Source organism: Pseudomonas sp. Tof1, assembly GCF_055390395.1.
This window is the reverse complement of record NZ_AP024344.1, coordinates 737501-1648174: the sequence shown is the minus strand read 5'-3', so window position 1 is coordinate 1648174 and position 910674 is coordinate 737501. Positions and strand designations below refer to the sequence as shown.

At 63.2% G+C, this 910674-nt stretch carries 765 protein-coding genes, 7 tRNA genes, 2 rRNA genes, 1 other RNA gene, 72 pseudogenes and 1 riboswitch (1 of these 848 running past the window's edge); of the genes and pseudogenes, 331 read left to right on the top strand and 516 right to left on the bottom strand.

Going from position 1 to position 910674, the window contains the following annotated elements:
* Window positions 1–12: 12 nt before the first annotated feature.
* A pseudogene (locus ACZ5KU_RS07540) lies at window positions 13–284 on the bottom strand (ribbon-helix-helix domain-containing protein).
* Window positions 285–587: 303 nt separating this feature from the next.
* On the bottom strand, window positions 588–1058 hold the full coding sequence (locus tag ACZ5KU_RS07535) for a Dps family protein (RefSeq protein ID WP_054056505.1): 471 nt from the start codon (window positions 1056–1058) through the stop codon (window positions 588–590).
* Window positions 1059–1354: 296 nt separating this feature from the next.
* Here ACZ5KU_RS07535 and ACZ5KU_RS07530 point away from each other — a divergent pair, with 296 nt between their 5' ends.
* Window positions 1355–1960 carry a cold-shock protein gene (locus ACZ5KU_RS07530; protein ID WP_054056506.1) on the top strand — a complete coding sequence of 202 codons (606 nt, stop codon included), beginning with the start codon at window positions 1355–1357 and terminating at the stop codon, window positions 1958–1960.
* A gap of 83 nt (window positions 1961–2043) precedes the next feature.
* Here the strand turns inward: ACZ5KU_RS07530 and ACZ5KU_RS07525 are convergent, their stop codons facing one another.
* Both ACZ5KU_RS07525 and ACZ5KU_RS07520 read right to left on the bottom strand, forming a co-directional pair.
* Window positions 2044–2250, bottom strand: coding sequence for a SlyX family protein (locus ACZ5KU_RS07525; RefSeq protein WP_054056507.1), 207 nt, complete (start codon window positions 2248–2250; stop codon window positions 2044–2046).
* Window positions 2247–2678 carry an HIT domain-containing protein gene (locus tag ACZ5KU_RS07520; RefSeq protein WP_054056508.1) on the bottom strand — a complete coding sequence of 144 codons (432 nt, stop codon included), beginning with the start codon at window positions 2676–2678 and terminating at the stop codon, window positions 2247–2249. The genes ACZ5KU_RS07525 and ACZ5KU_RS07520 overlap by 4 nt, the downstream gene beginning before the upstream one ends.
* A 949-nt stretch (window positions 2679–3627) precedes the next feature.
* Between ACZ5KU_RS07520 and ACZ5KU_RS07515 the strand changes: the two genes are divergently transcribed.
* Entirely contained in the window at window positions 3628–4971 is a 1344-nt protein-coding gene (locus ACZ5KU_RS07515; protein ID WP_416772226.1) for an OprD family porin, read from the top strand.
* A gap of 272 nt (window positions 4972–5243) precedes the next feature.
* On the opposite strand, the gene ACZ5KU_RS07510 is transcribed toward ACZ5KU_RS07515, so the two are convergent.
* Together ACZ5KU_RS07510 and ACZ5KU_RS07505 are read right to left on the bottom strand one after the other, a co-directional pair.
* Complete coding sequence (locus ACZ5KU_RS07510) at window positions 5244–6086, bottom strand: mechanosensitive ion channel family protein (RefSeq protein ID WP_464736982.1); 843 nt, start codon at window positions 6084–6086, stop codon at window positions 5244–5246.
* A 123-nt stretch (window positions 6087–6209) separates the two neighbouring features.
* A pseudogene (locus ACZ5KU_RS07505) lies at window positions 6210–6694 on the bottom strand (YajQ family cyclic di-GMP-binding protein).
* Between the two features lie 121 nt (window positions 6695–6815).
* Here ACZ5KU_RS07505 and ACZ5KU_RS07500 point away from each other — a divergent pair.
* The 4 genes from ACZ5KU_RS07500 (at window position 6816) to ACZ5KU_RS07485 (ending at window position 11462) form a co-directional block, all read left to right on the top strand.
* A complete protein-coding gene (locus ACZ5KU_RS07500; RefSeq protein ID WP_054056512.1) occupies window positions 6816–7769 on the top strand; it encodes a GGDEF domain-containing response regulator in 954 nt (317 codons plus the stop codon).
* The gene (locus ACZ5KU_RS07495) at window positions 7769–8686 is read left to right on the top strand and encodes a putative 2-dehydropantoate 2-reductase (protein ID WP_464736981.1); all 918 of its coding nucleotides are present in this window, start codon (window positions 7769–7771) and stop codon (window positions 8684–8686) included. The genes ACZ5KU_RS07500 and ACZ5KU_RS07495 overlap by 1 nt, the downstream gene beginning before the upstream one ends.
* 152 nt (window positions 8687–8838) lie before the next feature.
* Window positions 8839–10875: a sensor histidine kinase gene (locus ACZ5KU_RS07490; RefSeq protein ID WP_054063999.1), complete on the top strand. Its 2037-nt coding sequence runs from the start codon at window positions 8839–8841 to the stop codon at window positions 10873–10875.
* Between the two features lie 2 nt (window positions 10876–10877).
* On the top strand, window positions 10878–11462 hold the full coding sequence (locus tag ACZ5KU_RS07485) for a cob(I)yrinic acid a,c-diamide adenosyltransferase (protein WP_054061139.1): 585 nt from the start codon (window positions 10878–10880) through the stop codon (window positions 11460–11462).
* 123 nt (window positions 11463–11585) lie between these two features.
* Here the strand turns inward: ACZ5KU_RS07485 and ACZ5KU_RS07480 are convergent, their stop codons facing one another.
* From ACZ5KU_RS07480 to secA, 3 genes are all read right to left on the bottom strand, one after another.
* On the bottom strand, window positions 11586–12527 hold the full coding sequence (locus tag ACZ5KU_RS07480) for a Nudix family hydrolase (protein WP_464736980.1): 942 nt from the start codon (window positions 12525–12527) through the stop codon (window positions 11586–11588).
* Between the two features lie 100 nt (window positions 12528–12627).
* The gene (gene argJ, locus ACZ5KU_RS07475) at window positions 12628–13845 is read right to left on the bottom strand and encodes a bifunctional glutamate N-acetyltransferase/amino-acid acetyltransferase ArgJ (RefSeq protein ID WP_054063997.1); all 1218 of its coding nucleotides are present in this window, start codon (window positions 13843–13845) and stop codon (window positions 12628–12630) included.
* 120 nt (window positions 13846–13965) lie between these two features.
* Window positions 13966–16707 carry a preprotein translocase subunit SecA gene (secA, locus tag ACZ5KU_RS07470; protein ID WP_273819271.1) on the bottom strand — a complete coding sequence of 914 codons (2742 nt, stop codon included), beginning with the start codon at window positions 16705–16707 and terminating at the stop codon, window positions 13966–13968.
* Between the two features lie 308 nt (window positions 16708–17015).
* On the opposite strand from secA, the gene ACZ5KU_RS07465 reads away from it, so the two are divergent.
* Window positions 17016–17471: a DUF721 domain-containing protein gene (locus ACZ5KU_RS07465; protein ID WP_054061135.1), complete on the top strand. Its 456-nt coding sequence runs from the start codon at window positions 17016–17018 to the stop codon at window positions 17469–17471.
* 4 nt (window positions 17472–17475) lie between these two features.
* Here ACZ5KU_RS07465 and ACZ5KU_RS07460 read toward each other — a convergent pair whose 3' ends face one another.
* The 3 genes from ACZ5KU_RS07460 to purU form a co-directional block, all read right to left on the bottom strand.
* Entirely contained in the window at window positions 17476–18963 is a 1488-nt protein-coding gene (locus ACZ5KU_RS07460; RefSeq protein ID WP_464736979.1) for a helicase HerA-like domain-containing protein, read from the bottom strand.
* A 227-nt stretch (window positions 18964–19190) separates the two neighbouring features.
* A complete protein-coding gene (locus ACZ5KU_RS07455; protein ID WP_192842815.1) occupies window positions 19191–19367 on the bottom strand; it encodes a hypothetical protein in 177 nt (58 codons plus the stop codon).
* Window positions 19368–19408: 41 nt separating this feature from the next.
* Window positions 19409–20257 (bottom strand): formyltetrahydrofolate deformylase, encoded by an 849-nt coding sequence (gene purU / locus ACZ5KU_RS07450; protein WP_054061143.1) that lies wholly within the window; start codon window positions 20255–20257, stop codon window positions 19409–19411.
* Between the two features lie 328 nt (window positions 20258–20585).
* Between purU and mvaT the strand changes: the two genes are divergently transcribed.
* Window positions 20586–20963: a histone-like nucleoid-structuring protein MvaT gene (mvaT, locus tag ACZ5KU_RS07445; RefSeq protein WP_054061133.1), complete on the top strand. Its 378-nt coding sequence runs from the start codon at window positions 20586–20588 to the stop codon at window positions 20961–20963.
* 92 nt (window positions 20964–21055) lie between these two features.
* On the opposite strand, the pseudogene sbcB reads toward mvaT, so the two are convergent.
* Window positions 21056–22491: pseudogene (gene sbcB / locus ACZ5KU_RS07440) on the bottom strand (exodeoxyribonuclease I).
* Between the two features lie 162 nt (window positions 22492–22653).
* On the opposite strand from sbcB, the gene ACZ5KU_RS07435 reads away from it, so the two are divergent.
* From ACZ5KU_RS07435 to ACZ5KU_RS07410, 6 genes are read left to right on the top strand one after another with little or no spacing between them, the layout of a single operon-like run.
* The gene (locus tag ACZ5KU_RS07435) at window positions 22654–23379 is read left to right on the top strand and encodes an RDD family protein (RefSeq protein ID WP_054064103.1); all 726 of its coding nucleotides are present in this window, start codon (window positions 22654–22656) and stop codon (window positions 23377–23379) included.
* Complete coding sequence (locus ACZ5KU_RS07430; protein WP_464736978.1) at window positions 23376–24356, top strand: stage II sporulation protein M; 981 nt, start codon at window positions 23376–23378, stop codon at window positions 24354–24356. The genes ACZ5KU_RS07435 and ACZ5KU_RS07430 overlap by 4 nt, the downstream gene beginning before the upstream one ends.
* Window positions 24343–25875 (top strand): DUF4129 domain-containing protein, encoded by a 1533-nt coding sequence (locus tag ACZ5KU_RS07425; RefSeq protein ID WP_464736977.1) that lies wholly within the window; start codon window positions 24343–24345, stop codon window positions 25873–25875. Before ACZ5KU_RS07430 ends, ACZ5KU_RS07425 begins: the two co-directional genes overlap by 14 nt.
* The gene (locus tag ACZ5KU_RS07420) at window positions 25872–27035 is read left to right on the top strand and encodes a DUF4350 domain-containing protein (protein WP_464736976.1); all 1164 of its coding nucleotides are present in this window, start codon (window positions 25872–25874) and stop codon (window positions 27033–27035) included. Before ACZ5KU_RS07425 ends, ACZ5KU_RS07420 begins: the two co-directional genes overlap by 4 nt.
* A complete protein-coding gene (locus tag ACZ5KU_RS07415) occupies window positions 27032–28048 on the top strand; it encodes an AAA family ATPase (RefSeq protein WP_054063990.1) in 1017 nt (338 codons plus the stop codon). Before ACZ5KU_RS07420 ends, ACZ5KU_RS07415 begins: the two co-directional genes overlap by 4 nt.
* Before the next feature lie 13 nt (window positions 28049–28061).
* Window positions 28062–29393: a DUF58 domain-containing protein gene (locus ACZ5KU_RS07410; RefSeq protein ID WP_416772208.1), complete on the top strand. Its 1332-nt coding sequence runs from the start codon at window positions 28062–28064 to the stop codon at window positions 29391–29393.
* A 181-nt stretch (window positions 29394–29574) separates the two neighbouring features.
* Here the strand turns inward: ACZ5KU_RS07410 and ACZ5KU_RS07405 are convergent, their stop codons facing one another.
* Both ACZ5KU_RS07405 and ACZ5KU_RS07400 read right to left on the bottom strand, forming a co-directional pair.
* Window positions 29575–29934, bottom strand: coding sequence for a PilZ domain-containing protein (locus ACZ5KU_RS07405; RefSeq protein ID WP_054057269.1), 360 nt, complete (start codon window positions 29932–29934; stop codon window positions 29575–29577).
* Window positions 29935–30159: 225 nt separating this feature from the next.
* Entirely contained in the window at window positions 30160–30534 is a 375-nt protein-coding gene (locus ACZ5KU_RS07400) for a tetratricopeptide repeat protein (protein WP_054057268.1), read from the bottom strand.
* Window positions 30535–30706: 172 nt separating this feature from the next.
* Between ACZ5KU_RS07400 and pyk the strand changes: the two genes are divergently transcribed.
* A complete protein-coding gene (gene pyk / locus ACZ5KU_RS07395) occupies window positions 30707–32158 on the top strand; it encodes a pyruvate kinase (protein WP_054057267.1) in 1452 nt (483 codons plus the stop codon).
* 171 nt (window positions 32159–32329) lie between these two features.
* Here the strand turns inward: pyk and ACZ5KU_RS07390 are convergent, their stop codons facing one another.
* From ACZ5KU_RS07390 to ACZ5KU_RS07380, 3 genes are read right to left on the bottom strand one after another with little or no spacing between them, the layout of a single operon-like run.
* Entirely contained in the window at window positions 32330–33079 is a 750-nt protein-coding gene (locus ACZ5KU_RS07390; RefSeq protein ID WP_054057266.1) for an enoyl-CoA hydratase-related protein, read from the bottom strand.
* Between the two features lie 59 nt (window positions 33080–33138).
* Complete coding sequence (locus ACZ5KU_RS07385) at window positions 33139–34077, bottom strand: iron-sulfur-binding ferredoxin reductase (RefSeq protein ID WP_054057265.1); 939 nt, start codon at window positions 34075–34077, stop codon at window positions 33139–33141.
* Window positions 34070–35176 (bottom strand): GGDEF domain-containing protein, encoded by a 1107-nt coding sequence (locus tag ACZ5KU_RS07380; protein ID WP_054057264.1) that lies wholly within the window; start codon window positions 35174–35176, stop codon window positions 34070–34072. Before ACZ5KU_RS07380 ends, ACZ5KU_RS07385 begins: the two co-directional genes overlap by 8 nt.
* 330 nt (window positions 35177–35506) lie before the next feature.
* On the opposite strand from ACZ5KU_RS07380, the gene ACZ5KU_RS07375 reads away from it, so the two are divergent.
* Window positions 35507–37030, top strand: coding sequence for a fumarate hydratase (locus ACZ5KU_RS07375; protein ID WP_464736975.1), 1524 nt, complete (start codon window positions 35507–35509; stop codon window positions 37028–37030).
* A gap of 78 nt (window positions 37031–37108) precedes the next feature.
* Here ACZ5KU_RS07375 and ACZ5KU_RS07370 read toward each other — a convergent pair whose 3' ends face one another.
* Entirely contained in the window at window positions 37109–38023 is a 915-nt protein-coding gene (locus ACZ5KU_RS07370) for a LysR substrate-binding domain-containing protein (protein ID WP_054063987.1), read from the bottom strand.
* A 103-nt stretch (window positions 38024–38126) separates the two neighbouring features.
* Between ACZ5KU_RS07370 and ACZ5KU_RS07365 the strand changes: the two genes are divergently transcribed.
* Entirely contained in the window at window positions 38127–38621 is a 495-nt protein-coding gene (locus ACZ5KU_RS07365) for a DMT family transporter (RefSeq protein ID WP_464736974.1), read from the top strand.
* An 85-nt stretch (window positions 38622–38706) separates the two neighbouring features.
* Here the strand turns inward: ACZ5KU_RS07365 and yiaY are convergent, their stop codons facing one another.
* Window positions 38707–39855: an L-threonine dehydrogenase gene (yiaY, locus tag ACZ5KU_RS07360; RefSeq protein WP_054063985.1), complete on the bottom strand. Its 1149-nt coding sequence runs from the start codon at window positions 39853–39855 to the stop codon at window positions 38707–38709.
* Between the two features lie 154 nt (window positions 39856–40009).
* Between yiaY and ACZ5KU_RS07355 the strand changes: the two genes are divergently transcribed.
* On the top strand, window positions 40010–41014 hold the full coding sequence (locus tag ACZ5KU_RS07355) for a DUF4917 family protein (protein WP_419736749.1): 1005 nt from the start codon (window positions 40010–40012) through the stop codon (window positions 41012–41014).
* A 42-nt stretch (window positions 41015–41056) separates the two neighbouring features.
* Here ACZ5KU_RS07355 and ACZ5KU_RS07350 read toward each other — a convergent pair.
* The 16 genes and pseudogenes from ACZ5KU_RS07350 to ACZ5KU_RS07275 all read right to left on the bottom strand — a co-directional run bounded on the left by ACZ5KU_RS07350 (window position 41057) and on the right by ACZ5KU_RS07275 (window position 59245).
* Window positions 41057–42369: pseudogene (locus ACZ5KU_RS07350) on the bottom strand (LLM class flavin-dependent oxidoreductase).
* A gap of 13 nt (window positions 42370–42382) precedes the next feature.
* Window positions 42383–43804 (bottom strand): MFS transporter, encoded by a 1422-nt coding sequence (locus ACZ5KU_RS07345; RefSeq protein ID WP_464736973.1) that lies wholly within the window; start codon window positions 43802–43804, stop codon window positions 42383–42385.
* 164 nt (window positions 43805–43968) lie between these two features.
* Window positions 43969–44718 (bottom strand): tRNA-dependent cyclodipeptide synthase, encoded by a 750-nt coding sequence (locus tag ACZ5KU_RS07340; protein WP_054061371.1) that lies wholly within the window; start codon window positions 44716–44718, stop codon window positions 43969–43971.
* A 4-nt stretch (window positions 44719–44722) separates the two neighbouring features.
* Entirely contained in the window at window positions 44723–45493 is a 771-nt protein-coding gene (locus ACZ5KU_RS07335; protein WP_054061370.1) for a 2OG-Fe(II)-dependent halogenase WelO5 family protein, read from the bottom strand.
* Window positions 45494–45503: 10 nt separating this feature from the next.
* Window positions 45504–46472 (bottom strand): aliphatic sulfonate ABC transporter substrate-binding protein, encoded by a 969-nt coding sequence (locus tag ACZ5KU_RS07330; RefSeq protein WP_239688158.1) that lies wholly within the window; start codon window positions 46470–46472, stop codon window positions 45504–45506.
* Window positions 46472–48937, bottom strand: a complete 2466-nt coding sequence (locus ACZ5KU_RS07325; RefSeq protein ID WP_464736972.1) for a TonB-dependent receptor plug domain-containing protein — start codon at window positions 48935–48937, stop codon at window positions 46472–46474. The genes ACZ5KU_RS07330 and ACZ5KU_RS07325 overlap by 1 nt, the downstream gene beginning before the upstream one ends.
* A 28-nt stretch (window positions 48938–48965) precedes the next feature.
* The gene (locus ACZ5KU_RS07320; RefSeq protein ID WP_054061367.1) at window positions 48966–49463 is read right to left on the bottom strand and encodes a RidA family protein; all 498 of its coding nucleotides are present in this window, start codon (window positions 49461–49463) and stop codon (window positions 48966–48968) included.
* A gap of 89 nt (window positions 49464–49552) precedes the next feature.
* Complete coding sequence (locus tag ACZ5KU_RS07315; RefSeq protein WP_054063979.1) at window positions 49553–51130, bottom strand: flavin monoamine oxidase family protein; 1578 nt, start codon at window positions 51128–51130, stop codon at window positions 49553–49555.
* Window positions 51131–51328: 198 nt separating this feature from the next.
* Window positions 51329–52510: a dipeptidase gene (locus ACZ5KU_RS07310; protein ID WP_464736971.1), complete on the bottom strand. Its 1182-nt coding sequence runs from the start codon at window positions 52508–52510 to the stop codon at window positions 51329–51331.
* 134 nt (window positions 52511–52644) lie between these two features.
* The gene (locus ACZ5KU_RS07305; protein WP_464736970.1) at window positions 52645–53607 is read right to left on the bottom strand and encodes an ABC transporter substrate-binding protein; all 963 of its coding nucleotides are present in this window, start codon (window positions 53605–53607) and stop codon (window positions 52645–52647) included.
* A 14-nt stretch (window positions 53608–53621) separates the two neighbouring features.
* Window positions 53622–54440: a class II aldolase/adducin family protein gene (locus tag ACZ5KU_RS07300; RefSeq protein ID WP_241494427.1), complete on the bottom strand. Its 819-nt coding sequence runs from the start codon at window positions 54438–54440 to the stop codon at window positions 53622–53624.
* Entirely contained in the window at window positions 54430–55368 is a 939-nt protein-coding gene (locus tag ACZ5KU_RS07295; protein ID WP_054063978.1) for a D-isomer specific 2-hydroxyacid dehydrogenase family protein, read from the bottom strand. The genes ACZ5KU_RS07300 and ACZ5KU_RS07295 overlap by 11 nt, the downstream gene beginning before the upstream one ends.
* On the bottom strand, window positions 55365–56570 hold the full coding sequence (locus tag ACZ5KU_RS07290) for an acyl-CoA dehydrogenase family protein (RefSeq protein ID WP_054063977.1): 1206 nt from the start codon (window positions 56568–56570) through the stop codon (window positions 55365–55367). The genes ACZ5KU_RS07295 and ACZ5KU_RS07290 overlap by 4 nt, the downstream gene beginning before the upstream one ends.
* Window positions 56567–57343: an ABC transporter ATP-binding protein gene (locus tag ACZ5KU_RS07285; RefSeq protein WP_054063976.1), complete on the bottom strand. Its 777-nt coding sequence runs from the start codon at window positions 57341–57343 to the stop codon at window positions 56567–56569. Before ACZ5KU_RS07285 ends, ACZ5KU_RS07290 begins: the two co-directional genes overlap by 4 nt.
* A 2-nt stretch (window positions 57344–57345) precedes the next feature.
* On the bottom strand, window positions 57346–58167 hold the full coding sequence (locus tag ACZ5KU_RS07280; protein WP_054061347.1) for an ABC transporter permease: 822 nt from the start codon (window positions 58165–58167) through the stop codon (window positions 57346–57348).
* Window positions 58168–58351: 184 nt separating this feature from the next.
* Window positions 58352–59245 carry a LysR family transcriptional regulator gene (locus ACZ5KU_RS07275; protein WP_054061348.1) on the bottom strand — a complete coding sequence of 298 codons (894 nt, stop codon included), beginning with the start codon at window positions 59243–59245 and terminating at the stop codon, window positions 58352–58354.
* A gap of 106 nt (window positions 59246–59351) precedes the next feature.
* On the opposite strand from ACZ5KU_RS07275, the gene ACZ5KU_RS07270 reads away from it, so the two are divergent.
* From ACZ5KU_RS07270 to ACZ5KU_RS07250, 5 genes are all read left to right on the top strand, one after another.
* A complete protein-coding gene (locus ACZ5KU_RS07270) occupies window positions 59352–59987 on the top strand; it encodes a cysteine dioxygenase family protein (RefSeq protein WP_054061349.1) in 636 nt (211 codons plus the stop codon).
* Window positions 59984–61567, top strand: a complete 1584-nt coding sequence (locus tag ACZ5KU_RS07265; RefSeq protein WP_464736969.1) for a rhodanese-related sulfurtransferase — start codon at window positions 59984–59986, stop codon at window positions 61565–61567. Before ACZ5KU_RS07270 ends, ACZ5KU_RS07265 begins: the two co-directional genes overlap by 4 nt.
* A gap of 123 nt (window positions 61568–61690) precedes the next feature.
* Window positions 61691–62230: an RNA polymerase sigma factor gene (locus tag ACZ5KU_RS07260; RefSeq protein ID WP_054058273.1), complete on the top strand. Its 540-nt coding sequence runs from the start codon at window positions 61691–61693 to the stop codon at window positions 62228–62230.
* On the top strand, window positions 62227–63186 hold the full coding sequence (locus ACZ5KU_RS07255; RefSeq protein WP_273819234.1) for a FecR family protein: 960 nt from the start codon (window positions 62227–62229) through the stop codon (window positions 63184–63186). The genes ACZ5KU_RS07260 and ACZ5KU_RS07255 overlap by 4 nt, the downstream gene beginning before the upstream one ends.
* Before the next feature lie 117 nt (window positions 63187–63303).
* Window positions 63304–65868: a TonB-dependent receptor gene (locus ACZ5KU_RS07250; protein WP_054058275.1), complete on the top strand. Its 2565-nt coding sequence runs from the start codon at window positions 63304–63306 to the stop codon at window positions 65866–65868.
* A gap of 149 nt (window positions 65869–66017) precedes the next feature.
* Here ACZ5KU_RS07250 and ACZ5KU_RS07245 read toward each other — a convergent pair whose 3' ends face one another.
* Together ACZ5KU_RS07245 and ACZ5KU_RS07240 are read right to left on the bottom strand one after the other, a co-directional pair.
* Window positions 66018–66323: a ribbon-helix-helix domain-containing protein gene (locus ACZ5KU_RS07245; RefSeq protein WP_017905997.1), complete on the bottom strand. Its 306-nt coding sequence runs from the start codon at window positions 66321–66323 to the stop codon at window positions 66018–66020.
* A gap of 14 nt (window positions 66324–66337) precedes the next feature.
* A complete protein-coding gene (locus ACZ5KU_RS07240) occupies window positions 66338–66919 on the bottom strand; it encodes a DJ-1/PfpI family protein (RefSeq protein WP_464736968.1) in 582 nt (193 codons plus the stop codon).
* 204 nt (window positions 66920–67123) lie between these two features.
* Here ACZ5KU_RS07240 and ACZ5KU_RS07235 point away from each other — a divergent pair, with 204 nt between their 5' ends.
* On the top strand, window positions 67124–68035 hold the full coding sequence (locus tag ACZ5KU_RS07235; protein WP_054058277.1) for a DMT family transporter: 912 nt from the start codon (window positions 67124–67126) through the stop codon (window positions 68033–68035).
* On the opposite strand, the gene ACZ5KU_RS07230 is transcribed toward ACZ5KU_RS07235, so the two are convergent.
* From ACZ5KU_RS07230 to ACZ5KU_RS07215, 4 genes are read right to left on the bottom strand one after another with little or no spacing between them, the layout of a single operon-like run.
* Window positions 68023–69240, bottom strand: a complete 1218-nt coding sequence (locus ACZ5KU_RS07230) for a class I SAM-dependent methyltransferase (protein WP_416772174.1) — start codon at window positions 69238–69240, stop codon at window positions 68023–68025. The genes ACZ5KU_RS07235 and ACZ5KU_RS07230 overlap by 13 nt on opposite strands.
* Window positions 69241–69294: 54 nt before the next feature.
* Entirely contained in the window at window positions 69295–69912 is a 618-nt protein-coding gene (locus ACZ5KU_RS07225) for a TPM domain-containing protein (RefSeq protein ID WP_054058279.1), read from the bottom strand.
* Window positions 69913–69940: 28 nt separating this feature from the next.
* Window positions 69941–70651, bottom strand: coding sequence for a TPM domain-containing protein (locus ACZ5KU_RS07220; RefSeq protein WP_054058280.1), 711 nt, complete (start codon window positions 70649–70651; stop codon window positions 69941–69943).
* A gap of 28 nt (window positions 70652–70679) precedes the next feature.
* Window positions 70680–71288 (bottom strand): LemA family protein, encoded by a 609-nt coding sequence (locus ACZ5KU_RS07215; protein WP_054063971.1) that lies wholly within the window; start codon window positions 71286–71288, stop codon window positions 70680–70682.
* Between the two features lie 236 nt (window positions 71289–71524).
* Between ACZ5KU_RS07215 and bglX the strand changes: the two genes are divergently transcribed.
* From bglX to ACZ5KU_RS07185, 6 genes and pseudogenes are all read left to right on the top strand, one after another.
* On the top strand, window positions 71525–73816 hold the full coding sequence (gene bglX, locus ACZ5KU_RS07210; RefSeq protein ID WP_464736967.1) for a beta-glucosidase BglX: 2292 nt from the start codon (window positions 71525–71527) through the stop codon (window positions 73814–73816).
* A gap of 152 nt (window positions 73817–73968) precedes the next feature.
* Window positions 73969–75734: pseudogene (locus ACZ5KU_RS07205) on the top strand (sensor histidine kinase).
* Entirely contained in the window at window positions 75728–77053 is a 1326-nt protein-coding gene (locus tag ACZ5KU_RS07200) for a sigma-54-dependent transcriptional regulator (protein ID WP_054060842.1), read from the top strand. Before ACZ5KU_RS07205 ends, ACZ5KU_RS07200 begins: the two are co-directional and overlap by 7 nt.
* A gap of 289 nt (window positions 77054–77342) precedes the next feature.
* Window positions 77343–78665 carry an MFS transporter gene (locus ACZ5KU_RS07195; protein WP_054060843.1) on the top strand — a complete coding sequence of 441 codons (1323 nt, stop codon included), beginning with the start codon at window positions 77343–77345 and terminating at the stop codon, window positions 78663–78665.
* 329 nt (window positions 78666–78994) lie between these two features.
* Window positions 78995–79393, top strand: coding sequence for a hypothetical protein (locus ACZ5KU_RS07190; protein ID WP_054060844.1), 399 nt, complete (start codon window positions 78995–78997; stop codon window positions 79391–79393).
* Window positions 79394–79558: 165 nt separating this feature from the next.
* Entirely contained in the window at window positions 79559–80188 is a 630-nt protein-coding gene (locus ACZ5KU_RS07185) for a flavin reductase family protein (RefSeq protein ID WP_054060845.1), read from the top strand.
* A 14-nt stretch (window positions 80189–80202) separates the two neighbouring features.
* On the opposite strand, the gene ACZ5KU_RS07180 is transcribed toward ACZ5KU_RS07185, so the two are convergent.
* On the bottom strand, window positions 80203–80433 hold the full coding sequence (locus ACZ5KU_RS07180; protein WP_054060846.1) for a hypothetical protein: 231 nt from the start codon (window positions 80431–80433) through the stop codon (window positions 80203–80205).
* Between the two features lie 39 nt (window positions 80434–80472).
* Window positions 80473–80838: a putative quinol monooxygenase gene (locus ACZ5KU_RS07175; RefSeq protein ID WP_054060847.1), complete on the bottom strand. Its 366-nt coding sequence runs from the start codon at window positions 80836–80838 to the stop codon at window positions 80473–80475.
* 347 nt (window positions 80839–81185) lie between these two features.
* On the opposite strand from ACZ5KU_RS07175, the gene ACZ5KU_RS07170 reads away from it, so the two are divergent.
* Complete coding sequence (locus ACZ5KU_RS07170; RefSeq protein ID WP_054060848.1) at window positions 81186–82115, top strand: AraC family transcriptional regulator; 930 nt, start codon at window positions 81186–81188, stop codon at window positions 82113–82115.
* Between the two features lie 18 nt (window positions 82116–82133).
* Here ACZ5KU_RS07170 and ACZ5KU_RS07165 read toward each other — a convergent pair whose 3' ends face one another.
* Both ACZ5KU_RS07165 and ACZ5KU_RS07160 read right to left on the bottom strand, forming a co-directional pair.
* A complete protein-coding gene (locus tag ACZ5KU_RS07165; protein ID WP_464736966.1) occupies window positions 82134–83582 on the bottom strand; it encodes an aldehyde dehydrogenase family protein in 1449 nt (482 codons plus the stop codon).
* The gene (locus ACZ5KU_RS07160) at window positions 83582–85219 is read right to left on the bottom strand and encodes a 5-guanidino-2-oxopentanoate decarboxylase (protein WP_464737393.1); all 1638 of its coding nucleotides are present in this window, start codon (window positions 85217–85219) and stop codon (window positions 83582–83584) included. The genes ACZ5KU_RS07165 and ACZ5KU_RS07160 overlap by 1 nt, the downstream gene beginning before the upstream one ends.
* A gap of 137 nt (window positions 85220–85356) precedes the next feature.
* On the opposite strand from ACZ5KU_RS07160, the gene ACZ5KU_RS07155 reads away from it, so the two are divergent.
* Entirely contained in the window at window positions 85357–86247 is an 891-nt protein-coding gene (locus tag ACZ5KU_RS07155; protein WP_054057989.1) for a LysR substrate-binding domain-containing protein, read from the top strand.
* 149 nt (window positions 86248–86396) lie between these two features.
* Here the strand turns inward: ACZ5KU_RS07155 and ACZ5KU_RS07150 are convergent, their stop codons facing one another.
* Together ACZ5KU_RS07150 and ACZ5KU_RS07145 are read right to left on the bottom strand one after the other, a co-directional pair.
* A complete protein-coding gene (locus ACZ5KU_RS07150) occupies window positions 86397–87011 on the bottom strand; it encodes an NAD(P)-dependent oxidoreductase (protein ID WP_054057988.1) in 615 nt (204 codons plus the stop codon).
* A 105-nt stretch (window positions 87012–87116) separates the two neighbouring features.
* A complete protein-coding gene (locus tag ACZ5KU_RS07145) occupies window positions 87117–88001 on the bottom strand; it encodes an MBL fold metallo-hydrolase (RefSeq protein WP_054063965.1) in 885 nt (294 codons plus the stop codon).
* 113 nt (window positions 88002–88114) lie between these two features.
* Between ACZ5KU_RS07145 and ACZ5KU_RS07140 the strand changes: the two genes are divergently transcribed.
* Both ACZ5KU_RS07140 and ACZ5KU_RS07135 read left to right on the top strand, forming a co-directional pair.
* Complete coding sequence (locus ACZ5KU_RS07140; protein ID WP_054057986.1) at window positions 88115–89020, top strand: LysR family transcriptional regulator; 906 nt, start codon at window positions 88115–88117, stop codon at window positions 89018–89020.
* Between the two features lie 90 nt (window positions 89021–89110).
* Window positions 89111–89287 carry a hypothetical protein gene (locus ACZ5KU_RS07135; RefSeq protein WP_193394226.1) on the top strand — a complete coding sequence of 59 codons (177 nt, stop codon included), beginning with the start codon at window positions 89111–89113 and terminating at the stop codon, window positions 89285–89287.
* Window positions 89288–89447: 160 nt separating this feature from the next.
* Here the strand turns inward: ACZ5KU_RS07135 and ACZ5KU_RS07130 are convergent, their stop codons facing one another.
* Entirely contained in the window at window positions 89448–90326 is an 879-nt protein-coding gene (locus ACZ5KU_RS07130) for a helix-turn-helix domain-containing protein (protein WP_054057984.1), read from the bottom strand.
* A gap of 162 nt (window positions 90327–90488) precedes the next feature.
* Here ACZ5KU_RS07130 and pobA point away from each other — a divergent pair, with 162 nt between their 5' ends.
* Window positions 90489–91673 carry a 4-hydroxybenzoate 3-monooxygenase gene (pobA, locus tag ACZ5KU_RS07125; protein ID WP_054063962.1) on the top strand — a complete coding sequence of 395 codons (1185 nt, stop codon included), beginning with the start codon at window positions 90489–90491 and terminating at the stop codon, window positions 91671–91673.
* Window positions 91674–91757: 84 nt separating this feature from the next.
* Complete coding sequence (locus ACZ5KU_RS07120; RefSeq protein ID WP_464736965.1) at window positions 91758–93272, top strand: MDR family MFS transporter; 1515 nt, start codon at window positions 91758–91760, stop codon at window positions 93270–93272.
* 127 nt (window positions 93273–93399) lie between these two features.
* On the opposite strand, the pseudogene ACZ5KU_RS07115 reads toward ACZ5KU_RS07120, so the two are convergent.
* Window positions 93400–94250: pseudogene (locus tag ACZ5KU_RS07115) on the bottom strand (cache domain-containing protein).
* A gap of 174 nt (window positions 94251–94424) precedes the next feature.
* Here ACZ5KU_RS07115 and ACZ5KU_RS07110 point away from each other — a divergent pair.
* From ACZ5KU_RS07110 to ACZ5KU_RS07085, 6 genes are all read left to right on the top strand, one after another.
* A complete protein-coding gene (locus tag ACZ5KU_RS07110) occupies window positions 94425–95915 on the top strand; it encodes a sensor domain-containing diguanylate cyclase (RefSeq protein WP_054058930.1) in 1491 nt (496 codons plus the stop codon).
* Window positions 95908–96120 (top strand): cysteine-rich CWC family protein, encoded by a 213-nt coding sequence (locus ACZ5KU_RS07105; protein ID WP_054058929.1) that lies wholly within the window; start codon window positions 95908–95910, stop codon window positions 96118–96120. The genes ACZ5KU_RS07110 and ACZ5KU_RS07105 overlap by 8 nt, the downstream gene beginning before the upstream one ends.
* Window positions 96121–96158: 38 nt before the next feature.
* The gene (locus ACZ5KU_RS07100) at window positions 96159–96851 is read left to right on the top strand and encodes a pseudouridine synthase (RefSeq protein ID WP_464736964.1); all 693 of its coding nucleotides are present in this window, start codon (window positions 96159–96161) and stop codon (window positions 96849–96851) included.
* Between the two features lie 310 nt (window positions 96852–97161).
* Complete coding sequence (locus ACZ5KU_RS07095; protein WP_054063960.1) at window positions 97162–98049, top strand: alpha/beta fold hydrolase; 888 nt, start codon at window positions 97162–97164, stop codon at window positions 98047–98049.
* Between the two features lie 263 nt (window positions 98050–98312).
* Window positions 98313–98386: transfer RNA gene (locus tag ACZ5KU_RS07090), tRNA-Gly, on the top strand.
* 250 nt (window positions 98387–98636) lie between these two features.
* Window positions 98637–99461 carry a 2OG-Fe(II) oxygenase gene (locus tag ACZ5KU_RS07085; RefSeq protein WP_054058926.1) on the top strand — a complete coding sequence of 275 codons (825 nt, stop codon included), beginning with the start codon at window positions 98637–98639 and terminating at the stop codon, window positions 99459–99461.
* Window positions 99462–99559: 98 nt separating this feature from the next.
* Here ACZ5KU_RS07085 and ACZ5KU_RS07080 read toward each other — a convergent pair whose 3' ends face one another.
* From ACZ5KU_RS07080 to ACZ5KU_RS07050, 7 genes and pseudogenes are all read right to left on the bottom strand, one after another.
* A complete protein-coding gene (locus ACZ5KU_RS07080) occupies window positions 99560–100834 on the bottom strand; it encodes a GGDEF domain-containing protein (RefSeq protein WP_054058925.1) in 1275 nt (424 codons plus the stop codon).
* A gap of 79 nt (window positions 100835–100913) precedes the next feature.
* Entirely contained in the window at window positions 100914–101552 is a 639-nt protein-coding gene (locus ACZ5KU_RS07075; RefSeq protein WP_054058924.1) for a LysE family translocator, read from the bottom strand.
* 80 nt (window positions 101553–101632) lie between these two features.
* Window positions 101633–102789, bottom strand: a pseudogene (locus ACZ5KU_RS07070) (phospholipase D-like domain-containing protein).
* 3 nt (window positions 102790–102792) lie between these two features.
* A complete protein-coding gene (locus ACZ5KU_RS07065; RefSeq protein WP_464736963.1) occupies window positions 102793–103371 on the bottom strand; it encodes a YceI family protein in 579 nt (192 codons plus the stop codon).
* 63 nt (window positions 103372–103434) lie between these two features.
* Entirely contained in the window at window positions 103435–103764 is a 330-nt protein-coding gene (locus ACZ5KU_RS07060; protein WP_054058921.1) for a hypothetical protein, read from the bottom strand.
* Window positions 103761–104861 carry a serine hydrolase domain-containing protein gene (locus tag ACZ5KU_RS07055; protein WP_416772147.1) on the bottom strand — a complete coding sequence of 367 codons (1101 nt, stop codon included), beginning with the start codon at window positions 104859–104861 and terminating at the stop codon, window positions 103761–103763. The genes ACZ5KU_RS07060 and ACZ5KU_RS07055 overlap by 4 nt, the downstream gene beginning before the upstream one ends.
* Before the next feature lie 59 nt (window positions 104862–104920).
* Window positions 104921–105799 carry an acyl-CoA dehydrogenase middle domain-containing protein gene (locus tag ACZ5KU_RS07050; protein ID WP_416772145.1) on the bottom strand — a complete coding sequence of 293 codons (879 nt, stop codon included), beginning with the start codon at window positions 105797–105799 and terminating at the stop codon, window positions 104921–104923.
* 130 nt (window positions 105800–105929) lie between these two features.
* Between ACZ5KU_RS07050 and olsB the strand changes: the two genes are divergently transcribed.
* Entirely contained in the window at window positions 105930–106685 is a 756-nt protein-coding gene (gene olsB, locus ACZ5KU_RS07045) for an L-ornithine N(alpha)-acyltransferase (RefSeq protein WP_054058919.1), read from the top strand.
* Window positions 106685–107491, top strand: coding sequence for a lysophospholipid acyltransferase family protein (locus ACZ5KU_RS07040; RefSeq protein ID WP_464736962.1), 807 nt, complete (start codon window positions 106685–106687; stop codon window positions 107489–107491). Before olsB ends, ACZ5KU_RS07040 begins: the two co-directional genes overlap by 1 nt.
* A 101-nt stretch (window positions 107492–107592) precedes the next feature.
* Here ACZ5KU_RS07040 and ACZ5KU_RS07035 read toward each other — a convergent pair whose 3' ends face one another.
* The gene (locus ACZ5KU_RS07035; protein ID WP_054058917.1) at window positions 107593–108180 is read right to left on the bottom strand and encodes an acyl carrier protein phosphodiesterase; all 588 of its coding nucleotides are present in this window, start codon (window positions 108178–108180) and stop codon (window positions 107593–107595) included.
* Between the two features lie 156 nt (window positions 108181–108336).
* Between ACZ5KU_RS07035 and ACZ5KU_RS07030 the strand changes: the two genes are divergently transcribed.
* The 7 genes from ACZ5KU_RS07030 (at window position 108337) to ACZ5KU_RS07000 (ending at window position 114393) form a co-directional block, all read left to right on the top strand.
* Window positions 108337–108639: an ArsR/SmtB family transcription factor gene (locus ACZ5KU_RS07030; protein ID WP_054058916.1), complete on the top strand. Its 303-nt coding sequence runs from the start codon at window positions 108337–108339 to the stop codon at window positions 108637–108639.
* Window positions 108640–108652: 13 nt separating this feature from the next.
* Complete coding sequence (locus tag ACZ5KU_RS07025) at window positions 108653–109819, top strand: MFS transporter (protein ID WP_464736961.1); 1167 nt, start codon at window positions 108653–108655, stop codon at window positions 109817–109819.
* A 20-nt stretch (window positions 109820–109839) separates the two neighbouring features.
* On the top strand, window positions 109840–110889 hold the full coding sequence (locus ACZ5KU_RS07020; protein ID WP_054058914.1) for an alkene reductase: 1050 nt from the start codon (window positions 109840–109842) through the stop codon (window positions 110887–110889).
* A 232-nt stretch (window positions 110890–111121) separates the two neighbouring features.
* Entirely contained in the window at window positions 111122–111580 is a 459-nt protein-coding gene (locus ACZ5KU_RS07015; RefSeq protein ID WP_054058913.1) for a hypothetical protein, read from the top strand.
* Between the two features lie 176 nt (window positions 111581–111756).
* Window positions 111757–112971 carry an ABC transporter permease gene (locus ACZ5KU_RS07010; protein WP_464736960.1) on the top strand — a complete coding sequence of 405 codons (1215 nt, stop codon included), beginning with the start codon at window positions 111757–111759 and terminating at the stop codon, window positions 112969–112971.
* Between the two features lie 58 nt (window positions 112972–113029).
* Window positions 113030–113470 (top strand): hypothetical protein, encoded by a 441-nt coding sequence (locus tag ACZ5KU_RS07005; RefSeq protein ID WP_464736959.1) that lies wholly within the window; start codon window positions 113030–113032, stop codon window positions 113468–113470.
* Complete coding sequence (locus ACZ5KU_RS07000) at window positions 113470–114393, top strand: hypothetical protein (RefSeq protein ID WP_464736958.1); 924 nt, start codon at window positions 113470–113472, stop codon at window positions 114391–114393. Before ACZ5KU_RS07005 ends, ACZ5KU_RS07000 begins: the two co-directional genes overlap by 1 nt.
* A 15-nt stretch (window positions 114394–114408) precedes the next feature.
* On the opposite strand, the gene ACZ5KU_RS06995 is transcribed toward ACZ5KU_RS07000, so the two are convergent.
* Together ACZ5KU_RS06995 and emhR are read right to left on the bottom strand one after the other, a co-directional pair.
* Window positions 114409–115296 (bottom strand): DMT family transporter, encoded by an 888-nt coding sequence (locus ACZ5KU_RS06995; protein WP_054058909.1) that lies wholly within the window; start codon window positions 115294–115296, stop codon window positions 114409–114411.
* 162 nt (window positions 115297–115458) lie between these two features.
* The gene (gene emhR / locus ACZ5KU_RS06990) at window positions 115459–116091 is read right to left on the bottom strand and encodes an efflux system transcriptional repressor EmhR (RefSeq protein ID WP_054058908.1); all 633 of its coding nucleotides are present in this window, start codon (window positions 116089–116091) and stop codon (window positions 115459–115461) included.
* A gap of 254 nt (window positions 116092–116345) precedes the next feature.
* Between emhR and ACZ5KU_RS06985 the strand changes: the two are divergent.
* From ACZ5KU_RS06985 to ACZ5KU_RS06970, 4 genes and pseudogenes are all read left to right on the top strand, one after another.
* Window positions 116346–117508 (top strand): annotated as a pseudogene (locus ACZ5KU_RS06985) (efflux RND transporter periplasmic adaptor subunit).
* A 3-nt stretch (window positions 117509–117511) separates the two neighbouring features.
* Window positions 117512–120664 carry an efflux RND transporter permease subunit gene (locus ACZ5KU_RS06980; RefSeq protein WP_054058906.1) on the top strand — a complete coding sequence of 1051 codons (3153 nt, stop codon included), beginning with the start codon at window positions 117512–117514 and terminating at the stop codon, window positions 120662–120664.
* Window positions 120661–122112 carry an AdeC/AdeK/OprM family multidrug efflux complex outer membrane factor gene (locus ACZ5KU_RS06975; protein ID WP_054063949.1) on the top strand — a complete coding sequence of 484 codons (1452 nt, stop codon included), beginning with the start codon at window positions 120661–120663 and terminating at the stop codon, window positions 122110–122112. Before ACZ5KU_RS06980 ends, ACZ5KU_RS06975 begins: the two co-directional genes overlap by 4 nt.
* 291 nt (window positions 122113–122403) lie before the next feature.
* Entirely contained in the window at window positions 122404–123666 is a 1263-nt protein-coding gene (locus tag ACZ5KU_RS06970) for an OprD family porin (protein WP_464736957.1), read from the top strand.
* Window positions 123667–123820: 154 nt separating this feature from the next.
* Here the strand turns inward: ACZ5KU_RS06970 and ACZ5KU_RS06965 are convergent, their stop codons facing one another.
* The 10 genes and pseudogenes from ACZ5KU_RS06965 to pcaR form a co-directional block, all read right to left on the bottom strand.
* A complete protein-coding gene (locus tag ACZ5KU_RS06965) occupies window positions 123821–124720 on the bottom strand; it encodes a polysaccharide deacetylase family protein (protein WP_192842797.1) in 900 nt (299 codons plus the stop codon).
* Window positions 124721–124991: 271 nt separating this feature from the next.
* Window positions 124992–125384: a 4-carboxymuconolactone decarboxylase gene (gene pcaC / locus ACZ5KU_RS06960; protein ID WP_464736956.1), complete on the bottom strand. Its 393-nt coding sequence runs from the start codon at window positions 125382–125384 to the stop codon at window positions 124992–124994.
* Window positions 125385–125395: 11 nt separating this feature from the next.
* Window positions 125396–126190 (bottom strand): 3-oxoadipate enol-lactonase, encoded by a 795-nt coding sequence (pcaD, locus tag ACZ5KU_RS06955; protein WP_054060793.1) that lies wholly within the window; start codon window positions 126188–126190, stop codon window positions 125396–125398.
* A gap of 11 nt (window positions 126191–126201) precedes the next feature.
* Window positions 126202–127560, bottom strand: coding sequence for a 3-carboxy-cis,cis-muconate cycloisomerase (locus ACZ5KU_RS06950; RefSeq protein WP_464736955.1), 1359 nt, complete (start codon window positions 127558–127560; stop codon window positions 126202–126204).
* Window positions 127561–127606: 46 nt separating this feature from the next.
* A complete protein-coding gene (locus tag ACZ5KU_RS06945; protein WP_054057639.1) occupies window positions 127607–128902 on the bottom strand; it encodes an MFS family transporter in 1296 nt (431 codons plus the stop codon).
* Window positions 128903–129076: 174 nt separating this feature from the next.
* Entirely contained in the window at window positions 129077–130282 is a 1206-nt protein-coding gene (gene pcaF, locus ACZ5KU_RS06940; protein WP_192842682.1) for a 3-oxoadipyl-CoA thiolase, read from the bottom strand.
* On the bottom strand, window positions 130279–131061 hold the full coding sequence (locus tag ACZ5KU_RS06935) for a CoA-transferase subunit beta (RefSeq protein ID WP_193394249.1): 783 nt from the start codon (window positions 131059–131061) through the stop codon (window positions 130279–130281). The genes pcaF and ACZ5KU_RS06935 overlap by 4 nt, the downstream gene beginning before the upstream one ends.
* A pseudogene (locus ACZ5KU_RS06930) lies at window positions 131058–131914 on the bottom strand (CoA transferase subunit A). The gene ACZ5KU_RS06935 and the pseudogene ACZ5KU_RS06930 overlap by 4 nt, the downstream one beginning before the upstream one ends.
* A 177-nt stretch (window positions 131915–132091) precedes the next feature.
* On the bottom strand, window positions 132092–133438 hold the full coding sequence (gene pcaK, locus ACZ5KU_RS06925; protein ID WP_054064824.1) for a 4-hydroxybenzoate transporter PcaK: 1347 nt from the start codon (window positions 133436–133438) through the stop codon (window positions 132092–132094).
* 296 nt (window positions 133439–133734) lie between these two features.
* Entirely contained in the window at window positions 133735–134577 is an 843-nt protein-coding gene (gene pcaR / locus ACZ5KU_RS06920) for a pca regulon transcriptional regulator PcaR (protein WP_054057634.1), read from the bottom strand.
* Between the two features lie 596 nt (window positions 134578–135173).
* Between pcaR and ACZ5KU_RS06915 the strand changes: the two genes are divergently transcribed.
* A complete protein-coding gene (locus ACZ5KU_RS06915; protein WP_081005909.1) occupies window positions 135174–135389 on the top strand; it encodes a hypothetical protein in 216 nt (71 codons plus the stop codon).
* A 371-nt stretch (window positions 135390–135760) separates the two neighbouring features.
* Window positions 135761–137236: an inorganic phosphate transporter gene (locus ACZ5KU_RS06910; RefSeq protein WP_464736954.1), complete on the top strand. Its 1476-nt coding sequence runs from the start codon at window positions 135761–135763 to the stop codon at window positions 137234–137236.
* 926 nt (window positions 137237–138162) lie between these two features.
* Here ACZ5KU_RS06910 and ccoM read toward each other — a convergent pair.
* Both ccoM and ACZ5KU_RS06900 read right to left on the bottom strand, forming a co-directional pair.
* Window positions 138163–138279 (bottom strand): cytochrome c oxidase subunit CcoM, encoded by a 117-nt coding sequence (gene ccoM / locus ACZ5KU_RS06905; RefSeq protein ID WP_010449458.1) that lies wholly within the window; start codon window positions 138277–138279, stop codon window positions 138163–138165.
* Window positions 138280–138423: 144 nt separating this feature from the next.
* Window positions 138424–138585, bottom strand: coding sequence for a hypothetical protein (locus ACZ5KU_RS06900; protein ID WP_192842680.1), 162 nt, complete (start codon window positions 138583–138585; stop codon window positions 138424–138426).
* Window positions 138586–138759: 174 nt separating this feature from the next.
* Between ACZ5KU_RS06900 and ACZ5KU_RS06895 the strand changes: the two genes are divergently transcribed.
* From ACZ5KU_RS06895 to ACZ5KU_RS06885, 3 genes are all read left to right on the top strand, one after another.
* Entirely contained in the window at window positions 138760–139632 is an 873-nt protein-coding gene (locus ACZ5KU_RS06895; protein WP_416772126.1) for a LysR substrate-binding domain-containing protein, read from the top strand.
* 89 nt (window positions 139633–139721) lie between these two features.
* Window positions 139722–140192, top strand: coding sequence for a RidA family protein (locus tag ACZ5KU_RS06890; RefSeq protein ID WP_464736953.1), 471 nt, complete (start codon window positions 139722–139724; stop codon window positions 140190–140192).
* The gene (locus ACZ5KU_RS06885; RefSeq protein ID WP_464736952.1) at window positions 140189–141424 is read left to right on the top strand and encodes an aminotransferase class V-fold PLP-dependent enzyme; all 1236 of its coding nucleotides are present in this window, start codon (window positions 140189–140191) and stop codon (window positions 141422–141424) included. The genes ACZ5KU_RS06890 and ACZ5KU_RS06885 overlap by 4 nt, the downstream gene beginning before the upstream one ends.
* Here ACZ5KU_RS06885 and ACZ5KU_RS06880 read toward each other — a convergent pair.
* Window positions 141394–141744 (bottom strand): aspartate-semialdehyde dehydrogenase, encoded by a 351-nt coding sequence (locus tag ACZ5KU_RS06880; protein WP_464736951.1) that lies wholly within the window; start codon window positions 141742–141744, stop codon window positions 141394–141396. The two genes, ACZ5KU_RS06885 and ACZ5KU_RS06880, sit on opposite strands and share 31 nt — an antisense overlap.
* 240 nt (window positions 141745–141984) lie before the next feature.
* On the opposite strand from ACZ5KU_RS06880, the gene rapA reads away from it, so the two are divergent.
* The gene (gene rapA, locus ACZ5KU_RS06875) at window positions 141985–144831 is read left to right on the top strand and encodes an RNA polymerase-associated protein RapA (protein WP_464736950.1); all 2847 of its coding nucleotides are present in this window, start codon (window positions 141985–141987) and stop codon (window positions 144829–144831) included.
* A gap of 163 nt (window positions 144832–144994) precedes the next feature.
* On the opposite strand, the gene ACZ5KU_RS06870 is transcribed toward rapA, so the two are convergent.
* A complete protein-coding gene (locus tag ACZ5KU_RS06870; RefSeq protein WP_464736949.1) occupies window positions 144995–146341 on the bottom strand; it encodes a spinster family MFS transporter in 1347 nt (448 codons plus the stop codon).
* A 212-nt stretch (window positions 146342–146553) separates the two neighbouring features.
* Between ACZ5KU_RS06870 and ACZ5KU_RS06865 the strand changes: the two genes are divergently transcribed.
* Both ACZ5KU_RS06865 and ACZ5KU_RS06860 read left to right on the top strand, forming a co-directional pair.
* Window positions 146554–146922, top strand: a complete 369-nt coding sequence (locus ACZ5KU_RS06865) for a YkgJ family cysteine cluster protein (protein ID WP_464736948.1) — start codon at window positions 146554–146556, stop codon at window positions 146920–146922.
* A gap of 122 nt (window positions 146923–147044) precedes the next feature.
* A pseudogene (locus ACZ5KU_RS06860) lies at window positions 147045–149093 on the top strand (putative bifunctional diguanylate cyclase/phosphodiesterase); the annotation flags it as partial.
* Between the two features lie 129 nt (window positions 149094–149222).
* Here the strand turns inward: ACZ5KU_RS06860 and ACZ5KU_RS06855 are convergent.
* Entirely contained in the window at window positions 149223–150122 is a 900-nt protein-coding gene (locus tag ACZ5KU_RS06855) for an NAD(P)-dependent oxidoreductase (RefSeq protein WP_464737392.1), read from the bottom strand.
* A gap of 198 nt (window positions 150123–150320) precedes the next feature.
* On the opposite strand from ACZ5KU_RS06855, the gene ACZ5KU_RS06850 reads away from it, so the two are divergent.
* Window positions 150321–152495: a hypothetical protein gene (locus tag ACZ5KU_RS06850; protein WP_054061012.1), complete on the top strand. Its 2175-nt coding sequence runs from the start codon at window positions 150321–150323 to the stop codon at window positions 152493–152495.
* A 249-nt stretch (window positions 152496–152744) separates the two neighbouring features.
* Here ACZ5KU_RS06850 and ACZ5KU_RS06845 read toward each other — a convergent pair whose 3' ends face one another.
* A complete protein-coding gene (locus ACZ5KU_RS06845) occupies window positions 152745–153050 on the bottom strand; it encodes a DUF2288 domain-containing protein (protein WP_054061013.1) in 306 nt (101 codons plus the stop codon).
* Window positions 153051–153399: 349 nt separating this feature from the next.
* On the opposite strand from ACZ5KU_RS06845, the gene ACZ5KU_RS06840 reads away from it, so the two are divergent.
* From ACZ5KU_RS06840 to ACZ5KU_RS06805, 8 genes are all read left to right on the top strand, one after another.
* Complete coding sequence (locus ACZ5KU_RS06840; RefSeq protein ID WP_054061011.1) at window positions 153400–154518, top strand: branched-chain amino acid ABC transporter substrate-binding protein; 1119 nt, start codon at window positions 153400–153402, stop codon at window positions 154516–154518.
* Between the two features lie 228 nt (window positions 154519–154746).
* Entirely contained in the window at window positions 154747–155670 is a 924-nt protein-coding gene (gene livH, locus ACZ5KU_RS06835; protein WP_054061010.1) for a high-affinity branched-chain amino acid ABC transporter permease LivH, read from the top strand.
* Window positions 155667–156920, top strand: a complete 1254-nt coding sequence (locus ACZ5KU_RS06830) for a high-affinity branched-chain amino acid ABC transporter permease LivM (RefSeq protein WP_054061777.1) — start codon at window positions 155667–155669, stop codon at window positions 156918–156920. The genes livH and ACZ5KU_RS06830 overlap by 4 nt, the downstream gene beginning before the upstream one ends.
* Window positions 156917–157684 (top strand): high-affinity branched-chain amino acid ABC transporter ATP-binding protein LivG, encoded by a 768-nt coding sequence (livG, locus tag ACZ5KU_RS06825; protein ID WP_054061008.1) that lies wholly within the window; start codon window positions 156917–156919, stop codon window positions 157682–157684. Before ACZ5KU_RS06830 ends, livG begins: the two co-directional genes overlap by 4 nt.
* The gene (locus tag ACZ5KU_RS06820; protein WP_054061007.1) at window positions 157685–158386 is read left to right on the top strand and encodes an ABC transporter ATP-binding protein; all 702 of its coding nucleotides are present in this window, start codon (window positions 157685–157687) and stop codon (window positions 158384–158386) included.
* A 166-nt stretch (window positions 158387–158552) separates the two neighbouring features.
* Window positions 158553–158858, top strand: a complete 306-nt coding sequence (locus ACZ5KU_RS06815) for a BufA1 family periplasmic bufferin-type metallophore (protein ID WP_464736947.1) — start codon at window positions 158553–158555, stop codon at window positions 158856–158858.
* 8 nt (window positions 158859–158866) lie between these two features.
* Entirely contained in the window at window positions 158867–159751 is an 885-nt protein-coding gene (bufB, locus tag ACZ5KU_RS06810) for an MNIO family bufferin maturase (protein ID WP_464736946.1), read from the top strand.
* A complete protein-coding gene (locus tag ACZ5KU_RS06805; protein WP_464736945.1) occupies window positions 159748–160509 on the top strand; it encodes an HvfC/BufC N-terminal domain-containing protein in 762 nt (253 codons plus the stop codon). Before bufB ends, ACZ5KU_RS06805 begins: the two co-directional genes overlap by 4 nt.
* Here the strand turns inward: ACZ5KU_RS06805 and ACZ5KU_RS06800 are convergent, their stop codons facing one another.
* Window positions 160510–161424 (bottom strand): LysR family transcriptional regulator, encoded by a 915-nt coding sequence (locus ACZ5KU_RS06800; RefSeq protein WP_464736944.1) that lies wholly within the window; start codon window positions 161422–161424, stop codon window positions 160510–160512.
* A 106-nt stretch (window positions 161425–161530) separates the two neighbouring features.
* Between ACZ5KU_RS06800 and ACZ5KU_RS06795 the strand changes: the two are divergent.
* The 4 genes and pseudogenes from ACZ5KU_RS06795 to tsaA all read left to right on the top strand — a co-directional run bounded on the left by ACZ5KU_RS06795 (window position 161531) and on the right by tsaA (window position 165302).
* Window positions 161531–162129: pseudogene (locus ACZ5KU_RS06795) on the top strand (short chain dehydrogenase).
* 69 nt (window positions 162130–162198) lie between these two features.
* Window positions 162199–162873: a COG3650 family protein gene (locus tag ACZ5KU_RS06790; RefSeq protein WP_464736943.1), complete on the top strand. Its 675-nt coding sequence runs from the start codon at window positions 162199–162201 to the stop codon at window positions 162871–162873.
* Window positions 162874–162981: 108 nt separating this feature from the next.
* Window positions 162982–164595: an NAD(P)/FAD-dependent oxidoreductase gene (locus ACZ5KU_RS06785; protein ID WP_464736942.1), complete on the top strand. Its 1614-nt coding sequence runs from the start codon at window positions 162982–162984 to the stop codon at window positions 164593–164595.
* Between the two features lie 11 nt (window positions 164596–164606).
* Window positions 164607–165302: a tRNA (N6-threonylcarbamoyladenosine(37)-N6)-methyltransferase TrmO gene (tsaA, locus tag ACZ5KU_RS06780; RefSeq protein ID WP_054060999.1), complete on the top strand. Its 696-nt coding sequence runs from the start codon at window positions 164607–164609 to the stop codon at window positions 165300–165302.
* 116 nt (window positions 165303–165418) lie between these two features.
* On the opposite strand, the gene fpr is transcribed toward tsaA, so the two are convergent.
* On the bottom strand, window positions 165419–166198 hold the full coding sequence (fpr, locus tag ACZ5KU_RS06775; protein WP_016966062.1) for a ferredoxin-NADP reductase: 780 nt from the start codon (window positions 166196–166198) through the stop codon (window positions 165419–165421).
* Between the two features lie 122 nt (window positions 166199–166320).
* On the opposite strand from fpr, the gene ACZ5KU_RS06770 reads away from it, so the two are divergent.
* Window positions 166321–167247: a LysR family transcriptional regulator gene (locus tag ACZ5KU_RS06770; RefSeq protein WP_054060998.1), complete on the top strand. Its 927-nt coding sequence runs from the start codon at window positions 166321–166323 to the stop codon at window positions 167245–167247.
* Here ACZ5KU_RS06770 and ACZ5KU_RS06765 read toward each other — a convergent pair.
* Both ACZ5KU_RS06765 and erdR read right to left on the bottom strand, forming a co-directional pair.
* Entirely contained in the window at window positions 167244–167609 is a 366-nt protein-coding gene (locus ACZ5KU_RS06765) for a diacylglycerol kinase (RefSeq protein ID WP_054060997.1), read from the bottom strand. The two genes, ACZ5KU_RS06770 and ACZ5KU_RS06765, sit on opposite strands and share 4 nt — an antisense overlap.
* 75 nt (window positions 167610–167684) lie before the next feature.
* On the bottom strand, window positions 167685–168335 hold the full coding sequence (gene erdR / locus ACZ5KU_RS06760) for a response regulator transcription factor ErdR (RefSeq protein ID WP_054060996.1): 651 nt from the start codon (window positions 168333–168335) through the stop codon (window positions 167685–167687).
* A gap of 241 nt (window positions 168336–168576) precedes the next feature.
* Here erdR and ACZ5KU_RS06755 point away from each other — a divergent pair, with 241 nt between their 5' ends.
* A complete protein-coding gene (locus ACZ5KU_RS06755) occupies window positions 168577–169479 on the top strand; it encodes a DMT family transporter (protein ID WP_464736941.1) in 903 nt (300 codons plus the stop codon).
* Here ACZ5KU_RS06755 and ACZ5KU_RS06750 read toward each other — a convergent pair.
* Window positions 169454–170173: a tRNA-uridine aminocarboxypropyltransferase gene (locus tag ACZ5KU_RS06750; protein WP_464736940.1), complete on the bottom strand. Its 720-nt coding sequence runs from the start codon at window positions 170171–170173 to the stop codon at window positions 169454–169456. The two genes, ACZ5KU_RS06755 and ACZ5KU_RS06750, sit on opposite strands and share 26 nt — an antisense overlap.
* Before the next feature lie 230 nt (window positions 170174–170403).
* Here ACZ5KU_RS06750 and ACZ5KU_RS06745 point away from each other — a divergent pair, with 230 nt between their 5' ends.
* Window positions 170404–170829 carry a PA3611 family quorum-sensing-regulated virulence factor gene (locus ACZ5KU_RS06745; protein ID WP_054060993.1) on the top strand — a complete coding sequence of 142 codons (426 nt, stop codon included), beginning with the start codon at window positions 170404–170406 and terminating at the stop codon, window positions 170827–170829.
* On the opposite strand, the gene ACZ5KU_RS06740 is transcribed toward ACZ5KU_RS06745, so the two are convergent.
* A complete protein-coding gene (locus ACZ5KU_RS06740; RefSeq protein WP_054060992.1) occupies window positions 170830–171024 on the bottom strand; it encodes a hypothetical protein in 195 nt (64 codons plus the stop codon).
* A 291-nt stretch (window positions 171025–171315) separates the two neighbouring features.
* On the opposite strand from ACZ5KU_RS06740, the pseudogene ACZ5KU_RS06735 reads away from it, so the two are divergent.
* Window positions 171316–172433 (top strand): annotated as a pseudogene (locus ACZ5KU_RS06735) (LOG family protein).
* Here ACZ5KU_RS06735 and recX read toward each other — a convergent pair.
* The 40 genes and pseudogenes from recX to ACZ5KU_RS06535 form a co-directional block, all read right to left on the bottom strand.
* Window positions 172434–172900 (bottom strand): annotated as a pseudogene (gene recX, locus ACZ5KU_RS06730) (recombination regulator RecX).
* 8 nt (window positions 172901–172908) lie between these two features.
* Window positions 172909–173970: a recombinase RecA gene (gene recA, locus ACZ5KU_RS06725; RefSeq protein ID WP_054060989.1), complete on the bottom strand. Its 1062-nt coding sequence runs from the start codon at window positions 173968–173970 to the stop codon at window positions 172909–172911.
* Between the two features lie 85 nt (window positions 173971–174055).
* Window positions 174056–174586, bottom strand: a complete 531-nt coding sequence (locus tag ACZ5KU_RS06720) for a CinA family protein (protein WP_464736939.1) — start codon at window positions 174584–174586, stop codon at window positions 174056–174058.
* 244 nt (window positions 174587–174830) lie between these two features.
* Window positions 174831–175367, bottom strand: coding sequence for a lysis system spanin subunit (locus ACZ5KU_RS06715; RefSeq protein ID WP_273819525.1), 537 nt, complete (start codon window positions 175365–175367; stop codon window positions 174831–174833).
* Window positions 175349–175912, bottom strand: a complete 564-nt coding sequence (locus ACZ5KU_RS06710) for a glycoside hydrolase family 19 protein (protein WP_464736938.1) — start codon at window positions 175910–175912, stop codon at window positions 175349–175351. Before ACZ5KU_RS06710 ends, ACZ5KU_RS06715 begins: the two co-directional genes overlap by 19 nt.
* A 96-nt stretch (window positions 175913–176008) precedes the next feature.
* Window positions 176009–176290 carry a hypothetical protein gene (locus ACZ5KU_RS06705; protein WP_464736937.1) on the bottom strand — a complete coding sequence of 94 codons (282 nt, stop codon included), beginning with the start codon at window positions 176288–176290 and terminating at the stop codon, window positions 176009–176011.
* Between the two features lie 1436 nt (window positions 176291–177726).
* Window positions 177727–177925, bottom strand: a pseudogene (locus tag ACZ5KU_RS06700) (phage tail protein); the annotation flags it as partial.
* Between the two features lie 136 nt (window positions 177926–178061).
* Window positions 178062–178247: pseudogene (locus ACZ5KU_RS06695) on the bottom strand (tail fiber assembly protein); the annotation flags it as partial.
* 178 nt (window positions 178248–178425) lie between these two features.
* The gene (locus ACZ5KU_RS06690; RefSeq protein ID WP_464736936.1) at window positions 178426–179976 is read right to left on the bottom strand and encodes a phage tail protein; all 1551 of its coding nucleotides are present in this window, start codon (window positions 179974–179976) and stop codon (window positions 178426–178428) included.
* 13 nt (window positions 179977–179989) lie between these two features.
* Window positions 179990–180589: a YmfQ family protein gene (locus tag ACZ5KU_RS06685; protein ID WP_464736935.1), complete on the bottom strand. Its 600-nt coding sequence runs from the start codon at window positions 180587–180589 to the stop codon at window positions 179990–179992.
* Window positions 180577–181617 carry a baseplate J/gp47 family protein gene (locus ACZ5KU_RS06680; protein WP_273819518.1) on the bottom strand — a complete coding sequence of 347 codons (1041 nt, stop codon included), beginning with the start codon at window positions 181615–181617 and terminating at the stop codon, window positions 180577–180579. Before ACZ5KU_RS06680 ends, ACZ5KU_RS06685 begins: the two co-directional genes overlap by 13 nt.
* On the bottom strand, window positions 181607–182005 hold the full coding sequence (locus ACZ5KU_RS06675; RefSeq protein WP_054056815.1) for a phage GP46 family protein: 399 nt from the start codon (window positions 182003–182005) through the stop codon (window positions 181607–181609). The genes ACZ5KU_RS06680 and ACZ5KU_RS06675 overlap by 11 nt, the downstream gene beginning before the upstream one ends.
* Window positions 182005–182514 (bottom strand): phage baseplate assembly protein V, encoded by a 510-nt coding sequence (locus ACZ5KU_RS06670; protein ID WP_054056814.1) that lies wholly within the window; start codon window positions 182512–182514, stop codon window positions 182005–182007. Before ACZ5KU_RS06670 ends, ACZ5KU_RS06675 begins: the two co-directional genes overlap by 1 nt.
* Window positions 182515–182665: 151 nt before the next feature.
* Window positions 182666–183715 carry a phage baseplate assembly protein gene (locus ACZ5KU_RS06665; RefSeq protein ID WP_054056813.1) on the bottom strand — a complete coding sequence of 350 codons (1050 nt, stop codon included), beginning with the start codon at window positions 183713–183715 and terminating at the stop codon, window positions 182666–182668.
* A gap of 3 nt (window positions 183716–183718) precedes the next feature.
* Window positions 183719–185017, bottom strand: a complete 1299-nt coding sequence (locus ACZ5KU_RS06660; protein WP_054056812.1) for a DNA circularization protein — start codon at window positions 185015–185017, stop codon at window positions 183719–183721.
* Window positions 185007–186758, bottom strand: a complete 1752-nt coding sequence (locus ACZ5KU_RS06655; RefSeq protein ID WP_464736934.1) for a phage tail protein — start codon at window positions 186756–186758, stop codon at window positions 185007–185009. Before ACZ5KU_RS06655 ends, ACZ5KU_RS06660 begins: the two co-directional genes overlap by 11 nt.
* Before the next feature lie 130 nt (window positions 186759–186888).
* Window positions 186889–187185 (bottom strand): phage tail assembly protein, encoded by a 297-nt coding sequence (locus ACZ5KU_RS06650; RefSeq protein WP_026007905.1) that lies wholly within the window; start codon window positions 187183–187185, stop codon window positions 186889–186891.
* Entirely contained in the window at window positions 187182–187529 is a 348-nt protein-coding gene (locus ACZ5KU_RS06645) for a phage tail tube protein (RefSeq protein WP_010451233.1), read from the bottom strand. The genes ACZ5KU_RS06650 and ACZ5KU_RS06645 overlap by 4 nt, the downstream gene beginning before the upstream one ends.
* A 69-nt stretch (window positions 187530–187598) precedes the next feature.
* On the bottom strand, window positions 187599–188183 hold the full coding sequence (locus ACZ5KU_RS06640; RefSeq protein ID WP_054061791.1) for a DUF642 domain-containing protein: 585 nt from the start codon (window positions 188181–188183) through the stop codon (window positions 187599–187601).
* Between the two features lie 97 nt (window positions 188184–188280).
* A complete protein-coding gene (locus ACZ5KU_RS06635; RefSeq protein WP_054061792.1) occupies window positions 188281–189777 on the bottom strand; it encodes a phage tail sheath subtilisin-like domain-containing protein in 1497 nt (498 codons plus the stop codon).
* Window positions 189777–189959, bottom strand: a complete 183-nt coding sequence (locus ACZ5KU_RS06630; protein ID WP_054056811.1) for a DUF2635 domain-containing protein — start codon at window positions 189957–189959, stop codon at window positions 189777–189779. Before ACZ5KU_RS06630 ends, ACZ5KU_RS06635 begins: the two co-directional genes overlap by 1 nt.
* Window positions 189956–190540, bottom strand: a complete 585-nt coding sequence (locus tag ACZ5KU_RS06625; protein WP_273819511.1) for a phage tail terminator protein — start codon at window positions 190538–190540, stop codon at window positions 189956–189958. Before ACZ5KU_RS06625 ends, ACZ5KU_RS06630 begins: the two co-directional genes overlap by 4 nt.
* Before the next feature lie 93 nt (window positions 190541–190633).
* Window positions 190634–191644 carry a phage late control D family protein gene (locus ACZ5KU_RS06620; RefSeq protein WP_464736933.1) on the bottom strand — a complete coding sequence of 337 codons (1011 nt, stop codon included), beginning with the start codon at window positions 191642–191644 and terminating at the stop codon, window positions 190634–190636.
* A gap of 10 nt (window positions 191645–191654) precedes the next feature.
* Entirely contained in the window at window positions 191655–191867 is a 213-nt protein-coding gene (locus ACZ5KU_RS06615) for a tail protein X (RefSeq protein WP_054061795.1), read from the bottom strand.
* Window positions 191860–192243 carry a phage tail protein gene (locus tag ACZ5KU_RS06610; protein WP_054056807.1) on the bottom strand — a complete coding sequence of 128 codons (384 nt, stop codon included), beginning with the start codon at window positions 192241–192243 and terminating at the stop codon, window positions 191860–191862. Before ACZ5KU_RS06610 ends, ACZ5KU_RS06615 begins: the two co-directional genes overlap by 8 nt.
* The gene (locus ACZ5KU_RS06605; RefSeq protein ID WP_464736932.1) at window positions 192243–194468 is read right to left on the bottom strand and encodes a phage tail tape measure protein; all 2226 of its coding nucleotides are present in this window, start codon (window positions 194466–194468) and stop codon (window positions 192243–192245) included. Before ACZ5KU_RS06605 ends, ACZ5KU_RS06610 begins: the two co-directional genes overlap by 1 nt.
* A 128-nt stretch (window positions 194469–194596) precedes the next feature.
* On the bottom strand, window positions 194597–195178 hold the full coding sequence (locus ACZ5KU_RS06600) for a phage tail assembly protein (protein ID WP_464736931.1): 582 nt from the start codon (window positions 195176–195178) through the stop codon (window positions 194597–194599).
* An 86-nt stretch (window positions 195179–195264) separates the two neighbouring features.
* Entirely contained in the window at window positions 195265–195771 is a 507-nt protein-coding gene (locus tag ACZ5KU_RS06595) for a phage major tail tube protein (protein ID WP_054056805.1), read from the bottom strand.
* A complete protein-coding gene (locus ACZ5KU_RS06590; RefSeq protein ID WP_054056804.1) occupies window positions 195771–196937 on the bottom strand; it encodes a phage tail sheath protein in 1167 nt (388 codons plus the stop codon). The genes ACZ5KU_RS06595 and ACZ5KU_RS06590 overlap by 1 nt, the downstream gene beginning before the upstream one ends.
* 2 nt (window positions 196938–196939) lie before the next feature.
* On the bottom strand, window positions 196940–197137 hold the full coding sequence (locus tag ACZ5KU_RS06585; RefSeq protein ID WP_054056803.1) for a hypothetical protein: 198 nt from the start codon (window positions 197135–197137) through the stop codon (window positions 196940–196942).
* Between the two features lie 87 nt (window positions 197138–197224).
* The gene (locus tag ACZ5KU_RS06580; RefSeq protein WP_054056802.1) at window positions 197225–197527 is read right to left on the bottom strand and encodes a hypothetical protein; all 303 of its coding nucleotides are present in this window, start codon (window positions 197525–197527) and stop codon (window positions 197225–197227) included.
* A 2-nt stretch (window positions 197528–197529) separates the two neighbouring features.
* Complete coding sequence (locus ACZ5KU_RS06575; protein ID WP_054056824.1) at window positions 197530–198324, bottom strand: hypothetical protein; 795 nt, start codon at window positions 198322–198324, stop codon at window positions 197530–197532.
* Between the two features lie 66 nt (window positions 198325–198390).
* On the bottom strand, window positions 198391–198921 hold the full coding sequence (locus tag ACZ5KU_RS06570) for a phage tail protein (RefSeq protein ID WP_054056801.1): 531 nt from the start codon (window positions 198919–198921) through the stop codon (window positions 198391–198393).
* A 69-nt stretch (window positions 198922–198990) separates the two neighbouring features.
* Complete coding sequence (locus ACZ5KU_RS06565; protein WP_464736930.1) at window positions 198991–199641, bottom strand: phage tail protein I; 651 nt, start codon at window positions 199639–199641, stop codon at window positions 198991–198993.
* Window positions 199638–200633, bottom strand: a complete 996-nt coding sequence (locus tag ACZ5KU_RS06560) for a baseplate J/gp47 family protein (RefSeq protein WP_054056799.1) — start codon at window positions 200631–200633, stop codon at window positions 199638–199640. The genes ACZ5KU_RS06565 and ACZ5KU_RS06560 overlap by 4 nt, the downstream gene beginning before the upstream one ends.
* Window positions 200630–200962, bottom strand: a complete 333-nt coding sequence (locus ACZ5KU_RS06555) for a phage baseplate protein (protein WP_054056798.1) — start codon at window positions 200960–200962, stop codon at window positions 200630–200632. Before ACZ5KU_RS06555 ends, ACZ5KU_RS06560 begins: the two co-directional genes overlap by 4 nt.
* 10 nt (window positions 200963–200972) lie before the next feature.
* On the bottom strand, window positions 200973–201584 hold the full coding sequence (locus ACZ5KU_RS06550; RefSeq protein ID WP_273819497.1) for a phage baseplate assembly protein V: 612 nt from the start codon (window positions 201582–201584) through the stop codon (window positions 200973–200975).
* Between the two features lie 21 nt (window positions 201585–201605).
* Entirely contained in the window at window positions 201606–202097 is a 492-nt protein-coding gene (locus ACZ5KU_RS06545) for a hypothetical protein (RefSeq protein ID WP_054056823.1), read from the bottom strand.
* A gap of 50 nt (window positions 202098–202147) precedes the next feature.
* On the bottom strand, window positions 202148–202498 hold the full coding sequence (locus ACZ5KU_RS06540) for a phage holin family protein (RefSeq protein ID WP_054056796.1): 351 nt from the start codon (window positions 202496–202498) through the stop codon (window positions 202148–202150).
* 605 nt (window positions 202499–203103) lie between these two features.
* Entirely contained in the window at window positions 203104–203847 is a 744-nt protein-coding gene (locus tag ACZ5KU_RS06535; protein WP_081005875.1) for a LexA family transcriptional regulator, read from the bottom strand.
* 193 nt (window positions 203848–204040) lie between these two features.
* On the opposite strand from ACZ5KU_RS06535, the gene mutS reads away from it, so the two are divergent.
* The 14 genes and pseudogenes from mutS (at window position 204041) to ACZ5KU_RS06465 (ending at window position 222255) form a co-directional block, all read left to right on the top strand.
* A complete protein-coding gene (gene mutS, locus ACZ5KU_RS06530) occupies window positions 204041–206608 on the top strand; it encodes a DNA mismatch repair protein MutS (protein WP_273819558.1) in 2568 nt (855 codons plus the stop codon).
* A gap of 141 nt (window positions 206609–206749) precedes the next feature.
* A complete protein-coding gene (fdxA, locus tag ACZ5KU_RS06525) occupies window positions 206750–207073 on the top strand; it encodes a ferredoxin FdxA (protein WP_054061806.1) in 324 nt (107 codons plus the stop codon).
* Between the two features lie 703 nt (window positions 207074–207776).
* Entirely contained in the window at window positions 207777–208295 is a 519-nt protein-coding gene (locus ACZ5KU_RS06520; RefSeq protein WP_054056792.1) for an RNA polymerase sigma factor, read from the top strand.
* 93 nt (window positions 208296–208388) lie between these two features.
* On the top strand, window positions 208389–209363 hold the full coding sequence (locus tag ACZ5KU_RS06515) for a FecR family protein (RefSeq protein WP_054056791.1): 975 nt from the start codon (window positions 208389–208391) through the stop codon (window positions 209361–209363).
* 115 nt (window positions 209364–209478) lie between these two features.
* Window positions 209479–212082: a TonB-dependent receptor gene (locus ACZ5KU_RS06510; protein ID WP_464736929.1), complete on the top strand. Its 2604-nt coding sequence runs from the start codon at window positions 209479–209481 to the stop codon at window positions 212080–212082.
* Between the two features lie 116 nt (window positions 212083–212198).
* Window positions 212199–212807 carry a biliverdin-producing heme oxygenase gene (locus tag ACZ5KU_RS06505; RefSeq protein ID WP_054056789.1) on the top strand — a complete coding sequence of 203 codons (609 nt, stop codon included), beginning with the start codon at window positions 212199–212201 and terminating at the stop codon, window positions 212805–212807.
* Between the two features lie 196 nt (window positions 212808–213003).
* Window positions 213004–213411, top strand: coding sequence for a YbaN family protein (locus ACZ5KU_RS06500; RefSeq protein ID WP_054056822.1), 408 nt, complete (start codon window positions 213004–213006; stop codon window positions 213409–213411).
* 207 nt (window positions 213412–213618) lie between these two features.
* The gene (locus tag ACZ5KU_RS06495; RefSeq protein WP_054061945.1) at window positions 213619–214968 is read left to right on the top strand and encodes a CoA transferase; all 1350 of its coding nucleotides are present in this window, start codon (window positions 213619–213621) and stop codon (window positions 214966–214968) included.
* 321 nt (window positions 214969–215289) lie between these two features.
* Window positions 215290–216717: an arginine-ornithine antiporter gene (arcD, locus tag ACZ5KU_RS06490; RefSeq protein ID WP_416772047.1), complete on the top strand. Its 1428-nt coding sequence runs from the start codon at window positions 215290–215292 to the stop codon at window positions 216715–216717.
* A gap of 31 nt (window positions 216718–216748) precedes the next feature.
* A complete protein-coding gene (gene arcA / locus ACZ5KU_RS06485) occupies window positions 216749–218005 on the top strand; it encodes an arginine deiminase (protein WP_054061035.1) in 1257 nt (418 codons plus the stop codon).
* 185 nt (window positions 218006–218190) lie between these two features.
* The gene (locus tag ACZ5KU_RS06480) at window positions 218191–219201 is read left to right on the top strand and encodes an ornithine carbamoyltransferase (RefSeq protein ID WP_054061036.1); all 1011 of its coding nucleotides are present in this window, start codon (window positions 218191–218193) and stop codon (window positions 219199–219201) included.
* Window positions 219202–219308: 107 nt separating this feature from the next.
* Window positions 219309–220238: a carbamate kinase gene (arcC, locus tag ACZ5KU_RS06475; RefSeq protein WP_054061037.1), complete on the top strand. Its 930-nt coding sequence runs from the start codon at window positions 219309–219311 to the stop codon at window positions 220236–220238.
* Between the two features lie 57 nt (window positions 220239–220295).
* Entirely contained in the window at window positions 220296–220655 is a 360-nt protein-coding gene (locus ACZ5KU_RS06470) for a DUF5064 family protein (RefSeq protein WP_054061038.1), read from the top strand.
* Between the two features lie 92 nt (window positions 220656–220747).
* Window positions 220748–222255 (top strand): annotated as a pseudogene (locus ACZ5KU_RS06465) (sigma-54-dependent transcriptional regulator).
* Window positions 222256–222364: 109 nt separating this feature from the next.
* On the opposite strand, the gene ACZ5KU_RS06460 reads toward ACZ5KU_RS06465, so the two are convergent.
* Window positions 222365–222652: a hypothetical protein gene (locus ACZ5KU_RS06460; RefSeq protein ID WP_054061040.1), complete on the bottom strand. Its 288-nt coding sequence runs from the start codon at window positions 222650–222652 to the stop codon at window positions 222365–222367.
* Here ACZ5KU_RS06460 and gcvH point away from each other — a divergent pair.
* The 6 genes from gcvH (at window position 222651) to ACZ5KU_RS06430 (ending at window position 229758) form a co-directional block, all read left to right on the top strand.
* Complete coding sequence (gene gcvH / locus ACZ5KU_RS06455) at window positions 222651–223028, top strand: glycine cleavage system protein GcvH (protein ID WP_054061041.1); 378 nt, start codon at window positions 222651–222653, stop codon at window positions 223026–223028. The two genes, ACZ5KU_RS06460 and gcvH, sit on opposite strands and share 2 nt — an antisense overlap.
* A 9-nt stretch (window positions 223029–223037) precedes the next feature.
* Window positions 223038–225887 carry an aminomethyl-transferring glycine dehydrogenase gene (gcvP, locus tag ACZ5KU_RS06450; protein WP_464736928.1) on the top strand — a complete coding sequence of 950 codons (2850 nt, stop codon included), beginning with the start codon at window positions 223038–223040 and terminating at the stop codon, window positions 225885–225887.
* Window positions 225888–225978: 91 nt separating this feature from the next.
* Entirely contained in the window at window positions 225979–227355 is a 1377-nt protein-coding gene (locus tag ACZ5KU_RS06445) for an L-serine ammonia-lyase (protein WP_054061043.1), read from the top strand.
* Between the two features lie 49 nt (window positions 227356–227404).
* Window positions 227405–228529 carry a glycine cleavage system aminomethyltransferase GcvT gene (gene gcvT / locus ACZ5KU_RS06440; RefSeq protein WP_054061044.1) on the top strand — a complete coding sequence of 375 codons (1125 nt, stop codon included), beginning with the start codon at window positions 227405–227407 and terminating at the stop codon, window positions 228527–228529.
* Between the two features lie 389 nt (window positions 228530–228918).
* Entirely contained in the window at window positions 228919–229131 is a 213-nt protein-coding gene (locus ACZ5KU_RS06435) for a cold-shock protein (protein ID WP_017906209.1), read from the top strand.
* Between the two features lie 141 nt (window positions 229132–229272).
* Entirely contained in the window at window positions 229273–229758 is a 486-nt protein-coding gene (locus ACZ5KU_RS06430; RefSeq protein WP_054061045.1) for an RDD family protein, read from the top strand.
* A 77-nt stretch (window positions 229759–229835) separates the two neighbouring features.
* On the opposite strand, the gene ACZ5KU_RS06425 is transcribed toward ACZ5KU_RS06430, so the two are convergent.
* From ACZ5KU_RS06425 to rpoE, 4 genes are all read right to left on the bottom strand, one after another.
* Window positions 229836–231260, bottom strand: a complete 1425-nt coding sequence (locus ACZ5KU_RS06425) for a DegQ family serine endoprotease (RefSeq protein ID WP_416773437.1) — start codon at window positions 231258–231260, stop codon at window positions 229836–229838.
* Between the two features lie 251 nt (window positions 231261–231511).
* On the bottom strand, window positions 231512–232474 hold the full coding sequence (locus ACZ5KU_RS06420) for a MucB/RseB C-terminal domain-containing protein (protein ID WP_464736927.1): 963 nt from the start codon (window positions 232472–232474) through the stop codon (window positions 231512–231514).
* Between the two features lie 8 nt (window positions 232475–232482).
* Window positions 232483–233073: a sigma-E factor negative regulatory protein gene (locus tag ACZ5KU_RS06415; protein WP_017906213.1), complete on the bottom strand. Its 591-nt coding sequence runs from the start codon at window positions 233071–233073 to the stop codon at window positions 232483–232485.
* Window positions 233074–233104: 31 nt separating this feature from the next.
* Window positions 233105–233686: an RNA polymerase sigma factor RpoE/AlgU gene (gene rpoE / locus ACZ5KU_RS06410; RefSeq protein ID WP_010452874.1), complete on the bottom strand. Its 582-nt coding sequence runs from the start codon at window positions 233684–233686 to the stop codon at window positions 233105–233107.
* Between the two features lie 564 nt (window positions 233687–234250).
* On the opposite strand from rpoE, the gene nadB reads away from it, so the two are divergent.
* Entirely contained in the window at window positions 234251–235867 is a 1617-nt protein-coding gene (gene nadB, locus ACZ5KU_RS06405) for an L-aspartate oxidase (protein WP_054061049.1), read from the top strand.
* Here the strand turns inward: nadB and ACZ5KU_RS06400 are convergent.
* Together ACZ5KU_RS06400 and ACZ5KU_RS06395 are read right to left on the bottom strand one after the other, a co-directional pair.
* A complete protein-coding gene (locus ACZ5KU_RS06400; RefSeq protein ID WP_054061050.1) occupies window positions 235836–236288 on the bottom strand; it encodes a protein YgfX in 453 nt (150 codons plus the stop codon). The genes nadB and ACZ5KU_RS06400 overlap by 32 nt on opposite strands.
* Complete coding sequence (locus tag ACZ5KU_RS06395) at window positions 236272–236526, bottom strand: FAD assembly factor SdhE (RefSeq protein ID WP_054061051.1); 255 nt, start codon at window positions 236524–236526, stop codon at window positions 236272–236274. Before ACZ5KU_RS06395 ends, ACZ5KU_RS06400 begins: the two co-directional genes overlap by 17 nt.
* A gap of 151 nt (window positions 236527–236677) precedes the next feature.
* Between ACZ5KU_RS06395 and ygfZ the strand changes: the two genes are divergently transcribed.
* On the top strand, window positions 236678–237619 hold the full coding sequence (ygfZ, locus tag ACZ5KU_RS06390; protein WP_054061052.1) for a CAF17-like 4Fe-4S cluster assembly/insertion protein YgfZ: 942 nt from the start codon (window positions 236678–236680) through the stop codon (window positions 237617–237619).
* 23 nt (window positions 237620–237642) lie between these two features.
* Window positions 237643–238464, top strand: a complete 822-nt coding sequence (locus ACZ5KU_RS06385) for an HDOD domain-containing protein (RefSeq protein ID WP_054061053.1) — start codon at window positions 237643–237645, stop codon at window positions 238462–238464.
* A 58-nt stretch (window positions 238465–238522) separates the two neighbouring features.
* On the opposite strand, the gene ACZ5KU_RS06380 is transcribed toward ACZ5KU_RS06385, so the two are convergent.
* Together ACZ5KU_RS06380 and ACZ5KU_RS06375 are read right to left on the bottom strand one after the other, a co-directional pair.
* Window positions 238523–239908: a sensor histidine kinase gene (locus ACZ5KU_RS06380; protein WP_054061054.1), complete on the bottom strand. Its 1386-nt coding sequence runs from the start codon at window positions 239906–239908 to the stop codon at window positions 238523–238525.
* Window positions 239901–240572 (bottom strand): response regulator, encoded by a 672-nt coding sequence (locus ACZ5KU_RS06375; RefSeq protein WP_017906220.1) that lies wholly within the window; start codon window positions 240570–240572, stop codon window positions 239901–239903. The genes ACZ5KU_RS06380 and ACZ5KU_RS06375 overlap by 8 nt, the downstream gene beginning before the upstream one ends.
* A 435-nt stretch (window positions 240573–241007) precedes the next feature.
* Between ACZ5KU_RS06375 and ACZ5KU_RS06370 the strand changes: the two genes are divergently transcribed.
* The 4 genes from ACZ5KU_RS06370 to ACZ5KU_RS06355 all read left to right on the top strand — a co-directional run bounded on the left by ACZ5KU_RS06370 (window position 241008) and on the right by ACZ5KU_RS06355 (window position 245046).
* A complete protein-coding gene (locus tag ACZ5KU_RS06370; protein WP_054061055.1) occupies window positions 241008–241988 on the top strand; it encodes a Bug family tripartite tricarboxylate transporter substrate binding protein in 981 nt (326 codons plus the stop codon).
* Window positions 241989–242050: 62 nt separating this feature from the next.
* On the top strand, window positions 242051–242509 hold the full coding sequence (locus tag ACZ5KU_RS06365) for a tripartite tricarboxylate transporter TctB family protein (protein WP_054061056.1): 459 nt from the start codon (window positions 242051–242053) through the stop codon (window positions 242507–242509).
* 1 nt (window position 242510) lies between these two features.
* Window positions 242511–244025 (top strand): tripartite tricarboxylate transporter permease, encoded by a 1515-nt coding sequence (locus ACZ5KU_RS06360; RefSeq protein ID WP_054061057.1) that lies wholly within the window; start codon window positions 242511–242513, stop codon window positions 244023–244025.
* Window positions 244018–245046, top strand: a complete 1029-nt coding sequence (locus ACZ5KU_RS06355; protein WP_054061820.1) for an AbrB family transcriptional regulator — start codon at window positions 244018–244020, stop codon at window positions 245044–245046. Before ACZ5KU_RS06360 ends, ACZ5KU_RS06355 begins: the two co-directional genes overlap by 8 nt.
* A gap of 32 nt (window positions 245047–245078) precedes the next feature.
* Here the strand turns inward: ACZ5KU_RS06355 and ung are convergent, their stop codons facing one another.
* A complete protein-coding gene (ung, locus tag ACZ5KU_RS06350) occupies window positions 245079–245771 on the bottom strand; it encodes a uracil-DNA glycosylase (RefSeq protein ID WP_054061059.1) in 693 nt (230 codons plus the stop codon).
* Window positions 245772–245903: 132 nt separating this feature from the next.
* Between ung and ACZ5KU_RS06345 the strand changes: the two genes are divergently transcribed.
* Window positions 245904–247016 (top strand): enoyl-CoA hydratase/isomerase family protein, encoded by a 1113-nt coding sequence (locus ACZ5KU_RS06345; RefSeq protein WP_054061060.1) that lies wholly within the window; start codon window positions 245904–245906, stop codon window positions 247014–247016.
* 137 nt (window positions 247017–247153) lie between these two features.
* Here ACZ5KU_RS06345 and ACZ5KU_RS06340 read toward each other — a convergent pair whose 3' ends face one another.
* The 4 genes from ACZ5KU_RS06340 to ACZ5KU_RS06325 form a co-directional block, all read right to left on the bottom strand.
* The gene (locus tag ACZ5KU_RS06340; RefSeq protein ID WP_081006096.1) at window positions 247154–247501 is read right to left on the bottom strand and encodes a hypothetical protein; all 348 of its coding nucleotides are present in this window, start codon (window positions 247499–247501) and stop codon (window positions 247154–247156) included.
* Window positions 247502–247697: 196 nt separating this feature from the next.
* Window positions 247698–248537: an ATPase gene (locus ACZ5KU_RS06335; protein ID WP_054061946.1), complete on the bottom strand. Its 840-nt coding sequence runs from the start codon at window positions 248535–248537 to the stop codon at window positions 247698–247700.
* 114 nt (window positions 248538–248651) lie between these two features.
* A complete protein-coding gene (locus ACZ5KU_RS06330; protein WP_464736926.1) occupies window positions 248652–249650 on the bottom strand; it encodes an NAD-dependent epimerase/dehydratase family protein in 999 nt (332 codons plus the stop codon).
* Window positions 249651–249701: 51 nt separating this feature from the next.
* The gene (locus ACZ5KU_RS06325) at window positions 249702–250595 is read right to left on the bottom strand and encodes a LysR family transcriptional regulator ArgP (protein ID WP_054061823.1); all 894 of its coding nucleotides are present in this window, start codon (window positions 250593–250595) and stop codon (window positions 249702–249704) included.
* A gap of 97 nt (window positions 250596–250692) precedes the next feature.
* On the opposite strand from ACZ5KU_RS06325, the gene ACZ5KU_RS06320 reads away from it, so the two are divergent.
* From ACZ5KU_RS06320 to ACZ5KU_RS06275, 10 genes are all read left to right on the top strand, one after another.
* Complete coding sequence (locus ACZ5KU_RS06320; protein WP_054056377.1) at window positions 250693–251094, top strand: ACT domain-containing protein; 402 nt, start codon at window positions 250693–250695, stop codon at window positions 251092–251094.
* A gap of 5 nt (window positions 251095–251099) precedes the next feature.
* On the top strand, window positions 251100–251702 hold the full coding sequence (locus ACZ5KU_RS06315; protein ID WP_054056378.1) for a LysE/ArgO family amino acid transporter: 603 nt from the start codon (window positions 251100–251102) through the stop codon (window positions 251700–251702).
* Window positions 251703–251877: 175 nt separating this feature from the next.
* Entirely contained in the window at window positions 251878–252474 is a 597-nt protein-coding gene (locus tag ACZ5KU_RS06310) for a superoxide dismutase (protein ID WP_010452821.1), read from the top strand.
* Between the two features lie 416 nt (window positions 252475–252890).
* Window positions 252891–254945 (top strand): putative bifunctional diguanylate cyclase/phosphodiesterase, encoded by a 2055-nt coding sequence (locus ACZ5KU_RS06305; protein WP_054056379.1) that lies wholly within the window; start codon window positions 252891–252893, stop codon window positions 254943–254945.
* Between the two features lie 161 nt (window positions 254946–255106).
* Window positions 255107–256450 carry an imelysin family protein gene (locus ACZ5KU_RS06300; RefSeq protein ID WP_054061825.1) on the top strand — a complete coding sequence of 448 codons (1344 nt, stop codon included), beginning with the start codon at window positions 255107–255109 and terminating at the stop codon, window positions 256448–256450.
* Between the two features lie 184 nt (window positions 256451–256634).
* Window positions 256635–258056: a di-heme oxidoreductase family protein gene (locus ACZ5KU_RS06295; protein ID WP_464736925.1), complete on the top strand. Its 1422-nt coding sequence runs from the start codon at window positions 256635–256637 to the stop codon at window positions 258054–258056.
* A 26-nt stretch (window positions 258057–258082) separates the two neighbouring features.
* Complete coding sequence (locus ACZ5KU_RS06290; protein ID WP_054056382.1) at window positions 258083–259147, top strand: imelysin family protein; 1065 nt, start codon at window positions 258083–258085, stop codon at window positions 259145–259147.
* A 2-nt stretch (window positions 259148–259149) separates the two neighbouring features.
* Window positions 259150–260247, top strand: coding sequence for a DUF1513 domain-containing protein (locus ACZ5KU_RS06285; RefSeq protein WP_464737391.1), 1098 nt, complete (start codon window positions 259150–259152; stop codon window positions 260245–260247).
* Window positions 260248–260508: 261 nt separating this feature from the next.
* Window positions 260509–261657 carry an efflux RND transporter periplasmic adaptor subunit gene (locus ACZ5KU_RS06280; RefSeq protein ID WP_464736924.1) on the top strand — a complete coding sequence of 383 codons (1149 nt, stop codon included), beginning with the start codon at window positions 260509–260511 and terminating at the stop codon, window positions 261655–261657.
* A 14-nt stretch (window positions 261658–261671) separates the two neighbouring features.
* A complete protein-coding gene (locus tag ACZ5KU_RS06275) occupies window positions 261672–264704 on the top strand; it encodes a multidrug efflux RND transporter permease subunit (protein ID WP_054056384.1) in 3033 nt (1010 codons plus the stop codon).
* Between the two features lie 148 nt (window positions 264705–264852).
* Here the strand turns inward: ACZ5KU_RS06275 and rpoS are convergent, their stop codons facing one another.
* The 8 genes from rpoS to ACZ5KU_RS06235 form a co-directional block, all read right to left on the bottom strand.
* Window positions 264853–265857: an RNA polymerase sigma factor RpoS gene (gene rpoS, locus ACZ5KU_RS06270; protein WP_017127149.1), complete on the bottom strand. Its 1005-nt coding sequence runs from the start codon at window positions 265855–265857 to the stop codon at window positions 264853–264855.
* 107 nt (window positions 265858–265964) lie between these two features.
* A complete protein-coding gene (locus ACZ5KU_RS06265) occupies window positions 265965–266843 on the bottom strand; it encodes a peptidoglycan DD-metalloendopeptidase family protein (RefSeq protein WP_081009782.1) in 879 nt (292 codons plus the stop codon).
* 240 nt (window positions 266844–267083) lie between these two features.
* Complete coding sequence (locus ACZ5KU_RS06260) at window positions 267084–267719, bottom strand: protein-L-isoaspartate(D-aspartate) O-methyltransferase (protein ID WP_192842707.1); 636 nt, start codon at window positions 267717–267719, stop codon at window positions 267084–267086.
* A gap of 38 nt (window positions 267720–267757) precedes the next feature.
* The gene (gene surE, locus ACZ5KU_RS06255; protein WP_054058423.1) at window positions 267758–268507 is read right to left on the bottom strand and encodes a 5'/3'-nucleotidase SurE; all 750 of its coding nucleotides are present in this window, start codon (window positions 268505–268507) and stop codon (window positions 267758–267760) included.
* Window positions 268495–269553, bottom strand: a complete 1059-nt coding sequence (gene truD, locus ACZ5KU_RS06250) for a tRNA pseudouridine(13) synthase TruD (RefSeq protein WP_054058424.1) — start codon at window positions 269551–269553, stop codon at window positions 268495–268497. Before truD ends, surE begins: the two co-directional genes overlap by 13 nt.
* Entirely contained in the window at window positions 269550–270023 is a 474-nt protein-coding gene (gene ispF, locus ACZ5KU_RS06245) for a 2-C-methyl-D-erythritol 2,4-cyclodiphosphate synthase (protein ID WP_054058425.1), read from the bottom strand. The genes truD and ispF overlap by 4 nt, the downstream gene beginning before the upstream one ends.
* Window positions 270024–270075: 52 nt before the next feature.
* Window positions 270076–270927 (bottom strand): S-formylglutathione hydrolase, encoded by an 852-nt coding sequence (fghA, locus tag ACZ5KU_RS06240; protein WP_192842706.1) that lies wholly within the window; start codon window positions 270925–270927, stop codon window positions 270076–270078.
* A 47-nt stretch (window positions 270928–270974) separates the two neighbouring features.
* Window positions 270975–272087, bottom strand: coding sequence for an S-(hydroxymethyl)glutathione dehydrogenase/class III alcohol dehydrogenase (locus ACZ5KU_RS06235; protein ID WP_464736923.1), 1113 nt, complete (start codon window positions 272085–272087; stop codon window positions 270975–270977).
* Window positions 272088–272194: 107 nt separating this feature from the next.
* Between ACZ5KU_RS06235 and ACZ5KU_RS06230 the strand changes: the two genes are divergently transcribed.
* On the top strand, window positions 272195–273091 hold the full coding sequence (locus ACZ5KU_RS06230; RefSeq protein WP_017906253.1) for a LysR substrate-binding domain-containing protein: 897 nt from the start codon (window positions 272195–272197) through the stop codon (window positions 273089–273091).
* Between the two features lie 115 nt (window positions 273092–273206).
* On the opposite strand, the gene ispD is transcribed toward ACZ5KU_RS06230, so the two are convergent.
* The 23 genes and pseudogenes from ispD to rpsB all read right to left on the bottom strand — a co-directional run bounded on the left by ispD (window position 273207) and on the right by rpsB (window position 299390).
* The gene (ispD, locus tag ACZ5KU_RS06225; RefSeq protein WP_054058428.1) at window positions 273207–273917 is read right to left on the bottom strand and encodes a 2-C-methyl-D-erythritol 4-phosphate cytidylyltransferase; all 711 of its coding nucleotides are present in this window, start codon (window positions 273915–273917) and stop codon (window positions 273207–273209) included.
* Window positions 273914–274192 carry a cell division protein FtsB gene (ftsB, locus tag ACZ5KU_RS06220; protein ID WP_017906255.1) on the bottom strand — a complete coding sequence of 93 codons (279 nt, stop codon included), beginning with the start codon at window positions 274190–274192 and terminating at the stop codon, window positions 273914–273916. The genes ispD and ftsB overlap by 4 nt, the downstream gene beginning before the upstream one ends.
* A gap of 166 nt (window positions 274193–274358) precedes the next feature.
* On the bottom strand, window positions 274359–275648 hold the full coding sequence (eno, locus tag ACZ5KU_RS06215) for a phosphopyruvate hydratase (RefSeq protein WP_054058429.1): 1290 nt from the start codon (window positions 275646–275648) through the stop codon (window positions 274359–274361).
* A gap of 180 nt (window positions 275649–275828) precedes the next feature.
* Window positions 275829–276674 carry a 3-deoxy-8-phosphooctulonate synthase gene (gene kdsA / locus ACZ5KU_RS06210; protein WP_054058430.1) on the bottom strand — a complete coding sequence of 282 codons (846 nt, stop codon included), beginning with the start codon at window positions 276672–276674 and terminating at the stop codon, window positions 275829–275831.
* Window positions 276675–276679: 5 nt separating this feature from the next.
* On the bottom strand, window positions 276680–278311 hold the full coding sequence (locus ACZ5KU_RS06205; protein ID WP_054058431.1) for a CTP synthase: 1632 nt from the start codon (window positions 278309–278311) through the stop codon (window positions 276680–276682).
* Between the two features lie 274 nt (window positions 278312–278585).
* Window positions 278586–279914 carry a tRNA lysidine(34) synthetase TilS gene (gene tilS, locus ACZ5KU_RS06200; protein ID WP_464736922.1) on the bottom strand — a complete coding sequence of 443 codons (1329 nt, stop codon included), beginning with the start codon at window positions 279912–279914 and terminating at the stop codon, window positions 278586–278588.
* Between the two features lie 164 nt (window positions 279915–280078).
* Complete coding sequence (locus tag ACZ5KU_RS06195; RefSeq protein ID WP_054058433.1) at window positions 280079–281026, bottom strand: acetyl-CoA carboxylase carboxyltransferase subunit alpha; 948 nt, start codon at window positions 281024–281026, stop codon at window positions 280079–280081.
* A gap of 149 nt (window positions 281027–281175) precedes the next feature.
* Window positions 281176–284700: a DNA polymerase III subunit alpha gene (dnaE, locus tag ACZ5KU_RS06190; protein WP_416772010.1), complete on the bottom strand. Its 3525-nt coding sequence runs from the start codon at window positions 284698–284700 to the stop codon at window positions 281176–281178.
* Window positions 284701–284772: 72 nt separating this feature from the next.
* Window positions 284773–285390, bottom strand: a complete 618-nt coding sequence (gene rnhB, locus ACZ5KU_RS06185; protein ID WP_054058481.1) for a ribonuclease HII — start codon at window positions 285388–285390, stop codon at window positions 284773–284775.
* Window positions 285391–285401: 11 nt separating this feature from the next.
* Window positions 285402–286531 (bottom strand): annotated as a pseudogene (gene lpxB / locus ACZ5KU_RS06180) (lipid-A-disaccharide synthase).
* Between the two features lie 2 nt (window positions 286532–286533).
* Window positions 286534–287310 (bottom strand): acyl-ACP--UDP-N-acetylglucosamine O-acyltransferase, encoded by a 777-nt coding sequence (gene lpxA, locus ACZ5KU_RS06175; protein WP_054058436.1) that lies wholly within the window; start codon window positions 287308–287310, stop codon window positions 286534–286536.
* Complete coding sequence (fabZ, locus tag ACZ5KU_RS06170) at window positions 287307–287747, bottom strand: 3-hydroxyacyl-ACP dehydratase FabZ (protein WP_017906265.1); 441 nt, start codon at window positions 287745–287747, stop codon at window positions 287307–287309. Before fabZ ends, lpxA begins: the two co-directional genes overlap by 4 nt.
* A gap of 105 nt (window positions 287748–287852) precedes the next feature.
* Window positions 287853–288908 (bottom strand): UDP-3-O-(3-hydroxymyristoyl)glucosamine N-acyltransferase, encoded by a 1056-nt coding sequence (lpxD, locus tag ACZ5KU_RS06165; protein WP_054058437.1) that lies wholly within the window; start codon window positions 288906–288908, stop codon window positions 287853–287855.
* A gap of 3 nt (window positions 288909–288911) precedes the next feature.
* The gene (locus tag ACZ5KU_RS06160; RefSeq protein ID WP_017906267.1) at window positions 288912–289415 is read right to left on the bottom strand and encodes an OmpH/Skp family outer membrane protein; all 504 of its coding nucleotides are present in this window, start codon (window positions 289413–289415) and stop codon (window positions 288912–288914) included.
* Window positions 289416–289459: 44 nt separating this feature from the next.
* The gene (gene bamA / locus ACZ5KU_RS06155) at window positions 289460–291847 is read right to left on the bottom strand and encodes an outer membrane protein assembly factor BamA (RefSeq protein WP_054058438.1); all 2388 of its coding nucleotides are present in this window, start codon (window positions 291845–291847) and stop codon (window positions 289460–289462) included.
* Between the two features lie 75 nt (window positions 291848–291922).
* Window positions 291923–293274 (bottom strand): annotated as a pseudogene (gene rseP, locus ACZ5KU_RS06150) (sigma E protease regulator RseP).
* A 54-nt stretch (window positions 293275–293328) separates the two neighbouring features.
* Window positions 293329–294519, bottom strand: a complete 1191-nt coding sequence (ispC, locus tag ACZ5KU_RS06145; RefSeq protein WP_054058440.1) for a 1-deoxy-D-xylulose-5-phosphate reductoisomerase — start codon at window positions 294517–294519, stop codon at window positions 293329–293331.
* On the bottom strand, window positions 294516–295328 hold the full coding sequence (locus ACZ5KU_RS06140; protein WP_464736921.1) for a phosphatidate cytidylyltransferase: 813 nt from the start codon (window positions 295326–295328) through the stop codon (window positions 294516–294518). The genes ispC and ACZ5KU_RS06140 overlap by 4 nt, the downstream gene beginning before the upstream one ends.
* The gene (uppS, locus tag ACZ5KU_RS06135; RefSeq protein WP_054058442.1) at window positions 295328–296083 is read right to left on the bottom strand and encodes a polyprenyl diphosphate synthase; all 756 of its coding nucleotides are present in this window, start codon (window positions 296081–296083) and stop codon (window positions 295328–295330) included. The genes ACZ5KU_RS06140 and uppS overlap by 1 nt, the downstream gene beginning before the upstream one ends.
* A gap of 17 nt (window positions 296084–296100) precedes the next feature.
* On the bottom strand, window positions 296101–296658 hold the full coding sequence (gene frr, locus ACZ5KU_RS06130; protein ID WP_054058443.1) for a ribosome recycling factor: 558 nt from the start codon (window positions 296656–296658) through the stop codon (window positions 296101–296103).
* On the bottom strand, window positions 296655–297398 hold the full coding sequence (gene pyrH / locus ACZ5KU_RS06125; protein WP_017906274.1) for a UMP kinase: 744 nt from the start codon (window positions 297396–297398) through the stop codon (window positions 296655–296657). Before pyrH ends, frr begins: the two co-directional genes overlap by 4 nt.
* A gap of 202 nt (window positions 297399–297600) precedes the next feature.
* Window positions 297601–298464, bottom strand: coding sequence for a translation elongation factor Ts (tsf, locus tag ACZ5KU_RS06120; RefSeq protein WP_054058444.1), 864 nt, complete (start codon window positions 298462–298464; stop codon window positions 297601–297603).
* A gap of 191 nt (window positions 298465–298655) precedes the next feature.
* The gene (gene rpsB, locus ACZ5KU_RS06115; protein ID WP_017906276.1) at window positions 298656–299390 is read right to left on the bottom strand and encodes a 30S ribosomal protein S2; all 735 of its coding nucleotides are present in this window, start codon (window positions 299388–299390) and stop codon (window positions 298656–298658) included.
* Window positions 299391–299786: 396 nt separating this feature from the next.
* On the opposite strand from rpsB, the gene map reads away from it, so the two are divergent.
* Genes map through dapC form a run of 3 tightly spaced genes read left to right on the top strand, consistent with a single transcriptional unit; the run spans window position 299787 to window position 304544 of the window.
* Window positions 299787–300569, top strand: coding sequence for a type I methionyl aminopeptidase (map, locus tag ACZ5KU_RS06110; protein WP_054058445.1), 783 nt, complete (start codon window positions 299787–299789; stop codon window positions 300567–300569).
* A gap of 22 nt (window positions 300570–300591) precedes the next feature.
* Window positions 300592–303294: a [protein-PII] uridylyltransferase gene (locus ACZ5KU_RS06105; protein WP_054061834.1), complete on the top strand. Its 2703-nt coding sequence runs from the start codon at window positions 300592–300594 to the stop codon at window positions 303292–303294.
* Between the two features lie 41 nt (window positions 303295–303335).
* Entirely contained in the window at window positions 303336–304544 is a 1209-nt protein-coding gene (gene dapC / locus ACZ5KU_RS06100) for a succinyldiaminopimelate transaminase (RefSeq protein ID WP_416772003.1), read from the top strand.
* Window positions 304545–304592: 48 nt separating this feature from the next.
* On the opposite strand, the gene ACZ5KU_RS06095 is transcribed toward dapC, so the two are convergent.
* Entirely contained in the window at window positions 304593–305543 is a 951-nt protein-coding gene (locus ACZ5KU_RS06095; protein ID WP_054061836.1) for a PDR/VanB family oxidoreductase, read from the bottom strand.
* A gap of 142 nt (window positions 305544–305685) precedes the next feature.
* Between ACZ5KU_RS06095 and ACZ5KU_RS06090 the strand changes: the two genes are divergently transcribed.
* Entirely contained in the window at window positions 305686–306366 is a 681-nt protein-coding gene (locus ACZ5KU_RS06090) for a helix-turn-helix transcriptional regulator (RefSeq protein ID WP_239687976.1), read from the top strand.
* Here ACZ5KU_RS06090 and ACZ5KU_RS06085 read toward each other — a convergent pair.
* Window positions 306346–306573, bottom strand: coding sequence for a hypothetical protein (locus ACZ5KU_RS06085; protein WP_239687977.1), 228 nt, complete (start codon window positions 306571–306573; stop codon window positions 306346–306348). The two genes, ACZ5KU_RS06090 and ACZ5KU_RS06085, sit on opposite strands and share 21 nt — an antisense overlap.
* Before the next feature lie 145 nt (window positions 306574–306718).
* Between ACZ5KU_RS06085 and ACZ5KU_RS06080 the strand changes: the two genes are divergently transcribed.
* The 7 genes from ACZ5KU_RS06080 to ACZ5KU_RS06050 all read left to right on the top strand — a co-directional run bounded on the left by ACZ5KU_RS06080 (window position 306719) and on the right by ACZ5KU_RS06050 (window position 312232).
* Window positions 306719–307318 carry an acyl-homoserine-lactone synthase gene (locus tag ACZ5KU_RS06080; protein WP_054058451.1) on the top strand — a complete coding sequence of 200 codons (600 nt, stop codon included), beginning with the start codon at window positions 306719–306721 and terminating at the stop codon, window positions 307316–307318.
* A gap of 124 nt (window positions 307319–307442) precedes the next feature.
* Window positions 307443–308324: a sugar phosphate isomerase/epimerase family protein gene (locus ACZ5KU_RS06075; protein WP_419736832.1), complete on the top strand. Its 882-nt coding sequence runs from the start codon at window positions 307443–307445 to the stop codon at window positions 308322–308324.
* A 52-nt stretch (window positions 308325–308376) separates the two neighbouring features.
* A complete protein-coding gene (locus ACZ5KU_RS06070) occupies window positions 308377–309111 on the top strand; it encodes an AzlC family ABC transporter permease (RefSeq protein WP_054058453.1) in 735 nt (244 codons plus the stop codon).
* Entirely contained in the window at window positions 309108–309452 is a 345-nt protein-coding gene (locus tag ACZ5KU_RS06065) for an AzlD domain-containing protein (RefSeq protein WP_054058454.1), read from the top strand. The genes ACZ5KU_RS06070 and ACZ5KU_RS06065 overlap by 4 nt, the downstream gene beginning before the upstream one ends.
* Before the next feature lie 4 nt (window positions 309453–309456).
* A complete protein-coding gene (locus ACZ5KU_RS06060) occupies window positions 309457–310722 on the top strand; it encodes an aspartate aminotransferase type Ic (protein ID WP_054058455.1) in 1266 nt (421 codons plus the stop codon).
* 73 nt (window positions 310723–310795) lie between these two features.
* Window positions 310796–311785, top strand: coding sequence for a threo-3-hydroxy-L-aspartate ammonia-lyase (locus ACZ5KU_RS06055; RefSeq protein WP_464736920.1), 990 nt, complete (start codon window positions 310796–310798; stop codon window positions 311783–311785).
* A 144-nt stretch (window positions 311786–311929) separates the two neighbouring features.
* Window positions 311930–312232: a hypothetical protein gene (locus ACZ5KU_RS06050; RefSeq protein WP_464736919.1), complete on the top strand. Its 303-nt coding sequence runs from the start codon at window positions 311930–311932 to the stop codon at window positions 312230–312232.
* 17 nt (window positions 312233–312249) lie between these two features.
* On the opposite strand, the gene ACZ5KU_RS06045 is transcribed toward ACZ5KU_RS06050, so the two are convergent.
* Window positions 312250–313896 carry a Na+/H+ antiporter gene (locus ACZ5KU_RS06045; RefSeq protein WP_464736918.1) on the bottom strand — a complete coding sequence of 549 codons (1647 nt, stop codon included), beginning with the start codon at window positions 313894–313896 and terminating at the stop codon, window positions 312250–312252.
* Window positions 313897–314167: 271 nt separating this feature from the next.
* On the opposite strand from ACZ5KU_RS06045, the gene ACZ5KU_RS06040 reads away from it, so the two are divergent.
* The 4 genes and pseudogenes from ACZ5KU_RS06040 (at window position 314168) to ACZ5KU_RS06025 (ending at window position 317393) form a co-directional block, all read left to right on the top strand.
* The gene (locus tag ACZ5KU_RS06040) at window positions 314168–314476 is read left to right on the top strand and encodes an arsenate reductase (RefSeq protein ID WP_464736917.1); all 309 of its coding nucleotides are present in this window, start codon (window positions 314168–314170) and stop codon (window positions 314474–314476) included.
* A gap of 46 nt (window positions 314477–314522) precedes the next feature.
* Window positions 314523–315557 carry a 2,3,4,5-tetrahydropyridine-2,6-dicarboxylate N-succinyltransferase gene (gene dapD, locus ACZ5KU_RS06035; RefSeq protein ID WP_464736916.1) on the top strand — a complete coding sequence of 345 codons (1035 nt, stop codon included), beginning with the start codon at window positions 314523–314525 and terminating at the stop codon, window positions 315555–315557.
* Window positions 315558–315784: 227 nt separating this feature from the next.
* Window positions 315785–316989, top strand: a pseudogene (locus ACZ5KU_RS06030) (aminotransferase class V-fold PLP-dependent enzyme).
* Window positions 316986–317393 (top strand): SufE family protein, encoded by a 408-nt coding sequence (locus ACZ5KU_RS06025; protein ID WP_464736915.1) that lies wholly within the window; start codon window positions 316986–316988, stop codon window positions 317391–317393. The pseudogene ACZ5KU_RS06030 and the gene ACZ5KU_RS06025 overlap by 4 nt, the downstream one beginning before the upstream one ends.
* 34 nt (window positions 317394–317427) lie before the next feature.
* Here ACZ5KU_RS06025 and tcdA read toward each other — a convergent pair whose 3' ends face one another.
* On the bottom strand, window positions 317428–318240 hold the full coding sequence (gene tcdA, locus ACZ5KU_RS06020) for a tRNA cyclic N6-threonylcarbamoyladenosine(37) synthase TcdA (protein ID WP_054058463.1): 813 nt from the start codon (window positions 318238–318240) through the stop codon (window positions 317428–317430).
* Window positions 318241–318484: 244 nt separating this feature from the next.
* Here tcdA and ACZ5KU_RS06015 point away from each other — a divergent pair, with 244 nt between their 5' ends.
* The 4 genes from ACZ5KU_RS06015 (at window position 318485) to ACZ5KU_RS06000 (ending at window position 323732) form a co-directional block, all read left to right on the top strand.
* Window positions 318485–321076, top strand: coding sequence for a glycosyltransferase (locus ACZ5KU_RS06015; protein WP_054058464.1), 2592 nt, complete (start codon window positions 318485–318487; stop codon window positions 321074–321076).
* Window positions 321077–321309: 233 nt separating this feature from the next.
* Window positions 321310–322461, top strand: a complete 1152-nt coding sequence (dapE, locus tag ACZ5KU_RS06010; protein ID WP_054061844.1) for a succinyl-diaminopimelate desuccinylase — start codon at window positions 321310–321312, stop codon at window positions 322459–322461.
* Window positions 322461–323270, top strand: coding sequence for a putative RNA methyltransferase (locus ACZ5KU_RS06005; RefSeq protein WP_054058466.1), 810 nt, complete (start codon window positions 322461–322463; stop codon window positions 323268–323270). The genes dapE and ACZ5KU_RS06005 overlap by 1 nt, the downstream gene beginning before the upstream one ends.
* Before the next feature lie 84 nt (window positions 323271–323354).
* Entirely contained in the window at window positions 323355–323732 is a 378-nt protein-coding gene (locus ACZ5KU_RS06000) for a hypothetical protein (RefSeq protein WP_054058467.1), read from the top strand.
* Between the two features lie 84 nt (window positions 323733–323816).
* On the opposite strand, the gene ACZ5KU_RS05995 is transcribed toward ACZ5KU_RS06000, so the two are convergent.
* Window positions 323817–324026 (bottom strand): cold shock domain-containing protein, encoded by a 210-nt coding sequence (locus ACZ5KU_RS05995; RefSeq protein WP_054058468.1) that lies wholly within the window; start codon window positions 324024–324026, stop codon window positions 323817–323819.
* A 244-nt stretch (window positions 324027–324270) separates the two neighbouring features.
* On the opposite strand from ACZ5KU_RS05995, the pseudogene plsB reads away from it, so the two are divergent.
* Window positions 324271–326771 (top strand): annotated as a pseudogene (plsB, locus tag ACZ5KU_RS05990) (glycerol-3-phosphate 1-O-acyltransferase PlsB).
* A gap of 61 nt (window positions 326772–326832) precedes the next feature.
* On the opposite strand, the pseudogene srmL reads toward plsB, so the two are convergent.
* Window positions 326833–327921: pseudogene (gene srmL, locus ACZ5KU_RS05985) on the bottom strand (PheS-related mystery ligase SrmL).
* 395 nt (window positions 327922–328316) lie between these two features.
* Between srmL and ACZ5KU_RS05980 the strand changes: the two are divergent.
* Together ACZ5KU_RS05980 and ACZ5KU_RS05975 are read left to right on the top strand one after the other, a co-directional pair.
* Window positions 328317–328937, top strand: a complete 621-nt coding sequence (locus ACZ5KU_RS05980; protein ID WP_054058471.1) for a hypothetical protein — start codon at window positions 328317–328319, stop codon at window positions 328935–328937.
* 166 nt (window positions 328938–329103) lie between these two features.
* Window positions 329104–329793 (top strand): DUF4197 domain-containing protein, encoded by a 690-nt coding sequence (locus ACZ5KU_RS05975; protein WP_054058472.1) that lies wholly within the window; start codon window positions 329104–329106, stop codon window positions 329791–329793.
* 39 nt (window positions 329794–329832) lie between these two features.
* Here the strand turns inward: ACZ5KU_RS05975 and ACZ5KU_RS05970 are convergent.
* Window positions 329833–332903 (bottom strand): annotated as a pseudogene (locus tag ACZ5KU_RS05970) (efflux RND transporter permease subunit).
* 5 nt (window positions 332904–332908) lie between these two features.
* Window positions 332909–334009, bottom strand: a complete 1101-nt coding sequence (locus ACZ5KU_RS05965; protein ID WP_054058474.1) for an efflux RND transporter periplasmic adaptor subunit — start codon at window positions 334007–334009, stop codon at window positions 332909–332911.
* 93 nt (window positions 334010–334102) lie between these two features.
* Between ACZ5KU_RS05965 and ACZ5KU_RS05960 the strand changes: the two are divergent.
* A pseudogene (locus ACZ5KU_RS05960) lies at window positions 334103–334737 on the top strand (TetR/AcrR family transcriptional regulator).
* 80 nt (window positions 334738–334817) lie between these two features.
* Here ACZ5KU_RS05960 and ACZ5KU_RS05955 read toward each other — a convergent pair.
* Window positions 334818–335600 (bottom strand): class I SAM-dependent methyltransferase, encoded by a 783-nt coding sequence (locus tag ACZ5KU_RS05955; protein ID WP_054058476.1) that lies wholly within the window; start codon window positions 335598–335600, stop codon window positions 334818–334820.
* Between the two features lie 93 nt (window positions 335601–335693).
* On the opposite strand from ACZ5KU_RS05955, the gene ACZ5KU_RS05950 reads away from it, so the two are divergent.
* Window positions 335694–336308, top strand: coding sequence for a hypothetical protein (locus tag ACZ5KU_RS05950; RefSeq protein ID WP_054058477.1), 615 nt, complete (start codon window positions 335694–335696; stop codon window positions 336306–336308).
* 16 nt (window positions 336309–336324) lie between these two features.
* Here the strand turns inward: ACZ5KU_RS05950 and ACZ5KU_RS05945 are convergent, their stop codons facing one another.
* The 6 genes and pseudogenes from ACZ5KU_RS05945 to ppc all read right to left on the bottom strand — a co-directional run bounded on the left by ACZ5KU_RS05945 (window position 336325) and on the right by ppc (window position 342913).
* A complete protein-coding gene (locus ACZ5KU_RS05945; protein WP_054058478.1) occupies window positions 336325–337152 on the bottom strand; it encodes an isocitrate lyase/PEP mutase family protein in 828 nt (275 codons plus the stop codon).
* Window positions 337153–337185: 33 nt separating this feature from the next.
* Window positions 337186–338054 (bottom strand): annotated as a pseudogene (locus ACZ5KU_RS05940) (DUF72 domain-containing protein).
* A gap of 13 nt (window positions 338055–338067) precedes the next feature.
* Entirely contained in the window at window positions 338068–338367 is a 300-nt protein-coding gene (locus ACZ5KU_RS05935) for a hypothetical protein (RefSeq protein WP_054058480.1), read from the bottom strand.
* Window positions 338368–338582: 215 nt separating this feature from the next.
* Window positions 338583–339256, bottom strand: a pseudogene (tsaB, locus tag ACZ5KU_RS05930) (tRNA (adenosine(37)-N6)-threonylcarbamoyltransferase complex dimerization subunit type 1 TsaB).
* Between the two features lie 91 nt (window positions 339257–339347).
* A complete protein-coding gene (gene adk / locus ACZ5KU_RS05925) occupies window positions 339348–339995 on the bottom strand; it encodes an adenylate kinase (RefSeq protein WP_017905009.1) in 648 nt (215 codons plus the stop codon).
* A 287-nt stretch (window positions 339996–340282) separates the two neighbouring features.
* On the bottom strand, window positions 340283–342913 hold the full coding sequence (gene ppc / locus ACZ5KU_RS05920; RefSeq protein WP_054061851.1) for a phosphoenolpyruvate carboxylase: 2631 nt from the start codon (window positions 342911–342913) through the stop codon (window positions 340283–340285).
* Window positions 342914–343151: 238 nt separating this feature from the next.
* Between ppc and ACZ5KU_RS05915 the strand changes: the two genes are divergently transcribed.
* The 3 genes from ACZ5KU_RS05915 to lptF (ACZ5KU_RS05905) all read left to right on the top strand — a co-directional run bounded on the left by ACZ5KU_RS05915 (window position 343152) and on the right by lptF (ACZ5KU_RS05905) (window position 345046).
* Entirely contained in the window at window positions 343152–343496 is a 345-nt protein-coding gene (locus ACZ5KU_RS05915) for a hypothetical protein (protein WP_054058701.1), read from the top strand.
* A gap of 299 nt (window positions 343497–343795) precedes the next feature.
* Complete coding sequence (locus tag ACZ5KU_RS05910; protein ID WP_192842721.1) at window positions 343796–344206, top strand: DUF4398 domain-containing protein; 411 nt, start codon at window positions 343796–343798, stop codon at window positions 344204–344206.
* 48 nt (window positions 344207–344254) lie between these two features.
* Window positions 344255–345046: a lipotoxin F family OmpA-related lipoprotein LptF gene (lptF, locus tag ACZ5KU_RS05905; RefSeq protein WP_054058700.1), complete on the top strand. Its 792-nt coding sequence runs from the start codon at window positions 344255–344257 to the stop codon at window positions 345044–345046.
* A 73-nt stretch (window positions 345047–345119) separates the two neighbouring features.
* Here lptF (ACZ5KU_RS05905) and ACZ5KU_RS05900 read toward each other — a convergent pair whose 3' ends face one another.
* The 13 genes and pseudogenes from ACZ5KU_RS05900 to ACZ5KU_RS05840 all read right to left on the bottom strand — a co-directional run bounded on the left by ACZ5KU_RS05900 (window position 345120) and on the right by ACZ5KU_RS05840 (window position 359922).
* A complete protein-coding gene (locus ACZ5KU_RS05900; protein ID WP_416771983.1) occupies window positions 345120–345446 on the bottom strand; it encodes a hypothetical protein in 327 nt (108 codons plus the stop codon).
* Window positions 345443–346353 (bottom strand): annotated as a pseudogene (locus ACZ5KU_RS05895) (alpha/beta hydrolase). Before ACZ5KU_RS05895 ends, ACZ5KU_RS05900 begins: the two are co-directional and overlap by 4 nt.
* A gap of 154 nt (window positions 346354–346507) precedes the next feature.
* A pseudogene (locus tag ACZ5KU_RS05890) lies at window positions 346508–347784 on the bottom strand (flavohemoglobin expression-modulating QEGLA motif protein).
* Window positions 347785–347830: 46 nt separating this feature from the next.
* A complete protein-coding gene (locus ACZ5KU_RS05885; RefSeq protein WP_192842720.1) occupies window positions 347831–348547 on the bottom strand; it encodes a TetR/AcrR family transcriptional regulator in 717 nt (238 codons plus the stop codon).
* Window positions 348548–348640: 93 nt separating this feature from the next.
* A complete protein-coding gene (lysS, locus tag ACZ5KU_RS05880; protein WP_054058695.1) occupies window positions 348641–350143 on the bottom strand; it encodes a lysine--tRNA ligase in 1503 nt (500 codons plus the stop codon).
* An 82-nt stretch (window positions 350144–350225) separates the two neighbouring features.
* Window positions 350226–351321 (bottom strand): peptide chain release factor 2 gene (gene prfB, locus ACZ5KU_RS05875; RefSeq protein ID WP_152972956.1). Its coding sequence is split into 2 segments (ribosomal slippage): window positions 350226–351248 and window positions 351250–351321, totalling 1095 coding nucleotides; the frame shifts between segments, so codons are not numbered across the junction.
* 124 nt (window positions 351322–351445) lie between these two features.
* A complete protein-coding gene (locus ACZ5KU_RS05870) occupies window positions 351446–352456 on the bottom strand; it encodes a response regulator (protein ID WP_054058694.1) in 1011 nt (336 codons plus the stop codon).
* A gap of 55 nt (window positions 352457–352511) precedes the next feature.
* Window positions 352512–353522 carry a chemotaxis response regulator protein-glutamate methylesterase gene (cheB, locus tag ACZ5KU_RS05865; RefSeq protein WP_054058693.1) on the bottom strand — a complete coding sequence of 337 codons (1011 nt, stop codon included), beginning with the start codon at window positions 353520–353522 and terminating at the stop codon, window positions 352512–352514.
* Window positions 353519–355821: pseudogene (locus tag ACZ5KU_RS05860) on the bottom strand (response regulator). The gene cheB and the pseudogene ACZ5KU_RS05860 overlap by 4 nt, the downstream one beginning before the upstream one ends.
* A pseudogene (locus tag ACZ5KU_RS05855) lies at window positions 355818–356500 on the bottom strand (chemotaxis protein CheW). Before ACZ5KU_RS05855 ends, ACZ5KU_RS05860 begins: the two co-directional pseudogenes overlap by 4 nt.
* Window positions 356497–357785: pseudogene (locus ACZ5KU_RS05850) on the bottom strand (CheR family methyltransferase). The pseudogenes ACZ5KU_RS05855 and ACZ5KU_RS05850 overlap by 4 nt, the downstream one beginning before the upstream one ends.
* Complete coding sequence (locus ACZ5KU_RS05845; protein ID WP_464736914.1) at window positions 357785–358300, bottom strand: chemotaxis protein CheW; 516 nt, start codon at window positions 358298–358300, stop codon at window positions 357785–357787. Before ACZ5KU_RS05845 ends, ACZ5KU_RS05850 begins: the two are co-directional and overlap by 1 nt.
* Window positions 358300–359922 (bottom strand): methyl-accepting chemotaxis protein, encoded by a 1623-nt coding sequence (locus ACZ5KU_RS05840; protein ID WP_054061088.1) that lies wholly within the window; start codon window positions 359920–359922, stop codon window positions 358300–358302. Before ACZ5KU_RS05840 ends, ACZ5KU_RS05845 begins: the two co-directional genes overlap by 1 nt.
* Window positions 359923–360156: 234 nt before the next feature.
* Here ACZ5KU_RS05840 and ACZ5KU_RS05835 point away from each other — a divergent pair, with 234 nt between their 5' ends.
* Window positions 360157–361818 carry a diguanylate cyclase domain-containing protein gene (locus tag ACZ5KU_RS05835; protein ID WP_464736913.1) on the top strand — a complete coding sequence of 554 codons (1662 nt, stop codon included), beginning with the start codon at window positions 360157–360159 and terminating at the stop codon, window positions 361816–361818.
* 9 nt (window positions 361819–361827) lie between these two features.
* Here ACZ5KU_RS05835 and ACZ5KU_RS05830 read toward each other — a convergent pair whose 3' ends face one another.
* Window positions 361828–362559: a tellurite resistance TerB family protein gene (locus tag ACZ5KU_RS05830; RefSeq protein WP_054061090.1), complete on the bottom strand. Its 732-nt coding sequence runs from the start codon at window positions 362557–362559 to the stop codon at window positions 361828–361830.
* 198 nt (window positions 362560–362757) lie between these two features.
* Here ACZ5KU_RS05830 and ACZ5KU_RS05825 point away from each other — a divergent pair, with 198 nt between their 5' ends.
* From ACZ5KU_RS05825 to ACZ5KU_RS05785, 9 genes are all read left to right on the top strand, one after another.
* Window positions 362758–363672: a LysR family transcriptional regulator gene (locus ACZ5KU_RS05825; protein ID WP_054061860.1), complete on the top strand. Its 915-nt coding sequence runs from the start codon at window positions 362758–362760 to the stop codon at window positions 363670–363672.
* Window positions 363673–363778: 106 nt separating this feature from the next.
* Window positions 363779–365269, top strand: a complete 1491-nt coding sequence (locus tag ACZ5KU_RS05820; RefSeq protein ID WP_081006079.1) for a gamma-aminobutyraldehyde dehydrogenase — start codon at window positions 363779–363781, stop codon at window positions 365267–365269.
* Between the two features lie 85 nt (window positions 365270–365354).
* Window positions 365355–366506: a putative ABC transporter substrate-binding protein YdcS gene (gene ydcS, locus ACZ5KU_RS05815; RefSeq protein WP_054060604.1), complete on the top strand. Its 1152-nt coding sequence runs from the start codon at window positions 365355–365357 to the stop codon at window positions 366504–366506.
* Window positions 366507–366713: 207 nt separating this feature from the next.
* Window positions 366714–367739, top strand: a complete 1026-nt coding sequence (locus ACZ5KU_RS05810; RefSeq protein ID WP_054061862.1) for an ABC transporter ATP-binding protein — start codon at window positions 366714–366716, stop codon at window positions 367737–367739.
* Window position 367740: 1 nt separating this feature from the next.
* Window positions 367741–368688: an ABC transporter permease gene (locus tag ACZ5KU_RS05805; RefSeq protein ID WP_054059763.1), complete on the top strand. Its 948-nt coding sequence runs from the start codon at window positions 367741–367743 to the stop codon at window positions 368686–368688.
* Window positions 368678–369502, top strand: coding sequence for an ABC transporter permease (locus tag ACZ5KU_RS05800; RefSeq protein WP_054059762.1), 825 nt, complete (start codon window positions 368678–368680; stop codon window positions 369500–369502). Before ACZ5KU_RS05805 ends, ACZ5KU_RS05800 begins: the two co-directional genes overlap by 11 nt.
* A 164-nt stretch (window positions 369503–369666) precedes the next feature.
* On the top strand, window positions 369667–371091 hold the full coding sequence (locus ACZ5KU_RS05795) for a gamma-aminobutyraldehyde dehydrogenase (protein ID WP_054059764.1): 1425 nt from the start codon (window positions 369667–369669) through the stop codon (window positions 371089–371091).
* A gap of 179 nt (window positions 371092–371270) precedes the next feature.
* Complete coding sequence (locus tag ACZ5KU_RS05790) at window positions 371271–372752, top strand: APC family permease (RefSeq protein ID WP_416771970.1); 1482 nt, start codon at window positions 371271–371273, stop codon at window positions 372750–372752.
* A gap of 63 nt (window positions 372753–372815) precedes the next feature.
* Window positions 372816–374678, top strand: coding sequence for an NAD(P)-binding protein (locus tag ACZ5KU_RS05785; protein WP_054061865.1), 1863 nt, complete (start codon window positions 372816–372818; stop codon window positions 374676–374678).
* Window positions 374679–374758: 80 nt separating this feature from the next.
* Here the strand turns inward: ACZ5KU_RS05785 and ACZ5KU_RS05780 are convergent, their stop codons facing one another.
* The 5 genes and pseudogenes from ACZ5KU_RS05780 to ACZ5KU_RS05760 all read right to left on the bottom strand — a co-directional run bounded on the left by ACZ5KU_RS05780 (window position 374759) and on the right by ACZ5KU_RS05760 (window position 379249).
* On the bottom strand, window positions 374759–374950 hold the full coding sequence (locus ACZ5KU_RS05780) for a hypothetical protein (RefSeq protein ID WP_054061866.1): 192 nt from the start codon (window positions 374948–374950) through the stop codon (window positions 374759–374761).
* 156 nt (window positions 374951–375106) lie between these two features.
* Window positions 375107–375640 carry a GNAT family N-acetyltransferase gene (locus ACZ5KU_RS05775; RefSeq protein ID WP_416771966.1) on the bottom strand — a complete coding sequence of 178 codons (534 nt, stop codon included), beginning with the start codon at window positions 375638–375640 and terminating at the stop codon, window positions 375107–375109.
* A 12-nt stretch (window positions 375641–375652) separates the two neighbouring features.
* Window positions 375653–376759 carry an NADH:flavin oxidoreductase/NADH oxidase gene (locus ACZ5KU_RS05770; RefSeq protein ID WP_054061868.1) on the bottom strand — a complete coding sequence of 369 codons (1107 nt, stop codon included), beginning with the start codon at window positions 376757–376759 and terminating at the stop codon, window positions 375653–375655.
* Between the two features lie 184 nt (window positions 376760–376943).
* Window positions 376944–378653: a single-stranded-DNA-specific exonuclease RecJ gene (gene recJ, locus ACZ5KU_RS05765; protein ID WP_054061869.1), complete on the bottom strand. Its 1710-nt coding sequence runs from the start codon at window positions 378651–378653 to the stop codon at window positions 376944–376946.
* Window positions 378654–378707: 54 nt separating this feature from the next.
* Window positions 378708–379249, bottom strand: a pseudogene (locus ACZ5KU_RS05760) (YaeQ family protein).
* Between the two features lie 138 nt (window positions 379250–379387).
* On the opposite strand from ACZ5KU_RS05760, the gene ACZ5KU_RS05755 reads away from it, so the two are divergent.
* Together ACZ5KU_RS05755 and ACZ5KU_RS05750 are read left to right on the top strand one after the other, a co-directional pair.
* A complete protein-coding gene (locus tag ACZ5KU_RS05755; RefSeq protein WP_054061870.1) occupies window positions 379388–380587 on the top strand; it encodes a CaiB/BaiF CoA transferase family protein in 1200 nt (399 codons plus the stop codon).
* A gap of 51 nt (window positions 380588–380638) precedes the next feature.
* Window positions 380639–381523 carry a TIGR02285 family protein gene (locus ACZ5KU_RS05750; protein ID WP_464736912.1) on the top strand — a complete coding sequence of 295 codons (885 nt, stop codon included), beginning with the start codon at window positions 380639–380641 and terminating at the stop codon, window positions 381521–381523.
* A gap of 161 nt (window positions 381524–381684) precedes the next feature.
* Here the strand turns inward: ACZ5KU_RS05750 and ACZ5KU_RS05745 are convergent, their stop codons facing one another.
* Window positions 381685–381975, bottom strand: a complete 291-nt coding sequence (locus ACZ5KU_RS05745) for a DUF3509 domain-containing protein (RefSeq protein ID WP_054059188.1) — start codon at window positions 381973–381975, stop codon at window positions 381685–381687.
* Between the two features lie 327 nt (window positions 381976–382302).
* Between ACZ5KU_RS05745 and ACZ5KU_RS05740 the strand changes: the two genes are divergently transcribed.
* A complete protein-coding gene (locus ACZ5KU_RS05740; RefSeq protein WP_081006000.1) occupies window positions 382303–382947 on the top strand; it encodes a response regulator in 645 nt (214 codons plus the stop codon).
* A 2-nt stretch (window positions 382948–382949) separates the two neighbouring features.
* Here ACZ5KU_RS05740 and ACZ5KU_RS05735 read toward each other — a convergent pair whose 3' ends face one another.
* The 11 genes from ACZ5KU_RS05735 to ffh all read right to left on the bottom strand — a co-directional run bounded on the left by ACZ5KU_RS05735 (window position 382950) and on the right by ffh (window position 396323).
* The gene (locus ACZ5KU_RS05735; RefSeq protein ID WP_464736911.1) at window positions 382950–384188 is read right to left on the bottom strand and encodes an EAL domain-containing response regulator; all 1239 of its coding nucleotides are present in this window, start codon (window positions 384186–384188) and stop codon (window positions 382950–382952) included.
* Window positions 384189–384275: 87 nt separating this feature from the next.
* Window positions 384276–387797 carry an ATP-binding protein gene (locus ACZ5KU_RS05730; RefSeq protein ID WP_464737390.1) on the bottom strand — a complete coding sequence of 1174 codons (3522 nt, stop codon included), beginning with the start codon at window positions 387795–387797 and terminating at the stop codon, window positions 384276–384278.
* Window positions 387798–387996: 199 nt separating this feature from the next.
* Window positions 387997–389406 carry a threonine synthase gene (gene thrC, locus ACZ5KU_RS05725; RefSeq protein WP_054059191.1) on the bottom strand — a complete coding sequence of 470 codons (1410 nt, stop codon included), beginning with the start codon at window positions 389404–389406 and terminating at the stop codon, window positions 387997–387999.
* Window positions 389407–389437: 31 nt separating this feature from the next.
* Window positions 389438–390742, bottom strand: coding sequence for a homoserine dehydrogenase (locus ACZ5KU_RS05720; protein WP_054059192.1), 1305 nt, complete (start codon window positions 390740–390742; stop codon window positions 389438–389440).
* 140 nt (window positions 390743–390882) lie between these two features.
* Entirely contained in the window at window positions 390883–391614 is a 732-nt protein-coding gene (locus ACZ5KU_RS05715; RefSeq protein WP_054059193.1) for a DsbC family protein, read from the bottom strand.
* A gap of 129 nt (window positions 391615–391743) precedes the next feature.
* On the bottom strand, window positions 391744–392640 hold the full coding sequence (xerD, locus tag ACZ5KU_RS05710) for a site-specific tyrosine recombinase XerD (protein WP_054059194.1): 897 nt from the start codon (window positions 392638–392640) through the stop codon (window positions 391744–391746).
* 111 nt (window positions 392641–392751) lie between these two features.
* The gene (rplS, locus tag ACZ5KU_RS05705; protein ID WP_017904968.1) at window positions 392752–393102 is read right to left on the bottom strand and encodes a 50S ribosomal protein L19; all 351 of its coding nucleotides are present in this window, start codon (window positions 393100–393102) and stop codon (window positions 392752–392754) included.
* Window positions 393103–393147: 45 nt separating this feature from the next.
* Window positions 393148–393900 carry a tRNA (guanosine(37)-N1)-methyltransferase TrmD gene (gene trmD, locus ACZ5KU_RS05700; RefSeq protein ID WP_054059195.1) on the bottom strand — a complete coding sequence of 251 codons (753 nt, stop codon included), beginning with the start codon at window positions 393898–393900 and terminating at the stop codon, window positions 393148–393150.
* 3 nt (window positions 393901–393903) lie between these two features.
* Complete coding sequence (rimM, locus tag ACZ5KU_RS05695; protein WP_464736910.1) at window positions 393904–394440, bottom strand: ribosome maturation factor RimM; 537 nt, start codon at window positions 394438–394440, stop codon at window positions 393904–393906.
* Between the two features lie 5 nt (window positions 394441–394445).
* Window positions 394446–394697: a 30S ribosomal protein S16 gene (gene rpsP, locus ACZ5KU_RS05690; protein ID WP_017904965.1), complete on the bottom strand. Its 252-nt coding sequence runs from the start codon at window positions 394695–394697 to the stop codon at window positions 394446–394448.
* 249 nt (window positions 394698–394946) lie between these two features.
* A complete protein-coding gene (ffh, locus tag ACZ5KU_RS05685) occupies window positions 394947–396323 on the bottom strand; it encodes a signal recognition particle protein (protein WP_054059197.1) in 1377 nt (458 codons plus the stop codon).
* A gap of 188 nt (window positions 396324–396511) precedes the next feature.
* On the opposite strand from ffh, the gene ACZ5KU_RS05680 reads away from it, so the two are divergent.
* From ACZ5KU_RS05680 to ACZ5KU_RS05670, 3 genes are all read left to right on the top strand, one after another.
* On the top strand, window positions 396512–397324 hold the full coding sequence (locus ACZ5KU_RS05680) for a cytochrome C assembly family protein (protein ID WP_054059198.1): 813 nt from the start codon (window positions 396512–396514) through the stop codon (window positions 397322–397324).
* A 12-nt stretch (window positions 397325–397336) separates the two neighbouring features.
* On the top strand, window positions 397337–398581 hold the full coding sequence (locus ACZ5KU_RS05675) for a transporter associated domain-containing protein (RefSeq protein WP_054059199.1): 1245 nt from the start codon (window positions 397337–397339) through the stop codon (window positions 398579–398581).
* 323 nt (window positions 398582–398904) lie between these two features.
* A complete protein-coding gene (locus ACZ5KU_RS05670; RefSeq protein WP_054059200.1) occupies window positions 398905–400218 on the top strand; it encodes an MFS transporter in 1314 nt (437 codons plus the stop codon).
* 124 nt (window positions 400219–400342) lie between these two features.
* Here the strand turns inward: ACZ5KU_RS05670 and purT are convergent, their stop codons facing one another.
* From purT to ACZ5KU_RS05645, 5 genes and pseudogenes are all read right to left on the bottom strand, one after another.
* Entirely contained in the window at window positions 400343–401524 is a 1182-nt protein-coding gene (purT, locus tag ACZ5KU_RS05665; protein ID WP_054059201.1) for a formate-dependent phosphoribosylglycinamide formyltransferase, read from the bottom strand.
* Between the two features lie 122 nt (window positions 401525–401646).
* Complete coding sequence (locus ACZ5KU_RS05660) at window positions 401647–402126, bottom strand: preQ0 transporter (protein ID WP_464736909.1); 480 nt, start codon at window positions 402124–402126, stop codon at window positions 401647–401649.
* A gap of 365 nt (window positions 402127–402491) precedes the next feature.
* On the bottom strand, window positions 402492–402707 hold the full coding sequence (locus tag ACZ5KU_RS05655; RefSeq protein ID WP_054059203.1) for a DUF1289 domain-containing protein: 216 nt from the start codon (window positions 402705–402707) through the stop codon (window positions 402492–402494).
* Window positions 402704–403228, bottom strand: a complete 525-nt coding sequence (locus ACZ5KU_RS05650; RefSeq protein ID WP_054059204.1) for a gamma carbonic anhydrase family protein — start codon at window positions 403226–403228, stop codon at window positions 402704–402706. Before ACZ5KU_RS05650 ends, ACZ5KU_RS05655 begins: the two co-directional genes overlap by 4 nt.
* A gap of 52 nt (window positions 403229–403280) precedes the next feature.
* A pseudogene (locus tag ACZ5KU_RS05645) lies at window positions 403281–403879 on the bottom strand (CoA pyrophosphatase).
* Between the two features lie 141 nt (window positions 403880–404020).
* On the opposite strand from ACZ5KU_RS05645, the gene ACZ5KU_RS05640 reads away from it, so the two are divergent.
* The 7 genes from ACZ5KU_RS05640 (at window position 404021) to nagE (ending at window position 412449) form a co-directional block, all read left to right on the top strand.
* Window positions 404021–404578 (top strand): NUDIX hydrolase, encoded by a 558-nt coding sequence (locus ACZ5KU_RS05640; RefSeq protein WP_054059206.1) that lies wholly within the window; start codon window positions 404021–404023, stop codon window positions 404576–404578.
* Between the two features lie 34 nt (window positions 404579–404612).
* Entirely contained in the window at window positions 404613–405116 is a 504-nt protein-coding gene (locus ACZ5KU_RS05635) for a L,D-transpeptidase family protein (protein ID WP_054061877.1), read from the top strand.
* 176 nt (window positions 405117–405292) lie between these two features.
* Window positions 405293–406024: a GntR family transcriptional regulator gene (locus ACZ5KU_RS05630; protein ID WP_054059208.1), complete on the top strand. Its 732-nt coding sequence runs from the start codon at window positions 405293–405295 to the stop codon at window positions 406022–406024.
* Between the two features lie 19 nt (window positions 406025–406043).
* A complete protein-coding gene (gene nagA, locus ACZ5KU_RS05625) occupies window positions 406044–407150 on the top strand; it encodes an N-acetylglucosamine-6-phosphate deacetylase (protein ID WP_054059209.1) in 1107 nt (368 codons plus the stop codon).
* Window positions 407131–408153 (top strand): SIS domain-containing protein, encoded by a 1023-nt coding sequence (locus ACZ5KU_RS05620; protein WP_152974370.1) that lies wholly within the window; start codon window positions 407131–407133, stop codon window positions 408151–408153. The genes nagA and ACZ5KU_RS05620 overlap by 20 nt, the downstream gene beginning before the upstream one ends.
* 13 nt (window positions 408154–408166) lie before the next feature.
* A complete protein-coding gene (gene ptsP / locus ACZ5KU_RS05615) occupies window positions 408167–410686 on the top strand; it encodes a phosphoenolpyruvate--protein phosphotransferase (protein ID WP_464736908.1) in 2520 nt (839 codons plus the stop codon).
* 20 nt (window positions 410687–410706) lie between these two features.
* The gene (nagE, locus tag ACZ5KU_RS05610; protein WP_464736907.1) at window positions 410707–412449 is read left to right on the top strand and encodes an N-acetylglucosamine-specific PTS transporter subunit IIBC; all 1743 of its coding nucleotides are present in this window, start codon (window positions 410707–410709) and stop codon (window positions 412447–412449) included.
* On the opposite strand, the gene ACZ5KU_RS05605 is transcribed toward nagE, so the two are convergent.
* Window positions 412388–412699, bottom strand: a complete 312-nt coding sequence (locus tag ACZ5KU_RS05605) for a YqfO family protein (RefSeq protein WP_054059212.1) — start codon at window positions 412697–412699, stop codon at window positions 412388–412390. The genes nagE and ACZ5KU_RS05605 overlap by 62 nt on opposite strands.
* A 7-nt stretch (window positions 412700–412706) precedes the next feature.
* The gene (gene purL / locus ACZ5KU_RS05600; RefSeq protein ID WP_464736906.1) at window positions 412707–416603 is read right to left on the bottom strand and encodes a phosphoribosylformylglycinamidine synthase; all 3897 of its coding nucleotides are present in this window, start codon (window positions 416601–416603) and stop codon (window positions 412707–412709) included.
* A gap of 286 nt (window positions 416604–416889) precedes the next feature.
* Between purL and mltF the strand changes: the two genes are divergently transcribed.
* Window positions 416890–418350 (top strand): membrane-bound lytic murein transglycosylase MltF, encoded by a 1461-nt coding sequence (gene mltF, locus ACZ5KU_RS05595; protein ID WP_054061883.1) that lies wholly within the window; start codon window positions 416890–416892, stop codon window positions 418348–418350.
* A gap of 1 nt (window position 418351) precedes the next feature.
* On the opposite strand, the pseudogene pdxJ reads toward mltF, so the two are convergent.
* The 9 genes and pseudogenes from pdxJ to lptF (ACZ5KU_RS05550) form a co-directional block, all read right to left on the bottom strand.
* A pseudogene (pdxJ, locus tag ACZ5KU_RS05590) lies at window positions 418352–419097 on the bottom strand (pyridoxine 5'-phosphate synthase).
* 103 nt (window positions 419098–419200) lie between these two features.
* Window positions 419201–419890 carry a DNA repair protein RecO gene (gene recO / locus ACZ5KU_RS05585; RefSeq protein ID WP_464736905.1) on the bottom strand — a complete coding sequence of 230 codons (690 nt, stop codon included), beginning with the start codon at window positions 419888–419890 and terminating at the stop codon, window positions 419201–419203.
* Window positions 419891–420006: 116 nt separating this feature from the next.
* The gene (gene era, locus ACZ5KU_RS05580; RefSeq protein WP_017904943.1) at window positions 420007–420909 is read right to left on the bottom strand and encodes a GTPase Era; all 903 of its coding nucleotides are present in this window, start codon (window positions 420907–420909) and stop codon (window positions 420007–420009) included.
* A complete protein-coding gene (gene rnc, locus ACZ5KU_RS05575) occupies window positions 420902–421591 on the bottom strand; it encodes a ribonuclease III (protein WP_054059217.1) in 690 nt (229 codons plus the stop codon). The genes era and rnc overlap by 8 nt, the downstream gene beginning before the upstream one ends.
* Window positions 421588–421965, bottom strand: coding sequence for a DUF4845 domain-containing protein (locus ACZ5KU_RS05570; protein ID WP_054061884.1), 378 nt, complete (start codon window positions 421963–421965; stop codon window positions 421588–421590). Before ACZ5KU_RS05570 ends, rnc begins: the two co-directional genes overlap by 4 nt.
* Before the next feature lie 66 nt (window positions 421966–422031).
* The gene (gene lepB, locus ACZ5KU_RS05565) at window positions 422032–422886 is read right to left on the bottom strand and encodes a signal peptidase I (protein WP_054059219.1); all 855 of its coding nucleotides are present in this window, start codon (window positions 422884–422886) and stop codon (window positions 422032–422034) included.
* A gap of 5 nt (window positions 422887–422891) precedes the next feature.
* A complete protein-coding gene (gene lepA / locus ACZ5KU_RS05560; protein ID WP_020481066.1) occupies window positions 422892–424691 on the bottom strand; it encodes a translation elongation factor 4 in 1800 nt (599 codons plus the stop codon).
* A gap of 169 nt (window positions 424692–424860) precedes the next feature.
* On the bottom strand, window positions 424861–425922 hold the full coding sequence (gene lptG, locus ACZ5KU_RS05555) for an LPS export ABC transporter permease LptG (protein WP_054059220.1): 1062 nt from the start codon (window positions 425920–425922) through the stop codon (window positions 424861–424863).
* Window positions 425915–427032: pseudogene (gene lptF, locus ACZ5KU_RS05550) on the bottom strand (LPS export ABC transporter permease LptF). The gene lptG and the pseudogene lptF (ACZ5KU_RS05550) overlap by 8 nt, the downstream one beginning before the upstream one ends.
* Before the next feature lie 279 nt (window positions 427033–427311).
* On the opposite strand from lptF (ACZ5KU_RS05550), the gene ACZ5KU_RS05545 reads away from it, so the two are divergent.
* From ACZ5KU_RS05545 to leuA, 5 genes are all read left to right on the top strand, one after another.
* Window positions 427312–428802: a leucyl aminopeptidase gene (locus ACZ5KU_RS05545; protein ID WP_054061885.1), complete on the top strand. Its 1491-nt coding sequence runs from the start codon at window positions 427312–427314 to the stop codon at window positions 428800–428802.
* A gap of 60 nt (window positions 428803–428862) precedes the next feature.
* The gene (locus ACZ5KU_RS05540; RefSeq protein ID WP_054059223.1) at window positions 428863–429291 is read left to right on the top strand and encodes a DNA polymerase III subunit chi; all 429 of its coding nucleotides are present in this window, start codon (window positions 428863–428865) and stop codon (window positions 429289–429291) included.
* 8 nt (window positions 429292–429299) lie between these two features.
* Complete coding sequence (locus ACZ5KU_RS05535; RefSeq protein WP_464736904.1) at window positions 429300–429755, top strand: DNA polymerase III subunit chi; 456 nt, start codon at window positions 429300–429302, stop codon at window positions 429753–429755.
* Window positions 429756–429834: 79 nt separating this feature from the next.
* Window positions 429835–432681, top strand: a complete 2847-nt coding sequence (locus tag ACZ5KU_RS05530) for a valine--tRNA ligase (protein ID WP_419736875.1) — start codon at window positions 429835–429837, stop codon at window positions 432679–432681.
* Between the two features lie 426 nt (window positions 432682–433107).
* Window positions 433108–434790, top strand: a complete 1683-nt coding sequence (leuA, locus tag ACZ5KU_RS05525) for a 2-isopropylmalate synthase (RefSeq protein ID WP_464736903.1) — start codon at window positions 433108–433110, stop codon at window positions 434788–434790.
* 116 nt (window positions 434791–434906) lie between these two features.
* Here the strand turns inward: leuA and ACZ5KU_RS05520 are convergent, their stop codons facing one another.
* The 21 genes and pseudogenes from ACZ5KU_RS05520 to trmJ form a co-directional block, all read right to left on the bottom strand.
* Window positions 434907–435698, bottom strand: a complete 792-nt coding sequence (locus tag ACZ5KU_RS05520; protein WP_054059227.1) for an amidohydrolase — start codon at window positions 435696–435698, stop codon at window positions 434907–434909.
* Window positions 435686–436834 (bottom strand): pyridoxal phosphate-dependent aminotransferase, encoded by a 1149-nt coding sequence (locus ACZ5KU_RS05515; RefSeq protein WP_054059228.1) that lies wholly within the window; start codon window positions 436832–436834, stop codon window positions 435686–435688. The genes ACZ5KU_RS05520 and ACZ5KU_RS05515 overlap by 13 nt, the downstream gene beginning before the upstream one ends.
* 114 nt (window positions 436835–436948) lie before the next feature.
* The gene (der, locus tag ACZ5KU_RS05510) at window positions 436949–438418 is read right to left on the bottom strand and encodes a ribosome biogenesis GTPase Der (protein WP_054059229.1); all 1470 of its coding nucleotides are present in this window, start codon (window positions 438416–438418) and stop codon (window positions 436949–436951) included.
* Window positions 438419–438557: 139 nt separating this feature from the next.
* Window positions 438558–439709, bottom strand: a complete 1152-nt coding sequence (bamB, locus tag ACZ5KU_RS05505; protein WP_054061887.1) for an outer membrane protein assembly factor BamB — start codon at window positions 439707–439709, stop codon at window positions 438558–438560.
* Window positions 439702–440343 (bottom strand): tetratricopeptide repeat protein, encoded by a 642-nt coding sequence (locus tag ACZ5KU_RS05500; protein WP_017904927.1) that lies wholly within the window; start codon window positions 440341–440343, stop codon window positions 439702–439704. Before ACZ5KU_RS05500 ends, bamB begins: the two co-directional genes overlap by 8 nt.
* Window positions 440344–440384: 41 nt before the next feature.
* Window positions 440385–441674 carry a histidine--tRNA ligase gene (hisS, locus tag ACZ5KU_RS05495; RefSeq protein WP_054059231.1) on the bottom strand — a complete coding sequence of 430 codons (1290 nt, stop codon included), beginning with the start codon at window positions 441672–441674 and terminating at the stop codon, window positions 440385–440387.
* Window positions 441675–441696: 22 nt separating this feature from the next.
* A complete protein-coding gene (gene ispG / locus ACZ5KU_RS05490; protein WP_054059232.1) occupies window positions 441697–442806 on the bottom strand; it encodes a flavodoxin-dependent (E)-4-hydroxy-3-methylbut-2-enyl-diphosphate synthase in 1110 nt (369 codons plus the stop codon).
* Between the two features lie 3 nt (window positions 442807–442809).
* On the bottom strand, window positions 442810–443814 hold the full coding sequence (locus ACZ5KU_RS05485) for a RodZ domain-containing protein (RefSeq protein ID WP_054061889.1): 1005 nt from the start codon (window positions 443812–443814) through the stop codon (window positions 442810–442812).
* Window positions 443814–444572 (bottom strand): type IV pilus biogenesis/stability protein PilW, encoded by a 759-nt coding sequence (pilW, locus tag ACZ5KU_RS05480; RefSeq protein ID WP_054057271.1) that lies wholly within the window; start codon window positions 444570–444572, stop codon window positions 443814–443816. Before pilW ends, ACZ5KU_RS05485 begins: the two co-directional genes overlap by 1 nt.
* A 34-nt stretch (window positions 444573–444606) precedes the next feature.
* A complete protein-coding gene (gene rlmN / locus ACZ5KU_RS05475; RefSeq protein WP_054057272.1) occupies window positions 444607–445755 on the bottom strand; it encodes a dual-specificity RNA methyltransferase RlmN in 1149 nt (382 codons plus the stop codon).
* Window positions 445756–445783: 28 nt separating this feature from the next.
* The gene (ndk, locus tag ACZ5KU_RS05470) at window positions 445784–446209 is read right to left on the bottom strand and encodes a nucleoside-diphosphate kinase (RefSeq protein WP_054057273.1); all 426 of its coding nucleotides are present in this window, start codon (window positions 446207–446209) and stop codon (window positions 445784–445786) included.
* A 104-nt stretch (window positions 446210–446313) separates the two neighbouring features.
* On the bottom strand, window positions 446314–446514 hold the full coding sequence (iscX, locus tag ACZ5KU_RS05465; protein WP_054061891.1) for a Fe-S cluster assembly protein IscX: 201 nt from the start codon (window positions 446512–446514) through the stop codon (window positions 446314–446316).
* Window positions 446515–446528: 14 nt separating this feature from the next.
* Window positions 446529–446869 (bottom strand): annotated as a pseudogene (gene fdx / locus ACZ5KU_RS05460) (ISC system 2Fe-2S type ferredoxin).
* Between the two features lie 2 nt (window positions 446870–446871).
* Window positions 446872–448733 (bottom strand): annotated as a pseudogene (gene hscA, locus ACZ5KU_RS05455) (Fe-S protein assembly chaperone HscA).
* A gap of 45 nt (window positions 448734–448778) precedes the next feature.
* Window positions 448779–449300, bottom strand: coding sequence for a co-chaperone HscB (gene hscB / locus ACZ5KU_RS05450; protein ID WP_054057277.1), 522 nt, complete (start codon window positions 449298–449300; stop codon window positions 448779–448781).
* 8 nt (window positions 449301–449308) lie between these two features.
* Window positions 449309–449632 carry an iron-sulfur cluster assembly protein IscA gene (gene iscA / locus ACZ5KU_RS05445; RefSeq protein WP_017904917.1) on the bottom strand — a complete coding sequence of 108 codons (324 nt, stop codon included), beginning with the start codon at window positions 449630–449632 and terminating at the stop codon, window positions 449309–449311.
* 45 nt (window positions 449633–449677) lie between these two features.
* Complete coding sequence (gene iscU / locus ACZ5KU_RS05440) at window positions 449678–450064, bottom strand: Fe-S cluster assembly scaffold IscU (RefSeq protein ID WP_007929523.1); 387 nt, start codon at window positions 450062–450064, stop codon at window positions 449678–449680.
* Between the two features lie 101 nt (window positions 450065–450165).
* Complete coding sequence (locus ACZ5KU_RS05435) at window positions 450166–451380, bottom strand: IscS subfamily cysteine desulfurase (RefSeq protein ID WP_054057278.1); 1215 nt, start codon at window positions 451378–451380, stop codon at window positions 450166–450168.
* A gap of 50 nt (window positions 451381–451430) precedes the next feature.
* Complete coding sequence (iscR, locus tag ACZ5KU_RS05430) at window positions 451431–451922, bottom strand: Fe-S cluster assembly transcriptional regulator IscR (protein WP_054057279.1); 492 nt, start codon at window positions 451920–451922, stop codon at window positions 451431–451433.
* A 245-nt stretch (window positions 451923–452167) separates the two neighbouring features.
* A complete protein-coding gene (gene cysE / locus ACZ5KU_RS05425; RefSeq protein WP_054061892.1) occupies window positions 452168–452944 on the bottom strand; it encodes a serine O-acetyltransferase in 777 nt (258 codons plus the stop codon).
* Between the two features lie 2 nt (window positions 452945–452946).
* Complete coding sequence (trmJ, locus tag ACZ5KU_RS05420; RefSeq protein WP_054057281.1) at window positions 452947–453705, bottom strand: tRNA (cytosine(32)/uridine(32)-2'-O)-methyltransferase TrmJ; 759 nt, start codon at window positions 453703–453705, stop codon at window positions 452947–452949.
* 145 nt (window positions 453706–453850) lie between these two features.
* Here trmJ and suhB point away from each other — a divergent pair, with 145 nt between their 5' ends.
* Window positions 453851–454666: a type III secretion system regulator SuhB gene (gene suhB, locus ACZ5KU_RS05415; protein WP_017904912.1), complete on the top strand. Its 816-nt coding sequence runs from the start codon at window positions 453851–453853 to the stop codon at window positions 454664–454666.
* Between the two features lie 51 nt (window positions 454667–454717).
* On the opposite strand, the gene ACZ5KU_RS05410 is transcribed toward suhB, so the two are convergent.
* From ACZ5KU_RS05410 to queA, 6 genes are all read right to left on the bottom strand, one after another.
* A complete protein-coding gene (locus ACZ5KU_RS05410; protein ID WP_054057282.1) occupies window positions 454718–455272 on the bottom strand; it encodes a glycine zipper 2TM domain-containing protein in 555 nt (184 codons plus the stop codon).
* A 121-nt stretch (window positions 455273–455393) separates the two neighbouring features.
* The gene (gene secF / locus ACZ5KU_RS05405; RefSeq protein ID WP_054057283.1) at window positions 455394–456308 is read right to left on the bottom strand and encodes a protein translocase subunit SecF; all 915 of its coding nucleotides are present in this window, start codon (window positions 456306–456308) and stop codon (window positions 455394–455396) included.
* Window positions 456309–456317: 9 nt separating this feature from the next.
* Window positions 456318–458186, bottom strand: coding sequence for a protein translocase subunit SecD (gene secD, locus ACZ5KU_RS05400; RefSeq protein ID WP_054057284.1), 1869 nt, complete (start codon window positions 458184–458186; stop codon window positions 456318–456320).
* 62 nt (window positions 458187–458248) lie between these two features.
* On the bottom strand, window positions 458249–458587 hold the full coding sequence (yajC, locus tag ACZ5KU_RS05395) for a preprotein translocase subunit YajC (RefSeq protein WP_054057285.1): 339 nt from the start codon (window positions 458585–458587) through the stop codon (window positions 458249–458251).
* A 36-nt stretch (window positions 458588–458623) separates the two neighbouring features.
* Complete coding sequence (gene tgt / locus ACZ5KU_RS05390) at window positions 458624–459739, bottom strand: tRNA guanosine(34) transglycosylase Tgt (protein WP_162491332.1); 1116 nt, start codon at window positions 459737–459739, stop codon at window positions 458624–458626.
* A 14-nt stretch (window positions 459740–459753) separates the two neighbouring features.
* Window positions 459754–460818, bottom strand: coding sequence for a tRNA preQ1(34) S-adenosylmethionine ribosyltransferase-isomerase QueA (queA, locus tag ACZ5KU_RS05385; RefSeq protein ID WP_054057287.1), 1065 nt, complete (start codon window positions 460816–460818; stop codon window positions 459754–459756).
* Window positions 460819–460927: 109 nt separating this feature from the next.
* On the opposite strand from queA, the gene ACZ5KU_RS05380 reads away from it, so the two are divergent.
* From ACZ5KU_RS05380 to ACZ5KU_RS05365, 4 genes and pseudogenes are all read left to right on the top strand, one after another.
* Window positions 460928–461012, top strand: a tRNA-Leu gene (locus tag ACZ5KU_RS05380).
* Window positions 461013–461106: 94 nt separating this feature from the next.
* Entirely contained in the window at window positions 461107–461436 is a 330-nt protein-coding gene (locus ACZ5KU_RS05375) for a hypothetical protein (protein ID WP_464736902.1), read from the top strand.
* Between the two features lie 229 nt (window positions 461437–461665).
* Window positions 461666–461962, top strand: coding sequence for a type II toxin-antitoxin system MqsR family toxin (locus ACZ5KU_RS05370; protein WP_054057289.1), 297 nt, complete (start codon window positions 461666–461668; stop codon window positions 461960–461962).
* Window positions 461963–461964: 2 nt separating this feature from the next.
* Window positions 461965–462365 (top strand): annotated as a pseudogene (locus ACZ5KU_RS05365) (type II toxin-antitoxin system MqsA family antitoxin).
* 137 nt (window positions 462366–462502) lie between these two features.
* On the opposite strand, the gene ACZ5KU_RS05360 reads toward ACZ5KU_RS05365, so the two are convergent.
* The gene (locus tag ACZ5KU_RS05360; RefSeq protein ID WP_054057291.1) at window positions 462503–462775 is read right to left on the bottom strand and encodes a DUF3077 domain-containing protein; all 273 of its coding nucleotides are present in this window, start codon (window positions 462773–462775) and stop codon (window positions 462503–462505) included.
* 859 nt (window positions 462776–463634) lie between these two features.
* Here ACZ5KU_RS05360 and ACZ5KU_RS05355 point away from each other — a divergent pair.
* A complete protein-coding gene (locus tag ACZ5KU_RS05355) occupies window positions 463635–464702 on the top strand; it encodes a hypothetical protein (RefSeq protein ID WP_054057292.1) in 1068 nt (355 codons plus the stop codon).
* Between the two features lie 313 nt (window positions 464703–465015).
* Here the strand turns inward: ACZ5KU_RS05355 and ACZ5KU_RS05350 are convergent, their stop codons facing one another.
* The gene (locus ACZ5KU_RS05350; RefSeq protein WP_464737453.1) at window positions 465016–465330 is read right to left on the bottom strand and encodes a hypothetical protein; all 315 of its coding nucleotides are present in this window, start codon (window positions 465328–465330) and stop codon (window positions 465016–465018) included.
* On the opposite strand from ACZ5KU_RS05350, the pseudogene ACZ5KU_RS05345 reads away from it, so the two are divergent.
* The 4 genes and pseudogenes from ACZ5KU_RS05345 to ACZ5KU_RS05330 all read left to right on the top strand — a co-directional run bounded on the left by ACZ5KU_RS05345 (window position 465214) and on the right by ACZ5KU_RS05330 (window position 470269).
* Window positions 465214–465608: pseudogene (locus tag ACZ5KU_RS05345) on the top strand (NAD(P)H-dependent oxidoreductase subunit E). The gene ACZ5KU_RS05350 and the pseudogene ACZ5KU_RS05345 sit on opposite strands and share 117 nt — an antisense overlap.
* Window positions 465605–467166 (top strand): annotated as a pseudogene (locus tag ACZ5KU_RS05340) (formate dehydrogenase beta subunit). Before ACZ5KU_RS05345 ends, ACZ5KU_RS05340 begins: the two co-directional pseudogenes overlap by 4 nt.
* Window positions 467163–470051 (top strand): formate dehydrogenase subunit alpha, encoded by a 2889-nt coding sequence (fdhF, locus tag ACZ5KU_RS05335; RefSeq protein WP_054061904.1) that lies wholly within the window; start codon window positions 467163–467165, stop codon window positions 470049–470051. The pseudogene ACZ5KU_RS05340 and the gene fdhF overlap by 4 nt, the downstream one beginning before the upstream one ends.
* Entirely contained in the window at window positions 470048–470269 is a 222-nt protein-coding gene (locus tag ACZ5KU_RS05330) for a formate dehydrogenase subunit delta (protein ID WP_017904898.1), read from the top strand. The genes fdhF and ACZ5KU_RS05330 overlap by 4 nt, the downstream gene beginning before the upstream one ends.
* A 53-nt stretch (window positions 470270–470322) precedes the next feature.
* Here the strand turns inward: ACZ5KU_RS05330 and ACZ5KU_RS05325 are convergent, their stop codons facing one another.
* Together ACZ5KU_RS05325 and ACZ5KU_RS05320 are read right to left on the bottom strand one after the other, a co-directional pair.
* Window positions 470323–470871, bottom strand: coding sequence for a sterol desaturase family protein (locus ACZ5KU_RS05325; protein WP_464736901.1), 549 nt, complete (start codon window positions 470869–470871; stop codon window positions 470323–470325).
* Window positions 470872–470972: 101 nt separating this feature from the next.
* Window positions 470973–471758: a DeoR/GlpR family DNA-binding transcription regulator gene (locus ACZ5KU_RS05320; RefSeq protein ID WP_054057296.1), complete on the bottom strand. Its 786-nt coding sequence runs from the start codon at window positions 471756–471758 to the stop codon at window positions 470973–470975.
* A 368-nt stretch (window positions 471759–472126) separates the two neighbouring features.
* Between ACZ5KU_RS05320 and ACZ5KU_RS05315 the strand changes: the two genes are divergently transcribed.
* Window positions 472127–473524, top strand: coding sequence for an amino acid permease (locus ACZ5KU_RS05315; RefSeq protein ID WP_054057297.1), 1398 nt, complete (start codon window positions 472127–472129; stop codon window positions 473522–473524).
* 92 nt (window positions 473525–473616) lie between these two features.
* Here the strand turns inward: ACZ5KU_RS05315 and ACZ5KU_RS05310 are convergent, their stop codons facing one another.
* The 5 genes from ACZ5KU_RS05310 to ACZ5KU_RS05290 all read right to left on the bottom strand — a co-directional run bounded on the left by ACZ5KU_RS05310 (window position 473617) and on the right by ACZ5KU_RS05290 (window position 479140).
* Entirely contained in the window at window positions 473617–474831 is a 1215-nt protein-coding gene (locus ACZ5KU_RS05310; RefSeq protein WP_416771914.1) for a phospholipase D-like domain-containing protein, read from the bottom strand.
* A 175-nt stretch (window positions 474832–475006) separates the two neighbouring features.
* Window positions 475007–475654 (bottom strand): MotA/TolQ/ExbB proton channel family protein, encoded by a 648-nt coding sequence (locus ACZ5KU_RS05305; protein ID WP_054057299.1) that lies wholly within the window; start codon window positions 475652–475654, stop codon window positions 475007–475009.
* 34 nt (window positions 475655–475688) lie between these two features.
* Window positions 475689–477968, bottom strand: a complete 2280-nt coding sequence (locus ACZ5KU_RS05300) for a TonB-dependent receptor (RefSeq protein ID WP_054057300.1) — start codon at window positions 477966–477968, stop codon at window positions 475689–475691.
* Between the two features lie 24 nt (window positions 477969–477992).
* On the bottom strand, window positions 477993–478730 hold the full coding sequence (locus ACZ5KU_RS05295) for an energy transducer TonB family protein (RefSeq protein ID WP_054057301.1): 738 nt from the start codon (window positions 478728–478730) through the stop codon (window positions 477993–477995).
* A gap of 2 nt (window positions 478731–478732) precedes the next feature.
* On the bottom strand, window positions 478733–479140 hold the full coding sequence (locus tag ACZ5KU_RS05290; protein WP_054057302.1) for an ExbD/TolR family protein: 408 nt from the start codon (window positions 479138–479140) through the stop codon (window positions 478733–478735).
* 326 nt (window positions 479141–479466) lie between these two features.
* Between ACZ5KU_RS05290 and ACZ5KU_RS05285 the strand changes: the two genes are divergently transcribed.
* The gene (locus ACZ5KU_RS05285) at window positions 479467–481065 is read left to right on the top strand and encodes an alkaline phosphatase D family protein (protein WP_054057303.1); all 1599 of its coding nucleotides are present in this window, start codon (window positions 479467–479469) and stop codon (window positions 481063–481065) included.
* 16 nt (window positions 481066–481081) lie between these two features.
* On the opposite strand, the gene ACZ5KU_RS05280 is transcribed toward ACZ5KU_RS05285, so the two are convergent.
* The 9 genes from ACZ5KU_RS05280 to bcsQ form a co-directional block, all read right to left on the bottom strand.
* A complete protein-coding gene (locus tag ACZ5KU_RS05280; RefSeq protein ID WP_464736900.1) occupies window positions 481082–482230 on the bottom strand; it encodes an alginate O-acetyltransferase AlgX-related protein in 1149 nt (382 codons plus the stop codon).
* The gene (locus ACZ5KU_RS05275; RefSeq protein WP_054057305.1) at window positions 482230–483645 is read right to left on the bottom strand and encodes an MBOAT family O-acyltransferase; all 1416 of its coding nucleotides are present in this window, start codon (window positions 483643–483645) and stop codon (window positions 482230–482232) included. Before ACZ5KU_RS05275 ends, ACZ5KU_RS05280 begins: the two co-directional genes overlap by 1 nt.
* A gap of 19 nt (window positions 483646–483664) precedes the next feature.
* Window positions 483665–484342, bottom strand: coding sequence for a cell division protein FtsQ (locus ACZ5KU_RS05270; protein WP_416771907.1), 678 nt, complete (start codon window positions 484340–484342; stop codon window positions 483665–483667).
* Window positions 484343–485026, bottom strand: coding sequence for an SGNH/GDSL hydrolase family protein (locus ACZ5KU_RS05265; protein WP_054057307.1), 684 nt, complete (start codon window positions 485024–485026; stop codon window positions 484343–484345).
* Window positions 485027–485044: 18 nt separating this feature from the next.
* Window positions 485045–488962 (bottom strand): cellulose biosynthesis protein BcsC, encoded by a 3918-nt coding sequence (locus ACZ5KU_RS05260; RefSeq protein ID WP_464736899.1) that lies wholly within the window; start codon window positions 488960–488962, stop codon window positions 485045–485047.
* On the bottom strand, window positions 488944–490134 hold the full coding sequence (bcsZ, locus tag ACZ5KU_RS05255) for a cellulose synthase complex periplasmic endoglucanase BcsZ (RefSeq protein ID WP_054061949.1): 1191 nt from the start codon (window positions 490132–490134) through the stop codon (window positions 488944–488946). Before bcsZ ends, ACZ5KU_RS05260 begins: the two co-directional genes overlap by 19 nt.
* Before the next feature lie 104 nt (window positions 490135–490238).
* Window positions 490239–492575, bottom strand: coding sequence for a cellulose biosynthesis cyclic di-GMP-binding regulatory protein BcsB (gene bcsB, locus ACZ5KU_RS05250; protein WP_464736898.1), 2337 nt, complete (start codon window positions 492573–492575; stop codon window positions 490239–490241).
* Window positions 492572–494797: a UDP-forming cellulose synthase catalytic subunit gene (bcsA, locus tag ACZ5KU_RS05245; protein WP_464736897.1), complete on the bottom strand. Its 2226-nt coding sequence runs from the start codon at window positions 494795–494797 to the stop codon at window positions 492572–492574. The genes bcsB and bcsA overlap by 4 nt, the downstream gene beginning before the upstream one ends.
* Complete coding sequence (gene bcsQ, locus ACZ5KU_RS05240; RefSeq protein ID WP_464736896.1) at window positions 494794–495978, bottom strand: cellulose biosynthesis protein BcsQ; 1185 nt, start codon at window positions 495976–495978, stop codon at window positions 494794–494796. Before bcsQ ends, bcsA begins: the two co-directional genes overlap by 4 nt.
* A 350-nt stretch (window positions 495979–496328) precedes the next feature.
* Between bcsQ and ACZ5KU_RS05235 the strand changes: the two genes are divergently transcribed.
* Window positions 496329–497033, top strand: a complete 705-nt coding sequence (locus ACZ5KU_RS05235) for a hypothetical protein (RefSeq protein WP_273825518.1) — start codon at window positions 496329–496331, stop codon at window positions 497031–497033.
* Window positions 497034–497309: 276 nt separating this feature from the next.
* On the opposite strand, the gene ACZ5KU_RS05230 is transcribed toward ACZ5KU_RS05235, so the two are convergent.
* Complete coding sequence (locus tag ACZ5KU_RS05230; RefSeq protein ID WP_054060140.1) at window positions 497310–498518, bottom strand: aspartate aminotransferase family protein; 1209 nt, start codon at window positions 498516–498518, stop codon at window positions 497310–497312.
* A 102-nt stretch (window positions 498519–498620) separates the two neighbouring features.
* Here ACZ5KU_RS05230 and ACZ5KU_RS05225 point away from each other — a divergent pair, with 102 nt between their 5' ends.
* Window positions 498621–499526: a LysR family transcriptional regulator gene (locus tag ACZ5KU_RS05225; RefSeq protein ID WP_054060141.1), complete on the top strand. Its 906-nt coding sequence runs from the start codon at window positions 498621–498623 to the stop codon at window positions 499524–499526.
* 24 nt (window positions 499527–499550) lie between these two features.
* Here the strand turns inward: ACZ5KU_RS05225 and ACZ5KU_RS05220 are convergent, their stop codons facing one another.
* Complete coding sequence (locus tag ACZ5KU_RS05220; RefSeq protein WP_054060142.1) at window positions 499551–500372, bottom strand: alpha/beta fold hydrolase; 822 nt, start codon at window positions 500370–500372, stop codon at window positions 499551–499553.
* A gap of 102 nt (window positions 500373–500474) precedes the next feature.
* Between ACZ5KU_RS05220 and ACZ5KU_RS05215 the strand changes: the two are divergent.
* From ACZ5KU_RS05215 to ACZ5KU_RS05205, 3 genes and pseudogenes are all read left to right on the top strand, one after another.
* Window positions 500475–500923 (top strand): annotated as a pseudogene (locus ACZ5KU_RS05215) (cupin domain-containing protein); the annotation flags it as partial.
* 6 nt (window positions 500924–500929) lie between these two features.
* A complete protein-coding gene (locus ACZ5KU_RS05210) occupies window positions 500930–501367 on the top strand; it encodes a helix-turn-helix domain-containing protein (protein WP_464737389.1) in 438 nt (145 codons plus the stop codon).
* A 121-nt stretch (window positions 501368–501488) separates the two neighbouring features.
* The gene (locus ACZ5KU_RS05205) at window positions 501489–502100 is read left to right on the top strand and encodes a DedA family protein (RefSeq protein WP_273825511.1); all 612 of its coding nucleotides are present in this window, start codon (window positions 501489–501491) and stop codon (window positions 502098–502100) included.
* Here the strand turns inward: ACZ5KU_RS05205 and ACZ5KU_RS05200 are convergent.
* The gene (locus ACZ5KU_RS05200; RefSeq protein ID WP_464736895.1) at window positions 502065–503690 is read right to left on the bottom strand and encodes a HAMP domain-containing methyl-accepting chemotaxis protein; all 1626 of its coding nucleotides are present in this window, start codon (window positions 503688–503690) and stop codon (window positions 502065–502067) included. The genes ACZ5KU_RS05205 and ACZ5KU_RS05200 overlap by 36 nt on opposite strands.
* A gap of 701 nt (window positions 503691–504391) precedes the next feature.
* Here ACZ5KU_RS05200 and ACZ5KU_RS05195 point away from each other — a divergent pair.
* The gene (locus ACZ5KU_RS05195; protein WP_054060166.1) at window positions 504392–505825 is read left to right on the top strand and encodes an aminotransferase-like domain-containing protein; all 1434 of its coding nucleotides are present in this window, start codon (window positions 504392–504394) and stop codon (window positions 505823–505825) included.
* Between the two features lie 47 nt (window positions 505826–505872).
* On the opposite strand, the gene ACZ5KU_RS05190 is transcribed toward ACZ5KU_RS05195, so the two are convergent.
* From ACZ5KU_RS05190 to ACZ5KU_RS05140, 11 genes and pseudogenes are all read right to left on the bottom strand, one after another.
* On the bottom strand, window positions 505873–506694 hold the full coding sequence (locus ACZ5KU_RS05190) for an N-acyl homoserine lactonase family protein (RefSeq protein ID WP_054060146.1): 822 nt from the start codon (window positions 506692–506694) through the stop codon (window positions 505873–505875).
* Between the two features lie 13 nt (window positions 506695–506707).
* Complete coding sequence (locus ACZ5KU_RS05185) at window positions 506708–507676, bottom strand: diiron oxygenase (RefSeq protein WP_054060147.1); 969 nt, start codon at window positions 507674–507676, stop codon at window positions 506708–506710.
* Between the two features lie 71 nt (window positions 507677–507747).
* Window positions 507748–508497: a TauD/TfdA family dioxygenase gene (locus tag ACZ5KU_RS05180; protein WP_054060148.1), complete on the bottom strand. Its 750-nt coding sequence runs from the start codon at window positions 508495–508497 to the stop codon at window positions 507748–507750.
* Window positions 508498–508517: 20 nt separating this feature from the next.
* On the bottom strand, window positions 508518–509399 hold the full coding sequence (locus ACZ5KU_RS05175) for a branched-chain amino acid aminotransferase (RefSeq protein WP_464736894.1): 882 nt from the start codon (window positions 509397–509399) through the stop codon (window positions 508518–508520).
* Window positions 509396–510460 (bottom strand): Ldh family oxidoreductase, encoded by a 1065-nt coding sequence (locus ACZ5KU_RS05170; protein ID WP_239688068.1) that lies wholly within the window; start codon window positions 510458–510460, stop codon window positions 509396–509398. Before ACZ5KU_RS05170 ends, ACZ5KU_RS05175 begins: the two co-directional genes overlap by 4 nt.
* 29 nt (window positions 510461–510489) lie before the next feature.
* Window positions 510490–511836, bottom strand: a complete 1347-nt coding sequence (locus tag ACZ5KU_RS05165; protein WP_054060151.1) for a KamA family radical SAM protein — start codon at window positions 511834–511836, stop codon at window positions 510490–510492.
* Window positions 511837–512083: 247 nt separating this feature from the next.
* The gene (gene yfcF, locus ACZ5KU_RS05160; protein WP_081009784.1) at window positions 512084–512737 is read right to left on the bottom strand and encodes a glutathione transferase; all 654 of its coding nucleotides are present in this window, start codon (window positions 512735–512737) and stop codon (window positions 512084–512086) included.
* Window positions 512738–513128: 391 nt separating this feature from the next.
* The gene (locus ACZ5KU_RS05155; RefSeq protein WP_054060153.1) at window positions 513129–513614 is read right to left on the bottom strand and encodes a cupin domain-containing protein; all 486 of its coding nucleotides are present in this window, start codon (window positions 513612–513614) and stop codon (window positions 513129–513131) included.
* Window positions 513615–513664: 50 nt separating this feature from the next.
* Window positions 513665–514156 (bottom strand): RidA family protein, encoded by a 492-nt coding sequence (locus ACZ5KU_RS05150; RefSeq protein WP_054060154.1) that lies wholly within the window; start codon window positions 514154–514156, stop codon window positions 513665–513667.
* A gap of 68 nt (window positions 514157–514224) precedes the next feature.
* Window positions 514225–515519 (bottom strand): annotated as a pseudogene (locus tag ACZ5KU_RS05145) (ATP-grasp domain-containing protein).
* A gap of 20 nt (window positions 515520–515539) precedes the next feature.
* Window positions 515540–516640, bottom strand: coding sequence for a hypothetical protein (locus ACZ5KU_RS05140; RefSeq protein WP_054060156.1), 1101 nt, complete (start codon window positions 516638–516640; stop codon window positions 515540–515542).
* Between the two features lie 125 nt (window positions 516641–516765).
* Between ACZ5KU_RS05140 and ACZ5KU_RS05135 the strand changes: the two genes are divergently transcribed.
* A complete protein-coding gene (locus ACZ5KU_RS05135) occupies window positions 516766–518178 on the top strand; it encodes an aminotransferase-like domain-containing protein (RefSeq protein WP_054060157.1) in 1413 nt (470 codons plus the stop codon).
* A 72-nt stretch (window positions 518179–518250) separates the two neighbouring features.
* On the opposite strand, the gene cyoE is transcribed toward ACZ5KU_RS05135, so the two are convergent.
* The 8 genes from cyoE to hmpA all read right to left on the bottom strand — a co-directional run bounded on the left by cyoE (window position 518251) and on the right by hmpA (window position 526755).
* A complete protein-coding gene (cyoE, locus tag ACZ5KU_RS05130) occupies window positions 518251–519138 on the bottom strand; it encodes a heme o synthase (protein WP_054060158.1) in 888 nt (295 codons plus the stop codon).
* Window positions 519139–519148: 10 nt separating this feature from the next.
* Window positions 519149–519478 (bottom strand): cytochrome o ubiquinol oxidase subunit IV, encoded by a 330-nt coding sequence (gene cyoD / locus ACZ5KU_RS05125; protein WP_017904871.1) that lies wholly within the window; start codon window positions 519476–519478, stop codon window positions 519149–519151.
* Window positions 519479–520105: a cytochrome o ubiquinol oxidase subunit III gene (locus ACZ5KU_RS05120; protein ID WP_054060159.1), complete on the bottom strand. Its 627-nt coding sequence runs from the start codon at window positions 520103–520105 to the stop codon at window positions 519479–519481. It abuts the gene before it with no gap.
* 3 nt (window positions 520106–520108) lie between these two features.
* On the bottom strand, window positions 520109–522127 hold the full coding sequence (gene cyoB / locus ACZ5KU_RS05115; protein WP_054060160.1) for a cytochrome o ubiquinol oxidase subunit I: 2019 nt from the start codon (window positions 522125–522127) through the stop codon (window positions 520109–520111).
* Between the two features lie 3 nt (window positions 522128–522130).
* On the bottom strand, window positions 522131–523057 hold the full coding sequence (gene cyoA / locus ACZ5KU_RS05110) for a ubiquinol oxidase subunit II (protein ID WP_054060161.1): 927 nt from the start codon (window positions 523055–523057) through the stop codon (window positions 522131–522133).
* A 784-nt stretch (window positions 523058–523841) separates the two neighbouring features.
* Window positions 523842–524351, bottom strand: a complete 510-nt coding sequence (locus tag ACZ5KU_RS05105; protein WP_054060162.1) for a disulfide bond formation protein B — start codon at window positions 524349–524351, stop codon at window positions 523842–523844.
* A 391-nt stretch (window positions 524352–524742) separates the two neighbouring features.
* Window positions 524743–525369, bottom strand: a complete 627-nt coding sequence (ycaC, locus tag ACZ5KU_RS05100) for an isochorismate family cysteine hydrolase YcaC (protein WP_054061924.1) — start codon at window positions 525367–525369, stop codon at window positions 524743–524745.
* A 204-nt stretch (window positions 525370–525573) separates the two neighbouring features.
* On the bottom strand, window positions 525574–526755 hold the full coding sequence (gene hmpA, locus ACZ5KU_RS05095) for an NO-inducible flavohemoprotein (RefSeq protein WP_054060164.1): 1182 nt from the start codon (window positions 526753–526755) through the stop codon (window positions 525574–525576).
* Between the two features lie 154 nt (window positions 526756–526909).
* Here hmpA and norR point away from each other — a divergent pair, with 154 nt between their 5' ends.
* The 5 genes from norR (at window position 526910) to ACZ5KU_RS05070 (ending at window position 531250) form a co-directional block, all read left to right on the top strand.
* A complete protein-coding gene (norR, locus tag ACZ5KU_RS05090) occupies window positions 526910–528460 on the top strand; it encodes a nitric oxide reductase transcriptional regulator NorR (protein WP_416771876.1) in 1551 nt (516 codons plus the stop codon).
* A 185-nt stretch (window positions 528461–528645) separates the two neighbouring features.
* Complete coding sequence (locus ACZ5KU_RS05085) at window positions 528646–529548, top strand: chemotaxis protein CheV (protein WP_054059843.1); 903 nt, start codon at window positions 528646–528648, stop codon at window positions 529546–529548.
* 1 nt (window position 529549) lies between these two features.
* Window positions 529550–530041 (top strand): GNAT family N-acetyltransferase, encoded by a 492-nt coding sequence (locus ACZ5KU_RS05080; protein WP_464736893.1) that lies wholly within the window; start codon window positions 529550–529552, stop codon window positions 530039–530041.
* 37 nt (window positions 530042–530078) lie between these two features.
* Window positions 530079–530402 (top strand): hypothetical protein, encoded by a 324-nt coding sequence (locus tag ACZ5KU_RS05075; RefSeq protein ID WP_416771873.1) that lies wholly within the window; start codon window positions 530079–530081, stop codon window positions 530400–530402.
* Window positions 530403–530497: 95 nt separating this feature from the next.
* Window positions 530498–531250, top strand: coding sequence for a YkgJ family cysteine cluster protein (locus tag ACZ5KU_RS05070; RefSeq protein WP_464736892.1), 753 nt, complete (start codon window positions 530498–530500; stop codon window positions 531248–531250).
* Between the two features lie 39 nt (window positions 531251–531289).
* Here ACZ5KU_RS05070 and ACZ5KU_RS05065 read toward each other — a convergent pair.
* The 7 genes and pseudogenes from ACZ5KU_RS05065 to ACZ5KU_RS05035 form a co-directional block, all read right to left on the bottom strand.
* A pseudogene (locus ACZ5KU_RS05065) lies at window positions 531290–532270 on the bottom strand (methyl-accepting chemotaxis protein); the annotation flags it as partial.
* 200 nt (window positions 532271–532470) lie between these two features.
* A pseudogene (locus ACZ5KU_RS05060) lies at window positions 532471–532878 on the bottom strand (PAS domain-containing protein); the annotation flags it as partial.
* Between the two features lie 118 nt (window positions 532879–532996).
* Window positions 532997–533977: a fimbrial protein gene (locus tag ACZ5KU_RS05055; protein WP_054059848.1), complete on the bottom strand. Its 981-nt coding sequence runs from the start codon at window positions 533975–533977 to the stop codon at window positions 532997–532999.
* Window positions 533970–534749 carry a fimbrial biogenesis chaperone gene (locus ACZ5KU_RS05050; protein ID WP_464736891.1) on the bottom strand — a complete coding sequence of 260 codons (780 nt, stop codon included), beginning with the start codon at window positions 534747–534749 and terminating at the stop codon, window positions 533970–533972. Before ACZ5KU_RS05050 ends, ACZ5KU_RS05055 begins: the two co-directional genes overlap by 8 nt.
* The gene (locus ACZ5KU_RS05045; RefSeq protein ID WP_464736890.1) at window positions 534746–537310 is read right to left on the bottom strand and encodes a fimbria/pilus outer membrane usher protein; all 2565 of its coding nucleotides are present in this window, start codon (window positions 537308–537310) and stop codon (window positions 534746–534748) included. Before ACZ5KU_RS05045 ends, ACZ5KU_RS05050 begins: the two co-directional genes overlap by 4 nt.
* A gap of 114 nt (window positions 537311–537424) precedes the next feature.
* The gene (locus tag ACZ5KU_RS05040; protein WP_239688052.1) at window positions 537425–538153 is read right to left on the bottom strand and encodes a fimbrial biogenesis chaperone; all 729 of its coding nucleotides are present in this window, start codon (window positions 538151–538153) and stop codon (window positions 537425–537427) included.
* Between the two features lie 58 nt (window positions 538154–538211).
* Entirely contained in the window at window positions 538212–538769 is a 558-nt protein-coding gene (locus tag ACZ5KU_RS05035; RefSeq protein ID WP_054059851.1) for a fimbrial protein, read from the bottom strand.
* A gap of 174 nt (window positions 538770–538943) precedes the next feature.
* On the opposite strand from ACZ5KU_RS05035, the gene ACZ5KU_RS05030 reads away from it, so the two are divergent.
* The 7 genes and pseudogenes from ACZ5KU_RS05030 to ACZ5KU_RS05000 all read left to right on the top strand — a co-directional run bounded on the left by ACZ5KU_RS05030 (window position 538944) and on the right by ACZ5KU_RS05000 (window position 548495).
* A complete protein-coding gene (locus ACZ5KU_RS05030) occupies window positions 538944–539543 on the top strand; it encodes a hypothetical protein (protein ID WP_152972960.1) in 600 nt (199 codons plus the stop codon).
* Between the two features lie 310 nt (window positions 539544–539853).
* Window positions 539854–541017, top strand: coding sequence for an efflux RND transporter periplasmic adaptor subunit (locus tag ACZ5KU_RS05025; RefSeq protein WP_464736889.1), 1164 nt, complete (start codon window positions 539854–539856; stop codon window positions 541015–541017).
* Window positions 541014–544108 (top strand): annotated as a pseudogene (locus ACZ5KU_RS05020) (multidrug efflux RND transporter permease subunit). Before ACZ5KU_RS05025 ends, ACZ5KU_RS05020 begins: the two are co-directional and overlap by 4 nt.
* Before the next feature lie 9 nt (window positions 544109–544117).
* Window positions 544118–544798 (top strand): heavy metal response regulator transcription factor, encoded by a 681-nt coding sequence (locus tag ACZ5KU_RS05015; protein WP_017904851.1) that lies wholly within the window; start codon window positions 544118–544120, stop codon window positions 544796–544798.
* Window positions 544788–546152 (top strand): heavy metal sensor histidine kinase, encoded by a 1365-nt coding sequence (locus ACZ5KU_RS05010; RefSeq protein ID WP_054061931.1) that lies wholly within the window; start codon window positions 544788–544790, stop codon window positions 546150–546152. Before ACZ5KU_RS05015 ends, ACZ5KU_RS05010 begins: the two co-directional genes overlap by 11 nt.
* Window positions 546153–546281: 129 nt before the next feature.
* Window positions 546282–546503 (top strand): hypothetical protein, encoded by a 222-nt coding sequence (locus tag ACZ5KU_RS05005; protein ID WP_054059855.1) that lies wholly within the window; start codon window positions 546282–546284, stop codon window positions 546501–546503.
* 507 nt (window positions 546504–547010) lie between these two features.
* Window positions 547011–548495: a sensor domain-containing diguanylate cyclase gene (locus ACZ5KU_RS05000; protein WP_464736888.1), complete on the top strand. Its 1485-nt coding sequence runs from the start codon at window positions 547011–547013 to the stop codon at window positions 548493–548495.
* 51 nt (window positions 548496–548546) lie between these two features.
* On the opposite strand, the gene lpxC is transcribed toward ACZ5KU_RS05000, so the two are convergent.
* The 18 genes from lpxC to rsmI form a co-directional block, all read right to left on the bottom strand.
* Window positions 548547–549458 carry a UDP-3-O-acyl-N-acetylglucosamine deacetylase gene (gene lpxC / locus ACZ5KU_RS04995; protein ID WP_010452622.1) on the bottom strand — a complete coding sequence of 304 codons (912 nt, stop codon included), beginning with the start codon at window positions 549456–549458 and terminating at the stop codon, window positions 548547–548549.
* Between the two features lie 112 nt (window positions 549459–549570).
* Window positions 549571–550770, bottom strand: a complete 1200-nt coding sequence (ftsZ, locus tag ACZ5KU_RS04990; protein ID WP_054059857.1) for a cell division protein FtsZ — start codon at window positions 550768–550770, stop codon at window positions 549571–549573.
* A gap of 56 nt (window positions 550771–550826) precedes the next feature.
* Window positions 550827–552092 carry a cell division protein FtsA gene (gene ftsA / locus ACZ5KU_RS04985; RefSeq protein ID WP_017904846.1) on the bottom strand — a complete coding sequence of 422 codons (1266 nt, stop codon included), beginning with the start codon at window positions 552090–552092 and terminating at the stop codon, window positions 550827–550829.
* A 14-nt stretch (window positions 552093–552106) separates the two neighbouring features.
* Window positions 552107–552976: a cell division protein FtsQ/DivIB gene (locus tag ACZ5KU_RS04980; RefSeq protein WP_054059858.1), complete on the bottom strand. Its 870-nt coding sequence runs from the start codon at window positions 552974–552976 to the stop codon at window positions 552107–552109.
* 6 nt (window positions 552977–552982) lie between these two features.
* Window positions 552983–553951, bottom strand: a complete 969-nt coding sequence (locus ACZ5KU_RS04975; protein WP_054061932.1) for a D-alanine--D-alanine ligase — start codon at window positions 553949–553951, stop codon at window positions 552983–552985.
* Window positions 553948–555408, bottom strand: coding sequence for a UDP-N-acetylmuramate--L-alanine ligase (murC, locus tag ACZ5KU_RS04970; protein ID WP_054059860.1), 1461 nt, complete (start codon window positions 555406–555408; stop codon window positions 553948–553950). Before murC ends, ACZ5KU_RS04975 begins: the two co-directional genes overlap by 4 nt.
* Complete coding sequence (gene murG, locus ACZ5KU_RS04965) at window positions 555401–556471, bottom strand: undecaprenyldiphospho-muramoylpentapeptide beta-N-acetylglucosaminyltransferase (RefSeq protein ID WP_054059861.1); 1071 nt, start codon at window positions 556469–556471, stop codon at window positions 555401–555403. Before murG ends, murC begins: the two co-directional genes overlap by 8 nt.
* Window positions 556461–557675 (bottom strand): putative lipid II flippase FtsW, encoded by a 1215-nt coding sequence (gene ftsW, locus ACZ5KU_RS04960; protein WP_054059862.1) that lies wholly within the window; start codon window positions 557673–557675, stop codon window positions 556461–556463. Before ftsW ends, murG begins: the two co-directional genes overlap by 11 nt.
* Complete coding sequence (gene murD, locus ACZ5KU_RS04955) at window positions 557672–559018, bottom strand: UDP-N-acetylmuramoyl-L-alanine--D-glutamate ligase (protein ID WP_054059863.1); 1347 nt, start codon at window positions 559016–559018, stop codon at window positions 557672–557674. The genes ftsW and murD overlap by 4 nt, the downstream gene beginning before the upstream one ends.
* A gap of 5 nt (window positions 559019–559023) precedes the next feature.
* A complete protein-coding gene (mraY, locus tag ACZ5KU_RS04950) occupies window positions 559024–560106 on the bottom strand; it encodes a phospho-N-acetylmuramoyl-pentapeptide-transferase (protein WP_054059864.1) in 1083 nt (360 codons plus the stop codon).
* Window positions 560106–561485 carry a UDP-N-acetylmuramoyl-tripeptide--D-alanyl-D-alanine ligase gene (locus ACZ5KU_RS04945; protein ID WP_054061935.1) on the bottom strand — a complete coding sequence of 460 codons (1380 nt, stop codon included), beginning with the start codon at window positions 561483–561485 and terminating at the stop codon, window positions 560106–560108. The genes mraY and ACZ5KU_RS04945 overlap by 1 nt, the downstream gene beginning before the upstream one ends.
* Window positions 561478–562941, bottom strand: a complete 1464-nt coding sequence (locus ACZ5KU_RS04940; RefSeq protein WP_054059866.1) for a UDP-N-acetylmuramoyl-L-alanyl-D-glutamate--2,6-diaminopimelate ligase — start codon at window positions 562939–562941, stop codon at window positions 561478–561480. The genes ACZ5KU_RS04945 and ACZ5KU_RS04940 overlap by 8 nt, the downstream gene beginning before the upstream one ends.
* Window positions 562941–564677 carry a peptidoglycan D,D-transpeptidase FtsI family protein gene (locus ACZ5KU_RS04935; protein WP_192842759.1) on the bottom strand — a complete coding sequence of 579 codons (1737 nt, stop codon included), beginning with the start codon at window positions 564675–564677 and terminating at the stop codon, window positions 562941–562943. The genes ACZ5KU_RS04940 and ACZ5KU_RS04935 overlap by 1 nt, the downstream gene beginning before the upstream one ends.
* On the bottom strand, window positions 564677–564970 hold the full coding sequence (gene ftsL / locus ACZ5KU_RS04930; protein ID WP_017904835.1) for a cell division protein FtsL: 294 nt from the start codon (window positions 564968–564970) through the stop codon (window positions 564677–564679). The genes ACZ5KU_RS04935 and ftsL overlap by 1 nt, the downstream gene beginning before the upstream one ends.
* The gene (rsmH, locus tag ACZ5KU_RS04925; RefSeq protein ID WP_054059868.1) at window positions 564967–565914 is read right to left on the bottom strand and encodes a 16S rRNA (cytosine(1402)-N(4))-methyltransferase RsmH; all 948 of its coding nucleotides are present in this window, start codon (window positions 565912–565914) and stop codon (window positions 564967–564969) included. The genes ftsL and rsmH overlap by 4 nt, the downstream gene beginning before the upstream one ends.
* Entirely contained in the window at window positions 565911–566366 is a 456-nt protein-coding gene (mraZ, locus tag ACZ5KU_RS04920) for a division/cell wall cluster transcriptional repressor MraZ (RefSeq protein WP_054059869.1), read from the bottom strand. The genes rsmH and mraZ overlap by 4 nt, the downstream gene beginning before the upstream one ends.
* Before the next feature lie 310 nt (window positions 566367–566676).
* Window positions 566677–567030: RNase P RNA component class A (gene rnpB, locus ACZ5KU_RS04915), an RNA gene on the bottom strand.
* A gap of 133 nt (window positions 567031–567163) precedes the next feature.
* Complete coding sequence (gene rsmI / locus ACZ5KU_RS04910; RefSeq protein ID WP_192842758.1) at window positions 567164–568006, bottom strand: 16S rRNA (cytidine(1402)-2'-O)-methyltransferase; 843 nt, start codon at window positions 568004–568006, stop codon at window positions 567164–567166.
* A gap of 249 nt (window positions 568007–568255) precedes the next feature.
* On the opposite strand from rsmI, the gene ACZ5KU_RS04905 reads away from it, so the two are divergent.
* From ACZ5KU_RS04905 to ACZ5KU_RS04890, 4 genes are all read left to right on the top strand, one after another.
* Window positions 568256–570067, top strand: a complete 1812-nt coding sequence (locus ACZ5KU_RS04905) for a penicillin-binding protein activator (protein ID WP_054059871.1) — start codon at window positions 568256–568258, stop codon at window positions 570065–570067.
* Entirely contained in the window at window positions 570067–570438 is a 372-nt protein-coding gene (locus tag ACZ5KU_RS04900) for a YraN family protein (protein ID WP_054059872.1), read from the top strand. Before ACZ5KU_RS04905 ends, ACZ5KU_RS04900 begins: the two co-directional genes overlap by 1 nt.
* A gap of 142 nt (window positions 570439–570580) precedes the next feature.
* On the top strand, window positions 570581–571174 hold the full coding sequence (locus ACZ5KU_RS04895) for a phosphoheptose isomerase (RefSeq protein ID WP_054059873.1): 594 nt from the start codon (window positions 570581–570583) through the stop codon (window positions 571172–571174).
* A complete protein-coding gene (locus tag ACZ5KU_RS04890) occupies window positions 571171–571749 on the top strand; it encodes a BON domain-containing protein (RefSeq protein ID WP_054059874.1) in 579 nt (192 codons plus the stop codon). Before ACZ5KU_RS04895 ends, ACZ5KU_RS04890 begins: the two co-directional genes overlap by 4 nt.
* A 76-nt stretch (window positions 571750–571825) precedes the next feature.
* Here the strand turns inward: ACZ5KU_RS04890 and ACZ5KU_RS04885 are convergent, their stop codons facing one another.
* From ACZ5KU_RS04885 to rplM, 7 genes and pseudogenes are all read right to left on the bottom strand, one after another.
* Window positions 571826–572230, bottom strand: coding sequence for a ClpXP protease specificity-enhancing factor (locus ACZ5KU_RS04885; RefSeq protein ID WP_054059875.1), 405 nt, complete (start codon window positions 572228–572230; stop codon window positions 571826–571828).
* Window positions 572230–572859 (bottom strand): glutathione S-transferase N-terminal domain-containing protein, encoded by a 630-nt coding sequence (locus tag ACZ5KU_RS04880; RefSeq protein ID WP_054059876.1) that lies wholly within the window; start codon window positions 572857–572859, stop codon window positions 572230–572232. Before ACZ5KU_RS04880 ends, ACZ5KU_RS04885 begins: the two co-directional genes overlap by 1 nt.
* Before the next feature lie 189 nt (window positions 572860–573048).
* Window positions 573049–573831, bottom strand: a complete 783-nt coding sequence (locus ACZ5KU_RS04875; protein ID WP_054064178.1) for a cytochrome c1 — start codon at window positions 573829–573831, stop codon at window positions 573049–573051.
* On the bottom strand, window positions 573831–575042 hold the full coding sequence (locus tag ACZ5KU_RS04870; RefSeq protein ID WP_054059878.1) for a cytochrome b: 1212 nt from the start codon (window positions 575040–575042) through the stop codon (window positions 573831–573833). Before ACZ5KU_RS04870 ends, ACZ5KU_RS04875 begins: the two co-directional genes overlap by 1 nt.
* Window positions 575042–575635: a ubiquinol-cytochrome c reductase iron-sulfur subunit gene (gene petA / locus ACZ5KU_RS04865; RefSeq protein WP_026145298.1), complete on the bottom strand. Its 594-nt coding sequence runs from the start codon at window positions 575633–575635 to the stop codon at window positions 575042–575044. The genes ACZ5KU_RS04870 and petA overlap by 1 nt, the downstream gene beginning before the upstream one ends.
* A gap of 250 nt (window positions 575636–575885) precedes the next feature.
* On the bottom strand, window positions 575886–576278 hold the full coding sequence (rpsI, locus tag ACZ5KU_RS04860; RefSeq protein ID WP_054059879.1) for a 30S ribosomal protein S9: 393 nt from the start codon (window positions 576276–576278) through the stop codon (window positions 575886–575888).
* A 110-nt stretch (window positions 576279–576388) separates the two neighbouring features.
* Window positions 576389–576720, bottom strand: a pseudogene (rplM, locus tag ACZ5KU_RS04855) (50S ribosomal protein L13); the annotation flags it as partial.
* A 246-nt stretch (window positions 576721–576966) separates the two neighbouring features.
* Here rplM and ACZ5KU_RS04850 point away from each other — a divergent pair.
* Window positions 576967–578007 carry an NADP(H)-dependent aldo-keto reductase gene (locus ACZ5KU_RS04850; RefSeq protein ID WP_054059880.1) on the top strand — a complete coding sequence of 347 codons (1041 nt, stop codon included), beginning with the start codon at window positions 576967–576969 and terminating at the stop codon, window positions 578005–578007.
* 226 nt (window positions 578008–578233) lie between these two features.
* On the opposite strand, the gene ACZ5KU_RS04845 is transcribed toward ACZ5KU_RS04850, so the two are convergent.
* Window positions 578234–579370: an acyl-CoA dehydrogenase family protein gene (locus tag ACZ5KU_RS04845; protein ID WP_464736887.1), complete on the bottom strand. Its 1137-nt coding sequence runs from the start codon at window positions 579368–579370 to the stop codon at window positions 578234–578236.
* A 221-nt stretch (window positions 579371–579591) separates the two neighbouring features.
* Between ACZ5KU_RS04845 and ACZ5KU_RS04840 the strand changes: the two are divergent.
* The 5 genes and pseudogenes from ACZ5KU_RS04840 (at window position 579592) to ACZ5KU_RS04820 (ending at window position 585916) form a co-directional block, all read left to right on the top strand.
* Window positions 579592–580511, top strand: a pseudogene (locus ACZ5KU_RS04840) (GlxA family transcriptional regulator).
* 196 nt (window positions 580512–580707) lie between these two features.
* The gene (locus tag ACZ5KU_RS04835) at window positions 580708–582654 is read left to right on the top strand and encodes a flavin monoamine oxidase family protein (protein ID WP_464736886.1); all 1947 of its coding nucleotides are present in this window, start codon (window positions 580708–580710) and stop codon (window positions 582652–582654) included.
* A gap of 71 nt (window positions 582655–582725) precedes the next feature.
* Window positions 582726–583622 (top strand): nitrilase family protein, encoded by an 897-nt coding sequence (locus ACZ5KU_RS04830; protein WP_054064174.1) that lies wholly within the window; start codon window positions 582726–582728, stop codon window positions 583620–583622.
* Between the two features lie 13 nt (window positions 583623–583635).
* Complete coding sequence (locus ACZ5KU_RS04825; RefSeq protein ID WP_054064173.1) at window positions 583636–584820, top strand: hypothetical protein; 1185 nt, start codon at window positions 583636–583638, stop codon at window positions 584818–584820.
* Between the two features lie 109 nt (window positions 584821–584929).
* The gene (locus ACZ5KU_RS04820) at window positions 584930–585916 is read left to right on the top strand and encodes an asparaginase (protein ID WP_054059885.1); all 987 of its coding nucleotides are present in this window, start codon (window positions 584930–584932) and stop codon (window positions 585914–585916) included.
* 34 nt (window positions 585917–585950) lie between these two features.
* On the opposite strand, the gene zapE is transcribed toward ACZ5KU_RS04820, so the two are convergent.
* The 3 genes from zapE to ACZ5KU_RS04805 all read right to left on the bottom strand — a co-directional run bounded on the left by zapE (window position 585951) and on the right by ACZ5KU_RS04805 (window position 589186).
* Window positions 585951–587045, bottom strand: coding sequence for a cell division protein ZapE (gene zapE / locus ACZ5KU_RS04815; protein WP_026145296.1), 1095 nt, complete (start codon window positions 587043–587045; stop codon window positions 585951–585953).
* 91 nt (window positions 587046–587136) lie between these two features.
* Window positions 587137–588531 (bottom strand): tryptophan--tRNA ligase, encoded by a 1395-nt coding sequence (locus tag ACZ5KU_RS04810; protein WP_464736885.1) that lies wholly within the window; start codon window positions 588529–588531, stop codon window positions 587137–587139.
* 25 nt (window positions 588532–588556) lie between these two features.
* Window positions 588557–589186, bottom strand: coding sequence for an alpha/beta hydrolase (locus ACZ5KU_RS04805; protein ID WP_273825721.1), 630 nt, complete (start codon window positions 589184–589186; stop codon window positions 588557–588559).
* 148 nt (window positions 589187–589334) lie between these two features.
* Here ACZ5KU_RS04805 and ACZ5KU_RS04800 point away from each other — a divergent pair, with 148 nt between their 5' ends.
* Window positions 589335–589772, top strand: a complete 438-nt coding sequence (locus ACZ5KU_RS04800; RefSeq protein ID WP_054059888.1) for a Z-ring associated ZapG family protein — start codon at window positions 589335–589337, stop codon at window positions 589770–589772.
* Window positions 589773–589856: 84 nt separating this feature from the next.
* Here ACZ5KU_RS04800 and ACZ5KU_RS04795 read toward each other — a convergent pair whose 3' ends face one another.
* The 10 genes and pseudogenes from ACZ5KU_RS04795 to ACZ5KU_RS04750 all read right to left on the bottom strand — a co-directional run bounded on the left by ACZ5KU_RS04795 (window position 589857) and on the right by ACZ5KU_RS04750 (window position 607302).
* The gene (locus tag ACZ5KU_RS04795; protein ID WP_464736884.1) at window positions 589857–590660 is read right to left on the bottom strand and encodes a YiaD family glycine zipper/OmpA-like lipoprotein; all 804 of its coding nucleotides are present in this window, start codon (window positions 590658–590660) and stop codon (window positions 589857–589859) included.
* Between the two features lie 97 nt (window positions 590661–590757).
* Window positions 590758–591402, bottom strand: coding sequence for an MBL fold metallo-hydrolase (locus ACZ5KU_RS04790; protein WP_273825720.1), 645 nt, complete (start codon window positions 591400–591402; stop codon window positions 590758–590760).
* 108 nt (window positions 591403–591510) lie between these two features.
* Window positions 591511–595836: a PAS domain S-box protein gene (locus tag ACZ5KU_RS04785; RefSeq protein WP_464736883.1), complete on the bottom strand. Its 4326-nt coding sequence runs from the start codon at window positions 595834–595836 to the stop codon at window positions 591511–591513.
* 55 nt (window positions 595837–595891) lie between these two features.
* A complete protein-coding gene (locus ACZ5KU_RS04780; protein ID WP_464736882.1) occupies window positions 595892–597238 on the bottom strand; it encodes a putative bifunctional diguanylate cyclase/phosphodiesterase in 1347 nt (448 codons plus the stop codon).
* Complete coding sequence (locus ACZ5KU_RS04775) at window positions 597208–597585, bottom strand: response regulator (protein ID WP_464736881.1); 378 nt, start codon at window positions 597583–597585, stop codon at window positions 597208–597210. The genes ACZ5KU_RS04780 and ACZ5KU_RS04775 overlap by 31 nt, the downstream gene beginning before the upstream one ends.
* A gap of 177 nt (window positions 597586–597762) precedes the next feature.
* On the bottom strand, window positions 597763–600486 hold the full coding sequence (locus tag ACZ5KU_RS04770; protein WP_464736880.1) for a LuxR C-terminal-related transcriptional regulator: 2724 nt from the start codon (window positions 600484–600486) through the stop codon (window positions 597763–597765).
* Between the two features lie 205 nt (window positions 600487–600691).
* The gene (locus tag ACZ5KU_RS04765) at window positions 600692–602056 is read right to left on the bottom strand and encodes a DUF1329 domain-containing protein (protein WP_054061455.1); all 1365 of its coding nucleotides are present in this window, start codon (window positions 602054–602056) and stop codon (window positions 600692–600694) included.
* Between the two features lie 29 nt (window positions 602057–602085).
* Complete coding sequence (locus ACZ5KU_RS04760; RefSeq protein WP_416771835.1) at window positions 602086–603954, bottom strand: DUF1302 domain-containing protein; 1869 nt, start codon at window positions 603952–603954, stop codon at window positions 602086–602088.
* 333 nt (window positions 603955–604287) lie between these two features.
* Window positions 604288–605970 (bottom strand): fatty acid--CoA ligase, encoded by a 1683-nt coding sequence (locus tag ACZ5KU_RS04755; protein WP_416771834.1) that lies wholly within the window; start codon window positions 605968–605970, stop codon window positions 604288–604290.
* A gap of 148 nt (window positions 605971–606118) precedes the next feature.
* A pseudogene (locus ACZ5KU_RS04750) lies at window positions 606119–607302 on the bottom strand (MFS transporter).
* Between the two features lie 107 nt (window positions 607303–607409).
* Here ACZ5KU_RS04750 and ACZ5KU_RS04745 point away from each other — a divergent pair.
* Window positions 607410–608183, top strand: coding sequence for an AraC family transcriptional regulator (locus tag ACZ5KU_RS04745; RefSeq protein WP_464736879.1), 774 nt, complete (start codon window positions 607410–607412; stop codon window positions 608181–608183).
* On the opposite strand, the gene ACZ5KU_RS04740 is transcribed toward ACZ5KU_RS04745, so the two are convergent.
* Window positions 608167–608796: a LysE family translocator gene (locus ACZ5KU_RS04740; protein WP_416773426.1), complete on the bottom strand. Its 630-nt coding sequence runs from the start codon at window positions 608794–608796 to the stop codon at window positions 608167–608169. The genes ACZ5KU_RS04745 and ACZ5KU_RS04740 overlap by 17 nt on opposite strands.
* 255 nt (window positions 608797–609051) lie before the next feature.
* Here ACZ5KU_RS04740 and ACZ5KU_RS04735 point away from each other — a divergent pair, with 255 nt between their 5' ends.
* The 3 genes from ACZ5KU_RS04735 to ACZ5KU_RS04725 all read left to right on the top strand — a co-directional run bounded on the left by ACZ5KU_RS04735 (window position 609052) and on the right by ACZ5KU_RS04725 (window position 611883).
* Window positions 609052–610017, top strand: a complete 966-nt coding sequence (locus ACZ5KU_RS04735; RefSeq protein WP_464736878.1) for a 2-hydroxyacid dehydrogenase — start codon at window positions 609052–609054, stop codon at window positions 610015–610017.
* 33 nt (window positions 610018–610050) lie between these two features.
* Complete coding sequence (locus ACZ5KU_RS04730) at window positions 610051–611049, top strand: class I SAM-dependent methyltransferase (protein WP_054064163.1); 999 nt, start codon at window positions 610051–610053, stop codon at window positions 611047–611049.
* Window positions 611050–611089: 40 nt separating this feature from the next.
* Window positions 611090–611211: riboswitch (yybP-ykoY riboswitch) on the top strand.
* A gap of 87 nt (window positions 611212–611298) precedes the next feature.
* Window positions 611299–611883, top strand: coding sequence for a TMEM165/GDT1 family protein (locus ACZ5KU_RS04725; RefSeq protein ID WP_054058556.1), 585 nt, complete (start codon window positions 611299–611301; stop codon window positions 611881–611883).
* A 63-nt stretch (window positions 611884–611946) separates the two neighbouring features.
* Here the strand turns inward: ACZ5KU_RS04725 and ACZ5KU_RS04720 are convergent, their stop codons facing one another.
* Window positions 611947–612765 (bottom strand): M48 family metallopeptidase, encoded by an 819-nt coding sequence (locus ACZ5KU_RS04720; RefSeq protein ID WP_054058555.1) that lies wholly within the window; start codon window positions 612763–612765, stop codon window positions 611947–611949.
* Between the two features lie 40 nt (window positions 612766–612805).
* Between ACZ5KU_RS04720 and ACZ5KU_RS04715 the strand changes: the two are divergent.
* Together ACZ5KU_RS04715 and ACZ5KU_RS04710 are read left to right on the top strand one after the other, a co-directional pair.
* Window positions 612806–614320, top strand: a pseudogene (locus ACZ5KU_RS04715) (methyl-accepting chemotaxis protein); the annotation flags it as partial.
* Between the two features lie 15 nt (window positions 614321–614335).
* On the top strand, window positions 614336–615178 hold the full coding sequence (locus ACZ5KU_RS04710; protein WP_416773424.1) for a methyl-accepting chemotaxis protein: 843 nt from the start codon (window positions 614336–614338) through the stop codon (window positions 615176–615178).
* Window positions 615179–615328: 150 nt separating this feature from the next.
* Here ACZ5KU_RS04710 and ACZ5KU_RS04705 read toward each other — a convergent pair whose 3' ends face one another.
* The 3 genes from ACZ5KU_RS04705 to ACZ5KU_RS04695 are packed head-to-tail and all read right to left on the bottom strand — an operon-like array spanning window position 615329 to window position 616445.
* Window positions 615329–615949, bottom strand: coding sequence for an SOS response-associated peptidase (locus ACZ5KU_RS04705; RefSeq protein WP_054058553.1), 621 nt, complete (start codon window positions 615947–615949; stop codon window positions 615329–615331).
* 38 nt (window positions 615950–615987) lie between these two features.
* A complete protein-coding gene (locus ACZ5KU_RS04700; protein WP_054058560.1) occupies window positions 615988–616248 on the bottom strand; it encodes a putative signal transducing protein in 261 nt (86 codons plus the stop codon).
* Between the two features lie 14 nt (window positions 616249–616262).
* Window positions 616263–616445, bottom strand: a complete 183-nt coding sequence (locus ACZ5KU_RS04695; protein ID WP_054064161.1) for a CPXCG motif-containing cysteine-rich protein — start codon at window positions 616443–616445, stop codon at window positions 616263–616265.
* Between the two features lie 142 nt (window positions 616446–616587).
* Between ACZ5KU_RS04695 and ACZ5KU_RS04690 the strand changes: the two genes are divergently transcribed.
* The gene (locus ACZ5KU_RS04690; protein WP_054058551.1) at window positions 616588–617754 is read left to right on the top strand and encodes a 1-acyl-sn-glycerol-3-phosphate acyltransferase; all 1167 of its coding nucleotides are present in this window, start codon (window positions 616588–616590) and stop codon (window positions 617752–617754) included.
* A gap of 177 nt (window positions 617755–617931) precedes the next feature.
* Here the strand turns inward: ACZ5KU_RS04690 and ACZ5KU_RS04685 are convergent, their stop codons facing one another.
* Window positions 617932–618219 carry a hypothetical protein gene (locus ACZ5KU_RS04685; RefSeq protein WP_192842709.1) on the bottom strand — a complete coding sequence of 96 codons (288 nt, stop codon included), beginning with the start codon at window positions 618217–618219 and terminating at the stop codon, window positions 617932–617934.
* A gap of 203 nt (window positions 618220–618422) precedes the next feature.
* Between ACZ5KU_RS04685 and ACZ5KU_RS04680 the strand changes: the two genes are divergently transcribed.
* Window positions 618423–618629: a hypothetical protein gene (locus tag ACZ5KU_RS04680; protein ID WP_017904795.1), complete on the top strand. Its 207-nt coding sequence runs from the start codon at window positions 618423–618425 to the stop codon at window positions 618627–618629.
* Between the two features lie 76 nt (window positions 618630–618705).
* On the opposite strand, the gene ACZ5KU_RS04675 is transcribed toward ACZ5KU_RS04680, so the two are convergent.
* Window positions 618706–619290 (bottom strand): YajG family lipoprotein, encoded by a 585-nt coding sequence (locus ACZ5KU_RS04675; RefSeq protein ID WP_054058558.1) that lies wholly within the window; start codon window positions 619288–619290, stop codon window positions 618706–618708.
* A gap of 358 nt (window positions 619291–619648) precedes the next feature.
* On the opposite strand from ACZ5KU_RS04675, the gene ACZ5KU_RS04670 reads away from it, so the two are divergent.
* Together ACZ5KU_RS04670 and mqo are read left to right on the top strand one after the other, a co-directional pair.
* Window positions 619649–619882, top strand: coding sequence for a hypothetical protein (locus ACZ5KU_RS04670; protein ID WP_054064160.1), 234 nt, complete (start codon window positions 619649–619651; stop codon window positions 619880–619882).
* Window positions 619883–620612: 730 nt separating this feature from the next.
* Entirely contained in the window at window positions 620613–622121 is a 1509-nt protein-coding gene (gene mqo, locus ACZ5KU_RS04665; RefSeq protein ID WP_054058549.1) for a malate dehydrogenase (quinone), read from the top strand.
* 70 nt (window positions 622122–622191) lie between these two features.
* On the opposite strand, the gene ACZ5KU_RS04660 is transcribed toward mqo, so the two are convergent.
* Window positions 622192–622479 carry a PA4642 family protein gene (locus ACZ5KU_RS04660; RefSeq protein ID WP_054064159.1) on the bottom strand — a complete coding sequence of 96 codons (288 nt, stop codon included), beginning with the start codon at window positions 622477–622479 and terminating at the stop codon, window positions 622192–622194.
* A 62-nt stretch (window positions 622480–622541) separates the two neighbouring features.
* On the bottom strand, window positions 622542–623036 hold the full coding sequence (locus tag ACZ5KU_RS04655) for a hypothetical protein (RefSeq protein ID WP_054058547.1): 495 nt from the start codon (window positions 623034–623036) through the stop codon (window positions 622542–622544).
* A gap of 145 nt (window positions 623037–623181) precedes the next feature.
* On the opposite strand from ACZ5KU_RS04655, the gene glsB reads away from it, so the two are divergent.
* The 3 genes from glsB (at window position 623182) to ACZ5KU_RS04640 (ending at window position 626131) form a co-directional block, all read left to right on the top strand.
* Window positions 623182–624090: a glutaminase B gene (gene glsB, locus ACZ5KU_RS04650; protein WP_054058546.1), complete on the top strand. Its 909-nt coding sequence runs from the start codon at window positions 623182–623184 to the stop codon at window positions 624088–624090.
* 188 nt (window positions 624091–624278) lie between these two features.
* Window positions 624279–625928: a hypothetical protein gene (locus ACZ5KU_RS04645; RefSeq protein ID WP_054058545.1), complete on the top strand. Its 1650-nt coding sequence runs from the start codon at window positions 624279–624281 to the stop codon at window positions 625926–625928.
* Between the two features lie 14 nt (window positions 625929–625942).
* Window positions 625943–626131, top strand: coding sequence for a hypothetical protein (locus ACZ5KU_RS04640; RefSeq protein WP_054064158.1), 189 nt, complete (start codon window positions 625943–625945; stop codon window positions 626129–626131).
* A gap of 81 nt (window positions 626132–626212) precedes the next feature.
* On the opposite strand, the gene ACZ5KU_RS04635 is transcribed toward ACZ5KU_RS04640, so the two are convergent.
* The 4 genes from ACZ5KU_RS04635 to ACZ5KU_RS04620 all read right to left on the bottom strand — a co-directional run bounded on the left by ACZ5KU_RS04635 (window position 626213) and on the right by ACZ5KU_RS04620 (window position 630677).
* Window positions 626213–626962, bottom strand: a complete 750-nt coding sequence (locus ACZ5KU_RS04635) for a FadR/GntR family transcriptional regulator (RefSeq protein WP_054058543.1) — start codon at window positions 626960–626962, stop codon at window positions 626213–626215.
* A 71-nt stretch (window positions 626963–627033) separates the two neighbouring features.
* On the bottom strand, window positions 627034–628764 hold the full coding sequence (locus tag ACZ5KU_RS04630) for an ABC transporter ATP-binding protein/permease (RefSeq protein ID WP_054058542.1): 1731 nt from the start codon (window positions 628762–628764) through the stop codon (window positions 627034–627036).
* Between the two features lie 96 nt (window positions 628765–628860).
* Window positions 628861–629421: a response regulator transcription factor gene (locus ACZ5KU_RS04625; RefSeq protein ID WP_017904783.1), complete on the bottom strand. Its 561-nt coding sequence runs from the start codon at window positions 629419–629421 to the stop codon at window positions 628861–628863.
* The gene (locus tag ACZ5KU_RS04620; RefSeq protein WP_054058541.1) at window positions 629418–630677 is read right to left on the bottom strand and encodes an ATP-binding protein; all 1260 of its coding nucleotides are present in this window, start codon (window positions 630675–630677) and stop codon (window positions 629418–629420) included. The genes ACZ5KU_RS04625 and ACZ5KU_RS04620 overlap by 4 nt, the downstream gene beginning before the upstream one ends.
* Before the next feature lie 221 nt (window positions 630678–630898).
* On the opposite strand from ACZ5KU_RS04620, the gene ACZ5KU_RS04615 reads away from it, so the two are divergent.
* From ACZ5KU_RS04615 to ACZ5KU_RS04570, 10 genes and pseudogenes are all read left to right on the top strand, one after another.
* Window positions 630899–631609: an SIMPL domain-containing protein gene (locus ACZ5KU_RS04615; RefSeq protein ID WP_054058540.1), complete on the top strand. Its 711-nt coding sequence runs from the start codon at window positions 630899–630901 to the stop codon at window positions 631607–631609.
* A gap of 104 nt (window positions 631610–631713) precedes the next feature.
* Window positions 631714–633315: an ABC transporter substrate-binding protein gene (locus ACZ5KU_RS04610; protein WP_464736877.1), complete on the top strand. Its 1602-nt coding sequence runs from the start codon at window positions 631714–631716 to the stop codon at window positions 633313–633315.
* A 259-nt stretch (window positions 633316–633574) separates the two neighbouring features.
* A complete protein-coding gene (locus ACZ5KU_RS04605) occupies window positions 633575–635200 on the top strand; it encodes an ABC transporter substrate-binding protein (RefSeq protein WP_054064153.1) in 1626 nt (541 codons plus the stop codon).
* A gap of 298 nt (window positions 635201–635498) precedes the next feature.
* Entirely contained in the window at window positions 635499–637097 is a 1599-nt protein-coding gene (locus tag ACZ5KU_RS04600) for an ABC transporter substrate-binding protein (RefSeq protein ID WP_054058537.1), read from the top strand.
* A 169-nt stretch (window positions 637098–637266) separates the two neighbouring features.
* Window positions 637267–638646, top strand: coding sequence for an OprD family porin (locus ACZ5KU_RS04595; protein ID WP_054058536.1), 1380 nt, complete (start codon window positions 637267–637269; stop codon window positions 638644–638646).
* Window positions 638647–638737: 91 nt separating this feature from the next.
* Entirely contained in the window at window positions 638738–640333 is a 1596-nt protein-coding gene (locus ACZ5KU_RS04590) for an ABC transporter substrate-binding protein (RefSeq protein WP_054058535.1), read from the top strand.
* 73 nt (window positions 640334–640406) lie between these two features.
* Window positions 640407–641416: pseudogene (locus ACZ5KU_RS04585) on the top strand (ABC transporter permease subunit).
* Window positions 641417–641426: 10 nt separating this feature from the next.
* Window positions 641427–642338, top strand: a complete 912-nt coding sequence (locus ACZ5KU_RS04580) for an ABC transporter permease subunit (RefSeq protein ID WP_054058533.1) — start codon at window positions 641427–641429, stop codon at window positions 642336–642338.
* A gap of 10 nt (window positions 642339–642348) precedes the next feature.
* Window positions 642349–643317: an ABC transporter ATP-binding protein gene (locus tag ACZ5KU_RS04575; protein WP_017902286.1), complete on the top strand. Its 969-nt coding sequence runs from the start codon at window positions 642349–642351 to the stop codon at window positions 643315–643317.
* The gene (locus ACZ5KU_RS04570) at window positions 643317–644285 is read left to right on the top strand and encodes a peptide ABC transporter ATP-binding protein (RefSeq protein WP_054058532.1); all 969 of its coding nucleotides are present in this window, start codon (window positions 643317–643319) and stop codon (window positions 644283–644285) included. The genes ACZ5KU_RS04575 and ACZ5KU_RS04570 overlap by 1 nt, the downstream gene beginning before the upstream one ends.
* Before the next feature lie 492 nt (window positions 644286–644777).
* On the opposite strand, the gene ACZ5KU_RS04565 is transcribed toward ACZ5KU_RS04570, so the two are convergent.
* The gene (locus ACZ5KU_RS04565; protein ID WP_054058528.1) at window positions 644778–646361 is read right to left on the bottom strand and encodes a peptide chain release factor 3; all 1584 of its coding nucleotides are present in this window, start codon (window positions 646359–646361) and stop codon (window positions 644778–644780) included.
* A gap of 379 nt (window positions 646362–646740) precedes the next feature.
* On the opposite strand from ACZ5KU_RS04565, the gene ACZ5KU_RS04560 reads away from it, so the two are divergent.
* From ACZ5KU_RS04560 to ACZ5KU_RS04540, 5 genes are all read left to right on the top strand, one after another.
* Window positions 646741–647430 carry an ABC transporter permease gene (locus ACZ5KU_RS04560; RefSeq protein ID WP_192842710.1) on the top strand — a complete coding sequence of 230 codons (690 nt, stop codon included), beginning with the start codon at window positions 646741–646743 and terminating at the stop codon, window positions 647428–647430.
* Window positions 647431–647444: 14 nt separating this feature from the next.
* Entirely contained in the window at window positions 647445–648338 is an 894-nt protein-coding gene (locus ACZ5KU_RS04555) for a glycine betaine ABC transporter substrate-binding protein (RefSeq protein ID WP_464736876.1), read from the top strand.
* 9 nt (window positions 648339–648347) lie between these two features.
* Window positions 648348–649001 carry an ABC transporter permease gene (locus tag ACZ5KU_RS04550; RefSeq protein WP_054058525.1) on the top strand — a complete coding sequence of 218 codons (654 nt, stop codon included), beginning with the start codon at window positions 648348–648350 and terminating at the stop codon, window positions 648999–649001.
* Window positions 648998–650155: an osmoprotectant ABC transporter ATP-binding protein OsmV gene (locus ACZ5KU_RS04545; RefSeq protein WP_464736875.1), complete on the top strand. Its 1158-nt coding sequence runs from the start codon at window positions 648998–649000 to the stop codon at window positions 650153–650155. The genes ACZ5KU_RS04550 and ACZ5KU_RS04545 overlap by 4 nt, the downstream gene beginning before the upstream one ends.
* A gap of 477 nt (window positions 650156–650632) precedes the next feature.
* The gene (locus ACZ5KU_RS04540; RefSeq protein WP_054058523.1) at window positions 650633–651796 is read left to right on the top strand and encodes a type III PLP-dependent enzyme; all 1164 of its coding nucleotides are present in this window, start codon (window positions 650633–650635) and stop codon (window positions 651794–651796) included.
* Between the two features lie 191 nt (window positions 651797–651987).
* Here ACZ5KU_RS04540 and ACZ5KU_RS04535 read toward each other — a convergent pair.
* Both ACZ5KU_RS04535 and ACZ5KU_RS04530 read right to left on the bottom strand, forming a co-directional pair.
* Window positions 651988–652775, bottom strand: a pseudogene (locus tag ACZ5KU_RS04535) (tetratricopeptide repeat protein).
* 3 nt (window positions 652776–652778) lie between these two features.
* Window positions 652779–653459 (bottom strand): Fe2+-dependent dioxygenase, encoded by a 681-nt coding sequence (locus tag ACZ5KU_RS04530; RefSeq protein ID WP_054058521.1) that lies wholly within the window; start codon window positions 653457–653459, stop codon window positions 652779–652781.
* Between the two features lie 218 nt (window positions 653460–653677).
* On the opposite strand from ACZ5KU_RS04530, the gene ACZ5KU_RS04525 reads away from it, so the two are divergent.
* The 3 genes and pseudogenes from ACZ5KU_RS04525 to ACZ5KU_RS04515 all read left to right on the top strand — a co-directional run bounded on the left by ACZ5KU_RS04525 (window position 653678) and on the right by ACZ5KU_RS04515 (window position 659816).
* Entirely contained in the window at window positions 653678–655957 is a 2280-nt protein-coding gene (locus ACZ5KU_RS04525) for a TonB-dependent receptor (protein ID WP_054058520.1), read from the top strand.
* Between the two features lie 180 nt (window positions 655958–656137).
* Window positions 656138–658662 (top strand): annotated as a pseudogene (locus ACZ5KU_RS04520) (PepSY domain-containing protein).
* Window positions 658663–658886: 224 nt separating this feature from the next.
* Window positions 658887–659816 (top strand): hypothetical protein, encoded by a 930-nt coding sequence (locus ACZ5KU_RS04515; RefSeq protein ID WP_464736874.1) that lies wholly within the window; start codon window positions 658887–658889, stop codon window positions 659814–659816.
* Here ACZ5KU_RS04515 and ACZ5KU_RS04510 read toward each other — a convergent pair.
* The 5 genes and pseudogenes from ACZ5KU_RS04510 to ACZ5KU_RS04490 all read right to left on the bottom strand — a co-directional run.
* Window positions 659697–661230, bottom strand: a pseudogene (locus ACZ5KU_RS04510) (alkaline phosphatase D family protein); the annotation flags it as partial. The gene ACZ5KU_RS04515 and the pseudogene ACZ5KU_RS04510 overlap by 120 nt on opposite strands.
* A 122-nt stretch (window positions 661231–661352) precedes the next feature.
* A pseudogene (locus ACZ5KU_RS04505) lies at window positions 661353–663094 on the bottom strand (PTS fructose-like transporter subunit IIB).
* Window positions 663095–663105: 11 nt separating this feature from the next.
* On the bottom strand, window positions 663106–664047 hold the full coding sequence (pfkB, locus tag ACZ5KU_RS04500) for a 1-phosphofructokinase (protein ID WP_464736873.1): 942 nt from the start codon (window positions 664045–664047) through the stop codon (window positions 663106–663108).
* Window positions 664047–666909: pseudogene (ptsP, locus tag ACZ5KU_RS04495) on the bottom strand (phosphoenolpyruvate--protein phosphotransferase). Before ptsP (ACZ5KU_RS04495) ends, pfkB begins: the two are co-directional and overlap by 1 nt.
* A gap of 704 nt (window positions 666910–667613) precedes the next feature.
* Window positions 667614–667955: a hypothetical protein gene (locus ACZ5KU_RS04490; RefSeq protein ID WP_464736872.1), complete on the bottom strand. Its 342-nt coding sequence runs from the start codon at window positions 667953–667955 to the stop codon at window positions 667614–667616.
* A 492-nt stretch (window positions 667956–668447) separates the two neighbouring features.
* On the opposite strand from ACZ5KU_RS04490, the gene cra reads away from it, so the two are divergent.
* Window positions 668448–669443, top strand: coding sequence for a catabolite repressor/activator (gene cra, locus ACZ5KU_RS04485; protein ID WP_054058034.1), 996 nt, complete (start codon window positions 668448–668450; stop codon window positions 669441–669443).
* Between the two features lie 2 nt (window positions 669444–669445).
* Window positions 669446–670237, top strand: a complete 792-nt coding sequence (locus ACZ5KU_RS04480; RefSeq protein WP_419736941.1) for a TatD family hydrolase — start codon at window positions 669446–669448, stop codon at window positions 670235–670237.
* On the opposite strand, the gene ACZ5KU_RS04475 is transcribed toward ACZ5KU_RS04480, so the two are convergent.
* The 6 genes and pseudogenes from ACZ5KU_RS04475 to ACZ5KU_RS04450 form a co-directional block, all read right to left on the bottom strand.
* On the bottom strand, window positions 670212–670595 hold the full coding sequence (locus tag ACZ5KU_RS04475; RefSeq protein ID WP_054058032.1) for a hypothetical protein: 384 nt from the start codon (window positions 670593–670595) through the stop codon (window positions 670212–670214). The genes ACZ5KU_RS04480 and ACZ5KU_RS04475 overlap by 26 nt on opposite strands.
* 150 nt (window positions 670596–670745) lie before the next feature.
* A complete protein-coding gene (locus tag ACZ5KU_RS04470) occupies window positions 670746–671450 on the bottom strand; it encodes a methyl-accepting chemotaxis protein (protein ID WP_416773421.1) in 705 nt (234 codons plus the stop codon).
* Window positions 671451–671603: 153 nt separating this feature from the next.
* Window positions 671604–671807, bottom strand: a pseudogene (locus ACZ5KU_RS04465) (HAMP domain-containing protein); the annotation flags it as partial.
* A gap of 1131 nt (window positions 671808–672938) precedes the next feature.
* The gene (ampE, locus tag ACZ5KU_RS04460; RefSeq protein ID WP_054058030.1) at window positions 672939–673781 is read right to left on the bottom strand and encodes a regulatory signaling modulator protein AmpE; all 843 of its coding nucleotides are present in this window, start codon (window positions 673779–673781) and stop codon (window positions 672939–672941) included.
* Window positions 673778–674341, bottom strand: coding sequence for a 1,6-anhydro-N-acetylmuramyl-L-alanine amidase AmpD (ampD, locus tag ACZ5KU_RS04455; RefSeq protein ID WP_054058029.1), 564 nt, complete (start codon window positions 674339–674341; stop codon window positions 673778–673780). Before ampD ends, ampE begins: the two co-directional genes overlap by 4 nt.
* Window positions 674342–674423: 82 nt before the next feature.
* A complete protein-coding gene (locus tag ACZ5KU_RS04450) occupies window positions 674424–676646 on the bottom strand; it encodes a DUF1631 domain-containing protein (protein ID WP_273824761.1) in 2223 nt (740 codons plus the stop codon).
* Window positions 676647–677015: 369 nt separating this feature from the next.
* Here ACZ5KU_RS04450 and nadC point away from each other — a divergent pair, with 369 nt between their 5' ends.
* Window positions 677016–677864: a carboxylating nicotinate-nucleotide diphosphorylase gene (gene nadC, locus ACZ5KU_RS04445; RefSeq protein ID WP_054058027.1), complete on the top strand. Its 849-nt coding sequence runs from the start codon at window positions 677016–677018 to the stop codon at window positions 677862–677864.
* A 104-nt stretch (window positions 677865–677968) separates the two neighbouring features.
* Here the strand turns inward: nadC and ACZ5KU_RS04440 are convergent, their stop codons facing one another.
* The 6 genes from ACZ5KU_RS04440 to ACZ5KU_RS04415 all read right to left on the bottom strand — a co-directional run bounded on the left by ACZ5KU_RS04440 (window position 677969) and on the right by ACZ5KU_RS04415 (window position 683822).
* On the bottom strand, window positions 677969–678466 hold the full coding sequence (locus tag ACZ5KU_RS04440) for a methylated-DNA--[protein]-cysteine S-methyltransferase (protein ID WP_464736871.1): 498 nt from the start codon (window positions 678464–678466) through the stop codon (window positions 677969–677971).
* Window positions 678463–679959, bottom strand: a complete 1497-nt coding sequence (locus tag ACZ5KU_RS04435; protein ID WP_464736870.1) for an AlkA N-terminal domain-containing protein — start codon at window positions 679957–679959, stop codon at window positions 678463–678465. Before ACZ5KU_RS04435 ends, ACZ5KU_RS04440 begins: the two co-directional genes overlap by 4 nt.
* Window positions 679960–680078: 119 nt before the next feature.
* A tRNA-Thr gene (locus tag ACZ5KU_RS04430) sits at window positions 680079–680154 on the bottom strand.
* Window positions 680155–680193: 39 nt separating this feature from the next.
* On the bottom strand, window positions 680194–681561 hold the full coding sequence (locus ACZ5KU_RS04425; protein WP_416773419.1) for an O-antigen ligase family protein: 1368 nt from the start codon (window positions 681559–681561) through the stop codon (window positions 680194–680196).
* Window positions 681562–681656: 95 nt separating this feature from the next.
* On the bottom strand, window positions 681657–683300 hold the full coding sequence (locus ACZ5KU_RS04420) for a hypothetical protein (RefSeq protein WP_464736869.1): 1644 nt from the start codon (window positions 683298–683300) through the stop codon (window positions 681657–681659).
* A 123-nt stretch (window positions 683301–683423) separates the two neighbouring features.
* Window positions 683424–683822: a pilin gene (locus tag ACZ5KU_RS04415; RefSeq protein WP_464736868.1), complete on the bottom strand. Its 399-nt coding sequence runs from the start codon at window positions 683820–683822 to the stop codon at window positions 683424–683426.
* Between the two features lie 224 nt (window positions 683823–684046).
* Between ACZ5KU_RS04415 and pilB the strand changes: the two genes are divergently transcribed.
* The 5 genes and pseudogenes from pilB (at window position 684047) to yacG (ending at window position 688663) form a co-directional block, all read left to right on the top strand.
* On the top strand, window positions 684047–685747 hold the full coding sequence (pilB, locus tag ACZ5KU_RS04410) for a type IV-A pilus assembly ATPase PilB (RefSeq protein WP_054058987.1): 1701 nt from the start codon (window positions 684047–684049) through the stop codon (window positions 685745–685747).
* A 3-nt stretch (window positions 685748–685750) separates the two neighbouring features.
* Window positions 685751–686967: pseudogene (locus ACZ5KU_RS04405) on the top strand (type II secretion system F family protein).
* A 3-nt stretch (window positions 686968–686970) separates the two neighbouring features.
* Window positions 686971–687843 (top strand): prepilin peptidase, encoded by an 873-nt coding sequence (locus ACZ5KU_RS04400; RefSeq protein WP_054058989.1) that lies wholly within the window; start codon window positions 686971–686973, stop codon window positions 687841–687843.
* Window positions 687840–688463 (top strand): dephospho-CoA kinase, encoded by a 624-nt coding sequence (coaE, locus tag ACZ5KU_RS04395; RefSeq protein WP_464736867.1) that lies wholly within the window; start codon window positions 687840–687842, stop codon window positions 688461–688463. Before ACZ5KU_RS04400 ends, coaE begins: the two co-directional genes overlap by 4 nt.
* Complete coding sequence (yacG, locus tag ACZ5KU_RS04390) at window positions 688460–688663, top strand: DNA gyrase inhibitor YacG (protein WP_017905425.1); 204 nt, start codon at window positions 688460–688462, stop codon at window positions 688661–688663. The genes coaE and yacG overlap by 4 nt, the downstream gene beginning before the upstream one ends.
* Window positions 688664–688674: 11 nt before the next feature.
* Here yacG and ACZ5KU_RS04385 read toward each other — a convergent pair whose 3' ends face one another.
* The gene (locus ACZ5KU_RS04385) at window positions 688675–688890 is read right to left on the bottom strand and encodes a hypothetical protein (RefSeq protein ID WP_464736866.1); all 216 of its coding nucleotides are present in this window, start codon (window positions 688888–688890) and stop codon (window positions 688675–688677) included.
* Window positions 688891–688957: 67 nt separating this feature from the next.
* Window positions 688958–689656, bottom strand: a complete 699-nt coding sequence (locus ACZ5KU_RS04380; protein ID WP_464737388.1) for an energy-coupling factor ABC transporter permease — start codon at window positions 689654–689656, stop codon at window positions 688958–688960.
* 134 nt (window positions 689657–689790) lie between these two features.
* On the opposite strand from ACZ5KU_RS04380, the pseudogene ACZ5KU_RS04375 reads away from it, so the two are divergent.
* The 3 genes and pseudogenes from ACZ5KU_RS04375 to ACZ5KU_RS04365 all read left to right on the top strand — a co-directional run bounded on the left by ACZ5KU_RS04375 (window position 689791) and on the right by ACZ5KU_RS04365 (window position 692122).
* Window positions 689791–690419, top strand: a pseudogene (locus ACZ5KU_RS04375) (DUF1780 domain-containing protein).
* Window positions 690420–690577: 158 nt separating this feature from the next.
* On the top strand, window positions 690578–690751 hold the full coding sequence (locus ACZ5KU_RS04370) for a DUF3094 family protein (RefSeq protein ID WP_054058994.1): 174 nt from the start codon (window positions 690578–690580) through the stop codon (window positions 690749–690751).
* A 63-nt stretch (window positions 690752–690814) separates the two neighbouring features.
* The gene (locus ACZ5KU_RS04365; protein ID WP_054058995.1) at window positions 690815–692122 is read left to right on the top strand and encodes an NAD(P)/FAD-dependent oxidoreductase; all 1308 of its coding nucleotides are present in this window, start codon (window positions 690815–690817) and stop codon (window positions 692120–692122) included.
* Between the two features lie 74 nt (window positions 692123–692196).
* Here the strand turns inward: ACZ5KU_RS04365 and ACZ5KU_RS04360 are convergent, their stop codons facing one another.
* From ACZ5KU_RS04360 to rluD, 35 genes and pseudogenes are all read right to left on the bottom strand, one after another.
* On the bottom strand, window positions 692197–693159 hold the full coding sequence (locus ACZ5KU_RS04360) for a UDP-glucose 4-epimerase family protein (protein ID WP_464736865.1): 963 nt from the start codon (window positions 693157–693159) through the stop codon (window positions 692197–692199).
* Between the two features lie 7 nt (window positions 693160–693166).
* A complete protein-coding gene (gene wecB / locus ACZ5KU_RS04355) occupies window positions 693167–694294 on the bottom strand; it encodes a non-hydrolyzing UDP-N-acetylglucosamine 2-epimerase (protein WP_464736864.1) in 1128 nt (375 codons plus the stop codon).
* Window positions 694287–695297 (bottom strand): polysaccharide biosynthesis protein, encoded by a 1011-nt coding sequence (locus ACZ5KU_RS04350; protein ID WP_464736863.1) that lies wholly within the window; start codon window positions 695295–695297, stop codon window positions 694287–694289. The genes wecB and ACZ5KU_RS04350 overlap by 8 nt, the downstream gene beginning before the upstream one ends.
* An 18-nt stretch (window positions 695298–695315) precedes the next feature.
* Entirely contained in the window at window positions 695316–696173 is an 858-nt protein-coding gene (locus ACZ5KU_RS04345) for a dTDP-4-dehydrorhamnose reductase family protein (protein ID WP_054058999.1), read from the bottom strand.
* Between the two features lie 84 nt (window positions 696174–696257).
* Window positions 696258–696965 carry an acylneuraminate cytidylyltransferase family protein gene (locus ACZ5KU_RS04340; RefSeq protein WP_054059000.1) on the bottom strand — a complete coding sequence of 236 codons (708 nt, stop codon included), beginning with the start codon at window positions 696963–696965 and terminating at the stop codon, window positions 696258–696260.
* Window positions 696958–697608, bottom strand: a complete 651-nt coding sequence (locus ACZ5KU_RS04335) for a nucleotidyltransferase family protein (RefSeq protein WP_464736862.1) — start codon at window positions 697606–697608, stop codon at window positions 696958–696960. Before ACZ5KU_RS04335 ends, ACZ5KU_RS04340 begins: the two co-directional genes overlap by 8 nt.
* Window positions 697605–698012, bottom strand: coding sequence for a CBS domain-containing protein (locus ACZ5KU_RS04330; protein WP_464736861.1), 408 nt, complete (start codon window positions 698010–698012; stop codon window positions 697605–697607). Before ACZ5KU_RS04330 ends, ACZ5KU_RS04335 begins: the two co-directional genes overlap by 4 nt.
* 9 nt (window positions 698013–698021) lie before the next feature.
* Window positions 698022–698531: an acetyltransferase gene (locus ACZ5KU_RS04325; protein WP_464736860.1), complete on the bottom strand. Its 510-nt coding sequence runs from the start codon at window positions 698529–698531 to the stop codon at window positions 698022–698024.
* Window positions 698498–698629 carry a hypothetical protein gene (locus ACZ5KU_RS04320; RefSeq protein ID WP_464737387.1) on the bottom strand — a complete coding sequence of 44 codons (132 nt, stop codon included), beginning with the start codon at window positions 698627–698629 and terminating at the stop codon, window positions 698498–698500. Before ACZ5KU_RS04320 ends, ACZ5KU_RS04325 begins: the two co-directional genes overlap by 34 nt.
* Before the next feature lie 47 nt (window positions 698630–698676).
* The gene (gene neuB, locus ACZ5KU_RS04315; protein ID WP_054059003.1) at window positions 698677–699765 is read right to left on the bottom strand and encodes an N-acetylneuraminate synthase; all 1089 of its coding nucleotides are present in this window, start codon (window positions 699763–699765) and stop codon (window positions 698677–698679) included.
* Between the two features lie 3 nt (window positions 699766–699768).
* A complete protein-coding gene (gene neuC / locus ACZ5KU_RS04310) occupies window positions 699769–700923 on the bottom strand; it encodes a UDP-N-acetylglucosamine 2-epimerase (RefSeq protein WP_081005990.1) in 1155 nt (384 codons plus the stop codon).
* A 2-nt stretch (window positions 700924–700925) separates the two neighbouring features.
* Window positions 700926–702070: pseudogene (locus ACZ5KU_RS04305) on the bottom strand (LegC family aminotransferase).
* Between the two features lie 8 nt (window positions 702071–702078).
* Window positions 702079–703056 (bottom strand): NAD-dependent 4,6-dehydratase LegB, encoded by a 978-nt coding sequence (locus tag ACZ5KU_RS04300; RefSeq protein ID WP_464736859.1) that lies wholly within the window; start codon window positions 703054–703056, stop codon window positions 702079–702081.
* Window positions 703057–703081: 25 nt separating this feature from the next.
* The gene (locus ACZ5KU_RS04295; protein ID WP_054059007.1) at window positions 703082–704299 is read right to left on the bottom strand and encodes an N-acetyl sugar amidotransferase; all 1218 of its coding nucleotides are present in this window, start codon (window positions 704297–704299) and stop codon (window positions 703082–703084) included.
* Between the two features lie 7 nt (window positions 704300–704306).
* Entirely contained in the window at window positions 704307–704915 is a 609-nt protein-coding gene (gene hisH / locus ACZ5KU_RS04290) for an imidazole glycerol phosphate synthase subunit HisH (RefSeq protein WP_054059008.1), read from the bottom strand.
* Window positions 704912–705661: an imidazole glycerol phosphate synthase subunit HisF gene (gene hisF, locus ACZ5KU_RS04285; protein WP_054059009.1), complete on the bottom strand. Its 750-nt coding sequence runs from the start codon at window positions 705659–705661 to the stop codon at window positions 704912–704914. Before hisF ends, hisH (ACZ5KU_RS04290) begins: the two co-directional genes overlap by 4 nt.
* 621 nt (window positions 705662–706282) lie before the next feature.
* Window positions 706283–707503, bottom strand: a complete 1221-nt coding sequence (locus ACZ5KU_RS04280; protein WP_054059010.1) for a glycosyltransferase family 4 protein — start codon at window positions 707501–707503, stop codon at window positions 706283–706285.
* A gap of 21 nt (window positions 707504–707524) precedes the next feature.
* Window positions 707525–708649 (bottom strand): glycosyltransferase, encoded by a 1125-nt coding sequence (locus ACZ5KU_RS04275; protein ID WP_081005991.1) that lies wholly within the window; start codon window positions 708647–708649, stop codon window positions 707525–707527.
* Between the two features lie 24 nt (window positions 708650–708673).
* Entirely contained in the window at window positions 708674–709360 is a 687-nt protein-coding gene (locus tag ACZ5KU_RS04270) for a glycosyltransferase (RefSeq protein WP_464736858.1), read from the bottom strand.
* 462 nt (window positions 709361–709822) lie between these two features.
* The gene (locus ACZ5KU_RS04265) at window positions 709823–710938 is read right to left on the bottom strand and encodes an N-acetyl sugar amidotransferase (protein ID WP_054059012.1); all 1116 of its coding nucleotides are present in this window, start codon (window positions 710936–710938) and stop codon (window positions 709823–709825) included.
* Window positions 710939–710941: 3 nt separating this feature from the next.
* Window positions 710942–711700 carry an AglZ/HisF2 family acetamidino modification protein gene (locus ACZ5KU_RS04260; protein WP_054059013.1) on the bottom strand — a complete coding sequence of 253 codons (759 nt, stop codon included), beginning with the start codon at window positions 711698–711700 and terminating at the stop codon, window positions 710942–710944.
* A 1-nt stretch (window position 711701) separates the two neighbouring features.
* Entirely contained in the window at window positions 711702–712187 is a 486-nt protein-coding gene (gene hisH, locus ACZ5KU_RS04255) for an imidazole glycerol phosphate synthase subunit HisH (protein WP_464737386.1), read from the bottom strand.
* 414 nt (window positions 712188–712601) lie between these two features.
* Window positions 712602–714008 carry a hypothetical protein gene (locus ACZ5KU_RS04250; RefSeq protein ID WP_152974357.1) on the bottom strand — a complete coding sequence of 469 codons (1407 nt, stop codon included), beginning with the start codon at window positions 714006–714008 and terminating at the stop codon, window positions 712602–712604.
* 140 nt (window positions 714009–714148) lie between these two features.
* The gene (locus ACZ5KU_RS04245; protein ID WP_054059016.1) at window positions 714149–715420 is read right to left on the bottom strand and encodes a lipopolysaccharide biosynthesis protein; all 1272 of its coding nucleotides are present in this window, start codon (window positions 715418–715420) and stop codon (window positions 714149–714151) included.
* Window positions 715417–716432 (bottom strand): annotated as a pseudogene (locus ACZ5KU_RS04240) (DegT/DnrJ/EryC1/StrS family aminotransferase). The gene ACZ5KU_RS04245 and the pseudogene ACZ5KU_RS04240 overlap by 4 nt, the downstream one beginning before the upstream one ends.
* Before the next feature lie 276 nt (window positions 716433–716708).
* Window positions 716709–717284, bottom strand: a complete 576-nt coding sequence (locus tag ACZ5KU_RS04235) for an acyltransferase (RefSeq protein ID WP_464736857.1) — start codon at window positions 717282–717284, stop codon at window positions 716709–716711.
* Window positions 717285–717291: 7 nt separating this feature from the next.
* Window positions 717292–718242: a UDP-N-acetyl-2-amino-2-deoxy-D-glucuronate oxidase gene (gene wbpB, locus ACZ5KU_RS04230; protein ID WP_054059019.1), complete on the bottom strand. Its 951-nt coding sequence runs from the start codon at window positions 718240–718242 to the stop codon at window positions 717292–717294.
* A gap of 17 nt (window positions 718243–718259) precedes the next feature.
* The gene (wbpA, locus tag ACZ5KU_RS04225) at window positions 718260–719573 is read right to left on the bottom strand and encodes a UDP-N-acetyl-D-glucosamine 6-dehydrogenase (RefSeq protein ID WP_054059020.1); all 1314 of its coding nucleotides are present in this window, start codon (window positions 719571–719573) and stop codon (window positions 718260–718262) included.
* A 418-nt stretch (window positions 719574–719991) separates the two neighbouring features.
* Window positions 719992–720068, bottom strand: a tRNA-Pro gene (locus ACZ5KU_RS04220).
* A gap of 93 nt (window positions 720069–720161) precedes the next feature.
* Window positions 720162–720237: transfer RNA gene (locus ACZ5KU_RS04215), tRNA-Lys, on the bottom strand.
* 5 nt (window positions 720238–720242) lie between these two features.
* A tRNA-Pro gene (locus ACZ5KU_RS04210) sits at window positions 720243–720319 on the bottom strand.
* Between the two features lie 9 nt (window positions 720320–720328).
* A tRNA-Asn gene (locus ACZ5KU_RS04205) sits at window positions 720329–720404 on the bottom strand.
* Between the two features lie 311 nt (window positions 720405–720715).
* Window positions 720716–723280 carry an ATP-dependent chaperone ClpB gene (clpB, locus tag ACZ5KU_RS04200; protein ID WP_054059021.1) on the bottom strand — a complete coding sequence of 855 codons (2565 nt, stop codon included), beginning with the start codon at window positions 723278–723280 and terminating at the stop codon, window positions 720716–720718.
* Window positions 723281–723410: 130 nt separating this feature from the next.
* The gene (pgeF, locus tag ACZ5KU_RS04195; protein WP_054063786.1) at window positions 723411–724136 is read right to left on the bottom strand and encodes a peptidoglycan editing factor PgeF; all 726 of its coding nucleotides are present in this window, start codon (window positions 724134–724136) and stop codon (window positions 723411–723413) included.
* Window positions 724133–725095: a 23S rRNA pseudouridine(1911/1915/1917) synthase RluD gene (gene rluD, locus ACZ5KU_RS04190; RefSeq protein WP_026145391.1), complete on the bottom strand. Its 963-nt coding sequence runs from the start codon at window positions 725093–725095 to the stop codon at window positions 724133–724135. Before rluD ends, pgeF begins: the two co-directional genes overlap by 4 nt.
* A 150-nt stretch (window positions 725096–725245) precedes the next feature.
* Here rluD and ACZ5KU_RS04185 point away from each other — a divergent pair, with 150 nt between their 5' ends.
* The 4 genes from ACZ5KU_RS04185 (at window position 725246) to ACZ5KU_RS04170 (ending at window position 729556) form a co-directional block, all read left to right on the top strand.
* The gene (locus tag ACZ5KU_RS04185) at window positions 725246–726262 is read left to right on the top strand and encodes an outer membrane protein assembly factor BamD (RefSeq protein ID WP_054059023.1); all 1017 of its coding nucleotides are present in this window, start codon (window positions 725246–725248) and stop codon (window positions 726260–726262) included.
* A gap of 135 nt (window positions 726263–726397) precedes the next feature.
* Window positions 726398–726631 (top strand): PP0621 family protein, encoded by a 234-nt coding sequence (locus ACZ5KU_RS04180; protein WP_081005993.1) that lies wholly within the window; start codon window positions 726398–726400, stop codon window positions 726629–726631.
* Window positions 726621–728210, top strand: a complete 1590-nt coding sequence (locus tag ACZ5KU_RS04175; RefSeq protein ID WP_054063784.1) for a sensor histidine kinase — start codon at window positions 726621–726623, stop codon at window positions 728208–728210. Before ACZ5KU_RS04180 ends, ACZ5KU_RS04175 begins: the two co-directional genes overlap by 11 nt.
* 2 nt (window positions 728211–728212) lie before the next feature.
* The gene (locus ACZ5KU_RS04170) at window positions 728213–729556 is read left to right on the top strand and encodes a sigma-54-dependent transcriptional regulator (RefSeq protein ID WP_416771728.1); all 1344 of its coding nucleotides are present in this window, start codon (window positions 728213–728215) and stop codon (window positions 729554–729556) included.
* A gap of 37 nt (window positions 729557–729593) precedes the next feature.
* On the opposite strand, the gene thiO is transcribed toward ACZ5KU_RS04170, so the two are convergent.
* The 7 genes and pseudogenes from thiO to ACZ5KU_RS04135 form a co-directional block, all read right to left on the bottom strand.
* The gene (thiO, locus tag ACZ5KU_RS04165; RefSeq protein WP_054059026.1) at window positions 729594–730697 is read right to left on the bottom strand and encodes a glycine oxidase ThiO; all 1104 of its coding nucleotides are present in this window, start codon (window positions 730695–730697) and stop codon (window positions 729594–729596) included.
* 51 nt (window positions 730698–730748) lie between these two features.
* Complete coding sequence (locus tag ACZ5KU_RS04160; RefSeq protein ID WP_054059027.1) at window positions 730749–731147, bottom strand: type IV pilin protein; 399 nt, start codon at window positions 731145–731147, stop codon at window positions 730749–730751.
* Between the two features lie 12 nt (window positions 731148–731159).
* The gene (locus ACZ5KU_RS04155; protein WP_464736856.1) at window positions 731160–734291 is read right to left on the bottom strand and encodes a pilus assembly protein; all 3132 of its coding nucleotides are present in this window, start codon (window positions 734289–734291) and stop codon (window positions 731160–731162) included.
* Window positions 734278–734771, bottom strand: a pseudogene (locus tag ACZ5KU_RS04150) (pilus assembly PilX family protein). The gene ACZ5KU_RS04155 and the pseudogene ACZ5KU_RS04150 overlap by 14 nt, the downstream one beginning before the upstream one ends.
* Window positions 734772–734779: 8 nt before the next feature.
* Entirely contained in the window at window positions 734780–735499 is a 720-nt protein-coding gene (locus ACZ5KU_RS04145) for a PilW family protein (protein ID WP_416771723.1), read from the bottom strand.
* Complete coding sequence (pilV, locus tag ACZ5KU_RS04140) at window positions 735496–735966, bottom strand: type IV pilus modification protein PilV (RefSeq protein ID WP_054059031.1); 471 nt, start codon at window positions 735964–735966, stop codon at window positions 735496–735498. The genes ACZ5KU_RS04145 and pilV overlap by 4 nt, the downstream gene beginning before the upstream one ends.
* The gene (locus tag ACZ5KU_RS04135) at window positions 735966–736433 is read right to left on the bottom strand and encodes a GspH/FimT family pseudopilin (protein WP_273824795.1); all 468 of its coding nucleotides are present in this window, start codon (window positions 736431–736433) and stop codon (window positions 735966–735968) included. Before ACZ5KU_RS04135 ends, pilV begins: the two co-directional genes overlap by 1 nt.
* 130 nt (window positions 736434–736563) lie before the next feature.
* Here ACZ5KU_RS04135 and ACZ5KU_RS04130 point away from each other — a divergent pair, with 130 nt between their 5' ends.
* Window positions 736564–737103: a GspH/FimT family pseudopilin gene (locus ACZ5KU_RS04130; protein ID WP_464736855.1), complete on the top strand. Its 540-nt coding sequence runs from the start codon at window positions 736564–736566 to the stop codon at window positions 737101–737103.
* Here the strand turns inward: ACZ5KU_RS04130 and ispH are convergent.
* From ispH to murJ, 6 genes are all read right to left on the bottom strand, one after another.
* Complete coding sequence (ispH, locus tag ACZ5KU_RS04125) at window positions 737080–738027, bottom strand: 4-hydroxy-3-methylbut-2-enyl diphosphate reductase (RefSeq protein WP_054059034.1); 948 nt, start codon at window positions 738025–738027, stop codon at window positions 737080–737082. The two genes, ACZ5KU_RS04130 and ispH, sit on opposite strands and share 24 nt — an antisense overlap.
* Window positions 738028–738118: 91 nt before the next feature.
* On the bottom strand, window positions 738119–738559 hold the full coding sequence (gene fkpB / locus ACZ5KU_RS04120; RefSeq protein WP_192842728.1) for an FKBP-type peptidyl-prolyl cis-trans isomerase: 441 nt from the start codon (window positions 738557–738559) through the stop codon (window positions 738119–738121).
* Window positions 738560–738566: 7 nt separating this feature from the next.
* Window positions 738567–739082, bottom strand: coding sequence for a signal peptidase II (gene lspA, locus ACZ5KU_RS04115; RefSeq protein ID WP_054059036.1), 516 nt, complete (start codon window positions 739080–739082; stop codon window positions 738567–738569).
* Window positions 739075–741906 carry an isoleucine--tRNA ligase gene (gene ileS, locus ACZ5KU_RS04110; RefSeq protein WP_416771718.1) on the bottom strand — a complete coding sequence of 944 codons (2832 nt, stop codon included), beginning with the start codon at window positions 741904–741906 and terminating at the stop codon, window positions 739075–739077. Before ileS ends, lspA begins: the two co-directional genes overlap by 8 nt.
* Window positions 741903–742853 (bottom strand): bifunctional riboflavin kinase/FAD synthetase, encoded by a 951-nt coding sequence (gene ribF, locus ACZ5KU_RS04105; RefSeq protein WP_054059038.1) that lies wholly within the window; start codon window positions 742851–742853, stop codon window positions 741903–741905. The genes ileS and ribF overlap by 4 nt, the downstream gene beginning before the upstream one ends.
* Window positions 742854–742940: 87 nt before the next feature.
* The gene (murJ, locus tag ACZ5KU_RS04100) at window positions 742941–744479 is read right to left on the bottom strand and encodes a murein biosynthesis integral membrane protein MurJ (protein ID WP_464736854.1); all 1539 of its coding nucleotides are present in this window, start codon (window positions 744477–744479) and stop codon (window positions 742941–742943) included.
* A gap of 252 nt (window positions 744480–744731) precedes the next feature.
* Between murJ and rpsT the strand changes: the two genes are divergently transcribed.
* The gene (gene rpsT, locus ACZ5KU_RS04095; RefSeq protein WP_010451812.1) at window positions 744732–745004 is read left to right on the top strand and encodes a 30S ribosomal protein S20; all 273 of its coding nucleotides are present in this window, start codon (window positions 744732–744734) and stop codon (window positions 745002–745004) included.
* A 190-nt stretch (window positions 745005–745194) separates the two neighbouring features.
* On the opposite strand, the gene ACZ5KU_RS04090 is transcribed toward rpsT, so the two are convergent.
* From ACZ5KU_RS04090 to rplU, 5 genes are all read right to left on the bottom strand, one after another.
* Window positions 745195–745656 (bottom strand): CreA family protein, encoded by a 462-nt coding sequence (locus tag ACZ5KU_RS04090; protein WP_054059040.1) that lies wholly within the window; start codon window positions 745654–745656, stop codon window positions 745195–745197.
* A gap of 20 nt (window positions 745657–745676) precedes the next feature.
* Window positions 745677–746795, bottom strand: a complete 1119-nt coding sequence (proB, locus tag ACZ5KU_RS04085; protein WP_054059041.1) for a glutamate 5-kinase — start codon at window positions 746793–746795, stop codon at window positions 745677–745679.
* Window positions 746796–746916: 121 nt separating this feature from the next.
* The gene (cgtA, locus tag ACZ5KU_RS04080; protein WP_054063775.1) at window positions 746917–748140 is read right to left on the bottom strand and encodes an Obg family GTPase CgtA; all 1224 of its coding nucleotides are present in this window, start codon (window positions 748138–748140) and stop codon (window positions 746917–746919) included.
* Window positions 748141–748327: 187 nt separating this feature from the next.
* Window positions 748328–748585 (bottom strand): 50S ribosomal protein L27, encoded by a 258-nt coding sequence (rpmA, locus tag ACZ5KU_RS04075; RefSeq protein ID WP_003281574.1) that lies wholly within the window; start codon window positions 748583–748585, stop codon window positions 748328–748330.
* Window positions 748586–748618: 33 nt separating this feature from the next.
* Window positions 748619–748933: a 50S ribosomal protein L21 gene (gene rplU / locus ACZ5KU_RS04070; protein ID WP_017905394.1), complete on the bottom strand. Its 315-nt coding sequence runs from the start codon at window positions 748931–748933 to the stop codon at window positions 748619–748621.
* 332 nt (window positions 748934–749265) lie between these two features.
* Between rplU and ACZ5KU_RS04065 the strand changes: the two genes are divergently transcribed.
* The 3 genes from ACZ5KU_RS04065 to ACZ5KU_RS04055 all read left to right on the top strand — a co-directional run bounded on the left by ACZ5KU_RS04065 (window position 749266) and on the right by ACZ5KU_RS04055 (window position 751171).
* Window positions 749266–750234, top strand: a complete 969-nt coding sequence (locus ACZ5KU_RS04065) for a polyprenyl synthetase family protein (protein WP_054059043.1) — start codon at window positions 749266–749268, stop codon at window positions 750232–750234.
* Window positions 750235–750366: 132 nt separating this feature from the next.
* Window positions 750367–750708, top strand: a complete 342-nt coding sequence (locus tag ACZ5KU_RS04060) for a zinc ribbon domain-containing protein YjdM (protein ID WP_017905392.1) — start codon at window positions 750367–750369, stop codon at window positions 750706–750708.
* Window positions 750709–750913: 205 nt separating this feature from the next.
* A complete protein-coding gene (locus tag ACZ5KU_RS04055) occupies window positions 750914–751171 on the top strand; it encodes a PA4570 family protein (RefSeq protein ID WP_054063774.1) in 258 nt (85 codons plus the stop codon).
* A gap of 127 nt (window positions 751172–751298) precedes the next feature.
* Here ACZ5KU_RS04055 and ACZ5KU_RS04050 read toward each other — a convergent pair whose 3' ends face one another.
* Together ACZ5KU_RS04050 and ACZ5KU_RS04045 are read right to left on the bottom strand one after the other, a co-directional pair.
* Entirely contained in the window at window positions 751299–751916 is a 618-nt protein-coding gene (locus ACZ5KU_RS04050) for an FKBP-type peptidyl-prolyl cis-trans isomerase (RefSeq protein WP_054059045.1), read from the bottom strand.
* 190 nt (window positions 751917–752106) lie between these two features.
* Complete coding sequence (locus tag ACZ5KU_RS04045) at window positions 752107–752595, bottom strand: TIGR00645 family protein (protein WP_017905389.1); 489 nt, start codon at window positions 752593–752595, stop codon at window positions 752107–752109.
* Window positions 752596–752767: 172 nt separating this feature from the next.
* Between ACZ5KU_RS04045 and ACZ5KU_RS04040 the strand changes: the two genes are divergently transcribed.
* Window positions 752768–754594, top strand: coding sequence for a hypothetical protein (locus ACZ5KU_RS04040; RefSeq protein ID WP_464736853.1), 1827 nt, complete (start codon window positions 752768–752770; stop codon window positions 754592–754594).
* Between the two features lie 4 nt (window positions 754595–754598).
* On the opposite strand, the gene ACZ5KU_RS04035 is transcribed toward ACZ5KU_RS04040, so the two are convergent.
* Window positions 754599–754916 (bottom strand): PA4575 family protein, encoded by a 318-nt coding sequence (locus ACZ5KU_RS04035; RefSeq protein WP_054059047.1) that lies wholly within the window; start codon window positions 754914–754916, stop codon window positions 754599–754601.
* A 270-nt stretch (window positions 754917–755186) separates the two neighbouring features.
* Window positions 755187–757623, bottom strand: a pseudogene (locus ACZ5KU_RS04030) (Lon protease family protein).
* 269 nt (window positions 757624–757892) lie between these two features.
* Here ACZ5KU_RS04030 and ACZ5KU_RS04025 point away from each other — a divergent pair.
* Window positions 757893–758381: a DUF3015 domain-containing protein gene (locus tag ACZ5KU_RS04025; RefSeq protein ID WP_054059049.1), complete on the top strand. Its 489-nt coding sequence runs from the start codon at window positions 757893–757895 to the stop codon at window positions 758379–758381.
* Between the two features lie 63 nt (window positions 758382–758444).
* Window positions 758445–760298 (top strand): Lnb N-terminal periplasmic domain-containing protein, encoded by a 1854-nt coding sequence (locus ACZ5KU_RS04020; protein WP_416771710.1) that lies wholly within the window; start codon window positions 758445–758447, stop codon window positions 760296–760298.
* Between the two features lie 42 nt (window positions 760299–760340).
* On the opposite strand, the gene ACZ5KU_RS04015 is transcribed toward ACZ5KU_RS04020, so the two are convergent.
* Window positions 760341–760700: a hypothetical protein gene (locus ACZ5KU_RS04015; RefSeq protein ID WP_054059051.1), complete on the bottom strand. Its 360-nt coding sequence runs from the start codon at window positions 760698–760700 to the stop codon at window positions 760341–760343.
* 244 nt (window positions 760701–760944) lie between these two features.
* Here ACZ5KU_RS04015 and ACZ5KU_RS04010 point away from each other — a divergent pair, with 244 nt between their 5' ends.
* Together ACZ5KU_RS04010 and ACZ5KU_RS04005 are read left to right on the top strand one after the other, a co-directional pair.
* Window positions 760945–761298: a hypothetical protein gene (locus ACZ5KU_RS04010; protein WP_054059052.1), complete on the top strand. Its 354-nt coding sequence runs from the start codon at window positions 760945–760947 to the stop codon at window positions 761296–761298.
* 71 nt (window positions 761299–761369) lie between these two features.
* Entirely contained in the window at window positions 761370–761864 is a 495-nt protein-coding gene (locus tag ACZ5KU_RS04005) for a GreA/GreB family elongation factor (protein WP_416771708.1), read from the top strand.
* 6 nt (window positions 761865–761870) lie between these two features.
* Here ACZ5KU_RS04005 and gdhA read toward each other — a convergent pair whose 3' ends face one another.
* Entirely contained in the window at window positions 761871–763208 is a 1338-nt protein-coding gene (gdhA, locus tag ACZ5KU_RS04000; protein WP_054059054.1) for an NADP-specific glutamate dehydrogenase, read from the bottom strand.
* Between the two features lie 259 nt (window positions 763209–763467).
* Window positions 763468–765132, bottom strand: coding sequence for an energy-dependent translational throttle protein EttA (ettA, locus tag ACZ5KU_RS03995; protein ID WP_054059055.1), 1665 nt, complete (start codon window positions 765130–765132; stop codon window positions 763468–763470).
* 288 nt (window positions 765133–765420) lie between these two features.
* On the opposite strand from ettA, the gene ACZ5KU_RS03990 reads away from it, so the two are divergent.
* The 5 genes and pseudogenes from ACZ5KU_RS03990 to ACZ5KU_RS03970 all read left to right on the top strand — a co-directional run bounded on the left by ACZ5KU_RS03990 (window position 765421) and on the right by ACZ5KU_RS03970 (window position 773852).
* The gene (locus tag ACZ5KU_RS03990; RefSeq protein WP_416771706.1) at window positions 765421–769272 is read left to right on the top strand and encodes a bifunctional diguanylate cyclase/phosphodiesterase; all 3852 of its coding nucleotides are present in this window, start codon (window positions 765421–765423) and stop codon (window positions 769270–769272) included.
* 198 nt (window positions 769273–769470) lie between these two features.
* Window positions 769471–770724: a serine hydroxymethyltransferase gene (gene glyA / locus ACZ5KU_RS03985; protein ID WP_054059057.1), complete on the top strand. Its 1254-nt coding sequence runs from the start codon at window positions 769471–769473 to the stop codon at window positions 770722–770724.
* A gap of 302 nt (window positions 770725–771026) precedes the next feature.
* Window positions 771027–772339: pseudogene (locus tag ACZ5KU_RS03980) on the top strand (C4-dicarboxylate transporter DctA).
* A 99-nt stretch (window positions 772340–772438) separates the two neighbouring features.
* A complete protein-coding gene (locus ACZ5KU_RS03975; protein WP_054059059.1) occupies window positions 772439–773149 on the top strand; it encodes a FadR/GntR family transcriptional regulator in 711 nt (236 codons plus the stop codon).
* A gap of 25 nt (window positions 773150–773174) precedes the next feature.
* Window positions 773175–773852, top strand: coding sequence for a GntR family transcriptional regulator (locus tag ACZ5KU_RS03970; protein WP_416771704.1), 678 nt, complete (start codon window positions 773175–773177; stop codon window positions 773850–773852).
* Between the two features lie 31 nt (window positions 773853–773883).
* Here the strand turns inward: ACZ5KU_RS03970 and yjiA are convergent, their stop codons facing one another.
* The 3 genes from yjiA to ACZ5KU_RS03955 form a co-directional block, all read right to left on the bottom strand.
* Window positions 773884–774870, bottom strand: a complete 987-nt coding sequence (gene yjiA, locus ACZ5KU_RS03965; protein ID WP_416771702.1) for a GTPase — start codon at window positions 774868–774870, stop codon at window positions 773884–773886.
* Window positions 774871–774979: 109 nt separating this feature from the next.
* Window positions 774980–775177, bottom strand: coding sequence for a YbdD/YjiX family protein (locus tag ACZ5KU_RS03960; protein ID WP_054059064.1), 198 nt, complete (start codon window positions 775175–775177; stop codon window positions 774980–774982).
* 15 nt (window positions 775178–775192) lie between these two features.
* Entirely contained in the window at window positions 775193–777259 is a 2067-nt protein-coding gene (locus ACZ5KU_RS03955) for a carbon starvation CstA family protein (RefSeq protein ID WP_054059065.1), read from the bottom strand.
* Between the two features lie 220 nt (window positions 777260–777479).
* Between ACZ5KU_RS03955 and ACZ5KU_RS03950 the strand changes: the two genes are divergently transcribed.
* Complete coding sequence (locus ACZ5KU_RS03950) at window positions 777480–777848, top strand: PilZ domain-containing protein (RefSeq protein ID WP_054059066.1); 369 nt, start codon at window positions 777480–777482, stop codon at window positions 777846–777848.
* Window positions 777849–777892: 44 nt separating this feature from the next.
* Here the strand turns inward: ACZ5KU_RS03950 and ACZ5KU_RS03945 are convergent, their stop codons facing one another.
* The 4 genes from ACZ5KU_RS03945 to katB all read right to left on the bottom strand — a co-directional run bounded on the left by ACZ5KU_RS03945 (window position 777893) and on the right by katB (window position 782188).
* Complete coding sequence (locus tag ACZ5KU_RS03945) at window positions 777893–778615, bottom strand: hypothetical protein (RefSeq protein WP_054059067.1); 723 nt, start codon at window positions 778613–778615, stop codon at window positions 777893–777895.
* A gap of 20 nt (window positions 778616–778635) precedes the next feature.
* Window positions 778636–780003, bottom strand: a complete 1368-nt coding sequence (gene radA, locus ACZ5KU_RS03940; protein ID WP_054063764.1) for a DNA repair protein RadA — start codon at window positions 780001–780003, stop codon at window positions 778636–778638.
* 48 nt (window positions 780004–780051) lie between these two features.
* Complete coding sequence (locus ACZ5KU_RS03935) at window positions 780052–780603, bottom strand: ankyrin repeat domain-containing protein (RefSeq protein WP_054059069.1); 552 nt, start codon at window positions 780601–780603, stop codon at window positions 780052–780054.
* Window positions 780604–780688: 85 nt separating this feature from the next.
* Window positions 780689–782188 (bottom strand): catalase, encoded by a 1500-nt coding sequence (gene katB, locus ACZ5KU_RS03930; protein ID WP_204375736.1) that lies wholly within the window; start codon window positions 782186–782188, stop codon window positions 780689–780691.
* Window positions 782189–782515: 327 nt separating this feature from the next.
* Between katB and mscL the strand changes: the two genes are divergently transcribed.
* Window positions 782516–782929: a large-conductance mechanosensitive channel protein MscL gene (gene mscL, locus ACZ5KU_RS03925; RefSeq protein ID WP_054059071.1), complete on the top strand. Its 414-nt coding sequence runs from the start codon at window positions 782516–782518 to the stop codon at window positions 782927–782929.
* A 43-nt stretch (window positions 782930–782972) separates the two neighbouring features.
* On the opposite strand, the gene ACZ5KU_RS03920 is transcribed toward mscL, so the two are convergent.
* Window positions 782973–783749, bottom strand: coding sequence for a ferredoxin--NADP reductase (locus tag ACZ5KU_RS03920; RefSeq protein ID WP_054059072.1), 777 nt, complete (start codon window positions 783747–783749; stop codon window positions 782973–782975).
* A 386-nt stretch (window positions 783750–784135) separates the two neighbouring features.
* On the opposite strand from ACZ5KU_RS03920, the gene ACZ5KU_RS03915 reads away from it, so the two are divergent.
* Together ACZ5KU_RS03915 and ACZ5KU_RS03910 are read left to right on the top strand one after the other, a co-directional pair.
* Complete coding sequence (locus tag ACZ5KU_RS03915; protein WP_239688000.1) at window positions 784136–784849, top strand: autoinducer binding domain-containing protein; 714 nt, start codon at window positions 784136–784138, stop codon at window positions 784847–784849.
* Window positions 784850–785013: 164 nt separating this feature from the next.
* Window positions 785014–786138, top strand: a complete 1125-nt coding sequence (locus ACZ5KU_RS03910; protein ID WP_464736852.1) for a methyltransferase — start codon at window positions 785014–785016, stop codon at window positions 786136–786138.
* 112 nt (window positions 786139–786250) lie between these two features.
* Here ACZ5KU_RS03910 and ACZ5KU_RS03905 read toward each other — a convergent pair whose 3' ends face one another.
* From ACZ5KU_RS03905 to ACZ5KU_RS03895, 3 genes are read right to left on the bottom strand one after another with little or no spacing between them, the layout of a single operon-like run.
* Complete coding sequence (locus ACZ5KU_RS03905; RefSeq protein WP_081005994.1) at window positions 786251–786418, bottom strand: DUF2474 domain-containing protein; 168 nt, start codon at window positions 786416–786418, stop codon at window positions 786251–786253.
* A 55-nt stretch (window positions 786419–786473) separates the two neighbouring features.
* Window positions 786474–787481 carry a cytochrome d ubiquinol oxidase subunit II gene (gene cydB / locus ACZ5KU_RS03900; protein WP_054059075.1) on the bottom strand — a complete coding sequence of 336 codons (1008 nt, stop codon included), beginning with the start codon at window positions 787479–787481 and terminating at the stop codon, window positions 786474–786476.
* Between the two features lie 3 nt (window positions 787482–787484).
* On the bottom strand, window positions 787485–788924 hold the full coding sequence (locus tag ACZ5KU_RS03895) for a cytochrome ubiquinol oxidase subunit I (protein ID WP_054063762.1): 1440 nt from the start codon (window positions 788922–788924) through the stop codon (window positions 787485–787487).
* 374 nt (window positions 788925–789298) lie between these two features.
* Between ACZ5KU_RS03895 and ACZ5KU_RS03890 the strand changes: the two genes are divergently transcribed.
* Window positions 789299–790534, top strand: a complete 1236-nt coding sequence (locus ACZ5KU_RS03890) for an MFS transporter (RefSeq protein ID WP_273824721.1) — start codon at window positions 789299–789301, stop codon at window positions 790532–790534.
* 24 nt (window positions 790535–790558) lie between these two features.
* Here the strand turns inward: ACZ5KU_RS03890 and ACZ5KU_RS03885 are convergent, their stop codons facing one another.
* Window positions 790559–791014, bottom strand: a complete 456-nt coding sequence (locus tag ACZ5KU_RS03885) for a DUF4879 domain-containing protein (protein ID WP_239688001.1) — start codon at window positions 791012–791014, stop codon at window positions 790559–790561.
* A gap of 229 nt (window positions 791015–791243) precedes the next feature.
* Here ACZ5KU_RS03885 and ACZ5KU_RS03880 point away from each other — a divergent pair, with 229 nt between their 5' ends.
* Window positions 791244–792539 (top strand): NCS2 family permease, encoded by a 1296-nt coding sequence (locus tag ACZ5KU_RS03880; protein WP_054063760.1) that lies wholly within the window; start codon window positions 791244–791246, stop codon window positions 792537–792539.
* Window positions 792536–793615: a tRNA (uridine(54)-C5)-methyltransferase TrmA gene (gene trmA, locus ACZ5KU_RS03875; protein ID WP_054059080.1), complete on the top strand. Its 1080-nt coding sequence runs from the start codon at window positions 792536–792538 to the stop codon at window positions 793613–793615. The genes ACZ5KU_RS03880 and trmA overlap by 4 nt, the downstream gene beginning before the upstream one ends.
* A 175-nt stretch (window positions 793616–793790) precedes the next feature.
* Here trmA and ACZ5KU_RS03870 read toward each other — a convergent pair whose 3' ends face one another.
* From ACZ5KU_RS03870 to ACZ5KU_RS03860, 3 genes are all read right to left on the bottom strand, one after another.
* Entirely contained in the window at window positions 793791–794630 is an 840-nt protein-coding gene (locus tag ACZ5KU_RS03870) for an amidohydrolase family protein (RefSeq protein ID WP_054063790.1), read from the bottom strand.
* Window positions 794631–794788: 158 nt separating this feature from the next.
* On the bottom strand, window positions 794789–796069 hold the full coding sequence (locus tag ACZ5KU_RS03865; RefSeq protein ID WP_464736851.1) for an MFS transporter: 1281 nt from the start codon (window positions 796067–796069) through the stop codon (window positions 794789–794791).
* A 43-nt stretch (window positions 796070–796112) separates the two neighbouring features.
* Window positions 796113–796844 carry a GntR family transcriptional regulator gene (locus ACZ5KU_RS03860; RefSeq protein ID WP_054063758.1) on the bottom strand — a complete coding sequence of 244 codons (732 nt, stop codon included), beginning with the start codon at window positions 796842–796844 and terminating at the stop codon, window positions 796113–796115.
* Window positions 796845–797104: 260 nt separating this feature from the next.
* Between ACZ5KU_RS03860 and aroQ the strand changes: the two genes are divergently transcribed.
* The 5 genes from aroQ to ACZ5KU_RS03835 all read left to right on the top strand — a co-directional run bounded on the left by aroQ (window position 797105) and on the right by ACZ5KU_RS03835 (window position 799339).
* On the top strand, window positions 797105–797554 hold the full coding sequence (gene aroQ / locus ACZ5KU_RS03855; protein WP_054063757.1) for a type II 3-dehydroquinate dehydratase: 450 nt from the start codon (window positions 797105–797107) through the stop codon (window positions 797552–797554).
* Complete coding sequence (locus tag ACZ5KU_RS03850) at window positions 797551–798405, top strand: shikimate dehydrogenase (protein ID WP_464736850.1); 855 nt, start codon at window positions 797551–797553, stop codon at window positions 798403–798405. Before aroQ ends, ACZ5KU_RS03850 begins: the two co-directional genes overlap by 4 nt.
* 125 nt (window positions 798406–798530) lie before the next feature.
* Window positions 798531–798878: a helix-turn-helix domain-containing protein gene (locus ACZ5KU_RS03845; RefSeq protein WP_416771689.1), complete on the top strand. Its 348-nt coding sequence runs from the start codon at window positions 798531–798533 to the stop codon at window positions 798876–798878.
* Entirely contained in the window at window positions 798878–799117 is a 240-nt protein-coding gene (locus ACZ5KU_RS03840; protein ID WP_054063755.1) for a HipA N-terminal domain-containing protein, read from the top strand. Before ACZ5KU_RS03845 ends, ACZ5KU_RS03840 begins: the two co-directional genes overlap by 1 nt.
* Before the next feature lie 51 nt (window positions 799118–799168).
* Complete coding sequence (locus tag ACZ5KU_RS03835; RefSeq protein ID WP_425357911.1) at window positions 799169–799339, top strand: hypothetical protein; 171 nt, start codon at window positions 799169–799171, stop codon at window positions 799337–799339.
* A gap of 257 nt (window positions 799340–799596) precedes the next feature.
* On the opposite strand, the gene ACZ5KU_RS03830 is transcribed toward ACZ5KU_RS03835, so the two are convergent.
* The 3 genes from ACZ5KU_RS03830 to quiC all read right to left on the bottom strand — a co-directional run bounded on the left by ACZ5KU_RS03830 (window position 799597) and on the right by quiC (window position 802798).
* Window positions 799597–799896, bottom strand: a complete 300-nt coding sequence (locus ACZ5KU_RS03830) for a hypothetical protein (protein ID WP_054059098.1) — start codon at window positions 799894–799896, stop codon at window positions 799597–799599.
* 210 nt (window positions 799897–800106) lie between these two features.
* Complete coding sequence (locus ACZ5KU_RS03825; protein ID WP_054059088.1) at window positions 800107–800784, bottom strand: TetR/AcrR family transcriptional regulator; 678 nt, start codon at window positions 800782–800784, stop codon at window positions 800107–800109.
* A 103-nt stretch (window positions 800785–800887) separates the two neighbouring features.
* Window positions 800888–802798 carry a 3-dehydroshikimate dehydratase QuiC gene (gene quiC, locus ACZ5KU_RS03820; protein ID WP_416771685.1) on the bottom strand — a complete coding sequence of 637 codons (1911 nt, stop codon included), beginning with the start codon at window positions 802796–802798 and terminating at the stop codon, window positions 800888–800890.
* Between the two features lie 273 nt (window positions 802799–803071).
* Here quiC and ACZ5KU_RS03815 point away from each other — a divergent pair, with 273 nt between their 5' ends.
* Window positions 803072–804406 carry an MFS transporter gene (locus tag ACZ5KU_RS03815; RefSeq protein ID WP_054059090.1) on the top strand — a complete coding sequence of 445 codons (1335 nt, stop codon included), beginning with the start codon at window positions 803072–803074 and terminating at the stop codon, window positions 804404–804406.
* A 145-nt stretch (window positions 804407–804551) separates the two neighbouring features.
* On the opposite strand, the gene pcaG is transcribed toward ACZ5KU_RS03815, so the two are convergent.
* From pcaG to pcaQ, 3 genes are all read right to left on the bottom strand, one after another.
* Window positions 804552–805157, bottom strand: coding sequence for a protocatechuate 3,4-dioxygenase subunit alpha (pcaG, locus tag ACZ5KU_RS03810; protein ID WP_054059091.1), 606 nt, complete (start codon window positions 805155–805157; stop codon window positions 804552–804554).
* Window positions 805158–805168: 11 nt separating this feature from the next.
* Complete coding sequence (gene pcaH / locus ACZ5KU_RS03805) at window positions 805169–805888, bottom strand: protocatechuate 3,4-dioxygenase subunit beta (protein WP_054059092.1); 720 nt, start codon at window positions 805886–805888, stop codon at window positions 805169–805171.
* A 129-nt stretch (window positions 805889–806017) separates the two neighbouring features.
* Window positions 806018–806947 carry a pca operon transcription factor PcaQ gene (pcaQ, locus tag ACZ5KU_RS03800; RefSeq protein WP_464736849.1) on the bottom strand — a complete coding sequence of 310 codons (930 nt, stop codon included), beginning with the start codon at window positions 806945–806947 and terminating at the stop codon, window positions 806018–806020.
* 168 nt (window positions 806948–807115) lie between these two features.
* On the opposite strand from pcaQ, the gene ypfJ reads away from it, so the two are divergent.
* On the top strand, window positions 807116–808009 hold the full coding sequence (gene ypfJ / locus ACZ5KU_RS03795) for a KPN_02809 family neutral zinc metallopeptidase (RefSeq protein WP_054059094.1): 894 nt from the start codon (window positions 807116–807118) through the stop codon (window positions 808007–808009).
* A 101-nt stretch (window positions 808010–808110) separates the two neighbouring features.
* Window positions 808111–809066 (top strand): annotated as a pseudogene (locus ACZ5KU_RS03790) (alpha/beta hydrolase).
* Between the two features lie 15 nt (window positions 809067–809081).
* Here the strand turns inward: ACZ5KU_RS03790 and ACZ5KU_RS03785 are convergent.
* The 3 genes from ACZ5KU_RS03785 to ACZ5KU_RS03775 all read right to left on the bottom strand — a co-directional run bounded on the left by ACZ5KU_RS03785 (window position 809082) and on the right by ACZ5KU_RS03775 (window position 811536).
* Window positions 809082–809678, bottom strand: coding sequence for an HAD family hydrolase (locus ACZ5KU_RS03785; protein WP_054063752.1), 597 nt, complete (start codon window positions 809676–809678; stop codon window positions 809082–809084).
* The gene (gene tesB / locus ACZ5KU_RS03780) at window positions 809675–810544 is read right to left on the bottom strand and encodes an acyl-CoA thioesterase II (protein WP_054058689.1); all 870 of its coding nucleotides are present in this window, start codon (window positions 810542–810544) and stop codon (window positions 809675–809677) included. The genes ACZ5KU_RS03785 and tesB overlap by 4 nt, the downstream gene beginning before the upstream one ends.
* A gap of 422 nt (window positions 810545–810966) precedes the next feature.
* Window positions 810967–811536 carry a GNAT family N-acetyltransferase gene (locus ACZ5KU_RS03775; RefSeq protein ID WP_054058691.1) on the bottom strand — a complete coding sequence of 190 codons (570 nt, stop codon included), beginning with the start codon at window positions 811534–811536 and terminating at the stop codon, window positions 810967–810969.
* Between the two features lie 93 nt (window positions 811537–811629).
* On the opposite strand from ACZ5KU_RS03775, the gene ACZ5KU_RS03770 reads away from it, so the two are divergent.
* Window positions 811630–812550, top strand: coding sequence for a histone deacetylase family protein (locus ACZ5KU_RS03770; RefSeq protein WP_464736848.1), 921 nt, complete (start codon window positions 811630–811632; stop codon window positions 812548–812550).
* A 242-nt stretch (window positions 812551–812792) separates the two neighbouring features.
* Window positions 812793–814031, top strand: a complete 1239-nt coding sequence (locus ACZ5KU_RS03765) for a TIGR03862 family flavoprotein (protein WP_464736847.1) — start codon at window positions 812793–812795, stop codon at window positions 814029–814031.
* Window positions 814032–814096: 65 nt separating this feature from the next.
* Here the strand turns inward: ACZ5KU_RS03765 and ACZ5KU_RS03760 are convergent, their stop codons facing one another.
* Both ACZ5KU_RS03760 and yedA read right to left on the bottom strand, forming a co-directional pair.
* Window positions 814097–815434 (bottom strand): DEAD/DEAH box helicase, encoded by a 1338-nt coding sequence (locus tag ACZ5KU_RS03760; protein ID WP_054063750.1) that lies wholly within the window; start codon window positions 815432–815434, stop codon window positions 814097–814099.
* Window positions 815435–815505: 71 nt separating this feature from the next.
* Window positions 815506–816395, bottom strand: a pseudogene (gene yedA / locus ACZ5KU_RS03755) (drug/metabolite exporter YedA).
* Between the two features lie 158 nt (window positions 816396–816553).
* Between yedA and ACZ5KU_RS03750 the strand changes: the two are divergent.
* On the top strand, window positions 816554–817021 hold the full coding sequence (locus ACZ5KU_RS03750) for an Lrp/AsnC family transcriptional regulator (RefSeq protein WP_054058690.1): 468 nt from the start codon (window positions 816554–816556) through the stop codon (window positions 817019–817021).
* Between the two features lie 232 nt (window positions 817022–817253).
* Here ACZ5KU_RS03750 and ACZ5KU_RS03745 read toward each other — a convergent pair whose 3' ends face one another.
* A complete protein-coding gene (locus ACZ5KU_RS03745) occupies window positions 817254–817718 on the bottom strand; it encodes a BRO-N domain-containing protein (protein ID WP_054058684.1) in 465 nt (154 codons plus the stop codon).
* Window positions 817719–818371: 653 nt separating this feature from the next.
* Between ACZ5KU_RS03745 and ACZ5KU_RS03740 the strand changes: the two genes are divergently transcribed.
* Complete coding sequence (locus ACZ5KU_RS03740) at window positions 818372–818608, top strand: type II toxin-antitoxin system Phd/YefM family antitoxin (protein ID WP_054058683.1); 237 nt, start codon at window positions 818372–818374, stop codon at window positions 818606–818608.
* Complete coding sequence (locus ACZ5KU_RS03735) at window positions 818605–818811, top strand: hypothetical protein (RefSeq protein WP_464736846.1); 207 nt, start codon at window positions 818605–818607, stop codon at window positions 818809–818811. The genes ACZ5KU_RS03740 and ACZ5KU_RS03735 overlap by 4 nt, the downstream gene beginning before the upstream one ends.
* A gap of 167 nt (window positions 818812–818978) precedes the next feature.
* Here the strand turns inward: ACZ5KU_RS03735 and ACZ5KU_RS03730 are convergent, their stop codons facing one another.
* The 3 genes from ACZ5KU_RS03730 to ACZ5KU_RS03720 all read right to left on the bottom strand — a co-directional run bounded on the left by ACZ5KU_RS03730 (window position 818979) and on the right by ACZ5KU_RS03720 (window position 821049).
* A complete protein-coding gene (locus ACZ5KU_RS03730; protein WP_464736845.1) occupies window positions 818979–819590 on the bottom strand; it encodes a 3'-5' exonuclease in 612 nt (203 codons plus the stop codon).
* 28 nt (window positions 819591–819618) lie between these two features.
* Complete coding sequence (locus ACZ5KU_RS03725; protein ID WP_054058680.1) at window positions 819619–820098, bottom strand: LabA-like NYN domain-containing protein; 480 nt, start codon at window positions 820096–820098, stop codon at window positions 819619–819621.
* Window positions 820099–820296: 198 nt separating this feature from the next.
* On the bottom strand, window positions 820297–821049 hold the full coding sequence (locus tag ACZ5KU_RS03720; protein WP_464736844.1) for a DUF2076 domain-containing protein: 753 nt from the start codon (window positions 821047–821049) through the stop codon (window positions 820297–820299).
* 180 nt (window positions 821050–821229) lie between these two features.
* On the opposite strand from ACZ5KU_RS03720, the gene ACZ5KU_RS03715 reads away from it, so the two are divergent.
* Window positions 821230–821892, top strand: coding sequence for a YciC family protein (locus ACZ5KU_RS03715; RefSeq protein WP_464736843.1), 663 nt, complete (start codon window positions 821230–821232; stop codon window positions 821890–821892).
* Window positions 821893–821979: 87 nt separating this feature from the next.
* Window positions 821980–823062: an endonuclease/exonuclease/phosphatase family protein gene (locus ACZ5KU_RS03710; protein WP_464736842.1), complete on the top strand. Its 1083-nt coding sequence runs from the start codon at window positions 821980–821982 to the stop codon at window positions 823060–823062.
* A gap of 15 nt (window positions 823063–823077) precedes the next feature.
* Here ACZ5KU_RS03710 and ACZ5KU_RS03705 read toward each other — a convergent pair whose 3' ends face one another.
* The 3 genes from ACZ5KU_RS03705 to ACZ5KU_RS03695 form a co-directional block, all read right to left on the bottom strand.
* On the bottom strand, window positions 823078–824235 hold the full coding sequence (locus tag ACZ5KU_RS03705; protein ID WP_054058676.1) for an L-dopachrome tautomerase-related protein: 1158 nt from the start codon (window positions 824233–824235) through the stop codon (window positions 823078–823080).
* Between the two features lie 194 nt (window positions 824236–824429).
* Window positions 824430–825194: an SDR family oxidoreductase gene (locus tag ACZ5KU_RS03700; RefSeq protein WP_054058675.1), complete on the bottom strand. Its 765-nt coding sequence runs from the start codon at window positions 825192–825194 to the stop codon at window positions 824430–824432.
* A gap of 28 nt (window positions 825195–825222) precedes the next feature.
* Window positions 825223–826020, bottom strand: coding sequence for an SDR family NAD(P)-dependent oxidoreductase (locus ACZ5KU_RS03695; RefSeq protein ID WP_054058674.1), 798 nt, complete (start codon window positions 826018–826020; stop codon window positions 825223–825225).
* A 109-nt stretch (window positions 826021–826129) separates the two neighbouring features.
* On the opposite strand from ACZ5KU_RS03695, the gene ACZ5KU_RS03690 reads away from it, so the two are divergent.
* A complete protein-coding gene (locus ACZ5KU_RS03690; protein ID WP_054063746.1) occupies window positions 826130–827074 on the top strand; it encodes a GlxA family transcriptional regulator in 945 nt (314 codons plus the stop codon).
* A gap of 43 nt (window positions 827075–827117) precedes the next feature.
* On the opposite strand, the gene hrpB is transcribed toward ACZ5KU_RS03690, so the two are convergent.
* Entirely contained in the window at window positions 827118–829649 is a 2532-nt protein-coding gene (gene hrpB / locus ACZ5KU_RS03685; RefSeq protein ID WP_464736841.1) for an ATP-dependent helicase HrpB, read from the bottom strand.
* 108 nt (window positions 829650–829757) lie between these two features.
* Here hrpB and ACZ5KU_RS03680 point away from each other — a divergent pair, with 108 nt between their 5' ends.
* Both ACZ5KU_RS03680 and ACZ5KU_RS03675 read left to right on the top strand, forming a co-directional pair.
* Entirely contained in the window at window positions 829758–830177 is a 420-nt protein-coding gene (locus ACZ5KU_RS03680; protein WP_054061504.1) for a hypothetical protein, read from the top strand.
* Between the two features lie 28 nt (window positions 830178–830205).
* A complete protein-coding gene (locus ACZ5KU_RS03675; protein WP_054061505.1) occupies window positions 830206–831096 on the top strand; it encodes a cation diffusion facilitator family transporter in 891 nt (296 codons plus the stop codon).
* On the opposite strand, the gene ACZ5KU_RS03670 is transcribed toward ACZ5KU_RS03675, so the two are convergent.
* A complete protein-coding gene (locus tag ACZ5KU_RS03670; RefSeq protein WP_054061506.1) occupies window positions 831097–832233 on the bottom strand; it encodes a DUF6515 family protein in 1137 nt (378 codons plus the stop codon).
* A 430-nt stretch (window positions 832234–832663) separates the two neighbouring features.
* Here ACZ5KU_RS03670 and ACZ5KU_RS03665 point away from each other — a divergent pair, with 430 nt between their 5' ends.
* Together ACZ5KU_RS03665 and ACZ5KU_RS03660 are read left to right on the top strand one after the other, a co-directional pair.
* Complete coding sequence (locus ACZ5KU_RS03665; RefSeq protein ID WP_054061508.1) at window positions 832664–833143, top strand: Lrp/AsnC family transcriptional regulator; 480 nt, start codon at window positions 832664–832666, stop codon at window positions 833141–833143.
* 99 nt (window positions 833144–833242) lie between these two features.
* Window positions 833243–833452 carry a DUF2788 domain-containing protein gene (locus ACZ5KU_RS03660; protein WP_017903158.1) on the top strand — a complete coding sequence of 70 codons (210 nt, stop codon included), beginning with the start codon at window positions 833243–833245 and terminating at the stop codon, window positions 833450–833452.
* On the opposite strand, the gene ACZ5KU_RS03655 is transcribed toward ACZ5KU_RS03660, so the two are convergent.
* The 4 genes from ACZ5KU_RS03655 to ACZ5KU_RS03640 all read right to left on the bottom strand — a co-directional run bounded on the left by ACZ5KU_RS03655 (window position 833447) and on the right by ACZ5KU_RS03640 (window position 839965).
* On the bottom strand, window positions 833447–834079 hold the full coding sequence (locus ACZ5KU_RS03655; protein ID WP_054061507.1) for a pseudouridine synthase: 633 nt from the start codon (window positions 834077–834079) through the stop codon (window positions 833447–833449). The genes ACZ5KU_RS03660 and ACZ5KU_RS03655 overlap by 6 nt on opposite strands.
* A 239-nt stretch (window positions 834080–834318) precedes the next feature.
* Window positions 834319–835782 carry an AMP nucleosidase gene (amn, locus tag ACZ5KU_RS03650; RefSeq protein WP_054057108.1) on the bottom strand — a complete coding sequence of 488 codons (1464 nt, stop codon included), beginning with the start codon at window positions 835780–835782 and terminating at the stop codon, window positions 834319–834321.
* 90 nt (window positions 835783–835872) lie between these two features.
* On the bottom strand, window positions 835873–837522 hold the full coding sequence (locus tag ACZ5KU_RS03645; protein ID WP_054057107.1) for an acyl-CoA dehydrogenase family protein: 1650 nt from the start codon (window positions 837520–837522) through the stop codon (window positions 835873–835875).
* Window positions 837523–837598: 76 nt separating this feature from the next.
* A complete protein-coding gene (locus ACZ5KU_RS03640; RefSeq protein WP_464736840.1) occupies window positions 837599–839965 on the bottom strand; it encodes a hybrid sensor histidine kinase/response regulator in 2367 nt (788 codons plus the stop codon).
* A 285-nt stretch (window positions 839966–840250) separates the two neighbouring features.
* On the opposite strand from ACZ5KU_RS03640, the gene ACZ5KU_RS03635 reads away from it, so the two are divergent.
* From ACZ5KU_RS03635 to ACZ5KU_RS03620, 4 genes are all read left to right on the top strand, one after another.
* A complete protein-coding gene (locus tag ACZ5KU_RS03635; RefSeq protein WP_054063743.1) occupies window positions 840251–841048 on the top strand; it encodes a hydroxymethylpyrimidine/phosphomethylpyrimidine kinase in 798 nt (265 codons plus the stop codon).
* A 33-nt stretch (window positions 841049–841081) separates the two neighbouring features.
* Window positions 841082–841705 (top strand): thiamine phosphate synthase, encoded by a 624-nt coding sequence (gene thiE, locus ACZ5KU_RS03630; protein ID WP_054057104.1) that lies wholly within the window; start codon window positions 841082–841084, stop codon window positions 841703–841705.
* An 18-nt stretch (window positions 841706–841723) separates the two neighbouring features.
* The gene (gene hemL, locus ACZ5KU_RS03625; RefSeq protein ID WP_054057103.1) at window positions 841724–843007 is read left to right on the top strand and encodes a glutamate-1-semialdehyde 2,1-aminomutase; all 1284 of its coding nucleotides are present in this window, start codon (window positions 841724–841726) and stop codon (window positions 843005–843007) included.
* 237 nt (window positions 843008–843244) lie between these two features.
* The gene (locus ACZ5KU_RS03620; RefSeq protein ID WP_054057102.1) at window positions 843245–843793 is read left to right on the top strand and encodes a tetratricopeptide repeat protein; all 549 of its coding nucleotides are present in this window, start codon (window positions 843245–843247) and stop codon (window positions 843791–843793) included.
* A gap of 40 nt (window positions 843794–843833) precedes the next feature.
* Here the strand turns inward: ACZ5KU_RS03620 and ACZ5KU_RS03615 are convergent, their stop codons facing one another.
* Window positions 843834–844160, bottom strand: a complete 327-nt coding sequence (locus ACZ5KU_RS03615; protein WP_054057101.1) for a DUF1820 family protein — start codon at window positions 844158–844160, stop codon at window positions 843834–843836.
* Between the two features lie 136 nt (window positions 844161–844296).
* Between ACZ5KU_RS03615 and miaB the strand changes: the two genes are divergently transcribed.
* From miaB to lnt, 5 genes are all read left to right on the top strand, one after another.
* On the top strand, window positions 844297–845625 hold the full coding sequence (miaB, locus tag ACZ5KU_RS03610) for a tRNA (N6-isopentenyl adenosine(37)-C2)-methylthiotransferase MiaB (protein WP_054057100.1): 1329 nt from the start codon (window positions 844297–844299) through the stop codon (window positions 845623–845625).
* Between the two features lie 145 nt (window positions 845626–845770).
* Window positions 845771–846775, top strand: a complete 1005-nt coding sequence (locus tag ACZ5KU_RS03605) for a PhoH family protein (RefSeq protein WP_054063741.1) — start codon at window positions 845771–845773, stop codon at window positions 846773–846775.
* The gene (gene ybeY / locus ACZ5KU_RS03600; RefSeq protein ID WP_054057098.1) at window positions 846768–847226 is read left to right on the top strand and encodes an rRNA maturation RNase YbeY; all 459 of its coding nucleotides are present in this window, start codon (window positions 846768–846770) and stop codon (window positions 847224–847226) included. The genes ACZ5KU_RS03605 and ybeY overlap by 8 nt, the downstream gene beginning before the upstream one ends.
* Before the next feature lie 61 nt (window positions 847227–847287).
* Window positions 847288–848127, top strand: a complete 840-nt coding sequence (locus ACZ5KU_RS03595) for an HlyC/CorC family transporter (protein ID WP_054057097.1) — start codon at window positions 847288–847290, stop codon at window positions 848125–848127.
* A gap of 17 nt (window positions 848128–848144) precedes the next feature.
* Entirely contained in the window at window positions 848145–849668 is a 1524-nt protein-coding gene (lnt, locus tag ACZ5KU_RS03590) for an apolipoprotein N-acyltransferase (protein WP_054057096.1), read from the top strand.
* 84 nt (window positions 849669–849752) lie between these two features.
* Here the strand turns inward: lnt and ACZ5KU_RS03585 are convergent, their stop codons facing one another.
* A complete protein-coding gene (locus tag ACZ5KU_RS03585; RefSeq protein ID WP_419736977.1) occupies window positions 849753–850544 on the bottom strand; it encodes a YdcF family protein in 792 nt (263 codons plus the stop codon).
* 116 nt (window positions 850545–850660) lie between these two features.
* The gene (locus tag ACZ5KU_RS03580; RefSeq protein ID WP_054060057.1) at window positions 850661–850981 is read right to left on the bottom strand and encodes a hypothetical protein; all 321 of its coding nucleotides are present in this window, start codon (window positions 850979–850981) and stop codon (window positions 850661–850663) included.
* A gap of 223 nt (window positions 850982–851204) precedes the next feature.
* Here ACZ5KU_RS03580 and leuS point away from each other — a divergent pair, with 223 nt between their 5' ends.
* The 5 genes from leuS (at window position 851205) to ACZ5KU_RS03555 (ending at window position 857197) form a co-directional block, all read left to right on the top strand.
* Entirely contained in the window at window positions 851205–853811 is a 2607-nt protein-coding gene (leuS, locus tag ACZ5KU_RS03575) for a leucine--tRNA ligase (protein WP_464736839.1), read from the top strand.
* An 85-nt stretch (window positions 853812–853896) separates the two neighbouring features.
* Window positions 853897–854502: an LPS-assembly lipoprotein LptE gene (locus tag ACZ5KU_RS03570; RefSeq protein ID WP_273824674.1), complete on the top strand. Its 606-nt coding sequence runs from the start codon at window positions 853897–853899 to the stop codon at window positions 854500–854502.
* A gap of 40 nt (window positions 854503–854542) precedes the next feature.
* On the top strand, window positions 854543–855580 hold the full coding sequence (holA, locus tag ACZ5KU_RS03565; RefSeq protein WP_054060059.1) for a DNA polymerase III subunit delta: 1038 nt from the start codon (window positions 854543–854545) through the stop codon (window positions 855578–855580).
* A gap of 66 nt (window positions 855581–855646) precedes the next feature.
* Entirely contained in the window at window positions 855647–855808 is a 162-nt protein-coding gene (gene arfA / locus ACZ5KU_RS03560) for an alternative ribosome rescue factor ArfA (RefSeq protein ID WP_017123357.1), read from the top strand.
* Between the two features lie 72 nt (window positions 855809–855880).
* Window positions 855881–857197: a lytic murein transglycosylase gene (locus ACZ5KU_RS03555; RefSeq protein ID WP_054063736.1), complete on the top strand. Its 1317-nt coding sequence runs from the start codon at window positions 855881–855883 to the stop codon at window positions 857195–857197.
* Between the two features lie 187 nt (window positions 857198–857384).
* Here ACZ5KU_RS03555 and ACZ5KU_RS03550 read toward each other — a convergent pair whose 3' ends face one another.
* The 13 genes and pseudogenes from ACZ5KU_RS03550 to ACZ5KU_RS03490 all read right to left on the bottom strand — a co-directional run bounded on the left by ACZ5KU_RS03550 (window position 857385) and on the right by ACZ5KU_RS03490 (window position 869826).
* The gene (locus ACZ5KU_RS03550; protein ID WP_464736838.1) at window positions 857385–858338 is read right to left on the bottom strand and encodes a S66 peptidase family protein; all 954 of its coding nucleotides are present in this window, start codon (window positions 858336–858338) and stop codon (window positions 857385–857387) included.
* Window positions 858339–858343: 5 nt separating this feature from the next.
* The gene (lipA, locus tag ACZ5KU_RS03545; protein ID WP_054060062.1) at window positions 858344–859372 is read right to left on the bottom strand and encodes a lipoyl synthase; all 1029 of its coding nucleotides are present in this window, start codon (window positions 859370–859372) and stop codon (window positions 858344–858346) included.
* A 1-nt stretch (window position 859373) separates the two neighbouring features.
* Window positions 859374–860024 carry a lipoyl(octanoyl) transferase LipB gene (gene lipB, locus ACZ5KU_RS03540; protein WP_054060063.1) on the bottom strand — a complete coding sequence of 217 codons (651 nt, stop codon included), beginning with the start codon at window positions 860022–860024 and terminating at the stop codon, window positions 859374–859376.
* Window positions 860024–860299 carry a DUF493 domain-containing protein gene (locus ACZ5KU_RS03535; RefSeq protein ID WP_017903133.1) on the bottom strand — a complete coding sequence of 92 codons (276 nt, stop codon included), beginning with the start codon at window positions 860297–860299 and terminating at the stop codon, window positions 860024–860026. The genes lipB and ACZ5KU_RS03535 overlap by 1 nt, the downstream gene beginning before the upstream one ends.
* A gap of 108 nt (window positions 860300–860407) precedes the next feature.
* A complete protein-coding gene (locus ACZ5KU_RS03530) occupies window positions 860408–861571 on the bottom strand; it encodes a D-alanyl-D-alanine carboxypeptidase family protein (protein WP_054060064.1) in 1164 nt (387 codons plus the stop codon).
* A 241-nt stretch (window positions 861572–861812) separates the two neighbouring features.
* The gene (locus ACZ5KU_RS03525) at window positions 861813–862832 is read right to left on the bottom strand and encodes a septal ring lytic transglycosylase RlpA family protein (RefSeq protein WP_464736837.1); all 1020 of its coding nucleotides are present in this window, start codon (window positions 862830–862832) and stop codon (window positions 861813–861815) included.
* Window positions 862832–863842: a lytic murein transglycosylase B gene (gene mltB / locus ACZ5KU_RS03520; protein WP_054060066.1), complete on the bottom strand. Its 1011-nt coding sequence runs from the start codon at window positions 863840–863842 to the stop codon at window positions 862832–862834. Before mltB ends, ACZ5KU_RS03525 begins: the two co-directional genes overlap by 1 nt.
* A gap of 17 nt (window positions 863843–863859) precedes the next feature.
* Window positions 863860–864962 (bottom strand): annotated as a pseudogene (gene rodA / locus ACZ5KU_RS03515) (rod shape-determining protein RodA).
* 38 nt (window positions 864963–865000) lie between these two features.
* Window positions 865001–866886: pseudogene (mrdA, locus tag ACZ5KU_RS03510) on the bottom strand (penicillin-binding protein 2).
* A 9-nt stretch (window positions 866887–866895) separates the two neighbouring features.
* Window positions 866896–867362: pseudogene (rlmH, locus tag ACZ5KU_RS03505) on the bottom strand (23S rRNA (pseudouridine(1915)-N(3))-methyltransferase RlmH).
* 9 nt (window positions 867363–867371) lie between these two features.
* A complete protein-coding gene (gene rsfS / locus ACZ5KU_RS03500; protein WP_054060068.1) occupies window positions 867372–867797 on the bottom strand; it encodes a ribosome silencing factor in 426 nt (141 codons plus the stop codon).
* A gap of 66 nt (window positions 867798–867863) precedes the next feature.
* Entirely contained in the window at window positions 867864–868526 is a 663-nt protein-coding gene (gene nadD, locus ACZ5KU_RS03495) for a nicotinate-nucleotide adenylyltransferase (protein ID WP_192842765.1), read from the bottom strand.
* Window positions 868527–868554: 28 nt separating this feature from the next.
* A complete protein-coding gene (locus ACZ5KU_RS03490) occupies window positions 868555–869826 on the bottom strand; it encodes a glutamate-5-semialdehyde dehydrogenase (RefSeq protein WP_464736836.1) in 1272 nt (423 codons plus the stop codon).
* A 179-nt stretch (window positions 869827–870005) separates the two neighbouring features.
* Here ACZ5KU_RS03490 and ACZ5KU_RS03485 point away from each other — a divergent pair.
* A pseudogene (locus ACZ5KU_RS03485) lies at window positions 870006–870691 on the top strand (DNA-3-methyladenine glycosylase).
* A 15-nt stretch (window positions 870692–870706) separates the two neighbouring features.
* Complete coding sequence (locus tag ACZ5KU_RS03480; RefSeq protein ID WP_416771642.1) at window positions 870707–872023, top strand: bifunctional DedA family/phosphatase PAP2 family protein; 1317 nt, start codon at window positions 870707–870709, stop codon at window positions 872021–872023.
* A gap of 29 nt (window positions 872024–872052) precedes the next feature.
* Here ACZ5KU_RS03480 and ACZ5KU_RS03475 read toward each other — a convergent pair whose 3' ends face one another.
* The 3 genes and pseudogenes from ACZ5KU_RS03475 to ACZ5KU_RS03465 form a co-directional block, all read right to left on the bottom strand.
* Window positions 872053–872643 carry an LON peptidase substrate-binding domain-containing protein gene (locus ACZ5KU_RS03475; protein ID WP_054058561.1) on the bottom strand — a complete coding sequence of 197 codons (591 nt, stop codon included), beginning with the start codon at window positions 872641–872643 and terminating at the stop codon, window positions 872053–872055.
* Between the two features lie 12 nt (window positions 872644–872655).
* Window positions 872656–873371 (bottom strand): annotated as a pseudogene (locus ACZ5KU_RS03470) (LrgB family protein).
* Entirely contained in the window at window positions 873368–873730 is a 363-nt protein-coding gene (locus tag ACZ5KU_RS03465) for a CidA/LrgA family protein (RefSeq protein ID WP_054058563.1), read from the bottom strand. The pseudogene ACZ5KU_RS03470 and the gene ACZ5KU_RS03465 overlap by 4 nt, the downstream one beginning before the upstream one ends.
* A gap of 162 nt (window positions 873731–873892) precedes the next feature.
* Between ACZ5KU_RS03465 and ACZ5KU_RS03460 the strand changes: the two genes are divergently transcribed.
* From ACZ5KU_RS03460 to ACZ5KU_RS03450, 3 genes are all read left to right on the top strand, one after another.
* Window positions 873893–874348, top strand: a complete 456-nt coding sequence (locus tag ACZ5KU_RS03460) for a MaoC family dehydratase (RefSeq protein WP_054058564.1) — start codon at window positions 873893–873895, stop codon at window positions 874346–874348.
* A 111-nt stretch (window positions 874349–874459) separates the two neighbouring features.
* Window positions 874460–876178: a C13 family peptidase gene (locus tag ACZ5KU_RS03455; protein ID WP_054058565.1), complete on the top strand. Its 1719-nt coding sequence runs from the start codon at window positions 874460–874462 to the stop codon at window positions 876176–876178.
* Between the two features lie 27 nt (window positions 876179–876205).
* Window positions 876206–876847, top strand: coding sequence for a Rossmann-fold NAD(P)-binding domain-containing protein (locus ACZ5KU_RS03450; RefSeq protein ID WP_054058566.1), 642 nt, complete (start codon window positions 876206–876208; stop codon window positions 876845–876847).
* A 308-nt stretch (window positions 876848–877155) separates the two neighbouring features.
* Here the strand turns inward: ACZ5KU_RS03450 and ACZ5KU_RS03445 are convergent, their stop codons facing one another.
* The 7 genes from ACZ5KU_RS03445 to mdaB all read right to left on the bottom strand — a co-directional run bounded on the left by ACZ5KU_RS03445 (window position 877156) and on the right by mdaB (window position 882612).
* Window positions 877156–877443, bottom strand: coding sequence for a YceK/YidQ family lipoprotein (locus tag ACZ5KU_RS03445; RefSeq protein ID WP_054058567.1), 288 nt, complete (start codon window positions 877441–877443; stop codon window positions 877156–877158).
* A complete protein-coding gene (gene ubiX, locus ACZ5KU_RS03440) occupies window positions 877436–878065 on the bottom strand; it encodes a flavin prenyltransferase UbiX (protein ID WP_081009897.1) in 630 nt (209 codons plus the stop codon). Before ubiX ends, ACZ5KU_RS03445 begins: the two co-directional genes overlap by 8 nt.
* Entirely contained in the window at window positions 878062–879411 is a 1350-nt protein-coding gene (mpl, locus tag ACZ5KU_RS03435) for a UDP-N-acetylmuramate:L-alanyl-gamma-D-glutamyl-meso-diaminopimelate ligase (RefSeq protein WP_464736835.1), read from the bottom strand. The genes ubiX and mpl overlap by 4 nt, the downstream gene beginning before the upstream one ends.
* A 114-nt stretch (window positions 879412–879525) precedes the next feature.
* Window positions 879526–879894, bottom strand: a complete 369-nt coding sequence (locus ACZ5KU_RS03430) for a glyoxalase superfamily protein (RefSeq protein WP_054058569.1) — start codon at window positions 879892–879894, stop codon at window positions 879526–879528.
* 140 nt (window positions 879895–880034) lie between these two features.
* Window positions 880035–880928, bottom strand: a complete 894-nt coding sequence (locus tag ACZ5KU_RS03425) for an NAD-dependent epimerase/dehydratase family protein (protein ID WP_054058570.1) — start codon at window positions 880926–880928, stop codon at window positions 880035–880037.
* A 129-nt stretch (window positions 880929–881057) separates the two neighbouring features.
* The gene (locus tag ACZ5KU_RS03420) at window positions 881058–881966 is read right to left on the bottom strand and encodes a LysR family transcriptional regulator (RefSeq protein WP_054058577.1); all 909 of its coding nucleotides are present in this window, start codon (window positions 881964–881966) and stop codon (window positions 881058–881060) included.
* A 55-nt stretch (window positions 881967–882021) separates the two neighbouring features.
* Window positions 882022–882612, bottom strand: coding sequence for an NADPH:quinone oxidoreductase MdaB (gene mdaB, locus ACZ5KU_RS03415; RefSeq protein WP_054058571.1), 591 nt, complete (start codon window positions 882610–882612; stop codon window positions 882022–882024).
* Between the two features lie 194 nt (window positions 882613–882806).
* Between mdaB and ACZ5KU_RS03410 the strand changes: the two genes are divergently transcribed.
* Window positions 882807–883121 carry a putative quinol monooxygenase gene (locus tag ACZ5KU_RS03410; protein WP_054058572.1) on the top strand — a complete coding sequence of 105 codons (315 nt, stop codon included), beginning with the start codon at window positions 882807–882809 and terminating at the stop codon, window positions 883119–883121.
* A 134-nt stretch (window positions 883122–883255) separates the two neighbouring features.
* Window positions 883256–883603, top strand: a complete 348-nt coding sequence (locus ACZ5KU_RS03405; RefSeq protein WP_017903103.1) for a cupin domain-containing protein — start codon at window positions 883256–883258, stop codon at window positions 883601–883603.
* An 85-nt stretch (window positions 883604–883688) separates the two neighbouring features.
* Here ACZ5KU_RS03405 and ACZ5KU_RS03400 read toward each other — a convergent pair whose 3' ends face one another.
* The 6 genes and pseudogenes from ACZ5KU_RS03400 to ACZ5KU_RS03375 form a co-directional block, all read right to left on the bottom strand.
* Window positions 883689–884132: a phage infection protein gene (locus ACZ5KU_RS03400; RefSeq protein WP_152973066.1), complete on the bottom strand. Its 444-nt coding sequence runs from the start codon at window positions 884130–884132 to the stop codon at window positions 883689–883691.
* 272 nt (window positions 884133–884404) lie between these two features.
* A complete protein-coding gene (locus ACZ5KU_RS03395) occupies window positions 884405–885622 on the bottom strand; it encodes a cytochrome c biogenesis protein DipZ (protein ID WP_054058573.1) in 1218 nt (405 codons plus the stop codon).
* Window positions 885623–885716: 94 nt separating this feature from the next.
* On the bottom strand, window positions 885717–885953 hold the full coding sequence (locus tag ACZ5KU_RS03390; protein ID WP_054063725.1) for a DUF2790 domain-containing protein: 237 nt from the start codon (window positions 885951–885953) through the stop codon (window positions 885717–885719).
* A 162-nt stretch (window positions 885954–886115) separates the two neighbouring features.
* Window positions 886116–888478: pseudogene (locus ACZ5KU_RS03385) on the bottom strand (DNA polymerase II).
* 125 nt (window positions 888479–888603) lie between these two features.
* Complete coding sequence (gene mmsB / locus ACZ5KU_RS03380) at window positions 888604–889491, bottom strand: 3-hydroxyisobutyrate dehydrogenase (RefSeq protein WP_054063724.1); 888 nt, start codon at window positions 889489–889491, stop codon at window positions 888604–888606.
* 14 nt (window positions 889492–889505) lie between these two features.
* On the bottom strand, window positions 889506–891029 hold the full coding sequence (locus ACZ5KU_RS03375) for a CoA-acylating methylmalonate-semialdehyde dehydrogenase (RefSeq protein WP_054063723.1): 1524 nt from the start codon (window positions 891027–891029) through the stop codon (window positions 889506–889508).
* A 128-nt stretch (window positions 891030–891157) separates the two neighbouring features.
* Here ACZ5KU_RS03375 and ACZ5KU_RS03370 point away from each other — a divergent pair, with 128 nt between their 5' ends.
* A complete protein-coding gene (locus ACZ5KU_RS03370) occupies window positions 891158–892105 on the top strand; it encodes a LysR family transcriptional regulator (RefSeq protein WP_054060412.1) in 948 nt (315 codons plus the stop codon).
* A 35-nt stretch (window positions 892106–892140) separates the two neighbouring features.
* On the opposite strand, the gene yfiB is transcribed toward ACZ5KU_RS03370, so the two are convergent.
* From yfiB to yfiR, 3 genes are read right to left on the bottom strand one after another with little or no spacing between them, the layout of a single operon-like run.
* Window positions 892141–892644 carry an outer membrane lipoprotein YfiB gene (gene yfiB, locus ACZ5KU_RS03365; protein WP_054060413.1) on the bottom strand — a complete coding sequence of 168 codons (504 nt, stop codon included), beginning with the start codon at window positions 892642–892644 and terminating at the stop codon, window positions 892141–892143.
* A 4-nt stretch (window positions 892645–892648) separates the two neighbouring features.
* Complete coding sequence (gene dgcN / locus ACZ5KU_RS03360) at window positions 892649–893920, bottom strand: diguanylate cyclase DgcN/YfiN (RefSeq protein ID WP_054063722.1); 1272 nt, start codon at window positions 893918–893920, stop codon at window positions 892649–892651.
* The gene (gene yfiR, locus ACZ5KU_RS03355) at window positions 893917–894492 is read right to left on the bottom strand and encodes a regulatory sequestration protein YfiR (RefSeq protein ID WP_054060415.1); all 576 of its coding nucleotides are present in this window, start codon (window positions 894490–894492) and stop codon (window positions 893917–893919) included. Before yfiR ends, dgcN begins: the two co-directional genes overlap by 4 nt.
* Before the next feature lie 345 nt (window positions 894493–894837).
* Here yfiR and ACZ5KU_RS03350 point away from each other — a divergent pair, with 345 nt between their 5' ends.
* The 4 genes from ACZ5KU_RS03350 to ACZ5KU_RS03335 all read left to right on the top strand — a co-directional run bounded on the left by ACZ5KU_RS03350 (window position 894838) and on the right by ACZ5KU_RS03335 (window position 899274).
* Window positions 894838–895689 (top strand): sugar phosphate isomerase/epimerase family protein, encoded by an 852-nt coding sequence (locus tag ACZ5KU_RS03350; RefSeq protein WP_464736834.1) that lies wholly within the window; start codon window positions 894838–894840, stop codon window positions 895687–895689.
* A gap of 12 nt (window positions 895690–895701) precedes the next feature.
* The gene (locus ACZ5KU_RS03345; protein ID WP_464736833.1) at window positions 895702–896760 is read left to right on the top strand and encodes an isopenicillin N synthase family dioxygenase; all 1059 of its coding nucleotides are present in this window, start codon (window positions 895702–895704) and stop codon (window positions 896758–896760) included.
* 37 nt (window positions 896761–896797) lie between these two features.
* Window positions 896798–897589: an ABC transporter substrate-binding protein gene (locus tag ACZ5KU_RS03340; RefSeq protein ID WP_464736832.1), complete on the top strand. Its 792-nt coding sequence runs from the start codon at window positions 896798–896800 to the stop codon at window positions 897587–897589.
* Window positions 897590–897729: 140 nt separating this feature from the next.
* Complete coding sequence (locus ACZ5KU_RS03335; protein ID WP_464736831.1) at window positions 897730–899274, top strand: amino acid ABC transporter permease/ATP-binding protein; 1545 nt, start codon at window positions 897730–897732, stop codon at window positions 899272–899274.
* Between the two features lie 40 nt (window positions 899275–899314).
* On the opposite strand, the pseudogene recD reads toward ACZ5KU_RS03335, so the two are convergent.
* The 5 genes and pseudogenes from recD to ACZ5KU_RS03310 all read right to left on the bottom strand — a co-directional run.
* Window positions 899315–901401 (bottom strand): annotated as a pseudogene (gene recD, locus ACZ5KU_RS03330) (exodeoxyribonuclease V subunit alpha).
* Window positions 901398–905086 (bottom strand): annotated as a pseudogene (recB, locus tag ACZ5KU_RS03325) (exodeoxyribonuclease V subunit beta). Before recB ends, recD begins: the two co-directional pseudogenes overlap by 4 nt.
* Complete coding sequence (gene recC, locus ACZ5KU_RS03320; RefSeq protein WP_054060241.1) at window positions 905083–908544, bottom strand: exodeoxyribonuclease V subunit gamma; 3462 nt, start codon at window positions 908542–908544, stop codon at window positions 905083–905085. Before recC ends, recB begins: the two are co-directional and overlap by 4 nt.
* Before the next feature lie 203 nt (window positions 908545–908747).
* Window positions 908748–908863 (bottom strand): 5S ribosomal RNA (gene rrf, locus ACZ5KU_RS03315).
* 149 nt (window positions 908864–909012) lie between these two features.
* Window positions 909013–910674, bottom strand: a 23S ribosomal RNA gene (locus ACZ5KU_RS03310); it runs 1229 nt beyond the window's last position.

Genomic DNA, 910674 nt, shown 5'->3' with positions numbered 1-910674 from the left:
GGAGAGACACCTTCAGGTCGAATGCTGCAAGCGGCCCAGCGTCAGCAGGTGCACCATGCAGACGACGCGTATCAGGCCACTGAAATTCTTTACCCCCCATAACGCAGATGCACTTCCATATCGACATTGGATAGCAATGCATTGACCGTGCACTTGTTGATGCCGGCCATGTCGGCCAGCACTTTCCAGTACACCTCTTCAAGGCGCAGGCAGGTCGCAAAGCCGTTCAGGCGAACGGACCGCGAAACCGGCTTGGCCAAGCCGATATCAAACTCCAGCAACATGGGATCGGGCCTGGCCTTGCGAAACAGACCGGAGTCCCCCAAACACTGATTCAACTGCACCATCTTCCTCGCACTCCGTCGCTGCACGCCCTTGAATAAGGGCGCTCTTGGAAAATCTCACCTACATGAAACATTAGGCAAAATTCCTTATCCAGCAGACCGAACCATGGCCTGCGTAGGATGAAGCGACCAGAAAACGAGGAACGTCGGCGCCGTACCGCAAGAATGGCTGCCGCCCTGATCCATGGGCATGTTTCGCGGGGCCCGCACGAATGAGCCGGCGGCTCACCCGTGCGCCACGTATCAGTCTTCCAGCAGGGCCCGCAGCATCCAGGCGGTCTTCTCATGCACCTGCATGCGCTGGGTCAGCAGGTCGGCGGTCGGCTCATCGCTGACCTTGTCCAGCAACGGGAAAATGCCACGCGCGGTACGAGTCACCGCCTCCTGCCCCTGCACCAGCTGCCGGATCATCTCCTCGGCGCTCGGCACCCCTTCCTCCTCCTTGATCGAAGACAGGCGGGCATAGGTCGAATAGGTACCCGGAGCCGGGAAGCCGAGCGCCCGGATCCGCTCGGCAATCAGGTCCACGGCCAGCGCCAGCTCGTTGTATTGCTCTTCAAACATCAAGTGCAGGGTCCGAAACATCGGGCCGCTGACGTTCCAGTGGAAGTTGTGGGTCTTCAGATAGAGCACATAGGTATCCGACAGCAGACGGGAGAGCCCTTCGACGATGGACTTGCGGTCTGCTTCGCTGATACCGATATCAATAGCCATATGCATCCCCTTGACGTGATTGAAGTCACACCTTGAAGGTGTAGGACCACTCTAGCAAGACTCGCCGGCCCGTGCAGCACCGGGGAACTGCGCCCCAGAGCCCTTCAGGACCGCTCAAGCCGTTGATTTGAGAAGGCCCGGGCTTTGCTGTTAAATAGATAGCGTGTCGTCATGCCGCACCTTGGCACGACGCATAGGCTGGTAGAACACGTGCCCAACGCCTCACCTTTTTTTGTCAGAAGCGAACCGTGGGCTGCCAGCTCTTCCGTGTTATCAATCTTGAGTGAGTCAATCAAATGTTGAAAATCGTCCACCTGCTAACGGGCGCCGTCGCCCTGCTGCTTTCCTTTATACCCAGCCTGCGATCCGAAGCCCTGCCCTACCTGCAACAACCCGATGCGCTGTACCTGGCATTCTTCGGCTTGCTCAACCTGATCCTCGCACCAGTGATTCCCTACTGGAACAAGGGTCCTCGTCATCAACTGCAAAACCTGGTCAGCGCCCTGCTGATCCTCGCGGTCGTGCTGCAGATCCTGGTACTGCTCGCCCCCCTGCCGATGATCGCCGGCCAGCCTGCCGTACTGCTGAGCCTGGCAGCCGCGGTGATTGCCGTACTGCTGCATCTGGCGGTCAGTTTCTACAAGAAGTCCTCGCCATCGACCGCTTCGCACAACTACGACATGAGCAACCGCGATACCGGCACTGTGAAGTGGTTCAACACCTCCAAGGGCTTCGGCTTTATCTCGCGGGACTCCGGCGATGATATTTTCGTGCACTTTCGCGCCATTCGGGGCGAAGGCCACCGCGTCCTGGTCGAAGGCCAGCGCGTGGAGTTCTCGGTGATGAACCGGGACAAGGGCCTGCAGGCCGAAGACGTGGTGGCGGCATCGCCGCGTCGCTGAGTCTTTTCCCGCTCGAAAAAAAACCGCGATGCCGTCAGACGGCTCGCGGTTTTTTCATGCCTGCCAACCCGGTCTGGCCAGCTTCAGTAATGGGGCGGTGGCGCCTCATCCTCGGCAATGCCGAATTGCCCCAGCATTTCCTCATGACGCTTGATCAGGGCGGCCATCTGCAATTGCAGACGCTCCACTTCCCGCTGCTGCCCCACCAGCACATCGTTGAGCGCCTGGATGGTGTCATCCTGGAACGCCAGACGGGTTTCCAACTCGGTAACACGCTCTTCCAAGTTCATGACTGCGCCTGCACAGAGGAAAAGCCGTCGGCCAGTACCGAACCCAGCCGCTCGCGGATTGCGGCAACCTCCGCTTCGGCATAAGGCCTGGCCGGGTGCTTGCCCCAGACTGGCGCAGGCCAGGCCGCATCGCCCCGATGACGAACGATGACATGCATGTGCAACTGGCTGACCACGTTGCCCAGGGCCGCGACATTCATCTTGTCCGCCTTGAAGGCCTGCTTGAGAGCCTGGGCCAGCGCGGCGGTTTCATGCCACAACTGCGCCTGGTCCGCTGCGTCCAGCTCGAACACCTCGCTGATGTCCGCACGCCGCGGCACCAGAATGAACCAGGGGTAGTTCGAATCGTTGGATAACAGCAGGCGACACAACGGAAAGTCGCCCATCGGCAAGGTGTCTTGTTGAAGACGCGAATCGAGAACGAACACCGTAAACACTCCTGCTTGACTGATTGGCCTGCCCGGGCCGGCCATCCGACGACGACCGCCCCGCAGGCAAGACGCTCAGGATACCCGCGTTCGCCCGCCAGTTCACCGTACGGCTGCCGATAGCGGCGAATGATCCGGCCCACGAACGGGCCCCGACCATCACGCACCATTACGGAACCGGTCTGCACCGTTCTCGGCCGGCAGCAAAAAAATGCTGCGGCATAATCAAAGCGTCATCTTTTCCTGAAAACCTTTCCTGATCCGCCATGCCATCCTTGGCACAGCCTTTCACAGGAAAACGGTGACTGTACGATCGGCAACAGCCTACAGGCAGCTCTGCACCAAAAGCACACAGAGCGACTATTCTTGGTGCACCTTTTGCCCACCGGTTACCCCGCAGACGGTGTGAACCGGTAACGTTTTTGGCTTTTTACAGGTAATCAATGGATTAGCAGCACAAGGGAAAGTAATACGTCAAGCACCACAAGCCACGGGGCTGCCCCCAGGTTTCATAAGGGTTTCAGCGTGACCAGGCAGTCAGGTAAATATTTTCTGGCGATTTTTCGACTTTGTGCATGCTTGTTGCATTGAGTTACGACACAGTCGCCACAGAGGGCCTGATCGGACGCTGAAGCTCCGCGACACGGTAACAAAGCAGTACAGTGCAACCAGGGACAGTTCGGAGCTTGAACATATGTGTTTCTTATCTATGCTTATGGGTTCGAAAACTGCGCTGAAGTTGCACAGCCAATAAAAGGCTGTGTATTTGCGACATGGAGCGAGCTTTTTGCGACACGCTCGTAAAGAAGCCGCAAGGATAGGTGAGCAAGTATCGCCAAGTTTGTCAGCGTGATATAAGTTTGCGCCGACACAAAAAGAAAGAGCCGCCCAGATAAAAATACAGGTGGGACGGCAGTACTCTTCCTAAAAACCAAAGGAGCAAATCACGATGCGCGTGATGAAGTGGAGCATGATCGCCCTGGCCGTTTCGGCAGCAGGCACTCAATTGGCAATGGCTGAACCTTTCGTGACCGACCAGGCCGATGCCAAGGGTTTCGTTGAAGGCGCTTCGGCAGGTGTGGTTCTGAAGAACTACTACTTCAACCGTGACCGCAAGGCCGGTGCCAACGACCAGGAAGACTGGACCCAAGGCTTCCTGGGCAAATTCAGCTCTGGTTACACCCAGGGTACTGTCGGTGTGAAAGTTGAAGGCTTCGGCGACGCCGGCTACCTGCTGAGCGGTAAAGACTCGGAGTCGGGTTCGGGCAACATCAGCCGTTCCGCCAATGGCGACAACAACAGCAGCTTCGGCAAAGCCGGCGCAGCCGTCGCTGTTCGCGTATCCAAAACCGAACTGAAATTCGGTGACCAGCAGCCTAGCACCGCTCCAGTATTCGCAGTGGGCGGCAGCCGTCTGTTCCAACAGACCGCTCGTGGCTTCCAACTGCAGAGCAGCGAGATCAAGGATCTGGACCTGGAAGCAGGCCACTTCTACGCAGCCAGCAGCCAGGATAAAACCGCAATGGACGGTCGCCTGTGGACCCAGTATGCCGGTACCGAGGTTTCTGCAGCCGACTACGTAGGTGGCAAGTACGGGATCAACGAGAACCTGACCGTTTCCCTGTACGGTGCCAAGTTCAAGGACACCTGGAACCAGTACTACACCAACGCGAACTACACCCTTCCGTTGGCTAGCGACCAGTCCCTGAACTTCGACTTCAACCTGTACCGCACCACCGACACCGGTTCCGCCAAAGCAGGCAAGATCGACAACACCACCTACTCGCTGGCAGCCGCGTACTCTTTCCTGGAGGCGCACACCTTTACCCTGGCCTACCAGAAAGTCCACGGCGATACGCCATTCGACTACGTCGGTGTGGGTAACAACAACCGCGGCGGCGACTCGATCTTCCTGGCGAACTCGATTCAGTACTCCGACTTCAACGGTCCGGAAGAGCGCTCCGTCCAGGCTCGTTACGACCTGAAAATGGCCAAGTACGGTGTTCCTGGCCTGAGCTTCATGACCCGTTACGTCCACGGTGAAGGCATCGACGGCACCAAAATGGCCGCTGACAGCCCATACCGTGCTTATGGCTACGGCGAAGACGGTCACCACAACGAAATCAACCTGGAAGCCAAGTACGTAGTTCAGAATGGCCCGCTCAAGGATCTGTCCTTCCGCGCTCGCCAAGCCTGGCATCGTGGCAACGCCGACCAGGCTGAAGGAAACATCAACGAGTTCCGCCTGATCACCGAGTACCCACTCGACCTGATGGCTATCGCCAAGAAGTAATCAGCGATACTCGCTTGAAGAAAGGCCCATCCTTGTGATGGGCCTTTTTATTGCCTGTGGAAAAGAAAACCATCGCTAACTACTGAATAGCCAGCTAACAAAAACAACGCTTTGAATGCACAGCTGTTTCCGGTACTTATCTTCCCCCATACCACTCGGCGCCAGCCAGAAATACACCACCCGAAGCCTTCATTAAAATGCTAACAATAAAAAGGGACCCTCTTGGGGTCCCTTTCATTGATACCGGACTGCTCGCGCAGATATGGGCCAGCTTATTTAACCGACGTTTCCTGCATCACCCGAATGACCCGCTGTGGAAACGGAATATCGATTCCGGCTTCCTTGAGGCGATCCCGTGCATGCTCATTGAACTTGAACATCAGGTCCCAGTAATCGGAGGTCTTCGTCCACACCCGCAGGGAAACGGTGATAGAACTGTCGCCCAACGCCGAGACCACCGCCGCCGGCGCCGGGTCGGCGAGTACGCGCTCGTCCTTGGCCAGCTCCAGCAACACTTCGCGGGCCTTCTGCAGATCGGCTTCGTAATCCACGCCCACATCGAACACCACCTTGCGCGTGGCCTGGCGGTTGATGTTGGTGATGATGCCGTTCGACAGGTTGCCGTTGGGCATGATCACCGTCTGGTTGTCGCCGGTGCGCAGGATGGTGTGGAAGATCTGGATGTTGTCGACGGTACCGGTAATGCCTTGCGCGGTGATCGTGTCACCGATGCGGAACGGCCGGAACATCAGGATCAGCACCCCGCCGGCGAAGTTCGCCAGGCTGCCCTGCAACGCCAGGCCGATGGCCAGGCCCGCGGCACCGATCGCGGCCACGAACGACGTGGTCGCCACGCCGATCATCGACGCCACACTGATACTGAGCATGACCTTGAGGGCGATGTTCGAGAGACTGCTGATGAAGCCCTGCAACGCCAGATCCGCATTGCGCAAGGCCAGCAGCTTGCCCAGTTTGGCGGTCAGCTTGTTGATCAGCCACCAGCCCACGGCCAGGGTGACGATCGCCAGCAGCACCCGGCTGCCGTACTCCATGATCATCGGTATCCAGGCCTGGGAAGCCTTGATGAGATGATCCATTTCCGCGTTCAGATCCATTGTTCTCTCCTGTTATCGTGCGATTGCCCGGTGAAACGATCGATACCCCACGGGCTCAACCGTTTCTGCCGCGCCTGGGCCCTCCGACGCCGATAACTTCCAGAGGTTCCCTGGCGGACCGTATCAGTCGCGGAAGTTGTTGAATTGCAGCGGCAGGTCGAATTCCTTGGCCCGCAGGTTGGCAATGGCTTCCTGCAGGTCGTCACGCTTCTTGCCGGTGACGCGGACCTGCTCACCCTGGATGGCCGCCTGCACCTTCAGCTTGGAATCCTTGATGTGCGCGACGATCTTCTTCGCCATCTCCTTGTCGATGCCTTCCTTGAAGGTCGCTTCCTGCTTCATCACCTTGCCGGAAGCGTAGGCATCCTTGACCTCCAGGCATTTCACATCGATCTTGCGCTTGACCAGGCCATGCGCAGGATCTCCAGCATCGCCTCCAGCTGGAACTCGGCCTCGGCCGTCATGCTGACGGTCTGTTCCTTGTCCTTGAACTCGAAGGAGCCCTTGCCCTTGAGGTCATAACGACGGTCCAGCTCCTTGACGGCGTTCTCGACGGCGTTGGTGACTTCGTGTTTGTCCAGTTCGGATACCACGTCGAACGACGGCATGCGATTTCTCCAAATTTAATCTTGGCGCGCCCGATACCGATGGAGCGCGCCGGGTTTGACGGTTAAAATCCGCCAGCATTATAACGGTTCTTCCTCCCACTCATTCACTTAAGAGCCCCCCATGCCTAACCCGGACCTGAGCATTTTGCTGGTGAGTGATGATCATCTGGTGAGCAGCGCCTTTGGCAGCAGCCTCCAGCGTGCGGGATATCAGGACATACGCCAGGCCAACGACGCGATCCTGGCCCTGGAACAGATCGACCAGCGTGCCGCCAGCGTGGTGGTCTGCGCCGGCGAGTCCGGGCTGAAGCTGGCGGAAAAGGTCAGGCAGCGCGACGAGATGAACGATCACTACACCTATGTGTTGCTGATCAGTTCGCAAGCGCCGCTCGCTCTGCTCGATGATGCTTCGCCCAACGACATCGACGACCTGATCGCCCCGGAAGATATCGAGCGCCTGTTGTTGACCCGCGTACTGGCTGCCGATCGCCAGTGCAGCACCCTGCAGCGCCTGCGCCAGGAAAACCGCCTGCTGCGCCAGAACATTGCCAGCCTCGAACAGCGCAACCTCGTCGACTCCCTGACGGGCCTGGGCAACTCCCGCTACCTGCGCCAGAAGCTGACCGACAGCCTGCGCCAGGTGCAGGCCCGTGGCGGTGCCATCTGTTACCTGCTGATCGGTGTCCAGCAGGCGGGCGAGCTGCAGCGCGAGTATGGCATCGACTTCTACGACGAGCTGCTGCAAGGCATCGCCCGCCGCCTGCAGCAACTGGTGCGGCCGCTGGATGTGCTGGCACGCCTGGATGACCAGCATTTCGTGCTCATGACCATGCCGCCCGACCTGCGCGATTGCGCCCCGAGCAGCTTCAAGCGCCTGTATGACGGCCTGAATCTCAAGCCGTTCATGACCAACGAGGGGCCTGTCGAGCTGAAGGCCGGCATCAGCCTGGTGGGCCTGGACAGCAAGTGCCTGCCCCTGGACCAGCAGACCCTGTTCGATGAAGCCGCGCAACTGCTGGCGCAGTCCTATGCCGACGGCGTGGTCAGCGCCAAGCGCCTGCCGGCCCGCGACTGATGGGCAGCCCCTGGCATGTCCTCGGTGCCGGCAGCCTGGGCAGCCTGTGGGCCGCACGCCTGGCACGGGCGGGGCTGCCGGTCAGGCTGATCCTGCGCGACCCGGCCCGTCTGGCAGCCTACGAGGCCAGTGGCGGCCTGACCCTGGTGGAACAGGGCCAGGCACAGTCGTTCGCCATTCCCGCCGAGACCGGCGACGCCAACGAACCCATCACCCGCCTGCTGGTCGCCTGCAAGGCCTACGACGCGCCAGCCGCGGTGGCCCGGCTGCTCCCGCGCCTGAGCGACAATGCCGAGCTGATCCTGCTGCAGAACGGCCTCGGCAGCCAGGATGCGGTGGCGGCGCTGGCTCCGGGCGTCCGTTGCCTCTTCGCCTCCAGTACCGAAGGCGCGTTTCGCGAGGAAGACTGGCGGGTGGTGTTCGCCGGCCATGGCTTCACCTGGCTCGGCGATGCGGCCCACCCCGAGCCGCCCCTGTGGCTGGAAGACCTGACCCGGGCGGGCATCCCCCACGAATGGAACACCCGGATCCTGACCCGGCTGTGGCGCAAGCTGGCGCTGAACTGCGCCATCAACCCGTTGACGGTGCTCTACGGCTGCCGCAACGGTGGCCTGCTCGAGCATCATTGCGAAGTGGCCACCCTCTGCGCCGAACTGACGGAACTGCTGGAGTGCTGCGGCCAGCCAGCGGCCGCCGAGGACCTGCACGCTGAAGTGCAGCGAGTGATACAGGCCACGGCCGCGAACTACTCCTCCATGTACCAGGATGTCGCCCACGGTCGGCGTACCGAAATCAGCTACCTGCTGGGTTATGCCTGCGCGGCGGCGGCACGCCACCAGCTGAGCCTGCCGCACCTGGAACAACTGCACGAGCGGCTGACCACGCACCTGGCCAGCCACGGCTTGCCAAGCGACTGATCGACAGTCGGGCTACCCTCATATCGCTGCGAAGCGTTCAATCCGCGCCTTTGCAAAAGCCGCGGCAAAAATCGACGGTTTGATACACTCAGTGACGGTCAGGCCCGATCGAGGCCCGCCGCTTCCTCCCCCCTTGCCAGACAGGACCCGTGATGCCCCTGCGCCAGCGCCTAGAAAACCTCCCGGTCGGTCAGAAACTCCTCGCCGCGTTGCTGGTACTGCTGATCACCGTACTGCTGGTCGCCAACCTGACCTTCATCAGCGCCGCCTACTGGATCTCCCAGGAAAGCATGGCCCCCCAGGCGCTGCAGACCATTGGCCGGCTGGTATCGAACCCGAGCCTCGCCAGCCGGGCCCTGGAATCCCCGGACAACGCCGAAGCCCTGCTCAAGGAACTCAACACCTATTCACCCCTGCGGGCCGCCGCCATCTATGACGGCAAGGGCGAGCGGCTGGCCCAACTGCAACACAGCGACCGCCTGAAATTGCCGGAACGCTATCGGCACGTCGAGGCCTGGCGCCTGACCGAGTTTCGCAGCAACCAGGTCATCGACATGCCCCGTCCCGGGCAGGCGCCCGGGCACCTGCTGCTGGTGGCCAGCAGCGAACTGCCGGTGGCCTTCTACACCGGTACCCTGACCGCCAGCCTCGGCATCCTGATCTTCAGCGTGCTGCTGTGGCTGATCATCGCCCGGCAGATCAAGCGACTGATCACCCGCCCCATCCATGAACTGGAGGAACTGTCGCGCCAGGTCACCCGCGAAGAAAACTATTCGCTGCGCGCATCACGGGGCAACCACGATGAGATCGGCAGCCTGGCCGAAGCCTTCAACACCATGCTCTCGCGCATCGAAGCCCGCGAGCAGCAGCTCAAGCGCGCCCGCGACGAGTCTCAGGCGGCCTACGACCAGGCCCAGGGGCTGGCCGAAGAAACCCGCCATACCAACCGCAAGCTCGAGCTCGAAGTCCAGGTCCGCAGCAAGATCGAGAAGAAACTCACGGGCTTTCAGAACTACCTCAACAGCATCATCGACTCCATGCCCTCGGCGCTGATCGCCCTCGACGAACAGCTGTACGTCACCCAGTGGAACCAGGAGGCCAGCGCGCTTTCCGGGACCCGCCTGGACGAAGCGCTGAACCAGCCGATCTTCCTCGCCTTCGAACCGCTCAAGCCCTTCCTGCCGCAACTCAAGGACACCGTCGAGCAGCACACCGTGGCGAAGATCGAGCGGGTCACCTGGATCAAGGACGACGAAGCCCGCCACTATGCGCTGACCTTCTACCCGCTGATGGGGGGTGCCGGCCGCGGCGTGGTGATCCGGATCGACGACATCACCCAGCGCCTGTCCCTGGAAGAGATGATGGTGCAGTCGGAGAAAATGCTCTCGGTCGGTGGGCTGGCCGCCGGCATGGCCCACGAAATCAACAACCCGCTGGGGGCGATCCTGCACAACGTGCAGAACATCCGTCGGCGCCTGTCCTCGGATTTGCCGAAAAACCTCGAATACGCCGAACAGGCCGGTATCGACCTGGGCACCGTCAACCAGTACCTCACCAGCCGCGAAGTGCCGCAGTTGCTCGACGGCATCCAGCAGGCCGGGGCACGGGCGGCGAAGATCGTCACCCACATGCTCAGTTTCAGCCGGCGCAGCAAACGGGAAATGGCGCCTTGCGACCTGCCGGCGCTGATCGACCAGGCCGTGGAGATCGCCGGTAACGATTTCGACCTGGCCATCGGCTTCGACTTCAAGGGCCAGGCCATCATCCGCCAGTTCGATCCGCTGCTCGGGCCGGTGCCCGGTACCGCCAACGAACTGGAGCAAGTGCTGCTGAACCTGCTGAAGAATGCCGCCCAGGCCATCCACCAGCGTGACGACGACCGCGAACCGGGGCGCATCACCCTGCGCACCCGGCTGAATCCGCCCTGGGCGGAAATCCAGGTCGAGGACAATGGCATCGGCATGCCCGAAAGCATCCGCAAGCGCACCTTCGAACCGTTCTTCACCACCAAGGAGATCGGCCAGGGCACCGGCCTCGGACTGTCGGTGTCCTATTTCATCATCACCAACAACCACAAGGGCCAGATGGAAGTGCAGTCGACTCCCGGCCAGGGCACCTGCTTCACCCTGCGCCTGCCGCTGGCCAGCAACCAGGCCCTGCTTCCCGAACTCAATAAAACGGAGTTGTAACCATGGGTTTTCGCCTGTCGAAGATTTATACAAGGACCGGTGACACCGGCGAAACCGGGCTGGGCGACGGTCGTCGCGTACCCAAGAACCATCCACGGATCGAGGCCATCGGCGAGGTCGACAGCCTCAACAGCCAGCTTGGGCTGCTCCTGGCGGGGCTGGCGGAACTGGTGGTGATCCACCCGGAACTGGAGGAGGTGATCGAGGTGCTTGCGCCTTGCCAGCATCGGCTGTTCGACCTCGGCGGCGAGTTGGCCATGCCGGAGTACCAGGCGCTGGACAAGAGCGAAATCGAACGGCTGGAAGCCGTTATCGACCGCTGGAACGAAGAACTCGGCCCTCTGGAGAATTTCATCCTGCCAGGCGGGTCGATGCTGATTGCCCAGGCCCACGTCTGCCGCAGCCTGGCACGCAGTGCCGAACGCCGCTGCCAGGAGCTCAATGCCCTGGAGCCGCTGGGCGGCGTGGGCATGGCCTACATCAATCGGCTGTCGGATCTGTTTTTCGTCACCGCCAGGCTGATTGCCCGACGCGAGAAAATTGCCGAGGTCCTGTGGGAAGCGGCCAAGAAGCCGGTTTCCCACTGACAATCCCCTCCCGATCTTCCTGTGAAAGCGGGATAACGGTCGAAGCCGGATTTATCCGCGAATGCGCCGGTACTGCTGGAGCATGGCCCGAGGGCCATCCGCGGATAAATCCGGCTTGTGTCTTCAGTCCGGCCAGAACGCCCGAATGCCGGCCACACCCTGGGCACCGCTTTCCCAGGCCTGCGGCAAATCACCAGGGCCAACCCCTCCCAGCAGATACACCGGCCTGTTGAAACCGGCGATCAGTTGTCCGGCCCGCTCCCAACCCAGAGGTTGCGCATCCGGGTGGGTCCGAGTTGGCTGCACCGGCGACAAGGTAACGAAATCCACGCCCATCTGCTCGGCCAATGCCAACTCCTCGGCATCATGGCAGGACGCCGCCAGCCAGCGCTCCCTGGGCAGCGGACGTCCGGCAGCCGCGTACTTGCGCAGTTGTGCGGAGGTGATATGCCAACCGGCCGATGGGAAATCCCCCAGCCACTCGAACGGCCCCTTGAGCATCAATTGCGCCTTGCCGGCACACAGCCCGACCGCATCGACCGCCAGATCGCGGTACTTGGGATCGAAACCATTCGGTGCACGCAACTGGACCAGCCTGATGCCGCCGGCAATCGCCTTCTGGATGCCCTGCAACAGTTGCGCAGTCTCCAGGCCATCCGGGGTGATCAGGTATTCGCCCGGCAAACGGGCAGCGGCGACGATCGGCTGGTTGGCCGCCGGGAACTCGTAGTTCGGCAATTCCCGCGCCGTCACCCAGGCCAGTGGCTGGCCCTCGGCACCGTGAGGCTCGCCGGTGAAGGCCGAAACCTCCCAGACATCCAGCAACACCTGCTTGTCCGGATAATCGTGCTGCACCTTGATCAGCGGGCGGGCTTCGGTCACCACGATGCCCAGCTCTTCCTGCAGCTCGCGGGCCAGTGCCGCCTGGACCGCTTCGCCCTCCTCGACCTTGCCGCCAGGGAATTCCCACAGGCCACCCTGGTGCTGGGAGTCGGCACGCCGGGCGATCAGGATCCGCCCATCGTTGCCTCGAATAACGGCCGCAGCCACATGTACGCGTTTCACGCTGAAAGCTCCTATAAATCTGCCATCCACCGAAGCTGAACAGCCTCGTCCGGCAAGCCGTGGGAGCCATTCGCGATGACTCCCACAGGGACGCGGGTACTTACGTACGGTATTCCGCGTTGATCTTCACGTATTCGTGGGACAGATCGGTGGTCCAGATGGTTTCGCTGCAGTCACCGCGGCCCAACTCGATGCGGATGGTGATTTCTTCACGGGACATGACCGCCGCCCCCTGCTCCTCGGTGTAGGTCGCGGCACGAGCGCCACGGCTGGCGATGCACACTTCGCCCAGGAACACGTCGATCTTGCTCACGTCCAGGTTCGGTACGCCGGCACGCCCCACCGCCGCCAGGATACGACCCCAGTTCGGGTCGGAAGCGAACAGCGCGGTCTTGATCAGTGGCGAGTGAGCCACGGTGTAACCGACATCCAGGCATTCCTGGTGGGTGCCGCCACCGTTGACTTCGACAGTGACGAACTTGGTTGCACCTTCACCATCGCGAACGATGGCCTGGGCCACTTCCATGCAGACTTCGAACACCGCCTGTTTCAGCGCGGCGAACAGCGGGCCGCTGGCTTCGGTGATTTCCGGCAGGTTGGCCTGACCGGTGGCGATGAGCATGCAGCAGTCGTTGGTCGAGGTGTCGCCATCGATGGTGATGCGGTTGAACGACTTGTTGGCGCCGTCGAGCATCAGGTTCTGCAGGACTTCGCGGGAAACCTTGGCATCGGTGGCGATGTAGCCGAGCATGGTCGCCATGTTCGGGCGAATCATCCCGGCGCCCTTGCTGATGCCGGTCACGGTGACAGTCACGCCGTCATGCTGGAACTGGCGGCTGGCGCCCTTGGGCAGAGTATCGGTGGTCATGATGCCGGTGGCGGCAGCGGCCCAGTTGTCCACGGACAGGTCGTCCAGGGCCGCCTGCAAGGCACCCTCGATCTTCTCGACCGGCAGCGGCTCGCCAATCACCCCGGTGGAGTACGGCAGCACGGCCTCGGCATCGACACCCGCCAGCTCGGCCAGCTTGGCACAGGTGCGCGCGGCAGCGGCCAGGCCGGGCTCACCGGTGCCGGCGTTGGCGTTGCCGGTGTTGGTCAGCAGGTAACGTACCGTGCCCTGCACGCGCTGCCTGGCCAGGATCACCGGCGCCGCGCAGAAGGCATTGAGGGTGAACACGCCAGCCACCGTGGAACCTTCGGCACAACGCATCACGACCACGTCCTTGCGCCCGGGGCGCTTGATTCCGGCCGAGGCGATACCGAGTTCAAAACCGGCGACCGGGTGCAACGTTGGCAAAGGACCAAGACCAACAGCCATGAATGCGCTCCTCTCAAGGTGATATGCACTGTCGCCACAACGGACAGTGTTTCAAATGGAAAAACGCCGCGACGGCTGATGCCGGTCGCGGCGCGGGTGTTTCAGTGTCCGGCAGAAACCTTAGTTGATCTGGCCGTGACAGTGTTTGTACTTCTTGCCCGAACCGCAGTAGCACAGTTCGTTGCGGCCCAGTTTCTGTTCGTTGCGTACCGGTGCGGTGGCCAGGGCGACATCGACCTCTTCACCCTGCTGCTCGGCTTCCGACGCTTCCAGGCCAGGCGCCTCGGCGTGCTGGAACTGCATGCGCTGGGCCAGTGCCTCGGCTTCGCGACGCAGGCGGGCTTCCTCTTCGGCCGGATCTTCGCGGCGCACCTGAACGTGGGAGAGCACGCGGATCGAGTCGCGCTTGATCGAGTCCAGCAGTTCGGAGAACAGGGTGAACGACTCGCGCTTGTACTCCTGCTTCGGGTTCTTCTGCGCATAACCGCGCAGGTGGATACCATGACGCAGGTGGTCCATGGTCGACAGGTGGTCTTTCCACAGGTCGTCCAGCACACGCAGCACGATCTGCTTCTCGAAGGTGCGCAGGGCTTCGGCGCCGGCCTGATCTTCCTTCTCGTTGTACGCCGCCAGCAACTCGTTGAGCAGCTTCTCGCGCAGGGTTTCCTCGTACAGGTGATCGTCTTCGTCGAGCCATTGCTGGATCGGCAGCTTCACGCCGAAATCGCTCTCGATGGCCGATTCCAGGCCCGCCACATCCCACTGCTCGGGCAGCGACTGTGGAGGAATATGGGCGCTGACGGTGGCGTTGAGCACGTCCTGGCGGAAGTCGGCGATGGTTTCGCCGATATTGTCGGCAGCCAGCAACGTGTTACGCATGTGATAGATCACTTTACGCTGTTCGTTGTTGACGTCGTCGAACTCGAGCAGTTGCTTGCGGATATCGAAGTTGCGGCCTTCGACCTTGCGCTGGGCCTTCTCGATGGCGTTGGTCACCATGCGGTGCTCGATCGCCTCGCCCGGCTGCATGCCCAGGGCCTTCATGAAGTTCTTCACCCGATCGGAGGCGAAGATACGCATCAGGCTGTCTTCCAGGGACAGGTAGAAGCGGCTGGAACCGGCGTCGCCCTGGCGACCGGCACGACCGCGCAACTGGTTGTCGATACGCCGCGATTCGTGACGCTCGGAAGCGATCACCTGCAGGCCACCCGCCTCGAGCACCTGCTGGTGGCGCTTCTGCCAATCAGCCTTGATCTGCGCGATCTGCTCCGGTGTCGGGTTTTCCAGGGAGGCGACTTCGACTTCCCAGTTGCCGCCCAACAGGATGTCGGTACCACGACCGGCCATGTTGGTGGCGATGGTCAGCGCGCCCGGACGACCGGCCTGGGCAATGATTTCCGCTTCCTTCTCGTGGAACTTGGCGTTCAGGACCTTGTGCTCGATGCCCTTCTGCTTGAGCAGGTTGGACATGTGCTCGGAGGTCTCGATGGTCGCGGTACCCACCAGCACCGGACGGCCCTGCTTGAGGGACTCCTCGATGTCGGCAATGATCGCCGCGTACTTCTCTTCGGCAGTCAGGAACACAAGGTCGTTGTAGTCCTTGCGCGCCAGCGGCTTGTTCGGCGGGATCACCATCACCGACAGACCGTAGATCTGATGGAACTCGAACGCTTCGGTGTCGGCGGTACCGGTCATGCCGGACAGCTTGGTATAGAGACGGAAGTAGTTCTGGAAGGTGGTCGAAGCCAAGGTCTGGCTTTCGGCCTGGATGTTCAGGTTTTCCTTCGCTTCGATGGCCTGGTGCAGGCCCTCGGACAGGCGGCGGCCCGGCATGGTACGACCGGTGTGCTCGTCGACCAGGACCACCTGGCCATCCTGCACGATGTACTCGACGTTGCGGTGGAACAGCTTGTGCGCACGCAGGCCGGCATAGACGTGGGTCAACAGGCCCAGGTTGTGCGCCGAGTACAGGCTCTCGCCCTCGGCCAGCAGGCCGACCTGGGTGAGCATTTCCTCGATGTACTGGTGACCGGCCTCGTTCAGTTCGACCTGGCGGGTCTTCTCGTCGATGGTGAAATGACCTTCCTGGGTCACCACGCCCTCGACTTCCTCGACGTGCTGGGTCAGTCGCGGGATCAGCTTGTTGATCTCGGTGTACAACCGCGAGCTGTCTTCGGCCTGGCCGGAAATGATCAGCGGGGTACGGGCTTCGTCGATCAGGATGGAGTCGACTTCGTCGATCACGGCGAAGTTCAGCTCGCGCTGGAACTTCTCTTCCATGCTGAACGCCATGTTGTCGCGCAGGTAGTCGAAACCGAATTCATTGTTGGTGCCGTAGGTGATGTCGGCGGCGTAGGCGGCACGCTTCTCTTCCGGCGGCTGGAACGGGGTGACGACCCCCACCGTCAGGCCGAGGAATTCATACAACGGACGCATCCAGTTGGCGTCGCGGCGAGCCAGGTAGTCGTTCACCGTCACCACGTGCACGCCCTTGCCGGACAGTGCGTTGAGGTAAACACCCAGGGTTGCCACCAGGGTTTTACCCTCACCGGTACGCATTTCCGCGATCTTGCCTTCGTGCAAGGTCATGCCGCCGATCAACTGCACGTCGAAGTGGCGCATGCCCATGACACGCTTGCCGGCCTCACGGGCAACGGCGAAAGCCTCCGGCAGGATCTTGTCGAGGGTTTCACCTTGGGCTATGCGGGCCTTGAACTCTCCGGTCTTGGCGCGCAACTGCTCGTCCGAAAGGGCCACCATTTGCTCTTCGAAGGCATTGACGATCTGTACCGTCTTGAGCATGCGTTTGACTTCACGCTCGTTCTTGCTTCCAAAAAGTTTCTTTAACAAAGGCGCAAACATATCGGCAGGTTCTTCCACACATAGGGATGGAGGGCGGCCCCAAGAGTCGCCCGAGCAGCCCTCATGGCCGCATGCGAACGAGTATTCTACCCGGAAACGGTGGTGAGAAAAGTGGCGTTATTCCACGATACTGGCACAGCGCTTTTACGGGGCCACTCTAAAATAGGGTCTTTTTCCCGAACTTCAAGCCATCAAGCCCGGAACTTGGGTGCAGACTTTAGGGGCAAAGCCGGCCCGCATCAATGGGGACCGGCTGTGCAGGCGGTTTCTGCTACCATGGCGGCTCTGTTACCTAAGGTGTCCAAATCATGGCATTTCGCCCTCTCCCGGCCCGGGCGCCCGCCGTCCTGCTTCGCGAAGCCAAGCCGCTGAAGGCGATTTTCGGCCACGCCCAGCGCCTCGCGCACCTGCAGCGACTGGTGGAAACCCAGTTGCAGCCGGCTGCCCGCGAGCACTGTCACGTGGCGTCGTGGCGTGAAGGCACCCTGTTGCTGATCGTCACCGACGGGCACTGGGCGACCCGCCTGCGCTACCAGCAGAAGCGTCTGCAACGGCAGTTGCAGGCCTTCGACGTGTTCAGCGGGCTGATCCGTATCCTGTTCAAGGTGCAACCACCGACCGTCCAGCAGGGCGCCGCCGGTCACACCCTGGACCTCTCCGCCAACGCGGCGCAAACCATCCAGGAGACGGCCGAGGGCATCAGCGACCCGAAACTGCGCGCCGCCCTCGAACGCCTGGCCAGCCACGCCCGCCCCAAGGCCTGAGTCGTCAGCGCCGCTTGCTGCCGCCGAGCAGCGAGCCCATCAAGCCGCGCACCAGTTGTCGCCCCAACTGATTGGCGGCCTGACGCACGGCGGACTTGAGCGCCTGCCCGGCCACCGACCCGAGAAACTCGCCCGCCTTGTCCGCCAGGCTCGGGTCTTCGCCAGCCGGCTTGTCAATGGGAGACACAGGCTCCGCCCCCAGCGTGTTGCGAGCCAGGAGGATTTCATAGGCCGACTCACGATCGATGGGCCGGTCATATCGACCGAGCAGCGGCGAGCCGGCGATCAGCGCCGCTCGCTCGGCCCCGTTCAACGGGCCTATCCGCGACTGTGGCGGCGCGATCAAGACGCGCTGGACCATGGCCGGCGTGCCCTTGTCCTGCAAGGTTCCCACCAGCGCTTCGCCGATCCCCAGTTCCGTCAGCACCGACAAGGCATCGAACGCCGGATTGGGACGAAAGCCCTCGGCAACGGCCCGCAACGACTTCTGTTCCCGCGCGGTGAAGGCACGCAAGCCATGCTGGATACGCAAACCCAACTGCGCCAGGATGCTGTCGGGCAGATCACCCGGCGACTGGGTGACGAAGAATACCCCGACCCCCTTCGAGCGAATCAGCCGGACAACCTGCTCCAGGCGGTCCTGCAGGGCTTTGGGGGTTCCGGCGAACAGCAGGTGCGCTTCGTCGAAAAACAGTGCTAGCAGCGGCTTGTCGGCATCGCCACGCTCGGGCAACTGCTCGAACAATTCCGCCAGCAGCCACAACAGGAAGGTCGCATAGACCTTGGGCGCCTCATGCACCAGACGGCTGGCATCGAGCAGATGAATCCGCCCACGACCGTCGCCGGCCGGCTGCAGGATATCCTCCAGTTGCAGGGCCGGCTCACCGAACAAGGCCTCGGCGCCCTGCTGCTCCAGGGTGGCCAGGCGCCGCAGCAACGCCTGGCTGGAGCCGGTGGTCATCAGGGCCGCGTCCTCACCCAGCAGTTGCGGATGCTCCTTGAGATGATTGAGCAGGGCCTTGAGGTCCTTCAGGTCCAGCAACAGCAAGCCTTCGCGATCGGCCACCTTGAAGGCGGCGTACAATGCCGACTGCTGGCTGTCCGTCAGTTCCAGCAAGGCACCGATCAGCAGCGGCCCCATCTCGCTCAGGGTTGTACGCAACGGATGACCGGACTGCCCGTGGATATCCCACAAGGTCAGTGGGTAACCCCCAGCCTTATAGTCGAGCCAGGGCATGCCGGCGATCCGTTCGGCAATCTTGCCCTGGGGGTTGCCCGCAGCCCCGAGGCCACAGAGATCGCCCTTGATATCCGCTGCGAACACCGCAACGCCAGCCTCGCTGAACGCCTCCGCGAGGCGCTGCAGGGTGACGGTCTTGCCGGTTCCGGTCGCACCGGCGATCAGACCGTGGCGATTGCCCAGGCGCAAGGCCTGGCCGACGGCGAGACCATCGGGGCCGGCGCCGAACACAAGCTGCGAAGCATCATTCATGTCATCTCCCCCAATCGATTCTTGAGCCTGCCCAACTGAAAACGAGGGGATCGATCCGCAAACGCTCGACAGCACGAACCGCACGTCCCCTGGGGAGCAGAGGCCTTATCAGCTTAGGCTCAATCCGGCTCGGCGCACGCAACCTTCTATCGCATGCCTGGCCACTGGAATCCTGAGCTCAGCATCGGGCTCGGTAGGGGGATATCGGAAAGGGAACAGGCCTGGGCTCAGGATGCGGGCTTGTCGGTTGCAGGGGCTTCCTGCATCTGCCGCCAGAGTTCGGCGGCACCGGGAAACTCGGTGCCGTCCTCGCTGCTCATGGCCTCGGGGTCGTAACGGCTGAGGCAGCCTTCACCGAGGGTCGGCGGTGCCTTGGAGGTGGCCTTGTCGAGTGGGTCGCCCATGATCAAACCTCCAGGCCCGCCAGCGGGCTATCAAACGGCTATCAGAACACCACGGTCTTGTTGCCGTGCACCAGCACACGGTCTTCCAGGTGGTAACGAAGGCCACGGGCCAGCACCATCTTCTCGACATCGCGGCCGAAACGCACCATGTCTTCGATACTATCACTGTGGCTGACCCGAACCACGTCCTGCTCGATGATCGGGCCGGCGTCCAGCTCTTCGGTCACGTAGTGGCAGGTCGCGCCGATCAGCTTCACCCCACGCATCGAGGCCTGGTGGTAGGGCTTGGCACCGACGAACGACGGCAGGAAGCTGTGGTGGATGTTGATCACCTGGTGAGCATACTCCTGGCACAACTGCGGCGGCAGGATCTGCATGTAGCGCGCCAACACCACCACATCGGCTTCATGGTGCTTGACCAGGCGCGAGACTTCGGCGAACGCCGGCGCCTTGTCCTGCGGATTCACCGGCACGTGGTAGTAGGGGATACCGTGCCATTCGACCATGCTGCGCAGGTCGTCGTGGTTGGAGATCACGCAGGCGATATCGCAGTCCAGCTCGTCGCTGTGCCAGCGGTGCAGCAGGTCGGCCAGGCAGTGGGACTCGCGGCTGGCCATCAGCACCACGCGTTTCTTCTGCTCGGTGTCGGTGATACGCCAGGTCATGGAAAACTCTTCGGCGATCGGCGCAAACGCCTCGCGGAAAGCCTCCAGGCCGAACGGCAGGCTGTCGGCACGAATTTCGTGACGCATGAAGAACCAGCCGCTCTGATTATCGGAATGATGGCTCGCTTCGGTGATCCAGCCGTTGTAGGACGCCAGGAAATTACTGACTTTGGCAACGATGCCAACGCGGTCGGGGCAAGCGATCACCAGCCGGAAAGTGCGCATGAGGGGGAAACTCCAGAACTTCGCAAAGGCGGCCATTCTAGCGATTGCGCGGCAAAACTGCAGTATTCCTTGCAAGAGCACACCGGCCGGGCCTCACCGGACGCATACAGCTACAGACCCCGTGGCAATTCCGATAGTTCAGCCCTCCCACGCGCCAGACTATTTTCAGGGGAGCCGGGCACAACATCTAACTGGCACACATCGGCAATCGACAAAGTTTAAAGTATCAAATGCAACAAACATTCTCTTACTTGTTTACTTAGGCAAATTGTCTGACTACTATTACAGCACTGTCCCTGTCATACACGAATCACATAAGGTAGTCCTCATGTCCCTGATCAACAAATATCGCGCCACTGAAGAAGCTATCAAAGAACTGCAAGCGCAGATGGCTGCGATGGAAAAAGACGGCGCCCTGAAAAAGGAAATGGAGTTCGAAGAGCAACTGCGCGCCCTGCTGGCCAAGTACGGCAAGTCGCTGCGCGACTGCCAACTGATCCTCGACCCACACGCCAAGGAAAAAGCCCCACGTGGCGGCGCGGTCAAAACTACCGGTACCAAGCGTGCGCGCAAGGTCAAGCAGTACAAGAACCCGCACAACGGCGAAGTCATCGAAACCAAAGGTGGCAACCACAAGACTCTGAAAGAGTGGAAAGCCAAGTGGGGTGGTGACGTGGTTGAAAGCTGGGCCACTCTGCTGGGCTAAGCGAAAGACCCGTCGTAGAGCCTCGCGCTCCGTCAGAAAAACGCCAGCTTGCTGGCGTTTTTTTATTGACTCGTTTTCCCCTGCCGGCCTGTTCAGTCCAGCGAGACGTTAAAACGAGCGCACAAATACTGTGCATGATGCTGCCATTCGTCGAGCACTTTTGCCTGCTCCGCCGTGGCATTGGAAAAACTGCTGGCGAGTGCCTGCCGAAATTGCTCCAGGGTATTCGGCGCGCCCCGGCTGGCGTCACTCAGGCGCTCTCGGCAAAACCTCTGCCAGCGCTGTTGCTCTTCTTCACTCAAGCTCCCGGGAAAGTTGCGCGCGCGATAACGGAAAAGTAATTCAGGCAAGCGCTCATCATCGAAAGGCCACTGATCGCGAGCCAGTTGCTCGGGCCCGGAATTGCGGACTTGTTCACATAAACGACGATCCCGGTCACCGAGAAAACCGTCGTATAACTGCTGCTCCGGGTCCTCGCTGGGCGTGAAATCCTCGGCCGCGTAAATCGCCTGGACTTTATCCCGCCAAACTTCCTGTGCGGCATTCAGTCGCAGGCTCCGGGATTCATAAAGCGCCATATCCAGTTGCAGGCGCTGCCGGTCCGGCTCGCGCAAAACATTCATCGGCGCCACTACCGGGCAGCGATTGACATGAATCAACTTGAGCGGTACCGGCAATTGCCCCTCGGCCATGTCCTCGCGGCGGGTATAAAGATGTCGACGCAACGACTCGGCATCGAGGTCCAGCAGCGGCTGCGGATCCTCATGCAGGTCACAGACGATCAATGCGTTGCGGTTGCGTGGATGCCAGGCCAGCGGCAGAACCACCCCCAGGTAGCTGCGGGCGGCGGAAAAACGCCCGGAGATATGCACCATGGGCTGCAACAGGCGAATCTGATCGAGCACACGCTGCTTGCTGCGCAACTGGAACAGCCAGTCATACAGCCGCGGCTGCCTTTCCCGGATCAGCCGGGCCAGGGCGATGGTCGCCCGCACATCGGAGAGGGCCTCGTGGGCATGACCATGGTCGATGCCGTTGGCCGCGGTCAGCCGCTCCAGCCTGAGGGTCACCCGCCCGTCCTCCTGCGGCCAGACGATCCCCTCCGGACGCAGCGCATAGGCGGTACGCACCACGTCGATCAGATCCCAGCGGCTGTTGCCCCCCTGCCATTCGCGGGCATAAGGATCGAAGAAATTCCGATACAGGCTGTAGCGGGTCACCTCATCGTCGAAACGCAGGGTGTTGTAGCCGGCGCCGCAGGTCCCCGGCCGCGCCAGTTGGGCGTGCACCCGTGTCATGAAATCGGCCTCGTCCAGGCCCTGGCTGGCCAGCAGGCCGGGGTGATACCGGTAATCAGGCAGGCCGCCGGATGAGGCAGGATGTCCTCGCTGGGCCGGCAATAGAGGTTGACCGGTTCATCGATCTCGTTGAGCTCGGCATCGGTACGGATGCCTGCCACCTGCAGGGCGCGATCGTTGCGCGGATTGATCCCGGTGGTTTCGTAGTCGTACCAGAAGATGGAGGTCACGGCGGATTCCTGAACAAAAGACTGCAGCAGTCTAGGCGCTCGACCGTCCGCTGGGCCAGACGCACGGCACAACTTATCCATACAAGCGATTGCAGGGCCGCGCAGCAAGAGTTCAGTTGCGCAGCCCGCCAGCGCTGGCTAGGATCGGCCCACATGCCGATCATGTGCCAGACTTCACGCCTGACAAGGAATGCACCGCTGCCAACGCCACTGGACACCCGTCACCAGGTCGAAACCCCGGAGGGTATCGACCTGCCCCTGCGCCCGGCCGGCCTGCCGGCGCGGGCGGTCGCCTTCGCCATCGACCTGGGCGTACGTGGCGTGATCCTCGGGGTGCTGCTGTCGGTCCTGGCGCTGCTGGACAAGCTGGGCGCCGGACTCGGCTCGATCCTGCTGTTCCTGGTCAGTTGGTGGTACATGGTGCTGTTCGAAGTGCTCAACCAGGGCCGTTCGCCCGGCAAGCAACTGATGGGGCTGCGGGTGGTGCACGACGACGGTACGCCCATCGGCTGGTCCGCCTCGCTGACCCGCAACCTGCTGCGCTTCGTCGACATGCTGCCGTTCGGCTACTGCCTGGGCGCACTCAGTTGCCTGCAGCACCCGGCGTTCAAGCGCCTCGGTGACCTGGCCGGCGGCACCCTGGTGATCTACCGCGAACAGGCGTTGAAACGCCCCAGCCTGCCTGATGCCATGCCACGCACCGCGGCATTCGCCCTGCGCCTGCACGAGCAGCGGGCCCTGCTGAGCTTTGCCGAGCGCCAGGGCGAACTGTCCGCCGAGCGGGTCGAGGAACTGGCCAGCCTGCTGGCCCCGGTACTGCGGGTGCCACCGTCGCTGGCGGTGAGCGAGCTGAACGGCATTGCCCGCGGCCTGTTGGGGCCGACATGAAACAGGGTCTGTTCGAAAGCCGCCACCAGCCCGAGTGGCAACGTTTCGGCGAGCTGCTCGAGCAACTCGAGCGCGGCAAGGCCAAGACCGATGCGAGCACGGAGTTTCCCACAGCCTATCGGCGGCTGTGCCATCAACTGGCCCTGGCCCGGGAACGCGGCTACAGCAGTCACCTGGTCGACCCGCTGCAGCAACTGGCCCTGCGCGGGCACCAGCAACTCTACCGGCATCGCAGCCGCCTGGGCGGCCAGTTGCTGGGCTTCGTCCTTGCCGATTTTCCCCGACTGGTGCGCCAGCAATGGCCGTTCGTCCTGGCGGCCTGCCTGCTGTTCTTCGGCAGCCTGCTGCTGACCGGCGTACTGGTCTACCTGTTCCCGGACCTGGTCTATAGCGTCGTCAGCCCGCAGCAGGTCGCCGACATGCAGAGCATGTACGATCCCGACGCCAGCCGACTGGGTCGCACCGCCGCCCGGGCCTCCAGCGAGGACTGGGCGATGTTCGGCTACTACATCATGAACAACATCGGCATTGCCTTCCAGACCTTCGCCGGCGGCCTGCTGTTCGGCCTCGGCAGCCTGTTCTTCCTGCTGTTCAATGGCCTGACGATCGGCGCAGTGGCCGGCCACCTGACCCAGATCGGTTTCGGTCAGACCTTCTGGTCCTTCGTCATCGGCCATGGTGCCTTCGAGCTGACCGCCATCGCCCTGGCCGGCGCTGCCGGGCTGCAACTGGGCTGGTCGCTGCTGGCGCCAGGCCGCCTGCCCCGCGGCGAAGCCCTGCGCCTGGCGGCGAAAAGCAGTATTCGCCTGGTTGCCGGGGTCATCCTGTTCCTGCTGATCGCCGCCTTCATCGAAGCCTACTGGTCCTCCCTGACCCGGCCGACGAACACGGTGAAGTACCTGGTGGGCGGCGGCCTGTGGCTGCTGGTCGGCGGCTATCTGCTCTGCGCCGGACGGAACCGCCATGCGCCTGACTGACGCCAGCGTCGCGATCCGCCCGCGCAGCACCTGGGAGGCCATGGACCTGGGCATCCTGCTCGCACGGCAACACCGTGGCCTGCTGATGATCAGTTGGGCGATCGTCACCCTGCCGGTCTTCGCCCTGCTCAGCCTGCTGTTCTGGGAACACCCGTCGATTGCCCTACTGCTGTTCTGGTGGCTCAAGCCGGCCTTCGAACGCTTGCCGCTGCACATCCTGTCCAGGGCGCTGTTCGGCGACACCCCGACTTTGAAACAGGCGCTGCAGGCCTGGCCCCGACTGCTCAAGCCGCAACTGCTGGCGAGCCTGACCTGGCGCCGCCTGAGCATGAGCCGCAGCTTCACCCTGCCCGTGCAGCAGCTCGAAGGGCTCGGCGGCGAGGCCCGCCAGCAACGCCTGCGCGTCCTGCTGCCCCAGGCGAGCCGTGGCGCCCACTGGCTGACGCTGATCGGCGTGCATCTGGAAACGGTGCTGTGGATCGGCTGCATGGCACTCTTCTATCTCTTGCTGCCGCGCCAGGTCGAACTCGACTGGGACTGGCAGAAAGTGGTGTTCGCCGCCCAATTCGACTGGTGGTGGCTGGAGCACCTGACCAATCTGTTCTACGCCCTGGTGCTGATTGCCTGGGAGCCGGTCTACGTCGCCTGCGGCTTCAGCCTCTACCTGAACCGGCGCACCGTGCTGGAGGCCTGGGACATCGAGCTGATCTTCCGCCAACTGCGCCAGCGACTGGCACCGGCCATTGCCAGCCTGATGATCGGCGGCCTGCTGCTGATCGGCAGTCCGAGCCCGAGCCTGGCCGCCGAACCGCCAGCACCGAACAGTCCGCGCCTGCTGCAACAACCGCTGAGCAGTCAGCAGGCCCATGACTCGATCACCCGGTTGCTGGACGCGCCCCCTTTCAGGAACCGGGAAACCATCACCCGCTGGCGATTGGCGCAACCTCCCGAAGAACCACACCCCAAGGCGGCTCCCGGCTGGCTGCAGAGCCTGCTTGGCCTGCTCGACAGCCACACTTTCGGCCGACTCGCCGATGGCCTGTCGGTGCTGCTCTGGGGCACGGTATTCGGCCTGACCGCCTGGCTGCTCTGGCGTTACCGCGACTGGCTGCAGACCTTCGTCAGCCGCCGCCCGAAGCCACCGGCCAAACCACGGGGCGATGCCCCGGCGCAGTTGTTCGGTCTCGAACTGGGCGTCGACAGCCTGCCCGAGGACATCGCCGCCAGCGCCGAAGCGCTCTGGCCCTGCCAGCCACGCGAGGCCATGAGCCTGCTCTATCGCGGCCTGCTGAGCCGCCTGCTGCATGATTTCCAACTGCCGCTGAAAAGCGCCGACACCGAGGGCCAGGTCCTGGCACGGGTCGCGCAACTGCAGCAACCGGCACTCCAGGCCTTCAGCCAGCAACTCACCGACCACTGGCAGAATCTCGCCTACGGCCACCACCTGCCGCCGCCTCACCTGCAACAGCAGTTGTGCAACGGCTGGCGCGTGCTGTTCGGCCCGCAGGTGCGCCCATGAAGCGCCGCTCCTGGTTGCTCGGCACCGGACTGATCGGCGGCCTGCTGCTCGGCCTGGGCCTGTACGTCTATCACCGGGTGGAACCCCATGAGGTGGTCATCGACCATGGCCCCTCGCCCGAGGCCCGCGCCTATCCCTATCTCGCCGCGGAAAGCTTTCTGCGCGAGCGGGGTCTCGCGGTCAGCCATGCCAACGATCTGCGCATCCTGCCGGACCTCGAGCCGCGCCACCACACCCTGATGCTGCTGGGCGATCGCTCGGACATGACCCCACGCCAGGCCGACCAGGTGCTCAACTGGGCACGGGCCGGCGGACGCCTGCTGTTCGTCGCCCAAGCGCTGTGGGACCCGAAACTGGGACGCAGCGGTGACCTGCTGCTGGACCGTGTGCAACTGCGCCAGACCCTGAGCCGGGACCTCAAGGGCGACGGACCGGAACCCGAAGACCCGTACTACCCGAAACTGACCCGCATGTACCTTGAGGATGAAGAAGCCCCCGCCTACTTCAGCTTCGACACCGCCTTCCATCTGTCCGATCCGAAGAACCTGGTGCAATCCTGGGCCAACAGCGCCACCTCCACCCATCTGATGCAGATGAATTACGGCCTGGGCTCGGTCACCGTACTGACCGACGCCGAACTCTGGACCAACGCCGCCATCGGCCGCTACGACAACGCCTGGCTGCTCTGGTACCTGGCTCAGGACAGTGCCGTCACCCTGCTGTTCAACACCGCCCACGACAGTCTCTTCAGCCTGCTGCTGCGCTACTTCCCCCAGGCGCTGACGGCCCTCGCCGCGCTGATTGCCTTGTGGCTGTGGCATGTCGGCCTGCGTCATGGCCCCTTGCAGGCGCCGGCACCGAAAGCTCGTCGACAATTGCAGGAACACCTGCGGGCCAGCGCCGACTTCCTGTTGCGCCGCAGTGGCCAGCAGGCGTTGCTGCGGGTCCTGCAACAGGACATCCTGCGCCGTGCCCGCAGGCGCCACCCCGGTTTCGAACGACTGGCCGTCGCCGACCAGTGGCAGGTGCTCGCCCGCCTGACCCGCCAACCCACCAGCGCCATCAGCCAGGCCTTGCGCCCGCGGCCGAAACAGCGGCTGTCCAGCGCCGACTTCAGCCGCCAGGTCGCCCACCTGCAAACTCTCAGGAATGCCCTATGAGCGAACATCCAACGGAACCGTCGACCCCGGTCGACGCCGAAGCCCATGCCCTGCAGCAGCGCCACCGCGCCAGCCAACTGGTCCAGGCCGTGCGCCATGAGCTGCGCAAGGCCCTGATCGGCCAGGACGCGGTGATCGACGATGTGCTCACCGCGCTGATCGCCGGTGGCCACGTCCTGCTCGAAGGCGTTCCCGGACTCGGCAAGACCCTGCTGGTGCGCGCACTGGCCCGCTGTTTCGGCGGCGAGTTCGCGCGCATCCAGTTCACCCCGGACCTGATGCCCAGCGACGTCACCGGCCACGCGGTCTACGACCTGCAGACCGAACAGTTCAAGCTGCGCAAGGGGCCGCTGTTCACCAACCTGCTGCTGGCGGACGAGATCAACCGGGCCCCGGCGAAAACCCAGGCGGCGTTGCTCGAAGCCATGCAGGAGCGCCAGGTCACCCTGGAGGGACGCGCACTGCCCATCGCCCAGCCGTTCATGGTGCTGGCGACGCAGAACCCGATCGAACAGGAAGGCACCTACCCGTTGCCCGAGGCCGAACTGGACCGTTTCATGCTCAAGCTGCGCATGGACTACCCCGATGCCGAGCAGGAACTGGAGATGGTCCGCCAGGTCGCCCGCTCGACCAGGGCCGACATGCTCGACGTGCAGCCGCTGCGCACCGTGCTGCAGGCCAAGGACGTGCTGGTCGTGCAACGTATTGCCAGCGACCTGCCGCTGGACGGGCAGGTCCTCGACTATGCCGTGCGCCTGGCCCGCGCCACCCGCAGCTGGCCCGGCCTGACCCTTGGCGCCGGCCCCCGCGCCTCGATCGCCCTGGTGCGCGGCGCCCGTGCCCGCGCCCTGTTGCGCGGTGGCGAGTTCGTGATCCCGGACGATGTGAAGGGCTGTGCCCTGGCCGTCTTGCGCCATCGGGTGCGTATCGCTGCGGAACTGGACATAGAAGGCCTGTCGGTCGAACAGGTGCTGCGGCAACTGCTCGACCAGGTCCCGGCACCACGCCTGTGAGCAGGCACCCGCGATGAAACCGTCACGACTGCTGCTGACCTGGCTGGGCGTGCTGCTCGGGCTCGGCATCCTGCTCGGCTCGCTCAAGGCACTCGCCGTCGAACTGCCGGAAAGTCTCGACTCGATTGGCTGGGGACTGCTGCTGGCGCTGTTGCTGCTGGCTTCGCTCGATGCCGCGCGGCTGCGGCGCCTGCCGTCACCACGCCTGTTACGGCAGGTACCCGGCAGCCTGGCGCTGGGTCGCTGGGGCGAGATCCGCATCGAGCTGCAGCACGATTATCCGCAGGCACTGCGGCTGCAGGTCTTCGACCACGTCCCCGAGGGCCTGGGCTTCGAGCACCTGCCGCAGTCCATCGTCCTGCGGCCGGGGGAAAAGGGCGAGCTGGGCTACCGCGTGCGCCCCGTACGCCGTGGGCATTTCACCTTCGAACGCTGCGAAATCCAGCTGCCGAGCCCGCTGGGGCTCTGGTCCGGGCGGCGTTATCTGGCGCTCGATGACGCCACCCGGGTCTACCCGGATTTCGCCCGCCTCTACGGCGCACGCCTGCTGGCGGTGGACAACTGGCTCAGCCAGCTCGGGGTGCGCCAACGCCAGCGCCGCGGACTGGGCCTGGAATTCAATCAGTTGCGCGAATTCCGCGAGGGTGACAGCCTGCGCCAGATCGACTGGAAGGCCACCGCCCGGCAACGCACGCCGATTGCCCGCGAATATCAGGATGAGCGCGATCAGCAGATCATCTTCATGCTCGATTGCGGCCGCCGGATGCGCAGCCAGGATGGCGAACTGGCGCATTTCGACCACGCGCTCAATGCCTGCCTGCTGCTCAGCCATGTCGCCTTGCGCCAGGGCGATGCGGTCGGCCTGAGCACCTTTGCCGGCGACCAGCCGCGCTTCCTCGCGCCGGTCAAGGGCCAGGGCCAGCTCAACCTGCTGCTCAATGCCGTCTACGACCTGGACAGCAGCCAGCGCCCGGCGGATTACCAGGCGGCGGTGAGTCAGGTCCTGGCCCGACAGAAACGCCGGGCTCTGGTGGTGCTGATCACCAACCTGCGTGATGAGGACGACGAGGAGTTGCTGACGGCGGTCAAGCGCCTGGGTCGCCAGCATCGCGTGCTGGTGGCCAGCCTGCGCGAGGAAATCCTCGACCAGCTATGCCAGAACCCGGTGCAGACGCTGGACGAGGCCCTCGCCTACTGCGGCACGGTCGATTACCTCAATGCCCGCGCCCACCTGCATGAGCGGCTGAACGCTCACGGCGTACCGGTGCTCGATGCCCGCCCGGGCGAGCTCGGTGCCGAACTGGTCAGCCGCTATCTGAGCTGGAAAAAGGCCGGCACCCTCTAGGCTATGTACGAGATCGCTTGAAACTTGGTTATGCGGCGTTAAAAACCGGCTCGGAATGCTCATTGACAACCAGTCAAGTCGGGCGCGACCCCGGGCGTTCCTCGCCGGTTTTTGCCTTGCCTAACCTGCGTTTCAAACAATTTCGTACACAGCCTAAGGCCGGGCCTGGGCATCGAGGCCACTAGGCCGAGGCCTCCAACGGATAGAAGCTGAAGTAGTGCTGCAACGCCTCCACCAGCTTGTAATACGCCTCGGGCGGCTCGTGCAGAACGAAACCGGAGTCGTAATAACACGGCGTCGCCTCTTCATGCGACCACAGGCATCGGGCGTTCAGGTCAATGAGCTGAACAGTGTCGTCGGGACCGGGAAGTTTCAATTGCAGTTCGAAGTCGGCATTCACCAGCAATGGCAACTGGCTGATCAACATCAGCCCCTTGTCGGAAACATTGCCCAGATAGCCAATGGGCCTGTCGGTGAAACGGTTGAACACCCTGAGGAAGTACGGCAATTGGTGCCGCTCGATTCGACGCTCGGTAGGCATGTTGATAATCGCTATACAAGACCATTCAGCATGGCCGCGCTAGTGCTTCGGAGCAGGACTGGCCGCCCCGCTCTCCCTTGGCCTCGGCGCGACGACAGCCCTGTGCTGCGTCACAAACCTCTACCGAGCCATGGTTTTCAACTCAAACGAATTGATAAAACTGAAACCATACACCCGAACTTTAGCTGAAAGCTGGCAGAGAGCCAGTTCATATTTCATTTGTCATCACAACGGTGCCGGCCGCGGCTGGGCGGGCACGGCCGCGTCAGTATGCCCCAGCTGGCGCAACGTCTCCAGGCGGGCCTGGGCGCGGTAGGCATACTCGCTGTACGGGTACTGGGTAATGATGAAACGATAGGTCTGCACCGCATCGACGAACAGTTTCTGGCGTTCCAGGCACTGGCCGCGCAACATCGAGACTTCCGGCTGCACATAAGGCCGGGTACGGCTTTCGCGATCCACCTGGGACAACTGCAGCATCACGTCTTCACAGTTGCCACGATCGTAGGACCGATAGGCATTGTTCAGGTGGCTGTTCATCGACCAGCGGGTGCAACCGACGACACTGGCTGCCAAGACTAAAACGAGCAAAATGCGCATGGGTATCTCCTGTTCTTGGCAGTGTATCGACCCGTTGGCGAAAATCTTCAGCATGTTCGCCAAACAACATATCCGAAAAAAACTTCTTCGCTGAAAAGTAGTGCAAATGAACAATGACTACAGCACGGGACCATAGTAGCCTCTTGTTGCGCTTGAACTCAGGAGTCTCTGCATGTCCGTTCGTCGTACAAAAATCGTCGCCACACTGGGCCCGGCCAGCAACTCGCCGGAAGTTCTGGAACAGCTGATCCTGGCTGGCCTGGACGTCGCCCGCCTGAACTTTTCCCACGGCACCCCCGACGAGCACAAGGCTCGCGCCAAGCTGGTCCGCGATCTCGCCGCCAAGCACGGGCGCTTCGTCGCGCTCCTGGGTGACCTGCAGGGTCCCAAGATCCGTATCGCCAAATTCGCCAACAAGCGTATCGAGCTCAAGATCGGTGATCAATTCACCTTCTCCACCAGCCATCCGCTGACCGAAGGCAACCAGCAGGTCGTCGGCATCGACTACCCGGACCTGGTCAAGGACTGCGGTGTAGGTGACGAACTGCTGCTCGACGACGGTCGCGTGGTCATGCGCGTCGATACCGCCACCGACACCGAACTGCGTTGCATCGTCACCGTCGGTGGCCCGCTGTCGGACCACAAGGGTATCAACCGTCGTGGCGGTGGCCTGACCGCTCCGGCCCTGACCGACAAGGACAAGGCCGACATCAAGCTGGCTGCCGAAATGGAAGTGGATTACCTCGCGGTGTCCTTCCCCCGTGACGCCGCCGACATGGAATACGCCCGCAAGCTGCGCGACGAAGCCGGCGGTACCGCCTGGCTGGTGGCGAAGATCGAGCGTGCCGAAGCCGTGGCCGACGACGAGACCCTCGACGGTCTGATCCAGGCCAGCGACGCGGTCATGGTTGCTCGTGGCGACCTCGGCGTGGAAATCGGCGACGCCGAGCTGGTGGGCATCCAGAAGAAGATCATCCTGCACGCACGCCGCCACAACAAGGCGGTGATCGTCGCGACCCAGATGATGGAGTCGATGATCCAGAACCCGATGCCGACCCGCGCCGAAGTGTCCGACGTTGCCAACGCCGTGCTGGACTACACCGACGCCGTCATGCTGTCGGCCGAGAGTGCCGCCGGTGCCTATCCGCTCGAAGCGGTACAGGCCATGGCGCGTATCTGTGCCGGTGCGGAAAAGCACCCGACCAGCAAGACCTCCAGCCACCGCATCGGCAAGGTATTCGAACGCTGCGACCAGAGCATCGCCCTGGCGGCCATGTACACGGCCAACCACTTCCCGGGCGTCAAGGCGATCATCGCCCTGACCGAAAGCGGCTACACGCCGTTGATCATGTCGCGGATCCGTTCCTCCGTACCGATCTACGCGTTCTCCCCGCACCGTGAAACCCAGGCGCGCGCGGCGTTGTTCCGGGGTGTCTACACCGTACCGTTCGATCCGGCATCGCTGCCGCCCGAGCAGGTCAGCCAGGCGGCGGTCGACGAGCTGCTCAAGCGCGGCGTGGTCGAACAGGGCGACTGGGTGATCCTGACCAAGGGCGACAGCTACCACACCATCGGTGGCACCAACGGCATGAAGATCCTGCACGTCGGCGACCCGCTGGTCTGATTGACCTCTCGCTGCACCAAAGCCTCGCCGCATTCTGCCGCGAGGCTTTTTAATGCCTGGAAAATGACGCACTGCAGGCTTTTGCTATTTCTCCTGTGCTGCCGATCCTGATCGGGTCTCATGCAGCCCAGGCGTCAGGCAGAACTGACCAGGCAAGGCCGGCACCCGGCTTCAGCGCCTGGCCAGGAATCCCGAAAGCGCTGCAATCGCTTCAGGCGAACGCAGGCGCTGGACGAACAGCTTGCCCTCGGCCTCCACCACCTGGCGCAACTGCTCGCGATCCGGTGACTTCATCAACGCCTTGCTGACCTGCACCGCCGACGGCGCCAACTGCTCGAAACGCAAGGCGGCTTCCCTGGCCTTGAGCAAGGCCTCGGCCCCGCTCGGCAAGGCCGCCGTCGCCAGCCCCCAGGCCGCCGCCTGTTCCCCGCTGAAACCTTCGCCCAGCAGCAGCAACTCGGCAGCCTTGGCATGCCCGACCAGGCGTGGCAACAGCAGGCTGGAACCGAACTCGGGGCACAGCCCGAGATTGACGAAGGGCATGCGCAAGCGGGCATCGGCGCTGACATAGACCAGATCGCAATGCAGCAGCAGGGTCGTGCCGATCCCCACTGCGGGCCCTGCCACGGCAGCGACCACCGGCTTGCGGCAATCGAGCAGGTTGCGCATGAAATGGAAGACCGGGCTGTCGAGATCGCTGGGCGGCTCCTCGAGGAAGTCGGCGATATCGTTGCCACTGGTGAAGCACTCGTCGCTACCACGAATCAGCACCGCCCTGACCGCCGGGTCCTCGTCGGCCAGTTGCAGGGCCTGGCCCAATTGACCGTACATGGCTCGGGTCAGGGCATTCTTCTTGTCGGCACGGTTCAGGCGCAGGGTCAGCAGGCCACCTTCGCGCTCTATCACAATCGCGTCAGTCATCTCGGCTCTCTTGTCATGGGCTCCACGTTCGCGCAAAGCAGGTTCCGCCCAACAGGGACTCAACCACGTGGCAGGAACACATCCGCCAACAGCTGGTTGCGCGGCAATCCGGCCAGGTACAGACGCCGGGCAAAGGCCTCGACACTGCTGGGGGCACCACAGAGTAGAGCCAGGGTCTGTCGGGAGACAAGCCGCAGTTTGGCCAGAAACTCCGGCAGTTCGGCAGCACTCAGGCATTCGACCGTGAGAGGGGCGTGGCTTGCCGCCAGCGCGGTCAGTTCGGCAGCCAGGTAGTGCTCAGTGCTGTCATGGGCCAGGTGCACCAGACGAATCGGTCCCTCATGCCCCTGGCGCAACGCCTCGCGCAGTACGCCCCACAATGGCCCCAGGCCGGTACCGGCCGCCAGCAGCCAGAGCGGCCTGGCGTGCCAGTCGGGATCGTAGTGCAGGGCACCACCACGCAACTCGCCCAGACGAATCGCCTCTCCCTGGCTGAACCCCCGGGCCGCATCGCAGAACTCGCCGGGCTGACGGCAATCGAGGTGGAACTCCAGGCAGCGATCCTCCTGCGGCAGGCTCGCCAGCGAGTAGGGACGTGCCACCCCCTGCGCCGTCCACAATACCAGATGCTGGCCGGCGCGATAACGCAAAGGCCGCTCCGGCAGGACGCGCAGACGCAATACCGTCGGGCTCACCCAGTCGAGCCCGGCAATATGGGCCAGGGCACCGTCGCGCAGCGGGTCGAACACTTCCAGGCACAAGTCCTCATGCACCTGGCACTGACAGGCCAGGCGCCAGCCACGTTCACGCTGCTCGGCCCCCAGGGCATCGGGCTGACGGTCCTGCGGCTCGCCCTGCAGGCAGTGCACCAGGCAGGCATGGCAACTCCCGGCACGGCAGCTGTAGGGAACCCTGACGCCGGCCTGGTTCAGGGCATCGAGCAGATTGCTGCCCGCCGCCACCGACCAGGCCCGCTCACCGACCCGCAACTCAGGCATCGCTGAACTCCCAGGCGGCACAACAACGATTGCGCCCATCCCGCTTGGCGCGATAGAGCGCCTGGTCGGCGCTCTGCAGGGCATCGTCGAGATCGTCGTCCTCACTGACCAGGGTCATGCCCACCGACAGGCTCAGGTTGCCGACCGCCAGTCCGACCAGTTCGACCTGGGTGAAGGCCAGGCGCAGGCGCTCGCAACAGGCCGTCAGACGGTCGGGATCGGCATTGGGCAGCAGCAGCACGAATTCTTCGCCACCGTAGCGCGCCAGCACATCACCCTCGCGCACGCAGGCCCCGGCCACCCCGGCAAAGGCCTGCAACACCTGGTCGCCGGCCGCATGCCCGTGCACATCATTGATGCGCTTGAAATGATCGAGATCGATCAGCGCCAGGCCATGCACCGTGCCCGGCTCCATCAACTCCAGCTCACGGGACGCCAGGCGCAGGAAATGCCGTCGGTTGTACAGGCCGGTCAGTTCGTCGGTGGCCACCAGGTCTTCCAGCTGGCGCATCATGCCGCGCAAGGTGTCCTGGTGAGCCTGCAGGGCGAACCGCCGCTGGCGCATGCGCAGGCGCGAGGCCTGCACGTAGCTCGCATACAGGCACAACCAGGCCAGCACCACGAACAGCACACCGACCTGCAAGGCCGCCAGCCCAGGGTCGGGCAGGCGGAACTGGTAGCCCTCCCAGAGGTTGAGCGCGGCAAAGCTGAAAAACACCAGCACCGCGCAACGCACGAATTTGCGACGCGGCAGATGAAACAGCCCGAACAGCAGAATCAGCGGGTAGAACACCAGGAAAGTGCCCCGGGCCTGCTCGAGGTTGGCCATCATCCAGGTTTGCCAGGCCAGCCCCAGCAATACCTGGAACTCGGTCAGGCTGGGATCGCGAAAACGCAGGTTGCGGCCGCTGAAGAACAGCCAGCCGAGCACACCCTGGCTGGCGACCACCAGGCCGGTGGTGACCAGGCCCTGGGTCACGCTGGCCCGGTAGTAACCGGCAAAAATCGCCGCCCAGACCAATAGCAATGCCAGCCCGTAGGTAGCGGCAGCCAGGGCGAAACGTTTGCGTAGAAGACTCTGTATGGCTTTATGGGTCAATCTATGACTCACCGTGCGCTGAGGGCTCATGGGACATCCTTCCCGTACAGGCCACTTGCCACTCTAGTGATCCGGATCAAAAATAACCATTCAATTTTCATAACTTGTACAGTTCTTGCTGTACCTGGACGCACGTGCCGATCCCCCACCCGACCATGGTTTGACCACTGACGGATGTGTCCGGCTGCTGGCCGGGTTATACTGCCGCGCCGTTTTTGTGCCGGCCCCGCGTGCCCGGCCCGCCTCAAAAGATGTTTTCGACAGACCAGATGCAAAAAGGTCGCAAACACCTTACTTAAATGTTCCCGTCTTCATAGAGGAGCGCGACCCATGACCGTGATCAAGCAAGACGACCTGATACAGAGCGTTGCTGACGCCCTTCAGTTCATTTCCTACTACCATCCCGTGGATTTCATCCAGGCCATGCATGAGGCCTACCTGCGGGAAGAGTCGCCAGCCGCCCGTGACTCCATGGCGCAGATCCTGATCAATTCGCGCATGTGCGCCACCGGCCACCGGCCGATCTGCCAGGACACCGGTATTGTCACCGTGTTCGTCCGCGTCGGCATGGACGTGCGCTGGGATGGCGCCACCATGAGCCTGGACGACATGATCAACGAAGGCGTGCGTCGCGCTTACAACCTGCCGGAAAACGTCCTGCGCGCCTCGATCCTGGCCGACCCGGCCGGCAGCCGCAAGAACACCAAGGACAACACCCCCGCGGTCATCCACTACTCCATCGTCCCGGGCAACACCGTGGAAGTGGACGTCGCGGCCAAGGGCGGCGGCTCCGAGAACAAGTCGAAGATGGCCATGCTCAACCCGTCCGACTCGATCGTCGACTGGGTGCTCAAGACCGTTCCGACCATGGGCGCCGGCTGGTGCCCACCGGGCATGCTCGGCATCGGCATCGGCGGTACCGCCGAGAAGGCCGCGGTGATGGCCAAGGAAGTGTTGATGGAAGCCATCGACATCCACGAACTCAAGGCCCGCGGTCCGCAGAACCGCATCGAGGAACTGCGCCTGGAACTGTTCGAGAAGGTCAACCAGCTGGGCATCGGCGCCCAGGGCCTGGGCGGCCTGACCACCGTGCTCGACGTGAAGATCATGGACTACCCGACCCACGCCGCCTCTCTGCCGGTGTGCATGATCCCCAACTGTGCCGCCACCCGTCACGCGCACTTCGTGCTCGACGGTTCCGGCCCGGCCGCCCTGGAAGCGCCTCCGCTGGACGCCTACCCGGAAATCGTCTGGGAAGCCGGCCCGTCGGCTCGTCGCGTCAACCTCGACACCCTGACGCCGGAAGAAGTGCAAAGCTGGAAACCGGGCGAAACCGTGCTGCTCAACGGCAAGATGCTCACCGGTCGCGACGCCGCGCACAAGCGCATGGTCGAAATGCTCAACAAGGGCGAAACCCTGCCGGTGGACCTCAAGGGCCGCTTCATCTACTACGTCGGCCCGGTTGATCCGGTGCGCGAGGAAGTCGTCGGCCCAGCCGGTCCGACCACCGCCACCCGCATGGACAAGTTCACCCGGCAGATCCTCGAGCAGACCGGCCTGCTGGGCATGATCGGCAAGTCCGAGCGTGGCCCGACCGCCATCGAGGCGATCAAGGAGCACAAGGCCGTCTACCTGATGGCCGTGGGTGGCGCCGCCTACCTGGTGGCCCAGGCGATCAAGAAGTCCAAGGTCGTCGCCTTTGCCGAACTGGGCATGGAAGCGATCTACGAGTTCGAGGTCAAGGACATGCCGGTGACCGTCGCCGTCGATGCCAAGGGCGAGTCGGTGCACATCACCGGCCCGGCGATCTGGCAGAAGAAGATCAGCGACAGCCTGGCGGTGGAAGTGCAGTAAGCGCTTTCGCTACAGGTGCAGTGGCAGATGCGAAAACGGCCCGGTTGATCCGGGCCGTTTTTTTTGCCCGCAAGAACCTCAGCCGGACACCTGCACAACCGCCTGCATCTGCTCCCGCAGCCACTTCAGCGCCGGGTCCCCTTCCCGACGCTGATGCCAGACAAAGATGAAATCGAACGCCGGAATCTCGAACGGCGGCGGCAAAACCACCAGCCGCTGTTGATCGATCGCCCGCAGGTTGCGCGAGGCCACGGTCAGGATCAGGTCCGTCCCGGCGATCAGTCCCGGCGCCACGCTCCAGTGCGGCAGGCTGATCGCCACCCGACGCCGCTGGTGGATCGCGCTCAGCGCCCGTTCGATTTCCGCGGTGCCGCTGCCACGCATTTCCAGCAACACATGGGGCCGTGCCAGATACGCCTGAAGCCCCAGCCCCTCCTCCCCCGCCACACTCTCCCGGTCCACCAGGCAGGCATAGCGCTCGCGAAACAGATGGACGCTGCGCAGTTGCGGCGACAGGTCGGGAAAGACTCCCGCCGCCGCATCGATATCGCCATTGAGCAGCAACTCCAGCATGCCTTCGCGACTGGCCTGGGTGATCTGCAGGTCGATGCCCGGCGCCTGGCTACGCAGCACCGGCACCAGCCCCGGCAAGAGCATCGCCGCACCGTAATCCGACATGGCCAGGCGAAAGGTACGGCGGGCCGAGGCCGGATCGAATCCCGGCGGCGCCAGCAGGTCCTGCACCCGTTCCAGGGTATCGCGCAGCGGCTGGGCCAACGCCAAGGCCCGTGCCGTCGGCACCAGCGTGCCACCGACCCGCACCAGCAGCGGGTCGCCGAGCAGGTCGCGCAGGCGAGCCAGGGCATGGCTGACCGCCGGCTGGCTCAAGTGCAGGCGCTGGGCAGCCCGGGTGACATGCTGCTCGGTGAGCAGCGCATCGAGAATCACCAGCAGGTTGAGATCGATACGACGAAGATCATTCATCTCGTGCATGTTCAGGATACTTTCTTTGAATTTAAATTTTTACAACGAATACCCTAGCATGCTCTCTCGACAATAACCGCCCAATCCGGGCGATGCCTGTTGGAGAACGAACATGAATACCTTGAGTGGAATGGGACTGCTGGCCCTGGCCGCGATCGCCGGCGCGGTCGTGCCCTTTCAGAGTGCGATCAACGCCAATCTGGGGCGCGGCCTCGGCCATCCGTTGTGGGCGACCCTGGCCTCGCTGCTGGTCAGCCTGGCGGTGCTGCTGCCGGTGATGCTCGCCCTGCGCCTACCCTTGCCAAACCTGACCTTCGCCGGCAAGGCACCGGCCTGGGTCTGGCTCGGCGGTGTGTTCGGCGTAGGCTTCGTGGCCCTGGCGGTGCTGCTGGTGCCGCGGCTGGGAGCCGGCGGCTTCGTGGCCCTGGCGCTGGCCGGGCAGGTCATCGCCTCGCTGATCCTGGACCATTTCGGCCTGTTCGGACTGGCGGCGCGTCCTGTCGACAGCGTACGCCTGGTCGGCGCCCTGCTGCTGATCGCCGGTGTGCTGACGGTTCAGCTCGGCCCGGGCATCGTCGCTGGCACGGCGGCCAGTGCACGGCTTTGAAACGCTTTCGCGGGCGAACCCGCTCCCACAATGGAACGCACGGTTCCCTTGTGAGCGCGGGCTGCCCGCGAAGAGGTGCTATCGGCTAGAACGCATTACGGAAGATCTCCTCGATCTGCCGCTGGTCCGCCGAACGCGGATTGGTCAGGCCACAGGCATCCTTGAGCGCATTGGCCGCCAGCACCGGAATATCCGGCAGCTTGGCCCCCAGCTCGCGCAGGCCGGCCGGGATTTCCACGTCCCCGGCCAGCGAACGGATCGCCGTAATGGCCGCCTGGGCGCCCTCCTCGGGACTCAGGCCGGCGACGTCGGCACCCAGCGCCCTCGCCACGTCGCTCAGCCGCTGCGGACAGACCGAGGCATTGAAGGCCTGCACATGGGGCAACAGCACCGCGTTGCACACGCCATGGGGCAAGTCATAGAAACCGCCCAACTGGTGCGCCATGGCATGCACATACCCCAGGGACGCGTTGTTGAACGCCATGCCCGCGAGGAATTGCGCGTAGGCCATGTTTTCCCGGGCCTTCAGGTCGGCACCGTCACGCACCGCCAGGCGCAGGTTGGCGCTGATCAGCTCGATGGCCTTGATCGCGCAGGCATCGGTGATCGGCGTCGCCGCCGTCGACACGTAGGCCTCGACCGCATGGGTCAGCGCATCCATCCCGGTCGCCGCCGTCAGCCCCTTGGGCATGGCGACCATCAACGCCGGATCGTTGACCGACAGCAGTGGGGTGACATTGCGATCGACAATCGCCATCTTCACATGCCGCGACTCGTCGGTAATGATGCAGAAACGGGTCATCTCACTGGCCGTACCGGCCGTGGTATTGATCGCCACCAGCGGCAACTGCGGCTTGGCCGAGCGATCGACCCCCTCATAGTCACGGATATGCCCGCCATTGGTGGCGCACAGGGCAATACCCTTGGCGCAGTCATGGGGCGAACCGCCGCCCAGCGACACCACGAAATCGCACTTGCCGTCCTTGAGCGCGGCCAGGCCCTGCTCCACGTTGGCGATGCTCGGGTTGGGCTTGGCCCCGTCGAAGACCAGCGAGTCGATATCGCGCAGCGCCAGCGCCTCGGCGATCCGCGCCGCCACACCGGCCTTCGCCAGCCCGGCATCGGTCACGATCAACGCCTTGCGAAAGCCATGGTTGCGGATGGCATCCATCGCCTCGTCCAGGCAATCGATGCCCATGATATTCACGGCCGGAATGAAAAATGTGCTGCTCATGGCAAATCCTCTTGGCGTTGACCGGGGCTGCCTGCCCCGCGATGAGCACAGCATCGACCGCTTGCCCGTCAGGGTTGTTGATCTGGCTCAATGTCAGGTCGTGATAAAGTCGCCGCCTGTCCACCTTCTGCCCTTGAGACGACGAATAGCGATTATGGAATTCCAGGAATTTGATGCCGAACTTGAAGACTGGGACGCCGTGCGTGCCGACCTGCCCTTCACCGGGCTGTTGATCGGCAACGGCGCGAGCCTGGCGGTGTGGCCGGGCTTTTCCTATGACTCGCTGTTCGAGAACGCCCAGCGCACCAGGAACCGCCCGCTGGGGCTGAGCGAACTGGCGGTGTTCAAGACCCTGGAGACCAGCAGTTTCGAGCGGGTGCTCAGCGCGCTGAAGAGCACCATCAAGGTCAACGCCGCCCTGTCCATCAGTTCGTCCTCGCCGCGCAATCGCTACTTCGCGATCAAGGAAGCGCTGATCCATGCCGTGCGCGGCGTGCACATTCCCTGGAAGCTGGTGCGCCCCGATAGCCTGGCGCGGATCAACGCCGAACTGGGCAACTACCGCACGCTCTACTCCACCAACTACGACCTGCTCAACTACTGGGCGATCATGCAGGCACCGCAGCCGTTCAAGGACCTGTTCCAGAACGACGAGTCGACGTTCGACCTGGGCAACACCGACACCCAGGGCACGCGCATCCTCTACCTGCACGGCGGCCTGCACCTGGTGAAGAACATCGATGGCAGCACACGCAAGCTGCTGTCCTCGGAGAGCACCCTGCTGGGCAGCTTCGCGGTCAACGCCCTGGGCGACGTGCCGCTGTTCGTCAGCGAAGGCAATGCCGAGGACAAGCTCAAGGCGATCCGCAACTCCGACTACCTGTCGTATTGCTACGGCCAGCTGTGCCAGCACCAGGGCGCCCTGTGCATCTTCGGCCACAGCCTGGGCGAACAGGACCGGCACATCGTCCAGGCCGTGCAAGACGCCGGCATCCAGACCCTGGCGATCTCGATCTACCCGCGCAGCAAGGCGTTCATCCAGCACCAGAAACGCCACTACGCTAAGCTGTTCGTCGGTCACAACGTGGTCTTGCGTTTCTTCGACGCCAAGAGCCATCCGCTGGGCTGCCCGGAGTTGCTGGTCACGCCCGAGGCTTGAAGTCAGGGCTTGTGCCGGCCCCACCAGAAACTGCAGTGAACCTCAGAAGTACCGGTTCGCCACCCGCCGCAATCCAAGGTTTTCCCTCAGGCTGCGGCCCTCGTATTCACGGCGGAACAATCCCACCCGCTGCAACTGCGGCACCACTAGCTCGACAAAGTCGTCGATGGCCCCGGCAGATGGGTGAACAGCACATTGAAGCCATCGGCGGCTTCGGCCTCGTACCAGGCGGCCAGTTCGTCGACGATCTGCGCCGGCGTTCCCACCAGCACCTTGTGCCCACTGGCCGACAGGCTGCGCAGCAGTTGCGCCACGGTCGGCCGCTCGCGGCGGATCAACTCGATGACCAACTGCTGGCGGCTCTTGTGCCGCTCGGTCGACGGCAACTGCTCCGGCAACGGCACCGGGGCATCCAACGGCAATGCCGAAAGATCGAGGCCCAGATCGAGCAGATAGGACAGCCCCTTGAGCTGCGCCTGCGGATCGAGCAGTTCCTGCAGGGCCTGGTACTTCTCCTCGGCCTCACTGAGGGTACGCCCGATCGTCGGCGCAATGCCGGGGAAAATCTTCAACGCCGCCTCATCACGTCCGTAACGCGCCAGACGATTCCTCAGATCGGTGCAGAACGCCTGCCCTTGCTCCAGCGTCTGCTGGGCAGTGAACACCAGCTCCGCCGTCCGCGCCGCCAGCTCGCGGCCGGCCTCGGATGAGCCGGCCTGGGCGATCACCGGCCAGCCCTGCAACGGCCGTGGTGCATTCAGTGGCCCGTGCACCTGGAAGTGCCGGCCCTGATGCTCCAGCACCCGCATTTTCGTTACATCGAGCCAGATCCCCGAAGCCTTGTCCCGCACGAAGGCATCGTCGGCCCAACTGTCCCACAGCCCGCTGATCACATCGAAGAACTCCTGTGCCCGCTGGTAACGCTCGGCGTGCTCCAGGTGTTCGTCACGATTGAAGTTCTCGCCGCCGATCAGCGCCGTCACCAGGTTCCAGCCGGCCCGGCCGCCAGACAGGTGATCCAGCGAGGCGAAGGTCCGCGCGAGGTTGTAGGGCGCGTTGTAGCTGGTGTTGGCCGTGGCGACCAGGCCGATATGCCGGGTGGTCATCGCCAGCGCCGGCAACAGGGTCAGCGGGTCCCAGCGCAGGCTGTGGGAGCTGCGGGCCAGGACCTGCGGATCGAGGCTGCCGACCGCCACGTTGTCGTTGAGGAACAGCGCATCGAAGCGCCCACGCTCCAGGGCCTGGGCATAGTCGACATAGCGCTGCACGTTCAGCGAGGCATCGGCATCCGCCTCGGGATGCCGCCAACTGGCGCCATGGGCACCGGAGCCCGACAGAAACCCGCCAAGGCGAATCTGCCCGGCTCGTCTAGCCACGGCTGGAACCCTCGGCCAGCGCCTGCGCCGCCGGCACCCGCAACAGGCCGCTGACCAGCACCCAACCGGCCAGTACCACCAGTGCGAGGAACAGCATCACCGCACGATAACCCTGGATAAAGGCGCCTTGCACGTCATCCAGCGGCTGCCCGGAAAAAGCGTGGTAGATGCCTACCCCGAGCGCCAGCCCGAGGCCGCCGCCGATATTGTGCAGGGTCATCAGCGAACCCATGGCCACCGACGAGACGTTCTGCGGCACCGAGGAAATGCCCAGAACCGTCGACGGGCCGAGAATGCTGGCCCACCCCAGGCCCATGACCACGAATGCGGCCAACAGGTAGGCCAGCGACGTCTGCCGGTCGAACCCGGCCTGCAGCAGCGCCGAGAGCAGAAACAGCGACAGCCCGGCCTTGATCAGCAACGCCGGGCCTTTCCTGTCCACCAGCCGCCCCACCACTGGCGACAGCACCGCCACGCCCAGCGTCGTCGGCAACAGCAACAGACCGCTGGCCTGCACGCTTTCACCACGGACCAGCGCCAGGTACAGCGGCATGACGAAAAAGGCCACGCAGTAGAACACCGCCAGGCTGAAACTGGCGACCACCCCGGCGACGAAGCGCCGGTTGGCGAACAACAGCAGGTCGATGATCGGTGCCGCCACGCGTTTCTCCACCGCGACGAAGGCCGCCAGCGCCAGCACCGCCAGGGCGATCAGCCCCAGGGTCAGGGGCGAACTCCAGCCCCAGGCCGCGCCCTGGACGATCACCAGGACCAGGCTCGGCAGGCCGATCAGCAGCAGTGCCGCGCCGAACCAGTCGAGCCGGGCGCCCTCCTCCTGCGAACGCGATTCGCTGACGCTGAAACCGCTGATGCCCAGGCTCAGCAGGACGAAGGGCACGTTGATCAGGAAGATCCACTGCCAACCGAAGGCGCTGGTGATCAGCCCGCCGAGCACCGGTCCCACCGCCAGTCCCACCCCGTTGACCCCGAACAGAATGCCGAAGGCCTTGCCCTGCTCGGTACTGTCGAAAGTATTGGCGACGATCGCCCCCGAGGCGGTGTAGAGCACCGCACAGGCGGCGCCCTGGAGGATCCGCGCGGCGATCAGCAGATCGATGTCACTGGCCAGCCCGGCCCCCAGGGAGGCCAGCCCGAATACGCTCAAGCCGATGAACAGCACCCGCTTGCGCCCGTGCAGGTCGGCCAGCCGGCCCACCAGCACCATGAAACTCGACAGCGCCAGGATGAATCCGTTGATCACCCATTGCAGGCTGTCCACCGATGCCTGGAGATCGGCCTGCAGGGCCGGCAGCGCGGTGTTGACGATGGTGAAATCGACGCAGCCGAGAAAACTGGCAATGCTCACGCCGAGCAATGCCCACCATTTGCGTTGCTGTTGCGCAAAAACGCCCATGGGGAAACTCCTTTTTTCAGTTGAATATCGGGAGACCTTGTCGATGCCTTCGCGGGCAAGCCCGGCTCCTGCAGGCCAGTGCGTACGCAAGCCTCATGTACGACGCCAACCTGTAGGAGCCGGGCTTGCCCGCGAAGAGGCCCGCACGGTCCCCACACCAGGACTCAAATGGCAATCGCGCTACTGGACCAGTTCGGATGCACGATCCCCGGCAAGGTGAACGGAATCGGAATCCCGCGCTTCTTGAACTTCAGCGGCAGCCAGCGCACCCGGTCCGGGCTGTGGGGGGCGATCAGCAGGTCGCGGCTGGTCGCCATCGCCGCCGTCATCTGCTGCGGGTACAGCACATAGTGATAACCCTCATCCGCCCACAGCGGCAGGATGATCGGGATCTCTTCGAGAATGTATTCGCGGCACTGGGCCGCGGCCTTTTCAAGGTCGGCGTGTTCGTCACGCAGGCGCAATCGCTCGGTGAACACGCCGATGGTCTCGTCGATGGCCGCGCGCAGTTCCTCGCGGGTCCGGTAGACCTCGTCCAGTTGCTGGCGCAGTTCGGCATAGCGGTCACTGGCCAGTTCCTGGTTCCAGCGGGTGACGTGATACGGCACCCGCAAGCCGTCGAGAATGCCCTGGTTGCGGGCCAGCCAGGCATCGCCATCGCGGATCGATGCCGACAGCGCCTCGCCCGGCGACTTGCCGTGCTTGTTGTGGCGCTGCAGGGTGTCGGCCACCACCACCTTCACATGGCTGAAGCCGGACTGGTTGATCAGGTGGATGGTGGAACGCAGTTTCTGGTCCTCGTGGTACTCCTGGCCGACGCTGACCGCCAGCACCACGCGCTTGCCGTCGAACTCATGCTCTTCGCCGCCCTTGTTGAAATACGCCTTGAGGTTGATCTCTTGCACAGTGCTCATGGGTTTAGCTCCAGTAGGCCAAAGGCTGGTTTTCGCCGTAGTAACCGATAAAGACGCCGAGGGTGATCCGTGTACTGGTGGCCGACGGGCGCACCGCATGGATCAGCCGCGGGTTGAGCAGGATCAGGTCGCCGGGTTCCGGCTTGACCACGAAATCCGGCGGTGGCAGCAGGTGGCGCTCGATGCCGTAGGCACGTTCGCCACGCAGGCGCCTGTACTCCTCCTCATCGGGCTCGATGCCCCAGATCTCCAGCTCGCCACCGTCCTCGGGGATTTGCAGGTAGATGTTGGTGGACAGTTGGCTCAGCAATTGCCGGCCATGCCCCGGCGGCGTGTTGCGTTCCAGGTCGTCGGTATGCGGCGTGAGGTCGACCCCCGAGCCCTGGAAACGGGCAATGCCGACGAAGCATTTCTGCCCCTCGACCTGCAGCAGGTGCGCACCGCTGGGCCAGACCTCATCCAGCAGCAGGCGCAGTTCGTCGATGGGCGAGGCCAACGGCCGGAACAGGTTGCGGATCCTGCGGATGTTGGGCAGCGCCAGCGCGTGGTACTCGGCCCGGCTCTGCTCGTCGTCGATCTCGATATAGGCCTTGCCGACCCGGACGAACTCGTTCTGCCCACTGAAGGCACTCTTGAGACCGGCGAGCTTGTCCCTGGCCAGTTGCAGGGTGTCCGGCGGGCAGAAGCCCTTGAGCTGGACACCATAGGAGCGTTTCTCCACGACATCGACGATATGTCGGGCCTCGAGCTGTTCGGCAGTGGTCACGGTAAACATGAAACCCCCTTCAATTCCCTGAAAGTGATGGACTGGATACAGACGTGTTGAAGCGTTGATCGAAATGCTGGTCGGCCTTGAATGCGGCCTGAATGACGCCCTCCTCCCGATACAGGTCGGCGGTGTGTTGCACGTCGTCGATCACCGTCGGCCCGACATCGATGCGATGGGCCTGGGCGAAGCGATTGGAACGTTCGTGGATTTCCAGCGGCAGGCCGCTATAGCCGGCCTGGATCGCGGAAAAGCCTTGCTGGTGGGCATTGGCCCAGTCGTAGGCACGGGCCAGGCGACGCAGGAAGTCGTCGATCTGCGCCGGCTTGTCGCGAATCGCCGCGTCATTGGCCACCAGCAGCATGTGCCCGGCGAACAGCCCGGCACCACTGACCAGCACCCGCGTGCCGCCTTCGAGCCGGACCATGCTGGTATAGGGGTCCCAGGTCGACCAGGCATCGGCCTGGCCGTTGGCGAGCAAGGTCCGCGACTCGCCCGGGGCGAGGAAGATGAACTGCGCATCGCCCGCGTGCAGCCCCGCCGAACGCAGCGCCGCCAGGGCCAGGAAATGACCGATGGAACCGCGGGTGGTGGTGATGCGCCGGCCCTTGAGATCGGCGGCGTCCTTGAGCGGCGAGTCGTCCCTGACCACGATGGCCACGGCAGTCGGGGTGACGTTGACCTTGATCACCCCGACGGTTTTCAGCGGCGCGCCGGCCGCGGTGGCGAACACGAACGGCGCATCCCCCAGGCTACCGAGGTCCACCGCGCCGGCCGCCAGGGCTTCGGCGGTAGGCGCGGCAGCGGCGAACGAGGCGAACTCGATCGGGTACGGCAGGTTGTCCAGTTCGCCGGCCGCCTGCAGCAGGATCTTCAGCGACTGCTTCTGGCTGGAGACCCGCAGCGGTTCGGCGGCCTGGGTCGCGCCGCAGAGCAGCAGCACCGCCAGCAAGCCGGCCAACCGTGTATCGGCGCGCAGATTCATCATCAGAACGCCAGGCTGATACGGCTGTAGTAGTACCCGCCACCCAGCCCGTACGGCGAAAACATGCCGTACTCGTAGGTGCCGGCCCAGGCCTTGAGGCCGATCTTGTCCGGGTACACGTCGAACAGGTTGTTCGCCCCCACCGCCACCGTCAGGTTCTGATTCACGTCATAGGCCACGTCCAGGTCGGTGATCCACTTGGCGCTGTAGGTGCGGTCGTCCGAGGGTTTGTTCGCGCCCTCGGTGTACTCGCCGAAACGGGTCAGTTGCAGGTTGGTGGTCCAGTTGCCGAGCTTGTAGTTGCCGGACAGGATCCATTTGTCCTTGGGCGTCGCCTTGGTCAGGTCGATCTGTTGCTGGCGGTCGAACAGCACGTACTGCGAGCCCAGGCTGGCCAGCGCCGCCGGGGTGTCGGCAAGGCTGCGGATGGTGGTCTTGTTGCGGTTGTAGGCCACGCTCCACTTCGCCGCACCGTACTCGCCGAAGGATTGGCTGTAGTCCGCCACCACATCGAGCCCCTTGGTCCGGGTGTCGGCGGCGTTGGCGTAGTACTGCCCGGCCAGGTTCGGCGACAGGCCGTTGTTGACCAGGATCTGCGAGACCGCCGGGCCGCTGAGGATGCCGGTCTGCAGGATCCGCTTGTCGATGTCGATCAGGTAGAAGTCCGCCGTCAAGCGCAGGCGCTCCGCCGGCTCGGCGGTCAGGCCGATGCTGTAGTTGCGCGAGGTTTCCGGCTCCAGGTCCTTGGCCCCCAGCGCACGGCCTTCGGGCGAGTCCGGACGCATCTGCTTGGTGCGCACGTTGGTGGTGCTGCCGCTGGTGAACTGGGTCACGGTACTGGTGGTGGAGAACACGCTCTGGGCCAGGGACGGAGCCCGGAAGCCATTACTGACCGCCGCCCGCACGGCATAACCCGGCAGGAACTCGTAGCGGGTGGTGAGCTTGCCGCTGGCGGTTTCACCCACCCCGAGGTTGTACTTCTCGTAACGGGCGGCTGCGCCCACATACCACTTGGACGTGATGTTCAGGCCCAGGTCGATATAGGCCGCATCGCTGTGACGCTGCAACGAATAGGCGTCTTCCGGGGTCGTGCCGTTGACCGAGAACAGCCCCGGGTCCGGCACCCGGCCGGCAAACGGTCCGGTGGTCGGCACGTAGCTGCCGAAGTTGTAGGCGTTCGGTTCGCCTTCCTCCAGGGCATATTTCTCCCAGCGGTGCTCGATGCCGAAGGAGGTTTCCAGCGGGCTGCTCCAGCCGATGTCCAGCGCGCGACTGAAGTCCAGGTTGGTGGTCCACTGGTCGAAGATCAGGTTGCCCAGGTGGAAGTCATGCTGGCTGTAGGGGCCGTTGGAGATGTTCAGGTTGTTGGCCGTATCCAGTACCGCGCGATCCTTGCCGTAGGTGCTGCTCAGGTCCCAGTCCCAGTCACCGACCAGGCCCTTGGCACCACCGGCGATCTGGAAGTCGACCTCGTGGATCTCGCGCCGGGCCTGGCCGCCGTTGGGGTACGGTGCGCCGGGAATGCCGGCCAGGCTGGTAATGTCGGTCGGCCGGCGGTGGCCGAGGTCCTTGTTGCTATTGCGGTAGCTGAGGGTGGAAAACGAGTACAGCTTGAGGTCGTTCTCCAGCGGCAGCTCCAGGTTGTAGGCCAGGCTGCTGGTGCGGTCACGACCCAGGCCGTACTCGCCGCCCCAGCCATGCCGGTTGCTTTCCCGCGGATCGGGCGAGCCGTCAGCCTGATTGAAGTACAACTGGCCGCTGGCGGCGGCGGCGCGCTCGTAGGGTTCCTGGAGCTTGCCGTCGAACGACAGATTGAAAAAGCCGCCGTTCTCGCCGAGGGTCGTCCCCCAGTTGACCGCTTCGTGGCCGGTGGCACCGTCACCGTCGTAGTACTGGCCCACGGTGGTGTCGGAAGTGAGGCCGTTGGCGTTGCGCTTGAGAATGATGTTGATCACCCCGGCGATCGCATCCGAACCATACTGCGCTGCCGCACCGTCGCGCAGCACTTCGATGCGTTCGATGGAGGCGGTGGGAATCAGGTCGAGGTCGACCGGCACCGAGGCGTTGCCGACCCGCGCGCCGTTGTTGATCAGCGCCGAGTTGTGCCGGCGCTTGCCGTTGACCAGGATCAGCACCTGGTCGCCGCCCAGGCCGCGCATGCTCACGCCGCGGACCAGGAAGGCGGTGCCGCCGCCATTGATGGTCGGGACGTTGAACGAGGGCAGCAGGCGCCCGAGCATCTCCTTCAGGCCGTTCTGGCCGATGGTGCGCAGTTGCTCACCGCTGATCACGTCGATCGGTGCCGGGCTGTCGGTGACCGTACGCTGCTGGCTGCCGCGCACCCCGGTGACGACCACGGTGTCGAGGGTCGGATCAGCGGCGAACAGCGCCTGGGACGTCGCCAGGCTGAGCAGCGCGGCGCCGAACGGCGCGGCAAGGCGGGTGTTGCCAAAAGAACTGGAAACCATGACTCGAATATCCTTCCTGTGGATCGGCTCAGCGCGCCTTGGCGGCAACGGTCTCGACTTCGATCAGCGCACCGGGCAGCACCAGCCCGGCCACCTGCACCGTGGTGCGGGCCGGCTTCAGCGGCTGTTTGTCGGTCCCGAAGAATTCGCGGAAGGCGGTTTGCAGGCCGTCGAAATCCAGCTTGCCGCCCAATGCCGGGTCGCCCACCAGGTAGATGCGCAACTGCACCACATCGCCCAGCCCCAGGCCCTGGCTGGCGAGGATCGTCTCGACCTTGCGCAGCACCGCGCGGGCCTGGCTCTCGGTGTTGCCAGCGGCCCGGATCTGCTCCTTGGCGGCCTTGGGATCGACCGGGTCGGGCAGCAGCCCGGAGAGATAGGTGACTTCGGCGTTGCCCGGCAGGGTCACCGATTGCAGGATCGGCGAATTCGGATAGGTGGATGGCACCCGTTGGATCGAGGCGGCTTGCGAGCCGCTCGCGGCGAATAGGATCCCCAACCCCAGCAAGGCTTTCTTGAACGACATAAGGACACTCCAAGGTATGTTTTATGCCGGCCTCGGAGGTCCGCTACCCGGCAAATCGGTGTGGCTGTTTGAGTGAGAGCGCGGCTTTTTCAGGCCGTTTGCTTGATGGGCGAGCCCTGTGCCCGCTCGAATAGATGACGGACCACCCGCCGCGCCGCGCCGGCGGCGGCTTCCTGCCAGATCCCGACACCGCTGTGGGCCAGGCCGTCGCTGGTCAGGTAGACCCGGCCCTGGGCCTGGTTGAGCAGGCTGTAGTCCGGGTCGGCCACTTCGTGATTGATCCACGGGCCGAGGTTGTAGGGGATCTTGGCCCAGGCGATCGCCAGCGGTTTGCGCAGCTCCCGGGCGTGGCCGGGATGCAGCAGTTCCACCGCCTGGCGTGACAGTTCGATCTGTTCGGCCAGGGGCCTCTCGCCGAACCGGCGGGCGGTCTCGCCATTGTTGTAGGCCGCCACCAGCACCCCTTCAGCCTGGTTGAAACCGCCGCTGGGGTACCACAGGCCGGAGGACTCCTGGTTGATGAAGGAAAGCCCGCCGTAGATCTGGTAGTCGCGCTCCCAGAAGCGCCGGGACTGCCAGGCGACCTTGTTGGCGTAGCCGAACTGGACCGCGGCGATCGCCTGCTGTACCGGCCGGGCCAGGTTGTTCCTGACCTTGGCCAAAAGCGGCAGCGGCAGGCTGCTGATCACGTAGTCGGCCTTCAGCGCCTGCTTGCGCCCTGTATGACGGTCGAGGTAGCCGACCTCGACGACGTCCGTCCGGTTGTCGATCGACAGCACTTCGGCGCCCAGCCGCAGTTGCGCCTTCAGGTGCCGTTCGAAGGCTTTGGCGATGCGGTCCATGCCACCGACCGGCTGGAACATGGTCGGGGAGAACTCCGGGTATTCGTCGATCATCAGCGCGGTGGTCAGCGCCGGGTTGAGCAGGGTCTGCAGCGGCAGCGGGTCGCGTTTCTGCGCCAGTTGGTCGCCCGCTCCCGGCCAGACCTTGTAGCCGGAGCGGGCCGAACCGAGGTATTCGAGCTTGTCCGAAAGGTCGCCCCAGGTTCTCAGGAAGCTCAGCAGGTGCTCACGGTCGGCGGGGCTCAGTTCCTGGTCCAGCGCCTGGCGATTGACCGCCTTGGCCAGCAGCTCGGAAAAATGTCCGCGGCTGTCGTTGACCGCCTGGCGGATCTGGATGGCCGGCGCGTTGAGATCGGGGCGCACCAGGGCATTGCGGCTGGTGTTGACCAGCACCTCCAGCTCGACGCCAAGTTCGCGGCAGTAGCCGAGCATCAGTTGATGGTGGCTGGGCAAGCGACCGGGGCCGGCATTGAGGTAGAACCCCTGGTCGAAGTCGACGACCTGCACGCTGCCATCGGTGTACTCGACGCGATCGCCCTGGCGCACGGTCCAGTTGCGACCGCCGACGCGGTCGCGGGCTTCGAGCAAGGTCACCTTGAAACCGGCCTTGTTCAGCTCATAGGCACTGACCAGGCCGCCGATGCCGGCACCGATCACGATCACGCTGGCACCGCGGCCGACGGCGGCGGTCGGCAAGGCGGCGTAGTTTTCTTCACCGGCCGCAGCCTGGCGGTCCACTCCGAGCAGGCCCATCACCGCCGTTGCCGCCTGCAGGCCGCCAACGGCGGCGACGCGGGCGATCAGTTGTCTTCTGGTCAACGGCATGCAAGCGCTCCCTGCCTGTGTGGTGGATAGTTCATTCCGTTATAGCCCGCCGAAACATTCAGTTACTTCGGTCTATGGAGGCCATCCTAGAGAGCGCAACTTAATAAGAGAAATACATTTTAGGCATATGCAAATATTACTTTGTTTCATATTTTATGACGCGGATATTGCACGAAATGCATAGAGGAAGGGCGACTGCTACTCCCCGCGAGCCTGGGCCTCAGCCAACACCCGCAGCAGGTTGCCACCCCAGATGTTCGCCAAATCCCGCTCCCCATAACCCGCCGCCAGCAGGCGCTCGGTGATCTTCGGCAATTGCGCGACATCCTCCAGCCCCTCGACCCCGCCACCACCATCCCAGTCGGCCCCGATGCCGACATGCTCCGGCCCGACCACCGCGAGGATATGCAGCAGGTGCTTCATGTAGTCATCAAGCGTCGCCCGCGGCTCGGGAAAGCGTGCCTCCACGGCGCGGATCCGCGCCGCCAGGTCCGCCACCTGCGCTGGCGTCATGCTCGCCGCCAGACGGAATTCCCGGTACAGCGGCCCCAATGCCTTGGCACGCTCCGGATCGGGCCGCTGGTCGATCAGGTCGCTGGGAAAGCTGTTCACCTGGATCACCCCGCCCTTGGCCGCCAACGCCTTCAGGCGCCGGTCATCCAGGTTGCGCGGGTGCGCGGTGATCGCCCGGCTGGAGGAGTGCGAGGCGATGATCGGTGCCGTGGACAGCGCCAGTACCTGGTCGAACACCTGGTCCGAGGCATGGGAAACATCCAGCAGGATCCCCAGCCGGTTGGCCTCGGCCACCAGCGCCCGGCCCTGGGGACTCAGGCCATGCCATTGCGGCAACGCGGTGGCCGAATCGGCGAAGTCGTTGTTCGCCGAATGCACCAGCCCGAGCATGCTCAGGCCCAGGCGTCGATAGGTCAGCAGCCGCCCGGGGTCGGCCGCCAGCGGTTCGGCATTCTCCATGCTGATGAACACCACCCGCTGGCGCCGGGCGACGATGGCCGGGACATCCTCGGCCTTCAGGGCCATGGCGAACTGCTGCGGGTGGGCGGCGACCATGTCGCGAATCCGCGTGAGCACCGCCAGGCCGTGTTCGCTGGCCAGGGTACGACCTTCGGCAGTCAGCGGCCCCTGGGGCGTGAAGATGGCCCAGAAGCCCCCGTCCAGTCCACCCTCCTCCATGCGCGGCAGGTCGACCTGGGACAGATCGTCGGCGTAGCGGTGGCGCTCGGTGATGTCCCAGCCGGGACGCGCCAGTTGCATCGGCGTGTCGAGGTGGCTGTCGAGAACGGTGAGGCGCTGGTGCAGGGTGTCGGCGGCCTGAACTTGCGAGACCAGCAGCAACGCAAGGGCGAGGGTTTTCTTCAACATCGGGATCATCCATGACTACCTGGAGCCGGCCTGCTGCGCACAGCGCACTCTGCAGGAGCGTGGCTTGCCCGCGAAGAGGTGCTCAAGCCTTGCGCAAAACCAAAACGACATAAAGAGCAGAAGGGAGCAGTGTCTCAGGCCGGCCCCCAGCGAAAACTGCGATCCCACAACCCGCTCACGTCCAGCTTCTGCGGCAGCACCCCGGCCTCGAAGAACAGGTCGGCGACATCCTGCTGCGAACGCACCGCCGCATCGTCAACCGGCTGCAGGATCCGCGGTCCGCTCTGGGCCTTGTACTGCGCCAGGAACACCTCCCTCGGCATCCCGAGGATCTTCGAACTCTTGGTCGCCCATTCCTCGGGATGCGCGGCAATCCATTGCCAGGAGCGGTACTCGCGCAGGATGTAGTCGGTGATCGCCGCATGCTTGAGCGGGTCGGCGATGCTGTTCTGGTTGGCCGCAATCACGTAATTGCCCGACAGGTAGCCCTGCCCGGTCTTCAGCACCCGCGCCCCGGCGCGCAACTCGGCGAGCTGGATGAAGTAGCCGAAGCTGACCCAGGCATCCACCGCGCCGTTCTGGAACGCGGCGAAGCCATCCTGGGGCGTCAGCGCCATCGGCACGATGTCGTCGAAGCCCAGCCCCTGCTCCTTCAGCGCCTTGAGCAGAAAGTAGTGGGAACTGGTGGAGCGGATATAGGCGATGCGCTTGCCCTTGAGCTCGGCCACCGACTGCACCGTCGAGCCCTTGGGCACGATGAACGCCTGGTTGTTGACGTCGCCGGTGAGCACCGCGATCAGCTTTACCGGCGCATGATTCCTGATACCGAAGATCGGCGGGATCTCGCTCATCGGCGAAATGTCCAGGGTACCGCTGACCAGCGCCTCGAAACTCAGGTTGCCGCCGTTGAACTCGGCATACCTGACCTTGTACGGCGCCGGGCCGATACCGGCCTCGGGGAAAAACGATGGCGCCGCGCCCTTGTAGGTCGCGACATTCAGGGTCACCCCGCTGAGGTCCTGGGCCAGGCCGAGGCTCGGCAACGCGGCGCCGAGCCCGGCCAGGGCCGAAAGCTGCAGAAAACGACGACGGTCCATCAGGCTGACTCCTGTCACAGAAAGGCATCCGGCTCGTTGCGCAGAACCCGATCCCAGTAAGGTTGAAAACTGAACCAGCCGCCGAACTCGGTGCCGACCTGGCGCGCGGTGTGACGCGCCACCTCGGGCGGAATCGGTCGCGGCGTGCCGGCGGCTTCGGCCAGCAGTTGGGTATGGGCGGCGTTGTCCATGGCGATAAAGCGCCAGACAGCGGCCTCGACCGTCTCGCCCACCGTCAGCAGACCATGGTTCTGCAGGATCAGCGCCTTGTGCTGGCCAAGCGTGCGGGCAATCCGCGAGCCTTCGCTGCTCTCCAGCACCACCCCGGAGAAATTGTCGAACAGCGCGTGCTTCTCGTAGAAGGCGCAGGCGTCCTGGGTCAGCGGATCGAGCAGGCGCCCCAGGCTCGACCAGGCCTTGCCGTGCAGCGAATGGGCATGGGCCGCCGCCACCACGTCCGGGCGCGCCTCGTGCAGGGCGGCATGGATGGCGAAGGCCGCCAGGTTCAACGCGCCCTCGCCTTCGACGATCTCGCCATGGGGATTGACCAGCAGCAGGTCGCAGACGCGGATATGGCCGAAGTACACGCCCACCGGGTTGACCCAGAAATGATCGGGGCGCTGTGGATCACGCACGGTGATATGCCCGGCGCCGCCCATGTCGAAACCGAGCCAGGCGAACACCCGAAAGGCCGCCGCCAGGCTCTGCTTGCGGCGCAGCCTTTCCAGTTCGACGGTCGCCTGCTGCGGCGGGTGTTCCCAGCGGAACACGGTGTGCCCGTCACGGGGCAGCCCGTAGGCACTCGGTTGATGTCTCGGTGATTCAATAGCCACGTTCGGCCTCCACGCGGTTTTCCAGGGGCAGGCCATTGGCCTCGCGGGTGATGTTGTCCAGCACCAGGCGGGCGAGGTTCAGATAGACCTGGGGTGAGTTGGCGCTGGTATGCGGCGACAGATGGATACGCGGGTGCCGATAGAAGCCATGCCCGACCGGCAGCGGCTCCGGGTCGCTGACATCCAGGCTGGCCAGGCTCAGTTGCCCACTGTCCAGCGCCTCCAGCAGGGCCTCCTGGTCGATCAGGCTGCCACGGGCGATGTTGATCAGGTGCAGGCCGGGACGGGCCGAACCGAGTACATCACGGTCAATGACACGACGGGTCAGTTCGGTCGCCGGCACCGCCAGCAGCAGGTGATCGCAGCGGGCGAACAACTCATGCAGATCGGCGACTCTCTGCACGCCGGGCACCTCGAAAGGCGCCGGCGAACGCCTCAGTGCCAGCACCTCCATGCCCAGGGCCAGGGCCTTGGGCGCCAGGGCTCGGGCAATGCTGCCGAAGCCGAACAGCCCCAGGGTGCTGCCCGCGACCTGCGCCAACGGCCGTTGCCGCCAGTGCGCCGCGTCGTCGATCCAGATCTGCGGCACCTGCTTGGCCGCCGCGAAGATGGCCGCCAGGGCGAACTCGGCAATGCTCTCGGCGGTGACGCCACGGGCGCTGGCCACCGGCAGGCTGTCGAACAGCCAGCGGGGAAAGTAGTCCAGCCCGGAGCTCGCCAGTTGCACGAAGCGCAACCCGAACGGCCAGCCCGCGGGCGCCTGGGGCGCATCGCGGAACTCGGCGTGGGGCGCCGCCAACAGCACCCGCACATCCGCCGGCAGCTCGCGCGGCAGGCCCCGGGGCAGTTCCAGCACCTCCAGTCCCAGGTTGCGCAAGCGCACGTTGAACGAGGCGTCCAGTTGGCTGGCGATGCGTGCCCCGCTCACGCCTGGCCCCCACGAGCAGGCAGGGCGAAGGCGGCACGGCCGACCGCCGCGAGAATCGCATCGTTCTGCGGTGTATGAATCCGGCTGCACAGCACATCGCGGTAGTGCCGCTCGAGCGGATTGCCACGGGCCAGACCGGGATTGCCGATGGCCTCGATTCCCAGTTCCACCGCGCTGATGGCATTGCCGGTCACCAGGTACTTGATCTGGGTCGCCTCGCTCGCGGCGATCCGTCCCTCGGCGGCGGCATCGAGCAGGACCCGGTTGGCCAGCAGCAGCGCATCGATCCTGCCGATCAGCTCATGGAAACGCGGCAGGCTCGACAACGGCGCCCCGAGGTTGGCCGGGGTCCGCTCGCCCAGCCAGACCACCAGCCAGTCACGGGCCGCCCGGGCCACGCCGTCATAGATCGACGACAGCAGCACCGCCAGCCAGAGCACGCCACTGCTGTCCAGTTCGGACGGGCGCGGGGTGCTGGCCGGCTGGATATCCACGGCGAACTCGCTGGCGACGAACACATCCTCGAACACCACGTCATGGCTGCCGGTGGCGCGCATCCCGAGGTGATCCCAGGTCTGCTCGATGCGAATGCCCGGGGTGTCACGGTGCACCAGCCAGGTACCGACCCTGGGCTCGGGCTCGTCGCTGCGCGCCCACACCGACAGCCAGGTCAGCCCGGGAATGCCGGTGGAGTAGATCTTGCGGCCATCCAGCCGCCAGCCGCCCTCGACCCGTCGGGCGAGGGTGCCGGGCAGGCCGCCACGGGCCGGGGTGCCGAGGTCCGGTTCGACCCGCAGCGCATTGATCAACGCGCCCTGTTCCACCGCCTCGCGGGCGACCCGCTGGCGCAGGTGCAGCGGCCAGGCCTGGTTGCCCTGCAGGCGGGTGTGCTGCAGGTACTGCATCACCAGCACCAGCGCCGTCGATGGCTCGCCCCGGGCCACCGCACCGATGACCCGCCGTGCCTGGGCCAGGGTCGCCTCGCCGCCACCCAGCTGGCGCGGCACGGTCAGCGCCAGCAGGCCGTGCTCATGCAGCCGATGCAGATTGGCATGGGGGAACTCGCTGTGCCGGTCGTAATAGGCGGCGGTGCCGGCGAACTCCTGGCTGAGCTGCTCCAGCAGGTCGGTGAAGGCCGGGGAATCGAGGTCGAGGCTCGCTCCGGCATGGGTCCTGGGCGATTGCACGGTGGTTGGGCTCATCGATGGGCGATCCTGCTGAGAAAGTGAAGGCGACCGTCATCGACGGCGGCCACGGGTTGTTCGACGCCGAGCAGCTCCAGCAGGCGCGCACGCAGCGTCTGGAAGGTCGGGCTGGCCACCTGGCGCGGACGCGGCAGGCGGATGGGAATCTGTTCGGCGATCCGGCCGTTGGCCAGGACCACCACCCGGTCGGCCAGCAGTACCGCCTCGTCGACATCGTGGGTCACCAGCAGCACCGCCGGCTCATGGGCGCGCCACAGGTCGACGATCAATTGGTGCATGCGAATCCGCGTCAGCGCGTCGAGGGCGGCGAAGGGTTCATCGAGCAGCAACAGCTTCGGCTCACGGACCAGCGCCCGGGCCAGCGCCACTCGCTGGGCCTCGCCGCCGGACAGGGTGTGCGGCCAGGCCCCGACCCGGTGCGCCAGCCCGACCTCCGCCAGCGCCGCCAACGCCCGGGCTTTCGGCTCGGTCCCCCGCAGGCCGAGGGCGACATTGCGCCAGGCGCGTTTCCACGGCATCAGCCGGGGTTCCTGGAACACCGCCGCCAGCGGCTCGGGCACGGCCAGCCTGCCTTCGTCGATACGATCCAGGCCGGCCAGGGCGCGGAGCAAGGTGGTCTTGCCCGAACCGCTGCTGCCCAGCAGGGCGACGAATTCGCCGGGAGCGATCTCAAGGTCGAGGGCATCAAGCACCGCCTGCCCGCCGAAACGGCGGCTGACCTGCTGGCATTCGACGGCCGGACGCTGGGAACGCGAAAGAGAGAGGCTCATGATCAGTTCCTGATGAAGGATGGCCGCCAGGCCAGGGACAGGCGCTCGAGCAGACGCACCAGGCCATCGATACCCAGCCCGAGCACGCTGTAGATCAGCAGGCAGATCACGATCACATCGGTGCGCATGAAGTCCCGGGCATCATTGACCAGGTAGCCGATACCGGCGCTGGCGTTGATCTGCTCGACCACCACCAGGCCCAGCCAGCTCAGGCCGAAGGCGTAGCGCAGGCCAACGAAGAAGGATGGCAGGGCACCGGGCAGGATCACGTGCCAGATCCGCTCGCGCCGGGACAGCCCCAGCAGGGTCGCCGCCTCCAGCAATTTGGGATCGAGGCCACGGATGCCGGCAAACAGTGTGAGGTAAACGGGAAACGTGGTGCCCAGGGCGATCAGGGCGATCTTCGGCGTCTCACCCACGCCGAACCAGAGGATGAACAGCGGCACGATGGCGAGAAATGGCAGGGTGCGCAGCATCTGCACCGGCGAGTCGATCAGCAGTTCCCCTCGCCGTGACAGTCCCGAGAGCAGGGCCAGCACGGTGCCGATGCTGACACCGATGGCCAACCCGCCCAAGGCCCGTTGCAGGGAAACCCACAGGTGACGACCCAGCTCGCCGCTGCCGAGCATCTGCCACAAAGTGCCACCGATGGTGCTGGGTGCGGCGATGATTCGGCTCGGCAGTAACCCGCTGCGCGATGCCAGTTCCCAGAGCAGCAGCAACACCAGCGGACTGATCAGGCGCAGCGCCGGTTCGCGCCAGCCGGTCCAGCGGGCCAGCGCACGCAGGCCGGATCGAGGGGAGACAAGGTCTTGCGCGGGCATGCTGACGTCCTGTTCTGTAGCGCGTGGATGACCATGCTAACTACATAAAAAACGTCCGTGAAATTCGCTTTGGTTCTAATCTAATATACAAAAATTGCATTTATAAAAATAACAATTATGCAAACAATAGATTAACAGGCCTGCGCAGTGCCCGTCCGAGCAAGGCCAGGGGGCAGTCCCGGCTTCAGGACTTGCCGACCCGCTGCGCGACCATCTCGCCGAACGCGCTCACCGGCTCCTGCAGGTTGCCGAGGAAACGCGGGTGGATCAGCCACAGGTCGATCACCGGCTTGAAGTCCGTCACCGGCACGATCTCCAGCTTGTTGCGATGACCGCTGTTTTCCAGCAAGGGGGCCGGCACCAGCCCGTAACCCAGGCCATTGGCGATCAGTCCCAGTTGCAGTTCGGTGCCGAAGGTTTCCAGGTTGATCTGCAACGACAGGCCCTGGGCACTCAGGGCCCGCTGCAAGCCGGCGCGAAAACCGCAGCCATCGGGGTTGAGCACCCAGCCGCGCTGGTACAGGTCGGCCAGCTTGCATGAACGGCGGGTCACCTCACCCTTCGCCGCCACCACCACCAGGTTCATGCTGCCCAGCGAGCGCCCGACCACCCCGTCGGGGAACACCTTGCCCGCCGGGAACAGTGCCGCCACCACGTCCAGCTCACCGTTCTCGACCTTGCCCAGCAGGTGGCTGCCCCAGCCGGTGGCGACCGAGGTCTGCAACTGCGGGTAGAGATTCTTCAACTGGCTCAGGGCATCGAGCAGCACCACGTCACCGATGGTCTGCGGCACGCCGATACGCAACGCCCCGCTGGGCGCGCCGTCATTGGCCACCAGTTCGCTGAGGCCATCGAGCGCGCGCAGCACTTCCAGGCACTGCCCATAGACCCGCAGGCCCATGCTGGTGGGCTTGAGCGGCTTGGTGTTGCGGTCGAGCAACTCCACCCCCAGCGCCTCCTCGAAATTCTGCACACGCCGGGTGATGGCCGGCTGGGTCAGTTGCAGCGAATCGGCGGCCTGGCTGATGGTCTGGCAACGGATCACCGCCACGAATGCATTGATATCATCTATCTTCATTCTTTATTCGCATAATAAATAAGTGGAAAAATGCCAGGAAAGAATAATACCTTTTAGCCCACTCGTGTAGTTCACGTCGTATCCGACTGTCCACGGAGGGACCTCAATGCCTCGACAATCCCATCGCCCCGTTGCCACGCCAGCGGCCCCGAACCTCGGTCGATTACGCCACTTCATCGACCAATTGGCCGCCCTGCTCGCTACCCGACCTGGCGAAGAACAGGTACTCGCGGATGGCAGCCGGCTGCTGCAACAACTGGTCGCCCATGACGACTGGCTGCCCGCGGCGTTCGCCCAGCCCGATCCGCAGCGCTACCAGCAGTTCCTGCTGCATGCCGATTCGCGCCAGCTGTTCTCCATCGTCAGTTTCGTCTGGGGCCCGGGCCAGAGCACGCCGATTCATGATCATCGGGTCTGGGGGCTGATCGGCATGCTGCGCGGCGCCGAATATTCCCAGGGTTTCGAACGCCGCGCCGACGGCAGCCTGCAGCAAGCCGGCCAGGCAATTCGCCTGGATCCCGGTCAGGTCGAGGCGGTCTCGCCGCGCATTGGCGATATCCACCAGGTATCGAATGCATTCGACGACCGGGTGTCGATCAGCATCCACGTCTATGGCGGCAACATCGGCGCGGTGAAGCGTGCGGTGTACCACCCGGACGGCAGTGAAAAACCGTTCATCTCCGGCTACTCCAACAGCCTGCTACCTAACCTCTGGGACCTGTCGAAGGAGCCCCCGCAATGACCGAGATCCGCACCCGCCATTACCAGGACATTCGTCAGGCCCTGCTGGCCCGCCAGGAACTGGTCCTGCTCGATGTCCGCGAAGAAGCCCCCTTCGCCGAGTCCCACCCATTGTTCGCCGCCAACATCCCGCTGTCGAAACTGGAACTGGAGGCCTATGCCCGGATTCCCCGCGGGGACACGCCGGTGACCCTCTACGACAATGGCGAGGGCCTGGCACAACGGGCCGCTGCCGTGCTGCATGAGCTGGGCTACAGCGACGTGGCCCTGCTCGAGGGCGGCCTGGCCGGTTGGCAGCAAGCCGGTGGCGAGCTGTTCAAGGACGTCAACGTGCCCAGCAAAGCCTTCGGCGAACTGGTGGAGTCCGAGCGCCACACGCCATCGCTGGCCGCCGAGGAAGTCCAGGCGCTGCTGGATGCCGAGGCCGACCTGGTGATACTCGATGCCCGTCGTTTCGACGAATACCAGACCATGAGCATCCCCGGCGGCATCAGCGTACCCGGTGCCGAACTGGTGCTGCGGGTCGCCGAGCTGGCGCCCGACCCGCAAACCCGGGTCATCGTCAATTGCGCCGGACGCACCCGCAGCATCATCGGCACCCAATCGCTGGTCAACGCGGGCATTCCCAATCCGGTCGCCGCGCTGCGCAACGGCACCATCGGCTGGACCCTGGCCGGGCAGGCGCTGGAGCATGGGCAGGCACGGCGCTTTGCCGACGTCGGCGAGGACAATCGCCACGCCGCGCAAAAGGCCGCCCGGGCGGTGGCCGACCGGGCCGATGTGGGCCGCGCCAGCCTGGCCGAGCTGCGCCAATGGCAGGCCGAACGCGGCCGTACCACCTACCTGTTCGACGTGCGCACCCCGGAGGAATTCGAGGCCGGCCACCTGCCCGGCGCCCGCTCCACGCCCGGCGGCCAGTTGGTGCAGGAGACCGATCACTTCGCCAGCGTGCGCGGCGCCCGGCTGGTACTGGTGGACGACGACGGCGTGCGGGCGAACATGAGCGCCTCTTGGCTGGCGCAGATGGGCTGGCAGGTGAAGGTACTCGACGACCTCGCGGCGAGCGATTTCAGCGAGCAGGGTCCCTGGCAGCCGCCACTACCCGCGCGCCCCGGAGCCCGCTTCGTGGACGCCGCGACCCTGGCCACCTGGTTGCGCGAGCCGGGCACCCAGGTGCTGGACTTCACCGCCAGCGCCAACCATGTACAACGGCATATCCCCGGTGCCTGGTGGGCATTGCGCAGCCAGCTCGCCCAGGCGCTGGCACGGATTCCCCCGGCGGAGCGTTATGTACTGACCTGTGGCAGCAGCCTGCTGGCCAACTTCGCCATCCCCGAGGTCCAGGCCCTGACCGGTAAACCGGTGTGGCTGCTGAACGGCGGGACAGCGGCCTGGATCGCCGCCGGGCTACCGTTGGAAAGCGGTGAACAGCGCCTGGCCGCGCCGCGTATCGACCGCTACCGCCGTCCCTATGAAGGCACCGACAACCCACGGGAAGCCATGCAGGACTATCTCGACTGGGAATACGGTCTGGTGGCCCAACTGGGCCGGGACGGCACCCACGGGTTCTTCGTGATCTGATACCCGCATCCGTGGCGGGCAAGGCCGAAGAGGCGGTTCATTTCAGACGAGACAAATAGCAATAATTCTCGATATCATTCACGACTTTCCAGCCCTGCCACCTGAAGTCGTGAAGGTTCCGCCATGTCTCGTCCCAAGCCCGACCCGCTGTCGGCTGAAACCTTTCGCGGGTTCTATGCGGACATCCTGCATTTCCTGCGCAAACGCACAGACAACGCCAGCGATGCGGCGGACATGACCCAGGACGTCTTCACCCAGTGGCTGGACTACGACCAGCAGGCCAAGGTCGAACAGCCACGGGCCTTCCTGTTCCAGATGGCACGCAATCTGCTGCGTGATCACTGGCGCAAGCAGAAGGTCAGGCAGGCGGTGCACAGCGAACAGGCCGACCCGGGGCTGGAACCGGTGGCCGACGAGCGCAACGACCCGTTGGCCGCCGCGCAGCGCCTGCAACGACTGGAGCAATTGAAAGAGGTACTCGCCGAACTCTCGCCTCGGCGTCGAGAAGCCCTTATGCTTGCCCGTTTCGAGGGCTTGAGCCAGGCCCGGATCGCTGAACGCATGGGGATTTCCGTCAGCATGGTGGAAAAACATATCGCCTTTGCCTTGCTGCACTGCAAGCAGCGCCTGGAACAGGAGCAGGGCAAGGAGCAGCCGGAATGACCCGCGCCAACGATATCGAATTCGATGAAAACAGCATCGACGCCCAGGCTGCCAGCTGGTTCGCCCGCAATCGCGCCGAGCAGGCCCCAGGCACCGACAAGGACTTCGAACAATGGCGGGCCGACCCGGCCCACGCCAAGGCCTATGCCGAGTTCGAGGCCCTGTGGGCCGACCTCGTCGAACTCCAGCAACTGAACCGGCCGGTGCCCCTGCCCGCACGCCGCAAGAATCCCTGGCGCTCGGCCCTGGCCAGCGCGGCCGCCCTGGTCTGTGCGCTGTTGGCAAGCCATGTCGGTGCGCCCAACAGCGCCTACCACCACCAGGTCGCCGCCCATGCCGAAGGCACCCGCACCCTGAAACTGCCGGACGGCAGCACCCTGTACGTGAACGCCAACACGCGCCTGCGCATCAACTTCCGCAGCCTGCAACGGGACATCTACCTGGACCAGGGCCAGCTCTACCTGGAGGTCGCCGCCGACAAGGAACGCCCACTCTGGGTGCACGCCGGCAACGCGCGGGTGCGCGTGGTCGGCACCGCCTTCGATGTGCGTCGCGGCCAGAAGCAACTGGTGGTCAGCGTCGCCCACGGCCAGGTGGCCTTCGAACCCGAAGGCGATCCGGGCAAGGCGACTCTGCTCGAAGCTCGCCAACGCGGAATCTACGACTACGCCAGGGGCACCGTGCAGCAACAGCCGGTCAGTGCCGAGGAGGTCGCCGACTGGCGCAGCGGTCACCTGACCTTTCGCAATCGCGAACTGCTCAGCCTGATCGACGAATTGAACCTGTACCGCAGCAAGCCGGTGCAACTGGCCGATGGGCCGCTGGCGCATTTCAAGGTGTCCGGCAGCCTCGATGCCCAGGATCCGGATGCCCTGCTCAACGCCCTGCCGGTGCTGATCCCGGTGCGAACCGTGGCCCTGGACGACGGCCAGGTGCGGATCGAAAGCCGCAAATGAGCACACATGAGAATATTTTTCATTCGCAGGTGAGGTTTTCTTTCACTGCCGCGTCTTCCTCCCCGATTGCGTTCTGAACGAACGCCTTTTTGGCCTTTGGCCACACCGGGGGATTCAATGTTTCGCGCCGCTCACGAGTTGTTCCATCACTGTTCCCGCCCAACCCTGATCGCCGCCTGCCTGATGGCCAGCCTGCCGGTCCAGGCCGCCGACAAGGTCGCCATGAGCCTGCCGGCGCAGTCGCTGGCGACCTCCCTCAGCCAGGTGGCACAGAAGACCCACATCCAGTTGCTGTTCGACGAGGAACAGTTGCACAACATCCAGGCCCGCGCGCTGGAAGGTCAGTTCACCGCCCAGGAAGCCATCGGCCTGCTGCTCAAGGGCGGCAACTTCAAACTGCTCATGGTCGGCAACACCTTCGTGATCCGCAAGGCCGACGCTGAGCCAACCCCCGACAAGGGCGCCATCCAGCTGGGCGCGGTGAGCATCCTCGGCGACGGCAAGGAAGTGGACTCCAGCAGCGTCGGCCGCTCGACCCTGACCAAGGACGATATCGAGCGCAGCCAGCCGGGCAACATCCCCTCGCTGCTCTCGACCCTGCCCGGCATCAGCATGGGCGGCTCGATGAAGCCCGGCGGGCAGACCATCAATATCTGGGGCCTGGGCGACGCCGAGGACGTGCCGCTGACCGTCGACGGCGCCACCAAGAGCAGTTTCGAGCGCTACCAGCAGGGCACCATTTTCATCGAGCCGGAACTGATCAAGAGCATCGAGGTGGAAAAGGGCCCGCACTCGCCCGAAACCGGCAATGGCGGCTTCGGCGGCACGGTGCACATGGAAACCAAGGATGCTCCCGACCTGCTGGAAAAAGGCCGCAACAGTGGCGCCATGGTCAAGTACGGCTACGCCAGCAACAACCATGAGCAGACCTACAGCGGCGCGACCTACGGCCGTACCGACGATGGCAAGGCCGACGGCCTGGTATTCCTGACCAAGCGTGACGGCGGTGACCTGAAACTGGCCGAAACGCCACCCAATCCCAACAACCAGTATCCGATCAATCCCAAGCGCCTTCCCAACAGCGCCCAGGACCTGGATGCGGTGCTGCTCAAGCTCAACCTGAATCTCACCGACGAGCAGAGCCTCAAGCTCTCCTACTCGCGCTCCAACAGCGAGCGCTGGACACCGTTCTCGGCCCAGAGCTACCCGACACCACCGACCGCTTCCAACATCCGCCAGTACGGCTACGAGGGCGCGTTGAAACGGATGCTGGCCAATCGTGAAACCATCGACACCACCTGGTCGGGCAAGTACGAATACAAGCCACTGGACAACCCGCTGGTGGACTTGCAGATCAAGTACTCGCAGTCCAACACCGACCAGACCGACGAGCGCAACGCCAGCGCCTTCTTCAGCCTGGCCACCGGCGGACGCAAGATGGACACCGAATACCGGGACCGCGAACTGGAGATCAAGAACACCAGCCTGTTCGACACCGGTTCCCTGCAGCACGCGCTGACGGTCGGCACGCAGATCCGCAAGCATGCCCGCGAAACCGAGATGTGGATGCCGGGCAGCACCTACAACACCGCCCGCTACAACTACGGCCACTTCCAGCCGGGTTTCATGCCCCATGGCAAGGTCGACGCCAATGCCTTCTTCATCGAGGACGCCGTGACCCTGGGCGACTTCACCCTGACCCCGTCGCTGCGCTACGACCACGTGCGCAACCGTGGCGAGGCCAACGACGCACCGTACTATTCCAACCCCGATCCGGCCATCGGCCACGACTACAGCGACCGCACCTACACCGGCTGGTCGCCACGCCTGGCGGCCTTCTGGCGGGTGACGCCGACCCAGGGCCTGTACGCCAACTACAGCAAGACCTGGCGGGCCCCGGTGATCGACGAGCAATACGAAGTCCAGGGGCTGGGCAGCCGCACCGCCACCAGTGTCGACCTCGACCCCGAGCGCATCACCGCGCTGCGTTTCGGCAGCATCAGCAACTTCTCCAAGCTGCTGACCGACAACGACGACCTGATGATCCGCACCACCTTCCTGCACAACCGCATCGAGGACGAGATCTTCAAGGCCACCGGCGTGGGCTGCGCCAACCAGGCGATCAATGGCGGTACCATCAGCACCGCCTGCCCGCCGGGCCCGATGTCCAACTACCGCAACGTCGGCGGCACGACCATCAAGGGCTTCGAGGTCGAAAGTTTCTACGACTCCAGCTACCTGTTCGGTCAATTGTCCTATAGCTACCTGACCGGCAAGCGCGACAACCCGTACACCAACCCCTGGGGGCCATCGGTCTGGGCACGGGACATTCCGCCGGCCAAATGGGTGGTACTGCTCGGTACCAAGATCCCGAGCCTGGATGCCCGCGTCGGCTGGCAGGGCGTCTACGTGCGCAAGACCGACCGGGTACCCAGCGACAAGTACAGCCGCGGCCCGGGCACCAGTGTCGGCGATGCCTTCTACGACCAGTACGAAAACGACAGTTACGTGGTGCAGAGCGTGTTCGCCCAGTGGAAACCGCAGCAGCGCTACCTGAAGGGCACGGAAGTGAACCTGACGGTGGATAACCTGATGAACCGCAGCTACCGCCCGGAATTGAGCGGCGACCGGGCCTACAGCGTGGGGCGCAACCTCAAGGTCAGCCTGACACGCTACTTCTGACCCTCACCTGACCTGGTGAAGGCAGCTTTCCTGTGGGGACTGCTTTCCTGTGGGAGCGGGCTTGCCCGCGAATAGGCCCTTGAGGGCGCCAAAAGCTTCGCGGGCAAGCCCGCTCCCACATAAAGCCAATGGGGCCGGCCATGGCCCCATCAGCCGGCGTTCGCCCGCACCACGCTCAACTCCCGGACCTGGGCCCGTTTCTGGCTCAGGTAACGGGTACAGCCGACCCGCAGGAACGAAGCGAAATTCACCACCTCGCCGCGATAGTCCATCACCTCCTCATACAGGCGGGTGATCATCTGGTTGGTGGTCACGCCCTCCCCCTCGGCCATCTCGCTGAGGATGTCCCAGAACTGATTTTCCAGGCGCAGGGTGGTCACCACGCCACCGATGCGCAGTGAGCGGGAACGCGACTCGTAGAGGATCGGATCGGCCTTGACGTAGAGTTCGCACATCGGCGCTGCCTCGCTTACAGGGTGATTTGGGTGCCCAGCAGGCCAAGGAACGCCGCCAGCCAGCTCGGATGCGCCGGCCAGGCCGGGGCGGTGGCGAGGTTGCCCTGGACATGGGCCTGGCTGACCGCGATATCGATGTAGCGGCCACCGGCCAGGCGCACTTCCGGGGCACAGTCCGGGTAGGCACTGCACTCGCGACCTTCAAGGATACCCGCCGCCGCCAGCAATTGCGCGCCGTGGCACACTGCGGCGATCGGCTTGCCGGCCTGGTCGAAGGCCTGTACCAGTTGCAGCACCCTGTCGTTCAGGCGCAGGTATTCCGGGGCACGACCACCGGGAATCAGCAGGCCGTCGTAATCGGCGGCATCGACCTGGGCGAAGTCGAAGTTCAGCGCAAACAGGTGCCCGGGCTTCTCGCTGTAGGTCTGGTCGCCCTCGAAATCATGAATCGCGGTGCGTACGGTCTGGCCGGCGGTCTTGTCCGGACACACGGCATGCACCTGGTGACCGACCATCTGCAGCGCCTGGAACGGCACCATCACTTCGTAGTCTTCGACGTAATCGCCAACCAGCATCAGGATCTTTTTCGCGGCCATGGGGTGAACTCCTCTGGGTGAACGCTTGGGCAGACAAGAGTAGCCAAGGTAGCCCCTGAGCACCCGGGCGGGTAATCGCCGGCTACTACGGTTGTCCGCCCCCGAACTGTACGGACAACTCTGTGCCCAGCTGTAGCAGCCCCCGCCGCAGGCTTTATGGCTGAATGAACACCCGTTCTCCAGCCTACTTTCGGTTCTCTCCCTATGTCTTCCCGTGAAAACACCGGCATGCTGCTCGGCCTGCTGGGCGTCGTGATCTTCAGCCTGACCCTGCCCTTCACCCGCATCGTGGTGCAGGAAATCAACCCGCTGCTCAATGGCCTCGGCCGAGCCCTGGTGGCGGCGATTCCGGCGGCGGCGCTGTTGTTGTGGCGACGGGAGAAATGGCCGACCTGGAGCCAGTTCAAGGGCCTGTGGCTGGTGATCGCCGGGGTGATCCTCGGTTTCCCGGTGCTTTCGGCGTGGGCCATGCAGAGCCTGCCGGCCTCCCACGGTGCGCTGGTCAACGGCCTGCAACCTTTGTGCGTGGCGTTGTATGCAGCCTGGCTGTCCCATGAGCGGCCATCGAAAGCCTTCTGGGCCTGCGCGGCCCTGGGCAGTGCGCTGGTGCTCGGCTATGCCCTGCTCAGCGGCGCCGGCAGCATCCAGGCCGGTGATCTGCTGATGCTCGGCGCCATCGCGGTCGGCGGCCTCGGCTATGCCGAAGGTGGGCGCCTGGCCCGGGAAATGGGCGGCTGGCAGGTGATCTGCTGGGCACTGGTGCTGTCGGTGCCGGTATTGATCGGGCCAGTGCTGTACCTGGCGGTGCAACACCAGGGCGCGGTTTCCGCCAGGACCTGGTGGGCCTTCGGCTACGTGGCGATGTTCTCGCAGTTTCTCGGGTTCTTCGCCTGGTACGCCGGGCTGGCCCTGGGCGGCATCGCCCGGGTCAGCCAGATCCAACTGCTGCAGATCTTCTTCACCATCGCCTTCTCGGCGCTGTTCTTCGGTGAGCATGTCGAGCCGGTGACCTGGCTGTTCGCCGCCGGCGTGATCGTCACGGTGATGCTGGGGCGCAAGGCCGGGGTACGCCCGGCGCAACCGGGCCAGTTGCCGTCCGGGGTTCAGCTCAAGTAGCCATCGGCGCGCAGCAGGGTTTCCAGGCAATGCTCCTGGATGGCATAGAACGCCTTGAGTTCCTCGATCTTCGCCAGCAGCCGGGCCGGGTCCTGGGGCTCGGCCCGCTTGACCGCGAGGATCATTTTGTTCTTGTTGGTGTGTTCCAGGGAGATGAACTCGAAGACCTTGGTCTCGTAGCCACAGGCCTCGAGGAACAGCGCCCGCAGGCTGTCGGTGACCATCTCGGCCTGCTGGCCCAGGTGCAGGCCGTATTGCAGCATCGGCTTGAGCAGCGCCGGGCTCTGGATCTGCTGGCGGATCTGCTTGTGGCAGCATGGCGAGCACATGATGATCGAAGCCCCGGAGCGGATACCGGTGTGGATCGCGTAGTCGGTGGCGATATCGCACGCATGCAGGGCGATCATCACCTCCAGTTCGCTCGGCGCCACGCTGCGCACATCGCCGCACTTGAACACCAGGCCGGGATGCTCCAGGCGGGCCGCGGCCGCGTTGCACAGGGTGACCATGTCCTCGCGCAGTTCGACGCCGGTCACCTCGGCCACCGCCTGTCGGGTGTTGCACAGGTAATCGTGGATGGCGAAGGTCAGGTAGCCCTTGCCCGAACCGAAGTCCGCCACCCGTACCGGCCGGTCGAGCGGGATCGGTGAACTGCCCAGGGCGTGTGAAAACACCTCGATGAACTTGTTGATCTGCTTCCACTTGCGCGACATCGCCGGGATCAGCTCATGCTGGCGGTTGGTCACGCCCAGGTCGACCAGGAACGGCCGGCTCAGTTCCAGGTAGCGGTTCTTCTCGCGATTGTGCTCGGCCGAGGGCACCTCGCGCTCCTGCCGGGCCTTGCCCTTGAACAGCGTGCTCTTGCCCTTCTTGCCGTATTCGAGCTGGATCTCGTCGGTCAGCGACAGCAGGTGGGCGTTCCTGAACGACGCCGGCAGCAGCGCCGCGACGTTCGCCACGCCTTCGGCCAGGGGGAAATTCTTGGTGATGTCGCGGGTCTTGTAGCGGTAGACGAAGGACAGGCAGGGCTGGTCCCTGACCGTCAACTGCTTGATGATCAACCGCTGCAGGTCTGCCTCGGCGCCGACATGCCTGGCCAGCACCAGCTTGATGAAGGCATTCTGCGCCAGGCTGGTTTCGAGCAGTTCGATGAACTGGGCGTGATGGTCCGGCACGGACTGGGCGGGTTTTGCAGTGACTGACATGTAGGGAAACGCCTCGGGCGTGCGGAATCTGATCTGGGAATGCCGGGCATTGTATCAGCCCAGCACCACCAGGCGGTTCGGCAACTCGTTGCGCGTCTGGGTCAGGGGTACATGGGTGATCAGCAGCTTGCCGCAGTCCTCGATGCAGGAGAGAAAGCCCTGCAGCGTCTGTCCCTGCCTGACCTGCTCGGTGAACGCCTTGACGATGGGTTCCCAGACGCTGTTGTCCAGGCGTCGGGCAATGCCCTCGTCCACCAGGATCTCCACATAGCGCTCGGCCTCGCTGACGAAGATCAGCACCCCGGTGCCGCCAACCGTGTGGTGCAGGTTCTGTTCGAGAAACTGCCGCCGCGCCAGCCCCGAGGCGCGCCAGTGCCGCACCGAGCGCGGAATCAGCCGGCTGGTGACCGACGGGATGCGAAACAGCAGGCACAGCACGATGAAGCTGCTCCACTGCACCGCCAGCAAGGCGTGTCCGTTCAGCCAGCCGAAGACGAAGTTGATGACGCCCGGTACCAGCAGCGCCAACAGGCTGGCCCAGAGCAACGGGATATAGGCGTAGTCGTCGGCACGGCTGGCCAGCACCGTCACCAGTTCCGCATCGGTCTGGCGCTCCACCCGCGCGATCGCCTCGGCGACCTGGCGCTGTTCGTATTCACTGAGTAAGGCCATGGTTGTGCTGCTCTCTCATTATTATGGGTTACCAACTGCCCGACGATCCGCCGCCGCCAAAACTGCCACCGCCACCGCTGAAGCCACCGCCGGAACGACTGCCACCGCCGCCGCCCAGGCCACCGGACCCGCCACCCCTGGGCCCATAGCCCATCAGTTGCATGATCGCGCAGAACAGCACGAACAGCACGCAGAGCAAGCCGACCAGGAACGGGTGCCGCGAACCGAAGTCCCCCTCCGGCTCGGGTTCGTCCTGTACCCTGCCGCCCAGGGTATCAAGCATCGCCTCGACCCCGGAGCGGATACCGCTGGAAACATGACCACGCTTGAACTGCGGCACGATCAACTGGTTGATGATCAGCGAAGCGCGGGCATCGGTCAGGCGTTCCTCAAGGCCGTAACCGACCTCGATACGCACCTTGCGCTCGTCACGGGCGACGATCAGCAGCGCACCGTTGTTGCGATCCTTCTGGCCGATGCCCCAGTGCCGGCCCAACTGGTAGCCGAATTCCTCGATGGTGGCGCCCTGCAGGTTCGGCAGGGTGACCACCACGATCTGCTCGCCGGTGGCCTTTTCGTGGGCCTGCAACTCCCGGCTCAGGTCCTCGGCCACCGCGGCGTCGATCATCCCGGCATTGTCCACAACCCGTCCGGTCAGTTCGGGAAACTGCAAGTCGGCCCTGGCCACCATTGCCAGCGTGCAGAGCAACAGCCACAGGGCGCTCTTGAAAATACGCATGCCTACCTCATCCGTGATGACACAGCGGTCAGAACTTCACTTGCGGTGCCTTGTCGGCATCCTGGGCGGTCGCCTCGAAGTTCGGCCGCAGCGGCAGGTCGCTGTACATCAGGCTGTGCCAGAGACGGCCGGGAAAAGTGCGGATCTCGGTGTTGTACTTCTCCACGCTGAGGATGAAGTCGCGCCGGGCCACGCTGATGCGGTTCTCGGTGCCTTCGAGCTGGGACTGCAGGGCGAGGAAGTTCTGGTTCGACTTGAGGTCCGGATAACGCTCCGACACCACCATCAGCCGGCTCAGCGCGCCGGTCAGTTGGCCCTGGGCATCCTGGTACTGCTTGAGCTTCTCCGGGTTGTCCAGGGTACTGGCATCGACCTGCACCGAGGTCGCCCGCGAGCGGGCCTCGATCACCGCGGTCAGGGTGTCCTGCTCCTGCTTCGCGTAGCCCTTGACCGTTTCCACCAGGTTCGGAATCAGGTCCGCGCGCCGCTGGTACTGGTTCTGTACCTGGGCCCAGTTGGCCTTCACCTGCTCGTCGTAGGTGGGAATGTTGTTGATGCCGCAGCCCGCCAGCATGCTGGCCAGCAGGGCCAGGGCGGCGATTCTCCAGCTCGAACGCAAACCTTGGAATGCATGCATGCTCGAAACGCTCCTTGAAACGATAAAAAGGGACAATGGCCCGGGCCCTGCGTAGGGCATAATCCGCCCCCGCCACTGGAATGTATGAAGCCAATCAGCTAAAAGATGCCCAGCGCGAAAAACAGTTCAGCAGTGTGCTGGATTTATTGGCACAACAATAGCCGCTCCCAATAACGAAACAGCCCGGCCGGCGCCCAACGAGCAGTCGCTGGATCGGACTCCCGAGATAATCATTCATGAAGAAGCTGTGTTTGCTGGGCCTTGCTGTCGGCCTGGCCAGTCTCCCGGTTGCGGCGGACACGAAGTCCGCTCCCATCGAAAACAAGGACGCCTTCATCGCCAACCTGATGAAGCAGATGACCCTCGAGGAAAAGATCGGCCAGTTGCGTCTGATCAGCATCGGTCCCGAAATGCCCCGCGAACTGATCCGCAAGGAAATCGCCGCGGGCAACATCGGCGGCACCTTCAACTCCATTTCCCGCCCGGAAAACCGTCCGATGCAGGACGCGGCCATGCGCAGCCGGCTGAAGATCCCGATGTTCTTCGCCTATGACGTGATCCACGGCCACCGCACCATCTTCCCGATCAGCCTGGGCCTGGCCTCCAGCTGGGACATGGACGCGATCGGCCGCTCCGGGCGTATCGCTGCCCAGGAAGCCAGTGCCGACAGCCTCGACATCACCTTCGCGCCGATGGTCGACATCTCCCGCGACCCGCGCTGGGGCCGTACCTCCGAAGGCTTCGGCGAAGACACCTACCTGGTCTCGCGCATCGCCAAGGTGATGGTCCAGGCCTACCAGGGCAAGAGCCCGAGCGCGCCCGACAGCATCATGGCCAGCGTCAAGCACTTCGCCCTGTACGGCGCGGTGGAAGGCGGCCGCGACTACAACGTGGTCGACATGAGCCCGGTGAAGATGTACCAGACCTACCTGCCGCCCTACCGCGCCGCCATCGACGCCGGCGCAGGCGGGGTGATGGTCGCGCTGAACTCGGTCAACGGCGTGCCCGCCACCTCCAACACCTGGCTGATGCAGGACCTGCTGCGCAAGGACTGGGGCTTCAAGGGCCTGGCGGTCAGCGACCACGGGGCGATTTTCGAACTGCTCAAGCATGGCGTCGCCAAGGACGGTCGCGAAGCGGCCAAGCTGGCGATCAAGGCCGGCATCGACATGAGCATGAACGACTCCCTGTACGGCAAGGAACTGCCGGGGCTGATCAAGTCCGGCGAAGTGCCGCAGCGCGAGCTGGACAACGCCGTGCGTGAAGTGCTCGGTGCCAAGTACGACATGGGCCTGTTCAAGGACCCGTACCTGCGTATCGGCAAGGCCGAAGACGATCCGGCCGACACCAATGCCGAGAGCCGCCTGCACCGCGCCGAAGCCCGCGACGTGGCCAAGCGCAGCCTGGTGCTGCTCAAGAACGAGAAACAGACCCTGCCGCTGGCGAAGTCGGCGAAGATCGCCGTGGTCGGTCCGCTGGCCAAGGCCCCGATCGACATGATGGGCAGTTGGGCCGCCGCTGGCCAACCCGCGCAATCGGTCACCCTGTTCGACGGCATGAGCCGCGCCCTGGGTGACAAGGGTCAACTGGTCTATGCCCGCGGCTCGAATATCACCACCGACAAGAAGATCGTCGATTACCTCAACTTCCTCAACTTCGATGCGCCGGAAGTGGTCGATGACCCGCGTCCCGAGCAGCAGTTGATCGACGAAGCGGTCAAGGCCGCGCAGCAGGCCGACGTGGTGGTGGCCGCGGTGGGCGAATCGCGCGGCATGTCCCACGAATCGTCGAGCCGTACCGATCTGAACATCCCCGAGACCCAGCGCAAGCTGATCGCCTCCCTCAAGGCCACCGGCAAGCCGCTGGTGCTGGTGCTGATGAACGGCCGTCCGCTGACCATCGGCCAGGAACAGGACCAGGCCGACGCCGTGCTGGAAACCTGGTTCAGCGGGACCGAAGGCGGCAACGCCATCGCCGACGTGCTGTTCGGCGACTACAACCCGTCGGGCAAGCTGCCGATCACCTTCCCGCGCTCGGTCGGCCAGGTGCCGATGTACTACAATCACCTGACCATCGGCCGGCCGTTCACGCCGGGCAAGCCGGGCAACTACACCTCGCAGTACTTCGACGAGGAAAACACCCCGCTGTATCCGTTCGGCTACGGCCTGAGCTACACCGACTTCAGCCTGAGCAACATGGCGCTGTCCTCGACCACGCTGAACAAGAGCGGCAAGCTCGACGCCAGCATCACCGTGCGCAACACCGGCAAGCGTGATGGCGAGACCGTGGTGCAGTTGTACATCCAGGACGTGGCCGGCTCGATGATCCGTCCGGTCAAGGAACTGAAGAACTTCCAGAAGGTGATGCTCAAGGCCGGGGAAGAGAAGGTCATCCACTTCACCATCGACGAGAACGACCTGAAGTTCTACAACACCCAGCTCAAGTACGTGGCCGAGCCGGGCAAGTTCAACGTGCAGATTGGCCTGGATTCCCGGGACGTGACGCAACAGAGCTTCGAATTGCTGTAACAGGGTTAACCGTGCCCTGGGGGCTCCCCACCGTGGGAGCCTGACTCTCCGGAAGCGGGCTGCGGCGCCCACCGCACCACCCGCCCCTTCTGCATCCCCCGCTCCATGGCGTGTTATCTTTCCCGCCCTCTCTCCAGCCTGTCATTGCCCGCATGCCGCCGATCCCTCGTTCCCTGCGCCTGCTGCTCCATACCCTGCTGATTCTCGCGGGCACCGTGCTGGCCGCCGGCTGGGCAATGCACCGTGCCACGCAGCAGGCACTGCTGGACGATGCCGTCCGCGGACGGGGGCAGCTGGCGCTGTACGCCAACTCCCTGCACACCCTGATCGAACGATACCGCGCCATGCCGGCCGTGATCGCCCTGGACCCGGAACTGCGCCAGGCCCTCAACGGACCGCTCACCGCGCAACAGCAGGATGCGCTCAACCGCAAGCTGGAACGCATGAACGGCGCCGCACGTTCCTCGACCCTGCAACTGCTCGATCGCAACGGCCTGTCGGTGGCCGCCAGCAACTGGCGCCTGCCCAGCAGCTACGTCGGCCATTACTACGGCTTTCGCCCCTACTTCAACCAGACCCGCAGCGAAGGCAGCGGGCATTTCTACGCGGTCGGGGTGACCAGCGGGATTCCCGGCTACTTCCTCTCCAGCGCGGTGCTCAACGACAACGGCGAGTTCATCGGTGCCATGGTGGTCAAGCTGGAGTTCCCCGAGATCGAACGCGAATGGGGCAAGGGCAGCGACATCCTGCTGGTTAGCGACGCCCGCGACATCGTGTTCATCTCCAACCAGCCGGCCTGGCGCTATCGCCTGCTGCGCCCACTGTCGGACAACGACCGCAGCGAAATCGGCCGCACCCGCCAGTACGACAAGCAGCCACTGAGCACCATCGAGCATCAGACCCTGCGGGTGTTCGACAGCCACAGTTACCTGAGCCGGGTGGCCACGCCCGATGGCAGCGCCGATCTGCTCTGGGAATCGCTGCCGCTGGACACCGAGAACTGGACCCTGCACCTGCTGCGCAAGCCGCAACTGGCCGCCGAGGAACGGCGCAATGCCGGGCTCGCCGGTGCCGGCCTGTGGCTGACCCTGGTGTTTCTCGTCCTGTTCCTCAGCCAGCGCTGGCGCCTGGCCCGCCTGCGCCAGCGCAGCCGCGCGGAGCTGGAGCGACTGGTGGAGGAGCGCACCCGCGACCTGCGCACGGCCCAGGATGGCCTGGTACAGTCGGCCAAGCTGGCGGCGCTGGGACAGATGTCCGCCGCCCTGGCCCACGAGATCAACCAGCCGCTGACCGCCCAGCGCATGCAACTGGCGACCCTGCGCCTGCTGCTCGACCACGGTCGGCTCGACGCCGCCCGGGAAGCACTGGCCCCCTGGAGCAAATGCTGACCCGGATGGCCGCCCTCACCGGCCATCTCAAGACCTACGCCCGGCAAAGCCCCAGCGGCCTGCGCGAGCCGCTGGACCTGGCCGGCGTGGTCGACCAGGCGCTGCACCTGCTCGACCCGCGCCTGCGGGAGGACAACGTCAGCATCGCCCTGCACCTGACCCGGCCGGCCAGGGTCCGCGGCGATGCGATCCGCCTCGAACAGGTGCTGATCAACCTGCTGCGCAACGCCCTCGACGCCATGCGTGACAAGCCGCTCAAGCGCCTGGAAATCCGCATCGAGGCCGACCAGCAACTGTGGCTGTTGACGGTGGCCGACAGCGGCGGTGGAATTGCCGAGGAACATCTGGCCAAGGTCTTCGATCCGTTCTTCACCACCAAGCCGGTCGGCGAGGGCCTCGGCCTGGGGCTGGCGGTTTCCTATGCGATCGTCCATGAACAGGGCGGCCGCCTGAGCGTCGTCAACCGGCACGACGGCGCCTGCTTCACCCTGGCCCTGCCAATCGCCGTGGAGGTCCGTGAACCATGTTGAACTCGGTAATCGTGGTCGATGACGAAGCCAGCATTCGCACGGCCGTGGAACAGTGGCTGAGCCTGTCGGGCTTCTCGGTCCGGTTGTTCAGCCGCGCCGAGGAGTGCCTGGCGCAACTGCCGGCGCACTTTCCCGGGGTGATCATCAGCGACGTGCGCATGCCCGGTCTCAGCGGCCTGGAACTGCTTGCGCGGGTGCGGGCACTCGACGCCGACCTGCCGGTGATCCTGCTGACCGGCCACGGCGACGTGCCGATGGCGGTCGAGGCGATGCGTGACGGTGCCTACGACTTCCTGGAAAAGCCCTTCAGCCCCGAAGCCCTGCTCGGCAGCCTCGGCCGTGCCCTGGAGAAACGCCGACTGGTGCTGGAGAACCGCCGCCTGCACGAACAGGCCGACAGCCGCTCACGCCTCGACGCCTGCCTGCTGGGCGTGTCCCGCAGCCTGCAGACCCTGCGCCGGCAAGTGCTGGAACTGGCGCCCCTGCCGGTCAACGTGCTGATCCGCGGCGAGACCGGCAGCGGCAAGGAACGGGTCGCCCGCTGCCTGCATGACTTCGGGGCGCGTTCGAGCAAACCGTTCGTCGCGCTCAATTGCGCGGCGATTCCCGAGCCACTGTTCGAAGCCGAGTTGTTCGGCCATGAGAGCGGCGCCTTCACCGGCGCCCAGGGCAAGCGGATCGGCAAGCTCGAATATGCCCATGGCGGCACCCTGTTTCTCGACGAGATCGAGAGCATGCCACTGGCCCAGCAGGTGAAACTGCTACGGGTGCTGCAGGAACAGAAGCTCGAACGCCTGGGTTCCAACCAGAGCATCCCGGTCGACCTGCGCATCGTTGCCGCGACCAAGCCCGACCTGCTGGAAGAGTCCCGGGCCGGACGTTTCCGCGAGGACCTGGCGTATCGGCTGACGGTGGCCGAACTGCGCCTGCCGCCCTTGCGCGAGCGGCGCGAAGACATCCCGCTGCTGTTCGAACACTTTGCCCAGGACGCGGCCGAGCGCCTGGGGCGCCGTGCGACGCCATTGAGCGGGTCGCAACTGGTCCGGCTGCTGAGCCATGACTGGCCGGGCAACGTCCGCGAACTGGCCAACGCCGCCGAACGCTCGGTGCTCGGCCTGGGCGAGCCGGAACCGGTCAATATCGATCCGGGCCAGTCCCTCGCGGCCCAGCAGGAGGCCTTCGAGGCGCAGTGCCTGCGCTCGGCCTTGACCCGGCACAAGGGTGACGTCAAGGCGGTGCTCGAAGAACTGCAACTGCCAAGGCGCACCTTCAACGAGAAGCTGCAACGCCACGGACTGACCCGCGAGATGTTCCTGTAGCAACGACGCAACCTGTAGGAGCCGGGCTTGCCCGCGAAAAAGATGGCGCGGTCGCTCAGCCATACCCCGTCATCGTTCTTCGCGGGCAAGCCACGCTCCTACAGATAGTGTCGTTCGTATCGGCGGTTTTCCGCTCACGCCCCACTCCGGCATAAGCGGATTTCCGCTCACCCAATCCTGCCAACCGCTCTGGAACGGGCCTTACAGCCCTGGCATGGCTCCTGCTATGGAGCGGTCAGGCTGCGCTCCCGCGCGCTCTACAACAACAATGACTCGTAAGGTTCCCTAGATGGATAACTCCACTACCCTTCCCCTGGGGTCGGCGGTCGCGCCGGCACAAGAAAGAACCACCGCCAGCCGCCTGAAATCGATTTTCAGCGGATCGGTCGGCAACATGGTCGAGTGGTACGACTGGTACGTCTACGCCGCCTTCTCGCTGTACTTCGCCAAGGTCTTCTTCCCCAAGGGCGACACCACCGCCCAACTGCTCAACACCGCCGCGATCTTCGCCGTGGGCTTCCTGATGCGCCCGATCGGCGGCTGGCTGATGGGCCTGTACGCCGACCGCAAGGGCCGCAAGGCGGCCCTGATGGCCTCGGTCCTGCTGATGTGCGCAGGCTCGCTCATCATCGCCCTCACCCCCGGTTATGAAACCATCGGCATCGGCGCGCCGATCCTGCTGGTGGTTGCCCGCCTGATGCAGGGGCTGTCGGTCGGCGGCGAATACGGCACTTCCGCCACCTACCTCAGCGAGATGGCCACCAGGCAGAGCCGTGGTTTCTATTCCAGCTTCCAGTACGTGACCCTGATCTCCGGCCAGCTCATCGCCCTGGCGGTGCTGATCGTGCTGCAGCAGGTTCTCAGTGTCGAACAACTGCAGGACTGGGGCTGGCGGATTCCCTTCGGTATCGGCGCCCTGTGCGCGGTGGTCGCGCTCTACCTGCGTCGCGGCATGGAAGAAACCGAGTCGTTCGTGAAGAAGAAGGAAAAGCCGAAAGAGAGCCTGATGCGCACGCTGCTGCGTCATCCCAAGGAACTGCTGACCGTGGTCGGCCTGACCATGGGTGGCACCCTGGCGTTCTACACCTACACCACCTACATGCAGAAGTACCTGGTGAACACCGTCGGCATGAGCATCTCCGACTCCACCACGATCTCGGCGGCAACGCTGTTCCTGTTCATGTGCCTGCAGCCAGTGGTCGGTGCGCTCTCGGACAAGGTGGGCCGGCGGCCGATCCTGATCGCCTTCGGGATTCTCGGGACACTCTGCACCGTACCGATCCTGAGCACCCTGCACACCATCCAGACCTGGTGGGGCGCATTCTTCCTGATCATGGCGGCGCTGATCATCGTCAGCGGCTATACCTCGATCAACGCGGTGGTGAAGGCCGAGCTGTTCCCCACCGAGATCCGCGCCCTGGGCGTGGGCCTGCCCTACGCACTGACCGTATCGATCTTCGGCGGCACCGCCGAATACATCGCGCTGTGGTTCAAGAGCATCGGCATGGAGACCGGCTACTACTGGTACGTGACCGCCTGCATCGCGGTGTCGCTGCTGGTGTATGTCACCATGAAGGACACCCGTCGGCATTCGCGGATCGAGACCGACTGATAACCTTTGCTCGTGTCGGCCTTCCATGACGGGCCGACACTGCTCTTGGCTGGGAGCCGGTTTGCCGGCTCCCAGCCCCCCCCGTGCAATGCTCAAGACTCTTGGCAATTAATAGCCCGTTAATTCCCGCCCCTCATCCTGATCCTACGCCGAATCGACTTGCGCACCCGCCCCCAGGCATCCAGTGACCGCCGTCTGATCGCGCCGCCCACAACATCGAATAATTCGATTTGTTTAAGCACTAATTTGCGCTTTTTAATCAAATTAACAAGCGTAATATCACTTCCACACCCACTGAGCAAAACCAAAACCCAACTGGAGCAACCACCATGAACACCAAACTGATCCTCGCCCTGACCCTTTCCGTACTGGCCGCCAATACCTACGCCGCCGATGGCTACAGCCACACCCCAGCCGCCTATCGCGTGGCTGCCGACGGTTATGACAAGACCCCAGGTGCCAACGCTGTGGCGGCCGATGGCTACGACAAGACCCCAGGTGCCAACGCCATTGCGGCCGACGGCTACGACAAGACTCCTGGCGCCAACGCTGTGGCTGCCGACGGCTACGACAAGACCCCAGGTGCCAACGCCATCGCGGCCGACGGCTACGACAAGACTCCTGGCGCCAACGCTGTGGCTGCCGATGGCTACGACAAGACCCCAGGTGCCAACGCCATCGCGGCCGACGGCTACGACAAGACTCCTGGCGCTGCGGCAATCAGCTGACAGACCCGGATGGCATCACAGCCCGGCTCAGGCCGGGCTTAGTCATTTCTGGAGGGAAGGAAAATCCGCACGCCAGAGGCAACGTCCTGCGAACGGCCTATCGCCTTTGTCCGCGATGCCAAGCACACTATCGATCCCCGATTGTCCCTGCGGAACCCGCGAACCATGCCTGACGATATTCACTATTACGAACCTGCCAATGGCCACGGCCTGCCCCACGATCCGTTCAACGCCATTGTCGGCCCACGCCCCATCGGCTGGATCTCCTCACAGAGTGCCGAGGGCCGGCTGAACCTGGCGCCCTACAGTTTCTTCAACGCCTTCAACTACATCCCACCGATCATCGGCTTCTCCAGCGTCGGCCGCAAAGACAGCCTGAACAACATCGAACAGACCGGCGAATTCGCCTGGAACCTCGCCACCCGCCCGCTGGCCGAGGCGATGAACCAGAGCTGTGCCGCCGTACCGCCCGAGGTCGATGAGTTCCAGTTGGCCGGTCTGACGCCCGTGGCGTCGAAGGTGATCAGCGTACCGCGGGTGCAGGAAAGCCCGGTGTCCTTCGAATGCAAGGTCACCCAGATCATTCAGTTGCAACGCGCAGACCAGGCCCTGGTGCCGAGCTGGCTGATCCTGGGTGAAGTGGTTGCCGTGCATATCGCCAGGCATCTGCTCAAGGATGGGATCTACGATACCGCCGCCGCCGAACCGATCCTGCGTGGCGGCGGCCCGGCGGACTACTTCCAGCTCGGTCCGCAAGCCCTGTTCAAGATGTACCGTCCACAAGTGACGGGTTGATCACTGCGGCCCCATCACCAGGACAGTTCGCCCTCGGCGTCAACGTCGATCAGCCGCGCCAGTTCCTGCTCGGCGGCCTGATCGGCCTCGAGGGCGGTCTTGAATGTCTGCTCTGCAAGGATTTTATGAAAACGCGGTGGCTCGAAACCGCCCAGGGCCTTTACCGCAATCGCCGCGTTGTAGCCGGCTTCGCCGCGAACGGCTGCTGAAACTGCTTCGAACTGTGCAAACTCTCTACGTGCCATGCCTGTTATCCCGGCCAATTGATCGGCCGGCATTCTAAATCAGCTGGCCAGCCGTTGCAGGGAACCTGCGCTGGACAAGTGATAGTCGCACTGGGCACGGGCGGCGGACACCTCGCTGAAGGTATGGAAATCCAGGCTGTCGACCACCAGGTCCTGCACCAGCTCACCGAACACCTGCATGGCCGGCGTGTTGAAGTAGGCGGTCATGGCCGGCTGGTTGGCCCAGAAACCGGAGACCAGCCAGAGGTCGGCATCGGCCAGGGAGTGTTGCAGGGAGAACTGCAGGCAACCGGGTGCCTGGCGGGACGGTTCGATCAGGCTGCTCAGACGGGCGCCCAGCTCGGCGGAGCGCCCCGGGCGTGCGCGAACGAAGGCCATGTGACTGACAGGGATATGCTTGGACATGCTCGGCTCTCCCGAAAGGAATGTTGTTCTCGCGCCATCAACCGCCGGGACGACGGCAACGCAAACATAGATTAGTGCCCCCGGCGAGGGGTCGTTAGTCGATTCCTGTCAGCTTATTGCACAATCCTGCCGCAGCGCCTTGCCCCTCGGGTACAGCGCCAGGCCAGCGCTCTGCTGGCGGGTCCGGAGTTTTAAGCAAGCCTGGTCTGCGGTCAGCGCAGTCATCCGGCGGTCATGACGGGTCGCGGCAGGATCAGGCAAGAATTGCGCAGGATCCGGCTGGCGATCCCCCTTGCCCAAACTTAAGCTATGGCCCGTTGAAAGTGACTTTCCCGAGGGGATTCTGCATGCCACTGTCCGAACTGCCGCAAGAACCGATCCCCCCGGAGATGGAAAAACAGCGCCAGGAACTGGCCGACATCATTCGTCGCCACGCCACCGAGGACGGCAACTACCAGACCGCCGTCGACTCGCTGGTGCTGGGGCGCCACAGCCACCCCTATGATTTCGCTCCCGTGCTGGCGCAACCGGCGCTGTGCATCATGGCCCAGGGCCGCAAGGAAATACGCCTGGGCGACGGCCATTTCATCTATGACCCGCTGCATTACCTGGTGGTCTCGGTGTCGATGCCCCTCGCCGGGCGGGTGGTGAATGTCACACCCGAGTCGCCGATCCTGTCCTTGCGCCTGGATATCGACCCGAATGAAATCAGCGCGCTGATCGCCGAAGCCGGTCCCCTGGGTGTGCCCAGCCGACCAACCGGACTGGGGCTGTATGTCGAGCGTGTGGATACCCCGATGTTCGACGCCCTGCTGCGCCTTTCGCGGCTGCTCGATGCGCCCAAGGACATTCCCATGCTCGCGCCGCTGGTGCGCCGGGAGATCCTCTATCGGCTGTTGCGCAGCCCGCAGGGATATCGCCTGTACGAGATCGCCATCGCCAACAGCCAGGGGCATCGGGTGAACCAGGCGATCAAGTGGTTGAACAGCAACTTCGAGCAGCCGCTGCGCATCGACGACCTGGCACGGGAAGTCAACCTGAGCGTTTCGACGTTGCATCACCGCTTCAAGGCGATGACCGCCATGAGCCCACTGCAGTACCAGAAGCAGTTGCGCCTGCAGGAAGCACGGCGGCTGATGCTCGCCGAAGGGCTGGACGCCTCGGCGGCGGGTTATCGGGTCGGCTACGAAAGCCCGTCGCAGTTCAGCCGCGAATACAGCCGGCTGTTCGGCGCTCCGCCGCTGCGGGATCTGGCGCGGCTGCGCCAGAGTGTCTGAAATGGGAGGTGGCCCTGTTCAGCGGGCCCGCACCACGTGCTTGATCTCCTGGAACGCCTGCAGTCCCCAGGGGCCCAGCTCCCGCCCCAGGCTGCTGCGCTTGTAGCCACCCCACGCCGCCTGCGGGAAGATCACCTGCGGTGCATTGATCCACACCAGGCCGGCCTGCAAGGCATTGGCGATGCGGTCCGCCGCCTCGCCATCGGTGGTGACGACACTCGCCACCAGGCCGAACTCGCTGTCGTTGGCCAGGGCGATCGCCTCGGCCTCGCTGGCGAAACTGCGTACGCAGACCACCGGCCCGAAGATTTCCTCGCGCCACAAGGCGCTGTCCAGCGGCACCTCGGTAAACACCGTCGGCTGCAGGAAGTAGCCGCGGGACAACGCCGGCGGCCGCCCACCGCCACAGACCAGCCGTGCGCCCATGCTCAGGCCACGATCGATGTGCCCCAACACCCGCTGATACTGCGTCTGGTTGACCAGCGCGCCCATCTCCACCTCGGGAGCGAACGGATCGGCCACGCGAATGGCTTCAGCCCGCGCCTTCAGGCGCAACAGGAACTCGTCGGCGATCTCGTCGGCGACCAGCACCCGGCTGGTCGCCGAGCACATCTGCCCGGCGTTGAAGAAGGCGCCGCCACTGGCGATTTCGACCGCCAGGTCGAGGTCGGCGTCGGCCATCACCAGCAACGACGATTTGCCTCCCAGTTCCAGGCTGACGCCCTTGATGGTTTCCGCCGCCCGCTGCATCACCTGGACACCCACCGCATTGCTGCCGGTGAAGGAGATCTTCGCCACCCGCGGGTCGGCCGCAAGCGGCGCACCCACCGCCAGGCCGGTGCCGCAGACGAGGTTGAACACCCCGACCGGCAGGCCGCTGTCGGCAATAATCGAGGCCAGTTCCAGCTCCGGCAACGGCGTCACCTCCGATGGCTTGAGCACCACGCAGCAGCCCGCAGCCAGCGCCGGCGCGAGCTTCCAGGCGGTGGTGACCATCGGGAAGTTCCACGGCACGATCAACCCGACCACGCCACACGGCTCGCGGCGCACGCGAGCGGCGAAGTCGTCGCTGGGCAACGCCACGTCCTGGTCCTGCCGCTCATCCAGGCCCTCGGCCAGGCCGGCGTAGTACTCGAAGGTGGCGATCACGTCATCGACGTCGATCGCCGCCTCGAACAGCGGCTTGCCGTTGTTGGTCGATTGCAGTTGGATCAGTTTCTCGCGACGTTCGCGTACTCCCTCGGCAATTCGTCGCAGGATCGCGCCACGCTCGGCGGCCCGGCTCGCCGACCAGCCGGCGAACGCCCGCACCGCCGCCGCCACCGCCTGCCCGACCGCCTGCTCATCGCCACCGGAAACGCTGCCGAGCAAGGCTTCGGTGGCCGGATTGATCACGCGCAGCTGTTCGCTGCCGGAACGCCACTGACCATCGATGTAGAGGCCGTCCTGATTCATTTGCGCTTTCATCACTGCCCCCTTCCGTTCATCCAGAGCGCCTGGTCGACTTCAATCAGCGTGGGGCCCGAACGTCCTGCTGCGGCACGCAAGGCGCTGCGCAGGCTTTCCTCGCTGCTGGCGGCCTCGGCGGCACAGCCCAGGCCCTTGGCGACCGCGACGAAGTCCGGGGTATGGATATCCACGCCCACCGGCGTGATGGCGCGGTTGACCATGTATTTCTTGATCTCTTCGTACCCCTGGTTATTCCACAGCAGGACGATCACCGGCGTGCTCGCCTCGACCGCGCTGGCCAGTTCCGGCAGGGTGAACTGCAGGCCGCCGTCACCGATAAGGCAGACCACCGCGCCGCGCTCGTCACGCCGGGAGGAACGCCCGAGCCAGGCGCCGATCGCCGCCGGCAAGGCGTAGCCAAGGGTGCCGTAGCCGGTGGAGGCGTTGAACCAGCGCCGCGCCTGCCGCGGGTTGAGCGTCAGGTTGCCGGTGTACACCGGCTGGGTCGAATCGCCCACCAGCACCGCATCCGGCAGCACCTCGAGAATGGTTTCCAGAAAGCGCGTCTGGGCACGGGTCGGCGCATCCCACTGGCTGTCGAGTTCGGCACGCAGGGCCGCAGCGCGGCGGTGCCCCCAATCGTCGCGGCGCGCAGCCAGGCTGCGACCATCGAGCGCGACGAGCAACGCTTCTGCCGCCACTTGCGAATCGGACACCAGGGCGACCTTGGGCGGGTAGTTGCGCACGGTCTGGTCCGGGTCGATATCGATGCGCAGCAGGGTACCGGGGATTTCGAAACCGCCGGCGAAGGTGATGTCATAGTCGGTTTCCGCCAGCTCGGTGCCGATCGCCAGGACCACGTCGGCCTCGGCCACCAGGGCGCGGGTGGCGACCAGGGACTGGGTCGAGCCGATCAGCAGCGGATGCTCGCCGGGCAGCATGCCCTTGGCGTTGATGGTCAGGGCCACGGGCGCGTCGAGCCGTTCGGCGAGCCGGGTCAGGGCCGGCGCGGCGTCGATGGCACCGCCACCGGCGAGGATCAGCGGGCGTTTGGCAGCCGCGAGCCAGTCGGCCATTTGCGCCACGGCGGCGGGTGCCGCACCGGCCCGGGCAATGTTCACCGGCTGGCTGTCGAGCAAGGCGTCGGCGTTTTCCACCAGCACGTCGAGCGGGATCTCGATATGCACCGGACGCGGCCGCCCGGCCTGGAACAGGGCGAATGCCCGGGCCAGCACCGCAGGCAGCTCAGCCGCCGACATCAGGGTATGGGAGAACGCCGCCACGCCGGCCACCAGGGCGCGCTGGTTCGGCAGTTCATGGAGTTTGCCGCGCCCGCCGCCCAACTGGCTGCGCGACTGCACGCTGGAGATCACCAGCATCGGGATCGAGTCGGCATAGGCCTGGCCCATCGCGGTGGTGATATTGGTCATGCCGGGGCCGGTGATGATGAAACATACCCCGGGCTTGCCGCTGGTGCGCGCATACCCGTCCGCCATGAAGCCGGCACCCTGCTCATGCCGTGGCGTGATGTGCTCGATGGTTGAGGTCGCCAGGCCGCGATACAGCTCCACGGTATGCACGCCGGGAATGCCGAACACCTGCTCGACCCCGTAGCCCTCCAGTAACTTGACCAATACTTCGCCGCACGTCGCCATCGCTTGCCCCCTGTTGTTCGTCTTGACCGTGGCAGCGCGGGCCACGGTGGTGGCGTTATTGGAGCGTCCGGGCGATGGCGGGCACAACGCAAAAATAGTCATACTAGCCATGTCCTGTCGTCATGCCTGAGTCCGCCATGAAACGTCTTCCACCCTTGCCGGCGCTGCATACCTTTCTGATCACCGCCCAGTGCTGCAACTTCACCCGGGCGGCCGAGCAGTTGCACATCACCCAGGGTGCGGTGAGCCGACAGATCGCCGGGCTGGAGCAGCACCTGGGTTATGCGTTGTTCCAGCGCCAGGCCCGCGGCCTGAGCCTGACCGCCCAGGGACGCGAGCTGTTTCCACGGATACAGGAAGTGTTCCGGCAGATCGAAGAGGCGGTGGACCACGTGGGCGCCGGGCATCCGGCGCTGAAGCTCAAGGCGCCGATCTGCATGATCCGCTGGCTGTTGCCGCGCCTGCTGCACTGGCGCAAGGAGCGTCCGGATGTGCCGGTGGAACTGACCACCAGCCTGCAGCACGGGGTCGACTTCCGCCGCGAGGACTTCGACGTGGCGGTGATCTATGGCGCCCCGCCGGGCCCCGCGGTGACCGCCCACCATCTGTTCGACGAGCAACTGACACCGGTCTGTTCACCCCAGTTGAGGCAGGGCGCGATCGCGCTGGAGCAGGTCACTGACCTGGAGCACCACACCCTGCTGCACCCCACGCTGGACCAGCAGGACTGGCAGACCTGGCTCGAGGCGGCCGGTGTCAGCCTGGGCAATATCGGCCAGGGCCAGCACCTGGAGACCATGGACGTGGCGATGTCCCTGGCGTCCCAGGGCACGGGCGTGGCGATCGGCGACTGGGCGTTGATCGGCGAGGACCTGAGTGCCGGCCGACTGATGATGCCGTTCGATTTGCGGGTGCGTACCGGGCAGGCGTACTACCTGGCGTATCCGAAGCGCTCGGAGGGGTCGGCGGCGCTGCATGAACTGAGGGAGTGGCTGGTGGGGCAGGCGGCGCAGCGGACTGATCGGTAGGGGCGATGCAACGTTCCGCTATCGCCAGCAAGCCGGCTCCCGGAGTGTCGGCGTCGTCCACCCGTCTTGTGTACAACACACAACCTGCAGGAGCCGGCTCGCTGGCGATCCGCCGAAGGCGGCCATTTTCCGGCCGCCAAAGGACGGGATCAGTAACCGACGGCGAAACGCTGACGCGAGTGGGCGGGTTGCTCGATTTCGTCCAACAGGGCAATCGCATAGTCGGCGAAAGTGATCCAACTGCGCCCTTCGGCACTCACCAGCAGATGATCCTTGCCCAGACGGAAACGGCCGGTGCGCTCACCCTCGACGAACTCCGCCGAGGGCGAGAGGAAGGTCCAGTCCAGTTCCTTTTCCTGGCGCAGGCTCTCCAGGAATGCCGCCCCGGCGCTCGCCTCGGCCTTGTACTCCGGCGGGAAACCGGGGCTGTCGATGACCCGGCTGTTGTCCGGCAGCAGCAGCGAACCGGCCCCACCGACCACCAGCAGGCGCTTGACCCCGGCCTTCTTCACCGGGCCGATCACCGCCGCCGCCGGCAAAGTGGCGAAGTGCGCGGCACTGATGACCACGTCATGGCCGGCGACCGCCGCTTCCAGCGCCGCGGCGTCCAGCGCATCGACCGCCTTGCTGACCACACCCTCGCGATGGGCGATCTTGGCCGTGTTGCGGGCAATGGCCGTGACGCTGTGGCCGCGACGCAGGGCTTCTTCCAGCAGTTGGCTACCGGCACGACCGGTGGCACCGATGATTGCAATCTTGCTCATGACACTCTCCAGTTCCAATCGAATGACGCTGTGCGTCGAGGGAGTCGCCCTGTCCGGGAACAGGGCGCCTGATCCGCAAACCCTTTTGTCAGTGGCCGGGCCGGCTCACCACTTCATTTCACCCTTGGCGACCTTGGCGCTGAGTTCCAGGGAGGATTCCTCGCCGAGGTTCGGATAACGCTGTTTCATCGCCGCGATCAGTTGCGCCGAGTCCTTGGCCTTGGCCGTTTCCTCGTCGAAGGCCTTGATGTAGTCCGCCGTGAATTGTGCGGCGGCCAGCGTATGCGGGCCGTCACCCAGGAAATGGCCCGGCACCAGGATCTTCGGCCGCAGCGCCTGGATCCGTTGCAGCGTCGCCAGCCAGTCCCGGTGGGACTGGGCGGACTGGGTGTCGGCCATCCACACGTGGATGTTCTGTGCGACCACCACGCCGCCGACCACCGCCTTGAGCGACGGGATCCAGACGAAGCTGCGATCCGGCTGCGGGCCATCCAGGCCGATCACCTCCAGCTCGCGTCCTTCCAACATCAGACGATTGCCCTGGAGGACCTCCGGCACGATGGTCCTGGCGGGAACATCAGTTCCCATTTTCGGCCCCCAGAACGCCAGCTTGCCGTCGACCGTGGCCTTGATGTGCGCCACGGTCGGCGCCGACGCCAGCACCTTGGCCTGGGGAAAGGCCCTTGTGAGGGTGTCCAGGCCGAAGTAGTAGTCCGGGTCACCATGGCTGATGTAGATGGCGGTCAGTTGCTTGCCACTGGCGCGGATCTTCTCCACCACCTGTTCGGCCTGGGACTTGCCGAACTGGGCGTCGACCAGCACCGCTTCCTTGCTACCGCTGACCAGTACCGAACTGACCGGGAAAATCGCCGAGGTGCCGGGGTTGTAGACATCCAGGGTCAGCGCCGGCTCGGCGGCGGCCGCGTGGGCGGCAAAACCCAGCACCGCGCTGGCGAGCAGGAGGCGGCGAAGTGAGGTGAATCCAATCATGTAACGCTCCGGTATCTGTAGGCCGTGATAGGCGATGGACAGAGCTTAGTTGCCCGAACCGATACAAAAAATGCGATGCTGGGACATAGTTTGTTTCTCAAAGCGAGCAAATCATGGATCGTCTCACCGCCATGCGGGTGTTCGTCACAGTGGTCGACCTGGGCAGCCAGTCGGCGGCGGCGGACCATCTGGAAATGTCACGCCCGGTGGTTTCGCGCTACCTGGCAGAACTGGAGGACTGGATCGGTGCACGGCTGATGCATCGCACCACCCGCAAGCTGAGCCTGACTGCGGCCGGCACTGAAACCCTGCCGCGTTGCCGGCAACTGCTGGAGCTGTCCGGCGACATGCAGGCCGCCGTGAGCATCCCCGACGAGGCGCCGCGCGGCCTGCTGCGGATCAGCGTCAGCACCTCGTTCGGCCAGGCCCAGTTCGCCGACGCGATGACCGAGTACGTGCGCCGCTTCCCCGGCGTCAACATCGACCTGCAGATGCTCGACCGCACCGTCAACCTGGTGGACGAGCGCATCGACCTGGCCATCCGCGCCAGCAACGACCTGGACCCGAACCTCATCGCCCGGCGGCTGACCGTCTGCCGCTCGGTGATCTGCGCCTCGCCGGCCTACCTGCGCGAACACCCGGCACCACAGCGGGTGGAGGACCTGAGCCGCCACAACTGCCTGACGCATTCCTACTTCGGCAAGAGCCTCTGGCACTTCGAACAGGACGGCGAGCAGGTGTCGGTCCCGGTGCAGGGCAATATCAGCGCGAACGAGGCCAGCACCCTGCTGCGTGCCGCCATGGCCGGTGCCGGTATCTCGATGCTGCCCACCTACCAGGCCTGGGCATACCTGCGCAGCGGCGAACTGGTGCGCCTGCTGGCCCACGCCGAACCGCGCACCATGGACATGTACGCCGTGTATGCCTCGCGCAAGCACATGCCGGCAACGCTGCGCAGCATGCTCGATTTCCTGGTGGTGCGGTTTCCGGAAACACCGGCCTGGGACAAGGACCTCTGATCGAGGAAAAGCTGGCAAGTGGCGGCCACTGGCCTAATCTTGAACTCAGTACTTCTCGCGAACCGGGTTCGACAGTCAGAGGTCTGCGTCATGAATATTCTAAAAACAAGAACATGTGCCGCCGTACTTGCCATCGGCGCCGTACTGGCTCTGTACGCCACCGCTGCCTGGCGGGTCGAACAGATCAGGCAGGCGCCCCACGCCGTCGCCAGCTGCAACCTGGAGCACTGCGTGCCGCACACCGCGAGCCTCAGTGCCTTGAGGTAAGGCCCTAGGCTATGTACGAAATCGCTTGAAACTTGGTTATGCGGCGTTAAAAACCGGCTCGGAATGCTCATTTACTCCAGTAAAGTCGGGCGCGACCCCGGCCGTTCCTCGCCGATTTTTGCCTTGCCTAACCTGCGTTTCAAACAATTTCGTACACAGCCTAGCGGTCGATCCCGGCGCGAAAGGCGCTGGGCGAAAGCCCGGTCATGCGGCGGAAGAACCGGGCGAAGTAGGCCGGGTCGGCAAAACCCAGCTCGTCCGCCACCCGGCTGACGCTCATGCGCGTGTAGATCAGGTTGCGCTTGGCTTCCAGCAACAGCCGCTGGTGGATCAGTTGCAACGCCGACTGCCCCGCCCATTCCCGACAGATGCCGTTCAGGTGCGCCACCGAGATCCCCACCTGGTGAGACAACTGCTCGACCGTCGGATGCTCGCGAAAATGCGCCTCGACCAGCCCGTTGAAACGGCTCAGGTACTCGCGCCCTCGTCCGGCCGACTGACCGGCCGCCTCACGGCGGATCACCTGGCGACTGAGCCACACCAGCAACACGCTGACCAGCGAGCGCAGGAGCAGGTCCCGCGCCGGCTGGTTCGCCGCGTATTCGCTCTGCAAGGCACTGAACAAGCGGTTGAGGTAGGCCCGGTCGCGCCCCGCCGGGTAGCTGGCGGCCAGCGCCAGCGCGTCCGGCGAACTGCCCAGTTGCTGTTGCAGTTGCGCCACCAGCGGTGCGGCCAGGGTCAGCACATGGCCGTCGATGTTCTCGGAAAACTGAAAGCCGTGCACGCACAGGGGCGGCACCACCTGGATCGCCGATTCATTCAGGGTGGTGCGCTGCCCCTCGATATCGACCCGGGCCTGGCCCTTGTTCAGAAACAGCAACTGGCACAGATCGGCATGCCGGTGCGGCTGGATTTCCCAATGATGCAGGCGGCTGCGCTTGGGAATGGTCTCGCAGTGCAACAGGTCGGGGGCGATCCAGTCCTGGTCCTCTCCGTAGAGCTTGAACACCGGGATCGGTGCCGTCACTGGCTTTTCCATCTGTGCACGAGCCTTGGGCGATAATCGCCCTTATTGTTGAAAAGTACCGATAAAGGCGCAGTTTTCACCTTCTAAAGCGTCTTTTTCAAGCGAAAAATGCAAGCACAAATCATAACAACCTACTCACCGGCCCGCCGCGTGAAGCTTGCAGAGAGAACAACAATGAAAACTCAAGTCGCCATTATCGGTGCCGGTCCGTCCGGCCTGCTGCTCGGCCAGTTGCTGCACAACGCCGGCATCGACACCGTGATCATCGAACGCCAGACTCCGGAGTACGTGCTCGGCCGCATCCGCGCCGGGGTGCTGGAACAGGGCATGGTCGATCTGTTGCGCCAGGCCGGGGTCAATCGCCGGATGGACGCCGAGGGCCTGGTGCATGGCGGCTTCGAGCTGGCGTTCGACGGACGCCGGGTGCATATCGACCTCAAGACCCTGACCGGCGGCAAGAGCGTGATGATCTACGGCCAGACCGAGGTCACCCGCGACCTGATGGCCGCCCGCGAGGCTGCGGGCGCCCGGACCGTCTACAGCGCCAGCAACGTCCAGCCCCACGGCATGAAGACCGACGCGCCCTGGCTGACCTACGAGAAGGACGGCCAGACCCACCGCCTGGACTGCGACTACATCGCTGGCTGCGACGGTTTCCACGGTGTGGCGCGGCAGTCGATTCCGGCCGAGGCGCTGAAGATCTTCGAGCGGGTCTACCCGTTCGGCTGGCTGGGGATTCTCGCCGACACGCCGCCGGTCAGCGAGGAACTGGTGTATGCCAATCACGAGCGCGGCTTCGCCCTGTGCAGCATGCGTTCACCGACCCGCACCCGCTACTACGTGCAGGTGCCGGCCGACGAGAAGGTCGAGGACTGGTCCGATGCGCGCTTCTGGGAAGAGCTCAAGGCGCGTCTGCCAGACAGCCTGGCCCGGGGCCTGGTCACCGGTCCGTCGATCGAGAAGAGTATCGCGCCGCTGCGCAGCTTCGTGGTCGAACCCATGCAGTACGGCCGGATGTTCCTGGTCGGCGACGCCGCCCACATCGTTCCGCCGACCGGCGCCAAGGGGCTGAATCTGGCGGCCAGCGACGTCAGCACGCTGTTTAATATCCTGCTCAAGGTCTACCGCGAAGGGCGCAGTGAGTTGCTGGAACAGTATTCGCGGATCTGCCTGCGGCGGGTGTGGAAAGCCGAGCGTTTCTCCTGGTGGATGACCTCGATCCTGCATCGTTTCCCCGATACCGATGCCTTCAGCCAACGCTTGCAGCAGACCGAACTGGAGTACTTCGTCAGCTCCGAGGCCGGGCGTCGGACCATCGCGGAAAATTACGTCGGCCTTCCGTATGAGGCTATCGAATAGCAAGCTATCGAGTAAACTGACACGCATTCCCGCACCCGGCGCAGCCGCCCGAGTGCGGGCCCACTTCCGCGTGCAGGTTATACCGTGACCAACCTCAATCAGCCCGGCCAGACGAAGCCGGCGATTCGCAGCCTACTGATCGCCCTGATGCTGGCGATCTTCCTTGGTGCCCTCGACCAGACCATCGTTGCGGTCTCGATGCCGGCCATTTCCGCGCAGTTCAAGGATGTCGGCCTGCTGGCCTGGGTGATTTCCGGCTACATGGTCGCCATGACCGTAGCCGTGCCCATCTACGGCAAGCTCGGTGACCTCTATGGCCGCCGCCGGCTGATGCTGTTCGGCATGGGCCTGTTCACCCTGGCCTCGCTGTTCTGCGGCCTGGCCCAGAGCATGGAGCAACTGGTGCTGGCGCGGATCATTCAGGGCATCGGTGCCGGCGGCATGGTTTCGGTCAGCCAGGCGATCATCGGCGATGTCGTGCCACCGCGGGAACGCGGTCGCTACCAGGGCTACTTCAGCAGCATGTATGCGCTGGCCAGCGTCGCCGGCCCGGTGCTGGGCGGCTACATGACCCAATACCTGTCATGGCGCTGGGTGTTCCTGATCAACCTGCCGCTGGGGCTGACGGCCTGGTGGGTCGCCCACCGGGTGCTGGTCGGGCTGCCGGTGCCGCAGCGCAAGCCGATCATCGACTACCTCGGCACGGTGCTGATGGTCATCGGCCTGACCGCCCTGCTGCTGGGCATCACCCGGATCGGCCAGGGCCACCGCTGGAGCGACAGCGATGTGCTCGGGCTACTGGCCATTGCCGCAGTCGGCCTGACGCTGTTCGTCCTGCACGAACGACGCACCCTCGAACCCTTGCTGCCGATGCACCTGTTCCTCAACCGCAATGCCGTGCTGTGCTGGTGCACGGTCTTCTTCACCAGCTTTCAGGCGATCTCGCTGACCGTGCTGATGCCGCTGCGCTTGCAGAGCGTGACCGGCGCCGGTGCCGACAGTGCGGCACTGCACCTGCTGCCGCTGGCGATGGGCCTGCCCATGGGGGCCTACTTCGCCGGGCGCATGACCTCGGTAACCGGCTACTACAAGCCGTTGATCCTCAGTGGCGCGCTGCTGATGCCGCTGGCCATTCTCGGCATGGCCTTTACCGCGCCCCAGGCGGTGCTGCTGAGCAGCCTGTTCATGCTGCTGTGCGGCATTGCCGGCGGCCTGCAATTCCCGACCTCGCTGGTGGGCACCCAGAACTCGGTGGAACAGCGCGATATCGGCGTTGCCACCAGCACCACCAACCTGTTCCGCTCACTGGGTGGCGCCGTGGGCGTGGCGCTGATGTCGGCGCTGCTGCTGGCCCTGGTGCAGGGCTCGGGCCTGACCCATCTGGCCAGCGGCGCGGTGCTCGGCGAAGGCAGCGCGGGCAATGCCCTGCTCGACGGACTCAACGCCGCCGGTCCGGCCCGGCAAGCCCTGCGGGCCGAGTTGCTGCTGACCTTCCGCCATCTGCTGCTGATCAGCGCCGGGGTTGCCCTGCTCGGGCTGGCCGCGGCGATCGCCATGCCCAACCGGGTATTGCGTGGGCGGGAGGACAAGGCCCGCTGAAGGGGCTCTGGTATCGGCTTGTGGCGATGGCCTCCCCTGGGCAGGGCTTGCGGACGTATTCGCCGGCAAGCCGGGTTCCTACAGGGCACGAGCCGGCTCCCACCCGGGGCAGTCGATAGACTCGACTTCAGGGGCGGTAGTACCCGACCGCCACCAGCACCTGCCCGACCCGCTTGAGGTAGGTGTGCTTGTTTTCGACCTTGCCGGTCACCGGGTTCTTCCAGCGATACTCGTACTCGCCCTCCGCCTGCCTGTTCATCAACGCCAGGATCGGTTCTCCCACCGGCTTGCCGTCGGGGTCCCGGACCTTGGCGAAATCGGTATTGACCAGACGCTGATTGGTGCCATGGCCAGGTATCGACGGGTCTTGAGATCCACCACGAAGACATACAGGTCATCCTGCAGGAAACCGCCCGGCAGGGCGTTGATCTCATCGAGCAACCCCTGGCGGTCCCTGTCCAGTTCGGTCGCCGCCCGGGCCAGAAATGCCCTGGCTTCCTGCGCCGACGCCCGGGGCAGGTAGTAGCCGACCGCCAGGATGCGCTCGCCGACCCGCTGGTAGAACACCCGCTTGCGCTCGACCTTGCCATCCTTCCAGTTCCGCCAACGATATTCGGCCTCCCGGATTCCAGCGTTTTCCGGCGTGTTCAGCGCGGCCTTGAACGCCTCGCGCAAATCCGCACCGAGCACCTCGGAAACGTCCCGGCCGATCAGCGCCGAGGACGGTCCGCCACTGGCCAGCATCACCCCGTGGGTATCGACCACGAAGACATAACGATCCTGGTCGACGAACTCGCCCTGGCGGCTGAAGGCGGCAAACGCCTTGTCGCCCTGCTCGCGGTAATAGGCCAGGGCCTTTTCCAGCAGGGCCCTGGCCGCCGGCGCCTGATCGTCCGACGCGGTCGCCGCCAGCACCGGTCCCAGGCACAACAGCATCATCAGACAGCCCGACAAGGCCCGAATCAAACCCAACCCCATGGTGCAGTCCCCTTCCTGTTGATCTGCCAGCAGCGTAGACCGTCGCGGCCTATACGGAAGCATTCAGCAGACAGGGGTCGCCTCGACAGCCGCGGATAGCCGTCAAAATTGAGCGGTTATTTTCCAGAGGCCGCACTAGAATGCGTCCATCGCACACCCGCCGATGGAATCGTGATGCCGTTTCGCTCCGTGATCTACTCGCAACGCTCCCTGGTCGTGACACTGATCGCTCTGCTCGGCTGCGGCTTCCTGGCCACCTCACTGCTCAGCTACTACGCCTCGCGGGCCTCGATCCGCGACGGCATCATCAATACCGAACTGCCGCTGACCTCCGACACGGTCTACTCGGAGATCCAGAAGGACCTGGTACGGCCCATCCTGATTTCCTCGATGATGGCCCGCGACACCTTCCTGCGCGACTGGGTCATGGCCGGTGAGCGCGACCCGCAGCAGATGACCCGCTACCTCAACGAGGTCATGACCCATTACGGCGCCTATACCGCCTTCTTCGTTTCCAACAGCAACCTGACCTACTACCAGGCCAAGGGCGTGCTGAAAAAAGTGCGCAGCAACGAGCCACGCGACCTCTGGTACTTCCGTGTGCGGGACATGAAGGAACCCTACGAGATCAACGTCGACCCGGACATGGCCAACCATGACAGCCTGACGTTCTTCATCAACTACAAGGTGTTCGACTACCAGGAAAACTTCATCGGCGCGGCCGGAGTCGGCCTGACGGTCGACGCGGTGGTCAAGCTGATCGACAAGTACCAGCAGCGCTATCAGCGCAGCGTGTACTTCGTCGACAACTTCGGCCGCCTGGTGCTCACCGGTGCCGACGGCGGCCCCGAGGGCGCCCGGGTCGGCCAGTCGCTGAACCATCTGCAAAGCCTGCAGAACCTGCAGGCCAAGCTGCCCAAGCCTCACGACGGCAGCTATGAATACGCCGAGCCGGACGGCAAGAAGCACTTCCTCAATGTGCGCTTCATTCCGGAACTGAACTGGTACCTGTTCGTCGACAAGCGCGAGGACGGCGCCCTCAGCGGCATTCGCCAGTCGCTGTACCTGAACCTGCTGATCTGCCTGGTGGTGACCCTGATCGTGCTGGCCCTGCTCAATCGCGTGATACATCGCTACCAGCGCAAGATCCAGGCCCTGGCCACCCAGGACAGCCTCACCGGCCTGCCCAACCGTCGCGGTTTCGACCTGCTGGCGGCCCAGGCCCTCAACGAGGCCCAGCGCGAGCCCAAGCCGCTGACCGCGTTGCTGCTGGACCTGGACCACTTCAAGCAGCTCAACGACAGCCATGGCCACCTGGCCGGCGACGTGGTGCTGAGCGGCTTCGCCCGACACCTGGAAAGCTGCCTGCGCCAGTCGGACATCATCTGCCGCTGGGGTGGCGAGGAATTCATCGTCCTGCTCAAGGACACCGATAGCGCCAGCGCCCATCTGATCGCCGAGAAGATTCGCCAGCACATCGAACAGCAACGCTACGGCTACAACGGCAAGAGCCTGCACCTGACCGTCAGCATCGGTCTGACTTCACTGCACACCGACGATACCCTGCACACCCTGCTGGCCCGCGCCGACCAGGCGCTGTACCGGGCCAAGCAGAGTGGGCGCAACCGTGTCTGCAGCGACGTGGCGATCCCCGCCCATGCCTGACGCCAGCCTCTGCCCCGCCTGCGGTGCGCGCAATGACTGCACCCTGGCCGATCCGCGCACCGCAACCCGGCCCTGCTGGTGCTACAGCGTCAGGATCGACCCGGCCGTGCTCGAGGCCCTGCCCGCCGAACTGCGCAACGCCGCCTGCCTGTGCCCGCGCTGCGCCCAGGTGGATGAACAGCTGAAGCAGCCGCCGCCATCATGACGTAGAATGCCGGCCCGTTTTCCCGCGATCATCCCTCCATGCGCCTGGACCGATTCCTCAGCAACCTGCCCCGCTTCAATCGCCAGCAGGTCCGCCTGCTGCTGGCGGAACGGCGGGTACGGGTCGACGGCCTGGTCACCGCTGATCCACACCACGAAGTGCGCGAATTCAGCCGGGTCGAGGTGGACGACGAGGTCCTGCAGGCCGGCCGCCCGGCACGCTATTTCATGCTGCACAAACCCACGGGGTGTGTCAGCGCGACCCGCGACCCGCAGCACCGCACCGTGCTCGACCTGCTCGAGGAACCGGATGTCGACGAGTTGCACATCGCCGGGCGCCTGGACTTCAACACCACCGGCCTGATGCTGCTGACCAACGACGGCCATTGGTCCAGGCGCCTGACCCGGCCAGAGACCAAGCTGCCCAAGGTCTATTACGTGGAAACCGAGCAGGAGATCGGCGCGCAGTACGCCGAGACGTTCGCCCGAGGCCTGTACTTCGCCTTCGAAGACCTCACCACCCAACCCGCCGAACTGCAACGACTGGGGCCGCGCAGCGCCCGGCTGAGCATCGTCGAAGGCCGCTATCACCAGGTCAAGCGGATGTTCGGCCACTTCGATAACAAGGTCCTGCGCCTGCACCGCGAACGCATGGGTCCGCTGGTGCTCGACGACGCGCTCGCCCCCGGGCAATACCGCCCGCTGACGGCCGAGGAAATCGCCCTGGTTTGAGTCACCTACCGTTGAGCAGAAGTGAGCCGCTTATGCCAAATCGCTCCTTGCGAAATCGCCGGACCACTGCTTGAATCAGTCCGTCAGCCAAAAAATGACTGACAGGTCACCGCCTAGCTGCAAAAAACTTTTCGTCGGCGCCAGGGCTTGCCAGCCGTGGCTTTCCGACCGATTGCCCGCCTATAACAACACCCGCCGGCCAGCGCGTCACCGGACCGGCATGGGCTGAAAATTCCAGGCAAATGCCTACCTGTCATATATCTCGTGCACAGTCAGTTGCGCGCATACCCGCTTGCCAGGAGTCTTTGACATGACGCCAGAAATCGCTGTGTTGGATATACAGGGTCAGTATCGGGTTTACACGGAGTTCTATCGCGCGGATGCCGCGGAAAAGACCATTATCCTGGTCAACGGCTCGATGGCCACGACTGCGTCATTTGCCCAGACCGTGAAAAACCTGCACCCGCAGTACAACGTCGTGTGCTACGACCAGCCCTACGCCGGCCGGTCCCGGCCGCACAACCACCACGAGAAGATGCTCACCCGGGCAATCGAGGGGCAGATTCTGCTGGAATTGATAGACCACTTCGCCGCCGAGCACGTGATGTCGTTCTCCTGGGGCGGCGCCGCCACCCTGGTCGCCCTGGCCGAACGGCCACGGCGCATCGAGAAGGCGGTGATCAGCTCGTTTTCGCCGGTGATCAACGAGCCGATGCGCGACTATCTGGAGCGTGGCGTCCAACACCTGGGAGCCTGTGACCGCGCCCAGATCGCCCAACTGGTCAACAGCACCATCGGCAAGCATCTGCCATCGCTGTTCAAGCGCTTCAACTTTCGGCATGTCAGCAGCCTGGCCGAGCATGAATATGGCCAGATGCACTTCCACATCCGCGAAGTGCTCGAAAGCGATCGCCAGGGCTGCCTGAAGTCGGCGAGCAGGATCGACATCCCGGTCCTGTTCGTGAACGGCGAATGGGACGAGTACACCACGCCCGAGGATGCCCGGCAGTTCGGCAGGCATGTGCGCCAGAGCCACTTCAGCACCATTGCCACGGCCGGCCATTTCCTCGACATGGAGCACAAGTCCGCCTGCCGTGACACCCGTCACGCGCTGCTCGGCTTTCTCAAGCCCAGCCACCAGGAAAGCCGGGCGCGCTACTACCGGTACGTCCAGGAGCACCATGCGCAAGCCATGTGAGCAGGCCAGGTCACGGGCAACGGTCGGCCAGGAACACCCCGGCCTGCAGCCGTTTGCCCGTGATCAGCCCCGGTGCGGTTCGCAGCTGAAACATCCGCTAAAACACAGATTTTCAAAGAAAAACTTCAATTGCGCGGCAACATCTGGTACAAAGTGGCCACCCGAGCGGGTGTCATGAAATGGCATCACGCAAGCGGTCCGAACTGATAACCCCTGTTTTCGTTCGGACAAGCCGCTTCGGTGAGCAGAGAGACATGTAAAAAGCGGGTATAGTTTAGTGGTAAAACGAAAGCTTCCCAAGCTTTAGTTGAGGGTTCGATTCCCTCTACCCGCTCCAGATCGCATCAGGTCCGACGTTGCCCACAGTGGCGATGAAGACTGAAAACCGGCCCACAGAGGCCGGTTTTTTTATGGACAGATTTTGATCGCTGCTCCGGATTGGCGTTTAACCGCCTCATCCTCACCCACGATCAGTCTGTCGTAGTATTCTTCAGCCCAACCCTGATTTCACTTTGGCATTCACTGCGAATCCAGGGAAAATCGCTCCCACGTAAAACCTTTCTTCACCTGAGCCCAGGATCCGCTGAATGGACGCCCCTCAAATTGCAGCTCTTATTGTTGAACGCTTGAACGAGCTGAGCGCCGACATCCAAAGCCAATGGAGCAACCCGCAAGGTACCCAGACCCGTCATTTCATCATCGACGGGCTGCTCTCCGACGATATGGCTCAACAGATCTACGATGCCTTCCCGAAAAATGCCGATGGCTTCTTCGACAGACAGTCATTCCGCGAGAAAAAGAAAACCCTCGGCAACCTGGCCGAACATCCCGAGATACTCAGTTCGATCACCTTCGCGATACAGCATCCATCAGTCGTGGGCAGGATTGCCGAACTGGTGGGCATCGAAGGCATCCTGCCGGATCCGACCCTCTACGCCGGGGGCCTGTCGATGATGTTCAAGGGCGACTTCCTCAACCCGCATATCGACAACAGCCATGATGCCGCCCGAGCCCTGTACCGCCGGCTGAACCTGCTCTACTACGTGGCACCGGACTGGTCTCTGGAGAACGGTGGGAACTTTGAACTCTGGGACCCACAGGTCAAGGTACAGAAAACCCTGGTTTCGAAGTTCAACCGTCTGGTCGTGATGGAAACGAACAAATACTCCTGGCACTCGGTGAGCAAGGTGCAGGTGGAGGGACCACGTTGCTGTGTCTCCAACTACTACTTCTCCAAGGAATCGCCTGACGACGATGACAAGGAATACTTCCATGTCACGTCATTCAACGGCCGCCCCGATGAACCGGGACGTCGTGCCCTTGGCGTCGTCGACAACACCTTGCGCAATGCCGTGTCCAAACTGTTTCGTATAGGTCGAGGCAAGGACCAGGCTGGAAAACCGAAGCCCTGAAGAGGCATCAAGCCTGAGAACGGCAGCCATTGCGCGCGCTCAGGCTTTGCTCCCTCGAACTGGACGGCCTCGCCAGGCCGAGATCCAAGCAGCGCTGTTCAGTGCACCCGCACTCCACGCTTCACCCCATACATCGCTTCATCCGCGTGCTTGAACAGCTGTTGCGCCTCCTCGCCGTTCTCCGGATACAGGGCAATGCCGATACTGGGCATGATGCTCAGCTCGCACTCGTCCCAGACCATCGGCTCGTTGAGCAGGCTGCGGATCTTGTCGGCGACCTGCGCCGCCGATTCACCCGGGTGCAACTGTTCCAGCAGGATGACGAATTCATCGCCGCCGATCCGCGCCACGGTGTCGGTTTCACGCACGCATTGCTGCAGGCGCCGCGCGACCTCCTGGAGCAGAAGGTCGCCGACCGCATGGCCGAAGTTGTCGTTGACCTGCTTGAACTTGTCCAGGTCGACATACAGCAATGCCAGTTGCCTGTGTTCCCGGCGCGCCCTGCTCAGCGCCGCCTTCAGGCGCTCCTGCAGAAAGCCGCGATTGGGCAGGTGAGTCAGTTGGTCATAACGGGCCATGTACTGCAGCCGGGCATGCAACTGCTTGCGTTCGATGGCCGCCGCCACCTGGGCGGAAACGAACTGCAGCAGGTCCTGGTCGTGCCCGGTATAGCGTTCGCCCGCCGAACTCCTGGCCAGCAGCGCACCGATGATGCCGTTCTGCGAGGCCAGGGGAACACCGAGGCAAGGTGCTTCGGCTTCGTTGTACAGCAACGGCTGACCGCTGCGCACGATCTGCGCGCAATGACCGTCGACGTTGCACGGCGTGCGGCGGTCGTCCATGTGGTAGGGAAAGCTCAACTGGTCACGCGCACCGTCGTACAGCGCCACACAGAAACTCTGCGCCGGCAGCCACTCGCCAACGATCTGGTGCACCCGCTCGAACAGCGCCAACAGGTCTTCGGTCGCATGGGCGGCCTCGGAAATCGCGTAAAGCGCCGCCTGCTTCGCCTCGGCCAGCTTGAGCTCGGTGATATCGCGGGCAACGGCGATGCGCAGTTGGTCGACCTCCGACCAGCGCGCCGACCACATGATATGCACCACCTGGCCATCCTTGCGCACGTAGCGGTTTTCGAAATGCGGCTTGGGCTCGCCGGCCATGATCTGCGCGGCGGCGTTGAGGGTGCGCTCACGGTCGGCAGGCAGTACCAGCTCGATCATCGAAGTGCCGATCAGTTCGGCCGGGGTGTAGCCGAAGATCCGCTCGCAAGCGGCGCTGACGAACACGAAGCGCCCCTCGACGTCGACGGCACACACCGCATCGAGCAGCAGGTCGAAAAAGCTGGAAACCGGTGTGACAGTTCTGCTTTCCATCAGGAAGACATCGCCCGAAAAATTAAGCGTCAGTATCTGTCCCTTGGAATATCCCGGCGTCCTGCCCCGCGCCGTCGACTCAAGCCCTGTTCGGCAACAACCCCGGCAACGCGTGAGTCAGTGCATTTATGGCAAAGCCGATGAACATCACCCCACACAAACGCGTGATCGTCAATTCATGTCGCTGGTACAACACCCGCACCCGTTGCGCACCGACGACACCGATGAGAATAGCGTATGCCGCGACCCCGCCCAGGAAACTGAGAAAAATCAGCCCCGGCAGCATCGACCAGGTCAGCAGTTCGGCACGGCTGGAAAGCAGCGCGGTAAAGGTCGCGACCGCCACCGGGTAGGCCTTGGGATTGGTCAGGCCGAACAGGATGCCGTGCCAGAACGGCTGCCGGGCCGCACCCTGGGGCGTTTCACCATTGGCCCGGCGGCTGCGCAACGCCCGCCAGCCGAGCCAGAACAGGTAGAGGCCGCTGATGACACCGAGCACATCGAAGGCGCCGCTGCCGATTTCCCGCGCCCCGACGATCGCGACCAGAGCCGTGCCGCACCAGATCACGTCGCCCAGCAGATGACCGCAAAGGAACCCTGCCCCGGCCCGTCGTCCCCGCGCCGCACCGATGCCGAACACCGCCAGCACACCAGGGCCTGGAGTGATGCCATAAATGAAACCCGAGGCGAGAACGGCCATGAGCAACGAAGGGGTCATAGAAGGCTCCGCGGCAGGAGGAGGGATAGCCTGGAGTCTATCCCAGGTCAACCCGTCGCAATACCCTGAAGTGACAACGATCAGTTGCGTCGGTCCAGTACGTTCACCACCAGGCGGTCGATCCAGCCCCATACCCGCTGCTTGACCCGACGCCACAGCGGCCGCTTCTTCCAGTCGGCGAGACTGACCGGCTGGCTGAGGTCGAAGTCGGCGACGAAGCTGGCCTTGACCGCCGCGGTCAGGGATGGGTCAAGGGCCTCGAGATTGGCCTCCAGGTTGAAGCGCAGGTTCCAGTGATCGAAATTGCACGAGCCGATGCTGACCCAGTCGTCGACCAGCACCATTTTCAGGTGCAGGAAACAGGGCTGGTACTCGAAGATCCGCACGCCGGCCCTCAGCAGGCGAGGATAGTAGCGATGGCCGGCGTAACGCACCGAGGGGTGGTCGGTACGCGGCCCTGTCAGCAGCAGCCGCACGTCAACTCCGCGCTGGGCGGCCCGGCGCAGCGAACGCCGGACCTTCCAGGTCGGCAGGAAATACGGGGTTGCCAGCCAGATCCGCTGCTTGCCGCTGTTCAGTGCGCGTACCAGCGATTGCAGGATATCGCGATGCTGCCGGGCGTCGGCATAGGCCACCCGGCCCAGGCCCTGCCCGGCTGGAGGCAACCTCGGCAGGCGCGGCAGGCCGACATCGGCGAACGGTTTCCAGGCCGTGCGCTGTTCGTTGGCCAGCCATTGACGGTCGAACAGCAACTGCCAGTCGAGAACCAGCGGACCGCGAATCTGCACCATGACCTCATGCCATTCGAAACGGTCGTCCCTCGGGGTCCAGAATTCATCGGTGACGCCCGTACCGCCGACCACCGCCAGGGTGCTGTCCACCAGCAACAGCTTACGGTGATCGCGATACAGGTTACGCATCCCGCGGCGCCAGCGCAGGCGGTTGTAGAAGCGCAGTTCGACACCGGCCTCGACCAGCCGTCGGCGCAGGCTCAGGGTGAAGGCAAGGCTGCCATAGTCATCGAACAGGCAGCGCACCCGCACCCCCGCTCGGCAGCCTGGACCAGCGCCTGGACCATCGCATCGGCGCACTCGCCGGCCTCGACCAGATAGAGTTCCAGCTCGACCCGGGATTCGGCCCTGGCGATCGCCACCAGCATGCGCGGGAAAAACGCCGGCCCGTCGACCAACAGCTCGAAGGAATTGTCGCTGCGCCAGGGAAAGACCGCACCGGCCATGGTTCAGCGCGCCGTGAAAATCAGTACCGCACCCACCGGTACCGACAGACTGATGGCCGACAGGCCGGCGAGCTTGCGCAACTGCGCAAGGCCAGGCAGCAGGCCGAAGTCCTCGGCGTGCACCACCAGCGGCTCCAGGGTCACCACCTGGAAGCGACGGTCGTCGAGACGGGTTGCCAGCAGTTCGGCGTTGTAGCTGTGCTCCTTGCCATGCAGGCGTACCACCAGCGGCAGACGCAGTTCCAGTTGGGCGCCGGGCGCCAGGTCGTTGATCGGCTGGACGTTGATCTGCGCAGTGACCTGCGCCTCGGGATACTGCCTGATCTCGAACAGCTCGCGCCGCAGGCGCTCATCACGCAGGGGAATCCCGGTGCTGACCGACTCCAGCTCGACATCGAGGGTTGCCACGCCCTGGCGATCGACCTTGCCGTGCAAGGTCAGGAAACGATGCACTTCAGAAATATCGGCATTCTTGGTGCTGACAAACGACAGGCGTGAGGACTCGTTGTCCAGATACCAGTTGGCGTGGGCCGGCAAGGCCAGCACCCCGAGCAGGGCCAGAAAAAGGCGGGACCGGTACATGCAAGCTCCTGATTGAACGTAGGCGCCACCTTACCCGGCCAAGAGGGCGCCAGTAAACGGTGTTCAGGGTTTGAGCCGGCAGCCTTCGCGTTCGTTCACCCAGACGGCCGTGGCCTCGCGCCCCAGACCCTCGACGCTGACCCGGCGTTGGCGCGGGTCATCCAGCAGGCGACTGACCGGCACCGATTGCTTCACATAACCCAGGCAATAGTCGACGGTGTTGTCCATCACATACCGGCAGGAACAATACTCCTTGGCGGTATAGGCGCTGATGATCTGCGGGAACGCACGCAGGGCCACGCGCTCGTGCCAGATCCAGCCGAGCAGCGCCACCAGCAGCAACACCAGCAGGCTGATGAACGGGTGACGACGAACGAAGCGGGTGGACCTCATGGCAACACCTTCGGCCCGAAAGCCGCCATGGCCAGCCTGAGCAGTTCGTTGTGCCGATAACTGCCATCGCGGTCATCGCCGTACCGCACGATCACCAGGCCCGCGCTGGGAATGATGTACAGCGCCTGGCCCCAGTGCCCGAGGGCGGCGAAGGTGTCGGAAGGCGCGTCCGGCCAAGGCTTGCGCGCGCCGTCGATCGAGCGATTGAGCCACCACTGGCCACCGCCCACCGCTTCATCCTGCCCGGGCTTGTAACCGGCAAACGCCCGGCGATTGAACTCCACCCAGGCCCTGGGCAACAGTTGCCGGTCCTGCCAGCGACCGTCGCGCTCCATCAGCAGACCGATGCGCGCCAGGTCGCGGGCCGTCAGATAGGCATAGGACGAAGCGACGAAGGTGCCGCTGCCATCTCGCTCCCAGACCGCCCCCCGGATGCCCAGCGGATCGAACAGCGCGGTCCAGGGATAGCCCGGGTAACGCTGCTCACCGACGATCCCGCGCAGGGCCGCCGCCAGGGCATTGCTGTCGCCGCTGGAATAACGGAAGGAGCGACCGGGCACCGCGTATTCAGCCTGCGCGGCGGTATAGCCGGCCATGTCGGCATGACCGAGGGTGTACAACATCGCCACCACCGAGGAGTTGAGCGGGGCATATTCATAGTCTTCCTGCCAGTCGATGCCCGACGACCAGTTCAACAGATGCTCCAGGGTCACCTTGGGGTGCGCCTGGAACGCGGGGTAGAACCTCGCCACCGGATCGTGCAACTGGAACAGGCCTTCGCCATAGGCGACGCCCAGGACCGTGGCCATGATGCTCTTGCTGATCGACCAGGTCAGGTGCGGCGTATCGACACGGGTCGGCCCGGCATAACGCTCGTAGACGATCTGTCCGTGCCGGATCACCAGCAGGGCATCGGTGCGCACGCCTTTTCGGCTGCTGTCATCCCGTGCCGCAAAGGCATAGGCCTGCAGGGCCTCGACAGCAGGGCCGGCGGCCTGCGGACCTGGGGCCCATTGAGCACCAGGCCAGCTCTCGGCACGGGCGATGGCGGTGACACACAGCAGGAAAACCGCAAGGAAGGTCGAACCCCTGGACATTGGGCGAGCTCGGAGAAATAGCTTTGGACCAGTCTAGCGGAACCTGATGACAGTTCTGCTCACGCGCCCGCCCACGCCTTCGCCAGGCGCCTGGCCCGGGCGCCCGCGGCAATGTCCAGCACACCGCGGTCGCGCTGCCACATCTCCCGCCATGCTGGCGGACCTGCCGCGAAGGCCTCATCCAGTTCGCCCTTGAGCCCATCGAACTGGGCGAACAGCCCGCCGAGCAGGACGTGCCCCGCCGTTGCCGCCGGGTTTTGCCGGCTGGCTTCGGACAACCCGGCCAACAGGCCGAGCAGGCGCAATTGCAGGGCCTGCGGCCAGTCGCTGTGCTGGCCGACACCCAGCAACCAGGCCGTCAGCGCGCCGAGCACATAGATGTCCTCCAGGGTGCGGAACGGTTTGACATAGGCCTCCCAGCCATCGCCGGCCAGACGCTCGCAGGCGGCCTGGTCGAAATGCACCCGGCCGTGGCCGATCTCCGGCATCAGTGGCAGGGCCGGCAGGCTCTCCAGGCGGATACCGGGTTCGCCGGGGTAGACGATCACCAGGCTCAGCCGTGGCGCCTCGCCCTGCTCCTCACTGCGCGCGGCCACCAGCAGCCAGTCGGCGGCCGTGCCGGCGGTGACGAAATCCTTGCGCCCGCAAAGCCGCAAGCCTTCGACACGCGTCTGCATGTCGGCCGGACGCAGGCTGCGCTGCTCGGTGGCGCACAACGCGCCGAGGCTGCCCGGAGCGCTGGGCCAGAGCATGCGCAACGCGGCCTGGTACCCCACCAGGAACGCCAGGCCGGGGGTGGCCATGACATGACCGCCACGCACCGCCAGTTCGAACGGCGTCACCGTGCCCAAGGTGTCGAGCAACTGCGCGTAACCTTCCGCCAGATCGGTGGGCACGGGCTGGCGTTGAGGCGGGTCGAGCAGGAAAGACCAAGGCATGGCGGGCTCCTGGGAGGCTGTCATATAAGCATCACCAAAGCTTCATGGCGATGACACCGGGGCTACATAGCCTGACTTTGCACAACAAAGTCGACTGGCCGCAACCCTGGCCGGCAACCGGAGACGCGTCATGACTCAGATCGCCCGCATCAGCGACACCGGCAATGAACGCCGCCTGCAAGCCGAACGCCTGTTGGGCGCCGCGGCCTTGCAAGAAGCCCAGGCCTTGCGCTTCAACGTTTTCAGCGGCGAATTCAATGCCAAGCTGAAAGGCGCCGAGCTCGGCCTGGACATGGATGATTATGATGTGCACTGCAGCCACATTGGCGTGCGCGACCTGAACAGCGGCCGCCTGGTGGCGACCACCCGTCTGCTCGACCACAAGGCCGCCAACACCCTGGGGCGTTTCTACAGTGAAGAGGAATTCAGCCTGCATGGCCTCGGCCACCTGCAAGGCCCGATCCTGGAAATCGGCCGTACCTGCGTCGACCCGGCCTACCGCAACGGCGGCACCATTGCCGTGCTCTGGGGCGAACTGGCCGAAGTGCTCAACGAGGGCGGCTACAGCTACCTGATGGGCTGCGCCAGCATCCCGATGCAGGATGGCGGTATCCAGGCCCAGGCGATCATGCAGCGCCTGCGCGAACGCTACCTGAGCACCGAACACCTGCGCGCCGAACCGAAAAAACCGCTGCCGACCCTGGATATCCCCGGCAACGTCATCGCCGAAATGCCACCGCTGCTCAAGGCCTACATGCGCCTGGGCGCGAAGATCTGCGGCGAGCCGTGCTGGGACCAAGACTTCCAGGTGGCCGATGTATTCATCCTGCTCAAGCGCGACGAGTTGTGCCCGCGTTACGCCCGGCACTTCAAGGCGGCCGTGTAATGAGGCGGCTGCGGGTGTACACCCGGATCGCCCGGGTCCTGCTGGTGGTGGCGCTGGGTTTGAGCATGGCCAGCGTGTTCGGTGCCTTCGAGCGCCTGGGGATTGCCAATTCGATGGCGCGTCGCCAGAGCTGGTCGCGGTTCTTCATGGCGCGGCTGAGTCATGCCCTGCCCTTTCGCGTGACGGTCCGCGGCAAGCTGCCGACGCAACCGATGCTGTGGGTCAGCAACCACGTGTCCTGGACCGATATCGCCCTGCTCGGCGCACTGGCCCCGCTGTCCTTCCTGTCCAAGGCCGAAGTCCGTACCTGGCCGGTGGCCGGCTGGCTGGCGGCGAAGGCCGGCAGCCTGTTCATCCGCCGGGGTTCGGGCGACAGCCAACTGGTGCGCAAGCAGATGACCCGTCACCTGGAGCAGGCCCATCCGCTGCTGATGTTCCCGGAAGGCACCACCACCGACGGCCGCTCCCTGCGTACGTTCCATGGTCGCCTGCTGTCGGCGGCCATCGATGCGGGCGTTTCGCTGCAACCGGTAGCGATCCGCTACACCCGCGATGGGCAGGCGGACAAGCTGGCCCCGTTCATTGGCGACGACGACCTGTTGTCGCATCTGATGCGCCTGTTCTCCAATGACCAGGGCGAGGTGGAAATCCAGTTGCTGCAGCCTATCCCCTGCAATGGCCAGGAACGTGCGTCCCTGGCCTTCCAGGCCCAGCAGGCGGTACAGATGGCCTTGTTCGGCGAGGCCGCCGAAGTGAAACGTCCGGTAGCGCGCCCAGTGGCCACCAGCGAGGCGGAAGCCGCCTGACCGTTCGGCGCCTTCGAAGACGCTTTCGCTGGGGTGACACCCGCCGTCCCGAGAACGCTGAGTAACCTGTAGGAGCAGGTGGTGCGGCGATCGGCCTGCCCCTACAGGATGGTGTCGATACGACGCTCCTGCGCGAAGGCCTGCAACCGGGGATAGAACAGTCGGAAGTCCTCGCTCAACGGTTCGTACAGCGCCTCCAGTTCCCCCATCGCATGGACCAGTTCCTCCGGTCGTGACAAACGCCGGGAGATGCCCCGCAACACCTGCCCCAGCACCTCGAAATGGCGATAGGAACCGAGCCAGTCATCCGCCGCCATGTAAGGCGCGATCTGCGCCAGGCGCCCGGGCAGGCGCGGCTCACGCGCCAGCACCCGATAGACCCCGGCGGTGAAACCCTCCAGCGGGCCCTCGGCATACAGGGCCCAGTCCCGCGCCAGGCAATGGTCGAAGAACACATCCAGGACGATCCCGGCATAACGTCGACGGGTCAGCTCGAAACGCGACAGCGCCTGGTCCACCAGGGGATGGCTGTCGGTAAAGACATCGATCCGGCGATGCAGCAGGATCGCAGCCTCGATCGAAGGCGTGAACTGACCCTCCACGCGCCCCTTGACGAAGTCGCCATAGAGGCTGCCGAGCAGTTGTTCCGGGTGCTGTCCGCCCAGATGAAGATGTGCGAGATAGTTCATGGCTCCCAGCTTAGCACTCGCCACCTCTGTATCGTTATAACCCGATATAGCGATTCATGCTGAACACAGAGCAAAATCATATTGGTATATCGCGAAATAGCGATTTATATTTCGCCCCATCGCGATATACCGTTTTATCACCCCTGAGACACCGCCATGACCCTCGACCTCGACGAAATAATAAAAGCGCTGGCGCACCCAGTACGCCGAGACATCCTCCACTGGCTGAAAGACCCGAAAGCCCAGTTCCCCGACCAGTTGCACAACCACGAGTACGGTATCTGCGCCGGGCAGATCGACCAACGCTGCGGCCTGTCGCAGTCGACCGTGTCGGCGCACCTGGCGACGCTGCAGCGGGCCGGTCTGATCAGCAGCCAGAAGGCGGGCCAGTGGCATTTCTTCAAACGCAACGAGGAAACCATCCAGGAATTCCTCCGCATCATGAGCCAAGAGCTCTAAAGGATCGCATACGATGCCCCTCCCGCTACTCATCCTGGCCCTGAGCGCCTTTGCCATCGGCACCACCGAGTTCGTCATCATGGGCCTGCTGCCCGATGTGGCGACCGACCTCGGCGTGTCGATTCCCGGTGCCGGCTGGCTGGTGACCGGCTACGCCCTGGGCGTGGCGATCGGCGCACCGTTCATGGCCATGGCCACCTCGCGGCTGCCACGCAAGGCGGCCCTGGTGGTACTGATGGGGATCTTCATCGTCGGCAACCTGCTTTGCGCGGTGGCCAGTGACTACAACGTGCTGATGCTGGCACGGATCATCACCGCCCTGTGCCATGGTGCCTTCTTCGGTATCGGCTCGGTCGTCGCCGCCAACCTCGTGGCACCGGACAAGCGTGCCTCCGCCGTGGCCCTGATGTTCACCGGCCTGACCCTGGCCAACGTGCTCGGCGTACCGCTGGGCACCGCCCTGGGGCAACAGGCCGGCTGGCGCTCGACCTTCTGGGCGGTGACTGTCATCGGCGTGATCGCGCTGATCGGCCTGATCCGCTTCCTGCCGGTGAAACACGACGAGGAAAAACTCGACATGCGCGCCGAACTCGGCGCACTCAAGGGCGCCGGCCTATGGCTGTCGCTGAGCATGACCGCACTGTTCTCCGCCGCCGTGTTCGCCCTGTTCACCTACATCGCGCCGCTGCTCGGCGAAGTCACCGGCGTGTCACCACGGGGCGTGACCTGGACCCTGGTGCTGATGGGCCTGGGCCTGACCCTCGGCAACATCCTCGGCGGCAAACTGGCGGACCGCAACCTGGCCGCGACGCTGATCGGCGTGTTCATCGCCATGGCCGTGCTGGCGACCGCCCTGACCTGGAGCAGCGTGCTGGTCATTCCCGCCGAGCTCACCCTGTTCCTCTGGGCCACGGCCTGCTTCGCCGCCGTCCCGGCGCTGCAGGTCAACGTGGTGACCTACGGCCAGGCCGCCCCCAACCTGGTCTCGACCCTGAACATCGGCGCCTTCAACGTCGGCAACGCTCTCGGCGCCTGGGTCGGCGGCAGTGTCATCGCCCATGGCCAGGGCCTCACCAGCGTGCCCCTGGCCGCTGGCGCACTGGCAGTACTCGCGCTGCTGGTGACCCTGATCACCTTTCGCCAGAACGGCCCCGCCGAACTGGTTCCAGCTAGCAACTAATCATCAAGAGGGTTGTACCCATGGCAACTATTTTCGATCCGATCAAACTGGGCGATCTCGAACTGCCGAACCGCATCGTCATGGCTCCGCTGACCCGCTGCCGGGCCGACGAAGGCCGTGTGCCGAACGCGCTGATGGCCGAATACTACGTACAGCGCGCCTCCGCCGGGCTGATCCTCAGCGAGGCCACCTCGGTCACACCGATGGGCGTCGGCTACCCCGACACCCCCGGGATCTGGTCCAACGACCAGGTCCGCGGCTGGACCAACGTGACCAAGGCCCTGCATGCCGCCGGTGGCCGGATCTTCCTGCAACTGTGGCACGTGGGGCGAATTTCCCACCCGTCGTACCTGAACGGTGAATTGCCGGTCGCACCGAGCGCGATCCAGCCCAAGGGCCACGTGAGCCTGGTCCGTCCGCAAGCGGACTACCCGACCCCACGCGCCCTGGAAACCGCCGAGATCGCCGACGTCATCGAGGCCTTTCGCGTCGGTGCGGAAAACGCCAAGGCCGCCGGTTTCGATGGCGTGGAAATCCATGCCGCCAACGGTTACCTGCTCGACCAGTTCCTGCAGAGCAGCACCAACCAGCGCACCGACCACTACGGCGGTTCCCTGGAAAACCGCGCCCGCCTGCTGCTCGAAGTGACCGACGCCGTGGTGGAAGTCTGGGGCCCCGGCCGGGTCGGCGTACACCTTGCTCCCCGTGCCGACTCCCATGACATGGGCGACGACAATCTCGCGGAAACCTTCACCTACGTCGCCCGGGAACTGGGCAAGCGTGGCATCGCCTTCATCTGCTCGCGGGAGAAGGAAGCCGACGACAGCCTCGGCCCACAGCTGAAAGCGGCGTTCGGCGGCACCTACATCGCCAACGAACGCTTCACCAAGGACAGTGCCAATGCCTGGCTGGCCGAAGGCAAGGCCGACGCGGTGGCCTTCGGCGTCCCGTTCATCGCCAACCCGGACCTGCCGGCCCGCCTGAAGGCCGATGCCGAGCTGAACGCAGCGCACCCGGAAACCTTCTACGGCAAGGGTCCGGTCGGCTACATCGACTACCCGACACTGTAAACTCAGAAACTTCAGTAGTGTGTGCAGGCCCCGACTCGCAAGAGCCGGGGCTTTTTCGTTGTAGTTGAATGTCCCGGCCTGGATATCGGAAAACACTCACAGAACAGAGAGTGGTTCACCGCGAGCTTTTTTTGTCCCGATCCTCATACTTGCCTGGCGCTATCCAACTGCGGAAAAGCGTGCAGCGTCACGGAATGGCGCTGCCACCGCGATCCACCCAAAAGGACTTAACATGTACCTCATGCAATTGCTGGGCGTAGCCCTGTCCTGCGCGGCCCTCTCCGGCCTGCTGTCATTTGCCGCCTATGCCGCGGGCACCGAGCCTTCGGCGACGGTCATCGTGGAAATCAGCAACGAGTCGCCACAACCACTCGAACTGCTCGGCACCGGCCTGGACCTCAAGGGTGCTCCGGTTTCGAACTTCTCGATCGCCAGCGGCGAACGTCGGGAACTGCGCCTGGAAGGGCCGCGGGCCTGGTTCATCTACGGCTCCGGGCCACGCAAATGCCGGTTCGTCGCCCAGCACTCGCTGAAGCAGCGCTTCACCGACTCGGAACACACCAGCTACCTGCCCACCTGGTCCCGCCAGGCCGAGTCGATCGGGGAACACGCGGCTTCCTGCAAGGCCCGCCTGAGCAAGACACTCAAGGTCCCGCCCTACAGCTACAGCGTGAAATTCAGCATGGGCTGAGCCTATCGAAGCTGAATGAATCACCTTCACCAGGGCTGTCGATGTCACTCAAAACGCTGACAGCCATGGAAAATTCCCACACAACAAACGGAAACCATTCCTATTTAGTCCCCTTCCCAGCGGCCGATTCTTGAAGCATCTGCACTACGCAGTGATCGGTTCAACGGAAGGATCGCATGATCGACCTCGAACACTACGGCCCGCTGCCGCACCAGGTACTGGCCGAGGCCATCGACAACCTGCGGCTGGCCGGCCGGCGCGCCTGGCTCAGCCTGTTGGGACTGACCATCGGCAGCGGCTCGATCATCGCCCTGCTGAACATCGGCAACAGCGCACAATCCGAAGCCCTGCGTGCGTTCCAGGCCATGGGCACCGACATGCTGGTGGCCCGGCTTTCGCCGGGGCGTAAAACCTCCCTTCCCCCGCCCGTGACATTCGATGCGCAGACCTTGCGCAGTTCCCTCCCACAACTGATCGATATTGCGCCTGTCAGCCTGTATTCGGTCCGCTTCAGGCATTCGGCAATCGAGGTCGATGCCGCCCTGGTCGGTACCTCTGGCGACCTGGCAAAGGCCCTCGACCTGAAGCTGCAGAACGGTCGATTCCTGAACCCATTCGACCATCAGGAAACATTTGCCGTGGTCGGCGCTCGGGTCGCGCACCAACTCTCGATGAAAGGCCGCCCCCTGCAACTCCAGGATCGACTGCCCATCGAAGGCTATCTGTTCAGCGTTGTCGGTATCGTGGCAGAGCATTCCGGCAACCCACTGCTTCCAGTGGATATCGATCACTCGGTCCTGATCCCCGCAGAGGGGCTGCGACGGTTGTTCCCTGAACCGAAGATCGACAGCCTGATCGTGCGGATCGCAACGCATGCCGATCCGGATCTGACGGCACAAGCCCTGAAAGACCAACTGCCGGCGCTGCTCCATGGCCAGAAAGTCGAGATACAGATCCCACGACAGTTGCTCGACGGCCTGAAACGCCAGGCCGTGACCTTCTCTCGCCTGCTGGCCGGTCTGGGCGGCATCGTCCTGCTGGTGGCGGGCGTCGGTGTCATGAACGTGATGCTGATGAACCTGGCCGAACGGCGCCGGGAGATCGGCCTGCGCCTGGCGCTCGGTGCCCGCTCCCGGGATATCCGCAATGCCTTTCTCTGCGAGGCACTGTGCCTGTCGCTGCCCGGCGTCCTCGTTGGGGCGGTGCTGGGCAGCCTCGCCGCACTGATTTTCAGTCACTTCGCCAATTGGCCCTTGCGCCTGAGCCTGGAAGCCCTGCTGCTCGGTACTGGCAGCTCGCTGCTGACCGGTGTGTTCTTCGGCCTGCATCCGGCCCTCAAGGCCTCCCGCCTGCAACCCATGGAAGCACTACGGGAGACTGCCTATGAGTAACTAACACCGGAACACCACTTACAACTCAAATATCTCTCTATTTTTCAGGAATACCATCATGAAAAAGATGCTTTCGCTCGCCTTGATTTTGGCCAGCACTCAAACTTTTGCAGCGGATGCCAGTATCACCAAGTCGAAAAGGCCACCCAGCTTCTTCAGTTATATAAGCACAGCGACTTCAATACATAGCACGCAACTCGCCGACTTCACTCACCCGACTAACGTCCAGATGAAGCTGAAAGAGCTTCGCTGGAATACGACATTCTTTCCAGTCGCGATAAACGAGAAAGTTAAGCTCTGTTACTTCGAGCCTTACTCCAATGCCGAAGTCGACTGCCAAATCATTACTCCAAATTCGACAGGAAGTACCAGGATTTTCAATCAGAAACGCTTTGGCCATGGAGTAAAAGTCCACCTCACCCACATGACGGACGATCTGAAAGGACCTGCTCACCCCGCAGGGGAAGACAGCATCACATTTGAATACAGCTACCAGTAATGAGCCGCTCCGTCAGCAAAAGGCTGACGGAGCACCTATCTACCCACAAGGGCAACCAGATGAAAATTACTCAAACAGACAACTCATATAGACACACCCCACAAACAGCCAAAGAACCCCAAAGGACGCTCGAAAAAAACACCACAATCAAAACTGAATCCTCATCAGTCTCAATTAGCGGCCACGCACTACTGATAACCCATGTATATGGAGGAGAACCTAACCCGCACTTTGAAACAGTGCTCGACTCAACAAAATGCGAGAAATACTACCTAACCCAAGCCGACAGGGATCTATTGTCGCGTATTTACGAATTTGCTCAGGAACAGGGGGCATCCCCCAGATACGTCACAGCCCTGGCCAGGGACCTTGCAGAATATCGCCAGTTCCAAAATGGCACGATGCTACACAACTTGAACTGTGCTGAGAACTACGATAGCGAAGGACATCGACTGAGCTACAGTTTCATTGAAAAAGACGCTGCAACAGCCGACAGAATTCTCAAGGGCGACGCCCTGAAAGGCAGCGCCCTGGATCAGGATTTCATACGTTACACGACGGACCCCGACCATGGGGCTTACCACCTCTGCGATTTCGACTTTCTGGAAAAAGTCATCACCCGCTTTTCCAGTACCGGCGATCCGGATGTGAAACTGCCGCCTCAATTCCAGACCTACGAGCGCAAACAAGGCTACATCGAGCACAAGTCCAAGGAAATTCTCAACACAACGGTACTGGAACGCATGGCCAAAAAGCAGCAGGCTGCCACCGCCGACAACAGCACCACGCCCTCCGCCGAGCCCGGCGCAACAACCACCGAAACCCTGAAAGACGTCTGGCACAGGGCCCTGCTGCAGATGATGCGCAAGGGCGGCTGGCAATCGTCATTGGCCACGTTTCTCAGCGGCAATCGCAACGGCTGACGGCCGCCCCTGGGGTCAGCCGCGCTTGCGCTGTCCCCAGGCCACCAACAATCCGCTCAGGCAGATCACCCCGATACCGACCACGGCGAACACGTCCGGCATGTGGTCGAAGACCAGGTAGCCATACATGCCGGCGAAGAGAATCTGCCCGTAGCTGAACGGCGCCAGCATCGCCGGCGGGGCATGCCGGAACGCCTGGGTCAGCAGCAGGTGGCCGAGCATGCCGCAGGTGCCCAGGCCAATCATGAACAGGCCATGGACCAGGGTCGGCGCGCTCCAGAAGAACGGCAGCATGGCCGTCATGATCAGGCTGTTGAGAATGCCGGTGAGGAAGTTGCTGGTGGTCGGGCTGTCGATGCCGCTGAGCATGCGGGTCAGCAACTGGTAGAAACCGAAGCACAACGCCGAGCACAGTGGCAGCAGAATCGCCGGGGTGAACAGCGCACTACCCGGACGAATGATGATGAGCACCCCGACAAAACCGGCGATCACCGCCGCCCACTGACCGCGGCTGACCCGCTCACCCAACAGCGGCACCGACAGGGCGGTCACCAGCAGCGGCGCGAGGAAGTTGACCGAGGTGGCTTCCGCCAGCGGGATGTAGCGCAAGCCGGTGGTGAACAACAGGCTGGTGCCGATCAGGCACAGCGCACGCAGCAGTTGCAGCCCCGGGCGCTTGGTGCGTACCACCGCCGACAGGCCGCTGCGCGGCACGAACACCACCAGCATCAACAGGGTATGGACCACGTAGCGGGCCCAGACCACCATCACGATCGGGTAGAAGGCCGACAGGTACTTGGACAGCGCATCGTGGCTGGCGAACAGCAGTACCGCCCCACAGATCAGCGCGATGCCCTTGAGCGGCTGCTCGGAGCCCTTGTGCAGCAGGTTCGGTACATTCATTCACAGGCTCGCAACAAATTCACTACAAAATACTTAGCACACTAACTACCAAGATGCAGCGCGGCGGTATATAAATGATGCCCGCTGTCGAGGCACGCGCCGTCGGGTTGAGGTGACTGGCACAGGATACTGGCAGCGCTGGACTCAGTTACACATTTTGACTCAATTGCGCAGGCTGGGGCTCAGACGCAGCATGTCCAACCCTGTATCGACCCAGCGCTCGGCATCTTTATTCAGGTCGAAGCTGTCCGGCGCCAGCAGCCATTGATAGAGGATGCCATCGATCCAGGCATGGAGACTGATGGCCGCGCGGGCCGTATCGAGATTCTCGGGAAGCTGTCCTCGGTTCACCGCATTACGCAAGGCCAGTTCGATGTGCGCGTTGCAGTCCAGGCTGACGGCACGACGCTGGCGGCGCAGGTCACACATTTCATCGGTGAACTCGCACTTATGAAACAAAATTTCATTAATGCGTCGGACTTTCGGGTCGAGAGCAATCTGCTGAAACAAATGAATCAGCAATTGGCGCATGCAGCCCAACGGGTCGGGCTCGTCCTGATCCTCACTGGCCTTGGCCATGTCATCCAGCGGCTCGCGCAGCGAGTCGAGCATCGCCTGCACCAGGTCGGCCTTGTTGCTGAAGTGCCAGTAGATGGCACCGCGCGTGACCCCCGCCAGGGTCGCGATGTCGGCCAGGGTGGTACGCGCCACACCGCGCTCGTAGAACGCCTTCTCGGCAGCTTCGAGAATCTGCCTGCGGGTTTCCTGAGCTTCTTCTTTGGTACGACGAACCATGGCAGTAAAACCTCGATCAGGGTGCCGCGGACTCCCCCTGGGTTTAATCCGGGCTTAACGACGGGAGGCGATTTTTGTGCCTTTTCCCGAGATGAAATCCATGCTTTGTAACGACTTTTGGCAAAAGTTCAAGCCTTTACAAACAAACGTGAATGTAAGTATATTCATTAGCAACCTATTAATCCAGTCGGATCACCCTTCATACCCTTCCACCCTTCTTGTGCGCTTCACGCGCGCCTGACCCGAGGATCTTCATGCAACTCAAGCCAGCTGTTACCGCTCTGGTCACCGCCGTCGCCCTGGCATCGCTGCTCAGCGGATGCAATAAAAAGGAAGAAGCCGCTCCGGCGGCCGCCCCCGCCCCTCAGGTCGGTGTCGTGACCCTGCAAGCCCAACCCTTCACCCTGATCTCCGAGCTGCCCGGCCGTACCACGGCCTATCGCATCGCCGAAGTCCGGCCGCAGGTCAATGGCATCATTCTCAAGCGCCTGTTCAAGGAAGGCGGCGACGTCAAGGCCGGCCAGCAGCTCTATCAGATCGACCCATCGGTCTATGAAGCGACGCTGAAAAGCGCCGAGGCGAACCTGCAGTCGACCCGGTCGATCGCCGACCGCTACGAGCAACTGGTGAACGAGCAGGCCGTCAGCCGCCAGGAATACGACACGGCCGTGGCCAACCGCCTGCAGTCGGAAGCGAACCTGCAAAGCGCGCAGATCAATGTGCGCTACACCAAAGTGCTGGCCCGCTGTCCGGCCGCATCGGCCGCTCCTCGGTGACCGAAGGCGCACTGGTCAGCACCGGCCAGAGCGATGCCATGGCGACGATCACTCAGTTGGACCCGATCTACGTCGACATCACGCAATCCACCGCCGACCTGCTCAAGCTGCGGCGCGAACTGGACAGCGGTCGCCTGCAGAAGGCCGGCGACAACGCGGCCATGGTCAAGCTGACCCTGGAAGACGGCAGCACCTACGCCCAGCCGGGCAAGCTGGAGTTCTCGGAAGTCACCGTGGATGAAACCACCGGTTCCGTGACCCTGCGCGCGGTGTTCCCGAACCCTGACCACTCGCTGCTGCCCGGCATGTTCGTCCATGCCCAGTTGCAGTCCGGAGTGAACAGCGCGGCGATCCTCGTGCCGCAACAAGGCGTGACCCGTGACCTCAAGGGCACCCCGACCGCACTGGTCGTCGGCCCGGACAACAAGGTCGAGCTGCGTCAGCTCAAGGCCAGCCGTACCCAGGGCAGCCAGTGGCTGGTCGAGGACGGCCTAAAGTCGGGTGATCGGGTGATCACCGAAGGCCTGCAGTTCGTGCGCCCAGGCGTCGAGGTCAAGGCCAGCGAAGCCACCAACGTCAAAACCGCCAACCCGGCCCCTGCCCCGGCAACCGACAAAGCCGCGGGCAGCAAAGGGGAGTAAACCATGTCGAAATTCTTTATCGACCGCCCGATCTTCGCCTGGGTGATCGCCCTGGTGATCATGCTGGTCGGCGCGCTCTCGATCCTCAAGTTGCCGATCAACCAGTACCCGGCGATTGCGCCACCGGCCATCGCCATTTCCGTGACCTACCCGGGCGCCTCGGCGCAGACCGTGCAGGACACCGTGGTCCAGGTGATCGAACAGCAGCTCAACGGTATCGACAACCTGCGTTATGTCTCCTCGGAAAGCAACTCCGACGGCAGCATGACCATCACCGCCACCTTCGAGCAGGGCACCAGTTCCGACACCGCCCAGGTCCAGGTCCAGAACAAGCTGAACCTGGCCACGCCCCTCTTGCCGCAGGAAGTGCAGCAGCAGGGTATCCGCGTCACCAAGGCGGTGAAGAACTTCCTGATGGTGATCGGCGTGGTGTCGACCGACGGCAGCATGACCAAGGACGACCTGTCGAACTACATCGTCTCCAACATGCAGGACCCGATCTCGCGGACTGCCGGCGTCGGTGACTTCCAGGTGTTCGGTGCCCAGTACGCGATGCGGATCTGGCTCGATCCGGCCAAGCTGAACAACTACCAGCTGACCCCGGTGGACGTGAAGACCGCCGTGGCCGCGCAGAACGTCCAGGTGTCTTCCGGGCAACTGGGTGGCCTGCCGGCCCTGCCTGGCCAGCAACTGAACGCCACCATCATCGGCAAGACCCGCCTGCAGACCGCCGAGCAGTTCAAGAATATCCTGCTCAAGGTCAACAAGGACGGCTCGCAAGTGCGCCTGGGTGACGTCGCCGATGTCAGCCTGGGTGGCGAGAACTACAGTGTCTCCGCCCAGTACAACGGTAGCCCGGCATCCGGCCTGGCGGTCAAGCTGGCCAACGGCGCCAACGCCCTGGACACCGCCAAGGCGCTGCGCAAGACCATCAGCGACCTGGAACCGTTCTTCCCGCCCGGGATGAAAGTGGTATTCCCGTACGACACCACGCCGGTGGTGAGCGAATCGATCAAGGGTGTGGTTGAAACCCTGATGGAAGCGATCGTGCTGGTGTTCCTGGTGATGTTCCTGTTCCTGCAGAACTTCCGCGCCACCATCATCACCACCATGACTGTGCCGGTGGTCCTGCTGGGTACCTTCGGGATCCTCGCGGCGGCCGGCTTCAGCATCAACACCCTGACCATGTTCGGCATGGTGCTGGCCATCGGCCTGCTGGTGGACGACGCCATCGTCGTGGTGGAGAACGTCGAACGGGTGATGAGCGAGGAAGGTCTCTCGCCCAAGGAAGCGACCAAGAAGTCCATGGGCCAGATCCAGGGGGCACTGGTGGGTATCGCCATGGTGCTCTCGGCGGTACTGCTGCCGATGGCGTTCTTCGGCGGCTCCACCGGTGTGATCTACCGCCAGTTCTCCATCACCATCGTTTCGGCCATGGGCCTGTCGGTGCTGGTGGCGCTGATCTTCACCCCGGCGCTGTGCGCCACCCTGCTCAAGGCCATTCCCCATGGCGAGCATGGCACACCGAAACGCGGCTTCTTCGGCTGGTTCAACCGCAATTTCGACCGCAGCGTGCGGGCCTACGAGCGCAGCGTCGGCGGCATCCTGGCGCACAAGGCGCCGTATCTGCTGGCCTACGCCCTGATCGTGGTCGGCATGATCTGGCTGTTCGCCCGTATCCCCACCTCGTTCCTGCCGGAAGAAGACCAGGGCGTACTCTTCGCCCAGGTCCAGACCCCGGCCGGCTCCAGTGCCGAGCGGACCCAGGCGGTGGTCGACAAGATGCGCGCCTACCTGCTCAAGGACGAAACGGGAGCCGTGAGTTCGGTATTCACCGTGACCGGTTTCAACTTCGCCGGCCGTGGTCAGAGCTCGGGTATGGCCTTCATCATGCTCAAGCCGTGGGACCAGCGTAACGCCGACAACAGTGTGTTCAAGCTGGCGGAACGGGCCCAGGCGCATTTCTTCAGCTTCCGCGACGCGATGGTGTTCGCCTTCGCCCCGCCGGCGGTGCTGGAGTTGGGTAACGCCACCGGTTTCGACGTCTACCTGCAGGACCGTGCCGGCGTCGGCCACCAGAAGCTGATGGAAGCTCGCAACCAGTTCCTTGGCATGGCGGCACAGAGCAAGGTCCTCGCGGCGGTCCGTCCCAACGGCCTGAACGATGAACCGCAATACCAGTTGAGCATCGACGACGAACGCGCCAGCGCCCTGGGCGTGAGCCTGTCGGACATCAACAACAGCCTGTCGATCGCGCTGGGCGGCAGTTATGTCAACGACTTCATCGACCGCGGTCGGGTGAAGAAGGTCTACATCCAGGGCAAGCCTGCCTCGCGGATGAGCCCTGAAGACCTGCAGAAGTGGTACGTGCGCAGCAGCAGCGGCACCATGGTTCCATTCTCGGCATTCGCCAAGGGCGAGTGGGTCTACGGCTCGCCCAAGCTGGCGCGCTACAACGGCGTCGAGGCGATGGAAATCCTCGGAGCCCCGGCACCGGGCCACACCACCGGTGAGGCCATGGCGGAAGTCGAGGCCATCGCCAAGAAGCTGCCGGCGGGTGTCGGTATTTCCTGGACCGGCCTGTCGTACGAGGAACGCCTGTCCGGTTCCCAGGCGCCAGCGCTGTTCGCCCTGTCGCTGCTGATGGTGTTCCTGTGCCTGGCGGCGCTGTACGAAAGCTGGTCGATCCCGATCGCGGTGGTACTGGTGGTACCGCTGGGGATCATCGGTGCACTGCTGGCGACCACCCTGCGCGGCCTGTCCAACGATGTGTACTTCCTGGTGGGGCTGTTGACCACCATCGGTCTGGCGGCGAAGAACGCCATCCTGATCGTCGAGTTCGCCAAGGAACTGCACGAACAGGGCAAGAGCCTGCGCGATGCGGCGATCGAGGCCTGCCGCATGCGTCTGCGTCCGATCATCATGACCTCGCTGGCGTTCATTCTCGGCGTGGTACCGCTGGCGATCTCCACCGGCGCCGGCTCCGGCAGTCAGCACGCCATTGGTACCGTGGTGGTTGGCGGTATGATCAGCGCAACCGTCTTGGCGATTTTCTGGGTTCCGTTATTCTTCGTTGCCGTCTCGGCCATTGGTGGCGAGAAGAAGCACGCGAAACCAGCAACCCCTGAAACTCCACAGCATGAGGCTGGCCAATGAGCAAGTCCCTTCTCTCTGTAGCGGTCGCGGCCTTCGTGCTCAGCGGCTGCTCGCTGATCCCCGACTACCAGCGCCCCGAGGCGCCGGTAGCGGCGCAGTACCCGCAAGGACCGGCCTACTCGCCGGCCCAGGCGGCGAACGTCGCCGCGGCCGAACAGGGTTGGCGCCAGTTCTTCAACGACCCGGCGCTGCAGCAACTGATCCAGGTGGCGCTGGAAAACAACCGCGACCTGCGGGTCGCGGCGCTGAACATCGAAGCCTACCGGGCCCAATACCAGATCCAGCGCGCCGACCTGTTCCCGGCCGTCAGCGCCGACGGCAGCGGCAGCCGCCAGCGGGTCCCGGCCGATGCCTCGGGCACCGGCAAGGCTGCGATCACCAGCCAGTACTCGGCGACCCTCGGCGTCAGTTCCTATGAACTGGACCTGTTCGGCCGTATCCGCAGCCTGAGCGAACAGGCGCTGCAGACCTACTTCGCCAGCGAAGAGGCCCGCCGTACCACGCAGATCAGCCTGGTGGCCAGTGTCGCCAACGCCTACCTGACCTGGCAGGCCGACAAGGAACTGCTCAAGCTGACCCAGGAAACCCTGGCGGCCTACGAGGAAAGCTACCGGCTCACCTCGCGCAGCAACGAAGTCGGCGTGGCCTCGGCCCTGGACCTGAGTCAGGCGCGGACCTCGGTGGAAGGCGCACGGGTCAAGCTGGCGCAGTTCACCCGCCAGGTCGCCGAAGACCAGAACAGCCTGACGCAACTGCTGGGCACCGGTATTCCGGCCAACCTGCCGGCGGCCCAGCCGCTGTCGGCCAAACTGCTCAGCGAACTGCCAGCCGGCCTGCCTTCGGACCTGCTGCAGCGGCGTCCGGACATCCTCAGCGCCGAGCACCAGTTGATGGCGGCAAACGCCAACATCGGCGCGGCACGTGCGGCGTTCTTCCCGAGCATCAGCCTGACCGCCAACGCCGGCACCCTGAGCCCGGACCTGGGCGGCCTGTTCAAGGGCGGTTCGGGCACCTGGCTGTTCTCGCCGAAGATCAGCATCCCGATCTTCAACGCCGGCAGCCTGAGAGCCAGCCTGGATTACTCCAAGATCCAGAAGGAAATCAGCGTCGCCAACTACGAGAAGGCGATCCAGACCGGCTTCAAGGAAGTCTCCGACGGCCTGGCCGCACGCCAGACCTTCAACGAGCAGTTGCAGGCCCAGCGCGACCTGGTCGCCGCCAACCAGGACTACTACCGCCTGGCCGAGCGTCGCTACCGCATTGGCGTCGACAGCAACCTGACCTTCCTCGATGCCCAGCGCTCGTTGTTCAGCGCCCAGCAATCGCTGATCAGCGATCGCCTGTCGCAGCTCACCAGCGAGGTCAACCTGTACAAGGCCCTAGGCGGTGGCTGGAACGAACAGACCGGCCAGGCCCGGCCGATCGACGAGACGCCACCGAAAGGCTGAGGTCGTTCACGCTGCACAAAAACCCGCCATTGGCGGGTTTTTTCATGCCCGCACTGTTCCGTTCGATAATCGCCCAAAACCGTCAAACCCCGATTGAACACGCGGTTCGATCCGCCGCACCATGCCAGCGCATCGACCCATACCAATAACAACAGGTTCACCCGCCATGTCCCGACACCCTGCCCTCAGCGGCTGATCGCAGCCGTTCGTTCCCCCTGTAAGCCCCTTGTCTGCAACCCCCGGGTTGCGGCTGCGCCCTGCTTCACCCCTAACAATTAGAGAGACCGATCCATGAAGCCACTGAACCACAGCAACCGTCCCCCACTTGCCCTGCTGACCCTCGCCCTCGCCGGTGCGGCCCTGCCGGCCATGGCCGAGGAACATGGCTTTGTGGAAGACGCCCAGGCCAACCTGAACCTGCGTAACTTCTACATCAACCGCAACTTCACCAACCCGGCCTACCCCCAGGACAAGGCCGAGGAATGGACGCAGAACTTCATCCTCGACGCCCGCTCCGGCTTCACCCAGGGCACCGTCGGTTTCGGCGTCGACGTGCTCGGCACCTTTTCCCAAAAGCTCGACGGCGGCAAAGGCACCGGCGGCACGCAACTGCTGCCGCTGGACCGTGACGGGCGCCCGGCGGACAACTTCGGCCGCCTGGACGTGGCGTTCAAGGCACGGATTTCCAAAACCGAGCTGAAGGTCGGCGAATGGATGCCGGTGCTGCCGATCCTCCGCTCCGACGACGGCCGCTCGCTGCCGCAGACCTTCCGCGGCGGCCAGGTCACCTCGAAGGAGATCGACGGCCTGACGCTGTACGGCGGCCAGTTCCAGAAGAACAGCCCGCGCAACGATTCGAGCATGACCGACATGTACATGCAGGGCAAAGCCGCCTTCACCTCCGACCGCTTCAACTTCGCCGGCGGCGAATACACCTTCAACGAAAAGCGCACCCTGATCGGCCTCTGGAATGCCCAACTGAAGGACATCTACCGCCAGCAGTACGTCAATCTGGTCCACAGCCAGCCACTGGGCGACTGGACCCTGGGCGCCAACCTCGGTTTCTTCTACGGCAAGGAAGACGGCAGCGCGCTGGCCGGCGACCTGGAGAACAGAACCTGGTCGGGGTTGTTCTCGGCCAAGTACGGCGGCAACACCTTCTACGTCGGCCTGCAGAAGCTCACCGGCGACAGCGCCTGGATGCGGGTCAACGGCACCAGCGGCGGCACCCTGGCCAACGACAGCTACAACAGCAGCTATGACAATGCGCAGGAAAAGTCCTGGCAGTTGCGCCATGACTACAACTTCGCCGCGCTGGGAATTCCGGGGCTGACCCTGATGAACCGCTACATCCGCGGTGACAACGTGCATGTCGGCGCGGTCACCGACGGCAAGGAATGGGGGCGTGAGTCGGAACTGGGCTACACCGTCCAGAGCGGCACCTTGCGCAACCTGAACATCCGCTGGCGCAACTCGAGCATCCGCAGGGACTACAGCACCAACGAGTTCGACGAGAACCGCCTGATCATCAGCTACCCGATCTCGTTGCTGTGAACCGGTTGGGCTGACTTTGAGAGCAGGACTTCAGGGCCTATTCGCGGGCAAGCCCTGCTCCTACATGAGTGGAGTCTTACGCGGGCTTGCATGCGACACAAATCTGCAGGAGCAGGACTTGCCCGCGAACCGGCCACCGGCAACACTGCTCGACTCAGTGCGAATCGCGGTCCCACCACCAATCCCAGAAACCGGGCAAGTGTACCGGCGTGGAGCTGCTCGGCACCGTACGCGCCAGTACCGCCCGCAGCAGCGCCGAACGATCGGTGTAGAACGGCTGCTCGGCAGTCCGCACACCGGTCTCCCGCGCACAATCCATCAGGATCTGCAGGTACTCCTGCATGTGCCGGGCGGTATAGCGGTTGAGGTCGTGGAAGGTCACCACCACCGGAATCACCCCATCGACCACCGGCATCTCGCCCCGGGCGATCTGCTCGCGCACCTCGGCCAGGTGCTTGAGCAGGTTGGCCCGGCGCTGCGGGCTCGCGGTGATCCCCCAGACCTTGCCATCGTTGGCACTGAGGTCAGTCAGCAGCACGTGCAGCCCATGCTGCCGGTAGGCCGCGAACGTGCGCTTGTCGTAGTTCCAGAACGGCGGCCGCAGGAGGGTCGGCGGAGCACCGGTGATCGCTGCGATAACGGCACTGCCATCGTTCAGTGACTGTTCCAGTTCCTGCGGATTCAATGAACGATGGTTGGTGTGCCAGTGCCCCGCCGTATGAAAGCCGAGGACATGCCCCTCGGCATGTTCGCGCCGCATCAGCGCCCGGCCTATGTCGCTGTTGCCGGCCCTGGGGGCACCGGTCTGGACGAAGAACACCGCCTTGATGCCCGGCTGAATCGGGTTATGGGCCAGGTCGTCGAGCACCGACGCGGTCGGGTTGTAGAAACTCGACGCACTGGGCCCGTCATCGAAGGTCAGCAGGAAACGGATCGGCGGCTGCGTGCGTAGCGCCTGTTCGGTGCTCGGGCTCAGGGGGATCGGCGGGCCGATACAGCCGGCCAGGCCCGTGGCGAGCGCAAGCACCAGGAATGAGGTCAAAAGCGATTTCATGAGGTTGGCCTGGTCCAGGTCACAACAATTGCAGAACCAAGATGTATTCAAGCCATCGTCATGCAGAACGGAATGGGAACTTGAGTGCGCATCTTACCGACAGGATGGCGCAACGTCCCTGCCCTCCGCCATCACACGGAGGGGCCATCGTTCCTGTCAGATCAGCGAAAACGCCAAGTGTTCCGGGATGGGCGTTTTTTCAGACGAATGAGAAAGGACCGCCGCCACGGCCTGTTCCCAGGCAGGCGCATGGGAACAGGCCGTGGAGGGCTTACTGACGCGATTCCACGCCCAGTTCGTCCCACACCGATACCGCCAGGTGGAAGGTCGCGTTGGCCGCCGGGATACCGCAATAGATGGCGCTCTGCATCAGCACTTCCTTGATCTCTTCGCGGGTCACGCCGTTGTTGGCCGCGGCCCGCAGGTGCAACTTGAGCTCCTCGTTGCGGTTCATGCCGATCAGCATGGCGATGGTGATCAGGCTGCGCGTGTGCCGGGGCAACCCCGGGCGGGTCCAGATATCACCCCAGGCATGGCGGGTGATCATCTCCTGGAACTCCGAGTTGAACTCGGTCAGGTTGTTCAGGCTGCGGTCGACATGGGCATCCCCGAGCACGGCACGCCGCACCCGCATCCCCTCGGCATAACGTTGTTTCTCGTCCACGGACACTCTCCTCAAACCCGGTCCAGCAGGAAATCCAGCACGCGCTGGCTGAAGGCATCGCCGGCCTGTACGTTCGACAGGTGGGCGGCATGGAATTCGGCGTACTCGGCGCCCTTGACGTGCTGCTGGATGAACAGACTGCCGCTGGGCGGCGTTACCGCATCCTCGCTGCCGGCGATCACCAGCACCGGAGCGCGGATCCTGTCCAGTTGCTCGCGAAAATCGGCATCGCGCACCGCCGCGCAGTTGGCCGCATAGCCTTGCGGCGACGTGGCGGCGAGCATGTCGGTGATCGGCTTGACCTGCTGCGGCTGCGCGGCGGAAAACTGCGGCGTGAACCAGCGGGCGATCGCCCCGTCGCGCAAGGCGGCCATGGCCGCCGCGCCATCGCGCAACACGGTCTCGATGCGCGGATTCCACATCGCCGGGTCGCCGATCTTCGCCGCCGTGTTGCACACGATCAGCCTGTTCAAGCGCTGGCCGGCATGGATACCCAGCCACTGGCCGATCAGCCCGCCCATGGACAGGCCGCAGAAGTGCGCCCGCTCGATACCCAGCGCATCGAGCAGGGCCACTACGTCGCGGCCCAGTTGCTCGATGCTGTACGGACCTTCGGTCACCAGCGAACGACCATGGCCACGGGTGTCGTAGCGCAGCACCCGGAAGTGTTCGGCGAACGCCGGGATCTGGGTGTCCCACATGCCCAGGTCGGTGCCCAGGGAGTTGGAGAGCACCAGCACTGGTGCCTCCTGCGGACCGTCGAAGCGGTAGTGCAGTTCGCCATCAGCCAGTTGTACAAAAGCCACGACAATCTCCTTCAGGTAAAAGCCAGATGCTCGGCCACCGCACGCTCGACCCAGGTACGGGCCTGGCCGAGGTAATGGGCCGGATCGAGCAGGTGGTCCAGTTCTTGCGCGGATAGTTGCGCGGTGATTTGCGGTTCGTCGCCCAGCACCGCCCGCAAGTGGCGCTGCTCGGCCACCGCGCGCTGGCAGCACTGCTCCAGCAGGTGGTGGGCGGCGTCGCGCCCCAGGCGCTGGGCGAGGACGATACTCACCGCCTCCGCCAGCAACAGGCCACGGGTCAGATCGAGGTTGCTCAGCATCCGCGCCGGGTCCACTTCCAGGCCTTCGGCAACGATCAGCGCCTGCTGCAGCGAGCCCGAGACCAGCCGGCAGATTTCCGGCAGGGTCTCCCATTCGGCGTGCCACAGGCCGAGGCTGCGCTCGTGTTCCTGGGGCATGGCGCTGAACAGGGTCGAGAGCAGGCCCGGAACCCGGGTCGCGGTGCCGATCAGTACCGCGGCGCCCACCGGATTGCGCTTGTGCGGCATGGTCGAGGAACCGCCCTTGCCCGGTGCCGACGGCTCGAAGACTTCGGCGGCCTCGGTCTGCATCAGCAGGCTGACGTCGCGTCCCAGTTTGCCCAGGCTGCCGGCAATCAGGCCGAGGACGGCACCGAATTCCACCAGGCGGTCGCGATGGGTGTGCCAGGGTTGTTCGGCGAGGTTGAGCTGAAGCGTCTCGGCCAGCGCCTCGGCCACCGGCATCGCCTGTTCGCCGAGGGCGGCCAGGGTGCCCGAGGCACCGCCGAACTGCAGGCACAGCAGCCGCGGTTGCAGTTCGCGCAGACGCTGGCGATGGCGGGTGACCGCGCCCAGCCAACCGGCGATCTTCATGCCGAGGGTGACCGGCGTGGCCTGTTGCAACCAGGTCCGCCCGGCCAGCGGTGTGTCCGCATACCGTTGGGCCTGGGCTGCCAATACGCCAGCCAGGCGTTGCAGGTCAGCGTCGATCAACTGCCAGGCACTGCGCAGTTGCAGCACCAGGCCGGAGTCCATGACGTCCTGGCTGGTGGCGCCCAGATGCACATAACGCTCGGCCCCGGCATCGGCGGCAGCGATCCGCTTGCCCAGTGCCTTGACCAGCGGGATCGCCGAATTGCCGGCCGTGGCGATCGCCTCGCCGAGAGCGGCGTAATCGTAGAACCCGGCCTCGCATGCCGCGGCAATCGGCGCGACCGCCGCCTGGGGAATCAGCCCGACCCGCGCCTGCGCACGGGCCAGCGCGGCCTCGAAGTCGAGCATCGCCTGGACCCGGCCCTGGTCGGAAAACACCTGGGCCATATCGCGGGCGATAAAGTAGGCATCGAACAGTTGGTTGCTCGGTCGTTGCATGGAAGATCCCTGGTAAAGGCGCGCCCATCACGGGCGCGCAGGTCGATCAATGATCGTGGTGCAGATACGCCGCCTGTTTCGGCAGGCGCAGGCTGAACAGGAAGGCGACCACCATCATGACGGTCACGTACCAGTAGAAGGCGTTCTCCATCCCCATCGACTTGAGGTTCAGCGCCACGTACTCCGCCGAACCGCCGAACACCGCGTTGGCCACCGCATAGGCCAGCCCCACCCCCAGCGCACGCACCTGGACCGGGAACATCTCGGCTTTGACCAGGCCGCTGATCGAGGTGTAGAAGCTGACGATCGCCAGAGCCAGGCTGATCAGCACGAAGGCCAGGAACGGACTGGTGACGGTCTTCAGGGTCAGCAGGATCGGTACCGTGCACAGTGCCCCCAGGGCACCGAACCAGAGCATCGAGTTGCGCCGGCCGATCCGATCCGAGAGCATGCCGAACACCGGTTGCAGGCACATGTAGAGGAACAGGGCGCCGGTCATCACGAAGCTCGCGGTCTTGGCGCTCATCCCGGCGGTGTTCACCAGGTACTTCTGCATGTAGGTGGTGAAGGTGTAGAAGATCAGCGAGCCGCCAGCGGTGTAGCCGAGCACGGTGACGAACGCCGCCTTGTGGTCACGGAACAGCGCCCGCAGGCTGCCGGCGTCCTTGTCCTGGCGGGTTTCCCTGCTGGTGGTTTCCTTCAGCGAGCGACGCAGCAGCAATGAGATCACCGCAGCGACGGCGCCGATCACGAACGGGATGCGCCAGCCCCAGGCCTTGAGTTCGGGTTCAGTGAGAAACTGTTGCAGGATCACCACCACCAGCACCGCCAGCAACTGGCCGCCGATCAGGGTCACGTACTGGAACGAGGCGAAGAAACCCCGCTGGCCACGCAACGCCACTTCACTCATGTAGGTCGCGGTGGTGCCGTACTCGCCCCCCACCGACAGGCCCTGGAACAGCCGCGCCACCAGCAGCAGCGCCGGCGCCCAGGCGCCGATGCTGGCGTAGGTCGGCATGAAGGCGATGACCAGGGAGCCACCGCACATCATCAGCACCGAGATCATCATCGAATTCTTGCGCCCGTGCTTGTCGGCCACCCGGCCGAACAGCCAGCCGCCGATGGGACGCATCAGGAAGCCGGCCGCGAATACACCGGCAGTGTTCAGCAACTGAACCGTCGGGTCATCGGAAGGGAAAAAGGCGGGGGCGAAATAGATGGCACAGAAGGCATACACGTAGAAGTCGAACCATTCGACCAGGTTGCCCGAAGAAGCACCGACGATGGCAAAGATCCTTTTGCTGCGTTCCTCACCGGTGTACGGCGTCGTTGTTGTTGTCATGTTCACTCACTCGTAAGGGATAGTTGCAGTCTAGACATACTTTGCAACAAGCCTGTTCCCCCGGCACACCAGACCTTTGTAGAAGCCTGCCTGCGGGCGATCAATACGACACGGAATCTCTGCTACACCCCATCGTCCTGATCACCAGCAAGCCGGTTCCTACAGAGGTGGGCTTCAGACCCGCTCGATAGCCAGCGCCAGGCCCTGGCCAACGCCGACGCACATGGTCGCCAGGCCCTTGCGGCCGCCGGTTTTTTCCAGGTGATGCAGCGCGGTCAATACCAGGCGTGCACCACTCATGCCCAGGGGATGGCCGAGGGCGATGGCACCGCCGTTCGGATTGACCTGGGCCGCATCGTCGGCGATCCCCAGCTCGCGCAACACCGCCAGGCCCTGGCTGGCGAAGGCTTCGTTCAGTTCGATCACGTCGAACTCGCTCACCGCCAGCCCGAGGCGCTCGGTCAGCTTGCGCACCGCCGGCACCGGGCCGATGCCCATGACCCGCGGCGCCACCCCGGCACTGGCCATGCCGAGCACCCGCGCCCGTGCGGTCAGGCCATGCTTCTTCACGGCCTCGGCGGAAGCCAGGATCAGCGCCGCCGCGCCATCGTTGACGCCGGAGGCGTTGCCGGCAGTGACGGTCTTGTCGGGGCCATTGACCGGCTTGAGTTTCGCCAGGGCCTCCAGGGTGGTATCGGCGCGCGGATGCTCATCCTGCTCGACCACGGTCTCGCCCTTCTTGTGGGCGATACGCACCGGCACGATCTCCTCGGCGAAGAACCCGGCGGCCTGGGCCGCGGCAGTCCGCTGCTGGCTGCGCAGGGCGAACGCGTCCTGGTCGGCGCGGGACACCCGGTAGTCGTCGGCGACGTTATCGGCGGTCTGTGGCATCGCATCGACCCCATACTGGGCTTTCATCAACGGGTTGATGAAGCGCCAGCCGATGGTGGTGTCTTCCAGTTTCATGTTGCGGGAAAACGCCGCATCGGCCTTGCCCATCACGAACGGAGCCCGGGACATCGACTCGACGCCACCGGCGATCGCCAGCTCCATTTCGCCGCTGGCGATGGCGCGGAAGGCATTGCCGATCGCTTCCATGCCCGAGGCACAGAGACGGTTGAGGGTCACGCCGGGAACGCTCTCCGGCAGCCCGGCCAGCAACAGGGCCATGCGCGCGACGTTGCGGTTGTCCTCGCCGGCCTGGTTGGCGCAGCCGAGGAACACCTCGTCGACCTCGCTCCAGTTCACCGACGGGTTGCGTTCCAGCAGCGCCTTGATCGGCACGGCGGCCAGGTCATCGGCACGCACACCGGCCAGGCCGCCGCCGAAACGGCCGATGGGGGTACGGACGGCGTCACAGATAAAGACTTCGCGCATCAGGCTTCTCCCGGGGCTTGGCCATGGGCCGCGGCAGTGCGGGCCTCAAGATCGCGCAGGGCGCTGAGCTCGACGTCGGTCGGCTCGGCGGTGCTGGCGACCTGCTCGGCGAACCGTACCGGCCAACCGGTGGCGGCAATCACCTGCTCACGGGTCACGCCCGGGTGCAGGGAGGTGACGACGAACTCGTGGGTCCCGGCTTCCGGTTCCATGATGCACAGGTCGGTGATGATGCCTACCGGACCGGCGCCCGGCAGACCGAGGCGCTGACGGGAATCGCCGCCCTCGCCGTGACCGACCGAGGTGACGAAGTCCAGCTTGTCGACGAAGGAGCGCGCCGACTGCTTGAGGATGATCAGCACGCTCTTCGCCGAACCGGCGATCTCCGGTGCGCCGCCAGCCCCGGGCAGACGGACCTTCGGCGAGAAGTAGTCACCCACCACCGTGGTGTTGATATTGCCGAAACGGTCGACCTGGGCCGCGCCGAGGAAACCGACATCGATGCGACCACCCTGCAGCCAGTAGCGAAAGATCTCGCCGGTCGGCACCACGGTATCGGCGGTTTCCGCCAGCTCACCGTCGCCGATGGACAACGGCAGCACGCTGGGCTTGGCGCCGATCGGGCCGGACTCGTAGATCAGCACCACATCCGGCGAGGACGTCAGGCGCGCCAGGTTGGCCGCCTTGGACGGCAGGCCGATGCCGACGAAACAGACCGAACCGTTCTTCAGGCGACGGGCGGCGGCAACGGTCATCATTTCATTGGTGGTGTAGGTCATTATTTTGCCTCCGAGGCTTGGGCCAGCTTGGCCCGGAACTCGGCGAAGTCCGCCGTGCCATGGATGTAGTCGGCGATCCAGGCGGTGAAGGTTTCCCGGTCGCGGGCAATCGGATCCCAGGCCTGGTAGAAACGGTTGTCGCGCTCGCTATAGCCATGGGCATAGGACGGGTGGGCGCCGCCCGGGACATGGCAGACCGCGCTGACGGCCCAGGTCGGCAGGACGCAGGCGTTCATCGGAGCCTGCAGATCGTCGACGATCTCCTCGACGGTGACGATGCAACGCCGGGCCGCCAGCACCGCTTCCTTCTGCACGCCGAGAATGCCCCACAGCAGGACGTTGCCCTTGCGGTCGGCCTTCTGCGCATGAATCACCGTGACATCGGGACGTACCGAAGGTACTGCGGCCAGCACTTCACCGGTGAACGGGCAGGTCACACTCTTGATCAGCGGGTTGACCTTCGGCAGGTCGGAGCCGGCATAGGCACGCAGCACCGCGAATGGCAGGCCGGAAGCGCCGGCGACGTAGGCATTGGCCAGGTCGGCGTGGCTGTGCTCCTCGATTTCCAGCGCATGAGGCCACTGCTTCTCGACCGCATCGCGCAGACGGTGCAGGGAACCGACCCCCGGGTTGCCGCCCCAGGAAAACACCAGCTTGCGAGCACAACCGGCACCGATCAGTTGGTCGTAGATCAGGTCGGGGTCATCCGCACCAGTGTCAGGTCTTTCTTGCCCTGACGAATGATTTCATGACCCGCCGCAGTCGGAATCAGGTGAGTGAAGCCTTCGAGCGCGACGGTATCGCCGTCATTGACGAATTGCTTCACCGCGTCATGCAGCGAAAGTATTTCAGCCATGGATACAGACTCCCGGTTTCAACAAGCCAGCTTGGAAGAAAAAGGCGCGAGGTCAGCGCCGAAGTGAAGCCAGATTAAGCCGGGGCTCGGCCCGCAAACAATCCGATAATCGCTTATGTGTTCGGTAATCGAACCAATTGTTTGCAGGCTATCGACTCCCCCCCACACCCGGTCGACTCAGGTCGCATCCGCGTGGCTGACCCGGCCCTTGATCAGCACGCCAGCCGTCGCCAGCGCCGCCGGTACCACCAGCACGGTCAGCACCTGCTCGAAGTTCCAGCCCATGCCCAACAGCGTAGCGCCCATCCAGGCGCCGAGAATCGCGCCAAAACGACCGATCCCGAGCATCCAGGACACACCCGTGGCCCGCCCCTGGGTCGGGTAGAAGCGTGCCGCCAGCGAAGGCATCGCCGATTGCGCGCCGTTCACGCACATGCCGGCCGCCAGCACCAGGGTTCCCAGCAGGGCGATGTGGCCCAGGCTCTGGCCGACCGCGTAGGCAAAGATCCCGGCCAACAGGTAGAAAGTGCCGATGACCTTGTGCGGGTTGAAGCGGTCCATGGCCCAACCCACCCCGACCGCACTCAGCACCCCGCCGAACTGGAACAGGGCGCCAATGAACGCGGCCTGTTCCAGGCTCGCGCCGCTGTCACGCATCAGCGTCGGCAGCCAGCTGGTCAGCAGGTAGACGATCACCAGGCCCATGAAATAGGTCAGCCACAGCAGCAGGGTGCCGGCGCTGTAGGTGCCGGAGAAAATCACCGCCAGCACATTGCGCGCCTTGACCGTCTTCTGCTCCGGCACGCTGAAGCTCGCCGCTGCGGCCACCTGCTGTGGCGCGATCGGCGCCAGGGCCTTGCGTATCCTGTCCACGCCGCGGTTGCGCACCACCAGAAAACGCGCCGACTCCGGCAGCCAGAGCAACAACACCAGCACCAGCAACAGCGGCAGCAGCCCACCGATCAACAGCAGGCTGTGCCAGCCGAAGGCCGGGATCAGCTTGGCCGAGACGAAACCGCCACCGGCCATGCCCAGGTTGAAACCGCAGAACATGCTGGTCACCAGCAGCGACTTGTGTCGCTCCGGGGTGTATTCCGAGAGCAGCGTCGTGGCATTCGGCATGCCCGCGCCCAGGCCCAGCCCGGTGAGGAAGCGCAGCACCAGCAACTGGTCGACATTGCTGCTGTAGGCCGAGGCCAGGCTGAAGGCGCCGAACAGCAGAACCGCGCCCACCAGCACCACCTTGCGTCCGAAGCGGTCCGCCAGGGGGCCGGAACCGAGCGCGCCGAAGACCATGCCGATCAGCGCCGCACTCATCACCGGCCCGAGGCTGGCACGGTCGATGCCCCAGTCCTGGGACAGCGCCGGCGCGATGAAGCCCATGGCCGCCGTGTCCAGGCCATCGAGAAAAACGATCAGGAAACACAGGATCACCACCCGCCACTGGTACCTGGACAGCGGTTGGCTATTGATAAGGGACTGCACATCGAGGCAGTGACCGACAGTGGATTGAGGCTGGTTCATTATTTTTATTTCCACACAAGCGCGCAGACGAACAGGCGCCGACCGGGCCGGCGACGTTGGATGAAGCGGGTTGGTTCAGGCGTGCCGCGTCAGGACGGCGAACACGCGGGAGAGGTATCGGGAGAGATGTTCATGGCGGTCTGGCCTCTTCATTATTATTAGAGCGGCCCGGAGCGAGCCTTGCAGGCTCGTCAATTCAGGGCGCTGCCGCGACATTAATCAGCGGTATTCAACCGCGCAATTCGATAAACGCGTAACTGGGCGGTTATCGAACAGCTTTGCTGAGGAGCCGGCCATCAGGCGAACAGTTGGGCACTCAGGTCACGGCTGGCGGCGAGCATGTTCGGCAGGAAACGCTGTTCCAGCTCGCTGCGGCTGACACTGCCGGCATGGGTGCTGACGTTCAGGGCCGCGAGCACCTGGCCCGAGGCGTCGTAGACCGGTACGGCAATCGAACGCAGGCCCTGCTCCAGCTCCTGGTCGACGATGCACCAGCCCTGTCGACGCACCTGCTGCAGGCATTCGAGCAGCGCTTCGGGGGTATGCAGGGTACGGCTGGTCTTGGGCTGCAGGTCGGCATGTTCGAGGTAGTCCTGCAGCGACGCATCATCCAGCGCGGCCAGCAGGATCCGGCCCATCGAGGTGCAGTAGGCCGGCAGTCGCCCGCCGACGGACAGATCGACCGAGATCAGCTTCTGCGGCGTGGCCGAGCGGGCGATGTAAAGAATGTCGTCACCCTCGAGGGTGGCCATGTTGCAGGCCTCGTGGAGCTGCTCGCTCATGCGGTCCAGATAAGGCTGGGCCGACACCGCCAGGGGTGTCGAGGACAGATAGGCATGCCCCAGGGTGAGCACCTTGGGCAACAGCGAATAGGTGCGCCCGTCGGTGGTGGCATAGCCGAGCTTGATCAGTGTATGCAGGCAACGTCGCACGGCCGCCCGGGGAATCTCCGTGCGGTGGCTGATCTGCGCGATGGTCAGGTGCCGCTTGCGCTCCTGGAACGCCTGTACCACCGCCAGGCCACGGGCCAGCGACGTCATGAAATCCGGGTCGCCGGTAAAGGCCTGAATCCGCTTGGCGGGCGAGGCGACGATAGGCGGCGCGACGGAATTGAAGGCAGTACGCAGTGGGTCGTTCATTCCAGGTCCTTGTTCACACTGTCAGCCGCTATTACAGGCCGCCGACAGCCGATAGACAAGCCATGCAGGCCCTACATTGTGCGATTATCGAACATACGGCCGATAATCGCAATTGACCTGGGCGGTCCCGAGGCTTATAACGTTGCCTTGCCGCTCTGCGATTCCCGGCATACTGGTCAGGTACCCACCGGGGAACTCACCGGCACGGCCTTACCCACGAAGTAAGGCCGTTCTCCCCTCCCCCCTTTGCATTGCTGGTGATACAAACTTCCCTATACAACTGTTATTACCCAGCCAATTAGCTGGTATCAAAAACTTCCAGCGAAAGTTTGCCGCCGGGAAACAGGCAGCACTTGCCCAAGCCCTCAAGTTACAGTTCAAAACTCCTACGTGACAAAGCCCCTGGACAAAGTTGACGGGCTCTCCCCTCTTCGCGGTAATATTGTTCAAACCGACCGATATACTCTACGTACGCTGCGTGCCATGAGGCGCCCTCGTGGCCGTGGGAGCCGGGCTCAGCCCTGTCAGGCAAGTCCATCCCGCGCGGTCGTGTTTACAGAGACGGAAAAACCCTTCAATTCAAATTAGGTAACACTGTGACGAAAGACGAACTGCGCGCGGAACTTGAGCGCCAGGAACAACGTTACAAGGATGTTTACGGCGGAGAAGTCACCACCTACGCCGCGCAACCCGAACCGGAACGCAAACCCTGGCGTAAACGGGCCAGTCTTCGCGACCAGGCCTTTAGCCAGGAACTGCAAAAGATGGAACAGGAACTCAAGGCGCAACAGGCCCAGGCGACTCAGCCTTGACACCGTGAGGCTTGCCTCCTGCAGCCTGTCATCCTACCCGGATCCTGCCAGGCTCCCGCATGTCAACGGCTTGCGCTATCCGCGACGAGCCCTGGAAGCCGCCCCACCCAACGGGCTGATTGACGCCAGGCAGGTCCTCACACAGAAATTTCATACAGCCGTTTCGGCCCAGAAGCCCTGCGCCGAAACCTCGCGTTTTCCAGATATTTCCAATGAAATCAGAAGCTTGCCAGAGCCCCGGAAAACCTGGGTTTGCAGGGTTTCCTACATTTTTTTTCATTGAAGAATGTTACCGATGGGCAGCTAGTGCATCGATTAGCGGGCTTTTCTGGCATAATCGCGCCCCCTTATGACCGGGTCAGAAAACCTACATGATCGATTTATTCAGCGGACTGGATGCTTGGGTCCTCGTGAGCCTGCTGCTCGCCCTGGCCTTTGTCCTCAGCTTCGAGTTCATCAACGGCTTTCATGACACCGCTAACGCGGTGGCCACAGTGATCTACACCAAAGCGATGCCGCCCCATCTCGCGGTGTTCTCCTCCGGTGTATTCAATTTCCTCGGGGTTCTGCTCGGCGGGGTCGGCGTTGCCTATGCCATCGTCCACCTGTTGCCGGTGGAACTGCTGATCAACGTCAACACCGGACATGGCCTGGCCATGGTGTTCTCGCTGCTGGCTGCGGCCATCACCTGGAACCTGGGAACCTGGTATTTCGGCATTCCGGCCTCGAGTTCCCACACCCTGATCGGTTCGATCCTCGGTGTCGGCCTGGCCAATGCCCTGCTCAACGACATTCCGTTGGGCGACGGGGTCAACTGGCAGAAAGCGATCGATATCGGTGCCTCGCTGGTGTTCTCGCCGCTGGCCGGCATGCTGGTGGCAGGCCTGGTTCTGATCGCCCTGAAGTGGTGGCGTCCGAAGTCGAAGATGCACAAGACGCCGGAACAGCGCCGCAAGATCGACGACAAGAAGCACCCTCCGTTCTGGAATCGCATGGTACTGGTGGTTTCGGCCATGGCCGTGAGCTTCGTGCACGGCTCCAACGACGGTCAGAAAGGTATCGGCCTGATCATGCTGGTGCTGATCGGTATCGTGCCGGCGCAGTTCGTACTTGACCTGAGCACCACCACCTACCAGATCGAACGCACCCGCGACGCGACCCTGCACCTGAGCCAGTTCTACCAGCGCAACAGCGCCACCCTGAGCGAGTTCCTGGCACTGGGCAAGAGCGTGCAGGACGACCTGCCGGGCAAGTTCAGCTGCAATCCGCAGCAGACCGAACCGACCATCGCCGCGCTGCTGAACGATCTCAAGGGCGTCAACGACTACCATTCGCTGGCACCTGAAAAGCGTATCGAAGTGCGCCGCTACCTGCTCTGCCTCGACGACACCGCGAAAAAGGTCGGCAAGCTGCCGGGCCTGGACGCGCGCGAGAAGGCGGACCTGGAAAAACTGCGCAAGGACCTGACCGCCACGACCGAATACGCACCGTTCTGGGTGATTCTGGCGGTGGCCCTGGCCCTTGGCCTGGGGACCATGGTCGGCTGGAAACGGGTGGTGCTGACCATTGGCGAGAAGATCGGCAAGCAGGGCATGACCTATGCCCAGGGCATGTCGGCCCAGATCACCACGGCCGGGATGATCGGCCTGGCGAACATCTTCGCGCTACCGGTTTCGACGACCCACGTGCTGTCGTCGGGTGTGGCGGGGACCATGCTGGCGAACAAGAGCGGGCTGCAGAGCAGCACGATCAAGACCATTCTGCTGGCCTGGGTACTGACCTTGCCGGCGACCGTCGGGTTGTCTGCCGGTTTGTTCTGGCTTGCTTCGAAGATTATCGGCAGTTGAGTTGACTGCCGTGATCTGAAAATAAAGGTGCAGCCTTTGGGGTGCGCCTTTTTTTTCGTCTTGATGTTTGTATGTAGTGTTTAACTTTGAGGTGAGTGTACATATCCGTTTGCGCGTTTAACTGATGGAACGGTTTCGCCCCTTACGGGCGAGTTACTTTTTTTCAGACGCCAAAAAAAGTAACCAAAAAACGCTGCCCCTCCATTGGCCCCCCGCTACGCGAGGGGTTCCCTCATTCCACCCTCGCTCCGTGGGTCGCGCCGCATGGGCATCCATGCCCATCGGCGCTAACTCGGCATCCATGCCGAGTTCCCCACTACACGAGGGCTCCATTCGGCCTGCTGGGAACGGGGCCGGTAGAGCAAGAGCAAGAGCAAGAGCAAGAGCAAGAGCAAAGAGCTTCGCGGGCAAGCCCGGCTCCTACAAGTTTACGTCGTACACGGAGGCTGCATACGACACCCATCTGTAGGAGTCGGGCTTGCCCGCGAAGAGGCCATTGAGGTCGCCGAAAAACTTCCAGATTCCCCCTCTGCTTTTGATCTTGCTTTTGCTTTTGATTTACCGGCCCCGTTCCCAGCCGGCTGAGTGGAGGTTCTGTTTCGAGAGTCGCCCGGCAGGGATGCCGGGCGAGCCGTGTTGGGCCATGGATGGCCCGTCACGGCGTGCTCTCGAAACAGGACCGGAGCGAAGGAACCCTCGCGCAGCGAGGGCCAATGGAGGGGCAAGCGTTTTTTGGTTACTTTTTTTGGCGCCTGAAAAAAAGTAACTCGCCCGTAAGGGGCGAAACCGTTCCATCAGTTAAACGCGCAAACGGATATGTACACCCAGTAACAATTACTCCCCCAAAAAAGCCCAGAAACGCGAGACAAAAAAAAGGGCGACCGAAGTCGCCCAAAATGCCTTGCGTGCTCGTTCTCTGAAAAGACCTAAGGTTTCTTCCTCTTATGTGAGTCTTTCCAGATAAAAAATCCAAAACCGCCGAGGAACACCACCATGAGGCCAACCGTCAGCACTCCGGCAATTACCACGTTATCGAAAAACATGACTGGCCTCCTGCACTCGCCCTGTTGCGATGTGGCTAAGTTACCCAAATGGGCACGGAGGAAAATTGACCGGCGTCAATGCCGCCCGGAACCGGGTGCGGGGAAAGGAAATTAACTGACTTGCATCAAGTTTCAGCGCAGATATCAGCGCTTTTTCGGCTTGTTCTTCGGCTTTTTCCTGCCCTTGCCCAACGGCATCGCCTGCTCGAAGGCCTGGCGTACTTCATTCAGGCGTTTCTCGTTCAGGTCATGGACACGCTTGGCCCGTTCCGCATTCAGGTCGATCAACTTGTCGTCTTGGCTCATGATCACTACATCGCTATCGGTCGAATTCAGCCAGGCTCGCCCCCGGCTCACGCAATACCCCCATAATGCGGGCAAGCGTCGGCGCTGACCAGCCGGGAAATGATCGAGCTATGTCCGCCATGCCCGTTTGCGCGCAAAATCGCCCACTCAGTATGGCTACCAAGGATCGTTGAAGTGACACTGCCCAAGGACCTCCCCCCGCTCATGGCCCTGCGCGCCTTCGAATCGGTGGCCCGCCACCTGAGCTTCATCAAGGCCGCCGATGAACTGTCGGTCAGCCAGAGCGCGGTAAGCCATCAGATCCACAAGCTTGAGCAGTACCTCGACCAGCGCCTGTTCATCCGCAGGACCCGTGCCATCGACCTCAGCGACGCCGGCAGCCGCTATTACCAGCAGATCCGCCCGGCCCTGGAACAGATCGCCGAAGCCAGTCGACAACTGCGCGCACCGACATCCCCACGGGTGCTGCGGATCGGCCTGCTGGCGTCTTTCGCCACGCTCTGGCTGGCACCGCGCCTGACCGACTTCATTACCCGCCACCCGCACATCCAGGTTGCCCTGGAGCCGTCGATCCAGCTCGCCGATGTCGCCGGCGCCCAGGTCGACCTCGCCATCCGCTACGGCAAGGGCGGCTGGCCGGATGTCGATGCCCAGCGGCTGATGAGCGAACGCCTGTTCCCCGTCTGCAGCCCGGCCTTCAAGGCCGCATCCCACGGGCCGGGCCCATTGCTGATGGCCCAGGCCCGGCAACCCTTCGAATGGATCGATTGGGCCCGGCACCATCATTTCGATCTGCAGCGCTACCCCACGGCCATGCTCCATGACTACAACATCGTGGTCGAAGCCGCCATCGCCGGCCAGGGTATCGCCATGGGCCGCCAGCGCCTGATCGATCGCCGGCTCAAGGACGGCTCGCTGGTACCGGCATTCGACAGCCCCCCTTATGAGAGCGAGATCGGCTATTGGCTGATCAGACCCAACACCGCGCTCTGCGCGGAAGCCGAAATCTTCTGCACCTGGTTGATGGAACAATGCGCGGACACATGAGCCAATCAGATACGTCCGATTGAATCTATCCGTTTGTCGGCCAATTCCGCGCCGAGCATGCTGAAACCTTCTTCAAGGAGGTTTCCCCCATGAGCAATTCCCTGTCAGATCGCGTCAGTCAACTGGGCCTGAACCTGCCGCAGCCCAGTCAGCCGATTGCCAACTATGTGAATTACGTGATCAGCAACAACCAGCTGTTCATCTCCGGGCAGATCCCCCTGCAGGATGGTCATCCCGCCGGCATTGGCCGCCTGGGCGATACCCTGGGCGAAGAGGAAGGCGCCAGGGCAGCGGAGCTGGCGGCCCTCGGCCTGCTGGCGCAATTGCGTCACGCCATCGATGACAACCTGTCGAAGCTGGTGCGCATCGTCCGCCTCGGCGTCTTCGTTGCCGCCAGCCCGGACTTCAAACGCCAGGGCGTTGTGGCGAACGGCGCATCCAACCTGCTGGTCAACGTGCTGGGTGAAAAAGGTCGGCACGCCCGGACCGCGATCGGCGTGTCGAGCCTGCCCAGTGGCGTCGCCGTGGAAATCGACGCGATCTTCGAGCTGCAGCCATGATCGTCGACGATTGGTCGGAAAGCGAAATCGCCCACCTGCGTGCCGCGACTCCCGGCTGCTCGCGGGTGATCCATTTCAATCACGCCGGCGCCTCGCTCCCCAGCCAGGCCACCCTGGAGGCAATGACCGCCCAGTTGCGACTCGAGGCAGGCATCGGCCCGATGGAAGCCGGCCCCCAGGGCGCGCGACTGGAGGAGGAAGCCCGCCAGGCTGCCGCCGAGCTGCTCAACACCAGCGTCCAGAGCATCGCCTTTGCCAGCAGCGGCTCAGCCGCCTGGGGCCAGGCCTTCGCCGCACTGGGCCCCTGGCGTGCCGGCGACCGGATCCTGGTCGGGCGTCATGAATGGGCCGGCAACCTGGCCTGCATGGCCGAAGCGGTCAAGGCCGGCGCTCGTCTGGAAGTGATCCCGTGCGATGAAACCGGTGCGGTGTCGGTCTCTTCCCTGGAACAGATGATCGACGCCCGCGTGCGCCTGATCGCCCTGACCTGGCTACCGGCCAATGGCGGCCTGATCAACCCCGCCGAGGCCATCGGCCAGGTGGCGCGACGCCATGGCATCGCCTACTTCATCGATGCCGGACAGGCTCTCGGCCAACTGCCGTGCGATGTCCAGGCCCTGGCCTGCGACGTGCTCAAGGGTGCCGCCCGCAAGTTTCTCCGGGGCCCGCGGGGTACCGCGCTGCTGTATGTGCGCGAAGGCTTTCTCGAACAACTGACCCCCCGCTACCTCGATGTGTCATCCGCGCCCTGGGACGATCACGGCTTCACGCTGCGCAACGATGCCCGCCGCTTCGAAACCAGCGAGCGCTCGCTGGTGTTGATGGCCGGCCTGGCCAATGCGCTGAAGGAGGCCAATCAGTTGGGTATCGCGCGTATTCGCGGCAGGATTCAGCGGTTGGCGACAGGATTGCGCGAAGCCTTGCGCAAGATCCCCGGGCTGGAACTGCACGACCTGGGCCTGCCCGGACAGCAGTCGGGCCTGATTGCGTTCACTCTGGAAGGATGGGATGCCTTGGCGCTGAAACAACGGCTGGCCGAAAGCGCTATCAACATCGGTGCCAACGGCACCGCCTACACGCCTCTGGACATGCAGGCCCGCGAACTGCCGGCGATTGCCCGGGTCGCGGTGAGCTATCTCAATACCGAACAGGAGATCGGCTTGCTGCTGGAGGCCCTTGGGCAACTGGCCGAAGAGCACCGTCAGACCTCGACGTCGACCAGCAGGCCCTGACGCGGCTGCTCTTCCATCAATGCGACTACCGGTACGGTGTTGTCGGCGTTCAATTCGTCGCCCGGCACCGCCAGGTGCAACTGCGGATCATCCTCGGCCTCACGCCGGCGTTGCTGCTGTTGCTGCTGTTGCTGCTGGCGCCGCTGTTCCTCGCGCAACTGCCACGCGGCCTCTTCCGGGTCGCGCTTCTGCAGGTCGATGGTGCTCTCGTTGGAGCTTTCCTGCACGGGCACCACAGGCGGGATATCCGGTCGCGGTCGGATCGGGTCCTGCTGGGAAGTGACCGGCACGGCACTCAGGGGTAACATCGGTGGCAGCATGATTTTTTCTCCTGTCGGCAGGCTTTCGGCGGCGGCCCCCTTGACTTGAGCCGTCAGTCGCGAAACTGTGACCCGGTTATCGCTAAAGGGTGCAATACGCTCCGACGAACGTCATGCTCAACGACTTTTCAGCCTGGGTCAGTGTACTTTCTCGGATCAGTCCTTTCGATCAAGAGCTTTGGCCTGAAAGCGTCGATTCCGTTAAGATAGTCGGCTTTTTCAAGGCGGGAGTCAGGCAGCATGGCGCAGCAGTATCAACCGGGGCAACGCTGGATCAGTGACAGCGAAGCCGAGCTGGGTTTGGGCACCGTTCTGGCACAGGATGGCCGCTTGTTGACCGTGCTCTATCCGGCCACTGGCGACACTCGCCAGTACGCGCTAAGGAATGCGCCCCTGACCCGCGTGCGATTCTCGCCCGGGGACAGCATCACCCACTTCGAGGGGTGGAAGATGACCGTGCGCGAAGTCGAGGATGTCGACGGGTTGCTGGTCTACCACGGCCTCAACGTGCAGAACGAAGTCGTCGCGCTGCCGGAAACCCAGCTGTCGAACTTCATCCAGTTCCGCCTGGCCAGCGACCGGTTGTTCGCCGGGCAGATCGACCCGCTGCCATGGTTCTCGCTGCGCTACCACACCCTGGAACACATCAGCCGCCAGTTGCAATCGCCGCTCTGGGGCCTGGGTGGCGCCCGTGCGCAACCGATCGCCCACCAGTTGCACATCGCCCGGGAAGTCGCCGACCGTATCGCGCCACGGGTCCTGCTGGCGGACGAAGTGGGCCTGGGCAAGACCATCGAGGCCGGCCTGGTGATCCATCGCCAGCTGCTGTCCGGTCGCGCCAGCCGCGTGCTGATCCTGGTCCCGGAAAACCTCCAGCACCAGTGGCTGGTGGAAATGCGCCGGCGCTTCAACCTGCAGGTCGCGCTGTTCGATGCCGAGCGCTTCATCGAGAGCGATGCCAGCAACCCGTTCGAAGACACCCAGTTGGCCCTGGTGGCCCTGGAGTGGCTGGTCGAGGACGAAAAGGCCCAGGACGCGCTGTTCGCCGCCGGCTGGGACCTGATGGTGGTCGACGAGGCGCATCACCTGGTCTGGCATGAAGACAAGGCCAGCCCGGAATATACGCTGGTCGAACAACTGGCCGAGACCATTCCCGGCGTACTGCTGCTGACCGCCACCCCCGAACAGCTGGGCCAGGAAAGCCATTTCGCGCGCCTGCGCCTGCTCGATCCGAACCGTTTCCACGACCTGGCCGCGTTCCGCGCCGAAAGCGAGAACTATCGCCCGGTGGCCGAAGCGGTGCAGGAACTGCTGGACCAGGGCCGTCTGTCCCCGGCCGCCCACAAGACCATCCAGGGTTTCCTCGGCAACGAAGGCGAGGCCCTGCTCACCGCGGTCAACGACGGCGACAGCGAAGCCAGCGCGCGTCTGGTACGCGAACTGCTCGACCGTCACGGCACCGGCCGCGTGCTGTTCCGCAACACCCGCGCCGCCGTCCAGGGCTTCCCGGAGCGCAAGCTGCACGCCTACCCGCTGCCGAACCCGGACGAATACCTGGAGCTGCCGCTGGGCGAACACGCCGAGCTGTACCCGGAAGTCAGCTTCCAGGCCCAGACCGAAGGCGGTGACGAGGAACGCTGGTGGCGCTTCGACCCACGGGTCGAGTGGCTGATCGACCAGTTGAAAATGCTCAAGCGCACCAAGGTGCTGGTGATCTGCGCCCACGCGGAAACCGCCATGGACCTGGAGGACGCCCTGCGCGTGCGTTCCGGCATCCCGGCCACCGTGTTCCACGAAGGCATGAACATTCTCGAGCGTGACCGCGCCGCCGCCTACTTCGCCGACGAGGAATTCGGCGCCCAGGTGCTGATCTGCTCGGAAATCGGCAGTGAAGGCCGCAACTTCCAGTTCGCCCACCACCTGGTGATGTTCGACCTGCCGGCGCACCCGGACCTGCTGGAACAGCGGATCGGCCGCCTGGACCGGATCGGCCAGAAGCACGTGATCGAGCTGCATGTGCCGTACCTGGAAACCAGCCCGCAGGAACGCCTGTTCCAGTGGTACCACGATGCCCTGAACGCCTTCCTCAATACCTGCCCGACCGGCAACGCCCTGCAGCACCAGTTCGGTCCACGCCTGCTGCCGCTGCTCGAAGGCGGCGACGACGGCGAGTGGCAGAAGCTGGTGGACGAGGCCCGTGCCGAGCGCGAGCGCCTGGAAGCCGAATTGCACACCGGCCGCGACCGCCTGCTGGAACTCAACTCCGGCGGTGCCGGTGAAGGTGAGGCCCTGGTCGAGGCGATCCTCGAGCAGGACGACCAGTTCGCCCTGCCGATCTACATGGAGACGCTGTTCGACGCCTTCGGCATCGACAGCGAGGACCATTCGGAAAACGCCCTGATCCTCAAGCCGAGCGAGAAGATGCTCGACGCCAGCTTCCCGCTGGGCGACGACGAAGGCGTGACCATCACCTACGACCGCGGCCAGGCGCTGTCGCGCGAAGACATGCAGTTCATCACCTGGGAACACCCGATGGTGCAAGGTGGCATGGACCTGGTGCTGTCCGGCTCGATGGGCAACACTGCCGTGGCGCTGATCAAGAACAAGGCACTGAAACCGGGGACCGTGCTGCTGGAACTGCTGTACGTCAGCGAAGTGGTCGCACCGCGCTCGCTGCAACTGGGCCGCTACCTGCCGCCGGCCGCCCTGCGCTGCCTGCTGGACGCCAACGGCAACGACCTGTCGCCACGCGTCGCGTTCGAGACCCTGAACGACCAGCTGGAAAGCGTGCCCAAGGCCAGCGCCAACAAGTTCATCCAGGCCCAGCGCGACAGCCTGGCGCCGAAGATCAACGCCGGCGAAGCGAAAGTCGCCCCTCGTCACGCCGAACGCGTGGCCGAGGCACAACGTCGCCTGGCGGCCGATACCGACGAGGAACTGGCGCGCCTGACCGCGTTGCAGGCCGTCAACCCGAGCGTGCGTGACAGCGAGCTGGTAGCACTGCGTAAACAGCGTGAACAGGGGCTGGCGATGCTGGAGAAGGCGGCGTTGCGCCTGGAAGCGATCCGGGTGCTGGTCGCCGGTTGATCTGACAGTGCGCTGTGGGGGCGGGATTCGTTTAGGGCTTCAGGGCCCCTGTTCGCGGATGAATCCGGCTCCCACAGGTCCAGTGGTGATCACAAAATCTGTGAACACCGCTCCACTGTGGGTGCCGGATTCATCCGCGAACAGGCCCCCATTCAACTGACTATCAAGCCGTTACAGGTGCCACGCCTTCCTGCTCCTGCCCCATCCCCTCGCGCATCCGCGCCGCATCCCGACTGAAACACCGTGCCGCCTGGAACAGGAACAGCAGCGTCAGCAGCAACGCCGCCGGAATCAGATACATCGCGTCATGCAGACCCACGGCCTTGAATGCCTCGGTCATTTCCTGCGCACCTGCCGCCAGCATCGCCGCATGGGCGAAATGGTCGGACAGCAGGCCGACCACCACCGGCCCCAGCCCGCCACCCAGCAGATACAGGCCGGCGAAATACACCGCCATCGCCATCGCCCGCAGCCGCGGCTCGACCACGTCCTGGATCGCGGTATAGACGCAGGTGTAGAAGTTGTAGGCAAACAGCCAGCCGACACTGAATACGGCGACGAACACACCGATCTCGATCCGCCCGGCATGCAGTGCCCAGGCCGTGGCCAGGGTCGACACCACCAGGCTCACGGCCGCGAACAGCAGGCGTCCGTTGGCGATGCGCTGGTGAATCTTGTCCGCCACCCAGCCGCCCAGGGTCAGCCCGACCAGGCCGGTCACGCCGACGATCACCCCGGTGGCCACCGCCGCTTCCTGCAACGGAATCTGGAAGTAGCGCTGCAGCATCGGCACCAGGAAGGAGTTGCAGGCGTAGGTGGCGAAATTGAAGGTCAGCCCCGCCAGCACCAGCCAGAGAAAGGTCGGGATCGCCAGCAGGCGCCGTACCGGCCGCTCGATCCGTGTCTGGGCGACCTGTACGGTTTCCGCCGCGCCGCGCTTGGGCTCCCTGATGAAGAACATGAACAGCGCCAGCACCAGGCCGGGGACCGCCGCAATGAAAAACGGCGCCCGCCAGCTGTCGAACGCCTTGACCATCGCGCCGATGGTGAAGAACGCCAGCAACAGCCCCAACGGCAGGCCCAGCATGAAAATGCCCATGGCCCGTGCCCGGCGATGGGCCGGGAACAGATCGCCGATCAGCGAATTGGCCGCTGGCGCATAGCTGGCCTCACCGATCCCGACGCCCATGCGCACCAGCAGGAAGCTCCAGAAACTGCCCACCAGGCCATTGACCGCCGTCAGCCCGCTCCAGACCGCCAACCCCCAGCCCATCAGCTTGCTGCGCGAACCGTTATCGGCCATGCGCCCCAGGGGCAGGCCGGCAATGGCATAGACGATGGTGAAGGCGGTGCCGATGATGCCGATCTGGAAATCGCTCAGGTGCCACTCCATGCGGATCGGTTCGATGATGATCGCCGGGATGGTCCGATCGAAGAAATTGAATAGGTTGGCAAGGAACAACAGGAACAGAATGCGCCAGGCATTCGCCGCTTGGGTCGAGTTCTGCATGGGGTCCGTCTCTTTATTGTTATAGGGCTTGGCTGCCACTCAATCTAGTCAGCCTGATATCGCCTGTCTGCCACCATTCGCGGCGCTGATACCGGCCAATGGAGGCTCTATCGGGACCCGTAAAAATACTTGTAACACCCCCTTACAAAGCCGCGGCCGAAGCCTAGAATAGTGCCAAACTCCCTCCCTTCTTCTTTCTCCGTTGACCTTCCATGTCTGATGCTAATCCGTGTCTGAATTGCGGTGCCTGCTGTTCCTATTTCCGTGTCTCGTTCTATTGGGGAGAGTGCGTGTCGGGCGGCGGCCTGGTGCCCGACGAACTGGTCAGCCAGATCAGTCCGAGCCGCGTGGCCATGAACGGTACCGAAGGGAAAAAGCCGCGCTGCACCGCTCTTGAAGGTGAAGTCGGTAAAGGGGTCAGTTGCTCGATCTACCACCAGCGCTCCAGCCCCTGCCGCGAATTCGATGCCGCCTGGGTCAACGGTGAACCCAACGAACGCTGCGATGCGGCCCGCGCCGCCTTCGGCCTGCCGCCCCTGGAGCCCGAACAGCAGCCCAGCTTAGTACCAATCGCTATTTAGCTCATCGCCAAATCATTGGGAGCACTCTGCCATTAGGGCTCCCGGCTCCAGACGAGCCTCTATACTCCAACCCATTGGTCGGCGCGCAGCGTCGGTAGTCCAAGGGCGGAATAGGACAGGCTATGGAGTGGCTGGGTTTGCATTTTGTCGACAAACTTCCCGAGCAAGGGCAGTTGCTGCTCGACTGCAGCCACGATCCGCTGCTGGTCATGCTGGCCTATCTGGTGGCCTGCGCCGCGGGCTTCGCCACGCTCGACATGGCCGAACGGGTCGGTCATGTGGAAAAACCGGCGCAACAGCGCCTTTGGCGCTGGGTCGGTGCCTGTTGCCTGGCGGGCGGCATCTGGGCCATGCACTTCATCGCCATGCTGGCGTTTCGAACGCCCATCGCGATGAGTTACGACCTGCCCACCACCATGGTCTCGCTGCTGATCGCCCTGTTCGCCTCGTTTCTCGCCATGCACACCCTCGGTCGCGCCGAACTGCGCCCTTCCCAGACCGTTCGCGCCGCCCTGTCGATGGGGCTGGGGATCGCCGCCATGCATTACGTCGGCATGTCGGCCTTGCGTTCGACTGCACAGCAGTACTATCAACCCGGCCTCGTCGGCCTGTCGGTACTGATCGCCATCGGCGCCAGCCTGGCGGCCCTGCTGCTGGCCAGGCACTTTCGCACCGGTAGCGGCATCTTCCATCAACTGCTCAAGTACAGCGCCAGCCTGGTGATGGGCGCAGCCATCGTCAGCATGCACTTCACCGGCATGTGGGCACTGCGCCTGGTCGTCCCGGAAGGCGACGTCCTCGGCGCCGCAGTGCAGAACAACCATCTGCAACTGGGCATGACCATTGCGCTGATCACCCTGCTGATCATCGGCAGCAGCATCAGCGCGGCCCTCTCCGACAAGAAGCTGCAGCACAAGGAACAGGACCTGCGCCGGGTCAACGCGCTGCTCAGCCAGTTGGACCAGGCCCGCCTGTCCCTGGCCCAGGTCGCCCACTACGATGCCCTGACCAACCTGATCAACCGCCGCGGCTTCAACCAGATCTTCGCCGAGAGACTGATCGAGCGCAGCAGCAATGGCGGCATGCTGGCGGTGATGTTCCTCGACATCGACCACTTCAAGCGGATCAACGACAGCCTCGGCCACGACGCCGGTGACGAGCTGCTCAAGGTCATCGCCGCGCACATCAAGAGTGCCACCCGCAGCCATGACGACGTGGTCGCGCGCTTTGGCGGCGACGAGTTCTGCATCCTCATCAGCCTGCACAAGCGCGACGAAGCCCGGCACATGGCCCAGCGCATCATGCAGAAGATGAAGGAACCGATCGAACTGGCCGGCCGGCGCATGGTGATGACCACCAGCATCGGGATCGCCGTGTTCCCCGAGGACGGCCAGACCTGCGAGGAACTGCTGAAGAACGCCGACCTGGCGCTGTACCAGTCCAAGGAAGCCGGACGCAACAGCCTGCATTTCTTCAACGCCAACCTGAAGACGAAGGCGACCCTGGAACTGCAACTGGAGGAACAACTGCGCCAGGCGCTGCGCGACGGCCGCGAGCTGCAACTGTTCTACCAGCCGATCTGTGCGGTCAGGACCGGCCAGGTCGCCAAGCTCGAGGCCCTGGTACGCTGGAACCATCCGCAACACGGGCTGCTGGCCCCGGACCGCTTCCTGCACATCGCCGAAGCCAACGGCCTGATCGCCGATCTGGACAAGTGGGTCCTGCGCACCGCCTGCCAGGACCTGGCGGCACTGGACGAACAGGGCTACAGCGACCTGATGGTCAGCACCAACTGCTCGTCCCTGAACCTGGCACGCGAGGAACTGGCCGACGACATTGAAAACATCCTGCGCAGCACCGGCGTTTGCGCCAACCGGCTGGAGCTGGAGGTCACGGAAAACGCGCTGATGGGCAATATCACCAATACCCTGCAGCTGTTGCGGCAGATGCGCACCCTCGGCGTCTCGCTGTCCATCGACGACTTCGGCACCGGCTACTCGTCCCTGGCCTACCTCAAGCGCCTGCCACTCAATACCCTGAAGATCGATCGCTCGTTCATCCTCGACATCCCCAAGTCGGCCCCGGACATGGAGATCATCCAGGCGATCATTGTCATGGCCCACACCCTGCATCTGCAGGTGGTCACCGAAGGCGTCGAGACCCAGCAGCAATACGAGTTCCTTGCCGAGTACGACTGCGACTACATCCAGGGCCACCTGTTCAGCCGGCCGGTGTTGTTCGAAGAGCTGCCCGCGACCATCAGGCAGCTCAACCAGCGCCCACCCCCAGCGTCACGCCACTCACTCCGCCGGCGACGGCGGCTCGCGATACAGATTCACCAATGTCGCGGGATCCTTTTGCAGATACCCCTGGCTACCATGCAGGCGCATCAACTGTGCGGCCAATCCGCTGATGGGCGCCGCCGAACCCTGTTCACGGGAGAACTTCACGGCACCGTCCAGGTCCTTGAGCAAGGTGCGCACATGCCATTTGATCGGTTCGAAACGGCTTTCGGCCATCTGCGGCGCGAGGATCTGCAACGGCCTGGAGTCGGCGAAGCCACCGCCGAGCGCTTCGGCCAGCAGGCTGGCATCCACCCCGGAGCGTTCCGCCAGCGCCACCACCTCGGCAATCACCAGGGCATTGCAGGCCACGATCATCTGATTGCAGGCCTTGGTCACCTGCCCGGCACCCACCGCCCCCATGTGGGTGACGCGCTGGCCAAGGGTCAGCAAGACCGGGCGAACCCGTTCCAGATCGGCCACTTCCCCACCGGCCATGATCGCCAGGCTGCCGGCCTCGGCCCCGGCGGTGCCGCCGGAAAGCGGCGCATCCAGCCAGCGCACACCGCGCTCGGCCAGCAGGCGCGCGGCCATTTGTCGCGTCGCCGTGGGCTCCAGGCTGGAAAAATCCACCAGCAGTTGACCCGTCTTCGCCGCCTGCGCCACCCCGTCGACCCCGAAAACCACCTCCTGCACCACCGCGGTATCGGCCAGGCACAGCATCACCACGTCTGCCTGCGCGCACAGCTCGGCAGGGGTGGCGACCTGCCGCGCACCGGCCGCCACCAGTTCGGCGCATTTGTGCGGCGACCGGTTCCACACCGTCAAGGGGTACCCCGCGGCCAGCAAGCGACGGCACATCGGCAGCCCCATCAGGCCGATTCCGGCGAACCCCAGAGCAGGTAGTACAGAATTCATAAAAAGTTCCCCGTCAATTAAAGAACGTCAAATACTGGCCGATTCAACGATATCCAGAGCAGGGTTTAGCCCTAGGGAAACCTAGGGCCAACCCCTATCGATCAAGCCAATATCGCGCGTTAAAGTCGCGATCTCTCACCGTGATGGCGCGTTGACATCCCCTTCGACCGCCCAACCAGACCAGGCATATGGCGCACAATGACCTCCAAAAATAACCCAGCCAACGCAGTATCCGATCTGATGTCGCCCGCGGTCGTGGAAAAAACCTACAAGGCCTACTCGACGCCCCGTCCACTGGCGACGCAGCAGTACCTTTATTTCACGGAAACCAATACGGATCGTATCCTCGACAACCTCGACGGTCTGCGCGACATGGTATTTCCGCGCCCACCGCACCTGGAGGTGGAGAACGAGGCCCGTCGCGAACAGGAATTCCCCTCGGTCTGCCTGATCGGCCTGGGCCGCTGCGGCTCGAACATCGCACTGGATGTCGCCGAACTGGTCTACAACGCCCGCAAGTTCTACCTCAACGAATTCAACAACGACGACAAGTCCGTCGACAAGGGCTACCGCCCCGCCCAGTGGATCCGCAATAACCTGCGCCTGGTGCAGAGCAAGTCCGCCAAGCCGGTGTTTCTGGTCGAACCGCTGGTGATGCTCGGCGACCTGGACAAGGACATCGCCGGCCGCATCCGCTTTTCGCGCAAGGGCGAGAAAAGCGGGTTCATCCGCGACTACAGCAAGATGAAGATCATGGACCTGTCCGAGGTGCATGCCGGTGGCGCGGGTAACGCCCCGATCCTCGGCCAGTACCTGGCCAAGATCATCCTGAACAAGGACACCCAGCGCTTCTCCAGCCCCGACTGGAAGATGATCCACTCGTACCTGATCGACTCCTGCGGCATCAAGGCCAACCAGTCGCGCCTGTACTTCTCGATCTTCAGTGCCGGCGGTGGTACCGGTTCGGGCATGGCCTCGGAATTCGGCCTGGCCCAGCAGTACTCGTACATGAACAAGACGTTCGACACCAAGCCGATGGACGAGCACGACAGCAAGAGCGGCCACTCCTTCGTCTTCGAACCGATCTTCACCAGCGGCATCTGCGTGCTGCCGAACATCTCCGACCATCGCAGCGAAATGTCCGAGGCCCTGCACATCAACGCCGGCCGCCTGCTCTGCAAGTACCTGTCGGAAGAGTGGGACTTCTCGTACAACTTCGACAATGAAGACAGCAGCGAAGCCAGCGTCATGGGCCGTATCCGCCCATGGAACGCGATGATGCTGATCTCCAACGACATCATGCGTTATGCCGAAGAGAACGATGACGGCAATATCCAGAACATTGATGTCAATGCCATGGAGAAGCACGCCAACCAGTACATCTCCCAGCAGATCTTCAACATCCTGACCGCCCAGGCGGTGACCACCGACTACGACCAGAACTACTTCCGTCGTGCCGGCATCGACATCGGCGAGACCATCCGCCTGGACGCCAACGACCTGTTCATGAGCCTGGCAGGCCCCGTGGCGATCGCCTACGCCGAATCCGTGGTACCGGAACAGCCGGCGCCAACCGGCGACAAGTTCAAGGTGTTCGAAAAGGAACAGCAGCGGTTGAACATCGACGACCTGTTCTTCCGCTCCATCGACCTGCCGCACTTCAACAAGGTCACCCAGGCCATCGAAGGCATCAGCCTGCTGCCGATCGAGTCCAAGCGCTACCGCGCCGCCCTGGAGCAGTACAAGGCTTCGGGTTACGACGCCGCGGCGCTGCACGACCTGCATTTCTTCAAGAACTGCTCGTCGGTGGTTTCGATCGTCTCGCTGCCCAAGGACTACAAGCTGTCCTACATGGACCTGAACCGGCTCAAGACCCACCTCAACAGCCTGTTCCCCAACACCACGCTCAAGCGCTACGCCCTGGTGATCGGGGCCTCGGCCAACCTGTCGCTGACCACGCTGATTGCCAAGAGCCCGTGCCTGTCGGACGACTTCCTGACCCTGATCGTGGCCTTCATCAAGCGCTGCTTCGCGCGCAACCCGTACCGCTTCGACGACACGCTGGACAACTCGATGCTCGAGTTCATCACCCGCGACGAGTTCGACGAAGGGCATATCGACGACCTGCTCAACGAGTTCGAGAACCCGGCGAAGATCCTCGATACCAACTGGTACGCGATCAAGCCGATGTACGAGAAGAAGTACCGCGAACTGATCAATGACAAGGACAAGTTCGTCTCGATCAACGATATCCGCCTGTCCCGCGATTGCGTGAAGAAGGCGATCAAGTATCTGCGCGAGATCTACCGTCACCGCATCGGCAAGACCAAGGTCATTTCCTTGAACAGCCACACCGGTCGGACCGAGTACTGAGCCGACCGCCCCCATCACCCTGTAGGAGCCCGGCTTGCCGGCGAATGGGCCCTTGAGGCCGCCAGAAGCTTAGCCGGCAAGCCGGGCCCTACAGAATCGGATGTCGTGGCAGGGAAGCTGCGATATGCCTGTCAAGGACTGTGGATTTTCTCCACGGGCAAACTGCCATTACTGCTGCATGCGGTTACTGGCCTACACACTCGTAGGCCATAAATGCATAACACATATGCACCATTACAGTGCCTTCAATTACCCAGTTGCTCTTTCCTGGATCATCACCCAGGGCGATACCACCACCGCCCACAGGCTCGGATCACGCTCGAGAAGATCCTGGGCCCGCGTTTCAGACACCTTGGCCAACGCTCCGGTGGCCAGCCAATCCGCTACTTTCTCGGTCTGATTCTCGGCCATGGCCTGCGCCGCGGCGATCAGATCCAGCGACGGTTCGACCCACAATAGGGCACCCCGGGCAAAGAACGGTTGCAGCTCCTCCCAGCGGATAGATGCAGTTTCACCAAGCAGCTTGGCATAGAGGGTGCTAGGTTCTTCAATCATGGGAGTTCCACCTGAGAAAAAATCGGCGCAATCATAACGTCGCGACTCAAGGTAGAAAAACCCGGATGTAAAGGTTGGGGTGAAAGAAGGATCAGGGTTGCAGGGATTGCCGTGAAAGCTCAGCAACATCCAGATAATAATCTGCATGGCCATCTGCCGCTATTCTGTCTCTTTCTTTCATTTAAGCGACATCTCCCGATTTTGTCCCCGGCAGCCCGCTATCCAAGCGATAAACGAGCGCTCTAAACTGTATCGGTACAGTTGCCGGGTAAAATCGGGTTGTCAAAACCCGGTTCTGCCGCCCTGGCGTCAGGACTATAAAAATTACAACAGCAAGAGTGGAGCACTAATGACTAAGCAGATTTCCAAACTGTTCGCCGCTATGGTTCTGGCCGGTATCGCCAGCCATTCTTTCGCTGCAGACACCATCAAGATCGGCATCGCCGGCCCCAAGACCGGCCCTGTGACCCAGTACGGTGACATGCAGTTCACGGGCGCGAAACAGGCCATCAAGGACATCAACGCCAAGGGCGGCGTCGATGGCAAGAAACTCGAAGCGGTCGAATACGACGACGCCTGCGATCCGAAACAGGCCGTGGCCGTCGCCAACAAGGTCGTCAACGATGGTGTCAAGTTCGTCATCGGCCACCTCTGCTCCAGCTCCACCCAGCCCGCTTCGGACATCTACGAAGACGAAGGCGTGATCATGATCACCCCGGCGGCCACCAGCCCTGAAATCACCGCCCGTGGCTACAAGCTGGTGTTCCGCACCATCGGTCTGGACAGCGCCCAGGGCCCTGCCGCCGGCAACTACATCGCCGACCACGTGAAACCGAAAGTGGTTGCCGTACTGCACGACAAGCAGCAATACGGTGAAGGCATCGCCACCGCGGTCAAGCAGACCCTCGAGAAGAAAGGCGTGAAAGTCGCGGTCTTCGAAGGCCTGAACGCCGGTGACAAGGACTTCTCCTCGATCATCCAGAAGCTCAAGCAGAACAACGTCGACTTCGTCTACTACGGCGGCTACCACCCAGAGCTGGGCCTGATCCTGCGCCAGTCCAAGGAAAAAGGCCTGAACGCCAAGTTCATGGGTCCGGAAGGCGTCGGCAACGACTCCATCTCGCAGATCGCCCAGGACGCTTCCGAAGGCCTGCTGGTTACCCTGCCGAAGTCCTTCGATGCCGACCCGGAGAACAAGGCCATCGTCGACGCCATCAAGGCTGACGGCAAGGATCCGAGCGGTCCGTTCGTATTCCCGGCCTACTCTGCTGTCGAACTGATCGCCGACGGCATCAAGAACGCCAAGAGCGAAGACACCGCCAAGGTGGCTGCCGCTATCCACGCCGGGACCTTCAAGACCCCGACTGGCGAACTGTCCTTCGACGAGAAGGGCGACCTGAAGAACTTCAAGTTCGTGGTCTACGAATGGCACTTCGGCAAGCCGAAGACCGAAGTATCCCCTCAGTAACTCAGGCCTGACAGGTCAACAAGCCCACTGTTTGCACAGTGGGCTTTGTTTTACGAGGTTTATGGGCCTGACACCCGCGATCCGGGAGCTGGCTCACCTGAAAATCTTAAAACCGTCACCAGCGGTTCGCTGGCAAACGCTCGTGCCAACGTGGCGACAGACCACGCCCGACGAGCCGGAACATGACTCCACCAGTGAAATGCGTATCGGGTTTTTAGGAGCGCTGTAATGCCTGAGATCTATCACTTCTTCCAACAGCTGGTTAATGGCCTGACCATTGGCAGCACCTATGCCTTGATAGCCATTGGCTACACAATGGTTTACGGCATCATTGGAATGATCAACTTCGCCCATGGCGAGGTCTACATGATTGGTTCCTACGTGGCCTTCATCGTCCTTGCCGGGCTGGCCATGATGGGAATCCACTCCCTGCCGCTGCTGATGACCGCCGCGTTCATCGCGACGATCGTCGTGACCAGTGCCTATGGCTACAGTATCGAACGCGTTGCCTACCGCCCACTGCGCGGCAGCAACCGTCTGATTCCGCTGATTTCCGCCATCGGCATGTCGATTTTCCTGCAGAACACCGTACTGCTGTCCCAGGACTCCAAGGACAAGTCCATTCCCAACCTGATCCCGGGGAGCATCTCCTTCGGTCCGGGGGGCGCAGAGGAAGTCCTGATTTCCTACATGCAGATCCTGGTTTTCGTGATCACCCTGATCGCCATGACCGGACTGACCCTGTTCATCTCCCGTTCACGCCTGGGCCGCGCCTGCCGTGCCTGCGCCGAAGACATCAAGATGGCCAACCTGCTGGGGATCAACACCAACAACATCATCGCCCTGACCTTCGTCATCGGTGCCGCCCTGGCCGCGGTCGCCGCCGTGCTGCTGAGCATGCAGTACGGGGTGATCAACCCCAACGCCGGCTTCCTGGTGGGCCTGAAGGCCTTTACCGCCGCAGTACTGGGCGGTATCGGCAGCATTCCGGGCGCCATGCTCGGCGGGTTGGTGCTCGGTGTGGCCGAAGCCTTTGGTGCCGACGTGTTCGGCGACCAGTACAAGGATGTGGTGGCGTTCGGTCTTCTGGTCCTGGTGCTGTTGTTCCGTCCGACCGGCATCCTGGGCCGTCCGGAGGTTGAGAAAGTATGAACAGATATCTCAAACAGGCGCTGTTCAGCGCCCTGCTGGTCTGGGCCGTGGCCTTTCCGGTACTCGGCCTGAAGCTGAGCATCGTCGGGATCAACCTCGAAGTGCATGGCACCGGTCCCCTGACCCTGACCGTCATCGCCCTCTGCTCGGTGCTGATGTTCCTGCGCGTGCTGTTCAGCCAGCAGGTCAGCACGATGTTCAAGTCGTCCCGTGGCCCGCTGGTGTCGCCCAAGGTCGGTCAGTTCCTGACCCTGCCACGGACCCAGCGCTGGATCATCATCGGCCTGATCGTGGCCGCACTGATCTGGCCGTTCTTCGGCTCGCGGGGGGCGGTCGATATCGCCACCCTGATCCTGATCTACGTGCTGCTGGGCCTGGGCCTGAACATCGTGGTGGGCCTGGCCGGCCTGCTCGACCTGGGTTATGTCGGCTTCTACGCGGTGGGCGCCTACAGCTACGCGCTGCTGTCGCACTACTTCGGCTGGAGCTTCTGGCTGTGCCTGCCGGTCGCCGGTCTGATGGCCGCGACCTTCGGCTTCCTGCTCGGTTTCCCGGTGCTGCGCCTGCGCGGTGACTACCTGGCCATCGTGACCCTCGGCTTCGGCGAGATCATCCGGCTGTTCCTGCGCAACCTCACCGACCTCACCGGCGGCCCGAACGGCATCAGCAACATCCCCAAGCCGACCTTCTTCGGCCTGAGCTTCGAGCGCAGTGCCGCCGAGGGTGTGAAGACCTTCCACGAGTTCTTCGGGCTGGCCTACAACCCGGTGAGCAAGGTGGTCTTCCTGTACTTGGTCGCCCTGCTGCTGGCGCTGTTCGCGCTGTTCGTGATCAACCGCCTGCTGCGCATGCCGATCGGCCGCGCCTGGGAAGCCCTGCGTGAAGACGAGATCGCCTGCCGCGCCCTGGGCCTGAACCCCACCGTGATCAAGCTCTCGGCATTCACCCTGGGTGCCTGCTTCGCCGGTTTCGCCGGCAGCTTCTTCGCCGCCCGCCAGGGCCTGGTGACCCCGGAGTCGTTCACCTTCATCGAATCGGCGATCATCCTCGCCATCGTCGTGCTCGGCGGCATGGGCTCGCAACTGGGGGTGATTCTCGCAGCGATCGTGATGATCCTGCTGCCGGAGCTGATGCGTGAATTCAGCGATTACCGCATGTTGATGTTCGGCGCCATGATGGTGCTGATGATGATCTGGCGTCCACAGGGTCTGCTGCCGATGCAACGTCCACACATGGAGCTGCGCAAATGAGCCGCGAGATCCTGAAAGTCGAAAACTTGAGCATGCGCTTCGGCGGCCTGCTGGCGGTCAACGGCGTGGCCCTGACCGTGAAAGAGAAACAGGTCGTGGCACTGATCGGCCCCAACGGTGCCGGCAAGACCACGGTGTTCAACTGCCTGACCGGCTTCTACAAGCCCAGCGCCGGAAGCATCATCCTCGACGGCCAGCCGATCCAGGGCCTGGCCGGCCACGAGATCGCCCGCAAGGGCGTGGTGCGGACCTTCCAGAACGTGCGTCTGTTCAAGGACATGACCGCCGTGGAAAACCTGCTGATCGCCCAGCACCGTCACCTGAACACCAACTTCCTGGCCGGTCTGTTCAAGACCCCGTCGTTCCGCAAGAGCGAAAGGGAAGCCATGGAATACGCCGCGTACTGGCTGGACAAGGTCAACCTGACCGAATTCGCCAACCGCCCGGCCGGCACCCTGGCCTATGGTCAGCAGCGTCGCCTGGAAATCGCCCGCTGCATGATGACCCGTCCACGGATCCTCATGCTCGACGAACCGGCGGCCGGCCTGAACCCCAAGGAAACCGACGACCTCAAGGCGCTGATCAGCGTGCTGCGCGAGGAACACGGCGTCACCGTGCTGCTGATCGAGCACGACATGAAACTGGTCATGAGCATTTCCGACCATATCGTCGTGATCAACCAGGGCACGCCGCTGGCCGATGGCACACCACAACAGATCCGCGACAATCCCGATGTGATCAAAGCCTACCTGGGGGAAGCGTAAATGCTGCAGTTCGAAAACGTTTCCACCTTCTACGGCAAGATCCAGGCCCTGCACAGCGTCAACGTGGAAGTCCGCCAGGGCGAGATCGTCACCCTGATCGGCGCCAACGGCGCAGGCAAGTCGACCCTGCTGATGACCCTCTGCGGTTCGCCGCGGGCCCACAGCGGCAGCATTCGCTACATGGGCGAAGAGCTGGTGGGGCAGGAGTCCTCGCAGATCATGCGCAAGAGCATCGCGGTGGTGCCGGAAGGCCGCCGTGTGTTCTCGCGCCTGACCGTGGAGGAAAACCTGGCCATGGGCGGTTTCTTCACCGACAAGGGCGATTACCAGGAGCAGATGGACAAGGTCCTGGAACTGTTCCCACGGCTCAAGGAGCGCTTCAGCCAGCGCGGCGGCACCATGTCCGGCGGCGAACAGCAGATGCTCGCCATCGGCCGGGCGCTGATGAGCAAGCCCAAGCTGCTGCTGCTCGACGAGCCGTCGCTGGGTCTGGCACCGATCATCATCCAGCAGATCTTCGATATCATCGAACAACTGCGCAAGGACGGAGTGACGGTGTTCCTGGTGGAGCAGAACGCCAACCAGGCGCTGAAGATCGCCGATCGCGCCTACGTGCTGGAGAACGGCCGGGTGGTGATGGAAGGCAGCGGCAATGACCTGCTGACCGACCCGAAAGTCCGCGAAGCGTACCTGGGCGGTTGATTCCACTGCCGTGCAACGAGAAGGCCCCGTTCTGTCGGGGCTTTTCTTTGCCCGGAACATCGTGTCCGTACCCTCGCCGCCCATAATCGATTATGTTGGCCGCACCCCGCCTACCCTCGCTGCCCATACCAGACAGGAAGGCGCCCTCTTCAATTGGAGATCGACCATGAGCAACGCCACCAGCCGTACGCTGTCCGCCGCCGCCCTCGCCCTGACCCTGGGCTCCGCCCTGAGCATCGCCGCACTGCCGATGACCGCCCACGCCGGGGACACCGAGAAATGCTTTGGTGTCGCCGCCAAGGGCCAGAACGACTGCGCCGCCGGCGCCGGTACCAGCTGTGCCGGTACCTCGACCCAGGACAACCAGGGCAGCGCCTGGAAACTGGTGCCCAAGGGCACCTGCGAGAAAACCGCCAGCAGCACCTCGCCGACCGGTTTCGGCCAACTGCAGGCCTTCACCGAAAAAGGCTGACACGCGCAATGCCGCCGTCAGCGCAATCCGCGCCCATTGATTGCGCCCGCGCCCACCCGCTCCCATCCAGGGTCGGGCTGGGGCTCAAGAGCGAGCACTTCCAGGTGATCCTCGACAGCCGCCCCGACCTCGGGTTCTTCGAGGTGCATGCCGAGAACTACATGGTCGCCGGCGGCCCGTTCCACCATTACCTGGGGCGGATTCGCGAAGACTATCCGTTGTCGCTGCACGGGGTCGGCCTGTCCATCGGCGGCGAAGGCCCGCTGGACCGGCAACACCTCCAGCGCCTGGCCAGGCTGATCGAGCGCTACCAGCCACAGTCGTTTTCCGAACACCTGGCCTGGTCGGGACACGGCCCGGTGTTTCTCAACGACCTGCTGCCACTGGCCTACGACCCGGCCACCCTGCAACGGGTCTGCGAACATGTCGACCTGGTGCAGAACACCCTGAAACGCCCGATGCTGCTTGAAAACCCGGCGACCTACCTGCAATTCCAGCGTTCGACCCTGGACGAGACGGACTTCATCAGCGAGGTCATTCGCCGCACCGGCTGCGGCCTGCTGCTGGACGTGAACAACGTGTATGTCTCCTGCGTCAACCATCAACGCGATGCACTGGCCTACATCGGGGCCCTGCCGTTGCGAGCCGTCGGCGAGATTCACCTGGCCGGCTTCGCCGAGGACCGTGACAGCCTCGGCGACCGTCTGTTGATCGACGATCACGGCGCGCCCATCGATTCGGCGGTCTGGGCCCTTTACCAGCAGGTGCTGGCCAGGACCGGGGCGCTGCCGACCCTGATCGAGCGCGACAACCGCGTCCCGGCCTTCAGCGAATTGCTCGTTGAAGCGGCACGAGCCCAGGCCCTGCTCAATGGTGTCGAGGTACGTCGATGAGTGACCTGGACCGCTTCAGCGCGGCATTGCTCGACCCGCAACAGCCGTGCCCGCCCGGCCTGCACAGCCGCAACGGTGCCGATCCGGCCAGCCGTTTCGCGGTGTACCGCAACAATGTCCAGAGCTCGCTGATCAACGCCCTGGCCGACAGTTACCCGGTGGTCCGGGCACTGGTCGGCGACGAGTTCTTCCGGGCCATGGCCGCCGTGCATGTCCGGCAGCACCCGCCCCGCAGCCCGATCCTCAACGACTACGGTCGGGAGTTCGCCACGTTCATCCGCGGCTTCGCGCCAGCGGCCAGCGTGCCGTACCTGGCCGACGTCGCGTGCCTGGAGCGCCTGCGGATCAACGCCTATCACGCCGCCGATGCCACGCCCTTGAGCCCGGAACAGATCGGCCTGCACCTGGCGGCACCGGAGTCCCTGGGCCGCCTGCTGGTCGGCCTGCACCCCAGCGTCGCGGTGCTGGAGTCACGCTACGCGACGCTGTCGATCTGGCTGGCGCACCAGGGCGAAGGCCGGTTGGAGCAGATCGACCCGAGCCGGGGTGAAACAGCACTGGTACTGCGTTGCAACTGGCAGGTCGAGGTGTTCAGGCTCGACCGTGGCAGCCGGGTCTTCATCCAGGGCCTGCTCAATGAACAAGCGCTGGAAAGCGCCATGACCCACGCCCATGAAGCCGACCCCGAATTCGATCCGGCCCAGACGCTGGGCCTGCTGATTCGCTACGGCGCCATTACCCGGCTGCAAGCGGCATGACTACAGCTCAAGCCGCTCCAGTGCCTCGCTGCTGCGCTTGAACCAACCGATCAGGTAGTCGGCCAGCACCTGGGTGCGCCGCGGCAGCCCGCCCTGGTAGGGATGCACCAGGTACGCCGGCATGTCGCGGGTGTGATAGTCGCGCAACAGCCAGCGCAAACGCCCGTCTGCCAGCTCTGCGGCCAGCGCGTAGGACGGCAGCCGGGCGATACCGGCACCGGCCAGCGCGGCCTTCTTCAGCAGGCTGTAGTGGTTGCTGGCAAACGTGCCACCCACCCGCACCCGCAGCAGTTCATGCTGGCGATGGTATTGCCACTCCTCGCGCCCACTGTAGTGGCTGTTGAGCAGGCAACGATGGTTGGCAAGCTCCTGGGGCGTCTGCGGCTCACCATGGGCCTCGAGGTAGGCCGGACTGGCACAGGTCAGTTCGTTGATCACCAACAGCGGCCGGGCCACCAGTCGCTCATCGCGGCCAGTCTCGGTGCGAATCGCCAGGTCAAAGCCCTCGCGCACCAGGTCGCGGAAGCTGTTGCTCAGGTCCAGCTCGATCTGGATATCGGGGTAATTGCGCGAGAACTCCAGCAGCAGTCCATCGAAAAAGGTTTCGCCCAGGGACACCGGCACCGTCATGCGCACCGGGCCGGCGATATCGTCCTTGAGCCGGGCCAGCGCCTGGCGCGCCCGTTGCACCTGCACCACCAGTGCCTGGGCCTGGGGCAGCAGGGCCGCTCCGGCGGCGGTGAGACTCAGGCGCCGGGTGGTGCGGTGCAGCAGTTGCACCGCGAACTGTGTTTCCAGGTGGCTGATGCGCTTGGACAACTGCCCCTTGCTGCACCCCAGTTGCTCGGCGGCCAGCGTGAAGCTGCCCGCTTCGACCAGCACGGCAAAGGCTGCCAGGTCATCCATTTCGCTCACGGGATTGTTTCCAGAATAAAACCAAAGGTTGCCTATTAGCACGCTTATCCGGGGAAAAATCCAGCCTAGACTGAGTGTTCAATCCCCCCACAGGAGCAAGCGCAGGATGAAAATTCTCTTGATTGGTGCCAGCGGCACCATCGGTTCGGCCATCAAAAAGAACTAATCCAGCGACACGAGATAATCAGCATCGGCCGCACCAGCGGCGACCTGCACGTGGACATCAGCGACAGCGCCTCGATTCGTCAATTGTTCGAACAGACCGGCAAGTTCGATGCCTTGGTCTGTGCCGCCGGCAACGTCAGGTTCGCCCCGCTGGCCGAACTGACCGAAGAGGATTTCGCGGTGGGCCTGCAGGACAAGCTGATGGGCCAGGTCAACCTGGTGCGGATCGGCAGCGCATACGCCAGTGACGGCGCCTCGTTCACCCTGACCACCGGCGTCCTCAGTCATGACCCGATCCGCTTCGGCGCCTCGGCCAGCCTGGTCAACGGCGCCATCGACAGCTTCGTCAAGGCGGCGGCGATCGAATTGCCGCGGGGTCTGCGGATCAACTCGGTGAGCCCGACCGTGCTGGTCGAGGCGATGGACGAGTACGCGCCCTACTTCCGTGGCTTCAAGCCGGTAGCGGCGGTGGACGTGGCGCTGGCCTACGCCAAGAGCGTGGAAGGCCTGCAGACCGGCCAGACCTACCGCGTCGGTTGAGCCGGTTCCCACAAGGCTTGTGATGCGGGTCCAGGCTGGGTAACGTGGCGGCACTTGCCAGGAGACCCGATGATGCGTGCCGCCCGTTCCTTGATGATTTTCGCCCTGCCCCTGTTCGCCGCCGGTTGCCAGATGCTCGCCCCCAGCGGCCCGCACCCCACGGCCGGACTGAACCGCATGCAGGGCGAACTGAGCAGTGTCGATGGCAAGCTGCTGTTCCAGCCCTGCCAGGAACAACGCCGCTTCATCGTCAACGACAGCGGCAACACCAGCATCGCCCAGCAAGCCGCGACCTTCGCCGGCAAGCCCGGCAAACTGTTCGTCGACCTGCGCGGCAGCTTCTCGTCGAGCAAGGCCGACAGCTCCGACGGCCAGTTGAACCTGCAGCAACTCTACCGTCTGGAACGCGATACCGGCGGCTGCGCCGACCTCGACTTCCGGCGCCAGACCGTGATCGCCAGCGGCCATGGCCCGGACTGGTCGTTCAAGGCCAGCGGCAAGGGCATGATCCTCGAGCGCGACAAGCAGCCGCCCCTGGTCCTGCCCTACCTGGAAGAGCAATTGGGTGACGGGCGCTTCAGCCTGAGCACCGAAGCCAACAACCAGCACATCGAGCTGTGGGTGGCACCGCAGCGCTGCGTCGACAGCACCACCGGCAGTGTCCGCCACCTCAGCGCCGAATTGCGCATCAACGGCCAGGTGCAGCGCGGCTGCGCCACGTTCGGCGGTGCCCGCAACGACTGATTCGGACCAGCAGTCATTCAAGCCTCACGGAAAACCGCCGTTGGGGCTTATAATCTCCGGTTTGTTGTAAAGCCGGCGCGCCCGCGTGGCCGCATACTGGACCCTGTCATGTTACGAATCACCGAACTCAAGCTGCCGCTCGACCATCCCGATGAAGACCTGCGCTCGGCCATCGTCCAGCGCCTGGGCATCGCCAGCGCTGACCTGCTGGACTTCACCGTGTTCAAGCGCAGCTACGACGCCCGCAAGAAGTCGTCCGAACTGCTGTTCATCTACACCATCGACCTGGCGGTGCGCAACGAAGAAGCCCTGCTGAAGCAGTTCGCCGACGACCACAATGTCGGTCCGGCGCCGGATGTCAGCTACAAGGTGGTCGGCCAGGCGCCGGCCGACCTGCGCGAGCGGCCGATCGTGGTCGGTTTCGGCCCCTGCGGCATCTTCGCCGGCCTGCTGCTGGCGCAGATGGGCTTCAAGCCGATCATTCTCGAACGCGGCAAGGAAGTGCGCCAGCGCACCAAGGATACCTGGGGCCTGTGGCGCAAGAGCGTGCTCAACCCCGAGTCCAACGTACAGTTCGGCGAGGGCGGTGCCGGGACCTTCTCCGACGGCAAGCTCTACAGCCAGATCAAGGACCCGCACCACCACGGCCGCAAGGTTCTGCAGGAGTTCGTCAAGGCCGGCGCGCCGGAAGAGATTCTCTACGTCAGCAAGCCGCACATCGGTACCTTCCGCCTGACCGGCATGGTCGAAAACATGCGCAAGGAAATCGAGGCGCTGGGCGGCGAAGTGCGCTTCCAGCAGCGGGTCACCGACCTGCTGCTCGACGGCGGGCAACTGACCGGCGTGGTGCTCGACAGCGGTGAACAGCTGCATTCGCGCCACGTGGTCCTGGCCCTGGGCCACAGCGCCCGCGACACCTTCCGCATGCTGCACAGCCGCGGCGTGTTCATGGAGGCCAAGCCGTTTTCCATCGGTTTCCGCATCGAGCACCCGCAGTCGCTGATCGACAGCGCCCGCCTGGGCAGGTATGCCGGCCACCCGAAACTCGGCGCCGCCGACTACAAGCTGGTGCACCATGCCAGCAACGGCCGTTCGGTCTACAGTTTCTGCATGTGTCCGGGCGGCACTGTGGTCGCCGCCACCTCCGAGCCGAACCGGGTGGTGACCAACGGCATGAGCCAGTATTCGCGTAACGAGCGCAACGCCAACTCCGGCATCGTCGTCGGCATCACCCCCGAAGTCGACTACCCGGGCGGCCCGCTGGCCGGTATCGAGCTGCAGGAACGCCTGGAGTCCCACGCCTTCGTGCTCGGTGGCAGCAACTACGAGGCTCCGGCGCAACTGGTCGGTGACTTCATCGCCGGCAAGCCGTCGACCGCCCTGGGCAGCGTCGAGCCGTCCTACAAGCCGGGCGTGGCCCTCGGCGACCTGGCACTGGCGCTGCCGGACTTCGCCATCGAAGCCATCCGCGAGGCCCTGCCGGCCTTCGAGCGGCAGATCAAGGGCTACTCGCTGCACGATGCGGTACTGACCGGGATCGAAACCCGCACCTCGTCGCCGCTGCGCATTACCCGCGACGCGTCGATGCAGAGCCTGAACGTCAAGGGCCTGTTCCCGGCCGGTGAAGGCGCCGGTTATGCCGGCGGCATTCTCTCGGCCGGCGTCGACGGTATCCGCATCGCCGAAGCGGTGGCGCGCAATATCCTCGGGATCGAGGCCTGAGGCCTGCCGCGATGAGCTACAGCGTCTCGCCGATCGGTTTCGTGCGCTCCTGTTTCAAGGAGAAATTCGCCATCCCGCGCCAGCCACAACTGGCGCCGGCGGCGCGCGGCGTTCTGGAACTGCTGGCACCGTTCGACCAGGGCGATGCGGTACAGGGCCTGGAACAGGTCAGCCATGTCTGGCTGCTGTTCCTGTTCCACCAGGCCCTGGAGGACAAGCCGCGGCTCAAGGTGCGGCCGCCACGCCTGGGCGGCAACAAGTCCATCGGCGTGTTCGCCACCCGGGCGACGCACCGGCCGAACGGTATCGGCCAGTCGGTGGTGCGGCTGGACAAGGTCGAAGGCCATCGGCTGTGGATCTCCGGTATCGACCTGCTGGACGGCACGCCGATTCTCGACATCAAGCCCTACGTGCCCTATGCCGACAGCGTTGCCACGGCCGTCAACGACATCGCCAGCGCGGCGCCGCAGCTGATTCCCGTGCAGTGGGCGGACAGCGCCCTGCACCAGGCCCAGGCGCACGCCCGGCGCCTGGGCGAGCCACTGATCGAGCTGATCGAACAGTGCCTGGCCCAGGACCCGCGTCCGGCGTACCAGACCCCCACACCCGAGCGGGAATACGGCGCGCAGTTCTGGGACCTGGATGTGCGCTGGCACTACCCGCAGGCGGGCGTGATCCGCGTGCTGGAAGTCGTGCCCGCCGAGTAGAAACGCCAGAAACGAAAAAGCCCGCGCTGCCTTTCGGCAACGCGGGCTTTTTTCTGTGGCGCCGGCTTGCGGACGCTATCGCCGGCAAGCCGGCTGCCACAGCTCCGAAACGGACCTTACTTCTCGACGAAAGCGCGCTCGATCAGGTAGTCACCCGGCTCGCGCATACGCGGCGAAACGGTCAGGCCGAAGCTGTTGAGCACTTCGCTGGTCTCTTCGAGCATGCTCGGGCTGCCGCACAGCATGGCGCGGTCGTCCTGCGGGTTGATCGGTGGCAGGCCGATGTCGCGGAACAGCTTGCCGCTGCGCATCAGGTCGGTCAGGCGACCTTCGTTCTCGAACGGCTCGCGGGTCACGGTGGGGTAGTAGATCAGCTTCTCACGCAGCGCCTCGCCGAAGAATTCGTTCTGCGGCAGGTGCTCGGTGATGAATTCGCGGTAGGCGACTTCGTTGACGTAACGCACGCCGTGGCACAGGATCACTTTCTCAAAACGCTCGTAGGTTTCCGGATCCTGGATCACGCTCATGAATGGCGCCAGGCCAGTGCCGGTGCTCAGCAGGTACAGGTGCTTGCCCGGCTTCAGGTCGTCGAGCACCAGGGTACCGGTAGGCTTCTTGCTGATGATGATCTCATCGCCTTCCTTCAGGTGCTGCAGTTGCGAGGTCAGCGGACCATCCGGCACCTTGATGCTGAAGAATTCGAGATGTTCTTCCCAGTTCGGGCTGGCGATCGAGTAGGCGCGCATCAGCGGCCGGCCGTTGGGCTGCTGCAGCCCGATCATCACGAACTGACCGTTTTCGAAGCGCAGGCCCGGATCGCGGGTGCACTTGAAGCTGAACAGAGTGTCGTTCCAGTGGTGAACACTGAGGACACGCTCGTGATTCATGTTGCTCATTGGGATAGGGCTCCTGGAGATTTGGCCTGCGCTATCAATGAGCGCAATTGCATAGCATTCTAATGGCGGCGACAATATCTGTTAAATGAATTATCAAGATAAGGGTTATCGGTTATATAGATATGCGATTTACTCTCCGTCAACTTCAAGTATTCGTCGCCGTCGCCCAGCAGGAAAGCGTATCACGTGCCGCCGGCCTGCTCGCGCTTTCCCAGTCCGCCGCGAGCACCTCGATCACCGAACTGGAACGGCAATCGAGCTGCCAACTGTTCGATCGCGCCGGCAAGCGCCTGAGCCTCAATGCCCTGGGCAAGCAACTGCTGCCCCAGGCCGTGGCCCTGCTCGACCAGGCCAAGGAAATCGAGGACCTGCTCAACGGCAAGTCCGGCTTCGGCTCCCTGGCCGTCGGCGCGACCCTGACCATCGGCAACTACCTGGCGACCCTGCTGATCGGCAGCTTCATGCAGTTGCACCCGGAGAGCCAGGTGAAACTGCATGTGCAGAACACGGCGAACATTGTGCAGCAGGTGGCGCACTATGAAATTGATCTGGGTCTGATCGAAGGCGACTGCAGCCACCCCGATATCGAGGTGCAGAGCTGGGTCGAGGATGAACTGGTGGTGTTCTGTGCTCCGCAGCATCAATTGGCCCGACGCGGCCAGGCGAGCCTGGAGGAACTGACCCGTGAAGCCTGGATCCTGCGCGAACAGGGCTCGGGCACCCGGCTGACCTTCGACCAGGCCATGCGTCATCACCGCAGCTCACTGAATGTGCGCCTGGAGCTGGAACACACCGAAGCGATCAAGCGTGCGGTGGAGTCGGGGCTGGGCATCGGCTGCATCTCGCGCCTGGCGCTACGCGATGCCTTCCGCCGCGGCAGCCTGGTGGCCGTGGAAACCCCGGAACTGGACCTGGCGCGGCAGTTCTACTTCATCTGGCATAAACAGAAATACCAGACCTCGGCGATGCGCGAATTCCTGGAGCTGTGCCGCAACCTCACCGCCGGCGTGCGTCGCAGCGATGAGATCGTGCTGCCGAGCCTGGTCTAGAGCAGGATCACCGCCCAGACCAGGGCGATCATGCTCAGGGCCACGAACTGCGCGGCGCTGCCCATGTCCTTGGCGTTTTTCGACAGGGGGTGACGGTCGAGGGAAATGCGGTCGATGGCCGCCTCCACCGCCGAGTTGAGCAACTCGACGATCAGCGCCAGCAGGCACACGGCAATCAGCAAAGCACGCTCGACCCGGCTGACGTTGAGGAAGAACGCCACCGGGATCAGGATCACGTTCAACAACACCAGTTGGCGGAACGCCGCCTCACCGGTGAAGGCGGCACGCAGGCCATCCAGGGAATATCCCGACGCGTTGAGGATACGTTTTAAACCGGTTTGACCTTTAAAAGGCGACGACATAGGTAGGCAACTGAGCAAAATGGTGTGGGAAAGCTAGTTCAACCAAAGTCAAAAAAGCGTGAATAACAGGCGTTTTTACTGGCTCGAAATTGACTCAAGTTGTTGCAGGAGCAACGCCGCCTGGGTTCGGGTACGCACCCCCAGCTTGCGGAAGATCGCCGTCACATGGGCCTTGATGGTCGCCTCGGACACACTCAGCTCATAGGCGATCTGTTTATTCAGCAGGCCTTCGCAAACCATGGTCAACACCCGGAACTGCTGGGGGGTCAGGCTCGACAGGCCAGCACTGGCGGCCTTGGCCTCATCGGAAACGCTGACCGCCTCGAACGCCTGGGGCGGCCACCAGACTTCGCCGTCGAGCACATTGCGTACGGCCTGCTGAATCACCTCCAGGGAACTGGACTTGGGGATGAAACCGCTGGCACCGAACTCGCGGGAACGCACCACCACCGCGGCTTCCTCCTGGGCCGAAACCATCACCACCGGAATCTGCGGGTATTGGCCACGCAGCAGTACCAGCCCGGAGAAGCCATAGGCGCCGGGCATGTTCAGGTCCAGCAGGACCAGGTCCCAGTCGGCTTTCTCGGTCAGGCGGGTTTCCAGCTCGGCGATGCTCGCCACCTCCACCAGCCGCACCTCGGGGCCGAGCCCGAGGGTCAAGGCCTGGCGCAGTGCACTGCGAAAGAGAGGATGGTCATCGGCGATCAGGATTTCGTATGTGGTCATTTTTCAAATGATCCTGTTTTCTAGGCGGCATCGATCGGGTCGATACACGCCGAGGCATCTCGAAGCGACGGCCTGAGAAGGCCATGCGTCAAAGGGCACGTGATACACCTGGGGCCCGGAGGAACCGGCGTTCGAACATTCTGCCGCACCCGAATCGGCGCCAAGCATGCCCAGCACGGGCGGGGTGGTCAAGTTCGATGCTTTACGGCAAAGTCACCGGCTATCTGACAAGAGTGCCCTTATGCGAAGCCAAGCCCTGCGTGCCGATATCCTGATGCTGTTGACCGCCATGATCTGGGGCTCCGGCTTCGTCGCGCAAACCTCGGGCATGGAACATGTCGGCCCCTTCCTCTATTCCGGCCTGCGTTTCGCCCTCGGCTCGCTGTGCCTGCTGCCGCTGGTTTTGCGCCGCCCTCCCCAGCAGATCCGGCCCGAGCCGTTTCTCACCCGCAGCCTGTTGCTCGGCGGCATGCTCATGGGCCTGGCCCTGGCACTGGGCATCAACCTGCAGCAGGTCGGCCTGCTGTTCACCACCGTGACCAACGCCGGTTTCATCACCGGCCTCTATGTGATTGTAGTGCCGCTGCTGGGACTGTTCATCGGCCACAAGACCGGTATCGGTACCTGGCTGGGAGCACTGCTCGCAGTGGTCGGCATGTTCCTGCTGAGCGTCGGCGAGCAGTTCCAGGTGTCGCCGGGAGACTGGCTGCAACTGATCGGCGCCTTCGTCTGGGGCGGGCACGTGATTCTGGTGGGGGTGTTCGCCAGGCGCCACGACGTGATCCGCCTGGCCTTCCTGCAGTTCGCCACCTGCGCCGTGGCCAGCCTGGTGCTGGCCCTGTGCCTGGAGCCGATCCACTGGCCGGCCATCGTCGCGGCCGGCCCGGCGATTCTTTATGGTGGCGTCGTCGCGGTCGCCATCGGCTACACCCTGCAGGTCATCGCCCAGAAGGACGCGATCGCTTCCCATGCCGCCATCATCTTCTCGCTGGAGGCGGTATTCGCCGCCATCGCCGGGGCCTGGCTGCTCAACGAGTCGCTGCACCTGCGCGGCTATATCGGCTGCGCCCTGATGCTGGCCGGCATGCTGGTCGCCCAACTGTGGCCGCAGGCAACGGCTACGGCGCCGGCAGAAAAGGCCTGAGTCGCCGGTGGGCTTCGTCGTCGAAATCGAGCGGCAGCTGGAACTTGGCGCCCAGGTAATGGGTGGTGAAGACCTCCAGCAAGGCGCTCACCGCCTCGCCAGCGCGGGTATCGCCGGCCAGTTCCAGGCACAGAGCGCCGACTTCCGCCGTGCAGAAGTGATCGTCACGCTTGGAGCGGCGCAGTTTGTAGCGTGACAGTTGCTCCGATTCCAGGCTCAGCACCGGGAAACGCTCCAGGTACGGGCTCTTGCGAAACATCTTGCGTGCCTCGGTCCAGGTCGCATCCAGCAGGATGAACAGCGGCCGTTTGCCCTCCACCGGCTGTACCTCGGTCACCACCCGCTGCGGGGCGACGAATTCGCCGGGAAACACAATGAACGGCTGCCATTGCGGATCATCCAGCAGCGCCAGCAATTGCGGGTCGACGTCGGTACGCGACCAACTGAAGGCGGTGGTATCAGCCAGCACGTCGGCGATCAGCCAGCCGGTATTGCTCGGTTTCATCGGTTCCACGTCATGCATCAGCAGGCAGATCGCCGAGCGTGCCGGTACCCGCGCAAGCCAGTCACACAGGCAGTATTGCGGGATCACACGACACCGTTCACAACGCTCGGCTCGCGAGCCGCGGGCGGTGAATGGCGCTTTCGCGCGGGCCAGGCGCTCGGCGCGCAGACGGGAAACAGCGTGGCTCATAGGGGGCCACGCTGGCGGCAGGAAGGATTGGACACGAGGAGTACGGCTCACAGCGGTGAAAAGTCCGCGCAGTCTAACAGAGGCCGCCAACGGGTTTGAGCGGCTTGATCTCGGCATTTTCCTTCAGCAGCGAGCTAGTAGGTCCGACAACGGCCCTCTATACTTCGCGACCACTGAACGCACAGCCCGACAATGGGTCGAAGCACCAGTTACCGAACCAGGAGAGTTGCATGCTGCGCCTTACCGTACCGTCCATCGCCCTTTTGCTGGCGTTGCCTTTCAGTGTCCAGGCGGCATCGCTGAAGGATTTCGAACTGAACAAGATGCTCAAGGACGTCGCGCAGAAGAGCAACGAAACCCTGCCTCGCGAGATCAACGAGCACATCCTGGAAGTTGCCTACACGGTCGAGGACAATCAACTGATCGACCACCTGAGCGTGCAGTCCGACTACGCCCAGAGCATGCGTGACAACCCCAAGGTGGTCTACCTGCAAATGGGTGCGAGCGTCTGCCGCAACGTCAACTACCGCAAGCTGATGGCCCAGGGCGCGATCATGCGCTACGAATTCACCGAGAATAAGAGCAATCGCCCCGTCGCCTCGGTCCGCTTCGTGGAGAGCGACTGCCCGAAAGAACCACCGGCGAAGAAGAAGTAACTACTGCCGGGCCTGGCGCCGCTGTTCATCATCGGCGCGCAGTTCCGCCACCAGGGCCTGCAGGTAACGCGAACGCCGGTCCGCGCCCTCCAGGCGCCGCAGGCATTCCTCCTCGAGGCTGAGGTGATTGGCCTGCGCGGCCATTCTTAACAGCTGATACAACTCGGTATCGACTTCCAGTGTCACTCTCTCCATTACCCGCCTCCGTGCGCCGCACCTGAACCGGCCAACCCCGATGCGACGTTTCCACTCGACCCGAGATTAAGTAAATCAGAGCCGCGCCCCCGAGGCAGGGCTTCTGACGAGCGGCACAAATCATCCGCAATGAAACAACAAGCGGTTGCCGACAAGGCCTGCTGGGCCCATGATCAATTCGCCAGTTGTCATGCACAGGCATCAGACTGGATGTACAGCGACACATGCAGTGTCGCGGCGCCGGCGACGATTTCGGCCGCGCCAGAGGTTCCGTGCAGAAGGAGACATTACATGCCCTACGAACCGAATGACTTGCTGTCCCGTCATTTCCAGAACAACGGTGTCGACCTGACGAAACAGGTCGAAGAACAACTCCAACAGATTGCCCCGACAGCCCCAACCTTCCGCTCTATCGCGACATGATGCTGACCGTCCTGCGCATGGCCCAGGACGACCGCAACCGCTGGAACGCCAAGATCGTCCTGCAGGCCCTGCGCGAACTGGAGAACGCCTTCCGCGTGCTCGACCAGTTCAAGGGCCGCCGCAAGGTCACCGTGTTCGGCTCCGCCCGCACGCCGATCGAACATCCTCTGTATGCCCAGGCCCGTGAGCTGGGTGCCGCCCTGGCCAAGTCCGACCTGATGGTCATCACCGGTGCCGGTGGTGGCATCATGGCCGCCGCCCACGCCGGTGCCGGCCTGGAGCACAGCCTCGGCTTCAATATCACCCTGCCCTTCGAACAGCATGCCAACCCGACCGTAGACGGTACCGTCAACCTGCTGTCCTTCCACTTCTTCTTTACCCGCAAGCTGTTCTTCGTCAAGGAAGCCAATGCGCTGGTGCTGTGCCCGGGCGGTTTCGGTACCCTCGACGAAGCCCTGGAGGTGCTGACTCTGATCCAGACCGGCAAGAGCCCGCTGGTACCGGTGGTATTGCTGGATGCACCCGGCGGGACCTTCTGGCAGAGCGCCATCGACTTCATCCGCAACCAGCTGGAAGCCAACTGCTACATCCTGCCCAACGACCTGAAGCTGGCCCGCCTGGTGTACAGCGCCGACGAGGCGGTGGCGGAAATCAACCAGTTCTACAGCAACTTCCACTCCAGCCGCTGGCTGAAGAACCAGTTCGTGATCCGCATGAATCATCCGCTCAACGAGCAGGCCCTGGCCCGACTCGACGAATTGTTCGCCGACCTGTGTGTCAGTGGGGGTTTCCATCAGCATGGCTATGCGGGCCAGGAACACGATGAAGCACAATTCAGCCATCTGTCACGGCTGGCGTTTCACTTTACGGCACGGGATCAGGGACGCTTGCGGGAACTGGTGGACTTCATCAACCAGCCGGAAAACTGGAGCAAGCCGGCGGTGACCGCGCAGCCGCGCGTACGGGAACCGATCAAGGCGACCTGATCAGTCATCCAGCCCTCGGCCGCTCAACAGGCGGCCGATCATGTCCATGGAATAACCCGGTAACTGAGGAAGCGACCCTGTTGGGCACGCTCGCGGGCATCAGCCGGCAGGCGCCCGGCGAACTTGCGCCGCCAGGTTTCTTCCAGTTGCGCCTGCCAGTCGAGGCCACTTTCACGCAGGGCCAGCTCGATATCGGAACGCTGCAGGCCACGCTGGCTCAACTCGTCGCGAATGCGCAGGGGTCCATAGCCGGAACGGGCACGGTAGGAAACGAAGCTTTCGAGGTAACGGGATTCGGACAGCAGCCCCTCTTCCGTCAGGCGGTCAAGTTCGCTGTCGATCATTTCAGGCGGGGCGCCGCGCTGACGCAACTTGCGCGTCAGCTCGACTCGACCGTGCTCGCGGCGCGCGAGCAGGTCCATTGCAGCACGCCGTACGGCGACCGGGGTATCCAGTACGGCGCTCATCGGCTCACTCAGATATCGGCGTCAGCCAGATCGTCTTCGGTTTCGTCGGCAGTGGCACTGCCTTTGAAGTCCGCAGGAGCATTGGTGTTCAGCAGCTTGTCACGCAGTTGCTTCTCCAGCGCCGCAGCGACGTCCGGGTTCTCTGCCAGGAACTTGGCCGCGTTGGCCTTGCCCTGACCGATCTTGCTGCCGTTGTAGCTGTACCAGGCACCGGACTTCTCGACGAAGCCGTTCAGCACGCCCAGGTCGATCATCTCGCCATTGAGGTAGATGCCCTTGCCGTACAGGATCTGGAACTCGGCCTGACGGAACGGCGAAGCCACCTTGTTCTTCACGACTTTCACGCGGGTTTCGCTGCCCACCACTTCGTCGCCTTCCTTCACCGCGCCGGTACGGCGGATGTCCAGGCGAACCGAAGCGTAGAACTTCAGCGCGTTACCACCGGTGGTGGTTTCCGGGCTACCGAACATCACACCGATCTTCATGCGGATCTGGTTGATGAAGATGACCAGGCAGTTGGCGTTCTTGATGTTGCCGGTGATCTTGCGCAGCGCCTGGGACATCAGGCGAGCCTGCAGGCCCACGTGCATGTCACCCATCTCGCCTTCGATCTCGGCCTTGGGTACCAGGGCCGCCACGGAGTCGACGATGATCACGTCAACCGCGTTGGAGCGCACCAGCATGTCGGTGATTTCCAGGGCCTGTTCGCCGGTGTCCGGCTGGGAAACCAGCAGGTCGTCGACGTTCACACCCAGCTTGCCGGCGTATTCCGGATCCAGGGCGTGTTCGGCGTCGACGAAGGCGCAGGTGGCGCCAGCTTTCTGGGCCTGGGCGATAACGGAAAGCGTCAGGGTGGTCTTACCCGAGGATTCCGGACCGTAGATCTCGATGATCCGGCCTTTCGGCAGGCCGCCGATACCCAGGGCGATGTCCAGGCCCAGGGAACCGGTGGAGATCGAAGGAATAGCCTGGCGCTCATGATCGCCCATACGCATCACGGCACCCTTGCCGAATTGACGTTCGATCTGACCCAAGGCCGCAGCCAAGGCTTTCTTCTTGTTGTCGTCCATTAAAGTCCTCACGTAATCAATAAGGCCTGTGACGGCCAACACCTGTATAAGTAGACAGTATTATTCCACAGCCTTGGCGACTCGCCTACCCCTGATTTGCGATTTCTGCTTCCGCCCGTCGCAACAGCCCTTCCAGGGCGGCCTGCACCGTCTGCCGACGCACCGCATCACGGTCGCCGGGGAACTGGCGGCGCTCGGTGGTCAGTTCATCGCCGACGCCCCAGGCCAGCCAGACGGTGCCCACCGGTTTCTCGGCGGAACCGCCATCCGGCCCGGCGACGCCGCTGACCGCCACGGCGAAACGCGCCCCACTGTGGGCCCGGGCGCCACGGACCATGGCCTCGACCACCTCGCGGCTGACCGCGCCGACCTGGCCGAACAATGCCTCTGGCACCTGCAACTGACGGGTCTTCTGCTGGTTGGAGTAGGTCACATAGCCGGCCTCGAACCAGGCCGAGCTGCCGGGAATCCGCGTGATCGCCTCGGCGATGCCGCCGCCGGTGCAGGACTCGGCGGTGGTGACCTGGGCCTTGAGGGTCTGCAGGCGCTTGCCAAGTTCGCCGGCAAGCCGGGTGATGTCGTCCACGTTGCTCTCCTGTCCAAAGATAAACCGCATCCTCTCCTGATTCGAGAGAGGCTCATCTGGCCCTTTCGCGGGCAAGCCCGGCTCCTACAGGATTCGCGTCGAACCCCATGCTGCGTACAACCCAGCTCTTGTAGGAGCCGGGCTTGCCCGCGAAAGCGGCCGCAAGCCTTACCCACAAACCGGCAATCGCCCGCAAAAACCTGTCGCCGGCGCCGCGAAATAAACACCCTACACGAGCCAATCGGGCTTTCAAGACGCACTTTGCATCCGAATGTCAGCGCGAAACCTTCCCGGCATACGCCTGGCAAGCCTGCAGGGCGATCAGGGCGCGGTCGCCGTCGTCGGTGATGGCGACAATTCGTTGAGCATGCGCCGGGTCAAGTCGGGCGCGTGGGGCTGCATGAACCACGCCGCCGGTGGCGGTGGTGGCAGGCAGCGCACAACCGCTGGCGGGGTCGCTGCGGTCGAGGAGGACTGACAGCCGCAGATCGGCAGTAGCCAGGCGATCACGCAGGCGAGCCTGATCCTGTTGCACATCGTTCAACTCCTTGGAATGGGTCTGGTCGCTGGCCTGGAGCTGCTGCTCCAGGGCCAGGCGCTTGTCCTGCTCGGCACGCTGTTGCGTCGCCGCAGCCAGGGAAATCTGTTGCAGCGCATTGGCCTGCAACCGGGCCTGATGCTCCAGTTGCAGGCCGTAACGCAAGCCTTGAATCCGCCAGGCCAGTGCCGCCGAACCACCGGCCACCAGGGCCAGCAGCACGACGACAGCGAACAGACGGTAAGGCGCCGGGATCAGGTCGAGGAGGCGCATAGCACCGCCCTCGCCCGCGCCCAGAGTTGCAGGCGGTCATCGAGGCCGTTCAGGCCGCCGTTGATCCTGCGGGTGATGCTGTTGAACTGATCGGCATCGGCCAACCCGTTCAACCCTTGCTGCTCCCAGAACCAGGCCGCCGACTCGGCGGCCCATTGCGGCTGCTCCAGCAGCTCCGGCTGCTGCAGCAGACGCTCGTCGCCGAACAGCGCGAGGCTGCATTGACGGTAGTTGCTGCGACCGGTGATCTGGATCAGCCCGCGACCGCGATAGCGCTGGCCATCGCCGTCGGCGTCCGGGGTGTTGCCAAGGCGCAGGGCCAGGGCGCCCGTGTCGTACTTGCTCAGGTACTGGTCACTGCCCAGCTCACGCACGTAGCGCAGTTGCGCGGATTCATGACCAATCTGGGCCAGGAAGGCGGCGATGCGCCTGGGAGTGGTGATACCGTGCCGGGACATGGCGGTGTTGAGAACGGGTACGAAAACGCCGGCTTTGGGGCCGGCGTTGGGCATGATGCGTAATAGTTGTAGCTCAGTGATAACCATTTATGCCTATCTCTTACAGACATTGGCTTCCTTACAAATAAACTCAATATATGCAAGGAGTGATAAAGCAAAAATCAGCGATAACAACACTTGAGATTACAATTTCAATCTCAACTGCTCGATCCTATCATCAACTCCCCGGATAAAGCTCTTGTCTTCGGAAAGCAATGCCTCACGCACTCTACGCGGAGTAACCTGCTGCTCCAGCTCTACGATTTCCCGAATGATCTCATCTCTAGGATCATCACTTGTGGACTGCCAAGCCTTGAAAGCATCCTCTGTAATCGGCTCAAGTGCAGGATCAATGAAATCATCCTGAGAACCATCTGCCTCATATGCAAAAACCTTTCCGTCGGTCCTATCAATAAAATACTTCATATCACCTCCTATCTAAGCTCAGTCCACTGACTGAGCCCGTTGCCTGTAGCTGAATAAATAGCACCAGGAGGCACGATAAACGAAATGAACGAGCACGGCCCTCCCGAATTTGGATAATAGCTATTGGAAGTTCCCACATTGACCCCCCAACAGTAGCGCTAAGCTGACTAAACTGCGCAGCATTGGAAATGGCAACCATGATCGGCCGACCACTGGTGTTGGTATAATTGACACCATAAGCCCGACTGCTCAACAGGTTCCTCCAAGTCTGGGTGTAGGAAAAGCTATTGCTTGCCCCGCCCCCAAGTCCTTGGACAAGTGTTGGCGCCGTGGCCCATGTGCCCGCTGCTGCCTGGGAAAGATCAACATATCCAACGACCCTGAAGGGTACGCCCGTACGTGCAACCGCAGAGTAGACAACTCCCGCAGAATTAGCACCGGGGCCCATCGACGAGGTATTGATCAAGGTTCCCTCATCGAGGTTAATCCCCCCGACATATTGACAACCGCAAGTTCGACAACCCCAAGGTTATCAATTGCGATTATCGCCAGGCGGCTTGCTTGTGCAGCAACGGTACCCAAGGTTGCCCCCGCAGGTACCACCAGCGAAATGCTGGAAACCACCGACCTGGAATTCACGCCACCGCTCATCAACATGGGCGACCTGAAGTCCAGGGCCGTTGGGTTGAGCGACAGGGTCAGGGCATTGGAACTGACCACGGCCGAAACCGGGAAAATCTGTTTGGCTGCCACGTCCGAGGCGTTGGCCTGAAATACACTTACCCCATTGCAATACAACAGCAAGGCCACATCAGGTGCCACAACAACACCCGCACCAGACGAGGTCCTGACTGTCACACTGAAGGAGCCCGACGTGTTGTTCGCCAGGATCCAGGATTTGCTGGCGGAAGGTACGACCAGATCAATGTTCGCGGTCAGCGCCCCCGTGAGCGTGATGATGGGATAACGCCCTTCAACCGCTGTCAGCGTAACGGTTGAACCTCCAGTGACGTTCTTGCTCAGCATGGAACCAGCCAGCAATTGGGCATACTCGGTGGTTGCCATCATCGTCGAGCTGTCACCAAAAGCGGCTGTGGTACCGTAACTGCCCGCCGGTAGCTGATCCGCCCCACCGGAGCTCTGCAACAAAACCCAGGCACCGGTTACGTTCAGGGAAGAGTTCCAGACCAACGTCACATTCCCGTTGGCGACGATCTCACCACCGGTAAGTGCAGCATGCTTCCTGCTCCAGATTGGCGCTGGAGAAAAACCATTGGGGCTGAAGGTACTTGCCGTCGTGTTGGCAGTCTTGGCCTTGAAGCGCAGCACCATTCCATCAATCAGTTGTGCCAAAGTACGCGAATAACTAACCGCATACGCATTCGCAACACCGGTATCGATGCCATACCGACTGGAATCATCCTGGTTGATGATACGAATGGCATCAAGCAGTTGAGTGAGCGTGAACTCATCAGGATTGATGCCAGCCCCCTTGATAACGCCGAGAATTTCATCTGTAACACCGTTTCCCCATTCGGAAGGTATCAAGGATCCAGGGGCACCCGTCAGGGGATTGTCATCGACAAACTTCCCGTTGACCAGCCCGACACCGGGAACACTTTTTGGATAATCCATTTACATCTCCTCTAACCATCATTGATATGCACCCTCCGCTTAATAAAAGGTGCGCTATCTCGGGCATTTCTGCCCGAGAAAAAAATACCGGCTCGTGGCCGGTTGTACTCGTTCATCAGATAGTCACTCAGTAAGGTCAGGCAGGAAGCACGGGCCACTCGATGGTTTCTGGATAACCTGTCTGCTCTGGCAGGCGATTGAGTGCGACGCGATAGCGCTTCCACTCTTTGAGCTGCGCTACTTCGATCTGGGTGGCCTCACCAAGATCCACTGCGTCCTGCAATGGAGCAATCCTCAGCCCGGCGACAGATAGCAACTGATTCGCCTGCCCCTTACTCGATCCAGCACTTCTTCCGGCGACTCTTTCGGTCTCTCCGGCATGACTTCCGAGTAGTTCTCAAACGCTGGATCCGGAAACAACTTGGAGTCGTCATTCGGATCAGCAACAGGTATATCTACGGCCCTGAAGCCTGTTCCGTCCTTCCTTACTGCCCAACCGCTCATAGATTGTCCTCCCACCCCATGCATTGAAGAATTCCAGTTGTTGCCGTAGATCCATACATCACTGAGGAGCCCTCAATAAGAAGCTCGCCGTGAATTGTCGTAACAGGACCACCTGAGTTGTAGCCGCCTGCAATTGGAGCGGCAGTCAGGTATGACGTACTCAGATACTGGTTGACAGCAGAGCTGAAAGCGGCACTTGGCGAGACATTGATCTGGCCTGAGGTGGTACCGCCGGTCAGTTTGATCATTGAGGCGCTAGGCGGCACAACCCCCGAAATCGAGGCAGCCACCGCTGGCGATGCAATTCCCGAGGCAATAGTGGGGTAGGCCGTAACGTTGGTTCCTGCGGTCACGATATAACCGACTCGGCCGCCGACCTGACTGAACCTGAACGGGTATTTGTTCGCAGTGGCGTCTGTCCGAACCCATCCGACCCGGGCCTTGTGCGTATAGCCTGATGGCAACGTAGGTGCTGTCGCACTGAGAGACAGCAGCCCAGCCACACCGCTCGCACTGCTCCAGATAACCCAGACGCTGTACCAATTGGACGCAGCCAGCGCGCCGCTATCCAAACCATTGACGCCTATGACAGCTGAGTTGATGCTCAGGCTTAAGGCGCTCAGAACCTTGAATGACGCATCGTTGCCTACCACCAACTGGTCTGCAGCAACATTTACCAACGAACTCTGCCCTGATGCCGAGGCGGTCAGTCCTTTATATGCACCTGCAATTGCAACCCTCTGCAGGTTCTGCACTTGGGCAACCAATGCAGCAACATCGACGTTCCCTTGGTTGACCGGAGAGTTCCAGGCCTTGATACACCACATGACAGCGATGTTCCGAGGACGTGTTTCCGCTCCTCCAGTCTTGTCGGTTGCTACACCAGACACACCTCTGGCAAAAGCGTTAAGTCCTCCTGAACCCTGATTGCTAGGAAGGTTGTTGACGCCATTCTGAGTATGATCGTGCGACTGAATATCAAAGTTCTGCCAGGATCCTATGGTTCGGCCAGAGTCCACACCTCGTCCGTGATCCCAACCCCGTAGAAACTCCCCACGCGACTCCGGCAAGCGGAAGTACCCCGCAGGCTCATCGCCCCTGTTGAACGTGCTCCCCAGATACGCCGCCAGGTCCGGATACGTAGCAATGCTCTGCACACTACCATCGACCTCGAGGAACCCATTCGGCACCACGCCCTTGGGAAACGCCATCATCGCCCCGACCGGCAACGCGGTGGCGTTCTTGAACAGCGCCTCGACCTCCGACTTGGTATAGGCATCGGTAATCCCGTAGGCCGCCAATGTCGTGCGAATCTGCTCCGGCGGCAACGAGCTCTGGATGATGGTTCGGATCGCCTTCAGCAACTGGTCATGCTCCGCCTCCGCAGGCTCCAGCCCACCGGCCTGGACCACATTGAGCAATTCCTCGGTCACCGCATTCCCCCACACCGCCGGAATCAGCGATCCAGGCGAACCATTGACCGGGTTCTCATCGACAAACCTGCCATTGACCAACCCAACGCTGGGCGTGCTTTTTGGATAATCCACGTATCCGTCCTCTTCAGTCGTAATTGATGTGCACCAGCGTGTGCGCCGGCGCTGTGCGGTGAATCAGGCATTCCAGGGCGCTGCCCGGGTTGGCGCCGAAGCGCTCGCCCCAGTAGCTGGCGCCGAAACGACGGCCCATGAGCAGGCGGCCGCCGGTGTTGAGCGTCCACATGAACTGCGCCTGCCAGGTGCCGAACCGCGCCCGGCCGAAGCGGGCGCGGCCCATGCGCGGGGTCTGCAGTTCGGTGACGGTGGCGTTGGGGTAGCCCTGGCTGCGGGCGATATCCAGGAAGTAGCCGATGCTCTGGTCGCCCACCGCCAGCAGGCGCCGACGTACCGCCAGGCGGCGGTCGTCGAACAGCGGCTTGGGCCCCAGGCACGGGTCGGGCAGGTTCATTACCCGCTCCCAGTCCGGCACCAGTTCGCTGACGGTCACCGGGTCCACTTCGTTGAGCAGGTCCACCGCCCGGGCATCGACCCGGGCCAGTTCCTGGGCGATGCCCAGCAGCACCTGCTGGATCTCCGGCACCTGCTCCGGGTCCCAGGCGGGACCGGCCGGCAGCAGGCTGCGCAACTGCTCCTGGTATTGCGCGGCAGTTCTTACTCCAGCCATACGCAGCCTCCGAAGGTCAGCAACTGATTGGTGGCTGCTGGCACATCGGCGGACGGGCTGACCAGCAAGTGGTCGTTCTCGCCCGTGGCGCTGCTGATGGATTCGGCGATATGGGTCAACAGCAGGGTCTCGCCCAGCCCGCCCTCACGCTTGTGCAGGTCGCGCAGTTGCGCCTCCACCGCGGCACGGGTCGCCGAGGTGTCCGGTACCAGGCGCAGGGTGTAGGTCACCGGCACCTGTACCGGCGCCAACACATGCAACTCGGCGGTCACCGGACGCAGTGGCTCGATGTAGGCCTGGACCACCGCCAGTTGCGTGGCATCGGGAATCGGTACCGGGTCGTCGTCACGCATGACGAACAGGCCGACGGTGCCAGGCCCGAGGTAGTTGCCGCGACACCAGGCCCGGGTGATCCCCGGACACTCCAGCGCCCAGGTCTCGTAGTCGGAAGCCGCCCCGCCATGGGGAATGATCCGATAGGAACGAATCACCCGCGAACGCAGGGACTCGAGGCTTTCCGCCGCCACCCCGCCGCTCAGCCCGGGGGCGAGCACGGTGAAGGTGTTGCCGATGCCCTGCACCGGTTGGACCGGAAACAGCGTCAGGCCGGCGTCGGCATTGCCCAGGCTGCCGGCATCCAGCGCCTGGATCTGCGCGGTATTGCTACCGGCGCGGGTGGTGCCTCCCTGGGTCACCTTGTAGCTGCGGCCGTCGTTGCTCTGCAGCAGGGTGTCGACGTCCAGCACGGCACCGGCGGCAGCGGTAAAACTCACGCTGCCGGTGGCCGCCTGGGCGGCCTTGCGCGGTTGGTGCAGACGAAGCGCGGCAATGCGCTCCAGGGTGGATTCATCGGCGGTGTCGGGCAGGATCTGCGCGGCAATCCAGTCGAGGTATCCATACAGGCCGAAGGCCGCGCCGCTGAGGGTGCGGGCCAGGACCTGGGCATCGGACTGGCGCAGCGCATCGCTGGCCAGGTCGCTTTGGGTGCGGTTGATCAGCACCGGCAGCGAAGGGGTTTCAAACGGCATAAGTCACCTGCCAACTGTGGTTCGGGTTGATATCCAGGCGCTCGCCGTTGGCCAGGGTCAGAACCGTGCGCAGGTTCAGCCGCTGGGCGTCGAGCCGTTCGGTTTGAATCTCGATGGCGCTGCAATGGCCGTCGTCGATCAGCCATTGCAAGGCTTCACGGGCATAGAACTCGGCATCGAGCTGGGTCTGCGCGGTCAGCTTGACCCGCCGCAGCAGCCACAACCGCGAGCCGATGCGGTCGTTGGCGACCATGGGGAAACTGTCGCCCCACCAGCCGTAGCGCTCATCGTCGTCGATCGGGTCGTCGCTGTTGGCCCGGCGCCAAGTGAACAGGCTGATCAGCACCGAGCGGGTCAGCGCCGCCTTGAGGTCGTTGGACACGAACATCACGCACCTCCCGCCGGTACGCCGGTCTGGCCGTTGCCTGGCTGGATGCCACCGTGCACGTGCTGTATCTGGCTGATGCCGCCGGCGACCTGGTCGCCCTGGGAGACGATCCTGCCGGTCTGGGTCAGGGTCGGGCTGTCGAGGTGAATGGCGGTACTGGCGCGGATGTTCAGGGTGCCGGTCTCGATATCGATGATCCGGCCGCGCTTGAAGTGGATCCGGTCGCCTTCGTCGGTGTAGAGGGCGATTTCGCCGGGGGCGAGGTTCTGCAGGCGGTAGCGGCGGTCGGCGACCACCAGCACGATGCCATGGGAACGGTCGCCGCCGAGGAAAGTGGCGATGCCTTCGGCGCCAGCCAGCGGGTTGCTGGTGAAACCGTAGGGTTCGAAGTGTTCCATGTCGTCGTTCACTTCACCGGCGGTCAGGCGCATTTGCAGCGATTGCAGTTTGTTGGCCGAGTTGGCGAGCACGACGGTGCCGCGCGCCAGCAGGCGGGTCAGTAGGCTCATGAGGGGTTCCTTGGGCGAGCGGTGTGTCAGAGGGGCACCTTTCGCGGATAAATCCGGCTCCCACAAGGTTCAACGGTTGTCACAAGGGATGTGAATGCCGGAACACTATGGGCAGGATTTATCCGCGAAAGAGGCGCCGCGAAGAGGGGGGTTACCTGGCCTGGCTCCGGGCCTTCGTCGGCGTCGCCTCGAAAACTTCCGGCGGCGCCACTTCCAGGGTGGTGATCGAGCCCTGCCCGGACAGCGAGTAGGTGATCTTGGAGATCAGCATGTCCTGGTCGACGTCGAGCACCGGGTCCTTTACCCGCACCAGCAGGTTGTGCCGCCACAGGTCACCGTTGGACTGTCGCCAGCCCTGCACGGTGTAGGTGGTGGCCAGGGCCTTGCCGGCACGGGTCGCCCGTTCCCAGTCGGCCCGTTGCTGGGCCAGTTCCGGGGTGAGCTGCACGCTTTCGCTGATCACCGTGACGCGCTTGCGCTGCGGGTTGGCCTCGCTGGATACGCCGCTGACTTCGCTCACCGCGCTGCCGCTCTTCTGGTCGCTGCCCTTGTGCTGGCCGATCACCCGGTACTCGGAAAACACCGCGCTGTAGTCCCTCGCGGTACTGGCCGCGAGAATGTTCTTGCCCAACTCCAGTACGTCGCTGGCGCGCCCGGCACTGCCAGGCTTGGCCAGCACCAGGTTGCCGCTCGCGTCATCGGTGGAGAACACCCGATACAGGGTCAGCAGGCGGTCGATGGACTTGAACACCGTTTCCCCCGGCACGATGCTGTGGGTCTGCAGCCGGGTGGTCTCCGGGATCTCGCTGCGCACGTTGACCTTGTAGGGTTTGGCGAGCGCCTCGACGATCGTCAGCAGGCCCTGCTGACGCCATTGGCTCGGCTGGTTGATGGCCGCGCAGTCCACCAGGTCGCGGGTCAGCGAACTGCCCTCGATGGTCAGGCTGATCTGCTTGCCGTCATAGCTGATGGGCGCCTGGTAGACATGCCCGGTGAGCACCAGGTCGCAGCCGATCAGCACCTGGCAGCGGGCCCCGGCCTTGATCGGCACAGCCAGGGTCTGCCCCGGCCATTGCCAGGTGATGCCCAGCTTGAAGGTGCGGAACTGGCGCTCGAGATCGGCACTGATTTCGATGGCCTTCCAGCCCTCGTAGCTCAGGCCGTCGACCAGCAGGACGACGGCGTTGTCGATGTCGTTCATGGCTTACTCCCGGGAGATCTGCAGGGGCGCCGGCGGGATGAAACCGGGGTGGGCAATGCGGTTGCGCTGCACCACTTCCCCGACCCGCGTGGCGTCGCCGAAGTTCCTGTAGGCCACCACCAGCGCCGGCAGGTTGCTCTTGGGCACCAGATCAATCAGTCGCACACCGTTGGAGGCCACCGCGTTGAGATGCTGCACCAGCGCCTGGCGCACGCTGTTGAGCGCCTGGTAATGCACCGAATCTGCCTTGAGTGCCGCTTGCCAGATCGCCTCGTTGAGGCTGTCACGCAGCGCCAGCACGTCATCGACCACCGGCACGTCGGCGCGTTGCACCGGTTGCTGGGCCTGTTGCGCCAGCGACGGGGTGACGGCCAGTTTCACCGCCTGGGTCGCCGCGGGTATCACCGACACCAACTGGGCGATCTGCACCAGCAAGGCATCCTGGATCAGGTTCACCGTGGCCTGCGAGGCCGCGGCGGTGTCCTTGCCGATCGCCAGTTGCGAAGCGTCGAGGGACTTGGCGTCCTCGACCTGTTTCGACAGGTCGGCCAGCATCCCGTGATAACCCTGGACGGCGAAGTCCTTCAATCCACGGACTTCACCGACCAGCCCACGGACCTCGCCGACCAGGCCGTTGAACTCGGCCTTGACCTCGCTGAGCACGCCCTTGACCGCCGCACTCACCTGGTGGGGGAATTCCTTGACCGTACGCACCAGGGCATAGACATTCGCATAGGTCTCGACCAGCGGCTGCAACTGCTGTTCGATCACCTGGTACGCCTGGGTGATGCCCTTGCGCAGGTTGTCCAGGCCGACCCGTGCCTGGTTGACCAGCTTCATCGCCTCGTCGAAGCGACCTACCGAGGAATCGAGCAATTTACTCGACGCCACCTGCAGTTGCTCCTTGGTGTTGACGATAGGCTTGGGGAACTGCAGCGACTCGTCCGGGTAGAACTTCAGGTTGAAGGTCACCAGTCCGCCATCCTGGCGGGTCTGGGTCATGTCACATTCGCCAACCTTGACCTGCATCCGTCCCAACCATGGATGGACCAGCTCGCCGCTGCCCTCCTCCAATGCCTTGAGCAGGTTGTCACGCTGCTCCAGGCAATCGGCACCGACGATGAAGGCGGTCAGGTCATGGATTTTCGCCTGCTGACCAAGCCGCTCGAAAAACGGCTGGTCGCGCTGGGGATATTCATGCAACTGGCCTTTCTGGCCGACCGGGGTTTTCGCCTGGTCGACCCAGAACGGCACGCCGCGAAACGACGCCGGCAACAGGCGATCACGCCAGTTAGTCGCCATAGGCACCTCCGAAGGAAAGCGAGCGATAGCCGACGGTAGGCGTCAGACTCAGGCCCGGCTGGTTGGTCTGGGGTTGGTCGACACGCAGGCCCTGCGGTGCGTTTTCGAAACGCACGGTCAGGCCGCCTTCGAGTTGGGTACGCTGGTTGGTGGCGGTTTGCTGGACCAGCGAGCCGGAGCCCTGGACCAGGCCGGAACCGGCCCGGGCATTGCTGGTTTCCTGCTGCTGCGCCAGGCTGTCGACCTGGCCGGTGACCGTGGCGATAAAACCGCCAAAGCCGCCACTGAACAGCGCCCTGATCGGCGCGATGACGTCCTGCAGGCGGTTCCACAACTCGCCGAACCAGCCGACGATGGGTTCCCAGTTCTTGATGATCAGCCCCAGTGGCGACCACTCGAACATCCCCTGGAGAAAGCCCGTCACCGGCTCCGTCAGGCTACGCAGCACATCCCACAAGGCCGCGAACAGCTCGCTGAGCGGCTGCCAGTTGGCGATGACCAGGCCGAGGGGAGACCAGTCGAACAAGCTCTGGAAAAAGCCCTTGAGCCCCTGCGCCGCATCAGTCAGAACCGTCCACAGCGTGTCGAAGTAGCCACTGATGGTGCCCCAGTTATTGATGACCAGCCCCAGCGGCGACCAGGCGAACAGTGTCTTCAGAACATCCAGCACCGGGGCGACGACCGCCACGAGTTCTGTCCAGAGACCGGCGAAAAATCCACTGATCGGTCCCCAGTTGTTGACGACCATGCCCAGCGGCGACCAGTCGAACAGCGTCTTCAGAAAATCCGTCACCGGAACCGCCAACGCCTTGAGTAATCGCCAGATCGAATCGAACAGCCCCGTCAGCGGCTCCCAGTTGGCGATGACGATGCCCAGCGGGCTCCAGGAAAACAGCGTTTTGAAAAAATCGACCACCGTCGTGGCCGGGCCCTTGAGCGAACTCCAAAGGCCGGTAAAAAATGTGCTGATCGCTCCCCACCCGGCGGTGAGCAGCGGCATCGGCGACCAGGTGAGCACCGCCGACAGTGTCGACATGAACGTCGCCGCGACACTCCCGATGCCGCTCCACAGTCGATCGAAAAAGCCTGCAATCGGCTCCCAGTAGGCCACGATCAGCGCGGCCGCGGCGGCAATGCCCAAGGCGACCAGACCGATCGGCGAGGTCAGCATCGCGACCTTGGCCAGCTCCATGGCCGCCACCACGCCCGTCACCGCCCCTCGCAGGGCGGTAAACGCCAGGGCTCCGGCCGCCAGGCCCTGGACAAGGTTCGGGTTCGCCGCCACGAACTCGGCAATACGGTTGACCAATGGCACCACGGCGGTGACTACCGCGTTGACCGCTGGCAACAGTGCCTGGCCGAACTTGACGGAAACACTGTCGAGCGCATCATTCAGGCTCGCCAGATTCTGTGCGGTAGCGCCCAACGAGTTTTCCGTCGCCCCAGCGCCCTCGGCCTGCTTGCGCGCCGTAACCAGTTTGTTTTCTTCCTGGATGGCGGCCTGGACACCGGCGACGAAGGGTGCCGCCAGTCCGCCGCCCTTGAACACGGCGGAAATGTCCAGCTTGCCCAGGCCGCTGTCCTCCAGGCCCTTCTTGAACGTCTCGACCTTCGTGGTGACCCTGGCCATCTCGGTCTCCATTTTCTGGACACCGTTGATGACCACGGCCATGTTGACGAGGGTCCGGGTATTCATCACCTGCAGCAGATTCTGCTGGGTGTTGTTGATTGTCGTAGCCATCACTCCACCTGCTGCATCGCATTGATCCGTTGCGCGTGCTCCAGGGACTCCCGGAGCACATCCAAGGGCCTTGCCATCATCTGTTCGGGGTCAACCTTCCAGAACCAGGCCAGGTCATAGGCGACCGCAATCAGTTCGCCGATGGCTGCGATGCCGCACTCATGAAAAAACCGGCCACCGCCCAGCTCAAGGTGTTGAGGTCGGACAGGTCCAGCTGGTTGACCGACGACGGCGGGATACCGGCGCAGACCGCGATGTACTTGGCCGCGACATCCATGTCGAGGCTGACCTCTTCGCTCTTGTCGATCTTGTAAGGCAGCGCCTTGATCGCCCGCACCTCCTGCACCGTCGGACGGCGCAGGGTGAGTTCGTCGAGGGTCGCACCGTGGGCTTCGATGGGCACCTGCAGCTTCATCGGCTCGCTCATTGCCAGGTCCCCTTGATGCCTTCGAATTTCAGTTCGATGGCGGCGTCATCACCCTTGATGACCGGCTCCTCGACCAGGTAGGCACCGGCCAGGACATAGACCTTGCCGTTGCTGAACTCGCAGGTGACGGTCATGTCGGAACCGGCGATCAGTTGCTTGAGCGGAAAGTCCGCGGTGTGCAGCGCGGTGACCTTGAAGGAGGGAGCGATGTCGGTTTCCTTGTAGAAACCCGGTACCACCGTTTCCCGCTTGACGGCCATCAGCGGGGCTTCGCAGCCACCGTTGATGGTCAGTTGAGCGCCGTCCACTTTGACGTAGCAGGTGCCCGCAATCAGTTGACCCATGATGTATCTCCAAAAAATAAGCCCGCTCAATGGCGGGCTGGAATTGACGAGTGAAAATCGAGGCAGGCATTACGGAATGCTTTCGACACTCACGTTATCGATGAAGGCGTAATGGCTGTAGGGGTTCTGTTCATTGGAAAACGCCAGCGTGGTTTGCGGCGTCGTCGCAGTGAAGTCGTAGGTGATGACATCCCATACCACGGTCGACGAAGTGGCGACCGGCGTATTGAAGTTGACGGTTTGCCCGGCCACCTTGACCTGAATCACACCATTACCCGAGCGGCCACCATAGATGACGTTGCCCGCGCTGAACTTCAGCCGGTACTTGGCACCCACGACCGTCGCGAAGTTCTGCTGGATGCCGCCGCCGTTCTGGTAGATGTAGTTGGCCAGGTCGACGATCACCGCACCATCGGCAGCGACGCCGTACGGAATCGAGGCCGCCATGTTGAAATACTCGGCGCCGGACAGAAAGGTTGTCCATCCGGTGATGAAGTTGGCTTTTTCAGGCGTGTCCAGCACGCAACTGACCGCGCAACCTGGCGACTCGAAACTGCCGTTGACCAGCAGGTTGGCAGCGCAAGCGGAGTTCGCCGCCCCCAGGATGAGGGCGGACAGCAGGGATTGACGCAGATATTTCTTCAGTACATTCATTTTTTGACCTATCGAATCAACGCTACGGGTAAAGCTGAAAAGACCTGTTTTGCTCATGTCGAACAGGCCCGTTGCAGCAATCGTTTTTACATTCCAGTCAGGCCGCCGCGTCGTACTGCAGGCGGAACTGGTTGAGCAGCGCGAACACGCGCAGGCCGTTGACGTAGTCAGGCGGGAACAGCACGTTGACCCGGCTCGGATCCTGGCTGTCGCGCTCGACGATCAGGTGCTCGGCGAACAGCTCGGCGTTTTCCACATGGCCTTCCAGTTCGAGCTTGGCGTACTGGGCGATCAGTTCACCGCGAATGGTGCTCGGGGTGACGATCGGCTGGCCGGCGCCGAAACGGGTGCCATCGGCAGCCAGCTTGTGGCGGCCATACTTGCTGGTGATCACGCTTTGCAGGCGGCGCACGATGTAAGCCGACTGGTGCATCGTCTCGCTGTCCAGATAGGAGTTGTCCGCCTGGCCGTAGGCGTTCTTCTGGTAGGTGGTGATCGCCCGCTGGATACGCACGTAGCCGCCTTCGTAGTAGGCGGTGGCAATGCCGTAGCTGAGCAGCGACTGGCGCTCGGTCAGGGTGAAGCGCTCGCTGGCTGCGGCCGGATCGATACCCGGCAGGCTGCCGCTCTGGGTCGGACGGCTGGCGTCGGCCGAGATGAACACCGAGGTCCGTGCAGCCAGTGCGGCGGCCTGGACCCACACCGGTTGCGGTACGCCCTGTTCCATCGCCAGCACGGTGACGTGCTGGTCGTTGCGCGCCTGGCCGGCGGCGACCAGGGTGCCGACGGTGCCACGCTTGGCGGTGTAGACATGGCCGAACAGCTGCTTGGACCACGACCAACGACCGACGCTGTCATCCATCGCCGCCTGCCAGGCGTTCAGCGAGGCCACGTCGGACCAGGGCTGGCAGATGAACTCGAACGGCTCGTCGCCCAGGGCCGCGAGGGCCGCGACCTGGTCCGGCACGCCGGCGCCACCGGCCATCTTCGCGCTGACGATGGTCAGGCCGGCCGGGGTTTCCTCGCCGTTGCTCTTGCCCAGGCGGTTGAACTGCAGGCTGATGTCGTTGCCGCTGTCACCGGTCCACTTGCAGCTCAGGGTGACGGTGCCATCAGTGGCCACGGCGCTGACCGGCAGGTCGGCGGCGGCATTCACCTGCAGCGCCAGGGTGGTGGCGACCTGGGCGGCGGTCTGGCCGCTGACCACCGCGGCCTGCACGCGGACACCGCCGACATACAGGTTGAGCACGCCGCTTTCGGTGGCGGAGCCGGTGAGTTTCAGGTCAGCCTTGGCGATCGCGCCGGTGGTGTTGCGCACTGGCAGGCACCAGATCTCGCCGACCGGATCGGCCTTGCGCCAGGTGTCGTACATGGCGGCGAGCATCGAGCCCTGACCGCCGATGCTTTTTGCCAGGGCGACGCTGGAGACCAGCACCAGGCTGCCGATTTCCGGGCTGGTGGCGTTGTCGTTGACCTGGGCGACGATCAGTCGACGCAGGGTCGACGACGCGCTATTGGCCGCCGAGTTGTCCATCTCGGCATAGAACAGCGGAACACGCAGGTCCGCGGGGATGTTGCTGAATCCGATAGCCATTACTGGGCTTCCTGTGGTTGTGCCGCTTGCACGGCGGAAAGGGTGATATCGCCATCGGCCTGGCGACGGCGCCACCAGGCGCTGTCGGCCACTTCGCGACCGGCGGCCGGCAGCAGGTCGCCCGCCTCCGGGTCCGGTACGGCACGGCCGGCGGCCGGTACTACGGTGATGCGTTGAGTCATGGTTTTACGTTCCCTGAAAAGGCCAGCTCCAGGCGCCCGTCGGGGCCTGGGCGGTGCAGATTGGGGTCGGCGGGGTCGATGGCATCGACCCGTACCGTCACCCCGGTAAAGGACGGCAAGCCGTCCAGTTCACGCTCATGCCAGGTTTCCGCCGGGTCGGTGGCGTGGTTGCGCCCCAGTTGGAACTCGGCGAAGAAACGCAGGCGATAAAGCAAGCGAGTGGCGTTGATCGACACCAACCGGCCGCCGCCGTACTGGAGGGGCGTGTAGAAGGTGTCGGGTTTGAACCCCACCAGCGCGCGCCACAGTTCGGCGCGCAGGGCGTGGAGTCGATCGAAAGGCGCCTGGCCATTACTGGCGTCGAGCACCAGGGTCAGTTCCAGGCGGTCGCGAAGGGTCTGCCGGGAAACGTTCTGTGCCGTGTTCTCGGCGGCCAGGTCGCAACGAAGGGTGATGAAGGCCGACGGGGTCGGCAGCGTGGTATCGCCTTGCAGCAGGTCCAGGTCGAGGCCGGTGGAAATGTGCTGGGCAAGGCTAGGGCATTCAGCACGCAGTTGCGTGATGATCGGGGTAATGTTCATGGGGAGTTTCCAATTCGTCTGGAAAGACCCGGCACAGGCCGGGCGAATGATGCAGGACCCAGTCCGACTATCGGGCGGCGGGAGCCGAACTCGCTAGCGGTCCAGGCAACTGGCGCAAATGCTGCAGCGGTAACTGTTGGCGCGGTTGCCGCTGGCCGTCACCTTGTCGATGGACCAACGCCCCTGCATGAAATCCGGCCAACTGCTGTCCAGCAGGATCAGGCCTTCGGCCGCCAACGCCGGATTTCCCGGGCAGTCGATACGCAGCTTCAGGGCTTCGCGCTCCATGCGCCGCACCTCGCCTTCACCGGCAGCTCGCGCCTCGTCCTCGGAGGGGTAGCGCTGGCGAAGTTTCTTGAAGGGTTTCACACCGGTCTCGACCACACGTTCGCGCCCGGCTGCCGCGTCCCACCAGGTGGTCTGGCAGCCCTGGTACTTGCCACGGCTGCTGTCGTCCAGGGTGGCGGCGACAAAGGCCGGATCGCCCGGACGATTGTCGCGAGTCACCGACAGGCGCACGTCTTGCAACTGCTTGCCGGACAGCGACTTGACCTGGCCACGCCGGGCCAGCACGTACAGCTCGTTGACCGGTTTGGTGACCGCATCGAAGCGACGGGCAATCCGCGTGAGAAAGCCCATGTCGGTCTCATTGGACTGGTCCAGGTGAGTGATGCGGATGGCATCCAGCTCCGGCGCCACCCTCGGCGAAAAGCCATGCCGGGAGGTCAGTTGCCGAAACAGCGCACCCAGGGTGGTCGGGCCATGGCTGACGCTGCGGCGGACCCTGAAGCCGGTTTCATCGTTCACCTTGAACGGTGCCGCGGTAGCCAGCAGGGTCAGACGCAGGGGGAACAGCATCGGTGTACGCCGGGTGACGATGAACTCACCCTTGTCGACCAGCCCGGACTCCCGGTAGCCGATGCGCAGCCCCACCCTTGCACCGAGGCTGGGCAGCCCCGACAGGCCTTCGATATCCAGTGTCAGCTTGAGCTGGTCGGATTCGATACCCGCAGCATCGGTGTATTCCCAGTCGATCAGGCGTTCGTTGAGCCGCGCGGCATTGGCGCCATACAGCTGTACCTCAGGGGTAAATCCCAGGCTCATGGCGTCCTCCTCAATCCCAGGCCGACACGGGCGCGGCAATCAGGTTCCGCGCCTCGACCTCGGGCAGGGTCACCCAGACACCGGCCGGCAATACCGCGCCATATTCGGCAAGTCGCGGATTGAGGCGCCAGAGCGCCTCTTCCATCACATCGTCACAACGCCCCTGCTCGCGGTACAGCAACAGGTTCACCGAATCGCCGGCGACGCTTCGTACCCTACGCATTGACGAACTCCTTCAGTTCCACCGTCCAGTCGACGATCATCGCGGTGCCGTCATCGATGATCAGGCCCTGGGTCTCCGATACATTGTCGATTCGCCACAGACCCCAGTTGCGGCCGATCCCATCGACCAGCGGCAGGGGCACGGCACGGGCCTGCAGGGCACGCAACTGGTCGAGCCGTTCCATGCCGGCAGCGCCCATGGCCTTGCCGCCGATGGTCAGGCTCTCCAAACCGGGACCGGTCTGGCTGGACTTCGGTTTGCTCTGCAGAATGTTCAGTTCGACCCAGCCGCCGGTGGTCTTGCGGATCAGCGAGCTGTAGGCGAAATCCCGGGACAGGCCGAAAATGAAATCGCCCAACGCCATTTGCTGTCGCATCAGTCACCTCCATCGGTCAGGGCCGTACCGCGCCGTGCGGCAAGGGGGTCGGCCATCATCATCGGAACGAATTGCGCCTGCATCTGCTGCATCACGGTATCGGCCAGTTGTCGGGCAGTGGCCTGGTCCAGGCCGTTGATCTGGATCACCGGGGCGAAGGTGACCTGGCGGTTGTCCGCGGGCTTGGCGGTCAGCTCGCTGCTGACCGCACCCGGATCGGGCAGGCGGTTGCCAGGGCCACTGATTCTGTTGCCCAACTTGTCGCCCAGCCACGAGCCGATATCGCTGCCGGCAATACCGCCAAGCACGCCGCCCAAGGCACCGCCAACGGCTGTACCGACACCCGGAAAAATCAGCGTGCCGAGAGCAGCACCCGCCGAAGCCCCGGCGGAGGCACCCGCCCAGCCACCGCCGGCCACGCCGAGGCCGCTGAGCATGGATCGGGTATCACCTTCGCGTACCGCGTCGAATACCTGCATGCCGGCGTCCATCACTCTCAGGGGCCCCGGCAGGCGGCCACGCAAGGCGCGTGTTCCGGCCATGAGGCGTTCACCCGTGGTCGAGGCGAGCGTGTTCATCGGACGCACCCCGGCGAAGCCCAGCGTCAGGGAAGAGCCAGTCGGCTTACGCTGTGAAGCCGACGCCGGTGGAGCAGCCTTGCGGTCGGTCGGTGCCTTTTTCTGAACCTTGATGTCGAGTTTGCCCCGAGATTCGTTCCGCGGTTTCTTCACAGATCCGATCCCGGCCCTGGGACCGCGCTTGCCTCGGCGATTCCTCGGGTTCCTGCGGCGAGCGGGTTGCCCGGACGAATCAGCCTTGTCGGTGCTCTCGGGCCCCAGCTTTTCGGCGATACGCCGATTGATCGCCGCCGCCGCGGTCTCCAGGCCATTGGCGAGCATGCCCCCTGCCAGGGCCTTGAGCCCCACTGCCGTCAAGGCAACGACAGCGGCGGTAGTGGCCACCGCGAGTTTGGGCATGCTTTCGGCCAGGCCACTCAGGCCATTGATCAGCTCACCCAGCGGTACCAACACCTCTTCGACCACAGGTGCAACGGCATTGCCCAGCGTCGTCGAGAACCGATTCAGGCTGGCCGAGAACTGACTCCAGTTACCCGACAAGGAATCACTGCCATTTTCCGCCGCCTGGTTCAGGGAGCTTTTGTCCCCCAGCACGGAACTCGCATAACGCCCCTTGTCGGCAACCTCGGCAAAAGCCGCCTTCAGCGGTGCCGGATCCTTCTGCAGGGCCAGCAGCGCCTCGTCATTGCCGAACAGGCTCTTGGCCAGACCGGCCTGCCGGTCGGCAGGCGCCTTGCCCAAGGCCTCCAGCAGAGAAACCATCGCGGCCGGTGCATCCTGCTTCATCGCCTGGGACAACTCGTTGCGATCCAACCGGAGTTCGGCAAACGCTGCCTGCTGTTGCGGGGAAGCCTGCGTACCCAGGGCAGTGCTGAAGGTCTTCAAGCTGCCGCTCGCCTGGTCCTTGTTCATGCCGGCCTGCAACAGCACGGCAGAAAACGCTGCCGTCTGCTCCGGCGAAAGGCCCGCCTCGGCAGGAGCGGTGCCCGCTTGCCGAACCACCGCGCCAATATCCGTAGGCATGACTCCGAACGTCTGCGCCAACAGGCTGGAGGCATCCGCCAGATCCCGTACCTGGACCTGATTGAGTTTCAGCTCGGTGCGCCAGCCGGCCATCAGTGCGGCGGACTGCTCGGCATCGATACGGAAGGCCGAAGCCATGAGTGCAGCATCACGAGTAAAACCCAGCACGGCTTCGCGCCGCTCGCCGGGGTCGTTCAACTCCCTGCCGATGCCTGCCGTAACCGCGCCCCTCTCCACCCTGGCCAGGTCCGCAGCGCTGATTCCCCTGGCGGCCAATGGGCGCTCGCTGGCCATCTTCAGATTGGCCTGCGACAGGGCCTCACGCTCGCTGTGCTCGAGCTTCATCACCACGGCCAAGTCAGCCATCGCCGCATCCAGCGAGACAGCCGACTGGAGCAGTTGGGGCGGCTTGCGCTCATCGCCCGACGCCGGCTTGCCTGCTCCGGAGGCCGGCGCCGACAGCGTGCGCGCGGCGGCCAGCGAGCTGTTCAGCGATTCGATCGCCGTGCGCAACTGTCGCTGTTCGACGGTCAACAGGGCAATCTGGCTGCCCAGTGACAGATCGAGTGCGGCCCAGCCTTCGCTGACCGCGGTGGGTCGCCAGGAAATGCTATCTTGTGCCATCCGGCGCTACTCCTCTTTCAACCCCAGGCGTGCCATCGCTATGTCATAGCGGCGCAACGCCTTCGCGGCGTCCCACTCGAGGATCTCCGCCTCGCCCGCCAGGTAGACGAGCGGCACGATGTCGAGGATCAGCTCGATGTCGCGCTCAGAAAGAAGGCCGCCGGTTTGTTTAAAAAATCGTCGATACGCACCTGCAACTGGGTCCAGTCAGGTACGGTGAGATGAGCCAGGTCGGGAATCATCAGCCCGGTACAATGGGCAGTGATGAACTCGGCCCGTTCCTTGGCCGTCTTCAGCGTCTTCATCACCTTGGTGGCACGCAGCACGGGCATTTCCAGGCTCAGCGAAGTGACACTGCGTCCGCCCAGGTCCAGCGGTTGCAGCAGCTGCACCTGGTCCGGATCCGGGTCGTGCGCGGCCTCGCCAGCCTGCTCCAGGAAATGGCGGGTCGGGCGGGTCGACATGTCGTGAACGTACTGGGCGATGCTCACGTAGTCCGGGCGCTTGAGCTGGTCGAGCAGCTTGTCCGAGAGGCCGGTGGCGAGCTTGGCCAGTTCGAAGAACTGATCGTCCTCATCCTCTCCGGCACGTGCCAGGGCCTCCTTTTGCGCCGCGTAGAACAGCGGCTTGAGCTGGATCTGTTCGATCTGCGAGCCGTCATCGGCGGTGATGGGCGACAAAAGGCGGTGCGTGGGGGGCATCCAGGACATGGGGTGAACTCCTTGAAGACGGGTGGGGCCGCCAGCGACGCCATGCAATAGGTCGGGACGGCCGGTGGGAAGCGGCGAAACCTGGCTCAGGGCATCAGCACGGCGCGGCGTGCACTACCGAGGATGTCCACGCCGTTGAGCATGAACTTCTGCGTGCGCACATCGATGTCGATCACCGGTACGCCGTTTTCCAGGCGGTTGTAGGTACGGCAGGAAAACTCGAGGGTGGTCTTGGGCTTTTCGCCCATTTTCAGCGTGCCTTCCTCAAGGGATTTCAGCCGGCCGCCGACGGTGTGGTAGATGAAGTAGGTGTTGCCATCCTGGTCCTGGCCCGCCTCGCGGACATTGAGCAGGATGTCGTCGCCCACGGTCACGCCCAGGGCCAGCATCAGTTCCGGACCTGCGCCCTGCAACTCCAGCTTGGCGGTCAGCGGCTTGCCACTCTTGGCCATTTCCTCACCGATGAAGCGCCCGCCTTGCATCGTCTCCATCTCGAATTCGATCTTCGGCGGGGTAAACGTCTCCACCGTGGCCGACAGCGGCAGGCCTTGGAGGGTGGCCGCAATGGCCTGTCTTACGCGGTTGGTAAACATTAGAGAACGTCCTCCAGGAACTGTTCGATGATTTCATCGCGGGCGTTGAGCTGGTAAACCATGTGCTCGTTGGGGGCGTAGCGGCCGTAGTCGATGACCACGAACCAGGTGCCGTTCTTGTACTTCTCGACGCTGTTCAGCTCGGGGTGCAGGTAGACGTTGCCACCGGGGATGGTCTCGTCGGCCACCAGGGTCTGCAGCCAGTCGTTGATACGCTTGACCTCCTGTTCCATGAAGGACTTGGTGAGGTTGCGCGCCATGGCCTTCTGGCCGGCCTTGACCAGCTTGCGGCTGATGGCATCCTCCAGGCCGACGTAGCTGATGAACTTGCCGGTGACCGAACGGTTGCCCAGCAGGGAAAAGCCGCCGAGCACGGTGCGGGCGTAGTAGCTGACGCCGTAGCGGTTGAGCAGGTCGCCCTCGGTGGAGGTATCGAGGATGTTGTATTCGACGACGCGGGACACGTCCTCGGCGAAGGTCACCTGGTTGCCCGGGCTTTCCCACTGCTTGACCTTGGCCAGTGCGGCGATGGCCAGGCTCGACGGCGCCAGGAACACGTTCTTCTTCGCCGCCTTGGAATAGACGGCCGGCAGGTTGTGCACCAGCAGGCAACGGTCGAAGCCCAGGTCGGCGCCCCCCAGTTCCTTGCTGTAGGCCACCTGGTCGGCGACCGGGGCATCCTTGCCATCGAGTACCACCCGGGCCTTGATGCGCTTGCCGAAGGCGGCGAACTCGCCGGCGACGGCCTTGGAGCCGGTGAAGCCCGGCGCGCCGATAATGGTCAGGTCCTCGGGAACGCTGCTCAGCGCAGCCAGGCCCAGCTTGCGGCCGGTGGCGGGATCTTCACCGCCGATCACGTTGTTCAGGGTGTCGGCAAAGGTTGCGCCCTCTTCGACGATGACCACGTAGACCGGTACCTTGACCACTTTCAGGATCTGGTACACAGCCTGGAACAGGGTGCCGGCCTCCGCGCCGGTGGGGTCCAGCTGGGCCTGGGTGGTGAAGCTGTTCAGCCGCAGCGGGGTGTTGCGCGGCAGCAGGGCGCTGGCATTCGGTGCAGTACCGACCAGACCGATCACGTTGTCGCCCAGGCCACCCATGGCCTCCGGCGATTCGGTGGCATTGACGGTGATGCCGTTGTGCTCGAAGTTCAAAACCTCAGCCATGGTTATTCTACCTTCCGGGTGTTGGCCTTCTTGGCCGGGTGGGTGTTCTGGGCCAGGACGCTGGACAGTTCCAGGCGCCCGGCGCTACGCAGCGCGCTGGCCTCGACATCGAGCAGCTCGAGCTCCTGGCCGACGCTCGACCAGTGCCCGCCCCCGATGGGGAACGGCACGATGACGGTGTATTTCTGGCGGTTGGACATTTGCGAATTTCTCCAGACGCAAAAACACGAAAGCCCCTGGGCAGGGGCTGTGTGCAGGCGAAAAAAAACCGCTTTCGCGGTGTTGGGTCAGCTACGGTCCGGCAGGGGGTAAAGCGCCTTGATCTCGGCGACCTTGTCGCGCCAGGCCTTTTCCTTCTTGGGGTTCTGGTCATACTGCCATTCGAGGAACAGTGGGTCCGCCTCGCTGACATAGAGGGCCCTGCGTGCAGCAACCAGGCTCTCAAGTTGTTGCGCACGTTCGTTTTCCAGGCAGAGTTCATCTGCGCGTTCAGCATTGATGCCCAGCGCCATCAACGTGGAACGATCGGCGGGTACGTTGATCAGGGTTTCGCCAGAGGCGACCTGTAACTTATTGATGATACCGGACATGCTCAGACTCCCTTCATGGTGTAGCGTTTGTCGTTGTCGTTGGTATAGGCAAGGCGACTTTCAGGATAAGTAGCCCCCATTTCCGGTGCGTTGATGGAGAAAGGTTTAACCGTCCAGGATATTTCCCAAGGAGTGGCGATTGTCGGTTGCTCGATCCGGCTGAGTTCAACCTCCTTGTCCAGACGGCTGTACTTAATCTCTTCCTGGAAGTTCCTGGTTACCTTGTAAGAGAGCCCTCCCCGCAAGTAACAGCCAGACTCCTGTGCCGCATTGACCAGGGTGCCTGATTGAATACCCAGATACATCGGATACTTGCCGGCTACCGGCCGGGCGAATGAAAGCATGCCAAGCTCCACACGACGTACCGTCTCACGGTACGTCTGCGATACCCGTTTGATGGCAATAAAATTGGCATCGCCATGCCAGAGGTAGCCACAGCCCTCCAGCTCCAGGTTCAAACCTGCAATATGAACCTCTCCATTGTTCTTGAAGGGGTTGAGATCAGTATCCCGATAGTAGATACGCGAGATGGTGATTTCCGAAATACCTTGCTCGTTTCCGGGCATCCGCCACCAGACCGGGTACATCATGTCCGTCGGCAGCCCTGTCAAATCGATGACTTGGGTATAGGACTCCTTGCCATTGATATCCTTCGCCTTCACCGAAGTGCGCCAGCCCGTGAACTGGTCGAGTGCGGCATCCATACGCGCATCGATCTTGCCAATCTGGTTGGCTACCGTCTCGGTCAGCTTGTTACACGCATCTACAACCTTGGTAATCGTTGTTTCAATTCCCATTATCAACCCCAATAAAATTTAAATAACCAATACCGGCAATCAATGTCACGGCGAATTCGCCAGACACTACTTCGCCTCCAGCGCCATCACCCGTAACATCAACTCCACGTGACGGGACATGTTTCCGATAGAAGCCGCTGCCAGTTTGGCAATCTCCTCTGCCAGCAACACATTGAGATTTTCACTGCCAACAACCACCGTGACGCTGTCGGTTGGTAACGACGATAGATCCAGCGTGAACTTCTGCAGCACACGTGCCGCCGCGGCCTTGTAGGTCAGCAGGGTGCCTGCCACCGAATACACCGCCAGCAAGGTCCCGCTGGCGAGGTAGAAACCGAACTCGCCGATTTCGTATTCCTCAGGCCCATCGAACAGCGCAGCCATCCGGAGTTGCCGGGAGCCCAGGTCCTCGTAGTCGACGATCGCCACCCGCTGGCGTTCGTCGCGCAGGGTGGTCTCGCTGCCGTTCGGGTCGTAGCGCGCCGTCCCGGCGCCGATATGGGTGATGCTTCCTTTCAAGCCCTGGTTTCTTGCCTGCAGTACTTCAGCCAGGCCGGCTGAGGTGAAGCGAACCAGGCGCGTAATGTCTTGTGTCATGGCTGCGCCTTGAAATTGTCGTGTGAAAAGGGCTCCGACGGGGCCCATCGATTGCGCCTGCCCATCCGTTCAGGGCAGGACCGCACTGAGGAAAAGCTCACCCTCGCCGAACGGCTGGTGAGTGCCACTGCCGACGCCCAGCGATGCCTGCAGCCTCAGGTCAGGCAACGCGCCTTCGAGGCTGTCGTCGTGAATACTGAGCGGGCTGTCGGCGGCAGCGGCGACCCGCACATCCCCGCGGGTTTCGTGCACGAGGGTGATCGTCCCCAGGTCGCGCTCGCTTTTGGCCGCATTGATGCGGCGGATCAGCCGGTTGTGATCGCCACTGGACCAACTGCGGCCGATGATCGCCTGCACATCGAAAGAGTATGGCGTGCCTCGGGGATGCTGTTCGTACCAGGCAAAAATGTTCGGCGTGAAGCCCAGCGACTCCACCGCATGACTCAACGCCTGGCGCACCCCGGCCTGGCGCTGGATCTGCCAGGAAAGAGAAACCGTCAGGCGTTTTTCGGTCTCGCTGGCCTGGGCATCCCACTCGCTGACTCCTCGATCCGCGCCCAGATAGGGCAGGAACCCGGCAGGTGTCTGCAGCGGATTCATCAGTTCGGGAAAAGGCGGGACGACACGTTCGAGCAGTTTGCCGAAAGCCAGGTCGAGGGCCTTTTCCAAGGGTGAGCTGTTCGCGGGCAACAGGCTGCCGGATCGTGTTTCCTGCGTCATAACGTCAGCACCTCCACCTCGACCCCTGTGCAATAGGGTGCCTGGAAGGCCGTCGTGACGATGGGCTCGCGCGGCTCAAGAATCTCGACCTGAACCGCCCCGGCACTGTGCAGGGTGTAGTCGATCCAGCTCGGCTCGACCCGCCCTTCCAGGCGATGGCAGGCCTCGGCATAAGCCTGGAGCTGACGGCTTGCCGCCAACTGCGTCAGCCCCGAATCCGGCCCACCATTGATCCTGGCCACCACCCGGATCTTGTAGCCCTTGATCTCGGCCCCCTGGACACTCACGAGGTCCGTCTCCGGCCTGACATCCGGGCGGGAGAAATGACTGCGCACCCGCTCAAGCAGGTCGGCCGACGGCGTGCCGTCGCCACGGCGTGCGAGAACCGTCACCATCACCTCGCCAGGCGCCGTGCGCCGGCCGTTGCCGTCCTTGACCTGAGCGGCGTAACCATCCGGGTCGAAGGTGTAGGTGACCGCCACGACGCCCGGTGAGGTGCTTTGTACCTTGACCGAGGGCCGCTCACCCAGCGTGAACACCTCACGACGATACTGCATGCGCGACCCTGCGGCCGGCGCATGGGGTGCCAGGTAGTAGCGCAGGCGCGCATCGTCATCGCTTTCGTGGATCGGTGGAACCGGCGGAAACGCCGTCGGGTCGCCCGGATCCAGCAACTGTCGCTCCAGCCCCATGTCCGCCAGGCGTGCGTCAAGGTTGCTGCCGGTGGCCCACCACGCCAGCATCTGCCTGATACGGGCGTTGTACTTGCGCTCATGGGTTTGCAGACGCACGCAGAACGCTTCAAGGGCCATGGTCAGCAACTCGCTTTCATTCTCGAGGCTGACTTTCAGCTTGGCCGCACTGTCGGGGGAACGGGCGCCGACATACTCGACGACAAAGGTCTTGAACTCGGCGAGCAGGTCCTCGAAGACGTCGACGTTGACGATCTCCGGTTCCGCCAACTGGTTCTGCCCAGGGATCAACATGCTCATGTGACTACCTCGAATGTCTGTTGACGGTTCTTCCAGGTCCCGGCGAAACGCAGCAACAGGCCGGCACCCTGGCGACTGGCGACGATCACCTGTGGAGCGAAATCGCCGATGCCATTGGCCGGGTTGTAGAACGCCTGTGCCGCATGACTCTGGGCCAGCAGCAGCAGGTCGTCGCCCAGGTTCTGCCCCAGCAATTCGGGAATCCGCGAGCCGTAGAGAGGCCGCTTCTGGCGGGTGCCCAGGGGCGTGGTCAGCGCGCGGGTGGCGCGCTGCACGAACTGGAGCCAGTCGTCGACCGTGGCTCCGCTGTTTCTGTCGACTCCGATCAAGACGGGCTCCTTATGCGGTGCTGATGACCCGGCCCTGGTGATCCACCAGCGGGCCGAGCAGGTGAACGCCGGCGGCATCGAGGGTCAGGCCCACCGCGCCCAGCTTCAGTTCGATGGACTGCGGCGTCAGCGCCAGGCGCGCCGGTCCCAGGGCCAGCTCAATGGTTTCGCGGGAACCTCGAAAAGTGGCTTCGGCGTTTTTCCAGCTCAGGACATGAGCGCTATCGTCGTAGCTGCTCTCGGTACCGTCCCTGTGCAGCCGGCGTGTCAGGTTGGCCGTCGTCGCAGCCGGGGGGAAGCGATCGCAGTTGATGCCAAACAGCGCCACCGACTGGCTACCACCCTCGCCTGCGCCGTAGTTCAGCAGCAGGCATTGCTCGCCCACCGAGGGGATGCGCGATTCGCTCTGCTCGCCAGCGCTGGGATTGAAGAAACGGATCGCCGGTGTCAGCAGCTCGCCGTGGCTGACCTTGCAGGTATTGCTCGCCGCGTCCACCGCAGCGCATACGCCGATACGGCAGAAACTCTCGGCCCGGCGATGCAGGTCGTCGATTTCCGCCTCCATTTCGGCAAGACGCTCGATGATCGGGCTCAGTTGCAGGCGTAGCAGCGCCTCGAACATGATGAGCTCCTTGTGGGTTTTCTAGGGAAGCGGCAGGTATTGATCGGGGTCGTCCAGGTTGGTCACTTCCCAACTGCGGGCGAACCTGGGAATACCGGTCGGATCATCCAGCAGGGGCTGGCCGAAATAGAACATCTGCTTGAAGGAAATGGTCCAGCCGCCGTAGACCTGGCCGGCATCGGCGAAGGTCGAGGGCACCCCCTGGATGTTGCTCGGCAACTCGCATTGCCCTGCTGCTCCCCAGCGGTTATCGATCACCAGATCGATCAGTTGGCTGGCGAGGTTGCAGGCCGACAAGGTCGCATCCATCTCCTGGGTGGACACGACTGTCTGCAGCGAAAGGCTCAACTCGTGGGCGCGGCGACCGTCGTGGGCGCGACTACCCGCGCTGTCACCGTCGATGCCTATCAGCACCCAGGCAGGTACCACCACGCCATCGAACTCGCGACGAGTCCCCACCTTGAGTTGTGGGTAAGCAGCCTTGATCACGTTCCTAAGGGTGCTAAACAGCATCGAGGGCGTGTCGATAGTGTTTGAAGACATAAACGATTCCTGTTGCAGCGTCACGGCCGATCCGATTGAGAATTGCGCACGACCGGCTCATCGATCCCGATGCGCCTGGCCGCCCAGCGCTCATAGAGACCGATGGCGACATCCGCCCCGGCCATGGCCGTCAGGCAGCCGAAGGCACCGGCGGTCCAGATCGACACGCCGGCGGCGTACAGCAGCATGATGGTCGACACGCCGCAGACCATGCAGGCGCCGGAGCGCAGTACCAGCCGCCGCAGCAGTGGCCAGCCGCGGGCGCCCTCCTTGTCGGCGCGCCACATCTCGCCGGACACTCCGCCGATCACGGCCAGTACGATGACCAGCCAGATAGGCATGTCCGCCAACGCTTGTTGCTCGTTCGTCATGTCACGCCTCCTGTGGAAGAAAATGGCCATTGGCTGGCCGGTAATGGTTTGGCTTGTAGTTCAAGGTGAAGGATTCTCGTGGGAGCCCGGTTCCGTGGGCATTCCAAAAGGCCCGGCTCGAGCCAGGCCCTTTGGTAATGCCGGTGTCGGCTCCGGCCCCGCACGCCATCAGGGCGAGCGCGGGATACGCGAAGCGGACACCCGATCCTTCGGCGCTACTGGCGCGGTACGGATCGATTCAAATTGTTCCTCCGACCGCGGCCCCTGCCCGCCGGATAACTGCTTACGGTGCTTTACGCTGCACACCCGGGTCAGTTGCCAACCCTCTGGACCATCAAGGCCGATCCATCGCTGCCTGTTCTTTGAAGCGGTACGACTAAAGAGCTTCGGGGTCATGCCCCTGGCATCGCTGCCCTTGGCTGGCCTTTCCGGCCGGCTTGGAACAAAGAATATGCATGTATGCATATCCAGTCAATGCATAAATGCATTTATTTTTGCGCGAGCAATGCACGAATGCATGAAAGCCCCGCCGATCAAGGGGTGGGTCTTTTTTGCAGGCGAAAAAAAACCCACATGGCTGTGGGTTTTTTCCGAATCAGAGAGGGTTAACGGGCGTACATGCCCCACCAGAAGACGTGTCCGAGGATGGTGATCTGCTCTTCCTGGATTTCCTGGAAGGTGTAGTCCTCATCCGGGTGCTCGTCGCGGTTGAAGCTGCGCAGGCGGATACCGGTGGGCAGGCGATAGAGCTGCTTCACCCGCAGTTGGCCGTTGTGGTTGATCGCGTAGAGATCGCCGTCGACGATATCGCCGATGGCACTCTTGCCGGCGTTGACCCCGACCGTGGCACCGTCGCGCAGTACCGGCAACATGCTGTTGCCGCGCACGGTCACGCACTTGGCCTGGTCGAACTGCACGCCGTTGTGGCGCAGGCTGCGCTTGCCGAAGCGCAGGCTGGCCTTCTCGCTTTCCTCGATGACGAATCTTCCTGATCCAGCAGCCAATTCAACCTCGCGAAGAAAGGGCACGGACACCTCGTCTTCATCGACGGGGGTGTCGTCGTCCCACAGGCTTATATCCTTGAGTTCAGAGTGTAGCGGGCCCTGCTCCTGGTCGCGGGCGGCGCCGATATCGGCACGGCCGCGCAACTGGTCGGTGCTCACCTGGAAATACTCGGCGATCTTCGAGATGTGCTTGTCCGAAGGATCGACGATCTTCCCGCTGAGTATGCGCGACAGGGTGGATTGGGGCACGCCGGTACGCCGGTGAAGCTCCGTGGGGGAGATCCCGTGGCGGTCGAGCAGCGCTCGGAGGACGGTAGAAACATTGCGTATTTGCATAACGCGCATATTGATTGGGCTTTGCGTGAATAGCAAATGCTAATTTGCATATATAGTGCATAAATATTACATCAAGAGCAAAAGGCCATGTCTGCGGAGCCGGAGCACCCGTGTTAACCTTGCGCCCATTGCCAGGCAAACAGCCCGATTTTGCCCCCACACTTTATTCAAGCTATCACCTACCCCACTGATGAATAAGCCAATTTCCGACCTGTCCTCGCACACCCCGATGATGCAGCAATACTGGCGCCTGAAGAACCAGCATCCCGATCAGCTGATGTTCTACCGCATGGGCGACTTCTATGAGATTTTCTATGAAGACGCGAAGAAGGCCGCCAAGCTGCTGGACATCACCCTGACCGCCCGCGGCCAGTCGGCCGGGCAGTCGATTCCGATGTGCGGGATTCCGTTTCACTCCCTCGAAGGCTACCTGGCCAAGCTGGTGAAACTCGGCGAATCGGTGGTGATCTGCGAACAGATCGGCGACCCGGCCACCAGCAAGGGCCCGGTGGAGCGCCAGGTGGTGCGGATCATCACCCCCGGCACCATCAGTGACGAAGCCCTGCTCGACGAGCGCCGCGACAACCTGATCGCCGCCGTGCTCGGCGACGAGCGGCTGTTCGGCCTGGCGGTGCTGGACATCACCAGCGGCAACTTCACCGTGCTGGAAATCAAGGGCTGGGAAAACCTGCTGGCCGAGCTGGAGCGGATCAATCCGGTGGAACTGCTGATCCCCGACGACTGGCCGCAGGGCCTGCCGGCGGAGAAACGCCGTGGTACCCGTCGTCGCGCCCCCTGGGATTTCGAACGTGATTCCGCGCACAAGAGCCTCTGCCAGCAATTCGCCGTGCAGGACCTCAAGGGCTTCGGTTGCGAAACCCTGACCCTGGCCATCGGTGCCGCCGGCTGCCTGCTAGCCTACGCCAAGGAAACCCAGCGCACCGCCCTGCCGCACCTGCGCAGCCTGCGTCATGAGCGGCTGGACGATACCGTGGTGCTCGACGCCGCGACCCGCCGCAACCTGGAGCTGGACATCAACCTCGCCGGCGGTCGCGACAATACCCTGCAGTCGGTGGTCGACCGTTGCCAGACCGCCATGGGCAGCCGCCTGCTGACCCGCTGGCTGAACCGCCCGTTGCGCGACCTGAAGATCCTCACCGCGCGCCAGGTGTCCATCGGCTGTCTGCTGGAAGGCTACCGCTTCGAACGGCTGCAACCCCAGCTCAAGGAAATCGGCGATATCGAGCGGATCCTCGCCCGGATCGGCCTGCGCAACGCCCGCCCGCGCGACCTGGCGCGCCTGCGTGATGCCCTCGGCGCCTTGCCGCAACTGCAGGACGCGATGCTCGAACTGGATGCGCCGCACCTCAGGCAACTGGCGGCGACCGCCCGCACCTACCCGGAACTGGCGATCCTGCTGGAACGCGCCATTATCGACAACCCGCCGGCGGTGATCCGCGACGGCGGCGTATTGAAGACCGGCTACGATGCCGAGCTGGACGAACTGCTGTCCCTCAGCGAAAACGCCGGGCAGTTCCTGATCGACCTGGAAGCCCGGGAAAAGGCGCGCACGGGCCTGGCCAACCTCAAGGTCGGCTACAACCGCGTGCACGGCTACTTCATCGAACTGCCGAGCAAGCAGGCCGAATCGGCCCCGGCCGACTACATCCGGCGCCAGACCCTCAAGGGCGCCGAGCGCTTCATCACCCCGGAACTCAAGGAATTCGAAGACAAGGCGCTGTCGGCCAAGAGCCGCGCCCTGGCACGGGAGAAGATGCTCTACGAGGCGCTGCTGGAAACCCTGATCGGCGAGTTGCCACCGCTGCAGGACACCGCTGCCGCGCTGGCCGAACTGGATGTGCTGAGCAACCTTGCCGAACGCGCGCTGAACCTCGACCTGAACTGCCCGCGTTTCGTCGACGAGCCGTGCATGCGCATCAGCCAGGGTCGCCACCCGGTGGTCGAGCAGGTGCTGACCACACCGTTCGTGGCCAACGACCTGGCCCTCGACGACAACACCCGCATGCTGGTGATCACCGGTCCGAACATGGGCGGTAAATCCACCTACATGCGCCAGACCGCCCTGATCGTGTTGCTGGCCCACATCGGCAGCTATGTGCCTGCCGCCAGTTGCGAGTTGTCGCCGGTGGACCGGATCTTCACCCGGATCGGCTCCAGCGACGACCTGGCCGGTGGTCGTTCGACCTTCATGGTGGAAATGAGCGAAACCGCCAATATCCTGCACAACGCCACCGAGCGCAGCCTGGTGCTGATGGACGAGGTCGGTCGCGGCACCAGTACCTTCGACGGCCTGTCCCTGGCCTGGGCAGCCGCCGAGCGCCTGGCGCACCTGCGGGCCTATACGCTGTTCGCCACCCACTACTTCGAACTGACGGTGCTGCCGGAGAGCGAACCGCTGGTGGCCAACGTGCATCTGAATGCTACCGAGCACAACGAACGGATCGTCTTCCTGCACCACGTGCTGCCCGGTCCGGCCAGCCAGAGCTACGGCCTGGCGGTGGCGCAACTGGCCGGCGTACCCGGCGACGTGATCCGCCGTGCCCGCGAACACCTGAGCCGCCTGGAGACCACCAGCCTGCCCCACGAGGCGCCGGTGGCCAAGCCCGGCAAGCCGGCGGTGCCGCAGCAGAGCGACCTGTTCGCCAGCCTGCCGCACCCGGTGCTCGACGAACTGGCCAAGCTCGACCTGGACGACCTGACACCACGCCGTGCGCTGGAAATGCTTTACACATTGAAGACACGGATCTAACGCAGACGGCCGCAAGCTGCTAGAATCTCGCGCGGTTTGGGAAGCTGCGGGCTATTAGCCTGGTTCGCAGAGCCGTTGCCGAACCCTGCGAGCCCGTCCTGATAGGGTTTTCGCCGCCGCCGCCTGAGGAGAGAATTAGAAATGACCTTCGTCGTCACCGACAACTGCATCAAGTGCAAGTACACCGACTGCGTAGAAGTCTGTCCGGTGGACTGCTTTTACGAAGGCCCGAACTTCCTGGTGATTCACCCGGATGAGTGCATCGATTGCGCACTGTGCGAGCCAGAATGCCCGGCCGTGGCCATCTTCTCCGAAGATGAAGTCCCGGAGGAAATGAAAACCTTCATTGAATTGAACCTCGAGTTGGCCGAGATCTGGCCGAACATCACCGAGAAGAAGGATTCGCTGCCGGACGCCGAGAAGTGGGATGGCGAAAAGGACAAGTTGCAGTATCTCGAACGCTGAGTCCTGCGTACTCCCGAAAAGGCCCCTTGCGGGCCTTTTTGCGTTGTTGGGCCAGGGCCAGCACTTTTCTACAGGCAAAAAAAAGGGGCGGTGTAACCCGCCCACATTTTTTCCCTAGTCCCTTTTTTCCCTTTCATCATCCTGATGAATCGCATCCCGCGATGTTCCTCTTAGCGATCTTCCATGATCGCCGTGTCTATCCGTCGACACAGGGCTGATATTAATGACTTTCAGATCGCCCGCAAGTGGATCCAGAAGCACACAGAGAGTTTTCGGATCCATTGGAAGTTTTAAAAAGCACTTATATTTCAATCAATTAAACAGATTTCTCGGCAATCTGCTGCCGTGTTCATCCTCGATCGCTTACGCAACACGTAAGTAAAGGCTTACACAGCCAAGCCAGCAAAAAAGAACTTCCGCAGCTCCGGAAGGTCGGAATGAACCCCGAAAACGCTCAAAAATAAGTAACGCCTTCGTCACCCGGCTCCCTCCGAAAACTTTCCACGGGTAAAAACCTCGATACTCAAAACCAATCCTTAGTATAGAAAACAGCACTCAGATATTCAGCTACCTCACGCCACGCAGGCTCATGCAACTTGGGCAAGACAGCGACTCTTCCAAACTGAGGACCGGGAAACCGGCCCCTTGACCGAAAGGTCAAATGCTAATTATTATCATTAGCATAACCCCGTCAGGTGCCGTCGTGACGCAATCCCAGTTCAACCAGGTCTTCCTCACCCAGCGGCTTACGTTGCTGCGTACGCTGCAACGCATGGTGCAGAACCCCAGCACCGCCGAGGACCTGCTGCAGGAGACCTACCTGCGGGTCACCCGTGCCCTGAGCGAACGCTCCATCGATCATCTTGAACCCTTCGTGTTCCAGACCGCTCGCAACCTCGCGCTCGACCACCTGCGTGCACGGCGTATCCAGGCCCGCACGCTGATGGAGGATGTGCCGCTAGAGGTGGTGGAAAGTGTCGTCGCCCCCTTGAGTACTCCGGAAGATGCCACCCATGCCGAACAATTGCTGGAGCGCCTGAGCGTGAGCCTGGGTCAACTGACTGCCCGCCAACAGCAGATCTTCATTCTCAGCCGCCTACATGGCTGCAGTTACCAGGAGATCGCCGAACGCCTCGAAGTGTCCCTGAGCACCGTGCAGAAGGACCTGAAACTGATCATGGCCATCTGTGTCGGGGTGGCCGAACGCCTGGATCGCCCTTAAGCTTGCCCTCAGCGCCAAGACCTACAAGATCCGCCAGCCCACGGGAGGCGGATCACCGAACCAAACCGTGACAACGATTGCCGAGGAACACCCGTGACGGACAGCCCCAACCAGCCACCTCCCGCAGCCGCTCGGCCAGTGTTGCCAGACGACGCCATGGATCAGGCACTGGACTGGCTGATCGTGATGGAATGCCCGACAGCCGGGCAACGCGCCGAATTCGACGCCTGGCTTGCCGCCGATCCGGCCCATGCCCAGGCCTATGCCCGGGCCAGTGGCGCCTGGAACGCACAAGCGGTGATCGCCGCCGCCCAGGCGCTGCAGGCAACCACCCGCCGGCGACCGTCCCTGCTGCGGCGCCTGCGCCCACACTGGAAACCGCTGGCAACCGCCGCCGTGCTGCTGATCGCCATCGGCACCTACGGCAACCTGCCCCTGCGCCTGCAGGCCGATCACCTGACCGTGGCCGGCGAGCGCCAGCACCTGCAACTGGAAGACGGCTCGAAGGTCCTGCTCAACACCAACTCGGCGTTCTCCAGCCGTTTCACCGACCAGCAACACCTGGCCCGACTGTACAAGGGCGAGGCGTTCTTCGAGGTATCCGGCCAGCGCGAACATCCGCTGGAGATCGATGCCGGGCCGGTCCAGGCCAGCGTACAGGATACCGCCTTCGCCGTGCGCTACCTGGACGGTGAGGCGCAGGTGCAGGTACAGCGCGGCGATGTCGACCTGCGTACCCGCGACGACAGTGCCCGCCTGCGCCTGTCCGCCGGCAGCAGTGTGCGGGTCGGCCCGCATGGTTTCGGGCCTCCGGAAAAACTCGATGCACAGAAGGACCTGGCGTGGATCCAGGGCCGCCTGGTGTTCGAGAATTGCCCGATGGGCCAGGTGCTGGCCGAACTGCGACGCTACTACCCGGGCTGGATCGTCAACAACAACGAGCAGTTGGACAAGGTCGCCGTGACCGGCAACTACCGCCTGGACAAGCCGCTGGACGTGCTCCGCTCACTGGCCCACATCACTTCCGCAAGGGTCTCGGAGTACCCAGCGCTGGTCATTCTCAACTGACCGAAAGTTTTTTTACTCGATAGCACTCGATCATTCGTCTCGTCATAGCCAATGCAAGTGATTCTCATAACGAATCGCATCGCAACTATAAGTTTCGAAGATCGGAGCGCTATCGATGCCCACTCGTTTCACCTCCAAGGCCCGCAGTGGCGGCCTGCAACAGTGCACCCTGTCCCTGCTTACCGCCGCCATGCTGCTCGCCGGCGCCCAGGCGACACCCGTACTGGCGGCCAGCGGCGCCACGCAACCGGCGCGCAGCCTCGCCAACTACAATTTCGCCATCGCCCAGCAGCCGCTGGTTTCGGCGCTGAATGCGTTCACCGCGGTGACCGGTTGGCAGGTCGGCTTGCCCGCCGAGCTCGGCCAGGGCGTGGCATCGCCTGGCGTACACGGTGCGTTGCCCCCGGAAAAGGCCCTGGAGCAGTTGCTGACCGGCACCAACCTGAGCTACCGCAAGCTCGGCGACAACAACGTCGTCCTGGAAAAGCGGGCCAATGGCACCACGCTCAATCTGCAACAGGTGACCATCAGCGCCACCCGCCAGGAGCAGGACGTGTCCTCGGTCCCCAGCACCGTGACTGTGCAGGACCGCCAGCAGCTCGACCGGCAGAACGTCAACACCATCAAGCAACTGGTGCGCTATGAGCCGGGCGTTTCCGTCAGCGGCGCGGGCCTGCGCGGCGGCGGTATCAGCGGCTACAACATCCGCGGTATCGATGGCGACCGCATCCTGACCCAGGTCGATGGTGTCGAGATTCCCGACAGTTTCTTCAATGGCCCCTATGCACAGACCCACCGCAACTACGTCGACCCGGAAATCGTCAAGCGCGTGGAAATCCTCCGCGGCCCGGCGTCGGTGCTCTACGGCAGCAACGCCATCGGTGGCGCAGTCAGCTATTACACCCTCGATCCGAGCGACATCATCAAGCCCGGCGAGGACGTCGGCGCCCGCCTTAAGAGCGGCTACAGCTCCTCCGACAACAGCTGGCTGACCTCCGGCACCGTCGCCGGCCGTACCGGCGACTTCGATGGCCTGCTGCACCTGAGCCAGCGCAACGGCCGCGAAACCGAGTCCTACGGCGACACCGGCGGCACCGGCCTGAAACGCACCGAAGCCAACCCGGAAACCAACCGCACCACCAACGTGCTGGCCAAGCTGGGCTGGAACTACAACGATGACTCGCGCCTGGGCCTGACCTACGAGCGCTACAAGAGCGATATCGACACCAACCAGCGCAGCGCCGTGGGTGGGCCGTTCAGCAATGGTACGGGAGTGGGCATGTACCGTTCGCGTACCGGCAACGATACCGTCACCCGCGAACGCTTTGGCATCGAGAACAGTTTCGGTCTGGACAGCGCCGTGGCCGATCACGTCAAGCTGAGCCTGAATTATCAGACCGCCAAGACCGATGAAAGCACCCTGGAAGACTACTTCCCCTTCGTGCGTCGTGTGCTGCGCAGCCGGGACACGGTCTACAAGGAGCAGCAATGGGTACTCGACGCCCAGGCGGACAAGGCCTTCAACCTCGGTGAAACCGATCACCTGCTGACCTACGGCAGCACCATCAAGCAGCAAAAGGTCACCGGCTCGCGTAGCGGCAGTGGCACCTGTCTGGCGGTGAGCACCGTACCCGGCCAGGGTTGCACCGCGGTCGGCGGCAACAGCCCGCTGGATCGCCTGGTGAAATCCAGCGATTTCCCCGATCCGACCATCGACACCTACTCGCTGTTCGCCCAGGACCAGATCAGTTGGAACCAGTGGACCTTCCTGCCCGGCCTGCGCTACGACCGTACCGAGCTCAAGCCGCACATCACCCAGGCATTCATCAACACCATCACCGCCGCAGGCGGTGGCCAGATCGATGGTTCGAACAAGACCTGGCACCGCGTCTCGCCCAAGTTCGGCCTGACCTACGCCCTGACCGACCAGTACACCTGGTACGGCCAGTACGCCGAAGGTTTCCGCACCCCGTCCGCCAAGGCCCTGTACGGTCGCTTCCAGAACGGTACCACCGGCTATAACGTCGAACCCAACCCGAACCTGGAGCCGGAAAAAAGCAAAAGCTACGAAACCGGCCTGCGCGGTCGATTCGAGGCCGGCTCCTTCGACGTGGCGGTGTTCTACAACAAGTATCGCGATTTCATCAACGAAGACGCGGTCGCTCCCGGCTACAGCGAGCTGACGTTCCAGACCAACAACATCAAGCACGCCACCATCAAGGGCGCGGAGGTCAAGGGACGGCTGAACCTGGACCACTTCGGCGCACCGCAAGGGCTCTACACCCAGGGCTCGGTGTCCTACGCCTACGGTCGCAACGATGACAGTGGCGAACCGATCAACAGCGTCAACCCGCTCACCGGCGTGTTCGGCCTGGGCTACGACCAGGACAAGTACGGGGCACTGCTGAGCTGGACCCTGGTCAAGCGCAAGGACCGGGTCGACGACAGCACCTTCAACGCGCCAGACGGCCTGACCAGCAGCAAGCAGTTCAAGACCCCGGGCTATGGCGTATTCGACCTGACCGGCTTCTACAAGGTCACCGACGACGTGACGGTCAATGCCGGCCTGTACAACCTGACCGACAAGAAGTACTGGAACTGGGATGACGTACGTGGCTACGACGGCGTGGGCGAAGCCGGTGTGCTCAGCCCGGCCAACCTCGACCGTCTGACCGCTCCGGGCCGCAACTTCTCGGTCAACCTGATCTGGGATATCTGACCGACCGCCGCCTCCCCCGCCACACTGCCAGACGGCGGGGTGAGGTTTTTTTACTGTGGCGCGTCTCCTTGTTCGTCTAGTAACTGAAAGCGCCTCTCATTCCCAAGGACTCCCCAATGACCTCCCAGGACAATACCCAACGCCCAAGCCTGCGCTCCCAGCGTCTGAACCAGATCACCCACGAGCCACACAGCAAGCTCGATCAACTGGTGAAGGCCCACGCACCGTTCGAGAACCAGGCCAATTTCGCCCGTTTCGTGGTCGCCCAGTATCTGTTCCAGTCGGAACTGGTGGCGCTGTACAACGACCCGGAACTGATCGCCATCGTCCCCGACCTGCCGGCGCGCTGCCGTGCCGAAGCGGCCAAGGCCGACCTGGCGGACCTGGATACCGAAGTCCCGGAGCCGGTGGCCGGTGCCCTGAAGCACCCGAGCAAGGCCGAAGCCCTGGGCTGGATCTTCGTCTCCGAAGGTTCCAAGCTCGGTGCCGCGTTCCTGATCAAGCGTGCCGTAGGCCTGGGCCTGAGCGAAACCTTCGGTGCCCGTCACCTGGGCGAGCCGGCTGGTGGCCGTGCCGAGGGCTGGAAGAGCTTCATCAGGACCCTGGACGGCCTGGAGTTCAGCGCCGAGGAGGAAGCGGCGGTGGAGAAAGGAGCCATCGATGCGTTCGTACGCTTTACCGTGCTGCTGGAACAAGCCTACGAATCGGCGCCTGAGCTGGCCTGAATACGGGTCTGCCTGCAAGACCTTCGGTGGTTTCGAAGGCCTCTTCGCAGGCAAGCCCTGCTCCTACAGAGATAAGTCGTACATCCTTCCAGGATACGGCGTACATCTGTAGGAGCAGGGCTTGCCCGCGAAGGGCCCCGACGTGAATGAAACACCAGGCTTGAGCCAAGCCGCCCGGCGCACCACAATTGAGACCATGACCAGCAAAACACCCTCGTCCTCCAAGCTCAGCCGCCTCCTGTTCGGCGTGCTTGCCTATGTCAGCCTCGGCATCGGCCTGATCGCCATCGTCGTGCCCGGCCTGCCCACCACCGAGTTCATCCTGCTGGCCGCCTGGGCCGCCACCCGCAGTTCGCCGCGGCTCAGCGCCTGGCTGGAGAACCACCGGCTGTTCGGCCCGATCCTGAGCAACTGGCGCAACGGCAAGATCATCGCCCGTCGGGCCAAGGTCAGCGCCACCGTCAGCATGCTGCTGTGCGCGACGCTGATGCTGGTGATGCTCGAACACCACTGGCCGGTGTACCTGGCCATTGCCGGCATGACCCTCGGCAACCTGTGGATCTGGTCCCGCCCCGAACGCCTGCCGGTCATCGAGCTGCCCTGAAAGGCAGCGAAGCCCCGCACTGATGTACGCCCCGCCTTCCTGTAGAAGCAGGGCTTGCCCGCGAATGGGCCCTCAAGCCCCCAGCCAATTCTGCGAAGTATCCGATTCAGCCATCGCGTCCAGCGCACAATCGTCGGAAGGGACCTGCAAAAATCGACAGCCGCGAATATTTGCGCTGCAATGATTCTACTCATGGAGGGCCTTTCGATGACCGATCTGCTGACATCCATTCAAGCCGCACTCGAGCTACCCGCCTCGACTCCAGACTTCACCGAATCCGGTGCCCTGCCCTCGGCCTTTGCCGTCACCGAGTTGGCCAGCGCCAGCCTGGCGGCCGTGGGCGAAGCGGTGGCCGAACTGCTCCGGCAACAGACCGGACAAAACCCGGGAGTCAGCGTCGACCGGCGCCTGGCCTCGTTCTGGTTCGCCAGCTCCCTGCGCCCCATCGGCTGGAACCTGCCAGAGCCCTGGGACCCGATTGCCGGCGACTACGCCACCGCCGATGGCTGGATTCGCCTGCACACCAACGCGCCGCATCATCGGGCCGCCGCCGAGCGGGTACTCGGGCCGGCCGGCGACCGCGCGGTGATGGCCGAGCTCGTCGCCCGCTGGAACAAGGGCGAGCTTGAGCAGGCGATCGTCGACAGCGGAGGCTGCGCTGCCGAAATGCGCACCTGGGACGACTGGAAAAACCACCCCCAGGGACTGGCGGTCAACGCCGAGGCACTGATCCAGCGCAGTACCGACGACGATCCGCACCCCCGGGCCTGGAGCGGCTCGACCACGCAGCCGCTGGCCGGAGTCAGGGTCCTCGACCTGACCCGCATCCTCGCCGGCCCCGTCGCCAGTCGCATGCTGGCCGGGCTCGGCGCCGAGGTGTTGCGAATCGATCCGCCCCATTGGGAGGAGCCGAGCCTGGTCCCGGAAGTCACCCGGGGCAAACGCTGCGCCCGCCTGGACTTGCACGACAGCGCCGACCGACGGGTGTTCGACCGCTTGCTGGGCGAGGCCGATATCCTGCTGCATGGCTATCGGGCCGACGCACTGGAACGGCTGGGCTACGCTGCGCAGCACCGTCGGCAACTGTCGCCCGGGTTGATCGATGTCAGCCTCAATGCCTATGGCTGGAGCGGGCCGTGGCGCAACCGCCGCGGCTTCGACAGCCTGGTGCAGATGAGCTGCGGCATCGCCCAGGCCGGCATGCACTGGAAGCCGGCGCAGGTGCCGACGCCACTGCCTGTGCAAGCACTGGACCATGGCACCGGCTACCTGATGGCGGCCACGGCGATCCGCGCGTTGACCGAACGGCTGCACAGCGGACGTGGCGGCTCGGCCAGGCTGTCGCTGGCACGCACGGCGAAACTGCTGCTGGAGCAGGGGACGGCCCATGACCCGCAGCCCCTGCGTCGGGAAACCTCCAGAGACCGTAGCACCTGGGTCGAGTACACCGCCTGGGGGCCGGCGCATCGCCTGATCCCGCCACTGAACATCGAGGGCACGCCGTTGCATTGGCGGTTGCCGGCCACGAAATTGGGCAAGCACCCACCCCAGTGGTGACTTCGAGGGCTGGCCATTATATGGCCAGCCTTTTTATTTCCAGTTATTTCAGTCGCTGAGAAACATGTAGGTCCTACACCATTAACCCTGTTCCAACTCATGGCGCCACAAACTTTCAAATTAGCGACAAAGCCTGACCGGCAAGCCCATAAAAAACATAAAAAAATCAATAAAAATCAATTACTTAAAATAAATAGCCGCGCAATTAAATGCAGTTGGACATTCAAGATCCGATACACCCATAACCTGATCTGAATCAGTTCCCGCCTCAACCTGCATCCCTACTCTGGAGCCTCACTTCTCCTGAACTGGAGTCATGCAATGGCTGAGTCTCCCGGAAAACTACGCTTGGGCGCCCTGGTTGCCCTGGTAGTGGGTTCGATGATCGGCGGTGGAATCTTTTCCCTGCCACAAAACATGGCCGCCAGCGCCGATGTCGGCGCGGTCCTGATCGGCTGGGCGATTACCGCCGTGGGCATGTTGACCCTGGCCTTCGTGTTCCAGACCCTGGCCAATCGCAAGCCGGACCTGGACGGCGGGGTCTACGCCTATGCCAAGGCCGGTTTCGGCGACTACATGGGTTTCTCCTCGGCCTGGGGTTACTGGATCAGCGCCTGGCTGGGCAACGTCGGCTACTTCGTCCTGCTGTTCAGCACCCTGGGCTACTTCTTCCCGATCTTCGGCGAGGGCAATACCGTCGCGGCGGTGGTCGGCGCCTCGTTGCTGCTGTGGGCCGTACACTTCCTGGTGTTGCGCGGTATCCGGGAAGCAGCGTTCATCAACCTGGTGACCACGGTCGCCAAGGTGGTGCCGTTGCTGCTGTTCGTACTGATCGCGCTGTTCGCCTTCAAGCTGGACATTTTCACCGCTGACATCTGGGGCCTGAACAACCCGAACCTGGGCAGCGTGATGAACCAGGTGCGCAACATGATGCTGGTCACCGTCTGGGTGTTCATCGGCATCGAGGGCGCGAGTATCTTCTCCTCCCGCGCGGAAAAACGCTCGGACGTGGGCAAGGCAACGGTCATCGGTTTCATCACCGTGCTGCTGTTGCTGGTGCTGGTCAACGTGCTGTCGCTGGGGATCATGACCCAGCCGGAACTGGCCAAGCTGCAGAACCCGTCCATGGCCGCCGTGCTCGAGCACGTGGTCGGTCACTGGGGCGCGCGGCTGATCAGCATCGGCCTGATCATCTCGCTGCTCGGGGCCCTGTTGTCGTGGGTGCTGCTGTGCGCCGAGATCATGTTCGCCGCCGCCCGCGACCACACCATGCCGGCGTTCCTGCGCCGCGAGAACGCCAATCACGTGCCGGCCAACGCCCTCTGGCTGACCAACGCCATGGTCCAGGTGTTCCTGGTCATCACGCTGTTTTCCGCCAGTACCTACCTGTCGCTGATCTACCTCGCCACCTCGATGATCCTGGTGCCCTATCTGTGGTCGGCGGCCTATGCGGTGCTGCTGGCGGTACGTGGCGAAACCTATGAAAACGCCCCGGCCGAACGCCGCAAGGACCTGTGCATCGCGGCCATCGCCCTGCTCTACGCGATCTGGCTGCTGTACGCCGGTGGGGTGAAGTACCTGCTGCTGTCCGCCCTGCTCTACGCCCCGGGCGCGATCCTGTTCGCCAAGGCCAAGCACGAGCTGGGCAAACCCATTTTCACCCCCGTCGAGAAGCTGATTTTCACCGCAGTGGTCGCTGGCGCCCTGCTGGCCGCCTACGGCCTGTACGACGGCTTCCTGACGCTGTAACCCCCTGTTCGTTCCCTCTGGAGGATCTGCAATGACCACGGAAAAAGTGAAGTACGGCGTCCACTCCGAAGCCGGCAAACTGCGCAAGGTGATGGTGTGCTCCCCCGGCCTGGCCCACCAGCGGCTGACCCCGAACAACTGCGACGAACTGCTGTTCGACGATGTGCTCTGGGTCGCCCAGGCCAAGCGCGATCACTTCGACTTCGTCACCAAGATGCGCGAACGCGATATCGACGTGCTGGAAATGCACAATCTGCTGACCGACATCGTCGGCCAGACGGAAGCCCTGGACTGGATTCTCGATCGCAAGCTCACCGCCAATCAGGTCGGAATCGGCCTGGTCAACGAAGTCGGCTCGTGGCTGCGCAGCCTGGAACCCCGCAAGGCCGCCGAGTTCCTCATCGGCGGGATATCGGCCGACGACTTGCCCGACAGCTTCGGCGGCAAGACCATCCAGATGTTCCGTGACTTCCTCGGCCACTCCAGCTTCATCCTGCCGCCACTGCCCAATACCCAGTTCACCCGGGACACCACCTGCTGGATCTACGGCGGGGTCACCCTCAACCCGATGTACTGGCCGGCACGCCGCCAGGAAACCCTGCTGGCCACGGCCATCTATAAATTCCACCCGGAATTCGTCAACGCCGACTTCCAGGTCTGGTACGGCGACCCGGACCAGGAGCACGGTAACGCCACCCTAGAGGGCGGCGACGTGATGCCGATCGGCAACGGCGTGGTCCTGATCGGCATGGGCGAGCGTTCCTCGCGCCAGGCCATCGGCCAGTTGGCGCTGAACCTGTTCAAGAACAAGGCGGTGGAACGGGTGATCGTCGCCGGCCTGCCGAAGTCCCGCGCGGCCATGCACCTGGACACCGTGTTCAGCTTCTGCGACCGCGACCTGGTGACCGTCTTCCCGGAAGTGGTGAACCAGATCGTCGCCTTCAGCCTGCGGCCCGACGAGAGCAAGCCGGGCGGCATCGATGTACGCCGCGAGGAAACCAGCTTCCTCGACACCGTCGCCAAGGCCCTCGGCCTCAAGGCCCTGCGCGTGGTGGAGACCGGCGGCAACAGCTTCGCCGCCGAACGGGAACAGTGGGATGACGGCAACAACGTGGTCGCCGTGGAGCCGGGCGTGGTGATCGGTTACGACCGCAACACCTACACCAACACCCTGCTGCGCAAGGCCGGCGTCGAGGTCATCACCATCAGTGCCGGCGAACTCGGCCGCGGCCGTGGCGGCGGTCACTGCATGACCTGCCCGATCATCCGCGACCCCATCGACTACTGACCGACAACCCGCCACGGTTCCCCAGGGCACCGGCCCTTGTAGGAGCAGGGCTTGCCCGCGAAGGCGTCCGTTTAGGCAGCGCCAGGCTTGAGGGCCTATTCGCGGGCAAGCCCGGCTCCTACAAGAAGGGCGAGAAAGGCCGGCCGATCGTGGCGACAACCGATATATCCAGGGAGATACCCAACATGGCTTTCAACATGCGCAACCGCAGCCTGCTGAGCTTGATGCACCACACCAACCGCGAGCTGCACTACCTGCTCGACCTGTCCCGCGACCTCAAGCGTGCCAAGTACACCGGCACCGAGCGGCCGCACCTCAAGGGCAAGAACATCGCGCTGATCTTCGAGAAGACCTCGACCCGCACCCGCTGTGCCTTCGAGGTCGCGGCCCATGACCAGGGCGCCCACGTCACCTACATCGACCCGGTGTCATCGCAGATCGGCCACAAGGAAAGCATGAAGGATACGGCCCGCGTCCTCGGACGGATGTTCGACGCCATCGAGTACCGCGGCTTCGAACAGGAGATCGTCGAGGAACTGGCCCGGTTCGCCGGCGTGCCGGTGTTCAACGGCCTGACCGCCGAGTTCCACCCGACCCAGATGATCGCCGACGTGCTGACCATGCGCGAGCACAGCGACAAGCCGCTGCATGACATCAGCTACGCCTACCTGGGCGATGCCCGCTACAACATGGGCAACTCACTGCTGATGATCGGCGCCAAGCTCGGCATGGACGTGCGAATCGCCGCGCCGAAGGCGCTGTGGCCCCATGCCGACTTCATCGCCCAGTGCCAGGCGTTCGCCGAGGACAGCGGCGCACGCATCACCCTCACCGAGGACCCCGTGGCGGCGGTCAAGGGCGTGGATTTCATCCACACCGACGTGTGGGTCTCCATGGGCGAGCCGGTGGAGGCCTGGGATGAACGCATCGAGCAGTTGCTGCCGTACCAGGTCAACAGCCGGCTGATGAAGGCCGCAGGCAATCCACGGGTCAAATTCATGCACTGCCTGCCGGCGTTCCACAACAGCGAGACCAAGGTCGGCAAGGACATCGCTGCCCGTTACCCGCACCTGGCCAATGGCGTGGAGGTCACCGAGGAGGTGTTCGAGTCGCCGGCCAACATCGCCTTCGAACAGGCGGAAAACCGCATGCACACCATCAAGGCGATCCTGGTGGCGGCGTTGGCGGATATCTGACCCTGCCGGAGCGGGCTTGTCGGGACGCCGCACCGCCGCGAAGCCCTTGGCGGCCAAGCCCACTCCCCCCAAAACCGGCCACACGACTCTCAAAGAAGGACTGCACCATGCGTATCGTCGTAGCCCTGGGCGGCAACGCCCTTCTGCGCCGTGGTGAACCCATGACCGCGGACAACCAACGCGCCAACATCCGTATCGCTGCCGAACAGATCGCGAAAATCCACCCTGGCAACCAACTGGTGATCGCCCACGGCAACGGGCCGCAGGTCGGTCTGCTGTCATTGCAGGCGGCCGCCTACACCCAGGTTTCGCCCTACCCGCTGGATGTCCTCGGCGCAGAAACCGAGGGCATGATCGGCTACATCATCGAACAGGAACTGGGCAACCTGCTGGATTTCGAAGTGCCCTTCGCCACCCTGCTGACCCAGGTCGAGGTCGACCCCGGCGACCCGGCCTTCCAGCAGCCGAGCAAACCCATCGGCCCGGTCTATACCAGGGAAGAGGCCGAACGGCTGGCCGCGGAAAAAGGCTGGAGCATCGCCCCCGACGGCGACCGGTTCCGCCGGGTGGTCGCCAGCCCGAAACCCAAGCGCATCTTCGAGATCCGTCCGATCAAGTGGCTGCTGGAAAACGGCAGCATCGTGATCTGCGCCGGCGGCGGCGGGATTCCGACGATGTACGACGAAAACCGCAAGCTGCAAGGCATCGAGGCGGTGATCGACAAGGACCTGTGTTCGGCGCTGCTGGCCCGGCAGCTGGAATGCGACCTGCTGGTGATCGCCACCGACGTCAGCGCGGCCTTCGTCGACTGGGGCAAGCCGACCCGGAAGGCGATCGCCCAGGCGCACCCCGACGACCTGGAAAAACTCGGCTTCGCCGCCGGCTCCATGGGCCCGAAAGTCGAGGCCGCCTGCGAGTTCGCCCGGCAGACCGGCAAGGTTGCGGTGATCGGCTCGCTGGCGGATATCGAGGCTATCGTCCAAGGTAAAGCGGGCACCCGGGTCAGTACCGCCCAACCCGGCATCGTCTATTCATGAGAACCTTCGGGGCAGGCCATGGTCTGCCCTACTCACGCCTTGTAAGGAGACATCACCATGGCCAAGTTCGAGCCCGGTCACCTGCATATCGAGCGACACGCGCTGAACAGGGATGACTTCAGCTACAACCTGTGCATCGACTACGAACTCGCCCAGGATCCGCGCGAGGGCCAGGGCATGCAGTTCCGGCTGCACGGCACCATCGAAGACAAGCCGCTCGACGAGTCGTTCTTCCTGGCCAAGGACCAGGCCTTCGACTTCGCCCGCCACGCCACCCGCCTCGCCCAGCAGCACGGCATGCCCAAGAGCGCCAACATCATCGCGCTGCACCGGTACTACGACGAGATGTTCGAGGATGTGCGCGCGCAACTGCATGTGAAGTCCGGCGATCCGATGAAGCCCGAACACCTCGAGTAGCCCGCGCGGCTGGTGCGGAGCATTGCGCGTGGGAAGCCTGCGGCGGAGATGGCATAATTGCGCCCTTCTCGCCAGGAACCGTATCCCGTCCCATGCGTATCCACGTCAGCTTCATCGACCGCGTCGGCATCACCCAGGAGGTCCTGGCGCTGCTCGGTGGGCGCAACCTGAACCTGGATGCGGTGGAGATGGTGCCACCCAACGTCTATATCGACGCACCGACCCTCAGCCCGCAAGTGCTGGAAGAGCTGCGCGATGCCCTGTTCAGTGTGCGTGGCGTTCAGGCGGTCACGGTGGTGGACATCCTGCCCGGACAACGCCGGCACCTGCAGCTCGACGCCCTGCTCGCGGCCATGACCGATCCGGTGCTGGCGCTGGACAGCCAGGGCGTGGTGCTGCTGGCCAACCCGGCCATGGTCGCCCTGTACGGCCGCGAGCCGGCGGGGGAAAGCGTCGCCGGGCTGTTCGCCGACCCCGGCCTGCTGGATGCCCTGCTGGAGAACGGCTTTCGCCTGCCGCTGCGGGAAATCACCGTCAATGGCCAGACGCTGCTGCTCGATGCCACGCCGATCACCGATGCCGGTGCCCTGCTGACGCTGTACCAGCCCAGCCGGATCGGTGAACGCCTGTCCGCGCTGCATCACGATCATGCCGAAGGCTTCGACTCGCTGCTCGGCGAGTCGGCGCCGATCCGTACCCTCAAGGCCGGGCCCAGCGGGTCGCGGCCCTCGATGCCCCCCTGCTGATCCAGGGCGAAACCGGTACCGGCAAGGAACTGGTGGCCCGTGCCTGCCATGCCATCAGCGCCCGTCATGGTGCGCCGTTTCTCGCCCTGAACTGTGCGGCACTCCCGGAAAGCCTCGCCGAGAGCGAACTGTTCGGCTATGCCCCCGGCGCCTTCACCGGCGCCCAGCGCGGCGGCAAGCCGGGGCTGATGGAACTGGCCAACCAGGGCACGGTATTTCTCGACGAAATCGGCGAGATGTCGCCGTACCTGCAGGCCAAGCTGCTGCGTTTTCTCAATGACGGCAGCTTTCGCCGGGTGGGGGGCGATCGCGAGATCAAGGTCAATGTGCGGATCATCAGCGCCACCCACCGCGACCTGGAGAAGATGGTCAGCGAAGGCAACTTCCGCGAAGACCTGTTCTACCGCCTCAACGTCCTCAACGTCGAGGTGCCGCCGCTGCGCGAACGCGGCCAGGATATCCTGCTGCTGGCGCGCTACTTCATGCAGCAGGCCTGCACGCAGATCCAGCGCCCGGTGTGCCGGCTCGCCCCCGGCACCTACCCGGCGCTGCTGGGCAACCGCTGGCCGGGCAACGTCCGCCAGTTGCAGAACGTGATCTTCCGCGCGGCGGCGATCTGCGAGGGCAGCCTGGTGGATATCGGCGACCTGGACATCGCCGGCACCTCCGTGGCGCGCGAGAGCGACGGCGAAATCGAAAGCCTGGAACAGGCGGTCGAGGATTTCGAGCGCAACCTGCTGGAAAAGCTCTACGCCCAATACCCATCGACCCGCCAGTTGGCCAACCGCCTGCAGACCTCCCACACGGCGATTGCCCATCGCCTGCGCAAGTACGGGATTCCCGGCAAGCCCTGAACCGCCACCCTATCCCTGGCTGCAAACCGACCCGCGGGGTACACCAGCAGGCGGCCAGCGGCCGACCTCCGGGAACAACCATCCCCTGCGACCACTCCAGAAGCGACACTCATCTGTACTGAAAGCGATACAGCGGAACGATTTCGCTACAACGACTGCCTTCCCCATTCTGACAAGACTTTGATCCCGTTGCGCTTTTTTCGGCCGCCCAGACTGTAGCGATTTCACTACAGCCCATTCGCGGCAACTGCGCCGAAACCTGCGCCAAACCCTTGATTTTCAAGCTCCTCACCCGATTGGCCGCAAACTTGCTAAGGGAGTCCCATTCAAGCGGGGCGAAGTCCTCGCCTTCAATAGCGTCCACCAGACGAATCTGGCCCTTGAGGAGTGTTTCCATGACCGAGTTGCGTTTTACCGAAGACCACGAGTGGCTGCGTACCGAAGCCGATGGCAGCGTAACGGTCGGGATCACGGCGTTCGCCCAGAACGCCCTCGGTGATGTCGTATTCGTCCAGTTGCCGGAACTGCAGGCCTACGACAAGGGCGCCGAAGCCGCCACCGTGGAATCGGTCAAGGCCGCCAGCGGCGTGTACATGCCTCTGGACGGGGAAGTGCTGGAGGTCAACCCGGCACTGGAAGACAGCCCGGAACTGGTCAACGAAGACCCGCTGGGCGAAGGCTGGTTCTTCCGCTTCAAACCCGCCGATGCCGCCGCTGTCGGCCAACTGCTGGATCAGGCCGCCTACGAGCGCCTGATCGAAGCCCAGGCCTGAGGAACCACCATGACCATCAACCTCGGCACCGCCAACGAATTCATCGCCCGTCACATCGGCCCACGCCAGGATGACGAACGCGCCATGCTCGCCACCCTCGGTTTCGACTCCCTGGAAGCCCTGGCTGCCAGCGTGATTCCCGACAGCATCAAGGGCACCAGCGTCCTCGACCTGCCGGCCGGCCAGAGCGAAGCCGATGCCCTGGCATCGATCAAGGCCATCGCCGCACAGAACCAGTTGTTCAAGACCTACATCGGCCAGGGCTACTACAACTGTCACACGCCGGCGCCGATCCTGCGCAACCTGCTGGAGAACCCGGCCTGGTACACCGCCTACACCCCCTACCAGCCGGAAATTTCCCAGGGCCGCCTGGAAGCGCTGCTGAACTTCCAGACCCTGATCAGCGACCTCACCGGCCTGCCGATCGCCAACGCCTCGCTGCTCGACGAGGCCACCGCCGCCGCCGAAGCCATGACCTTCTGCAAGCGCCTGAGCAAGAACAAGGGCAGCCACGCCTTCTTCGCTTCCGTGCACTGCCATCCGCAGACCCTCGACGTGCTGCGCACCCGTGCCGAGCCGCTGGGCATCGAGGTGGTGGTCGGTGACGAACACGCACTGGGCGATGTCAGCAGCTTCTTCGGTGCACTGCTGCAATACCCGGCGAGCAACGGCGATCTGTTCGACTATCGCGAACTGACCGAACGCTTCCACGCCGCCAACGCCCTGGTCGCGGTCGCCGCCGACCTGCTGGCGCTGACCCTGCTGACTCCGCCGGGCGAATTCGGTGCCGATGTCGCCATCGGCAGCGCCCAGCGCTTTGGTGTACCGCTGGGCTTCGGCGGCCCGCACGCGGCCTACTTCTCCACCCGTGATGCGTTCAAGCGCGACATGCCCGGCCGCCTGGTCGGTGTTTCGGTGGACCGTTTCGGCAAGCCGGCCCTGCGTCTGGCGATGCAGACCCGCGAGCAACACATCCGCCGCGAGAAGGCCACCAGCAACATCTGCACCGCCCAGGTGCTGCTGGCCAACATCGCCAGCATGTACGCCGTGTATCACGGTCCCAAGGGGCTGACGCAGATCGCCCGGCGTACCCACCGCCTGACCGCGATCCTGGCCAAGGGCCTGGCCGCGCTGGGCCTGGCCGTCGAGCAGAACAGCTTTTTCGACACCCTGACACTCAAGACCGGTGCCCAGACCGCGGCTCTGCTGGCCAAGGCCCGGGAGCAGCAGATCAACCTGCGGGTGGTCGATGGCGAGCGCCTGGGCCTGTCGCTGGACGAAACCTGCGGCCAGGCCGATGTCGAAACCCTCTGGGCCCTGCTGGCCGAGGGCAAGGCGCTGCCGGACTTCGCCGCCCTCGCCACCGCGGCCCAGGACAGTATCCCTGCAGCCCTGGTTCGCCAGTCGCCGATCCTCAGCCACCCGGTGTTCAACCGCTACCACTCGGAAACCGAGCTGATGCGCTACCTGCGCCGGCTGGCGGACAAGGACCTGGCCCTGGACCGCACCATGATCCCGCTGGGCTCGTGCACCATGAAGCTCAACGCCGCCAGCGAGATGATCCCGGTGACCTGGGCCGAGTTCGGTGCCCTGCACCCTTTCGCCCCGGCCGAACAGAGTGCCGGCTACCAGCAACTGACCGACGAACTGGAAGCGATGCTCTGCGCCGCCACCGGCTATGACGCGGTCTCCCTGCAGCCGAACGCCGGCTCCCAGGGCGAGTACGCCGGTCTGCTGGCGATCCGCGCCTACCATCAGAGCCGCGGCGAAGGCCGTCGCGATATCTGCCTGATCCCGTCGTCGGCCCACGGTACCAACCCGGCCACCGCCCACATGGCCGGCATGCGCGTGGTGGTCACCGCCTGCGATGCCCGTGGCAACGTCGATATCGAGGACCTGCGGGCCAAGGCCATCGAGCACCGCGAACACCTCGCCGCGCTGATGATCACCTACCCGTCGACCCATGGCGTGTTCGAGGAAGGCATCCGCGAAATCTGCGGCATCGTCCACGACAACGGCGGCCAGGTGTACATCGACGGTGCCAACATGAACGCGATGGTCGGCCTCTGCGCCCCCGGCAAGTTCGGCGGCGACGTCTCGCACCTGAACCTGCACAAGACCTTCTGCATCCCCCACGGCGGTGGCGGCCCGGGCGTCGGCCCGATCGGCGTGAAGTCGCACCTGGCGCCGTTCCTGCCCGGCCATGGCGTGATGGAGCGCAAGGAAGGCGCGGTCTGCGCGGCACCGTTCGGCAGCGCAAGCATTCTGCCGATCACCTGGATGTACATCCGGATGATGGGCGGCGAAGGTCTCAAACGCGCCTCGCAACTGGCCATCCTCAATGCCAACTACATCTCCCGGCGCCTGGAAGAGCACTACCCGGTGCTGTACACCGGCAGCAACGGCCTGGTGGCCCACGAGTGCATCCTCGACTTGCGCCCGCTGAAGGACAGCAGCGGCATCAGCGTCGACGACGTCGCCAAGCGCCTGATCGACTTCGGTTTCCACGCCCCGACCATGTCGTTCCCGGTCGCCGGCACGCTGATGATCGAGCCGACCGAAAGTGAGTCCAGAGAAGAACTGGACCGCTTCTGCGACGCCATGATCCGCATCCGCGAGGAAATCCGCGCGGTGGAAAACGGCAGCCTGGACAAGGACGACAACCCGCTGAAGAACGCCCCGCACACCGCGGCGGAACTGGTCGGCGAGTGGGCGCACCCGTACAGCCGCGAGCAGGCGGTTTACCCGGTGGCATCGCTGGTCGAAGGCAAGTACTGGCCGCCGGTCGGTCGCGTCGACAACGTGTTCGGCGACCGCAACCTGGTCTGCGCCTGCCCATCGATCGAGAACTACGCTTGATCACATGACTCACCCCCTGTGGGAGCCGGCTTGCTGGCTCCCGCAGGGGACTGCGTCCTCACCATAATAAGAACGACCCCGGAGAACCCACATGTCCCTGAGCGTGTTCGACCTGTTCAAGATCGGCATCGGTCCCTCCAGCTCCCACACCGTCGGACCGATGCGCGCCGCCGCACGTTTCGTCGAAGGCCTGCGTCGCGAGAACCTGCTGGAGCAGACCACTTGCGTCAAGGTTGAGCTGTACGGCTCGCTCGGCGCCACCGGCAAGGGCCACGGCAGCGACAAGGCCGTGCTGCTCGGGCTCGAGGGCGAGCACCCCGATACCGTCGATACCGAAACCGTCGCCGATCGTCTGCAAGCCATTCGTAGCAGCGGACGCCTGAAACTGCTCGGCGAACATTCCATCGAATTCAGCGAAAAACTTCACCTGGCGATGATCCGCAAACCGTTGGCCTATCACCCCAACGGCATGATCTTTCGCGCCTTCGACAGCGCCGGCATCCAGATCCGCAGCCGCGAGTACTACTCGGTCGGCGGCGGTTTCGTCGTCGACGAAGATGCCGCCGGTGCCGACCGCATCGTCGAGGACAGCACCCCGCTGACCTTTCCGTTCAAGAGCGCCAAGGAGCTGCTGGGCCACTGCAGCACCTACGGCCTGTCCATCAGCCAGGTCATGCTGACCAACGAAAGCGCCTGGCGGCCCGAGGCGGAAACCCGCGCCGGCCTGCTGAAGATCTGGCAGGTGATGCAGGACTGCGTCGCCGCCGGCTGTCGTAATGAAGGCATCCTCCAGGGCGGCCTCAAGGTCAAGCGTCGGGCGGCCGCACTGCACCGGCAGCTGTGCAAGAACCCGGAAGCGGCCCTGCGCGATGCGCTGTCGGTACTGGACTGGGTCAACCTCTACGCCCTGGCGGTCAACGAGGAAAACGCCAACGGCGGCCGGGTGGTCACCGCGCCGACCAACGGTGCGGCCGGGATCATCCCCGCCGTACTGCATTACTACATGCGTTTCATCCCCGGAGCCAACGAGGATGGCGTGGTGCGCTTCCTGCTCACCGCCGCCGCGATCGGCATCCTCTACAAGGAGAACGCCTCGATCTCCGGCGCCGAAGTCGGCTGCCAGGGCGAGGTCGGCGTGGCCTGCTCGATGGCCGCCGGCGCCCTCTGCGAGGTGCTCGGCGGCAGCGTGCAACAGGTCGAGAACGCCGCCGAAATCGGCATGGAGCACAACCTCGGGCTGACCTGCGACCCGATCGGCGGGCTGGTGCAGGTACCGTGCATCGAGCGCAACGCGATGGGTTCGGTCAAGGCCATCAATGCCGTGCGCATGGCCTTGCGCGGTGACGGCCAGCACTTCGTTTCCCTCGACAAGGTGATCCGCACCATGCGCCAGACCGGTGCCGACATGAAGAGCAAATACAAGGAGACCGCCCGTGGCGGTCTGGCCGTAAACATTATCGAATGCTGATCGGCGAGGCTGGCGCAAGCCGCCTTCCGACAATTTCCAGGAGTTGAAGATGTCCACCGAAAACCTGCTGAAAACCCCGCTGCACGCCCTGCACCTGCAACTCGGGGCACGCATGGTGCCGTTCGCCGGCTATGAAATGCCGGTGCAGTACCCGCTGGGCGTCCTCAAGGAACACCAGCACACCCGTGACCAGGCCGGGTTGTTCGATGTCTCGCACATGGGCCAGATCCGCCTGGTCGGCGCCGGGGCCGCCAAGGCCCTGGAAAGCCTGGTGCCGGTGGATATCGTCGACCTGCCGGTGGGCATGCAGCGCTATGCGATGTTCACCAACGAAAACGGCGGCATCCTCGACGACCTGATGGTCGCCAACCTGGGTAACGACGAGCTGTTCCTGGTGGTCAACGCCGCCTGCAAGGAACAGGACCTGGCCCACCTGCGCAAGCACCTGGGGCATCTGTGCGAGGTGCAGCCGCTGTTCGAGGAGCGCGCCCTGCTCGCCCTGCAAGGTCCCGCCGCCGTTACCGTGCTGGCGCGCCTGGCACCGGAAGTAACCCGGATGACCTTCATGCAGTTCGCGCCACTGCGCCTGCTGGGGGTCGACTGCTACGTCAGCCGCTCCGGCTACACCGGTGAAGACGGCTTCGAGATTTCCGTGCCGGCAGCCAGTGCCGAAAGCCTGGCCCGCAGCCTGCTGGCCGAGACCGAAGTCGAGGCCATCGGCCTCGGCGCCCGCGATTCGCTACGCCTGGAAGCCGGCCTGTGCCTCTACGGGCACGACATGAACGAGCAGACCACGCCCGTGGAGGCCAACCTGCTCTGGGCCATATCCAAGGCCCGGCGTGCCGATGGCGCCCGTGCCGGTGGCTTCCCCGGTGCCGAGCAGGTCTTCGCCCAACAGCAACAGGGGGTGCAGCGCAAGCGTGTTGGCCTGCTGCCCCAGGAGCGGACTCCCGTACGCGAAGGTGCGGAAATCGTCGACGAAGCCGGCACGGTGATCGGCAGCGTGTGCAGCGGTGGTTTCGGCCCGACCCTCGGCGCACCGCTGGCCATGGGCTACCTGGATGCCGCCCACTGCGCTCTGGACAGCCAGGTCTGGGCCATCGTACGAGGCAAGCGCATCCCGCTGAAAGTCAGCAAAATGCCGTTTGTCGCACAACGTTACTATCGTGGTTGATACCAACAGTAACAACTAACGGTAATGAAACTGTGCACTGGTTTGTAACGTGTCCGCCACAAACCAGTGCATATATTCGCAAGTGAACTTGGCTTATAACAGTCGAACACAAGTGAATGCCTGAATGTCCGGGATGTCCCCGCCAGAGCCCGCGAAAACTGCGGCAAACGGCCTCAAATCGCGGGATGGACGGGGGCTTGTTTTTTCTCCCACAGTTGGCGTAGAGTTTCCCTACTGTGTTTGCATGGGTCGCTTGGAATCGTGACCTGGGCAGTAGCTTTAAGTTCGCTACAACCCGTTCGACGTCTCTTACTTTCCTGCAACCCAGCCCAGTACTCTTTCCAGCGAAAGGGGCTGTCATTAATTTTTAGCGTCAAAGGAAATAAGAAATGTCCGAACGTAAGAGCGGTACCGTCAAGTGGTTTAACGACGAAAAGGGTTTTGGTTTTATCACTCCTGAGAGCGGTCCGGATCTGTTCGTCCACTTCCGCGCCATTCAGGGCAGCGGCTTCAAGAGCCTGAAAGAAGGCCAGAAAGTGACCTTCATCGCAGTACAGGGCCAGAAAGGCCTGCAGGCTGACGAAGTCATCGCAGAAAACTGAGTTCGGTTTTCATGCCTGAAAAGCCCCTGATGGTGACATCAGGGGCTTTTTTTATGTGCGCGGTTTATGCATCAACCGCTGCAGGTCTGGTTTTATGGGGGTAGCTTCGTAAAATGGCCTTTTCCTCGAGAGAAAGCCCCCATGACGAAGCACGTACTAAGCCCACAGGGTGACTTCCCCGCCGCCGGCCTGGGCCGTCGCCTGGCTGCGATGTTCTATGACGCCCTGCTGTGCACCGCCCTGCTGATCGTGACCGGCTTCATCTACAAGCTGGCGCAGATGGCAATCATCGGCGAGCAGCGCCTCAAGACCCTGGCGGACTCCGGCGCCCTGGACGGCGACCCCTTGTTCTCGACCGTGGTGTTCTGCGTACTGTTCGGCTTCTTCGCCAAATTCTGGACCTACAAGGGCCAGACCCTGGGCATGCAGGTATGGGGCATTCGCGTACAGAACGCCGATGGTTCTGCCATCAGCCTCTGGCAGGCCCTGCTGCGCTTTCTCATCGCTATCGTTTCCATGCTCTTCGCTGGCCTGGGCTTCATCTGGGTACTGCTGGACAAGCAGAAACGCAGCTGGCACGACATCTATTCCGACAGTCGGCTGGTACGCATCCCCAAGCAGCGCTGAGACTTTCCGCCCGCCCATGAAAAAGCCCGCCTCATTTCAAGGCGGGCTTTTCTACATCCAGTCACCAACCGGCTGGTTTACTCGGCCAGCTTGAAGGTGATGAAGCTCGCACGTCCCTGACGCAGGACACGCATCGACACCGAACGATTCTTCGGCAGGGCCTTGGCGATTTCGGTGAACTGCTTGGCATCGGTGATCGCCTGGTTGTTCAGGTGAGTGATCACATCGCCCGGCTGCAGGCCGATCAGCGCCGCAGGACCATCCTGGACTTCCTTGATGACCACGCCGCCCTTGACCAGGTCGTTGGCCTTCTTCTGCTCATCGCTCAGGTCGGCAACGGAAACGCCCAGACGGTTGCTGCTGCGCTCGGCACCGGCCGACTTGCCGCTGTCCATTTCCTTGCCTTCGTCCGGAATTGCCCCGACGGTCAACTCGATGGTCTTGCGCTGGCCTTCACGAACCACTTCCAGCTTGGCCTTCTCGCCCGCCTTCAGCGCACCGACCAGGTGCGGCAGGTCGGCGGACATCTCGATAGGCTGGCCGTTCATGCTGAGGATCACGTCACCCACCTGCAGACCACCCTTGGCCGCCGGGCCGTCATCCTGCACCTGGGCGACCAGGGCACCGGCCGGCTTGTCCAGGCCGAACGATTCGGCCAGGTCCTTGTTGACCTCCTGGATGACCACGCCCAGCCAGCCCCGGCTGACCTTGCCACCGGCTTTCAACTGGTTGGAAACGTCCATGGCCACGTCGATCGGGATGGCGAAGGAGACGCCCATGAAGCCACCGGAACGGGTATAGATCTGCGAGTTGATACCGACCACTTCACCGTTGAGGTTGAACAGCGGACCACCGGAGTTGCCCGGGTTGATCGGCACGTCGGTCTGGATGAACGGTACATAGTTCTCGTTCGGCAGGCTGCGGCCCACGGCGCTGACGATACCCTGGGTCACGGTGTGGTCGAAGCCGAACGGCGAACCGATGGCGACGACCCACTGGCCAGGTTTCAGGTCCTTGGACTTGCCGAGCTTGAGGGTCGGCAGGTTCTTGCCGTCGATCTTCAGCAGGGCCACGTCGGAACGCGGATCGGTGCCGACCAGCTTGGCCTTGAGCTCGCTACGGTCGGCCAGGCGCACGAGGATCTCGTCCGCATCGGCGACCACATGGTTGTTGGTCAGGATATAGCCGTCATTGGAAATGATGAACCCCGAGCCCAGCGACTGGGCTTCACGCTGCCGACCGCCGCCGCCCCCTTTCGGGCCGCGCGGTTGCGGGAAGCCGCGGAAGAACTGCTGGATCTCCGGAGGCAGGCCTTCCAGCCCCTGGATATCCGAAACCTTGCGGTCCGGCAGCTTCTGGGTGGTACTGATGTTCACCACCGCCGGCGAGGCCTGCTCCACCAACTGGGTGAAATCGGGCAGCTCCGCGGCCTGGGCCGCCACCGCCTGCCCAAGAAGCAGGACCGTGGCGAAAATGGACAGATAGGATTTCAAGCTTGGTATCGACATACGGCTCCCGTGAATAACGAGCATGGTTAAGCGACAGGTACCATAAAACCCAAAGACGATTAAGCCTGGATTACGGACCGGGAACAACACACAAGGCCAGGGCCGAGAGGGTCCTGACCTATAGGAAAATTCCGATTGGTTTGCAAGGGAAAATAATCACCAGACATTTCGGCATCTCGATCCCGCTGCCAGACAGCGTGCAGGTGGGCGCAGGATCGAGGCGACAGACGTCATGGTTCAGTCTCTCACTGCCGGGCAGCCTGCGCATCGCCGGTGCGCATCGACAGGGCGATACGTTCGGCGGTCCCGATGGGAATTTCGCCCACGACCGTGACCATGATCTCCCCGGTCGGCGTGGTCAGGCGCCGGGAGACGGCAACGGTCGGGCCGAGTTGGGTGCGGGTATCGGCGATGTTGGCGCCGTGGAGGGGCTCGAGGAACACCGAGAATCGCGCCAGGCCATCGTCATACATCAGGCTGCTGACCTGGGTTTTGGTCTGCGGATCGACACGCGCCGAACTGTTCACCAGCTCGAAACCCGGCGGTAGCCAATCGGAATGCCATTGCTGGGCCACCTTGCTGGCCTGGGCCTGGTTGCCGGCCTGGGTCACCGGCTTGCATTCGGCACCGCCCTGCAATTGGCTGTCCTGAGGGATATCGGTGGTATTGAGTTCGGTGAACTGGAAGCGTTCGAGCAACTGGCCCTTGTCGTTGATCAGCAACGACTTCAGGGGCAAGCCGGTCTGGCGGTCCAGATGCAGTTCGAAGCCATAGCGATGCTGATCGCGAGGCGTCAGGGAGACGATCACCGCAGGGCGACCGGCGACGCGGGACTTGCCAACGATCGCGAGGTCATACCAGGACTTGAGTTTCTGTGGATCAAGCGCGCGGGCATGGGCATCAGGCGATTGGCCGAGCCCCGCTACCAACATGCCGCTGACGCATTCGGTGCGTCCATCGACCCGTACCACCTCTTGTGCCGACCCATCGAGCTGCAGCAGGCGTTCGCGAACCTGACCGTTCTGGACCAGATGCCAGATACTGTGGGTCGAGAAACTGCCATTGCGTTCGTAGACGAAGGTGCCCTGGAAGCTTTGCTGCTGCTCGGCTTGCCCAAGACGGCTCAGCCAGTCCTGGGCTTCGTCGGCCTGGGCGGCGAGAGCGAATCCGCCGGCCAGGGCAAGCGTGAAAAGAGGTAGTGCGCGCATGATCCTCCTTACTTGGCGGTTTCCAGGCTGGCTGCACGTGCGTAGGGCAGCGCGCTCTCGGTGCCTTTCAGGGCAGCTTGCTGGGCATGCTGGCGCAGGTAGCCTGGCAGACGCTGGTCCCAACCGGCCTGGCCTTGTTGCAGCACACCGTTGGCCATCGGCCCGGTAGGCTCGGAGCCTTCAGTATAGCCGGCCAATACCGCAGGGCCCTTCGCCGTTGGCGCGGCCAAGCCCGGCTGATTGGATTGCTGGGCCAGTTGGGCGCCGGCAATCTCGTCCTGGTTGTAGAACCGCACGCCGGCCAGCACCGCCATGGTCACCGAAGCGGCCACCGCCAGGCGACCGAGGGTGCGCCACGGACCACGGGTGTTCCTGGCTGGCACATCTTCGCCAGCCAGCGCCGCCGATACAGCCGATGCGATATCCAGGCGCGGGTCCAACAGATCCTTGTGCATCACAGCCCGGGCAACCTGATAACGCGACCAGGTGGCACGAGTGTCGGCATCATCGAGGGCGTTGAGCACTCGACGCAATTCCAATTCGTCCGCTTCGTTATCCATCACCGCGGACAGCGATTCCTGCAGGGCTTCACGACTCATGACGGTTCCTCTCTTGGCTGTCGCCGCTGTCTCAGGTTTCCTGCAACAACGGTTGCAGGGCTTTATCGATGGCCTCCCGAGCGCGGAAAATCCGGGAGCGCACGGTGCCCACCGGACATTGCATGACGGCTGCAATGTCCTCATAACTCAGACCGTCGAATTCACGTAAAGTTAACGCTGTACGCAAATCTTCCGGCAGTTGCTGAATGGTTCGATGGACGGTGCCTTCGATCTCATCCCGGAGCAACGCACGCTCCGGCGATTCGAGATCCTTGAGGCCATGATCGCCATCGTAGAACTCGGCATCTTCGGAACTCACATCGCTGTCTGGAGGCCTGCGACCGCGGGACACCAGATAGTTTTTCGCCGTGTTGATGGCGATGCGGTACAGCCAGGTATAGAACGCACTGTCACCGCGAAAATTTCCCAGCGCACGGTAGGCTTTGATAAACGCTTCCTGTGCCACATCCTGGGCTTCATGGGTGTCGTGCACAAAGCGCACGATCAACCCGAGAATTTTGTGCTGGTATTTCAGCACTAGCAGATCGAAAGCCCGCCGATCGCCGCGTTGCACGCGTTCGACCAGCTGCTGATCCTCTTCCTGGGTTAGCATGAATGCTCCTCATTGGACTTGAAGGAGGCTGCCATTGCTAATCGATCAGGCTTGCAAACATAGACTCGGACTGTCGGCAAAAGTTCTCCCCCTTCAAGCAAGTTTCCTGCGACCCTTCAAACGGGCCCACACGAAAAACGCAGCACGGCCCTGGCCGGCTGCGTGAATGATCTTGTCGTCGAATCCGCTGGCGTATCCTTCGTCAGGCTACGCAGACAACCGACGCTGTCCCCTTCTCTCTGGCACCTGCCTATGGAGCCCGGGGCGTTTTAAAAGTTCCCGGACACCCCAGCAAGTAATAGCATTGTGCCGTTCCCTCGGGCAAAGGCGGCATGAGCCTCGTTATAGCCGAAAAATCATCGTCTTACCGTGCAAAACCATATGCACGAGAGCCCGGAGTGGCGCACACTTCCCGCCCGCAGTAATTTCACAATGCCACGAAGGCCCGGCTATTGTGCCGATCCCCCCCAGCAGTTACCAGTGGGCCGTGTGGCGAGTTCCGAGCCCTGACTTGACCGGGCCCAACGCACCGTTGACCCGGTGCTTATTTTCGGATTGATTGAGATGAGCCAACATTTTCAACACGATGTGCTGGTGATTGGCAGCGGTGCCGCCGGCCTGAGCCTGGCGCTGACCCTGCCGGGCCATCTGCGCATCGCCGTGCTGAGCAAGGGCGACCTGGCCAACGGTTCGACCTTCTGGGCCCAGGGAGGGGTCGCGGCGGTACTGGACGATACCGACACGGTGCAATCCCATGTCGAGGATACCCTCAACGCCGGCGGCGGCCTGTGCCATGAGGACGCGGTGCGTTTCACCGTCGAGCACAGCCGCGAGGCCATTCAATGGCTGATCGACCAGGGAGTGCCGTTCACCCGCGATGAAGAGGCCAATGTCGACGACGGCGGTTTCGAGTTCCACCTGACCCGCGAGGGCGGCCACAGCCATCGGCGCATCATCCATGCCGCCGATGCCACCGGCGCGGCGATCTTCAGGACCTTGCTGGAACAGGCCCGCCAGCGTCCGAACATCGAACTGCTGGAACAGCGCGTGGCCGTCGACCTGATCACCGAGAAGCGCCTGGGCCTGGACGGCGAGCGTTGCCTGGGTGCCTACGTGCTCGATCGCGGCACCGGCGAGGTCGATACCTACGGTGCACGCTTCACCATTCTGGCCTCGGGCGGCGCGGCCAAGGTCTACCTCTATACCAGCAACCCCGACGGCGCCTGTGGCGACGGTATCGCCATGGCCTGGCGCTCGGGCTGCCGGGTGGCGAACCTGGAGTTCAACCAGTTCCACCCCACCTGCCTGTATCACCCCCAGGCCAAGAGCTTCCTGATCACCGAGGCCCTGCGCGGCGAAGGTGCGCACCTCAAGCTGCCCAATGGCGAACGCTTCATGCCGCGCTTCGACCCCAGGGCGGAGCTGGCGCCACGGGATATCGTCGCCCGGGCCATCGACCACGAGATGAAGCGCCTGGGTATCGACTGCGTCTACCTGGACATCAGCCACAAGCCCGAAGCCTTCATCAAGGCGCACTTCCCGACGGTGTACGAGCGCTGCCTGGCGTTCTCCATCGACATCACCCGCCAGCCGATCCCGGTAGTGCCCGCCGCGCACTACACCTGTGGCGGCATCCTCGTCGACCAGCAGGGCCGCACCGACGTTCCCGGCCTGTATGCGATCGGCGAAACCAGCTTCACCGGCCTGCACGGCGCCAACCGCATGGCCAGCAACTCGCTGCTCGAATGTTTCGTCTATGCCCGCTCGGCCGCCGCCGACATCCTCCGGGAACTTCCGCAGGTCGCCCAGCCAGCGGCCCTGCCGAGCTGGGACGCCAGCCAGGTGACCGACTCCGACGAGGACGTGATCATTGCCCACAACTGGGACGAGCTCCGGCGGTTCATGTGGGACTACGTGGGCATCGTACGCACCAACAAGCGCCTGCAACGGGCCCAGCACCGGGTGCGCCTGCTGCTGGACGAGATCGACGAGTTCTACAGCAACTACAAGGTCAGTCGCGACCTGATCGAGCTGCGCAATCTGGCCCAGGTGGCCGAATTGATGATCCGCTCGGCCATGGAACGCAAGGAAAGCCGCGGCCTGCACTACACCCTCGACTACCCGGGCCAGTTGCCCGAGGCCCTCGACACTATCCTGGTGCCGCCCACCTACGCCGGCTGAACCTGAGCCGTACGCGCAGGCGCCGGTGGTCATCGTGCGCCAGCGCGTCGCGAGGTACGCAGAGCGAGCGCGGCAGCCAATTGCCAGGCTGGCGGAAGCGCAGTACCACCAGCCAGGGCAAGGCCAGGCTGTCGCGGCACAACCGCACCGGCTGCCAGCCACCGGCCCGGCTCCACAACTGCCAGCCCTGCTCGTCCCGGCGCAGCCCGGTAAAAGCCGCAGAATGGCTCAGCAGGATCTGTCGCGGCAGCACCCAGGCCGCGTGCAACAGGCAGGCGAAAGCCCCGGACAGGCTTGCCCAGAGCGAAACATCCAGGAAGAACAACGACAGCAGCGCGAACCCGAGGGCCGCGAGATACGCCGCCAGCAGCAGCCGTGAGGCCCGCCAGCGGCATTCGAAGCGATTACTTGGGCTGAACACGATCCAGGATCATGCGCACCATGCGCTGCAGTTCCGGATCCGGCGACTCGGAACGCTCCATGAACCAGCCGAACATGTCCTGGTCCTCGCACTCGAGCAGATTGCGATAGCACGCGCGGTCGGCGTCATTCAGATGCGGGTACACCTCCTTGACGAACGGTACCAGCAGCACGTCCAGCTCCAGCATGCCGCGGCGGCTGTGCCAATAGAGGCGATTGAGTTCTACATCTTCGACCATGGAACGCTCCTCGAATTTGGCCGCAAGTATACAGGCCTGATCGACGTCGCACAGTCGGCTTTGGTCGGCATGAGCCGGCGTTTTGCGAACTATCCATTTCCAGGGCACCCCTCTATGATGTGTACCAGACTTTTTCATGCTGCGAAGACTCATGGCCGATTCCGCTTTTTTCTGCACCCTGTCCCACGAAGGCGTCCTCGCTGTCCGCGGCGCCGAAGCCAGCAAGTTCCTGCAAGGCCAGTTGACCTGCAACCTCAATTACCTCAGCGACAGCCATGCCAGCCTCGGCGCGCGCTGCACGCAGAAAGGCCGCATGCAATCGAGCTTCCGCATCCTGCTCGAAGGTGACGGAGCCTTGCTGGCCATGGCCGGCGAGCTGCTTGAGCCGCAACTGGCGGACCTGAAGAAGTACGCCGTGTTCTCCAAGGCCAGGCTCACCGACGAAAGCGCCGGCTGGGTCCGTTTCGGCCTCGGCGAAGCCGATACCTGCCTGGCCGGCCTGGGCCTGCCATTGCCCGCCGACAGCGACAGCGTAGTGCGTGCCGATGGCCTGATCGCCGTGCGTGTGTCGCCGGGTCGCAGCGAACTCTGGGTACCGGCGCAGCAGGCCGAAAGCGTGCGTGCCCGCTTGGCCAGCCAACTGCGTGAGGCCGATCTCAACACCTGGCTGCTCGGCCAGGTGCGTGCCGGCATCGGCCAGGTCATGCCACAGACCCGCGAACTGTTCATCCCGCAGATGCTCAACCTGCAGGCCGTTGGCGGCGTCAGTTTCAAGAAAGGCTGCTACACCGGCCAGGAAATCGTCGCGCGCATGCAGTACCTGGGCAAGCTCAAGCGTCGCCTGTACCGCCTGGCGCTGGACGGCGAACACCTGCCGCAACCGGGCAGCGAGCTGTTCTCACCGTCCCACAACAGCTCGGTCGGCGAAGTGGTGATCGCGGCCAGGGCCGAGGACAGCATCGAACTGCTGGCCGTCCTGCAGGCCGAAGCGGCCGAGGAAGGCACGGTCCACCTGGGCGATCTGCAAGGTCCGCTGTTGACACTGCTGGATCTGCCCTATCAACTGGACCGCGACCGCGAAATCCAGCGTTAACTGCACCGCTGTAGAGAGCACGAATGAACAAGCTGGCGGAAAAGGTCCAACAGGACTTGGTGGCGGCCATCGATAACGATGACCTGGTTCTGCCCACGCTGCCGGAGGTCGCCCTGAAGATTCGCGAGGCGGCCGAGGATCCGGAGATCAGCGTCAGTACCCTGAGCAAGGTGATCGGTGTCGACACCGCGCTGTCGGCGCGCCTGATCAAGGTGGTCAACAGCCCACTGCTGCGGGCCAGCCACGAAGTGACCGACCTGTATACCGCCATCACCCGACTGGGAGTGAACTACAGCAGCAACCTGGCGGTCGGCCTGGTGATGGAGCAGATCTTCCATGCCCGCTCCGAGGTGGTGGAACAGAAGATGCGTGAGGTCTGGCGCAAAAGCCTGGAAATTGCCGGGATCTGCTACGTACTGTGCCGCGATTTCACCCAACTCAAGCCGGACCAGGCGGCGCTCGGCGGGCTGGTGCACCAGATCGGCGTGCTGCCGATCCTCACCTATGCCGAGGATCATTACGAACTGCTGGCCGACCCGCTGAGCCTGGACCATGTGATCGAGAGCATCCACCCGATGCTGGGCGACAAGCTGCTGCGGGTGTGGGACTTCCCGGAGCGGCTGGTCAGGTTGCCAAGCCAGTACCTGGACCTGCGCCGGAACAGCGCGACCACCGACTACGTGGACCTGGTGCAGATCGCCACGGTTTTCTGCCACCAGGGCACGACACAGGCCTTTGCCCATATCGACCCGACCAGCCTGCCGGCCTTCCGGAAGCTGGGGCTGGCCCCGGACAATGTGGCCTGGGTCGAACAGCTCAATGATGCACGGATGATGCTCAACTAGGGTCTTTTGGTGCTCCGTTCGCGGATGAGTCCGCAAACGGGCCACCGCAGGCACCCACTCAACCGGCGATAAAACTCACCCGCACCTTCAGCCCCCGCTGTTCGCCATCATGCAGGCTGATCTGCGCCAGATGCGCCCGACAGATCTCGCCGACGATCGCCAGGCCCAGTCCCGACCCCACGCCCTGCTGGTTGCGCCGATAGAAGCGCTCGAACACCCGGTCGCGCTCCTCCAGCGGAATACCCGGCCCATCGTCCTCCACCTCCAGCACCGCCGGAGCACTGACCCGCAGGATCACGTTGCCGCCGGCCGGGGTATGGGCCAGGGCGTTGTCCACCAGGTTGCTCAGCAGCTCATTGAGCAGGGTCGGTTCGCCACGCAGCCACACCGGCTCATCCGCCTCCAGCGCCAGTGCCACGCCTCGGGCATGGGCCAGGGGTGCCATGGCCATGCCCAGCTCCCGGGCCAGTTGGCTCAGGTCGAGCAACTGAGCACCGCCCTCGGCAATCGCCCGGGCGCCATTCTCCACCCGTGCCATCGACAGCAACTGATTGGCCAGATGGGTCAAGCGATCGGTGCCCTGGGCCGCCGTTTCCAGGGTACTGCGCCAGGTGTTGGCATCCGAGGCCCGCAGCCCCAGTTCCAGGCGTGCCTTCAGGGCCGCCAGGGGAGTACGCAGTTCATGGGCAGCATCGGCGATGAACTGTTCCTGGCGCTCGAACTGCCGGCGCAGACGCTCGGTGAAATGGTTGAGAGCACGGACCAGGGGCCACAACTCGCGCTGCACCTCGACCAGCGGCAGGGGCCGCAGGTCATCCGACTGACGCTCTTCCACCGCCGTACGCAAGCGCTCCAGCGGGCGCAGCGCGGCACTCACGGCGAACCACACCAGCAGCAGCGCGCCCCCCGCCAGCATGCCCAGGCGCAACAACGTGTCGGCCATCAGGCTGCGGGCCATGTTGACCCGGGCCTCATCGGTCTCGGCCACCCGGATTTCCGCCATGCCATTCATGTTCGGCTCGCTGACCGCCTTGAGCAGGCTCACCACCCGTACCGGCTGGCCGCGGTACTGGGCATCGTAGAACCGCGCCAGGGCCGGGTAGTCGTCGGTACGCGGCGTGCCGGGCGGTGGCGGCGGGAGATTCTCGTAGCCGGAAATCGGTTGCTGGTGAATGTCGTTGACCTGGTAGTAGATCCGTCCGGCACTGTCGTAGGCGAAGGTGTCGAGGGCGACATAGGGCACATCGGCGCTGAGGGTCCCGTCGCGCTGCGACAGCCCGGCGGCGATGGTTCGTGCCGAGGCCAGCAGGGTTCGGTCATAGGCAGTGTCGGCAGCCTCGCGGCCGTTCCAGTAGGCACTCCAGCCACTGGCGAGCATCAGCACCACCAGCAACAGCGCGAGGTTCCACAACAAGCGCCAACGCAGGCTGCCCGGCTTATGCATCACGGGCTTCCAGCAGGTAGCCGAGGCCGCGGAAAGTGACAATGGCCACCGCATGGCCATCGAGTTTCTTGCGCAGGCGATGCACGTAGATCTCGATGGCATCGGCGCTGGCTTCCTCATCCAGGCCGAACACCTGGGACGCCAGTTGCTCCTTGCTCATCACCCGGCCCGGGCGGGCGACCAGGGCCTCGAGCACCGCCTGCTCGCGGGAAGTCAGGGTCAGCAACTGGTCACCGAGAGTGAAACGGCGGGTATCGAGGTCATAGACCAGTTCCCCGCAGCGCTGCTGTCGTTCGCCACCCAGCACGCTGCGGCGCAACAGCGCCTTGACCCGCGCCTCCAGTTCCGTGAGTTCGAAGGGCTTGGCCAGGTAGTCGTCGGCTCCCAGGTTCAGGCCATGAACCCGATCCTTCACATCGCTGCGGGCGGTCAGCATCAGCACCGGAAGGTTCTTGCCACGTGCGCGCAACCGCGCCAGCACTTCGAAACCATCCATGCGCGGCAGGCCCACATCGAGGATCGCCGCCGCGTAGTCCTCGCTGCCCAGGGCCAGGTCCGCCGCCACCCCGTCATGCAGCACATCCACGGTCAACCCCGTACTCTTGAGCGCCTGGGCGACACTTTCGGCCAACTGCAGATGATCTTCGACCAAGAGTACACGCATGAATTTTCCACCTCTGACTGGGGCGGCCAAACGCCCTTTCGAGCACGGAGTTTACCCAATAAACGTAGCGCCGCTAGCCGGCCAGACCCATGTTTGTCGGGCCCTGGCGGATGAAAGGTTGGTGAAAGGTTCGCTCGTTACAGTCTTTTCACGGACAGTTGCGCCCAGCGCTGCCAGCAGCGCATGGCTGTCCGAAAAATGGCAATGCCGAGAAAAACGCCACGATGCGTTTTCATCAAGAACAAGAACAAAAACGGAGTCCGACACGATGCTGCCTCTACAGCTTCAGGCTTTCACGCCTGCCCGTTCTTTTGGTTCCCCTCCTCCCGATCGACCTCTCGCCACACGCTGACGACTGCGCGCGCCCGCTCGCACGCCACGCTATTGCCCCGTGGAAACCGTACGCCCATAACAACAACTCCCCTGGAGAGAACAATGGACCTGTCGCTACGTAAACTCGCCCTCGCCGCCAGCCTCGCCCTGCTGGCCGGCCAGACCTTCGCCGCCGAACCCAAGCGCCCGGAATGCATCGCCCCGGCCTCCCCTGGTGGTGGCTTCGACCTGACCTGCAAGCTGGCGCAAAGCGCCCTGGTCAACGAGAAAGTGCTGAGCAAGCCGATGCGCGTCACCTACATGCCCGGCGGAGTGGGTGCCGTCGCCTACAACGCCGTGGTCGCCCAGCGTCCGGCCGATGCCGGTACCCTGGTAGCCTGGTCCAGCGGCTCGCTGCTGAACCTGGCCCAGGGCAAGTTCGGCCGCTTCGATGAAAGCGCGGTGCGCTGGCTGGCCGCCGTCGGCACCAGCTACGGCGCCATCGCGGTGAAAAGCGACTCGCCTTACAAGAGCCTCGACGACCTGGTCAAGGCCCTGAAGAAAGACCCCGGCAGCGTGGTGATCGGCTCCGGCGGCACCGTCGGCAGCCAGGACTGGATGCAGACCGCCCTGATCGCCAAGGCCGCCGGCATCAACCCGCGCGACCTGCGCTACGTGGCCCTCGAGGGCGGCGGCGAAATCGCCACGGCCCTGCTCGGCGGACATATCCAGGTCGGCAGCACCGACATCTCCGACTCCATGCCACACATCCTCAGCGGCGACATGCGCCTGCTCGCGGTGTTCTCCGAACAGCGCCTGGACGAGCCGGAAATGAAGAATATCCCCACCGCCCGCGAGCAGGGCTACGACATCGTCTGGCCGGTAGTGCGCGGCTTCTACCTCGGGCCGAAGGTCAGCGATGAAGACTACGCCTGGTGGAAAGAGTCGTTCGACAAGCTGCTGGCCTCCGACGAGTTCGCCAAGCTGCGCGACCAGCGCGAACTCTTCCCCTTCGCCATGACCGGCCCGGAGCTGGACACCTACGTGAAGAAGCAGGTCGCCCAGTACAAGGTGCTGGCCAAGGAATTCGGCCTGATCCAGTGACCACCGCCCTCTAGTCGCAGCCACGTACCCCGTGCGACGGGGGCGTGGCCCAGGAGTCGCTCATGCTCTTGCAACGTCTCTTCGCCTTCGCGCTGCTGCTGGCCTGTGCCGGCCTGGCGCTGATGGCCTGGCCTTACCAGGCCGCCTTTTCCTACGAACCGGTGGGGCCGCGCGCCTACCCGCTGCTGATGCTCGGCCTGATGGGCCTGGCCCTGCTGTACATGCTGTTTCGCCCGGCCCCACTCAAGCACAGCGAGGACGAGCCGCCGCTGGATCGCGAAACTCTGACCAAGATCGCCCTCTGCGTCGGCCTGCTGCTGGTGTTCGCCGGCACCTTCGAACCGCTGGGCTTCATTCTCAGCAGCATCCTCGTCGGCATCCCGATGGCGCGCCTGTACGGCGGCCGCTGGCTGCCCAGCGCGGTGATCATCAGCCTGATGAGCATTGGCCTCTACCTGCTGTTCGACAAGGCCATGGATGTACCGCTGCCCCTTGGACTGCTCGACGTTCTGGAGAACTGACATGGATACTTTCAGCTACCTGGGCCAGGGCTTCGGCGTCGCGCTCAGCCCCTACAACCTGGTCACCGCCCTCAGTGGCACCCTGATCGGCACCATCGTCGGCCTGCTGCCCGGCCTCGGCCCGATCAACGGCGTCGCCCTGCTGATCCCGATCGCCTTCGCCCTCGGCCTGCCACCGGAGTCGGCGCTGATCCTGCTGGCGGCGGTCTACCTGGGCTGCGAGTACGGCGGGCGGATCAGCTCGATCCTGCTCAACATTCCCGGCGAAGCCTCCACGGTGATGACCACCCTCGACGGCTATCCGATGGCCCGCCAGGGCCTGGCGGGCGTTGCCCTGTCGCTGTCGGCCTGGAGTTCGTTCATCGGCGCCTTCATCGCCACCTGCGGCATGGTGCTGTTCGCCCCGCTGCTGGCGAAATGGGCGATCGCCTTCGGTCCGGCGGAGTACTTCGTACTGATGGTGTTCGCCATCGTGTGCCTCGGTGGCATGGCTGGCGATCGTCCGCTCAAGACCTTCATCGCGGCGCTGATCGGGCTGTTCCTGTCGAGTGTCGGGATCGACGCCAATAGCGGCGTCTACCGTTTCACCGGCGATAACGTCCACCTGACCGACGGCATCCAGTTCGTCGTCCTGGTGCTGGGCCTGTTCTCCATCAGCGAGATCCTCCTGCTGCTGGAGAAAACCCACCACGGCCAGGAAGCGGTGAAAGCTACCGGCCGGATGATGTTCAACCTCAAGGAAGCGGCCTCGGTGTTCGTGGTCAACATCCGCTGCGGCCTGCTGGGTTTCATCATGGGCGTACTGCCCGGCGCCGGGGCGACCCTGGCCAGTGCCGTGTCCTACATGGCCGAAAAGCGCCTGGCCGGCAGCAGCGGCAAGTTCGGCCAGGGCGACAAGCGTGGCCTGGCCGCGCCGGAAACCGCCATCGGCGCCTCGGCCTGCGGCGCCCTGGTGCCGATGCTGACCCTCGGCGTACCCGGTTCGGGCACCACCGCGGTGATGATCGGCGCCTTGACGCTGTACAATATCACCCCCGGCCCGCTGCTGTTCGAACAGCAGCCGGATATCGTCTGGGGCCTGATCGCTTCGCTGTTCATCGCCAACGTCATGCTGGTGATCCTCAACATCCCGATGATCCGTATCTTCACCCGCATCCTCGCGGTGCCGAACTGGGCACTGGTGCCGGTGATCGCGATCATTACCGCGATCGGCGTCTACGCGGTGCACGCCACCACCTTCGACCTGTTCCTGATGATCGGCATCGGCATCTTCGGCTACATCCTGCGCAAGCTCGATTTCCCACTGTCGCCGGTGCTGCTGGGCTTCATCCTCGGTGGGCTGATGGAGTCGAACCTGCGCCGGGCGCTGTCGATCTCCAACGGTGCATTGGAGATTCTCTGGGCCAGCCCGATCAGCATCGGGGTCTGGGTGCTGACCGTGATCATGCTGGCGATGCCGCTGCTGCGCATCTGGCGCAAGCGCTCCACCCAGCGCCGTGACCTGGCCAATGCCTGATCGAGCTTTTCGTCACTGGTGGGGAACCCCGCTGGTCGGCCTGGCTGGCGGCTACCTCGCCAGCCAGGTCGGCTGGCCACTGCCCTGGATGGTCGGCTCGCTGCTGGCGATCATTCTGGTGCGCTGCCTGACGCCCTGGCAGCTCAAGGAGATTCCCGGTGGACGCAAGACCGGCCAGTGGGTGGTGGGCATCGGTATCGGCCTGCATTTCACGCCGCAGGTGATGGAACAGGTAATGGCGCATTTCGGCCTGATCCTGTTCGGCGCGCTGGTCACCAGCCTGTCCAGCGTGCTCGGGGTGTGGCTGCTACGGCGCACCGGTGAGGACCGCGCCACGGCGTTCTTCTCCAGTATGCCGGGCGGCTCCGGGGAGATGGTCAACCTCGGCGCGCGCAACGGCGCGGTACTCAGCCGGGTCGCCGCCGGCCAGAGCCTGCGGGTGCTGGTGGTGGTGCTGTGTGTGCCGGCGGCGTTCAAGTATCTGCTGGGTGAAGGTGTGCCGATTCAAGGTTCCAGTGTCGTCGATTGGCACTGGCTGGCCGTGCTGTTTCCCCTCGGCGCCCTGCTCGCCTGGCTCTGGCAGCGACTGCGCCAACCCAATCCATGGTTGTTCGGCCCCTTGCTGGTGAGCGCAACGGTGAGCATCGCCTGGGACCTGCACATCGGCCTGCCCAACGGCGCCAGCCAGATCGGCCAGTGGCTGATCGGCAGCGGCCTGGGTTGTCATTTCAATCGTGAGTTCTTCCGCCGGGCACCATCATTCATGGGCCGCACCCTGGTCGGCACGGCGTTGACCATGCTGATCGCCAGCCTGTCGGCCTGGGCCCTGAGCGCGCTGAGCCATCTCGACCTGCGCTCGCTGACCCTGGGCATGATGCCCGGTGGCATCGCCGAGATGAGCCTCACCGCCGAGACCCTGCAACTGTCGGTCCCGCTGGTGACCGCCATGCAGGTGATGCGATTGCTGTTCGTGCTGTTCATGGCCGAGCCGTTGTTCCGCCACTGGAACAGACCCGCCTGAAGTCGCCGCGCCCCAGGAGCGCGGTACCCAGGTTACAGCGGTGGCAAGGCCCACTGGATCGGCGTCAGGCCGTTCTGTTCGAGGAACTTGTTGGTCCGGCTGAAGTGCCCGCAACCGAGGAAGCCGCGATAGGCCGACAGCGGCGACGGATGCACCGACTTCAGCACCAGGTGCTTGGTCGAGTCGATCAGCTTCTGCTTGCTCTGGGCATGGGAACCCCACAGCAGGAACACCAGCTTGTCCTGGCGCTCGCTGACCACCTCGATGATCCTATCGGTAAAGAACTGCCAGCCGCGGTTGGCATGGGACGCCGCATTGCCCCGCTCCACGGTCATGGTGGTGTTGAGCAGCAACACGCCCTGCTCGGCCCAACTCTGCAGGTAGCCGTGATTGGGGATGTCGATGTTCAGGTCGCGCTGCAATTCCTTGTAGATGTTCACCAGCGACGGCGGCGTCGGCACGCCCGGCTGCACCGAAAAGCACAGACCATGGGCCTGGCCGGGGCCGTGATAGGGGTCCTGGCCGAGGATGACCACCTTGACCTGGTCCAGCGGCGTGGTGTTCAGCGCGTTGAAGATCAGCGGACCTGGCGGATAGATCTGCTTGCCGGCGGCATGCTCCTGGCGCAGGAACTCGCGCAACTCGGCCATGTAGGGCTTGTCGAATTCTTCGCGCAGCGCCTGCTTCCAGCTGGGTTCGAGTTTGATACGGTCGTCGTCGGTCATGGCGGGGTCCGGAAATCACAATGGGGCGGACACTAGGGATGCCTACCACGCTTGTCAATTGATCCGACGCATTACCGGCAGTTTCCCACACAAGGATCATACTGAGGATTCAACCCGCAGTCAGAGGTCGCGATGAACCTGCTTTTCGAAGAACTCATCGGCAGCAATGGCGCCCGGATCGGTATCGCCAGCCTGAATGCCGAACACAGCCTCAACGCCCTGTCCCTGCCGATGATCAACGGTCTGCATGAACGGCTCGATGCCTGGTCCAGGGATCCTCATGTGGCCTGTGTCCTGTTGCGCGGCAATGGCGCCAAGGCCTTCTGCGCCGGCGGTGAAGTGCGCAGCCTGGCCGAGGCCTGCCGTGCCCGGCCCGGGGAAGTGCCGGCCTTGGCGGCGGATTTTTTCGCCGCGGAATATCGTCTCGATCATGCCCTGCACACCTACCCCAAGCCGCTGATCTGCTGGGGCCACGGCTATGTGCTGGGCGGCGGGATGGGCCTGCTGCAAGGCGCCAGCATCCGGATCGTCACCCCCGGCAGCCAACTGGCGATGCCGGAAATCGGCATCGGCCTGTATCCGGACGTCGGTGGCAGTTGGTTTCTCTCCCGCCTGCCGGGCAAGCTGGGGCTGTTCCTCGGCCTGACCGGCGCCCGGATGAATGCCCGCGATGCGATCGACCTTGGCCTGGCCGACCGCATCCTGCGTGACGACCAGCAGGACGAACTGATCGACGGCCTGCTGCAGCTCAACTGGCAGGAACATGCCGCGCTGCAGCTCAACAGCCTGCTCAAGGCCCTGGAACACCAGGCCCGCGAACGGCATCCCCCAGCGCAGTGGTTGCCACGCCGGGAACGGATCGATGCGCTGCTGGATGTCGCCGATGTGAGTTGTGCCTGGAAGGTGCTGGCCCAGCACACCGAGGACAGCGACAGCCTGCTGGCGCAGGCGGCGAAGAACCTCAGGGACGGCTGCCCGCTGACCGCCCATCTGGTCTGGGAACAGATCGCCCGGGCGCGCCACCTGTCGCTGGCCGAGGTGTTCCAGATGGAGTACACCCTGAGCCTGAATTGCTGCCGCCACCCGGAATTCGGCGAAGGCGTGCGCGCCCGGCTGATCGACAAGGACCAACAGCCCCGCTGGCACTGGCCGAACGTGGCGAACGTGCCGCGGGCAGTGGTCGAGGCGCATTTCCACAAGGCCTGGGAAGGGCGGCACCCATTGGCGGACTTGTCGGGCTACTGAAGCGCTGGTGCCCAGGGCTGTCTTGCAAGGCCTCCTTCGCGGATGAATCCGACTCTGGCGCCCATGAGTCTCATGGGCGACACAAAACCTGTGGGAGCCGGATTCATCCGCGAACAGCACCCGCTCCAGCTGGCGGCCTAGTGCCCGCGCCCGCCATGGCCGCGTCCACCGTGATCATGGTCGCCACGCCCGCCGCCATGGTCGCCCCAGCCCTGGTAAGGGTATCCCCAGCCGCGGTTCGGATAAGGCCGCGGCGACGGGACGTAGTAACGCGGTGCCGAGTAGTAGCGTGGCTGTGGCGCGTAATAGCGAGGTTGCGGGGCATAGTAATAGTCCCGACGGTAGTAGGAACCGCCACCGTAGTAGACCGGCGCGGGTGACGTATAGACATCGGAACGGTAGTAGCTCGCGCCGTCCTCGTAGTAAGGCACACACGCAGAAAGGGTCAAAGCCAGGCTTGCCGTGAGAAGAAGTCGAAGATGCATGGCGGCCTCCCGGACCGCGAAGAAGCCGGGCCAGCGACGCTGGTCGGCATACGCCGACAGGAACGCCGACGCATACTTCTAAGACCGTGAAACCCTGATGAAGTGCCGTTTGGCAATATTTGGAAACACGCTTCCAGGACGGGTGGCAACGGCTCAAGCAGCCGCTACACAGACAGCACCGTCCTGAACTGCCCCCTCAAGGACGCGCGTTGATCTGCTGCTGCAGATTCTGGATCTGGCTCTGCAGGGTATTAATGTTGCGGGTGACCTGTCCTCGGAAGGCGTCGAACTCCGCCGTACTCGCGCCCTGGCCACCCGCCGCCTGGCGATTGTCCTGCTCGCTCTTGAGCACGATCATGTCCTGCTCCAGGCGCTCCAGGGCTGCACTCGGATTGCCCTGCTTCTTCAGCGCGGCGATATCCGCCGCATGGCTCTTGAGTTCGGCATCGTACTTGCCGCTGTCGGGCTGGGCCGCCTTCAGCGCCGCCAGGTCGCTCGCCAGGCTCTTGAGCTGAGCCTGCAATTGAGCGTTGGCCGTCTGCAGGTCCGCGGTCTGTGCGTTCATTTTCTGCAGACGCTGATCCAGTCCGGTCTGCTGGCCGGCAACCCCTTGCTGCTGGCGATCCTGCTCCTGCAACTTGCCCTCGAGCTGCCGGACCTGCAGTTTCAACGCCTCGGTATCGCTGTTGGCACTCGACTCGCTGGAAGCCACCTTGCCGGAGATCGCCTGCAGGCGCCCCGCCGCTTCCTCGCTGATCCGCGCAAAGCTCTCCTGGGTGGCCACCAGTTGCTGCTCCATCAGCGAGATCTGCTGGAAGCTCCACCAGGCCAGCCCGGCGAAGGCGAAGAACAGCGCCCCCACCAGCGCCCACAAGGGACCTGTGCTCGCCGCCCTGACCTTGACCACCGGCGTGCTGCGCGAAGCCACCCGGGTGCGCTCACGGGCGGCGGGGCTGAGCGGAAACTCGTCGTCATCCTCCACATCGGCCCGCAGGCTCGGTACATCATCGAAATCGTCGTTGGCATCGTTACGCATGAAAGAACCTTTCCGAACCAGGTTGATGGCGAAATGCCCGAGTATAAACCCGTTGTCCGCCGCTCTGATCGACTCCGAACCGGGCGTTCGGTTCAGCATTGGTTATCGAATGTTTCAGCGGACAGTCGATTCCTGGGCCTGCCACCAGTGGCAGAACTCATCCAGCGCCGCCCACAGGCTGACCTTGGGCTCGTAGCCCAGATAATGCCGTGCGCGGCTGATGTCCAGGGTGAAATCCTTGTTCATCACCTGCATTCCCAGTCGCGACAAGGTCGGCTCCGGGCGCCCGGGCCATAGCGCGCAGGCCGCCTCATTGAGCGCCGCGACGCTGTAGGCCAGGCCGTAGGAACGGTAGCGTGTCACCTGCGGCACCTGCATCTGGCGCATCACGTAGTTGACCACGTCCCACAACGGCACCGGCGTACCGTTGCTGATGTTGTAGACCTTGCCCAGCGCCGAGCCGCTGACCTGCAGGCAACTCAGCAGCGCGTCGTTGAGGTTCTGCATGCTGGTGAAGTCGACCTTGTTCAAGCCATTGCCGACGATCGCCAGACGGCCCTTGCGCTGCATCTTCAACAACCGCGGGAAGATACTCATGTCGCCGGCACCAGTGACGAAGCGCGGCCGCAGGGCGAGCACCTCCAGGCCGAACTCCTGGGCGCCGAAGACCTTCTGTTCAGCCAGGAACTTGGTTGCCGCGTAGGGATGCCGGAAGCGCCCGGGCACCTGTTCCTCGGTCAACCCCAGGTGCGAGCGGCCATCGAAATACACCGACGGCGAGGACAGGTGGACCAGGCGCCGCACCTGCTCCTTCAGGCACGCCTCGACGACATTCTCGGTGACCAGCACATTGCCCTGGTGAAAAGCCTGATAACGCCCCCACAGGCCGACCGCACCGGCGCAATGCACCACCGCCTCGACCTCACGGCACAGCTCGCGGACCAACTGCGGATCGCTCAGATCGCCCTGGACGAACTCGGCTCCGCGACGCACCAGATGCTCGACACCTTCGGCCCGGCGGCCATTGACCCGCACCGTATAGCCCTGCTCCAGGGCACAGCGCGCAAAGCGCCCGCCAATGAAGCCGCTCGCGCCGGTGACCAGAATTTTCATGTCGTCTCCAAATACCTTGATTCGTGTTGCCTGCTACTTAAACGCTGCCGATCACGCCAGAGGCACCAACCATTGCCCGGCCGAGCGTGCCAGATGCTCGGTGAGGCGGCCAAGCAACTGGCCCCCGTTGCGCCAATGATGCCAGTACAGCGGCACATCGACCGGTCTATCGGGTATCAACTCCACCAGTCGCCCCCGCGCCAACTGCTCCTGCGCCTGCAACTCGGGCACCAGCCCCCAGCCCAGCCCAGCTTCACTCATGCGCAGAAAGCCTTCGGCCGAAGGGCATAGATGGTGCTCGAAGCCGCCCTCCACACCCAGCGCGGCGAGGTAGCGATGTTGCAGCAGATCGTCCGGGCCGAACACCAGCGCCGGCGCCCGCGTCAGCGAATGGACATCGACACCCTCGGGAAAATGCCGGGCCATGAACGCCGGCGTGACCAGCGCCCGGTAGCGCATGGCGCCGAGCGGCAGGCTGCGGGCACCGGCGACCGGACGTTCGCTGGCACAGACGCAGGCCGCCACCTCGCCGGCGCGCATGCGCTTGAGACCGACGGTCTGGTCTTCCACCACCAGGTCCAGCAGCAGGTGGTTGGCGACGCAGAAATCCCCAATCGCCTGGGCCCACCAGGTCGCCAGGCTGTCGGCATTCAGCGCGATACGCAGGCGCTCCGGCTGGCCTTCCTCATCCAGCGCCGGCACCTGCCCCTGCAGATCGCGTTCGAGCAGGCGCACCTGCTGCACATGGTTGAGCAGGCGCCGGCCGATCTCGGTCGGGCTGGGCGGCGTGGCCCGCACCAGCACCGGCTGGCCAACCCGCGCCTCGAGCAGCTTGATCCGCTGGGAAACCGCCGACTGCGACAGCCCCAGCACCTGCGCCGCGCGATCGAAACCGGCCTGCTCGACCACGGCGGCCAGGGCGGAAAGCAGTTTGTAGTCGAACATCAGTTTTCCTAATGAGCGATCACCAATATTGGTTTTTCTTATACAGGATCGCGCTGGAAAATACCCGCCAGCACTCTTCGAATACAAGGATACCGGCATGGCTGGCGAAACCTCCCTGGCAACCCTGCTGCGCAGCATGAGCCCACAACTGAACGACGGCGACTACGTGTTCTGCTCCATCGCCAACAGCAGCCTGCTGCAGGGCCGCGAAGCGCTCGGCAGCTTTCGCGAACGCGAAGGCCTGACAGTGATCCTCAAGCGTGAGGACGCCGAGGCGCTGGGCCTGCTTTTCGACTACTGCGCCGCCTGGATCACCCTGAACGTGCATTCGGCGCTGCAGGCCGTCGGCCTCACCGCCGCTTTCGCCGGCGCCCTGGGCAAGGCCGGAATCAGCTGCAACGTGATCGCCGGCTACTACCACGACCACCTGTTCGTCGGTCGCGATGACGCCGGGCGCGCCATGGCGGTACTGCACGATCTGACCCGCACAGGAGCCTGAACAGCATGTGGCAGAGTTATGTCAACGGCCTGCTGGTCGCCGCCGGGCTGATCATGGCGATCGGCACCCAGAACGCCTTTGTCCTGGCGCAGAGCCTGCGCCGCGAACACCATCTACCGGTTGCCGCGCTGTGCGTCGCCTGCGACGCGATCCTGGTGGCAGCCGGCGTGTTCGGCCTGGCCACCGTGCTGGCCCATAACCCGACGCTGCTGGCCGTCGCCCGCTGGGGCGGGGCCGCGTTCCTGATCTGGTACGGCAGTCAGGCACTGCGCCGCGCCTGCTCGCGGCAGAGCCTTCAGCAGGGCGAGGGCCAGACCGTACGCTCGTTGCGCGCCGTCCTGCTCAGCGCACTGGCGGTGACCCTGCTCAACCCGCACGTCTACCTCGACACGGTGCTGCTGATCGGCTCCCTCGGTGCCCAGCAGAGCGAACCCGGAGCCTACGTCGTCGGTGCCGCCAGCGCCTCGCTGCTGTGGTTCTTCACCCTGGCACTGGGGGCCGCATGGCTGGCTCCCTGGCTGGCCAGGCCGGCGACCTGGCGCGTCCTCGACCTGCTGGTGGCGGCGATGATGTTCGGCGTGGCGGCGCAACTGATTGCGGCCGGGTGAGGGGACAAAAGGCTCTGGAACCTTTATCCCACACAGTTGTTGCGTGGTTAAGCCGCTACCCCGGTGCTATGATCGGAAACCTGCGCCGCAAGGGGTACAAACTCCACGGCGCATTGTCGGGCCGCCCGTGATCGGCCTTGCGCTCCCCGCAACTGACCTGATTAGGAGAATAACCATGGCTTTCGAATTGCCGCCGCTGCCCTACGCACACGATGCCCTGCAGCCGCACATCTCCAAGGAAACCCTGGAGTTCCACCACGACAAGCACCACAACACCTATGTCGTGAACCTGAACAACCTGGTGCCAGGCACCGAGTTCGAAGGCAAGACTCTGGAAGAAATCGTCAAGACTTCGTCGGGTGGCATCTTCAACAACGCCGCTCAAGTCTGGAACCACACTTTCTACTGGAACTGCCTGGCGCCAAACGCCGGCGGCCAGCCTACCGGTGCCCTGGCCGAGGCGATCAACGCCGCCTTCGGTTCGTTCGACAAGTTCAAGGAAGAGTTCACCAAGACTTCCGTCGGCACCTTCGGTTCCGGCTGGGGCTGGCTGGTGAAGAAGGCTGACGGCTCCCTGGCCCTGGCCAGCACCATCGGCGCCGGCAACCCGCTGACCAGCGGCGACACCCCGCTGCTGACCTGCGACGTCTGGGAACACGCCTACTACATCGACTACCGCAACGTGCGTCCAAAGTATGTCGAGGCGTTCTGGAACCTGGTGAACTGGAAATTCGTCGCCGAGCAGTTCGAAGGCAAGACCTTCACCGCTTGAGACTGAAGCCCGCCTTCAGAAAAAACCCGGCCCTGCCGGGTTTTTTTATGCCTGGACAGAACTGGCTGCCGGACCGGCGGGCGACCTTGGGGAGGATTGCGCGGGCCAGTCCGGCGCCTGCAGGTCATGGGCCTGCGCAGGGAGCGGGCCTGCCGACCAAAGGCCCTCGCCCTCTCCCTTATCGCTGAAACGAATGAGCCGGGGCCCGCCAAGTCAGCTAAATTGAAGGAGGTACCCTCAAGTTAGGCCACTCCCCTACCGACACAGTACCTGATGAACCGAAGGGACGGAAACCGCGTTCGGGTCGAGCAAACGTACCGATCATCCCCAGTCGCATTGTCCCTTTGACTGCCGGAGCCGGATTGCCAATACTCATGGCAACTTGATGCTACCCGCACGGAACAAGGAATAGCCCTTTGAAGCTGGAACTCAAGCACAGCTTGTCGGTGAAGTTGCTCCGGGTCGTGCTGTTGTCGGCATTGATTGTCGGCGTGGTACTGAGCTGCGCGCAAATCGTGTTCGACGCCTACAAGACCCGCCAGGCGGTTGCCAGCGACGCCCAGCGGATCCTCGACATGTTTCGCGACCCCTCGACCCAGGCCGTCTACAGCCTCGACCGGGAAATGGGCATGCAGGTAATCGAAGGCCTGTTCCAGGACCAATCCGTGCGCATGGCCTCCATCGGCCACCCCAACGAAACCATGCTCGCGGAGAAATCCCGCGATCTGCAGACCTCCTCCAGCCGCTGGCTCACCGACCTGATCCTCGGCCAGGAACGCACCTTCACCACGCAACTGGTTGGTCGCGGCCCCTACAGCGAGTACTACGGTGACCTGAGCATCACCCTCGACACCGCCACCTATGGCCAGAGCTTCATCGTCAGCTCGGTGATCATCTTCATCTCCGGCGTACTGCGGGCGCTGTTGATGGCCCTGGTGCTGTACCTGGTCTACCACTGGCTATTGACCAAGCCGCTGTCGCGCATCATCGATCACCTGAGCAATATCAACCCGGATCGCCCGGCGGCGAATCAACTGCCGCTGCTCAAGGGTCACGAAACCAACGAGCTGGGGATCTGGATCAATACCGCCAACCAGTTGCTGGCCTCGATCGAACGCAACACCCATCTGCGCCACGAGGCGGAAAACAGCCTGCTGCGCATGTCCCAGTACGATTTCCTCACCGGTCTGCCCAACCGCCTGCAACTGCAACAACAACTGGACAAGATCCTGGTCGACGCCGGACGCCTGCAGCGGCGGGTCGCGGTGCTGGTGGTCGGGCTGGACGACTTCAAGGGCATCAACGAACAGTTCGGCTACCAGACCGGCGACCAGTTGCTGCTCGCCCTGGCTGACCGTCTGCGCGCCCACAGCGGCCGTCTCGGCGCCCTGGCCCGCCTGGGCGGCGACCAGTTCGCCCTGGTCCAGGCCGATATCGAGCAGCCCTACGAGGCCGCCGAGCTGGCGCAGAGCATTCTCGACGACCTGGAAGCGCCCTTCGCCCTCGATCATCAGGAAATCCGCCTGCGCGCGACCATCGGCATCACCCTGTTCCCGGAGGATGGCGACAGCACCGAGAAGCTGCTGCAGAAGGCCGAACAGACCATGACCCTGGCCAAGAGCCGCTCACGCAACCGCTATCAGTTCTATATCGCCAGCGTCGACAGCGAAATGCGCCGCCGCCGCGAGCTGGAAAAGGATCTGCGCGAAGCCCTCAACCGCAATCAGTTCTATCTGGTCTACCAGCCCCAGATCAGCTACCGCGACCACCGGGTGGTCGGCGTCGAAGCGCTGATCCGCTGGCAGCATCCGGAACACGGGCTGGTGCCACCGGACCTGTTCATTCCGCTGGCCGAACAGAACGGCACGATCATCGCCATCGGCGAATGGGTACTGGACCAGGCCTGCCGACAGTTGCGCGAATGGCACGACCTGGGCTTCACCGACCTGCGCATGGCGGTCAACCTGTCCACCGTGCAACTGCACCACGCCGAACTGCCGCGGGTGGTCAACAACCTGCTGCAGATGTACCGCCTGCCACCACGCAGCCTGGAGCTGGAAGTCACCGAAACCGGCCTGATGGAAGACATCAGCACCGCCGCCCAGCACCTGTTGAGCCTGCGCCGCTCCGGTGCATTGATCGCCATCGACGATTTCGGCACCGGCTACTCGTCGCTGAGCTATCTCAAGAGCCTGCCACTGGACAAGATCAAGATCGACAAGAGCTTCGTCCAGGACCTGCTGGAGGACGACGACGACGCGACCATCGTCCGGGCGATCATCCAGCTGGGCAAGAGCCTCGGCATGCAGGTGATCGCCGAAGGCGTGGAAACCGTCGAGCAGGAGGCCTACATCATTTCCGAAGGCTGTCATGAGGGCCAGGGCTATTACTACAGCAAGCCACTGCCGGCCCGCGAACTGGGCGCCTATCTCAAGCAGGCCCAGCGCAGTAACGCGGCAATGCTCCAGTAAGCGGAGCGGTACGCATATACCGATCCGTAATCAAGCAGCAGATTATTAGTAAATATTTCAAAGACTAATCCTTTACACAAAATGCATATCTTTCGCATTATGTGTCGGTTTTGCGCGTCCCCGCGCGCACTCGTCCAACCTCTCGAAGCAGGATACCCGCCATGATTCGCATGCCTCTGGCCACCGCCAGCCTGTTGGCCCTTGCCATCGCCCTCGCCGGCTGTGGCGACAAGGACAAGGAAAAAACCGCAGCCGCCGCGCCGACACCGGCCGCCAGTGCTCCGGCCACACCTGCCAGCGACGCTGCCGGCAAGGTCGACGAGGCTGCCGGCAAGGCGGTGGTCGCGCACTACGCCGACATGGTCTTCGCCGTGTACAGCGATGCCGAATCCACCGCGAAGACGCTGCAGCAGGCCATCGACGCCTTCCTCGCCAAGCCGAACGACGACACCCTCAAGGCCGCCAAGGCCGCCTGGGTAGCCGCACGCGTACCTTACCTGCAGAGCGAAGTGTTCCGCTTCGGCAATACCATCATCGACGACTGGGAAGGCCAGGTGAACGCCTGGCCGCTGGACGAAGGCCTGATCGACTACGTCGACGCCTCCTACGAGCACGCCCTGGGCAACCCGGGCGCCAGCGCCAACATCATCGCCAACAAGCAGATCCAGGTTGGCGAGGACAAGGTCGATGTGACCGAGATCACGCCGGAAAAACTCGCCAGCCTGAACGAGCTGGGCGGCTCCGAGGCCAACGTCGCCACCGGTTACCACGCCATCGAGTTCCTGCTGTGGGGCCAGGACCTCAACGGCACCGGCCCGGGCGCCGGCAACCGTCCGGCCTCGGACTATCTCGAAGGTGCCGGCGCCACCGGTGGCCACAACGATCGGCGGCGTGCCTACCTGAAGGCCGTGACCCAACTGCTGGTCAACGACCTGGAAGAAATGGTCGGCAACTGGAAACCGAACGTGGCCGACAACTATCGCGCCAGCCTGGAAGCCGAGCCGGCCGAAAGCGGCCTGCGCAAGATGCTGTTCGGCATGGGCAGCCTGTCCCTCGGCGAACTGGCAGGCGAGCGGATGAAAGTGTCCCTGGAAGCCAACTCCCCGGAAGACGAACAGGACTGCTTCAGCGACAACACCCACAACTCGCATTTCTACGACGCCAAGGGCATCCGCAACGTCTACCTGGGTGAATATACCCGCGTCGACGGCACCAAACTGACCGGCCCGAGCCTGTCGTCGCTGGTGGCGAAGGCCGATCCGGCCGCCGATACCGCGCTCAAGGGCGACCTGGAAAGCACCGAAGCGAAGATCCAGGTCATGGTTGACCATGCCAACAAGGGTGAGCATTACGACCAGTTGATCGCCGCCGGCAACGACGCCGGCAACAAGATCGTGCGCGACGCCATCGCCGCCCTGGTCAAGCAGACCGGTTCGATCGAACAGGCCGCCGCCAAACTGGGCATCAGCGACCTGAACCCGGACAATGCCGATCACGAGTTCTGATCGGTAGCCTGGCCGCCCCCTCCCACGGAGGGGGTGGTCCTGCGCTGAACGACACCCTTGTGGCGAGTTCGCCCGTCACAGAGAAACGGATAGCTCACCACACGAATGACTGATCTGGGCAAACGCTTGCCCAGTCCCGACCCGATAAGATTCGCGCCCTGTCCCGAACCCTGTGTCCATGCCCATGCCTTCGTTACCTGTTCGCCTGTCGTCGTTGCTGCTGGCCCTGGGCCTGAGTGCCTGCGATGACGCCGCGCGCTTCAACGCGCCCGAGCCCGGCGAGGCACGCGCCGGCGGCGGGACCACCGTGGACAGGAGCGATCGCAACAGTTTTTCCCTGCCGTCGGCCAACCTGTCGCCGGAGCGCCGCCTGGACTTCAGTGTCGGCAACAGTTTCTTTCGCAGCCCCTGGGTGATCGCTCCGTCGACCACCACTGCCCGCGACGGCCTGGGCCCGCTGTTCAACACCAACGCCTGTCAGAACTGCCATATCAGGGACGGTCGCGGCCATCCTCCAGAAGCCGGCTCGGACAACGCCGTCTCGATGCTGGTGCGCCTGTCGATCCCCAATGCGCCAGCCTACGCGAAGCTGATCGAGCAACAGGGCGTGGTGCCCGAGCCGGTCTATGGCGGTCAGTTGCAGGACATGGCCATCCCCGGCGTCATACCGGAAGGCAAGGTACGGGTCGAGTACGACCCGCTGCCGGTGCGCTTCAAGGACGGCACCGAAGTCGAACTGCGCAGGCCACGCCTGCTCATCAGCCAGCTGGGCTACGGCCCGATGCACCCGGACACGCGCTTTTCCGCGCGGGTAGCGCCGCCCATGATCGGCCTGGGCCTGCTGGAGGCGATCCCCGAAGAGGCGATCCTCGCCAACGCGAAAGCGCAGCAGCGCGACGGCATCGCCGGTCGGCCGAACCGGGTCTGGGACGACGCCCAGGGCAAGACCGTGCTGGGGCGCTTCGGCTGGAAAGCCGGGCAGCCCAATCTCAACCAACAAAACGTTCACGCGTTTTCCGGCGACATGGGCCTCACCACGACCCTGCGGCCCTTCGATGATTGCACCGCGACCCAGAGCGCCTGTCGCAATGCCCCCAACGGCAATGGCGCCGACGGCGAACAGGAGGTCAGCGACAACATCCTGCGCCTGGTGCTGTTCTACACCCGCAACCTGGCGGTCCCGGCTCGTCGGGACGTCGGCGCAGAACAGGTACTGGCCGGCAAGCGCCTGTTCCACCAGGCCGGCTGCCAGAACTGCCATACCCCACGATTCACTACTGCGGCCACTGCCGCCGAGCCGGAGCTGGCCGGCCAGGTGATCCGCCCCTACAGTGACCTGTTGCTGCATGACATGGGCCCTGGGCTGGCGGACAACCGCACCGAGTTCCTTGCCAGCGGCAGCGACTGGCGCACGCCCCCCCTGTGGGGTATCGGCCTGACCGGGACGGTCAGCGGCCACACCCGATTCCTGCATGACGGCCGCGCCCGCAGTCTGCTCGAAGCCGTGCTCTGGCATGGCGGCGAAGCCTTGCCGGCACAGCAGCGCGTTCTGTCGTTCAATGCCGAGCAGCGCGCCGCGTTGCTGGCTTTCCTGAATTCGCTATAAGAAATCCTTAATCAGAGGACCTGGACATGTTCCGCCCCAAACTGTTGTTCACCAGCCTCGCCGCACTCGCCATCGGAGCCTGCTCGCCGCAGGATCCACAGGCCCTCACTTCGGCAGCGATCGCCAAGCAGGTGATCCTGCCGACCTACAGCCGCTGGGTCGAGGCCGATCGCCAACTGGCGATCAGCGCCCTGGCCTTCTGCGAAGGCAAGGCCAGCCTGGACACCGCCCGTGCCGACTTCCTCCACGCCCAGAAAGCCTGGGCCGAACTGCAGCCGTTGCTGATCGGGCCACTGGCCGAGGGCAACCGCTCCTGGCAGGTGCAGTTCTGGCCGGACAAGAAGAACCTGGTCGGCCGCCAGGTCGAGCAACTGGTCAGCGCCCAGCCGCAGATCGATGCCGCCACCCTGGCCAAATCCAGTGTGGTCGTCCAGGGCTTGTCGGCCTACGAATACATTCTGTTCGACAGTCGGATCGACATGGCCGACAGTGCGCAGAAAGCCCGCTACTGCCCGCTGCTGACCGCCATCGGCGAACGCCAGAAGACCCTGGCCGAAGAGATCCTGTCGCGCTGGAACAGCAACGACGGCATGCTCGCGCAGATGAGCAAGTTCCCGAACCAGCGCTACGCCGACTCCCACGAGGCCATCGCTGACCTGCTACGGGTCCAGGTCACCGCGCTGGACACCCTGAAGAAGAAACTCGGCACGCCGATGGGCCGTCAGGCCAAGGGTATTGCCCAACCGCTCCAGGCCGATGCCTGGCGCAGCCAGTCTTCGCTGCAGGGCCTGGAAGCCAGCCTGGCGGCGGCCCGCACCGTCTGGGTCGGGGTCGACAACAAGGGCCTGCGCGGCCTGCTGCCGGCCGAGCAGAAGCCGTTGGCCGACAAGATCGATGCCGCCTACGCCGCATCGCTGAAGCTGTTCGCCAGCAACCAGCGCTCGCTGACCGAGATGCTCGGCGACGACGCCGGTCGCCAGCAGCTCAACGACCTCTATGACAGCCTCAACGTCGTCCATCGCCTGCATGAAGGTGAACTGGCCAAGGCGCTGGGTATCCAACTGGGCTTCAATGCCAACGACGGTGACTGATGATGCTGCGACGCCAGGCCCTGACCCTGGGTAGCCTGCTGCTCGGCGCGATCACGCTGGGCGGCTGGACCCTGTTCCGCCAGAAAGGCAAAAGCCCGCTCCTGCTTTCGGCCCGCGACGACGGCGAGGGCGGACACTATGCCGTGGGTTATCGACTGGATGGCCAGCAGGTCTTCGCGACCCGGGTCAGCCAGCGTTGCCACGACATCATCCACCACCCCACGTTGCCCCTGGCGGTGTTCGTCGCCCGCCGCCCCGGCACGCAGAGCTACCTGATCGACCTGCGCGACGGGCGCCTGCTGCAGACCCTGGTCTCGCAGCCGAACCGGCACTTCTACGGCCATGCGGTGATCCACAAGAGTGGCGACTGGCTGTACGCCACCGAAAACGACACCAGCGATCCGGGGCGCGGCCTGCTCGGGGTCTATCGGTTCGAAGGTGAGCGCCTGGTCCATGCCGGCGAGGTCCCCACCCACGGCATCGGCCCGCACCAGGTCTCGTGGATGCCCGATGGCGAAACCCTGATCGTCGCCAACGGCGGTATCCGTACCGAGGCCGAAAGCCGGGTGGACATGAACCTCGATGCGATGGAGCCGAGCCTGGTGCTGATGCAGCGCGACGGCACCCTGCTGAGCAAGGAGGCCCTGGCCCAGCAGATGAACAGTGTTCGCCACCTGGGCGTGGCCGCCGACGGCACCATTGTCGCCGGCCAGCAGTTCATGGGGCCGTCCCACGAGTCGTCCGAGTTGCTGGCGATCAAGCGTCCCGGGCAACCGTTCGTGGCCTTCCCGGTGGCCGAACAGCAGTTGCAGGCAATGGGGCACTACACCGCCAGCGTCGCGGTGCAAAGCGATCTGCGCCTGGTGGCCTTGACCGCGCCACGGGGCAACCGGTTCTTCATCTGGGAGCTGGACAGCGGCCAACTGCGCCTGGATGCCCACCTGCCCGACTGTGCCGGCGTAGGCGCGGTGGCCGACGGCTTCGTGGTCACTTCCGGCCAGGGCCGCTGCCGTTTCTATGATTGCCGCCAGAAGGAGCTGACAGCAAAACCCCTGGATCTGCCTGCGGGACTCTGGGACAACCACCTGCATCTGGTGTAAGACACACGGGCCCTGTTCGCGGGCAAGCCTGGTTCCTACAGGGAGGAAGGATACGATGAGCGTCAGTGTGACCTCGTCGTGCAGGAGCCGGGCTTGCCCGCGAATGCTATCGCGCCAAAGCCCTCGAACGCCCCCTTCTCAAGTCACGCCATTGGCGTAATATCTGCTGACAAGTAGCTTCAAGGCGACGCCTGGGTGCGGGGTTATCGTGCAGGGCGGTTGTTCGACCTTCCGTTAGCCTCGTCTCCAAGGAACTGGAATATGCTGCGTCGCCGCATGCTGATCATGCTGGGTCTCGTCCTTCTCGTCGTGCTGGCGCTCGCCGGCTACAAGGCTTTCTCGATCTACAAACAGATCCAGGTCTACTCCGCTCCCAAGCCGGCCATTCATGTCGCGGCGGTGACCGCCAATGCCCGCCCCTGGCAGGAGCGTCTGCCCACCGTGGGCACGCTCAAGGCCCTGCAGGGCGTCAACCTGAGCCTGGAAATCGCCGGCACGGTCAAGGCCGTGCAATTCGAGTCCGGGCAGAAGGTCAAGGCCGGACAGCCGCTGCTGCAACTCGACAGCGATGTCGAAAGCGCCCTGCTGGAAACCGCCCAGGCCGACCTGGGCCTCGCCGAGCTGGACTACGGCCGGGGCGCCAAGCTGGTCGGTAGCCAGGCGATCTCCCGCGGTGAATTCGACCGGCTCTCGGCGGTGCGGCAAAAGAACCGGGCCACGGTCAACCAGCTCAAGGCCGCCCTGGCCAAGAAGAAGATCCTTGCGCCATTCAGCGGCACCATCGGTATCCGCCAGGTGGATGTCGGCGACTATCTCGCCAGCGGTACGGTGATCGCCACCCTGCAGGACCTGAGCAGCCTCTATGTGGATTTCTACCTGCCCGAGCAGTTCATCCCCAAGCTGGCGGTCGGGCAACCGGTGCAACTGAGCGTCGCCGCCTATGGGCAGGAAGTCTTCCCGGGCCTGCTCAGCGCCATCAACCCCAAGGTCGATGAAACCACCCGCAACGTGCTGGTGCGTGCCACCCTGGCCAATCCCGCTGGCAAGCTGCTGCCGGGCATGTTCGCCAACCTCCAGGTGCTGCTGCCGGACCCGCAGCCCTATGTGGTGATACCGGAAAGCGCCGTCACCTACACCCTCTATGGCAACTCGGTGTATGTCGTGATCCAGAAAAAGGCCGAGGACGGCAGCGTGCTGAAGGAAACCGACGGCCAGCCGCAACTGATGGCGCAGCGGCGCTTCATCAAGACCGCCGAACGGCGTGACGGGCTGGTCAAGGTCATCGAGGGCCTCAAGGACGGTGAGCAGGTGGTCAGCGGCGGGCAGTTGAAGCTGGACAATGGCGCGCACATCGCCATCAGCCCGGACAAGATGGCGCCCGCCACGACCACCGCCCCTCAGGCGAACTGATCAGGGAGTCGATCATGGCCTTTACCGATCCGTTCATCCGCCGTCCGGTGCTTGCCTGCGTGGTCAGCCTGCTGATCGTCCTGCTGGGTTTCCAGGCCTATAGCAAGCTGCCGTTGCGCCAGTACCCACAAATGGAGAACGCCCTGATCACGGTGACCACCGCCTACCCCGGGGCCAACGCCGAAACCATCCAGGGCTACATCACCCAGCCGCTGCAACAGAGCCTGGCGAGTGCCGAGGGCATCGACTACATGACCTCGGTCAGCCGACAGAACTTCTCGGTGATCTCGATCTATGCCCGGATCGGCGCCAACAGCGACCGGCTGTTCACCGAGTTGCTGGCCAAGGCCAACGAGGTGAAGAACAAGCTGCCGCAGGACGCCGAGGACCCGGTGTTGAGCAAGGAGGCCGCGGATGCCTCGGCGCTCATGTACATCAGCTTTTTCAGCGACCAGTTGAGCAACCCGCAGATCACCGACTACCTGTCGCGGGTGATCCAGCCCAAGCTGGCGACCCTGCCGGGCATGGCCGAGGCGGAGATTCTCGGCAACCAGGTGTTTGCCATGCGCCTGTGGCTGGACCCGGTGAAGCTGGCCGGCTTCGGCCTCAGCGCAGCCGACGTGACCAATGCGGTACGCCACTACAACTTCCTGTCCGCCGCCGGCGAGGTCAAGGGCGAGTACGTGGTCACCAGCATCAACGCCAGCACCGAGCTGAAGTCCGCCGAGGCCTTCGCGGCGATCCCGCTCAAGACCGCCGGCGACAGCCGCGTGCTGCTCGGTGACGTGGCACGGGTCGAGATGGGCGCGGAGAACTACGACACCATCAGTTCCTTCGGTGGTACGCCCTCGGTCTACATCGGCATCAAGGCCACGCCGGGCGCCAACCCACTGGATGTGATCAAGGAAGTGCGCAAGATCATGCCGGAACTGGAAGCCCAGTTGCCGACCAATCTCAAGGCGGAAATCGCCTACGACGCGACCCTGTTCATCCAGGCCTCGATCAACGAGGTGGTCAAGACCCTCTTCGAGGCGGTGCTGATCGTCATCGTGGTGGTGTTCCTGTTCCTCGGCGCCCTGCGCTCGGTGGTGATTCCGGTGATCACCATTCCGCTGTCGATGGTCGGCGTGCTGTTCTTCATGCAGTTGATGGGCTACTCGATCAATCTCCTCACCCTGCTGGCGATGGTGCTGGCGATCGGGCTGGTGGTGGACGATGCGATCGTCGTGGTGGAAAACATCCACCGGCATATCGAGGAAGGCAAGACCCCGCTGGAGGCCGCCCTCGAAGGCGCACGGGAAATCGCCCTGCCGGTGGTGTCGATGACCATCACCCTGGCCGCGGTATACGCCCCCATCGGCTTCCTGCAGGGCCTGACCGGCGCACTGTTCAAGGAGTTCGCCCTGACCCTGGCCGGTGCGGTGGTGATCTCCGGCGTGGTCGCCCTGACCCTGTCTCCGATGATGTGCGCCCTGCTGTTGCGCCACGACGGCAACACCACGGGGCTGGCGCACCGCCTCGACCAGATGTTCGAAAGCCTCAAGCAGCGCTACCGCAAACTGTTGCACACCACCCTCGATACGCGCCCGGTGGTGGTGGTGTTCGCGGTGATCATCCTCGGGTTGATTCCGGTACTGCTGAAATTCACTCATTCGGAGCTGGCGCCCGACGAGGACCAGGGCATCATCTTCATGATGGCGACCGCACCGCAGCCGACCAACCTGAACTACCTGAACCAATACACCGACGAATTCATCACTATCTTCAAGGAATTCCCGGAATACTACTCATCGTTCCAGATCAATGGCTTCAATGGCGTGCAGTCGGGGATCGGCGGCTTCCTGCTCAAGCCCTGGAACGAACGCCGGCGCACGCAGATGCAGATCCTGCCCGAAGTCCAGGGCAAGCTGGCGAGCATTGGCGGGCTGCAGGTCTTCGGTTTCAACCTGCCGTCACTGCCGGGTACTGGCGAGGGGTTGCCGTTCCAGTACGTGCTCAACACCCCGAACGACTACAGCGCGCTGCTGGACGTCGCCGACCGGATCAAGAAACGCGCACTGGAGTCCGGCAAGTTCGCCTTCCTCGATATCGACCTGGCCTTCGACAAGCCCGAGGTGGTGGTGGATATCGACCGCGCCAAGGCCGCGCAGATGGGGGTGTCGATGCAGGACCTGGGCGCGACCCTGGCGACCCTGCTCGGTGAGGCGGAAATCAACCGGTTTACCCTCGAGGGTCGCAGCTACAAGGTAATCGCCCAGGTGGAGCGCGCCTACCGGGACAATCCCGACTGGCTCAACAACTACTACGTGAAGAACAGCGAGGGCAGGCTGCTGCCCCTGTCGACGCTGATCAAGGTTTCCGACCGTGCCCGTCCCCGGCAGTTGAACCAGTTCCAGCAGTTGAACTCGGCAATCATTTCCGGAGTACCGCTTGTCAGCATGGGAGAAGCCATCGAGACCATTCGCCAGATCTCCGCCGAGGAAGCGCCGACAGGATTTGCCAGCGACTATGCCGGCGCCTCGCGACAGTACGTCCAGGAGGGTAATGCGCTGTGGGTGACCTTCGGCCTGGCCCTGGCGATCATCTTCCTGGTGCTGGCGGCGCAGTTCGAGAGTTTCCGCGATCCGCTGGTGATCCTGGTGACGGTGCCACTGTCGATCTGCGGGGCGCTGGTTCCGCTGTTCCTCGGCTGGTCGAGCATGAACATCTATACCCAGGTGGGCCTGGTGACGCTGATCGGGCTGATCAGCAAGCACGGGATCCTGATCGTCGAATTCGCCAACCAGTTGCGTCAGGACAAGGGACTGTCGGCGCGGGAAGCCGTGGAGGAGGCAGCGGCGATTCGCCTGCGGCCGGTGCTGATGACCACGGCGGCGATGGTATTCGGCATGGTGCCATTGATTCTCGCCAGCGGCGCGGGGGCGGTGAGTCGCTTCGATATCGGCACGGTGATCGCCACCGGGATGTCGGTGGGGACGCTGTTTACGCTGTTCGTGCTGCCGTGCATCTACAGCCTGCTGGCGCGGAAGGACAAACCCGTGGCTTGAATCCTTGTGGGAGCGGGCCTGCCCGCGAAGAGGGCCTTGGGGGCACCGCAAAAGGCTTCGCGGGCAAGCCCGCTCCCACAGCAAGCCTGCTTCCACCGGCATGCACAAAAAGCCGCTTCCAAAGCGGCTGGCTATGACCCACCTGTCGTCACTGGAACAGCGATTCGCTCGACAGGCCGTTCTTCTCCAGGATCTCGCGCAAGCGTTTGAGGCCCTCGACCTGAATCTGCCGTACCCGTTCACGGGTCAGGCCGATTTCCAGGCCAACGTCCTCCAACGTGCTGCTCTCATGACCACGCAGGCCGAAACGCCGCACCACCACCTCACGTTGCTTGTCGGTCAACTCCGATAGCCACTGGTCGATGCTCTGGGAGAGGTCGTCGTCCTGCAGCAACTCGCAGGGATCGGTCGGCCGATCATCCGTCAGCGTGTCGAGCAGGGTCTTGTCCGAGTCCGGGCCGAGGGAAACGTCCACCGAAGACACCCGCTCGTTCAGGCCGAGCATGCGCTTGACCTCCCCGACCGGCTTTTCCAGCAGGTTGGCGATTTCCTCGGGAGAAGGCTCGTGGTCGAGCTTCTGCGTCAACTCGCGGGCTGCCCGCAGGTAGACGTTGAGTTCCTTGACCACATGGATCGGCAGACGGATGGTACGGGTCTGATTCATGATCGCCCGTTCGATCGTCTGGCGAATCCACCAGGTGGCATAGGTCGAAAAGCGGAAACCGCGCTCCGGGTCGAATTTCTCGACCGCCCTGATCAACCCGAGATTGCCCTCCTCGATCAGGTCCAGCAGCGAAAGCCCACGGTTGACGTAACGTCGGGCAATTTTCACCACCAGGCGCAAGTTGCTTTCAATCATGCGTTTGCGGCCCGCCGGATCGCCGCTTTGCGACAGCCGCGCAAAATGGACTTCTTCTTCCGGGGACAACAAGGGGGAAAAACCGATTTCATTGAGATACAACTGGGTCGCATCCAGGGCCCGGGTGTAGTCAATGTATTTGTGCTGCTTGAGTGCAGCAGCATTTTTGGTCTTGGCACGAACTGGGGGTGGAGAACTATCGTCCTCCGGCATCATATCCATGACAATGTCGGAGTCCATAAGGAGCACCTCATCGTCGATGTCAAACCCCGGCGCTTCTTTACTGAGAGCCATTGTTATAGTCCTTTGGTGAGTTCGACCTCAGGCTCAAGCGGCGCCTTTATCCCTGGCAACGCTGGAACCTGTTCCCACTACGTCATGAGAACAGGCTGGAAAACGGATCAACGACGCGGCAGGAATTGCAATGGGTCTACGGGTTTGCCCTGGCGGCGAATCTCAAAGTGCAGTTTCACCCGGTCTGTACCAGTTGATCCCATCTCGGCAATTGTCTGTCCGACTTTGACCTGCTGCCCCTCCCGAACCAACAGCCTGCGGTTGTGACCGTAGGCACTGACGTAGGTATCGCTGTGTTTGATGATGACAAGTTCGCCGTAGCCCCGTAACCCACTTCCGGCGTATACAACCGAACCATCAGACGCAGCTAAAACAGGCTGTCCCAAATCTCCGGCGATATCAATACCTTTATTCAAACTACCGTTTGAAGCAAATTTTCCAATTAAAATACCGTTTGCCGGCCACGCCCAGCCCTTCGGCGCGGGCCCCGCAGGCGGGGTCGCAGTCGCCGCACCGGTCGGGGCCGGTGTCGCTGCCGCAGTCGTGGCAGGCGCTCCGGCGGCAGTCGCCGGACGCCTCGTGACGGTGATCTTGCTCGACGACGAGGATGACGAACTGGTGGTCGAAGTCGCTACGGCCGGCGTTGAATTTGAACGGCTGTCGAAGCGAATCGCCTGACCGACATGGATGGTATACGGCTCCTGGATATTGTTGCGCGCGGCCAGGGCTTTCCAGTCCCAGCCGTAGCGAAAGGCAATCGAGAACAATGTATCGCCGCGGACAACAACATGTTGACCAGTGGTGGTCATCGGTCGTTGCGGGGCGGAGCTGACGGAATTAGTTACATTGCCATTGCGATCGACGACGCGCACGCCGTTCTTGGGAGCACTGGAGCAACCAGCCAGTAAAGCACTGAGGGCAAGACCGATCATCAGGCGCTGAACGCTTGTTTTACCCATACGCTGCCGAATGACTGTGAGATGCACCCGCCGCTCCCTTTGTGTTGTCTGAAATGAATATGGAGTGCCCATACAGGCGCCAGTGTGACGCAAGTATAACTGGCCGTTGGAGTTTTACGGACAGCAAAGCTGTCATGGGCGAGCAGCTTGTACAGTTCGACAGCGAAAGTCGACACACTTTAAACAGGCGCTGCTCGCAAGTTCCGACACTAGGACCGATAACACTCAACAGAATTCAGCGCACTTGTTGAACAAATAAAGCCGGGTTCAGGCCAGAGGCCCGTTGAGCAATGGAACAAAACGGACTGCACCGAGCACATGCCGGGAAAATCCATGTTCCTCACGCACGATCAGCATCAGTTGCTGGACCTCACCCGCCCCTACCGGAATCACCAGGCGCCCGCCAGGAGCCAGTTGGTCGAGTAACGCCTGGGGTACATCGGTGGCAACCGCGGTGACGATAATGCCGTTATAGGGTGCCAGGGCCGGCCAGCCTTCCCAGCCATCACCCCAACGGAACACCACGTTGCGCAAGTTGAGCTCGACCAGACGCTCCTTGGCACGGTCCTGCAGGACCTTGATCCGTTCGACCGAAAACACCCGTTCGACCAGTTGCGACAGCACCGCGGTCTGGTAGCCGGAACCGGTGCCGATCTCCAGCACCTTGTCCAGCGGCCCGGCCTCCAGCAGCAGCTCGCTCATGCGCGCCACCATGTAGGGTTGGGAAATGGTCTGGTTGTGGCCGATCGGTAGCGCGGTGTCTTCATAGGCCCGGTGGGCCAGGGCTTCATCGACGAACAGATGACGCGGAGTGCGACGGATCACCTCCAGCACCTGGGGGTTGGACAGCCCTTCCTCGTAAAGCCGCTGAATCAGGCGTTCGCGGGTTCTCTGCGAGGTCATGCCGATCCCGCCCCGCAACAAATCGTTCTCACGCGCCATCAGGCAAGCCCCTCCAGCCAACCACCCAGGCTGGCAAAGGCATCGTTGAAGGTACGATCCAGTTGCAGCGGAGTAACCGAAACGAAACCCTGCATCAACGCATGGAAGTCCGTACCCGGGCCGCCATCCTCGACATCCCCGGCCGCGGCGATCCAGTACCCGGCCTTGCCCCGCGGATTGACTTCGCGGATCGGCGCCGCCGCCCGCGCCCGATGCCCCAGGCGGGTCAGGCGGATGCCGCGGATATGCTCCAGCGGCAGGTTCGGCACGTTGACGTTGAGTACTGTGCGCGGCGGCAACTCGAGACCTTCATGGGCCTGCACCAGCAAACGGGCGAAATGCGCCGCAGTGGCCAGGTTGTCGACCTGATGGGAAGCGAGCGAAAAGGCGAAGGAGGTCCGGCCCAGGAAACGGCCTTCCAGCGCAGCGCCGACCGTGCCGGAATACAGCACGTCGTCGCCGAGGTTGGCGCCCAGGTTGATGCCCGAGACCACCATGTCCGGTTCGTGGCCCAACAGGCCATTGACGCCCAGGTGCACGCAGTCGGTCGGCGTGCCGTTCAGGCTGATGAAGCCGTTGGGCTGGGTGTGCGGATGCAGCGGACGGTCGAGGGTCAGCGCACTGCTGGTGCCGCTCCTGTCCTGGTCCGGGGCAATCACCCGGCACTCGGCATAGTCCGCCAGCGCAGCATGAAGCGCGGCGAGACCGGGGGCGAAAACCCCGTCGTCGTTGGAAATCAGAATACGCATGAGCTGTCCGTCTGTCCCACCGGCACCAGATCAACGAGCTCGCGCACCAGAACAGTGGCGAAGCATCCGGCCGGCAGGACGAATTCCAGTTGCAGAATGTCCAGCGATGGATAATGCCACGTCAGCCCGCCAATGGGCAGCCGCAGGATGCGACGTTCGTGCTCCATTCCCGCCTTGGCCAGCCATTGGCACAATTGCGGCTCACCCGCGGCAACGGCCTGCTCCAGTTCGAAGGTCGCGGCGGCCGCCGGGGAAGGCCCCTGCCCCCACTGCGGGCCGGTCGGATGCAGGTCGAGAATCGCCAGGCGCGGGTCATGGCATTCGGCTTCGTTGGCCGGGAAAAAACTGCGGCTGTCGGTAAAGGCCAGCAGGTCGCCCACCTGGGCGCGGTTCCAGCTGCCATCGGCGACCCGCGCCGCCAGCACCTGGTTGAACAGATAGCTGCGGGCGCTGGAAAGCAGCCGCGAACGCACATTGCGCTGCTCCGGCAGGGCCTGGCGCGCCGCATAGTCACGGGCCTCGCCGAGATTGCCGCCCTGGTGGCCGAAGCGCTGGGTACCAAAGTAATTCGGAATGCCCAGCCGGCTGATCTGTTCCAGGCGTTGCTCCAGCCCCTGCCGGTCCGCCGCCAGTTGGCTCAGGCGCAGGGTGAAACCGTTGGCCGAGTGGGCGCCGCGCTGCAGCTTGCGCTTGTGCCGGACACTCTTGAGGATTCGCAGCGTGTCGTTCTGCGCGGCGGTCATGTCCGGATCGGCCTTGCCCGGCAACTGGATGCTGAACCATTGCCGGGTCAGCGCCTGGCGGTCCTTCAGCCCGGCGTAGCTGACGGTGCGCAAGGGCACGCCGGCGGCCCGGGCAAGACGGCGGGCCGCTTCCTCGGTGTTCAGGCCGCGTTTCTCCACCCACAGCCACAGGTGTTCGCCATCGCCGGACAGGGGGATGTCGAGCACTTCATCGACCTGGAAATCTTCCGCGGTGGCCTTGAGCACCGCGCTGCCCAGCGCCTCGCCATGGGCGCGGGGGCCCAGCAGTTCCAGTTCCGTCATGCGCGCAGCAACAAGGCGACGGAATGCACCGCGATGCCTTCCTCACGCCCGGTAAAGCCGAGCTTTTCGGTGGTGGTGGCTTTTACGTTCACTTGGTCCAGCTCAACTTCAAGGTCCTCGGCGATCAACGCGCGCATCGACTCGATATACGGTGCCATTTTCGGTGCCTGGGCAACGATGGTGTTGTCGACGTTGCCGACCCGCCAGCCGCGCTCCTTGAGCAACGACATCACGTGACGCAACAGCACGCGGCTGTCGGCGCCCTTGTAGGTCGGGTCGGTGTCGGGAAAATGCTTGCCGATGTCGCCCAATGCCGCCGCACCCAGCAATGCGTCACTCAGGGCATGCAGCAGTACGTCGCCGTCGGAATGAGCCAGCAGCCCACGGTGGTGCGCGATCCGCACGCCACCCAGAGTGATGAATTCGCCTTCGGCGAAACGGTGAACATCATAGCCGTGGCCAATACGCATAAAAAAACGCCCCGATTTAGTCAGGGCGTGATTCTACCTGCTTTGTCCGACATTAGCCGCTAAGAGCTTCGCTGTGATGCTTCAAATGATCATCGATGAAGCTGGCGATGAAAAAGTAGCTGTGGTCGTAGCCCGGCTGCAGGCGCAGGGTCAGCGGATGCCCGGCCTGCCTGGCCGCCTGCTGCAAGGCCTCGGGCTTGAGCTGATTGGCCAGGAAGTCGTCGCGGTCGCCCTGATCCACCAGGATCGGCAGCTTCTCGCTCGCCTCGCTGATCAGCGCGCAGGCATCCCATTCGCGCCAGCGTGCACGCTCCTCGCCCAGGTAACGCGAGAACGCCTTCTGCCCCCACGGGCAATCCATCGGGTTGCTGATCGGCGCGAAGGCCGACAGCGACTGGTAACGCCCCGGATTGCGCAAGGCGCACACCAGCGCGCCATGGCCGCCCATGGAGTGGCCACTGATTCCGCGCTTGTCGGAGGCCGGGAAATGCGCCTCGATCAGGGCCGGCAGCTCGTGCACCACATAGTCGTGCATCCGGTAGTGGCGGGCCCAGGGCTGTTGCGTCGCATTCAGGTAGAAACCGGCGCCGAGGCCAAAATCCCAGGCATTCTCGGGATCGCCGGGCACTTCCGGACCACGCGGGCTGGTATCCGGGGCAACGATGATCAACCCCAGTTGCGCGGCCATGCGCTGGGCGCCGGCCTTTTGCATGAAGTTTTCATCGGTACAGGTCAGCCCGGACAGCCAGTACAGCACCGGCAGCTTGACACCCTGCTCGGCCTGCGGCGGCAGGTAGACGGCAAACACCATGTCGCAACCGAGCACATCGGAATGATGTTTATAGCGTTTATGCCAGCCGCCGAAGCTCTTCTGGCAAGAGAGGTTTTCCAGGGACATAAGCACAACTCCACACTGCAGGGGCCGGCTGACGGCTGGCCCCTGCAAGGTAATCAGAAGTGGATGACGGTACGGATGCTCTTGCCTTCATGCATCAGGTCGAACGCCTTGTTGATGTCTTCCAGGCCCATGGTGTGGGTGATGAAGGTATCCAGCGGGATCTCGCCCTTCTGCGCCATGTCGACATAGCTCGGCAGCTCGCTGCGGCCACGCACGCCACCGAACGCCGAACCGCGCCAGACGCGACCGGTCACCAGTTGGAACGGACGGGTGGCGATTTCCTGGCCGGCACCGGCCACGCCGATGATCACCGACTCGCCCCATCCCTTGTGGCAGCACTCCAGCGCCGCACGCATCAATTGCACATTGCCGATGCACTCGAAGGAGAAATCCACACCGCCATCGGTCATGTCGACGATGACTTCCTGGATCGGACGGTCGAAATCCTTCGGGTTGACGCAATCGGTGGCGCCCAGTTGCCGGGCGGTCTCGAACTTGGCCGGGTTGATGTCGATGGCGATGATACGGCCGGCCTTGGCTTTCACCGCGCCGATCACCGCCGACAGGCCGATGCCGCCCAGGCCGAAGATCGCCACGGTATCGCCAGCCTTGACCTTGGCGGTATTGATCACCGCACCGATCCCGGTGGTGACGCCACAGCCGAGCAGGCAGACCTTCTCCAGCGGCGCATCCTTGGCGATCTTGGCCACGGAGATTTCCGGCAGCACGGTGTACTCGGAGAAGGTCGAGGTGCCCATGTAGTGGAAAATCGTCTCGCCCTTGTAGGAGAAACGCGAAGTACCGTCCGGCATCAGGCCCTTGCCCTGGGTGGCGCGGATGGCCTGGCAGAGGTTGGTCTTGCCCGACAGACAGAATTTGCACTTGCCGCATTCCGGGGTGTACAGCGGGATGACGTGGTCGCCGACGGCCACCGAGGTCACACCCTCGCCGATCGCCTCGACGATCGCACCGCCCTCGTGGCCGAGGATGGACGGGAAGATACCTTCCGGGTCCGCACCGGACAGAGTGTAGGCATCGGTGTGGCAGACGCCGGTGGCCACGACACGCAGCAGCACTTCACCGGCCTTGGGCATGGCGACATCGACTTCGACGATTTCCAGCGGCTTCTTCGCCTCGAAGGCAACGGCAGCACGTGACTTGATCATCCAGCAACTCCTGAAAAGTGAATGGCAAAGACCAGAGTGTAAATCATCGACTATTGGTGAATAATCAGGCCGAAAGCAAAACATTATTGCCATACAGGGATAATTGGATGAGCGAGAACGGCTGGGAAGGGATCGACGAGTTCGTCGCCGTAGCCGAGTGCAGCCAGTTCACCGCGGCGGCGGAGCGCCTGGGAGTGTCCTCTTCGCACATCAGCCGGCAGATCGCCCGGCTGGAGGAACGCCTGCAGACCCGCCTGCTCTATCGCAGCACCCGGCGCGTGACGCTGACCGAGGCCGGGCAGACTTTCCTGCAACACTGCCAGCGCCTGCAGGACGGACGCGAGGAAGCACTGCGGGCGGTGGGTGACCTGACCAGCGAACCCAAGGGCATGCTGCGCATGACCTGCGCGGTGGCCTATGGCGAGCGCTTCATCGTGCCGCTGGTCACCGCGTTCATGGGGCTGTATCCACAGTTGCGGGTGGATATCGAGTTGAGCAACCGCACCCTGGACCTGGTGCATGAAGGCCTCGACCTGGCCATTCGGCTGGGCCGCCTCCAGGATTCCCGGTTGGTGGCAACACGGCTGGCGCCCAGGCGGATGTACCTGTGCGCCTCCCCTTCCTACCTGGAGCGGTATGGCCGGCCCCACAGCCTGTCGGAACTGAGCCGGCACAATTGCCTGATCGGCAGTTCGGATATCTGGCAACTGGAGCAGGATGGCCGCGAGTTTTCCCAACGGGTCCAGGGCAACTGGCGCTGCAACAGTGGCCAGGCAGTACTCGATGCGGCGTTGCAGGGGGTGGGGTTGTGCCAGTTACCGGACTATTACGTGCTGGAACATTTGCACAACGGCACGCTGATATCCCTGCTCGAAGCGCACCAGCCGCCGAATACCGCGGTGTGGGCGCTGTACCCGCAACAGCGGCACCTGTCGCCGAAAGTACGCAAGCTGGTGGATTATCTCCGGGAGGGGTTGGCGAAGCGGCCGGAGTACCAGGCCTGAAGATCGGCGGCGCCGGGCCTGGTGCTTTCGCGGGCAAGCCCGGCTCCTACAGATCCGCGTCGTATAAAAGAGGATGAGCTGTAGGAGCGGGGCTTGCCCGCGAACAGCAACCGCCTCAGCGGCGATTGGCCCAGCGCAGGCGCAGCCACTCCAGGTCCTCGGGACGGGTGACCTTGATGTTGTCCGAACGTCCCTCGATCAGGCGCGGCGCCTGGCCGGCCCACTCCATCGCCGAAGCTTCGTCGGTGATGGTCGCGTCAGCCACCAGGCTGTCGGCCAATGCCCGGTGCAAGGCACCCAGGCGGAACATCTGTGGCGTATAGGCCTGCCAGATCAGCGCCCGATCGACGGTTTCCAGCACCCGCCCCTGTTTGTCCACCCGCTTGAGCGTATCCCGCGCCGGTACGGCCAGCAGGCCACCCACCGGGTCGTCCGCCAGTTCGGCGAGCAAGGTATCGAGGTCGTCGCGGGACAGATTCGGCCGGGCCGCATCGTGAACCAGCACCCAGTCGTCATCCGCCGCCCCCAGGGCATGCAGATGCAACAAGGCATTGAGTACCGAGTCGGCACGCTCGGCGCCACCGTCGACACGCCGGATACGCGAATCGCCTGCACAGGCCAGGGTCGGCCAGTAGGGATCATCGGGCGCCAGGCTCAGCACCAGCCCCTTGAGGCCCGGATGATCGAGAAAACAGCCGAGGCTGTGTTCGAGAATGGTTCGTCCGCCCAGTTGCAGGTACTGCTTGGGACGGTCGGCCGCCATACGGGCACCCACACCCGCGGCAGGAATCACGGCCCAGAAGGCCGGTAGCGATGAGTCAGTCATTGTGCCAGCTGATAAAGGGTTTCGCCGTCCTTGACCATGCCCAGCTCATGGCGAGCACGCTCTTCAACGGTCTCCATGCCTTTCTTCAGTTCAAGGACTTCCGCATCGAGGACACGGTTGCGCTCCAGCAGGCGCTCGTTCTCGGCATGCTGTTCGGCAATCTGTTGGGTCAGGTCGGCTACCTGTGCCAGGCTCCCGTTACCCACCCAAAGGCGGTACTGCAGGCCAGCCAGCAGCAAGAGCAGGACAAGGAACAACCAGTTGGGACTGCGCATCGAATTTCGTTTACCCAGTGAAAAGACAGCCAAGCCGACGTCCATATACCAACAGCAAGAGCCTGGATATACCCAGGCCCGTGCTTGTCAGCCATCAGATTAGTTGCGAAAAAACCGCTATAGCGACTTTTCCGACACAATCCGGTGCCTTTTTACCATCTACGGCTTAACCGCGAAACTCGGAACGACCGTTGTACTTCGCCTTGGCGCCCAATTGCTCTTCGATACGCAGCAGTTGGTTGTACTTGGAAACGCGGTCGGAGCGGCACAGCGAACCGGTCTTGATCTGGCCGGCAGCGGTACCCACGGCCAGGTCGGCAATGGTCGAGTCTTCGGTTTCACCGGAACGGTGCGAGATCACCGCGGTGTAGCCGGCAGCCTTGGCCATCTGGATGGCTTCCAGGGTTTCGGTCAGGGAGCCGATCTGGTTGAACTTGATCAGGATGGAGTTGGCGATCTTCTTGTCGATGCCTTCCTTCAGGATCTTGGTGTTGGTCACGAACAGGTCGTCACCCACCAGTTGGGTTTTCTCGCCGATCTTGTCGGTAAGGATCTTCCAGCCGGCCCAGTCGGACTCGTCCAGGCCGTCTTCGATCGAGATGATCGGGTAGCGCTGGGTCAGGCCCTTCAGGTATTCGGCGAAACCTTCGGCGGTGAACACCTGGCCTTCGCCGGACAGGTTGTACTTGCCGTCTTCGAAGAACTCGCTGGCCGCGCAGTCCAGAGCCAGGGTCACGTCGGTGCCCAGGGTGTAACCGGCGTTGGCAACGGCTTCGGAGATGACTTTCAGGGCATCTTCGTTGGATGCCAGGTTCGGTGCGAAACCACCTTCGTCACCTACCGCGGTGCTCAGGCCACGGGCTTTGAGCACGGCTTTGAGGTGATGGAAAATCTCGGTGCCCATGCGCAGGCCTTCGGAGAAGGACTTGGCGCCAACCGGCTGAACCATGAATTCCTGGATATCGACGTTGTTGTCGGCATGTTCGCCACCGTTGATGATGTTCATCATCGGAACCGGCATCGAGTAGACACCTGGAGTACCGTTCAGGTTGGCAATGTGTGCGTACAGCGGCAGGTCCTGGTCCTGGGCTGCAGCCTTGGCCGCGGCCAGGGACACCGCGAGGATGGCGTTGGCCCCCAGGTTCGCCTTGTTCTCGGTACCGTCGAGGGCGATCATCGCATGGTCCAGAGCCTTCTGGTCCGCTGGGTCCTTGCCCAGCAGCAGGTCACGGATCGGGCCGTTGATGTTGGCGACGGCCTTCAGTACACCCTTGCCCAGGTAACGGCTCTTGTCGCCATCACGCAGCTCCAGCGCTTCACGCGAGCCGGTGGAAGCACCGGACGGAGCGCAGGCGCTGCCGATGATGCCGTTGTCCAGAAGCACGTCCGCTTCCACAGTGGGGTTGCCACGGGAGTCGAGAACTTCACGACCTTTGATGTCGACGATTTTTGCCATTGTTGTAAACACTCCACAGTTGACGAAACCATGCAGGCACCGGCTTGCCGGCGATCAGCTGTCCGCGGGGTCGATAGCCGACCGCCGGGTCTGATCGCCGGCAAGCCGGCGACTGCAAAAGCAATGCGGCCGGCAGGCCAGAGCGAAAAATTGTGTGGCAGTTTACCGGAGAAATGAGGATCAGGCCGTTTCTACGGTCGGAAAACTCTTAATCAGTTCATCCAGAGCCTTGAGCTGGCTGAGGAACTGCTCCAGTTTGTTCAGACGCAGGGCACAAGGGCCATCGCACTTGGCATGGTCCGGATCCGGGTGTGCCTCGAGGAACAACCCCGCCAGGCCCTGGCTGATGCCGGCCTTGGCCAGGTCGGTAACCTGGGCGCGGCGACCACCGGCCGAATCCGCACGGCCGCCCGGCATCTGCAGGGCGTGGGTGACGTCGAAGAACACCGGGTACTCGAACTGCTTCATGATGCCGAAGCCGAGCATGTCGACCACCAGGTTGTTGTAGCCGAAGCTCGAACCACGCTCGCAGAGGATCAACTGGTCGTTGCCGGCTTCCACGCACTTGTTCAGGATGTGCTTCATTTCCTGGGGGGCGAGGAACTGGGCTTTCTTGATGTTGATCACCGCACCGGTCTTGGCCATGGCGACCACCAGGTCGGTCTGGCGCGACAGGAAGGCCGGCAACTGGATGATGTCGCAGACCTCGGCGGCCACGGCGGCCTGGGCAGGCTCGTGGACGTCGGTGATGATCGGCACGCCGAAGGCCTGCTTGATGTCCTGGAAGATCCGCATGCCCTCTTCCAGGCCGGGGCCACGGAAGGAGGTCACGGAGGAACGGTTGGCCTTGTCGAAGCTGGCCTTGAACACGTAGGGGATACCGAGTTTCTCGGTGACCCGCACGTACTCTTCGCAGACCTGCATCGCCATGTCACGGCTTTCCAGCACGTTCATGCCACCGAACAGCACCATCGGCTTGTCGTTGGCGATCTCGATGTCGCCGACGCGAATGATCTTCTGGGCCATCAGTCTCACGCCTTCTTCTGGTGTTGGGCCAGTGCCGCCTTGACGAAACCGCTGAACAGCGGATGACCGTCACGCGGGGTCGAGGTGAACTCGGGGTGGAACTGGCAGGCGACGAACCATGGATGATCCGGAGCCTCGACCACTTCCACCAGCGCGCCATCACCGGAACGACCGGAAATCTTCAGACCGGCTTCCATGATCTGCGGCAGCAGCTTGTTGTTCACTTCGTAGCGGTGGCGATGACGCTCGACGATCACGTCCTTGCCGTAGCAACCATGGACCTGGGAACCGGCTTCGAGCAGGCATTCCTGGGCGCCCAGGCGCATGGTGCCACCCAGGTCGGAGGCTTCGGTACGGGTCTCGACGGCACCGGAGGCGTCTTCCCATTCGGTGATCAGACCGACCACGGGGTGGCCGCTGCTGCGGTCGAACTCGGTGGAGTTGGCGTCCTTCCAGCCCAGCACGTTACGGGCGAACTCGATGACCGCCACCTGCATACCCAGGCAGATACCGAGGTAGGGAACCTTGTTCTCGCGAGCGTACTGGACGGCAGTGATCTTGCCCTCCACGCCGCGCAGGCCGAAGCCGCCAGGAACCAGGATCGCATCGACGCCTTCGAGCAGGCCGGTACCCTGGTTCTCGATATCCTCGGAATCGATGTAGCGCAGGTTGACCTTGGTGCGGTTGGTGATGCCGGCGTGACTCATCGCCTCGATCAGCGACTTGTAGGCGTCCAGCAGTTCCATGTACTTGCCGACCATGGCGATGGTGACTTCGTGCTCGGGGTTGAGCTTGGCATCGACGACCTTTTCCCATTCGGACAGGTCGGCACCGTTGCACTGCAGGCCGAAACGCTCGACGACGAAATCGTCCAGGCCCTGGGCGTGCAGCACGGCCGGGATCTTGTAGATGGTGTCGACGTCTTCCAGGGAGATCACCGCACGCTCTTCAACGTTGGTGAACAGGGCGATCTTGCGACGCGAGGAGACATCCACCGGATGGTCGGAGCGGCAGATCAGCACGTCAGGCTGCAGGCCGATGGAGCGCAGCTCCTTCACCGAGTGTTGGGTCGGCTTGGTCTTGGTCTCGCCAGCGGTGGCGATGTACGGAACCAGGGTCAGGTGCATCAGCATCGCGCGCTTGGAGCCGACCTCGACCCGCAACTGGCGGATGGCTTCGAGGAACGGTTGCGACTCGATGTCGCCCACGGTACCGCCGATTTCCACCAGGGCCACGTCGGCATCGCCGGCACCCTTGATGATGCGACGCTTGATTTCGTCGGTGATGTGCGGGATCACCTGGATAGTCGCACCCAGGTAGTCACCACGGCGCTCCTTGCGCAGGACGTGCTCGTACACGCGGCCGGTGGTGAAGTTGTTGTTCTGGGTCATGGTGGTGCGGATGAACCGCTCGTAGTGACCCAGGTCCAGGTCGGTCTCGGCGCCATCATGGGTGACGAACACTTCACCGTGCTGGAACGGGCTCATGGTGCCCGGATCGACGTTGATGTACGGATCCAGCTTGAGCATGGTGACTTTCAGCCCCCGCGCCTCCAGGATGGCCGCCAATGAAGCCGAGGCAATGCCTTTCCCCAATGAAGAAACAACACCGCCCGTGACGAATATATAGCGCGTCATGAAAAACCCTAGAAGTCTGCGTTAAAGCGGTCCGAGCCGCCCGGGAAAGCGAAGGAAGGCCGAAGCCCCCGATCACCAGCATTAATCACAGTGCATCTTTCAAAAAAACCGCCGCGTTGGGACAGACCGGAAGTGACAACACCGGTACGTTGCTCGCTACACATTTTTTGGAATCGCCCAGCAAAGACTGCTTGGTAATCGGCAACTGCTGTCATTCAGGCGAATCAACAGAAGTTGTATCAAGAAGGGAGCGTAGTCTACCGGAAAGCGGCTTTCAGCTCAAACCTTGATCGCTCGAAGGTGGCTGCCACTGCAAATGCCAGTCGCCGAACGCCCGCCCGTCGAGCCCGGCCAGGTTGGCCACGGCCAGCAACTGGCCGTCCCGGTAGACCAGTGGCAAGCGGCCACGGACGAACCAGGGCACCCCGCTTTCATTGAGCAGCCGCTTGAGATCGCGATGCCCGCGATCCGGCAGGTGCAGCACCTCACCTCCCTGGCGATAGCGCACCTGCAACGGACCGGAGGGTGCCTCGCCGACGATCAGCAACTCGCCATTGTCCGGCAATTCCAGGCCACGCCGCGGGTCGCGCCAGTCGATATCCGCCCGCGGCTGGCGCAACCAGGAACCACTCAGCCACCACAGGTGCTCGTCGGCCCGGTGCAACTCGCCCTCGGCCAGGCGCCACTTGGGCCGGGCATCATGCCCGGCATCGCGCAGGTCCTCCCAGCCGGCCCAATGGTCGCTGTCCGGCAATTGCGTCAGCGGTTCCAGCCAGTGGCGCAACAGGTTGCGCTGGCGTGCCTCGGACAAGTCGGCGAGCGCATCCAGGGCCAGTGACGGCATGCCCAGCCAGTCATAGCGGGAATGGGCCTGGGCGTTGTCCAGGTCGATTTCGGCCAGGTCATCCAGCAACTCCTGGGCCTCGCGCAGATGGGCCGCGCTGCGCACCATGCTGCCGACCGCCTGCGGCCAGCGCTCGGCCAGCCCAGGAAACACCCGGTGACGCAGGTAATTGCGGGAGAACTGCTGGTCGGCGTTGGACGGGTCCTCGATCCAGTTCAGACCATGCTCGCGGGCATATTGCGCGAGCTCTGCGCGGGAAACATCGAGCAATGGCCGAACCAGATAGCCGCCACCCACTTCCCGCTCGCTCGGCATCGCCGCCAGGCCACGGACCCCTGCCCCCCGCAACAGGCGAAACAGCAACGTTTCGGCCTGATCGTCACGGTGCTGGGCGGTGAGCAGGACATCATTCAACTGAGTCACCCCGGCGAACGCCAGGTAGCGGGCATCCCGCGCGGCGCGCTCGAGACTGGTGCCCAGCTGGACGCTCACCCGCACTACCTGCAACGGCACGCCCAGCGAATCGCAGATGGCCTGGCAATGCTCGGGCCAGCTGTCGGCAGCGATCTGCAGGCCATGGTGGATATGCAGGGCCCGAAGCTCGGGCAGGGATTCGGTCTTGCCCAGGCGGGCCAGCAGGTGCAGGAGGACGGTGGAGTCGAGGCCACCGGAGAAGGCCAGGCGCCAAGTGGAGGCATTGCGCCAGGGTGCCAGGGCTTGAAGCACCCTGGAGGGCAAATCGATATCTGACTGACGCATGAATTGAGACGCCCTAGATCCTGTAGGAGCAGAGCTGGCTCGCGAAGGCGACTTCACCCATGAGGCGAACCCACTGGATGGCCGCCTGCGGCGGTTCGCGAGCAAGCTCGGCTCCTACCGTCATGCGCAGGAGCGAAGCAAGCCCGCTACCAAGGTAGCTCTACTTAGAGACCATAGCTCATCAGACGCTCATAGCGACGAGCCAGCAGCGTTTCGTTGTCGAGCTTCTTCAGCATCGCCAGTTGCGAACTCAGTTCTGCACGGATCAGCGCCGAAGCGGCCGCCGGATCACGGTGCGCGCCGCCCAGTGGCTCGGCGATGACCTTGTCGACGATGCCCAGGCCTTTCAGGCGCTCGGCGGTGATGCCCATGGCCTCGGCGGCGTCCGCAGCCTTCTCGGCGGTTTTCCAGAGAATCGAGGCGCAACCTTCCGGCGAGATCACCGCATAGGTCGAGTACTGCAGCATGTTCAACTGGTCGCATACGCCAATCGCCAGTGCGCCGCCGGAACCACCCTCACCGATCACGGTGGCGATGATCGGGGTCTTCAGGCGCGACATGACGCGCAGGTTCCAGGCGATCGCCTCGCTCTGGTTGCGCTCTTCGGCGTCGATCCCCGGGTAGGCACCCGGTGTATCGATGAAGGTCAGGATCGGCATCTTGAAGCGTTCGGCCATTTCCATCAGACGGCAGGCCTTGCGATAGCCTTCCGGACGCGGCATGCCGAAGTTGCGACGCACCTTCTCACGCACTTCGCGGCCTTTCTGGTGGCCGATGACCATTACCGGCTGGTCGTCCAGGCGGGCGATACCACCGACGATCGCAGCGTCGTCGGCGAAGTGGCGATCGCCGTGCAACTCATCGAACTCGGTGAAGATGTGTTCGATGTAGTCCAGGGTGTAAGGGCGACGCGGGTGACGCGCCAGACGAGCAATCTGCCAGCTGGTCAGTTTGCCGAAAATATCTTCTGTCAGCGTGCTGCTCTTTTCCTGCAGTCGGGAGATCTCATCGCCGATGTTCAGCGAGTTGTCATTACCGACCAAGCGCAGTTCTTCGATCTTGGCTTGCAGGTCAGCGATCGGCTGTTCGAAATCAAGAAAATTCGGGTTCATAAGCGTCCGTCTTGGGTCGAGCACAGTAGTTTTTACACAGCCTGGCCGGCCGATTGATCTGTATCGCGCCCTACATTACGGGATATGGCGCGTTCAGGTCGAGATTAAAAGTAAGTTCAAGGTCGGGGCGCACCGATGGCGCCACCACCTCAACGGTATTGGAGAAAGACGTTGTCTCGCCCTAACTGGTCACGCAATGCCTGAATCAGGCCATCCGCCGGGTCGATCTTCCAGCTGTCGCCCAGTTGCAACAGGGCCTTGGCGTCGGGACCGGTGTACTCCATGGTGATCGGGCAGGCGCCCCGGTACTGCTTGAGCAGCTCGCCCAGCCAGCGTAGCTCATTGACCTTGAGCGCAGCGCCCTGGACCTTCAGGCGCAGGCTCTCGGCCAGGTTGGTGCGGGCATCCTCCATGCTCATCACCCGCTTGACCCGCAGGCGCAGGCCGCCGGAGAAGTCGTCGTTGCTGACTTCACCTTCGACCACCACCATCGCATCGGTCTGCAACAGCGACTGGGCCGACATGAAGGCATCGGCGAACAGCGAGGCCTCGATCCGCGCCGAGCGGTCGTCGAGGGTGATGAAGCCCATCTTGTCGCCCTTCTTGTTCTTCATCACCCGCAGGGCAATGATCATCCCGGCCACGGTCTGGGTATCACGTGCCGGCTTGAGGTCGATGATGCGCTGACGGGCGAAACGGCGGATCTCGCCTTCGTACTCGTCGATCGGGTGACCGGTCAGGTACAGGCCCAGGGTGTCCTTCTCGCCACGCAGACGATCCTTCAGGGTCAGTTCGCGGGCATTGCGATGGCTGGCGTAGACATCGGCGTCCTCCTCGACGAACAGCCCGCCGAACAGATCGGCATGGCCACTGTCGGCGGTGCGGGCAGTCTGCTCGGCGGCCTTGATCGCTTCCTCCAGGGCCGACAACAGCACCGCACGGTTGCGGTCGATGTTGGCCTGGTAGGCCTTGAGCTCGTCATGGAAGTACGGCCCCAGGCGATCCAGCGCACCGCTGCGGATCAGCGCGTCCAGGGTGCGCTTGTTGATGCGCTTGAGGTCGACCCGTTCGCAGAAGTCGAACAGGTCCTTGAACGGCCCGCCTTCGGCGCGGGCCTCGACGATGGCCTCCACCGGCCCCTCGCCCACGCCCTTGATCGCCCCCAGGCCATAGACGATACGGCCATCGTCGTTGACCGTGAACTTGAAGTCGGAGTTGTTCACATCCGGCGAGTCGAGGCGCAGCTTCATGCTGCGCACTTCCTCGATCAGGATCACCACCTTGTCGGTGTTGTGCATATCCGCCGAGAGCACCGCCGCCATGAACGGCGCCGGATAGTGGGTCTTGAGCCAGGCGGTCTGGTAGGAAACCAGGCCGTAGGCGGCCGAGTGCGACTTGTTGAAACCGTAGCCGGCGAATTTTTCCACCAGGTCGAAGATGTTGCCCGCCAGGTCGGCATCGATGCCGTTGTTGGCGCAACCTTCGATGAAGCCGCCTCGCTGCTTGGCCATTTCCTCGGGCTTTTTCTTACCCATCGCCCGGCGCAGCATGTCCGCACCGCCGAGGGTGTAGCCGGCCATCACCTGGGCGATCTGCATCACCTGTTCCTGATACAGGATGATGCCGTAGGTCGGCGCCAATACCGGCTTGAGCCCCTCGTACTGATAGTCGGGGTGCGGATAGGCCAGCTCGGCACGGCCGTGCTTGCGGTTGATGAAGTCGTCCACCATGCCCGATTGCAACGGGCCCGGACGGAACAGGGCCACCAGTGCGATGAGGTCTTCCAGGCAGTCGGGCTTGAGCTTCTTGATCAGCTCCTTCATGCCGCGGGATTCGAGCTGGAACACCGCCGTGGTTTCGGCTTTCTGCAGCAGCTCGTAGGTCTTCTTGTCATCCAGCGGGATGAAGTCGATATTGACGTCGGGCAGGTTGTGCTTGGCCTGCTCGCGATTGATCGTCTCCATCGCCCACTTGATGATGGTCAGGGTCCGCAGACCCAGGAAGTCGAACTTCACCAGGCCCGCGGCCTCGACGTCATCCTTGTCGAACTGGGTCACCAGGCCGCCACCCTCTTCGTCACAGGCGATCGGCGAGAAGTCGGTGAGCTTGGTCGGCGCGATCACCACGCCACCGGCGTGCTTGCCGGTACCGCGGGTGACGCCTTCGAGCTTGAGGGCCATCTCCCAGATTTCCCGGCCATCCTCGTCGGTCTTGAGGAAGTCACGCAGAATCTCTTCCTGCTCGTAGGCCTTTTCCAGGGTCATGCCGACTTCGAAGGGAATCATCTTCGACAGGCGGTCGGCCAAGCCGTAGGACTTGCCCTGGACCCGCGCCACGTCCCGCACCACCGCCTTCGCGGCCATGGTACCGAAGGTGATGATCTGGCTCACCGCGTTGCGGCCATAGGCCTCGGCCACGTAGTCGATCACCCGGTCGCGGCCGTCCATGCAGAAGTCGACGTCGAAGTCGGGCATGGAAATACGCTCAGGGTTGAGGAAACGCTCGAACAGCAGGTCATAGGCCAGCGGATCGAGGTCGGTAATCTTCAGCACGTAGGCGACCAGCGAACCGGCACCCGAGCCCCGGCCAGGGCCCACCGGCACGCCGTTGTTCTTGGCCCACTTGATGAAGTCCATCACGATCAGGAAATAGCCGGGGAAACCCATCTGGATGATGATGTCCAGTTCGAATTTCAGGCGATCCAGATAGACCTGGCGCTTTTCCTCGTAGTTGGGCGTGGTCTCCCTGGGCCAGAGCACCGCCAGGCGCTCTTCCAGGCCTTCGTGGGACACGTGGCGCAGGTAGTCGTCGATGCCCATGCCGTTGGGTGTCGGGAAGTCGGGGAGGAAGTACTTGCCCAACTGCACCGTGATATTGCAGCGCTTGGCAATCTCCACGGTGTTTTCCAGCGCCTCGGGCAGGTCGCTGAACAGCTCGGCCATTTCCTCGGCGCTCTTGAGGTACTGCTGGTCGCTGTAGTTGCGCGAACGCCGTGGGTCGTCCAGGGCGCGACCTTCGCCGATGCACACGCGGGTCTCGTGGGCATCGAAGTCGTCCTGCTTGATGAAACGCACATCGTTGGTCGCCACCAGCGGCGCACCGATCCTGTCGGCCAGGGCCACGGCGGCATGCAGGTGTTCCTCGTCATTGACGCGGTTGGTGCGCTGCACTTCCAGATAGAAACGATCTGGGAAGATCGCCATCCACTCCAGCGCCAGGGCTTCGGCGATCTCCGGGTTGCCGGCGATCAAGGCCATGCCGATCTCGCCTTCCTTGGCCGCCGACAGCATGATCACGCCTTCGGCGGCCTGTGCCACCCACTCACGCTCGATGATGATCAGGCCGTTGCGCTGGCCATCGGTGTAGCCACGGGAGATCAGCTCGGTGAGGTTGCGGTAGCCCACGGCATTCATCGCCAGCAGGCTGAGGCGGCTCAGCGGCGCTTCGGGATCCTTGTTCGACAACCACAGGTCGACCCCGCAGATCGGCTTGATCCCGCCGCCCATGGCAGCCTTGTAGAACTTGACCAGGGAACACATGTTGCTCTGGTCGGTCACCGCCACCGCGGGCATGCCCATGCCGTTCAGGGCCTTGACCAGCGGCTTGATCCGGACCAGGCCGTCGACCAGGGAGAACTCGGTGTGCAGGCGCAGATGAACGAATGAAGCCGACATAGTGATCCTGTCCAAATCTTTGAAAACAACAAGGCCCGGATTGTACCGGGCCTTGGCTAAAACATCAGTAGGCTAGCGCCCTTCGCGGGCCTCCCAGGCCAGCCGCACGGGCGCGAACGAACGCCGGTGGATCGGCGTCGGGCCCAGGCGGATCAGGGCATCCAGGTGCACCGGCGTCGGGTAGCCCTTGTGCCCGCCGATACCGTAGCCGGGATAGATTTTTTCGAAAGCACTCATTTCACGGTCGCGGCTGACCTTGGCCAGGATCGACGCGGCAGCAATCGCCGGCACCTTGCTATCACCCTTGACCACCGCCTCCGCCGGCATCGCCAGCCTAGGGCAACGGTTGCCGTCGATCATTGCCAGGCGGGGCTGGATATGCAGCCCCTCGACCGCCCGCTGCATGGCGAGCATGGTCGCGTGGAGGATATTCAGTTCGTCGATTTCCTCGACCTCGGCCCGGGCGATGCACCAACTCAAGGCCTTTTCCTGAATCTCGTCGAAGAGTTTTTCGCGCCGGGCCTCGGTCAGCTTCTTCGAGTCATTCAACCCGAGGATCGGGCGACCCGGATCGAGGATCACCGCGGCCGTCACCACCGCACCACAAAGCGGACCACGACCGACCTCATCAACACCGGCTACCAGCTCTCCGGCATCGGCCACCAGGGAAAAATCCAGTCCCATCTGCATCTTGGCATTACTCATACGGGTTTTGCGATCAACGCCAGCACCGCCTCGGCGGCCTGGTTCGAAGCATCCAGACGCAAGGTCCGGTGGATCTCGTCGAAACTGCGGGTCTGCTCCTCGCCACCCTCGATCAGCGGCGACAGGGTTTTCGCCAACGCCTCGGGCGTGGCGTCATCCTGCAGCAACTCGGGCACCAACAGGCGCTGGGCCAGCAGGTTGGGCAAGGAAATATAGGGGCTTTTCACCAGACGCTTGAGAATCCAGAAGGTCAACGACGCCAGGCGATAGGCAACCACCATCGGCCGCTTGTACAGCAGCGCCTCCAGGGTCGCGGTACCGGACGCGATCAACACCGCGTTACAAGCCGCCAGGGCCTTGTGGGACTGGCCGTCGAGCAGGGTCAACGGCAAGTCGCGTCCGACCAGCAACGCCTCGACCTGGGTACGCCGTTGCGGGCTGGCACAGGGCATGACAAAGCGGATACCGGGATCAGTGGCGCGCAAACGCTCGGCCGCATCGAGGAACAAGGCGCCAAGCCGTCCGACCTCACCGCCACGGCTGCCGGGCATCAGCGCCACCAGCGGGCCATCCGGCAAACCGAGCTCGGCACGGGCAGCCGCGCGATCGGCCTCCAACGGAATCGTATCGGCCAGGGGGTGGCCGACGAATCGTACCGGCACACCCTTCTCTTCATAGAAGCGCGCTTCGAACGGCAGCAGCGTCAGCATCAGGTCGCAGCCTTCGCGGATCTTCAGCACCCGCTTCTGACGCCAGGCCCAGACGGATGGACTGACATAGTGCACGGTTCTGATCCCGGCACGGCGCAGCTTGAGTTCGATATTGAGGGTGAAGTCGGGGCATCGATACCGATGAACACATCCGGCTGCTCGGCGATCAGCGTCCGGATCAGCAGCTTGCGCCGCTTCAGCAGCTCCGGCAGGCGCCCGAGCACTTCGACCAGCCCCATCACCGACAGGCGTTCCATGGGGAAATAGGAAACCAGCCCTTCAGCCTCCATCAATGGCCCACCCACCCCGATGAATTCGGCATCGGGATGACGAGCCTTGAGTGCACGCATGAGGCCGGAGCCGAGAATGTCGCCGGACGCTTCGCCGGCGACCAGCGCAATACGCAGACCGGCCATGATCAGCGGGTGATGCCGCGGGTCGAGGACTGGATCGATTCGAGAAACACCGCCACCTCAGGATACTGAGCGGCAGGCTCGACCAGTTCGGCAATCGCCTGCTCCACGGTCAGGCCCTGGCGATAAACCACCTTGTAGGCACGGCGCAGCGCATGGATCGCCTCCTCGCTGAAACCACGACGGCGCATGCCCTCGAAGTTCATGCTGCGGGCCTCAGCCGGGTTGCCGAACACCGTGACATAGGCGGGAACGTCCTTGCCGATGGCGGTGCCCATCCCGGAAAAGCTGTGGGCACCGATATGGCAGAACTGATGCACGAGGGTGTAGCCGGAAAGGATCGCCCAGTCGTCGACGTGCACATGCCCGGCCAACGCGGTGTTGTTGACCAGGATGCAATGGTTGCCGATCACGCTGTCATGGCCGATATGGGCATAGGCCATGATCAGGTTGTGGTCGCCCAGGGTGGTTTCCGAACGGTCCTGGACAGTGCCCCGATGAATCGTCACGCCTTCGCGGATGACGTTGTGGTCACCAATGACCAGGCGAGTCGCCTCGCCCTTGTATTTCAGATCCGGGGTATCTTCGCCTACCGAGGAAAACTGGTAGATGCGGTTGTGCTTGCCGATCCGGGTCGGGCCCTTGAGGATCACATGCGGCCCGATCACTGTCCCCTCGCCGATTTCCACACCTGCGCCGATGATCGACCAGGGGCCGACCTCGACACCTTCGGCCAGAACGGCCGTCGGATCGATGATTGCACGAGGGTCAATCAGACTCATACTGCCCGTTCCGCACAGGTAATCTCGGCCGAGCAGACTGGCTTGCCATCAACCAGCGCGCGGCATTCGAACTTCCAGATAGTGCTCTTGCGGCTGGAGAACTTGGCTTCGAGAACCAGTTTGTCTCCCGGCACCACAGGCTGGCGGAAGCGCAGCTTGTCGGAACCGACGAAGTAGTACAGGGTGCCGTCGGCAGGCTTCGCTCCCAGCATCTTGAAACCCAGGATACCGGCAGCCTGAGCCATGGCTTCGATGATCAGCACGCCCGGCATGATCGGATGCGCCGGGAAGTGACCATTGAAGAACGGCTCGTTGATGCTGACATTCTTGTAGGCACGAATGCTCTTGGCCTCGAAATCCAGTTCCTCCACCCGGTCCACCAGCAGGAACGGGTAACGGTGAGGCAGATATTCGCGAATCTCGTTGATGTCCATCATTTCGTGGGGAAGCCTGTAGTAAAGATGGGGAGCACACCCCGGCAGGGTGAGCTCCTCTAGCAAATCAAGGAGGCAGTCTAACGACTACTTGATATGGAAATGGTATCAGCCTTCAGATGAAGCATGCGCGTCCGGGGTCACGTTCCCGACACGTTTTTCCAACTGCCGCAGCCGCCGCGACATGTCGTCGAGCTGACGAATGCGGGCCGCACTCTTGCGCCATTCGGCCGCTGGCTGCATCGCCGTGCCGGAAGAATAGGCACCTGGCTCGGTAATCGAGTGGGTCACCATGGTCATCCCGGTCAGGAACACGTTGTCGCAAATCTCGATATGCCCCACCAGCCCGACACCGCCGGCGAGCATGCAGTGCTTGCCGATCTTGGTGCTGCCGGAAATGCCGCAGCAGGCGGCCATGGCGGTGTGATCCCCCACTTGAACGTTATGGGCGATCTGGATCTGGTTATCGAGCTTGACGCCGTTGCCCAGGATCGTATCGGCCAATGCGCCACGGTCGATGGCGGTATTCACGCCGATCTCCACATCGTCGCCGACCAGCACACCGCCGATCTGGGCGATCTTGTTCCAGACACCCTTTTCATTGGCGAAACCGAAACCTTCGCCACCGAGCACGGCGCCCGACTGGATGACCACGCGCTTGCCGATGCGCACATCGTGATACAGGGTCACCCGTGGAGCCAGCCAGCCACCCTCGCCGATCTCGCAACGCGCACCGATGAAGCAGTGGGCGCCGATGGTGACGCCCGCGCCGATGCGCGCACCGCTCTCGATCACCACGAAGGCGGCAATGCTCGCCGTCGGGTCGACCGTTGCATCCTCGGCCACCACGGCGCTCGGGTGAATACCGGCAGCCGCCTTGGGTTTCGGATCGAACAGGTGCGAAATTCGCGCATAGGCCAGGTAGGGATCAGCCACCACCAGGGCATCGCCGGCATAGCCTTCGGCATCAGCGGCCTTGAGCAGAACCGCGCCAGCCCGGCTGTCCAGGAGGTACTTGCGGTATTGGGGGTTTGCCAGGAAGCTCAATTGAGCTGGGCCGGCCTCCTGCAAGGTGGCCAGCCCAGTGATTTCCTTCTCCTCGGAACCACGCAGGGTGGCACCGAGGATCTCGGCCAGCTGGCCGAGCTTGATAGTCGCAGTCATGGGTTACTTCAGCTGGTTCATGCGCTCGATGACTTGGCGAGTGATGTCGTACTGAGGTTTGACATCGATCACCGCGCCACGCTCGAACACCAGGTCGTAGGCACCTTTCTTGATGACTTCTTCCACGGCGCTGTCCAGCTTCGGCTTCAGTTGCTTGAGCATGTCGCGATCGGCAACGGCCTTGGCTTCGTTCAGTTCCTTGGACTGGAACTGGAAGTCACGGGCCTTTTGCTTGAACTCAAGCTCCAGACGCTCACGCTCGCCTTGCTGCATCTTGTCGCCACCGCTGACCAGACGATCCTGGATACCCTTGGCGCTGCTTTCCAGAGCCTTGAGCTTGGTCAGTTGCGGGCCGAATTTCTTCTCGGCATCCACGGCGTACTTCTTGGCCGCATCGGATTCCAGCAGGGCCATCTGATAGTTCAGCACGGCGATTTTCATTTCGGCAAAGGCCGGGGTCGCTACCAGAACGCTTGCCAGCAGCACCAGTTGGGTCAACTTACGCACGATAAACTCCTACAAAATCCATTGTCATTAGCTGGGGCAGAACCTTAGAAGGTCTGACCGAGGGAGAACTGGAACACCTGAGTTTCGGCGTTGTCCGGCTTCTTCACGGGCATCGCCAGGGCAAAACTCAACGGACCCAGCGCTGTGACCCAGGTCACCCCAACACCCACGGAGCTGGCCAGGTTGCTGAAACTGATGTCGTTGCACTGCGTCTGCGACAGCGTGCCGTTGGTGTTCTTGACCTGTTCGCACTTGGAGTCGAACACGTTACCCACGTCCCAGAACAGTGAGGTCCGCAGGGAACGCTGGTCCTTGACGAACGGCAGCGGGAACAGCAACTCGGCACCACCCTGGATCAGCACGTTGCCACCGAACGGCAGCGGGTCGTTGTCCGAGTCGGCGATGGTACCCACGTTGCCGGTCACGCCCACGCCACGGCTCGGCGTACCGCGCGGACCGAGGGTGCTGTCCTTGAAGCCACGGACCGAGTTGAAACCACCAGCATAGTAGTTCTCGTAGAACGGCAGGCCATGGGTGGAGCCATAACCGTCGCCATACCCCAGCTCGCTATGGAAGCGCATGGTGTAGGTGTCGGTCAAAGGCGTAAACACCTGGCCACGATAGTCGAGCTTGAAGAACGACAGGTCGCTACCCGGCGTGGTGGTTTCCAGGGTCAGGCTCTGGGAGTGACCACGGGTTGCCAGTACGCCCTTGTTCAAGGTCGACTCGGACCAACCGGCCGATGCCTTGAAGTTCAGGTAGTTGCTGCCGTTCTCGTTGACGAAGTTGAAGATCTCGTCGACGGTGTACAGACCGGTCTTGATCTTGTCCTGCTGTGCGGTCAGGCCGAAGGTCAGACGGGAAGTCTCGCTGATCGGGTAGCCCACGCTCACACCGGCACCCAGGCTGTCCACCGCATAGCTCGCTACGTCGACGTCGAGGTCCTTGTAGTCGGTGGTGCGGTAGAACACGTTGTAGCCCAGGCTGACGCCATCGGCGGTCCAGTAGGGGTCAACGTAGCCGAAGTTGTAGCGGCTCTGGTATTCGCTGCGGGTCAGGCCGATGCTGACCTTGTTACCGGTACCGAGGAAGTTGTTCTGGGTGATCGAACCACCGAGGATCAGACCGGCGCTCTGGGCGAAACCGACGCTGGCGGTGATCGAACCGGAGGCCTGCTCTTCCACGGCGTAGTTCACATCGACCTGGTCATCGACACCCGGCACGGCTGGCGTCTCGACGTTGACTTCCTTGAAGAAGCCCAGGCGCTCCAGACGGGTCTTGGACTGGTCGATCAGGTAGGTCGAAGCCCAGCCGCCTTCCATCTGGCGCATTTCCCGACGCAGCACTTCGTCCTCGGACTTGGTGTTGCCACGGAAGTTGATACGGTTCACGTAGGCACGCTTGCCCGGGTCGACCACGAAGGTGATGTCGACGGTGTGGTCATCGTCGTGCGGCGTCGGTACACCGTTGACGTTGGCGAAGGTGTAGCCGTCGTTACCCAGGCGGCGGGTGATCAGTTCGGAGGTGGTGGTCATCAGCTTGCGCGAGAACACCTGGCCCGGCTCGACCAGCAGCAGGGACTTGACCTGGTCCTCAGGCACCTTCAGGTCACCGCTGAGCTTGACGTCGCGGACCTTGTACTTCTGGCCTTCGGTGATGTTGACGGTGATATAGACGCTCTTCTTGTCCGGCGTGATCGACACCTGGGTCGAGGCGATATCCATGTTGATATAGCCGCGGTCCAGGTAATAGGAACGCAGGCGCTCCAGGTCACCGGAAAGTTTCTCACGGGCGTACTTGTCGTCGTTCTTGAAGAACGACAGCCAGTTGGTGGTCTTGAGTTCGAACAGGTCGGTCAGGTCGTCGTCCGGGAATACCGTGTTACCCACCACGTTGATGTGCTGGATCGCGGCAACGGTACCTTCGTTGATCTTAATCTTCAGGCCGACGCGGTTACGGGGTTGTGGCACCACTTCGGTCTCGACCTCGGCCGAGTAGCGGCCCTGGGCGACGTACTGACGCTGCAGTTCGTTACGCACGCCTTCGAGGGTGGCGCGCTGGAAGATCTCGCCTTCGGCCAGGCCGGACTGCTTCAGCCCCTTCATCAGGTCGTCAGTCGAAATTGCCTTGTTGCCTTCGATATCGATGCTGGCCACGGAAGGTCGCTCGACCACCGTGATGACCAGGACGTTACCGTCGCGCCCCAGCTGGATATCCTGGAAGAAACCGGTTTTGAACAGCGCACGGGTGGACTCCACCAGGCGACGGTCATCCGCTTGATCCCCGACGTTCAACGGCAACGCACCGAACACGCTACCGGCGGATACCCGCTGGAGGCCGTTGACACGGATATCGGAGATAGTGAAGGACTCGGCGTGAACTTCGGCGATCATCAATACGGTGAGAACCGCAGTTAGCAGCAGACGTTTCATGAAGTCCTTTCTTATTCCAACTGGCAATAAACAAACTGCCGCAAGATGCGGCAGATTCGCAATTTTAGCGACGCGTTACAGTCGACCCAGATCGTTGACCAGGGCAAGCAGCATGACCCCGACCACCAAACTGATACCGATCTGTACCCCCAACCTTGTACTCGCTCCGACAAGGGGCGACCACGTGCCCACTCGATCAGATAAAACAGCAAGTGTCCCCCATCCAGTACCGGGATGGGCAACAGATTCAGAACCCCCAGGCTGATGCTCAGATAAGCAAGGAAATTCAGGAAATCAGCGACGCCCGACTGGGCTGAAGCGCCCGCCACTTTAGCAATGGTTATCGGTCCGCTCAAGTTTTTTACCGAGAGCTCGCCGAACAGCATTTTCTTCAGGGAATCCAGGGTCAGGACACTCATGGTCCAGGTACGCCTGGCACCCTCGCCGATCGCCGCAACGGGCCCGTAGCTGACTTCGCGAAGCATCTGCGGCGGCCAATCCGCGGCCTTGACGCCCGCCCCCAGGTAACCGGTGGCGGCCTTGCCTTCACCGCGGGACGCCAGGGTTACGGGCAGGTCGATTTGAGCACCATCGCGCTCGACATGCAGCACAATTTTGGTATCAGGGCGTATACGCACCCAGTCCACCACCTGCTGCCAGTCATTGACCGCCTCGCCATCCAGTGACAGCAGACGGTCACCGGTCTTCAGGCCGGCGGCCTGGGCCGGACCTTTCGGGTCGAGTTCTGCCAGCAGCGGCGGCAGGGCCGGACGCCACGGGCGGATTCCCAGGGACTTGATCGGATCCGGCTCGTCGGCACCCTGCAGCCAGCGATCCAGCGCCAGCTCACGCGTAGAGTCGACGTCCGAGCCCGCCTCGCGGACCTGCAACCGCAACGTACCGCTCTCACCCAGGCGACGCACGAGTTGCAGATTGACGGCAGACCAGCCGGCGGTTGGCTCACCGTCGATCGAGACGATTTCCTGGCCTGCGGCCAGACCGGCCTTCGCGGCGATACTGCCGGCCTCGACAGCGCCGATGACCGGACGGACCTGCTGGCTGCCGAGCATCGCCAGCACCCAGAAGAAGCTGATAGCCAGGAGGAAGTTGGCAATCGGACCGGCGGCAACGATAGCGATGCGCTGACGTACCGTCTTGCGATTGAACGCCTGGTCCAGCTCGTGCGGCGCGACAGGCGCCTCGCGCTCGTCGAGCATCTTCACGTAGCCGCCCAGCGGAATGGCCGCCACGACGAACTCGGTTCCCTGGCGATCATGCCAGCGCAACAGCGGCGTACCGAAGCCCACGGAAAAACGCAGCACCTTGACGCCGCAACGGCGTGCCACCCAGAAGTGACCGAATTCATGGAAAGTGACCAGCACCCCCAATGCCACCAGGGTGCCGACGATCATATAGAGTGCGCTCATCTACTTTCTCCGCAATCCTATCAAGTGCCGCATCGCTCGGACGCCCAGCCAGACTCAGCGTCGGTTGCGACTCAACCACTGCTCGGTCAATGCCCGTGCCTTGGCATCCGCTGCGAATACCGCGTCGAGTTCATCGACCGCGACAACAGGTTCCAGATTCAACACTTCTTCGATGATACTCGCGATCTCGGGGTAGCGGATGCGCCGTTCGAGAAATGCCGCGACCGCCACCTCGTTGGCCGCATTGAGCATCGCCGGCGCACTGCCGCCCGCCTCGGCAGCCGCCCGTGCCAGACGCAGGCAGGGGAAGCGCTGTTCGTCCGGGGCCTGGAAGTCCAGGCGTGCCACGGCAAACAGATCCAGCGGCGCCACACCGGAATCAATACGCTCAGGCCAGGCAAGTGCATTGGCGATCGGCGTACGCATATCGGGATTGCCCAACTGGGCAAGCACCGAACCATCGATGTAATCGACCAGGGAATGAATCACACTCTGCGGATGAATCACCACCTCGACCTGATCCGGCCGCGCATCGAACAGCCAGCAGGCTTCGATCAACTCCAGGCCCTTGTTCATCATGCTGGCCGAGTCGACCGAAATCTTGCGCCCCATGGACCAGTTGGGGTGGGCACAGGCCTGATCGGGCGTGACATGCTCAAGATCGGCCAGAGGCGTCTGCCGAAACGGCCCGCCGGAGGCGGTCAGCAGAATCCGACGCACCCCTACAGCGCCAAGACCACGGGCGAAATCCCCTGGCAGGCACTGGAAGATCGCATTGTGCTCGCTGTCGATCGGCAACAGCACCGAACCGCTCTTGCGCACCGCCTGCATGAACAGCGCACCGGTCATCACAAGCGCTTCCTTGTTCGCCAGCAGAATCTTCTTGCCGACCTCGACCGCCGCCAGGGTCGGACGCAGGCCTGCGGCCCCCACGATCGCCGCCATCACGGTATCGACCTCGGGATGCGAAGCGACCTCGCACAATCCCTGTTCGCCAACCAGCACCTCGGTCGACAGGCCGGCAGCGCGCAGCTCGTCCTGCAAGCGGCGGCCAGCGAGCGCATCTGGCACCACCGCAAAACGCGGACGATGGCGAACACACAGGGCCAACAGCTCGGTGAGGCGAGTGAAACCGCTCAAGGCGAACGCCTGGTAACGCTCCGGATGCCGGGCAATCACATCCAGCGTGCTCAAGCCGATGGAGCCGGTGGCTCCCAGCACGGTAACCTGTTGTGGACGGCTCACGATGCAGCGATCCACAGCAGCACAGCGAACATCGGGATAGCGGCGGTCAGACTGTCGATACGGTCGAGCACACCACCGTGCCCTGGCAGCAGGTTGCTGCTGTCCTTGACTCCCGATTGACGCTTGAACATGCTTTCGGTCAGGTCACCGACCACCGATACGAAAACGATGATCGCCGCGCCCATCAGGCTCGCGATAACCTGGCCCAGGCCCCAGCCGGAAACCAGGCCGAATACCGCGGTGATCGCCAGGCTCAGCGACAGGCCGCCATAGACGCCCTCCCAGCTCTTGCCGGGACTCACCGCCGGCGCCAACTTGCGCTTGCCGAAGGCCTTGCCGGAGAAATAGGCGCCGATATCGGCGCCCCAGACCAGAATCATCACCGCCATGATCAGCCAGTTGCCCCGGCCCGACGCATGCTGCTTGATCTCGATCAGCCCCTGCCAGGCCGGCAGCAGGATCAGGAAACCGATCACCAGCTTGCTCGCCGCGCTCGACCAGCGTGCACTGGACTGCGGGTAGGTCAGCACCAGATAGGTCGCCAGCACCCACCACAACACTGAAGCACCCAGCACCCAGGGCGCCAGGTTCGGCAGGATGTACATGAAGAACAGCAGGACCGCGACCAGCGCGGCATACGCCACCCGGGCCGGCTGCGCGTCAAAACCTGCCAACCGCGCCCACTCCCAGGCCCCGAGCGTCACGACCACGCCGATGAACAGCGCGAAACCGGAGCCCGAAAGCAGGAAGAAACCGCACAGGGCGATAGGCAGCAGGACAAGTGCGGTGATGATGCGTTGCTTGAGCATTAAACCCGGGCTCCAGCTTCGACCTGCTCGCTCGTCTTACCGAAACGACGCTGGCGGGAAGCGAAATCAGCCAGCGCGTTGCGCATGGCATCGTGTTTGAAGTCCGGCCAGAACAGGTCGGAGAAATACAGCTCGGCATACGCCAACTGCCACAGCAGGAAGTTGCTGATCCGATGTTCGCCACCGGTGCGGATGCACAGGTCCGGCAACGGCAGGTCGCCGGTGGCCAGGCAGGTCTGCAGCAGATCCGGGGTGATATCGTCCGGGCGCAGATGCCCGGCCTGCACCTCACGGGCAAGACGCTGGGCAGCCTGGGCGATATCCCACTGCCCGCCGTAGTTGGCGGCAATCTGCAGAATGAAACGATTGCTGCCCGCCGTCGCGGCTTCCGCCTCGCGCATCGCCGCCTGGAGTTCAGGGTGGAAGCGCGAGCGGTCGCCGATGATCCGCAGGCTGATGTTGTTGTCGTCGAGGCGCTTGGCTTCGCGCCGCAACGCCTTGAAGAACAGGTCCATCAAGGCGCTGACTTCGTCGGCGGGGCGCTGCCAGTTCTCACTGGAGAAGGCGAACAGGGTCAGCACCTCGACCTTGGCCTCGGCACACACCTCGATCACCGCCCGCACCGCATCGACACCGGCCTTGTGACCGGCGACGCCAGGCAAGAAACGTTTCTTGGCCCAGCGATTGTTGCCATCCATGATGATCGCCACGTGGCGCGGCACCGAGGACAGCACAGCCTGCTTGGTCTTTTCCATTGAAGGTGTCCTGACCCTTATACGGCCATCAGGTCCTTTTCTTTTTCTTCGGTGGCCTTGGCGATCTGGGCTTCGAATTCCTTGATCAGCTTGTCGATTTCAGCGCCGGCGCGGCGTTCTTCGTCTTCGCTGATTTCCTTGTCCTTGGCCAGCTTCTTCAGGTCACCCAGCACATCACGACGGATATTGCGCACCGCAACCCGTGCGTCTTCCGCGGCGGCACGCGCCTGCTTGGTGAAGCCCTTGCGGGTTTCCTCGGTCAGTGGCGCCATCTTGATCAGCAGCAACTCGCCCAGGTTGGTTGGGTTGAGGTTCAGGCCGGCACTGCCGATGGCCTTGTCGATGGCACCGAGCATGTTGCGCTCGAACGGCACGACCTGCAGGGTCTGGTTATCTTTCACCGTTACGTTGGCAACACCGCTCAAAGGCGTGTCGGTACCGTAGTAGGGGACCATCACGCTACCCAGGATGCTTGGGTGGGCCTTGCCGGTACGGATTTGGCCAAATGCGTGTGCCAGAGACTCCAGGGACTTCTGCATGCGCACCTGAGCGTCTTTCTTGAGTTCGTTGATCATTGTACGCCTTCCTCGACCAGGGTTCCTTCAGCGCCGCCATGTACGATGTTCAGCAGGGCGCCGGGCTTGTTCATGTTAAATACGCGCAACGGCATCTTGTGATCGCGGCACAGGCAGATAGCGGTCAGATCCATGACACCCAGCTTGCGATCCAGCACCTCGTCATAGGTCAGATGATCGAACTTCTCGGCATGCGGGTCCTTGAACGGATCTGCGGTATAGACGCCATCGACCTTGGTTGCCTTGAGCACCACGTCGGCATCGATTTCGATCGCCCGCAGGCAGGCTGCCGAATCCGTAGTGAAGAACGGATTACCGGTACCGGCCGCGAAAATCACCACTTCCTTGGAGTTGAGGTGGCGCATGGCCTTGCGGCGATCGTAGTGATCGGTCACACCAACCATGGAAATGGCCGACATCACGATGGCTGAGATATTCGCACGTTCCAGCGCATCGCGCATCGCCAACGCGTTCATCACGGTCGCGAGCATGCCCATGTGGTCACCGGTGACGCGATCCATGCCGGCAGCGCTCAGTGCGGAACCGCGGAACAGGTTGCCACCGCCGATCACCAGACCGACCTGCACACCGATACCGACCAGTTGACCGACTTCCAGCGCCATGCGATCCAGGACCTTCGGATCGATCCCGAACTCTTCCGAGCCCATCAGGGCCTCGCCGCTAAGCTTGAGTAGAATGCGTTTATAGCGAGCTTGATAACCACTGCCCTGCTGAGCCATTGCGAATCTCTCCTGCGGCGTTATAAAAATTCTTGCGAGCTGTTTTGCAGCCTGCTAACTCTAGCTTGGCGCTGCTACAGCGCCATCAGAACACAGCTTTGTAAGCCGGTTCCGACGAGAGAAAGAGAAAACCTTCCTCCCATTTGAAAAGAGGCTGCGCGCGTAAGCGGGCAGCCTCTTCGGGGCGACAGACGGGTCTGTCTTACTGCTTGGCGGCAGCTACCTGGGCAGCAACTTCTTCAGCGAAGTTGTCAACCGGCTTCTCGATGCCTTCGCCGACCTTGAAGTAGGTGAAGGAAACGATTTCAGCACCGGCTTTCTTGGCCAGTTCGCCAACCTTGACTTCCGGGTTCATGACGAAAGCCTGCTCGACCAGCGAGGCCTCGGCCAGGAACTTCGAGATACGACCCTTGATCATGTTCTCGACGATGTTTTCCGGCTTGCCGGCGATCTTGTCGGCGTTCAGTTGCAGGAAGACGCCCTTCTCGCGCTCGATGGCCTCGGCCGATACTTCCGACGGCAGCAGGAACTCAGGGTTCGAAGCGGCAACGTGCATGGCGATGTTCTTGGCCAGCTCGACGTCACCACCTTTCAGAACGACGGTTGCACCGATCTTGTTACCGTGCAGGTAGGCACCGACAACGTCACCTTCAACGCGCGCCAGGCGACGGATGTTGACGTTCTCGCCACACTTGGCAACCAGGGCCTCACGAGCGGCTTCACGCGAAGCGATCAGCGGAGCGGCGTCGGTCAGCTTCTGGGCGAAGGCTTCTTCCAGGCTTTCGCTGACGAAAGTCTTGAAGTCGTCCTGCAGGGCCAGGAAGTCGGTCTGCGAGTTCACTTCCAGCAGGACGGCGGCCTTGCCGTCGGTCTTGACGGCGATAGCGCCTTCAGCAGCGACGTTGCCAGCCTTCTTGGCGGCCTTGATGGCGCCCGAGGCACGCATGTCGTCAATGGCTTTCTCGATGTCGCCGCCGGCCTTTTCCAGGGCCTTCTTGCAATCCATCATGCCTTCGCCGGTACGCTCGCGCAGTTCTTTGACCAGCGCCGCAGTAATTGCTGCCATTTCAAAATTCCTCTTGGATAGGTTATCAACCATTCCACCCGATCGAACGGGCGTTCAATTCTTCCCGAATCACCCTTGTTAGCAGCTGCACATTACAGACGCTGTAGCGGCGCGCAGACAAATGGTTTTCGAGGTGGCAAAAAGGGGGCCAAGCCCCCTTTTTGCTTACTGAGTCAACGCCAGGGCGTCAATTACTCAGCTGCAGCCTGAGTTTCTTCAACGAAGACTTCAGTGCCGCCAGCAACGTTGTTGCGGCCACGTATAACGGCGTCAGCCATCGAACCCATGTACAGCTGGATGGCGCGGATGGCGTCATCGTTGCCTGGGATGATGTAGTCAACGCCTTCCGGGCTGCTGTTGGTATCGACTACGCCGATGACCGGGATGCCCAGCTTGTTGGCTTCGGTGATCGCGATGCGCTCGTGATCAACGTCGATGACGAACAGTGCGTCAGGCAGACCGCCCATGTCCTTGATACCGCCCAGGGAACGATCCAGCTTTTCCAGATCGCGAGTGCGCATCAGCGCCTCTTTCTTGGTCAGCTTGGCGAAGGTACCGTCTTCGGCTTGCACTTCGAGGTCGCGCAGACGCTTGATGGAAGCACGGATGGTCTTGAAGTTGGTCAGCATGCCGCCCAACCAGCGGTGATCGACGTACGGCGAACCGCAACGTACTGCTTCTTCAGCGACGATCTTGCCGGCGGAACGCTTGGTGCCGACGAACAGAATCTTGTTTTTGCCCTGAGCCAGACGCTCTACGAACGCCAGAGCGTCGTTGAACATAGGCAGGGTTTTTTCAAGGTTGATGATGTGAATCTTGTTGCGCGCACCGAAAATGTACTTGCCCATTTTCGGGTTCCAGTAACGGGTTTGGTGACCGAAGTGCACACCGGCCTTCAGCATATCGCGCATGTTGACTTGGGACATGATAGTTCCTTGATAAGTCGGGTTTGGCCTCCACGTATCCCAATGACCAACCGATCGGCAGCAAGGCCGAAGGCACCCAGGTCATCGTGTCGACACGTGTGTGGATTTAGGCTTTTCGGGGCTATCCCCGGAAAGCGGCGCATTTTATATCACAAGGCCGCTGAAAACGGAACCCGGATTCGCATATCCCGCCTGCAGCTTTTGCGCCACCCTTGGATTCGCGCCAGAATGCCCCATCCTTGTGAAGAGAAGCGATGCCCGGACGTCATGATTTGCTCCGTCCGTCTGTTAGAATCGCATTTTTCAGGGTTCCGGAAGGCAATACTCCGTTAACGGATGTTGCCGCCGTCGACCTTTTTCCGTGTTTACCTGCGCCTGAGCGCATAGAGAGCCCGTATGACCGTCACCCTCAAGACTCCCGAGGACATCGCCAAAATGCGCATCGCCGGGAAACTGGCCGCCGATGTACTGGAAATGATCGGTGAGCACGTCAAGCCCGGCGTCACCACCGAGGAGCTGGACCGCATCTGCCACGACTATATCGTCAACGTGCAGCAGGCCATCCCCGCCCCTCTCAACTACAAGGGCTTCCCCAAGTCGATCTGCACCTCGATCAACCATGTGGTCTGCCACGGCATCCCCAGCGACAAGCCGCTCAAGGATGGCGACACCCTGAACATCGACGTCACGGTGATCAAGGACGGCTACCACGGCGACACCAGCAAGATGTTCCACGTCGGCACCGTGCCGGTCTGGGCCGAGCGCCTGTCCCAGGTGACCCAGGAGTGCATGTACAAGGCGATCGAGATCGTCAGGCCCGGCTGCCGCCTGGGCGACATCGGCGAGATCATCCAGAAGCATGCGGAAAAGAACGGTTTCTCGGTGGTTCGCGAGTTCTGCGGCCACGGCATCGGCAAGGTATTCCACGAAGAGCCGCAGATCCTGCACTACGGCCGTGCCGGCACCGGCATGGAACTGAAGGCCGGCATGACCTTCACCATCGAACCGATGATCAACCAGGGCAAGGCCGACACCAAGGTGCTGGGCGACGGCTGGACCGCGATCACCAAGGACCGCAAGCTCTCGGCACAATGGGAACACACCCTGCTGGTCACCGAAACCGGCTACGAGATCTTCACCCTGCGCAGCGACGATACCATCCCGCGCACCTCTGCCTGATCCATTAAAGGAAACCCGAACGATGCCGCAGGTGGACCCCGAACTCTTCGACCGTGGCCAGTTCCAGGCGGAACTGGCCCTCAAGGCCAGCCCCATAGCGGCATTCAAGAAAGTCATCCGTCGCGCCCATGAGGTTCTCGACGAACGCTTTCGCAGCGGGCGCGACATCCGTCGACTGATCGAGGATCGCGCCTGGTTCGTCGACCACATCCTGCAGCAGGCCTGGGAACAGTTCGACTGGAGCGAAGATGCCGATATCGCCCTGGTGGCGGTTGGCGGCTACGGTCGTGGCGAACTGCACCCCTACTCGGACATCGACCTGCTGATCCTGCTGGACAGCGCCGATCATGAGATCTTTCGGGATTCCATCGAGCGCTTTCTGACCCTGCTGTGGGACATCGGCCTGGAAGTCGGCCAGAGCGTCCGCTCGGTGCAAGAATGCGCCGAAGAGGCGCGGGCCGACCTGACCGTCATCACCAACCTGATGGAAAGTCGCACCATCGCCGGCCCCGAGCGCCTGCGCGAGCGCATGCTCGAGGTCACCAGCACCGAGCACATGTGGCCGAGCAAGGATTTCTTCCTGGCCAAGCACGCCGAACAGAAGGCGCGCCACCACAAGTACAACGACACCGAATACAACCTGGAGCCCAACGTCAAGGGTTCTCCTGGCGGCCTGCGGGACATCCAGACGATTCTCTGGGTCGCCCGCCGCCAGTACGGCACCCTGAACCTGCGGGCGCTGGCCGGCGAAGGTTTCCTGGTGGAAAGCGAAAACATCCTGCTGGCCTCCTCCCAGGAGTTTCTCTGGAGGGTCCGCTATGCGTTGCACATGCTCGCCGGACGCGCCGAGGACCGCCTGCTTTTCGATCACCAGCGCAGCATCGCCGGACTGCTGGGGTTCCAGGGCGACGACGCCAAGCAGGCCGTCGAGAACTTCATGCAGCAGTACTACCGGGTGATCATGAGCATCGCCCAACTCAGCGAGCTGATCATCCAGCACTTTGCCGAAGTCATCCTCGCCCCGGAAGACGAAGCGCCGCCGCAACCGTTGAACTCGCGCTTCCAACTGCACGATGGCTACATCGAGGCGAGCAACCCGAACGTGTTCCGCCGCGCGCCATTCGCCATGCTGGAAATCTTCGTGCTGATGGCCCAGCAACCGGAAATCAAGGGGGTGCGCGCCGACACCATTCGCCTGCTGCGCGAACATCGCCACCTGATCGACGACGACTTCCGCAACGACATCCGCAACACCAGCCTGTTCATCGAGCTGTTCAAGTGCAGGATCGGCGTACACCGCAACCTGCGCCGGATGAACCGCTACGGCATTCTCGGCCGCTACCTGCCCGAGTTCGGCGACATCGTCGGGCAGATGCAGCACGACCTGTTCCACATCTATACCGTCGATGCGCACACGCTCAACCTGATCAAGCACCTGCGCAAACTGCAGTACACCCAGGTTTCCGAGAAATTCCCGCTGGCCGCCAAGCTCATGGCCAAGCTGCCCAAGCCCGAGCTGATCTACATGGCAGGGCTCTACCACGACATCGGCAAGGGCCGGCATGGCGACCATTCGGAACTCGGCGCGATCGATGCCGAAGCCTTCTGCAAGCGCCACCAACTGCCCGCATGGGACAGCCGCCTGATCGTCTGGCTGGTGCAGAACCACCTGGTGATGTCGACCACGGCCCAGCGCAAGGACCTGTCCGATCCGCAGGTGATCCACGACTTCGCACAGATCGTCGGCGACCACGTCTACCTGGACTACCTCTACGTGCTGACCGTCGCCGATATCAACGCGACCAACCCGACGCTGTGGAACTCCTGGCGTGCCAGCCTGCTGCGCCAGCTCTACACCGAGACCAAGCGCGCCCTGCGTCGCGGCCTGGAAAACCCGGTGGACCGCGAGGAGCAGATCCGCCAGACCCAGAGTGCGGCCCTGGACATCCTGGTCCGCAACGGCACCGACCCGGACGACGTCGAACAGCTCTGGACACAACTGGGTGACGATTACTTCCTGCGTCACACCGCCGGCGACGTCGCCTGGCACAGTGACGCGATCCTCCAGCAGCCGGCCGATGGCGGGCCACTGGTGCTGATCAAGGAAACCACCCAGCGCGAATTCGAGGGCGGTACGCAGATCTTCATCTACGCCCCGGACCAGCACGACTTCTTCGCCGTGACTGTGGCAGCGATGGACCAGCTCAACCTGAACATCCACGACGCCCGGATCATCACCTCCAGCAGCCAGTTCACCCTCGATACCTACATCGTGCTGGACACCGATGGCGGCGCCATCGGCGACAACCCCAAGCGGGTCAAGCAGATCCGCGAAGGCCTGGCCGAAGCCCTGCGCAATCCCGACGACTATCCGACCATCATCCAGCGCCGGGTACCGCGCCAGCTCAAGCACTTCGCCTTTGCCCCGCAGGTGACCATCCACAACGACGCCCAGCGCCCGGTGACCGTGCTCGAACTGAGCGCCCCGGATCGTCCCGGCCTGTTGGCACGGGTTGGAAAGATCTTCCTGGAGTTCGACCTGTCGCTGCAGAACGCGAAGATCGCCACCCTGGGCGAACGGGTGGAGGACGTGTTCTTCATCACCGACGCGCAGAACCAGCCGCTGTCCGACCCGCAACTGTGCAGCCGTTTGCAGGACGCCATCGTCGAGCAACTGAGCGTCACCTCCGAACCGACTGTCGAACTGACCCGCCTGAGTATCTGACGGCGGGCCATGAACCTGATTCCGATTGAGAGCCGTACCCGATGAACAACGCGTTGAACCAGTTGCAACCCTACCCGTTCGAGAAACTGCGCGCCCTGCTCGGCGGCGTCAAACCCGCCGAGGACAAGCGTCCGATTGCGCTGTCCATCGGCGAACCCAAGCACCGCTCGCCAAGCTTCGTCGCCGAGGCACTGGCGGCCAACCTGGAGCAGATGTCGGTGTACCCGACCACCCTGGGCATCCCGGCCCTGCGCGAGGCGATCGGCACCTGGTGCGAGCGTCGCTTCAACGTACCGAGCGGCTGGATCGACCCGGCGCGCAACGTGCTGCCGGTCAATGGCACCCGCGAAGCCCTGTTCGCCTTCACCCAGACCGTGGTCAATCGTGGCGAAGACGCGCTGGTGGTCAGCCCCAACCCCTTCTACCAGATCTATGAAGGTGCCGCCTTCCTGGCCGGGGCCAAGCCACACTACCTGCCATGCCTGACCGGAAACGGCTTCAACCCGGATTTCGACGCCGTGCCCGCGGACATCTGGCAGCGCTGCCAGATCCTCTTCCTCTGCTCGCCAGGCAACCCGACCGGCGCACTCATTCCCCAGGCGACCCTGGAAAAACTGATCGCCCTGGCCGACGAGCATGACTTCGTGATCGCGGCCGACGAGTGCTACAGCGAACTGTACTTCGACGAGCAGACGCCGCCACCCGGCCTGCTCAGCGCCTGCGTGGCCCTGGGCCGCAAGGACTTCAAGCGCTGCGTGGTGTTCCACAGCCTGTCCAAGCGCTCCAACCTGCCCGGCCTGCGCTCCGGTTTCGTCGCCGGTGACGCCGATATCCTCAAGGCCTTCCTGCTGTACCGTACCTACCACGGCTGCGCGATGCCGGTGCAGACCCAACTGGCCAGCGTCGCGGCCTGGAACGATGAAGTCCACGTCCGCGCCAACCGTGCGTTGTACCGGGAGAAGTTCGACGCGGTGCTGGAGATTCTCGCGCCCGTACTGGATGTGCAACGGCCGGATGGCAGCTTCTACCTGTGGCCGAATGTGCAGGGCGACGATGCCGAATTCTGCCGTGACCTGTTCGCCGAGGAACACGTGACCGTGGTGCCGGGGTCCTACCTGTCCCGCGAGGTCGACGGCGTCAACCCGGGCGCCGGCCGGGTGCGCATGGCCCTGGTCGCGCCGCTGGCCGAGTGTGTCGAGGCGGCGCAGCGGATCCGCGCCTTTATCGAGCGTCGCCAGGGCCAGGCGTAACAGGCCAGGGTGCGGGCGGGCCTGCCCGCTCGCACCGCACCCGGCGAGCTAGATGTCCAGCACCAACCGGTCGGACTTGCAGCCCGACACGCAGAGCATCATGGTCCTGCCCGAGGCCCGCTCGGCAGGGCTGAGCACGAAATCGCGGTGATCAGGCGTCCCCTCCAGGACCACGGTTTCACAGGCCCCGCAAACGCCCTCCCGGCAACTGTAGGAAAGACTCTGCCCCGCAGCGATCAGCGTATCCAGCAGGCTGCCCTTTCCATCATGGTAGAGCTGCTTCGCGGAACGCGAGAGCACCACTTCAAAGCCACCGGCCCCACCAGACACCGGCAGTGCCGCGCCGCTGAAGCGCTCCGTATGGCCGTGCTCGATACCCAGCACCGTGCAGGCACGCTCGAACGCCTCCAGCATCGGCCCGGGGCCACAGCAATAGAAATGCGTGTCGCGAGGGTAGCCGCGCATCAGGGCCTCAAGGTCCGGAGCCCCGCCCTGCTGGTCATCGAAGTGGTAGTTCACCGAGCCGGGCAGGCTCTCCAGCTCGCCCCGAAACGCCACGTCCGCCGCCGAGCGCACGCAATACAGCATGTCGACGGCAGCCCCCTTGCCGGCCAGGTGCCGGGCGATGCTCAGGAGCGGTGTGATACCGATGCCGCCAGCGATGAAAACGGCCCGGCTGGCACTGCCTGCCGGGAAATTGTTGCGCGGCGCCGAAGCCTTGAGCAGCCCACCCACCCGCAGGTGTTTATGAATGAACGCCGACCCTCCGCGGCTCTGACGATCATGGAGTACGCCGAGACGGTAGTGACTGAGGTCCGTCGGGCAACTCACCAGCGAATAGCTGCGCACCAGCCCGTTGGGCAGATGCAGGTCGATATGGGCTCCAGCCTCGAATGCCGGCAGGTGCCCGGGGCCGACCGGCGCCAGGTCTATCGAGACGATGCTGGGGGTTTCCCGGGTGATGTTCCTGACGCGGACGGTCTGAAGGCTGGCGTTCATAACAACTTCCTTGTATATATCGAGGCATAGAGGCTATTGACCTCGTTTGGAGCGGCCTCTATCTCTGACAAAAATAATGATTCACCGATACCGGATTTTTTCTATGCTACTTATGGATGAATGTATAGAGCTGTTAAGTGCAATGGATGCACGCACCTGGTTCCAGTCGCTTGTTCTATCCGTGCAGAAACTCGGATACAGTCAGGTCCTGTATGCCCTGAAACCCAACAAGGAGGCACAGAACAGTACGGCACAGATCATGAGCAACTTTCCAGAATCCTGGCGAAGCCTTTATGATAACGAGAATTACTCCAGTATCGATCCTGTCGTTTCCCATAGTTTCTCATCCTCGCTTCCCATTCTCTGGGAAGACAAACTCTACAAAACCAAAAGAGAAAGGGAGTTCGCCGAAGAAGCCCGGCGGGCCGGACTCAGCCAGGGTCTGACGCTGCCCATCCACGGGGCCCAGGGCCAGGTCGGCATGCTCAGCCTGAGCTGCGAATCGATGCCGCAAAACGAGTACTCACAAGTCCTGCAACACAGCATCCCCGCAGCCAGCATGCTGCGTGACTACGCGGTAACGAGCGGCAGCAACTTCTTTCTCCAGAACTCCAACTCGAATACACCTCACCTGACACCTCGGGAACTGGAAATACTGCATTGGGCATGGGCCGAAAAAACCACCTGGGAAATTGGCAAGATTCTCAGCCTGGCAGAGCCCACCGTCGAATTTCACTTCAAGAACATTCGCCGCAAACTCAATGTCAGCTCCAGGCGGCTCGCCGTGGCCAGAGCCATACAACTAGACCTCATGACGCCCTAGGCCACCCTCACGGGCCGACACGGAGAGCAGATCGTTGTCATCGATCCGGCCAGCCACATACAGGCTGAGCAGCACCAGCAGGCTGGCCGAACCGTTGCCCCCACACTCCAGCCGGCTCGCGGCCGGCTGGCTCAACCCGAACAGGCCCCAGAACGCCTCCTGGCTCTTGCCCAACTGCAACCGCAAGGCAACGGCCTGCCTGATCAAACTTCGCTCCACCCTCATTTCGGCGCCTTCGCAGGGAAACCCAGACGATATTCGACTCCCGCCCGGCCAGCCACCTATCAGATTGATAGGCTACTAATTATCCACACTGGATATATAAATACCTCGTCTTTTCGAGGTAACTTCCATGAATATAGCCATTGATAAAAGAAACAACTTCGACGATATATGCCTGGAAAAAATGCATATCCTGAGAGCCAAGATATTCCGCGACAAGAAAGATTGGGATGTCAGTGTCATCGGTGGCATGGAGATTGATGGCTACGATGCACTGAACCCCTATTACATGATCCTGCAGGATGCCGGCCTGGATGAAAGTGTCCGCGGCTGTTGGCGACTCTTGCCCACTACCGGCCCGAATATGCTGGCCGATACTTTCCCGGAACTTCTGGCAGGCGCCCCGGTTCCCTGCGCGGAGGACACCTGGGAACTCAGTCGCTTTGCCATCTGCCAGCAGGGCGGTCGCTCCTATGCATTTTCCGAGCAGTCGCTGATCGCTATACGGGCGGTCGTCCACTTTGGTGTCGAGCGCGGCCTGAAGCGATTCGTCACGGTGACCACGGTGGGCGTCGAGAAACTGCTCATTCGGCTCGGCCTGGATATCCGGCGACTGGGCCCGGCCAAGACCATCGGTGTGGAACGCGCCGTTGCGCTGTCCATCGCCCTGAACCGGAAAACGCTGGACGCCCTGGAGAAAACCGAGGCCGCGTCCAACCTGTCAAACTGATAGGTTGTCCCGCCCACGGATTGATAGATGATTTGCCCCCACACCGGGCCCGTCCCGGTTGCCACCACGAGAGGCAAACACCACCGCTCTCATCATAAATACAATTGGACTGTGGAGAAGACACATGGAAACCGTGACCGATTTGCCAAAAGGCGCCACCAATGCATTCGCCAGCCGCGAAACCTGGCCAGCATTCATTACCGCCACCGCCCAGCAAGACTATCTGGCAGCCGAGGCGGGCCTGCAGCGGGCCCTGGAACAGGGTTACAGCCATTGGTACATCGACGGCAGCCTTGAAGGCGAACGTCCCTCCGACTTCACAGCGCAACGCCTGGCGGCGCTGAATGAACTGATCGCCAACAGCGGCGTGAAACCGATTTTCCACGGCAACTTCAAGGCCCCGCTGGGCAGCGATGTCGAGGACCTGGCCGCCGCCGCCCTGGACTACGTGAAAAAAGAGGTCGATATCTGCGCCGCATTGGGCGGTGCGCCACTGATCGTCCACGGCGGTGGCGTGGTCGAGCCGCGTCTGGTCAAGGAAGCCCGCCAGAAGGGCCTGGAGGGTCTGGTTGGCAACCTCCGGGAACTGGTGGCCTATGGCAAGGCCCGGGGCGTCGAGATCTGGCTGGAAAACCTGTGCAACTACACCCGCTTCCACCCCTTCTATTACATCTGCACCACGGCAGACGAGGTCGAGCATGTGCTGGAGTCCGTTCCCGGCCTGCACATGTTCCTGGACGTGTCCCACGCCTACGTCAATGAGGGCGATCCCCTGTCGTTCTTCTGGAAATTCAGCGACCGGGTCGTTGGCATGTCTTTCAGTGACAACAATGGTGACCGGGATTCGCATTTCCCGCTGGGCCAGGGCAACCTCGATTTTCCGGGCCTGATCGATGCCATTCAGTACACCGGCTGGAAAGGCATGGTCGGTTTTGAAACCCGTGGCGGCACCCTGCGTGGCAGTGTCGATTTTCTCAACCAACTCGTAGCGTCCTGCGCTCGATAATCTGCAGCGCTGACGGCGGATTCGCTTCGCCGTCAGCGCCAGGAGCTCCCTCATGGCAAACCAAGCGTCGATCACCGATTCGCCCGGCGAACAACGCCGGGCCAGTCGTAACTCCTTCACCGAAGGTTGCATCGATTCACTCCCCGTCTGCCTGACCTTCATGTTCCTTTTCTTTTCCATCGGGGCCGCCAGTCGGGATGCCGGGTTCACGGGCCTGCAGGCCCTGATCATGACCTTCACCGTGCATGCGGCGCCGTTGCAGGTGTTCCTCGCCCAACACGGCGCGAACCTGACGGTGATGTCGATCCTGTTCACCACGCTGGTGGTCAACTTCCGCTTCCTGATCATGTCCTCGGTGTTGACCGAGCACTTCAAGGGCGTGCCGCTGTGGAAGTCGTTGCTGTCCGCCCAGTTGCTGTCGATCTCCACCTTCACCCTGTCCAACGCCAAGAAGGGCATGATCGCCAACGTCTACAACTATTACCTGGGCTGTGGCATCAGCACCCTGTCGATCGCCATCGTCGCCACCGGCCTGGGCTACTGGGTCAGCGGCGATCAGAACCCGCTGCTGCAATCGGTGATCGGCGTGATCCTGCCGATCCACTTCACCGTGCTCGCCTCACTCGCCTGGCCGAAACTCAAGCCGATGATCGCCACCGGTGCCGGCTTCGCCCTGACCCCGATCGTCGGTCGCTACCTGCACGACTACCAGATCTTCGTGGTGCCGTTCGCACTCGGAGCCGCCCTCCTGATCTGGGACGAACTGTTCGAACGGAAGAGCCAATGAACAACTGGACGCTTATCCTCGTCGCCTCGCTCGCCTCCTACGTGCTGCGCGCGCTGCCCATCCTGGTCTTTCACAAACTGCCGATCGCTTCCGATGGCTTGATCTATCGATTCCTCAACTATGCGGCCTTTGGCGTCATGGGCGGCATCATCTACTCCGCCCTGCTGGGCGAGCGTTACTACGACGACTGGCTGGGGCACTTCGAAAACCCCACGGCCCTGCTGAAGCTGGCCACCCTGTGCCTCGCCGTCTTTCTCGCCGCGCGTTTCCGGGGAGTATTCAAGACACTCTTCATCTGCCTCGGCTTTTTCATCGCCATGACCTTCTTCGTAGGAGCTTGATGCAATGCCCGACTCTCGCCCGACACAGCCGGACCTGGAGAAACTGCGTGCACGCCACGCCGAACTTCGCGACCGCCAACAGCCGATCAACATGACCCGCGGCCTGCCATCGCCCGAGCAGATCGCCCTGTCCCATGACTTTCTCAGCCTGCCCGGCAGCCACCCGTTCGCCTCCGCCGACGGCCAGGACTGGCTCAACTACGGTGGGCTGCAGGGCGTCAAGGAGGTCCGTGAGCTGTTCGGCCCGGCGCTGCTGGGGCTTCCCGCCGACCAGGTGGCCATCGGCGAGAACTCCAGCCTGGCGCTGATGCATGAAGCCATCGGCCATGCCTGGATCCGGGGCTTCGCCGGCATGCAGCCGTGGGGCAAGGCCGACAAGGTGCGCTTCATCTGCCCTGAACCTGGCTACGACCGGCACTTCTCGATCTGCGAGTATTACGGCATCGAGATGGTCCCCGTGGTGTTGAACGAAGACGGGCCGGACATGGACGAGGTCGAACGGCTGGTCGCCAGCGACCCGAGCATTCGAGGCATGTGGTGCGTTCCCCGGCACGCCAACCCCAACGGCGCGATCTACAGCCAGCAAGTGGTCAACCGACTGGCCAGCATGTTGACCGCAGCCCGGGATTTCCGGCTGTTCTGGGACAACGCCTATGCGGTCCACGACTTCCACGACCACACCGAGCCGGCCCCCGACGTCTACGCGGCCTGCGTCCGCGCAAACAACCCGGAGCGGGCGATCCTGTTCGCCTCGACCTCGAAAATGGTCATTCCCAGTTCCGGCATCGCGATGATCGGCGGCAGTCCCGAAACCCTGCGCTGGTGGCTGCAGTGCCGCCAGTACAAGACGATCGGCCCGGACAAGGTCAATCAGGTCAGACACCTGATGTTCTTCCAGACGGCGGACAACCTCAGGGCCCACATGAAGCGCCATGGCCAATCCCTGGGGGCGAAGTTCCAGCGGGTCCGGCAGATCTTCAGCCAGCACCTGACAGGCCTGCCGGAGGTCAGTTGGTCACATCCCAGTGGCGGTTATTTCATCACCCTGCTGGTGCCCGAAGGGCTGGCCGGACGGGTTGTGGATATCGCCCAGGAGGCGGGCGTGAAAATGACCCCCGCCGGGGCCACCCACTGCCACGGTCACGATGCCCGGCAACGCCACCTGCGCATTGCGCCGTCCTACCTCAACCTCGCGCAGATCGAGCAGGCAGCCGAGGTCATCGCCAACTCGGTAAGACTGGCCTGCGCCGAGCGCGAGCCCGGCCGCTGACGACCTGCCCGGCACCCTGGCATGACGGGCAGCCCCCGTCATGTCGTTTCATCGCACCACTCCAGGAGTCGCCATGAGCGAACTGTCATTGCCCACTGCACAGGATGTGCAGGCTGCCGCCCTACGCCTTGCGGGGCACGTACGGCGCACCCCGGTGTTCACCTCCTCCACCCTCGATACCTGGCTGGGAAACCGGGTCCATTTCAAATGCGAGCAGTTCCAGCGCATGGGGGCGTTCAAGATACGCGGCGCGTTCAACGCCCTGATGCAACTCGATACCACCGCCCGGCAGCGGGGCGTGGTGGCCTACTCCTCGGGCAACCACGCCCAGGGGATAGCCCTGGCCGCGCGGGAGCTCGGGATTCCCGCCGTGATCGTCATGCCCTCGGACGCGCCAGCCGCGAAGAAGGCCGCGACACTGGGCTACGGCGCGTCCGTGGTCGAATATGACCGCCACGCCGAAGATCGCCTGGCGATCGCCCGACAACTGCAACAGGACCACGACTACACGTTTATCCCGCCATTCGATCACCCCGATATCATTGCCGGGCAAGGCACCGCCGCCCTGGAACTGTTCGAAGAGGTGGGGCAACTGGACGCGCTCCTGGTACCGGTGGGCGGCGGCGGACTGATTGCCGGCACGGCGCTGATCGCCAGCTCGATGTCTCCGGCCTGCGAGATCTTCGGAGTGGAACCGGAGGCCGGCAACGATGCGCAGCGTTCTCTGCACTCGGGCTCACTGGTCACCATCGCCACACCCATTACCATCGCCGACGGAGCCCAGAGCCAGTCACTGGGCAAACTGACCTTTCCGATCATCCGGGAACGGGTCACCGACATCGTGACCGTCACCGATGAGGAGTTGCTGCGGGCCATGCATTTCCTCGCCGAAAGAATGAATCTCGTCGTCGAACCCACCGGCTGCCTGGCGGCGGCCGCAGCGTTCAAGATGCGCGAACAGCTTCGGGGCAAACGGGTTGGCGTGATATTGTCAGGTGGAAATGTGGACCTCGCACACTACGCCCGCCTGCTGCTCGAGCTGCCCGGGCCCTCGGGGCACTAGTGCATAGAACATGGAGAGAAACTCGTTATGAAGGACCGGCTCATAGACGCCCAGACCCTGCTCGGCCTTGCCGTGGAATCATCGGGCATAACGGTGGACTGTGCCTGCCTTCGGCGCAATCTGCAGGGTTGGAGCAGTTGGCCGGTGGGCTATCAGGAAGAAGCCTTTACAGCGATCGGCACACTGTCGAAGTACCCTCCGGAAGAGGCGGTCATCGACGAGTACCACCCCGAGGGCACGACCTACTGGTCACCCGAGGCCCCCATCGCACCGCTCTATTACCCCTACAACCAGTCCACCGTGTGGTGCTGTTCCCATTGCAGGCGCCTGTACCTTCGCCACAACGATGACGGTGCCTACCATGTGGAACGGCGTATCCGCAGCGTTCAGCCAGAACGGGTGGTGGACGCTCCCCACGCCAACGACGGCCGCGAACCGGGTTGGTGAGCCCGCCAGCCCCGGCGCTATTTCACCTGCCCCAGATTGGCCTCGCTCAGGTCCAGTTCACCCAGCACCTCACGCAACGCATCATCCCCGATCTGGCGGTGACGCCGCAGGCTGTAAAGCTCCAGGCGCTGTGCCCGCAGCGCCTTCAAGCGCAGGCGCCGCTCCAGCAGGTCCATCTGGAAGGCCAGGGCCTGGGCCTCGGCGGAATCGTTGAACACCTCCAGTTGATGCCGATACTCGGACATGATCCGCGCCTTCAGTTCGGTGGCCAGCGCCGCCTGGGCAGCATCCGCGACAGCATTGGGCTCGGCCGCTTCCTCGATTTCCAGGGCACGGATCGCCGCCTCGGCGGTGCGCCGCCAGGCCTCGCGGACCTCATGGCGACGGGCATCGTCCGGGCTCGGCGCGACATCGCGCAACAACACCGGCAAGGCGACACAGGCCGCCACCAGCGACAACAGGATCACCCCCGCGGCAATGAAGATCAGCAGGTCACGCTCGGGGAAATCGGTGCCCGGAGCGATCAGCAGCGGCACCGACATCACACCGGCCAGGGTCACCGCCCCGCGCACGCCGCCAAACGTCAACAGCCAGCAGGAACGCGCCTTGGGCATCGACGTCAGTTCACTTTTGCCGCGCCAGCGACGCAGCAGCACCGACAGCCGCCAGATGCTCTGTACCCAGACATAACGCAATACCAGCAGCACCAGGAAGATCGCCAGCACATCCAGGCAACGATAGAGAAGCGTCGGCCACAGCGAGGTTTCATGGCTGGCCACCGCCTTGACGATATCCGGCAATTGCAGGCCCAGCAGCAGGAAGATCAGGCCGTTGAAGGCAAACTCCAGCAGTGACCAGACGCTGCGATTGAGCAGCCGGGTGCTGGTCTGCCGGGGTAGCAGATCGAGCCAGCTCTGCATCATCCCCGCCGCCACCGCCGACAGGATACCCGAGACACCCAGACGCTCGGCCAGGACATAGGCGGCAAACGGCAACAGCAACATGAACACCACATGGGTCGCCGGATCGTCCCAGCCGCGGGCAATCATCCAGGCCCTGAGCCGCCCGACCAGCCAGCTCAACACGACACCGGTGGCCAGCCCGCCGATGGCGACCAGCAGGAACGTGAGGCTGGCGCTGGCCAGGGAAAACACCCCGGTGATGGCCGCCGCCAGGGCGAACTTGAAGGTCACCAGGCCCGAGGCGTCGTTCATCAGCGCCTCGCCCTGCAACATGTGCATCAACGGCGTGGGCAGGCGGTTCTGGGCAATCGCCGAAACCGCCACGGCATCGGTGGGCGACAGCACCGCGGCCAGGGCAAAGGCCACCGGCAGGGGAATGCCCGGCAATAACCAGTGGATGAAGCAACCGGCACCGACCACGGTGAACAGCACCAGCCCCACCGCCAAGGTCAGCACCGGACCGCGCAAACGCCAGAACTCGCGCTTGGGCATGCGCCAACCATCGGAGAACAGCAGCGGTGGCAGGAACATGAAGAGAAACAGCTCGGGGTCCAGGGCAACGTGCAGGCCGAGGGTCGGCCACGCCAGCGCCGCGCCCGCGGCGATCTGCACCAGGGGCAAGGGCAATGGAATCACCCGCGCCAGCAACCGCGAGACGCCGACCAGCATCAGCAGAATGAGGACGGTGTAGGCGGTTTGCATAAGGCGACTTCCCAATCGTTCAACAAGCTATCCGGCAACAATCAGCCGCCAAAGTGCCATATTAACCGCTTAATCTGCCGCGCGGACGTTGCACCAAGGTCGCAAGGGCGATTCCTGCCAGCCGAACGGACAGGTACGGGGTTGGCCCCGAACCGACTCGGCCATGGCATAATTACCGACTGTTCATCTCGCATATCTGCAAAAGGGGGCAATTCCCGTGACCGATACGAGCAACACATTGCGCCTTTTCGGAATCAAGGCCTGCGACACCATGAAAAAGGCTCGCACCTGGCTGGAAGAACACGCGATAGCCTACAACTTCCATGACTACAAGACCGCCGGCATCGACCGCGAGAACCTGACCCGCTGGTGCAACGAGCATGGCTGGGAAGTGCTGCTCAACCGCGCCGGCACCACCTTTCGCAAGCTCGACGACGCCAGCAAGGCCGATCTCGACCAGGCGAAGGCGATCGAGCTGATGCTCGCCCAACCCTCGATGATCAAGCGCCCGGTGCTCGATCTCGGCAACCGAACCCTGATTGGCTTCAAGCCAGATAGCTACGCGGCGGCCCTCAACTGAGCCAGAGTGCTCAGGGCCCACACTCAATTTCGCAAGAGGTAACTGCATGTCCACCAATCTGTTCAGCCTGGGCTTCGGTGTCGGTACCCAGAATCGTCAAGGTGCCTGGCTGGAAGTGTTCTACGCACAGCCACTGATCCAGCCATCGGCCGACCTGATCGCGGCAGTCGCCCCGGTACTGGGCTACACCGGCGGCAACCAGGCCATCAGCTTCACCCCCGCGCAGGCCTCGCAACTGGCCGAAGCCGTCAAGGGCATCGACGCCGCACAGGCCGCCCTGCTGACCCGCCTGGCCGAAAGCCACAAGCCGCTGGTCGCCACCCTGCTGGCCGAAGACGCCCAACTGAGTTCCACCCCCGAGGCCTACCTCAAGCTGCACTTGCTGTCCCACCGCCTGGTCAAGCCGCACGGCCTGAGCCTGGCTGGCGTGTTCCCGCTGCTGCCGAACGTGGCCTGGACCAGCCAGGGCGCGATCGACCTGGCCGAACTGGCCGAACACCAGCTCGAAGCGCGCCTGCGTGGCGAACTGCTGGAAGTGTTCTCGGTGGACAAGTTCCCGAAAATGACCGACTACGTGGTGCCGAGCGGCGTGCGTATCGCTGACAGCGCACGTATCCGCCTGGGTGCCTACATCGGCGAAGGCACCACCGTGATGCACGAAGGCTTCGTCAACTTCAACGCCGGCACCGAAGGCCCGGGCATGATCGAAGGCCGTGTCTCGGCTGGCGTGTTCGTCGGCAAGGGTTCCGACCTGGGTGGCGGCTGCTCGACCATGGGCACCCTGTCGGGCGGCGGCAACATCGTGATCAAGGTCGGCGAAGGCTGCCTGATCGGCGCCAACGCCGGTATCGGTATCCCGCTGGGTGACCGCAACACCGTCGAGTCGGGCCTGTACGTGACCGCCGGTACCAAGGTCGCGCTGCTCGACGAGAACAACCAGCTGGTCAAGGTGGTCAAGGCCCGTGACCTGGCCGGCCAAACGGACCTGCTGTTCCGTCGCAACTCGGAAACCGGCGCCGTGGAATGCAAGACCCACAAGTCGGCCATCGAGCTGAACGAAGCGCTGCACGCGCACAACTGATGGCGCCCTCCCTCTGGGAGCCGGCTTGCTGGCGATAGCGATGTTCCAGGCAGCAGGGATGCAGGCTGCTGGAATCGCTTTCGCCTGTAGCAGCCGAGCTTGCTCGCGAAAGAGCCCGCGAAGCCTTTGACGGCCTCAAGAGCCCTTTCGCGGGCAAGTCGGATCGCCGCACCGCCGGCTCCTACAGGTTTTCGTTTCCCCCGCCCACGCTGAACAGGGCCCACACCATGCTGATACCCTCCCCCTGGCGTGCCGACTTCCCGGCCCTCGCCGCTCTGCAACGGCAGGACCAGACCTACCTGGACAGCGCCGCCACCACGCAGAAACCCCAGGCCCTGCTCGACGCCCTGACGCATTACTACGCCAACGGCGCAGCCAACGTGCACCGTGCCCAGCACCTGCCCGGCGCCCACGCGACCCAGGCCTTCGAAGACAGCCGGCTGAAGGTCGGCCAATGGCTGGGGGCTGGCGACAGCGGGCAGGTCATCTTCACCCACGGTGCCACTGCGGCACTGAACCTCCTGGCCTACGGTCTGGAGCCACTATTGCAACAGGGCGATGAACTGGTCGTCAGCGCCCTGGAACACCACGCCAACCTGTTGCCCTGGCAACAACTGGCACAACGCCGCGGGCTCAAGCTGGTGGTCCTGCCGATCAACGCCGCCGGCCTGATCGACCTCGACGCCGCGCTCGGCCTGATCGGTGAGCGAACCCGCCTGCTGGCCGTCAGCCAACTGTCCAACGTGCTCGGTGCCTGGCAGCCGCTGCCCCAGCTGTTGGCCCGGGCGAAAGCCTGCGGCGCCCTGACGGTCGTCGACGGCGCACAGGGCGTCGTGCACGGTCGTCATGACGTGCAGGCGCTGGGTTGCGACTTTTATGTCTTTTCCAGCCACAAGCTCTACGGCCCTGATGGGCTGGGCGTGCTCTACGGTCGTCACGAGGCACTGCGGCAGCTGCGCCATTGGCAGTTCGGTGGCGAGATGGTCCAGGACGCCGACTACCAGCACGCCAGCTTCCGCGCCGCCCCCTCGGATTCGAAGCCGGAACACCGCCGATTGCCAGTGTGATCGGCCTGGGCGCGACCCTCGACTATCTCGCCGGGCTGGACCAGGCCGCGGTGCTCGCCCACGAAGCGGCGCTGCACGCCCATCTGCTGCAGGGCCTCAGGGTACGCAACGGTATCCAGTTGCTGGGCGAGCCGCAGTTGGCATTGGCCAGTTTCACCGTCGAAGGCGTGCACAGTGCCGACCTCGCCCACCTGCTGACCGAGCAGGGCATTGCCGTCCGCGCCGGCCATCACTGCGCGATGCCGTTGATGAAGCGACTCGGGCTGAGCGGGGCGATCCGCGTGTCGCTGGGGCTGTACAACGATTCCGATGACCTGGAGCGCTTCTTCGAGGCACTGGACCAGGCCCTGGAGCTGTTACGATGAACTTGCCGGGCGAAGCACAGGCTGCCCTGGACAGCTTTCGGGCGGCGGCCGGCTGGGAACAGCGGGCCCGCCTGTTGATGCAATGGGGCGAGCGCCTGCCCCCCTTGGACGAGGCCGAGAAAAACCAGGCCAACCGGGTGCACGGCTGCGAGAGCCAGGTCTGGTTGACCGGCAGCCTGCTGGACGGTCAGTGGCATTTCGTCGCCAGCAGCGATGCACGAATGATCCGTGGGCTGGTGGCGCTGCTGCTGGTACGGGTCAACGGCCTGGGCGCCAAAGAACTGCAAGGGATCGACCTGGCGGACTGGTTCAACCAGCTCGGGCTGTCACGGCAACTGTCGCCATCGCGCAGCAATGGCCTGAATGCCGTACTGCAGCGCATGCGCGAACTCACTGGAGCCTAGGGCACCGTGGCTGTGGGTCCGGCCCATGCCCGCGTCACTGGGCGGGCCTGGCACGCTCCGACGGCCGCCGCACGCCGGCGACCAGCTTGTCCACCGCCTTGGTCGCCGCAACCATGCCGAAGGTCGCCGTGACCATCATCACCGCACCGAAGCCACCGGCACAGTCCAGCTTCACGCCGTCACCGACAAAACTCTTCTGCAGACAGATGCCGCCATCGGGTTTCGGATAACGCAACTGCTCGGAAGAAAACACGCAGGGCACGCTGTAATGGCGATTGACCGTGCGGGAGAAGCCGTAGTCGCGACGCAGGGTCGACCGCACCTTGGAGGCCAGCGGATCGTTGAAGGTACGGTTCAGGTCGCAGACCTGGATCTGTGTCGGGTCGATCTGCCCACCCGCGCCGCCGGTGGTGATGATCTGGATCTTGCGCCGCTTGCACCAGGCGATCAGCGCCGCCTTGGCGTTGACGCTGTCGATGCAGTCGATCACGCAGTCGATCTGCCCGGTGATGTACTCGGCCATGGTGTCGCGGGTGACGAAATCCGTTACCGCATGCACGCGGCAATCCGGGTTGATACCCCTGAGCCGCTCGGCCATGACGTCGACCTTGGCCCGCCCCACCGTGCTGTCCAGGGCATGCAACTGGCGGTTGCTGTTGCTGACGCAGACATCGTCGAGATCGAACAGGGAAATCTCCCCGACGCCGCAACGGGCGATCGCCTCGGCCGCCCAGGAACCGACCCCGCCCACACCGACGATGGCCACGTGAGCCGCCTTCAGCCGCTCCAGACCTTCAATGCCATACAACCGGGCAACGCCGGCAAACCGCGGATCTTCTGCACTCATGACCAATCACCGGAAAAATCGGCGCGCATTATAGGCCCATCGCAGGCAGCAGGCACCTTCAGCCTACGAATGGCGGTCACATGAGCGAAAATGACAACATCTTCACAAGAAACCAGCTACAAAGACTCAGGAAAGAACTTAAACCAAAGGCCATTGCCTAAGCTCGGCGGTGTTCCAGCACGAATCCCACGTGTAGGATGCGCGCCGCGCAGTTCAACGTTCTACTTCGGAACCCGAAATCTCTATGTCATCGCGTAAATTTGGACTCAACCTGGTGGTGGTGCTGGCAATCGCCGCGCTGTTCACCGGTTTCTGGGCGTTGATCAACCGTCCGGTCTCGGCCCCCAACTGGCCGGAACACATCTCCGGCTTCTCCTACTCTCCGTTCCAGCAGGGTCAGTTCCCCCAGAAGGACCAGTACCCGACCGACGATGAAATGCGTCGTGACCTGGAGATCATCAGCAAGCTGACCGACAACATCCGGATCTACTCGGTCGACGGCACGCTGCAGGACATCCCCAAGCTGGCCGAGGAATTCGGCCTGCGGGTGACCCTGGGCATCTGGATCAGCCCGGACCAGGAGCGCAACGAGCGGGAAATCGCCCGGGCCATCGAGCTGGCCAACACCTCGCGCAGCGTGGTTCGCGTGGTGGTGGGTAACGAGGCGATCTTCCGCAAGGAAATCACCGCCAAGGAACTCGGTGTGCTGCTCGATCGCGTACGCGCTGCGGTGAAGGTGCCGGTGACCACTTCCGAACAGTGGCACATCTGGGAACACAACCCAGAACTGGCCAGGCACGTCGACCTGATCGCCGCGCACATCCTGCCGTACTGGGAATTCATCCCGATGGAGAAATCCGGCCAGTACGTACTCGACCGCGCCCGCGAACTCAAACGCATGTTCCCGAAAAAGCCGCTGCTGCTGTCGGAAGTCGGCTGGCCGAGCAACGGCCGCATGCGCGGTGGCGCCGATGCGACCCAGGCCGACCAGGCGATCTACCTGCGTACGCTGGTGAACAAGCTCAACCGCCAGGGCTTCAACTACTTCGTCATCGAAGCCTTCGACCAGCCCTGGAAAGCCAGTGACGAAGGCTCGGTGGGCGCCTACTGGGGCGTGTACAACGCCGCGCGCCAGCAGAAATTCAACTTCGAAGGGCCAGTGGTGGCCATTCCGCAGTGGCGGGTCCTGGCCATCGGCTCGGTGGTGCTGGCGATGCTGTCCCTGGCGGTCCTGCTGATCGACGGCTCGGCACTGCGCCAGCGCGGCCGCACCTTCCTGACCTTCATCGCCTTCCTTTGCGGTTCGGTACTGGTGTGGATCGGCTACGACTACAGCCAGCAATACAGCACCTGGTTCAGCCTGACCGTGGGCTTCCTGCTCGCCCTCGGTGCGCTGGGGGTGTTCATCGTGCTGCTGACCGAGGCCCACGAACTGGCCGAAGCGGTGTGGACCCACAAGCGCCGCCGGGAATTCCTGCCGGTCGAGGGTGAGTCGGACTACCGCCCGAAAGTCTCGATCCACGTGCCGTGCTACAACGAGCCGCCGGAGATGGTCAAACAGACCCTCGACGCCCTGGCCGCCCTCGACTATCCGGACTACGAAGTCCTGATCATCGACAACAACACCAAGGACCCGGCGGTCTGGGAACCGGTGCAGGCCTACTGCGAGACCCTCGGCCCGCGCTTCCGTTTCTTCCACGTCGCCCCCCTGGCCGGTTTCAAGGGCGGTGCGCTGAACTACCTGATTCCGCATACCGCCAAGGATGCCGAGGTCATCGCGGTGATCGACTCGGACTACTGCGTCGACCGCAACTGGCTCAAGCACATGGTGCCGCACTTCGCCGATCCGAAGATCGCCATCGTGCAGTCGCCGCAGGACTACCGCGACCAGAACGAGAGCACCTTCAAGAAGCTCTGCTACTCCGAGTACAAGGGTTTCTTCCACATCGGCATGGTCACTCGCAACGATCGTGACGCGATCATCCAGCACGGCACCATGACCATGACCCGTCGTTCGGTCCTGGAAGAACTGGGCTGGGCCGACTGGTGTATCTGCGAAGACGCCGAACTGGGCCTGCGGGTGTTCGAAAAAGGCCTGTCGGCTGCCTATCACCACCACAGCTACGGCAAGGGGTTGATGCCCGATACCTTCATCGACTTCAAGAAGCAGCGTTTCCGCTGGGCCTATGGCGCGATCCAGATCATCAAGCGGCACACCGCGAGCCTGCTGCGCGGCCGCGACACCGAACTGACCCGTGGCCAGCGCTACCACTTCCTCGCCGGCTGGCTGCCGTGGATCGCCGACGGCATGAACATCTTCTTCACCGTGGGCGCGCTGCTCTGGTCGTCGGCGATGATCATCGTGCCGCAACGGGTCGACCCGCCGCTGATGATCTTCGCGATCCCGCCCCTGGCGCTGTTCGCCTTCAAGGTGGGCAAGATCCTGTTCCTGTACCGGCGCGCGGTCGGCGTCAACATGAAGGACGCCTTCGCCGCCGCGCTGGCAGGCCTGGCGTTGTCGCACACCATCGCCAAGGCGGTGCTGTACGGTTTCTTCACCAGCAGCATTCCGTTTTTCCGCACGCCGAAGAACGCCGACAAGCACGGTTTCTGGGTGGCGATCTCGGAAGCCCGTGAAGAACTGTTCATCATGCTGCTGTTGTGGGGCGCAGCCCTGGGGATCTACCTGGTGCAGGGCATGCCGAGCAACGACATGCGCTTCTGGGTCGCCATGCTGCTGGTGCAGTCGCTGCCGTACGTGGCCGCGCTGTTCATGGCCTTCGTTTCCTCGCTGCCGAAACCGGCCGAAGAGCCCGAGCAGGTGCCGGCGGCATAAAGTCGATGCGATCCTCTAAACGGCGGCCTATGGTCGCCGTTTTGCTTTAAGATATCCGCCATTTTCTGCGCCCTGGTCGAGCACGACTCCACGGCCAACCCCAAATACTGTGGCAGCGGACTTGTGTGGGAGCGGGCTTGCCCGCGAAGCTTGCGGCGCGCTTGTGCCCCCTTCGCGGTCAAGCCCGCTCCCACAGCAGACCGAGCCCGTCTTTCATGTTTTCGGAGTTTCCCATGACGGCCCACGCCGAGCTTTCGCCGACCCTGCAACTTGCCTGTGACCTGATCCGCCGCCCATCGGTGACACCGGTCGACGCCGACTGCCAGAAACTGATGATGCAGCGCCTGGGCGATGCCGGTTTCCAGCTGGAACCGATGCGCATCGAGGACGTGGACAACTTCTGGGCCACCCACGGTCGCCACGACGGCCCGGTGCTGTGTTTCGCCGGCCACACCGACGTGGTCCCGACCGGCCCGGTCCAGGCCTGGCAGAACGATCCGTTCGATGCGCTGATCGACGAGCACGGCATGCTCTGCGGGCGTGGCGCCGCCGACATGAAGGGCAGCCTCGCGGCGATGGTCGTCGCGGCCGAGCGTTTTGTCGCGGACTACCCGGACCACAAGGGCTCGGTGGCCTTCCTGATCACCAGCGATGAAGAGGGCCCGGCCCATCACGGCACCAAGGCCGTGGTCGAGCGCCTGGCCGCGCGCAACGAGCGCCTGGACTGGTGCATCGTCGGCGAACCGTCGAGCACCTCGCTGGTCGGCGACGTGGTGAAGAACGGCCGTCGCGGCTCCCTCGGCGCCAAGCTGACCATCCGCGGCGTGCAGGGCCACGTGGCCTATCCGCACCTGGCGCAGAACCCGATCCACCTGGCCGCGCCCGCTCTCGCCGAGCTGGCGGCCGAGCACTGGGACGACGGCAATGCCTTCTTCCCGCCGACCAGCTTCCAGATCTCCAACGTCAATTCCGGCACCGGCGCGACCAACGTGATCCCCGGCGAGCTGGTGGCGCTGTTCAACTTCCGCTTCTCCACCGAGTCGACCGTCGAGGGCCTGCAGCAACGGGTCGCGGCGATCCTCGACAAACACCAGCTGGACTGGCACGTGGACTGGGCATTGTCCGGCCTGCCGTTCCTGACCGAGCCGGGCGCGCTGCTCGACGCGGTCTCCTCCAGCATCCGCGAGATCACCGGGCGCGAAACCAAGGCCTCGACCAGCGGCGGCACCTCCGATGGACGCTTCATCGCCACCCTCGGCAGCCAGGTGGTGGAACTCGGCCCGGTCAACGCGACCATTCACCAGGTCAACGAGCGGGTCTTGGCCAGCGACCTCGATGTGCTGACCGAAATCTACTACCAGACCCTGATCAAGTTGCTCGCCTGATGCTCACCTGCCCTCTCTGCAGTGCACCGCTGGGCGCGGTCGACAATGGCGTGGCCTGCCCGGCCGGGCATCGTTTCGACCGGGCCCGCCAGGGTTACCTGAACCTGCTGCCGGTGCAGCACAAGAACAGCCGCGATCCCGGCGACAACCAGGCCATGGTCGAGGCCCGGCGTGATTTCCTCAACGCCGGCCACTACGCGCCGGTGGCCCGCCGCCTGGCCGAACTGGCCGCCGAACGGGCCCCGCAACGCTGGGTCGATATCGGCTGTGGCGAAGGCTACTACACCGCGCAGATCGCCGAGGCACTGCCGACGGCCGACGGCTATGCCCTGGACATCTCCCGCGAAGCGGTGAAGCGGGCCTGCCGGCGCAATCCGCAACTGACCTGGTTGATCGCCAGCATGGCACGCATTCCACTGCCGGACGCCAGTTGCCAGTTTCTCGCCAGTGTCTTCAGCCCGCTGGACTGGCAGGAAGCCAAACGCCTGCTCAGCCCCGGTGGCGGCCTGATGAAGGTCGGCCCGACCAGCGGCCATCTGATGGAACTGCGCGAGCAGCTCTATGACGAAGTCCGCGAGTACACCGACGACAAGCACCTGGCCCTGGTGCCGGAAGGCATGGCGCTGCAGCACAGCGAAGTTCTCGACTTCAAGCTGCGCTTGGAACGGCCCGCCGACCGTGCCAACCTGCTGGCCATGACCCCGCACGGCTGGCGCGCCAGCGCCGAGCGCCGCGCCCGGGTGATCGAGCAGGCCGAACCGTTCGAGGTCAGCGTGTCGATGCGCTACGATTACTTCGTTCTGCAATGATCCCCATGACCCAACTCGCCAACCCCGGTTGGCGAGCGCCAGAATCCGCGAATGGATTTTTCAGCAGCCGCAGCGAGGACATCCATGCGCCAGCCTGATATCGAGATTTACCTGAAAGACGCCGACGTCGACCACAAGGCGATTACCGCCTGGCTGGGCGAAGCGCTCGGTCCGTGCAGCGAGTGGACGCAGAAGGGCCAGACCTGGAAATGCAAGGCCGGCGGCGTACCGGTGACCTGGCTGCCCAAAGCCGTGGGCAAGTGGAACAGCCTGTACCTGGAAAGCGACCAGACGCCGTGGGACGACGACATCGCCTGTGCCCGCGCCGCTTTTGCCGCGCTGCAGGTGGAGGTGCGTTGCGCGCCGGGAAGTTGGGTCGAGGAGGAAGGCGAGGAAAGTGCCGACCGCTGGATTCGTGTCAGCGCCGACGGCGAAGAAGAGATCACCTGGCGCACAGCCTGAGGGGGAACGTCGTTCGCAGGATTGATGCACGACGCGAGTGCTTGTGGGAGCCGGCGGTCCGGCTCCCACAGGATGGCGTGAGGGTTACAAGCCCACCACGTCCTCGGCCTGCAGGCCCTTCTGGCCTTCCACCACCGCGTACTCGACCTGCTGTCCCTCGGTCAGCGAGCGGTGGCCCTGGCCACGAATCGCGCGATAGTGCACGAACACATCCGCCCCACCTTCACGCTGGATGAAGCCATAGCCCTTGGCATCGTTGAACCACTTCACACTGCCTGTCTCGCGAGTTGCCATGAATCCGTACTCCTTTTTTATTATCGAGTGAACCCCGCTCGCAGGGTTCTCCAAGCCTGATCGCCAGAACTTCGGATGACGCTCGGGGGTCATACCGCTGAGGGCGAATACCGGAGTATAAGACAGCACGAAAAACTCTCAATCAATATTACTTCGTTGCGTTTTTGCCGATTTTCGCCAGATACGGCACACTACTCCCCGCCCGAGCAAACGCTCGGTTCATTCCATCTGAAGCAGAAATCGTATGACCCGTTCGCCGTTCCGCCGTCTAGTGTTTGGCACCCTGCGCCGCCTCCTGTACCTGTGGGTGCGCTCGGAGACGATCAACCAGTCGTCCCTGACCCTCAACCTCGACCGCAGCCGCCCGGTGTTCTACGTTCTGCAATCGCCGTCGCTGAGCGACCTGGCGGTGGTCGACCACGAATGCACCCGGGCCGGTCTGCCACGCCCGGTGCTGCCGGTGTCGGTCGGCCCGCTGCTGGAGCCGGCGGCGTTTTTCTACCTGACTCCGGAGCCCGACTGGCTCGGCCGTCATGACAAGCGCGGGGCGCCGCCAACCCTGACCCGCCTGGTCGATGCCCTGAGCCGGAATCCTGTCGAGGACGCCCAGGTCATCCCGGTCAGCGTGTTCTGGGGCCAATCGCCGGACAGCGAATCGAGCCCGTGGAAACTGCTGTTCGCCGACAGTTGGGCGGTCACAGGTCGCCTGCGCCGCCTGCTGAGCATCCTGATTCTCGGCCGCAAGACCCGCGTGCAGTTCTCCGCGCCGATCCATCTGCGCGAACTGGTGGAACACAACAAGGGCCACGAGCGCACCGTGCGCATGGCCCAACGCATTCTGCGGGTACACTTGCGCAACCTGAAAACCGCGGTCATCGGTCCCGACCTGTCGCACCGGCGCAACCTGGTCAAGGGCCTGGTCAACGAGCCGCAGGTACGCCAGGCGATCCTCGAACACGCCCAGCGCGAAAACATCCCGGCGGAAAAGGCCAAGGCCCAGGCACTGCGCTACGGCAACGAAATCGCCTCGGACTACACCTACACGGCGATCCGCTTCCTCGAAGTGGTGCTGAGCTGGTTCTGGAACAAGATCTACGACGGTATCCGCGTCAACCATATCGAAAACGTGCAATCCGTGGCGCAGGGGCACGAGGTGATCTACGTGCCCTGCCATCGCAGCCATATCGACTACCTGCTGCTGTCCTACCTGCTGTTCCGCAACGGACTGACCCCGCCGCACATCGCCGCCGGGATCAACCTCAACATGCCGCTGATCGGCGGCCTGCTGCGCCGTGGCGGGGCGTTCTTCATGCGCCGCACCTTCAAGGGCAACCCGCTCTACACCTCGGTCTTCAACGAATACCTGCATACGCTGTTCACCAAGGGTTTTCCGGTGGAGTACTTCGTCGAGGGCGGCCGCTCGCGTACCGGACGCATGCTGCGGCCCAAGACCGGCATGCTGGCCATTACCCTGCGCAGTTTCCTGCGCTCCTCGCGGATGCCGATCGTCTTCGTCCCGGTCTATATCGGCTATGAACGGGTGCTGGAAGGCCGGACCTACCTCGGCGAACTGCGCGGCGCCAGCAAGAAGAAGGAGTCGATCTTCGACATCTTCAAGGTCATCGGTGCGCTCAAGCAGCGCTTCGGCCAGGTCGCGGTCAACTTCGGCGAGCCGATCAAGCTGGCCGACTTCCTCGACCAGGAACAGCCGGGCTGGCGCGCCGAGGAACTCGGCCCGCAATTCAGGCCGGACTGGCTGAGCGCGACCACCAACCGCCTGGGCGAGCGCGTGGCGCGCAACCTCAACGAAGCGGCGGCGATCAACCCGGTGAACCTGGTGGCCCTGGCCCTGCTCTCCACCAGTCGCCTGGCCCTGGACGACCGTGCCCTGGCCCGGGTGCTCGACCTCTACCTGGCGCTGCTGCGCCGCGTCCCCTACTCGCCGCACACCACCCTGCCCGAGGGAGATGGCCGGGCGCTGATCCAGCACGTCAAGGACATGGACCTGCTCGCCGAACAGAACGATGCGCTGGGCAAGATCCTTTACCTGGACGAACAGAACGCGGTACTGATGACCTACTACCGCAACAACGTCCTGCACATCTTCGCCCTGCCGGCATTGCTGGCGAGCTTCTTCCAGAGCTCATCACGCATGAGCCGCGAGCAGTTGCTGCGCTACACCCGGGCGCTGTACCCGTACCTGCAGTCGGAGCTGTTCATCCGCTGGTCGCTGGACGAACTCGACGCGGTGGTCGATCAATGGCTTGAGGCCTTCGTCGAGCAGGGACTGCTGCGTTTCGAGAATGCGGTCTACCTGCGCCCGGCGCCGAGTTCACGGCATTTCGTGCTGCTGACCCTGTTGTCGAGAAGCATCGCCCAGACCCTGCAACGCTTCTACATGGCAATCTCGCTGCTGCTCAACAGCGGCCAGCACAGTATCAGCGCCGAGGAACTGGAGGACCTGTGCACGATCATGGCCCAGCGCCTGTCGATCCTGCACGGTCTCAATGCCCGGAGTTCTTCGACAAGAGCCTGTTCCGCCACTTCATCCAGACTCTGCTCGACCTCGACGTTCTGCGCCGCGACGAAGCCGGCAAGCTCAGTTACCACGAACTGCTCGGCGAACTGGCCGAAGGTGCGGCCAAGCGGGTACTGCCGGCGGAAATACGCCTTTCGATCCGCCAGGTGACATTGCACGACACCGGCCCGGAGCAGAAGAGCGACATCAGTCCCGACGCCGCCTGATCCTCACCGACAACCCCAGGCCAGCCAACCTGGGGTTCATCGCGCAAAGGCTGTGCGCAACTCAGCCGTTGCGATATCCACCCCCCGCCTTTCCCTCGTGCATGGCATGCTGGATATCGTTATAGAGTTGATTGGCCTCCTGGGCCGTAATGGATCTGGCGCAGTCTCTCAGGACGATTCTCAAGAGCACGTTTTCCTGCCCTTCGAGCATGCCCAGACGATCCAGTGCCTGCGGTGGCAATGGCCCATGGCTCCAGCGTCCCAGCAGGCGCATCTCTTCAATCCAGCCACTACGCACACCGGCGGCCTGCAACATCGACTCGGTCAGTTCCTCCTCGCTCTGTCCCGGCGTCACGGCCAGCGAGATATCGCGAGTGACCGAAGGCAGACGAGAGACCGGCACCCAGGGATCGAGGCTATTCATTTGTGCCTGGATACGGGGCAGAGGGTCCCTGAGCAGGCGGATATCGGGAATTCCCTTGCGCAACATCGCCAGACGATCCAACCCCATGCCCATGGCCAGGCCTCCATGCTGAAGCGGATCGAGCCCGAGTCTTTCGAGCAGGGAGCGGGCGATACAACCACACTCAAGCACCTCCACCGACTGCTGCGCCGAGACGACATTGATCTCGATCCCCCCTCGGTGTAGTGGTGAGGGCTGTCCTGACACGTCCAGGCATGATCGGGCAGCGCGGCCTTCAGAACATCGCCGACCAGCTTCAGCAGCGACTCCCGGCAGGACAGCGGTGGATCACCCCATGACCCAAATGTCCATCTGGTGCGGTTGCGCACAATGGAGACGGTCGCGCGTGTCGCGCCTGAACGTAATACCGGGGGCAGCGAGCAGCATGGTTTCCCCCGGCTTTCGCGCCCTTGCTGCCTCGACCAGTGCGGGAGGAATCAGACTGGTCGTCTGGGTTCGCAACAATTGTGATTCGCTGATCCAGCGGGTGTGGTCGCTGCCGAGAGTGACTTCGTCAGGCGCATAGCCAAGCAGGGCGTAGTTCTGCTCGGCGGTGACGATCCGCGGTCCGCGGATAACCCGGGGAGCCGGCCAACCCTGTGCCTCAAGCCCGCCGAGCACACACTGGGCAATCAGCCCCACCGCATGCACAGGTACCTCGAACTCGGAAAGATCGGCAATCTGCATGGCCTGGCTGATTTGCGCGTCGCACAGGTATCGTCTGGATGACATGGGTTCACTCCACGGTTCTCAAGCGCAATACATGTATCGCACCCGCCGCAACGCCAGCGATAACCCCATGTCCTTTTCTGTCGTAGCAACAAGGATCAGTAAATGTCGGGCTATTCCGACAAGAACTGTAAAAACACGCTCTTGCCCACAGCTGGCAACACTCGGCTGCAGGCAGCCCTGCAAGGCGACAGGCACAGGGCCAATCAGCCGATCTACATCAGATAACCGGCAACCCAACGACAGACAATTCGGCAAAGCAACAACGATATTTCATCGCCGAATTTCCCCGGCAAACACTCGTATAGACTGGACCCTGCGTTGCCTTTGACGCGTTCGATAAGGATATCGAGATGACTGCGAAAAACCTCGTCACAGCTGTTTTCCACTTTCCGCCGGACTATGCCATTCCGGCCCGGGCGCAAACCCGGATCACCCTGCGCAACCGCGATACCCATGCCATCCTCGGCACCTGGAGCAGCGCCGACCTGCCATCACGCAGCCCCTGGCGCTTCGTGTTCGAACTGCCCCAGGACCTGCGCTACAACAGCAGGATAGAGATCGAGTTCGACATGAGCGTCGATGGCGCCTCGCTGCTGGCCGACATCCGCTACAACTTCAGATGGCGCAAGGACAACCAGGAGGCGAGCTTTCACCTGAGCCCACCTGGCTACCTGTACCTGAGCGCGGCGCTGGTGCCGCTGATCGGCACGGACGAGAACACCCTGGCCAACCTGAAACTGGTCGCCCTCAACGACTCCGGCCTGCCGCCTTACATCCTCTGCGAGGAGATCACCCTGCTCAAGGGCGCGATCCCCCGCTACCTGCGTTATGACCCCAGCCGGGTCAAGCCCGGCCAGCTCTACGAAACCCAGGGCAGCTTCGGCAGCCGGCGCAAGTTCACCATGAAACCCATTCCCCGGACCGTCGTATTGCAGAAGGAAAAGCCACAGAACCTGACCCTCAGGGCCTGAAGCCCGGCAATGTCTTCGATCAGCGCTCGCATCGAACTCGCCGGCCAGCTACTGTTATCACCAGCGGACAGCCCGGCGCCCGTTCGAGCGGCCTGTTTCCACAGCCTTCGCCGAAGCGTGCCGACTCCGCCCGGTCATTTTCTCTTTTCGCATAAGGAAGCTTTCCATGCTCCGTCCTTCCCTACGTCTGGCCAGCCTCTGCGCCGGCCTGCTGATCTCCGCCAACGCGCTGGCCCTGTCCCTGGGCAGCCTGTCCCAGGGCGAAGCCTCGGGCGGGCTCAAGGACGCCCTGGCCCAGGGGGCCGTCGCCGCCGTCACGACGCTCGGCAAGCCGGGTGGCTTCAGCAACAACCCTGAAGTGAAGATCGAACTGCCGGGCAAGCTGGGCAAGGTCGCCAGCAAGATGAAGCAGTTCGGCATGGGTGCCCAGGTCGACCAGCTGGAAACCAGCATGAACAAGGCGGCCGAGGCAGCCATGCCCCAGGCCCAGGCGCTGCTGGTGGATGCGGTGAAGAAGATGACCGTGAATGACGCCAAGAGCATTCTCAGCGGCGGCAAGGACTCGGCCACGCAGTACCTGGACAAGACCAGCCGCGAGCAGATCCGCGCCAAGTTCCTGCCGATCGTCAAGCAGGCCACCGACCAGGTCGGCCTGGCCCAGCAGTACAACTCGTTCGCCGGGCAGGCGGCGACCCTCGGCGTGATCGACGCCAAGAGTGCCAACATTGAAAGCTACGTGACCGAAAAGGCGCTGGACGGTCTGTTCAAGCTGATCGCCCAGAAAGAGGAAGGTATCCGGGCCAACCCGGCTGAAGCGGCTACCAGCCTGGCGAAGAAGGTGTTTGGCGCGCTGTGATGCAGCAGCGGGAGCCAGCGCGCTGGCTCCCGACTGACCTCATCCCCCGGCGGCGGTCTTCTTCACCCGGAACCAGCCGGCATACAGCGCCGGCAGGAACAACAGGGTCAGGGCCGTCGCCACGATCAACCCACCCATGATCGCCACCGCCATCGGTCCGTAGAACACGCTGCGCGACAGTGGAATCATCGCCAGCACCGCCGCCAGCGCGGTCAGCACGATCGGCCGGAAGCGCCGTACCGTCGCCTCGATGATCGCCTGCCACTGTGACATGCCGGCCCGGATATCCTGTTCGATCTGGTCCACCAGAATCACCGAGTTGCGCATGATCATCCCGGACAGGGCAATGGTGCCGAGCATCGCCACGAAACCGAACGGCTGGCGGAACACCAGCAGGAACAGCGTCACGCCGATCAGTCCCAGCGGCGCGGTGAGGAACACCATCGCCACCCGCGAGAAGCTGCGCAATTGCAGCATCAACAGGGTCAGCACCACCACGATGAACAAGGGGACGCCGGCGTTCACAGACGCCTGGCCCCGCTCGGAGTCCTCCACGGTACCGCCCACGTCCAGCAGATAACCGTCCGGCAGCTCGGCCCGGATCGAATCCAGGGTCGGCATGATCTGCTTGACCAGGGTCACCGGTTGCTCCTGGCCATAGATATCGGCGCGGACCGTCACGTTCGGCAGGCGGTTGCGGTGCCAGATGACGCCTTCCTCGAAACCGTACTCCAGCGTCGCGATCTGCGACAGCGCCACACTGGTGCCGTTGTCGGTGGGCACCGCCAGGCTCGACAGTGCCGACAGCTCGCTGCGCTCGTGCACGGTGCCACGCAGCAGGATCTCGATCAGCTCGTTGTCCTCGCGGTACTGGCTGACGGTCGAACCGGTCAGTGAGCTGCGCAGGAAGCGCGACAGGTTCGCCGTACTCACCCCCAGGGCCCGGGCACGGTCCTGATCGACATTCAGGTAGACCACCTTGCTCGGTTCTTCCCAATCCAGGTGCACGTTGACCACATGGGGGTTCTCGCGCACCTTGGCCGCCACCTTGCGGGCCAGGGCCCGAACCACCTCGATGTGCTCGCCGGTGACACGGAACTGGACCGGGTAGCCCACGGGCGGACCGTTCTCCAGGCGCGTGACCCGCGCACGCAGGTCGGGGAACTGCTCGTTGAGCGTATCGATCAGCCAGGTCCGCAGTTTTTCCCGGTCCTCGATGGTCTTGGCCAGCACCACGAACTGGGCAAAGCTGGCCGCCGGCAGTTGCTGGTCGAGCGGCAGGTAGAAGCGCGGCGAACCGGTACCGACATAGGCCACGTAGTTGTCGATGCCGTCATGCCCCTTGAGCAGACTCTCCAGGCGCTTGACCTGCTCGGCGGTGTTGCTCAGCGACGCGCCCTCGGCCAGCTTGAGGTCGACCATCAGCTCCAGTCGCCCGGAAGCCGGGAAGAATTGCTGCGGCACGAAGCGGAACAGTGCCACCGAAGCCACAAAGGCCAGAACGGTCAATACGATCACCGTCTTGCGCCGCCGCACGCACCACTCCACCAGGCGCCGCACCCGCTGGTAGAACGGCGTGGCATAAGGGTCCGGCTGATCGGCGCCATGCTTGGCAGCGTGGATCTTCGCCAGGTCCGGCAGCAGCTTCTCTCCCAGATAGGGCACGAACATCACGGCGGCGATCCACGACGCCAGCAGGGCGATGGTCACCACCTGGAAGATCGAGCGGGTGTACTCGCCAGTCCCGACTGCGCGGTGGCGATCGGCAGGAAACCGGCGGCGGTGATCAGCGTACCGGTCAGCATCGGGAACGCCGTGCTGGTCCAGGCGTAGCTCGCCGCCTTGAGCCGGTCGAAGCCCTGCTCCATCTTGATCGCCATCATTTCCACGGCAATGATCGCGTCGTCGACCAAAAGGCCGAGCGCCAGCACCAGGGCGCCGAGGGAAATCTTGTGCAGGCCGATGCCCAGGTAGTACATGGTGGCGAAGGTCATCGCCAGCACCAGCGGAATCGCCAGCGCCACCACCATCCCGGTACGCACGCCGAGGGAGAAGAAACTCACCAGCAGCACGATCGCCAGGGCTTCCACCAGCACCTGGACGAACTCGCCGACGCCGGTCTTGACCGCCGCCGGCTGGTCGGAAACCTTGCTCAGGTGCATGCCCGCCGGCAAGCTTTTCTGGATACGGGCGAATTCGGCTTGCAGCGCCTTGCCCAGCACCAGAATGTCGCCACCGTCGTTCATCGCCACGGCCAGGCCAATGGCATCTTCACCCATGAAACGCATGCGCGGGGCGGGCGGATCGCTGAAGCCGCGGCGGACCTCGGCGAAATCGCCGATACGCAGGGTCCGGTCGCCGACCCGGATCGGCAGGTTGCGAATCTCGTCGACGCTCTTGAAGTTGCCACTGACGCGCAGTTGCACCCGCTCCGTTGGTGTTTCGAAGAAACCCGAGGTGGAAACCGTGTTCTGCTCCTGCAGCGCCTGCTGGACTGCCGCCATCGGTACCCCGAGAGTGGCCAGCTTGACGTTCGACAGTTCGATCCAGACCTTTTCGTCCTGCAGCCCCAGCAGGTCGACCTTGCCCACATCCTTGACCCGCTGCAGCTGGATCTGGATGCGGTCGGCGTAGTCCTTGAGCACCGCGTAGTCGAAACCGTCGCCGGTCAGCGCATAGATATTGCCAAAAGTGGTACCGAACTCGTCGTTGAAGAACGGCCCCTGTATATCCGGCGGCAGGGTCTGGCGGATGTCGCCGATCTTCTTGCGCAACTGGTACCAGAGCTCGGGGATCTGCGCCGAGTGCAGCGAGTCGCGGGCCATGAAGGTCACCTGGGACTCGCCTGGCCGGGAGAACGACATGATCCGCTCGTATTCGCCGGTCTCCATCAGTTTCTTTTCAATGCGTTCGGTGACCTGCCGCGAAACTTCCTGGGCCGTGGCGCCTGGCCAGTTGGTCTGGATCACCATGGCCTTGAAAGTGAACGGCGGATCTTCGCTCTGGCCAAGCCTGGTGTAGGACATGGCCCCGACCATCGCCAGCAGCAGCATCAGGAACAGGACGATCTGGCGGTTGCGCAATGCCCATTCGGAAAGATTGAAACCCATCGGGACTACTCCTTGGCCGCCAGGTTGACGACGCGGTTGGAGCGGTCCACCGGACGCACCTGTTCCCCTTCGTGCAGCACGTGCACCCCGGCCGCCACCACCCAGTCGCTGGCACTGAGGCCTTCGAGCACCGGCACGCTCTTCTCGCCGAAGGCGCCAACCCGCACCGGGGTGCGCTTGAGGGTGTTGTCCGGCTGGACTTTCCAGACATAGGCGGCGCCGTTTTCGGCCGTGAGTGCCGATAACGGCACCGACAGCGGCACGGCACCGGCATTCTGGACGAAGACCCGGGCACTCTGCCCCAGCTCGGCAGGGATCTTTCCGGAACTGAAGGCGATGCGCGCGGCGAAGGTCCGGGATTTCGGATCAGCCGCCGGCGACAGCTCGCGGATATGCCCGTTGAAGCGCTGGTCCGGCTGGGACCAGAGTTCGACGGCCACCTCCTGACCGACCTTGAAGCGGCCAAAGGCCTGTTCCGGAAAACTGATCAGCACCTCGCGCTCGCCGTCGGCGGCCAGGGTGAAGACCGTCTGGCCGGCGGCCACCACCTGGCCGACCTCGACCTGGCGCCTGGCGATCACGCCATCCTGAGGAGCCCGCAGCACCGCATAACCGGCCTGGTTGCTGGAGACATCGAATTCCGCCCGGATCTGCTTCAGCCGGGCCTCACCGGCACGGTAGGCATTTTCCGCATTGTCGTATTGCGAGCGGCTGACCATCTGCCGCTCCAGCAGGGTCTTGTAGCGGTCGCGCTCGGAGCGCACCAGGTTCAGGTTCGCCTCGGCAGCCGCCACCTGGGCCCGGGTGGCCTCCAGTTGCAGGCGCACATCCTGCGGATCGAGCTCCGCCAATGGCTGGTTGGCCTTGACCCGCTGCCCCTCCTCGACCAGGCGCCGGGCCACCTTGCCAGCGATACGAAACGCCAGTTCGGGTTCGAAGCGGGCGCGCACCTCACCGGGATAACTGTCCATGGCCTGAGCCGACAACTGCGGCTGAACCACCATGGCGGGACGCACGGTAACCTGAACCGCCTCTTCGCGATCACAGCCCACGAGGAAAAACGCTAGACTGGCGGGTAACACAAGGGGCAGGACATAGCGGAACATGGTGGAGACCCTTCGCTAAAGAGTGCTTGAAATAATTATACTGGCCAGTATGGTATTTATACCAAACTGACCAGTCCAGTATTAAAGTGAAAAATGTCCGACAATCTTTCTGTGCCCAGCGGCCCGGGTCGCCCAAGGACCTGGCAAAACGCCAGGCCATTCTTGAAGCCGCGAAAGATCTGTTCCTGAGCAATGGATACGCCAGCACCAGCATGGATGCGGTGGCAGCAGCGGCAGGTGTTTCGAAGCTGACGGTCTACAGCCACTTCACTGACAAGGAGACCCTGTTCTCGGCCGCGGTGGTGGCCAAGTGCGAGGCGCAGCTACCCGAACTGCTGTTCGCCCTGCCCGAGGGCGTCCCGGTCGAATCGGTGCTGCTCAATATCGCCCGTGGCTTCAATCAGCTGATCAACAGCGACGAGTCGGTGAACCTGCATCGCCTGATCATCGCGTTGGGCAGCCAGGATCCCAGGCTGTCGCAGATTTTCTTCGAGGCCGGCCCACAGCGGATGCTGAGCGAAATGGAGCGACTGCTCAGCAGAATCCATCAGAGCGGGGTCCTGGTCATCGACAAGCCGCACCGCGCCGCCGAGCACTTTTTCTGCCTGCTCAAGGGCGCGGCGAACTTCCGCGTGCTGTATGGCTGCGGCGAGCCATTGAATGCCGAGGACAGCGAAGCCCATGTGCGCGAGGTGGTGGGCTTGTTCATGCGGGCCTATCGGCCCTGAGCCGGTTCCTTTCGCGGGCGAGCCGCCCCACGGCAATGACATGATCCACTGTGGAAACGGGCTTGCCCGCGAAGAGGCCTTCAGGGCTTGAGCGCTTTCTTCGGGTAGATATCGTAGCGGCTCGACTTGCCCTCCAGGCCGTGACTGGGCTTGGGCCCGTCGATGCACGGTGCCTTGCGCGGGCGCTTGACCACCACCCGGTGGGTCGCCAGGGCCAGGGCGGCCTCCAGCAGCGCGGGGGCGTCCGGGTCATCGCCCACCAACGGCCGGAACAGACGCATTTCCTTCTTCACCAGGGCGGTTTTCTCACGGTGGGGAAACATCGGGTCCAGGTAGATGACCTGCGGCGGCTCGCCCTCCCAGTGGCGCATCACGTCGATCGAGTTGCCCTTGAGCAGACGCATGCGGGACACGATCGGCGCCACCTCCGGATCCTCCAGGGCACGGGCCAGGCCATCCTCCAGCAGGGCACCGATCAGCGGCTGGCGCTCGACCAGGCTCATGTCGCAGCCCAGGCTCGCCAGAACGAACGCGTCCTTGCCCAGCCCGGCCGTGGCGTCCAGCACCCGTGGGCGCACGCCCTGCTGGATACCGACCGCCTTGGCGATCATCTGCCCGCTACCACCACCGTACAGGCGCCGGTGCGCCGCCCCGCCCTCCACGAAATCCACCCGAACCGGCCCCGGTGCATCCGGCCCCAGTTGCTGCAACTGCAAACCCTGCCCGCCGACCTGCAGGGCGAACTCCGCCTCGGGTTCCTGCAATGGCAGTTCCAGACGCTGGGCCCAGGCCTGGGCCTGGTGTTCAAGCCCTGCGGTCAAGGCTTCGACTCGGATCCGCACGGCCGTCTGCTGCTCACTCATGAAAAACACGCTCAAAAATTTAATGATCGGCGAAAACGGCCGATAACAGAATTATCCGGCATTTTGCCAGAGCTTGGGTCACGACCGAGAACCATGTCAGACATTCAGCGCACATCCATAGGTTATCTATCGCCCGTCGGCGATTACGGCCTGCGAAACTCCCAGGCACTGAGTGGCGTCAGCCACCTGTGGCAGGATTTCTTCGCCCGTGCGCTGGCTGAACAGGTAGGGGATGCACCAAGGCAGGCGGTGGCCGAACTGCCGGCCGATGGCCCGGTCGAACCGACCGCCGGCGCCGAGACCCTGGCGCAGATCGTCGAGCAACTGCACTGCAATGTCACCGACAATCCGGTCCGGCCACCAGAGCCGCTGTTCCTGCCGATCGCCGAGTTCGAACTCGACCTGCTGAAAAAACCGGCACCGCCCTATCCGGATGACGAAATCATCGCCCAGCAGCGGCAACAGGATTTCGAGAGCGAGTGGGTTCGCCCGCTCGTCCTCACCGCCGGCCAACCACAGCCCGAGCCGGGCCCGGCACCACAGAAGCGTCCGCTGCACCTGCCGATCGCCGAGTTCGAGCTGGACCTGCTGGAGAAACCGGCGCTGCCGTACGACGAGCAAACCCTGGTCAAGCAGCAGCAGGACCTGGACTACGACCTGAACTGGGCACGCCCGCTGGTGGCGCACAACCTGCGTCTGGCGGCCTGAGCCGCCGGCACCGGCCTCAGCCCTTGAACATCTGATTGATCCTGCCGAACGGGATCGCCTGCTCGGCGAAACCGAAGCTGCCCTGCTCAAGGATCTCCTGTGCAGCCTGGTAAAACGCCCCGTACGCCGCACGCGCCAGCGCCGAACCGACGCTGATGCGCTTGACCCCCAGCGCACTCAAATCAGCCACCGACAACGACACGCCACCGGACATCAAGACGTTCACCGGCTTGGGCGCCACCGCCTTGACGATCGCGCGAATCTCCTCGGCCGTGCTCAAGGCCGGGGCATACAGGACATCAGCGCCGGCCTCGGCAAAGGCCTGCAGACGGCGGATGGTGTCATCCAGGTCCCGACGCCCGACCAGAAAGTTTTCCGCCCGGGCCGTCAGGGTGAAGTCAAATGGCAGGCTGCGCGCCGCCGCTACCGCCGCCTCGATCCGCTCGACCGCCTGATTGAAGGGGTAGATCGGTTCTTCGGGATTGCCCGTGGCGTCCTCGATCGAACCACCGACCAGGCCCACTTCAGCGGCCATCAGGATCGTCTGGGCGCACCCTTCGGGACTGTCGGCGTAACCGTTTTCCAGGTCTGCGGCCACCGGCAGCGGCGTGGCCTTGGCAATCACATGGGCATTGTCCAGGGCATCGGCGCGGCTGACCGCACCTTCCGCATCCGGACGCCCCAGGGAAAAAGCCAGCCCGGCGCTGGTGGTGGCCAGGGCTTCGAAACCCAGGGCGGCGAGCATCTTCGCCGAACCGGCGTCCCAGGGATTGGGGATCACAAAGGCTCCGGCACGCTCGTGCAGGGTCCTGAAGGCTTGGGCTCGACGGTTTTGCGCATCCATATGACCAGCTCCTGGCAGAAGAGACGAGTGCCTTCAGAGCAGACCGAGTTGCTCCGCGGCGGGCTCTCTGTATAGCGCAGGCAGGGCTGGCAGGCCAGGCAAACGTTCCTTCAGGCGCTCGTGAAAACGCTGCGCGAGTTTCGGTGCAAGCAGATTGTCAGCCGTGTGCAGGAAGATATACGGCGTACGCCCCTCCTCGATCCAGACAGCGACCTTTTCGACCCAGGGGGTCATGAAGGGCTCGTTCGCCGCCAACTCCGGATGGCCGATGAAGCGTACCTGCGGGAACGGGGTGAAGGCCGCCGGCCGCGGCGGCACCCTGGGCTTCTTGGACTGGGCATGCAGCACCGCAGGCTCGGTCGAGGTGCAACTGAACAGTGCCCGCGGATCGAGGCAGATGCGCTCCACTACGCGGTCCAGCAGCAACCGGTTGAGCATCCGCTCGGCATCGCCCTTGGCGAAGAACTCGGGATGGCGGACCTCGACGGCCAGCGGCTGCTGCAGGCTGTCGATGAAGCCGGCCAGTTCGCTCAACCGATGAGGGGCGAAACTCGCCGGCAATTGCAGCCACAACGGCGATACCCGCGCCCCAGCGGCTTGAGCAGTTGCAGGAACTCCTCGGCCGCCGGCACCTGGGCCCGCAGGTCGCCGCCATGACTGATATCGCGGGGAAACTTGGCAGTGAAGCGAAAGTGCTCCGGCATGGTCTGCGCCCAGCGCTCCACCGTGCCCGGCGAAGGCCGGGCATAGAACGTGGTGTTGCCTTCGACGGCGTTGAAGACCTGGGAATACAGATCGAGAAAGTCCGTCGGACGGGCGTTTTCCGGATACAGGAACTCGCGCCAGGCGTTTTCACTCCAGGACGGACAACCAAGGTAGTAGGGAAGAACTGAATCGGTCATGCCACCGATTAGATCAGATATGCAGGTCCAGTCCCAACACTTCCATGTCCCACTCGACGAAACCGGCGGTGGTCAGATAGCTGGCCAGGGCCGTGGCGACGCTCCGGCTCATGGAACGGGGAAAGATCATGTCCTGCGGACGCGCTGGCAGGTTGGCCAGACGTTCACCGGCAGCCTCGGCGCGGGCAGCGACTTCGGACAGATCGTCACTGTCGCCGCCCAGCAGTTCCTCATCGGCATCCACCACCACGCCGCCCTTGCGGGGCTTGCGCTTGATGGAATAGGACTGTGATGAAACGCCGTCTATACGCATTGTGGCATGCTCGGAGTCGATGATGGCAATTTAGCAGTACTTGCCGTACGTGGCTATTGTCCAATTGATAACCAGACCACATAACCAATAAAAGGTTTTCACACAACGCCGCCTGCGTGTGCAAAACATGACGTACGGCACATTTTTGACTACTGCGCACGACCTCCCGAGCGCCCGGATTAACCTTCAGTGTAGCTTGGAAATTTGCTCCGGCCTCAGCGCGCCTTGGGCGTGGCGACCTTGTCACGCAGGTAGACCGGCTGTGCCTGGTCGGCAACGATGGCCTCGCCGCGCGCCCAGGCGAAGCGCGCCAGGCTCAGCAGGTCCTGGGCGTCAGGCAGCATGCCAGCATCCTGGCCGCTGACCGCGACCTTGATCCGCTCGCCATAGCCCCAGCCCGTGCCCGCACCGAACCAGGCGCCAACAGCCCCTCCGGGAGCGCCGCGACTTCCGGCGGCAGCACCGCTTCGACGCCGGCCAGGCGCATCTCCCCGGCCTCCTCGCGATAGCAGCCCCAATACACTTCATCCATCCGCGCATCGATGGCCGCGGCGACCTGGCCGGCGCCATGCTCGCGCAGTGCCCGCTGGGCCAGCACCGCCAGGTTGGAGACCGGCAACACCGGCCGGTCCAGGGCGAAGGCCAGGCCCTGAACCACACCGATGGCGATCCGCACTCCGGTAAAGGCGCCCGGGCCACGGCCAAAGGCGATCGCATCCACCGCCGACAGGCCGATCCCGGCATCCGCCAGCAGTTGCCGGATCATCGGCAGCAGCTTCTGCGCATGCAGGCGCGGGATCACCTCATAGTGGCTCGTCACCTTGCCATCATGCAGCAAGGCGACGGAGCAGGCTTCAGTCGCGGTGTCCAGGGCCAGCAAGGTGCTCATCGGTGTTTCCGTCAGGTCAGAATGAAAAAGTGCAACAGTATAAACAACAACAGCCCGCAAGCGGGCTGTTGTAGAGAGGCAGAGGCAACGATCAGTTCAGCGCTTCGAGCACCTTGCCGGTGATCGCCTCGACCGAGCCGACGCCAGCGATGTGGCTGTACTTCGGCTTGCCCTGGGCCGCCGACAGCTTCTGGTAGAAGTCCACCAGCGGCTTGGTCTGGGAGTGATAGACCGACAGGCGATGGCGAACGGTTTCCTCGGTGTCGTCCTTGCGCTGCACCAGCTCTTCGCCGGTCACATCGTCCTTGCCTTCGACTTTCGGCGGGTTGTAGACGACGTGGTAGACACGCCCGGAAGCCTCGTGAACGCGACGGCCGGCAATACGCTGGACGATCTCTTCGTCGTCGACGGCGATCTCGACCACGTGGTCCAGCTCGACACCGGCCTGCACCAGGGCTTCAGCCTGGGGAATGGTGCGCGGGAAACCGTCGAACAGGAAACCCTTGGCGCAATCGGCCTGGGCAATACGGTCCTTGACCAGCGCGATGATCAGGTCATCGGAAACCAGGCCGCCGGCATCCATGATGCCCTTGGCCTTGACGCCCAGCTCGGTGCCGGCCTTGACCGCGGCACGCAGCATGTCGCCGGTGGAGATTTGCGGGATGCCGAATTTCTCGGTGATGAACTTAGCCTGAGTACCTTTACCGGCCCCGGGAGCTCCCAGCAGAATGACGCGCATCGATGTGCTCCTCAATTTTTTATTTAGAAACGCTCGGATTCGCCGCGTGGGGCCAATCTCAACAATAGGGTGACAGCCGCCCAAACGGCCAAGGGCTGATCAAGATACACAGCCGACCGACCCCACACAAGCCGCCCAAAGTCGCAACGACCCGGGCCCCCGCAACCGTGCAAACCTGCTACCGCGGGTCGCAAGGTGACAACAAAGTGTCGCACGTACGGCCACGACCGCACCTGACCGGGCGGTCGTGGCCTTGCCCAAGCCTGCAAGCCGGGCCTCGGCGCCCCTCAACCGGTATTGCGCAGGCCGGCGGCGATACCCGCCACGGACACCAGCAAAGCCTGTTCCAGAGGGCTGTCCTGGGCACTTTCCTGGCGCCGCGTGCGGGCCAGCAACTCGGCCTGCAACAGATGCAGCGGGTCCAGGTAGGTGTTACGCAGGCGAATGAACTCCAGGGTCTCGGGGCTGTGGGCCAGCAGTTGCGACTGGCCGGTCAGACCCAGTACCACCGCGCATGCCTGCGACAATAGGTCGCGTAAGTGCGCACCCAACGGCAACAGTTCCGCTTCCACCAGACGCTCGTCATAGGAGCGGGCGATATCGCTGTCGGCCTTGGCCAGCACCATCTCCAGCATGTCGATACGGGTGCGGAAGAATGGCCATTGCTCACGCATCTGTTCCAGCAGCTTGCCTTGCCCACGCTCCAGCGCATGGCGCAGGGCCGTCTCCCAACCGAGCCAGGCCGGCAGCATCAGCCGGGTCTGGGTCCAGCCGAAAATCCAGGGAATCGCCCGCAGGCTTTCTATACCGCCGGCCCGGCGCTTGGCCGGACGGCTGCCCAATGGCAGGCGCCCGAGCTCCTGTTCCGGAGTCGACTGGCGGAAGTACTCGACGAACTGCGGGTTGTCGCGGACTTCGGCCCGATAGGCCCGCACCCCATCTGCGGCCAGTTCGTCCATCAGCTTGCGCCAGGCCGGTTGTGGCGGTGGCGGCGGCAGCAAGGTGGCCTCGAGCACGGCGGCCAGGTACAGGTTGAGGTTCTGTTCGGCAATGTCCGGCAGGCCGAACTTGAAGCGGATCATCTCGCCCTGTTCGGTGGTGCGGAAACGCCCCGCCACCGAACCCGGCGGCTGCGACAGGATCGCCGCATGGGCCGGGCCGCCACCACGGCCGACGGTGCCGCCACGGCCATGAAACAGCAGCAGTTCGACCTGCTGTTCCCGGCAGATGTCCACCAGCCGCTCCTGGGCGCGATACTGGGCCCAGGCCGCCGCCGTGGTGCCGGCATCCTTGGCCGAGTCGGAATAGCCGATCATGACTTCCTGCGGCCCCTGCAGGCGTGCACGGTAGCCGGGCAGCAGCAACAGGCGCTCCATCACCGGCCCGGCGTTGTCCAGGTCGGCCAGGGTCTCGAACAGCGGCACCACGCGCATCGGCCGCAACACCCCGCACTCCTTGAGCAACAGTTGCACCAGGAGCACGTCGGAAGCCGCACCGGCCATGGAAATCACATAGGAACCGAGGGAGGCCGCCGGTGCCGCGGCGATTTCCCGGCAGGTTGCCAGCACCTCGGCGGTGTCCGCCGAGGGCTTGAAGTACGCGGGCAGCAACGGCCGGCGGTTGCCCTGCTCGCGGATCAGGAAGGTCAGCCGGGCATCCTCATCCCAGTCCTCGTAGCGCCCCAGGCCCAGGTAGTCGGTGATCTCGCTCATCGCCGCGGCATGCCGCGACGAATCCTGGCGCACGTCCAGACGCACCAGGAACAGCCCGAAGGTCACCGCACGGCGCAGGCAGTCGAGCAGCGGCCCGTCGGCGATCACCCCCATGCCACATTCGTGCAGGGACCGATAGCACAGTTGCAACGGTTCCAGCAGCTCGTGGTTGTCGCGCAGCACCTGGTCCGGGGCCGGCTGGGTGGACTCCAGCGAATCATGGGCCCACTGCCGGGTCGCGCGCAGCCGCTCGCGCAACTGCTTGAGCACCGCCCGATAGGGCTCCGCGCTGTTGCCGGCCCTGGCCCGCAAGGCTTCGCTGGCATGCTGCATCGACAGCTCGGCAGCCAGGTGATCGACATCCCGCAGGTACAGGTCGGCCGCCATCCAACGCGCCAGCAGCAGGACTTCGCGGGTCACCCTGGCCGTGACGTTGGGGTTGCCGTCGCGGTCGCCACCCATCCAGGAAGCGAAGCGGATCGGCGCCGCCTCCAGCGGCAGGTGCAGGCCCGTCGCGGCATGCAGGGCCTCATCGGCCTTGCGCAGATAATTCGGAATGGCCTGCCAGAGCGAATGCTCGATCACCGCAAAGCCCCACTTGGCCTCGTCCACCGGGGTCGGCCGGGTGCGGCGGATCTCTTCGGTGTGCCAGGCCTCGGCGATCAGTCGCTGCAACCGCTGGCGGATCTGCTCGCGCTCGGCACCGGTGAGATCACGGTGATCCTGCAGCGCCAACTGCGCGGCAATCGCATCGTACTTCTGGATCAGCGTGCGCCGCGTCACTTCGGTCGGGTGCGCAGTCAGCACCAGTTCGATGTCCAGACGCGCCAGTTGCCGCGCGAGGGCCTCGGGGCCATGGCCCTCGGCCTGCAGGCGGGCCAGCAGTTCCGGCAGCGCCCGCGCCTCGAACGGCGCCGGCTGGGATTCGTCGCGGCGGTGAATCAGCTGGTACTGCTCGGCGATGTTCGCCAGGTTGAGAAACTGGTTGAAGGCCCGGGCGACCGGCAGCAACTCGTCGTCCCCGAGATCATCGAGGCTGGCACTCAGTTCGGTACTGGCCGCATCGCTGCGATCGGCCTTGGCGCTCTTGCGGATACGCTCGATCTTGTCGAGGAATTCCTCGCCATGCTGGTCGCGGATGGTATTGCCCAACAGCTCACCCAGCAGGTGAACGTCTTCACGCAAACGCACATCGATATCTGACATCGGCAGGCTCTCCGGCGGACTTTGGGACGCTTCCCTGGGCCCAAGAGTGCACCACTGCGACAAGTGCTTACAAGCCGGCGGGTCGATCGCCGTTGGCTGAAAATTCCCCGTCGAACCTCACCGCCAGAAGCTAGTCTGATGATTGGGCAGCCCCTCGGGGCTGATGGCCGGCCCGGCGTCGCTACCGGCCCGGTCACTCATCAATCCCCGTCATCGGCGGGTATGAATTGAGGTCACCATGAAAATCCGTGAGCTAGCCCAGCACTGGGAAGAGAATGCCAAGGGTCGCCTGACCGATACCGGTTACGCCGTTCATCTGGACGTTGAAGCGGCCGCCCGCCTCGCCGCGATCACCGAAATGTACCCCAAGCGCAGCCCGGAGGAGCTGCTCGGCGAACTCATCGGCGCCGCCCTGGAGGAACTCGAGGCGAGTTTCCCCTATGTTCAGGGCCCGCATGTGGTCGCCACCGACGAGGAAGGTGACCCCCTGTACGAAGATGTCGGGGCCACCCCGCGCTTCCTGACCCTGTCCCGTCGACATCTGCACAACCTGTCTTCCGGGACCGACGAGTCCAAGCACTGAAGAACCCCCGCCACTTTCCCGCAAGCCCCGGTATTCCTGGCTCCCGACCGAGCCGGAATACCGCTGCGCCGCGCAAAAGTTCAGATTTTCTGCATTGACCGATCAGTCAGTATTTTTTTCGGGCGATTGGCCATCTCCGCTGAACTATTCAAAAAAGCCTCAGGTCACAGCCAGTAGCCATCACTGGCACAGCTGCTGCGAAAAATACCCGGCCGACACGGCGGGGTCTGCGCTGAAGGCCCTCGGGCCCGTGATGGGGATTGATGTTTTTCAGGAGCTATCCAATGGAGTTGAAGACCATGAAAACCAGCACAGTCACATCCTCGTTCAACCACCTGCGCGGGCTGAAACTGGCCGCTCTGGCACTGGGTACCAGCTTCATCCTGGCCGGCTGTGCCGGGAACCCGCCGAGCGAGCAATATGCGGTGACCCAGTCCGCCGTCAACAGCGCCGTCAGCGCCGGCGGTACCGAATACGCCGCAGTGGAAATGAAATCGGCCCAGGACAAGCTCAAGCAGGCCGAACTGGCCATGCATGACAAGAAATACGACGACGCCCGCCGCCTGGCCGAGCAGGCCGAATGGGATGCCCGCGTCGCCGAACGCAAGGCCCAGGCCGCCAAGGCCGAACTGGCCGTGAAGGATGCCCAGAAAGGTGTTCAGGAACTGCGCCAGGAAAGCCAGCGCCCCGTGGTGCAGCCGGCGCAATGAGCGCTCACGCAGCCTGAAGTTTCAACGGACAGATAAAGGACGAACATTATGCGCAATCAACTGATGATCCCCGCCCTGCTGGCTCTGAGCGTCGGCCTCGCAGCCTGCTCCACACCGCCCAACCCCAACCTGGAACAGGCGCGCACCAACTTCTCCGGCCTGCAGGCCGACCCGCAGGCGAGCAAGGTGGCGGCCCTGGAAACCAAGGACGCCAGCGACTACCTGGACAAGGCGGACAAGGCCTACCAGAACCGCGAGGATGAAAAGGTCGTCGACCAGTTGGCCTACCTGACCAACCAGCGTGTCGAAGTCGCCAAGCAGACCATCGCTCTGCGCACTGCCGAGGCCAACCTGAAGAACGCCGCCGCGCAACGGGCCCAGGCCCGCCTGGACGCCCGCGATGCGCAGATCCGCCAGTTGCAGGAAAGCCTCAACGCCAAGCAGACCGATCGCGGCACCCTGGTGACCTTCGGTGACGTGCTGTTCGCCACCAACAAGGCCGAGCTCAAGCCCAATGGCCTGGCCAACATCAGCAAGCTGGCGCAGTTCCTCCAGCAGAACCCGGACCGCAAGGTGATCGTCGAGGGCTACACCGACAGCACCGGTACCGCGGCCTACAACCAGAGCCTGTCCGAGCGCCGCGCGACTTCGGTCCAGGTGGCCCTGATCAAGCTGGGCGTGGACCCGAGCCGCATCGTCACCCAGGGTTATGGCAAGGAGTACCCGGTCGCGGATAACGGCAGCGTCTCCGGCCGGGCGATGAACCGTCGCGTGGAAGTGACCATTTCCAACGACAACCAGCCAGTGGCACCACGCTCCTCGGTCAGCAGCAACTACTGATCATTCGAAGCGCCAATGAAAAGCCCCGCCTGATCGGATCAGGCGGGGCTTTTTCATGCGGCCAGCCAGCCGCTCACTGCTCCAGCTTGGGCGTCTCCTGGCCCATGCAGCGCACGGCCTGCTTCCTGTCGTTGACCAGCACGCCGGTCAGGCCTTTCTGTTCGGTGTCGAACAGCACCAGCACGCCATCGATGCACTGCGCGACCTGGTTGGCCGGCGTCAGCGAAACCTTGTAGTCCTCGCCCGCAATGGTCTTGAGCATGGTGAACTGGTTGAGTTCCAACGCATCCTCCGGCTTGGCGAAATGCAGGTAGCCGTAGTACCACAGGCAACCCACGGTGCCGATGATGCTGCAGATACCGGTGATGATCAGGGGAATGGCGTTGCGTTCTTCGGTCATTGCGGACTCTCTGGTTCGACTTTCGAATTCGGGGCAGCGGGATAATTGGGGATCTCGCCCAGCCGGCGCAAGCCGTTGAAATGCTGGGGATCCTCCAGGTAGCGCAGCATCACCTGGCGCCAGGTGGGGTCGGCGAAGGTCTGCACGTGTCCGCCGCGGGTCAGTTGTAGCACCCTTGGCGGGGGCGCGGCCTGATACAGGACAATGCCGTTGTTCAGGGGTACCAGCGGGTCGTCGATACTCTGGAAGATCAACTTGGGTACCCCCTTGAGTGCCGGCATGGCATGAATCGCGCTGTCGCCATCCGGCACCAGCCACGACAGCGGTATCTGGAACGGCCAGGTCAGCCAGGACCCGCCGAGGGCGAATCGGCCCACCTCGCGATAGCTGGCCGGCACGCCATCGAGCACCAGCGCCTTGATGCGTGACTGATAGCCGGGGTGTTCGCCCAGGTAATGCACCGCCATCGCGCCCCCAGGCTCTGGCCCAGGACTACCAGGGACTTGTCCCGGACTTCGGGGGCCTGCTCCAGCCAGTGGAACGCGGCCTCGATATCCTGGTAGACCGCCGGCAGGCTCGGTTCGCCCGCGGACAGGCCATAACCACGGTAGTCGACCAGCAGCACCTGGTAACCCTGCTCCGGCAACCACCCACTGCCGCCCAGGTGCATGGACAGGTTGCCACCGTTGCCGTGCAGGTGCAGCACCGTGCCCTTGACCGGCACCCCAGCCTTGGCGGGCAGCCACCAGGCCCGCAGGCGGGTGCCATCGGCGGCGGTGAGGGTGACGTCGCGGTAGGCGAGATGCGCCTGGTCCGGGGTGAACGGCAAGCCGGGCTCGGGGTAGAACAGCAGCGAGCTGCAGCCATTGAGGGCCAGGAGCAGGCAGAGGATGCCGAGGAGTCTCATCCGGTTGAAACCTCGCAAGAGTCAGTGGCAACGACACCGTCCCCTGCAGGAGCCGGGCTTGCCCGCGAAGAGGCACGACCTGAAGCAATGCGTCAACTTGAAGGGTGCCTTCGCGGGCAAGCCCGCTCCTACAGGGGCGAGGTCAGATTCTGGATCAGAGGATATTGGAATAATCCGCCTCGATCCGATCCAGGCTCAGGTGATTGAGGAAGTTGCTGAAGCACATCCAGGCCGACAGCGCGTTCATGTCGCGGAACTGCTCCGGCAGGTATTTGGGTGGCGTCACCAGCCCCTCGTCCACCAATTGGCGCAGGGTACGCATGTCCTCCAGCGTGGTCTTGCCGCAGAACAGCAACGGTACCTGTTCGAGCTTGCCCTTGCGCACGGCCAACTGGATGTAGTTGTAGACCATGATGAAGCCCTTGAGGTACGACAGGTCCTTGGTGAACGGCAACCCCGTCGGCACCGAACCGCGGAATATCCGGCTGGCATTGCCGTAGCTCTCCGCCATTTCGAAGCCCTGCTCGCGGAAGAACTCGAACACCTGGAGGAAGTCCGCGCCCTGCTCGACCATGTCGATGGCCCGGGTTCGGTTGGTCAGCTTGCGCAGGCGACTCGGATAGGAAGCGAAGGTGATGATTTCCATCAGGATCGCCAGGCCTTCCTGGGTCACCGTCGACGAGGGCGGGCCCTTGGACAGGAAGGTGCAGATCGGCTGGTTCAGGCCGTTGAGCGTGGTGCCGACATGCACCAGACCTTCATGCACCTCCAGCGCCCGCACATCCCGCGTATTGAACAGCGCATCGGTGCGGATCTTGATGTAGTCGGCACCCGCCGCCGCATCGGCGACGATCCCATCGGACTCGAACACCCGGATGGTCTCCTCGGCCTCGCCGAACACCTTGTTCAGCCGCCGTTGCAGCATGTCGACGGCGTCCTTGGCGGTCAGGGTCTTGGGCTCGTCCTTGAGGTCGCCGCGGCCGTCGATGTTGTTCAGGTAGTCCGACAGCATCAGCCCGAGGTCGGCCAGGGTCGGGTCGCCGGCATGGAACGCATCGGAAGCGGCGCCGTACAGTTCCTGGGAGATCAGCCCGAAATCCGGGGTGCCGCGGGCCTCGAGCATCCGCACGACCATGCGGTACTCCCGGCACATGCGCCGCATGATCTGCCCGACGGGGCTGAACTGGCCGAGCTGGCGGGTGATGTCGCGCTCGATGTTCTGCAACTCCAGCTTGACCGCCCCGGAGTCGAACGACAGGGCCGCGCGGCATAGTAGTCACGGTCCACCGCCGGCATTTCCTTGCCCTTGGCCTTGAGAAAGCCCTTGCGGATGTTCTCGTCCCACTTCACCGCATCGAGCACGCGAATCGGTGTCTGCGCCAGCACAATGCGGTCGGACAGGCTGCGTATCGTCTGCTGGTATTCGTCCAAGGAAAACTCCTGATCGTCGCTGCGGTGTCTGGCCGTGCCCTCTAGCTTAGACGGAGGCCAGCACCAGATGCATGTAACGGGTGAGAATGCCGAGCCGGTCCTGCTCGGTCTCGGGCTCCGCATCGTCGAGAAGGCCCTGATATTCCATCCGTCCGATAATCGCCGTCAACACTTTGGCATCCTGCTCCGGTTGCCTTGACCCCAGTACCTGGAAGAACTGGCAGGAGCCACGCAGCAGGATCTGCTGGTGCGAGCGCACCAGCATCGCCAGGCGCGGGTTGAGCAGCGCCTCCTGGCGAAACGCCTGCTCGGCCATCAGGTATTCGCGCCGGTTGTGCAACTGGCGCTGGACGTAATCGGCGGTCAACCGGGCGATTTCATCGGCCAGTTGCGCCCGCGAGGCCGGGCTGCCATCGCCGTAGGCGACCATTTCGCGCAGCAGCCCCTCGTTGTTCTCCCACAGTTTGGCCATGTAGGCCGCACTGCGTTCGACGTACTGGGCAAAGGTATCGGTCAGCAGGTCGTCGATATCCTTGAAGTAGTAGGTGGTGGCCGACAACGGCACGCCCGCCTCGGCGGCCACTGCGCGATGACGCACGCCACGTACGCCGTCACGCACGACGATACGCATGGCCGCGTTGAGAATGTCCTGTCGCCGTTGCTCGCTGCCCTGTCGGCTGGCCTTGCGTCCCTGGTACTGAACGCTTTCAGCCAACGCGCTGGCCACACCAGCAGCCCCTTCTTGAGCCATTGCACGGTCCACTACAGGTATTCCTCTCTTGTAATAATCTGAAACTTCAGTACCAACACGCAATAAAAAAGCCGCCTTGCGAGGGCGGCTTTTTCAACGACGGTCTTATGCTTGCGGCCGCATGTGCGGGAACAGGATGACGTCGCGGATCGACGGTGCGTTGGTCAGCAGCATCACCAGACGGTCGATACCGATACCCTCACCGGCGGTCGGCGGCATGCCGTACTCCAGGGCGCGAACGAAGTCGGCGTCGTAGTGCATGGCTTCGTCGTCACCGGCATCCTTCTCCGCCACCTGGGCCTTGAAGCGCTCGGCCTGGTCCTCGGCGTCGTTGAGCTCCGAGTAGGCGTTGGCGATTTCACGGCCGCCGATGAACAGCTCGAAGCGGTCGGTGACGTTCGGGTTCTTGTCGTTGCGACGCGCCAGCGGCGAGACTTCGAACGGGTACTCGGTGATGAAGTGCGGCTGCTCCAGCTTGTGCTCGACCAGCTCTTCGAAAATCATCACCTGCAGTTTGCCCAGGCCTTCGTGGCCGAGCACCTTGGCGCCGGCCTTCTTCGCGATTTCGCGAGCCTTGTCGACATCCAGCAGGTCGGCTTCGGTCAGATCCGGGTTGTACTTGAGGATCGAGTCGAATACCGACATGCGGGCGAACGGTTCACCGAAGTGGAACACCTTGTCGCCGTAAGGCACGTCGGTGCTGCCCAGAACGGCCTGGGCCAGTTCACGGAACAGTTCTTCGGTCAGGTCCATGTTGTCTTCGTAGTCGGCGTAGGCCTGGTAGAACTCGAGCATGGTGAACTCGGGGTTGTGCCGGGTCGAAACGCCTTCGTTACGGAAGTTGCGGTTGATCTCGAACACCCGCTCGAAGCCACCGACCACCAGACGCTTGAGGTACAGCTCCGGCGCGATACGCAGGTACATGCCCATGTCCAGCGCGTTGTGGTGGGTTTCGAACGGCTTGGCCGCGGCACCGCCGGGAATGGTCTGCAGCATCGGCGTTTCCACTTCCATGAAGTCGCGCTTCATCATGAAGCTGCGGATGTGGGCGATGACTTGCGAGCGCACGCGGAAGGTCTGCCGGGTGTCCTCGTTGACGATCAGGTCGACGTAGCGCTGACGGTAGCGCTGTTCGGTGTCGGTCAGGCCGTGGTGCTTGTCCGGCAGCGGACGCAGCGACTTGGTCAGCAGGCGCACGTCGGTCATTTCGACGTACAGGTCGCCCTTGCCGGAACGGGCCAGGGTACCCTCGGCGCTGATGATGTCACCCAGGTCCCAGGTCTTCACGGCCGCCAGGGTCTCTTCCGGGAGGGTCTTGCGGTTGACGTAGACCTGGATGCGCCCGGACATGTCCTGGATCACCATGAACGAGCCACGGTTGAGCATGATGCGACCGGCAACCTTGACCGGGATCGCCGCCTCTGCCAGCTCTTCCTTGGTCTTGTCGGCGTACTGTTTCTGCAGGTCTTCACAGTAGGCGTCACGGCGGAAGTCGTTGGGGAAGGCATTGCCCTTGCTGCGCTCGGCGGCAAGCTTTTCCTTGCGCAGGGCGATCAGGGCGTTTTCTTCCTGTTGCAGGGCTTGCGTGTCGAGTTGTTGGTCGCTCATGTCTTTAAATTTTCCATCACAGGTTCGTTGCCCCCGGCCTGCGGCCGGGGATCGCCAGCAAGCCGGCTACCACAGTAGTGTCCTACAGCCCTTGCTTGAGGCTGGCCACCAGGTATTCATCGATGTCGCCGTCCAGCACCTTGTCGCAGTCGCTGCGTTCGATGTTGGTGCGCAGGTCCTTGATCCGCGAGGCATCGAGCACATAGGAGCGGATCTGGTGCCCCCAGCCGATGTCCGACTTGGAGTCTTCCAGGGCCTGGGAAGCGGCGTTGCGCTTCTGCATTTCCTGCTCGTACAGGCGCGCCCGCAACATCTTCATCGCGGTGTCCTTGTTCGCGTGCTGGGAACGCTCGTTCTGGCAGCTGACCACGGTGTTGGTCGGCACGTGGGTGATACGGACCGCCGAGTCGGTGGTGTTGACGTGCTGACCACCGGCACCGGAGGAACGATAGGTGTCGATCCGCAGGTCCGCCGGGTTGATGTCGATTTCGATGTTGTCATCGATTTCCGGCGAGACGAACACCGCGCTGAACGAGGTGTGGCGACGGTTGCCGGAGTCGAACGGGCTCTTGCGCACCAGGCGGTGCACGCCGATTTCGGTGCGCAGCCAGCCAAAGGCGTACTCGCCCTTGATATGCACGGTCGCGCCCTTGATCCCGGCGACTTCGCCGGCGGACAGTTCCATGATGGTGGCGTCGAAACCGCGCTTGTCGGCCCAGCGCAGGTACATGCGCAGCAGGATGTTGGCCCAGTCCTGGGCTTCGGTGCCGCCGGAACCGGCCTGGATGTCCAGGTAGGCGTGGTTCTGGTCCATTTCGCCGCTGAACATCCGGCGGAATTCCAGCTTCTCGAGGATTTCGCGCAGGCGCTCGACCTCGGCGGCGACATCGTCGACAGCGCCCTGGTCTTCTTCGGCTGCGGCCATTTCCAGCAGGTCGCTGGCATCGCTCAGGCCGCTGGACATTTCATCCAGGGTCTCGACGATCTGGGCCAGGGTGGCACGCTCGCGGCCCAGGTTCTGGGCGTATTCGGGGTTGCTCCAGACACTCGGGTCTTCGAGCTCGCGGTTGACTTCGATCAGGCGCTCATGCTTTTGATCGTAGTCAAAGATACCCCCGAATAGTTTCGGAGCGCTCGGACAGGTCCTTGATACTGTTAAGGATCGGGTTGATTTCCATGGCGGGCAGCACTCGTCGGTGAACTTTTGAAAGCCGGCGAGTATAACGCAATTGTAACCATCCCGGCAGCCCGCTTGGCGGGGGCAGCGGCCGTCAGCGTGGCAATTTTCCGGCCGCCTCCCTGTCACGGCTGGCCGATGCCCACCTGGTTACGCCCACTGTGCTTGGCCAGGTAGAGCCCCTTGTCGGCCGTCAGGATCAGTTCCCGGCAGTTGCCGCCCTGCTGCGGGACCAGGGTCGCCAGGCCGATGCTGATGGTCAGCACCGAGCCCTCGCTGGGCGTGTTGTGGGCAATTTTCAGCGCCGCCACGTTCTGGCGCAGCTTCTCCGCCACCAGTCGCGCGCCCCCTTGGGAGGTGTTGGGCAGCACCAGGGAGAATTCCTCGCCCCCATAGCGGGCCGGCAGGTCCGAAGGGCGGCTGCTGGCTTCGCGAATGGCTCCGGCGACCCGGCGCAGCGCCTCGTCGCCCTCCAGGTGGCCAAAGCTGTCGTTATAGGCCTTGAAGTAGTCGACGTCGATCATCAGCAGCGACAGTTGCGTCTGCTCGCGCTGGGCCCGGCGCCACTCCAGCTCCAGATACTCGTCGAAATGCCGGCGGTTGGACAGCCCGGTCAGGCCGTCCGAGTTCATCAGCCGCTGCAGCACCAGGTTGGTGTCGAGCAACTGCTGCTGGCTCAGGCGCAAGGCGCGATAGGCGGCGTCACGCTGCAGCAGCATCATGTAGGAGCGCGAGTGGTAGCGGATCCGCGCCACCAGCTCGATGGTATCCGGCAGCTTGACCAGATAATCGTTGGCCCCGGCGGAAAACGCCGCGCTCTTGATCAGCGGGTCCTCCTTGGTCGACAGCACGATGATCGGAATGTCCTTGGTGGCCGGGTGATTGCGGTACTCGCGCACCAGGCTCAGGCCGTCGAGTCCCGGCATCACCAGATCCTGCAGGATCACCGTGGGCTTGATCCGGATCGCATGGGCGATGGCCTGGTGGGGATCGGCACAGAAGTGAAAATCGATGTTCGCCTCTGTGGCCAGCCCCCGACGCACCGCCTCGCCGATCATGGCCTGGTCGTCGACCAGCAGCACCATCGCGGCGTTTTCATCGGTGGGTTTGAATTCCTCCAGCTCTAAATCATTCATGCGCGTTCACCTGATTTACTGCATGCAAGCCATGAGTGCTGATTGCCTGTAGGGCTCATGTTGGAAATATCTCCAGCAAACGTGGCGCGATCCTGTTCAGCGAGCGAATTTCCACCGCGGCGTCGATAGCGGCTGCCGCCTTGGGCATGCCGTACACCGCGCTGCTTTCCTGATCCTGGGCGATCGTCAGGTAGCCTCGCTCACGCATCAACTTCAAGCCCTGGGCACCATCGCGGCCCATGCCGGTGAGCAGCACGCCCACCGCGTCACCCTTCCAGTAATTGGCAACGCTTTCAAAGAACACATCGATGGACGGGCGATAAATCTCGTTTACCGGTTCGGCGGTATAGGCCAGCGTACCGTTCTGCAACAAGCGGATATGATGGTTGGTGCCGGCCAGCAGCACCGTACCGTTCTGCGGCGGCTCGCCATCGCGAGCCAGCCTGACCGGCAACCCGCAGGCACTGCCCAGCCATTCGGCCATGCCGGCGGCGAATACCTGGTCGACATGCTGTACCAGCACGATCGCCGCGGGGAAATCGCTCGGCAGGCCCTTGAGCAGGTTTTCCAGGGCAGCCGGGCCGCCAGCCGAGGAGCCGATGGCCACCAGTTTCTGCCGGTCCCCACCATTCTCACCGGGAGTCGGGACGCTGCGCACCCGACTGCCGCGCTGGCCGATCAGCCAACTGATATTGAGGATCTTGCGCAGCAGCGGCGCCGCGGCGTCCCGCGGGTTGGCGCCGCCAATGGCCGGCGTATCGACCACATCGAGCGCCCCATGGCCCATGGCTTCGAACACCCGGTGCACATTCTGCTGGCGGTCGACGGTGACGATGACGATCGCGCAGGGCGACTCGGCCATGATCCGGCGCGTGGCCTCCACGCCATCCATCACCGGCATGATCAGGTCCATCAGGATCAGGTCAGGAGTGTCCTCGGCGCACAGCCTCACCGCATCGGCGCCGTTGTTCGCCACCCAGATCACCTGGTGTGCCGGCTCGAACGCCAGGGCACGGCGCAAGGCCTCGACGGCCATGGGCATGTCATTGACGATCGCGATCCTCATCCCTGGGCGCCTCCTATCAGTTCCACCACCGCATCGAGCAAGGCGTCGTCATGGAAACTGGCCTTGGCCAGATAATAGTCGGCTCCGGCGTCCAGTCCACGTCGACGGTCCTCTTCGCGGTCCTTGTAGGACACCACCATCACCGGCAACGACTGCAGGCGGCTGTCGCGACGCAACAGCGTGACCAGTTCGATGCCGTCCATGCGCGGCATGTCGATGTCGGTGATCAGCAGGTCGAAATCCTCCGCGCGCAGGACGTTCCAGCCGTCCATGCCATCCACCGCCACCGCCACCTCGTAACCGCGGTTGATCAGCAGCTTGCGTTGCAGTTCGCGCACGGTCAAGGAATCGTCGACCACCAGGATGCGCTTGCGCGCCACTTCGCTGGACTGGCGATTGCGCCGGTCGATACGTTCCAGCCGACCGGTGTTGAGCAGCTTGTCCACCGAACGCAGCATGTCCTCGACATCGACGATCAGCGCCACCGAGCCATCATCGAGCAAGCCCCGGCGGAAATGTCCTGGACCTTGCCCAGGCGTGGATCGAGCGGCAGCACCACCAGGGTGCGCTCGCCGATGAAACGTTCGACCGCCAGCCCGTAGACCGTATCACGCTCGCGGATCACCACGACCTTGAGGGTATCGCCGACATGCTCGCTGGCCGGCCGCTGCAGCAACTGACTGGCCGCAACCAGGCCGGCATGGCGGCCTTCGTGCCAGAAATGCTGGCGCCCCTCCAGTTGCACGATCTCTTCGGTCGGCAGGTCGAGCATCCGCTCGATATGCGCCAGCGGGAAGGCATAGGCCTCACCGCCCACCTCGACCACCAGGCTGCGCACCACCGACAGGGTCAGTGGCACTTCCAGATGGAAGCGGCTGCCCTGCCCGGTCGCCTGCTCCAGCACCACCGCACCGTGCAGTTGCCGAACCATGTGCTGCACGGCGTCCAGCCCGACACCACGCCCGGAGACCTCGGTGACCTTGTCGCGCAGGCTGAAGCCGGGCAGGAACAGGAAGGTCAGCAACTCCTCCTCGCTGAGCTGCGCGGCGGTTTCGGCAGGCGACAACTTGCGCTCGACGATACTGCGGCGCAGCCGTTCGAGGTCGACGCCACCGCCGTCGTCCTGCAGTTGCAGCACCAGCAGGCCGGCCTGGTGCGAGGCACGCAGGCGAATCAGGCCCTCGGCGGGCTTGCCGGCCAGCACACGCTGCTCCGGGCTCTCGATACCGTGGTCGACGGCATTGCGCAGCAGGTGGGTCAGCGGTGCCTCGAGTTTTTCCAGGACATCGCGATCGACCTGGGTCTTCTCCCCTTCGATCTCCAGTCGCACCTGCTTGCCCAGGCTGCGGCCGAGATCGCGGACCATCCGCGCCTGCCCGCCCAGGACATCGGCAAAGGGCCGCATGCGGCAGGCCAGGGCCGTGTCATAGAGCACCTGGGCCCGCTGGCCGGCCTGCCAGCCGAATTCGTCGAGTTCGGCAATCTGGGTGATCAGCATCTGCTGCGCCTCGGCCAACTGGCGCCGGGCGTCCGCCAGCGCTTGCTCGGCCTCCAGGCCCAGGCCGACGCCCTTCAACTGATCGCCGAGACTGTCCAGCGCCCGCTGGCTGTTGCCCTGCATGCGCCGCAGGCGCTGCAGGCTGGCCAGGTAGGGCTTGAGCCGCTGGGTTTCGACCAGGGATTTGCTCGACAGGTCGAGCAGGCTGTTCAGCCGCTCGGCCGTGACCCGCAACACCCGCTCGCCACCCTCGGTGACGGCGCGCCTGTTCGGCTGCGCGACGGGTTCCGCCTCGACCGGGGCGGGAGCAGGCAACGGCTCGGGCTCGGCAACCACCACCGGCTCGGCGACCGCCGGCGCTGTAGGCACTGTCGGCGCCACGGCAGGCGCGACCCGGGCGCCCGGGGCCGAGGGATCGAGCAGCGTCTTCATCAGCAGCAGGTAGGCCTCGACGTCGACCGGCCCGACGTTGGCGCTGCCCGGCGTGGCGATACGCATGAGCATGTCGGTGCCCTGCAGCAAGGCATCGATGTGTTCGGGCAGCAGATACAGCCGCCCCTCCTGGGCGCTGACCAGGCAGTCCTCCATCACATGGGCCACGCTCACTCCGGCATCGACGCCGACAATCCGCGCCGCGCCCTTGAGAGAGTGGGCGGCACGCATGCAGGCTTCGAGCTGATCGGCCTGGGTCGGGTTGCGCTCCAGCGCCAGCAGGCCGGCGCTGAGCACCTGGGTCTGGGCCTCGGCCTCCAGGCTGAACAGCTCGAGCAACGACGAGTCGCGCATTTGATCTGGGGTCATGTCAGGCTCCGGGCCACGGCCGACAGCAATTGCTCTTCATCCAGCCAGCGCAGACTGCGGCCCCTGAACGGCAATACGCCCCGGGTATATTTGGAGCTGGCCTGGGGCCGGCAGCGCAGGCGCCATCGAGCAGGCGCTGGTCGATGGCGTGGATCCCGTCCACTTCATCCACCGGTACCACCACCGGGCCGCCCTGGGCGGCAATGATCAGCATGCGCGGCATGACCCGGCCAGCCGGTGCGGCCGTGACCGTCGCGTCCAGCCCCAGCAGTTCCACCAACGACAGGCAGGCCACCAGCGCCCCCCGCACATTGGCGACGCCCAGCAGCGCCCGCGAGCGCTGGTGCGGCAGCGAATGAATCGAACACAACGGCGCGATCTCCACCAGGCAGCGGGTGGCCAGGCCCAGCCACTCCTCGCCGAGACGGAACATCAGCAGGGAGCGGGTGGCAACCGCCTCGCCCTCCTGCACCGCAACCTGCTCGCGGCTTTCCTGCCTCAGGGCATAGCGGTCCAGCAGACGGGTGGCGGCGGCGGAATACACCGCGCAGTTGCGACAATGGATATGGTCCGCCAACAGCGGGCAGGACTTGTCGCCGTGAATACCGATACGGTTCCAGCAATCGTCGATGGCCTCGGCGTCTTCATGGGTAAGGTTCAAGGCTGTCAAACCGCTCATCGTTTACGCTCACTGTCAGCGGCCCGCCCGCTGCGGGCGGCGCGGTCCTGCAATCGTCGGGCTCCGGCCGCGTCGCCCTGGGCGGCCAGCAGCGCGGCCAATTGCGCCAGGGTCTCAGGGTGTTGCGGGTCGAGGTACAGCGCCTTGCGGTAGAAGCCCTGGGCCTGTTGCGCATTACCCGCCACCTCGCTCAGCAAGCCCTGCCAGTAGAACACCTGGGGCACCGGCTCGTGTTGCCGCAGAAAACTGTCGCAGGCCTGGCGGGCCTCGTCGCTGCGCCCCTCGTTGGCCAGCTCGGCAATCCGCGCCAGCAGGCTCGCGGCGTCGCCCGCCAGCGCAGGCGGCCTCGCGGGGGGGCCGGCGGCGGTACGCCAGCCAGCGCCGGACGCGGGGGCAGCCGCGGGGGCACAACGTTTTTGGGTGGGGTACGGACGGGCAGCGGTGGCGGCATGACCGGTGCCACAAAAGCCAACACCGGTTCCGCTTCGGTCGGCAAATGGCGACGAAACGCGAACGACTGCGGTACGCCGATGGAGCGCATGCCCAGCCGCCCCAGCAGGTTGCCCTCGGCCGGGCCGATGAACAGCACGCCGTCGACATGGGTCAGGCGCTTGAGAATCTCGAAGACCTGCTGCTGGGTCGGCAGGTCGAAATAGATCAGCAGGTTGCGGCAGAACACGAAGTCATAGACCTCGCCGGCCAGCAGCCCGGGTTCCAGCAGGTTGCCCGCGCGCAGCCGGACCTGCTCGCGAACCCGCTCACTGACCTGGTAGCCCTCCTCGAGCGCGGTGAAATGCCGCTCGCGAAAGCCGATGTCCTCGCCGCGAAACGAGTTCCTGCCATAAATGGCGCGCCTGGCGCGCTCGATCGACGCCGGGCTGACGTCGATCCCGTCGACCTTGAACTGGTGGGGTGCCAGCCCGGCATCGAGCAGTGCCATGGCGATCGAATAGGGCTCCTCGCCGGTGGAACACGGCAGGCTGAGGATCTTCAGCGCGCGCATGCCACGCAGTTGCTCCTGGCGCTCGGTGGCCAGGCGGGCCAGCGTCGCGAAGGATTCGGGATAGCGGAAAAACCAGGTTTCCGGGACGATCACCGCCTCGATCAGCGCCTGCTGTTCGTCGGCGCAGCCTTGCAGCCGGGCCCAGTACTGCTCGGGCGTGTCCATCTGCAACTGGGTGCAGCGCTGGCGTACGGCACGCTGAATGATCAGCGGTCCGACCGAAGCAACGTCCAGGCCGATCCGCTCCTTGAGAAAATCGAAGAATCGCTGGTCGGTGCTCATCACAGGCCCTCGGCGGATTCGGGAAACAGCAGGGCATGCACCTCTGGCCTGAGCAGTTCGTTGACGCGGATACGTTGCACCAGCCCCTGCCCGTCCTCCCGTACCGGTCCCAGGTAAGGCGCCTGGCGGTTGTCCAGGCCGTAGGGCTGGAAGTCGTTCGGGTTGCAACGCAGGGTATCGGTGGCCTGTTCGAGAATCAGCCCGAGCAGAGCACTGGCGGCATCCGGCTCAGGCCGGTAATGCACCAGCACCAGGCGCGTGCTGGTGCGGGCCACGGCGGGCTGGCCGAAGGTCATGGCACTGACGTCGATCACCGGCACCATCGAGCCACGATGGGCGAACACGCCCGCGACCCAGTCCGGCGCATGGGCGATGGCCTTGAGCTGCAGGCGCGGCAGCACCTCTGCGATCTCCACGGCTTGCAGGGCATAACGCTCGCTGCCGATGCGAAAGACCAGGAACAGGCGGTCCCGGGACTGCGCGCTGGCGACGCGCTTGGCCAGCAGTTCGCTCATCAGACTTTGAAACGCGAGACGCCGCTGCGCAGGCCGACCGCGACCTGGCTCAGCTCGTCGATGGCAAAACTGGCCTGGCGCAGGGACTCGACGGTCTGGCTGCTGGCATCACCCAACTGCACCAGCGCGAGGTTGATCTGCTCGGCGCCGGTGGCCTGCGCCTGCATGCCCTCGTTGACCATCAGCACCCGCGGCGCCAGGGCCTGTACCTGGTGAATGATCTGCGAAAGCTGCTCGCCGACCTGCTGCACTTCGAACATGCCGCGGCGCACCTCCTCGGAGAACTTGTCCATGCCCATGACCCCGGCGGACACCGCCGACTGGATCTCGCGCACCATCTGTTCGATGTCGTAGGTGGCCACGGCGGTCTGGTCGGCCAGGCGACGCACCTCGGTGGCGACCACGGCGAAACCGCGGCCGTACTCCCCGGCCTTCTCCGCCTCGATGGCGGCGTTGAGCGAGAGCAGGTTGGTCTGGTCGGCGACCTTGACGATGGTCACCACCACCTGGTTGATGTTGCCGGCCTTTTCGTTGAGGATCGCCAGCTTGGAGTTCACCAGCTCGGCGGCCCCCATCACCGAATGCATGGTGTCCTCCATCCGGGCCAGGCCCTGCTGGCCGGAACCGGCGAGCACCGAGGCCTGGTCGGCGGCGGACGACACTTCGGTCATGGTGCGTACCAGATCACGGGAGGTCGCCGCGATTTCCCGCGAGGTCGCACCGATTTCAGTGGTGGTGGCGGCCGTCTCGGTGGCGGTGGCCTGCTGCTGCTTGGAAGTGGCGGCAATCTCGGTGACCGAAGTGGTCACCTGCACCGCCGAGCGCTGTGCCTGGGACACCAGGGCCGTCAGCTCGGTCATCATGTCGTTGAAACCGGTCTCCACCGAGCCGAACTCGTCCTTGCGCTCCAGGTTCAGGCGCTTGCTCATGTCGCCGGTACGCATGATCTCGAGAATTTCGACGATACGCTGCATCGGCGAGGTGATCGCGCGCATCAGCAACCAGCCGCACAGGCCTGCGGCGAACACCGCGAGCAACAGGGAAATGACCATGCTGATCTTCGCGGACGACACCGAGGAACTGATGGCATCGGTGGCCCGGTCGGCAACGTCCTTGTTCTGCACGATGATGTCGTTGAGTTCCTTGCGCCCGTTCATCCAGGCCGGGGTCAGTTGCAGCTTGAACTGACGGATCGCCTCATCGTTCTGCTTGCGCTGGTAGAGGTCGAGCACATTGGCCAGGGCCTTGGTGTAGTTCTCGTGCTCGCGCTTGAAGAGTTCGAAACGCGCCCGGTCGTCGCCGTCGAAGATGGTCCTCTGGTAATTCTCCATCTGTTCGAGCAGGCGACTGGTAAAGGCCTTGTACTGCTCCTGGTCGGCGGCGCTGATCACCCCGTCGCCGTTGAAACCGAGCAATTGCTGGGTGAGCACGTAGCTCTCGACCCAGGAGCTGCGAATCATGGTGCTGTAGTAGACGCCGGGGATGGCATCGCTGCGCACACTCTCCTCACTGGACTCGATCGACAGCAACCGGGAATAAGCGGCAACGACCATCAACAACATGATCGCGATGATGACGGCAAAACTCGCGAGTATTCGTTGGCGCAGAGTCCAGTTCTTCACAATCAGTCCTCGGAAAGCATTCAAATGGAGGGCAGTATAGCCGAGCGTGTGCCATCATTTATGCACAAGCTATAACTGGGACTACAAATGTAGGGAATATAACTTACAGGAGATTTCTCATCCTTACCGGCAACTTGCCGACATCCCTACAAAATACCTCCTGTGTGGTTGAAAGCGCAGTGTTGCCGTTCATGAGTTCCGTCAATTGGCCGTATCGATCATGAGAACTGCTTGATGCCCGTACTGCCCAGCCTGCGTAGCCGCCTTGCACTTGCCATCGCCCTGTTGGTGAGCCTGCTGAGCTGGTTGCTGGGTTCGCTCATCGGGCACGATTCCAGTGTGCGGATGCGCGGTGAAATCGGCCAGGACCTGGCGGAAGCCGCCTACCAGATGTCCGACCGCCTGGACCGGGCCATGGCCAACCGCCTGCATCTGTTGAGTGTGATCAGCCACCTGAAGGTCTTGCAGCAGGCTTCCGACCTGGGAGAAGTCCGCCAGTTGCTCGATCAGTTGCAGGGCGAATTCCCCGACATCGCCTGGCTCGGCCTGACCGATACCGCGGGTCGGGTGCGGGCCTCGACCGGGGGCATCCTGCAAGGCACCAGCATCAGCCAGCGCCCGGTGTTCCGCCGAGGCCTCGAGGGGGTGTTCATCGGCGATGTCCACGAGGCCGTGCTGCTCTCCAGACTCTTGCCCAACCCCAGCGGCGAACCCCTGAAGTTCGTCGACATCAGCCTGCCGGTGTTCAACGGTGCCAGCGGCGAAGCCCGGGAAAAGGTCGGGGTACTGGCCGCGCACCTGTCCTGGAACTGGGCCGAAAACCTGCGCCAGTCGTTGAAGGGGCCATTACAGGCACGGCGCAAGATCGAGTTCTTTGTCGTCGCCGCCGATCAGCGGATACTGCTCGGCCCCCGCGATGACATCGGCCGGCCGTTGCGCCTGCCGCTGCTCGACGGCTCGAACAAGCCACCGCGCTGGGCGGTCCAGCGCTGGCCGGATGGCCAGGAGTACCTGACCGGCCTGGCGTCCAGTATCGGCCATGAAGCCTATGCCGGCCTGGGCTGGACCGTGGTCACCCGCCAGACCCTCGACGAGGCGTACGCCCCGGCCAAGGAGCTGCAGCGCGATATCCTGGTCTGGGGCGTTGCCCTGGCGGCGATCGTCGCCCTGATCGGCTGGTTGCTGGCCACCTGGTTCACCCGGCCGCTGAAAGCCATCGCCAATGCCGCCGATCGCCTGAGCATCGGTGAGACGATGGAGATTCCCGAGCTCAAGGGCACGCGGGAAATCGCCCAGTTGAGCCAGTCGATCCGTCACCTGGTGGACAGCCTGAGCAATCACCAGACGGCCCTCGGGGTCATGGAAAGCCTGGCGCACCATGATGCACTGACCGGCCTGCCCAACCGGGCGGCGCTGGAGAAATACCTGCCACGGGCGCAGCAGCGCAGCCAGTCGCAGAACAATTGCCTGGCACTGCTGTATCTGGACCTGGATGGATTCAAGCCGATCAACGACCAGTTCGGCCATGCCGGCGGCGATGAACTGCTGAGGGAGGTGGCCAGGCGGCTGCGCACCTGCCTGCGCGAGGGCGACATGGTCGCCCGACTCGGCGGCGATGAATTCCTGATGGTGCTGCAGGTGCCGCGCAACGATGCCCTGAACCAGGCCAGGGCGATCGCCAATCGGGTGCTCGCCAGCCTCGCGCACTCCATCATGCTGCACCAGGTGGCGGCGCAAATCGGTTGCAGCATCGGCGGCGCAGTCTGGCCGCTCGATGACCCGGACCTCAGCGACGTCCTGGGGCTGGCGGACAAGGCCCTTTACCGGGCCAAGCATGCGGGCAAGGGGCAGGCCTGCTTCCATCAGGCCGAGGAACCGCTGCCCGGCCTCCAGTGACGCCTGCGATCACGCCGGGACGGCCTGGCGGACCTGCCGTTCCAGTTCCTGGCGTAGCCCCGGATCCAGCCGCAACTGGCGCGCCAGTTCGTCCAGGTAGGCCTTCTCCATGAAGTTCTCTTCGTCCACCATCAGCACACTGGCGATGTACATTTCCGCGGCCATCTCCGGCGTGCTCGCCGCCCGGGCGACCTGCGCCGGGTCCAGCGGCTTGTTCAGTTCGGCATGCAGCCATTGCTGCAACTCCCGGTCGCTGCCCAGCTTGACGAACTCACCTTCGATCAGTTCCCGCTCACGGGCATCGACATGCCCATCGGCCTTGGCCGCCGCCACCAGCGCCTGGAGAATGGCCTGGCTGTGCTGCTCGACCTGCACCGCCGGCAGGCGATCGAGGGTCTGCGGCTCTGCCGGCGATGCATTGGCCTGCTGGGCCTGCCAGTTGCCATAGGCCTTGTAGGCCAGGACGCCCAGCGCTGCCAGCCCGCCGTAGGTCAGGACCGTGCCACCGACCTTGCGCGCCTTCTTGCTGCCCAGCAGCAGGCCCATGGCCCCAGCCGCCAATGCGCCACCACCCGCCCCGGAAAGCAGGCTGCCCAGCCCCGCCGAACCGCCTTTGCCACTGCCGAGCAGGCTGCCCAGCGCGCCCTTGTCCGAGGCGCCGTCCGGCTTGCCTCGCCCCTGGTTCTGCAACAGTTCCTGACCGGACTTGAGCAACTGATCGAGCAATCCGCGAGTGTTCATCGACACGCTCCGCAAACGACGAATAGACCCACAGGGTAAAACGAGCTTTCAGACAGCGGTTGATCAGTGTGCTTCCAGATGTTGCACGTCCTTTTGCGCAAATCCTGACTCGGTGATCAGGCATTCGATTAAAAAGATATACACTGGCCCATCTCCATAAAAACAACTCACCGAAAAACCGGCAAGGGTAACGCCCCCATGATGACCCTGCGTCAGATCCGCCACTTCATCGCCGTGGCCGAAACCGGCTCGATCTCGGCCGCCGCCCAGGCCGTGTTCATTTCGCAGTCGACCCTGACCCTGGCGATCCAGCAACTGGAACAGGAAATCGGCGTCAGCCTGTTCAACCGCCACGCCAAGGGCATGACCCTGACCCACCAGGGCCACCAGTTCCTGCGCCAGGCGCACCTGATCCTGGCTACCGTCGACAACGCCAAGCGCAGCCTGCAACAGAGCACCGACCAGGTCAGCGGGCAATTGACGGTCGGCGTGACCAGCCTGGTGGCCGGCTACTACCTGGCCGACCTGCTCACCCGCTTCCAGCGCGCCTATCCCAACGTGGAGATCCGCGTGACCGAGGACGAGCGACCGTACATCGAGCATCTGCTGGTCAGTGGCGAGATCGATGTCGGCGTGCTGATCCTCTCCAACCTCGAAGACCGCCACGCCCTGCAGACCGAAGTCCTGACCCACTCGCCGCATCGCCTGTGGCTGCCGGCCCAGCATCCGTTGCTGGAGCACGACAGCATCAACCTCGCCGACGTGGCCCGCGAGCCGCTGATCCAGCTCAACGTCGACGAAATGGACCGCAACGCCCAGCGCATGTGGCGGGGCGCCGGCCTGCAGCCGCGGATCAGTCTGCGCACGGCCTCCACCGAAGCGGTGCGCAGCCTGGTGGCGGCCGGGCTCGGCCTGTCGATCCAGCCGGACATGACCTACCGGCCCTGGTCCCTGGAAGGCGACATCATCGAGGCCCGGCCGATCGCCGACCTGAGCCACACCCTCGACGTCGGCCTGGCCTGGCGCCGTGGCACGGCCAGGCCGACGCTGGTCGACCCGTTCCTCACCGTGGCTCGCGAACAACCCCATGGTGGACGCAAGCCATCGATTTAATCGAACGCCGCTTTCAATATTTAGTATTTGTCGACCTCTCGTTCGGCCACTAGTCTCTTTCCATCCATATAGAGAAAGGCCGGACTCCAGCTGCAAGGGAAGCTCCATGGCCACAAAAGAAAAGAGAACTCGCAAAATGGCTGGCGCGCACCCGACCCCGCTGTTCACCTCATTGCTGATCGATGGTGAGCTCGTCGCAGGCCAAGGTTTCGTCGAACCGATCCTCAACCCGGCCACGGGCGAGGTCATCACGCAGATCGCCGAAGCCAGCAGCGAACAGGTCGAAAGCGCGATCCTCGCCGCCCACCGGGCGTTCGCCGGCTGGTCGCGGACCACCCCGCAGCAACGCTCGAACATCCTCCTGGCGATCGCCGACGCGGTGGAGAAAAACGCCGAGCTGCTGGCCCGCCTCGAATCGCTGAACTGCGGCAAGCCGCTGCACCTGGCGCGCCAGGACGACCTCAGCGCGACCGTCGACGTGTTCCGTTTCTTCGCCGGCGCGGTGCGCTGCCAGACCGGGCAACTGTCCGGCGAATACCTGCCGGGCTATACCAGCATGGTTCGCCGCGACCCGATCGGCGTGGTCGCCTCCATCGCGCCATGGAACTACCCGATCATGATGGCCGCGTGGAAGATCGCCCCGGCACTGGCCGCCGGCAATACCCTGGTGTTCAAGCCGTCCGAGCACACGCCGCTGTCGATCCTGGCCCTGGCCCCGACCCTGGCCGAGCTGCTGCCGGCCGGCGTGATCAACATCGTCTGCGGCGGCGGCGAAGGCGTCGGCAGCCACCTGGTCAGCCACCCGAAGGTGCGCATGGTGTCGCTGACCGGCGATATCGTCACCGGGCAGAAAATCCTCCAGGCCGCGGCGAAAAGCGTGAAACGCACCCACCTGGAACTCGGCGGCAAGGCGCCGGTGATCGTCTGCAATGATGCCGACCTCCAGGCGGTGGTCGAGGGCGTGCGCAGCTACGGCTACTACAACGCCGGCCAGGATTGCACCGCCGCCTGCCGGATCTACGCCCAGGCCGGGATTCACGACCGCCTGGTGGCCGAACTCGGCGCGGCGGTGGCCAGCCTGCGCTTTGCCGGCAAACGCGATACCGACAACGAGATCGGCCCGCTGATCAGCACCCGCCAGCGCGACCGCGTCGCCAGCTTCGTTGAACGCGCCCTCGGCCAGCCGCATATCGAACGGGTGACCGGTGCGGCGGTGCATTCCGGCCCCGGCTTCTACTATCAGCCGACGCTGCTGGCCGGCTGCCGGCAGAGTGACGAGATCGTCCAGCGCGAAGTCTTCGGCCCGGTGGTCACGGTGACCCGCTTCGATGAACTGAGCCAGGCGGTGGACTGGGCCAACGATTCGGAATACGCCCTGGCGTCATCGGTATGGACCCAGAACCTGGACAAGGCGCTGCAGGTCGCCTCGCGCCTGCAATACGGCTGCACCTGGATCAACAGCCACTTCCTGCTGGTCAGCGAGATGCCCCACGGCGGCCTCAAGCGCTCCGGCTACGGCAAGGACCTGTCCAGCGATTCATTGCAGGACTACAGCGTGGTGCGCCACATCATGGCGCGTCACGGCCAGACTCTGTAATACACACGACTTTAATAACAAGCCGCCAGCGGCATGCATCATTCGTTCGACTGCCCCGACCATAATTAAAGAAGAGGGAAAACCGATGTTCGCGCACAAGACCGCACTGCTCAGTGCACTGACCACCGCCCTGCTGGCCAGCGCCAGCCTCCAGGCCGCCGAACCCCTGAAAGCCGTCGGCGCCGGTGAAGGGCAACTCGATATCGTCGCCTGGCCGGGCTACATCGAACGGGGCGAAAGCGACAAAGCCTACGACTGGGTCACCGGCTTCGAGAAGGAAACCGGCTGCAAGGTCAGTGTGAAGACCGCCGCCACCTCCGACGAAATGGTCAGCCTGATGGCCAAGGGCGGCTACGACCTGGTCACCGCCTCAGGCGATGCCTCGCTGCGCCTGATCGTCGGCAAGCGCGTGCAGCCGATCAACCCGGAACTGATCCCGAACTGGAAGAACCTCGACCCGCGCCTGAAGGATGCCCCGTGGTACGTGGTCAACAAACAGACCTACGGCACTCCCTACCAGTGGGGCCCGAACGTGCTGATGTACAACACCAACGTGTTCAAGCAGGCCCCGACCAGCTGGGGCGTGGTCTTCGAAGCGCAGAACCTGCCGGACGGCAAGCCGAACAAGGGGCGCGTGCAGGCCTATGACGGCCCGATCTACATCGCCGATGCGGCGCTGTACCTCAAGTCGGCCAAGCCGGAGCTGGGCATCCAGAACCCCTACGAACTGACAGAAGCCCAGTACAAGGCCGTGCTCGACCTGCTGCGCGCCCAGCAGCCACTGATTCACCGCTACTGGCACGACGCGACCGTGCAGATGAGTGACTTCAAGAACGAGGGCGTCGCCGCTTCCAGCTCCTGGGGCTACATGGTCAACGGCCTGCAGGCCGACAAGCAGCCAGTGGCCTCGACCATTCCGAAGGAGGGCGTGACCGGCTGGGCCGATACCACCATGCTGCACGCCGAGGCCAAGCACCCCAACTGCGCCTACAAGTGGATGAACTGGTCGCTGCAACCGAAGGTCCAGGGTGACGTGGCCGCCTGGTTCGGCTCCCTGCCGGCCGTGCCCGCGGCGTGCAAGGAAAGCGAACTGCTCGGCGCCGAAGGCTGCAAGACCAACGGTTTCGAGACCTTCGACAAGATCGCCTTCTGGAAGACCCCGCAGGCCGAGGGCGGTAAGTTCGTGCCGTACAGCCGCTGGACCCAGGACTACATCGCGATCATGGGCGGCCGCTGACCGACCAGCCCCAAGTGCCCCGCGCTCCTGTAGGAGCCGGGCTTGCCCGCGAAGCTTTTAGCGTTCTTGAGGGCCCATTCGCGGGCAAGCCCTGCGCCTACAAGGGACGGGGCCAGACTCTCCTGTCGCATTCGTATTCGATTGAGCTTTTTCAGAAGTCCAGGCCGGGCCGCTGCGGCGTCCCGTGCCTTCTTGGAGCACCGCATCATGACGCTTGCAGTCCAGTTCACCCACGTTTCCCGTCAATTTGGCGAAGTGAAGGCCGTTGACCGGGTTTCCATCGATATCCAGGACGGCGAGTTCTTCTCCATGCTCGGCCCCTCCGGCTCGGGCAAGACCACCTGCCTGCGCCTGATCGCCGGCTTCGAACAACCCAGCGCCGGTTCGATCCGCATCCACGGCGAGGAAGCCGCCGGGCTGCCGCCGTACCAGCGCGACGTGAACACCGTGTTCCAGGACTACGCGCTGTTCCCCCACATGAACGTGCGCGACAACGTCGCCTACGGCCTCAAGGTCAAGGGCGTCGGCAAGAGTGAACGCCTGGCGCGCGCCGAAGAGGCCCTGGCCATGGTCGCCCTGGGCGGCTACGGCGAGCGCAAGCCGGTGCAACTGTCCGGCGGCCAGCGCCAGCGCGTGGCCCTGGCCCGGGCCCTGGTCAATCGCCCACGGGTGCTGCTGCTCGACGAGCCCCTCGGCGCACTGGACCTCAAGCTGCGCGAACAGATGCAGAGCGAATTGAAAAAACTGCAGCGCCAACTGGGCATCACCTTCATCTTCGTCACCCACGACCAGACCGAGGCGCTGTCGATGTCCGACCGCGTGGCGGTGTTCAACAAGGGCCGCATCGAGCAGGTCGACAGCCCGCGCAACCTCTACATGAAACCGGCCACCGCCTTCGTCGCCGAGTTCGTCGGCACCTCCAACGTGATCCGGGGCGAGCTGGCGCGGCAGTTGGGTGGCAGCGACCTGCCCTTCTCGATCCGTCCCGAGCACGTGCGTTTCGCCGAAGGGCCGGCCCAGGGCAACGAGGTCGAGGTCAGCGGCGTGCTCCACGACATCCAGTACCAGGGCAGCGCCACGCGCTTCGAACTGAAACTGGACAACGGCCAGAGCCTCAATATCAGCCAGCCCAACACCCAGTGGCTGGACACCAGTGCCCGTCACCAGACCGGCCAGCGCATCACCGCCCGCTGGGCGCGCGAAGCCATGATCCAGCTGGCGAGCGAGGTGTGACATGAGCAGCCTGACCCTGAACCCGACGACGGCCGGTCCGTCCCCCCTGCGCAGGTTTTCCAACCTGCTCTACCGCCGCCCCAACGTCTACCTGGCCCTGTTGCTGGTGCCGCCGCTGATCTGGTTCGGCGCGATCTACCTCGGCTCGCTGTTGACCCTGCTCTGGCAGGGCTTCTACACCTTCGACGACTTCACCATGGCGGTGACCCCGGACCTGACCCTGGCGAACTTCGCCGCGCTGTTCAATCCGGCGAACTTCGACATCATCGTGCGCACCCTGTGCATGGCGGTGGTGGTGTCGATCGCCGCCGGCATCGTCGCCTTCCCGATCGCCTACTACATGGCGCGCTACACCAGCGGCAAGACCAAGGCGTTCTTCTACATCGCGGTGATGATGCCGATGTGGGCCAGCTACATCGTCAAGGCCTACGCCTGGACCCTGCTGCTGGCCAAGGGCGGCGTCGCCCAGTGGTTCGTCCAGCACCTGGGCCTGGAGCCACTGCTGCAGTTCGTGCTGGGCATTCCCGGAGTGGGCGGCAGCACCCTGTCGACCTCGCACCTGGGCCGGTTCCTGGTGTTCGTCTACATCTGGCTGCCGTTCATGATCCTGCCGATCCAGGCCTCGCTGGAACGCCTGCCGCCATCGCTGCTGCAGGCTTCCGCCGACCTCGGGGCGAAGCCGCGCCAGACCTTCATGCAGGTGATCCTGCCGCTGTCGATTCCCGGCATCGCCGCCGGCTCGATCTTCACCTTCTCGCTGACCCTGGGCGACTTCATCGTGCCGCAACTGGTGGGCCCGCCCGGCTACTTCGTCGGCAGCATGGTCTACGCCCAGCAGGGGGCCATCGGCAACATGCCCATGGCGGCCGCCTTCACCCTGGTGCCGATCGTGCTGATCGCCGTCTACCTGTCCATCGTCAAACGCCTGGGGGCCTTCGATGCACTCTAAGTCAGAAAAGCACGGGGAGCGGGCTTCCCTGGGCCTGCGCCTCGCGGCCTGGGGCGGGCTGGTGTTCCTGCACTTCCCGATCCTGATCATCTTCCTGTACGCCTTCAACACCGAGGACGCGGCGTTCAGCTTCCCGCCCCAGGGCTTGACCCTGAAGTGGTTCAGCGTGGCCTTCTCGCGGCCGGACGTGCTGGAGGCGATCAAGCTGTCGCTGCAGGTTGCGGCGATCGCCACGCTGATCGCCATGGTCCTCGGCACTCTGGCCTCGGCAGCCCTGTATCGCCGCGAGTTCTTCGGCAAGCAGGGTATCTCGCTGATGCTGATCCTGCCGATCGCCCTGCCGGGGATCATCACCGGCATCGCCCTGCTGGCGACCTTCAAGTCGCTGGGGATCGAGCCGGGGATGTTCACCATCGTCGTCGGTCACGCGACCTTCTGCGTGGTGATCGTCTACAACAACGTCATCGCCCGGCTGCGGCGCACCTCCCACAGCCTGATCGAGGCGTCGATGGATCTCGGTGCCGACGGCTGGCAGACCTTCCGCTACATCATCCTGCCCAACCTCGGCTCGGCGCTGTTGGCCGGCGGCATGCTGGCCTTCGCCCTGTCGTTCGACGAGATCATCGTCACCACCTTCACCGCCGGGCACGAACGCACCCTGCCGATCTGGCTGCTCAACCAGTTGAGCAGGCCGCGGGACGTACCGGTCACCAACGTGGTGGCGATGCTGGTGATGCTGGTCACCATGCTGCCGATCCTCGGCGCCTACTACCTGACCCGTGGTGGTGAAAGCGTGGCCGGCAGCGGCAAATAACCCCTTTACCAGGATGAACACCCAACCTGTAGGAGCAGGGCTTGCCCGCGAATGCATCCGCAAGATCGCTAAAAGCTTCGCGGGCAAGCCCCGCTCCTACAGGGAACCCGCGTCAACAACACGGTGTTTATCGGAACCTGTGAATGCGTCATGAGGACATCGATATGCAAACCAAACTGCTGATCAACGGCAAACTCGTCACCGGCGAAGGCCCGGCCCAACCCGTGTTCAACCCGGCCCTGGGCCGTGTGCTGGTGGAGATCCAGGAGGCCAGCGAGGCCCAGGTGGATGCCGCCGTACGCGCCGCCGATGCCGCCTTCGACAGCTGGTCGCAAACCGCGCCGAAAGACCGCTCGCTGCTGCTGCTCAAGCTTGCCGACGCCATCGAGGCCCACGGCGCGGAACTGGCGAAGCTGGAGTCGGACAACTGCGGCAAGCCACTGAGCGCGGCGCTCAACGACGAGATCCCGGCGATTGCCGATGTGTTCCGCTTCTTCGCCGGCGCCAGCCGCTGCCTGAACGGTTCGGCCGCCGGTGAATACCTGCCGGGTCACACCTCGATGATCCGTCGCGACCCGGTGGGCGTGATCGCCTCCATCGCGCCGTGGAACTACCCGCTGATGATGGTCGCCTGGAAAATCGCCCCGGCCCTGGCCGCCGGCAACACCGTGGTGCTCAAGCCGTCGGAGCAGACCCCGCTGACCGCCCTGCGCCTGGCCGAACTGGCCGCCGGGATTTTTCCGGCGGGCGTGCTGAACCTGGTATTCGGCCGCGGCCCGAGCGTCGGCAGCCCGCTGGTGACCCATCCGAAAGTGCGCATGGTATCGCTGACCGGCTCGATCGCCACCGGTTCGAACATCATTTCCAGCACCGCCGACAGCGTCAAGCGCATGCACATGGAACTGGGTGGCAAGGCACCGGTGATCATTTTCGATGACGCCGATATCGATGCCGCCGTCGAGGGCATCCGCACCTTCGGCTTCTACAACGCCGGGCAGGACTGCACCGCCGCCTGCCGGGTGTATGCCCAGGCCGGCATCTACGAGAAGTTCGTCGAGAAGCTCGGCGCGGCCGTGAGCACCATCCAGTACGGCCTGCAGGACGATCCGTCGACCGAACTCGGCCCGCTGATCACCGCCCAGCACCGCGACCGCGTCGCCGGTTTCGTCGAGCGCGCGATCGCCCAGCCGCACATCCGCCTGGTGACCGGTGGCAAGGCGGTGGAAGGCAATGGCTTCTTCTTCGAACCGACCGTGCTGGCGGACGCCCAGCAGGACGACGAGATCGTGCGCCGCGAGGTGTTCGGCCCGGTGGTCTCGGTGACCCGCTTCACCGACGAGGCGCAGGTGCTGCAATGGGCCAACGATTCGGACTACGGCCTGGCGTCATCGGTATGGACCGCCGATGTCGGCCGCGCCCATCGCCTGTCGGCACGCCTGCAGTACGGCTGTACCTGGGTCAACACCCACTTCATGCTGGTCAGCGAAATGCCCCATGGCGGGCAGAAACTGTCCGGCTACGGCAAGGATATGTCGATGTACGGCCTGGAGGACTACACCACCGTACGCCATGTGATGTTCAAGCACTGAAGGATTCGCCGACAGGCCGCTTTCCTGCCGGCCTGTCGGCGCCGGACCGCCCAGCGGTCCCATGGATGCTCCACCCGAAAACCAGAACCGACACGACAACATCGAACCGGGACGGGCCCCATGGCCCGGCCACGGTTTCGGACGGCCAGAATTTGCCGTTTTTCCGGAGCGATACCGCCATGAGTGCACAACCCCATCTCGGCGCCAGCGCCGACAGCGATGCCGAGCAACTGAGGCAACTGGGCTACACCTCGAACTTCAATCGCAGCATGAGCCTGTGGGAAAACTTCGCCCTGGGCTTCACCTACCTGTCGCCGGTGGTCGGCGTCTACACCCTGTTCGGCCTGTGCCTGGCCGCCGGTGGCCCGCCGATGTTCTGGGCCTACCTGCTGGTGGGCTGCGGACAACTGCTGGTGTGCCTGATCTTCGGCGAGGTGGTCTCGCAGTTCCCGATCTCCGGCGGCGTCTATCCGTGGGCCCGGCGCCTGGTCGGCAAGCGCTGGGCGTGGATGGTCGGCTGGATCTACTCCATCGCCCTGTGCGTAACCATCGCCGCCGTCGCCGTCGGTGCCGGCCCGTACCTGGCGGCCATGCTCGGTTTCGAGCCGAGCAACAACACCAACATCGTCATCGCCCTGGTGCTGACGCTGTTCGCCACCCTGATCAACCTCAGCGGCACCAAGACCCTGGCGCGCATCGCCCTGTTCGGCTTTCTCTGCGAACTGGTCGGCGCGGTGGTCGTCGGCGTCTACCTGCTGGTCTTCGAACGCCACCAGCCCCTGAGCGTGCTGTTCAACACCTTCGACATCCGCGTCGATGGCTCCTACCTGCCGGCGTTCCTCACCGCGTCCCTGGCCGGCATGTTCCTCTATTACGGCTTCGAAGCCTGCGGCGACGTGGCCGAGGAAACCCCGAACCCGAGCAAACGCATTCCGGTGGCCATGCGCATGACCATCTACATCGGCGGTGTCGCGGCGATGTTCGCCTGCCTGGCGCTGATCCTCGCCGTACCGGACATGCAGGCGGTGATCAACGGCACCGACAAGGACCCGGTAACGACCATCCTCGACAACGCCTTCGGCAGCGTCGGATCGAAAGTGGTGATGGGCGTGGTGATGATCTCGTTCATCTCCTGTGTGATCAGCCTGCAGGCCGCCGCCAGCCGCCTGTTATACGCCTACGCCCGCGACGAGATGGTGATCGGCAGCCCGTTGCTCAAGCGCCTCTCGCCGACCACCCAGGTGCCGGTCCCGGCGCTGTTCGTCTCCGGCGTGCTGCCGGCACTGATCATCGCCCTGGGCTTCTTCCTGCAGGATGCGGTGGCGACCATCGTCAGCTTCGCCGCCATCGGCATCTACCTGGCCTTCCAGATGATCGTGCTCGCCGCCCTGTTCGCCCGGGCGCGCGGCTGGAAACCCAGTGGCCAGTTCAACCTGGGGGCCTGGGGCCTGCCGGTGAACATCGGCGCCCTGCTCTATGGTGTCAGTGCCATCGTCAACATGGCCTGGCCGCGGACCCCGGATGCGCCCTGGTACACCAACTACGCCATGGTCCTGACCACCGCGATCGTCATCGGCCTCGGCCTGCTCTACCTGTGGCTGGGCAAGCCCCATGACCGCGGCACCGCGCCAGCAGGCGACGCCTGGAAAATCAGCCGGTAACGGCAACTGCCCGGGCAGGCGACCGCTGCCCGGGCCATGACAACAACAAGACAAGGATTCAACATGGACATCACCCGCCGCGACTTCCTCAATGGCGTCGCCATCACCCTCGCCGCCGGCATGACCCCGCTGCAACTGCTCCAGGCCGCACCGGAGGGGCGCTACTACCCGCCGGCGCTGACCGGCCTGCGCGGCAGCCATGTCGGCGCGTTCGAGGTGGCCCACCAGATGGGCTGGGAGAAGAAGGTCTTCGACACCGACCACCTGCCAATGACCGGCGAGTACGACCTGGTGGTAGTGGGCGGCGGCCTCAGCGGCCTGGCGGCGGCGTGGTTCTATCGGGAGAAACACCCGAAGGCGCGCATCCTGATCCTCGACAACCACGACGACTTCGGCGGCCACGCCAAGCGCAACGAATTCTCCGCCGGCGGCCGCATGATCCTCGGCTACGGCGGCAGCGAAGCCTTCCAGTCGCCGAACCACCTGTACAGCCAGCAGGTCAACGGCCTGCTGAAAAAACTCGGGGTCGATATCAGGCGTTTCGAAACCGCCTTCGACCGTTCGTTCTATCCGGGCCTGGGGCTGTCACGCGGGGTGTTCTTCGACCGGGAGAACTTCGGCGAGGACAAACTGGTGAGCGGCGACCCGACACCGATGGTCGCCGACGACATCGCCCCGCAGCAGTTGAACGCCCGCCCCATCGACGCGTTCATCAACGATTTCCCACTGCCGCCCGCCGACCGCCAGGCACTGATCGAGCTGCACCAGGCGCCCCGCGACTACCTGGGGGGCAAGAGTGCCAAGGAGAAGGCCGCGCACCTGGCCGCCACCAGCTACCGCGATTTCCTGCTCAAGGATGTCGGCCTGTCGGAAACCGCGGTGAAGTACTTCCAGAGCCGCACCAACGACTTCTCGGCCCTGAGCATCGACGCCGTGGCGGCGCTCGACGCCTACAACGTCGGTTTCCCCGGCTTCGGCGCCATGAACCTGGAGCCCATCAGCGAGGAAGCCAAGGCGGAGATGGAAGAGCCGTACATCTACCACTTCCCGGACGGCAACGCCTCCCTCGCCCGCCTGCTGGTGCGCAGCCTGATTCCGGCCGTCGCCCCCGGCCACGGCATGGAGGACATCGTCCTGGCGTCCTTCGACTACACCAGGCTCGACCAGCCCCGCTCGCCGGTCCAACTGCGCCTGAACAGCACCGTGGTCAGCGTGCGCAACGTCGGCAAGGGCGTGAATGTCGGCTACAGCCGGGGCGGCCAGTTGAGCCAGGTACGTGGCAGGCACTGCATCCTCGCCTGCTACAACATGATGATCCCCTACCTGCTGCGCGACCTGCCCCAGCCCCAGGCCCATGCCCTGAGCCAGAACGTGAAGTTCCCGCTGGTTTACACCAAGGTGGTGATCCGCAACTGGCAGGCGTTCCAGAAACTCGGCGTGCACGAGATCTACGCCGCCACCCAGCCCTACAGCCGGATCAAGCTCGACTATCCGGTGAGCCTGGGCGGCTACGAGCACCCGAGGGACCCGAGCCAACCGATCGGCCTGCACATGGTCTATGTGCCCACCAGCCCCAACAGCGGCATGAACGCCCGCGACCAGGCCCGCGCCGGCCGCGGCAAGCTCTACGGGCAGACCTTCGAGCAACTGGAAACGCAACTGCGCGACCAGTTGCAGCGTATGCTCGGCCCCGGTGGTTTCAACCATGAAACCGACATCCTGGCGATCACCGTCAACCGCTGGTCCCACGGCTACGCCTACTTCTCCAACAGCCTGTTCGACGACGCCGCCGAAAGCGAAAAGCTGATGAACCTGGCGCGCCAGCCGGTCGGCCGGGTGAGCATCGCCAACTCCGATGCGGCGTGGAGTGCGTATGCCCATGCGGCGATCGACGAGGCCTGGCGGGCGGTGGGGGAAATAGGCTGAAGCCGGTGTCCGCTCTTGTGACGCAGAGCGTCACCGGCTGCGTGCCCACGCCGAGCGTGGGTACGATCATTCATCGGCGATCAGAACCGCGACACGCTGCCCATCTGGTTCAGCAGGCAGAACAGCGCGTCGCGGTCTGATTCAGAAAGCGTCCGATAACGTTCCACCAGCTCCCGCTCCTGCGGGCTGAGCCGGTGCACCCGGGGCGCGGGCGGTGCCCTGAAACGCCAGAGAAACAGCATGAAACCGAAGATGCTCCGCTCCTTTGCCATGGACGCCTTCCTTCTGTGACGGGACAGGAACCGCCTGGGCCGAGCGCCTCAGACTTAGCCTAAGGGTAGGAAGTATCGGCCTTTGGCTAAGATCTTTTCGGAATTTGAAGTAGGAAAATCACGCAAATTGCTTGCACCACCACGTGGAGCGCGGCGTCAACGCACGTCGAAATACAGGTGGATATCGTCGGGTTCCAATGCGTATAGGCCAGGATCGGGCCGCTCCAGCAGCCGGCAGCCACGCCGCAGGTAAAACTCCACGGTATTGCGCGAAGGGGTGGCCGAGACATACAGGCCATCGACGCCCTGGCTGCGGGCCTGGGCGGCGGCCTTGGCGAACAGCCGGGTCGCCAGGCCGGTGCCACGATAGTCGTGGCTGACGTGCAGGAACTTGAGTTGCAGCAGGCGCCGCCCGTCGTTGCCGATGAGCTTGCCGTCCAGCACCGCCGCCGCCACCAGCGTCGGGCCGGCGAACACGCCGTGGAACCAGGCGCCCTGGTCGAAGCAGCGGCGCAGGATCACGGCATCCTGCTCCGCCTCGCCCTCCGGCCATCCGGTCATGGCGCAGTATTCATCGTACAGTTCAAGGCTCCCGGCCTGGACGCGGTAGAACTGTTCGATCAGTTCCTTGCGATCGATCAGTGCCAACTGGCCCAGGTCACTCAACTGCAGGTCTCGCTCAATCAACACCTTATGGCCTTTCTATTCACGCAGATCCGATTCGTGGATGGGTTGGTCGCGATGGGTCGCACGCTGGTACTGCGCCGGCCAGACCGCCTTGCGTCCGCCCAGGTCGTCGTCGGCGTGCAGCGGCCAGTAGGGGTCGCGCAGCAGTTCGCGGGCCAATAGGATGATATCAGCCTGGCAGGTCCGCAGGATGTGTTCGGCCTGGGCCGGTTCGGTGATCAGGCCGACCGTGCCGGTGGCGATACCGGATTCCTTGCGTACACGCTCGGCGAAGCGGGTCTGGTAGCCGGGCCCGGTGGGAATCTCGGCATTGGCGGCGGTGCCTCCCGAGGACACGTCGATCAGGTCGACACCCAGCGCCTTCAGGCGTCGTGCCAGCTCCACGGTTTCATCCGGGTTCCAGCCATCCTCCACCCAGTCGGTGGCCGATACGCGGACGAACAACGGCAGTTCCTCGGGCCAGACCGCCCGCACCGCCTCGCTTACCTGCAGGACCAGGCGGATGCGGTTGTCGAACGAACCGCCATACTGGTCACGACGCTGATTGCTCAGTGGCGAAAGAAACTGATGCAGCAGGTAGCCATGGGCCGCATGCACCTCGACCACCTTGAAACCGGCGACCAGGGCACGCCGGGCCGCCGCGACGAATGCCTGGATCACTTCGGCGATCTGCCCCTCATCGAGTTGCACGGGCTGGGTGTGCTGCGGGTCGAAGGCGATCGGCGACGGTCCGACCGGTGTCCAGCCGCCCTCTTCCGGCTTGACGCTGCCATGCTTGCCCAGCCATGGCCGGTGGGTGCTGGCCTTGCGTCCGGCATGGGCCAGCTGGATACCGGCGACAGAACCCTGGGCGGCGATGAAGCGGGTGATGCGCTGCAACGGCTCGATCTGTTCGTCGTTCCACAGCCCCAGGTCCTGGGCGGTGATGCGGCCGTCGGCGGTCACCGCCGTGGCTTCGGTGAAAACCAGCCCGGCACCGCCTACCGCGCGGCTGCCGAGGTGAACCAGATGCCAGTCGTTGGCCAGGCCATCGACGCTGGAGTATTGGCACATCGGCGAGACCGCGATGCGGTTCGCCAGGGTCAGTTGACGAAGGGTATAGGGTTCAAGCAGCAGACTCATGGGGCACCTCTCAAATCAAGTGGGCTGGCTCCAGGGTTCTGTGAGAACGTCGGCGAGTGACATGAACGAAGTAGATGACCGCCCCCGGCGGGTAGAAAGGAAGACAACGTCACAAGACCATTCAGACAGTGCTTAGAGCCTAGTCGACAATGACGGACACCGGAGGGTTCAGCCGCGGCAAATCTCAGCGCGGCTCGATATGGGCGATCATCAGCTGCACGCTTTCCTTGCCGCGGAATTCGTTGAGATCGAGCTTGTAGGCCAGTTCGACCCAGTCGACCCGGGCATTGGCCCAGACCTCAGGGTCGATACCGAAGGCGATGCCATCGAGCTTCAGCGAACCGCATTCGCTTCTCAGCACCACCTTCAGATGCCGCTCGCCGACGATGCGTTTTTCCACCAGTTGGAAGACGCCATGGAACAGCGGCTCGGGGAAGTGCTGGCCCCACGGGCCGGCATTGCGCAGCGCCCGGGCCAGTTCCAGGTTGAATTCCTCCAGGGCCAGCGTACCGTCGGTCTGCAGGCGTCCGGTGAGGTCATCCTCGCTGAGTTGACGACGCACCTCGGCATCGAAGGCCTCGGCGAACAGCGGGAAATTCTCCTGCGGCAGGCTCAGGCCGGCGGCCATGGCGTGACCGCCGTACTTGCTCATCAGCTCCGGATGCTGCGCCGCCACCACGCTCAGCGCATCGCGGATATGAAAACCCGCCACCGAACGACCGGAGCCCTTGAGCATGCCATCACCGGCATCGGCGAAAGCGATGGTCGGGCGGTGATAACGCTCCTTCATCCGCGAGGCGAGAATGCCGATCACCCCCTGGTGCCAGTCCGGGTCGAACAGGCACAGGCCGAATGGCATCGAGTCTTCCGGCAGTTCCTTGAGCTGGGCCAGGGCCTCACGCTGCATGCCCTGCTCGATGGACTTGCGGTCCTTGTTCATCTCGTCGAGTTGCGTCGCCATTTCCAGGGCCAGGGCCGGATCTTCACAGAGCAGACACTCGATCCCCAGGCTCATGTCGTCCAGGCGCCCGGCCGCGTTCAGGCGCGGGCCGAGGATGAACCCCAGGTCGGTGGAGGTCAGCCGCGCCGGGTCGCGCTTGGCCACCTGCAGGATCGCCTTGAGCCCCGGCCGGGCGCGGCCGGCACGAATCCGCTCGAGGCCCTGATGCACCAGGATGCGGTTGTTGGCGTCCAGCGGTACCACGTCGGCGACGCTGCCCAGAGCCACCAGGTCGAGCAGTTCGCCGATGTTCGGCTGCGGCCGGCTGTCGTACCAGCCCAGGCTGCGCAGGCGCGCGCGCAGGGCCATCAGCACGTAGAAGATCACCCCGACCCCGGCCAGGGCCTTGCTCGGGAACTCGCAGCCGGGCTGGTTCGGGTTGACGATGGCATCGGCCGCCGGCAGTTCGCTCCCCGGCAGGTGGTGGTCGGTGACCAGCACGCTCAGCCCCGCGGCCTTGGCCGCCTGCACGCCATCGATGCTGGAGATGCCGTTGTCGACGGTAATCAGCAATTGCGGCTCGCGTTGCAGGGCCACAGCGACGATTTCCGGGGTCAGGCCATAGCCATAGTCGAAGCGGTTCGGCACCAGATAGTCGACATGGGCCGCGCCCAGCAGGCGCAGGCCGAGCACCCCGACGGTGCTGGCGGTGGCGCCATCGGCATCGAAGTCGCCGACGATGAGGATCCGCTGGCGCTGCTCCAACGCCACCACCAGCAGGTCCACCGCCGCCTCGATGCCCTTGAGCTGCTGGAAGGGAATCAGCCGTGCCAGGCTCTTGTCCAGTTCGGCCTGGGAAGCGACGCCCCGCGCGGCGTACAGGCGGGTCAGCAGGGGCGGCAGGTCACCGAGAAACGGCAGGGTGGCGGGCAGGGGGCGGGGTTCGATACGCATAACGCTGGCGGAATTTCTCTTTTCAGTACGCGGGAGTTGAAACGGCGGCCGGACTCAGCCGCGCTCGCCCAGCAGCCACTGGAGCTGGACTTCGTGCTGGCCACGGTCGTCGGTGACGAAGACGGTGCCGTCGCTGATCATCACGTCCCACTTGATCACCCGCGGCATGTCCTGGGCCAGGGTTTCCAGCACATCCTGGGGATCGCGGCGATATTGACGTTCTTCAGGTTCTTCACCGCCGGCACCACCTTGCCTTCCCAGACCCGCAGGCTGCCATAGGCCAGCAGGCTGGTGCGCTCGGTGCGACGCGAGCACCAGGTCAGGCGTTCGGCGTCCGGCTGGCCGACTTCGATCCAGTGCAATACCCGATCATCCAGGCTTTTTTCCCACAGCGCTGGTTCGTCTACCTCTGACAGACCGCGACCAAATGCCAGCAGTTCGTTGTACCACAGGGCGTAGGCCAGCAGCCGTACCGCCATGCGTTCCTCGGTTTCCGAAGGGTGGCGGGCGATGGTCTGCTTGACGCTCTCGTAGACGTTGCGATCCAGGTCGGTGAGGTTGAGTTCGAACTTGTAGGTCGTGGACGGCTGGGCCATGAACAGGGCTTCTAAAGACGGGAAAGGTGGCCAGTCTAACCGATACCCGGGTCAATCAACGACTGTCGATGGTTAGGAAGATGACGCGCGCCATGTTAAAAGGCTCTACAACCCCTATCTTGTCCTACAGGATCGTCCATGTCAGTCGCCGCCAAACCTCTCTCGGGCCTGAAAGTCATCGAACTCGGAACCCTGATCGCCGGCCCTTTCGCCTCGCGGATCTGCGCCGAATTCGGCGCACAGGTGATCAAGGTCGAGTCGCCGGACGGCGGCGATCCGTTGCGCAAGTGGCGCAAGCTCTACGAGGGCACGTCGCTGTGGTGGTTCGTCCAGGCGCGTAACAAGAAATCCCTGACACTGAACCTGAAAAATCCGGACGCACTGGCGATTCTCAAGCAACTGCTGAGCGAAGCCGACATCCTGATCGAAAACTTCCGTCCCGGCGTCCTGGAAAAACTCGGCCTGGGCTGGGAGACCCTGCATGCGCTGAACCCCAGGCTGGTCATGGTGCGCCTGTCCGGGTTCGGCCAGACCGGGCCGATGAAGGACCAGCCGGGCTTTGGGGCGGTCGGCGAATCCATGGGCGGGCTGCGCTACATCACCGGTTTCGAGGACCGCCCGCCGGTACGCACCGGCATTTCCATCGGCGACTCGATCGCCGCACTGTGGGGCGTGATCGGGGCGCTGATGGCCCTGCGTCATCGCGAAGTGAACGGCGGCCAGGGACAAATGGTGGATGTCGCCCTGTACGAAGCCATCTTCGCGATGATGGAAAGCATGGTGCCGGAATTCGACGTGTTCGGTTTCATCCGCGAACGCACCGGCAATATCATGCCCGGTATCACCCCGTCGTCGATCCACACCACCGCCGATGGCCGGCATGTGCAGATCGGCGCCAACGGCGACGCGATCTTCAGGCGCTTCATGCTGGCCATCGGCCGCGAGGACCTGGCGAACGACCCGCAACTGGCCAGCAACGACGGGCGCGACAGCCGACGTGACGAACTCTATGGCGTGATCGACCGCTGGGCCAACGCCCAGCCGCTGGACACGGTGCTCGCCGTACTGGCGGCGGCCGAAGTCCCCGCCAGCCGCATCTACAGTGCCGAGGACATGTTCGGCGATCCGCAATTCCTCGCCCGGGAAATGTTCCTGCAGGCCAAGCTGCCGGACGGCAAGGACTTCAAGATGCCCGGCATCGTGCCGAAACTCTCGGAAACACCTGGCTCCAGCGAATGGGTCGGGCCGCGGTTGGGCGAACACAACGCCGAGGTGCTGGGCAGCCTTGGCTACGATGCGGCAGGCATTGCCCGACTGCGTGAAAGTGGCGCCATTTGACGTGTGACGCTAACCAACGACTGGTTTCAAGCCGAGGAAGGTATTCACCTCATGACTCCCAGTGCCTTGTGGCGACGCCTCGTTCCCACGCTGTTGGCGATATTGATCGGAGTGCTGTCACCTGGCGCGCAGGCCAGGGAGACCCTGATCTGGCTGCTGCGGGACCTGCCGCCCCTGAGCATTTTCGATGGGCCGCAACAGGGCCAGGGGGCCGTGGACCAGATGCTGCCGCTGCTGATGGAGCGGTTGCCGGAGTACGACCACACCATACTGCGGGTCAACCGGGCACGGGGCATGCAAATGCTCGACAGCCCAGCCTTCACCTGCGACCCGGCGCTGCTGTGGACGCCGGCACGGGCGCAGAAAATGCTGTTTTCCATTCGCAGCATGGGTACCACCAGCAACGGGCTGGTGGTTCGAAAGAAGGACCGCGGGCTGATCGAACCCTTTCTGGTCGAGGGCCAGGTCGATCTCGCCGCACTGTTGAACAGCCACAGCCTGCAACTGGGGATCATCGCCGAACGCAGCTACGGCCATCCGATCGATGATGTGCTGTCCCACACCAACGAACAGTACCTGGTGCGTCACTACGGCAACGACGCCCTTGGCAGCCTGCTGCAGATGCAACGCATGGGGCGTCTGAAGGCACTGCTCGGCTACGGTGTGGAGGTTCGCTATCAGGCCCGCCAGCAACAGATCGCCGAAGACGACCTGGCGTTCTATCCGATCAGGGATACAGCCACTTATCAGTTCATCCGGATCGCCTGCTCCAACACGCCGCAAGGTCGCGCGGCGATTCCCCATATCAACGAGATCCTGCGCGAACTGCGCCAGGACAGGCTGGTGGAACTCTATGCGCGCTGGCTGGCGCCGGCCGAGCGGGAAAAATACCGGGAAGATGCCAAGGGATTTTTCCTGGTTCCCGATGACCAGTGACGAATTGCGGGCAAAAGAAACCCCGAGAAGTGGGGAGACGACTCGGGGCTAAACGTGGCCTACAAAGACCAGTACGACAAGCCACAAACACCGGAGCACAATGCCTGCTCTTGCCGTTATAAATTCTGACAGCACCTACAGAAGGAAGGTTCCAAAAAAATCTACCGGCTGGCGCTGCGCGCGCCTCGATGTTCGGCGGCATGACGCAGGGCCGCAATCACGCAGGGCTCCAGGCGCCCTTCGGCAATGCGCAGATCACGATGCAGGCCATCGACCACGTCCGTCAGCAGGCGTTTGTCGGTCAATTGCGCCTGATTGACCTCACGCTCCACCAGAACCGGTCCGGCAACACCCCTCACGCTCAGCACGCACTCGCCGTGCCCGCCCGAAGGCGTCAGGGTTACGGCATACGGACTCAGCGCTTCATTGAGCAACAGGCTGATACTTTCCATCTCGATCACCACTCAATAGTCAAAAGCCTAAAGGTCGAAAACAAAGGTGCCTGGAGTCAGTGACCGCCAGTCGGAGAAGAAAGTTCGCCGGGACCTCCCAGGTCCTGCGAACTGATCGACATCTACCGAACATGAACCAGAAAGATGACAAGGAAAAAACAGCGGGGAAAGCGCGGCTAAAATCAGATCAATGGTTTTTAGACTTTTACTACAAGCCGCGTCGGCTTTACTCACAGACACAGGCCAGAACATCTGTTCTTTTTTGCTTAGTTTTCAGCCACATCGCCACTGCGCCACCGGAGAGTTGTCTTGAGCTCGTCGTCACAGATGCCACTACGGATCGTCCTGGCGGATGATCATCCGATATTCCTGATCGGCCTGCGGGCCGTCCTCGAACGAACACCCGCACTACGTGTCGTTGGCGAAGCGAGTACGCCGGGGGAACTCTTCGATCGGCTCGACAGCACCCCCTGCGATGCGCTCGTGACCGATTTCATGATGCCGACGGCGGACCAGAACGACGGCCTGCGGATGATCGAGGCCCTGCTGCGCAACTACCCGGCCCTGCCGCTCGTGGTCGTCACCATGCTCAACAATGCCGGACTGTTCCGCTACATCCTCGATCAGGGGGTCATGGGGCTGCTGAGCAAGGCCAGCCTGGCGAATGAATTGCCCATGGCCATCCAGCATGTGCGCCAAGGCAAGGTGTTCGTGGCCGACTCCGTGCGCCAGACCCTGGCCCTGGCCGGGGAAGTCGGTACGCACCGGTTGGGTGACCCGGAACTGCTTTCACCGCGGGAACTGGAAGTCACCCGTCTGCTGGCGGCGGGCCGTACGGTGGGTGAGATCGCCGCACGCCTGTGCCGCAGCAAGCAGACCGTCAGTGCCCAGAAAATCAGCGCGATGCGCAAGCTGGGCCTACCCAACGATGCCGCGCTGTTTCTGTATCTGCAGGAACAGGGGTTGTCCTAGCTCTAGCCAGGTTGGCGCTCTCGCTCGGGGACGTTGGCGAGCCCTGCCCATTGCAACCAGGGCAGCAGTTCGGCACGACTCATCGGCGCGGCAATGAATCGCCCCTGAACCAACACGTCGCCCAGTTCCCGGGTCAGCCGATATTCCTCGTCGGTTCCAACCCCAGTGATGACCGCACGCAACCCCATGCCCTTGGCCATGCTCAACACCCCGGCGACGATCGAGCGTCTGCGTGAATCCTCGGCCATGCCGCTGACGAAACGCGGGGCGATCTTCAACTCCGAGAAAGGCAACTCAAGCAACCTCTGCAGCCCGGCACCGGCGACCCCAAAGTCACCGATCGACAGCTGGCAGCCGAGCATCCGCAAACGCAACATGCCTTCGGCCTGGGCCGCCTCGCTGGTGCAGTCGGTGCCGTCGATCACCTCCAGGGTCAAGCATTCGGCGGGCAGTTCGAAACGGGCCAGCAGTTCGCCAAGCTGGCCGGCGAAATCCGCCTGTTCCACCATCAACCCCGGGATATTCACCGTCACCGGCAGATACTGGTCGGTTCCCAGATACACCTCCATCGACAGCCCGATGGCCTGCTCGAGCATGTGCCAGGTCAGGGCCTGGGAAAGCCCGGCATACTTGAGCACCGGGATGAAGGTATCGGGCAGCAGCGTGCCCTGCTCCGGGTGTTGCCAGCGGGCCAGCGCCTCGACTCCCTGCACCCGGCCATCGCCACTGACCTTCGGTTGAAAGAAGGCCTCGCAGTACTTGCGGATCGCGCCAGGCCCGGCCCCCGCCTGCAACTCGTCCAGCGACAGCAGTTCACAGACCTGGGCCAACGGCAGACCGGGCCGCTGGCGGCCGAAACGGCGTTGATAGGTTGCCAGCAGCTCACCGAGTATGGCTGCCGTGGCAGGCTTGAGCAGGCAGCCCAGCACATGCAACCCCTGTTGCCGGGCCATGTGGGCGGCGCCCTCGCGCAGTTCCGTGTCAAGGCTGCTGAGAATGATCAGGGCCTGGGCCTCGCGGGTTTCCGCCAGGTGCCGGATCAGTTCCAGGCCATCACCCTCCTCCAACTGCAGATCGCAGATGGCAATGTCCACCGGCCCGCGATTGGTCAGCGACAGGCGCGCACTCTCGACATTTTCGGCAGTGAGCACATCAAAGACGCCATTGGCATTGAGCATCTGATGCAAGGCCATCAGTTGAAAGGGATTGTCTTCAAGAATCAGGATCCTGAGCGAACGCATCGATGATCTCCGCAGGTGGAAGCGGTGGTTATCCGCATCGGCCTTCCACCTTAGCCAGGCTGCCCGGGGTTCCCCATAGGACAAGTCCTAAAGTGCCGGTTTTTCCTGCAGGTTCGGCTCGATGTCGGCGATCATCCGGTCGATCACGGCCTTGAGCACCTGCCCGGTCGCGGGCAACTGCTCGGGCTGCCTCAGGCGTACGCAGTGATCCATGTCGACGCAGGCCTGCGCCAGGGCAATCGCATCGACGAGACAGGCGATCCCCTTGAGGCGATGCACGCAGGCCGCCACGCCGTCCCAGTCGTCCAGGCCAAGCCGCGATTGCAGTTCGGCACGCTCGTCGCGCAGGTTTCGCCACAATTCCAGCAGCATGTGCTGGAGCACGCCGGCATCGGCGTGGGTCATGTCGATGAGCGTCTGGATGTCGAAGGAGCTTTCCCGGGGCACGATCTGCGTCAACAGCCGAGTCAGGTCGTCAAGAAGAACCGGCTTGACCAGCAGGTCGTTCATGCCGGCCTGCTGGCAGCGTTGGCGCTCGTCGCTCATGGCATTGGCCGTACAACCGACGATCATGCAGGGTGGCCGTTGCGCCTCGGCCTCCAGCTGGCGCAGGGCCCGTGCCAGTTGATAGCCGCTCATGCCGGGCATGTTGCAATCGCTGATGACCAGGTCGAAATGCCGGCCTTGCCAGGCCTGCAACGCCGCCTGCGCGGTCTGGCAGGCCTCGACGTTCTGCCCGAGAAAGCCGAGCTGCTGTTGCAGCACCAGGCGGTTGGCGGACAGGTCATCGATGATCAGCACGTTCAGGCACGGCAGGCGACACCTTGCGCCGTTCGACGGTGCGGGTAGCACAGGTTGCGTTTCGCGCCTGAACGCCAGCTCGATGTGCACGCGGGTGCCCAGCCCCGGCTGGCTCTCAAGTTCGATGGAGCCGTCCATCAACTCCACCAGTTGCTTGCAGATGCTCAGCCCCAGGCCGGTGCCCTCATGCCCCGCATCGGCATCGCCGTGGGCCTGGACGAAGGGCGAAAACAGCATCGCCTGCTGCTCGGGGCCGATGCCCCGGCCGGAATCCTCGATATCGATACGCAGGCGGTCAGTGCCCGCCACCTGTGCACAGCGCAGGACCCGCACGCGGACGAATCCCCGGCTGGTGAACTTCAGCGCATTGCCGATCAGATTGTGCAGGATCTGCCGCAAACGCAGCGGATCGAGCCAATACAGGCTCGCCAGCAGCGGATCGATACCCAGGCTCAGGACGACGCCCTTGTCCCGGGCCAATGCCTCGAACAGTTGCACGACTCCCTCAAGCAGGTTTCTCAAGTCGGTCGGCTGCGGCACCAGGCGCATGCCACCGGCCTCGATCTTGGCCAGGTCAAGGCTGTCGCCGATCAGCGCGGTCAATTCCCGGGCCGACTGGTAGGCTACCTGCAACCCCTGCGAGAACACCTGCCCACGGGCCAGTGCCTGCTCCCGCTCGACCTCGAGCAGGCCGATGATCGCCGCCATGGGCGTGCGTATCTCATGGCTCATGGTGGCCAGGAACGCACTCTTGGCCTGGCTGGCACGCTCGGCCTGGCGGCGGGCCTCGGTCAGTTGCACCTCGAGCTGCTTTCGCTCGGTGATGTCGATCCAGCCCCCCAACAGCCCCTGCAACTGCGCCCCCGCCGAGTGGAACGGCACCATCCACAGATAGACATCGATGCTGCAATTGAGGAACTCCAGCGTCCGGTCACTGAACACCGGCTGCTGGTTCTCCAGCAACGACAGGAAGTCGTCATGCAGCGCCTGCGCGACCGCCGGCAGCAGCAGGCCCTCCTCGGTGATTCGACGCCCGCGCACCTGCTCCAGCGTCGTCGCCAGGCGTTGCTCATAGCTACGATTGCAACTGATCAGGCGCCCCTGCAGGTCCCGTACGAAGATCGGATCGGGAATGCCGTCGAGCAATGCGCGCTGGAACGCCAGCCGGTCACTGAGCTGCCGTTCGGCCTGGCGGCGCTGGCGAATCTGGACATTCAGGCGACGGTTCCAGATGAGCGAGACCCCGCCCACCACCAGCAGGGCAACAGCCAGCCCATAGGCCCAACGCGGCACCCGCTTCCAGACCGAGGGCGGCGCAGCCACCGGGACGGCACCCAGCCACTTGATGCGCAAGGCCCGCAGCTCTGCGACCGGAAAGGCCTCCAGGGACTTGTTGAGGATGCCGAGCAACTCAGGAGAGCTCTTGGCGACGGAGAAGCTGTCCGCCGACCAGAGCCCTTCCACTCTACGACCGACCTTCAGCCTGCCGGGAGGGTGCAGATAGGCCAGGGTGTCGCTCTGGATGGTTGCCGCCGCCGCACCGCTTTCGACCAGCGCCCTGGCCTCCTCCTGGGTCCGGACACCACGCAGCACCACATCGGGATACTCGCGGCGGATCATGGCCTGCAGTGCATGTTCCTCGGGCAGTGCCAGCACGCGACCGGCCAGTTGGCTGAGCGAGCTCAGCGGGGGCGCATCGACCGGTACGACAAATACCCAGGAACTGCCGCCAAACGCATAGGTGAAATTCAGGAAGGCCTTGCGCTCCGGGCTTTCAGCCAGCGAGCCATTCATCAGGGCCCGACCATCCTTGAGCATCTCCAGGGTCTGGACCGTGGAGAAACTCTCGTCGAAGACGAACTGCAGGCCGGTCATCCGCGAGATCCGCGCCAGCAGATCGGCATTGAGACCGACCCAACGATTGTGGACATCCTTGTAGATATACGGCGGGTACTGCTGGGAAGCCACGCTCACCCGCGGATGGCTGTCGATCCAGGCCTGCTCCGCCGCAGTCAGCTCGACTCGCGGCTGGGCGATGTCCGAGCCGAAACCGGTGGTCCAGCGCGCGAGGATCTCCCGCCGTACCGCTTCGTCCAGGCTATCCAGCACACGCTGGATCAGGGCGCCGAGCAGAGGCTCCGACTTGCGCGTGGCGAATGCGAAACCGATCGGTGGCAAAGCGCTTTGCCCGCGGATCTGCAAGCCCATGTAGGGGCGCAGGGTCTTGTAGGCCCTGACGATGACCTCATTGCCGATGAAGGCGTCGACCTCGCCCTGGAGCAGTGCCTCCAGGGCACTGTAGAGGGTCGGGGCGAGGATGATCCGGCTCTGGGGATAAGTGGCATGCACCACCGCGGCATCGGCGTAGCCTTCGAGCAGGAGTACCTTGCGTCCTCGCAGATCGTCGGGGTTCGGGGTTTCACTGCGACTGACGATCACCGAGCGATCCGGCATGTATTCACTGGAAAAGGCCAGTTCGGGAAAGCCCCGTTCGAAGCCGTTGGCGCTGGTCAGCACATCGATCTGCCCCTCGAGCAGCGCCTCGACGGCCTGGTCCCGCTCGACGAACCCCAGCACTTCCACCTGCACCCCGAGCCGATCGCGGATCAGGGCCACATAGTCGGCACTGATGCCCTGGTAGCGATTGCGGTCGCTGGTGATATCGATGGGTTCATAATCGGCCACCGAGATGCCCACCCGCAGCCTCCGGTCATTGCCCAGCCAGCGCCGCTCATCAGCGCCGAGGGGCAGTCGGGGCAGTTCGACGAACGACGCGGGCAAATTGAAGGGCAAGCCCTGGGCGGCCATCAGCTCGCCCGGCAGACTCGCCAGCATCACCCATGACAGCCACGCCAGAATGGAATAGATCGATCTCCCCGGAAACGCCATGGCGAAGTACCCGCCCCCTTTGATTCGATGGAAATGAAAAACAGGGGGCAAAGTTTGGCATGCAAAAACGATAAAGCCCGCCAAGGGGCGGGCTCTAAAGTGTGACCTTTCTAGTCGGTCAAAGCGGCTTGCCGCGGTTGCCATGCTGGCTGACAAAGGCCTGCATGACTTTAAGGTCATTGGCCAGAACCGTGCAGCGCTCTTCCCTTTCAAACAAATCCGAAAGGTGTGCAGGTAGTTCAAGCGCTTTTCCTACACCCGCTTTCTCAACTGCCTCAGGGAACTTGACCGGATGCGCAGTCCCCAGGATCACCATCGGAGTGTCCAGGCTGCGGCGGCATTCGCGGGCCGCCTTGACGCCGATGGCCGTGTGCGGGTCGAGCACTTCGCCAGTCTGGGCAAAGACTTCGGCAATGGTCTCGCAGGTTTGTGCATCGTCCACCGCCAGGGAGTCGAACAGCTTGCGCGCCTCGGTCCAGCGATCCTGCTCGACACTGAAACCGCCACCCTGCTTGAAGGTGTCCATCAGGCCGGCGATGGCCGCACCATTGCGACCGTGCAGGTCGAACAGCAGGCGCTCGAAGTTCGACGACACCATGATGTCCATGGACGGCGACAGCGTGGCATGCAGGGTTTCCTTGACGTACTGGTTGCCGCTCATGAAGCGGTGCAGGATGTCATTGCGGTTGGTAGCCACGATCAGTTGGTTGATCGGCAGCCCCATGTTGCGCGCCAGGTAGCCGGCGAAGATATCGCCGAAGTTGCCGGTCGGCACCGAGAACGAGACCGAACGCGCCGGGCCGCCCAGTTGCAGCGCCGCGTGGAAGTAGTAGACGATCTGGGCCATGATCCGCGCCCAGTTGATCGAGTTCACCGCCACCAGCCGCGTGCCCTTGAGGAAGCTCTGGTCGGCGAAGCTGTTCTTGACCATCTCCTGGCAGTCGTCGAAGTTGCCTTCGATGGCGATGTTGTGGATGTTCTCACCGAAGATGGTGGTCATCTGCCGGCGCTGCACTTCCGATACCCGGTTGTGCGGGTGCAGGATGAAGATGTCGACGTTCTCGCAATGCTTGCAGCCTTCGATCGCCGCCGAGCCGGTATCGCCGGACGTCGCGCCGATGATCACCACGCGCTCGCCGCGTTTTGCCAGCACGTAGTCCAGCAGGCGCCCCAGCAATTGCAGGGCGAAGTCCTTGAAGGCCAGCGTCGGGCCGTGGAACAGTTCGAGCACCCACTCGTTGCCGTTCAGTTGGCGCAGCGGCGCCACGGCGTTATGGGCGAACACCCCGTAGGTGTCCTCAAGGATCTTCTTGAAGTCCGCATCCGGAATGCTGCCAGTGACGAACGGGCGCATCACCCGGAAGGCCAGTTCGTGGTAGGGCAGGCCAGCCCAGGAAGCGATTTCCTCCTGGGTGAAGCGTGGCAGGTTCTCCGGCACGTACAGGCCGCCATCGCTGGCCAGACCGGCCAGCAGCACGTCTTCGAAGTTCAGCGCGGGTGCCTGGCCGCGGGTACTGATGTAACGCATGAAAAATTCCTCTCCAGTCGGCGATGCCAACTCAGTTCAAATGCTCGACGCGGATCCGCACGACAGGGCCGACCACGCCCTGCAGGGCCTCCAGCGCTGCGATGGCGTCGTTGATGCGTTGTTCCACCACGCGATGGGTCAGCAGGATCATCGGCACCAGGCCGTCCTGCTCCTCGACTTCCTTCTGCATGATCGACTCGATGTTGATCCCGCGTTCCGACAGGATGCTCGCCACCTGGGCCAGTACGCCTGGATGGTCCTTGGCCTGGATACGCAGGTAGTAGGCACTCTCGCAAGCGTCAATGGGCAGGATCGGGTGAGCCGACAGCGAGTCCGGCTGGAAGGCCAGGTGCGGTACACGGTTCTCCGGATCGGAGGTCATGGCCCGCACTACATCGACCAGGTCGGCGATCACCGAGGAGGCCGTCGGCTCCATGCCGGCACCGGCGCCGTAGAACAGGGTCGAACCGGCGGCATCGCCATTGACCATGACCGCGTTCATCACGCCGTTGACGTTGGCGATCAGACGATCGGCCGGGATCAGCGTCGGGTGAACCCGCAGCTCGATACCCGCGGCGGTGCTGCGCGCCACACCCAGGTGCTTGATGCGATAGCCCAGCGCTTCGGCGTAGTTCACGTCGGCGGTGGTCAGCTTGGTGATGCCCTCGGTATAGGCCTTGTCGAATTGCAGCGGGATACCGAAGGCGATGGAGGCCAGGATGGTCAGCTTGTGCGCGGCATCGATACCCTCGACGTCGAAGGTCGGATCGGCCTCGGCGTAGCCCAGGGCCTGGGCCTCGGCCAGTACATCCTCGAAGGTACGCCCCTTCTCGCGCATTTCGGTGAGGATGAAGTTGCCCGTACCGTTGATGATACCGGCCACCCAGTTGATCCGGTTGGCCGACAGGCCTTCGCGGATCGCCTTGATCACCGGGATGCCGCCCGCCACTGCGGCCTCGAAGGCCACGATCACGCCGTTCTCACGGGCCTTGGCGAAAATTTCGTTACCGTGCACGGCGATCAGCGCCTTGTTCGCGGTAACCACGTGCTTGCCGTTCTCGATCGCTTTGAGTACCAGCTCACGGGCAACGGTATAGCCGCCCATCAGCTCTACGACGACGTCGATCTCAGGGTTCGTGGCCACTTCGAAGACATCGTTGGTAATCGCAATACCGGTCGTTTGGAACTGAGGCTTTGGCGTGCGAATGGCAATTTGTGCCACTTCGATCCCACGCCCGGCACGACGAGCAATTTCCTCGGCGTTACGCTGAAGTACGTTGAAGGTGCCGCCACCGACGGTACCTAACCCACAGATGCCTACTTTGACCGGTTTCACTCTTGACTCCCCATGAAACGGCCGACACGAGGTCGGCCGTGAAAAACAGCCGCTGATCCACCAGCGGCCTGCTGTTTGAGACCGGCGGGCCAGAGGCTCGCGGTCGTGCTCGTCTGAAGACGGACTGCGACGAGACCGAATTACTTGGCTGCCAGCGCCAGTTTGGCGACTTGTGCGGCCGGCTGATAGCCTGGAATTACCTGACCGTCGGCCAAAACGATGGCCGGTGTACCATTGACACCGATCGACTGGCCCAGGGCGAACTGCCGGGAAACCGGGTTGGTGCATTTGGCCGCCTTGATTTCCTCGCCTTCGACCATCTTGTCCATCGCCGCGCGCTTGTCGGTCGAGCACCAGACCGCCTGCAACTGCTGGTCACCCGGCGAACCCAGCCCTTGGCGCGGGAACGCCACGTAGCGGACCTCGATGCCCATCTTGTTCAACGCCGGCACTTCGGCGTGCAGCTTGTGGCAATAAGGGCAGGTGGTGTCGGTGAACACGGTGATGTGCGACTTGGTTTCGCCGATGGCTGGATAGACCACGGTTTCCGCCACCGGAATACCGTTGATCAGCTTCGAAATCCCTAGGCGCTCGGTCTTCTCGGTCAGGTTGACCGGCTTGCCATCCTTGAGCTGGAACAGATAGCCCTGCATGACGAACTGGCCGTCGGCACTCGCGTACAACACACGGCTGCCCTTGAGCTTGACTTCATAGAGGCCACTCAACGGGCTGGCGGTGATGCTCTCCACCGGGGTCTCCAGCTGGAGGCTGTCGAGGCTCTTGCGGATCGCCTGTTCGGCCGCGTCGTCGGCCAGGGCGAAGGTACTGGCCAACGCCAGGGCGGCGGCGGCGAAAATCTGGATCAAGCGCATGGGAACTCCTGATAGCGGGCACGGGGCCAGGCTGGTCTGTCCATTCTGAAACGGAGCGACTGCAAGCGCCCGCATAGCAAACCGCTAGAGCCTAACACATAAGCCCGGCCGGGCCGAAGCCCGTATGGATCAACCGCGCGGGTGATGCCTGGCATGCATGTCCTGCAGGCGGGCACGGGCGACATGGGTGTAGATCTGGGTCGTCGACAGGTCGCTGTGGCCGAGCAGCATCTGTACCACCCGCAGGTCCGCACCATGGTTGAGCAGGTGGGTGGCAAAGGCGTGCCGCAGGGTATGCGGCGACAACGACTTGCTGATCCCGGCGACCTGGGCCTGGTGCTTGATCCGATGCCAGAAGGTCTGGCGGGTCATCTGTTCGCCACGCTGGCTGGGAAACAGCACGTCGCTGGGTCGCCCGCCGAGCAGTTCGCCACGGGCATCGCGCAGGTAGCGCTCGACCCAGACGATCGCCTCCTCGCCCATCGGCACCAGGCGCTCCTTGCTGCCCTTGCCCATCACCCGCAGCACGCCCTGGCGCAGGTTGACCTGCTCCAGCGTCAGGCTGACCAGTTCGGTCACCCGCAGACCGCAGGCGTACAGCACCTCGAGCATGGCGCGGTCGCGCTGGCCGATGGCTTCGCTCAGATCCGGGGCGTTGAGCAGGGCCTCGACGTCGGCTTCCGACAGGGATTTGGGCAGCGGCCTGCCCAACTGCGGCATCTCGACCTGCAGAGTCGGGTCGACGGCAATCAGCTTTTCCCGCAGCAGGTAGCGGTAGAAGCCACGCGCACCGGAGAGAAAACGCGCCGTGGAGCGTGGCTTGTAGGCCTGTTCCACACGCCAGGACAGGTGGTCGAGGATCAGTTCCCGCCCGGCACTGGCCAGTTCCAGGCCCTTTTCCTGCAGCCAGCCATTGAACAGCGCCAGATCGCTCCGATAGGCATCGCGGGTATTGTCCGAGAGGCCTTTTTCCAACCACAGGGCGTCGAGAAACTGGTCGATGAGAGGGTGATCGATGGCTGGCATAAAGACTCGAAACGCGTGACACGGCAAACGAAGTCAGAGTGCCCAAGGATAAAAATCCAGGCAACAAAAAAGCAGCCCGTAGGCTGCTTTTTTCTGCATCGGAAGCTGGACTCAGGCCAGTTTTTCCTTGATGCGAGCTGCTTTACCCGACAGGTCGCGCAGGTAGTACAGCTTGGCTTTACGTACGTCACCGCGACGCTTGACAGCCATGCTGTCGATTTGCGGGCTGTAGGTCTGGAAGGTACGCTCTACGCCAACACCGTTGGAGATTTTACGTACGGTGAACGCGCTGTTCACACCGCGGTTACGCTTGGCAATTACCACGCCTTCGAAGGCCTGCAGACGCGAACGATCGCCTTCCTTCACTTTCACCTGAACGACAATGGTGTCGCCCGGGGCAAAGGCTGGGATCTCTTTGGTCATCTGCTCGGCTTCGAGTTGCAGAATGATTTTGTTGGTCATGCTGTGCTCCTAAGGTAAATCGTCGGATCTACCATCGATACGTTGTTAACTATCGTCCCGCTCGCGGATGTATTCCTCGAGCAGCTTCTTCTCTTCTCCAGAAAGCGAGCGTCTTTCCAGAAGATCGGCGCGTCGTTCCGAGGTCCTGCCAAGGGACTGCTTCAGACGCCAACGCCGGATATGTGCGTGGTTGCCACTGAGCAACACGTCGGGAACACGCTGATCCGCATACACCTCCGGACGGGTGTAGTGCGGGCAATCCAGCAAACCATCCGTGAAGGAATCCTCCTCCGCGGAGTCCGCATGCCCTAAAGCTCCGGGCAGCAGTCGTGTAACCGCATCTATCAGGACCATCGCCGGCAGCTCGCCACCGGACAGGACATAGTCCCCAATCGACCACTCTTCATCGACATGCGCCTCAATGAAACGCTCGTCGATGCCTTCATAACGACCAGCAATGAGGATCAAGGCATCCTCTTTCGCCAGGTCGCGAACCGCCAACTGATTCAGCTGCCGGCCCTGGGGCGACAGGTAGATCACCTTCGCCGCCTCCCCCGCTGCCGCCTTGGCCTGAACCAGGGCATCCTCGAGAGGCTTGATCTTCATCACCATGCCCGGACCACCGCCAAATGGGCGATCATCCACAGTGTGATGTCGATCCGTCGTATAGTCCCGCGGGTTCCAACAGGTCAGTTGCAACAACCCCTGTTTCACCGCACGACTGCTGATGCCGTAGTCGCTGATGGCGGAAAACATCTCGGGAAACAGCGTAATCACTTCTACGCGCAGGCTCGCCATTGCTTAGAAGTCCGCGTCCCAATCCACCTTCATCTCGCCAGCGGCAAGGTCGACAGCCAACACGCATTGCTCGGTATACGGCAACAGGCGTTCGCGATCATCCAGGCTGCCCGGACAAGGCTTGACCACCATGACATCATTCGAGCCGGTTTCGAGCAGGTGATCGATCTTCCCGAGCAGTTGCCCGAGGGTGTCGATGACCTTGAGACCTTCCAGCTGGTACCAGTAGTACTCGCCGTCGGTCAGCTCAGGGAACAGGCTGCTTGGCACGCAGATCTCATAACCGGCCAGAAGACGAGCTTCTTCACGATCATCGAGACCCTTGAGCTTCGCGACCAGGAACTTTTCGTTCCCGCGTCCACTGACCAGCTCCACCTGTTTCACATTGCCCTCGCGCTTGAGCGTCCAGGTCTTGTAGTTCAACAGGTTCTTGATCGGATCCGTAAAGGAATAGACCTTTACTTCGCCGCGAACGCCATGAACAGAGTAGATCTTGCCGATAACGATCAGATCATCGGTAGAAGCAGGCGTCGCGTTCATATCGCTCAGGCCGCAGCCTTGGCGTTTTCCTTCAGCAACTGAGCAACACGCTCAGAAGGTTGTGCACCAACGCTCAACCAGTAGTTGACGCGCTCTTGGTTCACGGACAGACGAACTTCCTGGCCACGAGCAATCGGGTTGAAGAAACCCACTTGCTCTTTGTGCGAACCGTCACGAGCGTTGCGGCTGTCGGTTACGGTCAGGTGGTAAAACGGGCGCTTCTTGGAGCCGCCAAGGGCAAGACGGATTGTTAGCATGTGAACATCGTTCCTGTAGTCGGTGCTGCAAATCTAAATGCACAGCGGGCATGGGTGCCCGAAAGGCCGCATATTCTAAGGAATATCCGGACTTTTGCCAATGCCTTTTTCCGGCGTCCAGCGCCGTGCAATAGAGACCTGCCATGAAGCCGTTGCGATGAACGGCGGGTCAGCCCCGCCAATGCGGGTTGGCTGGAGTTCCCCGCATCCCTGCGGGGCAACGCCGACACGACGGCCGGCGCAGATTCCTTACATTTTCGGCATGCCGCCACCCGGCAGCATGCCACCAAGACCGCGCATCATCTTGGCCATGCCGCCCTTGGCGGTGAATTTCTTCATCATCTTCTGCATCTGCTTGTGCTGCTTGATCAAGCGGCCGATGTCCTGCACCTGGGTGCCGGAACCCAATGCGATCCGGCGCTTGCGCGAGCCGCTGATCAGCTCGGGATCGCGGCGCTCGGCCGGGGTCATGGAATTGATGATGGCTTCCATCTGCTTGAATTGCTTCTCCGCCGCATTCTGGGCGTTGCCCATCTGCGCCAGGTTCACGCCACCGATGTTCGGCAGCTTGTCCATCAGGCCGCCGAGGCCGCCCATGTTCTTCATCTGTTGCAACTGATCGCGGAAGTCTTCGAGGTCGAAGCCCTTGCCCTTCTTCAGTTTCTTGGCCAGCTTGTCGGCCTTTTCCTTGTCGAGGGTCTGTTCGGCCTGCTCGATCAGGCTGAGCACGTCGCCCATGCCGAGGATTCGCGACGCGATCCGGTCCGGGTGGAAGGGATCGAGCGCTTCGCTCTTTTCACCCATACCGATGAACTTGATCGGCTTGCCGGTAATGGCGCGAACCGACAGCGCGGCACCGCCACGGGCATCACCGTCGACCTTGGTCAGGACCACGCCGGTCAGCGGCAGCGCATCGCCGAAGGCCTTGGCCGTATTGGCCGCGTCCTGGCCGGTCATGGCGTCGACGACGAACAGGGTCTCCACCGGTTTGATGGCCGCGTGCAACTGCTGGATCTCGACCATCATCTCGGCGTCGACGTGCAGGCGGCCGGCGGTGTCGACGATCACCACGTCGATGAACTTCAGCCGCGCTTCCCGGATAGCCGCTTCGGCGATGGCCACCGGCTTCTGGCTGATGTCGGACGGGAAAAAGGTCACGCCGATATCGTTGGCCAGGGTTTCCAGCTGCTTGATCGCGGCCGGGCGGTAGACGTCCGCCGACACCACCATCACGCTTTTCTTCTTGCGCTCCTTGAGGAAGCGCGCCAGCTTGCCGGCGGTGGTGGTCTTGCCCGCGCCCTGCAAACCGGCCATCAGGATGACCGCAGGCGGCACGGCGGCGAGGTTCAGGTCCTCGTTGGCCGCGCCCATCAGGCTTTCGAGTTCGGCCTGGACGATCTTCACGAACGCCTGGCCCGGCGTCAGGCTGCGCGAGACTTCGGTACCGACCGCGCGCTCCTTGACCGAATTGACGAAGTCCTTCACCACCGGCAGGGCGACGTCGGCTTCGAGCAACGCCATGCGCACTTCACGCAGGGTGTCTTTGATATTGTCCTCGGTCAGCTTGGCCTTGCCGGTGACATGGCGCAGCGTCTGCGAGAGACGGTCGGTCAGGTTTTCAAACATGCGCGATCCTTTGAAGCCACTGAGGTAATGGGCCGCCGGCGAACGGAAAAATGCGCCTGGCGAGCCTGCAGCGTGGGCAGATCGCGAATTATAACGAGACTGCGTGCGCGGCACTAGCGCCACGGTCTTTCGTGGACTGGCGGTTATATGCCAAACTCAGCCCCTTTCGGGCTTGCTTCACAGGACTTATGTCTCCTCTGTCACCCAGTTTTCTGACCAGCATTGCCGCAGCTTGCCTGTATGCCGCCGCGGCCCTCTATCAAGGCGCGCGTCTGCGCCAGCGCGCCAAGGCCGACAAGCGCCTGCTGGTCGGGCTCGGCGCCTTCGCCGTACTGGCCCACGCCATCGCCTTGTGCGCCCACCTGGCGACCCCGGTCGGCCTGGGCCTGGATTTCTTCAATGCCGCCAGCCTGATCGCCGTCGCGGTGATTGCCCTGACCCTGGTCGCCTGCCTGCGGATTCCCGTGGAGAACCTGCTGCTCCTTCTGTTCCCGCTGGGACTGCTGACCGTATTGCTCGCGCAGTTCGCGCCATCGGGCACGGTACAGATCATCGACGAAGAGCCGGGCATCCTCGCGCACATCCTGCTGTCGATCCTCGCCTACGGCATGTTCACCATCGCGGTGTTCCAGTCCTTGCTGCTGCTGTTGCAGGACCACCAGTTGAAGAACAAGCACCCCTCGGGCCTGATCCGCAACTTCCCGCCGCTGCAGACCATGGAAAGCCTGCTGTTCGGTTTCCTCTGGGCCGGCTGGACCCTGCTGTCACTGTCGCTGATCTCCGGCTGGCTGTTCGTCGAGAACCTGTTCGCCCAGCACCTGGTGCACAAGACCCTGCTGGCCTGCCTGGCCTGGGTGGTGTTCAGCGTACTGCTGTGGGGGCGCAACCGCCTCGGCTGGCGCGGGCACAAGGCAATCCGCTGGACCCTGGCCGGCTTCTGCCTGCTGATGCTGGCCTATTTCGGCAGCAAGCTGGTTCGCGAATACATCCTGCACATCTGACGGGCCGAGAACATGGACAACCTGCCCGCCGGGCCGATGCTCGCCGTATTGGCCCTGCTGATCCTGTGGTCGGCGCTGTTCACCGCCATCGAGGTCGCCCAGCATCTGCTCACGGCCCAGCGTCCGGCCTCCCGCGCCGGGGACAGGCCAGCGGCCCGCCTGAGTTTCCCGCGTGAAAGCCTGATCCTCTGCAACACCCTGTGCCGCATCGTCGTGGTGATCATCGCCACCCTGCTCTCGCTGCTGCTCTGGGGCAACCACGGCCCCTGGCTGGCCTGCCTGGGCAGTGCCGTCGCCCTGCTGGTGCTGGCCGACTACCTGCCGCGCCTGCTCGCCGCCCGCTACCCCGAAGCCATGCTCGCGGTCGGCAATGCCCTGCTCGGCATCCCCCTGAAGATCGTCTATCCCGCGGCCTGGTTGCTGAACGGCAGCGCCCGCCTGCTGCTCAAGCCCTTCATCAGCAAGGCCGGCGCGGTCAGGCAGAGCGACGAGGACATGCCGCCGGTCGATCTGGAGGAGCCCGGCAAGGAACATTCGACCCGGCCACAGTTGCTGTCCGGGATTCACGCGCTGGACAACATCACGGTCAATGACATACTGGTGCCGCGCAGCGAAGTGGACGGGATCAACCTGGACGACCCGATCGAAGACATCATCGTGCAGTTGCGCAACAGCAAGCGCACCCGCCTGCCGGTGTTCCACAGTGATATCAACCAGGTCGAAGCGGTGCTCAACACCCGCCAGGTCCGCCATCTGCTGCCCGATGCCAGCCTGACCCTGCCCGCCCTGCTGAGCGCCTGCCATGAGCCCTACTTCGTTCCGGAAAGCACCCCGCTGCAATTGCAGTTGCTGAATTTCCACAAGCAGCAGCGGCGCCTGGGCATGGTCGTGGATGAATACGGCGAAGTGCTGGGCATCGTCACCCTGGAAGACATTCTCGAAGAGATCGTCGGCGAATTCGAAAACGAGCACAGCCTCGACAACCCGCACATCCACCCCCAGGCCGATGGCCGACTGGTGATCGAAGGTGCCGCCTCGATCCGCGAGCTGAACAAGAGCCTGGGCTGGCACCTGCCCTGCGACGGCCCCAAGACCCTCAACGGGCTGGTCACCGAAGCCCTGGAGACCATCCCGGAGAGCGCGGTCTGCCTGAAGATCGGCCGTTATCGCCTGGAGATCCTCGAAACCGAGGACAACAGGGTCAGCCGGGTGCTGGCATGGCATACCAGCGCGCCCCCCACGCCTCCGTCTCCCTGACGAAGCAGCACCTTCACTTATGGCATTCAGCCCGTCTGCCCATGGTGCCGGCGAGAACGCCCTCGCCAGCAAGCCGGCTCCGGCAGGGGCGGGTGCTACACGGGTGAGCGGTGCTCTTGTTCGATGCATGGGCGGCTTCCTATAATCGAATCGGCTTACCCAGCCTCACCGGACCGCCTGCCCACCCGCAACCCGCCCTCCGGCCCTGCACGCTGCAACTCCCCCGGCGCCGGACAGAACCCCGACCGGCCCGGCACAAGCCCTTATCCCTGGGTGTTCACTACTAACAATTCCTACGAGCAAGACTTTCAGGGAACCGCGTAATGACTGCCAGCACCACCCTCGACGCCCCATCGACCACACCGCTGAACTCCACTGCCCGGGTCGCGACCGCCAGCTTCATCGGTACCGCCATCGAGTTCTACGACTTCTATGTCTACGCCACCGCCGCTGCGCTGGTGATCGGACCGGTGTTCTTCCCCCAGACCGACAGTACCGCACAGATGCTGTCGGCGTTCCTGACCTTCGGCATCGCCTTTCTCGCCCGCCCGTTGGGCTCGATCCTGTTCGGCCACTTCGGTGACCGGATCGGGCGCAAGTCGACCCTGGTCGCCTCGCTGCTGCTGATGGGCGTGTGCACCACGCTGATCGGCGTGCTGCCCGGCTACTCCAGCATTGGCGCGTGGGCACCGCTGCTGCTGTGCCTGCTGCGCTTCGGCCAGGGCCTCGGGCTCGGCGGGGAATGGGGCGGCGCCGCGTTGCTGGCGACCGAGAACGCCCCCGAGGGCAAACGTGCCTGGTTCGGCATGTTCCCGCAGTTGGGCCCTTCGATCGGCTTCCTCGCGGCCAACGGCCTGTTCCTGATCCTCGCCATGAGCCTCAGCGACGAGCAGTTCCGCTCGTGGGGCTGGCGGATTCCGTTCCTGCTCAGCGCCGTGCTGGTGATCGTCGGCCTCTATGTGCGCCTCAAGCTCGAGGAAACGCCGATCTTCGCCAATGCCGTGGCACGTCACGAACGGGTGAAGATGCCGCTGGTCGAGCTGTTCAGCCGCTACTGGGTACCGGTGCTGCTGGGCTCGGTGGCCATGGTGGTGTGTTACGCGCTGTTCTATATCTCGGCGGTATTCTCACTGAGCTACGGTGTCGCCAACCTCGGCTACAGCCGCGAGACCTTCCTCGGCCTGCTGTGCTTTGCCGTGCTGTTCATGGCGGCAGCCACGCCACTGGCGGCCTGGGCCAGCGACCGCTTCGGACGCAAGCCGGTGCTGATCGTCGGTGCGCTGCTGGCACTGCTGTCCGGCTTCAGCATGGAACCGCTGCTGGGCCACGGCTCGACCTGGGGCGTCGCGCTGTTCCTGAGCCTGGAGCTGTTCCTGATGGGGGTGACGTTCGCCCCGATGGGTGCGCTGCTGCCGGAGCTTTTTCCCACTCACGTGCGTTATACCGGTGCTTCGGCGGCCTATAACCTGGGCGGTATCGTCGGGGCCTCGGCCGCGCCGTTCTTTGCGCAGAAGCTGGTGACAATGGGTGGTTTGAGCTGGGTCGGCGGGTATGTGTCGGCGGCGGCGGTGCTGAGCCTGATTGCCATTCTGTGCCTGAAGGAGACACGCTACAGCGATCTGGACAAGGTCGGCTGATAGCGGTGGGTTATGGCCGCCGTTGGCGGTTCGCGGCGGTGCGGCGTCCCGAGAAGCCCGGCGCCTACAGGTACGGCGGTGACCTGTAGGCGCCGGGCTTGTGCGCGAATAGGACGACGCGGTTTTAAAGCTCTACAACCACCGCCTGAGCCGCACGGGTCGCCTTGGCCCGCGCCGCTTCGATCGACTCGTCACGCGCCAGGGCCACGCCCATGCGGCGCTGGCCGTTGACTTCCGGCTTGCCGAACAGGCGCAGGGCGGTATCCGGCTCGCTCAGGGCTGCGCCGAGGTTGGCGAAAGCGGTCTGGGTCGACTGGCCCTCGACCAGGATCACGGCCGAGGCCGATGGACCGAACTGACGGATCAACGGGATCGGCAGGCCGAGAATGGCCCGGGCGTGCAGGGCGAACTGCGACAGATCCTGGGAAATCATGGTGACCATGCCGGTGTCATGCGGGCGCGGCGACACTTCGCTGAACCACACCTGGTCGCCCTTGATGAACAGCTCGACGCCGAACATGCCACGGCCGCCCAGGGCCTCGGTGACCGCCTTGGCGACCCGCTCCGACTCGGCCAGCGCCACCGGACTCATGGCCTGCGGCTGCCAGGACTCCTGGTAGTCGCCCTTTTCCTGACGGTGGCCGACCGGCGCGCAGAACGTGGTGCCGCCGATGTGGCGCACGGTCAGCAGGGTGATTTCGTAGTCGAAATCGATGAAGCCCTCGACGATCACCCGGCCCTTGCCGGCACGCCCGCCTTCCTGGGCATAGTCCCAGGCCTTCTGCACGTCATCGACGCTGCGCAACAGGCTCTGGCCCTTGCCCGAGGAACTCATCACCGGCTTGACCACGCAGGGGAAGCCGAGGTCCTGGACCGCCTTGCTGTAGTCCTCGAAGGTGTCGGCGAAGTGGTACGGCGAGGTCGGCAGCTTCAGCTCTTCGGCGGCCAGGCGACGGATGCCTTCGCGGTTCATGGTCAGTTGTGCGGCACGGGCGGTCGGCACCACGGTGAACCCTTCGGTCTCCAGTTCCACCAGGGTGGCGGTGGCGATGGCCTCGATCTCCGGCACGATGAAGTGCGGCTTCTCGGCTTCGATCACCGCGCGCAGGGCCGCGCCATCGAGCATGTTGATCACGTGGCTGCGGTGGGCGACCTGCATGGCCGGCGCGTTCGCATAGCGATCGACGGCAATCACCTCGGCACCCAGGCGTTGCAGCTCGATCACCACTTCCTTGCCCAGCTCACCACAGCCACAAAGCAATACGCGAGTCGCGGTCGGCGACAGTGGAGTTCCGATACGGGTCATTTCAGGTCCTCGAGGAAACGGATCATCGAAGGCACCCGCTCACCGGGCACCTGCTGGGAAGAAAGGCGGGCATTTTACATGAACTGCGGCGGTTCGCCTGTATGGCCTGCGCCCCGTTCGGGCTATCCCTTCAGGGCGTCCTGATGAACGGCCTTGCGCTGGCGCCAGGCCATGGCCAGCCAGACCACGGTGACCCCGGCGAACTTGGAGCCCAACGCGGTGAGAATCACCCCGGGCGTCAGGGCATCGATCAGGCCGAAGAAGATGAAGGTATCCAGCGGGATGCTCAGGGCCGAACTGATCCACAGACGGTCGTGCAGAGGGCGTCGGGTGATGGTGAACACCAGCCAGTCGATGCACTCGGACACGGCGAAGGCCGTGGCACTGGCCAGGGCAATGGCCGGGTCGGAGGTGACGTAGGACAACAGCAACGCCACCAGCATGGCGACGATCGCACCATGGCCGAAGCGGGTTTGCACCATGTCCCGGAGCACGAACACCAACCCGCCCCAGGCCGACCAGATGATGTCCAGGTGCGGCGCGCTGGAAAACGCGAAGTTGATCAGCACGACGCTGGCGATGTAGGCGATGAGAAAGAGCATGAACGGACGGGCTACCTGTCGATATAGCCACACAGGGTACTGCAGGAGCCGGCGCCTGGCGACAACCGTGTGGGAGCCGTCGCCGGCCCAGGGACACTGCCGCCGGTGCAGATGCTGGACTGGGCGCAAGGCTTACGGGCGTATTCGCGGGCAAGCCCGGCTCCTACAAGGGACGGGCCGCATGCAGAATTGGCGTTTGACGCAAATCCCAGGGACGGGCGTGTGCAGATTTGACGTTTGGCGCAAATCCCGGGGACGGGCGTGTGCAGATTTGACGTTTGGCGCAAATCCCGGGGACGGGCGTGTGCAGATTTGACGTTTGACGCAAATCCTGTAGGAGCCGGGCTTGCCCGCGAATATTTCCGTCAGGACACCGCTGGACTGGCTAACGTCCACAGAACGCCGGCCGCCCTGGCCCGCTCATGACAGCGCCCCAGCACCTCGCGTCGCTCGGCGTTGTCCATCCGCCCCCAGCGGCTGATTTCCCCTGCCGTGCGCTGGCAGCCGGTACAGATGTCCTGCTCGTCCAGCGCGCAGATGCTCACGCAGGGCGAGGCCACCGGGCGTTCGGTCGTGCTCATGCCTGGTCTTCCTGCAGGTCGCGGGCATACCGTTGCGCGTTATGCACGTAATGGGCCGCGCTGGCTTCGAGCATCTTCTTCTGCTGCTCGGTCAGTTCGCGCACCACCTTGCCCGGCGAGCCCATGACCAGCGAGCCGTCGGGGATTTCCTTGTTCTCACCGATCAGCGCATTGGCGCCGATGATGCAGTGCCTGCCGATCTTCGCGCCGTTGAGAATCACCGCGTTGATGCCGATCAGACTGTAGTCGCCGACGGTGCAGCCATGCAGCATGGCGTTATGGCCGATGGTCACGCCGGTCCCGATGGTCAGCGGATAGCCCATGTCGGTGTGCATCACCGTGCCATCCTGCACGTTACTGTTGGGGCCGATCAGGATCAGTTCGTTGTCGCCGCGCAATACGGCGTTGAACCAGACGCTGGCGCCCTCTTGCAGCTTGACCTTGCCCACCAGCACGGCATTGGGAGCCACCCAGCTCTGCGGATGGGCTTCGACGCGAAAGTCGCCCAGACGGTATTTCATGCGGTAATCCTCACGGCTCGGGGTACGGCGCCATACTGACGATGGCTTGGATTCAGAGATTGATGAAGCGCTGCGGTGGCTGGTACAGGTCGATCCGGGTGTCATACAGCAGGTTGACCAGCTCGACGATCATGATCGCCGTCAGCCCCCAGATCTTGTACTCGCCATATCGGTAGCTCGGCACGTAGCAGCTGCGGCCCTGGTAGTCGATGCGGTGGGTGTGCTCGCGCGGGTCCTCGCGAAAGAACGCCAAGGGCACATTGAACACTGCGGCGATCTCGGCATCGTTGGCCCGGTACTCGACGAAGTCCGGCACCAGGCCGACATACGGCGTGACCTTGAGACCGTACAGCGAGACCAGCGGGCTCAACGGCCCGACGATCTCCACCAGGCCCGGCGCCAGGCCGATCTCCTCCTCGGCCTCGCGCAGGGCGGTGAACACCAGGTCCGGGTCTTCCGGATCGCGCCGACCGCCGGGAAATGCCACCTCGCCGCCATGGGTCGAAAGGCCGCTGGCACGCAGGGTCAATACCAGTTCCGGCTCTTCGCTGCGCGTGATCGGCACCAATACCGCCGCCTCCGGAAAACGTCGGTCCGTTTCCAGGGGCCGGGGGTATGCTCTCTTACACGTCGAAGTAGCTCATCCTGCATAGCTGATCTCGATGTCTGACTTACCCTGCATCATGCACCAAACCGTCAGACCGCCCAACCCCTCAACTGTTTCCTGAATGCACAACTTGCCGACAGGCAGCGGCACACGCAAAAATAGACGGATCCTCCAGAGAATAGCCCATGAAGTTCTGCAGCCAGTGCGGCAAACCGGTCAGTCAACGTATCCCCGAAGGCGACACGCGCCTGCGCTTTGTCTGCGACCACTGCCAGACCATTCATTACCAGAACCCCAATATCGTCGCCGGCTGCCTGCCGGTCTGGGGCAGCCAGGTGCTGCTGTGCCGACGCGCCATCGAGCCACGGCTGGGCTACTGGACCCTGCCGGCGGGTTTCATGGAGAACGGCGAGACCGTGGAGCAGGCCGCACGCCGGGAAACGCTTGAGGAAGCCTGCGCCCGGGTGAACGACCTGAGGATCTACACCCTGATCGACGTGCCGCACATCAACCAGGTGCATGTGTTCTATCGCGCCGAACTGGCCGACCTGGACTTCGCCGCCGGCCCCGAGAGCCTGGAAGTGCGCCTGTTCGAAGAGCACGAGATCCCCTGGTCAGAGCTGGCTTTCAGGACGGTCGGGCGTACCTTAGAATGCTTCTTCGCCGACCGCCCTACCCAGGAATTCCCGGTACGCAGCGAAGCCGTGCCGCCCATGATGCCGAAGGCGGCCGACCCACAATAAGCCGCTCTGCCACCTTTCCAGGGATATCGTTTCAATGCGTTGGTTGTTAGCCGTCTTCTGCCTGTCGTTCGCCACGCTGTCCCAGGCCTCCGCCGCCGACCCGCTGCAGGGCCGGACCATCGAAAAAGTCTTGGTTCTCAAGTCCGCCCACCAGTTGCAACTGATCAACGACGGCAAGCCGCTGAAGACCTACCGGATCTCCCTGGGCCGCAACCCCAAGGGCCCCAAGCTGATCGAGGGCGACCGCCGCACGCCGGAAGGGTTCTACTGGATCGACTGGCGCAAGACCAGCGAGAAGTTCAACCTGTCGATGCACATCTCCTACCCGAACATCAGCGACGCCGCCCGCGCCCGCCGCGAGGGCGTCAACCCCGGCAGCATGATCATGATCCACGGCACACCGGACTCCGAGGACTACCCGGAGCAATGGCTGCATACCCTGGACTGGACCGACGGCTGCATCGGCATGCGCAACGTCGACATGCGCGAGGTGTGGAACCTGGTCAAGGACGGCACCCTGGTGGAAATCCGCCCCTGAGCCTGCGTGCAACCACCCTGATACCACTCAATCGCGAAAAGCCCGGCATGCCACCCATGCCGGGCTTTTTGTTACGTTCGGGAAAGACCACTGGCATTGACATGGTATTCAAGTGGTATTACTTTCAATACCACTACCGAGCACAAGAACGCCAACAACCGCATCGGAAAACCTGCATGGACAAGATCCTCGCCCTGCGACCTGACGAGTCCCAACCGACACCGCTGTACCTGCAACTGGCACGCAACCTCGAGGCCGCCATTCATGCCGGCCAATGGAAAGCCGAACAGGCGCTGCCCTCGGAACGCAACCTGAGCGAGTTGCTGGGCATTTCCCGGGTCACCTCGCGCAAGGCCCTGGAGGTACTTCTCGAACAAGGCCTGATCCGTCGCAACCAGGGCTCCGGCACCTTCATCACCCCACGGCTGGAGCAGCCGCTGTCACGCCTTTCCAGCTTCAGCGAAATGCTCCGTTCCAAGGGCTTCGTACCCGGTTCCCAATGGCTGGAACGCCATATCACTCTGCCCAGCCATGAAGAGCTGATCCGCCTGGCCCTCTCGCCCAGTGCCGAGGTTGCGCGCCTCAAGCGCCTGCGCAAGGCCGACGACACGGTGATGGCGATCGAGATGAGCACCCTGCCCGCCACGCTGCTCCCCGAACCGGAGAAGATCGGCGATTCGCTCTACGAATACCTGGACGGTATCGGCCGCCCCGTGGTGCGGGCACTGCAACATATCCGCGCGATCAATGCCTCGCCGGACTTCGCCGCCCTGGTCGGCATCGAGCCCGGTACCGCGATGCTGCTGATGACCCGCGTCGGCTACCTGGAGGACAACACCCCCATCGAACTGACCGACACCTATTGCCGCAACGACTACTACGACTTCGTCGCCGAGTTGCGACGCTAGCCAGCCTGGGGAAGCCGCCATGTCCGAAGACAACATCCTGACCGCCCAAGGCTGGGTTCGCGGTCGCCTGATCCACCGGCAAGGCCGGGTGCTGCGCATCGAAGGCGAGCCCTGCGAGCCGGCCGACAACGATCTGCCCTACCTGCTGCCGGGCTTCATCGACCTGCATGTCCACGGCGGTGGCGGCAGGGACATCATGCAGGGTGGCGATGCCTTCGAGACCATCGCCCGCACCCACCTGCGCTTCGGCACCACCGCCCTGCTGGCGACCACCATGACCGCGCCATCCGAAGAGATCGGCGCGATCCTCGCCCAACTCGGCCCCTGTTGCGAACAACGCCCGCCAGGCACGGCGCGTATCCTCGGCGTGCACCTCGAAGGCCCGTTCATCAACCCCGGCAAGCTCGGCGCCCAGCCGAATTTCGCCCACACCGCGATCGCCGCCGAAGTCGATGAATACCTGCGCCTCGCGCCGATCCGGGTGATCACCATCGCCCCGGAAATCGCCGGCCACGAACACCTGATCCGCAGCCTCAGCCAACGCGGCATTCGCATGCAGATCGGCCACACCCTGGGCAGCTACGAGGAAGGCGTCGCCGCCCTCGCCGCCGGGGCCAGCAGCTTCACCCACCTGTACAACGCCATGAGCCCGCTGCACCACCGCGAACCGGGCATCGTCGGGGCCGCGCTGGCCCACGCGCGCTACGCCGAGCTGATCCCCGATCTGTTGCACGTGCACCCGGGGGCGATGCGCGTAGCACTGCGCTCGATACCCTGCCTCTACTGCGTGACCGACTCGACCGCCGCCGCCGGCATGCCCGATGGCGAGTACCGGCTCGGCAGCCACACCGTGACCAAGTGCCTGGGCGGCGTGCGGTTGGCCGATGGCACCCTGGCCGGCAGCACCCTGACCATGGACCAGGCCCTGCGCAACCTGGTGAAGATCGGCCTGCCCATCGCCGAAGCCTCGCAACGGCTCTCGCAGTTTCCCGCCGACTATCTCGGCCTCACCGAACGCGGGCGCCTGCAGCCGGGGAGCTGGGCCGACTGCGTGCGCCTGGATCGCTCACTGACACTGACCGCGGTAATGGTCGAAGGAGAAGCCGTTGACTTGCAGAATGCTTGAAGAGGCGCTGTCCTCCCATGAGGCGGTCAGCCGCCAGTTGCAGGGGCTCGATGACCAACTGATCGCCATCGGCGCGCGTCTGCGCGAGCGGCCGCCCCAGGTAGCGATGACCGTCGCCCGCGGCAGCTCCGACCATGCCGCCAGCTACTTCGCCTACCTGACCATGCAACAGACCGGCGTGCCGGTGGCCTCGCTGCCGATGTCGGTGGTCACCCTGCGGCACTCGCCACTGCAGGTCCACGGCCAGGCGGTATTCGCCTTTTCCCAGTCCGGGCAGAGTCCCGACCTGGTCGACAGCCTGCACCTGCTGCGCGACCGCGGGGCCCTGAGCGTGGCCATGGTGAACGTCCCCGACTCACCGTTGCAGGCCGCCTGCGAATACACCCTCCCGTTGCTGGCCGGGCCCGAACAGAGCGTCGCCGCGACCAAGAGTTTCATCGCCACCCTCAGTGCCAGCGCCCGGCTGCTGGGTTACTGGCAATACGACCCCGCATTGCTGGAGGCCGGCCGGGCCCTGCCCGAAGGCCTGCAACAGGCGGCGGCACAGGACTGGAGCCCGGCACTGGAGGTGTTGCGCGCCAGCGAACGGCTGATGGTGATCGGCCGTGGCGCCGGCTTCGCCATCGCCCAGGAAGCCGCGCTGAAATTCAAGGAAACCTCGGCGATCCAGGCGGAAGCCTTCAGCAGCGCGGAGGTCCGTCACGGTCCGATGGCCCTGATCGAGGCCGGTTATCCACTGCTGGTCTTCGCCCCCCGTGGCGCGGAGCAGGCCGGGCTGCTCAAGCTCGCCAGCGACATGCGCCAGCGCGGTGCGCGGGTGCTGCTCGCCGCCCCCACCGACATCGCCGAGCGTGACCTGGACCTGGCCTGCGCGCGCCACCCGGCCCTCGACCCGATCCTGGCGATCCAGAGTTTCTACGTGATGGCCGCGCAACTGGCCGTGGCCCGCGGCATGGACCCCGACCAACCGCGTCACCTGAGCAAAGTCACCCGTACCCACTGACGAGTACCGTGCCATGCATAACAACAATAATGAGCTCACCCTCGGCGCACCGCTGAGCGGTCCCGTAATGCCACTCCCGGCTATCGACGATGCCGTGTTCGCCAGTGGTGCCCTGGGCGAAGGCATCGCCATCGACCCGCTCAACGACAGCCTGCATGCGCCCTGCGCCGGGGTGATCATACACGTCGCACGCACCCGGCACTCCCTGACCCTGCGGGCCGACAACGGCGCCGAGCTGCTGTTGCACCTGGGCCTGGATACCGTCGCGCTGCAGGGCGAAGGCTTTGTCCTGCTGGTCGGTGAAGGGGATCGGGTCGAGGCGGGCCAGGCCCTGCTGCGATTCGACCTGGACCAGGTCGCCCGCCACAGCAGGAGCCTGGTCAGCCCGCTGGTGCTGACCAATGGCGAACGTTACGAGCTGCGAACCCGACCACTCGACTCGGTCAAGGTCGGCGACCCCGTGTTGCAGGTCGTCCCACGCCAGTCGGCCCAGCCGTCGACGGCCATGGCGGACGACGGCGACGACGAGGTCCGCGGCAGTGTCCGGGTCGCCCACCGTGGCGGTCTGCACGCCCGGCCGGCCGCCCTGCTGCGCCAGACGGCACAGGGCTTCGACTGCAGCGCGCGACTGCATCTGGGCGATCGGTCGGCCTCTCTCGACAGCCTGATCGGCATCATGGGGCTGGGCGTCGAGGAACAGGCCCAGGTGCAAGTCAGTTGCCGGGGCAAGGATCGTGAGGCAGCCATACAGGCCCTGTTGCAGGTGCTGCAAACGCCGTTGGCCGAGGACCACCACCACGCTGCCCCGCCCCAGCCAATCGCCATTCGGCCCGCCGAGGCCGGTGTGCTGCACGGGGTATGCGCCGCGCCAGGATTGGTCAGCGGTCCGTTGGCGCGACTGCAGGCCATCCTGCTGCCACCCGACTGCGGCCCGCATGACGTCGAGGAACAACGGCAGGCCTTGACCGGCGCGCTGGAACAGGTGCGCAGGGAAATCCATACGACCCTGCAGCAAGCCATGGCGCGCGGGGATCATGCCGAACAGGCGATCTTCAATGCCCACCTGGCGCTACTCGAAGACCCGGCCCTGCTCGACATCGCCGCCCAGGCCATTGCCCATGGCCGCGCCGCCAGCCACGCCTGGAGCCAGGCGATCGAGAGCCAGTGCCAGGTCCTGCTGCAACTGGGCAATCCGCTGCTCGCCGAACGCACCAATGACCTGCGCGACCTGCGCCAGCGGGTACTGCGCATCCTGCTCGGCGACACCTGGCACTACGAACTGCCGCCGGGGGCTATCGTCGCCGCCCATGAACTGACACCGTCCGATCTGCTGCTGATCAGCCGGCAGGACGTCGCCGGGCTGTGCATGGCCGAAGGCGGGGCCACCTCCCATGTCGCCATTCTCGCCCGCGCCAAGGGCCTGCCCTGCCTGGTCGCCCTGGGTGCGCCGCTGCTGGAGGTCGCCCCCGGTCAGCAGGTGGTGCTCGATGCCGGTCACGGCCGCCTCGAACTGACGCCCGACCAGGCTCGCCTCGACGGCGTCGCCATGGCCCGCGAGCACCATCAACTGCGCCGTCAGCGCCAGCAGGAACTCAGCCTCTCGCCGGCCCATACGCGCGACGGTCTGTCGATCGAGGTGGCAGCCAATGTCGCCTCGGCCGAGGAAGCCCAGCAGGCCCACCAGAGTGGTGCCGACGGTGTCGGCCTGCTGCGCACCGAGTTCCTCTTCGTCGACCGCCAGACCGCCCCCGACGAACGGGAACAGCTGAATGCCTATCAGGCGGTGGTCGACGCCATGGGCGACAAGCCGGTGATCATCCGTACCATCGATGTCGGTGGCGACAAGCAACTCGACTACCTGCCGCTGCCCGTCGAAGCCAACCCGGTGCTCGGCCTGCGCGGCATCCGTCTGGCCCAGGCCCGGCCGGAACTGCTGGAGCAGCAACTGCGGGCGCTGCTGCAGGTCAGCCCCATGCAGCGCTGCCGAATTCTGCTGCCCATGGTCAGCGAGGTCGACGAGCTGTTGCCTATTCGCCGCTGCCTGGAGCGCCTGGCCGACGAGTTGGGCCTCAGCGAGCGCCCGCAACTGGGCGTCATGATCGAAGTACCCTGCGCGGCACTGCTGGCCGGGCAACTGGCCGAGCACGCCGACTTCCTCTCCATCGGCACCAACGACCTGTCGCAATACACCCTGGCCATGGACCGTGATCATGCCGGCCTGGCGGCGCGAGTCGATGCCCTGCACCCGGCGGTGCTGCAATTGATCGCCAGCACCTGCGCCGGGGCCGCACGGCACCAACGCTGGGTGGGCGTCTGCGGCGCCCTTGCCTCGGACCCGCTGGCCACGCCGGTACTGGTTGGCCTGGGCGTCACCGAGCTGTCGGTGAGCCCGCCACAGATCGGCGAAATCAAGGAGCGGGTGCGCAGCCTCGATGCCGCCCAATGCCGCCGTATCAGTCAGTCGCTGCTCCAGCTCGGCAGCGCCGCGAGCGTGCGCGAAGCTTGCCACCAGCAGTGGCCACTGGACCGATAACAACAATAAGGAGAGCCAACATGTACCAGCTGTTTATCGAAGGCCTGCAACGTCTCGGCCGGGCCCTGATGCTGCCCATCGCCATCCTGCCGATCGCCGGCCTGCTGCTGCGCCTGGGTGACGCCGACCTGCTGGACATCGCGATCATCCACGATGCCGGCAACGCCATCTTCACCAACCTGGCCCTGATCTTCGCCATCGGCATCGCCGTCGGCTTCGCCCGTGACAACAACGGCACCGCCGGGCTGGCGGGGGTCATCGGCTACCTGGTGCTGGTGGCCACGCTGAAGGTCATCGACGCCGAGATCAACATGGGCATGCTTGCGGGAATCATCAGCGGCCTGCTCGGCGGGGCGCTGTACAACCGCTTCAAGGACATCAAGCTACCCGAATACCTGGCCTTCTTCGGCGGCCGGCGCTTCGTACCGATCGTCACCGGCTTTTCCGCGGTCGGCCTGGGGCTGGTGTTCGGCCTGATCTGGCCGCCGATCCAGCACGGGATCAACAGCCTGGGACTGATGATGGTCGAAAGCGGCAGCATTGGCGCGTTCATCTTCGGCGTGTTCAACCGCCTGCTGATCGTCACCGGCCTGCACCACATCCTCAACAACATGATGTGGTTCGTCTTCGGCAGCTTCACCGACCCGGACACCGGCCGAGTGGTCACCGGCGACCTGGCACGCTACTTCGCCGGCGACCCCAGGGCCGGGCAATTCATGACCGGCATGTTCCCGGTGATGGTCTTCGGCCTGCCCGCCGCCTGCCTGGCGATGTACCGCAACGCCCTGCCCGAACGGCGCAAGCTGATGGGTGGCATCCTGCTGTCGATGGCGCTGACCTCGTTCCTCACCGGCGTGACCGAACCCATCGAGTTCGCCTTCATGTTCCTCGCGCCGCTGCTCTATGTGGTTCATGCACTGTTGACCGGGCTGTCGATGGCGATCACCAACCTGCTCGACATCCATCTCGGCTTCACCTTTTCCGGTGGTGCCATCGACATGGCCCTGGGCTGGGGCAAGTCCACCAATGGCTGGCTGGTGTTGCCGGTTGGCCTGGCCTACGCGGCGATCTACTACGCGGTGTTCGATTTCTGCATCCGGCGTTTCGACCTCAAGACCCCGGGACGCGAGATTATCGCCAATCCGGCGACCAAGCAGACACTGGACGACAGCCAGCGGGCCGCAGCCTACATCCGCGCCCTCGGCGGCGCCGACAACCTGCTGACGGTCGGCGCCTGCACCACCCGCCTGCGCCTGGAACTACGGGACCGGGACAAAGCCCTGGACAGCGAACTGAAGGAGCTGGGGGCCCTCGCCGTGGTCCGCCCCGGCCAGGGCGGCAGCCTGCAAGTGGTGGTCGGCCCGCTGGCCGACGGTATCGCCGACGAGATCCGCCTGGCACTGCCCAATACCGCCACGCACCTCCCGGCAGCCAGCGCCGCCGTCGCAGTCGAGGCGAACGCCATCAGTCCCGGCCAACTGCAACAGTGGCTGGACGCGCTGGGAGGCAGGGAGAATGTGCTGGCACTGGACTGTGTCGCCCAGACGCGGCTGCGGGTACAACTGGAGGATGTGGACAGGTTGTCCGAGGCCCAACTGAGTGCGCTCGGCTGCAAGGGTATCAGCCCGTTGACAGGCGGTGCCTGGCACCTGCTGATCGGCGTACAGGCTGCGGGAGTTGGCGAGGCCCTGCGGGCAACGCTCAGAGGTCGGCCAGACGCCAGACCTCATACGCCGGCGTTTCGTAGGGATGGCTCTGCTTGAGCGCCAGCACCACCGCCGCAATCAGTGAATCGTCGACGACCAGCTCGACCTTCCACTCGTCCACCTGCTCGACCACACCGGTCTGCCCGAGGAACGGCTGGCTGCCGTCCAGCGGGCGGAACTGGCCCTGGCCCAGCACCTGCCATGCGCAGTGGTCATAGGCGCCGATCCGTCCGCCACCGGCGGCGAATACGGCGCTCTTGACCTGCTCCACATGGCTGGGTGGAACGAAGAAGGCGAGCTTGTACATCGCCGGCTCAGTTCACCCAGACGCGCGCGTTACGGAACATGCGCATCCACGGTGCATCTTCACTCCAGTCGTCCGAACGCCAGGAGTTCTGCACGGCACGGAAGACCCGCTCAGGGTGCGGCATCATGATCATGACGCGACCGTCACGGCTGGTCAGGCCGGTGATCCCGCGCGGGGAGCCGTTCGGGTTGGCCGGATAGGTCTCGGTGACCTTGCCGTGGTTGTCGACATAACGCATGGCCACGCAACCCGACAGATCGGCCTGCAGCAGCGCTTCCTCGCTTTCGAACTCGGCATAACCTTCGCCGTGGGCGATCGCGATCGGCATGCGCGAACCGGCCATGCCTTGCAGGAAGATCGAGTTCGACTCCTGGATCTGCACCATCGCCACCCGTGCCTCGAACTGCTCGGAACGGTTGCGGACGAAGTGCGGCCAGAACTCGCTGCCCGGGATCAGCTCGTGCAGATTGGACATCATCTGGCAACCGTTGCACACGCCAAGGGCAAAGCTGTCGCTGCGCTCGAAGAAGCCCTGGAAGGCATCGCGGGCACGGCTGTTGAACAGTGCCGACTTGGCCCAGCCTTCGCCGGCGCCCAGCACGTCACCGTAGGAGAAGCCGCCGCAGGCGACCAGGCCCTTGAACGCGTTCAGGTCGACGCGACCGGCGAGGATATCGCTCATGTGCACGTCGATGGCGCTGAAACCGGCACGGTCGAACGCCGCCGCCATCTCCACCTGGCCGTTGACGCCCTGTTCGCGCAGTACCGCCACCTGTGGGCGGATGCCCTTCTTGATGTACGGCGCAGCGACGTCCTGGTTCACGTCGTAGCTGGTCTTGTAGCTCAGGCCCGGGTTGCTCTCGTCGAGCAGGACGTCGAATTCCTGGTCGGCGCAGTTGGCGTTGTCGCGCAGGCGCTGGATGCGGTAGCTGGTTTCCGCCCACTGGCGCTGCAGCAGGCGACGCTCGCCGCTGAACACGGTTTCGCCGTTGAAGCTGATGCTGATCTCGCCGTTGTTCAACGGCTGGCCGATCACCGAGACGCACTCGCCCAGGCCGGCAGCGCTGAACTGCGCCAGCACTTCGGCGGTGGCGTCCTGGCGAACCTGGATCACCGCCCCCAGTTCCTCGTTGAACAGGATGGCCGAGATGTCAGCGGCGGTTTCCGCCACGCCATCGAGGGTCAGGTTCAGGCCGCAGTGGCCGGCGAAGGCCATTTCCACGGCGCTGACCAGCAGACCGCCGTCGGAACGGTCGTGGTAGGCCAGCAGGTGACCATCGGCGTTGAGGCCCTGGATCACCGCGAAGAAGGCCTTCAGGTCTTCGGCGTCATCGACGTCCGGCGCCTGCTTGCCGAGCTTGCCGTGCACCTGGGCGAGAATCGAGGCGCCCATGCGGTTCTGGCCACGACCCAGGTCGATCAGGATCAGGTCGGTGGTGCCCTTGTCCATGCGCAGTTCCGGCGTCAGGGTCTTGCGGATGTCGGTCACGGGGGCGAAGCCGGTCACGATCAGCGACAGCGGCGAGGTCACGCTCTTGTCGACGCCGCCGTCCTTCCAGCGGGTGGCCATGGACATGGAGTCCTTGCCCACCGGAATGGTGATGCCCAGCTCAGGGCACAGTTCCATGCCGACCGCCTTCACGGTGTCGTACAGGCGCGCGTCTTCACCCGGATGGCCGGCAGCGGACATCCAGTTGGCCGACAGCTTGATGTCGGAGATCTTGCCGATACGCGAGGCGGCCAGGTTGGTGAGGGTCTCGCCGATCGCCATGCGGCCGGACGCCGGGGCATCCAGCAGGGCCAGCGGAGTGCGCTCGCCCATGGCCATGGCTTCACCGGTGTAGACGTCGAAGCTGGTGGCGGTGACAGCCACGTCGGCTACCGGCACCTGCCAGGGGCCGACCATCTGGTCACGGGCGACCAGGCCGGTGATGGTGCGGTCACCGATGGTGATCAGGAAGCTCTTGCTGGCCACGGCCGGGTGGTGCAGGACGCGCTCGATGCTGTCGGCGAGCGCCAGGCTGCTCGGATCGAAATCGTCGCCCAGTTCCTCTTCGCGCTTGACCGAACGGTGCATGCGCGGTGGCTTGCCCAACAGCACTTCGAGCGGCATGTCCACCGGGCTGTTGCCGAAGTGGCTGTCGGTGACTGTCAGTTGCGGCTCGGCAGTGGCTTCGCCGACCACCGCGAACGGACAACGCTCACGCTCGCAGATCGCCTTGAAACGCTCGAAGTCGGCCGCGTCGACCGCCAGTACGTAGCGCTCCTGGGACTCGTTGCTCCAGATTTCGTGCGGGGCCATGCCCGGCTCGTCGTTGGGCACGTTGCGCAGTTCGAAACGGCCACCGCGGTCGCCGTCGTTGACCAGTTCCGGGAAGGCGTTGGACAGACCGCCCGCACCCACGTCGTGGATGAAGCGGATCGGGTTGTGGTCGCCCAACTGCCAGCAGCGGTCGATCACTTCCTGGCAACGACGCTCCATTTCCGGGTTTTCGCGCTGCACCGAGGCGAAGTCCAGGTCAGCCGAGCTGGTACCGGTGGCCATCGACGAGGCCGCACCGCCGCCCAGGCCGATCAGCATCGCCGGACCGCCGAGCACGATCAGCTTGGCGCCGACGCTGATTTCACCCTTCTGCACGTGTTCGGCACGGATGTTGCCCATGCCGCCGGCGAGCATGATCGGCTTGTGGTAGCCGCGCACTTCTTCGCCGTGGGGGGTGTTGATGGACTGCTCGAAGGTACGGAAGTAGCCGGTCAGGGCCGGACGGCCGAACTCGTTGTTGAACGCGGCGCCGCCCAGCGGGCCTTCGATCATGATGTCGAGGGCGTTGACGATACGCTCGGGCTTGCCATACGGCACTTCCCAAGGCTGTTCGAAGCCGGGGATCTGCAGGTTGGAGACGGTGAAACCGGTGAGGCCGGCCTTCGGCTTGGCACCGCGACCGGTGGCACCTTCGTCACGGATCTCGCCACCGGAACCGGTGGAGGCGCCAGGGAACGGCGCGATGGCGGTCGGGTGGTTGTGGGTCTCGACCTTCATCAGGATGTGCACCGGCTCCTGCACCGCACCGTACTGGCGGGTTTCGGGGTCCGGGAAGAAACGGCCGGCGACGTTGCCGACGATCACCGAGGCGTTGTCCTTGTAGGCCGACAGGACACCTTCGCTGTGCATCTGGTAGGTGTTCTTGATCATGCCGAACAGGCTTTTTTCCTGGCTCTCGCCGTCGATATCCCAACTGGCGTTGAAGATCTTGTGACGGCAGTGCTCGGAGTTGGCCTGGGCGAACATCATCAGTTCGATGTCATGCGGGTTGCGCGCAAGGCCGGTGAAGGCGTTCATCAGGTAGTCGATTTCGTCTTCGGCCAGGGCCAGGCCCAGCTCGACGTTGGCCTTCTCCAGCGCGGCGCGGCCGCCACCGAGGATATCGACCGCGGTCAGCGGCTTCGGCTCGGCATGGCTGAACAGGCCGGCGGCCTGCTCCAGGCTGCCCAGGACGATCTGGGTCATGCGGTCATGCAGGCTGGCGGCGATCAGTTCGGCCTCGGCCTCGCTGAACTGACCGGCCACGTAGAAGGCGATACCGCGCTCCAGACGCTGGATTTTCCCCAGGCCACAGTTGCGGGCGATGTCGCTGGCCTTGCTCGACCAGGGCGAAATGGTGCCGAAACGCGGCAGCACCAGGAACAGACGACCGCTTGGCTCCTGAACCGGCACGCTCGGGCCGTATTTCAGAAGACGGGCCAGCACTTGCTGTTCGTCGCCGGTCAGGTCGCCGGTCACTTCGGCGAAGTGGGCGAACTCGGCATACAGGCCACTGACAGCCGGAACTTTCTGGCTCAGTTGCTCGAGAAGTTTGCCGTGGCGAAAGGCGGAAAGGGCAGGAGCACCGCGCAGGATCAACATCTTCGGGACAGCCTCGGGAAGGGGGTGTGCTTTGAGGCCGTGCATTCTAGCCTAAACCGCCCGCGACGGCACCCGAAACGGCATCCTCGCGCAGGCCGGATGTCGATTCACGCCCCGCTGCTTATTATTAAAAGGCATCAAAGGCATTCAAGACGGTTATTTTTGCTCTGTCGCGCCATCGCGAGGCCCCATTCCAGAGGCCTGCAGCCCTGCCCGGGATTCGCTAGCAGACCGGCACCCATCTGTCGAGATATGGCGGCCGAGGTCCTTTGCGTATACTGCGCACATGTTTTCCCAAACTGCTTTCCGCCAGCGCTGTGCCAAGTGGCTCATCGCAACCGGACTCTTCCTGATGCTCGGCGCCTGTGTTGAGAAACCCAGCACGCTCGAGCGCGTAAAGGAGGATGGCGTACTGCGCGTGATCACCCGCAACAGTCCGGCCACCTATTTCCAGGATCGCAACGGCGAAACCGGCTTCGAGTACGAGCTGGTCAAACGCTTTGCCGATGACCTGGGGGTCAAGCTCGAGATCGAAACGGCCGACAACCTCGACGATCTGTTCGGCCAACTGGGCAAACCCAACGGCCCGGTCCTGGCGGCCGCCGGCCTGGTGGGCAGCGACGAGCGCCAGCAGCAGGCGCGCTTTTCCCATCCTTACCTGGAAGTCACCCCGCAGATCATCTACCGCAATGGCCAGCCACGCCCCACCACGCCTGCGGACCTGGCCGGCAAACGCATCACGGTTCTGAAGGGCAGCACCCACGCCGAACAGCTGGCCGAACTGAAAAAGCAGAATCCCGCAATAGAATACGAAGAATCCGACGCGGTCGAAGTCGTCGACCTGCTGCGTATGGTCGACGAGGGGCAGATCGACCTGACCCTGGTGGATTCCAACGAAGTGGCGATGAACCAGGTCTACTTCCCCAACGTCAGGGTCGCCTTCGACCTCGGCGATGCCCGCAACCAGCGCTGGGCCGTGGCTCCCGGCGACGACAACAGCCTGCTCAACGAGGTCAACGCCTACCTCGACAAGGTGCAGAAGAACGGCACCCTGCAACGCCTGAAGGACCGCTACTACGGGCACGTCGATGTCCTCGGCTATGTCGGCGCCTACACCTTCGCCCAGCACCTGCAGCAGCGCCTGCCCAAGTACGAGAAGCACTTCCAGGCCGCGGCCAAGGAAGAAAAGATCGACTGGCGCCTGCTGGCGGCCATCGGCTACCAGGAATCGCTGTGGCAGCCGGACGTCACCTCCAAGACCGGCGTGCGCGGCCTGATGATGCTGACCCAGAGCACTGCCCAGGCCATGGGCGTGTCCAACCGCCTGGATGCCAGGCAGAGCATCATCGGCGGCGCCAAGTACCTGGCCTACATGAAGGACCAGCTCGACGAGAAGATCGAGGAGCCGGATCGCACCTGGTTCGCCCTGGCGGCCTACAACGTCGGCAGCGGTCACCTCGACGACGCGCGCAAGCTCGCCGAAAACGAGGGGCTGAACCCGAACAAGTGGCTGGATGTGAAAAAGATGCTGCCACGCCTGTCGCAGAAGCAGTGGTATCGCAAGACCCGCTACGGCTATGCCCGGGGTGGCGAGCCGGTGCATTTCGTCGCCAACATCCGCCGCTACTACGACATCCTGACCTGGGTGACCCAGCCGCAGCTCGAGGGCAGCCAGGTCGCCGAAGGTGCGCTGCACATACCGGGCGTGGACAAGACCAAGCCGACCGAGCAGCCGTCGCAGCTCTGAGTCAGGCCTTGGCCGCAGCCGCCAGGATCAGCGCCTTCATTTCCGCCACGGCCCCTTGAAGCCGACGAACAGCGCATGAGCCACCAGCGCATGGCCGATGTTCAGCTCGTTGATCCCCGCAATCGCCGCCACCGCCTCGACGTTGTGGTAGTGCAGGCCATGCCCGGCATTGACGATCAGCCCCTGGCCCACGCCAAACGCCACGCCATCGGCGATACGCTTCAGCTCCTCGGCCACCTTGGCCGGGGTTTCGGCATCGGCATAACGCCCGGTGTGCAGTTCAATCGCCGGAGCGCCAACCTGTTTGGCTGCCGCGATCTGCCGCTCGTCGGCATCGATGAACAGCGATACCTCGCTGCCAATCCGGCTCAGGCGCTCGACCGCCGCCCGAATCCGCTCGATCTGGCCGGCCACGTCCAGGCCGCCTTCGGTGGTCAGTTCCTGGCGGGTTTCCGGCACCAGGCAGATGTGGGCCGGACGGATGCGCTCGGCGAACGCCATCATTTCCTCGGTCACACCCATCTCGAAGTTCATGCGGGTTTGCAGCACATCCTTGAGCAGCAACACGTCGCGCTCCTGGATATGCCGGCGGTCTTCGCGCAGGTGCACGGTGATGCCATCGGCTCCGGCTTCCTCGGCGTCCAGCGCGGCCTTGACCGGATCAGGGTAGCGGGTGCCCCGGGCCTGACGCAGGGTGGCAACGTGGTCGATATTCACGCCGAGAAGGATGCGGGTGCTGGTGCTCACGGAAAGGCTCCTAAAGAATGGAATATTCGCTCCACAGCATACACGGGACGCAGGCCCGCACGTTCAGTTCCATCGATCAAATTCACGCAGCCGCCCTGCCCGCTCAGGGTTTGCGGAATAACTCGCGACTGACCAGCGGCTTGCCACCCAGATGCACGGCGAGCGCCTGGCGCATCAGCCGCTTGGCCGCAGAAAGAGCGCCGACCGCGCTCCAGTCGGCCTCGGCCATCGCCAGCAGCTCACTGCCCTGGAACAGCCCGGGCTGCAACAGGTAGACCCGTTCCAGGCCGGCGTCGACCTGTAGCCGATACATGCCGTCCGCTGCCAGTGGCTCGCCATGGATGTCCACGCTCAGGGCAAAGCCATAACCGAGATCGTCCAGCAGCCGCCATTCGAATGAACGCAGCAGCGGCTCCAGCGGACGGCCTTCGGCCAGGGCCAGCAGGGTCAGAGCGTAATGCTCGAACAGTGCCGGGTGCGGATCCTCGGCAGGCAGCAGGCGGATCAGCAACTCGTTGAGGTAGAGACCGCTGAACAGCGCGTCGCCGCTCAGCCACACGGTAACCCCGGCGCTCTCCATGCGGCCGACATTCTTCAGTTCGCTACGCCCCCGGAACTCGACCTCCAGCGGCACGAACGGCCGCGCCAGGGTTCCGGCCTTGCCCCGCGCATTGCGCAGCACCGCGCGCAGCCGGCCCTGGGGCGTGATGAAATCCACCAGGGCGCTGTTTTCGCGGTAGGCGCGGGAGTGCAGGACATAGGCCGGTTGGCCGGGTGGAGGATTGGCGGACATGAAGCCTCGCGGGGGAGCTTTTACTTGTGGGAGAGGCCGATCGAGATCAGTTGCCCGCGAGACAGGTCGGCGGGACCTGAAAGCTTCGCGGGCAAGCCCTGCTCCTACAGGAAGAGTTAGAGGTCGCCGTAACCCAGCGAACGCAGGGCGCGCTCGTCATCGGACCAGCCGCCCTTCACCTTGACCCACAGGTTGAGCATGACCTTCGAATCGAACAGCAGCTCCATGTCCTTGCGTGCTTCGCTGCCGATGCGCTTGATCCGCTCACCCTTGTCACCAATGATGATCTTCTTCTGACCATCGCGTTCGACGAGGATCAGCGCATGGATGTGCAAGGTGGCGCCCTGCTGCTTGAACTCCTCGATCTCGACGGTGATCTGGTAGGGCAGTTCCGCCCCCAGCTGACGCATGATCTTCTCGCGCACCAGTTCGGCGGCGAGGAAACGGCTGCTGCGGTCAGTGATCTGGTCTTCCGGGAAGAAGTGCTCGTTCTCCGGCAGATGCTGGGCGATCAGGCCTTCCAGGGTATCGAGATTGTGCCCCTGCTGCGCGGAGATCGGCACGATCTGCGCCTTCGGCAACTGCTCCTGCAACCAGCTCAGGTGCGGCATCAGCTCGGCCTTGTCCTCGATCCGGTCGGTCTTGTTCAGGGCAACGATCACCGGGCCCTCGACGTACTGGATACGCTCCAGGACCAGTTGGTCCTCATCGGTCCAGCGGGTACGATCGACGACGAAGATCACCACGTCGACGTCTTTCAAGGCCGCCGAGGCGGTCTTGTTCATGTAGCGATTGAGCGCCTTCTCGTTGCTCTTGTGCATGCCCGGGGTGTCGACGTAGATCGCCTGGATCTCGCCTTCGGTCTTGATCCCGAGCATGTTGTGGCGGGTGGTCTGCGGTTTGCGCGAGGTGATCGCCAGCTTCTGTCCGAGAATGTGGTTCAGCAGCGTGGACTTGCCCACGTTCGGCCGGCCAACGATGGCGACATAGCCGCAGCGTGTTGCAGTTGAATCAGTCATTGCCATTCTCCACGCCCAGGGCGATCAGTGCTGAAGCGGCCGCCACCTGTTCGGCAATACGACGGCTGACGCCCTGCCCACGGCTCTTCTCGTTCAAAAGGGTGACTTCGCACTCGACGAAGAAGGTCCGACAATGCGGCTCACCCTGGATATCCACCACTTCGTAACGCGGCAGCTCGCAGGCCCGCGATTGCAGGAACTCCTGCAGGCGGGTCTTGGGGTCCTTGTTGGTATCGACCAGCGTCAGGCTGTCGAACTCCGAGGCCAACCAGGCCAGCACGCGCTCACGGGCCACTTCGATGCCGGCATCCAGGTAGATCGCACCGATCAATGCTTCCAGGGCGTCGGCCAGGATCGACTCGCGGCGGAAACCGCCGCTCTTGAGCTCGCCGGAACCCAGGCGCAGGTAGTCGCCCAGTTCGAAACCACGGGCCAGTACGGCCAGTGTTTCACCTTTTACCAGGCGTGCGCGCAAACGCGACAACTGGCCTTCGCGGGCCTGGGGAAAACGCTCGAACAGCGCCTCGCCAGCCACGAAGTTGAGGATCGCATCGCCCAGGAACTCCAGGCGCTCGTTGTTGCGCCCGGCAAAGCTGCGGTGTGTCAGGGCCAGGAGCATCAGCTCCTGGTCCTTGAAGGTATGGCCGAGCTTGCGCTCGAGACGGCTCAGGGACAGGCTCACGGTTTACCCACGCTGAATTCGTGGTCGAATTTCACCACCAGATCGATATTCTGGATCAGCGCGACGCGCTGCTCGTATTTCAGATGGGCAAGAAATCGGCTGCCCTCCACCGTTACGTTTAACGCCTTGTTCAAATCCACATCCTGAATACTGTTGACCTGCATGCCACGGGCAACATGGGTGTAAAAGTCGTTGACGGTGGTCACGTCCGCCGCCTTGTCGGTTTCCACCGACATGATGATTTTCTTCATCGACAGATAGTCGAGGTAAAACGGAACCACCTTGAATGCCGTGCTGCTGACGAAGGCCACCAGCGCGAGGGCCAGCAACCAGCCCACAAACGACAGGCCCTTCTGGGGAGCGGCGGACCGCATAGTCACTCTCATCGTCTTCAAGTACCTGAAAAGCATTCGGCGCTGTATTCAACAGCGCCGTTTGGGCTACTTGATCAAGCCGACCCGCGAAAAGGTCGGCATGCGGCTGAACTTGGGATCAGGCCAGCTCATCCAGACCGCGAAGGCCTTGCCGACGATATTCTCGTCGGGAACCATGCCCAGCAGTTCCTTGGGAATGTTGGGGTCATCCCAGTAGCGGCTGTCGTTGGAGTTGTCGCGGTTGTCGCCCATCATGAAGTAATGGCCGGCCGGTACCTTCCACTCGTGATCCGGCGGCGCGCGATAACGGCCCATTTCCTTGCGGATCAGGTGCTCGACGGCGCCCAGCTTCTCTTTATAGAGTTCGGCACTGCCCAGCATGCCCGGCTCGTTGCCCACCAGTTGCTCGGCCACCGACTCACCGTTGACGAACAGCCTCTTGTCGCTGGTGTAGCGCACCGTGTCACCCGGCAGCCCGACTACACGCTTGATGTAGTTGACGTTCGGATCGCTCGGATAGCGGAACACCATGACATCCCCGCGCTGCGGATCACCGACCGGGATCACCTTCTTGTCGATCACCGGCAGGCGAATCCCGTAGGAGAACTTGTTCACCAGGATGAAATCACCCACATCCAGGGTCGGTTTCATCGAGCCGGATGGAATCTGGAACGGCTCGACCAGAAACGAGCGCAGCACCAGCACGATGAACAGCACCGGGAAGAAGGACTTGCCGTACTCGACCAGCAAGGGCTCCTTGTTCAGCTTCTCGACCACGGCCACGTCAGGCTGCGCGACGCTGCCCTGGTAGCTGGCGATCGCCGCCCGCCGCCGTGGAGCCAGAAAGACCAGATCGAGCAACGCCAACAGACCGCAGACAGCGACGGCAATGACCAGCAACAGCGGGAAATTTAGTGACATAGGACCTAACTATCCAACCTGAGCACCGCAAGGAAGGCTTCCTGTGGAACTTCCACGTTACCTACTTGCTTCATGCGTTTCTTACCGGCCTTCTGCTTCTCCAACAGCTTGCGCTTACGGCTCACGTCACCACCGTAGCATTTGGCCAGTACGTTCTTTCTGAGCGCCTTGACGGTTGTCCGCGCCACGATCTGACCGCCGATGGCGGCCTGGATGGCAACGTCGAACATCTGACGAGGAATCAGTTCTTTCATCTTTTCGGTCAACGCACGGCCTTTGTAGTGCGCGTTGTCCCGATGCACGATCAACGCCAGGGCGTCGACCTTCTCACCATTGATCAGCACGTCCAGCTTGACCAGGTTGGCCGACTGGTAGCGATCGAAATGATAGTCCAGCGAAGCATAGCCGCGACTGGTGGATTTGAGACGGTCGAAGAAGTCCAGGACCACTTCGTTCATCGGCAGATCGTAGGTGACTTGCACCTGTGAGCCGAGGAACAGCATGTCGTGCTGGATCCCGCGCTTTTCGATACACAATGTAATGACGTTACCCAGGTGCTCCTGCGGCACAAGGATGTTGGCCCGTACGATCGGCTCACGCATGTCCTCGATGGCGGACAGGTCCGGAAGCTTGGACGGGTTGTCGACGTAAATGGTTTCACCGTTCTTGAGCTTGAGCTCGAAGATTACCGTCGGCGCGGTGGTGATCAGGTCCAGGTCGTATTCGCGCTCCAGGCGCTCCTGGATGATCTCCATGTGCAGCATGCCGAGGAAGCCGCAACGGAAACCGAAGCCCAGTGCATCCGAACTTTCCGGGGTGTACTGCAGCGAGGAGTCGTTGAGGGTCAGCTTCTGCAGGGCTTCGCGGAAGTCCTCGAAGTCGTCGGAGCTGACCGGGAACAGGCCGGCATAGACCTGCGGCTGGATACGCTTGAAGCCCGGCAGCACGTCGACGTCAGGCGTCGAGCTGAGAGTCAGGGTGTCACCGACCGGCGCCCCGTGAATGTCCTTGATGCCGGCGATAATGAAGCCCACCTCGCCCGCCTTCAGGTCGGCGGTGGCGGTGTGTTTCGGGTTGAAGACGCCGACGCTGTCCACCAGGTGGATCTTGCCGGTCGACTTGACCAGGATCTTGTCGCCCTTCTTCACGCGGCCGTGGCGCACACGCACCAGGGACACGACGCCCAGGTAGTTGTCGAACCACGAGTCGATGATCAGCGCCTGCAGCGGATCGTCGATATTGCCTTCCGGTGCCGGAATGGTGGTCACCAGGCGCTCGAGCACCTCGTCGACCCCCAGGCCGGTCTTGGCACTGCAGGTGACGGCGTCGGTGGCGTCGATTCCGATGATCTTCTCGATCTCTTCCTTCACCCGCTCCGGCTCGGCCTGCGGCAGGTCGATCTTGTTCAGGACCGGCATGACTTCCAGGCCCTGCTCGATCGCCGTGTAGCAGTTGGCCACGGACTGGGCTTCGACACCCTGGCCGGCGTCGACCACCAGCAAGGCACCTTCACAGGCCGCCAGGGAACGGCTGACTTCGTAGGTGAAGTCGACGTGACCCGGGGTATCGATAAAGTTCAGCTGGTAGGTGATGCCGTCTTTGGCCTTGTAGTACAGGGTAACGCTGTGGGCCTTGATGGTGATCCCGCGCTCGCGCTCGAGGTCCATGGAATCCAGCACCTGCGCTTCCATCTCGCGCTCGGCCAGGCCGCCGCAGATCTGGATGAAGCGATCGGCCAGAGTCGACTTGCCATGGTCAATGTGGGCGATGATGGAGAAATTGCGGATATGACTCAAATCACTCACGGGTCAACACTCAAAAAGGTTGCAGGCAGACTGCCCGCCGAAAAATAGCCGGGAATTGTACCTGATGCGCAAGCAAGGCGTCACGTCAACCGGCGGGGCGACAGGTACAAAAAAGCCCCTGCCGGTCGGCAGAGGCTTTTTCCGGGCTATCCAGAGCGGTGCGAGGCGTCTATCCGGCGCGTCGCAGCAGCCAGAAGCCGGCAATCGCACAGATCCCCGCCGGCACCAGCACCGCGAACAGCGGCGGGAAGCCGAACACCAGGCTCGACGGGCCGAGCAGGTCCTGGGCGATGCGGAAGGTGAAACCGACCAGCACCCCGGTGAACACCCGCTGACCGAGGGTCACCGACCGCAGCGGACCGAAGATGAACGAGATAGCCATCAGCACCAGTGCCGCAGTGACCAAAGGTTGCAGGATCTTGACCCAGAACGCCAGCCAGTAGCGACCGTTGGCCAGCCCCTGGTCCGCCAGGTAGTGGATGTAGCTCCACAGACCACTGATCGAAAGCGCCTCGGGCACCATCACCACGGTGCTCAGCAGGTTCGGCTGGAGGGACACGCCCCAGGTCTCCTGCGGCGTGTTGATGACTTCGGTGTGATCACCACGGAAATGGGTGGTGGTCACGTCCGTCAGGGTCCAGTGATCCTGTTCGAAGCGCGCCAGCTTGGCGAAACTCGAGGATTGCAGACGCCGCTGGTCGTCGAACTGGTAGCGGGTCACCCCGTAGAGCAGGCCATTGGGCTGCACGGCGTTGATATGGATGAACTCGTCACCCTGGCGGTGCCACAAGCCATGCTTGGAACTCTGGGCATCGCCGGAACCCTGGGCCAGCGCCCGGTCGGCCTGGGCCTTGCTTTCGGTGACCGGCGCCACGTACTCGCCCACCAGCACACCGACGAGCATCAGCACCAGCATGGGCTTCATCACCGCCCAGACGATACGCCCGATGGACACGCCCGCCGCGCGCATGATGGTCAGTTCGCTGTTGCTGGCCAGGCTGCCCAGGCCGATCAGGCAACCGATCAGCGCGGCCATCGGCAGCATGTCGTAGACCCGTCGTGGCGCGGTCAGCAGCACGAAGCTGAGCACGTCGCCCCAGGTGTAGGTATCGCTGATGTTGCCCATCTCGTCGATGAAGGCGAACAGCGAGGCCAGGCCGAGGATGATCCCGAGCACGGCCAGGATCGCCATGAACACGGCACTGCCAATGTAGCGGTCGAGCTTAACCACGAGCCATCTCCTTCATGCCGCGACGACTCGCCAGCTTCAAACGCAACGGTTCCCAATACAGCAGTCCCAGGCCGATCGCCAGGAACAGCCCATGCACCCACCACAGGCCGAGCAGCGGCGACAGCTTGCCCTTCTCCAGGGCGCCGCGGGCGGAAATCAGCATGGTCAGGTAGGCCATGTACAACAGAATCGCCGGCAGCAGCTTGAGGAAGCGCCCCTGACGCGGATTGACCCGCGACAGCGGCACCGCCATCAGTGTGACGATGAACACCAGCAGCGGCAACGACAGGCGCCATTGCAGCTCGGCAATCGACTTGCGCTCACTGCTGCCCCACAGGTCGTGGGTGGCCAGTGCATCGCGGTCGGTCACCTCGTTGCTGATTTCCGGTTTGTCCATCTGTACGCCGTAGGTGTCGTACTTGATCACCCGGTAGTCGGCCTGCCCCGGGCTGCCGTCATAGCGATAGCCATCCTCCAGGACCAGGAAACGATTGCCGTCCGGCTTGACCTCGAGGCGGCCATGGTCGGCAACCAGCACCGAGATACCACGGTCCTTCTTGTCCTGGCCCAGGCGCTTCTCGGAAATGAAGACGCCCCCCAGATGGGAACGGTCATCGGAGAGCTTTTCGGTGTAGGTGATGCGCGAACCGTCATTCAATGCCTGGAAGCGCCCCGGCTCCAGGACGTCGAACTCGGTCAGGGCATCCTGCTTGTTCAGCACCAGTTGAAACTGGTAGGCGCCCTGGGGGCCAGGGACAGGCTCAGCCAGGCCACCAGCAGCGCCACCAGCAATGCCGGAGCCATGGTCATGCCGAGCAGCCGCTGCTGGCTCATGCCCGTGGCGGACAACACGGTCATCTCGCTTTCCAGGTACAACCGGCCATAGGCCAGCAGAATCCCGAGGAACAGACCCAGTGGCAGGATCAGTTGCAGGAAGCCGGGCAGGCGAAACCCCATGATCAGGAACAGCGAACCCGGGTCCAGGGCACCCGAAGCGGCCTGGGCGAGAAACTTGACGAAGCGCCCGCTCATGGTGATCACCAGCAGGACGGCGCTGACGGCACTCAATGTAACCAGGACTTCGCGAGACAGATAACGAAAGACGATCAAACCAGACACTCCAGGGTTGTCAGGCTAAGGCGGCCAAACAAGCAAACAGGGCGGCCTGCACTGCGAGCCACCCGAAAGGATGGCGCATTATCCTGTGATTGACCGCCCCTGTCACTGCGCACGCTCAACCGCGCACGCAAAGCTGCAACGCAGGGTTGTCAGCAGCGGTCGGCGAGGTTCAAACTGCCGCCTTTGTCGCTTGCGCGCCACAGTGTCGCCAAGCCACCCAGCGCAGAGCCCCGCTGTGCGCCAACTGACCTTATATTCAGGGACCCAGACATGGAACTGGTTGTAAAAAGCGTTAGCCCGGAAACGTTGAAGACCGCCACCCTGGTAGTCGCCGTCGGCGAAGGCCGCAAGCTCGGCCCTGTCGCACAGAAGCTCGACGAACTGGCGGGTGGCGCCATCGCCGCCATCCTCAAGCGCGGCGACCTGGCCGGCAAGGTCGGCCAGAGCCTGCTGCTGCAGAGCCTGCCGAACCTGAAGGCAGACCGCGTACTGCTGGTGGGCGTGGGCAAGGACGCCGAACTGGGCGACCGGCCGTTCCGCAAGATCGTCTCCAGCATCCTCGGTACCCTCAAGGGCCTGGGCGGCAGCGACGCCGTGCTCGCGCTCGACGAAGTGGTGGTCAAGGGTCGCGACAGCTACGGCAAGACCCGCCTGCTGGCCGAAAGCCTGCTCGATGGCGAGTACAGTTTCGACGCCTACAAGAGCCAGAAGGCCGAACCGCGCGCCCTGAAGAAAATCACCCTGGTCACCATCAAGGCCGCCCAGGCCGAAGTCGAGCGCGCCGTGACCCATGCCAAGGCCATCGCCAGCGGCATGGCCTTCACCCGCGACCTGGGCAACGCGCCACCGAACGTCTGCCACCCGAGCTACCTCGCCGAACAGGCCAAGAGCCTGGGCAAGGCCCACAAGGGCCTGAAGGTGGAGATCTTCGACGAGAAGAAGATCAAGGAAATGGGCATGGGTTCGTTCTATGCGGTCGGCCAGGGCAGCGACCAGCCACCCCGCCTGATCGTCATGCAGTACCACGGCGGCAAGAAATCCGAGAAGCCATTCGCCCTGGTCGGCAAGGGCATCACCTTCGACACCGGCGGCATCAGCCTGAAACCGGGCGCCGGCATGGATGAGATGAAGTTCGACATGGGCGGTGCCGCCAGCGTCTTCGGCACCCTGAAGGCCGTGCTGGAACTCAAGCTGCCGATCAACCTGGTGTGCATCCTGGCCTGCGCCGAGAACATGCCGAGCGGCGGCGCGACCCGTCCGGGCGACATCGTCACCACCCTCAGCGGCCAGACCGTGGAGATCCTCAACACCGACGCCGAAGGCCGCCTGGTGCTGTGCGATGCCCTGACCTACTCCGAGCGCTTCAAGCCGCAGGCGGTGATCGACATCGCCACCCTGACCGGCGCCTGCATCGTCGCCCTCGGCTCGCACACCTCGGGCCTGCTGGGCAACAACGACGAACTGATCGAACAACTGCTGAGCGCCGGCCGCCAGGCCGATGACCGCGCCTGGCAACTGCCGCTGTTCGACGAATATCAGGAGCAGCTGGACAGCCCGTTCGCCGACATTGCCAATATCGGCGGACCGAAGGCCGGCACCATCACTGCCGCCTGCTTCCTGTCGCGCTTCACCAAGAACCTCAACTGGGCCCACCTGGACATCGCCGGCACGGCCTGGATCAGCGGAGGCAAGGACAAGGGCGCCACCGGTCGTCCGGTTCCGCTGCTGACCCAATACCTGCTGGACCGTGCCAAGGCCTGACCCTGAGCCTGCCGGGCGGCGGCGTCCGTCAACGCCGCCGCCCGGCCTGCGGAATTCCCCATGACCCAAGTCGACTTCTATATCCTTCCCAGTGCGGATCCCATGGCGCGCCTGGATTTTGCCTGCAAGCTGACCGAAAAGGCCTGGCGCCTGGGCCACCGGATCTACCTGCATTGCAGCGATGCCGCGCAGCGCGAGGAACTCGACGCCCGGCTGTGGCGTTTCAAGGGCGAAAGCTTCGTGCCTCACGGCCCCGCCGAAAGCGAGCCGCAAGGCAGCGTCGTGCTGGGACTGGGAGACGATCCCGGCCCCCACCAGGACCTGCTGGTCAACCTGGACAAGCGGGTCCCGCCGTTCGCCTCGCGGTTTGCCCGCATCGCGGAAGTGGTGGTGGAAGATCCGACCATCCGCCAGGCGGCGCGGGAGAGTTTCCGCTTCTACCGCGAACAGGGCTATCCTCTGCAAGATCACCGTCTACAGCGACTTTGAGCAACCCGATGGACACTCCAAAACAATCACAAAAGGCCGCTCCCCTGCTGGACGAGCTCGAGTCGATCCGCAAGCTGCTGGGTGACGAAACCCTGCAACCGCCGCTGCTGACCGAAACCGTCCCTGCCGAAGGGCAGATTCCGCTGCTGTTCGACATGGTAGGCAGCAAGACCAGGACCGAAGTTCAGGTCGAGGCCGCCAGGGTCGAGGCTCCAATCGAAGCCGACAGACCGGCCGTCACCCAGCCTGCACCGACGCCCGGGCCGGTGACCGCCGCGCCCGCCGCCGAACCTGCCCGTGGCAGGAACCAGGATGCCCTGCTGCATCTGGACAGCGAACTGCGTGCCGCCGCACAACTGATCATGCAGGATGTGATCGACGATTTCGCGCCGCATATCGAGGCCGAGATCAAGCGCCGCCTGGACGCCCGGATGGAGCGCCTGCTCAGCCAGTACCCTTCCTGAAATGAGGTCTACGCCCCGCGCCATATCCCCGTTATACTTGCCGGCTTTCCTGAATTAATGCCTAAGGGTCCCGCCGCGCATGGATAAGACCTACCAGCCGCACGCCATTGAAACTTCCTGGTACCAGACCTGGGAGTCCGAGAACTACTTCGCCCCGCAGGGCGCGGGTGACTCCTACACCATCATGATCCCGCCGCCGAACGTCACCGGCAGCCTGCACATGGGCCACGGCTTCAACAATGCGATCATGGACGCGCTGATCCGTTTCCGCCGCATGCAGGGCCGCAACACCCTGTGGCAGCCGGGCACCGACCACGCGGGTATCGCCACCCAGATGCTGGTGGAGCGCCAGCTCGAAGCCCAGGGCCAGAACCGCCACGACCTGGGGCGCGAGAAGTTCCTGGAGAAGGTCTGGGAATGGAAGGAGCAGTCCGGCGGCAACATCAGCCGGCAGATCCGGCGCCTGGGTTCGTCGGTGGACTGGAGCCGCGAGCGCTTCACCATGGATGACGGTCTCTCCGAGGCGGTCAAGGAAGCCTTCGTGCGCCTGCACGAGGATGGCCTGATCTACCGCGGCAAGCGTCTGGTCAACTGGGACACCAAGCTGCACACGGCCATTTCCGACCTCGAGGTGGAAAACCACGACGAGAAGGGTTTCCTGTGGAACCTGCGCTACCCGCTGGCTGACGGAGCCCGTACCGCCGAAGGCCTGGACCACCTGATCGTCGCCACCACCCGCCCGGAAACCATGCTCGGCGACTCCGCCGTTGCGGTGAACCCGAACGACGAGCGCTACAAGGCCCTGATCGGCAAATTCGTCGAGCTGCCACTGGTTGGCCGTCGCATCCCGATCATCGCCGACGACTACTGCGACCCCGAATTCGGCACCGGTTGCGTGAAGATCACCCCGGCCCACGACTTCAACGACTATGAAGTCGGCAAGCGCCACAACCTGCCGCTGCTGAACATCTTCGACAAGAACGCCAGCGTCCTGCCGGCCTGCCAGGTGTTCAACCTCGACGGCACGCTGAACGAAAGCATCGACGGCAAGATCCCGGCGCAATACGTCGGCCTCGACCGCTTCGAGGCGCGCAAGCAGATCGTCGCCGACTTCGACGCCGCGGGCCTCCTGGTCAGCGTCGACGATCACGCCCTGAAGGTGCCGAAGGGCGACCGTTCCGGCACCGTCATCGAGCCCTGGCTGACCGACCAATGGTACGTGTCGACCAAGCCGCTGGCCGAACCGGCCATTGCCGCCGTGGAGGACGGCCGCATCGCCTTCGTGCCCAAGCAGTACGAAAACATGTACTTCTCCTGGATGCGCGATATCCAGGACTGGTGCATCAGCCGCCAGCTGTGGTGGGGCCACCGGATTCCGGCCTGGTACGACGAGTCGGGCAAGGTCTATGTCGGCCGCGACGAAGCCGAAGTGCGTGCCAAGCACAACCTCGGCGCGGACATCGCCTTGCAGCAGGACAACGACGTTCTCGACACCTGGTTCAGTTCGGGCCTGTGGACCTTCTCCACCCTGGGCTGGCCGGAGCAGACCGAGTTCCTCAAGACCTTCCACCCCACCGACGTGCTGGTGACCGGCTTCGACATCATTTTCTTCTGGGTCGCCCGGATGATCATGCTGACCATGCACCTGGTGAAGAACGAGGACGGCACCCCGCAGGTTCCGTTCAAGACCGTCTACGTCCACGGCCTGGTGCGCGACGGCCAGGGCCAGAAGATGTCCAAGTCCAAGGGCAACGTCCTTGACCCGCTGGACATCATCGACGGTATCGAGCTCGAGGCGCTGGTGCAGAAGCGCACCACCGGCCTCATGCAGCCCAAGCTGCAGAAAGCCATCGAGAAGCAGACCCGCGCCGAGTTCGCCGAGGGCATCGCCAGCTATGGCACCGACGCCCTGCGTTTCACCTTCTGCTCGCTGGCGTCCACCGGTCGCGACATCAAGTTCGACATGGGCCGCGTCGAAGGCTACCGCAACTTCTGCAACAAGATCTGGAACGCCGCCCGCTACGTGCTCGACAAGGGCGAGGACTGCGGCCAGAACGGCGAGGCCTACGAGCTGTCGCTGGCTGATCGCTGGATCATCTCGCAACTGCAGCGTACCGAAGCCGAAGTGACCCGCCAGCTCGACCAGTTCCGTTTCGACCTGGCCGCCCAGGCGCTCTACGAGTTCATCTGGAACCAGTACTGCGACTGGTACCTGGAACTGTCCAAGCCGGTGCTGTGGGACGAGAATGCGCCGGTCGAGCGCCAGCGCGGCACCCGTCGCACCCTGGTGCGCGTACTGGAAGTGGCCCTGCGCCTGGCGCACCCGTTCATGCCGTTCATCACCGAGGAAATCTGGCAGCGCCTGGCGCCGCTGGTCGGTGCCGAAGGCAAGACCATCATGCTGCAACCGTGGCCGGTGGCGAACGAGGAGCGCATCGACCAGGCGGCCGAAGGCGATATCGAATGGCTCAAGGGGCTGATGCTCGGCGTGCGCAACATCCGCGCCGAAATGAACATCGGTCCGGGCAAGCCGCTGGCACTGTTCCTCAACAACGCCGGTGCCGAAGACCAGCGTCGCCTGAAGGAAAACGAGGCACTGCTGAAGAAGCTGGCCAAGCTCGAATCGATCACCGTGCTGGCCGCCGGCGAAGAAGCACCCCTGTCCGCCACCGCCCTGGTCGGCGAGATGGAAGTGCTGGTGCCCATGGCCGGGCTGATCGACAAGGGCGCCGAACTGGCTCGCCTGGACAAGGAAATCCAGCGCCTGCAGGGCGAAGTCCAGCGCGTCGGCGGCAAGCTGTCGAACGCCGCATTCGTCGACAAGGCTCCGGCTGAAGTCATCGAGAAGGAGCGCGCCAAGCTCGCCGAAGCCGAACAGGCCCTGGGCAAGCTGGCCGAGCAGCACGCCCGGATCTCCAGCCTGTAAGGGTGTCGGGCAATGGAAAAGGGAGGCCTTCGGGCCTCCTTTTTTGTCTGCGCTGTCCCTCGCGCAGCACACGGCGGAGCGCCTTCAAGGCCGTACAAGGTGGCGAGAAGGATTGCGCCGGTCCAAAATAGTGCGCAATTGTTCTAGACTTTCCGCGCCCGAAGCAGAATAAAATCTCGAAAAAGCCATTTTATCGAGTATTCCTCTCAAATTTTTCTACAGGCTTGCCATCTTTCACCCCACTGGTTAGGGTTGGAAGCATGAAAACGTCCCATACCCTCATTCAGCGTCGTCAACACCGCAGTCTCTGCCTCGTCAGCGCACGACTGCCGGGCTGAATCGCGGTGCCTCATCCCCAGGCTTTTTCCTGACAACGCTACACCGGCTGGCCGCCTCTTTTCGGCCCTGACAAACAAGGAATTCCCCATGAGCATGCTCAAAGACCCGTCTTCGAAATACCGTCCGTTCCCGGTGATCAACCTCCCTGACCGCACCTGGCCGTCGAAAACCATCACTGCCGCGCCGATCTGGTGCAGTTCCGACCTGCGCGACGGCAACCAGTCGCTGATCGAGCCGATGGACTCGGCGAAGAAACTGCGCTTCTGGAAAACCCTGGTCAGCGTCGGCGTCAAGGAAATCGAGGCGTCCTTCCCGGCCGCATCGCAGACCGACTTCGACTTCGTGCGTACCCTGATCGAAGACGGCCATATCCCGGACGACACTACCATCCAGGTGCTCACCCAGGCCCGTGAAGACCTGATCGCCCGCACCTTCGAATCCCTGCGCGGCGCCAAGAAGGCCATCGTGCACCTGTACAACGCCACCAGCCCGTCGTTCCGCCGCATCGTCTTCAACCAGGACAAACAGGGCGTGAAAGATATCGCGGTGAACGCGGCCAAACTGTTCGTCAAGTACGCCGCCCAGCAGCCGGAAACCCAGTGGCAGTTCGAATACTCCCCGGAAACCTTCAGCGCCACCGAGCTGGAGTTCGCCAAGGAAGTCTGCGACGCCGTGGTCGAGGTGTGGAACGCGACCCCCGAGAACAAGGTGATCCTCAACCTGCCCGCCACCGTCGAAGTGGCCACGCCGAACGTCTATGCCGACCAGATCGAGTGGTTCCACCGCAACATCAACCGTCGTGACAGCGTGATTATCAGCCTGCACACCCACAACGACCGTGGCACCGGCGTAGCCGCCACCGAGCTGGGCCTGATGGCCGGCGCCGACCGTGTCGAAGGCTGCCTGTTCGGCAACGGCGAGCGTACCGGTAACGTCGACCTGGTGACCGTGGCCCTGAACATGTACACCCAGGGTCTCGACCCGCAACTGGATTTCTCCGACATCGACGGTGTGCGCAAGGTGGTCGAGGAGTGCAACCAGATTCCGGTGCACCCACGTCATCCCTATGTCGGCGACCTGGTTCACACCGCGTTCTCCGGCTCGCACCAGGATGCGATCCGCAAGGGCTTCGCCCAGCAGCAGGCGGACGCCCTGTGGGAAGTACCGTACCTGCCGATCGACCCGGCCGACATCGGCCGCAGCTACGAAGCGGTGATCCGCGTCAACAGCCAGTCGGGCAAGGGCGGTATCGCCTACCTGCTGGAGCAGGAGTACGGCATCAGCCTGCCACGTCGCATGCAGATCGAATTCAGCCAGGTGGTACAGCGCGAAACCGATCGCCTGGGCCTGGAAATGACCGCCCAGCAGATCCACGCCCTGCTCCACAGCGAGTACCTGCAGGCCAACACCCCGTATGCGCTGGTCAGCCATCGCCTGCAGGAAGAGAACGGCAACAGCAGCGTCGAAGTCGAAGTGGCGAGCAAGGGCCAGGGCGAGACTAACCTGCACTGGCGCGGCAAGGGCAATGGCGCCCTGGAAGCCCTGGTGGCCGGCCTGCCGGTCCCGGTGGAGATCATGGACTACAACGAGCACGCCATCGGCGCGGGCACCAACGCCAAGGCTGCGGCCTACATCGAGCTGCGTGTGAACGGTGAACGTGCGGTGCACGGCGTGGGTATCGATGAAAACATCACCACGGCCAGCTTCAAGGCGGTGTTCAGCGCCCTGAACCGCTCGCTGAGCCAGAGCAGTACGAGCAAGGCGGCGTAAGCGTCCGTCGCGATAAAGGAAAGAGGCCCCGGGGTGAACACCTCGGGGCCTCTTTCTTTCTGGAGCTTGTGTTCAGTTCAAGGGCCCATTCGCGGGCAAGCCTGCCGACCACCGAATCAGGTGAACTCGAAGCTGTCGGCATCCAGATTGGCCGGAAACCGCTCGCGATACGCCGCCAGCTCGGCAGCGCTGAGGCTGACCTGGAACACGCCATCGGCCTCCCCCGCTCCCAGCAGCGACTCGCCCTGGAAATCCAGCACCTGGCTGTCGCCGGTGTACGAAAAGCCCTTGCCATCGGTCCCGACCCGGTTCACCGCCGCCACATAGCAGAGGTTCTCGATCGCCCGGGCCGGCAACAGGCGATTCCAGTGCAGACGTCGGGCGCCCGGCCAGTTCGCGGTATAAAGCAGCAGATCGGTGTCATGGGCATCCCGACTCCACACCGGGAAACGCAGGTCGTAGCAGATCAGCGGGCGCACCCGCCACCCCTTGAGTTCGAACTGCACCTGGCGCTCGCCAGGGGTGTAGTGGTTGTGCTCGCCCGCCATGCGAAACAGGTGGCGCTTGTCGTAGTGCCAGACCTCGCCATCCGGCCGCGCCCACAGTAGCCGGTTGCGATGGCTGCCATCGGCGGCATGCACGATCACGCTGCCGGTGACCACCGCATCGAGCTTTTTCGCCTGGCGACGCAGCCACTGGGTGGTGGGGCCATTCTCCGGCTCAGCCAGGGTCCTGGACTCCATGGAGAAACCGGTGGTGAACATTTCCGGCAGGATGATCAGATCGGCGCCGCGGGCCTGCTCCAGCAGCACCTCGAAATGCTCCAGGTTGGCCTGACGGTCATGCCAGGCCAGGGACGTCTGTACCAGGGCCAGCTTCAGATCGGGCAACGTACTCAGATCACGCATAATTTCTCCGCCGCTTCACGCAACGTCTCCTCGCGCTTGGCAAAACACAGGCGAACCAGCCGCTGGCCCTCGGGCGGTGTCTGGTAGAACACCGATACCGGGATCGCCGCCACGCCATGCTCGCGGGTCATCCACATCGCCATGTCGACGTCGTTCAGGTCCGGGCGGATCTGCGAGTAATCGACCAGCTGGAAATAGGTACCCGCCACACGCCTGAAGCTGAAACGCGACTGGCTGAGCAGGTCGCAGAACAGGTCGCGCTTTTGCTGGTAGAACGCCGGCAGGCGCTGCACATGGCCGGGGTCTTCTTCCATATAGTCGGCCAGGGCGTACTGCAACGGAGTCACGCCGCAAAAGCTGACGTACTGGTGCACCTTGCGCAATTCGGCACTCAGGGCCGGCGGCGCGATCACGTAGCCGGTCTTCCAGCCGGTGACGTGGTAGGTCTTGCCGAACGAACTGACGACGAACGCACGCTGATAGAGTGCCTCATGGGCCAGCACACTGGCATGCGGCACATCGTCGTAGACCAGGTGCTCATAGACCTCGTCGCTGATCAGGTAGATGTCCCGATCGGCGATCAGCGTCGCCAACTGGTCCAGTTCGGCATGGCTGATCAGCGCACCACTGGGGTTGTGCGGCGTATTGAGAATGATCATCCGGGTCCGCGGACTGAGCGCATCCTCGAGTTTCTGCCAATCGATGGCGAAGTCGTCGAGGCTCAGTTGCACGTGGATGCAGCGCCCGCCGGCCAGTTCCACCGAGGGCTCGTAGCTGTCGTAGCAGGGGTCGAAGACGATGACCTCATCGCCCGGCCGAATCACCGCCTGGATCGCACAGAAGATACCCTGGGTCGCCCCGGGAGTGATCGTCACTTCCGCATCGGCGTTCACATGGACGCCATAGCTGCTGAAGATCTTCGCCGCCACCTGCTGGCGCAGGGCCGGCAGGCCGGTCATCGGCGCATACTGGTTATGGCCGCTGGCAATGTGCCGGGCCACTGCATCGCGCAAGGCTTGCGGGCCATCGAAATCAGGGAAGCCCTGGGACAGGTTCAGTGCGCCGGTTTCCGCGGCGAGCTGGGACATCCGGGTAAAGATGGTGGTGCCGACATTCGGCAACTTGCTGGTGATCATGGGGCCGTTTTCCCTGCTGAACATCCGGCTCTACACGGCACGGGAGGGTTCGAGGATAACGTATCCACCAGGCATGAAAAAGGGCGCCATAGGCGCCCTCTTCCGAGTCCGGAATCAGCGCTTGTCGCGGCGCTTCTTCTCGGCTTTCTTGTGGTGCGACATGAGGCGACGCTTCTTGTTGACCTGACGGTCGGTCAGCGTGTTCTTCTTGCCTTCGAACGGGTTCTCGCCGCCCTTGAACTCGATACGGATCGGGGTACCCACCAGTTTCAGCACACGGCGATAGGTGTTTTCCAGGTACCGCACATAGGAGTTCGGGACCTTCTCCACCTGGTTGCCGTGGATCACGATCAGCGGCGGGTTGGCACCACCGAGGTGGGCATAGCGCAGCTTGATCCGGCGGTTGTTGACCATCGGTGGCGCGTGTTCGGACACCGCGTCCTCGAGGATCTGGGTCAGGCGGCTGGTCGGCCAGCGGGTCACCGCCGACTTGAACGAGTTCTGCACCGACTGGTACAGGTTGCCCACGCCGGTGCCGTGCAGCGCCGAGATGAAGTGGATGTCGGCGAAGTCGACGAAGAACAGCCGGCGCTCCAGCTCGGTCTTCACGTAGTCACGCTCGCCCGGGGTCATGCCGTCCCACTTGTTCAGGGCGATGACCAGCGCGCGACCGGCTTCCAGGGCGAAGCCGAGCAGGTTCAGGTCGTGGTCGACCACACCTTCGCGGGCGTCCATCACGAAGATCACCACGTTGGCGTCCTTGATCGCCTGCAGGGTCTTCACCACCGAGAACTTTTCGACTTCCTCGTGGATCTTGCCGCGCTTGCGCACACCGGCGGTGTCGATCAGCGTGTACTTCTCGTCGTTGCGCTCGAACGGGATGTAGATACTGTCACGGGTGGTACCTGGCTGGTCATAGACGATCACCCGGTCCTCACCGAGCATACGGTTGACCAGGGTCGACTTGCCGACGTTCGGCCGACCGATGATGGCGATCTTGATGCCATCCTTCTCGCTCGGGCCCGGAATGCGCGTGGCCTCCTCGCCTTCGGCAACCTCTTCGGCCTCGCCTTCTTCAGGTTCCGCCTCGTCCCGAGGGAAGTCACCCAGGACGATTTCCAGCATCTGGTTGATACCACGACCGTGGGCGCCGGCGATCGGCAGCGCGTCGCCCAGGCCCATGGGGCTGAACTCGGCACGTGCCATATCCGGATCGATGTTGTCGATCTTGTTGGCGACCACGTAGGAACGCTTGTTGCGCTTGCGCAGGTGCTCGCCGATCATCTGGTCGGCAGCGGTGTAGCCGGCCTTGGCATCCACCAGGAACAGCACGACATCGGCTTCTTCAATGGCCAGCAGCGACTGCTCGGCCATCTTCTCGTCCATGCCGTGCTCGTCGCCGGAGATACCGCCGGTGTCGATCACAATATAGGAACGCCCCTGCCACTTAGCCTCACCGTACTGGCGATCACGGGTCAGACCGGACAGGTCGCCGACGATGGCGTCGCGGCTGCGGGTCAGGCGATTGAACAGGGTGGACTTGCCGACGTTCGGTCGGCCCACCAGGGCGATTACGGGAACCATGCGGCTCTCCACTTCGTTATTTCAGAAAATACAAAAGCCGCTGCGTGGCAGCGGCTGGTGCTCGGGGGCGGCGCCGGAAGGTGCCGCAAACCTCGCAGAGCGAGGCCGCTTGGGGATTCCCCCAAGCATAGTCAAAGCCTTACTTGATGGTCAGGGCTTCCAGTTTGCCGCTGTTGCCATACACATAAATCATGTCACCCACCACCAGCGGACGAACCCGCAGGCCATCGCTGTCGATACGCTCGCGACCGACGAAACGACCGTCCACCTGGCTCAGCAGGTGCAGGTAGCCTTCGAAGTCGCCGACCGCCACATAGCTGGAAAATACTTCCGGTGCCGACAGTTGACGGCGGGCCAGGGAGTCGTTGCTCCAGATCGCGGTGGTGGAACGCTCGTCGACACCTTCGACGGTGCCCGAGGCCAGGGCGACGTAAACGCTGCCGAAGCCCTGGGCGACACCGGCGTAGCTGGAGGCATCACGCTGCCAGAGGATCCGGCCGCTTTCCAGGTCCAGTGCGGCCATGCGGCCCTGGTAGCTGGCGACATACAGGGTGCCGCCGGACAACAGCAGGCCACCGTCGATGTCGACCACACGCTCCAGTTCCGAACGACCCTGTGGAATCGCCACGCGGGTTTCCCAGGCCGGCACGCCGTTCTGGGTATCCAGCGCGACGACCTTGCCGGTCGACAGGCCAGCCACCGCCAGGTGGTTGGTCACCAGCGGCGCACCGGTGCCGCGCAGGGTCAGTACTGCCGGCGAGCTGTCGTACAGCCAGCGCTGGTTGCCGGTGGAGGCGTCGAGACCGATCACGCGGTCATCCTGGGTCTGCACCACCACCACGTCGCCGTTGGTTGCCGGCGGAGCCAGCACCTCGCTGGTGACGCGGGAGCGCCATTTCTCTTCGCCGCTGCCGGAATCCAGGGCAATGACTTCGCCCTTGAGGGTCCCCAGCAGCACCAGGCCGTAGCCGACGCCGACACCACCGGAAACCGGCAGCTCCAGGTCCTTCTTCCACTTCACGTCGCCGTTCATGCGGTCCATGGCCACCACGACGCCGCTGTCATCAGCCGCGTAGAGGGTGTCACCGTCAACCGCTGGAACCAGCAGGTTGTAGATCTTGCCCTGGCCATCGCCAATGGAGCGGCTCCACTGCTTCTGCAGAACCACTTCTTCCTTGAAGGAAGTCAGCTCGGCCGGCGGCAATTCTTTCTTGCTGTTGCTGCTGCAACCCGCGGCCAGAATGGCCAGGGCCAGCAATGCTGCATGTTTCCAACGGATCACGTCACGCATCCCCTTTGGCCAGGTCGTCGAGCTTGATTTGTAAGCCACCGACCGCCGCTTCATCGGAAAGCGCCGCCTTGGCCTTTTGGTACGCAGCATGGGCTTCATCGTTACGACCCAGTTGAACCAGCAGGTCCCCCTTGAGTTCTTCGCGACTGGCCAGGAACGCCTTGTCGGTATCGCCGTCGAGCAGCTTGAGTGCCTCGTCGGCCTTGTTCTGGGCAGCCAACACCTGGGCCAGGCGCTGACGCGCGACTTCGCCCAGGGTGGCATTGACCGGCTTGTCGACCACGGCCTTGAGCTCGGTGGCGGCATCGTCCAGCTTGCCGGTGTCGACCGCGACCTTGGCGACGAACAGGCTGCCGTATTGCGCGTAGGCACTGCCGCCATACTGGGTATTGAGCTTGCCGGCCAGGTCGGCGACGCGCGCCGGATCAGGCTTGCCGTCCGGTGTCAGGGTGCTTTCCAGCAGTTCCTGGTAGAGCACCGAGGCACCTTGCGACTGGTTGTTCTGGTACTTGTGCCAGGCCTGCCAGCCGAACACCACCACCAGCGCCAGCAGGCCACCGGTGACCAGGGGTTTGCCGTTGCGCTGCCACCATTCCTTCAACTCGGCTACGTGATCTTCTTCGGAACTCGACACCCCAATACTCCTTATTCTCTAAATCGGCTGTTCTAACAGCTTCAACCCTGCACGACGCAGGTGGACAAGTGCTCGGAAAGAGCATCCCAGGCAATGCTTTGTTGCTCGCCCTGGCCACGCAGGGGTTTGAAACCTACCACTTGCTGAGCCAATTCGTCGTCTCCGAGGATCAAGGCGTACAGCGCACCACTCTTGTCAGCTTTCTTGAACTGGCTCTTGAAGCTACCGGCACCGGCATTGATCTGCAAACGCAGGTTCGGCAACCGGTCGCGGACCTTCTCGCTCAGGGCCAGTGCCGCCAGCTCGGCGGCCTCGCCGAAGGCGCACAGGTACACGTCGACCTGGCGGGAAATCTCTTCAGGCACCTGCTCCAGGGTTTCCAGCAGCAGGATCAGGCGTTCGATACCCATGGCGAAACCGACGCCCGGAGTCGGCTTGCCGCCCATCTGCTCGACCAGGCCGTCGTAGCGGCCGCCGGCACAGACAGTGCCCTGGGCACCCAGTTGGTCGGTGACCCACTCGAACACGGTCTTGCTGTAGTAATCCAGGCCACGGACCAGCTTGGGGTTGATCACGTAGGGGATGCCGGCCGCATCGAGGCGGGCCTTGAGGCCCTCGAAGTGCAGGCGCGACTCTTCGTCGAGGTAGTCGGCCAGCTTCGGCGCGTCCACCAGCACGGCCTGGGTGTCGGCGTTCTTGGTGTCGAGCACGCGCAGCGGGTTGGTCTTGAGACGACGCTGGCTGTCTTCGTCCAGTTGATCGAAGCGCGCGGACAGGTACTCCACCAGGGCCTCGCGATAGCGGCCACGGGATTCGCTGGTGCCCAGGCTGTTGAGTTCCAGCTTGACCGCGTTGCGGATGCCCAGCAGGCCCCACAGGCGCCAGGTCAGCACGATCAGTTCGGCGTCGATGTCCGGGCCGTCGATGTTGAAAACTTCGCAGCCGATCTGGTGGAACTGGCGGTAGCGGCCTTTCTGCGGACGCTCGTGGCGGAACATCGGCCCGATGTACCACAGCTTCTGTTGCTGGCCGCCACCGCTGATGCCGTGCTCCAGCACCGCACGCACGCAGGCCGCGGTGCCTTCCGGACGCAGGGTCAGGGAATCGCCGTTGCGGTCTTCGAAGGTGTACATCTCTTTTTCGACGATGTCGGTCACTTCACCGATGGAGCGCTTGAACAGCTCGGTGAATTCGACGATCGGCGTGCGGATCTGCTTGTAACCGTAGTTATCCAGCAGACGGGCGACGGTGCCCTCGAAATAGCGCCACAGCGCCGTCTGCTCGGGCAGGATGTCATTCATGCCACGAATGGCTTGCAGGGACTTGCTCACAGATATTCCTTAAATTCTTCGATCAGCCGCGGGCGATGAGGGCCGCGTCGGCTTCGACCTTTTCGGCCGCCTTCTGCCGGATGAGCTTTTCCAGCTCCTCCACCAGGTTGTCATTCGTCAGTTTCTGCGACGGCTTGCCGTCGATATAGATCAGGTTCGGTGTACCGCCGGTCAGGCCGATATGGGCTTCCTTGGCTTCACCGGGCCCGTTCACCACACAGCCGATCACCGCGACATCCATCGGCACCAGCAGGTCTTCCAGGCGCCCTTCCAGCTCGTTCATGGTCTTGACCACATCGAAGTTCTGACGCGAGCAGCTCGGGCAGGCGATGAAGTTGATCCCACGGGACCGCAGGTGCAAGGACTTGAGAATGTCGTAGCCGACTTTCACTTCCTCGACCGGGTCGGCCGCCAACGAGATGCGAATAGTATCGCCAATCCCTTCGGCCAGCAGCATACCGAGGCCGACCGCCGATTTCACCGTACCTGAACGCAAACCGCCAGCCTCGGTGATGCCCAGGTGCAACGGCTGGACGATTTCCTTGGCCAGCAGGCGGTAGGCTTCCACCGCCATGAACACGTCGGAGGCCTTCACACTGACCTTGAAGTCCTGGAAGTTCAGGCGCTCCAGATGCTCCACATGGCGCAGCGCGGACTCTACCAGCGCCGCCGGGGTCGGCTCGCCGTACTTCTTCTGCAGGTCCTTTTCCAGCGAACCGGCATTGACACCGATGCGGATCGGGATCCCACGGTCGCGGGCCGCATCGACCACCGCACGCACCCGGTCTTCACGACCGATGTTGCCCGGGTTGATCCGCAGGCAGTCCACACCCAGCTCGGCCACCCGCAAGGCGATCTTGTAGTCGAAGTGGATGTCGGCAACCAGCGGCACCTTGACCTGCTGCTTGATCCGGCCGAAGGCTTCGGCAGCGTCCATGTCCGGCACGGAAACCCGGACGATATCGACGCCCGCCGCTTCCAGACGGTTGATCTGGGCCACCGTGGCAGCCACGTCATTGGTGTCGCTGTTGGTCATGCTCTGCACCGCGATAGGCGCATCACCGCCCACCGGCACCGAGCCGACCCAGATTTTACGCGATTCGCGACGCTTGATTGGGGATTCGCCGTGCATGACTTATTGACCTAGCTTCAGGCGAGCAGTCTCGCCGCTGGTGAACGGGGCGACATCGACCGCCTGCCCGTTGTAGGTGACCTGTGCGCCCTTGGCATAGCCCAGGCGTACCGCGAACGGCGGCTTGCCGCTGACTTCGAGCGAATCGCCCTTGCGCTTGAGGCCGCTGAACAGCACCTTGCCACCGCCGTCGGTGACCTGAGTCCAGCAATCGGCGATGAAGGTCACATGAACCTGCCCGGCGCCGGCCACCGGCACACTGGCCGCGGCGGCCGGTGCGCCCGGAGCGCCATTGACCGGAGCGGTCGGCGACACCGGCGACACCGGGCTCGGCGCCGGCTGTGGCGCAACCACCAGCGATTGCGCCGCATGGGGCACCGGCACCACGGCCTGGGTGGCAGGCGCTGCCGGAGCCGTCGGCGCTGGAGCCGCGGTTTCGGCGGCTGGCGCGGCCGGCTCCGCTTCCGGGCTGGACTGGTTCTGGGCGACCGCCTGGTCTTCCGGCTCGTCGATCGGATGAATCTGCGTGGTGCCGTCGGCGCTTTCGACTTCGACGTGCTCCATGCTGATCGCCGCCTGATCCTTGGTGCGCTGGCTGGTCTGGTCCTGCCACCAGACAAAGCCGCCACCGATCACGGCAATCAGCAGCAACAGGCTGACGATTCGCAAAATGGTGTGGGAAACCCGCACCGGCTCTTCGATGCGACCCAGGGCATGCACATTGCTGCCCTGGGAGTCGGTGCCGGTGCACTGGTCGAACTGCTGGACCAGAACGGTCTGGTCCATGCCCAGCAACTTGGCGTAGGCACGGATATAACCCCGGGCAAAGGTATGCCCTGGCAACTTGTCGAAGGCACCGGCCTCCAGGTTGCTCAGGGAGGTGCTCGTCAGGTTGAGCTTGAGGGCCACTTCGGCCAGCGTCCAGCCATTGCTTTCGCGGGCCTGACGCAGGGTCTCACCGGGATTTACGCGAGTGGCTGCTACAACTTCTGGATGCGCCGCTTTCATCATTGCTCCGACAGGTATTGCTGATATTCCGGCGTACCGGGATAGAGTCGTTTTAATTGCAGGCCGTAACTGGCGACCTTGTCGCGATCTTCGTAAATCTTCGCCAGGCGGATACCGAGCAACAGACTACGGGCATTCTGCTCGCTGAGCTGGCTGAACCGCTCGTAATAATCACGCGCCGGCACATAATGCCTGTCTTCGTAAGACAACTCAGCCATTTCCAGCAAGGCACGTGGCTGCTGGCGGTTGAGTCGCAGGGATTTGTCCATGTTCTGCCGTGCCAACTCCCGATCGCCCAGGGCCAGGGCGGTCAGGCCGAGGTTCTCGTAGACCCGTGAACGCTCGGGATAAAGGCTGTCGGCAGCGGCTTGCTCGAAGCGCTCGTAGGCCTGCTTGTACTGCTTGCGCTCGTACAGGAAACCACCGTAGTTGTTGAGGATCCGCGCATCGTTCGGGCGCGAGGACAACGCCTTGCGAAAATGCTGGTCGGCCAGGTCCCATTCCATCTCGGCCTGGAACACCAGCGCCAGGGCGGCGTTGGCATCGGCATCGGAGCTGTTCAGTTCCAGCGCCTTCTTCAGGGGCACCTTGGCCTGCTCGGTCTGGCCCTGCTGCAGATAGCCGATGCCCAGCTGGACATAAGCCATGCGCGCCTCATCACGCCCCTTGCCGGTACTCATCGGATCGACATTGCCAGTCGAAACGCAGCCGGCCAGCAGGCCGGCGAACAGTACGGAGAGCGCTAGGCGCAGGGTCATGGAGTTCCTCTCTCAAGATCAGCTCAAGATCAGCTCAGGTTCGACTCGAAGCGCTGCGAGACATATCGGCATCGGCGCTCAGTTCGCGCACCGCGATATAACGCTCGCTACGACGGGTGCGATCCAGCACCTGCCCGACCAACTGCCCGCAGGCAGCATCGATGTCTTCACCGCGAGTGGTACGCACGGTGACGTTGTAGCCGGCCTGGTGCAACAGATCCTGGAAGCGCCGGATCGCGTTGTTGCTCGGGCGCTCGTAACCGGAGTGCGGGAACGGGTTGAACGGGATCAGGTTGATCTTGCACGGCGTGTCCCTGAGCAGCTCGATCATCTCGACCGCGTGCTCGGGCTGATCGTTGACATCCTTGAGCAGGGTGTACTCGACCGTCAGCACGCGCTTTTCGCCCAGGCTCGACATGTAGTTGCGGCACGATTCGAGCAGCATCTTGAGCGGGTACTTCTTGTTGATCGGTACCAGCTGGTTGCGCAGCGCATCGTTCGGTGCGTGCAGGGACAACGCCAGGGACACGTCGATGTGCTTGGCCAGCTCATCGATCATCGGTACCACACCGGAGGTCGACAGGGTCACGCGGCGCTTGGAGATGCCGTAGCCCAGGTCGTCCATCATCAGGTGCATGGCGGCGATGACGTTGTCGAAGTTCAGCAGCGGCTCGCCCATGCCCATCATCACCACGTTGGTGATGGCGCGGTCGATGGTCGCCGGGACGCTGCCGAAGGATTTGTTGGCAATCCACACCTGGCCGATCACTTCGGCGGCGGTGAGGTTGCTGTTGAAGCCTTGCTTGCCGGTGGAGCAGAAACTGCAGTCCAGGGCACAGCCGGCCTGGGACGAAACGCACAAGGTACCGCGCTTGCCCTGGGGAATGTAGACGGTCTCGACACAGCTGCCGGACGCCACGCGCACCACCCACTTGCGGGTGCCGTCGCTGGAAATGTCCTCGCTGACCACTTCGGGACCGCGAATCTCGGCAACGTTCTTGAGCTTTTCGCGCAAGGCCTTGCCCAGATTGGTCATGGCGTCGAAATCGTCGACGCCAAAGTGGTGAATCCACTTCATGATCTGACCGGCACGGAAACGCTTCTCCCCGATCGAGTCGAAGAATTTCTCCATTTCCGGCTGGGTCAGCCCCAGCAGGTTGGTTTTAACAGCAGATGTAGTCATGGATTCACCTTCACTCGTCAGCCGTGGCTTAGCGAGTGGTTACTTCAGTAGCAGCGAAGAAGTAAGCGATTTCGCGAGCAGCGGCAGCTTCGGAGTCCGAACCGTGAACGGCGTTGGCGTCGATGGACTCGGCGAAGTCGGCACGGATGGTGCCTGGAGCGGCTTCTTTCGGGTTGGTGGCGCCCATCAGTTCGCGGTTGCGCGCGATAGCGTTCTCGCCTTCCAGAACCTGGACGACAACCGGACCGGAAGTCATGAAGGCAACCAGGTCAGGGAAGAAGCCACGAGCGCTGTGCTCGGCGTAGAAGCCTTCGGCTTCGGCTTTCGACAGCTGCTTCAGCTTCGAAGCGACAACGCGCAGGCCGGCTTTTTCGAAACGGGTGGTGATCTCACCGATGACGTTTTTTGCAACAGCGTCAGGCTTGATGATGGAGAAAGTGCGTTGAACAGCCATGGTGTAACTCCAGAAACGATAATTTGCGAAAAATTAAACCCGCGAATTATACGCGGGTTCTTGGGTATTGCCTAACTCGGGTATTGCTTGATCTTACCGCCGGATCAGTCGCGCTCCTCGATCCAGCAGCCTTGGATGGCCTCAAGGACCTTCTCGCCACCACGAGCCGGATCGTCGTCGAAATCCGGCAGGTGAATGACCCAGTTGTGCAGATCGACGAAATTGACCGACATCGGGTCGACTTCCGGTTTGCTTTCAGCCAGCTGGATGGCGATCTCCAGCACATCAGTCCACTTCAAACCCATGATAGATCCTTGAATCAATGCGGTGCTTCGGCAGCATGGTTGAGCGAATACTTGGGAATCTCGACCGTCAGGTCCTCGGTGCCGACGATCGCCTGGCACCCCAGGCGCGACTGCGCCTCCAGCCCCAGGCGCGATCGAGGAAATCTTCCTCCAACTCATCGGCCTCTTCCAGCGAGTCGAAGCCCTCGCGGATGATGCAGTGACAGGTGGTGCAGGCACACACGCCACCGCAGGCGCTTTCCATCTCGATATGGTGCTCGTGGGCCAGTTCGAGGATCGAGATGCCGGGCTCGGCCTCGACCACCATGCCATCCGGGCAAAACTTCTCGTGGGGCAGAAAAATGACCTGCGGCATCGTTATTCCTCAATCTCGTTCAGGTTGCGTCCGGCCAGCGCGGCTTTCACCGTCGAATCCAGGCGTCGGGCCGCAAAGGCATCGGTCACTTGCGACAGACGCTTGGTCTGCTGCTCGATGGCGTGGCCATCGGTTCCCTTTATCAGTTCGCTCAGTTCCTGCACCTGCAACTCGATGACCAGGCGCTCCTCGGCGTCGAGCAGGCGCTCGCCATCCGCCTCCAGGGCGCCCTGCACCGCCTCGATCAGGCGCTGGGCGTCGACCTGCTGCTCACGCAGCACGCGAGCGACCTTGTCGTCACCGGCGTACTGGAACGAATCCTTGAGCATCCGGGCGATTTCGCCGTCGGTCAGGCCGTAGGACGGTTTGACCTGGATGCTCGCCTCGACGCCCGACCCCAGCTCACGGGCCGAAACACTGAGCAGACCGTCGGCATCGACCTGGAAGGTCACGCGGATCTTCGCCGCGCCGGCGACCATGGCCGGAATGCCACGCAGTTCGAAGCGCGCCAGCGAGCGGCAGTCACTGATCAATTCACGTTCGCCTTGCAGCACGTGGATCGCCATGGCCGTCTGGCCGTCCTTGTAGGTGGTGAAGTCCTGGGCGCGCGCCACGGGAATGGTGGTATTGCGCGGAATCACCTTCTCCATCAGGCCACCCATGGTTTCGAGCCCCAGGGACAGCGGGATGACATCCAGCAGCAGCAATTCGCCGCCGTCGCGCTTGTTGCCGGCCAGGGTATCGGCCTGGATCGCGGCGCCAATGGCGACCACCTGGTCCGGATCGATCTCGGTCAGCGGCTGGCGGCCGAACATCTCGGCCACCGCCTCACGCACACGCGGCACACGGGTCGAACCACCGACCATCACCACGGCATGCACGTCTTCGAGCTCGACGTTCGAGTCACGCACGGCACGGCGGCAGGCCTTGAGGCTGCGGGCGATCATCGGCTCGATCAGCCCGTCGAAGGCTTCACGGGTCAGCGGTGCACGCCAGTCGCCATAAACCACTTCGACAGTTGCCGCATCGGTCAGCGCTTCCTTGGCCGCGCAGGCGGCCTGCAACAGGCTGCGCTGCGCGCCCGGATCGAGATCCACCGACAAGCCGGCCTGCTCGATGATCCAACCGGCGATCGCATGGTCGAAATCGTCGCCACCCAGGGCACTGTCGCCACCGGTGGCCAGTACTTCGAATACCCCGCCGGTCAGGCGCAGGATCGAAATATCGAAAGTGCCGCCCCCAGGTCATAGATCGCCACCACCCCTTCGGCGTGCTGGTCCAGGCCATAGGCCACCGCCGCGGCGGTCGGCTCGTTGAGCAGGCGCAGCACGTTCAGCCCGGCCAGACGGGCCGCATCCTTGGTTGCCTGGCGCTGGGCATCGTCGAAGTAGGCCGGCACGGTGATCACCGCCCCGACCAGTTCACCACCCAGGGTCGCCTCGGCGCGCTGGCGCAGCACCCGCAGGATATCGGCGGAAACCTCCACCGGGCTCTTCGGCCCCTGCACGGTGTCGATGAACGGCATGTGCGACTCACCGCCAACGAAGCGGTAGGGCAGTTGCTCGCCCAACTGCTTGACGTCCGACAGGCCACGGCCCATCAGACGCTTGACCGACAACACGGTATTGAGCGGATCACTGGAGGCCGCCAGACGGGCCGACAGGCCTACTTCGACGCGATCGGCGTGATAGCGCACCGCGGACGGCAGGATCACCTGCCCGTCGGCATCGGCCAGGGGCTCGGAAAGACCACTGCGCAATGCAGCGACCAGCGAATTGGTAGTACCCAGGTCAATCCCCACCGCCAGACGACGCTGGTGCGGCTGTGGGCTTTGGCCTGGTTCGGCGATCTGCAGTAGGGCCATGGTTATCTGGACTTATCTGGATATCAGGCGTGCGGCAGCACGGAGTTAATCGTCGAGGCGCTCTTCTAACTGGCGCACTTCGTAGGTGAGCTTGTCGAGGAACTGCATGCGCCGCATCAGGCGTTCGGCCTGTTCGCGTTGCGCAGCATCGCTCCAGCAAGCTGCGAAGCTGTCGTTCAATTCATCCTGGGCGACCTTCAGGCGCCGCTTGAATGCGGCAATGCCCGGCAGATCGGCGTCGTCCTGCAGATCTTCGAGTTCTTCACGCCACTGCATCTGCTGCATGAGGAAATCGGGATCGTGCACGGTGACCTCCACCGGCAGCTCGCCGCCATTGAGCGCCAGCAGGTAACGCGCGCGCTTGGGCGGACTCTTGAGGGTCTGGTAGGCCTCGTTGAGGCTGGCGGAACGCTCGAGCGCCAGCCGCTGCTCACGCTCGGAGGCATCGGCGAAACGGTCCGGATGAACGGCGCGCGCCAACTCGCGATAGCGCGCGGCCAACTGATCGAGGTCCAGCGTGAAGCTCGGTTGCAGCTCGAACAAGGCGAAATGACAAGGAGTACCCACGAATGGCCTCAGACGTTGAAGCTTTCGCCGCAGCCACACTCACCGCGCACGTTGGGGTTGTTGAACTTGAAGCCCTCGTTCAACCCTTCCTTGACGAAATCCAGCTCGGTGCCATCAAGGTAGGCCAGACTCTTCGGGTCGATGATCACTTTTTCGCCGTGACTCTCGAACACCTGGTCTTCCGCCACCACCTCGTCGACGAACTCCAGCACGTAGGCAAGGCCGGAACAGCCTGTGGTGCGAACACCCAGGCGAATGCCTTCACCCTTGCCGCGCCCGTCGAGGGAGCGTCGCACGTGTCGAGCAGCCGCTTCTGTCATGCTGATAGCCATCGGGGACTCCTTAGCTTTTCGCTCAAATCTTCAACGCCGGATCGGTCAGATCAGGCCTTTCTTCTGCTTGTAGTCGCGAACGGCGGCCTTGATGGCGTCTTCGGCGAGAACGGAGCAGTGGATCTTCACCGGCGGCAGGGCCAGTTCTTCGGCCAGCTGAGTGTTCTTGATGGTCTCTGCTTCATCCAGAGTCTTGCCCTTCATCCACTCGGTCGCCAGGGAGCTGGAAGCAATAGCCGAGCCGCAACCGTAGGTCTTGAACTTGGCATCTTCGATGATGCCCTGCTCGTTGACCTTGATCTGCAGACGCATCACGTCACCACACGCCGGGGCGCCGACCATGCCGGTACCGACATCCGGGTCCTCGGCATTCATCTTGCCGACGTTGCGCGGGTTTTCGTAGTGGTCGATGACCTTTTCACTGTAAGCCATGGTACTTATTCCTCACTCATCAGGGCCGCTCTCGACCCTGCAGCTACGCCAGACATCATTTGCCGCGTCGCTACAGGATCTGTATGTGGCGGCTTCTTTATTTAGTGTGCCGCCCACTCGATCTTCGAGATATCGACGCCATCCTTGAACATGTCCCACAGCGGCGACAGGGCGCGCAGTTTGGTGACCGCCTCGCAGACCTTCTGCGCGGCGTAGTCGATTTCTTCCTCGGTGGTGAAACGGCCGAAGGTGAAGCGGATCGAGCTGTGCGCCAGTTCGTCGTTGCGGCCCAGGGCACGCAGTACGTACGACGGCTCCAGCGAAGCCGAGGTGCAGGCCGAACCGGAGGAGACCGCCAGGTCCTTGAGTGCCATGATCAGCGACTCGCCTTCGACGTAGTTGAAGCTCAGGTTCAGGTTGTGCGGTACGCGAGCGGTCAGGCTGCCGTTGACGTACAGCTCCTCCAGGTGCTCGACCTGCTTGAAGAAACGGTCGCTCAGGGCCTTGATACGGACATTCTCGGCAGCCATGTCTTCCTTGGCCACACGGAAGGCTTCACCCATGCCGACGATCTGGTGGGTCGCCAGGGTGCCGGAGCGCATGCCGCGCTCGTGACCACCGCCATGCATGGTCGCCTCCAGGCGCACACGCGGCTTGCGGCTGACGTACAGCGCGCCGATGCCTTTCGGACCATAGGTCTTGTGGGCGGAGAAGGACATCAGGTCGACCTTCAGCTTCTGCAGGTCGATCTCGACCTTGCCGGTCGACTGGGCCGCGTCAACGTGGAACAGCACACCGCGCGAGCGGGTCAGCTCGCCAATGGCGGCGATGTCGTTGACGGTGCCGATTTCGTTGTTCACGTGCATCACCGACACCAGGATGGTGTCTTCGCGCAGGGCGGCTTCGACCATGGCGGGGGTGATCAGGCCGTCTTCACCCGGCTCGATGTAGGTGACCTCGAAACCTTCGCGCTCCAGTTGGCGCATGGTGTCGAGGACCGCCTTGTGCTCGATCTTGCTGGTGATCAGGTGCTTGCCCTTGGTGTGGTAGAAATGCGCGACACCCTTGATCGCCAGGTTGTCGGACTCGGTGGCACCGGAAGTCCAGACGATTTCACGCGGGTCGGCGTTGACCAGGTCGGCCACCTGGCGACGGGCGTTTTCCACTGATTCCTCGGCCTTCCAGCCGAACACGTGGGAGCGCGATGCCGGGTTGCCGAAGTTTCCGTCGACCAGCAGGCATTCACTCATCTTTTGCGCGACACGCGGATCAACCGGGGTGGTCGCTGAGTAATCAAGGTAAATCGGCAATTTCATGGACTATCTCCTAAATCAGGCTGGCTGGCGCACCGCTGGCTCTCTGGCTGTCATTCGACGGCGGACGCTTCGATCTTATCCAGGCGCGGCGCCTTGCCATTACAGCGGCGCTGGTCCTGACGCAGGGCAACCTCTTGCACTTCACGGCGAGTGACAAGGTCTGCCAGACTGATGCCACTGAGAAATTCGTGGATCTGCAGGCTGAGGTCGCACCACAGGTGGTGGGTCAGGCAGGTGTCGCCGGAATGGCAATCACCCAGCCCCTGGCATTTGGTGGCGTCGACCGATTCATTCACTGCATCGATCACCTGGGCGACCTGGATTCCCTGCATGTCGCGCGACAGCTGGTAGCCGCCACCCGGACCACGGACGCTGGAAACCAGGTTGCTGCGGCGCAGCTTGGCGAACAGCTGTTCGAGGTAGGACAGGGAGATGCCTTGGCGCTCGGAGATATCGGCCAGGGACACCGGCCCGTGTTGCGCGTGCAACGCCAGGTCAAGCATGGCGGTCACGGCGTATCGGCCTTTTGTAGTCAGTCGCATGGACAATTACCACGGAGTTACGGAATGGGTACGAGTATGCGATTCCCGAGTATTTAAGTCAACTATAAAACCTAGTACTTTAGTCAGGTTTACCCGTAAAAGAGCGCGCGTATGATAGCAAAGTCAGCGCGTAATGGCATCGCGCTAGACCGATGGTTTTCGCGGGGGCGCTCAGATGACACTCCTGGCGATCCTGGAGTCATTCGCGGGCAAGCCCGCGAATGGGCCCGAAAGCCCAACACAGGTCAGCCAGCCTTGGCCTCACCCTCGGCCTTCACCTCGGCAAAGCCCTCGCAGTGCAGCTCCGGCAGATCCTTGGCGCAATAGTTGCTGCCCAAATCCTTCAGCGCACCACACATCCCCTCCAGACGCCCATCGACCGCCTGCAGGTGATCGAGCATCTGTCCGATAGCCCGCGCCACCGGGTCCGGCATATCGCCACTCACCCCGTAGGCATCGAAACCGAGCTTCTCGGCCATCGCCTTGCGCTTGGCCTCCTGCTCGTCGTCGGACTTCATGATGATCCGCCCGGGAATACCGACCACCGTGGCACCGGCCGGAACCGCCTTGGTCACCACCGCATTGGAACCGACCTTCGCCCCGGCACCGACCGTGAACGGCCCCAGCACCTTGGCACCGGCACCGACCACCACCCCATCCTCCAGGGTCGGGTGGCGCTTGCCCTTGTTCCAGCTCGTGCCGCCCAGGGTCACGCCCTGATAGATGGTCACGTCATTGCCGATCTCGGCCGTTTCGCCGATCACGATCCCCATGCCGTGGTCGATGAAGAACCGCCGCCCGACCTTGGCACCCGGGTGAATCTCGATGCCGGTCAGCCAACGCCCGAAGTTCGACACCACCCGCGCCAGCAGCTTCCAGTTGCGCACCCACAACCCGTGACTCAGGCGATGCAGCCAGATGGCATGCATGCCCGGGTAGCAGGTCAGCACCTCAAAGGCATTGCGCGCCGCCGGGTCACGATGGAATACGCTTTGGATATCTTCACGCAAACGCTCGAACATCATCATTCCTTCCGCTTAAGGAGCTCGCCACGGGCCGCTTTCTGGGTTTCCGTGAGGATGCCACGCAAAATATTCATTTCCACCCGACTGATCGAGCTACGACCATACAGCCGGCGCAGGCGCGCCATCAGGTGCCGGGGCTTCTGCGGATCGAGGAACTCGATAGCCACCAGCGTCTGCTCCAGATGCTCGTAGAAGCGCTCCAGCTCATCCATGGTAACCAGTTCGTCACCGACATCATCCTTCTCGACCCTGTGCGGCTGACCTTCCAGTGCCAGCCAGGCCATGCGCACCTCATAACTCAACACCTGCACCGCGGCCGCCAGGTTCAGCGAGCTGAAGCCGGGGTCCGACGGGATATGCACGTGGTAATGACATCGCTGCAGTTCATCGTTGGTCAGGCCGGAATCCTCGCGACCGAACACCAGGGCGATCTGCGCCCCCTGCGCCGCCTCCTCGACCACCTTCACTCCGCATTCGCGCGGCTCCAGCATCGGCCAGGGCAGGCTGCGGTCACGGGCACTGGTGCCCAGCACCAGGGTGCAGCCGGCCAGGGCCTGCTCCAAGGTAGCGACGACTTCGGCGTTTTCAAGGATATCGGTGGCCCCGGAGGCCCGGGCGTCGGCTTCGGCGGAAGGAAAAACCCGCGGCTCGACCAGCACCAGACGCGACAGCCCCATGTTCTTCATGGCTCGTGCAGCCCCACCGATATTGCCCGGATGACTGGTATTGACCAGGACGATACGAATATTTTGCAGCACGACGAAGCGCTCTCGGACAAGGCAAAGGGGAGCAAATCTTACAGAAGCACTGGGGTTTGCGCCACGAAACCGAATGTCGTCCTTCACCGGCAAGACTTTTCTGTTAGAATGTTCGGCTTTCTTTAACACTCTAGGTGAAATGTCCATGCAGCCCATGCTGAATATCGCGCTGCGCGCCGCCCGCGCCGCCAGTGAATTGATCTTCCGCTCCATCGAGCGCCTGGATAGCATCAAGGTCGACGAAAAAGACGCCAAGGACTACGTGTCCGAGGTCGATCGTGCCGCCGAGCAGAAAATCATCGACGCGCTGCGCAAGGCGTATCCGACCCACGCCATCCGCGGCGAAGAAACCGGCTTCCACGCCGGCAGCGGCGAAGGCGAAGACTACCTGTGGATCATCGACCCACTCGATGGCACCACCAACTTCCTGCGTGGCATTCCCCACTTCTCGGTCAGCATTGCCTGCAAATACCGTGGCCGCCTGGAGCACGCCGTGGTCCTGGACCCGGTTCGCCAGGAAGAATTCACCGCCAGCCGTGGCCGTGGCGCCCAACTGAACGGCCGCCGCCTGCGCGTCAGCCCGCGTACCAGCCTCGACGGCGCCCTGCTGGGTACCGGCTTCCCGTTCCGTGACGACCAGATGGACAACCTGGACAACTACCTGGGCATGTTCCGCGCCCTGGTCGGCCAGACCGCCGGCATCCGCCGCGCCGGTTCCGCCGCCCTGGACCTGGCCTACGTGGCCGCCGGTCGTTTCGACGCCTTCTGGGAGTCGGGCCTGTCCGAATGGGACATGGCAGCCGGCGCCCTGCTGATCCAGGAAGCGGGCGGCCTGGTGAGCGACTTCACCGGCGGCCACGACTTCCTCGAGAAAGGCCATATCGTCGCCGGCAACACTAAGTGCTTCAAGGCCGTACTGACGGCGATCCAGCCGCACCTGCCGGCTTCGCTGAAGCGCTAAGACGCCAGAACGAAAAAAGCACCCCGAGGGGTGCTTTTTTTGTGCCTGCGATTACTGACCTGGCTGGGCCGGAGCCTGGCTCAGAATCAGCCGACCGTCCTTGTCCACCGGGATCTGGTTGCCCGGATCACGGTCCATGCGTACCCGACCTTCCTTGCCGTCGAGCTGGTAACGCACGTCGTAGCCGACGATCTTGTCACTGATATCATTGACCGTGTTGCAGCGGGTCTGGGTCGTGGTGTAAGTGTCACGCTCCTGCATGCCCTCCTGCACCTTGTTCCCCGCATAACCGCCACCCACGGCACCGACCACGGTCGCCAGGGTCTTGCCACGACCATTGCCCACCAGGCTGCCGAGCAGGCCGCCGCCGACCGCACCGATCGCGGTACCGGCCAGACGGTGCTCGTCCTGCACCGGTTTCTGCCGGGTCACGGCAACATCCTTACAGACTTCGCGTGGCGTCTTCACCTGGGTTTTCACCGGCTCGACCGCCAACACTTGCGCATACTCAGGGCCGCTCTTCACCATGCTGTAGGTCGCAACAGCACCTCCGGCGGTGACACCGACAGCACCCAGCACAGCACCCACCAGCAACGACTTGTTCACGTGAACCTCCTGACCATCACAAGCGGAACCTTTCCGCATCTCTCCTAGCCTTGGAACATGAAAAAAGGCGCGAGTTCAATACTCGCGCCTTTCAGGGTGACAGTCGGAGGGAGGACGGACGTCAAGGACGGTCGTCGATTTCCTTCTGGGTGTTGGCCGGAGGAATCAGGTCCTCGCTGCTCAGGTTCAGCCAGATCAGCACCACGTTGGCGATATAGATCGACGAGTAGGTGCCCGCCAGCACACCGACGAACAGCGCCACGGAGAAGCCGTGCAGGTTGTCGCCACCGAAGAACAGCAGCGCCGCGATCGCCAGCAGGGTGGAGATCGAGGTTGCCATGGTCCGCAGCAGGGTCTGGGTGGTCGAGATATTGATGTTCTCGATCAGGCTGGCCTTGCGCAGTACCCGGAAGTTCTCCCGAACCCGGTCGAATACCACGATGGTATCGTTGAGCGAGTAGCCGATGATCGCCAGTACCGCCGCCAGCACCGTCAGGTCGAAGGTGATCTGGAAGAACGACAGGATACCCACGGTCACCACCACGTCGTGCACCAGTGAGACGATGGCACCGACCGCGAACTTCCACTGGAAGCGGAAGGCCAGGTAGATCAGGATGCCGCCCAGCGCCATCAGCATGCCGAGGCCGCCCTGGTCGCGCAGCTCCTCACCCACCTGCGGACCGACGAACTCGACACGCTTGACCTGTGCCGGGTTGTCGCCGCCGACCTTCTGCAGCGCCTCGGCCACCTGGTGACCCAGTTGCGGGTCTTCACCCGGCATGCGCACCAGCAGGTCGGTAGTCGCACCGAAGCTCTGCACGATCGCCTCGTGATAACCGGCGTCGCCCAGTTGCGCACGGACCTTGGTCACGTCCGCCGGACGCTCGTAGGTCAGCTCGATCAGCGTACCGCCGGTAAAGTCCAGACCGTAGTTCAAGCCCTTGTGGAACCAGCTGAACAACGCCAGGGCGGTGAGGAGCACAGTGACGCCGAACGCAACGTTGCGGACGCCCATGAAATTGATTGTACGTAACATGGCAGCCCCTTAAATCCACAACTTCTTGAAGTCACGACCGCCGAAGATCAGGTTGACCATCGCGCGGGTCACCATGATGGCCGTGAACATCGAGGTAAAGATCCCGAGGGACATGGTTACCGCGAAGCCCTTGACCGGACCGGTGCCCATGGCGAACAGGATACCGCCCACCAGCAGGCTGGTCAGGTTGGCGTCGACGATCGCCGTATAGGCACGGTTGAAGCCTTCGTTGATCGCCCGCTGAACGGTCATGCCCGCGGCGATCTCTTCGCGGATACGCGAGAAGATCAGCACGTTGGCGTCCACCGCCATACCCATGGTCAACACGATACCGGCGATACCCGGCAGGGTCAGCGTCGCCCCCAGCAGGGACATCAGCGCCAGCAGCACGACCATGTTGAAGGCCAGCGCCACGGTGGCGATGATGCCGAAGAAGCGGTAGATCGCGATGATGAACAGCGAGACGAACAGCATGCCCCACAGCGACGCATCGATACCCTTGGTGATGTTGTCGGCACCCAGGCTCGGGCCGATGGTACGTTCTTCAGCGAAGTACATCGGCGCGGCCAGACCACCGGCACGCAGCAGCAGGGCCAGTTCAGACGACTCGCCCTGGCCATTCAGGCCGGTGATACGGAACTGCGAGCCCAGCGGCGACTGGATGGTCGCCAGGCTGATGATCTTCTTGTCTTCCTTGAAGCTCTGTACCGCGACTTCCTTCTCGACGCCGTCGACCACCTGCTTGGTGTAGGTGGTGACCGGACGCTGCTCGATGAAGATCACCGCCATCTGGCGACCGACGTTGGTGCGCGTGGCACGGCTCATCAGCTCGCCACCATGGCTGTCCAGGTGGATGTTCACTTCCGGGCTGCCGTGCTCGCCGAAACCGGCCTTGGCATCGGTCACCTGGTCACCGGTGATGATCAGGCCACGCTCGATCAGCGCAGGCGGACGCTTGCCCTCACGGAATTCGAATTCTTCGGAGGTCGCCTTCGACGCGCCCGGCTCGGCGGCCAGGCGGAACTCGAGGCTGGCGGTCTTGCCGAGGATCCGCTTGGCTTCCGCGGTGTCCTGCACGCCCGGCAGCTCGACCACGATGCGGTTGGCGCCCTGACGCTGTACCAGCGGCTCGGCCACACCCAGCTCGTTGACGCGGTTACGTACCGTGGTCAGGTTCTGCTTGATGGAGTATTCGCGAATTTCCGCCAGCTTGGCCGGGGTCATCGCCAGACGCAGTACCGGCTGGCCATTCAGGTCGGCGGGAACAATGTCGAAATCGTTGAAACCCTTGCGAATCAGGGCACGGGCCTGCTCGCGGGTATCGTTGTCGGTGAAGCCCAGCTGAATGGCACCATTGAGCTGCGGCAGGCTGCGGTAACGGACACGCTCCTTGCGCAGCAGGCTCTTGACGTCGCCTTCATAGACTTTCAGACGGGCGTCGACAGCCTTGTCCATGTCCACTTCCAGCAGGAAGTGCACACCACCGGACAGGTCCAGCCCCAGCTTCATCGGGTGCGCGCCGAGGTTGCGCAGCCACTGCGGGGTGGTCTGGGCCAGGTTGAGCGCCACCACGTAATCGTCGCCGAGCGCCTTGCGCACGACATCCTTGGCTGGCAACTGGTCTTCCTGCTTGCTCAGGCGCAGCAGGCCATCCTTGCCGTTGGCGGCCAGGGTAGCGGCCTTGACGTTGATACCGGCATCGGTGAGCGCCTTGCTCGCCCGATCCAGATCGGCCTGGTTGACCTGCAGCGCCGTGCTGGCACCACTGACCTGGATAGCCGGATCGTCAGGGTAGAGATTGGGAGCGGAATAAATAAAACCGATCGCCAGCACCACCACGATCAGTACGTATTTCCACAGAGGGTATTTGTTCAGCATCACGCCGCCCGCTTATGACGCGGGGCGCCTTGCGCGCCCCGTCGATTGTTGAATATTGAAACTCAGATCGCTTTCAGTGTGCCTTTAGGCAGAGTGGCCGCGACGGCACCCTTCTGGAACTTCATTTCGACGGTATCGGAAATCTCCAGGACCACGAACTCGTCGGTCACCTTGACGATCTTGCCGGCGATACCACCGGTGGTCACCACTTCGTCACCCTTGGCCAGGCTGCTCAGCAGGTTCTTCTGCTCCTTGGCACGCTTGGCCTGCGGACGCCAGATCATCAGGTAGAAGATGACCAGGAAGCCGACCAGGAAAATCCACTCGAAGCCGCCCGCAGGACCAGCGGCAGCAGCAGGGGCCGCGCCGTCGGCGAACGCGTTAGAGATGAAAAAGCTCATTTAGCACTCCAGTTGCAAGAATACGATTCTGAAAAGTCAGTCCAAGGGCGGTACGGGAAGCCCGCGCTTGGCGTAGAAGGCATCGACAAAGGCGGCCAATGTACCCTGTTGAATAGCCTCGCGCAAACCAGCCATCAGGCGCTGGTAATGCCGCAAGTTGTGGATGGTATTCAACATACTCCCGAGCATTTCGCCGCACTTGTCCAAATGATGCAGATAAGCACGGGAGAAGTTCTGGCAGGTGTAGCAATCGCAGGTCGGATCCAGCGGCGAATCATCATGGCGATGGAACGCGTTACGGATCTTCAGCACACCGGTGTCGACGAACAGATGCCCATTGCGGGCATTACGGGTTGGCATCACGCAATCGAACATGTCCACCCCGCGGCGCACACCCTCCACCAGATCTTCCGGCTTGCCAACACCCATAAGGTAACGAGGTTTGTCAGCAGGCATCCGCCCTGGCAGGTAGTCCAGCACCCTGATCATCTCGTGCTTGGGCTCGCCCACCGACAGGCCGCCGATGGCCAGGCCGTCGAAGCCGATCTTCTCCAGGCCCTCCAGGGAGCGCATGCGCAGGTTCTCATGCATGCCGCCCTGGACGATGCCGAACAGCGCCGCGGTGTTGTCGCCATGGGCGTTCTTCGAACGCTGGGCCCAGCGCAGCGACAGCTCCATCGACACCCGGGCGACGTCCTCATCGGCCGGATACGGCGTGCACTCGTCGAAGATCATCACGATGTCCGAGCCCAGGTCGCGCTGCACCTGCATCGACTCTTCCGGGCCCATGAACACCTTGGCGCCGTCGACCGGCGAGGCGAAGGTCACGCCCTCCTCCTTGATCTTGCGCATGGCGCCCAGGCTGAACACCTGGAAACCACCCGAGTCGGTGAGGATCGGGCCCTTCCACTGCATGAAATCGTGCAGGTCGCCATGCGCCTTGATCACCTCGGTGCCCGGGCGCAGCCACAGGTGGAAGGTGTTGCCGAGGATGATCTCGGCGCCGGTGGCGACGATATCCCGAGGCAGCATGCCCTTGACCGTGCCGTAGGTGCCCACCGGCATGAAGGCCGGGGTCTCGACGGTGCCGCGCGGGAACGTCAGGCGACCGCGGCGGGCCTTGCCATCGGTGGCCAGCAACTCGAACGACATACGACAGGTACGACTCATGCTTGATCCTCGGGTGCCGATGCCTGGGGTCCGGTCGGCGCGGGGTTGCGGGTGATGAACATGGCATCACCGTAACTGAAGAAGCGGTAACCGTTGTCCACGGCGGCCTGGTAGGCGGCCATGGTCTCGGGATAACCGGCGAAGGCCGAAACCAGCATCAGCAGCGTGGATTCGGGCAGATGGAAGTTGGTGACCAGGGCGTCGACCACATGGAACGGCCGACCCGGGTAGATGAAAATGTCGGTATCGCCACTGAACGGCTTGAGCACGCCATCGCGGGCGGCGCTTTCCAGCGAACGTACGCTGGTGGTGCCCACGGCAATCACCCGACCACCACGGGCGCGGCAGGCGGCAACGGCATCCACCACGTCTTGGCCGACTTCCAGCCATTCGCTGTGCATATGGTGGTCTTCGATGCGCTCCACGCGCACCGGCTGGAAGGTCCCGGCACCGACGTGCAGGGTGACGAACGCGGTCTCGACGCCCTTGGCCGCGATCGCCTCCAGCAGCGGCTGGTCGAAGTGCAGGCCGGCCGTCGGCGCGGCGACGGCGCCCAGGCGCTCGGCATAGACCGTCTGGTAGCGCTCGCGGTCGGCGCCCTCGTCAGGACGGTCTATATAAGGAGGCAAAGGCATATGGCCGACGCGCTCCAGCAATGGCAGCACTTCCTCGGCGAAGCCCAACTCGAACAGCGCATCATGCCGGGCCAGCATCTCGGCCTCGCCACCGCCCTCGATCAAAATCTTCGAACCGGGCTTGGGCGACTTGCTGGAACGCACGTGGGCCAGCACGCGATGGCTGTCGAGTACCCGCTCCACCAGGATCTCCAGCTTGCCGCCGGAGGCCTTCTGGCCGAACAGACGGGCCGGAATCACCCGGGTGTTGTTGAACACCATCAGGTCGCCCGGGTGCAGATACTCGAGCAGATCGGTGAATTGACGATGAGCCAGGGCACCGCTGGGCCCATCGAGGGTCAGCAGGCGGCTGTGGCGACGCTCGGCCAGCGGATGGCGAGCGATCAGGGAATCGGGGAGTTCGAAAGTAAAGTCAGCGACGCGCATGATGGGGGTTCGTCCAGCAGGGCCGGAAAGTTTAGCGGAATTCGCCAAAATTGACCATGAAAGGCAATTGACCAACGGTAGTCGCGTCTCTATACTTCGCCGCCATTGAGCCCTGATGGCGGAATTGGTAGACGCGGCGGATTCAAAATCCGTTTTCGAGAGGAGTGGGAGTTCGAGTCTCCCTCGGGGCACCAAGATTGAAAAAGACCTTGATTATCAAGGTCTTTTTTTTCGTCTGCAGAAAAGTCACTTGCCATGGCCACCGCGCTCGACGGAGGAAAACGCCTCATGGAATCGCAACTGGAAACCGTCGCCCTGTTTGCCCTCAAGCTGGCCCACGAACGTGACGGCGGGAGCCCGCTTTTGCGGGATGACGTGGTGATGGGCGAGTACCAGAAGGACGTGTTCGAGCTGCTGGTGCGCCAGGGCGACGTCGAGGCGATCCGGGGCAAGCTCAATGCTTGCGTGGCTGTCGCGATGGACGCCGTGGGCGGGACGGACAAGCCCCTGGGGCGTGAACTGCGGCGACTGGCCGATGACTGCAACCAGGTACGGACCACCGCAGACCTCTCGGCACCGCTTGGTTTGCTGAAGGATTACCTGAAAGACATTCAGTGATGAAAAGGCACGTCAGTGCAATAGCTTCATCCAGGATAGCCTCAACTGTGGGAATGAACGTGTCCGCGAAGAGGCCCTAGCTGACTGCACGAAACCCAAATCCCCTTCCAACCCGTCAAATCCTGAAATACACCCCTGGCAGCGCCACCCACACCTTCAGAGTAGTCTTGCCCTCCGAGACACCAACCAAGTTGCCAAATAAAAACCTAGTAGGTTAGTATCTAATCTCATGGAAAAAAGCATCCCTCATTGCAAGCTCTCGATCATCAAAGTCTTGGTCGAGGCGGGGAAGGTACGCACCACACACTCTGCTCGAATGGGTGCGAGTGAGCTGGGGCTGGAACCGTCCGATATGCTGAGTATTGTGATGAACCTGACTGCATCGGACTTTTACAAAAGCATGACCACCCACGCCGATCACACGATCTGGCAGGACGTATACCGTCCCAAAACCCAGGTCGGCGATGTGTATCTGAAACTGACGGTTATCGATGACGTGCTGATCGTATCCTTCAAGGAGCTATGAACATGAAATGCCCTGCCTGTGGTGCGGCAGAACTGCTCCACGACACCCGTGACCTACCCTATACCTACAAGGGGAAAACACCGTAATTACGGCAGTGACGGGGGACTTCTGCCCTGCATGCGCCGAGTCCGTTCTGGATATGATCGAATCAGAACGTGTCATGCGTGAAATGCGCGCGTTCTCGAAACAGGTCAACGCTGCCATTGTCGATCCGGGATTCATTGCCAGCGTGCGCAAAAAACTCTCCCTTGATCAGCGAGAGGCAGCGGAAATATTCGGCGGAGGCATCAATGCCTTTTCTCGATATGAGAATGGCAAAACCAAGCCCTCACTAGCCTTGGTCAAGCTGCTCAAAGTCCTCGACCGGCACCCAGAGCTGCTCGAAGAAATCAGGACAGCCTGAGAAACCTCCAAGCATCAGTAAACACCCAATCCCTGGTAGAAGCAGAGCTTGCTCCGGGCGGCGTTCCGGCGAAGAAGTAAACGCGGCGGACCTGCCGACACCCGCCGCCCAATCCCTATTCGCTGAACCGCGCAGGCCTAAGCCTCAAGCAACATCCCCTGCGTAAGATCATCGATCACCGCCTTCCCCATCTCCCCCAGATAATGCGCCGCCCAGGCATATCGCTCGCCCTCCTTTGCATCCAATGCCGCATCGAGGGACAACGCCTTGGCGCACTGCAGCAACAGGGAAGCATGCTCCATGGCCTCCAGGATCGGCACATCGGCATTGACGCGGAACAGCTCGCGGCCTTGGGAGCCGCAGGTGGAAAAGGTGACGGCACCGAGGGTTTTGATGGGGAATGGGGTCATTGGGCACCTCCGGCGAATGCCTGGGTGCTTGGGATTTGAAACTGAAACTCTTGAGTCGACACGTTCATGCGTTGCTCCTACCTTGATGAAGGAGCTGCACCACTCGTTTCCAGGCGAAGGGTGGCAGCTGTACGCAGGCTGGAAACCGGGAAGATAGGCACCCGGCAGACCCGAAGGCCTCCCGCGCACAGCCGCCATGACACGGACGTGCGGACACAAAAAAGCGCCCACAGTCTAACCATGGTAGCGCCTATGCGCCTATCTTTTGTCTCCCAGGTTTCCAGGCCTGATCGCTGAATTTCCAACGACATTCCGAGCATAGCGGGATACGCGGGGTGCTTCAAAAAGCGTTTGAAGCGAAACATTTCAGGATAAAGAATCGTCACCTCTGCAGTGCCCTTCACCCCGAAACCACCGCAATCATGACGAATCTACAATCGCTCTATAATTCACTGTAATTCGCCCTGAGCAGAAGCATCGTAACGAGCTTTAGCCGAGGAGAGGCACTCTCAAATAGCCATACTTCCTCGATATTGGCTCCAATATGTTTTACAAATTGCGAGCGACTCAGACCTCCGACGAACGACGCTTCTCAGCCCTTGTGCACTCAGGCTCAGGTGATTAGGATGAATGCCGTGTGAAGTGGCTCAATGAGCAACGCAAACCGCTACAACGGCGAGTTTGCAAAAAAACCGCCCTACTAAGGCGGTTTTTTTTCGCCTCGTTTCCAGGTATCAGCCATGAGCATAGCCCGCCGTACACGTCGGCAACCTTCCTGACATTCCGACGCCCACACTGGACCCGATAATGTCGCTTCAGTAGCATGCCCCTCTTCCAATCCGCCAGCCAGGGATGCTCAATGCCGGTTCTTGCCTCCGCCCCTTCACGCCTGTTGACCACCACGACCCTGCTGCTATCAGCCCTGCTGGCAGGCTGCAGTGTCAACGGCACCTACCCGGATGCCACGGAACCGGACGCCGCGAAGCTGCGTTTCGTCGCCAACACCTCGAACGCCACCCTCGACTACTTCGACGCCGAACACTGCGACGGGCAAACCACCGGCATCCTCAACAACATGCTGATGGGCGACACCAAGCGTCGCGCCGGCATGCTCAGCACACCACCGAAGGACGCCCGGGGCTACCTGGAAATCAAGCTCAAGCCCGGCCAGGAAACCCTGTTGCGGGTCAACACCCACGAGGGCTATTCGGTCTGTGGCAACGGCATCAACTTCAAGCCCGAGGCCAATGCCGAATACGAGCTGACCTTCGACTCCGGCAAGGGTCAATGCCGTACCCGCCTGCAAAGGGTCCGGATCATCGACGGCAAGGAACAACGCACGCCTGTGCTGCACCTGGGCAAGGGCCTGCCCGCCTGTGCCGGACGCAATCCGATATTCCCCAAGCCGCCGGTGGCCCTGCCGGACACGCCACACCGCCTGGAACTGATGAACCGGATCATCGACAGCAGCCTGATCCCGAGCATGCTGCCCTCCCCGGAAGATGCCAGCAAGACGCCGCTGGCGATGGCCAAGGTCGACAACCTGATCGCCGAGCGCAAGGCCAAGCTGGGTTTCACCCTGCCGGACGACTACTGGGCCCTGTATCGCCAGAACCTCCAGGCCTTCGACGCCGAATCCGCACAGCGCAAGGCACTGACCCTGCAGCGCTACAAGGATGAGTACCTGTCGCGCCTGCGCCCGTTGAAGGATGCGGAGCTGGAAGAGTGGGCCAAGCCGGAAGACAAGTCGGCCAAACCGACCAACAAGGCCGCGTTCGAACAGTACAAGTCGATGACGCTCTACTACTTCGAGGCCGGCAAGCAAGTGACGCTGGAGATCATCGAGCATCACCTGGACCGGATGGCGCAGATGGACCAGCGTTACGGGGTGTGCGAGCGCTACAGCGAATGCTGGAGAAGCTTCTGACGAGACACGTCGCGGCCCATCCGGACAACGACTGGGTGGGCCATTTCGATCGGCTGACGCCCCCTGGCCAATCCCCGCCCCGGCAACGGTCGATACCGGCGCCGGGCCACGAAGCCCCGGCCCATTGCAGGGGCTGCCCGCCCCCTGTGCCCATGACACCCGCCTGAAACGCCCCCTTCTATACTCAATGGCAGTCGCGGAAAGAACCGTGCAAGTCGCTTTGGTGCCGATAAAGCCGGGGCGCCATGGCAATCTGGACTTTATGCCCTGAAGAGGTGCGGCAAAGACCGCACCGGGCCAAAAAGATGCCCGCTCAGGGTGCCTGGCCACCGGACATGCCACGATGCCGTGACGTGGTGTGAATGCCGCAGCCGACACTTTCGGACAGCCGACGACCTCGTGGCATGTCCGTAGCCGTGAGGATTGCCGTATGCCTGATGAGACGTTGCACCTGCCCCTGGTCAACCGCCTGCTGGAACGCCACAAGGGCTCCCCGGGCGCGCTGCTGCCGATTCTTCATGAAATCCAGGAAGGCATCGGCTATATCCCCGATGTCGCCATCCCCGAAATCGCTCATGCCCTGAACCAGAGCCAGGCCGAGATCCGTGGGGTGATCAGCTTCTACCATGACTTCCGTACCTCCCCCCGGCCCGGCACATACTGCGCCTGTGCCGGGCGGAGTCCTGCCAGAGCCGTGGTGCCGAACAGCTCGCGGCACAGCTGCGCGAGCGCCTGCAACTGGACGACCACGGCAGCAGCGCCGACGGGCGCATCAGCCTGCGTCCGGTGTACTGCCTGGGCGCCTGTGCCTGTTCACCGGCCCTGGAGCTCGATGGCCAGGTGCACGCACGGCTCAACGCCGAGCGCCTGGATGCACTGCTCGATAGCTGCCGGGAGGACGCATGATGCCTAACCTCTATCTACCCGCCGACTCCCTGGCCCGCGCCGTCGGCGCCGATGAAACCGCCGCAGCCATCACGGCCCGGGCCAGTGCAGGCAATCTGCAGTTAGATCTGCAGCGCACCAGCTCGCGCGGCCTTTACTGGCTGGAGCCGCTGCTGGAAATCGACAGCCCGCAGGGCCGCCTCGGCTTCGGCCCCGTGACCGCCGCCGATGTCCCCTCACTGCTCGACGCACTACAGGGCGAACCGTCGGCCCACCCCCTGGCCCTCGGGCTGGTGGAAGAATTGCCTTATCTGAAAAGCCAGCAGCGCCTGCTGTTCGCCCGCGCCGGTATCACCCGTCCTCTGTCGGTGGAAGACTACCGGGCCCACGGTGGCTTCGAAGGGCTGGCCCGGGCCATCGCCATCGGCGGTGAACAGACCGCTACCGCCGTGTTCGATTCAGGCCTGCGCGGCCGCGGTGGCGCAGCCTTCCCCGCCGGGATCAAATGGCGCACGGTCCGCGCTGCCCAGGCGACGCAGAAGTACGTGGTGTGCAACGCCGACGAAGGCGACTCCGGTACCTTCGCCGACCGCATGCTGATGGAAGGCGACCCCTTCCTGTTGATCGAGGGCATGACCATCGCCGGCCTCGCGGTCGGTGCCAGCCAGGGCTACCTCTATGTCCGCTCGGAATATCCACAGGCGGTGTCGACACTGCGCCAGGCGCTGGACATCGCCCGCGAGGCCGGCTACCTCGGTGCCGATGTACTGGGTAGCGGCCAGGCCTTCGACCTCGAGGTCCGGGTCGGCGCCGGCGCCTACATCTGCGGCGAGGAAACCGCCCTGCTCGACTCCCTCGAAGGCAAGCGCGGCATCGTCCGCGCCAAGCCTCCCATCCCGGCGCTGCGCGGACTGTTCGGCCAGCCGACGCTGGTGCACAACGTACTCACCCTGGCGTCGGTCCCGCTGATTCTGGCCAAGGGCGCACAGTTCTACCGCGACTACGGCATGGGTCGTTCCCTGGGCACCCTGCCTTTCCAACTGGCCGGCAATGTCCGTCATGGCGGCCTGGTCGAGCGGGCCTTTGGCCTGACGCTGCGCGAACTGGTGGAAGGCTACGGTGGCGGTACCGCCAGTGGCCGGCCACTGAAGGCGGCCCAGGTAGGCGGCCCCCTTGGCGCCTGGGTCCCCCGGAGCAGTTCGATACACCGCTGGACTACGAAGCCTTCGCCGCCATCGGCGCAATGCTCGGTCACGGTGGTGTGGTGGTGGCGGACGACAGCCTGGACATGGCCCGCATGGCGCGCTTCGCCCTGCAATTCTGCGCCGAGGAATCCTGTGGCAAGTGCACACCCTGCCGCATCGGCTCGACGCGCGGCGTGGAAGTGATCGATCGGCTGCTGGCAGCCCCCGACCAGGGAAGCCGCGATGAACAGGCGATCATCCTCAAGGACCTGTGCGACACCCTGCAATACGGTTCGCTGTGCGCATTGGGCGGCATGACCCCCTATCCGGTGGCCAGCGCCCTCAAGTATTTCCCCGCCGACTTCGGTCTGCAGCCCTCGGAGGCCGATCAATGATCACTCTCTTCGATCCGAAAACCGATATGGACCTGGGCACCCCGGCCCGCGACAGCCAGGTGCAGGTCACCCTGAACATCGACGGCCAGAGCATCAGCGTGCCCGAAGGCACCTCGGTGATGCGCGCGGCAGCCATGCTCGGCACCAGCATTCCCAAGCTGTGTGCCACCGACAGCCTGGAACCCTTCGGCTCCTGCCGCCTGTGCCTGGTGGAGATCGACGGCATGCGCGGCTACCCGGCGTCCTGCACGACGCCCGTCAGCGAGGGCATGGTGGTCCATACTCAGACGCCGAAACTCGCGACACTGCGCCGCAACGTCATGGAACTGTACATCTCCGACCACCCACTGGACTGCCTGACCTGCTCGGCCAATGGCAACTGCGAACTGCAGACCGTCGCCGGCCAGGTCGGCCTGCGGGAAGTGCGCTACGGCTATGAAGGCGACAATCACCTGGCCGACACGAAGGACACCTCCAACCCCTATTTCGACTACGACCCGAGCAAGTGCATCGTCTGCAACCGTTGTGTACGCGCCTGTGAAGAAACCCAGGGTACCTTCGCCCTGACCATCACCGGGCGCGGCTTCGAATCGCGGGTCGCCGCCGCCGGCGGCGAAAATTTCCTCGACTCGGAATGCGTGTCCTGCGGCGCCTGCGTGCAGGCCTGCCCCACTGCGACCCTGATGGAAAAAAGCGTGGTCGAACTGGGCCAGCCCGAGCATGCCGTCATCACCACCTGCGCCTACTGCGGCGTCGGCTGCTCGTTCCGCGCCGAGATGAAGGGAGACCAACTGGTACGCATGGTTCCCGACAAGAACGGCCAGGCCAACCACGGCCACTCTTGTGTCAAGGGACGCTTTGCCTGGGGCTACGCCACCCACCCGGATCGCATCACCAAACCGATGATCCGCAAGCACATCGACGACCCCTGGCAGGAGGTCAGCTGGGATGAGGCGGTCACCTACGCCGCCAGCGAGTTCCGCCGCCTGCAACACAAATATGGTCGCGACGCCATCGGCGGCATCACCTCCAGCCGCTGCACCAACGAAGAAACCTACCTGGTGCAGAAACTGGTACGGGCCGCCTTCGGCAACAATAACGTCGACACCTGCGCACGCGTCTGCCATTCGCCCACCGGTTATGGTCTGAAGCAGACCCTGGGCGAGTCGGCGGGGACCCAGAGCTTCGACTCGGTGATGCAGGCCGACGTCATCCTCGTGATGGGAGCCAACCCCAGCGACGCCCACCCGGTCTTCGCCTCCCAGCTCAAGCGCAGCCTGCGCCAGGGTGCCCGGCTGATCGTCATCGATCCCCGGCGTATCGATCTGGTGGACTCCGTACATGCGCGTGCCGAACTGCACCTGGCCCTGCGCCCGGGCACCAACGTCGCCATGCTCAACGCGCTGGCCCATGTCATCGTCACCGAGGGCCTGCTCGACCAGGACTTCATCGACGCCCGTTGCGAAGGCGCTGATTTCACCCGCTGGAAAGAGTTCGTCAGCCGCGCGGAAAACTCGCCGGACGTGCTCGGGGTCATCTGCGGCGTAGCTGCCGACGACATCCGCGCTGCCGCCCGCCTCTACGCCAACGCCGACAACGCGGCCATCTACTACGGCCTGGGCGTGACCGAACACAGCCAGGGCAGCACCTCGGTCATGGGCATCGCCAACCTGGCCATGGCCACCGGCAATATCGGCCGCGAGGGCGTCGGCGTGAACCCGCTGCGCGGGCAGAACAACGTGCAGGGTTCCTGCGACATGGGCTCCTTCCCCCATGAGCTGCCCGGTTACCGGCATATCTCCAACGCAGCGGTGCGCAGCCAGTTCGAACAGGCCTGGAACGTCACCTTGCAACCCGATCCGGGCCTGCGCATCCCCAACATGTTCGAGTCCGCCCTGGCCGGCCACTTCAAGGGCCTGTACTGCCAAGGCGAGGACATCGCCCAGAGCGACCCGAATACCCAGCACGTCACCGCAGCGCTGTCGGCCATGGAATGCGTGGTGGTGCAGGACATCTTCCTCAACGAAACCGCCAAGTTCGCCCACGTGTTCCTGCCGGGCAGTTCGTTCCTGGAAAAGGACGGCACCTTCACCAACGCCGAGCGCCGCATCTCGCGGGTGCGCAAGGTCATGGAACCGCTGGGAGGCAAGGCCGACTGGGAAGGCACCGTGGCCCTGGCCAACGCCCTGGGTTACCCGATGAACTATCAGCACCCGTCGCAGATCATGGATGAAATCGCCAGCCTGACGCCGACCTTCACTCACGTCAGCTATGCGGCCCTGGAACGCCACGGCAGCCTGCAATGGCCGTGCAACGACGCGGCACCGAACGGCACACCGACCATGCACATCGAAGAGTTCGTGCGTGGCAAGGGGCGCTTCATGATCACCGGCTACGTGCCCACCGAGGAAAAGGTCAACAGCCGCTACCCGCTGCTGCTGACCACCGGCCGCATCCTCAGCCAATACAACGTCGGCGCCCAGACCCGGCGCACCGAAAACGTCGCCTGGCATGATGAGGACCGCCTGGAAATCCACCCCACCGATGCCGAGAGCCGGGGCATCAGCGAAGGCGACTGGGTCGGCATCGGCAGTCGTGCAGGCCAGACCGTGCTGCGGGCACGGGTGACCGAGCGGGTTGCCCCGGGGGTGGTGTACACCACCTTCCACTTCCCGGAGTCGGGGGCCAACGTCATCACCACCGACAACTCCGACTGGGCCACCAACTGCCCGGAATACAAGGTCACTGCCGTCGAGGTCAGCCGCGTCTACCAGCCTTCGGAATGGCAGAAACGCTACCAGGCGTTCAGCGACGAGCAGCAGCGCCTGCTGGAGGAACGCCGCCAGGCACGCGAAACCGGAACCCGAGCGGAGGTCCGCCGATGAGCACCGACAACCTGATCAAGATGGCCAACCAGATCGCCCAGTACTTCTCCAGCGAACCGGATCCGCAACAGGCCGTGCTCGGCGTGCGCAATCACCTGCAGATGTTCTGGACACCCGGCATGCGCAAGGAATTGCTGGCCTGGCAGATCGAGCACCCGGGTGCTGAGCTGCATCCGCTGGCGCGGGCAGCGGTCAGTGGGGCGGGTTGGGAGGCCTAGGAAGGCACTGGCCCCCTGGCCTGTGAGAGCAGGCCAGGGGGCATTCCACAAGATTACATCTCGGCATCAGCCTGCAACGGGCTAGCAGCCTGGACGCGGCGGGCCTCATCGCTGGCGGCATGATCGAGACGAATGCGCACGGCCTGTCGCGACTCGCGCAACTGCCGTTTCAGCGTTCGCAACGGCGGCGCATAAAGAAAGCCGAACGACACACTGTTCTCACGCCCCTTCACCGCATGATGCAGCAGGTGCGCCTGATACAGGCGCTTGAGGTAACGATTGCGTGGTCGCGGCCGAAACGGCCAGTAGCGATGCACGATGCCGTCATGCACCACCACATAGATGATCCCGAAGGCTGCCACACCGGCACCGATCCACTGCAAGGGATCATGCCCGCTGTTCCCCGCCACGATCAGGCTCACAGCCACCGCCGCCAACACCAGCAGATAGATATCGTTGGTCTCGAAAGCCCCCAGGTGTTCCTCATGGTGCGAGCGGTGCAGGAACCAGCCCCAGCCGTGCATGACGTACCGGTGCGCCAGGTAGCCGACACCTTCCATCGCGACGAGGGTGCAGAGGAACAGGGCAAGGTGGGTCATCATGGAACGCCGTCGACTCGCAGGAACATCGGAATGCAAAGCGGGTGAGAAGCCGCCAGCATACCTTGCCGGAGACGAAAATCGAGCGCTGGAACGACGAGCACTCAGATCTGCGCCTGCACCACCTCGATCCCCAACCGTCGATAGGCCTCGACATCGTCCATCAGATGCTGCTCGGTAATCATCGTCTGCAACCGCGCACAAGGTCCCACTACAAAAGGCTCCACCGCACCGAGCTTGTCCGCCGTGGTGACGGCCACCACATGGGAGGCGCTGTCGAGCAGCGCCTGCTTCACCGCCAGTTCCTCGTAGCGCGCACAGCTGATGCCGACTTGCGGATGAATCGCGCAGACGCCGGTAAACAGCAGGTCCGCCTTGATCCCCTGGATCAGCCGCACCGCCTCATGGCCGTCGACCGCCATGGTGGCGGGGTTCAGCGTGCCACCGGCAAGAATCACCGTGACGCCCTGATGCTCGGCCAGGGTCATGGCAATCATCGGCGAACAGGTGACGGCGGTGATGGACAGGCCCGCCGGCAATGACTGGGCGATCTGCAAGGTGGTACTGCCGGAATCGAACAGGACGATCTGCCCCTCCTCGATCCGTCGCACCGCCAATTGGGCCAGATGCCGTTTCACCTCGTTGGTCTCGGCGATCCGGGTGAAGTAGTCCTTGCCGGTGTCCTTGGGCCGGGGCAAGGCACCGCCATGCACCCGTTGCAACAGGCCGGCCTGGGACAGTTCGGCCAAGTCCCGGCGGATGGTGTCTTCAGACACCGCGAAATGCAGACTCAAGTCCGAAGCCATGACCTTGCCGTCGCGCTCCAGCAACAGCAGGATCTTCTGCCGCCGCACAGGGGGCAATTCGGAGGAGGAATGGTGGTTTTGCATGACTTCGCCTGACTATGCATGTTTATGCCGAATTCAACAGAACTATATATCAGCGCCCCATTCGATCAAGCAAAAACACGACAACGACGGCGCAGGCACTCACACCAGGAGAAAGCCAATCACATGGCAATCCCTGCAGCATTTACCGGATACGGCAGCCAATATCGTCAATACTTTCAGCATCTGTACCATTTGGCTGTCGAAAACCTCCGAATCAGTGCCTAATTTGCCCTCGAACCCGCGTAATACTTGAGCCCCCCATCTTCGGGATTTAATATCCACGCCGCTTATGTCGAGCACTCAGTACCGGTTGCAGACCTGATCCACTCAGGGCCCCGCTGAGAAGAAAAACTAGAGAAGGTGAAGCAATGACGGGTGAAAACCTGACACCGGGTTTGCTCAAGCGCGGCTTGAAAAACCGCCATATCCAGCTGATTTCCCTGGGTGGGGCGATTGGTACCGGGCTGTTCCTCGGCTCCGCCGGGGTGCTTAAGTCGGCGGGTCCGGCAATGATCCTGGGCTACGCGATCTGCGGTTTCATCGCTTTCCTGATCATGCGCCAGCTGGGCGAGATGATCGTCGAGGAACCGGTCGCCGGCTCCTTCAGCCACTTCGCCCACAAGTATTGGGGCGGTTACGCGGGCTTTCTCTGTGGCTGGAACTACTGGGTGCTCTACGTGCTGGTGGGCATGGCCGAACTCACCGCAGTGGGCAAGTACGTGCAGTTCTGGTGGCCCGAAATCCCGTCCTGGGTCAGCGCGGCAGTGTTCTTCGTGCTGGTCAACCTGATCAACCTGACCAACGTGAAGACCTTCGGTGAAGCCGAGTTCTGGTTCGCGATCATCAAGGTGGTGGCCATCGTCGGCATGATCGCCCTTGGCGGCTACCTGCTGGTCAGCGGCGCCGGCGGTCCGCAGGCCACGGTCAGCAACCTGTGGAGCCATGGCGGTTTCTTCCCCAACGGCGTCAGCGGCCTGCTGATGGCGCTGTGTTTCATCATGTTCTCCTTCGGTGGCCTGGAGTTGGTGGGCATCACCGCCGCCGAGGCCAGCGAGCCGCGCAAGGTGATCCCCAAGGCGATCAACCAGGTGGTCCTGCGCATCCTGATCTTCTACGTCGGCGCGCTGACCGTACTGCTGTCGCTGTATCCGTGGGACCAACTGCTGGTCACCCTCGGCGCTTCCGGCGACGCCTACAGCGGCAGCCCGTTCGTGCAAATCTTCGCCCTGATCGGCAGCGATACCGCGGCGCAGATCCTCAACGTGGTGGTCCTGACCGCCGCCCTGTCGGTGTACAACAGCGGCGTGTACTGCAACAGCCGCATGCTGTTCGGCCTGGCCGAGCAAGGCGATGCGCCGAAGTCGCTGCTGAAGCTGAACAAGCAGGGCGTGCCGGTTCGTGCCATCGGTGTGTCGGCGCTGGTCACCCTGCTCTGCGTGGTGGTCAACTACGTCGCCCCCCATGAAGCGCTGGAGCTGCTGATGGCGCTGGTGGTCGCGTCGCTGATCATCAACTGGATCGTGATCAGCCTGACCCACCTGAAATTCCGCAAGGCCATGGAGCAACAGGGCGTGGTGCCTGGCTTCAAGGCGTTCTGGACGCCGCTGAGCAACTACCTGTGCCTGGCCTTCGTCGCGCTGATCCTCGGCGTGATGCTGATGATCCCGGGCATCGCCGTGTCGGTCTACGTGATGCCGGTGTGGGTACTGTTCATCTACGGGCTGTACCGCCTGCGGGTGGCGAAGGGCTCGCCGCGCACGGCCTGATCATCTGCCTGAAGAACAAGGGGACCACACGGTCCCCTTTTTTGATCGTGCCCAGCCAGCGGCGCAGCCTGTGACAGCCGCCACAGTAGCACTCAAGGCGTCCCCGGATGCGGCGGTGGATAATCCCGCGCCACGTCCAGCGGCCAAGCGTAGGGCCCATCCCACAACTGCTCGTGCAAGGCGCCGATGCGCTCGGCCATCGCCTTGTCGTGCATCACCACTTCGAGGTTGCGCGAGTTGTCGAGGTAGCCGCCCAGCCAGTTGCTGGTGCCGACCCAGGCCACCTGCCCGTCGATCTCCAGGGTCTTGCTGTGGATAACCCGCGCGTAGGGAATGAAGCCCTGCGGGGCCTGGGGCAAGGTCACGATCTTGACCTGGACGTTGGGCAGTACCGCCAGGCTCTTGAGGTAGGCGACTTCCGGCGCGCCGGTGTTCCAGTCGGAGACCATCAGCTTGATCGCAACACCCCGGGCCGCCGCAGCGCGCAGCGCGTTATCGATCACTGGATAGTACGGGCGGGTCTTGTCCGGCCCGTAGGACAGCGGCGCATAGTCGAGCAGTTGCACCCGTACCTCATGCTGGGCCTCGGCCAGCAGGCGCGGCAGTTCCTGTTGTGAATCGCCGACACCCGGCGGGTTGTAGCGCTGCGGGCTGGCGACCAGGTAATTGCCGCTGCGCGCCGGCTCCTTGCCGGCCTTGGGCAACGGCACCGGTTTTTTCTCGCTCAGAGCGGCCTGGGCATTCCAGTCCTGGTCGAAGATCGCCTGAACCTGGCCGACGAGGGTTTCATCAGTAATACGCAGGCCGGTTTCATGAATGTGCTCCAGCGAGCGCCAGTCGAAATTCTGGCTGCCGACGAAAGCCTGCCTGCCATCCACCACCATGTATTTGGCGTGGATGATGCCGCCGCCCACGTGGGCATAGGGCAGCACACGGAAGGTCAGGTGGGGGATCTTGCGCAGCCGCTCCAGGGTGGCCTGATCGGAGAGCCTGAGGCCCTTCTCTTCCAGCAGGAAACGGATCTTCACTCCGCGCTTGCCGGCGGCCTCGAGGCTTTCGATGACCTTGTCCATCACCGAGCCGGGGTGGTCGGCGGCATAGAACTGGCCGATATCGATGCGGCTTTTGGCACCGTCGAACAACTCGATCCATACCGGGCCAGGCTGGCGCAGGTCGGGGCTGGCGAGTTCGGTGGCCAAGGGCACAGTGTGCACCAGCTCGATACCGGGAATGGAGAAATCCGCCTGGACCAGCGGACTGAGCAACAGGCCGAGCGTGGCGGCCAAGGCGACGCGCAGGCGCGTCATGGGATAATTCTGAGTGAGTGACATGATGGCCTCGTACAGGAAGATCTGACGCAGCGTGCCTGAGGACTGCAGCCGCCAGTCATTCGATACCTGGCCGGCAGAAGCGCACGCGAGGCATCCGGGCAGGCGTTCCCACGCGGGAGCGCGGGAACGATCGACACCGGATGCCGGGGGCTCAAGCCCTTTGCAGCTGCGCAGGGCTGCTGGCCCGCTGCGGCACTTCATCCTGCACACGGGCACCGGTCGCCGCGCGGATCAGCAGCATCTTGAGCTGGTCGTTGAGGCGCTCCAGGCTGTCCTGGAAGAAGTTGTGGAACACCACGCAGAACAGCGCGATGGCGATCCCCAGCCCGGTGGCGAACAGTGCCGTGCCGATGCCCCCGGAGATCTGCCCCGGGTCGGACACGCCGGCACTGGCCAGCGCCTTGAAGGTATCGATGATGCCGAGGATCGTGCCCAGCAGCCCCAGCAGCGGCGCCGCCGTGGTGATGGTCTCGATGATCCACAGGCTGCGGGCCAGCGGTGCGCGGCTGGCCAGATACTGGGTGTCGATCACATCGTCCAGGTCCTTGCGCGTACCGTGGCTGGCCTTCTGCGCCAGCACGGCGCTGGCCATGTCCAGCGGCAGGCTGTCGCGGCGGGTCAGTTCCGGCGGCAGGTCCTTCTCGCTGTGCACATGGGAGCCCAGGGCCTCCATCAGCCCGCGGGCCTGGCGGCGGACATAGGCGAAGTAGATGGCGCGCTCGATGGCGATGAAGATCGCGATCGCCAGGGCGGCGTACATCACATAGAACGTGATCTCGTGAAGCGTGTTCATGTCCATTGGCGGGTTACCTCTGTAGCGGATGGGACAGACATCAGAAATTCGCCTCCAGCGAGACGGTCACGGTGCGGTCCAGGCCGACGATGTAGGCCGGGTCGCCATCGCGGAAACCGCCGTAGGTCGCCGAGTTGGTCTTGGTGGTGTACACGCCGTCCAGGTACTTCTTGTCGAACAGGTTGTCGACGTTCAGGCGCAGGGTCGCGTCCTTGACCACCTTCTTGTCCACCGGCAGGTAGATACCGGCGCCGAGGTTGAACACGGTGCGCCCGGAGATCGCCTCGTCGTTGGTCAGGTCGCCATACAGCTTGCTGGTGTACTTGCCCCCGAAGGTGCCGTAGAACAGGCCGTCGTCGTAACCGATGTTGGCCGCCAGCATGTTCTTCGGCACGTTGGCGAACTGCTTGCCAGCGGTCGGCAGCAGGATCGCCTTGCCGGCGTTGTAGACGGTCAGATCGTCCTTCTGCTCGGCCCGGGTGTAGGTGTACGAGGTGTAGAAGTTGAAGTGATGGGGCAGCAGGCCGCTCCACTCCAGTTCCAGGCCCTTGTTGTCGACGTTGCCGGCGTTGATGTCGGCGAAGTCGCCGTTGATGTCCTTGGACGACACCTGGCGGTTCTCGAACTGCATGTAGAACAGGGTCGCGGCGACGGTCATGTCGTCCTTGGTGTAGCGCCAGCCCAGTTCGTGGTTCCAGCTGGTTTCCGGCTTGGCGTCGATGGAGCCGGCGCCCTTGTCGTACAGCACGTAGTTCTGCGGTACGCGCATGTTGCGCGACAGGCTGTAGAACAACTGGTCGTACTCATCGAGCTGATATTTCAGGCCGGCGTTGGGCAGCAGCTTGGTATAGGTCTGGTTGCGCTTTTCCGGTTGCTCGGTGAGGCTGCCATGGTTGGTGCCGTCCCGCTTGACGTTCATGTAGGCCAGGCCGGCGACCAGGGTCCAGTCCGGGGTGAAGTACCAGGTGTCCTGGGCCCAGACCTTCTGTGCCGGGGTCACGGTGAAGCGGTCGCGCCCCTGCACGGTGTTGCCGTTGGCATCGACCACGTAGTCGGAATCCGGCCAGATGCTCTCCGGCTTGCCGTTGGACTTGATGCGGATGAACGGCTGGGTCTGGCTCTGGCGGGCGCGCTCGTACCAGTAGCCGAACTGCAGACTGTGGTCGCCCAGGTCCCAGTTCAGCTTGGTGGTGATGCCTGGACGCCAGGTCTGGGTCCGCGACGGCCGGTAGTACACGCCATTGTTCGGTGTACCGTCAGCGTTGTACTGGGCGCCAGTGGGCAGGTTGCTCAGGTCGAACACGCCACCGGCGTTCGAACCGCTGTTGAGGGCATAGGCCGAACTGCCGACACCACTGCCGTTACCCCAGTAGTAGTACGGGATCACCGACAGCGAGAGATTGTCGGCCAGCTTGAACTGGGTGTTGAGCACGCCGGTGAAGGTCTGGAACGGGTTCAGTGCCAGGCCGTAGTAGCTGTTGATCTTGCCGTTGCTGCCCAAGGCCGGCGTCTGCGGATACGGGTCGTAGCTGCGTCCGTACTTCTGGAACTGCGCCTTGGTCAGCTGGCTGTAGCTGGTGTTTTCCTGCTCATGGTACTTGAGGATCAGGTTCGCGGTGTTGCCGCCGCCCATGTCGAAGAAGCTGTTCCACTCGACCTTGTCGGCACGCTCGGCACCTGCGCCGCGCCACTTCTGGCCTTCGGTGTGGGAGACCGACAGCCAGTTGCTCAGGCCGTTGATTTCACCGGTGTTCAGGCGGGCGAAGGTCTTGGTGGTGGCATGGCTGCCGACCACCTGCTTGACGAAGGCGCCGGTTTCCTTGGTCGGGCGAATGGTCACCACGCCGATGTTGCCGCCGCTGGAACCGATGTGCGGGCCGTCGGCCTCGGAAGAGCCCTGGGTGACGAAGATCTGTTCGATGTTCTCCGGGTCGCCCAGCAGGTTGGCGTACAACGCGTAGTTGCCGGAGTCGTTGATCGGCATGCCATCGATGGACATGCCGACCTGGTCGGAGTTGAGGCCGCGCATGGTGAAGCGGAAGCTGCCCAGGCCGGTGGCGTCTTCACTGGAGATGTTCAGGCCCGGGGTGTACTTGAGCTTGTCGATGGCGTTGCCGGTGGCGGTCTGCTTGTCCAGCGCCTCCTTGGTCACGGTGGAGCGCCCCTTGATGCTGTCCTCCTGGACCATGTAACCGCCGCCCGCGGTCGCCTTGCCCTGCACGCCGATCACGCCGACGTCGCTGGCGGTGGTGTCGGCCATGGCCATGCCGTGGCCCATGCTCGCGGCAACGAGTGCCAGATGAATCCTTGTAAACCTCATCACTCTATTCCTGGTTATAGGTGCCTACTGCACGCTGTAATTGAAAGTGGCGGTGAAGCGTTGCTCGTTGCGTCCGCCAAAGGCTTGCTCGGGGAAAGGCTTGACCTGCCTGATGCGGTGCAGGCTGTTGGTCGCGGCCCGGTTGAGCAGCATGCTCGCGGCCGGGGTCTGGATCCCCGAGTCGAGAACGCGGCCCTGCCGGTCCACCAGCAACCAGACCACCACGTCGCCGCTGGGGCGTTCGAGGGAGGCCTGGCGTCCGGTGGGGTACTGCTTGAAGGTGTCCAACTCGTTGCGCAGGCCCTTGAGGTAGCCGCTTTCCAGGGCCTGGCTGTCGACCTTCGGCGGCGCGGGCGGAGCCGGCGGCGTCGGGGTCTTGGCGATGACCGGTTCGGCAGCCGGCTTGGTTTCCACCGGTTTGGCCGGCACCGGAGTCGGCGTCGGCTTGGCCACCGGTTTCGGCGTTGGCCTGGGCTTGGGTTCCAGCTTGGGCAACGGTTTGGGTTGCGGCTTTGGCGGCGGCGGAGGAGGCGCGGGTTCGGCCTCCTCGTCCTCGATCACCGGCGGCGGTGGCGGTTCTTCCACCACCGGCTCGGGAACCCCTCGCGGCTCAGGCTCGACCAGGGCCAGTTCCACCGCCGACTCGTCGTAGACCGGCTGGACCTTCAACGGCTGCGACGCGATCCCCAGGATCACCAGCGCCAGGGCGATCAGGGCCGGGACACTGCCCAGCAGCTGACGTGCACGAAACAGGATGTACATGATCAGGACTTGCGCGTGGCAATGGAGACGGACGTGAAGCCACCCAGACGCAAGGTGTCCATGACTTCCACCAGGCGGGCGACTTCCACGCCCTTGTCGCTGTTGACGATGATCGTCGACTTGCTGTCGGGCTTCTCGGCGGCCTTGAGCGCCGGCACCAGGGCCTCGACGGTCATGTCCTTGCCGTCCAGTTGCAACTGGCCGTCCGCGCCCAGGGTGAGGATGAATTTGTTCTGCGGCTTGAGCTGCTGCGAACTGCTGGCACTCGGCAGTTGGGTCTTCATGCCGAGCGCCGGAATCACGTTCAGGCTGACCAGCACAAAGAACACCAGCAGGAACATCATCACGTCGATCATCGGGATCAGTTCGATGTGCGCCTTGCGCTTTTTAGGTTCGTCCCAGGTTCTCATTCGGCGGCCCCTTGTTGATTAGGGGCGCCAAGCTAGCAACGAAAAATGACCGATCGGTTAACTTTAATTTACGTTTTGAAGGCTCTAGGACGGACATTACAAACCATTACAGAGCATTTCCGACGCGTAATGAAACTGAAACCCGGGAGGGGCACTCTTGAAAACTTTTCTCAAATGGACTCCCCGATACCTGCCTCGGACAACCTCGTCCGGTGCCTCCGGGATAACGGTGACCGCCGTTTGAAACGGTACATAACCATATGCTTCGGCACGGACTCCTGCGTGACCATTGGCAACCCCTTTGACTGAACCCGCGAGTTTTTTCCATGAGCGATAGTGTTGTGCAACAACAGGACACAGGGCCGATCGACCTGGACCGCCGGCGCCTGCTCGGCGGCATCGCCGGCGCAGCGGTGCTGTCGATCCTCAGCCCGTTCGCCCGCAGTGCCGGGGTCGACTATCCCTTCACCCTCGGTGTTGCCTCGGGCGACCCATTGCCCGACGGCTTCGTCATCTGGACGCGGTTGGCCCCGCGGTTCAATGCCGTCGACGGCCGTGGCGGCCTGGAACGGCCGGTGCCGGTGCGCTGGCAGGTGGCGACGGACGCCGCCATGCGCCAGGTCGTCCGGCGCGGCGAGGTGATGGCCGACAGCCGCTTCGCCCATTCGGTGCATGTCGAGGTCGCCGGATTGGAGTCTGGCCGCCCCTACTGGTATCAGTTCGAAAGCCTCGGCGCCCAGAGCCCGGTAGGCCAGTCGCGCACAGCACCGGCGCTGCAGGCGCTGACCTCGGCGCGGCTGGGCTTCGTCTCCTGTTCCCACTGGGAGCGCGGGTACTTCAGCGCCTACCGCCACCTCGCCGCCGAACAACCGGACCTGGTGTTTTTCCTCGGCGATTACATTTACGACAGTTCCTATACCGATCCCGGAAAGGTCATCCGCTCTCACGGTGCCGGCAACGCCAGGACCCTGGTGGACTACCGCAACCGCTACGCACTGTACCGGACCGACCCGGACCTGCAGGTGCTGCATGCCTGCGCGCCCTGCGCGGCGACCTGGGACGACCACGAGGTACAAAACGACTACGCCAACCAGTGGTCGCAGGACCCGAACATCCCACCACAGGCATTCCTCAGGCAGAGGGCGGCGGCCTACCAGGCGTTCTACGAACACATGCCGCTACGTGCCAGCAGCCTGCCCCGGGGCCCGGGCATGCGCATCTACCGCCGGCTCGACTATGGTCAACTGGCGCAGTTCCACATTCTCGACGGTCGCCAGTACCGCTCCGAGCAACCGTGCATCCCACCCAGCCGCAGCCGCCAGGGGCATGTCGCCGCGCCCGACTGCGTCGACCTGCGCGACCCGAAACGCACCATGCTCGGTTGGGAACAGGAAGCCTGGCTGGACCAGGGCTTCGCCCGCTCGACGGCACGCTGGAACGTGATCGCCCAGGATCTGCTGGTCGCCCCGATCCTGCAGCGCAACCCGGCCACCCAGGAACTGGGGCACTGGACCGATGGTTGGGACGGTTACGCCGCCACCCGTGACCGGGTGCTGCAATCCATCGAACGCACGAAGGTGAACAACCCGGTGTTCTGGGGTGGCGATATCCACTCGTTCTGGACCACCGACCTGCATCTCGACGGCGAGAATCCGGATTCGAAGATCGTCGCCACCGAGTTCATCGGCACGTCGGTGACCTCCGACGGGCCGCCGTTCGAGCTGTTCAACGCGGTGCTGCCGTTCAATCCCCATGTACGGTTTTTCGACAGCCGCCAGCATGGGTATGTGTCGGTCGAGTTGGAGCCGGGAAGGATGACCACCAGCTTCCGGGCGATTTCCGAACGGGCCGATCCGCGGGCGACAGTGTCGACGCTCAAGCAGTTCGTGGTCGAGTCTGGACGGGCGGGGGCAATGATCCTCTGATGCGCTTGTGCTGCCCTCAGGGCAGCCGCGCATTGCCATCATAGGGCGTCTGCAGATCCCGCTCGGGAATCTCCCAGACGATCAGCTTCGGCGGTGTCTGGGTGAACGCCGGGCTCTCGAAGTAGGCCTTGGCCGCCCCGGAGAACTCGCCGCCATCCTGGGCGAAATTGCCCACCGGGGCACCGAGTGCCGCTTCGAGAAAGCCGACGAAGTTCGAGTTGCGCGAGAACGAGGTGCCGATCAGCGCGGTATTCGGCAGGTTGCCGTCGCCGAACAGATCGTCGAGGTTGTCGCCACCGGCGGCCTCCTCGGCCCGTTCCTTGATCTGCGTCGCCGCGACGTTCTCGATCCGCGGCTGCAACGCCGTCGGCAGCCAGTCGATACCCGCCAGACGCACCAGATCCCCCGGCCGCACGGCACTCGGCTGGGTCGTCAGGTCGAAGTGCTTGCGCGGCGTCGGCTCGAACTTCAATCCGGCGATCATCCGGGCCACCTGCTCCGCCGCCGCCTTCGCCCCGGCTTCGCTCCAGTGGGTATCGGTGCGCAGGTAGGCCGACTCGCCGACCGCCTGCAGGGTCGGGGTCAGGTTCAGGGCGGTGACACCCGCCCCCTGCAATGATCCCAGCCATTCATCGATGCGCGGCGCCAGCACGGCCGGGCGACTCAGCTTGCACAGTTGGCTGGCGACGATCCGGCTCTTGTCCGGCACCACCGCCACCACCAACTGGATACCGCGCCTGCCCAATGCCTGCTGCAACTCGCTCACCGCCCGGACCTTGGCCCGGGCATTGAGCGCGGCATTGCGGTTCAGGCGCAGCTCATCGGTGAGGAACAGCCAGCCCGGGCAGCCTTCGCGAACCCGTGGGCCAAGATCGCCGAAGGCCAGCCAGCTGCCAGCGCGCTCCAGGTCGGCCGCCTGCTTCGGCGCGGGCGCATCGGACAGGGTCTTGGCGAAACGGTGGGTGATCTCGCCGTGCAACAGCATGTCCTGGGTGACGGTCTTGGGCAGGAATTCGAGCTTGCCCCTGACCATCAGCCAGACACAGGACGCCAGGCCCAGCGCCAGAAACAGCGTGAAGATCACCCCCGCCAACGGGCTGACGCGTAGCGCCAGCTCCGTGGGGGGCGTGGGTGCGGTCGACGGGGATTGCGTTGGCTTGGTCATCAGAACTGGAAGTACAGAAAAGGCACGGCTTCACGGCTGGCGATCAGAGCGAACGACAGCATGAACCCGAGCACGGGCCAGAGGGCCGCAGCCAGCGCAAACCACGCACTGCCGGCGAATCGTCTTTCACAACGCGTCTGCAACAACGGCGCGAGAATACACACCACCCCGAGCAACGCCGCCAGGCCGTGCACCGGCCGCAGGGTCACCGCCAACGCGTCGCCGAGGGCAAAACCGTGCTGGCCGAACTGCCCGCCGTACATGCTCAGCGCCGTGGCGAAATCCGGGGAACGGAACAGTGTCCAGGCCAGGCAGACGAACAACAGCGTCGCGGTGTGCGAAGCCCACAGCGGCAGGCCCGGCAGACTCGATCGCGACCAGGCGCGGTCGATACACAGCGCCACACCATGGGCCGAGCCCCACAACAGGTAGTTCCAGCTGTCGCCTCCGTGCCACAGGCCGGCGATCGCCATGGTCAGGAACAGGTTGCGATAGGTATTCCAAGTGCCCTTGCGATTGCCTCCCAGCGAGATGTACAGGTAATCGCGCAACCAGCTGGACAACGACAGGTGCCAGCGCCGCCAGAAGTCCTGGATGCTGTAGGCCAGGTACGGCCGGTTGAAGTTTTCCGGGAAGTGAAAGCCCAGCATCAGCCCCAGGCCAATGGCCATGGCGCTGTAGCCGGCGAAGTCGAAGAACAGCTGCAGCGAGTACGCCAGGCAGCCGATCCAGGCATCGACGAACGACGGATTTTCCAGGTGAAAGGCCACATCGACCAGAGGTGACAGGGTGTCCGCCACCAGCACCTTCATGCACATGCCGATCATGAACCGGCGCGCGCCCAGGGAGAAATTCAGCCAGTTGAAATAGCGCTGGTTGAGCTCCCGGCGGACCCAGTCATACCGAATGATGGGACCGGCGATCGAGTGGCCGAACATGGAGATGTAGGTCGCGTAGTTGATGAAACTGCGCTCTACCGGCACCACGTGCCGATGCACGTCGACCAGATAGGAAATCGCCTGCAGCACGATGAACGACAGCCCCGCCGGCAGCGCCACCTTCTGCCATTCCATGGGCATGGCCCCGTACCAGGTGATCAGCTCGTTCCAGGTACCGGCCAGGATGTTGGCGTACTTGTACCAGCAGAGCACGGCGGTGTTGATCACGATCAACGCCACCAGCAGGCGCATCCGCCCGCGGCCGTCCTCCCGCGAGCGGTCGACCAGCAGGCCACCGACCCAGGCGAGCACGGTCAGCACCATGTGCAGGAACAGGAACAACGGACTCAGCCAGCCATAGAACAGCCAACTGCCGATCAGCAGGATCACGTTGCGCCAGGCCGGTCTTGCCAGGGCATAGACCAGCAGGAACGCAGGCAGGAACAGCGTCAGGAACTCGAGCGAGGCGAAAACCATGGCGACGGGTGCTTCCGATTCAGTTGGACACGCTGTCCGTGGCGGTAATGAGACGCGGCCCCGTCGACGAAGGCAGTATCAACAGACTGTAGCGCTTGTTGGCTTCCAGCGCGCCCAGTTCGACCGCCGCACCGACCGGCTTGCCGGCACAGATCAGCTGGACCGCCAGCGAGCCCCGTGGGTTGAGCTCCTGGCGCCGCGGGTTGCCCGCCGGCGCCTTCTGGAACAGGTCGACATCGCGTCCGGCCAGGTTGACCTTGGCCTCGGCGCAGCCGGACTCGGCATCGAACAGCGCCAGCGAAGCCTTGAGCTGGTTGGGAATGTCGAAGGCTTCGTTGACCACCAGTTGGCGAATGCCCTGGTGGCCATCGTCCAGGGCGAACACCGTGGCGAAATCGCCAGCCGCGACCTTCGCCTCCAGTGCAGCCTTGTGGCCGTCACGGCTCAGGGTGCCCTTGATCGCCTGGCCACCGGGCACCGGGATGAAGTCACTGACGACCTTGTCGCCTTCGAGTTTCAGGCTGGTCTTGGCGCCGTCCGGCGTCAGCTCCAGGGGGCTGGCGGAGACGTTGACGAAACGCAGGTAGGCCGAGTCCTGGGAAGGACCGGTGGGGTACAGCGCAATCTGCGCAGCGAACGCCGGCGCAATCAGCGCGGCCCCGAGCAGACCGCCGACAAGACCGAAAGTCCGTTTCACTTATTTGGCTCCCTTCACGGCACTGGCCGGCAGTTCGCTGATGGATTTGCCGATCGCCGCCGCCCAGGCCTTGTAGCCGGCGATGGTGAAATGCTGGCCGTCGGAGGTGATCCACTCGCCCGGCTTGGAGAACTTGGTCGAGTCGATGTAGGTGCACGGTGCGACCATGTTCGCCAGGGTGCCGGCGACCAGTTGGGTGCGCACCTGGTTCTTGCCGTAGGTGTTCTCGTTGGTGTTGCTGCCGTTGGCCTTGCCCCAGGCCGGCCCGACCCAGACGCACTTGGCGCCGCTGTCGGCGATCTGCTTGGTCAGCGCGGTCACGCTCTGGTAGGCCCAGACCTTGGGAAACGGCGTGGTCTTGTAGGAGGCCATGGTGTCACCCATGATCAGCACCACCAGGTCCGGCTTGTCCTTGGCGATCACGTCCTTGATCGGCTGGGTGTCCATGGTGCCACGGCTCATCACCTTGATCTTCTCGCCCGGGTCGCGGGTCGCGCCGCAGTCGAGCTTGAGTTTCGGCGTGACCCAGTCCGCCGGGTTGGCACCACAGGCGCCGATCGCATGCACCTGGGCACCCTGCTGGGTCAGGTTGTCATACAGCGGGTTCATCAGCGAGTCGGGAAAACTCATGTGGCTTTCGCCAATCACGAGCAGGGTCAAACCAGCGAGCACGGAAGAAGCCATCAAACTTTCCTCGTTGAATCAATTCGAATAGGGGGAACCGAAGGGACTGACTGGCAGGTCCATGGGGCCGTTCATGTCCTCGAAGGTGTAACGCAGATACACGCCACCGGCGACCTGGCGGTAATCGCTGGCATTGTCCACGCCAAGCGTACCGCCGAGGAAGAAGTTCGAACCGAACTTGTATTCGCCGGCCGCGTTCAGGCTGTAGCCGATGCCGGTCTTGTTCTCGCCGGAATAGCGCCCCAGGCCGACTGCCGTGGCATTGGCCTGGTACTCGCTGTGGCCGGGGAAGACGTCGGCGCTGTCCTGGCCGATATGCTGGACACCGATCGAGGACTTGATCCGGTAGGTGAAGCGCTCGGTGCGCTGCGACCAGCTGACCGGCACGCCCAGGGCGAAGAAGGTCTGCGGACTGAAGTAGCCGCCATGACCGTAGGTGTAGAAATCCTGGTTCTCGGAGTAGCTCAGGGCCGAACCGCTGAGGCCGAGGGTGAGAATGCTGCCCGGCGTGTTGCGCAGGTACCAGTAGACACCGCTGCCCAGCTCGAAGCGATTGTTGTCGTCGACATTGTTGCCCATCAGCCGATGCGCCGAGCCGTAGCCGTAGGCCCCGAACTTCTGGTTGTCGTAGCCCAGTTCACCGCGCACGCCGTTGGCGGTGACGCCGCCCCACTTCTCGCCGGTACGCGGGTCGCGCGAGCCGGCGAACGAGGTCACGCTGTCGGTGACCACACGCCGCGAGGCGCTGACGCCATAGCTGAAGTTGGGGTTGGCGGCGAACGGCCGGTTGAGGCTGGCACCACCGATCGGCGTGCTGTAGGTGAAACCGATCGGGCTCATGCCGATATCGGCCTTGAACCCGTTGTCCTTGTCGCGATAGGCCACGGCCAGGCCGACCCCGCTGTCCTTCTGGCTGCCGACGAGCGCGGTGCCACTGGTGCCGAAGCGGGGCGAACCGTTGGCGCCGGGGCTGCCCGAGTACAGGTAGACGGGCGTGACCTGCAGCGCGATGCTCGCCAGGTTCGAGCCGACGGGGAAACTGGCCTCGAACGGCGCCTCGACATCCGTCAGCTTGCCCAGGCCCTTCTCGCTGTTGTTGCTGCGCACGGTGAGGCCCTGGACCACATAACCCGTGCGGTCCTGGAGAATGTCGTTGAGCGCGACCTGGGCCGGGCTCAGGCCGGTGCTCGGTGCCGTATCACGGGCGTAGGTGTCGCGCGAGTACGGATCGCTGAACGGATTGGTACTGCGGCCGCCGACCGAAGCGGCCGGGACGGCCTGGGCCTTGCGTGTGACCGGCTCCGGAATCAGTTGCGGATCACCGGCGCTCAGGCCACTCGACGAACCGTCCACCGGTGGCGGGATCAGTGAAGCCTCGGCCAGCGAGGTGCCCTGGCGCCGCTGTCCGGCCAAGCCGACGAAGGGGTTGGACGATGCGGCGCTGCCACTGGCGACGCCGGCGACATAGGTGTCGACCCGCTGGCCGTTCTCGATCTCGATGGCCTTGCGCAGCAGGCGGCTGGCCTCGCCGGTCTTGCCCATCTCGCGGTAGATCCGCGCCGAGGCGGTGAGGGTCTGCGGCACGCCGGGTTCGAGCGCCAGGGCCTTCTCCACCGAGCGTTCGGCCAGCGAATAGTCACGGCCCTGCATGGCGATATCGGCCAGGCCCAGCTGCAGCTTGGCATTGCCGGGGTCGGCCTTGATCAGCGGCTCATAGAGATTGCGCGCCTTGTCGACATTGCCGCTGGCGGCATACATGCGCGCCAGCGAGGAAATCGCCAGGCTGTCATTCGGACGCTGCTGCAGGGCCGGCGAGAGCATGTCGTAGGCGGCGACCAGGTCGTTCTTCTGGCGCAGTTCGTCGGCCTGCTTGACGCGGTAGAGAAACACCAGGTCCTCGTAGCGCTTGCTGGCGGTCTCGCTCATCGGCTTGCCCTGCAACTGGCGCAGGATCTCGCTGACCTCGGCATCCTGGTCGGCCTTGAGCAGCACGCCCGCATACAGCAACTGCAGGTCCGGGCTCGGGGCGGACTTGTCCAGCAGATCCCGCATCAGGCTGATGGCCTGGTCCGGGTTGCCGGCTTCGGCATAGGCGCTGGCCAGTATCGCCACGCGCTCGGGCTTGCCGCGGGTCAGCGGCTCGCACCGCCCCAGCAGGCCCCAGGCTTCCTGGCGCTGGCCACGCCGGGCGACGTCCACCGCCATCTCGGTCTGCACGTGCAGGCGGATGTCCAGGTCCATCTCGTTCATGTCGGCGCTGCGCCTGGCCGCCGGAATCCGCGACAGGGTGCGCTGGGCCTTGCTCCATTCGCCCAGCTCGGCCGACAGCAGGGTGCTGGTGTAGAGCGCGTCCGGCTGGTCGGGTTGCTGCTTGAGCAGTTCGTCGATCAGGTCGCGAGCGACCTGGGCCTGCCCCTGGCGCAGGTAGACCCGCGCCAGGGCGAAGCGGATCCAGGGTTTTTTCGGATCGTCGGCCAGGGCTTCCTTGTAGGCCCTCTGCGCGCCGTTCAGATCGCCGCGGCGCTCGGCCAGCTTCGCCACCTGGGTGGCACGCAAGGCACGAATACGCACGCTCGACGCCAGGCGGGCCTGCTCGGCCGGCGACAGGCGGTCGATCAGTTGCAACGCTTCGTCGGACTTGCCGGCCCGCGACAACACGCCGATCAGCCCGCTCAGGGCATCGGGGTAGTTCGGATTTCTCGCCAGCACCTGGCGATAGCCGGCCTCGGCGGCGTCAAACTCGCCAGCCTGGGCATACCAGCCGGCCAGTGCCGTCGGCCCGGCGGGCTCGACCGAATCCCGGGCGATGGCCTGTTCGATCAGCTCCCGCGCCTGGGCCTGGCGGCCGCTGCGCTGGGCGTCGTTGGCGCGGTCGAGGAGGATCCAGTAACGCACGTCCTCAAGGGCACTTTTCCACTGCGCACCGGCGCCGGTCCGGGTCGCCTGCACCAGGTAGTTTTCCGCCTCGCCGAGGCGCTTCTGCTGCTGGCGCAGGATGCCCATGCCCCCCAGGGCGTCGTAGTCGTCGGGCTTGTCCTTGAGGCGTGCCTGCAATTCCTGTTCGGCGGTCGCCAGGTCGCCGGCATCGAGCGCCTTGAGGCCACGGGCGACATGGGGGTCGCGCTGCCAGCCGGAACCCGTGCGGCCCTGGGCGATGCCCTTGTTCATCAGCGCACGGATCTCGCTGTCGTCCGGGTGCGCCTGCAGGTACTGCTCGAACAGCGACACCTGGTCCCGCGACGGGGGCCCAAGCCAGACCAGGGCGAAGCGCCAGGTCTCGTCGGCGTTGCCGCCGATGTCCGGGTTGTGCGACAGCCGCGCCAGGGCACGGATGCCTTCCGGCCGGCTCTCGGGGTTGCGCGCCAGGTGCAGCGCCAGCCACAGGTCGAGAATCGCGTCGTCCGGACGCTCGCGGCGCAGGCGCTCCAGGCCGACACGGGCCTCGGGCCAGCCGCCGGTGGAGAACCCCAGGGTGTTGTAGTACTCGCGGGCGATCAGGCCCTGCGGCTGGCGGCCCTCGAACAGCTGCCGATAGACCGCGACGGCCTGGTCGCGCTCACCGGCATCGCTCAGTTCGCGGGCCTTTTCCAGCAGCTGCTTTTTTTCCGGCGGGCTCAGGGCGATGTCCTGCTCGAGCTGCAACGCCAGGCGCGGCTGCGGCTTGATCGCCTGCAGGCGGGCCAGGTAGTTCTGCGCGTTGGCGATACGCTGGCGTTGCACCTCGATCAGGCCCAGGCCGTACAGCGCATCGGGCTGTTCGGCGTCCAGGTTCAGCAGCCGGGTCCAGGCCTCGGCCGCACGATCGGGTTTTTCCTTGGACTGCCAGTAATAGCCCTGCTGGATCAGCAACGATTGCGGGCTGCCGCTTTCAGCGGCGAAGCCGCCGCCGGAAGCCAGGGCGGCACAGACCGCCAGGGCTAGGGTTTGCTGGCGCATGCGTCCTCCCAGGATACTTTCACAGTGCCGTCCTTGTTGAACTGATAGCGGTTCTCGCTCCAACCGAGAGAAAACAGGCTCAACATCACATGATAATACTGATGCTGCTGATAGGCCGGGTCAGCCGGGTTGGTGAAATGCGCAATCGCCTGGTCGACCAGCCGCTGTTGCTGGTCCGCCAGCAGCGGCAGGCCCTTGGCCCGCAGGTACGGCACCAGCGACGCCGAGAAACCGTAGGGGCCGATGCCTTCGGTGACACCGGTCAGCACCTGGACCTTCTCCGGCGGCACACCGGTGGACGCGGTGGACTGCGCCATGCCGTCGAGGTTGTCGAGAATCGGCTTGGCCAGCGGGTCGGCCGGCGAAGTCAGGCCGGCCCACAGGTAGGTACGGATCGCATCATAGCTGCCCAGCGCATTGGTGAACTTGTCCACCACGAACATGCCCTTGTTGACGTCCGTACCGCGATAGCCGACCCAGTCCGGCACAAACCCGAAGCGGTTCATGTTCTTGTCGGCGATCATCTTCGCGGTGCTGTCGGCCACTTCCTTCCAGGGGCTCGACGGCAGTTCCCTGCTGAAGCGGCGCAGCAGCGGAATCGGCGTGTAGCTGGCGTTGAAGCGCCACAGCTGATCGGGGTGTTCATAGCCCACCGGCCCCGGCAGGAGCATCTTGCCGAGCCCGGGGATATCGCGGATCAGGGTCTTTTGCACATTGTCCAGGATGCGCTGCGCATCGGCCCGGTAGGCCGGCTTTTTCCACAGCCGATCGGCCTCCAGCAGCGCGTAGGCGAACCACAGGTCGGCATCGCTGGCGGAGTTCCTGTCGATGATGCCCCAGGTGCCGGCAGGCGTCGGCCCCCACAACCAGCCGGGCAGGTTCTGCGCGATGTTGGCACCGGCCATGTTGTCCCGGGTCCAGCGCCACAGGGCATCGAAAGTTTCGGGATCATTGGCGATCAGTGCGAAGAACATACCGTAGGACTGGCCCTCGGAACTGCTCTGGTTGGGGTCCATGCTCGAGCCTAGCATGCGCCCGTCTTTCTGCACGAAACGCTCGGCATAGTTCTTCCACAACGGCCAGTTCTGCACGCTGCAGCTCTCGGCGGCCTGCACCGCCACCGGCGCCAGCAGCGCCAGGGACAGCAGCCCACGACCCAACAGACGCCCCATGCCCGTCGAAGCCGGCCTGGCGGCGGTAGCGCCAGCAGCCTGTACCGCCCTTTCACTGAAAAACCTGCTGCGTATCACACCCACATCCATCGCCTTGCCCAAACTCATGACAAACGCTTCCGTGCCCGGGAACGCAGGAACACGAACAGCAGGAAGCTCACCAGCGCCAGCCCGCAGACGGTCACCAGCAGCATCCACAACAGGTTCTGCGACAGCATCCACTGCATCCGCTTGAACAGGCTCAGGTCGCCGACGTAGTACTGCTCATCGGCCACCAGCGAGGTGATGCGCTTGTCCTGCACCACCGCCAGGCTGCCCTGAATGGTGTCCTTGTACTGGTCACCACCGATCAGCGCGGCCGTGGCATCGGCCAGGCCTTCGGGTTTGCCGCTGGCGATCACCACCACGCTGCGCCCGGACTTGAGCGGCGACTCGAAACCGGCCAGGTAGGTGCTGCTGTTGGCGCCGCTGTAGGTCACCTGCAGCCGCGGCTTGCGCTGGTTGGCCTGCGGGTCGGGGCTGATCCAGTCACGCACGCGCAGGGTCAGGTCGGACAGGCTGAAACGATGGCCCGTGCCTTCGAAACCGGCTGGCAGATGGCTGGCCCACTGCTCCAGCAACGGCTGGTTGGCTCCCGAGGCGAACACCAGCAGGTCCTTGTCGCTGACCGTCTGCACGTCCTTGGGCTGCACCACGGTGACCGCGGTCGCCGGGTAGCCGGTGGACTCGCCGAACCGGCCGAGCACCGTCAGGTACGCGCCCCACTCCTGCTGGCCACTGCCGTCCGGCAGTACCACGGCGCTCTGCGACAGATCCGCCAGGCGGGTGAACGGGAAGCCGCTGTCGTTGAACACGCCCAGGTTCGGCAAGGCGATGTAGTGGTTGAAACCGCGCAGGTCGAGGCTCGAATCCGGGTCGATCAGGCCGCGCATGTTGTCGATGATGATGTCGCGGCATTCGCCCTGCTTGATGTAGTCGAACATGAAGCGCAGTTGCAGTTGCGAGCGCGGCGACGCCACGCCCAGCGGCAGCAGCACGCGGGCTTCGCGCGGCAGGCTCTCATCCTTCTTGAGCATCGCCAGCAGGTTGTCGCCGCCGTCGAGGCTCTTGAGCGACGGCAATGGCATCGACTTCATGAAGTTGTTGTTCAGGCTCACCAGCAACGAGGAATTCGCCGACTCCTGTTGCGGGGTGTAGCGGTACTTCAGGTCCAGCGGCACACCGGCCTCGCGCCAGTTGAACAGGTCCGGCGGCAGGCGTACGGGAATGGTGATATTGCCGGGGTTGTAACCGGACACGCTGAGCTGCTTGATGTCGACCAGCTCACCCAGGCGTACCGGGCGATCGGACGGCAGCCAGTTCGGTGCGTCGTAGGGCTGGCGTGGGCTCAGCGGATCGAGGTGATCGATCACCACGCTGCTGCCTACCAGCGCCTTGCTGCCCATGGCCACCGCATTGGCGGCCAGCTTGAGTTCGGCGGCATCGCGACCGGCAACGATCAGCAGCTTGCCACGCGGGTCGTTCGGGTTGGCCTGCAGGGTGACGGTCGCCCCTTTCAGTTCCGGGATCTGCAGGCTGCCCAGTTGCACGGCTTCCTTGCTTTCGACCAGGACGATGGCGTTGCCCTGCTGGGGAATCTGGCCCAGGACGCTGGTGAAGCTGGCCCCACGGTAGGACGCCAGTGCGCCCATCCACGACGACAGCGCGCCCGCGGCTTCGAGGGTGGCGTTATCCGGTTGCCGGGCAAACACGAACGGCAGGTTGAGCTGGCTCGCATCGCGACGGTCGAAGAACGGCAACGGCAGGATCGACAGGTCGTCCTTGAGCGGGATCGGCGAAACGCTGAGCTTGAGTTCGGAACCGACGTTGATCTTGGCCCACAGGCTGCTGTGCTGGGGGTCCTCGCACTGCATGGTGTAGTGCCCGATGAATTGCAGGCGCAGGCGGTTGAACTCGGTGATCAGGTGCGGCGGGATATTCACCACCTGCTGCTGGGGCTGGCCGGCACCTTCCTTGGGCAGCGCCAGGCTGGCGGCGACTTCGTCGTTGACCAGCACGTTGATCTGCGACAGGTCGGCCAGCAGAGCCGGCGAATAGCTGTAGCTGAGCACCAGTTGCGCGCCATTGACCACCTCATCGGCGCGGATGTTGAAGTTCACCGCGTCGGAGGCCTCGACCCCCTGCAGGTTCATGGTGTCCAGGCGCCCCAATTGCTTGAGGGTCAGTTCACGGGTGTAGCTGTCGGCTGGTGGCTGCTCCGCGACAGCGGGCGCGACGGCCGGGGTTGCCGCCGGGCTGGCCACGGCCGTGTTGGCCGTCGCAGCCGCGTCGGCGTAAGCCATGTGAATCATTGCACCCAGGCACAGCACCGACGAAGCCAGGCGCATGAGTGGGTGACGTGGGCAGCAGGTGGTGCTGCGATACGAGGATTTCATGGTCATGACTTGTCCATAAGAGGGTCGAGCGATTTCGAATTGGCAGATCTTGCAGCCAGGCGATCACGAACCTGCAACACAGTGGCCTTGATCAGGGCGCCCATGCCGACCACACCGATGGCACTGACCTCGCGCAGGGCCGACAGTGGCGTATCGACCTTGCCGCTGCCCCAACTGGCGGCCCAGGTGTCGGCGCGGGAGAAGGTCATGCGCACCAGTTCGCTTTGCTGGCGCAGGGTCAACGGGTCGAACAGCGCCCCGAGGTACTGGCCCTTGCTGAACACCACCGTAGTATCGAATTGGCTGGTTTGCGAATTGCGGAACAGCGACACGCGAATGCGTTCACCGGCGGCCACCGTGGTGCCCTCCGGCAATTTGAGGCCGAGGCCGCGCTGGGAGAAGTCCTGGGTCATGCCGTAGACCTCGGTGCCATCGGCCAGCCCGATCTTGACCGGCAGTTCGGCACGGACCCGCGGTTCGGAACGAACCTGGCGGGTTTCGGAGGCCACCGCGACCGCGGCGCTGGTGATGATCAGGTTGTAGAGCGTCCAGACGCAGTTGATCAGCACGGTGATCTCGGTGTCGGGCTCGCCCCAGATGAGCTGCCAGATGCCGCACAGCAGCCCGATCAGGTTCAGCGCCAGCAGCACGATGTACGGCCGTGCCAATTTCCAGTCGAAAAATTCCTTGTCGATGATGCCGCCCTTGTCGGTGACGTTGAAGCCACCGAACCTGGGGTTGACCAGCGCCATCAGCACCGGCGGCATGATGTACCAGGCCAGTACCGTCTCGTACACCTCGTTCCAGAACGAATGCCGGAAGCGCCCCTGGATGCAGGAGTTGGTCAGGTTGGAATGGAACAGGTGCGGCAAGGCATAGGCGGTGATCATCAATGCCGAGGCATGGAAGATCTGCGCGCCGAAAATCAGGTAGGCCAGCGGTGCGGTGAGGAACACCAGCCGCGGCAGACCATAGAAAAAGTGCAGCATGGCGTTGGCATAGCAGATGCGCTGGCCCAGGTTCAGGCCCTTGCCCATCAGCGGGTTGTCGACCCGGAAGATCTGCGCCATGCCGCGTGCCCAACGGATCCGTTGGCTGATGTGGCGCGACAGGCTCTCGGTCGCCAGCCCCGCCGCCTGGGGAATCGCCAGGTAGGCGGTGTTGTAGCCGGCACGGTTGAGCTTGAGGGCAGTGTGGGCGTCCTCGGTGACGGTCTCGACCGCCACCCCGCCGATCTCTTCCAGCGGCTTGCGCCGCAGAATCGCGCAGGAACCGCAGAAGAAGGTGGCGTTCCACAGGTCATTGCCATCCTGTACCAGGCCATAGAACAGCTCGCCCTCGTTGGGCACGGCGCGGAAGGTGTTGAGGTTCTTCTCGAACGGGTCCGGGGAAAAGAAGAAATGCGGCGTCTGCAGCATCGCCAGCTTCGAATCCTTGAGGAACCAGCCCATGCCGATCTGCAGGAAGGAACGGGTCGGCACATGGTCGGCGTCGAACATGGCGATGTATTCGCCGTCGGTCACCTTGAGCGCTTCGTTGAGGTTGCCGGCCTTGGCGTGGAAGTTGTTGTCACGGGTGATGTAGTTGACCCCGATGCTGGAGCAGAACCGGCGGAACTCCTCGCGACGACCATCGTCGAGCACGTGGACACGCAGCTTGTCCTTCGGCCAGTCCATCGCCTGGGCGGCGAAGATGCTCAGCTTCACGATGTTCAGCGCTTCGTTGTAGGTGGGTATGAACACATCCACCGTCGGCCAGTCGCTCGGATCGCCGGCCAGCAGCACCGGGCGACGACGCAGCGGCCAGGCGGTCTGCACGTAGCCGAAGATCAGCACCACCAGCGCATAGAACTCGGCCAGGACCAGGCCGTAGCCGAAAACGGTGTCCAGCCAGCCTTCGAAACCCAGGGTGTCGGTCAGGCGCCAGTACAGGTAGCGCAGGGAGGCCACCAGCGACAGCACGATCAGTGCCAGGACCGGCAAGCGACCGGGCACCCGCTTGATCAGCAGGGCCGAACCGAAGCACAGCGACGCGAACAGGCACTGCGTATACAGGTCCAGCGGGGCACTGATGATGCCCACCAGCAACAGGCAGGCACTGAGCGCCCCAACCCCGATCAGCGTACGACGCAAGGCGCTCGGCCACTGCTTGACACGGGCCAGCCAGGCGTTGAGGCGCAACTCTGAGCGCCCCGGAATCTGGGGCGTGAAATTGGGATCGATGGTCATGACAGATGGGACTCTTGCGTACCTTGTACGAGCAGTTCACACAACGAACCGGCCACGTCGAGAATGTCCTGACAGCCTCGGGTCGTCGGGATGTGCGCCAGCGGATTACGCTCGTAAGCCAACGCTTCGCCGAGGCAGTGGTCCTGACGGATCACGCCCAACAACTGTTTATCGGCTTTTCTTTTCAATACTTCACACACGTCGAGGCTGAACTGGCGCGAAGTATCCAACTGGTTGATGACATACCTGCACTGCAGCGGGATCTGCCGTTGCCGGTAGGGCGCCAGCAGGCGGTTCATCTGCTCCAGGCTGGCATAGGACGCGGCATCGGCGAGCGTGACCACCACGGCGACATCGGCAATCGCCAGCGCCTGGGCCAGGTAGGCCGTCGCCCCGGAGGGGGTATCGATGATCACGGTGTCCTGTTCGCCCAACCCCAGTTCGGCCAGGTGCCGGGCCAGCCAGGTGGGATCGGCGCGCAGGCCGCTTTCGAAATTCACCCGCTCCTCTTCACTCACCAGGCCGTAGGCCAGGCAGTGGCAGGCCGAGAAACCGTCACGCAACACACGCCGCCAGTCCTGCTGCTGATAGTCCTGGGCAACGCCCGGCCACTGGTCGTTGCCGCCCAGGTGCAGGCACAGGGCATTCTGCGGGTCGAGGTCGAGGGCCAGGGTACGGCCATCGGCACGCTTGATCGCACTCGCCAGGGCCGCGGCCAGGGTACTCTTGCCGACGCCGCCCTTGGCCGAGACCACGGCAATGACCTTGGCTTTCAGCACCGGCTGCCCGCCGGCCTGGGCAGGGGCATGGGTGGCACTTGCCTGGCGCTGCTGCTCGATTTCCGCCAGCAGGCGGCTCAGGGAGGTCGCGGTTGCCGCGGCGGCGGCGGCAATCGGAATCGGTGCCACAACGGCGGCCGGCGGCACGGCCGGAGCCGGAACGGGTTCCGCCGACGGCACGTCATCGACCGCAACCGGGGTGGCACCTTGCGTCTCGTCGGGAACGGGGAGCGAAGGCCTGATCGGAGTTACCGGGGCCACCGGCTGCAATGTATCCAGGGCCGCGATCAGTTGGCTCGCCGTCTCCTCGGCATAATCATAGGACGGCTCGATTTCGAGATAGCTTTCCGCACTGCCCCCGAATCTTTTGAACAGATTCGCGATATCGTCAGAACGATGCATGCAGGTGTCCCTTTGCGCAATAAGAATTCAAAACCAGCATCCAAAGGGACAAGCACCCACCCTGGTTGTACAGCGTCCATTATTCCCGACTGCTTCCCCTACAGGTAGTAGCAATATGATGGTGTCATTATTTTGCTGTCTAATTGATTTTATTCAGTACGATCAGGTGGTCAGCCAATATTTTGGCGAACAACTTTGAAACATGTCGAACAACCTGCAAACCTTGCCGTTGAGCCGTCCGCTCGCCTGTTGATCCGTGACAATGGCGCGCCGGTCCAATAGATTAAGCGCCCGAAAATGCCGCGGCATTTTGAGCCTTACCCCCTGTTAAGTGAAATAGCGAAATTTCGATGCCTGACTCTCATACCGATGAAGCCGTAACCTCCTTGTCCGCCAAGCACGAATACGAAAACGCGATCAACCTTTCCCAGCATGTGGCCCAGGCCAAGACCATCAGTGAAATGGTGCTCGACGCCTTCCAGACGTCCAAGGAAAGCGAGGAAATCCGCGAGTTGCGCGCCCAGATCCGCCAGGCGCACGACCGTTTCGACGACGACAGAGCCTACGAACTCATGGGCCAGCTCAAGCAGCTCAAGGATGCCGAAGCCGCGGACCTCGCCGCGCTGGAAGACCTGGGCACGAAATATCCGATCACCCGGATCCTGTCCAGCTACAAGGACGACCCGGCCTTCCAGCAACTGGTCTATGGCCTGGCCCTGAAGGTCCTGAACCAGACCCACCAGGCGATCACCAACCCGAACGCCGGCAAGGGCAAATCGTCGCGGGCGAAGAAGGAAGCCGAAGTGTTCGTCATCAGCAAGGACGGCACCAGCGTCAATTTCCCGTTGCGCACCCCGCGCACCAAGGCCAACGCCGACCGTGAAGCGTTCGAATTCCTCGGCTTCGCCTTCGCCGGCCATGGCGACCTGGCCGAACTGCTGAACGAAACCTTTGTGGATAACGAGGGCAACGAACAGCCGGCGACCCGCAGGAACATCGTCACCGCGATTCAGCAGCAGACCGCGTTTGCCGGCTACAGCGTGGTTCAGCAGTAAGGAAGACTCGCTCGCCAGCGTGGGGCAGGAGCCCAAAGCCCACTGCGCCTGGGCTGGCAGCACTTCAGTTCCGCCAGGACTTTCGCCCAGGCACAAAAAAACCCGCCGAAGCGGGTTCTTTTTTTGACCTGCCCAACATCCTGTCGGTAGCCATCCTGGCCAGGTCGATCTTCCTTGATCCTGCGCACATCCGTATGCAGCAGTGATGGGTGTAGATTAGGGCAACGACGGGGGTGGGCAAAGACGTGATCGCCAGTGCGTCGTGTAAGCCTTTGGCTATACCGCCACCGCGTCGCCCCCGGCATTGACGCAGGCGGCCGCCAGCGCACCCCGCACACCGGCGACGATCATTTCCACCTCCGCCGCATCGATCGTCAACGGCGGCAGCAGGCGGATAGTCCTACCCCGCGTGACGTTGATCAGCACGCCCTGCTCGCGGGCGGCGATCAGCGCCAGGTCGCGGATCGGCTGTTTGAGCTCGATACCGATCATCAAGCCCCGCCCACGGATCGCCAGCACCTGCGGGTGTTGGCCCAGTTCTTCCTGCAAACGCGTCAGCAGCCGCTCGCCCTGTTGCCGGGCATTGGCGACCAGGCCCTGCTCCTCGATGATATCGAGCACGGTACAGCCCACCCGGCAGGCCAGCGGATTGCCGCCAAAGGTGCTGCCATGGCTACCCGGAGTGAACAACTGCGCCGCCTTGCCCCGCGCCAGGCAGGCACCGATGGGAATGCCATTGCCCAGGCCTTTGGCCAGGGTCATCACATCCGGGACGATGCCTTCGTGCTGGAAGGCGAACCACTGGCCGGTACGGCCGACACCGGTCTGGATTTCGTCGAGCATCAGCAACCAGGAGCGCCGCTTGCACAGGTCGCGCACGGCCTTCAGGTAACCCGGCGGCGGCAGTTGCACTCCACCCTCGCCCTGGATCGGCTCCATCAGCACCGCGCAGATACGCTGGCCATGGCTGCGGGCCAGGCTGTGCAGCAGTGGCAGGTCACCGAACGGTACCTTGATGAAGTCCCCCGGCAAGGCGTGGTAGCCCAGCCGCACCGCCGGACCATCACTGGCCGACAGGGTGCCCAGGGTGCGACCGTGGAAGGCGTTCTCCATGACCACCACCAGCGGCTGCTCGATACCGCGGTGCCAGGCATGCAGACGGGCCAGCTTCAACGCGGTTTCATTGGCCTCGGCGCCGGAATTGTTGAAAAACACCCGCTCCATCCCCGACAACCCGGCCAGGCGCTGCGCCAGCCGCTGCTGCCAGTCGATGGTGTAGAGGTTCGAGGTGTGCAGCAGCAGGCCGGCCTGCTCGCTGATCGCACTGACCAGCCGCGGATGGGAGTGACCGACGTTGGTCACCGCTACCCCTGCCACGGCATCCAGGTACTCGCGGCCGCCCTGGTCCCACAGGCGCGTACCCAGGCCCTTGACGAACCCCAGGTCGAGCGGTTGATAGGTGGTCATCAGGCAAGCGGCGGTCATGGCGGCGGGCTCCAGGCAATGAGGTGGTGCGGGCAGTATCGTTAGCCACCTGAGCTGGATAAACTCTGCAAAACTTCATTCATTTTGAAGCAGGAATTGATAATGGATCTGTTCCAGGCCATGCAGGTGTACGTGAAGGTGGTGGAAAGCGGCAGCATGACCGCCGCCGCCCTGGAATGCGGTATCTCCACCACCATGGTGGGCAACCACCTGCGTTCGCTGGAACAGCGCCTGGGTGTCAGCCTGCTCAACCGCACCACCCGTCGCCAGCGCCTGACCGAGTTCGGTGCGACCTATTACCAGCGCTGCCTGGAGGTACTGGGCCTGGTGGCCGACTCCGAACGCCTGGCGGAACAGGTTCAGGGCGAACCGAGCGGTACCCTGCGGATCACCGCGCCGCTGACTTTCGGGTCCGAGCGCCTGGCTCCGGCATTGAGCGAGTTCGTGCGGCGCTATCCACGGATCAAGCTCGATGTGATGCTCAGCAACCAGCGCGAAGACCTGATCGACAGCGGTTTCGACGTGGCGATCCGCCTGGGTGTTCCCGAACCTTCGGCGCTGATTGCCCGGCCACTGGAAAACTATGCGCTGACGGTCTGCGCCTCACCCGACTACCTCGAGCGACGCGGCACACCCAAGGTTCCCCAGGACCTGGAGCATCACGACTGCCTGGCCTTCGCCTACCCGGCGGGAGACGACTGGCGGATGGTGGAAAAACAGTGGAGCCTGAGCGGCCCGGAGGGGGAGATACAGGTGCCGGTCAGCGGCCCGATGACCATCAACAGTTCCTCGGCGCTGTACCAGGCGGCACTGGCCGGCATGGGCATCGTGATGGTGCCGGATGCCCTGCTGCGCGACGATCTGCGCGAAGGGCGGCTGGTGCCACTGCTGGCGGACTACAAGCTGCCATCGCGGCCGATGAACCTGCTGTACGCCCAGGACCGCTATCGCCTGCCCAAGCTGCGCAGCTTCGTCGAGTTCGCCCTGGAGAAATGGGCAAAGCCCTGAGGCTTCACCCATTCCCGCGCAGGCTTACCTGGCGGTGGCTTTGGCCGCATCCTCGATGATCGCCGCCACCTTGTCCGGATGGGAGACCATCACCACATGGGACGCGCCCTTGATGTCCACGGTCTCCCGGGAACCGGCCCGGTCAGCCATGAACTTCAGCGCCGCCTCGGGGATGTTCTTGTCCGCCGAGCCGTAGATGAACCAGGACGGCAAAGTCTTCCAGGCCGGCTCGCCGGAAGCTTCCTTCAACGCCGCCTCGGCGATCGGCCGCTGGGTCGCCGCCATCAGCGCCGCCTCTTTCGCCGGTACATCGGCGGCGAACTGCGCCGGGAACTTGTCCTGCTGGATGAACAGGTCGACGGTGCCATTCTTCAGCTGGACCGGTGGTGCCAGGGTCGGGCCCAGGGTACCGCCCGGGAAGCGGCCGGACAGCTCGATGGCGGTCTCGCCCTTTTCCGGAGCGAAGGCCGCGACGTAGACCAGCGCCTTGACGTTGGACTGCCCGTGGACCGCGTTGGAAATGACCGCGCCGCCGTAGGAATGCCCCACCAGGATCACCGGCCCCGGCGTGTGTTCGACGATATCGGCCACATAGTCGGAATCACTCTTCACGCTGTGCAGCGGGTTGGCGACAGCGACCACCGGGTACCCCTTGGCCTGCAGGCGGGCGATCACCCCGTTCCAGCTGGACGACTCGGCGAAGGCACCATGCACCAGCACCACGGTTGCCTTCCCGGCCGGTTGCGCGGCCGCGGCCGAGCCGCTCCAGCCCAGGGACAGTGCTCCGGCCGCCAGGGCAACGGCAGCGAACAGTTTCGAGACAGTGGAAAGACGGGAGGTTTTCATCGGTAATTCCTTTCGTTTGAAGTGACTGGCCCGCCGACAGCGGCGGTGTGAACGTGGAGCCATGATGGCGAAAACACGTTTACGAATGGCGCCTTTTTGTCGATGATATACGGCAGATCGTCTAAAACCTGCCACGGAACCCCCTCCATGGACCGCCTCTCGACACTGCTCAGCCACTTCGGCATCACCGCCAATACCTTTCACAGCGGCCGCTTGCAGGGCCAGATCGCGATCGACGCCGCGCAGCCCAGCGGCCATGTGCATCTGCTCCAGAGCGGCAGGCTCAGCCTGGAGGCCGGCGGCAGGACACTCCGTATCGAAGAGCCGAGCCTGATCCTCATTCCCCGCCCCTGCCCCATCGGCTGCTCGCCAGCGAAGCCGACGCGGCGGAGCTGGTCTGCGCCTCGCTGCGTTTCGATGGCGGAATCGACAACCCGCTGTCCGTGGCTCTGTCCGACACCATCGTGATGCCGCTCGAGGCCGTGCCGATGATCGAGGGCACGCTGGACTGGCTGTTCGGCGAAGCCTTCGCCGAACACTGTGGGCGCGAAGCGGTGATGAACCGTCTGTTCGAACTGATGGTGATCCAGTTCCTGCGGCACATGATGGCCTACCACAGCATGACCACCGGAATGATGTCCGGCCTGGCCGACCTGCGTCTGGCACGGGCCATGACCATGATGCACAACCATCCGGAGCGGCCCTGGACCGTCGCCGAACTGGCCCGGGAAGCGAACATGTCGCGGGCCAGTTTCGCCGCGCACTTTCACAAGGTGGTCGGCCAGACGCCGGCGGACTACGTACTCAGTTGGCGGGTCAGCCTGGCCCAGAAACGCCTGCGCGAAGGTCGGCCGATCGCCCTGATCGCCGATGAGGTCGGCTACGAAAGCCCGTCGGCATTGGCCCGGGCCTTTCGCCGCAAGATCGGCGAAAGCCCGAGGGAATGGCTGGGGCGCCAGTCGAGCGAGCTCAAAGGCACCGTCCTGCCGCTTTGAGACGGTTGCCAGGGCACTTTCGCCCCGCCAACCGATCAGACCCTACACGGGCATCGCCTGCCCGCAGGCCGGCGCGCAGGCAAAACCGCCCACGGACCGATAGACGGATCGACCCACACTCATGTTCGAACACATCGACTTCAACTACCTGCTCGCCACCTATGGCTACTGGGCCATCTTCATCGGCTGCCTGCTGGAGGGCGAAACCATCCTGATTCTCGGCGGGGTGGCGGCGCATCAGCAGGTCCTGCAACTGTGGACGGTAATCTTCTGGGCCAGCCTCGGCGGCATGCTCGGCGACCAGTTGCTGTTCTGGGCCGGCCGCTTCTTCGGTGCCCGCCTGCTGCCGCGCCTGCACCGCCAGCAGGCGGCGATCGAACGGGTGAGCGGACTGATCGTGCGCTACCCGCTGGCATCGGTGTTTTCCGTACGTTTTCTCTACGGCATGCGCCTGGTCGGCCCGCTGGTGATCGGCGCCAGCGGCCTGTCGCCGCTGCGCTTCAGTGTGATCAACCTGTTCGGGGCGGTGGTCTGGGCCACCCTGTTCGCCTCGGGTGGCTATTGGGCCGGCGAGTTCCTCGAAGAGTTGTTCGGCAACCTCAAGCCCTATCGCCTGCCCATCGCCATCGGCGTGGTGCTGTTGATGGCCGGTATCGCCCTGCTCCGTCGTCATCGGGCCCGACGCAAGTCGGGCCGCTCAGAGGCGAAACTGCCCGACCATCGCGCGCAGTGAGTTGGCCAGTTGCGCCAGCTCATGGCTGGAAGCGCTGGTCTGGTCGGCACCGGCCGCCGAGCGCAACGACAGGTCGCGGATATTCACCAGGTTGCGGTCGACCTCGCGGGCCACCTGGGCCTGCTCCTCGGCGGCGCTGGCGATCACCAGGTTGCGCTCATGGATCTGGCTCACCGAGGCGGTGATGGTCTTCAAGGCATCGCCCGCGCGCTCGGCCAGCACCAGGGTACTGGCGGCACGCCGGGAACTGGCCTGCATCGAGTCCAGGGCCTGGGTCGAGCTGCTGCGCATGCCCTGCACCATCTGCTCGATTTCCTGGGTCGATTGCTGCGTGCGGTAGGCCAGGGCGCGGACCTCGTCGGCCACTACCGCAAAACCGCGCCCGCTCTCACCGGCCCGGGCCGCCTCGATGGCCGCGTTGAGGGCCAGCAGGTTGGTCTGCTCGGCAATCGCCCGAATCACATCGAGCACCTTGCCGATGTCCTGGGACTGAACAGCCAGTGACTGCACCAGTTCGCCGGTCTGCTCCACCTCGCCGGCCAGGGCGTTGATCGCCTCGGCGGTTTCGCTGACACGCTCCTGCCCCAACCGGGCCGATTCGCTGGACTCGCGCGTGGCTTCGGAAGTGGACACCGCATTGCGCGCCACCTCTTCCACCGCGGCGGTCATTTCATTGACGGCGGTGGCCGCCTGTTCGATTTCGTTGTTCTGCTGCTGCAGGTCACGGGTGCTGCCAAGCGTTACCGCGTTCAGTTCGTCCGCGGCGGTCGCCAGTTGCACCGACGAGCCGCTGATACCCTGCAGGGTATTGCGCAGCGTCTGCTGCATGGTCGCCAGCGCCTCGAGCAGTTGAGTCACCTCGTCGTTGCCACGGGCCTCGATGTTCTGGCTCAGGTCGCCACGGGCGACATGCTGCGCGGCATTCAGCGCCTCGCCCAGCGGCTTGACGATACTGCGGGTGAGCAGCATCGCCAGGGCCACGGTGGCCAGGGCCGCCAGTACGATGAACAGGATGACGACGGTCCGCGAATTGCTGTAGTGCGCCTCGGACTTCACGCTCTCGGCCTCGACCCGCTTGCTGAACAGGCCGGCCAGGTCGTTGAGCTGCTTGCCGGAACCATCGACCACGGTCTTCATGTCCACCAGCAACAGCTTGATCAGTTCATCGCGTCGCCCCCGTTCGGCCAGGGTGAACGATTGGGCGATACCGGAACGGTAGGTGGCGAAGCTCGACTTGAACTGGTCATACAACTCACGGGATTCCGGTGTGGTCACCAGCTTGTCGTAGGCGACGATCTTTTCGCTCAGTTCCCTGTCGCGTGTGTCCATCTGCGAGCGGTACGTGGCGACGTTTTTCGGATCCGGGTCCAGGGCCATGCGCAGGGAGATCGTGCGGATGCGCAACATGAGCTCGCGAATCTCGTCACCCCCGCGAATGCTCGGCAGCCATTGGGTTTCCACCGCCACTTCACTGTCGCGGATACTCGACATCTTCTCCAGGGCAAACAGTCCGAGGAAGGCCACGAGGACCGCGATCAGGGCAAATCCGAGCGCTGCGCGCGGCGCGATATTCATTTGGCGAAGAAGCATGACGGCGGCCTTTTCCGGGGAGGATGCGAAGTGAAATAGCGCAGGCATGACTGCCGACGATTGGCAGGCTATCGGCAAGTCATACGACAACTTGAAGGGGCTTTTAAATAAAGAGGGACCCGTACCGCTCGCACAGGAGCGGCCAGAATCAATCAGGGAGAATTCGCACAGCGGGACAGGAACCCTCACTTTTCCAGCGGACACAAAAAACCCGCCGAAGCGGGTTCTTTGCCGACCATCACGACTCCTGTCGTCGGCCATCCTGGCCTGGGGTCTGTCTTCCATGACGCTGTACACATCCTTGCGTAGCAGCAGTGGGTAAAGAATAAGCCCCCGCAGCAAGCTCCGACAGAGGAGATCTCGGTGTCCCCATGTAAGCCTTTCGCCATACCTCGACCGAGCCCACGCCGGCCCCGCAAGCTTCCGCCGATCGCCACTCGTCCCCGCAAGCGCTCAACAGCGCACAGGCAGACCGTCGCACCGGATAGCCAGCGAACTTGCAAAGACCCTGGAGAGCGCAACACCCTGCAATCCAGCAGAGACTCCCTGCATACCTGACAGGAGGGCCGCTCCATGGACAGGGGATGCCCGACGGTTATGTGCCAAGAACCTCCCTCCCACCCTCAAGCATCACGGGTCCGCCTGCAATACGTCATTCGCTTTACAGTCACGACTTCAGTGATGCGATTTCGATGGTCAATATGAACTCGCCTCCCCTCTATCGCCAACTCGCCAATCACTACCTCAACGCGATCCAGAACGGAACACTCAAGACCGGTGAACGTTTTCCATCCATTCGCCTGATGATGGAAAAACATGCCATCAGCCTCTCCACCGCCGTCCAGGTCTGTCGTCAATTGGAGGACTACGGCGTGCTGGAGGCACGCCCACGTTCCGGCAACTTCATCCGCCAACCCGCCAAGCCCCTGGCGATCTCGACCGCCAACGAAGCGATACTGCCACTGGATACCAGTCATTACGTCGGTATCCACGAGCAGGTCTCCGCCGTAGTCAAGGCCAGCCAGCAGGCCTCGATCCAGGTCAATCTCGCCAGTGCCTACTGTGGCGCCCAGATCTATCCGCTGAAAACGCTCCAGGATCACATGGTCAAGGCCTTGCGCCAGGACCCGCACCTGATCGGCAGCCCCTCGCCGGCCAGTGGGGCGCGCCCGCTGCGCGATCTGCTGGCCCGGCGGGCGCTGGGTTCGAAGATTAGCATCACCGCCGACAAGATCGTCATCACCAACGGGGCCACCGAGGCCATCAACCTGGCCTTGCGCGCCGTGACTCAACCGGGAGACATCGTGGCGGTGGAGTCACCGACCTTCTATGGCCTGCTGCAGATTCTCGAAAGCCTGAATCTGCGGGTGCTGGAAGTGCCGACCCAGCCCAAGACCGGCATCAACCTGTTCGCCCTCGAGCAGCTGCTCCAGGGCCCGGAGCGGATCAAGGCGCTGATCGTCATCCCCAACCTGCACAATCCCCTGGGCAGTGTGATGCCCGATGCGCACAAGGCGCTGCTGGTGCAACTGTGCGCGGACTACGACACGGTACTGATCGAGGATGACACCTACTCGGATCTGGCCGATACCGAACAGCCGCTATCCGCCCTGAAAAGCTGGGACCGCCACGGCAACCTGATCTACTGCGCCTCCCTGAACAAGACGCTCGCCCCGGGCCTGCGGCTGGGCTGGATCGCTGCGGGGAAATGGCACGACCGGGTCGAAATGCTCAAGCACACCCAGTCGCGCAACTGCGAAATGCTGCCGCAACTGGCGGTCGACGCCTTCATGAAGACACCGTCCTACGAGCGCTACCTGCGCAGGCTGCGCGGGCAGCTGACGGAACAGAGAAAGCAGATGAGCGCCGCGATCCTGCAGCACTTTCCGGAAGGTACGCGCATCACCAGTCCCAAGGGCGGAACCCTACTCTGGGTGGAACTGCCCCGGGGGCATTCATCGCTGGAGCTGTTTCACCAGGCGTTGCGGCAAGGTATCTACATCTCGCCAGGGATGATCTTTTCCAACTCGCGCAGCTTCGATCACTTCATCCGCATCGGTTGTGGAACGCCCTACTCGCCACGTATCGAAAACGCGGTGCAGACCCTCGGGCGATTGATTGCGCGCCAGGGCTGAAACGCCGATGCAGGGGGAAGCCTGCCGATGGAGCTTCCCCCTGATCGCTACACCCGATCCAGCGGATGCTCGTGCAGGCAGATGATGTGCGGGTCGCCCTGCCAGCGCGGGAAACGCTGGGCCACCTGCGGATCATGCCCCGGAATGACGTGATCCTCGCCATCCACCAACGAGTCGATGGTGGCAAAGGCCTCGAGGGTCTGGGCCATGTCATCGAGAATCGGGAACGGGCTGCGCAGGCGGATATTGGCCCACAGATGCGCCGAATCCGAGGCCAGCACCACCCACCCACGCCGGGTCGGCACACGGACCACCTGGCTGCCCGGCGTGTGCCCGCCCACCGCGTGAATCGTTACCCCCGGAACGATCTCCGCGGTGCCGTGGTGCAGGCGCAGGCGCCCTTCGAACAGTGGCGGGATCGCCGACATCACGTCATCCACCTCGTAGGTCTTGCTGATCGCCCGATGGCTCATCTTCGGCCCGGTGCAGAACCGCAGTTCCTCCTCCTGCAAGTGGATGGTGGCCTTGGGAAACAGGCCCAGGTTGCCGGCATGGTCCCAATGCAGGTGCGTCAGGATCAGGGTCTCGACCTCGGCCGGATCGATTCCCAACCGCTGCAGCGACTCCTGCGGCAAACGGTACATCTCGCGGTTGCGACGATCCGCCGTGGCCGGCTGGAAACAGGTGTCCACGACCACCACGTGCCGATCGTTGCGAATCACCCAGAAGTAATAGTCGAGCGGCATCGGCGCATTGGGATCGCCGCAGCAGGCATCGTAGAGAAAGTTCTCCCTGGCGGTACGCTGGGAGTTCGCCCCGACACGAATGGCAAACACCTCATAGACCGGAGACAGCGCTGGATTCGACATGCGGGCACCCTCCTCAGGCCGGTTGCGCGGCAGGCGCCGCCTTGACGGTCGAACTGAAATCGAAGTTCATCTGCGCGGTGATCCCCAGGTCCTCGGCCAGACGATACAGGCCGCTGTAGTCGCGCATGATCGCGCTGCCACGGCTGGCTTCGCGGGTGTCGCCGATGATGACGTCGACATCGGCCACGCCGAGCTGCGTCAGGATCGCCTCCCACATCGAATAGTCCTGGGCGACGAACGCGTGCAGCGCCTGCGGCAGTGTCTGCACGAAGAAACGGCGCTTCTCGGCGTCCATGTGCTCGTACATCACCTTCGCCACTTCGGCCAGCACCTTGCTGTGGGCGTACTCGTCACGGTTGTGCAACTCGGCGACACGGCGGTTCTGCGGCTGGATGCTCTGGTCATCGGCCAGCATGTCCAGGTAGGCATTGACGCTGATCTCGGCGACCACCGCAAAGGTGATCGCGGCCAGGTCCCGCTGCCAGGCATGGGGCAGTTGCGCGCACAGGGCCTGCAAACGCAGGTAGGTCACCGAGGGTGGCAGGTCCAGATCCCGTTCCAGCTTGCGATCGGCCTTGCTGCGCTGAATCGCCCGCAGGTGCATCAGGGTGTGATAGTGCTCGTCGATCAGGGTCTGCTGCATGGCTTCGCGAAAGTGCCAGTCATCCTTGCCCAGATACTGGTTGGCGATGACGCTCAGGGCCGGGTTGACCACGCACTCCTCGGCCGTGACGGTACGCAGGTTGTAGCCGATCCAGCCCCAGGTCAGGACGGCACTTTTGAGTTCCTCGTCCAGCGCCTGGAATTTGGGATGATGGTAGAACGGGACCATGGCAATCGGATAATCCGGCTTGCTCGGGTCGAACTCCTCGGTCAGCGGAAACTTGTCGCCGGCGCAGACCGTTGCGCGCCTGGTCCAGGCCTTGTTGAGTTGCACGACCAGCTTGTGGTCGACCTTGGCGATGACGATGGCTTGTTGCATGACGTGATACCTGTAGAACGCGCACGGGGTCCGTGCGCGGGAAAAAAGGGAAATCGCGGGGGCTGCCGGGCTCAGGCGAGCCAGTAGCGGGTCAGGTGCCGCTTGGGATCGCGGTACTGGCTGCGCGCATGCATCAGGCGCCAGTTGTCCCAGATCAGCACGCAACCATCGGGAATCAGCAACGGCGTGCAGTGCTCCAGGAAGAACTGCTCGCCCAATGCGGCGATTCGACCCAGAGGCGTACCACTGTTGCGGCCCTCGGGAGCGCTCAGATCGTCGCGGGACGGATTCACGTCGCCGTAATGGAACTGGTTGTAGCTGAAGCGAAAGATGTCGCCCTCGGCGTTTTCCCTGAAGATGTACTCTTCGAGCACCCGCCGGGTCGTCTCCCCGGGCTTGGCGGTGGCGTTGAAGGCCACCGGGTTGCGCTCGATCCAGTCCTTCAGGTCGGCGGGCAGCGTCTTGAGAAACGCCAGGCCATCGGCCAGTTGCGTATGCCCGCCACCACAGGTCGCCTGGTGGTGACAGTGCAGTACCAGGTAGCGCGGCGGCGGATCGTAGACCGGCGCTTCGGTATGCGGACCGATGCCGTTCATGCTCTGGGAGTACGGCAGGTCGTCGAAGCCCGGCTTCAGGGTCACCTCGAAGGTGTACAGGCCATTGAACTGCGGGATCACCCGGCCGAACGGTGCCAGCGTCTCGTACAGATCGGCACTCAGTTCCTCGGGCTGCAGCAGGGTCCAGCCCTGCTCGGCGAGTTCACGGTGGTGATGGCTCAAGGCGCGTTGCGGAACCACGCTTGCAGCGATTTCTTCCAACATGGCGAAAGTCCTTTTCTGAATCAGGCGATGACGGCGGCGGAGTAGGCGGCGATCAGGTCGCGACAGGCCTGCCCGGGCTGGTACTGATGCTCGTCGATGCTGCGTACCGGAGTGATCTCGGCGGCGGTTCCGGTCAGGAAGCACTCCTCGAAGTCACCCAGTTCCTGTGGCAACAGCGTGCGCTCGATCACTTCGTAGTCCAGTTCACGTGCCAGGCGGATCACCGTCTGGCGGGTGATGCCGTTGAGGAAGCAGTCCGGCACCGGGGTATGCAGTTGCAGCCCCCTGACGAAGAAGATATTCGCACTGGTGGCCTCGGCCACATGCCCGCGCCAGTCGAGCATCAACGCGTCGTGGTAGCCGCTGTTCTCGGCATCGTGCTTGCTCAGGGTCGCGATCATGTACTGCCCCGAGGCCTTGGCCTCGAACGGGCTGCTGCTCGGTGGCGGACGCCGCCAGAGCGCCGTCTTGAGCCTGATCCCGGCCATGCGTGCCGCCGGGTCGAAGTAACTCGGCCACTGCCAGCAGGCAATCGCCAGGTGCACGCGGTTGAAACGGGCCGACGTCGAGATCATTTCACTGCCGCGCCAGGCCACCGGACGCAGGTAGCCATCGGTCACGCCGTTGCGTTCGAGCAGGGCATGACTGGCCTCCTCCAGCGTCTGCAGATCATAGGGAATGGTGAAGTCCATCAATTGCGCGGAGCGATACAAGCGCTCGGAGTGCGCCCGCAGCTGGAAAATCTTGCCGCCATAGACGCGCTCGCCCTCGTAGACCGTACTGGCGTAGTGCAGCCCATGGGTGAGCACATGGATCTTCGCGGCCTTCCACTCGACGAACTCGCCGTCGAGCCAGATATAGCCATCGCGTTGATCGAAAGGAATCGCTGCCGGGCCACTCATACCGTCACCTCCGCGGTGTTCATCAGGACGCTGGTCACTTCCAGCCCACACAGCCGAGCCTCGGCCATCAATGCGCTCGCCTCCTCCTGGGAGGCAGGGATCCCGGCAATCAGACGATTGCGCCGGGTGTGGGCCTGGGGATCACCGGCCACGTGAACACGCTCGCCGGCCTGGGCCGGAGTCGAGCGGATGGTTTCCATCAAGCCGGCAAGGCTGGCCTGGAAGCTGCGCAGGTCAGTGAAGGCGGAGATATCCAGGGCGATCATGAAGTGACCGATCTGACGTCCCTTGCTGAAGGAGCCGGTATCCAGATGATCCAGCTGGTGATCCAGTGGCATGCCGGTCAGCAGGCAACTGAGCACCTGCACCATCATCGCCAGGCCCTGACCCTTGTAGCCGCCCAGGGGCGACAGAGAGACCACTTCATCGGGCTCGGCGGTGTCATTGCCGTCCTTGTCCAGCGCCCATCCCAGCGGCAGCGACAGACCGAGCTTGCGGTAGTGCTTGACCTGGGAATAGGAGATCTGGCTGGTTGCCATGTCGAGCACGAACGGTTGTCCGTCCGCCGGTGCGGTGAAGCAGATCGGGTTGGTACCGAACATTGGCTGCTTGCCCTTGAACGGTGCCATGCGCGCGGCAGCGCTGGTGGTGACGATACCGATCATGCCGCTGTTGGCGATCTCCAGCCCGTAGACCGACGCCGCGCCGAAGTGGTTGGAATTGCCGACGCCCACCGCGGCGATGCCACTGCTGCGGGCCTCCTGCACGGCCAGCTTGGCGGCATACATGCCGGCCACGGTGCCCAGCGCCTGGTCGGCATCGAGAATGATCACGTTACCATTGCGTCGTTGCACCTGGATGTTCGGGATCGCATGGCTGCGGCCTTCGTCCAGCTCCCGCAGGTACAGCGGGAACAGGCGCAGGCCGTGGGTGTCGACACCCATCAGCGAAGTGTCCACCAGGGCATTGGCGAACCAGTTGGCGTGCTCCGTCGACACGCCACGGCGCTTGACCGCCTGTGCACAGACCTGGCGGGCAGTGTGCGGATTCAGATAGATCATGGTGTTCATTCCATCGAATAGGTTTGGGATCAAACGGCTTCCAGCGCGACGGGAATCAGTTTCGGTGGCGCGGCACTGTCGTTCTGGAAGAAGAAGAACTCTTCGCCGAAGGCCGGGACCAGTTCGTCGAACCAGGTCGCCTGCGGGTCGAACTTGGCGTAGAAGGTGCGCAATACCCACTGCGGGTTGCGGGCCTGGAGAAACTGCAGGACGAAGACTTTCTCACCCGCGACGGTCTCGATCCCGTTGATCACCACCTTGCCGTAGAAGGTGCTCATCGACGGCCCGCGTACCGTGCGCGCCAGACCGGAGACCGTGCGATAGGCCGACTGGTAGATCTCGAAGGCGCGATACAGCGGCATCGCGAAGTAGTGGCTGGGGCCGGTATCCCGCTCGACGAAGAAGTAGTAGGGAATGGCGCCCAGGCGAACCCCCTCGGTCCACAGTGCCGCCCAGTCGGCCGGGTCTTCGTTGATGTGGCGAATCAGCGGTGCCTGGATCCGCAGAGTCGCTCCGGACGAACGGATCCGCTGGATGGCCTGACGGGCCATGTCCTGCCGGATCTCCACCGGATGGTTGTAGTGACCCATCACCGACAGGTTCTTGCCACTGGCCACCACCCGCTTGAACAGGTCGATCAGCGCGTCGGCATCCTTGTCCGTGACAAAGCGCTGCGGCCAGTAGGCCACCGACTTGGTGCCCAGTCGGATACTTCTGATGTGCGCCATGTCCGGTGCCAGCAGCGGCTCGATGTACTCGGCCAGGGAACGGGTGTTCATGATCAGCGGGTCACCACCGGTGATCAGCACGTCCGTCACCTCGGTATGCACCCGCAGGTACGCCGCCAGTTCCTGGGATTCGCGGGCGTTGAACTTGAGTTCGTCCTCGCCGATGAACTGCGCCCAGCGGAAACAGAAGGTGCAGTAGGCGTGGCAGGTCTGGCCGGCACCGGGGAAGAACAGTACGGTTTCCCGATACTTGTGCTGGATACCCGACAACGGCTTGCCGTCCAGGGTCACGGTGTTGTGGGTCAGTTGCCCTGCCGGATGCGGGTTCATCCGCTGCCACACCTGTTCCACCTGGCGCTTGACCGCCGCGCTGTCATCACCGTCGATCAGGGCCTTGAGCGCCTCGTACTCATGGGGATGAAGCATGTCGCGATGAGGAAAGGTCATGCGGAAAATCGGATCATCCGGAATGTTGTTCCAGTCGATCAGGGTGCTGAGCACATAATCGTTGGTGCGAAATGGCATGACCTTGGAGACGACCGTCATTGCTTCCTGCAATTCTGGAGTCAGTCTTTGCCAATACACCGTATCGCGAATAGTTCTTGAATTATAAGGTTTATACTTTTGCGGTTCGGACAGTCCCTGCATGACAGCGCTCCTGAAGATTCTGTTATGAGTTCAGCTATGTATCAATTTGAACCAGACAGATTTGCCGGATATATCTCCAGCCATCACAGACAAAACAAATCCCATTGCCCTTGGCGCCATATGACGCGGCAACTTGTTTTTATTGATTAGAGGTCTTTGGCCACTGCCAGCAACTTCGTGCCTATTGGGATCTTCACGGCATTGAGCAAGATCGATCATTGTCCCCAACGGATCGATCAGGTCGTGTTCAGTTCGCTGGCAACGGCGCCACGCGCTCCTGCCCGATCCAGGCCTGGACACTGGCGCGACTCCATTGCCGACGGACATAGGCCGCCAGTTGCTCGGGCATCTCGTCACCATTGGCCAGCAGGCGATTGAGCATGATCGCCAGGTCGGTATCGGCAATGCTCCAGTCGCCGAACAGATGGCCGTCGCTGTCGCCCAGGAAGGTACTTGCTACCCGGTACAGGCGCTCTACGGCGGCCTTTGCCGCGTCGGAAAGGGGCTGATCGCGCTTGCCGAAATAGATCAGGTCCGCCGGCCGCTCCTGGCGGATCACCAGCAGGTCGCTGCGCAGCCAGGCCTGCAGTTGACGGGCCCGGGCACGTTCCTGCAGACCACGGGGCAGAACCTGTTTATGGCCGGCGCCGGCAAACGCCTCGTCGAGATACTCGGCGATGGCCGACGACTCGGTCAGGGCGAAACCGTTGTGCACCAGGGTCGGCACCTTGCAGGTCAGCGACAGGTCACGATAGGCCGGCAGATAATTATCGCGTTTCTTGAGATCGACAGTAACGATATCAAACGCAAGTTCCTTTTCTTTCAGTGCAACAAAAGCCGACAAGGCAAAAGCACTGACAAAATCGGCGCCGACATGAAGAGTTAATTTTTGTTCAGCCACAGGATATTCCCTTCCATTTCCATATACATGTGAACTTTCAGCCGAATTGCTCGACCGAAAAAACCGTCAGGCAGGCGAGCGGGCAGCGTACAGGTGTACAGCTGATTGCCCATCACTCGAATTAACTCAGAGACACTGCCTACGAAATGGATCGTAAATAACTGAATGACGCTTCGATAGATACAGAAAATGCCAGTTTGTATCGATACAGATGACCGCAGGATGACAGAATGCTTGCAGATATCGATGCAAGAGAGTGACCGGGAGAAGGGGGACACCGCCGGCAGCCTGCCGAGCGACGAAAAAGGCAGGCACAAACGCAGGCAGGGAGCCAGCGAACGCTGGCTCCCTGCCTGGGAGAACGATGAAGGAAAATGGTGGAGAGGGTTACCTACCCGGTCTTGCCGATCCGGCCGTTCTGATCGGCAAAGTTCGACAGCGCCGCCACCTGCGGCATGTTGCTGATATTGAGCATGACCAACGGCTCCTGCGTGGAACCGTTGATGAATCCATGGGCGTTCCACGCCGGCACGACGATCACGTCACCGCCGCCGATCGGCACGGGCTGGGCATCGCCGAGGGTCAGCTGGCCCTGGCCCGACTGGATGATGAACAGGTGCCACCAGGTGTGGGCATGCTGGTTCAAGGTGGTGCCGGGGTTCAGCCATTGCATCGAGATCACGGTGCCCGGCAGGATCTCGCAACCGCCGATACTCGACTCGCTCGACAGGGCGACAATGTCGGTATCACTTGGTTGCATCTCGCGTTGCAGGCTGGCCAGGTCCGTGCCCTTCCACACCTGCGGTCGAGGTGACTCGCCCTGCAGGCTGTCGCGAAAATCCTGATAGGTGAAAAAGCTGCCCTTGAAGGTGTCCATGTGTCATTCCATTTTTGCGGCGAGACGTTCCCATCGCGCAGACATTGATTTTATAGCTGGCGCAAAGCCCCTTCGTTAACCGCGGCAATGATATCGACTTCGATCGCGGCATTCTTCGGCAGTTGGTACACCCCCACCGTCGTCCGGGTATGCCGGCCGGCATCCCCCAGTACCCGATGGAATACATCCGAGGCACCGTTGGCGACCTCACTGAGATCGGGGAACTCTTCCGTCGACTTGACGTAGACCGTCACCCGCGCAAGGGACTTTATGCGATCCAGCGAACCAATGGTTTGCAGAATCAATGCCAGCCCGCGCATGGCGCTGATGCCGGCAGCTTTCTGCGCCTCCTGCAGGGTCAGGTTGACGCCGACACGACCGGGGAGGATCACCTTGCCGCTCATCATCGGCACGAGCCCGCTGACGAACACCTGGTCATGCAGCCGCAAGGCTGGCGAGTAGTGCCCTCCAGCGGTATTTTCACCATAGATGTCATAACCCAGTTCCTGGGCAATGGCGATAAAACGTTCATCACACGACATCGACATCACTTCCTTCTGTGGCTGGGCCAGCTCCGGGATAGAAGATTCAGGCCATGAGGCAGCGGGGTTCACGACAGGGCCTCTTCAAGGCGAACGGAAGATTCCACCTCCAGCGGTGACACCACGATCGCCGACTCGATGGCCCTGACCAGCCGCAGCAGTTGCTCGCTGAGCGTGGAATAGTCGCTGTTGAAGAGAATGACGTGACCGATGAACGAGGTGTTGTCGGTCACCAGGGCCGAAACGCGCTCGCCCACGCCCTTGCTGTACACCGCCTCGATCACCTCGATACCGAGCTCGGCCGCCAGCTCGCGGATATCCGGCAGATAGTGCAGGGAACCATGGGCCGGAGCACTCAGCAGCCGGATGCCGCAATAGCCCTGCGCAGTCGGCTGCCGCTCCTCCATCCGCCCTTCCACCGCCCAGCGCACCCAGCTTTCCCAGGGGTTGTACGCGGCGAAGGCTTTACGCGCCAGGTCCCAGATGTGCATGCCACCGGGGCGCATGTTGGTTTCCACGGCCGAGGTCAGGCCATTGCCCTTGAAAAACACCTCGTTGTGGTAAGCCCCATTGCGGGGCGACACCAGTTGGCGCATATGTTCGCCGGCGGCAGCGATGGCCAGCAGGGCGTCGCCACTCAGCGGCGCCGGGACCACCTGCTGGATCTCGGCACGATAGGCACCTTCGGTGGTGGTCTTCTCGGTGATCCAGGAACGCCCCGCCACGCAGTCCCAACTGTACTCGCGGGCCTCCTCCACCAACTCCTCGACGATGATCCCCCCGAGCGATAAGGCTCCAGCGCCGCCCAGGCCGGCGCACATTCGTCCAGCGAGTGAATGACCCGGCAACCGCGGCTGGCCCCCTCGCAGGCGGGCTTGATGAAGGCCTTGCCGCCCAGGGCCTGCACGCGCTGAAGCAACTCCTCCAGTCGCTCGACGCGGCAGGAAAACACCGGCTGATAACTCGCCGGTGAGCTGGGCGCGGCAGCTTCCAGCTGGCGGAAGATTTCCTTGTCCAGCCCGGCACGGGCCTCGTCGGGGGTAATCCCCGGCAAGCCGTGGCGCGTGGCCAGGGCGGCACCGAGCAGGACCCCACGATCGGAAAACGGCAGGACACCGATCAGGTTCCACTGTTCGAGCTCCAGGCAGCCACACACTGCATTCAGGGCCGAATCCAGGTGCTCGGCGGCCAGCGATGTGGTCCAGACATAGTCCGCCACTTCGTAGTCTTCCAACTGGACCTTTTCCACCAGCAGAATCAGCTTGGCCTGATACAGCGACTGGCACAGCTGGCGCAGCTTGGCGATGTCACGTACGCGGTTGCCGTTATAGCCGACCACGATCACACAGGGTTTTGCACTCATCTCGGATCTCCCTTGCGAACTCAGTCATGCAGCGGTGCGTTGAGTTTACGGTTGAGGCCGTACCAGGCCAGGATCCCCAGGGCACCGATCAACCCCAGCACGTAGGCGTTGTAGGGATCGGGCAGGGCCCGCATCAGCAGCACGGTCACGCCGGCACCGACGCCCAGGGAGACTTCCTTGGCGAACATGCTGTTCTGCTTCACGGAGAAGTAGTCCAGGTAGCTGAACGCACACTCGGCGATGGACAGCAGGGTGACCCAGATGAACGCGCCGACCAGGGTCTGCACATGGAACAGCGCTGGCGAGGAAAGCACGAGGAAGCCGGCGAAGATGATGCCGATCACGGTAAACACCTTGAACCGGCCGGTGGCCTCGATGACACGCATCACCGGCACCTGCAGGAACACCACCACGGCACTGTTGAGGATCAGCATCAGGCCATACCAGGAGGGTAACTCGCCGGTTTCCCGCAGGATCGCCTGGGGCAGGATCGAAAACACGCCGAACAGCTTGATGCCCATGATGATCCCGGCGATCACCCATGGCAGCTTGCCAAGCCAGCCGGCTCCGCCCTGGCTCTTCGCCGGGGTGGAAATGACCGGGAGCTGCAGGCTCGCGCCCATGGCGACCGGCAGGCACATCAGGACGAAACCGGCGGCGCCGAGAAAGAACAGGGTGGGGGTCAACTGCGGCGACAGCAGGATCAGGCCGGCGATCAGGCTGCCCATGTTCATGGCCACGCGGTTGTACGCCGCGCCTTCCTTGGTCTGCGCCGCCTCGCTCTTGATCAGGTAGCCGGCGATGGCGATCCCGTAGGCGAACAGGGCCGCGCCGAACATGACGATGCCCTGGTTGCGGGTCAAGGCCAGCAGGATCAACCCCGCTCCGGCGCACAGCAGGGTGACGCCGAGGGAGCGCCGGCCGAGCAGCAGCAGGGTCAACGGCAACAGCAGCAGCAACGCGCGATAGCCCAGCGCCAGGATACTGTTGGTGGCGGTGTCGAGCCAGACGTTGGCCTTGCCCAGTACCGCGAACAGCGACACCGCGGTAATGATCCGAATGATGAACAAACGGACGTTAACGGCCGGCTTGGCAATCCCGGCAGTTGTTTCAACACTCATGGAGAACCTCTTCAATCAGAACGACGCACTGGATGATGGGGTCGATACTAGAGAGCGGAGGTCTTCTTGATCAGAGCAAGTTGGACTAGAATCCTCCGAACTTTATTGCTCGGATGACCAGTAAAATGCAGGCGCAGAGAGCCGTGATCGCTGCCATCGAGTTCGAGCGTGGAGCCCCGCTGGTACAGCAGATCGTCGAACGCTTCACCTCAGCCATCAGCCAGGGCGCCCTGCAACACGGCGCCAAGCTGCCACCGATCCGTGAACTGTCCGAGCTGATGGGCGTAGGCAAGTCGACCGTCGTCGAAGCCCTGGACCGCTTGCGGGCCAAGGGGCTGGTCGCCTCCCGGCAGGGCTCGGGGCACTATGTCACGCGCCTGAGCGCGGCCGCCCATGCCGGCGTCGGCCGTGACCTGCTGCCACAGGACACCCTCAGCGTGGTACGGCGCGCCCTGCTGCTGGACAACGGCGCCCTGCGTCCGGGCTGCGGTTTCCTGCCCTCCTCCTGGCTGCCGGGCGAAGAACTGCTCAAGGCCGCCCGCGGTACCCTGCGCTCGACCACCCTTCGCATGGGCGAGGCCGGCGTGCCGGCCGGCTATGTGCCGCTGCGCCAGGCCCTGCGAGTCAAACTGGCGACCTTCGGTATCGAAGTTCCGGTGGAGCAGATCGTGACCACCGCCAACACGGTGCAAGCCATCGACATGCTGATGCGCCTGCTGATCAAACCGGGCGATACGGTGCTGCTGGACGATCCCTGCTATTTCAACCTGCGCTCGAACCTGTCGCTGCATGGCGCCAGGGTGGTCAGCATCGCCCGCGGTTGCGAGGGGCTGGATTTCACCCACCTGGAACAACTGCTCGAGCAGCACCGTCCGGTGCTGTACCTGACCAACACCACGCTGCACAACCCGACCGGGCACTCCTTCTCCCCGGCCCAGGTCTATCGCCTGTTGGAGTTGAGTCACCGGTACGGCTTCCATATCGTCGAGGACGACCTGTACTGCGATATCCAGCACAAGCGCACACCGCGCCTGGCCGCGGCCGGCGGGCTGGAAAACATCAGCTATGTCTCGGGCTTCACCAAGACGCTGAGCGCCAACAGCCGGGTCAGTTACGCCGTGCTGACACCGGAACTGGCGGCGCGCATGATCGCGCTGAAGATGATGAGCGGTGGCGTGACCTCGGAGCTGGCCGAGCAGATGACCTACCGGATGCTCAGCGACGGCAGCTACACCAAGCACGCCCGACGGTTGGTCGATCGCCTCTACGAGTCGAACGCACGGGTGGCGCAGTGGCTGGGTGAAGCCGGTTGCGCGGTTTCCTCCTGCCCGGGAGAGGGGCTGTTTCTCTGGACCCGCCTGCCCGCCGGTATCGACGCCGAAGTGCTGGCCCGCAAGGGGCTGGAAAATGACATTGTGCTGGCGCCGGGCACCTTGCTGAGCGTGGCCGACGATGCGACGAGTTTCCTGCGGTTCAATGTCGCCCACAGCGATGATGAACGTGTGCGGGAACGCTTCCTGCGCTTGCTCGGCGACTGAATCGCCGGGCATGTCGCAAAAAAAAGCCCCGCACTTCCTGAGAAGGCGGGGCTTTTCCGTCATGCGGGTCACTCAGTGCGCATAAGTCAGCAACAACTCGGTCGGCACTTTGAAATCCAGGGACATCATCACGCTCAGGGCGGTAATGGTGAAGATCGAGAACACGAACAGCTTGCGTGCCCAGACCGTGTCATCCACCGCCTTGTAGCCGGTCCAGGCCATGTACAACCAGTACATGCCCATGGCCGCGGCCACGGCGAGGTAGCTCATGCCGGCATAGCCGCTGAAGGTCAGCATCAGCGTCGCGGCGACGAAAGCCAGGATGTAGAGCAGGATGTGCTTCTTGGCCACGACGATCCCACGCTTCACCGGCAGCACCGGAATCGATGCGGCCAGGTAGTCGTTGAAGCGGAAGATCGCGATGGCGTAGGAATGCGGCATCTGCCACAGGCTGAACATCACCAGCAGCGTCAATGCCGCCATGTCGAAGCTGTTGCTGACCGCAACGTAACCGATCACCGGTGGCATCGCCCCCGACAGACTGCCGATCAGCGTGCCGTGAACCGACTTGCGCTTGAAGTACAGGCTGTAGAGACCGACATAGATGACGAAGCCGATCACTGCGAACAGCGCCGCCAACGGGTTGGCGACGCGGTACAGCAAGGCTACGCCGGCAACGCCGAGGACGGTCGCGTAGACCAGTGCCAGTTTCAGGGAGATGAGGCCCTGGACCAGCACGCGGTTCTTGGTGCGCTCCATCTTCAGGTCGATGTCACGGTCGATGCAGTTGTTGAACACGCAACCGGACGCTACCACCAGCGAAGTGCCGATCATGGCCGCCAGGAAGATGGCCAGATCGACATGCCCCTTGGAGGCCAGGAAGAAACCACCCGCCACAGAAAGCACGTTACCGAAAATGATCCCCGGTTTGGTGATTTGGATAAAGTGCTTGAGCGACATCGGGTTTACCTCACTTCGCCATCATGACGGCGTGGATGGTGAACATGATCCACAGCGACAGACCTACCAGCAGGACGATCACCAGCGCCGCGAAAATGAACGCGATCACGTTGTTGCGCTGCGCGGCGGAACGGTCCAGGTGCAGGAAGTACACCAGGTGCACCAGCACCTGGATCACGGCGAAGATCAGGATGATCCACAGGGTCGCGGCTTTTGGCAGCGACGGGTACATCACCAGGCCGAACGGGATGGCAGTCAGGATGATCGACAGGATAAAGCCGATCATGTAGGACTTCACGCTGCCATGGTTGGCATCACTGGAATGGTGTGCATTAGCCATTTACAGGGTCCCCATCAGGTAAACAACGGTGAATACGCAGATCCACACGACGTCCAGGAAGTGCCAGAACAGGCTCAGGCAGCTCAGGCGGGTGGTGTTGGTCGGCGTCAGGCCGTTTTTCCAGACCTGGTACATCATCACGGCCATCCAGATCAGGCCACTGGTGACGTGCAGACCGTGGGTCCCCACCAGGGTGAAGAAACCGGACAGGAAGCCGCTGCGGTTCGGACCGTAGCCTTCTTCGATCAGCTTGTGGAATTCGTTGATTTCCATGCCGATGAAGCCCAGGCCGAACAGGAAGGTGATCGCCAACCAGCCCAGTACCTGGCCTTTCTTGCCCTTGAACAACGCCAGCATGGCGAAGCCGTAGGTGATCGAGCTGAGCAACAGGCAGGCGGTTTCGCCCAGCACGTATGGCAGTTCGAAGATGTCGTGGCCCGACGGGCCACCCGCTACGTTGTTAACCAGCACCGCGTACGCTGCGAAGATCGACGCAAACAGGATGCAGTCGGTCATCAGGTAGAGCCAGAAACCGAATACGGTCATCTCGCCCGAGTCGTGGTGGTGGTCATCGTGCCCATGGTCATGACCATGGGCGTGTCCAGCATGAGTCACTGCATTCGACATGGTTTAAGCCTTTTCCAACGAGGTTTCAACACGGGAGGCCGGAATCACCTTGGCCGCGACCAGCACCTTGTGCTGTTCGGCTTCGATGCGTTCGATGGTCTCGACCGGCACCATGTAGCCCTGATCATCACGGGCTGCGTGGATGATGAAATAGATCACGGTACCTGCGAGGCTGGCGATCGCCATCCACCAGATGTGCCAGATCATCGCGAAACCGAAGACGGTCAGCAGAGCACCCATGACCAGGCCGGTCGCGGTGTTGTTCGGCATGTGGATCGGCTGGTAACGCTTGGGCACGCTGTAGGCGGTACCGTTTTCCTTGGCTTCGGTGAACGCGTCGACAGCGTCGGCTTTCGGCAGTTCGGCGAAGTTGTAGAACGGCGGTGGCGACGAGGTCGACCATTCCAGGGTGTGGCCGTTCCATGGGTCGCCGGTCACGTCCAGGTTCTGCTTGCGATCACGCACGCTGACGTAGATCTGGATCAGTTGCGAAGCGATACCGAAAGCGATCAGGATCGCACCGACGAAGGCAACGTACAGGTACGGTACCCACTCAGGGTTGGTGGTGGCGTTCAGGCGACGGGTCATGCCCATGAAGCCCAGAGCGTAGAGCGGCATGAACGCAACGAAGAAGCCGGTGATCCAGAACCAGAAGGCAGCCTTGCCCCAACCTTCATGCAGCTTGAAGCCGAAGGCTTTCGGGAACCAGAAGCTGAAGCCGGCGATGTAACCGAATACCGCACCGCCGATGATCACGTTGTGGAAGTGCGCGATTACGAACAGGCTGTTGTGCAGCACGAAGTCGGCACCTGGAACGGCCAGCAGAACGCCGGTCATGCCACCGATGGCGAAGGTCACCATGAAGCCCAGGGTCCACAGGACCTGGCTGGTGAAACGCAGACGACCACGGTAGATGGTGAACAGCCAGTTGAACAGCTTCACCCCGGTCGGGATCGAGATCAGCATGGTCGCCAGGCCGAAGAAGGCGTTGACGTTGGCACCCGAACCCATGGTGAAGAAGTGGTGCAGCCAAACCATGAAGCCCAGCACCGAGATCGCGCCACTGGCGTAGATCATCGAGTGGTGGCCGAACAGTTTCTTGCCGGAGAAGGTCGAGATGACTTCGGAGAAGACACCGAAAGCCGGCAGGATCAGGATGTAAACCTCGGGGTGACCCCAGGCCCAGAACAGGTTGACGTACATCATCGGGTTGCCGCCGAGTTCATTGGTGAACACGTGGAAATCCAGATAACGGTCGAGGGTCAGCAGTGCCAGGGTAGCGGTCAGGATCGGGAACGAAGCCACGATCAGGACGTTGGCCCAGGTGCAGGTCCAGGTGAAGATCGGCATGTCCATCAGTTTCATGCCAGGGGTACGCATCTTCAGTACGGTGGCCAGGAAGTTGACCCCGGTCAACGTCGTACCCAGACCCGATAGCTGCAGCGCCCAGATGTAGTAGTCCACACCCACGCCCGGACTGTATTGCAGCCCCGACAGCGGCGGATAGGCAACCCAGCCGGTCTTGGCGAATTCGCCAACGCCCAGGGACAGGTTGATCAGCACCACGCCGGACACCAGCAGCCAGAAGCTCAGGGAGTTCAGGAACGGGTAGGCAACGTCACGCGCGCCGATCTGCAGCGGCACGACGATGTTCATCAGGCCGGTGAAGAATGGCATCGCCATGAAGATGATCATGATCACACCGTGGGCGGTGAAGATCTGGTCATAGTGATGGGGAGGCAGGTAGCCAGGCGAACCCTCGGTGGCCATGGCCAACTGGGAACGCATCATGATCGCGTCGGCGAAGCCGCGCAGCAGCATGACCATGGCGACGATGATGTACATCACGCCGATTTTCTTGTGGTCGACCGAAGTCAGCCACTCGGACCACAGGTAGGTCCACTTCTTGAAGTAGGTGATGGCCGCGAAGACCGCCAGGCCACCGATCGCGATCATGGCGAGAGTCACCATGACGATCGGTTCGTGGAACGGGACCGCGTCCCAGCTTAATTTACCAAACATCGTTTACTCCTCTGCCCCGGCAGCTGAATGCGAACCTTCCGTTGCGGCCACTTCCTTCTTCTCGTGCTCGACCGGCTTGCCTGGTTTCATGCCTTCGTACTTGTCGACGATGACCTGGAACAGGTTCGGCGTAACGGAAGAATAAAGCTCGACCGGGTTGTCCTGGCTCGGCTTGGAAAGTTCTGCGTATTCGGCTTGTTCAAGCTTTTTAGGTGATTGCTTGACCTCAGCAATCCAGGCATCGAAATCCGCCTGGCTGGTTGCGATCGCTTTGAATTTCATACCGGTGAAGCCGGCACCGCTGTAGTTGGCGGAGATGCCCTCGTACACGTGATTCTCGTTGGAGATCAGGTGCAGCTTGGTCTGCATGCCAGCCATCGCGTAGATCTGGCCACCCAGGCCCGGGATGAAGAACGAGTTCATCACGGAGTCGGAGGTGATCCGGAAGTTGACGGGGGTGTTGGCTGGGAACACCAGCTTGTTGACGGTGGCGATACCCTGGTCCGGGTAGATGAACAGCCACTTCCAGTCCAGCGAAACCACTTCGACGTTGATCGGCTTGACGTCGGATTCCAGCGGACGATAAGGGTCCAGGGCGTGGGTCGACTTGTAGGTCACGATGCCCAGGAACAGGATGATGATGGCCGGAACAGCCCAGACCACGATTTCGATCTTGGTCGAGTGGTTCCATTTCGGCGCGTAGGTGGCGTCCTTGTTCGATGCACGATATTTCCATGCAAAGGCAAGGGTCATAAAGATCACCGGCACCACGACCAACAGCATCAGCAGCGTGGCGGTGATGATCAGGTTACGTTCGTCCAGGCCTACCTGACCTTTGGGGTCAAGCAAGGTCATGTTGCACCCTCCCAGCAACAACGTGCCGAGCAGCGGCAATAAGCCTAGCAATCTGGGGTACCTAGTTTTACTCATCTCACGACCTCTAAAGCAGCTTGCGCAATGCAGTTGGGTTTTGATCGCCAACACTTCACCCTGCCAAGGGTTGGCATTTTTCTTCAATTGAATAAGGGCCTGCCCTTCGCGCTGATCGCAGATCGGCACATCCGGAGCTGGCAGTGAGTCTTATTCGATTTCGTCGGTCAAAGGCCTTGTTACAGACCAATTCCATTTGGTGCGGATACTTGGAAGGTTGCCTGCACCCGGGATCGCATGGCACCTTTTGGCCCCTGTGCTCGCTCAAAAAATGAACGACGCAGGACACTCAGTGCGGGCGATTGTAGATATGTCGGGTTTTATAAACCATGTCTCATCCTGAAATATTTTTTATCAAGTGACGCAACAATCATTCACCGATTTTGCAATGATACAGAATCGTATCGCTTTTCATTATCAACAAGAAGCACTGGCACCCCCTTCTACCGGACAACCTGACTGGCTCTTCCAGCCTTCCTGAAGCACCCGCCGAGGCCGGTCCAGCCCCTGTAAAACGGGGCCCACGGCGACTCTTGGGGAGCGTCGAAGGTACTGGCGGCGGGGCCTGGGGAGAAAAAACGGCCGAGGGAACTTTCCCGGGAATTGTTGTCGATTGCAGAGCCCCAGGTGAGTCGAAAACGCTCCCTGCGACCGCTGCGACGTGACAATATGTCGCAGTTTTTTCAGGCCTTTTGTTGCCTTCCATCACGGCCTTTTTTACCGCTGCGCAAATGCGAAAACGCCCCGATTCCGGGCATCGGAACCGGGGCGCCCGAGAGGCCGCTCAGCGAGCGTTTTTACGGTTGCGGTAGATCCCCAGCGGCACCAGCACCACAGTCAGCACAAAGGCTACCAGAGCCCATTGCGCCAAGGACAGGCCGAGCACCGGCGGGTATGGCGTTTCGCAGAAACCGTCGACCTGGAAGCCCAGCGGGAACAGTTTGGCCAGCGGCAAGCCGTCGACGATCGGCTGCAGCACATCGATGCCACAACTGACCTGAGGAAAGGCCTGGATATACACATGCCGGCCGGCCACGGCGAGGCCACCGATCGCGCTCAGCCACACCAGCACTTCCAGCACCGAAAGACTGCGCCGGGTCGGCATGGCCGCGCCGATGAAAGCGAAGATCGCGATGAACAGCAAGGCATAACGTTGCAGGATGCACAGCGGGCAAGGCGCCTCGCCGAGCACCACCTGCATGTACAGCGCCCCGCCGATCAAGGCCAGGCAGATCACCCCCAGCAGGACGAGAAAGCGCTTTTCCCGTCCCAACCGCATCATTTCGTCATTCATCCCGTTTCCCTTGTGACTCGTTATTGGATCAGCCGAAGGGCAGCGCTGACAGCCGCTGCATCAGGCCGAGGTTGCCTGCGTTCGGCGCACCTGGCGCCATCCGGGCATGGTCGATCCCTGGTTCGCCAGTCTACACGCAGCAGATGACCTTTGAGCGTATTCAACACCCGATAAAGACCGGTACTCGCCGCAACTGCGGCGAATTAACGCGAAGTCGATTAAAGGCGGATTAACCGTGGCGGGATTTTGCAGAAGGGATATGCAGGAGAGTGCCGATTCTCTTGTAGGAACAGCCTTTCTGGGATCATCACGACCGGTATTCCGAGAGATTGTCCGGCCGCCAAAAAAGCAAGAGGCCCGCTCGGAGGCGGGCCTTGTGGTTCCGGGTGGATTAACGGGCCGTCAGCGCCGCGTAGCTGTTCATCAGGTTGCGGTAGTTGGGGATCCGCTGCGACAGCAGGTTGCCCAAGCCTTCGATATCGTTGCGCCAGTCGCGGTGCAGCTCACAGGCCACCGAGAACCAGTTCATCATCTGTGCGCCGGCCTGGGTCATGCGGTTCCAGGCAGCCTGCTGCACGGTGGTGTTGAAGGTGCCGGAAGCGTCGGTCACCACGAACACATCGAAACCTTCAGCCAGCGCCGACAGCGTCGGGAACGCCACGCAAACGTCGGTCACCACCCCGGCGATGATCAGTTGCTTGCGGCCGGTGGCCTTGATCGCCTTGACGAAATCCTCGTTGTCCCAGGCGTTGATCTGGCCGGGGCGGGCGATGTACGGCGCGTCCGGGAACATCTCTTTCAGCTCTGGAACCAGCGGGCCGTTGGGGCCCTGCTCGAAGCTGGTGGTCAGGATTGTGGGCAGGTTGAAGAACTTGGCGAGGTCGGCCAACGCCAACACGTTGTTCTTGAACTCGTTCGGCGAGAAGTCCTGCACCAGGGAAATCAGACCGGTCTGGTGGTCGACCAGCAGGACTACGGCGTCGTCTTTGTTCAGGCGGTTGTAGGTTGGCTTGCTCATGGGGGGATCCTTTTTCGTTTAAGTGGTGGGAGGCTGTGTCGTTCAATGTGTGACCAGATTAATGAGCCGCCGAAAAAGGAAAAAGCGGCTCAAATCGGTTTGACTGTCTCATCGAAGTAGACAATCTGTGAGAGCCGGATTCCGCAGATCAATCCAGCTCTCACAACACGGCCCCCAGCGCTCGGGGGAACTCGGACCGAGGGCTTATTCCAGGGCCGCAGCCGGGCCGAAGAACTCGTAGCGGCTCTGCTTTTCCGGCACACCGAGGGCCTTGAGGTGGCGCTTGACCGCACTCATGAAGCCTTTCGGCCCGAGGAAGTAGGCATCCAGGTCGCGCTGTTCCGGCAGCCACCGGGCCAGTTGTTCCTGACTCAACAGGCCGACCTTGTCCGCCGCCGGGCTCACCCCGTCATCCTCGGCGTAGCAGTAGAAGCGCTTGAGCTGCGGATGACGCGCGGCCAACCCATCGACCCAGTCACGGAACGCATGCACCGACCCATTGCGCGCGCAGTGAATGAAGTGCACCGGCCGCCGTGTGGCGAGCGCCGCTTCCAGCATCGGCAGGGTCGGGGTGATACCGACACCGCCGCTGATCAGCACCAGCGGCTTGTCGCTGGCGGTCAGGGTGAAGTCTCCCGCTGGCGGGAACAGATCCAGGGTCGCGCCGACCGCCAACTGGTCATGCAGGTAGCTCGACACCCGGCCGCCCGCCTCGCGCTTGACACTGATGCGGTATTGCCGGGCATTGGCCAGCGCCGAAAGGGAGTAGTTGCGCCGTAGCTCCTCGCCATCGATGACCAGCTTCATGCCGATGTACTGACCCGGCTCGAAGCTCAGGATGGCCTGGCCGTCGACCGGTTCGAAGTGCAAGGAAGTGATTTCCGCGCTTTCCTCGACCTTGGCCACCAGCCTGAATGGCCGGCTGCCACGCCAGCCACCCGGTGCCAGGGCCTTTTCGTCGTAGATCGCCGCCTCGGCACCGATCAGGATGTCGGCCAGCTGGTTGTAGGCCGCGCCCCAGGCCGCGAGCACCTCGGGCGTGGCGATTTCCTCGCCGAGCACTTCACGGATCGCCCGCAGCAGGCAGGCGCCGACAATCGGGTAATGCTCCGGCAGAATCTGCAGCGCAACATGCTTGTTGATGATCTTCGCCACCAGGTCGCCCAACTGGTCGAGCTGGTCGATGTGCCGCGCATACATCAGCACGCCGTTGGCCAGGGCCCGGGGCTGGTCGCCGCTGGCCTGGTGGGCCTGGTTGAACAGTGGACGCACCTGCGGGTACTCGGACAGCATCATCCGGTAGAAATGGGTGGTCAGTGCCTCACCACCGCTTTCCAGCAAAGGGACGGTCGATTTGACGATGGCACGGTCTTGGGCGCTCAGCATGGGTCAACTCCTGGACATGAGGATTACCTGAATTGACCTGTCTCAATCACACTCCATGCCAAGATTTAAACCATTAAAAATCAATAACTTAAAATATCATTGGTCATAATGACCACAACCATTCTATAGTCATTTCGACACCAATGGAGTCAATATGACCGCAAAGCCGTTGCTGACCGCCCTGCTGCCACTGGTGGCGGATCTCTCCCGGGAACTGCCCGAAAGCGAACGTTATCGGCGCCTGCTCGATGCCCTGCGTGCGCTGCTGCCCTGTGACGCCGCCGCCCTGCTGCGCCTGGATGGCGAAGCGCTGGTACCGTTGGCGGTCGACGGCTTGAGCGCGGACACCCTCGGCCGGCGCTTCCGGGTCAGCGAGCACCCGCGCTTCCAGATCCTGCTCGATGCCCGGGGCCCCGTGCGTTTCGACAGCGACAGCGGGCTGCCCGACCCGTACGACGGCCTGGTCGACGGCCTGACCGAACACCTGGAAGTGCATGACTGCCTGGGCTGCCCCCTGTTCATCGACGAGCGCCCCTGGGGCCTGTTGACCCTCGACGCCCTCGACCCGGAACGCTTCGAACGGATCGACCTCGATGCCCTGCAGGCCTTCGCCAGCCTGGCGGCGGCCACCGTGAGCGCCGCCGAACGCATCGAACGCCTGGCCCTGCGGGCCGAGGACGAACATCAGCGCGCCGAACTCTATCGCCAGGCCAACAGCTCCCGGCAACCCGAGATGATCGGCCAGAGCAAGGCGCACAAGCGCCTGGTGGAAGAGATCAACCTGGTCGGCGCCAGTGACCTGACCGTGCTGATCACCGGCGAAACCGGGGTCGGCAAGGAACTGGTGGCGCAGGCGATCCACGCCGCCTCGCCTCGTTCGGAAAAGCCCATCATCAGCCTCAACTGCGCCGCCCTGCCGGAGACCCTGGTGGAAAGCGAACTGTTCGGTCATGTCCGAGGTGCCTTCACCGGGGCGGTGGGCGATCGGCGCGGCAAGTTCGAACTGGCCAACGGCGGTACCCTGTTTCTCGATGAAGTCGGCGAGCTGTCGCTGAGCGTCCAGGCAAAACTGCTGCGGGTGCTGCAGAGCGGCCAGTTGCAGCGGCTGGGCTCGGACCGCGAGCACCAGGTGGACGTGCGCCTGATCGCCGCGACCAACCGCGACCTGGCCGAGGAGGTGCGCAACGGACGCTACCGGGCGGACTTCTACCACCGCCTGAGCGTCTACCCGTTGCAGGTACCGCCACTGCGCGAGCGCGGTCGCGATGTACTGCTGCTCAGCGGCTACTTTCTCGAGCAGAACCGCTCGCGCATGGGCCTGGGCAGCCTGCGCCTGAGCCCGGATGCCCAGGCCGCGCTGCTGGCCTACGACTGGCCGGGCAACGTCCGGGAGCTGGAGCATCTGCTCGGGCGCAGCGCCCTCAAGGCCCTCGGCAGTTGCCGGGAGCGGCCGAAGATTCTCAGCCTGAGCGCTGTCGACCTGGATTTGCCGACGGTCGCCGACGAAACGCCCGAGACACAGGCCAGTACTCCATTGCACCGGCAAGCCGGGCTCGACTTGCGCCAGGCCACGGAGCAGTATCAACGGCAGTTGATCACTGCCTGCCTGGAGCGGCACCAGCAGAACTGGGCGGGCGCGGCGCGGGAGCTGGGCCTGGACCGGGCGAACCTGGGCCGGCTGGCCAGGCGCCTGGGGCTCAAGTGAGCAACAGGCCACCAGCCCCGGGCGTCGGCAGCGAACGTGTGCAGGAGCGGGCTTGCCCGCGAACAGGGCAGCGTGGTCAGCGGCAAGATTCACCTAAAGCCCGACCGTCTCGGGTCGATAATGCTTTATAGATACCCGTTCGGGGCCGACCTGCCCTGACGCAGCTCTTTGTACAGAAGGTTTTTATGTCCTCCAACAAAGCTCGCGCAGATTCGCTGTCGCTACTGCTCTTCACCTTGCGCAGCGGCAAGCTGATGGCGATCAACCTGCTCAAAGTCAGCGAAATCATCCCCTGTCCGCCGCTGACCAAACTGCCCGAGTCGCACCCGCATGTCAGGGGCATCGCCACCCTGCGCGGCGCCTCGCTCTCGGTGATCGACCTGAGCCGGGCCATCGGCGAGCGCCCACTGGCGGATCCCGACGGCGGCTGCCTGATCGTCACCGATGTCAGTCGTTCCAAGCAGGGCCTGCATGTGCAGGCCGTGAGCAAGATCGTCCACTGCCTGACCACCGATATCCGCCCGCCCCCCTTCGGCTCCGGTGGCCCCAAGGCGTTCATCACCGGGGTGACCCAGGTCGACGGCACGCTGGTGCAGGTGCTGGATATCGAAAAGGTCATCCATGTCATCGCTCCGACACAGATCGAAGTCGCACCGACCGAACTGACCATGGAAGAAGCCGAACTGCTCGGCAATGCCCGGATCCTGGTGGTCGACGACAGCCAGGTGGCGCTGCAGCAATCGGTCCATACCCTGCGCAATCTCGGCCTGACCTGCCACACCGCCCGCAGCGCCAAGGAAGCCATCGGCTGCCTGCTCGACCTGCAAGGCACCGCGGAACAGATCAATATCGTCGTCTCGGACATCGAGATGTCGGAAATGGACGGCTACGCCTTCACCCGTACCGTACGCGAAACCCCGGACTTCCAGGACCTCTACATCCTGCTGCACACCTCCCTGGACAGCGCCATGAACGCTGAAAAGGCCCGTCAGGCAGGGGCCAACGCGGTACTGACGAAGTTTTCCTCGCCGGAGCTGACCAAGTGCCTGATCCAGGCCGCCAGGACCGTCGCCGAGCAGGGTCTCTGACATGTCCCGGTGCCACTGCCTGCTGCTGCGCAAGGACCTCGACGGCTTGCTCGACGTGCCGCACTGGCCCAAGGACATCCGCCTGGGGATACTGCGCCCGGAGCAACTGGAGGCCGTCCACGCACTGTTGGTGGAGGGCTATCGCGACAGCGACATCGAGGTCGACGACTTCCCCCACTGGCGTGAGCGTTTCACCCGCGATGCCGAATTCGATCCGACCCTGTGCCTGATCGCCACGGACCCACACGGCCTGGCAGGCGTCGCCCAGTGCTGGACCAGCGCCTACATCAAGGACCTGGTGGTCCACCCGCGCCGCCGCGGCGAGGGCCTGGGCCAGGCGCTGCTGCGCCATGCCTTCCAGGTCTTCGCCTCGCGGGGCGAAGCCTTCGTCGATCTCAAGGTCATGGAAAACAACCTGCCGGCGCGGCGTCTGTACGACGACGCCGGCATGCGCTTCATCCAGCGCTATGAAGTCGGCCCGGCTCAGGCATAATCGTTGTTTTGCCGGATGTACCTTCAGGAGACCTGCCATGAAAGCCTCCACCCTGATCTTCATCAGCCTCACCGCAGTGGCCGCCCAGGCCCAGGCATCCAGCCCCGATCAGTGGATCGCCCACGACAAGGCGGTGCTGGCCAGTTGCACCAAGGCCAGCCACCTCAAGAACGTGAAGCCGGTGGGCAGTCCGGCCCTGTTCGATGACAAGCTCGGCTACACCGCCGTCCTGCTGCGCGGCCATTACCCTCAGGTCCATATGAAAAACCAGGCGGGCACCGAACTGTGCCTGTACAACCGCAAGAGCAAGAGCGCCAGCGTGACCGAATGGGACTCGGTGATGCCGGCCCGCAGCAACTGAGTGGCTGGCGCACAACTTGCTTCGTTCCGGGTTCATGTGGTGACGGCCTGTCGGATTGGTGTCACCGCGCCTTTTCCCTTGCTGCCGGTCAAGCCATGAACACCCATTTTTCCTGCGTAGGTTGCGGCAAATGCTGCACCGATCACCATGTACCGCTGACCCTGGCCGAAGCCCGGCAGTGGGCGGACGACGGCGGCCAGGTGATCGTGCTGGTGGAGGCGTTCCTGGCGGATGGCACCGGTATTGCGCCGCAGCAGCGCGAACATGCGCAACGCCGCTCCTGGGGCGTGCCCTGCGGCAGCACCGAGGCACGCGTGGCCATCACTTTCGCCGCCTACAATGTCGGCCCCTGCCGGAATCTTGACGAACGCCTGCTCTGCCGGATCTACGAACGTCGCCCACTGGTGTGCCGTATCTATCCGATGGAGATCAACCCGCACATCCCGCTCAGGCCGCAAGCCAAGGACTGCCCGCCGGAATCATGGCTGCCGGACCAGCCGCTGCTGATCAGTGGTGGCCGGTTGGTGGACGCCGGGCTGGCGCAACTCATCGAGGATTCGCGCCAGGCCGACCGTGACGACATCCGCGCCAAGCAAGCCATCTGCGCACGCCTGGGCATTCACACCACCGCGCTCAAGGGCGATGGCTTCACCGCCTATCTGCCGCAGATGCCTGCGTTCGTCGAAGCCATCGCGCAAGTCGAACGACAGTCGCAATGGTCCCCCGAAGCGGAATGGGCCTTTCATGTTTCCGGCCATGACATCGCCGAGCAACTGCGCGCAGCCGGGGCGCGAGTGGTCAGCGATACACCGCTGACCTACACCTTCATTCCATTGCGGGCGGCCTGAGCGCCGGGCCGCTGGTCACCCGTTTCGCCACACAGGCCACTACACCCGGCTGCTGCGTCCCCAGAACTCCTGCGCCAGCGAGCGCAGGTCATCCGCCAGCCCGGCCACGTCACCCGAATTGGCGTGACTCTGCCGACCCGCACTGACAGTCACCTCGCAGGCATTGCGAATGCTCATGATGTTGCGGTTGATGTCCTCGCTCACCGCACTCTGCTCCTCGACCGCCGCGGCAATCTGCAGGCTCATCTCGGTGATCCGGTTCACCCGCTCGCTGATCCCGCTCAGCGCTTCGGCCGCCTGCTGCACCTGCTGCACGCTGTCCTCGGCATGCTGGCTGCTGTGGCGCATGACCAGCACCGCCTCGCGCGCACCGTCCTGCAGGTTGCTGATCATCCGCTGGATCTCGCTGGTCGACTGCTGGGTACGCTGGGCCAGCCCGCGCACTTCATCCGCCACCACCGCAAAGCCACGCCCCTGCTCGCCCGCGCGCGCCGCCTCGATGGCCGCATTCAGCGCCAGCAGGTTGGTCTGCTCGGCAATGCCGCGGATCACCTCGAGCACGCTGGAAATCTCGATACTGTGGCTCTCCAGTTGATGGATCACCTCGGTCGCCCGGGCCAGTTCCCCGGCCAGGCGCAACACCGAGCTGCGGCTCTCGCCCACCAGTTGATGACCGTCGCGGGTTTCGCTGCCGGCCAGGTCGGCGGCCACCGAAGCCTGCTGGGCATTGCTCGCGACCTCGGCGACACTGGCCGCCATCTCATGAATCGCCGCCGCGACCTGATCGGTTTCGGCCTGCTGGTCGAGGGTGCTGCTGTGGCTGCTCTCGATATGGCGCACCAGCTCCTGGGCATGCCCGGACAGGCGCAGCGAAGCGTCGCCGATGCGCCCGACCACCGAGCCGACCTGGGCTTCGAGCATGCGCAAGGCAAACTCGATCTGGCCGAATTCGTCACTGCGGCCGGTATAGATCGCCTGGCTCAACGGGTTGTCGGCCAGGTTGCGGGCCCGCACCGTCAGGCGGGCGAACGGTCGCAGGGCCCCGTGAAAGATGGCGCCGCACAGGGCACTGCCCAGGCCCCAGAGCCCCAGTTCGACCAGCAGCGGCTGCGGCGACAACCAGTCGCCCAACGCCAGGGTCGCGGCAAACGCCAGGCTGGACTGCAGCGTCAACCGCCCGGTCAAGCCAACCCTGGGCAGACGCTGGCGCCATGACCGACGCCCGCTACGCAACTCGCCATAACAGCGCTCGGCCGCCTCGATCTGCCTGGCCCGGGCTGGGTCCGTACCGACTGGTACTCCACCGTCTGGCCGTTGCGGCTCACCGGCGAAGCATAGGCGCTGACCCAGTAGTGATCACCGTTCTTGCAGCGGTTCTTCACCATGCCCATCCACGAGCGACCGGCCTTGAGGGTCTGCCACATATGGGCGAACGCCTCCGGCGGCATGTCGGGGTGGCGCAACAGATTATGCGGCGAGCCCAGCAACTCTTCGCGGCTGTAGCCGCTGATCTTCATGAAGTCCGGGTTGGCGTAGGTGATGGCGCCTTTCAGGTCGGTGGTCGAAAGGATATTGGCGTCGCGGGCAACCTCGACGTTTCGGCCGGTAACCGGGAGATTGATCTTCATGGAAGGCGCGCTCGAATTATTGGGAAGAGTCGGCAGGGCGTCGACTCTAAGCGGACCAAAATCCAAAACACTGATCCAGATCAGCTTTAGGGCACACGGCGAACGCGCCGGCCAACCGTCACTTGTAGAACAGATCGACGACCACCTCGGCGGAGAACGGCCCGGCCCTGGGGCGGTCACTGTTCCATAACAGTTCGGCATCGAAGCTGGCCGTGGCGGCATGGGTGCTGCCCAGCAGTTCGGCCAGGTGGAAGGAACGGTTGTACGGGATCGGCGCCCCGCCACCGGCCCTGACGATACGAATGCCGACGCCGTCGTTGCCGTTGGGGATCAGCAACTCGCCGGCCAGGGTGCCCGACACCGGCTTGAGTCGCGCATCCAGGCTGAAGGCACTGTCGCAGGTACGGCTGGTGTGCAGGGCAAACGGACGCCGTTCGATCACCTGCCCAACGACCACGTTCTGGATCGCGACCCGCCCGAAATCGACGGTCTCGGGGATGACCTGCAATTGCGCGTCACAGGCCACGAAGCGCAGGCCGCCGAGGTTGTTGATCACGTAGTTGAGCGAATTGCCGTCGCTGCCCGACCCACTGCCGCCATCGAGCTGGAACAGCCGGTAATCCTGCAATTGGCTGGCCACGCCCGAGGGTGGCGTCGGGCCGAACTTTTCGATGAACAGCGAGAAGCCCAGATTGAAACTCAGCGGCGCACAGGCCTGGGCGTTGCCGCAGGCCGGCAGGCTGCGGCCGGTGGCGATGCGGCCATGGCTCTGGCGATGGTCGACCCCGTCGAGAGTCAACCCCAGGCGAATGCCCTGGCCGACCACCTGGCGAGCCGGATTGAGGTAGAGATAGACCTCCTCCGTGGCGCCCGCCCCCTCCCTGACGCACTCGACCGCCAGATTGAGCGGCTCCGAACGCCAGACCAGCGTGCCGTTGGGCGACGACGCCGGAATCGCCACGCTGCTGCCGAGATCGGCACTGGCCACCAGCGCCCCGCTGCCTTGCAGGGTACAGGTGAGGGCAAAACAACTGGCGGGGCTGAGCAGGCCAAGCAGCAACAGGCAGCGTCGCCAGGTCATGCGAGACATCCTAATCATGGGCGGATCCGTTCCGGGAAAGAGAAGCGTCGCCGACCAGCGACGCGTTGAAAGGTGCACCGAAATCGCATCGGGCACGGTAGGCACGCTGGCCACCGTAATCGGTCAGCGCGTTGAACCGCAGCCAGGCCGGACGGACCGCCAGGGCGCGGGAGCTGAGCAGCAGTTCACGGCGCCCGCCCGGCGGTATGAGCAGGTCATCACCGAGCGGGTGGCGGCCCTGCTCGCCGGCCAGTTCGAGGCCCAGCAGCGCCGCATGGAAGTCCGTCGGGTTCTCCACCTTGAGGCGGGGCACGCCGCTGGCATCGCGCTCCAGTCTCCAGAGCAGGCGTTGCGGGGTCTGTGCCGGATCACCGGTCAGACCCGCCGGGCGGAACAGCACGTTGATCCGCTGGCGGATGGCGATGCTCAAGCGACTGTCACCGGCCTGCGTCCGGGGGATTTCCATGACGTACAGGTGCAACAGCGACTCCCGTCCGGCCGGCATGCCCCGTCCTTCGTACATCAACCGCAGCGCCTGCCGGCCTTCGGGCGCCAGCCGCACGATCGGCGGCGTCAGCACGAACGGCAGGTGATTGGGGTGGCTGTCTTCGTGCCCCTCGAGCCAGGCCTGCAGCAACACCTCCTGGCGACCGCGATTGCGCGCCTCGATGCTCACATCGCGAAAGCGCCCGTCGAACACCAGGCGTGTGCCACTCAGGGACACGCTTGCCAGCACCGGCGCCGCCACGACCAGGCCCAGCAGCAGGCCGAATATCCGCAGACCGTTCACCGGCACACCTCCCTGACCCGGTCGTAGGTCAGTTGCGGGTCCCGCGGCGGCAGACGGAACTGGAACTGGCAGCCATGCCCCGACCAGCGGACCTGCAGCGTTCCCTGTTCCTGCTCGCTGAGCACCAGGGCGCGACTGGTCGGGTCCACCACGGCGAGCACCTTGCCCTGGGCATCCTGGACGCTGGCACCGAACGGCAGGGCGCTGCCATCGGCCAGGCTCAGTTCGAACTGCACCCGGCGCCCGGCACTGGCCTTGAACAGCGCGTGGGTCGACGAACCACGACGTGGCACCACCTGCACGACGGCGTTGTCCACCTCGACATCGGCGCCCAGGCGGCGCGTGTCCAGGCTGACCCAGTTGGCCCGATAGGGCTGCACGTACGGCACCACGGCAAAGCCGTTGCGCCCGGTCTCGACGCCACCGAAGTTGTTGAAATGCGCACCGCGCACACCCGGTACCTCGGCCAGCACGAAGGTGTCGCCCAGGGACTGCCCCAGGTTCACTCCACCGGCATGGGCGACCAGCGACCCACGCGCGCCCAGGTTCCAGCTGTTGAAATCCTGGCCATGGCTGTAGCCGGCCTCGAAACGACCGACGGAGGTGGTGGCATTCACACTGGCGGAACCGGCACGGGCACCGCTGCCGTCATTGCCGGCCAGGACCGAGTAGAAGGCATTCCGGTCGAGCACGCGCCCGGTCAGGCCGGCCATCACGCTGGAGTCGCCCTGGTTGTCGCGCACTGCCGTCAGCGAGGCGCGGGTCGAGCGCTCATGCCGGCCCAGCGGCAACGACAGGGTCAGGGTGAACTGGTGGTCAGTGGCGACCCGGCCGTCGAGATCGGCCGAACGGGTGCGATCCAGGGACAGGCTGTAGCTCAGATCGCGCCAGTAGCCGCCATAGGTGGCGTTGAACTGGCGCGACTTGCCCGGCAGGTTCCAGTAGCGCTGCTCCAGGGCGGTAAAGCTGAAGGTCCCCGTTTCCAGGGGTTGGCTGAGGGTGATGTCGAAACGGTCACGGGCCCGGCCGAGCGAAGTGCGCGTCAGATTGCTGCGTTCCTCCACGTGCTGCTCGAAGCTGCGGTAGTGCTCGCTGGAGTAACGATAACCGGCCAGGGCGAAGGTGGTCCGGGTGGCATTCAGGGTATTGGCATAACGCAGGCGCAGGCTCTTGCCGCCCAGGTCGGTAGCGCCCTGGTGACTGACCGAATGGGTCAGGTCGGCCGACACCGCGCCCACGCCGGTGTTGACCCCCACCCCGAGGTTGCTGGCCTCGAACCCGTCCGCCACCTGCATCCCACCAAAACCGCTGAGCCGTTCACTCAAGCCGTAGATCAGGGTGGTACTGGCAAATCCGGGGTTCATCTGCCGACTGTCGTTGCTGTCGTACTCGCCGGCCTCGACGCTGTAGCTGAAGGAGCCCTTGGGCAGCATCAACGGCAGCGAGGCGAATGCCTGGACGAAGGTACGTTGCCGGCCATCCGCCTCGATCACCGTTACCAGCAGGTCGCCGTTGGAACCACTGGGATAGAAGTCACTGATCTCGAACGGGCCGGGCGGCACGTTCGCGCTGTACAGCAGGTAACCGGCCTGGCGAATCTCCACGGTGGCGTTGCTTTCGGCGACGCCCCGGATGACCGGCGCATAGACCCGCTCGCTGTCGGGCAGCATGCCGTCGTCCGATGCCACCTGGACGCCACGGAAACGTACACTGTCGAACACCCGTGAGTCGGTGTAGGTCTCGCCCAGGGTCAGTTGGCCCTTCCAGGCGGTCAGGTCGCGCTGGGCGTAGGTCTGGTTGCTGGTGAAACGGGTGGACTGCAAGTCGCCATGGACCAGCGAGGATTCGTTGCGCAAGCGCCAGGGCCCGAGGTTCAGGCCATTGCGCAGGCCCAGGTAGTAGCTGTCGGTCTTCTGCCGATCGAACTCGCGGCGATTGCCGTTGAAGGAATAGCTGACGAAAGCACTGTTGACGCCCTGGTCCCACAGCTCCGGCGACAGGTAGCCACGGGCATCGCGCCGCAGGGCGACCTGCGGCACGCTGAGGTTGAGGGCCAGGCTGTTGGGCTGGTAGTCGACGCTGGCCCGCTCCAGTTGGCCGAGGTCGAAACACTGCTCGCCCGCACTCTCCGGCGACACCCTGCCCAGGCTGGCCAGGCGTTCGGTATCCAGCCCCAGGTCCCGCAGCAGGTCCGGGGTCAGGCAGGGCTCGACCCGCCCGCTGGAGCTGTCCCGATTGAAACGCACATCACGACGGGCACTGAGGACCCGGTTCAGGTAGATATCCACCCGATAGAGGCCCGGCAGTACGCTGTTACCCTCCAGAAACGCGCGGATATCCGCCGGCTGCTCGCCACCATGGATGAACGCGGTATTGAACCGCAGGCCCTCTTCGACCGGCTCGGCCAGCGCCACGTCCGGCACCAGCAGGAACAGCCCCAGGGACAGTGGCAGGCGTGCCTGCCGATTCACGTTCTGCAACAGGGGGAATGTCGCGGCCTCCGTTTTCCCGCGACACGATGACACCAGAACTTCCTTTGTTCTTCGATAGAGCCAGTCCATTTGCAACCTTCACTCAATGTCTTGAGATATTTGTTAAAGGCGAACGCCTCCGCGCACAGGCTCTTGCGAGGGTGCGGCCATTTTCAAAAAAGGGGTGGGTGGGAGACGGCGGCGCTAATCCTCGACCCACAGGGCCTGGCCGGTTTTCCAGTCGGAAAGTCGATAGGCCACGACGGCACCGTGGTCGTTGATGCTCTTGAAACTCAGCCGAGCCTGCTGCGGCGTCACCGACACCGGCAGGCTGAACTCCCGCGCCTGTCCGGGCGCCAGCATCGAGTTGCGGTGATGCAGCAGTCTGCTCTCATCACCGAACAGCTCGATATCCACCAGAGTGACGTGAAACGGCCCGGGGTTGCTCGCCACCAGGACACCTCCGGGCTTGAGGCGCCAACGGACTTGCCGGGGCGCCAGTTCCGGGTCGGCCATCAACTGGCGGGGGCGATAGAACACCTTGATACGCTGGCGAATACCGATCTGCAGCGTGTTCTCCTGTTCGCTGGCCTGGGGTATCTCCTGGACATTCAGCCAGAACAGCGACTCCCGGTCAGTCGGCATGTCGGCCCCGGAGTGAATGATCCGTACCGTCTGCCGCCCGCCACCCGACAACGGCACCAGGGCCGGGACGACGGCAAACGGCAGGTCCGCCGCTGTCGCATCGTCTGCCTCCAGCCAGGACTGCAAGAGGATGGTGGACTTGTTGCGGTTCGACACACTGAGCACCGCTTCCCTGTCCTGCGCCGGGTACACCAGCCGGGTGCTGTTCAGCACGATCCCGGCCTGGGCATGCCCCCACGCCCACGCGACCAGCGCCACGCCGATCATCGATCTCGTCAACTTGCGCATGTTGCGTTCCATCTGTTCGGAAGAAACGGAGCCTTGCAGCTCCGTTCAGGCCCATGACTCAGTTGTAGGTCAGCACGAAGGGCACGGTGCCCGTGGCTGCGCCAGGCACGGTGGACACGCCGTTCTTCACGAACAGTGCACGCAGCGACAGGGTGCCGCTGGAGCCGCTGCCGCTGGGTTGCAGAATGCCGTCGATGGTGTCGGTGGGGTCCTGGATATTCAGGAAGTTATCGTTATCCCGACGAACCAGGCCGATACCAACGCCTCTGGCGGCACCGCTGGTCGGCAGCAGGTAGGGGTCGCCCTGATCGACCTGGGCCGGGCGGAATGACATGTGCACGGTGCTTTCAGCCGCCGGCTGCAGGCAGGTCACCAGCAGGTCGATATCCTTGGCCGTGCCCAGGCGGGACTCGGTACGGTTGCCGATATCGGCAAAGGAAACCCGTCCGAGATCGACCGGGATATTGTCGGCCGAACCGCCCCCGGAAGACACCTCGCAACTGGTGTTGGTCAGTGCACCGGTAAAGTTCAGCGTGCCACCGTTGGCCGCGTGGGCGGAGCCCGCCACGCCAAGGGCTGAACCCAATAGAACCAACATCACGGAAATCTTTTTCATGCGAACACAATCCTTCGAGTTAATCGTTTGCACCCATCACTTGGGTGGCGGCCAATATAGTCGGGGATCGTCATTCGAACTATCAGATCCGGCCTTATTCAAGGGGCCGATTCAACCCGCCGCCAGGACATCTGCCTCCGTCAGAAGAAAATGTCATTCGACGGACACAGAAAAGTGACCACGACAGTGTTTAAGATTAAAAAGACTATCGATGAAAGCCGCCATCAGCAAACTCACGAAAAGCACAAAAGCAAAATCATCGATATCTTTTTAATTATATCGATCAACAGGTTAGGCAGGCCGATCGCGAAGAGAGTGAGGCAATGTCAACTTGATGCCGGATATTTCGCAATACTGCACCCGCCTTTATACGGCCAGGATAATACTGATGTCATGCCACACGTTCAGTTCTATAGATACGTGATTGTCACGACTCCCTGCGGGGACAGCTTTTTCACGCTGGGAGCCTTGCCTGGCAAGGGTTGGAAGCGAGTGCTAAAGGGCAATATGCCATTACCACAGGCATTATCCGCAGTATCAACCCACAGTGTTACACCGGGTGCGACCTTGAGACGTTCAGAAACGCCATGGTTATGTACCGAGGCCGATGTCACCTCACACGCCGCCTCGACAATCTGGCCACTGAAACGAATTTGCCCGGCATTGGCCGCCGCCACACTGGAGCAAACTCCCATCAACAACAGGACACCAAATACCGATAGTGTGTATTTCATATCAACCACTCCCAAACAGGGTGACCCCCATATCAATTAAAGCCCACGCGAGCGCACTCCACCGAAAAAACGAGGAATATCCGTAGGACTTCTTATATTCAATTAAACATACGACCCCGGAACACAACGCCTGCACAGACATGTCCATTAAAAAGCAGGCAGCCGATAATCCGGTCTATATCCCGCTTTATCGTCTGCAACACTTATTTCTTTAATGACTGTCCAGGCGGGCCGTAGCTGACAGCCGTGTCAGTTAGCCGTCACCGTGCTGACCGGATAGCGGGGTTATAAAGAGGCTACTGTTCTGCCAGCATTGGCCTTCCTTCCATTCGTACCGGCGTTTTGACACCATGCACATCCCGAAGAAAACCCTGTTGGGCCTTGCCGCGATCCTGGTGGCGGCCGCCGGTGGCACCTGGACATTGACCCGCACCGCTCCCGTCCGGCACGCCGGCAGCGCGCCGATCCCGGTCAAGGTCATCCACGTGGCGCAACAGGACGTCCCGCGTTATGCCAGCGGCATCGGTACGGCCCTGTCACTGCACAGCGTGGTGATCCGCCCACAGATCGATGGCATCCTCACCCGCCTGCTGGTCAAGGAAGGGCAACTGGTCAAGGAAGGCGACCTGCTGGCGACCCTTGACGACCGCTCGATCCAGGCCAGCCTGTCCCAGGCCAAGGCACAACTGGCGCAAAGCCAGGCGCAATTGCAGGTGGCCGAGGTCGACCTCAAGCGCTACAGGCAGTTGACCGTCGACAACGGGATCTCGAAGCAGACCTACGACCAGCAGCAGGCCCTGGTCAACCAGCTCAAGGCCACCACCCTCGGCAACCAGGCGGCGATTGACGCGGCGCAGGTGCAACTGTCCTATACCCGGATCCGTTCGCCGGTGACCGGCCGGGTCGGTATCCGCTCCGTCGATGAGGGCAACTTCCTGCGCATGAGTGATGCCCAGGGCCTGTTTTCCGTGACCCAGATCGACCCGATCGCCGTGGAGTTCTCCCTCCCGCAACAGATGCTGCCAACCCTGCAGGGGCTGCTTGGCGCCGACAGGCCGGCAGCGGTGAAAGCCTACCTGGGCGACGAAGGCCACGGTGACAGCCTGCTCGGCTCCGGTCATCTGACGCTGATCGACAATCAGGTCTCGGCCACCACCGGCACCATCAAGGCCAAGGCCGAGTTCAACAACCCGGGTCAGAAGCTGTGGCCGGGCCAACTGGTCAATATCAAGATCCAGACCGCCCTCGACCGCGGCGCCCTGGTGGTGCCACCGACGGTGGTGCAACGCGGCCTGGACGGCTACTTCGTCTACCGGGTCAAGGACAAGGGCGTGGAAGTGGTGCCGGTCCAGGTGCCTTACCAGGACAGCGAACAGAACATCATCCAGGGCGTGCAGGCCGGCGATCAGTTGGTCAGCGACGGCCAGTCGCGACTCAAGCCCGGCGCCCTGGTCGAGATACTCGGTGCGCCCAGGCTGGCCGGGCAGGCCGTGGCCGGAGAACCCAAGCCATGATCAAGGACAGCCGCGGCGTCTCGGCCTGGTGCATCAATCACCCGGTGGCGACCATCCTGCTCACCTTCGCCCTGGTCCTGCTCGGGCTGATCGCCTTCCCGCGGCTGCCGCTGGCACCGTTGCCGGAGGCCGAATTCCCGACCATCCAGGTGTCCGCGCAACTGCCCGGTGCCAGTCCGCAGACCATGGCGTCTTCGGTGGCGACGCCGCTGGAAGTGCAGTTCAGCGCCATCCCCGGCGTGACCCAGATGACCTCCAGCAGTGCCCTGGGTACCACCACCCTGACCCTGCAATTCACCCTGAGCAAAAGCATCGATACCGCCGCACAGGAGGTCCAGGCGGCGATCAACACCGCCTCGGGCAAGCTGCCCAAGGACATGCCGACCCTGCCCACCTGGCGCAAGGTCAACCCGGCCGACAGTCCGGTGCTGATCCTCAGTGTCAGTTCCAGCCAGATGCCCGGCACCGAACTGAGCGACTATGCCGAGACCCTGCTGGCCCGCCAGCTCAGCCAGATCGATGGCGTCGGCCAGATCAACATCACCGGCCAGCAGCGTCCGGCCATCCGCGTGCAGGCTTCGGCGGACCGCCTGGCGGCCATCGGCCTGACCCTGGCCGACCTCCGCCTGGCGATCCAGCAGACCAGCCTCAACCTGGCCAAGGGCGCGCTGTACGGCAAATCGAGCATCTCCACCCTGTCGACCAACGACCAGTTGTTCCAGCCGCAGGAGTACGGTGAGCTGATCGTCTCCTACAAGAACGGCGCGCCGGTGCAGCTCAAGGATATCGCCCGGGTGGTCCGTGGCTCCGAAGACGCCTATGTGCAGGCCTGGTCCGGCGATGTGCCGGGGGTGAACCTGGTGATCTCGCGCCAGCCGGGGGCGAACATCGTCGAAACCGTGGAGCGGATCAAGGCCGCCCTGCCGGGCCTGGAGGCCATGCTGCCGGCCTCGGTGCAGGTCAGGGAACTGATCGACCGCACCCAGACCATCCGCGCCTCGCTGCATGAAGTGGAAATGACGCTGCTGATCGCCATCCTGCTGGTGGTGGCGGTAATGGCGCTGTTCCTGCGCCAGCTGTCGGCGACCCTGATCGTCTCGGCGGTGCTCGGCGTGTCGCTGGTGGCCAGCTTCGCACTGATGTACGTGATGGGCTTCAGCCTGAACAACCTGACCCTGGTGGCGATCGTCATTGCCGTCGGCTTCGTGGTCGACGACGCGATCGTCGTGGTGGAAAACATCCACCGGCACCTGGAGGCCGGCGACGGCATGCGCGAAGCCGCGATCAAGGGTGCCGGGGAGATCGGCTTCACCGTGGTCTCCATCAGCTTCTCGCTGATCGCCGCCTTCATCCCGCTGCTGTTCATGGGCGGGGTGGTGGGCCGGCTGTTCAAGGAGTTCGCCCTGACTGCGACCTCGACCATCCTGATTTCAGTGGTGGTCTCGCTGACCCTGGCGCCAACCCTGGCCGCGCTGTTCATGCGCGCGCCGGTGCATCACGAACACGCCAAGGCAACCTTCGGCGAGCGCCTGCTGGCGCTCTACGAGCGCGGGCTGCGCCGTGCGCTGGACCACCAGAAACTGATGTTCGGGATTTTCTGCCTGACCCTCGGCCTGGCCGTGGCCGGCTACGTATTCATTCCCAAGGGTTTCTTCCCGGTGCAGGACACCGGCTTCGTGCTGGGCACCACCGAGGCCGCCGCCGATGTCTCGTTCGACGACATGGTAGCCAAGCACAAGGCCCTTGCCGAGATCGTCGCCGCCGACCCGGCGGTACAGGCCTTCTCCCACTCGGTGGGGTCTCGGGCACCAACCAGACCATCGCCAACGGCCGCTTCTGGATCGCCCTCAAGCCACAGGACCAGCGCGACGTTTCCGCCAGTGCCTTCATCGACCGGATCCGGCCGCAGCTGATGCGGATCCCCGGCATCGTGCTCTACCTGCGCGCCGGCCAGGACATCAACCTCAGCTCCGGGCCGAGCCGGGCCCAGTACCAGTACGTGCTCAAGAGCAACGACGGCGACCTGCTGAACACCTGGACCCAGCGCCTGACGGAAAAGCTGCGGGCCAACCCGGCGTTCCGCGACCTGTCCAACGACCTGCAACTGGGTGGCAGCATCACCCACATCACCATCGACCGGCGGGCCGCCGCGCGCTTCGGCCTGACTGCCAGCGATGTCGACGAAGCGCTCTACGATGCGTTCGGCCAGCGCCAGGTCAACGAGTACCAGACCGAGACCAACCAGTACAACGTGATCCTCGAGCTGGACACCGCCCAGCGAGGCAAGGCCGAGAGCCTGAACTACTTCTACCTGCGTTCGCCGCTGACCGGCGAGATGGTGCCGCTGTCGGCCCTGGCGCGCTTCGATGCGCCCACCAGCGGGCCGCTGTCGATCGCCCACGATGGCATGTTCCCGGCCGCCAACCTGTCGTTCAACCTCAGCCCCGGCGTGGCCCTGGGCGACGCGGTGCTGCTGCTTGACCAGGCGAAGAACGAGATCGGCATGCCGGCCTCCATCAGCGGCAACTTCCAGGGCGCGGCCCAGGCCTTCCAGAGCTCCCTGGCCAGCCAGCCGTGGCTGATCCTCGCGGCACTGGTGGCGGTGTACATCATTCTCGGCGTGCTCTACGAGAGTTTCGTGCACCCGCTGACGATCATCTCCACCCTACCCTCCGCCGGCCTCGGCGCACTGATCATGCTCTGGCTGCTGGGCCAGGATTTCTCGATCATGGCGCTGATCGGCCTGGTGCTGCTGATCGGTATCGTGAAGAAGAACGGCATCCTGATGATCGACTTCGCCCTCGAGGCCCAACGGGGCGGGCTGACGCCCGAGCAAGCCATCTACAAGGCCTGTGTCACCCGCTTCCGACCGATCATCATGACCACCCTGGCAGCCCTGCTCGGCGCCCTGCCGCTGATGCTCGGCCACGGTACCGGCGCCGAACTGCGCCAGCCACTGGGGATCGCCGTGGTCGGCGGCCTGCTGGTGAGCCAGGCGCTGACGCTGTTCACCACGCCCGTCATATACTTGTGGCTCGAGCGGCTTTTCCATCGGCCCCAACCGGCAGCCGTGCCGGCGATCACACATTGAGGCTGAGCCATGCGAGTCCTGATTATCGAAGATGAAGAAAAAACCGCCGACTACCTGCATCGCGGCCTGACCGAGCAGGGCTACACCGTCGACCTCGCGCGCGATGGCGTCGGCGGCCTGCACCTGGCGCTGGAAAGCGATTACGCGGTGATCGTCCTCGACGTGATGCTGCCGGAACTCGACGGCTTCGGCGTGCTCAAGGCCCTGCGGGCACGCAAGCAGACCCCGGTGATCATGCTCACCGCCCGCGAGCGGGTCGAGGACCGCATCCGTGGCCTGCGCGATGGCGCCGACGACTACCTGGGCAAACCGTTTTCCTTTCTCGAACTGGTGGCCCGCCTGCAGGCCCTGACCCGGCGCAGCGGCGGCGGCCATGAGCCCGTGCAGATCAGCGTCGCCGACCTCTGGGTCGACCTGATCAGCCGCAAGGCCAGCCGTGCCGGCCAGCGCCTGGACCTGACCGCCAAGGAGTTCTCGCTGCTCAGTGTGCTGGCCCGGCGCCAGGGCGAAATCCTCTCGAAGACGGCGATTGCCGAGATGGTCTGGGATATCAATTTCGACAGCGATGCCAACGTCGTCGAGGTGGCGATCAAGCGCCTGCGCGCCAAGCTCGACGGCCCGTTCGAACAGAAACTGCTGCACACCATCCGCGGCATGGGTTATGTGCTGGAGAGCCGCGGTGTCGACTAACTCCATCGCCCTGCGCCTGAGCACCCTGTTCAGCCTGGTGGCGCTGCTGGTGTTCCTGCTGATCGGCGGTGCGTTGTACCTGCAGGTGGAAAAGGGCCTTGGTCTGCTGCCCGAAGCTGAACTGGATGCGCGCTACAGCGTGCTCGAATCCTCGATCAACCGTTTCGGCACGCCGGATCACTGGGCCAAGTTCAGCGCCAAGCTCAAGCAACTGGGCGAGGAGGACAAGCGCATCCGCTTCTGGGTGGTCAGCAGCGACCCGAACTATGAATACGGCGCGCCCGATGCGCAGATCCGCGCCTTCGCCGCCGGCCCCAGGGGCATGCGTGACCTGCAGTTGCCGGGGCACGCCTACCCGTTCAAGGTGCTGCTCAATACCATGCCGGCCAAGGACCAGCGGCCGCCCCTGCAGTTCCTGATCGCCATCGACACCGAGACCTTCCGTCAGACCCAGCACCAGTTGCTGATCGCCCTGGTCAGCCTGGCGATCGTCGGTGTGCTGCTGGCCTCGGCCCTGGGCTACTGGGTCGCCCGGATCGGCCTCAAGCCGTTGATCAAGCTGTCACAGGAGGCCGGCAAGCTGGCCCCGCCACGCCTGACCGGACGCCTGCAGCTGTCGCCGCTGCCGCCGGAGCTCAGTCAGTTCGTCAATGCCTTCAACTCGACCCTGGAGCGGGTGGAACAGGCCTATTCGCGACTGGAATCGTTCAACGCCGATGTCGCCCACGAACTGCGCTCGCCGCTGACCAACCTGATCGGCCAGACCCAGGTGGCACTGACCCGCGGACGCTCCGCCGAACATTACTTCGAGGTGCTGCAATCGAACCTCGAGGAACTGGAGCGCCTGCGCTCGATCATCAACGACATGCTGTTCCTGGCCAGCGCCGACCAGGGCAGCAAGGCCACCAAGCTGATCAGTACCTCGCTGGCGGCAGAGGTGGCGACGACCCTCGACTACCTGGATTTCATTCTCGAGGACGCCCGGGTCCGGGTCGAGGTCAGTGGCGATGCCCTGGTGCGGATCGAGATCGCCCACCTGCGTCGGGCGCTGATCAACCTGCTGAGCAACGCGGTGCAACACACCGCGCCCGAGCAGGTGATTCTGGTACGCATCGAGCAGGAGGGCGGGCAGGTGACGATCGCGGTGTCCAACCCCGGGGAAACCATCGCCAGCGAGCATCTGTCGCGCCTGTTCGAACGCTTCTATCGAGTCGATGCCTCGCGCAGCAACAGTGGCGCCAACCATGGACTGGGCTTGGCGATCGTCAAGGCGATCGCGCTGATGCACGGCGGCGATGTGTTCGTACACAGCGGCGACGGCGTCAATACCTTCGGCATCCATCTCCCCGCCTGACGCTCGCCCGACAGGGACTGTTGCCCAGAACGTAACAGTCCTTCAAGCGGGCCGGTCTTTTTCCAGGCCCCCAGGGCATTTAACCTTGCCTCAACCAACAGCACTTGCTCAGCAAGAAGGTTCTTTAAAATGTCCAGTTCCATGGGTATGGCCAGTCTCTTTGTCCTGTCCGCTGTCATGTTGTCGCCTCTGGCCCACGCCGAGGAGTCCCAGTCTTTCGTCGCGCAGAACGCCGCCCGGGCCGCTGCCCGCCAGGATCACGTCGAAATGACCGCCAAGGCCCAAAGCCGCACGCCAGAGCGGCACAGCTCGGTAAATCCGGCTCAGCCGGACAGCGCCAGGGACAGCTGAAAGCTGCCCGCAGAACGCTTCCCTCTCCATCGATCCAGTTTCCTGCCCGGGGTCGATGGCTTCAAAAGCCGCTGATACAGCGGCTTTCTTTATTTTCGCCTGCCTCCTGCGTCACGCAACAGGAACGACCGTCTCATCGATTCAAGTAGCTCGACAGTCATGAAGATCGCCCTCTCACTCAGACCGATCTTCATTGCTTCGGCTGCAACGATGTCGAACGCCACCCAGGCCGGCGACGGCTCCAGCATCCTGCCAGCGAACGTCCGCTACGTGGTGCAGGAGGCCAGTGGCGATCCGCCTGCGGTGGGCGAGCAACCGTAGCAGTGCGGGCTGTTCGGCGGTCGACGAGTATCGGGTCATCGTCGACTACCCGGTGAATATCTTCTAGCATTCGGTAAAGGGCCAGCTGGCGGAGGCTGGCCTTTTTTACGCTGGGGCTTTATACGGGCCCCGACACCCCCGAGCTGCATGAGGTTTGCCATCAATCACTCTTCGAACCTTTCGGCAATGCCTCGCCTGCTGCTGGTACTGGGCAGCGGCCTGAGCGTCAGCGCGATCCTCGGCATCGTCATCTATCTGCTGATCCGCGAGCGGGGCAGCGCGGAACTGGTCGCCACGCGTGCCGCCACGAACATCGTGCAACTGATCGACGCCGATGTCCTGCGCAATGCCGAACTCTACGACAAGTCACTGCAGGACCTGATTGCCGCGGCGCGGCGCGAGGACCTCAAGCACGTCTCGCCGCAGGTTCGCCACCTGGCGCTGTTCGACAGCGCCACGGCGTCCCCGCAGAAGGGCGATATCCTGCTGCTCGACAAGCATGGCGAGGTGATTGCCGACTCGTCCTCGGTGGAGCCCCGGCCAGGCAATTTCGCCGACCGCGAATACTTCAAGGCCCATATCGACAACCCCAGCCCGACAATGATGGTCAGCCATCCGTTCCTCGCCCGCGGGCGCATGATCGACTGGCGCATCGGCTTCAGCCGCCGGGTTTCGTCGCCCGAAGGCGAATTTCTCGGCGTGGCCCGGGCCGCGATACGCCTGAGCTACTTCAACGAACTGTTCAAGACCCTGAATATCGGTGCCAGCAGTACGGTCAACCTGCTCAGCAGCGATGGCATCCTCCTCGCCCAGGAGCCGCTGATGAGTGCCGACATGGTCGGCAAGGACTTCAGCCAGCGTCCCAACTTCCTGCGCATCGTGCATGAGGGCAATGGCAGTTTCAGCGCGATCTCCGGTGTCGACGGCAAGCAGCGGCTGTATACCTTTTCCCGGGTCGGCGAATTGCCGCTGATCGTGGTGGTGGCACTGTCGGAGGAAGAAGTCTATGCCGCCTGGTGGCGTACCACCTGGCTGGTGGGCAGCGCCACCGGCGGGTTGTGCGCCGGCCTGTTGTGGCTGAGCTGGCTGCTGGCGCGGGAACTGCGCCGACGCCAGCGGGCCGAGCAGGAACTGGCCGAGCTGGCCACCACCGACAGCCTTACGGGCGTCGCCAACCGCCGGGCCCTGGACCAGTCGTTGCTGCACGAATGGAACCGGGCACAACGCTCAGGCCAGCCGCTGTCGCTGCTGATGATCGATGCCGACCATTTCAAGGTGTTCAACGACCGCCATGGGCATCCGATGGGCGACGAAGCCCTGCGTCGAATCGCCCGGGTGATCGGCGAGAACATTCGCCGCCCGGCTGACCTGCTCGCGCGTTATGGCGGCGAGGAGTTCGCGGTGATCCTGCCCCAAACCGACGAGAACGGCGCCCGTTGCCTGGCCGGGAAGATTCTGAATGCCATCCGGCAGATGCCGGCGCCGGTCGCCGGGGCCTGCCCTCTAACCGTCAGTATCGGCGCCAGCACCCGATTGGTTACCCGCGAAGCCGTCAGCGCCGGGGCCAACATCGAGCAACTGCTACAGGCTGCCGACCAGGCGCTGTACCAGGCCAAGCACAACGGCCGCGACCAGGTGGTTCACGCCGCGGACATCGAACTCGCGGCATAAAAAAAGGCTGCCCGGGGGCAGCCTTTGAAGAACAACAAAAGGAGAAAGTCGTTACACGGCCGCAACGGGACGCATGTACGAGATCGGCGCCGTGCTGGCGTCTTCGAAAGTCACCACTTCCCAGGCATCCTTCTGCTCGATGAGCTTGCGCAGGAGCTGGTTGTTCAGCGCGTGACCGGACTTGAAGCCCTTGAACTCACCAATCAGGCTGTTGCCCAGCAGGTAGAGGTCACCGATGGCGTCGAGGATCTTGTGCTTGACGAATTCGTCTTCGTAACGAAGGCCGTCTTCGTTCAGTACACCGTCCGAGTCGACCACGATGGCGTTTTCCACGCTGCCGCCGAGTGCGAGGTTGTGCTTGCGCAGGTACTCGATATCACTCATGAAGCCAAAGGTACGGGCGCGGCTGACTTCCTTCACGAACGACGTGCTGGAGAAATCCACGCTGGCACTCTGGGTGCGGTCACGGAACACCGGGTGATCGAAATCGATCTCGAAGCTCACCTTGAACCCGTCGAAAGGCACGAAAGTGGCGCGCTTGTCGCCGTCTTCCACTGTGACTTCGCGCAGGATGCGGATGAACTTCTTGGCTGCGTCCTGTTCTTCCAGGCCGGCGGATTGAATCAGGAATACGAAGGGTCCAGCGCTGCCGTCCATGATCGGAACTTCGGACGCGGAGAGCTCGACGTAGGCGTTATCGATGCCCAGGCCAGCCATGGCCGAGAGCAAGTGCTCCACCGTGTCCACTTTGGTGTCACCGTTGACCAGGGTGGTCGACATGGTGGTTTCACCAACGTTTTCCGCGCGCGCAGGAATCTGCACCACAGGGTCGAGGTCGGCACGACAAAACACGATGCCGGTATCCACGGGCGCTGGTTTGAGGGTCAGATAGACCTTCTCGCCCGAGTGCAGGCCGACACCTGTAGCACGGATAATATTTTTCAGGGTGCGTTGTTTAATCATGGCTTTGGCCGCTTCAGCGCAAATTGCGAACAGGTATCAACAAAGGCTGGCGATAATATCAGACCAGACCTTTGCTGAACACCAATCACCCTAATACTCCTGATACATTCCATCAATCGGCCTGACGACGCAGGAAGGCCGGGATATCCAGATAGTCCAGATCGTCCTGCGGGTTCATCTTCGCGGCAGTCGCAGCACCGGCCTGGGCCTGGTTGCGCATGACGGTCGGACGATCCAGGTCGCGGTAGTTCACCGACGGCAGTTCCTGACGCGCGGCAGCAGGTGCCTGGGTGGCGGCCGGCTGGCTGGCGGCGGTCTGCAGGGTGTTGTCGATGACCTTCACAGGCTTCTCGATGCGGGCACCCAGACCGGTGGCGACCACGGTCACGTGCAGTTCGTCGCGCATGTCCGGATCGATAACGGTACCGACCTTGACCATCGCCGCTTCCGAAGCGAAGGCCTCGATGATGCTACCCACGTCGGAGTACTCGCCCAGGGACAGGTCGGGACCGGCGGTGATGTTCACCAGGATACCGCGCGCGCCCTGCAGGTTGACGTCTTCGAGCAGCGGGTTGCGGATCGCCGCCTCGGTGGCTTCACGTGCACGGTTGGGACCGCTGGCGCAGCCAGTGCCCATCATCGCCATGCCCATCTCGCTCATCACGGTACGCACGTCGGCGAAGTCGACGTTGATCATGCCCGGACGCTTGATGATGTCGGAGATACCGCGAACGGCACCGGCCAGCACGTCGTCGGCCTTGGCGAAAGCCGACAGCAGGCTGGCGTCCTTGCCCAGGATGGTCAGCAGCTTCTCGTTGGGAATGGTGATCAGCGAGTCGACGCTGTCGCTCAGGGCACGGATGCCCTCGTCAGCGATCTGCATGCGCTTGCGCCCTTCGAACGGGAACGGACGGGTTACCACCGCAACGGTGAGGATGCCCATTTCCTTCGCCACTTCGGCGATGATCGGCGCTGCACCGGTACCGGTACCACCGCCCATGCCGGTGGTGATGAACACCATGTTGGTGCCCTGCAGCACTTCGGCGATGCGCTCGCGGTCTTCCAGAGCGGCCTGGCGGCCAACTTCCGGATTGGCACCGGCACCCAGGCCCTTGGTCACGCCGGTGCCCAGTTGCAGGATGGTCCGCGCGCCGATGTTCTTCAGCGCCTGGGCATCGGTGTTGGCGCAGATGAATTCGACGCCTTCGATGTTGGTCTTGACCATGTGGTTGACGGCGTTGCCGCCGCCACCGCCGACACCGATAACCTTGATTACCGGGCTTTGTGGGACGTTGTCTACGAGTTCGAACATGTTCCCTCTCCTTTCATTTCTCTAGTTTTTTCGCCTACTTCTACTGCTTTGAAACTTTAAAAGTTGCCCTGGACCCAGCGCTTCAGGCGCTCGAATACAGGAGCTTTCTGCTCTTCATCGCGATAGTCGTTTCTGTTGCCGCCGTTGTAACCGGACAGGGAAATGCCGTCCGACTGCTTTTGCAGCCCGTACAGCAACAGCCCCACCCCAGTTGAATAGATTGGATTGCGGACCACGTCGGACAGCCCCTTGACGGTGTGCGGAACACCCAGGCGGACCGGCATGTGGAAAATTTCTTCGGCCAGCTCGACCGCGCCTTCCATCTTCGAGGTACCACCGGTCAGCACGATGCCGGCCGGAATCAGGTCTTCGTAGCCGCTGCGGCGCAGCTCGGCCTGGATCAGCGTGAACAGTTCGTCGTAACGCGGCTCGACCACTTCGGCCAGGGCCTGGCGCGACAGCTCGCGCGGCGGACGATCACCCACGCTCGGGACCTTGATGGTTTCGCCGGCACCGGCCAGCTTGGCCAGGGCGCAGGCATAGCGGATCTTGATCTCTTCGGCGTACTGGGTCGGAGTGCGCAACGCCATGGCGATATCGTTGGTCACCTGGTCGCCGGCGATCGGGATCACCGCGGTATGGCGGATCGCACCTTCGGTGAAGATGGCGATGTCGGTGGTACCGCCGCCGATGTCCACCAGGCACACGCCCAGTTCCTTCTCGTCGTCGGTCAGTACCGAATAGGCCGAGGCCAGCTGTTCGAGGATGATGTCGTCGATTTCCAGACCGCAACGACGTACGCATTTCTCGATGTTCTGTGCCGCGTTCACCGCACAGGTGACCACGTGGACCTTGGCTTCCAGACGCACGCCGGACATGCCCAGGGGCTCGCGCACGCCTTCCTGGTTGTCGATCACGTAGTCCTGCGGCAGGGTGTGCAGTACCCGTTGGTCGGCCGGGATCGCCACGGCCTGGGCCGCATCGAGCACGCGCTCCAGGTCAGCCGAACTGACTTCGCGATCACGGATGGCGACGATGCCATGGGAGTTCAGGCTGCGGATGTGATTGCCCGCCACGCCGACGAACGCCGAGTGGATCCGGCAGCCGGCCATCAACTGCGCCTCTTCCACCGCCCGCTGGATCGACTGAACGGTCGACTCGATATTCACCACCACGCCCTTCTTCAGGCCGCGGGAGGGATGAGTACCGATACCGACGATTTCCACTGTGCCATCGGCCGCAACCTCGCCCACCAGCGCCACCACCTTGGAGGTGCCGATATCCAGTCCGACGATCATTTTGCCGCTTTGCACGTTTGCCATGGTCCTGCCTCTTCTTAATTCTTCGCAACGGCGGGTTTGTCCGCTACGGGTGCCACAGGTTCCCGCCATCCGACGGCCAGGCCGTTGGCGTAGCGCAGATCGATGCTGGCAATGTTCGTAATCTGTTCTTTCAGCGTTTTTTCATAAATGGCAATGAAACGGCGCATCTTCTCGACCAGATGGTCGCGGCCCAACAACAACTGGATGCCCGGCCCCGCGCTGCCCGCGCCGGTGGTCAGGAACCAGCTGCCCCGTTCCCGCAGTTCCAGCCGGGCGATGGAGAACCCCAGCGGGCGCAACATCTGGCTCAGGACCTGGTACTGCTGCATCACCTGCTGTTGGGCCCGCTGCGGGCCGAACAACTGCGGCAGATGTTCGTAGTTCGCCAGTTCCCGCGGCGCGAACGCCTGGCCCTGGTTGTTCAGCAGCGCCTCGTCGCCCCAGCGGGCCACCGGCAACTGCTCTTCCAGGCGGATAACCACCTGGTCCGGCCAGACCCGGCGGACTTCGGCGTGGGCGATCCACGGCATGGTTTCCAGCTCGGCGCGCATACCCGCCAGGTCGATGGTGAAGAAGCTCGCCGCCACGTACGGCGCGATCCGCTGCTGCACCGCCTGCTGGCTGATGTAGCTCAGGTCGCCCTGAACGTTGATCTTGCTGATCGGACGATCCGCATAGGGCAGCAGGCGCTGGGCTCCCTCGTAAGTGCCAAAGCCCAGTGCCACCAGCAGGACCGGCCACATCAGGCGCTTCAGGAAGCCGAAATTGGCTTTCGGCAGACGCGCCGACACCGGCTCCTTGGCCACCATTCGACTGGCGCCCCGCGGCACCGGCTTGTTACGGCCGGAACCGGGTGGCTGATGACGAATCTGCGCGCCGTGCATGGCTCGTTAACCTCTCGGTCCTGGATTGCTGGCGACACTTTCCGCCAGGATCGCCAGCACCAGTTGCTGGAAATCGAGGCCGGCCGCACGTGCCGCCATGGGCACCAGACTGTGGTCGGTCATGCCCGGGGCGGTGTTGACTTCCAGGAACCAGAACTGGCCATCGGCGTCCTGCATCACGTCGGCACGCGCCCAACCGGCGATACCGAGCGCCTCGCAGGCTTTCGCCGTGAGGTCCATCAGTTCCTTTTCCTTGGCAGTGTCGAGGCCACAAGGAATCCGGTACTGGGTATCGGATGCCAGGTACTTGGCGTCGTAGTCGTAGAACGAATGCGGGGTGCCGAGGGCGATCGGCGGCAGAACCTGGCCACGCAGCGTCGCAATGGTGAACTCCGGACCGTGAATCCACTGTTCGACCAACACTTGCGAGTCGTAGGTGGCGGCGGCTTTCCAGGCGGCGATCAATTCGTCGACGCTGGTCACCTTGGCCATCCCGATACTGGAGCCTTCATGGGCAGGTTTGACGATCAAAGGGAAACCCAGTTCCGCACCGGCTGAAATACAGTCGGCTTCGCAGCCCAGCACGGCGTGGCGCGGGGTTGGAATACCCAGGCTGTGCCACACCTGCTTGGTGCGCAACTTGTCCATGGCCAGGGCCGAGGCCAGGATGCCGCTACCGGTGTAGGGAATCTCCAGGCACTCCAGCAGGCCCTGCATGCTGCCGTCTTCACCACCGCGACCATGCAGAATGATGAAGGCCCGGTCGATCTTCTCGTTCAGCAGGCGCTGCAACAGATCGTCGCCGACGTCGATACCGAAGGCGTCGACGCCAGCGCCCTGCAGTGCTTCAAGCACGGCGGCGCCGGATTTCAGCGAAACCGGACGCTCGGCGCTCTTGCCGCCGTACAGCACGGCGACGCGACCGAAGTCCTTCGGCTCAAGGGTCGAAAACAGGTTGGCGTAGGCGGCGGTCATTTCGATTTCTCCGCGCCGGCAGCGGCAACCGCGCCTGCGAACAGCGAACTCTTGAGCAATTGCGGCGCGAGGCCACCGATATCACCGGCGCCCTGGCACAGCAGGATGTCGCCCGGTTGCAGCAGTGGCTTGACCAGCGGCGCCAGGTCCACGCCACGCTCGATGTAGATCGGGTCGAGCTGGCCACGCTGGCGGATGCTGCGGCACAACTGGCGGCTGTCCGCACCGGGAATGGCCTCTTCGCCCGCCGGATAGACTTCCATCAGCAGCAGCACGTTGGCGTCGGCCAGGACCTGGACGAAATCGTCGTACAGGTCGCGGGTACGGGTATAGCGGTGCGGCTGGTAGACCATTACCAGGCGGCGCTCCGGCCAGCCACCACGCACGGCCTTGATCACTGCCGCGACTTCGGTCGGGTGGTGGCCGTAGTCGTCGACCAGCATCACGCTGCCGCCGTCCACCGGCAGTTCGCCGTAGACCTGGAAGCGCCGACCGACACCCTGGAAGCCCGACAGGCCCTGGACGATGGCTTCATCGCTGATGCCCTCGTCGGTGGCAATGGCGATGGTGGCCAGGGCGTTCAGCACGTTGTGGTTGCCCGGCATGTTCACCGACACGTTCAGCGGCTCGCGATCGCGGCGCAGCACAGTGAAGTGGGTCTGCATGCCGGCCTGGCGGATATTGATCGCGCGCACGTCGGCGTCTTCGTGAACCCCGTAGGTCACGGTCGGACGCGCGATCTGCGGGAGGATCTCGCGCACCACCGGATCGTCCAGGCAGACCACGGCCAGGCCGTAGAACGGCAGGTTGTGGAGGAACTCGACGAAGGTCTTCTTCAGCTTGCTGAAGTCACCCTCGTAGGTGTCCATGTGGTCGGCGTCGATGTTGGTGACCACGGCGACCAGCGGCTGCAGGTGCAGGAAGCTGGCATCGCTTTCGTCGGCTTCGGCGATCAGGTAGCGGCTGGTACCGAGCTGGGCATTGGTACCCGCGGCATTCAGCCGGCCGCCGATGACGAAGGTCGGATCGAGGCCGCCAGCGGCGAACACCGAAGCGATCAGGCTGGTGGTGGTGGTCTTGCCATGGGTACCGGCCACGGCGATGCCGTGGCGATAACGCATCAGTTCGGCGAGCATCTCGGCCCGCGGCACCACCGGAATACGACGTTCCAGGGCGGTCGCGACTTCCGGGTTGGACTTGTTCACGGCGCTCGACACCACCAGCACGTCGGCGCTGGCGGCGTTCTCGGAACGATGGCCGATGAAGATCTTCGCGCCAAACGACTCGAGCCGGTCGGTGACCGGCGAGGTCTTCAGGTCGGAACCGGACACTTCATAGCCCAGGTTCAGCAGTACTTCGGCGATCCCGCACATGCCCACGCCGCCGATCCCGACGAAGTGGATGCGACGGATGCGGCGCATTTCCGGTTGCGGGATGGCTTTCTGACTCTCAACCATGGGCCACCTCCAGGCAGATCTCGACGACGGTGCGGGTAGCATCGGGCTTGGCCAGGCGGCGTGCGGTGCTCGCCATGGTGTTCAGTCGTTCCGGTTGCATCAAAACCTCTGTCAGGCGTGCCGCCAGATCGGCGGCGCCAGTCGTTCTTTGCGGCAGCAGGAAGGCAGCGCCCTCCCCGGCCAAATATTCGGCATTGCGGGTCTGGTGGTCGTCGATCGCATGGGGCAGAGGCACCAGCAACGAGGGCAGACCGGCAGCAGCCAGTTCACTGACGGTCAAGGCGCCTGCGCGACAGACCACCAGGTCGGCCCAGCCATAGGCTTGGGCCATGTCCTTGATAAAGGGCGCCACCTGCGCCTCGACACCCGCCGCCTGGTAGCGTTCGGCGGTCACTTGGTCGTGGTTGCGACCGGCCTGGTGGAAAACCTCCGGGCGGTACTCGGCCGGCACCTGGGCCAGGGCCTCGGGCAGCAGCTTGTTCAACGGTTCGGCGCCAAGGCTGCCACCGAGGATCAGCAGGCGTGCCGGACGGCCGCCCAGGGCCTGGCGCGGAGTCTCCAGGAACAGCTCCGGGCGCACCGGGTTGCCAGTGGTACGACGCTTGTCCGAGGCGCCGAAGGTATTCGGGAAAGCTTCGCAGACCCGTGCCGCCAGCGGCACCAGCAGCCGATTGGCGGTACCCGCCACGGCATTCTGCTCGTGCACGATCACCGGAACGCCAGCCAGGCGCGCGGCGACCCCACCAGGACCGGTGACATAACCACCAAAGCCCAGCACGCAGACCGGCTTCAGTTGGCGGATCACCTTGTGCGCCTGCCAGATCGCCCGCAGCAGCACGAACGGCGCCTTGAGCAGCGACAGCTTGCTCTTGCCACGCAGGCCGGCGACGTTGATCAGGTGCAGCGGCAACCCGGCATTGGGCACCAGTTCGTTTTCGATACCGCGCGGCGTGCCCAGCCAGTGCACGGTGAAGCCCCGCGCCTGGAACTCGCGGGCACACGCCAGCGCCGGGAACACGTGGCCGCCGGTGCCGCCGGCCATGATCAGCACGTTAGCGGCCATAGGGAGTGTCCTCCGCAAAGTCGCTTTCATCGAATTCCATCTCTTCGCTGCCCAGGTGGGTTCGACTCTCCCACTCGATGCGCAGCAACAGGCCGAGACAGGCGCAGCAGATCACCAGGGAGCTGCCACCGTAGCTGAGGAACGGCAGGGTCAGGCCCTTGGTCGGCAGCAGGCCGACGTTCACGCCGATGTTGATCAGGAACTGGCCGATCCACAGGAACGCCAGGCCGTAGGCCATGTAGGCGGCAAAGAACTGCTTGGCCTTCTCCGCCCACAGGCCGATGTACATGGCCCGCACGCTGACGAACACGAACAGTGCGACAGTACACAGCGAGCCCACCGCACCCAGCTCTTCGGCGAGTACGGAGAACACGAAGTCGGTATGGGCTTCGGGCAGGTAGAACTGCTTCTGCACGCTGTTGCCCAGGCCGACCCCCAGCCACTCGCCACGACCGAAGGCGATCAGCGCCTGGGTCAGCTGGTAGCCGGAACCGAACTGGTCGGCCCAGGGGTCGGTGAAGGTGGTCAGACGGGCCATCCGGTAGGGTTGCGCCTTGATCAGCACCACCACCGCGACTACGGCCAGCAACACCATCAAGCCGAAGCGCAACAGCCCGACGCCGCCGAGGAACAGCATTGCCGCCGCGGCCCCCATCATCACCACGGTGGCCCCGAAGTCCGGTTCCATCAGCAACAGGCCGGCCATCGGCAGCAGCACGACGAACGGCTTGAAGAAGCCCATCCAGCTCTCGCGCACTTCCTTCTGCCGGCGCACCAGGTAGCCGGCGAGGTAGATCACCACGAACACCTTGGCGATTTCCGAAGGCTGCACGTTGAAGAAACTGAACCCGATCCAGCGCATCGAACCGTTCACTTCACGGCCGATACCCGGCAGCAGCACCATCACCAGCAGGCCGAAGGCGCCCACCAGCATCATGAAGCCCATGCGCTGCCAGGTGGCGATCGGTACCATCATCGTGGCGATGCAGGCGCCCACGCCGATGACCAGATAGATCAGGTGGCGGATCATGTGGTACAGCGCGTTGCCCGATTGCACGGCAGCCACTTCGGAGGATGCCGAGGTGATCATCACCAGGCCGAGGCCGAGTAGCGCCAGGCAGCCGGCGAGCATCGGGAAATCGACGTCGACACCACGCCCGGTGATAATCGGCGACGGATACGGCTTGAGGATATTGAAATTCATGCCAAGCCCTCCACGGCACTGGCGAACAGGCGCCCGCGCTCTTCGAAGTTCCTGAACATGTCGAGGCTGGCGCAGGCTGGCGACAACAGCACGGCATCGCCGTCCCGGGCCAGCTCGGCGCTACGCCGCACCGCTTCGTCCAGGGTCTGCACACGAATCAATGGCACTTCGTCACCCAGCGCCTGGGCCAGCAGTTCGGCATCGCGGCCCAGCAGGACCACCGCCCGGCAGTGGGCCGCAACCGGCGCACGCAGGGCGGAAAAATCCGCGCCCTTGCCGTCGCCGCCGGCGACCAGCACCAGCTTGCCGTCGATATCGGCTCCCAGGCCCTCGATGGCCGCCAGCGCGGCACCGACGTTGGTGGCCTTGGAGTCGTTGTAGTAGTTCACGCCGTTGTGCTCGCGCACCCATTGGCAGCGGTGTTCGAGGCCGCCGAAGGTGCGCAGGCTCGACAGCATCGCGTCGAACGGCAACCCCACGGCATGCCCCAGCGCCAACGCGGCCAAGGCGTTGGACTGGTTATGGGCACCACGGATCTTCAGTTCGCGCACCGGCATCAGGTTCTGGAACTCGAAGGCCAGGTATTTCTCGCCGCCTTCCTCGCGCAGGCCGAAAGCCTTGAAGTCCGGTTTGCCCAGACCGAAGGTCCAGCAGGGCAGGCCTTCGCTCATCAGCGGCCGGGACAGGGCGTCCTGGCGGTTGACCACCACCTGCTTCGCTCCGCGGAAGATCCGGTGCTTGGCCAGGTGATAGGCCGGCAAGCCGCTGTAGCGGTCCATGTGGTCTTCGCTGATGTTGAGCACGGTCGCCACCGCAGCGTTCAACTGGTCGGTGGTTTCCAGCTGGAAGCTCGACAGCTCCAGCACATACAGTTCGATATCGTCGCCGAGCAGGTCCAGCGCCGGGGTGCCGAGGTTGCCACCGACCGCCACGCGCTTGCCGGCAGCAGCCGCCATTTCGCCCACCAGGGTGGTCACGGTGCTCTTGGCGTTGGAGCCGGTGATCGCGACGATCGGCGCCTTCGCGTTACGCGCGAACAGCTCGATATCGCCGGACAGTTTCACGCCACGGGCCGCAGCCGCCTGCAACGCCGGGGTCGCCAGGGCCAGGCCCGGGCTCACGTAGAGTTCGTCGGCACGGCAGAGAAACTCGACATCCAGCTCGCCACAACGCACTTCCACCTGAGGGTAGTCACGGCGCAGCGTGGCCAGCTCCGGTGGATTCTCCCGCGTATCGGCCACCGCAAAGGCAACGCCCCGGTTCGCCAGGAAGCGAACCAGGGACATGCCGCTCTTGCCGAGGCCGACAACGATGCGGAAGTGGTCAGAAGCGATCAGCGACACGGGTTCTACCTCAGCTTCAGGGTGGCAAGGCCGATCAGCACCAGAATCACGGTGATGATCCAGAACCGGACGATCACGCGTGGCTCAGGCCAGCCCTTGAGTTCAAAGTGGTGGTGAATCGGTGCCATGCGGAACACCCGGCGACCGGTCATCTTGAAGGAAGCGACCTGGATGACCACCGACAGGGTCTCCATGACGAACACCCCGCCCATGATGAACAGGACGATTTCCTGGCGAACGATCACCGCGATGGTGCCCAGGGCCGCGCCCAGCGCCAGGGCGCCGACATCGCCCATGAAAACCTGGGCCGGATAGGTGTTGAACCAGAGGAAGCCCAGGCCGGCACCGATCAGCGCGCCACAGAACACAATCAGCTCACCGGCGCCCGGTACGTAGGGGATCAGCAGATATTCGGCGAACTTCACGTTACCCGACAGGTAGCAGAAGATACCCAGTGCACCACCGACCATCACCGTCGGCATGATCGCCAGGCCGTCGAGACCGTCGGTCAGGTTGACCGCGTTGCTCGAACCGACGATCACGAAATAGGTCAGGACCACGAAGCCCACGCCCAGAGGAATGCTGACATCCTTGAGCATCGGCACGATCAGGGTGGTTTCCACCGGGGTCTGCGCGGTCATGAACAGGAAGATCGCCGCCCCCAGGCCGAACACCGACTGCCAGAAATACTTCCAGCGGCTTGGCAGCCCACGGGAGTTCTTCTCGATCACCTTGCGATAGTCGTCGACCCAGCCGATGGCGCCGAACAGCAGGGTGACCAGCAGCACCACCCAGACATAACGGTTATGCAGGTCCGCCCACAGCAGGGTGCTGACGCCAATGGACGACAGGATCAGCGCGCCCCCCATGGTCGGCGTGCCGGACTTGGAGAGGTGCGATTGCGGGCCGTCATTGCGAACTGCCTGGCCGATCTGCAGGTTCTGCAAGGTACGAATCATCCACGGGCCCAGGAACAGCGACAGAGACAACGCGGTCAGCACCCCGAGAATCCCGCGCAGGGTCAGGTACTGGAAGACCGCGAAGCCTTTGTAGAACTGTTGCAGGTACTCCGCTAGCAGCAGCAGCATTAATGCGTCTCTCCCTTGATATGAGGCGCAGGCCCGCACAGGGCCGCCACGATGTTTTCCATCGCCGCGCTGCGCGAACCCTTGATCAAAATGGTGGTATTGGTGTCTTGCTCGGCGCCAAGCGCCTCGATCAGATCGGCCTGAGTGGCGAAATGACGAGCGTTTTGGCCAAATGCGTCGACGGCGTGGGCCATCATCGGTCCCACCGCGTACAGCGCGGAAACCTTGCCTGAGGCGTAAGCCCCTACTTCACGATGCCCCTGCTCCGCCCACTCGCCCAACTCGCCGATATCTCCGAGCACCAGAACGGTGCGGCCGGAAAAGCCGGCGAGTATATCAACGGCAGCGCACATTGAGGTGGGGTTCGCGTTGTAGGTATCGTCAATCACGCGAATGCCATTGATTGCCAATTGCGCCACCGTCCGGCCCTTGACCGGCTGGACCGCTTCCAGCCCGGCGACGATTCCCGGCAGGGACACGCCCAGCGCATGGGCGGCGGCGGCGGCGGCCAGGGCATTGGCCACGTTGTGCGTGCCCAGCAGGTTCAGTTGAACCGGTGCCGAGCCGTCGGGAGCGTGCAGCTCGAATTGCGGGCAGCCGCGTGGATCGCGGGAAACCGCGCGGGCGTGGAAATCGGCGCTGTCATTGTCCAGGGCAAAGCTCAGCACCTTGCGGGCGCCAGCCCGGACCTTCCAGATCGGGAAGGCCTTGTCGTCCAGGTTGAGTACGGCAGTACCGTCGGCCTGCAGCCCTTCGATGATTTCGCCCTTGGCCTCGACGATTTTCTCGGGGCCACCGAACTCGCCGACATGGGCGGTTCCGGCGTTATTCAGGATCGCGACATGTGGCCTGGTCATGGCGACGGTGTAGGCGATCTCGCCAATACGCGAAGCACCCAGTTCGATCACCGCGGCACTGTGCTCCGGCGCCAGTTCGAGCAAGGTCAGCGGCACGCCCAGATCGTTGTTCAGGTTGCCCCGGGTCGCCAGGACCAGGCCACGGGTACGCAGAATGCTCGCCAGCATTTCCTTGACCGTGGTCTTGCCGCTGGAACCGGTAACCGCCGCCACCGGCTGCTTGAACAGTGCCCGATTCAGCGCCCCAAGCTGCCCCAGGGCCAGGCGGGTATCACGAACCACCAGTTGCGGCAGTTGGCTGCCGGCCACCTCGCGCTCCACCAGCGCTGCGACGGCGCCCTTGGTCGCCACGTCGTCCAGGTAATCATGCCCATCGAAACGCGGCCCGGTCAGGGCAACGAACAGTTGCCCAGGCTGAATCGACCGGCTGTCGATACTCACCCCGGAGAAACTGGCATCGGCCGCACTCAGGCGACCGGACAAGGCATTGGCGACCTCACTCAATTTCATGGCTTCAAGCATTGGCGGCCTCCCAGGCATCCAGAGCCTTGGCGGCTTCGACCAGATCGGAGAAGGCGTGGCGCACGCCGTTGATCTCCTGGTAATCCTCATGCCCCTTGCCGGCCAGGACGAGCACGTCGTCGGCACTGGCAGCGGCAATCAGCTCGGCAATCGCCAGGCCACGACCGGACACGAAACGCACGGCATCAGGGGTACTGAAGCCCGGACGGATATCGTCGAAGATCTGCTGGGGATCCTCGGTGCGCGGGTTGTCGTCGGTCACCAGCACGCTGTCGGCCAGACGCTCGGCCAGTTCGGCCATCAGCGGGCGCTTGCCGCGATCGCGGTCGCCGCCACAGCCAAACAGGCAACGCAACTGCCCCTTGGCATGCGGGCGCAAGGCCAACAGGACCTTTTCCAGGGCATCCGGGGTGTGTGCATAGTCAACCACCACCAGCGGGCGCGTGCCGCCACCCAGACGCTGCATGCGACCGGCCGGGCCTTCCAGTTGCGGCAACACCCGCAGGATTTCATCCAGGGCGTAATCCAGCCCCAGCAAGGCGCCCACGGCTGCCAGGACGTTGCTCAGGTTGAAGCGGCCGAGCAGCGTGCTGCGCAAATGATGTTCGCCCTGCGGGGTCACCAGCGTCGCGCGCACCCCCTCGTCACCGAACTGGGCGTCCCGGCAATACAGGTGGGCACTGCTGTCCTGCAGGCTGTAGGTGATCAACCGCGATTCGTGCTCGCCAGTTGCCAACCGCCGGCCGAAGTCGTCGTCGAGGTTGATCACCCGGCAACGCAGGTTGGCCCAATCGAACAGCTTGGCCTTGGCCGCACCATAGGCTTCCATGGTGCCGTGATAATCGAGATGGTCGCGCGAGAGATTGGTCAGCACCGCCACGTCGAAGGCCAGGGCACTGACCCGGCCCTGATCCAGGCCGTGGGAGGAAACCTCCATGGCCACGGCCCTGGCACCGGCGTTCCTCAGGTCGGCCAGGGTCGCCTGCACGGCGATCGGATCCGGCGTGGTCAGCATGCCGCTGTTGAGCGCGCCATGAAACCCGCTGCCCAGGGTGCCGAGAATCCCGCAGCGCTGACCAAGCAGGTCGAGGGCCTGGGCCACCAGTTGGCTGACGCTGGTCTTGCCATTGGTACCGGTGACACCCACCAGGTTCAGTTGCCGGCTCGGCTCGCCATAGAAGCGTCCGGCGATCTCCGACAACTGCGCCGCCAGGCCCTTGACCGGAATCAGCGGGACATCGGTGATCGGCAGCACGGTAGCGCCCTGGGCTTCATAGGCAACCGCCGCCGCCCCACGCTGCAGCGCATCGGCGATATGGTTGCGGCCGTCGACCTTGCCACCCGGCACCGCCAGGAACAGGTCACCGGCGCGCACCTTGCGGCTGTCGAGCGCCAGCTCGCGAATCAGCAGATCGCGACCGGCATGAGGGAAAATCTTGTTCAGGCTCAGGGACATTAACCACGCCCTCCTTTTACAGGTTCCGGCGCGGCGATGGCTTGCTGCTGCGGAATACTCGACAGGTCATCCGGGCTGACGTTCATCAGCCGCAGAGTGCCGGACATCACCTTGCTGAAGACCGGCGCCGAAACCAGGCCACCGAAGTAGCCGGCCTTGCTTGGTTCGTCGATCACCACCACGATGGCGTAACGCGGATCGCTCATCGGGCCGAAACCGGCGAACAGCGAGCGATAGGAGTTCTCGGCATAACCCTTGGTGCCGACCGATGTCTTGCGCGCGGTACCGGACTTGCCGGCGACATGATAGGCCGGGACCTTGGCACGCCAGACACCCCGCGGCGCCTCGATCACCTGCTGCAACATGCCCTGCATGGTCTTGGCGACCTTTTCCGGGATGACCTGGGTACCTTCGGGCGTCTTGTCGGTCTTGATCAGGGTCAGCGGCACGATCTTGCCATTGTTGGCCAGGGCCGAGAACGCGTGCACCAGCTGGATGGCGGTCACCGACAGGCCATAGCCGTAGGACAGGGTCGCGGTTTCGGCCTTGCGCCACTCACGGTAGTTCGGCAGGTTGCCGACGCGCTCGCCAGGGAAGCCGAGACCGGTGTCCTGGCCCAGGCCGACTTTCTGCATGACGCGGAAAATCGCCTCGCCACCGATATCGAAGGCGACCTTGCTCATCCCCACGTTACTGGAGTTGATCAGGATACCGGTCAGGTCGAGCACCGGGCCTTCGGTCTTGGAAACGTCGCGGATGGTGTACTTGCCCAACTGCAGGGTGCCGGGATAGACCTCGACCGTATCGCTGGGCTTCCAGCGTCCGGTTTCCAGGGCGGCACTCATGGAGATCGGCTTCATGGTCGAACCCGGCTCGAACACGTCGATCATCGCGCGGTTGCGCATCATCGCCGGCTGCAGGTTGCGACGATTGTTCGGGTTGTAGGTCGGCTGGTTGACCATGGCGAGGATCTCGCCGGTCTTCACATCCATGATCACCAGGCTGCCGGCCTTGGCGCCGTTTTCCACCAGGGCGTTGCGCAGTTCGCGGTTGGCCAGGTATTGCAGGCGCAGGTCAATGGACAACGCCAAGGGCTTACCGGCCTTGGCGTTCTTGGTTACCTGGACATCCTTGATCAGCCGGCCGCGCCGGTCCTTGATCACCTGTCGCTTGCCGGGCACCCCGGCCAGCCACTCGTCGTAGGCCAGCTCCACCCCTTCGCGCCCGTGGTCGTCGATGTCGGTAAAACCGACCATGTGCGCCGCCACTTCACCGGCTGGATAGAAACGCCGGAACTCCTCGATGCCGTAGACACCGGGAACCTTGAGATCGAGCACGGCCTGGCCCTGCTCCGGGGTCAGGCCGCGGACCAGATAGATGAACTCCTTGTTGGCCTGCTGCTCCAGGCGCTCGGCCAGCAGCTTGGGATCCTGCCCGAGCGCCTGGGCCAGGGCCGGCCAGCGATCCTTGGCCAGTTGCATTTCCTTGGCATTGGCCCACAGCGTGGTCACCGGCGTACTCACGGCCAGGGGCTCGCCGTTACGGTCGGTGATCAGGCCGCGGTGGGCGGGAATCGGAATGTGCCGCATGCTGCGCGCGTCGCCCTGGCCGATCAGGAACGCACGATCGATGACCTGCAGGTCGACGATCTTCCAGCTGATATAGCCGACCATGAGCGCCAGCGCGCCGAGCACGACGCGGAAACGCCACGGATAGAGCGCGCCTTCGAGCTTCATCATGGCGCCACCATCCTGACCTCGGACGGGCTGGGAATGCGCATCTTCAGTTGCTCGGTGGCCAGGGTCTCGATACGGCTATGGGCGGTCCAGGTGCTCTGCTCGAGGATCAGTCGCCCCCACTCGGCCTGGGCCTTGTCCCGCACGCTCAGCTCGTTGTAGAGCGAGTTGAGCAGTTGGCGGTTCCAGTGCGCGCTATAGGACACGCCGATGGCGGACACCAGTACGGCGACAAATAGCAGGAACATGAAAAAGCTTCCGCCCGGAAGTGGCTTGGCGTAGAGCTTGCTCACCGCAATTTCTCCGCGACACGCATGACGGCACTACGAGCACGCGGGTTGGCCTTGAGCTCGGCGTCGGAGGCGAACCGGGCCTTGCCGTGCACCTTGATGCGCGGTTCGAATGCCTGGTGGCGGACCGGCAGGTTACGCGGCAGGTTGTCTTCCTCGCCCTTGACCAGGCGGCGCATGAACAGCTTGACGATGCGGTCTTCCAGCGAGTGGAAGCTGATCACCACCAGGCGACCGCCGACTTCGAGGGCGTCCAGCGCTGCTTCGAGGCCGGCTTCGAGATCGCCCAGCTCATTGTTGACGTGAATACGCAGGCCCTGGAACGCCCGGGTCGCCGGGTTCTTGCCCTTCTCCCAGGCCGGGTTGGCGACCTTGAGCACCTCGGCCAGATCGGCCGTGCGCTCGAAAGGCCTGATTTCACGACGCTCGACCACGGCACGGGCCATGCGACCGGCGAAACGCTCCTCGCCGTACTCCTTGAAGACCCGGGCAATTTCCTCCACCGGCGCGGTGGCGATGAACTCGGCGGCACTGATCCCCCGCGAAGGGTCCATGCGCATGTCCAGCGGACCGTCATTCATGAAGCTGAAGCCGCGCTGCGGGTCATCCAGCTGTGGCGAGGAAACGCCCAAGTCGAGCAGGATGCCATTGACCTTGCCCGCCATCTGCCGCTCGGCGACCTCCGCCCCCAGCTCGGCAAAGCTGCGCTGCACAACGACAAAGCGGCCGTCTTCGGCCGCTAGCGCTTGCCCGGTGGCAATCGCCTGTGGATCCTTGTCGAAACCCAGAAGTCGGCCATCAGGTCCGAGTCGGCTGAGAATCAGGCGGCTATGCCCGCCCCGACCGAAGGTGCCATCCAGATAGCAGCCATCAGGGCGTACGGCGAGAGCCTCGACGGCTTCGTCAAGCAGTACGGTGATGTGGTTAAAGCCGCTATCAATAGTCACAGGATCAGATCACGCAGTTCATCAGGCATCGCGCCCGGTTGTTGAATGGCCGCCAGGTCCGCTGCAGCAACAGCATTCCAGGCGTCCTCGTCCCACAGTTGAAACTTGTTCAGTTGGCCCACCAGCATCGCGCGCTTGTCCAGCTTCGCGTACTCACGCAGGCGCGGCGGCACCAGAAAACGGCCACTGCCATCGAGTTCGAGATCGACGGCATTACCAATCAGCAAACGCTGCAGACGGCGGTTCTCTTCCCGCAACGACGGCAGCGCACGCAACTTGGTCTCAATCAGTTCCCACTCGTCGAGTGGATATACACATAAGCAGGGATCGACCGCATCGATGGTGACGATCAGTTGTCCGGAACTACGCGAATCGAGCTCGTCACGGTACCGACTCGGCATGGCGAGACGGCCCTTGGCATCGAGACTGATAGCGTTGGCTCCGCGAAACACAGCTGCGTTTCTCCAAATATTAGCGTTTTACGTCCAAAAAACCCACTTCATGCCACTTTCCTCCACTTGCGCACACTATAGGAATGCGCCCACCACACCGTCAAGGCACGGTCTTAAGGAAAACCCTTACAGAACGGAGATTTAGGAGCGTAAAAGGAGACTTTGCGAGAATCTGGAGAGGTTTCTTCCGGGCAAACTCGATGCGCCTCAGAAACTTGAGGTCAGAAGTTAAAGTAGTTTGTTAAGACTAAGATTTTTTCGATATTACAAATGCGCTTCTGCCAGCGATTGCGGGCAGGGAGGGGAAAAAGTGGAGAGTCGATCTGTAAGCCGGGTTCTGTCGAGGACAGTCATTCCTCTACGATGGCCATCACTGGACATCTTTAGCAACCTACCCGGTTCCAGCGCGGGCCACGCCTTGGAACCCTATTTGGTCTTGCTCCGAGTGGGGTTTACCTAGCCACGAACTGTTACCAGACGTGCGGTGCGCTCTTACCGCACCTTTTCACCCTTACCGGCACCGAAGTGCTTAGGCGGTTGTTTTCTGTGGCACTTTCCGTAGGCTCACGCCCCCCAGGCATTACCTGGCACTCCGCCCTATGGAGCCCGGACTTTCCTCCCCCCTCCAATTTTCATGAAGGGCAGCGACTGTCCAATCGACTCTCCGCCGCGCAGGTTACCGGCACATGGCCAGAAGGACAAGCATTAAAGCCGTCATCGCCCCGGCATGCCGGGACAAGATGTGCCACCCAGGACCATTCCGACATCAATAGCCGAATGGCCCCACGAAAAAATCGTCAGTCATTTTTCTGCTTATCCAGCGCCACCTGATACAGCAGGTTCTTGCGTACACCGGTGATTTCCGCCGCCAGGGCGGCGGCGCGCTTGAGCGGCATTTCCTTGAGCAGCAGGTCGAGAATGCGCATGGCCTCGGCGCCGACTGCCTCATCGCCTTCCGGGGCACTCCAGCCGGCGACCAGCACCACGCACTCGCCACGCTGCTGATTGCTGTCGGCTTCGACGAAGCTGCGCAATTCAGCCAGCGGCAGCCCCTTGAGCGTCTCGAAGGTCTTGGTCAGCTCACGTGCCAGCAGCGCCGGGCGCTCGGCACCGAACACCGCTTCCATGTCCTGCAGACATTCGAGGATGCGGTGAGGTGCCTCATAGAAGATCAGCGTCCGAGGTTCTTCGCGCAGTTGTTCCAGACGCGAACGACGCCCCGCCGCCTTGGCCGGCAGGAAGCCCTCGAAGATGAACCGGTCGGACGGCAGACCCGCCGCCGACAGCGCCGCGATCAGCGCACAGGCGCCCGGGACCGGCACCACCTTGATCCCCGCGGCACGCGCCTGGCGCACCAGGTGATAGCCGGGATCGGAAATCAGCGGCGTGCCAGCATCGGAGATCAGGGCAACATCCTCGCCCGCCTGCAGCTTGGCGATGAAACGGCTGCCCTCGTCACGCTCGTTATGCTCATGGCAGGCCGCCAGTGGCGTGTTGATGCCGAAGTGCTGCAAGAGCCGCAGCGAATGCCGGGTGTCCTCCGCCGCGATCAGCGCCACCTCGCGCAGCACCTTCATTGCTCGCGCACTGATGTCATCCAGGTTGCCGATGGGCGTCGCCACCACATAAAGCGAGCCCATCGCGGAATTCAAAGCACCTGGAGCAGTCAAAGCGCACACCTCAAGAAGAACGAAAAACCCATTGTAGCGCGTAGAAGCCCTGCCGATATGCTCCACGACGGCGCGATGACCCCGCCCAGGCGCAAAGAGCCGGGTCTCTGACACGCCTTGTACGACCAAAATTGACGGTTTCACGCCAGCGACATCGCGCCCCGGCCAGTGCTTGGGTACAATTCCACGCTAATTTGATCGAGTATCAGGAACACTTACATGATCGCTTGCCTGCGGCTGTTCTCTGCCCTCTGCCTCGCTGCCTTGCTGGCGGCCTGCGCCAGCTCGCCCTCTTCCAGCCTTGGCGAACTCCCACGGACCCCGGACGCCAGCATCGAGCAACTGCTCGAACAGGCCTCCGCCAGCAAGACACCGGACAAGGCCGCCCTGCTGCGCCTGACCGCCGCCGACCTGGCCTACCGCCAGAAGGACACCGGTCGCGCCGCGCAGATCCTTGCCCAGGTGCAGTTGGACCAGCTCAAGCCGGGCCAACAGGTTTTCGCCAGCACACTGGCCGCCGAACTGGCGATGACCCGCAATCAGCCGAAGGCGGCCCTCACCGCCCTGAGCCACCCGAGCCTGGAGCACCTGGGTGAATTGCCGGTGGACCAGCAGATCCGCACCCAGACCGTTCGCGCCCGCGCCCTCGAAGCCGACGGCCAGACCCTGGCAGCCGCTCGCGAGCGCATCTTCATCGCCCCGCTGCTCAGTGGCGATGCCGCTCGCGCCAACCACGAAGCGATCTGGGCACTGATCGCCGCACTGCCGACCGATCAGTTGCAACCCAGCGGTAACGACGACCTCAGCGGCTGGCTCGGCCTGGCCCTGGCGGTGAAGACTTCCGGCACGCTGGAACAGCAACAGGCGGCGATCGACACCTGGCGGGCACAGAACCCCAAGCACCCGGCAGCCCAGCAACTGCCGCAGGCGCTGGTGAAACTCAAGGAGCTGGCCAGCCAGCCGCTGAACAAGGTCGCCCTGCTGCTGCCTAACGAAGGCCAGCTGGCCTCGGTCGGCAAGGCTCTGCGCGAGGGTTTCATGGCGGCCCAGTACCAGGCCCAGCAAGCCGGACAGAAGCCACCGGCCATCGAGTTCTACGACAGCTCGCGCCTGACCTCCCTCGACGATTTCTATCGCAAGGCCCAGGCCGCCGGCGTGCAACTGGTCGTCGGCCCGCTGGAAAAACCCCTGGTGAAGCAGCTCAGCGCTCGTACGCAACTGCCGATCACCACCCTCGCACTGAACTACAGCGAAAGCGCGCAGAACCCGCCGCAACTGTTCCAGTTCGGCCTCGCCGCAGAAGACGAAGCCCGCGAAGTTTCGCGTCGCGCCCGTGCCGACGGCCTGCACCGCGCTGCCGCCATGGTGCCGAAAGGTGAATGGGGCGACCGCGTACTCAAGGCCTTCCGCCAGGACTGGGAAGCCAACGGCGGCACCGTGATCGGTGTCGAACGTGTCGACCAGCCGGTAGCCCTGGCCCAACAGATCGCCGACCTGTTCCAGTTGCGTCAGAGCGAAGGTCGCGCCAAGAGCCTGCAAAGCACCGTGGGTGGCCAGGTTGTCGCCCAGCCTTCGCGTCGCCAGGACATCGAGTTCATCTTCCTTGCCGCCACACCGCAGCAGGCCCAGCAGATCAAACCGACCCTGAACTTCCAGTACGCCGGTGACGTACCGGTGTACGGCACCTCCCACCTGTTCAGTGCAACCGGCGACATCAACCAGTACAACGACATGAACGGCATTCGCTTCTGCGAAACCCCGTGGCTGCTGGACGCCAACGATCCGCTGCGCAAGCAGGTGACCGCGCAATGGCCACAAGCCGCCGGCAGCCTGGGCCGCCTGTACGCCATGGGTGTCGACGCCTTTCGCCTGGCGCCACGCCTGGGCCAGCTCAAGGCACTGCCAGACAGCCGCATCGACGGCCTCTCCGGCAGCCTGAGCATGGACCAGGGTCAACGGGTCGAGCGCCAACTGCCCTGGGCACAGTTCGTCAGCGGTCAGGTCCAGCGCCTGCCGGATACCCCACGCTGATGCCGCAAGGCTCACGCCTGGAAAGCGGCAAGGATGCCGAGAGCCTCGCGCTCCGGCATCTCGAACGACAGGGACTGCGCCTGCTGGCGCAGAACTGGTCATGTAAACGCGGCGAGCTTGATCTGGTCATGCTCGACGGCGATACAGTAGTATTCGTCGAAGTTCGTTATAGAAAAAACACCCAATGGGGTGGTGCCGCGGGCAGTATCGATGCCCGCAAGCGCAAGAAGTTAATATTCGCGGCGCAGTATTTCCTGCAACGCGAATCGCGCTGGTCCAGCAGCCCCTGCCGTTTCGACGTGGTTGCCATAGAAGGCGCCCTCGACATGGCACCCCGATTGAACTGGCTACGGAATGCCTTCGACAGCTGAACCCGACTGTCGACCCGGTTACTTTCATTCACCGATTTTGCTCTTTGCTTTACGGGCCGCACACGACTTGCGCCGAACGGCCCGGAACCATCCGGGCAGCACTCGAGCCAGGCAACCGCCCCACTTAAGGTCACCTACATTGATGGACATGCAATCCCGAATTCGCCAGCTTTTCCAGGCCAGTATCGACACCAAGCAACAGGCGATGGACGTTCTTGCACCTCACATCGAGCAAGCCAGCCAGATCATGGTCAATGCCCTGCTCAACGAAGGCAAAATGCTCTCCTGCGGCAATGGTGGCTCGGCGGGCGACGCCCAGCATTTTTCCTCGGAACTGCTCAACCGCTTCGAACGCGAACGACCGAGCCTGCCGGCCATCGCCCTGACCACCGACAGCTCGACCATCACCTCGATCGCCAACGACTACAGCTACAACGAAGTCTTCTCCAAACAGATCCGCGCCCTCGGCCAGCCTGGCGATGTTTTGCTGGCCATTTCCACCAGCGGCAACTCGGCCAACATTATTCAGGCAATCCAGGCCGCACATGATCGCGAAATGGTTGTCGTAGCCTTGACGGGACGTGATGGTGGCGGCATGGCCTCGCTGCTGTTGCCCGAGGACGTGGAGATCCGCGTTCCCAGCCATGTCACCGCACGTATCCAGGAAGTCCACTTGCTGGCGATCCACTGCCTGTGCGATCTGATCGACAGCCAACTGTTCGGGAGTGAAGAATGACCGTTAATCGCCTTAGCCTGCTGGCTTTGACTCTGTGCCTGGGCCTCAGTGGCTGCAGCTCGGTGCTGACCGCAACCCGCGATGGTCCGATCAATGACGACCAGGGCACCCGCACCCTGGGCAGTAAGATCGACGACTCGGTGATCGAAACCAAGGTCGCGGTCAACGTCGCCAAGGCCGACCCGGATCTGGACGCCGCCTCGCACATCGTCGTGAGCAGCTACAACGGCATCGTCCTGCTCGCCGGCCAGACGCCACGCGAAGACCTCAAGGCCAAGGCCGAACAGGCTGCGTCGAGCGTCCAGCGCGTGAAGAAGGTCAACAACGAACTGCAGATCCTGCAGCCCTCCTCGTTCGCCGCACGCAGCAACGACACCTGGCTGACCAGCAAGATCAAGACCCAGATGCTGACTGACAACACCATCCCCGGCTCGCGCATCAAGGTGATCACCGAGAACGGTATCGTCTACCTGATGGGCCTGGTCACCCAGCAGGAAGCCGCACGCGCAACCAACCTGGTACAAGGCGTCGGTGGCGTGCAGAAGATCGTCAAACTGTTCGAGTACATCGACTGAGGGCCTTGCCCCCGCAAACGAAAAAGCCCCTGTCACCGAAAGATGACAGGGGCTTTTTCATGCCCATCCGCTGCTGTTACTTCACCACCTTCAGGCTAGGACGCCCACTCGGACGCGGCGGCTCCGGCCCATCGTCATCCGGCTCGACTTCATTGTCGTCGTCTTCCAGTGGCGACTCGAGATCGAAGACCATGCCCTGGCCGTTTTCCCGGGCATAGATCCCGAGAATCGCGCCAATGGGCACATACAGCGTATGGGCCACACCACCGAAACGCCCCTCGAAACTGACCGCTTCGTTATCCATGTGCAGGTGACGCACGGCACTTGGAGAAATATTCAGGACGATCTGCCCGTCGCTGGCAAAGCCTTGCGGCACCTGGACCGAGGGGGCCTCGGAATTAACCAGGATGTGCGGCGTACAATCGTTATCCACTATCCATTCGTACAGGGCACGAACCAAATAAGGACGGCTGGAGTTCATTAAGCAGCTCCTTGGCGCATATCGCGTTCGACACCAGACAGGCTTGCCTGGAAAGCCTCACGCGCAAACTGGCGCTCCATATAATCGAGCAGCGGCTTGGCTTGCCGCGGCAGTTCAATACCCAGAATTGGCAAACGCCAGAGTATCGGTAATAGACAGCAATCGACCAGACTTTGCTCCTCACTCAGGAAGAAAGGCTTGTCGGCGAACAACGGAGATACCCCGGTGAGGCTCTCGCGCAGTTCCTTGCGCGCCTGCACACGCGCCGGCTCCTTGGTCCGCGAGTCCAGGATCAGGTCGACCAGCCCGCACCAGTCACGCTGGATGCGATGCATCAGCAGCCGGCTGTTGGCCCGCGCCACGGGATAAACCGGCAGCAGCGGTGGATGCGGGTAACGCTCATCCAGGTATTCCATCACCACAGTCGACTCCCACAACGCCAGGTCACGATCGACCAGGGTGGGCAGGCTGCCGTAAGGGTTCACTTCAGTCAGCTTCGCTGGCTGACGTCCCGCCTCGACACTGATGATCTCGGCACTGACACCCTTTTCCGCCAACACAATACGCACTCGGTGGGAATAGTGGTCGGCGGGGTCGGAGTAACAGGCCAACCGATTGGTCACGCCCATGGCGGTCCTCCTCGCTTGTTTGAAATGGTCGAAACGCAAAAACGAGCGCGCCCAAGGGAAGCCTCCCGTAACGAGTGGAGAAGACGGCCGGCGAAGCCTTTTCGGCTCCGCCCCCTCCACACCAGTTCGTTACGTCTCAGAGGCACCCTTGGGCGCGCACGATTGACTGACAGCTATATTACAACGTTATCAGTGCACATCCTTCCAGTATTCGCGCTTGAGCAGATAAGCGAATACGAAGAGGAAGGCCAGGTACAGCAGAACGTAAGTACCGATGCGCTGATGCTGCAGCTTCACCGGGTTGGCCGAGTAGGCCAGGAAGGTCACCAGGTTCTTGACCTTCTCGTCGAACTGCTCTTCCGTCAAGGCACCGGTCTTCGGCACGATGGTCAGTTGGTCGCACGCTTCATGAGTCAATGGCGTGCCGGTCAGCGGATCATACTGCTTCTTGCCATTCTCGACGATTTGCACCTGCTTGCAACCGACGACCTGACGACCCTGCAGGCCCACCAGCACGTTCGGCATGCCGACGTTCGGGAAGACCTTGTTGTTCACGCCCCATGGACGTGCCGGATCCTCGTAGAAAGAACGCAGGTAACCGTACAGCCAGTCGGTACCACGCACCCGCGCCACCAGGGTCAGGTCGGGCGGAGCCGCACCGAACCAGGCCTTGGCATCCGCCGGCTGCATGCCGATGCTCATGTGGTCGCCGATCTTGGCGCCGGTGAACACCAGGTTCTTGAGCATCAGGTCATGGGGAATACCCAGGTCATCTGCGACCCGCTCGTAACGCTGGAACTTGGCACTGTGGCAACCCATGCAGTAGTTGGCGAAGGTCCGCGCACCATCCTGCATGGCCGCCTTGTCGGAAACGTCGATGTCGACCTTTTCAAGCTCGGGACCACCATGCTCGGCAGCGAAGGACAGAACCGGCAGGGCCGCGAGCAGCAAAACAGCAAATAGTTTTTTCATCAGCCAGTCACCCTTTCCGGAACCGGTTTGGTCTTCTCGAGCCGGGTATAGAACGGCATCAGAATGAAGTAGGCGAAATACAGCACGGTGCACACCTGCGACAGCAGCGTACGCTCCGGCGTCGGCGCCATGACGCCCAGCCAGCCAAGGATCAGGAAGGACACACAGAAGATCACCAGCCAGATCCGGCTCAGCCAGCCCTTGTAGCGCATCGACTTGACCGGACTGCGATCCAGCCACGGCAGCACGAACAGCAGGGCAATCGAGGCGCCCATGGCGAGAACCCCCATGAGCTTGTCCGGCACCGCCCGCAGGATCGCGTAGAACGGTGTGAAGTACCAGACAGGGGCGATGTGCTCCGGCGTCTTGAAGGCGTTGGCCACCTCAAAGTTCGGTTTTTCCAGGAAATAACCGCCCATTTCCGGGAAGAAGAACACTACGGAACAGAAGACGAACAGGAACACCACCACGCCGACGATGTCTTTCACGGTGTAGTACGGGTGGAACGGAATGCCGTCCAGCGGTACGCCGTTTTCGTCCTTTTTCTTCTTGATGTCGACACCATCGGGGTTGTTCGAGCCCACTTCGTGCAGCGCCAGGATGTGCAGCACCACCAGGCCGAGAATCACGATCGGCAGGGCCACCACATGCAGGGCGAAGAAGCGGTTCAGGGTGATCCCGGAAATCAGGTAGTCACCGCGGATCCACTGGGTCAGGTCGTTACCGATGACCGGGATCGCGCCGAACAGCGAGATGATCACCTGCGCGCCCCAGTAGGACATCTGCCCCCACGGCAGCAGGTAGCCCATGAAGGCCTCGGCCATCAGCGCCAGGTAGATCAGCATGCCGAACAGCCAGACCAGCTCGCGCGGCTTCTGGTACGAACCGTAGAGCAGGCCACGGAACATGTGCAGATAGACCACGATGAAGAACGCCGAAGCGCCGGTGGAGTGCAGCAGACGCAGGATCGCGCCGTACTCGACATCACGCATGATGTATTCGACGGAGGCGAAGGCCTCTTCCGCCGAAGGGGTGTAGCTCATCGTCAGCCAGACACCGGTGACGATCTGGTTGACCAGCACCAGCAGCGCCAGGGAGCCGAAGAAGTAGAGGAAGTTGAAGTTTTTCGGTGCGTAGTACTTGCTGAGATGGTCTTCCCACATCTTGGTGGCGGGGAAGCGCGCATCAACCCAATCCATGAACTTGCTCATCACGCTTTCTCCTGATCGACGCCAACGACAATGATCGTGTCGGACTCATAGGAATGCGGCGGAACCGGCAGGTTCAAAGGCGCGGGCTGGGCCTTGTAGACACGACCGGCGAGATCGTAGTGGGAACCGTGGCAAGGGCAGAAATAGCCGCCTACCCAGTCCTTGCCGAGGTCGGCGGGTGCCACTTCCGGACGGAAGGTGGGAGAGCAACCCAGGTGGGTGCAGATACCGATCAGCAGCAGCACTTCCGGCTTGATCGAACGCGTCTTCGGATCGACGTAGGGGGGTTGTACCGAGTTCTTGGAGGTTGGATCGGAGAGCTGCCCCTCGATCTTCGTCAGATTCCCCAGGATCTCTTCGGTGCGGCGAACGATGAAGACCGGCTGGCCACGCCACTCGGCAATCATCTGCTGCCCCGGGTCGATCTTGGCGATATTCACTTTCACCGGTGCACCGGCGGCTTTCGCCTTGGCACTGGGAAACCATGACCCCACGAACGGGACCGCAGCCCCTACCGCTCCTGCAGCTCCTACCACGGATGTGGCTGCTACGAGAAAGCGACGCCGGCCTGCATTCACGCCGTCATTGCTCATTCAGTCCTCTCCCATCAGCTTTGTGGCCTGTTAAATCAGGCGTCTAAGTAAAAATCTATCGTTATAAAAATTTTGCCGAATGGTAATGAAAAGCCCCACCTCTGACAAGGTAATTACCCGGCACACAGTGCCCCAGGCCTTGTAGTATAGGGGGTCTACGGATGTGGCAAGTTGTCACAGCAAATATTTCGCCCATAAAAAAAGCCCGGTTCCACATGGGAACCGGGCTTCTTTTGAAGCGGGTAGCGAATTAACGCTTCGAGTACTGCGGACGCTTACGCGCTTTACGCAGACCCACTTTCTTACGCTCAACTTCACGAGCGTCGCGGGTAACGTAACCAGCTTTACGCAGGGTGCTGCGCAGGGTTTCGTCGTAATCCATCAGGGCACGAGTGATGCCGTGGCGGATTGCGCCAGCCTGGCCACTCACGCCACCACCGATGACAGTGACGTAGACGTCGAACTTCTCGACGGTCTCGGTCAGTTCCAGCGGTTGACGAACTACCATGCGGGCAGTTTCGCGACCGAAGAACGTGTCCAGGGAGCGGTTGTTGATGGAGATGTTACCGGTACCTGGACGCAGGAAAACGCGTGCGGTTGCGGTCTTGCGACGGCCAGTGCCGTAGTTTTGAGTCGCCGACATAATGAACTATTCCGTTAAATCTTCAGTTCTTGGGGCTGCTGAGCAGTATGAGGGTGTACAGCGCCCGCATAGACTTTCAGCTTACGGTACATGTCGCGACCCAGCGGGTTCTTAGGCAGCATGCCTTTTACCGCGGTCTCGATCACGCGCTCAGGGCCTTTGCGATCAGCTTTTCGAAGTTGATCGACTTGATGCCGCCCGGGAAACCGGAGTGGGAGTAGTACATCTTGTCGGAGGTTTTAGCACCGGTCACACGAACCTGCTCGGCGTTGATGACGACGATGTAGTCACCGGTATCGACGTGCGGGGTGTATTCGGCTTTGTGCTTGCCACGCAGACGGCTCGCGATTTCGGTGGCCAGACGACCCAGGGTCTGACCAGCAGCGTCGACGACAAACCAGTCGCGCTTAACTGTTTCCGGTTTAGCAGTAAAAGTTTTCATTCTTTATAGCCTCAGGGGCCGCCTGTAAATTAAGACGGCGGATCTTACTGAATAGTGCGTACTTTGACAAGGTCAAAGGCAGCCGGATACAGACGCTATCGGGGGCTCGGGTCGGCGCGTCCGTTCAACGGCAAGATTCTTTGGCGGCGGCGCATCACTTCCACTGCATAAAGAGGTGCGCAATTATCCAGATTGCCAAAAAAAATTCAACCTGCTTTTATGGGTGTTTTCCCACGGGAGCAGCCAATGGAATACCGTCAGCTAGGCCGAACCGACCTGAACGTGAGCGCAATTTGCCTGGGGACCATGACTTGGGGCGAGCAGAACACCGAGTCCGAAGCCTTTGCCCAGATCGAGCGCGCCAAGGCCGCCGGCATCAACTTCATGGACACCGCCGAGATGTACCCGGTGCCGCCCAGGGCCGAAACCTATGCCAGCACCGAACGCATCATCGGCAACTGGTTCAAGCAGCGTGGCGACCGCGACCAGTGGGTCCTGGCGAGCAAGATCGCCGGCCCCGGCAACGGCATCGGCTATATTCGCGACGGCAACCTCAAGCACAACCGCCGGCATATCGTCGAAGCCCTGGATGCCAGCCTCAAGCGCCTGCAGACCGACTGGATCGACCTCTACCAACTGCACTGGCCGGAGCGCAGCACCAATTTCTTCGGGCAGTTGGGCTACAAGCACAAGGCCGACGAGACCTTTACGCCGATCGAGGAGATCCTCGAAGCGCTGGACGAGCAGGTCAAGGCCGGCAAGATCCGCCACATCGGCCTGTCCAACGAAACGCCATGGGGCACCATGAAATTCCTGCTCGAAGCCGAGCGCCGCGGCTGGCCGCGGGCGGTGTCGATCCAGAACCCCTACAACCTGCTCAACCGCAGTTTCGAGGTCGGTCTGGCGGAAGTCGCCCTGCGCGAGCAATGCGGCCTGCTGGCCTATTCGCCGATGGCGTTCGGCTTCCTCTCGGGCAAGTACGAAGGTGGTGCGCGCCCGGAAAAGGCCCGCCTGAGCCTCTACAGCCGCTTCAGCCGCTACTTCAACCCGCAATCGGAAGCCGCCTGCAGCCGCTACGTCGCCCTGGCCCGCGAACACGGCCTGGACCCGGCACAGATGGCCCTGGCGTTCGTCACCGGGCAGCCGTTCGTGACCAGCAACATCATTGGCGCCACGACCCTGGAACAGCTGGACAGCAACATTGCCAGTGCCGAACTGAAGCTGTCGGAGGAAGTGCTGGCGGGGATAGAGGCGATCCACAAGGATCAGCCGAACCCGGCGCCGTAAACCGGGAACGGGGTCTGCCATGAGATCCTGTTCGCGGATGAATCCGGCTCCCAGGAAGCGCGACGCATGTCAGCCAGGTTCTGCAGCTTATCGGCAGTAAGCTGAAGACCGTTGGCCCCCACAAGTCGTCGCGTAGATCACAGGTTCCGTGAGCGCCGAAAAACTGTGGGAGCCGGATTCATCCGCGAACGGGCCATCCCGGGCTGCGCAGCCTCAGCTCCCGCCCTCACAGCGATCGCGCAATGATCTCCTTCATGATCTCGTTGGTCCCCGCATAGATCCGCTGCACCCGCGCATCCGCCCAGGCCCGGGCCACCGGGTACTCCCACATGAAACCGTAGCCACCATGCAGTTGAACGCATTCGTCGAGCACCTTGCACTGCAGGTCCGTGCCCGAGTACTTGGCCATCGCCGCGGTCGGCACATCGAGCCGGCCCTCCAGATGCAACTCCAGGCAGCGGTCGACGAACACCCGGCCGATCTGGATCTCGGTGGCCATCTCCGCCAGTTTGAAGCGGGTGTTCTGGAAGTCGGCGATCGCCTTGCCGAAGGCCTTGCGTTCGCGGGTGTAGTCCAGCGTCCACTGCAACGCCGCCTCGGCCGACGCCAGCGCGCCCACCGCCACGGTCAGGCGCTCCTGGGGCAGTTCCTGCATCAGGTAGGCGAAGCCCATGCCGGCCTGCCCCAGCAGGTTCTCCTTCGGCACGCGGACATCCTGGAAGAACAGCTCCGAGGTGTCCTGGGCCTTCATCCCGACCTTCTCCAGCCGCTTGCCCTTGGCAAAGCCCGGCGTATCGGCCTCGACCAGAAACAGGCTGGTGCCCTTGGCCCCGGCCTTCGGATCGGTCTTGGCGACCACGATCACCAGGTCGGCGAGAAAGCCATTGGTGATGAAGGTCTTCGAACCATTGAGGACATACTCGTCGCCATCGAGCACCGCCGTGGTCTTGACCCCCTGCAGGTCGGAACCGGCCCCCGGCTCGGTCATCGCGATGGCCGTGACCATTTCGCCACTGACCAGGCGCGGCAGGTACTTGAGCTTCAGCGCTTCACTGCCGTAATGCAGGATGTACGGCGCGACGATGTCCGAATGCAGCGAGAAGCCGATGCCGCTCAGGCCCAGCCGGCTGATCTCCTCGATCACCACCGCGCTGTAGAGAAAGTCCGCCGCCATGCCGCCGTAGGCCTCCGGCAGGTGGGAGCAGAGCATCCCCGCCTGCCCCGCCTTGCTCCATAGCTCGCGATCGACATAACCACGCTTTTCCCACTGGGCATGAAAGGGCAACGCCTCCTGCTCGAGGAACTTGCGTACGCTGCCGCGGAATAGCTCGTGCTCGGAACTGAACAGGGTTCTGGGAATCATGCGGGCACCTTGCAGACACACTGAAGCCGGGATTGGCCCAGTGAGCCTATGCCAGCGTTTTACCTCGAACCACTGGACACATGCGACAAAAAATAAGACGATCCAGCCGTTTGTTGACCACTATCCCTTATAAGAATAATCGAATCATGGCTAACACTTCCTCGACGTCCTTGCGGCGCGTCAGCATCCTGGCTACCGACCGGGTCTTCGCCTCGACCCTCATGCAAGCCAAGGACTTCTTCCATCTCGCCAGCCTGCGCCATGGCAAGCAGCTCGGCCAGGGACTCACCCCCGCCTTCGAGACACGCCTGGTCAGCCCGGACGGCAACCCCGTGGGCAGCTTCAGCGACGTGATCATGCCGGTGGACGGCGGCCTGGCCGATACCGATGTGATCATCCTGCCGGCGTTCTGGGACGACTTCGACAACCTCTGCCAACGCTACCCGCAGGTCCTGCCCTGGCTGCGCGAACAGCACGCCCGTGGCGCCGTGCTCTGCGGCGAGGCGACCGGGGTCTTCTGGCTGGCCGAAGCCGGCCTGCTCGACGGCAAGGAGGCCACCACCTACTGGCGCTTCTTCAACACCTTCAGTGAACGCTTCCCCAACGTCCACCTGAACCAGGACAAGCACCTGACCGACGCCGACAACCTGTACTGCGCCGGCGGCACCACCTCGGCCTGCGACCTCTACATCTACCTGATCGAGCGATTCTGCGGGCCAACATCGCCCAGGCCGTGGCCCGCGACATCCTCTACGAAGTGCAGCGCAGCTACGCGCCGGGACGCATCGGCTTCGGCGGCCAGAAGCTGCACCAGGACGTGATCATCCTGCAGATCCAGCAGTGGCTCGAAGAACACTTCGCCGACAAGTTCCGCTTCGAGGATGTGGCCCGCGACCACGGCATGAGCATCCGCAACTTCATGCGCCGCTTCCAGACCGCCACCGGCGACAAGCCGCTGCACTACCTGCAGCGCCTGCGCATCGAGACCGCCAAGGGCCTGTTGTCCGGCACCCGCAAGAGCATCAAGACCATCAGCTACGAGGTCGGCTACGACGATGCCAGTTTCTTTGCGCGACTGTTCCGCCAGCACACCGAACTCTCACCGAACCAGTATCGACAACAGTTCCAGCAGGCCGCCTGAACCACGGCGCTGCTGTCCGACTGCATAGGCAGGAGCGCCCTGAACCTCCATACCAGAATACCGCGCAGTCCCCACCTCGAAACTCCAGACTCGTTCGGCAACCCTCTCCCAACGGCCAATGACAAGGAGTTTCAAGGATGCCGTCCGAATCGCCCGCAACCCCCATACACGGTACGCCTCAACCGGACAACAATCGTTGGCGCCCCCTTTCCCCAACCCACCCGACTTGTGTTTCGACTACCGAAAACTGGTTGAACAACCCGGCGGCATTGCCGATGCCAGCGGTATCAATCACAAGGTCGCCATCGTTGGCGCCGGAATAACCGGGCTGACCACGGCCAGGGAGTTGCTGCGCTGCGGCTTGCGCGACATAACCCTGTTCGAACAATCGAGCCGGGTCGGTGGGCGCCATCTGACAGTGGTGGACCGAAGCCTGCCCGCCGGCGCCGGCTCCACCCCCTTCGAAATGGGCGCCATGCGCCTGCCCTTCTTCAATCGACGCGGTGAGCCGCCACTCGAAGGGCGATCCCTGCAGGCCTACTACACGAAGCTGTTCCAGTTGAAGATTTCCGACTTTGCCAACCCCGGCAGCGCCCATGTGAACGGCACCGGGATTTTCCTGCGCGACGGCCTGCTGGACACGCAAACCACTCCACAGATGCTCATCTGGAACAACCATGACGGGCAAACGCCGCCACCCGGTGAATCGCTGCAGCGGGTATATGGCAAATGGAGGGCCTTCGTTGCACGCCTGGACAAGCAGATACAGACACACTATGCCGGCCCGGGTTGGGAAAGCCTTTGGGCAGCCATCGCCCAGCGTTATGAAAGCCTGTCGTTTCGCAGTCTGCTGGCTCTGGCACCGCTGGAGAACTGGAATCCATCCAACCCCGGTGACTTCGGCGGGGTGGGTATGAACGCAGAGGAATCGGCGATCTTCTACGCGATCGGTATCGGCGACGGCAGTTGGGGAGCATTTTACGACGCGTGCTGCCTGTATCCGATACGAACCGCACTCTTCGGGTTCAGCGACCAGTTGCAACTGATCCACGGTCGCGTCGACGATCGAGGCAAGCCTCTACCGGCACCTCATCTGCACCAGTACGAACTGCTCGACTCCCACGGGCTGGCTTTCGATGGCCCCCGATACCTGGGAGTTGCAGCGCTGGACGAGTGCATGCTGTTCCTGGATATCGACAAGCCAGGCAGTTCCTTTTTCGACCATTGCAAACAACGCGGAGCGGGATTCTCCAGCCAATCCAGGGTCACGGGCCTGAGCAAACTGACCAACCAGAAGATCCGCGTGCACTACGAACGGCAATGGAGCGACCCGCAGCGACGCCTGTCCTGCCACGAAGACTTCGACTCGGTTGTACTCACCCTGCCATCCTGGCTGATCGAAACCACGATCCAGCTCGTTGGCTTCACCGAGCAGATGCTGCCATTTCAAATCCGCAACGCCTACCAGACAGCGCACTGGGAAACCAGTTGCAAGGTATTCGCGCCCTTGCAGAAGCGCTTCTTCAGCGACGCCCATGGCATTCCCCAGGCGATGGTCACGGACAGCCTGATTCACGACGTCTACACCTACCGCTACAACGAGAGCTACCCCAACGACTGCATTCTGCTGAGCTACACCTGGGAGGACGATGCGACCAAGCTGGCGATATTCAGCGACCGGGAACTGGTCGCCAAGTGCATCGCCGAGCTGGACCGGATCCTGCTGCGCGCCAGCAATATCAACCGACGTATTTCTCCCTACATCGATGCCGACAAGGCCCGGGTCCATCGCTGGATCACTGATCGCAACGCTCTCGGCGCGGCACGGCTGTATCGCCCCGGGACCTACTACGATGTCATCGACCTGATGAGCTACAACCGCAACTACTCGGCCGGCAGTGGCCTTTACCTCTGCGGGGAGTCGTTCTGCGTCGACGCCGGCTGGACCGAACCCTGCCTGCGCGGAGCGGTGGACACCGTCATCCACCTCTGCGACAGGATTGGAGCCCGTTTCAACGGCGGGTTCAGATTGAATGATTACCCCATCTACGCCAGCCGCCCGAAAACGCCTGGGAACGTTCAAAATACCTCGCCGACATCAGGAAATACCCCGCAGAACTCAGAGGAAAAAGCCGACAGATAAATTTCGTTTGATGGCATCTCATAAACCCACCAATTCAATCGGATTGGGTAATAAGAATGAGAGCACATCAAATGAATGACTCCAGACACGCCATCAGCCCCGCCCGCATTGCCGTCGTACAGTTCGACCCCCAAGTCGGTATCACCCGACGCAAGCACAACCTGCAGCGCACTCTCGAGCTTGCAACCCAGGCGGCGAGCGCCGGAGCCAATCTCATCGTGCTGCCGGAACTGGCCAACACCGGCTACATGTTCCGCGACCGCGAGGAAGCTTTCGCCCACGCCGAGGAGATTCCGGCCGGAGACAGCGTACAGGCCTGGATCGACCTGGCCTGCAAGCACCAGGTCTATCTGGTCGCGGGTCTTGCCGAGCGTGATGGCATACAACTGTTCGACTCGGCGGTACTGATCGGCCCGCAAGGATTCATCGGCAAATACCGCAAGGCGCACCTATGGAACGCCGAGAAGCTCTGGTTCACTCCCGGTGATCTTGGCTTCCCGGTGTTCGATACCCCTATCGGGCGCATCGGCCTGCTGATCTGCTGGGACATCTGGTTCCCCGAAGTCCCGCGGCTACTTGGCCAACAGGGCGCAGACATCATCTGCAGCCTGAACAACTGGGTCTGGACCCCACCCCCACTGTTCGACCAAAGCGGCCGTTGCATGGCGTCCTACCTGACCATCACCGCCGCACATGTCAACAACGTCTTCATCGCCGCTGCGAACCGCATCGGCAGTGACCGTGGCGAGCGCTTTCTAGGTTGCTCGTTGATTGCCGGCACCAACGGTTGGCCGATTGGCGAAGTGGCAAGCGCCGAGGAGGAGGTCATCCTGTATGCCGACATCGATCTCTCCCAGGCTCGCAGCGCACCGATCTGGAACAGCCTGAACGACCTGCCACGTGACCGTCGCGCCGATCTCTATGACAGCATGCTCGGCTATACCCGCCATCCTGCCCTACCACGCTGACAAGGAGGCGGTCATGAACAAGCGGTCCTTTGAGAACCAACGTGACTACCTGCCTGCCTACCTGCTCACGCTCTACCTGGTGATTCCCTGCCTGCTGATTGCCTGGATGATGCTGTCGGGCAGCCTGCCGCCATGGCCGGACTACCAGCACATGATGGACAGCCTGCCAGCGCCGGGCGCCTGGCTGCGCTGGTGGGTCGGCGATATCAGCGAAGTGGCTTTCTACAAACACGAATTGGCTTCACTGGGGCTGCTGGCCGGCGCCGCCCTCGGCCACTGGGCCTACCGCCAGGGCAAGTCCTGGCAGGGCTTCGCCATCGCGTATGGCAGCGGACTGTGGCCCTGGCTGATCAGCAGTTCGCTGCTCGGCCTGCTGCTGAGCAACCTGCTGTGGGGCTGGACCGTTCCACGCTTCGGCTGGCAACCAACGTTCGCCGCTTTCGTCTCAGTGCCAGCGGCGACGGTGCTGCTGTTCGGTGCAGGCTGGAGAATCGCCGTTACCGGTGCGGTGATGGGCGCGCTGCTGGTCACACCACTGTGCCTGTTACTGGTCAATTTCCTGTGCACGCCACTGGAACTGCCCGCGGTCATTGGCAACGTGTCAGGCATGGCACTGGGTAGCGTGCTGGCCTTTCTCATCTGCCGGAGTTGGCCGATGCTGGTACGGCCTCTGCCGCCAGCCCGCGAAACATCGGCATCCCCCCAGCCAGCCCAAACGCACAAGTATGGCTTGGGCTGGGGCATGCGCCGGGTGCTGGCGGACTTCTCCGAAGCACCGTTCTTCGGCAACGAATGGGCAAGTCTCGGCCTGCTGCTCGGCGTGCTGCTGGCCTATGTGCTGAACCCGCTCGCGCCGGCCTATGGCTCGGGCCTGCTGCTGTCGATACTTGCAGCTCAGGCACTGTCCTCGGTCATTGGCGTCACGCTCTGGCGCCAACAATGGATCGAACTCGGCTGGTATCCCACCTACATACCGATCGTATCGGTGGCTCCCGCTGCGGTCCTCAGCCACGGCGGCAGTCCCCTGGTGGTACTCGCCAGTGCGATGTTTGGTGCCCTGCTTGCACCGCCCCTGGCCGTGGCACTGTCAAGGCGTCTGCCCACTTACCTGCACCCGTACATCGGCAACGTGTTGTCGATGGCCATCAGCACCCTGCTGATCGTCCCGCTGGTGGGGGTAATGCTGCGCCTGACTTGATCCTCGCAGGCTCGCCAACGGAATTGCCCCATTGCGACCACTCCCCTGAACCGGCACTCCCCTTGGGTTGCCGGCCAGGTTCTTTCAGTCCTCAACCAGCGAGTACACCATGTCCCTTCCCTTGCTTTCCATCGCTGCCCTCGGCGGCACTGTCAGCATGCAGGCAGCCCGCCCGAACGGCGGAGTCATGCCCAGCCTGGACGGCCAGACTCTGCTGTCTCAGGTCCCGCAACTCAACGCAAGCGCCCGGGTCATCGTCGAAACCTTGTGCCTGCAAGCCAGCGCCTCGCTGGATTTCGAACGGCTGCTCGATGTCCTGGCCTGGGCTCGGGAACAGGTTGCCCAAGGGGCCAGCGGGGTACTGATCACCCAGGGGACTGATACCCTGGAGGAATCCGCATTCTTCCTCGACCTGCTCTGGCCGTTCGATACGCCACTGGTGTTGACCGGAGCCATGCGCCCGTCCTCGCAACTCGGCGCCGACGGCCCGGCCAACCTGCTGCAGGCCGGTCTGGTGGCGCTGGCTGCCGAGAGTCGAAAGCGGGGCGTCCAGGTGGTACTCAACGGCCAGGTTCACGCCGCTGCCCGGGTACGCAAGATCGACGCACTGGCACTGGAGGCGTTCAGCTCGCCGCTGTTCGGTCCGGCCGGGCTGATAATCGAGAACAACGTCCGCTACCTGCACCCACCGGCAGAGCGCAGGACCCTGCCACTGCCGCAGCGTCTCGACCAGCGAGTCGCCATGCTCGAGGCGACCCTGTCAGCCGACACCCTGCTGCTGGAGCAGCTCCCGGGGTTGGGTTACGAGGGGCTGGTCATCGCCGGCTTCGGCGCCGGTCATGTCAGCGAGCACTGGGCCAACATTGCCGCTGGCCTGGCGCGACATATCCCGGTGGTGGTGGCAACACGCACAGGTGCGGGCCCGACGGCGACCAAATCGTATGGCTTCATCGGCAGCGAGATGGATCTGCTCAAGCGCGGAGTGCAGATGGCTGGCGCCCTCTGCCCGCGCAAGACGCGAATACTGCTGTGGCTACTGCTCGGCTGCCAATGCATGGAGGAGTTGCCCGACTGGCTCGGGCATTTCGACCTGTAGTCGAGGGGCGTCGAGCGACGCCCCGGACGCTGTCCTAGGGCTTGTGCGCCCGCGACAGGAATTCGTGGGACTGCATTTCCAGCAGACGGCTGAGGGTCCGCTGGAATTCGAAGGTCAGGCGACCACCGGTGTAGAGATCCTTGAGCTCGACTTCCGCCGAGATGATCAGCTTGACGTTGCGGTCGTAGAACTCGTCGACCATGTTGATGAAGCGACGGGCGATGTCGTCGGTGGTGACGCTCATCTGCTCGACGCCGCTGAGCAGCACGGCGTGGAAGATCTTGCCCAGCTCGATGTAGTCGTTCTGGCTGCGCGGGCCGTCGCACAGTTCGCGGAAGTCGAACCAGGCCACGTCATCACAGGTGCGCAAGGCGCGGATCTCGCGGTTCTCGATGATCAGCACATCGTTTTCCACCGCCTGGGTGCATTCCGGCGTCAGCGCGCGGAAGCTCTGGCGCAGGCTTTCGTGGGCGGCTTCATCGAGCGGGAAGTGATACAGCTCGGCCTGTTCGAGGTGACGCAGGCGATAGTCGACGCCGCTGTCGACGTTGACGATCTCGGTGTTCTGCTTGATCAGGGCGATCGCCGGGAGGAAACGCGCGCGCTGCAGACCGTCCTTGTACAGGCCGTCCGGGACGATGTTCGAGGTGGCGACCAGGGTCACGCCGTTCTTGAACAGTTCTTCCATCAGGGTACCGAGGATCATCGCGTCGGTGATGTCGGAGACGAAGAATTCATCGAAGCAGATCACCCGGGTCTCGGCGGCGAAGCGCTTGGCGATGATCGTCAACGGGTTCTTCTCGCCGCCCAGGGTCTTCATTTCCTCGTGCACGCGCTTCATGAAGCGGTGGAAGTGCGTACGGGTCTTTTCCTTGAAGGGCAGCGCTTCGAAGAAGGTATCCACCAGGTAGGTCTTGCCGCGACCCACGCCACCCCAGAAATACAGGCCCTTGACCGGCGCCTGGTCTTTCTTGCCGAACAGCTTGCCGAGCAGGCCCGGTTTGTTCTGCGAGGCCGCGACCAGGTCGTCGTACAGGCGCTGCAAATGGCGCACAGCCGTTTCCTGGGCCGCGTCATGAAAGAACTCGGGACGTTTCAGATCAGCTTGATATCGTTCTAGGGGCGTCATAATTTCGTTAGCGAGGTAACAAAAACGGGCCGTCACTTTAGCGATGGCCCGTAGGAATGGCAATCGGCCCTTGGTCGGGTCGAACGTTGGGTCAGTCCTGAACCGGCGTCAGAGCCACGCGCAGAGCCTCGATGGCCGCGTCACGGGCCGCTTCGTCGGCGAATTCGGGGCTGTCGGCGACATATTCACCTTCCAACCAGACGCTGAAACGAGGGAGCCCGCTGCGAATCTCAAAATTGCCAGCCTGAACCGTCCCTCCCTGGCTGCGAATGTCCAAGGCTTGTCCGGACTGCAACTGCTTGGTCACTGCGCCAGCGGCCTTGCCATCGGCAAATTTGCGCGACAGCAGCAGTTGCTCGCCGTCGGCCGCCAGCAGGCGGAAGCGGAAGCTGTCGTCCTCGCGGAAGCTGACGAAACGCGCGGCCTTGGCGGCCTTCTTCTTACTCGTCTCGGCCACCTGCACCGGGTTGACAAACGAACGCAGGCCGACCGCTTCGCGCAGTTGCGCGAGGAAGGGCGTGGCCACCTTGCGGGCTTTCTGCGCACCGGCCTGGAGAATGTCTTCCAGGTCCGCCGGGCGGGAAATCAGTTCGTGATAACGCTCGCGCTTCTCGCCCAGTTCGGCATCGAGCAACTGGAACAGCCGGTTCTTCGCTTCGCCCCAGCCCAGGCCATCCAGCAGCTCGGCGCGGAAAGCGGCAGCCTGGTCGAGCGTGGCGAACGCCTGGTACAGGGTGAACAGGTGCGAGTTGTCCGGATCCTTGGCTTCGCCCGGCGCGCGGGAGTCGGTGACGATCCGCGAAATGGCGTCCTTCATGTCCTTGGCACTGGTGAACAACGGAATGGTGTTGTCGTAACTCTTGGACATTTTCCGGCCATCCAGGCCCGGCAGGGTCGCCACGCTTTCCTCGATCAGTGCCTCGGGCATGACGAAGAACTCCTTGCCCTGGCCGAACAGGTGGTTGAAGCGCTGACCGATGTCGCGGGCCATTTCCACGTGCTGGATCTGGTCGCGGCCGACCGGCACCTTGTGCGCGTTGAACATCAGGATGTCCGCCGCCATCAGCACCGGGTAGCTGTACAGGCCCATGGTGATCCCGGCATCCGGGTCCTCGCCCGCCTCGACGTTCTTGTCCACCGAGGCCTTGTAGGCGTGGGCACGGTTGAGCAGGCCCTTGGCCGCGACGCAGGTCAGCAGCCAGGTCAGCTCGGGGATTTCCGGGATGTCCGACTGGCGATAGAAGGTCACGCGGTCCACATCCAGCCCACCGGCCAGCCAGGTCGCGGCGATTTCCAGGCGCGAACGCTGGATGCGCAGCGGGTCGTCGCACTTGATCAGCGCGTGGTAGTCGGCCAGGAAATAGAAGGAGTCGGCATTGCTGTCGCGGCTGGCCAGGATCGCCGGGCGGATGGCGCCGGCGTAGTTGCCCAGATGCGGCGTGCCGGTGGTGGTGATGCCGGTGAGGATACGCGTACGAGTCGTCATGGGTAATCGCTTAGTCAGACTGCTATCAATTCGAGAGGCGCGGCAGGAGCAGATCCTTCAGATCGGTCAGCTTGCCATGAAAAAAGTGTCCGCATTCTGCCACTTTCAGCAGCTCATGGGGACGATCCAGCGCAGCGGACCAGTCATAGACCACCTGCGGATCGATCACTTCGTCGGCTTCCGGCTGGATCAGGGTCAGCGGGCAGCCCACTGGCAGGCGATCCTCGGCACGCAGACGCATCACCGCCGCGGCCACCATGAACAGGTGCCTGAGCGACTGGCCACGGGCTTCCAGACGACCGCCGAGGGTGGCCGCGACGAAACCGCCGAAGGAGAAACCGAACAGCGTCAGCGGCAGGTCCGGATGTTTCGCCAGCAACCACTGCGCGGCGGCCTCGGCATCATCGACTTCACCACTGCCCATATCGTGGCTGCCGGCACTGGCCCCGACACCGCGGTAGTTGAAACGCAGGGTGATCAGCCCGGCATCGCGGGCGGTGCGTTGCAGGGTCGAGACGACCTTGTTGAGCATGGTCCCCCCCTGCACCGGGTTGGGGTGGCAGATCAACGCCAGACCGCGGGGCTCGGGGTTGTCCAGGTACAAGGCTTCCAGTTGACCGACCGGGCCGTCGATGAAAAAAGCGGTTTCACGCATAAGCAAGGAATGAACTCCGTGACCTCTCTAGGGGTCGACTCGTCTAGCTAAAAGTCTGTGCCTGACAGCTTGCGACCAGAAGATCGCGGTATACAGCGCAGGTCCGAGCCGTTAACGTAAAGCAAAGCCGTTTATAGAGGAAGGACTCGTGGAACACTCGCTCTTAGTTTGGTTGTTGCCGACTCTTGCCCTGGTTGCCGGTGTCGCCATCGGTTTCCTGGTCGCCCGTCTGGTCCCGAGTGCCGCTCCCAGCAGCACGCAGCGTCAGCTGGACGATATCCAGGAACGTTTCGATACCTATCAGAATGAGGTGGTCACCCACTTCAACAGCACCGCTGCCCTGGTCAAGAAACTCACCCAGAGCTACCAGGAAGTGCAGGACCATCTCGCCGAGGGCGCCAACCGCCTGGCCCTTGACGAACTGACCCGCCAACGCCTGCTGGCCGCCCTGCATTCCGAAGCGCCCCAGGCGCCACGGGAACGCCTGACCCCGCCCCGGGAAAACCAGGAGCCGCCGCGTGACTACGCGCCCAAGGCGCCGAATGCGCCCGGCATGCTCGACGAGCATTACGGCCTGAAGAAATAAACCGACTTCAGCCCCACGAAAAAGCCCGCCCGATCAGTGATCAGGCGGGCTTTTTCATTTCACATCCGGCCTTCAGTCAGGCACTCAAGGATACTGCTGCACCGGCTGACCGTATTGCTGGCCCTGCGGATACTGCTGGTACTGACCCTGTTGCGGGTATTGGCCCTGCTGCTGGTACTGCCCTTGCGGCTGACCATACTGCTGGCCAGGAATGGCACGCAGGTTGACTTCCACCCGGCGGTTCTGCGCCCGGCCATTGACGTCGGCGTTGCTGGCGATCGGGTTGTCCGGGCCGGCACCACGGGCCGACAGGTTGGCACCGTTGACGCCCTGCGAGGTCAGGTAGTTGGCCACGCTCTGCGCGCGACGCTGGGACAGGTCCATGTTCAGCTGGCGGCTGCCGGTGCTGTCGGTGTAGCCGACGATCTCGATCTGGTTCTGGTTGAACTCCTTGAGCGAGTTGGCCAGGTTGTTCAGCGGCTGGTAGAAGCTGCTGGCGATGGCATCGGAGTTGGTGGCGAAGGTGATGTTGCCCGGCATGATCAGCTTGATCTGGTCACCCTGACGCTGCACCTGGACGCCGGTGTTGGCCATGCTTTCACGCAGTTTCTTTTCCTGCTGGTCGGCGTAGTAACCGTAGCCGGCGGCACCCGCGCCAGCGACCAGGGCACCGATCAGTGCACCCTTGCCACGGTTGTTGTGGTCGATGGCGGCACCGGCGACGGCACCGGCCAGGGCGCCCAGGCCACCATACTTGACGGTTCTGCTCATGCCCGAGGAGCCACCCTGCTCCACCTGTCCCTGGTTGTCATACGGGTTTTGCGTTGCACAGCCGGACAGCATGGCAACGGTGGTTGCGACGAGAATCAAACGACGCGAGGTGAACATGGATCTAGCTCCTACTCATTGAAAGTGCAGAGGCCGTTGGCGATGGACCTGTGCTGGCGTTTGAACACGACCGACGGCAAAAATTCCATGAAACCTTTCAACCGCGCACAAAAGGGTTTTCACGCATCTCATCGCCCAGCCGGGTGTCGGGCCCGTGACCGGTGACCACCGTCGCCTCCTCGTCCAGCGTATACAGGCGCTGCCTGATCGAACGGACGATGGTGGCCTGGTCGCCACCCCACAGGTCGGTCCGGCCGATGCCACGGCGAAACAGCGTGTCCCCGGCAATCAACAGTCTAGCCTCGGAAAACCAGAAGCTCATGGAGCCCGGCGTATGTCCCGGCGTATGCAGGGCCACGCCACAGCCACAGGCCAGTTCCTCGTCATCGGCCAGCCACCGGTCCGGCGACGGTACCGGCGTGTAGGGCACGCCGAACAGGTTGCACTGCATCTCCAGGTTGTCCCAGAGGAACTGGTCGTCCTTGTGCAGATGCAGGGTGGCCCCGGTTTTTTCCTTCAATTGGCCGGAAGCCAGGAAATGATCCAGGTGCGCATGGGTGTGGATAATGCTGACCACCTTCAGGCCCAGGGCATCGAGCCGGGCCAGGATCAACTCATGGTTGCCCCCCGGATCGACGACGATGGCTTTTTTCGTCAGCGGATCACCGATGATGGTGCAGTTGCACTGCAACGGGCCGACGGGGAAGGTTTCGCGGATCAGCGCGGGTTTTGCGGCGTCCATGGGCTGCTCCTGCAACAGGCTCGAAAGACCATAAAAAGGCCCCTGGCGATTGAAATGCCGAACCAGGGACCCTGTTGCGAAAAGTATAAGGAGTGGCCTCCACCGGCTTCAAGAACGCGACCCGGCGGCCATGTCCCGGGCTGAGTCGCCCCGGTAGCCGTTGCCGAACGTCGCCTGCAACTCATCGACGCTGCGCGCCAGCAGTTGCCTGAGTTCCGGCAGCCATTGCGGGTCGTCGAGCACCCGGGCAATCGCGGCGGCATCGCCATACATCAGTTCACGCTCGAGAGCCCCGGCACGCTGTGACAGGGCCTGGGCCCCCATGGTCCCGGAACTGCCCTTGATCGCATGCAGCACCGCGGCCAGCGCCGGCCCGTCACGGTCCTGCAGATGGTTGGGCAGCAGCGACAGTTGCTTCTCCAGTTCCGCCCCGAAACCGTAGAGGACCGTAGAGATCAGTTCGAGATTGCCGCCAAAGCGGGCCATGATCGACTGGCGCGCTTCCAGCACCGTGTCCGCCACGCCGCCAGCGGCTTCGAGCACTTTCGGTTGCGACGTTTCACGACCGGTCTGCAGACGCAGGGTCAGTACCAGTTCCTCCAGGTCGATGGGCTTGCTCACATGGTCGTTCATCCCTGCCGCCAGGCAGGCCTCACGATCGCTGCTGGAGGCATTGGCGGTCATCGCCAGGATTGGCAGCGAGGCGAAATCGGCCTGCCGGCGAATCCTCCGGGTCGCCTCCATGCCGTCGATATCCGGCATCTGGATGTCCATCAATACCGCATCGAAAGGAGTCGAAGCGCAAAACACCTGGCTGACACCTTCCAGGCCACCTTCGGCCAGGACCACTTGTGCACCCTCGCCCCTGAGCAGTTCGTCGGCGACCTGGCGATTGAGCGCATTGTCCTCCACCACCAGCAGGCGCATGCCGGCCAGACGCCGCTGGCGCACAGGCCCCGGCCGTACCTCGGGAACCGCTTCGCTGCTGCTGAAAGCCCGCTGCACGGCATCGGCCAACTGCAGGGGCGTCACGGGTTTGGTGAGGAAGCCGACGAAGGGGGCATCGCCTTCATGATGCACATCCGCCAACACCTCCCGGCCGTAGGCAGTGATCATGATCACCATCGGCGGTGGGGCGCTCTGTTCCTGCAGGCTGATCAATCGTGCAGCACTGAGCCCGTCCATGTCCGGCATGCGCCAATCCATCAGCACCACATCGTAGGGTTCGCCACGCATCTGGGCATTGCGCACGCTCTCCACCGCCCGCGTGCCGCCATCCACCGTGTCCGCCGTCCAGCCCAGGGAGCGCACGGTACGTAGCAGCAGCTCGCAGGCCATGGAGTTATCGTCGGCCACCAGCAGGCGCATCTGCGAATCCACACCGGGGCAGGACAACCGCAACGGCTCGGTGCGGGCCACGTCCAGGGTGATGTCGAACCAGAACCGGCTGCCGCTGCCCTCCTCGCTTTCGACCAGCAACTCGCCGCCCATCAGGCCGACCAGGCGCTTGCAGATCACCAGGCCCAGCCCGGTACCGCCAAAGCGGCGGGTGGTCGAGGCCTCCGCCTGGGTGAAGCCCTCGAAAATCCGCTGCTGTTGTTCGGCGCTGATGCCAATGCCGGTATCGCAGACCTCGACCCGCAGTTGTACCTGGCCCTCCAGGCGCTGCAACTGGCGGAGGCTGACCACCACCTGGCCCTGCTGGGTGAACTTCAGGGCATTGCCCGCCAGGTTGATCAGCACCTGCTGCAGACGCATGCTGTCGCCGACCAGGCTGCCCGGCAGCTCGGAATCGAGGTCGAACATCACCTCGACCTCCTTGCTGCCCTGGTTGCCCGCCAGCACCACGGCGAGGTCGCGCATCAACGCCTCGAGTTCGAAGGTGTGCAGGTCCAGGCGCAGCTTGCCGGCTTCGATCTTGGAGTAGTCGAGAATGTCGTTGAGCAACCCGAGCAAGGACTTGGCCGCAGTCTGGGCCTTGACCACATAGTCGCGCTGACGGGCATTGAGCTCGGTGTGCTGCACCAGTTGCAGCATCCCCAGCACCGCATTCATCGGCGTGCGGATTTCATGGCTCATGTTCGCCAGGAAGAACGACTTGGCCGCACTGGCGCTGTCGGCGCGGTCCCGGGCCTGGAGCAGGTGCGCCTCCAGCTCGCGCTGGGTGGTGATATCCCGATTGATACCGGTCACCCGGAGCGGCTGCCCCTGGGCATCGCGCTCGATCTGCGCACCGGCCTGGATGATACGGATCCGGCCATCCGGCGCGAGCACCCGGAACACCGGGTCGTAGACTCCCTCGCCGGCCACCGCCGCCGCCAGTTGCGCAGCGACCGCCTCGGCATCATCCGGATGCACGCGCTCGTACCAGTGCGCGTAGGTCAGGCCATTGTCCTTCAGGCTCAATGGCTGGCTGTAGAACTCGAACATCCGCTCGTTCCACTGCAGCGTGCCGTCGGCCAGGGTCCAGGTCCAGATACCCAGTTCCGCCACGTCGGCGGCCATCAGCAACTGGTCGCGAATCAGCCGCACCGATTGCAGGCTCAGGTCCAGCTGGTGTTCGGCCACCTTGCGTTCGGTGATATCGATCGCGATGCTCAGGTACCCGGTCAACGTGCCTTGCTCATCACGCAGCGAAGTCACCACCAGGTTCACCGGCACGTGCCTGCCATCCTTGTGCACATAAGTCCATTCGCGGATTTCCGAGTGCTCGAACTCCGGCTTGTGGGCAAACACCCGGAAGCCCTCGATGGCTTGCCCATATTCCCGACTCAGCTCGGCACTGCGCTCGGCGATTTCCTGCTCCAGATGCAGGATCGTCGGCGTGGCCTTGCCCACCAGTTGCGCGGCACGGTAACCGAGCATCTGTTCGGCGCCTTCGTTGAAGAGACTGATGACGCCATCCAGGTCGGTGGCGATGATCGCTACCCTGGAAGCCGAACGCAGCACGCTGCTGAACAACAGGTTGATACGCCGCAATTCCGAGGTCCGCTCAGCCACCTGCTCTTCCAGATTGGCATTGAGTTCGAGAATTCGCGCCTCGGCGGCCTTGTGCGCGGTGATGTCCCGCAGAATCTTCGAGGATCCGATCACCGCACCGCTTTCATCGCAGATCGGCGAGACATTCGCCGAGACATTGATACTGCGCCCGTCCTTGCTGTGACGCACGGTGTCGAGGTTGACGATCGTCTCGCCGAGCGCGATGCGCCTGAGGATCTCGGCCTCTTCCGCCGCCAGCCCGGGTGGCACGATCAGCTTCAGCAACGGCTGGCCGACCGCTTCCTGGGCGGTGTAGCCGAGCAGTTTTCGCGCTCCCCGGTTCCAGTTGGTCACGACACCGTCCAGGGTCGTGCCGATGATCGCATCCGCCGAGTTTTCGACGATCAGGGCCAGCCGCCGCTGCTCGGACAGCACCTGCAGGCGCCGCCGGGAACTGACTCCGGCGATGGCCACCAGTGCCGCCACCAGCACGCTGGCCAGGGTTCCAAGCACAAACACCACCAGCGGCGAAACCTGGTGCAGGCGCTCGATGAACAACGGCAGTGCCTGCAGCTCGATCTGCCAGCGGCGCCCGTAGATGTCGCGTTCCAGGGTCCGGCTCGGCAATCCTGTCGTCGCCGCCTCCGCGTCCTGAGCCGTCTGGTAGAACGCCACCGCCGGCCCCGGCCCGGTGATATCGCGCAGACGCAGGTTGATCGCCTCGCTTTCCGGCACCAGGCCAGCCAGGACACTCTCGATCATCAGCGGGGCATAGCTCCAGCCGACGACTTCCGCCTCCCGCTCCGACTCGGTCTTGGGCACGATGCCGCTCCTGTAGATCGGCAGCAGGATCAGGAAGGACTGCTTCGGCTTGCCCACCGCCTGCACCAGCGTGATCGGCGAAGTGAGCCGCACCTCCCCGGTACGCGCGGCCATCCGCGCCGCTTCGGCACGATCAGGCTGCGAAGCGATATCCAGGCCGATGGCCACCGCCTGATCGCGGTTGGGCTCCAGGTACTGGATCACATACAGATCGCCCTCATGGGGAGCGAACTGGCGAATGCTGAAACTGGGCGAGCTGTCGTCACGCGCCCGTTGCAGAAACTGCTCCAGGTCCTGGGCCGGTACCCGCCGGATGAAGCCGAAGCCGCGGGCCCCGGGGAACTCGACCGGCACGTCACGGGTGAGGCTGTAACGGTGAAACGTCTCGCGCGTCAGGTTCTCTTCGCCACTGGCGACGATGGCGCCCCGCGCCCCGCGCAACCCGTACTGATACTTCTGCAGCCGGCCAACCACCGCCTCCACCGCGCTGTCGGCCGCGTTGGCCAGTGCTTCGCGGGCGCGCTGCTCGTTGGTGTTCTGCAGGATCTGACAACCCACGAAAGTCGCAACCAGGCCGATGACCAGAAGCGTGATGGCGCGCCCGTTCAGGGCGTACAGATGAAATCGGTTCAACTCGGGCTCCCTCGGGCAGTGGGCTTGTGCCGGTGACGGCGTGCCGCTCAACGGCTCATGTCGCCTGTGACCAGGAGGCCAGCAGGGTACGTATCTGGGCAAACGGAACCGGCCGGCAGTACAGGTACCCCTGCATCACCCGACATCCCAGTTCCAGCAGCAACTCGGCCTGCTGCCAGGTCTCCACGCCCTCGGCCACCAGCTCGAGCCCCAGTGCCTGGCCCAGCTTGATGATCGCCTCGACGATGGCCAGGTCGCTCTTGTCGGTGAGCATGTCGCGCACGAAGCTCTGGTCGATCTTCAGCACATCGATGGGAAAACGCTTGAGGTAGGCCAGGCTCGAATAGCCGGTGCCGAAATCGTCGATGGCCACGTGCACACCCAGCGCCTTGAGCGCCATCAGGGTTTCGCGGGCGTTGTCGGTGTCACGGGCCAGCACCCCTTCGGTGATTTCCAGCTCCAGCCACTGCGGGGCGAGCCCGGAATCGAGCAGGATGTCCTTGACCATCCCCAGGAACGACGACTCGCGGAACTGCACGGCACTGATGTTGACGCTGACGCAAACCGGAAAACCCTGCTCGTGCAGTTTGCGCGTCTCCTTGCACGCCTGGAGCATCACGTATTTGCCGATGGGGATGATCAGCCCGGTTTCCTCGGCCAGCGGGATGAAGTCCGAGGGCGAAACCAGATTGCCGCCACCATCGCGCCAGCGGATCAGTGCCTCCATGCCGACCACCCGATGCTCGCGGACATCGACCTTGGCCTGGTAGAAAACCTCGAACACCCCATCGTCGATGGCGGCGCGCATATGCCGTTCCAGCAGATGCCGGGCGCGCATACCGCTTTCGATGGCCGGCGAGAAGAACTGGTAGCGATTGCGTCCGGCCTGCTTGGCCTGATACATCGCGGAGTCGGCATGGCGGTAGAGCGACTCCAGGTCTTCGCTGTCCTCCGGAAACACGCCGATGCCGATACTGGCGCTGAGGTCGTAGCGATTGCCTTGCAGCGAGAAGGGGTTGGAAATGGTGGTCAGCACCTGCTCGGCAAAATCGCCCACCGCCTCGAAACTGTCGACCTCCGACAGCAGAATGATGAACTCGTCCCCACCCTGCCGGCTGAGGGTGTCCATGCTGCCGAGTATCAGCGACAACCGCGTGGCCACGTACTTGAGCATCTGATCACCGACCGAATGCCCCATCGAGTCGTTGATGGCCTTGAAGTTGTCCAGGTCCAGCAACAGCATCGCCAGCCGACCGTGATTGCGCCGGGCCATTTTCAGCGCCTGTTCCGCCCGGTCCTGCAGCAGCATGCGGTTGGGCAGGCCGGTGAGGGCGTCATGATTGGCCAGGCGCTTGGCCTCGTTGCGCAGGGTCAGGTGGGCGTTGATATGGGCCCTGGCCACCGGCAGGTTGAGGGTTTCTGGATGAAATCGATCCCCCCGTAGCCCAACGCCTGCAGCTCGTAGTCGGCCTGGGCATGGGAGGTGACGAAAATCACCGCGGCGTCGGACAGCTTGGGGTCGGCCTTGAGTGCCCGACAGACTTCGAAGCCGCTCATGTCGGGCATTTCTATGTCCAGCAGAACCACATCCGGACGAAACTGGCGAGCCACGCGCAAGGCTTCCTCACCACTGCTGGCGACATACACCTGTGCCAGGTCCCGCACCGACTCACTGAGAATAAGCGCATCGGTTGTCTGGTCATCGACTATCAGCACAACCGGAGCGGGATTGAAGGAGGTTTCACGCATTCCTTGCTCCCAGACATTCCTTGGTAACTCATGATCGAAGGGCGCCGGAGGTTTCCCGCCCTCTGGGCCACCACAGGACGTGCGGCGCGGCAGGCGTCGCAAAGGAAATCACACGTCTATTGGTTATAGCGCAGACAAGGCGTATAGCCACCCCCTGGACGGGGATTACGCCGCAAACTACTGCAGCAGTCCCAGGTCCTGGGCCCGCGCCACGGCCTGAGTGCGCCGCTCTACGCCCAACTTGCTGTTGATGTGGCTGGCGTGGGTTTTCACGGTGTGCAGCGAGATGAACAACTGGTCGCTGATTTCCTGGTTCGAGCAGCCCTGGGCGATCAATTGCAGAACCGCCAGCTCGCGGGCGCTCAATTGTTCGCTCGGATGGCTGGGCTCACGTACCACCTGGGCCGGCAACAGCCCCAGCAGACTCTGGCGCAGGGGCGTTTCCGGCCCCGCCAGCAACTGCTCGCGCATCCACTCCGGATGGCTGCAGCTCAGGGCCTGGAACGGCAGCAGGGCTCCGCCGGTTCCGGCCTCCATGGCCCGGGCGAACAGCGAACGGGCCTGGGCGTCCCGCGACTCGGCGAGCGCCAGCACCACCAGTTGATTCCAGGCCAGGATGCTGAGCAGTTGCCCCCCGCTGGCCTGCCCCTGGGCCACCAGCCTGCCCAGGCGCTGCCGGGCCGCCTCGGGTCGGCCCTGGCGCACATCGAGTTGCGCCTGCTGCAACTCGATGTGCGCCGGCAGTTGGGGATGAAACTCCGGCGCGGCGGCCGGCTGCTCGCCGGTGTAGGTCTGCCCCAGGCGACCGAGCCAGGCTTCGGCCAGGTCGACACGCCCTTGGGCCAGCCACAGCTCGCATTTGACCAGGGTGATCATCGCCAGGTAGTAGATCGGCGGCACATCCCAGACATGCATCAGCCGCTCGGCTTCGGCCAGTTCGGCAAAGGCCCTGGCAAAGTCGCCGCCCTGGCCTTCCTGGCAGGCGATCACGCAATAGCCGATCAGCACGCTGACATCACGACAGGCCCGTGCTTCGTGCAGTCCGGCCAGCAGGCGCTGGCGCGATGCCTGCGGTTGCAGGCGCAGGTTCAGCAGGTAGCCCTCGTATATCGTCAGCCGCGCCCGTGCCGCATAGACCCGTTGCGCGGGCAGGCCCTGCAGGCGCTGCAAGCCTTGCCGCACCTCCTCCAGTGCCCGCAGCACTTCGCCGCGCGCCTGCAGCACCCGCGCCCGGTCATAGTGGGCCAGAGCCTCGAACAGCGGGTTGCCGACCCGCTGGGCCAGTTCCAGGGACTCCCGGTTCAGGCTCCGGGCGCGCCACAGGTCGCCCTCGGCAATCGCCAGGTTGGACAGCGTCGACAGGCACAGCAGGCGCTGCCCATAACGCTTGTGGGGCAGGCTGAGCAAGGCCTCGCCGCAATAGGCCAGGGTCCGCTCACGATCACCGCGACCGCGGGCGATGATGCCACTCAGGGCCAGCCACTGGGCCAGCATGGACTGCTGCGCGGTGGCCGACGGTGCTGGCAGGAAGTTGCTCAGGTTGCTGGCCAGTTCCTGCGCCGCATCCAGTTGACAGGCCAGCCCCAATGCCCAGGCGTACAACACGATCAAGCGTGGCGAACTGGTCAGCAGGCTGTCGGGCAGGTCCATTTTCCAGCGCAGCAGCATGCCGACGTTCTGCTCGGCCAGCAGTTGCTCCTCGGAAAGGTTCTGCACCAGGTTGGCCGCCACATCCAGGTGACCGGCGCGCAAGGCCTGCTCCACCGCTTCATCCAGCAACCCCTGGGAGCTGAACCAGCGGCAGGCGCGCAGATGCAGGCTGGCGGGTGGGACCAGGCCGTTGGCCGCGGGGCGGCTGCGCAGCAGGTCGGAAAACAGATGGTGGTAGCGGAACCAGTGGCCATGCTCGTCCAGCGGCACGAGAAAGACCTGGTGCGATTGCAGGTAATCGAGAATCTGCCCGCTGTCATGGGACTCGCGGATCGCATCGCACAGCTCGCGGCAAAAACGCTCCTGGGAAGCGGTGTCGTAGAGAAAGGCCTGGACGTGCGCCGGCAGGAAATCGATCACCTCCTCCAGCAGGTAGTCGCGAATCAGGCCCTCGCCGCCATGCAGGACCTGGGGCAGTTGCTCATCGTTGGCCTGTGCCGCCAGCAACCAGAAGCGCAGACCGGCGACCCAGCCCTCGCTGCGCTCGATCAGGGTCTGCAGGGCTTCGCCGCTCAAGGCGTTGCGGTGCCGGTCGAACAACGCCATGGACTCGCCGAGCGTCAGCCGCAGGTCCTGTTCGCTCAGTTCCAGCAATTGGCGCGACAGGCGCAGACGCGCCAGGTGCCATTCCGGTCGCTGGCGACTGGTGACCAGCACCAGCAGCCCCGGCGGCAGGTGGTTGAGAAAGAATTGCAGGCAACGGTCGAGCACCGGTCCCTGGGCCAGGTGATAGTCATCGAGCACCAGCAGCAGGGGCGTATTGTTCGAAAGCTGTACCGCCAACTCATCGAGCAGCCCGTCCAGCCACTCCTCGAAGGCGAACGGCTGATGACGCTGGCGCATTTTCAACAGGCCCAGCGCTCGGCCACCCAGGTCGGGAAAATACTGTTGCAGGCCATCGAGCAGACGCTCCAGGAAACGTCCCGGATCGCTGTCGCGCGGACTGAGCCCCAGCCACAGGCTTTGCCAGTGGCCGGGTAGGCTCTGGCAGAACTCCACCGCCAGCGAACTCTTGCCAAAACCGGCCGGGGCACTGATCAACAGCAGACGGCCATTGAGCCCCTCGCCCAGACGTTCGCACAGACGAGGTCGCAGCACATGCCCTTCTGGCAACGGCGGTCGGTAGAAGCGTCCTTCCAGTGCAGGTATGGCCGGGACCACGGGGTCTGGCATACGGAACAGATCAGTCATGGCCGGCTCTTGTCAAAGGCGGTTATCGGCAAGGCACATCAGCGCAGACTAGCGGGAATGGTCAGCGCAATGAAGGTTTTTTAGCGTAAATGTGTCGAAATGCCTGCATATTGAAATATCTAGCCACAGTTTTGCCGGGCAAAAAAACGCCCCGAACCTGTCGGGGCGTTCTGACAGAGGATGCGCCTCTGTCCTACGAAAAACCTCAGCGAACGCCGTCCTGGCGCAATGCTGCGGGGGTGAAGTCACTGGTGCTGGCGGTGAAGCCGAAGTCATACGCCTGCTTCTCTTCGTTCTTCATGCCCAGCGCCAGGTAACGGCCGGACTGCAGGTCGTAGAGGGTTTCCAGGGCGTACCACGGCACCTGCTTGTCGTAGTAGTTCTCGGCATGGGCCTCGGCCACGCGCCACAGTTGGCCACGACCGTCGTAGTGGTCGATCACCGCCGCCTGCCAGGTGTCCTCGTCGATGTAGAAGTCACGCTTGGCATAGATGTGGCGCTGGCCTTCCTTCAGGGTCGCGACCACATGCCAGACCCGGCGCAGCTCGTAGCGAGCCAGGTCCTGGTTGATATGACCGGCCTTGATGATGTCGGTGTACTTGAGTTTCGGATCGTCGAGCTTGTAGCTGTCGGAGGCGATGTACATCTCCTTCTTGCCTTCGAGCTTCCAGTCGTAGCGGTCCGGTGCGCCGTTGTACATGTCGAGGTTGTCGGAAGTGCGCAGGCCGTCGGCCGCGGTACCCGGGCCGTCATAGGACACCTGCGGGGCACGCCGCACGCGACGCTGGCCGGCGTTGTAGACCCACGCCGAACGCGGCTCCTTGACCTGGTCGAGGGTTTCGTGAACCAGCAGCACGCCACCGGCCAGACGCGCCGGCGCGGTCACCTTCTGCTTGAAGTAGAACAGGATATTGCCCGGGTTGGCCGGATCGTAGTCCTTCATCTTGTCGCGGAAAACGAACTGGTCCTGGAAGTACACCAGGCTGAACGAACCGTTGGCCTGGGGCGTGGCCTGGGTCACCAGGCGGGTCACGCTGCCGCCGCGATAGCGGGTGATGTGGTTCCAGATCACTTCCACGCCGCTTTTCGGGATCGGGAACGGGATCGCCGTCTTGAAGTTCTCCAGGCCGTTGCCGCCGCTGACCAGGTTGGTCTTGGTGGCGTTCTCCCTGATCGCGGCAAACACGTCATCCGGTACCGTGGCACCGCGGTGGGACGGATACACCGGCATCTTGAAGGTGTCCGGGTAGCGCTTGATCATCGCGTACTGGCCGGGCGCCAACTGGTTCTTGTACTGCTCGACGTTCTGCGCGGTGATGGTGAACAGCGGTTTCTCGCTGGCATACGGGTCGGAGAGGAAACCCTTGCTGTCGACGCTGCCGATGTTCTTCGGCATCGGTTTCCAGGCCGGGATGGTGCCGGCCGCGTTACCGGCCATTTCCGCACCCATCGGGGTCAGGCTGGTGCCGAGCTTGGCGGCTTCGTCGGCCGACACCGCCGCCATCACGCTGCTCGCCAGCATGGACAGCCCGAGTACGCCGACCTGCAACAGATTCTTGGTCATTTTCATGTTCTTGTTCTTCCTGAAATTCAGCCCGCTTAGAAGTTCACACCGACGCTCAGCGCCACGAAGTCACGGTCATCCACCGTGCTGTAATCGCCGCCGAAGAAGTTGGTGTAGGCCAGGCTCGCGGTGTAGGTGTTCTGGTACTCGGCATCGAGGCCCAGGCTGACCGCCTTGCGACCTTCCTCGAAGTTGCCGCCAGGACCTGGCGAGTAGCCTTTCACGTCGTGGGACCAGGCCACGTTCGGCTTGAGGTTGACCCCGGCGAAAACGTCCGGGTATTCCCAGATCGCCCGGGCGCGGTAGCCCCAGGAGGTGGCGGTGGTGAAGCCGTCGTTGTCGCAGTTGGAGGTACGGTTGCTGCCATCCGCGCCAGCGCCAGCACCCGCAATCGTCGAAGTATTGAGGGCTGCGCAGAAACCATTCGGCAGTCGGCCAGGGCCGAATACCGGATCGCGACCGTAACGAGCCTTGGACTTGCTCTCAAGCCCGCCTACATGGGTCACACCCACCTCTCCTACCAGGGTCAAGCGACTCGCGCCCATGACCTGGTCAAGAAAATGTGTGAACGTGGTCTGGAATTGAGTGATTTCCTTGCGGTTGTAGCCGTGCAGGTCCTGACCGATCACCCCCTTCAGCGGGGAGGCATTGCCAAAACCGGTGAGCGGGGTAACGCCGGCATACAGGATGTCCGTGGTATTCAATTGAACTGGAGCGTTTGGACGATAGCTCAGTTCGCCGCTCCAGGCGGTGCCTGTAGGCAGCGTGGTGGAGAAGCTCAGGCCATATAGACGAATGTCCTCCGGATACTCGACGAAATAACTGGAGTTACCCGCAATATAGACCGGGGCAAGTGAACCGAATGCGGGTGCGGTGAGAAACGCCGCACGGTTTGCCGCCGTAGCGCTGAAGATCGGCGCACGGCTGTGGTAATTCATGAAGTACGCGCCGAACTCCGTATCCAGCGGCTCATAGTTATAGTGGAACGCGACACCGAATTGACCGCCGTCGCGTGCATCGCGGTCACCGGCACGACGAACCAGCGTGCCCTCTTCGTTGATGTCCAGGCCCCTGGCAGTCAAACCTGCGAGGGCAGCTGGACTGGCCGCACCGATGGTCGAGCGCTTGGCCAGCAGGCGCAGGTTGTCTTTGCAACCATCGGAAATCACATCGGGCTGCGAGAAGAACGTCCCACAGTTATCCGTCACCGTCTGGTCCCATTCCAACTGATAGAAGGCCTCGGCTGACAGGTTGTCGGTGAGCGTCTGGGACACATAGAACATGTTGACCGGAATCAGGCCTTCCTTGATCTCGGCCCCCGGACGACGGAACGCCGACACGTCGATCGGGTTGATGGAGTTGATACCGCCACCAATGAAGGTGCTCTCACCCCAGCTCACCACCTGCTTGCCGAAACGCACGGAGCCCGGCAGGTCAGCAATGGAATAGTTGTGGTAGACGAAGGCATCGAGAATCTGCCCGCCGGACGACTTGGCGCCTTCCTTGCGGTTGTCGTTGCTGACGTTCTTGAATCTCAGGTCCTCGTCTTCCAGCTTGAAGTCGTACCAGTACTTGCCGCGCACGAACACACCGGTGTCGCCGTACTTGAGTTCCAGGTCATGGATACCCTTGAAGATCTTCGAGAAGGTATCCCCGGCCTTGAAGTTCAGGTGTCCGTCATCGGAGGTCTGCGACAGGCCCTTGCCGCCGTTGTTGACGCCAATCAGGTTCTTGTTGGGGTTCTGGGTCGACCAACTGGCCCCCAGCGACAGCGACGAGTCGAAACTGCCCTCGATTTCACCGATGTTGAAACTGACACCGAATGCGGGGCCAGCGAGCGTAGAGGCGAGGCTGACGGCCAGGGGCAACTTCGCCCGGCGCCAGAACTGGTTTACTGAGATCATCGACACTACTCCATGTACTTTATTGTTATGGCAGTGAGCACTTTCAAGAACGCCCCGTCACATGGAAATCCCGCTTTCCTGTCTCGTTCGAGGTGGCACGTTCATAGCGCGTGCCTGCTCCGTTATTGAAAATCCCTGGGCGGACTATAGCCAGCAGGTAGTACTGCTTGATCCCTCTAAAGTGTGATTTGCAGTCGCAACCACTCTGGCACAGCCTTTTGACCCGCCTCGCCACAATCGGCTCGGCAAGCATGGCCGAAAAAAATCATTTGGCAAGGCAAGCGCTTGCTTGGTCGGGGATTGCCACGCCCGGACGGGCGTGGCGAGAAGGAATTACAAGGTGGAAAGGAAGGCGCTGTTGCTCTCCTGCCATTCGACGATATCGAGGCGGATACGCTTCTTGTCGAGCTTGCCGACGCTGGTCTTGGGAATTTCAGTAACAACGGCGATCTGGCTTGGGATCGCCCACTTGCTCAGGTGACCCAGCTCGACGAACGGCTTGAGATGTTCCTTGAGTTCCCGCGCATCGAGCTGATGGCCCTCGCGCAGTACCAGTAAGGCAAACGGACGCTCGCCCCATTGCGGATCGGCGATACCCACCACCGCCACTTCGCGGACGCCCGGATGGCGGCTGACCAGATCCTCCAGGGCCAGGGACGACACCCATTCACCGCCGGTCTTGATCACATCCTTGATCCGGTCGCGGATGTCGATCACGCCCATGCTGTCCAGGGTCGCGACATCGCCGGTGTGCTGCCAGCCCCCGGCCCAGAGCTGGGCGCCCTTCTCCGGCTCGTTGAAGTAGCCTTCGCTCAGCCACGGTGCACGCAATACCAGCTCACCCTGGCTTTCGCCATCGGCGGGGAGGAAGTTGCCGTCATCGTCGATGATCGCCGCCTCGACCAGCGGCCCCGGCACACCGGCCTTGATCCGGTAGGTGGTGCGCTCGTCCTCGCTGCCGGCCATCAATTCCTCGTTGAGGTGGGCGCAGGACACCAGCGGCCCGGTCTCCGACATGCCGTAGGCGGCCGTCAACTGGATGCCGCGGCTCTTGGCCGTCTCGTACAGCGTGCGATTCAATGCGCTGCCGCCGATGACCATCTTCCAGCCCTTGAAATCGACGCCCTGCGCCGCCTTGGCGTTGAGCACCATCTGCAGAATGGTCGGCACGCAGTGGGAAAAGGTAACCTTCTCCCGGCGCCACAACTCCACCAGGTACTCCGGATCGTAGCGTCCGGGATAGACCTGCTTGAGCCCGAGCATGGTCGCCACATAGGGCAGGCCCCAGGCGTGCACATGGAACATCGGGGTGATCGGCATGTACACGTCGTTGGTGCCCAGCAGCCGCACGCTGTCGACACTGCCCATGACCGTCGCCACGCCCATGGTGTGCAGTACCAGTTGCCGATGGCTGAAGTACACCCCCTTGGGGTTGCCGGTGGTGCCGGTGGTGTAGAAGGTGGTGGCGACGGAGTTCTCGTCGAAGTCCTGGAAATCGTAGACCGGACTGGCCGCCGCCAGCAGTTGCTCGTACTCGCCGACCAGGTTCGGCAGATCGGCCGTGGTCGCGTCGGTATCGGTGAGCAGCAGGGTCTTCTCCACGGTAGTCAGTTGCCCGGCGATCGCCTGGTACAACCCGACGAACTCGCTGTTGACCAGCACGAAGCGGTCATCGGCGTGGTTCATGGTGTAGAGGATCTGCTCCGGCGACAGACGCACGTTGATCGTGTGGATCACTGCACCCAGCATCGGAATGGCGAACATGCACTCCAGGTAGCGATGGCTGTCCCAGTCCATCACCGCCACGGTGTCGCCGGCCTTGACCCCGGCCTGTGTCAGCACGTTGGCCAGGCGGGCGACCCGTTCGGCCAGGGTCGGATAGCTGTAGCGCACCTTGTCGCGGTAGACGATTTCGCGGGTCTTTTCATAGCGGCTGCCGGACATCAGCAGCCGCTTGATCAGCAGCGGGTATCGATAAGCGCCTTCGGCGGGCGGAATTACGCGTGTCTGCAACATGGAGTTCCCTTTCTCTGACTGCACGGTCGTGGCTAAAGATAGGCACTCTAGAGGCGCCGCGCACTCTCTAAATCAGCCAAAGGGATGATTTGCAGACGGACGCGAATAATGGCTAGGGGACATTATTCACGCCGAAACAGCGCGAACCTCAGGCCACCTGCGCCGCCGGCAGCTGTGCCGGGGTCCTGGGAAACACCAGTGCGGCGATGAAGGTCAGGGCAGCGAACCCGGCCAGGACCAGGTACAGCCCGGTCAATCCCTGGCGCGGCTCGAGGTAGGCGATCAGCGGAATCGCCGTGGCGCTGGCACCGAAGGACAGGCAGTAGCGCAGGGCAAATACCCGCGCCTGCCACTGCGGCGCGACGAAGTTGGCAACCATCGCGTCGTTCACCGTGACCTGGCCGAACACCACGAACATCAGCGCCGCCCCAGCACCAGCACCGACAGGCCATCGACCTGGGCCAGACCGAACAGCAGCGGCGCCTGGCACAGCGTCAGCAGCACGAAGGGCCATTTGAGGCTGACGCGGTCGATCACCCGGCCGATGCTCAACTGCGCGACCGCGCCGAAGGCATAGGCCAGGCTGACCACCAGGCCGAGAGTCTGCGGCGAGGCGAACAGCTCATGCAGGCGCTCCTGGAACAGCTTCGGGTAGGTCATGGTGGTAGCGTTGAACACCACCCCACCGGTGGCGGTGACCAGCGCCAGCACGCTGAACACCATGACCATCGAGATCTGCCGGCCATTTTCACCCTTGGGGCGGGTGTGGGCGGTCAACGGAATCGGCTCCTCGCGAACCTGCAAGGCAAAGCCCACGCCCAGCAGGATCGAGATCGCTCCGGGCAGGATGAATGCGGCGCGCCAGCCGAAGTACGCCACCAGCAGACCGGTGATCAACGCCGAGAATGCCACGCCGAGGTTGCCCCACATGCCGTTGATGCCGATTTCACGGCCGCGGTTGCGTGCGTAGCTGACCAGCATCGCCGTGCCGACCGGGTGATAGATCGCGGCGAAGACGCCGATCAGCGTCAGCCCCAGGGTCAGCATCGGCGCCGTGCGGGTGAGGCCGGTGAACACCGCCGCGGCACCGATGCCGAAAAAGAACAGCAGCATCATGCTGCGTCGACTCCAGCGATCGCCCAGCCAGCCGGCCGGCAGCGAACAGGCGCCAAAAGCGATGAAACCACCAAGGGACAGGCCGATCATCGCGGCAAAATCCAGGCCGAAGGTCTCGCCCATACCCAGCACGGCGGCGGGAAAGATCAGCATGAACATGTGATCGATCACATGGGCGGCATTGATGTAACGGATCACGTTTCTGGCTTGGTGCATGAAGACACGCCTCACGAAAGTCGGGGGGGGAGCCTTATGCTAGGTTGGCAATAAAACGCATTTCTGCCATATAAGTCATCGAATCGGACAGAGTGAGTCTGGCGCACATGCTGATCAGCCATTTTCTCCACGCCCCCGTCAGTGCCTACCCGCGGGACTACCCCGATGGTGCTCACCAGGAGCGGCACCGGCATGCCGAAGCGCAGTTGCTGTACGCGGTCTGCGGCGTGATGCGCCTGGTGACGGACCAGGGGGCCTGGATCATACCGCCGACCCGGGCGGTGTGGATTCCACCGCAGGTGGAACACGAAATCTTCATGAGCGGCGAGGTGCGCATGCGCTCGCTGTTCGTCGCTGCCGAGCTGTCACCGGCCAACCTCCAGGGCTGCTGCGTGCTGGCGGTCACCCCGTTGCTGCGCGAACTGATCATGCGTGCGGTGCAGGGGTCGAAACAGGCCGGCAATCCGCTGATCCAGCAACTCATGCTGGAGGAACTCGCCACCCTGGAAAACCTGCCGCTGCACATTCCCATGCCCAGCGACCGTCGGCTGCAGCGGATCTGCCTGGCCCTGCTGCAGACCCCGACCCACCCCAACACCCTGGAGGACTGGGCCCTGCAGGTCGGGGCCAGCACCCGGACCCTGGCCCGGCTGTTCCAGCAGCAACTGGGGATGAACTTCAACACCTGGCGCCAGCAGTTGCGCCTGATGGAAGCCTTGCCCCGGCTGCTGGCCGGAGACAGCGTGCAGCAGGTGGCCAAGGCCTGTGGCTACGGCAGTGCCCGGGCATTCAGCTCGATGTTTCGCCGCCTGCTCGGGGAGAATCCGCGGGAGTACGTCGCCAATCTGAACCAGTTCAGCGCACTCAACGCATCTCGCTGAACGCCAGCTTCACGCCAATGGCGATCAGCACCGCGCCCATGGTCCGGTCGAACCAGTGGCCCATGCGGGCGAAGCCGGCGCGAACCCGCGGCTGGCTGAACAGCCGCGCCACCAGGCAGAACCACAGTGCGGTGGCGGCAGCCAGGTAGACGCCATAGCCGGCCTGGATCGCCAAAGGGGTATGGGGGTTGATCACCACGGTGAACAACGACAGGAAGAACAGCGTCGCCTTCGGGTTCAGGCCATTGGTCACGAAGCCCGCCACGTAGGCCCCACGCGCCGTGCGCTCGCCAGCCTCCCTGGCCAGCGCCTCGGTGGCCGCTGCCGCCGGCCTGGCGCGAAGGGCCTTGAAGCCGATGTACAGCAGGTACGCTGCTGCCAGCCATTTCAGCACGTTGAACAGCACGATCGACTGCGACACGATCAGGCCGATGCCCAGCAGCGAATAACCGACATGCAGGAAGATCGCGCTGCCGACCCCCAGGGCGGTCCAGGTGCCGGCACGGCGCCCGTGGGTCACGCTTTCCCTTACCACCACGGCAAAGTCGGGCCCCGGACTGGCCACCGCCAGCAGGTGGATCAGCGCAACGGTCAAGAATTCGGTCAGGTACATGGACACGTCGGTGGACTCCTCGGTAACGAGTGGCCTGTACGGTTAATTCGAACACTCAAGTTCGGGTCCAGGGGTTTGCCAGACAAGGCGCCATGACGAGTCGTAGCAGGGCTACGGCGAGGAGTGGCAGCGCAGTCTGGCGAAGCCCTGGGCCCGGAGTGGGGTATGCGAATTTAGCCACACAGGCCACTGGGCAGGTCATCTGTTAGGCTGGCTACCTTACGCGTTCACCCGACAGCAAAAAAGGTACAGTTGATGAGCCACCCTCGCCGCGCGGTATTTCTCGATCACCCGTCCCTGGACCTCGGCGATCTCGACCTCGCCCCCCTGCGCAGTTGCTTCGATGAATTGCGCCTGTGCAGCCGGACCACGGCGCAGAACCTGCTGGAAAACCTGGAGGGCGCGACCGTCGCCATCAGCAACAAGGTGCCGCTGGATGCCGCGACACTGGCGGCCTGCCCCGAGCTGAAACTGATCCTGGTGTCCGCCACCGGTACCAACAACGTCGACCTGGTGGCTGCCCGCAAACAGGGGATCACCGTCAGCAACTGCCAGGCCTATGGCACGCCGTCGGTGGCCCAGCACACGCTGATGTTGCTGCTGGCCCTGGCGACCCGCCTGAACGACTACCAGAAGGCCGTGGGCGAAGGCCGCTGGCAGCAGGCGACGCAGTTCTGCCTGCTGGACTTCCCGATCGTCGAGTTGCAGGGCAAGACCCTCGGCCTGCTCGGTCATGGCGAACTGGGCGGAGCGGTGGCCAGGCTGGCCGAAGCCTTCGGCATGCGCGTGCTGCTGGGGCAGATTCCCGGCCGGCCGCAGCGTGACGACCGCATCCCCCTGGCGCAATTGCTGCCGCAGGTCGATGCCCTGACCCTGCACTGCCCGTTGAACGAACACACCCGCCACTTCATCGGCGCCACCGAGCTGGCCCTGCTCAAGCCCAGCGCCTTCGTGGTGAATACCGCCCGCGGCGGCCTGATCGACGAGCAGGCGCTGGCCGATGCCCTGCGCAACGGTCATCTCGGCGGTGCCGCGACCGACGTGCTCAGCGTCGAGCCGCCCAGCGCCGGCAACCCGCTGCTGGCCGGCGACATTCCGAGGCTGATCGTCACCCCGCACAACGCCTGGGGCAGCCGCGAAGCCCGGCAGCGCATCGTCGGCCAACTGGCGGAAAACGCCCGGGGCTTTTTCGCCGGGGCAGCGCTGCGGGTCGTCAATTGATAGACTGCCGGACTTTTTTTCAGGGAGCAGACCATGGATCCGCGCAGTGAAGTACTGCTTCGTCAGGCCGAATATTTCCAGGGCAACCTGCTGCTGGTGGGCCTGCCCGCCGACGACCTGCTCGGCCACCTGCCCAATGCCCGCGGCTGGTGCTGGCATGCCGGTGACCAGGCGGCGCTCGACGCGCGTTTCGCCGGACGCAGCCACTTTGGCGTAACCCCACCCGAGGCGGCGTTCGACGCCGCCGTGGTGTTCCTGCCCAAGTCCCGCGAATTGGCCGACTACCTGCTCAATGCCGTCGCCGCCCGGCTGCCTGGCGGCGAGCTGTTCCTGGTCGGCGAAAAACGCGGCGGCATCGAAGGCGCGGCCAAACAGCTGTCGGTACTCGGCAAACCGCGCAAGCTCGACAGCGCGCGGCATTGCCAGCTGTGGCAGGTCACCGTCGCCGAGGCCCCGCAGGCCAAACCGCTGGAAAGCCTGGCCAGGCATTACCGGCTGGACCTGACGGACGGCCCACTGACCGTGGTCAGCCTTCCGGGTGTGTTCAGCCATGGCCGGCTCGACCGTGGCACGGCCCTGTTGCTCGAACACCTGGACAATCTGCCTGGCGGCCCCCTGCTGGATTTCGGCTGCGGTGCCGGCGTGCTCGGGGCCGTGGTCAAACGCCGCTACCCGGACAACCAGGTGATCCTGCTCGACGTCGATGCGTTCGCCGCCGCCAGCAGTCGCCTGACCCTGGCGACCAACGGTCTGGAAGGCGAAGTGCTGACCGGGGACGGCATCGAGGCCGCCCCCCTCGGTTTGAGTACGATCCTGAGCAATCCACCGTTCCACACCGGGGTTCACACCGACTATCAGGCCAGCGAGAACCTGCTGAAAAAAGCCGGTAAACATCTGCAAAATGGCGGCGAACTTCGCCTGGTCGCCAACAGCTTCCTACGCTATCAGCCGCTGATCGAAGAACACCTGGGCCCCTGCGTGACCCAGGCCGAAGGCGACGGTTTCCGAATCTACAGCGCCCGGCGTCGCTGAAAAATAAACGCTTGCGCAATGGGTTTTGCCTAGGCAGAATCCGCTCCGTCCTAGGGGAGTAGTCTCCCACGAGCGCCACGCTCGTCCGGCATGCGTCAACATACTTGGTCCTCAGACCATGGCGCATGCGACCCACGGTTCGCACAGACGAGCCCGGGGTTTGACAAGACCTATGACACGCACACCTTACCCGGGGCGGGAAGGCTGTACGTGTCATAGCCGTGTCGACCCGCCCCTTAGGAAAACCTGATGCTGGATTCCCTTCTCGTTCCCACCGCAATCGTTGCCTTGGCCGAAATCGGCGACAAGACGCAATTGCTCGCGCTCATCCTGGCAGCTCGTTTTCGCAAACCCTGGCCGATCATCGCCGGTATCGTCGCCGCGACCCTGGCCAACCATGCCGCAGCCGGTGCGGTAGGCGCCTGGTTCGGCAGTTTCTTCTCGGATGCGGTCCTGCACTGGATTCTCGCCGCGAGCTTCACCGCCACCGCGTTGTGGACCCTGGTACCGGACAAGATGGACGATGACGAAGCCAGCACCAGCCGCCGGTTCGGCCCGTTCCTGACCACGCTTATTGCCTTCTTCCTCGCGGAGATCGGCGACAAGACCCAGGTCGCCACGGTCATGCTGGCGGCCCAGTACCCGGAACTGTGGCTGGTGATCATCGGCACCACCCTGGGCATGCTGATTGCCAACGTGCCGGTGGTGCTGGCCGGCAACTTCGCCGCCGACAAGCTGCCGCTGACCCTGATCCGTCGCCTGGCCGCCTCGGCGTTCTTCATCCTGGCGCTCGTCGCGGTGTACAAGGCACTGCAGAGCAGCGGCTGGATCTGATGGGAACCACGGTGGCGAGGGGCAGCCCCCGCCACCGTGGGCAATGGACAGGCTCTGCGGTCCTCAGGACTTGCGGGCCTGCTGGTACAGCGGCATGACCTTCGGAATGGCCGCCTGCAACGAGGCGATCCGGCTGCTGGACGCCGGGTGAGTGCTCATGAACTCCGGCGGCGCGCCTTCAGAGGCCTTGCTCATCTTGTTCCACAGGCTGATGGCCGCATTCGGGTTGTAGCCGGCGCGAGCCGCCAGTTCCAGACCGATCAGGTCGGCCTCGTTTTCGTTTTCGCGACTGTTGGGCAGGGTCATGCCATAGTTCGCCACGGTATCGGCCAACGCCAGGCTGTCCTTGCCCAGGCCGAACAGGGCACCCGCACCCTGCTTGGCCATTTCCAGCCCGTAGGCCTTGGACATCGCTTCGCGCCCATGCTCCCGCAGGGCGTGGGCGATTTCATGGCCCATCACTGCGGCGATCTCGTCGTCGGTCAGCTTGAGCTGGTCGATCAGGCCGCTGTAAAAGATGATCTTGCCGCCAGGGCCGCAGTTGGCGTTCAGTTCATCGCTCTTGATCAGATTGACTTCCCACTGCCACTGGGCCGAATCCGGACGGAATGTCGGCGCCTGGGCGATCAGCCGGTTGGCGATGGCCTGAACCCGCTTGGCATTGGTGCTTGTCTTGTCCAACACCCCCGACCCCTTCGCCTCACCCAGCGTCTTCTGATACGACTGGGCGTACATCTGATCGACTTCCTGGCTCGACAACATGCTGAACATATATTGTTGGCGCTGGACACCCACGGCACCACCACTGGTGGTATTCACCGCCTGGCACCCGGCCAGCAGCAGCCCTGTCGTCAACGCACACAAAACCAATCGTTTAGTCATGAACACTCTCCCTGAAAACTGCCGGCTATCCTAGGCGGTGATGTGTATCGACGCCAGATACAAAGCATCTGTAGTCCTGGATTTCAGACGAGCTTCAACATTTGTAGGAAAAAATTCACGATCAGCGCCACAGCGCGATCCATCAGAGCTGGGGACTTACTCATTTACGACATGGGCACACTCAAAACAGTCATTTCCTGCCCGCCCCCTAATGCCCGGCCGATGCCCTGCCGATATAACCGTACAGACGTCACCTACCGCGTCCGGAGCCTCCATGAAATTCAAGTCGATTCAGTTTTCCGTCGCGGCCCTGGCCGGCGCCATCGTTCTCAGCGTGGTCGCCGCCCTGGTGATCTATGCCCTGGTGTCCGGTGCCAAGACCCAGGACATGGTGCAACAACGTACCCAGGAACAGTTCGAACAAGTCATCGAACAACGTCTCAATGCCCTGGCCAGAACCCAGGTCAGCCAGATCCAGCGCGAGCTCGAGGCGCCTCTGCTGATCGCCTCCGGCCTGGTGCATGTCAACGCCCTGATCGGCACTCCGGACGCCGACGGCAAGCCGGTCCTGAGCATCAGCCGCGAACAGCTGATCAGCCTGATCAAGGAAAATGTCGAGCGCAATCCCAAGGTGCTCGGCGCCTATATCGCCTGGGAAAAGAACGCCCTGGATCACAACGACGCGGCCTATGCCGGCAACGCCAAGGCCGGCGCGGCCAAGGACGGGCGTTTCCTGCCCTGGTGGTTCCGCAACGACGACGGCAGCCTGGGCTTCTCGACCCTGGTGGACGTGGACGACCAGAAGTTGCTGTCCACCGGCGTGCGGGCGAGCGAGTACTACCTGTGCTCCAAGGAAACCGGCAAGACCTGTGTGATCGACCCGGCGCCCTACAAGGTCGGCGACAAGATGGTGATGCTCGCCTCCTTCATCCAGCCGATCATGCTGGGCGGCGCCTTCCAGGGCATCGTCGGTGCCGACCTGTCGGTGAACTTCATCCAGGACATGCTGCTGGCGGCCAACCAGAAGCTGTACAACGGCGCCGGTAACATGGCCCTGGTCGGTACCAACGGCCGCCTGGTGGCCTACACCAAGGACCCGAGCAAGTTCGGCGAAAAGGTCAGCGATATCCTCGATGCCGATAAAGTCGCGACCATGGGCAAGCTCAATCGCGGCGAGGTGACCTACAACGTCGACAAGAGCAAAGGGCTGATCGAGCTGTACCTGCCCTTCGGCATCGGCCAGAGCGATGCACGCTGGACCCTGATGATGCAACTGCCGCTGAACGCGGTGATGGCCGACCTGCAGAAACTCCAGGACGAACTGGACGAACAGCGCAAGGCCGACGTGTTCGGCATGGCGGTGGTCGGCCTGGTCATCGCCGCGCTCGGCCTGCTGGTGATCTGGCTGGTCGGCCACGGCATCGCCCGGCCACTGCGGCAGATGGTGGCGATGCTCGACGATATCGCCCAGGGCGAAGGCGACCTGACCCGCCGCCTGAGCAGCGACCGCGCCGACGAACTGGGCTCGATCGCCAAGGGTTTCAACACCTTCCTGATCAAGTTGCAGGCGATGATCAGCCAGGTGGTGACCTCGGTGCAGAGCGTCAGCGACTCCTCGGAACACACGGCCGACATCGCCATCCGCACCAATCTGGGCGTGCACAAGCAAATGGCCGAGATCGATCAGGTGGCCACCGCCGTGCAGGAAATGACCGCCACCGCCCAGGACGTGGCCCGCAACGCCACCCAGGCGGCACAGGCCGCCAGCCACGCGGACATGGCCGCCAGCGATGGCATGCGCATCGTGCGCGATACCTCCGCCGCCATCGGCGACCTGGCCGTGGAAATCGGCCGCGCCGTGGGCGTGGTGCAGACCCTGGCCAAGGACAGCGAGAACATCAACGCGATCCTCACCGCCATTCGCGGCATTGCCGAGCAGACCAACCTGCTGGCGCTCAACGCGGCGATCGAGGCGGCCCGCGCCGGCGAACAGGGGCGTGGTTTTGCCGTGGTCGCCGACGAGGTGCGCAACCTGGCCCAGAAGACCCAGCAGGCCACCGAAGAAATCCAGTCGATGATCCAGCAGTTGCAGCAGGGCACCCGCGAAGTGGTCAGGGTCATGGAGGACAGCCAGCACAAGACCGACGAAAGCGTGCAGCACGCGGCCAAGGCCGCCGAGGCGCTGGAAACCATTACCCAGGCGGTGTCGGTGATCAACGACATGAACACCCAGATCGCCAGCGCGGCCGAGGAACAGAGCGCGGTGGCCGACGACATCAACCGCAACGTGATCAACATCGGCCAGGTGGCGAACGAGGTGGCCGGCGGGGCCGACGAGTCGAGCACGGCCAGTGCGCAACTGACCAAGCTGGCGGAGCAGCAGCGGCGCCTGATCAATCAGTTCAAGGTCTAGTCTGAAAAAGCCCACCCCCTGTAGGAGCCGGGCTTGCCCGCGAAAGGGACCTCCAGGCCGCTAAAAGCTTCGCGGGCAAGCCCGGCTCCTACAGGGTTTCCGGTTCAACACCCAGCCCGGCCCCGACAGGAGCCAACTCATTGCCGGGCCTCAACCCGGCGTCAGGCACTCCGGCGCATTGAGCTTCGGATCATTCACCAGGTTGGCCAGCAGGCGCTCGCGCAACGGCATCTGCGGGCTGGCCAGCAACCCCTGCAACACATGCAGCGGGGTGTCCTCGGCCAACCAGGCGGCCTGCCCCGCTTCATCGAGAATCAGCGGTCGGCGCTGACTGGCCGCCGATTGCGTGACCACCGCCGTACTCAGCCAGACCTGCTCCTGCACCGGATAGGCCTCCCAGATCGCCGCAAAAAACAGGCTGGAGCCCTCGGCCGGTGTCAGCCAGTACGGCCGCTTGCGCTGGGTGCCGCGCCACTCGTAGAAACCGTTGGCCGGCAACAGGCAACGCCGCTCGCGAAACGCCTGGCGGAACATCGGCTGCTCGGCCAGGGTTTCGGCCCGGGCATGGGCCGGCGTGCGCGACAGGTCGGTCAACCAGGCCGGCGTCAGCCCCCAGCGGGCCCTGGCCAGTTCACGCCGGCCGGCGTTGGCACGCAGGATCAGCACCGAATCGTTGGGCGAAATGTTCCATTGCGCCTGCTGATCGGCGGGAAAACCGGGCAAGGCTGCAAAGGCGGGGTTCCAGCGAAACAGGGCAAAACGTCCACACATGGGGCAATACGACTCGTTCTGTAAACTCGATCAGGGTGCTAGCAGAGCAGCACCCCGGCAACCTGCTCCGGCTCATCGCCAGGCAGCGGCAGTGCGGCATTGTACGCGGCGATCAACTCGCGTGCGTACTGCGCCTGCTCATCCTCCACCGCCAGGGCCAGCAGGCCGAACACCGGCAACTCGCCGACGCCCCCCAGCAGGTCGCGCCCGACCAGGTGCGCCTCCACGCCTTCGCTGGCGAGCATGCCCAGCAGCAGCTCGCCCTCCATCAGGTTTTCCGGCTCATAGATGCGCTGCATCGGGATGCCCCCAATCACTCGTTTTCCGTGTGAACGTCGAGCATCCACTCGTGACCGTCGGTCTGCAGAGTGAACACGATCGGTCGACAACACACCGGGCAGTCCTCGATATAGGTCTGGTCGCCACCGGAAAGATCCAGCACGGCCTCGGCTTCTTCACCACAGTAGGGACAGGAGTAGTACTCAGTTTCCAGCATCGCGGCCTCCGAAGGTGACTTGTGCGTATAATTGCCGGTCTATTTGCAAGGCTGATTTTTGTCCGAGCCTTATTTTTCCAATCGGGCTTTGTTATTTATCACTCAACCCTCTACTTACCCTAGCCGTTTCCAACAAGAGAGCATGATGGGCGAATTCGATGCCATCCGACCTTACGACGACTCCGAGGTGCCAGCCGTGCTGGCCCGGTTGCTCGGTGACAAGGCTTTTCTGGATATTCTCACGCACTTCCGTTTCCCCCGCCTGGTCGGAACCTTTGGCTGGCTGCTACGGCCACTGATCGCCTATCGGCTGCGTCGTGAATTCGCCGACGTGAAATGCGTGGCAACCCTGCAGGACAAGATCGAGGTCTACGTCGACAACACCATCGAACGGGCCACCGATGGCGTGACCTATACCGGCGTCGAGCAGTTCAAGTCCGGCACCGCCTATCTGTTCCTGGCCAACCATCGCGATATCGTCATGGACCCGGCGTTCGTCAACTATGCCGTCTACCATGCCGGCCTGCCGACGCCACGCATCGCCATCGGCGACAACCTGCTGCAGAAGCCGTTCGTCAGCGACCTGATGCGCCTGAACAAGAGCTTCATCGTGCACCGTTCGATCAGCGGGCGGCGGGAAAAAATGGCGGCCTACCAGTTGCTGTCGGCCTACATCAACCACTCGATCCGCCACGACTGCCAGTCGATCTGGATCGCCCAGGCCGAAGGCCGGGCCAAGGACGGTGACGACCGCACCGAGTCGGCCATCCTGAAAATGTTCCACATGAGCCGCAAGGACGAGCCGTTCGCCGAGGTCATCCAGTCGCTGAACCTGACCCCGGTGTCGATCAGCTACGAATACGACCCTTGCGACCTGGCCAAGGCCCGCGAGCTGTACATCCGCGCCACTACCGGCAGCTACAGCAAGGCACCGGGCGAGGATGACGTGAGCATCGCCAAGGGCATCACCGGCTACAAGGGCCGCGTGCACGTGAATTTTGCCGCGCCATTGAGCGGGGCCTTCGAGGACACCAAGGTGCTGGCCCAGGAGATGGATCGGCAGATCCTCGGTGGCTACCGGCTGTTCCCGGTGCATTACCTGGCCTATGCGCAGTGGAGCGACGCCGATCCGCAGCTACAGGTGCCCAAGGCTGCCGAGCTGTTCCCGGCCGAAGAACTGAACAAGGCCAGGGAGCAATGGCAAAGCCGCCTGGACGCCTGCCCGGCCGAACACCAGCCCTACCTGGTGCAGCAATACGCGACCCCGGTGCGCAACCAGTATCGGGTCAAGGCGGGGCTACCGCTGTAAGGGCGTAGTCGCAGGGTGGGGGCAGGGCTTGCCGGCCTATTCGCGGGCAAGCCCTGCTCCTGCCGGGAACGCGTTCGACGCGGTCCATGTGGGAGCCGGCTTGCTGCGGGCGTTGCTCCGACGATCCGCCAAAAGCGGCCATCCACCGGCAAGCCGCGCCCAGGCAAGGGATAGGCTCTACAGCCTGGTACTGATCCAGGACACCAGCAGCGCCACCCCCAGGCAGGCGAACCCGAACCGGTAGAAAAACCGGTTCGCCCGCACCACCCGCGAGTCGAGCAGCAGCAACGGCTGATCGATCGACCGCCCTTCGCTCTGCATCTCCAGCTTTTCCAGCGCCCGTAGCTCACGGCGGCGCGTGAGCTGCAACAGCCATGCACCGGGGCAGGCCACCAGCAGGGCGAACAGGTTGAGCCATTTGCCCGGATGCCCGGCGAATACGCTCCAGATCAATTGCAACGACATCATGAACCCTCGGATGAACCAGCGCCTGTCCAACACCCGGACGAACGGCAGATAGCCGTCGCCGCGCACGCTGGTATGGGAACACCCGTGCGTTACAGTTTCCTGTGTCCGGCTCCGTACAATTTACGGATTAATTTGCGCTGTCACCTGAACGTCACCTTAACAGGCCACCCTGTCGCCCTCGAACATTCACGGAGCTTGTCATGCTGCACGCCAACAACCAGGACCGCCTTTACCTGATCGCCCCCAGCGATGAACAGGAAGCCCTGGTGGACGCCATGTCGTTCAACGTCCAGGACCGCCACTGGCTGGTCTATTGTGCCCTCGGCGGCCATCAGCACGCCGACCTGCCCGAAGCCGACCTGACCACCGGCGTGAGCCTGCTGGACTTCCACATCGAAGCCGCGTGACCCCAGGCGGGCAGTCGACAGACAGGCAATAAAAAGCCCGGCCTCCAGAGCCGGGCTTTTCCATTGCTGCGCCGGGTTACTGGCTCAGCAGGCGGCCGATGCTCGGGTCCTTGAAGACCCGGGTCAGCGCGTCGCTCAACACGTCACTGATCAGCTTGGTGTTGGTCTGCTCGTTGGGCGCCATGCCGAAGCGCTGGTTCAGCGATGCACCGTACTGGCCGCTGTAGCGCTGGTTGGCGTTGGTCACGTCGGAGCGGAAGTTGGCCCCGATGGTGGCCTCGGTCACGTAGGTGGTGTCCTTCGGCGACTGGTAGGTCAGGTCGGACAGGGTCACGGTCAGGGTCGGTGCGTTCATCGCATTCGGCGTTGGGGTGAAGCCCAGCAGACGGACGGCGGCTTCAGCCTGGGCCTGCAGCCTTGGCACCAGGTCGGCGCCCTGGACGGTGATGGAGCTGGTTTCAGGGTAGAGGCCGCCACGAGTGCCCAGTACCGGCGAGCGACGACCGTCGACAACCCGGACCACCACTTGCTGCCCATGTCCAACCGGGGCGAGCTGGGTAGTGAGCGTGGGTTGCGGGCTAAGCTGCTGAGGACTGTTGGCACAGCCGACCAGGGTCAGGCTGGTCACAGTGATCAAACCGAACAACAGGCGTTGCAACATGCGCATCTCTCCAAGGACTAGGCTGTGTACGAAATTGTTTGAAACGCAGGTTAGGCAAGGCAAAAACCGGCGAGGAACGGCCGGGGTCGCGCCCGACTTTACTGGAGTAAATGAGCATTCCGAGCCGTTTTTTAACGCCGCATAACCAAGTTTCAAGCGATTTCGTATATAGCCTGGGCACAATCAGGCCGTCAGTATAGCCGTGCACGTGCGCCGCTCACCAGACATCGCCCCGCAGGCGGCTGCGGATACCGCGAACCGGGGGAGTCATGTCACATTTAATTCACCGCCCCTACATGCGCACGTAACAGCCCCGATACAACATCGATACCACAACGGGACAACAGGTAACGTGACGATGGAATTGCTCTGGCAACTGTTTTTCCCTCGCAAGCCCATACGCAGCTTCGCCCGGCTCGGTGCCGACGGCCGCTGCCAGGCCTTCAAGCAGTGCAACCTGCCGCCGGCGGGCGACGGCTGGGTCGAAATCGAGGAGATTCGCCTGGCCTGGATGCACCAGCCACTGCCTGCCAGTGCCCGTGTCAGCCCACGGACGTCACATCCGCGTCGGGCGCTGCCGTTGACCATCTGACCAAACGGCTAATAAAAGTCATTCAACAGGGTCATTTCTGCGCATTTCTTGGTTACAATCTCCCCCGATTATAAGGACGTCTCCTGATCGGGCCTCGCAGTATCGCTGATGCACCTGCATCGGTCCCCCGCACCGCCCACAGAGAGCCGCCCACACAGATCGAGTGAAGTCGGCGTGCTTGCTGCTGCACCTGCAACCCACCGTTTTACCGAATCTGCCAGAGCTGCCTTTGTGCTCGTTCACTGAGCTGTTTGCCCGTACGCCAGCCTTGCTTCCCGGCCGGCATTTGCTTCGCGGGCCCGGTGACAGGCCGCGGCAGCCCTTTTTTGAGGTTCACGTCTTCAAAAGAGCGTGAAAAAACGGGTATTCACTACTTCACGAGAGTGTGGCGAGCAAATGAAAAGTTTTGCCTCTGGAAATGCACCATTAACGTCCTTGACGACTCGATCACACAGGACCCGATATTCCCAGGCAGGTGCTTGAAGCCTGTCCGCCTACGGATTTGGTTGCACGATCGGATGCTCTCGACCGTAAGTCGAATTGCCGGAAGTCGCCTGAAATGCGTTCATACGCACCTCAAGCCCACCGACAGCGTCCGCTGAAGTTGCAAAAAATTGCGAAAAATCGGACATGGCGAACCTGGCCATGAGTGACACCGGGCTGACGTTGCCCTGTCAATTCCTGGCGGCCATGCCGTCAATGTGGTGCTGCAGATTTTGGAGACGCGTTAATGGCGCATAACGAAGCAGTCGATGTGGTCCTGGTAGGGGCCGGCATCATGAGTGCGACCCTCGCGGTGCTGCTCAAGGAGCTCGACCCCGCGATCAAGCTGGAAGTCGTCGAGCTGATGGACTCCGGTGCCGCGGAGAGTTCCAACCCATGGAACAACGCCGGTACCGGCCACGCCGGGCTGTGCGAGCTGAACTACACGCCACAGGCTGCCGACGGTTCCGTCGACATCAAGAAAGCCGTGCACATCAACAGCCAGTTCGAAGTGTCCAAGCAGTTCTGGGCCTACCTGTCGAAAAAAGGCACCTTCGGCTCGTGCAAGTCGTTCATCAGCCCGGTGCCGCACCTGAGCTTCGTGCAGGGTGAAAAGGACATCGGCTTCCTGAAGAAGCGGTTCGAAGTGCTGCACCAGCACCACGCCTTCGCCGAGATGGAATACACCGAAGACCGGGCGAAGATGGCCGAGTGGATGCCCTTGATGATGCCGGGCCGTCCGGTCGATCAGCCGATCGCCGCCACCCGTGTGCTCAAGGGCACCGACGTGAACTTCGGCGCGCTGACCAACCAGTTGCTCAACCACCTGACCAGCGCCCCGGACACCCAGGTCAAGTACTGCAAGCGCGTGACCGGCCTCAAGCGCAACGGCAGCGGCTGGACCGTGAGCATCAAGGACGTCAACAGTGGCAGCAGCCGTGAAGTCGACGCCAAGTTCGTCTTCCTTGGTGCCGGCGGTGCCGCCCTGCCCCTGCTGCAGGCCTCGGGCATCGAGGAAGGCAAGGGCTTCGGCGGCTTCCCGGTCAGCGGCCAGTGGCTGCGTTGCGACAACCCGGAAGTGGTCAAGCACCACCAGGCGAAGGTCTACAGCCAGGCGGCCGTGGGCTCGCCACCGATGTCCGTGCCGCACCTGGACACCCGTGTGGTCGATGGCAAGAAGTCCCTGCTGTTCGGTCCCTACGCCGGCTTCACCACCAAGTTCCTCAAGCACGGCTCGCTGTTCGACCTGCCGAGCTCGATCCGTCCCGGCAACATCGGTCCGATGCTGGCCGTGGCCCGCGACAACATGGACCTGACCAAGTACCTGATCAGCGAAGTGCGTCAGTCGATGGAGCAGCGCCTGGAATCCCTGCGCCGCTTCTACCCTGAGGCGAAAGCCGAGGACTGGCGCCTGGAAGTGGCCGGCCAGCGGGTACAGATCATCAAGAAGGACCCGAAGAAAGGCGGCGTGCTGCAGTTCGGTACCGAACTGGTCGCGGCTGCGGACGGTTCGCTGGCCGCCCTGCTCGGCGCCTCGCCAGGCGCCTCGGTGACCGTGTCGATCATGCTGGAACTGATCGAACGCTGCTTCGCCGACAAGGCCAAGGGTGAATGGGCCGCCAAGCTGCAGGAAATCTTCCCGGCGCGGGAGAAGGCCCTGGCTACCGACGCGGCGCTGTATCGCCGGATCAACGCCCAGAACAACATCAGCCTGGAGCTGGTGGAGCCGAGCAGCGAGACCGAAAGCTACGCCTGAGGTACTCGCGCCATGAAAAACGCCCCGGCCTGTTGAGGTCCGGGGCGTTTTTTTTCAGGCTGTGGAAAACTCAGCCGCGAGCGTTGTTGATCAGCTCGATATAGTCCGACGCGTTGCGCTGGTCCTGGATCAGGGTCACGAAGTCCTGGCCATGCTCGTCCTTGCCGTCGAGGTCGTAGCCGGCTTCCTTGAAGAACACCAGGAAACGCTCGAAGTCGTCGATACGCAGGCCACGATAGGCCTTGATCAGCTTGTGCAGGGACGGCGAGGTTGCATCGGCCGGCTCGAAGTCGAGGAACGACTTGACCTGCGCATCGCCGATCTCGTCACCAATCACCTGTTTCTTGTCTTTGCGCATTACCGGCTCCAGCCACAGATATTACACGGGGCGGGCAGTTTACCCCCGCATCTGCTCCGCTCTCAACGAGTACGAACTGATCCGGTATGCAGGTCGGCCCAGATATGGCCGTTGGCGTAGCTCAGGAACTGGCAATACACCGTGTCGTTGCGCAAAAGGTCCATGACCACCCGGTACTGGGTCAGCGGGTAATACAGGTTCAGGGTCTTGCTCGCCTCGTCGAACGTCGGTTTTTTCAGGCTCTTGCTCTCGCCGTCGAAGCTGACCAGCACCTGGTTGACGGTCGCGCCCTTGCTCAACGGCTTGCCCTTGAGGCGCACCAGCAGCGACGAGGTCACCGGAATCGGCTGCTGGTTGGACTGGCGCTGGCTGCCGATCACCACCGAATACTCGGTGACCTGCAACAGTTGCTGCTGCTCCGGCTCGGCGCGGCGCAGGGACAGGTCGTCCGGAGGCAGGTATTGCCCGTGCAGGGGCGCCCCCGGCGCGGCGTCGACGGTCAGGGGCAGTCCGGCGAACATCAACAGCGTCGCGGCATGGCGGATCGAAACGGGCATGGCAGGCTCCAGGGCGCTTGGCAGGGCACTCTAGCACAGAGCAACACGGCGCTTGCTCGCAATAAAAACTGTGCTTCAAAGCCTGCGCCCGGCGTCTAGCAGCTTGTAGTCCCGCAACCCGCGGGAAGTGACTGCGAGTTCGAGCATGCAAGCGCTGTTGAACGAAATCCTCGATGAAGTGCGTCCCCTGATCGGCCAGGGCAAGGTGGCCAATTACATCCCGGCGCTGGCCGATGTGCCGGCCAACCAGTTGGGCATCGCCGTGTACGGCAACGATGGCGAGCTGTACTACGCTGGCGATGCGCAGACGCCCTTCTCGATCCAGAGTATTTCCAAGGTATTCAGCCTGGTCCAGGCGATCAACCATTCCGGCGAAGCGATCTGGGAGCGCCTGGGTCACGAGCCGTCCGGCCAGCCGTTCAACTCGCTGGTGCAGCTGGAGTTCGAACGCGGACGCCCGCGCAACCCGTTCATCAATGCCGGCGCCCTGGTGATCTGCGACATCAACCAGTCGCGCTTCGCCGCCCCGGCCCTGTCGATGCGCGACTTCGTGCGACGGCTGTCCGGCAACCTGCAGGTGATGGTCGACGGCAAGGTCGCCGACTCGGAATACCAGCATCGCGCCCGCAACGCGGCGATGGCCTACCTGATGCAGTCGTTCGGCAATTTTCACAACGATGTGGAAACGGTGCTGCGCAGCTACTTCAGCCATTGCGCCCTGCGCATGAACTGCATCGACCTGGCCCGCGCCTTCGGCTTCCTGGCCAACGACGGCTTCTGCAAGCACAGCGGCGAGCAGGTACTGACGGCGCGCCAGACCCAACAGGTCAACTCGATCATGGCCACCAGCGGGCTGTACGACGAGGCCGGCAACTTTGCCTACCGGGTCGGCCTGCCGGGCAAGAGCGGCGTGGGTGGCGGGATCGTCGCGGTGGTACCGGGACGGTTCACCATCTGCGTCTGGTCGCCGGAGCTCAACACCGCCGGCAACTCGCTGGCGGGCATGGCGGCGCTGGAGCTGCTGAGCCAACGGATCGGCTGGTCGGTGTTCTGACCAAGGCCGTGCGCAATGCACGGCCTCATCAGCATCCGTATGTCATCGCACAAACTCAATCGCAAAGATCAGCAGGTCCCACAGACTTTTCCGCCCTTGACGTAGGAAATATTCCATCTATGCTCCTGTTTAACTGTATATCCATACAGTTAAATTGAACAAAACGATGACATATCAAGGAGCTAGAAATGTCAGCCATTGAACGCACACCGCAGCGAAACCTGCTGCACGACGGCAAACTCATTGCCGAACTGGACAGCCTCTTCAGCCAACAGGGCATTGCAATCCCCGGCGATGGCAGCACCGTCGTCCTGCTCGCCGAAGGGCATCACACCCTCAAGTATCACCGGCCCGAACACCTGCCGAACGGACCCGCCAGCCAACTCAAGGGGTCGCCCCAGGTCCGCTTCGAAGGCGGCGAGCACACCGCCATCGGCGATGCCACACTGCTGCGCTTCGCCGAAAACGCACCGGCCATTCCCGCCTGGCAGGTGGAGCTGCACCTGAATAACGGCCTGGCCCTGACCTACGGGCAGATCATCGCCCTGGGCGGCGACTTCTACGGCATCCCGGACCGGCCGATCGCCGACGGCAACACCGCGCAGGACCGCCAGACGCGCTTTCGCGCAGCCTTCGACTCGCTGGCCGTGCTGCCCGCCTCCCGCGAGGAAGCGCAGAATATCCTGCAGGTGATGAAAACCGAGATCAATGCCGCCAACCAGGCGATCCGCGATGGCCGGCAACCGCACGAGGCCTATGACGAACTGGGCGATACCCTGTCGGGCGAATGGAACAGGATCACCGGCGGCGGCAGCATCGCCTCGCCGCTCTTCCCCCTCGGCCGCTACCTGAAACTGGCCGCCAGCAACTGGGACCACTTCGGCCCATGGGCCCTGCTCGCCTACCAGGCCGGTCACGCCGTAGCCTTGCAACAGGCGCTGGTGGCCCGCCAGAGCGGCAAGGACCAGGATCTGGAACTGGCCTATGCAATGAACGCTTTTGCCGACCACTTCCTCACCGACCTGTTTTCCGCCGGCCACTTGCGCGTCCCCCGCAAGCAACTGGCCGACAGCGTCACCCCCAGCGACGTCGGCTCGCTGATCTCGCGCTTCATGCACGACGAGGACAGCCAGTACGGTTTGAAAGTCCGCAACGCCCGCGGTGAACAGTGGAACTGCTACGGCGACAAGCGTTACTTCGACAGCATCGACGACAGCAACCGGCGCCAGGTCAGGCAAGCGGTGCAGCAGTCGGCGGACGAGGTGTTCGCCGCCTACCTCAGCGGTGTTGTGGTGCCGGCCGAACGTTACGCCGCCCTGGGCTCGGTGCCCGACCTGGCAAAAGTCGAAGACCGCCAGGACCGCCTGAATTTCGCCCCGCTGTTCGCCCTCAAGGGCGGGAACGTGCTGCGCCGCAAGGACGTCAACGACCTCAATGACCGCAACCAGAGCGACAACTGGTGGGGCTGGAGCACCTACCTGCTGCTCAAGGACTATCAGCCGAACAAGCCCGCGGGCTACCTGAACCCGCCCGGCGTCGCCCCGACCATCAGCGCCGATGGCTGGCAGAGCCGCACCGCCAGCGAACCCAACTGGCTGCCGGGAAATGCCGTGCGCTATGCCTTCAGCTACAGCAAGGGGCTGGACGAATCCTACATCGGACCCTGGACGACCTATGCCGAACTGACCGACCGCTTCCAGCCGACCCTCAACGTACCGGTCAATGCCGCCTCCGGCGCGACCGGACGCAACGTGTTCCGCCAGTTCCGCGGTGGCTCACCAGAACGGATCGGCACGCTGGACAACCAGGCAACGACCTTTATCGACAACCATCAATGACAGGGAGATCAACGATGACCTTTACCGTAAGACTTGCGCTGGCTAGCGGCCAGTCGCTCAGGGATATGCCGCTGGAACTGCTGGCCGATGGCGTGGCAGTGGCCCGGGCGAAGGCGGATGACACCGGGAAAGTGGTGTTCGATGTATCGGCGAAAGCCGTGCAGTGGGCCATACGCGTGGATCGCACGATCCTGGCAGGGTGAGCGGTCAGTTGAAACCGCTATCCGCGGGCAGCCACGCCCGTGCAGGCGCGGCGTTTGCCCGCGAAGAACGCTGACGCAAGCCTACTCAGTCTGCGCCTCGGCCTCTTCATGGGCCTGGCGCAACCGCTCGCGGCTGTTGGTCAGGTGCAGGCGCATCGCCGCCCGCGCCGCGTCGGAGTCCTGACGGGCGATGGCCTCGTAGATCTCCTCGTGCTCGCGCCCCAGCCGATTCATGTAGTGCTGCTGGTCATCATGGGCCAGGCGTGCGGAATTCAGGCGCGTGCGCGGAATGATGCTGGTGCCCAGGTGGGTCATGATGTCGGTGAAGTAGCGGTTGCCGGTGGCCAGGGCGATCTGCAGGTGGAACTGGAAATCGGAGGCCACCGCATCGCTGGCATGGGCCACGCTGTCGTTCAGCGCATCCAGTGCCGCGCGCATCGCCGCCAGTTGCTCGGGCGAGCGCCGTTGCGCCGCCAGGCCGGCCGATTCCACTTCCAGGCTGATACGCAATTCGAGGATCGCCAGCACATCACGCAGGGTCACCACCGTCGCCGGGTCGATACGGAAACCGCTCGGGCTCGGCGTGTCCAGCACGAAGGTGCCGATGCCGTGGCGGGTCTCCACCTGCCCTGCCGCCTGCAGGCGGGAAATCGCCTCGCGCACCACCGTGCGGCTGACGCCGTGGGCGTCCATAATCGCCGACTCGGTGGGCAGCTTGTCGCCGCGCTTGAGCTGGCCATCACGAATCTGCTCGGTCAGGACCGTGACCAATTCCTGGGCAAGACTGCGGCGCTTGCGAGGTGCGCGGAGCGCGGCGCTCTGGTTTTCCATATCGAACATCTATCTCGGCTGAACGGCTGAGCCCCATGATAGCTCAACGCGGTTGTACGATCACCGTCCGACTATGCGCCGACCGGCTCCTGAGTGACCAGATGTCCCTGTTCGATACGCAGATGCCGCGGATGGAACTTGTTCAGGCTGCTGCGGTGGCCAACGCTGACGATACTCAGGCCGGGGATCTGGTCGATCAATGCCTGGTACAGCGCCGCTTCATCCTCCTCGTCCATCGCTGCCGTGGCCTCATCGAGGAACAGCCATTGCGGGGCATACAGCAGTGCCCGGGCGAAGGCCAGGCGTTGCTGCTCACCCGGTGACAACATGCGCTGCCAATGATTGCTCTCATCGAGGCGGCCGGCAAGATGTCCAAGGCGGCAGGTGTGCAGGACCTCCTGGTAACGCGGGTCCGGATAGGCATCGCCCGGCTGTGGATAACTCATCACCTCGCGCAGGCTGCCGATCGGCAGATAAGGCTTCTGTGGCAGGAACAACGAACGCGCAGCCGGTAGCCGAATGCTGCCGCGCCCCCTTGGCCAGAGCTTGCCCATGGCCCGCAACAGGGTGCTCTTGCCGCTGCCGGAACGCCCGCTGAGCATTACCCGCTCGCCCGCCGCCACCGCCATGTTCGCCCCGGCCAGCAGGTGCCGACCATCCGCCAGGTCCAGGCTCAGGTCGCTCACCTGCAAGCTGTCGCCCCGGTTCTGCACGTCGATGGCCGCGGCACGCTCCTCGTTATCGAGCATGGCCTGGCGGAAACTCAGCAGACGGTCGCAGGTGGCCTTCCATACCGCGATGTTCGAGTAGGCATCGATGAACCAGCTGAAGTTCTCCTGCACATTGCCAAACGCCGAGTTGATCTGCATCAGTTCGCCGAGCTGGATCTTGCCGGCGAAGTAGCGTGGCGCGGCGACGATGAAGGGGAAGATGATCGCGATCTGGGCATAACCGGAGGTGAAAAAGGTCAGGCGCTTGGTGACCCGCATCAGCGCCCAGTAGTTGGACCAGACCTTGCCGAAACGGCTGCTCAGGCGCTGGTTCTCGTTCGGCTCGCCATCGTACAGGGCGATGCTTTCGGCATTCTCGCGCACCCGCACCAGGGAGAAACGCAGGTCGGCTTCGAAGCGCTGCTGCTGGTTGTTCAGCGGGATCAGGCTGCTGCCGATCACCCGGGTCAGCCAACTGCCGACGGCCGCGTAGAGGAAGGCGCACCAGAACATGTAGCCGGGGATGGTGATGCCGAACACCTCGATGCTCCCCGAAACGCCCCAGAGGATGATCGAGAACGACACCAGGCTGACGACCGTGCGAAACAGCCCGAGGCTCAGGGTCAGGGTGTCGCTGGTGAAACTGTTGAGGTCTTCGCTCAACCGCTGGTCGGGGTTGTCGGTGTGCCCGCCCGACTCCATCTGGTAGTAGTTCTTGTGCTCTAGCCAGCGCTTGAAGTGCTGCTCGATCAGCCAGCGCCGCCAACTGATGGTCAGCATCTGGGTCAGGTAGAGCCGATACACCGCCCCCAGGATGGCGACGGCGGCGATCGCGCCGAAATACAGGATCAGGTGCCAGAAGGCCTCGCTGTTCTTTTCCTGCAGGGCGTTGTAGAAGTCCTTGTACCAACTGTTGAGCCAGACCGAGATGCCGACGCTGAACAGCGAAAGTGCCACCACGCTGATCAGCAGCAACCAGGCCTTGCCCTTCTCCTCACTGCGCCAGTAAGGCGAGGCCAACTGCCAGACCCTACGAAAAAACTGACCTTTTACTGCATCGTTGACCGCGGAATATTCAGCGTTCTTAGTCATTCTAAGGCTCGGTTGGCGTAAGAAATTTCACCAACCGATCATAGATGATTCGCCTGGGCAGGCGTGCAGCTTGAAAGGATTCCGTTCAGCGCCGGTTCAGCGGCGCACCGGCCGTTTCTGCAATTTGCGCTGCAAGGTCCGCCGGTGCATGCCCAGGGCACGGGCCGTCGCGGAGATGTTGCCCTCGTGCTCGGTGAGCACCCGCTGGATGTGTTCCCACTGCAGGCGGTCCACCGACATCGGGTTTTCCGGTACCAGGGTGTCGAGGTCGGCATGCTCGGAAAGCAGGGCCGCCAGCACGTCGTCGGCATCCGCCGGCTTGCACAGGTAGTTGCAGGCACCGCGCTTGATCGCCTCCACCGCGGTGGCGATGCTGGAATAGCCGGTCAGGATCAGCACACGCATCTCCGGATCCAGTTCCAGCAGCTTGGGCAGCAGCACCAGGCCGGAGTCGCCCTCCATCTTCAGGTCCAGCGCGGCATAGTCCGGCAGGTCCTGCTGGGCCAGGATCAGCCCCTCTTCGGCGGAACCGGCGATGCTGACGCGGAAACCGCGACGGCTCATGGCCCGTGCCATCACACGGGTAAAGGTGGCGTCGTCATCCACCAGCAACAGGTGCGGCAGTTCCTCGCCTTCGACCTGGATCTCGTCACTCATGCTTCGTCTCCTCGGGCAACACGGGGCAGGCGCAGCTCGGTGAGCGTGCCACCTTCCTCATGACTGTAGAGTTTCACCGAGCCGCCAGCGCGTGTCACGCTGGCCTTGCTCAAGAACAGGCCGAGGCCGAAGCCCTTGCCCTTGGTGGTAAAGAACGGCTTGCCGATCTGCTCGGCGATGGCCAGCGGCACACCGGCGCCGTGGTCGCGAATACTGATGGTGAAGTTCTCCTCATCCCAGTCGAGTCGCACTTCCAGGCCTTCGGGGCAGGCATCGGCGGCGTTGTTCAACAGGTTGAGCAGGGCCTGGGTCAGGTCCGGCGGCGGGGCCAGGCGCGGCACCTCGCCCTGCCCCAGGCGCTGGAAGCGGTAGCTGGCTTCCGGACGCATCAGGTGCCAGCGGTTCAGCGCCTCGTCGAGCCAGACGGTGACATCCTGCATCTCGACCGCCAGGCGGCGATTGGCCTCGGCGGCGCGCACCAGTTGCTGCAGGGTTTCCTTGCACAGCTTGACCTGGTCCTGGAGCACGCTCAGGTCGTCCTGGAGCAGGGGGTCCGGATGGTCCTGGCGCATTTCCTTGAGCAGCACGCTCATGGTTGCCAGCGGCGTACCCAGTTCATGGGCGGCACCGGCAGCCTGGGTCGCCACGGCCAGCAGTTGCTGGTCACGCAGGCCCTCTTCACGGCGCAGCGCGCGCAGTTCTTCCTGGCGGCGCAGCTCCTCGGCCATCTTCGCGGCAAAGAAGGTGATCACCGCGGCGGCCAGGGCGAAGCTCAGCCACATGCCGTAAATCTGCAGTTTTTCCCGCGAGATCGGCAAGGTTTCCAAGGGGTAGAACTGCACCAGCAGCAGGGTGTACAGCGCCAGCGCGACGCCGGAAAGCACCAGCGAGAAACGCCAGGGCAAGGTCACCGCGGCGATGGTCAGCGGCACCAGGTAATAGGACACGAAGGGGTTGGTCGAACCACCGGAGAAATACAGCAGCGCACTGTGGATGAACAGGTCGCAGGCCAGTTGCACGGCATACTCGAGTTCGGTGACCGGCCAGGTGGTGCGCAGGCGCACGACGGTGAAGGCGCACAGCACCGCGGAGCAGGCCAGCGTGGTCCACAGTTGCAGCCAGGGCAGCGGCAGCAGTTCGAAGCCGTAGGCAATGCCTACCGAGCCGGCCTGGGCAGCCAGCACCAGGATACGGATGAACGTCAGGCGCCAGAGATTCTGGCGAGTCGCGGACAGCAATTGAAAGGGGGCGAGCATGAGCTCTCCTGATGAGCGCTCCAGGCGGACCCTCACGAGTATACCCAAGCCGGGCTCCCGTCTGGCAAAAGTGCGGCAAACGGCCACAGCTCTCCCGACAACAGTTCCTTACATATGTATAGAAGTTGTAATTGGGTGAAACCGACGATAACCGCTAGAGTCTCATGGATTCACGCGACATCGCCCGACGACCGTCGCGTCCCGTATCTCAAGGAGTCTCTATGCAACGGTTCACTCGCAGCGCCACCCTGATCGCCCTCAGCACCGCCACCCTGGCCAGCCTGCCGGCGTTGGCTGCCGATGAGCTTCATTACAACCAGGTCTCCCTGCGGGCCGAAGCCAGCCAGGAAGTGGCGCGCGACCTGATGATCGTCACCCTCTACACCGAGGCGCAGAACGCCGACCCGGCCAAGCTCGCCGCACAGATCACCACCACCATGAACAAGGCCCTTGGCGAGGCCCGTGAAGTGAAGGCCGTGACCCTGCGCCAGGGCTCGCGCAACAGCTACCCGATCTACGACAGCAAGACCCAGAAGATCACCGGCTGGCAGGAGCGCGCCGAACTGCGCCTGGAAAGCCCGGACTTCGCCGCCCTGTCCAAGCTCACCGGCGACCTGATGCAGACCCTGAAGATGGACAGCATGAACTTCGCCATCTCCACCGCAGCGCGCAAGACCAGCGAGGACGCCCTGCTCAAGGACGCGGTCAACGCCTTCAAGGCCCGCGCCCAGATCGCCACCGAAGCTCTCGGCGGCAAGAGCTACAAGATCGTCAACCTGAACCTCAACAGCGGCGGTTATCCACAGCCCTACGCCCGCGCTCCGATGATGATGAAGGCGGCCGCGATGGATTCGGCACCGGCACCGGAAGTCGAGGCCGGTACCAGCGAAGTGAAGATGAGTGCCGACGGCGTGATCGAAGTCCTGCAATAAGCCCGGCCAAAGCCCCACAAGTGCTTTCTAAGCGGCCCGCAACGGCGGTAACCTCGGTGACCGCCGTTTTTTTTCGCTCGCTAAAGGCACTCCCAGGGGATTCCATGGAAAGAACCGTATTCAAACCGCTGCTCCTTGCCGCCGGCCTGTTGGCCTGCGCTCCGCTGGCCCAGGCCGCCAGCACCCTGGTCTACTGCTCGGAGGCCAGCCCGGCCGGCTTCGACCCCAGCCAGTACACCAGCGGCACCGACTTCGATGCCTCGGCGGAAACCGTGTTCAACCGCCTGACCCAGTTCAAGCGTGGCGGCACCGAGGTCGAACCCGGCCTGGCCACCCGTTGGGAAGTGTCCCCGGACGGCCTGGCCTACACCTTCCACCTGCGCCAGGGCGTGAAGTTCCATACCACCGACTATTTCACCCCGAGCCGCGACTTCAACGCCGACGATGTGCTGTTCACCTTCAACCGTCTGCTCGACAAGAACATGCCATTCCGCAAGGCCTACCCTTCCGAGTCGCCGTACTTCACCGACATGGGCCTGGACACCACGATCAGGAACATCGAGAAACTCGACGAACAGACCGTGCGCTTCAACCTGAACAATGTCGATGCGGCCTTCGTGCAGAACCTGGCGATGAGCTTCGCCTCGATCCAGTCCGCCGAATACGCCGACAAGCTGCTCAAGGAGGGCAAGGCCGAGGAACTCAACCAGAAACCGGTGGGCACCGGGCCATTCGTGTTCAAGCGCTACCAGAAGGATGCGCAGATCCGCTACAGCGCCAACAAGGCCTACTGGAAACCCGAGGACGTCAAGCTCGACAACCTGGTCTTCGCCATCACCCCGGATGCCGCCGCCCGCCTGCAGAAGCTCAAGGCCGGTGAATGCCAGGTCAGCGGCTACCCGCGCCCGGCCGACATCGAGGTGATGAAGCAGGACCCGAACCTGCAGGTGCTGCAACAGGCCGGCTTCAACCTGGGCTTTCTGGCCTACAACGTCACCCACAAGCCACTCGACCAGCTCAAGGTCCGCCAGGCGCTGGACATGGCCATCGACAAGCCGGCGATCATCAAGGCGGTGTACCAGGGCGCCGGGCAACTGGCGCAGAACGCCCTGCCACCGGCGCAGTGGTCGTTCGACCCGAACATCAAGGATGCACCCTACGATCCGACCAGGGCCAAGGCGCTGCTCAAGGAGGCCGGTGTCGCGCCCGGCACCCGCATCGACCTGTGGGCAATGACCGTGCAGCGCGCGTCGAACCCCAATGCGCGGATGTCGGCGCAGATGATCCAGCAGGACTGGGCCAAGGTCGGGATCGAGGCCAACATCGTCAGCTATGAGTGGGGCGAGTACATCAAGCGCGCCAAGAATGGCGAGCATGACGCGATGATCTATGGCTGGACCGGCGACAACGGCGACCCGGACAACTGGCTGGGCGTGCTGTACAGCTGCGCCGCGGTCAAGGGCAGCAACTACGCCAAGTGGTGCGACCCGGACTATGACAAGCTGGTCCAGAAGGCCAAGCTGTCCAGCAACCGCGATGAGCGGGTGAAGCTCTATCAACAGGCGCAGAAAATCCTCAAGGAACAGGTGCCGATCACACCGATCGCCAACTCGACGGTATTCCAGCCGCTGCGCAAGGAAGTCCGTGATTTCAGGATCAGTCCATTCGGCCTGACACCCTTCTACGGCGTGAGTCTGGATAAGTAACACCAACGCCCCAACCGGGTGCGCCAGACGCCCCGCTTGCCCACTCGCAGTGCGCCGTTTGCACCGGAAAAACCCGATGCAAACGGTCAAATGCGTCAGTATTTATACATTTGCGACATTCCTGTACGTTCGTGCCACACTTTGAGACTTGCAGCCTATCTGCATCTTGCAATGGGTACAGGGCCTGCATAAGTATCCGCAGGTCGACTCACGAGGTCGTCCTCACAACCAAAAATGACAACAAATCATGAGGCCACCAATGCTTAAAAAAGCAGTCATTCCGTTTTTTGTTGGCGCAGGCCTCCTGGCCTGCGCACCGTTCGCCCTCGCAGCGACAAACCTGGTGTACTGCTCCGAAGGGAGCCCGGCCGGTTTCGATCCTGGCCAATACACCGCCGGAACCGACTTCGATGCCTCTGCCGAAACCGTCTTCAACCGTCTGAGCCAGTTTGAACGTGGCGGCACCGCCGTGGTTCCTGGCCTGGCGACCAGTTGGGACATTTCGCCCGACGGCCTGACCTACACCTTCCACCTGCGCGAAGGGGTCAAGTTCCACACCACCGATTACTTCAAGCCGACGCGCAATTTCAACGCCGACGACGTGCTCTTCACCTTCAACCGCATGCTCGACAAGGACATGCCGTTCCGCAAGGCCTACCCGACCGAGTTCCCGTACTTCACCGACATGGGGATGGACACCAACATCGCGAAGGTCGAGAAGCTCGACGACCACACCGTCAAGTTCACTCTGAAAGCCGTCGATGCCGCCTTCATCCAGAACCTGGCGATGAGCTTCGCCTCCATCCAGTCCGCCGAGTACGCCGACAAGCTGCTCAAGGAAGGCAAGGCCAGCGACATCAACCAGAAGCCGGTCGGCACCGGTCCGTTCGTGTTCAAGAGCTACCAGAAAGACTCCAACATCCGCTACACCGGGAACAAGGAGTACTGGAAGCCTGAAGACGTGAAGATCGACAACCTGATCTTCGCCATCACCACCGATGCCTCGGTGCGGATGCAGAAACTCAAGAAGAACGAGTGCCAGGTCAGCGTCTATCCGCGCCCGGCCGACCTCGCGCCGCTCAAGGCCGACCCAAAACTGCAGATGCCGAGCCAGGCCGGTTTCAACCTGGGCTACATCGCCTATAACGTGATGCCGGTGCTCAAGGGCGAAACCGCCGCCAACCCGCTGGCCGACCTGCGCGTTCGCCAGGCGCTGGACATGGCCGTGAACAAGCCGCAGATCATCGAATCGGTGTACCAGGGCGCCGGCCAGCTGGCCGTCAACGCCATGCCGCCGACCCAGTGGTCCTACGACACCACCATCAAGGATGCCAAGTACGATCCCGAGAAAGCCAAGCAACTGCTCAAGGAAGCGGGCATCAAGGAAGGCACCGAGATCAAGCTGTGGGCCATGCCGGTCCAGCGTCCGTACAACCCGAACGCCAAGCTGATGGCGGAAATGCTCCAGTCCGACTGGAAGAACATCGGCCTGAACGTGAAGATCGTCAGCTATGAGTGGGGTGAATACCTCAAGCGCGCCAAGGCCGGCGAGCAGCAGGCGATGATCATCGGCTGGAGCGGTGACAACGGTGACCCGGACAACTGGCTCAACGTACTGTTCGGTTGCGATGCCATCAACGGCAACAACTTCTCGAAGTACTGCACGCCGAAATACGACAGCCTGATGAAGGAAGCCAAGTCGACCTCCGACCAGGCCAAGCGCACCGAGCTGTACAAGCAGGCACAGCACATTCTCAAGGATGATGTCCCGTACACACCGATCGCGCACTCGACGGTGTATCAACCCATGAGCGCTACCGTGAAAGACTTCAAGATCAGCCCGTTCGGCTTGAACTCGTTCTACGGCGTCAGCGTCAGCAAGTAAGGTCCCGCAAAGGCGACGTCGCAACACGTCGCCTTTGCGCTACCCGCCAGAATTGCAGGAATTGCCCTCTCCCTGACCGTCCGACTTAGGAAAGATGAGTCAGAAGCGCAGTTTTTTCCTACAACTCTCTCAGGCTCTACGCATTTACGGCATTGACTTGGCGCCATAACGTCAGGACATCACCGACACATGCTGATGAGCGGCACTGCTGTATTCGACTGACTGGGTTGGTGATGTTTCCATGTAGCACGACATGGCAATTGCTCACCAACGACAATAAAAATGGATTGAGATCGTCATGCGCCATACCTTCGTTTTATCCGCTTTGATCAGTACCGCCCTGCTGGCGGGCACTGCTTGCGCCCAGGCTGCCGGTAGCCTGGTGTTCTGCTCCGAGGGCAGCCCGGCCGGGTTTGACACCGCGCAGTACACCGCCGCGACCGACAACGATGCCGCCGAGCCGATCTACAACCGGCTGGTGGAATTCGTCCGGGGCGAGACCACCGTCGCACCGGCGCTGGCCAAGAGCTGGGATATCTCGCCGGATGGCCTGGTGTATACCTTCCACCTGCGCGAAGGCGTGAAGTTCCACACCACCAAGTACTTCACCCCCCATCGCGACTTCAATGCCGACGACGTGCTGTTCACCTTTAACCGCATGCTCGATCCCGAACACCCGTTCCGCAAGGCCTACCCCACCGAGTTCCCCTACTTCACCGGGATGAGCCTGAACAAGAATATCGCCAAGGTCGAAAAGACCGGGCCGCTGACCGTGGTCATGACCCTCAACAGCGTCGACGCCGCGTTCATCCAGAACCTCGCCATGAGCTTCGCCTCGATCCTCTCCGCCGAGTACGCCGAACAGTTGCTCAAGGCCGGCAACCCGAGCGAGATCAACCAGCAGCCCATCGGCACCGGGCCCTACGTGTTCCAGCGTTACCAGAAGGACACGCAGATCCGCTACGCCGCCAACAACCACTACTGGGACCCGGAGAAGGTCAAGCTCGACCAGCTGATCTTCTCGATCAACACCGATGCCTCGGTACGCGTACAGAAACTCAAGCGCAATGAATGCCAGGTGACCTTGCACCCACGCCCGGCCGACGTCCCGGCGCTCAAAAGCGATCCCAAGCTGCAGGTGATCGAAAAACCGGGGTTCAACCTCGGCTACATCGCCTACAACGTCCGCCACAAGCCGTTCGACCAGCCTGAAGTGCGCCGGGCCCTGGACATGGCGGTGAACAAGCCGAGCATCCTCAACGCGGTCTACCAGGGTGCCGGTCAACTGGCGGTCAACGCCATGCCGCCGACCCAGTGGTCCTATGACGACACCATCAGGGACGCCGCCTACGACCCGGAAAAGGCCAAGGAACTGCTCAAGGCCGCCGGCGTCAAGGAAGGCACCGAGATCACCCTGTGGGCCATGCCGGTCCAGCGTCCGTACAACCCCAACGCCAAGCTGATGGCCGAAATGCTCCAGGCCGACTGGGCGAAGATCGGCCTCAAGGTGAAGATCGTCAGCTACGAATGGGGCGAATACATCAAGCGCACCAAGAATGGCGAGCACGACATCAGTCTGATCGGCTGGACCGGTGACAACGGCGACCCGGACAACTGGCTCGGCACGCTCTACAGCTGTGACGCGATCGGCGGCAACAACTACTCCATGTGGTGCGACCCGCAATACGACAAGCTGATCAAGCAAGCCAAGATCGTCACTGACCGTGACCAGCGGACAGTGCTTTACAAGCAGGCCCAGCAGTTGCTCAAGCAGCAGGTGCCCATCACCCCGATCGCCCACTCGACGGTGAACCAGCCGTTAAGCGCCAAGGTGCATGACTTCAAGGTCAGCCCCTTCGGTCGCAACTCGTTCTCGGGCGTCAGTATCGAACAATAAAAACCGTGACCCACGCGTTGGGGGCGAATTTCGCCCTCACGCAATCTTGCAGCCGAAATTCGGCGAATCACTGCCAAGCAAACGTTTGCGACAAGAAAAAGAGTTCACCCCAAACAACCGGCATACCTAAAAGGCCGGTAACCAAAAAAGAAAATAAAGGAGCTTTACGTTGAAACTCTCTCAGAAAGCGTTGTTAGCCTTAGCAATCAGTAGTGCCAGCCTCATGGCCCATGCGGAATCGCAAAGCCAGGAATTCATTCCGACCGGCCTCAACACCAGCAATGCCCAGAGTGAAGCCAAGGGCTTCATCGATGGCCAGAGCCTGGGCGGTACGACCCGTAACTGGTACGCCAACGAACTGAAACGCCGTGATGACCGTTTCTCCTACAAGAAAGGCGGCGACACCCCGACCCCGACCCCACGTCGTATCAACTGGGTCCAGGGCACCATCCTGAACTACACCTCGGGCTTCACCCAGGGCACCGTCGGCGTCAGCACCGAAGTCGCCGCCTACAACGCCATCGCCCTGGACCGTGACCGCAAGGACCTGGCCGGCGGCGGCAACCGGACCCTGACCCACAGCGACGGCGACGCCGTCGGCCAGTGGAGCAAGCTGGGCCTGGCCAACGTCAAGTTCCGCGTGTCGAACACCACCCTGACCGCCGGCCGCCAGAACTTCAGCACCCCGATCGTCGACACCATCGGCAACCGTGCGCTGCCTTCCAGCTTCGAAGGTGTGAGCCTGCACAGCGAAGAGCTGAACAACCTGTCTTTCGACGTCGCCACCTTCGATCGCGTCTCGCCACGGACCGAGCAGAGCCTGTCGAAATTCCGTTCCGAGTACACCAACAACGGTGCCGAGACCGACCACGTCAACACCGCCGGTATCAACTACCAGCCATTCAAGAGCCTGAAGACCAGTCTCTACGGCGCCCACGTCGAAGATTTCTGGAACCAGTACTACTTCGGTGCCACCCACGACCTGGGCGACAGCTCGGTGCTGAGCCTGACCACCGGCCTGAACTACTACAAGACCGTCGACACCGGCAAAAAGAAGATGGGTGAGATCGACAACGACACCTACTCGCTGTCCTTCGGCCTGACCCACCAGGCCCACAGCCTGACCTTCTCCTACCAGGAGATCAACGGCAACGAGTACTTCGACTACCTGCACGAAACCAACGGCATCTACCTGGCCAACTCCCTGCTGTCGGACTTCAACGGCCCGAACGAGAAATCTTTCCAGATCGCCTACGGTCTGAACATGGCCGAATACGGTGTGCCAGGCCTGAAGTTCAACATCTACCAGGCTCGCGGCTGGGGCATCGACGGTACCCACTACACCGGCACCGCCTATGACGTGCGCAACATGAACGGTGAGCACCACTACGAATACGGCATCGGCGCCTCCTACGCGGTGCAGAGCGGTCCGCTGAAGGCCACCGCCATTCGCGCCACCTACACCACTCACCGTGCCTCGGAAAACCAGGCCGACGGCAACCTCAACGAGTTCCGTCTGGTCACCACCATCCCGTTCAAGATTCTTTGATCCCGGGATCCCGATAGGCAACGACGCCGGGGCCGGCTCGACGAATCGGCCCCAGCGACTAATCTGGCTCATTTGATTACGGAGGGTTTATATGAAGATGCTTTCCCTGCGGGCGGCCGTCGCAGCCAGCCTGCTGACCATAGCCGTCGGCGTTTCGGCAAAACCCTTGGTGGTTTGCACCGAAGCCAGCCCGGAAGGTTTCGACCCGGTGCTGTACACCACCGCCGTCACATCCGACGCCGCGGCCGAGACCCTGTTCAACCGCCTGGTGGACTTCAAGCCGGGCACCGCCGAGATCCAGCCGGCCCTGGCCGAAAGCTGGGAAATCAGCCCCGACGGCCTGCAGTACACGTTCCATCTGCGCAAGGGCGTCAAGTTCCACACCACCGACTACTTCAAGCCGACCCGCGAGCTCAATGCCGACGACGTGCTCTGGAGCTTCCAGCGCCAGCTGGACCCGAACCACCCCTGGCACAAGCAGTCCACGGTGGGCTTCCCCTATTTTGAAAGCATGGGCTTCCAGGACCTGTTGAAGAACGTCGAGAAAGTCGACGACATGACCGTGCGTTTCACCCTGTCCCGTCCCGAAGCGCCCTTCCTGCTCGACCTGGGCATGGCCTTCACCTCGATCCACTCCGCCGAATACGCAGGCCAGTTGCTCAAGGCCGGCAAGCAGGACGATCTGAACGCCAAGCCGATCGGCACCGGCCCGTTCGTGTTCCAGCGTTATGCCAAGGATGCCCAGGTGCGCTACAAGGCCAACCCGGACTATTTCCGTGGCAAGCCGCCGGCCGAGGTCCTGGTCTTCGCCATCACCCCGGACAACAACACCCGCCTGCAGAAGCTGCGGGCCAACGAGTGCCAGGTGGCGCTGTATCCGAAACCGGATGACGTGCCGAGCATCCAGGCCGATCCGAACCTGCAGGTGGTCAGCATGGCGGCCATGGCCACCGGTTACACCGCCATCAACACCGAGCACAAGTACCTGAGCGACGTGCGGGTGCGCCGGGCCATCGAACTGGCCCTGGACAAGCAGACCTACGTCGACACCCTGTACGGCAAGGGCAACGCCATCGCCGCGGTCAACCCCTACCCGTCAACCCTGCTGGGCTACAACGACAAGCTGAAGAACCCGCCGCAGAACCTGGAAAAGGCCCGCGCCCTGCTCAAGGAAGCCGGCGTGCCCGAAGGCACGGTCTTCACCCTGTACACCCGCAACGGCGGCGGTCCGACCAACCCGAACCCGCAACTGGGCGCGCAACTGATCCAGTCGGACCTGGCCAAGGTCGGTATCAAGATCGATATCCGCGTCATGGAATGGGCCGAAATGCTCAAGCGCGCGAAAAAGGGCGAACATGACCTGGTGTCCGCCGGCTGGAGCGGCGACAACGGTGATCCGGACAACTTCCTCAGCCCGCTGATGAGTTGCGAAGCCGCCAAAAACGGCGAAAACTACAGCCGCTGGTGCAACCCGCAATTCCAGACGCTGATCGACCAGGCCCGGGCCAGGACGGAACCGGCCGAACGCGCCGCGCTCTACGAAAAAGCCCTGGAGATCCTGCACGACCAGGTACTCTGGGTCGACCAGGCGCATCCCAAGATGTTCACCGCCATGCGCAAGAACGTAGAGGGTTATCACATTAACCCGCTGTCCACCAATAACTTCGCCACGACCCAGGTGAAGTAGAAAACACGCAGGGAGCGGCCCTACCCGGGGCCGCGACCGGCACGCCTAACCGGCTGATGAGGTACACAACAAGATGTTTAGTTTTATTGCCCGCCGACTGGGGTTATTGATCCCCACGTTTTTCGGCATCACGCTGTTGACCTTCGCGCTGATTCGCATGATCCCTGGCGACCCCGTGGAAGTCATGATGGGCGAGCGTCGGGTCGACCCGCAGATGCACGCACAGGCGATGGAACGCCTTGGCCTGAACAAGCCGCTCTACGAACAATACATCGACTACGTGGGCAAGCTGGCCCACGGCGATCTCGGTGAATCCCTGCGCACCCGCACCGGTGTCTGGACCGAATTCACTGCGCTGTTCCCCGCCACCTTGGAACTGTCGATCTCCGCCCTGCTGTTCGCCGGCGTCTTCGGCCTGCTGGCCGGGGTGATCGCCGCCCTCAAGCGAGGATCGCTGTTCGACCACGGGGTCATGGGCATCTCCCTTGCCGGATATTCGATGCCGATCTTCTGGTGGGCCTGATCCTGATCATGTTCTTCTCGGTCGCCCTGGGCTGGACCCCGGTTTCCGGGCGGATCGACCTGCTCTACGATATCGAGCCGAAGACCGGCTTCATGCTGATCGACACCCTGCTCAGCGGCGAGCCGGATGCGTTCTGGGACGCCCTGCATCACATGATCCTGCCGTCCATCGTACTGGGCACCATCCCGCTGGCGGTGATCGCCCGGATGACCCGCTCGTCGATGCTCGAAGTCCTGCGCGAGGACTACATCCGCACCGCCCGCGCCAAGGGCATGTCGCCGGCCCGCGTGGTATTCGTCCACGGCCTGCGCAACGCGCTGATCCCGGTACTGACCGTGATGGGCCTGCAGGTCGGCACGCTGCTGGCCGGCGCGGTCCTGACCGAAACCATCTTCTCCTGGCCCGGCATCGGCAAGTGGCTGATCGAAGCCATCGGCGCCCGGGACTATCCGGTGGTGCAGAACGGCATCCTGCTGATCGCCTGCATCGTGATCCTGGTCAACTTCGTGGTGGACATCCTCTACGGCCTTGCCAACCCACGTATCCGTCACCAGCGCTGAGAGCCTATTCATGAGTACTCCAATCTCCTCAGCAGCAGTCGACCAGAGCCTGCTGTACCCATCACCCTACAAGGAATTCTGGCAGGCCTTCGCCCGCAACAAGGGCGCCGTCGCCGGCCTGCTGTTCATGCTGCTGGTGATCTTCTGCGCAATCTTCGCCCCCTGGGTATCGCCACACGACCCGAGCGAGCAGTTCCGCGACTTCCTGCTCACCCCACCGGCCTGGCTCGAAGGTGGCCAGGCCCAGTTCCTGCTGGGCACCGACGAACTGGGTCGTGACCTGCTGTCGCGGCTGATCCAGGGCTCGCGCCTGTCGCTGCTGATCGGCCTGTCCTCGGTGGTGATGTCGCTGATCCCCGGGATCCTGATGGGCCTGCTGGCCGGCTTCTTCCCGCGCGTCCTCGGGCCGACCATCATGCGTCTGATGGACATCATGCTCGCCCTGCCGTCACTGCTGCTGGCCGTGGCGATCGTCGCCATCCTCGGCCCTGGCCTGATCAACACCGTGATCGCCATCGCCATCGTGTCGCTGCCGTCCTACGTGCGCCTGACCCGCGCCGCGGTGATGGGCGAACTGAACCGCGACTACGTGACCGCCGCCCGCCTCGCCGGTGCCGGCCTGCCACGCCTGATGTTCATCACCGTGCTGCCCAACTGCATGGCACCGCTGATCGTCCAGGCGACCCTGAGCTTCTCCTCGGCCATCCTCGACGCGGCCGCCCTGGGCTTTCTCGGCCTCGGCGTACAACCGCCGACCCCGGAATGGGGCACCATGCTGGCCTCGGCCCGCGACTACATCGAACGCGCCTGGTGGGTGGTGAGCCTGCCCGGCCTGACCATTTTGCTCAGCGTGCTGGCAATCAACCTGATGGGCGACGGCCTGCGCGACGCGCTGGACCCGAAACTCAAGAATGCCGCCTGAGGAGATTCCCATGTCACTGCTAGAAATCAAGAATCTCAACGTCCGCTTCGGCGACAAGAACGCCGTTCCGGTGGTCGACGGCCTCGACCTGAGCGTGAACAAGGGCGAGGTCCTGGCGATCGTCGGCGAGTCGGGTTCCGGTAAATCCGTGACCATGATGGCTCTGATGGGCCTGATCGAGCACCCCGGTATCGTCACCGCCGACGCCCTGCGCTTCGACGGCAAGGACATGCTCACCCTCAACGCCCGCCAGCGCCGGCAGATCGTCGGCAAGGACCTGGCGATGGTCTTCCAGGACCCGATGACCGCGTTGAACCCCAGCTACACCGTGGGCTTCCAGATCGAGGAAGTCCTGCGCCTGCACCTGAAGATGTCCGGCAAGCAGGCGCGCAAGCGGGCCATCGAGCTGCTGGAGAAAGTCGAGATCCCGGGCGCCGCGAGCCGCATGGACGCCTACCCGCACCAACTGTCCGGCGGCATGAGCCAGCGCGTGGCGATTGCCATGGCGATTGCCGGCGAGCCGAAACTGCTGATCGCCGACGAACCGACCACTGCCCTCGACGTGACCATCCAGGCGCAGATCATGGACCTGCTGATCAGCCTGCAGCAGGAACAGAACATGGGCCTGGTACTGATCACCCACGACCTCGCGGTGGTGGCGGAAACCGCCCAGCGGGTCTGCGTGATGTACGCCGGGCAAGCGGTGGAAGTCGGGCAGGTCCCCGGCCTGTTCGACATCCCGGCACACCCCTACAGCGAAGCGCTGCTCAAGGCGATCCCGGAGCACAGCCTGGGAGCCGAGCGCCTGTCGACCCTGCCGGGCATCGTGCCCGGCCGCTACGACCGGCCGCAGGGTTGCCTGCTGTCGCCACGCTGCCCGTACGTGCAGGAAAACTGCCGGCAGCAGCGTCCGGCCCTGGACCCGAAAGCCAATAGCCTTGCCCGTTGCTTCTACCCGCTGAACCAGGAGGTGGCGTAATGGCCGTCGTTCTTACCGCCCGCGACCTCACCCGTCACTACGAAGTGTCCCGTGGCCTGTTCAAGGGCCACGCCACCGTGCGCGCCCTCAACGGTGTGTCCTTCGAGCTGGAGGCCGGCAAGACCCTGGCCGTGGTCGGCGAATCGGGCTGTGGCAAGTCCACCCTGGCCCGCGCCCTGACCCTGATCGAGGAACCGTCCTCCGGCTCGCTGAAGATCGCCGGCCAGGAAGTCGCCGGCGCCGACAAGGCCCAGCGCAAGCAACTGCGCAAGGACGTGCAGATGGTGTTCCAGAGCCCGTACGCCTCGCTCAACCCACGGCAGAAGATCGGTGACCAGCTCGGCGAGCCGCTGCTGATCAACACCAGGCTGTCGGCCGCCGAACGCCGCGAGAAAGTCCAGGCGATGATGAAGCAGGTGGGCCTGCGCCCTGAGCATTACCAGCGCTACCCGCACATGTTCTCCGGTGGTCAGCGCCAGCGGATCGCCCTGGCCCGCGCCATGATGCTGCAGCCCAAGGTGCTGGTGGCGGACGAGCCGACCTCGGCGCTCGACGTGTCGATCCAGGCCCAGGTGCTGAACCTGTTCATGGACCTGCAGCAGGAGTTCAACACCGCCTACGTGTTCATCTCCCACAACCTGGCGGTGGTGCGCCACGTCGCCGACCAGGTGCTGGTGATGTACCTCGGGCGCCCTGCGGAAATGGGCCCCAAGGAAGACATCTACGAGCGTCCGTTGCACCCCTACACCCAGGCGCTGCTGTCGGCGACCCCGGCGATTCACCCGGACCCGCTGAAGCCGAAGATCAAGATCGCCGGCGAATTGCCCAACCCGCTCAACCCGCCGAGTGGCTGCGCGTTCCACAAGCGTTGCCCTTACGCCACCGAGCGTTGCGCGACCGAGTTGCCGGAACTGCGCCAGGTCGACACCCGCCAGGTCGCCTGCCACTACGCCGAACAGTTCCTGTAAGGCGCAAAAAAGCGCTCTCCAGAACCTGCGAGAGCGCTGAAACCGCTGCACCGGCCCCTGCTTCCAGGTTGCGCATCGACCTGGCGGCAGGGGCTTTTTTCATGGTTCAGGTATCGCTGTCACCTTTGTCGCCGTCATTGCCACCCGGCTCCTCGGTAGTGGAATCGTCATCACCCTTGCTGCCGACACGGTGACGCACCGACCTTGACTGAACCTAGTCCCGGACGGGCGACTTCGCCATGGTGGCTACATGAAACTTGGGACGGTCTTTTAGAGCGATTGCGACTGATCGTTGGAACAGGTCATCGACCATCACACGGAATAACGATCAGCCCACGCTCGGCGTTCGCTCTTGTGACGCAGAGCGTCACGGGCTGCATTCCCACGCGGAGCGTGGGAACGATCAAGGCTTTGGCTGCTGCCATAAGCAAAAACCCCGCTGCCAGGCAGCGGGGTTCTCGGTGGAGCTACATCACATCCGCCAATGGCGAATCAATGATGCTCGCGAGTGGCGCGGAATTTCACATCCGGCCAGCGCTCTTCCATCAGCGCCAGGTTGACCCGGGTCGGGGCCAGGTAGGTCAGGTGACCGCCGCCGTCCAGCGCCAGGTTTTCCACCGCCTTGTTGCTGAATTCCTCGAGCTTCTTCTTGTCGCTGCATTCGATCCAGCGCGCGGACCACACGGTGATCGGCTCGTAGGAGCACTCGACCTTGTATTCCTCCTTCAGGCGGCTGGCGACCACATCGAACTGCAGCACACCGACGGCGCCCAGAATGATGTCGTTGCTGCGCTCGGGGAAGAACACCTGGGTCGCACCCTCTTCCGCCAGTTGCTGCAGGCCCTGGCGCAGTTGCTTGGACTTGAGCGGGTCACGCAGGCGCACACGGCGGAACAGTTCCGGGGCGAAGTGCGGGATACCGGTGAAGCCCAGCGCCTCGCCTTCGGTGAAGGTATCGCCGATCTGGATGGTGCCGTGGTTGTGCAGGCCGATGATGTCGCCGGCGTAGGCCTCTTCCAGTTGCTCACGCTCGGAGGAGAAGAAGGTCAGCGCGTCGCCGATGCGCACGTCCTTGCCGGTGCGCACGTGACGCATCTTCATGCCCTTGTCGTACTTGCCGGAGCAGATACGCATGAAGGCGATACGGTCGCGGTGCTTGGGGTCCATGTTTGCCTGGATCTTGAACACGAAACCTGTGAACTTCTCCTCCACCGGCTCCACCGAACGCTCGTTGGCCACACGGGCCAGCGGCATCGGCGCCCAGTCGACCACCGCGTCGAGCACATGGTCGACACCGAAGTTGCCCAGCGCGGTACCGAAGAACACCGGGGTCATCTGGCCAGTGAGGAATTCCTCCTGGTTGAACTCGTGGCAGGCGCCCTGCACCAGTTCCAGCTGTTCGAGGAAGCGCTCGTACTCGTCACCCAGGTGGGCGCGGGCTTCCGCCGAGTCGAGCTTCTCGATGATCTTCACCTCGGTGCGCTCATGGCCGTGACCCGGGGTGTAGACGATGATGTAGTCGCCCGCCAGGTGGTACACGCCCTTGAAGTCGCGGTAGCAGCCGATCGGCCAGGTGATCGGCGCGGCCTTGATCTTCAGCACCGCCTCGATTTCGTCGAGCAGTTCGATCGGGTCGCGGATATCGCGGTCGAGCTTGTTGATGAAGCTGACGATCGGCGTATCGCGCAGGCGGCAGACGTCCATCAGGGCGATGGTCCGCGGCTCGACGCCCTTACCGCCGTCGAGCACCATCAGCGCCGAGTCCACGGCGGTCAGGGTCCGGTAGGTGTCTTCCGAGAAGTCTTCGTGGCCAGGGGTGTCGAGCAGATTGATCATGTGCTCGCGATACGGGAACTGCATGACCGAGGTGGTAATGGAAATACCGCGCTGCTTCTCCATCTCCATCCAGTCGGAGGTGGCGTGGCGGTCGGACTTGCGCGACTTCACCGTACCGGCCACGGAAATCGCCTTGCCCATCAGCAAGAGCTTTTCGGTGATGGTGGTCTTACCCGCATCCGGGTGGGAAATGATGGCGAAGGTGCGGCGTTTCGCGACTTCGGCGGCCTGGTTGGTCATGGGAAATCGCCTGACAGGTGATTCAAAAAAAGGGCGCAGATTATAGACCAGACTGCACTCCAGCGGCCACCGCCAGCCCGACCGACGCCCTCCGGCTGCCCCCCGGCGAGATGGCCAAATGCTGCCAATTGCGGAACCTTTTAAACATCACAGACGTCCACTCCCCTGTCATGACCTTTCGTCAGGTGTAGAAAAATCAGTCAGTTAGCCTGACGAGGGCGGCGCTCATGGCCTTTCCCATGGCCGTTTATCGGCCGGGACAAGGCTGCTCTTCGCGAACATCTTTTCCGCCAGCCAGGAATGGTTTTGCCTCACGGGGAAGTGTTCGCCGACCGAAAAAAGGAGTCCATCTGTGGCTAATCGCTATGGCAAGGGGCTTATGGGAGGCGTGACAGTGATCGCGCTCCTGGCCCTGTTGATCCACTGGATCGGCATCAGCACGATCGAGCACTACCAGGCCGATCTGTGGTTCTACCTGCAAGCGCATCTCTACCTGGTGCTCGCCTCGATGTTCGCGGCGCTCGTCGTCGGCATTCCCGCCGGCATCCTGCTCAGTCGCCCGGCCATGGCCGCGCGGGCCGAACGCTTCATGCAGGTCTTCAACATCGGCAATACCGTGCCCCCGCTGGCGGTGTTGGCCATCGCCCTGGGGATTCTCGGCATCGGCGCCGGGCCGGCGATCCTGGCCTTGTTCCTCGCCTCGCTGCTGCCGATCGTGCGCAACACCTACGAAGGCCTGAAGAACGTCGAGGCTTCGCTGAAGGAGGCCGCCACCGGCATCGGCATGACCCCGCGCCAGGTGCTGTGGAAAGTCGAATTGCCCAACGCCGTGCCGATCATCATCGGCGGCGTGCGGGTGGCCCTGGCGCTCAACGTCGGCACCGCGCCACTGGCGTTCCTGATCGGTGCCAACAGCCTGGGCAGCCTGATCTTCCCCGGCATCGCCCTGAACAACCAGCCGCAACTGATCCTCGGTGCCGCCTGCACCGCCCTGCTGGCGCTGCTGCTCGACGCCCTGGTGACCCTGGCCAGCCGCCTCTGGCTGGAGCGCGGGCTGCGCCCGGCCTGAGCAAAGGAAACGACATGAAAAGACTCTGCATTCTCCTCGCCTGCGCCCTGCTGTTCGCGGGCACGGCCCAGGCCGCCGACAAACCGCTGATCCGTATCGGCGCCCGGGTGTTCACCGAGCAGACCCTGCTCGCCGAGATCACCTCGCAATACCTGCGCAGCAAGGGCTACGACACACAGGTCACCGGCGGCCTGGGCAGCAACCTGGCCCGCAGCGCCCACGAAAGCGGGCAACTGGATCTGCTCTGGGAATACACCGGCGTATCGCTGGTGGCCTACAACCATGTGACGGAAAAGCTCGACAGCGAACAGTCCTACGCCCGGGTCAAGGAACTCGACGCGAAAAAGGGCCTGGTCTGGCTCACTCCGTCGAAGTTCAGCAACACCTACGCCCTGGCCCTGCCGCAGAAAGTGGCGCAGCAGTATCCGCAGATCAACAGCATCAGCCAGTTGACCGAGGTGCTGCGCAATGAGGCCGACGCGCATCACCTGGTGGCTCTGGACACCGAGTTCGCCAACCGCTCCGACGGCCTGGCCGGCATGGTCAAGCTGTACGGCATGAACCTCGACCGCCGCACCATCCGCCAGATGGACGCCGGGCTGGTCTATACCGCCCTGCGCAACAGCCAGGTGTTCGCCGGCCTGGTCTACACCACCGACGGCCGGCTGAACGCCTTCAAGCTCAAGCTGCTGGAAGACGACAGGCATTATTTCCCGGACTACACCGCCGCACCGGTGGTACGCCAGGCCGTCCTCGACGCCAACCCGCAGTTGGCCGCCAACCTCAAGCCGCTGGCCGAGCTGTTCGACGACGAAACCATGCGCCAGCTCAACGCCCGGGTCGACGTCGGCCATGAGAGCCCCTCCGCCGTGGCCGCCGACTTCCTGCGCCAACACCCCATCCACTGAGGAGAAGACATGGACTTTCTCAACGCCTTTTCCCATCTGGACTGGTCACAGGTGCTGCACCTGACCGGGCAGCACATCACCCTGGTCGGCATCGCGGTGAGCCTGGCCATCGTCTTCGGCGTGCCGCTGGGCGTGCTGATGACCCGCTTCCCGACCCTGGCCGGCCCCCTGCAGGCCAGCGCCACGGTGCTGCTGACCATTCCGTCGATCGCGCTGTTCGGCCTACTGCTGCCGTTCTACTCGAAATTCGGCCAGGGCCTCGGCCCGCTGCCGGCGATCACCGCGGTGTTCCTCTATTCCCTGCTGCCGATCATGCGCAACACCTACCTGGCGCTGACCGGCGTCGAACCGGGTATCCGCGAGGCGGCCCGCGGCATCGGCATGACCTTCGGCCAGCGCCTGCGCATGGTCGAGCTGCCGATCGCCGTGCCGGTGATCCTCGCCGGCGTGCGCACCGCCGTGGTCATGAACATCGGCGTCATGACCATCGCCGCCACCATCGGCGCCGGCGGCCTCGGCGTACTCATCCTGGCGGCCATCAGCCGCAGCGACATGTCGATGCTGCTGGTCGGCGCGGTGCTGGTCAGCGTCCTGGCCATCGTCGCCGACCTGCTGCTGCAGCGCCTGCAACGCACATTGACTCCAAAAGGACTCCTGAAATGATCGAACTTCAAGACCTGAGCAAGACCTTTCAAAGCAATGGCAAGGCGGTCAAGGCCGTCGACTCCGTCAGCCTGACCGTCAACGAAGGCGAGATCTGCGTCTTTCTCGGCCCGTCCGGTTGCGGCAAGAGCACCACGCTGAAAATGATCAACCGGCTGATCGTGCCGACCTCGGGCAAGGTACTGATCAACGGCGAGGACACCACCGCCCTGGACGAAGTGACCTTGCGCCGCAACATCGGCTACGTGATCCAGCAGATCGGTCTGTTCCCGAACATGACCATCGAGGAAAACATCACCGTGGTCCCGCGCCTGCTCGGCTGGGACAAGCACAAATGCCACGAGCGGGCCCGCGAGCTGATGAACATGATCAAGCTCGAACCCAAGCAGTACCTGCATCGTTATCCACGGGAACTGTCCGGCGGCCAGCAGCAGCGCATCGGCGTGATCCGCGCGCTGGCGGCGGAGGCACCGCTGCTGCTGATGGACGAGCCGTTCGGCGCGGTCGACCCGATCAACCGGGAAATGATCCAGAACGAGTTCTTCGAAATGCAGCGGGCGCTGAACAAGACCGTGATCATGGTCAGCCACGACATCGACGAAGCCCTCAAGCTCGGCGACAAGATCGCCATCTTCCGTGGCGGCAAGCTGATTCAGATCGACCACCCCGACACCCTGCTGGCGCACCCGGCGGACGAGTTCGTCAGCCACTTCGTTGGCCAGGACAGCACCCTCAAGCGCCTGCTGCTGGTCAAGGCCGAAGATGCCGCGGACAACGCGCCGTCGGTCAGCCCGCAAACGCCGGTGGCCGAGGCCCTGGACCTGATGGACGAGCATGACCGTCGCTACGTGGTGGTCACCGACGCCGACAACAAGGCCCTGGGCTACGTGCGCCGCCGCGACCTGCACCGCCAGAGTGGCGACTGCGGCCAGTTCCTGCGCGAGTTCAACGCCACCGCCGCCTACGACGAACACCTGCGCATCCTGCTGTCGCGCATGTACGAGTTCAACCGGGCGTGGCTGCCGGTACTGGATGCCGAGCGGGTATTCCTCGGCGAAGTGACCCAGGAATCGATCGCCGCCTACCTGAGTTCCGGGCGTTCGCGCGGGGCCAAGACCAGCATCGTCTCGCCGGCGGAACTGGTCGAGGCCTGAGCACGCCCCCTGCTTCACCGCCGCCCCCTGTAGGAGCCGGGCTTGCCCGCGAAGCCTTTGGCGATCTTGAGGGCCCATTCGCGGGCAAGCCCGGCTCCTACCTGACCTGCGTGGTGATACAGGCGGGGCTAGACGTAAACCATCGGTCACTGAAGGGGAACATCAGACTGTCATCCGGGTCGGTTAAATAGATGGCTGATCCGGGTCACGCGACGAACGCATGCAAAAACGCGACATTTTTAGTTGATCTAAAGCCCCTCAAGTCCTAAAGTTCGCGCCGAACGTCCATGCTGGAAACGATCCATCCGGCTCAAGTACTGACGACGAGACAGCGAGGCCAAGGGAAGCGGTTGATCCCATGGCCTTTTTGCTTTCGGCGGCAATGCCTTGGGAAGTAGGCGAACCAAAGTGGGGATACGGAGGACGTTCATTTGCACCCATTGATAACTCACGTTTGCCACTAGGAGTCCCCCACGTATGTCGATCCAGGTCGAAGACTATTTCGCGCGCGATACTTTCAAGAAAATGAAGGCATTCGCCGACAAGCAGGAAACCCCGTTCGTGGTCATCGATACCCAGATGATCGCCCAGGCCTATGATGACCTGCGGGCCGGTTTCGAATTCGCCAAGGTCTACTACGCGGTCAAGGCCAACCCGGCGGTCGAGATCATCGACCTCCTGAACCAGAAGGGTTCGAGCTTCGACATCGCCTCGATCTACGAACTGGACAAAGTGATGGGTCAGGGCGTCAGCGCCGACCGCATCAGCTACGGCAACACCATCAAAAAATCCAGGGACATCCGCTACTTCTACGAGAAGGGCGTGCGCCTGTACGCCACCGACTCGGAAGCCGACCTGCGCAACATCGCCAAGGCCGCTCCGGGCTCGAAAGTCTACGTGCGGATCCTCACCGAAGGCTCGACCACGGCCGACTGGCCGCTGTCGCGCAAGTTCGGCTGCCAGACCGACATGGCCATGGACCTGCTGATCCTCGCCCGCGACCTGGGCCTGGTGCCTTACGGCGTGTCCTTCCACGTCGGTTCGCAACAGCGCGACATCAGCGTGTGGGATGCGGCGATCGCCAAGGTCAAGGTGATCTTCGAACGCCTGAAGGAAGAAGACGGCATCGAACTCAAGCTGATCAACATGGGTGGCGGCTTCCCGGCCAACTACATCACCCGTACCAACAGCCTGGAAACCTATGCCGAGGAAATCATCCGTTTCCTCAAGGAAGACTTCGGTGACGACCTGCCGGAAATCATCCTGGAGCCGGGCCGTTCGCTGATCGCCAACGCCGGTATCCTGGTCAGTGAAGTGGTGCTGGTGGCGCGCAAGTCGCGTACTGCCGTGGAGCGTTGGGTCTACACCGACGTGGGCAAGTTCTCCGGCCTGATCGAAACCACCGACGAGTCGATCAAGTTCCCGATCTGGACCGAGAAGAACGGTGAAGTGGAAGAAGTGGTGATCGCCGGTCCGACCTGCGACAGCGCCGACATCATGTACGAGAACTACAAGTACGGCCTGCCCCTGAACCTGGCTGCCGGCGACCGCCTGTACTGGCTGTCCACCGGTGCCTACACCACCAGCTACAGCGCCGTCGAATTCAACGGTTTCCCACCGCTGAAATCGTTCTACGTGTAACTGCTCGCCCCTGCGAGACCCAAAGGCCCGTGCTCGTCACGGGCTTTTTTGTTTGTGGGCCTCCATGGCCATGTGCAAGGACCGACTGGCCTCTTCGCGGGCAAGCCCGCTCCTACAAGTTACACAACCTGTGGGAGCGGGCTTGCCCGCGAAGAGGCCCTCAAGCCTTGCTCGCAAACAGGGAAACAGTGCTATCCCTGAAAGGCCTGCAAGGCAGCGCGGTCGCTTTCATCACCCAGCTCAGCCGCCCTTTGGTGATAGGCCAGGGCCATCGCCCGAATCGTCGGATCACGGGCCGCCAGCAGCGCCTGGCGACTGACCCGGAGAAACTTCAGATTGCCCCCTCCAATGCCCGCTCCAGCCACTGCCGGGCCGCCTCGACCTGGCCCTGATCGGCGAGCACCGCCCCATGGCTGAACTGCCCGCGAAAATCGCCCGCCTCGGCCGAACGCCGATACCACCCATGGGCCGCCGCCGGGTCGGCCGGACAGAACCGTCCATCCTCCAGATAACGCCCAAGCAGATTCATCGACTTGGCATGCCCCCTCTCGGCGGCACGCCGGTAACACGCCAGCGCCTGGACCTGATCCTCGGCCACCCCACGCCCGGTCGCCAGCAGGTTGGCATAGTTGTACAGGCCCCAATCCAGACCGGCCTGGGCAGCCATCCGATAATGCCGTGCCGCCTGCCGGGCGTCGGCCTCGCAACCCCAGCCATGCTCATGACAACGTCCAAGCATGTTGCGCGCCATCGCGTGACCGGCGTTGGCGGCGATGCCGAACCAGCGCACGGCCAGCGCCGGGTCCTGCTCGATGCCCTGCCCCTGCAGGAGAATCTGCCCCAGCAGCGCCTGGGCCTCGACGATCCCCTCGCCGGCCGCCAGCAGAATGGCCTGCGCGGCGCGGGCCGGATTCTCCTCCAGCATGGCCTTCAACGACTCGCCATCGAGCACTTCTTCGCGGCGCAACTGAAAGCCCATCGCCTACACCTCGACCCAGCGACGCAGCAGGTTGTGATAGGTACCGGTCAGCTGGATCAGGGCCGGGTGATCGGGCACGTCACGGGTCAGGCTCTGGATCGCATTGTCCATGTCAAACAGCAGGGTGCGCTGGCTGTCCTCGCGGACCAGGCTCTGGGTCCAGAAGAACGCCGCATACCGTGCCCCACGCGTTACCGCGTTGACCTTGTGCAGGCTGGTGCCCGGGTAGAGCACCAGGTCACCGGCCGGTAACTTGACCTGCCGCGTGCCGTAGGTGTCCTGGATCTCCAGCTCGCCACCGTCGTACTCGTCCGGGTCACTGAAGAACAGCGTGGACGACAGGTCGGTACGCACCCGCTCCGGATTGCCCCTGGGCTGGCGTACCGCGTTGTCGATATGAAAGTCGAAACTGCCGCCCGCCGTGTAGCAGTTCAGTAGTGGCGGGAACACCTTGTGCGGCAGCGCCGCGGACATGAACTGCGGGTTTTTCCACAGCCGTTCCAGCATCGCCGCACCGATCTCCTTGGCCAGCGGATGCCCTTCGGACAGTTGCAGGTTGTGCTTGGCCTTGGCCGACTGATACCCCGCGGTGACCTTGCCATCGGCCCAATCGGCCTGTTCCAGCGCCTCGCGAATGCGCAGCACCTCTTCGCGGGAGAACACGCCAGGGATGTGCAACAGCATGAGGGCGATACCTTAAAGAGAAATTATCGCAATGGTATTTGATTCTTATTGGACCTGTAAAACGCCGTTCGGCAACGCCGACGAACGAGAGCGTAAAAACCGTAAGGAAAATTTGTAAAGAATGTAAATTATCTGCGAATAGCAATTTATCTCAATTGATACAAATACTTGTTTACCCTATATTCCGCCGCCTCAAAACCCTGGGGAGGGCACTTCCGATGTCACGCCAACAACGACAAATACCGAACGGTTCACCACGTCTGCTCGCCTCGGCGATCGGCATGGCCATCACCGCCACCTCGGCTGCGCACCTGGCCCAGGCGGCCGAGGAAACCGACAGCAAGGCTCAGCGCAACGTGCTCTCGCTCGGTGCCACCAACGTGACAGGCGAAGCCCAGGAGTCAACCTCCTATCAGGTCGAAAAGGCTTCTTCGCAGAAGTACACCGCGCCCCTGGTCGACACCCCGCGCTCGGTCACCGTGGTGCCGCAGCAGGTGTTGAAGGACACCGCCGCCACCTCGCTGCAGGATGCCCTGCGCACTGTCCCGGGCATCACCTTCGGCGCCGGCGAAGGCGGCAACCCGCAGGGCGATCGGCCGTTCATCCGTGGCTTCGATGCCCAGGGTGATACCTACGTCGATGGCGTGCGCGACACCGGCGCGCAATCGCGGGAAATCTTCGATATCGAATCGATCGAGGTGAGCAAGGGCCCCAACTCCTCCTTCGGTGGCCGCGGCTCCGCCGGCGGCAGCCTGAACCTGGTCAGCAAGCAGCCCAAGCAGGCCGATTTCACCAACGGCGGCTTCACCTACGGCTCCGATCAGACCCGCCGCTACGTCCTCGACGTCAACCGTCAGTTCCTCGACAGCGCCGCGTTCCGCCTGAACCTGATGAGCCACGAGCAGAACGTCGCCGGCCGCGACTCGATCAACTACGACCGCTGGGGCGTCGCCCCCTCGCTGAGCTTCGGCCTGGGCACCGACACCCGCGTGAACCTCAGCTACTACCACATGCAGAGCGACGACCTGCCGGACTCGGGCATTCCCTACGGCTACGGTTCGGCGACCGCCACCGCCCACGTCCACGACAAACCGAACGACGGCGGCGACAGCAGCAACTTCTACGGCCTGAAGGACCGCGACTTCCGCAAGACCCGCACCGACATCAGCACTTTCGCCTTCGAGCACGACCTGAACGATGCGATGACCCTCAAGAACACCCTGCGTCACGGCAACACCGGCCAGGACTACATCCTGACCCAGCCGGACGACAGCAAATTCAACGTGAACCGCTACGGCACCGTCTGGCGCCGCGCCAACACCATGGTGTCGAACACCGAGACCACCACCAACCAGACCGACCTGTTCGGCAACTTCCAACTGCTGGGCATGAAGCACAGCTACTCCACCGGTGTCGAATTCAGCCGCGAGGAAAGCCAGGTCAGCAGCTACAACGTGGCAGGCAACACCGCCAAGGTCTGCAACCCGGGCACGACACCGAGCTGTACTTCGCTGAGCAACCCGAATCCGAACGATGCCTGGACCGGCGCCATCACCCGCAACTACGCGGGCACCGACACCACCGGCGACACCCGCGCGGCCTACGCCTTCGACACCATCGAGCTGGACCCGAAATGGCAGCTCAACGTCGGCCTGCGCTATGACTCGTTCAAGACCGAGGCCAAAAACACCACGACCGGCAAGACCAGTAACGACAGCCATTTCTGGAACTGGCAGAGCGGCCTGGTGTGGAAACCGGTGGAAAACGGCAGCATCTATGTGTCCTACGCCACCTCGGCCACGCCACCAGGCGCAATGCTCGGCCAGGGCAGCGACGGCAACCCGCTGACCGCCGGCAACAACCTTGTGCTCAAAAGCGACCTGGAACCGGAAACCACCACCAACTACGAGCTGGGCACCAAGTGGGACGTGTTCCACGACCGCCTGTCCCTGACCGCGGCGATCTTCCGCACCGAGAAGGAAAACACCCGGATCCTGGTCGCCCAGAACATCTACCAGAACGCCGGCGAATCCCGGGTTGACGGCGTGGAGCTGTCGGCCAGCGGCAAGATCACCGACAAGTGGCAGGTGTTCGCCGGCTACAGCTACCTCAAGAGTGAACTGGTCGACGCCGGCCTGACCGGTCGCAACGGTGCGGTCACCGCCGGTGCCGCCCAGGCCAGCGGCAACCAGATGCCGAACACGCCGAAGAACAGCTTCAGCCTGTGGACCACCTACGAGGTCATGCCCAAGCTGACCCTCGGCGGCGGCGCCTTCTATGTCGACCAGGTCTACGGCGATGCCGGCAACACCGTCTACGTGCCGTCCTACACCCGTTACGACGCCATGGCCGCGTACAAGCTGACCCGGAACATCGACCTGCAACTCAACGTGCAGAACCTGACCAACGAGACCTATTACGACAAGGCCTTCTCGACCCACTTCGCCAACCAGGCGCCCGGTCGTACCGCCCTGTTGACCACCAGCTTCCACTTCTAGGTGGATGCGTAGCCGCAAGCCCCGCTCATGCCCGTGAGCGGGGCTTTCGTGCGTCAGGTCCGTTGTAGCGCTGTGTAGCGCAATATTTGTAAAAAGCTAACCAATATGAATTTGTCGCATTCGCACACACGGCATAATGCGCGCCGTGAAGAATCGGTTTGATTGAGCAAGGCGGTCATCGTGTTGAAAAAAACACTGTTCCAACTGCATTGGCTGTTCGGCATCACCGCCGGGCTGGTGCTGGCCTTCATGGGCATCACCGGTGCCGTGGTGTCCTTCCAGGACGAACTGCTGCGCCTGCTCAACCCCTCGGTGCTGCAGGTCGAGGTCCCCGACCATGAGGCCCTGCCCCCTGCCGAGCTGGTACGCAAGCTCGAGGCCACCGAGGGCAAGCGTGTTGCGATGCTGTGGGTCGAGCCCCACGGTGACGAGGCCGCACGGGTGTTCTTCACCGCCCCGCCGGGGGAACGTCGCGGGCAACTGCGCTACTTCGACCCCTATACCGGCGACTACCTGGGCGACGCCGTCGGCCAGGACTTCTTCAACCTGATGCTGCAACTGCACCGGTTCCTCGCCATGGGCGATACCGGCCGCCAGATCACCGGGGCCTGCACCCTGATGCTGGTGTTCTTCTGCCTGTCCGGCCTGTACCTGCGCTGGCCGCGCCAGGCCCTCGACTGGCGCGCCTGGCTGACCCTCGACTGGGCGAAAAAGGGCCGTGCCTTCAATTGGGACCTGCACTCGGTGGCCGGCACCTGGTGCCTGGTGTTCTACCTGCTGTCGGCACTGACCGGCCTGTACTGGTCCTACGAGTGGTACGCCAACGGCCTGAACAAACTGATGTCCGACTCCCCGGCCCAGCAGCGCCGGGGCGGCCGTGGCCCGGCACCGGCAGGCCCGGCGCCCAGCGCCGACTACGACGCGATCTGGGCCAGCATCCGCCAGGCTGCCGGCCCCGGCCTCAGCGCCTACAACATCCGCATGCCACCGGTGGCCGGCCAGCCGGCCACCGTGTACTACATGCTGCAGGACTCGCCCCACGATCGCGCCCTCAACCAGATCAACCTGGATCCGGCCACCGGTACCATCCGCGAGCACTTCCGCTACGCCGACAAAAGCCTCAAGGCGCAACTGCTGACCAGCATCTACGCGCTGCATGTCGGCAGCTATTTCGGTGTCACCGGACGGATCCTGCTGACGGTATCCAGCCTGACCATGCCCCTGTTCTTCGTCACCGGCTGGCTGCTGTACCTGGATCGACGACGCAAGAAACAGGCGGTGAAAAAGGCCCGCGAAGGACTCGGCCAGAACGGCGACAACGCCTGCGACTGGCTGGTGGGTTTCGCCAGCCAGAGCGGTTTCGCCGAACAGTTGGCCTGGCAGACCGCCGGCCAGTTGCAGGGGCAGGCCTGTCGGTACGGGTCCAGCCTCTGGCCGAAGTCGGCGAACGGCAACTGTGCGAGTCACGCCATGCCTTGTTCGTCGTCAGCACCTTTGGCGACGGCGAAGCGCCGGACAGCGCCCGCGGCTTCGAGCGCAAGGTGCTCGGCCAGGCCCTGGCCCTCGATGACCTGAACTATGCGGTCCTGGCACTCGGGGACCGCCAGTACCCGAACTTCTGCGGCTTCGCCCGGCGCCTGCACCACTGGCTCGACGCCCGTGGCGGCCAGACGCTGTTCGCTCCGGTGGAGGTCGACAGCGGCGACCCGTACGCGCTGCGCTACTGGCAACAGCAGCTCAGCCAGGTCACCGGTGCTGCGCCCGTGGCGGCCTGGCAGGCGCCGCGCTTCGACAACTGGACCCTCAGCCGGCGCGAACTGCTCAACCCGGGCAGCAGCGGCTCCGGGGTCTACCTGCTCAGCCTGACCGCGCCCACACCAAGCACCTGGCAAGCCGGTGACCTGGTGGAAGTCCTGCCACGCCAGAGCAGCGCCGCGGTCGCGCATTTCCTCGGTGGCCTGGGCCTCGATGCCGCCAGCCCGGTGCAGCTCGACGGCCTCTCGGAAACCCTCGCCCAGGCCCTGGCCAGCCGCCAGCTCCCGGACCATCGCGGGCACCTGGTCGGCCTGCATGCCCAGGCGCTGGTCGATGCGCTGGTGCCACTGGCGCAACGCGAGTATTCGATTGCCTCCATCGCCAGCGACGGCGAACTGCAACTGCTGGTACGCCAGGAGCGGCACGCCGATGGCAGCCTTGGCCTGGGTTCCGGCTGGCTGACCGAACATGCGGCCCTGGGCGCCGCCATCAGCCTGCGGCTGCGGCGCAACAGCGGCTTCCATCTGCCGGAGGCACCGTGCCCGCTGATCCTGCTGGGCAATGGCACCGGCCTGGCCGGACTGCGCAGCCTGCTCAAGGCACGCATCGCCGACGGTGAACAACGCAACTGGCTGCTGTTCGGCGAACGCAACCAGGCCCATGACTTCTACTGCCGGGAGGAGCTGCAGGGTTGGCTGGCCCGGGGGGATCTCGCTCGCCTGGACCTGGCGTTCTCCCGCGACCAGCAGGCCAAGGTCTACGTGCAGGATCGCCTGCGGGAGGCTGCGGACGAACTGCGCCGCTGGCTCGCCGAAGGCGCGGCGATCTACATCTGCGGCAGCCTGCAGGGAATGGCCTCCGGCGTCGACCAGACCCTGGTGGAGCTGCTCGGTGCCGAACAGGTCGAACGGCTGATCGAGCAGGGGCGCTATCGCCGGGATGTCTACTAAACGCTCGCCCTTCCTATCCGTGCCGTCAGAGACTCTGACGGCAGGCACTTCGATAACTGATGTGAGACCGACGGGACTCCGGTCGTAGCCGACGTCCCAACCTCCGAACAATGGACAGGATAGTTTCCCGCTTGAGCCTTTTTGATAAGCCCGACCTGATTGACATCCCTTAAATACACTTCCCTGTCGTGCGTTCGGCACGACAAAGATAAAGGTTAAGTAGGATGCTCGGTATAACAGCAACGGTTCGTTCGTCTGTGAACGATACCGGCAAGTTGGTAAAAGGTGGGGCCTGCAGAGTGGGAGATGGGGTGCAATCTGTATCCAACAAATCTGGCTCAATGCAACTTGGAACACTCACTCGCTCTGCTCCCGCCCCAAACGAAAGACCCTCGGAGGTATACTCATACCTGCTGTTACCGAGGCCCGACATCAACAAAATGGTCGATAGGGCGGTCGCCAATCTCAAAGATCAAATAGATCCGACAGACCCCAAAAATCGCGAGGAGTTGGTTGCGGGGTGCTTTACGCTGATCCATGACAACTGTGAAAAACTGGTCGACAAGCAAAAGATGCCATCCGACCAGGCGCTCAGTTTCAAGCAGCAACTAGGCCGTTTGGCCTGGAAAGTCGGCTTGCCGGGAGAAGCGAACAAGCAAGGTGTCTTTGTGCCCAGAGGGGCAGGCAGCGGCGCCAACCCCCTGTTAAACCCCTTGAAAGATTTAATACTCAGGGAGCACGCACATATCTTTAAGCATCCAGTCTTGCGCGAAAAGATTTTTGCGATGGCCGAGAAAAAGATAATTGCGTTTGTATCAGACCATATGAACCCCGAAGAGTCTAAGCGACTCGATTGTTTTCAACACGAGAGAGCCCTCCTTGAAAAGCAGTGGCGGAATGATCCCCCCAACCCTTTGCCACGGTCAAGTCAGCTGAACTGCACCATATCCGCACTTTCCTCCAATAGAGGCACGCCAACCCAGCACTGTAAACCCGTGTTGATTTTTGTGCCCCCCTTGCAGCCGGCTTCAGACCGGCTGCAGCTTCTGCTCGAACACCGCCACCCCATCCAGATCCCGCAGCACCACACTCATCTCGCCGCTCTGGCCGTCGATATTCACCTCGCCGAAAAACTGGAAACCGGCGAACGGTGAACTGTTCTGCACCGCTGGCGCCTTCTGGAACACCACCCGTGGGCCGAAGGTCTTGTCCAGCACGTTGGGCCCGAAGCTGCCGGCGTTCAGCGGCCCGGCGACGAACTCCCAGAACGGCTCGAAATCCTGGAACGCGGCACGGTCCGGGTGGTAGTGGTGCGCGGCGCAATAGTGCACATCCGCGGTCAACCAGACCGTGTTGTGGACCTTTTGCGCACGCAGGTAGCCGAGCAGTTCGGCGACCTCCAGTTCACGCCCCTGGGCCGGGCCCGGCTCACCGTTGGCAATCGCCTCCCAGCGCGGCCCCGGGGCTGACCTCGCCATCCGGCACGCCCAGGCCGATGGGCATGTCGGCGGCGATAACCTTCCACTGCGCCCGGGATCCCTTGAGTTCACGCTTGAGCCATTCCAGTTGTTCACGACCGAGAAAGGCCTTTTCCGCGCCGAGGTTGTCATCGTTCGGTCCACGGTAGCTGCGCATGTCGAGCACGAACACATCGAGCATCGGCCCATAGCCGAGCCTGCGGTAGATCCGCCCACCGCCGTCGGCCAGTTGCCGGCGCAGCGGCGCGTATTCCAGCCAGGCCTGGCGCGCGGGCCCGACCAGGCTGTGGATAGCCTTGTTCTTGTAGCGCTCGTCCAGTTGCTTGCTCGGCGACCAGTTGTTGGTCACCTCATGGTCGTCCCATTGCCAGATCTGCGGCACCTCGGCGTTGAACCGCCGCAGGTTGTCGTCCATCAGGTTATAGCGGTAGTTGCCGCGAAACTCGTCGAGGGTTTCGGCGACCTTGCTCTTGGCCTCGGTGGTGATGTTGCGCCAGATGCGCCCGCTTTCCGTGGTGATCTGCGCCGGGATCGGACCGTCGGCATAGATGGTGTCGCCGCTGTGGATAAAGAAGTCCGGCAGGCGCAGGCGCATGGCTTCATAGATGCGCATGCCGCCGATGTCGGGGTTGATGCCGAAGCCTTGGCCGACGGTGTCGCCACTCCAGACGAAACGGATGTCGCGGCGTTGTTGCGGCACGCTGCGCAGGTGACCGAACCACGGCTCGCTGGAGACGCCGGTCTGGGCGTCTTCGAAACGTACCCGGTAGAAGATCGCCTGGTCGACCGGCAAGCCGCTGAGCTCGACCCGGGCGGTGAAGTCGGTACGGGCGTCGGCCAGCGCCGAGACGAAGCGCCGCGGGTTGCTGAACACGCTGCGGGTGTCCCACTCCACCACCATCCGCGCCGGGCGGTCGGTGCGGCTCCAGACGATCGCCTTGTCGCCCTGCAGGTCGCCGGACTGCACGCCATCGGTCAGTTGCGGACGATCCTTGACCGAAGCGATCACCGCCGGGGCCAGGCCCGGCAGGAGAATGCCGGCACCCACGGCCTGCATGACACGACGGCGTCCGAGATTGAAATCGCTCATGGTGCACTCCCTGAAATAAAGCCAAACGCTGAACTTAGCTGCAGGGAATGAAAGAGGTGTGACACCCGGCTCCTGATCGTTCCCACGCAGAGCGTGGGAACGATCGGTGATACCGATGTGGATCAGGCCTGCGCCGGCTCCGCGACCAGCTCCACCGCTTCCGGCCGCTTCAGCACGGCATAGACCACTGCTGTCAGCAGGCTGCCGGCAATGATCGCCAGCAGGTAGGGCAAGGCGTGGTTGATCGCATTCGGAATCAGCATCACGAACAGCCCGCCATGGGGCGCCATCAGCTTGCAGCCGAAGTACATCGACAGGGCACCGGTCAGTGCCCCACCGGCGATGCTCGCCGGAATCACCCGCAGCGGGTCCTTGGCGGCAAACGGGATCGCCCCCTCGGAGATGAAGCACAGGCCAAGCACGAACGCCGCCTTGCCCGCCTCGCGCTCGCTCTGGGCGAACTTGCGCCGGGCGATCAGCGTGGCGATGCCCAGGCCGATCGGCGGCACCATGCCGGCGGCCATGGTCGCGGCCATCGGTGCATAACTCTGCGATGCCAGCAACCCGACCGAGAACGCGTAGGCCGCCTTGTTGATCGGCCCGCCGAGGTCGACACACATCATCCCGCCCAGCAGCACGCCGAGCAGAATGGCATTGGTGGTGCCCATGCTGTCGAGGAAATGCGTCAGCCCTTCGAGCATCCCGGCCACCGGCTTGCCGACCACATAGATCATCACCAGCCCGGTGAACAGGCTCGCCAGCAGCGGAATGATCAGGATCGGCTTCAACGCCTCCAGGCTGACAGGCAGCCGGGCATAACGACTGATCGCCTTGGCGCTGTAGCCCGCCAGGAAGCCGGCGACGATACCGCCAATGAAACCGGCTCCCAGGGTGCTCGCCAGCAGGCCGCCGATCATGCCCGGCGCCAGGCCCGGACGGTCGGCAATCGAGTAGGCGATGTAGCCCGCCAGCAGCGGCACCATCAGTTTGAACGCGCTCTCCCCGCCGATCTGCATCAGCGCCGCGGCAAGGGTGCCGGGCTCCTTGAAGGCGGTGATGCCGAATACGAACGACAGGGCGATCAGCAGGCCACCCGCCACCACCATCGGCAGCATGAATGAAACACCGGTCAGCAGGTGCTTGTAGACACCCGTCTTCTCCTGCTTGGCCGGCGCCTGGCTGGCACCCGCCGCCGCGGTCTCCGGCTTGCCTTCGGCCAGGGCCCGGTTCAGCGTGGCATCCGGCTGCTTGAGGGCGATACCGGTACCGCAGCGGTAGATCTTCTTGCCGGCGAAGCGCTCGGTGGCCACTTCGATATCGGCCGCCAGCAACACCACGTCGGCCTCGGCAATGGCCTGGGCACTCAGCGGGTTGCGCGCACCGACCGAGCCCTGGGTTTCCACCTGCAGTTCATAGCCCAGGCGCTTGGCCGACTGTTGCAGCGCTTCGGCCGCCATGAAGGTGTGGGCCACGCCGGTCGGGCAGGCGGTCACCGCCACCAGGCGCGCGGCCCGTTGGCCGGTCGCCGCGCTGTCCGGCGTCGGCTCGGGGCGACATGCACCCTGGCCTCTTCGGCGCCGCGGCTGAGGACACCGTCGACATCCTGCAGGGCCTGGGCTGGCGCGACCTGATAGACGCGCTTGCCGACGAACCGCGACATCTCCACCGGCACGCTGCTGACCAGCAGCACCCATTGCGCCGCCGCGAGGGTGGCCGCCGTCAACTGGCGCTCGGGGTGACGAGGATCGTGCACTTCGACGCTGGTGCTCCAACCCAGGCGCAAGGCCGCCGCTTCCAGCAGGCGGGCGCAGAGCACGCTGGTGACCATGCCATTCGGGCAGGCGGTAACAATGGCTACGTTCATCACAAACCCTCTTATTGTTCTGTCAGGGCGTGCACGCTGACGCCTCGTTCAAGCTGTACCAATTGCGCCCGGTCGCCGATACCGAAACCGATCTGGGTCACCGCCTGGGCGGCGACCGCGGTGGCGGTGCGCAGGGTCTGCCGGGCCGGGTGGCCGCTGAGCAGCCCGTGGAGCATGCCCGCCAGCAACGAATCGCCGGCACCGACAGTGCTCGCCACGTCGACCTTCGGTGGCTGGGCATGCCAGGCCTCGGCCGCCTGGAACCAGTTGACCCCGTCGGCCCCCTGGGACACCACCACGTGTTCGATGCCCTGGGCCAGCAGGCTGGCAGCCGCCTCGGCCTGCGCCTGCGCCGTCTCCACCGGACGCTGCAGCACCTCGGCCAACTCCTCGGTGTTGGGCTTGACCAGCCACGGCGCCGCGGCCAGCCCGGCCTGCAGGGCTGCGCCACTGGTGTCCAGGGCGACTTTCAGCCCCAGTTGCTTCAAACGCAGCAACAGCGCCTGCAGCCATTGCGGGCTGAGTCCCCGGGGCAGGCTGCCGGCGACCACCACGGCGTCATGGCCGGGGGCGATCCGCTCCAGGGTGTCCAGCAAGGCCTGCTGGGATTGCCCGTCGACCTCCGGGCCCGGCCCGTTCAGGTCGGTGATGCGTCCGTCATGCTCGGCCAGCTTGATATTGCTGCGGGTCTCCCCCGGCACACGGACGAATGCATCGACAAAGCCACGCCGGGCAAACAGCGTCTCGAACGCTTGCGGGTTGTCGACGCCGAGAAAGCCGCTCACGGTCAGTTGATGGCCGAGGTCCGCCAGCACCTGGGCGACGTTGACGCCCTTGCCGGCCGCATGGGTCAGCAATGACAAGGTGCGATTGACCTCCCCGGGCTCCAGCCGTGCCAGTCGCACGGTCAGGTCCAGTGCCGGGTTCAGGGTCAGGGTCAGAATCCGCGCCATTACACCGCCTCCACCAGAGCACGTACTTCATCGGCGCTGCCCACGGCCAGGGCCGAGCGGGCCAGGGCCTGGGCCGCCGGCAGGGCCAGTTCGCGTACCCGCGCCTTGACCTCGGGAATGCTGCGCGCGGCCACACTCAACTCGTCGACGCCGAGGCCAACGAGCACCGGCACCGCCAGCGGGTCGGCCGCCAGCTCGCCGCACACACCGACCCACTTGCCGTGGGCATGGGCCGCACGCACGGTGATGTCGATCAGTTGCAGCACCGCCGGGTGCAGGCCATCAGCCTGGGCCGACAGCGTCGGGTGACCACGGTCGATGGCCAGGGTGTACTGGGTCAGGTCGTTGGTACCGACGCTGAAGAAGTCCACCTCGGCTGCCAACACCGGCGCCAGCAGCGCGGCCGATGGCACTTCGATCATGATCCCCAGTTGCAGGTCGGCCACCGGGATTTCCCGGCGCAGGCGCTCGGTCATGTCCCGGGCCTGGCGCCACTCGGCGACACTGCCGACCATCGGGAACATGATCCGCAGCGGCCGGTTGTCGGCGGCACGCAGCAGCGCGCGCAACTGGCTCTCCATGATCTGCGGCCGTTGCAGGGTCAGGCGGATGCCGCGCACGCCGAGGAACGGGTTTTCCTCCTTGGCGATCGGCCAGTAGGGCAGCGGTTTGTCGCCGCCGACATCGAGGGTACGCACCACCAGTGGCCGCCCGCCCAGGCCGTCGAGCACGCGACGGTACTCGGCTTCCTGGGTCGCCTCGTCCGGTGCCTGTGGATGGGCCATGAAGATCAGTTCGGTGCGCAGCAGACCGATACCCTCGGCGCCCTGCTCCACCGCCCCGGTAACCCCGGCGCTCTCGCCGATATTGGCGAAGACTTCCACGGCGTGACCGTCACCGGTCAGCGCCGGTTCGTGACGTTGCTCGGCGGCCAGGCGCAGGCGCTGCTCGCGGGTGTCGCGCTCCTGGAGGGCGCGTTGCAGGGCGGCTTCGTCCGGCGCGACATGCAGGCGGCCACGCAGGGCATCGAGCAGCAGCGTGGTGCCCGGTGCCAGCAGCAGAACCTGCGCCCCGGCACCGACCAGCGCCGGAATGCCCAGGGCCCGGGCGACGATCGCGCTGTGGGCGGTGGCGCCGCCACGGGCGGTGAGAATGCCGGCGACCCGTGCCGGATCCAGGCGTGCCACGTCCGACGGGCCGACCTCCTCCATCACCAGCACATAGGGTTCGTCCGGCTCGGCCAGGGTTTGCACGCCGCACAACTGCGCCAGCACCCGTCGACCGATATCGCGCAGGTCCGCCGCACGTTCGGCCAGCAAGGCATCCTGCAGCGACTCCTGTTGCCGGGCCGCCGCCTCGATCACCGCCATCCAGCCGGCCTCGGCGCTTTCACCGAGCTTGAGCCGGGAATCGACCTCGTCGGTCAGTTCCGGGTCGTCGAGCATTTCCTGGTGGGTCACGAAGATCTCGCGAATCGCCCTGGCCTTGCTGCGCTGGACGAGCCCTTCGATATCCTTGCGGACCTCGCCCAGGGCCTGCTGCAGACGCTGACGCTCGACGGCGGCGGACTGGCCGCGCAGCGGGTAGTCGAATGCCTGGGCGACCTGGACATGGGCCGGGCCGATGGCAATCCCCGGTGCGGCGGCAATCGCCGGGAGCTGGCTGTTGGCCGACGGCGCCGTCACGACCACGGCCGGCTCATCCTCCACCGGAGCGCTGACGACAGCCACCTCCGGCAGTGGCTCGACCTCTTCGCCCAGGCCCTCCTCCACTGCGGCCAGCAGGGCCGGCAGCGCATCGGCGGCAATGGTCGGCTCGGCAATGAACTCCAGCACCTGGCCACGCCGGGCACCGAGGCTGAGCAGCTTGCTCAGGCTTTTCACCGAGACGGCGCTGCCCGGCGCATCGACGATGCGCACGCGGATGTCGCCCTCGAAGCTCTTCGCCAGTTGCGCCAGGACTTTCGCCGGGCGGGCATGCAGGCCGTGGGCGTTGGCCAGGCCGATGCGCGCGCTCGGCCAGTCGGCCGGCAGTTCGCCGCCGAGCACTTCCAGTACCGCACGGCTGCTGGTGGCGCGGCCCAACTCATGACCGCGGCCTTCGATCAGCAGCGCGCAAAGCCGTTCGAGCAGGGCCTGGTGGGCTTCGCCGAGGCTGGCGAGGCAGAACAGGCCGTGCAACGGCTGGCCGAGGTAGCGGATCGGCTTTTCCGGGGTGACGAAAGCCAGGCCGGGGCGCTTGACCGTCTGCTCGCTGTGCAGCCACCACAGGCCATCGCCCAGCGGCAGGGCCTCGACCTGCTGCAGCACCGCGGCGAAGCCGTTGCTCACGCAGTCGGCCTGGCGCAGCAGACGGGCGCCGCGCCAGACCAGTTCCTCGAAGTCCTCCGCGACCACACCGAGGCCGATCATCTGCGCATCCAGCGCCAGCTCCTGGGGGCGCCCTGCAGCAGCTTCAACAGCGCCTCGGCACTGCTGGCACGGCGCAGGGCCTGGCCCAGGTCGGTTTCGCCGAGGGCGCGGGTAAGCAGTTGCAGCAGGCGCAGGTGCTCGTCGGATTTTGCCGCGATACCGATGGCCAGGTAGACGATCTGCCCGTCGCCCCAGTCCACGCCCTCGGGGAATTGCAGCAGGCGCACGCCGGTGGTGTGCACCAGCTCGCGAGTTTGCGGCGTACCGTGGGAATGGCGATGCCCTGGCCGAGAAAGGTCGAGCCTTGCGCTTCGCGGGCCTGCAGCCCGTAGAGATAGCCCTCGGCGACCAGGCCGTCGGCAACCAGTGAATCGGCGAGCAGTTGCAGGGCGGCAGATTTGTCCACGGCCGACTGGCCCATGGAAATCTGCTCTACGGTGAGCTCGAGCATGCCTTTCTCCTATTCAGCCCCCACGACTGGGCGCTAGGTATTGTTTTAGATAAATCAGCTTAGGCGGACGGGCCGGATAAAGGTGCAACAGTCTTTTGGCAGAACCGTGGCACGGACCGTCATCGCCTGGAAATACGCTTGCTGAATCGTTTAACCAGAATGTAGGACACGTTACTCGATTATTGTCCGACGTAGAAGCCCTGGCAGTGGGTGATGTTGTATGAGGGGATAGGGGATGGGCGGGCGCCTTCGCGGCGGTGAGGCCACTAAACAACCTCGCGGATAAACCCGGCTCCCACAGGATAGACGGCGCCCACAGGATTTGCGTTCAGCACGATCATTGTGGGAGCCGGCGCACCGGTCCATCCGCGAAGAGGCCGGCACAGTCACCGCCGACCCCATGGGCTTGTTTGACCACTCATCGGCGGCGAGCTAAAGACAGTTGGCTCCCACAAGGTATGGCGGTAGCCACAAATCTTGTGAACGCCGCCTATCCTGTGGGAGCCGGATTTATCCGCAAAGCTTTTAGGCTATGTACGAAATCGCTTGAAACTTGGTTATGCGGCGTTAAAAACCGGCTCGGAATGCTCATTTACTCCAGTAAAGTCGGGCGCGACCCCGGCCGTTCCTCGCCGGTTTTTGCCTTGCCTAACCTGCGTTTCAAACAATTTCGTACACAGCCTAGGGCCGCAAGGGCTTAACCGCTAATCCGTCCCCTCCAGCAACGCATCCACCACCGCCCTCGCCATTTCCACCGAGTGCAGCATGCCCCAGAACAGGGTACGTTCCACCGGGTTGGCATGCAGGCCGATTTCGTCACCGTTCAGTTCGGCAACCTCCAGCAACTTCGAGACGTAGCTCAGCGCATCGTGGGCCGTGACGCCGGGCTGAATGGCAAACAGCGTGGGTTTGAGCGGGTCGGCGGGTTCGACGGTTCTGGCCAGGGTCAACGCGAGGGTATCAAGCAAGCGGGCCGCATCGGGCCGCTGGGGTTTCACGGGATCGTCGAAAACGGGAGGCGGATCGGGGGTGATTTTCTTGGCCACGGTGAATCTCCTGACTGTTGTAGGGGATCTCCACGCTCGCTGCGACACAAGGGTGGCGAACTGTACGCAGGTTCGCAGACCGGTCAGTCAGGAAAAAACCGGCAGGCATAAGCCTCCTGCGCACAGCCCACCATAAAGCAGACATGAAAAAGCCGCTTGCGCGGCGCTGTGCGCCCGACTGAAATACCGGGCTGCGAAACCCGTATCGCTGATTTGGCAGCGACACCGGGAATGTAGACACGGCACTGAGCGCACTCAATATTCTCCCACGCCAAAAACACGTAGGAAATATAAGTTCTTTTTGAAAGCTATTTCTTCGCATTACAAACGGCCAGAACCCCTGCCCCAGCGGCCCCGCCCGGACGACGGCGACCCAGGTCCAATTCCCGAGCCGTCCCACAGCAGGCACCCTTCCCACTGCCACCTGCCGAAAATAGGATAGGATCAGCCAACATGCAGCCAGCGAGCTACAGCTAACAAGGAATCATCCGCTTGAAACTCAGTGATATTGCCCAACTGGCCGGGGTGTCGGTTACCACCGCCAGTTACGTCATCAACGGCAAGGCCGAGCAACAGCGCATCAGCAGCAGTACCGTGGAACGGGTACGGGCAGTGGTCGAGCAATATGGCTTCACCCCCAACCCCCAGGCTGCCGGGCTGCGCAGTCGCAAGACGCGCACCCTCGGCTTCATCCTGCCGGACCTGGAGAACCCCAGCTACGCGCGCATCGCCAAGCTGCTGGAGCAAGGTGCGCGGGCCCGCGGTTATCAACTGCTGATCGCCAGTTCCGACGATGACCCGCAGAGCGAACGCGAGCTGCTGCAACTGTTCCGCGCCCGGCGTTGCGATGGGCTGTTCGTCGCCAGTTGCCTGCCCGAGGAGGACGACAGCTATCGCCAGTTGCAGGAGCTGGGCCTGCCGATCATCGCTATCGACCGGGAAATGCAGCCGACGCATTTCTGCTCGGTCGTCAGCGATGACCATCAAGCCAGCCTGCAACTGACCCGCAGCCTGCTGCAACCCAAGCCCCGGCATATCGCCCTGATCGGTGCCCGCGCCGAATTGAGCATCAGCCAGCAGCGGGCCGCCGGCTTCCAGGACGCCCTGGGCGGTTTCGCCGGCGAGGTGCTGATCGAGCATGGCGAAGCCTTCAGCCGCGAGTGCGGCCGCGAGTTGATGCAGGCGCTGGTCGAGCGCCTCGGCCACCTGCCCGATGCGCTGGTCACCACCTCCTACGTACTGCTGCAGGGCGTGTTCGATGCCCTGCAAGCCCAGCCGCTCAACCCGCAACCGCTGCGCCTGGGTACCTTCGGTGACACGCAGTTGCTGGACTTCCTGCCGCTGCCGGTAAACGCCATGGCCCAGCAGCATCAACTGATCGCGGAAAAAGCCCTGCAACTGGCCCTGGCCGCCATCGAGGAGAAGAACTACCAACCCGGCGTCCAGGCCATCGCCCGGACCTTCAAGCAGCGCATCCGCGAGGCTTGAGCATGGAACTGATCGACACCCACACCCACCTCGATTTTCCGGACTTCGACGCCGACCGCGACGCGTTGCTCGAACGCAGCCGCGCCCTCGGCGTCGGGCGGATGGTGGTGCTGGGGGTCTACCGGGACAACTGGCAGCGGGTCTGGGAGCTGGTACAGGGTGACCGGCAACTGCATGCGGCGCTCGGCCTGCATCCGGTTTATCTGGACGATCATCGCCCGGATGACGTGAGCGCTCTGCGCGACTGGCTGGGCCGCCTGGCCGGTCACCCGCAACTGTGCGCAGTGGGTGAGTTCGGCCTGGACTACTTTCTCCCGCAGCTCGACCGCGAGCGCCAGCAGGCGCTGTTCGAGGCGCAACTGCAGCTGGCCGCGGAGTTCAACCTGCCGGCATTGCTGCATGTGCGGCGCAGCCACGCCGCGACCATCGCCACGCTCAAGCGCTTTCGCCTGGCCCGGGGCGGCATCATCCATGCCTTTGCCGGCAGCCGCGAGGAGGCCCGGGAATACCTCCGGCTGGGCTTCAGGCTCGGCCTCGGCGGTGCCGGAACCTGGCCGCAGGCCCGGCGCCTGAGCAAGGTCATCGCCGACCTGCCGCTGGAGGCCGTGGTGCTGGAAACCGATTCGCCGGACATGGCGCCGGTGATGTACCCCGGGCTGCGCAACAGCCCGGAACACCTGCCGGCCATTTGCGCCGCCCTCGCCGAACTCATGGGCATCAGCCCGCAGGCATTGGCGGCCGCCAGTACCGCCAATGCCTGCGCGGTATTCAACTGGTCGACGAATCCGGCCTGAGCGCGGGCTGCAGGATCAGGGTCATCCGTTGCCGGGCGTGGGCGTAGCGCAGGGTCGCGAAGTACAACAGCAGCGCCAGCAGGGAAAAGTTGAGCTGCTCCATCAGGCTGATCAGCCCGATCCACTCACAGACCAGAGCCACCAGCAGCGAAGCCCCGATCAGCACGACCATGCTGGCCTTGAGCACCGACAGGGCATCGAGCGCCTTGAAGCGCTTGAACTGTTGCGGGCAATCGAGTTGCAGCGGCCTGTTGCAGCAACGGCAGGCAAAGCTCTCCTTGATGGCAATTGCATTCAGGTGCCATGCACTGAGGGGGAAGGTGCCATTACAGTGGGCACACACCCCGTTGATGCCCATGCGCGTCTCCTTCAAAGCGGTTCCTCCCGAGCGGTCGGTGAAACTGGATCAGCGAATTTTCGCTCATCCTGCGCAGAAAGGTCGGCCGCTAAAGAAAACAGGATTTTGCCTACACACCAAGCAATCAAGTACTACAACCTGTTCCAAGCCTCACACCCGGAAGGCACCGATCAGTTGCTTCAGCTCGACCACCTGGGCCGACAATTGCCGGCTGGCGCTTTCGGTCTGGTGGGCCCCCTCGGCAGTGCGCTCGCCGGCCCGGTTGATCTCGACGATGTTCTGGTCGATGTCGTGGGCCACGGCGGTCTGCTGCTCGACGGCGGCGGCGATCTGCTGGTTCTGGTCGACGATCATGCCGACGGCGCCAAGGATGTTTTCCAGGGCGAGCTGGACCTTTTCCGACTGTCCCACCGTGCCATCGGCCATCTGGTGGCTGACGCCCATGGCCTTGACCGCCGCGCCGACGCCGCCGTGCAGCTTGCCGATCATCTGCTCGATTTCCTCGGTGGATTGCTGGGTGCGCCTGGCCAAGGTGCGGACCTCGTCGGCCACCACGGCAAAACCACGGCCCTGCTCGCCCGCGCGCGCGGCCTCGATGGCGGCGTTCAAGGCCAACAGGTTGGTCTGTTCGGCAATGCTCTTGATCACTTCCAGGATCTGGCTGATGGACTGGCTGTCGATCGCCAACTGGTTGATCACCTGCACCGACTGATCGATCTCGCCGGCCAACTGGGCGATGCAGCCCTGCTGGGATTCCACCAGCGCCCGACCGTTGAGGGTTTCGTCATTGACGCTATGGGCACTGCTGACCGCTGCCGCGGCGCTGCGCGCCACCTCCTGGGCGGTCGCCGACATCTGGTTCATGGCCGTAGCGACCTGTTCGATCTGGCTGCGCTGGCCGGCCACCGCCTGGTTGCTGCGAGCCGACACCGACTCCACCTGCCCGGCCTGGCGTTCGACCTCGCCGACGGTCTGCCCGACCCGCTCGATCAGGTCATGGATCTTCGCCACGGTACCGTTGAACACCGCGCCCAACTCCCCCAGTTCATCACGACTGTGGGCGACGAAATTGACCGTCATGTCCCCGGCCGCGACCTTGTCCATCATCTGGCCCAGGCGTCGCAGGGTCGTGCGGGTCGAGGCGTAGAAACCGCCGTAGAGGTAGACGATCGAGAGAAACACCACCGCCAGTGCCGCGACCAGCAGGAGCATCTGCAGGCGTTTGTGCTCCAGCCGTTGCTGCAGTTCCTGGGCGAAATACGCCAGTGTCGCGTCATTGAGCTGGTAGGTCCGGGCCATCAGCGTGCTGACCTGCTCGTAGAACGGCGGCCAGGGCGCTTCCAGGGTTTCGGCCATCACCACCTGCTCCTCGAACAGTTCGCTGGCCTTTTTCAGCGAGGCCTGGCTGGCGTTGGCCAATGCATCCAGAGCGGAGTGGGCGTTGCGGCTACCGCCCAGGGCATCCTGCAGCTTGAGCGCATATTCGGCCTGCAGCTTCTCGATCTGTTGCAGCAGTTCGTCGAAACGGGTGCTCGAGGATGAATTGAGGAAGCCCTGGCCGAGGGAATAGGCCCCCATGGCGCGCCCCTCGCCGAGGGTCTGGGTGACTTGCGGGGTGACACCGGTGACCAGTTCGCTCAACTGGCGCAGGTCGCCCTGGGCATCGCGGCTGAGCCCGGACTGGCTGGCGACGATCTTGCTGAAGATCTGCGCCTTGCCCAGCAGCTTTTCGATCAGCGCACTTTTGCTCTGCAGGGAGGTTTCGCCTTGCTGGGCCTTGAACGCGGCGATCAGTTCGTCGCGCTTGGCGGTGAACAGCGCCAGTTGCTCCGGGTCGCCGGTCACCGCCGTCAGGCCTTGCAGGCGGCCGAGCACGCTCTGTTCGAGCTGGCTGATGCGCCCTTCCAGATCCCCGGCCTTGCCGGACTGGCCGAGCACGGCATTGATCTGCACCTGGTTGTTCAGGGTTTCCAGGTCGCGCAGCAGGGTCAGGCTGTTGCCAAGCAGGTCCAGGCTTTGCAGTTCGACCTGGGTGGCGGAGAACTCGCGGTAGGAATCGCGTACCAGATAGAAGTTGGTCACCAGCATCGGCACGAAGAACAGCACACTGATCAGGCTGAACTTCTTCCCGAAGCTCAGGCGGTTCATCAGGGCAACGGCGGGAAATAGCAGACTCTTCACTAGAACGCTCCCTTTCCTATTATTTTTATAGTGGCGGCAGCGGCACAGGCATATAGCCAGTATCCGCAGCTACTGCCTGTATAACTTAATTTGAAAGGGAGTTTTGTAACTTAAGGTTAACCAGGCCGGGGAGGTGAGCCTTGGGGTGGACGACACCGACCGCTAGCGAATCAATACCGTCCACAGGGCAAACCCGGCATACCAGAGCACCGCCGCCCGCAGCAGCAATTCCCACAGGCTGTCCAGGCTGGAAACGCCATCCGGGCCCTCCGCCGAGGTCGGTACTTCCCCAGCGACCCGTCCGACCTTCTCGATCAGTTGCCGGGCGCTGATGTCCCAGTTGAGCAGTTCGTGCAACATGATCCGGCTGACCGCCACGAAGTTGCCGACCAGCGCCAGGCTCGCCGCCAGCAGGCGCACCGGCAGCCAGTCGAAGGCATGGCGCAGCAGGGTGGCACGTTCGGCCAGCGCCGGGTTCTGGCTGTGCTCCGCCGCCAGGGCCAGCAGGCGATAGCTCAGGGCAGCGACCGGCCCGAGCAGGAAGTACCAGAAGATCGCCGCGAAGAAGCTCTGGTAGGCCTGCCACAGCAGATAGCCCTGGACCTTCTCCAGCAACTCTTCGCCGTTTTCGGCACAGGTAAGGTTCATGTCGCGGCGGGCCACATGCACCCCGGCCTGCAGGTCGCCGCGCCGCCAGGCATCGCGGAACGGTCCCAGCGCCGCCAACAGGTCACCACGGCCCAGGCTGTAGACCACCACCAGCAGATGCACCGGCAGCGCCAGCAGACCATAGGCCACCGGCTGCAGCACCATCAGCAGCAGGCCGAGCAGGACCACCGGCAACAGCACCAGCAGGCTGAGGATCACCCAGGGCCGTTTCGCCCAGCGCGGGCTGGATTCGAGCCGGGCCAGTTCGGCCAGCCAGGCACCGTCACGCTGGACACGCTGGCGCAAGGCCGAGAACTTCTCGATCCACACCGCCAGCAGCAGCACCAGAAAACTCATTGCGACTCTCCTTTTTCCAGCAGGGCGGCGCGAAAACGCCCCCAGTCAAAGCCTTCGCCCGGATCGGTCTTGCGCCCCGGGGCAATGTCGCTGTGGCCGCAGATCCGTTGCGGCGTGATGGCCGGGTACGTCGCCATGAGCTGGCGAGTCAGGGCAATCAGCGAATGGTACTGCGCCTCGGTGAAAGGCAGATCATCGGTGCCCTCCAGCTCGATGCCCAGGGAAAAATCATTGCAGGTCTCACGCCCCTCGAAACTCGACACGCCGGCATGCCAGGCCCGTTCCAGACAGGAGACAAACTGCGTGACCTTGCCGTCACGTTCAATCAGAAAATGCGCAGACACCCGTAGGTGGGCGATACCGTCGAAGTAAGGGTGTTCCGTAATATCCAGGCGATTCTGAAAGAACTCCTGCACCTTGCCGGTACCGAACTGCCCCGGCGGCAGGCTGATGTTGTGGATCACCAACAGGGAAACCTCCCCTTCGGGACGCTCATTGAAGTTGGGCGACGGGCAGTGAACGACTGCCTGGCACCAACCCGTGGCGGGATCCAGCTGCATACAGATTCCTTCGAGGATGAAAGCGACCGCCTCAGTATGCCGTGAGAGCGGCCTCGATGGGCAGCGCCCGCGCAGAAAAACCTCAGCGCGTCTTCAGGCGCCGCAGATTGCCGATGACCGAGGCCAGGGCCCGGTCGAACAGCAGCGTGTCGTCCAGCAGGCGGACCGCACCGCGGCGGAACTCGACGGCCAGCCCCCGGGCCGTACGCTCCAGCACCTTCATGCCGGTACGGTTGACGAAAATGTACTTGCCGGTCGGCTCGACGATCGCCGCCAGCTTGCAACGCTGGCCATTCTCTTCGTCTTCGCGGAACTCGACCCAGTTGCCGATGCGCAATTGCCGCACCCACAGCAGGCCGGCATCGTCTTCCGGCAGCTCCATCGTACGCTCTTCACGATGACCGCCATCGGCGGCACTGAGGACGATTTCCTCGAGCACCTCGACCATCGCCGGTTGCTCCGCCTCGTTCCTGGCCGGCTCGACGCTCTGCCTGGCCAGGCGCTGGAAAACCTGGACATGCAGGCTCTCCAGCTGGCTGAAGAATTCGCTGGTGGCGAACGGATCGAACGCCGCACTGGCCAGGCCGTCCCGCAGCGCCTTGAGCAGGCCGGGCACCAGATCCAGCAGGCGTAGCCGCGCATCGGCCACCCCTTGCGGATCGGCGCTCCAGATCAGTTCATCCATGGTCTGCAGGCCGGCCCGCCACTCGACGGACTGCTCGCCGTGCTTGAGCCAGACCAGCAACAGCACCTTGCTCCAGGCTTCCTGCAGCAGGCGCACCACGACTTCGGGCAGGGTCTTGCCCAACAGTCGCTCGTTCAATACTTCCTGGACCCGTTGGCGCGCCAGTTCGGCCTTGGCCCGGCCCTCCTCGGCATCACGGGTGCGCTGCTCGAGCAGTTCGCTGCGGCGGCGCTCGTCACTGGTGAAGGCGAGGAAGTCGGTCAGCAGCTCGGCGAAGATCGCCGGATCGTCGACGAAGTCGTTCAACAGCCGCTGCACGATCTGCTCGATGCGCAGGTACAGGGCATCACGCTGGTAGTCATCGCGGGCGCCCCAGCCCAGGGATGCCGAGGCGATTTCATTCAGCAGGCGGCGCGCCGGATGACTGCCGCGGCTGAAAAAGCTCTTGTCCAGCACCGCCACCTTCAGCATCGGGATCTGCAGGCGGCCGATCAGCGCCTTGAGGCAGTCCGGCAGGTTGCGGTCATCGAGGATGAATTCGAAGAGCATCGCGATCAGGTTGATCACGTCCTCGTCCATCCCGCCGACTACCCGCGACTTGCCGCTCTTGACGCTGACCCGGGTCAGCAGTTGCTCCAGCTGATTGCGCAGGTCGAAGTCATCCGTCGCGGCCTGGGCCGGCACGTACTGCTGCAGATGCGAAAGCAGCCGCAACAGGTCGCGGGTGGAAATCGGCTGAATCTCGGACCCCGCATCCAGTTTGGGCGCGACACTGCCGCGCACATGCTGCAACAGGTCCTGCAGGGCCGAGAACACTTCCTGGACGCTGGCGTCGAGGGACGAGGTACCCGGGCGGGCCGACTCGGCCTCGGCGTCGCGGGCCCGCGCATTCGCCGCCGGACGATCGGAGGCGCGCCGGGCCGGGGCGGCCTTGAGTTCGGGCAACACACCGGTGGCGATCAGCAGTTGGTTGGCGTCGGCATACAGGTGATCGGTGTCGCTGAGGACATATTTCTCGAACAGCTTGAGGATGATCAGCTTGACCTTGATCTCCACCCCCAGGTCGCGCCCGGCCTCGAGGAAATACTCGCAGAGCATCGCCGGCCCCATGGGGTTGCTCTGGTCGTCGAGACGCCGGGTGATCAGTACGTTCAGGCGCGCGGTCAACTGTCCGAGGGCCAGGCCGTCCCGACTGAGGACCTTGGCGACCATCGCATCCAGTGCGACGGTTTTCTCCAGTTCGTCATTCGGCACCAGCGCCAGCTTGTCGTAGGACATCGGCGCGGCCAGGGCCACCTCGTGGACGTCGTACTGGCCAAGGGCGGCGAAAGCGTCGGCAAAACGCTCGTGAAAGCCGCGCTCGATGTGCTTGCGCTTGAGCCGCAGGTCGCGCATGGCTTCGAAGAAGGTGTTCTGGTCAACGTTGTTCAGGGCCTTGTCGGCCATTTCGAACAGCGTGTCGTCGGCATTGTCGAACAGCGCCTGCAAGCCCTGCCGGAGTTGCTGGGCCGCCTTGTCGCGCACCTGGAGCAGAACCACGGGCAAACGGGCGAGCGGCGACGGCGTCGCTCGTTCGTCGGTAGCCTTGTGCAAAGGCACTACCTTCCCGTCGTTGTGCATCCAAGCCTCCCTCTGCGGTTCTTTGATCCAGCGTAAACAATCGTTGGGTACGCGGTCGCGGCGCTATCGCCGGCGACCCGCTCCGACACCAGCCCAAGGCCACTGTCGGCTATCGATAATCGGGGAATCACAGAGACGTCAAAGCTATGACGTCAATTACAAGTCATATTATCTTGCAAAAGATGTCACTTTTGCCAGCGAACTCTGCAACTCGTTTTTCACCCTGTCGCTGTGTAGACCGCCGGAGACGTAAAAACGCTCACGCAAAACGACAAAATGTCGGTTCAACGGGCGGCGTTCGATGGGCGCGCCTTGGGTTGGCCGGCGCCTGGGCCCTATAATCGGGAGACTTTGTTTGTGGAGCCCGTTATGCCGAATCTACGTCTCGCCGACCTGACCGCCGAAATCGAAGCCAACGTGCGCCGTGCGTTGCTCGAAGACATCGGCAGCGGCGACATCACCGCGCAACTGATCCCCGCCGAACGGCTGGCCAAGGCCACCATCATCACCCGTGACGAGGCGACCATCGCCGGCACCGCCTGGGTCGATGCCGTGTTTCGCCAGCTCGACCCACGGGTCGCGGTGCATTGGCAGGTACGCGACGGCGAGCGGGTCAAACCGAACCAGGCACTGTTCCACCTCGAAGGGCCGGCGCGCTCGCTGCTCAGCGGTGAACGCAGCGCACTGAACTTCCTGCAGATGCTCTCGGGCGTCGCCAGCCATGCGCGCTACTACGCCGACCTGGTGGCCGACACGTCGGTGAAACTGCTCGACACCCGCAAGACCCTGCCCGGCCTGCGCCTGGCGCAGAAGTACGCGGTGACCTGCGGCGGCTGCCACAACCACCGCATCGGCCTCTACGATGCGTTCCTGATCAAGGAAAACCACATTGCCGCCTGTGGTGGCATCGCCCAGGCCATCAGCGCGGCGCACAAGATCGCTCCGGGCAAGCCGGTGGAGGTCGAGGTGGAGAGCCTGGACGAACTGAAGGAAGCCCTGGCGGCCGGTGCCGATATCATCATGCTCGACGAACTGAGCCTGGACGACATGCGCGAGGCCGTGCGCCTGAACGCCGGCAAGGCCAAGCTGGAGGCCAGCGGCGGCATCAACGAAAGCACCCTGCGGCCGATCGCCGAGACCGGCGTGGACTACATCTCGATCGGCGCGATGACCAAGGATGTAAAGGCGGTGGACCTGTCGATGCGCTTGAGTCTCTGAGCCGATCCAGCCTTGGGAGCCGCCCATCCCTGTAGGAGCGCGGCTTGCCCGCGAATAGGGCCCAGAGCCTCGCTCAGGACCACAGGCACAGACCCCATCGGCCCTCAATGCAACTGAAAGTGCCGTGCCTCATGCTCCAGCAGCCACTGCTTGGCCGCCAGCCCACCGCCAAAGCCGGTGAGCGTACCGTTGCTGCCGATCACCCGATGACAGGGCACGATCACCGGCACCGGATTGCGCCCATTGGCCGCGCCCACCGCCCGTGAGGCCCTGGGCCGGTTGATCTGCTGGCAGATCTGCCCATAGCTGGTGACGCCACCGTAGGGAATCGTCACCAAAGCGTCCCACACCTCGCGCTGGAACTCGGTGCCGAGCATGTTGAGCTTGAGATCGAACACCAGGCGCTCACCGGCGAAGTACTCCTCCAACTGCCGTCGTACCGGCGCCAGCTTCTGCGGCGAATGCAGCCAGCCTTCCAGCGGCGTCTGCGGTCGGTAGTCCAGCTCGAAGCGCAGCTCGCGCAGCCCGTCGTCATCGGCAACCAGCATCATCGGCCCGATGGGTGAAGCAATCACGTCGTAGTAGATCCGGCTTGTGGTCATTTTTGGCTCCTGCGTATCAATTCCGACTCCACGGCCTGGCGCCACAGGTACATGACCGAATAGGCGCGCCAGGGGCGCCAGTCCTCGGCCAGGGCTTCCAGGGCCCGGGTACTCAGCGGCGGGCCGTCCGTCACCACTTCCCGGCGCAGGATCAGGTCTGCGGCGGGAAACGCATCCGGGTGGTGGAGCACCCGCATGGCAATGTAATGGGCCGTCCATTCACCGATCCCCGGCAAGGCGACCCAACGCCTGACGAAATCCTCCAGGCGCTGCTCGGTGCGAAAATCCACCCGCCCCTCGAGCAGGGCCCGGGCGATGCCCTGGATGGTCGCGGTACGGGCGCGAATGACGCCGATCGCGCCCAGGTCGGCGCCTAACAATTGCTCCGGCGTCGGGAACAGCCGGTCCAGCCCGGGCGCCGGTGGTGCTTCAAGGACGCTGCCAAAACGGCTCAGCAGGCGCGCGGCCAACGTGCGTGCCGCCGCGACGCTGACCTGCTGCCCCAGGACCGCCCGCACCGACACCTCGAAACCCTCCCAGCCGCCAGGCAGGCGTTGCCCGGGGAAACGCTCGACCAACGGCGCCAGCACCGGACTGGCGCCCAGGGTGGCGGCAATCGCCTGCGGATCGGCATCCAGGTCGAACATCCGCCGAATCCGCATCACCACCGGCAGCATCTGCGCCGGCGGTACGTTGAACAACTCCAGCTTCAAGGCATGCGCGTCACCGGCCCAGGGGCTGACCTGCAACCAGCTGGGCGATTCGACGCTGCCGAACACCCGGCGATAACGGTCGCCCTCGACCACCTCGATACCCGGCAAGGCGCGGCCGGCGAGAAAGGCGAGCAGCGCCTGGAAGTCGTACGGTGGCCGATAGCCGAGGCGCAGGACCAGCGCGTTGCCGGCGGCGACTGGCGGCTTGCGTCGCAACTCCCGTGGTGCCACATGGTTGGCCTCGGCAAACGCCGAATTGAATCGACGCAGACTCTGGAAGCCCGAAGCCAACGCCACCTCGGTGATCGGCAGGGCGGTTTCGGTCAGCAGTTGCTTGGCGAACAGCAGACGCTGGGTCGCATGCACCGCCATCGGCGAAGCGCCGAGGTGCTGGACGAACAGCCGACGCAATTGCCGACCACCGACGTCCAGGCGCGCGGCCAGTTCGTCGAGGGAATGCTCGGCGAGGAACCCCTCGTTGATCAGCTTGAGCGCCCGCGCCACGCGGTGCTCGCCGTGCAGCCAGACGCTGTTGCCCGGCGCCAGCTCCGGCCGGCAGCGCAGGCAGGGCCTGAAGCCCAGGGCCTCGGCAGCCGCCGCGCTGGGATAGTACTGCACGTTCTCGACCTTGGGCGGTCGCGCCGGACAGACCGGCCGGCAATAGATCCGGGTACTGAGCACGGCGGTGAAAAACACCCCGTCGAACCGCGCATCGCGGCTCAGGCGAGCCTTCTCGCAGATATCGGCAGTGGGAAATGGCGCAGCGGTTGTCCTGTTCATGGGCGCAGGTTAGCACCGGGCATGGGGGCATACTCGCCATTTTCGGACAGCAATGAGCGCAGGTGTCGCGAAATATGCCGGGCAATAAAAAACCGGCCTGATGGCCGGTTTGGAGAGGCTGGTGCCGGAGACAGGAATCGAACCTGCGACCTTCGCGTTACGAGTGCGCTGCTCTACCGACTGAGCTACACCGGCGTGGCGCTAACGCTAGCATCGGGCGACGAACGGAGCAAGCTAATCGGGCTTGATCGCGATCACGCCCTGGACCCAGAAGCGCGGCTGGAAGTGCCCGCCGTATTGCTGTTGATAGAGCTCGTTGCGCGCGTCCTGATGCGGCAGGTCGCGGATCACGACGAAGACCAGGAACAGCACGGCGGCCGTGCTGATGCCCATCCATGACCAATGAATGAAGGCGTTCGGTTTGGCAGGCTCACCTTTCCAGACGTGAATGCCCATCAGCCAGCCGACCACCAGGGACAGCCACAACTGGGAGTACGGCATGACGATCACGCCATCGACCATCGATTGGGTCAGGGCACCGATAAGACTGGCGAACAGGCAGACACGCAGCAGGTCGACCGGGTCGTTGGAATCGGCGCGTTCGCGGACCAGGCGGAAGGTGGCCCAGAGTCCGCGGCCGACCAGCCACATCACCAGCAGGGTGGAGGGGATGCCCCACTCACAGGCCCATTGCAGGATGGCCTGGTGCGGGTGCGCGGCGATGGGGTTGTGGATATCGGCGAAGTGCATGGGGCCGAAGCCGAGCCAGGGGCGTTCGCGGATCATGTCCCAGGCTTGTTGCCAGATCACGTCACGGGCCGAGAGCGAGGTGGTCAGACGGTCGCCGGCGAAGTTACTGACGCCTATACCGAGATAACTGGTGAGAACGCTGAACAGAAGCCAGTAAAGCGTTATACCAACTGCGGCCGCAGAGAGCTGCCAGGTAATCCAGCGCTTGCCGGAGTGGCCGATGACAAACAACACGCCGGCGGCTACCCCCATTCCAAGCCAGGTGCCACGTGTACCCCCGGTTATCGCGATAAGCCACCAGAGGCTCAAGAGGGAGAACGTGCAGATTTGGCTGGACCGTTTGCTCGTAACCCATAGCAACGGGAGGGTTAACAGCGGCAAGGTGAATGTCTGGAATTGACCGTAGAAGCGCTTGTTGGAAAAACCACTCAGAAATACGTCTGTGTCCAGCAAAGCCATGCCGCCGGAGAACGAGCGAAACATCACTGCCAGAAAATCGAAGCTCTTGAACGCACAGATCCAAACGATAAACAGGATCAACACTCGGTCAAGAGACAACCCGTTTGAACGTCGTGCGTGGGCAAAGACTGTGGCGCAAAGACAGCATGCCGTAATCAGTGCAACTTCCGTAAGGGCCCATGCCGGCTGACGTGCGCCTAGGGAAGAGACTATACCCGCCAGCAAGATCAACCCACAGGTCAGAACCGCAGGCTGATCAACCAGACTGGGTGGTGCCGATGATTTACGACAACACAGAAGGAAAACAAGCGCGGTACTGGCAATGACAACCTGTCCGAGACGCTGAACGATATGCCCCCCCAGGCCATGCCCCAGAACCATAACGGCCGCCATAAGCAGCGTGAATAGCAACCAGGCCTTTGCCCGCCCACTCCAGGCACTGTCCATCACGTCCTCGAAATATCTGTTTCAGGCAACCAGCAATAGGATCAGGCTTTTGGAGCCAGCATCAACGGGGCCTTGGGATAAGCTCGGGAGCAGGCCAATGGGCTGCCTTTGTCGCATCCCAATTCAAGGTAACGCTGCGACTCGTCCAACTGCCCCAAGCTCTTCAGGGCATCAGCCATGCCGACATAAGGCCTTGCATAGTCAGGGCTGAGGCTTATAGCGTGTTCAAACTCCAACTTGGCCGCTTCTGCCTCTCCACGCATTAGATAAATTTTGCCGCGCTGATAATAGGCATACTCATACTTGGGTTTAAGTGTTATCGCCTTGTCGATATTTTTCAACGCCAAATCAACAAAGCCAGCATCCAGGTATGTCACCCCAAGATTGTAATAAACTCGATAGCCACCAAAAAGACCTTGTTTGTCGTCCTGCGCCTCATAATATTGAACGGCTTCATCCCACACGAGCACAGGGGTAGACAGGGTCATCAGCCGATCATAGGAAAGCCCAAGCAGGTAAAGTGCAAAAACGGGAACCAGGGTAACCAGATAAATTCTCTTGAGCCGCAGCAGCGCCAATGCCAGGGCAATGAACAATCCCGGCATCCACAGATAACTGCGATACAGCACGAAAGGCTCCTGCAAACGGACTGCAGCCAGTTCCGTCGCGAACATCACCCACGGGAACAGCAACGCAAAACCCAGGAGACCGTTACGAGCCCCACGCAACAGCAATGTGAAGGCTGCCAGACCATAGGCAACAAAGGCCACGAGACCGGCCCAGGCCCACCAGACACCGTAACCCAGAGGAAAGGGCACACGAAGATCAAGCCCCATCGTTTTGCCTTGGGGCAAGATCAGGACCGAGAGGTATTTGAAGAACAGGCCCGTCTGGTTCAGCACGCTCAACACATACAGCGAGCCATTCGGCTGGAATGCTTCATCACTGAGCACCTCCCCACTCTTGAGCTCATAGGTATTACCGATCAACCCCTTGGCCCAAAATACAACTGATAGGGCAAAAATGCCCTGTACCGCCAGCACTGCAAAAATTTCCTTGGTACCGAACGAAACGGAGAGTCGGCTACGGCGGTGCAATATCCATAACAGGAAACACAATGCCGGCAACATCACGGCATGCTCCTTGGCATACAGCGAAAGCAAAATGCACAGGCAGGACACCCAAAGCGCCCAGCGCTTTCCACACAGCCCCTGCCAGAACGCCCATAGTCCCAGCAGGCCAAAAAGAGTGGCACATACTATAGTGCGCTGGACCAAGTAACCCTGAGTCTGGATGGCCAACGGATGTACGGCGAATAGAAAAGCGACAATAAAGGCCGCGGTATCTGTACTCAGAAAAAAAGAGGCTCGTCTCTCCAGGCTGTTGAGAAGCTGACGAATAAATCCGAAAACCACCAAGGCCGTGCAGCCATGAAGAATCAGATTCTCCACTCGCAACCAGATGATCCTGTCACTGAGATAGACGAAGCTGGCGGCCATGGAATGGTACACCCATAACCGTGGAGCAAGGCTAAAGCCCATGGATAGCATGGAACTAGGAGTACCTTCCCCGAAAAAGGCCTCATCATCAAAAACCAAGGGATTATTCAAGAAGGGAAAGCAAAGTATCAGCAACAGGCCAGCAGAAAAAACGACAAGCAACAGAAAAAACAATCGACGCGACACCATAGCGTTCCTAATTATTTAGCCGTTCAAACGCTTAGCGCTCATGAAACTGGTACTCTTTAACGGGAGTACCAGTTTCATTTCACTACGTTGGATTATTAGGCCCCACGTAAGTATTCAATATCATTTACAGGTGTTAGCCGCGGCACAGGTACCACTCTGAGCCCAAGTGATATTACCAGCATTGAGAGTAGGTACGAGGATAGTTGTCCAGTTACCCGCAGCTTGAGTCCCCGTCAAACTGATTGTACCGTCAGTCACAGAACCAGACGCGAAGTTAGGAGTGGCAGCAGGAATGGCAGGGATACCATTGGAGCCTGCCGTACAGTTGGTTTTGGTACCTAGATCATTAATGCAGACCGCCACGGCCGTCTTATAGGCGTCAGCCATAGTATTCACTTCGGCAAAACGGGCCTTCTGCGTGTAGCTGTTATACGCCGGCAACGCAATCGCCGCCAGAATACCGATGATCGCCACAACGATCATCAGTTCGATCAAGGTGAAACCCTTTTGAGCATTCATATTTCGTCTCCAAACGTGAAAAGGCCGTATGGCTCGTGTACGTCAAAGCACGCGCCGTGCCATGCCTTATGAGACTGCCGCACGCCAGTGGTTGAACCCTTACCACTTGCAAAGACTGCTTCAGAACAACAAAACCTGACATTTTTTGTCACCTCCCCATCCCCGATTTGGCACCACAGCCCGACTACGCTATAAAACTCGCAATGTCCGTGTCTGGTACCTACATGAACGATATCGCCCTCTCCGGCCTGGCCAAGCAATTGGTGGCGGCCGAGCTGATTACCGACAAGAACGCTCAGCAGGCGTATCAGCAAGCCCAACGCAATCGGATGTCCCTGGTCAGCTACCTGGTGCAGAACAAGCTGGTGAAAAGCCGCGAGGTCGCGGAGATTGCCTCCGAGCACTTCGGCGTCGCCCTGCTCGACCTGAACGGCCTCGACAAGGAAAGCCAGCCCAAAGGCCTGGTCAGCGAGAAGCTGATCCGCCAGCACCATGTCCTGCCGCTATGGCGGCGCGGCAACAAGCTGTTCGTCGGCATCTCCGACCCGAGCAACCACCAGGCGATCACCGATATCCAGTTCAGCACCGGCCTCAATACCGAGGCGATCCTGGTGGAGGACGACAAGCTCACCGACGCCATCGACAAGTTTTTCGACAGCGGCGCCACCGGTCTCGAAGACATGGCCGATGTCGACCTCGATGGCCTGGACATCGAGTCGATCGATGACAAGAAGAACGACCCGATCGCCGGCCAGGATGCCGACGACGCCCCGGTGGTGCGCTTCGTCAACAAGATGTTGCTGGATGCGATCAAGGGTGGCTCTTCGGACCTGCACTTCGAACCCTACGAAAAGGTCTACCGCGTGCGCCTGCGCACCGACGGCATGCTCCGGGAAGTCGCCCGGCCGCCGATTCACCTGGCTGGGCGAATCGCCGCGCGCCTGAAGGTCATGGCCAACCTGGATATCTCCGAGCGTCGCAAACCCCAGGACGGCCGCATCAAGATGCGCATCTCGAAGACCAAGGCCATCGATTTCCGGGTCAACACCCTGCCGACCCTGTGGGGCGAGAAGATCGTCATGCGGATCCTCGATCCGTCCAGCGCCCAGATGGGCATCGATGCCCTGGGCTACGAACCGGATCAGAAAGACCTGTACATGACGGCCCTCAAGCAACCGCAGGGCATGATCCTGGTCACCGGCCCCACCGGCTCGGGCAAGACCGTCTCGCTCTATACTGGCCTGAATATCCTCAACACCGTGGATATCAACATTTCCACTGCCGAAGACCCGGTGGAGATCAACATGGAAGGCATCAACCAGGTCAACGTCAACCCGAAACAGGGCCTGGACTTCGCCCAGGCCCTGCGCTCGTTCCTGCGCCAGGACCCGGACGTGATCATGGTCGGCGAGATCCGTGACCTGGAAACCGCCGAAATCGCGATCAAGGCGGCCCAGACCGGCCACATGGTGCTGTCGACCCTGCACACCAACAGCGCCGCGGAAACCCTGACCCGCCTGCAGAACATGGGTATCCCCGGGTTCAACATCGCCACCTCGGTCAGCCTGATCATCGCCCAGCGCCTGGCACGCAAACTGTGCCCGCACTGCAAGAGGGAAATCGATATTCCCCAGGAAACACTCCTTAAGGAAGGTTTCCCAGCGGATCAGATCGGCAGGTTCAAGGTCTATGAACCTGTGGGCTGCGACCAGTGCAATGGCGGCTACAAGGGGCGCGTGGGAATCTACGAGGTGGTGAAGAACACCCCCGACCTGCAACGACTGATCATGGCCGAAGGCAACTCGATCGAGATCGCCGAACAGATGCGCAAGGAAGGCTTCAACGACCTGCGGACCTCGGGCCTGCGCAAGGCCATGCAGGGGCTGACCAGCCTGGAAGAAGTCAACCGGGTCACCAAGGACTGATTCATGGCGACGAAAGCGGTAAAGATAAGCACCTACGCCTGGGAAGGCACCGACAAGAAAGGTACCAAGGTCTCCGGCGAACTTACCGGCCACAACCCGGCGCTGGTCAAGGCGCAGTTGCGCAAGCAGGGGATCAACCCGGGCCGGGTTCGCAAGAAAGGCTCGTCGCTGTTCAGCAAGGGCAAACGCATCAAGCCCCTGGACATCGCCCTGTTCACCCGCCAGATGGCCACCATGATGAAAGCCGGCGTGCCGTTGCTGCAGTCCTTCGACATCATCGCCGAAGGCTTCGACAACCCGAACATGCGCAAGCTGGTGGACGACATCAAGCAGGAAGTCGCCGCAGGCAACAGCTTCGCGACCTCCCTGCGCAAGAAACCGGAATATTTCGATGACCTGTACTGCAACCTCGTCGATGCAGGCGAACAGGCTGGCGCCCTGGAAAGCCTGCTCTCACGGGTAGCGACCTACAAGGAAAAGACCGAGGCGCTCAAGGCCAAGATCAGGAAGGCGATGAACTACCCGATCGCGGTCATTCTGGTGGCGATCGTTGTCTCCGGGATCCTGCTGATCAAGGTGGTGCCACAATTCCAGGCGATCTTCGCCGGCTTCGGTGCGGAGCTGCCGGCGTTCACGCTGATGGTGATCGGTCTTTCACAGATCCTGCAGGACTGGTGGTGGGTGGTGATCCTCGGTCTGGGCGGCGGTATCTATGGGCTGATACGCGCGCACAAGACATCCGAGCGCTTTCGCAACTGGATGGACCGCACGCTGCTGAAAATCCCGATCGTCGGGCCGATCATCTACAAATCGGCCGTGGCCCGCTTTGCCCGTACCCTGTCAACCACCTTCGCCGCCGGCGTGCCGCTGGTCGAAGCCCTGGACTCGGTCTCGGGCGCGACCGGCAACGTGGTGTTCAGAAATGCCGTCAACCGCGTCAAGCAGGATGTTTCCACCGGCATGCAACTGAACTTCTCCATGCGCACCACGGGGGTTTTCCCCAGCATGGCGCTGCAGATGACAGCCATCGGCGAAGAGTCCGGCGCCCTCGACGACATGCTCGACAAGGTCGCGAGCTACTACGAAACCGAAGTCGACAACAGCGTCGACAGCCTCACCAGCCTGATGGAGCCGTTGATCATGGCCGTGCTCGGCGTCATTGTCGGGGCCTGGTGATCGCCATGTACCTGCCCATCTTCAAGCTTGGCCAAGTGGTCTAAACGATGCCCCTACCCGATTTCCTGGCCAGCCACCCGCTGGCCTTTGTTTTTTGCGCACTCATCCTCGGCCTGATCGTCGGCAGTTTCATCAACGTCGTCGTCTGGCGCCTGCCGAAAATGCTCGAGCGCGACTGGCGCGCCCAGGCCCATGATGTACTGGGCCTGCCGCAGGCCGAGCCCGGCACGACCTACAATCTGCTGCTGCCCCACTCCCACTGCCCACACTGCCGCCATCGCATCCGCGCCTGGGAAAACCTGCCCCTGCTCAGCTATGCCCTGCTGCGCGGCAAATGCTCCAACTGCAAGGCGCCGATCAGCAAGCGCTACCCCCTGACCGAACTGGCCTGTGGCCTGCTGTCGGCGTTCATCGCCTGGCACTTCGGCTTCGGCTGGCCTGCCGGCTTGCTGCTGGTGCTGACCTGGGGCCTGCTGGCGATGAGCCTGATCGACGCCGACCACCAGATACTGCCCGACGCGTTGGTCCTGCCCCTGCTCTGGCTGGGCCTGATCGCCAACCACTTCGCCCTGTTCACCAGCCTGAGCGACGCTCTCTGGGGGGCGGTCGCCGGCTACCTGAGCCTGTGGTCGGTGTATTGGCTATTCAAGCTGCTGACCGGCAAGGAAGGCATGGGTCATGGTGACTTCAAGCTGCTGGCGATGCTCGGGGCCTGGGGCGGCTGGCAGATCCTGCCGCTGACGATCCTGCTGTCATCGCTGGTGGGCGCGGTACTGGGGCTGATGCTGTTGCGCCTGCGCAACGCCCAGACCTCGACGCCAATCCCCTTTGGCCCCTATCTGGCGATTGCCGGCTGGATTGCATTGCTCTGGGGTGGTCAAATAACCACTTCCTATCTGCACTTTGCCGGCTTCCAATGACCACACCCGCGACAAAACCCTGGATCCTCGGCCTGACCGGCGGCATCGGCAGCGGCAAGAGCGCCGCCGCCCAGCACTTCATAGACCTGGGCATCCACGCCGTGGATGCCGACCACGCCGCCCGCTGGGTGGTGGAACCGGGGCGTCCGGCGCTGCTGAAGATCGCCGAGCACTTTGGCCCCGGCGTGCTGCAGGCCGACGGCCAACTGGACCGGAGCGCCCTGCGCCGGCTGATTTTCGCGGACGCCGAACAGCGGCGCTGGCTCGAAGCGCTGCTGCATCCACTGATTGCCGCAGAGATCGCCAGCCACCTGGCCAAGGCACAGTCGCCCTACGCGATCCTGGTCTCACCGCTGCTGATCGAGTCTGGCCAATACGCCACCACCCAGCGCGTGCTGGTGATCGATGCGCCGCAAGCGCTGCAGGTCGAGCGCACCCTGCTGCGCGACCAGACCAGCGAGGAGCAGGTTCAGGCCATTCTCAAGGCCCAGGCCAGCCGCGAGGAGCGCCTGAAATACGCCGATGATGTCCTGGTCAACGACCGCGACCTCGCCTGGCTGCACAGCGAAGTCGAGCACCTGCACAACTTCTACCTGACCTTACAAGGAGGCCGAACATGAGCCAGCCCCTGACCGTCGAATGCCCAACCTGCGGAGCCCCCGTGGAATGGAAGGCGACCAATACCAACCGGCCGTTCTGCTCAGACCGCTGCAAGCTGATCGACCTGGGCGCCTGGGCGGCCGAAGAGCACAAGATCCCGGTCGCCCCGGATGCCGAGGACGAGCTGTTCTCCGAAGAACTGTCGCCGCGCACTCACTGATCGCAACGGGATCAGGGCCGCATGAAGCCATAATCCTGATCGTCATCGAGGTTTTCGGCGAGAAACTGCAGCTCGTCGGCCAGATCCTCGGCACTGCGCACCGCCTTGCTCTGCTGCACCACCGCACTGAGCAGGGCGCGCAGCCCCAACCCCGGCTCGAAACCTGCCGCCTGTGCCGCGTCCAGACTGGCCCGCATTTCCTGACGCGCCCATTCGTACACACTCATCACTGCGCCCCTCCCCGGGTGTTTTTCCCAGCATGAGCGCCTGGCGAAGCGGGTCATTTGATGCAGATCAACGGGAGTTTCCGGGCGGCTCGTTGTCCTTCCACGGCGCCGACAGATAGCGCGTGCGGTTGAAGGTCTCCAGCCACTCCGGGCAGAACACCACCAATGCACTGACCACCATGCCGTTGATAAAGGCCTCGGGAAAGATGATCAGCCAGAGGTAGCCGATGAAATCCTCCAGCCACTCCGGCATCGCGAAACGCTCGTCGAACCATAGCAGGGCCAGGCTCGACAGCAGGCACAGCAAGGCCGCCAGAGCCGCGGCGAAGAACCCCGAGCAGAAGATGTAGACGAAGGGATTTCGTGGTTGCGCGCGTTCCACCACGATCGCGGAGACTTCGGTGACCAGCACCGGCAGTACGATCAGCAAGCTGCCGTTGACGCCCAGCGCCGCCAGATCCTGGCGCCCCAGCAGCACCAGCCCGAGCTGCGCCACCAGCGCGCCGACGATCGCCAGGGGCCAGTCGAGCAGCAGCGTGACCGCGGTCAGGCCGATGAAGTGATAGGACACGCCACTGTCGAAATCGCGGCGCAACAGCCAGAGCAGGAACAAGGCAAATACGGTGCCGAACAGCAGATGCTGGCGACGGCTGTCGGTGAACAGTTCAACCCAGGGCGAACGCCAGATCGCCCACAGCACCACCGGCACGTAGATCAGCCAGCCAATGACCAGGCTCCCGGGCGCCAGCAATTGCGCGCCGATCACAAGCACCTCTGTGTCATACCCGCCACTCCTTGTCTACCTGGTTCCCACAGTCTACACCGGGCGAAATGACGGGAGCCCGGAGAAAGTCCGCAGAGCACTTCCTGCTGTCACGATTTCAACGCTAAGCTTGGGCCATGGATGATTCGGATTTCTTACGCTTGCTGACCATCCAGGCCGAGCAAGCCAACACGTTTCTTTCCAATGCCCGCAAATGGGAGCGTGAGCGTTGGGTCTGCCAGCGCCTGCTGCAGGGGCTGAACGTGCCCTACCGTAACGAGGACTTCCATCCCGCCGGCCAGGAGCCGCCGGATGTGCTGTTTCGCGATGCCCGCTTCGAGGTGTTCTTCGTTCTCGACGAAGGCCGTCGCCTCAATGACGAATGGCGCGAGGAGCTGCAACGCCGCCGCAGCGCCTTCTCCCTGAGCCAGCTGGTGCGCCGCGAGGCCAAGCCGCGGCGTATCCCCGCCTCCGAGCTGCTGTTGCGCCTGGCACCGACCCTGCGCAAGAAATCCCACAACTACAAGGAGCGCGGCCTGGACCTCAGCGAGCTGGACATCATCGCCTTCGCCAGCCTGAAGCGCGAGGTCCTCGACCTCAACAGCCACTTCCCCCGCCCACCGAATACCTGCGCCAGGGCTGGCGCTCGCTGTCACTGGTGGGACCGACCTTCGCCCGGGTGCTGTTCGCCCACCCGGATGCGCCCGACTTCCTGCGTGGCAACCTGGGGCGCAGCATCGTCTTCGATGTGGGTATCAGCCTGTAGGTTTGTGACGAAATTGCCCGCCTGAATGATACAAAGCGTTATCATTCAGCCAATACGACGAACCTGCCCAGCAGGTGGCTATGCTCAGGTAAACGCTGCGGGATTACCCCTGTAGCGTTTACACACTCGGTAACGTCTACCTGAGGAGACCTTCTTTTATGAGCAGCCGCCTGAACCCGGAAGACCAGAAGCATGTCGAAGAGTACCTGCAACTTTCCCAACATCAGGTCGAGCGCCGGCCCTTTCGGCCGTGGATGCTCCTGGTGGTGGTGCTCGTCGCGGTGATCGGCCTGGGCCTGTTGAGCCGCCTCCTGAGTTATCTGGCGCTATGAGCTGCCTCGCGCTCGCCCGGATAACGCAAGCACAGATTTCCTTTAGCCTTGCGAGATATCCCCATGACCCATCGTATCGTGATCGTTGGCGGCGGCGCCGGCGGCCTGGAGTTGGCGACCCGCCTGGGTAAGACTCTGGGTAAACGCGGCACGGCCAGCATCGTGCTGGTCGACGCGAACCTGACCCACATCTGGAAGCCCCTGCTGCACGAAGTGGCCGCCGGCTCCCTGAACTCTTCGGAAGACGAACTCAACTATGTCGCCCAGGCGAAATGGAACCACTTCGAGTTCCAGCTGGGCCGCATGAGCGGGCTCGATCGCACCGGGAAAAAGATCCAGCTGGCGGCGACCTACGACGAAAACGGCGTGGAACTGCTGCCGGCCCGCGAGCTGGCCTATGACACCCTGGTGATCGCCGTCGGCAGCACCACCAACGACTTCGGCACCCAGGGCGCGGCGCAGCACTGCCTGTTCCTCGACACCCGCAAGCAGGCCGAGCGCTTCCACCAGCAATTGCTCAACCACTACCTGCGCGCCCATGCCGGGCAGAACGACGCACCGGAGCAGATGATCAGCGTCGCCATCGTCGGTGCCGGCGCCACCGGCGTCGAGCTGGCCGCCGAACTGCACAACGCCGCCCATGAACTGGCGGCCTATGGCCTGGACCGGATCAAGCCGGAAAACATGCATATCACCTTGATCGAAGCCGGTCCACGGGTGTTGCCGGCCCTGCCGGAGCGGATCAGCGGGCCGGTGCACAAGACCCTGGAGAAACTCGGGGTACGGGTCATGACCAACGCGGCGGTCAGCGAGGTGACCAACGAAAGCCTGATCACCGCCGATGGCCAGGTGATTCCGGCCAGCCTGAAAGTCTGGGCGGCCGGTATCCGCGCGCCCGGCTTCCTCAAGGAGATCGACGGGCTGGAGACCAACCGGATCAACCAGCTCCAGGTCCTGCCGACCCTGCAGACCACCCGTGACGAGAACATCTTCGCCTTTGGCGACTGCGCGGCCTGCCCACAGCCTGGCAGCGACCGCAATGTACCGCCGCGCGCGCAAGCGGCCCACCAGCAGGCATCGCTGCTGGCCAAGTCATTGAAACAACGGGTCGAGGGCAAGGTCGGAGCGCTTCCGGAGTATCGCTACACCGACTATGGCTCGCTGATTTCGCTATCGCGCTTCTCGGCCGTAGGCAACCTGATGGGCAACCTGACCGGTAGCGTGATGCTGGAAGGCTGGCTGGCGCGGATGTTCTATGTGTCGCTGTACCGCATGCACCAGATGGCGCTGTATGGCACCTTCCGCACGCTGATGCTGATGCTCGGCAGCCGAATCGGACGCGGGACCGATCCGCGGTTGAAGCTGCACTGATGAAGTGTGCGCCCCTACGGGCTTCGTAGGGGCGCCATGGTATTGATCAACGAGCATTCGAAGCTCGCCAGCGACTAACCTCGAGACGCCAGGAAATCCTTCGCCGTTTTTGCCAATGCTGCATCCACGGACAGCGGCGGCTGCCATCCAAGCAGCTTCCTGGTCTTCTCGATATCAACCGCCAGCGATCCACAGAGACGCTGGGATAAGGCCGTTCTGCCCAACACGCCGGCGACACCAGTCAACAGCCCCATCGGAACCGGCAGGAGCCGCGCCGGACGGCCCAACGCCTGCGCCATGCGTCTTAGCAACTGGGTGGTGGACAAGTCTTCATCGTCACTCACCAGAAAGATCTGGTCGGCGGCAGCCGGATGCCGAATACAGGTCACGATCAGATCAACGAGGTTATCCAGGGCGACCAGACTGCGCTTGTTGGTAATAGCCCCGAACGGCAGAGGAACGCCCTTGCTCAACCAGCCCATCATGCTGCGAAAGTTGGCTTTTACCCCCGGCCCATAGACCAGTACCGGCCGAATGATCACCACCTCCATTCCGGTGCGTAGCGCCAGCGCTTGCAGCGCCTGCTCCGCCTCCCATTTGGAAACGCCATAAGGATCCTGTGGCGCAGGCTCGTCATTCGCCGTATAGGGGCGTCCTGGTAACGTCCCCTCACCGTTGACCTTGATCGAACTCAGGTAGATGAAGCGCCGAACGCCAGCACTCGCCGATTGCTCCGCCAGACGCAAGGTGCCCTCCACGTTCGCTCGCCGGAAGGCGGCAAGAGGATCCGCCTCACGCTCGGTCATGACATGCACGCGCGCGGCACAATGGATGACAATCTCGACCCCATCCAGGGCGGCCTGCCAATCGGTATCGGGAGCCAAGTCCCCTACCTGGAAAGCCTCGATCCCCGATAGCGGCCGCTGCGGCAGTTGCCGGTAGGCAGAGTGCAATGCAAAGCCCTCGTCACTCAGGAGACGCGCCTGAACCGCAGCGCCCACGAAACCGCTGGCGCCCGTCAAAAGGATTCGTGTCATGGCGTGTTCAGGCTTTATTCCAGACCGTACGATTGATGTAATCGGTGTAGCTCAACACCACTCGCACCACCTGCAGGGAAACCGGCCCGCCCTGATAGTCAGGCACCAGCGGAACCCGACGTTCGTCCCGGGAATGCTGGGAGGTGACCACACGCACGGCATCCAGCACCGAATCCCGTTTCAGACCACTCATGACCAGCGTGCCTTCATCCATCCCTTCGGGGCGTTCATGGGCATTGCGCAATGTCACCGCCGGCAGGTTCAGCAACGACGCCTCTTCGGTGATCGTGCCACTGTCGGAGAGCACGCAGAATGCCGACATCTGCAACTTGATGTAGTCCAGCAAACCGAAAGGTTTGACGAAGCGGATCAATGGGTGGTCAAGCGACTCGCCCAGGGCTTCCAGACGCTTGCGCGTACGCGGGTGCGTCGAGACGATCAGTGGGAAACCGTACTGGTCCGCCAGGGCACGCAGGGTATCCAGCAGATCGCGCAGGTTGTCCGGAGTGTCGACGTTCTCCTCGCGATGGGTGCTTACAATGAAGAACTTGTCCTGCTCCAGCCCACTGCGCTGCAGCACATCGGATTGCTCGATCCGCGGCATGTAGTAGTCGAGGACTTCGTGCATGTGCGAGCCGGTCTTGATGATCGTTTCCGGGCGGATACCTTCGGCGATCAGATAACGGCGGGCATGCTCGGTCAGCACCATGTTGATGTCGCTGAGGTGATCCAGCACCTTGCGGTTCAACTCTTCGGGCACGCGCTGGTCGAAACAGCGATTGCCTGCCTCCATGTGGAACACCGGAATCTTTCGGCGCTTGGCGGCAATTACGGCCAGGCAGGTATTGGTGTCACCGTACAACAGCAGGGCATCCGGTTTCTCCAGTTCGAAGATTTCATCGGACTTGGCGATGACCTCGGCAATGGTCTTGGCCGCCGTGTCGCCCGCTGCCCCCAGGAAATGATCCGGCTTGCGAATCTCCAGGTCATCGAAAAAGACCTGGTTGAGTTCGTAGTCGTAGTTCTGCCCGGAATGCACCAGCACGTGGTTGACCTGGCGATCCAGCTCGGCGATGACCCGGCTCATCTTGATCAGCTCGGGACGCGTACCGACCAGCGTCATGACCTTAAGCATCGAGTTGCTCCTTGATGTAGTCGAGCTTCAGCAACAGTTCCTTGATGCCCGCGACATCCAGGCGATCCGTATTGTGCGAGGTGTAATCATCCAGCTCGGAAATGCGCTGCTCGCCCTCTACGAAGTACTTCTTGTAGTTCAAGTCGCGATTATCCGCCGGGATCCGATAGTAACGCCCCATGTCTTCGGCCTTGGCCATTTCCTCGCGGGAAACCAGCGACTCGTAGAGTTTCTCGCCATGACGGGTACCGATCACCTTGACCTCATTGGCCTTGCCAAACAGCTGCTTCAGCGCTTCAGCCAGGTCACCGACGGTAGACGCAGGTGCCTTCTGGACGAACAGATCACCTTGCTGACCGTGCTCGAAAGCATGCAGGACCAGGTCCACCGAGTCTTCGAGCGACATGAGGAAACGGGTCATCTCGGGGTCGGTGACTGTCAGCACCTCGCCCGAACGGAGTTGGTCGACGAACAGCGGGATCACCGAACCACGCGAAGCCATGACGTTGCCGTAACGAGTGGCGCAGATGATCGGCCCGTTGGCCGGGATCATCCGGGACTTGGCCACCATCAGCTTCTCGGCCATCGCCTTGGAAATCCCCATGGCGTTGATCGGGTAGACCGCCTTGTCGGTGCTCAGCACGACGACTCGCTGCACACCGCTGGCGACGGCTGCATTCAGGACATTCTCGGTCCCCAGCACGTTGGTGCGCACGGCCTCCATCGGGTAGAACTCGCAGGACGGAACCTGCTTGAGGGCCGCGGCGTGGAAAATGTAGTCCACTCCGACCATCGCCTGGGCGAGACTGTTGTAATCGCGGACATCGCCGATGTAGAACTTGACCTTGTCATTGGCCAAGGCGATACGCATGTCCTCCTGCTTCTTTTCGTCCCGGCTGAAGATGCGAATCTCGCGCACTGCGGTATTGAGAAAACGCTTGAGAACCGTATGACCGAATGAACCGGTACCACCGGTGATCATCAATACCTTGTCGTCGAACATGTAAACCTTCCGAATTCGTTAGCGAGTGGCGTGCATCAGCTCGATGAGCTGGGGCCAGGTTGGGGCTTTATATCCAGTAGCTCGGGTAAAACGTTCGCTGTCGAGCGAGCGATCAATCACCAAGGTAGCATCCGGGAGGATCTCAATAGATTTACCATACTGGCGAGCGATGAGAGACAGGAGATCCAGTTTGGTTATAGGCTCTGCAGAGACATGATACAGGCCATTGAGCTCCGGATGTGGCAGAACGAAATCTTTGATGACCCGTGCCAGCTCGGCAGTGGGCAAGCCAGAGAAAACGGCCCGTGAGAATCCTGGCACGCTGCCCTCTTGAGCCAGGAACCAGTCGACCAGGGAATAGTTGGAACTCAACTCGTGCCCAATGATCGAAGTCCGCAGGGTGACCGCACCTTGAACGTCATGCAGTTCACCAATGTATTTGGACTTACCGTAAAGATCTTCGGCATCCGACGGGTCGCTTTCCCGGTAGCTACCTTTACGGCCCGAAAAAACGCAATCCGTACTGATATGGATGAGACGAGTTCCGCTCAAGGCGCAGAGCCGTGCAAGCCGGTGGGGCAGCATCGCATTGATAGGTAGTGCTGTCAGTGGATCGTTGGCATAGGCCAACTGCTTGATCAATCCAACGCAGTTGATCACAACATCCGGCCTTACCTGAACGAATGCTGCAGTCAGCGCGTCCTGGTCAAGTGCATCTACACCACAAACCAGCTTATCCTGAGTCACGTCGGGAAAATATTTCAATCCCGTGGAGTTGCGTAGCGTCCCCCAGGTCTCATGCTCAAGATCGGAGTTGAATGCCCTGAACACGGCGCCACCCAACATACCCGTTATGCCAAGCACTAAAACTCTCATGCCGACTCTCTATAATAATTCCACGAACAGAAAATATCGACTCAAATAAAAATAGAGTCGACGCCAACATAAAATTAGATATCACTACTTCAGGAATTCGATAAAAAACTCGCACTGTTTGAAATCAAAATAGTTATCTACATCCAGAGACTTTTCAGGCGTCATGAGATATGACTGGCTATTCGGCATGAAAAAACCCTGCTCCGCCAGAAACCTGTCCGTTCTTGCCAGATAGATCGCACCATTCAAACGGTAGTAGGCCGGCAGATCCTGGCTACGCTGATTCAGCAGTTCCGGGCGCAAAAAAGCATCCATACTGCCCTCTGCCCCCAATGTGTTGCTCCATAGCGGAGAATGCTCACATGGACACACGCTGATCACGCTCGAAGCGCCTGTATCATCCATATGTTGCACTGCTTCGCGGATTTCCTGCGCGCCACGCAATGGTGAAGTTGGCTGTAGCAGCATCAAGCGCGCAGGGTTGATTCCCTCTTGCGCCAGGGAGTTCAGCGCATGAATCAACACATCAGAAGTCTTTGCTGTATCACTAGCCAGGTAGGCCGGACGTCGAACAGTGCGAAGGCCAAGTAGCCTCCCCTCGGCGAGTATCGCTTCATCATCGCTGCTGACAACCAACATATCAATGACCTGACTGTCAAGAGCCGCCTCAAGTGTCCAGCGAATCAGCGGCTTTCCCTTCAGATTCAAAAGGTTCTTTCCGGGTAGCCGCTTGCTTCCCCCTCGCGCAGGGACAATGGCAAGAATATCCAGGTTGTGACCAATATCACCCATTGAAGAGCCCCAACACATCAGTCTGAGCACGCTGAAAATCTTCCACCCGACCTATGTCCAGCCAGTATTCATGTATTGGGAACATGTTCACATCCTGACCGTTCGCAATCTGCTGACCGAGCAAGGTCGGCATATCGATATGGGTTCCAGGCGTTACACTTTTCACTAGATCGGGCGAGAGCAGATAAATTCCGGCATTAATAAAGAAACGATGGATTGGTTTCTCCACCATGGAGCGAATCCGATGCCCATCGCTCTGGATCACGCCATAAGGAACGCAGTGCTCATACTCACGTACGCACATGGTCGCTACACCAGGGTGCGTCTGATAAAACTCCAGCAGGTTCTGAAAATTAAGGGTAGTGAGCAGATCTCCATTCATCATGAACATCGGCAGATCAATTTCAGAATGAGGTAGCAACCCCAATGCACCTCCGGTACCCAGCGGTTTATCCTCATGAACATAACGAATGCTCACACCCCAGCGACTGCCGTCACCAAAGTACTCTCGAATCAATTCCGGCATGTAGTGCGTAGAAACAAAAAACCGATGAAACCCGGCATTTATGAAGCTTTCGAGTATTAACTCGAGAATTGGCTTGTCACCAACTTTCAGCAATGGTTTGGGGCAGTTTTGGGTCAAGGGGCGCAGACGGGAGCCAAACCCCCGGCCATCAGGAACACCGGGTTATCATGCCGTTTCTTGTGTATGAGTCCATGGAGAGTTTCAAGCCCTACTACACGACCCTGCACGTCAATCACCGGCAACTGCAGCAACTGGTGCTTCTCCATGACCGACAGGATACGCTCCTTGCTCCAGCCTCGTTCGACCGTTTGCGGCGAAGTACACATAACTTCCGTCACCTTGACGTCCAACGGCAGGTGCTTGAGCAAGCTGCGCCGCACATCCCCATCAGTCAAGGTTCCCAGCAGGCGACGCTCAGCATCTACGACCAGAACTATGCGCAAAGCAACGCGATCAAGTGTCGCCACCGCCTCTTCCAGAGAAGTTTCCGGACCTATGAGTACTGATTCCCACTGCAGCATAAAAAACTCCTACTCGTCACGCGAAGCGATTTTTTCTCGCGCCGCGGGACCTAACAAAACCTGTCGAGCCAAAAGATTACGGACCAAAACAGACCCCGCTCCGACAACAGCGCCCTCTCCGACCACCAATCCCTGAATGACGGTTGCACCGCTGGCAATGAACGCTTGATCGCCGACCTGAACACCGCCACAGAGAGTGGCACCTGGGGCAACATGGACATCCGCGCCCAAGCAACAGTCGTGGTCTATGGAAGATCTGGTATTGACGATCGAATTCGCGCCAATGGACACATCGGCCTGGATGACCGCGCCAGCCATGACTTGCACACCCTCGTGCAAAGCCGCAGTGCTGTCGACCCAAGCGGCTGGGTGAACCAGGGGAGGGAAGTAAAAGCCCTTCTCCTTCAGCCCTATGAAAATCGAGCGCCGCCCAGTACCACCCACAACTTGTCCGACGCCATTCACTAGCCCCACGGATAGAGGATCTATAACACCGAGGGCATCGTCTCCACCCAACACCTTGACCCCCCGCCAAAGAGCCCCCCCTGACGGGACAGGGCCGGATCACAGACACCAAGTAGCTCCAGGCCCAGCGCCTGGATCAGTGACAATAGCACTTTCGCGTGCCCACCCGCTCCCAGCAGTACCAGCGGCTTGTACGTGTTCACAGTTCGATGTTCTCGCCGGCCCTGTAGGCTCGCTTGGAAGGGGAACCAACCAAGCCCCACAGGGAAGCGGGCGGCAAGCCTTTCCCACTCCGCGCAGTTGTCAGTTGGTGGCGCTCAAGAATCGTACCTTCGGCAATATCGCAAGCTGCGACAACTTGCTGACGAGCAGCGTTGCGAGTATCCCACTCGCTGGCCTGAGGTGCCTTCATTCCGTCTCCCAGTGCTTTTTGCAAGGCTCGGATATCGGCCACCATCGTCTTGAGCTCATCAGGTTCAAGCGAGGACGAATGATCGGGGCCAGGCAACGAACGGTCCAAGGTGAAATGTTTTTCAATGACCCGGGCTCCACGGGCAACCGCCGCAAGCGAGATCAATGCACCTTCGGTGTGATCGGAATAGCCGACATCAAGACCAAAGGCAGACGAGAGAGTATCCATGGCCCTGAGATTCACCTCATCCCAAGGAGTCGGGTATTGGGAAGTACAGTGCAGCAACACCACATGTCCCAACAGACTCTGGCGCGACTCGGTCCGCCCCCAGCAGCGCCAGACATCATCCATGCATGCTGGCTCCTCTTCATGTGCCAGTGCATGCGCCACGATGGCGAGCGCCTGCTCGACTTCTGCAAGCGTTGCCATGCCAGTGGATAGAATCAATTTCTTGCCAGTTCGCGCAAACTTCCACAGTAGAGGTGCGTTGGTCAACTCACCCGAGGGTACCTTGAACAACGGCAGTTCCAGATTGCAAAGAAAGTCTAGACTATCGCTATCAAACGCAGTGGATAGAAATTCGATCCCCCTTTGCCGAGCGTGGCACTGCAGCTCAATATGCCAGTCATAAGGCAGCTCCAGCTTCTTGAGCATAGCCTGCTGACTCTCGAACTCATCAGTACTTTTTTTTTGGTAAGCCGCCTTGGAAACATTTTTTGAAGCAAGACGGGAGGCATTGAATGTCTGAAATTTCACGGCATCGGCCCCTGCAGCTGCCGCAGCATCGACAAGAGCGAAAGCCAGCTCCCGATCACCGTTATGATTTACACCTGCCTCGGCGATAATATACACTGAATCTCTATCAGACTGCTTCATGGCTCAGCTCAGATCATGGAATGTTTTATTTAGCGCTCCGTCATAACCTTCCAGAGCCTTCACAATTTTTTCAGCAGCACTACCCTGCCCATAGGGATTGGTTGTTTCCTTGCAGGAATTTGAAAAATCGGTAGATAGCGCCTTGCTAATAGCCTTTTCAATCGACTCACTATCCGGTTTGCAATGGATAACAGAGTCTGCAGCCAGACGTCCCTTCTGACGCACGCCGATATTGACAGTTGGAATACCAAATGCCGGAACTTCAATAATCCCACTAGATGAGTTCCCAACAACGGCAGAGGCTGTAGAGATCGCACTAAGGTAGCGCCTGAACCCAAGCGAGCTTATTGCCAGTACACGCTTCGGCTGCCGCTGTGCATAAGCCTCGAGCAGAGGAATGATAGACCGACCACCATTATCCGCATTTGGATAAGTAAGAATAATCTGTTGTTCTGGAAACTTGTCCAGCGCCTCAAGCAGAGCATTGAAGCTTTCCTGAGGATCTTCATCCAGAAGTGTCACAGGATGATAGGTTACCACCATATAGGGTGCACGGAGTGCAAAGCCAAGGCTGTCCCGCAAGCTATCCAGGCTCATCTTAGGACTACGGCGAAGGTGATCATTCCCCACAGCACCTACGTTGAAGACACGATCAGGAGATTCTCCCATCTGGATAACACGGCGCCGATAGGGTTCAGCCGCTACAAAATGAAGGTTGGACATCTTGGTGACAGCATGTCGAATTGCATCATCATAGGCTCCCTCGGTGATCTCGCCGCCATGCAGGTGGGCAATCGGAATCCCCAGGATCAGAGCAGCCTGAACAACCGCCAATACCTCAAAGCGATCACCTAGCACCACCAGCATGTCAGGACACAGGCGAGCCAAGGCGTCGGCAAACCCCAAGGTACCTACCCCCATCGATTTTACCACTCCCACCGGAGTATCCGAGGAGAGCAGCATCTCGACTTTCGCATCAATATTAAAACCATCCGCTTCAAGTTGCGTCCAGGTATCTCCGAATTCGGGAGAAAGATGCATGCCACTTACAATGACCTGCAATTGAAGGCACAAGCTCGACTGGATATCCTTCATCAACCAGTAAAGCAGCCCGTACTCCGCCCTCGAGCCAGTGAAAACCGCAACTTTTCGCTTCACTATCAACTCTCCAGAACAACACTGCTGGGCAGATTCACGATACGGTCTGCCAACCACTCGGCGTTAGTCAAATCACCATGCCGGCAACGCGCATAGAGAGGAAGATGGTTCATCAACTTCCAGATTGGTCTGGTCATTACGCCGTTGTCATTGGTTGCCTTGAGCAATGCATCACGCTGCTCACGATTTTCACAAATAACGGCGTTTAACCAGTAATTGGAGCGACAACCCTCGGGTTCGCTGAAAAACTGCAGATCACTGCCTTCCAGCTCTTGCGCATAACGAGAAGCAAGCTCACGCTTTGACTTGATGAAGCCCTCTAGTTGCTCCAACTGAGCACAACCAAGAGCCGCATTGAGATTAGGCAACCTGTAGTTATAGCCAAGTTGGTCATGCATATACTCGTAGGGATGAGGTTTTTTTGCTGTAGTGGTCAGGTGCTTGGCAAGCGCCCCGACCTCTTCATCGGCAAGAATCATCCCCCCCCACCAGTGGTGATAATCTTGTTACCGTTGAAGCTCAAGGTACCCAAACGGCCAAAGCAACCTGTATGTCGTCCTTTGTACAGGCTGCCCAGAGACTCGGCCGCATCTTCGACCAATACCAACCCCCATCGGGCACAGAGCTCGACGAGTTCATCAAGTGCAACTGGGTGACCGAAGGTATGCATCGGTAAACAAGCCCTTATCGTCTGGCCTGTGCTACGGAGCAGGCAAACACCGTCGATGCCGAGTTCAGCGTTCTCCTCCAACCACGCCTCCAGGGCTTTGGGTGAAAGCCCCAGCGTGTTTCGATCAACATCAACAAAAACCGGCTCGGCGCCACAGTATGCTATGGCATTGCAAGTTGCCACGAAGGTCAAGGACTGAGTCACGACCAATTCGCCGGGCTTTACGCCGGCAAGCAGCAATGCAGCGTGCAGTGCCGCAGTCCCATTGACAGTAGCAACGGCTCGCGGACTGCCGGTATAAGAGGCCATATCACGCTCAAAACGATCGACGAAAGCCCCTACGCTTGAAACAAACGTCGACTCGATAGTTTCCACTACATAGTCACGCTCCGGCCCCTGAAAGACAGGCGCATGAAGTGGAATAAAATCATTCGTGCGGTACTGACTCCGTACAAACTTAATTAATGAGTCGAACATAAAGAGCCTCAGACGTTGTAGATGTCAGCTTTGTATTTCGCCAAGTTTCCAGGGAGAGTCAGCCAATCGATGGTTTTTTGCAGCCCCTGACGGATATCATATTGTGGCTGAAAACCAGTAAGTGCACGAATTTTTGTGTTATCGCACCACAGACGAAACACCTCCGACTTCCCAGGGCGAAAACGCTGCTCATCCGAAATAAACTCGACATCGCTCTCCATCAGCTCACGAATGAGATTCAAGGTATCCCCGACCGAGATTTCGTAATTTGAGCCAATATTCACGGTTTCGCCTATTGCCTCAGCACAGCAAGCCAGCTCCAGAAAACCACGACAGGTATCAGCGACATAGTTGAAGTCGCGAGTCGGAGTCGTATCGCCTAACTTGATCTGCTTCTTGCCACTGGCAATTTGGGTGATAATCGTTGGAATTACCGCCCTCGCCGACTGACGGGGGCCATAGGTATTAAATGGCCTGACGATAGTAAGGGGCAAATCGAAAGCGTTGTAGAAACTCATGGCCATCGCATCCGCACCTATCTTTGAAGCGCTATAAGGCGATTGCGCCTGCAACGGATGCTTCTCGTCAATCGGCACATACCTTGCCGTGCCATAAACTTCGCTGGTCGACGTGTGAATTATCCGCTTTACGCCATTTTCCAAGGCCGCCTGACAGATATTCAGAGTACCCTTGATATTTGTATCAACATAGCTATCAGGGGCAACATAGGAATACGGGATAGCAATCAGTGCCGCCAGATTGAAAACCAGATCGACACCTTTGGTAATATGCTTGCAATAGTGCGGATCACGCACATCACCATTAAGCACCTCAACACTCGACAGGCACTCGATATCCTCCAACCACCCCCAATAATTGAAGGAATTATATTGGGAGAGCGCCTTAACCTCATACCCCTCACGCACAAGAAGCTCAGTTAGATGAGAACCAATAAAACCATCAGCACCTGTAATCAAAGCTTTCACAACAAACCCTCCGCTTCAAAATTATTCAAGCTTTCCAGATAGGCTTTTTCAGCACCCAGCCAGAAGCAGTATTTTCCCAAAGGTGAGGTGTTCTGAATTCCTCAATAACCTCAGCAAAACGCTCCTCAGTAATCCCCATATACTCAAGGCACTGTTTCTGAAAAATCTCTGGAAACTCCCCATCAAAGCGCTTGATCAGAGAGATACCCTCTTCCCGCGTAATATCACCATTACGAATCTCTTGCGCCGCATCGTATGTCGCACGACCAATACCAAACTTCGTATAAGTCGTGTAATAATGAAGCCAATCGATCATATCATCCAGAGAGCTGTACTTACTGAAGCTACCTTCAGTCCTGAAATCATTCGGCATGAAGTCCGAGTTCTCAACAGAGAAATAATATGTCTCTTGCGGATGCCACTTCACATAGTACCCAAGATAATGAACCTGGGTTCCGACAGATTGGATCTTGTATGGATCCACAGGCAAATACGCCTCGAGATCAGCCATGGTGAACTTATGCTCCTCCATCAGCTGCTTGGCACTTACACCGCCAAGATAAAGATCACTCAGTTGATTTTCCGCAGTATAATATTTTGGATCGCGCGTAGGCTTGTCATTATCTACAATTGCATTTCCGTACTCCGCCTCGTTTTCCCCAAAAATAACTAGCGGAATGTCAAGCAGGACAGACATCTTGGGAGCCAGGTTCTTCTGCCCCAGAATGAAAGGCTGAAAAGGATGGCAAAGCTTCTCAAAGGCCAACCGAGTCAATGTCCGGTGAACTTTCTTATTCTGATTATAAGTATAGTTTGCAAACCCAGCATTGATCCAGGCATCAAAATTACGACGACCAATATCAGTGTAAATGGCAGGCGGCCACGTTACCAGGATCGGGTTCATGTTATATTTGAACTTTAGGATATGCGCCGCCATCACACTATCCTTCCCACCACTACCAGGCACCACCACATCGTAGCGACCGTCATTGCGGCGATAGCGATCGCAAAGTTCGCGCAGCTCTCTCTCGCGCTCTACCCAATCAATCTGCTTCTTTTTCTCAGCAAAATTGCAGGCATCACAAACGCCGTGCTCATCAAAAAAAATCGCCTTCTTGATCTCACCAGGCTTATTCTTGAACTCAACGGTCGACGACGGCCGCTGGTTATTCATCGCACATTTCTTACAGAACTGGATGTCTAACGGAAGACCGTAGCGTCCAAACGACTCTTGATTATTCATTCCAGGCTCACAGTGCTAAGAAGTTTTCAAAAATACGGATACCGGCTTGACGACTCTTTTCCGGGTGAAACTGCAAACCAAAAATACTATCATGCTGAACTGCAGAGACAATCTGATGCTCCGCATAGGAAGTCAGCGCAATGATATCCGTATAGTTCTGCATCTCGTAAGAGTGCATGAAATAAAACAAATCAGTAGCACTCACCCCCTTCAACAGAGGAGACTCTTTAACAAGTGACAACGTATTGAAGCCCATATGAGGCACAACACCCTTGCACTGTACCGGCCTGACCTCGCCAAGAATAAGTCCAAGCCCCGCAGTTTCTCCGTATTCGAAACCTACCTTGCTCAGCACCTGCATCCCCAGACATATACCCAATAGAGGTCGCTTGGTAGCTGCATACTCAAGAACAGCTTCAGACATACCGGAAGCATTCAATTCCCGCATCCCATCTACAAAGCTGCCAACCCCAGGCATGACCAGCTTATCCACTCCCAAGATATCCTGAGGACGCTTCACCACCTTTATCTTGGCACCGGCGTACTCAAGCGCTCTGGAAATGCTGAACACGTTACCTGCTGCACCGTAGTCAACCACTCCAATCTGCTGACTCATACAGCCACCTCCACACCACGCTCACTCAAGAATTTTTTGATATCGCTGATAGTGGTTTTCCCATAGTGGAGCATCGAAGCCAGCGCAATCCCGCTCGGCTTAGCCACCGTCGCCACTTTCAATATGTCTTCAAGAGTTCCGGCACCGCTGGCCGCGACCACCGGAATGTTTACAGCATCCACGACGGCCTTGATCAAATCGATATCAAAACCACGCTGCCGGCCGTCGCAATCAACCGATTGCAGGAGGATTTCGCCTGCCCCACGTGACTCGGCCTCCTTGGCCCAATCGATGACGTCTCGCCCAGACGGGATACGTCCACAGTCGGTATAACAATCCCAGCCTTTTTCCGTCAGGCGTTTGGCCTCAATATTGACCACAACCGACTGCCCACCGAAAACCCTTGCAGCTGCATCGATTATCGATGGAGATTCGTGGGCCCCGGTATTAATTGCGACCTTGTCGGCACCATGGTGAAAAAGCTTCGAAAAGTCCTCGACACTACGCACCCCACCACCAACCGCAAAAGGCACTAGAATCCGCTTTGCCGTTTCGGATACGAAATCAAAGAGTATTTCTCGCCGATAAAGACTAGAAACTATATCAATATAGAATATTTCGTCTGCGCCTTGCTCATAGTACTTGAAAGCCAGGTCGCCAGGATCTCCGATTTTGCGCAGCCCTTCAAAGTGCACCGGCTTTACAACCTGAGGCGGCTTGACATCCAGCTTTGCAATTATTCTCATATCTCATCCATCAAAAAAAACCGAAAATAAATATTATTGAAAATCAAAAGACACACACTTCAAATATTATTTTCTAAATTTTAGCGAAATCCGGCTATCATGAAAATCGTCGTTTCACACCCCATGATGCGTGGGAAAACATCCCCCATCCAGCGAGCTGACGCACCTACCACCTAGATCCGGGAGAGACCATCGCCGGCTGCTGCTGAAGCCCGTCAGCATGCACGCTCTACCGCCTCGGCGCGGGATCGCGGACACCTCCGGACCATCAGCCTTTCTTGCATCGCGCTGCATACCCTTCAGGAAAACGACCTATCCAGACATGCTGAACAGCTCACAGATACGCATTATGCCTGCTATTGCCGAGGATGGCTTTCAGATAATCGTGGACTTGGACGATATTTCCCGAACAAAAATCAAGGCTATTGGTCCACGATAAATATCCACATTCGGCGCCAGAGGAGCAGGACGCCTAAACACAGTGCATAGACAAATGAGAGCCTGGCACAACAGGAGCGGCTGGCAGGTCGGCCGCCACCAGCCAAATATGGGCATGACATTGCGTTGCGGGCCATAAAACGACTTAACGCTTACAAATGCATCTCGCTGGCAAAACCAATATCACGTCACTGCCGGCTGCAACAGCTCCACCAGACGACGAACCTGCATCTGCATCTCGAAGTGCCTTCCAAAGTAATCTCTCCCCGAGCGCCCCATAGCTTCCCGCTCCTCCGGGCTCATGCCAGCCATATGCCGGATGGCATCGACCAAAGGCAAAACCTCCTCGGCAGGGCATGCCAGCCCGGCCCGAGCCTCAAGAACAATACGCGCGCCCTCGCCGTTAAGACAGGCAATCACAGGGCGACCAGCAGCCAGGTAAGCTTGAATCTTGCTCGGTATGGTCTGGGCGAATGCCTCTTCATTGTTCAGGGAAACCAGCAGGGCCGATGACCGCGCGAACACCTGCGGCATTGACTGACTCGGGAAACGGCCAGGCAAAACCAGGTTGCTCAATTGGTGCTCTTGTTGTTGCTCCTTCAACCAGGCAAGGCGACTACCACTACCGATCAGGACGATACGAATCCGGGAGTCGTCGCGCAGATGAACGGCAGCCTGCACCAGAGTATCCAGGGCCTGGGCCGTCCCCAGATTGCCAGCGAACACTACACAAAAATGATTTGCCAGCAACTCGGTCAACTCCAGGGGAATGGGCTCGACCTCATTAGGCGCCCGAACATCCATGGAGTTAGGGTAGTACTCGATCTTTTCCCGCGAGGCAAAGGCCGCCACCGGATCAATAAAGGCATGCGATTGCACGAGCAGAGAGTCACAACAACGATAAATCACCTTGACCACTCCTCCCACAGCCTTGAGTACGCAAGGATTTTTGACAAACCCCGTGGCGGAAAGGCTCTGCGGCCAGAGATCTTGCACCCAGAGGGACAATCGTGCCTTCTTGAGCCATTTGAGCAGAATCGCAGGAATGGCCTGTAGAACAGGAGACGGCGCAAAAACAAGGATCGCGTCGAAGTCGCGCTTCCTTAACATGAATGGCAGATAGAGCAGTCCCGCCAGAACAAATGAAAGATAATTGAAAACCAGGTTCCTGGCCCCACCCTTCCCTCGTGGCCAGAGAGGAACGCGCAATACCTCGATTTTATCCAGATAGCTCTCACGAAGACTCCCGATGGCACGGTACCCGTCGAACACCTTGCCCTCCGGGTAATTAGGCTTGCCGGTAGCCACCACCACCTCATGCCCCTGCTCATGAAGCACACGGACAATATCATTTATTATAAAACTTTCCGGCCAAAAATATTGAGAAAGGACAAGGATTTTCATACAGAATAAGCCAAATAATTATCAACGCCCACGCAGTGCTCTCTCGATAATATCAAGATAACTAAGCGCCCGTCCTTTTGCAGAGGAAAAACCAGCCGAATACTTCTGAGCCGCCTGCAACTTAATGCAGCGCGCGCGCTCTTCGGTAGAAAAATATAAATTTATAGTTTTAGCGATATCTTCCGCATCAAGTGGGTCAAAGTAGTTCGCCCACTCTCCGCAGACGTCCCTAACAAACCCCCGATCTGAAGCAAACAAGGGCTTACCCATCACCATGGCTTCCAGTGGCGTGGCTGAAAAGCATTCAATAAGGCTTGGAAATATCACCGCATCCATCTGCTGATAAAAAGAAGGGCACTGCGATACGGAAAGAACTCCAACATTTTTTACCGCAGCTTTAAAAGAATCAGATCGAGCCGCCCATTCACTATCACTAAGAGTGACACAGAACTCAACATCAACACCGTAAACCTCGCGTAACGTCCTGCTTACGTCAGGAAGCACATCGAGATTTTTGTGCGGGTAATCACGCCCAACATAACCAATCCTTAAAACATCCGCAGCCGGCAGGGAAAAACCCAAAGGTTCCCACTTGGCAGGATCAAAATACAAGGAGGATATACAGTTAGGCACAACATCAATTGCTTCGGCGGCAAAAATACCACGGCCAGCCAAACCAGATCTGACATGCTCAGCCTCGACAACCAAGCGGTCGGCTCGACGGAAAAAAAGTGATTGTAGCCAGTAACGTAAACGTGCCTTATAACGGCTGAGCTTTGGGGTATTCGCGTAGGAGTCGTTATCCGGATAAATAATCCACGCCTGTGCAAACCCTACTATACTGACGAAATTCTGAGAGAGAAAATAGGCCGGGCCGAATATGGTGAAGACAAGATCATATCCTTTGAAACGCCCAGATAAAGAAGCCCAAAGGCACGACAAACCATGGGTATCAAAGACCTCATAATCAACAAAGCCAGAGGTTTTGCAATCGATACGCACCAGATTGTCATGCACTTCAGTGGACACGAGCACGGAAAATTGCTCGGCTCTATCACCCAACCGAGATAATTCATCAATGAACGAGGCGGCGACCTGTACCCCACCCCCAAAATGCAAATTACTTGCATTCACCAAGAGTTTCAAAAAAAGCTCCTAGACAACAAATGGTTATAAGGCACGCTCCAGGAAACCGGAAAAATAAGTAGAGAAACGCTCCACCGTATGTTCCCTGCGAACCATTTCGGCAGCCCCTTGCCAATCGAATTGATTCATACGCAAACGGGTCAACGCTACCACGATCTTGTCAGCCAGCCTGGCGGCATCAGCAGGAACACGATAGCCAACTTCATCAGAAACGATCCGATGGGTTTCTCCCACATCGGTTGCAATAACCAAGGCCCCACACGAAATTGCCTCGAGCAATGATTGTGAAGGGTAATTTTCCTTATCCTGCAAGGACATAAATATCTTTGCCCTTGACAATACCTCAAATGGATTCGAAGCAAAACCTAGTTCAATATGAAAAGACGGAAGCCCGGCAATTCGAGACTCTACATAATCATGTAACGGCCCCGCGCCAAAAATACCGATATTTCCAACAGAGAAATCGCTATAGCTTTTCTTTATCTCGGTCAAGGCGTCAAAAAAAATCGACAAACCCTTTCCCTCACAGAGACGACTCATCAAGACAATATCATAGTCTTTTTTCTCAGCCACAAAAGAACGACTATAGTCAGTAAAGGAACATGGTGAAATTTCAATTGGCGGCCGTACACCAAAAAGTCTTTCGACGCTTTTTGCTATCCCCCCGAAAGACAGTCCAGCCTGGTTGCAAAGCCAATACTTCGCCGCCATAAAAACCAGCTATATCGACTAAAGTTACTTCTATCCGGGCGAGACGAATCCACAACGGACAGAGAGTAACGCACTCTCAGCGCCCGCCCCACAAAAGAATGAAACAGAGTCAAGTAAGAAGGGTCAACGGGATAGTGTAGATGGCGGAGGCGCTGCGACAGTACGTACCACCAAAGCTGAAAGACAAATGCGACTTTGCTCACAGCTCCCAGCCGTCCAAACAAACGCAAGTCGTTCAGCACCACGACTCCATTCAAATCCAGTGGCACCCCTACCGACTCAAGAGCGGTCTTACCATGTGAGTTAATGATGAGTCTATGCCCGCCATACAGCTCCTGCATTTTTCTGAACGTCCTGACAAAACGCCGTTCAGCGCCACCGGGAGCGCCATAGAAGCTCATCACCAATACCGACATGCACGTACCTTTACTAACGATAGACTGCTCTAATCTCTACGCCATTTTATTTAAAAACAGCACGATAAACCTTCATGCAAAATTTCCAGAATTCTATTTCCGAGCCAAACTCGGCATGACTTCGCTGCTGCCGAGAGAGATAACTGGTCAGATCCGAATCAGCCCATCTCATCTTTTTCAAGAAATAATTGCGATCCTCGACCAAATCCTTTTCAGATGGATATGGGATTTTTTCCAAGTCGATCAGTGCCGCATCCCGGGTCATTTGCCCAGACATAATCAGGGTGGAAAAATGAACCCTACGCTTATCGACCGAAAACTTCCTTGGAAGAAGAAACCCCTGATAGAACCTGGTGAATATTGACTCATAGTGCTTATAGGGATACGGTTTATAGCCAAAATCTTCCTTCAAGGCCTGCATGGCAGCAACTTTACTGTAGGGCATCATATCGAGCATCGATTGCCACTTAATCTTCTTTACATAAGTATAATAGATATATCCCAGCGTCCCCAACATGGGGAAAGTCTTTATCCTTACAGCTGATCGCCGAGCAAGACAGACGATATTTCTCTTATCGTACTTAAACCAATTCCAGCCGACCGGAATGGACATCCCCTCGGAGCTCTGATTACTTCCGGAAAGAATATGAGAAACCCCATATTTTGCAGCCATCTTATAATTGACCGCCAGCATGGCATTGTCATACAACAATTCCACATCGATCACATCGCTATCGAAGAAGGCCTGCATCAGCGCCTTGTATTCACCCCAATCAACAACATGAGTATACAAATCGACATTTAGCTTTTTGATCAGATTAGCGATATTATTTTGAGCAAGCTCGGAATTCCAACCATTGTCCATGTGCACGGCCAAGGGGCGCAATCCAAGCTCGACAGCCTTGACTAAAACCCAGGAACTATCGACACCGCCGGACACACCAACAATGCAGTCATAGGTTTTTCCTGCACCATCTGCCTTAACCTTTTCAACAAACTCAGAGAGCCGCTCATTTCGTCTTTCATCGCTTTCTTCGAGAAGGTGGCCTGAGCGAATCAGAAACTCCGAACAATAATTACATACCCCATGCGCATCAAACGAAATATCCAATGCACTGGTGTCCATCACGCAACGAGTGCATATCTGGTAAGACTTACTCATCAATCACCCCAAATGTTTTTCAAGATCCGCATATTCTGGATAGGTAATCAACACAGCTCTATGCGCCCCTTGTAAAACAAAGAAACTACCTGCAGCCACCGCGGATGCGCCGGCGCCGATGGCGAGAGCAAAGTCCGAGACACCCGCAGCCCCTCCTAAAGCGATGAGCGGAACATCGACAGTTTCAGCTGCCATCTGGATAAGACGTAAATCATAGCCCTCTTGCATTCCATCACGATCAACCGCATTGAGCAGGACTTCACCCGCCCCTGCTGCAACCAACTCTTTCAACACCGAGAGCCAGTCGCTCGATGCTATGCCGCCTTTCGCTATTGAGCGCAGCCGATAACGCCCCAGCCAGTTACGCTTAACATCAATGGAAACTACGATACTCTGACTACCGAATCGCTCCGCCAAATCCCGAATCAAGTCAGGATTTTCAAGTGCGGCTGTCTGCAAGATTACTTTTTCAACCCCGATGGAAAATATCCGCCGGACCTGTTCAACACTTGTTATTCCGCCGCCATAACCAAGCGGCATAAAGCACTCGGCAGCAACACTTTCTATAAATTCATAGTCCGGCTCACGCCCCTGCCGGGTGGCATCAATGTCCAGTAAAACAAGTTCATCAACTTCTTTTTCATTGAAAATACGAATGGCATTGAGCGGATCGCCAATATACTTGTGTTTACCAAACTTCTGGGTCTTGACAAGACCTCCTTCACGCAGCAACAACGCAGGAATCACACGATGCTTGAGCAAACTACACCTCTAGAAAATGCCGGAAGAGTTCCATGCCGAATCTGTGACTTTTCTCGGGATGGAACTGGAATCCCCATATATTTTCTCGGCTGAAAGCCGCGACAAATGTCTCGCCATAGTCACACTCAAGCAGGACATCCTCAGGGTTCACACACTCAACACGATAGGAATGTACAAAGTAGAATCGACGCTTGGCTTCAAGTTGCGGCATCAATGCGTCATCACGAACCTGCCGCACTTCGTTCCACCCCATGTGAGGGACCTTGAGCTTGACATCGGTTGGTCGGAAACGCCTCGCCTGGGCATTGATCCACCCAAGACCGGGCTCTGCCCCCTCCTCGCTTCCACAGGTCAGCAATTGCATACCCAGGCAGATCCCCATGATAGGAGCCTTGCGCTCAAAGACAACCTGCTCCAGAGGCGCAACCCAGCCATTCTGGCGCAGACATGACATTGCATGGTCAAAGGCACCCACGCCAGGGAGAATCAGTTTTTCAGCACCAACAAGCTGCTCAGGTGTGCTGATGATCTGGGCCTCGCCCCCTCATGGCGGATCATGTTGACGACTGAAGCCAGATTGCCGCTACCATAGTCGATCACAGATATTTTTTTTTCAGCCACAGAAACGCACCGTTCAGTCACTTCGCTGATTACAGACTAGAGCACGAGACCTCAACCTATCGCCCCCCCCTGCAACCAACGCCTCCGGAAAGCCAACCTTCTCCCGTTACACAACGGTAACGCTTAAAAGCCCTCATGGATCCATTATCCATGAGTCCCGCAGATAAAGCGACACACAAGAATAATACCGTCGCACCTCATCGAGATAAGGCACGCCAATCACATACGTCTTCACCGCTCGATGAGAAGCGACAATCGAAACAGATACACGTTTCTGTTTTCAAACTAAAACATGCTCCAGATAGCTTTGAAAATTCCCCTTCCAATCGGTCGCCCAAATATCTTCCTGGGTAACGCTTAGGCGCCCCTCTTCAGGAGAAAGAATAGCACTTGCGAACTCCTGCGCATTAGAGAATGCAAAGAAAGGATGAACAGGGTAAGCAAATCTTGCCTTCTCGGTATCCCACAGAAACACCTTTTCCACAATACCCATTGCTTCAAATAAGCCAGTCGACACTTCACCCGCAACAGCATAAGAGCCGGCAAATGACTCATATATATCTTGATGGCGATCAATTACCACATTCCCGGCCAAGCCACCGGGAAACCGCTCATGCACCTGAAGTCGCTCCAATGGGTGTGGCCGCAAGACAACCGTATAGCGCCCCAGCAGAAGAGAGCTAAGCTCCTCAGCCAACGTCAAATACAAAGAAAATTCGATACCATCGCTGAGAATCAGGATGTTTTTATTGCCTGCCCCTCTTTTTAAGGAACGAACCTGCTCACTATAATGAGGATTACCTATAACCCACTTCTCAACAGGAACATTTATCTGATCATTCCACCAACGACCATAGCCAAGAAAGTCATGCGGAAGGTATTCTCGATACTGCTCACTATTACACAGCAACGAAGAGTAGTTATAAGCATCATGCCCTGCAGAAATCATCCCATGCTGAGGCTCGGCTACACGGACCCCCATCTCCCGAGCCACACTATTAAGTACCCCATGATCACTATAGCAACCTTCTTCAAGGATAAGTAAACGAGGCTTGACTCTGCCAAGAACACGTCGATATGCAGACTGCATAATTGATAGACGCGCAATCTTTCGCGACATAACTCCTACCAGCATTTCCACGCACTGATCGGACATGGATAGTCCACACAAACTAAAAGCCCTAGCCCTGGCGTACTCCAACACCTCACGAGCCTGCCGCGCATGCTCCATTCGCGAACACATGCGACCAGACAACAGTATCAGCATGTTCCGGGGCAACCAATAGTTAACTTTTTTATTCCAGCGAGGCTCTGGAAATTTCCAATCTACAATTCCTTCGACGGTCGCAACATCTCTGAATGAAGCTTCAACCAGATAATCAGTAATACGATTAAACCAAACACCTTGGCGCTTGAACTGACCAGCACCGGTTGCAAACACCAATATTTCACTTTGACCATGCTGCCGACAGGTGTTGTGAAAAACGCTTTTTGTCAGAACACTCAGAATACTCTTATAAGGAACAACCGAAACAGGAGCCAGCAAAGAAGCATGTTTGTAAAAAAGGTCAGAGATCAACTGCCTAAAAAACTGAATCCGTATCAGCGGCCAAAGCAAATATGCGGTTTTGGCACAGCGAAACTCCAGAAATGCCGGATCATTCTCGATCTGCAGCAATTCCTTCAACGTCGGACTCCCCTTCATCTGATCGCTACCAAACACATTAACATCCATTCTGCGCCCATATTCTGCCCGCCTGGCTACTTTACGTAAAAACTATTTGGCAGCTAAAAAATCAACACACTAACCAATTGCCGCTCACAAAATCATGGGGATTTATTCTCCAAGAGAGCAGAAAACCATGGCAGCGGCAATATTTTTTGAGCAATATACCAAGCTCCAAAAAAGAATGCCATTTGTACAAGAACGTAACTCCATGCAGCCCCTATCACCCCCAGCCGATTAACTAGAAAAACGGTTAGGATCACGTTAAAAACCCCAATACAAAAAGTTAATTTAGCGAGATAGGCCGTTCTTTCGGCAAAAAACACAAACCCCACGACCACATAATACATACCCATAAAAGCGTTACCAAAGCCTATCAGCTGGGCAGCCTTCAGAGAATCACCATACTCCCGCCCAACAATCCAGGGATAAACATAAGGAAGAAGGCTCACATAAGATATGGCCAGAATCAGGAAAAATAGAAATGACACCCAGCACTGTCGTACAATACGGATCCCCGAATCACGATCTCTTCCCTGCAACTCACTTAGCAGATGAGGACCAAAAGCCTTTACAATTGCATCAACCAATATCCCTACAACCATGCCCATCTGCGCACCGACCGCATAACTACCCGTCGCAGTAACCCCCAGGACCGAGGTTATGATGAACCTGTCACTCATGGCTATCATCATTCCACCAATCGCATGGGGGATCAGCGGCCCACCAAAACGTAACGCCGCCTTGGCATACTCAATATCAAACCGCCAGTCGATCCCCCCTGCACGTTGCAAGCTATACAACGCCAACAAACCAAACAGGAAAACAGCGCTTACCAGACCGAGCCCCCGGCCCTCCCAGCCCATCCCCAGAACAAGAACCAACCCAAGGGAAAGGGACAGATTGAATAAGGTTTGGGAGATCTGGAATATTCCATATCGTAAAACCTGATTCTTGACCTGCCAAACTACCAACCTGATTTGCATGATTGTTTGAGCAGCAGAGGCCAAAACGGCCACAAGCAGCCATTCGACAGGAAGGTTCACCCAACGAGACAGAGGGGAAGACACAAAAAAAACGACTAATAAAGTTAATAGCGTGCTCCCGCTCAGGACAGCGAGAGAGGTTCCGAGAAAACGCGGGTGATTGGTTTCCCGATCAAAATAACGAACGCTGACCGCCCCATGGAGACTAAGACCAGTAAAAGCCGAAAGCACACTCATGACAGTAGTGAGCATTGCAACTATGCCGTACTCCCCTGGCGATAGAACCCTCGTCAAGACGGGCAATAAGAAAAATGGAATCGCACTATTGATAACGTTCGCCGATGCATAGCTTACGACGGAGCCAAACAGCTTCCTGAAAGGACTCATGAAACTCTCTGAAGTGCTTTCTGCAACGATTCGACGACGAAGCTCTGCTGCTCATCGGTGATGTCAGGCCCCATGGGTAGACTCAAAACCTCCTGACTGCAAAGCTCGGCCGCAGGAAAACTACCCTTTTTGAGCCCAAGATGGGCAAAGGCAGGCTGCAAATGCAAGGGAGTCGGATAATGCACGGAAGTCGGCACGCCAAGGGCATTCAATTCCCGGGATAAGTCGTCGCGCGCCTTTACCCGAAGGGTGTACTGCGCATAGACACTGCTGGTCTGGGGAAGAATATAAGGAGTCACGACAGCAGGACATGCACTCGATATCAATTGATCATAACGAGCTGCAACCCTTGATCTCTGCTCCACCTCCCAATCAAAGCGCTCCAACTTGGCAAGCAGGACGGCAGCCTGCAGCGTATCCAGACGACCATTGAGGCCCACGCGAGGGTGATGGTAGCGCCTATCCTGCCCATGGATACGAATCTCGCGCATGCTCTTGGCCAAGTCGTCATCGTCGGTGAACAGGGCTCCACCATCACCATAAGCCCCAGCGGCTTGGACGGGAAAAAACTGGTTGAACCGATACCACTAAGAGCACAAGAGCGACGCCCCTTGTATGTCGCACCAAACGACTGGGCGGCATCCTCAATGACTGTCAGTCCGTGCTTTTGAGCGATGGCATTAATGGCATCGAAATCAGCACACTGCCCGTACAGGCTGACAGGCATGATTGCCTTGGTACGAGGCGTAATTGCAGATTCGATTTTTTCCGGGTCGATGTTGCAGGTATTAGGGTCAACATCGACAAAAACAGGTGTTGCACCCAGTAAAGCGATCATCTCGCCTGTCGAAATAAAGGTGAACGGTGTAGTAATGACCTCATCTCCACGACCGATCCCAAGCGCCATCATCGCGATCAGAAGCGTACAGGTACCACTGCTCGCACTGATACAGTGCTTGACCCCGGCATATTCGGCCAGCTTCACTTCAAGCTCTACAACCTCTGGGCCCATGATGTATTTACCGTGATCGAGTACACGCTCGATACGTTCGTTGATTGATGCTTTGAGCTCGTGGTACTGGGTCTTGAGATCTATAAATTCCATGACAGGCTTCAATAGCGGTGCTGTACACCGTGGTGGTTCATGTTGACAAATGCTCGATAGGCGTGAGACACGACACGGCATCCACTGGAGAACATCCCCCTCATATGCGGAGGCAGATGAAGGGCGAAAGATATCTGCTAAGTTAGCGGGCGAATCGCGACCACAAATGAATTTCCTCCACGCTCACACCACGACAAGCCGCCGCCCTTCAAGACGATAGACAGTACCAGTTTGCCCACAGGTAGTTTCAGCCTCTCCCGCAATAGGCAGATCCAGGCGCTCGCCAAACTCACTCATCCAACCAACCTGGCGAGCCGGGACCCCTACCATCAGGGCATAGGCAGGCACATCCCTGTTGATCACAGCCCCTGCCCCTACGAAAGCATACTCACCAATAGTGACGCCACAGACAATCGTGCAATTGGCGCCCAGGGTCGCCCCCTTTCGGACTAATGTGTCGCGATACTCATTCTTGCGCTCAATCAGCGAACGAGGGTTATAGACATTGGTGAACACCATGCTTGGCCCACAGAAAACGCCCTCCTCCAGGATCACGTTGTCATAGACCGAGACGTTGTTCTGAATCTTGCAATTATCCCCAATGATCACCTTGTTACCGACAAAGACATTCTGCCCAAGGGATACACCCTTGCCGATACGGGCACCACCGCAGACATGCACAAAGTGCCATATCCGCGAACCCTCCCCGATTTGCGCACCTTCATCGACAATGGCAGAAGGGTGGACCTGATAGTTCATACCAGCCTCAGCGATCCAGGGATGCCAGGAAAGGGTGCCCCTCATCACTCTGCGGCGCAACGACAGCCGACGAGCGAATGGTATTCACGGTTTCCACACAATGGCGCGCATCTTCGATGCCATAACCACGCCCAGCGAGAATTTCCCGGTAACTGGTGGTATGCAGATCGGTAAAGCCCTCGGAGAACTCCATTTCCTCGCCATCGACCGTGATGGAGCGATAGGTCGGCTTCTTGCCCTTGACCGAATCGGGCAAGTCCTGGGCATCGATGGAGAGGAACCAGCGCACGCGCGCCTTCTCATACTCCAGATAGCCAGCAGCCTTGTAGTCGCTGGCAAAGTGCACGACGTTGCGTTGCAACTTGCCGAAGATGAAATGCAGCATGTCGTAGAAGTGCACACCAATATTGGTGGCGACCCCATAGGACTTGCGCGGATCCCCCTTCCAGCTCTCCATGTACCACTTGCCCCGCGACGTGATGTAGGTAAGTTCTACATCGTACTTGCCATCACGAGTCGCGCCGGCAACCTTCTCCTTGAGGTCAAGGATGGCCTGGTGATGACGCAACTGCAGGATGTTGTAAACCCGCTTGCCGGTCTCACGCTCGACTTGGGCCAACTCGTCCAGCACTTGCGGAGTAGGTACCAGCGGTTTCTCGCAAATGACATCGCAGCCAAGGCGCAATCCGGCCGCAATGTGCGCATGATGCAGGTAGTTGGGTGAACAGACCGAGACATAATCCAGAGCCGTTTCCGCACTACGCTTGAGTTGCCAGGCGTGCTCGATGAAACGTTCAAATTCGGTAAAGAACTCGCTCTGCGGCGATAGGCTATCAATGATTCCTACCGAATCGTTGATGTCATAGGCGGATACCAGTTCGTTAGCCGTGTCTTTGATTGCGCGCATGTGCCGTGGAGCGATATAGCCAGCAGCGCCGATAAGGGCAAAACGTTTCAAGGGGAGCACTCCAGCAATCAGGCTTTGATGATATGAGCTTCAGGGGTACGGTATTTACCGCGACTATCGATCACCAACCGGGCATGCTGGCGAATCAGCTCATAGTCGAATCTGTCGTGATCGGTGGCCAGCACGACAGCATCGAAACCCGCCAGGCTTTCGGCCGTCAGAGCCTCGCTGGACAGATCGAAATGATGCTCGCGCATTTTCGGGAAGACCGGAACATGCGGATCGCTGTAGGCCACGACACACCCCTTGGCCACCAGTAGTTCCATGATTTCGACGGAGGGCGACTCACGCATATCGTCCACGTTTTTCTTGTAGGCGATACCGAGCACCAGCACCCTGCTGCCTTTCAGTGCCTTGCCATCGTTGTTCAGCCCATCCATCAATTTGCTGACCACATATTCGGGCATGGCCTGATTGACCTCCCCGGACAACTCGATGAAACGCGTGTGCAGGCCATACTCGCGAGCCTTCCAAGTCAGATAGAACGGGTCGATCGGGATGCAGTGCCCACCCAGCCCCGGTCCCGGATAGTAGGGAGTGAAACCGAACGGTTTGGTCGCGGCCGCGTCGACCACCTCGAAAATATCGATGCCCATTCGGTCGGCAACCACTTTCATCTCATTGACCAGGCCGATATTCACCGCACGGTGGATGTTCTCCAACAGCTTGGTCATTTCAGCTGCCTTGGTTGAACTGACCGGAACAACGCGATCAATCGCCTGCTCGTACAGCGCAATACCGACCTCCAGGCAAGCCGGGGTATGCCCACCGATCACCTTGGGGATGGTACGGGTTTCAAAGTCGGGATTACCTGGATCCTCACGCTCGGGCGAATAGACCAGGAAGATGTTCTCACCTACTTTCAAACCGACTTCCTGAACCCGCGGGAGCAACTCTTCCTCCGTGGTACCCGGATAGGTCGTGCTCTCCAGGGACACCACCTGCCCCTCACGCAAATAGGGCTTGATCGCTTCGGTGGTATTGATCACGAAGCTCATGTCCGGTTCGCGGTACTTGTTCAGGGGCGTTGGCACGCACAGGATCAAGGCATCGCACTCACTGGCCCGACGGAAATCAGTGGTGCCTTCAAAACCACTCTGGCGGGCAGCGAGTATTTTCTCTGCCGGGATGTGCTCAATATAACTTTGCCCGGCATTCAATCGGGAGACCTTTACCTCATCGATATCGATACCGAGCACACGAAACCCGATGGCGTTGTAGCGCAGCATCAAGGGCAGCCCGACATAACCCAGCCCGACGATACCGATCAGAGCTTCTCTGCTTTTGAACTTGCCAACACTCGCCCGCTTGATGCCCGACATCAGGTTAAATTCCCATTTGATTCTTGAACAATTGACACTTCAACCAGTCGGGGGAGGTCACCCGAGGCTGATATTTTCCTTTGCATACCTGCCTGGCATTTCCAGACGAGTGCCCATACACCCGACGCCCGCCAGACACCCAACGCACCCTATGGTGACCATTCTCGCATGCACACGATAGAGTTCCTGCCTGATGGGTCGCGGACCGCGCTACAGCGCCGGAGTGAACGCCGCCAGTCTGAAGGCGATTCAGATCCACCTGAAGAAAGCCGCACCTGGCTCTGTAACCAAAAAGACTTATTATGCCACTTCTCTTCCTGTATGGCTTTAATGATCAACCCAGGCGCCTTGATGCATCCTGATGATTTCGGAAGGCATAAAAAAATCCCCGTATCTTTCGATACGGGGATTTCAGATATGGTCGGGGTAAGGGGATTCGAACTCCTGACATCCTGCTCCCAAAGCAGGCGCGCTACCGGACTGCGCTATACCCCGGTAAAAAAAAGGCACCTTCAGGAGGCGCCTTCTGCGATCAGCGCTTTTGGCTTCCGATCTTAAGATTTGATTCCAGCGAACTGGTTTCAAAAATGGTGGGTCGTGTAGGATTCGAACCTACGACCAATTGGTTAAAAGCCAACTGCTCTACCAACTGAGCTAACGACCCGAATATGGTCGGGGTAAGGGGATTCGAACTCCTGACATCCTGCTCCCAAAGCAGGCGCGCTACCGGACTGCGCTATACCCCGGTTTGAAATTGGCTCCGTGACCAGGACTCGAACCTGGGACCCAATGATTAACAGTCATTTGCTCTACCGACTGAGCTATCACGGAACAGCACATTTCAAGCTACAACTCTAACGCTTCACTCCCATCGCTGGAAGCCTACTCTTCGCCGCTTTCGCATTTCTGCGTTTGCGTCTCTGAGGCGCGTCATTTTACAACCTTTCAACTCTCTGTCAACCCCTAAATTGCTTTCAAGACACTGAATTTGCAATCTTTTTTCTGGAATTCTCTTTGCAGGGAGATCCGGGGATGACCGTGTTGCGGGGCGCACTTTACAAGCCTTTTTCATTGAATTCAACGCCTTGGCGAAAAAAAAGGCCTCGCGATGCGAGGCCCTTCCCTTTCGGCGCTGCCACCAATCAGGCAAAGACGATCTCGTCGTTCTCCACCTGGCCCGTGATGCTGCTCCCCGGTACGAAGCGTCCCGACAGGATCAACTGGGCCAGCGGGTTTTCGATCCAGCGCTGGATCGCCCGCTTCAGCGGCCGCGCACCATACACCGGGTCGTACCCCACGGCGATAAGCTTGTCCAACGCCTCGTCACTCAACGTCAGCGTCAGCTCGCGCTCGGCCAGGCGACCCCGCAGGCGGCCCAACTGGATCTCGGTAATACCGGCGATCTGATCCCGCGCCAGCGGCTCGAAGATCACCACTTCGTCGACCCGGTTGATGAACTCCGGCCGGAAATGGCTGCCCAGTGCATCCATGACCGCCGCCCGCTGGGCCTCTCGATCACCAACCAGTTCCTGGATCTGCGTCGAGCCGAGGTTGGAGGTCATCACCACCACGGTATTGCGGAAGTCCACGGTACGGCCGTGACTGTCGGTCAGGCGACCATCCTCCAGCACCTGCAGCAGGATATTGAACACATCCGGATGCGCCTTCTCGACCTCGTCCAGCAGGATCACCGAATACGGCTTGCGGCGCACCGCCTCGGTCAGGTAACCACCCTCTTCATAACCGACATACCCCGGAGGCGCACCGATCAGGCGAGCCACGGAGTGTTTCTCCATGAACTCGGACATGTCGATCCGCACCATGGCTTCCTCGGTGTCGAACAGGAATTCGGCCAGGGCCTTGCACAGCTCGGTCTTGCCGACCCCGGTCGGGCCGAGGAACATGAACGAACCGCTCGGGCGATTCGGGTCGGCCAAGCCGGCACGGGAACGCCGCACCGCGTTGGCCACCGCCACCACGGCCTCGCTCTGGCCGATGACGCGCTGATGCAGCAGGCTCTCCATCTTCAGCAGCTTCTCACGCTCGCCCTCGAGCATTTTCGACACCGGGATGCCGGTCCACTTCGATACCACCTCGGCGATCTCTTCCTCGGTGACCTTGCTGCGCAGCAACTGATTCTCGCTGTGACCATGCTGGTCGACCATCTGCAGGCTGCGCTCCAGGTCCGGGATCACCCCGTACTGCAATTCGGCCATGCGATTGAGGTCGCCCTTGCGGCGCGCTGCCTCCAATTCCTGGCGCGACTGCTCGATTTTCTGCTGGATCTGCGCCGAACCCTGCACCTCGGCCTTCTCCGAGGCCCAGACGTCTTCCAGGTCGGAGTACTCGCGCTCCAGCCGGGCGATGTCCTCCTGGAGTTTTTCCAGGCGCTTGATCGCCGCCTCATCGTCCTCTTTCTTCAGGGCCTGAGCTTCGACCTTGAGCTGGATCAGACGTCGCTCCAGGCGATCGAGCACTTCCGGCTTGGAGTCGATCTCCATGCGGATACGGCTGGCCGCTTCGTCGATCAGGTCGATGGCCTTGTCCGGCAACTGACGATCAGTGATGTAGCGATGGCTGAGCCTGGCCGCCGCGATGATCGCACCGTCGGTGATCGCCACCTTGTGGTGCACTTCATAGCGCTCTTTCAGGCCGCGCAGGATGGCAATGGTGTCCTCCTCGCTCGGCTCGTCCACCAGCACCTTCTGGAAGCGTCGCTCGAGCGCCGCATCCTTCTCTATATATTGACGGTACTCGTTGAGGGTGGTCGCACCGACGCAATGCAGCTCACCGCGGGCCAGGGCCGGCTTGAGCATGTTGCCCGCATCCATCGAGCCCTCGCCCTTGCCGGCGCCGACCATGGTGTGCAGTTCGTCGATGAACAGGATGATCTGCCCTTCCTGCTTCGACAGTTCATTGAGCAGTGCCTTGAGGCGCTCCTCGAACTCACCGCGGTACTTGGCCCCGGCGATCAGCGCGCCCATGTCCAGCGACAGCAGGCGCTTGCCCTTGAGGCCGTCGGGCACTTCACCATTGATGATGCGCTGGGCCAGGCCCTCGGCGATGGCGGTCTTGCCCACACCAGGCTCGCCGATCAGCACCGGGTTGTTCTTGGTCCGCCGTTGCAGCACCTGGATGGTACGGCGAATCTCGTCGTCGCGACCGATCACCGGGTCGAGCTTGCCGTCCTCGGCACGCTTGGTCAGGTCGACGGTGTACTTGTCCAGGGCCTGGCGCGACTCCTCGACGTTGGCGTCATTGACGGCCGCGCCGCCGCGCAGGTTGTTGATCGCGTTCTCCAGGGCCTTCTTGCTGACGCCCTGGCCGAGCAGCAACTTGCCCAGCTTGCTGTTCTCGTCCATGGCGGCGAGCAACACCAGTTCGCTGGAGATGAATTGGTCGCCCTTCTGCTGGGCCAGGCGGTCGGCCTGGTTCAACAGGCGCGCCAGATCCTGCGACATGTTGACGTCGCCGGTGGGATTCTGGATTTTCGGCAGCTTGTCGAGTTCCTTGCTCAATTCCTTGCGCAGGCTGTTGACCTCGAAGCCAACCTGCATCAGCAGGGGTTTGATCGAACCACCCTGCTGTTCCAGCAATGCCTGCAACAGGTGGGTCGGTTCGATGGCCGGATGATCGAGGCCAACGGCCAGGGATTGGGCATCGGACAAAGCCAACTGCAATTTGCTGGTTAATCGGTCTATACGCATTAGTCACCTTCCTTTTGAGCAGGCCGGAGCGATGGACACACCTGAATGGAGAAGCCTGCCAGATGCATTTATAGATACGGGCGATTCTGGGAGTTTCAAGCGCCGAACGATTGACGCAGGTCAGGACAGTCTAGTCGGCGAGCCAGACCAGGGAGGCGAAACGGCCGGTGCGAGGGCTGCGCCGGTAGGAATAGAAGCGTGGATCGGAGACGGTACAGAAGCCGCCACCGTAAACGGCGGTGACCCCACGTGCCGCCAGACGCAGGCGGGCCAGGGCATAGATGTCGGCCATGAAGCGGCCGGCGTTGCAGCTGGGGACGAAGGCCTCGATGGTTTCCGGGTGAGTGGCGATGAAGGCTTCGCGCACTTCCGCCCCCACTTCGAACGCCCGGGGACCGATGGCCGGTCCGAGCCAGACCAGAATCTCCGAGGACGCCACGTCGAGGCGGTCGACTGTCGCCTCCAGCACGCCCGCCGCCAGGCCACGCCAACCGGCATGGGCCGCCGCCACCCGGGTGCCGGCACGATCACAGAACAACGCCGGCAGACAGTCGGCGGTCATCGCCGTGCAGGCCACCCCGGGCGTCATCGTCCAACTGCCATCGGCCTCGGCGGTCACCTGCGGATCAGCCTCGACCACCCCCACGCCGTGCACCTGGCGCAGCCAGGCCGGGCGGATGGAGAAGGCGCTATTGAGGCGTCGGCGGTTTTCCGCGACCGCGGCCGGGTCATCCTCGACATGATCGCCCAGGTTCAGGCTGTCGAACGGTGCCTGGCTGACACCGCCGGCCCGAGTGGTAACGCAGGACCTGACCCGCGCCGGCGCAGGCCAGTCCGGAATCAGGAAATCGCTCACCCGACGAATGCCTCGCGGTCCTGCTTGAGCAGCGACAGCAGCCAGACGAAATCGTCCGGCAACGGCGACTCCCAGCTCATGCGCTTGCCGGTGGTCGGATGCTCCAGCTCCAGGAACCGCGCGTGCAGTGCCTGGCGCGGGAAGTTCTTCAGCGAGTCGACCATGGTCGGGCTGGCTGCCGGTGGAATCCGGAAACGTCCACCGTAGACAGGGTCACCCACCAACGGGAAATTGATGTGCGCCATGTGCACGCGGATCTGGTGGGTCCGACCGGTTTCCAGCTTCACCCGCACATGGGTATGGGAGCGGAAGCGCTCGAGCACACGGTAATGGCTGACCGCCGGCTTGCCGCCTTCCATCACCGCCATGCGCTGGCGCTGCTGGCCGTGCCGGCCGATCGGGGCATTGATCTTGCCGCCCGCGGTGACCACGCCGATCACGATGCATTCATAGATGCGGCTGACGGTACGGCTCTGCAACTGGGCCACCAGTTGCGTCTGCGCCTGGATGGTCTTGGCCACCACCATCAGCCCGGTGGTGTCCTTGTCGAGCCGGTGCACGATACCGGCACGGGGCACGTTGACGATGTCCGGCACGTGGTGCAGCAGGGCGTTGAGCAGGGTACCGCTGGCATGCCCGGCAGCCGGGTGCACCACCAGGCCCGCCGGTTTGTTGATCACCAGGATATCGTCATCTTCGTAGACGATATCGAGCTCGATGTCCTGGGCCACCCACTCGCCCTGGGCTTCCTGTTCGGCGGTCAGTTCGAGAACGGAGCCGCCGTGGACGATATCGCGCGGGCGGATCACCGCACCATCCACCGTCAGGCGGCCGTCCTTGATCCAGGTGGAAAGGCGCGAGCGCGAATGCTCGGAAAACAGTTGGGCGGCGACTTGATCGAGGCGTTGACCGCCCAGCTCGGACGGCACCTCTGCGCGAAGTTCAATTTTATCGGACATGCTCGGACTGGGCGTCGGCACAGCCTTTGGTTTCGGCTGCGCGCTTGTGGTTAAATACGGCGTCTTTTGCCCCGAGGCTTTCAACGGGGCGTTCATCATAACAGGACGGCTCCGCCCAAGACAGCGGCCGTCATAGGGACGCAAGCCGCCATGCAAGTGAAACACCTGCTGCTGATCGCCATCCTCGCACTGACCGCTGCTTGCTCATCGAAGGAAGTCGTCGACGAAAACCTGAGCGAAGTCGAGCTGTACCAGCAGGCACAGGCCGACCTGGACAACAACAGCTACACCGCCGCCACCGCCAAGCTCAAGGCCCTGGAGTCGCGTTATCCGTTCGGGCGCTATGCCGACCAGGCACAGCTCGAACTGATCTACGCCAACTACAAGAACTCCGAGCCGGAAGCCGCCAAGTCCGCCGCCGAGCGTTTCATCCGCCTGCACCCGCAGCACCCGAACGTGGATTACGCCTACTACCTCAAGGGCCTGACCTCGTTCGACCAGGACGTCGGCCTGCTGGCGCGGTTCCTGCCGCTGGACATGACCAAGCGTGACCCGGGTGCCGCCCGCGACTCCTACAACGAGTTCGCCCAACTGACCAGCCGCTACCCCAACAGCCGCTACGCGCCGGACGCCAAGCAGCGCATGATCTACCTGCGCAACCTGCTGGCGGCCTACGAAATCCACGTGGCCGACTACTACCTGACCCGTCAGGCCTACGTCGCCGCCGCCAACCGCGGTCGCTATGTGGTGGAAAACTTCCAGGAAACCCCTTCGGTCGGCGACGGCCTGGCGGTGATGGTCGAGGCCTACCAACGCCTGCACCTCGACGAACTGGCGGCCAGCAGCCTGGAAGTGCTGAAGGCCAACTACCCGAACCACCCGAGCCTGGTCGACGGCCAGTTCGTGCCAAGCGTTGCCGAGGCGGACAACCGCTCCTGGCTCAGCAAGGCCACCCTCGGCCTGATCGAGTCGCGTCCTCCGCTGCCACCGGGAGAAACCCGCGCCAACCAGGACGTGATGAAACAGTTCCAGGACGCCAAGGACGCGATCCCGGCCGACCTGAAGCCGACCGAAAGCGATGCCGCCCAGGAAGAGCAGCATGAGGCCGAAGGCAACAACAGCGACCGTTCGTGGTTCAGCTACATGACCTTCGGCCTGTTCGACTGAGCCAGGGTTGCCTGCCGGAAAAAGAGCCTTTCGAGGCTCTTTTTTTTGCCTTCAGCCCGGGCAGCCGCGATTGCACTGGGCTCATGCCATGAGCTTGGCTAAACTGCCGGATCATTCGCCGAAAAGCTGGTTGCCATGGTTCGTCTACTGTTCTGGATCGCTCTGATCGCTGCTGCCGTATGGTTCTGGCGCAAATTCAAACGGGCCGCAACCGCCAGCCGCCCCGCCGACGAACCCAACGCTGCACCCATGGTGCGCTGTGCCCATTGTGGTGTGCACCTGCCCCGCGACCACGCTCTGAGCCAGCAGCAACAGTGGTATTGCAGCCAGGCTCACCTCGAGCAAGGTCCGGGCCCTCGTGACCGCTGAGACCTTCAGTCTCGGCGGAGCCCAGGCGCAGCGCCTGCTCAGGCTCTACAACCTCTACCGCTTGAGCATCGGCATCGCCCTGGTCCTGCTGATTTCCAGCAGGATGGACGACAAGCTGCTGGAACTGACCGACGGCGAACTGTTTCGCACCGGCAGTTGGATCTACCTGATCCTGAACATCCTGGTGGTGGTGCTGCTGGAAAACCCCAGGCGCCAGGCCCAGGTCTTCAGCCTGGCACTGGCCGACGCGGTGATGCTGTCGGGCCTGTTCTATGCCGCAGGTGGCCCGCCGAGTGGTCTGGGCAACCTGCTGATCGCCTCGGTCGCCATCAGCAACGTGCTGCTGCGCGGCCGCATAGGGTTGCTGATCGCGGCCATTTCAGCCAGCGGCATCATCTACCTGACCTTCTACCTGAGCTTCAGCCTCCCGGCGGCGGCCAACTACTATGTGCAGGCCGGGCTGCTGGGCGTGCTGTGCTTCGCCGCGTCCTTCCTCGTCCAGGGGCTGACCCGCCTGCTGAACGTCAGCGAAACCCTGGCCGAACAACGTGCCAGCGACGTGACCAAGCTCGAAGAGCTCAACGCCCTGATCCTGCAACGCATGCACACCGGCATCCTGGTGCTCGACGCCGAACATCGCGTGCAACTGGTCAACCAGAGCGGGCTGGCGCTGCTGGGCCAGGAGCATCTGCTCGGGCGAGTGATCGACCCCTACTCGCCGGAGCTGATCGCCCGCCTGCGCCTGTGGCAAAGCAACCCGACATTGCGCCCGCAAAGCCTCAAGGTCGAGGGCAGTGACGTGGTCCTGCAGCCCAGCTTCATCGCCCTGCAGCGGGGCGAGCAGCGCCAGACGCTGATCTTCCTCGAAGACCTGTCGAAAATCGCCCAACAGGCCCAACAGCTCAAACTCGCCGCCCTGGGCCGACTGACCGCCGGGATCGCCCACGAAATCCGCAACCCACTGGGCGCCATCAGCCACGCGGCCCAGTTGCTGCAGGAATCGGAGGAACTGCAAGGTCCCGACCGGCGTCTCACGCAAATAATCCAGGACCAGTCCAAGCGCATGAATCTGGTGATCGAGAACGTCCTGCAACTGTCGCGGCGACGCCAGGCCGAGCCACAACTGCTCGACCTGAGCCCCTGGCTGCAGGCCTTTGTAAGCGACTGGCGCGAAAGAGCCGGCCCGGGCCAGCAACTGCACCTGCGGATCGAGAACGATTGGCTGAAGACCCACGCCGACCCGCAGCAAATGACCCAGGTGCTGAACAACCTGCTGGAGAACGGCCTGCGCTACAGCGCGCAGTTGCATGACCAGGCCGAAGTCTGGCTGACCCTGTCGCGCGAGCGCAGGAACGACCTGCCGACGCTCGAGGTCCGCGACAACGGCCCCGGTGTCGCTCCGGAGCAGTTGCAGCACCTGTTCGAACCCTTCTTCACCACCGAAAGCCAGGGCACGGGCCTGGGCCTGTACCTGTCCCGCGAGTTATGCGAAAGCAACCAGGCCCGCCTAGACTATTCAAGGCACGAAGGCGGCAGTTGCTTTCGCATCACCTTCGCACACGTACTTAAACAGAGTTGAGCATGAGCCCACGGCAAAAGGTCCTGATCGTCGATGATGAGCCGGATATCCGCGAACTCCTGGAAATCACTCTGGGCCGGATGAAACTCGACACCCAGAGCGCCCGCAATGTCGGCGAAGCCCGGGAAAAACTCGCCCGGGACCACTTCGACCTGTGCCTGACGGACATGCGCCTGCCGGATGGCACCGGCCTGGAACTGGTACAGCACATCCAGCAGCGCCACCCCCAGGTGCCGGTGGCGATGATCACCGCCTACGGCAACCTCGATACCGCCATCAACGCACTCAAGTCCGGCGCCTTCGACTTCCTCACCAAGCCGGTGGACCTGGCCCGCCTGCGGGAACTGGTGGCCAGTGCCCTGCGGCTGCCGGTGGCCGGGCAAAAGCCGACGACCATCGACACCCGTCTTCTGGGCGACTCGCTGCCCATGCGTGCCCTGCGCAAGCAGATCGACAAGCTGGCCCGCAGCCAGGCGCCGGTGTACATCAGCGGCGAATCAGGCAGCGGCAAGGAACTGGTGGCGCGCCTGATCCACGAGCAGGGCCCGCGTGCCGAACGACCGTTCGTGCCGGTCAACTGCGGGGCGATTCCTTCGGAACTGATGGAAAGCGAATTCTTCGGTCACCGCAAGGGCAGCTTCAGCGGTGCGGTCGAGGACAAACCCGGACTGTTCCAGGCGGCCAACGGCGGCACGCTGTTCCTCGACGAGGTGGCGGACCTGCCGCTGGCCATGCAGGTCAAGCTGCTGCGGGCGATCCAGGAGAAGGCCGTACGCAGCATCGGCGGGCAGCAGGAGGAAGTGGTTGATGTGCGCATCCTCTGCGCCACCCACAAGGACCTGAACGCCGAAGTCGCTGCCGAGCGCTTTCGCCAGGATCTGTACTACCGACTGAATGTCATCGAACTGCGCGTCCCGGCCCTGCGTGAGCGCCGGGACGATATCGAGCCACTGGCGGCCAATGTGCTCCAGCGCCTGGCCTCCGGCAGCGGCCAGCCGGCCGCCAGGCTGCACCCGCAGGCGCTGGAAACGCTCAAGGGCTACCGCTTCCCCGGCAACGTGCGGGAACTGGAGAACATGCTCGAACGGGCCTACACCCTCTGCGAAAACGACCAGATCGAAGCCAGCGACCTGCGCCTGGCGGAATCCCCAGGCAACACGGCCGAGGCCGGCGAACCGAGCCTGGCGCAGATCGACAACCTTGAGGACTACCTGGAGAGCGTCGAACGCAAGCTGATCCTCCAGGCCCTGGAGGAGACCCGCTGGAACCGCACGGCGGCGGCCCAGCGCCTGAGCCTGTCATTTCGTTCGATGCGCTATCGCCTGAAGAAACTGGGGCTGGACTGACGCCTCGCCCATTCGCGGCGGGCCGGCGTCCCGATCCCTACAGAAGGCGCTCCGCAGGGGCATATGGCGCCGGATCAATGATCGGCTCGCGCCCCAGCAGCAGGTCGGCAAACAGTTGACAGGACGCCGGCGCCAACACCAGGCCATTGCGATAGTGCCCACAGTTGAGCCAGAGCCCCTCGAAACCGGGCACCGGCCCGATAAAGGGAATGCCCTCCGGCGACCCTGGCCGCAACCCGGCCCAGTGGGCAACCGGCTCCATACCCGCCAGCGCCGGAATCAACTCCACCGCCGACGCCTTCAGGCTGTCCAGCGCGGACAAGGTCGGCGTCTTGTCGAACCCTTCGTGCTCCAGGGTGCTGCCGATCAGAATATGCCCGTCACGCCGCGGGATCGCATAACGCCCCTTGGCCAGGATCATGCTGGGCAGGAAGTCCGCGGCACACTTGTAGAGGATCATCTGGCCCTTGACCGGCTCGACCGGCAGTTCCAGCCCCAGGTTCTTCAACAGCTCGCCACTCCAGGCACCGGCGGCCAGGACCACCTGCTCGGCATGCAGCTCACCCAGCGACGTGTGCACGCCGATCACTTTCTCGCCGTCGCGAATGAAGTCGCGGGCTTCGCAATGCTCATGGATCGTGACGTTGGGCAACGCCTGCAAGGCCGCCTTGAGCGACTTCACCAGCCGCGGGTTACGCACGTTGGCGACATGGGCCATATGGATCGCCCGGGAGTAGCCCTCCCCCATCACCGGTACCGCATCGCGAACCGCCGAGATGTCGACGCGGCTCAATGGACGTTGCTCACGCTCGGCCCAGGCCAGGGCTTCGGCCTCATCATCGAGGTCCAGCCAGTAAAGGCCGGTGACATGGACCTGCGGGTCGACCCCGGTACTGGCGAACAACCGCTCGCCCAGCTGTGGATAAAAATCCTGCGACCAATGGGCCAGGGCCGTGACGGCCGCACTGTAGCGCCACGGGTACAACGGCGAGACGATCCCACCGCCGGCCCAGGAAGACTCCTGGCCCAGGCCTGCGCGATCGAGCAGCACCACCCGATCGACACTCGCCGCCAGATTGAAGGCGGTCAACAAGCCGATCACCCCGCCCCCCACGATTATCACTTGCTGCTGCCTGCTCATCTCTTGATCCAAACCTGTGGGGAGCGCGCCCAGTCGCCCCCTGAAAAACAATCAGCGCCCCCAACAGTCCTTTGTCGTCACACCTGAGCTGGCGCCCGGGTTGCTACGTGCCCCCGTCTGGGTAATCGTGAAGCCGCCACACTTGTCACCCACCATCATCGAACCTGCCGACGCCGTCGCCGTCAGGGTGAAATCCTGGGCGTTCAAGGTAGACGCAATCGAGTAGTAGCTGTTCCCGGTGGAGACTACGGCATTCGTATAAAAACCGTTCCTCGAATAGTAACGCTCCAGATTCTGCGCCTGCTCCGAGAGCAGTCCGGCAATCTCCGTACGGTGGGTACGCTTGGAGTACTCGATGTAACTGGGATACGCCACCGCCGCAAGGATACCGACAATGGCCACGACAATCATGAGTTCGATCAAGGTGAAGCCTTTGGCTGCCTGCTTCATACACGCTCTTCCCTATTGGATTTGTCGCCACATGATCCGTCGACTGCCGCCACCGCCCTTTTCCGCCATGGAGGTGGTGCCGCCGCTGGAGTCACTGAAGATTTTGGTCTGGGCCCCACTGCCCCCCATGATGCCGGTCAGATTCGGGATGGAGGAAAAGTTGAACCCGCTCGAACGCAGGTCGCTGCTGTTGACGACCCCGTCGCCATTGGTGTCGAGCACCGCGTAGCTGAGCATTTTCCCGGTGAACGCATCGAGCTCCACCACCCGACCGGTACCGAAGCTGGCACAGGGATCGGTGGTATCGACGGCGGCGGTGGTGAAGACGACTCGCCCCAGGGGCGTACGCGCCGGATAGATCACCCGCTCGCCGGTGGCCACATTGTTGTAGATCAGCGGCAGGTACCAGCCGCTCTGTGCCGGATAAACCACCGGGTTCTCGCTGGTGGTGATGAACTGGGTGCCATTGGAGGTGAATACCCCGGTAATCGACTGGGCCACCAGGCTGCTGACGGTAATCCTGCCCGCCCCACCATCGGCATCCCATATCCCGTAGAAAGCCTGCAGGTCCTTGCTCAACTTGTCTGCGGTCTCATTGAACTTCCCGGTACCGAAAAACACCATCTTGCCGTTGAGCGGATGGTCGACCAGCAGCGGCTGCGCGGTGATCGGCTGGGTGGCGCCACCGGGCGCGGTAAACAGCGGCGAGCCAGCAAAGGCCAGCCCCCAGCTATTGATCGCGGTGGAACTCAGGTCGAACTTCCACATACGCCCCTTGAGATCACCGCCATACGCGGCCTGGACCACATTCTGGGCATTCACTTTCAGCTTCACCGAGGACAGGCCATTGGTGGTTTCGCTGCTGTCGACCACGATTTTCCTGATCAGCGAACCGTCGCGGATATCGACGATGTACAACGCCGCGACACCGGAGTTGCTGCCATAGCCGTTGGCGATGAACGCCGCCCAGCGGCCATCGGGCAATCGGGCGACTTCGGGCTTGGCGTAGGCGTATCCGATATCGTTCAACGGGTTGCTGGTATCCGCCGTATCGGGGGCGCGCAATTCCCAAAGGGCGTTGTAGGCGTTGCCCAGCGTGGCATCGAACAACTGCACGGCAAAGAATGCCTTGCCACCTGCCCCCACCCCACCCAGCGCCACGGTCTTCCAGGCGTTGTTGTTGAACTGCGCATCGAATACGCCGACCTGACCGTCATTGAGGAATTTGTGGCTGGTGCCGTTGATGTAGGCCGGGTCGGCAATGAAATGCAGCGATGGCAGCACACTGCTGGGCATGTAGGCGTACACCCGGGCACCGCTGCTCGAATTGATCACGCTCATGAAGCCATCGTTGCCATTGACCACCAGGTTGCTGTTCATCCCGGTGGCCTTGGTGCTCAGGTAGGCGCTGTAGCTGCTGTCGCCCACCAGGTCGGAAGCGGTCTGCTCCGTGGGCGAGGCCACCACCAGGGGCGAGTTGATGATATCGCCGAGCAGCCTCGTACGTGTCTTCAGCCCGGTCTTGTTGGTGCCCTTGCTCCATTCCACCAGGTCGTTGCCGACGATCCCGGTCGGCAGGCCCTGGTTGAGCGCAGCGCGTTGCGTCGTGGAAAAGTTGTTGAACGCCAGGGCAACCACCGCATTGCTCGTGGTATTCCATGACTGATACAGGGGCGCGGTGGAACTGGTCCGGATGGTGGTGTCGGTGCTCCAGTTCAGCAAGGCGGTATTGACCGTGCCATTGCTGTTGAAACCGTACGACTTGATCGTACCGCGCCAATCCGCCGGGTCGTAGCCGGTCTGGAAGTAACTGGCGCTCGTGGAAGCGGTACCGGCAATGGCCGAACCACCACCACCGGAACCGGCCTTGGAGGTGATGTCGCTGAAGGCGGCGGACAGCGCGGTGCTCAAGCCGGCGCTGTCGATCGCCTGGTAGTACCTGCCCTGCCCATAGTTGGCGGCATCGGAGAGCATCTGGTTGGACGCCGTGAACCCTACCGTGTAGGTGCTCATGTTCTGTTTCGGAAAATCGGCGCTGTCCCAGCTCTTGCCCGCGGCATCGGTTCCGGATGAACGCATGTCGATGTCATAGGCAAACTTGGCAATATCATCGAGGTACAGGCTGTCGCCCTCGCCATCCCCGCCCGTGGGGTTGTCACCATCGTTGTTTTTCCCGTCCCAGTTGGGCAACCTGTTCGTCCCCTGGGCCAGGGGATCATTCGACGGAAACGTCCGGTCGTAGGTCGGCAACCCGTCGGTTATCACCACGCCGTAGTTCTTCTGGCAGCGGTACTGGATAGGGCTGGTGTAGGTGCTCGGCGAGGCGTTGTAGTAAGGCGCCATGCCACGAAAGTAGCGAGTGATCTCGTAGTAGGTTTCCGCCAGCGGCGTATTGGCAATCGCGCTCAGGCCATTGATGGAGCTGATCAACGAGTTGTAGTTGGTGTTCGCCTGGGTCTGGGTCACCGAGCCACTGACGGGTGACAGGTCAGCGACCGAACGGACGATATAGCCGCCAGGACCGGGATCGCCGAAGGACGGTGGATTGAAGGTCGCCAGGCCGATGCGCAGCGAACGGTTCTGCGTCACCAGGGTCTTGGAGACCTCCCGCGCGACGTTGATGCGATAGTCGTTGGGTACCAGCGTACCGGTGGTGAAGTCGGTGTTCACCCCGTTGGCCTTCCTCAGCAGATAGGCCAGGTAGGCCGTCGAATAGCGGGTATTGCCGCCCCCCACAGGATCAGGCAGGCGCAGGCAGATGGGCGACTGCAGCAGCCCCCTGTAGAAGCCATACCAGTTGCCGCTCAGGGAGCAGCCGCCCCGATAGAGGTTGCCAACGAAGATATTGGTATCGTCAGCGTCCAGCGTTTGCGCGCCAAGACACAGGAAGTCCGAGTTGCAGTTCGCGACACTCCCCCAGTTCGCATTGGGGTCGAAGTCGGTCGCCCAGATGATGCTGTTCATACTGCCGGAGTCGTCGACCAGCAACATGACGTTGGGAGCAACGGCTGCCGCGCTCAGCAGAGGAGCGTCCGCAGGGGTAAAGGCGTAGGCCGGCGCACCGAGATACAGCCCCAGCAAGGCCCCCGCCGCCACTCTCAGGCAATGCCGGGCCCAACTGTCGCGAGGTCTAGTACTTGGCATAGATGCTCTCCAGAACCGTACGCGAATTGCCCGAAATGGCGACTGCGGTGATGCGATACAGGGTCGCGGAAGTGTTGCTCGGCAGGCCGACCGCCGTCATCGAGGTTCCGATGTTCTGTACCCCATAGAAGCCGCTGCCCGCCGCCACCCAGATCACCCCCGATGTGGGGTCCGTCTGCGCCGCCACCAGGGTCGCGGACTCGGGGGTGGCGCACAGCGGACGACCGTGGTGCAGACCGCCAGCGAGTAATTGCTCTGCTGAACCGCATTCTCGCCCATCCGCAGGACGGCCTCGGCGGTCTGGAAGGAGGTGTTGCGCAGAGTCACGCTACCGGCCATTTTTTCCTGCAACGTCGCACTTTGCATGGAGGAAATGCCGATCAGGGTCAACAGCAGGAGAAACACCAGGCTGACCAGCAACGCCATGCCGCCCTGCTGTCCGCGGCATCTATGGGTTGGGTCTTGCCGTGAGAGATTCATGCTCGCACCTACTGAAGCCGGTTTCGCAAGGCGGCCACCGCCGTGAAGGTCTGGTTTCTGACCCGATTGCTCGGGTCGGAGAGGGTGATGCTCAGCCGAACGCTGCGGATGGTGGCCGGATCGCTGGGGTTGCTGTTGTAATTGAGCACGGCGGTGTCGGTGGCATTGGCGGCCACACCGAACTTCACGTCGAAGGCCGCGACATTGTTGACCAACGCCGCCCCCGTGCCGGTCCCCGTCCCTGCCAGCAGCAATAACTGGTTGCCGGCATAGGTGTAGGTCAGCTTACGAATGGGGAACGCCTGCTGCCCACTGGGTGCCACCGCTGCTCCGGTGTAGGCCGTGGCGGTGGTGCGACAATCGGACGTGATCGTCCAGGTGGGTACGCCGCCCCCGGTGCCAATATCAGCCGTTACCAGAACCAGCGACTTGTTGGCATTGTTCCAGGAGATCGGGGTAGCGGCATTCGTGGCAAAGGTGGCGGGGTTGCTCCCATCGACGATCGCCGCGGTGGTGAGGCAGCCGAACATCCCGACCATGCGGATTTCCTGAATCATCTTGCTCAGGATGAAACGCGCATCCTCCTGCATCCCGGCTGCCGCGTTCTGGCTGGCGTAGGTGTTCCTGGCGGAGAGGAATATCTGGGTGATACCTGCCACGATCACCAGGCCGAGAACGAGGGCGATCATCAGCTCGACCAGGCCAAAGCCCCTGGGCAGCCTTTTCATGGCGTCACCACGGGGTCGGTGGCCACCCGGCTGGTCAGGACAAAGGTGCGGGTCGGCGCACTCGCCGTCGTCGCGTCATCGGCGCGCTTGTCGCCCCAGCCAATGGTGATGGTCACTACCCGGTTGTTGACCGCAATGCTGCCACTGCCATCCGTCGCGGCAAAGTTGTTGATGTTGTTCTTGAAATCGTAGAGGTCGGCATCCCGGGCCGCGGTGGAACCCGCCGTTGCCGTGATGCCCTGCAGGTTGCTCACGGCGTAGTTCGCGTCGGGATTCGCGCGGATACGGTCGAGCATGTCATAGGCGATGAAACTGGCCTGGCTGGTCATCATCGAGCTGTCGGTGTACTTCAGCGCGTTGAGCTGGATGGCCGCCGCGCCCAGCAGGCCGACAGCGAGAATCAGCAGCGACACCATGACCTCGATCAGGGTCAGGCCAGCCTGCCTTGCACCAATGGTTCCTGGCATCAGCAACTCCCCAGGACGATCTTGCCGTTCAGGCAGACATTCACGGTTCGGGTCTGTGCGCCGAGGGTGTAGACAAAGGTCGCGGCTGCGGACACCCCGCCCAGGTTGTTGAAATCCAGGCTGTTGACCCCGGCCGTCACGTTCAGCGTAGCCCCACTGCTCATCAGCGGAATCACCTGGTAGTAGTTGGTACGGCCTGCCGCATCATCAGCCACCGACATCACCACCAGTTCGCTGGTCCACGCGCTGTTGAGTACCCTGGGGCGGATACGCGTGCTGATCCCCCGGTCGATCGCCTCCAGGCGCGCGTAACTGAGCCCCCGCATCAGATCGTTGACCTCGGTATCGGCCTTGGATCGGTCGACGGAGCTCTTATAGGATGGCAACGCAATCGCCGCGAGAATCGCGAAGACCACAACAGCTACCATCAGCTCGACCAGCGTAAATCCCTTGTTACCACTGTCCATGGCGCACCTCTCGAGTACCTGGACTATAACTGGCTCTACAACCTGGAACATTCGTCGCCGGGACGTACGGTTGTTTTCTCGGGATCAACGCGAAGTCTGTCACCCCGGCCTCTCCAAGGAGGGAGAGTTCATGCATCAACGAGGCTTGAGCCTGGTGGAGCTATTGGCCGTACTGGTGGTTATCGCCGTCCTGGCAAGGCTGGCGGGGCCGTCATTCGGCGAATGGCTCGCCTCACAACGTCGTCAACTGTCCGCCGAACAGCTCGCCCTCGGCCTGCAAACGGCCCGCACCGAGGCGATCCTGCGCAACCAGGCCGTGGTCATCCACGCACTGAACGATGACTGGAGCCAGGGCTGGCGCATCATTCTCGACCTGAGCGGCCAGGGGCCTGAAGACGGGAGCAATCCAACCCTGATCGAACGACAGGACAGCAGCGCCGGACCGATTGTCGGCAATCAGCACGTAAGAAGTTTTGTTCGATTCTCATCGATCGGTGCGCCGACCAACGACGGCGTGGCAGGCGGCACCCTGCACATCTGCGCCAGGGACAAGCCCCTGAGCCAGCACCGCGTGGTGCTCGCCAGGACAGGTCGGGTCAGGCTCGAAACAGGTGAGAAGCAGGAGGCGCTCTGCGGCGCCTCCGACTCAGGGGAGCGTGCGAACGCGTAGTTCCTTGGGCATGGAGAAGGTGATGTTCTCCTCGCGGCCGGCCAGCTCATCGGCACCGGTCGCGCCCCAGGCCTGAAGCTGCTGGATCACGCCGCGTACCAGCACTTCGGGGGCCGACGCGCCGGCGGTGATGCCGATCCGCTCGACACCGTCGAACCAGCTGCGCTGCATGTCCTCGGCACCGTCGATCAGGTAGGCCGGGGTGGACATGCGCTCGGCCAGCTCACGCAGGCGATTGGAGTTGGAACTGTTCGGGCTGCCCACCACCAGCACCACATCGCACTCGTCGGCCAATTGCTTGACCGCATCCTGGCGGTTCTGCGTGGCGTAGCAGATGTCGTCCTTGCGTGGCCCGCCGATGGCCGGAAAACGCGTGCGCAGGGCATCGATGACCCGACTGGTGTCGTCCATCGACAGGGTGGTCTGGGTCACGAAGGCCAGTTTGTCGGGATTGCGGACCTGCAGCGCGGCGACGTCCTTCTCGTCCTCCACCAGGTAGATCGCACCACCGTTGCTGGCGTCGTACTGGCCCATGGTGCCTTCCACTTCCGGGTGCCCGGCATGGCCGATGAGGATGCATTCACGACCGTCGCGGCTGTAGCGCGCCACCTCGATATGCACCTTGGTCACCAGCGGACAGGTGGCATCGAAGACCTTCAGGCCACGCCCGGCCGCTTCGCTGCGCACGGCCTGGGAAACGCCATGGGCACTGAAGATGACGATGACGTCGTCCGGCACCTGGTCCAGCTCTTCGACGAAGATGGCACCACGGGCGCGCAGGTCTTCGACGACGAATTTGTTATGCACCACTTCGTGACGCACATAGATCGGCGGACCGAAGACCTCCAGGGCCCGGTTGACGATTTCGATCGCCCGGTCCACACCGGCGCAGAAGCCACGGGGGTTGGCGAGTTTGATTTGCATGCTGTGCCTCGTGTCTTGCGCGCAAGGGTTGGATCATTCCGACCGGTTGCACGGTCGGTCGCCGGCAAGCCGGCCTTTACAGGATAGTGCTTCAGGACAGCGCCTTGACCTCGATGATCTCCACCTCGAAGGTCAGCACCTTGCCGGCCAGCGGGTGGTTGAAGTCGACGGTGACCTGGGCGTCATCGAACGCCTTCACCACACCCGGCAGCTCGGTATTGGCGGCATCGTTGAAGATCACCAGCAGGCCTTCCGACAGTTCCATATCCTGGAACTGCGAGCGTGGCATGATCTGCACGTTCTGTGGGTTGGGCTGACCAAAGGCATTTTCCACCGGGATGGTCAGGCTGCGCTTGTCGCCAGCCTTGAAGCCGAACAGCGCGGCCTCGAAACCGGGCAACAGGCTGCCATCACCGACCTTGAAGGTCGCCGGCGCCTTGTCGAAGGTGCTGTCGACCGTGTCGCCGTTCTCCAGGCGCAAGGCGAAATGCAGGGTGACCTGGGTGTTCTGACCGATCCGTTGCTCAGCCACTGCGTGTTCAGTCATGAACGGGTTCTCCGGACTTTTTGCTCTTGAACATGTCCAGCGCCAGCATCACCGCGCCCACGGTAATGGCGCTGTCGGCAAAGTTGAACGCCGGGAAGTACCAGCGGTTCTGCCAGTGCACGAGAATGAAGTCGATGACATGGCCCAGTGCCATGCGATCGTAGAGGTTGCCCAGCGCCCCACCCAGCACGAGCGACAGGGCGATGGCCAGCCAGGTCTCGTTGCGCCCCAGGCGCTTGAGCCAGACCACCAGCACCGCACTGACCACCACCGCGATCAGGGCGAACAGCCAGCGCTGCCAGCCGGAACTCTCGGCCAGGAAGCTGAAGGCCGCGCCGGTGTTGTACGCCAGGGTCCAGCTGAAGTAGTCGGGAATGATCACGATCTGCTGGTACAGGGTCAGCGAGCTTTCGAAGTGGAACTTGCTGGCCTGGTCGATGACCAGCACCAGCAGGCTCAACCACAGCCAGCCCAGGCGGCCGAAACGGCCGGCACTGGCATTAGGCATAGTGACGCACCTCGCCTTCGCCACTGATGTTGTCGACGCAACGGCCGCAGATTTCCGGATGCTCCGGGTTCACCCCGACATCCTCGCGGCAGTGCCAGCAACGGGCGCACTTGGCGTGGCCGGACTTGACCACCTTGAGCTTCAGGCCCGGCACCTCGGTGACCACCGCATCCGCCGGGGCCAGCGCCAGGGGCGCGACCGTCGCGGTGGAGGTGATCAGCACGAAGCGCAGTTCGTTGCTCAGCTTGTCCAGGTCGGCGACCAGTGCCTCTTCGGCGAACAGGGTCACTTCGGCCTGCAGGTTGCCGCCCACCGCCTTCGCGGCGCGCTGCACTTCCAGTTCCTTGTTGACCGCGACCTTGACCGCCATGATCCGCTCCCAGTAGTCGCGACCCAGCTCGAAGCCTTCCGGCAGTTCGCTGAGGCCTTCGTACCAGGTGTTGAGCATGACCGATTCGTTGCGCTCGCCCGGCAGGTACTGCCACAGCTCGTCGGCGGTGAACGCCAGGATCGGCGCGATCCAGCGCACCAGCGCCTCGGAGATGTGGAACAGCGCGGTCTGGCAGGAGCGCCGGGCCTTGCTGTTGGCGCCGGTGGTGTACTGGCGGTCCTTGATGATGTCGAGGTAGAAACCGCCCAGCTCCTGCACACAGAAGTTGTGCACCTTGGAGTAGACGTTCCAGAAGCGGTACTCACCGTAGTGCACTTCCAGCTCGCGCTGCAGCAGCAGGGTGCGGTCCACGGCCCAGCGATCCAGGGCGAGCATTTCCTCGGCCGGGACGATATCGGTGGCCGGGTTGAAGCCGCTCAGGTTGGAGAGCAGGAACCGTGCGGTGTTGCGGATACGCCGGTAGGCGTCGGCGCTGCGCTGCAGGATCTGGTCGGAGACGGCCATCTCGCCCGAATAGTCGGTCGAGGCGACCCACAGGCGCATGATGTCGGCCCCCAGGGTGTCGTTGACCTTCTGCGGCGCGATCACGTTGCCCAGGGACTTGGACATCTTGCGGCCGGCCTCGTCGACGGTAAAGCCGTGGGTCAGCAGCTCGCGGTACGGCGCATGGTTGTCAATGGCGCAGCCGGTCAGCAGGGACGAGTGGAACCAGCCACGGTGCTGGTCCGAACCTTCCAGGTAGAGGTCGGCACGCGGGCCCTTCTCGTGGCCGACCGGATGCGAACCGCGCAGTACGTGCCAGTGGGTGGTGCCCGAGTCGAACCAGACGTCGAGGGTGTCGCTGATCTTGTCGTATTGCGCAGCCTCGTCACCGAGCAGCTCGGCGGCATCCAGCTTGAACCAGGCCTCGATACCCTCTTTCTCGACGCGCTGGGCCACCTGCTCCATCAGTTCGACGGTGCGCGGGTGCAGCTCGCCGCTTTCCTTGTTCAGGAAGAACGGGATCGGTACGCCCCAGTTGCGCTGGCGGGAGATGCACCAGTCCGGACGGTTGGCGATCATCGAGTGCAGGCGCGCCTGGCCCCAGGCCGGAACGAACTGGGTGTCCTCGATGGCCTTGAGCGAACGCTCGCGCAGGGTGTCGCCAGAGGCCGGCGCCTTGTCCATGCCAATGAACCACTGCGCGGTGGCGCGGTAGATCAGCGGGGTCTTGTGGCGCCAGCAGTGCATGTAGCTGTGGCTGATGGTCTCGGTGTGCAGCAGCGCACCGACTTCGGCGAGTTTTTCGACGATGGCCGGGTTGGCCTTGAAGATGAACTGGCCGCCGAAGAACTCCAGGGACTCGACATACACACCGTTGCTCTGCACCGGGGTGAGGATGTCATCGTTGGACATCCCGTAATGCTTGCAGCTCTTGAAGTCGTCCTCGCCGTAGGCCGGGGCGGAGTGAACCACGCCGGTACCGGCACCCAGCTCGACATACTCGGCCAGATACAGAGGCGACAGGCGATCATAGAACGGATGACGGAAATTGATCAGTTCCAGGGCCTGGCCCTTGGCAACCGCCACCACCGAACCCTCCAGCTTGTAACGCGCCAGGCAGGACTCGACCAGTTCCTCGGCCAGCACCAGCAGGCGGTCACCGACATCCACCAGCGCGTAGTTGAACTCCGGATGGACGTTCAGCGCCTGGTTGGCCGGGATGGTCCACGGGGTGGTGGTCCAGATCACGATCGAAGTCGGCTTGCCCAGCGACGGCAGGCCGAACGCGGCGGCCAGCTTGTCCTGGTCGGCGATCGGGAAGGCCACGTCGATGGTCTGGGACTTCTTGTCCTGGTATTCGACTTCGGCTTCGGCCAGGGCCGAACCGCAATCGAAGCACCAGTTCACCGGCTTGAGGCCCTTGAACACGAAGCCGCCCTTGACGATTTCGGCCAGGGCGCGGATTTCACCGGCCTCGTTCTTGAAGTCCATGGTCTTGTAGGGGTTGGCGAAGTCGCCCAGCACGCCCAGGCGGATGAACTCGGACTTCTGCCCCTCGATCTGCTCGCTGGCATAGGCGCGGCACAGTTCGCGGGTCTTGTCCGCGCCCAGGTTCTTGCCGTGGGTCACTTCGACCTTGTGTTCGATCGGCAGGCCATGGCAGTCCCAACCCGGCACATAGGGGGCATCGAAGCCGGCCAGGGTCTTGGAGCGGACGATCATGTCCTTGAGAATCTTGTTCAGCGCGTGACCGATGTGAATCGTGCCGTTGGCGTAGGGAGGACCGTCGTGAAGGATGAACTTCGGACGATCCTTGCCAATCTCGCGCAACTTCCCGTACAGGCCAATGCTGTCCCAGCGCTGCAGAATCTGAGGTTCGCGCTGTGGCAGGCCGGCCTTCATCGGGAAGGCGGTGTCCGGGAGGTTAAGCGTGGCTTTGTAGTCGGTCATTTCAGGCTCTTTGTAAGCGGTGAACCCTGCCAGTGGGCACGGGCGGCGGCGACGTCCGCATTGATCGCCGTCTTGAGCGCCTCCAGGGAGGCGAATCGCTGCTCATCGCGCAGCTTGTGGTGGAAAACCACCGTCAAACGCCGGTTATACAGATCACCGGCAAAATCCAGCAGATGCACTTCCAGGTGGGCATTGCCATCACCTGCTACCGTAGGCCGCACGCCGATATTGGCGACACCCGGCCACGGCTGGCCGTCGATCTCGACACTGGCCAGGTAGACCCCGGTCAATGGCACGCGACGGCGCTTGAGCTGTACGTTGGCCGTTGGCGTGCCCAGTTGGCGCGCCAGTTTCTGCCCATGCAGCACCCGCCCGGCGATCCGGAACGGACGCCCCAGCAGGCGCTCGGCCAAGGGGAAATCGGCCGCCGCCAGGGCATTACGCACCTGGGTGCTGCTGACCCGCAGGCCATCGAGTTCGACGGTCTGTGCCGCCTCGACGGTAAAGCCACTGGCCTTGCCGGCCTGCAGCAGGAAATCGAAATCACCGGCACGGTCGCAGCCGAAACGGAAGTCGTCACCGACTTCCAGGTGCTGTACGCCCAGGCCTTCGACCAGGATGGTGTCGACGAACTCGGCGGCGCTGAGCTTGCTCAGGCGCTGGTTGAACGCCAGGCACAGTACCCGGTCGACGCCTTCGGCAGCCAGCAGCTGCAGCTTGTCGCGCAAGCGCGCCAGGCGCGCCGGCGCCGTCTGCGGGGCAAAGAACTCGCGCGGTTGCGGTTCGAAAATCACCACGCAGCTGGGCACCCCCAGCTCCCGCGCACGCTCGCGCAGCCGGGCCAGGATAGCCTGGTGACCACGATGAACACCGTCAAAGTTGCCAATGGTGGCGACACAGCCCCGGTGCCGGGGACGCAGGTTGTGGAGGCCTCGAACCAGCTGCATAACGCGCTTCTTGCTCATAAAGTGGCCGATTATAACCATACCCGGCCGAGCTTAGTACCCGTCATGCGTCGACATCCGTTGCGCCGGTTACATCAACGATTTGCGGTTGAAGTGGCGCAGGCGCAGCCCCATCAGCAGCAGCATGCCGAAGTAGGCCACCACACCGGCCACCACCAGCGCCCCCAGGCGCAGGAAGCGCTCGAACATATGCCCCTGGTCCCACGCCGGCATGACGTGCATCAGCCCCAACAGCACCGCCGACATCACGCCAACGGCAACCACCAGTTTCAACAGGTACAGCCCCCAGCCCGCCTGGGCGACGAACAGTTTCTGCCGGCGCAACTGCCAGAACAGCAGACCGGCATTGAGGCAGGCGCCACCACTGATGGCCAGCGCCAGCCCGGCATGGGCCAACGGGCCGACCAGGGCCAGGTTGAGCAATTGGGTGACCGTCAGGGTAAAGATCGCGATCTTCACCGGCGTGCGAATGTTCTGCTGGGCATAAAAGCCCGGCGCCAGCACCTTGATCATGATGATCCCCAGCAGGCCGACCGAGTAGGCGATCAGCGCCCGCTGGGTCATGGACGCATCGAAGGCGCTGAACTGGCCGTACTGGAACAGCGACACCGTCAGCGGCTCGGAAAGGATCGCCAGCGCCAGCGAGCACGGCAGCACCAGCACGAAACACAGGCGCAGGCCCCAGTCGAGAATCCGCGAATACTCGTGGCGATCCTTGTTGGCGTAGGTCTTGGACAGGATCGGCAACAGGATGGTGCCCAGCGCCACACCCAGCACACCGGAGGGCAGTTCCATGAGGCGGTCGGCGTAATACATCCAGGATACCGACCCCGCCACCAGGAACGAGGCGAAGATCGTATTGATGATCAGCGAAATCTGGCTGACCGACACCCCGAGGATCGCCGGCAGCATCTGCTTCATCACTCGCCACACACCGCTGTCGCGCAGGTTGATGCGCGGCAGCACCAGCATGCCGATCTTCTTCAGGTGCGGCAGTTGGTAGAGCAACTGGGCCAGGCCACCCGCCAGTACCGCCCAGCCCAGCGCCATCACCGGCGGGTCGAAGTAGGGAGTCAGGAACAGGGCAAAGATGATCATGCTGATATTCAGCAGCGTCGGCACGAACGCCGGGACCGAGAAACGGTTCCAGGTGTTGAGGATCGCCCCGGCCAGGGACGATAGCGAGATCAGCAATATATAAGGAAAGGTCACCCGCAACAGGTCGGAGGTCAGCCTGAACTTCTCCGGCGTATCGGCAAAGCCGGGCGCGGTCGCCCAGATCACCCACGGCGCGGCGAGCATGCCCAGCGCCGTCACCAGGGCCAGTACCAGGGTCAGCAGGCCGCTGACATAGGCGATGAAGGTCCGGGTCGCCTCCTCGCCCTTCTGGCTCTTGTACTCGGCGAGGATCGGCACGAACGCCTGGGAAAAGGCCCCTTCGGCGAAAATCCGTCGCAGCAGGTTGGGCAGCTTGAAGGCGATGAAGAAGGCGTCGGTCGCCATCCCCGCGCCAAAGGCCCGGGCGAGGATGGTGTCGCGAACGAAGCCCAGCACCCGGGAAAGCATCGTGATGGAACTGACGGCAGCCAACGACTTGAGCAGATTCATTGAAAAATTGTGCGCCCTGGAATGAAGAGGCAGGCGAATATGGCGCCCGGCTGTGCGATACTCCGCGCCGCAACAGCACAGAGCCAAAGCTCGCGAGTTTACAGGTCGTACGCCGGAAAGAAACATCCGAAGCGCCACATCGACCACTCGGCGGAGCGCGTCGTTCGCCCTTGACAAGCCTTCAACTCATCGGCATGATTCGCGGCCTATTTTGTTTGCTATTCCCTAAAAAGTCTTTCGAGGAGCTCGACGGTGGCCAACTCACCTTCCGCCAAAAAACGTGCTAAACAGGCTGAGAAGCGTCGCAGCCACAACGCCAGCCTGCGTTCCATGGTTCGTACCTACATCAAGAACGTAGTGAAAGCCATCGACGCAAAAGACGCCGCTAAAGCACAAGCCGCCTACGTTCTGGCAGTGCCTGTTATCGACCGCATGGCCGACAAGGGCATCATCCACAAGAACAAGGCCGCTCGTCACAAGAGCCGTCTGAATGGCCACATCAAGGCCCTGGCTGTTGCTGCCTAAGCGACCAGCCTGCTGAAAAACCGACCCAAGGGTCGGTTTTTTATTGCCCGCAATTCAAGAACCACACCCCCTGCAGGAGCAGGGCCTACCCGCGAAAGCGCCCTCTCCGGCAACGCACGGCTCAAGAATCCCGCGGGCAAGCCCGCCCCTTAGAAGGCGCGGCACAGCAAGGCCACGCCAACCCGGCACCCTACCGATTCGGCCACGGCAGAATCGGAATCGCCGTCACCGCATTCTGCGGACTTCCTTCGATCACACGATCGCTGTAGACCAGATACACCAGGGTATTACGCTTCTTGTCGAGGAAGCGCACCACCTGCATGGTCTTGAACACCAGCGACGTGCGCTCCTTGAATACCTCCTCGCCATCCTTGAGCTCACCACTGAAGCGGATCGGCCCAACCTGGCGACAGGCGATCGAAGCCTCGGCACGATCTTCCGCCAGCCCCAGGCCGCCCTTCAGGCCACCGGTCTTGGCCCGCGACAGATAACAGGTCACACCCTCGACCCTGGGGTCATCGAACGCCTCGACCACGATCCGGTCATTCGGCCCGACGAACTTGAACACCGTCGACACCTGACCGATCTCCTCGGCCGACGCCAGCAGCGGCAACGCCAGGAGCAACCCGAACAATCCCTTTGCCAAACCCATGAGCACTCCCCTCGACTCGATCACACCAGAATAAGATTATCGCGATGAACCAGCTCCGGCTCAGCCATGTAGCCCAGCAGGCCGACAATGGCATCCGACGACTGACCGATGATCTTCTGCGCCTCGAGCGCACTGTAGTTAGCCAGCCCACGAGCGATCTCACGACCGTCCGGCGCCACGCACACCACCATTTCACCACGACGGAAGCTGCCCTGGACCAGCTTGACCCCTACCGGCAACAGGCTCTTGTGATCACGCGCCAGCGCATTCACCGCACCGTCGTCGAGCACCAGGGTGCCACGAGTCTGCAGGTGTCCGGCCAGCCACTGCTTGCGCGCCGCCAGCATGCCACGCTCCGGCGACAACAGAGTGCCGATGCGCTCGCCCGCCTTGAGACGATCGAGCACCCGCTCCAGGCGACCACCGACGATGATGGTATGCGCGCCCGAGCGCGCCGCCAGCCGCGCCGCCCGCAGTTTGGTCTGCATGCCGCCACGCCCCAGGGCGCCACCGGTGCCGCCCGCCACGGCATCCAGCGCCGGGTCGTCGGCGCGAGCCTCGTAGATCAGCTGCGCATCGGGATTGCTGCGCGGATCGGCATCGAACATGCCATCGCGATCCGTCAGGATCACCAGCAGGTCCGCCTCCACCAGGTTGGCCACCAGCGCCGCCAGGGTGTCGTTGTCACCGAAACGGATCTCGTCGGTGACCACCGTGTCGTTCTCGTTGATCACCGGGATGACCTTGAGCTCCACCAGCGCACGCAAGGTGCTGCGCGCATTGAGGTAGCGCTTGCGATCGGACAGGTCGTCGTGGGTCAGCAGGATCTGTGCGGTATGGCGCCCATGCTCGGCAAAGCTCGACTCCCAGGCCTGCACCAGCCCCATCTGGCCGATAGCCGCCGCCGCCTGCAATTCATGCATGGCACTCGGTCGAGCGGTCCAGCCAAGCCGACTCATGCCCGCCGCCACCGCGCCGGACGACACCAGCACCAGCTCCACGCCAGCCTCGTGCAATGCCACCATCTGCTCAACCCAGACACCCATTGCCGCGCGATCCAGGCCCTTGCCGTCCGCCGTCAGCAGTGCGCTGCCGATCTTCACGACCCAACGCTGCGCACCTGTCACCTTGCTCCGCATGATCTTCCAACCCTTGCCAGCAGGCAGCGCAACCGGGCGCCACCCACGCGATTATGTGATTTACGTATTACGGATACCAAAACGCCGCTCAGGGGAGCGGCGTTCTAGTTTACCGAATGAATCAGTCGCGGACGTAAATGATTTCCGGACCATCCTCATCATCGAAGTCATCTTCATCCCAATCATCGTCGCCGATGTCGTGGACACTCTTGACGCCGCTGCGACGCAGGGCCCGCTGGTCATCCAGAGCCTGCAACTGGGCACGCGCCTCATCCTCGATGCGCTGGTCGAGCTCACGCAACTCGTCGGCGTAGGCCGGGTCGCTGGCCAGGCGATCGAGACGATCCTCCAGGTAACGCATGATGTCACGGGTCAGACGCTCGGTACCCTCGCTGGCGATCGCCGAGATCACGTAGACCGGGCCGGTCCACTGCAGGCGATCGACCACTTCCTTGACCCGCGCCTCGTGCTCTTCCTCGAGAATCTGGTCGCACTTGTTCAGCACCAGCCAGCGATCACGCTCGACCAGCGACGGACTGAAGCGCGCCAGCTCATTGACGATCACTTCGGCCGCATCTGCGGCACTGCTTTCATCCAGCGGCGCCATGTCGACGAGGTGCAGCAGCAGACGGGTACGCGCCAGGTGCTTGAGGAAGCGAATCCCCAGGCCGGCACCCTCCGAAGCCCCCTCGATCAAGCCGGGGATGTCGGCGATGACGAAGCTCTTCCAGCGGTCGACACTGACCACACCCAGGTTCGGCACCAGCGTGGTGAACGGATAGTCCGCCACTTTCGGACGGGCGGCCGACACCGAACGAATGAAGGTACTCTTGCCGGCATTCGGCAGACCCAGCAGACCGACGTCGGCCAGCACCTTCATTTCCAGCTTGAGGTCACGCTGCTCGCCCGGCTTGCCCGGCGTGGTCTGGCGCGGTGCACGGTTGGTACTGGACTTGAAGCGGGTGTTGCCCAGGCCATGCCAGCCACCATGAGCCACCAGCAGGCGCTGACCATGCTTGACCAGATCACCGATGACCTCCTGGGTCGCGGAGTCGATCACCGTGGTGCCGACCGGCACGCGCAGGTCCAGGTCATCACCCTTTTTACCGGTGCAGTCGGTGCTGCCGCCGTTCGATCCGCGCTCGGCCTCGAAATGCCGGGTATAGCGGTAATCCACCAGGGTATTGAGGTTTTCGTCGGCAACCATATAGACCGAACCGCCATCCCCACCGTCACCGCCGTTGGGTCCACCCTTCTCGATGAATTTTTCCCGACGGAAACTCATGCAACCGTTACCGCCGTCGCCAGCCTTTACGCGAATCGATACTTCATCAACAAACTTCATAACACGCCTCTCGTCACCGGGACGAGCCGATGGAAATCAAGACATAAGACTCTTGCAAAGATGAGCGTAGCGCCACCTATCCACCCATGAAACCAGCGCACGGCTCACACGAACAGCTTTGCAAGAGACTCACCCCACAAACGAAAAAGCCCCGTCGCAAGACAGGGCTTCTCCAGCATTGCCGCGATTAAGCTGCGACGACGCTCACGTAACGACGACCGAAGGCGCCTTTTACTTCGAACTTGATCACGCCTTCGACTTTAGCGAACAGGGTGTGATCCTTACCCATGCCAACGCCATAACCGGCGTGGAATTGGGTGCCGCGCTGACGCACGATGATGTTGCCCGCCTTGATAGCCTGGCCGCCGTACATCTTCACGCCAAGTCGTTTGGCTTCTGAGTCGCGACCGTTACGGGTACTACCACCAGCTTTTTTGTGTGCCATGAGTTCAATACTCCAAAAAGGGAATTAGGCGAATTAAGCCTGAATACCGGTGATTTTGATCTCGGTGTACCACTGACGGTGACCCATGCGCTTCATGTGGTGCTTACGACGGCGGAACTTGATGATGCGGACCTTGTCGTGACGGCCTTGGGAAACCACTTCAGCCGAAACGGTAGCGCCAGCAACAACTGGAGCACCGATGTTCACGTCGTCGCCGTTGGCAACCAACAGAACGCGATCAAAGGTAACGGATTCGCCAGTGGCGACTTCCAGTTTTTCAATCTTCAGGTATTCACCTGGGGCGACTTTGTACTGCTTGCCGCCGGTAACGATTACTGCGTAAGACATGGTATTTCTCCGATAATCCTGCTCACCCAGCGCTTAATAGGTAAAGGTATTGGCTGGCATGGCTGCATGGGGCTGGAACGGCCCAAGTGCAATTGCGTAAGGCAGGTGCTGCCCAGGAAGTTCAGGGTGCGCGATTGTACGCAAGCTGTCGATTCCTTGCAAGTGGATAGGAGGCGCTGTCCTGCGGACGTTCTCCCTGAAAACGGTCGTCCGAACCGGCTTTTGGGGCAGGATTATCGAGCGCAGCAGCGTTCACGGCGCCCGGGGCCGCCTTGACAGGCCGTACCCCCGCCCTAGCATGCCGCGCAACCCTTCTGGAGCGACCCTCGCTGATGCAACCCCAAGCTTTCTACCGCGCGGTGGCGGACGATTTTAGCGCCGTCGACGGTATCATCAAGAAGCAGCTGACTTCCCGGGTGCCGCTGGTCTCGAAAATCGGTGACTACATCACCTCGGCCGGGGGCAAGCGCCTGCGTCCTTTATTGGTACTGCTTTGCGGCAAGGCCCTGGGTCGCGAAGGCGACGACCTGCGCCTGCTGGCAGCCACCATCGAATTCCTGCACACCGCCACCCTGCTGCATGACGATGTGGTCGACATGTCCGGCATGCGCCGCGGCCGCTCCACCGCCAACGCCATGTGGGGCAACGCGCCCAGCGTCCTGGTCGGTGATTTCCTCTATTCGCGCTCCTTCGAGATGATGGTCGAACTGGGCTCGATGCCGGTGATGAAGATCCTCTCCCAGGCCACCCGCATCATCGCCGAGGGCGAAGTGCTGCAACTGTCCAAGGTCCGCGACGCCAGCACCACCGAAGAAACCTACATGGAAGTCATCCGCGGCAAGACCGCGATGCTCTTCGAGGCCTCGACCCACAGCGCCGCCGCCCTGTGCGGCGCGACACCGGAGCAGGCCGAAGCCCTGCGTACCTTTGGCGACCACCTCGGCGTGGCCTTCCAACTGGTCGACGACCTGCTGGACTACAAGGGCGATGCCGAGACCCTGGGCAAGAACGTCGGTGACGACCTCGCCGAAGGCAAGCCGACCCTGCCGCTGATCTACACCATGCGCGAAGGCACGCCGGAACAGGCCGCCCTGGTACGTCGGGCCATCCAGAAAGGCGGAATCGAGGACCTGGAAAGCATCCGCGCTGCCGTGGAAGCTTCGGGCTCGCTGCAATACACCGCCCAACTGGCCCGTGACTACGTGGCCCGGGCGATTGCCTGCCTGGAGGCGCTGCCAGCCAGCGAATACCGCGATGCGCTGGTCGAACTGAGCGAGTTCGCCGTCGCCCGCACCCACTGACACACCTCTCCTTGCCGGAGCGTGCGGTGTGGCGAACCGCACGCTCCGGCAGACGTCCGCGTCATTCCCCCCTCGCCGACAAAACCCTATATAATGTGCGCTTTTAGCCTTCCCAAAACCTGAGGAGCCCTAGTGAGCACGTTGCCACCCTGCCCGAAATGCAATTCCGAGTTCACCTACGAAGACGGCGTCCAGCTGGTCTGCCCGGAGTGCGCCCATGAGTGGTCCGCCAACGGCGAAGCCGAAGCCGCCTCCGACGACAACGTGAAGAAGGACTCCGTGGGCAATATCCTCCAGGATGGCGACACCATTACCGTGATCAAGGATCTCAAGGTCAAGGGCACCTCGCTGGTGGTCAAGGTCGGCACCAAGGTGAAGAACATCCGCCTGTGCGATGGCGACCACGATATCGACTGCAAGATCGACGGCATCGGCCCGATGAAACTCAAATCGGAATTCGTCCGCAAAGCCTGAGGAAATGCCACGCTGGCGACGCGGCACCAGCCCCTGTCGCCAGCAGCCCCGGATCACCGGCAGTTTCCCCCTGGCGTCCCCCTCCTCCCCCGATTCCCGATTTCAGACCAATTCCCCCACAGAAAAACCAGGAATCCGCCAATAGGCACTTGCTATTCTTTGAATAAGAATTATTCTCATTGAAACCCATCAAGGAGATGAGACCATGACTTATTTGATCGATGCCTGGCTGGACCGCCCACACCCTTACCTGCGCATCCTGCATCGGGAAACGGGTGAAGTCTGTGCGGTACTGGAGGAAGAAGCGCTGCATGAGCTGCAGGACCAGGGCGACCTGGATGTCAGCGGGTTGAGTTCCAGCGAACCGCTGGTGCTCAAGGAACTGGTGCGCAACCTGTTCCTGTTCTGTTATGCCCGGGCATTGCGCCCCACGGCGGATCTCCACAGCAAGCTGCAGATGTGAACTCTACTCAGGCTCACACCACTGCCCCTGTGGGAGCAGGCGGTCCGGCGATACGATTTAGTCGCGAACAGGCCATCGCCTCTGCGCGGGCCAGTCGGATCGCCGCACCGCCTGCTTCAGCAGCGGCTTACAGGACGGCCAGCAGCTCGACGTCGAACACCAGCACGCTGTGCGGCGGGATGCTGCCAACGCCCTGGGCGCCATAGGCCAGCTCGCTCGGCACGTACAGACGCCATTTGCTGCCGGCGTTCATCAGTTGCAGGGCTTCGGTCCAACCGGCGATCACGCCACCCACCGGGAACTCGGCAGGCTGGCCACGCTCGTAGGAGCTGTCGAACACGGAGCCGTCGATCAGGGTACCGTGGTAGTGAGTGCGCACGGTATCCTCACGGGTCGGCTTGGCGCCGTCACCCTGGGTCAGCACTTCGAACTGCAGGCCCGAGGCCAGAGTGGTGATACCTTCACGCTTGGCGTTTTCCGCCAGGAACGCCAGGCCGGCACCCGCTGCGGCTTCAGCCTTGGCGGCCGCTTCGGCCTGCATGATTTCACGAATGACCTTGAAGCTGGCGGACAGTTCTTCCTGGCTCACACGGCTTGGCTGGCCGTTGAAGGCGTCGGTCAGACCGACCAGGATCGCGTCCAGGCTGACGCCGGGTGGCGGGTTGTCACGCAGCTGGTCACCCAACTGACGGCCAATACCGTAGCTGACGCGGGTTTCGTCGGTGGACAGATTTACTTCGGACATCATACTGCTCCGCTGTGGGACTGCTCCGGAAAATACCCTGAAAACACGGCATCTCCCCTCGCGCCCGGAACCAAAAAGGGTGGGCAGACTAGCACAGAAGCACCCACGGTTAGCAGCCCATCCCCAGAAACGACACCGCCCGTGCGTTTCACAACGAACGGGCGGTGCGGGTCGACATGGCAGCCGGGGATCAGTGCTTGGTCACCTTGTCCAGGTAGCCCATGGCGAACGCCGAGACCACGAACGTCATGTGAATGATCACGTACCACTGCAGATGCACCGGATCGACGTTCTTGGCGTCCATGAACACCCGCAGCAGGTGAATCGAGGAGATCGCCACGATGGACGCCGCCACTTTCATCTTCAACGAAGTGGAGTCCATCTTGCCCAGCCAGCTGAGCTTCTCCTTGTCGTCGGAGATATCCAGCTGGGAGACGAAGTTCTCGTAGCCGGACATCATCACCATCACCAGCAGCCCGCCCACCAGGGCCATGTCGATCATCGACAGCAGCACCAGGATCAGCTCGGACTCGGCCATGGAAAACACGTTGGGAATAACGTGAAACACTTCCTGGAAGAATTTCAGGGCCAGTGCCAGCAACCCCAGGGACAAGCCGAAGTAGATCGGCGCCAACAGCCAGCGCGACGCATACATCGCATTTTCAATAAACCGTTCCATGAATCTCACATATCGCCTGAAAATGGCCGCGAGTATACCAGCGCCTCAACCCGAGGGAAAAAGCCTGCATCACGCACCTCGTTCAACGGCAGGACAGCTGCTTCCGGGCAATTTTCTGCTAGTGTCGGCATCAATGACATCGCGCATGTACTGTGGACAGGAAAACTGAACAATGGATTTGCGACGCCCCCTGGGTTGCCTCGGACTCTCGGCCGCTCTGCTGCTGAACGCCTGCTCGCCCCACGACAAGCCGCCCCAGGCCAGCCTTGAAGAACGGACCGCGCAGTTCGAGAAAACCCTGGACGGCATTCAGGACCCCAAGCTCAAGGACGCCGTGGCGGACCTCGGCGGCTCGCTGCTGCTGCTCGAACGGGCCCGCCTGCGCCTGCGGGACAAGCCGATCGAGACCGAGTACGGCGACGATGCCCTGGCGTTGCTCAAGCACTACGCAAGCCCCCAGGCCCTGGCCGAGACCTATATCAACGGGCTGTTCGTGCTGCGCAAGAAATCCAGCTCCGACTACCTGACCGACCTGCAGCCGATCTTCCCGTTCAGTTTCAACTACCCGACCGAATTCCCCTTCCCCCACGCACTGGAATGGCAGTCGGTAACCCTCAGCGACAAGCAGGTGATCCCTTTCCAGCCGGAATGGTCGGAAACCGATCCCGGGATCCAGTTGAGCCCCTCCAGCGCGAACCTGACCAACCCGGATGACCTGACCGTCAGCTACCCCTATATCGAGGGGCTGGAGATCGAGAACAGCAAACAGCCACAGCCGGTCACCCTGCACGGCAAGATCGAGGTGATCGCCCCGCGCAAAATCGTGACCTTCAGCCTGACCGGCAAGGACATCGGCAAGCGCCAGATCCAGGACAACATCAGCCTGACCCTGGTGTCCCTCGACAGGAACAATGCCGAAGTCGAACTGAGCAACAGCGCGCCGCAAGCCCCGCAACTCGGCGATACCCTCTTGAACCCGCTGATCGTCCAGGCCCGGGATAAAACCGGGCAGTTCCTCTCGCGCTCGGGCTCGATCAACGAGAATGCCGCCCAGCTCGACTTCTATCAGAAGCAACTGGACGAAATGCTCAAGCAGAAGAGCTGGAGCGACGAGTTCGAGAAGAAACTCGACGATGAGCAGAAAACCTTCGAGGCCGGCCAGCCCAGCCGCTACACCCGTGTGTACTTCAACGGCCTGGTCGACAGGCTGGAAATCAGCGTGCTGGATTTCTCCGATGCGGTGGTCAACCGCAAGGACCTCGACCTGCCGGTACGCCAGTTCGACAACCCCACCGGCAAGGAAATCCAGGCGTTGCCAATGCCCGTGGTGGTCTACGACGATCAGGCCGCCAACTACCTCAAGGACGCCAACCTCGATGCCGAGCACCTGAAAAAGAGCGTCAGCATCAGCCAGTCGGTCGAGGACGCCAGCGCCGCGCGCATCGAGTTCGACCATCCCCGGACCTTCAACGACGAGTTGCTCGGTTCCTCCTTCAACCTCGGCGACAGCCCGGTGACCTTTTTCGCCGAAGACGAACAGGGCAAGCGCGGCGAACCACTGGAACTGCCCAAGGAAGCCTTCGAAGTCGATCCGATGGAAGGCTCGATCACCTACGATCTCAACCTGTTTCCGGAAACGCCGGCCTACGCCATCGGCTCGATCCCGCTGTTTCTCGCCAACATCCAGAAGAACAGCCTCGATGCCCGCCAGTTGCCCAAGGGCCTGGAGCTACGGGGCAACGCCCTGGTGGTCGATCAGAAACAGTTCCCTGCCGATGCCTGGCGCTTTTATGCCAAGGACGACAGCGGCAACTATCTGAAAGAGATTCTCTCCAGCAGCCACAACGGAAAAACCGGCTCGACGCCGGTTTATGAGGTGCATTACTTCTACGGCCAGCCGACACACCTGGAAAGCTACCAGCGCACCGACCTGCAGACCGTCGAATACGGCTTCGAGGTCAAGCTCGACAAGGTCCAGAACAACGAACCGGCCGAATGACTGCTCAATGCAGTTGCCGGCTGCGTTCGCCGTTGATCTGCCGTAGCTGCGCCTGCAGGTGCAGCCGCCAGATCTGCGGCTCCTCGGCCAACTGGTAGCCGTGCAGGGTCAGGCTTTCGACAATCGAGTCGAGGATGGATTCGGCAACGAAGGGGCCATGGAACGGGCCCTGGGACTTGATCGCGGAAGGTTGTTCTCCGGCCATTCCGGCGGCGAACAGGAGGGTCCACATTCCGTTATCCCCGGCAAGCGGGCGAATAACGCATTCGATACGGGTGACCAGACCCAGGCATTGACGGGTGAGACACAGGCTGCGCGACATGACGGCGACCCTCGGTAGATCCTGTCTTCAGACCCCGATGGAGCCTGTATCGTTCCAGTGACTACAGTGGATGTCCTTGCCCAGAGAATAGGTTAAATCCAGGCAACACAAGAGCCTGGAGGACAAACGGACACCTTTTTCGAAAAACGTCAAACTCTTGACCTACCCCTTGGGAGAGCAGGTTCGTCAGCGCAGGCGCCCCCAAGGGCGCCCCCCAAAAGCTTCGCGGACGGGCCCGCTCCCACAGCGAGCCCGCCGCCACAACGCCTGTCAGGACGGCTTGACCTCCGCCAGCGCCTGCTCGGCGGCCTCCTTCTCGGCCTCCTTGAGGTCGTCCTCGCTGATCAATTCGGCAATCACCCGCAGGCGCTCCACCACCCGCGCGTTGACGCTGCCCTCCGGGAACTGGCCGTCGGCATCCGGCTCACCGGCCGGCTCGCCCACCAGCAGGCTCAGCGCCTCATCGGCCTGGCGTACCGCATACACGTGGAACATCCCGGCACGCACCGCCTGCAGGACCTTCTCGTCGAGCATCAGCGTCGCGACGTTGGCCTGCGGGATGATCGCCCCCTGCTCGCCGGTCAGGCCACGGGCCTCGCAGAGCCGGAAAAAGCCCTCGATCTTCTCGTTGACCCCGCCCACCGCCTGCACCTCACCGAACTGGTTGATCGAGCCGGTAATGGCGAAGCACTGCTTGAGCGGGGTCTTCGACAGGGCCGAAATCAGCGTACAGGCCTCGCCGAGGGACGCGCTGTCGCCATCGACATAACCGTAGGACTGCTCCAGGGCGATGCTCGCGGAGATCGCCAGGGGAACTCCTGGGCATACCGGCTACCCAGATAGCCGGTGAGAATCATTACCCCCTTGGAGTGAATCGGCTGCCCAAGGTTCACCTCACGCTCGATATCGACGATACCGCTGCCCCCCGGATAGACCGTGGCGGAGATCCGCGCCGGCACGCCAAACGCCGAATCGCCGACCTCCAGCACCGTCAGGCCGTTGCACTTGCCGACCGCCGCACCGTCGGTATCGATCAGGATGATCCCCGCCAGCATGTCGTCGAGAATCCGCGCCGAGACCCGGCCGGTGCGCGTGGCCTTGGCTTTCAGCGCCCGCTCGATATGCCCGGCATCGGTGCGCTCGTCGCCGGCCAGGTGACGGATGAAGTCCGCCTCACTGACCAGTTGGAACAGATCACCGATGCGCGCCGACAGCCGCCCCTGGTGTTCGGCCAGGCGGGCGCTGTAGGTCGCCAGGCGCGCCACCGCGTCGGCGGTCAGCGGCGCCATGCCCTCTTCCGAGGTACGGGTCTTGAGCAACTGGGCGAACTGTTCCAGGCTCTCGTCGACCATCGGAATGTCTTCGTCGAAGTCCACCAGCACGCGGAACATCTCCTGGAAGTCCGGGTCCAGGTCCTGCAGGGTGTAATACAGATGACGCGCGCCAATGATGATGACCTTGAGTTGCAAGGGATCATCTGTGGCGTCAGGGTCACGGTCGCCAGGCGTCCCAGTTCGCCCAGCGGCGACTCCATCTTCAGCTTGCGCGACTGCAGGGCACGCTTGAGGGCATCCCAGACGAACGGCTCGCTGAGCATCTTCTCGGCTTCGAGGATCAGGAAGCCGCCATTGGCCCGGTGCAGCGCGCCCGGGCGCAGTTGCCGGTAGGTGGTGTACAGCGCGCCCTGGTCGGTGCTGTATTCGATCCGGCCGAACAGGTTGTCGTAGGTCGGATGCGGTTCGAACACCACCGGCGCACCGCCGCTGGCCGGATGCCCGACCACCAGGCTCGGGGCGTACTGCTCCTCGAGCAGCTTGCGCGCCACCGCATCGGTCTTGCTGTCGTCCACCAGTTGCTCGACCACGGTGCGCAGCAGATTGACCTGCATGGCTTGCAGATAACCGCAGACCGCCGCGTTTTCCGCGTACTTCTCCGACAATGGCGCCAGCAGCGGCTGCAGCGCCAGGGTGATGGTTTCCTCGTTCAACTGACGCAGTTGGTTGCTCGACTCGCGCTTCCATTGCGGCAGGCTGGCCAGTTCCTCGTTGAGGCGCTCCTCGAGCTCGGCGATGTCGGTGTGGAAACGCTCGCGCTCGGCCTCCGGCAATTGGGCGAACTCCGCCTCGTCGAGGGCCTTGCCGTCGCTCATGGGGGTAAAGGCGATATTGCTGCTGTCACGGTACAGGGCGACGTCCTTCTCCAGTGCCAGGCGCTCGATCACGTCCAGGGCGCGGTCATAACGCTGATTGAAGGAACGGTCGATACCGCTCTTTTTCTGCTGGTAGGACGGGTGCTCGAAAACTGCCGGAAAGGTCGCCAGCAGGTTGTCGATCAGGCCACCGATATCACTGATGAACGCGCCGGCCTCGCCCGCGGGCAGCTCCAGCGCCCGCGGCTCGCGCGGCTCATCGAAATTGTTGACGTAGACCCAGTCCGAAGGAGTCTGCAGACGCTTGCCCTCGGCCTTCAGGTAGCGTTTGACGAACGAGAAGCGACCGGTTCCCGGCTCGCCCATGACAAATACGTTGTAACCGGGGCGTGGCATCGCCACACCGAACTGCAACGCTTCGACCGCGCGTTCCTGGCCGAGCACACCGCGAAAAGGCTCCAGATCATTGGTGGTGGAGAAGCTGAACTGTTCAGCGGAAAAAGGGCGAGTCAGCGCTTCAGGCGCAAGACGCAGGCTGGCAGCAACAGAATCAGACATCGGGCTTCCTTACATCAGGCGGGGCAGATGCAGGCATTCTGGCGCTCGCCGCCCCCGGCTGGCAAGGCGACAGGCAGGCGAAACCTCACGGCGGGACAAAAGCCCTCGGAACCGTACTACAAAGCATGTACATCATTCTTCAGGCAAAAAATCACGGAACCCTTGGATCGTGCCTAAACTCCAACGTGCGCGGCCGGACCATAACCGGCCCACCGGGGCTCGAACAGACCGGTCCCTTGTTTTGACATGCACACAAAGAGAACAAAGCTATGAAACGGATTCTTCTCGGTACTCTCTTCACCGTCGTCTCTCTCCAGGCCATGGCCCAGGCACCAGGCGGCCCGGATTGCGGCTGGGGCAACATGCTGTTCAAAGGCCAGCGCGGTACCCCGGCGCACTTCCTGGCCTCCACCACCAACGGCACCTCCGGTAACGCCACCTTCGGCATGACCTCCGGTACCAACGGCTGCTCGACCAAGGACGCGCTGACCTATGGCGGCAAATCCTGGATCGCCATGAATGGCATGATGAACGAACTGTCGGAAGACATGGCCAAGGGCCAGGGCGAGGCGCTGACCACCTACGCCGTGGTGCTCGGTGTGGCGCCGGAAGATCGTGCGCATTTCGCCGCCGTGACTCACGAGCACTTCCAGCAGATCTTCAACAAGGCCGACGTCACCGCCGACGACGTGCACACCAACACCCTGGCCGTTCTCAAGAGCGATCCACGCCTGGCCAAGTACGCCACCCAGGCTTGAGCGTGACCCGCCCGCCCTTCGGGGCGGGCATTCCCTGCCCGACCCGGACAACAGTTGCCGACCATGCTCAAACGCCTTGCCTACCTGGCGCTCTGTGCCTGTACCCCACTCCAGGCCGCTTCACACCTCGACGATCAACGTTTGCAGCAACTGGCCAACGATCCCTTCTGGATCTCCCTGGGCCATTATGAACACGCCAAGCTCGGCGGCTGGCGCAGCTACGTCAGCGACAGCAAATTTTTTCTCGCCGCTGACGGCGCCCATCACCCCGATGCGGAGCTGAAGGCCACCGTCGCCGCACTCTACGCACCGGCCAGCGCCGGCAATCAGCACGCCCAATGCGTCTACCCGGCACGTACCCGCTGGCTCAAGACACAACTGCAACTCAAGGACCTGCCGACGCCGGACTGCTCGGAATTCAACCAGTGGTTCAAGGATGTCGCCCCCCACAGCACGGTGATGATCTTTCCCGCCGCCTACCTGAACAGCCCGTCATCGATGTTCGGCCACACCCTGCTGCGAATCGACCAGGCCGATGTGCAGCGCGACCAGACCTCGCTGCTCAGCTACGCGATCAACTTCGGCGCCTACATCGAAGGCTCGGACAACAGCATCCTCTATGCCTGGAAAGGCCTGATGGGCGGTTATCCGGGGCTGTTCGCCCTGGTGCCCTACCAGGAGAAACTGTCGGAATACCGCAGCCTGGAAAACCGCGATCTGTGGGAGTACCGGCTGAACCTGACTCCGGAAGAAACCGCGCGGATGGTCGAGCACGTCTGGGAACTGAAGCAGATCCGCTTCGACTATTTCTTCTTCGACGAAAACTGCTCCTATCGCCTGCTGGAACTGCTGCAGGTCGCCCGCCCCGGCCTGCACCTGACCGGACAGTTCCCCCTGACGGCCATCCCCACCGACACCGTGAAGGCGGTCAAGGAAGCCGGCCTGGTGGAGAAGATCGACTACCGCCCGTCCCGCGAGCGTGAGCTGTTGGAGCGGGCCAAGCCGCTGGACCCCGAGGAACAGCAATGGGTACTCAAGGTCAGCGCCGACCAGAACGCCCTGCAAGACCCGGCCTTCAAGGCTCAGCCGCGCGAGCGTCAGGCGCTGATCGTCGATGCCGCCTATCGGCTCGAACGCTACCGGGCCAATGGCCAGGAGCGCGACCCGGTACGCGCGCAACGCAGCTTCGAACTGCTGCGGGCGATCAACCGCAACCCGGCACCGGAGTTGCAAATCACCCCGCCAGGGCTGCCGGAAAACGGCCATGAGTCGCGCACCTGGCAGGCCGGGCTCGGTACCCGGGGCGACCAGGCCTTCGGCGAGTACGGCCTGCGCATGGCCTATCACGACCTGAACGACAACGCCGAGGGTTTCCCGCTGGGTGCCCAGATCGAAATCCTGCAGATGAAACTGCGCCAGTACGAAGGCAACCACTGGCAACTGCAACAGTTGGACCTGGCGACCATCCGTTCGCTGACACCACGCAACGCGCTGCTGCAGCCGTGGTCCTGGCAGGTGACGGGTGGCCTGGAGCGGGTCCCGGGCAAGCATGACGACCAGACCCTGGTCAGCCATGTCAACGGCGGCGGCGGCGCCACCTGGCAACTGGGCGACGACCTGCTCGGCTTCGCCCTGGGCACCGTGCGCCTGGAGCACAATGCCGACTTCGCCGCCTTCGTGTCACCGGCCAGCGGTTTCAACACCGGCCTGCTGTGGAAGAATCCGTTGGGCAACCTGAGCCTGGAAGCCAAGGGCGACTATTTCACCAACGGTGAAGTGCGCCGCAGCCTGAGCCTCAACCAGCAATGGGAGCTGTCGCGCAACCTCGGCCTGCGCCTGAGCGCCCAGCGCGAATTCAGCAAACTGGCGTCGGCGGAAAACGAGGTGATGCTGGAACTGAAGTGGTATCACTATTGAGCCGGGCCCGCGACGGCGCGGGCCACGACATGCCCATCCGGGTCAGTCACATTTCAGTTTCGTATGCCCGGGGTCGCGTTCCAGCGACTGCCCCAGCAGACGCAGGCAATGCTCCTGATCGCGCCTGAGCATGTTGTCGATGGTGATGTTACCCACACTCTCCAGCGCTTTCTGCTCGCCGAGGCGAATATCCACCAGGGGCGGCTCAGGTTGTAGTTGAAACAGACTGGCGGGCTCCTCGACTGCCGCCTTGGGGGCTTGTGTCACGGTGGCAGCAGGCAGATCGTCCACCGTCATGCCATAACGATCCAGCAGGGAACTCTCGGGAAGAGGCTCACCCAAGGCAACGCAGGCGGACAAGGTCAGGCCGACACCCATGCCATGGGCTTTGAAACAACTCATACACAACTCTCTTTCTTTGACCACACACGTCCCCGCGCCTTCGCGCGAGGCTGAAACAACCGACTTAGAGCGGTCGGCTCGCTATTACCCTACATCGAAAGATGACGACTCGTGCCGGAAAAATTTACCCGCCGAGGGTACAAACCGCTCAATCACAACCGCCTCGCGACCGCGCCTTCACGCCTTACTGACAAAGAACGGCCTACACTCAACGACAGGCAGGTAAGGCAATCAGGGTGTCGGAATGTGGCGTTGGCTGTTGTTGGGCGTGGTGATCGCACTCGCCGGGTGCGAGTCGACCCGCGACCATCTGCTCATGCAAGGTTATCCACCGGCCTTCGCCGATGGTTTCGACGACGGTTGTGCCAGCGGCCGGCAAGCCGCCGGGGCCATCACCGGTCAATTCAGGAAAAACGTGCCCCGCTACCTCCAGCAGCATGAGTACGCCACCGGCTGGGACGACGGTTTCCGCCAATGCCAGGCGATGCGCGAGAACGAAGACCGCGAGGCCTACAAGGACCGCCACTGGGATGAGCGCGAGCGTGCCTGGCAACAGGAAAAGGACCGCGATGCGGCAAGGGCCTACCGTTCGCAATAGGTCGCTTTCGGGCAACCATTCCCTGCCGGATCCTGCGAGCATGCTGCCCATGCCAGTCAAGGGAGAACGCCATGAGTCGCGCCTTCGTCAATGAAGACAGTGCCGCCACCCAGGCCAGCCAGCCGGTGGAGCGCCAGATCAGCACCCAACCCAACTACGTCACCCCGACGGGCCTGACCCAGTTGCAGGCACGCGTCGCCGCCCTGCAGACCGAGCATGGTCAGCAGAGCGCCCTGGGCGACCAGGCCGACAAACAGCGCCTGGCCGACATCGAACGCGACCTGCGCTATTTCAACCAGCGCCTGGCCAGCGCCCAACTCGCCGCGCCAGCGACCTCCAGCGAAGTCGTGCAGATTGGCAGCCAAGTGACCTTCGTCGATGAACAGGACCGGCAACAGCGGGTGCAACTGGTGGGGGAAGACCAGGCCGACTACGCCAGCGGCCTGATCAACTGGGGCTCGCCGCTGGGACGGGCGCTGCTCGGGGCGCGCCTCGGCGATGAGGTGTTGTGGAGGCGTCCGGCCGGCGACCGGATGATCGAGATCACCCGGATCGACCCGGCCTAGAGAGACTCAGACCACGCCCTGGGCCAGCATGGCCTCGGCGACCTTGACGAAGCCGGCGATGTTCGCGCCCTTGACGTAGTTGACCCGACCGTTCTCCTCACCGTAGTGCACGCAGGCATGGTGGATCGACTGCATGATGCCATGCAGCTTGCTGTCGACCTCACCGGCGGTCCACAGCAGGCGCATGGCGTTCTGCGACATTTCCAGGCCGCTGACCGCCACGCCGCCCGCATTCGAGGCCTTGCCCGGGGCGAACAGGGTGCCGGCGTCGATGAAGATATCCACAGCCTCCAGGGTGGTCGGCATGTTCGCGCCTTCGGCCACGCAGATGCAGCCATTGCGCAGCAGGGTCCGGGCCGCCTCGGCATCCAGTTCGTTCTGGGTCGCACACGGCAGCGCGATATCGCAGCTCAGGGCCCATGGATGCTGACCCGCGAGGAATTCCAGGCCGAAACGTTGCGCCAGTTCGCTGATCCGACCGCGCTGGACGTTTTTCAGCGCCATCAGCGCCTGCCATTGTTCCTCCGTCAGCCCGGCCTCGCAGTACAGCGTGCCTTCGGAGTCGGACAGCGAGATCACCTTGCCACCCAGATCCATGACCTTGCGTGCCGCGTACTGCGCGACGTTGCCGGAGCCGGAGATCGCCACGCGCTTGCCTTCGACGCGGTCGCCCTGGCGCTTGAGCATCTCCTCGGCGAAGTACACGCAGCCGAAGCCGGTGGCTTCCGGACGGATCAGACTGCCGCCGTAGCTCATGCCCTTGCCGGTCAGTACCGAAGTGAACTGGTTGGCCAGGCGCTTGTACTGGCCGAACAGGAAGCCGATCTCCCGGGCGCCGACGCCGATGTCACCAGCCGGCACGTCCACATCGGCACCGATGTGGCGATACAGCTCGCTCATGAACGCCTGGCAGAAACGCATGACTTCCGCATCGCTCTTGCCCTTGGGGTCGAAGTCCGAACCGCCCTTGCCGCCGCCCATCGGCAGTGAGGTCAGGGCGTTCTTGAAGCTCTGCTCGAAGGCGAGGAACTTCAGCACGCCGAGGTTCACCGACGGATGGAAGCGCAGGCCGCCCTTGTACGGGCCGATAGCGCTGTTCATCTGGATGCGGAAGCCACGGTTGACCTGGACCTTGCCCTGATCGTCGACCCACGACACGCGAAACGTGATGGCCCGTTCCGGCTCACACAGACGCTCGAGGATGCCCGAGGTCAGATAGTGCGGATTGGCCTCCAGAAAAGGCCACAGGCTGCGCAGGACCTCCTCCACCGCCTGGTGGAATTCCGGCTGGTCCGGATCGCGTTTTTTCAGACGGGCAAGGAAGTGGTCGACTGATTCGATCATGGGAAGGGTCTCGTCAATGAGTTGTCGTTTTCAATAAGTCGACCCGGACTTTAGCAACTGAACTGGCACTATGACAGTGCAAAATGTCGCACTTATGAATTTAAATGGTGCTTTTTATGTAAATCCATGGGTGAATCAGGCCCTGAGAGCACCCTAAAAGCGCATGAGAGCACGACGACGCACCAAAGCGGAAACAGCGCAAAGGCGGGCATAAAAAAACGGAGCCCGAAGGCTCCGCTTTTTTCCACAGCCGGCCCGATCAGGCCAGTTTCTTGTGCCGTACGCGATGTGGCTGGGCCGCTGCGTCGCCGAGGCGCTTCTTGCGATCGGCTTCGTACTCGGTGTAGTTGCCTTCGAAGAACACCGCTTGCGAATCGTCCTCATAGGCCAGGATGTGGGTGGCCACACGGTCCAGGAACCAACGGTCGTGGGAGATCACGATGGCCGCGCCCGGGAAGTCCAGCAGGGCTTCCTCCAGGGAACGCAGGGTTTCGACGTCGAGGTCGTTGGACGGTTCGTCGAGCAGCAGGACGTTGCCGCCCTCCTTCAGGGTCAGTGCCAGGTGCAGGCGACCGCGCTCACCACCGGACAGGTCCTTGACGAACTTCTGCTGGTCGCCACCCTTGAAGTTGAAGCGACCGACGTAGGTACGCGACGGGATCTCGTAGTTGCCGATGCGGATCTGGTCGGAACCGTCGGAGATCTGCTGGAATACGGTCTTGCTGCCGTCCAGGTCCTCGCGGCTCTGGTCGACGCAGGCCAGTTGCACGGTTTCACCGATCTCGATGCTGCCCGAGTCCGGAGTCTCCTTGCCCATCAGCATGCGGAACAGTGTCGATTTACCGGCACCGTTACCCCCGATCACACCGACGATCGCGCCTTTCGGCATGCTGAACGACAGGTTGTCGATCAGAACGCGATCACCGTAACCCTTGGTGACGTTCTTGAATTCGATGACCTTGTCGCCCAGGCGAGGACCGGCCGGGATATAGATCTCGTTGGTCTCGCTGCGCTTCTGGAATTCCTGCGACTGCATTTCCTCGAAGCGCTGCAGACGGGCCTTGGATTTCGACTGGCGTGCCTTGGCGCCCTTGCGCACCCACTCCAGTTCTTCCTTCATGGCCTTCTCGTGAGCCGACTGCTGCTTGGATTCCTGGGCCAGACGCTCGGACTTGGCTTCCAGCCAGCCCGAGTAGTTGCCTTCGTACGGAATACCGGCGCCGCGGTCGAGTTCGAGAATCCAGCCGGCAACGTTGTCCAGGAAGTAACGGTCGTGGGTGATCGCCACCACGGTACCCGGGAAGTCGTGCAGGAAGTGCTCCAGCCAGGCGACGGAATCGGCGTCCAGGTGGTTGGTCGGTTCGTCGAGCAGCAGCATGTCCGGAGCCGAAAGCAGCAGGCGGCACAGGGCCACGCGACGTTTCTCGCCACCGGACAGGTGTTCGACACGGGCATCCCAGGCCGGTAGGCGCAACGCGTCGGCGGCGACTTCGAGCTGGCGCTCCAGGTTGTGGCCATCGCTGGCCTGCAGGATCGCTTCCAGCTTGGCCTGCTCGGCGGCCAGCTTGTCGAAGTCGGCATCCGGCTCGGCGTAGGCGGCGTAGACCTCGTCCAGGCGGGCCTGGGCATCCTTGATCACGCTGACCGCTTCCTCGACCACTTCGCGCACGCTCTTGGTCGGATCCAGTTGCGGCTCCTGCGGCAGGTAGCCGACATTCAGGTCCGGCATCGGCCGCGCTTCACCGTCGAACTCGGTGTCGACGCCGGCCATGATTTTCAACAGGGTGGACTTACCCGAGCCGTTCAGGCCAAGGACGCCGATCTTGGCGCCCGGGAAAAACGACAGGGAGATGTTTTTCAGGATTTCCCGCTTCGGCGGCACAACTTTGCTCAGCCGATGCATGGTGAAGACGTATTGAGCCATGGAGAACCTAGCGTCAGTGACTGATGAAATATGAAGGCGCAGCCCGGGCCGGCAGCATTGCGCGGCATGCGTTATGCATCATCGAATGCAGCGCCAATCCTGCGTCAACTATGGGAGCGCAAAAACGCCCGCGTAACAGGTAAAATTACCTGAATGTGTGCACCAGGGCAAACCACCGGGCGGAACAGGGCTGGCACTTTGCCACAAGTCAAGGCATGCTAGCCGCCCTTCGGGCGTCCGGCTTATAGTGCACGTCGCGCCAATCCAGCCCAACCGCAGGATCACAGTTTGAGCAACGCCAACCCGCCATCGTCCGCGCGCGCATCCCGCCAGGTGTCCGGCACGCCCCTGCGCGGCACAATCAAGGCTGTTCTGGCGATCCTGGTGCTGCTCATGCTCGCCGTACTGTTCTGGCAACTGATCGACCAGTTCCAGCAGACCCGCAAGATCCAGCGCCAGTACAGTATCGACTACAGCGCCGAGCTGGCCGATCACATCAGCCTGAACATGAAGCTCGATGCGCAGATCGCCGCCAACCTGCTGCCGATCTTCGAGAAACCCGAGACCCCCGAGCAGCAACAGCAACTGCTCGGCAAACTGCGCCTGTCCCTGCCTTCCATCCAGAGCTTCGCCCTGTTCGACATCAAGGGTAACCTGATCAGCGACAGCGCCACCGACAGCCGTGACATCGACTACCTGAGCGAACTGGTCCGGCACAGCAACCGCACCCAGGCCTACTACTTCACCAACGACGACGATGGCTCGATCGTCCACCTGCTGCTGCGCCAGGCCACTGGCGAGACCAACGGCTACTGGGCGCTGCGCCTGGGGCCGAGTCTGTTCCAGAGCCTGACCCGCCAGACCGAACAGAAATTCCGCCCGACCTGGGTGATCGAAAACCGCCTGAACCATCGTGTGCTCAGCCGCGACAACGACATCAGTCCGCGGCCGTCGGTGCTGCAGCCGGATGACGAGGCCAACAGCGTGCTGATCGCGCCACTGTCCAACAGCGACTGGCAACTGCGCGGCCTGTTCGACCAGCGCAAGATGCTCGAGGAACTGCTGCCGGCCCTGATCGGCAAGTGTCTGCTGGGCCTGGGCCTGTCGATGCTGCCGGTGCTGGCGCTGATCAACATGCGGCGCCGCCAGCGCCAGGTGCATGAAGGCCGCCGGCGCTACCAGGAAATCTTCGAAGGCACCGGCGTGGCGCTGTGCGTTCTCGATCTCTCCAGCCTGCCGGGGTTCCTGGAAAACCATCGACTGGGCGACAGCGAAAGCCTCAGGCAGTGGGTCGCCCACGACCCGCAACATCGCCGCCTGCTGTTCGAACAACTGCGCATCACCGAAATCAACCTGGTCGCGCTGCGCCTGCTCAATGTCGACTCCCGCGAAAGCGCCTGGAGCTGCCTGATCGAGGGCTGCCCGAGCCAGGTCACCGGTATCGGCTATCCGCTGGTCGATGCGCTGATCAACCGGCAGAGCCAGCTGGAACTGGAAATCAAGCAGACCGATGCCCACGGCCAGGACCAGCACCTGTGGCTGGTGCTGCGCCTGCCGGAAGACCCCAGCGACTACAACGCGGTGATCCTGAGCATCAGCGATATCACCAGTCGCAAACTGATCGAACTGTCGCTGCTCGAACGCGAAGGCTTCTGGTCGGACGTGGTCCGGACGGTGCCCGACCACCTCTACGTCCAGGACGTGATCAGCCAGCGGATGATCTTCAGCAACCACCACCTGGGTCAGACGCTCGGCTACAGCAAGAGCGAGCTGCACCAGATGGGCGAATACTTCTGGGAGATCCTGCTGCACCCGGAGGATGCCGAGCATTATCACCGCCTGCGCCACCAGCAGCGCCACGCCGGCTACAGCCAGTTGCTGCAGTGCCAGCTGCGTTTCCGCCACCGCGACGGCCAGTGGCGGCGCTTCGAGATCCGCGAACAGGCCCTGGCCCGGGACAAGTACGACCAGGTCACGCGGATCATCGGCGTGGCCAAGGACATCACCGACCAGATCGAAGCCAGCGAATCGCTGCGCGACAGCGAACAACGCTACCGAATGCTGGCCGAAAGCATCAGCGACGTGATCTTCTCCACCGACAGCACGCTGCAGCTGAACTATGTCAGCCCTTCGGTGCAGACCGTCCTCGGTTATGACGCCGACTGGGTGTTCAAGCACGGCTGGCACTCGACCATCGCCAACCCGGCGCAACTGACCGGCATCTATCAACTGATGGAACGGGTCAGCAAGGCCCTGGACAAACCCGAACAACTGGCCGAACTGCGCAGCAAGGTCCAGACCCAGCTGTTCCTGTTCGACTGCCTGCGGGCCGACGGCCGCAAGATCCCGATCGAACTGCGGCTGGTGCTGGTCTGGGACGAGCACGGCGCGTTCGAAGGCATTCTCGGCGTCGGCCGCGACATCAGCCAGCAACGCCGGGCGGAGAAAGACCTGCGCATGGCGGCCACGGTATTCGAGCACTCGACCTCGGCGATCCTGATCACCGACCCGGCCGGCTACATCGTCCAGGCCAACGAGGCCTTCAGCCGCGTCAGCGGTTATGCCGTGTCCGACGTGCTGGACCAGTTGCCCAACATGCTTACCGTCGACGACCAGCAGGAAGCCCACCTGCGCTACGTGCTCAAGCAACTGGAGCAGCACAACACCTGGGAAGGCGAAGTCTGGCTCAAGCGCCGCAGCGGCGAGCACTACCCGGCCTGGGTCGGCATCACCGCGGTGCTCGACGACGAGGGCGACCTGGCCAGCTACGTGTGCTTCTTCAGCGACATCAGCGAGCGCAAGGCCAGCGAACAGCGGATCCACCGCCTGGCCTACTACGACGCCCTGACCCACCTGCCCAACCGCACGCTGTTCCAGGACCGCCTGCACACCGCGCTGCAACAGGCCGAGCGGCAGAAGGCGTGGGTGGTGCTGATGTTCCTCGACCTCGACCGCTTCAAGCCGATCAACGACTCCCTCGGCCACGCCGCCGGCGACCGCATGCTCAAGGAAATGGGCACCCGCCTGCTGGCCTGCGTCGCCGAGGACGACACCGTGGCGCGCATGGGTGGCGACGAGTTCACCCTGCTGCTGCAGCCACGGGCGACCCGCGAGATGGCTCTGAACCGGGCGATTCACGTCGCCGAACAGATTCTCACCAGCCTGGTCACGCCGTTCGTGCTCGAAGGCCGCGAGTTCTTCGTCACCGCCAGTATCGGTATCGCCCTGAGCCCGCAGGACGGCAGCGAGCTCAGCCAACTGATGAAGAACGCCGATACCGCGATGTACCACGCCAAGGAGCGCGGCAAGAACAACTTCCAGTTCTACCAGGCCGACATGAACGCCAGCGCCCTGGAGCGCCTGGAGCTGGAAAGCGACCTGCGCCACGCCCTGGAACAGAACGAATTCGTGCTCTACTACCAGCCGCAGTTCAGCGGCGACGGCAAGCGCCTGACCGGTGCCGAAGCACTGCTGCGCTGGCGCCATCCACGTCGCGGCCTGGTGCCGCCGGGTGACTTCATCCCGGTACTCGAAGAACTGGGGCTGGTGGTGGATGTCGGCGACTGGGTGCTGGCCGAGGCCTGCCGCCAGCTCAAGACCTGGCACCAGAACAAGGTCCGCGTGCCCAAGGTTTCGGTGAACATTTCCGCCCGGCAGTTCTCCGACGGCCAGTTGGGTACGCGCATCGCCACCATCCTGCGCGACACCGGCCTGCCGCCGGCGTGCCTGGAACTGGAACTGACCGAAAGTATCCTGATGCGCGAAGTCAGCGAAGCCATGCTGATCCTCGCCGGCCTCAAGAACCTGGGCCTGAGCATCGCGGTGGACGACTTCGGCACCGGCTACTCCTCGCTCAACTACCTCAAGCAGTTCCCTATCGACGTGCTGAAGATCGACCGAACCTTCGTCGACGGCCTGCCGTCGGGCGAACAGGATGCGCAGATCGCCCGGGCGATCATCGCCATGGCCCACAGCCTGAACCTGGCGGTGATCGCCGAGGGCGTGGAGACCCACGAGCAACTGGACTTCCTGCGTGAACACGGCTGCGACGAGGTGCAGGGCTACCTGTTCGGCCGGCCGATGGCGGCGGGCCGCTTCGAGGCGCAGTTCAGCAATGATGCGCTGTTCATGTTCGACTGAAAGCCCGCGGCGCGACAGCTGACGCTATTCGCGGGCAAGCCCGCTCCCACCGGTTTTACGCAACTGCCTGCCCGCGATGGCCCCCGCCAATCCAAGCTGAATGCCACTTATCTGCGACATGATGCCCTTTCATATGCCAGATAAAGACCATTGAGTTAGAATGCCCTCCTTTCTGCCCCCCGATCCTTGAGGACCGCCATGTTCAGCCGTGATTTGACTATTGCCAAGTACGACGCCGATCTCTTTGCCGCCATGGAGCAAGAAGCTCAGCGCCAGGAAGAGCACATCGAGCTGATCGCCTCGGAAAACTACACCAGCCCCGCGGTGATGGAAGCCCAGGGTTCGGTGCTGACCAACAAGTACGCCGAAGGCTATCCAGGCAAGCGCTACTACGGCGGCTGCGAATACGTCGACGTGGTTGAGCAACTGGCTATCGACCGCGCCAAGGAACTGTTCGGCGCCGACTACGCCAACGTTCAGCCGCACGCCGGTTCCCAGGCCAACGCCGCTGTCTACCTGGCCCTGCTGCAAGGTGGCGACACCATCCTGGGCATGAGCCTGGCCCACGGCGGTCACCTGACCCACGGTGCCAGCGTTTCCTCCTCCGGCAAGCTGTACAACGCCGTGCAGTACGGCATCGACGCCAACGGCCTGATCGACTACGACGAAGTCGAGCGCCTGGCGGTCGAGCACAAGCCGAAAATGATCGTGGCCGGTTTCTCCGCCTACTCGCAGGTGCTGGACTTCGCCCGCTTCCGCGCCATTGCCGACAAGGTCGGTGCCTACCTGTTCGTCGACATGGCCCACGTGGCCGGCCTGGTCGCCGCTGGCGTCTACCCGAACCCGGTGCCGTTCGCCGACGTGGTCACCACCACCACCCACAAGACCCTGCGCGGTCCGCGTGGCGGCCTGATCCTGGCCAAGGCCAACCCGGAAATCGAGAAGAAGCTGAACTCCGCCGTATTCCCGGGCGCCCAGGGCGGCCCACTGGAGCACGTGATCGCGGCCAAGGCGATCTGCTTCAAGGAAGCGCTGCAGCCTGAGTTCAAGGCTTACCAGCAACAAGTGGTGAAGAACGCCCAGGCCATGGCCGAAGTGTTCATCGCCCGCGGCTTCGACGTGGTCTCCGGCGGTACCCAGAACCACCTGTTCCTGCTGTCGCTGATCAAGCAAGACATCTCCGGCAAGGACGCCGATGCCGCCCTGGGCAAGGCCTTCATCACCGTGAACAAGAATTCGGTGCCGAACGATCCACGCTCGCCGTTCATCACCTCCGGCCTGCGCTTCGGTACCCCGGCTGTCACCACCCGTGGCTTCAAGGAAACCGAATGCCGCGAGCTGGCTGGCTGGATCTGCGACATCCTGGCTGACCTGAACAACGAAGCGGTGATCGATGCCGTTCGCGAGAAGGTCAAGGCCATCTGCAAGAAGCTGCCGGTATACGGCGCCTGATACGCCCGCATCACGCAGCACGAAAGAGCCCGGTCAGCGATGACCGGGCTTTTTTTCGCCTCAAGAAAATCCCCTGCCCCCTCAAGGAGCGCCCCCCGACAAGCCCTGCTCCTGCAGAAGCGAAGGCACATCGCGATAACTGGTCAGACCGGTCGAACCAATTTTTCGAAAAACCGCTTGTTATCCCAGAAAATCCGGGCGTAGACTGAACCCGCACTGGACATACCGGTAAGACCACAACAATTAAGTTCCAATGCCGTGGCCACAGGTCCGGACAAGGAACGCCGACCAGGATCCTCCCCATGCTCAAATGGTGCTCGCGTTCGATTTTCCTTCAGGTCGTCCTTGGATTGGTGCTGGGCATCATCTTCGGGCTCACCCTTCCCGAATACTCAACCCAGCTCAAACCCTGGGCGACGGCTTCATCAAGCTGATCAAGATGCTGATCGGGCTGATCGTCTTCTGCGTGGTGGTCAGCGGCATTTCCGGCGCCGGCGACCTGAAGAAGGTCGGGCGTATCGGCCTCAAGTCGGTGATCTACTTCGAGGTGCTGACCACCATTGCCCTGCTGATCGGGCTGATCCTGGCCTTCTCCACCGGCATCGGCAGCGGCGCCAACATCCATCTGGAGCAACTGTCCAAGGCCGCCCTGGGCGACCTCGCCGATCGTGGCCAACACCTGCGCGGGGCCACGCAGTTCCTGATGGACCTGATCCCCAACTCGGTACTCAGCGCCTTTGCCGACAACAACATCCTGCAGGTGCTGCTGTTCTCGGTCCTGTTCGGCAGCGCCCTGAACCTGGTGGGCGAGTCGGCCTCGGGCATCTCGCGTCTGATCAACGAACTGAGCCATGTGATCTTCCGCATCATGGGCATGATCGTGCGCCTGGCGCCGATCGGCGTATTCGGCGCCATCGCCTTCACCACTAGCACCTACGGCCTGGAATCGCTGCGGCAACTGGGCAACCTGGTGGCCCTGTTCTATGTCACCTGCCTGGCCTTCGTCGTGCTGATCCTCGGCCTGGTGATGCGCGTGTCGGGGCTGCGGATCCTGCCGTTCCTCAAGTATTTCCGTGAAGACCTGCTGATCGTCATGGGTACAGCCTCCTCGGACGCCGTTTTGCCGCAAGTGATGCGCAAGCTCGAACACCTGGGCATCGGCAGCTCGACGGTCGGCCTGGTGATTCCCACCGGCTACTCGTTCAACCTAGACGGTTTCTCGATCTACCTGACCCTGGCCATCGTCTTCATCGCCAATGCCACCGGTACTCCGCTGGCCCTGACCGACCTGCTGACCATCCTGCTGGTATCACTGATCACCTCCAAGGGCGCCCATGGCATTCCCGGTTCGGCCCTGGTGATCCTCGCCGCGACCCTGTCGGCGATCCCGGCGATTCCGGTGGTCGGCCTGGTGCTGGTGCTGGCGGTCGACTGGTTCATGGGCATCGGCCGGGCCATGACCAACCTGATCGGCAACTGCGTGGCCACCGTGGCCATCGCCCGCTGGGAAAAGGACATCGACCTGCAGCGGGCGCACAAGGTGCTCGAAGGCCAGCAGGGTTATGCCTTCACCCCGAGAAAGCCGAACCCCTCCGCTCATCAGCAGGAGTTCTGATGCGATATGCCCACGCAAGGGCACCTGTACCGACCCGGCAGGGCCCGCCTCGGCGCTGCCTGCGGGTCGTGACCTGACCGCTTCACCTGGGAGAGCACCGTGATCAGCTCATCGACCGTCGTCAATTCAGTGGTGGAAAAACTCCGCGCCGCCCTGGCCCGTGGCCAGTGGCGCTCGGGCGAGATGCTGCCGGGCCAGCGTGAGCTGGCCGAACAACTGGGCATCAGCCGCCCGAGCCTGCGCGAAGCCGTCACCGTTCTGGAGACCCTTGGCCTGGTGCGGTCCATGCCCGGCAAGGGCGTGCTGGTCCTGAACAGTGCTGCAGAAACCGTACGGGCTCACGAAGGAATGACCGAGGCCAGCCTCGAGGACATCCTGCAACTGCGCTACACCCTGGAACCGTTCATCGTCGGTCTGGTGGCGCAATCGATCAGCAGCAAGGAAGTCGGCCAGTTGCGCCTGACCCTGATGGACATGCGCGAAGCCCTGGAGGCCAACGACAGCGAGGCCGGGCTGAACGCCTACATCGCCTTCCACGAAGAGCTGTTCGCCCTGACCTCCAACCCGATATTCCAGAACGTGGTGCAACAGACCGGCAACGCCCTCAAACAGAGCGCCGAGGTCCTGCGCAACTCGCCGGAGCACCTGGCCGAACGCCTGCAGGAAAACGAAGCCGTGGTCCGCGCCATCCGCAACAAGAACAGCGCCCTGGCCAGTGCGCAAATGCGCCGGCACATTCTTCAGGAAGGCTTGCGCATGGGCATCGAACTCACCATTCCGGACGACCATCCGGGCAGTATCGAGCAGTAATCCACCTCTCGAAGGGAGACCGGTCATGAACAGCGTAGCGACACTTCTGCCCTTCCCCGCCGCCCGCGCGCGCCGGCGGCCTCATGCCCGGCAGGCACTGCCGGGCGCCGACGGCCTCTATGCGCGGGTTTTCGAGGACATTCTCGAAGGACGCTTCGCCGCAGGGCTGAGCGAGGAGCTGTTGATGCGCACCTACACCGCCGGCCGCAGCGAGGTACGTCGCGTGGTGACGCGACTGACCCGCCAACGGATCATCCACGCCCGCCCGAATCAGCGGGCCCACGTCGCCCAACCGGATGCCGAACAGATACGCCAGGTCCTGCAGGCGCGGCGGATGGCTGAAGGCACGGTGATCCAGTTGCTTTGCGGGAGGGTCGATTTAGTGGCGCTCGACTCATTGCGGATGCTGGTCGCCCGGGAACGCCAGAGCCTCGAAGAACATCGGCCGAGCACGGCGACCCGGCTGGGCGGCGAATTCCACCTGCAACTGGCACGGACGGCGGGTAACGTACCCTTGATGCACTTTCTGGAAGGGCTGGTTCCGCTGACCGGGTTGGCCCTGGCCGCTCGCCCGGGACCGCATGACCAAGGCTGGCAGGTACGACAGGCCATCCTCGCTGCCATCCAGGACGACAATGCCCGGGCAGGCATCGAGAAGATGACCCACTATCTGCAGCAGCTCGAGGGATTGGTGGCGGGGTAATCCCGTCCAACACCTCTTCAACCTGCCTGGGTCAGAGTCGCGCCATCCTGGCGAAGCCCTCGCGGATCTTCTCTTCAGGCAAATCATCGGCAATGAAGACGATGACACTCTCACGAGCCGCGCCCTCTTCCCATTCGGTATCCCAGTCGAAACCGTAAAGCTTGAGCACGCCCTGGAACACCAGGCGGCGCGGTTCGCCGGCGATATTCAGCACGCCCTTGTAGCGCAGCAGTTGCTTGCCGTGCTCCTCCAGCAGCTCGTTCATGAACTCGCTGAGCCGATCGATATCCAGCGGCTGGTCGGTGCGCAGCACCAGGCTGGAAATGCGGTCGATGGAGTGTCCCTTGCGGACCGGCCGCAGGCTCACGCCACCGCCCAGGTCGGCGTTGAGGTTGAAGCCGCGGACATCCAGCAGTTCTGCCAGGTCGATATTGCCATGCTCGACGATGCGGATCGGTGCCCGCCGGTTGATCCGCGTCAGGCGCTCGCTCAAGGCGTCGAAGGTCGCTTCGTCCACCAGGTCGCGCTTGCTCACCAGCAGTCGGTCGGCAAAGCCGATCTGCGCCTGGGCGATGGTCTGGGTCAGGTGATGTTCGGCGTGGGCGGCATCCACCAGGGTGATGATGCCGTCGAGCAGGTAGCGTTCGCGCAGCTCTTCATCGATGAAGAAGGTCTGCGCCACCGGCGCCGGGTCGGCCAGCCCGGTGCACTCGATCACCAGTCGGTCGAAGAGGATTTCACCACGGTCCAGGCGTTCGAGCAGCAGATACAACGCCTTGGTCAGGTCGGTGTGGATGGTGCAGCAGACGCAGCCGTTGGACAGCGTCATGACTTGCACCGGCTCGGCACCGAGCAGTTGGGTGTCGATGCCGGCATCGCTGAATTCGTTCTCGATCACGGCGATTTTCAGGCCGTGCTCGGCCTTGAGCAGGTGGCGCAGCAAGGTGGTCTTGCCGGCGCCGAGAAAACCGCTGAGGACGGTGACGGGAATAGGAACGGACAAACGCGAATCTCCCATACGCTAGAAAAACGCTAGGAGCCCGGCTTGCCGGCGAAGGCGTCCTCAGGAACACCTTCGCCGGCAAGCCGGGCTCCTACCGTGCGGTGTTATCTGCAAGCCACGCAGGCTAGCAGCACTTGGGCCCACCCTTGCCGCCGTAACGGGCTTCCTGGCGTTCCCGGAAGAACGCCTCGTAGCTCATCACCGGCTTGTCCGGGTGCCTGGTCTGCATATGCTCGACATAGGTGTCGTAGTCGGGCATGCCGACCATCAGGCGCGCGGCCTGCCCGAGGTACTTACCGAGACGACTCAGGTCATTGAACATTGCAGTACCCTCCCATCATGCCCCAGGCACGGCCTGGAACGGTGTTTCCTTGTCCGTACGCTCCTTGTTGCCCAACGCCGCGACACCGACCCTGAAGGCATAGAACAGGATGCTGAAGACCACGAACAGGAACAGCGCCGTCAGCGTCGCGTTGGTGTAAGCGTTGAAGATCACGTGCTGCATCTGGTTGATGTCCTTGGCCGGGGCCAGTACCTGCCCGGCTTCCAGCGCGGTGCTGTACTTCTTCGCCAGGGCGAGGAAGCCAATCGCCGGGTTGGCGTCGAACAGCTTGATGAAGCCCGCGGTGGTGGTGCAGACCAGCAGCCAGAGCGCCGGCAGCAGGGTCACCCAGATGTAGCGCTGGCGCTTCATCTTGATCAGTACGACGGTGCCGAGCATCAGCGCGATACCCGCCAGCATCTGGTTGGAGATACCGAACAGCGGCCACAGGGTGTTGATGCCACCCAGCGGATCGACCACGCCCTGGTACAGCAGGTAGCCCCAGAGTGCCACGCAACCGGCGGTGGCGATCAGGTTGGCGGTCCAGGACTCGGTACGCTTGAGCGATGGCACGAAGGAGCCCAGCAGGTCCTGCAGCATGAAGCGCCCGGCACGGGTACCGGCATCGACCGCCGTCAGGATGAACAGCGCTTCGAACAGGATCGCGAAGTGGTACCAGAACGCCATGGTGTTCTCGCCCGGCAGGACGTGATGCAGAATCTGCGCGATACCGACCGCCAGGGTCGGCGCACCACCGGCACGGGCCAGGATGGTGGTTTCGCCGATGTCACGGGCCACCGCCTGCAACGCATCCGGGGTAATCGTGAAGCCCCAGCTGCTGACGGTCTGCGCCACGGCCACCGCATCCGCACCGACCACCGCAGCCGGGCTGTTCATGGCGAAGTACACGCCCGGATCGATCACCGAGGCGGCAACCATCGCCATGATCGCCACGAAGGACTCCATCAGCATGCCGCCGTAGCCGATGTAGCGGGCGTTGGTTTCGTTATCCAGCAGCTTCGGCGTGGTCCCGGAGGAGATCAGCGCGTGGAAGCCGGACACCGCGCCACAGGCGATGGTGATGAACAGGAACGGGAACAGCCCGCCTTTCCAGACCGGCCCGGTACCGTCGACGAACTGGGTCAGCGCCGGCATCTTCAGCATCGGCATGGTGATCAGGATACCGATCGCCAGGGCGATGATGGTGCCGATCTTGAGGAAGGTCGACAGGTAGTCCCGGGGTGCCAGGATCAGCCACACCGGCAGCACCGCGGCGACGAAACCGTAGCCGATCAGCATCCAAGTGATCTGCACGCCGGTGAAGGTGAAGGCCTTGGCCCAGACCGGATCGGCGGCGATCTGCCCGCCCAGCCAGATCGAGCCGAGCAGCAGCAGGACGCCGATGATCGAGATCTCACCGATGCGGCCCGGACGGATGTAGCGCATGTAGACGCCCATGAACATCGCGATCGGGATGGTCGCCATCACCGTGAAAATGCCCCATGGGCTCTCGGCCAGGGCCTTGACCACGATCAGCGCCAGCACCGCGAGGATGATGATCATGATCAGGAAGCAGCCGAACAGGGCGATGGTCCCCGGAATCCGGCCCATTTCCTCGCGCACCATGTCGCCCAGGGAGCGACCGTTGCGACGGGTGGACAGGAACAGCACCATGAAATCCTGGACCGCGCCGGCCAGCACCACCCCGGCGATCAGCCAGAGCGTGCCGGGCAGGTAGCCCATCTGCGCGGCCAGCACCGGGCCGACCAGCGGGCCTGCACCGGCAATCGCCGCGAAGTGGTGACCGAAAAGAATGTGTTTGTTGGTTGGCACATAGTCCAGACCGTCGTTGTTCAGCACGGCCGGCGTCGCTCGATTGGCATCGAGCTGCATGACGCTGTTGGCGATGAACAGACTGTAGTAACGGTAGGCAACCAGATAGATCGCCACGGCGGCGACCACGATCCACAAGGCGTTGATCGCCTCGCCGCGGCGCAAGGCCACTACGCCCAGGGCGCACGCTCCTAAGATCGCCAGCACCAGCCAGGGGAGGTGGCGTAGCGGGCTATTATTATTTTTCATTTTGAGATTCCAGCCAGATGGACAGAAAGACAGCCACCTTGAGTTTAGCGCCAAAGCGCCCCGTGACCATACCCGACGTTGGTATAGGGCGGTCTTTTCTTGCCGCCGGGACAATTTCCGGGACATCGCGCCGACGGATGAGCAGCCCTTCTCACGCCTGGCCGCTTGCCTGGCCCGGCATGGGGTCTATAGTCAGCAGAGTCCGCACAGGAACCTGAACATGAGTGACCATCCGATCAATCGTCGCCGTTTCAAGCGTATCGCGTTCGATGCCATCACCACCCTGAGCCAGGGAGATACGGTCTGGTCGGCGCAACTGGTAGACCTTTCCCTGAAGGGACTGCTGGCCCACCAGCCGGACAAGTGGCCCGACGACGCAGCGGGTATCTTCCTGGTGGATATCCGCCTGGCGAAAAATGCCCATGTGAAAATGGATGCCGAGCTGGTCCACGTGGACCATCACCATCTGGGCTTCAAATGCCTGCACATCGGCCTGGAATCGATCCAGCACCTGCGCCGCCTGGTCGAACTGAACCTGGGTGACGAAGAGGAACTGGAACGGGAGCTGGACGCCCTGTTCGAGAGTTGATCACCCGGGTGCCACCGCGATCGGCGGCGCCCGGGATCATGCGGTCAGGGAAAGACCGAACGCTGGGGGAAGTCGCCTTCGGACTCCCAGTAGCCCTTCTCTTCCCGCGACGACACCTGCCAGACGTCACCCTTGAGGCGATAGGTCCGGTAGGTGGTCACGAAATCGTCACTGTCATCATCGGCCATCGACGACGACACCTGGAAAATCTCCGGCTGCGCGTCGTCGGCCTGCCAGGCCGCCTTGCCGGTCTGGGCGAGGAACAGTGGCTTGAGTGTGCCATCGGCCGCCTGATACTGCATCGGCTGCAGCTTGCGCCGGGCCGGCATCAGCACCTGGGTCGCCGGGCCGCTGTAGCTGCCCATCGGTGCGGTCTGGTCGACCGTGAGGAAAAATGCCGGGCTCGGCATACCCTCCATCGCGGCCTTTTCCAGGGTCGCCAGCGGATAGGCCAGCCCCACGCTCCCGACCTCGTCGCCGGAAGCCGACAGCAGCCGCAGGCGGGCCTCGACGATCGGCCGGCTGGCGACATCCTTCGCCAGCGCCTCGTCGTCAAAGGCATCCTCGTCAAACGCACTGCCATTGCCCCAGAGCGACTGATGCAGATCCGAAGTGATCCGCACATCCTCCAGCAACTCCAGCTCACCGCCATCGCCCGTGGGCATCTGCTGGGCCAGGCGATAACCTGGCGGCACCGTGGCCGCACCGGCCAAACCGGCCCACAGCATGCAACCTGCCAAACACATTGCCGTACCGACAATCCGCATCCCGATGACTCCTTATCCGGTTATTCGAACAACGCGTCCAGCGCCTGCTCCAGGCGCGTGACCGCAATGATTTTCAGGCCCTGTGGCGACTCCTTCGGCGCGTTGCCCTTGGGCACGATGGCGCGCTTGAAGCCATGCTTGGCCGCTTCCTTCAGGCGCTCCTGGCCACTGGGCACCGGGCGCACCTCACCCGACAGGCCGACCTCGCCGAACACCAGCAGGTCGTGGGGCAAGGGCCGGTTGCGCAGGCTGGACATCACCGCCGCCATCAAGGCCAGGTCGGACGCGGTCTCCAGCACTTTCACGCCACCGACCACGTTGAGAAACACGTCCTGGTCATGGGTGGGAATGCCACCATGTCGATGCAGGACCGCCAGCAGCATCGCCAGGCGGTTCTGATCCAGGCCCAGGGTCACCCGCCGCGGGTTGGCCATGTGGCTGTCGTCGACCAGCGCCTGCACCTCCACCAGCATCGGCCGGGTGCCTTCCCAGGTGGCCATGACCACGCTGCCGGGCACCTCTTCCTGGGCGCGGGTGAGGAAAATCGCCGACGGGTTGGAGACCTCCTTCAGGCCGCGGTCGGTCATGCCGAACACCCCCAGCTCGTTGACCGCGCCGAAACGGTTCTTCACCGCCCGCAGCAGGCGCAGGCGGCCATCGGACTCGCCCTCGAAATACAGCACCGTGTCGACCATATGCTCCAGCACCCGCGGCCCGGCCAGGGCGCCTTCCTTGGTCACGTGACCGACGAGGAAGATCGCCGTGCCGCTCTGCTTGGCATAACGCACCAGCAACGCCGCGCTTTCGCGCACCTGGGCCACGCCGCCGGGTGCCGATTGCAGCTGTTCGGTGAAAATCGTCTGGATCGAGTCGATCACCATGACCTTGGGCTTTTCCACCCGGGCGGTGGCGATGATGCTCTCGATGCAGGTCTCGGTCATCACCCGCAACTGGTCCTGGGGCAGGCCCAGCCGCCGGGCGCGCATGGCCACCTGCTGCTGCGACTCCTCGCCGGTGACGTACAGCGCCGGCATGCGCGTGGCGATATTGCACAGGGTCTGCAGCAGGATGGTCGACTTGCCGATGCCCGGGTCGCCGCCGATCAGCACCACCGAGCCATCCACCAGGCCGCCGCCGAGCACGCGATCGAGTTCGGCCGAGGCGGTGGAGAAACGCGGGATCTCCTCGACGCTGACTTCGGCCAGGGTCTTGATCTGGGCCTGCTGCCCGGCCCAGCCGGTACGCCCGCTGGGTGCCGCGGCGCCGCCGCTTTCCACCAGGGTTTCGGTGAGGGTGTTCCAGGCCCCGCACTCGCCGCACTGGCCGGCCCATTTGGGAAAGGTCGCGCCGCACTCGGTGCAGCCGTACATGCGCTTGGCCTTGGCCATCTCGTTCCCCCCATGGAAAAACCGCGATGATAGCTCAGCCAGCGCCGATCAGCGCGTCGGCGGCGTACGGATTTGCCCCTCGACCAGGCGTGCCGCGCTGTTGCCCAGCGGGTCCTCGGCCTGAAGATCGGCCCCCTTGGCGGCCAGCGCCTCGAGCAGCGCGGTGCGCTTGAACAGCCCGGCGTACATCGCCGCCGTCTGACCGGCGGCGTTGCGCTGGTCGGGATTGCAGTCGCTGTTCAACAGGCGTCGGGCAATCCGCACCTCCCCCTTGAAGATCGCCCCCATCAGCGCGGTGTTGCCGCGCTTGTCCTGGACACACGCATTGGCCCCGGCCGCCAGCAGGCGCTCCACCGCCGGCCCCTGGCCGTGATAGGCCGCCAGGATCAGCGCGGTGTAGCCCTGGGCGTCCTGGGTATCGAGCGGATAACCGGCGTCGATGAAAGTTTGCAGCATCTGGACGTCGCCACGGCGGGCGGCATCGAAGTAGTAGTCCTGGATCTGCGCCTTGAGCGCTTGCGGATCGGCAGGCACCGCCGGCTGATCGGCCGAGGCGCTGCAGGCACAGGCCAGGAGGAACAACAACACAGGGATACGCATCGTATGACTCCGCGATAACACCTCAATCGTCCCGGGTCCCCCCGCGGCAGGCGCCGCGAGGGGACCCGGCCCACAAGCCGGCAGGTCAGTCCACCAGCTTCGCCGCCAGCGCCTTGACCCGTGCCAGGTCGCCCTTGGCCACCTTGGTCACGCCGGTGCCGTACTCGGGATCGGCCTTGTAGAGGAACGACAGGATGATGTGCTTGCTCTCGTCGTCGGTATCGGCCAGCGAGCCACCGAAGTTCTCGATCAGGTCCTGCTTCTCCTTCTGGCTGTAGGAGCGGTACAGGTCCCCGGCCTGCTTGAAGTTCTGCTCACGCTGGATCTTCGCCTGCTGGGTGCTGCCCGACAGGGGCAACTGGCTGTAGCGCGCCGACTGCGGTTCCTCGCGCGGTAAAAGGCGGCTCGGCTGGTAGTTCACCCCGGTGCTGCTGTGCCCGCTGTTCATCGCGCCATCCTGATTGCCGTTGTTCACCGCCACCCGTGGCGCATTGATCGGCAGTTGCAGCGCATTCGGACCAACGCGATACATCTGCGTATCGGCATAGGAAAACACCCGGCCCTGCAACAGGCGATCCTCGGACGGCTCGATCCCCGGTACCAGGTTCGCCGGGGCCATGGCCACCTGCTCGGTCTCCTGGAACACGTTGGCCGGGTTGCGATCGAGCACCATCTGCCCGACCTTGCGCTCCGGCACGCCGGGCCAGATCTTGGTCGCATCGAGCGGATCGAAGTCGAACTTGCCCAGTTCCTGTGGCGTCAGCACCTGGACATAGAGATCCCACTTGGGAAAGTCGCCCTTGTTGATGTGACTGACCAGGTCATGGGTCATGTGGCTGTAGTCGCGGCCCTGCACCTCGACGACCTGTTTCGGATCGAGGTTGCGGATGCCCTGCAGGCTTTTCCAGTGGAACTTGACGTAGTGCACCTCGCCCTTGGCATTGATCAATTTGTAGGCATGCACGCCGTTGCCGTCCATCTCCCGGTAGCTGGCCGGTGTGCCGGAATCGGAATACAGCTCGGTCAGGGTGCGTGTGGCCTCAGGCACGTGGGAGAAAAAATCGAAACGGCGCGAATCGTCGTCCAGGTTGGTACGCGGGTCGGGCTTGAAGGCATGGACCATGTCCGGGAACTTGATCGCATCGCGGATGAAGAAGGTCGGGAAGTTGTTCCCCACCAGGTCCCAGTTGCCATCGGCGGTGTAGAACTTGGTGGCGAAACCCCGTGGGTCGCGGAGGGTTTCCGGGGAGTGGTTGCCATGTACCACCGCGGAGAAGCGCACGAATACCGGTGTCTTCTCGCCGGCGGCGAAGACCTTGGCCTTGGTCAGGTCACTCAGGTCATGGGTGACGGTGAAGGTGCCATGGGCGCCGGTACCGCGGGCATGTACCACCCGCTCAGGGATACGTTCACGGTCGAAGCGCTGCAGTTTCTGGATCAGTTGCACGTCCTGCAGCAACACCGGCCCGGTGGCGCCGGCGGTCTGCGAGTTCTGGTTGTCGCCCACCGCCGCACCGTTGTCACGGGTCAGCGTGGCGGCCTGGACAGAAAGGGATAGCAGGCTGGCGGTCAAAATACCCAGCATGCGCCGAGTGGGAATAGCTCCCGGAACAGGAGTGATCTGCATGTCGAATTCCTCTTGATGTTGTGGTGCGCATCCAGATGCGCTCAACAGAGGCTAGAGACCGATCCGACGATTTCTAAATAGAAAAGCTCGAAGACCCCGATTGAAAAATTCCACGGGGCAAGACACGCCAGAAGGCGTATTTCGCGCGATTGGTGGCACTTTGCAAACTTATTGCCCGGCGGCGGGTCGATTAAGACGGGGGGGTGTAGGGCCCGGCATAGCGCAAGATGCCGGCGGCTGAATTACACTGCGTTCACTCAACTCATCTGCAACAGGGAATAAACTATGGGCGTGCTCAGTGAGTTCAAGGCCTTCGCGGTCAAGGGCAATGTGGTCGACATGGCCGTGGGGATCATCATCGGCGCGGCCTTCGGCAAGATCGTTTCGTCCTTCGTCGGCGACGTGGTGATGCCACCGATCGGCCTGCTGATCGGCGGGGTGGATTTCAGCAACCTGGCGATCACCCTCAAGGCTGCCGAGGGCAATACACCGGCCGTGGTGCTGGCCTACGGCAAGTTCATCCAGACCTGTATCGACTTCCTCATCGTCGCCTTCGCCATCTTCATGGGCGTCAAGGTGATCAACCGGCTCAAGCGCGAGGAGGCCGTGGCGCCGAGCGCGCCACCGGTGCCGACCAAACAGGAAGAACTGCTGGGCGAGATACGCGACCTGCTCAAGGCCCGCAACGACAAGCCCTGAGCAACCGGCAAAAAAACAACGGCGCCTGCAGGGCGCCGTTTTTCTACCAGTAGTTTTCCACCGCGACCTGCCCCGGGCGGCGACTCAGGCTGAGCTGCAGGTCGCGTTGCTTGAGCACCTGGCGGGTGTCATCGATCATCTGCGGGTTGCCACAGATCATCACCCGCGAATGCACCGCGTCCAGGGTCACCCCGGCGGCCCGCTCCAGTTCGCCATTCTCGATCAACTGCGGGATCCGCCCTGCCAGTGCCCCCGGCAGCGCCTCGCGGGTGACGATGGGCACGAACTGCAGCTTGTGCGCATGCTCGGCCAGGTAGTCACGCTCGGCCAGCCCGGCAATCAGCTCACGGTACGCCAGTTCGGCCCCCTGGCGTACGCTGTAGACCAGCAGAATCCGCTCGAAGCGTTCCCAGACCTCGAAGTCCTGCAGGATCGACAGGAACGGGGCCACCCCGGTGCCGGTGGCCAGCAGCCAGAGATCGCGTCCGTCGACGAAACGGTCAAGGGTCAGGTAGCCCACGGCCTGGCGTTCGATCAGCAGCGAGTCGCCCACGGCCAGGCGACTCAGCTCACTGGTGAACTCCCCTCCCGGAACGACGATGGAAAAGAATTCGAGAAAATCGTCATGGGGCGACGACACCATCGAATAGGCCCGCCACACCACGCTGCCATCGGCCTTGGTCACCCCCAGGCGGGCGAACTGACCGGCCCGGAAGCGGAATCCAGCATCCCGTGTGGTTCGCAGGGTGAACAGGCTGGAAGTCAGGGGGCAGACCTCAAGCAGGGTCTGCCGGGTGAATTTTTCGGCACTGACGGTCATGGTGCGCTCCATCGGGAATGTGCCCCCAGTTTCGCGCAAAGCCGGCCACAGAAACACCGGTGATTTGTAGTGGTATAAGTTTTCAGAAAAAACATATACAAAAAAAATAAAAAATATAGCCACTAGCAAAAACATGAAGTTACAAGAGCATACCAAGCATAATCTAATAATACCCCCACTAATCCTCACACATTTTCACACTTGGCAAGACACACGAAAATCCACAAAAGGCCAAATGATATTATGCCCTGCGCGATAAACCCGCCCCTTGAAAGGCGATAAAAATATCAGTGCCATATAAAAAAATCACACCCAGAACAAGAATTTTCCTACACTACCCAAGCACGTCGGACTCAACGAATATCGCGTCTAGGAAGGGTACCTCAATGGAGAACTGGCAGGATAATCAACTGCACCAGCTCATGAGTGAAAAAGAAGAACAGGCAGTCTTCAATGCGGTTTTCAATCTGGCAGGTCAAATACGTTTCACTTTTGTTTCATTCAGGGTCAGCAGCTTATTAGGAGGCACTCAGCCCAACACCTCATCCTTCAATAATTACCCCGCAGAATGGAATGCATGTTATCAGCGCAACAACTACATTGCCGTCGACCCCCTGCTCACGCACTGCCACAACTCGGTGTTCCCCATCCTGTGGGGACCTGAAGCCTTCAGAAGTGCCCCGGCGCTCTGGCGTGACATGCAGGCCCATGGTCTCAACCACGGCTGGTCGCAGTCGGTCCACGACATTCGCGGGATTGTCAGCACCCTGAGCCTGTCGCGAACCTGCGAGCCCATCACCTCCAACGAGTTCTACTCCAAGACAGGTCATGTGCTGTGGCTGTGCAACTGGCTGCACTCGTTCATGGCGCAAAGACTGGCCAGTTCCCGTCCGGCACAGAACAGCCATCCGCTGTCGCCGCGGGAGACCGAAATTCTCAAGTGGACGGCCGAAGGCAAGACCGCCGCAGAGATAGCCAACATTCTCAATCTGACCACGCGAACCGTGGGTTTCCACATGAGCACCATCATGAGAAAGCTGGGTGTGAGCAACAAGGCATCGGCAGTGCTGCGTGCAGCCAAATCCGGATTGCTTTACTGATTGCACCCCGATCTCCTGGCAGAAGGATCTGCCACCTCCACACGCAACAGGCAATCTGCTCGAAACCCACGTAAAATCCCCCTCCTGCCATACCGTTGCCAGCCTCGCCCGGCACGAACAGCCGTGCATGGCAGCCGCAAACCGTCCCCCAGAGCCCGTGCACCATGCCCCTGCTAGAAAGTCCGTTCGCCCGTCTCGACCTGATCCGCCAGCCTGAACAGCAGGGTGAACCCCTGCAGGCATTCGACGCGGCCGATCAATACCTGCTCGACCACCTGGCCGCACAGGGCGTCTCGCCGGGCACCCGGGTGCTGGTGCTCAACGACAGCTTCGGCGCCCTGGCCGCCAGCCTGGAAGGCCATGTACAGCTCACCAGCAGTGGTGACTCGTTCCTCGCCGCGCTGGGCCTGGAAAAGAACCTGGCGCGCAATGGCAAGGCCTTCGACGCGGTCCGCCATGTACCGGCCAGCGAGCAACTGGTCGGGCCGTTCGACCGGGTGCTGATCCGCGTGCCCAAGACCCTCGCCCTGCTGGAGGAACAACTGATTCGCCTACAGGGCCAACTGGCCCCCGGCGCCCAGGTGGTCGCCGGCGCCATGGTCAAGCACCTGCCACGGGCCGCCGGTGATCTGCTGGAGCGCTACGTCGGCAACGTGCAGGCCTCGCTGGCGGTGAAAAAGGCCCGCCTGCTGGTGGCGACACCCGAGCCCCGCGACCGGGTGCCATCGCCCTACCCGACACGCTATCGGCTCGACCGCCCGGCGATCGAGTTGCTCAACCATGCCAACGTGTTCTGCCGTGAAGGCCTGGATATCGGCACGCGCGCCTTCCTCCCGCACCTGCCAGGGAACCTGGGCAGCGCCCGGGTCGCCGACCTGGGTTGCGGCAACGGCGTACTGGCCATCGCCAGCGCCCTGCAGAACCCGCAGGCCCACTACACGCTGGTGGATGAGTCGTTCATGGCGGTGCAGTCGGCGCGGGAAAACTGGCAGGCGATTCTGGGCGAGCGCGAAGTGACCGTGCGTGCCGCCGATGGCCTGGCCGGGCAGGAACCGCAGTCACTGGACGTGGTACTGTGCAACCCGCCCTTCCACCAGCAGCAGGTGGTCGGCGACTTCCTCGCCTGGCGGATGTTCCAACAGGCCCGGGAAGCCCTGGTGGTCGGTGGCGCACTGTACATCGTCGGCAACCGCCACCTGGGCTACCACAGCAAGCTGGCGCGGTTGTTCCGTGGGGTCGAGCAGGTGGCGGCGACGCCCAAGTTCGTGGTGCTCAAGGCGCGCAAGTAGGCGAAAGAGGGAGTCCGGCCCGCTCTCGGCGGACGTTTTTCGCGGGCCAGCCCGCTCCCACAGGGAGTATGGCGCGCACTGTCAGTGTGGGGCGGGCTTGCCCGCGAAGGGCTCAATGGGTGGTCAACCCGGCCGCGCTCATGAACAGGCGCATCAGGCTGGCCACCACGAACAGCGCCAGCACGCTGCCCGCCCAGATCATCGCCAGCCAGCCCAGGCGCTGCCAGAGCGGTTTCTTCTCGGCCTGTTCGATCTCCTGCAATGAAGGCTTGCCACGCATATCCGCTTCCTCGTCATCGAAACGGCGGCACCCGAGCGGGCGCCGCCGACAGGTACTAGTGATAACCATCCTCGTGGGTCACCTTGCCGCGGAACACGTAGTAGCTCCAGAAGGTGTAGCCCAGGATGAACGGGATGATGAACAGCGTCCCCACCAGCATGAAACCCTGGCTCTGCGGCGGCGCGGCGGCATCCCAGATCGAGATCGACGGCGGGATGATGTGCGGCCACAGGCTGATACCGAGGCCGCTGTAACCGAGGAAGATCAGCACCAGGGTCAGCAGGAACGGCGTGTAGTGCGCGTTGCGTGCCACCGCCCGGATCAGCCCGTACAGCGTGACCAACACCAGGATCGGCACCGGCAGGAACCAGAACAGGTTCGGCAGGGTGAACCAACGTGCCGCGATCTCGGCATGGCTCAGCGGCGTCCAGATACTGACGATACCGATCACCGCCAACAGGACGAACGCCAGCGGCCGCGCCAGGTCGTGCATCTGCTCCTGCAGCTTGCCTTCGGTCTTCATGATCAGCCAGGTGCAGCCGAGCAAGGCATAGGCCACCACCAGCGCCACGCCGCAGAACAGCGTGAACGGGGTCAGCCAGTCCAGCGAGCCGCCGGCGAACTGCCGGTCGACCACCTTGATCCCGTCGATGAAGGCGCCCAGCGCCACACCCTGGAAGAAGGTCGCGGCGATCGAACCGCCGATGAACGCCTTGTCCCAGATATGCCGCTTGTGCTCCTTGGCCTTGAAGCGGAACTCGAACGCCACGCCGCGGAAGATCAGCCCGATCAGCATGAAGATCAGCGGCAGGTACAACGCCGACAGCACCACCGAATAGGCCAGCGGGAAGGCGCCGAACAGCGCCGCGCCACCGAGCACCAGCCAGGTTTCGTTGCCATCCCAGACCGGCGCCACGGTGTTCATCATGACATCGCGGTCACGATCGTCCTTGATGAAGGGAAAGAGAATGCCGATGCCCAGGTCGAAACCATCCATGACCACGTACATCATGATGCCGAAGATGATGATCACGGCCCAGATCAGCGAAAGATCGATACCCATGACTCAGTTCCCCTTGTTCAGGCTGTCGCCGTGACCGTTTTCGCTGTCTTCATCGGCAGCGGAAAGCGGACGGGCCGGAGTACGTTTCTGCCCGGGACCACCGTGGCTGGTTTCCGCGCCTTCGTTGGTCTTCGGCCCCTTGCGGACCAGGCGCATCATGTAGCCCAGGCCGACACCGAACAGCGAGAAATACACCACGACGAACAGCGCCAGGGTGATGCTCATCTGCATGACGCTATGCCCGGAGGAGGCATCCGCCGTGCGCAACAGGCCATAGACCACCCACGGCTGGCGGCCGATTTCGGTGGTGAACCAGCCGGCCAGGATCGCGATCAGGCCGGACGGCCCCATCCACAAGGCCAGGTGGAGGAACGCACGGTTCTCGTACAGGCGATCACGCCTGCGCAGCCACAAGGCCCAGAGACCGGTGAAGATCATCAGCAGACCCAGGCCGACCATGACCCGGAACGACCAGAACACGACGGTCGAGTTCGGCCGGTCCTCGGGCGGGAACTCCTTGAGCGCCGGCACCTGCTTGTCCAGGGTGTGGGTCAGGATCATGCTGCCCAGGTAGGGAATCTCCAGGGCGAAGCGGGTCTTCTCGGCCTTCATGTCCGGCCAGCCGAACAGGATCAGCGGGGTCGGCTCGTCGCCGACGTTTTCCCAGTGGCCCTCGATCGCGGCGATTTTCACCGGCTGGTGCTTGAGGGTGTTGAGGCCGTGGAAGTCGCCGATCACCGCCTGGATCGGCGCGACGATCAGCGCCATCCACATGGCCATCGACAGCATTGTCCGGATCGCCGGATTGTCACGGCCACGCAACAGGTGCCAGGCCGCCGAGGAGCCGACGAAGAACGCCGTCGCGACGAACGCGGCGGTGGCCATGTGCATCAGCCGATAGGGGAACGACGGGTTGAACACCACCGCCAGCCAGTCCACCGGAATGACCCGGCCATCGACGATTTCATAGCCCTGGGGCGTCTGCATCCAGCTGTTGGACGAGAGAATCCAGAAGGTCGAGATCAGCGTACCGATCGCCACCATCACCGTGGAAAAGAAGTGCAGCCCGCGGCCGACCTTGTTCCAGCCGAACAGCATCACGCCAAGAAAACCGGCTTCGAGGAAGAAGGCGGTGAGCACCTCGTAGGTCAGCAACGGCCCGGTAATCGAACCGGCGAAGTCCGAGAAACGGCTCCAGTTGGTGCCGAACTGATAGGCCATGACCAGCCCGGAGACCACCCCCATGCCGAAGTTGACGGCAAAGATCTTCGACCAGAAATGGTAAAGGTCGCGGTAGGTGTCGTTGCGCGTCTTCAGCCACAGCCCTTCGAGCACCGCCAGGTAACTCGCCAGGCCGATGGTGATGGCCGGGAACAGGATGTGGAAGGAAACGGTGAATGCGAACTGGATTCGGGCGAGATCTAGTGCCTCTAAGCCGAACATAAGCTTTCCTCTGTCAGGTAATACCGGCTGTCGACCCACAGGCCCAGCCACTGCCCCCACGAATATGGAGTGCGGCGAATTTGGCTTCGTTCTCTTTTTTTCAACCCATCGCAACGCAGGGAGTCGGACCCTGATCACCGCCCAAAAGGCAATTGATCTGGATCAACCAACGTTGAAAGAGTAGTCCCATTACGACGAACGGGTGGAGTGGCCGGTTGCCGCGCGACAGGTTGTCTCAGGAGCAGAGGACAACTGATCCGCAAAAATTCGCCGCAGGAAAAGGCCGGACAGACAATAGATGAATAGCTCAGTAACCTTTTGTTACATCGCAATGATAATCTTCACCTTTCATCCCGCTCAGGCGAGCCCTCCCGATGCCCACCGAGACACCCTTGCTGCTGCGTCATCACCGCCCCTTCCTCGCGTTCTGGCTGGCCCGCATCTTCACCGCCAGCGGTTTCCAGATGCTCACCGTGGCCATCGGCTGGAACCTTTATCAACTGACCGGCAACGTGCTCGACCTGGGGCTGGTCGGGCTGGTGGAGTTCGCGCCACGGGTGCTGTTCATGCTCCACACCGGACATGTCGCGGACCGCTACGACCGGCGCAAGGTCGCCGCCCTGTGCCAGACGGTACAGGCACTGATCGCCCTGAGCCTGGTGATCGGCAGCCTGACCCACCAGGTCAGCCGCGAGATGATCTTCATCCTCGCGTTCCTGCTCGGCGGTGCCCGCTCCTTCGAAATGCCCACCACCCAGGCGCTGCTGCCGTCCATCGTGCCGGCGACCCTGTTCCCTCGCGCCGTGGCGGCCGCCCAGTCGGCGCAGCAACTGGCGACCATCGTCGCGCCGGCCATCGGCGGCCTGCTGTATGCGTTCGGCAGTGTCTGGGTCTATGGGCCGACGGTGGCGTTGTATGGGGTCTCCTGCCTGCTGATGCTCAACCTCCCGGCGCGCCAGACGCCGCTGAACAAGGCCAAGGCCACCCTCGACTCGCTGCTGGCGGGCATCCGCTTCATCCGCAGCCGTCCGGACATTCTCGGCGCCATCTCCCTGGATCTGTTCGCGGTGCTGCTGGGCGGCGCGACCGCACTGTTGCCGGTGTTCGCCAAGGACATCCTGCTGACCGGCGCGTGGGGCCTGGGCCTGCTGCGCTCGGCACCGGCGGTCGGTGCGCTGCTGATGTCGCTGTGGCTGGCGCGCTTCCCGGTGGAGCGCAAGGTCGGCCGGGTAATGTTCACCGCCGTCGGCGTGTTCGGCGTCGCCACCATCGCCTTCGGCCTGTCGACCTCGTTCTGGTTCTCCCTGGCCGTGCTGGTGGTGCTGGGCGCCGCGGACATGATCAGCATGGTGATCCGCGCCTCGTTCGTGCAACTGGAAACCCCGGACGAGATGCGCGGCCGGGTCAGCGCCGTGAACGGCCTGTTCATCGGCGCCTCCAATCAGTTGGGCGAATTCGAGTCGGGGCTGACCGCCCACTGGTTCGGCACCGTACCCGCCGTGGTGCTGGGCGGGGTCGGTACCCTGCTGGTGACCGGCACCTGGATGAAACTGTTCCCGACCCTGGCCAACCGCGACCGCATGCACGAGCGCCAGGCCGAAACCGCCTGAAGCCCAGGCGGCGGGAGACGGCGATCAGTTGATGTCGATGGTCGCCGTCATCGTCTGCACCGGCATCGTCAGCGAACGGTCGCTGAAGCTGAAGGTGCCCTGCTGCAGGTCCCCCAGGTCGTAGATGTAGCTGTAGCCGACCACCGCGCCACCACTGCACGGCACGAACGGTTTGTTGAACTCGCACAGGGAGTTGCGCTGGCTGTAGTTGATCGGGGTGCCATTGAACGTGGCCCCGGGCGCCCGGCCATAGCCGAGTTCCACCACCGTCACCGTGATGTTCGGCCCACGATGGGCATTCTGCGTGCGCCGGCGTCCGTCAGAAACATCCTCGATGATTCCCTGCGACGCCACTGTGTAGATAGCCACGCCTTTCAAGGCCGCCGCCGGCGCCGCCTGCAACGGCCCGATGGCCGCCAGCGAGAGTAGGCCGGCGCAGAGCAGCCGGCCCATGGCACGGCAATTGCTGACTGATTTCATACTTCCTCCCTCTTTCCGTGCCGAGAGTATGCCTCAGCGCGCGGTTTTCGGAGTAGTTCGTGCACAGTCGCGGCGAAATGGGCGGCCAAACAGCCGTCCCTATTGCACCGTCCGGCTGGTATGATGCGCGGTTTTTCCCACAGCCAAGTTTCATCAGGCCATCAGCGTCTGTGCTTTGCTGTTGGGACCGATTCATTCGAGGCGCCGAAAGCGCCATTGGGGAGCAGAGATGCTGGAAAGGCTGTTTCAACTCAAGGCACACAATACCAATGTGCGCACCGAGATTCTCGCGGGCGTCACGACCTTCCTGGCCATGGCCTACATCCTGTTCGTCAACCCGAGCATTCTCGGCGAAACCGGCATGGACAAGGGCGCGGTGTTCGTCGCGACCTGCCTGGCCGCCGCCATCGGCTCGACCGTGATGGGCCTGATCGCCAACTACCCGATCGCCCTGGCGCCGGGCATGGGCCTGAACGCCTTCTTCACCTACACCGTGGTCCTGCACATGGGCCACACCTGGCAAGTGGCGCTGGGCGCGGTGTTCATCTCGGCGGTGTGCTTCTTCCTGCTGTCGATCTTCCGCATCCGCGAATGGATCATCAACAGCATCCCGCTGCCACTGCGCTCGGCGATCGCCGCCGGTATCGGCCTGTTCCTGGCGCTGATCGCCCTGCACAACGCCGGCATCGTGGTCGGCAACCCGGCGACCATGGTCGGCCTCGGCGACCTCAAGCAGCCGGCACCGATCCTCGCCACGCTCGGCTTTGCCGTGATCGTCGCGCTGGACGCACTGAAAGTCCGTGGCGCCGTATTGATCGGCATCCTCGGGGTCACCGCCGTGTCGATCCTGATGGGCTTCAGCCCGTTCGCCGGCATCACCTCGGCGCCGCCGTCGCTGGCGCCGACCTTCATGCAACTGGACATCAAGGGCGCCCTGGACATCGGCCTGGTCAGCGTGATCTTCGCCTTCCTGTTCGTCGACCTGTTCGACAACTCCGGAACCCTGATCGGCGTCGCCAAGCGCGCCGGACTGATGGGCAAGGATGGCCACATGCCGAAAATGGGCCGTGCGCTGATCGCCGACAGCACCGCCGCCATGGCCGGCTCGCTGCTGGGCACCTCGACCACCACCAGCTACATCGAGTCGGCCGCGGGTGTCAGCGCCGGCGGCCGCACCGGCCTGACCGCCATCGTGGTCGCCATCCTGTTCCTGCTGGCGCTGTTCTTCTCGCCGCTGGCCGGTAGCGTGCCGGCCTTCGCCACCGCGCCGGCACTGCTGTTCGTCGCGGTACTGATGACCTCGGGCCTGGCGGAAATCAACTGGGAAGACATCACCGAGGCCGCGCCCGTGGTGGTCACCGCCCTGGCCATGCCCTTCACCTATTCGATCGCCAACGGCATCGCCTTCGGCTTCATCGCCTGGACCGCGGTCAAGCTGCTGTCCGGCCGTGGCCGCGAGCTGAACCCGGCCCTGGTGATCCTGTCGATTCTGTTCGTGATCAAGTTGGGTTGGTTCAACGCATGACTTTCGATTCCTCGACCTACACCGCCCAGCTCAACGACAAGGTCGCGCGCCTGCGCGACCTGCTGGCGCCGTTCGATGCCCCCGAGCCGCAAGTCTTCGACTCGCCGCTGCAACACTTCCGCCTGCGCGCCGAGTTCCGCCTGTGGCGCGAAGCCGGCGAGCGTCATTACGCGATGTTCGCCCAGGACGACAAGCGCACGCCGATCCTGATCGAAGAATTCCCGATCGCCAGCCTGCGCATCAACGAACTGATGCCCCGGCTCAAGGCGGCCTGGCAGGCCAGCGCCGCGCTGAGCCACAAGCTGTTCCAGGTGGAATTCCTGACCACCCTGGCCGGCGACGCGATGATCACCCTGTGCTACCACCGCCCGCTGGACGAACACTGGCAGAGCGCCGCCGAACAATTGGCGGCCGATCTCGGCGTCAGCATCATCGGCCGCTCCAAGGGCAAGCGCGTGGTGATCGGCCACGACTACGTGGTGGAGAAGTTCGAGATCGCCGGGCGCCGCTTCAGTTACCGGCAACCGGAGGGGGCGTTCACCCAGCCCAATGGCACGGTGAACCAGAAGATGCTCAACTGGGCCTATGACGCCCTCGGCGAGCGCTCGGACGATCTGCTGGAACTGTACTGCGGCAACGGCAACTTCACCCTGCCGCTGGCGACCCGGGTACGCAAGGTGCTGGCCACCGAGATCAGCAAGACCTCGGTCAACGCCGCGCTGAGCAACCTCGACGAGAATGCCGTGGGCAACGTCACCCTGGTGCGCCTGTCGGCCGAGGAACTGACCGAGGCGCTGAACGAGGTGCGGCCGTTCCGCCGCCTGGCGGGTGTCGATCTGAAGAGCTACACGTTCGGCAGCGTGTTCGTCGATCCGCCCCGTGCCGGCATGGACCCGGACACCTGCGAGCTGACCCGGCGTTTCGACAACATCCTGTACATCTCCTGCAATCCGCAGACCCTGGCGGCGAACATCGCGCAGTTGCACGACACCCATCGCATCGAGCGTTGTGCATTGTTCGACCAGTTTCCCTGGACCCACCACATGGAATCCGGGGTCCTGCTGACCCGCCGCTGAAGCCGGTGAGGGCCGGCTGACGGGGTGTCAGCCGGCCTGGGTTTCATCTGACAGGGCGCTTTCGCGGGCAAGCCCGGCTCCTACAGGCCTGTGTCTTAGACAAGGAACATGTACGACGAGGGACTGCCGGGCTTGCCCGCGAAAGCAACCGACGCCGCTGCGCATACTGTCCGCATTAGGCCCGAACGAAACCGAACAACTGCGCCGCCGTATCGCACAGCAGATGCTGGCGCAACGGCGGCGCACAGGCCAGGCGGCGCAGGCGATCGAACTCGCTGGCGAAGCTCACCGCCTGTTCGTGCTGGGTATGCGGCCAGTCGCTGCCCCACAGCAGGCGGTCCGGCCCCAGGCTCTGTAGCATCAGCGACAGGGCCTTTTCCGCGAAATGCAGGTTCTGCGCCGCCGTCCCACCCAGCCGGTAGATGCCCGATACCTTGATCCACAGGCGCCCGCTCTCGCCCAGCTCAAGCAACCGGGCGAAGGCTGGCTGTTCGACACCGAGGCGCGCATCGGGACGGCCAAAGTGGTCGACCACCACCTTGCAGCCCATCTCCAGCAACGGCTGGACCAGACCCGGCATATCCTCAAGATGGCGATGCAACTCGACATGCCAGTCCAACTGCCGCAGGTGCCGGAAAAACGCCTGCCAGCCGGCCTCGGTGAAATCCGGTAGCGACTGCCCCATCAGGTTCAGACGGACACCCGCGACGCCAAGGGCAGCCATGCGCTGCAACTCGTCGAAGGCGATATCGCGCTCGACCACCACCACCCCGCGCAACCGTTCAGGGGCCTGTTGCAAGGCGGCCAACAGATAACTGTTATCGGTCCCGAGGAAACTCGGCTGCACCAATACGCCGTGGCTCAGGCTGTTTTCCTCCAGCCGCGCCAGGTAGTCGGCCAGGCTGGCGTCATAATCCGGCGCGTAGCGGCGCACGGTCGCCAGGCCCAGTCCACGTTCGAAGACATGGGCGTGGGCATCGATGCCGCTGATGGGCAATGGGCAAATCTCGGACATGGAACTCATCTGTGAACTCAAGAACCCCGCCTCCACCCTGTGGGAGCCGGCTTGCTGGCGATTACGATCCATCCGGCAACATCACCGTTGTCTGACAGGTCGCTATCGCCAGCAAGCCGGCTCCTAAAGAGGCCGGTCGGGGCGGGAAGAAGGTAAAATCAATGGGACAACTGGCCCGCCCCCTTGCCGGACTCCGCCTGCGGCGTGACGTCCTGCAGATTGCGCCCACGGGTTTCCGGCAGCAGCAGCGCCGCCAGCACCGCCACGCCATAGGCGATGCCGGCATCGATGCCGATGGCCGAGCCGAGCGATATCGACTCGCTCATGTGCCCGACCATGAACGGAAACACCGCCGACAGCACCCGGCCGAAGTTGTAGCAGAAGCCGACACCGGCCCCGCGTACATCCGCCGGATACAGCTCATTGAAGAACGAGCCCAGGCTGGCCGGAATACCCGCGGCGAAGAAACCCAGGGGGAAACCGAGGAACAGCATCTGCGCGTTGCTCAACGGCAGGAACAGGTAGCACTGCACGGTGATCACGCAGCAGAAGGCGAAGAGGATGATGTTCTTGCGCCGGCCAATACGATCCAGCAGCATCCCGCTGACCACGCAGCCGAGCCAGAACGCGACGATGATCACCGCCAGGTAGCCACCGGAACTCAGTACCGAAAGATTGCGCTCGGTCTTGAGAAAGGTCGGCAGCCAGGTCATCACGGCGTGATAACCACCGTGGGCACCCAGGCCGAGAATACCGCCCAGCAGCGTGACCCGCAGCAGTTCGGGGCGAAAGATCGCCGCCATCGACGCCAGCAGGCTGCGCCCCTGCACCTTGGCCTGACGCTGGCTGGCGTCGGGCTCGACCACGCTGCGGCGCACATAGATCACCAGCAGCGCCGGCAACAGGCCCACCAGGAACATCACCCGCCAGGCCATGGCCTCCGGCACGAAGGTGTAGACCAGGGTGAACACCCCGACCGCCGCGCCCCAGCCAACCGCCCAGGCACTCTGCACCGCACCCATCACCTTGCCGCGATAACGCGACTGGATGGTCTCGGCCATCAGCACCGCGCCCGCCGCCCACTCGCCACCGATACCGAAGCCCTGCAGCGCCTTGACGATCAGCAACTGGTTGAAGCCGGTGACGAAGGCCGAGAGGAAGGTGAACAGCGAGAACCAGAGGATCATCCACTGCAGGGTCCGCACCCGGCCATACCGGTCGGACAGGGTGCCCCCCAGCCAGCCGCCGATGGCCGAGGTGACCAGCGTCACGCCGCTGATCATCCCGGCCTCGCCCTTGCTCAGGGCGAAAGCGGCGATCAGCGCGGGAATCGCCAGGCCGAACATTTGCACTTCCAGTGCATCCAGGGACCAACCGCCAAAGCAGGCCCAGAACGTCTTGCGCTCCCTCGAAGTGATATCGCGGTACCAACTGAACATGATTTTCTTATCCTTGTAGACCAACAGGGAGCCCAGGCAGGGCTCAGCGAATCTCGACGCTGTAGCGGAAGTGGCTGGCATGGCCACGGGAACGGCGCCATTCCAGCGGCTGGCCGGCGTAGTCGCGCGCCAGTCGCTCGATCACCACCACCGGGCTGTCAGGCTCGATCTGCAACAGCCGGGCATGCACTTCGCCGACGGCTTCGGCGGTCAGGCTCTCCTCGGCGCAGGCGACGACCTGGCCGCAAAGCGCTTCGTAGATCGGATAGAGCAGCGGACCCTGCTGGTCGAGGTCGACCGTCAGCAGCGCCTGGAAGGGCGCCTTGGGCAACCAGATTTCCTCGGCCAGCACCGGCGTGCCTTCGAGCAGACGCAGGCGGACCAGGCGAATCACCTCGGCCTCGGGTGGCAGCCCCAGGGCCTGGCTGACGGCCGAAGGCGCGGGCAGCGAATCGATGGTGAGAATCCGGCTTTGCGGCAGTTGGCGTTCGCCGGCCAGGTTCTGGAAGCGGAAGAAGCGGAACAGCGAAGACTGGAACTGCGGCCGGCGGATGAAAGTGCCACGCCCCTGGTGGCGTTCGAGCACGCCCTCTTCCACCAGCTTGTCGACGGCCTTGCGCACGGTGCCGATGGACAGTTGGTATTCACCGGCCAGCACGGCCTCGGTGGGGATCGCCTCCCCCGGGCGCCAGCGGTTGTTGGCGATCTGCCGGGCCAGTTCGTCGCGCAGGCGCTGATAGAGGGGGAGACGTTCGTCGCTGGAGAGTGAATTCATTTTTGTAGTTATCCAGTCATCTATATGAATTTTTGCCGAGTATTCTCCCTGGATGAAAAGGCGTCAAGTGCGTCGTTGCAAAGGTTAAAGGCCCGCAGCCGCTGTGCCCCCACTACTGTCCGCTGATCGAACAGAAAAAAGTGACGGCTATCCATGCCTTGTCTTGTTCATTTGACTGGATTAACCGGTTAGTACATTTTACCTCCTCAGACCCGATCACCTTGCGGTCCAAGCCAAAAACAACAATTGGAGACTTGCCCATGCCCCCTATCGTGCTGGTGCTCAACGGCCCCAACCTGAACCTGCTGGGAACCCGCGAGCCGGCGACCTACGGCCATGAAACCCTGGCGGACCTTTCCGCCCTGTGCGGACGCACGGCAGCCGAACTGGGCCTGACCGTGGAATTCCGCCAGACCAATCACGAGGGCGAGCTGCTCGACTGGATCCACGGGGCCCGCGGCCGCTGCGCCGGCATCATCATCAACCCGGCCGCCTGGACCCACACCTCGGTGGCGATCCGCGATGCGCTGGTGGCCAGTGAGCTGCCGGTGATCGAAGTGCACCTGTCCAACGTCCATGCCCGCGAACCGTTCCGTCATCATTCCTTCGTCTCCTCCATCGCCAAGGCGGTGATGTGCGGCTTCGGCAGCCAGGGCTACCGCCTGGCGCTCGACTATTTCAGCCAGACGCTCAAGGGGGCGCAGCCATGAGCCCGACTACCCACAAGGGCATACTGGCGGGCCTGATCGGCGCCGGCATCCAGGCCTCGCGTACCCCCGCCATGCACGAGCACGAGGGCGATGCCCAGGGCATCCGCTACCTGTACCGGCTGATCGACCTGGACCTGCTGCAACTGGACGTCAACGCTCTGCCCGAGCTGCTGCAGGCCGCCGAGCGCATGGCCTTCACCGGCCTGAACATCACCTTCCCCTGCAAGCAGGCGATCATCCCGCTGCTCGACGAACTGTCCCCCGAGGCCCGGGGTATCGGCGCGGTGAACACGGTGGTGTTCAAGGACGGCAAGCGGGTCGGCCACAACACCGACTGCCTGGGTTTCGCCGAAGGTTTTCGTCGGGGACTGCAAGGCGTCGCCGTAGACCGCGTGGTCCAGATGGGAGCCGGGGGGGCCGGCGCGGCGGTTGCCCACGCCCTGCTCGACGAAGGTGTGAAACAGTTGACGATCTTCGACGTGGACGCCGAACGGGCCCGCAGCCTGGCGGACAACCTCAACCAGCATTTCGGCGCCGGCCGGGCCCGGGCCGGCAGCGACCTGCCGACGGCCATGGCAACCGCCGACGGCCTGGTCAACACCACGCCGATGGGCATGGCCAAGCTGCCCGGCATGCCGGTGCCCCGGGAACTGCTGCGAGCCGAACTGTGGGTCGCGGAAATCGTCTACTTCCCCCTGGAAACCGAACTGCTGCGCAATGCCCGGGCCCTGGGCTGCCGCACCCTGGATGGCGGGACCATGGCGGTGTTCCAGGCGGTCAAGGCGTTCGAACTGTTCAGCGGCGTGACAGCGGATTCGCAGCGGATGCTGGAGCATTTCCAGAGCTTATAAGGCTCGTTTCAGTGAGCCTTAAGTTGCTTAAAGCGTATTAAAACGCGCCTTACTATGGAATCATTGGGAAATAAGACATGCTATAGTGAGCCTTATCCAATATAAGGCTCACTATGGCGAGTATTATGAAGGCGTTCTTTCCTGTCGGTTGCAGCGACACCCTCAGTAAAATCGGGCTTCTGATAAAGGCCAGGCGCCTCGACCTGGGCCTGCGCCAGTCAGACTTCAGGTCCAGCCTCGGCATCTCCGAACACACCCTGCGCAAGATCGAAAATGGTTCGGAACGGGTGGAGCTGCGCTCCTTCATGCTGGTGCTCTGGCGGCTGGGCATCGACGAGATGATTTTCGGCGCACTGGACGGTGTAGAGCAGTCCTCGCAAATCACCAAGCACCTGACTCATAAAGAGGACGCTCGCGCGAGCCTCTCTTCAAAACGAGTTCGCCTGCGCAAACCCAGGATGGAGGACTTCTGATGTCTCGCGCCTACATCTACATGGAGCATCCGCAGACAGGCGAAACCATCACCCTCGGCCGGCTGACCCTGCAAGGCAAGGTCGGCGAGTTCCTGTATGCCCCCGACTACGTGGCCAGTAACGGCTGGGGCCCCGACCCGATCCACTATCCACTGCGCGCCGAAGCCTATTCCGGCATCACCAAGAATCGCGGTATTCCGGGCTTCATCAACGACGCCATGCCGGACGGCTGGGGGTAACGCCTGCTCCATCGAGTGTACGGCCAGGACCTGCAGGAGCTGTTCAAACGCATGTGCTATAACGCCCTGGCCGGCAACAGCGATGATCATCCGCGCAATCACGCGATTATCTGGACGGGGGCCAGTGGCGCCTTTCTCCGATGTACGACGTACTGCCCATCCTCGACGAGGGCCCAGCCCAGGCACTGGCGATGGCCGTGGGCCGAGAAGGCCCCCGGATAAGCCGCAACAACCTCTCAGCCATCACGAACACTTTGCCCTGTCCCGCGAACAGGCCGAACAGCCCCTGAACGAAGTGATCAGTTGGGAAACGGAACTCAAGGACCACTACGGGCAGTGGCTGAGCGGGGTAGAGTTGCAGAAGGCGCAGGAGGCGACCAGCGCTGCACGGATGCGCTCATGACCTGTGCGGCTGATTCGCACACTCAAATTCGAATCAACGGCGCAGGCCACGGCAGGATGGCTCCTTCAGCAGCCGCTCAGGGCTGGCGGCAGTCGCGTTTCACCGACAGGTGCGGCGCAGGCTCCAGGCGAACCTGCTGCAAGCCCTTGTCGCCCTGAAAGATGAAGTACTTGCTGCGACAGTCCCGGAACATCGGCGAGTAGCCTTCGGCGCGCAGGGCCTGCCCTTCGATGGTCTTGGTCACCGTGTTGTTGCGACTGACCACGGCCAGCACCTGAGCGTAGCTGTCGCCCATCTGCACGCCCGGCTCGACGGTCGCCGAAGGCGACGGCGGCGAAGCGCAGCCGACCAGGCCCATCGCGCCAAGGACCGCCATTGCCAGCCAGCCGAACGAGCCGCGTGCGTGGGATCGCCAAAAATCCGAGGACAGAATCCTGAACTGAGGGCCGAAAAGCATTTCTCATCCTTGTGAATGAAATGTCCGATGGCCAGCAGTGTAACCAGAACCCGGGCAGGAAGGTGCAGTGACGAATCGTCAAACTGTGAGACAGCCCTCAGAAAGCGCCAGCCCTGCCCGGCAAGACCCTCAGGCCTGCAGATAGCGCAACACCGCCTCGCAGATCATCTCCCGGTGCCGCGCCTTGACCTCTTCGTTAGGCAGGTCGATCGGAAACAGCGCGCCGAGGGTATGGCGGTTGGATACGCGGTAGAAACAGAACGAGCTGACCAGGATATGCACGTCCAGCGGGTCCAGGCCACGGCGGAACACCCCCGACTGTGCGCCACGCTCGAGGATCTCGCCCAGCGCCGTGAGGATGGTGACGTTCAGCGAACGAATCGCCCCCGACTGCTTGACGTACTCGCCCTTGTGGATGTTCTCGATGCTGACGATACGGACGAAATCGACGTTGCGGTCGTGGTGATCGAAGGTGAACTCGACCATCCGCCGGATCGCTTCGCGCGGCTCCAGTTCTGTCAGGTTCAGGCGGCTTTCGGTGCTGCGGATGTCACCGTAGAGTTTTTCCAGCACCTCGACATAGAGCTGTTCCTTGCTGCCGAAGTAGTAATAGATCATCCGTTTCGAGGTGTGGGTACGCTCGGCGATCGCGTCGACGCGCGCACCGGCCAGGCCCTGCTGGACGAACTCGACGATGGCTTCCTGGAGGATGTTCTCGCGGGTCTTCTCGGGATTGTTCTTGCGACTCTTGCGCGGCACGACGACGGAGGCGTCAGCCGTGGCGGATAGTTCTGAAGTCATGGTCACTCTGGCTCACGGCCATCTCGGCGGATGGAGGCGATTATGGGCCGCGTGCCACCGAGAAGGAAGCAGGGAGACCCGCCAATTCACCTCCCTGCTTCAGCCAGCGCTACAACCGGGCCTGGCGGGTCCCGCCGCTGCGGGATTTGGCCATCGCCGCCAGACGCACCGCGACGTTCGCCGCGCCGTAGCCGGCATAACCGTTGCGGCGCTGCAGGATCTCGAAGAAGAACCGCCCCTCGAACGGCTCGGTATACACGTGGAACAACTCGCCGCCCTGGGCATCGCGGTCATACAGCACGTTGTAGTAGGCCAGTTCGCTGAGGAACTCGTCGTCGAAATCGAAACGCGCCGCCAGGTCGTCGTAGTAGTTGAGCGGGATATCCAGCAGCGGTACCCCGGCCTCCTTGGCCCGGCGGACTTCGGCGAAGATGTCCTCGCAATCGAAGGCGATATGGTGCACACCGGAGCCGCGATAGCTCGACAGCGCGTGGGAAATCGCCGTGTTGCGGTTTTCGGAGATGTTCAGCGGCAGGCGGATCGAACTGCAGCGGCTGCGCAGCGCCCGGCTCTTGACCAGGCCGTAGGGGTCGGGCAGCACCACTTCGTCGTCGGCCTCGAAATCCAGCAGGCTCTTGTAGAACAGCACCCAACTGTCGAGGCTGTCGGCCGGCAGCGCCATGGCCATGTGGTCGATGCGCTTGAGGCCGGCCTGCGACGGTGCGACGGGCAGCAGGTGGAAGTCGGTTTCGTAGAGTTTCTGCCCGGCCGTATCCTGGTCGGCCAGGTAGATCAGGCTGCCATCCGGCGCGCGCACCGCGGCCAGTTCCAGCTCGTTGGGGCCGACCAGGCCGCGATAGGGCTGGCCCTTGTAGGCCACCGCCCGGGCCAGGGCACTGGCGCTGTCCTTGACCCGGATCGCCGTGGCGCACAACGACGGCCCATGGGCCTCGAAAAAGCTGTGGGCAAACGAATAGGGTTCGGAGTTGAGGATCAGGTTGATATCGCCCTGGCGCAGCAGGCTGACGCTTTTCGAGCGATGCTGCCCGGCCTTGCTGAAGCCCAGGCGCTCCAGCCAGTGGGTCAGTTTGGCGCCGAGGCTTTCGTCCACGGCGAACTCGAGGAACTCGATACCGTCGTTCTCACTGACCGGCGGCGGCGCGAACAGCGTGTCGAGATGGGCCACCGGCGCGGCCTCCCGGGCCAACCGCTCGCGGGTTTTCTCTTCCAGATAGAGCAACGAGCGCAGGCCATCGGCGGCATTGGCCCGCGGCGGCGCGGCGCGGAAACCGTCGTTGAAGATTTCCAGGGACAGCGGGCCGGTGTAACCGCTCTGGATGATCGGCGCGAGGAACCCCGGTAGGTCGAATTCGCCCTGCCCCGGGAAGCAGCGGAAATGCCGGCTCCACTCCAGCACATCCATCGCCAGGATCGGCGCGTCGGCCATCTGCACGAAGAAGATCTTGTCGCCGGGAATCTGCGCGATGGCGCTCGGGTCGCCCTTGAGCGACAGGGTGTGGAAGCTGTCGAGCAGTACCCCCAGGCTGGGGTGATCGGCCTGACGGACGATGTCCCAGACCTGCTGGTAGGTGTTGACGTGCCGGCCCCAGGCCAGGGCCTCATAGCCGATGCGCAGGCCACGGGCACCGGCGCGCTCGGCGAGCAGGTGCAGGTCATCGACCAGGATCTGCCGCTCGCCCAGGCTGTCGGCCGAGGCGTTGCTGCAGACCAGCACCAGGTCGGTACCCAGTTCCTGCATCAGGTCGAACTTGCGCTCGGCCCGCTCCAGGTTGCGCGCCAGGCGGTCGCGGCGGCATCCTTCGAAATCGCGGAACGGCTGGAAGAGGGTGATGGCGATGCCCAGGTCCGCGCACCGCTGGCGGATTTCCCGCGGGCTGCCGTCGTAGTACAGCAGATCGTTTTCGAAGATTTCCACGCCATCGAAGCCGGCGGCGGCAATGGCATCGAGTTTTTCCGGCAGGGTGCCGCTCAGGGACACGGTGGCTATGGAACGCTGCATGAATCGACTCCCGGCAGTGGGCTTCTTATTGTGGACACGGACCGAAACCGAGGATTGTCGAACCTCGGGAAGTGACCGGATTATTGATGCAGCACGCCACCACTTCAATCAAAGTGTACGAACTGGTTAGTTTTGTGTGCGATTATCGACCACAATGGTCCGCAGCGAATTGACGGTCTTTTGCCCGCTGCGCACCATCATCCGGGCCAAGGCAGTGCTTCAAACGTTCCGCAAACCCAGCCAGACAATTCCAAAAAAAACGGGTAATCGCTCATGCTTTCATCCTCACAAAGCTCCCCTGTGACCCAGGGCAGCACCCGCGGCGGCATCGCCGCCAAACTTCGCGGCGCCATGGCCGTCGGCTCGACCCGCTGGGGCATGCTGGCCCTGGTGTTCTTCGCCACCACCCTGAACTACATCGACCGGGCCGCCCTGGGCGTCATGCAGCCCATCCTCGCCAAGGAGATGAGCTGGACGGCGATGGACTACGCCAACATCAACTTCTGGTTCCAGGTCGGCTATGCCGTCGGCTTCGTCCTGCAGGGCCGACTGATCGACCGGCTCGGCGTGAAGCGGGTGTTCTTCTGCGCCGTACTGCTGTGGAGCCTGGCCACCGGTGCCCACGGCCTGGCGACCTCGGCCGCGGGCTTCATGATCTGCCGCTTCATCCTCGGCCTGACCGAGGCCGCCAACTACCCGGCCTGCGTGAAGACCACCCGGCTGTGGTTCCCCGCCGGCGAGCGGGCGGTGGCCACCGGCATCTTCAACGCCGGGACCAACGTCGGGGCGATGTTCACCCCGATGCTGCTGCCGATCGTCCTGCAGGTCTGGGGCTGGCAGGCCGCCTTCCTGTGCATGGCCGCGCTGGGTGCCGTCTGGCTGCTGTTCTGGGGCCTGAAGTACTTCAACCCCGAAGACCACCCGTCGGTGAAAGCCTCGGAACTGGCGTACATCCAGAAGGAAGCCGAGCCGGAACAACCCGGCGTGCCGTTCTCGCGGATCCTGCGCATGCGCGGCACCTGGGCCTTCGCCCTCGCCTACTCGCTGACCGCACCGGTGTTCTGGTTCTACCTGTACTGGCTGCCGCCGTTCCTCAACCAGCAATACAACCTGGGCATCAGCGTGACGCAGATGGGTATCCCGCTGATCATCATCTACCTGACCGCCGACTTCGGCAGTGTCGGCGGCGGCATCCTGTCGTCGTTCCTGATCGGTCGCGGGATGGACCCGATCCGCGCCCGGCTGCTGTCGATGCTGCTGTTCGCCTGCTGCATCATCGGCGTGGTGCTAGCGGCCGGTTCCAGTCACCTGTGGGTGGCGGTGGGGGCGATCTCCCTGGCCATTGGCGCGCACCAGGCCTGGACTGCGAACATCTGGAGCCTGGTGATGGACTACACGCCCAAGCACATGATGAGCACGGTGTTCGGCTTTGGCGGCATGTGTGCGGCGCTCGGCGGGATGTTCATGACCCAGTTGGTGGGCTACATCCTGACCACCACGAACAACAACTATGCGGTGTTGTTCACGCTGATTCCGGCCATGTACTTCCTGGCGCTGACCTGGATGTACTTCATGGCCCCGCGCAAGATTCCGAAGCTGGACGACTGATCGCGTCGTAACAGAGGGTTATGGGTAGGGCTTGCCGGCCTATTCGCGGGCAAGCCCTGCTCCTACAGTGTGGATGTGGATGTAAATATCGCATGCGCCACAAAACCTGCGGGAGACGGCCGGGCGGCCGTCTCCCGCAGTCTTGTCAGAAGTCGAAGAACACCGTCTCGCCTTCACCCTGGATACGGATATCGAACCGGTAGGCCGTCCGTCCATTCACTTCGCAGCGCTGGGCAACCAGGGTCTCGCGACGCTGCGGCTGCTCGATCAGGTTGAGCACCGGGCATTTGCCGTTGGCCTCGGCCTCATCGGAGAAATACAGGCGGGTCTGCAGGTGGATGTTGATCCCCCGGGCAAACAGCGAGACGTTGATATGCGGCGCCATCGGTACACCGGCAGCGTTGTTCACCACGCCCGGCTTGATGGTTTCCAGGGTCCACTCCCCGGCATCGAAAGTGGTCGCGGTGCGGCCAAAGCTGTTGAAGGCCTTCTCCGAGTCGAAGTCGCTGTCGTAGACGCCCTCGTGGTTGGCCTGCCAGAACTCCAGGAAGGAGTCGCGCACCAGGTGGCCGTTGCCGTCGTAGACGTTGCCGAACACCAGGATATGCTCGCCCGGCGCCTCGGGCTTGGCCATGCGGTTCCAGATTTCCTCGGGACGGGGCGGGTTGCCGGCAGCGGCCAGCGCCAGGCCGATGTGCACGTAGGGACCGGCGGTCTGGGACGGGGTTTCCATGAGCAGTTGAACAGGCATGGTCGGTCTCCTCAGCAGTTTTCGAAGTGGGTCTTGCGCTGGCCGCGCAGCACGATGTCGAAGCGATAGGCCAGGCAATCCATCGGATTGGCATTGCCCATGTCCAGGCGGGCGATCAGGCTCTGCACCGCCTCGGGGTTGGCGATCGACTTGACGATCGGGCACATCGGGATCAGCGGGTCGCCTTCGAAATACAGCTGGGTGATCAGGCGCGTGGCGATCGACGGGCCGCTGATCGACACATGGATATGCGCCGGGCGCCAGTCGTTCGGACCATTGCGCCAGGGGTACGGCCCGGGCTTGATGGTGCGGAAGCTGTAGTTGCCATCACGGTCGGTGAGCGCCCGGCCGACACCGCCGAAGTTCGGGTCCAGGGGCGCCAGGTAGCGGTCGTTCTTGTGGCGGTAGCGACCGCCGGCGTTGGCCTGCCAGATTTCCACCAGGGTATGGGGAATAGGCTTGCCGTACTGGTCGCAGACCCGCCCGGCGAGGACGATGCGCTCGCCCACCGGCAGGCCGCCGTTGTTGAAGTTGAGCAGCAGGTCGTTATCGAAACGGCCGAACTTCAGATGGGAAAAGTCCGGGCCGGTGCTTTCGCTGATCGATTGCGGAATGCTCACCAGCGCCTGGCGCGGGGAACGGGCGATGGAAGTCTTGTAGTCCGGGGTCAGGGCCTTGGGGTGCCAGTTACGGTCACGAATGACAAAACGACTGCTGTCTGCTTCAGACATGTCGGTCTCCTGTTGTTTTTATCGGGAAAGGTAGCTGCACGCTACACACTGCAAATCACGCGGTTGCAGCGTGCCCCAAGAGGAAACCGCTGAATATTGAAAAGCCGGGCCCCTTTCATAACCAAATGGTTATGGATAATGTCCTTCGCGATAGGCCTGCCCCACCTCCCGCAGCACCTCCACCGCCCATTGCGCGGCCAACGCCAGCGGCAGGCTGGCGTTGCTGGAAATACCCACCGAACCACCCGGCTCACGCTGCCCGAGGTCGATCTCGCGCAAATCGCCCCGCGCCAGGTCCAGGCGCACCGCATCCAGCGGCGCCAGCCAGAGTGCCGCGCTGGACAGCACATAGCGCCGGCTCAACGCCACCGAGAGGGTTTCCAGGCGCTGCCGCGAGGGGTTGAGACCACACTGCACGAACAGGCTGTCGGCGAACTTGCGGATGGTGGTGCCCGCCAGCGGCAGCACCAGCGGATAGTTTTCCACAGCCGCACGATCCAGCGCGCCCTGCAACAGTGGATGATCGGGACGGGCCACCAGGGTCATGGATTCGCTGTACAGGTGCTCGAAGGTCAGCCCCTGGATCTGCGGGCTGTCGGTCATCCGCCCGACCACCAGGTCGACATCGCCGACCCGCAACTGCGAGAGCAGATAGGCGCTCGGTCCGGTGACCACGCTGACCACCAGCGCGGGATGGCGCCCGTGCAGGCGCCGCACCACTTCCGGGATCAGCAGGCTTTCCACGGTCGACAGCACCCCGAGCCGCACCACGCCGGCGGCATACTCGCCTTCGCGCAAGACCTGCACGCCCTCGCGCAGGGTCTGCACCGACGGCCCGGCATAACGCAAAAAGGCCACCCCGGCCTCGGTCAGGCTGATACCGCTCTTGCTGCGCACGAACAGGCGGGTCTCCAGCAGTTCCTCAAGCTCCTTCAGGGTCTTCGACATCGCCGGCTGGCTGACCGCCATGACATCCGCCGCCCGTGCCAGGCTGCCCTGGCGGGCCATTTCGAGAAAGCACACGAGGTGACGGAATTTGATGCGACTATCGATGTTCACGGGACGGCGGGCTCCGGCTACGGATCGGGACAGCGGCAATTGTGTCTGATATTCGGCGCGGGTGGCGGTTTCTGAACTCAATTGGCAATCCAGTGCCTGACGACCGGACTGGCGGTGAAGCGTCACGGCAACGACACTCAAATGGCACAACGACGGGAGGATTCCCACATGCTCTGGAAAAAAGGACGGCGCAGCGACAACGTGGTGGATGCTCGCGACGATAGCAATGCCGGTGGCGGCGGCCTGCGTTTCGGCGGCGGCAAGGGCTTGAGCCTGACGGCGGTGGTCCTGATCGTCGGTATCGGCCTGTTGACCGGCCAGGACCCGATGCAGATCCTCGGACAGCTCAGCGGCCAGTTGGGCCAGCAGGCTTCGGTACCCACCACCACGCAGACGCGCCAGGCACCTGCGGCCAATGACGAACAGGCGGACTTCGTCCGGGCGATTCTGGGCGACACCGAGGACACTTGGGGCCAGATCTTCCAGCAGGCGGGGCGCCAGTACCGCGACCCGACGCTGGTGCTGTTTCGCGGCCGGGTCAACTCGGCCTGCGGCCTGGCGTCGTCGGCCACCGGACCGTTCTACTGCCCGGCGGACCAGCGGGTCTACCTGGACCTGGATTTCTTCCGTGAAATGTCCCAGCGCTTCAAGGCCGCCGGCGATTTTGCCCAGGCCTACGTGATCGCCCACGAAGTCGGCCACCACGTGCAGACACTGCTCGGTGTGTCGGCGAAGATCCAGGCGGCGCGCCAGCAGGGTCGGCGGATGGAGGGCGACGGCGGCCTGCTGGTGCGCCAGGAACTGCAGGCCGACTGTCTGGCCGGGGTCTGGGCCTGGCATGCCCAGCAGCGCCTGCACTGGCTGGAGCCCGGCGACGTGGAAGAAGCCTTGAATGCCGCCAATGCAATCGGTGATGATCGCCTGCAGCAACAGGGTCAGGGCCGCGTAGTCCCCGACTCGTTCACCCACGGCACCTCCGCACAGCGGGTGCGCTGGTTCAAGGTCGGCTTCGCCCAGGGGCAACTCAGTCAATGCGATACCTTTGCCGCAAAGAGTTTGTGAATGAACGGGGCAGTGGCTGGCTGACCGGAGTGTTTCGCCAGTTGGCTGCCCGCTCGTCCGGTCGGGCGCCATCGCCCGCAAGCCGGCTCCTGCAGGGGGCGCTGTTGCTGGGGCTGTGTGTCAGCGCGGGAGCGGCGGAGCATGGCGTCAGGGAGGTCAGCCCCGATCACCTGAAACTGTCGGGCGGCGAATTGAGCGTCGGCCTCAACCGCGACTGGAAGGGGCCGATGCCGGATGTGCAGCGGGTGCTGATCATCGTCCACGGCCGCCTGCGCAACGCCATGACCTATCTGCAGAGCGCCGAAACGGCCGCGTCCCAGGCGGACCAGGCGCGCAACACGCTGATCATCGCGCCGCAGTTTCTCAACGAGAGCGATGTGCGGCGCAATCACCTGCCCGACCGTCTGTTGCGCTGGCACGACAATGACTGGATGGCCGGTGAGCCCGCCACCGGGCCCGCTGCCATGAGCTCCTATGCCGCGCTGGATGAAGTCCTGGCGCGCCTGGGCAATCGCAAGAAATTCCCGGCACTGCGCGAGGTGGTGATTGCCGGGCACTCCGGCGGTGGGCAGGTGGTCCAGCGTTATGCACTGGTCGGGCACGGCGACGCACAGTTGGCCGGCAGCGGTATCCGGCTGCGTTATGTGGTCGCCAATCCGTCGTCCTACGCCTATTTCAGTGCACAACGGCCGGCGAAAGGTTTCGACCCGGCGGGCTGCCCGGGCTTCAACGACTGGAAGTATGGCCTGCAGAACCTGCCGGCTTACGTCACCGGGCAATCACCGGCCCAACTGGAACAGGCCTACGTACAGCGTGATGTCACCTACCTGCTCGGGCAGAAAGACATCAACCCGAACCATCCGGCGCTGGACAGGAGCTGTGCGGCCGAGGCCCAGGGTGCGTATCGGCTGGTCCGCGGGCACAACTACTTTGCCTATCTGCAGCAGCGGCATCCGCAGGGGTTGGCTCAGAAGTTGGTGGAGGTGCCGGGGTGGGGCATGACGGCAACCGGATGTTCACTTCTGCGCAGGGGCAGGAAGCCTTGTTCCCGCGCTGAGCCTCGTGGCAATCGCTACGACTGGCCAATCATCCGCTGCAACACCGCACAATCCTCGGCATGCCAGTCGGCCAGCTCCGGCCAGGGATTGTCCGGCAGGTTCACCAGCACCGTCCGGGTCCCCGCCGCCCGCCCGCAATCGAGGTCGAAGCGGTAGTCGCCGACCATCACCATCTCGCCCGGCGCCACGTCCCAGGCCTCGGCCAGTTTCAGCAGACCGCCCGGGTGCGGCTTGGGTGGCGCGTCGTCGCGGCCCAGCACATCCTCCATGGCGAAGCAGTCGGCCAGGCCGATCGCTTCCAGGGTGACATGGGCCAGCTCGCGGGCATTGCGCGTCAGGATGCCCAGGCGATAGCCGCGCCCGGCCAGTTCGCGCACCAGTTCCACCGCCCCCACCGCCGGCCTGGACCCCAGCGCCAGGTCACGCTCATGCTCCAGCAGCCAGGCATGCTTGGCCGCCGCCTCGTCGGCCGGCAGCGCCGCCAGGTGGGTGAGAATGTCGTCTTGCGGCGGAATCGACAGGGCCACGCGAATCGCCGCGAAATCATGCACGGCGACGGTCAGGGTGCCGTCCATGTCGAACACCCAGTGACGTACATCGGCCAGGCTCATGCCCAGTCCTTGCGGTGACGGATCAGGCCTTCCTGGGTCACCGACGCCACCAGCACACCGGCGCGGTTGTACACGCTGCCACGGGAGAAACCGCGGGAGTTGCCGGCCCAGGGGCTGTCCATCGCGTACAGCAGCCAGTCATCGGCGCGCAGGTCGGAGTGGAACCACAGCGCGTGGTCCAGGCTGGCGACCTGCATGTCCTTCTGCCACACCGACTTGCCATGGGGCAGCATCGAGGTGGTCAGCAGGCCGAAGTCCGAAGCGTAGGCCAGCAGGTACTTGTGCAGCGCCGGAATATCGGCCAGGGCGCCGTCGGCGCGGAACCAGACATACTTGATCGGATCGGCCGGCTGCGGGTTGTAAGGGTCCTTCTCGGTCACCGGGCGCACTTCGATCGGTTTGGGGCACAACAGCTTGTCGCGCATGTGCTCGGGGATCAGGTGGGCGCGCTGGCGGGTGATTTCCAGCTCCGACGGCAGGTTCTCCGGCCCCACCACCTGCGGCATGCTGCTCTGGTGCTCGAAGCCTTTTTCGTCGTACTGGAACGACGCGCTGCAGGTGAAGATCGGGTGGCCCTTCTGGATCGCGGTCACGCGCCGGGTGCTGAAGCTGCCGCCGTCGCGCACGCGGTCGACCGAATACACCACCGGCAGCGCCGCATCGCCGGGGCGCAGGAAGTAGCCGTGCAGCGAATGTACGTGCCGCGCGTCCTCGACGGTCTGGCTCGCCGCCGACAGGGATTGGCCCAGCACCTGGCCACCAAACAGCTGGCGAAAGCCGAGGTCCTGGCTACGCCCGCGAAAGAGGTTTTCCTCGATAGATTCCAGGGTCAGCAAGTCGACCAGGTCTTCCAGCACGTGGCTCATCAAAACGCTCCTCACACAGGGCAATGCCGCCCAGCCTTGGCTGCGGCGGTCGAGGTCATTCGCTGTTCGACGACAGCGCTCATGCCGCAAATGATACAGCGTTTGCAGCGCCGGGGCCCTAGTGGCCCGTGTGGCTAGGCTATGTACGAAATCGCTTGAAACTTGGTTATGCGGCGTTAAAAACCGGCTCGGAATGCTCATTTACTCCAGTAAACTCCGCTTCCTCGCCGGTTTTTGCCTTGCCTAACCTGCGTTTCAAACAATTTCGTACACAGCCTAATTCGCGTGCTCGACTCCGAGCCCATGGCTTCGCCAGACAGCGTTGCCATTCCTCGCCGTAGCCCTGCTACGACTCGTCATGGCGCCTTGCCTGGCAACCCCCTGGGCCCGAATTTGAGTATTCGAATCAACCGTACAGGCCACTAGCCGTGCAGGGTTTCCAGCCACTGGTCGCGGCTGATGCGGTACAGCACGTGCTTGCGCAACGGATGGTCCTCGGCCAGCTTGGGATGCTCGAAATCCGCCGACGGATCGTAGTGCATGCCGATGGCCTGCATGACCTTCTGCGAAGGGGTATTGGTTTCAGTGGTGAAGGCCACCACTTCCTCCAGTGCCAGGCGGTCGAACGCACAGCGCAAGGCGGTCCAGGCGGCCTCGCTGGCATAACCCAGGCCCCAGTGCTCATGGGCCAGGCGCCAACCGATCTCCACCGCCGGGGTGAAGTCGGCGTCGAAGCTGACATGGGCCAGCCCGGTCAGGCCGATGAACGCACCGGTGTCCTTGCGCTCCAGGGCCCACAGGCCAAAACCGTGCTCGGCGAAATGGCCGCGAAGGCGCCCGATCAGCGCGGCGCTTTCCAGGCGGCTCAAGGTCACCGGGAAATAGCGCATCACTTGAGGATCGGCGCACATCCGGGCAAATTCCGGCAAGTCGTCGTCACGCCACTGGCGCAACAGCAGACGCGCACTCTCAAGTTCCAGTATCGGCTCCATCATTCCCCCTTCAGGTTTCCTTGCCACGCTGTTGCCTGCCCGCAAGTGTATCGCGCTGATAAGATCCTTCACTCATTCCTACATGAAATCGCCATGCCGTTGCCACTGATCTATCACGACGACTACAGCCCCGAGTTTCCGCCGGAGCATCGTTTCCCCATGGACAAGTTCCGCCTGCTGCGCGATCACCTGGTGGACAGCGGCCTGACCAGCGACCCGGCGTTGCTGCGCCCGCAGATCTGCCCTGTGGATATCCTCGCCCTGGCCCATGACCGGGACTACATCGAACGCTACATGGCCGGCGAACTGTCCCGTGAGGACCAGCGCCGCCTCGGCCTACCCTGGAACGAAGCCCTGGCCCGGCGCACCGTGCGGGCGGTCGGCGGCTCGCTGCTGGCCGCCGAACAGGCCCTGGAACATGGCCTGGCCTGCCACCTGGCCGGCGGCACCCATCATGCCCACTACGAGCACCCGGCAGGTTTCTGCATCTTCAACGACCTTGCGGTGATCAGCCGCTATTTCCTCGAGAGCGGGCGCGTGGACCGGGTGCTGATCTTCGACTGCGACGTGCACCAGGGCGACGGCACCGCCCGCATCCTTGAAGACACTCCCGAAGCCATTACGGTTTCCCTGCATTGCGAGAAAAACTTCCCGGCGCGCAAGGCCCGCAGTGACTGGGACATCCCCCTGCCCATGGGCATGGGCGATGCCGACTACCTGCGGGTGGTGGACGATGCGCTGAACTATCTGCTGCCGCTGTATCAGCCGGACCTGGTGCTGTATGACGCCGGTGTCGACGTGCACAAGGACGATGCCCTCGGCTACCTGCAACTGACCGACGAAGGCGTCGCGGCCCGCGACGAAAAGGTCCTGCGCCACTGCCTGGGCCGTGACATCCCGGTGGTCGGGGTGATCGGCGGCGGCTACAGCAAGGACCGCCAGGCCCTGGCCCGCCGCCACGGCATCTTGCATCACAGTGCACAGCGGGTCTGGACGTCATCAGGCTGTCATTGAGTTGTGCAGGCTTACCCACAATGCCTGTGGAACCGCCTGTGGATAACCTGCGTGAAAGGCTGCACAGGCCTTGCAGAGCAAGGCTCACAGGTGGCTGTATGTTTTTCGTACACATGCCGATGCCGTGCCGGTTCGATCGATGTGTGCAAGACAGGAGGGTCCTGCCCCGCACCGCCCACCCCACATAAGGCTGTGGAAAAACGTAGAATACGCGCCCCCATCCAGCCGATTCGCAGGCCGCCATGACCCGTCCAGCCCCCGATACTCCTTCCCGCGTCGCCATCATCGGCGGTGGCCCCGCCGGCCTGATGGCCGCCGAGGTCCTGAGCCAGGCGGGTATCCAGGTCGACCTGTACGACGGCATGCCCTCGGTCGGACGCAAGTTCCTGCTGGCCGGCGTCGGCGGCATGAACATCACTCATTCCGAGCCCTACCCGGCCTTTCTCTCGCGCTACGCCGAACGTGCACCGCAGATCGCGCCGATGCTGCGGGCGTTCGGCGCGGATGAACTGCGCGAGTGGATTCACGGCCTGGGGATAACCACCTTCGTCGGCACCTCCGGCCGGGTTTTCCCCAGCGACATGAAGGCCGCACCGCTGTTGCGCGCCTGGCTCAAGCGTCTGCGCGAGGCCGGGGTGGTTATCCACACCCGCCATCGCTGGACCGGCTGGCAGGACGGCAAGCTGGTTATCCACAGCCCGGACGGCGAAAAGCTCGTCAACACCGACGCGACCTTGCTGGCCCTCGGTGGCGGCAGCTGGGCCCGGCTGGGCTCCGACGGTGCCTGGCTGCCGCTGTTGGCACAGCATGCGGTCGGGGTTGCGCCGTTGCAACCGAGCAACTGCGGCTTCGAGGTCGAGGCCTGGAGCCCACTGCTGAAGGACAAGTTTGCCGGCGCGCCGCTGAAGAACGTCGCTATCGGGCTGCAGCACGACGCCCTGCGCCTCGGCGAGTGCGTGATTACCGTCAGCGGGATCGAAGGCAGCCTGATCTACGCCTTGTCCGCCGGGATTCGCGAACAGATCAATCAGCACGGCTCGGCCGTGATCGAGATCGACCTGCTGCCCGGCAAGACCCGGGAACAACTGCGCAACGCCCTGGCCAAGCCACGTGGCTCGCGCTCGATGGCCAAGCACCTGCACAGCCAGGTCGGCATCGACGGGGTCAAGGCGGCGTTGTTGCGTGAGCTGACGGATGCTGCCTGCTTCGGCGACCCCGAGCAGCTGGCAAACGCGATAAAGGCCCTGCCATTGAAGTTGGTAGCGCCCCGCCCGCTGGACGAGGCCATCAGCAGTGCCGGTGGCGTGAGCTTCGAAGCGATGGATGAGCGCCTGATGCTCAAGGCGTTGCCGGGGGTATTCTGCGCCGGCGAAATGCTCGACTGGGAAGCGCCGACCGGCGGCTACCTGCTGACCGCCTGCTTCGCCAGCGGGCGGGTGGCGGGGAAAGGCATGCTGGAGTGGCTGCGGCGCCAGTCCTGAAGTCTGACGACTCGATGTTCATGATCGCTCCCACGCGCCGCGTGGGAACGATCGGAAGATCAGGCTCAGGGCTTGCGCTTGCGCGGCCCGGTATTGAACGCCGGCACCTTGCGCACCGGTTTGACCGGCGGCGCCACGTCCTCCGGTTTCTCGCCACTGTCCACCCAGCGCCCCAGGTTGCGCTTGCCACCGCCCGATTCCTTGGGTTTCTTCGGCTTTTTCGGTTTCTTCACCACGTTGCCGGCCCCGTCGGTCTGCGGCACCCGGTGATCCGGCTCGAAACCGGCCTCGTCCTGCCGCTTGAGGGTCTGGCGGGTCAATGTCTCGATCGCCGACAACAGGTTCACTTCATCGGCACACACCAGGGAAATCGCCTCGCCGGTGGAACCGGCACGACCGGTGCGACCGATCCGGTGCACGTAGTCCTCGGCGACGATCGGCAGGTCCAGGTTGACCACCAGCGGCAGGTCCTCGATATCCAGGCCACGGGCCGCGACGTCGGTCGCCACCAGAATCTGCACTTCGCCCTGCTTGAAGCTGTCCAGCGCCCGTTGCCGGGTCGCCTGCGGCCGGTCGCCATGGATGCCGTCGGCACTCACGCCCAGTCCCTGGAGCTTTTCCACCAGTTGGTCGACGCCGTTGCGGGTCTTGGCGAACACCAGCACCTGTTTCCACTTGTTCTTGCGCAGCAGGTGCACGAACAGTTCCGACTTGCGCTTCTTGTCGACCGTCACCACCCACTGCTTGACAGTGCTGGCCGCCACGTTGCGCGGGCTGACCTCGATGCTCAGCGGATTGTTCAGCGTCTGCCCGGCGAGCAGGCGGATGGCGTCGGAGAAGGTCGCCGAGAACAGCAGGGTCTGGCGCTTCTTCGGCAAGGCCCGGTAGATGTTGCCCAGCTCTTCCTGGAAACCCAGGTCGAGCATGCGGTCGGCCTCGTCCAGTACCAGGGTCTGCAACTGGTTGAACTTGATGGCGTTCTGGCGAAACAGATCGAGCAGGCGGCCCGGAGTCGCCACCAGCAGGTCGACGCCGCGGCGCAGCTTCATCATCTGCGGGTTGATGCTGACCCCACCGTACACCGCGTAGGTACTCAGCGGCAGGTGCTCGGCGTACTGGCGAACGCTTTCGTGGACCTGCTCGGCCAGTTCGCGGGTCGGCACCAGGATCAGCGCGCGCAGCGAGTTGGCGGCGACCTTGGGGCCCTCCATGGCCAGCAGTTGCAGCAGTGGCAGGGCGAAACCGGCGGTCTTGCCGGTACCTGTCTGGGCCGCGGCCATCAGGTCGCGGCCGGCCAGTACGGCGGGAATGGCCTGGGCCTGGACCGGCGTCGGCTCCTTGTAGCCAAGAGTGTCCAGGGCCCGGGTCAGGGGTTCGATCAGGCCGAGAGTGGCGAATGTCATGCAAGTACCATAAAAAAGAGCACCGTAGGAAAAGAGTCAGCGCAAGAAGCCATGCGCGGCAGTTTAACCTGTCAGGCCCCTTTCGGCTTGCGCCACTGCGGCAAACCGATCAGCACCACGGCACTGATGATCACCGCCATGGCCAGGCATTCGTGCCAGCCGATGTGCTCGTCGGCGAACAGGATGCCCAGCAGCACCGCCACCGCCGGGTTGACGTAGGCATAGCTGGTGGCCGCCGCCGGACGGACATTCTTCAGCAGGTACATGTAGGCGTTGAAGGCGATGATCGAACCGAAGAACACCAGGTAGGCCATGACCACCCAGCCTTCGACGGAGGGCATGTGGGCCAGGCGCTCGCCGCGGGCAAAGCTGGCCAGCAGCAGCACCACGCCGGCCACCAGCATCTCCGCCGCGCTGGCCATGCCGCCGGGCGGCAGTGGCAGGTGCTTGCTCCACACCGAACCGAAGGACCAGGTGGCGGCCGCCAGCAGGATAAGGCCCGCACCCAATGGGCTGCCCTGCAGGTTGGAGCCCATGTTGAGCAGAGCGATACCGATCAGCCCGAGCACGATGCCGGCCCATTCGAGACGGGTGGCGCGGCCCCCCAGAAGTAGCCGCACAGCAGGGTGAACAGCGGTACGGTGGCGACCGTCAGCGCGGCAATCCCCGAGGCTACGCCGATATGCTCGGCCAGGGTCACCGCACCGTTGCCGAAGGTCAGCAGCAACACGCCGATCACCGCGGCGGCCTTCCACTGCTGCCAGGTCGGCGCCGGCACCCCGCGCCAGCGCTGGTAGGCATACATCAGGGCACCGGCGATCACGAAACGGATCCCGGCCATCATCAGCGGCGGCCAGGACTCGACGCCAATGCGGATCGCCAGATAGGTCGACCCCCAGATGAAATACAGCGCGAAAAAGGCACCGATCAACGGTAGCGGAAAGCGGCGAGGGGCAGGCATGGGAGGCTCTGGGCAGGACAAGGGAAAGCTATTCTAGAAAGGCCTTCGGTAAATAATAAGTTACAAAACCGCGTAATCACGCCGGTACACTTTCTAAATCATGGATATCACGGGTATAAACCGTGATTTCGAAAGTCGGCCTTGCGGAGACCCTGCAGATGGATAAATACGACCGTTTGATCCTCGGTGCTTTGCTGGAAAACGGCCGCGCCTCGTTCGCCGAACTGGCGCGCAAGGTCAACCTGTCGGCCCCGGCGGTGGCCGAGCGGGTGTCGAAGCTGGAGAGCAGCGGCGTGATCACCGGCTACCAGGCCAAGGTCGACCTGGACAAGCTCGGCCTGCCGATCCGTTGCGTGATCGAGTTACGGATGAACCAGCATGGCAAGCAGCAGATCTACGACGATCTGGCGCAGATCCCGCAGATCACCGAATGCCATCGGGTCACGGGCGACCCTTGCGTGATCATGCAGGCAGCGGTGGGCTCGATGGGCGAGCTGGAGGACCTGATCAACCGGGTGGCCCAGTTCGGCCTCAGCAAGACCTCGGTCGTGCTGTCCAGCGCCATCGAGCCGCGGGTGCCACTGGGGCACTTGGAAACCAACGGCAATGGCAAGGCCAAGGGCTGACAAGACATGGAAGCTGGCTCCAGCTTGTGGTGATCGGACCAGGGGGATGTGGCGATCAAGCTTTTGTGGCGAGCGGGCTTGTCGGGACGCCGCACCGCCGCGCTGGGGCGCAAAGCGGCCCCGAAACCAGACAACCGAGAACGCCCAGGCCACTGAGGTGTCCGGTTTTACGGCTGCTTCGCAGCCGAGCGCGGGCAAGCCCGCTCGCCATAGAGTCATTCAGGTCAGCCCCTCACCAGAGACAACCACTCCCAGCCACCGGCACCACCTGCGGCATGTCCCGCAGGCGGATCCAGGGCTCCTTGCGCCAGTGCAGCAGGCTCAGTGCCCCTCCTTGCCACTCCAGCAAGCCCAGGCTCGGCGCCTGGGTCTGAGCCGGTTGCGGCTGGTCGCGCAACATCGGCAGCACCTGGTGAGTCAGCCACTGGCGCAAGTGGCGGTTCTCCGGCAGGTAGTGATAGACCAGCATCGCATAGACACCGGACTCGCTGATCATCAGATGTTCCTCGGGGCCGCTGTTGCCCTGCAGGTTCAGGGTACGACGCTGATCCGGGTCGAGCTTGACCGCCTTGCGCTCGTGCCACTCGATCCCCATCAACCGCCCGACATCACGGGCGCAGAACCAGGCTTCGTCATGCAGGAGCAAGGCGCGGAGTTTCAGGTGGTGGCGGTTAAATATCTGCGGTTCGAAGGCCATGTTGGCTGCAGGTCCAAGCTGCCCTGACGCACCAGAAGCAGTGCCGTTATCAAGAAGGCCTTGTATGGTTTCAGCGAGACGTTCGAGAATGACTTTTCCCATTTTGGAACACTCCGAGAGATTCAAGGAGCTGCCATGTAAAGCCTTCCTACGGACTTGGGTGGCAGCCGTACGCGGGGTAGGAACCGAGCTCTCTCGGACACTCGGCCACGAATCAACGTGCCCGCGCACGGCCACCATAAAGGGCACACTGGCTAAAGAAGCCAGCGAGTATGGTGGATGCTCAGTATCGAAAGAGTCAATTGCAAGGGTTCCTACGCCCTGTCACCGATTTGGCGATGACGCGGAAAGGCTAGCGGCGATACACCACACGGAAAAGACAGCACATGTCGCCACCAGAAGTACGACATTTCCCAAAGTCGGGAAAATAGCCGTAGGTACCGTGCAGGCTTATCCATCTCCCCATACTATCCCTATCTCTGCAAATGGCTGATGGCTGATGGCTGATGGCTGATGGCTGATGGCGAGGAGTTTGCCCAGAATCTTACGAGCGGTTCAAATTCGGACTGAATTAGGTTCATACTAGTCAAGGATCATCCGGCCCAGCCTGATACTCCAACACACCGCTCGCACCTCGATGGAGACAGTCGCTCATGCGCGTCGAGACAATCAGCTACCTGAAAGCACATGCGTCCGATCTGGACCTTCAAGAACCGATGATCGTTACGCAAAACGGCAAGCCGGCTTATGTCGTCGAATCCTATGAGGATCGAGTTCACCGGGATGAAGCCTTGGCCCTTGTCAAGCTACTGGCTATCAGCTCTCGCGAATATGCCGAAGGCAAGTTCCTGACGGCTGACGAAATGCGCGCTCGTAGAGCCAGAAAATGACCCGTACGGTTTTCACCCACGCCGCCATCCGCTCGATCGACATGCAGGAACTCCATCTGGCCAACAAGGTTGGCCATCAAGCCGCCTCAAAGTACTTTGGTGAACTGGAAGATAAAGTAGAAAACCGACTCAACGACCACCCGGAATCCGGACAGCTCTGCCTGCAAGCTGCGGAACTGGGGCCATTCAGTATCGAGAACTGAATTACAATCCTTATCGGGTTATCTACAGCCATGACGCCGCCAGCGACACAGCCGTTGTGCACCTGGTATTGAATCAGGCACAAAACGTGAGGGATTGGCTGGTGCATTACTGCCTGATTAAAGATCTCGATTAACACGACTCAGGGCAACACTCATCCTGGTTTGACTCAAACACCCCGATACCGCTTCAACTGCTCCCCCACCTTCGCCGCCGGCACTTTCTGCAGCTTGCACAACAGGTCATGGGACAACTCCCGCAGCCCGTGCTTGTCACGCAATTCCCCAACCATATGCGCCAGCAGGTTCGCCGCCATCTCGGCATCGGCCATGGCCCGGTGCGCCTTCCCGGTATTGGGCAACTGTGCATAGGTGGTCAGGGTGCCGAGCTTGTGGTTCGGCGCCGCCGGCATCAGGCGGCGCGCCAGCAGCAGTGAGCAGGCAAAGTTCTGCAGGCGGGTGCGTTTGATCCGCGACAGCTCGTAGTCCCAGAACTTCTGGTCGAACGCCGCATTGTGCGCCAGCAGCGGCGTGACGCCGACGAACTGGTTGACCTCGTTCATCACCTGCTCGGCCGATGGCGCCGTGCGCAGCATGACGTTGCTGATGCCGGTCAGTTGTTCGATGAACGCAGGCACTCGCACACCGGCATTCATCAGGCTCTGGTAACGGTCGACGATGCGCCCTTCTTCCAGGATGACCACGGCGATTTCCGTCGCCCGGCAACTGCTGCTCGGCGAGATCCCGGTGGTTTCAAAGTCGATGACCGCAATACGTTCCAAAAGCCCTGCCCTTTCAATAATCGGTTGTTCAGTTTTTCAGCAGCAACGCGCCTTCGATCGGCACGTAGCGGCTCGCTGCGCGAATCAGCGAATTGGCGGTCAGCCCTGGCACACCATAGGCCACCGCGTCGACCCCGTGCCTGGCGATGATGCGTTCGAGCAGCAGGTCGAAGTCGCCATCGCCGGAAGCCAGCACCACTTCATCGACATTCGGTGCCGCATCCATGATGTCGAGGGTGATGCCCACGTCCCAGTCGCCCTTGGCCGAACCGTCGCTGCGCTGGATGTACGGCTTGAGTTTCACCGTGAAGCCCAGGTTGCGCAGGATCTGCTGGAATTGCTGCTGCTTGCTGTCGCCGCGGTCGATCGCATAGGCATAGGCCTCGACGATTTCCCCACGCCGGCTGATATCGGCCCACAGGGCGGCATAGTTGAAATGGCAACCATAGGCCTGGCGGACGGTGTAATAGAGGTTCTGCACATCGGCGAACACAGCGATTTTCTTCACCGCGAATCCTCATGGCGCAGACGCGCACTGGCGGGCTGACGGACACTCGAAAGCGAGCAGACGCTCAGTATGCCAGCATGGGGCAAGATTCCGCGAACAATCGCCACCTGCGCTTCGTCCGCGAATGGCCGGGAAGACGGCCTTCCGTAGGGGGATAAGGGTAGTCCGGGGCACCCTGGCGCCCCGGATTGCGAGGGATCAGACGTAGGAGTCGTCGTCAGAGAAGGCGCTGTCGTCGCTGTCGAGGAAACCGCCCTGGTCGTTATTGCCCCAGGCGTCGTTGTTGGCCATGCGCTGCTCGTCGCCCCAACCGCCACCATTGCCCCAGCCATCGTTGTTGCTCATCGGCGCGGGCTCGATGATTTCCTCGATGATCTGCGGCTGTTGCTGGTTGTGGTGGAACAGGCTGCTGATGCCTTCGGCCAGCATCACGCCACCGGCCACGCCCGCGGCGGTTTTCAGCGCGCCACCGAGGAAGCCGCTGCCGATTGGCGCGGCCGGAGCCGCCTGCTGTGGTGCGTAGCTGGGTGGAGAGTTGTAGCTCTGCTGCGGCTGGGCGTTGAAAGCTGGCCGCGCCGGCTCACGCCAACCGCCACCCGAGCTGGCAGGGGCCGGAGCCGGGGCCGCTTCGCGATTGCCACCGCCGAAGAGGCTCGACAGGAACCCGCCGCTGCTCTGCGCCGGTGCCGCGCCCTGGGCACGGGCCTGCTGCAATTCGGCCTGAAGCTGCTGGACCTGGGCCTGGAGTTGCTTGTTCTGCTCGTCGAGACTCTTGATCGCGTGCTCCTGCACCAGGATCGATTGAGTCATGTAGTACGGCGCAGCCGGCTGGCGCGTCAGATGCTCCTTGATCCGCGCCTCGGCCTGGGCGTCACGCGGGGCTGAATCCTTTTCGGCTTGTTGCAACCGTGAAAACAGTCCATCGATCAGGGTTTGCTCTTCGCTATTCATGGCGACCTCATCAGATTGCCGGGTAGAAATCGGTCGTCCGGGCCAACACTGGCAAGGACGTACATCAGTTATGGGGTTGTTGCAGGAAGTTTCAATGATCCTTACGCAACGTTTACATTTGAGTGTCGGCCAGCCGCATCGGTTAAAGTGTCCCCTTGCTTTGACCTTGATAGCGACCCCATGACTCCGTTCACCGTACTGCGCGACTCCCTGTATTTCTTCCGCCGCAACCTGGGCCGGATCGCCGGGCTCTGCCTGCCCCTGATAGTGCTCGAAACGGCGCTCCAGCACCTGCTGGACAGCGCCATCGGTCCCGACGCCCCACCCACCTACGACCTGCTGGCCGGGCTGGTGGTCTACCCGCTGTACACCGCGGCACTGATCCTGTTCCTCGATGCCCGTACCCGCGCAGAAGCACCCGCCAATCGCGTGCTGCTGGCCGCGGCCCTGAGCCTGTGGCCACGCATGGCCCTGCTGGCGGCGACCACCACCGTGGCGACCGTGCTGGGTCTGTCGTTGTATTTCCTGCCCGGCATCTGGCTGACCGTGGTCCTGGCGTTCGCCGAATACCGGCTGGTGCTGAACAGGAGCGAGCCCCTGCGGGCGATGAAGGAGAGCTTCAATCTCAGCCGTGGGCATTTCTGGCTGATCTTCACCTGCATCCTCTGCGTCATGGCGCCGCTGTGGATACTCAAGGGGATCACCGCCAACCTCTACCCGGAGCCGCAGAACCCGCTGCTGACGCTGGTCATCGACAGCGCCCACAGTTTTTTACAACTGTTCACCAGCGTCGTGCTCTTCCGTTTGTATATGCTGATCAGCGAAAAGCCTGGCCGGGACTGACCGGACAGCCCTTAGGGAGCGGGGTTAACCGCTGACAAGGCTGTCGGGTATGCTCCCACATCAACTGCAACGTCATAAGCCGCGCCCATGACCCGTTTATTACGTTACACCGTTCTGAGCCTCGTCCTGATCGCCGCCCTGCTCGGCCTCGCCCTCTACAGCCTGACCTGGCGCCCCGCCGACAAGGAAACCCTGCCCGTCAGTTGCACCGCCCAGGCGCCGGTGCTGGTCGCCGGCCAGGCGCTCAAGGTGATGACCTGGAACGTCCAGTACCTGGCCGGCAAGCGCTACGTGTTCTGGTACGAAACGGCCGACGGCAACGGCAAGGATGAACGCCCGACGCAGGCCGACATGGCCTTCAGCCTCGATGAAGTCTCGCGGGTGATTCGTGACGAGCAGCCGGACCTCGTGCTGTTGCAGGAAGTGGACGACAACGCCAAGGCCAGCGCCTATCAGGATCAGCTCAAACTGCTCCAGGAACGGGTCGCCGACCTCTACCCGTGCAGCACGCAGGCCTTCGACTGGAAAGCCGATTTCGTGCCCAACTGGCATATCCTCGGCAGCGTCGGCCGCAAGCTGGCGATTCTCAGCCGCTACCAGGTCGAACATGCCGAGCGCCTGCAACTGCCCCTCGGCCCGGCCAACCTCATCGCCCGCCAGTTCCAGCCCCGCCCGGCACTGCTGCTCAACTACCTGCCGATGAGCAATGGCGATCAACTGGCGGTGATCAACACCCAGCTGGCGCCCTTTGCCCAGAACGATACCCAGTTGCGCCAGGTGCAGGCGACCACCCATCTGCTGGACAAGCTCGAAAGCCAGGGCACGCCCTGGCTGATCGGCGGCGATTTCAACCTGCTGCCCCTGGGCCAGTATCTGCGCCTGCCGACGCAGTTGCGCGGCGGCTATTCGGCGGACAGCGAACTGCACGTGCTGTGGGACAAGTACCCGATGATCCCGAGCAACAATGAAGCCAGCGGGATCGACCGCGAGCAGTGGCTGACCTTCTATCCGAACAACCCCGCCATCAGCGGCCCGGACCGCACGCTGGACTACTTCTTCTACAGCGCGAAGATGCGCCGGGTGCAGGCACAGGTGCGCCAGGACGATACGCTGAAGATCTCCGATCACCTGCCGCTGGTGGCGCGGTTTCTATTGCCGGCCGGGCACTAGCGGCCTTCAGTGCCCTCAGTGGGTCGCCGCCGGTTTGGCGTCGATCCGCACCCGCATCAGCCGGTAGGGTTTTTCCCGCTTGTCCTGCCCATCATGGAAACCGGGCGAGCGATGCAGCTGGTTGGCGGTGAAGTAAAGATAGCCGTCCGGCCCGATCGACAGGGTGTCCGGCCACTGCGCCCGCGGGTCCTGGACGATGGTCTGCCAGCGCCCGTCGGGCAGGCGCTGGCGGATGGCGTCGTGTTCGTAGTCGCCGGCATACACCGAACCGTTGGCGTCCGCCTCGAGGCCGTCCGAGGCGCCCTTTTCCCCCAGGTCGACGACCGCCTTCTCCAATTCGGCCTCGCTCACGCTGGCGTCGCGCAGCAACGCGGTCGAAATCGAATAGAGGTGCCGGCTCGACAGCGGGCAGAAGTACAGGGTCTGGCCATCGCTCGACAGGGCAATGCCGTCGGAGGCGACCTTGAGGAAGCTGTTCCCCCCCTGGGCGTCACGGGTGATCAGTGCCGGCTTGCCCTCGATCACCGGGACGAAGGACGGGTCGACCGAAGTCGACTTCGCACCGCTCAGGCGCCGGCTGGCGTTGCCAGTGGCAAGGTCGACCACGATGATCCCGCCGGGACCGCTGACGGAAGAGTCGGTCACATAGGCGACACCGGCCTGGCCGACGCGGAAGTCGAAGCGCACATCGTTGACGTAGGTACTCGGCAGGATGACGCTGGCGGGGAACACCAGCGTCTTCACCACCTTGTTCGAGGCCAGGTCGATCGCCACCAGCTTGGCGCCCCCGGCCCTGGGTCGGGAAAACCCGGGAGCGGCGGTGTCGAGCACCCAGAGCCGGCCACGGCCATCGGCGACCACGCTCTGCACGCTGATGAAGCCGGCGGCGGGGTCCTTGGGATCGGCGGTATTGATCGACCGGTTCGGGTAGGCGACCAGCTTGCCGTCGACGATTTCCGCCACGGTGAATTCGACGTTGTCACCCCAGCGCGGGAAGTTGACGAAGATCCTTCCGGTTTCGCTCACCGTCACCCCCGTCGGCATGGCGCCGTCGAACGCGTAGACCTGTTCGAGAGCGGCCTTGCCGGTCGGCGTGGCGGCCTGCTCGGCGAAAGAGAAAGCGCTGGCGGAAATGGCCAGCGCGAGGCTTGCAACCTTGAAGAGGGTTTTCATTTTCGATTTCCTGGACTTCGAACTGACACTGCCGGGAGCCCGCCACCTCATCAGAGGTTGGCACCGACAGAATGGGAGTGGTGTCAGGCTATCCGTGCCGCTCAATCGGAAAAACCGCCCGATCGGGGCAAGACCTTCAATGTTTCATTGAAAATGCTGGGGCACCTGCCGGAACACGGCAGGTGCCCACCCACTCAGGCGACAGGAATCGGGTTGTCGACCAGCGACAGGTTGAACTGGTGGATCAGCTCATGCTCGCCCTGGCCCTGGTTGGCACGCAGCGGCACGACCCGGTCCACCAGCACTTCGGTGGTCGCGGTTTCGAGCTTGACCAGGGTTTCGCGGATGAACTCGTCCAGCGGCATGGCGCGCTCGTCGCCGCTCTTGTGGATCAGGTCGGTGTCCACCCACGGCGGCGCGATTTCCAGCACCTTGACGCTGGTATCACGCAGGGCGAAACGTTGCGACAGCGAGTAGGAGTGGATCGCGGCCTTAGTCGCCGAGTACAGGGCCGTGGCCGCCAGTGGCAGGTAGGCCAGTACCGAACTGTTGTTGATGATGTACGCCTCGGGCTGGCGCTTGAGATGCTCGACGAACGCCGCGCTGATCCGCACCGGGCCGAGCAGGTTGGTTTGCAGGAGGCCTACGGCCTGCTCATCGTCATAGTCACCGGAGCCAGGATTGTCGAAGGGCATGATGCCGGCGTTGTTGATGACCACGTTCAGCGACGGATGGCGGCGAATGACTTCCCCGGCGACCGCCTTGATCTGCTGCGGATCGTTGATATCCAACTGGATGGTGTCGATCCCCGGGTTGGCCCGGGCGATCTCGTCCAGCAGGGCCTGGCGCCGGCCGGCGATGATGACCTGGTTGCCACGCTGGTGGAACGCCTCGGCCAGGGCCCGGCCGATACCCGAGGTGCCGCCGGTGATGAAGACAGTGTTTGCGCTGAGTTTCATGGGTCGTGTCCTTCTCAATGAACGGGGATCAGTTGGCGCTGTAGCGAGGCGCCAGGCGGTTGCTGGAAAGCTGGCTGAACAGGGCCTGCCGGCTGGCTTCGTAGTGTTCGAACGGTTGCAGGTCATGCAGCGACGGAATGGAAATCAGCACATCCCGGTCGAAGTCCTGCAGGGCGCCGTCGACCAGGTCGGAGGCCGACATCACGATGCCCGGGTCGAGGTTTTCCAGCGGCAGGCCGCCGATCTGCCAGAAGTCGGTCGCGGTCGCCCCGGGCAGGACGGCCTGGACCTTGATGCCCTGTGCCGACAGCTCCTTGTGCAGCGACTGGCTGAAGGCGGTGACATACGCCTTGCTGCCGCCGTACACGCCATTGAGCAGTTCCGGGGCCAGGCTGACGATCGACGAGATATTGATCAGTGCGCCCTGCCGGCGGGCGATGAAGCCCGGTACCGCGGCGTAGGTCAGGCGGGTCAGCGCGGTGACGTTGAGGCCGATCATCTCGGCCATCCGCTCCACGTCGCTTTCCAGCAGGCTGGTGTGGGTGCCGATCCCCGCATTGTTCACCAGCAGGGTGATGCTCGCGTCTTCGCGCAGCTTGCGCTCGACCCGGGCCAGGTCCTGCGAGTCGGCCAGGTCCGCCGGGAAGACTTCGACGTTGCGCTGGGTGTCGGTGGTGATGCGGCTGGCCAGCATGTTGAGGCGGTCACGGTTGCGGGCCACCAGCACCAGGTCGTAACCGCGACGAGCCAGGCGCTCGGCATAGATGGCACCGATTCCGCTGGAAGCGCCGGTGATGAGGGCGGTGCCTTTGTGTTCCTGAGTCATGTTGCTGCTCCGTCATGTGTGGGGGACTGGAGCCATGATGCGGAAAACCGACTATGTCTTAAACGACGTATATGGTAGTTTTTCAGGACATCAGAACAGGAGCATTGCCATGCACCGAGTGGGCTATCTGCTGACCGAAGGTTTTCAGGTCATGTCCCTGGCGACCCAGGCGGTTTTCGAGTTCGCCAACATAGTCGCGGGGGAGCCGGTCTACCGGATCCAGAACTTCTCCCTGGCGGGAGGCCTGGTGCGCTCGTCCCTGGGCATGCAGATCGACACGCTGGCGCTGGGCAAGCCCGGCCTCGCCGACAGCTGGATGGTGGCGGGCACCCTCGAGCCGCTGACGCCACCAGACGCGGGCGTGCTCGACAGTGTGCGCGGCTTCACCGAAAACGCCCGGCGCACGGCGGGGATCTGCACGGGTGCCTTTGTCCTGGCCGCAGCGGGCGTGCTCGACCATCGTCGCGCGACCACGCACTGGGCCTATGCCGCGGACCTGCAGGCGAACTACCCGGACATCGAGGTCGAGGACGACCGGATCTACATCGTCGATGGGCCGGTATGGACCTCCGCCGGCATGACCGCCGGGATGGACATGACCCTGGGGATGGTGGAGAAGGATCTGGGGCCCGAGCTCGCACGGTCGGTGGCACACCGCCTGGTCATGCATCAACGCCGCTCCGGCGGACAGTCGCAGCACTCCGAACTGCTGTCGCTGTCCCCCAAGTCGGACCGGATTCAAAGCGCCCTGGACTATGCCCGCCAGCACCTGAGCCGCCCGTTGAGCGTCGAGGAACTGGCCGAGGTGGTGCACCTGAGCCCGCGGCAGTTCACCCGCGTGTTCACCGCCGAGACCGGCCAATCGCCGGCCAGGGCCGTGGAGAGCCTGCGGCTGGAGGCGGCGCGGTTGATGATCGAGCAGAGCCGCCACAGCCTGGATGTGGTGGCCCGGGAAACCGGCTTCCGGGACCGGCGTCACATGCGCGAGGTGTTCATCCGCGGCTTTGGCGTGCCGCCGCAGGCGGTGCGGCGGGACGCCCGGCGGGTTGGCTGAACAGACGCCGATCACGCGCCTGCAGGTGGGCGGTGTCGGGTGGTTATTTGCGCGGCTTGGCCCGCGCCGTCGCCTCGGCCACCAGCGGATCATCCGGCCAGTAGTGCTTGGGGTAACGCCCCTTCAGATCCTTCTTCACGTCGGCATAGGTGCTGCGCCAGAAGTTCGCCAGATCCTGGGTCACCTGCACCGGCCGTCGCGCCGGAGACAGCAGGTGCAGCTTCACCACCTGCCGGCCGCCGGCCACCCGCGGCGTCTCGGCCAGCCCGAACAGCTCCTGCAGGCGCACCGCCAGGATCGGCGGCTGCTCGCTGTAGTCCAGGCGGATCGACGAGCCCGACGGCACGCTCAGATGGTGCGGGGCCAGTTCGTCCAGGCGCTGCGGCAACGGCCACGGCAGCAGGTTGTGGACGATGCTCGCCAGTTCCAGGTTGGCGAAGTGGCTGAGCCGCGAAACCCGCCCCAGGTAAGGTGCCAGCCAGTGCTCCAGGCTCGCCAGCAGGGCCGGGTCGCTGACGTCCGGCCATTCGCTCTCGCCCTTGTCCGCCAGGTCAAGCTGGCGCAACAGGGCCACCCGCGCCTGCCACTGGCGCAGTTCCGGCGTCCAGGGCAACAGTTCGAGGCCCTTGCGCCGCACCAGGTTGACCAGCGCCTGGCTGCGGGCGCTCTCGTCCAGGCCGGTCAACGGCTCGCGACTGAGCACCAGTTCGCCCACCTTGCGCTGGCGTTCGGCACGCAGCACGCCCTCACGCTCATCCCAGTCCAGTTGATCGACAGTGCTCACCTGCTCGGCCAGCACCGTGTCGAACAGAGCGGGGTCGAACTCGGCCGCCAGGTAGATCCGCTCTTCGCGCTGCCCCTGGCGACTGCCGAGGTCGGCGATCACCAGCCAGGGCTGCTTCATCAGACTGTCGGTTTCGCTGAACATCGCCGCGCGGCCGTTGGCCAGGCGATATTCCGCACCACCGACGCGGCGCTGCTGGGCGACCCGGTCCGGGTAGGCCAGCGCCAGCAGCGCACCGAGCCAGCGCGAATGCTCGGGATCGGCCACCGGCTCGGTCGCCTTGCCGCGCAGGTAACCCCGGTATTGCCGCGCCAACTGCCGGGCGCGCTGCACCCCGCCCTGTCCACCGCGGGCCACCCGCTCCTCACCCGCCAGCAGGGCCAGGCGGCTGTGCAGGTCGGCACCACCGCCACGCTGGATATCGCGCTCGCCGAGCAGGGCCGCGACATCGCAGGCCATGTTCGCCAGACCCAGCGCCTGGCCACGCAACAGCAGGTGGGCGATACGCGGATGCGCCGGCAGCTCAGCCATGGCCTGGCCATGGCGGGTCAGCGTCGGTGCCTCGCCCGGCCTAACCGCCAGGGCCCCCAGGCGCTGGAGCAGGTCGCGGGCCTGGGCAAACGCCGCGGCCGGGGGCACATCGAGCCAGACCAGTTGCTCGACCGCCACGCCCCAGCGCGCCAGTTGCAGGGCCAGCCCGGCCAGGTCGGCCTGGAGAATCTCGGCGCTGCCGTAGGCCGCCAGTTGTTCATGCTGGGCCTCGGACCACAGCCGATAGCACACTCCCGGCTCCAGGCGCCCGGCCCGGCCGGCACGCTGGGTCGCACTCGCGCGGGAAATGCGCTGGGTATCCAGGCGGGTCATGCCGCTGCCCGGGTCGAAGCGCGGCACCCGCGCCAGCCCGGCGTCGATCACCACCCGCACGCCGTCAATGGTCAGGCTGGTTTCGGCGATGTTGGTCGCCAGCACCACCTTGCGCTTGCCCGCCGGGGCCGGCTCGATGGCCGCACGCTGGGCCGCCAGGTCCAGCTCGCCATGCAACGGGCAGAGCAGGATCTCCGGGCGGCTGCCCAGGGCTTCCTCCAGTTGCTGATGCACGCGGCGGATCTCAGCCTGCCCCGGCAGGAACACCAGCAGGCTGCCGCTTTCATCGCTGACCGCTTCGTGCACCGTCTGCACCACCCGCGGCTCGATGAACTCGCCGGGCTGGAAAGGCCGCCCCCAACGGGTCGCCACCGGGAACATGCGGCCCTCGCTGCGCACCACCGGCGCGTCCCCCAGCAGGCTGGACAGGCGCTCGCCCTCCAGGGTCGCCGACATCAGCAGGATCTTCAGCGGCTGCTCGTCACGAAACATCTCGCGACCATTGAGGCTCAGGGCCAGGGCCAGGTCGGCGTCCAGGCTGCGCTCGTGGAACTCGTCGAAGATCAGCAGGCCGACGCCCTCCAGGGCCGGGTCATCCTGCAGGCGCCGGGTCAGGATACCTTCCGTGACCACTTCGATCCGCGTGCCGGGGCCCACCTTGCTCTCCAGGCGGATACGATAACCCACGGTTTCGCCGACCTTTTCCCCCAGCTCCGCCGCCAGCCGCTCGGCCGCCGCACGGGCCGCCAGGCGCCGAGGTTCGAGCATCAGGATGGTTTGGCCGGCCAGCCACGGCTCGTGCAGCAGCGCCAATGGCACCCGGGTGGTCTTGCCCGCGCCGGGCGGGGCTTCGAGCACGGTTTCGTGGCGTTCGCCCAGGGCCTGGCGCAGGGCAGGCAAAACTTCATCAATCGGCAAGGAAATCATGGTGGCTCCAGAACAGGCCGCCGAGTATAACGGCGAACCGAGCTGCATTAATCACGGTCTTATTCGTTGACCCTTGTATAGTTGGCCTTTCCCCCAGGAGATCCTTGCATGCGTATTTCTTCGCGCGTTATCGGCGGCGTCGTGGTTGCCACCCTGCTGACCCAGTTGACCGCCTGTGGCTCGATCTTTTTCCCCGACCGCCGTGGCCAGATCGAAGGCAAGATCGACCCGCTGGTCGCCGGCCTCGATGCCATCGGCATCCTGTTCTATGTCATCCCCGGGCTGATCGCCTTCGGCATCGACTTCGCCACCGGCGCCATCTACCTGCCCAACGGCACCACCGCGCAGATCGCCCCGGAAAAACTCCATGAATCCATTGGCACCGATGGCCGGGTGGACAACCAGAAACTGCAGGCCATCATCCAGACCGAACTGGGCCAGAGCCTGCCGCTGAACGATCCGCGGCTGATTCAGCACAAGGGCAGCCTGCAGCAACTGGCGCTGTACGGCCTGCAACCTTCCGCCTGATACCCGCCCGCACAAGGACCGCACCTGCATGAGCAACAGCCCCGAACACGCTCGCCTGCTGCGCCTGGCCACACGGGCCTCGGTGGCGGTCGCCAGTATCCTGATCGTGACCAAGGCCATCGCCTGGTGGCTGAGCGGCTCGGTGAGCATGCTCGCCGGCCTGACCGACTCGGCGCTCGACGGCGTGACCTCGTTCCTCAACCTGCTGGCGGTGCACTATGCGCTGCGCCCGGCGGATGACGATCACCGCTACGGCCATGGCAAGGCCGAGTCGCTGTCCGGCATGGCCCAGGCGCTGTTCATTGCCGGCAGCGCCATTCTGATCGCGGTACAGGCGGTGGAACGGATCCGCCATCCGGAGCCGGTCGGCGCGCCCTGGCTGAGCATCGGCGTGATCGTGCTGTCGCTGGCGCTCACGGCCGCGCTGCTGGTGCTGCAACACCGGGTCATCCGTGCCACCGGCTCCACCGCCGTGCGCGCCGACTCGCTGCATTACCGCTCGGACATGCTGCTCAACGGCAGCATCCTGCTGGCCCTGGTCTTCGCCAGCCTCGGCTTCGCCCAGGTGGACGCCTGGTTCGGCCTGGGGATCTCGGCCTACATCCTGTGGAGTGCGATCCAGATCGGCCGCGAGAGTTTTGCCGTGCTGATGGACGAGGAACTGTCGCCCGAAATCAGCCAGCACATGCTGGAGCTCGCCAAGGGCGTGCCGGGTGTGCTCGGCGCCCATGACCTGCGTACGCGGGTGTCGGGCAACCACTGGTTCGTGCAGTTGCACCTGGAGTTGCCGGGGGAATTGACGCTGTCGGTGGCCCATGGCCTGAGCGACCAGGCCGCCGATGCGATCAGCGCCGTTTACCCGAAGGCCGAAGTGCTGGTGCACGCCGACCCTCGGGAAGTGGTGAAGCGCCGCGACTGATCAGTAGTTGACCTGGTAGCCGCGGCTGCTCAGGCAGTTGCCCTGTGCCTGGCGGTAGGTCTGCACCACCGAGGGGTCCGGGGCATAAGTGGCCCGGGCCGGGTCGAAGCCGCTCTGCTGCACGGCCCAGCGATAGCAGTCCTCGCCATCCTGCTGCACCTGCTCGGGGCTCTGGCCGTTGGCCGGGTAGGCCACCACGTCATAGCCATTGCCCGATGGCGCCGGCGCCACCTGTGGCGCGGCGGCGGGCGGATCGACCACCACGTAGTCCTGGGTATCTTCCTGATAGAGGTAGTAGGCGCCTGCCGCAAGGAAGAACAGCGTGCTGCCGACCCAGACTTCCCGTGCATAGTCGGGCAGGTAGCTGATACGGATCCCGCGCGGTGGGGCGACCACCACATAACGTGGCCCCTGCGGGCGATACCAGTAGCCGCCGGAGAAGAAGTAGTCCTGCCCGCGATACGGCACCCGCCAGTTGCGGTCGGGGAAACGGTCGATCACATAACCGGGACGATACTGCGGCCCGGGGCCCCAGCCATTGCCATGGCCGGACGGCCGCCCCGGCCAGCGGTGGTCGTTGGGGTGATCGAAGTTGCCACCGGGCCGGCCGTTGTAGCCGCCGGGCTGCCAGCCGGGGTTGTAGCCGTTGCGCCGGGGAATGTCCGAGTAGTTGCCACGCAGCGGCTCCTGGGTCTGGCGCACGGTATCGGGCCGGCTCTGGATCGGCAGGTTGTTCTGCGGCTGTGGCGCCGGGCGACTCTGCTGGTTGGGATCGTTCTGGGGTGGACGCGGCTGCCACTGGCCGCCGAAGTTCTGCTCGCGCCGCTCGAAGTGCGGGTTGTTCTCCGGACGGGGCTGGCTGTTCTGCGGATGGAACGGGGTCATCTCCGGACGGGCCTGGGGTGCCTGCGGGCGAACCTCTGGTGTCTGCGGACGCGGCTGGACGTTCTCCGGGCGCGGCTGATTGTTCCCCGGCCGCTCCTCATGACCGCCCGGCCGCCCTTCGGGGCCACGCTGGCCACCGTTGGGATGGGGATGTTGCTGATTATCGTCACCCCGATCTTCAGCCAGCGCTTGCGCACCAACACTCATACAGAGCAAGCCAACACCTGCCAGACGCCAGATGCGCGATTTCATTCGGTTCCTCACTGCGGTTCAGGGCATGACCATAAGACTGGGAAAGCGGATTCCGGTTCTGCAACACTTTATCAGTCACGCGACTTATTTTACGCCCAATAAAAAAGGGAGGCTCGTCAGCCTCCCTTTGGGGAATTTCGTCCGTGCTCGACGCTTTTGACGCCGGCTCACCTCACACCGTCTTCTGGACCGTGTGTAGCCCGGGGGCCTGCACAACCCTGTGGGATTGCCGGCCGCGGCGCGCCTGATTCGGCGGACCGCTGTGGACTCGATGTCCGGGCAGTGATTCGTGTTGCAGTGATTCTGGTGATAAGAATAGGCCGACAGCGGCGGCAGGCGATTGCGAACATTGCTCGAATAAACATGACTTGCGCAATATTTCGCTTCAGATGGATAATTCAGCGCAATTGTTATGATAAAGGTCTGAATGATGAGCAAACTCGACCGATACGACCTGAGCATTCTGGCGGAATTGCAGCGCGATGCCCGCATCTCCAACCAGGAGCTGGCCGAACGCATCGGCCTGTCGCCATCGCCCTGTTCGCGGCGGGTCAAGCAATTGGAAGACGACGGCTACATCTCGCGCCAGGTCGCCCTGCTGGACCGCAAGAAGCTCGGCTTGAGCCTGACCGCCTACGTGTTGATCGGCATGGACCGGCACACCCCTGAACGCTTCGAGAACTTCGAGGCGGCGATCCGCAGCTTGCCGCAGGTACTGGAGTGCAGCCTGGTCACCGGGATGGATGCCGACTACCAGTTGAAGGTGGTGGTGGCCGACATGGATCACTACCAGAAACTGCTGCTCGGCCACCTGACCCGTATCGAAGGGGTGACCAGCGTGCGCTCCAGCTTCGTGCTCAACCAGGTGCTCAACAGCACCGAGTTGCCGTTGAATCACCTGCGCAACTGAACCGGGATCTGAGGCAAACCGCCGCAGGTCAATGCCGGCCGATTCTTCGCTGGCGTATACTCGGCGGGCTTTTTACCTCGCGTGTGCTGGAGAGTCCCGATGGATCCTGCCGTTTTCGAAGAATGGATGATGACCGGCCTGGTCAGCATCCTGATCATTTTCATGGGTTTCATCGTCTGGGACCTGGCGAAAAAGTCCAAGGCCGGACGCTTCGGTACGCTGATCCTGTTTTTCGTGCTGGGCCTGGGCGTGGCGGCGTTCGTGATCAAGAGCGTGGTGATCGGCCTGATCGAGTCCGGCTCGCTATAACCGCGCCGGGACTTCCTTCCACTGGCCCTGGTCGAGCCCGTCGAGCGTCCAGTCGCCAATCCGCACCCGTACCAGGCGCAGGGTCGGCAGGCCCACCGCCGCCGTCATCCGCCGCACCTGGCGGTTGCGGCCTTCGCGGATGGTCAGTTCCAGCCAACGGGTGGGGATACTCTGGCGAAAGCGCACCGGTGGGTTGCGCGGCCAGAGCTGGGGTTCCTCGAGCAGCCGGGCCTGGGCCGGCAGGGTCATGCCATCGTTCAACTCGACGCCCTTGCACAAACGCTCGATCTGCTCCGCCGTGGGAATGCCCTCGACCTGCACCCAGTAGGTTTTCGCCAGCTTGTGCTTCGGGTCGGCGATGCGCGCCTGGAGCTGGCCGTCGTTGGTCAACAGCAACAGCCCCTCGCTGTCGCGGTCCAGACGGCCGGCCGGGTAGACACCCGCCACATCGATGAAGTCCTTGAGCGTTGCCCTTCCCTCACCGTCGCTGAACTGGGTCAGCACATCGAACGGCTTGTTGAACAGGATCAGCTTGGGCTCGCGCGGCGGCGCCTTGGCGACACGACGGGGAGCGACAGGGCTTTTCGCCGCCGAACGGCGGGCGATGGGACGGGGGGGACGAGGCATGGCGAAGTGGACATCTGAGGATCAGGAGCCGTCATGCTAGGGCGTGCCGGGGATTATTTCCAGACGGGCCATGACCAATGCTTTCGAGGATAATAAAAGCTTCGCGGGCAAGCCCGGCTCCTACAGTACTGCGTCGTTCACAGATTTTGTATACGACGCGGTACTGTAGGAGCCGGGCCTGCCCGCGAAAGCGTCAACCTGGGCGACACAAGACTCCGCGGCCGCCCACGCCAGCGATATCAGCGGAACGGCGGCTCGTCGAAACTGCGCAGCTTGCGCGAGTGCAGCGAGTGCAGCTCGGTACGCAGCAGGTCCACCGCGGCGATGCCGATCTTCAGGTGCTGGCTGACCGCCCGCTCATAGAACGCGTTCGCCGACCCCGGCAGCTTGATTTCGCTGTGCAACGGCTTGTCCGATACGCACAGCAACGTCCCGTAGGGCACACGCAGGCGATAGCCCTGGGCGGCGATGGTGCCGCTTTCCATGTCCACCGCCACGGCACGGGACAGGTTGATCAACGGACGCTCCTGGGCCCAGCGCAATTCCCAGTTGCGGTCGTCGTAAGTCAGCACGGTACCGGTACGCAGGCGCTTCTTCAGGTCGTCGCCCTTGTCGCCGGTGACATTCGCAGCCGCTTCCTGCAGCGCCAGTTGCACTTCGGCCAGGGCCGGAATCGGGATGTTCGGCGGCACCACCCGGTCGAGGATGCCGTCACGGCGCATGTAGGCGTGGGCCAGCACGTAGTCGCCGATGGTCTGGGATTGGCGCAGGCCGCCGCAGTGGCCGATCATCAGCCAGCAATGCGGACGCAGCACCGCCAGGTGGTCGGTGATGTTCTTGGCGTTGGACGGACCGACGCCGATGTTGACCAGGGTCACGCCATGACCATCCGCGGCCTGCAGGTGATAGGCCGGCATCTGGTAGCGGTGCCAGACCACCGCGGCCGCCACCGCCTGGGCCTCGGCGTAGTCCATGCCCTTGTCGATGATCACGTTGCCCGGCAGCACCATGCGCACGAAACGCGGATCGTCGCGCAGTTGTTCCAGGCCATGGAGGATGAACTGGTCTACGTAGCGGTGATAGTTGGTCAGCAGAATCCACGGCTGCACATGGCGCCAGTCGCTGCCGGTGTAGTGCACCAGGCGACGCAGGGAAAAGTCGACCCGGGCCGCATCGAACAGCCCCAGCGGCAGCGGCTCGGCGTTTTCCCAGTCGTGCAGGCCATCGGCGATATCGTCGGTGGCGGCGGACAGGTCGGTACTCGGGAACACCCGTGCCAGGGCCGCGGCGGTCACGCCGGAACCGGCCAGTTCATCGCCCTGCTCGACCACGTACGGATAGGGAATGTTCTGCTCGCTGACACCGACTTCCACCGTCACGGTGAAATCGCGCATCAACGGCACCAGCTGTTCCAGCAGATATTTGCGAAACGCCCTGGGATGGGTGACGGTGGCGCTGTAGGTGCCCGGCAACTGGACCTTGGCATAGGCGCGAGTGGTCGTCGGAACCTCGCCCTGATAGGTGTAGGTCAGGCGCAGTTCGGGGTAACGGAACAGGGCGCGCTGGTCGGCGTCGGGTTCGACGCGGTCCTTGAGATAGCGCTTGAGCGCCTGGCTCAGGGCGGTCGTCGCACGCTCGTGGAGTTCGGCCAGGCGGTCGACGGCCTGCTCGGGGGTTTGCACGACAATAAAAGCTTCGGTCACGGAGAGTATCCTGTCTTTTGATGTTGCAGGCCCTCATCTTGCCTGCAACCTCGTCGGACGGGAACATCGGCGTTTCGTTCCGCCACGCGATCAGAAGCCCTGCGGGGTCGAACGGGCAACGATGGCTTCGACATTCACCCCGCGTGGCAAGGTGCCGTAGACCCGGCCAGCGCCGTCCAGGCGCCCGGCGATGAAACCGTCGCTGACCGCCGAGTTGCCCGCCTCCAGCAGCAGCTTGGCCTGCAGGGCCAGGGCGATGTCCTCGGTCAGTTGCCGGGCACGGTACTGGATGTCGCCGGTATCGGCGAACGCCTGCCTGAGTTGCCCGATATGCCGGGCCAGGCGCGGGTCGCCATGACCATCGCCCAGCTCGTCGAACAGCACTTCGAGCACCCCCGGCTCCTTCGACAGCGAGCGCAGTACATCCAGGCACTGCACGTTCCCCGAACCTTCCCAGGTCGAGTTCACCGGTGCCTCGCGGTACAGCCGCGGCAGGATGCTGTCTTCCACGTAGCCGGCGCCGCCCATGCATTCGGCCGCCTCGTTGATCATCGCCGGCGCCCGCTTGCAGATCCAGTACTTGCCCACCGCCGTGACCAGCCGGGCGAAGCGGGCCTCGCGCTCATCTCCCAGGCGGTCCAGCGCCTGGCCCATGCGCAGGCTCAGGGCCAGGGCCGCCTCGCTCTCCAGCGCCAGGTCCGCCAGCACGTTCTGCATCAGCGGCTGCTCACTCAGCAGGCGCCCACCGACCCGTCGATGCGCACAGTGGTGGCTGGCCTGGGTCAGGGCCTGGCGCATCAGGGCACTGGAGCCGACCATGCAATCGAAGCGGGTCATCGCCACCATCTCGATGATGGTCGGCACGCCACGCCCTTCTTCGCCGATCATCCAGGCCAGGGCGCCACGAAATTCCACTTCGCTCGAGGCGTTCGAGCAATTGCCCAGCTTGTTTTTCAGGCGCTGGATGTAGAACTGGTTGCGGCTGTCGTCCGGGCGGTGCCGCGGCAGCAGGAAACAGGTCAGGCCCTTGTCGGTCTGGGCCAGGGTGAGGAAAGCGTCGCACATCGGTGCCGAGCAGAACCACTTGTGCCCCACCAGCTCATAGGGCTGGCCGGGACCGCCAGCGCCGACGGGATACGCGCGCGTGGTGTTGGCCCGGACATCCGTGCCGCCCTGCTTCTCGGTCATGGCCATGCCGATGGTGGCGCCGCTCTTGTGGGCGATTCCGACATTACGCGGGTCATAGCGGGTGCTGAGGATGCTCGGCAGCCACTGCCCGGCGATGTCCGCCTGCAGCCTCAGGGCCGGCACGCAGGCGAAGGTCATCGTCAGCGGACAGCCGGTGCCGGCCTCGGCCTGGCTGTGCAGGTAAGTCATCGCGGCGCGGGCCACGTGGGCACCGTCCTGCGGGTCGGTCCAGGGCAGCGAGGGCAGGCCGTGCTCGATGGCGGTACGCATCAGCTCGTGATAGGCAGGATGAAACTCCACCAGGTCCTGGCGATGACCATAGCGGTCATGGCTGACGAACACCGGCTTGTTCTGGTTGGCCTGGAAACCCGCCTCCATCAGCGGCCCTCCGGCCAGCGCCCCATACTCGTCGATACGGGCCTGCGCCCAACCGGCGCCAAGGCGCCGCGACCACTCCTGCAGCGGCAGGTCGATCCGGTAGAGGTTGGCGCCATCGAGCGAGGGTGGCTGATTGGTGACTTCGTGGGTTTCGGCGTACTGATGGAGATTCATCGGGGCTGCTCCTGCAGGAAGTACCTGGAAGGCCAGTGAATCATGCAGCACACCGGGAAAAAAGTGGCATATACGCCTAAATGCCGGCGCTTTCGCCCTCCATCTGACTCAACAGCCGCCGCGCCAGGACACTCTGCAACTCCTCGAAACGCACCGGCTTGTGCAGGTAATCGGTGACGCCAGCGGCCCGGGCCCCCTCGTGCTCCACGCCATTGACAAGGCCGGTCAGCGCCAGGATCGGCACCTGCGCGAGGCGTACCTGCTCGCACAATATCGCCGCCCCCTGCGGTTCGGCCGCACTATCGAGCAGCAGCGCGTCGACACTGTCCTGCCGCAACAGGTCGATGGCCGCCCGAGGCACGTTGGCGGTCAGCACCCGATAGCCGAGCTTGAGAAGCATGCCCCTGACCACCAACTGGCTGACCTCATTGCCGTCCACCAGCAACACCGTGCACTCCTGCGGCTTGCGCGGTGTCGACAATGGCCGGGAAAGCCGCGGCGCCGACACCGTCACATCGACCTCGATCTGGAAGCGGCTGCCCATGCCCGGTTCGGATTGGTGAGTCATGCGCCCACCCAGCAGTTCGATCAGTTGCCGGCAGATCGCCAGGCCAATGCCCAGGCCGCCGTATTCGCGGGTCATCGAGCCATCGAGCTGGAAGAACCGCTGGTACAGCGTGGCTTCGTCCAGATGGGTGAAACCGATTCCGCTGTCGATCACGGCAAAGGACAGGGTCAGGTGCCCGGGCTCGGCCGAGTGGCCGATCACCCGCAACACCAGCCCGCCTTCACGGGTGAACTTGATGGCATTGTCCACCAGGCACTCCAGGCACTGGACGATTTTCGTCGCATCGCCGTGGAGGCTGTCGGGCAGTTCGTCGGCCACTTCGACGGAGAAATGCAGCCCCTTGTTCAGCACATTCCCGGCGAACTGTTCCTGCAGGCCCTTGAGCAGGCCCCGCAGACTGAAAGCCTGCGGATACACCTTGAGCCGCCCGGCCTGCAGCTCGGTGAGGGTGAGCAGACCGTTGACCATGCGCATCATGTCCCGCGCCGAACCGGCGGCCGTCTGCTGGTACTGCTCCAGTTCCGGATTCAGTTCCAGGGTCTGCATCAGTTCCAGCGAACCGATCACCCCATTCATCGGCGTGCGCAATTCATGGGTGACCGTCGCCAGGAACTCGTCCTTGAGGCGATTGCTGTTGGCCAGTTCCTGGTTCAGCACTTCCAGTTTCTGCCCGGACTCCAGCAGGGTCTGCGCCTGCTGTTCACGCATGGCATTGATCCGGTCGGCCAGGGCCAGCGACAACAGGCCAACCTCCAGGGCCGAGCCGATCTGGCTGGCGTACATGGTCAGGAACATGTTCGGCAGATAGCCCAGCACCATCAGGGTGTTGACCAACCCGCCCAGCAGGAACGCCGACCAGGCGATGATGAAATAGCGGGCCACCCTCTGGCCGCGGTACCAGGCACTGAGCCCGGCGAAGAAGATGGTCACGGTAAAGGCCAGGGCCAGCGCCGTTGCCAGGCGCAGGGCCAGCGCATAGCCGCTCATCAGCGACAACGCCATGACCAGCGCCCCCACCGCCATCAACAGCCGCAACAGGCGATCCAGCCAGCGACTGTGGGCCGCCGTATTCAGGAAGCGGCGGGAAAACTGGCAACCGAAGAAACCCGCCGAACCGATCAGGAACGGCGTCGCGGCGTTGGCCCACCAGGGGTTGTTCGGCCAGAAGTACTGGACCGCCGCACCGTTGACCGACAACTGGTAGAAGCCGAACGAGGCGATATAGAAGATGTAATAGAGGTAGCTGGTGTCGCGCACGCTGAGGTAGATGAACAGGTTGTAGACCAGCATCCCCAACAGCACGCCATAGATCAGCCCGAGCACGTACAGGCGCACCGGCTGCTCCTCCAGGTAGGCCTGGCTCGACCACAGGCTCAGCGGCGCCTGGACCGAACCCGCGGTCTGCAGGCGCAGGTAGACGGTCTTGCTTTCGTTCGGGGCGAAATCCAGCTCGAACAGGTAGTTGTTCTGCTTGATAGGCCGGCTGGCGAAGGGCAATTCATCACCGGTACGCTGGTTCAGACGGTATTCGCCGCTGGCGTCCGGCAGGTAGAGGTCGATGTGGTCCATCGGCGGGTAGGCCAGTTCCAGCAGCCAGGTTCGCCGTGCGTCGGGATTTTTCGGCTTGTAGGTCAGGTCGACCTTGAGCCAGAACGCCGATTGCGAATAACCGGCGTTGAGCGCGTCCTTGTCGTGCTGACGAAAGTGGCCGGCCATGGCGGGCGAGGCAATTTGCGCGATAGCGGCCTGGCCGCCCACGTCCTCGAACACTTGCATGACCCGGCCCAGGGGCAGGCTCTGAGTGGATTCATCAAACTCGACTGCGCTCGCCATCAGCGGCAGCAAGCTCAACAACATCATCAGCAAATAGCGCATACAGCCCCAGCATGGCCATTCCGGTCGCGTCAGGAGCCCCCATTCCCTTGAGACGACGTGATGCCGCATAGCCTGTTATTCGTTTGGATCCACTCTAGCATAGCCACTGATGGCTAAAAAACACCATTGTAATATTTCGGCGAATCGCTCTAGAACGGGCATTTGCGCGATTGAATCGAATTTGTGAGTAGCTGCTGTCGGCCACATCGGACAAACCTTCCGGGAAAAGATGCAACGCTGCGTGGACGATTCCGAAAAAAGCGATTGGTGGTAAGCTCGCGCCCCATGAATATCTACAGCTCTCGTCCCGTTGTTCTCTGCCTTTCCGGACACGACCCCAGTGGCGGCGCCGGCCTCCAGGCGGATATCGAAGCCCTGCTCGCCCAGGGTTGCCATGCCGCTCCCGCGGTCACCGCGCTGACCGTGCAGGATACGGTGAATGTCAGCGACTTCCGCGTGCTCGATCGCGAGTGGGTGTTGGCCCAGGCCAATGCGGTGCTCAACGACTCGACGGTCGCGGCGGTCAAGCTGGGCATGCTCGGCTCCCTGGAAATGGTCGACACGGTAGTCGAACTGCTCCAGGCGCACCCCCATCTGCCGATGGTCTGCGACCCGGTGCTGCGCGCTGGCGGCGGCGGCCGACTGGGCAAGGACGAGGTCGGCTACGCCATGCGCGAGCGCCTGCTGCCCCTGGCGAAGATCGCCACCCCCAACCTGCCCGAAGCGCGCATCCTGGCCGAGTTGCCCGAAGGCAGCGCCGATGAATGCGCGCAAAAGCTCCTGCCGTACTGCCAATACCTGCTGATCACCGGCGGCCATGGCGATGAGGAGCAGATCCACAACCGCCTGTACGGTCGTGACGGCAGCCGCCAGACCTTCAAATGCCAGCGCCTGCCCGGCAGCTATCATGGTTCGGGCTGCACCCTGGCGAGCGCCCTCGCCGGTCGCCTGGCCCAGGGCGAGCAACTGGTCAGCGCCGTGCAATCGGCCCTGGACTACACCTGGCGCACCCTGCGTGACGCCGAACAACTGGGCCAGGGGCAGTTCGTACCGCGCCGCCTGCCGCTGGATTTCTGCTCGTAATGTCTCCACCCGTAACGTCTTGAGGCCGAATCGATGAAACTACGTGGCCTGTATGCCATCACCGACAGCCAGTTGCTGGCCGGCAAGTTCCTCGCCCATGTCGAGGCCGCACTGGAAGGTGGCGTGACGCTGCTGCAGTATCGCGACAAGAGTACCGACGAGGCCCGCCGCCTGCGCGAGGCCGAGGCCCTGCTCAGGCTCTGCGAGCGCTACGGGACCCGGCTGATCATCAACGATGACGCCGAACTGGCCGCGCGCCTAGGGGTCGGCGTACACCTCGGGCAGACCGACGGCCCACTGACCCCGGCCCGTGCCCTGCTCGGCAGCCGGGCGATCATCGGTGCCACCTGCCATGCGCAACTGGAACTGGCCGAACAGGCCGCCCGGGAAGGCGCCAGCTACGTCGCCTTTGGCCGCTTCTTCAATTCCAATACCAAGCCCGGTGCACCGGCGGCCGATATCGCCCTGCTCGAACGGGCCCGCCCTGCGTTGCACCTGCCGATCTGCGTGATCGGCGGTATCACCCTCGACAATGCCGCGCCGCTGGTCGCCCAGGGTGCCGACCTGCTGGCGGTGATCCACGGGCTGTTCGGTGCCGAAAGCGCCCAGGAAGTGACGCGCCGCGCGCGCGCCTTCAATGCCCTCTTCACTTCATGATTTTCTGAGAGCCCGACCATGTCTCGTTCCGAAACGCTGTTTGCCAATGCCCAGAAACATATTCCCGGTGGCGTGAACTCGCCCGTTCGGGCGTTCAAGAGCGTCGGCGGCACCCCGCTGTTCTTCAAGCACGCCGAAGGCGCCTACGTCACCGATGAGGACGACAAGCGCTATGTCGACTACGTCGGTTCCTGGGGGCCGATGATCCTCGGCCACAGCCATCCGGACGTGCTCGATGCGGTGCGCAGGCAGCTGGAACACGGCCTGTCCTATGGCGCACCGACCGCCATGGAAACCGAAATGGCCGACCTGGTCTGCTCGATCGTGCCGTCGATGGAAATGGTGCGCATGGTCAGCTCCGGCACCGAGGCGACCATGAGCGCCATCCGCCTGGCCCGTGGCTACACCGGCCGCGACAGCATCATCAAGTTCGAAGGCTGCTACCACGGCCACTCCGACAGCCTGCTGGTCAAAGCCGGCTCCGGCGCGCTGACCCAGGGCGTACCGAGCTCGGCCGGCGTGCCGGCGGCGTTCGCCAGGCACACCCTGACCCTGCCGTTCAACGACATCGACGCGGTGGCGAAGATGCTCGGCGAGGTCGGCCAGGACGTGGCGTGCATCATCGTCGAGCCAGTGGCTGGCAACATGAACTGCGTGCCACCGGCGCCAGGTTTCCTCGAAGGCCTGCGCAGCCTGTGCGACCAGCACGGCGTGGTGCTGATCTTCGACGAAGTGATGACCGGCTTCCGCGTCGCCCTCGGCGGTGCCCAGGCCCACTACGGTGTGACCCCGGACCTGAGCACCTTCGGCAAGATCATCGGTGGCGGCATGCCCGTAGGCTGCTTCGGCGGCAAGCGCGAGATCATGTCACGCATCGCCCCACTGGGCCCGGTCTACCAGGCCGGCACCCTGTCCGGTAACCCGCTGGCCATGGCCGCCGGCCTGACCACCCTGCGCCTGATCAGCCGTCCGGGCTTCCATGCCGAACTGACCGACTACACCACGCGCCTGCTCGACGGCCTGCAGCAGCGTGCCGATGCCGCCGGTATCCCGTTCGTCACCACCCAGGCCGGCGGCATGTTCGGCCTGTATTTCAGCGGTGCCGACGACATCGTCACCTTCGACGACGTGATGGCCAGCGACGCCGACCGCTTCAAGCGCTTCTTCCACCTGATGCTCGAAGGCGGCGTATACCTGGCGCCAAGCGCCTTCGAAGCCGGCTTCACCTCGATCGCCCACGGCGACACCGAGCTGAAACTGACCCTGGATGCCGCCGAGCGGGCCTTCGCCGCGCTGAAATAAGCGCAGGCACCCGTCACCGATTCGACGCCGGGCCCGACCGGCGTCGACTTTCCCGGCTAAACTTTCGGTGTCGCTCCCCGTCATCCCATCCATGTCCGGCAAAACCGGGCGATATAACGCCCACGCAGCAGAAAAACGAGTAAAGACTTTGTAAGGTGGCCCCCGCTTATTTCATAATGCGCGCCATACACATCCCCTGGCCGGGTACGCCCGCCCTTCAGAGGTACGTCGATTCCCATGAACCGCACCAGCCGCGCCCTTTCATTGGGCTGCCTGTTGCTCCTTCAGCCGCTGCTGGCCCATGCCGGTGGCAACTCGTTGTTGATCCCGGCAATGGGGCGTTGCACCCTCAACACCCAGCCGCAGGATCTCGCCGAGGCCCTGAGCGCCTGCGAACAGGCAGCCAAGGGCGGCGACGCGCAGGCGCAATACGAGTTGGGCGAGTTCTACTACGACGGCAAGAATGCCCCACGCGACCTCAACAAGGCCCTGAGCAACTTCGAACTGGCTTCCCTGCAGGGTCACGCCCAGGCCCAGTTCCAGCTCGGCATCATGTTCTACAAGGGTGAGGGCGTACCGGCCAACAATGTCCAGGCCTATATCGTGCTGAAGATGGCGGCGGTCAATGGTGCCGAGGACGCCCTGGACACCGCCGACGAAGTCGCGGCACAGATGCCGCGGGACGAACTGGAGATGGCGACCCAGGTACTGGGGCAGATCTTCCGCAAGTACCTGCTGGAATTGCAGACCGCGGATGGGCGCACGCCCTTTTCACCGCTGCCCTGACCCGTTCCCTTGCGGGAAGTGACCGCCTTCAAGCCAGCGGTTATTTCTCCGGCATCGGCATCGGAAACGGCGTGACATTGCCCATGCCCCGCGCCTCGCTGATCTTCGGTGTACCCAGGCGCTCGACCTCGTCGATCCGCACGATCGAGTGCATCGGCACGAAACTGCGCACCACGCCCTCGAACTGTGCCTTGAGCTTTTCCTCGCCCGGATCGACCACCAGTTGCGTGCGCTCGCCAAAGACGAACTCCTCGACCTCCAGGAAGCCCCACAGATCGCTCTGATAGATCTGCTTGGCGTACATTTCGAACACCTGGCCCTGGTTGAGGAAAATCACCTTGTAGATCGGGGTTTCACGTTTGCTCATGGCGGGCGGACGACACATCGGGGCTATGGAAAGAGGGCGCGAACTATAGCATAGCCGTCGGACGCACAATGCTAGGAAGCGACCGCGATGACCCTTATAATGCGCGGTTCTTTGAATCACTCGACGACACCCGCCCATGGCCAAGAAGCTCTATATCGAAACCCACGGTTGCCAGATGAACGAGTACGACAGCTCGCGCATGGTCGACCTGCTGGGCGAACATCAGGCCCTGGAAGTCACCGCCCGCGCCGAAGACGCCGACGTCATCCTGCTCAACACCTGTTCGATCCGCGAACGCGCCCAGGATCGGGTCTATTCCCAGTTGGGCCGCTGGCGCGAGCTGAAGGAAGGCAATCCGGACATGGTGATCGCCGTCGGCGGCTGCGTCGCCAGCCAGGAAGGCGAGGCGATCCGCAAGCGCGCGCCGTATGTCGACGTGGTCTTCGGCCCGCAAACCCTGCACCGCCTGCCGGAGATGATCGACGCAGCGCGGGTCACCCGCCTGCCGCAGGTGGACATCTCGTTCCCGGAAATCGAGAAGTTCGACCACCTGCCCGAACCGCGCATCGACGGCCCCAGCGCCTACGTCTCGGTGATGGAAGGCTGCAGCAAGTACTGCACCTTCTGCGTGGTGCCCTACACCCGTGGCGAAGAGGTCAGCCGGCCATTCGACGACGTGATCGGCGAAATCATCCACCTGGCCGAGAACGGTGTGCGCGAAGTGACCCTGCTGGGGCAGAACGTCAACGGTTATCGCGGCGTCACCCATGACGGACGGCTGGCCGACCTGGCGGAACTGATCCGGGTGGTGGCGGCCGTCGACGGCATCGAACGCATTCGCTACACCACCTCGCATCCGCTGGAGTTCTCCGACAGCCTGATCCAGGCCCACGCCGAGGTCCCGGAACTGGTCAAGCACCTGCACCTACCGGTGCAGTCGGGCTCGGACCGCATTCTCGCGGCCATGAAACGCAATCACACCGCGCTGGAATACAAGTCCAAGCTGCGCAAACTGCGTGCCGCCGTGCCGGGCATCTGCATCAGTTCGGACTTCATCGTCGGCTTCCCCGGAGAAACCGAGAAGGACTTCCAGCAGACCATGAAGCTGATCGAGGACGTCGGTTTCGACTTCTCCTACTCGTTCGTCTACAGCCAGCGCCCCGGTACGCCAGCGGCGGACCTGCCGGACGACACCCCGGAAGAACTGAAGAAAGAGCGCCTGAACGCGTTGCAGCACCGCCTGAACCAGCAGGGGTTCGAGATCAGCCGACAAATGGTCGGCTCGGTCCAGCGCATCCTGGTGACCGACTACTCGAAAAAGGATCCGGGCGAACTGCAGGGCCGGACCGAGAATAACCGTATCGTCAACTTCCGCTGCGACAATCCGCAGTTGATCGGCCAGTTCGTCGACGTCCACATCGATTCCGCGCAGCCGCATTCGCTGCGCGGCTCGATGCTCCAGTAACGCCGTTGTGAGCAGCCTGGCCCCGATGCACCGTGTTCCTCGTCAAAGAGGGGACGGCCTGTCAGACGGAAGCGCTTTCGTCCCCCGGCTGCTAGCGTTATCCTTGAATTCATCTCCATTGCCGTCGGGCGGCTGATAAACAACCTTGAACGCACCCATAGAACCCCATCGTTTCATCCTCGAGCCCTTCGAGGCCCATCGCTTCGCCAATCTGTGCGGGCAGTTCGACGAGCATTTGCGTCTGATCGAACAGCGCCTGACCATCAAGATCCGCAACCGCGGCAATCAGTTCGAACTGATCGGCGAACCCAAGCTCACCACTTCCGCAGAACAACTGCTGCGCCGCCTGTACCGGGAAACCAAGGGTACCGAGCTGTCTCCGGACATGGTGCACCTGTTCCTGCAGGAATCCACTGCCGATGACCTGGAGAACAATCCGGTCGCCGAAGCCGCGGTGGCGCTGCGCACGAAAAAGGGCATGATTCGCCCGCGCGGCCTGAACCAGCAGCGCTACGTGAAGGAAGTGCTGGCCAACGACATCAACTTCGGCATCGGCCCGGCGGGTACCGGCAAGACCTACCTGGCGGTGGCCTGTGCCGTGGACGCCCTGGAGCGCGAGCAGGTGCGGCGGATCCTGCTGGTGCGCCCGGCGGTCGAGGCCGGGGAAAAACTCGGCTTCCTGCCGGGCGACCTGGCCCAGAAGATCGACCCGTACCTGCGCCCGCTGTACGACGCGCTGTATGAAATGCTCGGTTTCGAACACGTGGCCAAGCTGATCGAGCGCCAGGTGATCGAGATCGCCCCGTTGGCCTACATGCGCGGCCGCACGCTGAACAACAGCTTCATCATCCTCGACGAAAGCCAGAACACCACCGTCGAGCAGATGAAGATGTTCCTGACCCGGATCGGCTTCGGCTCGACTGCGGTCATCACCGGTGACATCACCCAGGTCGACCTGCCACGCGGCACCAAGTCCGGCCTGGCCCATGTCATCGAGGTACTCAAGGACGTGCCGGGTATCAGCTTCACCCACTTCCAGCCCAAGGACGTGGTGCGCCACCCGCTGGTGCAGCGCATCGTCGAAGCCTACGAGCGTTTCGACAAGCGCACCGAGTCCGCTGCGGCCAGGGACAGCCAAGCCGATGCTTGAACTCGACCTGCAACTGGCCACTGACGCACCGGCCCCGAGCGAGGCCGATTTCCGTACCTGGTGCGCCCTGGCCCTGCGCCAGCGCAGCGCCGACTCGGAGCTGACCATTCGACTGGTGGACGAGGCCGAGGGCCGCGAACTGAACCGTACCTGGCGCCAGAAGGACTACGCGACCAACGTGCTGTCCTTCCCCGCCGACGTGCCGGACGAGTTGCTGGATATTCCCCTGCTGGGGGATCTGGTGATCTGCGTTCCGGTGGTCGCCCGCGAGGCGGCCGAGCAAGGCAAGGCACTGGAGGCCCACTGGGCCCATCTGGTCATTCACGGCTGCCTGCATCTGTTGGGTTACGACCACATCGATGACGAGGAAGCCGAGGAAATGGAAGCACTGGAACGAGAGTTGCTTGCTGAACTGGGTCATCCGGACCCTTATGCCGATGACGAGCACTGATCACTCATCACATTGATCACCAACGACTGATCACTCAATCAAGGAAAACGAGTAAATCGCTATGAGCGAAGACCGATCGAGCAACGGGCAGAAGTCCTGGCTGGGTAAGCTGACCCAGGCTTTTGCCCATGAGCCGAAAAACCGCCAGGAGCTGATGGAGCTGCTGCGCGAAGCCCACCAGAACAAATTGCTGGACAGCGAAGCGCTGGCCATCGTCGAAGGCGCCATCCAGGTTGCCGACCTGCAGGTACGCGACATCATGGTCCCGCGCTCGCAGATGATCAGCATCAAGGCGACCCAGACACCCCGCGAATTCCTTCCCGCCGTCCTCGATGCCGCCCACTCACGCTATCCGGTGATCGGCGAAAGCCACGACGACGTCATGGGCGTCCTGCTGGCCAAGGACCTGCTGCCGCTGATCCTCAAGGAAAACGGCGAAGGCTTCAACATCAAGGACCTGCTGCGTCCGGCGACCTTCGTCCCCGAATCCAAGCGCCTGAACGTGCTGCTGCGCGAGTTCCGTGCCAACCACAACCACATGGCCATCGTCATCGACGAATACGGCGGCGTGGCGGGCCTGGTGACCATCGAGGACGTGCTGGAGCAGATCGTCGGCGATATCGAGGACGAGCACGACGTCGAGGAAGACAGCTACATCAAGCCGCTGCCCAGCGGTGATTTCCTGGTCAAGGCACTGACGCCGATCGAGAACTTCAACGAATTCTTCGACAGCGGATTCTCCGACGACGAGTTCGACACCGTCGGCGGCCTGGTGATGAGTGCGTTCGGCCATCTGCCAAAGCGTAATGAAACCACCGAGATCGGCGCGTATCGTTTCCGTATCCTGAATGCCGACAGCCGTCGGATCCACCTGATCCGCCTGACACCCATCAATCGCTAAGGACTGGAAGCTTCCCTATGCTGCGCTTAACCCGTCCCGGCTGGCCCGGTAACCTGCTGGCCGTGGCGGCTGGCGCGCTGACCACCCTGGCCCTGGCGCCGTTCGATATCTGGCCCCTGGCGTTGCTGGCGGTCGGCCTGTTCTATGCCGGCCTGCGCGAACTGTCGCCACGCCAGGCCCTGTGGCGCGGCTGGTGTTTCGGCTTCGGACTGTTCGGCGCCGGCACCAGCTGGATCTACGTGAGTATCCACACCTACGGCGGCGCCTCGGTGCTGTTGGCGGGCCTGCTGATGCTGGCGTTCATCGCCGCCATCGCCTGGTTCTTCGCCCTGCCCGCCTGGCTCTGGGCACGCTGGATCCGCCGCAATGAGGCGCCGCTGGCCGATGCCCTGGCCTTCGCCGCCCTGTGGGTCGCGCAGGAAGCCTTCCGCGGCTGGTTCCTGACCGGCTTCCCCTGGCTCTATTCCGGCTACAGCCAGCTGGACGGCCCCTTGGCCGGTCTCGCTCCACTGGGCGGGATCTGGCTGATCTCCTTCACCCTGGCCCTCACCGCGGCCCTGCTGTACAACGCCCGGCGCCTGCTCAAGGGTGGGCGCAAGGCGTTTATCGCGGCGGGCCTGGTGCTGCTGGTCGGGCCATGGGCCATCGGCCTGGCACTCAAGCATCATGCCTGGACCAGCCCGGCGGGCGAGCCGCTGAGCGTTGCCGCCCTCCAGGGCAATATCGAACAGAGCATGAAGTGGGACCCGGCGCAACTCAACGCACAATTGGCCTTGTATCGCGACATGAGCTTCAGCGCCAGGCGGACTGACCTGCTGGTGTGGCCGGAGACCGCGGTCCCGGTACTGAAGGAGTCCGCCGAAGGCTACCTGTCGATGATGGGCAACTTTGCCGCCGACCGGCATTCGGCCCTGATCACTGGCGTACCGATCCGCCAGGTGGTGCATAACGAGAAGCGCTACTTCAACGGCATCGTCGCGCTTGGCGAAGGCGACGGGGTCTACCTGAAGCAGAAGCTGGTACCGTTTGGCGAGTACGTCCCCCTGCAGGACCTGCTGCGAGGGCTGATCGAGTTCTTCGACCTGCCGATGTCCGACTTCGCCCGTGGCCCCGTCGACCAGCCGCTGTTGCAGGCCAAGGGCTATCAGATCGCCCCGTTCATCTGCTACGAAGTGGTCTACCCGGAATTCGCCGCCAGCCTGTCGGCACGTAGCGACCTGCTGCTGACCATCAGCAACGACACCTGGTTCGGCACCTCGATCGGCCCGCTGCAACACCTGCAGATGGCACAGATGCGCGCCCTGGAAGCCGGACGCTGGATGATCCGCGCCACCAACAACGGCGTGACCGGGCTGATCGATCCGTTCGGCCGGATCACCACGCAGATCCCGCAGTTCGAGCGCGGCATCCTGTATGGCGAAGTGGTACCGATGCACAACCTGACTCCGTACCTGCAGTGGCGTTCGTGGCCGCTGGTCATTCTCTGCGGCCTGCTGTTCGGCTGGGCGTTGCTGGCCAGCCGGATTGCCAAGACCGTCTGAAACACACCTGCGTCTTGTAGGAGCGTGGCTTGCCCGCGAAGCGCTTAACGTCCTTGAGGACGCCTTCGCGGGCAAGCCCTGCGCCTACAGAGGCGGTGAGCTGCCTTCGGGCACAGCCCGGTAGAAAAGTCGGTACCCTACCTGCCCCACCGCCTCGTTGATCAGTTGCCCACTGCGCCAGATCGCCTTGAACTCCGGCATCCAGCCACCCAAAGGGCTGGCATTGTCCCGCCCCAGGAAGCCGACCGGTGCCGGCACCACATTGAAACCGGCCTGTTCGAAGCTCCAGACCGCCCGCGGCATATGCGCGGCATGGGTGACCACCACCACGCGCCTGATCCCCAACGGCGCCAGCAATTCATGACTGAACCGGGCATTTTCCCAGGTCGTGGTGCTGCGCTCCTCCAGCCAGCGCACCGTCACCCCGGAATCCTCCCGCATCGACTCGGCCATCAACGCCGCCTCGCTGGGCGGTGTGCCATAGTGCAGGCCGCCGCTGGTCAGCACCGGCAAGCCCGAAGCCTTGGCCAGCCGCGCCGCATAGCGCTGGCGCTCCAGGCCGATACCGGTCGGCTGGTCGCTGCCCCAGGCCGAATCGCCGCGTTCGCGCCCGGAACCGAGCACCACGATGGCATCGGCGCGCTGCGCCAGCCCCGCCCACTCGCTACGCTCCAGCGCCGGCACGGTCTCCAGCGCCCGCGCGGACCATTCGACCACCACCGGCAGGCTGATCAGCCAGAACCCGCCAAACCCCAGGGCAAAGCACACCGCCGCCAGCCGCGGCCGGCGCCTGCGCAGCCACCAGGCCAGCGCCAGCAACAGCAGCAAAAGGCCGGGCGGCAGCAACAATTGTTTTAGGATGTAGCGAACAGGCATCGGGCACCTCCAGAAGATGCCCGAAGCCTAAGTGCATCAGGATCAATCAACAACCTTGCGGATCCTTGGCCCGGGGAACAGGCCAGGACAGACAACAGGATGCAGCCGGGCGGGCCTCATTTGGCCCGAAATGACTTGAACCGCGCCGAATACAGCTTCGGCGCCCTGTCCTTCAACCAGATGATCTCGGCCGAACGTACGTCTTCCCTCGGTTGTGAAACGGTTGCGCCAGACGTGTGCACGCCGCGACCGCTCAGGTCCAGATAGGCCCTGATCAGTTCGAACTCGGCGCTACTCAGGCCCCGCAACTCCAGCTCGGCAGGCCGCTCGTCACGCAGGCGGACCGCCGTCCTCGCCGCGTCGAGGGCGAGCCCAAGACGCGTGATCAGGCGTTCGTACAGCTCGGGATCAGTTACATTTCGCTGCGACTCCACCATCCGCTCACCTCATTGAAGATAAGTATCACTTCCCCCTCTATGAGCTTAGCGGCGCCCGGCCAACCAGCCTGCCGCCGCGACCAACGGCCTTCGTCGCGCAATCAGGGTTTCCCTCGGCGGAGCGGCGTCATGTATGCTACGGGGCTTCCTGTAACTCCACTTCCAGCAGCACCCGCACGGTGCGTTGAAGAGGATTGGGCCACCCTTTCCAGAACAAGTAGCCATGCACGAACACTATCAGCCCCGTGAAATCGAAAACGCCGCCCAATCGTTCTGGGACGAGCAGAAGTCCTTTGAAGTCAGTGAACAGCCAGGCAAGGACACCTACTACTGCCTGTCGATGTTCCCTTACCCCAGCGGCAAGCTGCACATGGGGCACGTGCGCAACTACACCATCGGCGACGTGATCGCCCGCTACCAGCGCATGCAGGGCAAGAACGTCCTGCAACCCATGGGCTGGGACGCCTTCGGCATGCCGGCGGAAAACGCCGCGATGAAGAACAAGGTCGCACCGGCCAAGTGGACCTACGAAAACATTGCCTACATGAAGAGCCAGCTGCGCAGCCTGGGCCTGGCGGTGGACTGGTCCCGCGAAGTGACCACCTGCAAGCCCGACTACTACCGTTGGGAACAGTGGCTGTTCACCCGCCTGTTCGAGAAAGGCGTGATCTACCGCAAGAACGGTACCGTGAACTGGGACCCGGTGGACCAGACCGTACTGGCCAACGAGCAGGTGATCGACGGCCGCGGCTGGCGTTCCGGCGCGCTGATCGAGAAGCGCGAAATCCCGATGTACTACTTCAAGATCACCGCCTACGCCGATGAACTGCTGGAAAGCCTCGACGAACTGCCGGGCTGGCCCGAGCAGGTCAAGACCATGCAGCGCAACTGGATCGGCAAGTCCCGCGGGATGGAAGTGCAGTTCCCGTACGACGTCGATTCCATCGGCGAAGCCGGCACGCTGAAGGTCTTCACCACCCGTCCGGACACCCTGATGGGCGCGACTTATGTCGCCGTCGCCGCCGAGCACCCGCTGGCGACCCAGGCCGCGCGCAACAACCCCGAACTGCAAGCCTTCATCGCCGAATGCAAGGCCGGCAGCGTCGCCGAAGCCGACGTCGCCACCCAGGAAAAGAAAGGCCTGCCAACCGGCCTGTTCGTCGCCCACCCGCTGACCGGCGAAAAACTGCCGGTGTGGGTCGCCAACTACGTGCTGATGCACTACGGCGACGGCGCCGTAATGGCAGTGCCGGCCCACGACGAACGTGACTTCGAGTTCGCCAGCAAGTACCACCTGCCGATCAAGTCGGTGGTGCGCACCAGCTCCGGCGACACCCACCCGGCCCCGTGGCAGGACGCCTACGGCGAACACGGCACCCTGATCAACTCCGGCGAGTTCGACGGCCTGGACTTCGCCGGCGCGTTCGACGCCATCGAAGCCGCGCTGATCAGGAAGAACCTCGGCGCCTCGCGTACCCAGTTCCGCCTGCGCGACTGGGGCATCAGCCGCCAGCGCTACTGGGGCTGTCCGATTCCGATCATCCACTGCGACAGCTGTGGTGACGTACCGGTACCGGAAGACCAACTGCCGGTCGTGCTGCCGGAAGACGTGGTGCCGGACGGCGCCGGTTCGCCACTGGCGCGCATGCCCGAGTTCTACGAGTGCAACTGCCCGAAATGCGGCCAGCCGGCCAAGCGTGAAACCGACACCATGGACACCTTCGTCGAGTCGTCCTGGTACTACGCCCGCTATGCCTCGCCACGCTACGAAGGTGGCCTGGTCGACCCGAAAGCGGCCAACCACTGGCTGCCGGTGGACCAGTACATCGGCGGTATCGAACACGCGATCCTGCACCTGCTGTACGCGCGCTTCTTCCACAAGCTGATGCGCGACGAAGGCCTGGTCAGCTCGAACGAGCCGTTCAAGAACCTGCTGACCCAGGGCATGGTGGTCGCCGAGACCTACTACCGTCGCGAAGCCAACGGTGGCTACACCTGGTACAACCCGGCGGACGTCGAGCTGGAGCGCGACAGCAAGGCCAAGATCATCGGCGCCAAGCTGATCAGCGACGGCCTGCCGGTGGAGATCGGTGGCACCGAGAAGATGGCCAAGTCGAAGAACAACGGCGTCGATCCGCAATCGATGATCGAGCAGTACGGCGCCGACACCTGCCGCCTGTTCATGATGTTCGCCTCGCCGCCCGACATGAGCCTGGAATGGTCCGACTCCGGCGTCGAGGGTGCACACCGCTTCCTCAAGCGTGTCTGGCGTCTGGCCCAGGCCCACGTGACCCAGGGTCTGCCGGGCAAGCTGGACCTGACCGCGCTGAACGACGAGCAGAAAGCGGTCCGCCGCTCCATCCACCTGGCGATCAGGCAGGCCAGCCAGGACGTCGGCCAGAACCACAAGTTCAACACCGCCATCGCCCAGGTGATGACCCTGATGAACGTGCTGGAAAAGGCGCCGCAGGGCTCCACCCAGGACCGCGCGCTGATCCAGGAAGGCCTGGAAACCGTGGCCCTGCTGCTCGCGCCGATCACCCCGCACATCAGCCACGAGCTGTGGAAACAGCTGGGCCAGGACGGCGCCATCATCGACGCCGGCTGGCCGGTGCTGGATGAAAGTGCCCTGGTCCAGGACAGCCTGGTGCTGGTGATTCAGGTCAACGGCAAGCTGCGTGGTCAGATCGAGATGCCGGCCAGCGCCACCCGCGAGGAAATCGAAGCGGCGGCCCGGGTCAACGAAAACGTACTGCGCTTCATCGATGGCCTGACGATCCGCAAGGTCATCGTCGTGCCCGGCAAGCTGGTCAACATCGTCGCCAGCTAATTGGACCAGGCGCCCGTCAGAGCGGGCGCCTTACAGGATTTCCGGGGCCGCCATGCCGGCCCGCGGTTTCAAGGGGAGCAACAAGATGATCAAACGCAATCTGCTGGTAATGGGCCTTGCGGTGCTGCTGAGCGCGTGCGGCTTCCAGCTGCGTGGCACGGGCACCTCCGAACTGACGATCAAGGAATTGTCGGTCAGCGCCCGCAACGCCTACGGGGATACGCTCAAGCAACTGACCCAGGTGCTGGAGCACAGCGGCGTCGACGTCCACAAGGGCGCGCCTTACAAGCTGGTACTGACCAACGAGCAGGAAACCCAGCGTGCAGCGAGCTACAGCGGCTCGGGTCGTAACGCCGAGTACGAACTCAACACCGCGCTGAACTACGAGATCCGTGGTGAGAAGGACCTGCTTCTGACTGGCGGCAAGCTGGAAGTGCAGAAATACTATGTGCACGACGGCAACAACATCACCGGCGGTGACGCCGAGGCCGCGGAGCTACGCAAGGAAATGCGTCGTGACCTGGTGCAGCAGATGGTCATCCGCCTGCAGGTGCTGACCCCGCAACAGCTGGACAGCCTCCAGCAGGCCGCTGATGCCAAGGCCAAGGCGGATGCCGATGCCCTGGAAGCCGCGCGCAAGTTCGAGGCCTCGCAGCCACAACAATCGCCTCTGGAACTGCCGAACCCGTAAACCATGTGGGGCGCCCCTGGCGCCCCCTGGCAACCCGCCCATGAAACTCGCTCCCGCCCAACTCGCCAAACACCTGCAGGGTGGCCTCGCGCCGGTCTATATCATCAGCGGCGACGATCCGCTGCTGTGTCAGGAGGCTGCCGACGCCATTCGTGCCACCGCCCGCCAGCAAGGCTTCGATGAGCGCCAGGTGTTCAGTGCCGACGCCAACTTCGACTGGGGCACCCTGCTGCAAGCCGGTGCCAGCATGTCGCTGTTCGCCGAGAAACGCCTGCTGGAACTGCGCCTGCCGTCGGGCAAGCCGGGTGACAAGGGCGCCGCCGCGCTGATGGAGTACTGCGCGCGACCGGCCGACGATACCCTGCTGCTGATCAGCCTGCCCAAGCTCGACGGCAGCGCGCAGAAGACCAAGTGGGGCAAGGCGCTGATCGAAGGCCAGCAGACCCAGTTCATCCAGATCTGGCCGGTGGATGCCAACCAGTTGCCGCAATGGATTCGCCAGCGCCTGGCCCAGGCCGGGCTTTCCGCCCAGCAGGATGCCGTGGAACTGATTGCCGCACGGGTCGAGGGCAACCTGCTGGCCGCCGCCCAGGAAATCGAAAAGCTCAAGCTGATGGCCGAGGGCGGGCAGATCACCATCGAGACGGTGCAGGCGGCGGTGGCCGACAGTGCCCGCTTCGATGTGTTCGGCCTGGTCGATGCCGTGCTCAATGGCGAGGCAGCCCACTCCCTGCGCATGCTCGAAGGGCTGCGTGGCGAAGGGGTCGAGCCGCCGGTGATTCTCTGGGCCCTGGCCCGGGAACTGCGGCTGCTGGCCAACCTGTCCCAGCAGTACAGCCAGGGCGTACCGCTGGACAAGGCCTTCAGCCAGGCCAAGCCGCCGGTGTGGGACAAACGCCGACCACTGATGAGCAAGGCCCTGCAACGCCACTCGGCACAACGCTGGAGCCAGTTGCTGATGGATGCCCAGCGCATCGACGCGCAGATCAAGGGCCAGGCTGCCGGCTCGCCATGGAGCAGCCTGAGCCGACTCAGCCTACTGATGTGTGGACAGCGTCTGGCGCTGCCAGCGGAATAACCCCACTGGACAGACAGGTGCATCTGCCTGATGATTCGCGCTCTTCCAACCCAAGAGTGCACTGCCATGAGCAAGCCGTCCCGGCGCCGTCCCAACAAAGCCAAATCGATCATCGCCCAGCCATTGTTCCGAAGCCGCCAGGAACAGCCGGCCAAAGGCAAGGGCAGCTACCGTCGCGAAGCCTTCCAGTCCAAAAGCTGGGAGGCTTCTGACTTTCTGGCCGCGTGAAAGTGTCATCACGACCTGCACCCCCAAGGCATGATAAGGTCAACACCTGATTCGCATTCTTCGGACCCGCGCATGCCCTTTAGTCTCACCCTCGGTTGGCCTTTGCGCCGACTGTTCGCCGCCACCAGCTTCATCCTGCTCGTCGCCTGTGCGGAAAAGCCCACGGCCGCCGACGCCCAGCCGCTGCCAACACTGCCCGCTACGCCGGTGCCGACTCCCGCAGCAGCACCTGCCACCGATACCCCGTTTATCCAGCCCGCCCAGAGTTTCGAGGATTGGCGCGCGGCATTCCGTATCGAGGCATTGCGCGCCGGGATCACCCCGAATACCTTCGACAACGCCTTCGCCGGCGTCAGCCCCGACATGAGCGTGATCAAGGCCGATCGCAGCCAGCCGGAGTTCACCCGGCCGGTGTGGGAATACCTCGACGGCGCACTGTCGGCGACCCGCGTGCGCAAGGGCCAGGCCCTGCTGGTGCAGAACAGCGCGGTGCTGCAGAGCATCGAGCAGCGTTATGGCGTCGACCGCGAGGCCCTCGTCGCGGTCTGGGGCATGGAGAGCAACTTCGGCCAGTTCCAGGGCGATAAATCGGTGATCCGTTCGCTGGCGACCCTGGCCTACGAAGGCCGTCGTCCGGGCTTCGCCCAGAGCCAATTGCTGGCCGCCCTGCAGATCATCCAGCATGGTGATATCCGTCCGGAACAGATGCTCGGCTCCTGGGCCGGCGCCATGGGCCAGACCCAGTTCATCCCGACCACCTACAACAGCTATGCGGTGGACTTTGACGGCGATGGCCGCCGGGATATCTGGAACGATTCGGCCGATGCCCTGGCCTCGACCGCCAACTACCTGCAAAGCTCGGGTTGGCAGAAAGGCCAGCCTTGGGGTTTCGAAGTCGCGGTACCGGCCGGTTTCGACTACTCGCTGGCCGACGGCGCCATCCGCAAGCCGGTCAGCGAATGGCTGCAGATGGGCGTGCAACTGCCCGCCGGCGTCGCCCTGCCCTATGGCGCCGCACCGCTCTCGGCTTCGCTGCTGCTACCGGCGGGTTATCGTGGGCCGGGGTTCCTGGTGCTCGACAACTTCCGCGCCATCCTCAAGTACAACAACTCGTCGTCCTATGGCCTGGCGGTCGGGCTGCTGTCCCAGCGGTTCAACAGTGGTGGCGTAATTCGCGGCAGTTGGCCCAAGGATGACCTGCCACTGAGCCGCAGCGAGCGGATCGAGTTGCAGACGCTGCTCAGCAGCACGGGCTACGATGCCGGCAACCCGGATGGGATCATCGGGGCCAACACCCGCAAGGCCATTCGCGGTGCACAGCAATCGCTGGGTTGGCCAGCGGATGGCTATCCGAATCACAAGCTGCTCGAGAGCTTGCGCAAACGCTAGAAAGCAACGCGCTCCCTTAGGAGCCGGGCTTGCCCGCGCAGCTTTCAGTGGCTGCGCTGTCCTCTTCGCAGGCAAGCCTTGCTCCTACAGCGCATGTCGTATCAGTTTGGGAGCGGGCCCTGTTCGCGGGCAAGTCGGATCGCCGCACCGCCTGCCTCTACAGGCCTCGTGTCGAATCTGGACGAAATCAGATCCGCACCACATCCTGCTCCAGCACCAGCCGCCGTGCATCGGCCTCCAGGCGCACCTGCGCACCTAGCGGCAGCGTCAGGTTCGGGTCGCAATGCCCACTGCGCCAACCGGCCAGCACCGGAATCCCCAGGGGGCCCAGTTCCTGCTTGAGCAGCCTCGCCAGGGCATCGCTGTCGACCTCGGCAAAATCCCCCACCAGCACGCCCTTCAGGCCTTCGAGCTTGCCTGCCAGGCGCAGGTGGGTGAGCAGCCGATCCACCCGATACAGAGGCTCGTTGACGTCCTCGATGAACAGGATCACGCCATCGGTATCGATTTCGTAGGGCGTCCCCAGGCTGGTGCAGATCAACGTCAGATTACCGCCCTGCAGGCGCCCATGGGCGCTTCCCGGGGCCAGGGTGCTCAGTGGATAGGCTTCGGGGTGTTCGAGCGTATCACCGGCCTTGAGACGGCCACCAAGCAGGTCGAACAGGGACGCTTCGGTCGGTGGCAACTTGCCCTTGAGCAGATCGATGTTGAACATCGGTCCATGGAACGTCATGAACCCGGCGTAACGGGCAATTGCCAGGTGCAGGGCGGTGATATCGCTGTAGCCGACCAGCAGCTTGGGATTGCGGGCGAGCAGCGGGTAATCGATCCGCTCCAGCAGCCGCGGGCAGCCATAACCGCCTCGCAGGCAGAGGATGGCGTCGATTTCCGGGTCGGAGAAGGCATCGTGCAGGTCCCGCAGGCGAACCTCGTCGCTGCCGGCCAGGTAACCGTCCCGTTGCGAGACACCTGGAAAGATCCGTAGCTCATAACCGCGCGAGCGTACCCACTGCCGGGCTTCCTGCGGGTCGATGGCGACCGGGCCGGCCGGGGCGATCAGGCCGATCACCCCGCCCTGGGGCAGTGCCGACACCGCGCTTTGTTCCGGGTAGAAGTCCCGCACGGGTCGAAGGCTGCCCATGGGTCTTACGACGCTCCCAGCAGTTCGGCCTTGACCAGCTTGGCCTGCTCGTCGGCATGGTACGAGGAACGCACCAGCGGGCCTGAGGCGATGTTCTTGAAGCCCATCTTGTAGCCTTCCTCGGCGAACCAGGCGAAGGTGTCCGGATGGACGAAACGCTGCACCGGCAGGTGACTGCGCGATGGCTGCAGGTACTGGCCGAGGGTCAGCATGTCGATGTCATGCTCGCGCATGCGCTTCATCACTTCGATGACTTCGTCGTCGGTCTCGCCCAGGCCGAGCATCAGGCCGGACTTGGTCGGTACGTGCGGGACCATCTGCTTGAAGCGCTGCAGCAGGGTCAGCGACCACTGGTAGTCGGAACCCGGACGCGCGGCCTTGTACAGGCGCGGTACGGTTTCCAGGTTGTGGTTGAACACATCCGGCGGCTCGGCCGCGGTGATTTCCAGGGCGACGTCCATACGGCCGCGGTAGTCCGGGACCAGGGTCTCGAGCTGCACGTTCGGCGACAGCTTGCGGATCTCGCGGATGCAGTCGGCGAAGTGCTGGGCACCGCCGTCACGCAGGTCGTCGCGGTCCACCGAAGTGATCACCACGTACTTCAGGCGCAGGTCGGCAATCGCCACCGCCAGGTTCTTCGGCTCGTCGACGTCCAAAGGCTTCGGCCGGCCATGGCCGACGTCGCAGAACGGGCAACGACGGGTGCAGATGTCACCCATGATCATGAAGGTCGCGGTACCGCCGCTGAAGCACTCGCCCAGGTTCGGGCAGGAGGCCTCTTCGCAGACACTGTGCAGCTTGTGCTTGCGCAGCAATTGCTTGATGCGGTCGACTTCCGGCGACACCGGGATGCGCACGCGAATCCAGTCGGGCTTCTTCGGCAGCTCGGTAGTCGGGATGATCTTCACCGGGATCCGCGCGACCTTCTCGGCACCACGCAGCTTGACGCCGGTTTCGACTTTCGCACGGGCCGGGCGCTCGGAAACATCCAGCGCCGGGATCAGGGTTTGCACAGCGTCTTGCGCAGTAGTCATATCAATCGATTCCGCCCGTGAGGGTCGTCTGCTCAGCATAGTCGAGGTGTTTGACGAGCTGCGCACGCAGCCGGGCACTTACCTCGGCAAATTCAATCGGTCCTGTGTGGTCGCGCAGCTGGGTCATCGCCAGCCCCGCATAACCGCAGGGGTTAATCCGTCGGAACGGCGCCAGGTCCATGTCGACGTTCAACGCCAGGCCATGGAAGGAACAGCCGTTGCGAATCCGCAGGCCCAGGGAGGCGATTTTCGCGCCATTGACGTATACCCCGGGAGCATCGGCCTTGGCCTCGGCCTGCACGCCATACTCGGCGAGCAGCTCGATCAGGCTGCGTTCCATCCGGCTGACCAGTTCGCGCACGCCGAAACCCAGGCGGCGAACGTCCAGCAGCAGATAGGCCACCAGTTGACCAGGCCCATGATAAGTCACTTGGCCGCCACGATCGACCTTCACCACCGGAATGTCGCCCGGCAGCAGCAGGTGCTCGGCCTTGCCGGCCTGGCCCTGGGTGAAGACCGGCGGGTGCTGCACCAGCCAGACTTCATCGGGAAACTCTTCGGACTTGCGTCCGTCGGTGAATCGCTGCATGGCATGCCAGACCGGCTCGTAAGGCGTCTGGCCGAGCTCGCGAAAGCCCAACATGCCTGCCATCACAGCACCATGTGTACGAAGCCGGTGGCCCGCAACTCGCTGTTGATGTTGTACAACTGGTCCTGGTCGGTGGCCACGATGTGCAGCTGGATTGTGGTGTACTTGCCGTTGCTGCTCTGGCGTTCGTCCACCCGCTGGTCGTTGATCGTCGCATGCTTGCGGACGATCTCGACGATCTTGTCCTTGTTGCCCACACCCGTGTCACTGATCACCTTGACCGGATAGTCGGTAACCGGGAACTCGATTTTCGGAGCTTTTACTTCAGTGTCTGTCATGACAATAACGGCCTCGTAAGCCCAGGCAACGGACGTGCCTCGCACCCGGGTCGGGTGGAGGCACGCAAATCGACACTATGTGATGAAAATGCCGCTGGTGAAACCGCGTCAGTTGAACATGCCGTAGAAGAACATGCGGATGCTATCCCACAGGCGACGGAAGATACCACCTTCCTCCACCGCGTCCAGCGCGATCAGATCAGTGCTGCGCACCACCTTGTCATCCAGTTTGACTTCCACTTTACCGATGACGTCACCCTTGGCGATCGGCGCGACCAGTTTCGGGTTGATGGTCATGCTGGCGGCGAGCTTTTTCAGCTGGCCTTTAGGCATGGTCATGGTCAGGTCTTCGGCCAGGCCGGCCTTGACTTCGTGGGTGGTGCCTTTCCAGACCGGCGCCTTGGCCAGCTCGGTGCCCTTCTGGTAGAAGGTCTGGGTTTCGAAGAAGCGGAAACCGTAGGTCAAAAGCTTCTGGGTCTCGGCTGCACGGGCCGCTTCGCTGTTGGTACCGAACACCACCGCGATCAGGCGCTGGCCGTCACGCACCGCCGAGGACACCATGCAGTAGCCGGCTTCTTCGGTGTGGCCGGTCTTCAGGCCGTCAACGGTCTTGTCACGCCACAGCAACAGGTTGCGGTTGGGCTGCTTGATGCCGTTCCAGAAGAATTCCTTCTGCGAGTAGATGGCGTAGTGCACCGGGTCGACACGGATGATCGCGCGAGCCAGCAGCGCCATGTCGTGGGCCGACGAGTAGTGCTCGGGGTTCGGCAGGCCGGTCGGGTTCATGAAGTGGCTGTTGCTCATGCCCAGATCGCCAGCGGTCTTGTTCATCATGTCGGCGAAGGCATCTTCGCTGCCGGCGATGTGCTCGGACAGCGCCACGCTGGCGTCGTTGCCGGACTGAATGATGATTCCGTGCAGCAGGTCGCTGACGGTCACCTGCGAACCGACCTTGACGAACATCCGCGAACCACCGGTACGCCAGGCGTTCTCGCTGATGGTCACCGGATCGTTCTCGCCGATCTGGCCGCGACGGATTTCCAGGGTCGCGATGTAGGCGGTCATCAGTTTGGTCAGGCTCGCCGGCGGCAGGCGCTGGTCGCCGTTGTTCTCGACCAGCACGTTGCCGCTGGCGGCATCCATGAGCACGTAGGACTTGGCGGCAAGTTGCGGCGACGCCGGCAACGCCATGTCATCGGCAGCCCAGGCGGCGGGCGCCATGATCAACGGCACAAGCAGGCACAAACGTTTGGCAAAGGTGGTGATGTTCATCCGTCTCTCGAAATCGCTAATGGAAACTTGCCCTCACGGGCAAAACTAATCAGACAGCCAGAGGCTGCCCCGTGTTCGGTTGCTCGCTCCACCACCCTTTCCAGGCTTTTATTATTAAACGAACCAACAACCAGGCCCCGGCCCCAGGCTCAGCACCCCATGTATCCGCGCTCGCCCAGGCGGCGTTGAAACATTCTGTACAGAGCCTTGGAAGGCTGCCCAATCCGCCATTTTGCCTGTGTTACTCCGACGTCACCAGACTTGGCGAGCCGAGATTGGCCAGGCGGACACTGTTCTGCACCTGCTGGACCTCATCCGGCGTGCCGATCGGCCCCATCCGCACCCGATGCAGTGTCTGCTGGTTGCGTACGATCGAACTGACGAACACCGGCGCCTTGACCATCGAGCTCAGCTTCGAGCGCAGCAGTTCGGCAGCGTCCGGGTTCGCGAAGGCGCCCACCTGGAGATACTGGCCAGAGGCTGGTACCGCACCGTTTTTTTTTGCATCGGCCTGTGCCTGCACAGGGACCACGTCGGTGGCGTGCTGTTGCGGCGGTGGCGTCCACTGCTCGATGGTGCCGGTGGAAGCCGACAGAGCCGGCGTGGACGCCTGCGCCACCTGCGGTTCATTGAGCATCAGCGGCGCCGGCCGGCCACGCTGGGCCCACCATTGTTGCGGATCGATGCCTTCGACCCGGACCCGCGCCGTGCCGATCTCGGCGTAGCCGAGCTTCTTGGCGGCGGCGTAGGACAGGTCGATGATCCGGTCGGAATAGAACGGCCCGCGGTCGTTGACCCGCAGGATCACACTGCGATTGTTGTCCAGGTTGGTCACCCGCACGTAGCTGGGCAGCGGCAGGGTCTTGTGCGCGGCGCTCATGCCGTACAGGTCGTAGACCTCGCCGTTGGCGGTGTTCTGGCCGTGGAACTTGGTGCCGTACCAGGACGCGGTACCCTGGGCGATGTAGTTCTTCGAATCCTGCAGCGGGAAGTAGGTCTTGCCCAGCACCGTGTAGGGGTTGGCCTTGTAGGGACCGGAATGCAGGGTCGGGGTGGCGTCGGGAATCCGCGATACATCGACGTCCCACCATGGCGCGCCGTCCTTGTGGGCCCGATTGATGTCCAGCCCGGGCTTGGAACGGATCGCATTGGAAGACGACGACTGATAGGGCGAACGGCTGGACGAGCAACTGACCACCAGCACCGCCAGCGCGGTGCAAGCCAACAGCTTCAGTGGTTTGGAAATCGGCAAAGCCTGCATTACTTGACGCCCCGTGCTTGGACCAACAGGTCGGACAGCTGATGCACGGCCATGGCGTACATTACGCTGCGGTTATAGCGCGTGATCGCATAAAAATTCTTCAGGCCCATCCAGTATTCAGGCCCATTGTCGCCTTCCAGGCGAAATGCCGTCACCGGCATGTCATCGCGCAGCGCATCATGACTCGACCAGCCCAGTGCCCGCAACTCCCCCACGGTCTTCACCGGGTCGAGACCGGGGCTCAGCCCCTGGTCGACCTGGTCACCGCGCACATCGGCGCGACTGACCACCGGCTCGCCGGTCACCCAGCCGTGGCGCTTGAAATAGCTGGCGACACTGCCGATGGCGTCGTCGGCGTTGGTCCAGATATTGATGTGGCCGGTGCCGTCGAAATCCACCGCATAGGCGCGGAAACTGCTCGGCATGAACTGCGGCAGGCCCATCGCCCCGGCGTAGGAGCCCTTGAGGCTCAGCGGATCGAGCTGCTCCTCGCGGGCCAGCAGCAGGAACTCGCGCAGTTCCTTGCGGAAGAACTCGGCGCGGGGCGGGTAGTCGAAGCCCAGGGTCGACAGGGCATCGATCACCCGGTAGTTGCCGGTGTTGCGGCCAAAGAAGGTTTCCACGCCGATGATCGCGACAATCACCTGGGCCGGCACGCCATATTCCTGCTCGGCGCGGGCCAGGGCGGCCTCGTGCTGGCGCCAGAAGTCGACGCCACGGGCGACCCGGGCATCGGTGAGGAACATCGGGCGGTATTCCTTCCACGGCTTGACCCGCTCGGCCGGCCGGGAAATCGCATCGAGAATGCTCTGCTTGCGCTCGACCTGACGGAACACGTCCATCAGTTGCTCGCCGGCGAAACCATAGTCGCGGGTCATTTCACCGACGAACTCGGCGACTTGCGGCGATCCTTCGTAATCACCGGCCAGCGCCCCCGGCGCGGCCCCCAGGCAGCCGAGAAGGCCCATCCAGGGAGCGCATCGAGCCGCCCAGTCGCGCATCACTTGCATTGAACTGTTCACCTTAATCAAACCTGTGCGATCCACTTACGGTGGGTATGGATCGACATCAAAATCCCAAACGCTGACAGCAGTGTCACCAGCGAAGTTCCGCCGTAGCTAATGAACGGCAACGGCACCCCGACGACAGGCAACAGGCCACTGACCATACCGATATTGACGAAAACATAAACGAAGAAAGTCATGGTCAGGCTGCCAGCCAGCAGCTTGCCGAACAGGGTCTGGGCCTGGGCGGTGATCACCAGCCCACGACCGATCAGCAACAGGTATAGCAGCAGCAGGACGCAGATCCCCACCAGGCCGAACTCCTCGCCCATCACCGCGATGATGAAGTCGGTGTGGCTTTCCGGCAGGAAGTCCAGGTGCGACTGGGTGCCCAGCAGCCAGCCCTTGCCGAACACGCCGCCGGAACCGATGGCGGCCTTGGACTGGATGATGTTCCAGCCGGTCCCCAGCGGGTCGCTTTCCGGGTCGAGGAAGGTCAGGATCCGCTGCTTCTGGTAGTCGTGCATGATGAAGAACCACATGCCCACCGCCACCGGTACCGCCGCTGCCAGCACGCTGAGGATCCAGCGCCAGCGCAGCCCCCCATGAACAGCACGAACGCGCCGCCCGCCAGCACCAGCAGCGAGGTGCCGAGGTCGGGCTGGCGGACGATCAGGATGAAGGGCACGCCGATCAGCATCAGGCTGATCCCCACATGCTTGAGCTGCGGCGGCAGGGTGCGCTTGGACAGGTACCAGGCGATGGTCGCCGGCATCAGGATCTTCATGAATTCCGACGGCTGGAAACGAATCACCCCGGGAATGTTGATCCAGCGCGTGGCGCCCATGGCGTTGTGGCCCATGACGTCCACCACCACCAGCAGCATGACCCCCAGCACATAGGCCAGGGGCACCCAGCGGGCCATGAAACGCGGCTCGAACTGGGCAATGACGATCATCGACACCAGGCCGATACCGAAGGACGTCGCCTGCTTGATCAGCAGGTCCCAGCTCTTGCCGCTGGCCGAGTACAGGACGAACAGGCTGCCGGCCGCCAGGGTCAGCAGCAGGACCAGCAACGGGCCGTCGATGTGCATGCGCTGCAACAGGGTGGCCCGGCGGCGCATCACATCCTCACTGGAGAGGATGCGATCGAAATTGGCAATCACGGCGTAGCCTCCGCGGTAGTAGTGCCAGCGTATTCAGGTTTGAGCCGGCCATCCGGGCCGAGCAGCCAGGCATCCATCACCTGGCGGACCACCGGCGCCGCGACGCCGGAACCGGACTCGCCGTTCTCGACCATCACCGCGACGACGATCTTGGGGTTGTTGGCCGGGGCAAAGCCGACGAACAACGCGTGGTCGCGATGGCGTTCCAGGACCTTCGAGCGATCATATTTCTCACCCTGCTTGATCGCCACGACCTGAGCCGTACCACTCTTGCCGGCGATCAGGTACTGCGCGCCGATCGAGGCCTTGCGCGCGGTACCACGGGCACCGTGCATCACCTGCTGCATGCCGTGGTTGACCTTGTCCCAGTCCGACGGGTTGCGCAGGACGATATCCGGCATCGGGTTGTCATCCTTCGGCCGCTGGCCCTCGATGGTCTTGGCCAGGTGCGGCCGGTTCCACACGCCCTTGTTCGCCACCAGGGCCGTGGCCTGGGCCAGTTGCAGCGGCGTGGCCTGCATGTAGCCCTGGCCGATCCCGAGGATCAGCGTCTCGCCCGGGAACCAGGCCTGGCGGCGCGTGGTGCGCTTCCACTCGCGCGACGGCATCAGCCCCGGCGATTCCTCGAACATGTCCAGGGAGACCTTCTGGCCCAGGCCGAACTTGTTCATGTAGCTGGCCAGGCGGTCGATCCCCAGCTTGTGGGCCAGGTCGTAGAAATAGGTGTCGTTGGAACGCATGATCGCCGTGTCGAGGTCGACCCAGCCGTCGCCGGTGCGGTTCCAGTTGCGGTATTTGTGATCGTAGTTCGGCAACTCGTAGTAGCCGGGGTCGAAGACTCGCGTCGAGGCGTTGACCACACCGCTGTCCAGGCCGGCGATCGCCACCGCCGGCTTGATGGTCGAGCCGGGCGGGTACAGACCGCGCAACACCCGGTTGAACAGCGGCCGGTCGATGGAATCGCGCAGTTCGGCGTAGGCCTTGAAGCTGATGCCGGTGACGAACAGGTTCGGGTCGAAACTCGGCTGGCTGACCATTGCCAGCACCTCGCCGGTGCTCGGATCGAGCGCCACCACCGCGCCACGACGGCCACCCAGGGCTTCCTCGGCGGCTTCCTGCAGCTTGATGTCCAGGCTGAGGACGATGTCCTTGCCCGGTACCGGATCGGTGCGCTTGAGCACCCGCAGGATACGACCGCGGGCGTTGGTCTCGACCTCCTCGTAACCGACCTGGCCATGCAGCTCCGCCTCGTAGAAGCGTTCGATGCCGGTCTTGCCGATATGGTGGGTACCGCTGTAGTTCACCGGGTCGAGGACCTTGGCCTCCTTTTCGTTGATCCGCCCCATGTAACCCACCGAATGGGCGAAGTGCGCGCCCTGCGGATAATGGCGAACCAACTGCGCGACCACCTCGACGCCCGGCAGGCGGAACTGGTTCACGGCGACGCGGGCGATCTGCTCCTCGGTGAGCTCGAACAGGATCGGCACCGGCTCGAACGGCCGGCGCCCCTGGCGCATACGTTTTTCGAAGAGCACGCGATCCTCGGGCGTCAGTTGCAACACCTCGACGATCACATCCAGCACTTCCTGCCAGTTGCCGGCCCGTTCGCGGGTCATGCTCAGGCTGAAACTCGGCCGGTTATCGGCCACCACCACACCATTGCGGTCGTAGATCAGGCCGCGGGCGGCGGGATCGACTGCACATGGACGCGGTTGTTTTCCGACAGGGTCGAGTGGTAGTCGTACTGGATCACCTGCAGGAAATACAGGCGGGCGATCAGCACACAAATCAGCAGCACGACCACCACCGCGCCGACCACGACACGGTTACGCACCAGACGGGCGTCTTTCTCGTGGTCCTTGAGGCGAATCGGCTGGGTCATTCGGCAGGCTTATTTGTGATAGGGGTGGCCGGACAGCACGGTCCAGGCACGATACAGCTGTTCACCGATCAGAATCCGCACCAGCGGGTGCGGCAGCGTCAGCGGCGACAGCGACCAGCGCTGATCGGCCCGTGCACAGACTTCCGGCGCCAGCCCCTCGGGGCCACCGACCATGAAGTTGACCGTACGCGAATCCAGGCGCCAGCGATCCAGTTCGACCGCCAACTGCTCGGTGCTCCACGGCTTGCCGTGGACCTCCAGCGTGACGATCCGCTCGTTGGGCCGACCTTGGCCAGCATGGCCTCGCCTTCCTGACGGATGAAACGAGCCACGTCGGCATTCTTGCCCCGGGTATTGAGCGGTATCTCCACCAGTTCCAGCGCCAGTTCGGAAGGCAGACGCTTGGCATACTCATGCCAACCCTCTTCCACCCACTTGGGCATGCGGGAACCGACGGCAATCAGACGCAGACGCACGGGCGACCCTTATTCCATGTCCTTGTTGAGCTTGGCGAAGTGCTCATGGGAGTTTTCCGGGCTGTGGTGGGCAGCGCTGGCCGAACGGCTCTGCTCGGCACCGGCCCACAGGCGCTCCAGGTCATAGAACTGGCGAGCCGAGGCGGTCATCATGTGCACGATGACGGTGTCCAGGTCCAGCAGCACCCAGTCGCTGTCGCCCTTGCCTTCCTCGCCCAGCGGACGCAGGCCCTTGGCCTTCACGTTCTCGCGCACCTTGTCCAGCATCGCGTTGATCTGGCGGTTAGAGGTACCGGTGGCGATCACCATGTAGTCGGTGATGCTGTTCTTGTCACGCACGTCGATGACCTGGATATCCTGGGCCTTGACGTCTTCCAGTGCGGCCTTGGCCACTTCGACGATGTCCGCGCCGTTCAAAACTTCTTTGTTCGTCATATAAAACTCATTCAGCTCGTATGTTTGGCGATTTCTTCGCGCAACTTGCGGCGTTGAAACCCACCTTCAGTTCGACGCACGGTACAGACCGTGCGCATCGATATAGGCCAGGACCGCGTCAGGCACCAGGAAACGTACCGACTTACCGCTGGCCAGCAGTTGACGGATCTGGGTGGCCGACACCGCGAGGGGCGTCTGCCAGACGAATGTAATATGCCCGCCAGGCCCCGGCAGGGCCTTCGGGTCGCTGACCGACCGTGCGGCCAGCAGGTTGCGCAAGGCATCCGGCGGCTCGCTGTCGGCATCCGGGCGTTGCAGCACCAGGATGTGGCAATGCAGGAGCAACTCCTCCCAGCGATGCCAGGTGGGCAGGCCGCAGAATGCGTCCCAGCCCAGCAACAGAAACAACTGGTCCTCGGCGGCCAACTCGGCCCGCATGAGTTCCAGGGTGTCGATAGTGTAGGACGGCTTGTCCCGCTGCAGCTCCCGGTCGTCGACCACCAGCGGCGCGATGCCGGCCACTGCGCATTCGACCATCGCCAGCCGGGCGCGCGCAGAAACCTGCGGCGTGTCGCGATGAGGTGGCCTGGCGCTGGGCATCAGGCGCAACTCATCGAGCTCCATCAGTTCCGCAACCTCCAGGGCACTGCGCAAATGGCCGATGTGCACCGGGTCGAAGGTTCCGCCGAGCACACCGATGCGCCGAGGTGGAACTTCGCGAGGGGGCACGGCGGCTGACTGGCGTTTGCCGACCAAGTCAGAGCGACTCCTGGCCACGCAACTGCCCGTCGCCGACCACGATGTACTTCTCGCAGGTCAGGCCTTCCAGACCGACCGGTCCGCGGGCGTGCAGCTTATCAGTAGAGATGCCGATCTCGGCACCCAGCCCGTATTCAAAACCATCGGCGAAGCAGGTCGGGGTGTTGAGCATCACCGAGCTGGAGTCGACGTCGGCCATGAAGCGCCGGGACTCGGCCAGATCCTCGGTGACGATCGAGTCCGTGTGATGGGAACCGTAGCCGTTGATGTGCTCGACGGCCATGTCCAGGCCGTCGACGACGCGGATCGACAGGATCGGCGCCAGGTATTCGGTGTTCCAGTCCTCTTCGGTCGCCGCCACGGCCTCGATGATCGCCCGGGTCCGCGCGCAGCCACGCAGCTCGACGCCCTTGGCCCGGAACTGCTCGGCCATGTCCGGCAGGAAGGACTCGGCCACGGCCTTGTCCACCAGCAGGGTCTCCATGGCGCCGCAGATGCCGTAGCGATAGGTCTTGGCGTTGAAGGCGATGCGCCGGGCCTTGTCGAGGTCGGCACGGGCGCTGACATACACGTGGCAGATGCCGTCCAGGTGCTTGATCACCGGCACCCGGGCATCGCGGCTGATCCGCTCGATCAGGCCCTTGCCGCCACGGGGTACGATCACGTCGACATACTCGGGCATGCTGATCAGCGCCCCGACAGCGGCCCGGTCGGTGACTTCCACCACCTGCACGACGGCCGCCGGCAGGCCGGCCTCGTCCAGGCCGCGCTGGATGCAGGTGGCGATGGCACGGTTGGAGTGGATCGCTTCGGAGCCGCCACGCAGGATCGTCGCGTTGCCGGACTTCAGGCACAGGCTGGCGGCATCGATGGTCACGTTCGGCCGCGATTCGTAGATGATCCCCACGACCCCCAGCGGCACGCGCATCCTGCCGACCTGGATACCCGACGGCCGGTAGCTCATGTCGCGGATCGCCCCGACCGGGTCCGGCAGGTTCGCTACCTGGCGCAGACCGACGATCATGCTGTCGATCCGCGCCGGCGTCAGTGCCAAACGCTCGACCAGCGCCGGCTCCAGACCATTGGCGCGGGCAGCGGCCAGGTCGAGCTCATTGGCGGCGACCAGTTCGTCACGCGCCGCATCCAGCGCGGCGGCGGCGGCGTGCAGCGCGCGATTCTTCTGCGCGGTGCTGGCACGGCCGATCACGCGGGAAGCCTCGCGGGCTGCGCGACCCAGGCGGGTCATGTAGTCAGGAACGGACTCGGTCATGGTCTTGAGGAGGTCTTGGCAAAGAAGAAAGCGGCCGATTATAGCTGTCGCGCCGCCTGACGGACAGCGGTGCCGGGCGGATGGTCGAAATGCCGCACAAACAGCCGCCATTCAGCCTGAATTAAGCACAAAATCGGTATGATTGGCCTCCAAACAGTCCGGAATGCCCATCAGCGACGATGTCCAATCTGACACCCCTCCCCCTGCCAAACGCCCTGCCAGACAGCTTTTTCGACCGAGACGCGCAACTGCTCGCCCGCGAGCTGCTGGGAAAAGTCATACGTCATCGGGTCGGCGATCTGTGGCTCGCGGCACGCATCATAGAGACCGAAGCCTACTACTTCGAGGAAAAAGGCAGCCATGCCTCCCTCGGCTATACAGAAAAGCGTAAGGCTTTGTTTCTGGATGGCGGGCACATCTATATGTACTACGCTCGCGGTGGCGACTCGCTGAACTTCAGTGCCCGGGGCCGGGGAACGCCGTGCTGATCAAGTCGGCCTATCCCTGGACCGACGACCGCTCAGGCCCCGCCAGCCTGGCGCAGATGCAACTGAACAACCCGGACGCCCAGGGTGGCCCGCGCCCGGCGCAGAAACTGTGTGCCGGCCAGACACTGCTGTGCAAGGCGCTGGGCCTGAAGGTGCCGATCTGGGACGCCAAGCGCTTCGACCCGCAGCGGCTGTTCGTCGAAGACGTCGGCAACCGGCCGGCACGCATCATCCAGACCACCCGCCTGGGCATCCCCCTGGGCAGGGATGAGCACCTGATGTATCGCTTCGTCGATGCCGAATATGCCACCTGCTGCACCCGCAACCCGCTGCGCCGGGGCCAGGTCGAAGGCAGGGACTACCACCTGCTACCCTGAACAAGGAAATCGCCCATGGGCCCATGGCTCGATAGCATCACCGGCTGGCTGACAGCCAATCCGCAGTGGCTCGGCCTGGCCGTGTTCATCGTCGCCTGCGTCGAATGCCTGGCCATCGCCGGCATCATCGTGCCGGGCACCGTCCTGCTGTTCGCCATCGCCGTCCTGGCCGGCAGCGGCGCCCTGCCGCTGGGTGAAACCCTCCTGCTGGGGTTTCTCGGCGGCCTGCTCGGCGACGGCTTGTCCTACACCCTGGGCAGGCGTTTTCACCAGAACATCCGCCGCCTGCCCGGCCTGCGCCAGCACCCGGAATGGATGAACGGTGCCGAGTCCTACTTCCAGCGCTACGGCATCGCCAGCCTGCTGGTGGGACGCTTCATCGGCCCGTTGCGGCCAATGCTGCCGATGATCGCCGGCATGTGCGACATGCCGCTGCCACGCTTCATCGGCGTCAGCCTGCTTGCCGGTGCCGGCTGGTCGGTGGCCTACCTGCTGCCGGGCTGGGCCACCGGCGCGGCGTTCCGCCTGCCGCTGCCCGAGGGGTTCTGGCCGCAGACCGCGGTGGTCGCGGCGGGCCTCGCGGCCCTGATCGGCCTGTGCATCCATTGCAGCCTCAAGCGCCATCCACGGGCCACGCTGCTGATTTCCGGGCTGAGCCTGTTGCTGCTGGCCGGCCTGTTCCTCGGCTACCCGCACTTGCAGGCGTTCGACCAGGGGCTGATGGCACTGGTCCAGGAGCACCGTGACAGCAGCTTCGACCTGATCGCCGTGATCATCACCCGCCTGGGCGACTTCCGCACCCAGTTCACCGTCGCAACGGTGCTCACGCTGCTGTTGCTGCTGGCCCGGCAATGGCGGCATGCGCTGTTTTTTGGCGGCACCCTGGCCGTCACCGCCATCGGCAACACCGCCACCAAGCATCTGTTCGCCCGCATGCGTCCGGAAGTCCTCAGCGACCCGATCACCAGCTACAGCATGCCCAGCGGTCACAGCTCGGGCTCGTTCGCCTTCTTCCTGGTACTGGCGGTGCTGGCCGGCCGCGACCAGCCACCCCGGATGCGCGTCACCTGGCTGCTGCTCGGCTGCCTGCCAGCGTTCGCCGTGGCGTTGTCACGGGTCTACCTGGGCGCGCATTGGCCCACGGACATCCTGGCCGGGGCCTTGCTGGCGATTGCCGTCCTGGCTGCCAGCCTGACCCTGAGCCAGCGCCACCTGCCGCTGGGCAGCATGCCACCACGGGCCTGGTGGCTGATCCTGCCGGCCGCCGTGGCGCTGTACGGCTCACATGCGCTGTGGCACATACCTCAGCAGTTGCTGCGGTATGCCTACTAGTGGCCTGTGCGAATTAGCCACACAGGCCACTAGGCGAACAGTTCGCCCTGCAACTCGTCGAGCAGTTCCTGGATCGCATCCAGGCGCTGCTGCGGATCATCGAGCTCCAGCAGATCGATCTTGTCCAGATCGGAAAACGGCAGCAGATAAGCCAGCTGGTTCGCCAGCGACTGCTGCCCACCGGCCTCGGTGCCCATGTTCAACGCCGCGACCATCGGGTGCTCGGCCAGGGCCTTGAGCAGGGCCACCAGGTCTTCGTCCTCATCCTGCAGCGGCTGTTCGGGAACCTCGTCCAGCCACTGCACCTGGGCGACGGTCAACTGGTCCTTCTGCAATTCGCTGTCGAGCACACGAAAGCGCCGGCCGCCCTCGACCCGGATCCCCAGCAGACCGTTGTCCTGCTGCTGGAAATCGCGAATCAGCGCCTCGCAGCCGATCCGGGCGAAGCCCTGCGGCGCCGGGCCGACCTCTTCGCCTTCAAGGATGCACACCACGCCAAAACCGCTGCCCTGCTTCATGCAGCGACTGATCATGTCCAGGTAACGCGCCTCGAAAATCTGCAGATCGAGGGTGCAGCCGGGAAACAGCACGGTGTTCAGGGGGAACAGCGCCAAGCTCATACAAGGGTTTCCTTAAACCATCCAGGTGACGATCAGGGGCAACAGTACCGCAGTGGTCACGCCCATCAAACTCATCGCCAGCGCCGCGAAGGCACCGCATTCGTCGCTTTCCTGCAGGGCCACCGAGGTGCCCACCGCATGGGCGGTCATGCCCAGGGCCATGCCCCTGGCCTCGGGCCGCATCACACCCAGGCGGGTCAGCATGGGTGGGCCGGCAATCGCGCCGATCACCCCGGTGATCAGCACGAACACCGCGGCCAGGGCGGCCACACCGCCGATCTGCTCGGCCACCAGCATCGCAATGGGGACGTCACCGATTTCGGTGCCATGGTCATCAGCATCCGCGGCTCGGCGCCGAACCACCAACCCAGCAGCACGCACAGGCCAGTGGCAATCACGCCACCAATCACCAGCGTAGTAAAAATCGGCCAGAACAATTGTCGGATCCGCCGCAGGTTGAGGTACAGCGGCACCGCCAGGGCAACGGTCGCCGGGCCGAGCAGGATGCCGAGAATCTCGGTGCTCTTGCGATATTCGGCATAGTCCAGGCCACACAGCAACAGCACACCGACCACCAGCGCCATCGACGCCAGCACCGGCTGCAGGAAGATCCAGCGGGTTTTCTCGAACCCCGCCAGCACCAGTTGATAGGCGCCCAGGGTGATTCCGATACCGAACAGCGGATGGTGAATCACCGCCGCCCACGCCCCTTGCCAATCCAATGTCATCGTTCGCCCTCGCGCCGATCCTTGCGCCGGATCAGCCAGTTCATCAGCACCCCGACCAGGGCCATGGAAATCAGTACCGACAGCACCAGCGAGCCGACAATGGCCCAGAAATCCGCGGCGATATCGCTGGCGTAGACCATCACGCCCACGGCCGGCGGCACCAGCAGCAACGGCAGGTAGCGCAGCAGGCTGCTGGCCGCCTCGCTCAACGGTGCCCCGACCTCACCCCGAATCAGCAGGAAGGCCAGCAACAGCAGCAGGCCGATGATCGGCCCCGGCAACATCGGTACACACAAATGATTGATAGCCGTGCCAAGCAACTGGAACAGCACCAGCCAGGTCAGGCCGCGCAGCAACATCCGTACTCCCCCTTGTCAACGCACCCCATTATAAGCATGCCGATACGCCGGCATTCGCCAAAGCCATGGTCGCTTGACCGGGCACAACGGCCGTGATGATCTACAGTGGATGCCAAGGGCTGCAACCCAAGGCCTGACCCCGAACGACCAAGGAGAGGCTCAATGCCCTATGTACCCGTAGCGCAACTCAAAGACTATGTCGGCAAGGAACTGGGACGTTCCGAATGGTTCACCATCGACCAGGAGCGCATCAACCTGTTCGCGGAGGCCACCGGCGATTATCAGTTCATCCACGTCGACCCGGTCAAGGCCGCGCAAACACCTTTTGGCAGCACCATTGCCCACGGTTTTCTCTCGCTGTCGCTGATCCCCAAGCTGATGGAGGACATCCTGATCCTGCCCGAAGGCCTGAAGATGGTCGTCAACTATGGCCTGGACAGCGTGCGCTTCATCCAGCCGGTCAAGGTCGACTCGCGGGTGCGGCTCAAGGTCGAGCTGGTCGACGCCACCGAGAAAAAGCCGGGCCAGTGGCTGCTCAAGGCAACCGCCACGCTGGAGATCGAAGGCCAGGAAAAACCTGCCTATATCGCTGAACCTCTGTCGCTCTGCTTCGTCTGAAGCGACATCCGGGCTGCGGCACGAAGCGGCGACGGTGCTGTTTCGTGCTTTACCTCTGGACACGACACAATGCTTCGGCATACTCGGTCCCCTAATTGCCCGGATCCCGTCATGCGCCCATTTGCACCCCTTGCCCTGACCCTGTTGCTCACCGCCTGCGGTGATGGCGAATCACTGCTACCGCCGGACGCCCGTCTGCCGGACGGCGGCCGCTACCGCGGGGAAGTGGTCAATGGCCTGCTGCAAGGCCAGGGGCGCATCGACTACCCGAACGGCAGCTGGTATGCCGGCCAGTTCCTCAATGGCCAGTGGCATGGCGACGGCGAGTGGCACGGCAGCAACGGCGAGGTCTACAAGGGCCAGTTCCAGCAGGGCCTGTTCCATGGCCAGGGCACCCTGACCCTTCATGACAGCAGCTACACCGGCGGTTTCAAGCTGGGCCGACGCAACGGCGAAGGCACCCTGAAGGAAGCCGGCATGACCTACCGCGGCGAATTCAGGGACGACCAGTATTCCGGCCTCGGCCACCTCGAACTGGAAGACGGCAGCCAATACCAGGGCGAGTTCGCCCACGGCAAGCCCAACGGCGAGGGCCAGCGCAGCGATGCCAGCGGCAACCAGTTCACCGGGCGCTTCGTCAACGGCCAACTGGAAGGCGTCGGGACCTTCAACAGTGCCGAAGGCGACCAGTACGCCGGCGGTTTCCGGCACAACCAGCTGAACGGCAAGGGCCGCTATGAAAACGCCGACGGCGATGTCTGGATCGGCGAGTTCAAGGACGGCGTACTCAATGGCCAGGGTGAACTGATCGGCGTCGATGGCAGCCATTATCGCGGTGAGTTCAGCGAATGGCGCTTCAACGGTTTCGGCCAGTTGAACCTGGCCGATGGCAGCCACTATGTCGGCGAGTTCGCCAGCGACACGTACGAGGGCCGGGGCATCCTGACCCTGGCGGACGGCCGGGTGCAAAGCGGCATCTGGAGCAATGGCCAGCGGGTTCGCGAGGCCGATGGCAAACTGCTGCCGGACCAGCTCGAACTGGGCCTGCTGGCCCAGGGGCCCCTGTTGGAAAAAGCCCTCGCCGCGGTTCCGGCCTCCACGCCGGCCATCGAGCTGTACAGCCTGGTGCTGGCCGGTGACGGCAAGCAGAGCGTCTTCCTGCGTGAAGCCGACTATGTCGGCAAGATGCTCGCCACCCGCTTTGGCGCCTATGGCCAGATCAGCCTGGTGAACCATCGCGATCACCTGATCGATCGGCCGATGGCCACCCGCGAAAACCTGCACCGGGCCGCCCAGGCCCTGGCCGAACGCAGTGGCCCGGAAGACCTGATCTTCATCTACCTGACAAGCCACGGTACCCACGCCCATGAACTGGTGCTGGACCAGCCACGCCTGGAACTGGCCGACCTGCCCGCCGATGAAATGGCCCAGGCCCTGGCCCCGTTGAAGAACCGCGACAAGGTCATCGTCATTTCGGCCTGTTACTCCGGCGGCTTCATTCCGGCCCTCAAGGATGAAAGAACCCTGATCATGACCGCCTCGCGGGCCGACCGGGTGTCCTTCGGCTGCTCCGAGGAAGCGGACTTCACCTACTTCGGCGATGCCCTGTTCGCCCAGGCCCTGAACCAGACCGACGACTTGCAGCAGGCCTTCAACCTGGCCAAGGCCCATGTTGCCGAACGTGAGCAGGCGGACAACTTCGAGGCGTCGGAACCGCAGATCTGGGCCCCCAAGGGCGTGCTGGCCCACTGGCAGCAGCTACGCAAGCAACAGGCAAGAAAAGCGTTGCAAAGCGCTTCACTGGACAGCAAGGGCGCCAAGAGCAACTAAGCTGATTCGTATCAAGGGAGATATTTTATGTACTTGACGCCTCAGCACATCCTGCTCGCTGGAGCCACCGGCCTGACCGGTGAACATCTGCTGGACCGACTGCTCAACGAACCCACGGTCAGTCGCGTCCTCGCCCCTTCGCGTCGCCCACTGGCGAAACATCCGCACCTGGAGAACCCGGTCGGCGACCCGGCGATCTTCCTGCCGCAACTGAGCGGCCGGGTCGACCTGGCGATCTGCTGCCTGGGCACCACGATCAAGCTCGCCGGCTCCGAAGAAGCCTTTCGCGCTGTCGACCACGATATGGTGGTGGCTTTCGGCAAGCGTGCGCGGGAACTGGGCGCGCGGCACCTGATCGTGGTCAGCGCGGTGGACGCCAACCCGAAATCCAAGGTGTTCTACAGCCGGGTCAAGGGTGAGATGGAGGAGTCGCTGAAGGCCCAGGGCTGGCCGCAGTTGACCATCGCCCGGCCGTCGCTGCTGATCGGCGAGCGTAGCGAACCGCGCCTGGCCGAACAGTTGGCGGCACCGCTGTCGAAGCTGATTCCCGGCAAGTATCGCGGGATCGAGGCCTGCCAACTGGCCCGGGCGCTGTGGCGCCTGGCGCTGGAGGAGCAGGACGGGGTGCGGATCGTCGAGTCGGATGAGTTGCGCCGGCTCGGCAAGTAGCTTTCGCCAGGTAGATTTTTGTTGCCAGGGCGGGACTCTTCGCGGGCAAGCCGCGCTCCTACAGGACCGCGTGAACCGATTCGACCGCCTGCAGGAGCGGGCGGCGCGGCGATCCGGCTTGCCCGCGAAGGGGCAAAACACGATCCCCGGCCCTAGGCTGTGTACGAAATTGTTTGAAACGCAGGTTAGGCAAGGCAAAAACCGGCGAGGAACGGCCGGGGTCGCGCCCGACTTTACTGGAGTAAATGAGCATTCCGAGCCGGTTTTTAACGCCGCATAACCAAGTTTCAAGCGATTTCGTACATAGCCTACAACCCACCCGTCGCCTGAAACCCGACGCCCAACGCCGTGAACACCGACAACGGCAACAGCAGCGTATCGAGCAAGGCACTCGCCGGCAGGTCCAACCCAGGATACCCCGGCGCCTCGGCGCCGAACCGGTCACGGGCACAACAGCCACCCTGCAACGCGTACAGGTCCAACCGCGTGCCGGCATAGACGAGCGGCGCCCCGGCCTTGCCGGCATCCAGCGTCCGCGCCGTCGCACAACCCGCCAGTTGCAGTGCCAGCAGCAGGCCCAGCAGCGCCTTACTCATTGCTGTTCAAATGATGCTCACCCCAGCGCGGCAGCATGTCCTGGGGGATATTCAACAGATTGAGAATCCGCGCCACCACGAAATCCACCAGGTCGTCGATGGTCTGCGGCTGATGATAGAAGCCCGGCGAAGCCGGCAGGATCGTCACGCCCATGTTCGACAGCTTGAGCATGTTCTCCAGATGAATGCTCGAATACGGCGCCTCGCGCGGCACCAGGATCAGTTGCCGACGCTCCTTGAGGGTCACGTCCGCCGCCCGCTCGATCAGGTTGTTGCAGGCGCCCGTGGCGATGGCCGACAAGGTCCCGGTGGAGCATGGCACCACCACCATCGCCGCCGGCGAGCCGGAGCCGGAGGCCACCGGCGACATCCAGTCCTCCTTGCCGTACACGCGGATCTGCCCGGCCTGGGCCCCGGTGTACTCGGTGAGGAACGCCTGCATCGCCTGCGGCTTGGGCGGCAGGGTGACGTCCGTCTCCGTCGCCATCACCAACTGCGCCGCCTTGGAGATCAGGAAGTGCACTTCGCGGTCCTCGCGCACCAGGCAATCGAGCAGGCGCAAGCCATACTGCGCCCCGGAGGCGCCGGTCATCGCCAGGGTGATACGCTCCGGGCCGTTCACCGCAGGGCCTCGGCCAGTTTGCCGTGCAGCCCGCCGAAGCCGCCGTTGCTCATGATCACCACGTGCGTGCCGGGCTTGGCCTGGCTTTTCACCCGTTCGATGATGCCCTCCAGGGAGTCGCTGACAATCGACGGCACACTGCACAAGGCCGCCGTGGCGCCCAGGTCCCAGCCGAGATTGGCCGGCGCGTACCAGATCACCTGATCGGCCTGGACCACGCTCTCCGGCAGGCCATCGCGGTGAGCGCCCAGTTTCATGGAGTTGGAACGCGGTTCGATGATGGCGATCACCGGTGCATCGCCGACCTTCTTGCGCAGGCCGTCGAGGGTCGTGGCAATGGCGGTCGGATGGTGGGCGAAGTCATCGTAGATGGTCACGCCTTGGACTTCGGCGACCTTTTCCATGCGCCGCTTGACGCTCTTGAACGCACTCAGACCGGCAATACCCATCGCCGGCACCACGCCGACATGCCGCGCCGCGGCCAGGGTGGCCAGGGCATTGGCGACGTTGTGCTGGCCGGTCAGTTCCCACTCGACCGTGCCCTGGGCCACGCCCTCGAACAGCACCTCGAAACGCGAACCGTCCTCGCTGAGCAGGCGCGCCTGCCACTGGCCACCGGCACCGGTGGTCTGCACCGGGGTCCAGCAGCCCATGTCGATCACCCGCTTCAACGCCGGCTCGGTGGTCGGGTGAATGACCAGGCCTTCGCTGGGGATGGTCCGTACCAGGTGGTGGAACTGCCGCTCGATGGCTGGCAGGTCGGGGAAGATGTCCGCGTGGTCGAACTCCAGGTTGTTCAGGATCGCCGTGCGCGGATGGTAGTGGACGAACTTGGAGCGCTTGTCGAAGAACGCGCTGTCGTACTCGTCGGCCTCGATCACGAAGAACGGCGTGCCGCCCAGGCGCGCCGATACCGAGAAATTCTGCGGCACGCCGCCGATCAGGAAGCCCGGGCTCATGCCCGCGTGCTCCAGCACCCAGGCGAGCATGCTGCTGCTGGTGGTCTTGCCGTGGGTGCCGGCCACGGCCAGGACCCAGCGCCCCTGCAGCACATGGTCGGCCAGCCACTGCGGGCCGGACACGTAGGGCAGGCCCTTGTTCAGCACGTACTCGACCGCGGGGTTGCCACGGGACATGGCATTGCCGATCACCACCAGGTCCGGGGCCGGATCGAGCTGGGCCGGGTCATAACCCTGGGTCAGTTCGATGCCCTGGGCCTGCAGTTGCGTGCTCATCGGCGGATAGACATTGGCATCGGAGCCCGTCACGTGATGGCCCAGTTCCTTGGCCAGAACAGCCATCGAGCCCATGAAGGTGCCGCAGATACCCAGAATATGAATGTGCATAGTCGACCTCGTAAAACATGGCCGCAGGTTAGCCCAGGGCGGGGGAAATCGCACCTTGTGTTTCAGATTCGAGGTGACTGGCAGGGCTTCGACATCGATTCGAAGCCCTGTGGCTCAGACGCAGATCGCGTTGGTGAACACCAGGCGGTTGCCGAACGGGTCGGCGATCGGCATGTCCATGCTGCCCCAGGGCATGGCCTGGATTTCCGGACGGGCGTAGCCGAAGCCCTTGGCCAGCAGTTGTTCGCGAAAGGCTTCCAGCTCGTCGGTCTCGATACGCAGCGCCGAGCCCGGAGTGCTATCACCGTGATGCTCGCTCAGGTGCAACACGCAATTGCCCTTGGACACCTGCAGATACAAGGGGAAACCCGGCTCGAAACGATGCTGCCAGTCGACCTGGAAACCCAGGAAGTCGACGTAGAACTCCAACGCCTTGCCCTCGTCGAAAATTCGCAGAATGGGGGTGGTCTTACCGAAGCTCATGTCAGGTCTTCCTGGCGGTTCTGGATCAAAGCGCTTCGGCCATGGAACGGGCTTCTTTAGTGGCTCAGTGCCATTATCGCGCAAAAGCGCGACCTCGTTCGCAAAAACCTGACGCCAATCACCAGCATAGCCGCTTGGGCTCAAACCATCTCGTTGAGGATCCAGTCGATCACCGAGTTGCGCTTGGGTACCCAGCCCAGCAGTTCACGGGCGTTGCTGCCGCGGACCCGGCTGTTGGAACCCAGGCCGTAATTGGCCATCTCATAACCCCACTCGGCCTCGGCGTCCGCCAGCGGCCAATCCTGCGGCTCACCCAGGTTCAGCGCCCTGGCCATGGCGGTGGTCATGTCGATGAACGAGGCTTCGCCGCTTTCGACGAAATAGAAGGTGCCCGGCGGGTTGCCGGTCAACGCCAGCAGGTACAGCGCCACCACATCCTCGATGTGCACGTTGGACCAGATGTTCTGCCCGCTCCCGACGTGCCGGACCACGCCACGCTTGCGGGCCTGCTTGAGCAGGCGCGGCAACTGCACGCTGTCACGCTTGACGCCCAGGCTGTGGCCGTAGATCAGGGTGTTGCAGAGCACCGCCGAGCGCACGCCGGATTTCGCCGCGTCGAGCACCCGGTGGTCGATGGCCACCCGCGCCGCCTTGTCGACGGTCGGTTCCGGCAGCCGGCCTTCGTAATAGACGATATCGCTGGCCTTGCCGCCGGAGGCGTCGCCGACGATGCTCGAACCGCTGGTGTGCAGGAACACCTTGTCGGAACCACGCAAGGCGTCGAGCAGCGCCTCGACCGCACCGCGATGGTCGCTGCTGGCGGCGTTGATCACCGCATCGGCCTGGCGCGCCTGCTCGGCGAGCAGTTCGCTGTCGTCCAGGCTGCCGACCACCGGGGTAATGCCCAAATCACGCAGTTCCTGCACCTGCTCGGCACTGCGCACCAGCCCGGTGACCCGATGGCCGGCGGCGACCAGCCCGGTCGCGATGGAACCGCCAATGAAACCGGCGGCGCCGGTAACGAATACGTTCATGGAGAAACTCCCTGCATGGATAAGTGATGGAGCGAGTATCGAAAACTTATCCGTGCCGAATAACCCCCTACTGCCCAATTCACTCTTGCGCTGGAGTCACGAATCAAGAGCTGGCGCCCAGCGTCAGGGCTATGCCACCACGGGCCCCGCATACCCCGCCAGCTTGCCCTGGATGAAATCGAGGAAGCACTGGATACGCAGCGCCAACTGCGAGTTGCGGTAGTACACCGCATGGATCGGCTGGCGGTAGCCGCTGTTGGCTTCGGGGAGGATCACCTGCAGGCGGCCGGACTGGATGTCCTGGTGAGTCATGAAGTGCGACAGGCAGACGATCCCCTGCCCCTCCAGCGCCAGTTGGCGCAGGGTCTCGCCGCTGGAGGCGCTGAGGTCGGGGCGGATCTGCCAGCGGTCGCCCTGGGCATGCCGCAACGGCCAGTGATTGAGCGTTTCGGTCTGGGTGAACCCCAGCAGGGTGTGTCGGGACAGCTCATCGACACTGACCGGCTCGCCGTAACGCGCCAGGTAGGCGGGGCTGGCCAGGATGTTCAGCGGGCTGCTGCCCAGCGAGCGGGCATGCAGGGTCGAATCCGCCAGGTGGCCGATGCGGATGGCGATGTCGGTGCTCTGCTCCAGCAGGTCGATGATCAGGTCGTTGCTGTTGAGTTCCAGCTGGATGTCCGGGTACAGGCTGCGAAACTCGGCGATGTACGGGACCACCGCGTGCAGCATGAACGGCGAGGCGGCGTTGATACGCAGGCGCCCGGCGGGCGTCTGCTGGCGCAGGGCCAGGCGTTCTTCCAGCTCGTCCATCTGCTCGAGGATCTGCTTGGCCCGCTCGAAGAAGAACTTGCCTTCCTCGGTCAGGTCCATGCGTCGCGTGGTGCGATTGATCAGCGTGGTCTCGAGCTTGGCCTCCAGCCGCGACAGGCTGCGGCTGACCGCCGACGGCGTCTGCCCGACCTGTTCGGCCGCCGCGGAAATCGAACCGCACTCGATCACGCAGACGAAGATCTGCAACTCATCCGACCTGGCTTTCACACTCACCTCTCAACTCAAGAGCCTGATATTAGCCGGCCTCGAGGCAAAAGGAACCTCACTTCGGCAAATCGAAAACCTCTGCCAGGTGCTGCTCGTAGCGCCGGATATCCGCCTCGATGGCCGGTACCTTCATCACGTCGACACAGAGAAAGGTCGGCAGGCCGCTCATGCCGAGGAACTGGTTGGCCTTGTGAAACGGGAAGTAGACCGCATCCACGCCCTTGGCCTCGAAGAAATCGGTGGGGTCGTCGAAAGCCTGCCGTGGCGCGTTCCAGGTCAGCGACAGCATGTACTGCTTGCCCTGGATCAGACCACCGCTGCCGTACTTCTGCGAGGCGTCGGAACGCGTCCGGCCATCGTTGGCGTAGAGGCTGCCGTGGCCCGCGGTGAACACTTCGTCGATGTACTTCTTCACCGTCCAGGGCGCGCCCATCCACCAGCCAGGCATCTGGTAGATGATCACGTCGGCCCAGAGAAACTTGGCAACTTCCTCGGCGACATCGTAGCCCTGGTCGATCCAGGTCTGTCTGACATCGCAACCGGAGCGATCGAGGTAGGCCACGGCGGTTTCATGCAGGGTGGCGTTGTAGCGGCCGGCGGAGTGGGCGAACGCCTTGCCGCCGTTGAGTAGCAGGATCTTTTTCATGGTCGGTCTCATGGAGGGCGGCCCCAAGGGCAGCCCGGTCGACAGGTTCAGGTGCGGGCGCAGGTTAGCCCTCGCACGCACGGCGAAAAAGCGTGGCTGACGCAAATCGCTTTTGCCGTAACGGCACGAATGCTCGACGTATTGTTGCCTTAGCATTGACGGCCTCCAGAACCTGTCCTGCCCGGAGTGAATCCATGAGCCAACCCTACGGTTTTATCCTGCATGCCAAGACCCGCCCGGAAAAGGCCGAGGCCTTCGAGGCGCTGTTTCGCGCCTATGTCGAACCCAGCCGCCGGGAAGACGGCTGCATCGAATACCACATGCTGCGCGACCACGCCGACCCGACCCTGTTCATCTTCTACGAGATCTGGCAATCGAAGGCTCACCTGGACGTGCACTCGGCGCTGCCGCACATGCGGGCCTTCCACGAGCAGCGCATGGCGTTCCTCGAGCGGGATTTCGAGATCCGCCTGATCGACATGCTCAGCCCATCCTCGGCCAGCCGCTGATCAACAGCGGCCCCCTGCCGGGCGAAAACGGCCTGTGCGCGCATGGACAGCTGGATGTCGAGCCTGGACATCCCTGCGGCGGGCGCCCCCGTTAGGGTGCAGGCTTCATTCAGAACCTGTGCCCGGAGCCCAGCATGTCCAATCCACCGATTACCGTTCTGCGCGATACCCACCCACTGCCGGTGCTCGACGCCTGCAAATGGGAAAAGCTCGAAGGCGATCCGCACACCGTCAACCTCAACGCCTACAACAGCGAAGACGGCAGCAAGATCATGGGCACCTGGATCTGCACCCCGGGCAAGTGGCGGGTCGATTACGTGAAGTGGGAGTACTGCCACTTCCAGGAAGGCTACTGCATCATCACGCCGGACGGTCAGGCGCCGATCCACTTGAAGGCCGGCGATATCTTCATCGTCGAGCCAGGCATGAAGGGCACCTGGGAAGTCGTCGAGACCGTGCGCAAGTACTTCGTGTTCGCCTGACAGCACCAGGCGCGTTTCGATCCGGGCCCCGTCTCGAAAGACACGGGGCCCTGTCGTGAGGAACGGTTCGAGAGGTCGTCAATCTTCAAGCGACACGACGTTCCAGCAAGCGATCCGAGCCACCTTCGGCTACACGACGCTCCAGCAGGCGATCGGAACCACCTTCCGCCACACGACGCTCCAGCAGGCGATCGGAACCACCTTCCGCCACACGGCGCTCCAGCAGGCGATCGGAACCACCTTCCGCCACACGGCGCTCCAGCAGACGATCGGAACCACCTTCCGCTACACGGCGTTCCAGCAAACGGTCCGAGCCACCCTCCGCCACACGGCGCTCCAGCAGGCGATCGGAACCACCTTCCGCCACACGACGCTCCAGCAGACGGTCAGAACCGCCCTCCGCCAGCCGATGCTGGTTGATCGCGCCGAACCCGGTTGCCGGCACATTGGCCGAAGCGGCATTCGCCAGGCCGAGGCCACCGACCAAAGCCAGGGTGAGGGCCAGGGAAGCGGTAGAGAACTTGAACATGGGTAACACTCCTGCGTTTGTGAGTAAGACTCTGAGGGTTGGGTGGGGCCTGGACCGGCCTCACCGTTCGACAGGTACATTTCAACGCAGGGCTGTATCCACCGTGTGTCGCGAACGGGCGATAAGGTGGCGCACTGTATGGCGGCGGGCCACGTACACAGTCTGATACAACGTGCCGATGCCCGAGCCCGGTGCCACTCGAACACCCGCCCACAAAAAAGCCGCAAGGTCCGTGGCGGGACCTTGCGGCTATCGCTGCCGGATTCCGGGGCTCAGCTGGCACTGCCAGCCTTGGCCTCCTGCAGCAGGGTCTGGATGACCTTTTCCTGTTCGTCATAACGGCCTTCGCCGAAATGGGTGTAGCGCACCTGCCCCTTGGCATCGATCAGGTAGTGGGCCGGCCAGTACTGGTTATCGAACGCCCGCCAGATACGGTAGTCGTTGTCGATCGCCACCGGGTAACCGATCCCCAGTTCCTTCACCTGCTGGCGCACGTTGCCGAGGATCTTCTCGTAGGCATACTCGGGGGTATGCACGCCGATCACCACCAGCCCGTCCTTCTCGTATTTCTTCGCCCAGTCCTTCACATAGGGCAGGGTGTGCTGGCAGTTGATGCAGTCGAAGGTCCAGAAGTCCACCAGCACCACCTTGCCGCGCAGGGACTCACGGTTGAGCGGCGCCGAGTTCAGCCACTCCACCGCACCGTCCAGCGCAGGCATCGCGCCCTTGGCTTCGAGGTCGACCGCCGTGGCCGCATTGGCCTTGCTGATCACGTAGTCGATGGCCCGCGGAATCTGCTTGAGCAGGCTCTGCTCCACCGACGCCGAGCCCTGTGACGAGGTGCCGGCGAGCAGGGTGTTGTTCGCCCCGGTCGAGATCAGCACCGCCGACAGCAGGACCAGCACGCCGGCCCCACGCCGCAGCCAGCCGGTCACCGGGATGGAAGGCTTGAGCCGGTTGACCAGGCCACGGCCGGCGAAGATCAGCGTGCCGAGAGACAACGCACTGCCCAGGCCATAGGCCAGCAGCAACAGGCTGGTCTGTGCATTGGCGCCCTGCAGCATGGCGCTGGTCAGGATCACGCCGAGAATCGGTCCGGCACAGGGCGCCCACAACAGCCCGGTGGCGACGCCGACCAGCAGCGCGGCCAACGGCCCCGACAGCTGCCGCGCCGCCGGATCGAGGCGATTGCCCAGCAGCACGAACGGCCGCGACAGCCAGGCCCCCGCGCGGGCGGAAATCAGTGACAGGGCGAACAGCACCATCACGATCAGCGCCAACTGACGGCCGGCAGCGTTGGCCTGGATCACCCAGGCGCTGCTGACCACCGCCAGGCTCGACACCAGGGCGAAGGTCAGCGCCATGCCGCCCAGGGTCAACAGCACCGACGAGCGGGAACGATCGGCCCGCGCGAAAAGGAAGGGTACGACCGGCAGGATGCAAGGACTGAGCACCGTCAGTATCCCGCCGAGGAAAGCGATAAGCAGCATGACGTCACCTGGCAGATGCAGGCATGAAACCGACCGCGACGCGGTACGGTTTCATGCGGGTGGAGGAGAGAGCGTGAGGCGGGTTCCCAAGGCCTCAGCTGCCCAGGTTGCAACTGGCGAACTTGCCGTATTCCAGGGTGTGGGTCTGGCCCTGGGAGTCCAGGTAGGTCAGGTGCGCCTTGGCGACATCGCAACTGCCCATGGCATCGGTGGTGATCGACACCACGTGCCGGATATCCGGTTTGGCGCTGGCGGCCTGGGCCGGGGCGGCGATGGCCAGGAGGCTCAGGGCGGACAACAGGCCGGCGGTGCAGAGTGCTTTCAGTTTCATGGCGATTTCCTCAAGTGTGTATTCGGTTGGTTGGAGCCAGTGTTGTCTGCCTCCCTGGAACCTATTTGACGCCCTTGAGGTATCTCGAATGTGTGCGCAAGCCAGGGTTCTGAAGTGCGCAAGTATCACCGCCCCTCCCAGATACATTGCAATACAAAACCCTCAGAACAGGCCCATCTGCCCGCCGATCAGGGTGGTGAAATCGTCCTGCACGAACGGCAGGATCGCGTCCGCCACCGGCTGCAACTGCTTGGTGATGTAGTGCTCGTAGTCGATGGGCGACCGACGCACCTCCAGCGGCTCCGGCCCGGCCTGGGCAATCACGTAGCTGATCCAGCCGCCGCCCTGGTACTGTCGCGGCCGCCCCTGGGCGACGTTGTATTCATCGGCCAGGCGTGCCGCCCGCACCTGCGGCGGCACGTTGCGCTCGTAGTCGCCGAGCCGCCGGCGCAGGCGCTTGCGATACACCAGCAGGTCATCCAGCTCGCCCGCCTGGGTACGCCGCACGTAGTCACGGACGTAATCCTGGTAGGGCTGGCAGCTGAAGATGCGTCGGTACAGCTCCTGCTGGAACGCCTGCGCCAATGGCGACCAGTCGCTGCGCACGGTTTCAAGCCCCTTGTAGACCATCTCCTCGCGGCCGTCGGCACGCACCACCAGCCCGGCATAACGCTTCTTGCTGCCCTCCTCGGCCCCGCGGATGGTCGGCATCAGGAAGCGGCTGAAATGGGTTTCGAACTGCAGTTCCAGGGCACTGTCCAGGCCCAGTTCCTGCTTCAGGTGTTCGCGCCACCAGTCGTTGACCCCGGCCACCAGCTGGCGGCCGATCTGCGCGGCCTCCTCCTGGCCATGGGCGCGCTTGAGCCAGACGAAGGTCGAGTCGGTGTCGCCATAGATCACCGTGTAGCCCTGGGCCTCGATCAGTTGCCGGGTGCGGCGCATGATCTCGTGCCCGCGCAGGGTGATCGACGAGGCCAGGCGCGTATCGAAGAAGCGGCAGCCACTGGAACCGAGCACGCCGTAAAAGGCGTTCATGATGATCTTCAGGGCCTGGGACAGCGGCGCATTGCCGTCGCGCTTGGCCGCCTCGCGGCCCTGCCAGACCGTCTCGACGATCGACGGCAGGCAGTGCCGCGTGCGGGAGAAACGCGCCCCGCGAAAGCCCGCCACCGACTCGCTGTCGTCGGGATGCCGCAGGCCCTCGATCAGCCCCACCGGGTCGATCAGGAAGGTACGGATGATCGACGGGTACAGGCTCTTGTAGTCCAGTACCAGCACCGACTCGTACAGCCCGGGCCGCGAGTCCATGACGAAACCGCCGGGGCTGGCCTCGGGCATGCGTTCGCCGAGGTTCGGCGCGACGAAACCCTGGCGATGCATCAGCGGCATGTACAGGTGGGTGAAGGCCGCCACCGAACCGCCGCTGCGATCGGCCGGCAGGCCGGTGACGGTGGCGCGTTCGAGCAGGAAGGTCAGTAGCTGGGTCTTGTCGAAGATCCGCGTGACCAGCTCGCAGTCCTTGAGGTTGTAGCGCGCCAGGGCCGGCTTGTCCTCGGCGAACATGCGATTGATCTCGTCCATGCGCTGGTAGGGGTTGTCGATCGACTTGCCCTCGCCGAGCAGGTGCTGCGCCACGTATTCGAGGCTGAAGGACGGGAAGCTCCAGGTCGCCGAACGCAGCGCCTCGATGCCGTCGATGATCAGCCGGCCGGCCGCCGCGGCGAAGTAGTGGGTGTTGCGCGCACCGTTGTCGCGCCAGCCCATGACGTCGCCCCCACGCCCCAGGCGCAGCGGGATGCTCAGGCGCTGGGCATGTTCATGCAGCACCTTGAGGTCGAACTGCACCAGGTTCCAGCCGATGATCGCATCCGGATCGTGCCGGGCCAGCCAGTCGTTCAGGGCTTCGAGCAGTTCACCGCGGCTCGCTCGATAGTCGAGCTTGAAATCGACCTGGCTGGCGTCACCGTTCGGCGGCCCGAGCATGTACACCTGGCGCTCGCCACAACCTTCCAGGGCGATGGAATACAGCTCGCCCTGCATGGTGGTCTCGATGTCCAGGGACACCAGCCTGAGCCGTGGCCGATAGTCCGCCGTCGCCTTGAGCTGGGTATCGAGCAGCGGCCCGTCGGTATTCGGCGTACCGGCGAACAACACCGGCGCGGTGATGAAACGCTCCATGAGAAAGCGCTCGGGAGGGCGGATATCGGCCTCGTAGACATCCACCCCGCCCTGGCGCAACAGCTTCTCGATGTTCATCAACTGCCGGTGCTGCTGGCAATACAGGCCACACACCGGGCGGTGGTGAAAATCCATCAGTGCCAGCGGGCGCCATTCCACCCCCGCTCTTTGCTCAACAGCTGGGCGGCACGCTCACGCTGTTCGGCGGGAATGAAGGCAACCGAGGGTTGTGGCGGCAAGCGCACGTGACGGGGGCCGGCGTCGGTCGCCAACCAGAATTCGACCTGCGTACCCGCGGGGGTGTCGCGCCAATGCCGGGTCAGGACAAAACCCTGCTGTAGATCCACCACCGCCCCCTCGAAACCGATTCTCGGCAGTCATTCTACTGTGCCGGGGGATACGCGGATAACGTTTGGACGCACGGCCCGGAAAAAACCGGGGACCCGCCCGACGCGAGCCCCCGGAAAAAACCTTACTCGGGTTTGCGATAGGCGCCGATGATGGCCGAGAAGTCCTTGCCACCCTCCCCGCGCAGGCTCATGGCCTGGTACAACTGCTGCGCCACGGCACCGAGGACCACCGGCTGGTGGGCCTGGCGCGCGGCCTCGGTGGCCAGGCCCAGGTCCTTGAGCATCAGTTCGGCGCCGAAGCCGCCGGTATAGCCACGCGACGCCGGTGCGGTGTCGATGATGCCCGGCCAGGGGTTGTAGGTGTCGGAACTCCAGCAGCGGCCGGTGGAACTGTTGATCACCCCGGCCAGCACCTGGGTGTCGATGCCCAGGGCGGCGCCCAGGGCCATGGCCTCGCTGACGCCGATCATCGAGATGCCCAGCAGCAGGTTGTTGCAGATCTTGGCGATCTGCCCGGTGCCGACCTCGCCGCAATGGACGATGTTGCGGCCCATCTGTGCCAGCACCGGTTGCAGGGTGGCGAACAATGGCTGGGAAGCGCCGACCATGAAGGTCAGGGTCCCGGCCGCCGCGCCACCGGTACCGCCGGATACCGGCGCATCGGCCATCGCCACATTCTGTTTCGCCGCCGCGGCGGCAACGTCCTTGGCGGTCTGCGGATCGATGGTGCTGCAGTCCACCGCCGGCACGCCGGCGCCGATCCCGGCCAGCACCCCGTCCTCGCCCAGCCAGACGCTGCGCACATGGGCGGCGGCCGGCAGCATGGTGATCACCAGTTCGCTGCCCTCGGCCGCGGCCTTGGGCGAGGTGCTGATGGTCCCGCCGAGGGCCGCCAGCTCCTTGAGCACCGTCTGGTTCAGGTCGAACAGGTTCAGGCTGTGCCCGGCCTTGATCAGGTTGCGCGCCATTGGCGCGCCCATGTTGCCCAGTCCGATAAATGCGATCTTCATGGCCCGTTCCTCGCTCAGCGCAGGTTGATGGTGGTGTTCACGCCATGGTTCTCACTGTCGTCATCGAACCAGCGCGCGGTGACCGTCTTGGTCTGAGTGTAGAACTGCACCACCTGCTTGCCGTAGGGACCCAGGTCGCCGAGCTTGGAGCCACGGGAGCCGGTGAAGCTGAAGAACGGCACCGGCACCGGGATCGGGATGTTGATGCCGACCTGGCCGATATCGATCTCGCTCTGGAACTTGCGCGCCGAGGCGCCGCTCTGGGTGAACAGGCCGGTGCCGTTGCCGAAGGGGTTGGCGTTGACCAGGGCGATGGCCTCGTCGAGGGTGTCGACCTCCATCACCGCCAGCACCGGGCCGAAGATTTCCTGGGTGTAGATCTGCATGTCGGTGGTCACCCCGGAAAACAGGGTCGGGCCGACGAAGTTGCCCTGCTCGAAGCCCGGCACGACGATAGCGCGGCCGTCCAGTTCGAGCTTGGCGCCTTCCTGGATGCCGCTTTCGATCAGGCCCAGCACCCGCTCCTTCGCCCGCTTGGAAATCAGCGGACCGACATCGGTGCCCGGCTCGCTGCCGGCGTTGACCTTGAGCTTCTGCGCCAGCGCCTTGAGGTCCGGCAGCCATTGCTTCGCCGCCCCTACCAGCACCACCACCGAGGTGGCCATGCAACGCTGGCCGGCCGCACCGAAACCGGCGCCGACCAGGGCATTGAGGGTCTGCTCGCGGTTGGCGTCGGGCAGCACCACGGCGTGGTTCTTCGCGCCCATCATCGACTGCACGCGCTTGCCATGACGACCGGCGAGGTCATAGACGTGGGTACCGACGGCGGTCGAACCGACGAACGAGACCGCCTTGATGTCCTTGTGGGTGCACAGCGCATCCACCACCTCCTTGCCGCCGTGCACCACGTTGAGCACGCCCGGCGGCACGCCGGCTTCCAGCGCCAGCTCCACCAGCATCAGGGTCGACAGCGGGTCCTGTTCGGACGGTTTGAGAACGAAGGTGTTGCCGCAGGCGATCGCCATCGGGAACATCCACAGCGGGATCATCGCCGGGAAGTTGAACGGGGTGATCCCGGCGCAGACGCCGATCGGCTGGCGCAGGGTGTAGGTGTCGACGCCACCGGCGACGTTCTCGGCGAACTCGCCCATCTGCAGGGTGCCGATCGAGCAGGCGTGCTCGACCACTTCCAGGCCGCGGAAGATATCGCCCTCGGCGTCGGCCAGGGTCTTGCCCTGCTCGGCGCTGAGCACGGCGGCGATGCGCTTGGAATGTTCGCGGATCAGCGCCTGCAGCTTGAGCATGATGCGCATGCGGGCGCCGATGGGGGTCAGCTTCCAGGTCTGGAAGGCACGCTGGGCGGCGTCTATCGCCGCATTCACTTCAGCGGCAGTGGCGAAGGGCACCTTGGCCAGCACTTCCTGGGTCGCCGGGTTGACGATGTCGTGCCACTCACTGCTCTGGGATTCGACCCACTCGCCGTCGATCAGCAACCGGGCGGTCTTGAGGGTGGCGTCGGGCTTGAGAGAAACGTTCATGGAAGTCTCCTGAATTATTGTAATGGCCGAATCCCGGACGGGACGATACCCGAGCATGGTGACTGGACTGTTTTTGGAGTATAGATGTGCATTCTTCTAATAAGAACGCACATAAAAACCGGATCAACATGCAAAAAAACATCACGTCTTTGGGTTCATTGAACTGGGACGACCTGAAGTTTTTCCTTGAGGTTGCCCGTACCCGCAAGGCCAGCAGCGCGGCCAAGCGCCTGGCGGTGGACTACACCACGGTGTCACGGCGCATCAGTTCGCTGGAGGCGGCCCTGGGCACCCTGCTGTTCGAAAAGTCGCGCACCAGCGGCTTCGTCCTCACCGCCGAGGGCCAGCGCCTGATGGGCTATGCCGAGTCCATCGAAAGCACCCTGCACATGGCCTGCGAGCAGGTGTCGGGGTCTGGCGTGGCGCTCTCGGGGCATGTGCGCATGGGCTGCACGGAGGGCTTCGGCAGCTTCTTCATCACCCCGCAACTGAGCCATTTCGTCGACGCCTACCCGGCGATCTCGGTGGATATCCTGCCGCTGCCGCACTTCATCAGCCTGTCCAAGCGCGAGGCGGATATCGTCATCGCCCTGGAGCGCCCGGAGCACGGGCCCTATGTGTGCTGCAAGCTGTGCGACTACCGCCTGCAGCTGTACGCGACCCAGCCGTACCTGGACCAGCACCCGCCGATCCGTCGCGCCAGCGACCTGGGCCGGCACCGTTTCGTCAGCTACGTCGACGACCTGGCGTTCAGCAACGAGCTGCTGTACCTGGCCAACCTGCTGCCCAACGCCACCGCCAACCTGCGCAGCACCAGCGTGATCGCCCAGTTCGTCGCGGCGCAACAGGGCCGGGCGCTGGCGATCCTGCCGTGTTTCCTGGCGGCCCAGGACCCGAACCTGCTGCCGGTGTTGCCGGATGAGGTGAGTATCACCCGGCAGTTCTGGATGTATTGCCGGGAAGATCTGCGCAAACTCAAGCGGATCAATCTGTTGTGGGACTACATTCGGGAAGTCACGGAACTGAATCGGCCGCTGCTGCTGGGGGAGACGCGGGCGCTTCGGTTCGTCGATTAGAATGCCGCCAGTCGGATAGGCCTCTTCGCGGGCACTCAGTCGGCAATCACCACGATCGCCACCCGGCGGTTTTCTGTCCGCCCGGCCACGGTGCTGTTGCTGGCCACCGGTTCGCGGCTGCCCAGGCCGCGGACCTGGATGTTTTCCGGCTTCATCCCGGACTGCCGCAGTACCGTCGCCACACTGTTGGCCCGGCGTACCGACAACTGTTCGTTGTAGTCGTCCTTGCCCGACGCATCGGTGTGCCCATCCACCCGCACCCGCTGGATATCCACGCTGAGCAGGGCCCTGGCGATCCGCTCGACGATGGCCTGGCTTTGCGGGTTCAACCCATCCAGGTCACTGCCGAACAGCACCTTGCCCGACAGGCCGAAAGCCCAGCCATCGTCCGTCAGTTCGAAACCCTGCTGCTTGAGGACGGCGATCTGCGCCGGGCTCAGGCCTTTCTGCGCAGCCGTCTGGCAGCCGCCCAGCGCCAGCAGGGCGGCAAACAGGGCAACGCTGAAAAATCGCAGGGAACGTTGGGTCAAGGTAGACAAGGGTTCAACTCCTGGTGGGGACTGAGGCGGCGCTGTGCTCCGACTGCGCGGTGTGTCGACTGCCTCGGGAAAGGCGCTTGGCCTGGTACATGGCGCCATCGGCGGCATTGAGCAACGAGCCCGGGGTGTTGCCGTGATCGGGGTAGACGGCGATGCCGATACTCAGCGAGGTGACGACCTGGGTCGGGCCGGGCACCGGGATCGGCAGTTCCATGCTGGCGATGATCTTCTCGGCAATCTGCTCGGCGTCCTCGATGCTGTGCAGCGGGGTCAGCAACACGGCGAACTCGTCGCCGCCAAGCCGCGCCACCAGGTCATCTTCACGCAGTTGCGCGCGCACCCGCGTGGCCACGGCCACCAATACCGCATCGCCTGCCGCATGGCCGAAGGTGTCGTTGATTTCCTTGAAGCGGTCGCTGTCGAGAAACAGTACCGCCACCCGCTCGCCCTGCCGGGCACCGTTGCGCAAGGCGCGCATCAGCCGACCTTCGAAGAAGGCCCGGTTGGGCAGGCCGGTCAGGCTGTCGTGGCTGGCCTGGTGCGCCAGGGTCTGGTTTTCGTTCTGCAGGTGCGTCTGCCAGGCTTCCAGCTCATCGAGCAGGGCATTGAAGTCGTTGCCGAGGTTGTCCAATTCGACAATCTGCGCCGGCGGTACCCGCCGCTCGAAGGCCCGCTCGCTACGCACGGCGTGGGCCACTTCGGCCAGGCTGCGCAGCGGCACGAGGATCCCGCGCAGCAGCCGGCGGGCCAGATACAGGCCGAGCCAGGCCGCCAGCACGCTGCACACCAGGATGCCGGCCAGGCCGCTGAGCAGGTAGCGCATCAGGCTGGCGCCATGACCGGTCAGGCGCACGCTGCCAACCTCGCGGTTCTGGTGCAGGATCGGCAGTTCGATGGGCTGTTCCAGCAGGCTCCTCGCCAGTTGCATTTCCAGCCGCGACAGCAGACCGGTTTCCGGGCGTTGCCAATGGGCCAGGCGCTGGCCGCTGGCGGTGAAGATCTCGGCCTCGGCCACTTCTTCGGTCGAGGCGATCAGGTCCAGGGCTTCGGTCGCCGCACTGCGGTCGTTGAACACCACCGCCGCCTCGACGGTGTAGCTGATGGAGCGGGCGATCAGGTGCAGGTTGTGGTCGGCGTAGACCCGAAGCGCCAGCACACCGAGCAAGGTCAGCGAAACGCTGACCAGGCCGACCGCCGCCAGGGCCACCAGCATGTGCCCACGCCCCAGCACCGAACGCAGGGTGCGGCGGTTGTCCGGCTTGTGCAGACCGATCATGGCTGTGGGGCCCGCCGGCGGGACAGTTGCAGGACGCTGGGGTGAATGCGCACGCCGCTGCGGGCCACCGAATCCAGGTTGACCTCGAACGCCACCTGCTCGTCGCCGACACGCAGGCAGAACAGGCTGCCGACGACGCAATGATCGCCTTCTTCGCTGATGCTCAGCACCGCATGGCCGGCCAGTGACGCGAACAACTGGTTGCGCTCGTTGCTGGACAGTTGGCCGATGTACACCGCGTCACAGCTGTCGCCCACGGCCGGATTGCTGGCCAGCAGGCGCTGTACCAGCACCGGGCGGCCGGTGGCCTGGGTCGTGCCCTTGACCAGGTCATCGGTGTATTGGGTCGGCCCGACGATGCACAGGCGCAGCTGCGCCGGCTCCACCGGCCAGCGGGCGTAGCTGAGAATACCCAGCACCACCTGGGTGACGGCCTGGGCCCGCTGCTCGGCGCCGCCACGGGGAGCGGCGTCTTCGGCCATGCCCGAGTGCATGAACAGGCAACACAGGACGGACGCCGCGAACTGTCTTGAGCCAAAAAACCGCCACATCATCCAGGCAGCCATGTTCATGTGAGAATTCTCTGGATACTACGTCAGAATATTGCCGCAACGATAGCATATAGCTGGCAAACCAGCGTTAGATTGAGATCATGCATAGCCCACTATTGGTTTAGAAATCTCTGAAGTATCGATTTGAGGTTTGCTATTTTTTCCCGCCTGCGGGGCTGCCTAAGATCGACCCATCGCCCTTCGCAGGCTGGTTCATGACGCTGCGCAAGCGGCGCCTGGCGTCAGTGAGACCGCCCCACAGAAGAGGGCCGGCTCGACGAAACCTTTCCAACTGCCCTAACCGCTCGCCCAGGCTTCACGCCGTGGCGGGTCCCGAGCAGCTTGAGGTTTGGTCGAGGTTCACTGATGAAACTGGAGATTTTCCGCACCCTGTGGGGCTACACCGCCAGCAAGGCCCAGGCACTCGACGAGTTGCTGGAGGCCGGCTTCGACGGCATGGAAGCCCGCCTGCCACTGGCGGCCGCAGAACGTGCCGAGTTCGCCGCCTTCCTGCGTGCCAACCGCACGCCTTACATCAGCACCGTCTTCACCTCCTACGATGTGCTCCCCGAGCAGTCGGCAGCCCCCGTCGAGCATCTGCGCGACCTCGAACAGAAACTCGCCTGGGCCGCCGAGCTGGAGCCACGTTTCGTCAACGTACTGGCCGGCAACGACCGCTGGCCCCTGGCGCAGCAGGTGGAGTTCTTCGGCCAGGCCATGGACCTGGCCCGCCGGCAGGGCCAGGCCTGCAGTTTCGAAACCCATCGTGCACGCTCGCTGTTCAACCCCTGGGTGACCCTTGAGCTGATCCGGCAACTGCCCGACCTGCGCTTCACCAGCGACATCAGCCACTGGGTGGTCACCTGCGAGCGCCTGCTCGACGACCCGGCCGACGACCTGCGGCCATTCGTCGAGCGCGTCCACCATATCCAGGCCCGGGTCGGCTATGACCAGGGCCCGCAGGTGCCTCATCCCGGCGCCCCGGAGTACGCCCGCGAGCTGGCCTTCCACCAGGCCCACTGGGAAAGCGTCTGGCGCGCCCAGCAGGCCCGCGGTTACACGGTCAGCACACTGACCCCGGAGTTCGGTGCCGACGGCTACCTGCATCACCTGCCCTTCACCAACGTTCCGGTCGCCGACCTGTGGTCGCTCAACGTGTGGATGGCCCGCACCGAGCGCGAGCACTTCGACCGTTTCCGTCATTCAACCCAACCGTGAGGCGTTCGCGTCATGCCTGAGAACAGTCACAAGCATCCGGCCCAGGCCAATTTCAAGAGCATTCCGGTGGTGGATATCGCCGGGTTGTTCAGCGTCGAACTGGAACATCGGCTGGCGGTCGCCGATCAATTGGGCACCGCCGCCAGCGAGGTCGGTTTCCTCTACATCACCGGGCACGGCATCGACCCGCAACTGATCGCCAAGCTGCGCCAGGCGGCCAGGGACTATTTCGCCCAACCGTTCGAAACCAAGATGCAGCACTACATCGGCACCTCGAAGACCCACAAGGGCTTCGTGCCCGAGGGCGAAGAGGTGTATGCCAAGGGCAAACCGGACCACAAGGAAGCCTTCGACATCGGCTTCGAGGTGCCGGCGGACGACCCGCTGGTGCTGGCCGGCACCCCGCTGCTGGGGCCGAACGAATGGCCGACGCTACCGGGTTTCAAGGAGGCCGCGCAGGCCTACTACGCCGCGGTTTTCGCCCTGGGACGCAAGCTGTTCGGCGGTTTCGCCCTGGCCCTGGGATTGGAGGAAAACACCTTCGATGCGCTGGTCACCCGGCCGCCGTCGAAGCTGCGGCTGATCCACTACCCGTTCGATGACGCCGCCCAGGACGCCCCGGGCATCGGCGCCCACACCGACTACGAGTGCTTCACCATCCTGCTGGCCGACAAGCCCGGCCTGGAGGTGCTGAACGACCAGGGCCAGTGGATCGACGCGCCACCGATCCCCGGCACCTTCGTGGTGAACATCGGCGACATGCTCGAAGTGATGACCGCCGGTGCCTTCGTCGCCACCGCCCACCGGGTACGTACCGTCAGCGAGGAGCGTTACGCCTTCCCGCTGTTCTACGCCTGCGACTACCACACCCTGATCCGGCCGCTGCCGAGCTTCGCCAAGGCGGGCCAGGAATACGAACAGATCGCCATCGGCGAGCACATGTACGGCCAGGCGCTGCAGACCTACCAGTACCTGCGCCGGCGCGTGGAGAACGGCGAGATCGACCTGCCGGAAAAAGCCCGCAAACCCTCGAGTTTCGGTCACCTGAAAAACCAGGCGCAGCCTTCCTGAACCTGCCGCTCACCTACCCAACCCGGAGTTATCGTCCATGCTCAAGCACCTCCCTGGCCTGACCCTGCTCGCCACCACCCTGTTCTGCACCGCCAGCGCCTTCGCCGCCGCGACGGCCACGCCCGGCCAACTGAAAATCGGCATGGAAATCACCTATCCGCCCTTCGAGTCCTACGACGCGGACAAGAACGTGGTCGGCTCCGATCCGGAACTGTCCCACGCGCTGGCCAAGCACATGGAGAGCAAGGCGGAGTTCATCGACACCAAGTTTCCGAGCCTGATCATGGGCCTGAACGCCGGCAAGTTCGACGCGATCATTTCCGGCATGTACATCACCCCCGAGCGCCAGACCCAGGCCATCACCATCGCCTACGCCAGGACCGGCGCGGCGATCATGGTGCCCAGGGACAGCGGGCTGAAGCCGGCGACGCCGGAGGACCTGTGCGGACTGAAGGTCGGCCTGGAACAGGGCACCACCTGGGTCGCGCAGTTCCGCAAGCTGTCCAGCGAATACTGCGTGCCCAAGGGCAAGGGGGAGATCACCGTGAGCGAATACCCCTCGGCGCCGGAGGTCACCCAGGCGCTGCTGTCGAACAATATCCAGGCGCAGGTGGAAATCGCCGGTGCGGCGAAGATGATTGCCGAGCGGACCAAGGGCCGGGTGGTGGTGACCACCGAACATCCGATCTACCAGCAGACCCTGGGGATCTTCGTGAAGAAGGGTAATGACGCCACTTACCAGGCACTGCTCAAGGCGTTCGAGGAGACGAAGAAGAGCGGTGAGTACACGGCGATCCTGAACAAGTACGCGCTGGAAGCGGCGGAATAAGCACACGCCCCGTGGAAGACGCACCTCCTGTGGGAACCGCCCGGCCGGCTCCCACAAGGAAGGTGTTCACCCCGATCGGTTTCTCCAGGGGCAATGTTTTTCCCCAAAAAGGCGCCAGGCCCTGAATCACCGAGGTTCCCATGCAATTCGATTGGCCCTATTTTCTTTCGCTGTTCTCGATGCCCGCCTTCTGGCAGGCCTGTGTCACGGTGGTCGAGCTCAGCGCCCTGGCCTGGTTCATCGGCATGGTGCTGGGCTTCGTCCTGGCCTCGGCCAAGCTGTCGGCCTCGGCCTGGCTGCGCGCACCGGCCGCGGTGTACATCTGGTTCTTCCGCAGCATTCCGCTGCTGGTGCTGGTGGTGTTCGTCTACAACCTGCCGCAACTGTTGCCGGCCACCGGCCGGGTGCTGTCCAACCCGTTCTACTCCGGGCTGTTCGCTCTGGTGGTCACCGAGGCGGCGTATATGGCCGAGATCCATCGCGGCGGGCTGATCTCGGTCGCCAAGGGCCAGAAGGAGGCAGGCCGCGCCCTCGGCATCGGCCTGCTCGGGCTGCAACGGCTGATCGTGATTCCCCAGGCGTTCCGCATTTCGCTGCCGACGCTGATCAACGAATACATCACCGTGGTGAAACTGACGTCGCTGGTCTCGGTGATCTCCCTCACCGAAATCCTCACGGTCGGCCAGCGTCTCTACGCGCAGAACTTCCTGGTGATGGAAACCCTCGGCGCGGTGGCGGTGTACTACGTGCTGATCGTCAGCCTGTTCGGCTGGCTGCTGCAACGCCTGGAGCGCTACCTGGACCTGAACCAGCGCAAGCCGCAAGCCCTCGCCGACAGCGCCACCGCCAGCCTCAGGTCGCGCCTGCTGCCGTCACCGGCGAGCGTCCGCCCGCTGCCGATGGCCGGAGCCGCCCCGGCCCTGCAGTTGCGCAATATCCACAAGCGCTACGGCAATCACGAAGTGCTCAAGGGCATCGACCTGAACGTCGGCAGCGGCCAGGTGATCTCGATCATCGGCCCGTCCGGCTCCGGCAAGACCTCGCTGATCCGCACCATCAATGGCCTGGAAAGCATCGACCAGGGCGAAATCGTGCTGTTCGGCGAAAGCTTCATCAGCGCCAGCGACCGCGCCAACAGCCCGCAGGTCCGCCGGGGCGTGCGCAGCATCGGCATGGTGTTCCAGAACTTCAACCTGTTCCCGCACCGCAGCATTCTCGACAACGTCACCCTGGCGCCGCGTTATCACGGGGCCAGCCATGAACCGAGCGAGCAGCGGGCGCTGGCGCTGCTGGACAAGGTCGGCCTGCTGGCCCATGCCCACAAGTACCCGCACCAGTTGTCCGGCGGCCAGCAGCAGCGGGTGGCGATCGCCCGGGCGCTGGCGATGGAGCCGCAGATCATGCTGTTCGACGAGCCCACTTCGGCCTTGGACCCGGAGCTGGTGGGAGACGTGCTCAAGGTGATCCGCGAGCTGGCCGACGAAGGCATGACGATGCTGATCGTCACCCATGAGATGGATTTCGCCATGTCGATCTCCGACCGGGTGATCTTCATGGAGAGCGGCGTGGTGCAGCTCGATGCCTGCCCGCGGGAGATTCGCGAGGGTGATCAGGGGGAACGGGTGCGACGGTTCATGGGGATCGAGCGCCAGGAAGTGGCGGCGCTGGACAGGGTTGGGCGTTGAGGTGAGGGGGCGGCCCTTCGCGGGCAAGCCCTGAATCCCGCTACCCCAGCTCCAGCATCAGCCCGCTCAGGCGCTTGACCTTGCGCCGCACCGCCTCCTCGAACACCCCGCCACGCGGTTCGAGCAGGCTGAACCAGTCCTTGGCCCGGGTGATCCCGGTGTAGATCAGTTCCTTGGTCAGCACCGGGTTCAGCGCCTCGGGCAGGATCAGCGCGGTATGGGTGAACTCCGAGCCCTGGGACTTATGCACGGTCATGGCGTAGACGGTTTCCACATCGTTCAAGCGGCTCGGCAGGACGAACCGCACACCGCCCTGGCCGTCGTTACGGGGAAACGCCACCCGTAGCACCTGCTTGCCCACTTGCGGCCCATCGCGCTCGGCAGGCGCAGGGCGATACCGATATCGCCGTTCATCAGGCCCAGCCCGTAGTCGTTGCGCGTCATCAGCACCGGCCGGCCCTCGTACCAGTGCTGGTCGCTGTCGATCAGCCGCCTCGCATAAAGCGCTTCGGTGATGCGCTGGTTCAAGCCTTCGACGCCCCAGGGTCCCTTGCGCACGGCGCAGAGCAGCTGGAACTCGTCGAAGGCGCGCAGCACCGCACGCGCCCAGTCTTCCCAGCACGGGTCATCGAGGTCACGCTCAACGGACGGACGATGACCGCGCATCACGTCGAGGTAATGCCGATAGCCCTTGCGCTGGCTGCCCTCGCCATCGAGCACCAGCTTGTCGAACTTGCGGTCCTGCTCGCCCTTGAGGGCCAGGGCGAACAGGTCGGCATGCGCGCCCGCCTGCAACAGGGCACGGGCCTCGTCGGCCGCCTGCTGGTTGACCAGCCGCGCCAGCTGGCCGATGCCGCTGCCTTCGCCAAAGCGTCGCGAGTGGCGCAGCATCACCACCTGCTGGGCCAGCGAATGGCTGCCCTCGGCGGCCTCGCACAGGCCACTGGTGCCGATATCCTCGCCACTGACCGCCTGCAGCCAGGCGCGCGTGCTGGCGCTGTACCAGCCCTCCTCGGCATCGCGGCACAGGTCGCCGAGCACCGCACCGGCTTCCACCGAAGCCAACTGGTCCTTGTCCCCCAGCAGCACCAGCCGCGCATGCACCGGCAGCGCGTCGAGCAGGTTGGCCATCATTTCCAGGTCGATCATCGATGCCTCGTCCACCACCAGGACATCCAGCGGCAGGCGGTTGCCGGCGTGATGGCGGAAGTGTCGGGTGCCCGGGCGACTGCCGAGCAGGCGGTGCACGGTGGTCACTTCACTGGGGATCCGGGCACGCACCGCTTCATCGATGGTCAGCGAACGCACCTGGGCACTGATGGATTCGGTCAGCCGCGCGGCGGCCTTGCCGGTCGGTGCGGCGAGGCGGATGCGCAGCGGCTTGCCCGCCTCCACCGCCGGCGCCTGGAGCAAGGCCAGCAGACGCACCACGGTGGTGGTCTTGCCGGTGCCGGGACCGCCGGTGACGATGCTGAAAGCACCTCGCGTGGCCAGGGCACAGGCCAGTTTCTGCCAGTCGATGCGCCCGCTGCTGCCGGCGGCGCCAAACAGTTCGGTGAGGCGCCGGGCCAGATCGTCCGGGGTGGCTTCCTGTTCGGCCAGCCGCAGGCGCAAGGCGCTGTCGATCCGCCGCTCATAGGTCCAATAACGACGCAGGTACAACCGCCGACCACTGAGCACCAGCGGCCGCTGTCCGGCCTCCAGGCTCTCATCGTCGGCCAATGCCACCAGCGGGCTGGCCTGCAATGCCCGGCACCAGGCCTCGCCATCCAGCGCCACCAGCAGTTGCGAGGGCAGTAGCAGCGCCGCGCTCTGCACGTCGCCTTCCGGCGGCAGCGACAGGGCGAAGTCCGGCTCGCTCAGGGTTTCCAACAGGTCGAGACAGACATGCCCATGACCCAATTGATGACTGGTCAGGGCGGCCGCCAGCAGCACCAGCGGATCGCCCTGCGGGTCGAGCTCATGCAGGAAGGCCACGAACGCCTTGTCCAGCGCCCGTACCCAGCCGCGCTCGAACCAGCGTTCGAGCAACAGTAGCAGGTCCTCGGCGCGGGTCAGCGGTGCCAGTTCGGCGAGGCTGTCATCATTCAGCGCAGTGGGCAGCAGGTCGGCGAAGGAACGTTTCATAAAAGACTCCCCTGCTCCCAGGCGGGTTCGGATTTCGGTACCGGCTTGCCCTGGAACAGCAGGTCCAGTTGTTCGATCAACACGCGTGGCGGCCGGGCGAAATAGGCGCCCTGGCTCGGCGCGCGGGTGCCGCGCAGGAACAGGTACAGGGCCCCGCCCATGTGCCGGTCGTAGTCGTAGTCCGGTACCCGTGCCTTGAGCTGGCGATGCAGGGCCAGCAGGTAGAGCACGTACTGCAGGTCGTAGCGGTTCTCGAGGATCGAGGCGGCCATGGCCTGCTCGGTATAGGCCGCATCGTCGGCACCCAGCCAGTTGGACTTGTAGTCGGCCACGTAGTAGCGGCCCTGATGCTCGAAGGTCAGGTCGATGAAGCCCTTGAACATGCCGTTGAGCAGTACCGGTTCGGCCGCCGCCCGGGCGACGCCGCCGTGGGTGTGGCGACGAACCAGTGCGTCGACCTGCTGCACGTCGACCTTGTGGCTGGCGAACCAGAATTCCATTTCCACCTGGTAGCTGGCGAGGCTGTTGAGCGCCACCGGCGGCTGGCCGTCGCCAAGGCGGAAAGGCACCTGCAGCAGGTGCGCGAGCCAGTCGCTCAGGGTCTCGATCCAGCCCTTCCAGCCACGCAGGTTGCAGCGCGGCGCGACGGCCTTTTCGATCAGCGCGCGGTCGGCCGTGAAACGTTCGTCACCGGCCCACTCCAGCAGGCCATGGAGAAAGGTGCCGGGATTCGGCCCCGGGGAAAACGGTGGATATCGCCTCCGCTGGCCAGCACTTCGCGCGGCGCGTCCGGGTCCAGCCGCTCGTCGTCGAAGAGTTTCTGCGCCTGGGGGTTTTCCGGCGCTTCATCACTGCCGGCGCCCAACTGCTCACTGATGCGCAAGGCACTGTAGGAAGCGATCCACCAATGCTCGGCGGCCTTGCGCCTGGGCAGCAGCGGTTCGAGCAGGGTCGCCTGGTTGCGCGGCGGTTGGTAAGACAGGTCGTTGGGCGCGGGCAGTTCCTGGCAGGCCAGCGCCGGGCAACCCTGTTGCAGATCGCGCAACCAGCCCGCCAGGCCAGTGGATTCGGCCAGCACCGCACCGCCACCGAGCAGGTAGCCCAGGGCCGACAGGTGCAGCACCGAACTGTTGTGGTTGCCACGCTTGAGGTCGGCCACGCCCAGCCAGCAGGCGTGCCGGGCGCGGGTCAGGGCTACGTAGAGCAGGCGCAGGTCCTCGGCCAGGCGCTCGTCGTCGGCCTGGGCGATCAGTTCGGCGGTAGGCTTGAGGCTGACCTGGACCTTGCCGTCGCTGTCGTGGTAATGCAGCGGCAGCCGGCTGCCGTCCACCGGCTTGACCGAGCAGATGAAGGGCAGGAACACCAGGGGATATTCCAGGCCCTTGGATTTGTGGATGGTCACGACCTTGACCAGTTGCTCGTCGCTTTCCAGGCGCAGGATCTGTTCTTCACCGGCCTGCCCGGACAGCGCCAGGTGCTCGCCGAGGTGGCGGATCAGCGCCTGTTCGCCATCCAGCTCACCGGAGGCCTGTTGCAGCAGCTCGGACAGGTGCAGCAGGTTGGTCAGCACCCGCTCGCCGTCACTGCGGGCCATCAGCGCCTGGGGCAACTGGAAGTCATGCAGCAGGCGGCGCAGCATCGGCAGCACACCCTGGGTCCGCCACAACATGCGGTAGCCACGGAACTGCATGACCCGCGCCTCCCAGGCCAGTTCGTCCTGGTTCAGCCGCTCCAGTTCGGCCAGCGGCAGGTTCAGGGTGATACAGGCCAGGGCCGCGCGCAGCGGGCGCTCGACATCCGGCTCGGCGCAGGCCTTGAGCCAGGTCAGCAGGTCGTGGGCTTCCTGGGCGGCGAACACCGAGTCCTTGTCCGACAGATACACGCTGCGCACCCCGCGCGCGGCCAGCTCGCCGCGTACCGCCTGCGCTTCCTGGCCGTCGCGGACCAGGATGGCGATATCCGAGGGCAGCACGCCCTGCAGTTGGCCGTCGCGGCTGAAACCGACGCGGCCCTGCTGCCCGCCATTGAGCAGGCCGACGATCTCGCTGGCGCAACTGGCGGCCAGTTGCTGGCGGTAGACCGCGCCGGACAGCGGCTGCTCGGAGGACAACTGCCAGACGTTCAGGGCCGCCAGGGGCTGACTATCGATCTGGAACGCCTCCTTGCGGCCCTGGGACTCTACCGACACGAAGGGTACCGGGTTGTCTTCGCCCTCGCGGAACAGGAAGGCACCACGGCCCTGCTCCCGCTGCTCGGCCCGTTCGAACACATGATTGACCGAGCGGACCATCGCATGGCTGGAACGGAAGTTGGTGTCCAGGGTGTGCAGGCGGCCGAGGGTGGCCTGGCGCGCGCGCAGGTAGGTGTAGATATCGGCACCGCGGAAGGCGTAGATCGCCTGCTTCGGGTCGCCGATCAGGAACAGGCCGCCATCGGGGCTGTTGTCCTCGATGCGGTAGATGCTTTCGAAGATCCGGTACTGCACCGGGTCGGTGTCCTGGAATTCGTCGATCAAGGCCACCGGGAACTGCTCGCGGATCAGCCCGGCCAGGCGCTCGCCGCCCTCGGCACGCAGCGCGGCGTCGAGGCGCAGCAGCATGTCGTCGAAGCCCATTTCGGCGCGGCGGCGCTTCTCGTCCTCGAAGCGTGCGCCGACCCAGCGGGCGGCGTGTTCCAGCACCGCGGCGTCAGGGGTCGGCAAGGCATCGAGGCTGGCTTTCAGGGCGGCCATCGCGTCGAGCGCGGGATGCCGTGGGGCCTCGCCCTTCCAGGCTTCGGCCATGCCCTCGGGGGTCAGCCGGGTGAAGCCGGTGCCGATATCCAGTTGTTCCAGGGCTTCGTCTTCGGCCCAGGCGGTGAGCTTTTCGAACCAGGGTTCGAAGTAGCGCGCCTGCATCTTGCGACCGTCGACCGCCTTGCTTGCCACGCCTTGCAGGCAGATCTCGCGCAACTCGGCGGCCCACTGCTTCCAGGGTGCCTTGATCTGCAACAGGGCTTCACGGCGTTCGAGCAGACAGGCCTCGATCAGTTCGGCAGGCTCCGGGGCACCTTCTTCGTTGTCGCGGTCGACATTGCCGAACAGCGCACGCACCCTCGGCAATAGAGCGTCAGGCCCGACCCAGTTGGCGCGCACCCAGTGCAGCGCGTCGCCCTGCATCTTGTAGCAATAGAGCCGCCAGTAGTCGCGCAGCACTTCGCCGAGCAGCTCGCTGTGGTCGGTTTCCAGGGTCTGGGTGAACAGGCTGCCGCTATCGAAGGCGTGCTCGCGCAGCATGCGCTGGCACCAGCCGTGGATGGTCGAGACCGCCGCCTCGTCCATCCATTGCGCGGCGATGTCGAGGCGATTGGCGCAGGCGGGCCATTGCTCGGCGGCGTATTCGGCACGCAGTTGCGCGATCAGGTCGTCCGGGGCCGCGATCTCGTCGCGGAAAAACCGCGCGGCTTCGGCCAGACGGGTGCGGATACGGTCACGCAGCTCCTTGGTGGCGGCATCGGTGAAGGTCACCACGAGGATCTGCGGCGGCAGCAGCTCGCGCCCGAACCCGGCCGCTTCGCCGCCATGGCCGAGGACCAGGCGCAGGTACAGCGCGGAGATGGTGAAGGTCTTGCCGGTACCGGCACTGGCTTCGATCAGTTGGCTGCCGCGCAGCGGGAAGGCCAGGGCCAACGGTGTCTTGTCGCTCATGGGCGCGCCTCCTCGTTCACCAGGGAGCGCCACGGTGCTTCGAGCAAGGGTCGATAGAGGCTGTCGCACCAACCCTCGAATTCCTCGCTGATCACCAGCGCATCGTAGTCGGCGAACTGCCGAGCCAGGGCCGCACTTTCCCGCCGCTCGCCCTCGCTGTTGACGCCATCGCCCTCATAGGCCTTGCGGGCGGCGGCCTCGGCCTTGGCCGGATCCGGCTGGGATAACCAGGCGAACGCGGTCTTGATCGCCACCGGCAAGGGCCGGCGCATGCCCACCTGCCAGGCCAGCAGCAATTCGCCGAGCAGAGTGTGGGCCCGCTCCGGCTCGAAGGGAGGCAGCAACAGGGTATCGTCGCTGGCGACCAGCGCGGTGGATAGCGGCAGGCCGCAGGCACAGGCCACCAGATGCTCGACCCAGGGCCGGGTCAGGCGATGCCATTTGCGGGTCTTGAGCGAGCCGATGCCGTTGGGGATCGTCGTGACAGCCAGGTAGCCGCCATCGCTGCGTTGATGCAGGCCGGCCAGCCAGCCTTCCAGACGCACGCCACTGCTGCTATCGATGCTGACCGGCACGGCGCTGGGCACCGGTGTCGGCCAGAGCGTCAACAGTTGCCGGTAGCGCTCCAGCAGGCCGGGCAGCGGCTCGATCAGTTCCTGTTGCAGCAATTCACCGAAGCCGGCCATGGGCAGCAGGCCGCTGCCCTGCAGGCGCCGGGCCTGGTCGTTCAACGCCTGCTGGGGATTGTCCACCTGCTGCAAGGCGGCATTGAGCAGGCTGTCGCTGAGGCTATAGCGTTGCAGCGCATCGAGGACGAAGGGTTCCTCATCGGCCAATGGCGCTTCGGCGGCCTCGAAGAAGACTTTCAGGCGCTGGCTGAAGAAATGCCGCACGGGGTTGCGCAGGAAATCTTGCAACTGGGCCAGGGTCAGCGGCTCGTCCTGGCTGTAGGGGGCGAGCTCACTGGCAGGCTCGCTGGGGTCCTGCTGCTGGTGCAACTGCTGCCATTCACGGGCGTAGCTGAACAGGCCGACATCCCCTTCGTGGAAATAGCGGGCACTGAAGGGCTGCAGCGGGTGCTCCCGGGTCAGGGCTTCGAGCAGGCGTTCACCGTCGGCGTCGGGCAGTCGCCAGCCGCTGGCGATATGGTCGCGCAACTGGCCGATCAGTACCGAGGCCGGGCGCTCGCTGTTGTCGCGAATGCTGCGACCGACCCAACTGATGTACAACTGTTCACGGGCCGAGAGCACGGCTTCGAGCAGCAGGTAGCGGTCGTCTTCGCGGCGTGAGCGGTCGCCGGGGCGGTAGTCGCTGCCCATCAGGTCGAAGTCCAGCGGCGGTTGGGCGCGCGGGTAATCGCCGTCGTTCATGCCGAGCAGGCAGACCAGCTTGAACGGGATCGCCCGCATCGGCATGAGGGTGCAGAAGTTCACCGCACCGGCGAGGAAACGCTGGGACAGGCGGCCCTGGTCGAGACCGGCCAGCCAGGCCTCGCGCACCACGGTCAGCGGGAGTTCCTCCTGCAGGTCGACGGCCTCGCAGGTTTCCAGCCAGGTGGCGCGCAGTTGTTCGAGCTGGATCAACAGGTAGTCATCGTGCTCGGTACTGGCGAGAAAGAACAGTTGCAGCAGCGCTTGCAGGCGCTCGCCCCACTGCTGCGGGCGAGCCGGTTCGCAGAGTTCCTGGTGGGCGATTTCCAGGGCATCGAGCAGGGCGACCACCGGACCGATCAGCGCGGCATCGAGGCCGCCGATTTCGTCATAAGGCTCGATGCCTTCGCAGCCTTCACCACTGCCAACGGCGTAACCCAGCAGCATGCGGCGCAGACCGAAACGCCAGCTGTTCTGCTCCAGTTCATCGGGCAGGCCGAGATCGGCGCGTTGCTGGGCACTGAGGCCCCAACGGATGCCCGCGCCTTCGATCCAGCGATGCAAGGTCGGCAGGTCACGTTCCTGGACATTGAAGCGGGCGCGCAGGGCCGGCACGTCGAGCAGGTCGAGAATTTCGCTGACCGGGAAACGGCTGTCGGGCAGCTTCAGCAGGTGTTCGACGGCGATCAGCAGCGGGTCGCGCCCACGCTGGCCCTGGTCCGCCAGAGTGAAGGGGATGAAGCGCGGATCGCTGCGTTCGAGCTGGCCGAAGACCGCACGGATATGCGGGGCGTAGCTGTCGATGTCCGGGACCATGACGATCACGTCACGGGGGCGCAGATCCGGGTTGGCGCTGAAGCGGGCGAGCAACTGGTCGTGGAGAATCTCCACTTCGCGCTGGGCGCTGTGGGCGACTTCGAAGCGGATCGACTGATCCTGCTGCAGGTCGACGGCAGGCCAGCGTTCACGGGTTTCGGCCAGCGGGCGCAGTTCGAGGATATCGTCCTGCAGTTGGTTGAGCAGGGTCTGCGGCGTGCTGTCGCTGAACAGGTCGATGCGACCATCGCGAAAAGCCGCCCGGTAGCTGTTCGGGTCGTCGTAGCTGTCGAGCAGGTTGATGTAGTCGCGGCCCTGCTTGCCCCAGGCGGCCAGCAGGGGGTGGGCATGCTGGTGCAGGGCCTCGGGGTCGAGGCTCAGGGGCATGCCGGGCTTGCGTGATTGGCGCTTGTATTCGTTACGCAGCAGGTCCTTGTCGGCGACGATGTCGGTCCAGTGGTGACGGCAGGGGTTGTGTACGCAGAGCAGCACCTGGCTGAACCGCGCCAGGCCGGCCAGGGCTTCGAGGGCCTGGGCCGGCAGCGAGGAAATGCCGAAGACGATCACCCGTGGGGGCAGGCCTCGCGGGGCGGCTTCGAGGTTGTTGATACGCTCGATGAACCGCTGGTGCACACCGGCCCGGCTCTGGGCCATGCCTTCGGTGCCGACATCCAGCAACAGTGCGCGCCACAGCTCGGCCTGCCAGCAGTTGGCCGGGTTCAGCGGCTTGATCTCGCCGCGGACATTGCGCAACTGGTGGCGGCCGGCAGCCCAGTCTTCCAGCCAGTCGGCACGGTAGACCTGGTATTGGTCGAACAGGTCGGCCAGGCGTTCGGCCAACTGGTAGCGTTTGCGCAGGTCGCTGTCGTGGGTCAGGAAACGCTGCAGGGGTTCGAAGTGCGGCTGGTCGATCAACTCCGGCAACAGACGCATCAGGCGCCAGGTCAGCGGTGCCTTGTCGAGCAGCGACTTGGCCGGAATCTCGTCGCGCCCCAATACCATGCGGTAGAGCTGCCACAGGAAGGTACCGGGTAGTTGCACATCGATGGCGGCGGCGATGCCGCAGCCTCCGGAGTCGTCATCCTCGGCATCTTCGGCCAGGGCAAGCTTCAACCACTGGGCGATGCCGTTGCTCTGCACCAGGGCAATTTCGTTCTCCAGGGGGGCCAGGGGGTAACGCCGCATCACGTTGATCACCAGGCTGCGCAGTTCCTCAGGGCTGTTGCTCTGCACAACCATGAACGCAGGATTGAGTGACGTCGCGTCCGGCATGACGACTTCCTTGGAGAATTCAGAAACGAAGGCAGAACTTTAACATCTATGCCGGATGAGGATGGTGCTGCCCCCGTGCTGTGACGCGGAGCGTGGTGGCCTCTTCGCGGGCAAGCCCGGCTCCGGACGTTTCAATGCCGGTTTCAACACCGCAAAAGACAAAACCCCTACCTGCCTGCGCAGATAGGGGTTTTGGAATTTAATCTTGACGATGACCTACTCTCACATGGGGAAACCCCACACTACCATCGGCGATGCATCGTTTCACTTCTGAGTTCGGGATGGGATCAGGTGGTTCCAATGCTCTATGGTCGTCAAGAAATTCGGTAGCCGGCTCGTTGCTTGGACAACGCTCCAGCGAATCGGGTATGTGACAGTCTTTGGTGTTTTGTGCGTGGCAAACTTTCGGTTCACTTCGTCTTCATATACCGCAATCTGCTCATTCGACGCAAATTGCTTGGGTGTTATATGGTCAAGCCTCACGGGCAATTAGTATGGGTTAGCTCAACGCCTCACAGCGCTTACACACCCCACCTATCAACGTCGTAGTCTTCGACGGCCCTTCAGGGAACTCAAGGTTCCAGTGAGATCTCATCTTGAGGCAAGTTTCCCGCTTAGATGCTTTCAGCGGTTATCTTTTCCGAACATAGCTACCCGGCAATGCCACTGGCGTGACAACCGGAACACCAGAGGTTCGTCCACTCCGGTCCTCTCGTACTAGGAGCAGCCCCTCTCAAATCTCAAACGTCCACGGCAGATAGGGACCGAACTGTCTCACGACGTTCTAAACCCAGCTCGCGTACCACTTTAAATGGCGAACAGCCATACCCTTGGGACCGGCTTCAGCCCCAGGATGTGATGAGCCGACATCGAGGTGCCAAACACCGCCGTCGATATGAACTCTTGGGCGGTATCAGCCTGTTATCCCCGGAGTACCTTTTATCCGTTGAGCGATGGCCCTTCCATACAGAACCACCGGATCACTAAGACCTACTTTCGTACCTGCTCGACGTGTCTGTCTCGCAGTCAAGCGCGCTTTTGCCTTTATACTCTGCGACCGATTTCCGACCGGTCTGAGCGCACCTTCGTACTCCTCCGTTACTCTTTAGGAGGAGACCGCCCCAGTCAAACTACCCACCATACACTGTCCTCGATCCGGATAACGGACCTGAGTTAGAACCTCAAAGTTGCCAGGGTGGTATTTCAAGAATGGCTCCACGCAAACTGGCGTTCACGCTTCAAAGCCTCCCACCTATCCTACACAAGCAAATTCAAAGTCCAGTGCAAAGCTATAGTAAAGGTTCACGGGGTCTTTCCGTCTAGCCGCGGATACACTGCATCTTCACAGCGATTTCAATTTCACTGAGTCTCGGGTGGAGACAGCGCCGCCATCGTTACGCCATTCGTGCAGGTCGGAACTTACCCGACAAGGAATTTCGCTACCTTAGGACCGTTATAGTTACGGCCGCCGTTTACCGGGGCTTCGATCAAGAGCTTCGCTTTCGCTAACCCCATCAATTAACCTTCCGGCACCGGGCAGGCGTCACACCCTATACGTCCACTTTCGTGTTTGCAGAGTGCTGTGTTTTTAATAAACAGTCGCAGCGGCCTGGTATCTTCGACCGGCATGGGCTTACGGAGCAAGTCCTTCACCCTCACCGGCGCACCTTCTCCCGAAGTTACGGTGCCATTTTGCCTAGTTCCTTCACCCGAGTTCTCTCAAGCGCCTTGGTATTCTCTACCTAACCACCTGTGTCGGTTTGGGGTACGGTTCCTGGTTATCTGAAGCTTAGAAGCTTTTCTTGGAAGCATGGCATCAACCACTTCGCGTCCTAAAGGACACTCGTCATCAGCTCTCGGCCTTAAGATCCCGGATTTACCTAAGATCTCAGCCTACCACCTTAAACTTGGACAACCAACGCCAAGCTGGCCTAGCCTTCTCCGTCCCTCCATCGCAATAACCAGAAGTACAGGAATATTAACCTGTTTTCCATCGACTACGCTTTTCAGCCTCGCCTTAGGGACCGACTAACCCTGCGTCGATTAACGTTGCGCAGGAAACCTTGGTCTTTCGGCGTGGGTGTTTTTCACACCCATTGTCGTTACTCATGTCAGCATTCGCACTTCTGA

What these genes read in the sequence shown, in the direction of transcription:
- ACZ5KU_RS05900 (WP_416771983.1), bottom strand. Translation starts at nt 345,446, where the DNA reads ATGACCGAAGAACGCAACGCCATTCCCCTGATCATCACCGGTATCTGC.
- ACZ5KU_RS04400 (WP_054058989.1), top strand. Translation starts at nt 686,971, where the DNA reads ATGCCCCTACCCGATTTCCTGGCCAGCCACCCGCTGGCCTTTGTTTTT.
- ACZ5KU_RS05275 (WP_054057305.1), bottom strand. Translation starts at nt 483,645, where the DNA reads ATGGTTTTCGCCTCGCTCGAGTTCCTGACGCTGTTCCTGCCTGCGTTC.
- ACZ5KU_RS03910 (WP_464736852.1), top strand. Translation starts at nt 785,014, where the DNA reads ATGCCCCTGCTAGAAAGTCCGTTCGCCCGTCTCGACCTGATCCGCCAG.
- ACZ5KU_RS04810 (WP_464736885.1), bottom strand. Translation starts at nt 588,531, where the DNA reads ATGACGACTCGTACGCGTATCCTCACCGGCATCACCACCACCGGCACG.
- ACZ5KU_RS06815 (WP_464736947.1), top strand. Translation starts at nt 158,553, where the DNA reads ATGAGCAACGCCACCAGCCGTACGCTGTCCGCCGCCGCCCTCGCCCTG.
- ACZ5KU_RS07200 (WP_054060842.1), top strand. Translation starts at nt 75,728, where the DNA reads ATGTTGAACTCGGTAATCGTGGTCGATGACGAAGCCAGCATTCGCACG.
- ACZ5KU_RS03390 (WP_054063725.1), bottom strand. Translation starts at nt 885,953, where the DNA reads ATGAAACTGAAAGCACTCTGCACCGCCGGCCTGTTGTCCGCCCTGAGC.
- ACZ5KU_RS05675 (WP_054059199.1), top strand. Translation starts at nt 397,337, where the DNA reads ATGGACAACCTGCCCGCCGGGCCGATGCTCGCCGTATTGGCCCTGCTG.
- ACZ5KU_RS03410 (WP_054058572.1), top strand. Translation starts at nt 882,807, where the DNA reads ATGAGCCAACCCTACGGTTTTATCCTGCATGCCAAGACCCGCCCGGAA.
- ACZ5KU_RS06585 (WP_054056803.1), bottom strand. Translation starts at nt 197,137, where the DNA reads ATGTCCAACCGCCAGAAATACACCGTCATCGTGCCGTTCCCCATCGGG.
- ACZ5KU_RS04735 (WP_464736878.1), top strand. Translation starts at nt 609,052, where the DNA reads ATGAGCCACCCTCGCCGCGCGGTATTTCTCGATCACCCGTCCCTGGAC.
- ACZ5KU_RS05045 (WP_464736890.1), bottom strand. Translation starts at nt 537,310, where the DNA reads ATGGACTGGCTCTATCGAAGAACAAAGGAAGTTCTGGTGTCATCGTGT.
- ACZ5KU_RS05225 (WP_054060141.1), top strand. Translation starts at nt 498,621, where the DNA reads ATGGATCTGTTCCAGGCCATGCAGGTGTACGTGAAGGTGGTGGAAAGC.
- ACZ5KU_RS07220 (WP_054058280.1), bottom strand. Translation starts at nt 70,651, where the DNA reads ATGCGTATTTTCAAGAGCGCCCTGTGGCTGTTGCTCTGCACGCTGGCA.
- ACZ5KU_RS04675 (WP_054058558.1), bottom strand. Translation starts at nt 619,290, where the DNA reads ATGTTGCAACGCCTGTTGTTCGGTTTGATCACTGTGACCAGCCTGACC.
- ACZ5KU_RS04515 (WP_464736874.1), top strand. Translation starts at nt 658,887, where the DNA reads ATGCTCGGTATAACAGCAACGGTTCGTTCGTCTGTGAACGATACCGGC.
- bufB (WP_464736946.1), top strand. Translation starts at nt 158,867, where the DNA reads ATGCCGCCGTCAGCGCAATCCGCGCCCATTGATTGCGCCCGCGCCCAC.
- ACZ5KU_RS03640 (WP_464736840.1), bottom strand. Translation starts at nt 839,965, where the DNA reads ATGCGCTATTTGCTGATGATGTTGTTGAGCTTGCTGCCGCTGATGGCG.
- cysE (WP_054061892.1), bottom strand. Translation starts at nt 452,944, where the DNA reads ATGTTCGAGCGTTTGCGTGAAGATATCCAAAGCGTATTCCATCGTGAC.
- ACZ5KU_RS03945 (WP_054059067.1), bottom strand. Translation starts at nt 778,615, where the DNA reads ATGCGGATTGTCGGTACGGCAATGTGTTTGGCAGGTTGCATGCTGTGG.
- ACZ5KU_RS04065 (WP_054059043.1), top strand. Translation starts at nt 749,266, where the DNA reads ATGCAACCCCAAGCTTTCTACCGCGCGGTGGCGGACGATTTTAGCGCC.
- ACZ5KU_RS06315 (WP_054056378.1), top strand. Translation starts at nt 251,100, where the DNA reads ATGTGGCAGAGTTATGTCAACGGCCTGCTGGTCGCCGCCGGGCTGATC.
- ribF (WP_054059038.1), bottom strand. Translation starts at nt 742,853, where the DNA reads ATGCAGCTGGTTCGAGGCCTCCACAACCTGCGTCCCCGGCACCGGGGC.
- ACZ5KU_RS04340 (WP_054059000.1), bottom strand. Translation starts at nt 696,965, where the DNA reads ATGGGTGATATTGGTCACAACCTGGATATTCTTGCCATTGTCCCTGCG.
- ACZ5KU_RS06685 (WP_464736935.1), bottom strand. Translation starts at nt 180,589, where the DNA reads ATGGCTGGAGTAAGAACTGCCGCGCAATACCAGGAGCAGTTGCGCAGC.
- ACZ5KU_RS04010 (WP_054059052.1), top strand. Translation starts at nt 760,945, where the DNA reads ATGTGGCGTTGGCTGTTGTTGGGCGTGGTGATCGCACTCGCCGGGTGC.
- ACZ5KU_RS07005 (WP_464736959.1), top strand. Translation starts at nt 113,030, where the DNA reads ATGAAAAAGATGCTTTCGCTCGCCTTGATTTTGGCCAGCACTCAAACT.
- pyrH (WP_017906274.1), bottom strand. Translation starts at nt 297,398, where the DNA reads ATGGCTCAGCAGGGCAGTGGTTATCAAGCTCGCTATAAACGCATTCTA.
- lspA (WP_054059036.1), bottom strand. Translation starts at nt 739,082, where the DNA reads ATGCCTAATGCCAGTGCCGGCCGTTTCGGCCGCCTGGGCTGGCTGTGG.
- ACZ5KU_RS04475 (WP_054058032.1), bottom strand. Translation starts at nt 670,595, where the DNA reads ATGGGCATCAACGGGGTGTGTGCCCACTGTAATGGCACCTTCCCCCTC.
- ACZ5KU_RS06320 (WP_054056377.1), top strand. Translation starts at nt 250,693, where the DNA reads ATGGCTGGCGAAACCTCCCTGGCAACCCTGCTGCGCAGCATGAGCCCA.
- ACZ5KU_RS06395 (WP_054061051.1), bottom strand. Translation starts at nt 236,526, where the DNA reads ATGGTCGAAGATGTAGAACTCAATCGCCTCTATTGGCACAGCCGCCGC.
- ACZ5KU_RS07465 (WP_054061135.1), top strand. Translation starts at nt 17,016, where the DNA reads ATGGCATTTCGCCCTCTCCCGGCCCGGGCGCCCGCCGTCCTGCTTCGC.
- ACZ5KU_RS06705 (WP_464736937.1), bottom strand. Translation starts at nt 176,290, where the DNA reads ATGAAGTATTTTATTGATAGGACCGACGGAAAGGTTTTTGCATATGAG.
- ACZ5KU_RS07510 (WP_464736982.1), bottom strand. Translation starts at nt 6,086, where the DNA reads ATGGATCTGAACGCGGAAATGGATCATCTCATCAAGGCTTCCCAGGCC.
- ACZ5KU_RS06975 (WP_054063949.1), top strand. Translation starts at nt 120,661, where the DNA reads ATGAGCAAGTCCCTTCTCTCTGTAGCGGTCGCGGCCTTCGTGCTCAGC.
- ftsA (WP_017904846.1), bottom strand. Translation starts at nt 552,092, where the DNA reads ATGGCAAACGTGCAAAGCGGCAAAATGATCGTCGGACTGGATATCGGC.
- ycaC (WP_054061924.1), bottom strand. Translation starts at nt 525,369, where the DNA reads ATGAGCAAGCCAACCTACAACCGCCTGAACAAAGACGACGCCGTAGTC.
- ACZ5KU_RS04705 (WP_054058553.1), bottom strand. Translation starts at nt 615,949, where the DNA reads ATGTGTGGACGTTTTGCCCTGTTTCGCTGGAACCCCGCCTTTGCAGCC.
- pcaR (WP_054057634.1), bottom strand. Translation starts at nt 134,577, where the DNA reads ATGAACGACCCACTGCGTACTGCCTTCAATTCCGTCGCGCCGCCTATC.
- ACZ5KU_RS05370 (WP_054057289.1), top strand. Translation starts at nt 461,666, where the DNA reads ATGGAAAAAAGCATCCCTCATTGCAAGCTCTCGATCATCAAAGTCTTG.
- ACZ5KU_RS05950 (WP_054058477.1), top strand. Translation starts at nt 335,694, where the DNA reads ATGTCAGACATTCAGCGCACATCCATAGGTTATCTATCGCCCGTCGGC.
- ACZ5KU_RS06055 (WP_464736920.1), top strand. Translation starts at nt 310,796, where the DNA reads ATGAGCGAACTGTCATTGCCCACTGCACAGGATGTGCAGGCTGCCGCC.
- olsB (WP_054058919.1), top strand. Translation starts at nt 105,930, where the DNA reads ATGACTCAGATCGCCCGCATCAGCGACACCGGCAATGAACGCCGCCTG.
- miaB (WP_054057100.1), top strand. Translation starts at nt 844,297, where the DNA reads ATGGCCAAGAAGCTCTATATCGAAACCCACGGTTGCCAGATGAACGAG.
- ACZ5KU_RS07225 (WP_054058279.1), bottom strand. Translation starts at nt 69,912, where the DNA reads ATGGCCTTACTCAGTGAATACGAACAGCGCCAGGTCGCCGAGGCGATC.
- mvaT (WP_054061133.1), top strand. Translation starts at nt 20,586, where the DNA reads ATGTCCCTGATCAACAAATATCGCGCCACTGAAGAAGCTATCAAAGAA.
- ACZ5KU_RS06070 (WP_054058453.1), top strand. Translation starts at nt 308,377, where the DNA reads ATGGCAAACCAAGCGTCGATCACCGATTCGCCCGGCGAACAACGCCGG.
- ACZ5KU_RS05800 (WP_054059762.1), top strand. Translation starts at nt 368,678, where the DNA reads ATGCACTCTAAGTCAGAAAAGCACGGGGAGCGGGCTTCCCTGGGCCTG.
- surE (WP_054058423.1), bottom strand. Translation starts at nt 268,507, where the DNA reads ATGCGTATTCTGATTTCCAACGACGACGGGGTTTTCGCCCCCGGTCTC.
- ACZ5KU_RS06675 (WP_054056815.1), bottom strand. Translation starts at nt 182,005, where the DNA reads ATGTTCGTGTCCAACGACCTCAAGGCGGCGCTGACCCGCTCGGTGCTG.
- ACZ5KU_RS03585 (WP_419736977.1), bottom strand. Translation starts at nt 850,544, where the DNA reads ATGCCTGTTCGCTACATCCTAAAACAATTGTTGCTGCCGCCCGGCCTT.
- ACZ5KU_RS06870 (WP_464736949.1), bottom strand. Translation starts at nt 146,341, where the DNA reads ATGCAGAACTCGACCCAAGCGGCGAATGCCTGGCGCATTCTGTTCCTG.
- ACZ5KU_RS06335 (WP_054061946.1), bottom strand. Translation starts at nt 248,537, where the DNA reads ATGCGTAACGATGCCAACGACGATTTCGATGATGTACCGAGCCTGCGG.
- ACZ5KU_RS03770 (WP_464736848.1), top strand. Translation starts at nt 811,630, where the DNA reads ATGCCGTTGCCACTGATCTATCACGACGACTACAGCCCCGAGTTTCCG.
- ACZ5KU_RS06590 (WP_054056804.1), bottom strand. Translation starts at nt 196,937, where the DNA reads ATGGCTGAGGTTTTGAACTTCGAGCACAACGGCATCACCGTCAATGCC.
- ACZ5KU_RS06275 (WP_054056384.1), top strand. Translation starts at nt 261,672, where the DNA reads ATGGCCTTTACCGATCCGTTCATCCGCCGTCCGGTGCTTGCCTGCGTG.
- lptF (WP_054058700.1), top strand. Translation starts at nt 344,255, where the DNA reads ATGCGCAATCAACTGATGATCCCCGCCCTGCTGGCTCTGAGCGTCGGC.
- ACZ5KU_RS07020 (WP_054058914.1), top strand. Translation starts at nt 109,840, where the DNA reads ATGGCAACTATTTTCGATCCGATCAAACTGGGCGATCTCGAACTGCCG.
- ACZ5KU_RS05315 (WP_054057297.1), top strand. Translation starts at nt 472,127, where the DNA reads ATGACGGGTGAAAACCTGACACCGGGTTTGCTCAAGCGCGGCTTGAAA.
- ACZ5KU_RS06080 (WP_054058451.1), top strand. Translation starts at nt 306,719, where the DNA reads ATGAATATAGCCATTGATAAAAGAAACAACTTCGACGATATATGCCTG.
- ACZ5KU_RS07460 (WP_464736979.1), bottom strand. Translation starts at nt 18,963, where the DNA reads ATGAATGATGCTTCGCAGCTTGTGTTCGGCGCCGGCCCCGATGGTCTC.
- ACZ5KU_RS03340 (WP_464736832.1), top strand. Translation starts at nt 896,798, where the DNA reads ATGCTCAAGCACCTCCCTGGCCTGACCCTGCTCGCCACCACCCTGTTC.
- ACZ5KU_RS06420 (WP_464736927.1), bottom strand. Translation starts at nt 232,474, where the DNA reads ATGCGCGCACTACCTCTTTTCACGCTTGCCCTGGCCGGCGGATTCGCT.
- ACZ5KU_RS07330 (WP_239688158.1), bottom strand. Translation starts at nt 46,472, where the DNA reads ATGATGAATCTGCGCGCCGATACACGGTTGGCCGGCTTGCTGGCGGTG.
- rpsB (WP_017906276.1), bottom strand. Translation starts at nt 299,390, where the DNA reads ATGTCCCAAGTCAACATGCGCGATATGCTGAAGGCCGGTGTGCACTTC.
- gcvH (WP_054061041.1), top strand. Translation starts at nt 222,651, where the DNA reads ATGACCGAGTTGCGTTTTACCGAAGACCACGAGTGGCTGCGTACCGAA.
- tesB (WP_054058689.1), bottom strand. Translation starts at nt 810,544, where the DNA reads ATGAGCCACGTGCTGGAAGACCTGGTCGACTTGCTGACCCTGGAATCT.
- ACZ5KU_RS07025 (WP_464736961.1), top strand. Translation starts at nt 108,653, where the DNA reads ATGCCCCTCCCGCTACTCATCCTGGCCCTGAGCGCCTTTGCCATCGGC.
- yacG (WP_017905425.1), top strand. Translation starts at nt 688,460, where the DNA reads ATGAGCCAGCCCCTGACCGTCGAATGCCCAACCTGCGGAGCCCCCGTG.
- katB (WP_204375736.1), bottom strand. Translation starts at nt 782,188, where the DNA reads ATGCTGGGTATTTTGACCGCCAGCCTGCTATCCCTTTCTGTCCAGGCC.
- ACZ5KU_RS05805 (WP_054059763.1), top strand. Translation starts at nt 367,741, where the DNA reads ATGAGCAGCCTGACCCTGAACCCGACGACGGCCGGTCCGTCCCCCCTG.
- ACZ5KU_RS07160 (WP_464737393.1), bottom strand. Translation starts at nt 85,219, where the DNA reads ATGGCGACGTGCGGCGAAGTATTGGTCAAGTTACTGGAGGGCTACGGG.
- ACZ5KU_RS07325 (WP_464736972.1), bottom strand. Translation starts at nt 48,937, where the DNA reads ATGGTTTCCAGTTCTTTTGGCAACACCCGCCTTGCCGCGCCGTTCGGC.
- cheB (WP_054058693.1), bottom strand. Translation starts at nt 353,522, where the DNA reads ATGAGGATCGCGATCGTCAATGACATGCCCATGGCCGTCGAGGCCTTG.
- ACZ5KU_RS03460 (WP_054058564.1), top strand. Translation starts at nt 873,893, where the DNA reads ATGCCCTATGTACCCGTAGCGCAACTCAAAGACTATGTCGGCAAGGAA.
- ACZ5KU_RS06785 (WP_464736942.1), top strand. Translation starts at nt 162,982, where the DNA reads ATGTTACGAATCACCGAACTCAAGCTGCCGCTCGACCATCCCGATGAA.
- ACZ5KU_RS07495 (WP_464736981.1), top strand. Translation starts at nt 7,769, where the DNA reads ATGGGCAGCCCCTGGCATGTCCTCGGTGCCGGCAGCCTGGGCAGCCTG.
- quiC (WP_416771685.1), bottom strand. Translation starts at nt 802,798, where the DNA reads ATGCAGCGTTCCATAGCCACCGTGTCCCTGAGCGGCACCCTGCCGGAA.
- emhR (WP_054058908.1), bottom strand. Translation starts at nt 116,091, where the DNA reads ATGGTTCGTCGTACCAAAGAAGAAGCTCAGGAAACCCGCAGGCAGATT.
- mraY (WP_054059864.1), bottom strand. Translation starts at nt 560,106, where the DNA reads ATGCTGCTGCTGCTAGCGGAGTACCTGCAACAGTTCTACAAAGGCTTC.
- ACZ5KU_RS06805 (WP_464736945.1), top strand. Translation starts at nt 159,748, where the DNA reads ATGAGTGACCTGGACCGCTTCAGCGCGGCATTGCTCGACCCGCAACAG.
- ACZ5KU_RS05210 (WP_464737389.1), top strand. Translation starts at nt 500,930, where the DNA reads ATGAACCGTCTGTTCGAACTGATGGTGATCCAGTTCCTGCGGCACATG.
- ACZ5KU_RS06770 (WP_054060998.1), top strand. Translation starts at nt 166,321, where the DNA reads ATGCGATTTACTCTCCGTCAACTTCAAGTATTCGTCGCCGTCGCCCAG.
- ACZ5KU_RS06850 (WP_054061012.1), top strand. Translation starts at nt 150,321, where the DNA reads ATGACCTCCAAAAATAACCCAGCCAACGCAGTATCCGATCTGATGTCG.
- ACZ5KU_RS05630 (WP_054059208.1), top strand. Translation starts at nt 405,293, where the DNA reads ATGGACAAGATCCTCGCCCTGCGACCTGACGAGTCCCAACCGACACCG.
- ACZ5KU_RS07155 (WP_054057989.1), top strand. Translation starts at nt 85,357, where the DNA reads ATGAAACGTCTTCCACCCTTGCCGGCGCTGCATACCTTTCTGATCACC.
- rpsP (WP_017904965.1), bottom strand. Translation starts at nt 394,697, where the DNA reads ATGCTAACAATCCGTCTTGCCCTTGGCGGCTCCAAGAAGCGCCCGTTT.
- ampD (WP_054058029.1), bottom strand. Translation starts at nt 674,341, where the DNA reads ATGCAGCTGGATCCCGCCACGGGTTGGTGCCAGGCAGTCGTTCACTGC.
- ACZ5KU_RS03345 (WP_464736833.1), top strand. Translation starts at nt 895,702, where the DNA reads ATGCCTGAGAACAGTCACAAGCATCCGGCCCAGGCCAATTTCAAGAGC.
- ACZ5KU_RS05375 (WP_464736902.1), top strand. Translation starts at nt 461,107, where the DNA reads ATGGAATCGCAACTGGAAACCGTCGCCCTGTTTGCCCTCAAGCTGGCC.
- ACZ5KU_RS05830 (WP_054061090.1), bottom strand. Translation starts at nt 362,559, where the DNA reads ATGAACACTCGCGGATTGCTCGATCAGTTGCTCAAGTCCGGTCAGGAA.
- wecB (WP_464736864.1), bottom strand. Translation starts at nt 694,294, where the DNA reads ATGCTTAAGGTCATGACGCTGGTCGGTACGCGTCCCGAGCTGATCAAG.
- ACZ5KU_RS05235 (WP_273825518.1), top strand. Translation starts at nt 496,329, where the DNA reads ATGCCTGACTCTCATACCGATGAAGCCGTAACCTCCTTGTCCGCCAAG.
- ACZ5KU_RS03580 (WP_054060057.1), bottom strand. Translation starts at nt 850,981, where the DNA reads ATGGTGGAGTCGCAGCGAAATGTAACTGATCCCGAGCTGTACGAACGC.
- tilS (WP_464736922.1), bottom strand. Translation starts at nt 279,914, where the DNA reads ATGCGTCAGTCAGATATCGATTTGCCCTCCAGGGTGCTTCAAGCCCTG.
- ACZ5KU_RS07265 (WP_464736969.1), top strand. Translation starts at nt 59,984, where the DNA reads ATGACCGAGATCCGCACCCGCCATTACCAGGACATTCGTCAGGCCCTG.
- bcsQ (WP_464736896.1), bottom strand. Translation starts at nt 495,978, where the DNA reads ATGCATCGTTCTGACGATATCGCGAATCTGTTCAAAAGATTCGGGGGC.
- tsaA (WP_054060999.1), top strand. Translation starts at nt 164,607, where the DNA reads ATGAGCTACAGCGTCTCGCCGATCGGTTTCGTGCGCTCCTGTTTCAAG.
- ACZ5KU_RS03645 (WP_054057107.1), bottom strand. Translation starts at nt 837,522, where the DNA reads ATGAATCTCCATCAGTACGCCGAAACCCACGAAGTCACCAATCAGCCA.
- ACZ5KU_RS06500 (WP_054056822.1), top strand. Translation starts at nt 213,004, where the DNA reads ATGACCAGCAAAACACCCTCGTCCTCCAAGCTCAGCCGCCTCCTGTTC.
- ACZ5KU_RS05280 (WP_464736900.1), bottom strand. Translation starts at nt 482,230, where the DNA reads ATGACCAAGCCAACGCAATCCCCGTCGACCGCACCCACGCCCCCCACG.
- ACZ5KU_RS04670 (WP_054064160.1), top strand. Translation starts at nt 619,649, where the DNA reads ATGGAATTGCTCTGGCAACTGTTTTTCCCTCGCAAGCCCATACGCAGC.
- ACZ5KU_RS06670 (WP_054056814.1), bottom strand. Translation starts at nt 182,514, where the DNA reads ATGAGCCTACTGACCCGCCTGCTGGCGCGCGGCACCGTCGTGCTCGCC.
- ACZ5KU_RS04040 (WP_464736853.1), top strand. Translation starts at nt 752,768, where the DNA reads ATGGATTTGCGACGCCCCCTGGGTTGCCTCGGACTCTCGGCCGCTCTG.
- ACZ5KU_RS04795 (WP_464736884.1), bottom strand. Translation starts at nt 590,660, where the DNA reads ATGTTCACCTCGCGTCGTTTGATTCTCGTCGCAACCACCGTTGCCATG.
- erdR (WP_054060996.1), bottom strand. Translation starts at nt 168,335, where the DNA reads ATGACCACATACGAAATCCTGATCGCCGATGACCATCCTCTCTTTCGC.
- ftsZ (WP_054059857.1), bottom strand. Translation starts at nt 550,770, where the DNA reads ATGTTCGAACTCGTAGACAACGTCCCACAAAGCCCGGTAATCAAGGTT.
- ACZ5KU_RS07050 (WP_416772145.1), bottom strand. Translation starts at nt 105,799, where the DNA reads ATGCCTTGGTCTTTCCTGCTCGACCCGCCTCAACGCCAGCCCGTGCCC.
- ACZ5KU_RS06630 (WP_054056811.1), bottom strand. Translation starts at nt 189,959, where the DNA reads ATGACTCAACGCATCACCGTAGTACCGGCCGCCGGCCGTGCCGTACCG.
- dapC (WP_416772003.1), top strand. Translation starts at nt 303,336, where the DNA reads ATGAACAACGCGTTGAACCAGTTGCAACCCTACCCGTTCGAGAAACTG.
- ACZ5KU_RS05530 (WP_419736875.1), top strand. Translation starts at nt 429,835, where the DNA reads ATGGATAAGACCTACCAGCCGCACGCCATTGAAACTTCCTGGTACCAG.
- pobA (WP_054063962.1), top strand. Translation starts at nt 90,489, where the DNA reads ATGAAAACTCAAGTCGCCATTATCGGTGCCGGTCCGTCCGGCCTGCTG.
- ACZ5KU_RS04645 (WP_054058545.1), top strand. Translation starts at nt 624,279, where the DNA reads ATGTCAGCCATTGAACGCACACCGCAGCGAAACCTGCTGCACGACGGC.
- ACZ5KU_RS04550 (WP_054058525.1), top strand. Translation starts at nt 648,348, where the DNA reads ATGGACTTTCTCAACGCCTTTTCCCATCTGGACTGGTCACAGGTGCTG.
- ACZ5KU_RS04525 (WP_054058520.1), top strand. Translation starts at nt 653,678, where the DNA reads ATGTCACGCCAACAACGACAAATACCGAACGGTTCACCACGTCTGCTC.
- fdhF (WP_054061904.1), top strand. Translation starts at nt 467,163, where the DNA reads ATGATCACTCTCTTCGATCCGAAAACCGATATGGACCTGGGCACCCCG.
- ACZ5KU_RS04660 (WP_054064159.1), bottom strand. Translation starts at nt 622,479, where the DNA reads ATGCGCAAAGACAAGAAACAGGTGATTGGTGACGAGATCGGCGATGCG.
- ACZ5KU_RS05535 (WP_464736904.1), top strand. Translation starts at nt 429,300, where the DNA reads ATGGACACTCCAAAACAATCACAAAAGGCCGCTCCCCTGCTGGACGAG.
- ACZ5KU_RS07230 (WP_416772174.1), bottom strand. Translation starts at nt 69,240, where the DNA reads ATGTCAGTCACTGCAAAACCCGCCCAGTCCGTGCCGGACCATCACGCC.
- queA (WP_054057287.1), bottom strand. Translation starts at nt 460,818, where the DNA reads ATGCGCGTCGCTGACTTTACTTTCGAACTCCCCGATTCCCTGATCGCT.
- recA (WP_054060989.1), bottom strand. Translation starts at nt 173,970, where the DNA reads ATGGACGACAACAAGAAGAAAGCCTTGGCTGCGGCCTTGGGTCAGATC.
- ACZ5KU_RS03690 (WP_054063746.1), top strand. Translation starts at nt 826,130, where the DNA reads ATGCACCGAGTGGGCTATCTGCTGACCGAAGGTTTTCAGGTCATGTCC.
- ACZ5KU_RS05350 (WP_464737453.1), bottom strand. Translation starts at nt 465,330, where the DNA reads ATGGTAGAAGCTGATCACCCCACGGATCTCGGCCTGGCTCTGGTTCAG.
- ACZ5KU_RS04740 (WP_416773426.1), bottom strand. Translation starts at nt 608,796, where the DNA reads ATGTACCTGACCGAATTCTTGACCGTTGCGCTGATCCACCTGCTGGCG.
- xerD (WP_054059194.1), bottom strand. Translation starts at nt 392,640, where the DNA reads ATGCCAGCCATCGATCACCCTCTCATCGACCAGTTTCTCGACGCCCTG.
- mmsB (WP_054063724.1), bottom strand. Translation starts at nt 889,491, where the DNA reads ATGAAGATCGCATTTATCGGACTGGGCAACATGGGCGCGCCAATGGCG.
- ACZ5KU_RS04730 (WP_054064163.1), top strand. Translation starts at nt 610,051, where the DNA reads ATGGATCCGCGCAGTGAAGTACTGCTTCGTCAGGCCGAATATTTCCAG.
- ACZ5KU_RS03375 (WP_054063723.1), bottom strand. Translation starts at nt 891,029, where the DNA reads ATGAACGTTTCTCTCAAGCCCGACGCCACCCTCAAGACCGCCCGGTTG.
- mdaB (WP_054058571.1), bottom strand. Translation starts at nt 882,612, where the DNA reads ATGAAAAAGATCCTGCTACTCAACGGCGGCAAGGCGTTCGCCCACTCC.
- ACZ5KU_RS03935 (WP_054059069.1), bottom strand. Translation starts at nt 780,603, where the DNA reads ATGCGTATCCCTGTGTTGTTGTTCCTCCTGGCCTGTGCCTGCAGCGCC.
- ACZ5KU_RS03905 (WP_081005994.1), bottom strand. Translation starts at nt 786,418, where the DNA reads ATGCGTGGCAAGCCTTCATTGCAGGAGATCGAACAGGCCGAGAAGAAA.
- argJ (WP_054063997.1), bottom strand. Translation starts at nt 13,845, where the DNA reads ATGGCTGTTGGTCTTGGTCCTTTGCCAACGTTGCACCCGGTCGCCGGT.
- ACZ5KU_RS06075 (WP_419736832.1), top strand. Translation starts at nt 307,443, where the DNA reads ATGGAAACCGTGACCGATTTGCCAAAAGGCGCCACCAATGCATTCGCC.
- ACZ5KU_RS04935 (WP_192842759.1), bottom strand. Translation starts at nt 564,677, where the DNA reads ATGAAGCTCGAAGGCGCGCTCTATCCGTGGCGTTTCCGCGTCGTGCTC.
- ACZ5KU_RS04870 (WP_054059878.1), bottom strand. Translation starts at nt 575,042, where the DNA reads ATGAGCAAGTTCATGGATTGGGTTGATGCGCGCTTCCCCGCCACCAAG.
- ACZ5KU_RS05820 (WP_081006079.1), top strand. Translation starts at nt 363,779, where the DNA reads ATGGCCACAAAAGAAAAGAGAACTCGCAAAATGGCTGGCGCGCACCCG.
- ACZ5KU_RS07535 (WP_054056505.1), bottom strand. Translation starts at nt 1,058, where the DNA reads ATGGCTATTGATATCGGTATCAGCGAAGCAGACCGCAAGTCCATCGTC.
- era (WP_017904943.1), bottom strand. Translation starts at nt 420,909, where the DNA reads ATGACTGATTCAACTGCAACACGCTGCGGCTATGTCGCCATCGTTGGC.
- ACZ5KU_RS07080 (WP_054058925.1), bottom strand. Translation starts at nt 100,834, where the DNA reads ATGGAAAGCAGAACTGTCACACCGGTTTCCAGCTTTTTCGACCTGCTG.
- ACZ5KU_RS07420 (WP_464736976.1), top strand. Translation starts at nt 25,872, where the DNA reads ATGAAGCGCCGCTCCTGGTTGCTCGGCACCGGACTGATCGGCGGCCTG.
- ACZ5KU_RS05040 (WP_239688052.1), bottom strand. Translation starts at nt 538,153, where the DNA reads ATGCGCAAGTTGACGAGATCGATGATCGGCGTGGCGCTGGTCGCGTGG.
- ACZ5KU_RS05570 (WP_054061884.1), bottom strand. Translation starts at nt 421,965, where the DNA reads ATGCGGTCCGCCGCTCCCCAGAAGGGCCTGTCGTTTGTGGGCTGGTTG.
- ACZ5KU_RS05935 (WP_054058480.1), bottom strand. Translation starts at nt 338,367, where the DNA reads ATGCGTATAGACGGCGTTTCATCACAGTCCTATTCCATCAAGCGCAAG.
- ACZ5KU_RS03570 (WP_273824674.1), top strand. Translation starts at nt 853,897, where the DNA reads ATGATCAAACGCAATCTGCTGGTAATGGGCCTTGCGGTGCTGCTGAGC.
- ybeY (WP_054057098.1), top strand. Translation starts at nt 846,768, where the DNA reads ATGCTTGAACTCGACCTGCAACTGGCCACTGACGCACCGGCCCCGAGC.
- ACZ5KU_RS03395 (WP_054058573.1), bottom strand. Translation starts at nt 885,622, where the DNA reads ATGCTGCTTATCGCTTTCCTCGGCGGGATACTGACGGTGCTCAGTCCT.
- ACZ5KU_RS07085 (WP_054058926.1), top strand. Translation starts at nt 98,637, where the DNA reads ATGGACGCCCCTCAAATTGCAGCTCTTATTGTTGAACGCTTGAACGAG.
- fabZ (WP_017906265.1), bottom strand. Translation starts at nt 287,747, where the DNA reads ATGATGGACATCAACGAGATTCGCGAATATCTGCCTCACCGTTACCCG.
- adk (WP_017905009.1), bottom strand. Translation starts at nt 339,995, where the DNA reads ATGCGCGTCATTCTGCTGGGAGCTCCCGGGGCCGGTAAAGGTACTCAG.
- ACZ5KU_RS04575 (WP_017902286.1), top strand. Translation starts at nt 642,349, where the DNA reads ATGTCACTGCTAGAAATCAAGAATCTCAACGTCCGCTTCGGCGACAAG.
- ACZ5KU_RS03895 (WP_054063762.1), bottom strand. Translation starts at nt 788,924, where the DNA reads ATGTTCGGCTTAGAGGCACTAGATCTCGCCCGAATCCAGTTCGCATTC.
- dgcN (WP_054063722.1), bottom strand. Translation starts at nt 893,920, where the DNA reads ATGATCGGTCTGCACAAGCCGGACAACCGCCGCACCCTGCGTTCGGTG.
- ACZ5KU_RS04270 (WP_464736858.1), bottom strand. Translation starts at nt 709,360, where the DNA reads ATGGCGGCGAAGTATTGGCTTTGCAACCAGGCTGGACTGTCTTTCGGG.
- ACZ5KU_RS07315 (WP_054063979.1), bottom strand. Translation starts at nt 51,130, where the DNA reads ATGCCGTTGACCAGAAGACAACTGATCGCCCGCGTCGCCGCCGTTGGC.
- ACZ5KU_RS06510 (WP_464736929.1), top strand. Translation starts at nt 209,479, where the DNA reads ATGCCCACTCGTTTCACCTCCAAGGCCCGCAGTGGCGGCCTGCAACAG.
- purT (WP_054059201.1), bottom strand. Translation starts at nt 401,524, where the DNA reads ATGACCCGTATCGGAACTCCACTGTCGCCGACCGCGACTCGCGTATTG.
- lipB (WP_054060063.1), bottom strand. Translation starts at nt 860,024, where the DNA reads ATGGCAGGCATGTTGGGCTTTCGCGAGCTCGGCCAGACGCCTTACGAG.
- rplU (WP_017905394.1), bottom strand. Translation starts at nt 748,933, where the DNA reads ATGTCTTACGCAGTAATCGTTACCGGCGGCAAGCAGTACAAAGTCGCC.
- frr (WP_054058443.1), bottom strand. Translation starts at nt 296,658, where the DNA reads ATGATCAACGAACTCAAGAAAGACGCTCAGGTGCGCATGCAGAAGTCC.
- ACZ5KU_RS05945 (WP_054058478.1), bottom strand. Translation starts at nt 337,152, where the DNA reads ATGGATGCGCAAAACCGTCGAGCCCAAGCCTTCAGGACCCTGCACGAG.
- ACZ5KU_RS06415 (WP_017906213.1), bottom strand. Translation starts at nt 233,073, where the DNA reads ATGAGTCGTGAAGCCCTGCAGGAATCGCTGTCCGCGGTGATGGATAAC.
- ACZ5KU_RS07530 (WP_054056506.1), top strand. Translation starts at nt 1,355, where the DNA reads ATGTTGAAAATCGTCCACCTGCTAACGGGCGCCGTCGCCCTGCTGCTT.
- bcsA (WP_464736897.1), bottom strand. Translation starts at nt 494,797, where the DNA reads ATGACCATCGATCCCAATTTCACGCCCCAGATTCCGGGGCGCTCAGAG.
- ACZ5KU_RS05195 (WP_054060166.1), top strand. Translation starts at nt 504,392, where the DNA reads ATGAACTCGCCTCCCCTCTATCGCCAACTCGCCAATCACTACCTCAAC.
- ACZ5KU_RS06460 (WP_054061040.1), bottom strand. Translation starts at nt 222,652, where the DNA reads ATGGAAACACTCCTCAAGGGCCAGATTCGTCTGGTGGACGCTATTGAA.
- ACZ5KU_RS05325 (WP_464736901.1), bottom strand. Translation starts at nt 470,871, where the DNA reads ATGATGACCCACCTTGCCCTGTTCCTCTGCACCCTCGTCGCGATGGAA.
- fpr (WP_016966062.1), bottom strand. Translation starts at nt 166,198, where the DNA reads ATGAGCAACATGAATCACGAGCGTGTCCTCAGTGTTCACCACTGGAAC.
- ACZ5KU_RS07145 (WP_054063965.1), bottom strand. Translation starts at nt 88,001, where the DNA reads ATGATTGGATTCACCTCACTTCGCCGCCTCCTGCTCGCCAGCGCGGTG.
- ACZ5KU_RS04825 (WP_054064173.1), top strand. Translation starts at nt 583,636, where the DNA reads ATGAACAAGCGGTCCTTTGAGAACCAACGTGACTACCTGCCTGCCTAC.
- ACZ5KU_RS06045 (WP_464736918.1), bottom strand. Translation starts at nt 313,896, where the DNA reads ATGCAAACCGCCTACACCGTCCTCATTCTGCTGATGCTGGTCGGCGTC.
- pilB (WP_054058987.1), top strand. Translation starts at nt 684,047, where the DNA reads ATGAACGATATCGCCCTCTCCGGCCTGGCCAAGCAATTGGTGGCGGCC.
- ACZ5KU_RS04045 (WP_017905389.1), bottom strand. Translation starts at nt 752,595, where the DNA reads ATGGAACGGTTTATTGAAAATGCGATGTATGCGTCGCGCTGGCTGTTG.
- ACZ5KU_RS03870 (WP_054063790.1), bottom strand. Translation starts at nt 794,630, where the DNA reads ATGTCCGAGATTTGCCCATTGCCCATCAGCGGCATCGATGCCCACGCC.
- ACZ5KU_RS05845 (WP_464736914.1), bottom strand. Translation starts at nt 358,300, where the DNA reads ATGAGCGAACTGCTGGCCAAGCGCGTCGCCAGCGCGCAGTCCCGGGAC.
- ACZ5KU_RS03465 (WP_054058563.1), bottom strand. Translation starts at nt 873,730, where the DNA reads ATGTTGCTGCGCGGCCTGACCTGGCTGGTGCTGTTCCAGTTGCTTGGC.
- ACZ5KU_RS06380 (WP_054061054.1), bottom strand. Translation starts at nt 239,908, where the DNA reads ATGCATAAGCCGGGCAGCCTGCGTTGGCGCTTGTTGTGGAACCTCGCG.
- ACZ5KU_RS04090 (WP_054059040.1), bottom strand. Translation starts at nt 745,656, where the DNA reads ATGGGTTTGGCAAAGGGATTGTTCGGGTTGCTCCTGGCGTTGCCGCTG.
- ACZ5KU_RS04020 (WP_416771710.1), top strand. Translation starts at nt 758,445, where the DNA reads ATGCTCAAACGCCTTGCCTACCTGGCGCTCTGTGCCTGTACCCCACTC.
- ACZ5KU_RS05825 (WP_054061860.1), top strand. Translation starts at nt 362,758, where the DNA reads ATGATGACCCTGCGTCAGATCCGCCACTTCATCGCCGTGGCCGAAACC.
- ACZ5KU_RS04615 (WP_054058540.1), top strand. Translation starts at nt 630,899, where the DNA reads ATGCAACGGTTCACTCGCAGCGCCACCCTGATCGCCCTCAGCACCGCC.
- ACZ5KU_RS03595 (WP_054057097.1), top strand. Translation starts at nt 847,288, where the DNA reads ATGAGCGAAGACCGATCGAGCAACGGGCAGAAGTCCTGGCTGGGTAAG.
- cydB (WP_054059075.1), bottom strand. Translation starts at nt 787,481, where the DNA reads ATGGGTATCGATCTTTCGCTGATCTGGGCCGTGATCATCATCTTCGGC.
- ACZ5KU_RS07095 (WP_054063960.1), top strand. Translation starts at nt 97,162, where the DNA reads ATGACGCCAGAAATCGCTGTGTTGGATATACAGGGTCAGTATCGGGTT.
- ACZ5KU_RS03760 (WP_054063750.1), bottom strand. Translation starts at nt 815,434, where the DNA reads ATGACATTCGCCACTCTCGGCCTGATCGAACCCCTGACCCGGGCCCTG.
- ACZ5KU_RS06005 (WP_054058466.1), top strand. Translation starts at nt 322,461, where the DNA reads ATGCTCACCTGCCCTCTCTGCAGTGCACCGCTGGGCGCGGTCGACAAT.
- ACZ5KU_RS04470 (WP_416773421.1), bottom strand. Translation starts at nt 671,450, where the DNA reads ATGTCGGCGACCGCCCAGGAGGTGGCGCGCAGCGCCGCGGCAGCGGTC.
- ndk (WP_054057273.1), bottom strand. Translation starts at nt 446,209, where the DNA reads ATGGCTGTTCAACGCACTTTCTCCATCATCAAGCCTGACGCTGTTGCA.
- ACZ5KU_RS07285 (WP_054063976.1), bottom strand. Translation starts at nt 57,343, where the DNA reads ATGAGCCTCTCTCTTTCGCGTTCCCAGCGTCCGGCCGTCGAATGCCAG.
- ACZ5KU_RS07250 (WP_054058275.1), top strand. Translation starts at nt 63,304, where the DNA reads ATGTTTCGCGCCGCTCACGAGTTGTTCCATCACTGTTCCCGCCCAACC.
- ptsP (WP_464736908.1), top strand. Translation starts at nt 408,167, where the DNA reads ATGCATAACAACAATAATGAGCTCACCCTCGGCGCACCGCTGAGCGGT.
- rplS (WP_017904968.1), bottom strand. Translation starts at nt 393,102, where the DNA reads ATGACCAACAAAATCATTCTGCAACTCGAAGCCGAGCAGATGACCAAA.
- ACZ5KU_RS06235 (WP_464736923.1), bottom strand. Translation starts at nt 272,087, where the DNA reads ATGATCAAGTCACGTGCTGCCGTTGCCTTCGAGGCGAAGAAGCCGCTG.
- ACZ5KU_RS04590 (WP_054058535.1), top strand. Translation starts at nt 638,738, where the DNA reads ATGAAGATGCTTTCCCTGCGGGCGGCCGTCGCAGCCAGCCTGCTGACC.
- bamB (WP_054061887.1), bottom strand. Translation starts at nt 439,709, where the DNA reads ATGCGTGACGTGATCCGTTGGAAACATGCAGCATTGCTGGCCCTGGCC.
- ACZ5KU_RS05770 (WP_054061868.1), bottom strand. Translation starts at nt 376,759, where the DNA reads ATGAGTCTGCTGCTTGAACCCTATACCCTTCGTCAACTGACCCTGGCG.
- ACZ5KU_RS06105 (WP_054061834.1), top strand. Translation starts at nt 300,592, where the DNA reads ATGCCGCAGGTGGACCCCGAACTCTTCGACCGTGGCCAGTTCCAGGCG.
- ACZ5KU_RS05360 (WP_054057291.1), bottom strand. Translation starts at nt 462,775, where the DNA reads ATGACCCCATTCCCCATCAAAACCCTCGGTGCCGTCACCTTTTCCACC.
- ACZ5KU_RS06595 (WP_054056805.1), bottom strand. Translation starts at nt 195,771, where the DNA reads ATGTTTACCAACCGCGTAAGACAGGCCATTGCGGCCACCCTCCAAGGC.
- ACZ5KU_RS05515 (WP_054059228.1), bottom strand. Translation starts at nt 436,834, where the DNA reads ATGATCACCAGCAAGTTGCCGAATGTCGGCACCACCATCTTTACCCGG.
- ACZ5KU_RS05015 (WP_017904851.1), top strand. Translation starts at nt 544,118, where the DNA reads ATGCGAGTCCTGATTATCGAAGATGAAGAAAAAACCGCCGACTACCTG.
- ACZ5KU_RS04630 (WP_054058542.1), bottom strand. Translation starts at nt 628,764, where the DNA reads ATGACTAAGAACGCTGAATATTCCGCGGTCAACGATGCAGTAAAAGGT.
- ACZ5KU_RS07215 (WP_054063971.1), bottom strand. Translation starts at nt 71,288, where the DNA reads ATGCATGCATTCCAAGGTTTGCGTTCGAGCTGGAGAATCGCCGCCCTG.
- ACZ5KU_RS03665 (WP_054061508.1), top strand. Translation starts at nt 832,664, where the DNA reads ATGAGCAAACTCGACCGATACGACCTGAGCATTCTGGCGGAATTGCAG.
- ACZ5KU_RS05230 (WP_054060140.1), bottom strand. Translation starts at nt 498,518, where the DNA reads ATGACCGCCGCTTGCCTGATGACCACCTATCAACCGCTCGACCTGGGG.
- leuS (WP_464736839.1), top strand. Translation starts at nt 851,205, where the DNA reads ATGCACGAACACTATCAGCCCCGTGAAATCGAAAACGCCGCCCAATCG.
- ACZ5KU_RS07365 (WP_464736974.1), top strand. Translation starts at nt 38,127, where the DNA reads ATGAATACCTTGAGTGGAATGGGACTGCTGGCCCTGGCCGCGATCGCC.
- ACZ5KU_RS04680 (WP_017904795.1), top strand. Translation starts at nt 618,423, where the DNA reads ATGCTGCACGCCAACAACCAGGACCGCCTTTACCTGATCGCCCCCAGC.
- recC (WP_054060241.1), bottom strand. Translation starts at nt 908,544, where the DNA reads ATGCCGGACGCGACGTCACTCAATCCTGCGTTCATGGTTGTGCAGAGC.
- ACZ5KU_RS05075 (WP_416771873.1), top strand. Translation starts at nt 530,079, where the DNA reads ATGAAAGCCTCCACCCTGATCTTCATCAGCCTCACCGCAGTGGCCGCC.
- ACZ5KU_RS03675 (WP_054061505.1), top strand. Translation starts at nt 830,206, where the DNA reads ATGAGCAACAGCCCCGAACACGCTCGCCTGCTGCGCCTGGCCACACGG.
- trmA (WP_054059080.1), top strand. Translation starts at nt 792,536, where the DNA reads ATGACTTTCGATTCCTCGACCTACACCGCCCAGCTCAACGACAAGGTC.
- ACZ5KU_RS07175 (WP_054060847.1), bottom strand. Translation starts at nt 80,838, where the DNA reads ATGTCCAAGCATATCCCTGTCAGTCACATGGCCTTCGTTCGCGCACGC.
- ACZ5KU_RS04145 (WP_416771723.1), bottom strand. Translation starts at nt 735,499, where the DNA reads ATGAAAAGGCTGCCCAGGGGCTTTGGCCTGGTCGAGCTGATGATCGCC.
- ACZ5KU_RS03740 (WP_054058683.1), top strand. Translation starts at nt 818,372, where the DNA reads ATGCGCGTCGAGACAATCAGCTACCTGAAAGCACATGCGTCCGATCTG.
- ACZ5KU_RS03475 (WP_054058561.1), bottom strand. Translation starts at nt 872,643, where the DNA reads ATGAGCTTGGCGCTGTTCCCCCTGAACACCGTGCTGTTTCCCGGCTGC.
- ACZ5KU_RS04725 (WP_054058556.1), top strand. Translation starts at nt 611,299, where the DNA reads ATGCTGGATTCCCTTCTCGTTCCCACCGCAATCGTTGCCTTGGCCGAA.
- ACZ5KU_RS06195 (WP_054058433.1), bottom strand. Translation starts at nt 281,026, where the DNA reads ATGAACCCGAATTTTCTTGATTTCGAACAGCCGATCGCTGACCTGCAA.
- ACZ5KU_RS06890 (WP_464736953.1), top strand. Translation starts at nt 139,722, where the DNA reads ATGAGCAATTCCCTGTCAGATCGCGTCAGTCAACTGGGCCTGAACCTG.
- ACZ5KU_RS04685 (WP_192842709.1), bottom strand. Translation starts at nt 618,219, where the DNA reads ATGTCGTTGCAATTGATCTGGAGCGTATTCGCCGGGCATCCGGGCAAA.
- ACZ5KU_RS03455 (WP_054058565.1), top strand. Translation starts at nt 874,460, where the DNA reads ATGCGCCCATTTGCACCCCTTGCCCTGACCCTGTTGCTCACCGCCTGC.
- ACZ5KU_RS06065 (WP_054058454.1), top strand. Translation starts at nt 309,108, where the DNA reads ATGAACAACTGGACGCTTATCCTCGTCGCCTCGCTCGCCTCCTACGTG.
- ACZ5KU_RS06540 (WP_054056796.1), bottom strand. Translation starts at nt 202,498, where the DNA reads ATGACGAACGAGCAACAAGCGTTGGCGGACATGCCTATCTGGCTGGTC.
- mltB (WP_054060066.1), bottom strand. Translation starts at nt 863,842, where the DNA reads ATGCAAGTGATGCGCGACTGGGCGGCTCGATGCGCTCCCTGGATGGGC.
- ACZ5KU_RS04480 (WP_419736941.1), top strand. Translation starts at nt 669,446, where the DNA reads ATGGAACTGATCGACACCCACACCCACCTCGATTTTCCGGACTTCGAC.
- ACZ5KU_RS05640 (WP_054059206.1), top strand. Translation starts at nt 404,021, where the DNA reads ATGAAGTTCTGCAGCCAGTGCGGCAAACCGGTCAGTCAACGTATCCCC.
- ACZ5KU_RS06755 (WP_464736941.1), top strand. Translation starts at nt 168,577, where the DNA reads ATGCGAAGCCAAGCCCTGCGTGCCGATATCCTGATGCTGTTGACCGCC.
- ACZ5KU_RS03400 (WP_152973066.1), bottom strand. Translation starts at nt 884,132, where the DNA reads ATGTTCAAGTTCTCTACCGCTTCCCTGGCCCTCACCCTGGCTTTGGTC.
- hrpB (WP_464736841.1), bottom strand. Translation starts at nt 829,649, where the DNA reads ATGATTTCCTTGCCGATTGATGAAGTTTTGCCTGCCCTGCGCCAGGCC.
- ACZ5KU_RS04180 (WP_081005993.1), top strand. Translation starts at nt 726,398, where the DNA reads ATGGTTCGTCTACTGTTCTGGATCGCTCTGATCGCTGCTGCCGTATGG.
- ACZ5KU_RS06885 (WP_464736952.1), top strand. Translation starts at nt 140,189, where the DNA reads ATGATCGTCGACGATTGGTCGGAAAGCGAAATCGCCCACCTGCGTGCC.
- mltF (WP_054061883.1), top strand. Translation starts at nt 416,890, where the DNA reads ATGTTTTCCCAAACTGCTTTCCGCCAGCGCTGTGCCAAGTGGCTCATC.
- ACZ5KU_RS07100 (WP_464736964.1), top strand. Translation starts at nt 96,159, where the DNA reads ATGCGCCTGGACCGATTCCTCAGCAACCTGCCCCGCTTCAATCGCCAG.
- ACZ5KU_RS04905 (WP_054059871.1), top strand. Translation starts at nt 568,256, where the DNA reads ATGATCGCTTGCCTGCGGCTGTTCTCTGCCCTCTGCCTCGCTGCCTTG.
- ACZ5KU_RS03865 (WP_464736851.1), bottom strand. Translation starts at nt 796,069, where the DNA reads ATGTTCAGTTGGTACCGCGATATCACTTCGAGGGAGCGCAAGACGTTC.
- ACZ5KU_RS07150 (WP_054057988.1), bottom strand. Translation starts at nt 87,011, where the DNA reads ATGAGCAAGATTGCAATCATCGGTGCCACCGGTCGTGCCGGTAGCCAA.
- ACZ5KU_RS03525 (WP_464736837.1), bottom strand. Translation starts at nt 862,832, where the DNA reads ATGCAGGCTTTGCCGATTTCCAAACCACTGAAGCTGTTGGCTTGCACC.
- ACZ5KU_RS05290 (WP_054057302.1), bottom strand. Translation starts at nt 479,140, where the DNA reads ATGAGAACCTGGGACGAACCTAAAAAGCGCAAGGCGCACATCGAACTG.
- ung (WP_054061059.1), bottom strand. Translation starts at nt 245,771, where the DNA reads ATGACCGACGACGACCGTATCAAACTCGAACCCAGCTGGAAGCAGGCG.
- ACZ5KU_RS04885 (WP_054059875.1), bottom strand. Translation starts at nt 572,230, where the DNA reads ATGAACTCCAGCCGTCCTTATTTGGTTCGTGCCCTGTACGAATGGATA.
- iscU (WP_007929523.1), bottom strand. Translation starts at nt 450,064, where the DNA reads ATGGCTTACAGTGAAAAGGTCATCGACCACTACGAAAACCCGCGCAAC.
- ACZ5KU_RS07065 (WP_464736963.1), bottom strand. Translation starts at nt 103,371, where the DNA reads ATGTACCGGTCCCGCCTTTTTCTGGCCCTGCTCGGGGTGCTGGCCTTG.
- bglX (WP_464736967.1), top strand. Translation starts at nt 71,525, where the DNA reads ATGAAGAAGCTGTGTTTGCTGGGCCTTGCTGTCGGCCTGGCCAGTCTC.
- ACZ5KU_RS06600 (WP_464736931.1), bottom strand. Translation starts at nt 195,178, where the DNA reads ATGTCCTGGATGCCCCCCACGCACCGCCTTTTGTCGCCCATCACCGCC.
- ACZ5KU_RS05545 (WP_054061885.1), top strand. Translation starts at nt 427,312, where the DNA reads ATGGAACTGGTTGTAAAAAGCGTTAGCCCGGAAACGTTGAAGACCGCC.
- ACZ5KU_RS03970 (WP_416771704.1), top strand. Translation starts at nt 773,175, where the DNA reads ATGAACAGCGTAGCGACACTTCTGCCCTTCCCCGCCGCCCGCGCGCGC.
- leuA (WP_464736903.1), top strand. Translation starts at nt 433,108, where the DNA reads ATGAGCATGCTCAAAGACCCGTCTTCGAAATACCGTCCGTTCCCGGTG.
- bamA (WP_054058438.1), bottom strand. Translation starts at nt 291,847, where the DNA reads ATGAAACGTCTGCTGCTAACTGCGGTTCTCACCGTATTGATGATCGCC.
- ACZ5KU_RS06535 (WP_081005875.1), bottom strand. Translation starts at nt 203,847, where the DNA reads ATGCGCGTTATGCAAATACGCAATGTTTCTACCGTCCTCCGAGCGCTG.
- ACZ5KU_RS05750 (WP_464736912.1), top strand. Translation starts at nt 380,639, where the DNA reads ATGACTCCCAGTGCCTTGTGGCGACGCCTCGTTCCCACGCTGTTGGCG.
- ACZ5KU_RS06650 (WP_026007905.1), bottom strand. Translation starts at nt 187,185, where the DNA reads ATGAGCGAGCCGATGAAGCTGCAGGTGCCCATCGAAGCCCACGGTGCG.
- ACZ5KU_RS07075 (WP_054058924.1), bottom strand. Translation starts at nt 101,552, where the DNA reads ATGACCCCTTCGTTGCTCATGGCCGTTCTCGCCTCGGGTTTCATTTAT.
- ACZ5KU_RS04890 (WP_054059874.1), top strand. Translation starts at nt 571,171, where the DNA reads ATGACCGTTAATCGCCTTAGCCTGCTGGCTTTGACTCTGTGCCTGGGC.
- ACZ5KU_RS04350 (WP_464736863.1), bottom strand. Translation starts at nt 695,297, where the DNA reads ATGTTCGACGACAAGGTATTGATGATCACCGGTGGTACCGGTTCATTC.
- ACZ5KU_RS03680 (WP_054061504.1), top strand. Translation starts at nt 829,758, where the DNA reads ATGCGTATTTCTTCGCGCGTTATCGGCGGCGTCGTGGTTGCCACCCTG.
- ACZ5KU_RS06280 (WP_464736924.1), top strand. Translation starts at nt 260,509, where the DNA reads ATGCTGCGTCGCCGCATGCTGATCATGCTGGGTCTCGTCCTTCTCGTC.
- ACZ5KU_RS05965 (WP_054058474.1), bottom strand. Translation starts at nt 334,009, where the DNA reads ATGTTCCGCTATGTCCTGCCCCTTGTGTTACCCGCCAGTCTAGCGTTT.
- ACZ5KU_RS06640 (WP_054061791.1), bottom strand. Translation starts at nt 188,183, where the DNA reads ATGAATGTACTGAAGAAATATCTGCGTCAATCCCTGCTGTCCGCCCTC.
- thiE (WP_054057104.1), top strand. Translation starts at nt 841,082, where the DNA reads ATGAAACTACGTGGCCTGTATGCCATCACCGACAGCCAGTTGCTGGCC.
- ACZ5KU_RS04415 (WP_464736868.1), bottom strand. Translation starts at nt 683,822, where the DNA reads ATGAATGCTCAAAAGGGTTTCACCTTGATCGAACTGATGATCGTTGTG.
- ACZ5KU_RS04600 (WP_054058537.1), top strand. Translation starts at nt 635,499, where the DNA reads ATGCGCCATACCTTCGTTTTATCCGCTTTGATCAGTACCGCCCTGCTG.
- ispD (WP_054058428.1), bottom strand. Translation starts at nt 273,917, where the DNA reads ATGACTGACTCATCGCTACCGGCCTTCTGGGCCGTGATTCCTGCCGCG.
- ACZ5KU_RS04635 (WP_054058543.1), bottom strand. Translation starts at nt 626,962, where the DNA reads ATGGAAAACCAGAGCGCCGCGCTCCGCGCACCTCGCAAGCGCCGCAGT.
- ACZ5KU_RS06605 (WP_464736932.1), bottom strand. Translation starts at nt 194,468, where the DNA reads ATGGCACAAGATAGCATTTCCTGGCGACCCACCGCGGTCAGCGAAGGC.
- ACZ5KU_RS04940 (WP_054059866.1), bottom strand. Translation starts at nt 562,941, where the DNA reads ATGTCCCTGAGCCTGAACAAGATTTTCCCTCATGCCGGTCGCGATCTG.
- ACZ5KU_RS04875 (WP_054064178.1), bottom strand. Translation starts at nt 573,831, where the DNA reads ATGAAAAAACTATTTGCTGTTTTGCTGCTCGCGGCCCTGCCGGTTCTG.
- ACZ5KU_RS03785 (WP_054063752.1), bottom strand. Translation starts at nt 809,678, where the DNA reads ATGAGCCTGGCCGATGTACGTCACTGGGTGTTCGACATGGACGGCACC.
- ACZ5KU_RS06025 (WP_464736915.1), top strand. Translation starts at nt 316,986, where the DNA reads ATGAACTTGCCGGGCGAAGCACAGGCTGCCCTGGACAGCTTTCGGGCG.
- ACZ5KU_RS03490 (WP_464736836.1), bottom strand. Translation starts at nt 869,826, where the DNA reads ATGACCGAGTCCGTTCCTGACTACATGACCCGCCTGGGTCGCGCAGCC.
- ACZ5KU_RS07385 (WP_054057265.1), bottom strand. Translation starts at nt 34,077, where the DNA reads ATGCCTGAGTTGCGGGTCGGTGAGCGGGCCTGGTCGGTGGCGGCGGGC.
- ACZ5KU_RS04050 (WP_054059045.1), bottom strand. Translation starts at nt 751,916, where the DNA reads ATGTCCGAAGTAAATCTGTCCACCGACGAAACCCGCGTCAGCTACGGT.
- ACZ5KU_RS06845 (WP_054061013.1), bottom strand. Translation starts at nt 153,050, where the DNA reads ATGATTGAAGAACCTAGCACCCTCTATGCCAAGCTGCTTGGTGAAACT.
- ACZ5KU_RS06820 (WP_054061007.1), top strand. Translation starts at nt 157,685, where the DNA reads ATGCTGCAGTTCGAAAACGTTTCCACCTTCTACGGCAAGATCCAGGCC.
- ACZ5KU_RS04440 (WP_464736871.1), bottom strand. Translation starts at nt 678,466, where the DNA reads ATGACCACAAGCCGGATCTACTACGACGTGATTGCTTCACCCATCGGG.
- recJ (WP_054061869.1), bottom strand. Translation starts at nt 378,653, where the DNA reads ATGCGTATCGAACCCCGCCCCCTGCCCGCCACCCTGCCGTTTCTCGGT.
- cyoA (WP_054060161.1), bottom strand. Translation starts at nt 523,057, where the DNA reads ATGAGTAAAACTAGGTACCCCAGATTGCTAGGCTTATTGCCGCTGCTC.
- ACZ5KU_RS04005 (WP_416771708.1), top strand. Translation starts at nt 761,370, where the DNA reads ATGAGTCGCGCCTTCGTCAATGAAGACAGTGCCGCCACCCAGGCCAGC.
- ACZ5KU_RS06445 (WP_054061043.1), top strand. Translation starts at nt 225,979, where the DNA reads ATGTCCCTGAGCGTGTTCGACCTGTTCAAGATCGGCATCGGTCCCTCC.
- yajC (WP_054057285.1), bottom strand. Translation starts at nt 458,587, where the DNA reads ATGAGCTTTTTCATCTCTAACGCGTTCGCCGACGGCGCGGCCCCTGCT.
- fdxA (WP_054061806.1), top strand. Translation starts at nt 206,750, where the DNA reads ATGACCTTCGTCGTCACCGACAACTGCATCAAGTGCAAGTACACCGAC.
- ACZ5KU_RS04450 (WP_273824761.1), bottom strand. Translation starts at nt 676,646, where the DNA reads ATGCACAACGACGGGAAGGTAGTGCCTTTGCACAAGGCTACCGACGAA.
- ACZ5KU_RS05180 (WP_054060148.1), bottom strand. Translation starts at nt 508,497, where the DNA reads ATGTTGGAAGAAATCGCTGCAAGCGTGGTTCCGCAACGCGCCTTGAGC.
- ACZ5KU_RS04770 (WP_464736880.1), bottom strand. Translation starts at nt 600,486, where the DNA reads ATGACTGATCTGTTCCGTATGCCAGACCCCGTGGTCCCGGCCATACCT.
- ACZ5KU_RS06285 (WP_464737391.1), top strand. Translation starts at nt 259,150, where the DNA reads ATGCTGCGACGCCAGGCCCTGACCCTGGGTAGCCTGCTGCTCGGCGCG.
- ACZ5KU_RS06615 (WP_054061795.1), bottom strand. Translation starts at nt 191,867, where the DNA reads ATGCGTAGGGTACGAAGCGTCGCCGGCGATTCGGTGAACCTGTTGCTG.
- ACZ5KU_RS05135 (WP_054060157.1), top strand. Translation starts at nt 516,766, where the DNA reads ATGCAGGCGCAGAGAGCCGTGATCGCTGCCATCGAGTTCGAGCGTGGA.
- suhB (WP_017904912.1), top strand. Translation starts at nt 453,851, where the DNA reads ATGCAGCCCATGCTGAATATCGCGCTGCGCGCCGCCCGCGCCGCCAGT.
- ACZ5KU_RS07030 (WP_054058916.1), top strand. Translation starts at nt 108,337, where the DNA reads ATGACCCTCGACCTCGACGAAATAATAAAAGCGCTGGCGCACCCAGTA.
- ACZ5KU_RS04185 (WP_054059023.1), top strand. Translation starts at nt 725,246, where the DNA reads ATGCAAGTGAAACACCTGCTGCTGATCGCCATCCTCGCACTGACCGCT.
- dnaE (WP_416772010.1), bottom strand. Translation starts at nt 284,700, where the DNA reads ATGTCGGCTTCATTCGTTCATCTGCGCCTGCACACCGAGTTCTCCCTG.
- ACZ5KU_RS06970 (WP_464736957.1), top strand. Translation starts at nt 122,404, where the DNA reads ATGAAGCCACTGAACCACAGCAACCGTCCCCCACTTGCCCTGCTGACC.
- hisF (WP_054059009.1), bottom strand. Translation starts at nt 705,661, where the DNA reads ATGAGAATAATTGCAAAGCTGGATGTCAAGCCGCCTCAGGTTGTAAAG.
- ACZ5KU_RS05105 (WP_054060162.1), bottom strand. Translation starts at nt 524,351, where the DNA reads ATGAATGACGAAATGATGCGGTTGGGACGGGAAAAGCGCTTTCTCGTC.
- ACZ5KU_RS07390 (WP_054057266.1), bottom strand. Translation starts at nt 33,079, where the DNA reads ATGACTGACGCGATTGTGATAGAGCGCGAAGGTGGCCTGCTGACCCTG.
- ACZ5KU_RS03350 (WP_464736834.1), top strand. Translation starts at nt 894,838, where the DNA reads ATGAAACTGGAGATTTTCCGCACCCTGTGGGGCTACACCGCCAGCAAG.
- ACZ5KU_RS07405 (WP_054057269.1), bottom strand. Translation starts at nt 29,934, where the DNA reads ATGCCTACCGAGCGTCGAATCGAGCGGCACCAATTGCCGTACTTCCTC.
- neuB (WP_054059003.1), bottom strand. Translation starts at nt 699,765, where the DNA reads ATGAAGCAGTCTGATAGAGATTCAGTGTATATTATCGCCGAGGCAGGT.
- murJ (WP_464736854.1), bottom strand. Translation starts at nt 744,479, where the DNA reads ATGAATCTGCTCAAGTCGTTGGCTGCCGTCAGTTCCATCACGATGCTT.
- ACZ5KU_RS06430 (WP_054061045.1), top strand. Translation starts at nt 229,273, where the DNA reads ATGACGAAGCACGTACTAAGCCCACAGGGTGACTTCCCCGCCGCCGGC.
- ACZ5KU_RS05260 (WP_464736899.1), bottom strand. Translation starts at nt 488,962, where the DNA reads ATGCGCCAGCAAACCCTAGCCCTGGCGGTCTGTGCCGCCCTGGCTTCC.
- yfiR (WP_054060415.1), bottom strand. Translation starts at nt 894,492, where the DNA reads ATGAACATGGCTGCCTGGATGATGTGGCGGTTTTTTGGCTCAAGACAG.
- ACZ5KU_RS05320 (WP_054057296.1), bottom strand. Translation starts at nt 471,758, where the DNA reads ATGCAAAACCACCATTCCTCCTCCGAATTGCCCCCTGTGCGGCGGCAG.
- arcC (WP_054061037.1), top strand. Translation starts at nt 219,309, where the DNA reads ATGCGTATCGTCGTAGCCCTGGGCGGCAACGCCCTTCTGCGCCGTGGT.
- ACZ5KU_RS03750 (WP_054058690.1), top strand. Translation starts at nt 816,554, where the DNA reads ATGGATAAATACGACCGTTTGATCCTCGGTGCTTTGCTGGAAAACGGC.
- nadC (WP_054058027.1), top strand. Translation starts at nt 677,016, where the DNA reads ATGCCGAATCTACGTCTCGCCGACCTGACCGCCGAAATCGAAGCCAAC.
- ACZ5KU_RS06995 (WP_054058909.1), bottom strand. Translation starts at nt 115,296, where the DNA reads ATGAATGTACCGAACCTGCTGCACAAGGGCTCCGAGCAGCCGCTCAAG.
- ACZ5KU_RS03555 (WP_054063736.1), top strand. Translation starts at nt 855,881, where the DNA reads ATGCCCTTTAGTCTCACCCTCGGTTGGCCTTTGCGCCGACTGTTCGCC.
- ACZ5KU_RS04640 (WP_054064158.1), top strand. Translation starts at nt 625,943, where the DNA reads ATGACCTTTACCGTAAGACTTGCGCTGGCTAGCGGCCAGTCGCTCAGG.
- ACZ5KU_RS05055 (WP_054059848.1), bottom strand. Translation starts at nt 533,977, where the DNA reads ATGATTAGGATGTCTCGCATGACCTGGCGACGCTGCCTGTTGCTGCTT.
- ACZ5KU_RS06040 (WP_464736917.1), top strand. Translation starts at nt 314,168, where the DNA reads ATGAAAAAGGCTCGCACCTGGCTGGAAGAACACGCGATAGCCTACAAC.
- ACZ5KU_RS04975 (WP_054061932.1), bottom strand. Translation starts at nt 553,951, where the DNA reads ATGACCGCCGCCTACGCCAACCTGTTTTCGACCCTTGAGCCGAAGGAC.
- ACZ5KU_RS07195 (WP_054060843.1), top strand. Translation starts at nt 77,343, where the DNA reads ATGGATAACTCCACTACCCTTCCCCTGGGGTCGGCGGTCGCGCCGGCA.
- rluD (WP_026145391.1), bottom strand. Translation starts at nt 725,095, where the DNA reads ATGTCCGATAAAATTGAACTTCGCGCAGAGGTGCCGTCCGAGCTGGGC.
- pilW (WP_054057271.1), bottom strand. Translation starts at nt 444,572, where the DNA reads ATGACCCTGCGCCTAGCGCTCTCCGTACTGTTCGCCGGCCTGCTGGCC.
- ACZ5KU_RS04170 (WP_416771728.1), top strand. Translation starts at nt 728,213, where the DNA reads ATGAGCCCACGGCAAAAGGTCCTGATCGTCGATGATGAGCCGGATATC.
- ACZ5KU_RS04690 (WP_054058551.1), top strand. Translation starts at nt 616,588, where the DNA reads ATGATGGGCGAATTCGATGCCATCCGACCTTACGACGACTCCGAGGTG.
- ACZ5KU_RS07485 (WP_054061139.1), top strand. Translation starts at nt 10,878, where the DNA reads ATGGGTTTTCGCCTGTCGAAGATTTATACAAGGACCGGTGACACCGGC.
- ACZ5KU_RS03890 (WP_273824721.1), top strand. Translation starts at nt 789,299, where the DNA reads ATGCCCACCGAGACACCCTTGCTGCTGCGTCATCACCGCCCCTTCCTC.
- ACZ5KU_RS07165 (WP_464736966.1), bottom strand. Translation starts at nt 83,582, where the DNA reads ATGAAAGCGCAAATGAATCAGGACGGCCTCTACATCGATGGTCAGTGG.
- ACZ5KU_RS06545 (WP_054056823.1), bottom strand. Translation starts at nt 202,097, where the DNA reads ATGCTGTTTAGCACCCTTAGGAACGTGATCAAGGCTGCTTACCCACAA.
- ACZ5KU_RS04555 (WP_464736876.1), top strand. Translation starts at nt 647,445, where the DNA reads ATGAAAAGACTCTGCATTCTCCTCGCCTGCGCCCTGCTGTTCGCGGGC.
- ACZ5KU_RS03960 (WP_054059064.1), bottom strand. Translation starts at nt 775,177, where the DNA reads ATGTTCAATGACCTGAGTCGTCTCGGTAAGTACCTCGGGCAGGCCGCG.
- ACZ5KU_RS03635 (WP_054063743.1), top strand. Translation starts at nt 840,251, where the DNA reads ATGAATATCTACAGCTCTCGTCCCGTTGTTCTCTGCCTTTCCGGACAC.
- ACZ5KU_RS05220 (WP_054060142.1), bottom strand. Translation starts at nt 500,372, where the DNA reads ATGAAAACCTCCCGTCTTTCCACTGTCTCGAAACTGTTCGCTGCCGTT.
- ACZ5KU_RS07000 (WP_464736958.1), top strand. Translation starts at nt 113,470, where the DNA reads ATGAGCCGCTCCGTCAGCAAAAGGCTGACGGAGCACCTATCTACCCAC.
- ACZ5KU_RS05150 (WP_054060154.1), bottom strand. Translation starts at nt 514,156, where the DNA reads ATGTCGTGTGATGAACGTTTTATCGCCATTGCCCAGGAACTGGGTTAT.
- ACZ5KU_RS04700 (WP_054058560.1), bottom strand. Translation starts at nt 616,248, where the DNA reads ATGCAGCGCATCTATGAGCCGGAAAACCTGATGGAGGGCGAGCTGCTG.
- ACZ5KU_RS05300 (WP_054057300.1), bottom strand. Translation starts at nt 477,968, where the DNA reads ATGAGGTTTACAAGGATTCATCTGGCACTCGTTGCCGCGAGCATGGGC.
- ACZ5KU_RS06790 (WP_464736943.1), top strand. Translation starts at nt 162,199, where the DNA reads ATGATGCGTGCCGCCCGTTCCTTGATGATTTTCGCCCTGCCCCTGTTC.
- cyoE (WP_054060158.1), bottom strand. Translation starts at nt 519,138, where the DNA reads ATGTCGCTCAAGCACTTTATCCAAATCACCAAACCGGGGATCATTTTC.
- dapE (WP_054061844.1), top strand. Translation starts at nt 321,310, where the DNA reads ATGACGGCCCACGCCGAGCTTTCGCCGACCCTGCAACTTGCCTGTGAC.
- ACZ5KU_RS03920 (WP_054059072.1), bottom strand. Translation starts at nt 783,749, where the DNA reads ATGACCGTCAGTGCCGAAAAATTCACCCGGCAGACCCTGCTTGAGGTC.
- ACZ5KU_RS07185 (WP_054060845.1), top strand. Translation starts at nt 79,559, where the DNA reads ATGCCTGACGATATTCACTATTACGAACCTGCCAATGGCCACGGCCTG.
- nagE (WP_464736907.1), top strand. Translation starts at nt 410,707, where the DNA reads ATGTACCAGCTGTTTATCGAAGGCCTGCAACGTCTCGGCCGGGCCCTG.
- rsfS (WP_054060068.1), bottom strand. Translation starts at nt 867,797, where the DNA reads ATGACGAACAAAGAAGTTTTGAACGGCGCGGACATCGTCGAAGTGGCC.
- ACZ5KU_RS04135 (WP_273824795.1), bottom strand. Translation starts at nt 736,433, where the DNA reads ATGGACAGTGGTAACAAGGGATTTACGCTGGTCGAGCTGATGGTAGCT.
- murG (WP_054059861.1), bottom strand. Translation starts at nt 556,471, where the DNA reads ATGGCCGCTAACGTGCTGATCATGGCCGGCGGCACCGGCGGCCACGTG.
- ACZ5KU_RS04385 (WP_464736866.1), bottom strand. Translation starts at nt 688,890, where the DNA reads ATGAGTGTGTACGAATGGGCGCGTCAGGAAATGCGGGCCAGTCTGGAC.
- ACZ5KU_RS06355 (WP_054061820.1), top strand. Translation starts at nt 244,018, where the DNA reads ATGCCTGATCGAGCTTTTCGTCACTGGTGGGGAACCCCGCTGGTCGGC.
- ACZ5KU_RS06300 (WP_054061825.1), top strand. Translation starts at nt 255,107, where the DNA reads ATGATTCGCATGCCTCTGGCCACCGCCAGCCTGTTGGCCCTTGCCATC.
- ACZ5KU_RS05835 (WP_464736913.1), top strand. Translation starts at nt 360,157, where the DNA reads ATGCCCGTACTGCCCAGCCTGCGTAGCCGCCTTGCACTTGCCATCGCC.
- ACZ5KU_RS06060 (WP_054058455.1), top strand. Translation starts at nt 309,457, where the DNA reads ATGCCCGACTCTCGCCCGACACAGCCGGACCTGGAGAAACTGCGTGCA.
- ACZ5KU_RS05005 (WP_054059855.1), top strand. Translation starts at nt 546,282, where the DNA reads ATGTCCAGTTCCATGGGTATGGCCAGTCTCTTTGTCCTGTCCGCTGTC.
- radA (WP_054063764.1), bottom strand. Translation starts at nt 780,003, where the DNA reads ATGGCCAAGGCCAAGCGCATGTACGGCTGCACCGAGTGCGGCGCGACC.
- ffh (WP_054059197.1), bottom strand. Translation starts at nt 396,323, where the DNA reads ATGTTTGAAAACCTGACCGACCGTCTCTCGCAGACGCTGCGCCATGTC.
- ACZ5KU_RS05485 (WP_054061889.1), bottom strand. Translation starts at nt 443,814, where the DNA reads ATGAAAGCGGCGCATCCAGAAGTTGTAGCAGCCACTCGCGTAAATCCC.
- ydcS (WP_054060604.1), top strand. Translation starts at nt 365,355, where the DNA reads ATGTTCGCGCACAAGACCGCACTGCTCAGTGCACTGACCACCGCCCTG.
- ACZ5KU_RS05265 (WP_054057307.1), bottom strand. Translation starts at nt 485,026, where the DNA reads ATGGCTTCTTCCGTGCTCGCTGGTTTGACCCTGCTCGTGATTGGCGAA.
- ACZ5KU_RS03745 (WP_054058684.1), bottom strand. Translation starts at nt 817,718, where the DNA reads ATGGCCTTCGAACCGCAGATATTTAACCGCCACCACCTGAAACTCCGC.
- ACZ5KU_RS05305 (WP_054057299.1), bottom strand. Translation starts at nt 475,654, where the DNA reads ATGGACATGAACACGCTTCACGAGATCACGTTCTATGTGATGTACGCC.
- ACZ5KU_RS04850 (WP_054059880.1), top strand. Translation starts at nt 576,967, where the DNA reads ATGGAATACCGTCAGCTAGGCCGAACCGACCTGAACGTGAGCGCAATT.
- ACZ5KU_RS05155 (WP_054060153.1), bottom strand. Translation starts at nt 513,614, where the DNA reads ATGGACACCTTCAAGGGCAGCTTTTTCACCTATCAGGATTTTCGCGAC.
- purL (WP_464736906.1), bottom strand. Translation starts at nt 416,603, where the DNA reads ATGTTGATCCTGCGCGGTGCTCCTGCCCTTTCCGCCTTTCGCCACGGC.
- aroQ (WP_054063757.1), top strand. Translation starts at nt 797,105, where the DNA reads ATGCCCCCTATCGTGCTGGTGCTCAACGGCCCCAACCTGAACCTGCTG.
- gcvT (WP_054061044.1), top strand. Translation starts at nt 227,405, where the DNA reads ATGTCCACCGAAAACCTGCTGAAAACCCCGCTGCACGCCCTGCACCTG.
- ACZ5KU_RS04560 (WP_192842710.1), top strand. Translation starts at nt 646,741, where the DNA reads ATGGGAGGCGTGACAGTGATCGCGCTCCTGGCCCTGTTGATCCACTGG.
- ACZ5KU_RS04055 (WP_054063774.1), top strand. Translation starts at nt 750,914, where the DNA reads ATGACTTATTTGATCGATGCCTGGCTGGACCGCCCACACCCTTACCTG.
- pcaH (WP_054059092.1), bottom strand. Translation starts at nt 805,888, where the DNA reads ATGTCTGAAGCAGACAGCAGTCGTTTTGTCATTCGTGACCGTAACTGG.
- ACZ5KU_RS07425 (WP_464736977.1), top strand. Translation starts at nt 24,343, where the DNA reads ATGCGCCTGACTGACGCCAGCGTCGCGATCCGCCCGCGCAGCACCTGG.
- cgtA (WP_054063775.1), bottom strand. Translation starts at nt 748,140, where the DNA reads ATGAAGTTTGTTGATGAAGTATCGATTCGCGTAAAGGCTGGCGACGGC.
- mqo (WP_054058549.1), top strand. Translation starts at nt 620,613, where the DNA reads ATGGCGCATAACGAAGCAGTCGATGTGGTCCTGGTAGGGGCCGGCATC.
- ACZ5KU_RS04745 (WP_464736879.1), top strand. Translation starts at nt 607,410, where the DNA reads ATGCTGATCAGCCATTTTCTCCACGCCCCCGTCAGTGCCTACCCGCGG.
- ACZ5KU_RS05185 (WP_054060147.1), bottom strand. Translation starts at nt 507,676, where the DNA reads ATGCAACAAGCCATCGTCATCGCCAAGGTCGACCACAAGCTGGTCGTG.
- ACZ5KU_RS03655 (WP_054061507.1), bottom strand. Translation starts at nt 834,079, where the DNA reads ATGCCTCGTCCCCCCCGTCCCATCGCCCGCCGTTCGGCGGCGAAAAGC.
- ACZ5KU_RS05670 (WP_054059200.1), top strand. Translation starts at nt 398,905, where the DNA reads ATGACTGCCAGCACCACCCTCGACGCCCCATCGACCACACCGCTGAAC.
- ACZ5KU_RS06620 (WP_464736933.1), bottom strand. Translation starts at nt 191,644, where the DNA reads ATGAGCCTGGGATTTACCCCTGAGGTACAGCTGTATGGCGCCAATGCC.
- ACZ5KU_RS06095 (WP_054061836.1), bottom strand. Translation starts at nt 305,543, where the DNA reads ATGAACGCCAGCCTTCAGACCGTCCGCGTCAGGAACATCACCCGGGAA.
- iscR (WP_054057279.1), bottom strand. Translation starts at nt 451,922, where the DNA reads ATGCGACTGACTACAAAAGGCCGATACGCCGTGACCGCCATGCTTGAC.
- ACZ5KU_RS06435 (WP_017906209.1), top strand. Translation starts at nt 228,919, where the DNA reads ATGTCCGAACGTAAGAGCGGTACCGTCAAGTGGTTTAACGACGAAAAG.
- ACZ5KU_RS07490 (WP_054063999.1), top strand. Translation starts at nt 8,839, where the DNA reads ATGCCCCTGCGCCAGCGCCTAGAAAACCTCCCGGTCGGTCAGAAACTC.
- ACZ5KU_RS05605 (WP_054059212.1), bottom strand. Translation starts at nt 412,699, where the DNA reads ATGTACAAGCTCGCCTTCTTCGTTCCACCCAGCCATGTGGAGCAGGTC.
- ACZ5KU_RS03885 (WP_239688001.1), bottom strand. Translation starts at nt 791,014, where the DNA reads ATGAAATCAGTCAGCAATTGCCGTGCCATGGGCCGGCTGCTCTGCGCC.
- ACZ5KU_RS06980 (WP_054058906.1), top strand. Translation starts at nt 117,512, where the DNA reads ATGTCGAAATTCTTTATCGACCGCCCGATCTTCGCCTGGGTGATCGCC.
- ACZ5KU_RS03830 (WP_054059098.1), bottom strand. Translation starts at nt 799,896, where the DNA reads ATGGCGGTCCTTGGCGCGATGGGCCTGGTCGGCTGCGCTTCGCCGCCG.
- ACZ5KU_RS06945 (WP_054057639.1), bottom strand. Translation starts at nt 128,902, where the DNA reads ATGACAACAACAACGACGCCGTACACCGGTGAGGAACGCAGCAAAAGG.
- murC (WP_054059860.1), bottom strand. Translation starts at nt 555,408, where the DNA reads ATGGTTGAGAGTCAGAAAGCCATCCCGCAACCGGAAATGCGCCGCATC.
- pcaK (WP_054064824.1), bottom strand. Translation starts at nt 133,438, where the DNA reads ATGAACCAGCCTCAATCCACTGTCGGTCACTGCCTCGATGTGCAGTCC.
- ftsB (WP_017906255.1), bottom strand. Translation starts at nt 274,192, where the DNA reads ATGCGCAGTCCCAACTGGTTGTTCCTTGTCCTGCTCTTGCTGCTGGCT.
- ACZ5KU_RS07105 (WP_054058929.1), top strand. Translation starts at nt 95,908, where the DNA reads ATGCCTGACGCCAGCCTCTGCCCCGCCTGCGGTGCGCGCAATGACTGC.
- livH (WP_054061010.1), top strand. Translation starts at nt 154,747, where the DNA reads ATGCCTGAGATCTATCACTTCTTCCAACAGCTGGTTAATGGCCTGACC.
- ACZ5KU_RS05000 (WP_464736888.1), top strand. Translation starts at nt 547,011, where the DNA reads ATGCCTCGCCTGCTGCTGGTACTGGGCAGCGGCCTGAGCGTCAGCGCG.
- ACZ5KU_RS03860 (WP_054063758.1), bottom strand. Translation starts at nt 796,844, where the DNA reads ATGAATTCACTCTCCAGCGACGAACGTCTCCCCCTCTATCAGCGCCTG.
- ACZ5KU_RS05520 (WP_054059227.1), bottom strand. Translation starts at nt 435,698, where the DNA reads ATGCGTGATCTGAGTACGTTGCCCGATCTGAAGCTGGCCCTGGTACAG.
- arfA (WP_017123357.1), top strand. Translation starts at nt 855,647, where the DNA reads ATGAGCAAGCCGTCCCGGCGCCGTCCCAACAAAGCCAAATCGATCATC.
- ACZ5KU_RS04900 (WP_054059872.1), top strand. Translation starts at nt 570,067, where the DNA reads ATGCCGCAAGGCTCACGCCTGGAAAGCGGCAAGGATGCCGAGAGCCTC.
- ACZ5KU_RS06750 (WP_464736940.1), bottom strand. Translation starts at nt 170,173, where the DNA reads ATGAGCCACGCTGTTTCCCGTCTGCGCGCCGAGCGCCTGGCCCGCGCG.
- map (WP_054058445.1), top strand. Translation starts at nt 299,787, where the DNA reads ATGACCGTCACCCTCAAGACTCCCGAGGACATCGCCAAAATGCGCATC.
- lnt (WP_054057096.1), top strand. Translation starts at nt 848,145, where the DNA reads ATGCTGCGCTTAACCCGTCCCGGCTGGCCCGGTAACCTGCTGGCCGTG.
- ACZ5KU_RS05780 (WP_054061866.1), bottom strand. Translation starts at nt 374,950, where the DNA reads ATGGCAAAGGAGCGGAGCATCTTCGGTTTCATGCTGTTTCTCTGGCGT.
- secA (WP_273819271.1), bottom strand. Translation starts at nt 16,707, where the DNA reads ATGTTTGCGCCTTTGTTAAAGAAACTTTTTGGAAGCAAGAACGAGCGT.
- rsmI (WP_192842758.1), bottom strand. Translation starts at nt 568,006, where the DNA reads ATGGGCTCGCTTTATGTGGTGGCGACGCCCATCGGCAACCTGGATGAC.
- ACZ5KU_RS03715 (WP_464736843.1), top strand. Translation starts at nt 821,230, where the DNA reads ATGACTCCGTTCACCGTACTGCGCGACTCCCTGTATTTCTTCCGCCGC.
- ACZ5KU_RS07035 (WP_054058917.1), bottom strand. Translation starts at nt 108,180, where the DNA reads ATGAACTATCTCGCACATCTTCATCTGGGCGGACAGCACCCGGAACAA.
- ACZ5KU_RS07240 (WP_464736968.1), bottom strand. Translation starts at nt 66,919, where the DNA reads ATGGCCGCGAAAAAGATCCTGATGCTGGTTGGCGATTACGTCGAAGAC.
- trmD (WP_054059195.1), bottom strand. Translation starts at nt 393,900, where the DNA reads ATGGCGAGCCTGCGCGTAGAAGTGATTACGCTGTTTCCCGAGATGTTT.
- ACZ5KU_RS07270 (WP_054061349.1), top strand. Translation starts at nt 59,352, where the DNA reads ATGCCTCGACAATCCCATCGCCCCGTTGCCACGCCAGCGGCCCCGAAC.
- ACZ5KU_RS04540 (WP_054058523.1), top strand. Translation starts at nt 650,633, where the DNA reads ATGTCGATCCAGGTCGAAGACTATTTCGCGCGCGATACTTTCAAGAAA.
- ACZ5KU_RS05795 (WP_054059764.1), top strand. Translation starts at nt 369,667, where the DNA reads ATGCAAACCAAACTGCTGATCAACGGCAAACTCGTCACCGGCGAAGGC.
- ACZ5KU_RS07435 (WP_054064103.1), top strand. Translation starts at nt 22,654, where the DNA reads ATGTGCCAGACTTCACGCCTGACAAGGAATGCACCGCTGCCAACGCCA.
- ACZ5KU_RS05175 (WP_464736894.1), bottom strand. Translation starts at nt 509,399, where the DNA reads ATGAGTGGCCCGGCAGCGATTCCTTTCGATCAACGCGATGGCTATATC.
- ACZ5KU_RS04370 (WP_054058994.1), top strand. Translation starts at nt 690,578, where the DNA reads ATGAGCAGCCGCCTGAACCCGGAAGACCAGAAGCATGTCGAAGAGTAC.
- ACZ5KU_RS07015 (WP_054058913.1), top strand. Translation starts at nt 111,122, where the DNA reads ATGTACCTCATGCAATTGCTGGGCGTAGCCCTGTCCTGCGCGGCCCTC.
- ACZ5KU_RS04895 (WP_054059873.1), top strand. Translation starts at nt 570,581, where the DNA reads ATGGACATGCAATCCCGAATTCGCCAGCTTTTCCAGGCCAGTATCGAC.
- ACZ5KU_RS05205 (WP_273825511.1), top strand. Translation starts at nt 501,489, where the DNA reads ATGTTCGAACACATCGACTTCAACTACCTGCTCGCCACCTATGGCTAC.
- bcsZ (WP_054061949.1), bottom strand. Translation starts at nt 490,134, where the DNA reads ATGGGGCGTCTGTTGGGTCGTGGGCTGCTGTCCCTGGCGCTGCTGGCG.
- ACZ5KU_RS06310 (WP_010452821.1), top strand. Translation starts at nt 251,878, where the DNA reads ATGGCTTTCGAATTGCCGCCGCTGCCCTACGCACACGATGCCCTGCAG.
- ACZ5KU_RS03775 (WP_054058691.1), bottom strand. Translation starts at nt 811,536, where the DNA reads ATGGAGCCGATACTGGAACTTGAGAGTGCGCGTCTGCTGTTGCGCCAG.
- ACZ5KU_RS06880 (WP_464736951.1), bottom strand. Translation starts at nt 141,744, where the DNA reads ATGCTGCCACCGATGTTACCCCTGAGTGCCGTGCCGGTCACTTCCCAG.
- ACZ5KU_RS05035 (WP_054059851.1), bottom strand. Translation starts at nt 538,769, where the DNA reads ATGAAAAAGATTTCCGTGATGTTGGTTCTATTGGGTTCAGCCCTTGGC.
- ACZ5KU_RS07400 (WP_054057268.1), bottom strand. Translation starts at nt 30,534, where the DNA reads ATGCGCATTTTGCTCGTTTTAGTCTTGGCAGCCAGTGTCGTCGGTTGC.
- ACZ5KU_RS04695 (WP_054064161.1), bottom strand. Translation starts at nt 616,445, where the DNA reads ATGCTGGAAACTGAGTACTACTCCTGTCCCTACTGTGGTGAAGAAGCC.
- holA (WP_054060059.1), top strand. Translation starts at nt 854,543, where the DNA reads ATGAAACTCGCTCCCGCCCAACTCGCCAAACACCTGCAGGGTGGCCTC.
- ACZ5KU_RS04245 (WP_054059016.1), bottom strand. Translation starts at nt 715,420, where the DNA reads ATGAGTCCTTTCAGGAAGCTGTTTGGCTCCGTCGTAAGCTATGCATCG.
- iscX (WP_054061891.1), bottom strand. Translation starts at nt 446,514, where the DNA reads ATGGGTTTGAAGTGGACTGATGTGCTGGAGATCGCCATCCAGCTGGCT.
- tcdA (WP_054058463.1), bottom strand. Translation starts at nt 318,240, where the DNA reads ATGAGTGCAGAAGATCCGCGGTTTGCCGGCGTTGCCCGGTTGTATGGC.
- ACZ5KU_RS07345 (WP_464736973.1), bottom strand. Translation starts at nt 43,804, where the DNA reads ATGGGCGTTTTTGCGCAACAGCAACGCAAATGGTGGGCATTGCTCGGC.
- ACZ5KU_RS05355 (WP_054057292.1), top strand. Translation starts at nt 463,635, where the DNA reads ATGCCGGTTCTTGCCTCCGCCCCTTCACGCCTGTTGACCACCACGACC.
- glsB (WP_054058546.1), top strand. Translation starts at nt 623,182, where the DNA reads ATGCAAGCGCTGTTGAACGAAATCCTCGATGAAGTGCGTCCCCTGATC.
- ACZ5KU_RS07060 (WP_054058921.1), bottom strand. Translation starts at nt 103,764, where the DNA reads ATGAGGTCCACCCGCTTCGTTCGTCGTCACCCGTTCATCAGCCTGCTG.
- ACZ5KU_RS04025 (WP_054059049.1), top strand. Translation starts at nt 757,893, where the DNA reads ATGAAACGGATTCTTCTCGGTACTCTCTTCACCGTCGTCTCTCTCCAG.
- ACZ5KU_RS06565 (WP_464736930.1), bottom strand. Translation starts at nt 199,641, where the DNA reads ATGACGCAGGAAACACGATCCGGCAGCCTGTTGCCCGCGAACAGCTCA.
- petA (WP_026145298.1), bottom strand. Translation starts at nt 575,635, where the DNA reads ATGAGCAATGACGGCGTGAATGCAGGCCGGCGTCGCTTTCTCGTAGCA.
- ACZ5KU_RS07110 (WP_054058930.1), top strand. Translation starts at nt 94,425, where the DNA reads ATGCCGTTTCGCTCCGTGATCTACTCGCAACGCTCCCTGGTCGTGACA.
- ACZ5KU_RS05285 (WP_054057303.1), top strand. Translation starts at nt 479,467, where the DNA reads ATGAGCGATAGTGTTGTGCAACAACAGGACACAGGGCCGATCGACCTG.
- ACZ5KU_RS06360 (WP_054061057.1), top strand. Translation starts at nt 242,511, where the DNA reads ATGGATACTTTCAGCTACCTGGGCCAGGGCTTCGGCGTCGCGCTCAGC.
- ACZ5KU_RS06840 (WP_054061011.1), top strand. Translation starts at nt 153,400, where the DNA reads ATGACTAAGCAGATTTCCAAACTGTTCGCCGCTATGGTTCTGGCCGGT.
- ACZ5KU_RS06655 (WP_464736934.1), bottom strand. Translation starts at nt 186,758, where the DNA reads ATGGCTACGACAATCAACAACACCCAGCAGAATCTGCTGCAGGTGATG.
- ACZ5KU_RS03710 (WP_464736842.1), top strand. Translation starts at nt 821,980, where the DNA reads ATGACCCGTTTATTACGTTACACCGTTCTGAGCCTCGTCCTGATCGCC.
- clpB (WP_054059021.1), bottom strand. Translation starts at nt 723,280, where the DNA reads ATGCGTATAGACCGATTAACCAGCAAATTGCAGTTGGCTTTGTCCGAT.
- ACZ5KU_RS03370 (WP_054060412.1), top strand. Translation starts at nt 891,158, where the DNA reads ATGCAAAAAAACATCACGTCTTTGGGTTCATTGAACTGGGACGACCTG.
- ACZ5KU_RS03445 (WP_054058567.1), bottom strand. Translation starts at nt 877,443, where the DNA reads ATGAGTAAGGCGCTGCTGGGCCTGCTGCTGGCACTGCAACTGGCGGGT.
- ACZ5KU_RS03615 (WP_054057101.1), bottom strand. Translation starts at nt 844,160, where the DNA reads ATGAGCAAACGTGAAACCCCGATCTACAAGGTGATTTTCCTCAACCAG.
- ACZ5KU_RS04655 (WP_054058547.1), bottom strand. Translation starts at nt 623,036, where the DNA reads ATGCCCGTTTCGATCCGCCATGCCGCGACGCTGTTGATGTTCGCCGGA.
- ccoM (WP_010449458.1), bottom strand. Translation starts at nt 138,279, where the DNA reads ATGTTTTTCGATAACGTGGTAATTGCCGGAGTGCTGACGGTTGGCCTC.
- ACZ5KU_RS04565 (WP_054058528.1), bottom strand. Translation starts at nt 646,361, where the DNA reads ATGACCAACCAGGCCGCCGAAGTCGCGAAACGCCGCACCTTCGCCATC.
- ACZ5KU_RS04760 (WP_416771835.1), bottom strand. Translation starts at nt 603,954, where the DNA reads ATGATCTCAGTAAACCAGTTCTGGCGCCGGGCGAAGTTGCCCCTGGCC.
- gdhA (WP_054059054.1), bottom strand. Translation starts at nt 763,208, where the DNA reads ATGATCGAATCAGTCGACCACTTCCTTGCCCGTCTGAAAAAACGCGAT.
- ACZ5KU_RS06570 (WP_054056801.1), bottom strand. Translation starts at nt 198,921, where the DNA reads ATGACACAAGACATTACGCGCCTGGTTCGCTTCACCTCAGCCGGCCTG.
- ispH (WP_054059034.1), bottom strand. Translation starts at nt 738,027, where the DNA reads ATGCAAATCAAACTCGCCAACCCCCGTGGCTTCTGCGCCGGTGTGGAC.
- ACZ5KU_RS05910 (WP_192842721.1), top strand. Translation starts at nt 343,796, where the DNA reads ATGAAAACCAGCACAGTCACATCCTCGTTCAACCACCTGCGCGGGCTG.
- ACZ5KU_RS06345 (WP_054061060.1), top strand. Translation starts at nt 245,904, where the DNA reads ATGAACCTGCTTTTCGAAGAACTCATCGGCAGCAATGGCGCCCGGATC.
- livG (WP_054061008.1), top strand. Translation starts at nt 156,917, where the DNA reads ATGAGCCGCGAGATCCTGAAAGTCGAAAACTTGAGCATGCGCTTCGGC.
- ACZ5KU_RS03950 (WP_054059066.1), top strand. Translation starts at nt 777,480, where the DNA reads ATGAGTGACCATCCGATCAATCGTCGCCGTTTCAAGCGTATCGCGTTC.
- ACZ5KU_RS06325 (WP_054061823.1), bottom strand. Translation starts at nt 250,595, where the DNA reads ATGTTCGACTACAAACTGCTTTCCGCCCTGGCCGCCGTGGTCGAGCAG.
- ACZ5KU_RS04605 (WP_054064153.1), top strand. Translation starts at nt 633,575, where the DNA reads ATGCTTAAAAAAGCAGTCATTCCGTTTTTTGTTGGCGCAGGCCTCCTG.
- ACZ5KU_RS07335 (WP_054061370.1), bottom strand. Translation starts at nt 45,493, where the DNA reads ATGTTTACCGTGACCACTGCCGAACAGCTCGAGGCCCGACATATCGTC.
- ACZ5KU_RS06330 (WP_464736926.1), bottom strand. Translation starts at nt 249,650, where the DNA reads ATGAAAATTCTGGTCACCGGCGCGAGCGGCTTCATTGGCGGGCGCTTT.
- ACZ5KU_RS04945 (WP_054061935.1), bottom strand. Translation starts at nt 561,485, where the DNA reads ATGCTTGAAGCCATGAAATTGAGTGAGGTCGCCAATGCCTTGTCCGGT.
- wbpA (WP_054059020.1), bottom strand. Translation starts at nt 719,573, where the DNA reads ATGTCGGGCATCAAGCGGGCGAGTGTTGGCAAGTTCAAAAGCAGAGAA.
- ACZ5KU_RS06370 (WP_054061055.1), top strand. Translation starts at nt 241,008, where the DNA reads ATGGACCTGTCGCTACGTAAACTCGCCCTCGCCGCCAGCCTCGCCCTG.
- ACZ5KU_RS05980 (WP_054058471.1), top strand. Translation starts at nt 328,317, where the DNA reads ATGACTGCGAAAAACCTCGTCACAGCTGTTTTCCACTTTCCGCCGGAC.
- cyoB (WP_054060160.1), bottom strand. Translation starts at nt 522,127, where the DNA reads ATGTTTGGTAAATTAAGCTGGGACGCGGTCCCGTTCCACGAACCGATC.
- ACZ5KU_RS05120 (WP_054060159.1), bottom strand. Translation starts at nt 520,105, where the DNA reads ATGTCGAATGCAGTGACTCATGCTGGACACGCCCATGGTCATGACCAT.
- ACZ5KU_RS03425 (WP_054058570.1), bottom strand. Translation starts at nt 880,928, where the DNA reads ATGAACGTATTCGTTACCGGCGCCGCCGGTTTCATTGGCGGTTCCATC.
- ACZ5KU_RS05870 (WP_054058694.1), bottom strand. Translation starts at nt 352,456, where the DNA reads ATGAATGATTTAGAGCTGGAGGAATTCAAACCCACCGATGAAAACGCC.
- norR (WP_416771876.1), top strand. Translation starts at nt 526,910, where the DNA reads ATGACCGCAAAGCCGTTGCTGACCGCCCTGCTGCCACTGGTGGCGGAT.
- ACZ5KU_RS05715 (WP_054059193.1), bottom strand. Translation starts at nt 391,614, where the DNA reads ATGCGCTTGATCCAGATTTTCGCCGCCGCCGCCCTGGCGTTGGCCAGT.
- ACZ5KU_RS04435 (WP_464736870.1), bottom strand. Translation starts at nt 679,959, where the DNA reads ATGAACAGGACAACCGCTGCGCCATTTCCCACTGCCGATATCTGCGAG.
- ACZ5KU_RS07340 (WP_054061371.1), bottom strand. Translation starts at nt 44,718, where the DNA reads ATGAGCACTGTGCAAGAGATCAACCTCAAGGCGTATTTCAACAAGGGC.
- ACZ5KU_RS03430 (WP_054058569.1), bottom strand. Translation starts at nt 879,894, where the DNA reads ATGAGCTTCGGTAAGACCACCCCCATTCTGCGAATTTTCGACGAGGGC.
- ACZ5KU_RS06505 (WP_054056789.1), top strand. Translation starts at nt 212,199, where the DNA reads ATGACCTCCCAGGACAATACCCAACGCCCAAGCCTGCGCTCCCAGCGT.
- ACZ5KU_RS06000 (WP_054058467.1), top strand. Translation starts at nt 323,355, where the DNA reads ATGCGCCAGCCTGATATCGAGATTTACCTGAAAGACGCCGACGTCGAC.
- ACZ5KU_RS03535 (WP_017903133.1), bottom strand. Translation starts at nt 860,299, where the DNA reads ATGACAGACACTGAAGTAAAAGCTCCGAAAATCGAGTTCCCGGTTACC.
- rapA (WP_464736950.1), top strand. Translation starts at nt 141,985, where the DNA reads ATGGCGCAGCAGTATCAACCGGGGCAACGCTGGATCAGTGACAGCGAA.
- ACZ5KU_RS05635 (WP_054061877.1), top strand. Translation starts at nt 404,613, where the DNA reads ATGCGTTGGTTGTTAGCCGTCTTCTGCCTGTCGTTCGCCACGCTGTCC.
- ACZ5KU_RS07245 (WP_017905997.1), bottom strand. Translation starts at nt 66,323, where the DNA reads ATGTGCGAACTCTACGTCAAGGCCGATCCGATCCTCTACGAGTCGCGT.
- ACZ5KU_RS07355 (WP_419736749.1), top strand. Translation starts at nt 40,010, where the DNA reads ATGGAATTCCAGGAATTTGATGCCGAACTTGAAGACTGGGACGCCGTG.
- tgt (WP_162491332.1), bottom strand. Translation starts at nt 459,739, where the DNA reads ATGTCGTTCGAGTTGCTGGCCACCGATGGCAAGGCCCGCCGCGGTCGC.
- truD (WP_054058424.1), bottom strand. Translation starts at nt 269,553, where the DNA reads ATGACGGAACTGGAACTGCTGGGCCCCCGCGCCCATGGCGAGGCGCTG.
- ACZ5KU_RS04035 (WP_054059047.1), bottom strand. Translation starts at nt 754,916, where the DNA reads ATGTCGCGCAGCCTGTGTCTCACCCGTCAATGCCTGGGTCTGGTCACC.
- ACZ5KU_RS06295 (WP_464736925.1), top strand. Translation starts at nt 256,635, where the DNA reads ATGCCTTCGTTACCTGTTCGCCTGTCGTCGTTGCTGCTGGCCCTGGGC.
- ACZ5KU_RS06090 (WP_239687976.1), top strand. Translation starts at nt 305,686, where the DNA reads ATGGATGCACGCACCTGGTTCCAGTCGCTTGTTCTATCCGTGCAGAAA.
- ACZ5KU_RS06205 (WP_054058431.1), bottom strand. Translation starts at nt 278,311, where the DNA reads ATGACGCGCTATATATTCGTCACGGGCGGTGTTGTTTCTTCATTGGGG.
- ACZ5KU_RS03955 (WP_054059065.1), bottom strand. Translation starts at nt 777,259, where the DNA reads ATGAAAAATAATAATAGCCCGCTACGCCACCTCCCCTGGCTGGTGCTG.
- ACZ5KU_RS03705 (WP_054058676.1), bottom strand. Translation starts at nt 824,235, where the DNA reads ATGAAAACCCTCTTCAAGGTTGCAAGCCTCGCGCTGGCCATTTCCGCC.
- ileS (WP_416771718.1), bottom strand. Translation starts at nt 741,906, where the DNA reads ATGACCGACTACAAAGCCACGCTTAACCTCCCGGACACCGCCTTCCCG.
- ACZ5KU_RS05810 (WP_054061862.1), top strand. Translation starts at nt 366,714, where the DNA reads ATGACGCTTGCAGTCCAGTTCACCCACGTTTCCCGTCAATTTGGCGAA.
- ACZ5KU_RS06865 (WP_464736948.1), top strand. Translation starts at nt 146,554, where the DNA reads ATGTCTGATGCTAATCCGTGTCTGAATTGCGGTGCCTGCTGTTCCTAT.
- ACZ5KU_RS05730 (WP_464737390.1), bottom strand. Translation starts at nt 387,797, where the DNA reads ATGGCCGCCCAGGGCTTGCCCTTCAATTTGCCCGCGTCGTTCGTCGAA.
- ftsW (WP_054059862.1), bottom strand. Translation starts at nt 557,675, where the DNA reads ATGAATTTCAATATCCTCAAGCCGTATCCGTCGCCGATTATCACCGGG.
- pcaG (WP_054059091.1), bottom strand. Translation starts at nt 805,157, where the DNA reads ATGCCTGTTCAACTGCTCATGGAAACCCCGTCCCAGACCGCCGGTCCC.
- ACZ5KU_RS03915 (WP_239688000.1), top strand. Translation starts at nt 784,136, where the DNA reads ATGGAGAACTGGCAGGATAATCAACTGCACCAGCTCATGAGTGAAAAA.
- ACZ5KU_RS06625 (WP_273819511.1), bottom strand. Translation starts at nt 190,540, where the DNA reads ATGAACATTACCCCGATCATCACGCAACTGCGTGCTGAATGCCCTAGC.
- ACZ5KU_RS04130 (WP_464736855.1), top strand. Translation starts at nt 736,564, where the DNA reads ATGCATCAACGAGGCTTGAGCCTGGTGGAGCTATTGGCCGTACTGGTG.
- ACZ5KU_RS06635 (WP_054061792.1), bottom strand. Translation starts at nt 189,777, where the DNA reads ATGGCTATCGGATTCAGCAACATCCCCGCGGACCTGCGTGTTCCGCTG.
- ACZ5KU_RS05310 (WP_416771914.1), bottom strand. Translation starts at nt 474,831, where the DNA reads ATGACGCGCCTGCGCGTCGCCTTGGCCGCCACGCTCGGCCTGTTGCTC.
- ACZ5KU_RS04160 (WP_054059027.1), bottom strand. Translation starts at nt 731,147, where the DNA reads ATGAAGCAGGCAGCCAAAGGCTTCACCTTGATCGAACTCATGATTGTC.
- lpxD (WP_054058437.1), bottom strand. Translation starts at nt 288,908, where the DNA reads ATGACTGCGACTATCAAGCTCGGCCAGCTGGCCGAGATCCTCGGTGCC.
- ACZ5KU_RS04720 (WP_054058555.1), bottom strand. Translation starts at nt 612,765, where the DNA reads ATGACTAAACGATTGGTTTTGTGTGCGTTGACGACAGGGCTGCTGCTG.
- pfkB (WP_464736873.1), bottom strand. Translation starts at nt 664,047, where the DNA reads ATGGCGCGGATTCTGACCCTGACCCTGAACCCGGCACTGGACCTGACC.
- rpoS (WP_017127149.1), bottom strand. Translation starts at nt 265,857, where the DNA reads ATGGCTCTCAGTAAAGAAGCGCCGGGGTTTGACATCGACGATGAGGTG.
- ACZ5KU_RS04845 (WP_464736887.1), bottom strand. Translation starts at nt 579,370, where the DNA reads ATGATTCCCAGAACCCTGTTCAGTTCCGAGCACGAGCTATTCCGCGGC.
- lysS (WP_054058695.1), bottom strand. Translation starts at nt 350,143, where the DNA reads ATGAGCGACCAACAACTCGACACGCAAGCCCTGCAACAGGAAGAAAAC.
- lipA (WP_054060062.1), bottom strand. Translation starts at nt 859,372, where the DNA reads ATGACTACTGCGCAAGACGCTGTGCAAACCCTGATCCCGGCGCTGGAT.
- ACZ5KU_RS03660 (WP_017903158.1), top strand. Translation starts at nt 833,243, where the DNA reads ATGGATCCTGCCGTTTTCGAAGAATGGATGATGACCGGCCTGGTCAGC.
- thiO (WP_054059026.1), bottom strand. Translation starts at nt 730,697, where the DNA reads ATGAGCAGGCAGCAGCAAGTGATAATCGTGGGGGGCGGGGTGATCGGC.
- ACZ5KU_RS05170 (WP_239688068.1), bottom strand. Translation starts at nt 510,460, where the DNA reads ATGATCTATCTGAATCCGCACACTGCCCGCCAGGTCTGTGCACAGGCG.
- ACZ5KU_RS04980 (WP_054059858.1), bottom strand. Translation starts at nt 552,976, where the DNA reads ATGCACGGCGCGCAGATTCGTCATCAGCCACCCGGTTCCGGCCGTAAC.
- ACZ5KU_RS03695 (WP_054058674.1), bottom strand. Translation starts at nt 826,020, where the DNA reads ATGACTCAGGAACACAAAGGCACCGCCCTCATCACCGGCGCTTCCAGC.
- ACZ5KU_RS03700 (WP_054058675.1), bottom strand. Translation starts at nt 825,194, where the DNA reads ATGAAACTCAGCGCAAACACTGTCTTCATCACCGGCGGCACCTCGGGT.
- yiaY (WP_054063985.1), bottom strand. Translation starts at nt 39,855, where the DNA reads ATGAGCAGCACATTTTTCATTCCGGCCGTGAATATCATGGGCATCGAT.
- rpoE (WP_010452874.1), bottom strand. Translation starts at nt 233,686, where the DNA reads ATGCTAACCCAGGAAGAGGATCAGCAGCTGGTCGAACGCGTGCAACGC.
- ACZ5KU_RS03480 (WP_416771642.1), top strand. Translation starts at nt 870,707, where the DNA reads ATGGGCCCATGGCTCGATAGCATCACCGGCTGGCTGACAGCCAATCCG.
- rnhB (WP_054058481.1), bottom strand. Translation starts at nt 285,390, where the DNA reads ATGCAGATGGGACTGGATTTTTCCCTGGTGGCCGATGCCGGAGAGCTG.
- recO (WP_464736905.1), bottom strand. Translation starts at nt 419,890, where the DNA reads ATGTCCGCCAATCCTCCACCCGGCCAACCGGCCTATGTCCTGCACTCC.
- ACZ5KU_RS04345 (WP_054058999.1), bottom strand. Translation starts at nt 696,173, where the DNA reads ATGAGAGTTTTAGTGCTTGGCATAACGGGTATGTTGGGTGGCGCCGTG.
- secD (WP_054057284.1), bottom strand. Translation starts at nt 458,186, where the DNA reads ATGCTGAACAAATACCCTCTGTGGAAATACGTACTGATCGTGGTGGTG.
- ACZ5KU_RS06855 (WP_464737392.1), bottom strand. Translation starts at nt 150,122, where the DNA reads ATGAATTCTGTACTACCTGCTCTGGGGTTCGCCGGAATCGGCCTGATG.
- dapD (WP_464736916.1), top strand. Translation starts at nt 314,523, where the DNA reads ATGTCCACCAATCTGTTCAGCCTGGGCTTCGGTGTCGGTACCCAGAAT.
- ACZ5KU_RS05735 (WP_464736911.1), bottom strand. Translation starts at nt 384,188, where the DNA reads ATGCGTTCGCTCAGGATCCTGATTCTTGAAGACAATCCCTTTCAACTG.
- ACZ5KU_RS03815 (WP_054059090.1), top strand. Translation starts at nt 803,072, where the DNA reads ATGCTTTCATCCTCACAAAGCTCCCCTGTGACCCAGGGCAGCACCCGC.
- ACZ5KU_RS04545 (WP_464736875.1), top strand. Translation starts at nt 648,998, where the DNA reads ATGATCGAACTTCAAGACCTGAGCAAGACCTTTCAAAGCAATGGCAAG.
- ACZ5KU_RS03670 (WP_054061506.1), bottom strand. Translation starts at nt 832,233, where the DNA reads ATGAAATCGCGCATCTGGCGTCTGGCAGGTGTTGGCTTGCTCTGTATG.
- proB (WP_054059041.1), bottom strand. Translation starts at nt 746,795, where the DNA reads ATGCGGAGCAAGGTGACAGGTGCGCAGCGTTGGGTCGTGAAGATCGGC.
- ACZ5KU_RS05080 (WP_464736893.1), top strand. Translation starts at nt 529,550, where the DNA reads ATGTCCCGGTGCCACTGCCTGCTGCTGCGCAAGGACCTCGACGGCTTG.
- ACZ5KU_RS06660 (WP_054056812.1), bottom strand. Translation starts at nt 185,017, where the DNA reads ATGGCGACTAACTGGCGTGATCGCCTGTTGCCGGCGTCGTTTCGCGGC.
- ACZ5KU_RS07280 (WP_054061347.1), bottom strand. Translation starts at nt 58,167, where the DNA reads ATGCCCGCGCAAGACCTTGTCTCCCCTCGATCCGGCCTGCGTGCGCTG.
- bcsB (WP_464736898.1), bottom strand. Translation starts at nt 492,575, where the DNA reads ATGACCATGAAATCCTCGTATCGCAGCACCACCTGCTGCCCACGTCAC.
- ACZ5KU_RS07135 (WP_193394226.1), top strand. Translation starts at nt 89,111, where the DNA reads ATGAATATTCTAAAAACAAGAACATGTGCCGCCGTACTTGCCATCGGC.
- ACZ5KU_RS05915 (WP_054058701.1), top strand. Translation starts at nt 343,152, where the DNA reads ATGAAAATCCGTGAGCTAGCCCAGCACTGGGAAGAGAATGCCAAGGGT.
- ACZ5KU_RS03530 (WP_054060064.1), bottom strand. Translation starts at nt 861,571, where the DNA reads ATGAACATCACCACCTTTGCCAAACGTTTGTGCCTGCTTGTGCCGTTG.
- ACZ5KU_RS05190 (WP_054060146.1), bottom strand. Translation starts at nt 506,694, where the DNA reads ATGTCGAATCCAGCGCTGTCTCCGGTCTATGAGGTGTTTGCCATTCGT.
- uppS (WP_054058442.1), bottom strand. Translation starts at nt 296,083, where the DNA reads ATGGAAAAGACCAAGCAGGCTGTGCTGTCCTCGGTGCCGCGCCACGTG.
- ACZ5KU_RS07140 (WP_054057986.1), top strand. Translation starts at nt 88,115, where the DNA reads ATGGATCGTCTCACCGCCATGCGGGTGTTCGTCACAGTGGTCGACCTG.
- ACZ5KU_RS06580 (WP_054056802.1), bottom strand. Translation starts at nt 197,527, where the DNA reads ATGTCCGGTATCATCAATAAGTTACAGGTCGCCTCTGGCGAAACCCTG.
- lpxC (WP_010452622.1), bottom strand. Translation starts at nt 549,458, where the DNA reads ATGATTAAACAACGCACCCTGAAAAATATTATCCGTGCTACAGGTGTC.
- ACZ5KU_RS06950 (WP_464736955.1), bottom strand. Translation starts at nt 127,560, where the DNA reads ATGCAACGACCGAGCAACCAACTGTTCGATGCCTACTTTATCGCCCGC.
- ACZ5KU_RS07260 (WP_054058273.1), top strand. Translation starts at nt 61,691, where the DNA reads ATGTCTCGTCCCAAGCCCGACCCGCTGTCGGCTGAAACCTTTCGCGGG.
- ACZ5KU_RS06290 (WP_054056382.1), top strand. Translation starts at nt 258,083, where the DNA reads ATGTTCCGCCCCAAACTGTTGTTCACCAGCCTCGCCGCACTCGCCATC.
- arcA (WP_054061035.1), top strand. Translation starts at nt 216,749, where the DNA reads ATGACCACGGAAAAAGTGAAGTACGGCGTCCACTCCGAAGCCGGCAAA.
- ACZ5KU_RS05085 (WP_054059843.1), top strand. Translation starts at nt 528,646, where the DNA reads ATGTCCTCCAACAAAGCTCGCGCAGATTCGCTGTCGCTACTGCTCTTC.
- ACZ5KU_RS07190 (WP_054060844.1), top strand. Translation starts at nt 78,995, where the DNA reads ATGAACACCAAACTGATCCTCGCCCTGACCCTTTCCGTACTGGCCGCC.
- lpxA (WP_054058436.1), bottom strand. Translation starts at nt 287,310, where the DNA reads ATGAGTCTGATTGACCCTCGTGCAATCATCGATCCGACGGCCGTTCTG.
- ACZ5KU_RS04580 (WP_054058533.1), top strand. Translation starts at nt 641,427, where the DNA reads ATGAGTACTCCAATCTCCTCAGCAGCAGTCGACCAGAGCCTGCTGTAC.
- nadB (WP_054061049.1), top strand. Translation starts at nt 234,251, where the DNA reads ATGAGCCAACATTTTCAACACGATGTGCTGGTGATTGGCAGCGGTGCC.
- ACZ5KU_RS04295 (WP_054059007.1), bottom strand. Translation starts at nt 704,299, where the DNA reads ATGAATAATCAAGAGTCGTTTGGACGCTACGGTCTTCCGTTAGACATC.
- secF (WP_054057283.1), bottom strand. Translation starts at nt 456,308, where the DNA reads ATGTTACGTACAATCAATTTCATGGGCGTCCGCAACGTTGCGTTCGGC.
- nagA (WP_054059209.1), top strand. Translation starts at nt 406,044, where the DNA reads ATGTCCGAAGACAACATCCTGACCGCCCAAGGCTGGGTTCGCGGTCGC.
- ACZ5KU_RS05650 (WP_054059204.1), bottom strand. Translation starts at nt 403,228, where the DNA reads ATGAAATACCGTCTGGGCGACTTTCGCGTCGAAGCCCATCCGCAGAGC.
- gcvP (WP_464736928.1), top strand. Translation starts at nt 223,038, where the DNA reads ATGACCATCAACCTCGGCACCGCCAACGAATTCATCGCCCGTCACATC.
- ACZ5KU_RS05330 (WP_017904898.1), top strand. Translation starts at nt 470,048, where the DNA reads ATGAGCACCGACAACCTGATCAAGATGGCCAACCAGATCGCCCAGTAC.
- ACZ5KU_RS06765 (WP_054060997.1), bottom strand. Translation starts at nt 167,609, where the DNA reads ATGTCGTCGCCTTTTAAAGGTCAAACCGGTTTAAAACGTATCCTCAAC.
- ACZ5KU_RS04880 (WP_054059876.1), bottom strand. Translation starts at nt 572,859, where the DNA reads ATGGGCGTGACCAATCGGTTGGCCTGTTACTCCGACCCCGCCGACCAC.
- ACZ5KU_RS06365 (WP_054061056.1), top strand. Translation starts at nt 242,051, where the DNA reads ATGCTCTTGCAACGTCTCTTCGCCTTCGCGCTGCTGCTGGCCTGTGCC.
- ACZ5KU_RS06495 (WP_054061945.1), top strand. Translation starts at nt 213,619, where the DNA reads ATGACCGATCTGCTGACATCCATTCAAGCCGCACTCGAGCTACCCGCC.
- der (WP_054059229.1), bottom strand. Translation starts at nt 438,418, where the DNA reads ATGGTTCCCGTAATCGCCCTGGTGGGCCGACCGAACGTCGGCAAGTCC.
- rimM (WP_464736910.1), bottom strand. Translation starts at nt 394,440, where the DNA reads ATGAACGCGACGCCTGCTTCTACCGATGATCTGATCGTTATCGGCAAG.
- ACZ5KU_RS06375 (WP_017906220.1), bottom strand. Translation starts at nt 240,572, where the DNA reads ATGCGTGTACTCTTGGTCGAAGATCATCTGCAGTTGGCCGAAAGTGTC.
- ACZ5KU_RS07290 (WP_054063977.1), bottom strand. Translation starts at nt 56,570, where the DNA reads ATGAGCCCAACCACCGTGCAATCGCCCAGGACCCATGCCGGAGCGAGC.
- ACZ5KU_RS06575 (WP_054056824.1), bottom strand. Translation starts at nt 198,324, where the DNA reads ATGGGAATTGAAACAACGATTACCAAGGTTGTAGATGCGTGTAACAAG.
- ACZ5KU_RS03335 (WP_464736831.1), top strand. Translation starts at nt 897,730, where the DNA reads ATGCAATTCGATTGGCCCTATTTTCTTTCGCTGTTCTCGATGCCCGCC.
- ACZ5KU_RS07010 (WP_464736960.1), top strand. Translation starts at nt 111,757, where the DNA reads ATGATCGACCTCGAACACTACGGCCCGCTGCCGCACCAGGTACTGGCC.
- ACZ5KU_RS03880 (WP_054063760.1), top strand. Translation starts at nt 791,244, where the DNA reads ATGCTGGAAAGGCTGTTTCAACTCAAGGCACACAATACCAATGTGCGC.
- ACZ5KU_RS05165 (WP_054060151.1), bottom strand. Translation starts at nt 511,836, where the DNA reads ATGCAGGGACTGTCCGAACCGCAAAAGTATAAACCTTATAATTCAAGA.
- ACZ5KU_RS06740 (WP_054060992.1), bottom strand. Translation starts at nt 171,024, where the DNA reads ATGGAGAGAGTGACACTGGAAGTCGATACCGAGTTGTATCAGCTGTTA.
- kdsA (WP_054058430.1), bottom strand. Translation starts at nt 276,674, where the DNA reads ATGGCCCAGAAGATCATTCGCGTCGGCGACATCGAGATCGCCAACGAC.
- ACZ5KU_RS06680 (WP_273819518.1), bottom strand. Translation starts at nt 181,617, where the DNA reads ATGCCGTTTGAAACCCCTTCGCTGCCGGTGCTGATCAACCGCACCCAA.
- ACZ5KU_RS07375 (WP_464736975.1), top strand. Translation starts at nt 35,507, where the DNA reads ATGACCGTGATCAAGCAAGACGACCTGATACAGAGCGTTGCTGACGCC.
- ACZ5KU_RS06340 (WP_081006096.1), bottom strand. Translation starts at nt 247,501, where the DNA reads ATGCATCTTCGACTTCTTCTCACGGCAAGCCTGGCTTTGACCCTTTCT.
- ACZ5KU_RS03550 (WP_464736838.1), bottom strand. Translation starts at nt 858,338, where the DNA reads ATGGGCAGCCTTCGACCCGTGCGGGACTTCTACCCGGAACAAAGCGCG.
- mscL (WP_054059071.1), top strand. Translation starts at nt 782,516, where the DNA reads ATGGGCGTGCTCAGTGAGTTCAAGGCCTTCGCGGTCAAGGGCAATGTG.
- ACZ5KU_RS06480 (WP_054061036.1), top strand. Translation starts at nt 218,191, where the DNA reads ATGGCTTTCAACATGCGCAACCGCAGCCTGCTGAGCTTGATGCACCAC.
- ACZ5KU_RS03765 (WP_464736847.1), top strand. Translation starts at nt 812,793, where the DNA reads ATGACCCGTCCAGCCCCCGATACTCCTTCCCGCGTCGCCATCATCGGC.
- ettA (WP_054059055.1), bottom strand. Translation starts at nt 765,132, where the DNA reads ATGGCTCAATACGTCTTCACCATGCATCGGCTGAGCAAAGTTGTGCCG.
- ACZ5KU_RS06965 (WP_192842797.1), bottom strand. Translation starts at nt 124,720, where the DNA reads ATGAAATCGCTTTTGACCTCATTCCTGGTGCTTGCGCTCGCCACGGGC.
- ACZ5KU_RS04755 (WP_416771834.1), bottom strand. Translation starts at nt 605,970, where the DNA reads ATGTTGCAGACACGCGTAATTCCGCCCGCCGAAGGCGCTTATCGATAC.
- ACZ5KU_RS04235 (WP_464736857.1), bottom strand. Translation starts at nt 717,284, where the DNA reads ATGAACTATCAGGTCCACCCTTCTGCCATTGTCGATGAAGGTGCGCAA.
- hmpA (WP_054060164.1), bottom strand. Translation starts at nt 526,755, where the DNA reads ATGCTGAGCGCCCAAGACCGTGCCATCGTCAAATCGACCGTCCCTTTG.
- ACZ5KU_RS05655 (WP_054059203.1), bottom strand. Translation starts at nt 402,707, where the DNA reads ATGAGCACGACCGAACGCCCGGTGGCCTCGCCCTGCGTGAGCATCTGC.
- ACZ5KU_RS05140 (WP_054060156.1), bottom strand. Translation starts at nt 516,640, where the DNA reads ATGAGTGTTGAAACAACTGCCGGGATTGCCAAGCCGGCCGTTAACGTC.
- ACZ5KU_RS07235 (WP_054058277.1), top strand. Translation starts at nt 67,124, where the DNA reads ATGTCTTCCCGTGAAAACACCGGCATGCTGCTCGGCCTGCTGGGCGTC.
- ppc (WP_054061851.1), bottom strand. Translation starts at nt 342,913, where the DNA reads ATGTCAGATATCGATGTGCGTTTGCGTGAAGACGTTCACCTGCTGGGT.
- ACZ5KU_RS05295 (WP_054057301.1), bottom strand. Translation starts at nt 478,730, where the DNA reads ATGTACATCCTGTTTCGTGCACGTCAGCTGCTGGGCAGTGTCCCGGCC.
- ACZ5KU_RS05975 (WP_054058472.1), top strand. Translation starts at nt 329,104, where the DNA reads ATGCTCCGTCCTTCCCTACGTCTGGCCAGCCTCTGCGCCGGCCTGCTG.
- ACZ5KU_RS03720 (WP_464736844.1), bottom strand. Translation starts at nt 821,049, where the DNA reads ATGAATAGCGAAGAGCAAACCCTGATCGATGGACTGTTTTCACGGTTG.
- ACZ5KU_RS05755 (WP_054061870.1), top strand. Translation starts at nt 379,388, where the DNA reads ATGTCAGTCGCCGCCAAACCTCTCTCGGGCCTGAAAGTCATCGAACTC.
- ACZ5KU_RS04790 (WP_273825720.1), bottom strand. Translation starts at nt 591,402, where the DNA reads ATGGACGCCGCAAAACCCGCGCTGATCCGCGAAACCTTCCCCGTCGGC.
- ACZ5KU_RS05680 (WP_054059198.1), top strand. Translation starts at nt 396,512, where the DNA reads ATGTCTCCTCTGTCACCCAGTTTTCTGACCAGCATTGCCGCAGCTTGC.
- ACZ5KU_RS04280 (WP_054059010.1), bottom strand. Translation starts at nt 707,503, where the DNA reads ATGAAAATCCTTGTCCTTTCTCAATATTTTTGGCCGGAAAGTTTTATA.
- arcD (WP_416772047.1), top strand. Translation starts at nt 215,290, where the DNA reads ATGGCTGAGTCTCCCGGAAAACTACGCTTGGGCGCCCTGGTTGCCCTG.
- ACZ5KU_RS07055 (WP_416772147.1), bottom strand. Translation starts at nt 104,861, where the DNA reads ATGTCCAGGGGTTCGACCTTCCTTGCGGTTTTCCTGCTGTGTGTCACC.
- ACZ5KU_RS04330 (WP_464736861.1), bottom strand. Translation starts at nt 698,012, where the DNA reads ATGCTGCAGTGGGAATCAGTACTCATAGGTCCGGAAACTTCTCTGGAA.
- ACZ5KU_RS07410 (WP_416772208.1), top strand. Translation starts at nt 28,062, where the DNA reads ATGAAACCGTCACGACTGCTGCTGACCTGGCTGGGCGTGCTGCTCGGG.
- ampE (WP_054058030.1), bottom strand. Translation starts at nt 673,781, where the DNA reads ATGAGTTTTCTGGTGCTGCTGCTGGCGGTGTGGATCGAGAAGTTCTCG.
- ispF (WP_054058425.1), bottom strand. Translation starts at nt 270,023, where the DNA reads ATGCGTATTGGCCACGGCTATGATGTTCACCGTTTCGCCGAAGGCGAA.
- ACZ5KU_RS06610 (WP_054056807.1), bottom strand. Translation starts at nt 192,243, where the DNA reads ATGCGACAGCAAATGGCGTTGGGCGATTTCATTTTCGGCCTGTCCCGG.
- thrC (WP_054059191.1), bottom strand. Translation starts at nt 389,406, where the DNA reads ATGCGTTACATCAGTACCCGCGGCCAGGCACCCGCGCTGAACTTCGAA.
- ACZ5KU_RS03735 (WP_464736846.1), top strand. Translation starts at nt 818,605, where the DNA reads ATGACCCGTACGGTTTTCACCCACGCCGCCATCCGCTCGATCGACATG.
- ACZ5KU_RS03405 (WP_017903103.1), top strand. Translation starts at nt 883,256, where the DNA reads ATGTCCAATCCACCGATTACCGTTCTGCGCGATACCCACCCACTGCCG.
- ACZ5KU_RS04155 (WP_464736856.1), bottom strand. Translation starts at nt 734,291, where the DNA reads ATGCCAAGTACTAGACCTCGCGACAGTTGGGCCCGGCATTGCCTGAGA.
- ACZ5KU_RS07040 (WP_464736962.1), top strand. Translation starts at nt 106,685, where the DNA reads ATGAGGCGGCTGCGGGTGTACACCCGGATCGCCCGGGTCCTGCTGGTG.
- cyoD (WP_017904871.1), bottom strand. Translation starts at nt 519,478, where the DNA reads ATGGCTAATGCACACCATTCCAGTGATGCCAACCATGGCAGCGTGAAG.
- ACZ5KU_RS05745 (WP_054059188.1), bottom strand. Translation starts at nt 381,975, where the DNA reads ATGGAAAGTATCAGCCTGTTGCTCAATGAAGCGCTGAGTCCGTATGCC.
- ACZ5KU_RS03450 (WP_054058566.1), top strand. Translation starts at nt 876,206, where the DNA reads ATGTACTTGACGCCTCAGCACATCCTGCTCGCTGGAGCCACCGGCCTG.
- ACZ5KU_RS06550 (WP_273819497.1), bottom strand. Translation starts at nt 201,584, where the DNA reads ATGTTCGAGGCGCTGCTACGCCTGCAACTGAGCCCGATCATCGAGCGT.
- ACZ5KU_RS05995 (WP_054058468.1), bottom strand. Translation starts at nt 324,026, where the DNA reads ATGGCAACTCGCGAGACAGGCAGTGTGAAGTGGTTCAACGATGCCAAG.
- ACZ5KU_RS07515 (WP_416772226.1), top strand. Translation starts at nt 3,628, where the DNA reads ATGCGCGTGATGAAGTGGAGCATGATCGCCCTGGCCGTTTCGGCAGCA.
- ACZ5KU_RS06900 (WP_192842680.1), bottom strand. Translation starts at nt 138,585, where the DNA reads ATGAGCCAAGACGACAAGTTGATCGACCTGAATGCGGAACGGGCCAAG.
- ACZ5KU_RS04765 (WP_054061455.1), bottom strand. Translation starts at nt 602,056, where the DNA reads ATGAAAATGACCAAGAATCTGTTGCAGGTCGGCGTACTCGGGCTGTCC.
- ACZ5KU_RS07180 (WP_054060846.1), bottom strand. Translation starts at nt 80,433, where the DNA reads ATGGCACGTAGAGAGTTTGCACAGTTCGAAGCAGTTTCAGCAGCCGTT.
- ACZ5KU_RS07455 (WP_192842815.1), bottom strand. Translation starts at nt 19,367, where the DNA reads ATGGGCGACCCACTCGACAAGGCCACCTCCAAGGCACCGCCGACCCTC.
- mpl (WP_464736835.1), bottom strand. Translation starts at nt 879,411, where the DNA reads ATGCACATTCATATTCTGGGTATCTGCGGCACCTTCATGGGCTCGATG.
- ACZ5KU_RS06830 (WP_054061777.1), top strand. Translation starts at nt 155,667, where the DNA reads ATGAACAGATATCTCAAACAGGCGCTGTTCAGCGCCCTGCTGGTCTGG.
- ACZ5KU_RS04610 (WP_464736877.1), top strand. Translation starts at nt 631,714, where the DNA reads ATGGAAAGAACCGTATTCAAACCGCTGCTCCTTGCCGCCGGCCTGTTG.
- pyk (WP_054057267.1), top strand. Translation starts at nt 30,707, where the DNA reads ATGTCCGTTCGTCGTACAAAAATCGTCGCCACACTGGGCCCGGCCAGC.
- ACZ5KU_RS05200 (WP_464736895.1), bottom strand. Translation starts at nt 503,690, where the DNA reads ATGCTTCTTCGCCAAATGAATATCGCGCCGCGCGCAGCGCTCGGATTT.
- ACZ5KU_RS05955 (WP_054058476.1), bottom strand. Translation starts at nt 335,600, where the DNA reads ATGAGTGAGCAGCAGACGGCCGTGCGGATCCGAGTCGAAGCCTTGACC.
- rpsI (WP_054059879.1), bottom strand. Translation starts at nt 576,278, where the DNA reads ATGTCGGCGACTCAAAACTACGGCACTGGCCGTCGCAAGACCGCAACC.
- ACZ5KU_RS07130 (WP_054057984.1), bottom strand. Translation starts at nt 90,326, where the DNA reads ATGGAAAAGCCAGTGACGGCACCGATCCCGGTGTTCAAGCTCTACGGA.
- ACZ5KU_RS05660 (WP_464736909.1), bottom strand. Translation starts at nt 402,126, where the DNA reads ATGCTCTTTCTCATCGCCTACATCGCCAGCGTCGTGCTGATCAACTTC.
- ACZ5KU_RS06715 (WP_273819525.1), bottom strand. Translation starts at nt 175,367, where the DNA reads ATGCGCCTCCTCGACCTGATCCCGGCGCCTTACCGTCTGTTCGCTGTC.
- ACZ5KU_RS07415 (WP_054063990.1), top strand. Translation starts at nt 27,032, where the DNA reads ATGAGCGAACATCCAACGGAACCGTCGACCCCGGTCGACGCCGAAGCC.
- ACZ5KU_RS04805 (WP_273825721.1), bottom strand. Translation starts at nt 589,186, where the DNA reads ATGCGTGAAACCGCTTTTTTCATCGACGGCCCGGTCGGTCAACTGGAA.
- ACZ5KU_RS04570 (WP_054058532.1), top strand. Translation starts at nt 643,317, where the DNA reads ATGGCCGTCGTTCTTACCGCCCGCGACCTCACCCGTCACTACGAAGTG.
- zapE (WP_026145296.1), bottom strand. Translation starts at nt 587,045, where the DNA reads ATGACGCCCCTAGAACGATATCAAGCTGATCTGAAACGTCCCGAGTTC.
- eno (WP_054058429.1), bottom strand. Translation starts at nt 275,648, where the DNA reads ATGGCAAAAATCGTCGACATCAAAGGTCGTGAAGTTCTCGACTCCCGT.
- ACZ5KU_RS05790 (WP_416771970.1), top strand. Translation starts at nt 371,271, where the DNA reads ATGAGTGCACAACCCCATCTCGGCGCCAGCGCCGACAGCGATGCCGAG.
- ACZ5KU_RS06140 (WP_464736921.1), bottom strand. Translation starts at nt 295,328, where the DNA reads ATGCTCAAGCAACGCATCATCACCGCACTTGTCCTGCTGCCTATCGCC.
- hemL (WP_054057103.1), top strand. Translation starts at nt 841,724, where the DNA reads ATGTCTCGTTCCGAAACGCTGTTTGCCAATGCCCAGAAACATATTCCC.
- ACZ5KU_RS03850 (WP_464736850.1), top strand. Translation starts at nt 797,551, where the DNA reads ATGAGCCCGACTACCCACAAGGGCATACTGGCGGGCCTGATCGGCGCC.
- ACZ5KU_RS04015 (WP_054059051.1), bottom strand. Translation starts at nt 760,700, where the DNA reads ATGAGTTGTTTCAAAGCCCATGGCATGGGTGTCGGCCTGACCTTGTCC.
- ACZ5KU_RS04265 (WP_054059012.1), bottom strand. Translation starts at nt 710,938, where the DNA reads ATGAGTAAGTCTTACCAGATATGCACTCGTTGCGTGATGGACACCAGT.
- ACZ5KU_RS05785 (WP_054061865.1), top strand. Translation starts at nt 372,816, where the DNA reads ATGGACATCACCCGCCGCGACTTCCTCAATGGCGTCGCCATCACCCTC.
- ACZ5KU_RS06645 (WP_010451233.1), bottom strand. Translation starts at nt 187,529, where the DNA reads ATGGGTCAACTGATTGCGGGCACCTGCTACGTCAAAGTGGACGGCGCT.
- ACZ5KU_RS04620 (WP_054058541.1), bottom strand. Translation starts at nt 630,677, where the DNA reads ATGCTCGCCCCCTTTCAATTGCTGTCCGCGACTCGCCAGAATCTCTGG.
- yjiA (WP_416771702.1), bottom strand. Translation starts at nt 774,870, where the DNA reads ATGGGAGATTCGCGTTTGTCCGTTCCTATTCCCGTCACCGTCCTCAGC.
- ACZ5KU_RS03620 (WP_054057102.1), top strand. Translation starts at nt 843,245, where the DNA reads ATGAACCGCACCAGCCGCGCCCTTTCATTGGGCTGCCTGTTGCTCCTT.
- ACZ5KU_RS04530 (WP_054058521.1), bottom strand. Translation starts at nt 653,459, where the DNA reads ATGCTGTTGCACATCCCTGGCGTGTTCTCCCGCGAAGAGGTGCTGCGC.
- ACZ5KU_RS06470 (WP_054061038.1), top strand. Translation starts at nt 220,296, where the DNA reads ATGGCCAAGTTCGAGCCCGGTCACCTGCATATCGAGCGACACGCGCTG.
- ACZ5KU_RS04625 (WP_017904783.1), bottom strand. Translation starts at nt 629,421, where the DNA reads ATGAGTGACGAGATCCAGGTCGAAGGCGAGGAACTGCCGCACCTGTTG.
- ACZ5KU_RS07255 (WP_273819234.1), top strand. Translation starts at nt 62,227, where the DNA reads ATGACCCGCGCCAACGATATCGAATTCGATGAAAACAGCATCGACGCC.
- ACZ5KU_RS06560 (WP_054056799.1), bottom strand. Translation starts at nt 200,633, where the DNA reads ATGAGCATGTTGATCCCTGGGCAGAACCAGTTGGCGGAACCGGAGATC.
- ACZ5KU_RS05070 (WP_464736892.1), top strand. Translation starts at nt 530,498, where the DNA reads ATGAACACCCATTTTTCCTGCGTAGGTTGCGGCAAATGCTGCACCGAT.
- coaE (WP_464736867.1), top strand. Translation starts at nt 687,840, where the DNA reads ATGACCACACCCGCGACAAAACCCTGGATCCTCGGCCTGACCGGCGGC.
- ACZ5KU_RS06710 (WP_464736938.1), bottom strand. Translation starts at nt 175,912, where the DNA reads ATGGTTATCACTGAGCTACAACTATTACGCATCATGCCCAACGCCGGC.
- ispG (WP_054059232.1), bottom strand. Translation starts at nt 442,806, where the DNA reads ATGCACGGCGAATCCCCAATCAAGCGTCGCGAATCGCGTAAAATCTGG.
- rlmN (WP_054057272.1), bottom strand. Translation starts at nt 445,755, where the DNA reads ATGACTACATCTGCTGTTAAAACCAACCTGCTGGGGCTGACCCAGCCG.
- ACZ5KU_RS04710 (WP_416773424.1), top strand. Translation starts at nt 614,336, where the DNA reads ATGATCAGCCAGGTGGTGACCTCGGTGCAGAGCGTCAGCGACTCCTCG.
- ACZ5KU_RS04365 (WP_054058995.1), top strand. Translation starts at nt 690,815, where the DNA reads ATGACCCATCGTATCGTGATCGTTGGCGGCGGCGCCGGCGGCCTGGAG.
- ACZ5KU_RS03835 (WP_425357911.1), top strand. Translation starts at nt 799,169, where the DNA reads ATGTGCTATAACGCCCTGGCCGGCAACAGCGATGATCATCCGCGCAAT.
- ygfZ (WP_054061052.1), top strand. Translation starts at nt 236,678, where the DNA reads ATGGCCGATTCCGCTTTTTTCTGCACCCTGTCCCACGAAGGCGTCCTC.
- ACZ5KU_RS07430 (WP_464736978.1), top strand. Translation starts at nt 23,376, where the DNA reads ATGAAACAGGGTCTGTTCGAAAGCCGCCACCAGCCCGAGTGGCAACGT.
- ACZ5KU_RS07305 (WP_464736970.1), bottom strand. Translation starts at nt 53,607, where the DNA reads ATGGACCGTCGTCGTTTTCTGCAGCTTTCGGCCCTGGCCGGGCTCGGC.
- ACZ5KU_RS07275 (WP_054061348.1), bottom strand. Translation starts at nt 59,245, where the DNA reads ATGAAGATAGATGATATCAATGCATTCGTGGCGGTGATCCGTTGCCAG.
- ACZ5KU_RS04820 (WP_054059885.1), top strand. Translation starts at nt 584,930, where the DNA reads ATGTCCCTTCCCTTGCTTTCCATCGCTGCCCTCGGCGGCACTGTCAGC.
- ACZ5KU_RS07370 (WP_054063987.1), bottom strand. Translation starts at nt 38,023, where the DNA reads ATGCACGAGATGAATGATCTTCGTCGTATCGATCTCAACCTGCTGGTG.
- lepB (WP_054059219.1), bottom strand. Translation starts at nt 422,886, where the DNA reads ATGTCACTAAATTTCCCGCTGTTGCTGGTCATTGCCGTCGCTGTCTGC.
- ACZ5KU_RS03845 (WP_416771689.1), top strand. Translation starts at nt 798,531, where the DNA reads ATGAAGGCGTTCTTTCCTGTCGGTTGCAGCGACACCCTCAGTAAAATC.
- iscA (WP_017904917.1), bottom strand. Translation starts at nt 449,632, where the DNA reads ATGGCTATCAGCATGACAGAAGCGGCTGCTCGACACGTGCGACGCTCC.
- ACZ5KU_RS06745 (WP_054060993.1), top strand. Translation starts at nt 170,404, where the DNA reads ATGCTGCGCCTTACCGTACCGTCCATCGCCCTTTTGCTGGCGTTGCCT.
- ACZ5KU_RS06720 (WP_464736939.1), bottom strand. Translation starts at nt 174,586, where the DNA reads ATGCGGTTTATCTTTGGACAGGAGAGCAACGTGGACGACATCACCCGG.
- ACZ5KU_RS05435 (WP_054057278.1), bottom strand. Translation starts at nt 451,380, where the DNA reads ATGAAATTGCCGATTTACCTTGATTACTCAGCGACCACCCCGGTTGAT.
- rpmA (WP_003281574.1), bottom strand. Translation starts at nt 748,585, where the DNA reads ATGGCACACAAAAAAGCTGGTGGTAGTACCCGTAACGGTCGCGACTCA.
- ACZ5KU_RS06230 (WP_017906253.1), top strand. Translation starts at nt 272,195, where the DNA reads ATGAGCGAGAACGGCTGGGAAGGGATCGACGAGTTCGTCGCCGTAGCC.
- ACZ5KU_RS03840 (WP_054063755.1), top strand. Translation starts at nt 798,878, where the DNA reads ATGTCTCGCGCCTACATCTACATGGAGCATCCGCAGACAGGCGAAACC.
- ACZ5KU_RS05025 (WP_464736889.1), top strand. Translation starts at nt 539,854, where the DNA reads ATGCACATCCCGAAGAAAACCCTGTTGGGCCTTGCCGCGATCCTGGTG.
- ACZ5KU_RS07320 (WP_054061367.1), bottom strand. Translation starts at nt 49,463, where the DNA reads ATGTCGTTCAAGAAAGCCTTGCTGGGGTTGGGGATCCTATTCGCCGCG.
- glyA (WP_054059057.1), top strand. Translation starts at nt 769,471, where the DNA reads ATGTTCAGCCGTGATTTGACTATTGCCAAGTACGACGCCGATCTCTTT.
- ACZ5KU_RS04425 (WP_416773419.1), bottom strand. Translation starts at nt 681,561, where the DNA reads ATGGCGGCCGTTATGGTTCTGGGGCATGGCCTGGGGGGGCATATCGTT.
- purU (WP_054061143.1), bottom strand. Translation starts at nt 20,257, where the DNA reads ATGCGCACTTTCCGGCTGGTGATCGCTTGCCCCGACCGCGTTGGCATC.
- ACZ5KU_RS07525 (WP_054056507.1), bottom strand. Translation starts at nt 2,250, where the DNA reads ATGAACTTGGAAGAGCGTGTTACCGAGTTGGAAACCCGTCTGGCGTTC.
- ACZ5KU_RS05740 (WP_081006000.1), top strand. Translation starts at nt 382,303, where the DNA reads ATGCCACTACGGATCGTCCTGGCGGATGATCATCCGATATTCCTGATC.
- ACZ5KU_RS06260 (WP_192842707.1), bottom strand. Translation starts at nt 267,719, where the DNA reads ATGACCTCGCAGAGAACCCGCGAACGCCTGATTCAGCGGCTTTACGAG.
- ACZ5KU_RS07500 (WP_054056512.1), top strand. Translation starts at nt 6,816, where the DNA reads ATGCCTAACCCGGACCTGAGCATTTTGCTGGTGAGTGATGATCATCTG.
- ACZ5KU_RS06910 (WP_464736954.1), top strand. Translation starts at nt 135,761, where the DNA reads ATGATCGATTTATTCAGCGGACTGGATGCTTGGGTCCTCGTGAGCCTG.
- ypfJ (WP_054059094.1), top strand. Translation starts at nt 807,116, where the DNA reads ATGCTCTGGAAAAAAGGACGGCGCAGCGACAACGTGGTGGATGCTCGC.
- ACZ5KU_RS07310 (WP_464736971.1), bottom strand. Translation starts at nt 52,510, where the DNA reads ATGTTGAAGAAAACCCTCGCCCTTGCGTTGCTGCTGGTCTCGCAAGTT.
- ACZ5KU_RS06015 (WP_054058464.1), top strand. Translation starts at nt 318,485, where the DNA reads ATGTCATCGCGTAAATTTGGACTCAACCTGGTGGTGGTGCTGGCAATC.
- ACZ5KU_RS06665 (WP_054056813.1), bottom strand. Translation starts at nt 183,715, where the DNA reads ATGAACGACATCGACAACGCCGTCGTCCTGCTGGTCGACGGCCTGAGC.
- ACZ5KU_RS04830 (WP_054064174.1), top strand. Translation starts at nt 582,726, where the DNA reads ATGAATGACTCCAGACACGCCATCAGCCCCGCCCGCATTGCCGTCGTA.
- ACZ5KU_RS05540 (WP_054059223.1), top strand. Translation starts at nt 428,863, where the DNA reads ATGACCCAAGTCGACTTCTATATCCTTCCCAGTGCGGATCCCATGGCG.
- hisH (WP_054059008.1), bottom strand. Translation starts at nt 704,915, where the DNA reads ATGAGTCAGCAGATTGGAGTGGTTGACTACGGTGCAGCAGGTAACGTG.
- pilV (WP_054059031.1), bottom strand. Translation starts at nt 735,966, where the DNA reads ATGCCAGGAACCATTGGTGCAAGGCAGGCTGGCCTGACCCTGATCGAG.
- ACZ5KU_RS04775 (WP_464736881.1), bottom strand. Translation starts at nt 597,585, where the DNA reads ATGCGTGAAACCTCCTTCAATCCCGCTCCGGTTGTGCTGATAGTCGAT.
- ACZ5KU_RS06385 (WP_054061053.1), top strand. Translation starts at nt 237,643, where the DNA reads ATGAACAAGCTGGCGGAAAAGGTCCAACAGGACTTGGTGGCGGCCATC.
- ACZ5KU_RS04360 (WP_464736865.1), bottom strand. Translation starts at nt 693,159, where the DNA reads ATGACACGAATCCTTTTGACGGGCGCCAGCGGTTTCGTGGGCGCTGCG.
- ACZ5KU_RS07170 (WP_054060848.1), top strand. Translation starts at nt 81,186, where the DNA reads ATGCCACTGTCCGAACTGCCGCAAGAACCGATCCCCCCGGAGATGGAA.
- tsf (WP_054058444.1), bottom strand. Translation starts at nt 298,464, where the DNA reads ATGGCAGCAATTACTGCGGCGCTGGTCAAAGAACTGCGCGAGCGTACC.